This window comes from Kitasatospora sp. NBC_01266 (genome assembly GCF_036242395.1).
GTDB lineage: Bacteria > Actinomycetota > Actinomycetes > Streptomycetales > Streptomycetaceae > Kitasatospora.
Genome location: NZ_CP108458.1, coordinates 4,679,609 through 5,602,354 on the forward strand (window position 1 = coordinate 4,679,609; position 922,746 = coordinate 5,602,354).

Annotated in this window: 783 protein-coding genes, 12 tRNA genes, 3 rRNA genes, 8 pseudogenes and 4 riboswitches (1 of these 810 running past the window's edge); of the genes and pseudogenes, 494 read left to right on the forward strand and 312 right to left on the reverse strand. The window is 72.4% G+C overall.

Annotated elements, in window-relative coordinates; translation table 11 throughout:
- The 3 genes from OG403_RS20475 to rrf all read left to right on the forward strand — a co-directional run.
- Positions 1-458 (forward strand): 16S ribosomal RNA (locus tag OG403_RS20475) (it extends 1,064 nt beyond the left edge of the window).
- A 273-nt stretch (positions 459-731) separates the two neighbouring features.
- Positions 732-3,850, forward strand: a 23S ribosomal RNA gene (locus OG403_RS20480).
- 83 nt (positions 3,851-3,933) lie between these two features.
- Positions 3,934-4,050: ribosomal RNA gene (gene rrf / locus OG403_RS20485) — 5S ribosomal RNA — on the forward strand.
- The 16S, 23S and 5S rRNA genes sit together here, the layout of an rRNA operon.
- Before the next feature lie 80 nt (positions 4,051-4,130).
- On the opposite strand, the gene OG403_RS20490 is transcribed toward rrf, so the two are convergent.
- Complete coding sequence (locus tag OG403_RS20490) at positions 4,131-4,601, reverse strand: NUDIX hydrolase (RefSeq protein ID WP_329566462.1); 471 nt, start codon at positions 4,599-4,601, stop codon at positions 4,131-4,133.
- 24 nt (positions 4,602-4,625) lie between these two features.
- On the opposite strand from OG403_RS20490, the gene mshD reads away from it, so the two are divergent.
- The 8 genes from mshD to pstB all read left to right on the forward strand — a co-directional run bounded on the left by mshD (position 4,626) and on the right by pstB (position 14,396).
- A complete protein-coding gene (mshD, locus tag OG403_RS20495; RefSeq protein ID WP_329566464.1) occupies positions 4,626-5,576 on the forward strand; it encodes a mycothiol synthase in 951 nt (316 codons plus the stop codon).
- 249 nt (positions 5,577-5,825) lie between these two features.
- Positions 5,826-8,066 carry an RNA degradosome polyphosphate kinase gene (locus OG403_RS20500; RefSeq protein ID WP_329566466.1) on the forward strand — a complete coding sequence of 747 codons (2,241 nt, stop codon included), beginning with the start codon at positions 5,826-5,828 and terminating at the stop codon, positions 8,064-8,066.
- 60 nt (positions 8,067-8,126) lie between these two features.
- On the forward strand, positions 8,127-9,215 hold the full coding sequence (locus OG403_RS20505) for a CHAD domain-containing protein (RefSeq protein ID WP_329566468.1): 1,089 nt from the start codon (positions 8,127-8,129) through the stop codon (positions 9,213-9,215).
- Between the two features lie 197 nt (positions 9,216-9,412).
- Positions 9,413-9,868 (forward strand): NUDIX hydrolase, encoded by a 456-nt coding sequence (locus tag OG403_RS20510; RefSeq protein WP_442911080.1) that lies wholly within the window; start codon positions 9,413-9,415, stop codon positions 9,866-9,868.
- A gap of 294 nt (positions 9,869-10,162) precedes the next feature.
- On the forward strand, positions 10,163-11,302 hold the full coding sequence (pstS, locus tag OG403_RS20515; RefSeq protein WP_329566470.1) for a phosphate ABC transporter substrate-binding protein PstS: 1,140 nt from the start codon (positions 10,163-10,165) through the stop codon (positions 11,300-11,302).
- Between the two features lie 151 nt (positions 11,303-11,453).
- On the forward strand, positions 11,454-12,497 hold the full coding sequence (gene pstC / locus OG403_RS20520) for a phosphate ABC transporter permease subunit PstC (protein ID WP_329566472.1): 1,044 nt from the start codon (positions 11,454-11,456) through the stop codon (positions 12,495-12,497).
- Positions 12,494-13,576 (forward strand): phosphate ABC transporter permease PstA, encoded by a 1,083-nt coding sequence (gene pstA / locus OG403_RS20525; protein ID WP_329566474.1) that lies wholly within the window; start codon positions 12,494-12,496, stop codon positions 13,574-13,576. Before pstC ends, pstA begins: the two co-directional genes overlap by 4 nt.
- Positions 13,577-13,619: 43 nt before the next feature.
- On the forward strand, positions 13,620-14,396 hold the full coding sequence (pstB, locus tag OG403_RS20530) for a phosphate ABC transporter ATP-binding protein PstB (protein ID WP_329566476.1): 777 nt from the start codon (positions 13,620-13,622) through the stop codon (positions 14,394-14,396).
- 157 nt (positions 14,397-14,553) lie between these two features.
- On the opposite strand, the gene OG403_RS20535 is transcribed toward pstB, so the two are convergent.
- Positions 14,554-15,549: an inorganic phosphate transporter gene (locus OG403_RS20535; RefSeq protein WP_329566477.1), complete on the reverse strand. Its 996-nt coding sequence runs from the start codon at positions 15,547-15,549 to the stop codon at positions 14,554-14,556.
- A 5-nt stretch (positions 15,550-15,554) separates the two neighbouring features.
- Positions 15,555-16,175, reverse strand: a complete 621-nt coding sequence (locus OG403_RS20540) for a DUF47 domain-containing protein (protein ID WP_329566478.1) — start codon at positions 16,173-16,175, stop codon at positions 15,555-15,557.
- A gap of 315 nt (positions 16,176-16,490) precedes the next feature.
- Here OG403_RS20540 and OG403_RS20545 point away from each other — a divergent pair, with 315 nt between their 5' ends.
- Positions 16,491-16,826 carry a metal-sensitive transcriptional regulator gene (locus OG403_RS20545; RefSeq protein ID WP_329566479.1) on the forward strand — a complete coding sequence of 112 codons (336 nt, stop codon included), beginning with the start codon at positions 16,491-16,493 and terminating at the stop codon, positions 16,824-16,826.
- Here OG403_RS20545 and OG403_RS20550 read toward each other — a convergent pair.
- Both OG403_RS20550 and OG403_RS20555 read right to left on the reverse strand, forming a co-directional pair.
- Positions 16,804-17,028, reverse strand: coding sequence for a hypothetical protein (locus OG403_RS20550; RefSeq protein ID WP_329572732.1), 225 nt, complete (start codon positions 17,026-17,028; stop codon positions 16,804-16,806). The genes OG403_RS20545 and OG403_RS20550 overlap by 23 nt on opposite strands.
- Before the next feature lie 155 nt (positions 17,029-17,183).
- On the reverse strand, positions 17,184-18,122 hold the full coding sequence (locus OG403_RS20555; RefSeq protein ID WP_329566480.1) for a hypothetical protein: 939 nt from the start codon (positions 18,120-18,122) through the stop codon (positions 17,184-17,186).
- Between the two features lie 183 nt (positions 18,123-18,305).
- On the opposite strand from OG403_RS20555, the gene OG403_RS20560 reads away from it, so the two are divergent.
- A complete protein-coding gene (locus OG403_RS20560; protein ID WP_329566482.1) occupies positions 18,306-18,506 on the forward strand; it encodes a hypothetical protein in 201 nt (66 codons plus the stop codon).
- A gap of 33 nt (positions 18,507-18,539) precedes the next feature.
- Here the strand turns inward: OG403_RS20560 and OG403_RS20565 are convergent, their stop codons facing one another.
- Both OG403_RS20565 and OG403_RS20570 read right to left on the reverse strand, forming a co-directional pair.
- Complete coding sequence (locus OG403_RS20565; protein WP_329566484.1) at positions 18,540-19,265, reverse strand: phosphatase PAP2 family protein; 726 nt, start codon at positions 19,263-19,265, stop codon at positions 18,540-18,542.
- 128 nt (positions 19,266-19,393) lie between these two features.
- Positions 19,394-20,575, reverse strand: coding sequence for a bifunctional lytic transglycosylase/C40 family peptidase (locus OG403_RS20570; RefSeq protein WP_329566486.1), 1,182 nt, complete (start codon positions 20,573-20,575; stop codon positions 19,394-19,396).
- 408 nt (positions 20,576-20,983) lie between these two features.
- On the opposite strand from OG403_RS20570, the gene OG403_RS20575 reads away from it, so the two are divergent.
- The 5 genes from OG403_RS20575 (at position 20,984) to OG403_RS20595 (ending at position 26,547) form a co-directional block, all read left to right on the forward strand.
- Positions 20,984-21,304, forward strand: coding sequence for a hypothetical protein (locus OG403_RS20575; RefSeq protein WP_329572393.1), 321 nt, complete (start codon positions 20,984-20,986; stop codon positions 21,302-21,304).
- A gap of 180 nt (positions 21,305-21,484) precedes the next feature.
- Positions 21,485-22,294, forward strand: coding sequence for a hypothetical protein (locus tag OG403_RS20580; protein ID WP_329566489.1), 810 nt, complete (start codon positions 21,485-21,487; stop codon positions 22,292-22,294).
- Complete coding sequence (locus OG403_RS20585; protein ID WP_329566491.1) at positions 22,284-23,567, forward strand: hypothetical protein; 1,284 nt, start codon at positions 22,284-22,286, stop codon at positions 23,565-23,567. Before OG403_RS20580 ends, OG403_RS20585 begins: the two co-directional genes overlap by 11 nt.
- 6 nt (positions 23,568-23,573) lie before the next feature.
- Positions 23,574-25,178 (forward strand): SCO6880 family protein, encoded by a 1,605-nt coding sequence (locus OG403_RS20590; RefSeq protein WP_329566493.1) that lies wholly within the window; start codon positions 23,574-23,576, stop codon positions 25,176-25,178.
- Positions 25,179-25,197: 19 nt separating this feature from the next.
- A complete protein-coding gene (locus OG403_RS20595) occupies positions 25,198-26,547 on the forward strand; it encodes an ATP-binding protein (RefSeq protein ID WP_329566494.1) in 1,350 nt (449 codons plus the stop codon).
- Positions 26,548-26,561: 14 nt separating this feature from the next.
- Here the strand turns inward: OG403_RS20595 and OG403_RS20600 are convergent, their stop codons facing one another.
- From OG403_RS20600 to OG403_RS20620, 5 genes are all read right to left on the reverse strand, one after another.
- Positions 26,562-28,097 (reverse strand): HAMP domain-containing sensor histidine kinase, encoded by a 1,536-nt coding sequence (locus OG403_RS20600; protein WP_329566496.1) that lies wholly within the window; start codon positions 28,095-28,097, stop codon positions 26,562-26,564.
- Positions 28,098-28,149: 52 nt separating this feature from the next.
- Entirely contained in the window at positions 28,150-28,923 is a 774-nt protein-coding gene (locus OG403_RS20605; RefSeq protein ID WP_329566497.1) for a response regulator transcription factor, read from the reverse strand.
- A 72-nt stretch (positions 28,924-28,995) separates the two neighbouring features.
- On the reverse strand, positions 28,996-30,147 hold the full coding sequence (locus tag OG403_RS20610; protein ID WP_329566499.1) for a S1C family serine protease: 1,152 nt from the start codon (positions 30,145-30,147) through the stop codon (positions 28,996-28,998).
- Positions 30,148-30,259: 112 nt separating this feature from the next.
- Entirely contained in the window at positions 30,260-31,306 is a 1,047-nt protein-coding gene (locus OG403_RS20615) for a LacI family DNA-binding transcriptional regulator (protein ID WP_329566500.1), read from the reverse strand.
- Between the two features lie 72 nt (positions 31,307-31,378).
- A complete protein-coding gene (locus OG403_RS20620; RefSeq protein WP_329566502.1) occupies positions 31,379-32,122 on the reverse strand; it encodes a response regulator transcription factor in 744 nt (247 codons plus the stop codon).
- Positions 32,123-32,467: 345 nt separating this feature from the next.
- Here OG403_RS20620 and OG403_RS20625 point away from each other — a divergent pair, with 345 nt between their 5' ends.
- The 6 genes from OG403_RS20625 (at position 32,468) to OG403_RS20645 (ending at position 35,542) form a co-directional block, all read left to right on the forward strand.
- On the forward strand, positions 32,468-32,785 hold the full coding sequence (locus OG403_RS20625; RefSeq protein WP_329566503.1) for a MoaD/ThiS family protein: 318 nt from the start codon (positions 32,468-32,470) through the stop codon (positions 32,783-32,785).
- A 128-nt stretch (positions 32,786-32,913) separates the two neighbouring features.
- Positions 32,914-33,606 carry an LmeA family phospholipid-binding protein gene (locus OG403_RS20630; protein WP_329566505.1) on the forward strand — a complete coding sequence of 231 codons (693 nt, stop codon included), beginning with the start codon at positions 32,914-32,916 and terminating at the stop codon, positions 33,604-33,606.
- A 119-nt stretch (positions 33,607-33,725) separates the two neighbouring features.
- The gene (locus OG403_RS36745) at positions 33,726-33,806 is read left to right on the forward strand and encodes a putative leader peptide (RefSeq protein ID WP_442911081.1); all 81 of its coding nucleotides are present in this window, start codon (positions 33,726-33,728) and stop codon (positions 33,804-33,806) included.
- A gap of 227 nt (positions 33,807-34,033) precedes the next feature.
- Complete coding sequence (locus OG403_RS20635; protein ID WP_329566507.1) at positions 34,034-34,873, forward strand: sulfurtransferase; 840 nt, start codon at positions 34,034-34,036, stop codon at positions 34,871-34,873.
- 39 nt (positions 34,874-34,912) lie between these two features.
- Entirely contained in the window at positions 34,913-35,203 is a 291-nt protein-coding gene (locus OG403_RS20640) for a DUF1416 domain-containing protein (RefSeq protein WP_266294945.1), read from the forward strand.
- A gap of 66 nt (positions 35,204-35,269) precedes the next feature.
- Positions 35,270-35,542, forward strand: a complete 273-nt coding sequence (locus tag OG403_RS20645; RefSeq protein ID WP_329566512.1) for a DUF3099 domain-containing protein — start codon at positions 35,270-35,272, stop codon at positions 35,540-35,542.
- A 30-nt stretch (positions 35,543-35,572) separates the two neighbouring features.
- Here OG403_RS20645 and OG403_RS20650 read toward each other — a convergent pair whose 3' ends face one another.
- Positions 35,573-35,935: a DsrE family protein gene (locus tag OG403_RS20650; protein ID WP_329566514.1), complete on the reverse strand. Its 363-nt coding sequence runs from the start codon at positions 35,933-35,935 to the stop codon at positions 35,573-35,575.
- Positions 35,936-36,210: 275 nt separating this feature from the next.
- On the opposite strand from OG403_RS20650, the gene OG403_RS20655 reads away from it, so the two are divergent.
- From OG403_RS20655 to ygfZ, 3 genes are read left to right on the forward strand one after another with little or no spacing between them, the layout of a single operon-like run.
- The gene (locus OG403_RS20655) at positions 36,211-36,795 is read left to right on the forward strand and encodes an FABP family protein (RefSeq protein ID WP_329566516.1); all 585 of its coding nucleotides are present in this window, start codon (positions 36,211-36,213) and stop codon (positions 36,793-36,795) included.
- A gap of 34 nt (positions 36,796-36,829) precedes the next feature.
- Entirely contained in the window at positions 36,830-37,273 is a 444-nt protein-coding gene (locus OG403_RS20660) for a Fur family transcriptional regulator (RefSeq protein WP_442910946.1), read from the forward strand.
- Positions 37,274-37,299: 26 nt separating this feature from the next.
- Positions 37,300-38,265, forward strand: a complete 966-nt coding sequence (gene ygfZ / locus OG403_RS20665; protein ID WP_329566518.1) for a CAF17-like 4Fe-4S cluster assembly/insertion protein YgfZ — start codon at positions 37,300-37,302, stop codon at positions 38,263-38,265.
- 12 nt (positions 38,266-38,277) lie between these two features.
- On the opposite strand, the gene dtd is transcribed toward ygfZ, so the two are convergent.
- Entirely contained in the window at positions 38,278-38,712 is a 435-nt protein-coding gene (gene dtd, locus OG403_RS20670) for a D-aminoacyl-tRNA deacylase (RefSeq protein ID WP_329566521.1), read from the reverse strand.
- Between the two features lie 299 nt (positions 38,713-39,011).
- On the opposite strand from dtd, the gene OG403_RS20675 reads away from it, so the two are divergent.
- Positions 39,012-39,581: an RsiG family protein gene (locus OG403_RS20675; RefSeq protein WP_329566523.1), complete on the forward strand. Its 570-nt coding sequence runs from the start codon at positions 39,012-39,014 to the stop codon at positions 39,579-39,581.
- Positions 39,582-39,638: 57 nt separating this feature from the next.
- Complete coding sequence (locus tag OG403_RS20680) at positions 39,639-40,601, forward strand: asparaginase (protein WP_329566525.1); 963 nt, start codon at positions 39,639-39,641, stop codon at positions 40,599-40,601.
- Positions 40,602-40,656: 55 nt separating this feature from the next.
- Here OG403_RS20680 and OG403_RS20685 read toward each other — a convergent pair whose 3' ends face one another.
- Positions 40,657-41,151 carry an inorganic diphosphatase gene (locus tag OG403_RS20685; RefSeq protein ID WP_266294928.1) on the reverse strand — a complete coding sequence of 165 codons (495 nt, stop codon included), beginning with the start codon at positions 41,149-41,151 and terminating at the stop codon, positions 40,657-40,659.
- A 118-nt stretch (positions 41,152-41,269) separates the two neighbouring features.
- On the opposite strand from OG403_RS20685, the gene dacB reads away from it, so the two are divergent.
- From dacB to folE, 6 genes are all read left to right on the forward strand, one after another.
- Complete coding sequence (gene dacB, locus OG403_RS20690) at positions 41,270-42,628, forward strand: D-alanyl-D-alanine carboxypeptidase/D-alanyl-D-alanine endopeptidase (RefSeq protein WP_329566527.1); 1,359 nt, start codon at positions 41,270-41,272, stop codon at positions 42,626-42,628.
- A gap of 55 nt (positions 42,629-42,683) precedes the next feature.
- On the forward strand, positions 42,684-43,862 hold the full coding sequence (locus OG403_RS20695; RefSeq protein ID WP_329566529.1) for a zinc-dependent metalloprotease: 1,179 nt from the start codon (positions 42,684-42,686) through the stop codon (positions 43,860-43,862).
- Positions 43,863-44,008: 146 nt separating this feature from the next.
- Positions 44,009-45,163 carry a tRNA lysidine(34) synthetase TilS gene (gene tilS, locus OG403_RS20700; protein ID WP_329566531.1) on the forward strand — a complete coding sequence of 385 codons (1,155 nt, stop codon included), beginning with the start codon at positions 44,009-44,011 and terminating at the stop codon, positions 45,161-45,163.
- A gap of 41 nt (positions 45,164-45,204) precedes the next feature.
- Positions 45,205-45,759 carry a hypoxanthine phosphoribosyltransferase gene (gene hpt, locus OG403_RS20705; protein ID WP_280689815.1) on the forward strand — a complete coding sequence of 185 codons (555 nt, stop codon included), beginning with the start codon at positions 45,205-45,207 and terminating at the stop codon, positions 45,757-45,759.
- 257 nt (positions 45,760-46,016) lie between these two features.
- Positions 46,017-48,059: an ATP-dependent zinc metalloprotease FtsH gene (gene ftsH / locus OG403_RS20710; RefSeq protein WP_329566536.1), complete on the forward strand. Its 2,043-nt coding sequence runs from the start codon at positions 46,017-46,019 to the stop codon at positions 48,057-48,059.
- Positions 48,060-48,178: 119 nt separating this feature from the next.
- Positions 48,179-48,784 (forward strand): GTP cyclohydrolase I FolE, encoded by a 606-nt coding sequence (gene folE, locus OG403_RS20715; RefSeq protein WP_329566538.1) that lies wholly within the window; start codon positions 48,179-48,181, stop codon positions 48,782-48,784.
- Positions 48,785-48,811: 27 nt separating this feature from the next.
- Here folE and OG403_RS20720 read toward each other — a convergent pair whose 3' ends face one another.
- A complete protein-coding gene (locus tag OG403_RS20720; RefSeq protein ID WP_329566540.1) occupies positions 48,812-49,990 on the reverse strand; it encodes an alpha/beta hydrolase in 1,179 nt (392 codons plus the stop codon).
- 346 nt (positions 49,991-50,336) lie between these two features.
- Here OG403_RS20720 and OG403_RS20725 point away from each other — a divergent pair, with 346 nt between their 5' ends.
- The 7 genes from OG403_RS20725 to OG403_RS20755 all read left to right on the forward strand — a co-directional run bounded on the left by OG403_RS20725 (position 50,337) and on the right by OG403_RS20755 (position 56,585).
- Positions 50,337-52,202, forward strand: a complete 1,866-nt coding sequence (locus OG403_RS20725; protein ID WP_329566542.1) for a phosphatidylglycerol lysyltransferase domain-containing protein — start codon at positions 50,337-50,339, stop codon at positions 52,200-52,202.
- Positions 52,203-52,252: 50 nt separating this feature from the next.
- Positions 52,253-53,107: a dihydropteroate synthase gene (gene folP / locus OG403_RS20730; RefSeq protein WP_329566544.1), complete on the forward strand. Its 855-nt coding sequence runs from the start codon at positions 52,253-52,255 to the stop codon at positions 53,105-53,107.
- A gap of 52 nt (positions 53,108-53,159) precedes the next feature.
- Entirely contained in the window at positions 53,160-53,639 is a 480-nt protein-coding gene (locus OG403_RS20735) for a nuclear transport factor 2 family protein (protein ID WP_329572396.1), read from the forward strand.
- Positions 53,640-53,744: 105 nt separating this feature from the next.
- The gene (gene folB / locus OG403_RS20740; RefSeq protein WP_329572398.1) at positions 53,745-54,104 is read left to right on the forward strand and encodes a dihydroneopterin aldolase; all 360 of its coding nucleotides are present in this window, start codon (positions 53,745-53,747) and stop codon (positions 54,102-54,104) included.
- A gap of 67 nt (positions 54,105-54,171) precedes the next feature.
- Positions 54,172-54,771 carry a 2-amino-4-hydroxy-6-hydroxymethyldihydropteridine diphosphokinase gene (gene folK / locus OG403_RS20745; protein ID WP_329566546.1) on the forward strand — a complete coding sequence of 200 codons (600 nt, stop codon included), beginning with the start codon at positions 54,172-54,174 and terminating at the stop codon, positions 54,769-54,771.
- Positions 54,772-54,887: 116 nt separating this feature from the next.
- Positions 54,888-55,382: a DUF3180 domain-containing protein gene (locus tag OG403_RS20750; RefSeq protein WP_329566548.1), complete on the forward strand. Its 495-nt coding sequence runs from the start codon at positions 54,888-54,890 to the stop codon at positions 55,380-55,382.
- Positions 55,383-55,487: 105 nt separating this feature from the next.
- Positions 55,488-56,585, forward strand: a complete 1,098-nt coding sequence (locus OG403_RS20755) for a hypothetical protein (RefSeq protein ID WP_329566550.1) — start codon at positions 55,488-55,490, stop codon at positions 56,583-56,585.
- A 25-nt stretch (positions 56,586-56,610) separates the two neighbouring features.
- On the opposite strand, the gene OG403_RS20760 is transcribed toward OG403_RS20755, so the two are convergent.
- Entirely contained in the window at positions 56,611-57,096 is a 486-nt protein-coding gene (locus tag OG403_RS20760) for a hypothetical protein (protein ID WP_329566552.1), read from the reverse strand.
- Between the two features lie 77 nt (positions 57,097-57,173).
- Here OG403_RS20760 and arfB point away from each other — a divergent pair, with 77 nt between their 5' ends.
- Positions 57,174-57,605, forward strand: a complete 432-nt coding sequence (gene arfB, locus OG403_RS20765; protein ID WP_329566554.1) for an alternative ribosome rescue aminoacyl-tRNA hydrolase ArfB — start codon at positions 57,174-57,176, stop codon at positions 57,603-57,605.
- Between the two features lie 34 nt (positions 57,606-57,639).
- Here the strand turns inward: arfB and OG403_RS20770 are convergent, their stop codons facing one another.
- A complete protein-coding gene (locus tag OG403_RS20770; protein WP_329572400.1) occupies positions 57,640-58,179 on the reverse strand; it encodes a flavin reductase family protein in 540 nt (179 codons plus the stop codon).
- A gap of 396 nt (positions 58,180-58,575) precedes the next feature.
- Between OG403_RS20770 and OG403_RS20775 the strand changes: the two genes are divergently transcribed.
- On the forward strand, positions 58,576-60,420 hold the full coding sequence (locus tag OG403_RS20775) for a GGDEF domain-containing protein (RefSeq protein WP_329566556.1): 1,845 nt from the start codon (positions 58,576-58,578) through the stop codon (positions 60,418-60,420).
- A gap of 126 nt (positions 60,421-60,546) precedes the next feature.
- Positions 60,547-61,596, forward strand: coding sequence for a hypothetical protein (locus OG403_RS20780; RefSeq protein WP_329566558.1), 1,050 nt, complete (start codon positions 60,547-60,549; stop codon positions 61,594-61,596).
- A gap of 37 nt (positions 61,597-61,633) precedes the next feature.
- On the opposite strand, the gene nagA is transcribed toward OG403_RS20780, so the two are convergent.
- From nagA to OG403_RS20795, 3 genes are all read right to left on the reverse strand, one after another.
- Complete coding sequence (gene nagA, locus OG403_RS20785) at positions 61,634-62,803, reverse strand: N-acetylglucosamine-6-phosphate deacetylase (RefSeq protein WP_329566559.1); 1,170 nt, start codon at positions 62,801-62,803, stop codon at positions 61,634-61,636.
- Positions 62,800-63,732, reverse strand: coding sequence for an ROK family protein (locus OG403_RS20790; RefSeq protein WP_329566561.1), 933 nt, complete (start codon positions 63,730-63,732; stop codon positions 62,800-62,802). Before OG403_RS20790 ends, nagA begins: the two co-directional genes overlap by 4 nt.
- A 103-nt stretch (positions 63,733-63,835) precedes the next feature.
- Positions 63,836-64,753 carry an SIS domain-containing protein gene (locus tag OG403_RS20795; protein ID WP_329566563.1) on the reverse strand — a complete coding sequence of 306 codons (918 nt, stop codon included), beginning with the start codon at positions 64,751-64,753 and terminating at the stop codon, positions 63,836-63,838.
- Positions 64,754-64,924: 171 nt separating this feature from the next.
- Here OG403_RS20795 and OG403_RS20800 point away from each other — a divergent pair, with 171 nt between their 5' ends.
- The 4 genes and pseudogenes from OG403_RS20800 (at position 64,925) to otsB (ending at position 68,449) form a co-directional block, all read left to right on the forward strand.
- Complete coding sequence (locus tag OG403_RS20800; protein WP_329566565.1) at positions 64,925-65,713, forward strand: DeoR/GlpR family DNA-binding transcription regulator; 789 nt, start codon at positions 64,925-64,927, stop codon at positions 65,711-65,713.
- Positions 65,714-65,901: 188 nt separating this feature from the next.
- Positions 65,902-67,316 (forward strand): annotated as a pseudogene (locus OG403_RS20805) (extracellular solute-binding protein).
- A 26-nt stretch (positions 67,317-67,342) separates the two neighbouring features.
- Complete coding sequence (locus OG403_RS20810) at positions 67,343-67,570, forward strand: DUF3263 domain-containing protein (RefSeq protein WP_329566567.1); 228 nt, start codon at positions 67,343-67,345, stop codon at positions 67,568-67,570.
- Positions 67,571-67,600: 30 nt separating this feature from the next.
- Positions 67,601-68,449: a trehalose-phosphatase gene (gene otsB / locus OG403_RS20815; protein ID WP_329566569.1), complete on the forward strand. Its 849-nt coding sequence runs from the start codon at positions 67,601-67,603 to the stop codon at positions 68,447-68,449.
- Here otsB and OG403_RS20820 read toward each other — a convergent pair.
- Positions 68,425-69,873: an alpha,alpha-trehalose-phosphate synthase (UDP-forming) gene (locus OG403_RS20820; RefSeq protein ID WP_329566570.1), complete on the reverse strand. Its 1,449-nt coding sequence runs from the start codon at positions 69,871-69,873 to the stop codon at positions 68,425-68,427. The two genes, otsB and OG403_RS20820, sit on opposite strands and share 25 nt — an antisense overlap.
- A 222-nt stretch (positions 69,874-70,095) precedes the next feature.
- Positions 70,096-71,106 (reverse strand): glucosyl-3-phosphoglycerate synthase, encoded by a 1,011-nt coding sequence (locus OG403_RS20825; RefSeq protein WP_329566572.1) that lies wholly within the window; start codon positions 71,104-71,106, stop codon positions 70,096-70,098.
- A 152-nt stretch (positions 71,107-71,258) separates the two neighbouring features.
- Positions 71,259-71,390, forward strand: a riboswitch (SAM riboswitch).
- Positions 71,391-71,407: 17 nt separating this feature from the next.
- Between OG403_RS20825 and thrC (OG403_RS20830) the strand changes: the two genes are divergently transcribed.
- The 5 genes from thrC (OG403_RS20830) (at position 71,408) to OG403_RS20850 (ending at position 76,145) form a co-directional block, all read left to right on the forward strand.
- Positions 71,408-72,688 (forward strand): threonine synthase, encoded by a 1,281-nt coding sequence (gene thrC, locus OG403_RS20830; protein WP_329566574.1) that lies wholly within the window; start codon positions 71,408-71,410, stop codon positions 72,686-72,688.
- 36 nt (positions 72,689-72,724) lie between these two features.
- Positions 72,725-73,003 carry a ubiquitin-like small modifier protein 1 gene (locus OG403_RS20835; protein ID WP_329566576.1) on the forward strand — a complete coding sequence of 93 codons (279 nt, stop codon included), beginning with the start codon at positions 72,725-72,727 and terminating at the stop codon, positions 73,001-73,003.
- A 545-nt stretch (positions 73,004-73,548) separates the two neighbouring features.
- Complete coding sequence (locus OG403_RS20840; RefSeq protein WP_030289665.1) at positions 73,549-73,752, forward strand: cold-shock protein; 204 nt, start codon at positions 73,549-73,551, stop codon at positions 73,750-73,752.
- 316 nt (positions 73,753-74,068) lie between these two features.
- Positions 74,069-75,691, forward strand: a complete 1,623-nt coding sequence (groL, locus tag OG403_RS20845) for a chaperonin GroEL (protein ID WP_329566579.1) — start codon at positions 74,069-74,071, stop codon at positions 75,689-75,691.
- Positions 75,692-75,791: 100 nt separating this feature from the next.
- Complete coding sequence (locus OG403_RS20850; RefSeq protein WP_329566581.1) at positions 75,792-76,145, forward strand: hypothetical protein; 354 nt, start codon at positions 75,792-75,794, stop codon at positions 76,143-76,145.
- Between the two features lie 81 nt (positions 76,146-76,226).
- On the opposite strand, the gene OG403_RS20855 is transcribed toward OG403_RS20850, so the two are convergent.
- A complete protein-coding gene (locus OG403_RS20855) occupies positions 76,227-76,895 on the reverse strand; it encodes an HD domain-containing protein (RefSeq protein ID WP_329566583.1) in 669 nt (222 codons plus the stop codon).
- A 55-nt stretch (positions 76,896-76,950) separates the two neighbouring features.
- Here OG403_RS20855 and OG403_RS20860 point away from each other — a divergent pair, with 55 nt between their 5' ends.
- The 3 genes from OG403_RS20860 (at position 76,951) to OG403_RS20870 (ending at position 78,986) form a co-directional block, all read left to right on the forward strand.
- The gene (locus tag OG403_RS20860) at positions 76,951-77,298 is read left to right on the forward strand and encodes a PadR family transcriptional regulator (RefSeq protein WP_329572402.1); all 348 of its coding nucleotides are present in this window, start codon (positions 76,951-76,953) and stop codon (positions 77,296-77,298) included.
- Positions 77,295-78,224, forward strand: coding sequence for a hypothetical protein (locus OG403_RS20865; RefSeq protein WP_329566585.1), 930 nt, complete (start codon positions 77,295-77,297; stop codon positions 78,222-78,224). Before OG403_RS20860 ends, OG403_RS20865 begins: the two co-directional genes overlap by 4 nt.
- A gap of 75 nt (positions 78,225-78,299) precedes the next feature.
- Positions 78,300-78,986, forward strand: coding sequence for a copper homeostasis protein CutC (locus tag OG403_RS20870; RefSeq protein ID WP_329566587.1), 687 nt, complete (start codon positions 78,300-78,302; stop codon positions 78,984-78,986).
- 46 nt (positions 78,987-79,032) lie between these two features.
- Here the strand turns inward: OG403_RS20870 and OG403_RS20875 are convergent, their stop codons facing one another.
- A complete protein-coding gene (locus OG403_RS20875) occupies positions 79,033-81,162 on the reverse strand; it encodes a HelD family protein (RefSeq protein WP_329566589.1) in 2,130 nt (709 codons plus the stop codon).
- 294 nt (positions 81,163-81,456) lie between these two features.
- On the opposite strand from OG403_RS20875, the gene OG403_RS20880 reads away from it, so the two are divergent.
- The gene (locus OG403_RS20880) at positions 81,457-81,690 is read left to right on the forward strand and encodes a hypothetical protein (RefSeq protein ID WP_329566591.1); all 234 of its coding nucleotides are present in this window, start codon (positions 81,457-81,459) and stop codon (positions 81,688-81,690) included.
- A gap of 24 nt (positions 81,691-81,714) precedes the next feature.
- On the opposite strand, the gene OG403_RS20885 is transcribed toward OG403_RS20880, so the two are convergent.
- Positions 81,715-83,349 (reverse strand): DNA repair helicase XPB, encoded by a 1,635-nt coding sequence (locus OG403_RS20885; RefSeq protein WP_329566593.1) that lies wholly within the window; start codon positions 83,347-83,349, stop codon positions 81,715-81,717.
- A 169-nt stretch (positions 83,350-83,518) separates the two neighbouring features.
- On the opposite strand from OG403_RS20885, the gene argS (OG403_RS20890) reads away from it, so the two are divergent.
- Positions 83,519-85,228 (forward strand): arginine--tRNA ligase, encoded by a 1,710-nt coding sequence (gene argS, locus OG403_RS20890; RefSeq protein WP_329566595.1) that lies wholly within the window; start codon positions 83,519-83,521, stop codon positions 85,226-85,228.
- 7 nt (positions 85,229-85,235) lie between these two features.
- Here the strand turns inward: argS (OG403_RS20890) and pgeF are convergent, their stop codons facing one another.
- The gene (gene pgeF, locus OG403_RS20895) at positions 85,236-85,955 is read right to left on the reverse strand and encodes a peptidoglycan editing factor PgeF (protein ID WP_329566597.1); all 720 of its coding nucleotides are present in this window, start codon (positions 85,953-85,955) and stop codon (positions 85,236-85,238) included.
- A gap of 10 nt (positions 85,956-85,965) precedes the next feature.
- Positions 85,966-88,482 (reverse strand): helicase C-terminal domain-containing protein, encoded by a 2,517-nt coding sequence (locus OG403_RS20900; protein WP_329566599.1) that lies wholly within the window; start codon positions 88,480-88,482, stop codon positions 85,966-85,968.
- A gap of 188 nt (positions 88,483-88,670) precedes the next feature.
- Between OG403_RS20900 and OG403_RS20905 the strand changes: the two genes are divergently transcribed.
- On the forward strand, positions 88,671-89,606 hold the full coding sequence (locus OG403_RS20905; protein WP_329566601.1) for a hypothetical protein: 936 nt from the start codon (positions 88,671-88,673) through the stop codon (positions 89,604-89,606).
- Between the two features lie 55 nt (positions 89,607-89,661).
- Here OG403_RS20905 and OG403_RS20910 read toward each other — a convergent pair whose 3' ends face one another.
- On the reverse strand, positions 89,662-90,246 hold the full coding sequence (locus tag OG403_RS20910) for a TetR family transcriptional regulator (protein ID WP_329566603.1): 585 nt from the start codon (positions 90,244-90,246) through the stop codon (positions 89,662-89,664).
- Between the two features lie 142 nt (positions 90,247-90,388).
- On the opposite strand from OG403_RS20910, the gene OG403_RS20915 reads away from it, so the two are divergent.
- Positions 90,389-90,646 carry a hypothetical protein gene (locus tag OG403_RS20915; RefSeq protein WP_329566605.1) on the forward strand — a complete coding sequence of 86 codons (258 nt, stop codon included), beginning with the start codon at positions 90,389-90,391 and terminating at the stop codon, positions 90,644-90,646.
- Here OG403_RS20915 and OG403_RS20920 read toward each other — a convergent pair.
- From OG403_RS20920 to OG403_RS20930, 3 genes are all read right to left on the reverse strand, one after another.
- Positions 90,622-91,506 carry a class I SAM-dependent methyltransferase gene (locus OG403_RS20920; RefSeq protein WP_329566607.1) on the reverse strand — a complete coding sequence of 295 codons (885 nt, stop codon included), beginning with the start codon at positions 91,504-91,506 and terminating at the stop codon, positions 90,622-90,624. The two genes, OG403_RS20915 and OG403_RS20920, sit on opposite strands and share 25 nt — an antisense overlap.
- Positions 91,507-91,579: 73 nt before the next feature.
- Positions 91,580-92,545 carry an iron-siderophore ABC transporter substrate-binding protein gene (locus tag OG403_RS20925; protein WP_329566609.1) on the reverse strand — a complete coding sequence of 322 codons (966 nt, stop codon included), beginning with the start codon at positions 92,543-92,545 and terminating at the stop codon, positions 91,580-91,582.
- A 110-nt stretch (positions 92,546-92,655) separates the two neighbouring features.
- Complete coding sequence (locus OG403_RS20930) at positions 92,656-92,892, reverse strand: hypothetical protein (protein ID WP_329566611.1); 237 nt, start codon at positions 92,890-92,892, stop codon at positions 92,656-92,658.
- Positions 92,893-93,406: 514 nt separating this feature from the next.
- Between OG403_RS20930 and OG403_RS20935 the strand changes: the two genes are divergently transcribed.
- On the forward strand, positions 93,407-93,790 hold the full coding sequence (locus OG403_RS20935; protein ID WP_329572404.1) for a cold-shock protein: 384 nt from the start codon (positions 93,407-93,409) through the stop codon (positions 93,788-93,790).
- Between the two features lie 28 nt (positions 93,791-93,818).
- Here the strand turns inward: OG403_RS20935 and OG403_RS20940 are convergent, their stop codons facing one another.
- Genes OG403_RS20940 through OG403_RS20955 form a run of 4 tightly spaced genes read right to left on the reverse strand, consistent with a single transcriptional unit; the run spans position 93,819 to position 97,329 of the window.
- Positions 93,819-94,667, reverse strand: a complete 849-nt coding sequence (locus OG403_RS20940; RefSeq protein ID WP_329566613.1) for a 1,4-dihydroxy-6-naphthoate synthase — start codon at positions 94,665-94,667, stop codon at positions 93,819-93,821.
- Positions 94,660-95,358 carry a futalosine hydrolase gene (locus tag OG403_RS20945; protein ID WP_329566615.1) on the reverse strand — a complete coding sequence of 233 codons (699 nt, stop codon included), beginning with the start codon at positions 95,356-95,358 and terminating at the stop codon, positions 94,660-94,662. The genes OG403_RS20940 and OG403_RS20945 overlap by 8 nt, the downstream gene beginning before the upstream one ends.
- The gene (locus OG403_RS20950; protein WP_329566618.1) at positions 95,355-95,969 is read right to left on the reverse strand and encodes a hypothetical protein; all 615 of its coding nucleotides are present in this window, start codon (positions 95,967-95,969) and stop codon (positions 95,355-95,357) included. The genes OG403_RS20945 and OG403_RS20950 overlap by 4 nt, the downstream gene beginning before the upstream one ends.
- Before the next feature lie 28 nt (positions 95,970-95,997).
- Positions 95,998-97,329, reverse strand: a complete 1,332-nt coding sequence (locus OG403_RS20955; RefSeq protein ID WP_442911082.1) for an MFS transporter — start codon at positions 97,327-97,329, stop codon at positions 95,998-96,000.
- Between the two features lie 613 nt (positions 97,330-97,942).
- Between OG403_RS20955 and OG403_RS20960 the strand changes: the two genes are divergently transcribed.
- The 3 genes from OG403_RS20960 (at position 97,943) to OG403_RS20970 (ending at position 102,966) form a co-directional block, all read left to right on the forward strand.
- Complete coding sequence (locus tag OG403_RS20960; RefSeq protein WP_329566619.1) at positions 97,943-98,821, forward strand: DUF3027 domain-containing protein; 879 nt, start codon at positions 97,943-97,945, stop codon at positions 98,819-98,821.
- 163 nt (positions 98,822-98,984) lie between these two features.
- Complete coding sequence (locus tag OG403_RS20965; protein WP_329566621.1) at positions 98,985-102,332, forward strand: sacsin N-terminal ATP-binding-like domain-containing protein; 3,348 nt, start codon at positions 98,985-98,987, stop codon at positions 102,330-102,332.
- 67 nt (positions 102,333-102,399) lie between these two features.
- Positions 102,400-102,966, forward strand: a complete 567-nt coding sequence (locus tag OG403_RS20970; RefSeq protein ID WP_329566623.1) for a flavodoxin family protein — start codon at positions 102,400-102,402, stop codon at positions 102,964-102,966.
- A 17-nt stretch (positions 102,967-102,983) separates the two neighbouring features.
- Here OG403_RS20970 and OG403_RS20975 read toward each other — a convergent pair whose 3' ends face one another.
- Together OG403_RS20975 and OG403_RS20980 are read right to left on the reverse strand one after the other, a co-directional pair.
- Entirely contained in the window at positions 102,984-105,416 is a 2,433-nt protein-coding gene (locus tag OG403_RS20975) for an HAD-IC family P-type ATPase (protein WP_329566625.1), read from the reverse strand.
- A 181-nt stretch (positions 105,417-105,597) separates the two neighbouring features.
- Entirely contained in the window at positions 105,598-105,864 is a 267-nt protein-coding gene (locus OG403_RS20980) for a DUF2530 domain-containing protein (RefSeq protein ID WP_329566627.1), read from the reverse strand.
- 122 nt (positions 105,865-105,986) lie between these two features.
- Here OG403_RS20980 and OG403_RS20985 point away from each other — a divergent pair, with 122 nt between their 5' ends.
- Positions 105,987-107,393, forward strand: a complete 1,407-nt coding sequence (locus OG403_RS20985; RefSeq protein ID WP_329566629.1) for an NCS2 family permease — start codon at positions 105,987-105,989, stop codon at positions 107,391-107,393.
- Positions 107,394-107,424: 31 nt separating this feature from the next.
- Here OG403_RS20985 and OG403_RS20990 read toward each other — a convergent pair whose 3' ends face one another.
- Together OG403_RS20990 and OG403_RS20995 are read right to left on the reverse strand one after the other, a co-directional pair.
- The gene (locus tag OG403_RS20990; protein WP_329566631.1) at positions 107,425-108,042 is read right to left on the reverse strand and encodes a histone deacetylase; all 618 of its coding nucleotides are present in this window, start codon (positions 108,040-108,042) and stop codon (positions 107,425-107,427) included.
- Positions 108,043-108,311: 269 nt separating this feature from the next.
- Positions 108,312-108,470 (reverse strand): hypothetical protein, encoded by a 159-nt coding sequence (locus OG403_RS20995; RefSeq protein ID WP_329566633.1) that lies wholly within the window; start codon positions 108,468-108,470, stop codon positions 108,312-108,314.
- 468 nt (positions 108,471-108,938) lie between these two features.
- Here OG403_RS20995 and OG403_RS21000 point away from each other — a divergent pair, with 468 nt between their 5' ends.
- Together OG403_RS21000 and OG403_RS21005 are read left to right on the forward strand one after the other, a co-directional pair.
- Positions 108,939-109,301, forward strand: a complete 363-nt coding sequence (locus OG403_RS21000) for an FtsX-like permease family protein (protein ID WP_329572408.1) — start codon at positions 108,939-108,941, stop codon at positions 109,299-109,301.
- Positions 109,302-109,421: 120 nt separating this feature from the next.
- Positions 109,422-110,333, forward strand: a complete 912-nt coding sequence (locus OG403_RS21005; protein WP_329566635.1) for a DUF4231 domain-containing protein — start codon at positions 109,422-109,424, stop codon at positions 110,331-110,333.
- Positions 110,334-110,346: 13 nt separating this feature from the next.
- Here the strand turns inward: OG403_RS21005 and OG403_RS21010 are convergent, their stop codons facing one another.
- From OG403_RS21010 to OG403_RS21020, 3 genes are all read right to left on the reverse strand, one after another.
- A complete protein-coding gene (locus OG403_RS21010) occupies positions 110,347-110,673 on the reverse strand; it encodes a hypothetical protein (RefSeq protein WP_329566637.1) in 327 nt (108 codons plus the stop codon).
- A 124-nt stretch (positions 110,674-110,797) separates the two neighbouring features.
- On the reverse strand, positions 110,798-111,217 hold the full coding sequence (locus tag OG403_RS21015; protein ID WP_329566639.1) for a PIN domain nuclease: 420 nt from the start codon (positions 111,215-111,217) through the stop codon (positions 110,798-110,800).
- Entirely contained in the window at positions 111,218-111,445 is a 228-nt protein-coding gene (locus tag OG403_RS21020; RefSeq protein ID WP_329566641.1) for a type II toxin-antitoxin system VapB family antitoxin, read from the reverse strand. It abuts the gene before it with no gap.
- A gap of 115 nt (positions 111,446-111,560) precedes the next feature.
- Between OG403_RS21020 and OG403_RS21025 the strand changes: the two genes are divergently transcribed.
- Positions 111,561-111,995, forward strand: a complete 435-nt coding sequence (locus OG403_RS21025; RefSeq protein ID WP_280689748.1) for a MarR family winged helix-turn-helix transcriptional regulator — start codon at positions 111,561-111,563, stop codon at positions 111,993-111,995.
- A gap of 121 nt (positions 111,996-112,116) precedes the next feature.
- Positions 112,117-113,661, forward strand: a complete 1,545-nt coding sequence (locus tag OG403_RS21030; RefSeq protein WP_329566644.1) for an MFS transporter — start codon at positions 112,117-112,119, stop codon at positions 113,659-113,661.
- Between the two features lie 452 nt (positions 113,662-114,113).
- Here the strand turns inward: OG403_RS21030 and OG403_RS21035 are convergent, their stop codons facing one another.
- A complete protein-coding gene (locus OG403_RS21035; RefSeq protein WP_329566646.1) occupies positions 114,114-114,575 on the reverse strand; it encodes a prevent-host-death family protein in 462 nt (153 codons plus the stop codon).
- Positions 114,576-114,719: 144 nt separating this feature from the next.
- Here OG403_RS21035 and OG403_RS21040 point away from each other — a divergent pair, with 144 nt between their 5' ends.
- The gene (locus tag OG403_RS21040) at positions 114,720-115,448 is read left to right on the forward strand and encodes an alpha/beta fold hydrolase (RefSeq protein ID WP_329566648.1); all 729 of its coding nucleotides are present in this window, start codon (positions 114,720-114,722) and stop codon (positions 115,446-115,448) included.
- A gap of 12 nt (positions 115,449-115,460) precedes the next feature.
- Here OG403_RS21040 and OG403_RS21045 read toward each other — a convergent pair whose 3' ends face one another.
- From OG403_RS21045 to OG403_RS21060, 4 genes are all read right to left on the reverse strand, one after another.
- A complete protein-coding gene (locus OG403_RS21045; protein ID WP_329566650.1) occupies positions 115,461-116,264 on the reverse strand; it encodes a MerR family transcriptional regulator in 804 nt (267 codons plus the stop codon).
- Positions 116,257-116,805, reverse strand: a complete 549-nt coding sequence (locus tag OG403_RS21050; RefSeq protein WP_329566653.1) for a VOC family protein — start codon at positions 116,803-116,805, stop codon at positions 116,257-116,259. Before OG403_RS21050 ends, OG403_RS21045 begins: the two co-directional genes overlap by 8 nt.
- 93 nt (positions 116,806-116,898) lie before the next feature.
- Entirely contained in the window at positions 116,899-117,102 is a 204-nt protein-coding gene (locus OG403_RS21055; protein ID WP_329566655.1) for a hypothetical protein, read from the reverse strand.
- Positions 117,099-117,404 carry a hypothetical protein gene (locus tag OG403_RS21060; protein ID WP_329566657.1) on the reverse strand — a complete coding sequence of 102 codons (306 nt, stop codon included), beginning with the start codon at positions 117,402-117,404 and terminating at the stop codon, positions 117,099-117,101. Before OG403_RS21060 ends, OG403_RS21055 begins: the two co-directional genes overlap by 4 nt.
- 154 nt (positions 117,405-117,558) lie before the next feature.
- On the opposite strand from OG403_RS21060, the gene OG403_RS21065 reads away from it, so the two are divergent.
- Genes OG403_RS21065 through thpR form a run of 3 tightly spaced genes read left to right on the forward strand, consistent with a single transcriptional unit; the run spans position 117,559 to position 119,191 of the window.
- On the forward strand, positions 117,559-118,515 hold the full coding sequence (locus tag OG403_RS21065) for a helix-turn-helix domain-containing protein (RefSeq protein WP_329566659.1): 957 nt from the start codon (positions 117,559-117,561) through the stop codon (positions 118,513-118,515).
- The gene (locus OG403_RS21070; protein WP_329572410.1) at positions 118,466-118,612 is read left to right on the forward strand and encodes a DUF397 domain-containing protein; all 147 of its coding nucleotides are present in this window, start codon (positions 118,466-118,468) and stop codon (positions 118,610-118,612) included. Before OG403_RS21065 ends, OG403_RS21070 begins: the two co-directional genes overlap by 50 nt.
- A gap of 3 nt (positions 118,613-118,615) precedes the next feature.
- Entirely contained in the window at positions 118,616-119,191 is a 576-nt protein-coding gene (gene thpR, locus OG403_RS21075; RefSeq protein WP_329566661.1) for an RNA 2',3'-cyclic phosphodiesterase, read from the forward strand.
- On the opposite strand, the gene OG403_RS21080 is transcribed toward thpR, so the two are convergent.
- Entirely contained in the window at positions 119,183-119,785 is a 603-nt protein-coding gene (locus OG403_RS21080) for a TetR/AcrR family transcriptional regulator (protein WP_329566662.1), read from the reverse strand. The genes thpR and OG403_RS21080 overlap by 9 nt on opposite strands.
- Before the next feature lie 79 nt (positions 119,786-119,864).
- Here OG403_RS21080 and OG403_RS21085 point away from each other — a divergent pair, with 79 nt between their 5' ends.
- Positions 119,865-120,626: an SDR family oxidoreductase gene (locus tag OG403_RS21085; protein WP_329566664.1), complete on the forward strand. Its 762-nt coding sequence runs from the start codon at positions 119,865-119,867 to the stop codon at positions 120,624-120,626.
- Between the two features lie 189 nt (positions 120,627-120,815).
- Here OG403_RS21085 and serC read toward each other — a convergent pair whose 3' ends face one another.
- Positions 120,816-121,937, reverse strand: coding sequence for a phosphoserine transaminase (gene serC, locus OG403_RS21090; protein ID WP_329566666.1), 1,122 nt, complete (start codon positions 121,935-121,937; stop codon positions 120,816-120,818).
- Between the two features lie 122 nt (positions 121,938-122,059).
- Complete coding sequence (locus OG403_RS21095) at positions 122,060-123,160, reverse strand: citrate synthase 2 (protein WP_329566668.1); 1,101 nt, start codon at positions 123,158-123,160, stop codon at positions 122,060-122,062.
- A gap of 383 nt (positions 123,161-123,543) precedes the next feature.
- Between OG403_RS21095 and pdxH the strand changes: the two genes are divergently transcribed.
- From pdxH to fxsT (OG403_RS21130), 7 genes are all read left to right on the forward strand, one after another.
- Complete coding sequence (gene pdxH / locus OG403_RS21100) at positions 123,544-124,167, forward strand: pyridoxamine 5'-phosphate oxidase (protein ID WP_329572412.1); 624 nt, start codon at positions 123,544-123,546, stop codon at positions 124,165-124,167.
- An 83-nt stretch (positions 124,168-124,250) separates the two neighbouring features.
- Positions 124,251-127,817, forward strand: a complete 3,567-nt coding sequence (fxsT, locus tag OG403_RS21105; protein WP_329566670.1) for an FxSxx-COOH system tetratricopeptide repeat protein — start codon at positions 124,251-124,253, stop codon at positions 127,815-127,817.
- A gap of 362 nt (positions 127,818-128,179) precedes the next feature.
- Positions 128,180-128,356 carry a hypothetical protein gene (locus tag OG403_RS21110; RefSeq protein ID WP_329566671.1) on the forward strand — a complete coding sequence of 59 codons (177 nt, stop codon included), beginning with the start codon at positions 128,180-128,182 and terminating at the stop codon, positions 128,354-128,356.
- Between the two features lie 97 nt (positions 128,357-128,453).
- On the forward strand, positions 128,454-130,895 hold the full coding sequence (gene fxsBH / locus OG403_RS21115; RefSeq protein WP_329566673.1) for a radical SAM/SPASM protein FxsBH, inactivated beta-hydroxylase extension form: 2,442 nt from the start codon (positions 128,454-128,456) through the stop codon (positions 130,893-130,895).
- A gap of 15 nt (positions 130,896-130,910) precedes the next feature.
- Positions 130,911-131,714, forward strand: a complete 804-nt coding sequence (locus tag OG403_RS21120) for an aminoglycoside N(3)-acetyltransferase (RefSeq protein WP_329566675.1) — start codon at positions 130,911-130,913, stop codon at positions 131,712-131,714.
- 157 nt (positions 131,715-131,871) lie between these two features.
- Positions 131,872-133,197 (forward strand): TIR-like protein FxsC, encoded by a 1,326-nt coding sequence (locus tag OG403_RS21125; protein ID WP_329566677.1) that lies wholly within the window; start codon positions 131,872-131,874, stop codon positions 133,195-133,197.
- Positions 133,187-137,245 (forward strand): FxSxx-COOH system tetratricopeptide repeat protein, encoded by a 4,059-nt coding sequence (fxsT, locus tag OG403_RS21130; RefSeq protein ID WP_442910947.1) that lies wholly within the window; start codon positions 133,187-133,189, stop codon positions 137,243-137,245. The genes OG403_RS21125 and fxsT (OG403_RS21130) overlap by 11 nt, the downstream gene beginning before the upstream one ends.
- Before the next feature lie 26 nt (positions 137,246-137,271).
- Here the strand turns inward: fxsT (OG403_RS21130) and OG403_RS21135 are convergent, their stop codons facing one another.
- From OG403_RS21135 to OG403_RS21145, 3 genes are all read right to left on the reverse strand, one after another.
- Positions 137,272-138,147 carry an alpha/beta fold hydrolase gene (locus tag OG403_RS21135; RefSeq protein ID WP_329566679.1) on the reverse strand — a complete coding sequence of 292 codons (876 nt, stop codon included), beginning with the start codon at positions 138,145-138,147 and terminating at the stop codon, positions 137,272-137,274.
- A 120-nt stretch (positions 138,148-138,267) separates the two neighbouring features.
- Positions 138,268-139,194 carry a DUF4231 domain-containing protein gene (locus OG403_RS21140; RefSeq protein WP_329566681.1) on the reverse strand — a complete coding sequence of 309 codons (927 nt, stop codon included), beginning with the start codon at positions 139,192-139,194 and terminating at the stop codon, positions 138,268-138,270.
- A gap of 176 nt (positions 139,195-139,370) precedes the next feature.
- Complete coding sequence (locus OG403_RS21145; RefSeq protein ID WP_329566683.1) at positions 139,371-140,135, reverse strand: SIS domain-containing protein; 765 nt, start codon at positions 140,133-140,135, stop codon at positions 139,371-139,373.
- 174 nt (positions 140,136-140,309) lie between these two features.
- On the opposite strand from OG403_RS21145, the gene OG403_RS21150 reads away from it, so the two are divergent.
- Positions 140,310-141,002, forward strand: coding sequence for a metal-dependent transcriptional regulator (locus OG403_RS21150; protein ID WP_329566685.1), 693 nt, complete (start codon positions 140,310-140,312; stop codon positions 141,000-141,002).
- A gap of 444 nt (positions 141,003-141,446) precedes the next feature.
- On the opposite strand, the gene OG403_RS21155 is transcribed toward OG403_RS21150, so the two are convergent.
- The gene (locus OG403_RS21155; protein WP_442910948.1) at positions 141,447-142,181 is read right to left on the reverse strand and encodes a bifunctional DNA primase/polymerase; all 735 of its coding nucleotides are present in this window, start codon (positions 142,179-142,181) and stop codon (positions 141,447-141,449) included.
- Positions 142,182-142,630: 449 nt separating this feature from the next.
- Between OG403_RS21155 and OG403_RS21160 the strand changes: the two genes are divergently transcribed.
- The gene (locus tag OG403_RS21160) at positions 142,631-144,007 is read left to right on the forward strand and encodes a transcriptional regulator (protein WP_329566690.1); all 1,377 of its coding nucleotides are present in this window, start codon (positions 142,631-142,633) and stop codon (positions 144,005-144,007) included.
- 292 nt (positions 144,008-144,299) lie between these two features.
- Positions 144,300-145,541: a hypothetical protein gene (locus OG403_RS21165; RefSeq protein ID WP_329566691.1), complete on the forward strand. Its 1,242-nt coding sequence runs from the start codon at positions 144,300-144,302 to the stop codon at positions 145,539-145,541.
- A 49-nt stretch (positions 145,542-145,590) separates the two neighbouring features.
- On the opposite strand, the gene OG403_RS21170 is transcribed toward OG403_RS21165, so the two are convergent.
- Positions 145,591-146,430: a neprosin family prolyl endopeptidase gene (locus tag OG403_RS21170; RefSeq protein ID WP_329566694.1), complete on the reverse strand. Its 840-nt coding sequence runs from the start codon at positions 146,428-146,430 to the stop codon at positions 145,591-145,593.
- Between the two features lie 140 nt (positions 146,431-146,570).
- Here OG403_RS21170 and OG403_RS21175 point away from each other — a divergent pair, with 140 nt between their 5' ends.
- Entirely contained in the window at positions 146,571-147,917 is a 1,347-nt protein-coding gene (locus tag OG403_RS21175; RefSeq protein WP_329572416.1) for a helix-turn-helix domain-containing protein, read from the forward strand.
- Between the two features lie 19 nt (positions 147,918-147,936).
- On the opposite strand, the gene OG403_RS21180 is transcribed toward OG403_RS21175, so the two are convergent.
- A complete protein-coding gene (locus OG403_RS21180) occupies positions 147,937-149,247 on the reverse strand; it encodes an ABC transporter substrate-binding protein (protein WP_329566696.1) in 1,311 nt (436 codons plus the stop codon).
- A gap of 155 nt (positions 149,248-149,402) precedes the next feature.
- On the opposite strand from OG403_RS21180, the gene OG403_RS21185 reads away from it, so the two are divergent.
- Both OG403_RS21185 and purU read left to right on the forward strand, forming a co-directional pair.
- Positions 149,403-149,921, forward strand: a complete 519-nt coding sequence (locus OG403_RS21185) for an SCO4402 family protein (protein ID WP_329566698.1) — start codon at positions 149,403-149,405, stop codon at positions 149,919-149,921.
- Between the two features lie 146 nt (positions 149,922-150,067).
- The gene (purU, locus tag OG403_RS21190; RefSeq protein WP_329572418.1) at positions 150,068-150,925 is read left to right on the forward strand and encodes a formyltetrahydrofolate deformylase; all 858 of its coding nucleotides are present in this window, start codon (positions 150,068-150,070) and stop codon (positions 150,923-150,925) included.
- A 26-nt stretch (positions 150,926-150,951) separates the two neighbouring features.
- Here the strand turns inward: purU and OG403_RS21195 are convergent, their stop codons facing one another.
- Positions 150,952-152,100 carry an MDMPI N domain containing protein gene (locus OG403_RS21195; protein ID WP_329566700.1) on the reverse strand — a complete coding sequence of 383 codons (1,149 nt, stop codon included), beginning with the start codon at positions 152,098-152,100 and terminating at the stop codon, positions 150,952-150,954.
- Between the two features lie 37 nt (positions 152,101-152,137).
- Positions 152,138-152,635: an RNA polymerase sigma factor gene (locus OG403_RS21200; protein WP_329566702.1), complete on the reverse strand. Its 498-nt coding sequence runs from the start codon at positions 152,633-152,635 to the stop codon at positions 152,138-152,140.
- Between the two features lie 238 nt (positions 152,636-152,873).
- On the opposite strand from OG403_RS21200, the gene OG403_RS21205 reads away from it, so the two are divergent.
- The 9 genes from OG403_RS21205 (at position 152,874) to OG403_RS21245 (ending at position 160,794) form a co-directional block, all read left to right on the forward strand.
- Positions 152,874-153,320 carry an ATP-binding protein gene (locus tag OG403_RS21205; protein WP_329566704.1) on the forward strand — a complete coding sequence of 149 codons (447 nt, stop codon included), beginning with the start codon at positions 152,874-152,876 and terminating at the stop codon, positions 153,318-153,320.
- 327 nt (positions 153,321-153,647) lie between these two features.
- Entirely contained in the window at positions 153,648-154,181 is a 534-nt protein-coding gene (locus OG403_RS21210; RefSeq protein ID WP_329566705.1) for a GNAT family N-acetyltransferase, read from the forward strand.
- A gap of 128 nt (positions 154,182-154,309) precedes the next feature.
- Positions 154,310-154,669, forward strand: coding sequence for a DUF4229 domain-containing protein (locus OG403_RS21215; protein ID WP_329566707.1), 360 nt, complete (start codon positions 154,310-154,312; stop codon positions 154,667-154,669).
- Positions 154,670-154,674: 5 nt separating this feature from the next.
- Positions 154,675-155,688 (forward strand): LacI family DNA-binding transcriptional regulator, encoded by a 1,014-nt coding sequence (locus tag OG403_RS21220; protein WP_329566709.1) that lies wholly within the window; start codon positions 154,675-154,677, stop codon positions 155,686-155,688.
- Between the two features lie 81 nt (positions 155,689-155,769).
- Positions 155,770-156,054, forward strand: coding sequence for a hypothetical protein (locus OG403_RS21225; protein ID WP_329566711.1), 285 nt, complete (start codon positions 155,770-155,772; stop codon positions 156,052-156,054).
- Positions 156,036-156,449, forward strand: a complete 414-nt coding sequence (locus OG403_RS21230; protein WP_329566713.1) for a PIN domain-containing protein — start codon at positions 156,036-156,038, stop codon at positions 156,447-156,449. The genes OG403_RS21225 and OG403_RS21230 overlap by 19 nt, the downstream gene beginning before the upstream one ends.
- Positions 156,450-156,583: 134 nt before the next feature.
- Complete coding sequence (locus tag OG403_RS21235; RefSeq protein ID WP_329566715.1) at positions 156,584-156,865, forward strand: hypothetical protein; 282 nt, start codon at positions 156,584-156,586, stop codon at positions 156,863-156,865.
- Positions 156,862-157,290 (forward strand): type II toxin-antitoxin system VapC family toxin, encoded by a 429-nt coding sequence (locus OG403_RS21240; protein ID WP_329566717.1) that lies wholly within the window; start codon positions 156,862-156,864, stop codon positions 157,288-157,290. Before OG403_RS21235 ends, OG403_RS21240 begins: the two co-directional genes overlap by 4 nt.
- A gap of 87 nt (positions 157,291-157,377) precedes the next feature.
- A complete protein-coding gene (locus OG403_RS21245) occupies positions 157,378-160,794 on the forward strand; it encodes an SdrD B-like domain-containing protein (RefSeq protein WP_329566719.1) in 3,417 nt (1,138 codons plus the stop codon).
- A gap of 105 nt (positions 160,795-160,899) precedes the next feature.
- On the opposite strand, the gene OG403_RS21250 is transcribed toward OG403_RS21245, so the two are convergent.
- Positions 160,900-162,111: an MFS transporter gene (locus tag OG403_RS21250; RefSeq protein WP_329566721.1), complete on the reverse strand. Its 1,212-nt coding sequence runs from the start codon at positions 162,109-162,111 to the stop codon at positions 160,900-160,902.
- A gap of 434 nt (positions 162,112-162,545) precedes the next feature.
- On the opposite strand from OG403_RS21250, the gene OG403_RS21255 reads away from it, so the two are divergent.
- Complete coding sequence (locus OG403_RS21255) at positions 162,546-163,880, forward strand: dicarboxylate/amino acid:cation symporter (RefSeq protein ID WP_329566724.1); 1,335 nt, start codon at positions 162,546-162,548, stop codon at positions 163,878-163,880.
- A 541-nt stretch (positions 163,881-164,421) separates the two neighbouring features.
- Here the strand turns inward: OG403_RS21255 and OG403_RS21260 are convergent.
- Positions 164,422-164,625 carry a cold-shock protein gene (locus tag OG403_RS21260; RefSeq protein ID WP_030235313.1) on the reverse strand — a complete coding sequence of 68 codons (204 nt, stop codon included), beginning with the start codon at positions 164,623-164,625 and terminating at the stop codon, positions 164,422-164,424.
- Between the two features lie 378 nt (positions 164,626-165,003).
- Between OG403_RS21260 and OG403_RS21265 the strand changes: the two genes are divergently transcribed.
- The 5 genes from OG403_RS21265 (at position 165,004) to OG403_RS21285 (ending at position 169,380) form a co-directional block, all read left to right on the forward strand.
- Positions 165,004-165,903, forward strand: a complete 900-nt coding sequence (locus OG403_RS21265; protein ID WP_329572420.1) for a menaquinone biosynthetic enzyme MqnA/MqnD family protein — start codon at positions 165,004-165,006, stop codon at positions 165,901-165,903.
- 157 nt (positions 165,904-166,060) lie between these two features.
- Positions 166,061-167,281, forward strand: coding sequence for a cyclic dehypoxanthinyl futalosine synthase (mqnC, locus tag OG403_RS21270; RefSeq protein ID WP_329566727.1), 1,221 nt, complete (start codon positions 166,061-166,063; stop codon positions 167,279-167,281).
- A 14-nt stretch (positions 167,282-167,295) separates the two neighbouring features.
- On the forward strand, positions 167,296-167,880 hold the full coding sequence (locus OG403_RS21275) for an amidohydrolase family protein (protein ID WP_329566730.1): 585 nt from the start codon (positions 167,296-167,298) through the stop codon (positions 167,878-167,880).
- 182 nt (positions 167,881-168,062) lie between these two features.
- Complete coding sequence (locus OG403_RS21280) at positions 168,063-168,644, forward strand: hypothetical protein (protein WP_329566731.1); 582 nt, start codon at positions 168,063-168,065, stop codon at positions 168,642-168,644.
- 43 nt (positions 168,645-168,687) lie between these two features.
- The gene (locus tag OG403_RS21285; protein WP_329566733.1) at positions 168,688-169,380 is read left to right on the forward strand and encodes a demethylmenaquinone methyltransferase; all 693 of its coding nucleotides are present in this window, start codon (positions 168,688-168,690) and stop codon (positions 169,378-169,380) included.
- 9 nt (positions 169,381-169,389) lie between these two features.
- On the opposite strand, the gene OG403_RS21290 is transcribed toward OG403_RS21285, so the two are convergent.
- Entirely contained in the window at positions 169,390-169,836 is a 447-nt protein-coding gene (locus OG403_RS21290; protein WP_329566735.1) for a GNAT family N-acetyltransferase, read from the reverse strand.
- Between the two features lie 189 nt (positions 169,837-170,025).
- Between OG403_RS21290 and OG403_RS21295 the strand changes: the two genes are divergently transcribed.
- Both OG403_RS21295 and OG403_RS21300 read left to right on the forward strand, forming a co-directional pair.
- A complete protein-coding gene (locus OG403_RS21295) occupies positions 170,026-170,811 on the forward strand; it encodes an SCO2525 family SAM-dependent methyltransferase (RefSeq protein ID WP_329572422.1) in 786 nt (261 codons plus the stop codon).
- A gap of 212 nt (positions 170,812-171,023) precedes the next feature.
- Positions 171,024-172,001 (forward strand): FAD-dependent oxidoreductase, encoded by a 978-nt coding sequence (locus tag OG403_RS21300; protein ID WP_329566737.1) that lies wholly within the window; start codon positions 171,024-171,026, stop codon positions 171,999-172,001.
- A 7-nt stretch (positions 172,002-172,008) separates the two neighbouring features.
- Here OG403_RS21300 and OG403_RS21305 read toward each other — a convergent pair whose 3' ends face one another.
- Complete coding sequence (locus OG403_RS21305; RefSeq protein ID WP_329566739.1) at positions 172,009-173,223, reverse strand: GNAT family N-acetyltransferase; 1,215 nt, start codon at positions 173,221-173,223, stop codon at positions 172,009-172,011.
- Positions 173,224-173,462: 239 nt separating this feature from the next.
- On the opposite strand from OG403_RS21305, the gene OG403_RS21310 reads away from it, so the two are divergent.
- The 4 genes from OG403_RS21310 (at position 173,463) to OG403_RS21325 (ending at position 175,663) form a co-directional block, all read left to right on the forward strand.
- Complete coding sequence (locus OG403_RS21310; protein ID WP_329566741.1) at positions 173,463-173,600, forward strand: hypothetical protein; 138 nt, start codon at positions 173,463-173,465, stop codon at positions 173,598-173,600.
- Between the two features lie 41 nt (positions 173,601-173,641).
- The gene (locus OG403_RS21315; protein ID WP_329566743.1) at positions 173,642-173,935 is read left to right on the forward strand and encodes a hypothetical protein; all 294 of its coding nucleotides are present in this window, start codon (positions 173,642-173,644) and stop codon (positions 173,933-173,935) included.
- A 141-nt stretch (positions 173,936-174,076) separates the two neighbouring features.
- Positions 174,077-174,205, forward strand: a complete 129-nt coding sequence (locus OG403_RS21320; protein ID WP_329566745.1) for a hypothetical protein — start codon at positions 174,077-174,079, stop codon at positions 174,203-174,205.
- Between the two features lie 174 nt (positions 174,206-174,379).
- The gene (locus OG403_RS21325) at positions 174,380-175,663 is read left to right on the forward strand and encodes a geranylgeranyl reductase family protein (RefSeq protein ID WP_329566747.1); all 1,284 of its coding nucleotides are present in this window, start codon (positions 174,380-174,382) and stop codon (positions 175,661-175,663) included.
- A 34-nt stretch (positions 175,664-175,697) separates the two neighbouring features.
- Here the strand turns inward: OG403_RS21325 and OG403_RS21330 are convergent, their stop codons facing one another.
- The gene (locus tag OG403_RS21330; protein WP_329566749.1) at positions 175,698-176,180 is read right to left on the reverse strand and encodes a MarR family winged helix-turn-helix transcriptional regulator; all 483 of its coding nucleotides are present in this window, start codon (positions 176,178-176,180) and stop codon (positions 175,698-175,700) included.
- A 77-nt stretch (positions 176,181-176,257) separates the two neighbouring features.
- On the opposite strand from OG403_RS21330, the gene OG403_RS21335 reads away from it, so the two are divergent.
- The gene (locus tag OG403_RS21335) at positions 176,258-176,632 is read left to right on the forward strand and encodes a hypothetical protein (RefSeq protein ID WP_329566751.1); all 375 of its coding nucleotides are present in this window, start codon (positions 176,258-176,260) and stop codon (positions 176,630-176,632) included.
- Positions 176,629-178,191, forward strand: coding sequence for a multicopper oxidase family protein (locus OG403_RS21340; protein WP_329566753.1), 1,563 nt, complete (start codon positions 176,629-176,631; stop codon positions 178,189-178,191). The genes OG403_RS21335 and OG403_RS21340 overlap by 4 nt, the downstream gene beginning before the upstream one ends.
- A 46-nt stretch (positions 178,192-178,237) precedes the next feature.
- Here OG403_RS21340 and OG403_RS21345 read toward each other — a convergent pair whose 3' ends face one another.
- Positions 178,238-178,954 (reverse strand): peptidylprolyl isomerase, encoded by a 717-nt coding sequence (locus OG403_RS21345; RefSeq protein WP_329566754.1) that lies wholly within the window; start codon positions 178,952-178,954, stop codon positions 178,238-178,240.
- A 118-nt stretch (positions 178,955-179,072) separates the two neighbouring features.
- On the opposite strand from OG403_RS21345, the gene OG403_RS21350 reads away from it, so the two are divergent.
- A complete protein-coding gene (locus tag OG403_RS21350; protein WP_329566756.1) occupies positions 179,073-180,386 on the forward strand; it encodes an MFS transporter in 1,314 nt (437 codons plus the stop codon).
- Between the two features lie 15 nt (positions 180,387-180,401).
- Here OG403_RS21350 and OG403_RS21355 read toward each other — a convergent pair whose 3' ends face one another.
- From OG403_RS21355 to OG403_RS21370, 4 genes are all read right to left on the reverse strand, one after another.
- Positions 180,402-181,367 (reverse strand): SMP-30/gluconolactonase/LRE family protein, encoded by a 966-nt coding sequence (locus tag OG403_RS21355; RefSeq protein ID WP_329566759.1) that lies wholly within the window; start codon positions 181,365-181,367, stop codon positions 180,402-180,404.
- Positions 181,368-181,383: 16 nt separating this feature from the next.
- Positions 181,384-182,277, reverse strand: a complete 894-nt coding sequence (locus tag OG403_RS21360) for a helix-turn-helix domain-containing protein (protein WP_329566761.1) — start codon at positions 182,275-182,277, stop codon at positions 181,384-181,386.
- Positions 182,278-182,403: 126 nt separating this feature from the next.
- Positions 182,404-182,610 (reverse strand): hypothetical protein, encoded by a 207-nt coding sequence (locus OG403_RS21365; RefSeq protein ID WP_329566763.1) that lies wholly within the window; start codon positions 182,608-182,610, stop codon positions 182,404-182,406.
- A complete protein-coding gene (locus OG403_RS21370) occupies positions 182,607-182,930 on the reverse strand; it encodes a hypothetical protein (RefSeq protein WP_329566764.1) in 324 nt (107 codons plus the stop codon). The genes OG403_RS21365 and OG403_RS21370 overlap by 4 nt, the downstream gene beginning before the upstream one ends.
- Positions 182,931-183,094: 164 nt before the next feature.
- On the opposite strand from OG403_RS21370, the gene OG403_RS21375 reads away from it, so the two are divergent.
- Positions 183,095-183,307 carry a DUF397 domain-containing protein gene (locus OG403_RS21375; RefSeq protein WP_329566766.1) on the forward strand — a complete coding sequence of 71 codons (213 nt, stop codon included), beginning with the start codon at positions 183,095-183,097 and terminating at the stop codon, positions 183,305-183,307.
- Positions 183,308-183,363: 56 nt separating this feature from the next.
- On the opposite strand, the gene OG403_RS21380 is transcribed toward OG403_RS21375, so the two are convergent.
- Together OG403_RS21380 and OG403_RS21385 are read right to left on the reverse strand one after the other, a co-directional pair.
- A complete protein-coding gene (locus OG403_RS21380) occupies positions 183,364-183,873 on the reverse strand; it encodes a DinB family protein (RefSeq protein ID WP_329566768.1) in 510 nt (169 codons plus the stop codon).
- Between the two features lie 170 nt (positions 183,874-184,043).
- The gene (locus tag OG403_RS21385; RefSeq protein WP_329566770.1) at positions 184,044-185,300 is read right to left on the reverse strand and encodes an alpha/beta hydrolase; all 1,257 of its coding nucleotides are present in this window, start codon (positions 185,298-185,300) and stop codon (positions 184,044-184,046) included.
- A 120-nt stretch (positions 185,301-185,420) separates the two neighbouring features.
- Between OG403_RS21385 and OG403_RS21390 the strand changes: the two genes are divergently transcribed.
- Positions 185,421-185,885, forward strand: coding sequence for a MarR family winged helix-turn-helix transcriptional regulator (locus OG403_RS21390; RefSeq protein ID WP_329566772.1), 465 nt, complete (start codon positions 185,421-185,423; stop codon positions 185,883-185,885).
- On the opposite strand, the gene OG403_RS21395 is transcribed toward OG403_RS21390, so the two are convergent.
- Positions 185,870-186,187 (reverse strand): mycothiol transferase, encoded by a 318-nt coding sequence (locus OG403_RS21395; protein WP_329572424.1) that lies wholly within the window; start codon positions 186,185-186,187, stop codon positions 185,870-185,872. The genes OG403_RS21390 and OG403_RS21395 overlap by 16 nt on opposite strands.
- Before the next feature lie 3 nt (positions 186,188-186,190).
- Positions 186,191-186,775, reverse strand: a complete 585-nt coding sequence (locus OG403_RS21400; protein WP_329566774.1) for a Uma2 family endonuclease — start codon at positions 186,773-186,775, stop codon at positions 186,191-186,193.
- A 226-nt stretch (positions 186,776-187,001) separates the two neighbouring features.
- On the opposite strand from OG403_RS21400, the gene OG403_RS21405 reads away from it, so the two are divergent.
- The 22 genes from OG403_RS21405 to rarD all read left to right on the forward strand — a co-directional run bounded on the left by OG403_RS21405 (position 187,002) and on the right by rarD (position 212,702).
- Complete coding sequence (locus OG403_RS21405; RefSeq protein ID WP_329566776.1) at positions 187,002-187,928, forward strand: DMT family transporter; 927 nt, start codon at positions 187,002-187,004, stop codon at positions 187,926-187,928.
- A 524-nt stretch (positions 187,929-188,452) separates the two neighbouring features.
- On the forward strand, positions 188,453-188,812 hold the full coding sequence (locus OG403_RS21410) for an NADH-quinone oxidoreductase subunit A (RefSeq protein ID WP_329566778.1): 360 nt from the start codon (positions 188,453-188,455) through the stop codon (positions 188,810-188,812).
- A 111-nt stretch (positions 188,813-188,923) separates the two neighbouring features.
- The gene (locus OG403_RS21415) at positions 188,924-189,478 is read left to right on the forward strand and encodes a NuoB/complex I 20 kDa subunit family protein (RefSeq protein WP_329566780.1); all 555 of its coding nucleotides are present in this window, start codon (positions 188,924-188,926) and stop codon (positions 189,476-189,478) included.
- Positions 189,475-190,179 carry an NADH-quinone oxidoreductase subunit C gene (locus tag OG403_RS21420; RefSeq protein ID WP_329566782.1) on the forward strand — a complete coding sequence of 235 codons (705 nt, stop codon included), beginning with the start codon at positions 189,475-189,477 and terminating at the stop codon, positions 190,177-190,179. The genes OG403_RS21415 and OG403_RS21420 overlap by 4 nt, the downstream gene beginning before the upstream one ends.
- A complete protein-coding gene (locus OG403_RS21425) occupies positions 190,179-191,507 on the forward strand; it encodes an NADH-quinone oxidoreductase subunit D (RefSeq protein WP_329566784.1) in 1,329 nt (442 codons plus the stop codon). The genes OG403_RS21420 and OG403_RS21425 overlap by 1 nt, the downstream gene beginning before the upstream one ends.
- Positions 191,504-192,244, forward strand: coding sequence for an NADH-quinone oxidoreductase subunit NuoE (gene nuoE, locus OG403_RS21430; protein ID WP_329566786.1), 741 nt, complete (start codon positions 191,504-191,506; stop codon positions 192,242-192,244). The genes OG403_RS21425 and nuoE overlap by 4 nt, the downstream gene beginning before the upstream one ends.
- Positions 192,244-193,608 carry an NADH-quinone oxidoreductase subunit NuoF gene (gene nuoF, locus OG403_RS21435; protein ID WP_329566788.1) on the forward strand — a complete coding sequence of 455 codons (1,365 nt, stop codon included), beginning with the start codon at positions 192,244-192,246 and terminating at the stop codon, positions 193,606-193,608. Before nuoE ends, nuoF begins: the two co-directional genes overlap by 1 nt.
- Positions 193,605-196,067: an NADH-quinone oxidoreductase subunit G gene (locus OG403_RS21440; RefSeq protein ID WP_329566790.1), complete on the forward strand. Its 2,463-nt coding sequence runs from the start codon at positions 193,605-193,607 to the stop codon at positions 196,065-196,067. The genes nuoF and OG403_RS21440 overlap by 4 nt, the downstream gene beginning before the upstream one ends.
- Positions 196,067-197,452: an NADH-quinone oxidoreductase subunit NuoH gene (gene nuoH, locus OG403_RS21445; protein ID WP_329566793.1), complete on the forward strand. Its 1,386-nt coding sequence runs from the start codon at positions 196,067-196,069 to the stop codon at positions 197,450-197,452. The genes OG403_RS21440 and nuoH overlap by 1 nt, the downstream gene beginning before the upstream one ends.
- Positions 197,453-197,458: 6 nt before the next feature.
- Positions 197,459-198,040: an NADH-quinone oxidoreductase subunit NuoI gene (gene nuoI / locus OG403_RS21450; RefSeq protein ID WP_329566795.1), complete on the forward strand. Its 582-nt coding sequence runs from the start codon at positions 197,459-197,461 to the stop codon at positions 198,038-198,040.
- Positions 198,037-198,918 (forward strand): NADH-quinone oxidoreductase subunit J, encoded by an 882-nt coding sequence (locus OG403_RS21455; protein ID WP_329566798.1) that lies wholly within the window; start codon positions 198,037-198,039, stop codon positions 198,916-198,918. Before nuoI ends, OG403_RS21455 begins: the two co-directional genes overlap by 4 nt.
- The gene (nuoK, locus tag OG403_RS21460) at positions 198,915-199,214 is read left to right on the forward strand and encodes an NADH-quinone oxidoreductase subunit NuoK (protein WP_329566801.1); all 300 of its coding nucleotides are present in this window, start codon (positions 198,915-198,917) and stop codon (positions 199,212-199,214) included. Before OG403_RS21455 ends, nuoK begins: the two co-directional genes overlap by 4 nt.
- Before the next feature lie 9 nt (positions 199,215-199,223).
- Entirely contained in the window at positions 199,224-201,143 is a 1,920-nt protein-coding gene (gene nuoL / locus OG403_RS21465) for an NADH-quinone oxidoreductase subunit L (RefSeq protein WP_329566803.1), read from the forward strand.
- Positions 201,144-201,186: 43 nt separating this feature from the next.
- Complete coding sequence (locus OG403_RS21470) at positions 201,187-202,803, forward strand: NADH-quinone oxidoreductase subunit M (RefSeq protein WP_329566805.1); 1,617 nt, start codon at positions 201,187-201,189, stop codon at positions 202,801-202,803.
- Between the two features lie 44 nt (positions 202,804-202,847).
- Complete coding sequence (nuoN, locus tag OG403_RS21475) at positions 202,848-204,467, forward strand: NADH-quinone oxidoreductase subunit NuoN (RefSeq protein ID WP_329572426.1); 1,620 nt, start codon at positions 202,848-202,850, stop codon at positions 204,465-204,467.
- 187 nt (positions 204,468-204,654) lie between these two features.
- Positions 204,655-205,665: a polyprenyl synthetase family protein gene (locus OG403_RS21480; RefSeq protein ID WP_329566807.1), complete on the forward strand. Its 1,011-nt coding sequence runs from the start codon at positions 204,655-204,657 to the stop codon at positions 205,663-205,665.
- A gap of 53 nt (positions 205,666-205,718) precedes the next feature.
- Positions 205,719-206,378 carry a response regulator transcription factor gene (locus OG403_RS21485; RefSeq protein WP_329572427.1) on the forward strand — a complete coding sequence of 220 codons (660 nt, stop codon included), beginning with the start codon at positions 205,719-205,721 and terminating at the stop codon, positions 206,376-206,378.
- A gap of 196 nt (positions 206,379-206,574) precedes the next feature.
- The gene (locus OG403_RS21490) at positions 206,575-208,521 is read left to right on the forward strand and encodes a 2-oxoacid:acceptor oxidoreductase subunit alpha (protein ID WP_442910949.1); all 1,947 of its coding nucleotides are present in this window, start codon (positions 206,575-206,577) and stop codon (positions 208,519-208,521) included.
- On the forward strand, positions 208,518-209,576 hold the full coding sequence (locus tag OG403_RS21495; RefSeq protein WP_329566808.1) for a 2-oxoacid:ferredoxin oxidoreductase subunit beta: 1,059 nt from the start codon (positions 208,518-208,520) through the stop codon (positions 209,574-209,576). Before OG403_RS21490 ends, OG403_RS21495 begins: the two co-directional genes overlap by 4 nt.
- A gap of 74 nt (positions 209,577-209,650) precedes the next feature.
- Entirely contained in the window at positions 209,651-210,556 is a 906-nt protein-coding gene (locus OG403_RS21500; protein WP_329566810.1) for an RNA polymerase sigma-70 factor, read from the forward strand.
- A gap of 41 nt (positions 210,557-210,597) precedes the next feature.
- Positions 210,598-211,653, forward strand: coding sequence for a hypothetical protein (locus OG403_RS21505; protein ID WP_329566812.1), 1,056 nt, complete (start codon positions 210,598-210,600; stop codon positions 211,651-211,653).
- Positions 211,654-211,742: 89 nt separating this feature from the next.
- Entirely contained in the window at positions 211,743-212,702 is a 960-nt protein-coding gene (gene rarD / locus OG403_RS21510) for an EamA family transporter RarD (protein ID WP_329566814.1), read from the forward strand.
- 25 nt (positions 212,703-212,727) lie between these two features.
- Here rarD and OG403_RS21515 read toward each other — a convergent pair whose 3' ends face one another.
- Genes OG403_RS21515 through OG403_RS21525 form a run of 3 tightly spaced genes read right to left on the reverse strand, consistent with a single transcriptional unit; the run spans position 212,728 to position 215,925 of the window.
- Entirely contained in the window at positions 212,728-213,621 is an 894-nt protein-coding gene (locus tag OG403_RS21515; RefSeq protein WP_329566817.1) for an ABC transporter permease, read from the reverse strand.
- Positions 213,608-214,630 (reverse strand): ABC transporter ATP-binding protein, encoded by a 1,023-nt coding sequence (locus OG403_RS21520; protein ID WP_329566819.1) that lies wholly within the window; start codon positions 214,628-214,630, stop codon positions 213,608-213,610. The genes OG403_RS21515 and OG403_RS21520 overlap by 14 nt, the downstream gene beginning before the upstream one ends.
- Before the next feature lie 2 nt (positions 214,631-214,632).
- On the reverse strand, positions 214,633-215,925 hold the full coding sequence (locus tag OG403_RS21525; RefSeq protein ID WP_329566821.1) for a LolA family protein: 1,293 nt from the start codon (positions 215,923-215,925) through the stop codon (positions 214,633-214,635).
- A gap of 185 nt (positions 215,926-216,110) precedes the next feature.
- Here OG403_RS21525 and OG403_RS21530 point away from each other — a divergent pair, with 185 nt between their 5' ends.
- Complete coding sequence (locus OG403_RS21530) at positions 216,111-218,744, forward strand: bifunctional FO biosynthesis protein CofGH (protein ID WP_329566823.1); 2,634 nt, start codon at positions 216,111-216,113, stop codon at positions 218,742-218,744.
- A 111-nt stretch (positions 218,745-218,855) separates the two neighbouring features.
- On the opposite strand, the gene OG403_RS21535 is transcribed toward OG403_RS21530, so the two are convergent.
- Both OG403_RS21535 and OG403_RS21540 read right to left on the reverse strand, forming a co-directional pair.
- On the reverse strand, positions 218,856-219,245 hold the full coding sequence (locus tag OG403_RS21535; protein WP_329566825.1) for a PPOX class F420-dependent oxidoreductase: 390 nt from the start codon (positions 219,243-219,245) through the stop codon (positions 218,856-218,858).
- 182 nt (positions 219,246-219,427) lie between these two features.
- Positions 219,428-220,405, reverse strand: coding sequence for an ArsR/SmtB family transcription factor (locus OG403_RS21540; protein ID WP_329566827.1), 978 nt, complete (start codon positions 220,403-220,405; stop codon positions 219,428-219,430).
- Positions 220,406-220,463: 58 nt separating this feature from the next.
- On the opposite strand from OG403_RS21540, the gene OG403_RS21545 reads away from it, so the two are divergent.
- The 5 genes from OG403_RS21545 to aspS all read left to right on the forward strand — a co-directional run bounded on the left by OG403_RS21545 (position 220,464) and on the right by aspS (position 225,279).
- Positions 220,464-221,699, forward strand: coding sequence for an MFS transporter (locus OG403_RS21545; protein WP_329566829.1), 1,236 nt, complete (start codon positions 220,464-220,466; stop codon positions 221,697-221,699).
- Positions 221,700-221,844: 145 nt separating this feature from the next.
- Positions 221,845-222,777 carry an aldo/keto reductase gene (locus tag OG403_RS21550; protein ID WP_329566831.1) on the forward strand — a complete coding sequence of 311 codons (933 nt, stop codon included), beginning with the start codon at positions 221,845-221,847 and terminating at the stop codon, positions 222,775-222,777.
- Positions 222,778-222,845: 68 nt separating this feature from the next.
- Positions 222,846-223,262, forward strand: coding sequence for a MerR family transcriptional regulator (locus tag OG403_RS21555; protein ID WP_329566833.1), 417 nt, complete (start codon positions 222,846-222,848; stop codon positions 223,260-223,262).
- Positions 223,263-223,274: 12 nt separating this feature from the next.
- Positions 223,275-223,652 (forward strand): thioredoxin, encoded by a 378-nt coding sequence (gene trxA / locus OG403_RS21560; protein WP_329572431.1) that lies wholly within the window; start codon positions 223,275-223,277, stop codon positions 223,650-223,652.
- 307 nt (positions 223,653-223,959) lie between these two features.
- The gene (aspS, locus tag OG403_RS21565) at positions 223,960-225,279 is read left to right on the forward strand and encodes an aspartate--tRNA(Asn) ligase (protein WP_329566835.1); all 1,320 of its coding nucleotides are present in this window, start codon (positions 223,960-223,962) and stop codon (positions 225,277-225,279) included.
- A gap of 85 nt (positions 225,280-225,364) precedes the next feature.
- Here the strand turns inward: aspS and OG403_RS21570 are convergent, their stop codons facing one another.
- Positions 225,365-226,471 carry a tyrosine-protein phosphatase gene (locus tag OG403_RS21570; protein WP_329566837.1) on the reverse strand — a complete coding sequence of 369 codons (1,107 nt, stop codon included), beginning with the start codon at positions 226,469-226,471 and terminating at the stop codon, positions 225,365-225,367.
- 184 nt (positions 226,472-226,655) lie between these two features.
- Here OG403_RS21570 and OG403_RS21575 point away from each other — a divergent pair, with 184 nt between their 5' ends.
- Positions 226,656-227,768, forward strand: coding sequence for an ADP-ribosylglycohydrolase family protein (locus OG403_RS21575; RefSeq protein WP_329566839.1), 1,113 nt, complete (start codon positions 226,656-226,658; stop codon positions 227,766-227,768).
- A gap of 73 nt (positions 227,769-227,841) precedes the next feature.
- Here OG403_RS21575 and OG403_RS21580 read toward each other — a convergent pair whose 3' ends face one another.
- The 3 genes from OG403_RS21580 to OG403_RS21590 form a co-directional block, all read right to left on the reverse strand.
- Entirely contained in the window at positions 227,842-228,054 is a 213-nt protein-coding gene (locus OG403_RS21580) for a DUF397 domain-containing protein (protein ID WP_329566841.1), read from the reverse strand.
- Entirely contained in the window at positions 228,029-228,907 is an 879-nt protein-coding gene (locus OG403_RS21585) for a helix-turn-helix domain-containing protein (RefSeq protein ID WP_329566843.1), read from the reverse strand. Before OG403_RS21585 ends, OG403_RS21580 begins: the two co-directional genes overlap by 26 nt.
- A gap of 368 nt (positions 228,908-229,275) precedes the next feature.
- On the reverse strand, positions 229,276-230,016 hold the full coding sequence (locus OG403_RS21590; protein WP_329566845.1) for a GOLPH3/VPS74 family protein: 741 nt from the start codon (positions 230,014-230,016) through the stop codon (positions 229,276-229,278).
- Between the two features lie 303 nt (positions 230,017-230,319).
- Between OG403_RS21590 and OG403_RS21595 the strand changes: the two genes are divergently transcribed.
- On the forward strand, positions 230,320-232,125 hold the full coding sequence (locus tag OG403_RS21595) for a D-alanyl-D-alanine carboxypeptidase family protein (protein ID WP_329566847.1): 1,806 nt from the start codon (positions 230,320-230,322) through the stop codon (positions 232,123-232,125).
- A 65-nt stretch (positions 232,126-232,190) separates the two neighbouring features.
- Here OG403_RS21595 and OG403_RS21600 read toward each other — a convergent pair whose 3' ends face one another.
- From OG403_RS21600 to OG403_RS21610, 3 genes are all read right to left on the reverse strand, one after another.
- Positions 232,191-232,961 (reverse strand): polyprenol monophosphomannose synthase, encoded by a 771-nt coding sequence (locus OG403_RS21600; protein ID WP_329566848.1) that lies wholly within the window; start codon positions 232,959-232,961, stop codon positions 232,191-232,193.
- A 398-nt stretch (positions 232,962-233,359) separates the two neighbouring features.
- Positions 233,360-233,521, reverse strand: a complete 162-nt coding sequence (locus tag OG403_RS21605; protein ID WP_329566850.1) for a hypothetical protein — start codon at positions 233,519-233,521, stop codon at positions 233,360-233,362.
- 72 nt (positions 233,522-233,593) lie between these two features.
- A complete protein-coding gene (locus OG403_RS21610) occupies positions 233,594-234,628 on the reverse strand; it encodes a substrate-binding domain-containing protein (protein ID WP_329566852.1) in 1,035 nt (344 codons plus the stop codon).
- A gap of 144 nt (positions 234,629-234,772) precedes the next feature.
- Here OG403_RS21610 and OG403_RS21615 point away from each other — a divergent pair, with 144 nt between their 5' ends.
- Positions 234,773-235,453 (forward strand): rhomboid-like protein, encoded by a 681-nt coding sequence (locus OG403_RS21615; RefSeq protein ID WP_329566854.1) that lies wholly within the window; start codon positions 234,773-234,775, stop codon positions 235,451-235,453.
- 52 nt (positions 235,454-235,505) lie between these two features.
- Positions 235,506-237,665, forward strand: coding sequence for a tetratricopeptide repeat protein (locus tag OG403_RS21620; protein ID WP_329566856.1), 2,160 nt, complete (start codon positions 235,506-235,508; stop codon positions 237,663-237,665).
- Between the two features lie 52 nt (positions 237,666-237,717).
- On the opposite strand, the gene OG403_RS21625 is transcribed toward OG403_RS21620, so the two are convergent.
- Positions 237,718-239,325: a hypothetical protein gene (locus OG403_RS21625; RefSeq protein WP_329566857.1), complete on the reverse strand. Its 1,608-nt coding sequence runs from the start codon at positions 239,323-239,325 to the stop codon at positions 237,718-237,720.
- Between the two features lie 251 nt (positions 239,326-239,576).
- Here OG403_RS21625 and OG403_RS21630 point away from each other — a divergent pair.
- Positions 239,577-239,649: transfer RNA gene (locus OG403_RS21630), tRNA-Arg, on the forward strand.
- Between the two features lie 105 nt (positions 239,650-239,754).
- On the opposite strand, the gene OG403_RS21635 is transcribed toward OG403_RS21630, so the two are convergent.
- Both OG403_RS21635 and OG403_RS21640 read right to left on the reverse strand, forming a co-directional pair.
- Complete coding sequence (locus tag OG403_RS21635) at positions 239,755-241,086, reverse strand: glycoside hydrolase family 18 protein (RefSeq protein WP_329566859.1); 1,332 nt, start codon at positions 241,084-241,086, stop codon at positions 239,755-239,757.
- A 218-nt stretch (positions 241,087-241,304) separates the two neighbouring features.
- On the reverse strand, positions 241,305-242,666 hold the full coding sequence (locus tag OG403_RS21640) for an LCP family protein (RefSeq protein ID WP_329566861.1): 1,362 nt from the start codon (positions 242,664-242,666) through the stop codon (positions 241,305-241,307).
- Positions 242,667-243,086: 420 nt separating this feature from the next.
- Here OG403_RS21640 and pcaB point away from each other — a divergent pair, with 420 nt between their 5' ends.
- Positions 243,087-244,517, forward strand: a complete 1,431-nt coding sequence (pcaB, locus tag OG403_RS21645; protein ID WP_329566863.1) for a 3-carboxy-cis,cis-muconate cycloisomerase — start codon at positions 243,087-243,089, stop codon at positions 244,515-244,517.
- A gap of 202 nt (positions 244,518-244,719) precedes the next feature.
- Positions 244,720-246,339, forward strand: coding sequence for a PucR family transcriptional regulator (locus OG403_RS21650; protein ID WP_329566865.1), 1,620 nt, complete (start codon positions 244,720-244,722; stop codon positions 246,337-246,339).
- Between the two features lie 13 nt (positions 246,340-246,352).
- Here the strand turns inward: OG403_RS21650 and OG403_RS21655 are convergent, their stop codons facing one another.
- The 3 genes from OG403_RS21655 to OG403_RS21665 form a co-directional block, all read right to left on the reverse strand.
- Positions 246,353-247,225 carry a carbon-nitrogen hydrolase family protein gene (locus tag OG403_RS21655; RefSeq protein ID WP_329566867.1) on the reverse strand — a complete coding sequence of 291 codons (873 nt, stop codon included), beginning with the start codon at positions 247,223-247,225 and terminating at the stop codon, positions 246,353-246,355.
- Positions 247,226-247,284: 59 nt separating this feature from the next.
- Entirely contained in the window at positions 247,285-249,684 is a 2,400-nt protein-coding gene (murJ, locus tag OG403_RS21660) for a murein biosynthesis integral membrane protein MurJ (protein ID WP_329566869.1), read from the reverse strand.
- A 410-nt stretch (positions 249,685-250,094) separates the two neighbouring features.
- The gene (locus OG403_RS21665; RefSeq protein ID WP_329566871.1) at positions 250,095-250,967 is read right to left on the reverse strand and encodes a phosphatase PAP2 family protein; all 873 of its coding nucleotides are present in this window, start codon (positions 250,965-250,967) and stop codon (positions 250,095-250,097) included.
- A 374-nt stretch (positions 250,968-251,341) separates the two neighbouring features.
- Here OG403_RS21665 and OG403_RS21670 point away from each other — a divergent pair, with 374 nt between their 5' ends.
- From OG403_RS21670 to OG403_RS21685, 4 genes are all read left to right on the forward strand, one after another.
- On the forward strand, positions 251,342-252,328 hold the full coding sequence (locus OG403_RS21670; protein ID WP_442910950.1) for a sigma-70 family RNA polymerase sigma factor: 987 nt from the start codon (positions 251,342-251,344) through the stop codon (positions 252,326-252,328).
- 264 nt (positions 252,329-252,592) lie between these two features.
- Positions 252,593-255,763: a helix-turn-helix transcriptional regulator gene (locus OG403_RS21675; protein ID WP_329566873.1), complete on the forward strand. Its 3,171-nt coding sequence runs from the start codon at positions 252,593-252,595 to the stop codon at positions 255,761-255,763.
- Between the two features lie 296 nt (positions 255,764-256,059).
- Positions 256,060-257,715, forward strand: a complete 1,656-nt coding sequence (locus OG403_RS21680) for a S53 family peptidase (RefSeq protein WP_329566875.1) — start codon at positions 256,060-256,062, stop codon at positions 257,713-257,715.
- Positions 257,716-257,829: 114 nt separating this feature from the next.
- Positions 257,830-258,060, forward strand: a complete 231-nt coding sequence (locus OG403_RS21685) for a hypothetical protein (protein ID WP_329566877.1) — start codon at positions 257,830-257,832, stop codon at positions 258,058-258,060.
- A gap of 69 nt (positions 258,061-258,129) precedes the next feature.
- On the opposite strand, the gene OG403_RS21690 is transcribed toward OG403_RS21685, so the two are convergent.
- The 4 genes from OG403_RS21690 to OG403_RS21705 form a co-directional block, all read right to left on the reverse strand.
- The gene (locus OG403_RS21690) at positions 258,130-258,462 is read right to left on the reverse strand and encodes a hypothetical protein (RefSeq protein WP_329566879.1); all 333 of its coding nucleotides are present in this window, start codon (positions 258,460-258,462) and stop codon (positions 258,130-258,132) included.
- Positions 258,463-258,730: 268 nt separating this feature from the next.
- On the reverse strand, positions 258,731-259,084 hold the full coding sequence (locus OG403_RS21695) for an FmdB family zinc ribbon protein (RefSeq protein WP_329566881.1): 354 nt from the start codon (positions 259,082-259,084) through the stop codon (positions 258,731-258,733).
- Positions 259,085-259,346: 262 nt separating this feature from the next.
- Positions 259,347-260,651, reverse strand: a complete 1,305-nt coding sequence (locus OG403_RS21700; RefSeq protein WP_329572435.1) for an MFS transporter — start codon at positions 260,649-260,651, stop codon at positions 259,347-259,349.
- 506 nt (positions 260,652-261,157) lie between these two features.
- On the reverse strand, positions 261,158-262,642 hold the full coding sequence (locus OG403_RS21705; RefSeq protein ID WP_329566883.1) for a potassium/proton antiporter: 1,485 nt from the start codon (positions 262,640-262,642) through the stop codon (positions 261,158-261,160).
- A gap of 352 nt (positions 262,643-262,994) precedes the next feature.
- Between OG403_RS21705 and OG403_RS21710 the strand changes: the two genes are divergently transcribed.
- Positions 262,995-265,730 (forward strand): penicillin acylase family protein, encoded by a 2,736-nt coding sequence (locus OG403_RS21710; protein ID WP_329566885.1) that lies wholly within the window; start codon positions 262,995-262,997, stop codon positions 265,728-265,730.
- Here OG403_RS21710 and OG403_RS21715 read toward each other — a convergent pair.
- Positions 265,714-266,325 (reverse strand): 5-formyltetrahydrofolate cyclo-ligase, encoded by a 612-nt coding sequence (locus OG403_RS21715; protein ID WP_329566887.1) that lies wholly within the window; start codon positions 266,323-266,325, stop codon positions 265,714-265,716. The two genes, OG403_RS21710 and OG403_RS21715, sit on opposite strands and share 17 nt — an antisense overlap.
- A 64-nt stretch (positions 266,326-266,389) precedes the next feature.
- Between OG403_RS21715 and OG403_RS21720 the strand changes: the two genes are divergently transcribed.
- The 9 genes from OG403_RS21720 to OG403_RS21760 all read left to right on the forward strand — a co-directional run bounded on the left by OG403_RS21720 (position 266,390) and on the right by OG403_RS21760 (position 275,815).
- Positions 266,390-267,241, forward strand: coding sequence for a GGDEF domain-containing protein (locus OG403_RS21720; protein WP_329566889.1), 852 nt, complete (start codon positions 266,390-266,392; stop codon positions 267,239-267,241).
- 50 nt (positions 267,242-267,291) lie between these two features.
- Positions 267,292-268,212, forward strand: coding sequence for a UTP--glucose-1-phosphate uridylyltransferase GalU (galU, locus tag OG403_RS21725; protein WP_329566892.1), 921 nt, complete (start codon positions 267,292-267,294; stop codon positions 268,210-268,212).
- 74 nt (positions 268,213-268,286) lie between these two features.
- A complete protein-coding gene (gene glp / locus OG403_RS21730) occupies positions 268,287-269,606 on the forward strand; it encodes a molybdotransferase-like divisome protein Glp (protein ID WP_329566894.1) in 1,320 nt (439 codons plus the stop codon).
- 202 nt (positions 269,607-269,808) lie between these two features.
- Positions 269,809-270,246: a cyclic pyranopterin monophosphate synthase MoaC gene (gene moaC, locus OG403_RS21735; RefSeq protein WP_329572437.1), complete on the forward strand. Its 438-nt coding sequence runs from the start codon at positions 269,809-269,811 to the stop codon at positions 270,244-270,246.
- Positions 270,243-270,752, forward strand: a complete 510-nt coding sequence (locus tag OG403_RS21740; protein ID WP_329566896.1) for a MogA/MoaB family molybdenum cofactor biosynthesis protein — start codon at positions 270,243-270,245, stop codon at positions 270,750-270,752. Before moaC ends, OG403_RS21740 begins: the two co-directional genes overlap by 4 nt.
- A 14-nt stretch (positions 270,753-270,766) precedes the next feature.
- The gene (locus OG403_RS21745; protein WP_442910951.1) at positions 270,767-271,351 is read left to right on the forward strand and encodes a GNAT family N-acetyltransferase; all 585 of its coding nucleotides are present in this window, start codon (positions 270,767-270,769) and stop codon (positions 271,349-271,351) included.
- A gap of 154 nt (positions 271,352-271,505) precedes the next feature.
- Positions 271,506-272,495, forward strand: coding sequence for a divisome protein SepX/GlpR (gene sepX, locus OG403_RS21750; RefSeq protein ID WP_329566900.1), 990 nt, complete (start codon positions 271,506-271,508; stop codon positions 272,493-272,495).
- A gap of 69 nt (positions 272,496-272,564) precedes the next feature.
- Positions 272,565-272,638 (forward strand) — tRNA-Ala (locus OG403_RS21755).
- Between the two features lie 372 nt (positions 272,639-273,010).
- Positions 273,011-275,815, forward strand: a complete 2,805-nt coding sequence (locus tag OG403_RS21760) for a PKD domain-containing protein (RefSeq protein WP_329566902.1) — start codon at positions 273,011-273,013, stop codon at positions 275,813-275,815.
- Positions 275,816-275,996: 181 nt separating this feature from the next.
- On the opposite strand, the gene OG403_RS21765 is transcribed toward OG403_RS21760, so the two are convergent.
- Both OG403_RS21765 and eccCa read right to left on the reverse strand, forming a co-directional pair.
- On the reverse strand, positions 275,997-277,427 hold the full coding sequence (locus OG403_RS21765) for a DUF6177 family protein (protein WP_329566903.1): 1,431 nt from the start codon (positions 277,425-277,427) through the stop codon (positions 275,997-275,999).
- A complete protein-coding gene (eccCa, locus tag OG403_RS21770) occupies positions 277,424-281,458 on the reverse strand; it encodes a type VII secretion protein EccCa (RefSeq protein WP_329566905.1) in 4,035 nt (1,344 codons plus the stop codon). Before eccCa ends, OG403_RS21765 begins: the two co-directional genes overlap by 4 nt.
- A 29-nt stretch (positions 281,459-281,487) precedes the next feature.
- Here eccCa and OG403_RS21775 point away from each other — a divergent pair, with 29 nt between their 5' ends.
- The gene (locus OG403_RS21775; protein WP_329566907.1) at positions 281,488-282,339 is read left to right on the forward strand and encodes a hypothetical protein; all 852 of its coding nucleotides are present in this window, start codon (positions 281,488-281,490) and stop codon (positions 282,337-282,339) included.
- 71 nt (positions 282,340-282,410) lie between these two features.
- On the opposite strand, the gene OG403_RS21780 is transcribed toward OG403_RS21775, so the two are convergent.
- The 11 genes and pseudogenes from OG403_RS21780 to OG403_RS21830 all read right to left on the reverse strand — a co-directional run bounded on the left by OG403_RS21780 (position 282,411) and on the right by OG403_RS21830 (position 291,103).
- Entirely contained in the window at positions 282,411-283,610 is a 1,200-nt protein-coding gene (locus OG403_RS21780; protein ID WP_329566909.1) for a MinD/ParA family protein, read from the reverse strand.
- Positions 283,611-283,625: 15 nt separating this feature from the next.
- Complete coding sequence (gene eccD / locus OG403_RS21785) at positions 283,626-285,005, reverse strand: type VII secretion integral membrane protein EccD (RefSeq protein ID WP_329566911.1); 1,380 nt, start codon at positions 285,003-285,005, stop codon at positions 283,626-283,628.
- A 199-nt stretch (positions 285,006-285,204) separates the two neighbouring features.
- A pseudogene (locus OG403_RS21790) lies at positions 285,205-285,405 on the reverse strand (hypothetical protein); the annotation flags it as partial.
- A 247-nt stretch (positions 285,406-285,652) separates the two neighbouring features.
- Entirely contained in the window at positions 285,653-285,937 is a 285-nt protein-coding gene (locus OG403_RS21795) for a hypothetical protein (protein ID WP_329566913.1), read from the reverse strand.
- Between the two features lie 122 nt (positions 285,938-286,059).
- On the reverse strand, positions 286,060-286,344 hold the full coding sequence (locus tag OG403_RS21800) for a hypothetical protein (RefSeq protein WP_329566915.1): 285 nt from the start codon (positions 286,342-286,344) through the stop codon (positions 286,060-286,062).
- Positions 286,345-286,466: 122 nt separating this feature from the next.
- Positions 286,467-286,868, reverse strand: coding sequence for a hypothetical protein (locus OG403_RS21805; protein WP_329566917.1), 402 nt, complete (start codon positions 286,866-286,868; stop codon positions 286,467-286,469).
- Between the two features lie 14 nt (positions 286,869-286,882).
- Positions 286,883-289,150 carry an ADP-ribosyltransferase gene (locus OG403_RS21810; protein WP_329566919.1) on the reverse strand — a complete coding sequence of 756 codons (2,268 nt, stop codon included), beginning with the start codon at positions 289,148-289,150 and terminating at the stop codon, positions 286,883-286,885.
- A complete protein-coding gene (locus OG403_RS21815; protein WP_329566921.1) occupies positions 289,147-289,581 on the reverse strand; it encodes a DUF6507 family protein in 435 nt (144 codons plus the stop codon). The genes OG403_RS21810 and OG403_RS21815 overlap by 4 nt, the downstream gene beginning before the upstream one ends.
- A 167-nt stretch (positions 289,582-289,748) precedes the next feature.
- Complete coding sequence (locus OG403_RS21820; protein WP_442910952.1) at positions 289,749-290,057, reverse strand: pore-forming ESAT-6 family protein; 309 nt, start codon at positions 290,055-290,057, stop codon at positions 289,749-289,751.
- 16 nt (positions 290,058-290,073) lie between these two features.
- Entirely contained in the window at positions 290,074-290,406 is a 333-nt protein-coding gene (locus tag OG403_RS21825) for a hypothetical protein (protein WP_329566923.1), read from the reverse strand.
- A gap of 163 nt (positions 290,407-290,569) precedes the next feature.
- Positions 290,570-291,103 carry a DUF6197 family protein gene (locus tag OG403_RS21830; RefSeq protein WP_329566925.1) on the reverse strand — a complete coding sequence of 178 codons (534 nt, stop codon included), beginning with the start codon at positions 291,101-291,103 and terminating at the stop codon, positions 290,570-290,572.
- Between the two features lie 277 nt (positions 291,104-291,380).
- On the opposite strand from OG403_RS21830, the gene OG403_RS21835 reads away from it, so the two are divergent.
- The gene (locus OG403_RS21835) at positions 291,381-291,833 is read left to right on the forward strand and encodes a hypothetical protein (protein WP_329566928.1); all 453 of its coding nucleotides are present in this window, start codon (positions 291,381-291,383) and stop codon (positions 291,831-291,833) included.
- A gap of 44 nt (positions 291,834-291,877) precedes the next feature.
- Here the strand turns inward: OG403_RS21835 and OG403_RS21840 are convergent, their stop codons facing one another.
- Positions 291,878-293,059 (reverse strand): aminoglycoside phosphotransferase family protein, encoded by a 1,182-nt coding sequence (locus OG403_RS21840; RefSeq protein WP_329566930.1) that lies wholly within the window; start codon positions 293,057-293,059, stop codon positions 291,878-291,880.
- A 122-nt stretch (positions 293,060-293,181) separates the two neighbouring features.
- On the opposite strand from OG403_RS21840, the gene OG403_RS21845 reads away from it, so the two are divergent.
- From OG403_RS21845 to OG403_RS21885, 9 genes are all read left to right on the forward strand, one after another.
- Positions 293,182-294,057, forward strand: coding sequence for an ABC transporter ATP-binding protein (locus OG403_RS21845; protein ID WP_329566933.1), 876 nt, complete (start codon positions 293,182-293,184; stop codon positions 294,055-294,057).
- Positions 294,054-294,725, forward strand: coding sequence for an ABC transporter (locus tag OG403_RS21850; RefSeq protein ID WP_329566935.1), 672 nt, complete (start codon positions 294,054-294,056; stop codon positions 294,723-294,725). The genes OG403_RS21845 and OG403_RS21850 overlap by 4 nt, the downstream gene beginning before the upstream one ends.
- A gap of 213 nt (positions 294,726-294,938) precedes the next feature.
- Positions 294,939-296,525, forward strand: coding sequence for an MFS transporter (locus OG403_RS21855; protein ID WP_329566937.1), 1,587 nt, complete (start codon positions 294,939-294,941; stop codon positions 296,523-296,525).
- 195 nt (positions 296,526-296,720) lie between these two features.
- Positions 296,721-297,218, forward strand: coding sequence for a MarR family winged helix-turn-helix transcriptional regulator (locus OG403_RS21860; protein ID WP_329566939.1), 498 nt, complete (start codon positions 296,721-296,723; stop codon positions 297,216-297,218).
- Positions 297,219-297,487: 269 nt separating this feature from the next.
- Positions 297,488-298,843 (forward strand): FtsW/RodA/SpoVE family cell cycle protein, encoded by a 1,356-nt coding sequence (locus tag OG403_RS21865; protein WP_329566941.1) that lies wholly within the window; start codon positions 297,488-297,490, stop codon positions 298,841-298,843.
- A complete protein-coding gene (locus OG403_RS21870) occupies positions 298,840-300,351 on the forward strand; it encodes a penicillin-binding transpeptidase domain-containing protein (RefSeq protein WP_442910953.1) in 1,512 nt (503 codons plus the stop codon). The genes OG403_RS21865 and OG403_RS21870 overlap by 4 nt, the downstream gene beginning before the upstream one ends.
- 64 nt (positions 300,352-300,415) lie before the next feature.
- Entirely contained in the window at positions 300,416-301,921 is a 1,506-nt protein-coding gene (locus OG403_RS21875; protein ID WP_442910954.1) for an APC family permease, read from the forward strand.
- A gap of 80 nt (positions 301,922-302,001) precedes the next feature.
- Complete coding sequence (locus OG403_RS21880) at positions 302,002-303,468, forward strand: glycosyltransferase 87 family protein (RefSeq protein ID WP_329566945.1); 1,467 nt, start codon at positions 302,002-302,004, stop codon at positions 303,466-303,468.
- 64 nt (positions 303,469-303,532) lie between these two features.
- Positions 303,533-305,140: a N,N-dimethylformamidase beta subunit family domain-containing protein gene (locus OG403_RS21885; protein WP_329566947.1), complete on the forward strand. Its 1,608-nt coding sequence runs from the start codon at positions 303,533-303,535 to the stop codon at positions 305,138-305,140.
- A 62-nt stretch (positions 305,141-305,202) separates the two neighbouring features.
- Here OG403_RS21885 and OG403_RS21890 read toward each other — a convergent pair whose 3' ends face one another.
- Positions 305,203-306,963, reverse strand: coding sequence for a penicillin-binding transpeptidase domain-containing protein (locus OG403_RS21890; protein ID WP_329566949.1), 1,761 nt, complete (start codon positions 306,961-306,963; stop codon positions 305,203-305,205).
- A 157-nt stretch (positions 306,964-307,120) separates the two neighbouring features.
- Entirely contained in the window at positions 307,121-309,004 is a 1,884-nt protein-coding gene (locus tag OG403_RS21895; protein WP_329566951.1) for a dolichyl-phosphate-mannose--protein mannosyltransferase, read from the reverse strand.
- Between the two features lie 192 nt (positions 309,005-309,196).
- On the opposite strand from OG403_RS21895, the gene rsmI reads away from it, so the two are divergent.
- From rsmI to OG403_RS21940, 9 genes are all read left to right on the forward strand, one after another.
- Positions 309,197-310,042 carry a 16S rRNA (cytidine(1402)-2'-O)-methyltransferase gene (gene rsmI, locus OG403_RS21900; protein WP_329566953.1) on the forward strand — a complete coding sequence of 282 codons (846 nt, stop codon included), beginning with the start codon at positions 309,197-309,199 and terminating at the stop codon, positions 310,040-310,042.
- Positions 310,043-310,372: 330 nt separating this feature from the next.
- Positions 310,373-310,852, forward strand: coding sequence for a hypothetical protein (locus tag OG403_RS21905; RefSeq protein WP_329566955.1), 480 nt, complete (start codon positions 310,373-310,375; stop codon positions 310,850-310,852).
- A gap of 128 nt (positions 310,853-310,980) precedes the next feature.
- Positions 310,981-311,856: a TatD family hydrolase gene (locus tag OG403_RS21910; protein ID WP_329566957.1), complete on the forward strand. Its 876-nt coding sequence runs from the start codon at positions 310,981-310,983 to the stop codon at positions 311,854-311,856.
- A 22-nt stretch (positions 311,857-311,878) separates the two neighbouring features.
- Positions 311,879-312,763 carry a 16S rRNA (adenine(1518)-N(6)/adenine(1519)-N(6))-dimethyltransferase RsmA gene (gene rsmA / locus OG403_RS21915; RefSeq protein ID WP_329566959.1) on the forward strand — a complete coding sequence of 295 codons (885 nt, stop codon included), beginning with the start codon at positions 311,879-311,881 and terminating at the stop codon, positions 312,761-312,763.
- Complete coding sequence (locus tag OG403_RS21920; RefSeq protein WP_329566961.1) at positions 312,760-313,695, forward strand: 4-(cytidine 5'-diphospho)-2-C-methyl-D-erythritol kinase; 936 nt, start codon at positions 312,760-312,762, stop codon at positions 313,693-313,695. Before rsmA ends, OG403_RS21920 begins: the two co-directional genes overlap by 4 nt.
- 94 nt (positions 313,696-313,789) lie before the next feature.
- Positions 313,790-315,580, forward strand: a complete 1,791-nt coding sequence (locus OG403_RS21925; protein WP_329566963.1) for an ABC-F family ATP-binding cassette domain-containing protein — start codon at positions 313,790-313,792, stop codon at positions 315,578-315,580.
- A gap of 457 nt (positions 315,581-316,037) precedes the next feature.
- Positions 316,038-316,499, forward strand: a complete 462-nt coding sequence (locus tag OG403_RS21930; protein ID WP_329566965.1) for a hypothetical protein — start codon at positions 316,038-316,040, stop codon at positions 316,497-316,499.
- A 55-nt stretch (positions 316,500-316,554) separates the two neighbouring features.
- Complete coding sequence (locus OG403_RS21935) at positions 316,555-318,108, forward strand: WXG100 family type VII secretion target (RefSeq protein ID WP_329566966.1); 1,554 nt, start codon at positions 316,555-316,557, stop codon at positions 318,106-318,108.
- Between the two features lie 121 nt (positions 318,109-318,229).
- A complete protein-coding gene (locus OG403_RS21940) occupies positions 318,230-319,567 on the forward strand; it encodes a S8 family serine peptidase (protein WP_329566968.1) in 1,338 nt (445 codons plus the stop codon).
- Between the two features lie 51 nt (positions 319,568-319,618).
- Here OG403_RS21940 and OG403_RS21945 read toward each other — a convergent pair whose 3' ends face one another.
- The 3 genes from OG403_RS21945 to OG403_RS21955 all read right to left on the reverse strand — a co-directional run bounded on the left by OG403_RS21945 (position 319,619) and on the right by OG403_RS21955 (position 322,202).
- A complete protein-coding gene (locus tag OG403_RS21945) occupies positions 319,619-320,086 on the reverse strand; it encodes a hypothetical protein (RefSeq protein ID WP_329566971.1) in 468 nt (155 codons plus the stop codon).
- Positions 320,087-320,181: 95 nt separating this feature from the next.
- Positions 320,182-321,840: an alpha/beta hydrolase gene (locus tag OG403_RS21950; RefSeq protein WP_329566972.1), complete on the reverse strand. Its 1,659-nt coding sequence runs from the start codon at positions 321,838-321,840 to the stop codon at positions 320,182-320,184.
- Positions 321,840-322,202: a PE domain-containing protein gene (locus OG403_RS21955; protein WP_329566974.1), complete on the reverse strand. Its 363-nt coding sequence runs from the start codon at positions 322,200-322,202 to the stop codon at positions 321,840-321,842. The genes OG403_RS21950 and OG403_RS21955 overlap by 1 nt, the downstream gene beginning before the upstream one ends.
- A 190-nt stretch (positions 322,203-322,392) precedes the next feature.
- On the opposite strand from OG403_RS21955, the gene OG403_RS21960 reads away from it, so the two are divergent.
- The 7 genes from OG403_RS21960 to OG403_RS21990 all read left to right on the forward strand — a co-directional run bounded on the left by OG403_RS21960 (position 322,393) and on the right by OG403_RS21990 (position 329,797).
- Positions 322,393-323,835: an MFS transporter gene (locus OG403_RS21960; protein WP_329566976.1), complete on the forward strand. Its 1,443-nt coding sequence runs from the start codon at positions 322,393-322,395 to the stop codon at positions 323,833-323,835.
- A 146-nt stretch (positions 323,836-323,981) separates the two neighbouring features.
- A tRNA-Thr gene (locus OG403_RS21965) sits at positions 323,982-324,057 on the forward strand.
- A gap of 199 nt (positions 324,058-324,256) precedes the next feature.
- Complete coding sequence (locus OG403_RS21970) at positions 324,257-324,925, forward strand: response regulator transcription factor (protein ID WP_329566978.1); 669 nt, start codon at positions 324,257-324,259, stop codon at positions 324,923-324,925.
- Between the two features lie 353 nt (positions 324,926-325,278).
- Positions 325,279-326,454: a galactose-1-phosphate uridylyltransferase gene (galT, locus tag OG403_RS21975; protein ID WP_329566980.1), complete on the forward strand. Its 1,176-nt coding sequence runs from the start codon at positions 325,279-325,281 to the stop codon at positions 326,452-326,454.
- Positions 326,451-327,434: a UDP-glucose 4-epimerase GalE gene (gene galE / locus OG403_RS21980; RefSeq protein ID WP_329566982.1), complete on the forward strand. Its 984-nt coding sequence runs from the start codon at positions 326,451-326,453 to the stop codon at positions 327,432-327,434. The genes galT and galE overlap by 4 nt, the downstream gene beginning before the upstream one ends.
- A gap of 28 nt (positions 327,435-327,462) precedes the next feature.
- Complete coding sequence (locus tag OG403_RS21985; RefSeq protein ID WP_329566984.1) at positions 327,463-328,689, forward strand: galactokinase; 1,227 nt, start codon at positions 327,463-327,465, stop codon at positions 328,687-328,689.
- A 214-nt stretch (positions 328,690-328,903) separates the two neighbouring features.
- Positions 328,904-329,797: a response regulator transcription factor gene (locus OG403_RS21990; RefSeq protein WP_329566986.1), complete on the forward strand. Its 894-nt coding sequence runs from the start codon at positions 328,904-328,906 to the stop codon at positions 329,795-329,797.
- 73 nt (positions 329,798-329,870) lie between these two features.
- Here the strand turns inward: OG403_RS21990 and OG403_RS21995 are convergent, their stop codons facing one another.
- The 3 genes from OG403_RS21995 to OG403_RS22005 form a co-directional block, all read right to left on the reverse strand.
- A complete protein-coding gene (locus tag OG403_RS21995) occupies positions 329,871-330,368 on the reverse strand; it encodes a MarR family winged helix-turn-helix transcriptional regulator (RefSeq protein WP_329566988.1) in 498 nt (165 codons plus the stop codon).
- A gap of 111 nt (positions 330,369-330,479) precedes the next feature.
- On the reverse strand, positions 330,480-331,193 hold the full coding sequence (locus OG403_RS22000; protein ID WP_442910955.1) for a TetR/AcrR family transcriptional regulator: 714 nt from the start codon (positions 331,191-331,193) through the stop codon (positions 330,480-330,482).
- On the reverse strand, positions 331,190-332,152 hold the full coding sequence (locus OG403_RS22005) for an acyl-CoA desaturase (protein ID WP_329566992.1): 963 nt from the start codon (positions 332,150-332,152) through the stop codon (positions 331,190-331,192). The genes OG403_RS22000 and OG403_RS22005 overlap by 4 nt, the downstream gene beginning before the upstream one ends.
- Before the next feature lie 182 nt (positions 332,153-332,334).
- On the opposite strand from OG403_RS22005, the gene OG403_RS22010 reads away from it, so the two are divergent.
- The 6 genes from OG403_RS22010 to OG403_RS22035 all read left to right on the forward strand — a co-directional run bounded on the left by OG403_RS22010 (position 332,335) and on the right by OG403_RS22035 (position 337,653).
- Positions 332,335-332,407: transfer RNA gene (locus OG403_RS22010), tRNA-Gln, on the forward strand.
- A gap of 176 nt (positions 332,408-332,583) precedes the next feature.
- The gene (gene glmU, locus OG403_RS22015) at positions 332,584-334,059 is read left to right on the forward strand and encodes a bifunctional UDP-N-acetylglucosamine diphosphorylase/glucosamine-1-phosphate N-acetyltransferase GlmU (protein ID WP_329566994.1); all 1,476 of its coding nucleotides are present in this window, start codon (positions 332,584-332,586) and stop codon (positions 334,057-334,059) included.
- Positions 334,060-334,291: 232 nt separating this feature from the next.
- The gene (locus OG403_RS22020) at positions 334,292-335,269 is read left to right on the forward strand and encodes a ribose-phosphate diphosphokinase (RefSeq protein WP_329566996.1); all 978 of its coding nucleotides are present in this window, start codon (positions 334,292-334,294) and stop codon (positions 335,267-335,269) included.
- 244 nt (positions 335,270-335,513) lie between these two features.
- Entirely contained in the window at positions 335,514-336,107 is a 594-nt protein-coding gene (locus OG403_RS22025; RefSeq protein ID WP_329566998.1) for a 50S ribosomal protein L25/general stress protein Ctc, read from the forward strand.
- Positions 336,108-336,212: 105 nt separating this feature from the next.
- Positions 336,213-336,791: an aminoacyl-tRNA hydrolase gene (gene pth / locus OG403_RS22030; protein WP_329567000.1), complete on the forward strand. Its 579-nt coding sequence runs from the start codon at positions 336,213-336,215 to the stop codon at positions 336,789-336,791.
- A gap of 148 nt (positions 336,792-336,939) precedes the next feature.
- Positions 336,940-337,653 (forward strand): hypothetical protein, encoded by a 714-nt coding sequence (locus tag OG403_RS22035; protein WP_329567002.1) that lies wholly within the window; start codon positions 336,940-336,942, stop codon positions 337,651-337,653.
- Positions 337,654-337,746: 93 nt separating this feature from the next.
- On the opposite strand, the gene ppc is transcribed toward OG403_RS22035, so the two are convergent.
- Positions 337,747-340,569, reverse strand: a complete 2,823-nt coding sequence (gene ppc, locus OG403_RS22040) for a phosphoenolpyruvate carboxylase (protein ID WP_329572445.1) — start codon at positions 340,567-340,569, stop codon at positions 337,747-337,749.
- Between the two features lie 370 nt (positions 340,570-340,939).
- Here ppc and OG403_RS22045 point away from each other — a divergent pair, with 370 nt between their 5' ends.
- Positions 340,940-342,211, forward strand: a complete 1,272-nt coding sequence (locus tag OG403_RS22045) for a sensor histidine kinase (protein ID WP_329567003.1) — start codon at positions 340,940-340,942, stop codon at positions 342,209-342,211.
- Positions 342,212-342,230: 19 nt separating this feature from the next.
- On the opposite strand, the gene OG403_RS22050 is transcribed toward OG403_RS22045, so the two are convergent.
- Both OG403_RS22050 and OG403_RS22055 read right to left on the reverse strand, forming a co-directional pair.
- Positions 342,231-342,758, reverse strand: a complete 528-nt coding sequence (locus OG403_RS22050; protein ID WP_329572447.1) for an SUKH-3 domain-containing protein — start codon at positions 342,756-342,758, stop codon at positions 342,231-342,233.
- Between the two features lie 40 nt (positions 342,759-342,798).
- The gene (locus OG403_RS22055) at positions 342,799-343,260 is read right to left on the reverse strand and encodes a YwqJ-related putative deaminase (protein ID WP_329567005.1); all 462 of its coding nucleotides are present in this window, start codon (positions 343,258-343,260) and stop codon (positions 342,799-342,801) included.
- 232 nt (positions 343,261-343,492) lie between these two features.
- Between OG403_RS22055 and OG403_RS22060 the strand changes: the two genes are divergently transcribed.
- The 6 genes from OG403_RS22060 to OG403_RS22085 all read left to right on the forward strand — a co-directional run bounded on the left by OG403_RS22060 (position 343,493) and on the right by OG403_RS22085 (position 354,887).
- Complete coding sequence (locus OG403_RS22060) at positions 343,493-344,494, forward strand: SMI1/KNR4 family protein (protein WP_329567007.1); 1,002 nt, start codon at positions 343,493-343,495, stop codon at positions 344,492-344,494.
- A gap of 67 nt (positions 344,495-344,561) precedes the next feature.
- The gene (locus OG403_RS22065) at positions 344,562-347,165 is read left to right on the forward strand and encodes an SUKH-4 family immunity protein (RefSeq protein ID WP_329567009.1); all 2,604 of its coding nucleotides are present in this window, start codon (positions 344,562-344,564) and stop codon (positions 347,163-347,165) included.
- A 178-nt stretch (positions 347,166-347,343) separates the two neighbouring features.
- Positions 347,344-348,705, forward strand: a complete 1,362-nt coding sequence (locus tag OG403_RS22070; RefSeq protein WP_329567011.1) for a hypothetical protein — start codon at positions 347,344-347,346, stop codon at positions 348,703-348,705.
- Between the two features lie 606 nt (positions 348,706-349,311).
- A complete protein-coding gene (mfd, locus tag OG403_RS22075; RefSeq protein WP_329567013.1) occupies positions 349,312-352,929 on the forward strand; it encodes a transcription-repair coupling factor in 3,618 nt (1,205 codons plus the stop codon).
- A 247-nt stretch (positions 352,930-353,176) separates the two neighbouring features.
- Entirely contained in the window at positions 353,177-353,842 is a 666-nt protein-coding gene (locus tag OG403_RS22080; RefSeq protein ID WP_329567016.1) for a SurA N-terminal domain-containing protein, read from the forward strand.
- Between the two features lie 22 nt (positions 353,843-353,864).
- Positions 353,865-354,887 carry a MazG family protein gene (locus tag OG403_RS22085; protein WP_329572449.1) on the forward strand — a complete coding sequence of 341 codons (1,023 nt, stop codon included), beginning with the start codon at positions 353,865-353,867 and terminating at the stop codon, positions 354,885-354,887.
- A 42-nt stretch (positions 354,888-354,929) separates the two neighbouring features.
- Here the strand turns inward: OG403_RS22085 and OG403_RS22090 are convergent, their stop codons facing one another.
- A complete protein-coding gene (locus OG403_RS22090; protein ID WP_329567018.1) occupies positions 354,930-355,346 on the reverse strand; it encodes a hypothetical protein in 417 nt (138 codons plus the stop codon).
- A 148-nt stretch (positions 355,347-355,494) separates the two neighbouring features.
- Here OG403_RS22090 and OG403_RS22095 point away from each other — a divergent pair.
- Positions 355,495-356,154, forward strand: a pseudogene (locus OG403_RS22095) (cytochrome P450); the annotation flags it as partial.
- 75 nt (positions 356,155-356,229) lie between these two features.
- On the opposite strand, the gene OG403_RS22100 reads toward OG403_RS22095, so the two are convergent.
- The gene (locus OG403_RS22100) at positions 356,230-357,465 is read right to left on the reverse strand and encodes a cytochrome P450 family protein (RefSeq protein WP_329567021.1); all 1,236 of its coding nucleotides are present in this window, start codon (positions 357,463-357,465) and stop codon (positions 356,230-356,232) included.
- Positions 357,466-357,688: 223 nt separating this feature from the next.
- On the opposite strand from OG403_RS22100, the pseudogene OG403_RS22105 reads away from it, so the two are divergent.
- The 8 genes and pseudogenes from OG403_RS22105 to OG403_RS22140 form a co-directional block, all read left to right on the forward strand.
- Positions 357,689-358,207: pseudogene (locus OG403_RS22105) on the forward strand (recombinase family protein); the annotation flags it as partial.
- Between the two features lie 1,500 nt (positions 358,208-359,707).
- Positions 359,708-360,250, forward strand: a pseudogene (locus OG403_RS22110) (cytochrome P450); the annotation flags it as partial.
- A gap of 260 nt (positions 360,251-360,510) precedes the next feature.
- A riboswitch (cyclic di-AMP (ydaO/yuaA leader) is annotated at positions 360,511-360,665 on the forward strand.
- A 2-nt stretch (positions 360,666-360,667) separates the two neighbouring features.
- A complete protein-coding gene (locus OG403_RS22115) occupies positions 360,668-361,540 on the forward strand; it encodes a transglycosylase family protein (RefSeq protein WP_329567023.1) in 873 nt (290 codons plus the stop codon).
- Positions 361,541-361,735: 195 nt separating this feature from the next.
- Positions 361,736-363,022, forward strand: coding sequence for a phosphopyruvate hydratase (gene eno / locus OG403_RS22120; protein WP_329567025.1), 1,287 nt, complete (start codon positions 361,736-361,738; stop codon positions 363,020-363,022).
- Between the two features lie 89 nt (positions 363,023-363,111).
- Positions 363,112-363,543 carry an FtsB family cell division protein gene (locus OG403_RS22125; RefSeq protein WP_329567027.1) on the forward strand — a complete coding sequence of 144 codons (432 nt, stop codon included), beginning with the start codon at positions 363,112-363,114 and terminating at the stop codon, positions 363,541-363,543.
- 47 nt (positions 363,544-363,590) lie between these two features.
- A complete protein-coding gene (locus OG403_RS22130) occupies positions 363,591-364,232 on the forward strand; it encodes a DUF501 domain-containing protein (RefSeq protein ID WP_329567029.1) in 642 nt (213 codons plus the stop codon).
- Positions 364,229-365,170, forward strand: a complete 942-nt coding sequence (locus tag OG403_RS22135; RefSeq protein ID WP_329567031.1) for a Ppx/GppA phosphatase family protein — start codon at positions 364,229-364,231, stop codon at positions 365,168-365,170. Before OG403_RS22130 ends, OG403_RS22135 begins: the two co-directional genes overlap by 4 nt.
- Before the next feature lie 451 nt (positions 365,171-365,621).
- Positions 365,622-366,995: an NAD(P)/FAD-dependent oxidoreductase gene (locus tag OG403_RS22140; RefSeq protein ID WP_329567033.1), complete on the forward strand. Its 1,374-nt coding sequence runs from the start codon at positions 365,622-365,624 to the stop codon at positions 366,993-366,995.
- Positions 366,996-367,224: 229 nt separating this feature from the next.
- Here the strand turns inward: OG403_RS22140 and OG403_RS22145 are convergent, their stop codons facing one another.
- Both OG403_RS22145 and OG403_RS22150 read right to left on the reverse strand, forming a co-directional pair.
- Positions 367,225-369,813 (reverse strand): ABC transporter permease, encoded by a 2,589-nt coding sequence (locus OG403_RS22145; RefSeq protein ID WP_329567035.1) that lies wholly within the window; start codon positions 369,811-369,813, stop codon positions 367,225-367,227.
- Positions 369,814-369,828: 15 nt separating this feature from the next.
- Positions 369,829-370,599: an ABC transporter ATP-binding protein gene (locus OG403_RS22150; RefSeq protein ID WP_329567037.1), complete on the reverse strand. Its 771-nt coding sequence runs from the start codon at positions 370,597-370,599 to the stop codon at positions 369,829-369,831.
- A 328-nt stretch (positions 370,600-370,927) separates the two neighbouring features.
- On the opposite strand from OG403_RS22150, the gene OG403_RS22155 reads away from it, so the two are divergent.
- The 3 genes from OG403_RS22155 (at position 370,928) to OG403_RS22165 (ending at position 372,350) form a co-directional block, all read left to right on the forward strand.
- Positions 370,928-371,012 (forward strand) — tRNA-Leu (locus tag OG403_RS22155).
- 136 nt (positions 371,013-371,148) lie between these two features.
- Positions 371,149-371,949 (forward strand): Bax inhibitor-1/YccA family protein, encoded by an 801-nt coding sequence (locus tag OG403_RS22160; protein ID WP_329567039.1) that lies wholly within the window; start codon positions 371,149-371,151, stop codon positions 371,947-371,949.
- A gap of 41 nt (positions 371,950-371,990) precedes the next feature.
- Positions 371,991-372,350 carry a hypothetical protein gene (locus OG403_RS22165; protein ID WP_329567041.1) on the forward strand — a complete coding sequence of 120 codons (360 nt, stop codon included), beginning with the start codon at positions 371,991-371,993 and terminating at the stop codon, positions 372,348-372,350.
- A gap of 77 nt (positions 372,351-372,427) precedes the next feature.
- Here OG403_RS22165 and OG403_RS22170 read toward each other — a convergent pair whose 3' ends face one another.
- From OG403_RS22170 to OG403_RS22180, 3 genes are all read right to left on the reverse strand, one after another.
- Entirely contained in the window at positions 372,428-373,375 is a 948-nt protein-coding gene (locus OG403_RS22170) for a hypothetical protein (protein ID WP_329567043.1), read from the reverse strand.
- 553 nt (positions 373,376-373,928) lie between these two features.
- Positions 373,929-375,149, reverse strand: coding sequence for an acetyl-CoA C-acetyltransferase (locus OG403_RS22175; RefSeq protein WP_329567045.1), 1,221 nt, complete (start codon positions 375,147-375,149; stop codon positions 373,929-373,931).
- 48 nt (positions 375,150-375,197) lie between these two features.
- On the reverse strand, positions 375,198-376,259 hold the full coding sequence (locus OG403_RS22180) for an SGNH/GDSL hydrolase family protein (protein ID WP_329567047.1): 1,062 nt from the start codon (positions 376,257-376,259) through the stop codon (positions 375,198-375,200).
- Positions 376,260-376,491: 232 nt separating this feature from the next.
- On the opposite strand from OG403_RS22180, the gene OG403_RS22185 reads away from it, so the two are divergent.
- The 4 genes from OG403_RS22185 to OG403_RS22200 all read left to right on the forward strand — a co-directional run bounded on the left by OG403_RS22185 (position 376,492) and on the right by OG403_RS22200 (position 381,251).
- Positions 376,492-377,892: a cystathionine beta-synthase gene (locus tag OG403_RS22185; RefSeq protein WP_329567049.1), complete on the forward strand. Its 1,401-nt coding sequence runs from the start codon at positions 376,492-376,494 to the stop codon at positions 377,890-377,892.
- A gap of 570 nt (positions 377,893-378,462) precedes the next feature.
- A complete protein-coding gene (locus tag OG403_RS22190; RefSeq protein WP_329567051.1) occupies positions 378,463-378,795 on the forward strand; it encodes a hypothetical protein in 333 nt (110 codons plus the stop codon).
- 178 nt (positions 378,796-378,973) lie between these two features.
- Positions 378,974-380,248: a L,D-transpeptidase family protein gene (locus OG403_RS22195; RefSeq protein ID WP_329567052.1), complete on the forward strand. Its 1,275-nt coding sequence runs from the start codon at positions 378,974-378,976 to the stop codon at positions 380,246-380,248.
- A gap of 52 nt (positions 380,249-380,300) precedes the next feature.
- Complete coding sequence (locus OG403_RS22200; RefSeq protein ID WP_329567054.1) at positions 380,301-381,251, forward strand: MerR family transcriptional regulator; 951 nt, start codon at positions 380,301-380,303, stop codon at positions 381,249-381,251.
- 9 nt (positions 381,252-381,260) lie between these two features.
- Here the strand turns inward: OG403_RS22200 and msrA are convergent, their stop codons facing one another.
- Entirely contained in the window at positions 381,261-381,926 is a 666-nt protein-coding gene (gene msrA, locus OG403_RS22205) for a peptide-methionine (S)-S-oxide reductase MsrA (RefSeq protein WP_329567056.1), read from the reverse strand.
- A gap of 57 nt (positions 381,927-381,983) precedes the next feature.
- On the opposite strand from msrA, the gene OG403_RS22210 reads away from it, so the two are divergent.
- The 3 genes from OG403_RS22210 (at position 381,984) to OG403_RS22220 (ending at position 385,130) form a co-directional block, all read left to right on the forward strand.
- Positions 381,984-383,138, forward strand: coding sequence for a cystathionine gamma-synthase (locus OG403_RS22210; RefSeq protein WP_329567058.1), 1,155 nt, complete (start codon positions 381,984-381,986; stop codon positions 383,136-383,138).
- Between the two features lie 155 nt (positions 383,139-383,293).
- Positions 383,294-384,265, forward strand: a complete 972-nt coding sequence (locus OG403_RS22215) for an ATP-binding cassette domain-containing protein (RefSeq protein ID WP_329567060.1) — start codon at positions 383,294-383,296, stop codon at positions 384,263-384,265.
- A 1-nt stretch (position 384,266) separates the two neighbouring features.
- The gene (locus OG403_RS22220) at positions 384,267-385,130 is read left to right on the forward strand and encodes an ABC transporter permease (protein WP_329567062.1); all 864 of its coding nucleotides are present in this window, start codon (positions 384,267-384,269) and stop codon (positions 385,128-385,130) included.
- A gap of 112 nt (positions 385,131-385,242) precedes the next feature.
- Here OG403_RS22220 and greA read toward each other — a convergent pair whose 3' ends face one another.
- Positions 385,243-385,740, reverse strand: a complete 498-nt coding sequence (greA, locus tag OG403_RS22225) for a transcription elongation factor GreA (protein ID WP_329567064.1) — start codon at positions 385,738-385,740, stop codon at positions 385,243-385,245.
- Positions 385,741-385,994: 254 nt separating this feature from the next.
- Entirely contained in the window at positions 385,995-386,414 is a 420-nt protein-coding gene (locus OG403_RS22230) for a DUF4307 domain-containing protein (protein ID WP_329567066.1), read from the reverse strand.
- Positions 386,415-386,552: 138 nt separating this feature from the next.
- Here OG403_RS22230 and mca point away from each other — a divergent pair, with 138 nt between their 5' ends.
- Complete coding sequence (gene mca, locus OG403_RS22235) at positions 386,553-387,449, forward strand: mycothiol conjugate amidase Mca (protein WP_329567068.1); 897 nt, start codon at positions 386,553-386,555, stop codon at positions 387,447-387,449.
- Between the two features lie 85 nt (positions 387,450-387,534).
- A complete protein-coding gene (locus OG403_RS22240; RefSeq protein ID WP_329567070.1) occupies positions 387,535-387,726 on the forward strand; it encodes a hypothetical protein in 192 nt (63 codons plus the stop codon).
- A gap of 5 nt (positions 387,727-387,731) precedes the next feature.
- Here OG403_RS22240 and OG403_RS22245 read toward each other — a convergent pair whose 3' ends face one another.
- Complete coding sequence (locus OG403_RS22245; protein ID WP_329567072.1) at positions 387,732-388,049, reverse strand: hypothetical protein; 318 nt, start codon at positions 388,047-388,049, stop codon at positions 387,732-387,734.
- A gap of 321 nt (positions 388,050-388,370) precedes the next feature.
- Here OG403_RS22245 and OG403_RS22250 point away from each other — a divergent pair, with 321 nt between their 5' ends.
- From OG403_RS22250 to OG403_RS22315, 14 genes are all read left to right on the forward strand, one after another.
- A complete protein-coding gene (locus OG403_RS22250; RefSeq protein ID WP_329572451.1) occupies positions 388,371-390,083 on the forward strand; it encodes an LCP family protein in 1,713 nt (570 codons plus the stop codon).
- 93 nt (positions 390,084-390,176) lie between these two features.
- A complete protein-coding gene (locus tag OG403_RS22255) occupies positions 390,177-392,201 on the forward strand; it encodes an N-acetylmuramoyl-L-alanine amidase (protein ID WP_329567074.1) in 2,025 nt (674 codons plus the stop codon).
- A gap of 126 nt (positions 392,202-392,327) precedes the next feature.
- The gene (locus OG403_RS22260) at positions 392,328-393,122 is read left to right on the forward strand and encodes a 4'-phosphopantetheinyl transferase family protein (protein WP_329567075.1); all 795 of its coding nucleotides are present in this window, start codon (positions 392,328-392,330) and stop codon (positions 393,120-393,122) included.
- A 90-nt stretch (positions 393,123-393,212) separates the two neighbouring features.
- Entirely contained in the window at positions 393,213-395,564 is a 2,352-nt protein-coding gene (locus OG403_RS22265; RefSeq protein WP_329567077.1) for an MMPL family transporter, read from the forward strand.
- A 105-nt stretch (positions 395,565-395,669) separates the two neighbouring features.
- Positions 395,670-396,674, forward strand: a complete 1,005-nt coding sequence (locus tag OG403_RS22270; protein WP_329567079.1) for an ornithine carbamoyltransferase — start codon at positions 395,670-395,672, stop codon at positions 396,672-396,674.
- Entirely contained in the window at positions 396,671-397,912 is a 1,242-nt protein-coding gene (locus tag OG403_RS22275) for an MFS transporter (protein ID WP_329567081.1), read from the forward strand. Before OG403_RS22270 ends, OG403_RS22275 begins: the two co-directional genes overlap by 4 nt.
- 187 nt (positions 397,913-398,099) lie before the next feature.
- Entirely contained in the window at positions 398,100-398,324 is a 225-nt protein-coding gene (locus OG403_RS22280) for an MbtH family protein (protein WP_329567083.1), read from the forward strand.
- A 60-nt stretch (positions 398,325-398,384) separates the two neighbouring features.
- Complete coding sequence (locus OG403_RS22285; protein WP_329567085.1) at positions 398,385-403,418, forward strand: non-ribosomal peptide synthetase; 5,034 nt, start codon at positions 398,385-398,387, stop codon at positions 403,416-403,418.
- Entirely contained in the window at positions 403,415-414,163 is a 10,749-nt protein-coding gene (locus OG403_RS22290; RefSeq protein ID WP_329567087.1) for a non-ribosomal peptide synthetase, read from the forward strand. Before OG403_RS22285 ends, OG403_RS22290 begins: the two co-directional genes overlap by 4 nt.
- Before the next feature lie 216 nt (positions 414,164-414,379).
- Positions 414,380-415,141, forward strand: a complete 762-nt coding sequence (locus OG403_RS22295; RefSeq protein ID WP_329567089.1) for a thioesterase II family protein — start codon at positions 414,380-414,382, stop codon at positions 415,139-415,141.
- 30 nt (positions 415,142-415,171) lie between these two features.
- Positions 415,172-415,381 (forward strand): MbtH family protein, encoded by a 210-nt coding sequence (locus OG403_RS22300; RefSeq protein WP_329567091.1) that lies wholly within the window; start codon positions 415,172-415,174, stop codon positions 415,379-415,381.
- Entirely contained in the window at positions 415,374-424,475 is a 9,102-nt protein-coding gene (locus OG403_RS22305) for a non-ribosomal peptide synthetase (protein ID WP_329567093.1), read from the forward strand. Before OG403_RS22300 ends, OG403_RS22305 begins: the two co-directional genes overlap by 8 nt.
- A gap of 58 nt (positions 424,476-424,533) precedes the next feature.
- On the forward strand, positions 424,534-425,289 hold the full coding sequence (locus OG403_RS22310) for an ABC transporter ATP-binding protein (RefSeq protein WP_329567095.1): 756 nt from the start codon (positions 424,534-424,536) through the stop codon (positions 425,287-425,289).
- Positions 425,286-427,280, forward strand: coding sequence for an ABC transporter permease (locus tag OG403_RS22315; RefSeq protein ID WP_329567096.1), 1,995 nt, complete (start codon positions 425,286-425,288; stop codon positions 427,278-427,280). Before OG403_RS22310 ends, OG403_RS22315 begins: the two co-directional genes overlap by 4 nt.
- Before the next feature lie 67 nt (positions 427,281-427,347).
- Here OG403_RS22315 and OG403_RS22320 read toward each other — a convergent pair whose 3' ends face one another.
- Complete coding sequence (locus tag OG403_RS22320) at positions 427,348-428,289, reverse strand: TauD/TfdA family dioxygenase (protein WP_329567098.1); 942 nt, start codon at positions 428,287-428,289, stop codon at positions 427,348-427,350.
- 267 nt (positions 428,290-428,556) lie between these two features.
- Between OG403_RS22320 and OG403_RS22325 the strand changes: the two genes are divergently transcribed.
- From OG403_RS22325 to OG403_RS22340, 4 genes are all read left to right on the forward strand, one after another.
- Positions 428,557-431,532, forward strand: a complete 2,976-nt coding sequence (locus tag OG403_RS22325; protein ID WP_329567100.1) for an AfsR/SARP family transcriptional regulator — start codon at positions 428,557-428,559, stop codon at positions 431,530-431,532.
- 183 nt (positions 431,533-431,715) lie between these two features.
- A complete protein-coding gene (gene sbnB / locus OG403_RS22330) occupies positions 431,716-432,753 on the forward strand; it encodes a 2,3-diaminopropionate biosynthesis protein SbnB (RefSeq protein ID WP_329567102.1) in 1,038 nt (345 codons plus the stop codon).
- A 124-nt stretch (positions 432,754-432,877) separates the two neighbouring features.
- Positions 432,878-433,870 carry a 2,3-diaminopropionate biosynthesis protein SbnA gene (gene sbnA / locus OG403_RS22335; protein WP_329567104.1) on the forward strand — a complete coding sequence of 331 codons (993 nt, stop codon included), beginning with the start codon at positions 432,878-432,880 and terminating at the stop codon, positions 433,868-433,870.
- Positions 433,871-434,027: 157 nt separating this feature from the next.
- Entirely contained in the window at positions 434,028-434,219 is a 192-nt protein-coding gene (locus tag OG403_RS22340) for a hypothetical protein (protein ID WP_329567106.1), read from the forward strand.
- 93 nt (positions 434,220-434,312) lie between these two features.
- Here the strand turns inward: OG403_RS22340 and OG403_RS22345 are convergent.
- Together OG403_RS22345 and OG403_RS22350 are read right to left on the reverse strand one after the other, a co-directional pair.
- A pseudogene (locus tag OG403_RS22345) lies at positions 434,313-435,296 on the reverse strand (NAD(P)-dependent oxidoreductase); the annotation flags it as partial.
- An 87-nt stretch (positions 435,297-435,383) separates the two neighbouring features.
- The gene (locus OG403_RS22350) at positions 435,384-436,115 is read right to left on the reverse strand and encodes a DUF4097 family beta strand repeat-containing protein (protein WP_329567108.1); all 732 of its coding nucleotides are present in this window, start codon (positions 436,113-436,115) and stop codon (positions 435,384-435,386) included.
- 219 nt (positions 436,116-436,334) lie between these two features.
- Between OG403_RS22350 and OG403_RS22355 the strand changes: the two genes are divergently transcribed.
- Positions 436,335-437,414 carry a hypothetical protein gene (locus tag OG403_RS22355; protein WP_329567110.1) on the forward strand — a complete coding sequence of 360 codons (1,080 nt, stop codon included), beginning with the start codon at positions 436,335-436,337 and terminating at the stop codon, positions 437,412-437,414.
- Positions 437,415-437,448: 34 nt separating this feature from the next.
- On the opposite strand, the gene OG403_RS22360 is transcribed toward OG403_RS22355, so the two are convergent.
- The 4 genes from OG403_RS22360 to OG403_RS22375 form a co-directional block, all read right to left on the reverse strand.
- A complete protein-coding gene (locus OG403_RS22360) occupies positions 437,449-438,210 on the reverse strand; it encodes an AfsR/SARP family transcriptional regulator (RefSeq protein WP_329567112.1) in 762 nt (253 codons plus the stop codon).
- A gap of 194 nt (positions 438,211-438,404) precedes the next feature.
- A complete protein-coding gene (locus tag OG403_RS22365) occupies positions 438,405-438,971 on the reverse strand; it encodes a Uma2 family endonuclease (protein WP_329567113.1) in 567 nt (188 codons plus the stop codon).
- 112 nt (positions 438,972-439,083) lie between these two features.
- Positions 439,084-439,767: a response regulator transcription factor gene (locus OG403_RS22370; protein WP_329567115.1), complete on the reverse strand. Its 684-nt coding sequence runs from the start codon at positions 439,765-439,767 to the stop codon at positions 439,084-439,086.
- Positions 439,764-441,074, reverse strand: a complete 1,311-nt coding sequence (locus OG403_RS22375; protein ID WP_329567117.1) for a sensor histidine kinase — start codon at positions 441,072-441,074, stop codon at positions 439,764-439,766. Before OG403_RS22375 ends, OG403_RS22370 begins: the two co-directional genes overlap by 4 nt.
- 225 nt (positions 441,075-441,299) lie before the next feature.
- On the opposite strand from OG403_RS22375, the gene OG403_RS22380 reads away from it, so the two are divergent.
- Entirely contained in the window at positions 441,300-441,998 is a 699-nt protein-coding gene (locus tag OG403_RS22380) for an ABC transporter ATP-binding protein (RefSeq protein WP_329567119.1), read from the forward strand.
- A gap of 5 nt (positions 441,999-442,003) precedes the next feature.
- Positions 442,004-444,412, forward strand: coding sequence for an FtsX-like permease family protein (locus OG403_RS22385; RefSeq protein ID WP_329567121.1), 2,409 nt, complete (start codon positions 442,004-442,006; stop codon positions 444,410-444,412).
- Between the two features lie 25 nt (positions 444,413-444,437).
- Here OG403_RS22385 and OG403_RS22390 read toward each other — a convergent pair whose 3' ends face one another.
- Positions 444,438-444,929, reverse strand: coding sequence for an Lrp/AsnC family transcriptional regulator (locus OG403_RS22390; RefSeq protein WP_329567123.1), 492 nt, complete (start codon positions 444,927-444,929; stop codon positions 444,438-444,440).
- A 111-nt stretch (positions 444,930-445,040) separates the two neighbouring features.
- On the opposite strand from OG403_RS22390, the gene OG403_RS22395 reads away from it, so the two are divergent.
- The 4 genes and pseudogenes from OG403_RS22395 to OG403_RS22410 all read left to right on the forward strand — a co-directional run bounded on the left by OG403_RS22395 (position 445,041) and on the right by OG403_RS22410 (position 448,870).
- Positions 445,041-446,717, forward strand: a complete 1,677-nt coding sequence (locus tag OG403_RS22395; RefSeq protein ID WP_329567125.1) for a histidine decarboxylase — start codon at positions 445,041-445,043, stop codon at positions 446,715-446,717.
- Between the two features lie 198 nt (positions 446,718-446,915).
- A pseudogene (locus OG403_RS22400) lies at positions 446,916-447,464 on the forward strand (SigE family RNA polymerase sigma factor).
- Complete coding sequence (locus OG403_RS22405; RefSeq protein ID WP_329567127.1) at positions 447,461-448,606, forward strand: alpha/beta hydrolase; 1,146 nt, start codon at positions 447,461-447,463, stop codon at positions 448,604-448,606. The pseudogene OG403_RS22400 and the gene OG403_RS22405 overlap by 4 nt, the downstream one beginning before the upstream one ends.
- A 90-nt stretch (positions 448,607-448,696) precedes the next feature.
- Complete coding sequence (locus OG403_RS22410; RefSeq protein ID WP_329567129.1) at positions 448,697-448,870, forward strand: DUF255 domain-containing protein; 174 nt, start codon at positions 448,697-448,699, stop codon at positions 448,868-448,870.
- A 27-nt stretch (positions 448,871-448,897) separates the two neighbouring features.
- Here the strand turns inward: OG403_RS22410 and OG403_RS22415 are convergent, their stop codons facing one another.
- The gene (locus OG403_RS22415; protein WP_329567131.1) at positions 448,898-449,305 is read right to left on the reverse strand and encodes a PIN domain-containing protein; all 408 of its coding nucleotides are present in this window, start codon (positions 449,303-449,305) and stop codon (positions 448,898-448,900) included.
- A 136-nt stretch (positions 449,306-449,441) separates the two neighbouring features.
- On the opposite strand from OG403_RS22415, the gene OG403_RS22420 reads away from it, so the two are divergent.
- From OG403_RS22420 to OG403_RS22435, 4 genes are all read left to right on the forward strand, one after another.
- Positions 449,442-449,795 (forward strand): hypothetical protein, encoded by a 354-nt coding sequence (locus OG403_RS22420; RefSeq protein WP_329567133.1) that lies wholly within the window; start codon positions 449,442-449,444, stop codon positions 449,793-449,795.
- Positions 449,792-450,043 (forward strand): hypothetical protein, encoded by a 252-nt coding sequence (locus OG403_RS22425; protein WP_329567135.1) that lies wholly within the window; start codon positions 449,792-449,794, stop codon positions 450,041-450,043. The genes OG403_RS22420 and OG403_RS22425 overlap by 4 nt, the downstream gene beginning before the upstream one ends.
- Positions 450,044-450,409: 366 nt before the next feature.
- The gene (locus OG403_RS22430) at positions 450,410-452,452 is read left to right on the forward strand and encodes a thioredoxin domain-containing protein (protein ID WP_329567137.1); all 2,043 of its coding nucleotides are present in this window, start codon (positions 450,410-450,412) and stop codon (positions 452,450-452,452) included.
- Positions 452,453-452,544: 92 nt separating this feature from the next.
- On the forward strand, positions 452,545-453,402 hold the full coding sequence (locus tag OG403_RS22435; protein ID WP_329567139.1) for a GNAT family N-acetyltransferase: 858 nt from the start codon (positions 452,545-452,547) through the stop codon (positions 453,400-453,402).
- Here the strand turns inward: OG403_RS22435 and OG403_RS22440 are convergent.
- On the reverse strand, positions 453,383-454,342 hold the full coding sequence (locus OG403_RS22440; RefSeq protein WP_442910956.1) for a hypothetical protein: 960 nt from the start codon (positions 454,340-454,342) through the stop codon (positions 453,383-453,385). The two genes, OG403_RS22435 and OG403_RS22440, sit on opposite strands and share 20 nt — an antisense overlap.
- 282 nt (positions 454,343-454,624) lie before the next feature.
- On the opposite strand from OG403_RS22440, the gene OG403_RS22445 reads away from it, so the two are divergent.
- Entirely contained in the window at positions 454,625-455,326 is a 702-nt protein-coding gene (locus OG403_RS22445) for a papain-like cysteine protease family protein (protein WP_329567141.1), read from the forward strand.
- A 10-nt stretch (positions 455,327-455,336) separates the two neighbouring features.
- The gene (locus tag OG403_RS22450; RefSeq protein WP_329567143.1) at positions 455,337-456,170 is read left to right on the forward strand and encodes a hypothetical protein; all 834 of its coding nucleotides are present in this window, start codon (positions 455,337-455,339) and stop codon (positions 456,168-456,170) included.
- Between the two features lie 75 nt (positions 456,171-456,245).
- On the opposite strand, the gene OG403_RS22455 is transcribed toward OG403_RS22450, so the two are convergent.
- Both OG403_RS22455 and OG403_RS22460 read right to left on the reverse strand, forming a co-directional pair.
- Complete coding sequence (locus tag OG403_RS22455; RefSeq protein WP_329567144.1) at positions 456,246-456,902, reverse strand: TetR family transcriptional regulator; 657 nt, start codon at positions 456,900-456,902, stop codon at positions 456,246-456,248.
- A complete protein-coding gene (locus OG403_RS22460) occupies positions 456,899-458,530 on the reverse strand; it encodes an MFS transporter (protein WP_329567145.1) in 1,632 nt (543 codons plus the stop codon). The genes OG403_RS22455 and OG403_RS22460 overlap by 4 nt, the downstream gene beginning before the upstream one ends.
- Before the next feature lie 236 nt (positions 458,531-458,766).
- On the opposite strand from OG403_RS22460, the gene OG403_RS22465 reads away from it, so the two are divergent.
- Positions 458,767-459,117, forward strand: a complete 351-nt coding sequence (locus OG403_RS22465; RefSeq protein ID WP_329567147.1) for a hypothetical protein — start codon at positions 458,767-458,769, stop codon at positions 459,115-459,117.
- A 43-nt stretch (positions 459,118-459,160) separates the two neighbouring features.
- Here OG403_RS22465 and trhA read toward each other — a convergent pair whose 3' ends face one another.
- On the reverse strand, positions 459,161-459,892 hold the full coding sequence (trhA, locus tag OG403_RS22470) for a PAQR family membrane homeostasis protein TrhA (protein ID WP_329567148.1): 732 nt from the start codon (positions 459,890-459,892) through the stop codon (positions 459,161-459,163).
- 276 nt (positions 459,893-460,168) lie between these two features.
- Between trhA and OG403_RS22475 the strand changes: the two genes are divergently transcribed.
- A complete protein-coding gene (locus tag OG403_RS22475) occupies positions 460,169-461,995 on the forward strand; it encodes a phosphoenolpyruvate carboxykinase (GTP) (RefSeq protein WP_329567150.1) in 1,827 nt (608 codons plus the stop codon).
- 80 nt (positions 461,996-462,075) lie between these two features.
- On the opposite strand, the gene OG403_RS22480 is transcribed toward OG403_RS22475, so the two are convergent.
- Positions 462,076-463,290 carry a pyridoxal phosphate-dependent aminotransferase gene (locus OG403_RS22480; RefSeq protein WP_329567152.1) on the reverse strand — a complete coding sequence of 405 codons (1,215 nt, stop codon included), beginning with the start codon at positions 463,288-463,290 and terminating at the stop codon, positions 462,076-462,078.
- Positions 463,291-463,424: 134 nt separating this feature from the next.
- Here OG403_RS22480 and OG403_RS22485 point away from each other — a divergent pair, with 134 nt between their 5' ends.
- Entirely contained in the window at positions 463,425-464,117 is a 693-nt protein-coding gene (locus tag OG403_RS22485) for a prepilin peptidase (RefSeq protein ID WP_329567154.1), read from the forward strand.
- 12 nt (positions 464,118-464,129) lie between these two features.
- Here the strand turns inward: OG403_RS22485 and OG403_RS22490 are convergent, their stop codons facing one another.
- Positions 464,130-465,293, reverse strand: a complete 1,164-nt coding sequence (locus tag OG403_RS22490) for a damage-control phosphatase ARMT1 family protein (protein ID WP_329567156.1) — start codon at positions 465,291-465,293, stop codon at positions 464,130-464,132.
- Positions 465,294-465,360: 67 nt separating this feature from the next.
- On the opposite strand from OG403_RS22490, the gene OG403_RS22495 reads away from it, so the two are divergent.
- Positions 465,361-466,338: a LysR family transcriptional regulator gene (locus tag OG403_RS22495; RefSeq protein WP_329567158.1), complete on the forward strand. Its 978-nt coding sequence runs from the start codon at positions 465,361-465,363 to the stop codon at positions 466,336-466,338.
- A gap of 223 nt (positions 466,339-466,561) precedes the next feature.
- On the opposite strand, the gene OG403_RS22500 is transcribed toward OG403_RS22495, so the two are convergent.
- Together OG403_RS22500 and OG403_RS22505 are read right to left on the reverse strand one after the other, a co-directional pair.
- A complete protein-coding gene (locus OG403_RS22500; RefSeq protein WP_329567160.1) occupies positions 466,562-467,266 on the reverse strand; it encodes a response regulator transcription factor in 705 nt (234 codons plus the stop codon).
- Entirely contained in the window at positions 467,263-468,549 is a 1,287-nt protein-coding gene (locus tag OG403_RS22505; RefSeq protein ID WP_329567163.1) for a sensor histidine kinase, read from the reverse strand. Before OG403_RS22505 ends, OG403_RS22500 begins: the two co-directional genes overlap by 4 nt.
- A 137-nt stretch (positions 468,550-468,686) precedes the next feature.
- Here OG403_RS22505 and OG403_RS22510 point away from each other — a divergent pair, with 137 nt between their 5' ends.
- Positions 468,687-469,109, forward strand: a complete 423-nt coding sequence (locus OG403_RS22510) for a DUF4190 domain-containing protein (RefSeq protein WP_329567165.1) — start codon at positions 468,687-468,689, stop codon at positions 469,107-469,109.
- Here OG403_RS22510 and OG403_RS22515 read toward each other — a convergent pair.
- Entirely contained in the window at positions 469,100-469,801 is a 702-nt protein-coding gene (locus tag OG403_RS22515; RefSeq protein ID WP_329567167.1) for a hypothetical protein, read from the reverse strand. The two genes, OG403_RS22510 and OG403_RS22515, sit on opposite strands and share 10 nt — an antisense overlap.
- A gap of 166 nt (positions 469,802-469,967) precedes the next feature.
- Between OG403_RS22515 and OG403_RS22520 the strand changes: the two genes are divergently transcribed.
- The 4 genes from OG403_RS22520 (at position 469,968) to OG403_RS22535 (ending at position 473,150) form a co-directional block, all read left to right on the forward strand.
- Positions 469,968-470,858 carry an aminoglycoside phosphotransferase family protein gene (locus OG403_RS22520; protein WP_329567169.1) on the forward strand — a complete coding sequence of 297 codons (891 nt, stop codon included), beginning with the start codon at positions 469,968-469,970 and terminating at the stop codon, positions 470,856-470,858.
- Positions 470,859-470,982: 124 nt separating this feature from the next.
- Positions 470,983-471,330: a hypothetical protein gene (locus OG403_RS22525; protein WP_329567171.1), complete on the forward strand. Its 348-nt coding sequence runs from the start codon at positions 470,983-470,985 to the stop codon at positions 471,328-471,330.
- 225 nt (positions 471,331-471,555) lie between these two features.
- Positions 471,556-472,128 carry a hypothetical protein gene (locus OG403_RS22530; RefSeq protein WP_329567173.1) on the forward strand — a complete coding sequence of 191 codons (573 nt, stop codon included), beginning with the start codon at positions 471,556-471,558 and terminating at the stop codon, positions 472,126-472,128.
- Between the two features lie 104 nt (positions 472,129-472,232).
- The gene (locus tag OG403_RS22535) at positions 472,233-473,150 is read left to right on the forward strand and encodes an NADP-dependent oxidoreductase (protein ID WP_329567175.1); all 918 of its coding nucleotides are present in this window, start codon (positions 472,233-472,235) and stop codon (positions 473,148-473,150) included.
- 2 nt (positions 473,151-473,152) lie between these two features.
- Here the strand turns inward: OG403_RS22535 and OG403_RS22540 are convergent, their stop codons facing one another.
- Both OG403_RS22540 and OG403_RS22545 read right to left on the reverse strand, forming a co-directional pair.
- The gene (locus OG403_RS22540; RefSeq protein WP_329567177.1) at positions 473,153-473,359 is read right to left on the reverse strand and encodes a DUF397 domain-containing protein; all 207 of its coding nucleotides are present in this window, start codon (positions 473,357-473,359) and stop codon (positions 473,153-473,155) included.
- Positions 473,343-474,179 (reverse strand): helix-turn-helix domain-containing protein, encoded by an 837-nt coding sequence (locus OG403_RS22545; RefSeq protein WP_329567179.1) that lies wholly within the window; start codon positions 474,177-474,179, stop codon positions 473,343-473,345. The genes OG403_RS22540 and OG403_RS22545 overlap by 17 nt, the downstream gene beginning before the upstream one ends.
- Positions 474,180-474,308: 129 nt before the next feature.
- Between OG403_RS22545 and OG403_RS22550 the strand changes: the two genes are divergently transcribed.
- The 3 genes from OG403_RS22550 (at position 474,309) to OG403_RS22560 (ending at position 476,532) form a co-directional block, all read left to right on the forward strand.
- A complete protein-coding gene (locus OG403_RS22550; RefSeq protein ID WP_329567180.1) occupies positions 474,309-474,746 on the forward strand; it encodes an ATP-binding protein in 438 nt (145 codons plus the stop codon).
- Positions 474,747-474,909: 163 nt separating this feature from the next.
- A complete protein-coding gene (locus tag OG403_RS22555; RefSeq protein ID WP_329567182.1) occupies positions 474,910-475,773 on the forward strand; it encodes a hypothetical protein in 864 nt (287 codons plus the stop codon).
- Between the two features lie 18 nt (positions 475,774-475,791).
- Complete coding sequence (locus OG403_RS22560) at positions 475,792-476,532, forward strand: dienelactone hydrolase family protein (RefSeq protein ID WP_329567184.1); 741 nt, start codon at positions 475,792-475,794, stop codon at positions 476,530-476,532.
- A 105-nt stretch (positions 476,533-476,637) separates the two neighbouring features.
- Here the strand turns inward: OG403_RS22560 and OG403_RS22565 are convergent, their stop codons facing one another.
- On the reverse strand, positions 476,638-478,212 hold the full coding sequence (locus OG403_RS22565) for a chitinase (protein ID WP_329567186.1): 1,575 nt from the start codon (positions 478,210-478,212) through the stop codon (positions 476,638-476,640).
- Positions 478,213-478,619: 407 nt separating this feature from the next.
- Between OG403_RS22565 and OG403_RS22570 the strand changes: the two genes are divergently transcribed.
- The 6 genes from OG403_RS22570 (at position 478,620) to OG403_RS22595 (ending at position 485,847) form a co-directional block, all read left to right on the forward strand.
- Positions 478,620-479,414: an isoprenyl transferase gene (locus tag OG403_RS22570; RefSeq protein WP_329567188.1), complete on the forward strand. Its 795-nt coding sequence runs from the start codon at positions 478,620-478,622 to the stop codon at positions 479,412-479,414.
- Positions 479,415-479,652: 238 nt separating this feature from the next.
- Positions 479,653-480,987, forward strand: a complete 1,335-nt coding sequence (locus tag OG403_RS22575) for a PhoH family protein (RefSeq protein WP_329567190.1) — start codon at positions 479,653-479,655, stop codon at positions 480,985-480,987.
- A gap of 404 nt (positions 480,988-481,391) precedes the next feature.
- The gene (locus OG403_RS22580; RefSeq protein WP_329567192.1) at positions 481,392-482,132 is read left to right on the forward strand and encodes a lytic transglycosylase domain-containing protein; all 741 of its coding nucleotides are present in this window, start codon (positions 481,392-481,394) and stop codon (positions 482,130-482,132) included.
- 167 nt (positions 482,133-482,299) lie between these two features.
- Entirely contained in the window at positions 482,300-483,760 is a 1,461-nt protein-coding gene (locus tag OG403_RS22585) for an AI-2E family transporter (protein ID WP_329567194.1), read from the forward strand.
- Positions 483,761-483,769: 9 nt separating this feature from the next.
- Positions 483,770-485,119: an AAA family ATPase gene (locus tag OG403_RS22590; protein ID WP_329567196.1), complete on the forward strand. Its 1,350-nt coding sequence runs from the start codon at positions 483,770-483,772 to the stop codon at positions 485,117-485,119.
- Positions 485,116-485,847 carry an HNH endonuclease gene (locus OG403_RS22595; RefSeq protein WP_329567198.1) on the forward strand — a complete coding sequence of 244 codons (732 nt, stop codon included), beginning with the start codon at positions 485,116-485,118 and terminating at the stop codon, positions 485,845-485,847. The genes OG403_RS22590 and OG403_RS22595 overlap by 4 nt, the downstream gene beginning before the upstream one ends.
- Before the next feature lie 13 nt (positions 485,848-485,860).
- Here OG403_RS22595 and OG403_RS22600 read toward each other — a convergent pair whose 3' ends face one another.
- Together OG403_RS22600 and OG403_RS22605 are read right to left on the reverse strand one after the other, a co-directional pair.
- A complete protein-coding gene (locus OG403_RS22600; protein WP_329567200.1) occupies positions 485,861-486,394 on the reverse strand; it encodes a carboxymuconolactone decarboxylase family protein in 534 nt (177 codons plus the stop codon).
- 3 nt (positions 486,395-486,397) lie between these two features.
- Entirely contained in the window at positions 486,398-486,949 is a 552-nt protein-coding gene (locus OG403_RS22605) for a peroxiredoxin (protein WP_329567202.1), read from the reverse strand.
- Between the two features lie 218 nt (positions 486,950-487,167).
- Here OG403_RS22605 and OG403_RS22610 point away from each other — a divergent pair, with 218 nt between their 5' ends.
- From OG403_RS22610 to OG403_RS22635, 6 genes are all read left to right on the forward strand, one after another.
- Entirely contained in the window at positions 487,168-488,055 is an 888-nt protein-coding gene (locus OG403_RS22610) for a hydrogen peroxide-inducible genes activator (RefSeq protein WP_442910957.1), read from the forward strand.
- A 252-nt stretch (positions 488,056-488,307) separates the two neighbouring features.
- A complete protein-coding gene (locus tag OG403_RS22615; RefSeq protein WP_329567204.1) occupies positions 488,308-489,555 on the forward strand; it encodes a phosphodiester glycosidase family protein in 1,248 nt (415 codons plus the stop codon).
- Positions 489,552-490,511, forward strand: coding sequence for a decaprenyl-phosphate phosphoribosyltransferase (locus OG403_RS22620; RefSeq protein ID WP_329567207.1), 960 nt, complete (start codon positions 489,552-489,554; stop codon positions 490,509-490,511). The genes OG403_RS22615 and OG403_RS22620 overlap by 4 nt, the downstream gene beginning before the upstream one ends.
- On the forward strand, positions 490,511-491,839 hold the full coding sequence (locus OG403_RS22625; RefSeq protein ID WP_329567209.1) for an FAD-binding oxidoreductase: 1,329 nt from the start codon (positions 490,511-490,513) through the stop codon (positions 491,837-491,839). The genes OG403_RS22620 and OG403_RS22625 overlap by 1 nt, the downstream gene beginning before the upstream one ends.
- A 5-nt stretch (positions 491,840-491,844) precedes the next feature.
- Positions 491,845-492,657 (forward strand): SDR family NAD(P)-dependent oxidoreductase, encoded by an 813-nt coding sequence (locus tag OG403_RS22630; protein ID WP_329567211.1) that lies wholly within the window; start codon positions 491,845-491,847, stop codon positions 492,655-492,657.
- A gap of 49 nt (positions 492,658-492,706) precedes the next feature.
- Positions 492,707-493,195, forward strand: a complete 489-nt coding sequence (locus OG403_RS22635; RefSeq protein WP_329567213.1) for a GNAT family N-acetyltransferase — start codon at positions 492,707-492,709, stop codon at positions 493,193-493,195.
- Here OG403_RS22635 and OG403_RS22640 read toward each other — a convergent pair.
- The 3 genes from OG403_RS22640 to OG403_RS22650 form a co-directional block, all read right to left on the reverse strand.
- The gene (locus tag OG403_RS22640) at positions 493,176-495,104 is read right to left on the reverse strand and encodes an ATP-binding SpoIIE family protein phosphatase (RefSeq protein ID WP_329567216.1); all 1,929 of its coding nucleotides are present in this window, start codon (positions 495,102-495,104) and stop codon (positions 493,176-493,178) included. The two genes, OG403_RS22635 and OG403_RS22640, sit on opposite strands and share 20 nt — an antisense overlap.
- A gap of 81 nt (positions 495,105-495,185) precedes the next feature.
- Positions 495,186-495,872: a class I SAM-dependent methyltransferase gene (locus OG403_RS22645; RefSeq protein ID WP_442911083.1), complete on the reverse strand. Its 687-nt coding sequence runs from the start codon at positions 495,870-495,872 to the stop codon at positions 495,186-495,188.
- 679 nt (positions 495,873-496,551) lie between these two features.
- The gene (locus OG403_RS22650; protein WP_329567219.1) at positions 496,552-499,518 is read right to left on the reverse strand and encodes an AfsR/SARP family transcriptional regulator; all 2,967 of its coding nucleotides are present in this window, start codon (positions 499,516-499,518) and stop codon (positions 496,552-496,554) included.
- 209 nt (positions 499,519-499,727) lie between these two features.
- Between OG403_RS22650 and OG403_RS22655 the strand changes: the two genes are divergently transcribed.
- On the forward strand, positions 499,728-499,934 hold the full coding sequence (locus OG403_RS22655; RefSeq protein ID WP_329567221.1) for a hypothetical protein: 207 nt from the start codon (positions 499,728-499,730) through the stop codon (positions 499,932-499,934).
- A gap of 115 nt (positions 499,935-500,049) precedes the next feature.
- Here the strand turns inward: OG403_RS22655 and OG403_RS22660 are convergent, their stop codons facing one another.
- Positions 500,050-500,544, reverse strand: coding sequence for a hypothetical protein (locus tag OG403_RS22660; protein ID WP_329567223.1), 495 nt, complete (start codon positions 500,542-500,544; stop codon positions 500,050-500,052).
- 250 nt (positions 500,545-500,794) lie between these two features.
- Between OG403_RS22660 and OG403_RS22665 the strand changes: the two genes are divergently transcribed.
- Positions 500,795-501,118 (forward strand): nuclear transport factor 2 family protein, encoded by a 324-nt coding sequence (locus OG403_RS22665; protein ID WP_329567225.1) that lies wholly within the window; start codon positions 500,795-500,797, stop codon positions 501,116-501,118.
- Between the two features lie 48 nt (positions 501,119-501,166).
- On the opposite strand, the gene OG403_RS22670 is transcribed toward OG403_RS22665, so the two are convergent.
- On the reverse strand, positions 501,167-502,828 hold the full coding sequence (locus OG403_RS22670; RefSeq protein ID WP_329567227.1) for a fumarate hydratase: 1,662 nt from the start codon (positions 502,826-502,828) through the stop codon (positions 501,167-501,169).
- Positions 502,829-503,030: 202 nt separating this feature from the next.
- On the opposite strand from OG403_RS22670, the gene OG403_RS22675 reads away from it, so the two are divergent.
- Both OG403_RS22675 and OG403_RS22680 read left to right on the forward strand, forming a co-directional pair.
- Positions 503,031-503,759, forward strand: coding sequence for a DUF1707 SHOCT-like domain-containing protein (locus tag OG403_RS22675; protein ID WP_329567229.1), 729 nt, complete (start codon positions 503,031-503,033; stop codon positions 503,757-503,759).
- A 312-nt stretch (positions 503,760-504,071) separates the two neighbouring features.
- Positions 504,072-504,446, forward strand: coding sequence for a WhiB family transcriptional regulator (locus OG403_RS22680; RefSeq protein ID WP_329572457.1), 375 nt, complete (start codon positions 504,072-504,074; stop codon positions 504,444-504,446).
- A 55-nt stretch (positions 504,447-504,501) separates the two neighbouring features.
- Here OG403_RS22680 and glpX read toward each other — a convergent pair whose 3' ends face one another.
- On the reverse strand, positions 504,502-505,542 hold the full coding sequence (gene glpX, locus OG403_RS22685; protein ID WP_329567231.1) for a class II fructose-bisphosphatase: 1,041 nt from the start codon (positions 505,540-505,542) through the stop codon (positions 504,502-504,504).
- Positions 505,543-505,757: 215 nt separating this feature from the next.
- Here glpX and OG403_RS22690 point away from each other — a divergent pair, with 215 nt between their 5' ends.
- Positions 505,758-506,285 carry a DUF4245 domain-containing protein gene (locus tag OG403_RS22690; RefSeq protein WP_329567233.1) on the forward strand — a complete coding sequence of 176 codons (528 nt, stop codon included), beginning with the start codon at positions 505,758-505,760 and terminating at the stop codon, positions 506,283-506,285.
- Positions 506,286-506,355: 70 nt separating this feature from the next.
- Here the strand turns inward: OG403_RS22690 and OG403_RS22695 are convergent, their stop codons facing one another.
- A complete protein-coding gene (locus OG403_RS22695; protein ID WP_329567235.1) occupies positions 506,356-506,964 on the reverse strand; it encodes a malonic semialdehyde reductase in 609 nt (202 codons plus the stop codon).
- 135 nt (positions 506,965-507,099) lie between these two features.
- Complete coding sequence (locus OG403_RS22700) at positions 507,100-507,348, reverse strand: exodeoxyribonuclease VII small subunit (protein ID WP_329567237.1); 249 nt, start codon at positions 507,346-507,348, stop codon at positions 507,100-507,102.
- 87 nt (positions 507,349-507,435) lie between these two features.
- On the opposite strand from OG403_RS22700, the gene OG403_RS22705 reads away from it, so the two are divergent.
- Complete coding sequence (locus OG403_RS22705) at positions 507,436-507,936, forward strand: GNAT family N-acetyltransferase (protein ID WP_329567239.1); 501 nt, start codon at positions 507,436-507,438, stop codon at positions 507,934-507,936.
- Here the strand turns inward: OG403_RS22705 and xseA are convergent.
- Positions 507,905-509,143 carry an exodeoxyribonuclease VII large subunit gene (gene xseA, locus OG403_RS22710; RefSeq protein ID WP_329567241.1) on the reverse strand — a complete coding sequence of 413 codons (1,239 nt, stop codon included), beginning with the start codon at positions 509,141-509,143 and terminating at the stop codon, positions 507,905-507,907. The two genes, OG403_RS22705 and xseA, sit on opposite strands and share 32 nt — an antisense overlap.
- A 10-nt stretch (positions 509,144-509,153) precedes the next feature.
- A complete protein-coding gene (locus OG403_RS22715; protein ID WP_329567243.1) occupies positions 509,154-510,497 on the reverse strand; it encodes an APC family permease in 1,344 nt (447 codons plus the stop codon).
- A 97-nt stretch (positions 510,498-510,594) separates the two neighbouring features.
- On the opposite strand from OG403_RS22715, the gene OG403_RS22720 reads away from it, so the two are divergent.
- Both OG403_RS22720 and ppgK read left to right on the forward strand, forming a co-directional pair.
- Positions 510,595-511,569 (forward strand): 4-hydroxy-3-methylbut-2-enyl diphosphate reductase, encoded by a 975-nt coding sequence (locus OG403_RS22720; protein ID WP_329567245.1) that lies wholly within the window; start codon positions 510,595-510,597, stop codon positions 511,567-511,569.
- Between the two features lie 117 nt (positions 511,570-511,686).
- Positions 511,687-512,439, forward strand: coding sequence for a polyphosphate--glucose phosphotransferase (ppgK, locus tag OG403_RS22725; RefSeq protein WP_329567247.1), 753 nt, complete (start codon positions 511,687-511,689; stop codon positions 512,437-512,439).
- A gap of 37 nt (positions 512,440-512,476) precedes the next feature.
- Here the strand turns inward: ppgK and OG403_RS22730 are convergent, their stop codons facing one another.
- The gene (locus OG403_RS22730; protein WP_329567249.1) at positions 512,477-513,076 is read right to left on the reverse strand and encodes a DUF6542 domain-containing protein; all 600 of its coding nucleotides are present in this window, start codon (positions 513,074-513,076) and stop codon (positions 512,477-512,479) included.
- Between the two features lie 191 nt (positions 513,077-513,267).
- Here OG403_RS22730 and ychF point away from each other — a divergent pair, with 191 nt between their 5' ends.
- The gene (gene ychF / locus OG403_RS22735) at positions 513,268-514,341 is read left to right on the forward strand and encodes a redox-regulated ATPase YchF (RefSeq protein WP_329567251.1); all 1,074 of its coding nucleotides are present in this window, start codon (positions 513,268-513,270) and stop codon (positions 514,339-514,341) included.
- 50 nt (positions 514,342-514,391) lie between these two features.
- On the opposite strand, the gene OG403_RS22740 is transcribed toward ychF, so the two are convergent.
- The 6 genes and pseudogenes from OG403_RS22740 to OG403_RS22765 form a co-directional block, all read right to left on the reverse strand.
- On the reverse strand, positions 514,392-514,652 hold the full coding sequence (locus OG403_RS22740; RefSeq protein ID WP_329567253.1) for a Txe/YoeB family addiction module toxin: 261 nt from the start codon (positions 514,650-514,652) through the stop codon (positions 514,392-514,394).
- On the reverse strand, positions 514,649-514,906 hold the full coding sequence (locus OG403_RS22745) for a type II toxin-antitoxin system Phd/YefM family antitoxin (RefSeq protein ID WP_329567255.1): 258 nt from the start codon (positions 514,904-514,906) through the stop codon (positions 514,649-514,651). Before OG403_RS22745 ends, OG403_RS22740 begins: the two co-directional genes overlap by 4 nt.
- A 119-nt stretch (positions 514,907-515,025) precedes the next feature.
- The gene (locus tag OG403_RS22750) at positions 515,026-515,376 is read right to left on the reverse strand and encodes a DUF488 domain-containing protein (protein WP_329567257.1); all 351 of its coding nucleotides are present in this window, start codon (positions 515,374-515,376) and stop codon (positions 515,026-515,028) included.
- Positions 515,377-515,392: 16 nt separating this feature from the next.
- Positions 515,393-516,055: an HAD-IA family hydrolase gene (locus tag OG403_RS22755; protein WP_329567259.1), complete on the reverse strand. Its 663-nt coding sequence runs from the start codon at positions 516,053-516,055 to the stop codon at positions 515,393-515,395.
- A gap of 29 nt (positions 516,056-516,084) precedes the next feature.
- Positions 516,085-517,217 (reverse strand): annotated as a pseudogene (locus tag OG403_RS22760) (dihydrofolate reductase family protein).
- Between the two features lie 35 nt (positions 517,218-517,252).
- Complete coding sequence (locus tag OG403_RS22765) at positions 517,253-517,834, reverse strand: pyridoxamine 5'-phosphate oxidase family protein (protein WP_329567261.1); 582 nt, start codon at positions 517,832-517,834, stop codon at positions 517,253-517,255.
- 144 nt (positions 517,835-517,978) lie between these two features.
- Between OG403_RS22765 and OG403_RS22770 the strand changes: the two genes are divergently transcribed.
- From OG403_RS22770 to OG403_RS22820, 11 genes are all read left to right on the forward strand, one after another.
- Complete coding sequence (locus tag OG403_RS22770; RefSeq protein WP_329567263.1) at positions 517,979-518,791, forward strand: class I SAM-dependent methyltransferase; 813 nt, start codon at positions 517,979-517,981, stop codon at positions 518,789-518,791.
- Between the two features lie 465 nt (positions 518,792-519,256).
- Positions 519,257-519,661: an NUDIX domain-containing protein gene (locus OG403_RS22775; RefSeq protein ID WP_329567265.1), complete on the forward strand. Its 405-nt coding sequence runs from the start codon at positions 519,257-519,259 to the stop codon at positions 519,659-519,661.
- A 177-nt stretch (positions 519,662-519,838) separates the two neighbouring features.
- Positions 519,839-522,556 carry a SpoIIE family protein phosphatase gene (locus tag OG403_RS22780; protein WP_329567267.1) on the forward strand — a complete coding sequence of 906 codons (2,718 nt, stop codon included), beginning with the start codon at positions 519,839-519,841 and terminating at the stop codon, positions 522,554-522,556.
- 257 nt (positions 522,557-522,813) lie between these two features.
- Positions 522,814-525,462, forward strand: a complete 2,649-nt coding sequence (locus OG403_RS22785; protein ID WP_329572459.1) for a SpoIIE family protein phosphatase — start codon at positions 522,814-522,816, stop codon at positions 525,460-525,462.
- A 112-nt stretch (positions 525,463-525,574) separates the two neighbouring features.
- Positions 525,575-527,146, forward strand: coding sequence for an ABC transporter family substrate-binding protein (locus OG403_RS22790; RefSeq protein ID WP_329567269.1), 1,572 nt, complete (start codon positions 525,575-525,577; stop codon positions 527,144-527,146).
- Positions 527,147-527,285: 139 nt separating this feature from the next.
- Entirely contained in the window at positions 527,286-529,154 is a 1,869-nt protein-coding gene (gene typA / locus OG403_RS22795) for a translational GTPase TypA (RefSeq protein ID WP_329567271.1), read from the forward strand.
- A 182-nt stretch (positions 529,155-529,336) separates the two neighbouring features.
- Positions 529,337-530,968, forward strand: coding sequence for a peptide ABC transporter substrate-binding protein (locus OG403_RS22800; protein ID WP_329567273.1), 1,632 nt, complete (start codon positions 529,337-529,339; stop codon positions 530,966-530,968).
- A gap of 67 nt (positions 530,969-531,035) precedes the next feature.
- On the forward strand, positions 531,036-531,959 hold the full coding sequence (locus OG403_RS22805) for an ABC transporter permease (protein ID WP_329567275.1): 924 nt from the start codon (positions 531,036-531,038) through the stop codon (positions 531,957-531,959).
- On the forward strand, positions 531,952-532,983 hold the full coding sequence (locus tag OG403_RS22810; protein ID WP_442910958.1) for an ABC transporter permease: 1,032 nt from the start codon (positions 531,952-531,954) through the stop codon (positions 532,981-532,983). Before OG403_RS22805 ends, OG403_RS22810 begins: the two co-directional genes overlap by 8 nt.
- 16 nt (positions 532,984-532,999) lie before the next feature.
- On the forward strand, positions 533,000-534,055 hold the full coding sequence (locus OG403_RS22815) for an ABC transporter ATP-binding protein (protein WP_329567276.1): 1,056 nt from the start codon (positions 533,000-533,002) through the stop codon (positions 534,053-534,055).
- Positions 534,048-535,184: an ABC transporter ATP-binding protein gene (locus OG403_RS22820; protein WP_329567277.1), complete on the forward strand. Its 1,137-nt coding sequence runs from the start codon at positions 534,048-534,050 to the stop codon at positions 535,182-535,184. The genes OG403_RS22815 and OG403_RS22820 overlap by 8 nt, the downstream gene beginning before the upstream one ends.
- A 65-nt stretch (positions 535,185-535,249) precedes the next feature.
- Here OG403_RS22820 and OG403_RS22825 read toward each other — a convergent pair whose 3' ends face one another.
- The 9 genes from OG403_RS22825 to OG403_RS22865 all read right to left on the reverse strand — a co-directional run bounded on the left by OG403_RS22825 (position 535,250) and on the right by OG403_RS22865 (position 546,341).
- On the reverse strand, positions 535,250-536,344 hold the full coding sequence (locus OG403_RS22825) for an ABC transporter ATP-binding protein (protein ID WP_329567280.1): 1,095 nt from the start codon (positions 536,342-536,344) through the stop codon (positions 535,250-535,252).
- 28 nt (positions 536,345-536,372) lie between these two features.
- On the reverse strand, positions 536,373-537,443 hold the full coding sequence (locus OG403_RS22830; RefSeq protein WP_329567281.1) for an ABC transporter ATP-binding protein: 1,071 nt from the start codon (positions 537,441-537,443) through the stop codon (positions 536,373-536,375).
- Between the two features lie 55 nt (positions 537,444-537,498).
- On the reverse strand, positions 537,499-538,479 hold the full coding sequence (locus OG403_RS22835; RefSeq protein ID WP_329567283.1) for an ABC transporter permease: 981 nt from the start codon (positions 538,477-538,479) through the stop codon (positions 537,499-537,501).
- 156 nt (positions 538,480-538,635) lie between these two features.
- Complete coding sequence (locus tag OG403_RS22840) at positions 538,636-540,390, reverse strand: ABC transporter substrate-binding protein (protein ID WP_329567285.1); 1,755 nt, start codon at positions 540,388-540,390, stop codon at positions 538,636-538,638.
- Positions 540,391-540,550: 160 nt separating this feature from the next.
- Positions 540,551-541,576, reverse strand: a complete 1,026-nt coding sequence (locus OG403_RS22845) for an ABC transporter permease (RefSeq protein ID WP_329567287.1) — start codon at positions 541,574-541,576, stop codon at positions 540,551-540,553.
- Positions 541,577-542,130: 554 nt separating this feature from the next.
- Positions 542,131-544,581, reverse strand: coding sequence for a peptidoglycan binding domain-containing protein (locus OG403_RS22850; protein WP_329567289.1), 2,451 nt, complete (start codon positions 544,579-544,581; stop codon positions 542,131-542,133).
- A 193-nt stretch (positions 544,582-544,774) separates the two neighbouring features.
- Positions 544,775-545,206 carry a DUF6113 family protein gene (locus tag OG403_RS22855; RefSeq protein ID WP_329567291.1) on the reverse strand — a complete coding sequence of 144 codons (432 nt, stop codon included), beginning with the start codon at positions 545,204-545,206 and terminating at the stop codon, positions 544,775-544,777.
- On the reverse strand, positions 545,203-546,102 hold the full coding sequence (gene mshB / locus OG403_RS22860) for an N-acetyl-1-D-myo-inositol-2-amino-2-deoxy-alpha-D-glucopyranoside deacetylase (protein ID WP_329567293.1): 900 nt from the start codon (positions 546,100-546,102) through the stop codon (positions 545,203-545,205). The genes OG403_RS22855 and mshB overlap by 4 nt, the downstream gene beginning before the upstream one ends.
- Positions 546,103-546,146: 44 nt before the next feature.
- Positions 546,147-546,341 (reverse strand): DUF2304 domain-containing protein, encoded by a 195-nt coding sequence (locus OG403_RS22865; protein WP_329567295.1) that lies wholly within the window; start codon positions 546,339-546,341, stop codon positions 546,147-546,149.
- Between the two features lie 280 nt (positions 546,342-546,621).
- Between OG403_RS22865 and OG403_RS22870 the strand changes: the two genes are divergently transcribed.
- From OG403_RS22870 to OG403_RS22890, 5 genes are all read left to right on the forward strand, one after another.
- Positions 546,622-548,769, forward strand: coding sequence for a S9 family peptidase (locus OG403_RS22870; protein WP_329567297.1), 2,148 nt, complete (start codon positions 546,622-546,624; stop codon positions 548,767-548,769).
- 132 nt (positions 548,770-548,901) lie between these two features.
- A complete protein-coding gene (locus OG403_RS22875) occupies positions 548,902-549,867 on the forward strand; it encodes an ABC transporter ATP-binding protein (RefSeq protein ID WP_329567299.1) in 966 nt (321 codons plus the stop codon).
- A complete protein-coding gene (locus tag OG403_RS22880; RefSeq protein ID WP_329567301.1) occupies positions 549,864-550,583 on the forward strand; it encodes an ABC transporter permease in 720 nt (239 codons plus the stop codon). The genes OG403_RS22875 and OG403_RS22880 overlap by 4 nt, the downstream gene beginning before the upstream one ends.
- Positions 550,584-550,591: 8 nt before the next feature.
- Complete coding sequence (locus tag OG403_RS22885) at positions 550,592-551,821, forward strand: sensor histidine kinase (RefSeq protein ID WP_329567303.1); 1,230 nt, start codon at positions 550,592-550,594, stop codon at positions 551,819-551,821.
- A 20-nt stretch (positions 551,822-551,841) separates the two neighbouring features.
- Complete coding sequence (locus OG403_RS22890; protein ID WP_329567305.1) at positions 551,842-552,471, forward strand: response regulator transcription factor; 630 nt, start codon at positions 551,842-551,844, stop codon at positions 552,469-552,471.
- 19 nt (positions 552,472-552,490) lie between these two features.
- On the opposite strand, the gene OG403_RS22895 is transcribed toward OG403_RS22890, so the two are convergent.
- Positions 552,491-553,375 carry a transglutaminase-like domain-containing protein gene (locus OG403_RS22895; RefSeq protein WP_329567307.1) on the reverse strand — a complete coding sequence of 295 codons (885 nt, stop codon included), beginning with the start codon at positions 553,373-553,375 and terminating at the stop codon, positions 552,491-552,493.
- A 113-nt stretch (positions 553,376-553,488) separates the two neighbouring features.
- On the reverse strand, positions 553,489-554,508 hold the full coding sequence (locus tag OG403_RS22900) for a GNAT family N-acetyltransferase (protein ID WP_442911084.1): 1,020 nt from the start codon (positions 554,506-554,508) through the stop codon (positions 553,489-553,491).
- 141 nt (positions 554,509-554,649) lie between these two features.
- On the opposite strand from OG403_RS22900, the gene fdxA reads away from it, so the two are divergent.
- Positions 554,650-554,979 (forward strand): ferredoxin, encoded by a 330-nt coding sequence (fdxA, locus tag OG403_RS22905; RefSeq protein WP_266294097.1) that lies wholly within the window; start codon positions 554,650-554,652, stop codon positions 554,977-554,979.
- A 4-nt stretch (positions 554,980-554,983) separates the two neighbouring features.
- On the forward strand, positions 554,984-556,126 hold the full coding sequence (dapC, locus tag OG403_RS22910; RefSeq protein ID WP_442910959.1) for a succinyldiaminopimelate transaminase: 1,143 nt from the start codon (positions 554,984-554,986) through the stop codon (positions 556,124-556,126).
- 188 nt (positions 556,127-556,314) lie between these two features.
- Here the strand turns inward: dapC and OG403_RS22915 are convergent, their stop codons facing one another.
- Both OG403_RS22915 and OG403_RS22920 read right to left on the reverse strand, forming a co-directional pair.
- A complete protein-coding gene (locus tag OG403_RS22915; RefSeq protein WP_329567315.1) occupies positions 556,315-557,286 on the reverse strand; it encodes a hypothetical protein in 972 nt (323 codons plus the stop codon).
- 364 nt (positions 557,287-557,650) lie between these two features.
- Positions 557,651-558,667 (reverse strand): hypothetical protein, encoded by a 1,017-nt coding sequence (locus OG403_RS22920; RefSeq protein WP_329567317.1) that lies wholly within the window; start codon positions 558,665-558,667, stop codon positions 557,651-557,653.
- A gap of 144 nt (positions 558,668-558,811) precedes the next feature.
- Here OG403_RS22920 and dapE point away from each other — a divergent pair, with 144 nt between their 5' ends.
- Positions 558,812-559,906 (forward strand): succinyl-diaminopimelate desuccinylase, encoded by a 1,095-nt coding sequence (gene dapE / locus OG403_RS22925; protein WP_329567319.1) that lies wholly within the window; start codon positions 558,812-558,814, stop codon positions 559,904-559,906.
- Between the two features lie 125 nt (positions 559,907-560,031).
- Positions 560,032-560,871, forward strand: a complete 840-nt coding sequence (locus OG403_RS22930; protein ID WP_329567321.1) for a TIGR00730 family Rossman fold protein — start codon at positions 560,032-560,034, stop codon at positions 560,869-560,871.
- 28 nt (positions 560,872-560,899) lie between these two features.
- Here OG403_RS22930 and folP (OG403_RS22935) read toward each other — a convergent pair whose 3' ends face one another.
- Entirely contained in the window at positions 560,900-561,712 is an 813-nt protein-coding gene (folP, locus tag OG403_RS22935; RefSeq protein ID WP_329572465.1) for a dihydropteroate synthase, read from the reverse strand.
- A gap of 200 nt (positions 561,713-561,912) precedes the next feature.
- On the opposite strand from folP (OG403_RS22935), the gene OG403_RS22940 reads away from it, so the two are divergent.
- Both OG403_RS22940 and OG403_RS22945 read left to right on the forward strand, forming a co-directional pair.
- A complete protein-coding gene (locus tag OG403_RS22940) occupies positions 561,913-562,320 on the forward strand; it encodes a DivIVA domain-containing protein (RefSeq protein ID WP_329567323.1) in 408 nt (135 codons plus the stop codon).
- The gene (locus tag OG403_RS22945) at positions 562,317-562,883 is read left to right on the forward strand and encodes a DNA-3-methyladenine glycosylase I (protein ID WP_329567324.1); all 567 of its coding nucleotides are present in this window, start codon (positions 562,317-562,319) and stop codon (positions 562,881-562,883) included. The genes OG403_RS22940 and OG403_RS22945 overlap by 4 nt, the downstream gene beginning before the upstream one ends.
- Before the next feature lie 32 nt (positions 562,884-562,915).
- Here OG403_RS22945 and OG403_RS22950 read toward each other — a convergent pair whose 3' ends face one another.
- Entirely contained in the window at positions 562,916-563,716 is an 801-nt protein-coding gene (locus OG403_RS22950) for an enoyl-CoA hydratase-related protein (protein WP_329567326.1), read from the reverse strand.
- 387 nt (positions 563,717-564,103) lie between these two features.
- Between OG403_RS22950 and OG403_RS22955 the strand changes: the two genes are divergently transcribed.
- Positions 564,104-564,271, forward strand: a complete 168-nt coding sequence (locus OG403_RS22955) for a DUF3117 domain-containing protein (protein ID WP_329567328.1) — start codon at positions 564,104-564,106, stop codon at positions 564,269-564,271.
- A gap of 139 nt (positions 564,272-564,410) precedes the next feature.
- Here OG403_RS22955 and OG403_RS22960 read toward each other — a convergent pair whose 3' ends face one another.
- Positions 564,411-565,043 carry an O-methyltransferase gene (locus OG403_RS22960; RefSeq protein WP_329572467.1) on the reverse strand — a complete coding sequence of 211 codons (633 nt, stop codon included), beginning with the start codon at positions 565,041-565,043 and terminating at the stop codon, positions 564,411-564,413.
- A 351-nt stretch (positions 565,044-565,394) separates the two neighbouring features.
- Here OG403_RS22960 and sigE point away from each other — a divergent pair, with 351 nt between their 5' ends.
- From sigE to OG403_RS22980, 4 genes are all read left to right on the forward strand, one after another.
- Complete coding sequence (gene sigE / locus OG403_RS22965; protein WP_329572469.1) at positions 565,395-566,120, forward strand: RNA polymerase sigma factor SigE; 726 nt, start codon at positions 565,395-565,397, stop codon at positions 566,118-566,120.
- On the forward strand, positions 566,117-567,061 hold the full coding sequence (locus tag OG403_RS22970; protein WP_329567330.1) for an anti-sigma factor family protein: 945 nt from the start codon (positions 566,117-566,119) through the stop codon (positions 567,059-567,061). The genes sigE and OG403_RS22970 overlap by 4 nt, the downstream gene beginning before the upstream one ends.
- A gap of 150 nt (positions 567,062-567,211) precedes the next feature.
- Positions 567,212-567,649: a sec-independent translocase gene (locus OG403_RS22975; protein ID WP_329567332.1), complete on the forward strand. Its 438-nt coding sequence runs from the start codon at positions 567,212-567,214 to the stop codon at positions 567,647-567,649.
- Positions 567,650-567,781: 132 nt separating this feature from the next.
- Complete coding sequence (locus OG403_RS22980; protein WP_442910960.1) at positions 567,782-568,465, forward strand: hypothetical protein; 684 nt, start codon at positions 567,782-567,784, stop codon at positions 568,463-568,465.
- Between the two features lie 37 nt (positions 568,466-568,502).
- Here the strand turns inward: OG403_RS22980 and OG403_RS22985 are convergent, their stop codons facing one another.
- The 3 genes from OG403_RS22985 to OG403_RS22995 all read right to left on the reverse strand — a co-directional run bounded on the left by OG403_RS22985 (position 568,503) and on the right by OG403_RS22995 (position 571,678).
- Positions 568,503-569,660 (reverse strand): Mrp/NBP35 family ATP-binding protein, encoded by a 1,158-nt coding sequence (locus tag OG403_RS22985; RefSeq protein ID WP_329567334.1) that lies wholly within the window; start codon positions 569,658-569,660, stop codon positions 568,503-568,505.
- Positions 569,661-569,727: 67 nt separating this feature from the next.
- Positions 569,728-570,273, reverse strand: coding sequence for a DUF1003 domain-containing protein (locus OG403_RS22990; RefSeq protein WP_329572473.1), 546 nt, complete (start codon positions 570,271-570,273; stop codon positions 569,728-569,730).
- Positions 570,274-570,349: 76 nt separating this feature from the next.
- Positions 570,350-571,678, reverse strand: a complete 1,329-nt coding sequence (locus OG403_RS22995) for a magnesium transporter MgtE N-terminal domain-containing protein (protein ID WP_329567336.1) — start codon at positions 571,676-571,678, stop codon at positions 570,350-570,352.
- A gap of 137 nt (positions 571,679-571,815) precedes the next feature.
- On the opposite strand from OG403_RS22995, the gene OG403_RS23000 reads away from it, so the two are divergent.
- The 3 genes from OG403_RS23000 (at position 571,816) to OG403_RS23010 (ending at position 573,953) form a co-directional block, all read left to right on the forward strand.
- Complete coding sequence (locus OG403_RS23000) at positions 571,816-572,361, forward strand: hypothetical protein (RefSeq protein WP_329567337.1); 546 nt, start codon at positions 571,816-571,818, stop codon at positions 572,359-572,361.
- Between the two features lie 73 nt (positions 572,362-572,434).
- The gene (locus OG403_RS23005) at positions 572,435-573,277 is read left to right on the forward strand and encodes a DMT family transporter (protein WP_329572475.1); all 843 of its coding nucleotides are present in this window, start codon (positions 572,435-572,437) and stop codon (positions 573,275-573,277) included.
- A gap of 31 nt (positions 573,278-573,308) precedes the next feature.
- Complete coding sequence (locus OG403_RS23010; protein WP_329567339.1) at positions 573,309-573,953, forward strand: suppressor of fused domain protein; 645 nt, start codon at positions 573,309-573,311, stop codon at positions 573,951-573,953.
- A 9-nt stretch (positions 573,954-573,962) separates the two neighbouring features.
- Here OG403_RS23010 and OG403_RS23015 read toward each other — a convergent pair whose 3' ends face one another.
- The 5 genes from OG403_RS23015 to OG403_RS23035 form a co-directional block, all read right to left on the reverse strand.
- Positions 573,963-574,850, reverse strand: a complete 888-nt coding sequence (locus OG403_RS23015) for a PHP domain-containing protein (RefSeq protein WP_329567341.1) — start codon at positions 574,848-574,850, stop codon at positions 573,963-573,965.
- Between the two features lie 124 nt (positions 574,851-574,974).
- Positions 574,975-575,613, reverse strand: coding sequence for a DUF6758 family protein (locus tag OG403_RS23020; RefSeq protein ID WP_329567343.1), 639 nt, complete (start codon positions 575,611-575,613; stop codon positions 574,975-574,977).
- Positions 575,614-575,881: 268 nt separating this feature from the next.
- Positions 575,882-576,028, reverse strand: a complete 147-nt coding sequence (locus OG403_RS23025) for a hypothetical protein (protein ID WP_329567345.1) — start codon at positions 576,026-576,028, stop codon at positions 575,882-575,884.
- A 398-nt stretch (positions 576,029-576,426) separates the two neighbouring features.
- Positions 576,427-577,311: an alpha/beta fold hydrolase gene (locus OG403_RS23030; protein ID WP_329567347.1), complete on the reverse strand. Its 885-nt coding sequence runs from the start codon at positions 577,309-577,311 to the stop codon at positions 576,427-576,429.
- A gap of 208 nt (positions 577,312-577,519) precedes the next feature.
- Entirely contained in the window at positions 577,520-579,958 is a 2,439-nt protein-coding gene (locus tag OG403_RS23035; RefSeq protein WP_329567350.1) for a DEAD/DEAH box helicase, read from the reverse strand.
- A gap of 622 nt (positions 579,959-580,580) precedes the next feature.
- Here OG403_RS23035 and OG403_RS23040 point away from each other — a divergent pair.
- Positions 580,581-581,303 carry a ferritin-like fold-containing protein gene (locus tag OG403_RS23040; RefSeq protein WP_329567352.1) on the forward strand — a complete coding sequence of 241 codons (723 nt, stop codon included), beginning with the start codon at positions 580,581-580,583 and terminating at the stop codon, positions 581,301-581,303.
- A 35-nt stretch (positions 581,304-581,338) separates the two neighbouring features.
- Here the strand turns inward: OG403_RS23040 and OG403_RS23045 are convergent, their stop codons facing one another.
- From OG403_RS23045 to OG403_RS23055, 3 genes are all read right to left on the reverse strand, one after another.
- Complete coding sequence (locus OG403_RS23045; protein ID WP_329567354.1) at positions 581,339-581,629, reverse strand: hypothetical protein; 291 nt, start codon at positions 581,627-581,629, stop codon at positions 581,339-581,341.
- 163 nt (positions 581,630-581,792) lie between these two features.
- Entirely contained in the window at positions 581,793-582,020 is a 228-nt protein-coding gene (locus OG403_RS23050; protein ID WP_280687678.1) for a DUF3107 domain-containing protein, read from the reverse strand.
- A gap of 158 nt (positions 582,021-582,178) precedes the next feature.
- Complete coding sequence (locus OG403_RS23055; RefSeq protein WP_329567359.1) at positions 582,179-582,847, reverse strand: TetR/AcrR family transcriptional regulator; 669 nt, start codon at positions 582,845-582,847, stop codon at positions 582,179-582,181.
- Between the two features lie 177 nt (positions 582,848-583,024).
- On the opposite strand from OG403_RS23055, the gene OG403_RS23060 reads away from it, so the two are divergent.
- The 5 genes from OG403_RS23060 to moeZ all read left to right on the forward strand — a co-directional run bounded on the left by OG403_RS23060 (position 583,025) and on the right by moeZ (position 589,352).
- Positions 583,025-583,993 carry an alpha/beta fold hydrolase gene (locus OG403_RS23060; RefSeq protein ID WP_329567361.1) on the forward strand — a complete coding sequence of 323 codons (969 nt, stop codon included), beginning with the start codon at positions 583,025-583,027 and terminating at the stop codon, positions 583,991-583,993.
- Positions 583,994-584,417: 424 nt separating this feature from the next.
- Entirely contained in the window at positions 584,418-585,950 is a 1,533-nt protein-coding gene (locus OG403_RS23065; RefSeq protein ID WP_329567363.1) for a DUF3492 domain-containing protein, read from the forward strand.
- Positions 585,950-586,906: a hypothetical protein gene (locus OG403_RS23070; protein WP_329567364.1), complete on the forward strand. Its 957-nt coding sequence runs from the start codon at positions 585,950-585,952 to the stop codon at positions 586,904-586,906. Before OG403_RS23065 ends, OG403_RS23070 begins: the two co-directional genes overlap by 1 nt.
- A 97-nt stretch (positions 586,907-587,003) precedes the next feature.
- Positions 587,004-588,029, forward strand: coding sequence for an NAD-dependent epimerase/dehydratase family protein (locus OG403_RS23075; protein ID WP_329567366.1), 1,026 nt, complete (start codon positions 587,004-587,006; stop codon positions 588,027-588,029).
- Between the two features lie 144 nt (positions 588,030-588,173).
- On the forward strand, positions 588,174-589,352 hold the full coding sequence (gene moeZ / locus OG403_RS23080; RefSeq protein WP_329567368.1) for an adenylyltransferase/sulfurtransferase MoeZ: 1,179 nt from the start codon (positions 588,174-588,176) through the stop codon (positions 589,350-589,352).
- An 83-nt stretch (positions 589,353-589,435) separates the two neighbouring features.
- Here the strand turns inward: moeZ and OG403_RS23085 are convergent, their stop codons facing one another.
- On the reverse strand, positions 589,436-592,120 hold the full coding sequence (locus OG403_RS23085) for a lysylphosphatidylglycerol synthase transmembrane domain-containing protein (protein WP_329567370.1): 2,685 nt from the start codon (positions 592,118-592,120) through the stop codon (positions 589,436-589,438).
- 124 nt (positions 592,121-592,244) lie between these two features.
- Here OG403_RS23085 and OG403_RS23090 point away from each other — a divergent pair, with 124 nt between their 5' ends.
- The 4 genes from OG403_RS23090 (at position 592,245) to OG403_RS23105 (ending at position 600,794) form a co-directional block, all read left to right on the forward strand.
- Positions 592,245-592,637 (forward strand): MGMT family protein, encoded by a 393-nt coding sequence (locus OG403_RS23090; RefSeq protein ID WP_442910961.1) that lies wholly within the window; start codon positions 592,245-592,247, stop codon positions 592,635-592,637.
- 155 nt (positions 592,638-592,792) lie between these two features.
- On the forward strand, positions 592,793-596,152 hold the full coding sequence (locus OG403_RS23095) for an ATP-dependent helicase (RefSeq protein ID WP_329567374.1): 3,360 nt from the start codon (positions 592,793-592,795) through the stop codon (positions 596,150-596,152).
- A gap of 34 nt (positions 596,153-596,186) precedes the next feature.
- On the forward strand, positions 596,187-599,387 hold the full coding sequence (locus tag OG403_RS23100) for an ATP-dependent DNA helicase (protein WP_329567377.1): 3,201 nt from the start codon (positions 596,187-596,189) through the stop codon (positions 599,385-599,387).
- 195 nt (positions 599,388-599,582) lie between these two features.
- Positions 599,583-600,794 carry a PP2C family protein-serine/threonine phosphatase gene (locus OG403_RS23105; RefSeq protein ID WP_329567379.1) on the forward strand — a complete coding sequence of 404 codons (1,212 nt, stop codon included), beginning with the start codon at positions 599,583-599,585 and terminating at the stop codon, positions 600,792-600,794.
- An 81-nt stretch (positions 600,795-600,875) separates the two neighbouring features.
- Here OG403_RS23105 and OG403_RS23110 read toward each other — a convergent pair whose 3' ends face one another.
- On the reverse strand, positions 600,876-601,847 hold the full coding sequence (locus tag OG403_RS23110; RefSeq protein WP_329567380.1) for an endonuclease/exonuclease/phosphatase family protein: 972 nt from the start codon (positions 601,845-601,847) through the stop codon (positions 600,876-600,878).
- Between the two features lie 71 nt (positions 601,848-601,918).
- Between OG403_RS23110 and OG403_RS23115 the strand changes: the two genes are divergently transcribed.
- From OG403_RS23115 to OG403_RS23140, 6 genes are all read left to right on the forward strand, one after another.
- Positions 601,919-602,521, forward strand: coding sequence for a PadR family transcriptional regulator (locus OG403_RS23115; protein WP_329567381.1), 603 nt, complete (start codon positions 601,919-601,921; stop codon positions 602,519-602,521).
- Positions 602,522-602,529: 8 nt separating this feature from the next.
- Positions 602,530-603,300 carry an ABC transporter ATP-binding protein gene (locus OG403_RS23120; RefSeq protein WP_329567383.1) on the forward strand — a complete coding sequence of 257 codons (771 nt, stop codon included), beginning with the start codon at positions 602,530-602,532 and terminating at the stop codon, positions 603,298-603,300.
- Positions 603,300-606,101 carry an FtsX-like permease family protein gene (locus OG403_RS23125; protein ID WP_329567384.1) on the forward strand — a complete coding sequence of 934 codons (2,802 nt, stop codon included), beginning with the start codon at positions 603,300-603,302 and terminating at the stop codon, positions 606,099-606,101. Before OG403_RS23120 ends, OG403_RS23125 begins: the two co-directional genes overlap by 1 nt.
- 86 nt (positions 606,102-606,187) lie before the next feature.
- Positions 606,188-607,600 carry a dipeptidase gene (locus OG403_RS23130; protein WP_329567386.1) on the forward strand — a complete coding sequence of 471 codons (1,413 nt, stop codon included), beginning with the start codon at positions 606,188-606,190 and terminating at the stop codon, positions 607,598-607,600.
- A 28-nt stretch (positions 607,601-607,628) separates the two neighbouring features.
- Entirely contained in the window at positions 607,629-608,570 is a 942-nt protein-coding gene (gene nudC, locus OG403_RS23135) for an NAD(+) diphosphatase (RefSeq protein WP_329567388.1), read from the forward strand.
- Between the two features lie 218 nt (positions 608,571-608,788).
- Positions 608,789-609,619 carry a GntR family transcriptional regulator gene (locus OG403_RS23140; RefSeq protein ID WP_329567390.1) on the forward strand — a complete coding sequence of 277 codons (831 nt, stop codon included), beginning with the start codon at positions 608,789-608,791 and terminating at the stop codon, positions 609,617-609,619.
- Positions 609,620-609,718: 99 nt separating this feature from the next.
- Here OG403_RS23140 and OG403_RS23145 read toward each other — a convergent pair whose 3' ends face one another.
- Positions 609,719-609,973 (reverse strand): mycoredoxin, encoded by a 255-nt coding sequence (locus OG403_RS23145; protein WP_329567392.1) that lies wholly within the window; start codon positions 609,971-609,973, stop codon positions 609,719-609,721.
- 246 nt (positions 609,974-610,219) lie between these two features.
- Between OG403_RS23145 and OG403_RS23150 the strand changes: the two genes are divergently transcribed.
- From OG403_RS23150 to OG403_RS23165, 4 genes are all read left to right on the forward strand, one after another.
- Positions 610,220-612,562, forward strand: a complete 2,343-nt coding sequence (locus OG403_RS23150; RefSeq protein WP_442910962.1) for an ATP-dependent DNA helicase UvrD2 — start codon at positions 610,220-610,222, stop codon at positions 612,560-612,562.
- A gap of 235 nt (positions 612,563-612,797) precedes the next feature.
- Positions 612,798-613,277: a hypothetical protein gene (locus tag OG403_RS23155; RefSeq protein ID WP_329567394.1), complete on the forward strand. Its 480-nt coding sequence runs from the start codon at positions 612,798-612,800 to the stop codon at positions 613,275-613,277.
- A 180-nt stretch (positions 613,278-613,457) separates the two neighbouring features.
- Entirely contained in the window at positions 613,458-613,817 is a 360-nt protein-coding gene (locus OG403_RS23160) for a WhiB family transcriptional regulator (RefSeq protein ID WP_329572479.1), read from the forward strand.
- A 146-nt stretch (positions 613,818-613,963) separates the two neighbouring features.
- Positions 613,964-614,194: a hypothetical protein gene (locus OG403_RS23165; RefSeq protein ID WP_329567396.1), complete on the forward strand. Its 231-nt coding sequence runs from the start codon at positions 613,964-613,966 to the stop codon at positions 614,192-614,194.
- A gap of 150 nt (positions 614,195-614,344) precedes the next feature.
- Here the strand turns inward: OG403_RS23165 and OG403_RS23170 are convergent, their stop codons facing one another.
- Both OG403_RS23170 and OG403_RS23175 read right to left on the reverse strand, forming a co-directional pair.
- The gene (locus OG403_RS23170) at positions 614,345-615,676 is read right to left on the reverse strand and encodes an ABC1 kinase family protein (protein ID WP_329567398.1); all 1,332 of its coding nucleotides are present in this window, start codon (positions 615,674-615,676) and stop codon (positions 614,345-614,347) included.
- A gap of 181 nt (positions 615,677-615,857) precedes the next feature.
- Positions 615,858-616,955, reverse strand: a complete 1,098-nt coding sequence (locus tag OG403_RS23175; RefSeq protein WP_329567400.1) for a ThiF family adenylyltransferase — start codon at positions 616,953-616,955, stop codon at positions 615,858-615,860.
- Between the two features lie 320 nt (positions 616,956-617,275).
- On the opposite strand from OG403_RS23175, the gene OG403_RS23180 reads away from it, so the two are divergent.
- Complete coding sequence (locus tag OG403_RS23180) at positions 617,276-618,010, forward strand: M48 metallopeptidase family protein (protein ID WP_329567402.1); 735 nt, start codon at positions 617,276-617,278, stop codon at positions 618,008-618,010.
- Between the two features lie 84 nt (positions 618,011-618,094).
- On the opposite strand, the gene OG403_RS23185 is transcribed toward OG403_RS23180, so the two are convergent.
- Both OG403_RS23185 and OG403_RS23190 read right to left on the reverse strand, forming a co-directional pair.
- On the reverse strand, positions 618,095-618,655 hold the full coding sequence (locus OG403_RS23185) for an NUDIX hydrolase (protein ID WP_329567404.1): 561 nt from the start codon (positions 618,653-618,655) through the stop codon (positions 618,095-618,097).
- Positions 618,652-620,238 (reverse strand): zinc-dependent metalloprotease, encoded by a 1,587-nt coding sequence (locus OG403_RS23190; RefSeq protein WP_329572481.1) that lies wholly within the window; start codon positions 620,236-620,238, stop codon positions 618,652-618,654. Before OG403_RS23190 ends, OG403_RS23185 begins: the two co-directional genes overlap by 4 nt.
- 220 nt (positions 620,239-620,458) lie before the next feature.
- On the opposite strand from OG403_RS23190, the gene OG403_RS23195 reads away from it, so the two are divergent.
- The 4 genes from OG403_RS23195 to OG403_RS23210 all read left to right on the forward strand — a co-directional run bounded on the left by OG403_RS23195 (position 620,459) and on the right by OG403_RS23210 (position 623,707).
- Entirely contained in the window at positions 620,459-621,607 is a 1,149-nt protein-coding gene (locus OG403_RS23195; RefSeq protein ID WP_442910963.1) for an NAD-dependent epimerase/dehydratase family protein, read from the forward strand.
- Positions 621,608-621,717: 110 nt separating this feature from the next.
- A complete protein-coding gene (locus OG403_RS23200; RefSeq protein ID WP_329567409.1) occupies positions 621,718-622,158 on the forward strand; it encodes a molybdenum cofactor biosynthesis protein MoaE in 441 nt (146 codons plus the stop codon).
- A gap of 220 nt (positions 622,159-622,378) precedes the next feature.
- Entirely contained in the window at positions 622,379-622,582 is a 204-nt protein-coding gene (locus OG403_RS23205; RefSeq protein WP_329567412.1) for a hypothetical protein, read from the forward strand.
- Between the two features lie 42 nt (positions 622,583-622,624).
- Complete coding sequence (locus OG403_RS23210; RefSeq protein ID WP_329567413.1) at positions 622,625-623,707, forward strand: YlbL family protein; 1,083 nt, start codon at positions 622,625-622,627, stop codon at positions 623,705-623,707.
- Between the two features lie 60 nt (positions 623,708-623,767).
- Here the strand turns inward: OG403_RS23210 and OG403_RS23215 are convergent, their stop codons facing one another.
- Entirely contained in the window at positions 623,768-624,346 is a 579-nt protein-coding gene (locus OG403_RS23215) for a PPA1309 family protein (RefSeq protein ID WP_329567415.1), read from the reverse strand.
- 206 nt (positions 624,347-624,552) lie between these two features.
- Here OG403_RS23215 and OG403_RS23220 point away from each other — a divergent pair, with 206 nt between their 5' ends.
- The 7 genes from OG403_RS23220 (at position 624,553) to OG403_RS23250 (ending at position 637,737) form a co-directional block, all read left to right on the forward strand.
- Positions 624,553-627,612, forward strand: a complete 3,060-nt coding sequence (locus OG403_RS23220; RefSeq protein ID WP_329567417.1) for a UPF0182 family membrane protein — start codon at positions 624,553-624,555, stop codon at positions 627,610-627,612.
- A gap of 87 nt (positions 627,613-627,699) precedes the next feature.
- Positions 627,700-627,773: transfer RNA gene (locus tag OG403_RS23225), tRNA-Met, on the forward strand.
- A gap of 195 nt (positions 627,774-627,968) precedes the next feature.
- Positions 627,969-629,819 (forward strand): AfsR/SARP family transcriptional regulator, encoded by a 1,851-nt coding sequence (locus OG403_RS23230; protein WP_329567419.1) that lies wholly within the window; start codon positions 627,969-627,971, stop codon positions 629,817-629,819.
- 406 nt (positions 629,820-630,225) lie between these two features.
- A complete protein-coding gene (locus OG403_RS23235) occupies positions 630,226-631,722 on the forward strand; it encodes a chitinase (RefSeq protein WP_442911085.1) in 1,497 nt (498 codons plus the stop codon).
- A gap of 88 nt (positions 631,723-631,810) precedes the next feature.
- On the forward strand, positions 631,811-633,850 hold the full coding sequence (locus OG403_RS23240; RefSeq protein ID WP_442910964.1) for a glycosyl hydrolase family 18 protein: 2,040 nt from the start codon (positions 631,811-631,813) through the stop codon (positions 633,848-633,850).
- 286 nt (positions 633,851-634,136) lie between these two features.
- Positions 634,137-636,083 (forward strand): tetratricopeptide repeat protein, encoded by a 1,947-nt coding sequence (locus OG403_RS23245; protein WP_329567423.1) that lies wholly within the window; start codon positions 634,137-634,139, stop codon positions 636,081-636,083.
- Positions 636,084-636,258: 175 nt separating this feature from the next.
- Entirely contained in the window at positions 636,259-637,737 is a 1,479-nt protein-coding gene (locus OG403_RS23250; RefSeq protein WP_329567425.1) for a catalase, read from the forward strand.
- A gap of 88 nt (positions 637,738-637,825) precedes the next feature.
- Here OG403_RS23250 and hisN read toward each other — a convergent pair whose 3' ends face one another.
- From hisN to OG403_RS23280, 6 genes are all read right to left on the reverse strand, one after another.
- Complete coding sequence (gene hisN, locus OG403_RS23255; protein ID WP_329567427.1) at positions 637,826-638,623, reverse strand: histidinol-phosphatase; 798 nt, start codon at positions 638,621-638,623, stop codon at positions 637,826-637,828.
- A 58-nt stretch (positions 638,624-638,681) separates the two neighbouring features.
- On the reverse strand, positions 638,682-639,242 hold the full coding sequence (locus OG403_RS23260; RefSeq protein ID WP_329567428.1) for a Uma2 family endonuclease: 561 nt from the start codon (positions 639,240-639,242) through the stop codon (positions 638,682-638,684).
- A 57-nt stretch (positions 639,243-639,299) separates the two neighbouring features.
- Positions 639,300-639,623: a DMT family transporter gene (locus OG403_RS23265; protein ID WP_329567430.1), complete on the reverse strand. Its 324-nt coding sequence runs from the start codon at positions 639,621-639,623 to the stop codon at positions 639,300-639,302.
- A 72-nt stretch (positions 639,624-639,695) separates the two neighbouring features.
- On the reverse strand, positions 639,696-640,751 hold the full coding sequence (rsgA, locus tag OG403_RS23270) for a ribosome small subunit-dependent GTPase A (protein WP_329567432.1): 1,056 nt from the start codon (positions 640,749-640,751) through the stop codon (positions 639,696-639,698).
- A gap of 16 nt (positions 640,752-640,767) precedes the next feature.
- A complete protein-coding gene (aroA, locus tag OG403_RS23275; RefSeq protein ID WP_329567434.1) occupies positions 640,768-642,114 on the reverse strand; it encodes a 3-phosphoshikimate 1-carboxyvinyltransferase in 1,347 nt (448 codons plus the stop codon).
- Positions 642,115-642,246: 132 nt separating this feature from the next.
- Positions 642,247-642,954 carry a M50 family metallopeptidase gene (locus OG403_RS23280; RefSeq protein ID WP_329567436.1) on the reverse strand — a complete coding sequence of 236 codons (708 nt, stop codon included), beginning with the start codon at positions 642,952-642,954 and terminating at the stop codon, positions 642,247-642,249.
- A 170-nt stretch (positions 642,955-643,124) separates the two neighbouring features.
- Between OG403_RS23280 and OG403_RS23285 the strand changes: the two genes are divergently transcribed.
- The 8 genes from OG403_RS23285 to def all read left to right on the forward strand — a co-directional run bounded on the left by OG403_RS23285 (position 643,125) and on the right by def (position 651,305).
- A complete protein-coding gene (locus OG403_RS23285) occupies positions 643,125-643,877 on the forward strand; it encodes an SOS response-associated peptidase (protein ID WP_329567438.1) in 753 nt (250 codons plus the stop codon).
- Positions 643,877-644,518, forward strand: a complete 642-nt coding sequence (locus OG403_RS23290) for an alpha/beta hydrolase family protein (protein WP_329567440.1) — start codon at positions 643,877-643,879, stop codon at positions 644,516-644,518. Before OG403_RS23285 ends, OG403_RS23290 begins: the two co-directional genes overlap by 1 nt.
- A gap of 162 nt (positions 644,519-644,680) precedes the next feature.
- Positions 644,681-645,625, forward strand: coding sequence for a sigma-70 family RNA polymerase sigma factor (locus tag OG403_RS23295; RefSeq protein WP_442910965.1), 945 nt, complete (start codon positions 644,681-644,683; stop codon positions 645,623-645,625).
- The gene (gene rsrA / locus OG403_RS23300; RefSeq protein WP_329567444.1) at positions 645,622-645,978 is read left to right on the forward strand and encodes a mycothiol system anti-sigma-R factor; all 357 of its coding nucleotides are present in this window, start codon (positions 645,622-645,624) and stop codon (positions 645,976-645,978) included. Before OG403_RS23295 ends, rsrA begins: the two co-directional genes overlap by 4 nt.
- Positions 645,979-646,334: 356 nt before the next feature.
- Positions 646,335-647,756: an HD-GYP domain-containing protein gene (locus OG403_RS23305; RefSeq protein ID WP_329567446.1), complete on the forward strand. Its 1,422-nt coding sequence runs from the start codon at positions 646,335-646,337 to the stop codon at positions 647,754-647,756.
- The gene (locus OG403_RS23310) at positions 647,753-649,369 is read left to right on the forward strand and encodes an HD-GYP domain-containing protein (RefSeq protein ID WP_329567448.1); all 1,617 of its coding nucleotides are present in this window, start codon (positions 647,753-647,755) and stop codon (positions 649,367-649,369) included. Before OG403_RS23305 ends, OG403_RS23310 begins: the two co-directional genes overlap by 4 nt.
- Before the next feature lie 241 nt (positions 649,370-649,610).
- A complete protein-coding gene (locus OG403_RS23315) occupies positions 649,611-650,597 on the forward strand; it encodes a tetratricopeptide repeat protein (protein ID WP_329567450.1) in 987 nt (328 codons plus the stop codon).
- A 54-nt stretch (positions 650,598-650,651) separates the two neighbouring features.
- The gene (gene def, locus OG403_RS23320) at positions 650,652-651,305 is read left to right on the forward strand and encodes a peptide deformylase (RefSeq protein ID WP_329567451.1); all 654 of its coding nucleotides are present in this window, start codon (positions 650,652-650,654) and stop codon (positions 651,303-651,305) included.
- Between the two features lie 96 nt (positions 651,306-651,401).
- Here def and OG403_RS23325 read toward each other — a convergent pair whose 3' ends face one another.
- Both OG403_RS23325 and OG403_RS23330 read right to left on the reverse strand, forming a co-directional pair.
- Entirely contained in the window at positions 651,402-652,397 is a 996-nt protein-coding gene (locus tag OG403_RS23325; protein WP_329572485.1) for a ribonucleotide-diphosphate reductase subunit beta, read from the reverse strand.
- A 38-nt stretch (positions 652,398-652,435) separates the two neighbouring features.
- The gene (locus OG403_RS23330) at positions 652,436-654,826 is read right to left on the reverse strand and encodes a ribonucleoside-diphosphate reductase subunit alpha (RefSeq protein ID WP_329572487.1); all 2,391 of its coding nucleotides are present in this window, start codon (positions 654,824-654,826) and stop codon (positions 652,436-652,438) included.
- A gap of 191 nt (positions 654,827-655,017) precedes the next feature.
- A riboswitch (cobalamin riboswitch) is annotated at positions 655,018-655,147 on the reverse strand.
- Between the two features lie 229 nt (positions 655,148-655,376).
- On the opposite strand from OG403_RS23330, the gene OG403_RS23335 reads away from it, so the two are divergent.
- Positions 655,377-656,585 (forward strand): cellulase family glycosylhydrolase, encoded by a 1,209-nt coding sequence (locus OG403_RS23335; protein ID WP_329567453.1) that lies wholly within the window; start codon positions 655,377-655,379, stop codon positions 656,583-656,585.
- Here the strand turns inward: OG403_RS23335 and OG403_RS23340 are convergent.
- From OG403_RS23340 to OG403_RS23395, 12 genes are all read right to left on the reverse strand, one after another.
- Positions 656,546-657,715, reverse strand: a complete 1,170-nt coding sequence (locus OG403_RS23340) for a glycosyltransferase family 4 protein (protein WP_329567455.1) — start codon at positions 657,713-657,715, stop codon at positions 656,546-656,548. The genes OG403_RS23335 and OG403_RS23340 overlap by 40 nt on opposite strands.
- Positions 657,712-659,028 (reverse strand): polysaccharide pyruvyl transferase family protein, encoded by a 1,317-nt coding sequence (locus OG403_RS23345; protein ID WP_329567457.1) that lies wholly within the window; start codon positions 659,026-659,028, stop codon positions 657,712-657,714. The genes OG403_RS23340 and OG403_RS23345 overlap by 4 nt, the downstream gene beginning before the upstream one ends.
- Entirely contained in the window at positions 659,025-660,224 is a 1,200-nt protein-coding gene (locus OG403_RS23350) for a glycosyltransferase family 4 protein (protein WP_329567459.1), read from the reverse strand. Before OG403_RS23350 ends, OG403_RS23345 begins: the two co-directional genes overlap by 4 nt.
- Entirely contained in the window at positions 660,221-661,507 is a 1,287-nt protein-coding gene (locus OG403_RS23355) for a lipopolysaccharide biosynthesis protein (RefSeq protein ID WP_329567461.1), read from the reverse strand. The genes OG403_RS23350 and OG403_RS23355 overlap by 4 nt, the downstream gene beginning before the upstream one ends.
- Positions 661,500-662,636, reverse strand: a complete 1,137-nt coding sequence (locus OG403_RS23360) for a glycosyltransferase family 4 protein (RefSeq protein ID WP_329567462.1) — start codon at positions 662,634-662,636, stop codon at positions 661,500-661,502. The genes OG403_RS23355 and OG403_RS23360 overlap by 8 nt, the downstream gene beginning before the upstream one ends.
- Positions 662,633-665,083 carry a hypothetical protein gene (locus tag OG403_RS23365; protein ID WP_329567464.1) on the reverse strand — a complete coding sequence of 817 codons (2,451 nt, stop codon included), beginning with the start codon at positions 665,081-665,083 and terminating at the stop codon, positions 662,633-662,635. Before OG403_RS23365 ends, OG403_RS23360 begins: the two co-directional genes overlap by 4 nt.
- Entirely contained in the window at positions 665,080-666,201 is a 1,122-nt protein-coding gene (locus tag OG403_RS23370; protein WP_329567466.1) for a glycosyltransferase family 4 protein, read from the reverse strand. The genes OG403_RS23365 and OG403_RS23370 overlap by 4 nt, the downstream gene beginning before the upstream one ends.
- Before the next feature lie 36 nt (positions 666,202-666,237).
- Entirely contained in the window at positions 666,238-666,870 is a 633-nt protein-coding gene (locus OG403_RS23375; protein ID WP_329567468.1) for a hypothetical protein, read from the reverse strand.
- The gene (locus tag OG403_RS23380) at positions 666,867-667,610 is read right to left on the reverse strand and encodes a glycosyltransferase family 2 protein (protein WP_329567470.1); all 744 of its coding nucleotides are present in this window, start codon (positions 667,608-667,610) and stop codon (positions 666,867-666,869) included. The genes OG403_RS23375 and OG403_RS23380 overlap by 4 nt, the downstream gene beginning before the upstream one ends.
- 257 nt (positions 667,611-667,867) lie before the next feature.
- Positions 667,868-669,115, reverse strand: a complete 1,248-nt coding sequence (locus OG403_RS23385; RefSeq protein ID WP_329567471.1) for a LamG domain-containing protein — start codon at positions 669,113-669,115, stop codon at positions 667,868-667,870.
- Between the two features lie 149 nt (positions 669,116-669,264).
- Positions 669,265-669,777, reverse strand: a complete 513-nt coding sequence (locus OG403_RS23390) for a GNAT family N-acetyltransferase (RefSeq protein WP_329567473.1) — start codon at positions 669,775-669,777, stop codon at positions 669,265-669,267.
- Positions 669,720-670,016: a hypothetical protein gene (locus tag OG403_RS23395; RefSeq protein WP_329567475.1), complete on the reverse strand. Its 297-nt coding sequence runs from the start codon at positions 670,014-670,016 to the stop codon at positions 669,720-669,722. The genes OG403_RS23390 and OG403_RS23395 overlap by 58 nt, the downstream gene beginning before the upstream one ends.
- A 94-nt stretch (positions 670,017-670,110) precedes the next feature.
- Between OG403_RS23395 and OG403_RS23400 the strand changes: the two genes are divergently transcribed.
- Positions 670,111-671,067, forward strand: coding sequence for a helix-turn-helix domain-containing protein (locus tag OG403_RS23400; protein WP_329567477.1), 957 nt, complete (start codon positions 670,111-670,113; stop codon positions 671,065-671,067).
- 60 nt (positions 671,068-671,127) lie between these two features.
- A complete protein-coding gene (locus OG403_RS23405; protein WP_329567479.1) occupies positions 671,128-671,862 on the forward strand; it encodes a TetR/AcrR family transcriptional regulator in 735 nt (244 codons plus the stop codon).
- 119 nt (positions 671,863-671,981) lie between these two features.
- On the opposite strand, the gene OG403_RS23410 is transcribed toward OG403_RS23405, so the two are convergent.
- From OG403_RS23410 to OG403_RS23450, 9 genes are all read right to left on the reverse strand, one after another.
- Positions 671,982-673,706 carry a ricin-type beta-trefoil lectin domain protein gene (locus OG403_RS23410; RefSeq protein WP_329567481.1) on the reverse strand — a complete coding sequence of 575 codons (1,725 nt, stop codon included), beginning with the start codon at positions 673,704-673,706 and terminating at the stop codon, positions 671,982-671,984.
- A gap of 197 nt (positions 673,707-673,903) precedes the next feature.
- Positions 673,904-674,683 (reverse strand): histidine phosphatase family protein, encoded by a 780-nt coding sequence (locus OG403_RS23415; protein ID WP_329567483.1) that lies wholly within the window; start codon positions 674,681-674,683, stop codon positions 673,904-673,906.
- Positions 674,684-674,846: 163 nt separating this feature from the next.
- Complete coding sequence (gene mctP / locus OG403_RS23420; protein WP_329567484.1) at positions 674,847-676,478, reverse strand: monocarboxylate uptake permease MctP; 1,632 nt, start codon at positions 676,476-676,478, stop codon at positions 674,847-674,849.
- Complete coding sequence (locus OG403_RS23425) at positions 676,475-676,756, reverse strand: DUF3311 domain-containing protein (RefSeq protein ID WP_329567486.1); 282 nt, start codon at positions 676,754-676,756, stop codon at positions 676,475-676,477. Before OG403_RS23425 ends, mctP begins: the two co-directional genes overlap by 4 nt.
- 280 nt (positions 676,757-677,036) lie before the next feature.
- Positions 677,037-678,242, reverse strand: a complete 1,206-nt coding sequence (locus tag OG403_RS23430) for an MFS transporter (protein ID WP_329567488.1) — start codon at positions 678,240-678,242, stop codon at positions 677,037-677,039.
- Between the two features lie 5 nt (positions 678,243-678,247).
- On the reverse strand, positions 678,248-678,817 hold the full coding sequence (locus OG403_RS23435) for a GNAT family N-acetyltransferase (RefSeq protein ID WP_329567490.1): 570 nt from the start codon (positions 678,815-678,817) through the stop codon (positions 678,248-678,250).
- Positions 678,814-679,992: a type III PLP-dependent enzyme gene (locus OG403_RS23440; RefSeq protein ID WP_329567493.1), complete on the reverse strand. Its 1,179-nt coding sequence runs from the start codon at positions 679,990-679,992 to the stop codon at positions 678,814-678,816. Before OG403_RS23440 ends, OG403_RS23435 begins: the two co-directional genes overlap by 4 nt.
- Positions 679,985-681,292 carry a DUF6271 family protein gene (locus OG403_RS23445; protein WP_329567496.1) on the reverse strand — a complete coding sequence of 436 codons (1,308 nt, stop codon included), beginning with the start codon at positions 681,290-681,292 and terminating at the stop codon, positions 679,985-679,987. Before OG403_RS23445 ends, OG403_RS23440 begins: the two co-directional genes overlap by 8 nt.
- Positions 681,274-682,338 (reverse strand): phytanoyl-CoA dioxygenase family protein, encoded by a 1,065-nt coding sequence (locus tag OG403_RS23450; RefSeq protein ID WP_329567497.1) that lies wholly within the window; start codon positions 682,336-682,338, stop codon positions 681,274-681,276. The genes OG403_RS23445 and OG403_RS23450 overlap by 19 nt, the downstream gene beginning before the upstream one ends.
- 515 nt (positions 682,339-682,853) lie before the next feature.
- On the opposite strand from OG403_RS23450, the gene OG403_RS23455 reads away from it, so the two are divergent.
- Positions 682,854-683,870 (forward strand): carbon-nitrogen hydrolase family protein, encoded by a 1,017-nt coding sequence (locus OG403_RS23455; RefSeq protein ID WP_329567499.1) that lies wholly within the window; start codon positions 682,854-682,856, stop codon positions 683,868-683,870.
- A 44-nt stretch (positions 683,871-683,914) separates the two neighbouring features.
- Here OG403_RS23455 and OG403_RS23460 read toward each other — a convergent pair whose 3' ends face one another.
- The 5 genes from OG403_RS23460 to OG403_RS23480 all read right to left on the reverse strand — a co-directional run bounded on the left by OG403_RS23460 (position 683,915) and on the right by OG403_RS23480 (position 686,488).
- Positions 683,915-684,526 carry a DUF4190 domain-containing protein gene (locus OG403_RS23460; RefSeq protein WP_329567501.1) on the reverse strand — a complete coding sequence of 204 codons (612 nt, stop codon included), beginning with the start codon at positions 684,524-684,526 and terminating at the stop codon, positions 683,915-683,917.
- A gap of 58 nt (positions 684,527-684,584) precedes the next feature.
- Positions 684,585-685,115, reverse strand: coding sequence for a DUF6879 family protein (locus tag OG403_RS23465; protein WP_329567505.1), 531 nt, complete (start codon positions 685,113-685,115; stop codon positions 684,585-684,587).
- A gap of 69 nt (positions 685,116-685,184) precedes the next feature.
- Positions 685,185-685,397 carry a DUF397 domain-containing protein gene (locus OG403_RS23470; RefSeq protein WP_329567507.1) on the reverse strand — a complete coding sequence of 71 codons (213 nt, stop codon included), beginning with the start codon at positions 685,395-685,397 and terminating at the stop codon, positions 685,185-685,187.
- Between the two features lie 39 nt (positions 685,398-685,436).
- Positions 685,437-685,646, reverse strand: a complete 210-nt coding sequence (locus tag OG403_RS23475) for a DUF397 domain-containing protein (RefSeq protein ID WP_329567509.1) — start codon at positions 685,644-685,646, stop codon at positions 685,437-685,439.
- Entirely contained in the window at positions 685,643-686,488 is an 846-nt protein-coding gene (locus OG403_RS23480; protein WP_329567511.1) for a helix-turn-helix domain-containing protein, read from the reverse strand. Before OG403_RS23480 ends, OG403_RS23475 begins: the two co-directional genes overlap by 4 nt.
- 174 nt (positions 686,489-686,662) lie before the next feature.
- Here OG403_RS23480 and OG403_RS23485 point away from each other — a divergent pair, with 174 nt between their 5' ends.
- Positions 686,663-686,896 carry a hypothetical protein gene (locus OG403_RS23485; RefSeq protein ID WP_329567513.1) on the forward strand — a complete coding sequence of 78 codons (234 nt, stop codon included), beginning with the start codon at positions 686,663-686,665 and terminating at the stop codon, positions 686,894-686,896.
- 119 nt (positions 686,897-687,015) lie between these two features.
- Complete coding sequence (locus tag OG403_RS23490; protein ID WP_329567515.1) at positions 687,016-687,219, forward strand: hypothetical protein; 204 nt, start codon at positions 687,016-687,018, stop codon at positions 687,217-687,219.
- Positions 687,220-687,301: 82 nt separating this feature from the next.
- On the opposite strand, the gene OG403_RS23495 is transcribed toward OG403_RS23490, so the two are convergent.
- The 3 genes from OG403_RS23495 to OG403_RS23505 form a co-directional block, all read right to left on the reverse strand.
- Positions 687,302-687,739: a PIN domain-containing protein gene (locus OG403_RS23495; protein WP_329567517.1), complete on the reverse strand. Its 438-nt coding sequence runs from the start codon at positions 687,737-687,739 to the stop codon at positions 687,302-687,304.
- Positions 687,711-688,076, reverse strand: a complete 366-nt coding sequence (locus OG403_RS23500; RefSeq protein WP_329567519.1) for a hypothetical protein — start codon at positions 688,074-688,076, stop codon at positions 687,711-687,713. The genes OG403_RS23495 and OG403_RS23500 overlap by 29 nt, the downstream gene beginning before the upstream one ends.
- A gap of 157 nt (positions 688,077-688,233) precedes the next feature.
- A complete protein-coding gene (locus OG403_RS23505; protein ID WP_329567521.1) occupies positions 688,234-689,046 on the reverse strand; it encodes a GntR family transcriptional regulator in 813 nt (270 codons plus the stop codon).
- 331 nt (positions 689,047-689,377) lie between these two features.
- On the opposite strand from OG403_RS23505, the gene OG403_RS23510 reads away from it, so the two are divergent.
- From OG403_RS23510 to OG403_RS23540, 7 genes are all read left to right on the forward strand, one after another.
- Complete coding sequence (locus OG403_RS23510; protein ID WP_329567523.1) at positions 689,378-690,634, forward strand: extracellular solute-binding protein; 1,257 nt, start codon at positions 689,378-689,380, stop codon at positions 690,632-690,634.
- A 106-nt stretch (positions 690,635-690,740) separates the two neighbouring features.
- Entirely contained in the window at positions 690,741-691,727 is a 987-nt protein-coding gene (locus OG403_RS23515; protein WP_329567525.1) for a carbohydrate ABC transporter permease, read from the forward strand.
- Entirely contained in the window at positions 691,724-692,563 is an 840-nt protein-coding gene (locus OG403_RS23520) for a carbohydrate ABC transporter permease (RefSeq protein WP_329567527.1), read from the forward strand. Before OG403_RS23515 ends, OG403_RS23520 begins: the two co-directional genes overlap by 4 nt.
- 9 nt (positions 692,564-692,572) lie before the next feature.
- A complete protein-coding gene (locus tag OG403_RS23525) occupies positions 692,573-694,135 on the forward strand; it encodes a glycoside hydrolase family 3 protein (protein ID WP_329567529.1) in 1,563 nt (520 codons plus the stop codon).
- Between the two features lie 307 nt (positions 694,136-694,442).
- A complete protein-coding gene (locus OG403_RS23530; RefSeq protein WP_329572489.1) occupies positions 694,443-695,702 on the forward strand; it encodes an extracellular solute-binding protein in 1,260 nt (419 codons plus the stop codon).
- 99 nt (positions 695,703-695,801) lie between these two features.
- On the forward strand, positions 695,802-696,857 hold the full coding sequence (locus OG403_RS23535; protein ID WP_329567531.1) for an SIS domain-containing protein: 1,056 nt from the start codon (positions 695,802-695,804) through the stop codon (positions 696,855-696,857).
- 350 nt (positions 696,858-697,207) lie between these two features.
- A complete protein-coding gene (locus tag OG403_RS23540) occupies positions 697,208-698,728 on the forward strand; it encodes a sensor histidine kinase (protein ID WP_329567533.1) in 1,521 nt (506 codons plus the stop codon).
- Positions 698,729-699,210: 482 nt separating this feature from the next.
- Here OG403_RS23540 and OG403_RS23545 read toward each other — a convergent pair whose 3' ends face one another.
- Positions 699,211-699,462, reverse strand: coding sequence for a WhiB family transcriptional regulator (locus OG403_RS23545; RefSeq protein WP_014138019.1), 252 nt, complete (start codon positions 699,460-699,462; stop codon positions 699,211-699,213).
- Positions 699,463-699,878: 416 nt separating this feature from the next.
- Complete coding sequence (locus OG403_RS23550) at positions 699,879-700,850, reverse strand: diacylglycerol/lipid kinase family protein (protein ID WP_329567535.1); 972 nt, start codon at positions 700,848-700,850, stop codon at positions 699,879-699,881.
- Between the two features lie 51 nt (positions 700,851-700,901).
- Between OG403_RS23550 and OG403_RS23555 the strand changes: the two genes are divergently transcribed.
- Positions 700,902-701,342 carry a hypothetical protein gene (locus tag OG403_RS23555; protein WP_329567537.1) on the forward strand — a complete coding sequence of 147 codons (441 nt, stop codon included), beginning with the start codon at positions 700,902-700,904 and terminating at the stop codon, positions 701,340-701,342.
- A 7-nt stretch (positions 701,343-701,349) separates the two neighbouring features.
- Here OG403_RS23555 and OG403_RS23560 read toward each other — a convergent pair whose 3' ends face one another.
- The 4 genes from OG403_RS23560 to sodN form a co-directional block, all read right to left on the reverse strand.
- On the reverse strand, positions 701,350-702,417 hold the full coding sequence (locus OG403_RS23560) for a SigB/SigF/SigG family RNA polymerase sigma factor (RefSeq protein WP_329567539.1): 1,068 nt from the start codon (positions 702,415-702,417) through the stop codon (positions 701,350-701,352).
- A 164-nt stretch (positions 702,418-702,581) separates the two neighbouring features.
- A complete protein-coding gene (locus OG403_RS23565; protein WP_329567541.1) occupies positions 702,582-703,013 on the reverse strand; it encodes an anti-sigma regulatory factor in 432 nt (143 codons plus the stop codon).
- Between the two features lie 215 nt (positions 703,014-703,228).
- Positions 703,229-703,705, reverse strand: a complete 477-nt coding sequence (locus OG403_RS23570; protein WP_329567544.1) for a GNAT family N-acetyltransferase — start codon at positions 703,703-703,705, stop codon at positions 703,229-703,231.
- A gap of 89 nt (positions 703,706-703,794) precedes the next feature.
- Positions 703,795-704,190 carry a superoxide dismutase, Ni gene (gene sodN / locus OG403_RS23575; protein ID WP_329567546.1) on the reverse strand — a complete coding sequence of 132 codons (396 nt, stop codon included), beginning with the start codon at positions 704,188-704,190 and terminating at the stop codon, positions 703,795-703,797.
- A gap of 261 nt (positions 704,191-704,451) precedes the next feature.
- Between sodN and sodX the strand changes: the two genes are divergently transcribed.
- Positions 704,452-704,844, forward strand: a complete 393-nt coding sequence (gene sodX / locus OG403_RS23580) for a nickel-type superoxide dismutase maturation protease (RefSeq protein ID WP_329572491.1) — start codon at positions 704,452-704,454, stop codon at positions 704,842-704,844.
- Here sodX and OG403_RS23585 read toward each other — a convergent pair.
- The 4 genes from OG403_RS23585 to OG403_RS23600 all read right to left on the reverse strand — a co-directional run bounded on the left by OG403_RS23585 (position 704,828) and on the right by OG403_RS23600 (position 708,305).
- Entirely contained in the window at positions 704,828-705,433 is a 606-nt protein-coding gene (locus tag OG403_RS23585) for a CGNR zinc finger domain-containing protein (protein WP_329567548.1), read from the reverse strand. The two genes, sodX and OG403_RS23585, sit on opposite strands and share 17 nt — an antisense overlap.
- Before the next feature lie 142 nt (positions 705,434-705,575).
- On the reverse strand, positions 705,576-706,355 hold the full coding sequence (locus OG403_RS23590) for an amino acid ABC transporter ATP-binding protein (RefSeq protein ID WP_329572493.1): 780 nt from the start codon (positions 706,353-706,355) through the stop codon (positions 705,576-705,578).
- A 26-nt stretch (positions 706,356-706,381) separates the two neighbouring features.
- Positions 706,382-707,356, reverse strand: a complete 975-nt coding sequence (locus tag OG403_RS23595) for an amino acid ABC transporter permease (protein ID WP_329567550.1) — start codon at positions 707,354-707,356, stop codon at positions 706,382-706,384.
- Positions 707,357-707,384: 28 nt separating this feature from the next.
- Positions 707,385-708,305: an ABC transporter substrate-binding protein gene (locus OG403_RS23600; RefSeq protein WP_329567552.1), complete on the reverse strand. Its 921-nt coding sequence runs from the start codon at positions 708,303-708,305 to the stop codon at positions 707,385-707,387.
- A 571-nt stretch (positions 708,306-708,876) separates the two neighbouring features.
- On the opposite strand from OG403_RS23600, the gene OG403_RS23605 reads away from it, so the two are divergent.
- Both OG403_RS23605 and OG403_RS23610 read left to right on the forward strand, forming a co-directional pair.
- Positions 708,877-710,073 carry an NAD(P)-dependent malic enzyme gene (locus tag OG403_RS23605; RefSeq protein WP_329567554.1) on the forward strand — a complete coding sequence of 399 codons (1,197 nt, stop codon included), beginning with the start codon at positions 708,877-708,879 and terminating at the stop codon, positions 710,071-710,073.
- A gap of 97 nt (positions 710,074-710,170) precedes the next feature.
- Entirely contained in the window at positions 710,171-711,133 is a 963-nt protein-coding gene (locus OG403_RS23610; protein ID WP_329567556.1) for a zinc-binding dehydrogenase, read from the forward strand.
- A 70-nt stretch (positions 711,134-711,203) separates the two neighbouring features.
- Here OG403_RS23610 and OG403_RS23615 read toward each other — a convergent pair whose 3' ends face one another.
- The 7 genes from OG403_RS23615 to OG403_RS23645 form a co-directional block, all read right to left on the reverse strand.
- Positions 711,204-712,187 (reverse strand): helix-turn-helix transcriptional regulator, encoded by a 984-nt coding sequence (locus tag OG403_RS23615; RefSeq protein ID WP_329567558.1) that lies wholly within the window; start codon positions 712,185-712,187, stop codon positions 711,204-711,206.
- Positions 712,184-713,146: a DUF4097 family beta strand repeat-containing protein gene (locus tag OG403_RS23620; protein WP_329567560.1), complete on the reverse strand. Its 963-nt coding sequence runs from the start codon at positions 713,144-713,146 to the stop codon at positions 712,184-712,186. The genes OG403_RS23615 and OG403_RS23620 overlap by 4 nt, the downstream gene beginning before the upstream one ends.
- A 206-nt stretch (positions 713,147-713,352) precedes the next feature.
- Entirely contained in the window at positions 713,353-713,535 is a 183-nt protein-coding gene (locus OG403_RS23625) for a DUF6104 family protein (protein WP_329567563.1), read from the reverse strand.
- Between the two features lie 53 nt (positions 713,536-713,588).
- On the reverse strand, positions 713,589-715,454 hold the full coding sequence (locus OG403_RS23630) for a serine/threonine-protein kinase (RefSeq protein WP_329567565.1): 1,866 nt from the start codon (positions 715,452-715,454) through the stop codon (positions 713,589-713,591).
- A gap of 177 nt (positions 715,455-715,631) precedes the next feature.
- The gene (locus OG403_RS23635) at positions 715,632-719,390 is read right to left on the reverse strand and encodes a multifunctional oxoglutarate decarboxylase/oxoglutarate dehydrogenase thiamine pyrophosphate-binding subunit/dihydrolipoyllysine-residue succinyltransferase subunit (RefSeq protein ID WP_329567567.1); all 3,759 of its coding nucleotides are present in this window, start codon (positions 719,388-719,390) and stop codon (positions 715,632-715,634) included.
- Between the two features lie 368 nt (positions 719,391-719,758).
- Entirely contained in the window at positions 719,759-720,847 is a 1,089-nt protein-coding gene (locus tag OG403_RS23640) for a HAMP domain-containing sensor histidine kinase (protein ID WP_329567569.1), read from the reverse strand.
- Between the two features lie 153 nt (positions 720,848-721,000).
- Complete coding sequence (locus tag OG403_RS23645; RefSeq protein WP_266293869.1) at positions 721,001-721,732, reverse strand: response regulator transcription factor; 732 nt, start codon at positions 721,730-721,732, stop codon at positions 721,001-721,003.
- 501 nt (positions 721,733-722,233) lie between these two features.
- Here OG403_RS23645 and OG403_RS23650 point away from each other — a divergent pair.
- From OG403_RS23650 to OG403_RS23675, 6 genes are all read left to right on the forward strand, one after another.
- Complete coding sequence (locus tag OG403_RS23650) at positions 722,234-723,034, forward strand: rhomboid-like protein (RefSeq protein ID WP_329567573.1); 801 nt, start codon at positions 722,234-722,236, stop codon at positions 723,032-723,034.
- 198 nt (positions 723,035-723,232) lie between these two features.
- Positions 723,233-725,644, forward strand: coding sequence for an endopeptidase La (lon, locus tag OG403_RS23655; protein ID WP_329567575.1), 2,412 nt, complete (start codon positions 723,233-723,235; stop codon positions 725,642-725,644).
- 134 nt (positions 725,645-725,778) lie between these two features.
- Positions 725,779-726,003, forward strand: a complete 225-nt coding sequence (locus OG403_RS23660) for a type II toxin-antitoxin system VapB family antitoxin (protein WP_329567577.1) — start codon at positions 725,779-725,781, stop codon at positions 726,001-726,003.
- The gene (locus tag OG403_RS23665; protein ID WP_329567579.1) at positions 726,000-726,416 is read left to right on the forward strand and encodes a PIN domain nuclease; all 417 of its coding nucleotides are present in this window, start codon (positions 726,000-726,002) and stop codon (positions 726,414-726,416) included. The genes OG403_RS23660 and OG403_RS23665 overlap by 4 nt, the downstream gene beginning before the upstream one ends.
- A 268-nt stretch (positions 726,417-726,684) precedes the next feature.
- Complete coding sequence (locus OG403_RS23670; RefSeq protein ID WP_329567581.1) at positions 726,685-728,115, forward strand: hypothetical protein; 1,431 nt, start codon at positions 726,685-726,687, stop codon at positions 728,113-728,115.
- Between the two features lie 122 nt (positions 728,116-728,237).
- Entirely contained in the window at positions 728,238-728,765 is a 528-nt protein-coding gene (locus tag OG403_RS23675; RefSeq protein WP_329567582.1) for a GtrA family protein, read from the forward strand.
- Positions 728,766-728,830: 65 nt separating this feature from the next.
- Here the strand turns inward: OG403_RS23675 and OG403_RS23680 are convergent, their stop codons facing one another.
- Positions 728,831-729,877 (reverse strand): DUF3533 domain-containing protein, encoded by a 1,047-nt coding sequence (locus OG403_RS23680; RefSeq protein ID WP_329567584.1) that lies wholly within the window; start codon positions 729,875-729,877, stop codon positions 728,831-728,833.
- 173 nt (positions 729,878-730,050) lie between these two features.
- Here OG403_RS23680 and OG403_RS23685 point away from each other — a divergent pair, with 173 nt between their 5' ends.
- Both OG403_RS23685 and OG403_RS23690 read left to right on the forward strand, forming a co-directional pair.
- Positions 730,051-730,530, forward strand: coding sequence for a MarR family winged helix-turn-helix transcriptional regulator (locus OG403_RS23685; RefSeq protein ID WP_329567586.1), 480 nt, complete (start codon positions 730,051-730,053; stop codon positions 730,528-730,530).
- 118 nt (positions 730,531-730,648) lie between these two features.
- Positions 730,649-732,301 carry an MDR family MFS transporter gene (locus OG403_RS23690; protein WP_442910966.1) on the forward strand — a complete coding sequence of 551 codons (1,653 nt, stop codon included), beginning with the start codon at positions 730,649-730,651 and terminating at the stop codon, positions 732,299-732,301.
- Here OG403_RS23690 and OG403_RS23695 read toward each other — a convergent pair.
- The 3 genes from OG403_RS23695 to OG403_RS23705 form a co-directional block, all read right to left on the reverse strand.
- The gene (locus OG403_RS23695; protein ID WP_329567588.1) at positions 732,282-732,746 is read right to left on the reverse strand and encodes a hypothetical protein; all 465 of its coding nucleotides are present in this window, start codon (positions 732,744-732,746) and stop codon (positions 732,282-732,284) included. The two genes, OG403_RS23690 and OG403_RS23695, sit on opposite strands and share 20 nt — an antisense overlap.
- Positions 732,747-732,886: 140 nt before the next feature.
- Positions 732,887-733,111 carry a hypothetical protein gene (locus OG403_RS23700; protein WP_329567590.1) on the reverse strand — a complete coding sequence of 75 codons (225 nt, stop codon included), beginning with the start codon at positions 733,109-733,111 and terminating at the stop codon, positions 732,887-732,889.
- A gap of 11 nt (positions 733,112-733,122) precedes the next feature.
- Complete coding sequence (locus tag OG403_RS23705) at positions 733,123-734,334, reverse strand: inorganic phosphate transporter (protein ID WP_329567591.1); 1,212 nt, start codon at positions 734,332-734,334, stop codon at positions 733,123-733,125.
- Positions 734,335-734,682: 348 nt separating this feature from the next.
- Between OG403_RS23705 and OG403_RS23710 the strand changes: the two genes are divergently transcribed.
- Positions 734,683-736,272 carry a C40 family peptidase gene (locus tag OG403_RS23710; RefSeq protein ID WP_329567593.1) on the forward strand — a complete coding sequence of 530 codons (1,590 nt, stop codon included), beginning with the start codon at positions 734,683-734,685 and terminating at the stop codon, positions 736,270-736,272.
- Positions 736,273-736,317: 45 nt separating this feature from the next.
- Here the strand turns inward: OG403_RS23710 and OG403_RS23715 are convergent, their stop codons facing one another.
- Positions 736,318-738,600 (reverse strand): FdhF/YdeP family oxidoreductase, encoded by a 2,283-nt coding sequence (locus OG403_RS23715; protein WP_329567595.1) that lies wholly within the window; start codon positions 738,598-738,600, stop codon positions 736,318-736,320.
- A 115-nt stretch (positions 738,601-738,715) separates the two neighbouring features.
- Positions 738,716-739,696 (reverse strand): amino acid ABC transporter permease, encoded by a 981-nt coding sequence (locus OG403_RS23720; protein ID WP_329567597.1) that lies wholly within the window; start codon positions 739,694-739,696, stop codon positions 738,716-738,718.
- A gap of 586 nt (positions 739,697-740,282) precedes the next feature.
- Here OG403_RS23720 and OG403_RS23725 point away from each other — a divergent pair.
- The 7 genes from OG403_RS23725 to OG403_RS23755 all read left to right on the forward strand — a co-directional run bounded on the left by OG403_RS23725 (position 740,283) and on the right by OG403_RS23755 (position 747,153).
- On the forward strand, positions 740,283-741,434 hold the full coding sequence (locus OG403_RS23725; RefSeq protein WP_329567599.1) for an LLM class flavin-dependent oxidoreductase: 1,152 nt from the start codon (positions 740,283-740,285) through the stop codon (positions 741,432-741,434).
- Positions 741,431-741,943, forward strand: a complete 513-nt coding sequence (locus OG403_RS23730; RefSeq protein WP_329567601.1) for a GNAT family N-acetyltransferase — start codon at positions 741,431-741,433, stop codon at positions 741,941-741,943. Before OG403_RS23725 ends, OG403_RS23730 begins: the two co-directional genes overlap by 4 nt.
- 5 nt (positions 741,944-741,948) lie before the next feature.
- Positions 741,949-742,875, forward strand: coding sequence for an ABC transporter substrate-binding protein (locus tag OG403_RS23735; protein ID WP_329572497.1), 927 nt, complete (start codon positions 741,949-741,951; stop codon positions 742,873-742,875).
- On the forward strand, positions 742,872-743,636 hold the full coding sequence (locus OG403_RS23740) for an amino acid ABC transporter ATP-binding protein (protein WP_329567603.1): 765 nt from the start codon (positions 742,872-742,874) through the stop codon (positions 743,634-743,636). The genes OG403_RS23735 and OG403_RS23740 overlap by 4 nt, the downstream gene beginning before the upstream one ends.
- Positions 743,637-743,737: 101 nt before the next feature.
- On the forward strand, positions 743,738-744,931 hold the full coding sequence (locus tag OG403_RS23745) for a serine/threonine-protein kinase (protein ID WP_329567605.1): 1,194 nt from the start codon (positions 743,738-743,740) through the stop codon (positions 744,929-744,931).
- 19 nt (positions 744,932-744,950) lie between these two features.
- On the forward strand, positions 744,951-746,147 hold the full coding sequence (locus tag OG403_RS23750) for a serine/threonine-protein kinase (protein WP_329567607.1): 1,197 nt from the start codon (positions 744,951-744,953) through the stop codon (positions 746,145-746,147).
- 154 nt (positions 746,148-746,301) lie between these two features.
- Entirely contained in the window at positions 746,302-747,153 is an 852-nt protein-coding gene (locus OG403_RS23755; RefSeq protein WP_329567610.1) for a fumarylacetoacetate hydrolase family protein, read from the forward strand.
- Positions 747,154-747,201: 48 nt separating this feature from the next.
- Here the strand turns inward: OG403_RS23755 and OG403_RS23760 are convergent, their stop codons facing one another.
- The gene (locus OG403_RS23760) at positions 747,202-747,987 is read right to left on the reverse strand and encodes a TetR/AcrR family transcriptional regulator (RefSeq protein WP_329567612.1); all 786 of its coding nucleotides are present in this window, start codon (positions 747,985-747,987) and stop codon (positions 747,202-747,204) included.
- 142 nt (positions 747,988-748,129) lie between these two features.
- Between OG403_RS23760 and OG403_RS23765 the strand changes: the two genes are divergently transcribed.
- From OG403_RS23765 to OG403_RS23775, 3 genes are all read left to right on the forward strand, one after another.
- Positions 748,130-749,878: a DUF885 domain-containing protein gene (locus OG403_RS23765; RefSeq protein WP_329567614.1), complete on the forward strand. Its 1,749-nt coding sequence runs from the start codon at positions 748,130-748,132 to the stop codon at positions 749,876-749,878.
- Positions 749,879-750,145: 267 nt separating this feature from the next.
- Complete coding sequence (locus OG403_RS23770; protein WP_329572498.1) at positions 750,146-751,564, forward strand: MFS transporter; 1,419 nt, start codon at positions 750,146-750,148, stop codon at positions 751,562-751,564.
- 248 nt (positions 751,565-751,812) lie between these two features.
- Complete coding sequence (locus tag OG403_RS23775) at positions 751,813-752,874, forward strand: trypsin-like serine peptidase (RefSeq protein WP_329567616.1); 1,062 nt, start codon at positions 751,813-751,815, stop codon at positions 752,872-752,874.
- A 66-nt stretch (positions 752,875-752,940) separates the two neighbouring features.
- On the opposite strand, the gene OG403_RS23780 is transcribed toward OG403_RS23775, so the two are convergent.
- Positions 752,941-753,261, reverse strand: a complete 321-nt coding sequence (locus OG403_RS23780) for a putative quinol monooxygenase (RefSeq protein WP_329567617.1) — start codon at positions 753,259-753,261, stop codon at positions 752,941-752,943.
- 22 nt (positions 753,262-753,283) lie between these two features.
- A complete protein-coding gene (locus tag OG403_RS23785) occupies positions 753,284-754,042 on the reverse strand; it encodes a GntR family transcriptional regulator (RefSeq protein ID WP_329567619.1) in 759 nt (252 codons plus the stop codon).
- Positions 754,043-754,169: 127 nt separating this feature from the next.
- Here OG403_RS23785 and OG403_RS23790 point away from each other — a divergent pair, with 127 nt between their 5' ends.
- Positions 754,170-754,793 (forward strand): hypothetical protein, encoded by a 624-nt coding sequence (locus OG403_RS23790; protein ID WP_329567622.1) that lies wholly within the window; start codon positions 754,170-754,172, stop codon positions 754,791-754,793.
- A 99-nt stretch (positions 754,794-754,892) separates the two neighbouring features.
- Here OG403_RS23790 and OG403_RS23795 read toward each other — a convergent pair.
- Positions 754,893-754,964, reverse strand: a tRNA-Arg gene (locus tag OG403_RS23795).
- 155 nt (positions 754,965-755,119) lie between these two features.
- Between OG403_RS23795 and OG403_RS23800 the strand changes: the two genes are divergently transcribed.
- The 31 genes from OG403_RS23800 to OG403_RS23950 all read left to right on the forward strand — a co-directional run bounded on the left by OG403_RS23800 (position 755,120) and on the right by OG403_RS23950 (position 787,617).
- Complete coding sequence (locus OG403_RS23800) at positions 755,120-755,551, forward strand: response regulator (RefSeq protein ID WP_329567624.1); 432 nt, start codon at positions 755,120-755,122, stop codon at positions 755,549-755,551.
- Between the two features lie 83 nt (positions 755,552-755,634).
- Positions 755,635-757,296: an arginine--tRNA ligase gene (gene argS, locus OG403_RS23805; RefSeq protein WP_329567626.1), complete on the forward strand. Its 1,662-nt coding sequence runs from the start codon at positions 755,635-755,637 to the stop codon at positions 757,294-757,296.
- A 68-nt stretch (positions 757,297-757,364) separates the two neighbouring features.
- Entirely contained in the window at positions 757,365-758,765 is a 1,401-nt protein-coding gene (gene lysA / locus OG403_RS23810) for a diaminopimelate decarboxylase (protein ID WP_329567629.1), read from the forward strand.
- Between the two features lie 125 nt (positions 758,766-758,890).
- Positions 758,891-760,183 (forward strand): homoserine dehydrogenase, encoded by a 1,293-nt coding sequence (locus tag OG403_RS23815; protein ID WP_329567631.1) that lies wholly within the window; start codon positions 758,891-758,893, stop codon positions 760,181-760,183.
- A 5-nt stretch (positions 760,184-760,188) separates the two neighbouring features.
- Positions 760,189-761,280: a threonine synthase gene (gene thrC / locus OG403_RS23820; protein WP_329567633.1), complete on the forward strand. Its 1,092-nt coding sequence runs from the start codon at positions 760,189-760,191 to the stop codon at positions 761,278-761,280.
- Positions 761,281-761,703: 423 nt separating this feature from the next.
- On the forward strand, positions 761,704-762,621 hold the full coding sequence (thrB, locus tag OG403_RS23825; RefSeq protein ID WP_329567635.1) for a homoserine kinase: 918 nt from the start codon (positions 761,704-761,706) through the stop codon (positions 762,619-762,621).
- A 618-nt stretch (positions 762,622-763,239) separates the two neighbouring features.
- The gene (gene rho / locus OG403_RS23830; protein WP_329567636.1) at positions 763,240-765,315 is read left to right on the forward strand and encodes a transcription termination factor Rho; all 2,076 of its coding nucleotides are present in this window, start codon (positions 763,240-763,242) and stop codon (positions 765,313-765,315) included.
- 185 nt (positions 765,316-765,500) lie between these two features.
- The gene (locus OG403_RS23835) at positions 765,501-766,652 is read left to right on the forward strand and encodes an LCP family protein (protein ID WP_329567637.1); all 1,152 of its coding nucleotides are present in this window, start codon (positions 765,501-765,503) and stop codon (positions 766,650-766,652) included.
- A 143-nt stretch (positions 766,653-766,795) separates the two neighbouring features.
- Positions 766,796-767,020, forward strand: coding sequence for a 50S ribosomal protein L31 (gene rpmE, locus OG403_RS23840; RefSeq protein ID WP_329567639.1), 225 nt, complete (start codon positions 766,796-766,798; stop codon positions 767,018-767,020).
- Between the two features lie 160 nt (positions 767,021-767,180).
- Positions 767,181-768,257, forward strand: coding sequence for a peptide chain release factor 1 (gene prfA / locus OG403_RS23845; protein ID WP_329567641.1), 1,077 nt, complete (start codon positions 767,181-767,183; stop codon positions 768,255-768,257).
- A gap of 23 nt (positions 768,258-768,280) precedes the next feature.
- Complete coding sequence (prmC, locus tag OG403_RS23850) at positions 768,281-769,147, forward strand: peptide chain release factor N(5)-glutamine methyltransferase (protein ID WP_329567642.1); 867 nt, start codon at positions 768,281-768,283, stop codon at positions 769,145-769,147.
- Positions 769,148-769,178: 31 nt separating this feature from the next.
- Entirely contained in the window at positions 769,179-769,826 is a 648-nt protein-coding gene (locus tag OG403_RS23855) for an L-threonylcarbamoyladenylate synthase (RefSeq protein WP_329567644.1), read from the forward strand.
- Positions 769,827-769,846: 20 nt separating this feature from the next.
- Complete coding sequence (locus tag OG403_RS23860; RefSeq protein ID WP_329572500.1) at positions 769,847-770,515, forward strand: arsenate reductase/protein-tyrosine-phosphatase family protein; 669 nt, start codon at positions 769,847-769,849, stop codon at positions 770,513-770,515.
- Positions 770,516-770,553: 38 nt separating this feature from the next.
- A complete protein-coding gene (gene glyA, locus OG403_RS23865; RefSeq protein WP_329567646.1) occupies positions 770,554-771,837 on the forward strand; it encodes a serine hydroxymethyltransferase in 1,284 nt (427 codons plus the stop codon).
- Between the two features lie 132 nt (positions 771,838-771,969).
- Complete coding sequence (locus OG403_RS23870; RefSeq protein ID WP_329567648.1) at positions 771,970-773,346, forward strand: MraY family glycosyltransferase; 1,377 nt, start codon at positions 771,970-771,972, stop codon at positions 773,344-773,346.
- A gap of 418 nt (positions 773,347-773,764) precedes the next feature.
- Positions 773,765-774,208: a hypothetical protein gene (locus OG403_RS23875; RefSeq protein ID WP_329567650.1), complete on the forward strand. Its 444-nt coding sequence runs from the start codon at positions 773,765-773,767 to the stop codon at positions 774,206-774,208.
- 300 nt (positions 774,209-774,508) lie between these two features.
- Positions 774,509-775,324, forward strand: coding sequence for a F0F1 ATP synthase subunit A (atpB, locus tag OG403_RS23880; RefSeq protein WP_329567652.1), 816 nt, complete (start codon positions 774,509-774,511; stop codon positions 775,322-775,324).
- 88 nt (positions 775,325-775,412) lie between these two features.
- Positions 775,413-775,652 carry an ATP synthase F0 subunit C gene (gene atpE / locus OG403_RS23885; RefSeq protein WP_329567653.1) on the forward strand — a complete coding sequence of 80 codons (240 nt, stop codon included), beginning with the start codon at positions 775,413-775,415 and terminating at the stop codon, positions 775,650-775,652.
- Between the two features lie 35 nt (positions 775,653-775,687).
- On the forward strand, positions 775,688-776,245 hold the full coding sequence (locus OG403_RS23890) for a F0F1 ATP synthase subunit B (protein WP_329567655.1): 558 nt from the start codon (positions 775,688-775,690) through the stop codon (positions 776,243-776,245).
- Positions 776,242-777,057, forward strand: coding sequence for a F0F1 ATP synthase subunit delta (locus OG403_RS23895; RefSeq protein WP_329567657.1), 816 nt, complete (start codon positions 776,242-776,244; stop codon positions 777,055-777,057). The genes OG403_RS23890 and OG403_RS23895 overlap by 4 nt, the downstream gene beginning before the upstream one ends.
- 164 nt (positions 777,058-777,221) lie before the next feature.
- On the forward strand, positions 777,222-778,796 hold the full coding sequence (gene atpA / locus OG403_RS23900; RefSeq protein WP_329567659.1) for a F0F1 ATP synthase subunit alpha: 1,575 nt from the start codon (positions 777,222-777,224) through the stop codon (positions 778,794-778,796).
- A 32-nt stretch (positions 778,797-778,828) separates the two neighbouring features.
- Positions 778,829-779,743, forward strand: coding sequence for a F0F1 ATP synthase subunit gamma (locus tag OG403_RS23905; protein WP_329567661.1), 915 nt, complete (start codon positions 778,829-778,831; stop codon positions 779,741-779,743).
- 2 nt (positions 779,744-779,745) lie between these two features.
- The gene (gene atpD, locus OG403_RS23910; protein WP_329567663.1) at positions 779,746-781,191 is read left to right on the forward strand and encodes a F0F1 ATP synthase subunit beta; all 1,446 of its coding nucleotides are present in this window, start codon (positions 779,746-779,748) and stop codon (positions 781,189-781,191) included.
- 183 nt (positions 781,192-781,374) lie between these two features.
- Positions 781,375-781,752 (forward strand): F0F1 ATP synthase subunit epsilon, encoded by a 378-nt coding sequence (locus tag OG403_RS23915; RefSeq protein ID WP_329567665.1) that lies wholly within the window; start codon positions 781,375-781,377, stop codon positions 781,750-781,752.
- Between the two features lie 161 nt (positions 781,753-781,913).
- Positions 781,914-782,414, forward strand: a complete 501-nt coding sequence (locus OG403_RS23920; RefSeq protein WP_329567667.1) for a DUF2550 domain-containing protein — start codon at positions 781,914-781,916, stop codon at positions 782,412-782,414.
- A 368-nt stretch (positions 782,415-782,782) separates the two neighbouring features.
- Positions 782,783-783,421 carry a Uma2 family endonuclease gene (locus OG403_RS23925; RefSeq protein ID WP_329572502.1) on the forward strand — a complete coding sequence of 213 codons (639 nt, stop codon included), beginning with the start codon at positions 782,783-782,785 and terminating at the stop codon, positions 783,419-783,421.
- Positions 783,422-783,431: 10 nt separating this feature from the next.
- Positions 783,432-784,004 carry a cob(I)yrinic acid a,c-diamide adenosyltransferase gene (locus tag OG403_RS23930; protein ID WP_329567670.1) on the forward strand — a complete coding sequence of 191 codons (573 nt, stop codon included), beginning with the start codon at positions 783,432-783,434 and terminating at the stop codon, positions 784,002-784,004.
- A 110-nt stretch (positions 784,005-784,114) separates the two neighbouring features.
- Complete coding sequence (locus tag OG403_RS23935; protein ID WP_329567672.1) at positions 784,115-785,320, forward strand: sensor histidine kinase; 1,206 nt, start codon at positions 784,115-784,117, stop codon at positions 785,318-785,320.
- Positions 785,317-785,979 carry a response regulator transcription factor gene (locus tag OG403_RS23940; protein WP_329567674.1) on the forward strand — a complete coding sequence of 221 codons (663 nt, stop codon included), beginning with the start codon at positions 785,317-785,319 and terminating at the stop codon, positions 785,977-785,979. The genes OG403_RS23935 and OG403_RS23940 overlap by 4 nt, the downstream gene beginning before the upstream one ends.
- 158 nt (positions 785,980-786,137) lie before the next feature.
- Positions 786,138-787,010, forward strand: coding sequence for a 3-hydroxyacyl-CoA dehydrogenase family protein (locus OG403_RS23945; RefSeq protein WP_329567676.1), 873 nt, complete (start codon positions 786,138-786,140; stop codon positions 787,008-787,010).
- 220 nt (positions 787,011-787,230) lie between these two features.
- Positions 787,231-787,617 (forward strand): STAS domain-containing protein, encoded by a 387-nt coding sequence (locus OG403_RS23950; protein ID WP_329572503.1) that lies wholly within the window; start codon positions 787,231-787,233, stop codon positions 787,615-787,617.
- Between the two features lie 306 nt (positions 787,618-787,923).
- Here OG403_RS23950 and OG403_RS23955 read toward each other — a convergent pair whose 3' ends face one another.
- Positions 787,924-788,277: a hypothetical protein gene (locus tag OG403_RS23955; protein ID WP_329567678.1), complete on the reverse strand. Its 354-nt coding sequence runs from the start codon at positions 788,275-788,277 to the stop codon at positions 787,924-787,926.
- On the opposite strand from OG403_RS23955, the gene OG403_RS23960 reads away from it, so the two are divergent.
- Positions 788,257-790,203 (forward strand): hypothetical protein, encoded by a 1,947-nt coding sequence (locus OG403_RS23960; RefSeq protein ID WP_329567680.1) that lies wholly within the window; start codon positions 788,257-788,259, stop codon positions 790,201-790,203. The two genes, OG403_RS23955 and OG403_RS23960, sit on opposite strands and share 21 nt — an antisense overlap.
- 24 nt (positions 790,204-790,227) lie before the next feature.
- On the opposite strand, the gene nucS is transcribed toward OG403_RS23960, so the two are convergent.
- Entirely contained in the window at positions 790,228-790,887 is a 660-nt protein-coding gene (gene nucS, locus OG403_RS23965; RefSeq protein ID WP_329567682.1) for an endonuclease NucS, read from the reverse strand.
- 716 nt (positions 790,888-791,603) lie between these two features.
- On the opposite strand from nucS, the gene OG403_RS23970 reads away from it, so the two are divergent.
- Positions 791,604-791,996 carry an SCO5389 family protein gene (locus OG403_RS23970; RefSeq protein WP_329567684.1) on the forward strand — a complete coding sequence of 131 codons (393 nt, stop codon included), beginning with the start codon at positions 791,604-791,606 and terminating at the stop codon, positions 791,994-791,996.
- Positions 791,997-792,097: 101 nt separating this feature from the next.
- On the opposite strand, the gene OG403_RS23975 is transcribed toward OG403_RS23970, so the two are convergent.
- A complete protein-coding gene (locus OG403_RS23975; RefSeq protein ID WP_329572505.1) occupies positions 792,098-793,240 on the reverse strand; it encodes an LLM class flavin-dependent oxidoreductase in 1,143 nt (380 codons plus the stop codon).
- A 431-nt stretch (positions 793,241-793,671) separates the two neighbouring features.
- On the opposite strand from OG403_RS23975, the gene OG403_RS23980 reads away from it, so the two are divergent.
- Positions 793,672-793,992 carry an ATP/GTP-binding protein gene (locus OG403_RS23980; RefSeq protein WP_329567686.1) on the forward strand — a complete coding sequence of 107 codons (321 nt, stop codon included), beginning with the start codon at positions 793,672-793,674 and terminating at the stop codon, positions 793,990-793,992.
- A gap of 28 nt (positions 793,993-794,020) precedes the next feature.
- On the opposite strand, the gene OG403_RS23985 is transcribed toward OG403_RS23980, so the two are convergent.
- On the reverse strand, positions 794,021-794,788 hold the full coding sequence (locus OG403_RS23985; RefSeq protein ID WP_329572507.1) for an ABC transporter permease subunit: 768 nt from the start codon (positions 794,786-794,788) through the stop codon (positions 794,021-794,023).
- A 1-nt stretch (position 794,789) separates the two neighbouring features.
- Positions 794,790-795,857: an ABC transporter ATP-binding protein gene (locus OG403_RS23990; protein WP_329567688.1), complete on the reverse strand. Its 1,068-nt coding sequence runs from the start codon at positions 795,855-795,857 to the stop codon at positions 794,790-794,792.
- 104 nt (positions 795,858-795,961) lie between these two features.
- Between OG403_RS23990 and OG403_RS23995 the strand changes: the two genes are divergently transcribed.
- Positions 795,962-796,729 carry an alpha/beta fold hydrolase gene (locus OG403_RS23995; RefSeq protein WP_329567690.1) on the forward strand — a complete coding sequence of 256 codons (768 nt, stop codon included), beginning with the start codon at positions 795,962-795,964 and terminating at the stop codon, positions 796,727-796,729.
- Between the two features lie 112 nt (positions 796,730-796,841).
- On the opposite strand, the gene OG403_RS24000 is transcribed toward OG403_RS23995, so the two are convergent.
- The 3 genes from OG403_RS24000 to mce form a co-directional block, all read right to left on the reverse strand.
- Entirely contained in the window at positions 796,842-797,771 is a 930-nt protein-coding gene (locus tag OG403_RS24000; RefSeq protein WP_329567692.1) for a cellulose-binding protein, read from the reverse strand.
- 107 nt (positions 797,772-797,878) lie between these two features.
- Positions 797,879-802,714, reverse strand: a complete 4,836-nt coding sequence (locus OG403_RS24005; RefSeq protein ID WP_329567693.1) for a hypothetical protein — start codon at positions 802,712-802,714, stop codon at positions 797,879-797,881.
- A 389-nt stretch (positions 802,715-803,103) separates the two neighbouring features.
- Positions 803,104-803,541 carry a methylmalonyl-CoA epimerase gene (mce, locus tag OG403_RS24010; protein WP_329567695.1) on the reverse strand — a complete coding sequence of 146 codons (438 nt, stop codon included), beginning with the start codon at positions 803,539-803,541 and terminating at the stop codon, positions 803,104-803,106.
- A 209-nt stretch (positions 803,542-803,750) separates the two neighbouring features.
- On the opposite strand from mce, the gene OG403_RS24015 reads away from it, so the two are divergent.
- Together OG403_RS24015 and meaB are read left to right on the forward strand one after the other, a co-directional pair.
- Positions 803,751-804,956, forward strand: a complete 1,206-nt coding sequence (locus OG403_RS24015) for an acetyl-CoA C-acetyltransferase (protein ID WP_329567697.1) — start codon at positions 803,751-803,753, stop codon at positions 804,954-804,956.
- Positions 804,957-805,026: 70 nt separating this feature from the next.
- Positions 805,027-805,992 (forward strand): methylmalonyl Co-A mutase-associated GTPase MeaB, encoded by a 966-nt coding sequence (meaB, locus tag OG403_RS24020; protein WP_329567699.1) that lies wholly within the window; start codon positions 805,027-805,029, stop codon positions 805,990-805,992.
- A 9-nt stretch (positions 805,993-806,001) separates the two neighbouring features.
- On the opposite strand, the gene OG403_RS24025 is transcribed toward meaB, so the two are convergent.
- Both OG403_RS24025 and OG403_RS24030 read right to left on the reverse strand, forming a co-directional pair.
- The gene (locus tag OG403_RS24025) at positions 806,002-806,517 is read right to left on the reverse strand and encodes a MarR family winged helix-turn-helix transcriptional regulator (RefSeq protein WP_329567700.1); all 516 of its coding nucleotides are present in this window, start codon (positions 806,515-806,517) and stop codon (positions 806,002-806,004) included.
- Positions 806,518-806,602: 85 nt separating this feature from the next.
- Positions 806,603-807,379: a DUF2127 domain-containing protein gene (locus tag OG403_RS24030; protein WP_329567701.1), complete on the reverse strand. Its 777-nt coding sequence runs from the start codon at positions 807,377-807,379 to the stop codon at positions 806,603-806,605.
- A 202-nt stretch (positions 807,380-807,581) separates the two neighbouring features.
- On the opposite strand from OG403_RS24030, the gene OG403_RS24035 reads away from it, so the two are divergent.
- The 4 genes from OG403_RS24035 to OG403_RS24050 all read left to right on the forward strand — a co-directional run bounded on the left by OG403_RS24035 (position 807,582) and on the right by OG403_RS24050 (position 810,729).
- Complete coding sequence (locus OG403_RS24035; RefSeq protein ID WP_329567703.1) at positions 807,582-807,893, forward strand: DUF3817 domain-containing protein; 312 nt, start codon at positions 807,582-807,584, stop codon at positions 807,891-807,893.
- 65 nt (positions 807,894-807,958) lie between these two features.
- The gene (locus tag OG403_RS24040) at positions 807,959-808,483 is read left to right on the forward strand and encodes a MarR family winged helix-turn-helix transcriptional regulator (protein ID WP_329567705.1); all 525 of its coding nucleotides are present in this window, start codon (positions 807,959-807,961) and stop codon (positions 808,481-808,483) included.
- 63 nt (positions 808,484-808,546) lie between these two features.
- Complete coding sequence (locus OG403_RS24045) at positions 808,547-808,888, forward strand: DUF3817 domain-containing protein (RefSeq protein ID WP_329567707.1); 342 nt, start codon at positions 808,547-808,549, stop codon at positions 808,886-808,888.
- 155 nt (positions 808,889-809,043) lie between these two features.
- Positions 809,044-810,729 carry an acyl-CoA mutase large subunit family protein gene (locus OG403_RS24050; protein WP_329567709.1) on the forward strand — a complete coding sequence of 562 codons (1,686 nt, stop codon included), beginning with the start codon at positions 809,044-809,046 and terminating at the stop codon, positions 810,727-810,729.
- An 83-nt stretch (positions 810,730-810,812) separates the two neighbouring features.
- On the opposite strand, the gene OG403_RS24055 is transcribed toward OG403_RS24050, so the two are convergent.
- Positions 810,813-811,469 carry a TetR/AcrR family transcriptional regulator gene (locus OG403_RS24055; RefSeq protein ID WP_442910967.1) on the reverse strand — a complete coding sequence of 219 codons (657 nt, stop codon included), beginning with the start codon at positions 811,467-811,469 and terminating at the stop codon, positions 810,813-810,815.
- A 351-nt stretch (positions 811,470-811,820) separates the two neighbouring features.
- Between OG403_RS24055 and trxA (OG403_RS24060) the strand changes: the two genes are divergently transcribed.
- The 4 genes from trxA (OG403_RS24060) to OG403_RS24075 all read left to right on the forward strand — a co-directional run bounded on the left by trxA (OG403_RS24060) (position 811,821) and on the right by OG403_RS24075 (position 816,301).
- Complete coding sequence (gene trxA, locus OG403_RS24060; RefSeq protein ID WP_329567713.1) at positions 811,821-812,816, forward strand: thioredoxin; 996 nt, start codon at positions 811,821-811,823, stop codon at positions 812,814-812,816.
- A 678-nt stretch (positions 812,817-813,494) separates the two neighbouring features.
- Positions 813,495-814,157, forward strand: a complete 663-nt coding sequence (locus tag OG403_RS24065; RefSeq protein ID WP_329567715.1) for a DUF6230 family protein — start codon at positions 813,495-813,497, stop codon at positions 814,155-814,157.
- Between the two features lie 168 nt (positions 814,158-814,325).
- Positions 814,326-814,907, forward strand: coding sequence for a DUF6114 domain-containing protein (locus tag OG403_RS24070; RefSeq protein ID WP_329567717.1), 582 nt, complete (start codon positions 814,326-814,328; stop codon positions 814,905-814,907).
- Positions 814,904-816,301, forward strand: a complete 1,398-nt coding sequence (locus OG403_RS24075; RefSeq protein ID WP_329567719.1) for a hypothetical protein — start codon at positions 814,904-814,906, stop codon at positions 816,299-816,301. Before OG403_RS24070 ends, OG403_RS24075 begins: the two co-directional genes overlap by 4 nt.
- Before the next feature lie 70 nt (positions 816,302-816,371).
- On the opposite strand, the gene pyk is transcribed toward OG403_RS24075, so the two are convergent.
- From pyk to OG403_RS24115, 8 genes are all read right to left on the reverse strand, one after another.
- A complete protein-coding gene (gene pyk / locus OG403_RS24080; RefSeq protein ID WP_329567721.1) occupies positions 816,372-817,805 on the reverse strand; it encodes a pyruvate kinase in 1,434 nt (477 codons plus the stop codon).
- A gap of 62 nt (positions 817,806-817,867) precedes the next feature.
- Complete coding sequence (locus OG403_RS24085; RefSeq protein WP_329567722.1) at positions 817,868-819,073, reverse strand: acetate kinase; 1,206 nt, start codon at positions 819,071-819,073, stop codon at positions 817,868-817,870.
- Entirely contained in the window at positions 819,070-821,229 is a 2,160-nt protein-coding gene (pta, locus tag OG403_RS24090) for a phosphate acetyltransferase (RefSeq protein WP_329567724.1), read from the reverse strand. Before pta ends, OG403_RS24085 begins: the two co-directional genes overlap by 4 nt.
- A gap of 178 nt (positions 821,230-821,407) precedes the next feature.
- A complete protein-coding gene (locus tag OG403_RS24095; RefSeq protein ID WP_329567726.1) occupies positions 821,408-822,583 on the reverse strand; it encodes an alpha/beta hydrolase in 1,176 nt (391 codons plus the stop codon).
- 185 nt (positions 822,584-822,768) lie between these two features.
- The gene (gene glgB / locus OG403_RS24100) at positions 822,769-825,147 is read right to left on the reverse strand and encodes a 1,4-alpha-glucan branching enzyme (RefSeq protein ID WP_442910968.1); all 2,379 of its coding nucleotides are present in this window, start codon (positions 825,145-825,147) and stop codon (positions 822,769-822,771) included.
- Between the two features lie 71 nt (positions 825,148-825,218).
- Positions 825,219-826,757: a maltokinase N-terminal cap-like domain-containing protein gene (locus tag OG403_RS24105; RefSeq protein WP_329567729.1), complete on the reverse strand. Its 1,539-nt coding sequence runs from the start codon at positions 826,755-826,757 to the stop codon at positions 825,219-825,221.
- 226 nt (positions 826,758-826,983) lie between these two features.
- The gene (gene treS / locus OG403_RS24110; RefSeq protein WP_329567730.1) at positions 826,984-828,687 is read right to left on the reverse strand and encodes a maltose alpha-D-glucosyltransferase; all 1,704 of its coding nucleotides are present in this window, start codon (positions 828,685-828,687) and stop codon (positions 826,984-826,986) included.
- Positions 828,684-830,642, reverse strand: a complete 1,959-nt coding sequence (locus tag OG403_RS24115) for an alpha-1,4-glucan--maltose-1-phosphate maltosyltransferase (RefSeq protein WP_329567732.1) — start codon at positions 830,640-830,642, stop codon at positions 828,684-828,686. The genes treS and OG403_RS24115 overlap by 4 nt, the downstream gene beginning before the upstream one ends.
- A gap of 34 nt (positions 830,643-830,676) precedes the next feature.
- On the opposite strand from OG403_RS24115, the gene OG403_RS24120 reads away from it, so the two are divergent.
- The 3 genes from OG403_RS24120 (at position 830,677) to OG403_RS24130 (ending at position 835,102) form a co-directional block, all read left to right on the forward strand.
- Positions 830,677-830,913 carry a hypothetical protein gene (locus tag OG403_RS24120; protein WP_329567734.1) on the forward strand — a complete coding sequence of 79 codons (237 nt, stop codon included), beginning with the start codon at positions 830,677-830,679 and terminating at the stop codon, positions 830,911-830,913.
- 718 nt (positions 830,914-831,631) lie between these two features.
- Positions 831,632-834,253 (forward strand): alpha-glucan family phosphorylase, encoded by a 2,622-nt coding sequence (glgP, locus tag OG403_RS24125; RefSeq protein WP_329567736.1) that lies wholly within the window; start codon positions 831,632-831,634, stop codon positions 834,251-834,253.
- 243 nt (positions 834,254-834,496) lie between these two features.
- Positions 834,497-835,102, forward strand: coding sequence for a hypothetical protein (locus tag OG403_RS24130; protein ID WP_329567738.1), 606 nt, complete (start codon positions 834,497-834,499; stop codon positions 835,100-835,102).
- 1 nt (position 835,103) lies between these two features.
- Here OG403_RS24130 and OG403_RS24135 read toward each other — a convergent pair whose 3' ends face one another.
- From OG403_RS24135 to glgX, 3 genes are all read right to left on the reverse strand, one after another.
- Positions 835,104-836,939 (reverse strand): ABC transporter ATP-binding protein, encoded by a 1,836-nt coding sequence (locus OG403_RS24135; protein ID WP_329567740.1) that lies wholly within the window; start codon positions 836,937-836,939, stop codon positions 835,104-835,106.
- Entirely contained in the window at positions 836,936-838,738 is a 1,803-nt protein-coding gene (locus OG403_RS24140; RefSeq protein ID WP_329567742.1) for an ABC transporter ATP-binding protein, read from the reverse strand. Before OG403_RS24140 ends, OG403_RS24135 begins: the two co-directional genes overlap by 4 nt.
- Positions 838,739-838,852: 114 nt before the next feature.
- The gene (gene glgX / locus OG403_RS24145) at positions 838,853-841,021 is read right to left on the reverse strand and encodes a glycogen debranching protein GlgX (protein WP_329567744.1); all 2,169 of its coding nucleotides are present in this window, start codon (positions 841,019-841,021) and stop codon (positions 838,853-838,855) included.
- Between the two features lie 356 nt (positions 841,022-841,377).
- On the opposite strand from glgX, the gene OG403_RS24150 reads away from it, so the two are divergent.
- The 6 genes from OG403_RS24150 (at position 841,378) to OG403_RS24175 (ending at position 847,768) form a co-directional block, all read left to right on the forward strand.
- Positions 841,378-842,649 carry a L,D-transpeptidase gene (locus OG403_RS24150; RefSeq protein ID WP_329567746.1) on the forward strand — a complete coding sequence of 424 codons (1,272 nt, stop codon included), beginning with the start codon at positions 841,378-841,380 and terminating at the stop codon, positions 842,647-842,649.
- A 288-nt stretch (positions 842,650-842,937) separates the two neighbouring features.
- Complete coding sequence (locus OG403_RS24155) at positions 842,938-844,206, forward strand: L,D-transpeptidase (RefSeq protein WP_329567748.1); 1,269 nt, start codon at positions 842,938-842,940, stop codon at positions 844,204-844,206.
- A 219-nt stretch (positions 844,207-844,425) separates the two neighbouring features.
- Positions 844,426-844,893 carry an ATP-binding protein gene (locus OG403_RS24160; protein ID WP_329567750.1) on the forward strand — a complete coding sequence of 156 codons (468 nt, stop codon included), beginning with the start codon at positions 844,426-844,428 and terminating at the stop codon, positions 844,891-844,893.
- 205 nt (positions 844,894-845,098) lie between these two features.
- A complete protein-coding gene (locus tag OG403_RS24165) occupies positions 845,099-847,210 on the forward strand; it encodes a S53 family peptidase (RefSeq protein WP_329567752.1) in 2,112 nt (703 codons plus the stop codon).
- Between the two features lie 145 nt (positions 847,211-847,355).
- Positions 847,356-847,625, forward strand: a complete 270-nt coding sequence (locus OG403_RS24170; protein ID WP_329567754.1) for a hypothetical protein — start codon at positions 847,356-847,358, stop codon at positions 847,623-847,625.
- Positions 847,622-847,768, forward strand: coding sequence for a hypothetical protein (locus OG403_RS24175; protein ID WP_329567756.1), 147 nt, complete (start codon positions 847,622-847,624; stop codon positions 847,766-847,768). Before OG403_RS24170 ends, OG403_RS24175 begins: the two co-directional genes overlap by 4 nt.
- A gap of 90 nt (positions 847,769-847,858) precedes the next feature.
- Here the strand turns inward: OG403_RS24175 and OG403_RS24180 are convergent, their stop codons facing one another.
- From OG403_RS24180 to gcvT, 6 genes are all read right to left on the reverse strand, one after another.
- Positions 847,859-848,317 carry a type II toxin-antitoxin system VapC family toxin gene (locus OG403_RS24180; RefSeq protein ID WP_329567758.1) on the reverse strand — a complete coding sequence of 153 codons (459 nt, stop codon included), beginning with the start codon at positions 848,315-848,317 and terminating at the stop codon, positions 847,859-847,861.
- Positions 848,307-848,576, reverse strand: a complete 270-nt coding sequence (locus OG403_RS24185) for a type II toxin-antitoxin system Phd/YefM family antitoxin (protein ID WP_329567760.1) — start codon at positions 848,574-848,576, stop codon at positions 848,307-848,309. The genes OG403_RS24180 and OG403_RS24185 overlap by 11 nt, the downstream gene beginning before the upstream one ends.
- Positions 848,577-848,644: 68 nt before the next feature.
- Complete coding sequence (locus OG403_RS24190) at positions 848,645-850,012, reverse strand: L-serine ammonia-lyase (protein ID WP_329567763.1); 1,368 nt, start codon at positions 850,010-850,012, stop codon at positions 848,645-848,647.
- A 151-nt stretch (positions 850,013-850,163) separates the two neighbouring features.
- Positions 850,164-851,432, reverse strand: coding sequence for a serine hydroxymethyltransferase (glyA, locus tag OG403_RS24195; RefSeq protein ID WP_329567765.1), 1,269 nt, complete (start codon positions 851,430-851,432; stop codon positions 850,164-850,166).
- A gap of 77 nt (positions 851,433-851,509) precedes the next feature.
- Positions 851,510-851,890 carry a glycine cleavage system protein GcvH gene (gcvH, locus tag OG403_RS24200; RefSeq protein WP_329567768.1) on the reverse strand — a complete coding sequence of 127 codons (381 nt, stop codon included), beginning with the start codon at positions 851,888-851,890 and terminating at the stop codon, positions 851,510-851,512.
- Positions 851,891-851,968: 78 nt separating this feature from the next.
- Positions 851,969-853,087: a glycine cleavage system aminomethyltransferase GcvT gene (gene gcvT / locus OG403_RS24205; RefSeq protein WP_329567770.1), complete on the reverse strand. Its 1,119-nt coding sequence runs from the start codon at positions 853,085-853,087 to the stop codon at positions 851,969-851,971.
- Between the two features lie 149 nt (positions 853,088-853,236).
- Positions 853,237-853,342: riboswitch (glycine riboswitch) on the reverse strand.
- A 178-nt stretch (positions 853,343-853,520) separates the two neighbouring features.
- Here gcvT and OG403_RS24210 point away from each other — a divergent pair.
- The 8 genes from OG403_RS24210 (at position 853,521) to OG403_RS24245 (ending at position 862,632) form a co-directional block, all read left to right on the forward strand.
- Positions 853,521-854,342 (forward strand): enhanced serine sensitivity protein SseB C-terminal domain-containing protein, encoded by an 822-nt coding sequence (locus OG403_RS24210; RefSeq protein ID WP_329567772.1) that lies wholly within the window; start codon positions 853,521-853,523, stop codon positions 854,340-854,342.
- 104 nt (positions 854,343-854,446) lie between these two features.
- Positions 854,447-855,328, forward strand: coding sequence for an enhanced serine sensitivity protein SseB C-terminal domain-containing protein (locus tag OG403_RS24215; RefSeq protein WP_442910969.1), 882 nt, complete (start codon positions 854,447-854,449; stop codon positions 855,326-855,328).
- Between the two features lie 387 nt (positions 855,329-855,715).
- Positions 855,716-856,708, forward strand: a complete 993-nt coding sequence (locus OG403_RS24220; RefSeq protein WP_329567774.1) for an ABC transporter permease — start codon at positions 855,716-855,718, stop codon at positions 856,706-856,708.
- A gap of 60 nt (positions 856,709-856,768) precedes the next feature.
- Entirely contained in the window at positions 856,769-858,535 is a 1,767-nt protein-coding gene (locus OG403_RS24225; RefSeq protein WP_329567776.1) for an ABC transporter substrate-binding protein, read from the forward strand.
- Between the two features lie 114 nt (positions 858,536-858,649).
- Complete coding sequence (locus tag OG403_RS24230) at positions 858,650-859,660, forward strand: ABC transporter permease (RefSeq protein ID WP_329567777.1); 1,011 nt, start codon at positions 858,650-858,652, stop codon at positions 859,658-859,660.
- Positions 859,657-860,709, forward strand: coding sequence for an ABC transporter ATP-binding protein (locus OG403_RS24235; RefSeq protein WP_329567780.1), 1,053 nt, complete (start codon positions 859,657-859,659; stop codon positions 860,707-860,709). The genes OG403_RS24230 and OG403_RS24235 overlap by 4 nt, the downstream gene beginning before the upstream one ends.
- 37 nt (positions 860,710-860,746) lie before the next feature.
- Complete coding sequence (locus tag OG403_RS24240; protein WP_329567782.1) at positions 860,747-861,841, forward strand: ABC transporter ATP-binding protein; 1,095 nt, start codon at positions 860,747-860,749, stop codon at positions 861,839-861,841.
- 131 nt (positions 861,842-861,972) lie between these two features.
- Positions 861,973-862,632, forward strand: a complete 660-nt coding sequence (locus OG403_RS24245) for a trimeric intracellular cation channel family protein (RefSeq protein WP_329567784.1) — start codon at positions 861,973-861,975, stop codon at positions 862,630-862,632.
- On the opposite strand, the gene OG403_RS24250 is transcribed toward OG403_RS24245, so the two are convergent.
- Entirely contained in the window at positions 862,568-863,386 is an 819-nt protein-coding gene (locus OG403_RS24250) for an IclR family transcriptional regulator (protein ID WP_329567786.1), read from the reverse strand. The genes OG403_RS24245 and OG403_RS24250 overlap by 65 nt on opposite strands.
- Before the next feature lie 118 nt (positions 863,387-863,504).
- On the opposite strand from OG403_RS24250, the gene OG403_RS24255 reads away from it, so the two are divergent.
- The 7 genes from OG403_RS24255 to OG403_RS24285 all read left to right on the forward strand — a co-directional run bounded on the left by OG403_RS24255 (position 863,505) and on the right by OG403_RS24285 (position 869,792).
- Positions 863,505-864,674 (forward strand): cysteine desulfurase family protein, encoded by a 1,170-nt coding sequence (locus OG403_RS24255; protein WP_329567789.1) that lies wholly within the window; start codon positions 863,505-863,507, stop codon positions 864,672-864,674.
- 28 nt (positions 864,675-864,702) lie between these two features.
- On the forward strand, positions 864,703-865,845 hold the full coding sequence (gene mnmA / locus OG403_RS24260; protein ID WP_329567791.1) for a tRNA 2-thiouridine(34) synthase MnmA: 1,143 nt from the start codon (positions 864,703-864,705) through the stop codon (positions 865,843-865,845).
- 15 nt (positions 865,846-865,860) lie between these two features.
- A complete protein-coding gene (locus OG403_RS24265; protein WP_329567793.1) occupies positions 865,861-866,388 on the forward strand; it encodes a TIGR00730 family Rossman fold protein in 528 nt (175 codons plus the stop codon).
- A gap of 14 nt (positions 866,389-866,402) precedes the next feature.
- Positions 866,403-867,092 carry an SDR family oxidoreductase gene (locus OG403_RS24270; protein WP_329567795.1) on the forward strand — a complete coding sequence of 230 codons (690 nt, stop codon included), beginning with the start codon at positions 866,403-866,405 and terminating at the stop codon, positions 867,090-867,092.
- Between the two features lie 11 nt (positions 867,093-867,103).
- Positions 867,104-867,925, forward strand: a complete 822-nt coding sequence (locus tag OG403_RS24275; protein ID WP_329567797.1) for an RNA methyltransferase — start codon at positions 867,104-867,106, stop codon at positions 867,923-867,925.
- A gap of 33 nt (positions 867,926-867,958) precedes the next feature.
- Positions 867,959-868,870: a hypothetical protein gene (locus tag OG403_RS24280; RefSeq protein WP_329567799.1), complete on the forward strand. Its 912-nt coding sequence runs from the start codon at positions 867,959-867,961 to the stop codon at positions 868,868-868,870.
- Positions 868,871-868,997: 127 nt separating this feature from the next.
- Positions 868,998-869,792, forward strand: a complete 795-nt coding sequence (locus tag OG403_RS24285; RefSeq protein ID WP_329567801.1) for a cytochrome c biogenesis CcdA family protein — start codon at positions 868,998-869,000, stop codon at positions 869,790-869,792.
- Positions 869,793-869,811: 19 nt separating this feature from the next.
- Here OG403_RS24285 and OG403_RS24290 read toward each other — a convergent pair whose 3' ends face one another.
- A complete protein-coding gene (locus tag OG403_RS24290) occupies positions 869,812-870,759 on the reverse strand; it encodes a DUF2218 domain-containing protein (protein ID WP_442910970.1) in 948 nt (315 codons plus the stop codon).
- A 116-nt stretch (positions 870,760-870,875) separates the two neighbouring features.
- On the opposite strand from OG403_RS24290, the gene OG403_RS24300 reads away from it, so the two are divergent.
- A complete protein-coding gene (locus OG403_RS24300; RefSeq protein ID WP_329567804.1) occupies positions 870,876-871,403 on the forward strand; it encodes an ArsR/SmtB family transcription factor in 528 nt (175 codons plus the stop codon).
- Between the two features lie 33 nt (positions 871,404-871,436).
- Here the strand turns inward: OG403_RS24300 and OG403_RS24305 are convergent, their stop codons facing one another.
- Both OG403_RS24305 and OG403_RS24310 read right to left on the reverse strand, forming a co-directional pair.
- The gene (locus OG403_RS24305; protein WP_329567806.1) at positions 871,437-873,800 is read right to left on the reverse strand and encodes an ABC transporter permease; all 2,364 of its coding nucleotides are present in this window, start codon (positions 873,798-873,800) and stop codon (positions 871,437-871,439) included.
- Positions 873,797-874,504, reverse strand: coding sequence for an ABC transporter ATP-binding protein (locus tag OG403_RS24310; RefSeq protein ID WP_329567807.1), 708 nt, complete (start codon positions 874,502-874,504; stop codon positions 873,797-873,799). Before OG403_RS24310 ends, OG403_RS24305 begins: the two co-directional genes overlap by 4 nt.
- 136 nt (positions 874,505-874,640) lie before the next feature.
- Between OG403_RS24310 and OG403_RS24315 the strand changes: the two genes are divergently transcribed.
- The 21 genes from OG403_RS24315 (at position 874,641) to cimA (ending at position 906,365) form a co-directional block, all read left to right on the forward strand.
- The gene (locus OG403_RS24315; protein WP_329572514.1) at positions 874,641-875,654 is read left to right on the forward strand and encodes a methionine synthase; all 1,014 of its coding nucleotides are present in this window, start codon (positions 874,641-874,643) and stop codon (positions 875,652-875,654) included.
- A gap of 21 nt (positions 875,655-875,675) precedes the next feature.
- Positions 875,676-878,027 carry an NAD-dependent DNA ligase LigA gene (gene ligA, locus OG403_RS24320; protein ID WP_329567809.1) on the forward strand — a complete coding sequence of 784 codons (2,352 nt, stop codon included), beginning with the start codon at positions 875,676-875,678 and terminating at the stop codon, positions 878,025-878,027.
- Positions 878,028-878,371: 344 nt separating this feature from the next.
- Positions 878,372-880,234, forward strand: a complete 1,863-nt coding sequence (locus OG403_RS24325; RefSeq protein WP_329567810.1) for a putative bifunctional diguanylate cyclase/phosphodiesterase — start codon at positions 878,372-878,374, stop codon at positions 880,232-880,234.
- A gap of 140 nt (positions 880,235-880,374) precedes the next feature.
- The gene (gene gatC / locus OG403_RS24330; RefSeq protein WP_329567812.1) at positions 880,375-880,671 is read left to right on the forward strand and encodes an Asp-tRNA(Asn)/Glu-tRNA(Gln) amidotransferase subunit GatC; all 297 of its coding nucleotides are present in this window, start codon (positions 880,375-880,377) and stop codon (positions 880,669-880,671) included.
- 6 nt (positions 880,672-880,677) lie between these two features.
- On the forward strand, positions 880,678-882,171 hold the full coding sequence (gene gatA, locus OG403_RS24335; RefSeq protein WP_329567814.1) for an Asp-tRNA(Asn)/Glu-tRNA(Gln) amidotransferase subunit GatA: 1,494 nt from the start codon (positions 880,678-880,680) through the stop codon (positions 882,169-882,171).
- Positions 882,168-882,407, forward strand: a complete 240-nt coding sequence (locus tag OG403_RS24340) for a hypothetical protein (RefSeq protein ID WP_329567817.1) — start codon at positions 882,168-882,170, stop codon at positions 882,405-882,407. The genes gatA and OG403_RS24340 overlap by 4 nt, the downstream gene beginning before the upstream one ends.
- A gap of 72 nt (positions 882,408-882,479) precedes the next feature.
- Positions 882,480-883,985, forward strand: a complete 1,506-nt coding sequence (gene gatB, locus OG403_RS24345) for an Asp-tRNA(Asn)/Glu-tRNA(Gln) amidotransferase subunit GatB (protein WP_329567819.1) — start codon at positions 882,480-882,482, stop codon at positions 883,983-883,985.
- A gap of 207 nt (positions 883,986-884,192) precedes the next feature.
- A complete protein-coding gene (locus tag OG403_RS24350) occupies positions 884,193-884,384 on the forward strand; it encodes a hypothetical protein (RefSeq protein WP_329567820.1) in 192 nt (63 codons plus the stop codon).
- A 188-nt stretch (positions 884,385-884,572) separates the two neighbouring features.
- Positions 884,573-887,644: a helix-turn-helix transcriptional regulator gene (locus tag OG403_RS24355; protein WP_329567822.1), complete on the forward strand. Its 3,072-nt coding sequence runs from the start codon at positions 884,573-884,575 to the stop codon at positions 887,642-887,644.
- 215 nt (positions 887,645-887,859) lie between these two features.
- Positions 887,860-891,063 (forward strand): EAL domain-containing protein, encoded by a 3,204-nt coding sequence (locus OG403_RS24360; RefSeq protein WP_329567824.1) that lies wholly within the window; start codon positions 887,860-887,862, stop codon positions 891,061-891,063.
- A 256-nt stretch (positions 891,064-891,319) separates the two neighbouring features.
- On the forward strand, positions 891,320-893,173 hold the full coding sequence (locus OG403_RS24365; protein ID WP_329567826.1) for an acetolactate synthase large subunit: 1,854 nt from the start codon (positions 891,320-891,322) through the stop codon (positions 893,171-893,173).
- A 26-nt stretch (positions 893,174-893,199) separates the two neighbouring features.
- Entirely contained in the window at positions 893,200-893,733 is a 534-nt protein-coding gene (gene ilvN / locus OG403_RS24370) for an acetolactate synthase small subunit (RefSeq protein ID WP_329567828.1), read from the forward strand.
- A gap of 107 nt (positions 893,734-893,840) precedes the next feature.
- Complete coding sequence (gene ilvC, locus OG403_RS24375) at positions 893,841-894,836, forward strand: ketol-acid reductoisomerase (RefSeq protein ID WP_329567830.1); 996 nt, start codon at positions 893,841-893,843, stop codon at positions 894,834-894,836.
- 286 nt (positions 894,837-895,122) lie between these two features.
- Positions 895,123-896,715 carry a phosphoglycerate dehydrogenase gene (gene serA, locus OG403_RS24380; RefSeq protein ID WP_329572516.1) on the forward strand — a complete coding sequence of 531 codons (1,593 nt, stop codon included), beginning with the start codon at positions 895,123-895,125 and terminating at the stop codon, positions 896,713-896,715.
- A gap of 312 nt (positions 896,716-897,027) precedes the next feature.
- Positions 897,028-897,195, forward strand: a complete 168-nt coding sequence (locus tag OG403_RS24385; RefSeq protein ID WP_329567833.1) for a hypothetical protein — start codon at positions 897,028-897,030, stop codon at positions 897,193-897,195.
- A 93-nt stretch (positions 897,196-897,288) separates the two neighbouring features.
- Positions 897,289-900,681 (forward strand): S8 family serine peptidase, encoded by a 3,393-nt coding sequence (locus tag OG403_RS24390; RefSeq protein WP_329567835.1) that lies wholly within the window; start codon positions 897,289-897,291, stop codon positions 900,679-900,681.
- 89 nt (positions 900,682-900,770) lie between these two features.
- Positions 900,771-901,334 carry a Uma2 family endonuclease gene (locus OG403_RS24395; RefSeq protein ID WP_329567837.1) on the forward strand — a complete coding sequence of 188 codons (564 nt, stop codon included), beginning with the start codon at positions 900,771-900,773 and terminating at the stop codon, positions 901,332-901,334.
- A gap of 58 nt (positions 901,335-901,392) precedes the next feature.
- On the forward strand, positions 901,393-902,430 hold the full coding sequence (locus tag OG403_RS24400) for a 3-isopropylmalate dehydrogenase (RefSeq protein WP_329567839.1): 1,038 nt from the start codon (positions 901,393-901,395) through the stop codon (positions 902,428-902,430).
- Between the two features lie 186 nt (positions 902,431-902,616).
- A complete protein-coding gene (locus OG403_RS24405) occupies positions 902,617-903,729 on the forward strand; it encodes a branched-chain amino acid aminotransferase (protein ID WP_329567841.1) in 1,113 nt (370 codons plus the stop codon).
- A 96-nt stretch (positions 903,730-903,825) separates the two neighbouring features.
- Positions 903,826-904,389, forward strand: coding sequence for a Uma2 family endonuclease (locus OG403_RS24410; protein ID WP_329567843.1), 564 nt, complete (start codon positions 903,826-903,828; stop codon positions 904,387-904,389).
- Between the two features lie 365 nt (positions 904,390-904,754).
- The gene (gene cimA / locus OG403_RS24415; RefSeq protein WP_329567845.1) at positions 904,755-906,365 is read left to right on the forward strand and encodes a citramalate synthase; all 1,611 of its coding nucleotides are present in this window, start codon (positions 904,755-904,757) and stop codon (positions 906,363-906,365) included.
- A gap of 146 nt (positions 906,366-906,511) precedes the next feature.
- On the opposite strand, the gene OG403_RS24420 is transcribed toward cimA, so the two are convergent.
- From OG403_RS24420 to OG403_RS24455, 8 genes are all read right to left on the reverse strand, one after another.
- Entirely contained in the window at positions 906,512-907,096 is a 585-nt protein-coding gene (locus tag OG403_RS24420; protein ID WP_329567847.1) for a GTP-binding protein, read from the reverse strand.
- Positions 907,077-907,715 (reverse strand): DUF742 domain-containing protein, encoded by a 639-nt coding sequence (locus OG403_RS24425; protein WP_329567849.1) that lies wholly within the window; start codon positions 907,713-907,715, stop codon positions 907,077-907,079. The genes OG403_RS24420 and OG403_RS24425 overlap by 20 nt, the downstream gene beginning before the upstream one ends.
- A 287-nt stretch (positions 907,716-908,002) precedes the next feature.
- Complete coding sequence (locus OG403_RS24430; RefSeq protein ID WP_035797811.1) at positions 908,003-908,416, reverse strand: roadblock/LC7 domain-containing protein; 414 nt, start codon at positions 908,414-908,416, stop codon at positions 908,003-908,005.
- A gap of 10 nt (positions 908,417-908,426) precedes the next feature.
- On the reverse strand, positions 908,427-911,885 hold the full coding sequence (locus OG403_RS24435) for a sensor histidine kinase (RefSeq protein WP_329567850.1): 3,459 nt from the start codon (positions 911,883-911,885) through the stop codon (positions 908,427-908,429).
- A 507-nt stretch (positions 911,886-912,392) separates the two neighbouring features.
- Positions 912,393-912,977: a GTP-binding protein gene (locus OG403_RS24440; RefSeq protein ID WP_329567847.1), complete on the reverse strand. Its 585-nt coding sequence runs from the start codon at positions 912,975-912,977 to the stop codon at positions 912,393-912,395.
- Positions 912,958-913,383, reverse strand: coding sequence for a DUF742 domain-containing protein (locus OG403_RS24445; RefSeq protein ID WP_329567853.1), 426 nt, complete (start codon positions 913,381-913,383; stop codon positions 912,958-912,960). Before OG403_RS24445 ends, OG403_RS24440 begins: the two co-directional genes overlap by 20 nt.
- Positions 913,384-913,483: 100 nt before the next feature.
- Positions 913,484-913,897: a roadblock/LC7 domain-containing protein gene (locus tag OG403_RS24450; RefSeq protein ID WP_035797811.1), complete on the reverse strand. Its 414-nt coding sequence runs from the start codon at positions 913,895-913,897 to the stop codon at positions 913,484-913,486.
- A 10-nt stretch (positions 913,898-913,907) separates the two neighbouring features.
- The gene (locus tag OG403_RS24455; protein ID WP_329567855.1) at positions 913,908-917,756 is read right to left on the reverse strand and encodes a nitrate- and nitrite sensing domain-containing protein; all 3,849 of its coding nucleotides are present in this window, start codon (positions 917,754-917,756) and stop codon (positions 913,908-913,910) included.
- Positions 917,757-918,443: 687 nt separating this feature from the next.
- On the opposite strand from OG403_RS24455, the gene OG403_RS24460 reads away from it, so the two are divergent.
- The 8 genes from OG403_RS24460 (at position 918,444) to OG403_RS24495 (ending at position 921,841) form a co-directional block, all read left to right on the forward strand.
- The gene (locus OG403_RS24460) at positions 918,444-918,665 is read left to right on the forward strand and encodes a hypothetical protein (RefSeq protein ID WP_329567857.1); all 222 of its coding nucleotides are present in this window, start codon (positions 918,444-918,446) and stop codon (positions 918,663-918,665) included.
- A 134-nt stretch (positions 918,666-918,799) separates the two neighbouring features.
- The gene (locus OG403_RS24465) at positions 918,800-919,600 is read left to right on the forward strand and encodes a fumarylacetoacetate hydrolase family protein (protein WP_329567859.1); all 801 of its coding nucleotides are present in this window, start codon (positions 918,800-918,802) and stop codon (positions 919,598-919,600) included.
- A complete protein-coding gene (gltX, locus tag OG403_RS24470) occupies positions 919,593-921,092 on the forward strand; it encodes a glutamate--tRNA ligase (RefSeq protein WP_329567861.1) in 1,500 nt (499 codons plus the stop codon). Before OG403_RS24465 ends, gltX begins: the two co-directional genes overlap by 8 nt.
- A gap of 213 nt (positions 921,093-921,305) precedes the next feature.
- Positions 921,306-921,377, forward strand: a tRNA-Gln gene (locus tag OG403_RS24475).
- A 24-nt stretch (positions 921,378-921,401) separates the two neighbouring features.
- Positions 921,402-921,474, forward strand: a tRNA-Glu gene (locus OG403_RS24480).
- Positions 921,475-921,504: 30 nt separating this feature from the next.
- Positions 921,505-921,580: transfer RNA gene (locus OG403_RS24485), tRNA-Glu, on the forward strand.
- Between the two features lie 66 nt (positions 921,581-921,646).
- Positions 921,647-921,722: transfer RNA gene (locus tag OG403_RS24490), tRNA-Glu, on the forward strand.
- Between the two features lie 44 nt (positions 921,723-921,766).
- Positions 921,767-921,841, forward strand: a tRNA-Gln gene (locus OG403_RS24495).
- A 164-nt stretch (positions 921,842-922,005) separates the two neighbouring features.
- Here the strand turns inward: OG403_RS24495 and OG403_RS24500 are convergent.
- Complete coding sequence (locus OG403_RS24500; RefSeq protein WP_035845980.1) at positions 922,006-922,719, reverse strand: IclR family transcriptional regulator; 714 nt, start codon at positions 922,717-922,719, stop codon at positions 922,006-922,008.
- Positions 922,720-922,746: the final 27 nt, after the last annotated feature.

Consider the following 922,746-nt stretch of genomic DNA (forward strand, 5'->3'; position numbering starts at 1 on the left):
AGTCCCGCAACGAGCGCAACCCTTGTTCTGTGTTGCCAGCATGCCTTTCGGGGTGATGGGGACTCACAGGAGACTGCCGGGGTCAACTCGGAGGAAGGTGGGGACGACGTCAAATCATCATGCCCCTTATGTCTTGGGCTGCACACGTGCTACAATGGTCGGTACAAAGGGCTGCGATACCGTGAGGTGGAGCGAATCCCAAAAAGCCGGCCTCAGTTCGGATTGGGGTCTGCAACTCGACCCCATGAAGTTGGAGTTGCTAGTAATCGCAGATCAGCATGCTGCGGTGAATACGTTCCCGGGCCTTGTACACACCGCCCGTCACGTCACGAAAGTCGGTAACACCCGAAGCCGGTGGCCTAACCCTTGGGAGGGAGCCGTCGAAGGTGGGACCAGCGATTGGGACGAAGTCGTAACAAGGTAGCCGTACCGGAAGGTGCGGCTGGATCACCTCCTTTCTAAGGAGCACATGGCCGGTTGCGAGCGAATGTCTCGCACGGTTGCTCATGGGTGGAACGTTGACTATTCGGCACACAGGGTTGGTTGTCTCCTAGTACTGCTTCGGCGTGGAACGGTTTCGGTTGATCTGGTGTGTCGGGCACGTTGTTGGGTCCTGAGGGAACGAGTAATCGTTGTCTCAGTGCCGGTCCCATGCGAGGCGCCCTGTTGGGGTGTTGAGGGTGGGTGTCTGGTCGTTGTTTGAGAACTGCACAGTGGACGCGAGCATCTGTGGCCAAGTTTTTAAGGGCGCACGGTGGATGCCTTGGCACCAGGAACCGATGAAGGACGTGGGAGGCCGCGATAGGCCCCGGGGAGCTGTCAACCGAGCTTTGATCCGGGGGTGTCCGAATGGGGAAACCCGGCAGTCGTCATGGGCTGTCACCCATACCTGAACACATAGGGTATGTGGAGGGAACGCGGGGAAGTGAAACATCTCAGTACCCGCAGGAAGAGAAAACAACCGTGATTCCGGGAGTAGTGGCGAGCGAAACCGGATGAGGCTAAACCGGAGTGGTGTGAGACCCGGCAGGGGTTGCCATTTCGGGGTCGTGGGAAAGTTCTTCAGTCGTCTGCCGGCGGCTGGGTGAGTCAGAAACCGTTGGTGTAGTCGAAGGACATGCGAAAGGTCCGGCGTAGAGGGTAAGACCCCCGTAGACGAAACATCAGCGGCTCACTTGAGCTTCTCCCAAGTAGCACGGAGCCCGAGAAATTCCGTGTGAATCTGGCGGGACCACCCGCTAAGCCTAAATATTCCCTGGTGACCGATAGCGGATAGTACCGTGAGGGAATGGTGAAAAGTACCGCGGGAGCGGAGTGAAATAGTACCTGAAACCGTGTGCCTACAAGCCGTGGGAGCGTCGTTCGTCAGCTTGCTGGCGGGCCGTGACTGCGTGCCTTTTGAAGAATGAGCCTGCGAGTTTGCGGTGTGTAGCGAGGTTAACCCGTGTGGGGTAGCCGTAGCGAAAGCGAGTCCGAATAGGGCGTTTGAGTTGCATGCCCAAGACCCGAAGCGGAGTGATCTAGCCATGGGCAGGTTGAAGCGCGGGTAAGACCGCGTGGAGGACCGAACCCACCAGGGTTGAAAACCTGGGGGATGACCTGTGGTTAGGGGTGAAAGGCCAATCAAACTCCGTGATAGCTGGTTCTCCCCGAAATGCATTTAGGTGCAGCGTCACGTGTTTCTTGCCGGAGGTAGAGCACTGGATAGGCGATGGGCCTCACCGGGTTACTGACCTTAGCCAAACTCCGAATGCCGGTAAGTGAGAGCGTGGCAGTGAGACTGTGGGGGATAAGCTCCATGGTCGAGAGGGAAACAGCCCAGAACACCGACTAAGGTCCCTAAGCGTGTGCTAAGTGGGAAAGGATGTGGAGTCGCAGAGACAACCAGGAGGTTGGCTTAGAAGCAGCCACCCTTGAAAGAGTGCGTAATAGCTCACTGGTCAAGTGATTCCGCGCCGACAATGTAGCGGGGCTCAAGCACACCACCGAAGTCGTGTCATTCACAGAATACGTCCAACGACGCTGTGGATGGGTAGGGGAGCGTCGTGTTCCGGGTGAAGCGGCCGAGGAATCGAGTCGTGGACGGGATACGAGTGAGAATGCAGGCATGAGTAGCGATACAAGAGTGGGAAACTCTTGCGCCGATTGACCAAGGGTTCCTGGGTCAAGCTGATCTGCCCAGGGTAAGTCGGGACCTAAGGCGAGGCCGACAGGCGTAGTCGATGGACAACGGGTTGATATTCCCGTACCCGCTTTGAAGCGCCAACGTCGAACCTCTGAATGCTAAAGCCGTGAAGCCGGCCCGGAGTCTTCGGACAAAGGGACGTGGTGGAGCCGCTGATCCAACAGGGTAGTAGGTGAGCGATGGGGTGACGCAGGAAGGTAGTCCAGCCCGGGCGGTGGTAGTCCCGGGGTAAGGGTGTAGGCCGAGTGATAGGCAAATCCGTCACTCATTAAGGCTGAGACCTGATGCCGAGCCGATTGTGGTGAAGTGGATGATCCTATGCTGTCGAGAAAAGCCTCTAGCGAGTTTCATGGCGGCCCGTACCCCAAACCGACTCAGGTGGTCAGGTAGAGAATACCGAGGCGTTCGGGTGAACTATGGTTAAGGAACTCGGCAAAATGCCCCCGTAACTTCGGGAGAAGGGGGCCATTCCTGGTGATGAGACTTGCTCTCTGAGCTGGGGGTGGCCGCAGAGACCAGCGAGAAGCGACTGTTTACTAAAAACACAGGTCCGTGCGAAGCCGTAAGGCGATGTATACGGACTGACGCCTGCCCGGTGCTGGAACGTTAAGGGGACCGGTTAGCTCTGATTCGTCAGGGCGAAGCTGAGAACTTAAGCGCCAGTAAACGGCGGTGGTAACTATAACCATCCTAAGGTAGCGAAATTCCTTGTCGGGTAAGTTCCGACCTGCACGAATGGCGTAACGACTTCTCGACTGTCTCAACCATAGGCCCGGTGAAATTGCATTACGAGTAAAGATGCTCGTTTCGCGCAGCAGGACGGAAAGACCCCGGGACCTTTACTATAGCTTGATATTGGTGTTCGGTTCGGCTTGTGTAGGATAGGTGGGAGACTTTGAAGCAGCAACGCCAGTTGTTGTGGAGTCGTCGTTGAAATACCACTCTGGTCGTGCTGGATGTCTAACCTGGGTCCGTGATCCGGATCAGGGACAGTGTCTGGTGGGTAGTTTAACTGGGGCGGTTGCCTCCTAAAGAGTAACGGAGGCGCCCAAAGGTTCCCTCAGCCTGGTTGGCAATCAGGTGTTGAGTGTAAGTGCACAAGGGAGCTTGACTGTGAGACCGACGGGTCGAGCAGGTGCGAAAGCAGGGACTAGTGATCCGGCGGTGGCTTGTGGAAGCGCCGTCGCTCAACGGATAAAAGGTACCCCGGGGATAACAGGCTGATCTTCCCCAAGAGTCCATATCGACGGGATGGTTTGGCACCTCGATGTCGGCTCGTCGCATCCTGGGGCTGGAGTAGGTCCCAAGGGTTGGGCTGTTCGCCCATTAAAGCGGTACGCGAGCTGGGTTTAGAACGTCGTGAGACAGTTCGGTCCCTATCCGCTGTGCGCGTAGGAGTGTTGAGAAGGGCTGTCCCTAGTACGAGAGGACCGGGACGGACGAACCTCTGGTGTGCCAGTTGTCCTGCCAAGGGCATGGCTGGTTGGCTACGTTCGGGAGGGATAACCGCTGAAAGCATCTAAGCGGGAAGCCTGCTTCGAGATGAGCACTCCCACCTCCTTGAGAGGGTAAGGCTCCCAGTAGACGACTGGGTTGATAGGCCGGATGTGGAAGCCTCGTAAGGGGTGGAGCTGACCGGTACTAATAGGCCGAGGGCTTGTCCTCAGTTGCTCGCGTCCACTGTGTTGTTCTGAAACAACGACCCCACGCCAGGTCACGGTGTGGTGCGGTTGACAGTTTCATAGTGTTTCGGTGGTCATAGCGTGAGGGAAACGCCCGGTTACATTCCGAACCCGGAAGCTAAGCCTCATAGCGCCGATGGTACTGCAGGGGGGACCCTGTGGGAGAGTAGGACGCCGCCGAACAATTCTTCTAGAAAAGCCCCCCAACCGGGAACGGATGGGGGGCTTTTCTGCGTTTCCGGACAATATTCACCGCACCGTATTCACCGCACGATCCGCCCCAGGGCCGGCCGCTCCCGGTAGAGCGCGATGGCGATGTCCACCAGCGGGACCCGGGGCAGGCCCTCGACCTCGGCGAGGGGAATCCAGCGGGCCAGATCGGTCGAGCCGGCCGTCTCGTTCCGCAGCTCGCCGCCGGCGATCCGGCCCTGGTAGATGATCCGCAGTCCCTGGAAGTCACGCGGCGACGGGCCGTTCACCGGGTCCGGCGGATAGATCACGTGGTGCGAGTCGACGCCGAGCAGCCGCTCCAGCTCGACCAGGTAGCCGGTCTCCTCCTCGACCTCGCGGATCGCCGCGTCGTACGGGTCCTCGCCGTGGTCCAACCCGCCGCCGGGCACGGTCCACAGGCGCTCGCCCTCGTGGGACACCCAGCGCGCGAGCAGGATCCGCTCGTCCTCGACGCAGACCGCGTAGGCCGCAGGACGGACTCTTCGTATGGCATCTGATGGCATGTGAGAAAGCGTAGGGTCCGAGGTATGGAGACCGCCACGAACATCACCTCCGCTGACACCCTCACCGCCGAGCAGCTCGCCGCCGTGCAGGCCGTCCTGCGGGCCGCCGCTGACACGGACGCGCGGGAGGCCGTTTCCGAGGCCGGCCGGCTCAGGCTGCGGGTGGCCGACCCGCGTCCGGGGGTCCGGCACCTGGTGCTGACCGCCGCCGGTGCGCCGGCCGGATACGCGCAGCTCGAGCTCGGGCAGGACGCCTCGCCCGCCACCGTCGAGTTCGCCGTCCTCCCCGACCTGCGGGGGCAGGGCCTGGGCGGACAGCTGGCCGGGGCGGTCCTCGCGGAGGCCGGCTCCGAGCGGGCCGTCGACTTCTGGGCCCACGGTGGCCACCCCGCCGCCCGCCGGCTCGCCGAGCGCTTCGGCGCCGGCCTGGTCCGCGAGCTGCGGCAGATGCGCCGCACCGCGCCGGCCCCGGCCGAGGTCCCGTTCCCCGAGGGGGTCACGCTGCGGACCTTCCGTCCCGGCGCGGACGACGAGGCCTGGCTGCGGCTCAACGCGCTCGCCTTCGCCCACCACCCCGAGCAGGGCTCGTGGACCGCGCGCGATCTGGCCGAGCGGATCGCCGAACCGTGGTTCGACCCGAACGGCTTCTTCCTCGCGGTGCGCGGCGCGGGCACCGCCGAGGAGCGCGTGGTCGGCTTCCACTGGACCAAGGTGCACCCGGCGACCGCCACCGAGCCCGAGCTGGGCGAGGTCTACGTGGTCGGGGTGGACCCGGCCGAGCAGGGCAACGGCCTGGGCCGGGCGCTGACGGCGGCCGGCCTGCGGCACCTGGCCGAGGACCGCGGCCTGCCCACCGTCCTGCTCTACGTCGACGCCGACAACACGGCCGCCGTCCGGGTCTACGAGCGCGTCGGTTTCACCGTTCACGAGGTAGACCTGATGTATCGGGTCACCGAAGGCAAGCCGGTGCGGTAGCGGACCGCATGGCCGACCGCCTCAGCTTTCCTCCTGGCCATGCGGTGTTTACCGTGGATTCAATTGCCGCCGCGAAGATCACAGGATGACGTCCGTAGTGTCTCGCTCCCGCAGCTTGGGCCACACCGCCGGGGCCGGTCGGCTAACGACCGCCCCGCGCGGTCGGCTACGTGCGCTGTGCCCGGTGGACGCGGCAGCCGCCGGGCCGACCAGACGCCCGGACGTCGACCGCTGGAGGAGCTGGAACCCATGACCGTCCCCCGCCCGGTCGCGGCCAAAGAGCCCGAAGCGTCCGACTCGTCAGGAGCCCCCACGATGCCCGAGTCCCCAGGTGTGCCGACCCCGTCCCGCCTGACCAAGGCGCTCGGGGTGGCCCTCGACCAGTTCCCCGACGCCGCCGGCGCCGACGAACTGGACGAGCTGCCGCAGGGGCGTTTCCTGGACCGGGAGCGCAGCTGGCTGGCCTTCAACGAGCGGGTGCTGGAACTCGCGGAGGACCCGGAGATCCCGCTGCTGGAGCGGGCCAAGTTCCTGGCGATCTTCGCGAGCAACCTGGACGAGTTCTTCATGGTCCGGGTGGCCGGCCTGAAGCGCCGGATCGCCACCGGGGTGGCCCAGCGCAGTGCCTCGGGCCTGCAGCCGCGCGAGGTGCTGGACCTGATCTGGACCAGGTCGCGCGAGCTGATGGCGCGGCACGCCGCCGCCTTCCAGCAGGACGTGCTGCCGGACCTGGCGGCCGAGGGCATCGAGGTGGTCCGCTGGGCCGAGCTGACCGAGAAGGAGCAGGCCCGGCTGCACACGCTGTTCCGGGCGCAGATCTTCCCGGTGCTGACGCCGCTGGCCGTGGACCCGGCGCACCCGTTCCCGTACATATCGGGCCTGAGCCTGAACCTGGCGGTGGTGGTGCGCAACCCGGTCTCGGGCCACAAGCACTTCGCCCGGGTGAAGGTCCCGCAGTCGCTGATGCGCTTCCTGGAGGCCTCGCCCCAGCGGTACGTGCCGCTGGAGGACGTGATGGGCGCCCACCTGGAGGAGCTGTTCCCCGGCATGGAGGTGCTGGCGCACCACGCCTTCCGGGTGACCCGCAACGAGGATCTCGAGGTGGAGGAGGACGACACCGAGAACATCCTCAAGGCGCTGGAGAAGGAGCTGATGCGCCGCCGCTTCGGCCCGCCGGTGCGCCTCGAGGTGGAGGAGTCGATCGACCCCTACATCCTCGACCTGCTGGTGCGCGAGCTGAACATCACCGAGGCCGAGGTGTTCCCGCTGCCGGGGCCGCTCGACCTGACCGGGCTGTTCGGGATCGCGGACCAGGACCGCCCGGAGCTGAAGTACTCCAAGTTCGTGGCCGGCACCGCGCGCGGGCTGACCGACGTCGAGTCGGCCTCGCAGCCGGACATCTTCGCCGCGATGCGCGAGCGCGACGTGCTGCTGCACCACCCGTACGACAGCTTCTCCACCTCGGTGCAGGCCTTCCTGGAGCAGGCCGCGGCCGATCCGCACGTGCTGGCGATCAAGCAGACGCTCTACCGCACCTCGGGCGACTCGCCGATCGTGGACGCGTTGATCGACGCGGCCGAGTCCGGCAAGCAGGTGCTGGTGCTGGTGGAGATCAAGGCGCGCTTCGACGAGCAGGCCAACATCAAGTGGGCCCGCAAGCTGGAGGAGGCGGGCTGCCATGTGGTGTACGGGCTGATCGGCCTGAAGACGCACTGCAAGCTCTCGCTGGTGGTGCGGCAGGAGGGCGAGACGCTGCGCCGCTACGCGCACGTCGGCACCGGCAACTACCACCCGAAGACGGCCCGGCTCTACGAGGACCTGGGCCTGCTGACGGCGGACCCGCAGGTCGGCGCCGACCTGTCGGACCTCTTCAACCGGCTCTCGGGCTACTCGCGCCGCGAGTCCTACCGCCGGCTGCTGACCGCGCCGCGCGGGCTGCGGGACGGGCTGATCGCCCGGATCCAGAACGAGATCGCCAACCACCGCGCGGGCCTGCCGGCCTACGTGAAGCTGAAGGTGAACTCGATCGTCGACGAGCAGGTGATCGACACGCTCTACCGGGCCGCGCAGGCCGGGGTGCCGGTGGACGTCTGGGTGCGCGGGATCTGCGCGATCCGCCCCGGGGTGACCGGGCTCAGCGAGAACATCCGGGTGCGCAGCATCCTGGGACGGTTCCTGGAGCACTCCCGGATCTTCGTCTTCGGCAACGGCGGCGATCCCGAAGTCTGGTTCGGCAGTGCGGATATGATGCACCGTAACCTGGATCGGCGGATCGAGGCGCTGGTCCGGGTGGCCGATCCGGCCCACCGGGCGGAGCTGTCCGGCCTGATCGACCTCGGCATGGCGGAGGACACCGCCTCCTGGCACCTGGGTCCGGACGGGACCTGGTCCCGGCGGAGCCATGATGCCGAGGGCCACCGCCTGCGGGACATCCAGGAACTGCTCATCGACTCGCGCCAGCGTCGCCGGAGCGTCACCAGTTCGCTCTGACCATCCGCCTGCTCCTGATCATCCGTCGCCTGCCCTGGGGGAACGGGGAGTACCCACGACATGACTGACGCGCCCATGACGGCTTCGGCATCCACCGCGACCGCCGGGGAGGTTCTCTCCCGCTATCTCACCGAGCAGGCCGGCCTCTTCCTGCGCGCCCTGCCGCAGGCCGTGGGGGAGGCCGGGGCCCGCCCCGGTGCGCTGCCCTCACTGAACTCCACCGGCGGCAGCGCCGGGACCGGCGAGCTGCTGCGCGCGGTGCGGCGGGTCGGCGGTGCGCTGCACACCTTCGGCGCGCTCTTCGAGCCCGGCTGGGCGCACGAGTCGCGCACCGAACTGCGGTGGCTGCTGGGCCTGCTGGCGCAGGAGCCGGCGTTCCTGCGCAGATCGACCCGGCTGCTGTCGGCGCTCGACACGCTCAGCGCCACCGGGCAGGGCGGCGAGCCGCGCGGTCCGGGGATGCTCGCCGGGCACCCGGGGGCGCCGAAGGCGCGGGCGCTGCTGGACCGGCAGCTGACCCTGGCCAGAACCCGGGCGCACAGCTCGGTGCTGCAGGAGCTGCGTTCTTCGCGGCTGCACGCACTGGCGGATCGGATGACCCTGCTGGTCGGCGAGGCGCCGTTGCAGGCGTCGGCGGGCGGCCGGGCCGGGGAGCTGCTGCCGGTCCAGGCGGCGGTGGCGTTCGGCGCGCTGGGGCAGCTGGTGCAGGGGCTGCCGCTGCACCGGGCGGCGACCGCGTACCAGGGGGATGCGCTGCACCGGCTCGGGGCGCCGGTCGGCGAGGCGTCGGTGCCCGCCCAGGGGCGGACGGCGGGGGACGCGGACGGGGCGCTGGCGGCGGATGACTCGCCGTGGCACCGGGTGCGGGTGCTGGTGAAGCGGGCGCGGTACGCCCTGGAGGTGTGCGGCCGGCCGGGGCTCGAGCTGGACGTGCTGGACCAGGTGCTGGACCGGCACCAGGAGGCGGCCGACGCGGCGGTGACGGTGGCGACGGCGGCGCGCACGCCGCGGATCACCCCGGCGACGGCGTACGTGCTGGGGGTGGTGCATGCTGATCAGCGATTGGAGGTCGAGGCGGCCAGGTACGCCTTCGGTCAGCAGTGGCCGACCCTCCCGCACCACGGATGGCATGAATGGGCGAGCGCCTGAGGGCGGAGCGGCAGCCGGACCCCCGGACGGCGGCGGCATTCCAGGCCGCGTCAGGGCCGGACGAGTCGGGCGAGTCGGGCGAGTCGGCCGGGCCGGGCGGTTCGCTGGCCCGTCGGCAGCAGCGGGAGGCGAAGAAGCAGGGGCTGCGGACGGGGGCGGCGCGCACGGTGGCAGACAAGTCGGCAGCACACGAGTCGGTGGGGCACGGCTCGGCGGGCCGGGTCGGCACGGTGCTGGCGGCGGGGGCGGTGCTCTGGCTGCCGGGTGGGCCGCGGCGGGACGGCTCGGGGGAGCGCAAGCCGCGGATCGCGTTGATCCACCGGCCCAAGTACGACGACTGGAGCCTGCCGAAGGGCAAGTTGCGGGCGGGGGAGACACCTTGGCAGGCGGCGCTGCGCGAGGTGGAGGAGGAGACCGGGATGGTCTGCCGGCTGCTGGCGCCGCTGCCCGCGCAGCACTACCTGGCGCAGGGGCGGCCCAAGGAGGTGCGGTACTGGGCGGCGGTGCCGGTGCGCGGGGAGTTCCGGCCGAACCGCGAGGTGGACCGGATGAAGTGGCTGAAGCCGGCCAAGGCGCGGGCCAAGCTGACCCATGCCCGGGACCGGGAGCTGATCGACGCGCTGCTCGTCCAGCTGGGGTGGCCGGCGCACTGAGCGCTGCCGGTACGAACTCCCGTGCCCCCAGTGTTCGTTCCGGTGGCAGCTGGTGGTCAGCTGACCACGTGTCTTGGCCTTATCCTTACCGTGATGCAACCGTGATTACCAGCCGGTGTTTCCTGGCATCCGTCCGAGGTTCACTCTCCGTTCATTTGTGACCGGCTGATGCGTCACCTGGTCCGCTTAGCTTCGGTCCTACCGGAGGGCCGGAGCGGCCCCGGACCAACAGCAAGGCCCGCACATCCGATCGGTCGGACAGACGTGGGCTGTGCCAAAGAAAGGGACACCCCTGTGAAGCTCCAGCGGAACGGCCGCACCAAGGCCCTCGCGATCGGTGCCGTGGCGCTCGTCAGCTCGCTGTCGCTCGCTGCCTGCGGATCCGACAACAACACCACCAAGACCACCAGCGCCGCTTCGGGTGGTGCCTCCAGCGCGGCGGCCATCACCTGTGCCGCGAAGCAGGCCTCGCTGCAGGGCGCCGGCTCGACCGCGCAGGGCAACGCGATCGACGTCTGGAAGGCCGCTTACGGCGACGCCTGCTCGAGCTCGCAGGTCAGCTACAACGGTGTCGGCTCCGGTGCCGGTGTCGCGCAGTTCAACCAGGGCAAGGTCGCCTTCGCGGGTTCCGACTTCGCGCTGAAGTCCACCGACATCGACGCCTCCAAGGCCGTCTGCCAGAACGGTGGCCAGGCCATCGACCTGCCGATGGTGGCCGGTCTGGTCACCCTGGTCTACAACGTCGACGGTGTGAACAACCTGATCCTGGACGGCCCGACCTCCGCCAAGATCTTCGACGGTCAGATCACCAAGTGGAACGACCCGGCGATCGCCGCCCTCAACCCGGGCGTCACGCTGCCGGCCGACGCGATCCAGACCTTCCACCGCTCGGACGACTCGGGCACCAGCTACAACCTGACCTCGTACTTCGCCAAGACCTCGGGCGGCGCCTGGTCCTACCCGGCCAGCAAGACCTGGGCGGGCAAGGGCGGCCAGTCGGCCACCGGCAGCGCCGGTGTCGCGGCCCAGATCAAGCAGGTCAAGGACTCGATCGGCTACGTCGAGCTGTCCTACGCGCAGAACAACGGCCTGAAGACCGCCGCCATCAAGACCGGTGCCAGCAAGCCGGTCGACGCCACCGCCGCCAACGCCGCCATCACGCTGAACAACTCCACCGTGATCGGCACCGGCAACGACCTGGCGCTGCAGCTGGACTACGGCACCTCGGCCGAGAACGCCTACCCGATCGTCCTGGTGACCTACGAGATCGCCTGCGACAAGGGCAACGCCCCGGCCACGCTGGACAGCCTGAAGTCCTTCTTCACCTACATCGCCAGCAACGGCGGCCAGCAGGCCATCGCCGACAAGGGCTACGTCCCGATGCCGAGCGCGGTGGCCACCAAGGTCCAGGCCGCCATCGGCAACCTGAGCTGATCCGCTCACTCGCTTGACCGGTCGGCGGTCCCGCCACGGGGGTACGGGATCGCCGACCGGATGTTTCCACCTCACGTCGATTCGTCCGGGGCACCGCCGCCATGGTGCCGCCCGCTCGCGGGCCGCACCGCCAGACCGGAGTAAGAACCTCATGACTTCCTCCCCACCGCCCGACTTCACCGAGAAGTCCGGGCCCCCCGCCTCCGCCGAGGCCCGCACACCCGCTTCCACCGACCGACCCGGGCAGAGCTCGCTCAAGGGCAACAGCCGCCTGGGTGACGGGCTGTTCTTCGGGCTCTCGGCCGGTTCCGGGATCCTGCTGCTGGTCATCATGGCCGCGATCGCGGGCTTCCTGCTGTTCCGCAGCGGGATCGCGATCAGCAAGGACCACACGAACTTCCTGACCACCTTCGGCTGGGACCCCGACAACATCCTGAAGCCCAGCTTCGGTATCGCGGTCCTGGCCTTCGGCACGATCGTCAGCGCGGCCATCGCGATGCTCATCGCGGTCCCGGTCGCGATCGGCATCGCGCTGTTCATCTCGCACTACGCGCCGCGCAGGATCGCCCAGCCGTTCGCCTACCTGGTGGACCTGCTGGCCGCGGTGCCCAGCATCATCTACGGCCTGTGGGGCGCGCTCTTCCTGGTGCCGCACCTGAACGGGCTGATGAGCTGGCTGAACGAGTACCTCGGCTGGACCTACATCTTCAAGACCACCGACCCCGGTGCCCCCGCGCGCAGCCTGTTCACCGTGGGGATCCTGCTGGCGATCATGGTCCTGCCGATCATCACCGCGGTCAGCCGCGAGGTGTTCCGCCAGGTGCCGCGCACGCACGAGGAGGCCGCGCTGGCCCTCGGCGCGACCCGCTGGGAGGTGATCCGCACCGCCGTCCTGCCGTTCGGCCGTCCCGGGATCATCTCGGCCTCGATGCTGGGCCTGGGCCGTGCGCTCGGCGAGACCATCGCGGTGGCCACCGTGCTCTCCTCCAGCAGCGTGCTGTCGCTGCACATCCTGGACGCGGGCGGTGGCACCTTCGCGCAGAACATCGCGCTGAAGTTCGGTGAGGCCGGCCCGCTCGGCAAGGACGCGCTGATGGCCGCCGGCATGGTGCTGTTCGTGATCACGCTGCTGGTGAACGGTGCGGCTCGGCTGATCATCGCCCGCCGCAAGGAGTACTCGGGAGCCAACGCATGACCACCGCGCCTTCCGTGGCGGACCGCACGCCGGTCCCCCAGCTCAACCACTCGCTCACCGCGGCCCGGCTGCCGCGCTGGGCCCCGGCCGGGATCGCGCTGCTGTCGATCGTGCTCGGCTGCGCGATCGGCGCCGGCGCCGGCCTCAACAGCCACCTGCAGTGGGGCATGCTCGCCGCGCTGCTCTTCGTGGCGGTCACCTTCGGGCTCTCGGCCCGGATCGAGGGTGTCCGGCAGGCCCGGGACCGGATCGCCACCTCGCTGATCTGGGTCGCCTTCATCCTGGCGGTCATCCCGCTGATCTCGCTGATGGCCTACACCATCCAGCAGGGCGCCAGCACGGTGAACGGCGACTTCCTGACCCACTCGATGCGCGGCGTGGTGGCCTCCTCGGGTCCCGGCGGCGGCGTCTACCACGCGCTGCTCGGCACCCTGCAGCAGATCGGCCTGGCCACCGCGATCGCCGCCCCGATCGGCCTGCTCACCGCGGTCTACCTGGTCGAGTACGGCCGGGGCGCGCTGGCGAAGGTGGTCACCTTCTTCGTCGACGTGATGACGGGCATCCCGTCGATCGTCGCCGGTCTGTTCATCCTCTCCGTCTGGAACATCGCACTCGGTTTCCAGTACTCCGGCTTCTCGGGCAGCCTCGCGCTGTCGATCCTGATGATGCCGGTGGTCGTCCGGTCCACCGAGGAGATGCTGAAGCTCGTTCCGAACGAGCTGCGCGAGGCCTCGTACGCACTGGGCGTGCCCAAGTGGAAGACCATCCTGCGGATCGTCCTCCCGACCGCCATCGGTGGCATCACCACCGGCGTGATGCTGGCCGTCGCCCGCATCGCCGGTGAGACCGCCCCGGTCATGATGCTGGTGGGTGTCTGGGACTCGATCAACGCGAATCCGTTCGTCGGACCGCAGGAGTCGTTGCCGGTCTTCATCTGGCAGCAGTACTCCCAGGTCAACAACCAGTACGGCTACGCCCGTGCCTGGGGTGCCGCGCTGGTGCTGATCGCGCTGGTGATGGGTCTCAACCTGATCGCCCGGGGCATCGCACGCTGGCGCTCGCCCAAGGCCGGGCACTGACCGACCGACTGACGTACGAACAGACGAGAGAAGACGAAAGATCATGGCTAAGCGCATCGACGTCAGCGGACTGTCGGCCTACTACGGTGGCACCAAGGCGATCGAGGACATCTCGATGACCGTCGAGCCCCGCTCGGTGACCGCCTTCATCGGCCCTTCCGGCTGCGGCAAGTCCACCTTCCTGCGCACCCTCAACCGGATGCACGAGGTGATCCCGGGCGCGCGGGTCGAGGGCAAGGTCCTGCTGGACGACGAGAACCTGTACGGCGCGGGCATCGACCCGGTGGCGGTGCGGCGCACCGTCGGGATGGTCTTCCAGCGCCCGAACCCGTTCCCGACCATGTCGATCTACGAGAACGTGGTCGCCGGGCTCAAGCTCGCGGGTGTGAAGAAGAAGGCCGTGCTGGACGGCGTGGTGGAGAGCTCGCTCAAGGGCGCCAACCTGTGGAACGAGGTCAAGGACCGGCTGAACAAGCCGGGTGCCGGCCTCTCCGGTGGTCAGCAGCAGCGGCTCTGCATCGCCCGCGCGATCGCGGTCGAGCCGCAGGTGCTGCTGATGGACGAGCCCTGCTCCGCGCTGGACCCGATCTCCACGCTGGCGATCGAGGACCTGATCGGCGAGCTCAAGGAGCGGTTCACGATCGTCATCGTGACCCACAACATGCAGCAGGCGGCCCGCGTCTCCGACCGCACCGCCTTCTTCAACCTGGCCGGTGTGGGCCAGCCGGGCAAGCTGATCGAGCTGGACGACACCCAGCGGATCTTCTCCAACCCGTCGGTCCAGGCGACCGAGGACTACATCTCCGGCCGCTTCGGCTAGACCGGGTCGGATCCGGCCCAGCCGGCTCGGCCGCAATCAGCTGCTCCTCGGTGCTGCATGGCGGTGCCGCCGAGGAGTATGAGAAAGGCCCGCCCCCGGAAACGGGGGCGGGCCCTTGTCGTTCGGTGGCCCGGGTCGCCGGGTCGCCGGGCCGGGTTCAGCCGACGGCCAGCCAGGTGAGGCTGTAGACGCCCGCCGCGACCAGGGCCGCGGCCGGCATGGTGATGAACCAGCCCAGCACGATGTTCTTGGCCACGCCCCAGCGCACCGCGCGGATCCGCTTGGTCGCACCGACGCCCATGATCGCCGCGGTGATCACGTGGGTGGTGGAGATCGGCGCCTTGAAGACGTAGGACGTCACGTACATGATCGTCGCCGAGGTGGACTCGGCGGCGAAGCCCTGCGGCGGGTCCAGCTCGATGATCTTGCGGCCCAGGGTGCGCATGATCCGCCAGCCGCCCGCGTAGGTGCCCAGCGACAGCATGGTGGCGCAGGAGATCTTGACCCAGATCGGGATGCCGTTGCCGCTCTGGTGGCCCGAGATGGTCAGCGCCATCACCACGATGCCCATCGTCTTCTGGGCGTCCTGCAGACCGTGGGCCAGCGCCATCGCGGCGGCCGAGGCGGTCTGCGCGACCCGGAAGCCGCGCTTGGCCTTGTGCGGGTTGGCCCGGCGGAAGAGCCAGAGGATCCCCAGCATCACCAGGTAGCCGGCCAGCAGGCCGACGATCGGCGACAGCACCATCGGGATGATGACCTTGTCGACCACGCCGCTCCAGATCACCCCGGTGCCGGCGGCCAGCGCCGCTCCGACCAGGCCGCCGAAGAGCGCGTGCGAGGAGGAGGACGGCAGGCCGAAGTACCAGGTGACCAGGTTCCAGGCGATCGCGCCGATCAGCGCGCCGAAGAGGGTGGCCATCCCCTTGCTGCCGTGCGGGGTGTCGATCAGCCCCTTGGAGACGGTCTGGGCCACGCCGCTGCCCAGGAAGGCGCCGGCCAGGTTCATCACCGCGGCCATCGCCAGCGCGGCCTTCGGGGTCAGCGCCCGGGTGGAGACCGAGGTGGCGATCGCGTTCGCCGAGTCGTGGAAGCCGTTGGTATAGGTGAAGAAGAACGCGACGCCGACGACGCAGATGAGTGCTGCCATGTCCACGCTGGTCAGGACTCCTTGACGGCGATGGTCTCCACCGTGTTGGCGACATGCTCGAACGCGTCGGCGGCCTCCTCCAGCACGTCCACCACCTGCTTCAGCTTGAGCACCTCGATCGCCTCGTACTGGCCGCTGAACAGGTGGGCCAGCAGCTTGCGGTGGATCTGGTCCGCCTGGTTCTCCAGCCGGTTGATCTCGATCCAGTACTCGTTCAGCCCGGACATGCTGCGCAGGTTCGGCATCGCCGCGGCGGTCAGCTCGGCGGCCCGGGCCAGCACCTCGATCTGCTGCTCGACGCCGGTGGGCAGGGTCTGGACGTCGTAGAGGACGACCAGGTCGACGGCCTCCTCCATGAAGTCCATGATGTCGTCCAGCGAGGAGGCCAGGCTGTAGATGTCCTCGCGGTCGAACGGCGTGATGAAGGAGGAGTTGAGCTGGTGGAAGATCGCGTGGGTGGTGTCGTCGCCGGCGTGCTCGGCGGCGCGCATGCGCTCGACGATCTCCGCACGGGACGACACGTCTGAGCCCAGCAGTTCCAGCAGGAGCTTCGATCCGACGACCAGGTTCTCCGCGGCGGCGGCGAACATGTCGTAGAAGCTCGTCTCCTTCGGGGTCAGGCTAAAACGCACGGATATCTCCGATGAGCGGGGAGTGGACTGAACGATGCTAGGTGCTCTGCGTCAGGGTTGTGCAAACGGGGTGTGCGACCGGGAAGCGGACACTCCTCTTCCGGCCACTGGCCGACCGGTACCTGTTCGGCCCCCGTACCTCGGCGTGCGGGCGTGAGGTCCCAGTCTGACGGAAGCTCGGATGGATTGCCCCTGGCTGCATCCGGTGATCGTGATCCACCGCCCGGACGGGGTAACCCCGCCGACGGGCCCGGTGCGGGAGACTGGGGTCACCGGCGGCGATCGGCCGGGCGAGGACGAGAACGGGGCAGGCCGATGACCACGAGCAGCAGCACGGACAGCAGCGCCGCCGCGCCCGGCGGTCACGGCCCGCACGGGTACAGCTCGCACAAGGCGGACCATCTCAAGCGGCTGCGCCGGATCGAGGGGCAGGCCCGGGGGCTGCAGCGGATGGTGGAGGAGGACGTCTACTGCATCGACATCCTCACCCAGGTCTCGGCCACCACCAAGGCGCTGCAGTCCTTCGCGCTCGCGCTGCTGGAGGAGCACATCACGCACTGCGTCGCGGCGGCCGTCGAGGAGGGCGGCACGGCGATGGACGAGAAGGTGACCGAGGCGATGGCCGCGATCAGTCGGCTGCTGCGGAGCTGACCGGGCCGCTGTGCCGGTCGGCCTCGGGGGCCCGGCGCGGGTGCAGCAGCACCTCGTCGATCCGGGCGGTGGGCAGCCGCTCCGCGCTGCTGGCGGTGGCCGCGATCATCAGCTCGCCGGCCAGCTCGATCTCGTCGAGGGCCGCGCTCTCGTGGCCGCCTGTGCAATCCGTTCGGTCCGCTCGATCCGCCGAGGACGACACCCTGCACCACCCCTTCACCACCCGTACGCCGGGGCGGCAGCCACCCTCCCCCAGCCCAGCCTAGAGAGTGCCGGGCCCGGCCCCCATGGCACGGACGGGCCATCTCTGGGGCCGAAACGGGTGACTGACGACGCGGCTCCTGAGCGGCTGTCACGTCACTTCGGTGAGCCGGACTCCGTCATCTCGACCACGTCGGCGGCGGGTGGCTCGGTGATCTGCACCGGCTTGCCGAAGTCGCTGAAGGCCAGTGAGGAGGTGACGTTCACCTGGTCCTTGGGGTCCTTGGAACCGGCCACCCCGGCGAAGCTGAAGACCTCGGTCACCTTGTTCAGCCGCCCCTGGGGGTCCAGCCAAGCCTCGAACGGGACGTCCTTGACGGTGAAGGTGGCGGCGGCCATCTGCAGGCCGTTCGCCGCCGGGCCGCCGGTGGCCGCGGCTGCCTTCGCCAGGTCCAGGGTGCCCTTGTAGTGCTTGAGCAGCACGCCGTTGACCGTCTCCTCGCCGACCACCGAGGCCTGCTGGACCCCGCGCAGGGCCGCCGCGGCGGTGGCCGGGTCGGTGGCGCCGTTGCTGATCAGGTTCCCGTCGGCGAGCTGGCGCACGTCCAGCTTGACCCACTTGCCCGCGGGCACCTTGGCGCCGCTGTTCTGCAGGAAGACGATGCCGGGCTCGACCACCTCGACCACCTTGCCGGTGGTGGCGGCGCCGGGCGGCACCTGCACCTCCAGGCGGCCGATCCGCTTGCCGTAGTCGTATGCGCCGCTGCCGGAGAAGTCGGCCTTCTTGGCGCCGGACTCGGTGGTCAGCTGGGTGGTGGCCTGGACCGAGCCGGTCCGCCCGGTGATGTCGGCGGCGTTGCGCACGGCCGTCAGCGGATCGTCGGCGAGCTTGTCGGCCACCGGGCTCGGGCTCGGGCTCGCCGCCGTCCCGGCGTCGGCGGAGCCGCCGGAGGCGCCGCCGCAGGCCGACAGCGTGGCGGCCAGCAGGGCGGTGGCCGCCACCGGGCCGAGGAAGCGGGCGGTGCGCGAGGCGGTCGCGCCCAGTGGTGTATCGGTGACCGTCGCCTTGGCGAGCGTGGTCGTGGTGATCGTCATGGTGATCTCAACCCCCAGGGTGATCCGGGCCCCGACGGGCCGGACGACCGGCGGGCCGCCGCCCCTGGGTGGGCGGGGCCGGTACTGGCGAGAACGACCGGCCGCCCCGCCGGTTACGGCAGTGACGGCGCGCGGCGGTCGGCGCGCGCCGGGGTGCGGGCCCAGGGAGTTACCGTTAGGAACGTGTATACGGAGCCGTCGGCTCAGGCCGACCCGCGCGAGGAGCACGAAGGCGGGTCCACCCCGCACCGGGTGCAGATCAGCGAGCGGGGGTCCTTCGCACACGCATCCTGCGACTGCGGCTGGTTCGCGCCGGGGCGGCGCTCCCGTGACCGGGCCCGGCGGGACGCGGACGAGCACCTGGCGGCGCCGGAGGCGGCGTAGCGCACCGGGCTGCCGACCGGTCGTGTGGCGGGATCAGGCGGCGAGGTCGGAGTCGGCGGCGGTGGCGTGCCCCTGCTCGGGGCGCGGGTGCCCGACCGCCGGGGTGCCGCGGCGCCGGCGCCCGCCCCGCGGGCTGCCGACCGGGTCGGCCGTGATCAGCGGCGCGACCGCCGTGCGGGCGAGCGCGTGGCACAGCGGCACCAGGACGGCCATCGCCAGCGGGGCCAGCAGCAGCACCACCGCGGTGGCCAGCGCGTAGCCGCCGAGCACGTCGGTCGGGTAGTGCACGCCCATGAAGATCCGACAGAAGCCTTGCAGCGCGGCCAGGGTGCCGGCCAGCGCGCCCAGCCGGCGGTCGACCAGGAAGAGCGCCACGGCCACCGCCATCGACATGGTCGCGTGGTCGCTGACGAAGGAGTGGGTGCCGGCCTTGCCGGCCACCAGCACGTCGAGGCCCGGGTGGTTGAGGAAGGGGCGCGGCCGGTCCACGATGGCGGCGATCGGCAGGTTGGCCAGTTCGGCCAGGGCCATCGCGAGCGGGGCCCAGAGCACCCCGGCCACCGCCGCCGGCGCGCCCGGCCGGCGGCGGGCCCGCAGCCAGGCGACGAGGCAGAGCATGGCGAGGCCGAGCAGGATGCCGTACTCGCCGACCCAGGAGACCAGGGAGTCGAGCCAGCCGGGGGAGTCCCTGGCCCAGCCGTTGACGGTGTAGAGCAGTTCGAGGTCCGGGTTGCCGGTGTCGGCCAGCAGCGTCGACACGCCGTACTTCCTTTGCTCCGTGGGGTTGCCGAGTTGCCCCATGCCTAACGAGCCGGGCAGGTCACAGCGTTCCACGCCGGACGGGTGTTATGGAAACTTGACGCGAGCCGGTCGATTCTGGTGCGTCGTCAGGCCTGCTTCCCCGCGCGGGCGGTGTCGCCGGTGCCGGGCAGCGCGGCCGCCGCGGCGAGCGGCAGGCCCGACGCCGGGGCGCTGGGCGTCGGGGCGGCCGGGGTGGGCGTGGCGGACGGCTGGGCGGGGCCGGCCGCACCCGGGTCGGAGCCGCCGGTGATGTTGCCGTTTCCGTTGTTGTCGCGGACCGGCAGCGCGGCGGCGCCGTCCTGGGTGACCCGGGTGGCGCCGAAGTAGTCCTTCTGATCGATGGAGTCGTAGCGGATCACCGCGCCGGTGTGCGGGGCGTTGATCATGTAGCCGCCGCCGACGTAGATGCCGACGTGGTGGATGGTGCGCGGGTCGGACAGGTCGGTGGCGAAGAAGACCAGGTCGCCCGGGCGCAGTTGGTCGCGCGAGGGGTGCGGGCCGGCGTACCACTGGTCGTTGGCCACCCGGGGCAGTGCGATGCCGACCGAGGCGTAGGCGGCCACGGTCAGGCCCGAGCAGTCGAACTCGTAGTTCTGCGAGGCGAGTCCGTCACCGCCCCAGAGGTAGGGCGTGCCGAGCTTGGTCTGGGCGAAGTAGATCGCGCCGGAGGCCTGCGGGGAGACGGCGACCGTACTGGTGGGGGCGGTGAAGCTCGTTTCCAGCGCCTTGATCGAGCGGACGTACCCCTGGGTCTCGGTGTAGGCGGGCACCCCGCCGGCGCTGATCACGGCGTAGGGGCCGGCGTTGTAGGCGGCGAGCAGGTTGGCCTGCGGGTCGCCGGGGACGTTGGCGGTGTCCTTGGCCAGCGCGCAGTCGTAGTTGGCGGCCGAAGCGATGGCGTCGGCCGGGTCCCAGATGTCGGCCTTGCCGTCGCCGTCGCCGTCCACCCCGTAGATCGCCCAGGTGCTGGGCAGGAACTGGGCCAGGCCAAGGGCACCGGCCCCGCTGCGGGCTGACGGATCGAAACCGCTCTCCTGGTAGAGCTGGGCGGCCAGCATCGGTGGGGAGATCTGCGCGCACCGGGAGCCGGCCTGCTGGATCAGACCCTGATAGGCGGCCGGGACGGTTCCCGGGGCGAGTGCCAGGCCCGAACCGCCGCCCGGCACGCTTCCGCTGGCGGCGTAGGTTCCGACACCGACCAACAGCAGGAAGCCGAATGCAACAGCTCCACCCGCGAGCGCCGCTCGAGGGCCATTCCGGAGTACCATCAGCACCATCCCGATGCAGTGTCAGAGTGCTTGTGTCCCAGTGGATCCTGGGCCAGAGCCTCCGGCGCGACACGGGCCCGCATATGCCCCCCGCATGCGCCAGGGCGATCGGCCGACACCCCCACCAGTCTTCTGCAAGGCGTTGCTCAGCGCAATCATCGGAGATACAAAGAGTGAGCGCTATCCTTCGTACGGTGGACATACTGGCGTACCTGTGCCGAGCCGCGCGACCAATCCTCAAGAAGTAGCCAAGTCGACATCAGATCCGGCCAAGAATAGGCCTCAGCCCTTCGCGCTCCTGAGGTGATGGGCCTTGAATTGCCTGAGCGGGCGGTGAGACAGGAAATGCACGTGAATGACACAGTGAGCAGTGTGGGTGGCGTGGTGAACGGTTACGTAAGTGGCTTGCTGGCCGATCCGAGCCCGAGTCCGGCCCCCAAGGCCAACATTGACACCATTATCGGCGGAATCGCCCCGGACTGGGGTCCGTTCTCCACGCTCGGCTCGGAGGCCCGGATCATGGTGGAGGTCGTGATGGCGGTCGCCATCCTGGCCTGCCTGGCGATCGCGGTCTGGGGAGCGGCGAAGCAGCGGATCGGCGCGACCGCGATGCGCGACTCCTTCGGCGCCGAGCAGGGCAAGGGGCTGATCATCGCCGGTCTGACCGGCGTGTTCATCATCGGATCCCTGACCACTCTGTTCACCATTGTCTACGGCATGTCCATCTGACGGTCAGACAGTCATACCGGCAGTCTTCCGACAGTCGCACCGGCGGCCCTGGCGGTCGGTCAGAATCGGAGTGTCAGAACTGGACGGCCGACCTGCGGTCGGCCGGGTCGGCCGCCGCCGGGTGTCCCGGAACGTAACGCTGGAGCCCACCGCCGGCTCCCCTGTCCCAGGAGGGCCGCCGTGCCGTTGCCCGACGACCAGCCGCACACCCGTACGCGGCTGCCGGTCGGCGAACAGGCCTCCGCGTACCCGGCGGGCCGTCAGCCCAGGCCGCTGCGAACCCTGCTGACGGTGCTGCTGGTGGTCACGCTGCTGGTGCTGGCGATCGCGATCGCCAACCGCGGCAAGACCGACCCCACGGCGGGCGGCAGCCACCAGGCGCCGCCGCCACCGGGGGCGGCGGTGCCCACCGCGCCCACGGGTACCCAGCCGGTCGGCACCAGCAGCAACGGGATCGCCACCGGCTACCCCGACACCGACCAGGGAGCCCAGTCGGCGGCGGCCAACTACGCGGTCGCGCTGGGCAGCGCCGACATGTTCCGGGCCGACGGACGGCGCAGCGTGCTCGCCACCATCGCCGACCCGGCCGTCGCCGACGCGCTGCGCGGCCGGCTGGACCAGCAGCTCACGCCCGCCGTGCTGAGCGGCTACGGCCTGGACGCCCAGGGCCAGCCGCCCACGGGCCTCACCTTCGTCAGCCGCACGGTGCCGGTCGGCACCCGCACGGACGGCTACACGGCGGACAGCACCAAGGCGCTGGTCTGGTGCACGGGTCTGGAGGGGCTGGCCGGGACCTCCTCGACCAAGCCGGTGTCCGCGAACTGGTTCACCCTCACGCTGAGCCTGCGCTGGACCGGCGGCGACTGGAAGCTCACCGACTTCTCCACCCAGAACGGCCCGGCTCCCGTCCCAGCCGACCAACAGGCCGCCAGTGCCGACGAGATCACCGGCGCCGTCCAGCAGTTCGGAGGCTTCCGCTATGCCCGCTGACGGTCTGCAAGGCTCCCGGCTGCGCCGCACCGGGCGGCTGGGGAGCGCGGTGCTGCTGGTGCAGCTCGGGGCGCTGCTGCTGGCGCAGCGGGCGTTCGCGGCGCCGTCGCCTTCGGGGAGTCCCAGCCCCGTGCCATCGCCTGCCAACGGCAACTGCCCCAACCTGCCGATGGCCGGTGACGGGATCCTCTGTGCCAACAGCCCTGGGAGCTCGCTCCCCGGCTCCTCCACCGTGGGCTCCGTCACCGACCCCCTCGGCTCGCTCGCCAAGGGCTGCGCGCAGGCCGCCGCCTGGGTGGTGCGCAGCCTGTCCGGGCAGATAGACGGCACCACCCAGGTCGACTTCACCAACGCCAGCTTCCTCCAGCAGTACGCCGTGGTGTTCGCCGGTGCCACGGTGGTCACCCTGGTGCTGTGGCTGCTCGCGGTGACCAAGCGCGCGGTGCGGGGGGTGCCGCTGACCCAGGCCTTCTCGGAGGCGATCGGCTTCCTCTGGCTGACCGTGGTGGCCTCCGCCTTCACCCCGCTGATCCTCTACACCGTGACCGGTGCCACCGACGGCCTGACCGCCGCCATCGCGGCGGGCACCAAGTCGGACACCAAGGGCTATCTCGGCGGGCTCGCGGACACCCTGGAGCACGGCACCATCGGCGGCGGTCCGCTGATCCTGATCCTGGTCTCGCTGGTCGCCGTGCTGGCCGCCGCGGTGCTCTGGATCGAGCTGCTGATCCGGGCCGCGATGCTCTATGTGGGAGCGCTGCTGGGCACCGCGGTCTACGCGGGCCTGGTGGACAAGCAGCTGTGGAAGCACGTGCGCCGCTGGGCGGGCCTGATGGCCGCGATCGACCTGGCCAAACCGGTGATCGTGATCATTCTGGGCCTGGCCAGCGCGGTGGCCAGTGGTGCCGGTGCCTCGGACGACTTCTCCCGGGTGCTCTCCGGCCTGGCGATCCTCTTCCTGTCGATCTTCGCCAGTAGCGCCATCTACCGCTTCGTGCCCGGCTTCGGCGACGAGATGCTGCACCTGCGCCAGGCCCGGGCGAGCGCCGTCTCGGCCGGCTCCGCGATGATCAACGGACCGGCCAACCTGGTGAAGCAGGGCATCTCGACGCACGGCGCGCGCGGTGGCTCCGAGGGCGGCGGCGGTGGGGGCGGTGGCGCCGGCGGCGGTTCGGCCGCGGCCGGGATCGCCGCGCACGCCTCGCGCACCCCGGCCCCGCCGGCCCAGCCGCCCGCTCCGGCCCCAGCACAGAACCCAGCGAAGGGAGGGTGACGCACCTTGAGCAGCGAACCGCTCGGCCAGTACGGGGGGCAGTACGCCCAGAGTTACGTCCAGCAGCGCCGCACCTACCTGATCGGCAAGGCCCGGCCGAACGCGCCGATCGGGCGCAACCGGGAGTCCGGGGAGATCCTGCTGATCATCTTCGGCGCCTTCCTGGGCATGATCTGGGGCCTGCTGATGCCGATCCTGGTGCTGAAGATCGTCGGCCTGGTCGGCTTCCCGGTGCTGGCGATCGCCGCGGTCTACGTCCCGTACCGGCGCCGGACCTTCTACAAGTGGGTGGAGATCAACCGCAGCTACCGCCGCACCGTGCGCAGCGGCCGGGCCGTGTGGCAGTCCACCGCGATGGACGCCGGCACCCGGTTCGACGGCCGCGAGATCGAGGTCGGCCCGCCCCCGGGGGTGGGCCGGCTGCGCTGGCTGAGCGCGCCGTTCGGGCCGGACGAGGTCGCGGTGCTGATGCACCTGGAGCGGCGCACGGTCACCGCGGCGATCGAGATCGAGGGGCCGGGCGTGGGTCTGCGCGACTCCGAGGACCAGGAGGCGCTGGTCGACCGGTTCGGCACGCTGCTCAAGCATGTCGCCAACGGGGACGGCTTCGTGACCCGGCTGCAGATCCTGGCCCGGACGCTGCCCGCCGACCCGGACGCGCACGCCAAGGACGTCGAGCGGCGCGGCGACCACCAGGCGCCGCGCTGGCTGCAGGACTCCTACGACCAGCTGCAGTCGATGGTCTCCACCTCCTCCGAGCAGCACCGGGCCTATCTGGTCGCCTGCATGCAGTACAACCGCGACCTGGCCGCCGAGGCGCACGCGATGGGCCGCAGCGCCTACGACAAGCGAACCGCGGACAAGCGGGCCGGTGACCAGGGCACCCGGGACGACGACGGCCTGGCGGCCGTGATGGCGCGTGAGCTGACCGACATCTGCGCGCGGTTGGCCGAGGCCGACATCAGGGTGCGGCAGCCGCTGGGCCAGGCCAGGCTCTCCTCGCTGCTGCACTCGATGTACGACCCGGACCACCCGATCGACCACCTCCAGGCGATGAGCCGGCGCAACGCCTGGCCGGCCGAGCTGGACGCCACCCACCCGCAGTACCTGGCGGCCAAGACCCGCGAGTCGACCACCCGCGAGCCCTGGTGCCACGCCACCGCCTGGATCAAGGAGTGGCCGCTCACCCCGGTGGGCGTCAACTTCCTGGCCCCGCTGCTGGTCCACACCCCCGACGTGATCCGCACGGTGGCCGTCACCATGGACCTGGAGCCCACCGACGTGGCGATCGAGCGGATGCTCACCGAGAAGACCAACGACGAGGCCGAGGCCAGCCGGGCCGCCAAGATGAACCGCACGGTCGACCCGCGCGACCTGGCCCACACCGGCCGGGTCGACCAGCGCGGCGACGACCTGGCCTCCGGCGCCGCCGGCGTCAACCTGGTCGGCTACATCACCGTCTCCTCGCGCAGCCCCGAGGCGCTGGCCCGGGACAAGCGGACCATCCGGGCCTCGGCCGGCAAGAGCTACCTCAAGCTGGAGTGGTGCGACCGCGAGCACCACCGGGCGTTCGTCAACACCCTGCCGTTCGCCACCGGCATCCGCCGCTGACCCGCTCTGGAGACTCCGCATGGCGATTGGCAATCTCTCCGACGCCTTCACCAGCCTGATGTTCGGCAAGGTGGAGACCACCCGGCTGCCGGTGCGTACCTCCACCGGCCAGGCCCAGGCGGTCTACCTGCCCACCGCCGCCCCGGGGTTGGGCGACTCCGGGGTGATCATCGGCCGCGAGGTCTACAGCGGCAAGGGGTACGTCTACGACCCGTTCCAGCTCTACGGCCAGCAGCTGCCCGCGCCGCACTGGCTGGTCCTCGGCGAGTCCGGCAACGGCAAGTCGGCGCTGGAGAAGACCTATGTGCTGCGCCAGTTGAGGTTCCGCGACCGCCAGGTGGTGGTGCTGGACGCGCAGGGTGAGGACGGCGTCGGCGAGTGGAACCTGATCGCCGACGCGCTGGGCATAAAGTCCGTGCGGCTGGACCCGATGGCGGCCCGGGACGGCGGGGTGAAGCTCAACCCGCTGGATCCGGCGATCACCACCACCGGCCAGCTCTCGCTGCTGCGCACCATCATCGAGGTGGCGATGGGACGCAGCCTGGAGGAGCGGGCCGGCTTCGCGCTGAAGGCCGCGCACGCCCATGTGCGGGCCACGGTGACGGACCGCCAGCCGATCCTGGGCGACATCATCGACACCCTGCGCCGCCCCGACCTGTCCTCGGTGGAGTCGCTGGGCGTGGACCCGCAGGAGGTGCAGTCCTGGGGGTTGGACGTCGCGCTGGTGCTGGACCGACTGGTCGACGGCGACCTGCGCGGCATGTTCGACGGCTCGACCACGGACGGCATCGACCTGGACGCGCCGCTGATCGTCTTCGACCTCTCGCACATCGACCGCAACTCGATCGCGATGCCGATCCTGATGGCCATCGTCGGCGTCTGGCTGGAGCACACCTGGATCCGCCCCGACCGCAGGAAGCGCATCTTCCTGGTCGAGGAGGCCTGGCACATCATCAACAGCCCCTTCGTCGCCCAGCTCTTCCAGCGGCTGCTCAAGTTCGGCCGCCGGCTCGGCCTGTCCTTCGTCGCCGTGGTCCACCACCTGTCCGACGTGGTGGACGGCGCGGCGGCGAAGGAGGCCTCGGCGATCCTCAAGATGGCCTCCACCCGGACCATCTACATGCAGAAGGCCGACGAGGCCAGAGCCACCGGACGGGTGCTCGGCCTGCCCCGGTGGGCCGTGGAGATCATCCCGACCCTCTCCCCGGGCATCGCGGTCTGGGACGTCAACGGCAATGTCCAGGTGGTCAAGCACATCATCACCGACACCGAGCGCCCGCTGGTCTACACCGACCGCGCGATGACCGAGGACGCGGTCGCCGAACGGATCCGCGCGGAGCGGCAGCTGGCGGCCGAGCCGGGGGTCTGAGTCCGGCCCGGAGGTCAGTCGCGCGGCAGCACCGGCGGCACGGTCTCCGGCTGCTCGGGCACGCCGGGCAGCCGGACCACCGCCAGGGCGCCGGGGCCGCCGTCCTGCGCCGGGCCCAGCGCGACCTGGCCGCCCGAGTCCTGGATGGTCTGCGCCACGATCGACAGTCCGAGGCCCGAGCCGGGCAGCTGCCGGGAGCCCGGCGAGCGCCAGAACCGGTCGAAGACGTACTTCAGCTCGTCGGCCGGGATACCGGGCCCGTGGTCGCGCACGGTGAGCCGGCCCTCGTGCAGGGCGACGTCGATGGCACCGCCGGGCGGGCTGTACTTGACCGCGTTGTCCAGCAGGTTCATCACCGCCCGCTCCAGCGCGGCGGCGTCCGCCCGGACGTACCAGGGGTCCAGCGCGACGTTGAAGACCAGTCCGGGGCCGCGGAGCTTGCCGCGGTCGACGGCCCGCTGGGCGATCTCGTGGAAGGCGACGGTGGCCACGTTCTGCCCGGGGCGCGGCGTGTCCGGTCTGGAGAGCTGCAGCAGGTCGCCGATCAGCACGGTCAGCTCCTGCATCTGCGCCTTCATATTGCCGAGCAGCTTGGTCTTGGTGTCCGGGGGCAGCGGCCGGCCGGTCTCGTCGCTGCGGATCAGCAGGTCGACCGTGGTGCGCAGCGAGGTGAGCGGGGTGCGCAGCTCGTGTCCGGCGTCGGCGATCAGCCGGGTCTGCAGGTCGCGGGAGTTGGCCAGCGCGGTGCTCATGGAGTTGAAGGAGCCGGCCAGCCGGGCGATCTCGTCGCTGCCGTGCACCGGGATGGTGGTGCCGACCTCCTCGGTGCGGGCGATGTGCTCCACGGCGTCGGTGAGGTCGTCCACCGGCTTCAGCGCGGCGCGGGCGACGACGCGGCCGGTGACGCCGGCGACGGCGACTCCGATGGCGGCCACGCCGACCAGCAACAGGGCGAGTTCGCGCAGCGAGCTGTCCACGCTGGACAGCGGGGTGGCGGTGATCAGCACGAACGTCGTGGGGACCCCGTTCACCGCGAGAGAGGTGCGGTTCAGCCGGATCATCGCCGGGGATCCGTCAGCGTAGCTGCCGAACCGGATCTGGACCTGATGATCGGGCAGGTTCAGCGCGTCGAGGTAGTCCGGATGCACGCTGATCGGCTTGGCCGCCTCGCCGGCGACCAGGCAGTTCTGGGAGCCGTCCGAGCTGAGCAACTGGTAGTTCCACGCGCCGCCGGCCGGTGGTCGTGCCTGGCCGGTGGCCTGCGCCCGGGAGTTGATCTGGGCCAGCTGGGTGGCCGCGGCGGCTGGTGTGCTGCCGCAGGCCAGGTAGTCGCTGTTCTGCCTGGGCGGGAAGGGGCTGAGCGGCGCGTAGCTCTTCAGCTGGGCTCGCGGCAGGTCGTACAGCTTGTCCCGGACGATGAACCAGGCCGCCACCGAGCAGAGCGCGATCGCCAGCGCCACCGCGACCGAGGCCAGGATCGCCAGCCGGCTCCGCAGTGATCTCCCGTGGTACCAGCCCGCCACGCGCCCCTGCCCCCGTTGCCTTGCCACTCTGGTCATCGTCCTCAGGTCGCTGTCGCTGTCGCCGGTCCGTTGCCGTCGCTCAGCCGGTGGTGGTCGTGCTCGGCGCGCGCAGTGCGTAGCCGACGCCGCGCACGGTCTGGATCAGGCGCGGCATCCCGCCCTGCTCGGTCTTGCGCCGCAGGTACATCACATAGACGTCCAGCGAGTTGGAGGAGGGCTCGAAGTCGAAGCCCCAGACCGCCTTGAGGATCTGCTCCCGGGTGAGCACCTGGCGCGGGTGCGCCAGGAACATCTCCAGCAGCATGAACTCGGTGCGGGTCAGCTCCACCGGCCGCCCGTCGCGGGTCACCTCCCGGGTCGCGGTGTTCATCCGCAGGTCGGCGAAGGCCAGCACCTCGCTGTCGTCCTCCACCGCGGTGGCCCGGGCCGCGGCCTCGGTGGCCAGGGCGTTGCGGCGCAGCAGGGCGCGGACCCGGGCGAGGAGCTCGTCGAGCTCGAAGGGCTTGGCGAGATAGTCGTCCGCGCCGACGTCCAGGCCGGTGACCCGGTCCCCGACGGCGTCGCGGGCGGTGAGCATCAGGACGGGGGCGGTGTCCCCGCGCGAGCGCATCCGGCGCACCGCGGTGAGGCCGTCCATCCGGGGCATCATGATGTCGAGCAGCACCAGGTCGGGCTGGTCGCGTTCGACGGCCTCCAGCGCCTCGTAACCGTCCGTGGCGGTGGTGACCTCGTAGCCTTCGAAGGCGAGGCTGCTCTCCAGGGCGTCCCGCAGTGCGGGCTCGTCGTCGACCACGAGCAGGCGGGCGGTGGCCGGCTGCTCGGCAGGGGTGCGGTCGTCGGCGGGGGGAGTCATCGGCGGTGTGGCCCTCTCTGGGACTGGAAGGGGTCTAGCCATTGTGCGGTGTTCGGCGGGCCGAACGGTGGACTACAGCGTCTGACCGGCCTGCATCTTCGGCAGGACCTGCTTGACGGCGTTGATCGGGATGGCGAAACCGAGGCCGACGCTGCCGGCCTGGCTGCTGCTGGAGCTGCTGCCGCTGCCGGAGTACATCGCGGAGTCGATGCCGATCACCTGGCCGGCGGAGTTGATCAGCGGACCGCCGGAGTTGCCCGGGTTGAGCGCGGCGTCGGTCTGCAGGGCGGAGTAGGTGGCGGTGTCCGAGGAGGTCGCGCTGCTCGAGCGGCCGCTGTAGCCCGGGAAGTAGGGGAAGCCGAAGCCGCCGTTGCCGCGCGTGCTGCCCTCGTCCACCTGGACGGTGACCTGGCGGTTCTTGGCACTGATGATGCCGGAGGTGACGGTGCCGGTCAGCCCGTCGGGGTTGCCGATGGCCACCACCGGGTCGCCGACGGCCATCGCGTCGGAGTCGCCGAGCGTGGCGGTGGGGAGCCCGCTGGCACCGCTCGCGGTGATCACCGCGACGTCCAGCGACTTGTCGGTGCCGGTGATGCTGCCCGAGGTCTTGGTGCCGTTCTGGTAGGTGACGGTGATCGTGCCGCCGTCGGTCACGGCGCTGGAGATCACGTGGTAGTTGGTGAGGATCTGCCCGCTCGCGGTGAGGATCACACCGGTACCGGTGGAGGTGCCGCTGTTCGACTGGACGTCGATCTGCACCACGCTGGGCGAGACGGCGGCGGCGATCGCGGCGACGTCGGCGGTGCCGTCGGACTTCGCGGAGACCGGGCTGACCAGGGTGGTCGAGCTGGCGGTGGTGCTGCTGTGCCGGGCGTCGGCGACGGCGCCGCCGGCCAGTCCGCCGAGCACCGCGGCGACCGCCGCGACGGCGGTGACCAGGGCGAGCCGGCCGCGCAGGAAGCCGTTGCGGGCCCGGTGCGAGGGGCCGACCGGTTCGGGCTGCTCGCCGGGCAGGGTGGGCGGCGGGCCGTAGTACGGCGGCTCGCCGCCGCCGGCCGGGGTGCCCTGGGGCTCGGCGGCGTAGGCGCCCTGGGTGTAGTCGAAGTGGGCCACGGCCGGGGCCGGCGCCATCGGGTAGTCCTGGTGAGCGGTGGGTGCTCCGGCCGGCTTCGGCGGGAGGTCGGACCCCGACTCATCTGCGGTGGTGCGGTACTGGTCGCTCATGGACCAAACCGTCCGCCCGGCGGATGAAGAACCCATGAGAGTCCGGTCAGAACGGGCAGAGAAGCCCGTTGACTTCTCATAAAGGACGGCTACCCTGCCGTCCGCCGGCCGGTCACCGCTGGTCGCTGTCGCCGCCGCAGCCGCAGGAGCGCCGCACCACGAGCCGGGACGGGAACTTGCGGACCCGCTCGGTCTCGGAGCCCGGCACCATCAGCGAGTCGTCCAGCACCAGGTCCACCGCCGCGCGCGCCATCGCCTCGCGCTCGCTGGCCACCGTGGTCAGCGGCGGGTCGGCCAGCGCCGCCTCGGGGATGTCGTCGAAGCCCGCGACCGCGAGGTCGTGCGGCACCCGCAGGCCCAGCTCGCGGGCGGCCCGCAGCACGCCGATCGCCTGGTCGTCGGTGGAGCAGAAGATGGCCGGTGGCCGGTGCTCCGAGCGCAGCAGCTCCAGTGCCACCTCGTAGGCGCCGTAGCGGTGGAAGGGGGCGTCGATCAGGTGCTGGTCGGCGGGCAGCTCGTGCGCGTCCATCGCCCGCTGCCAGCCCTCGACGTGGTCGATCACCGGGTCGCCGGGCGCGGGGGTGTCCACCGGGCCGCCGAAGCAGGCGACGTACGGGTGACCGTGCACCTCCAGCAGGTGGCGCACCACCAGTTCGGCGCCGCCCACGTCGTCGGTGACCACCGAGACGTCGTCGATCGCGTCGGGCCGGCGGTGCAGCAGCACCACCTTGGCGCCCTCCATCGCCGCGAACTCCTTGGCCGCGCGCTGCGGGGCGCCCTGGCTGACCAGGATCAGACCGGAGACCCGCATGCCGAGGAAGGCCTGGATGTAGTGCATCTCGCGGTCGTCGGCGTAGTCCGAGTTGCCCATCAGCACGAGCTTGCCGCGGTCGGAGGCGGCCCGTTCGACCGCGTGCGCCATCTCGGCGAAGAACGGCTGGCGGGCGTCCGGCACGATCATGCCGATCAGGTTGGTCCGCCGGGAGGCCATCGCCTGCGCGACGCTGTTCGGCCGGTAGCCGAGCTGCTCGATCGCGGCGAGCACCCGTTCCTTGGTCGCGGGCGCGACAGGGCGCGGTCCGTCGTTGATGACGTAGCTGACGACCGCGGTCGAGGTCCCAGCCAGTCGGGCTACATCGTCGCGCGTCACCTTGGCCACGCGCGCAGTCTACGCGTGTTTGTCCAGCCCCAGCGGGGCGGGCCCGGTCTCGTCGCCGGGCCCGCCCGCAGGTCAGCCGGGCAGGCCGCGGCCGACCGGCTGCGCCTGGGTCTCGGCCGCGCCGCGGTCGGCCTTCTCGCCCTGCGAGGGGACCACGAAGCGGTAGCCGACGTTGCGCACGGTGCCGATCAGCTGCTCGTGCTCGACGCCGAGCTTGGCCCGCAGCCGCCGCACGTGGACGTCCACCGTGCGGGTGCCGCCGAAGTAGTCGTAGCCCCAGACCTCCTGCAGCAGCTGGGCCCGGGTGAAGACCCGGCCCGGGTGCTGGGCGAGGTACTTGAGCAGCTCGAACTCCTTGAAGGTGAGGTCGAGCACCCGGCCCTTGATCTTGGCGGAGTAGGTCGCCTCATCCACTGAGAGGTCGCCGTTGCGGATCTCCATCGGGCTGTCGTCCACCTGGGACTGCTGCTGGCGGCCCATCGCGAGCCGCAGTCTGGCCTCCACCTCGGCCGGCCCCGCGGTGTCCAGCAGGACGTCGTCGATGCCCCACTCGGCGGTGACGGCGGCCAGGCCGCCCTCGGTGACCACCAGGATCAGCGGGGCGCTCACACCGGTGGACCGCAGCAGCTGGCACAGGCTGCGGATCTGCGGCAGGTCGCGCCGGCCGTCGACCAGTATCACCTCGGCACTGGGGGTGTCGACCAGTGCCGATCCCTCGGCCGGGGCCACCCGCACCTGGTGCAGCAGCAGCCCGAGGGCCGGCAGCACCTCCGCCGACGGCTGCAGTGCGTTGGTGAGCAGGAGGAGAGAACTCATACCCGGGTCGTCCTCTTTTCGTCTCCGCGGACCGGTGGCCAACACCTCGTCGTGCGGCCACTGGTACGGGTGGGCTACCACTCGCAAGGACATCCGGTTCGGAGTCCTGAAAGCACAAAAGGACCCGGGGGCTACTCTGCCCGGATCCCTTAGCGGTCGAGGATAGCTCAAGCGGGCCGGCCGGCGAAGGGGTCAGGGCACGTGATCCAGCTCGCGTTCGCCGCCGTGCGCCCCGGGTACGCCTGCTCTGGCCTGCGCGATTCCCGTTCGGTCCGGGCCCGGGGCGATGATGGGGCACGGCAGCGACCGGCACACGTATGTGTACACCTTCGAGAAGGAGCCGCCATGACCGCGAGCACCGAACCGTCCCCGGGCCTCCGGCCGGGAGGGACCTCCACAGCCGTGGTGACCGGAACCATCCGCTACTGGGCCGCCGCCAAGGCCGAGGCGGGCATCGCGGAGGAGCCGTACCGGGCGGCCAGCCTGGCCCAGGCGCTGGAGCAGGCCAAGGAGCGGCACGCCGACCGCCCGAGGTTTGTCCGCCTGCTGGACATCTGCTCCTACCTGGTGGACAGCGAGCCGGTCGGCGGCCGGGACCGCACCCAGGTGTCGCTGACCGAGGGCGGCGCCATCGAGGTGCTGCCGCCCTTCGCGGGGGGCTGACCGACCCGCGCGCCGGCGCCGGCAATCCCGACCCCGGTGCGCCGACCCCGGACTCCCGTTCGGAACCATGGTCAGTGGCGGATCGTCGTTACGGCGATAGGACGAGCGAGCACGGGGAGAGAGTTCGAATGCGGACCTGGATCAAAGCGGCCATCGCCGTCCTGGTGCTGGCCGGGCTGCTGGTCGGCGCCGACCGGATCGCGGTGGTGGTCGCGCAGGGCCAGGCGGCGGACAAGCTGGCGGGCCGGCAGGGGATCACCGGCAAGCCCTCGGTCTCGATCGGCGACTTCCCCTTCCTGACCGACCTGATCAGCCGGAAGGTCGGCAGCGTCCGCCTCTCGGGCGTCGGGGTGCAGCTGAACGGTGGCGGCAGCACCTTCCAACTGGACGACTTCTCGGCCGATCTGAAGGGCGTTCAGGTCTCCAGCGACTACAAGTCGGCGACCGTCGACTCGGGTACCGGCACCGGGCTGGTCAGCTACCAGGAGGTACACAGCCTGCTCGGCCTGGACCCGAGCATCGCGCTCGGCTACGGCGGCCCCGGCCTGGTGAAGGTCACCGGGGTGCTCTTCGGGCAGAAGCTCAGCACCACCGTGAAGCTGCGCACCGACGGTGACACGGTCGGCGTGGACAGCGTCGGCGCACTGCCCGGACTGGGCGCGCTGCCGGGCGTCGGCCAGCTGGTCAACTCGCAGCTCGGCTCGCGGAACTTCACCCTCCAGGGCAGCATGCCGGTCGGTCTGCGGCTGCAGCAGGTCGTCCCGCAGTCCGGCGGGCTGGACCTCACCTTCCAGGGCAGCCACGTTCAGCTGATCGACTGAGCAGGCGGGCAGGCGGGCAGGCGGCCGGGGAAGGCCGAAATCCCACTATTCGAGCATATTGGTCTCGCCATTCGATACGCTGGTGACAGGGGCGGCCCTGGCTCCCTAGCATCGTCCTCATGAAGCGACAGGCGGACCTCACGAAGCGGCGGGCGGTAGACCTCTGCCGCGTGTCTGCCTGCCTGTGTCGCAAGCGCTGACCGGCGGCAGAGTCCGGCAGAATCGACTCGCCGCCACGCCCGCACCCCCGGCCTGACCAGGCACTCTCGCCTGCGGCCGCATTCTCTCCCGCAGTCTGCCCGGCGGCCTCGGTCATCCCGCCCCGTCCCACTATCCGGACATATTTTCGGACAAGTGGCTCGGAGAGCCGGACCGCAGCCGCCCAGGCCTCTCACTTCCGCCAACCGCCCCCGGATGGAGACAGAAAATGAGCCGCAGCGACGTCCTGGTCGACGCCGACTGGGTCCAGGCCCACCTGGACGACGAGAAGGTCGTGCTCGTCGAGGTGGACGAGGACACCTCCGCGTACGACAAGAACCACATCAAGAACGCCGTCCGGATCGACTGGAAGAAGGACCTCCAGGACCCGGTCCGCCGCGACTTCGTCGACCAGGCCGGCTTCGAGGCGCTGCTCAGCGCCAAGGGCATCGCCAACGACGACACCGTCGTCCTCTACGGCGGCAACAACAACTGGTTCGCCTCCTACGCGTTCTGGTACTTCAAGCTCTACGGCCACGGCGACGTCCGCCTGCTGGACGGCGGTCGCAAGAAGTGGGAGCTGGACTCCCGCGACCTGGTCGACGGCTCCGAGGTCCCCAGCCGCCCGGCCACCGACTACCGCGCCCAGGCCCAGAACACCGCGATCCGCGCCTTCCGCGACGACGTGGTCGCCGCGATCGGCAGCAAGAACCTGGTCGACGTGCGCTCGCCCGACGAGTTCTCCGGCCGCCTGCTCGCCCCGGCCCACCTGCCGCAGGAGCAGTCGCAGCGCCCCGGCCACGTGCCGAGCGCCCGCAACATCCCGTGGTCGAAGAACGCCAACGACGACGGCACCTTCAAGTCGGACGACGAGCTGCGCGCGCTCTACGTGCAGGAGGGCGTGGACCTGTCCCAGGACACCATCGCCTACTGCCGGATCGGCGAGCGCTCCGCGCTCACCTGGTTCGTGCTGCACGAGCTGCTCGGTCAGGCGAGCGTCCGGAACTACGACGGTTCGTGGACCGAGTACGGCAGCCTGGTCGGCGTGCCGATCGAAATCGGCGCCTGAGCGCACCGCGCCGTACCGAGAAGCAAGGAGACCTGAGACATGTGTGGTGCGAAGGCCGGCGGCCCGGACCTGGCAGGAGTTGACGTGGCGAACGAGACGATCATCCAGGGTTCGGTGACCCGCGACGGTGAGCCGGTCAACGGCTACGTGCGGCTGCTGGACGCGGGCGGCGAGTTCACCGCCGAGGTGCCCACCTCGGCCACCGGGCAGTTCCGCTTCTTCGCGGCCCCCGGCAGCTGGACCGTGCGCGCGCTGGTGCCGGGCGCGACCGTGGACCGCAAGGTGGTCGCCTCCCAGGGCGCGCTGACCGAGGTCCCGATCGCGGTCTGACCCCGTTCGGGAAATGAAGCGCTGAGCCCCTGCCTTCGGCGGGGGCTCAGCGCTTTACTGGGAGGTGTGCAGCAGCGGCGCCGGCATGTCTACTACTTCACCGCGATGGGCATCTGTCTCGGGCTCTTCGTGCTGGCCTGGGGCGTCGTGCGGTTCTTCTCCCTCGGTGCGGCGATCGGCATGTGCCTGGTGGCGATGGTGATCCCGCCGCTGGCCGCGATCTTCGCCAACCGGCGCGACCCGGAGGACGACTGGTGGCGCGACCCGCGCTGGGACGACCCCAAGTGGGAGGACCCGGGGCACGACCGCGACAAGCCGGACCACGAGTCCAAGCCGTAGCCCCGACCGGCACTGGCCCGACCGGTGCGGCTAGTAGACCAGCGCCTGGACGCCGTCGGCCATGATCTCGCTGACGAAGACCTGGGCGCCCGCGATCCGGACACCCTCGATGGTGTCCGCCTGCTCGATGTCGCGCCGCACCGCGCACTGGGTGCAGAGCGTGACCGTGCCGGCCGCCAGGATCGACTCCAGCAGGTCCGGCAGCGGGGCGGCGTGCGGCAGCTCGAACTCCGCCGCCCGCCCGGGCAGCGCGAACCAGGACGACTCCCCGGTCAGCCAGAGCGAGACCTCGACCCCGCTGGCGACCGCGACGGCGGCCACGGTGAAGGCCTGCGAGCAGCGCTCGGGCGCGTCCGCTCCGGCGGTGACCTTGATGACCAGCTTCTTCGACACGCCGTCAGCTTAGACCGACCGGCAAATGGTGGGCCTCACCGCGAACCGCCTGGTAGGGCCGGATAGACTCGCGCCGTCATCGTCCGTCCGCCGACACCGCACCGGGAGCCCCACCGTGAGTGGTCTTGAACTCTTCTTCGACATTCTGCTGGGCGTCGTGGCCGTTGTGATCGCCTGGTTCGCCATCTTCTCCGTGATGAAGCTGTACCAGGGCCAGCGCTGATCCCTCCCGTTACCGTAGAGGTAGCCCACCGCCCACGACTGCGACCAGGACCATGATCGAGATCCCCTCTGACCTCCACAAGGACGTCGTTTCGCTGGCCTTCCTCCTCGGCACCTGGGAAGGAGCGGGCGTCTACGACTTCCCCGGCCAGGAGAAGTGCAACTTCGGCCAGGAGGTCGTCTTCCGGCACGACGGCCGCCCGTTCCTGGAGTTCCGCTCCCGCAGCTGGGTGCTGGACAACGAGGGCGAGAAGGTCCGCCCGCTGGAGACCGAGCACGGCTTCTGGCGGGTCACCAGCAACCAGCACGGCACCAGCGGCGAGCGCGAGGTGGAGATCTCCATGGTGCGCGACGACGGCACCGTGGAGATCTGGTACGGCAAGCTGGCCGACGGCAAGCCGCAGATCGACGTGGCCACCGACGCGGTCGCCCGGGTCGAGGGCTCGGCGCCCTACAGCGGGGGAAAGCGGCTCTACGGCTTCGTCAACGAGGAGCTGCTCTGGGTCGGCGAGAAGGCGGCGCCCGAGGTGCCGCTGCGCCCGTACATGTCCGCCCAGCTGCGCAAGGTGCTCAGCCCGGCCCAGCTGATCAAGGACATCAACGACCTGCCGGACGACGGGATCGCCTTCTTCCGCTGAGCAGCGGGCGACCGAGGGGCAGAGAGGTGGCACCGTGGCGGACATCGGCACCGACTGGAAGACCGATCTGCGCCGGCGCGGCTACCGCCTCACCCCGCAGCGCCAGCTGGTCCTGGAGGCGGTGGACCGGCTCGACCACGCCACCCCGGACGAGATCCTCGGCCAGGTCCGGCTGACCGCCAGCGGGGTGAACATCTCCACCGTCTACCGGACGCTGGAGCTGCTGGAGGAGCTGGGCCTGGTCTCGCACGCCCACCTGGGCCACGGTGCGCCGACCTACCACCTGGCCGACCGCCACCACCACCTGCACCTGGTCTGCCGGGACTGCGGCAAGGTGCAGGAGACCGACACCGCGATCGCCGCCCCGCTGATCGACAGCCTGCGCGAGCAGCACGGCTTCGACACCGACCTCAAGCACTTCGCGATCTTCGGCCGCTGCGCCGACTGCACCGCCGGCCTCGGGCAGTCGCAGCCGTAAGCGGTACCGGTCGTAAGCTGGCGGGCATGAAGAGCCCGCTGCTGTCCCTGCCCGGAGCCGTCCCCGCCGAGGGAGCCGACGAGGGCGTCGCGGCCCACTACGGCGACCTCTTCCGCGAGCAGCGGGAGCTGGCGGCCGGCCGGGCGTTCACCGATCTCTCGCACCGCGGCGTGATCACCGTGACCGGCCCCGACCGGCTCGCCTGGCTGCACCTGCTGCTCACCCAGCACGTGAGCGAACTGCCGCCGCAGCAGGCCACCGAGGCGCTGATCCTCTCCCCGCACGGGCACGTCGAGCACGCCCTCTACCTGGTCGACGACGGCACCACCAGCTGGGCGCACGTCGAGCCGGGCAGCCAGTCGGCGCTGATCGAGTACCTGGAGCGGATGAAGTTCATGTACCGGGTGGAGATCGCGGACGCCACACCGGAGTTCGCCGTCGTCCACCTGCCGGCCGGCAACCCCGCCGCCGCCTCGGGCGCCGCCGCGGTGCGCGAACTGCCGTACGGGCGGGACCTCTTCCTGCCGCGCGCCGAACTCGCCGAGCAGGTGAAGGAGTTCGGCAGCCCCGCCGGGATCTGGGGCTACGAGGCACTGCGGATCGAGGCGCACCGCCCGCGGCTCGGCTTCGAGACCGACCACCGCACCATCCCGCACGAGGTGGACTGGCTGGGCACCGCCGTGCACCTGAACAAGGGCTGCTACCGCGGCCAGGAGACGGTGGCCCGGGTGCACAACCTGGGCAAGCCGCCGCGCCGCCTGGTCTTCCTGCACCTGGACGGCACCGAGGAGGTGCTGCCCGCGCACGGCGCCGAGGTGCGACTGGCCGCCGAGCCTGGGGGAGGCCGGGCGCTGGGCTTCGTCACCTCGGCGGCCCGCCACTACGAGCTCGGCCCGATCGCACTCGCGCTGGTGAAGCGCAACGTCCCGGTGGACGCCGAGCTGCGGGCCGGCGGGGTGCCGGCCACCCAGGAGGTCGTGGTCGCCCCGTAGCGGCCCCGGCCCTCAGACCTCCAGCAGTACGGTGAACGGCCCGTCGTTCACCAGCGAGACCTTCATGTCCGCCCCGAACCGGCCGGTCTCCACCTTGGCGCCCAGCGCCCGCAGCCGCTCGACCAGCTCGGCCACCAGCGGCTCGGCGACCGGCCCGGGCGCGGCGGCGGTCCAGCTGGGCCGGCGGCCCTTGCGGGCGTCGCCGTAGAGCGTGAACTGGCTGATCACCAGCAGCGGGGCGTCGAGGTCCGAGCAGGACAGTTCGGTGCTCTCGCCGTTGAAGATCCGCAGCCCCCACAGCTTGCGGGCCAGCTCGGCGGCCTGGGCCGCGGTGTCCTGGTGCGTCACTCCGACCAGGACGCAGAGCCCCGGACCGCTGATCGCGCCGACCTGTTCCCCGGCCACCGTCACGGCGGCCTCGCTCACCCGCTGCACCACTGCTCGCATGCGGGCCATTGTGCCTGCCGGCGCCGTGGCGGCCGACAGGTCATATCAGCCAGGTCCGTTCGCCAGGCCGCCGTTCGGGTGCATCTGCGCCTCAGCGGTCCGCGCGGGGTGGCACGATTCCGGAGTCGGCCGTACCGCCCACCGCGGACGGCCGTTCGCACCGCTCGTACACCCGTGCCGAGCGCGCTCGCCCGAGTGGGTGGCAGCGGCGGCGGTGGGGAACCCGCCCGGGGCGCCGGAGCGTGCAACCGGGCAGGGGCGACAAGGGCGGGATCTATCCGAGGGCAGGTGGTTGGTCGATGGAGGCGAACGGGGTGCCCGGTGAGCCCGTGGCACCGGAGCTGCCGGTGATCGGGGCGCTGGGCCTCGACGAGCTGCGCACGCTGCGCAGGGACGCCCTGGAGCAGGAGGCCGACCTCTCCTACCTGCGCCGGCTGCTGCAGGGCCGGGTGGACATCCTGCGGGCCGAGCTGGACCGCCGCACGCTCGACCGCCGGCCGCGCCGGCCGCTGCCGGACGCCGGCCAGGAGACCCTGCTGCACCGGCTGCCGCAGATCCTCGCCGACGCTCCCTCCAACGTGCGCCAGTCGGCCCGGCACGTGACCCTGGGCACCCCGCGCGGCGAGCAGTACCAGGCGCAGGCGGACGCCCTGATGGGCGACGTCCAGCTGGCCGACCTGGCCGCGCACGCGTGTGCCGAGCTGCTCGCGGCGCTGGACCGGCTCACCGCGCACGAGCGCGAGGTCTCCGGGCGCCGCCAGTCGCTGCAGCGCACGGCGGACGGCTGCGGGGCGGAAATCACCCGGCGGTACCGTGAGGGGGAAGCGCGGGTCGACGACCTGCTGGCCGGCGGCCCGCTGCCCGACTGAGATCCAGTGGGCGACGGCGGTCGGCTTCCCCTCTCCTGCTCCGGAAGGCTGCCACCGATGCCAGACTCCGCCGCTCTGTCGCCCGTCCTCGCCGAGGTCGTCCGATCCGGCTTCACCGAGGGACACCACCGCGGCTCCCTGGTGGTGCTCGCCCCCGACGGCTCGGTCGAGTTCGCGCTCGGCGAGCCGGAGCGGCCGATCTTCCCGCGCTCCTGCAACAAGCCCTTCCAGGCGGTCGCCACGCTGCGGGCGGGTCTGCCGATCGAGGGCGAGCTGCTGGCCCTGGCGGCCGCCAGCCACTCCGGCGAATCGTTTCACCTGGACGGGGTGCGGACCATCCTGTCCGGCGCGGGCCTGGGCACCGACGCCCTGCAGACCCCGCCCGACCTCCCGCTGGACCCGACCGAGGCCGAGGCGTACCTGGCGGCCGGCGGGAGCCGCGAGCCGTTGGTGATGAACTGCTCGGGCAAGCACGCCGCCTGGCTGGCCGCCAGCCTGGCCAACGGCTGGCAGACCGCGAGCTACCTGGACCCGGCGCACCCGATCCAGCGGCTGGCCCACGAGGCCCTGGAGGAGGCGAGCGGCGAGTCGATAGCCGCCGCCGGCACGGACGGCTGCGGGGCCCCGCTGCTGGCCGTCTCGCTGGTGGGCCTGGCCCGCGGCTACGCCTCGCTGCTGCGGGCGCCCGAGGGCAGCGCCCAGCGCCAGGTCGCCGACGCGATGCGCGCCCACCCCGAGTACGTGGCCGGCACCCGCCGCCCGGACACCTGGCTGATGCGGGCGATCCCGGGCACGCTCTCCAAGATGGGCGCCGAGGCGGTGCAGGCGGTGGCACTGCCGGACGGCCGGGCGCTGGCCTTCAAGATCGACGACGGCGCCGGCCGGGCGCTCGGCCCGGTGCTGGCGGCGATGCTGCGCCGGCTCGGCCACACCGACCCGGTGCTGGACCGGATCGGCAGCGCCCCGCTGCACGGCGGCGCCGCGGTGGTCGGCGAGATCCGCGCGGTCGTCCCGGCGTGATCCCTCACCTTCGCCCTCGGTCGTGCGACCGAGGGCGGAGGTTAAGCATCACGCATCAGTGCGCGTCGCCGGACTCCGCCAGGCGCTTGACCGAAGCGGTGATCTCGGTCTCGGCCTCGAGGCGGCCGACCCACTCGGCACCCTCGACCGACTTGCCGGGCTCCAGGTCCTTGTAGACCTCGAAGAAGTGCTGGATCTCCAGGCGGTCGAACTCCGACACGTGGTGGATGTCCCGCAGGTGCTCCCAGCGCGGGTCGGTGGCGGGCACGCACAGCAGCTTGTCGTCGCCGCCGGCCTCGTCCGTCATCTTGAACATGCCGATCGCGCGGCACTTGATCAGGCAGCCGGGGAAGGTCGGCTCGTCCAGGATGACCAGGGCGTCCAGCGGGTCGCCGTCCTCGCCGAGAGTGCCCTCGACGAAGCCGTAGTCGGCCGGGTAGCGGGTCGAGGTGAAGAGCATCCGGTCAAGGCGAAGGCGACCGCTCTCGTGGTCGACCTCGTACTTGTTGCGGGAGCCCTTCGGGATCTCGATGGTGACGTCGAACTCCAACGGTTCCTCCAAGGTAGGGACTGACAGAATCCAAGTGTCTCCTACGGGAGGGAGTGCTGTGGAAAGGGGCTGGGCTGTGGCAGGCACGGGGACTCGCAGGAGTCTGGGAGCAACGGTGGTGGCGGGGCTGACGGGACTCGCCCTGCTGACCGCGGGGGGCCCGGCGTATCCGCAGGTGCCGGACGGGAGCACCGCCGCCGCGCCGCCCGCCCCGCCGGTGCTCACCCCGGCCGTCACCACCGGTACCGACGGCCTGCCGAGTGCCGCGGGCCTGCAGGCCGCGCTCGGCCAGCTCCCCTCGGACAAGGCGCTGGGCACGCTGATCTTCGCGATCAGCGACGGTGCCACCGGCAAGCTGCTGCTGGGCCTGGGCGAGAACATTCCGTTCACCCCGGCCTCCACCACCAAGCTGGCCACCTCGGTGGCCGCGCTGAGCCTGCTGCCGGCGGACACCCGGCTGACCACCAAGGTGGTGCACGGCGCCACCCCGGCCGACATCGTGCTGGTCGGCGGCGGCGACCCGACGCTGACCGGTCTGACGCCCGACCAGATCCGGATCGGCGGCGCTCCGGTGGACGCCGACTCGGCCCCGGCCTCGCTGCCGGACCTGGCCAGGCAGACCGCCACCGCGCTCAAGGCCACCGGGGTGACCAGCGTCCAGCTGTCCTACGACACCTCGCTGTACAGCGGCCCGGCTGAGCACAAGTACAACGACAACTACAACATCGGCCCGATGTCGCCGCTGATGATCGACGAGGGCCGGGTGACCGCCACCCAGGACATCGACGCCCCGGCCCGGGTCGCCGACCCGGCCGCCCAGGCGGCGGCCAAGTTCGCCGACCTGCTCGCTGCCCAGGGCGTGGCGGTGAGCGGCAAGCCCGCCCAGGGCCAGGCCCCGGCCGGCGCGGACCCGATCGCCCAGGTGCAGTCGCCGACCCTGCCCCGGCTGGTGGAGCGGCTGCTGACCAACTCCGACAACACGCTGGCCGAGGCGGTGGCCCGGCAGGTGGCGCTGGCCCAGCACCTGCCGGCCAGCTACGACGGCGCCGCGCAGGCGGTGACCAAGACGATCACCGGCCTCGGCATCCCGATGACGGGCGTGCAGCTGAACGACGGCAGCGGCCTGAACGTGAACAACACCATCCCGCCGATCGTGCTCTCCGACCTGCTCACGCTGGCCGCCTCGGCCGACCATCCGCAGCTGCGCCCGGTGCTCACCGGCCTGCCGATCGCCGCCTTGACCGGCACGCTGAACGCCCGCTTCACCGCCGCCCAGGGCTCGGCCGCCGGAGCCGGCGTGGTGCGGGCCAAGACCGGCAGCCTGAGCGGCGTCAACACGCTGGCCGGCACGGTGGTGGACGCCGACGGGCGGCTGCTGGTCTTCGCGCTGATGACCAAGACCACCGCCGACGCGAACGTGGCGCGCGCCGCGATGGACCGGATCGTGGCCAAGTTGGTGCTCTGCGGCTGCAAGTGACCCGGCGTGCGCGGAAGGGGTGGGTCAGCGGCCCCGCAGCACGTACCGTGAGGGCATGACGAGCGCGAGCGGCGGTGCTGACATGGTCGACTGGAATCTCGCGGTCGCGACGGCGACCCGGCTGGCCAGGCCGGGACCGCAGGTCAGCCGCGAGGAGGCCCGCACGGTGGTGGCCGAGCTGCGCCGGCACGCGCTGACCGCCGAGGACGCGGTGCGCGGCTACACCGGGATGCGCGCGGCCCGACTGGCCGCCGACGGGGCCGCACCGGTCCTGGTGGTGGACCGCGCCGGCTGGGTGCGCGCCAACGTGGCGGGCTTCCGCACGGTGATCCGCCCGCTGACCCGCAAGCTCGCGGCCAAGCGGTCCGAGGCGCCCGGCGGCGCGGTGCTCGGTGCGGTCGGCGAGAAGCTCACCGGGGTCGAGGTGGGCGCGGTGCTGGCGCTGCTCTCCGGCAAGGTGCTCGGCCAGTACGAGACCTTCGCCGCCGACGAGGCGCTGCCGCCCGCCCCCGACAGCCCGGCCGGGCTCTTCGAGCAGCCGGCCACCGGGACCGGCCGGCCGGGTCCCGGGCGGCTGCTGCTGGTGGCGCCGAACATCGTCCAGGTGGAGCGGGAGCTGGACGTCGACCCGCACGACTTCCGGCTCTGGGTCTGCCTGCACGAGGAGACCCACCGCACCCAGTTCAGCGCGGTGCCCTGGCTGCGCGACCACGTGCAGTCCGAGGTGCAGGCCTTCCTGGCCGAGGCCGACGTCGAGCCGATGGCGCTGCTGGAGCGGCTGCGCGAGGCGCTGGCGCCCGGTGAGCGCCCGCCGGGCGGCAGCGGCACCCTGCTGGACGTGGTGCAGACCCCGGGCCAGCGCGAGATCCTCGCCCGGCTGACCGCCGTGATGTCCCTGCTGGAGGGCCACGCCGACGTGGTGATGGACGGGGTGGGCCCGGCCGTGGTGCCGAGCGTGCTGGAGATCCGGGAGAAGTTCCAGCGCCGCCGCGACCGGGGTGCCGGCCGGCTCGACCTGATGCTGCGCAAGCTGCTCGGGATGGACGCCAAGCTGCGCCAGTACCAGGACGGTGCGGTCTTCGTGCGCGGCGTGCTGGACCGGATCGGGATGGACGGCTTCAACCGGGTCTGGACCTCGCCGAACACCCTGCCGACCAAGGACGAGATCCACGACCCGGCCGCCTGGGTGGCCCGAGTCGGACGCCAGTCCCAGCCGAAGCCCCCGGACGAGTGAGGGGGTGGGGCGATGGAACGTTTCTGCATTCACCCGTCCGTGGGACGGTGGTCGTACCGGTGGCGCGGGTGGCCTGAGCATGCCCGCCTTTCTGCGACGATCTGTGAGCGTTCGGTCACCCATCCAGCCTGAGGAGTTGCTCCACCGTGGGCCCACACCCCGCTGTCGCGGCGATACGCCTGGCCGTCCGCCGCGCTCTGATGGACCTGGCGGCCGAGGCCGCCGTCCCGATCCCGGCCGCCGCGCTGCGCGGCGTCGCCACCCCGGTTCCGGTGCCGGTCGGCGCCCTCGCCGCCGCTCCCGGCCCGGCCACCGTGCTGATCGGCAACGCCCGCCGCCACCCTTCCGGGCTGCCGCGCACTCCCGCCGCCCCCGGCTCCCCGCTGGTCCTGGTCGCCGTCTCCGGCGGCGCGGACTCCATGGCGCTCGCCACCGCCACCGCCTTCGAGGCCCCCAAGCTGGGCCTGCGGGTCGGCGCGGTCACCGTCGACCACGGTCTGCAGGACGGCTCCGCCGACCGCGCCCGCCAGGTCGCCGAGCGGCTGCGCGCCCTCGGCCTCGACCCGGTGGAGGCGGTCCCGGTGCGGGTCGGCCGGCAGGGCGGCCCCGAGGCGGCGGCCCGCGACGCCCGGTACGCCGCGCTGGACGAGGCGGCCGAGCGGCACCAGGCGCTGGCCGTCTTCCTCGGCCACACCCGCGACGACCAGGCCGAGACGGTGCTGCTGGGCCTGGCCCGCGGCTCCGGGGCCCGCTCACTGGCCGGCATGCCCGCGCAGAAGGGCCGCTACCGCCGCCCGCTGCTCGACCTGGACCGCGCGGCCACCCGCCAGGCCTGCGCCGTGCAGTCCATCCCGGTCTGGGACGACCCGCACAACCTCGATCCCGCCTACACCCGCGCCCGGGTCCGCCACGAGGTGCTCCCGGTGCTGGAGAAGCACCTGGGCGGCGGCGTGGTGGAGGCGTTGGCCCGCACCGCCCGGCTGTTCCGGGACGACGCGGACGCCCTGGACCTGTGGGCCGAGCGGGCCGAACTGGAGCTGGGGCGGGCCGATCCGCAGGACGGCAGCCGCTCGCTGCGGGTGCCGGGCCTGGCCGAGTTGCCCGCGGCGGTGCGCCGCCGGGTGCTGCGCCGGGTGGCGCTGCGCACCGGCTCACCGGCCGGGGACCTGTTCGCCCGGCACCTGGAGGCGGTGGACCTGCTGGTCACCGGCTGGCGCGGTCAGGGGCCGCTCCAGCTACCCGGGGGCGTCGAGGTCACCCGTAGGTGTGGCAACCTGGTGTTTCGGCGGCAGGACGACTGACCGTCGGCACAGGACCACAAACCCTTGAGGACGTACTCCCGGTGGACGACAAGGACATGGGCGCCGATCTGGCGAAGGTGCTCATCAGCAAGGACGAGATCGACGCGAAGCTGCTGGAGCTGGCGGAGCGGATCGACCGGGACTACGCCGGGAAGGACCTCCTGATCGTCGGTGTCCTCAAGGGCGCGGTCATGGTGATGGCCGACCTCGCCCGGGCGCTGCACTCCCAGGTCACCATGGACTGGATGGCGGTCTCCTCCTACGGCATGGGCACCAAGTCCTCCGGCGTGGTGCGGATCCTCAAGGACCTGGACACCGACATCGCCGGGCGCGACGTGCTGATCGTCGAGGACATCATCGACTCCGGGCTGACCCTGTCCTGGCTGCTGGGCAACCTGGGCTCGCGCGGCCCGGCCTCGCTGGAGGTCTGCGCCCTGCTCCGGAAGCCGGACGCGGCCAAGGTCGAGATCGACGTCAAGTACGTCGGCTTCGACATTCCCAACGAGTTCGTGGTGGGCTACGGGCTGGACTACGCGGAGAAGCTCCGCAACCTCCCGTTCATCGGTACGCTCGCCCCACACGTCTACGGCGGCTGAGCCGGAACCTGAGCCCTTCGGGGAACACCTCACCGGTCTCACCCGTTGGAGTCGGCGAACCCACAACTGGACAGAACCGTACCGCCGTGCTTCCACAGAGCGGGGCACGACTGCTGTACGGTCAAATTACCTGCTCGTCGTACCACAGCGGCGATGGCGAGCTAAGTGCATATGCACATCCCAGATGCGCCGGCGGCCGAAAGACCGGCCGGTGCCGTTGAGTGGCAGGAGGGACGGGGCGGCAACGCCCCGCATGGATGGACGTCAAGCGATACTTCCGCGCGCCGATCGCATGGATCCTCCTGGCAGTCGTCGCCGTCATTGTGCTGATGAACGTCGTTTCGGACTCGAACGGCTACAAGACGGTGGACACCGGCCAGGTGGTGGCGGCGATCAACGCTGGCCAGGTCCAGCAGGCCCAGCTCACCACTGGTGACTCGAACACGATCAAGATCCAGCTGAAGGACGGCGCCACGCTGCCGATCGGCAGCCCCGGCAAGGCCCCCTCGGGTACCAAGTTCCAGGCCTCCTACATCGGGGACCAGGGCAAGGACCTGGCCGAGACGATGTCCTCGGCGCCGGGCAAGATGCCCCCGCAGGGCTACACGATCAGCCCCGAGAAGCAGTCGACCTTCGTCAGCCTGCTGCTGTCGATGCTGCCGATCGTCATCATCGTGCTGGTCTTCCTGTTCCTGATGAACCAGATGCAGGGTGGCGGCTCCCGGGTCATGCAGTTCGGCAAGTCCAAGGCCAAGCTGCTCACCAAGGACACCCCGAAGACCACCTTCTCCGACGTGGCCGGTGCCGACGAGGCCGTCGAGGAACTCCACGAGATCAAGGAGTTCCTGCAGGAGCCGGCCAAGTTCCAGGCGGTCGGCGCCAAGATCCCCAAGGGTGTGCTGCTCTACGGCCCGCCCGGGACCGGCAAGACCCTGCTGGCCCGCGCCGTCGCGGGTGAGGCGGGCGTGCCGTTCTACTCCATCTCCGGTTCGGACTTCGTCGAGATGTTCGTCGGTGTCGGTGCCTCCCGGGTCCGTGACCTGTTCGAGCAGGCCAAGGCGAACGCCCCGGCGATCGTCTTCGTCGACGAGATCGACGCCGTCGGCCGGCACCGCGGTGCGGGTCTGGGCGGCGGTCACGACGAGCGCGAGCAGACCCTCAACCAGCTGCTGGTCGAGATGGACGGCTTCGATGTCAAGGGTGGCGTGATCCTGATCGCCGCCACCAACCGCCCGGACATCCTGGACCCGGCGCTGCTGCGTCCCGGTCGCTTCGACCGCCAGATCGCGGTCGACCGCCCGGACCTGCAGGGCCGCCTGGAGATCCTCAAGGTGCACCAGAAGGGCAAGCCGGTCGCGCCGGACGTCGACCTCAAGGCCGTCGCCAAGCGCACCCCGGGCTTCACCGGTGCGGACCTGGCGAACGTCCTCAACGAGGCCGCGCTGCTGACCGCCCGCTCGGACAAGAAGCTGGTGGACAACGGCATCCTGGACGAGGCGATCGACCGCGTGGTCGCGGGTCCGCAGAAGCGCACCCGGATCATGTCGGAGAAGGAGAAGAAGATCACCGCGTACCACGAGGGCGGCCACGCCCTGGTCGCGGCGGCTTCCCCGAACGCCGACCCGGTGCACAAGATCACCATCCTGTCCCGCGGCCGGGCGCTCGGCTACACCATGGTGCTGCCGGACGAGGACAAGTACTCGACCACCCGTAACGAGATGCTCGACCAGCTGGCCTACATGCTGGGCGGGCGCGCGGCGGAGGAGCTGGTCTTCCACGACCCGACCACCGGCGCCTCGAACGACATCGAGAAGGCCACCGCCACCGCCCGGGCGATGGTCACCCAGTACGGCATGACCGAGCGGCTGGGCGCGATCAAGTTCGGTTCGGACAACTCCGAGCCGTTCCTGGGCCGTGAGATGGGCCACCAGCGCGACTACTCGGAAGAGGTCGCCGGGCTGGTGGACGAAGAGGTCAAGAAGCTCATCGAGAACGCGCACAACGAGGCCTGGGAGATCCTGGTCGAGAACCGCGACGTGCTCGACAACCTGGTTCTGGAGCTCCTCGAGAAGGAGACCCTGAACAAGGAGCAGATCGCCGAGATCTTCACCCCCGTGGTGAAGCGCCCGGCCCGGCCCGCCTGGACCGGCTCGTCGCGCCGCACCCCGTCGACCCGCCCGCCGGTGCAGTCCCCGAAGGAGCTGGCGCTGACCAACGGCGCCGCCGCCTCCGTGGACGCCGCCCCGGTGGACATCGTCAAGCTCCCGCCGCTGGGCGGGGACGCCACCGGCGAGCACTGATCGCCGAGGGCTGACCGCACGGCGGAATGGATGCCGCGTTTCCAGGGTTTGTACCCTGGAGGCGCGGCATTCGTGCTGCTCAGGCTTGTTCACCCGCTCCAGCAACTTGCGAGGCCCGCATGATCGACCCGGTGACGCTCGACGGACAGTCCGCCGTCGGCTCCTTCGACCAGAAGCGCGCCGAGAACGCGGTGCGGGAACTGCTGATCGCGGTGGGCGAGGACCCGGACCGCGAGGGGCTGCTGGAGACCCCGGCCCGGGTGGCCCGTGCGTACAAGGAGATATTCGCCGGCCTCTGGCAGCAGCCCGAGGAGGTGCTCACCACCACCTTCGACCTCGGCCACGACGAGATGGTGCTGGTCAAGGACATCGAGGTGTTCTCCACCTGCGAGCACCACCTGGTGCCGTTCCAGGGGGTCGCGCACGTCGGCTACATCCCGTCCACCAGCGGCAAGATCACCGGGCTGTCCAAGCTGGCCCGCCTGGTCGACGTCTTCGCCCGCCGCCCCCAGGTGCAGGAGCGGCTGACCAGTCAGGTCGCCGACTCGCTGATGCGGATCCTGGAGCCGCGCGGCGCCATCGTGGTGATCGAGTGCGAGCACATGTGCATGTCGATGCGCGGGATCCGCAAGCCCGGGGCCAAGACCATCACCTCGGCGGTCCGCGGTCAGCTGCGCGACCCCGCCACCCGCAACGAGGCGATGAGCCTGATCATCGGTCGCTGACCGGTCGGCCGCCGGGACCGGGAGCGGTCAGCCGACCGGCTCCCGGTCCGGCGCCGCCGCCAGGTGGTCGCCGCTCCACTCCAGGGCGGCGGGCAGCTCCCGGCGCCAGGTGTCGAAGGTGTGGCCGCCGTCGGGCAGGAAGAGCGAGTCGACGGTGAACTCCGGGTGGGCGGCGCTGACCTGTTTGGCGGTGGCCAGGAACTGCTGGGTGGCCGCGTAGTCGTCCTCGGTCCTGGTGCTGACCACCAGCAGCGCCGAACGGGGCACCGGCTCGTTGTGCAGCCGCCAGCTCAGGTCGTAGCCCTGGGCCAGTTGCTGGTTGCCGTTGAACAGGTCGCCGGTGGTCCAGTCCGGCTGCACCTGGTAGTCCGCGTGCAGCGCCGCCGCCGAGCCGTAGCTGCCCGGATCGCGCATCGCCAGGCGCAGCGCGCAGCTGCCGCCGGTGGAGTAGCCGAAGACGCCCCAGGAGCCCGGGGAGCGGCTGACCCGGTAGGCGGAGCGCAGCGCGGCCGGCACGTCCTTGGCGAACCAGGTCTCGCTCTGCGGCCCGCCGGGCACGTCCACGCACTCGGTGTTGCGCGGGGTGACGCCGGGGCGGGCCATCACCACCACGGTCGGCGCCATCTTGCCGGTGCGCTGGAGCTCCCAGGCGGTCTGCGGAGTGCGCAGCTCGCTGAGCAGGTTCAGCGGCCCGCCCGGGAAGCCGGCCAGGGTGAGCAGCACCGGGAAGCGCTCCCGGCTGTACTTCGGATTGAAGTACTCGGGTGGCAGGTAGATGAACATCTGGTCGGAGAGTCCGGTGGCCTTGCCGTTCACCCGAATGGACTCAACCCGGCCCACCTCTTCCGGCTTGCCCTGCGGCAGGTCGGTGATGCCGGACAGGCCGCCCTCGTCGGTCGGTTGGACCAGGGCGTCGCCGGTCGGCGGCCCGCCCTTCCCGCCGCTCAGCCCCGGGCCGAGCGCCAGCGTGCTGGTGTCCGGGGCGAGCAGGTCCCGCCAGGAGCTGTAGAAGCCGTAGGCGTCGTTGACGGTCAGTCCGCAGACCGCCAGGACGGCCAACTGAGTGAGTGTCAGCAGACCGAGGCGGCCCAGCAGTGGCAGCGGCCGCTGGCGGGCCAGCCGTGGCCAGAGCCAGAGCGTGGTCAGCAGGGTCAGCACGGCCAGTGCCGCAACGGCGTACACCAGCACGCTGCTGGTCAGTTCCATCCCAGAGCCTCCCCCTCGCGGGGCCGGACGATCTGTCGGGGCGTCATGCCCCAGCTTCAAATGACTTGGGCAGTTGGGCAACGCGACGTGAACGGCGAGCGGCACGGGCACGCCGGTGGCTGCCGGTCGGCTTCACCCACAGGAACCAAGGCTCTAGACTTCGGCGTCGCCACTCGTGCGGGGGGCGCGGATCGGCCGCCCGGCGGTCGGTCCGACGCAGGTGGACCAGCCATTACTCGCTCTTGACGGTCGCATGGCCACGGTAAGGACATACGTATGAAGGCCCATCACGGCTCATCCTCCGGGGTGACCGGGCAGCCGCGCGAAACCTCTACGCTGAGTTTCCATGAGCGTTCCCGTGTCCACTGAGTCCTCCTCTCAGTCCCCGGAGCAGCCCCGCCGGCGGGGGCTGCAGACGCTGCGCAGCCAGGCCGCCGCCGTCCCCCGGGCCTGGCTCCCGGGCGCGGTCGGGTACACCTGCCTGCTGATCGGCCTGATGGACATCGCCAGCGCGGTCTTCCCCAAGCTGCGCAAGACCCGGATGCACACCTGGGCCGGCCAGCTGCCGGGCACCACCACCACGCTGGCCACCGCGGGCACCCTGCTGGTCGGCATCCTGCTGGTGCTGCTGGCGCACGCGCTGCGCCGGCGCAAGCGGCGGGCCTGGCGGATGGTCTGCGTGCTGCTGCCGGTCGGCGCCGCGCTGCACATCCTGCGCTGGCACCAGATGGGCCCCGCGGTGGTCTCGCTGGCGGTGCTGGTCGTGCTGCTGGTGCACCGTCGCGAGTTCTACGCCAAGGCCGACCCGCGCACCCGCTGGCGGGCGCTGCTCAACCTGGTCGTGATGGGCACGGTCAGCCTGGGTCTCGGCTTCCTGATCGTCAGCGCCCACCCGCGGCGCGAGATGGGCACGCCGAGCCTGTTCGACCGGGTGCACGAGACCGTCTGGGGCCTGTTCGGCCTGGACGGGCCGATCAGCTACCACCCGGACCGGATCGGCGACGTGGTGGGCTACTCGCTGGCCGGGCTGGGCCTGCTGACCGCCGTCTCCACCGCCTACCTGCTGCTGCGCCCGGAGAAGCCGGAGCCGGAGCTGACCTCCGACGAGGAGGTCAGGGTCCGTGCCCTGCTGGAGCGGCACGGCGAGCGCGACTCGCTGGGCTACTTCGCGCTGCGCCGGGACAAGAGCGTGCTCTTCTCGCCGACCGGCAAGGCCGCGATCTCCTACCGGGTGGTCTCCGGGGTGATGCTCGCCTCCGGTGACCCGGTGGGTGACGTGGAGGCCTGGCCGGGCGCGATCAAGGTCTTCATGGCGCAGGCCCGCGAGCACGCCTGGGTGCCGGCCGTGATGGGCTGCAGCGAGGTCGGCGGCGAGGTCTGGACCCGGGAGGCCGGGCTGGACGCGCTGGAGCTGGGCGACGAGGCGATCGTGGACGCCAGCACCTTCTCGCTGGCCGGCCGGGCGATGCGCAACGTGCGCCAGATGGTCAAGCGGATCGAGCGCAACGGCTACTCCTGCCAGGTCCGCCGGGTCGGCGACCTGAGCCCGGCGGAGAAGGCCAGGATCGCGGACGCCGCCGCCCGCTGGCGCGGCACGGACACCGAGCGCGGTTTCTCGATGGCGCTGGGCCGTTTCGGTGACGCGGCCGACGACGACTGCGTGGTGGTCACCGCGCACAAGGCCCCGGAGGAGGGGGAGCCGTCGAGCGGCACAGCCGGGGACGACCTCAAGGCCGTGCTGCACTTCGTGCCCTGGGGACCGGACGGCATCTCGCTGGAGCTGATGCGCCGGGACCGGGCGGCCGACCCCGGCCTGAACGAGCTCCTGATCGTCGCGGCGCTGCAGGCGGTGCCCGCCCTGGGTGTGCGCCGGGTCTCGCTGAACTTCGCGATGTTCCGCTCGGCGCTGGCCCGCGGCGAGCGGATCGGCGCCGGGCCGGTGCTGCGGGCCTGGCGCGGGCTGCTGGTCTTCCTGTCGCGCTGGTTCCAGATCGAGTCGCTGTACAAGTTCAACGCCAAGTTCCAGCCGGAGTGGGAGCCGCGGTTCCTGGTCTACCCGAGCACCCGTGACCTGCCGCGGATCGGCTTCGCCGCGATGCAGGCCGAGGCGTTCATCACGCTGGGCATGCCGAAGTTCGGGCGCAAGCGCCAGCGCCAGGGCCTGATGCCGACCCCGGCCGGCGAGCCGGGCTCGATCGCCCCGGCCGCCTAGTCGGTTTCCGGCCAGCCGGACCGGGCGGCGGGGCGATCGATAATGGCCCCATGAACAACCCGCTGCCCGGCCTGTCCGCTCTTGACCGCTGCGCCGTGATGGGCGTCGTCAACGTCACCCCCGACTCCTTCTCGGACGGCGGGCTATGGCTTGATCCGAGCGCCGCGGTGGCGCACGGCCTGGGCCTGGTGGCCCGGGGCGCGGACCTGGTGGACGTCGGCGGGGAGTCGACCCGCCCCGGCGCCAGGCGGGTCACCGAGCAGGAGGAGCTGCGCCGGGTGCTCCCGGTGGTCCGGGAGCTGGCCGCGGCGGGGGTGGTCGTCTCGGTCGACACGATGCGGGCCGCGGTCGCCGAGCAGGCGCTGGCGGCCGGTGCCGCCCTGGTCAACGACGTCTCCGGCGGTCTGGCCGACCCGGCGATGGCCCAGGTGGTGGCCGAGCACGGCGCGCCGTTCGTGGTGATGCACTGGCGCGGCCAGTCCGCCGACATGGAGGGCCGCGCGGTCTACCAGGACGTGGTGCGCGACGTGCTGGACGAGCTGACCGCGCGGATCGAGGCGCTGCTGGCGGCCGGCGTCAAGGAGGAGCAGCTGATCCTGGACCCGGGGCTCGGTTTCGCCAAGACCAGTGCGCACAACTGGGCGCTGCTCGGTGGTTTGGACGCGCTCACCGCCTTGGGTCGCCCGGTCCTGGTGGCCGCATCGCGAAAGCGCTTCCTGGGTACGCTGCTGGCCGACCCCGAAACCGGGGAGCTGCGCCCGGCCCGGCAGCGCGATGACGCCACGGCGGCGATCTCGGTGCTCTCGGCCCGGGCCGGTGCCTGGGCCGTCCGAGTGCACGACGTGGCGGGTACGGCGGACGCGGTCCGCGTGGTGGCCGCCTGGCGTGCGGCGGGGGCGAGCTGAGCTGACGGAAGTGGGTGGTGGCGTGACTGGTGACGGAACGGCCGGTAACGGCATGCTGGGCAACGGCGCGGCGGCCTCGGCCGCCGCTGACCGCGAGGCCGTGCTGGCCGCCAACCAGCGGCTCTACGAGGCCCTGGAGAACGGCGACCTGGAGGCCATCGAGGAGGTCTGGCTCTCCGCTGCGGACGCCGACGACAAGACCGGCGTGGTGTGCGTGCACCCCGGCTGGCCGGTGTTGCGCGGGCGGGCCCAGGTCACCCGCTCCTATCTGCTGATCATGATGAACACCGAGTACATCCAGTTCTTCCTGACCGATGTCGAGGTCGAGGTGCAGGGCGATACGGCCCTGGTCACCTGCACCGAGAACATCCTCTCCGGCGGCGAGGCCGAGGAGGAGGGCGAGCTGGGTCCGCTGGTCGGCGGCAAGGTGGTCTCCACCAACCTGTTCCGGCGCACCGCGTCCGGTTGGCGGCTCTGGTCGCACCATGGTTCACCCGTGCTGACCAGCGGGGATGACGAGGACGAGGACTGACCCGCAGGGCCGTCGGAGTCCGGGGGTAGATTCGCCGAGGGTAGATTCGATGGACGGCGGGCGATGGCGCCTGCCGTTCCAAGATCAGGAGCAGTGATTCAGTTGCTGGACCGCGTCACCCTGCGGGGCCTGCGCGCCCGCGGCCACCACGGCGTCTTCGAGCGTGAGCGGATCGAGGGGCAGACCTTCGTGGTCGACCTCGTGCTCTTCCTCGACACCCGCCCGGCCGCCTCCGGCGACGACCTCACCCGCACGGCCCACTACGGGATCGTCGCGGAGGAGGTCACCGCGATCATCTCGGGTGAGCCGGTGGACCTGATCGAGACCTTGGCCCAGCGAATCGCCGATCAGTGCCTCAAGCACGACGCGGTGGAGGAGGTCGAGGTCACCGTGCACAAGCCGGACGCGCCGATCACGGTGCCGTTCGACGATGTGACCATCACCATCCACCGGGGCCGCGCATGACGGTCCCGGTGATTCCCGCAGTCTCAGCCGCGGCCGCAGCCGTGCCACCAGTTGAAGAGGACTTCCGATGAGCACCAGCGACCCGACCGCCTCGCCGACCACGTTCGACCTGGAGCACCGGCTCGACAGCGTCGACTCCACCCTGCAGAACCCGCGCACGGCGGTGGTGGCCCTCGGCAGCAACCTGGGCAACCGGCTGGAGACCCTGCAGGGCGCCGTGGACGCGCTGGCGGACACTCCCGGGCTGAGGATCACCGGGGTCTCCGCGGTCTTCCAGACCGCGGCCCTGGGTACTCCCGGCGAGCAGCCCGACTACTACAACGCGGTGGCGCTGCTGCGCACCACGCTGCCGCCCTACTCGCTGCTGGAGCGGGCGAACGCGATCGAGGACGCCTTCGGCCGCGAGCGCAAGGTCCGCTGGGGCGCCCGGACGCTGGACGTCGACATCCTCAGCTACGAGAACGTGCTGAGCACCGACCCGGTGCTGCTGCTGCCGCACCCGCGCGCGCACGAGCGGGTCTTCGTGCTCGCGCCGTGGACCGATGTCGACCCGGCCGGCGAGCTGCCGGGACACGGCAACGTGGCCGAACTGCTGGCCGGGCTCGGCGGCGAGGGTGCCCAGGGCGTGCGGCGGCGCACCGACATCCAGCTCCGGCTGCCGGAGTGAGGGCCGCCGCAGTGGGCGGTGCTTGACCGGACACGCCGGTAATCGGCCGCTCGGGTGCGGGTACGGTGGGTTGGCGCTGCCCGCACCACCCACCGTCGGGAAGGACCCTCTTTCCAGTGAAGCCGCTCCGCCTCCGTCTCCTGCTCGGCATCTTCGTGGTCGCGACGGCGCTCTCCTGGGCCGGTGCCAAGCTGTGGAACTCGCTGGACACGCTGCCCGGGGTGCCGGCGGCGGCTCCGGTGGTGCTCGCGGTGATCGCCGTGATCCTGCTGGCGACGGCCATCTCGCTGCGCGGCCGGCTGAAGGCGATCCGGGACCGGGAGCCGGGGGCGAAGCGGGTGGACCCGCTGGGGGCCGCCCGGGCGCTGGTGCTCGGGCAGGCCAGCGCGCTGGTCGCGGCGCTGGTCAGCGGCGTCTACGCGGGCCTGGGTATCGAGCTGCTGACGCTGCCGGACTTCGACAGCCACAAGGGCCCGGCGATCACCGCGGGGCTCGCCGTGGTGGCCGGGGCCGGGGTGGTCGCGGCGGCGCTGTGGCTGCAGCACATCTGCAAGCTGCCCGAGGACGGCGGCAACGGTGGCGGCAAGGGTGCGGCGCCCTCGGCACGCTGACCATCCGTGGGCACGGGGTCGCGCTCGGTGGCGACCTTGATCTGTCAAGGTCGGGATCGGGCCTCAGGCTGACAATGCCGGTATTCGCACGCTAGTTTCTTGCCCATGCCTCGCGGACGCCATCGACACTCTTCTCTGCTCAGCCGCGCGCTGCCGCCCACCGCCGCCGCCGTGCTCACGGTGGCCGCGCTCGCCGCCCTGCTGGTCAGCGAGGACCGCCTGGTGGTCAGCTCGGTCGGCGTCGCGGCCCTCTGCGCGGTGCTGGGGCTGGCCCTGGTGCTGCGCCAGCGCGACCGTGCCGCGCGGGCGGCGGCGGATGCCGCGGCGCTGCGCCGGCTCCGCGAGGAGGAGCGCTTCGAGGAGCAGCTGGCGGAGGCCGAGTACGCCGCCGAGGTCGCCGAGGAGCGGGCCACCCGGCTCGGCCGGCGGCTGACGGCGGAGAAGGCGCGGCTGGCGAAGGCGGAGACCGAGATCGCCCGGCTGTTGCGCGAGCGCGCGGTGCTGGCCGCCGAGCAGGCGCTCAACGAGGCCGAGGCGGCCCAGCGGGCGATCGAGGCGGCCCGGCCCGCGCACCCGGTGACGCCGGTGGCCTACCTCAAGGCGGCGAACGCGCTGCGGGCCCTGGAGCGGCGGGCCGAGCGGGCGGCGGCCGAGACCGAGCGGGCGGCGCGCCGGACGACCGCGGCGGCGCTGCCCGAGGTCCGCACCGCGCATGCCCCGGCGGTGCCGGTCGAGCGGATCGGCCGGCTGGAGCCCGCCGCGCCGCAGGCCGAGCGTCCCGCGGTGGCCGCCTCGCCGGTGCGCCCGGTGCTGGCGGGCCCGGCCGAGACGGCCGCCGCCGCCTCGGTGCTCCCGGTCGAGCGGCAGCGCCCGCGCCCGCAGCAGGGGGCGGCCAGGGGAGCCGGATTCAGCTTCTTCGACCGCAGCGCCGCGGTCCGGGCGGCGGCCCCCGCCCCCGCGGTGCGGTCGGTGACCGAGCTGACCGAGGTGGCCGAGCCGGCCGAGCAGGCCGGGCACCCCGGGCTGGTCGAGCGGCCCGCGCCGGCCGCCGCGCCGGTGACGGCGGGTCAGCAGGACCTGGCGGACGTGCTGGGCGACGAGGTGGCGGCGGAGCAGGAGCGTCCCGAGGTGGTCGACCTGACGCCGGAGGACGACACCGAGCTGCTCGACCTGGGCGAGCTGCGCGCCTCCCGGAGTAGCTGAGCCGGGCTCAGGTTCTCCTCGGCGGTCAGACCCGGGGGAAGCGGGCCTGGACCGTCCAGATGTTCGGGTTGTCGGCCAGCTCGGGGTGCAGGTCGGTCAGATCGGCCAGCACGTCCTGCAGGAAGTCCCGGGCCTCGCGGCGCAGCTCCGCGTGCCGGACCACCAGGGGATCCTCGTCCAGCCAGGTGGCCGAGACCTCGACCAGGCCGAACCGGCGGGCGAACCGCAGCAGTTCGGTGGACTGGGTGAAGTCCAGGTCGGCCCGCTGGATCGTGGCGGCCCGGCTGCCGCGCGGGTCCTCGTCCAGCCGCTCGACGATGTCGCACAGCGCCCAGGCGAAGTCCAGCACCGGCACCCATCCCCAGGCTGTGGACAACTCCAGCTCTTCGTCCGCCAGGTAGACGTCGCCGCAGAACAGGTCATGGCGCAGCGTCCGGACCGCGGCGGTGCGGTAGTCGGTCTGCGGCGGGTCGGGGAAGCGCACGGACAGGGAGTAGCCGATCTCGATCACGCAGGCCATTGTCGCGGCCCGCGAGCGGTGGCGATAACCGGGTGACGGCACGGGGGCGGGCCGGGGATGATGGGCGTATGCCCGAGCCCATTCGCGTGCGGGGCTCGGTGGTGGTTCCGGAGGCCGAGCTCCAGTGGCGGTTCTCCCGCTCCAGCGGCCCCGGTGGCCAGCACGTCAACACCTCCGACACCCAGGTCGAGCTGCGCTACGACCTGGCCGCCTCGGCCGCCCTGCCCGAGGTGTGGAAGCTGCGCGCCCTGGAGCGCCTGGCCGCCCGCCTGGTGGACGGCAGGGTGCTGGTGGTGCGGGCCAGTGAGCACCGCTCCCAGTGGCGCAACCGCGAGATCGCGGCGGCCCGGCTGGCCTCGCTGCTGGCCGAGGCGACCGCGCCGCCGCCCAAGACCCGGCGGGCCACCAAGCCCAGCCGGGGCATGGTGGAGCGGCGGTTGGAGAACAAGAAGCGCCGCTCCGAGGTCAAGCGCGGGCGCGGCCCGATGCGGTCCGACTGAGACCGGCCGGCCACGGCCCGGCGGCTGCCGCCGGTCAGGCCAGGTGGCGGTAGCCGCCCCGGAAGTAGAGCAGCGGGCGGCCGTCCGGCGCGGGGACCCGGGCCTCCAGCACCCGCCCGATCAGCAGCGTGTGGTCGCCGGCCGTTATCCGCTGCTCGGTGCGGCACTCCACGGTCGCCAGCGCCCCGGTCACCAGCGGCGCGCCGCTGACCGGGCCCCGCTGGTGCGGGGTGTCGGCGAACAGCAGCCGGTCGCTGAGCCGCCCCTTCATCGCGAACCGCGAGGCCAGCGCCCGGTGCTGCTCGCCCAGCAGGGAGACCGCCCAGCAGTCGATCCGGGAGAGCAGCTCGTCCATCCGGGAGTCCTCGCGCACCGAGATCAGCACCAGCGGCGGCTCCAGCGAGACCGACAGGAACGAGGTGGCCGTCATCCCGGCGTCCTCGCCGATCCCGCCCTCGCCGTCCTCGCCGGTGTCATGGACGGTCACCAGCGCCACCCCGGCGGCGAGCTGGGACAGGGCGGCGCGGAACTCGTCCGGCGTGGCGAGGGAGGCAGCGGAGGGCTGCGGCGACATGGACACGTACCGCACGGTAGCCGCCGGGTGGGGGCGGCTGCATCAGGCGGTGGTCCTAGGCCCACGGTCCGGTCCGGTCGGCCGTCTGGCGGTCGCGGGTTCACCCTGGGCGGGGTCCGCCTCACTCCGGGCGGTGAAGCCGTGCGGCCCGCTGGCGGGCACGGGCTACAGCTTCGGATGTGCCCGACCGAACTCGAAGGTGTCCATCGCTGCATCGTGTCCGGGCATGACCGGGATGAACCGGGTTTGCTCAGCTATGCGTTGTGTGATTTGAGTCACAAGTGACGACCTATTGCTGACCGAGCGTGCCGATCGCTGTGCTCGCTGTGATTCAGTTCTTCTGGCAATCGGACGATAACCATCAAGACCTATCCGAAGAAGCCGGGGAGCCCCCGCATGGAAGCCGAGTCGGAGCCGTACGTCCGCCTCGCGACCCTCCGCACCTTGCACCGGGTCGTGGCGGACCTCAATGCTGCCCGCAGCCTGCCGGGCACTCTGCAGGCCGTGGTCGAGGGTTCGGTGCACGGGCTGGGCTTCGACGCCGCGGCGCTCTCGCTGGTCCGCCCCGACGGCGACCTGGTGGTGGCGGCCGTCTGGGAGTACGAGGAGCGCGACTACGGCGGCCCGTCGGTGCTGCTCGGCCAGGTCGGCACCCGGGAGTCCTGGGACCGGCTGCTGGCGGTCAGCGACCACTGGGGGACGCTGCGCTTCCTGCCGCACGACCGGGGCTGGGCGGTGGGCACCGACATCCCGCGCTGGACCGGCGACGGCCCGCTGCCGGTCTACGCCAACGACTGGCACCCCGAGGACGGCCTGCTCGCCCCGATGTACAGCGCCGGCGGCGAGCTGCTCGGCGTGCTGAGCGTGGACCGCCCGCGCAGCGGCAAGCGCCCCGGCGCCTGGACCCGCGAGGCGCTGGAGATGTTCTCCCTGCAGGCCTCCATCGCGATCAGCAACGCCCGGCTACGCGCGGAGATGCAGCGCGCGCTGGCCCGCCTGGAGAAGGAGCAGCAGGCGCTGCGGGCCAGCGAGGAGAGCTTCCGGCACGCCTTCGAGTACGCCCCCAGCGGGATGGCCATCACCGAACTGCACGGCAGCTCGCGCGGTCAGCTGACCCGGGTCAACGACGCGCTCTGCCGGCTGCTCGGGCGCCCGCGCGCCGCGCTGCGCCGGCAGAGCTTCCTGGATCTGGTGCACCCCGAGGACCGGGGCCTGCTGGAGCGCACCAGCGCCGAGAGCGGCCGGGCCGAGCTGCGGCTGTCCCGGCGGGACGGCGGCTACCGGTGGGTCTGCCTGCGCAACTCGATCGTGGCGGACTCGGCCGAGGGCCCCAGTTTCCTGCTCACTCATGTGGAGGACATCGAGGACCGCAAGCGGCACGAGCTCCAGCTGGCCCACCGGGCCAGCCACGACGCGCTCACCGGCCTGCCGAACGGCGCCGAACTGCGCGCCCGGCTGGCCCGCCGGCTCTGCTCGCTGCCGCAGGGCCCGGGGGGCGCGGCCGAGCACGGGGCGGTGGACCCGGTGCCGTGCGCGCTGGAGGGGGCGGCGGCCGGACACGGTCCGCTGACCTCCTACGGGCCGCACAGCCCCCGCTCGGGGCACGAGGTGCTGGAGCCGGCCGGCGGGCCGCTGGACGGCGGCTGGGGCGCCGGGATGCGCGGCACCCTGGTGCACGGCTACTCGGACCGGGCGGGGCGCGGTGGCTACGGCGCCGCGCCGGCCGACCACGTGCACGCGGTGGTCCCGGCCGAGGCGCCGAGCCCGTCCGAGTCCTGGCAGCAGCGCCGCTCCCGGCCGTCCACCGGGGCGGCGGCCAAGGGGCTCGCGGTGCTCTTCTGCGACCTGGACGGCTTCAAGTCGGTCAACGACCGGTTCGGCCACAACGCCGGCGACGCGGTGCTGGTCGAGGTGGCCAGGCGGCTGCAGCAGGCGGTCCGCGAGGGGGACACGGTGGCCCGGCTCGGTGGTGACGAGTTCGTCGTGCTGGCCGACGGGATCGGCAGCGAGGAGGCCGCCGACCTGGCGGTGCGGCTGCGCAACGCGGTCGTCCCGCCGATGCGGATAGCGGGCCGGGTGGTCCGGGTCGGGGTGAGCATGGGCATCGGCTGGGCGGGTTGCGGGATGAGCATCGAAGAGGTGCTGCACGCCGCCGACAAGCGGATGTACGACGAGAAGCGGGCCCGCGGCGGCGCGGTGCGCGGGGCCCGGGGCGAGCGCTCCCACCGCCGGGCGGTCTGAGGCCGACCGCCATCCGGTGGGCGGCCGCCTTTTCGCCTCCCTGGGCGCGACGGGTAGGGTGCCGTGGGTAACGGGTCCAGACAACGGCACAGGCCTTAGACCGCCTTTGGGGAGTTGACCAGCGCGATGACCGCCGACAGCAGCCACGGACCCGAGGGCGCCGAGCAGCCACCCGCCGAGGACGACCCGTTCGCCTACCTCTACCGCTCCGAGGGCGGCGAGGCGGAGGGGGCGCCGGAGCGGGCGCCCGGCGTGCCGCGCACGTCGTACACCCGCCCGATGGAGGTCGGCCGGACCCAGTACGGGGCACCCCCGCAGCACTCGCAGGGCGGCTACCCGCCCGCGTACCCCCAGCCGCCGCGCGGCCCGTACGGGCCCGGCCCCGAGGCCACCACGCAGCTGCCGAACCAGCAGTCCCGCTATGCCGAGCGGTCCCGCCCGCAGCCGGGCGAGGACGCCCCGCGCGGGCGCGGCAAGGGCCCGGTGATCGCGGTGGTCGCGGTGATCGCCGCGATCGCGATCGGCTCCGGGATCGCGCTCTCCGGCAACGACGGCAAGAGCGGCAAGGACAACGCGGCCCCGGCCCCGTCGGCGGGCACCAGCAGCCACACCACGGCGTCGGGCGGCTCGAGCGCCGGCAGCAGTCCGTCGACCTCCTCCTCCAGCTCGCCCTCGCCGAGCGCCTCCGACGGCTCGTTCACCTTCGTCGACGGGTCCAAGGCGCAGGCCCAGGGCGCCGCCCCGGGCACCGGCGTGAAGGGCGCGGTCTCCTCCGACGGCAGCTACCTGACGCTCCAGCAGGGCTCCTCGGCGACCTGGACGTTCACCGTGCCCACGGCCGGGCAGTACAAGTTCTGGGTGCACTACAACAACAGCGGTGGGTCGGTGAAGGCCGCGGTCAGCGTCAACGGCCAGGACAAGGCCGGCGGCACCACCTTCAAGAACTCCAACCCGGCGGGCAGTGACCCGTACTGGTCCTACACGAACATCTGGCCGGACCTCCAGGCGGGGAACAACACCATCACGGTGTCGGTCCCCGGCGGCGGCCCGGTCCTGGTGGACCAGGTGGCGCTCACCCCGTTCTCCTACAACGGGGACTACCCGACCGCGTCCGGTGCCTCGTCGGCCGGGGCCGGAGCGGCCGGGGCCGCCTCGCCGGGGTCGGCCAGCAGCTGACCGGGCGGCGCGGCGGCCGGGAAAACCTGAGGGGCACTCAGTTCCCCTTGGTGAACCGTTCGGCGCCCTTGATCCACTCGCCGCCGCGGATGACGGCGACCAGCTCGTAGGAGTCGGAGTCGAGGACGGCCAGGTCGGCCCGCAGGCCGACGGCCAGTGAGCCGACCGTGTCCGACAGGCCGAGCAGGGCGGCCGGGGTGGTCGAGATCGACTGCACGGTCTGCGTCAGGCTCAGCTTGTTGACGGTGACCGAGCGCTGGAAGGCCACGTCCAGGGTGAGCGTGGAGCCGGCGATCGAGCCGCCCTCGACCAGCCGGGCGACCCCCTGCTCCACCCGGACCTGGAGCGGGCCGAGCGGGTAGAGGCCGTCACCCATGCCGGCCGCGCCCATCGCGTCGGTGATCAGCGCGACCCGTGCGGCGCCGGCCGTGCCGTAGGCCAGGTCCAGCACCGAGGGGTGCAGGTGGGTGCCGTCGTTGATCAGTTCGACGGTGACCCGCTCGTCCTCCAGCAGCGCGACGATCGGGCCCGGGGCCCGGTGCTGGATGCCCGGCATCGCGTTGAACAGGTGGGTGGCCACGGTGGCGCCGGCCTCGATCGCCTCCAGCGTCTTGGCGTAGTCGGAGTCGGTGTGGCCGACCGCCGCGATCACCCCGAGGTCGGCGAGCAGGCGCACCGAGTCCAGGCCGCCGGGCAGTTCGGGCGCCAGCGTGACCATCTTCGCGGTGCCCCGGGCGGCGTCCACCAGCTTGCGGACCAGCGCCGGGTCTGGTTCCCGCAGCAGGTCGGGCCGGTGCGCGCCGCACCGGCCGGGCGAGATGAACGGTCCTTCGAAGTGGACGCCCGCCAGCACCCCGTCCTCGACCAGCTCCGAGAGCACGGCGGCCTGTCGGCAGACCTCGTCGATCTCCCCGGTGACGGTGGAGGCGACGGTGGTGGTGGTGCCGTGTTCCAGGTGGGTGCGGGCCACCGTCAGCGCTTCCTCGGCGAGGCCGGAGGCGTAGGAGGCGCCGCCGCCGCCGTGCACGTGCAGGTCCACGAAGCCGGGCACCACCGTGCAGCCGGTGAGGTCCAGGTCGGTCGGCGTGCTCGCACCGCCGATCTCCGCGATGGTGTCGCCCTCGATGGCCAGCCGGCCGCCGTCGACCACACCGCTGGGCAGCACCAGACGGGCTCCGGACAGAACAGTTCGCTGCGCGGTCGTCACGCGGTCACCTCCATGGAGAGCAGATCCCAGGCGAGCAGGCCGGCGCCCAGGGCGGCGGCGGTGTCTTTGAGCATGGCGGGTACCACCTTCGGGGGCATCTGGAAGGTCAACCGCTCGGCCACCGCCGCGCGCAGGGGAGTGAAGAGGGTGTCACCGGCCTCGGCGAGGCCGCCGCCGACGATCACGGTGGCCGGGTCGAGCAGGCTCTGCGCCAGCACGATGCCGTCCGCCAGCGCGTCCACCGCGCCGCGCCAGACCGCCAGGGCCCGCGGGTCGCCGGCCTCGACGGCCAGCGCGCAGCGGGCCGCGTCGGCCGCCGGGTCGCCGCTCGCCTCGGCCCAGGCCCGGGAGACCGCGGCGGCCGAGGCCAGCGTCTCCAGGCAGCCGCGGGCGCCGCAGCCGCAGGCCGGGCCGCCCGGCCGGACCACCACGTGGCCGATCTCGCCGCCGTAGCCGTGCGCGCCGGCCTCGATCCGTCCGTCGATCCCGATCGCGCCGGCGATACCGGTACCCAGCGCGATGAACAGGAACCGCGCCACCCCGAGACCCGCGCCGATCCGCCCCTCGGCCAGTCCGCCGCTGCGGACGTCGTGGCCGAGGGCGACCGGCAGACCGCCCAGTCGCTCGCCGAGCAGCTTGCGCAGCGGCAGGTCCCGCCAGCCGAGGTTGGCGGAGAAGACCGCGATCCCGTTCCTTTCGTCGATCGTGCCCGGCACCGCGACGCCGGCGGCCAGCGGGCCCTCGCCGAACCGGCGGCGGCCCTCGTCGGCGAGGTCGGCGGCGAAGTCGAGGATGGCGGTGACCACGGCGTCCGTGCCGTGCTCCCGCCCGGTCGGTCGGCGTGCTTCGAACAGCACGGAGCCGTCCTGGGCGAGCAGCGCGGCCTTCATGCCGGTGCCGCCTACATCGAGTGCGATGACGTGCTTCACGGGGGACAGTTTCCCTTGACCGAGGAGGAGAGGTCTAGTCCACTGCCGGGTTTTGTCGATCCGCCGCAGTGAGCTTGGTCGCTCGGGGGTCGTGCGGTCGGGGTCAGAGCTGCACCGATCGGGTCAGGGCGCGCGGCCGGTCGGGGTCGAGCCCCCGGGCGGCGGCCAGTGCGACGGCCAGGCGCTGGGCCCGGATCAGGTCGGCCATCGGGTCGAGCTCGCGGTCGGCGACCAGCTGGGCGCCGGTGGCGGTGATCTGCTGGGCCAGACCGGCCGGTGGGGCGCCGAAGACCCAGGTCGCCCGGCCCGGCGCGGCGATGGCGATCGGGCCGTGCCGGTACTCCATCGCCGGGTAGGCCTCGGTCCAGAGCTGGGCCGCCTCGCGCATCTTGAGCGCGGCCTCCTGGGCCAGGCCGTAGGTCCAGCCGGTGCCCAGGAAGCTGATCTGATCGACGGTCAGCAGGCCCTCGGGCAGCGGGTCGCCGAGCGCGCGCTCGGCGTCGTCGGCCGCCCGCGCCACGCCGGCCGTGCCCGGGGCGGGCGCGCCGTCGGCCTCCAGGTGGGCGCGGAGCAGGGCGAGCGCGCTGGTGGCGAAGCGGGTCTGCACCACCGAGCGCTCGTCCGCGAAGTCCAGCACCACCAGCTGGTCGGCCGCGCCCAGGATCGGGGTCTTCGGGTCGGCGGTCAGCGCGGTGGTGGCGGTGCTGGTCGCGCGGGCCCGCGCCAGCAGGGCGAGCACCTCGGTGGTGGTGCCCGAGCGGGTGATCGCCAGCACCCGGTCGTAGCGGCGGGCGGCCGGGAACTCGGAGGCCGCGAAGGCGTCCGTCTCGCCGTGGCCGGCCGCCTCGCGCAGCGCCGCATACGCCTGGGCGATGAACCAGGAGGTGCCGCAGCCGACCACGGCGACCCGTTCGCCGCGCTGCGGCAGTGCGGTGGCCGAGGGCCCGGCCAGGGCCGCCGCTCGGCGCCAGCAGTCGGGCTGGGTGGCCAGCTCCGCGGCGGTCAGTGAGCTGTCGAGCACGCTGTCGCTCCCCTCGTCTGCGTGAAACTGTTTGATTTATAGCCTTTTCGATCATGACTGCACAAGTGCTCCGGAGGCTTCGGCAGCGGCCCGGGCCCGCGCGGGGTGCTGTGCGACCCTGTCCAGGCAACTGTGGTCGGGTCGGTGCGGAACCGGGATGGAAGGTGCGGCGTGTCCAGATACGAGCGGTGGAACAGTCTTCTCGAACTCCTTGCCGAGCATGGCAAGTTGGACGTCGAGGAGGCGGCGGCCGGGTTGGCCGTGTCGGCCGCCACGATCCGCCGCGACCTCGACCAGCTGGCCCGCCAGCAGATGGTCACCCGCACCCGGGGCGGGGCGGTGGCGCACAACGTCTCCTACGACCTGCCGCTGCGCTACAAGACCGCCCGCAATGCGGGGGCCAAGCAGCGGATCGGCGCGGCGGTGGCCGGCCTGATCGCCCCCGGTGAGGTGGTCGGGCTGAACGGCGGGACCACCACCACCGAGGTGGCCCGCGCGCTGGTGGTCCGCCCGGAGCTGACCGAGCGCGGCGAGGCCGGGCACCCGCTGACCGTGGTCACCAACGCGCTGAACATCGCCAACGAGCTGACGGTCCGGCCGGCCGTCAAGATCGTGGTGACCGGCGGGGTGGCCCGGCCGCAGTCCTACGAGCTGATCGGCCCGCTGGCCGGCACCGTGCTCGCCGAACTGGCGCTGGACGTCACGGTGCTGGGCGTGGACGCGCTGGACCTCGGGATCGGCGCCAGCGCCCACCACGAGGGTGAGGCCGGCATCAACCGGCTGCTGGCCGAGCGGGCCCGCCGGGTGGTGGTGGCGGCCGACGCCTCCAAGCTCGGCCGGCGCGCGTTCGCCCGGATCTGCGGGCTGGAGCTGATCGACACCCTGGTGACGGACCAGCCGCTGGGCGAGGAGCTGGCGGCGGGCTTTGCCGAGGCGGGGGTGCGGGTGCTGACGGCGTGACGGCGTGACGGTGTGACGGACGGCGTGGCGGCGTGACTGGCCTGACGGCGTGACGGGACGCCAGAGCGGCGGGGCGGCGCCCGGGTGACGATCCGACGAACGCCGGCCCGATGGCTCCGCACACTTTGCATACAGCTTTGCAAAGTTTGCAAAACCTGGATAAAGGCAGCTCGGCGAACCATTGCGCGATGTGCAATGCGAGCGCCCACTTGGGTAACGTTCCTCGCCCCGGGGCCTCTGGTGTGGACCACCTGGGTCGGTCTTTGGCACCCTTCTCGCCACCTCCGTCCCCCGGGAGGCTCCCCACTCCCCGCGTGCCCGAAGGCGGTCCCCCGTTGAAGTCCCGACTCTGCGCCGCCCTCGCGGCCAGCACCCTGCTGCTCTCGGGGTGCGACATCCTCGGCCTCGGCGGCAGCGACACGGTCACCCTCAAGCTGGTGGCCGCCGACTACGGCGACGGCAACCCCGCCAACAGCTCGGCGCGCTACTGGAACCGGGTGGCCCGGAAGTTCGACGCGGCCAACCCCAAGATCAAGGTCTCGGTCCAGGTCTTCAGCTGGAGCGACATCGACGCCAAGGTCGCCGACATGGTGAAGTCCGGCCACGCGCCGGACATCGTCCAGACCGGCGGTTTCGCCGACAAGGCCGTGGCCAACCAGCTCTACCCGGCCAGCGACGTGCTCTCGATGGAGACCCAGGCCAACTTCCTGGACGCCTTCAACAAGGCCGGTGACGTGCTGGGCACCCAGTACGGCATACCCTTCGTCTCCTCCTCGCGGACCTTCGTCTACAACAAGGCGATCTTCAAGCAGGCCGGTATCAGCCAGCCCCCGCCAGCTGGGACGACCTGAAGGCCGACGCGGCGCTGATCAAGGCCAAGGTCCCCGGCGTCACCCCGTACGGCCTGCCGCTGGGGCCCGAGGAGGCGCAGGCCGAATCGATGATGTGGACGATGAGCGGCGGTGGCGGCCTGACCGACGACGCCGGTGTCTACACCCTGGACAGCACGCAGAACGTGGCCACCTTCAACTGGCTGAAGCAGAACCTGGTGGACCCCCAGCTCACCTTCCCCAACCCGGGCACGGTGGACCGCCAGACGGCCTTCAACGAGTTCGCCCAGGGCAAGGTCGCGATGCTCAACGGCCACCCCGCGCTGGTCCAGGAGGCCCAGCAGGCCAACATCGACTTCGGCACCGCGCCGATCCCGCAGAAGGACCCGCAGGCCAAGGTCGGCACGCTCGGCGTGGCCGACTGGATGATGGCGTACTCCGCGAACGGGCACGAGGCGCAGATCCGCAGCTTCCTCGACTTCGTCTACAGCAAGGCGAACACCCTTGCCTTCGACGAGCAGTACGGCCTGCTGCCGGTCACCCAGGACGCGCTGGCCGACATGACCGCGAACCCGCAGTACGCCGCCCTCAAGCCGTTCCTGGACGCGCTGCCGGGCGCGGTCTTCTACCCGCTGGGCGACCCGGCCTGGGACAGCGTCAGCGGCCGGATCAAGACCGAGATCGGCAAGGCGGTCCAGGGCGACCCGCAGCCGGTGCTCAGCGGCCTGCAGCAGTACGCCGTCGAGGAGGCCAAGCAGCTGCGTCCGCAGTAGGCCCGCCCCGCGGGCACAATGGCCCCATGGGTGAGCTGACCGAACGCGAGCTGGCGGTGCTGGCCCTGGAGGGCGCGGGTTGGCGCACCCAGGGCGCCAAGGAGCAGGCCGTCCGGGAGCGGTTGGGCATCTCCGCCACCCGGTACTACCAGCTGCTGAACGGCCTGCTGGAGCGCCCCGAGGCGCTCGCGCACAGCCCGGTGCTGATCAACCGGCTGCGCCGGATCCGGGACGCGCGCCGCGCCGAGCGTTAGCCGGGGCGGGCCCTGGGTAGGGCTACGACCATGGGCATCGCGCTGCAATCGACCACCCCCGCGGGCCGCGAGGGCCTCGCCGCCGTGCTGGCCGACCCGGCCGGTGCCGTCCTCGCGCTGGACTTCGACGGCACCCTCGCGCCGATCGTCGCCGACCCCGAGCAGGCCTACGCGCACCCCGCCGCCGCCGCGGCGCTGGCCCGGCTGGCGCCGCTGGTCAACACGGTGGCGGTGGTGACGGGCCGTCCGGTGCGCAGCGCGGTCCGGCTCGGCGGCTTCGACCGGCTGCCGGGCCTGGAGCGGCTGGTGGTGCTGGGCCACTACGGCGCCGAGCGCTGGGAGGCCGGCGAGCTGACCGCTCCCGAGATCCACCCGGGGGTGGTCGCCGTCCGCGCCGAACTCCCGGCCCTGCTGGCCGCGCTGCCGGCTCCCGAGGGCAGCCGGATCGAGGACAAGGAGCGCTCGATCGCCGTCCACACCCGCCAGGCCGCCGACCCGCAGGCCGCTCTGGAGCTGCTGCGCGCCCCGCTGGCCGAGCTGGCCGCCGGCCACGGCCTGGCCGTCGAGCCGGGCCGCTTCGTGCTGGAGCTGCGCCCGCCCGGCGTGGACAAGGGGGCGGCGCTGACCGGCCTGCTGCGCGAGCGCGGCGCCCGGTCGGTCCTGTACGCCGGGGACGACCTGGGCGATCTGGCCGCCTACGCGGCGGTGGAGAAGCTGCGGGCCGAGGCGCTGCCCGGACTGCTGGTGGCCAGCGGCCCGGTGACCGGCGAGCCGCCGGTGCGCGAGATCGCCGAGCGGGCGGACCTGGTGGTGCCGGGCCCGGCCGGGGTGGTCGAGCTGCTGGAGCTGCTCGGTCAGGCGCTCAGCTCCGCCAGCTGAGCCAGGAACCACTGCTGCGGGGAGAGCGCGGTGGCGGCCGTGGCCAGCCGCTCGGTGCGCTCGCGCCGCTCTGCCGCCGGCATGGTCAGCGCCCGGTGCAGCGCCTCGGCGGTGCCCACCACGTCGTACGGGTTGATGCCGAGCGCGTCCTCGGCCAGCTCCGGGTAGGCGCCCGCCTCGCGGGAGAGGACCAGCGCGCAGCCCGCGTCGGAGACCACCGGGACCTCCTTGGCGACCAGGTTCATGCCGTCCCTGATCGGGTTGACCAGCGCCACGTCGGCCAGCCGGTAGGCGGCCAGTGAGCGGGCGAAGTCGTCCTCGACCTGGAGTATCAGCGGCTGCCAGGAGTCGGTGGCGAACTCCTCGGTGATCTCCTGGCTGATCCGCCGCACGGCCGCGGTGTACGCGCGGTACTCGGCCAGGTCCTGCCGGGAGGGGTAGGCGAAGGCGATGTGCACCACCCGCCCGCGCCACTCGGGGCGGCTGCGCAGCAGGTGCCGGTAGGCCAGCAGGCCGCGCACGATGTTCTTGCTCAGCTCGGTGCGGTCCACCCGGACGATGGTCCGGCAGCCGCCCACCGCCTCGCGCAACGTGGCCAACCGCTCCTCGACGTCCGCCCGGTGCGCCCGCTCGCGCAGGAAGTCGGCATCGGCGCCCAGCGCGTGCACGCCGAGCCGGGTGGTGCGGCCCTGGTAGCTGACCGAGAGCTCGGCCCGGTCGACCTTCGCGTCCAGCACCCGCTCGCAGCAGTCGGCGAAGGCCTCGGCCCAGCGCCGGGTGTGGAAGCCGGCCCGGTCGGCGCCGAGCACACCGGTCAGCACGGCGGCGGCCAGCGCGTCCGGCAGCAGCCCGAAGTAGTCCACCGGGGCCCACGGGATGTGCAGGAAGTAGCCGATCCGCAGGTCCGGCCGCAGCTCGCGGAGCAGCGCCGGCGCCAGGGTCAGGTGGTAGTCCTGCACCAGCACCGCCGCGCCCGGTGCCGCCTCGGCGGCCAGCGCCTCGGCGAAGGCCCGGTTGTAGGCCTCGAAGGCGCTCCACTGCTCGGCGGCGGTGGCGTCGAAGACCGGCGCGGTCGGGGTGTCGTAGAGCAGGTGGTGCAGGAACCAGAGGGTGGAGTTGGCCACCCCGTTGTACGCGCGGTCGAAGACCTCCGGGTCGATGTCCAGCATCCGGACGGCCTGTCCGCCGACGTCGAAGCCGCCCTGGTCCAGCCGCCCCTGCGGCGAGCGCCGGGCCGCCTCGCGGTCGGCCTCGCCGAGCGCGGCGCAGACCCAGACGGTGTTCGGGTCCTCGATCGCGGAGAGCCCGGAGACCAGCCCGCCGCCGCCGCGCTTGAGGGTCAGCGACCCGTCCGGGGCGCTGCTGAAGGAGACCGGGCCCCGGTTGGATGCCACCAGGACGCGGGCGCGCGTGTGATCGGCCATGTCTCTCCTTGTCGGAAGCCGTCGGCAGACGAGATGGTGACTTTCTGCTGACACACCGACAGCGCTGTGTAGTACTCTGGCTCCCCGCTCTCGGAGCAGCGGTCAGGGCTTGGCCGTCATGAGGCTCCTCGGGGCCGGGGGAGAAGCCGCCTCGACCTTCGGGGTGGCGGAGTCACGTCTTCAACCTTGCCGGAGGCGGCGGACGCCAAACCCGGACAGCGGTCATGAAGATCCGGCCGGGTACTCCGGCCGTTCGATCATGGGGGGCCGCTCAAGGGCGGCCACCTCATGGCTGTGCGCGGTGAACTCGCGAGTCAGGGCGTCCCGGGTGAACTGGGTCAGCACCGGGCGGGCCAGGCCCTCGGCGGCCTTCAGGCGGTGGGTGCGGTCCAGCCGCTCCAGCGCGGTGCGGTAGATGGTGGCGGCCATCCGGCCCAGCGCCTGGCTGTCCTGGTGGCGGTGGTGGCGCACCCCGACGTCCACCTGGGCCAGCGCGTCCAGGCCGACCAGTTCCAGCGCGTCCACCAGCAGGCCGAGTTCCACCCCGTAGCCGGTCGGGAAGTGCAGCTGCTCCAGCAGTGAGCGGCGGGCCGCGTACTCACCGCCGAGCGGCTGGACGAAGCCGGCCAGCTGGGGCCAGTGCAGGTTGAGCAGCGGCCGGGCGACCAGTTCGGTGACCCGCCCGCCGCCGGCCGGTACCACCGCGCCCCCGGTCTCCAGCGGCCGGTCGTACATCGCCTTGACCAGCTGCAGGTCCGGGTCGGTGAGCAGCGGGCCGATGATGCCGGAGACGAAGGCCGGGTCGAACTCGCGCAGGTCGGCGTCGATGAAGCAGACGATCGCGCCGCTGGTGACCAGCAGCGAGCGCCAGAGCACCTCGCCCTTGCCGGGCACCGGGGGCACCCGGGGCAGGATCTCGTCGCGGTGCACCACCCGGGCGCCGGCCGCCGCGGCCACCTCGGCGGTCCGGTCCACCGAGCCGGAGTCGACCACCACCAGCTCGTCCACCAGCGGCAGCCGCTCGATCAGCTCGCGCCGGATCACCTCGACGATCCCGCCCACCGTGGACTCCTCGTCCAGCGCGGGCAGCACCACGCTCACCGTCCCGGCCGGCCCCGCGGCGCGCTTGGCGGCCAGCAGCCGGTCGGCCGACCGGTCGGCCGACCGCCAGGACCGGCGGCGCAGCCAGTCGGCCACCTCAGGCAGTGGCGCGGGGCTCTGCTCGGCAGGCAAATCTCGCTCCTCGTAACTCTCGTCTCGCGTGGCGGACGGTCAGGGTCAGGCGTCCGGCCTTCGGTTACAGTCTTCGTACTGCGGTCAGACCTTCGCACGTCGGGGTCGGTCGCAGCGCGAGACCAGTACAACGCAGGACCACAACTTCACAGAGCTCATCCAGAGGGACTGAGGGAACGGCCCGTCGACGTCCCGGCAACCTTCTCGCCCGGCCATCGCAGGTGCCGGCGGGACAGGTGCCAATTCCGGCCTGTGGCGCGACCGCGCCACGGGGAAGATGAGGAGAGAGGCCTCCGCCATCATGGCTACCGCTACCCCTGCACCCTCCGCGACCGTCGACCTCGGCCCCGCCGCCGCGCTGTCCTGTCGCGAGTGCGGCACCCGCTTCCCGCTCGGCCCCAGCTTCGCCTGCCTGGAGTGCTTCGGCCCGCTGGAGATCGCCTACGACTTCGCCGGCTACGACGCCGAGCAGCTGCGCAAGCAGATCGAGGCGGGACCGGCCTCGATCTGGCGCTACGCCCCGCTGCTGCCGGTGCCCGCCGACGTGGCCGGCAAGCCCAACCTGAACCCCGGCTGGACCCCGCTGGTGAAGGCGGACAACCTGGGCCGCGAGCTCGGTTTCACCGCCCAGCTGCACGTCAAGGACGACTCCGGCAACCCCACCCACTCCTTCAAGGACCGGGTGGTGGCCTGCGCCATCGAGGCCGCCCGCGCCTTCGACTTCACCACCCTGTCCTGCTCGTCCACCGGCAACCTGGCCGGCGCGGTGGGCGCCGCGGCGGCCCGCGCCGGGTTCAAGTCCTGCGTCTTCATCCCGCACGACCTGGAGCAGGGCAAGGTCGTGATGGCCGGTGTCTACGGCGGCGAGCTGGTCGGCATCGAGGGCAACTACGACGACGTGAACCGGTTCTGCTCCGAGCTGATCGGTGACCCGGCCGGCGAGGGCTGGGGCTTCGTCAACGTCAACCTGCGCCCGTACTACGGCGAGGGCTCCAAAACCCTGGCATACGAGATCTGCGAGCAGCTCGGCTGGCGGCTGCCGGAGCAGCTCGTCATCCCGATCGCCTCGGGCTCCCAGCTCACCAAGATCGACAAGGGGCTGCAGGAGCTGATCAAGCTCGGCCTGGTCGAGGACCGGCCGTACAAGATCTTCGGCGCCCAGGCGGCCGGCTGCTCCCCGGTCGCCGCCGCCTTCAAGGCCGGCCGCGACGTGATCAAGCCGGTCAAGCCGGACACCATCGCCAAGTCGCTGGCGATCGGCAACCCGGCCGACGGCCCGTACGTGCTGGACATCGCCCGGCGCACCGGCGGCGCGGTCGAGGACGTCACCGACGCCGAGGTGGTGGCCGCGATCAGGCTGCTGGCCCGCACCGAGGGGATCTTCGCCGAGACCGCCGGCGGGGTGACCATCGGCGTGCTCAGGAAGCTGGTGGAGAACGGCCTGCTGGACCCGGCCAAGGAGACCGTCGCGATCAACACCGGGGACGGGCTCAAGACGCTGGACGCGGTCGCCGACGCCGGGCTGACCGCGACCATCCGGCCGACCCTGGAGTCCTTCCGGGCCGCCGGCCTGGCCTCCTGACCCACCCCCAGCACGCAGCGAGCGAGGAGTAACCCCATGAGCGCGACCGTCCGCATTCCGACCATCCTGCGTACCTACACCGACGGCAGGTCCGAGGTGAGCGCCGAGGGCGCCACCCTGCAGGAGGTCATCGCCGACCTGGAGCAGAACCACCCCGGAATCGCCCAGCGGATCCTGGACGAGGCCGGCAAGCTTCGCCGCTTCGTCAACGTGTACGTGAACGACGACGACGTGCGATTCGCCGAGGGCCTGGCCACCGCGGTCGGCGACGGCGCCGGCGTGTCGATCATCCCGGCGGTGGCCGGCGGCTGCTGACCGCCCGTCACGGCTCTTCGGCAGGCGCTCGGGGCGCCGTGCCCCGTCGGCCATCGGCGGGGCGCGGCGCCCCGAGCCGTGTCCGCGGTGGTCCCCGGGAGGGCATAGGCTGTCCCCGACTTCCGCCTCCGGTTCTGGTGCGCGGCTGGAGAGCGGCTCGGGGCGTCCCGGGTCCTGAGACGCCAGCTGCCGCTGTATCAACCGAATCATGTCGGCGCCGCGTCAGAATTCTTTGGGCTATTCGTGAGTTTCGTCCGCTATGTCCCAGGTGAAATGACGAGTTCTGTCGCATTCCTCCCCTGCTATCCCTTCACGGCCTCGTCGAATTGGCGTTCAGTGGGCCTGTTGCACAGGGCTCCGATGCGGATACATTCAGCCGCGGTCGATGCATTCGCCTGCTCCGTCGGCGCCAACTGGCTTCCGGGGGTGGGGCGCTGCGGCATGCAGGAGTGCGCCCAGGGGGGTTTCCTCGGGCATCTCCGCCAGACCCGCGCTCGTGACCTGCGGGCGCGTGAAGGGCCAGCACAGCACTAGGGGAGTTCGGAATGGCTCAGGGCACCGTCAAGTGGTTCAACGCGGAGAAGGGCTACGGCTTCATCGCGGTCGACGGTGGTGCGGACGTGTTCGTCCACTACAGCGCGATCCAGATGGACGGCTACCGCACCCTTGAAGAGGGCCAGCGGGTTGAGTTCGAGATCTCCCAGGGGCAGAAGGGCCCGCAGGCGGACATGGTCCGCGCGGCGGTCTGACCTTTCCGAACCTCGGAGCCTCGGCTCTCACCGAGCTGGTGGTTCAGCGGCAGGCCCGCACCCATCCCCACCGCGGGGCGGGTGCGGGCCTGCCGTTCGTTCGCCGCGAGTTGGCGTCCGGTCATCGAAGGAGCTTGCACTCGCCATGCCGGAGTGCTAATCATTGGCGTTAGCACTCACAGTGTGAGAGTGACAAACGGACTGGGTCGGTGAGGCCCCCGGGAGCGGTAGGGGACAGGACCCCCGCATACCAGGGCCGTCCGTCGCGGGCACCACTGGTCCGAGCAGTCGACCGTGTCCTGGAGGACCACTTCCGATGGCCAAGATCATCGCGTTTGACGAGGAAGCTCGCCGCGGCCTTGAGCGCGGCATGAACCAGCTTGCCGATGCCGTCAAGGTGACGCTGGGCCCCAAGGGCCGCAACGTCGTCCTTGAGAAGAAGTGGGGCGCCCCCACGATCACCAACGACGGTGTCTCCATCGCCAAGGAGATCGAGCTCGAGGACCCGTACGAGAAGATCGGTGCCGAGCTCGTCAAGGAGGTCGCCAAGAAGACGGACGACGTCGCTGGCGACGGCACCACCACCGCCACCGTGCTCGCCCAGGCCCTGGTTCGCGAGGGTCTGCGCAACGTCGCGGCCGGCGCCAACCCGATGGCCCTGAAGCGCGGTATCGAGAAGGCCGTCGCGGCCGTCTCGGACCAGCTGCTGGCGCAGGCCAAGGACGTGGAGACCAAGGAGCAGATCGCCTCCACCGCCTCCATCTCCGCCGCTGACACCCAGATCGGCGAGCTCATCGCCGAGGCCATGGACAAGGTCGGCAAGGAAGGTGTCATCACCGTCGAGGAGAGCAACACCTTCGGCCTGGAGCTCGAGCTCACCGAGGGCATGCGCTTCGACAAGGGCTACATCTCCGCCTACTTCGCCACCGACCTGGAGCGGATGGAGGCCTCCTTCGAGGACCCCTACATCCTGATCGCCAACTCCAAGATCGGCTCGGTCAAGGACCTGCTCCCGCTGCTGGAGAAGGTCATGCAGAGCGGCAAGCCGCTCGTCATCATCGCCGAGGACGTCGAGGGCGAGGCCCTGTCGACCCTGGTGGTCAACAAGATCCGTGGCACCTTCAAGTCCGTCGCCGTCAAGGCCCCGGGCTTCGGCGACCGCCGCAAGGCCATGCTCGGTGACATCGCCATCCTCACCGGCGGCACCGTGATCTCCGAGGAGGTCGGCCTCAAGCTGGAGAACGCCGGTCTCGAGCTGCTGGGCACCGCCCGCAAGGTGGTCATCACCAAGGACGAGACCACCATCGTCGACGGTGGCGGCGACAGCGAGCAGGTCGCCGGCCGGGTCAACCAGATCCGCGCCGAGATCGAGAACAGCGACTCGGACTACGACCGCGAGAAGCTCCAGGAGCGCCTCGCCAAGCTGGCCGGCGGCGTGGCCGTCATCAAGGCCGGCGCGGCGACCGAGGTCGAGCTGAAGGAGCGCAAGCACCGCATCGAGGACGCCGTTCGCAACGCGAAGGCGGCCGTCGAGGAGGGCATCGTCGCCGGCGGTGGCGTGGCCCTGCTGCAGGCCGGTGTCGCGTTCGACAAGCTCGAGCTCGAGGGCGACGAGGCCACTGGCGCCAACATCGTCAAGGTCGCGCTGGAGGCCCCGATCAAGCAGATCGCCACCAACGCCGGCCTCGAGGGCGGCGTCGTGGTGGAGAAGGTCCGCAACCTGCCCGCCGGCCACGGCCTGAACGCCGCGACCAACGAGTACGTGGACCTGATCGCCTCGGGCATCATCGACCCGGCCAAGGTCACCCGTTCCGCGCTGCAGAACGCCGCCTCCATCGCGGCGCTCTTCCTCACCACCGAGGCCGTCATCGCCGACAAGCCGGAGAAGGCCGCCCCGGCCGCCGGCGGCGGCATGCCGGGCGGTGACATGGACTTCTGATCCTCCTTCGAGGATCAGCTGTTCTGACAGGGCGGTCTCCTTCGGGAGGCCGCCCTTTCGCCTGCCCCGGGGCCCCTCGCGGATACGGGACAATGGGCGCATGCCCGATCTCGAAGCCGCCCTGCACAGCGCCCGTTCGCTGATCCTCGCCGACCTGTCCGCCCGCGACGTGGCTGACGCCGCCGTGGTGTCGCTGGTGGAGGACGCCGTGACGCACCGCCGGTGGTGGCTGGAGCAGTGGCCGGACGGGGCCGAGTTCGTGCTCGGGCTGATCGCCCAGGACGTGCAGGACGCGCTGCTGGAGGCGTACGGGCGCTGGCCGCTCTGCGAGGACTGCGCGCGGGCCGATGACGATCCGCACGCGCTCGGCGTGGAGCCGGAGTTGGGCCCCGATCCGCACTGGGTCTGCGGCAAGCGCGGGGTCGTGGTGGCCGCGGTCGGGTCGCTGACGTGATCCTGGTTGACCCGTTGACCCGTTGACCCGTTGACCCGTTGACCCGTTGACCCGCCGGGCTGCGCCGGCGCGCGGCCGCGGCTACGGCACCGGCTTGCTGAGTTCGGCGAGTTCGGCCGCCAGGTTGGTGCGGGCCGGCCCGTCGTAGCGGGCGTGCGCGGCGGGGGTGCGGTAGAGCGCGGGCAGCGCCAGCAGTTGGCGCAGGACGGCCGCGCGCTCGCGGCGGAACACGTCCTCGGGCACGAAGGCGTACTCCGCGCGGACAGCGGCGGTGTACCGGGCGTAGGCCTCGGGAGACCGGCCGAGCACCGCGAGATCGGCATCGCAGAGCACCTCGCCGTTCCGGTCGCCCGGGGCCGGGTGGTGGTCGACGGTCAGCCGGACCAGCCGGACCACTTCGGCGATCAGCGCGGCCGACAGCCCCGCCTCGCCGAGCGCGCGGATCGCCAACCGGGCGCTGCGCTCCTCGTTCTCCGAGCGGTCCGGCCGGTACACGGCGTCGTGGAACCAGGCGGCCAGCCGCACCGCGTCCGGGTCCTGGGCGTGCGCGGCGAGCAGGTCCACCTCGTCCAGCACGGCCAGCAGGTGGTCGGTGGTGTGGTAGCGGCGCTGCGGTTCGGCCCAGCGAGCCAGCAGCGCGCGGCAGTACGGCTCGGGGGCGGCGGTGGCGCCGCAGCGCTCCAGCAGGACGTTCCAGCGGTCGATCAGGGCATCGGTCGCGGGGTGCGGTTCGGTCGGCATGACGGTCATTCTGCTCCGCGCCCGAGGCTGGACCTATGTGCCGATGATCGATATATATAGACGCATGACAGGACGGGCCATGCAGGAGCCGACGCTGCTCCTGCTCACCGCGCTGGCCGATGCCCCACGGCACGGCTACGCGCTCATCCAGGAAATCGCCACGATCTCCGGCGGCCGGGTCGCGATGCGCACCGGCACGCTCTACGCCGCGTTGGACCGGCTGCTCGACCAGGGTGTGATCCGGGTCGAGCGCGACGAGGTGGTGGACGGGCGGGCCCGGCGCACCTACGCGCTGGCCGAGCCCGGGCGCGCCCTGCTCGCCGAGGAGGCCGAGCGGCTGCGTGCCGTGGCCGCCGAGGCCCAGCGCCGGCTCGCCGTCGTGCGACCGGTTGCCAAGGGGGTGTGGGCATGAGCGGCCGTCAGAAGGCGCTGCGGCTTGCCCTGCACTGCTACCCGAGGCGCTACCGGATCGAGCGCGGGGCGGAGATCGCGGACGTCTTCGCGGAGACCACCGAGGCGGCCGGGCGGCTGGCGCGGGCGCGCGAGCTGTACGGCGTCGCCGCGTACGGCAGCCGGCTGCGCCTCGGGCTGACCTCCAGCCAGCCCGCCGGGCGGCTGTTCGGCACGGCGGCGCCGCTGGTCGCGGGGGCCTGGGCGGGGATCAGCCTGCTCGGGCTGTACATCGTGCTGACCGACGGGCTGCCGATCGATCACCTCAGCGTCCACGCGGTGCTCTGGTACGCGCAGTACGTCCTCGCGGGGCCGGCGCTGCTCGCCGCGCTGTTCGACCGGTGGACCCTGGTGCGCGGCATCGCACTGCTCGCGGCGGGGGCGACGGTGCTGCTGAACGTCGGGTGGGCGGCCGTGCTGATGCCCGACGGGGTCGCGTACCTGCCGGGGTGGGTGCTCCGGCAGGCGGCTCCGCTGGTCTGGCCGCTGCTGCTGCTCGCGGCGCCCCGGGACCTGCTCGACCTCGACCTGCGCCGAGCCGGTCGGCGCGGGCGCTGGCCGGCGCTGGCCCTGGCGCCGGGGGCCGGGATCGTCTCCGTCGTGGGGCAGACGGCGAGGGTGGCTTCGGGGCCGTTGACCCCGTGGGCCGAGCTGGGCGCGACGCTCGCGCTGATCCTGGTGACGGTGGCCGTACTGCGGCGCGGAGCGCTGACCCTCCCGGTACTGGCGCTGTCCGTGTTCTCGCTGCTCGGGCCGCTCGACGACCTCCGGTACCGCGCCGACGCGTCGAACGGGGAGCTGCTGGTGCTGCCGTTGGCGCTCGCGGCGCTGGTGGAGCTGCGTCGCCGGCGGCAGGACCGGGTGGGCACGGGGGCGCCGCTCGGCTGAGCCGCCGTTCGACCGTCCGGTGTTTTCGCGGCAGGGGGGTCGCCGGGCGGTCGACCGGTGTGGCAGGCTACGGATATGTCTAGACCAATATTCGAAGTGATCGCGCTGACCGCTCAGGATGCCAAGGCCGCGCAGGCCGGCGGTGCCGACCGCCTCGAACTGGTCACCGACATGGCCGCCGACGGCCTCACCCCGACCGTCGCCGGCTTCGCCGCGATCCGGGCCGCCGTGGACCTGCCGCTGCGCGTGATGCTGCGGATCCAGGACGGGTTCACCCCCGGCGACCTGGACGAGCTGCGCGCCCGGGTGGCGGCGCTGCGGGCCGAGGGCGCCGAGGAGTTCGTGCTCGGTTTCCTGGACCAGGACGGGAACGTGGACCTGGCCGCGGTGCGGGCGCTCGCGGAGGCGGTGGCCGGCTGTCGCTGGACCTTCCACCGGGCGATCGACCACAGCGCCGACCGCGCCGCGCTGCGCGCGGCGATCGCGGAGCTGCCGGGCCTGGACACCTTCCTCACGGCGGGCGCTCCCGCCGGGGTGGCCGACGGGCGCGAGGTGCTGACCGGGGAGCTGGCCAAGGCCGGGGAGCCGGGGTACCGGCAGCGGATCCTGATCGGCGGCGGGCTGCGCGAGGAGCACCTGGCCGAGCTGCGCGCGGAGGGCTTCGACGCCTTCCACGTGGGCGGCGCGGTGCGGGTGGCGGGCTGGGACTCGCCGGTGGACGTGGCCAAGGTGGCCCGCTGGCGGGAGCTGATCGGGTCCTGAGACACGGCCCAGGGGCGGCCGGTGCGCGCCGACCGCCCCCGGTGGGTCAGCCCAACTCGGCCGGCAGCGGCTCGGCGTGCAGCACCGTCAGGCCGGAGACCGCACGGGTCAGCGCCACGTACAGCCGGCGCAGGCCGGTGCGCTGGTCCGGCTCGCCGGCCACCACGGCGGCGGGCTCGTCCAGCACCACGTAGTCGTACTCCAGACCCTTGGCCAGCGAGGCCGGCACCAGGGTGAGCCGGGCCTCGGCGGTGGTCTCGGTGCCGGGCGTCAGGTAGCTCAGGCCGGCCTCGGCCAGCGCCTGCTCGAAGAGCGGCAGCCGGGCGTCGGCGGCGATCAGGCCGGTCGACCCCTCGTGCGCCAGTGCCTCGCGGCAGGCCGCCAGTACCGCCTCGACCTGGCCGTCCGGCTCGGCCCGGCGGATGCTCAGCGCGCCGACGGTGTCGCGGATCGAGCTGGCGGGGGTCAGCCCGGGCGCGATCGCGGGCAGCAGCCGCGAGGCGTAGCTGATCACCTCCTCGGGCACCCGGAAGCCGACGGTCAGCTCCTCCACGTGTGCACCCGGCTTGCCCAGGTGGCTCAGCGCCTCGGGCCAACTGCCGGTCGCCCACGGCGTGGTGCCCTGCGCCAGGTCGCCCAGCACGGTGGCCGAACCGGTGCTGCAGCGCCGGCCCACCGCGCGGTACTGCATCGGCGAGAGGTCCTGCGCCTCGTCCAGCACCACATGGCCGAGCGAGGGCGTGCGCTGCACCAGGTCGGTCGCCTCGTCCACCAGTACGGCGTCGGCGGCGGTCCACGGCGCGGTCTTCAGCGAGCGCCCCGGCTTGGGCCACCGGATCGCCGCCTGCTCGTCCGCGTCCAGGATGCCGTCCGCGCAACTCGCCAGGAACTCGGCGTCGGTGAGCAGCCGGTGCACCAGCTTGGCCGGGTCCACCGGCGGCCAGCAGGCCTTGGTCAGCGCCTTGACCTCGCGGGAGCGGGCCACCGCGTCCTGCACCCGGTCGTCGGGAGCCTCGCCGCCCTGCTCCATCTTCAGCAGCACGGCGTGCGCGACCCGCTGCGGCAGCGCCTCCATGGCGGCCCCGTAGCGGATCTCCCGGCTCGCCAACTCCTCGATGATCTCGACCAGTTCGTGGACCTGCACGCGCCAGCGGCGGGAGCCGCGGACCACCATGCAGGGCTCGGCGGGCAGCGTGATGCCCGCGCGCACCGCGCGGCGCAGCACCTGGGCCAGCCGCGCGTCGCCCTTGATCCTGGCCGCCTCGGCGGAGTCGGTGCCGCGCACCTCGACGTGCCCGACCAGCTGCTGCACGGTGGCCTGCGCCACGTCCAGCTCGCCCAGCGCGGGCAGCACCTGCTCGATGTAGGAGAGGAAGGAGCTGTTCGGCCCGATCACCAGGGTGCCGGACTTGGCGAGCCGGTCGCGGTGCGCGTAGAGCAGGTAGGCCACCCGGTGCAGGCCCACCGCCGTCTTCCCGGTGCCGGGGGCGCCCTGCACGCAGACGGTGCCGGTCACGTCGGCGCGGACGATCTCGTCCTGCTCGGGCTGGATGGTGGCCACGATGTCGCGCATCGGGCCGACGCGGGGCTTCTCGATCTCGGCGGCGAGCAGCGCGGAGGCGGTGTCCTGCTCCGCCGGGTCGCTCAGGTTCTCGTCCTCGTAGGCGGTCAACTCGCCGCCGGTGTAGCCGAACCGCCGCCGCTTCTCGATGTCCATCGGGTCCTTGCGGCTGGCCCGGTAGAACGACTGGGAGACCGGCGCGCGCCAGTCCAGCACCATCGGGTCGCCCTCGGCGTCGTGCACGTGGCGGCGCCCGATGTAGAACCGCTCTCCCACCCGTCGCCCACCATCACCCTCGCTCGGCGCGCTTCGCGCGGCACCTCTTTCTGCGCCCGCGGACTCCTCGGTCGAGATCGCGTGCTGGAAGTCCAGCCGCCCGAAGAAGAGCGGGGTGTGTGCGAGGTCGGCCAGCGCGGCGATCCGCCGCTCGATCTGGTTGTGCAGCACCTGGGCGGTGACCCAGCTGCCGGTGACGTCGGAGATGTCCAGCGCCTGGGCGTCCTCGCGCATCGCGCGCAGGGCGGCGCGGGAGGAGGAGAGGTGGGCGCGCTCGCGCTGCAGCGGATCGGTGGCGTCGTCGGTGGTGGCGGCGTCGGTGGTGGCGGGGGAGTGCACAGCGAACCTTCCCGGCCGCGTTCTGATGGGTCGCGGCGGTCTCGTCGTAGCTCACGGTGGAAGCGGCCTGACCGGTTGCCGAGCGGTCAGGGCCTCCCGGCGCGGCCAGGACCGGCAGCACGGTTCGGGAGGGGGCAGACCGGACAGCTTAGACCCGTCGTTGGCCCGTACGCCAACGGATATTCGCCGGATAAGCGTCTCAGGGGTGTATACGACCGCAGGACGACCCAGGTCCTGTCAGATACGGCCTTTGGACTGATGTGCCGGCGGCGCCGGAAAACTACCGTGGAACACATGAGCACCGTGCATCTGCCGGCGCCCCCGGCTGCGGCCAAGACCCCCCGGGCGCGCACCACCACCGAGTCCCTGTCCATCCTTGCGGTCGGCGCCACCGCGGCCTCCGTCGTGACCGGCGTCCCGCGCCGCCGAAAGCCGCTGGCCCAGGCCCTGCGCAACGTCGGCATCGTGCTCGACACCGCCGCGCGCGTGGTCCTCCTCGGGCGCGACGGCGTCGGCGTCAAGCTGTAGCAGCTGTGTGACTACACGTCGTCGTTACACGTCGTCCGCGTCGATGATCCGGTAGGCGTACCCCTGCTCCGCCAGGAACCGCTGGCGGTGCGCGGCGAAGTCCTGGTCCACCGTGTCGCGGGCCACCACCGAGTAGAAGTGGGCCGAGTGGCCGTCCGCCTTCGGGCGCAGCACCCGGCCCAGCCGCTGGGCCTCCTCCTGACGTGAGCCGAACGTCCCGGAGACCTGGATCGCCACCGTGGCCTCGGGCAGGTCGATCGAGAAGTTCGCCACCTTGGAGACCACCAGCACGCTGATCTCCTTGGTCCGGAACGCCTCGAAGAGCTTCTCGCGCTGGGCGTTGCTGGTCTCGCCCTTGATCACCGGGGCGTTCAGTACCTCGCCCAGCTCGTCCAGCTGGTCGATGTACTGGCCGATGATCAGCGTCTGGTCCTTCTCGTGCTTCTTGACCAGGGCTTCCACCACCCGGCGCTTGGTCGCGGTGGTGGAGCAGAACCGGTAGCGCTCCTCCGGCTCGGCGGTCGCGTAGGCGAGCCGCTCGGAGTCGGTCAGCGTGACCCGGACCTCGCAGCAGTCGGCCGGCGCGATGTAGCCCTGCGCCTCGATCTCCTTCCACGGGGCGTCGAAGCGCTTGGGGCCGATCAGGCTGAACACGTCGCCCTCGCGGCCGTCCTCGCGCACCAGGGTCGCGGTCAGCCCCAGCCGGCGCCTGGCCTGGAGGTCGGCGGTGAACTTGAAGACCGGCGCGGGCAGCAGGTGCACCTCGTCGTAGACCACCAGGCCCCAGTTGCGGGCGTCGAACAGCTCCAGGTGGGCGTAGCTGCCCTTCCGCTTGGTCGTCATCACCTGGTAGGTGGCGATGGTGACCGGGCGGATCTCCTTCTTCGTCCCGCTGTACTCGCCGATCTCGTCCTCGGTGAGTGAGGTGCGCTTGACCAGCTCGTGCTTCCACTGGCGGGCCGAGACGGTGTTGGTGACCAGGATCAGCGTGGTCGACTTGGCCTCGGCCATCGCCGCCGCGCCGACCAGCGTCTTGCCCGCGCCGCAGGGCAGCACCACCACACCGCTGCCGCCGTGCCAGAAGCCCTCCACCGCCTGCTGCTGGTACGGCCGCAGCTGCCAGCCGTCCTGCTCCAGGTCGATCGGGTGCGCCTCGCCGTCCACGTACCCGGCGTGGTCCTCGGCCGGCCAGCCGAGCTTGAGCAGCACCTGCTTGATCTGCCCGCGCTCGGACGGGTGCACCACCACCATGTCCGGCTCGACCCGGGCCCCGACCAGCGGCGCGACCTTCTTGGACTTCAGCACCTCTTCCAGCACCGGCCGGTCCGTGGTGGACAGCACCAGCCCGTGCACCGGGTGCTTGCTGAGCTGCAGCCGCCCGTACCGGGCCATGGTGTCGGCCACGTCCACCAGCAGCGCGTGCGGCACCGGGTAGCGCGAGTACGTCACCAGCGCGTCCACCACCTGCTCGGCGTCATGCCCGGCGGCCCGCGCGTTCCACAGCCCCAGCGGCGTCACCCGGTAGGTGTGCACATGCTCGGGCGCCCGCTCCAGCTCGGCGAACGGCGCGATCGCGCGCCGGCAGTCGGCGGCCTGGGGGTGGTCGATCTCCAGCAGGAGAGTTTTGTCGCTCTGGACGATCAGTGGCCCGTTGTTCACGTTGCGGAGTCCTCCATCAGGTCGGGCGCAGACCCTCCAGTGTCGCGCATCGGCGGAGCGTTCGGCGGGGGAGCGGCGGAAGGCGGGGGCGCGCGGAAAACCTGGTGCTCCGGGGGCAGTCGTTTCCCTAGCATGCTCGGAACATTCGAGCTGGTGACAGGGGTCTGCGATGTCCACAGTGGTAGTAGCTGCGACGAGCCTGGTGGAAGACGAGCTGTCGGCCGCCATGGCCCGCGTGCTGCCACCGGAGCAGACCGGCCGGGATCCGCTGGTGCGGCCCTCGGAGCAGGCGGACTTCCAGTCGGGGGCCGCGCTGGCGCTGGGTAAGGCGGCCGGGGTGGCGCCGCGGGAGTTGGCGGAGCGGCTGGCGGGGGCGATCCGAGGGGGACTGGCGGCGACGGTTTCCGGGCCCGGGTTCGTCAATGTGACCGTGGGCGACGAGTGGCTCTGGCGGCAGGTCGCGGCCCGGTTGGCGGCGGACCGGCTCGGGGTGGGGGAGCCGCTGGCGGGGCAGCGGGTCGTGGTGGACTACTCCGGGCCGAACATCGCCAAGGAGCTGCACGTCGGCCACCTGCGGTCGACGGTGATCGGGGACGCACTGGCCCGGACTCTCGGGCACCTCGGGGCGGACGTGGTGCGGCAGAACCACCTGGGCGACTGGGGCACCCAGTTCGGGATGCTGATCCAGTACCTGGACGAGCACCCGGACGAGCAGTGGCGGGACGTCGCGCTGGTCGACGCGCTCTACCGGACCGCGCGGCAGGCCTTCGACGCCGATCCGGCCTTCGCCGAGCGGGCCCGGCAGCGGGTGGTGGCGCTGCAGGCCGGGGACGAGGGGACGCTGGCGGTGTGGCGGGAGCTGGTCGCCCTCTCCGAGCAGGCGTTCCAGTGGATCTACGACCGGCTCGGGGTGCTGCTCACCGAGGCGGACGCGGACGCCGAGTCGGCGTTCAACGACCAACTGGACGAGGTGGTGGCCGAGTTCGTCGCCGCCGGCCTCACGGTGCAGAGCGAGGGCGCGCTCTGCGTCTTCGCGGACGGGGTGGCCGCGCCGCTCATCATCCGGAAGCAGAACGGCGGTTACGGGTATCCCGCCACCGACCTGGCCACCATCCGGCACCGGCTGCACACCCTCAAGGCCGACCGGATCCTCTACGTGGTCGACGCCCGGCAGGCGCTGCACTTCAAGCTGGTCTTCGACGCCGCGCACCGGATCGGCTGGCTGACGGACCCGCGGGCCGCCGCGCACGTGCCGTTCGGCATGGTGCTCGGTCCGGGCGGTACGCCGTTCAAGACCCGGTCGGGTGACACGGTCCGGCTCGCCGACCTGCTCGACGCGGCCGAGGACGGGGTGCGGGCGGTGCTCGCCGACAAGCCGCACGAGCTGGACGAGGAGCAGTTGGCCGAGGTGGTGCGGGCGGCGGCGGTCGGCGCGGTGAAGTACGCGGACCTGTCCAACGCGCGGACCAAGAACTACGTCTTCGACCTGGACCGGATGGTCTCGCTGAGCGGCGACACCGCGGTCTACCTGCAGTACGCGCACGCCCGGCTGCGGACCCTGCTGGCCAAGGCGGGCGCCGACCAGGGCGACCTCGATCCCGCGATCCCGCCGCACCCCGCCGAGCGGGCGCTGATCCTGCGGCTGGACGCCTTCGACGCGGTGCTGCGGGAGGTCGCCCAGACGCTGGAGCCGCACCGGCTCTGCGGCTACCTCTACGGGGTGGCGAAGGCGCTCACCGACTTCTACGGCGCCTGCCCGGTGCTCAAGGCGCCGTCGCCGGCGGTGCGGGCCAACCGGCTGGCGCTCTGCCGGCTGACCGCCGAGACGCTGGCGCAGGGCCTGGGACTGCTGGGGATCGCGGCGCCGGAGCGGATGTGACCCGGGATCAGTGCGCCAGCCAGACGTACGCCGCGAACCGCCCGGTCGGCTGGTCGCGCCGGTGCGAGAAGAGGTCCGGGTCCTCGATCGTGCAGCGGGCGTCCTGGCGCACCGAGCCGACGCCCGCGCGGGCCAGCTGCGCGCTGATCCCGGCCCGCAGGTCGAGCGCGGGGGTGCCCTGCCGGGTGGTGGCCCGCACCTCGGGCAGCACGGCGGCGGACTCCTCGCGCATCGCCGCCGGCACCTCGTAGCAGCGCCCGCAGGCCATCGGGCCGACCAGGGCGGTCATCCGCGCCGGCTCGGCCCCGGCCTCGGCCATCGCGGCGACCAGGTTCGGCACCACGCCGGTCAGGGTGCCGACCCGCCCGGAGTGGGCCGCGCCGACCATCCCGGCCACCGGGTCGGCCAGCAGCACCGGCGCGCAGTCGGCGCCCAGCGCGGCCAGCGCCAGGCCCGGCTCGGTGGTCCAGACGGCGTCCAACTCCGGTGCGTCGGCGCCCCAGGGCGCCGAAACCCGGGCCACCGTGGCGCTGTGCACCTGGCGCATCCAGACCACCCGGTCCGCCGCCAGGCCGAACTGACGAGCCGTCAGTTCGCGGTTGCGCAGCACGTCCTGGTAGTCGTCGGCGGTGGCGCCGCCCAGGTTGCGCGAGTTGAACGGCGCCGCGCTCACCCCGCCGTGGCGGTCGGTGACGGCATAGCGGACCCCGGTCGTCAGTTCCTCCATGAGGGTGACCCTAGTCCTCGTCCAGCTCGGCCACGCCGGTGATCCGGTGCAGCGCGAAGGTGTTGAGCTTCTCGGCGTGGTGGTCGAAGGCGGTGACGTAGCCGCCCTCCACCTTCACCGGGTCGATCACCCGCTGCGAGGCCAGCCCCTCGGCGTTGATGTAGCCGATCCACATCCGCTCGCCGAGCAGCACCGCCGTCTGCAGCGCGGCCAGCGTGTCCGCCGCCGCGGTGCGCGGCAGGTGCCGGGTGTCGGCGGGCGTGGCGGCGGGGCCGGCGACGGTCTCCCGGCGGTTCGCGGTGGCCGCCCGGTCGCCCGCCCGGATCGCCTTGACGGCCGCGCCGAGCAGCACGTCGTCCGGGGTGGCCGGGCCGTCCGCGACCGGGGCGGGCGCGGTGCGCGGCGGGGTGCGGTGGCTGTCGGGGCGGGTGATCACCAGATCGCCCTCGGCCGACTCGGCGGCCGGTGCGTAGCCCATCGCGCGCAGCACGCCCAGCACCGTCTCGGGCCCGGCCTGTGCGGCCAGCACCGTCGGTGCGAGCAGCCGCAGCCGCAGTTCCAGCGCCCGCCGGTCGGCGAGCACCTCGGCGAGCAGCGCCGGGTCGTCGCAGCGCAGGTAGGCCGAGGCGGCGCCGACCCGCAGCACGCCGTGCCGCCGGGCGACATCGTCGATCAGGTAGCTGAGCGGCTGCGGTACGGCGGTGCGCGAGTGCTGCTCCAGGAAGGAGTGCAGGTCGGCGGCGGTGCGCCCGGCGTCCAGGGCGCGGCGCACCGACTCGGGGGTGAACCGGTAGACGGTGGCGCCGCCCTTGGACTCGATCTCCGCGCAGAGCGCCAGTGCCTGGGCGAGCGGGGTGAGCAGCGGTCCCGGTGCGATCGCGGTCAGGTCGGGCTGCAGGATCACGTGGTCCAGCGGCTGCGGCAGCAGCGGCGCCAGCACCGGCGCCGGGTCCTGACCGGCCAGCAGCGCGCGGGCGGCGGAGCCGAGCGCGCCGCGTCCGGTGATGCCGAGCAGCTCGGTCTCGGCCAGGCTCCACCCGGTCAGCTGGTCGCGCAGGTCACGGCCGTCGGGACCGGTGGCGCCGCCGCGCAGCGGGCGGTACCAGCGCTGGACGGGCAGCAGCGCGTCCGCGCCGGCCACCGCGCCGGGCGGCAGCGTGGCGAGCAGGCTGAGCACGGCCCGCCGGGTGCCGGGGGCCAGCACCCGGTCCAGCTCGGGGCCGAGCGCGGCGCGCGGCTTGCCCTTGCCGTCGGGGCTGCCGACCAGCCCGGCGACCCGGGTGGCGGCCAGCCAGCCACGGGCCAGCACGGTCCACCGCTCGGCCACCGGCTGCTGCAGCCACAGGTCGTACGCGGGGGTCGGCGCCCAGACCTCGCCGGTCCGCCCGGCCAACTCGCCGCTCTCCCCGTCCGGCGCCAGCAGCCCCGCGCCGTAGGCGAGTTCCAGCCAGAACGCGGCCTGCGCCTCGTCCGTCTCCAGCGCCAGCGCGGTCCGCTTGAGGTCGCGCACCCCGAGGCCGCCGGCCCGCAGCGTGGCCGGCGGTTGCAGGCCCCAGAGGTCGAGCAGCTCCTCGATGGTTCGCACGGCGGTGTAGGCCTGGCCGGCCGCCGCGTTGTCCACAGCCTGTGGATCGCGCTCGAGGCCCGGCGCCAGCGCGGGTGGCGCGGGCTCGACGATCCGGTGGCTGCGCCCGCCGCGCAGGTGCAGCGCCAGCTCGCGGGGGAGCACCACACTGCCGGGACCCGACGGCAGCAGCAGGCCCCGGGCCAGCAGCCACTCCAGCGGGCCGCGCGCCTGCTCGGCGGTGACCGGGCGGGCGGCGTCCGGCACGGTGCCGGTGGGCGGGCCCCAGACCAGCCGGTCCAGCACCCCGAGCGCCGCCTCGGGCGCCTCGGCGAGCAGCGCGGCGCACCGCTTGCGATCGGCCAGCAGGGCGGTCAGCGCGGCCACCGCCGTCACCGGGTCGGGCGTTCCGGGCAGCCCGGCGCCGGTCAGCAACTGCTGGATGCGGGCCGGGGACATCCCCAGGGTGGCCTCGGCGAGCGTGGGCCCCAGCCCGGTGCCGCCGGGCGCGGTGGCGCTCGGGGCCAGCGCCTCGCGCACCGCGATCACCAGGTGCGGCGCGCTGTCCGGCCCCCAGAGCAGCGCGCGCTCGCGCAGCGCGGCCAGCGCCCGGGGCAGCGCGGCGATCACGGCGGCCCGCTCCACCGGCTCGGCGCCGGGGTGCGCCTTGACCCGCGCGGGACCGGCCAGCAGATCGCGCAGCGCGGTGCCCGCACTGCCGTCGGGCAGCGCCGCCAGTGCCTCGGCGGTCTGCAGCGTGAACCGGTCCAGCCGCTCCAACGCGCGCAGCGCGGAGGCCCGGCTGGAGAGCCGCGCGGTCAGCTGCGTGATGTCGGTGGGCACGGGGTTGAGCAGATCGGGGCGCAGGCGCAGCAGGGTGGCGAGTGCCTGGTCGCTGCTGGCGCGGAGCTCGTCGGCGAGGGTGCGGGCCCTGCTGGACGCTCCGTTCGGCTCGGTGGTCATCCGACCCAGCGTAGTCGGGCTGGATGAAGCGCGGTGCGCGCTGCCCCGGGGCGGGCGGAGCACCGCAGGTGGGCGGGGGTGACGTAAGGACGGGCGGGGCATAGGGCGGGTAGCTCTCGCGCGGCTGGACGCCAGTGGGTAGCGTCAGCGGACGGCGGGGCCTGGAGCACGGAACAGGGTGGCGGGCGATGGCGGGCGAGCAGGCGGACGAGCGGGCCGGCGAGGCGATGAAGGGCGGCCTGTCGGGCGGCGAGTGGTGGCGGGTGGACGGACCCTGGCGGGTGATGGGCACACCGGAGCCGGGGAGCGCGGAGGACGGGGACGGCGTGTACCTGGCCGCGCCGCCGGCCGGACCGCCGGTGCCGCCGCCGCCGACCGAGCCCCCGGCCGCCCGTCGCCCCGCGCGCGGCGCCCCGGCGCCGGCCGGCCCGGAGGTCCCGGTGCCGCGCGCGTCGCGTTCGTTCTTCCGCAGGTCCACCGAGGCCGAGCCGGAGCAGCCTGCCGAGGCGGAGGAGAGCGGCACGCCCGCCGCCTGGCTGATCGCGCCCGCCGCGCCCGGTTCGCTGCGGCCGCCGACCACCGCGGACTTCCCCGGCTGGGACTCGGTGGTGATCGAGTTCCCGCCGGACGACACCGAGCCCGCCGAGCCGCGCCGCCTCCCCGAGCAGCGCGGCGAGGCCGGGGCGCAGCCGGCCGACGCCGAGCCGGATCCGGCCACCGGTCAGCTGCCGGGCCAACTGGTACTGCCGAAGGGCTCGTTGCTGGCCGGGCGCCGCCCCTCGCCGCTGCTGCTGCTGGCGGCGGCGGTGCTGATCGGCGGGGCGGTCACCGGGGTGGTGCTGGTGCTGCTGGCCGGCTGGGGGCTGGCCTACCTGTCCGCCAGGCTCGGCGACCTGACCAAGAAGTTCGTGGTCTTCGGCATTCCGATGATCGCCATGAGCGCCTCGACCCTCTGGTTCTGGGGCCGCTCCGAGGGCCGCTGGGGCGACGCGCTGGCCAAGGGCGCCCCGATGACGCACGCCGCCTTCGAGGCCGCGCCGGGCGTGCTGCGGCTGGCGGGGGTGCTGTCGGCGCTCTTCCTGCTGGCGGTGGCCATGAAGCGGCGCGGTCCGAAACTGGGCTGACCGCCGGCGCGCGTCGACCGGCCCGCGACCCGGCGCGCGCTGACCGCGGCAGGCGCTACGACCCGAGCTTGCGGGCCATCGCCACCAGCCCCGCCCGCCGGCTCGCCGGGCTGTCGTCCGCCAGTCCGGTCATCACCATGGCGATGACCTTCGGTGCGGTGAACCACCAGGCGGAGAGCGCGAAGACCGCGTACAGCAGGTGCTGGGCCGGCAGCTCGGTGGTGATCGTGCCGGCCCGCTGGGCCTGCGCGACGGCGGCGATCCGCTGCTCGTAGTAGACGGCCCGCTCGGCGTCCCGGCTCGTGGGCTGCGGCTCGACCAGCAGGCCCTCCCAGCGCAGCAGTCGCAGGAAGGTGGGGTTGGCCAGGTGCCAGTCGAAGAGCAGCCCGGCGAACTCGCCCAGGTCCGCGCAGTGTTCGGGCAGCGGTGAGGCGGCGGCCATCACCTTGGCCAGCTCCTGGTCGATGACGTGCCCGAAGAGCTGCTCCTTGTTGCCGAAGTACTGGTAGATCCGCTCCTTGTTGACGCCGGCCAGTTTGGCGATCCGGTCCACCCGCGCCCCTTCGGGGCCGTACTCGGCGAACTCCTGGACGGCCGCGTCCAGCAGCAGCTGCTTGGTTCTCTGGGTGTCCCATGCCATGGCGCCAAGCCTACGCGAGATTGCCAACCGAACAGTTGGACAGTACTGGGGGGTTCGTGAGAAACTCCAACCAACTAGTTGGTTGGAGTTTTCGCCGACCGGCGCCGCAGTGCCGACCACGACGTCCCCTGGGGGTTCCGCCATGTCCGCTCCAACCGTGCACCACCGCGCCGTGATCACCTGGCTCGCCGTCTATCCGACGATCACCCTGGCCTCGATACTGACCAGCCCGTACACCGCCCACCTGCCGGTCTACCTGCGCACCCTGATCCTGACCGCGCTGGTGGTGCCGGTGGTGGTGTACGGGCTGATGCCGCTGCTGCTCAAGGGCCACGCCGCGACGCGCCGGCGCCGCACCGAGCCCGCGGCCGAGGGCTACTCCCGCAGCGCCGTCGTGTAGCGGATCGCGGTCCGCCGCACCAGGGTGCCGTCCGCGGCGGCCAGCGGGGCGAGTGCGGCCAGGGCGGCCGCGCGCGCCTCGTCCAGGTGCTCGGCGGGGATCGCCTCCAGCACGCCGCGCCACCCACCGGCCTGCTGCGAGTGCCACCAGGCCTCGGCGTCCGGGTAGTGGGTGGCCGCGTAGTGCTCGACCGTGCGGATGTCGGTGAAGCCGGACCGGTGCAGCAGCTCGGCGGCCTCCTCGGGGCTGCGGCCCAGCGGGTTGAACCTGGCCGCCCTGCTCTGCCGCAGCCGGGCCGCCGGCGCGGGCAGGAAGGCGTTGAGCGCCGCCCCGGGGCGCTCCCAGCCCGGTTCGTCCGCGCCGAACGCGGTGAAGCCGAACCGTCCGCCGGGCACCAGCACCCGGCGCACCGAGGCCAGCGCGGCGGCCGGGTCCGGGGTGAAGATCACCGCGAAGGAGGAGAGCGCGGCCTCGAAGGAGTGGTCCGGGAAGCCGAGCGCCTCGGCGTCGTCCACCCGGACGGTGACGTTGCGCAGCCCGTGCCCCGCCGCCTGCGCGGCCGTCGCCCGGACCATCCCGGGGGCCAGGTCGATGCCGACCACGTAGCCCTCCGGCCCGACCTCGGCGAGCGCCGCGAAGAGCACCGCGCCCCGGCCGCACCCCACGTCCAGCACCCGGTCGCCGGGCCGCAGCCCGGCCAGCCGGGCCAGCCGGGCGCCGATCGGATTGAAGAAGCCGCCGTTGGCCTCGTCGTACTCGTCGGCCGCGAGCGTGAAGGCGTCGGCCAGGGCGGCCTTGCGGCGGCGGGCCGCCTCGCCCTGGGCGGCGGGTGACTCACCTCGGAGCTGAGTGTTCGTCATACCGTCATGGTGGTACCGCTGTGGCGCGCGTCACAAGGGGTCGGGCGGGGCGGACGAGAGCACGGGTGGGTGCTCAACCGCTGAGCAGGCACTGGAGTTGGGAGAGGACCAGGTTGGCTCCGGTGCAGCCGATGCCCTGGAACCAGAGCTGGTCGTCCACCTGGTAGGCGTGGCTCGCCCGGACCGCGTTGAGCGCCTGCCAGGCCGGGCTCGCCAGCACCGCGGTGGTGCCCGCCGCGTCCGGGTCGCCGTAGGTCGCGTAGAGCAGCACGTCGCCGTCGGCGCCGGCCAGTTGGTCGGGGGTGACCTCGACGTCGAACCGGTCGACGTTCTGCGCCTCGGGCCGCCCGAGCTGCAGGTCGGCGAGGATCGTGCCGAGGAAGTTCTGCCGGCCGTACAGCCGGATCCGCCCGCCCTGGACGAACCGCACCACGCTGATCCGGCGACCGGCCGTGCTGCCGGGGCCGCCGAGCGCGTGCGAGGTCTGGGCGAGCTGGGCGCGGTAGGCGGTGACGACCGCCTCGGCGGCGGCCTGCCGGCCCAGCGCCCGGGCGTGCAGCTGGAGGTTCTCCTTCCAGGTGTAGCCGGTGCCGCGGCTGAGCACGGTGGGCGCGATCCGGGACAGCGCGTCGTAGCGGGCACCGTCGCGGTCCAGGTTGCTCAGGATCAGCTCGGGGCGCAGCGCGCGGATCGCCGCCAGGTCCGGTGCGCCGATGGTGCCGGTGCCGGCCACCTCGGCGAGCCGGGAGGCCGGCCAGTAGCTCGGCAGGCCCCGCTCGGCGGCGGCCCGGGAGGCGCCGACCGGGGTGATCCCCAGGGTCATCGCCGAGTCCAGCTCGGGGGTGTCGAGCACCACCACCCGCAACGGCTGGTCGGGCACCACCACCGTCCCGGTCGCCGCCGTGACGACGGCTTGGGCGGCCGGGCTCGCGCCGCCCGCCGCCTGCGGGCCCTGGATGCCCGGAGTCGGGTCGCAGGCGCCGAGGGCGGCGGTCAGGGCCGCGCCCAGCACGGCGCGCCGCGACGGAGGACGGTGCATCGGAGCTCCTCTGACGGCTGGTCAGAGATCATGATGTCCGATGAGTCCCGGAAAGACCGGTATGCGCGGCCTGCTCACCAGGGCCGGGCAGGCCCAGGCCCGGGCAGCTCCTAGGCCGGGCCCTGGGCGTTCGCCCGGCGGCGCTGGGCGCGGGCCGAGCGGAACATGCCGAGCAGCGCGAGCAGGAAGCCCAGCGGCATCAGCATGCTCGCGAAGTAGGCGGGGGTGGGCAGCGGGGTGAGGTGGAAGAAGAGCGGCACGAAGGTCGCGATGGTGGCCAGCGCGCCCACCACGAACACCACCCCGCCCAGCCGCACCAGGCCCTCGCCCGACTCCTTGCCGCCCATCGCAGCCTCCTTCACCCGCACCCGTCACGCTTCGAATCGACCGCCCCAGTCTCGCAGAGTCCGCCGGCTCCCCGTCCGGGGCCGGGCCGACCCCCGCCACCTGCGCGGATTCCGGTTCGGTCACTGCCTGCGGTTCGCCGGGGACAGGGAGTTTCGACCTCCCGGCGGGGCGGGTATGCAGGTCTCGCACGGGGTCGCCGACCCCGCTTCCTGCCAGGGGGTGCGAGCCATGACGACCGACCGGGTGCCATCGTCCGGGCGTACCGCCGTGCCCTGGCCGGTCTTCCTCGCCAGAACCGGGCTCCGACCGCCGGACGCGTGCGAGTGAAACCCCTGACCGGTCGTTAGCCTGCTGCTGACGGACCGTCCTTCACCGGCCCGCTCGTATCGGCGTCCATCACGACCACGCCGGACGCACCGCGCGACCGGACCACCCCACCCCCCGTACCAGGCACCCCGGCGACGACGCCGGGCGCCGCCGCACCCGACCCACCCACTGATGAGGACATTCGAGATGCCCACCGGCCAGGTCAAATGGTTCAACGAGACGAAGGGTTTCGGCTTCCTGTCGCGCGACGGCGGTGAGGACGTCTTCGTCCACAGCAAGGCGCTGCCCGACGGGGTGAGCACGCTCAAGCCGGGGCAACGGGTGGAGTTCGGGGTGGTCGCGGGGCACCGCGGCGACCAGGCGATGGGTGTCACGCTGCTGGAGGCGCTGCCCTCGGTGGCCGCCGCGCAGCGCCGCAGCGCCGATGACATGGCGCCGATCGTGCAGGACCTGATCACCATGCTGGACACCGCGCTGCCCGGCCTGCAGCACGGCCGCTACCCGGCCAAGCCGGTCGGCCAGAAGCTGGCGGCGGCGCTGCGCGCGGTGGCGGACCAGTTCGACGCCTGATCCGCCGCCGGGCCTTCCCGTGACCCGGTTACGGGAAGGCCAGAGCGTCCGGCGACACGGCCGGCACCAGGCCCTGCTCGGCCGCCCGGTCGAGCAGGGCGCGCACCGCCGCGTAGCCCTCGGCGCCCAGCTCCGCGGTGAACTCGTTGACGTACAGCCCGATGTGCTGGTCGGCCACCGCCGGGTCCAGCTCCTGGGCGTGCGCCAGCACGTACTCCCGGGAGGCCGCCGGATCGGCCCAGGCCGCCTCCACCGAGCCGCGGATCGCCGCCGCCAGTTCGCGCAGCCGGGCCGCGCCCAGCGAGCGCTTGGCGATGATCGCGCCCAGCGGGATCGGCAGGCCGGTGCGCGCCTCCCAGGCCTCGCCCATGTCGGCCAGCTTCGCCAGCCCGTACTCCTGGTAGGTGAAGCGCGCCTCGTGGATCACCAGTCCGGCGTCCACCCGGCCGTCCCGCACCGCCGGCATGATCTCGTGGAACGGCAGCACCACGACCTCGCCCAGGCCGCCGGGCACCGCCTCGGCCGCCCAGAGCCGGAACAGCAGGTAGGCGGTGGAGCGCTCGCTCGGCACGGCCACCACCTTGCCGCTAAGGTCGCCTCCGGCGCCCGGCAGGGTGAGCACCAGCGGCCCGCAGCCGCGGCCCAGCGCCCCGCCGCAGGGCAGCAGCGCGTACTGGTCGAGCAGCCAGGGCAGCGCCGCGTAGCTGACCTTGAGCAGGTCCAGCTCGCCGCGCTCGGCCTGGCCGTTGGTCACGTCGATGTCGGCGAAGGTGACCTCGGGGGCCTCGGCGCCCGGGATCAGGCCGTGCGCCCAGGCGTGGAAGACGAAGGTGTCGTTCGGGCAGGGCGAGTACGCGACCCGCAGCGGTTCAGCCACCGGTGGCCTCCTCCATCAGTCGGTCGTAGGGGAGCAGGGCGAAGGCGCGCTCCAGTGCAGCCAGCGCCTCGCCGATCCGCCAGGCGGCCCGGTCGCGCGGGCCCACGGCGTTGGAGACGGTGCGCAGCTCCAGGGCCGGCACACCGAAGCGGGCGGCCGCCTCGGCCACCCCGAAGCCCTCCATCGCCTCGGCCACCGCGCCCGGGTGGCGCTCGGTCAGCTCGGCCGCGCGGGCGGCGCTGCCGGTGACGGTGGAGACCGTCAGCACCGGGCCGACCGCCGCCGAGGTGGCCTCGGCCAGCAGCGCGACGGCGCCGGGCGGCGGGGTGTGCACGGTGGTGCCGAAGCCCAGCTCGGCGACGTCCCGGAACCCCTCGGGGGTCTGGGCGCCCAGATCGGCGGCGACGATCGCGTCGGCCGCGACCACCGCCCCGATCGGCGCGTGCGGGGCGAAGCCGCCGGCGATCCCGGCCGAGAGCACCAGCGGGTGCCGCTCGGCGGCCAGCGCGATGGCGGTGGCGCTCGCGGCGGCGGCCGGGCCGACGCCGGCGGTCAGCACCGTGACTCTCCCGTGCCGCGCGCCGCGCAGCACGGCCTCGGCCTCCGCGGCCACCGCGACGACGACGAGCAGCCGACCCGCTCCCGGCCGGGGGCGGATCGGCTGCTCGGTGCCGCTGTCGGGCTGGGTCACTGACCCTGCGAGGGGTCCTGACCCTGCGAGGGGTCCTGGCCCTGGGTGGCGTCCTGCGGCGAGGCCACCGGCGCGGCCGAGTTGACCAGGTCGACGAACCAGACCGCGATGATGCCCGGGCTGGCGGTGTTGGCCGTCGCCGGGTCGAACTCGATCACGGTCAGCGCGGTGTCGCGGTTGCTGGTGAGCAGGTTGGCGGCCGACTGCACGCCGGAGAAGGTGGTGTCCTTCTGGAAGTTCGCCACCACGGCGCCGCCCTGGGCACCGCCGCCGTTGGTGAAGGCCCGCCAGCCGTTCTTCGCGCTGTCCGGGTCGATCCCGACGCCGAGCTGGTCGCTCGACTTCACCGAGAGCTTGACGGGGAAGCTGCCGGCCGGCTGGTTGGAGATCTGGGCGCAGGCCTGGCGCGCCGCGGTGTCCAGCGGCTTGCCGCCGTTGAAGCAGGCCGGCGTGGGGGCCACCGCGTGCGAGGAGCGGCCGATGGTGACGGTCGCCATGGTCTTCGTCGGCTTGGGCTGGCCCGACGCGTAGGCGATGGAGCCGCCGATCGTGCCGGCGCCGATCACGACCACGGCGCCGAGGGCGGCGATGACACGGGAACTGAGGCTCATGGGACGAAAGGCTATCCAACTCTGACGATCACGCGACGCGGGGGTGCGGTGCGCCGCCGCGTACCCCCAGGCGGACCAGTGCCAGCAGCGTCCAGACCAGCGCCACGCCGAGCAGCGCCGCCGCCACCGACAGGCCGAGCGTGCCGTTCAGCGGCAGCAGGATGCCCAGCGCGCCGCCGGCCACCCAGGAGAGCTGCATCAGCGTCTCGGAACGGGCGAAGGTCGAGGTGCGCACCGCCTCCGGGACGTCGCGCTGGATCAGCGAGTCCAGCGCCAGCTTGGCCAGCGAGGCGGCGATCCCGGCGACGGCCGCCACCACCAGCACGGTCACGATCCCGTACCAGAGTGCGCTGGCGACGGCGGCGGCCGTGGCCAGCAGCAGCATCGCGGTGATCGTCGCCTCCGCGCCGCGGCTGCGCAGCCAGGAGCCGAAGACCGAGCCGAGCGCGTTGCCGCCGCCGGCCGCCAGGGCCAGCAGGCCCAGGCCCACGGTGGGGGACACGCCGCCGACCGGGTCGACGCGCAGCAGGAAGGCCAGGAAGAGGGTGAGGAAACCGCTCAGCCCGCGCAGCGCGGCCACCGCCCGCAGGCCCAGGACCACCGAGGGTCCGACCGTGCGCAGGCTGGCCTTGGCCCGGGGGGTCTCGGGGGCCGCCGCGGCCGGCCCGCCCGGGTCCTGGTGCGGGCTGGCGTGCAGCACCGCGCGCTGCTCGCCCTTGGCCGAGTCCACCTGGTGCGGCAGGTGAAAGGCCATCAGGGTGCCGATCACGAAGACCAGGAAGGCGCCGCGCAGCGGCCAGGCGGGCCCGGCCAGGTGCAGCGCCCCGCCCACCCCGGCCGCCAGGCCGGTGGCCAGCAGACCGGCCAGCGTCACCCGGGAGTTGGCCTTCACCAGGGTCACCCGGGCCGGCTTGAGCCGGGGCACCACCACGCTGCGCACCACGCCGTACGCCTTGGAGGCGACCAGGCAGCCGAGCGCCTCGGGATAGAGCGCCAGATTGCCGCCGCTGATCGAGCCCGCCATGGTCCAGGCGAGCACCGCGCGGCTGAGCATCGACATCGCCATCGCGGCCCGGCGGCCGTGCGGCAGCCGGTCGAGCAGCGGGCCGATCACCGGGGCGAGCAGCGCGAACGGGGCCATGGTGACCACCAGGTAGAGCGCCACCCGGCCGCGGGCCTCGCTGGTGGGCACCGAGAAGAAGATGGTGGAGGCGAGCGCGATGGTGATCAGCATGTCGCCGAAGGAGTTCAGCGCGTGCAGCTCGATCAGCTTGGCCAGGCCCGACTCGCCGGCGCCGTCGGCCGAGGTGGCCTTGCGGATCCGGCGCCCGGTGCCGTGCACCACCTGCCCGGTGCGCAGCCCGGCCGCGGAGGCGCTGCGGACCAGCAGGCCGCGGCGCGGTTCCAGCTCGGTCGGCGGTTCCTCGGGCTCTTCGGTGGCGATCTGGCCGGTGGGGCGATCGGGCAGCGGCGACCCGTCCTCCGACTGTGGGCCTGACTCGTCCACAGGGGGGACCGAGAGCTGCTGTCGCGGCACGGAGACCGGTGAGGCGTGCTGCGACGGAGTTTCGTCCGCCACACGAGCAATCCTGCCTGACAATCCCCGCCAGTACGAGGGATTGGGGCCAGCTCGGCGCGGCCCGACAGGGCTGGTACCCTCAGCGGCCGTCCAACTGGCTGTCGCGCGGAGCTTCCCGACGGGTAGCCTGCACTCTGCGGACCGCTTCGGCGGAGCGTGCGGCGCACCGGTCGGCCTTGGCCCGGCGGCGGCGCGGCCGGTCCACGCAAGGCTCCTGGTCACGCAGAATAGGGGCGGTACCACGAGCGAGCGGTACCGGCGGCTGGTTCGAGCGATGCGACGCCCACGGGTGCGCACCTGGCGGCCGTGACGGTCCCGAACGGCCCGGGCGAGCCACCGGGCGATTAGGCTGCAGGTAAGAAGACTGGAGAGAACCGACGCCGTGAGTGCTGCGATGCGAAGCCGTACCCCCGACCGGCTCTGTGCCGAAGCCGTCGAACTCGCCAGGCAGGCAGCGGTCGAGGCGGTCGGCCCTGCCGCCGTCGGCAGCCACCTGGCCGTCCAGGCCGAGGGCGAGCGGGTCGTCACCCATACTTTCGAGTGCCTGGACGCCGCCTACCGCGGCTGGCGCTGGGCCGTCACCGTGGCCCGCGCGCCGCGCGCCAAGCTGGTGACGCTGGACGAGGTCGTGCTGCTGCCCGGCGACGACGCGGTGCTGGCCCCGCAGTGGGTGCCGTGGAGCGAGCGGCTGCGGCCCGGTGACCTCGGGCCCGGCGACCTGCTGCCCACCGACGCCGACGACGTGCGGCTGGAGCCGGGGTGGACCGGCGAGGACGAGCCCGTGCCGAACTCGGCCGTCTTCGACGGCGAGGAGGAGCTGGAGCTGACCGACCCGCACGTGCAGCCGGCTCCGGCGCGGGCGCGGATCGGCGCGGTGGCGGACGAGCTGGGCATGGCCCGTGCCCGGGTGCTCTCCCGACTCGGGCTGCACCTGGCCGCCGACCGCTGGGAGAAGGCGCACGGCCCGCAGACCCCGATGGCGCAGTCCGCCCCCGCCTCCTGCACCAGCTGCGGCTTCCTGATCCCGATCGGCGGCTCGCTGGGCCAGGCCTTCGGCGTCTGCGGCAACGAGTACGGTCCGGCGGACGGTCAGATCGTCTCGCTCGCCTACGGTTGCGGCGGCCACTCCGAGGCGGCCGTGCTGCCCGCGCCGCCGGTGCCGGCCGAGCTGATCCTGGACGAGACCGTGGTCGAGCCGATGCAGCTGCACCCCGACCGGGCCGGCGGTTCGGTCGAGCCGGACGCCCCGGCCGAGGAGCTGGGCCACTCCTGACGCGCCCCGATCGAGCCCCGGACGGCACCGCCGCCCGGGGCTCCTTCATGCCCGGCGGCCCCCCAGGTCACCCCGGCGGCCCTGGCGGCGAACGAGCCTGCGAAAAAGGGAGAGAATGCCCCCCAAGGATCTCGTGTGACGGTTGGGGAAGGCGGCGGGTCCAGTGGAGCCTCGCATCATCGGCAGTGGCGGCGACGAGCAGGCGGCCGATCACTTCGGCACGGCCGAGTTGCGGCGCAGGGTGCTGGACGCCTGGGCGGCTTCGCCGGCCCGGTTCCGGGAGGACGCCAACGCGGAGGAGGAGCTGGCGCTCGGCGGTTACCGGGATCGTCTGGTGGTCGAGTTGGCGCAGAACGCGGCGGACGCCGCGGGCCGCGCCGGTCGCGGCCCGGGTCGGCTGCGGCTGACCCTGCGCGACGGGGTGCTGGCCGCCGCCAACACCGGTGCGCCGCTGGACGCGGCGGCGATCGAGTCGCTCTCCACCCTGCGCGCCTCCTCCAAGCGGGCCGACGCCACCCCCACCGTGGGCCGGTTCGGGGTCGGCTTCGCCGCCGTGCTCGCGGTGAGCGACGAGCCGGCCATCGTCGGCCACGCGGGCGGCGTGCGTTGGTCGCTCGCCGAGTCCCGGCAGCTCACCGACCGGGTGGCGGGCGAACAGCCCGCACTGGCCGAGGAGTTGCGCCGACGTGACGGTCACGTCCCGGTGCTGCGGCTGCCGCTGCCCGCCGAGGGCGAGCCGCCGACCGGCTACGACACGGTGGTCCTGCTGCCGCTGCGCGACGGCGCCGCCGAGGACCTGACCCGCCGTCTGCTGAACGGCGTGGACGACGCGCTGCTGCTCACCCTGCCCGGTCTGGCCGAGATCGTCGTGGAGACCCCGGACGGCGGCTCGCGCACGCTGACCCGCTCGGTGGCCGAGCGCACCGAGCAGGGCCTGGGCCAGGTCACCCTGACCGAGTGCGACGCGCAGGGCGCCACCAGCCGCTCGCTCTGGCAGACCGTCACCGCCACCGGCGCACTCGCCCCCGAGCTGCTGGCCGACCGTCCGATCGAGGAGCGGGCCCGCCCGTACTGGACGGTGACCTGGGCCGTGCCGGTCTCCGCCGCCGGCACCCCGCAGCCGCTTCCGGTGGCGCCCGTGCTGCACGCGCCCACCCCGAGCGAGGAGCCGCTGGGCGTGCCCGCGCTGCTGATCGCCTCCTACCCGCTGGACTCCACCCGGCGCCACGTCGCGCCCGGCCCGCTCACCGACTTCCTGACCGAGCGGGCCGCCGAGGCCTACACCGACCTGCTGCGCGCCCGTGGCGCCGACCTCGGTTCGCTCGCGCTGGTCCCCGGGCCGCTGGGCCAGGGCGCGCTGGACAACGCGCTGCGCACGGTGATCCTCTCCCGGCTGCCCGGCACCGCGTTCCTGCCGCACCCCACCGCCGTCGAGGAGGGCACCCCGGCGCTGCGCCCGCGCGACGCCACGCTGCTGGAGGGCGCCGACTCCTCGGTGGTCGAGGCGCTGGCCCCGATCTTCCCCGGTCTGCTGCCGGCCGGCCTGGAGCGGCGGGCCGAGCTGCGCGCGCTGCAGGTGCGGCGGATCCCGCTGGCCGAGGTGGTCGACCAGCTCGGCGGCCTGGACCGGGAGCCGGCCTGGTGGCGCAGCCTGTACGGGGCGCTGGCCGGCGCCGATCCGGAGGCGCTCGGCGCGCTGCCGGTGCCGCTGGCCACCGGACGCACCGTCACCGGACCGCGCCGGGTGCTGCTGCCCTCCGAGGACGCCGACTGGGCGGGCTTCCCCGGTTATCCCGAGGCCCTGGCGGAGGCACTGGACCTGCTGGACCTGCGCCTGGCCCACCCCGAGGCCGCGCACCCGCTGCTGGCCAAGCTCGGCGCCGCCACCGCCACCCCGGCGGGCATCCTGGCGACCCCCGAGCTGCGCGCGGCCGTGGCCCGCTCGCTGGATCTGGCCGAGGAGGACTTCGAGGCCGCCGCCGATCTGGCCGACGCGGTGCTCGGCCTGGTCAGGGCGGCCGGCGCGAAGGCCGGCGACCACCCGTGGCTGGCCCGCCTGGCGCTGCCCGACGACGAGGGCGAGCCGGCCAGGGCCGGTGAACTCATCCTCCCCGAAAGCCCGTTCGCCGAGCTCGCCCGTCCCGAGGACGCGCCCTTCGTGGACGAGGACCTGCTGGACCGCTGGGGCCCCGAGGTACTGGGCGCGGTCGGGGTGCTGAGCGACTTCGTGCTGGTCCGCGCCGAGGACGCGGTGCTCGACCCGGACGACCTGGAGCGCCTGGACCCCACCGCCCCCGCCGACCGCGCGGTCGGCGGCAATCCGACCGGCCTGCTGGACGAGGCGCCGGACGGGCTGGCCGACTGGGCCGAGGAGGTCCTGGAGGCGCTGCACGCGGACGACGCCGACGCGGTGGGTGTGCCGCCGGTGGCCGCCGAGCTGCTGGTGGTGCGCGATCTGGACCTGGTCGACGAGGAGGCCTGGCCCGAGGCGCTGGCCCGGCTGGCCCGTCCGCCGTACCGGGACGCGGTGATCACCCCGGTCCGGGTGCTGCTGCCCGACGGCAGCTACACCGACCTGCCGCCCTACACCGCCTGGTGGCTGCGCGACCACCCGGTGCTGGACGGCCGCGAGCCGGCCGGGCTGCGCGCGGCCGGCGCCGACTGGCTGCTCCGCGGCCTCTACGACGAGGCCCGCACCACGCTGGACGAGCAGTTCCTGCACGCCCTCGGGGTGCGCACCACGCTCGCCGCGCTGCTCGCCGAGCAGCACGGGCCGGACGAGCTGCTCGACCACCTCACCGACGAGGAGAGCGAGGTGACGCACCGCCAGCTGCACGGCATCTACACCGCGCTGGCCGCCGTCGAGGTCGAACCCCTGGACGTGGTGCGGGCCCTGCCGCCGCTGGACGAGGCCACCGGGCGCAGGCCGGGGCACACCGTGGTGGTGGACGCCACCGAGGCCGTCGTCGCCGACGCGCCCGACCTGGTCCAGCTGCTGCACCCGTACCCGCTGATCCCGGTCGCCCCGGCGCTGGCCCCGGCGCTGGCCGAGCGGCTGCACGTCTCGCTGGCCAGCGAGATCGCCGGCGGCCGGGTGCTCTCCGAGGGCGTCCTGCACCGGGTGCCGCCGTTCGTCCGCGAGCTGCTGCCCGGCTGCCCGGTCGCCTACGAGGAGCACGAGGAGCTGCTGGTGGTCGGCCCGGACGGTGAGGAGGCCGGGGTGGACTGGCGCTGGGACACCGCGGCGCCCACTCCCGAGCTGCCCTACGACCCGGAGTCGGCCGCCCTGGAGGCCGCGGACGAGGTCGGGGGCAGCGTGCTGGCGGAGCCCGGCGGGGAGTTCGAGGTCCCGCCGGTCCCCGGCCTGCTGCACGCGGCCACCCCGGAGGGGCTGGCAGCCGGTCTGGCCTGGTCGGTGGGCCAGTGGCACCGGCGGTTCGAGGTGCTGGCCGCGCTCACCGAGCCGGACCGGGCCTACGAGCTCTCGGCGGCCCGCGACTTCGAGTCCTGACGGTCCGCTCCCGACGGTCCGTTCCTGGCGGACCGTCGGGCCGGCTGGGCTGGCTAGGGTGGCGAGCATGATCGAGATAGCCGAGCGCAGGTTCCTCTTCCTGCTCGCCAGCGCCCGCCCGGACAGCAACACCGAGCTGCTCGCCCGGCGGGCCGCCGAGCAGCTGCCCGCCGACGCCGAGCAGCGCTGGCTGCGGCTGGCCGAGCTGCCGCTGCCGCCCTTCGTCGACGCCCGGCACGACGCGGGCGGCGGCTACCCGCCGCCGCAGGGCCACGCCGCCACCCTGCTGGAGGCCACCCTGTGGGCCACCGACCTGGTGATCGCCTCGCCGCTGTACTGGTACAGCGTCTCCGCCGACACCAAGCTCTACCTGGACCACTGGGCGGGCTGGTTGCGGGTGCCGGGCGTGGACTTCAAGGCCCGGATGGCCGGCAAGGCGCTCTGGGGCGTCACCGTGCTGACCACCGAGGACCACGCCCCGGCCGATCCGCTGGTCGGCACCCTTCGGCTGTCCGCCGAGTACCTGAAGATGGGCTGGGGCGGGGTGCTGGCGGGCACCGCCAACAAGCCGGGGCAGATCCTGGAGGACGCCGGGGCGCTGGAGCGGGCGAAGACCTTCTTCGCCGCCGGCTAGCGCCGGACCGGCGCCGGCTACGCCTGGTCCGGTCCGCGCGTGACGAAGAAGCGCCAGACCACCTCGAGCAGCAGCCCGGCCAGCACCGCGATCGCCACGCCCGTCCACACGTCGCGGCTGTCGATCAGCTGGAGCTGGAAGAAGTTCGACAGCCAGGGCACCACCATGACCAGCGCGAAGGCGCCGCACATGGCGCCGATCAGCAGCACCCGCCACCAGGTGTAGGGCCGGGCCACGATCGCCAGCACCCACATGGCCACGATGAAGAGGGTGAGGGTGGCCACGCTGGTGTCGGACTTCAGGTCGGTGGCGTGGTCGGCGCGGGCCAGCGCGTAGGCGGTGAAGGTGGCCGCCCCGGCGATCACCCCGCCGGGGACGGCCAGCCGCAGCACCCGGCGCACGAAGCCGGGCCTGGCCCGCTCGCTGTTCGGGGCCAGCGCCAGGAAGAAGGCCGGGATGCCGATGGTGAGCGAACTCAGCAGGGTCGAGTGCCGGGGCAGGAACGGGTAGGGCAGCTGGGTGAAGACCACCAGCAGCGCCAGCAGCACCGAGTAGACCGTCTTCACCAGGAAGAGGCCGGCCACCCGCTCGATGTTGCCGATCACCCGGCGGCCCTCGGCGACCACCGAGGGCAGCGTGGCGAAGCTGTCGTCCAGCAGCACGATCTGCGCCACCGCCCGGGTGGCCTCGCTGCCCGAGCCCATCGCCACGCCGATGTCGGCGTCCTTGAGCGCCAGCACGTCGTTGACGCCGTCGCCGGTCATCGCCACGTGGTGCCCGCGGGACTGCAGCGCGCCGACCAGCTCGCGCTTCTGCTGCGGTGTCACCCGGCCGAAGACGGAGGTGCGTTCGGCGGTGTCGGCCAGGGCCTCGGGGTCGCTCGGCAGGGTCCGGGCGTCCAGCGGGTGCTCGGCGCCGGGCAGCTCCAGGCTCGCCGCGACGGCGCCGACCGAGACCGCGCTGTCCCCGGAGATCACCTTCGCCTGGACCCGCTGCTGCTCGAAGTAGCGCAGCGTGCTCGCGGCGTCCGGGCGCAGCCGCTGCTTGAGCACCACCAGGGCCAGCGGGCGCAGGTCCTTGGCCGGGTCGGGGGCGTCCAGCGGCACCGGGGTGCGGCCGAGCAGCAGCACCCGAAGGCCCTGCCCGCCCAGTTCGTCCACCTCGGCCAGCGCCGGGTGCCCGGTGGGCAGCAGCACGTCGGGTGCGCCGAGCAGCCAGCTGGCCTCGGCGCCGCCCGGCTCCAGCAGCTGCACCCCGCTCCACTTGCGGGCCGAGGAGAACGGCATCGCCTCCAGCACCCGCCAGTGCTCCCGGCCCTCCCCCTCGGGGGCGGGGTAGGCGTCCAGCACCGCCCGCATGCTGGCGTTCGGCCGGGCGTCCGCCGCCGCCATCACGCCGAGCGCCCGGCGCAGCCGCTCGCCGTCGCCGGCGTCGTCCAGTGCGCGCAGCTCCAGCACGTCCATGCCGCCCTCGGTGAGGGTGCCGGTCTTGTCCAGGCAGACGGTGTCCACCCGGGCCAGTCCCTCGATCGCCGGCAGCTCCTGGACCAGGCACTGCTTGCGGCCCAGCCGGATCACCCCGATCGCGAAGGCCACCGAGGTCAGCAGCACCAGCCCCTCGGGCACCATCGGCACGATCCCGGCCACCGTGCGGCGCACCGCCTCGCGCCAGTCGTTGTGCTCCACCGACCACTGGCTGATCACCAGGCCGAGCGCGGTGGGGATCAGCAGGTAGGTGATGAACCGCAGGATGGTGTCGATGCCGGTGCGCAGCTCGGACTTGACCAGGGTGAACCGGCTGGCCTCCTCGGCCAGCCGGGCGGCGTAGGCGTGGCGGCCGACCTTGGTGGCGGTGAAGGCGCCGGCCCCGGCGACCACGAAGCTGCCGGACATCACCAGGTCGCCCGGGTGCTTGAGGACCGGGTCGGGCTCGCCGGTGAGCAGCGACTCGTCGATCTCCAGGCCCTCGGCCTCGGTGACCGCGCCGTCCACGATCACCTTGTCGCCGATGCCGAGCAGCACGGTGTCGTCCAGCACGATCTCGGCCACCGCGACCTGGGTCACCTGGCCGTCCCGGCGCACCTCGGGGCGGGCCTCGCCGATCAGCGCGAGGCTGTCCAGGGTCCGCTTGGCGCGCACCTCCTGGATGATGCCGATCGCCGTGTTGGCGACGATCACCAGGCCGAACAGCCCGTCCTGGATCGGGCCGACCACCAGGATGACCGCGAAGAGCACACCGATGATCGCGTTGAAGCGGGTGAAGACGTTCGCCCGCACGATCTCCTTGACGGACCGTGAGGAACGCACCGGGACGTCGTTGACCTGCCCGTTCGCCACCCGCTCGGCGACCTCCGCCGTCGTCAGGCCGCCACGCCGGACGGGCGCGAGGCCGGTGGCGCCGGCGCTCGCGCCGCTGTCAGGGGCGGGCCGGTCCGCGGCGGGATGCGTCATGGCATCGACTCTACGGGGGCGAAATGTCCGGTGCGTCCTCCTATGGTCCAGGCCCGGCCGACCGGGTGGACCGCTCGGCGGGGGTGTCACTCCTCCCCGGGGCGGACCGGGGTGTGGGCCTGGGGACGGACCTGGGTGCGGGCCCGGGTGCGGACCTGGGGGCGGACGTGCCCCGGTGCGGTCACTGGCCGGGAAGGGCCTCGCCGCTCACCCGGTCCCGCTGGATCGCGGCGCGCCGGGCCCGGCAGTACCAGAGCCCGATCAGGCCGAGCAGACCGCCGGAGAGGCAGATCCAGGGCCAGCTGCCGTGCCCGTGCGCGGAGAGGGTGTGCTGGAAGGGGAGCAGCACCAGGAAGCCCACGAACCAGAGCACCGTGCCGCCGCCCACGATCGCGACGTCGTTGGCTTCCAGGGGCGGCGGCGAGGGGTGCAGGGCGGTCTTCGGCATAGCGCTCAGCCTACGGCTTCGGGGGCGCGCCACCCGGTTGATCTACGCGCGAAGATGGCGCGTGCACGACCGGTGAACTCATACTGAAGGCCCTCCTTTGCCCCCACCAGAGGACATATCGCATGCCTTCCGCGGCCCTCGACCGCTACTTCCGGATCTCCGAACGCGGCTCCAGCGTGCCCCGGGAGATCCGTGGCGGTGTCGCCACCTTCTTCACCATGGCCTACATCCTGGTGCTGAACCCGATCATCCTGTCCAACGCCGTGGACATCAACAAGCAGTCGCTGAGCTTCCCGCAGCTGGTCACGGCCACCGCGCTGACCGCGGGACTGACCACGCTGCTGATGGCCGTGATCGGCAACGTCCCGATCGGCCTGGCCGCGGGGCTGGGTGTGAACACCATCGTCGCGCTCCAGCTGGCACCCAAGATGACCTGGCCGGATGCGATGGGCATGGTCGTGCTGGCCGGCATCTGCATCATGCTGCTGGTCGCCACCGGCCTGCGCGAACGGGTGATGACCGCCGTGCCGCTCGGGCTGCGCAAGGCGATCGCGATCGGCATCGGCCTGTTCATCACCCTGGTGGGCCTGGTCGACTCCGGCTTCACCAGCCGGGTCCCCGACAGCGCCCACACCACCGTGCCGCTGGAGCTGGGGATCGGCGGCCACCTGCACGGCTGGCCGGTGCTGGTCTTCGTGCTCGGCGTGCTGCTCACCATGGTGCTGGTGGTGCGCAAGGTGCCGGGCGCGATCCTGATCTCGATCGCGGCGATGACCGTGGTCGCGCTGGTGATCCAGAAGCTGGCGAACCTGCCCGCCGACGCCTGGGGCCTGACCGTCCCCAAGTGGCCGGGCAACCCGGTCTCCGCCCCCGACTTCGGACTGGTCGGCAAGGTCAGCCTGTTCGGCGGCTTCCATTACGTCAGCGTGCTGACCGGGATCCTCTTCATCTTCACCGTGCTGATGAGCGCCTTCTTCGACGCGATGGGCACCATCCTCGGCGTCGCCGACGAGGCCCACCTGCTCGACGAGAAGGGCGACCTGCCCGGCATCAACCGGGTGCTGATGGTCGACGGCATCGCCACCGCCCTCGGCGGCGCCACCTCCTCCTCGGCCAACACCTGCTTCGTCGAGTCGACGGCCGGCGTCGGCGAGGGCGCCCGCACCGGCCTCGCCAGCCTGGTCACCGGCGCGCTCTTCATGCTCGCGCTCTTCCTGACCCCGCTGGCCACCATGGTCCCGGCCCAGGCGGCCACCCCGGCACTGGTCACGGTCGGCTTCCTGATCCTGGCCAACTCGATCCGCGAGATCGACTGGAGCGACTACACCATCGCGATGCCGGCCTTCCTGACCATGCTGCTGATGCCGTTCACCTACAGCATCACCAACGGCATCGGGATGGGCTTCATCACCTTCTGCGTCCTGCGGGTGGCGACCGGGCGCGGGCGCAGCGTGCCGGTGGCGCTGTACGCGGTGGCGGGGGTGTTCGCCTTCTACTACATGATGCCGGCGCTGGGGTTGGGCAAGTAGCAAGGGTGATTGATATCGACGTGGCGGAGCCTCAGCCGAGCAGCTCGGTCAGCTCCACGGCCGTCCAGTGGCCCGCCGCGCCCGGGCGGGTGCTGAGGTAGGCGGCGCTGCGCGGGGTGGGCCAGGCGTGGGACTCGTGCAGGCCGGCGGCCAGGTGGTGGAGGTAGCCGAGGGCGGGCCGGGCGAGCGGGGCGTCGGCGGTGCGCCACGGGGCGGTGAGGGTGAGCAGCGGGAGGCCTTCGAGGTCGCCGGGGTGCACCAGGGTCTCGTAGCGGCCCGGTCCCAGGGTGGCGCGGCCGTGGCTGAGGACGGGGCGCAGGTCGAGGTCGGTGCCGGGGGCGCGGTGCATCTCCTGGGCGGCGAGGTCGGCGAACTGCTCGGCGGTGAGCAGGTAGGCGCGGGCGGGGGTCAGGCCGGGGTCGAGGGGGTCGTAGAAGGCCATCCCGCCGGTCCAGAGGGTGGACTCCAGGGCGAAGTACAGCTGCCCGGGGAGCTGGATGGGGCGCGTCGCGCGCGGTGGGCGCGGGTCGCGGCAGCCGGGGTGGGCGCGGGCGCCGCCGGGTGGCCGGCCGCCGGCCAGGTAGGCGGTCAGCCGGGCCAGGTGCAGGTTGGAGCCGTAGGCGGCGTACCAGAGGAGCTGCCCGGTCATGCTGTCAGGGTAGGCGGCGGGTCCGGGTGGGGGGCGGATGCCGGGGAAAATCGGGGTCGGGTCGGGGATGCTCCGGATATCCGGTGGGGCGCGCCGGCCTGAACGATGGTCGGCATGCTTACGGTGATGCGGATTGCCAGCTCGACGGTGCGGGTGCGCTGGGCCTCGTTCGTCGGCACGTTCGTCGCGCTGGCCCTCGGCGTGGGGCTGCTGGCGACCGCGACGTTGACCATCGTGGCGACCGGGCACCTCGCCGGCCGGCCGTCGCGCTACGACCACGCGCCGGTGGTGGTGCTGCCGGACACCGAGGTGGTGGTGCACGACCAGGTGGCCGGTGACCAGCGGGTGAAGGTCACCGAGCAGCCGGGCCTGACGCCCGAGGTGCTCGCGGCGGTGGGCCGCACCGGACCGGTGGTGGCGGACCGCACCTTCTACGCCCAGCTGCTCGGCGGCCCGAAGGACCAGGTGGGGCACGGCTGGTCGGCCGCCGCCTTCGGCGGCTACCGGCTGCTGGCCGGAGCGCCGCCGCAGCACCCGGACGAGGTGGTGCTCGGTGGCGGCGAGGCGGCCATGGTCGGGCAGCGGGTGCGGGTGCTGACGGCTGACGGTCCGCTGGAGCTGACGGTCAGCGGGGTGAGGGCGGCGGTCCCGTTCGAGCACGCGCTCTTCTTCACCGACCAGCGGGCCGCGCAACTCTCGCCCCCGGTCGACGCGTTGGTCGCCTACGGGGCTCCGGACCAGGTCCGGCAGGCGGTGTCCGGAGCGCGGTGGCCGTGTACGCGGGGGCGCAGCGGCGGGACGCCGATCCGAACCGCGATGCCGAGCTCGGCCAACTGGACAACGTCACCACGCCGTTGGGCCTGGCGGCGGCGGTGGCCGCGCTGGTGGCGGGCTTCGTGCTGGCTGGCACCTTCGCGTTCTCGGTCGCGCAGCGGCGACGTGAGCTGGTGCTGCTCCGGCTGGCGGGGGCGACCCGGAGCCAGGTGCTGGGCGTCGTCATGGTGGAGACGCTGCTCTGCGTGGGCGCCGGCGTGCTGCTCGGGGCGGTCGCGTCCGCGCTGAGCGTGGGCGGCTCGTGGGCGGCGCTGTGCCGCCTGGTGGGGCCGATTCCGCTGGGCGCCGAAGTGGTCGGCGGCCCCTGGCCGATCGTCGCCGCACTCGGCCTGCTCTGCGGCGTGGTCGCGCTGGTGGCGGCCCTCGCCCCGGCCTCGCTGGCCCTGCGGGTGGGGCCGCTGCGGCCGGCGGCGGCGCGCGAGTAGCGGGCTTCCTGGTAGCCGGTTACCGGCCGAGCCGACGTCCGGTGCTGGCCGGAAAGCGCGCTGTGTAGGCCAGTTGGGTGTGGGCATACTGCCGGTGGACTCATGAGGGGGCAGTGGCCGATGGCGCGATGGGACCCAACCGGTATCGACGAGGCGGACTTTCTGCCGGAGCCGTTCCAGACGGCTGATCAGGCGTCGGTTTCCGGACAGCGGCAGACCCTGCGCTGGTACCGCGGGATGATCCTGATGTTGGTGGCCGCCGCCGTGGTCGGCGCGGTGGCCAGCACGAAGGCGAGCGTCGCGCCGCTGATCTCGGTGGCGGCCTTCCTGCTGGCCGGCTACTTCTGGGCCCGGCTGCGCCGCGCCAACCCGCAGGCCCAGTGGTACGGGGCCCGCGCCGCCGCCGAGTCGGTGAAGACGCTGGCCTGGAAGTACGTCGTGCGGGCCCGTCCGTTCGGCGGCCCGGCGGACTCGCCCGAGGTGGACGAGGTGTACCGGATCCAGGTCGCCGACGTGCTGCGGGCCTTCGAGGAGAGCGGCGCCCTGGCCCCCGGTGCGGTGCCCGAGATCACCGACGGGATGCGGCAGTTGCGCGCCGCCGACCTGCCCATGCGCCGCACCGTCTACCTGCGGCTGCGGGTGGAGGGCCAGCGCACCTGGTACCTGGCCAAGGCGGCCGCCTGCGAGTCGCAGTCCGTCTCCTGGGGCCTGGGCACGGTCGCCCTGATGATCGTCGGCGGTGCGGCGGCCGTCGCCCAGGCGCTCGGCGCGCTCTCGGTGAGCATCTTCGGCGCCTGTTCGGCCGCCGCCGCCGCGATCATCGCCTGGACCCAGCTGAAGCAGCTGCGCCCACTGGTCTCGGCCTACCAGCTGGCCGCCAAGGAACTCGACGTGGTCTGGGGAAAGTTGACCGCCATCGAGCTGAACGACCCGGACGCCGAGGCCAGCTGGTCCCAGCTGGCCGGCGATGTCGAGGACGCGGTGGCCCGTGAGCACACCAGCTGGCGCGCCCGGCGGGCCTTTCCGCGCTGAGAGTGACGGATCGTCAGGAGAAGACGACCGAGCGGAGCTTGAGGCGGTCGCCGAGCCTGTTGCCGGGCGGCATCACGCGGTAGACGCTCCCCTTGCAGTCGAAGTCGAGGTAGGCGACGGCGGTGGCGTCGGTGAGGTTCTCCGGTGCGAAGGCCGGGTCGTCCGGGGTGGCCCCGAACAGGTTGACGCACCGGCCGCCCTCGGGGTCGTGCAGCGTCCCGCGATCGTCCGCCCCGAACCGGTAGTGGAACTCGCCGGTGGCGGCGTAGGAAGAGCTCGGTACGGCCAGCACGAGCAGCAGCGCGCCGGCAGCGGCGGCGACGGTGTTGCGGAGACGCATGGGGTGATCCCTTTCGATGAAGGCGAACTGGGATCACCGTAGAGTGGGGCGAATCAGGCGAAACGGTTCTGCTTGGGTCACTCGTGTGTCGTCCGGGCGGGCGCCGAGGGGGAGTTGGGGCGGCTCAGCTGAAGTCGCGGCGGAAGATGTCGGCCTCCAGGACCTCCGGGAGGACGCGGGAGACGGTGGCGATGTCATCGTCGTCGTGCAGGACCGTCAGGCCGTGGTGCACGGCCGTGGCACACAGCAGTAGATCGGCCGGGCCGGGACCTCGGTGCCGGCCCTTCTGGGTGAGCTTGTACTGGGCGTTCTCCGCCCACCGCCAGGCGTCCTTGGGCATGGGGGCGGAGGCGAAGAGCGTGGTCAGCTCCTCCTCCAACTCGTCACGATGCGCGGGACTCTCGGCCGAGTAGAGGTATTCGAGCTTCGTGATCGAGCACACTTTGACCAGGCCGGCTTCCAGCGGGCCGATCCAGCGCGCCTGGACGCCCCGGTCCTGGAGAATCCGCCAGATGGCGGAAGTGTCGATCAAGTAGCCGGTCACTCATTCACCTCGCTGGGCACGTTTGCGTGTCTCGTATGCGCGGATCGCCGGATCGAACTCGCCGCGCGCTGCGCGGGTCGTCATCTTCTCCAACGCTTCCAGTCGCTTGAGCCGCTCGACCACCTCCCGGAGTGCGGTGTTGACCGTTTCCTTCTTGGTGGTGGTGCCGAGCAGTCGCATGGCCTCGGCCAGGATGTCGGGGTCGAGCTCGATGTTGGTGGCGGTCACCCTGTTCCTCCTCTCGGATCGTCGCACATGGCATACGGCTTCATTGTGCGGTATCGACACGGCAGACGCCATGGCGATTTTTAATTAGTTAGGGTAATGACGTATCCTAAGTATCATGTCCGAGATGTCCGAGGGCGACCTCGCCGCTGTCAGTCAGCTGCGGTCGTCCGTGATGCGGCTGGCGCGCAGGTTGCGGCACCAGCATGTGGAGCAGTCCCTCAGCCCTACCGAGATGGGGGTGCTGGGGACGCTGGCCCGGTGTGGGAGTGCGACACCGGGGGAGTTGGCGCGGCGGGAGCATGTGCAGCCGCCGTCGATGACGCGAATCATCGCGATGTTGGAGGAGAAGGGGCTGGTGCGGCGCGAGCCGCACCCCGAGGACCGGCGGCAGGTGGTGGTCAGCATGACCGACCAGGCCGCGGCGATCCTCGACGAGAGCCGCAGGCGGCGCAACGCCTGGCTCGCGGAGCTGGCCTCCGGGCTGACCGAGGAGGAGTGGGCGAGCGTGCGCGCGGCAGCGCCCGCGCTGTACAAGCTCGCGCACCTGTAGCGCACCGCACGGGATACGTCGGACGTAGAGAGAGGACCACCGCATCACCGCAGGACCGACCAGGAAGACCAGCAGCGCGGCCCCGGCTCATGCCGAGGCCGCGCACCGAGGGGAGCAGTACGTGATACCGCAGGGCGCAGCCGGCGCCGCCAACCGTCCCGACGACACCACCATCCCGACCAGCACCGTTGTCACCGCCACCAACGCCACCACCACCCCTGTCGCCACGCCGGTGAGTTCCCCCGGCGACGACGACCCCTGCGAACGCACCGCGGCGGCTGAGACCGCCGCACCGGGAACCGCGGCCTCGACCCGGTTCACCCGCCCGACGGGGACCTTCTCCTCGCTGCGGGTTCGCAACTACCGGTACTTCTTCGCCGGGCAGATCGTCAGCAACACCGGCAGCTGGATGCAGCGCATCGCCCAGGACTGGCTGGTGCTGAGCCTCACCGGCAGCCCGCTCGCGGTCGGCATCACCACCGCCATGCAGTTCCTGCCCACCCTGCTGCTCGGCCTCTTCGGCGGCGTGCTCGCCGACCGGATGCCCAAGCGGCGGATGCTGGTCGTCACCCAGGGCGCGATGGGCCTGCTGGCCGCCGCACTGGCCGTGATGACGATCACCGGTGTGGTGACCGAGTACTACGTCTACGCCTTCGCGCTGCTGCTGGGCCTGGTGACCGTGGTGGACACGCCGACCCGGCAGGCCTTCGTCTCCGAGATGGTCGGTCCCGAGCACCTGAGCAACGCGGTCAGCCTGAACGCCGCCAACTTCCAGACCGCCCGGCTGGTCGGCCCGGCGGTGGCCGGTCTGCTGATCGCGGCGGTCGGCAGCGGTTGGGCGTTCGCCCTCAACGCGCTCTCCTTCGCGGCCGTGATCGGCGGTCTGCTGGCGATGCGGACCAGCGAACTGCGTCCGGTGCAGCGGATCCCGCGCGAGAAGGGGCAGCTGCGCGAGGGGCTGCGGTACGTGCGCGAGCGTCCCGACCTGATGTGGCCGCTGGTGCTGGCCGGGTTCATCGGGACCTTCGGCTTCAACTTCCCGACCCTGCTCTCCGGCTTCGCCTACGACACCTTCCATGTCGGTCCGGGCCGGTATGGCCTGCTGAACACCGCGATGGCACTCGGCTCGCTGGCCGGCGCCCTCTACGCCGCTCGCCGGGGTGCCCCGCGCCTGCGCTGGCTGACCGGCGCGGCCCTGGGCTTCGGGCTGCTGGAGGTGCTGGCCTCCGGTGCACCCGGGTACTGGAGCTTCGCGGTGCTGCTCACCCTGATCGGGATCTGCGGGCTGACCTTCAACACGGCGGTCAACTCCTATGTGCAGCTGGCCACCGACCCCGAGATGCGTGGCCGGGTGATGGGCCTGCTGGTGCTGGTCTTCACCGGCGGCACCCCGGTCGGCGCCCCGCTGGTGGGCTGGGCGACCGACGCCTACGGCCCCCGGGTCGGCCTGCTGGCCTGCGGCCTGGTCTCGGCCCTGGCGGCGGCGGTGATCGGCCTGGTGCTGGCCCGCTGCGCCGACCTGCGCCTGCGGGTCGACCTGCACCGGGGCAGCGGCGGCCGGGTGGTGGCCTTCGTGCCGCGCCAGGCGCAGCCGTCGGAGCCGGAGTCGCTGCCGTCGGAGCCGCTGCCGCAGGGGCGGGAGCGCGAGCTGGTGGCGGCCTGCTGACGTAGCGTCGGCTGGTGGTGCGTCAACTGCGGCCCGGCCAGAGCCCGATGTCCGGGCTCCGGCCGGACCGCGGGTGTGTCTCTGCCCGGCCCGCCGAGCCCTATGCGTCGGTGTCCTTGGGGTGTCGCGTGGCGGCATAGACGAGATGGACTGTCCGACCGGGCTCGTCCACGAGGTAGCGCACCCGCCCGCCGGCGGTCACCTCGTACTCCCACTGCGGCAGCTCGACGCCACCCAGGGCCCGGAATGCCAGGCGGCCTCGCAGCCTGTGCTGCCGATCCGGGGTACTCAGGGACAGCGGGTCGGCGCGGAGGGCTTCGAAGCAGCGGCGGGTGCTCCCTGCGGCCTCCGCGCAGAGGTCGCCCCATCCCTTGGCAGCCTCGTTCGTGGCGAACCGAAGCCGCCATTCATCGCCGACGGGTGGTGGTGGGACGTCGTCACCGCGTTTGGGCTCATGGTGCGGGCACCTCGCCGTGGTCATCGCCCGGGAGAGGCCTGGTGAGCTGCGCGGTCAGGTCGGGGTCTGCCAGGATCCGCGCTGTGGCACGCCATTCGACGATGACGCGGTGCAGGTTGGCGTGTACGTCGAGTTCCACGACGTCACGTGTGGCATCCACCAGATCGACGACGAACTCCCGCACCTCGTCGGCCGACAGGTGTCTGGTCCAGGGGAAGACCGTGGGCAGCGCCATGAGTACTGCCCGTGCGCCCTCGTCGTTGCTGATCAGCGCGGCGAAGAGGCGGGCGGTGACGTCTGCGGTCTCCTCGCGCTGGCGGTCATGGCGCTCGGTCGTGAGGTAGAGATCCTCGCCGTCGCGACGCGTGACGTGAACCCGTTGGGCGCGCTCAACGGTGTCGGCAACCCGCTTGGAGTTCTTTGACAGGTCAGAGAACGACACAGTGAGTATCGACATGAGTTCAAGCTGACTTCGGAATACATTCCGAAGTCAAGGCGGCCGCTCGTCCTGCGCGCTGTGGCGGACGGCGTGGAATCTCCCCCCGGGGGAGGTCCTACGGTCCGTCCTCAGTACGGCAACGCGCTACGAAAGAGGTCGACCATGACGACGTTCCTGCTGATCCCCGGTCTCTGTATGGGCGGTTGGGCCTGGGAGGCGGTGGCCGCCGAGCTGGCGGCGGGCGGGCACCGGGCGGTGCCGGTGACGCTGCCCGGGCTGGCCGAGCGGGCGGGGGAGGGGGCCGGGAGCATCGGGCTCGCGGAGCATGTCGCCGAGGTGGTGGCGCTGCTCGACGCGCAGGGGCCGGGGGTGGTGCTGGTGGCGCACAGCTATGCGGCGTTCCCCGCGCTCGCCGCTGCGGACCGGCGGCCGGGCCAGGTCGCGCGGGTGGTGTTCGTGGACACCGGGATGCCGGAGAACGGCGAGTCGGTGCTGACGAGCTTCGCGGGGAGCGGAATCTCGGGCCCGATCGAGGGTGGCCTGCTGCCGGTGCCGAGCGAGCCGGCCGGGATCCCCGACGCGGAACTGGAGCGGTACCACCGCCTGGCCACCCCGCACCCCGCCGCCACCCTCACCGACCCGATCGAGCTGACCGGCGCCTGGCGCAAGCTGCCCACCACCGGTGTGTTCTGCCTGGAGAACGGCCTCAGCCTGGAGGTGGCCCGTGCCCTGCACGCCAGTGGGGACCCCCGGTTCGCCAAGCTGGCTGAGCCCGGGGTGACCTTCTTCGAGATGGCGACCGGCCACTTCCCGATGCTCACCGCCCCGGTCGAGCTGGCCGGCATCCTGGTGCGCGCGGCGGCCGGTGAGGGTGCGGGACTGTACGGCTGACGGACCCGCGCCCTACTGCCAGGTCGCGGTGTCGGGGTCGATGCCGTGGGCGCGGGCGCCGGCGTCGATGATGCGACGGAACCAGGTGGCAAGGCCGGCGCGGATGCCGTCGTAGTGGGCGGCGAATCCCGGATCGGCCTCGTACTTGCGGCCGAGACAGACCTGCATCTGCCTGGTGAGGGGAAAGTACGAAGCGAAGACCTCGCGGTGCCTCTCGACGAGTCGGTTCGCTTCCGGGCTACCAGGTGTGACGCCGGCGTCCATCGCCTCCCCGAGGGTGCGCTCGAAGTCGGCGACGGCGTCCGTGATGGCCTGCCACTCCTGTGGACCGCGAGAGGCTGAGCCTTCGGCGTACTGCAGCCACTGCGTCGTGTCTCCGTAGCGCTGACGGGCTTGGGCGGGCCAGTCCGGGTTCCACCGGGGGCCGAAGACCGCGGCCTGCTGCTCGATGGTCAGCAGCAGGCCACGCTCGTGGGCGTCGATCATCCGGTCCAGTCCGGCGCCGAGCTGCTGGAGTCGGTCGATCCGCTCGCCGACCTGGGTGCGCTGCGCGCGCAATGCGCCGGGCACGTCCGCGGTCGAGTCGTCCAGGATGTCCCGGATCCGGTCCAGGCCGAGGCCGAGCTCACGGTAGACGACGATGCGGTGCAGGCGTTCCAGATCACCGGCGGTGTAGAGCCGGTACCCGGCAGCCGTGCGCAGCGACGGTCGCGCCAGACCGATCTCATCCCAGTGATGCAGCGCGCGGACCGTCACGCCCAGACGTGTCGAGGCCTGACCGACGGTCAGGCCATCGGCGTCAGTGGCATCAGGCATGCTCCTCATTATCGCCGTGACTATCGCCGTGGCCGAGGTCCGGTGGGGTGATCCCGACGGCTTCGAGGTTGCGCGCCTCCTGACTGGCCGGATCAAAGGGCTTCGCCGCGGTGAAGACGATCCGTGCGTTCTCGGGGGTGATCACCTCCACATCGCGGGTGTTCCAGGGAGTGTCCCGTGGACCGTCGACCGAGTTCGGGCGCAGCGCACGACAGCCCTCGACAAGGGAGTGGACCTGGCCGAGCACGCACGCGAAACTGAAGCTCACCGCCGGCGGCTGCTCCGGAACGCTCGCCGCCGAGACGAGCAGCACGTCCTGGAACGCCCACCGGCGCAGATGCACAAGCGTGCCGGGGATGCCGAACAGCTCGAAGAACCCGAGCCCACGGGTCCAGAAGTCCACCGACGCCGCCAGATCGCAAGTGGGGATCGTCACGAACGCGGGCATTCCGTAGATGCCACGGAACGGCTCCGGCGCAACCGCATCCGGGCCGGGGGCGGGCACGGGACTCATCTCGAACGCGTTGTAGTAGTCGCTCATGCACTCCACCCTCCAGCCTCACGCAACGTGAGGGTCAAGCCGAGGCGTTGTGGGCGAGGGCGCCTGGAAAGTCGGGTGGGTCGACTTCCTGGGTCAGGTGGATGCGTCCAGGGGGCGGATGGCTCGGGCGAGTTGGTGGAGTTCGGTGAGGTGGAGCGGGCGGAGCTGGACGAGGATGGTGCCCTCGTGGGTGATCTGCCAGCCGTCGCCGAGGTCGGGGAGGTCGACGTCCGCGTCGGTGAGGGCGGAGGTGAAGTCGGCCAGGGCGGCGGCCACTTGACGGCGGGGGTGGGTCATGTGGGCTTCACCAGCCACTTGACGTCGACTTCCCATTCCATGCCGCCGCGCTCGGGGCGGAGGTAGACCAGGTCGCGGGTGCGGTCCATCACGATGCCGAGGCGCTGGTTGAGCGAGTCGTGGACCAACTCGCCCCGCTTGCTGGGCTCGTGGGGGTGGTTGGGGGGCGTGCTGCGGTGCGGGTCGGGGGTGGGGTAGGGGGAGGTGAGGCGGAGGAAGAGTTCGGGGCGACCGCCGCAGTCGGCGGGGCACTCGCACTCGGGCAGGCCGCGCTCGATGTGGGGCGGGGGAGGGTTCGTCATGGCAGGTTGCTTCCGCAGAGGGGTGCAGATGATGGCAGATCATGGCAAAGAGGGGGAATTTGACTGATTCCCTGTGCACTTCAGTCTCGGGGTGTGACCATGGCGTCACAAGCGGTTGGGCAAGAGGGTTGCCAAGACTGTTGAGGGGATGATCATGGCCGTTGAGCTGGGGGTCATTGACGGTGGGGCGTCGGACGAGGGGCCGATGACGTGGGGTCGGGTGCTGCGGATGATCCGGGAGGAGAAGGGGCTGACGCAGGCGCAGTTGGCCGATCTGATGACGACCCATCAGACGATGATCAGCCACCTGGAACTGGGCAAGAGCCAGCCGGACGAGCGGTGGGCCAGGAGGCTGGACGAGGTGTTGGAGGCTGGTGGGCGGTTGCTGATGGCGTTCAAGCTGGTGGAGCCGTATCTGTCGCAGCCGCCGCCGGACTGGGATGCGTTCAAGGAGCTCAGAAGGGTGGAGGGGCAGGCCGTCCGGCTGTACGACCTCTCCACCGCGCGGATCACGGGCCTGTTGCAGAGTGAGCAGTACATGCGGGCGCTCTTCGCCAAGTACAACCCATGGGAGAGCAGTGAGCAGATTGAGAGCCGGGTACGGGAAAGGCTGGCTCGGCAGACCCGGTTGTTCGTGCAGGGCGGACTTCGGCTGGTCAGCGTGATCGAGGAGGCGACGCTGCGGCGTGTGGTGGGAAGCCGAGCGCTGATGCGAGCACAGCATGCCCACCTGCTGGAGATGATGCAGATGACCAATGTGGTGATCCAGGTACTGCCCTTCGGAGAGGGGGAGGCTACGCGAATGGTCATGAGCGACATGATCATTCTTGAGCAAGGGAACGGCCAGAGGCGGGTCTACACGGAGAGCCTGAATCAAGGGCACTTCATCGACAGCGCACGCGAGGCTAGCCGATACGTCGATGAGTATGATCAGGTGCGCGGATTCTCTCTGTCGGGGAAGGCGTCCGCAGAGCTGATCCGAAGTGTCATGAAGGAGATGGCCGATGGCCAGCATCGCGTGGACCAAGAGCAGCTACTCGCAGAGCAGCGGCGGCAACTGCGTGGAGTGCGCCCCGCAGTCCGCTACCCAAGGCTCCGTCCCCGTACGTGACTCCAAGGACCCGCACGGCCCCGCCCTCGTCTTCCCCGCCGCGTCCTTCTCGGCGTTCCTTGCACAGGTCAAGTCGGGTTCGCTTGCCATGCTCTGACGCATGAGACTCTTCGTCGCCGTCCACCCCTCTCCCGAAGCGGTCGCCGAGCTCGCCACCGCCACTGCCCCCCTGCGCGCCCTCCCCGGCGCCGACCGGTTGCGCTGGACCGATGAGGACGGCTGGCACCTCACCCTCGCGTTCCTCGGTTCGGTGCCCGACGACCACGTTCCCGTCCTCCGCGAGGCGCTCGCGCAGACCGCGCTCGGCTACCAGGCGCATCGCCTGCGACTGGCCGGTGGCGGACACTTCGGCGATCGCGTTCTCTGGGTCGGCCTCGCCGGGCAGACCTGGGCACTGCGGGCACTCGCCCGCGCGGTGCTCACCGTGACGGCCGAGGTGGCCGAACCGCAGGACGCCGAACTCGACTTCCACCCCCACCTCACCCTGGCCCGCACCGGTCGCCGGAGCCATCCCGGTCGTGAGGAGCGGGCCGCCCTGCACACGGCGGCCGAGCGGCTGGAGGAGTTCCAGGGCGTGGAGTGGCCGGTGGCGGAGTTCCAGCTGATGCGCAGCGACTTCGACGGCGGACGGGTCCGCTACACCACCGTGGACCGCTGGGAGCTCAACTCAGGCTGACGGCGGCCAGGCACGCATCGCCGCCGCCGCGACCAGCTCCAGCTCCGCCCGCCCCGCCCCGTCCCTGGCCTGCTGCGACATGCCCTGGATCACCGCGCCGGTGAGCCGGGCCAGGGTGCCCGGGTCGGCCTCCGGCGGCTCCTCGCCGCTCGCCACCGCCGCCGCGATCCGCTGCTCCAGGTCCGCGATATTGCTCTCGCGGAGCGCTCGCAGGCGCGCCATCACGTCCTCGTTGGTGCAGTTGGCGGCGGCGCTGATGATCATGCAGCCGTGCGGGTGGTCGGGGGCGGTGTACTCGGCGGCGGTCTCGCGCAGCAGCCGGGCGATCCCGGCCCGCACCGTCGGCTCCTCCTCGAACGCGCGCGGGCCGAAGGCGCCGTACGTCCGGCCGTAGCCAGCCACGACCTCCTCGAAGAGCGCCCGCTTGTCGCCGAAGGCGGCGTACAGGCTGGGGGCCCGGATGCCCATCGCCTCGGTCAGGTCGGCGATCGAGGTGGCCTCGTAGCCCCGCTCCCAGAACAGCCGGGTGGCGGCGTCCAGGGCGGCCTCGCGGTCGAAGGACCGGGGGCGGCCGCGGGGCGGGGAAGTCGTCATGCCCAGATTCTATATCGCCCGCTACAGAAATCGTGCTACGTTCCCTTTCCATAGCGACCGCTACAGAAAGGCGTGTGCGATGAGCAGGCTTGCGGGGAAGACGGCACTGGTGACCGGTGGCAGCCGGGGGATCGGCAGGGGGATCGCGCTGCGGCTGGCCGGCGAGGGCGCGCTGGTGGCGGTGCACTACGGGAACAACGAGGCGGCCGCCAAGGAGACGGTGGCCGAGATCGAGGCGGCCGGCGGCCAGGCGTTCGCGGTCGGCGCCGAGTTGGGCGTGCCGGGCGACGCGGCGGCGCTCTGGGCCGCCTTCGACGCCGGACTGGCCGCGCACAGCGGCGGTTCGGGCCTGGACATCCTGGTCAACAACGCGGGGGTGGGCCTCTACGGCGTGGTCGGCGAGGTGGCCGAGGCCGACTTCGACCGGGTCTTCGCGATCAACGCCAAGGCGCCGTACTTCATCATCCAGCAGGGACTGGAGCGGCTTCGGGACGGCGGCCGGGTGATCAACATCTCCTCCGGCGTGACCCGGATCGCCTACCCGATCACCAGCGCCTACTCGATGACCAAGGGCGCGATCAACACGCTCACGCTGACCTTGGCCCAGCAGCTGGGCCCGCGCGGGATCACCGTCAACGCGGTGGCCCCCGGCCTGGTCAACACCGACCTGACCGCGGAGCTCAGGGAGCCGAAGGCGCAGGCCGAGGCCGCCGCGCTGTCGGTCTTCAACCGGGTCGGTGAGCCGGCGGACATCGGCGACGCGGTCGCGTTCCTCGCCTCCGACGACGCCCGCTGGGTGACCGCCCAGGTGCTGGACGCCACCGGGGGCTCCCACCTCTGAAGGCGCTCAGCCGGGCCGGGTACGCTCGCACAGTGGATCCCAAGACTCGTACCCGCATCGTCTCCGGCGCCTTCCTGCTGCTCCTGGTGGCAGTCGCGATCGGCGCGCTGCTGCAGAAGTAGCGGAAGAGACACCGAAGGGGCCGCTGCCCGCGCGGGCAGCGGCCCCTTCGGATGCGTCAGCGCGCGGTCAGAGCTGCTCGACCACGTAGTCGACGCACGCGGTCAGCGCCTGCACGTCGGCCGGGTCGATCGCCGGGAACATCGCGATCCGCAGCTGGTTGCGGCCCAGCTTGCGGTACGGCTCGGTGTCCACGATGCCGTTGGCCCGCAGCGCCTTGGCCACCGCGGCGGCGTCGATCGCCTCGTCGAAGTCGATGGTGCCGACCACTTGCGAGCGCTCGGCCGGCTCGGCGACGAACGGGTTGGCGAACGCGGACTTCTCGGCCCAGCCGTAGAGGTGCCCGGCGGATTCAGCCGTACGGGCGACGGCCCAGTCGAGCCCGCCGTTGCCGTTGAGCCACTCCAGCTGGTCGGCCAGCAGGAAGAGGGTGGCGATCGCCGGGGTGTTGTACGTCTGGTCCTTCGAGGAGTTGTCGATCGCGGTCGGCAGGTCGAAGAACGGCGGGATGTAGCGGCCGGAGCCGGCGATCTCGGCGGCCCGCTCCAGCGCGGCCGGCGAGAAGGCGGCCAGCCAGAGCCCGCCCTCGGAGGCGAAGGACTTCTGCGGCGCGAAGTAGTAGACGTCGGTCTCGGTGATGTCCACCGGCAGGCCGCCGGCGCCCGAGGTGGCGTCCACCAGGACCAGCGAGCCGTCGCCGGCGGTGCCCGCCGGGCGGCGGATCGGCATCGCGACGCCGGTGGAGGTCTCGTTGTGGGTCAGCGCGTAGACGTCCACGCCGGCCTCGGCGACCGGCAGCGGGTGGGTGCCGGGCGCGGTCTTGATCACGCTCGGGTCGTCCAGCCACGGCACGGCCTTGACCGAGGAGGCGAACTTCGAGGAGAACTCGCCGAAGTTCAGGTGCTGGGACTTCTGGCGCACCAGCCCGAGGGCGGCGATGTCCCAGAAGGCGGTGGAGCCGCCGTTGCCGAGCACCACCTCGTATCCCTCGGGGAGCGAGAAGAGGCTGCTCACGCCCTCGCGCACGCGCTTCACCAGGTTCTTGACCGGAGCCTGGCGGTGCGAGGTGCCGAGCAGTGAGGTACCGGTGGCGGCGAGGGCACTGAGGGCCTCGGGGCGCACCTTGGAGGGGCCGCAGCCGAAACGGCCGTCGGCGGGCTTGAGGTCAGCGGGAATCTCAATCTGGGCCACCCGCGCAGCCTACTGGTCCGGCCGCGCGCCCAGGGCCCGCTGTCCGGCCGCTGAGATGAAGCACCCAGCGGCCGACCAGCACAAACGTTCCTGACGACAGGTCAGTTAGGCCTGACGCGGGGTCAGTGCGCGATCGAGTCGTAGCCCTCGATCTCGCGCGGGCTGCGCGGGCCGGGGCCGATGTAGCGGGCGGCCGGGCGGACCAGGCGGCCGGTGCGCTTCTGCTCCAGGATGTGCGCCGACCAGCCGGCGGTGCGGGCGCAGGTGAACATCGAGGTGAACATGTGCGCCGGGACCTCGGCGAAGTCCAGCATGATGGCGGCCCAGAACTCCACGTTGGTGGCCAGCACCCGGTCGGGGCGGCGGTTGTGCAGCTCCTCCAGGGCGGCCTTCTCCAGCGCCTCGGCGACCTCGAAGCGCGGGGCGCCGAGCTCCTTGGCGGTGCGGCGCAGCACGCGGGCGCGCGGGTCCTCGGCGCGGTAGACGCGGTGGCCGAAGCCCATCAGGCGCTCGCCCTTGTCCAGCGCGTTCTTGACCCAGGCGGCGGCGTCGCCGGTGCGCTCGATCTCCTCGATCATGCCCAGCACCCGGGAGGGGGCGCCGCCGTGCAGCGGGCCGGACATGGCGCCGACCGCACCCGACAGGGCGGCGGCGACGTCGGCGCCGGTGGAGGCGATGACCCGGGCGGTGAAGGTGGAGGCGTTCATGCCGTGCTCGGCGGCCGAGGTCCAGTAGGCGTCGATCGCCTTGACGTGCTTGGGGTCCGGCTCGCCGCGCCAGCGGATCATGAACCGCTCGACGACCGTCTCGGCCTTGTCGATCTCGCTCTGCGGGACCATCGGCAGGCCCTGGCCACGGGCCGACTGGGCCACGTAGGAGAGCGCCATCACGGCGGCGCGGGCGAGGTCGTCGCGGGCCTGCTCGGCGGAGATGTCGAGCAGCGGCTTGAGGCCCCAGACCGGGGCGAGCATGGCGAGCGCGGACTGCACGTCGACCCGGATGTCACCGGAGTGCACCGGGATCGGGAAGGGTTCGGCGGAGGGCAGGCCGGGGTTGAACTTGCCGTCGACCAGCAGACCCCAGACGTTGCCGAACGAGACCTGCCCGACCAGCTCGTCGATGTCCACGCCGCGGTAGCGCAGCGCACCGCCCTCGCGGTCCGGCTCGGCGATCTCGCTCTCGAAAGCGACGACTCCCTCAAGCCCGGGTACGAAATCGGACATCACGCGGCTCCTCAGTGACGTGACGGGCCGGCCGCCTGGGTGGGGCGGCGTGGCCAGTGACCGTTTGGTATTTGGCACTCGGTGCCAGAGTGGCAGGCACTGGGTGCATTGCGCCATACACCACGGCGGTGATGTTTCCCCAAGGGCCGCTCGACCTCACATCGGGCCCGGTCGAAACCCGGAATCTTCCGGTGCGAACCGGGTGTTTCCGGACAGCGGCCCGGACTGCAGGGGGCGGAGCGTGGCGAGACACCATATCTCTTGATGTCGAGATTCCATAGGCGGAGCATGGCCAGCCGCTTGTCGTACGGGATGATGTTGGCGTGCAGACTCCGGAAAGCGCCCAGGCCGCGCACCAGACTTCCGTCCCCGACCTCGCCCGGATGCGCCGTCAGTACGCCGAGGCGGGTCTGGCCGAGCCAGAGCTGGCCCCCGAGCCGGTGACCCAGTTCTGCCGCTGGTTCGCGCAGGCCGAGCGGGCCGGGATCGCCGAGCCCAACGCGATGGTGCTCTCCACCGCCGACGCCGAGGGCCGCCCCAGCGCCCGGACCGTGCTGCTGAAGCTCTTCGACGAGCGCGGCTTCGTCTTCTTCACCAACTACGGCTCGCGCAAGGGCGGCGAACTGACGGCCAATCCGCACGCCGCGCTGCTCTTCCCCTGGCATCCGATCGAGCGTCAGGTGATCATCACCGGCAGCGTCGAGCGGACCGGCCGGGACGAGACCGCGGCCTACTTCCGCACCCGCCCGCACGGCTCGCAGCTCGGTGCCTGGGCCAGTGAGCAGTCCAGCCCGGTCGCCTCCCGCGAGGTGCTGGAGCGGCGCTACGCCGAACTCGCCTCCCGCTACCCCGAGGGCGAGGGCGTCCCGGTGCCGCCGTTCTGGGGCGGCTTCCGGGTGGTCCCGCACACGGTGGAGTTCTGGCAGGGGCGGCCGAACCGGCTGCACGACCGGCTGGTCTACACGGCGGCGGAGCAGGGCTGGACGGTGCGGCGGCTCTGCCCGTAGGCCCGACCGTGCCTGCCCCTACGCAAACGGCGGCGTGAGGTCCACACTGGGCGCGGGGGAGCGAGCGCGGGGGAGTGTGGAGCGTGGAGCCGTACGTCTTCCTGAGCTACGCGCGGGTCGACGACGCCGGTCCGGAGCTCGGCACGTTCTTCCACGACCTCTGGGCCGAGCTGGTCGAACAGGATCCGCAGGCCGCCGCGCTGCCCGGGTTCCGCGACATCGAGCGGATCCGGCTGGGCGCCGACTGGGAGCGGATGCTGGCGCAGGCGGTGGCCGGCTGCCGGTCGATGGTGGCGCTCTACTCCCCGGCCTACTTCGCCAGCGTCTTCTGCGGCAAGGAGTGGACGGCCTTCCGCTCCCGGGTCACCGCGTTCCGGGACGAGACCGGCTGGGATCCCCGGGCGCTGGTTCCGGTGCTCTGGGAGCCGGTGCCCGCCGAGCTTCCCCCGCCGGTGGCCGAACTCCAGTACAGCGAACCGGCGCTGGGCGAGCGCTACGCGCGGCTCGGCCTGCGCGCGCTGATTCGCGCGGACCCGCGCGGCGAGGAGTACCGCCGGGTGGTCGAGGTGCTGGCCGGCCGGGTCCGGCTGGCCGCGAGCCGGGCCCGGCTGCCGGGTCTGCCCGGCCTGGACCTGAGGGAGTTCCAGGGCGCCTTTCCGGTGGGCGGTCCGGTCCTGCCACGAGAGTTGTGCGTCAGCTACGCGCCCGCCGACCGGCTGTGGGCGGAGTGGGCGGCCGGAGAGCTCGCCGCGCTCGGCTACCGCACCTCGCTGCACAGCGTGGCGTCGTCGGCCGCCGACGCGGGCGCCGAGCTGGGGCGGGCGCTCGACGGCCGGGGGCGGGTGCTGGCCGTCCTGACGTCCGACTACCTCCGCTACCCACGATCGGGTGAACTCGGGCAGGCGCTGGCCGAGTACGAGCCGGCGCCCGGGGTGCCGTCGCTGGTCCTCGTCGCGGTGCACGAGATCACCGGCCCGCTGCCCGAGCCGCTGGCGAACCGTCCGCTCGGTGACCCGCTGCCCTCCTCGGCCCCGGCCGCGGCGGCCCGGCTCGCCGCCGCGGTCGGCAGGCCGCCGCACGATCCGGCCGCGCCGCCGTCGCCCGCCCACCGCTTGGGCGGCTTCCCCACCGACCGTCCCGCGGTCCTCGACGGGCCGGTCCGCAACCCGGCCTTCACCGGACGCGACGAGGTGCTGGAGACCCTGCGGGACGGCTTCCTGGCGGCCGGCGCACCGGCGGTCCAGGTCCTGCTCGGCATGGGCGGGGTGGGCAAGACCCAGACCGCGGCGGAGTATGCCCACCGCTTCGCGGCCGGCTACGACGTGGTCTGGTGGATCAACGCCGAGCAGCCCGAGTTCATCGCCCCCCGGCTGGCCCAACTGGCCGCCCGGCTCGGATTGGAGAGCCACGAGGACAGCGCCGACGCCGCGAACCGGGTGCTGGAGGCGCTGCGCACCGGCCGCCCGTACGGCCGCTGGCTGCTGATCTTCGACAACGCCGGCGCGCCGCAGGAGGTGCGGCGCTGGCTGCCCGACGGACCGGCCGGCGGCCACCTGCTGATCACCTCGCGCGACCAGGCCTGGGCGCGCCGCGAGCGCCCGGTCGAACTCGGTGTGCTGCGCCGGCCGGAGAGCCTCCAGCTGCTGGCACGGCTGCATCCCGGGCTGGCGGCGGAGGCCGCCGCGGAGCTGGCCGCCGGCCTGGGCGACCTGCCGCTGGCGATCGTCCCGGCGGCGCTGTGGCTGCGGGAGAGCGGCATGCCGGTGGCCGGCTACCTGGAGCTGCTGGACAGCATGGCCACCGAGCTGCTGGAGCGCACCTGGCTGCCGGACGGGGACTACCCGCGATCGGCCGCCGCGAGCTGGCTGCTGTCGCTCGCCGAACTGCGCAGGACCAGCCCGCCGGCCGCCGAACTGCTGGAGATCTGCGCCCACTTCGGCCCCGCCCCGATCCCGGCTCGGCTGCTCTTCAGCCCCCGGCTGGCCCGCCGCCTCCAGCCGGTGGGCCAGCCGGACCCGGCGGACCCGGTGGGCGCCCGGCTGGGCGTCGGCGAGCTGGTGAAGCTGATCCACCGCAGCGGCCTGGGCCGGGCCGACGCGGGCAGTGAGACGCTCTCGGTGCACCGGCTGGTCCAGGGGGTGGTCCGGGACCAGGTCACCGGCGAGCGCCGGGAGCAACTGCGCGCGACGGTGCAGTCGGTGCTCGCGGCGGCCTGCCCGCCGAACCCCGATCTGCTCGACGACTGGCCGGCCTACGACGAGCTGCTGCCGCACCTGTGGCCCTGCGGCGCGGCGCACAGCGCCGACCCCGAGGTGCGGGAGTGGATCGCCAACTCGGTCCGCCACCTGCACCGGCGCGGGCTCGACGCGCAGGCGCGGGAGCTGGCCGAGCGCACCCTGGCGCTCTGGCGGCAGCCGGCGGACGGCAGCGCCGGCCCGGCCGACGACGAGCCGGCGGTGCTGCGGCTGCGCTTCGAACTCGCCAACGTGCTGCGCGCGCTCGGCAGATACCAGGACTGCTCCGCCATCGACCGGGACGTGGCCGAGCGGTCGCACCGCCGACTGGGGCCGGAGCACCCGCTGACCCTGTCCGCCGAGAGCAGCCTCGGTGGTGATCTGCGGGCGCTCGGCAGCTTCCTGGCGGCGAGGGAACTCGACCGGGCCACCTTGCGCACGGCCGAGCAGGTGCTGGGCAGCGAGCACCAGCGGGTCCGGAAGCTGACCAACAACCTTGCCTGGTCCGAGTACCTGGCCGGTGACTGGCGAGCGGGGTCGCGGCTGCACGAGCGTGTTCTCCGCTTCCAGCACCAGGCGCTCGGCCCCGCCGCCCTCGACACGTTCTGGTCGGCCAACAGCTACGCGCACGTGCTGCGGGCCACCGGCCGGCTGCGGGAGGCGCTGGGCCTGCTGGAGGAGACGGACCGGCTCTGCCGGCAGACCCTCAGCGACCGCCACCTGCTGGCCCTGTGGACCCGCCAGGGGATGGCAGCGACCTGCTTCCGGCTCGGCCGGCTCGCGCAGGCCGAGGAGCTGGGCGGCGCGGCCTACCGCGGCAGTGTCGAGGTGCTCGGCGCCGGAAACCCGCACACCCTGGCCGCCGCGAGCATCTTCGCCGCCGTGCTCCACGCGCGGGGCCAGCGCGGGCAGGCCGTGCCGATCGCCGAACAGGCCTACCGGCAGGCCCGGTCCAGGTTCGGCGGGCAGCACCCGCTGACCTCGGTGCTCGCCGCGAACCTCGCCGTGCACCTGCGGGCCGCCGGCCGCGTCGCGCAGGCCGAGGCGCTCGCCGAGCGGGCCATGGCGCGGTTCCGGGCGGAACTCGGCGAGGAGCACCCCGACTTCGGGGCGATGATGGTCAACCACGCCGGTGGCCTGGCGCTGGCCGGCGAGCGCGACGCGGCGGCCCGGCTCGGTGCCCGGGCGGCCGAGCTGCTGACCGGCCTGCTCGGGCCGGAGCACGGCAACTGCCTGGTGGCGCAGTCGAATCTGGCTCTCGATCTGGTCGCGACGGGCCGGCCGGCGCAGGCCGAGGGGCTGCGCGCGCAGTGCCTGCGGCGGGCCCACGCGGTGTTCGGCGCGGACCACCCGATCGGCGTGGCGGTGGCCGAAGGCAAGCGCCTCGCCATCGAGATCGAGCCGTATCTGATCTGACGGAGTGACGAGCCGGATCCGGTGGAGTGACGAGCTTGATCCGACGTATGCCGAGCTGCCGGGCGCGGCAGTGAGCAGACGCCGAACCGACGCGTGGTGATCTTGCCTACGCCGGTTGGCGGAAAACGACCTCACACCACCGGGTGATTCTTGTCACCGGAGCTCCGCTCGCGTATGGGTGGGCCCGGTCCGTCGGTGCAGATCGCGGCGACGAGGCCGTCCGGAGTGCGCCGGATCGTCCTGCGGCGCAGGCTGGAAATCCGGTGATGAGGGTGCTTAGGTGCCCTGGGTACTCCTGGCACTCTGGCTGTACCCCGGTTCGAGGACCTCGAACCGCATCGGTTTCTGAGAGGAACTCAGACATGCCAACCACGCTGGAAGCAGCCCCCGTGGACCAGGTCGAGCAGCAGGCCCCGCGGATCCCCCTGGACGAACTGTCGGCGCTGGGTGCCGACCTGATCATCGCCCCGCTGCACCGGGCGCTGCCGGAAGCCGAGGCCGACCAGGAGGTCGCCGGAGCGTTCAACTCCTCGATCTGACCCGACCCGAGGGGCGTGGTCCGGTCGGCATCGGCGCGACCACCGCGCGCTTCACCATGCTGTGACGACACGTCACATCCCGACAGTGGGCGATCACATGACGCACCAACCGGTGCCATTCGCGCAGTTTGTCCTCAAAGTCCACAGCCGTTGTGATCTCGCATGTGACCACTGCTATGTCTACGAGCACGCCGACACCAGCTGGCGGGGCAGGCCCAGGGCGGTCACGGCACAGGTGCTCGACCGGACGGCCGAGCGGATCGCGGAGCACGCGGCGGAGCACCGGCTGCGCGCCGTCCACGTCGTCCTGCACGGTGGGGAACCCCTGCTCGCCGGCCCGGTCGTACTGCGCCGGGCCGCCGAGAGCCTGCGCGCCGCGCTGCCGCCGGACTGCGCGCTGGACCTGCGGATCCACACCAACGGCGTGCGGCTGGACCGGGCGCTGTGCGAACTCTTCGACGAGCTGGACATCAAGGTCGGCATCTCGCTGGACGGGGACGCGAGCGCCAACGACCGGCACCGCCGGTTCGCCGACGGCCGCAGCAGCTACCGCCAGGTGATCGCGGCGGTCGCCCTGCTGCGTCGGCCCGAGTTCCGGCACCTCTACGCGGGGCTGCTCTGCACCATCGACGTCGAGAACGACCCGATCGCCGTCTACGACGCCCTGCTGGCGCTGGAGCCGCCGCGGATCGACTTCCTGCTGCCGCACGCCACCTGGGACGAGTTGCCGAAACGTCCCGCCGGTGCGGGTGAGCACCCGTATGCCGACTGGCTGCTGGCGATCCACCGGCGCTGGCAGGAGCAGGGGCGCCCGGTCCCGGTGCGGACCTTCGACTCGATCCACCGGACCCTGCGCGGCGGCTCCAGCCTGACCGAGTCGCTGGGGCTGGATCCGGCCGATCTGGTGGTGATCGAGACCGATGGCAGTTTCGAGCAGGCCGACAGCCTCAAAACGGCCTACGACGGTGCACCGGCGACCGGATTCGACATCTTCGCGAACACCTTGGACGAGGTCGCCCGCCATCCGGGGATGATGGCCCGGCAGTCCGGTCTGGCCGGACTGGGCGAGGAGTGCCGGCGCTGCCCGGTGGTCCGTAGCTGCGGCGGCGGGCTGTACGCCCACCGCTGGCGCACCGGTGCCGGATTCGACAATCCGTCCGTCTTCTGTGGAGACCTGATGCGGCTGATCACCACCATTCGGGACCGGGTCACCCCGGCGGCGGTTCCGCTGCCCTCCGGTGGCCCCGGACCACGGCTGACGGACGAGCAGTTCGGCCGGCTGGCCGGCGGACACGGCGACGGCGCCACCGTGGCGGCCCTGGCGGCCGGTCAACTCGACCTGACCCGGCGCCTGCTGGCCGCCGTCGGCCCGGCCGCCGGCCCGGCCTGGCAGCTGCTCACCGCGCTGGACACCGAGGCGCCCGGCGCGGTGGACGCGGTGCTCGCGCACCCGTACGTCCGGGCCTGGGCGGTGCGCTGCCTGCGCGGTGACGGTGCCGGCGGCAGCGGCGAACCGGCGGCCGACCTGGGCGGGTTGGCCGAGATCGCCGCCGCCGCGCTGATCAGGTCGGGGCGCGGTGAGCAACTGGCGGTCCCGGTGCGGGGCGGCGAGTTGCACCTGCCGACGCTCGGCCGGGTGCTGGTCGGCGGCTCGGGGCAGGCACTGGTGCGCGGCGGCCCGGACGGCTTCACCGTGCGGGCGCCGGGCGGTGCCGAGCAGGTGATCGGGTTCGACCAGCCGGCCGGCGAGCGCTGGCTGCCGGTGCGCCGGGTCGCCTTCGCCGGCGGCTGGTCGGTGGCGCTGGAGGACCTCGACCCGCAGCGGGACAGCTACCGCCGCCCGGTGGAGCAGCGGTTGACCCAGGAGGCGTTCGCCGACTGGACCGGCGCGCTGCGCGAGGCGTGGGAGCTGATGCTGCGCGACCTGCCGCAGTACGCCGCCGGGATCGCCGCCGGGCTGGGCTGCATCACCCCGCTGCGCCCCGCCGCGTCCGGCGGGCAGGTCGGCGCGGCGGCCCGGCAGGCCTTCGGCGCGGTCGGCATCGCCCGCCCGGCCACCGCGCCGCTGCTGGCCCTGCTGATCGTCCGGGAGTTCCAACGCGTCAAGCTGGGCGCGGTGCTGGACTTCCACGACCTGTACGACCGGGCCGACCGGCGCCGCTTCCAGGTCCCGTGGCACGACGACCCGAGCTCGCTCGAGGGGCTGCTGCAGGGGACCTACGCGCGGCTGGCGGTGACCGAGTTCTGGGGGACCCGGGCGGCGGCCTACGACGGGGTGGGGGGCGAGGCGGCCGAGCACGCCCGGCGGCAACTGGCCCGCTGCCGGGCGGAGATCGAGCAGGCCATCGACACCTTGGGGGAGTGCGCGGCGCTGACCGATTCCGGACTGCGGTTCGTTGAGGGGATGCGGAGCACCGTGGCACCCTGGTGGCAGGCTCCGGTCGGGCAGCAGGCCGAGCCGGCGGCTCGTCGTGCGGTGGAGGTGAACCCTGCCGATCGGCAGGAGGAGCGGTCCGTGCCGATGGTCGCGGGAGGCTGAAGAAGGGTCCCGCCCATGTACTCCGTCGGTGAACTGGCCGGCCAGTTGCGACAGCTGGGCCTGTCCGAGCGCAGCGGCGTGGTGCTGGTGCACGCCTCGCTGCGCACGCTCGGCGAGGTCGAGCACGGCTCCGCCGGCGTGCTGGCCGCGCTGCGGTCCGCGCTGGGCCCCGGCGGCACGCTGCTGGCCTTCACCGGGACACCGGAGAACTCGGACACCTCCCGCCTGGACGCGGTGGCGACCAGGGGGCTGGACCGGGCGGCGCTGGCGGCCTACCGCCGGGCCATGCCGCCGTTCGACCCGCTGACCACCCCCAGCTCGCCGAGCATGGGCCGGCTCTCGGAGGAGCTGCGGACCGCGCCCGGCGCGCTGCGCAGCGCCCATCCGCAGACCTCCTTCGCCGCGCTCGGCCCGATGAGCGGCGCCCTGATCGCGGACCACCCGCTCGACTGCCATCTGGGCGAGCGCTCGCCGATCGGGCGGCTCTACAAGGCGGGGGGCCAGGTGCTGATGCTCGGCGCCTCGATGGACCGGTGCACCGTCCTGCACCTCGCCCAGTACCGGGTCCCCGGTGCGCCGAGGAAACGGTACGGCTGCCAGGTCACCGGCCCGGACGGCGCGCCGCACTGGGTGCGGTTCGAGGGGCTGGACCTCGACGACGTGCACTTCCCGCGGCTGCTGGCGGCGATCCGCGGGCAGCTGACCGAGGCCCGGTCCGGTCGGGTCGGGGACGCGGACTGCCTGCTGCTGTCGGCCGTCCAGAGCGTCGACGCGGCGACCGAGTGGCTGGTCCAGCACCCGCAGGCGCTCGGACTTTGAACGGTTGGTGCCAAAGAGCTGACACCGGATCGCTCTCTGACGCATGCTCAGTGGCTGGGGCTGGTAAAGGTATTCCGGTGGAGGAGTCGACCTTCCTACACTGACAGGCACCCTGCACAGGGACCAGGCCGGCCTGTGGGCCCAGGGGGAGGCGCGTGTGAACGACGCTGCGAGCGGTCCGCGGGCCGCCGCGAAGCCGCATTTCTTTTTGAGCTACGCGCACATGCCCGCCGTGGGCTCACGCAATCCCAACCTGAGGGTGGCGCGGTTCTACCAGGACCTGTGCGAGGCGGTCCTGCAGTTGACGCCGCTGCCGACCTCCGATCCGGTCGGCTTCATGGACGAGACCATGCACCAGGGAGACAACTGGGCGGTGAAGATCTCCGAGGCGCTCGCCACCTGCCGGGTCTTCGTCCCGCTCTACCACCCGCGGCTGTTCCGCAGCACGCCCTGCGGCCAGGAGTGGTACACCTTCGCCCAGCGCTCGGCGGGGGCGCCGGGCGGCACGGCCCGCAACTCGGCGATCGTCCCGGTGCTCTGGGTGGGGATGCACGAGGACTCGCTGCCCCCGGTGGCCGGGGCGGTGCAGTTCAAGCACTCCAGCTTCCCGCAGGAGTACGTCGAGGACGGCCTGTACGCGCTGATGGCGCAGCGCCACCACCGGGAGAAGTACGAGGAGGTGGTCTTCCGGCTGGGCCGCCGGATCGTGGATGTGGCCCAGGAGACGGTGGTCCCGGTGGTGGACCCGGTCGACTTCACCAGCAATCCGTCCGCCTTCCCCGGCCCCTCGGCGGCCGACCAGTTGACCATCGTGGTGCTCTCCTACCGGGACTCCGAGGTGCCCTCGCACCGCGACCCCGCCTACTACGGCGCGGGCCGCACCGACTGGCACCCGTACGAGCGCGGAACCGCCACCGCGCTGGCCGAACAGGCGGCGCAGCTCGCCCGGCAGTGCGACCTGAACCCCAGCATCCACGAGTTCGACGCCGCCGTGGGCCGGTTGATGGAGCTGGAGCGGCCCAGCGGGCCGGGCGTGGTGCTGGTTGACCGCTGGGTGCTGCAGGACCCGGTGCGGCGGGCGCTGGTGCGGGACTTCGCCCGGCGCAACCCGTCCTGGGTGACCGTGGTGGAGCCGTGGAACCAGGACGACCCGCAGTGCGCGGCGAACAAGGCGGCGATGGCGGCCCTGAGCGAGAACGTGCTGCGCTGGCGCGGCAACGCCGCCAGACCCAGCTTCAACTCCGCCGAGGACGGCGACGCCGAGGGGATCCCCACCGCGAGGGCCTTCGGGGTGGCCTTCCAGCACGCCGCGGTGCGGGCACAACGGGCTTTCAAGGCACGCGGACTGCCGCGGCCATCGGGTACCGGGGAGCCCAGACCCCGGCTGCTGGGCGCCTTCGGGTCGCTCACCACGCCGTATCCGGGCAGAACAGCGGGGACCGACAACGACGAGGACCACGACGGAGGAAACCATGACGTCTGAAAAGACCAGAAACCTCCGGGTGGGCGGCCGGAGTTCACTCGCGCCGCAGGACGCGCGGGCGGCGGCGGCCGAGGAGGACCGCCAGGGGCGGATCATCACCTTCTACTCCTACAAGGGCGGCACCGGGCGCACCATGGCGCTGGCCAACACCGCCTGGATCCTGGCCGCCAACGGGTTCCGGGTGCTCACCGTGGACTGGGACCTGGAGGCGCCCGGACTCGCCAAGTTCTTCCACCCCTTCCTGGACACGGCCGAGTTGGAAGAGGCCTCGGGGGTGATGACGCTGATCAACGACTACCGGGAGGAGGCGCTGCGGGAGACCGAGTTCTCGGCGGACGCCCTGCTGGAGCCCGAGCGGTTCCGGCAGCAGCAACTGGAGATCGGCCACCACTCCGGCTGGCACCTGGAGTTCGCCAAGGTCGCCGGGCACGCGGTGCCGCTCTCCTGGAGCGGGTTCCCGGCCGGCGGCAGCATCGACTTCCTGGCGGCGGGCCGGCAGGACCGGGACTACTCCGGCACCCTCGGCAGCCTGGACTGGGACCTGTTCTACGAGCGCTTCGACGGCGGCCAGTTCTTCGACGCGCTCCGCGCCGACATGCGCAAGCGCTACGACTACGTGCTGATCGACAGCCGCACCGGCCTGTCCGACACCGCCGAGATCTGCACCGTGCAGATGCCCGACGACCTGGTGGTCTGCTTCACCCTGAGCGACCAGAGCATCGACGGCGCCTCGCGGATCGCCCAGCACATCGCGAACCGCTACCGGGACCGCGGCATCCGGATCCTGCCGGTGCCGATGCGGATCGACGACTTCGAGAAGGACAAGGCGGACGCCGGGCGGGCGCTGGCCCGGATCCGCTTCGACGGGCTGCCCTCCGGCCTGAGCGAGGAGGAACTGGTCCGCTACTGGGGGTCGGTGGAGATCCCGTACCGGCCGTTCTACGCGTACGAGGAGATCCTGGCCACCTTCGGGGACAAGCCGGGAACGCCCACCACCATGCTCTCGGCCTGCGAGCGGCTGACCGACATGCTCACCGAGGGGCGGGCCGCCACGCTGCCGCTGATGGACGAGGAGGTGCGGCTGCAGTACATCGAGGCGTTCACCCGGCGGCGCCCCACCGTGCCGGCCGACGTCTACCTCAGCTACGTGCCGGAGGACCGGATGTGGGCGGACTGGATCGAGCACGTGCTCGCCGCCGCCGGCTTCCGGGTGCTGCCCCGGGACGTCGGGGTCGGCTCGGACACCCGGGCCGAGACCGAGCGCTCGGTGGACGCGGCCTACCGGACCGTGGCGGTGCTCTCACCGGCCTACCTGCGCTCCCCGCAGGCCCGGGCGCTGTGGGAGTCGGTGGCCGGCTCCGACCCGTCCGGCACCCGCCGCCAGCTGATCCCGGTCCGGGTCGGCGGCTTCCCGCTGACCGCCCCGTTCAGCAACCGCACCCCGGTCGACCTGGTCAACCTCAAGGAGGCGCAGGCCCGTTCGGCCCTGGTGAAGGCGCTCGGGCGGGAGGAGGTGCCGATCCTGGACCCGAGCAGCTGGCCGAGGTTCCCCGGCACCCAGCCGGGGATCTGGAACGTGCCGCCGCGCAACACCTACTTCACCGGCCGGGCCGGGATGCTGGAGCAGCTGCGCAACCAGCTGGACGGCCGGACCACGGCCGTGCTGCCCGTGCCGCAGACCCTCTACGGGCTCGGCGGCGTCGGCAAGACCCAGGTGGCCCAGGAGTACGCGCACCGGTTCATGGCCGACTACGACCTGGTCTGGTGGATCTCGGCCGAGCAGGAGGACGAGATCCAGGGCCAGTTGGCCGAGCTGGCCCGCAAGATGGGCCTGGCCACCAACGAGCCGGTGGCCCTCGCGGCGGACATCGCGCTGGAGGCGCTGCGCCGCGGCGAGCCGACCCAGCGCTGGCTGCTGATCTTCGACAACGCCGACGAGCCGACCGACATCCGGCGCTACTTCCCCGGCGGCTCCGGCCACATCCTGGTCACCTCCCGCAACCAGGCCTGGGCCACCCACGCCGAGGCGCTCACCATGGACGTCTTCACCCGCGGCGAGAGCATCGACCACCTGACCCGGCGCACCGGCAACGCGCTCAGCCGGGTGGACGCGGACGCGGTGGCCGAGGCGGTGGGCGACCTGCCGCTGGCCGTCGAGGTGGCCGGCGCCTGGCTGAAGGCCACCGGCACCCCGGTCGGCGAGTACATCGCGGCCCTGCAGTCGGAGGCCGCCCGGGTGCTGGAGCTGGGCCGCCCGGTGGACTACCCGATGACGGTCGGCGCCACCTGGCGGGTCTCCATCGCCCGGCTGCGCCAGCAGTCCCCGGCCGCCGCCCGGATGCTCCAGCTGTGCGCCTACTTCGCGCCCGAGCCGATCTCGATGAACCTCTTCTACAGCGACCAGATGATCCGCGCGCTGGTCCCCTTCGACCCCGGGCTGAGCGACAAGTTCCTGCTCGGCCGGGTGATCCAGGCGATCGGGCGGTACGCGCTGGCCAAGGTGGACGCGGGGGCGAACAGCATCCAGGTGCACCGGCTGGTCCAGGAGGTGATCCGCTCGGAGATGACCGCCGAGGAGCAGAACGACACCGTGCACGAGGTGCACCGGATCCTGATCGGCGCCCGCCCGGTGGTCGGCGACACCGACGACCCGGCCAACTGGCCGGCCTTCGAGGAGATCTGGCCGCACCTGTCGCCCTCCCGGGCGCACGACTGCGACGAGCCGGACACCCGGCAGCTGATGATCGACCGGGTCCGCTACCTGTGGAAGCGCGGCGAGTTCGCGCAGGCCCGCCGGACCGGCCACCTGCTGGACGAGGCCTGGACCGCCAAACTCGGCGAGGACGACCGGCAGACCCTGCTGCTGCGCTTCCAGCTCGCCAACGTGATGCGCTCGCAGGGCCAGTACGCCGGCGCGGTGGAACTGGACGAGGACACCCTGGAGCGGCAGAAGCGGGTGCTCGGCGAGCACCACCCGTACACCCTGATGACGGCCGGTTCGCTGGCCGCCGACCTGCGCGCGCTCGGCGACTTCGGCAAGGCCCTGGAGCTGGACCGGCAGACCCTGGAGCGGTTCCGCGAGCAGTTCGGCGAGGACAACCCGCGGACCCTGTCCTGCGCCAACAACCTGGCCATCGACTACCGGCTGGTCGGCGACAGCAGGGCGGCCCAGGAGCTGGACCAGGACACCCTGGACCGGCGGACCGTGGTGCTCGGCGCGAAGCACCCCTACACCCTCTCCAGCAAGTCCAACCTCGCCCGCGACCTGCGGGAGCAGGGCGACTACCTGCGCGCGGTGACGATCCAGCAGGAGGTGGTCGACTCCTTCGCCGAGGTGCTGGACATCGACGTGCCGGAGATCCTGCGCAACGCCAAGTCGCTGGCGGTCTCGCTGCGCAAGGCGGGCCGGCAGGCCGAGGCCCGCCGGCTCACCAAGGAGACCTACGAGCGCTACCTGGAGCGCTACGGCGAGAACGCCCCCGACACGCTGGCCTGCGCGCTCAACCTGGCCGCCGACTACAGCGCGGGCGGGGACAAGGACGCGGCCCGGGACCTGGCCCGCCAGGTGGTCATCGGCCACCAGCAGCTCTTCGGGCCCGAGCACCCGTTCACCCTGGCCTGCGCCAACAACCTGGTGATCTACCTGCGGGGCAGCGGCGGCCTGGCGGAGGCGGTGACGCTGGGGGAGGAGACGGTCGGCACGCTCGCCCGGGTGCTCGGCCCGAACCACCCGTTCACCTACACCGCCATGGTCAACCTGGCCAACGCCTACGGCGACCAGGGCCGGCTGGCCGAGGCCGAGGCGCTGGAGCGGGCCGCCCACCGCGGCCTGGGCGAGCGCTACAGCCAGCGCCACCCGGACACCGTCTCCTGCCAGGCCAACCTGGCCGTCACGCTGCGGGCCCAGGGCAAGGTGAACGAGGCCGCCGAGCTGCGCTCGCGCGCGGTGGCCGAATTCATCCGCCAGCTCGGCGAGGAGCACCCCAACACGGTCGCCGCGCGGGGGTGGAAGCGGATCAACCGCGACCTGGAGCCGCAGCCGGTCTGACCCGGCCCGGCCGGTGTGACGCGACCTCAGGGAGCGTCGGCCGCCGCCCACTTCAGGGCGGCGGTCATCACCCGCAGCGATCCCAGGTGGGCCGCGCCGGGCTCCAGGAAGAGCGTGGCGTGCGGGAGGTGCGCGGCCAGCCAGCGGGAGTGGTCGACCGGGGAGAACATGTCGTCGGCGCCGTGCCAGAGCCAGGTCGCGGCCGTGACGTCCTGCGCGGTGAAGCCCCAGTCGGTGGTGAAGGCGCGGACGTCGTCGATCCAGCCGTCGGCGTTCTGCCGGAACGCCTCCCGGTAGTTGCTGAGCAGCAGCCGGCGGATCCCGGCGTCCGAGACCACCACCCGGTCGGTGCCGGAGAGTTCACTGCGCAGGCCGGCCAGCAGGCTGGTCGGGTCGTCGCGGATCCGGCGGGCCCGCTGCTCCATGCTGGCGGCGATCCGCTGGTGGTCGCGTTCGGCGGCCCGGTAGTCGCGGATGTTGGAGGGCGCCATCCCGCCGTACCAGTCCAGGCCCTCGGCGTTCCAGGGGGCCAGGCTGACCAGCGCGGCCACCCGGTGCACCCGGTCGGGCAGCAGCGCGCCGCAGGCCAGCGCGTGCGGGCCGCCGCCGGAGCGGCCCACCACGGCGAACCGCTCCAGGCCCAGCTCGTCGGCGATCGCCTGCACGTCGGCCGCCGCGCTGGCCACCTGGCGGCCGATCAGGCGGTCCGAACTGCCGTAGCCGGGGCGGTCGAAGGAGATCAGGTGCACGCCCAGGTTGTAGAGCACGGTGCTGCGGGGGATCGGTCCGACCCGGCTGCCGGGTGTGCCGTGCATCAGGAAGACCGGGCGGCCTCCGGGGTCGCCGAAGGTCTGCACGGCCAGCCTGCGGTAGTCGGCGGTCTTCACCAGTCGGGGCTGCACGCCGGGGGCCTCCGGGGTTCGGGGAACGTTCGGGGGAACATTCGGGGGAACATTCGGGGAACAGGGCACTGCGGAGAGTAAGGGTGCGGGGATGCCGAGCGCGCGGCCTGGCGGCGGCGGTCAGCGGCCCGGATCGTGGACCTCGCGGCGGGCCTGCCAGAGGGTGTGCTCGCGGGAGACGGCGTCCTCGGCGTCCCGGGCGAGTCTGGCCCAGAGCTCCTCGGCGTCCTCGGCGCCCAGGTCGAGCCGGGACAGCTCGGCCCGGACCAGCTCCAGCTCGTCGCCGGCCAGCCGGTAGGCGGCGGCCAGCGGGCGGTACTGGCGCAGCTGCGCCCAGGCGGCCACCGAGGCGGTCACCGCCGAGACGATGCCGAGCGCGTCGTAGGAGAACCAGCCGAGCGCCCGCAGCACCGCGAGGGCCAGGCCGAGGGCCGGCAGCGCGATGCCCAGCAGCTCGGTGGTCCGCCCGGCCCGGTCGCAGTAGTCGGCCTTGGCCCGGTACCAGCGGTACTGCTCCTGGACCCGCTCCCGCAGGTAGACCTCCCGGCGCACCCGCAGCGGCTGCCCGCGCAGCTCCCGCATGCCCGCCGTCACCCCCGCGCGCCGCTCGGCGTCGCCGGGCAGCACCGTGCTGTGCCGGAAGGCGCGCAGAATGCCGCGCAGTTGGAGGTCGTAGAGCCCCTCGGCGTCCGGCAGCCTGCTCGGTGGTGGCTGATAGGCGTCGGCCCGCACCGCGAACTTCCAGGCCAGCGTCTTGACCGACTCGGCGGCCGCCCGCCCGTCGTACCACAGGCCCTGCGGGTTCTGCCGGGTGACCACGGTGGCCAGGCCGACGGTGACCAAGTAGGCCCCGGCCGCCGCCCAGGCCCACGACCGGCCGCCGGCGGCGCCGAACGCCGCCGCCGCGGTCAGCAGCAGCAGTTCCCAGCGGGCCAGCTGGACCGAGCGGCGCTGGCCGCGCAGCGAGGCCGAGTCGGCGAACCGGAACAGCTCGGGGAGCAGCTCCGTCTCCCGGACCGGGCCGGTGGGTCCTGCGCCGGTTGCCATCGAGTCCGTCCCCCCGTACGCGTGGTGTCCCGCTGGACGCTGACCTCCTGCCCGCGGCGGGGCCCGGGTACGCCTTCGCCCGGGCCAGTATGAGTGGTGGCGCGGGCCGCGGACAGTCCGGTACGCGCCGTTCTGCCCGCGCCGTCGGGCCCGCGCCGGATCAGCGCCCGGGCCGGTCAGAACGCGTAGAAGATCCGGTCCGCCTGCTCGGCCATCAGCTTGGCGTTCCAGTCGGTGCCGCCGTCCACGTTGCCGGAGCGGAACAGCGGCGGCGTGCCGCCCGCACCGCGCTGGGCCCGGTCGGCGAGCCGGGCGACCGCGCCGACCACCACCGCCTGCATCAGCGCGCTGGTCACGATGGTGGAGACCGGGCCGAAGGAGGTGTCGGCGCCCGGGTGGGTCAGCTCGCCGTCACCCACCGCGATCTTGCTGTCCAGCACCACGTCGCAGTGGTCCTTCAGGAAGGTCCCGGACGGATGCTTGGAGGTGACCTGGCCCGGATAGGCCAGCGAGGTCACCCCGACCACCCGCAGGCCGCGGGTGCGGGCGTGCGCGGCCAGCTCCACCGGCATCACCTGGCGGCCGGAGAGCGAGATGACGAAGAGCAGGTCGCCGTGGGTGGCGGGGGTCAGGTCCAGGGTCGCGGTGGCCAGCCCGGAGACCCGCTCCAGCGCGCTGCCCAGCGGCGCCGGCATCACGCTGACCCCGGCCATCCCCGGCACGTTCAGCAGGTTGAAGGGCACCAGGCCGCCGGCCCGGTAGACCACGTCCTGGGCGGCCAGTGAGGAGTGCCCGGCGCCGAAGGCGAAGATCCGCCGCCCCTCGGCGACCGCCTCGGCGAGCAGGTCGGCGGCCCGGCCGATCGCCTCGCCCTCCTCGGCGCGGACCCGCCGGAGGTGGTCCACCGCGGCCTCGAAGTACTGCCCGACCAGGTCATCCATGAGAGATCATCCCTAACCGCCAGTGGAGAAAGCTACGGCGAGCACGGTGAGGCCTGCGCCGGGCCGCTGTCAACAGGCACGAAACCATCCGGGAAGCCGTTGAGCGCGTCCCTGGTTGTCAGTGCGGTACGTCAGAATTGGCGGTGAGGACACCGAGGAACGGAGCCGGCGGCGATGTCTGGGCTGATCGATACAACTGAGATGTACCTTCGCACCATTCTGGAGCTGGAGGAAGAGGGCATCATTCCGATGCGTGCCCGGATCGCCGAGCGGTTGGAGCAGAGTGGGCCCACGGTCAGCCAGACGGTCGGCCGGATGGAGCGCGACGGCCTGCTGCGGGTGGCCGGCGACCGCCACCTGGAGCTGACCGGGGAGGGGCGGCTGCTCGCGGTGCGGGTGATGCGCAAGCACCGGATCGCCGAGTGCCTGCTGGTCGACGTGATCGGCCTGGAGTGGGAGCAGGTGCACGAGGAGGCCTGCCGCTGGGAGCACGTGATGAGCGAGACGGTCGAGCGCAAGGTGCTCAGCATGCTCGGCCACCCCACCCAGTCGCCCTACGGCAACCCGATCCCCGGGCTGGACGAGCTGGGCGACACCAAGGCCGAGGGCGAGGGCTACGACGCGGCCCTGGTCACCCTGGACGCGCTGCGCCCCGGGGGCGAGGGTGCCAGCGTGGTGGTCCGCCGGATCGGTGAGCCGATCCAGACCGACGAGGAGCTGATGCGCACCCTGCGCCGGGCCGGGGTCCGCCCCGGTGCCACCATCCAGGTCTCCGCCACGGTCGGCGGGGTGCTGGTCGGCAGCGGCGGGGACAGCGCCGAACTCGACCGGGAGATCGCCGCGCACGTCTTCGTCGCGCACGCCTGACCGGACCCGCGCGCCTGACCTGAACCGCGCGCCTGACCTGAACCGCACGTATGACAGTCGCACACATGACACAGGGCCCGGCACGTCCCCGCGTGCCGGGCCCTGTGTGGTCCCCACCCTGATCCCCCCGTTCCCTCCCGGTTTCCCCTCCGTGCCACGCCCGGCTTCCCCGTCCCGGCGTCCCCTCCGGCTCCCCCGGCCCTGTGCCCCCCGTCGCTCCGCCCCTGGTTTCGGTGCCCCGGCTCGCTGTCCCTTTCGTAGTGGTTTGCGCCGCTCGGCGCCTGCCTCATTCATCCCCTGGACAGCCCAGGCCAATCCCGTCGCCCTGTCACTCGTCCGAGCGGCTTGCCCCCCTGGTCACGGGGTAGGCGGCAGGCCGGAGAGCGGGCCCGGAAGCCGGACCCGCTCGGGCGGCTGACGTCACGTCAGCTCTGCCGGGCGGCCTCACCGCATCGGCGCCACCCGCGGTCGCGCCTTGGGCGGTGGCACCAGCCGGGCGCTCGGCGCGTCGCGACCGCAGGCGTAGGCCAGCGGGTTGATCAGCTCGGCCGCGTCCGGCAGCCAGCGGTTGAGCGCGGACGGCGGCCGGGCCCACTGCGCGAAGCTGTACGGCCCGACCCGCGAGGGCGGGGCGACGATCCAGTCGCCGTCGCTGCGGACCGTCAGATCCAGCCGCCCGGGGGCCCAACCGAGCTTGCGGAGCATCTCCGGCAGCTTGGCCACCGCGCCGGGCAGCACCAGGAAGAGCAGCCGCCGCCCGCGCTGTCCGGGTGCGGCCGGCACCGAGACCACCGGGCCGAGTTGCAGTTCCAGCCGCTCCATCCGGGCCAGCGCCAGGCAGCCGGCCACCTCGGGGACGTCCAGCGCTTCGAAGGAGCGCCCGGCCGGCAGCAGGATCGAGGCGTCCGGCCGCTCCGCCCACCAGCGGCGCACCACGCCGCCGGCGGCGCTGGCCCGCTGCTGCCAGTCCTGGGTGAGGGGATGCGCCCCCGGCAGCGGGCAGTTCGGCACGCCGCACGAGCAGCGGGCCGGCCCGTCGTCCTCGATCAGGCGGGTGCCGGGCACGATCTCCCAGTGCCGCTCCTCCGCGTACCTGACCGCCTCGATCAAGAGCGGGGAGATCGGTTTTCCGTCACTGCCCGGTTCCAGGGCTCCTGGGGTCTCTTCCACGTGCAGCACAACTGCCCCGTGTGGAGCGGGTTACGGGGTGGTCCGCGGTCAGCCGCCGGGGGCGGGCAATGTCACCCGAACCGGTGAGCGGCGATCCGGCCGGGACCGCCGACCAGGTGGCGGCGTATGCGTCCGGTGAGGTGGCGTGTCCTGGCGCGGAAGCTGGCGCTCCGCAGGCGTTGGGGCGGCGTTGCCATGGCGTTCGCCTGCCGTCGGCCGGGTGGGCGCAACGGGGGCGCACAGGAGCATTTTCCAGGGCGCGCACGCTGATCCGGTCGTCCGCATGGGTATCCCGATGGTGTCGTTGATCGCTAACCTGGCCTCAAGTTCCTTCACTGGCCGGGTAGTCGGCGCGCCATCGAGCACCCCGTCGGGGAGCTCGCCCGGCGCCCCGGCACCAGAGCAGCAGAGTCGACGCCCGCCGGCCGCAATCCGGGGGCGCTGGGGAGGCGAAGCCCATGGCCGCGAGACCACTCGTCGCACGACAGCCCAACGAGCGTCTGCAGTCGCTGATCCAGGAGGCGAGCTGCTCCAACGCGGGTCTCGCCCGCCGGGTCAACCTCTGCGGTGCCGAACACGGGCTCGATCTGCGGTACGACAAGACCTCGGTCGCCCGCTGGCTGCGCGGCCAGCAACCGCGCGGCCAGGCACCGGCGGTGATCGCCGAGGCGCTGGGCCGCAAGCTCGGCCGCGGGGTGACCGTGGACGAGATCGGCATGGCCGACGGCAAGAACCTGACCTCGGGGGTCGGCCTGCAGTTCGCCGCCACCCTGAGCGGCGCCCTGGAGCAGGTCTGCGAGCTCTGGCGCAGCGACGTCAGCCGCCGCGACTTCCTCAACGGCGCCTCGGTGGCCGCCTCCGCGCTGGTCGAGCCCAGCCGGGACTGGCTGATCACCCCGCCCGACCCGGTGGTCGCGCGCACCGGCGGGCCGCGGGTGGGCCCGGCCGACGTCGCGGCGATCCGGGCCACCACCGAGATGCTGGTCGACCTGGACCACCGGTTCGGCAGCGGGCATGTCCGCCCGGTGGTGGTGCACTACCTGAACAGCGTGGTCTCCGGGCTGCTCGGTGGCGGCTACCGGGAGGAGACCGGCCGTCAGTTGTTCGCCGCCGTGGCCCGGCTGACCGAACTGGCCGGCTACATGGCGGTGGACACCGGTCAACCCGGGCTGGCCCAGCGCTACTACATCCAGGCGCTGCGGTTGGCCCAGGCCGCCGACGACCGGGGCTACGGTGGCTACGTGCTGGCGGCGTCGATGAGCCACCTGGCGGCCACCCTGGGCAATCCCCGGGAGATCGCCCAACTCGCCCGCGCCGCGCAGGAGGGCGCCCGCTCGGTGGCCACCCCGACCGCGATGGCGATGTTCTACGCCGCCGAGGCGCGCGGGCACGCGCTGCTGGGCGACGCCCGCTCCTGCGAGCTGGTGGCGGCCAAGGCGGTCGCGGCGATGGAGCGGCGCAACCCCGAGGACGACCCGGACTGGATCGCGCACTTCGACGAGGCCTACCTGGCCGACGAGTTGGCCCACTGCTACCGCGACCTGGAGCTGTCCAAGCAGGCCGAGCGGCAGGCCAGGATCGCCCTGGACCTGCACCCGGTCACCCGGGTGCGGCGCCGCGCGGTGGACCTGGTGCTGCTGGCCACCGCGCAGCTGCAGCAGCGCGACATCGAACGGGCCTGTGAGACCGGGGCGCAGGCGATGCGGCTGCTGAACGGGCTGCGCTCCAACCGGGGGGTGGAGTACCTGGACGACTTCCGGCGGCGGTTGGAGCCGTTCCGGGACCACCGGGTGGTGCGCGAGTTCCAGCAGCGGGCCGATGTGGAGGCGGCGTGAGCAAATCGTGGCGATTCCGCACCGAAGGGGAGGCGAAGGCGGCACAACGTCGCGAAGCTAACGCCCGCCCGCGTGGTCACCCGTAGCGGTGAACCGGTAGCGTGGGGCGGAGGTTCCGAGGGAACTCCAGCAGAAGTGTGGTCCGCCGTCAGCCGAGCGCGCGGCAGAACCGAGGAAGGCCCGGGGTGCTCTCACCGGACAGACAGCGCGGGCGGTTCGCCACCAGACGGACCGCCCGGCCGCCGCTGACCGTGCCGGTGCGCCCAGGGCCGTGCACAGGTGAGGATTCGCGTTGAGCCAGCGCCGCTCGTACCCCAACTCCGGTGACTTCAACCTGGATGACCTGTTCCGCCCGGAGCCGGCCGGCCAGCCCGCGGCGCAGCAGCCGCCGGTGCCGCCGCAGCACCAGCCGCAGCAGGCCATACCGCAGCACCAGCAGGGCGAGCCCGAGTACCTGGCGCCCGGTGCGCCCTGGGGTGAGCAGCCGACCGCGTACGTCCCGCAGCAGGCGCCCGAGGCGGCCGGCGAGACGCAGTACCTGCCGCCGTACCCGACCAGCGAGCCGGTGCCCGGTCCGAGCTTCGGCGGGCAGCAGAGCTTCGGCGGCCAGAGCCTGGGGGGTCAGCAGAGCTTCGGCGGCCAGCAGTCCTTCGACGGCCAGAGCTTCGGGGGCCAGCAGGGCCTGGGAGGCCAGCAGAGCTTCGGGGGGCAGCAGACCTTCGGTGGTCAGCCGGGTGCGGGCGGGCAGCAGAGCTTCGGTGGCCAGCAGAACTTCACCAACCCCGCGCAGAGCCCGCAGTATCCGCACACCCCGGCCTACCCGACCCCCAACGAGCAGACCACCCGGCTCGGCCGCGCCAGCATCGCTCCGGCCGAAGCGGGCGGGCGCTTCTCCCGCAAGGCCGTGGTCGGCGGCGTGGTGGCCGTCTGCGCGCTCGGCGGCATCCTGGTCGGCGTGCTGGCCAGCGGCGGCGGCAGCGCCACCGACAAGAAGCCGAAGGCCAAGCACACGGCGGCCCAGGACGCCGGGGGCGCGTCCAACGCGCCGAGCGGCGCGGCGGGCGGCACCGGCGCGCTGAGCCCGGGTGCGCAGGCCCAGGCCCAGGCGCTGTCCACCCTGCTGAGCACCGCCAACGCCAGCCGGCAGGCGGTGATCGGGGCGGTCAGCGCGGTCAAGAAGTGCGACAACCCCTCGTCCGCCCAGACCGCGCTGACCCAGGCCTCGGCTCAGCGCAAGCAGCTGATGACCAGCCTGGCCGCCCTCAAGGTGGACAAGCTGCCCACCGGCAAGCAGCTGGTCGACCAGCTCAACCAGGCCTGGCAGGCCTCGGCCAACGCGGACGACGCCTACGCGGCCTGGGCGGGCGACTTCGCGCAGAGCTGCGACCCGACCAAGGTCGGCCAGGACGCCAACCTGCAGAGCGGCGACCAGGCCAGCGGCACCGCCACCAGCGCCAAGGCGCAGGCCTCCGGCACCTGGAACGCCATCGCCCAGCAGGCGGGCCTGCCCTCGCTCGGCCCGTCGCAGCTCTAGAACCCGCGGCAGGTCCCGCGGCTGACCCGGCCCGGCCGGGTCAGCGGGGTCAGCAGGGTCCGGTGCCCGGGCCGCCGAGGTGGAACGAGGTCGGGGTGACCTCGCCCGCCGAGTAGAGCGCCGGGCTGGTGGCGGTGACCGTGAGCTGGGAGCGGTCGGTGGCGCCGAGCAGGTGGTAGTCGGAGATCCAGCCCGAGCCGCGCGCGGTGGCGAACCGGCCGTCGCCCATCTGCTCGCAGGTGCTGCCACTGGCGTGCGCCACCTCGCCGAAGGCGGTGACCATCTGGGCCCTGGTGTAGGTCCCGTTCCAGAGCGAGCCGGGGAAGTAGCCGACCGCCTGCTCGTTGTAGAAGACCCACCAGTCGCCGCCCACGTTCTGGATGCTGAACCGGGCGGGCGTGCCGGGGCGCAGCGCCATGCCGGCCTTCGCGGTCCGCGAGACCTGGACGAAGCCGCAGCCGTTGTAGCAGCTGGTGGCGCCGTCCACCCAGTGGTAGACGAAGAGGTGCGGCAGTACGTCGCCGTTGAGGCCGAAGTCGACGGTCCAGCCGATCTCCACGGTGGACTTCTGGTCGCTGGACTGCAGCGCCAGTTCCTGCAGCGAGTGCGAGTCGGTGTCCCCGGGCTTGATCGCGGGGGCGGCCTGCAGCATCCGCACCGTCGCGCCGGCGGTGTCGGTCACCTGGCGGCCCGACACGTAGTCGTAGCAGGCGCCGAACCAGCAGACCGGGCCGCTGCCGCTGACCAGCGGGGGGCCGAGCGGCGCCGGGCTGGGGGCGGCGACCGCCGGGCCGGGCACGGCGGCCTGCGCCGCGGGGGCGACGGCCAGCAGGCTGAGGGCGGCGGCGAGGGTGGTGGCGCCGCTGACGAAGGCCTGGCGTATGCGCATGGGGGTTCCGTTCCGATCGGGCGGGTGGGGGAGCAAGCCATTAAGCCTTGATGTAACTGTGTTTATGTCTCCACTTACATCGGCGGTTAAGCTAGTCCCACCCGACCCGACCCGCAATACCCTGTGCGAGGGTGACGAAGATGAACGACGAGTCGACCGACCGCGCCGGCATCGGTCCACGGGTGCTGCGCCTGCGCACCGAGCGCGGCCTGACCCAGCGGGCCCTCGCCGAGCCCGACTACACCGCCGCGTACATCTCCACCCTGGAGGCCGGCAAGGTCCGCCCGTCCGAGACCGCGCTGCGCTACCTCGCCGGCCGGCTCGGGGTCAGCGTCGAGCAGCTCGCCACCGGACGCCCGCCGCACCTGGCCGCCGAACTCGGCCTGCGGCTGGCCGAGGCCCGCCAGCTGCTCTGTGCCGGCGAGCCGGCCGAGGCCGCCGTCCACTACGCCGAGCTGGCCGCCGAGGCCGAGCGCCACGGCCTGACCGAGCAGCACGCGGCGGCGCTGCTCGGCCGTGGTGACTGCGCCCTGGACACCGGTGAACTCGACCGGGCCATCGAGCACTTCCAGGCCGCCGAGGAGCTGCTCCGGGACGCCCCGCTGCCGCAGCGGGTGCCGGCGCTGCGCGGCCGTGCGGTGGCCCACCTGCTCGCGGGTGACCTGCGGTACTCCTGCTACCTGCTGGAGAGCGCGATCGACCAGCTCAACACCGGTGGCCTTGCCGACCCGCACGCCCTGCTGCTGCTCTACTCCGCGGTGATCGCGCCCTACATGGACCTGGGCGCGCACCGCCGGGCCGCGCAGGCCGCCGAACTCGCGCTGGCGCTGGCCCCGCAGGTCGACGACCCGGCGCTGGTGGCCCGGCTGCACCGCGGCGTGGCCCGCACCCTGCTCGCCGAGGGCCGGGCGGCCGAGGCCGAGGCCTCGCTGGCCAAGGCCCAGGAGCTCTACCAGCAGCTGCGGATCCGCACCGAACTGGCGCACTGCCACTGGATGCGCGGCTACCTGCGGGCCCAGGACGGCGAGTTGGCCGAGGCCGAGCGCGAACTGCGCACCGCGCGCGAGCTGCTGGCGCGCGGTCGGGCCACCCTCTACACCCAGCAGATCGATGTCGAGCTGGCCGACGTGCTGCGCCGCGCGGGCCGGTCCGAGGCGGCGGCGGCGCTGCTCGGCGACCTGCTGGACTCGCTGCACCCGGGACGCGGCGCGGTGCACGGCGGCGCCGCGCACCGCCTGCTGGGCCGGATCGCCGAGGACGGGGGCGATCCGGGCGCGGCGGAGGCGCACTACCGCGCGGCGCTGGAGCTGCTGCAGGGCGCGGGCGCGACGGCCGACCTGGCCGACCTGTGCCGCCTGCTGGGCGATCTGCTGCGCCGCACCGGGCGCCCGGAGGCCGCCCTGGACGTCTACCGGCGCGGCCTGGGCCACCAGGCCGCGCCGGGCACCACCACGCTCGGCCCGGCCCCGGCGGCCCCGCCGCTGTGACCGGTGGCCGGACTTGGTTTCAGGAGGGCAGCGGCGTGGGCGTCCCCGGGACGGCCGGCGGCTTGCCACCGGTCAGCACCCAGCGCACGTCCACGAAGCCCGGCTGCGGCTCGGCCAGCCGGCCGTTCTTCACCTGCTGGAAGGTGACCGAGGTGTTCACCAGCCGCGGTGTGTCGGCGCTGGCGAGCATGCTGGTCAGCGACCAGCTGAGCGGCGGGGTGGCGCCGCCGGTGTTGATCGGGTTGCCGCTGTCCAGCTCGGCGCGCAGCGACGTCGAGGTGACCTGCTGGTCGCCCATCCGCTGCACGGCCTGCAGGAAGACCTGGTAGGCGACCCAGGTGGTCTCCACTCCGGGGTCGGAGACGTCGATGCTGGTCATCCCGGCGGTGGCCGGGCTGTTCACCACCGCGCGCAGCGGGTCCCAGACCTTGGAGACCTCCGGCGGGTACCAGCCGGTCGCGTAGGCGTTGGCCAGCGGACCGCCGTCGCCGCCGGTGGAGTCCACCACGGACTGCTGGACGCTGCCGATCACCGAGGCGATCCGGGTGTTCTGCCGGGGCTGGCGGCGCAGCGCGTCCAGCAGGTTCAGGGTGGGTACCGGGCTGAGCGCGGCGGTGACGCAGTTGCCGGGCCGGTCGGCGCCGATCGCCTGCTGGGCCTGGGCGGTGAAGTCGGAGGAGGTCTCGTTGGCCGGGACGTCGGTCAGTGCGACGTTGGCCGGGGCCAGCGCGGCGGCCAGCGCGCCGACCATGGTGTCGCCGGCCGGGGTGTCGGGGCGGATCAGCGCCACCGTCCGGCAGCCGGCCGCGACCAGCTGCAGCCCGCTGCCGGCGATCAGCGCGGGGGTGCCGCCGGCCACCGGGTAGGAGATGGGGCTGGTGAACTCGGGGCTGGAGAGGCCGTAGCCGCCGATGTACGCGATGCCCTTGGCCGCCAGCGGCGGTATGAAGGCGTCGCCGTACTGGCTGTACGAGCCGACCACCGCCACCGCGCCGGCCGCCACGGCCTGTGCGGCGCAGGCGGTGGCACCGTCGGAGGTGTTGTGCTCGTTGCAGGTCAGCACCTTGAGCCGGTGCCCGGCCACCCCGCCCTCGGCGTTGATCGTGGCGCCGATCGCGGTGGCCAGCGCGGTCATGCCGGGCCGGTCGGTCGAGCCGGTGTCGGCCGGCGCCCAGGTCATCACCGTCAGCTCGGCCTTGCTGCTGCTGGCGTCGGCCGAGCCGCCGCAGCCGGTGGCGAGCAGCGCGGGGAGCAGCGCCGCGGTGGCGGCCAGCCCCACCGCGCGGCTGCGCGTGGTGCGACCGGGCCGCGGCCCAGATCTTTCGGACATCTCGTGCTCCCCCTTGGTCGACAGGTGCGCCAACAGCCTTGATGGGGGTTCACACGATCAGAGGGCGGAAGTTCGAACGGTTGGCCAACTCGGGATGAACACGGTGTGGGAACGCGTGTAGATCCCGTTTGGTCGGGAACGTACGATCGTTGCCCATGGCGGTCAGTACAGAAACTTCGAACAGCTCTCCACGAAACCCTTCTCGTCCGGGGCGCCGCTCAAGCACCATGGGCGGCATGCCGCTCAACGATCTGCCCTGGTGGCGCTGGCGCGCCCGGTTGCGCTCAGCCCTGCACATGCTCGCCGACCCCGCCTTCCAACAGGACTACTGGGCGGGTGGTCGGCCGGGCTACGGAGATGTCACCGACGCCGTCTACCGCCTGGTCGAGGACAGCTGGCTGGACCGCTGGTCGGCCGAGAAGTACATCGGCACCGTCGTGCGGGACGCCACCGAGGCGGCCCTGGTGGACGCCGCCGTGCTGCGGGTGCTGCGGATCCTGCACGAGGTCGGCGCCGATGCCCCGGCCGCCGCCTACCTCGGCCACCCCGACTGGCCGGACGCGGTCGCCGCGGCCCGGGCGGCGCACGAGCTGCTGGCGGCCAACGACGGCGAGGACCCGCAGGCCCCGCCGCGTTCGCTCGAAGTGCTGAGGATTCTCACCCGGATCGGCTGACCGGTGCCCGGCTGTGCCACCCTTGACGGATTCACGTGACGGAGACACAGCCTGGCCATGCCGGCCGACCGCGCCGAGGGGCGGGGACGGCCGGCAGCGATGACGAAGGACCAGTGGTGGAGCAGCAGAGGGCGACCGAGCCGACCATGCCGACGGAGTACGTGCTGACCCTGTCCTGCCCGGACAAGCAGGGGATCGTCCACGCGGTCTCCAGCTACCTCTTCATGACCGGCTGCAACATCATCGACAGCCAGCAGTTCGGCGACCGGGACACCGACAGCCGGCTCTTCTTCATGCGGGTGCACTTCTCGGCCGACGCGCCGGTGAGCGTGGAGGGCCTGCGGGCCAGCTTCGCCGCGATCGGCGCCTCCTTCGGCATGGAGTGGGAGATCCACCCGGCCGAGGCGAAGATGCGGGTGGTGCTGATGGTCAGCAAGTTCGGGCACTGCCTGAACGACCTGCTGTTCCGCACCTCGATCGGCGCGCTGCCGGTGGAGATCGTCGCGGTGGTCTCCAACCACACCGACTTCCAGGAGCTGACCGCCTCCTACGGGGTCCCCTTCGTGCACCTCCCGGTCACCCGGGAGACCAAGGCGCAGGCCGAGCGGCAGCTGCTCGACCTGGTCGAGGCCGAGGGCGTCGAGCTGGTGGTGCTGGCCCGCTACATGCAGGTGCTCTCGGACGACCTGTGCAAGGCGCTCTCCGGCCGGGTGATCAACATCCATCACTCCTTCCTGCCGAGCTTCAAGGGCGCCAAGCCCTACCACCAGGCGCACGCCAGGGGCGTGAAGCTGATCGGCGCGACCGCTCACTACGTCACCGCCGACCTGGACGAGGGCCCGATCATCGAGCAGGAGGTGGCCCGGGTGCAGCACGATGTGACGCCGGACCAACTGGTCGCCCTCGGCCGGGACGTGGAGTGCCAGGCGCTGGCCCGCGCGGTGAAGTGGCACAGCGAGCACCGGGTGCTGCTGAACGGGACCAGGACCGTGGTCTTCGGGTAACTCCGGTCAGCTCCGGGCAGCCCCGGTCAGGGCCGGGAGAGCAGCGGTACGGCCGCCAGCAGCTCGCGGATCGCCGCCCGGTCGCCGTACTCGCCGACCGGCAGGTGCTCCGGGTCCCGGTGCGCGGCGGCGAGCTGACAGAACTCGACGCCGTCGATCACCAGTTCGGCGACCGGGTCGGCCATGGCCTCGGATCCGGGGCCGGCCGGCGGGGTGTCCAGCGGGATCAGCCACTCGCCGCTGGCCGGGCCCTCGATCACCAGCCGCAGCGTGCGCACCCCGCCGATCCGGGTGACCGGGCCCGCGTAGGCGCGCGGGCGCCGGCCGGCCAGCGCGCCGGGCAGCATCCGGGCGGCCAGGTCGACCATCTGCCGCAGGTGCGGCGGGGCCGGCGCGGCGTACGGGTAGTCGACCGCGCGGGCCACGTCCTCGCCGTGGATCCAGGTCTCGAAGGCCCGGTCGATGAAGGCGTCGCGGACCGCGATGGTGGCGAAGCCGTAGTCCACCGGCGCCTCGGCGGCGCCCGGACCCACCTCGCGCAGCACCGCCTGGCTCTGCGCCAGCCACAGGGCGCGCACCGCCTCCGGGGCGGCGCCGGCCTGGTCCAGGGTCAGCCGCTCGGTGCGGTCCAGCAGCTCGTGGAACGGATCGGCCGGCTCGCCGCGGTCGCCGCCCTGCGCGGGCACCCGGGGCGCACCGTCGGACACCGGGTCGGGCAGGCCCAGCGCCCGGGCGAGCAGCCCGTCCACCGCGGCCAGGTGGCACAGCACCTCGGCCGGGCGGCGCCGGAGCACCCCGCCGTGCCAGGGCAGTTCGGCCACCTCCTGCCACTCGCCGGGGCCCAGGTCGCGCAGCAGCGCGTCCAGCTTGGCGGTCTCCGCCGCGTACGGGGCGGCCCAGGGGGCGAGCGGATGGTCGGCCGCGCGGCGAGTCAGGCAGAAGTCGAGCACCTGCTGGCGCAGCCCGTCCGGCTGGTCCAGCGGGTCGTCGGTGCGCAGCCGGACGGCGGCCCGGCGCAGCCGTTCGCCCTCCTCGGTGCAGTCCGGGCAGTGCGCGAAGTGCCGCTCCAGCTCGGCGCCCTCCTCGGGCAGGCAGGCCCGCAGCGCCCAGGCGCCGAGCAGGCCGCGCAGCGCCTCGTGTTCCTGCTCCGTCAGCACGAGCTGAACTCCCGTCATCGCCGCGGCTCCTGTCGCGGCCCCGGTCTTGCCGCCATCATGACCCGAACTCCAGTTCCGACGCGAGCAGTTGCAGGCCGAGTCGGAGGCGGTGCTTGGTCGCCTGCTCGCTGATGCCGAGCCGGCGGGCGGTCTCCTGGTAGGTCTGGCCGTCCAGCCAGGTGGTCTCCAGCGTTTCGCGCAGCGGCGGCGGCAGCGCGGCCACCACGTACTGCACCCGGGCGTCGGCGGTCCGGTCGTCGATCTCCGCGGCGCCCAGGTCGGCCCGGCGCAGCCGCTCCACGGCACGCCGGTGGGTGAGTTCACCGACCCAGGAGCGCAGCGAGCGCAGCTCGGGGTCGAACTCCTCCGGGTGCTCCCAGAGATGGCCGAAGACCTCGCGGGTGAGCTGCGCCGCGGCCACCTCGTCGCTCAGGATCCGCCAGGCCAGACCGTGCACCAGGGGTGCCAGCTGGTCGTAGAGCTCGCCGAGGGCGCTCTCCTCGCCGCGGGCCAACCGCGACCGCATCTGCTGGTCCCAGTCCGGTGCGGTCATGGATCCACGGTATAGCGGTGCTGCGGGCTCTGAGGGTCTTTTATCCGAAGAGCTGTCCCTCTTGTTCGAGGGCCGCTGGACATATGTCGCACGGGTGGTTTCGCCGCGTGGCCGCCGCGGGTCGCCGGGGCCGGAGCGGTAGGTTTCGTCACGCCGGTGCTGGGCCCGTCCGAGCCCTGGGCCGCCGACGTCGAGGACAGTCCTACCGGTAGCTCGTCAGGCAGCAGGTGGTGGAGCGGTGCAGGTGCTTCAGGTACAGCTGGCGGTGGCGCCCGACCCCGTGGAGGTCGGCCGGGCCCGCCGATGGGTCCGTGCCCAGGTGCTCGCCTTCGGGGCGGACCCGGACACGTCGTTCGCCGAGGCGCTGGTGCTGGTGGTCTCCGAGCTGGTGACCAACGCGGTGGTGCACACCGGCCGGCCGGCCGTGCTGCGGCTCTGCTGGCCGCCGGACGCGGCGGCGCTGCGGGTGGAGGTGGCCGACGCCAGCGGCAGCGCCCCCGCACCCCGGCACGCGAGCGCGGCGGCCACCAACGGGCGGGGCCTGGAGCTGGTCGAGCTGCTCTGCGTGCGCTGGGGCTGGTATCCGCAGGGCTCGGGGAAGTTGGTCTGGTGCGAGATCGACCGGGACGGGGCAGGCTGCGGATCGGCGGTCTGCGCGGCGGAATCCGGTGCGCTGACGGCCTGACGGCCGGATTGTGCCGTTCGGCAGGCCGAAACGGAGCGCAACCATTCCGAATTTCGGACAAGCCATTGACGTGTCGTATCCAGCTGATCACTCTTGGGTCAGCTCTCCGTTGCGAGGGGACGCCAAGGACCAGCTGGCTTGGGGGATCGGGCTTTCGGGCCGGGTCGGCCGCCGGAGCCTTGGCGAGTGCGGAGCGCCGCTGTGCGGGTCAGGGCCCGTACCGGTGGCCGCCCGGGCCAGGAACGCCCGGCGGCCACCGTGCTTTGCGCCGCCGCCGGTTCGGGGGGGCGGGTGGGCCGTCGCCACCGCCCAGTAGCATCCGGAACCATGACCCTGCACTTCACCCTCGACCCCGAACCGACCCCGGAACTGTGCGCGGAGATCGTCACGCTCTGGACCGACGTCTCCAACGCGGGCGGTGCGGTGGGCTTCGTCCCGCCGGTGACCGAGGGCCGGGTGTGGCCGACGGCGGAGAAGCAGTTCGCCGGTGTCGGCAAGGTGGGCGACCCGGACGCCGACCGGCTGCTGGTCGCCAGGTCCGGCGGCGCGCTCGCCGGGGTGCTCTTCTTCGAGTCGATGCGCTTCGACCTGATGGACCACTGGCGGCTGCTCAAGCGGGTCATGGTGGCGCCCGCGTTCCAGGGGCGCGGCTACGGCATCGAGCTGATGGCCGAGGCCGAGCGGATCGCCCGGGGGTGGGGGCTGGCCGGGCTGCGGCTCACGGCGCGCGGCGGGATGGGCCTGGAGAAGTTCTACGGGCGCTGCGGGTATACCGAGGTCGGCCGGGTGCCGGACGCCATCCGGATCGCGCCCGGGGACGACCGCGACGACATCACCTTCTGGCTCGACCTGCGGCCCTGACAGCGGGCGGGCGCTGCCCGGTCACGGCGGCATGCTTCACTGGGAGACTGCCGCCGCGATCGGGCGGCGCGCCCGCCCGCCGTCAGCCGCCGTACCCGCCGTACCGCCCGTCACGAAGGAAGCCACCCGTGAGCAGCAGCAAGTCCCACGCCACGCTCCGTTACACCTCCCTGCGGGCCAGCATCTTCCTCGGCTGCCTGCTGGTCACCACGCTGCTGGGCCACTTCCAGATCATCCCGGTGGTGGGCGCCACCGGGTTCGTCTTCCTGGTGCTGCTGGCCGCGCTGCTCTCGGCGCCGATCAGCTACGTGGTGCTGAGCAAGCAGCGGGACGAGATGTCCGAGCAGGTCGTCGGCAAGGTCGCGGGCATCCGCTCGCGCGCCGGGCAGCGGATCGCGGAGCAGAACGCCGAGGAGGACGCGGCGGACGACGCCGCCCGCGCCGGGGCGGCCACCGCGTTCGACGCCGGCTCGGCCCCGCAGTCCTGACCGCCGTGCCGACGCCCGCCGAGCCGGGTGCCCCGAGCAGGCGCCCCACCGGCCGCGACGTGGCCCAACTGGCCAGCGTCTCGCAGGCCACGGTCTCGCTGGTCTTCTCCGGCGGCGAGGCCGGCCACCGGGTCTCCGCCGCCACCCGCGAGCGGGTGCTGGAGGCGGCCCGCGGCCTCGGCTACCGCCCGCAGGCGGCCGGCCGCCAGTTGCGGCTGGGCCGCAGCGGCCTGGTCCTGCTCGCCGTCCCCAACCTCCAGGGCCCGTTCTTCGGCCGGGTGCTGGCCGGTGTGCAGGAGGAGGCCGCCCGGCACGGCCTCGAGGTCGTGGTCAGCTCCGGCTGGAGCGCCGCCACCCTCGCCGAGGCCGCCACCACCAGCCGCTTCGACGGGCTGCTGATCTGCTCGCCGGACGACAGCCAGCTCGGCGAGCTGCCGCCGGGCACCCCGGCCGTCTTCCTGGACGCCGACCCGGCCGCGGCCGGCGGCGCTCCCACCGTCGAGTTCGACCTCGCCGGCGGCATGGCGGCCGCCGTCGACCACCTGCTCACCCTGGGCCACCGCCGCCTGGGCCGGCTGCGCTCCACCCACAGCGCGCACACCTTCCGGGTCCGCCAGGCCGCCTTCGAGGCCGCCGCCCGCGACCTCACGGTGCTCGAACTCGGCGTCCACCTCAACCGCGGCGAGAGCGCCGCCCGCGCCGCCGCCACCGAGCTGCTCAGTCGCCCCGACCGCCCGCACGCCGTGCTCTGCGACGACGACGTGGTCGCCTCCGGCGTCTACCAGGCCGCAGCCGACCTGGGCCTGCGGATCCCGCAGGACCTCTCGGTGGTCGGCATCGACAACGTCTCCATCGCCGCCCTGCTCACCCCGCCGCTGACCACCGTCGACCTGCCGGGCGAGCAGCTCGGCCGGGTCGGCGTGGCCGCCCTGGTGGCCCGCCTGGACGGCCACCCGGTGGAGCGGCGGGCGCCGCTGGCCACCTCACTGATCGTCAGATCCTCCACGGCCTCCGGCTGAGCCGTCAGCCCAGGAACGCGGCGACCACCGCCGAGAACCGCGCGCCGGCCCGTATTCCTACTTCTTTGATAATCTTGCCCCATGACCGAGACGCCTTACAGCATCGGCGAGGGCCCTGCGACGCGGGTGAGCCTCTCCCTGCCGGAGGGGACCGCCGAGGCGATCCGCACCCGGGTCGGTAAGCGGGAGTTCTCCGCCTTCATCGCCTCGGCGGTGGAGCGTGAGCTGCGCGGCCAGCTCCTGGACGAGTACCTGGCCGACTACGAGCGGCGCAAGGGCCCGGTCTCCCCGGCGGAGCAGGCCCGCGCCCAGCAGGTGTTCGACGAGGTCTTCGCCGAGGAGGGCGGATGGCCCGCCGCAGGCTGAGTCAGCAAGGCACGCTGGTGCTCGACTCCGAAGGGCTGTCGAAGCTGGCCCAGGACCACGAGCCGACCGTCGCGCTGGTCGCCGAGGCCCGCAAACGCGGTATGGAGGTGGTGATCAGCGCGCTCACCATCACTGAGGCCGCGCACGGGCGCACGGACCAGGCCCGGCTCCGGTGGCTGCTGTCCGGGTTGCGGATCGTGCACGTCGGTGACGAGGAGGCCCGGGCCGCGTCCGCACTGCTGATCGGTGCCGGCCTGCACGGGCACAAGTACGCGATCGACGCGGTGGTGGCCGAGTTGGCGCTGCGCCAGCAGCGGCCGGTGGTCTTGCTGACCTCCGACCTGGACGACATGGTCAAGCTCTGCGGTGACCGGGTCCGACTGGTGGCGGTGTAGCGGTCACTCGTTGAGCCCGGCCCCGCCCTACGCCGCTCGGCGTACCGCACCGCGAGCGGGGCAACCGGATATCCGGCAGGGCTAGGCTGGTCCTCGGTTCACCAGCCGCGAGCGGCCATCTGGAGGAGCTGATCATGAGCACTGCCCCGACCCCGCCGCTGCCGTCCGGCGGTATGCAGCCGCCGCACCCGTTGCGGACCATCCGCGAAATCCGGGAGTCGCTGCCCGCGGACCAGGTGGCGCATTTCGACGCGGAACTCGCCGATACCGATATCGACGCCCTGCCCGCCATACTCCACCGCTGGGCGACCGTTGGGCGCGACGGCTTCCTGGAGCACCTGCTGTCCACCCCGTTCGAGGGCCTGGCGTTCGGCGCACGCTCCTACGACGACGAGAGCGCGGCGGACGGCGAGTGATCTTCCTGCTCGACACCAATGTGGTCGCTGAGCTGACCACCCGGCCGAAGCCGGCCCAGGCCGTGCTGGCCTGGGCCCGGTCGGTTCCGGCCACCGCCTTCGTCCTGAGTGTCATCACCGTTGCGGAGATCGAAGCGGGGATCGCGGCCAGTTCTGACCCGCTACGTCGGGCGACGTTCGAGCGGACGCTGGAGGGCATCCGGCACGAATACCGGGACAGGATCGCTCCCATCGGGGAGCGCGAGGCCATCGCCTATCTCTCCGTCCACCAGAAGCTGAAGAGAGCCGGGGCGGGCATCGACCCGCCCGACGCGCTGATCGCGGCGACCGCCATCGCGAACGGCTGGACGGTGGCGACCCGGAACACCAAGCACCTCGCCCGCACCGGTGCGCTCGTGCTGAACCCATGGGAGCACCGGGCGTAGCCCCGCCCTACGCCGCTCGGCTGAATTACCGTCACCCCTCCCCGTGCCGCCAACCCGACCGGAACACAGTCGGATGAACTGCTCGGCATGCGGATCCACCACTCCCGCCTCATGCTCGCGCGCTTCGTCGCCGTGCTGGCGCTGCTCGCCGGGTCGCTGTTCGGCAGCGGCGCCCTCGCCCCGCCCGCGCAGGCGGCGATCTCCTTCACCAAGACGGTCGACAGACCCGACCCGGTGCCCGGGGAGAACGTCACCTACACGCTGCGCTACACCTGTTCCATCACCGAGTGCCACAACGGGTTGATCACCGACACCCTGCCGGCCGGGATGGAGTTCGTCGGCTGGACCCCGGACCCGTCCTCGGTGGACATCGCGGGCTCCACCGTGCCGGCCGAGGGCAGCCTCGGCGGCACGATGAAGATCAAGCTGCACGATCTGAGCCCCGGCACCACGGCGACCATCACCGTCGTGCTGCGCTACCCCAACTGGACCACGGCCAACGGGACCCACTCGGTCAACACGGCCACCATGACCGCCGACGGCGAGACCGCCGAGACGGCGACCGCCGAGACCACGGCGCATGTCCAGCCGGAGTACACGGTGACCAAGGGGGTGCAGACCAGCAGCGGCGACGGACGCTCCGTCACCTACCAGTTCACCGCCTGCTCCGCCGACGGCGTGCCCAACGTCGACCTGGACACCAGCCGGCTGCTCGACACCCTGCCGCCCGGTGCGGTGGTCGACACCAGCCGCTCGCCGGGCTGGACGCAGGTGCCGCCGGGCCCCAACACCTGGGGCTACGACATCGGCGCGTTCCGGTCGGGCAACGGGCACGCGGGCTGCCGCTTCCCGGGCGTGCTGGTGGTGAACTACCCCGAGGACCGGTTCCCCAACGGGACCACCTCGACCAACACGGTCACCCTCAAGGGCGATCCGCTGGGCCCCGAGCCGGAGCGGGACCTGGACACCGCCACCGCCGAGACCCCCACCTTCCGGCCGCCGACCAGCGGCGTGCACGTCATCACCAGCAAGAGCTGGCGCTCGACCGCGACCGCCGGTGACCTGAACGGCTTCAGCCTCTCCGCCACCAACACCGACGGCCCGGCCACCAGCCTGACCATGACCGACCCGGGCAGCGGCACCACCGAGGGCCTCTACAACTGGTTCGCCCCGCAGTCCATCCAGCTCGACGCGTGGAACCCGACCAGCATCGCCCTCACCCTGGAGTACCGCCTCAACGGCGACCCGGCCTGGCACACCTTCACCCCCGCGACCGCGTTCAACGGCGCGGCCAACCGGCGGATCACCTTCGCCGAGGGAGCCGGCGACCCGGCGGCGGACGTGCTCGGCATCCCGGCCGGCCGCTGGCTGGACGGCCTGCGGTTCACCTGGAACGGCCCGATCCCGACCGGCTGGAGCCCGGGCAACGGCGTGCAGGTGCTGGTCCAGATGCTGGCCACCGGGCACGACGGCCGCACCGCGCCCGACCCGCTGACCAACTGCGTGGACACCACGGCCACCGACGGCAGCAACGACGCCGCCGCCAACGCCTGCGCCAACAGCACCGTCACGGGCGGCACCAACCTGGGCGCGGCCAAGACCACGGTGGCCGGCTCGGTGCTGTCGCCCGGCGGCACGGCCACCTTCCAGGTGATCCCGTACAACCGCACCGGCCGCGCGCTGGACCGTCCGCTGGTGCTGTACGACGTGCTGCCGCTCGGACTGATCTACGTCGACGGCTCGGCCCGGCCCGACCCCGGCTACCCGGGCCTGCCCGCGCCGCAGTCGGTGGAGGTCTCCCCGGGGCCGGGCGGTCGTCAGGTGATCAAGATGACCTGGCCGGCCGGCGCCCCCGACATGACCTACCTGCACGACCAGCTCGCCTACCGGATGCTCTTCGACGCCCAGGTGGCCGGCAGCGTCCGCGGTGGCACGCTGACCAACGACGTCTACGTCACGGCCGACCACCCGTCCCAGCCGGTGACCTGCCGGTACAACGGCAGCGACAGCGGCTCCGCGCCGGACAGCATGGACCTCAACGGTGACGGCAACACCACCGAGACCCTCTGCCACGCCTCCTCGGAGGTCCAGGTGCAGGTCCCGGCCGTGCTGCGGTCGTACAAGGAGGTCAAGGGCGACCTGGACAGCGACTACGGCAGCATGGGCAGCGCCACCCCCGGTGGGCAGCTCTCCTACCGGATGACCGTCCGCAACGACTCGCCCGACGCGGTGCACGACTTCGTCGCCTACGACCGCCTGCCCACCCCGGGCGACGGCTACGTGCTGCACCCCGACGCGCCGCGCGGCAGCGCCTGGGCACCCTCCCTCAGCGAGCCGCTGACCAGCACCGACCCGACCGTGGTGATCGAGTACAGCACCGCCAAGCAGCCCTGCCTGCCGGACACCCTGCGCACCCCCGCGCAGAACGCCGGCTGCGACGCCTCGGCCACCTGGAGCAGCACCTTCCCCGGGCCCGGCCAGGCCGCCTGGTTCCGGGTCAGCCGGCCGGGCGAACTGGCCTCCGGTGCCTCCTTCATGCTCACCTGGCCGATGGTCGCCTCGGTCGACGCGCCCGACGGCGAGTACGCCTGGAACAGCTTCGCCTACACCGCCACCGACGCCTCGGGCCAGCAGCTGCTGCCCGCCGAGCCGGCCAAGGTGGGGGTCGGGGTGAAGCACCCGGAGCCGTCGAACAACGCGCTGGGCGACCGGGTCTGGCAGGACCTCAACGGCTCGGGCATCCAGCAGCCGGGCGAGCCCGGAGTGGCCGGAGTGCGGGTCGAACTGCTCGACGGCAACGGGCAGCCGGTGCGCGACCGCAACGGCAACCCGGTCACCACGGTGACCGACGCCGACGGGTACTACCTCTTCGACCACCTGCCGAACGGGTCCTACGCGGTCCGCTTCGACCTGGCCACGCTGCCGGCCGGCGCCACGGTGACCAAGCGGGGCGCGGGCACCGATCCGGCGCTCGACTCGGACGCCGACCCGGTGACCGGGGTGACCCAGACGGTGCACCTGGCGGGTGGGCAGCGGGATCTCGATCTGGACATGGGCGTGATCCTGGCGGCGCCGCCGTCTCCGACGCCTACGCCTACGCCTACGCCGACTCCGACCCCCACGCCGACGCCGACCTGTCCGCCGTCTCCGACGCCTACGCCGACCCCCACTCCCACTCCCACACCCACTCCCACGCCGACCCCCACGCCCACACCCACTCCCACGCCGACCCCCACGCCCACACCCACTCCCACGCCGACCCCCACGCCTACTCCGACTCCCACACCCACGCCTACACCGACCGGGACGGCCACGCCGACTCCCACCCCCACGCCTACACCGACCCCCACCCCCACCCCGTCCCCGACCCGGACCGGGCCCCCGCTGCCCGACACCGGCAGCGACCTGCCCGGCGGTGTGCTCGCCGCCCTCGCGGGCACCCTCGCTCTCGGCGGGCTGCTCCTGCTGCGGATCTCCACCCGCCGCTCGGGCCGCCACGGGTAGCCGGTAGCCGGTGACCCGGCAGCAGTGAAACCGACGGCCGCTCAGGAATCCTCTCCAGGATCCTGAGCGGCCGTCACTGTGCTGTCAGAGCACCGGGCCGCGGCCTCAGCCCACCGGCACGGGCCGGGCCGCCGCCGCCGGCGCCGCCGCCGGGCGCAGCTGCCGCCGGGCGAGGAAGAGCAGCACCCCGCCGAGGCTGATCCCGCCGACCGAACACCAGGCCACCGCCGCCAGCGAGCCGGCCACCAGCGAGCCGGAGACCGCGTAGCCGAGCGCGTTGCCGGTGGCGAAGAGGGTGACCAGCCAGGCGAAGGCCTCGGTCACCGTCCCGGTCGGGGCCAGTTCGGCGACCAGCACGAAGGCCGCCGCGAGCAGCGGGGCCAGGCCGATGCCGGAGACGAAGGCGAGCAGCGCCATCGGCCCGGGGCCGGGCAGCAGGAGCAGCGGCAGGTAGCAGACGCCCATCGCCAGGGCCAGCGCCCAGGTGCGGGTCGCGGTGTCGCTGCGCCAGCTCCGCGCGCCGTAGCCGAGCGCGCCGAGCAGCCCGGCCAGTGCCGCCAGCGCGAGCAGCAGCCCGGCGCCGCCCGGCAGTTGGTGCGGGTGACGCTCGGCGTAGGCGATGAAGAGGACGTTCTGCGCGCCGACCGTCCAGCCCGCGCCGGCCAGGCCGATCAGCAGCAGGACCAGACCGGGGGAGCGCAGTGGGCCGAGCAGTCCGGCGCCGTGCCCGCGCGGCGGTGCCTGCCAGCGGCGGGCCGGACCGGCGGTGGCGACCACCAGGGCACCGGCCAGGCCGAGGCCGGCGGCGGTCCACAGCGCGGCGACCGGACTGGCGAGGGCCGCGATGCCGGCCACCGCGAGCGGGCCGGCCACGTAGAGGATCTGCTGGGAGGCGGAGTCGAAGGCGTAGGCGGTGTCGAGCTGCTCCTGGGCGACCACGTCGGGCCAGAGCGCGCGCAGGCAGGGTTCGAGCGGCGGCATGCACAGGCCCGCCAGTGCGGCGCCGGCGATCCCGGCCGCCGGGTTGCCGGGAGCCAGCGCCAGCAGCGCGTAGCCGAACCCGGCGACCACGGCGGAGCTGACCAGCACCCGGGGCTGCCCGGTGCGGTCGACGATCCGCCCGAGCACCGGGCCGCCGACCGCCGCCGAGATCGCGTAGGCGGCCGTGGCCAGCCCGATCCTGCTGTACGGCGCCCCCGCCTCGCGCAGCGCGAGCGCGATGACGAGCGCGGTCATGCCGGCCGGGAGGCGGCCGAGCAGGGTGCCGAGCAGCAGTCGGGTCACGTGCGGGGCGCGGAGCAGGGCGAGGTAGCCCACGGGGGTCTCCCGGGCAGTGGTGGCGGGGGGTGTCACCTCAAGTTATACGTATAACTAGGGTCGGTCAATCTGACGGACCGTTGATCGGGACGGCCCCGCGGCCCGCTCATGTGGAGACCCTGTCGCCGTCTCATCTCAAAGAAGTACTTTGAAGATCTCAAATCTTTACTGTTAATGTGTCGCTCATGACCACCCCAGGCGCACTCCGGCAGCAGGACATGAGCGGTTCGCTCATGCCGTGCGCGCTGCCGCTGTCGCGGTGCCTGCCGGGTGTGGGCTCGTGTCGCGTTCCGAGCTGTAGTCAGGCGGCGTACCTCTCGCTGTGAACTGTCCGGCCGGTCGGCTGACCTGGCCTGGACGCCTCCCGTGCGCCGCCCATCCCCCCGCTGCCTCTGCCCGTGCTTTCCCCACTCCCGCCTCGGAGCCGCACCCCCATGTCCAGCACCACCCCTGCCCCCGCGCCCTCGGGCCTGGCCCGGCTGCGCCGCACCCCGTTCTGGGTGCAGATCGTCGCCGGCCTGGTGCTCGGCGTCGTCCTGGGCTTCGTCGCCCGGCAGAACGACGTCTCCTGGCTGACCACCACGCTCGACACCGTCGGCAAGACCTTCGTCCAGCTGCTCAAGCTGGCCGTTCCGCCGCTGGTCTTCACCGCGATCGTGGTGTCGATCGCCAACCTGCGGAACGTCACCAACGCCGCCCGGCTGGCCGCGCGCACGCTGCTCTGGTTCGGGATCACCAGCCTGATCGCGGTCTCCATCGGCCTGGCGATCGGCCTGGTCACCGACCCGGGCCACGGCACCAACCTCTCCACCAGCGGCCTGAAGGCGCCGCAGGGCACCGGCTCCTGGGTCGACTTCCTGACCGGCATCATCCCGACCAACATCGCGGACGCCTTCCTCAAGGTGAACGTGCTGCAGATCGTCTTCCTGGCGGTGGTGGCCGGCGCCGCCATCCTGAAGGCCGGTGAGAAGGCCGCGCCGGTGCTGAAGCTCAACGAGTCGCTGCTCGAACTGGTGCAGACCGCCCTGTGGTGGGTGATCCGGCTGGCCCCGCTCGGCACCCTCGGCCTGATCGGCAAGTCCGTCGCCGAGTACGGCTGGGACCTGCTGCGCCCACTGGCCACCTTCACCGCCGACATCTACCTCGGCTGCGCGCTGGTGCTCTTCGTCGTGTACTCGCTGCTGCTGCGTTTCGTCGGCGGGCTGAACCCGCTGCGCTTCTTCCAAGGCGCCTGGCCCGCCATCCAGTTGGCCTTCGTCTCGCGCTCCTCGGTCGGCACCCTGCCGGTCACCCGCCGGGTCGCCGAGCGCCTCGGTGTCCCGAGCGAGTACGCGAGCTTCGCCGTCCCGTTCGGCGCCACCACCAAGATGGACGGCTGCGCCGCGATCTACCCCTCGATCGCCGCGATCTTCGTCGCGCAGGTCTACGGCATCCACCTCGGCATCGGTGACTACCTGCTGATCGCCTTCGTCTCGGTGATCGGCTCCGCCGCCACCGCCGGCCTCACCGGCGCCATCGTGATGCTGACCCTGACCCTGTCCACCCTCGGCCTGCCGCTGGAGGGCGTCGGCCTGCTGCTGGCCATCGACCCGATCCTCGACATGATGCGGACCGCCACCAACGTGGCCGGCCAGGTGGTCGTGCCGATCCTGGTGTCGGCCCGTGAGAAGACGCTGGACCTGGTCGCCTACAACGCGCCGTCCGCCGAGCTGTACGCGGTGGCGGGTGCCGTGCAGCAGCGCGAGGACGAGGTGGCCGTGGCGGCCTGAGTCACCGGTCCGCGCCCGAGCCCCTTCCCCGGCACCCGCCGAGGGAGGGGCTCGGATGCGTTGCGCGGTGATGGTGGTGCCGATCGGGCGGCCGTCGGTTTTCGGACGGTCGGTCACCTGTCGCCGGGTGCACGGCTCGTCAGGTCGCCGTCCGGCGGGTGCGGGAACCGGACTCGGGCCGGAACGCCCGAATCAGATCGATTCGGACTGAACCGGATCGGATCGGAGACCGTCGGGTACGCAGGAATTGACGGCGAACGGAAACGCCGAATCACACGTTCGAGTACGAACGTTCAGCCGGACGGCGGGGGGAGGTCGGCGCGGCACGGGAGGTGGCGTCGGCCGTCAACGGTGTACCGCAGGAGAAGCGTTGCCCCGCGCCGGGCCCGGGGAAACGGCAGGGGGCCCGCTCGGCGGGCCCCCTTGGTACTGCAAGTCATGCTCGTGCGGCCCACGGGAGGGCCGGCGGTGGACCAGGCGCGCGGCAAGGTCCTGAGCGATCAAGCCATCAGAAGGTGTTCGGATCGCGCTGAGCCGGCGATCAGATCGCGGTGACGTTCTCCGCCTGCGGGCCCTTCGGGCCCTGGGTGACGTCGAAGCTGACCGCCTGGTTCTCCTCCAGCGAGCGGAAGCCGTTCGCGTTGATGGCGGAGTAGTGGACGAAGACGTCGGGGCCGCCGCCCTCCTGGGCGATGAAGCCGAAGCCCTTCTCAGCGTTGAACCACTTGACGGTTCCCGTGGCCATGCCGTTCTCCTTGCGAGGGACGTGTTGGTTACCACACCGTGTGGCAACCGGTCCGCTGCGCTGATCGCCCCGCCTCCGGAGTGGGCCCGGAGTTTTTCGCACAATGCTGCAATGCTGAAAAACTACAAAAAGCCCGCGGTTACATGCTCCGCAGGCTTCAAGTACTGCAAGGGGAATCAAACTGCAACTGGATGAAACCGTAGCACGGAGGCGCGGGCTCGACCAGAGGTGTCTCGCGGTGCCAGAGGGGCGTGTCGGAGTTGGCTTGAAGTGTGTCGGACGGGGGTCGCGCGGGCCTGCCGAGCCCCCGGGCATACGCTGCGAAGACCGGACGAACGGGCAAAGGAGCACGCGGTGGCTGATCTGGTGGAAGAGGCAGTGGGAGCCGGTCCCGGCAGCGGGCCGAGCGGCCCCGGGGGAGCGCCGCTGACCCGGCCGCGGGTCGGCCACATCCAGTTCCTCAATTGCGTTCCCCTCTATTGGGGGCTGGCCCGCACCGGCAGCCTGCTCGACTTCGAGCTCACCAAGGACACCCCCGAGAAGCTGAGTGACCTGCTGGTGAACGGCGCGCTCGACGTGGGCCCGATCACCTGCGTGGAGTACCTGCGGCACGCGGACGAGCTGGTGGTGCTGCCGGACATCGCGGTCGGCAGCGACGGCCCGGTGATGTCCTGCGTGATCGTCAGCAAGCTGCCGCTCGGCGAACTGGACGGCAAGCGAGTCGCCCTGGGGTCCACCAGCCGCACCTCGGTGCGCCTCGCCCAGCTGCTGCTCGCCGAGCGCGAGGGGGTCCGGCCGCAGTACTACAGCTGCCCGCCCGATCTGGACGCGATGCTCGCCGAGGCCGACGCCGCCGTGCTGATCGGGGACCCGGCGCTGCGGGCCACCCTGGAGGCGCGGCCGGAGTGCGGGTACACCGTGCACGACCTCGGCGAGATGTGGAAGGAGTGGACCGGCCTGCCCTTCGTCTTCGCCGTCTGGGCGGCCCGGCGCGAGTTCGTCGAGCAGCGGCCGGAGCTGGTGGCGGCGGTGCACCGGGCGTTCCTGGAGTCCCGCGACCTCTCGCTGGCCGAGGCCGACCAGGTGGCCGCGCAGTCGGCGCGCTGGGAGCCGTTCGACGCGGCGGTGCTGGAGCGCTACTTCAGCCAGGCGCTGGACTTCTCGCTCGGTGAGCGGCAGTTGGCCGGGATCACCGAGTTCGCCCGCCGGGTGGCCCACGACAGCGGCTTCGCGCCCGAGGTGACGATCCGCCTGCTGGAGCCCGCCGCGCTGGGCTGAACCGGGGCCCGACCCGGGCGCGGTGACCCGCCGCCCAGCTCCCCCGGGCGGGGGAGTCGGCGGCGGTTACCCCTGGCGTAGGCTGGTCGGGTCATGCCGCCGGGGCCGGGCCACCAGCTCTTTCCCGGCCAATCCTGGAGAGAAAGAAGGCCGCCAGGTGTCCGAGCCCGCAGCGACTCTCGACGCGCCCAGCACCGACCTGCAGGCGGTCCTCGACCGCGCGGCGGCCGGCGGCCGGATCTCGGCCGAGGAGGCGCTGGAGCTCTACCGCTCCGCGCCGTTGCACGCGCTCGGCGCGGCGGCCGACGCGGTCCGCCGGCGGCGGTACGCGGGTGTCGAGCACATCGCGACGTACATCATCGAGCGCAACATCAACTACACCAACGTCTGCGTGACGGCGTGCAAGTTCTGCGCCTTCTACGTGCCGCCGAAGAGCGACAAGGGCTGGTCGCGCGACCTGGACGAGATCCTGCGCCGCTGCGCGGAGACCGTGGAGCTCGGCGGCACCCAGATCATGTTCCAGGGCGGCCACCACCCGGACTACGGCGTGGAGTACTACGAGCGCGCGTTCTCCGCGATCAAGGCGGACTTCCCGCAGCTGGTGATCCACTCGCTGGGTGCCTCCGAGGTCGAGCACATGGCCCGGATCTCCGACGTCTCCATCGAGGAGGCGATCACCCGGATCCACACCGCCGGCCTGGACTCCTTCGCCGGCGCCGGCGCCGAGTTGCTGCCGGAGCGCCCGCGCAAGGCGATCGCCCCGCTCAAGGAGTCGGGCGAGCGCTGGCTGGAGATCATGGAGACCGCGCACCGGCTGGGTGTCGAGTCCACCTCCACCATGCTGATGGGCACCGGCGAGACCAACGCCGAGCGGATCGAGCACCTGCGGATGATCCGCGAGGTGCAGGACCGCACCGGCGGCTTCCGGGCGTTCATCCCCTACACCTACCAGCCGCAGAACAACCACCTCAAGGGCTCGACCCAGGCGACCGTCTTCGAGTACCTGCGGATGATCGCGATCGCCCGGCTCTTCCTGGACAACATCGCGCACATCCAGGGCTCCTGGCTGACCACCGGCAAGGAGGCCGGCCAGCTCTCGCTGCACTACGGCGCCGACGACCTGGGCTCGGTCATGCTGGAGGAGAACGTGGTGTCGGCGGCCGGTGCCAAGCACCGCTCCAACCTGACCGAGCTGATCCACCTGATCCGCACCGCGGGCCGGGTGCCCGCGCAGCGCTCGACCACCTACCAGCACCTGCGGGTGCTGGACGACCCGGCCAACGACCCGGTCGACCCGCGGGTCGCCTCGCACATCGCCTCCACCGCGATCGAGGGCGGCACCGCGCACCCGGAGTTGACCATCCTCTCCACCAACTGATCGCGCCCGCCGAGGTGCTCACCCTCCACCGGGCCACCGTGCTGCGCCCGTCCGGCACCGCCCCGTCGATCACCGACGGGGCGGTGCTGGTACGTGGCGACCGGATCGCCGCGCTCGGCCCGTACGCCGAGCTGGCGGCGGCCCACCCGGACGCGCGGCTGCGTGAGTGGAGCGGCGCGCTGCTCGGCCCGGGGCAGGCGCAGCCGCACGCCGGGTGGCTGCTGGAGCGGTACTACCACCCCGACCCGCGGGAGGAACTCGGCGTCGAGCCGCGGCCGATGCCGCCCGGCGGTGTCGATCCCGGGCACTACGGGGGCCTGGGCGGCAGCGCCCGGCGCGGGCTGCAGCGGCTGCTGCGGGCGGGGACCACGGCGCTGGCCGGCCCGTTCGAGCGGCCCGAAGTGCTGGCGGCGGTCGGCCGTTCGGGGCTGCGGGTGGTGGCCCCGATCGAACCGCCCTACGCGCCGGACGAGTTCGACGGCGTGCCGGACAGGGCACTCTCGGTCGACGGGCGGGCGGATTTCGCCATCTTCGATCAGGAGACCGATCAGTGCCTGGGTACGGTACTCGCCGGTAGATTGGTGTACCGGGGGCGCTGAGCCGCTCCAGGGCAGGCGGTGCGGGGATCGTCCGTCGGCGAACTCAGCTGCCCGGACGGTGGGCTGATGCCCCCTCGCCGTGACCTGAGGCACCGACAGCGGTTACGATCCCGGTCGGCCCCGCGCAACTGCCGCCGGTCCGTGCCGCCTGATGCCTAGGGAAGCCAAGGACAGCCCAGCCCATGCGATCCCCGTCGTCCGTGCTCGCCGCCCCCAGGATCGGCCGTGGCTGGTACCTCGCGGCGGTGCTGAGCGCCGTACTGGCGCTCGGCATGTGCCTGCTGGGCTGGCGGCAGACCCAGTTGGCCGACCAGATCGGCGCGCACCCGGTCCGGGTCGAGGGCGTGGTCACCCAACTGCCGGGCGGCAGCGCGACCTACAGCGGCGTGCGCTACCAGGCGGACGGCCAGCAGCACAGCGCCACCGACCTGGCGCTGCCCGCGCAGGCCAAGGTCGGCGACCCGATCTGCCTGGAGCACGCCGCCACCGACCCCGGGGCGGTGCGGGTCTGCGACCAGCACTACCCGCAGGCGGCCGGGGTGCGGCTGGCCCAGATCAGCGTGCCGGTCGCGCTGCTGGTCTGCCTGCTCTGCGCGCTGCGGATCACCCGGCACCGGCGCTCGCTCGGCGCCCGGATCCGGCAGGCCCGGGTGGTCACCACGGTGGCGCTGGCCACCGAGGCGCTGGCCGAGGGAATGCCGGCGATCACCCAGGGCAAGCGCTCCCGGCGCCGCCGCAAGGGCGGGCGGCGCGCCCTGAGGTGAGCCCGGGGCGGGGCCGGGCGGGGCCAGGGTGAAGAATGGGGTGGTGACCCGAGCCAACCTGGACAAGCAGCCGAACGAAGTCGCCGCCATGTTCGACGACGTCGCGGCCAAGTACGACCGGACCAACGACGTCCTCTCGCTGGGCCAGGCCAGGGCCTGGCGCCGCGCGGTGGCCGAGGCGGTCGGCGCGGGCCCCGGGGACCTGGTGCTGGACCTCGGGGCCGGGACGGGCACCTCCTCGCTGCCGTTCCGGGAGGCGGGCGCCAAGGTCGTCCCCTGCGACTTCTCGATCGGCATGCTCGCCGAGGGCAAGCGCCGGCACCCCGAGCTGCCGCTGACCGCCGGCGACGCCACCAGGCTGCCGTTCGCCGACGCCTCCTTCGACGCCGTCACCATCTCCTTCGCGCTGCGCAACGTGCACGACACCGACGCCGCGCTGAGCGAGCTGTACCGGGTCACCAAGCCCGGTGGCCGGGTGGTGATCTGCGAGTTCTCCACCCCCACCTGGACCCCGCTGCGCACCGTCTACACCGAGTACCTGATGCGCGCGCTGCCGCCGGTGGCCACCAAGGTCAGCAGCAACCCCGACGCGTACGTCTACCTCGCCGAGTCGATCCGGGCCTGGCCCGACCAGCCGGCGCTGGCCGCCAAGCTGCAGCAGGCGGGCTGGACCAAGGTCGCCTGGCGCAACCTCACCGGCGGGATCGTCGCCCTGCACCGCGGCACGAAGGCCTGACCGGGGCGGTCAGCCGAGTTTCCGGGCCAGGATGAGCCGGTCGTGGCCCGGGCCGAAGTACGCCTGCCGCGGCTCGACGGTCGTGAAGTGGAGCGACCGGTAGAGGTTGAGCGCGACCTCGTTGTTCGGCTCCACGCTGAGTCGCACCTCGGCGACCTCGTCGGCGGCGAGGCGTTCGATCGCCTTGTGCATCAGCAGGCGCCCGTATCCGTTGCCCCGGGCCTGCGGGACGACTCCGAGACCGAGTACCCAACCGTGCCGCTGGTTGTCGGGTGTGGTGGCGAGCATGGCGTAGCCGGTGAGTTCGCGCTCGTGCTCCAGGATCAGGAAGCGCTCGCCATGGACCTCTAACAACTGCCGTAGGACGAAGTAGGGGTAGGCGTCGTCGGTGAAGATCAGCCGATCGATGTCGTGGAGCTGCCCCAGGTCCCCCTCCCTCGCGCCTCGCACGGTCACGGCCGCCTCACTCCTTCGAGCGGATTGCTGCACAGCTTGACCTTCCGTCGAGTTGACTCCCGCTTCGCACAAAATCCGTACTGGTAACGTTCTTTGACGCGCCGTCAGCCCTGACGGATGCTAGTCTTGTATCCTTTCGAGTGTCGATGCGAGAGGCCGGTCGAGAGCATGCTGACCCCCGTGGACGACATGCCCTCCGGGCCAGTGAAGGTCGCAGACATCGCCAGAGACAGCGTCAGGAACAGCGAGGCCCCCTGGGACTCGTTCAACGCTTTGGAATACCTCAACGAGAACTACCTTCGGCTGCAGCAGGAGGACCGGCTGATCCTCACCGCGGTGCGGGATCACTTCGGCGCCCACTTCCAGCGCCATGGCGGCGGCGGCCTGCGCGGCCTCGACGTCGGCGCCGGCACCAACCTCTACCCGTCCCTGGCGATGCTGCCGTGGTGCTCGCGGATCACGCTGTTCGAGCGGGCCCCGGGCAATGTGGCGTGGCTGCGCGGCGAGGTCGCAGGGTACGGACGGAACTGGGACGCGTTCTGGCGGCTGCTGGCTGAACACCCGGCCTACCAGGGCATTGACGACCCGCGAGCGCTGCTGAGCGGGGCCGCCGAGGTGGTCCAGGGGGACCTCTTCGCCCAACTGCCCGAGCGCGGTGCCGATGTCGGCACCATGTTCTTCGTGGCGGAGTCGCTCTCCACCGAGCGGGAGGAGTTCGTCAAGGCGGTCAACGTGTTCGTCCGGGCGCTGCGCCCGGGGGCCCCGTTCGCGGTGGCGTTCATGGAGAACTCGGACGGTTCCGACGTCGGGGAGTTGCACTTCCCGGCGTGCAGGATCGTCACGAACGACGTCGTGGACTGCCTGCGCGGCCACGCGGCGGACGGCCTACAGGTCAACCGGATCGAGATCCCGGGTGAGCTGAAGTTGCGCGACGGGCCCACCTGCATGCTGCTGGCTCTGGGGCAGATCCGGTAGTGCGCCGGGCGCCGGAGGAGTGGTCGGCAGCTCCAAGCGAACGCACGTCGCTCAGGTGTGCAGGGGCAGGCGTACGTCGGATCCGGTTAGCGGCCGCACAACCCCGCCCTCGGCAGGCTTGACACCTCCAGATAGGCAGCTCTGATTTCTCCGCGGGAGTTCGAGGCGTCACAAGGCCGCGTTGCCCTGCCGTCCTGGCACACTGGCGGGCCATGAGCGAGTCAACGACCCGGCCCGGCCCCGATGCCGTGGTCGTCGGGGCCGGAGTATCCGGACTGACCACCGCCGTGTGCCTGGCCGAGGCGGGTCTGCGGGTACGCGTCGACACCTGCCTGCCAGTGTCGAAGACCTCGTCGGTTGCGGCCGGGGCGATGTGGGATCCGTACCTCGTGGAACCGCTGGACCGGGTGCTGTCCTGGAGCGCTGCCTCGTTGGCCGAATTCCGCTTGCTGGCCGGTGATCCGCAGACCACCGGGGTGCGAATCCGCGCAGGGACGCACGAGTCGCGGCTGCCCTGTGTGGAGCCGGCTTGGACGGCCTTGGTCGATGCTGAACCCTGTGCCATCGAGGACCTGCGGACCGGCTACGTCACCGGATGGTGGTATCGCGCTCCGGTGATCGACATGCCGGACTATCTCGACTATCTGCTGCGACGTCTGGCACTGGCCGGCGGCTGGTTGCAGCGGCGTGCCTACGTTTCGCTGGCAGAGGCGCTGACCGAGGCGCCGGTCGTGGTGAACTGCTCGGGGGCCGGAGCGCGCGACCTGGTCCCCGATCACGAGGTTGCGCCGTCTCGGGGTCGGTTGGTCGTGGTGGAGAACCCCGGCATCACGACCTTCTTCTGCGACGACACGCCCAACGCGGAAGAACTCGTGTACATCTTCCCGCACACCGACACGGTGGTGCTCGGCGGGACTTCCGATTTCGGCGTTGGCGAGTTGACCGAGGATCCGCTGAGTGCGCGCGCGATTCTGCAGCGTTGCATGGCCGTTGAGCCGCTGCTTCGCGGCGCTAAGGTGATCGGGGAACGGATGGGTCTGCGTCCGTTGCGGTCCCAGGTACGGCTGGGGGAGGAGCGGCCCGGCTCCGGGCAGCGGCTGCTGCACAACTACGGGCACGGTGGCGCGGGTGTCACGCTGTCCTGGGGGTGCGCGAGGGAGATCGAGCGTCTGGTGCTGGGCTGGGGCTGAGTCGAGGTCACTGTCGGATCTGCCACGTGCGGCGGTGCTCGGCGATTCCGGACTCCGCTGCGCGTCGGTAGAGGTACAGGACGGTCCGACCGGTCAAGGCTGCCGCAAGGACTGCCGTCCAGGGCCAACTGGGCAGATGGGCGGCCACCATGACAACGCAGACCATCGGCAGGAAGCAGGTAAGGGCGGCCAGTGACGCCGCGGTGAAGCTCCACCGGAACCGGTGGGCGATGGAGAACTCGGAGCGCTCGTACACCACGAGGGCGGCGCTGAGGAAAGCACCGGTGACGACGGCGGACCAGCGGGATCCGGTGACCTGGGCGTAGGTGATGGGGAGCGAGGCGAGGAACGGGAGGACGCCGCCGTACTCCGACAGCACGTTCCCCCATTTCATGATCTTCCCAAAGGCGTTGGAGCGGATACGGGCGAGCTCTCCCGCAGCGCTCGCGTAGATGATCAGTGACATCGTGGTGGCAAAGGTGGCGCCGATCAGCAGCAGGCGGACGTCGTCGGGATACCGCTCCGAGGCGAACGAGAGGCCCAGCAGGAAGGTGATGGCGGCCAGGATCGAGCCGGAGAAGGCGATTCCCGCTGCGGCCTCGCCGGACTGCAGTTGAGCCGGATCGTCGCGTTCGAACCGGGAGATCTCGAACGCAAGCTCGCCGGAGAGCATTGCGATCGCAGTCACCGCATGGTCGCTGGGAGCCAGTGACTCGGCCACCTGCTCCCAGCGGGAGACCGGGACGAGGTGTCTGGCGTCCGGGTCCACATATTCCACTCTGATCTTGTGCTGGTAGTACAGCTGCGGCTGCCGGCCCGCCACGTCGGCGGGTAGTGCCCGAGTTGCTATGAAGCCGCAGGAGAGCAGGAGCCTGGCGATCGGCTCGTCGGTCAACCCGGCGACCGCCGAGATCGTCCCGCCGTCGGTCTCGGTAGCGCCGACCGAGCGGAGCACGTATTCGAGCAGGCTCCTGGCGACTCCGCGTTTGCGGCACTTGTGGCTCACCGCGATGGATGAGAGCCGGACATGGCCGGGCAGCGGCTTTTCGACGGCTAGGTAGCCCGCGAGAGTGCCGTCCAGCACTGCTACCCAGACGCGCTTCTCCCACAGGGCCTTCTCCAGCAGCGCGGGCGTGCCGACGGCCCCGCTGAGCGCAGTCGCGCCCAGGGCCAGCAGCGGCCCGAGGTCCTCGGGTCGGCCGGCTCTTGTACTCGGCGCCATCGCGGTTTGTTCCTCTCCCCGGAGGTGCGGTGTGAAGCGGAGCCAGCCTCTCGCCCCTGAAGCGCAGGCGGCAAGACCGTAGCCGGAACGGATTCTGACGATGCGTCGGAGAAGGGTGGCAAGTCATGCATATTTGAGTGGGTCTCGCAGCTCGGAGCGTCCGAATATCCGGAGCTTGCAAGCGAGAGGTGAAACGGGCGCATCCGCGCGGCTGCTGGTGGAGATCCGGGGGCGGTCCGGTGCTCCAGTGGCGCGAGCAACTCATCGCCGACGAGGACGTGCTGTCGAGCCAGGTGGCCAACCAGGAGAACGCGGACGCGTTCGAGGACCTGGCCGTCGCCCTCATCGACGACCGACGCTGGCAGTCGCTGCTGTGAGCCGTAGGGGGCTTGATGGATACCACTTTCCGGGAGGTCGGGTGCGGACCTCGGAGCACCCGGCCGGCCAGGCCGTCTCACCCGACCTGCTGCTGTCGCGCGCGGTGCTCACCGAGGGCCGGCTGCTGCAGGCCTCGGTCCGGGTGCGGATCGCCTCCGCCGGCGGGAGTCTGCGGCTGCCCTGGGGTCACTACCTGGCCTGGCCTGGCCTGGCCCGGCACCGCGGAGCAGGCTGGGTGACTGGTGGGTGCCGACCTGGTGGACGGTCACCTGTCGCCCGACGGTACCCCCGCACCGGCCGCCTGGACCTCGGGCGATCGCCGAGCGGCTGCTGACCGAGCTGCAGGGCCGGCCCGCGCTGGACCGCCGGGCGCCGTTCAGGTCCCGCCGCACCCGGCTACGCCGGACGGTCACCCGGGCCGATCCGGACGGCCCCGGGCCGGGCATGCTCTTCACCATCGAGGACGGCACGCCGCGTGATCTGGGCGGGTCTGGAGGCCTGTCCCGGCTTCACCCGACAGTGGGCGGCCACCGTGCAGCGGATCCGGGGCCACCTGGAGCTGCAGGCGATCGGCCTGCCGGCGCACTCCTACCAAGGGGGCTGAACAGCAGCTCGGCGTCAATGTCCGGACGGTGGCGAAGCGGGTCCAGCGTTTCGAGGACCTCTGGGCAGTCGCTCAGCCCCCTGGTGAACACACCGTTTAGACTGCTGAGGACCTTTGGCCGGCCAGTCCAGCTCGAGCCGGTGCCCCGCAGCAGTGCTCAGGAGTGTGCCCGTCGTGACCGAGACCGCCGTAGAGAGCTCCGCTGACGTCATCGTGGTCGGCGCCGGGCCGGCGGGCTCGACCACCGCGTACTACCTGGCCCAGGCCGGGCTCGACGTGCTGCTGCTGGAGAAGACGGCGTTCCCGCGCGAGAAGGTGTGCGGCGACGGGTTGACCCCGCGCGCCACCAAGCAGCTGGTGGACATGGGCATCGACGTCTCCACCGCGAACGGCTGGCTGCACAACAAGGGCCTGCGGATCATCGGCGGCGGGGTCCGGCTGGAGCTGGACTGGCCGGAGCTGTCCTCGTTCCCCGACTACGGGCTGGTGCGCAAGCGGGCCGACTTCGACGAGCTGCTGGCCCGGCAGGCCGAGAAGGCCGGCGCCCGGCTGTACGAGCGGTGCAACGTCAGCGGGCCGATCCTGGACGAGCGCACCGGGCGGATCACCGGGGTGACCGCCAAGCTCGGCGAGGAGAAGCGCGAAGTCTCCTTCCACGCTCCGCTGGTGGTGGCCGCCGACGGCAACTCCACCCGGCTCTCGCTGGCCATGGGCCTGCACCGGCGCGAGGACCGCCCGATGGGCGTGGCCTACCGGACGTACTTCACCTCGCCGCGCGGCTCGGACGACTACCTGGAGTCCTGGCTGGAGCTGTGGGACACCCGTGGCGGTGAGAAGAAGCTGCTGCCCGGCTACGGCTGGATCTTCGGCATGGGTGACGGCACCTCCAACGTGGGCCTGGGCATCCTCGACTCCTCGCCCGCCTTCGGCGAGCTGGACTGGCGCGAGGTGCTCAAGTCCTGGTGCGCGAGCATGCCGGCCGAGTGGGGCTACACCCCCGAGAACATGACCGACCCGATCCGCGGCGCGGCGCTGCCGATGGCCTTCAACCGGCAGCCGCACTACACCCGCGGCCTGCTGCTGGTGGGTGACGCGGGCGGCCTGGTCAACCCGTTCAACGGCGAGGGCATCGCCTATGCGATGGAATCGGGCCAGATCGCCGCGCGCACCATCGTGCAGGCGCAGGCCCGGGTCACCGACGGCGGCCGGGAGCGCGCGCTGCACGCCTACCCCGCGACGCTCAAGGACGTCTACGGCGGCTACTACACGCTGGGCCGGGCCTTCGTGAAGCTGATCGGCAACCCGAAGGTGATGCAGCTGGCGGCGCAGCGCGGGCTGACCCACCCGATGCTGATGCGGTTCACCCTCAAGCTGCTGGCGAACCTGACGGACCCGCAGGGCGGGGACGCGATGGACCGGATCATCAACGGGCTGGCGCGGGTGGCGCCCAACGCCTGACGCCTGACGCCTGACGCCTGACGCCTGACGGCTGTCAGGCGGTCGTCCCGTCGCAGGGCAGCGGCTGCTGCACCGGCGGTTGGCCCTGCCTCTGCCCCTGCCCCTGCGCGAAGCGCTCCAGCAGGGTGCCGAGCAGCCGTTGCTCGTCCGGCTCCAGGCAGCTGAGCAGCTGCTGCTCCACCCGCTCGGCGGCGAGCAGGATCCGGGTCAGCAGCGCCTCGCCGGCCGGGGTGATGGCGACGGCGTGGGCCCGGCGGTCGGTGGGGTGCGGGGTGCGGGCGGCCAGGCCGCGCGCCTCCAGGTCGTCCACGCTGCGCACCATCGAGGACTTGTCGCTGCTCACCCGCAGCATCAACTGGCGCTGGGTCTGCGGGCCGTGGCGGCCGAGCTGCATCAGGATGCCGGCCAGGCGGTTCTCGATGCCCAGCGGCTCGAGCTCCGCCGCGAAGGCCTGGGCGGCGCGGCCGTGGGCCCGGCGCAGATTCATGCCCAGGGTCGGGTACTCGTCGGCGTTCATCACGCCTGAGTATAGTGCTGAGCGAAGATGGTTTCAGATGAGACTATCTCACTCGGGACATTATTAGAGGGATACTCATGCCGCGTCGATGGCCGCTCCTCGCACTGCGCACCACGACGATCGCCGTCGCCGTACTGGCGCTGGTCCAGCCCGTGCTCGCCGGCGGCTTTCTGCAGGGGTACTACCCGCTGCTGAAGGCGCATCAGATCGCCGCGATGATCCTGGCCACCTTCGTGCTGCTCTCGGTGGTCGCCGCGCTGCTGGCCTGGCGGCTGTCCGGCGTCCTGGCCAGGATCGCGGTGCTGTACGCGGTGCTGCTGGTGCTCTGCGCGGCGCAGATCACCCTCGGCTTCTCCCGGGTGCTGCTGATCCACATACCGCTCGGGGTCGCCATCTTCGCCCTCTGTGAGAAGTTCGCGGTGGACGCCTGGAAGGCCGGGGCCACCGCATGAGCATCGACCGGCGGCGCTTCCTGACGGCCGGTGCCGGAGTGCTCGGCGCGGGCGCGCTGCTCGGCAGTGCCCCGTTCCTGGACCGGCTGATACCCGGCGGGCAGCCGGGCCTGCTGGTCGCCAGCGGGCTGCCGCTGCCCCCGAGCTACCAGGCGCGGTTGCCGATCCCGTCGGTGCTCAGGCCGACCAGTACGGACGCCACCACCGACTACTACCAGGTCACCGCGCAGGTCGCCCAACTCCAGCTGCTGCCGGACCGGACCACCGAAGTCTGGGCCTACCAGGGCAGTTTCCCCGGACCGACCATCGAGTCCCGCTCCGGGCGCCGCACCGTGGTGACCCACCGCAACCAGCTGCCGCACCCCACCGTGGTCCACCTGCACGGCGGCCACACCCCGCGCGAGAGCGACGGCTACCCGCTGGACCTGATCACCCCGAGCGGCGGCACCGTCGCCGCGATGGCGGGGATGGCGGGGATGCCCGGCATGGGTACCGCCACTGGGCAGCCGCAGCGCGACTACACGTACCCGATGAACCAGCGCGCCGCGACCCTCTGGTACCACGACCACACCATGGGCTTCACCGGCCCGAACGTCTACCGCGGCCTGGCCGGCTTCCACCTGGTGCGCGACGACGAGGAGTTGGCGCTCGGCCTGCCGCAGGGCCCGCGCGAGCTGCCGCTGATGATCACCGACCGGGCCTTCACGGCGGACGGCGGCTTCGCCTACCCCGCGCTGGACCCGGACCAGGGCCGGCCCGGTGTCACCGACCCGTACATGAACGGTGTGCTGGGCGACGTGATCCTGGTGAACGGCGCCCCCTGGCCGGCCGCCGAGGTGGACCGGGCCCGCTACCGGCTGCGGCTGCTGAACGCCTCCAACGCCCGCCGCTACCGCCTCGAACTCGATCCCCAACCGCCGGGCGGCGGCGGCCTGGTGCAGATCGGCTCGGACGGCGGCCTGCTGGAGCGGCCCCTCGCGCAGGACGCGCTGGAGCTGGCCCCGGCCGAACGCTTCGACGTGGTGGTCGACTTCGCGCGCTACCGGCCCGGCACCCGGGTCCGGCTGGTCAACCGGCTGGGCAGCGGCTCGACGGCCGAGGTGATGTGCTTCGACATCGGCACCGCGACCGTCACCGACGACTCCCGGGTGCCCGACCGGCTGACCACCATCGAACGGCTCGACCCGGCAACGGCGAAGACGACCCGCACCTTCACCTTCCAGCGCGGCGGCCAGGGGTGGACGATCAACGGCGAGAGCTACCGGCCGGGCCGCGCGCTGGCCCGGCCCCGGCTGGGCGACGTGGAGATCTGGCGCTTCGTCACCGACTTCCACCACCCGGTCCACCTGCACCTGGACCCGTTCCAGGTGCTCAGCCGCAACGCCGCGGCGCCCGGCCCGTACGACCTCGGCTGGAAGGACACCGTGGACGTGCTGCCCGCCCAGGGGGTGGAGGTGGCGGTGCGGTTCACCGACTACGCGGGGAACTTCATGCTGCACTGCCACAACCTGGAGCACGAGGACATGGCGATGATGGCGGAGTTCGCCACGGTCGGCTGATCCGGTTTCGGGGGTCGGCTTCGCGTGGGGCCGACCCCCGGACCGGTCAACGGTTGCTGATCTTCACCGACTTGATGTTCACCGGCAGGGTCGGGAACCCGTCACCGGGCCCGTTCTGGTCGTCCTCGCCACCGGCGGCGATCTTCTGCAGCACGTCCATGCCGCCCGTGATGGTGCCGAACGGGGTGTAGGCGGCGGGCAGTTTGGTGTCCTTCCAGACGAAGAAGAACTGGCTGCCGTTGGTGTTCGGGCCCGCGTTGGCCATCGCCACCGTGCCCGCCGGGTAGGTGGCGCCGGTCAGGTTCTCGTCGTTGAAGGAGTAGCCGGGGCCGCCGCTCCCGGTGCCGGTCGGGTCGCCGCACTGCAGCACGAAGATGCCCTGGGTGGTGAGGCGGTGGCAGTGCGTTCGGTTGAAGTAGTCGTGGTCCGCCAGGAACCGGAACGAGAAGGTGGTGCACGGCGCGGCCGTGGTCAGCGCCTGGAAGGTGATCGCACCCTGGTCGGTGCGCAGCGTCGCGTGGTACGGCTTGGCGGCCTCGGTCGCGTCGAAGACCGGGATGCCCTTGAAGCGGTCGGCCGGAACGGCCTTCGTGAAGCCGCAGTTGGGAGCGGTCGCCGGCACCGCCGCGGCGGCCGGCGCGGCGACCGCGGCCGGCTTGGCGTTCTGCGTCACGGTGCTGGTGGCGGCGGAGGCGGCGCTGGTCGCGCAGAGCACCAGGGTGGCAGCGGCGGCTGCGGCGGCGAGACGGGTACGGCGGGCCATGGGATGACCTCTCGGGAGATGACGGTGTGTCATGCGCACAACTTCATGCCCAACTGCCCCGTAGTCATTCTCCTGAAACGCTGACCGCGAACGAACGTTCGTGTCAGGATGTGCGCCCGTGCGCCTCATCAACCGCGACTTCACCCTGCTCTGGGCCGGCCAGTCGATCTCCCAGACCGGTGACTACGTCTTCGACACCACGCTGACCCTCTGGGTCGGCACCGAGCTGCTCAAGGGCAGCCGGCTGGCCCCGCTGGCGGTCTCCGGCCTGCTGGTCACCGTCGCGGTGGCCACGCTGCTGGTCGCGCCCATCGCCGGGGTGTTCGTCGACCGGTGGGACCACCGGCGCACCATGCTGGGCAGCGACCTGATCCGGGCGGTGCTGATCGGCGCGGTCTCGGTGCTCGCCTTCCTGCCGAGCGGGACGCTGCCGAGCGGGGTGGTCGTGGCCGCGGTCTACCTGGCGGTCTTCCTGAACGCGGCGGTCTCGCAGTACTTCAACCCCGCGCGCTTCGCGATCATCGGTGAGGTGGTGCCGAGCGAGCTGCGCACCAAGGCGGCCGGGATCGGGCAGTCCACCCAGGCGATCTCCGGGATCCTCGGCCCGCCGCTGGCCGCCCCGCTGCTCTTCACCGCCGGGGTGCAGTGGGCGCTGGTGCTCAACGCGCTCTCGTACCTGGGCTCCTTCCTGCTGGTCGGCGCGGTCCGCACCGAGCGGCGCGCCGCGCCCGGGGAGCCGGGCGGGCGCGAGCGGGCGAGCGTGCTGGGCGAACTGCGGGACGGTCTGCGGATGGCGCTGGGCAATCCGGTGGTCCGGGCCCTGCTCTGGGTGATCGCGCTGGTCTCGGTCGGCATCGGCGCGCTGAACACCGTCAACGTCTTCTTCCTGCAGGTCAACCTGCACAGCGACGTGAAGTGGTTCGGCACGCTGGAGACGGCGCTGGGCCTGGGCACCCTGCTCGGCGCGGTGCTGGCCACCCCGCTGTCGACCAGGTACGGCTACCGCCGCACCTTCCCGCTCGCCCTGGTCGCGATGGGCGTCCTGCTGTTCGGCTATGCCCGGATGGGCGCGTACTGGCCCGCGCTGGCGCTGCTCGCGGTGCTGGGCGTGGTGCTGGCGCTGGTGAACGCCGGGTTCGCCCCGCTGCTGATCGACGCGACGCCCAAGGAGTACCTCGGCCGGGTCTTCTCGGTGGTCAACCCGGTCCAGCAGGTCGCCAACGTGCTCGGGATGGCCCTGGCGGGCTGGCTGGCGAGCACCGTGCTGCACGGCTTCCACGGCCGGGTCGGCGGGCTGCACGTGGGTGGCTACGACACCGTGCTCACCGGCTCGGCGCTGCTGGTGGTGGCGGGCGGGGCGTACGCCGTGCTGGGGCTGCGGGAGCCGGTGGCGGTGCCCGTGGCGGTGGCGGTGGCCGAGGAAGCGGGCTGACCGGCGGCCGGGCCGCTACTCGTCCAGGTGGGCGAGCATCAGGTTGGGGTCCTCGGCGGTGAGGTAGGCCGCGCTCATCACGTAGACGGTGTGGCCGCGCAGTGCGATCGAGGTGGGGTTCTGCAGGCCGTCGGCCGGGGTCAGCACGATGGAGTGGGTGCCGTCGGGCTGGACCAGGGCGACCTCGCCGGGGGCGTTGAGGGCGGCCAGGAGCTGGTCGCCGTGGCCGGTGAAGGCGAAGTCGTCGATGCCGGTCAGGCCGGTGGCCTCGGTGCGGACCGTGCCGGCCCGGCCGCCGGGCAGGATCGGGATGCGCAGGACGGTGCCCCGGTCCAGGTTGGTGGCCCAGACGGCCCCGTTGTGGACCTTCAGGCCGTTGGCGCCGAGGAATCCGGTGGCGGCCAGCTCGGGGGCGGTGGACCAGGCGGTGGCGGTGCCGCCGCTGGTCGGCACGCTCCAGATGGTGCCGAGCACCGAGTCGGTGACGTAGAGGGTGTGGGTGCGCGCGTCCAGGGCCAGGCCGTTGGGCAGGCCGTCGGCGGGCAGCGCGGCGATCCGCTGCGGGGTGCCGCCGGGGCGCAGCCGCCAGACGCCGGTGAGGTCGGGCGTGCCGGTGGCGTAGAGGAAGTACAGGGTGCCGTCCTGGGCGCGGACGATGCCGACGGTGAGCGGGAAGCCCAGGGCCGGGGTGTGCACGCCGCCGTCGGCGGGCGCGGGCATGGTGGCCAGGATCCGGACGGTGCCGTTGCGGGTGACCTCGGCGACCTGGCGGCCCTTGGCGAAGGTGACGTACGCGGCGCCGCCCGGCGCCAGCGCGATGTTCTCCGGGGTCTGGCCCTTGGCCAGGTCGAAGTGCACGGCGATCCGCGCGTCGCCCAGCGGCGTACTGGCGGCCGACGCCGACGCCGGGGTGAGGGTGGTGACGACGGCGGCGACCAGTGCGGCGGCCGAAACGGCGGTCCTGGAGAGCTTCTTGAGCATGGTTCCTTCTTCTGGGTCAGTGGGTGTTGACCGGAGTCCCGACTGGAGCGGTGTCGTGGGTGATGAGTTGGGCGAGCAGGGCCAGCGCGGCCTGTGAGGGCGAGCCGGCCGCCGTGGTGCCGACCAGGATGTCCGGGCCGGGGCCGTGGCTCAGGGTCTGCTGGGTGACGGTCAGCGGGCCGACCAGCGGGTGCCGCATCCCGTACGTGGCGATGTGGCCGGCCTTGACCCGGTGGTCGGCCCACATGGTGGCGAACTCCGGGCTCTTCGAGCTCAGTTCGCCGATCAGCGCGTGCAGCGCCGGGTCGTCCGGGTACTGTCCCGCCCGCAGTCGCAGCGTCCCGACGGCCGCTCTGGCCTTGCTCGGCCAGTCCGCGTACAGCTCGCGGGTGTGCGAGTCGAGGAACACCAGCCGTGCCATGGCGGGGCGTTCGGCCGGCCGGTCCGGGGCGTCGGGGTGCAGGTGCCCGGCGAACAGCGCGTGGCCCAGGCGGTTCCACGCCAGCACGTCACTGCGGCGGCCGACCACGATCGCCGGCAGGTCCGGCATCCCGTCCAGCAGTTGGCGGGCCGCCTCGACCACTCGCTCCGGGCCGGGCCGCCTGCCCCGGCCGCGAGGCTGGCGCGCGTTGGCCAGGTCGTGCAGGTGTCGCCGCTCCGACTCGTCGAGCCGCAGCGCGCGGGCGATCGCGTCCAGCACCTGGGGCGAGGCGTTGAGCGAGTGCCCCTGCTCCAGCCGGGTGTAGTACGAGGCGCTCACGCCGGCCAGCAGCGCCAACTCCTCGCGCCGCAGCCCCGGAACCCGTCGCCGCTCCCCGTAGGTGGGCACCCCGGCCTCCTCGGGCCGCAGTTGGGAGCGCCGCGCCTGGAGGAAGTCGCCGAGCCGCACGGTTCGCGCTGTTGCGTTCATGCGTCGAGTATTGGCCGAAGGTGAGCGGTACTGCCTGCCACTGTCGGGGATAGGCAGCACATGCGGGACGCCCGCCGGCGGGAGCGCGGCGGGCGTAGGGGAGGTCGGAATGGCCGACTTCCGGTGTTAGGTGGCGGTGCCCGGTGGCCGGATCGCCTGGGCGAGGCGGAGGACCTCGATCGGGAGCAGCGGGCGGAACTGGACCAGGACGGTTCCGGCGGGGGTGATCCGCCAGCCGCTGGAGAGGTCGGGGATGTCGACCTCCGCGTCGTCCAGGGCGGTGGTCAACTCGTCGAGGGCGGAGGCGGCTTGACGGTGGGCGCGGAGGTTCATCGCGCGCTCACCAGCCACTTGGCGTCGACCTCCCACTCCGGGCCGCCGCGTTCGGGGCGCAGGTAGACGAGTTGGCCGGTGCGGTCCATGAAGACGCCGGTCCGCCGGTTGAGCGTGTCGTGGACCAACTCGCCGTGTCTGGCGGGGGAGTAGGGGTGCTCGGGCGGCTTCACAGTGCCGTCGTCGCGGACCGTGGGGTAGGCGGGCGCGAGTCGGAGCAGCGCTTCGGGGCGGCCCCCGCAGTCGGCCGGGCACTCGCACGAGGGGAGGCTGCGGTCGAAGACGGGAGGTGGGGGTGCGTAAGTCTGATGATCAGTCATATCTGACTCTCCGTGCGCTTGCTGGGGGCGAATCTCACGATCCGTGTACCTAGCGTGGCGCTGTGCAGCTGGCATCGCCAGGGGGGAAGCCTTCAATCGGCCAGGTCTTGAACGAAGGAGTGGCCATGCCGGCTCCGAAAGAACTTGATCCCACCGGGGTACCTATGGGAACTGCCACCCCTGACCTGAGCGCTGCGGTGTGGCGCAAGTCCAGCCACAGCGGCACGACGCAGAACGACTGCGTCGAGGTCGCCACCGGCTTCCCCGGCCTCCTCCCCGTGCGCGACTCCAAGGACCCCGCAGGTCCCGCCCTGGTCTTCCCCGCAGCCGCGTTCGCCGCCTTCGTCACCCATGTCAAGCGCGGCGATCTGGCATGACGAAGTCCCCGGAGCCACGCCCTGGCGGGTGACTCCGAGGACCTCGTGAAGGCTGGTCAGCCCATCGTCTTCTGACCGTCGATGGCCTCGCGGATGATGTCGGCGTGGCCCGCGTGCTGGGCGGTCTCGGCGATGACGTGCAGCAGCACGCGCCGCACCGACCAGCTGGCGCCGGGCTCGAACCACGGGGCCTCGGGCAGCGGGTGACTCTCGTTCAGGTCCGCCTGGGAGGACAGCAGGCCGTCGGTCTGCTTCGCCACGGCGTCGTACTCGGCCAGCAGCTCGGCCAGCGTCTCGCCGGGCTCCATGCGGAAGCTGGCCAGGTGGTCCTCGAAACCGCCGGTCATCGCGCTGGCGCCGTGCCGCGTGAAGTCGAACCAGCGCTTCTCGACGCGCGTCACGTGCTTGATCAGCCCGGCCAGGCAGAGCGCGCTCGGGGTCGGCGTGAGCGCGGCCTGCTCGTCGGTCAGGCCCTGCGCGGTGTAGCGCAGGAAGTTGCGGTGCTTGTCCAGCGTGGCCAGCAGGTCGGCGTGCTCGCCGGTGATGGTGTTCTCGGTCGCGGTCATGATTTTCGGCCTCTCCTCGTCGTTGTTCCGGGCCCTTCACGGAAGACGTTACGAGGCGTAGAGGACAGGGACTGTCCGCAATCGCCGGTGAGTTTCGGCGAGCTGACCTGATCCCGCCGCTCCCCGACCCCCGAGAGTGCCCCCGGGGGTCGGTTCCGCGGCTGCGCGCCCTATGCCCGGCGGGCGTCGGTGATCAGGGCGGGGGTGGTGCCGAGCCACCAGGTGGGGTTGGCGGTGCCGTCGGTGGTGCGGCCGTCGCTGTGGACGTAGTGCCGCACATCGCGGCCCGGCTCGGCGAACTCGCCGTTCAGGGCGCGCTCGACCCACTCGGCGCCGAACCGGAAGACCTCGGCGGCGGCGCCGCCCAGCGGGTGGAACTCGTTCTCGTAGACGCGCATCTCCTTGGGTGCGCGGACCCGCTCGTAGTTGGCCAGTGCCTGCTCCAGCACGGTGAGTTCGTCGAACTCGCCGATGCCGTAGAGGACCGGGCAGGTGATCTCCTGGACCAGGTCGCCCAGCGGCATCCGGGCGACCAGCTCCGAGTCGAAGGCGTCCTCGTCGGTGTAGCCGGCCATGAACATGTAGTTGTTCTTGAAGGTCGGCTGGGCGCGCTCGAAGATGGTGCTGAAGTCGCCGGTGACGGCCTCGAAGGCGGCCAGCGCGGCCAGGCGGCGGTCGGTGGCGGCGGCGCGCGAGCCCCAGTAGCCGCTCATCGAGATGCCGAACATGCCGATCCGGGCCGCGTCGACCTCGGGCAGCGAGGCCAGGTGGTCGATGTAGCGGCTGATCGCGCGCTCGTAGTTGGTGAGGTCGACGGTCAGCCCGTTGGCCCGGCTCTCGCCCTGGCCCGGACCCTCGATGGACAGGGCCACGATGCCGCGCGAGGTGTAGTACCGCTCGGCCGCGTAGATGTAGTCCTCCTTGATCATGTCCATCCCCGGGCCGAGGATCACCGCGGGGGCGTTGCGGACCTCGCCGGCCGGCAGGTGCAGCAGGGCGAAGATCTGCTTGCCCTCGAAGTCGAGGACGACGCGGCGCACCCGGTTGTCGCGCAGCGCGCCCAGCCGCTCGACGCAGTGGTTGGCGTGCTCGCGGAAGGCGAGCTTGCGCGGGTCGGTGGCGTCGAAGATCGAGTACTGCGCGCGGCCCCACATCACCGAGGCGCGCACGTACAGGTCGGCGGCGGTCTGGGCGAAGCCGCCGCGCTCGTGGTGGGCGGCGCGCTCCTCGGCCTGGCCGGCGATGGTGGCCCACGCCTTGGGCAGCATCACGCCGCTCTGCACCAGGTCGAAGACCTTGTCGAAGTCGGTGTGGTCGTGGCCCAACTGCTCCAGGGTGCCCTTGGCCTGGGGGTGCAGGGCGTCGAAGCCGCCCTGGGCGAGGGCGATGTCCAGGGCCCAGCTCTGGCCGGTGGAACGAACAGTCATGACAGGTTTCCCCTCTCGAGAAATGAACGGGTACCCGGCGTTGCCTAAGTACTTAATCATTAAGTACTTAGGCTAGGCTGGTTGTCAACTCACCACCGCCCACACCACGGAGACCCGCCGATGCCCGAACCGCAGCCCACCCCCGGCCCCACCCGCGACCAGGCCCTCGACCAACTGGCCCGCGCCGCCTACAGCCTCAGCGCCGCCGACTCCCGCCTGCGCGGACGCGCCACCCGCACCCCCGGCGCGCTCTCCCTCACCCACGCCCGCGCCCTGCGCGTGCTGGCCGAGGCCGGCCCGCTGCCGATCGGCCAACTCGCCGCCGCCACCGAGACCACCGGGGCCGCCACCACCCAGCTGGTCAACGGCCTGGCCGCCGCCGGCTACGTCAGCCGCGAACGCCCGGCAGGCGACAAGCGGTCGGTCCTGGTCGCCCTCACCGACGCGGGCCGCCGCCGCCACGACGAGCGCCAGGCCGCGCTGACCCAGGCCCTCGATGCCGCACTCGCCCACCGCGATGTTCGGGCCTTGGACGTGGCGACTGACGTGCTGCGGCAGCTGGTTGCCATCTATGACGAGCTCTGAGCGAGCCGCGACGCGTACCAGGCGGTCTCGGTGATGACGTGCAGCGGCACCCGCCGCGCCGAGCAGCGGGCGCCCTGCTCGAACCAAGGCGGCTCGGGCAGCGGGTGGCTCTCGTTCAGGTCCGCCCGCGAGGAGAGCAGGCCGTCGTTCTGCTTCGCCACGGCTTCGTACTCGGCCAGCAGCTTGGCCAGCGTCTCGCCGGGCTCCATCCGGAGGCCGGCCAGGTGGTCCTCGAAGCCGCCGGTCATGGCGCCGGCGCCGTGCAGGGCGAAGTTGAACCACCGCTTCTTCGGGGGCGACAGCCCCTAGCGGCGCAGCGCGGCAGGGTCGAGGTTGAGCGGGAAAGGCTCGGTCAGGGCGGTGCTCTCGCCGATCTGGACCAGACGGTCGGTGTAGGCGCCGCGCTCAAGCTGGCCGAGGTAGAGGCGGGGAGTGGGTTCGAGTTCGAGTCGCCAGTAGTGCGGAATACCCGCAGCCGCATACAGGGCGGGCTTCATCTTCTTGTCGGTGACGCGAGTGGAGGGCGAGGCGATCTCGATGGCCACGACGATGCCGTGCGCGCTCAGCGTGGTGCCGGCATCAGCGGCGGCGTCGGCGTCCGCCACGACCAGGTCGGGGATGAGCAGGCCGTCGGGAACGATGACGTTGACCGCCTCCAGCACCTCGAACGGTGCGCCGCACGCCTCGATGGCGGCGTCCAGGATCGCCCAGAGGCGGGAGCTGGCCCGCTGGTGGGGAACGCCGGGGTTCGGGCTCATCAGGAGTGCTCCCCCGACCAGCTCGACACGATGGCGGGTGTCTTCGGGCAGAGCCAGGACGTCTTCCACGGTCCAGGGCCCGCTGTGGTCAGCGGTGGCAACGCTCACGGTCCTTTCACCTCCTCTTGGCACCCGCCCTCATTGTCCCTGGCGGGACGCTGGAGCGGTACCGGCACTCGGGTTGTTCGCCGAGGGACCCGGGGCTGAGTCGGGTCCGGCCCGCGCGCGGCGACCAGAGCGCTTCGCGTCCGCGTACCGGCGCCGACGAGCGGCAGCCTACAGCGGCAAAGCAGTTGATCACCGGCGCGCAGCTGCGGAACGATGATCGGATCGACGGCCCCCGACGGACGGACCTCGCATGCGAAGCGCTTCACAAGCAGGCCGCTCGTCGTTGGCCGACCTGCCGCTGCTCGCGGTGGCCGTGGTGTGGGGCTCCAGCTTCCTCGTGGTGAAGCATCTGGCCACGCCCGACACCGTGGTGGCGATGCTGGTCGTGCGGTTCGGCGTGGTGCTGCCGCTGTTCGGGGCGTTCGCCTGGCGCGGCCTGCGTGCGCTGCGGGCGGCGCAGTGGCGGGCGGGCGCGCTGCTCGGGGGGATCCTGGGCGGCATCTTCCTGCTGGAGACGTACGGGGCGGTGCACACCTCCGCCACCAATGCCGGGCTGATCATCAGCCTGACGATGATCTTCACCCCGCTCGCCGAGAGCCTGGTCAGCCGCACCGCGATACCGCGCGCCTTCCTCGGCGCGGCGGCCCTCTCGCTGCTCGGCGTCGGCCTGCTGACCGAGGGCGCGGGGCTGCGGGCGCCCTCGCCCGGGGACCTGCTGGTGCTGGGCGCGGCCGTCCTGCGAACGGTGAACGTGCTGGCGATCTCGCGCGGCCGGGCCCTGCGCGGGGTCGACTCGGCCGCCCTGACCTGGGTGCAACTGGCTTTCGCCACCGCCGTGTTCACCATCGTCAGCCCGTTCGCCGGGCCCGCGCCGTGGCGGGTGGCGGCGCACTGGTCGGCGGGCCAGTGGGGCCTGCTGCTCTATCTCGCGCTGCTCTGCACGCTGTTCGCGTTCTTCGTCCAGATGTGGGCGGTGCGCGCCACCTCCCCCTCGCGGGTCAGCCTGCTGCTCGGCACCGAGCCACTCTGGGCGGCAGTCTGCGGCATCGCGCTCGGCGGCGACCGCCTCAACGCCGTGGCCCTGCTCGGCGGCCTGTTCGTCCTGCTCGGCACCGAGGCCGGCCGCCGCGCCGTCCTGCCGAGCGCCGAGCCGCTGCCCGAGTCCGTGCCGGCCTGACGCCCACAGCCCGACGCCCACAGCCTGACGCCCACAGCCCGACGCCTCAGGCCGACGCCTCAGGCCGGACTCGTCCGCAGTGGCGCGGCTCCCGTTGTGCGCTTGTGAACCGGGGGTCAAGCGCGTGCCCCTCCCGCGTCACCCCTGCGAGCGAGGGCCTCTATCACGTCAACATGAAGCCGTGAGATTTGCCAAGATCGCTGCATAGTTGATATAGCGAAGCCCCTCTGACCAGCCGCTTCGCCGACAAAAATGACTGTTTGCGATCACCTGGGTCCGTTGCGTTCATATCTTGCGACTCCCCGCCGTGGCTACCGGTCCGCGAGGTGTCGTAGATCACAAAGATCCCGTCGGACCGCGTGTCGCAGATCACAAGCGGACGGGCATAGGATGCGCTCGATCCGGGCTTTGTGAACTGCCTCACATGGGGTGGATCTCAGGAACCGGATCACCGGATCACCCCACAGTGACCCGGCATATCCGATCTGCAGTCAAGGACGACCGGACGGAGGGAGCGAGGGCGGATGAATGCCTACGCGCCGATCCTCGTACTCGGTGCCATCGCGGCGGCGTTCGCGGTCGGCTCCGTCGCGATGGCTTCGCTGACCGGCCCGAAGCGCTACAACCGGGCCAAGTTGGAAGCCTACGAGTGCGGTATCGAACCGACCCCGCAGCCGCTGGGCGGCGGGCGGTTCCCGATCAAGTACTACCTGACGGCGATGCTCTTCATCGTCTTCGACATCGAGATCGTCTTCCTCTACCCGTGGGCGGTCAGCTTCGACGCCCTGGGGATCTTCGGGCTGGTCGAGATGCTCCTGTTCATCGCCACCGTCTTCGTCGCCTACGCCTACGTCTGGCGGCGCGGCGGCCTGGAGTGGGACTGACAGGAGTGGTGTGACAAGCGGGGTCAGCCCGACGAGCGGGACCAGCGCGACACCCGGCACCAACAGCGCTGCGATCAGCCGGATTTGAGGCCACTGAGAGGGATGGGGTAGATGGGAATCGAGGAGAAGCTGCCGAGCGGCTTTCTGCTCACCACGGTGGAGAGTGCCGCGGGCTGGGTGAGAAAGGCCTCGGTCTTCCCGGCCACCTTCGGGCTGGCCTGCTGCGCCATCGAGATGATGACCACGGGGGCCGGCCGCTACGACCTGGCCAGGTTCGGCATGGAGGTCTTCCGGGGCTCGCCCCGGCAGGCCGATCTGATGATCGTGGCGGGACGGGTCAGCCAGAAGATGGCCCCGGTGCTGCGCCAGGTCTACGACCAGATGGCCAACCCCAAGTGGGTCATCTCGATGGGCGTCTGCGCGTCCTCGGGTGGCATGTTCAACAACTACGCGATCGTCCAGGGCGTGGACCACATCGTCCCCGTGGACATCTACCTGCCGGGGTGCCCGCCCCGCCCGGAGATGCTGCTGGACGCGATCCTCAAGCTGCACCAGAAGATCCAGCACGAGCCGCTCGGGGTGAACAAGCGGCGGGCGCAGGAGAAGGCCGAGGAACTCGCGCTGCACGCCACGCCGACCAGCGAGATGGGGTGGCAGCAGCGATGAGCGACAACACTCCCATTCCGAACGGCCGGTCCGAGCTCCCGGTCGAGGTGGTCGGCAAGCGCCAGGGCATGTTCGGCGCCCAGGGCAGCGGCGACACCTCCGGCTTCGGCGGCCTGGCCGCCGCCATCGTGCTGCCCGCGCCGGCCGAACGCCCGTACGGCGGCTGGTTCGACGAGGTGGCCGACGAGCTGGAGGGCGCGCTGGAGGAGCAGGGCCTGACGCCGGCCGCCGTGATCGAGAAGACCGTGGTCGACCGGGGCGAACTGACCTTCCAGATCGCCCGCGAGCACCTAGTGCAGACTGTGCGGACGCTGCGCGACGACCCGGCGCTGCGCTTCGAACTCTGCCTCGGGGTCAGCGGCGTGCACTATCCGAGCGAGGCGGGCCGCGAGCTGCACGCCGTCTACCACCTGCGCTCGATCACCCACACCCGGCTGATCCGGCTCGAGGTCACCGCGCCGGACAGTGACCCGCGGATCCCCTCGGTGGTCAGCGTCTACCCGACCAACGACTGGCACGAGCGCGAGACCTACGACTTCTTCGGGATCGTCTTCGAGGGCCACCCGGCGCTGACCCGGATCATGATGCCGGACGACTGGCTGGGCCACCCGCAGCGCAAGGACTACCCGCTCGGCGGCATCCCCGTCGAGTACAAGGGCGCCCAGATCCCGGCACCCGACCAGCGGAGGTCGTACTCCTGATGAGCAGCACCGAATACGAGGCGGGAGCGCGCGAGACCACCGAGGGCCGGGTCTTCACCGTCACCGGTGGCGACTGGGGCGAGGTGGTCGAGGCGGTCGCCCGCGCCGACGACGAACGCATCATCGTCAACATGGGTCCGCAACACCCCTCCACCCACGGGGTGTTGCGCCTGATCCTGGAGATCGACGGGGAGACGGTGACCGAAGCCCGGTGCGGCATCGGCTACCTGCACACCGGCATCGAGAAGAACATGGAGTTCCGCTCCTGGGTGCAGGGCACCACCTTCGTGACCCGGATGGATTACCTCACCCCGCTCTTCAACGAGACCGCCTACTGCCTGGCGGTGGAGAAGCTGCTCGGCATCACCGACCAGATCCCGGACCGGGCCACCGTGATCCGGGTGCTGATGATGGAGCTGAACCGGATCTCCTCGCACCTGGTCTGCCTGGCCACCGGCGGTATGGAGATCGGCTCCACCACGCTGATGATCTACGGCTTCCGGGACCGCGAACTCATCCTGGACATCTTCGAGTTGGTCACCGGCCTGCGGATGAACCACGCCTACGTGCGCCCCGGCGGCCTGGCCCAGGACCTGCCGCCGGGCGCGGTCGACCAGATCCGCGAGGCGGTGAAGCTGTTCCGCACCCGGATGCACGAGTACGACAAACTGGCCACCGGCAACCCGGTCTTCAAGGCCCGGCTGGTCGACGTCGGCCACCTCGACCTGGCCGGCTGCCTGGCGCTGGGCGCCACCGGGCCGATCCTGCGGGCCACCGGGCTGCCGCAGGACCTGCGCAAGTCGGATCCCTACTGCGGTTACCAGGACTACGAGTTCGACGTCGCGGTGGCCGACACCGCGGACTCCTTCGGGCGGTTCCTGATCCGCCTGGAGGAGATGAGGCAGTCGCTGCGGATCGTCGAGCAGTGCCTGGACCGGCTCAAGCCCGGACCGGTGATGGTGGCCGACAAGAAGATCGCCTGGCCGGCCCAACTGGCCATCGGCCCGGACGGGATGGGCAACTCGCTGGACCACATCCGGAAGATCATGGGCACCTCGATGGAGGCCCTGATCCACCACTTCAAGCTGGTCACCGAGGGCTTCCGGGTCCCGGTCGGCCAGGCGTACGCGGCGGTCGAGTCGCCCAAGGGCGAACTCGGCGTGCACGTGGTGAGCGACGGCGGCACCCGCCCGTACCGGGTGCACTTCCGGGACCCGTCGTTCACCAATCTGCAGTCGATGGCGGCGATGTGCGAGGGCGGCCAAGTCGCCGACGTGATCGTGGCGGTGGCCGGGATCGACCCGGTGATGGGAGGCGTGGACCGGTGACCAGCACTGAACTCGGCCTGCCGGCGCTGCCGGCCAAGCCGTACCCACCCGAGGTGCACCAGCGCCTCGCCGCGGACGCGAAGGAGCTGATCGGCCGCTACCCGCAGTCCCGTTCCGCGCTGCTGCCGCTGCTGCACCTGGTCCAGGCCGAGGAGGGCCACGTCAGCAGCACCGGAATCCGGTTCTGCGCCGAGCAGTTGGAGCTGACCACCGCCGAGGTCACGGCGGTCGCCACCTTCTACACGATGTACCGGCGCCGGCCCGCCGGCGAGTACCACGTGGGGGTGTGCACCAACACGCTCTGCGCGGTGCTCGGCGGCGACCAGATCTTCGAGGAGCTCCAGGAGCACCTCGGGATCGGCAACAACGAGACCACCGAGGACGGGAAGCTCTCGATCGAGCACATCGAGTGCAACGCGGCCTGCGACTACGCGCCGGTGGTGATGGTCAACTGGGAGTTCTTCGACAACCAGACCCCGCAGAGCGCCAAGCAACTGGTCGACGACCTGCGGGCGGGCGCCGAGGTGCGCCCCACCCGGGGCGCCAGGCTCTGCTCGTTCAAGGAGACGGCCAGGATCCTGGCCGGTTTCCCGGACGCCCGCGAGGGCGCCAACGAGGAGTCCGGCGCGGGCGGCGCCCCGTCGCTGGCCGGACTGCGGCTGGCCAAGGGCGAGTCGCTGCCGGGCACCCCGGGCGCCCGCGTGGTCTCCCCCCGAGGAGAAGGGACGGAGGCGTGATGACCGCCACCGAGCCGGCCGAGAAGCTGCTCAGCCCCGTGCTCTCGGCCTCCTGGGGCGACCCGAGGCCCTGGTCGCTGGAGACCTACCACCGCCACGACGGCTACCAGGGCCTGCGCAAGGCCCTGGCGATGGACCCCGACGCGCTGATCGCCCTGGTCAAGGAGTCCGGCCTGCGCGGCCGCGGCGGCGCCGGCTTCCCGACCGGGATGAAGTGGCAGTTCATCCCGCAGAACGACGGCAAGCCGCACTACCTGGTGGTCAACGCCGACGAGTCGGAGCCCGGGACCTGCAAGGACATCCCGCTGCTCTTCGCCAACCCGCACGCGCTGATCGAGGGCATGGTGATCGCCTGCTACGCGATCCGCTGCGACCACGCCTTCATCTACCTGCGCGGCGAGGTGGTGCCGGTGCTGCGCCGGCTGCACGCGGCCGTCGCCGAGGCGTACGAGGGGGGCTACCTGGGCCGGGACATCCTCGGTTCCGGGGTCGACCTGGACATCACCGTGCACGCCGGCGCCGGCGCCTACATCTGCGGCGAGGAGACGGCGCTGCTCGACTCGCTGGAGGGCCGGCGCGGCCAACCGCGCCTGCGCCCGCCGTTCCCGGCCGTCGCGGGCCTGTACGCCTGTCCGACGGTGGTCAACAACGTCGAGTCGATCGCCTCGGTGCCCGCGATCCTGGCTCGGGGCAAGGAGTGGTTCACCTCGCTGGGCACCGAGAAGTCGCCCGGCTTCACCCTCTACTCGCTCTCCGGGCACGTCACCAACCCCGGACAGTACGAGGCACCGCTGGGTGTGACGTTGCGTCAGCTGCTCGAGATCAGCGGCGGGGTGCGGGCCGGGCACCGGCTCAAGTTCTGGACCCCGGGCGGCAGTTCGACGCCGATGTTCACCGACCAGCAGCTCGACGTGCCGCTCGACTACGAAGGCGTGGGCGCGGCCGGCTCGATGCTCGGCACCAAGGCGCTGCAGATCTTCGACGAGACCACCTGCGTGGTCCGCGCGGTCACCCGGTGGACCGAGTTCTACGCCCACGAGTCCTGCGGCAAGTGCACCCCGTGCCGCGAAGGGACCTACTGGCTGGTCCAGTTGCTCAAGCGGATCGAGGCCGGCGCGGGCGAGGCCGGTGACCTGGAGAAGCTGCTGGACATCGCCGACAACATCAACGGCAAGTCCTTCTGCGCGCTCGGCGACGGCGCGGCCAGCCCGATCGCCTCCTCGCTGCAGCACTTCCGCGCCGAGTACGAGCAGCATCTGGCCGAGCGCCGCTGCCCGTTCGACCCGGCCGCCGCCACCGTCTGGGCCGACGCCAAGCCGGCCAAGACCCCCCAGCCCGCCACCGAGAGGGAGGTGCACGCGTGACCGTCACAGACCCACCCACGGCCCCGGCCAAGCCCGCCGTCGACCTCGTCACGCTCACCATCGACGGCGTCGAAGTCCAGGTCCCCAAGGGCACCTTGGTGATCCGGGCGGCCGAGCGGATCGGCACCCAGGTGCCCCGGTTCTGCGACCACCCGCTGCTCGACCCGGTCGGCGCCTGCCGGCAGTGCATCGTGGAGATCGAGGGCCAGCGCAAGCCGGTCGCCTCCTGCACCATCCCGGTCGCCGAGGGCATGGTGGTCCGCACCCAGCTCAGCTCGCCGGTCGCCGAGAAGGCGCAGCGCGGCGTGATGGAGCTGCTGCTGATCAACCACCCGCTGGACTGCCCGGTCTGCGACAAGGGCGGCGAGTGCCCGCTGCAGAACCAGGCGATGTCCACCGGCGGCGCCGACTCCCGCTTCGATGGCATGAAGCGGACCTACCAGAAGCCGATCCCGATCAGCAGCCAGGTGCTGCTGGACCGCGAGCGCTGCGTGCTCTGCGCCCGCTGCACCCGCTTCTCCCAGCAGATCGCCGGTGACCCGTTCATCGAGTTGCTGGAGCGCGGGGCGCTGGAGCAGGTCGGCACCGGGGCGGGCGACGACTTCGCCTCGTACTTCTCCGGCAACACCATCCAGATCTGCCCGGTCGGCGCGCTCACCTCGGCCGCCTACCGGTTCCGCTCCCGCCCGTTCGACCTGGTCTCCTCGCCCAGCGTCTGCGAGCACTGCTCCTCGGGCTGCGCGCAGCGCACCGACCACCGGCGCGGCAAGGTGCTGCGGCGCCTGGCCGGCGAGGACCCGGAGGTCAACGAGGAGTGGAACTGCGACAAGGGCCGGTTCGCCTTCCGCTACGCCCAGCAGCGCGACCGGCTGGCCAGTCCGCTGGTGCGCGACCAGGCCACCGGTGAGCTGGTGACCACCTCCTGGCCGCAGGCGCTGGCCGCCGCCGCCGAGGGCCTGACCGGCTCGCGCACGGCGGTGCTGACCGGCGGCCGGGTGACGGTCGAGGACGCCTACGGCTACGCCAAGTTCGCCCGGGTGGTGCTCGGCACCAACGACGTGGACTTCCGGGCCCGTCCGCACAGCGGCGAGGAGGCGGACTTCCTGGCCGTCGCGATCGCGGGTCACGGTGTGGACCTGGACCAGCAGGGCGTGACGTACGCGGCGCTGGAGGCCGCACCGACCGTGCTGCTCGCGGGCTTCGAGCCCGAGGAGGAGTCGCCGATCGTCTTCCTGCGGCTGCGCAAGGCGAGCAGCAAGGGCCTGAAGGTCTTCGCGATCGCCGACCACCGCTCCCGGGGCCTGGGCAAGCTGGGCGGCGCGCTGCTGCCGACCGCCCCCGGCACCGAGGCCGAGTGGCTCGGCGCGCTGGCCGCCGAGGAGCCGCTGAGCGACGAGGCCGGGCGGGCCGCGGGCCTGCTGCGGCAGCCGGGGGCGGTGATCCTGGTCGGTGAGCGCCTGGCCCAGACGGCCGGCGCGCTGACCTCGGCGCTGCGCCTGGCGCATGCCACCGGCGCCCGGCTGGCCTGGATCCCGCGCCGGGCCGGCGAGCGCGGCGCGCTGGAGGCCGGTGCGCTGCCGGGCCTGCTGCCCGGCGGCCGTCCGGTCACCGTGCCGGCCGCCCGGGCCGAGGCCGCCGCCGCCTGGGGGGTGGCCGAACTGCCCGCCCGGCTGGGGCGCGACACCGGCCAGATCCTGGCCGCCGCCGCGCACGGCGACCTGGACGCGCTGGTGATCGGCGGCGTCGACCCCGACGACCTACCCGATCCGCAGCTCGCCGAGGAGGCGCTGACCCGGGTCGGCTTCGTGGTCTCGCTGGAGCTTCGGCCCTCGGCGGTCACCCAACACGCCGACGTGGTGCTTCCGGTGGCCGCGGTCGCCGAGAAGGCCGGCACCTTCCTGGACTGGGAGGGCCGGGTCCGCCTCTTCGAGGCGGCACTGAAGCCCGACCAGCTGATGGGCCGTCATCTGAACACCGACGTGCGGGTGCTGAACATGCTGGCGGACGCGCTCGGCCACGACCTGGGACTGCCCGACGTGCGGGCCGCCCGGCGCGAGCTTGACGCCTTCACCCCGTGGACCGGCGACCGCCCGGCCGCGCCGGCCGGGCACCCGGCTCCGCTGCCCCGGCCCGCCACCGGACAGGCGGTGCTGGCCGGTTGGCGGCTGCTGCTGGACCGGGGCAGCCTCCAGCAGGGCGACGAGCACCTGGCCGGCACCCGGCACCGGGCGGTGGCCCGGCTCTCGCCCGGCACTGCCGCGGAGATCGGCGCGAGCGGGGGCCGGCTGCGGGTCAGCGGGCCGGCCGGCTCGCTGGTGCTGCCGCTGGAGATCACCGCGGAGATGCCGGAACGCACCGTCTGGCTGCCGCTCAATTCCGCCGGCTCCGGTGTCCACCGCACGCTCGGCACCACGGTCGGCCACCTGGTCACCATCGCCCCGGCAGGAGGGGAGGAGTAATGGCGCACTGGACATACGCCGCCGGTCACCAGGCTTACGCCGCCGGCTACCAGACGCTCGGCTTCTTCGGGCGTGACCCGTGGTGGCTGGTCGTCATCAAGGCGCTCTTCTGCTTCGCCTTCCTGCTGATCACCGTGCTGGTCTCGATCGTCTGGGAGCGCAAGGTCGTCGCCTGGATGCAGCTGCGGATCGGCCCCAACCGGCACGGCCCCTGGGGCATGCTGCAGTCGCTGGCCGACGGCGTGAAGCTCGCCCTCAAGGAGGACCTGGTGGTCTCCGGGGCGGACAAGGTGGTCTACATCCTGGCCCCCGTGGTCTGCGCGATCCCGGCCTTCATGGCGATCGCGGTGATCCCGTTCGGCCCGGCCGACAACGAGATCTCGATCTTCGGCACCCGCACCCCGATGCAGCTGACCGACCTGCCGGTGGCCCTGCTCTACATCCTGGCCACCGCCTCGATCGGGATCTACGGCATCGTGCTGGCGGGCTGGTCCTCCGGTTCCACCTACCCGCTGCTCGGCGGGGTGCGCTCGGCGGCCCAGATGATCTCCTACGAGATCGCGATGGGGCTCTCGTTCGCGGCGGTCTTCATCTACTCCGGGTCGATGTCGACCTCGCAGATCGTCGACTCGCAGCAGTCCACCTGGTTCGCGGTGCTGCTGCCGGTCTCGTTCATCGTCTACATCATCGCGATGGTCGGTGAGACCAACCGGGCGCCGTTCGACCTGCCGGAGGCCGAGGGCGAGCTGGTCGGCGGCTTCAACACCGAGTACAGCTCGCTGAAGTTCGCGATGTTCATGCTGGCCGAGTACGTCAACATGGTGACCGTCTCGGCGGTCGCGAGCACGCTCTTCCTGGGCGGCTGGCGGGCCCCGTGGCCGATCTCCACCTTCTGGGCCGGCGCCAACCACGGCTGGTGGCCGCTGCTCTGGATCATCATCAAGATCCAGCTGCTGCTCTTCTTCTTCATCTGGCTGCGCGGCACGCTGCCCCGGCTGCGCTACGACCAGTTCATGAAGCTCGGCTGGAAGGTGCTGATCCCGGTCTCGCTGGTCTGGCTGGTGATGGTGGCCAGTGTCCGGGCGCTGCGCAACGACGGTCAGGGCTTCGGCCAGGTGGTGCTCTACGTGGGCGCCCCGGTGGCCGCGGTGCTGCTGCTCTCGCTGCTCTGGGACGCCTTCCGGCACAAGGAGCAGCCGCAGCAGCTCGAGCCACCGGCCGAGTTCGACCCGATGGCCGGCGGCTACCCCGTTCCACCGCTGCCCGGCCAGCACCTGCCCCCGGTGCCGCGTCGGCGCAGCCGGGTGCCGCAGGCCGCCCCGCCGAAGCCGTTGGAAGACGCGCTGAACGGCGCCAACGGCGCCAACCATTGCGAAGGGAGCTGAACCGAGATGCCAGAGTCCGACGACAAGCCGTCGCTGCTGGGCCCGGCCGCAGGCTTCGGCGTGACCTTCACGGCCATGTTCAAGAAGCGGCTGACCGAGCAGTACCCGGAGCAGAAGAAGCCCACCGCCCCCCGGTTCCACGGCCGCCACCAGCTCAACCGCCACCCCGACGGCCTGGAGAAGTGCGTCGGCTGCGAGTTGTGCGCCTGGGCCTGCCCGGCGGACGCGATCTACGTGGAGGGCGCCGACAACACCGAGGAGGAGCGCTACTCCCCGGGTGAGCGGTACGGCGCTGTCTACCAGATCAACTACGCCCGCTGCATCCTCTGCGGGCTGTGCATCGAGGCCTGCCCGACCCGCGCGCTGACCATGACCAACGAGTACGAGCTGGCCGACTCCTCGCGGGCCGACCTGATCTTCACCAAGGAGCAGCTGCTGGCCGGCCTGACCGAGGGCATGGTCGCGCCGCCGCACGAGATGTACCCGGGGACCGAGGAGGGCGCGTACTACCGCGGCGAGGTCACCCACGCCGCGCCCGGCACGCCCACCCAGGAGCGGCACGACAACGGCACGGAGGTGACCGCATGACCTCCACCGGTGAGGCGGTCCAGTTCTGGGTGCTCGCGGTGATCGCGGTCGGTGGCGCGCTCGGCATGCTGACCATGCGCAAGGCGGTGCACAGCGCGCTCTGCCTGGCCGCCACCATGATCGCGCTGGCGATCTGCTACCTGGCCCAGGGCGCGGTCTTCCTGGGCGTGGTGCAGATCGTGGTCTACACCGGCGCGATCATGATGCTCTTCCTCTTCGTGGTGATGCTGGTCGGCGTCACCTCCGCCGACTCGCTCAAGGAGCAGCTGAAGGGCCAGCGGGCGGCCGCCGTGCTCTGCGGCCTGGGCTTCGGGGCGCTGCTGATCGCCGGCATCGCGCACGCCAGGCTCGGGCACTTCCCTGGCCTGGCCGAGGCCAACGCCGAGGGCAACGTGCAGGGCCTGGCCCGGCTGATCTTCACCAAGTACGTCTGGGCCTTCGAGGTCACCGGCGCGCTGCTGATCACCGCGGCGATCGGCGCGATGCTGCTGACCCACCGCGAGCACGTGACCGCCCCGAGCAGCCAGCGGGAGCTGGCGGCCCGGCGGGTGCGGGAGAACAAGCAGGTCCCGCCGCTGCCGGCGCCCGGCGTCTACGCCCGGCACAACGCGGTGGACATCGCGGGCCTGCTGCCGGACGGCACCATCGCCGAGGACTCGGTGATGGCCACCCTGCGCGAGCGCGGCCAGATCCGCGACGTCAGCCAGGACATGCTGCACCGGATGGCCGAGCTGGAGAACACCACGGCCGAGTGGCTGGGCCGCCCGTCCTCCGAGCGCCCGCCGCTGCCCAGCCAGCCGCGCCCCGCGCTGGAGCCGGTGCCGAACCACCACAAGTCGACGGACGATTCCGCGCAGAACCGGGAGGATGGCGAGTGAACCCCGTCAACTACCTCTATCTCGCAGCCCTGTTGTTCACCATCGGGGCGTCCGGGGTGCTGGTCCGGCGCAACGCGATCGTCCTGTTCATGTGCGTGGAGCTGATGCTCAACGCCTCCAACCTGGCCCTGGTCACCTTCTCCCGGCTGCACGACAACCTGGACGGCCAGATCCTGGCCTTCTTCACCATGGTGGTCGCGGCGGCCGAGGTCGTGGTGGGCCTGGCGATCATCGTGAGCATCTTCCGTACCAGGCACTCGGCTTCGGTCGACGACAGCAACCTGATGAAGCTGTAGGGGCCCAGGGTGAACTCTCTTATTCCGCTGCTCATCGCAGCGCCGCTGGTCGGGGCTGCCCTGCTGCTGCTCGGCGGCCGTGCGCTCGACCGGTTCGGCCACTGGCTGGGCACCTTCGCGGCGCTGCTCTCCTTCGTCTTCGCGCTGGTGCTGTTCAGCAGCATGCTGGGCCGCAGCGTCGACCAACGCCCGGTCCACGAGCACCTGTTCAGCTGGATCTCGGTGGGCACCTTCCAGGCCGACGTCTCCTTCCAGCTCGACCAGCTCTCGATGACCTTCGTCCTGCTGATCACCGGTGTCGGCACCCTGATCCACGTCTACTCCGTGGGCTACATGGAGCACGACGAGCGCCGCCGCCGCTTCTTCGGCTACCTCAACCTCTTCCTGGCCGCCATGCTGCTGCTCGTGCTGGCGGACAACTACCTGCTGCTGTACGTCGGTTGGGAGGGCGTCGGGCTTGCCTCGTACCTGCTGATCGGCTTCTGGCAGCACAAGCCGAGCGCGGCCACCGCGGCCAAGAAGGCGTTCATCGTCAACCGGGTCGGCGACATGGGCCTCTCCATCGCGATCATGCTGATGTTCACCCAGTTCGGCAGCTTCGCCTTCGGCCCGGTCTTCGCCACCGCGCACGAGGCGAGCAGCGGGCGGCTGACCGCGATCGGGCTGCTGCTGCTGCTCGCGGCCTGCGGCAAGTCGGCCCAGGTGCCGCTGCAGAGCTGGCTCGGCGACGCGATGGAGGGCCCGACCCCGGTCTCCGCGCTGATCCACGCGGCCACCATGGTGACCGCCGGCGTCTACCTGATCACCCGCTCGAACGCGATCTTCAACCTGGCGCCGGACGCACAGCTCGCGGTGGTCTGCGTCGGTGCGGTGACGCTGATCTTCGGTGCGATCGTCGGTTGCGCCAAGGACGACATCAAGAAGGCGCTGGCCGGTTCGACCATGTCGCAGATCGGCTACATGATCCTGGCGGCGGGCCTGGGCCCGATCGGCTACGTCTTCGCGATCATGCACCTGGTCACCCACGGCTTCTTCAAGGCCGGGCTCTTCCTCGGCGCCGGGTCGGTCATGCACGGGATGAACGACGAGGTGAACATGCGTCACTACGGCGGCCTGCGCAAGTACATGCCGATCACCTACGTCACCTTCGGGCTCGGCTACCTGGCGATCATCGGGTTCCCCGGCCCGTCCGGCTTCTGGTCCAAGGACCGGATCATCGAGGCCGCCTTCGCCAAGGGCGGCGCCGAGGGCTGGATCCTGGGCACCATCACCCTGATCGGCGCGGCGATCACCGCGTTCTACATGACCCGGGTGATGCTGCTGACCTTCTTCGGCGAGAAGCGCTGGCAGCCGACTGCAGACATCAGCGGCTCTGCCACGGGCGAGGGCCACCAGCCGCACCCGCACGAGTCCCCGAAGTCGATGACCATCCCGATGGTCCTGCTGTCCGTCGGCTCGGTCCTCGCCGGTGGCCTGTTCGTCCTCAACAACTCCTTCCAGCACTGGCTGGAGCCGATCACCGGGTTCAGCGAGGGCAACTCCCCGCTGCCGTCCGGCGTGATCATGGCGCTCAGCATCGCCTGCATGCTGGCCGGGGCCGGGCTCGCCTACGCGGTCTACGGGCGCGCGCCGGTGCCGGTGGTCCCGCCGGTCGGCTCGGCGCTCACCCGGGCGGCCCGCCGCGACCTGCTGCAGGACGACTTCAACCACGCCGTCCTGGTGCGTCCCGGCTCCGCGCTCACCGCGGCGCTGGTCTTCTTCGACAGCAGGGGTCTGGACGGCTTCGTCAACGGCCTGGCCGCGAGCATCGGGGGCATCTCCGCTCGGCTGCGCCGGGTGCAGAACGGCTACGTCCGTTCCTACGCCCTCTCCATGTTCGGCGGCACGCTGGTGCTGGTCGCCACGACTCTCCTGATGAGGTCGAGCTGATGAATCGTCTGACAAATCCGAGGCATCGTCAGGAGGCGGGCACATGAGCTACCTGCTGACCGCCACCTGTGCCGTCCCGGCCGCCGGGGCGATCCTCACCGCCGCGCTGCCCGCCGGCACCAGCGAGTCCCGGCGGCGCATCACCAAGAGCGTCGCGCTCGGTTTCTCCGTGGTCACCCTCGCGCTGACCGGGCTGATCGCCGCCGACTTCAAGCCCGGCGGCGCGCGCTACCAACTCACCGAGTCGCACAGCTGGATCCGCTCCTTCGGGATCGACTTCTCGCTCGGGGTGGACGGCATCGCCGCGGTGCTGGTGCTGCTCACCTCGGTGCTGGTGCCGCTGGTGATGCTGGCCTCCTGGCACGACGCGGACCCCGCCCCCTCACCGGACGGCACCTTCGAGAACCGTCGCAGGACGCAGGGCTTCTTCGCGCTGATCCTGGCCGTCGAGGCGATGGTGATCGTCTCCTTCCTGGCCACCGACGTCTTCCTCTTCTACGTCTTCTTCGAAGCCATGCTGATCCCGATGTACTTCCTGATCGGCGGCTTCGGCGACAAGGCGGGCGGCCCCGAAGCCTCCCGCCAACGCTCCTACGCGGCAGTCAAGTTCCTGCTCTACAACCTGCTCGGCGGCCTGGTCATGCTGGCCGCCGTGATCGGCCTGTACGTGATCGCGCAGGGCCAGGGGCTGGGCACCTTCGACCTCCAGACGCTCACCTCGGCGGTGGCCGACGGCAAGCTGGTGATCAACCCGACCGCCGAACGGGCGCTCTTCCTCGGCTTCTTCTTCGCCTTCGCGGTGAAGGCCCCGCTCTGGCCGCTGCACACCTGGCTGCCGAACGCGATGGGCGAGGCCACGGCCGGCACCGCCGTGCTGATCACCGCCGTGGTGGACAAGGTCGGCACCTTCGCGATGCTCCGGTTCTGCCTCGGCCTCTTCCCGGACGCCTCGAAGTTCTTCGCCCCCGCGATCCTGGTGCTCTCGGTGATCGGGATCATCTACGGCGCACTGCTGGCGGTGGGTCAGAAGGACATCAAGCGGCTGGTCGCCTACGCCTCGATCTCGCACTTCGGCTTCATCATCCTGGGCATCTTCGCGATGACCAGCCAGGGCCAGAGCGGCGCCACCCTCTACATGGTCAACCACGGCATCTCGACCGCCCTGCTGATGCTGATCGCCGGCTTCCTGATCTCCCGGCGCGGCTCGCGCCTGATCGCCGACTTCGGCGGCGTGCAGAAGGTCGCCCCGGTGCTGGCCGGCACCTTCCTGATCGGCGGCCTGGCCACCCTCTCGCTGCCCGGCCTGGCCCCGTTCGTCAGCGAGTTCCTGGTCCTGGTCGGCACCTTCAGCCGCTACCCGGCGCTCGGCGTGATCGCCACCCTGGGCATCGTGCTGGCCGCGCTCTACGTCCTGGTCCTCTACCAGCGCACCATGACCGGGCCGGTCCGGGAGAGCGTCAGCAAGATGCCCGACCTGAAGGCCCGGGAGGTGCTGGTGGCCGCCCCGCTGATCGCGCTGACCCTGGTCTTCGGGATCTACCCCAAGCCGCTCACCGACCTGGTGAACCCGGCGGTGGCCGACACCCTCTCCCAGGTCCACCGGACCGACCCGGCCCCGGCCCACCCGGTGGCCATCCCTGCCGGAGGTGAGCAGCAGTGAGCGTCCCCCTTCTCCACGGCGCGGGGTCCGTCCACAGCGTGTGGATGACGGCGGCCGGTGCCAACACGCCGAGCATCCCGGCCCCGCAGATCGAGTACGGCCAGCTCTCCCCGATGCTGATCGTCTTCGGCACGGCCGTCGCGGGCATCCTGGCCGAGGCCTTCCTGCCGCGCCGGGCCCGCTACGCCACCCAGGTCAGCCTGGCGCTGACCGGCCTGGCCGGCGCCTTCATCGCGCTGATCGTGCTCGCCTCCCAGGGCTACGGCTCGACCAAGAGCGGGCTGATCGCGATGGGCTCGGTGGCACTGGACGGCCCCGCGCTCTTCCTGCAGGGCGTGATCCTGCTCGCCGCGGTGGTCGCCGTGCTGCTCTACGCCGAGCGCGGCCTGGACCCGCGCGCCGAGGGCGGTCCGCGCGACGCCTTCACCGCGCAGGGCGCCGCCACCCCGGGCAGCGAGCAGGAGCGGCAGGCCACCCGGGCCGGTTTCGCCTCCACCGAGGTCTACCCGCTCACCCTGTTCGCGGTCGGCGGGATGCTGCTCTTCCCGGCCGCCAACGACCTGCTGACCATGTTCGTGGCCCTCGAGGTCTTCTCGCTGCCGCTCTACCTGCTCTGCGCGCTGGCCCGCCGGCGCCGGCTGCTCTCCCAGGAGGCGGCGGTCAAGTACTTCCTGCTCGGCTCCTTCGCCTCGGCCTTCTTCCTGTTCGGCAGCGCGCTGCTGTACGGGTACGCGGGCACCTTCCGGCTGCCGGAGATCGCCGACGTGGTCTCCGGCACCGCCCCCGCCACCCCGGGGCTGGTGGTCAGCACCCAGAACGACGCGCTGCTGCTGATCGGCCTGGGGATGGTCGCGGTCGGCCTGCTCTTCAAGGTCGGCGCCGTCCCGTTCCACGCCTGGACCCCGGACGTCTACCAGGGCGCCCCGACCCCGGTGACCGGCTTCATGGCCGCCGCCACCAAGGTCGCCGCCTTCGGCGCGCTGCTGCGCCTCTTCTACGTGGCCTTTCCCGGGCTGCGCTGGGACTGGCGCCCGGTGATGTGGGCTGTGGCGATCCTCACCATGGTGGCCGGCGCGATCCTCGCGGTGACCCAGCAGGACGTGAAGCGGCTGCTGGCCTACTCCTCGATCGCGCACGCCGGGTTCATCCTGACCGGCGTGATCGCCACCAACCGGCAGGGGCTGGCGGCGGTCCTCTTCTACCTGCTCTCCTACTCCTTCGTCACCCTGGGCGCCTTCGCCGTGGTCACCCTGGTGCGCGACTCCAAGGGCGAGGCGACCCACCTGTCCAGCTGGGCCGGGCTCGGGCGCCGCTCGCCGCTGCTCGCGGCGGTCTTCGCGCTCTTCCTGCTGGCCTTCGCCGGGATCCCGCTGACCAGCGGCTTCACCGGGAAGTTCGCGGTCTTCCAGGCCGCGGCGGCGGGCGGCGCGACGCCGCTGGTGATCGTCGGTGTGCTGAGCTCGGCGGTGGCCGCCTTCTTCTACATCCGGGTGATCGTGCTGATGTTCTTCTCCGACCCGCAGCCGAACGGCCCGGCGGTGGCGATCCCCAGCGTCTTCACCACGATGGCGATCTCGCTGGGCGTGATCGTCACGCTGGGTCTGGGACTGCTGCCGCAGTACTTCCTGGATCTGGCCTCCAAGGCAGCGCTGTTCACCCACTGAGGCAGCGCTGTTCACCGGCCCGTGCGCCGGGTCCTGGGCCGTCGGCGGCCCGGACCCGGCGCGATCTTCGCCGCGCTACCCGCACGCCCGTACAGTGATCCACTCGTGACCGGATACGCTGCTGGGGATGGCAGCGGCCGCAACAGGGACCGGACCGCATGATCGACCGGCGACAGGAGTGGTCTTCGTGACCGTCGTGGAACCCTTCGGGCTCAGCGTGCAGGACCGCGATCTGACCCGTGACGTCCAGGCCGGGCTCGAGGCGGTGGAGGCCGCCATGGCCGAGGCCGTGAAGAGCGACCGGCCGCTGATCGCCATCACCGCGAACCACCTGATCAAGGCCGGCGGCAAGCGCTTCCGCCCGCTGCTGGTGATGCTGGCCGCCCAGTTCGGCGACCCGGCCGCGCCCGGCGTGGTGCCGGCCGCCGTGGTGGTCGAGCTGACCCACCTGGCCACGCTGTACCACGACGACGTGATGGACGAGGCCCCGGTGCGCCGTGGGGTGCCCACCGTCAACGCCCGCTGGGACAACTCGGTGGCCATCCTGACCGGCGACTTCCTCTTCTCCCGCGCCTCCCAGGTGCTCGCGGACCTCGGCCCCGAGGCGGTCCGGATCCAGGCCGACGCCTTCGAGCGGCTGGTCACCGGGCAGATCCTGGAGACCGCCGGGCCCCGCCCCGACGAGGACCAGCTGGCCCACTACCTGGACGTGCTGGCCGGCAAGACCGGCGCGTTGATCGCCGTCTCCGGCCGGTTCGGCGCGCTGATGTCCGGTGCCGAGCCCTGGGTGGTGGACATCCTCACCGAGTACGGCGAGAAGATGGGCATCGCCTTCCAGCTGGCCGACGACGTGCTGGACATCGCCAGCGACGGCCACGAGTCCGGCAAGACCCCCGGCACCGACCTGCGCGAGGGCGTGCCCACGCTGCCGCTGCTGCTGCTGAAGTCGATGCCGGTGGACGAGAGCGACCCCGAGGACGCCCGGCTGCGCGAGCTGCTCGAGCAGGACCTGACGGACGACCAGGTGCACGCCGAGGTGCTGCGCCTGCTGCGCCGGCACCCGGCCCTGGAGCGCGCCCGCCGCGAGACGCTGCGCTACGCCGAGGAGGCCCGCGCGCTGCTCGCCCCGCTGCCGGACGGCCCGGCCAAGGCGGCACTGCAGGGTCTCTGCGACGCGGTGGCGATCCGTACCATGTGAGCGGCGCTCCGCAGGAGCGTCGTCGATCATCGTCCTGGGGGAGAAGCACCATGCTGCGCGTCGTCATCGCCGAGGACTCGGTCCTGCTCCGGGAGGGCCTGATCCGGCTGCTCACCGACCGCGGACTGGAGGTGGTCGCCGGGGTCGGCGACGGCGAGGCGCTGATCCGCACCGTCCACGAGCTGGCGAAGGACGAGGCGCTGCCCGACGTGGTGGTGGCCGACGTGCGGATGCCGCCGACCCACACCGACGAGGGCGTGCGGGCCTGCGTGGCGCTGCGCGGCAGCTTCCCGGAGCTCGGGGTGCTGGTGCTCTCCCAGCACGTGGAGCAGCAGTACGCCGCCGAGCTGCTGGCCGGCTCCACCCGCGGGGTCGGCTACCTGCTCAAGGACCGGGTGGCCGAGGTGCGCGAGTTCGTGGACGCGGTGGTCCGGGTGGCCGGCGGCGGCACCGCGCTGGACCCCGAGGTGGTGCAGCAACTGCTCAGCCGCAGCCGCAAGGGCGACGTGCTGGCCGGGCTGACCCCGCGCGAGCGCGAGGTGCTCGCGCTGATGGCCGAGGGCCGGACCAACGCCGCGGTGGCCAAGCAGCTGGTGGTCTCGCACGGCGCGGTGGAGAAGCACGTCAGCAACATCTTCCTCAAGCTCGGCCTGGCGCAGAGCCCGGAGGACCACCGCCGGGTGCTCGCGGTGCTCACCTACCTGAACTCCTGACCGGTCCTCGGGCGAACTCCCGACCGGCGGGGCCCGCCTGATCGACCGCCCGGGTGGCCGCGGATACACCTGTCGCCGCTTCGCTCGAGTTACAGCCCAGGGATTCGCGACCCGCATAGGATGCGATCGGTGCACCAGGCGGACGGGGCACACGGCTCACGCCCGCGGCTGGTACCCCTGAGGGAGGTTCGCGGCAGTGACCAGCGAGGTCGATCAGGCAGAGGCGGCGAGCGGCGGCCCGGGCGCGCCGAACGGCCGACCAGCACCAGGCGCCCCCCGGCGCGCCAAGCCGGTCCGGCAGGTGGACCGGGTGATCATCCGGTTCGCCGGTGACTCGGGCGACGGCATGCAGCTCACCGGGGACCGCTTCACCTCCGAGACGGCGTCCTTCGGCAACGACCTCTCCACGCTGCCGAACTTCCCTGCCGAGATCCGCGCCCCCCAGGGCACCCTGCCCGGCGTCTCCAGCTTCCAACTGCACTTCGCCGACCACGACATCCTCACCCCGGGCGATGCGCCCGACGTGCTGGTGGCGATGAACCCGGCCGCGCTCAAGGCCAACCTGCCGGACCTGCCGAACGGCGCGGAGATCATCGTCGACACCGACGAGTTCACCAAGCGGGCGCTGGCGAAGGTCGGTTACGCCGCCGACCCGCTGACCGACGGCTCGCTGGACGGCTTCCACCTGCACAAGGTGCCGCTGACCACGCTGACCCTGGAGGCGCTCAAGGACAGCGGGCTGGCCCGCAAGGACGCCGGCCGGGCCAAGAACATGTTCGCGCTCGGGCTGCTCTCCTGGCTGTACCACCGGCCCACCCAGGGGACCGAATCGTTCCTGCGCACCAAGTTCGCCAAGAAGCCGGCCATCGCCGAGGCCAACGTGCTGGCGTTCAAGGCGGGTTGGAACTTCGGCGAGACCACCGAGGACTTCGCGGTCTCCTACGAGGTGCCGCCGGCCAAGCTGCCGGCCGGCACCTACCGCAACATCTCCGGCAACCTGGCGCTCTCCTACGGCCTGATCGCCGCCTCCGAGCGCTCGGGCCTGCCGCTCTTCCTCGGCTCCTACCCGATCACCCCGGCCTCCGACATCCTGCACGAGCTGTCCAAGCACAAGAACTTCGGCGTGCGGACCTTCCAGGCGGAGGACGAGATCGCCGGTATCGGGGCTGCGCTCGGCGCGGCGTTCGGCGGCGCGCTGGGCGTCACCACCACCTCGGGGCCGGGCGTGGCGCTGAAGTCGGAGACCATCGGCCTGGCGGTCTCGCTCGAACTGCCGCTGCTGGTGGTGGACATCCAGCGCGGCGGCCCGTCCACCGGGCTGCCGACCAAGACCGAGCAGGCCGACCTGCTGCAGGCGATGTTCGGGCGCAACGGCGAGGCGCCGGTGCCGATCGTGGCTCCGGCCACCCCGGCCGAGTGCTTCGAGGCGGCGCTGGAGGCGGCCCGGATCGCGGTCACCTACCGGACCCCGGTGCTGCTGCTCTCGGACGGCTACCTGGCCAACGGCTCGGAGCCCTGGCGGATCCCGGGGGTGGACGAACTCCCGGTGATCGAGCCGGACTTCGCCACCGGTCCGAACACCCCCGAGGGGGAGTTCTGGCCCTACAAGCGTGATCCGCAGACCCTGGCCCGCCCGTGGGCGGTGCCCGGCACGGCCGGTCTGGAGCACCGGATCGGCGGTATCGAGAAGCAGGACGGCACCGGCAACATCTCCTACGACCCGGCCAACCACGACCTGATGGTTCGCACCCGGCAGGCCAAGGTGGACGGCGTCGCGGTGCGCCCGATCGAGGTCGACGACCCGGACGGCCAGGCCCGGGTGCTGGTGATCGGCTGGGGCTCCACCTACGGCCCGATCACCGCAGCGGTGCGCCGACTGAGGGCGGACGGCGGCAAGGTCGCCCAGGCGCACCTGCGCAACCTCAACCCCTTCCCGGCCAACCTGGGTGCGGTGCTGGGGAGTTACGACAAGGTCATCGTGCCCGAGATGAACCTGGGCCAGCTGGCCATGCTGCTCCGGGCCAAGTACCTGGTGGACGCCCAGTCCTACAACCAGGTGCGCGGACTGCCGTTCAAGGCGGCGCAGTTGGCGGATGTGCTGTGGGCGGCGATCGGGACGCTGGACGGGAGCGACGACGAATGAGTGCCACTGAGAATTCCGGCTTCACCTCCCTGAAGCTGGTGCCGAAGGCCGACGCGCTGCAGAGCGCCAAGGACTTCCGGACCGACCAGGAGGTGCGCTGGTGCCCGGGCTGCGGGGACTACGCGATCCTGGCGGCGGTGCAGTCCTTCATGCCGGAGCTGGGCATCCGGCGGGAGAACACCGTCTTCGTCTCCGGGATCGGCTGCTCCTCGCGGTTCCCGTACTACATGAACACCTACGGGGTGCACTCGATCCACGGCCGGGCGCCGGCGATCGCCACCGGCCTCGCCACCACCCGGCGCGACCTGAGCGTCTGGGTGGTCACCGGGGACGGCGACTCGCTGTCGATCGGCGGCAACCACCTGATCCACGCGCTGCGCCGCAACGTCAACCTGAAGATCCTGCTCTTCAACAACCGGATCTACGGACTGACGAAGGGTCAGTACTCGCCGACCTCGGAGGTCGGCAAGATCACCAAGTCCACCCCGATGGGCTCGCTGGACGCGCCGTTCAACCCGCTCTCGCTCGCGCTCGGCGCCGAGGCCACCTTCGTCGCCCGCAGCCTCGACTCCGACCGCAAGCACCTGACCTCGGTGCTGCGCGCCGCCGCCGAGCACCAGGGCACCGCGCTGGTGGAGATCTACCAGAACTGCAACATCTTCAACGACGGCGCCTTCGACGCGCTCAAGGACCCGGCCGGCGCCGAGCGGGCGCTGATCCGCCTGGAGCACGGGCAGCCGATCACCTTCGCCGACCAGGGCGTCTTCCGCGACCCGGCCACCGGCGAGCTGACCGTCGCCGAGGTCACCGACGCCAACCGGGCCGAGGTGCTGGTCCACGACGCCCACGCGGCCAGCCCCGTGACGGCCTTCGCGCTCTCCCGGCTGGCCGACAACGACACCCTGCACCGCACCCCGATCGGCGTGCTGCGCAGCGTCCGGCGGCCGGTCTACGACACCCTGATGGCCGACCAGTTGGAGACCGCGGTGCAGCAGCGCGGGGCCGGCGAGCTGGCCGGTCTGCTGGCGGGCAAGGACACCTGGACCGTCGCCTAGCCAGCACTGTCAGCACCGTCACCACCTGCCCCCGGGTGCTTGCCCGGGGGCAGGGCCGCTGGCAGCCTGGCAGCATGATCGACGCCTACGTTGACGACTCCTTCATCGAGCACCGGCGGTTGCTCTTCGCCACCGCCTACCGGCTGTTGGGCAGTGTGGCCGACGCCGAGGACATCCTGCAGGACGCCTGGCTCAAGTGGGCCGGGGTGGACCGGGACACGGTCGCCCATCCGAAGGCGTACCTGGTGCGGACGGTCACCAACCTGGCGCTCAGCAAGCTCACCTCCGCCCAGGCCAGGCGCGAGGCCTACGTCGGCCCGTGGCTGCCCGAGCCGCTGCTGACCGAGCCGGACGCCGCCGAGCAGGCCGAACGCGCGGAGTCGGTCTCGCTGGCCATGCTGGTGGTGCTGGAGACGCTCAGCCCGCTGGAGCGCGCGGTCTTCGTGCTGCGCGAGGTCTTCGGATACTCCAACGCCGAGATCGCCCAGGCGCTGGACAAGTCCGAGGCGGCCGTGCGGCAGACCGCGCACCGGGCCAAGGAGCACGTGGCGGCCCGGCGCCCGCGCTTCGACACCGACCCGGGCGAGCGCCGCCAGGTCACCGAGCGCTTCCTGGCCGCCTGCGCGAGCGGCGACGCGGCGCGGGTGATGGAGCTGCTGGCGCCCGAGGTGACCGCCTGGTCGGACGGCGGCGGCGTGGTGCGCGCCGCGCGGCGCCCGGTGCACGGGCCGGACCACGTGGCGCGCTGGCTGCTCGGGGTGCTGGCCAAGCCGGAGATGGCGGGAGCGGCGATCGAGCGGGTCTGGCTCAACGGCGAGCAGGCACTGCACTTCCACCGGGACGGAGCCACCCTGGGCACGCTCAGCCTCGAGCTGCTCGACGGCCGGGTGCAGGCGCTGCGGGCGCAGGTCAACCCCGGGAAGCTGGCCGGCCTGCGGACACCGGCCCCCTGGGAGCGGGTGCCGTCGCAGGGCGCGTAGCCTCGACGCGAGCGGACGGGTGGGTTCCGGGGGGAGCAGTGGTGGACGTGGTCGAATTCCTGCTGGGCTGTGCGGTGATCGGGATCGCCGTGCAGGGCACCAGGGCGGCGCGGGCCGCCAAGCGGTCGGCGGCCGAGGCGGCGGCGGCGCTGGCCGAGATCAAGGCGATCCAGGGAGCGGGCTCGCCGGGCGCGCTCAGCCTCACCAAGGCCCCGGTGCCGGGGCGGCCGCAGCAACTCGCGGTGCTGCACACCGAGCTGGTGCAGGTGCTGGGCCGCCGCGCGGCGAACGAGCTGCGGGCGGCACCGGTGGATGCGGTGCCCGAGCCGGTGCCCGAGCCGAAGCCCGAGCCACAGCCCGAGCCGAAGCCCGAGCCCGCACCGGAGCCGGCGCCCGTGCGCAAGGCCAGGCCGAAGCGGACCGGCGCGGCTCCGCAGGACTCGCTCGACCGGGTTCCCAAGGCGGTGCCCGGCGAGCGCTTCGAGTACTCCGGCCTGTTCACCGGGAAGCGCGAGGAGCGGATCCCGATCGACTGGCCCGAGCCCGGCGCGGTCGCCGTGGTGGAGGCGATCGGGATGGCCGAGGACCATCTGACGGGCTACCCGATGACCCGGGACGAGCGCCACAACCGGTTCCTCTGGGCCTCCTCGCACAGCCGGGCGCCGGTCCGGGCGCGTGCCCTGCTGACCCGGGGCATGACCCATGTCGAGCTGCGCGCGGGTGACGGTGTCACCGAGTGGTTCGTGCGGCTGCTCGGCCCTTCGGAGCTGGACGAGCTGGACGCGCTGGCCGGCGACCGGGCCGGCAAGGGCGGTCTGATCACCGCCGTGCGTCCGGTCGCGGTCGCGGAGGTCGAGGTGCACGTGCGGTCGGCCTCCTGGAGCGCCCAGTTCGTCTGCGGCTGCTGGGCCGGGGACGACTGCGCCTGCCCGCTGCCGAAGGGGTTCGCCGCGACGCCCCGCGCGGTGCTCGGCCGGCGCGCGGGCACCGAGGTGCTCGTCCTGCCGCGCCCGGGTCTGTTCGTGATCAAGACCGAGGAGCCGACCGACTCCTGGCGCCTGAGCCTGCGCCCCGTCGACGCCCGGCCCGTGTCATGACCAAACTCCGAGAACGGAGATGACAACTCCGGCCCTCGCCCGCTACGGTCGCCACGACACACGCGCGCCGAGCGGAGGAGGAGCCTGCCATGGCATCCGAGCAGCCGACACTCCACCCCGAGGCCGGCCGGGGCGTCTGGCTGGGCGCCGCCGCCTACGGGATCTGGGGACTCTTCCCGCTCTACTGGCCGCTGCTGGAGCCCACCGCCTCCGGTGACATCCTGGCCAACCGGATGGCCTGGTCGCTGATCGTGGTGGTCGCCGTCCTCACCGTGCGCCGGGAGTGGGGCTGGCTGCGTCCGCTGCTGCGCCAGCCGCGCCGGCTGGCCCTGTCGGCGCTCGCGGCCGCCGCGATCTCGGTCAACTGGGGCGTCTACATCTGGGCCGTGAACTCCGGGCACGTGGTGGAGAGCAGCCTCGGCTACTTCATCAACCCGCTGGTCACCATCGGCTTCGGCGTCCTGCTGCTGCGGGAGCGGCTGCGCCTGGCGCAGTGGGTGGCGGTCGGGGTCGGCGCGCTCTCGGTGCTGGTGCTGACCGCCGGCTACGGGCGGCTGCCGTGGATCGCGCTCACCCTGGCGCTCAGCTTCGCCGTCTACGGGCTGCTGAAGAAGAAGATCGCGCTCGGCGGGCTGGAGAGCTTCGCGCTGGAGACCGCGTTCATCTTCCCGTTCGCCGTCGCGTTCCTGGCCTACCGCTCGGCCACCGGCCACGCCGTCTTCGGCCACGGCGCGGGCCACCTGACGCTGCTGATGCTGACCGGCCCGATCACCGCCGTGCCGCTGCTCATGTTCGGTGCCGCCGCGATCCGGATCCCGCTCTCCACCATGGGCCTGCTGCAGTACCTGGCGCCGGTCTTCCAGTTCCTCTGCGGCGTCCTGTACTTCCACGAGACGATGCCGCCCGAGCGCTGGGCCGGCTTCGCGCTGGTCTGGGCGGCGCTGGCGGTGCTCAGCTGGGACGCGCTGCGCCGGGTGCGCGCGGACCGGGCGGCGCCGGTGGGGGCCGGAGCGGTCGCCCCGGCCCCCGCGCCCAGCGCCACCCGCTGAGCCGGCGTCATCGGCCCACTCGGCCTCAGGCGGTGATGTCGCGGCTGCTGAACCGGGCCCAGGCCGCCGAGCCGAAGACCGCCACGTAGAGCGCCTGCAGGCCGAGGTCCTGCCCGACCGCGTGCCAGTACATCGGCTGCCGCAGCAGGTCGCCGAAGGAGAGCCAGTAGTGGGTGAGCAGCCACGGCTGGATCGCGTGCAACTGCGGGAAGCTGTCCAGCACCTGGACGATGATCACCAGACCGACCGTGCTCGCCATCGCCGCGATCCCGCTGCCGGTCAGGGTGGAGATGAAGAGCCCGACCGCCGCCAGCCCGGCCAGCGACAGCGCCACCACACCCGAGATCAGCACCACCCGCAGCAGCGCCGCGCCCAGGCCGATGGTGTCCCCGGAGAGCAGCGTGACATCGCCGACCGGGAACAGGATCGAGCCGATCAGCAGCCCGGAGAGCGCGACCGCCAGCGTGGCGGCCAGGCAGAACGCCATGGCCGCCGTGAACTTGGCCGCCAGCAGCCTGCTCCGGCCGGCCGGTGCGACCAGCAGGTAGCGCAGCGTGCCGGTGGCGGCCTCGCCGGCCACCGAGTCGCCCGCCACCACGCCCACCGTCATCGGCAGGAAGATCGGCAGTGACGTGGCCAGCGCGGTGAAGGTCAGGAAGACGCCGTTCTGGGTGACCTGGGCGATGAACGCCGGGCCGCCGTCGCCGCCGTGCAGATTGCCGGTCTCGATCTTCACCACCACGCCGATCAGGATCGGCACCACGGCCAGCACACCCAGCAGCGCCAGCGTGCGCGCCCGGCGGAAGGTCAGCGTCAACTCACTGCGGAACAGGGCCAGGAAGCCCGGCACCGTCTGCGCCCTCGGCCCGGCCACCGCCCCCGGCGCCGCCACGACCGGTGCCGGCTCAACCCGCGACATCGAATCCCTCCCCGGTCAGCGCCACGAAGGCGTCCTCCAGCGTGCCCCGTTCGACCCCGAAGCCGCGCACCCGCACCCCGGCCCCGACCAGCGCCGCGCACAGCCGGGGCAGCGCCTGCTCGTCCAACGCGCCCCACTCGCCGTCCACCTGGCCCTCGCCGACCCGCAGGCCAGTCACCCGGTGCTCGGCCAGCACGGCCAGCGCCGCCTCGGTGTCCGCCGTGCGGACCACCAGCCGGCCCTGGGCCCGCGCGGCCAGCTCGGCCACCGTGCCCTGCACCACCAGCCGGCCCTTGGACATCACGGCGGCGTGCGTGCAGACCTGCTCGATCTCGTCCAGCAGGTGGGAGGAGAGGAAGACGGTGGTGCCCTCCGCCGCGACCTCGCGCACCAGTGCCCGGATCTCCCGCATGCCCTGCGGGTCCAGGCCGTTGGTCGGCTCGTCCAGCACCAGCAGCTCGCGCGGCTGCAGCAGCGCGGCGGCCAGCCCGAGGCGCTGCTTCATGCCCAGCGAGTAGGCGCGCGCCTTCTTGCCGGCCGCGGCGGCCAGCCCGACCCGCTCCAGCGCTCGGGCCACCCGCTGCTCGCGGGTGCGCGGGTCGCAGGTGGGGTCCGCCGAGTCGTAGCGGATCAGGTTGTCCCGGCCGGAGAGGAACCCGTAGAGCGCCGGCCCCTCGATCAGCGCGCCGACCCGGGGCAGCACGCTGCCCACCGACTGCGGCATCTGGGCGCCGAGCACGGTGGCCACGCCGGAGGTCGGGGCGATCAGGCCCATCAGCATCCGGATGGTGGTCGTCTTGCCGGAGCCGTTCGGGCCGAGGAACCCGAAGACGCTGCCGCGCGGCACCGTGAGGTCCAGTCCGTCCACGGCCAGTTGGCCGCCGGGGAAGCGCTTGGTCAGGCCCTGGGTCCTGATCACCGGTCGACCGCCGACGAGGGCCGGGTCCGCGGCTGCGGTCCGGCCCCCCTCGGTGGTCTCCGCCGTGTCCACGGCCGGAGACTGGGTCATCGCTACTTCACTCCCGCCGCTGCCTGCAGCACGGGCAGGGTGACCGCGCCGGCGTAGACGTGGTTGTCGTCGGTGATCAGCACGTTGACCACCTTGGTGCTGATCAGCGTGCCGCCGGCCACCGGCTTGCCGAGCGACTTGATCAGCTCGGTGCTGTCGGGCAGCGACCGCGCGCGGTGGCCACCGGTCGCGGCCGGGCCGCCGATCGACCCGGCGCCGGAGGTGGGCAGGGTGAAGGAGAGCACGCTGGTCCACCCGGTGCCGGACACCTTCGGGTCGGCCTGTGCCGCCGACGGGCGCGGGTGCTGCGAGGGCGCGTGGCCCGACTGCGGGTGCGCCTGCTGCTCGACCACCCGCGCGCCCTTCGGCGGGGTGAAGTCGAAGGTGCTCGCGCTCGGTGCGGTGAAGGAGACGTCGCTGAAGTGCACGTCCAGCACGGTGCCGCCGGAGGTCGATGTGGCCACCACCGCGAGCGGGGTGCCGGTGGCGGCGTCCACCGAGATCCGCACCTCGCCGATCGTCGAGCCGGACTGCGTCGGCTTGACGCTCAGCTGGTAGGCGTCCCGCCCGGCCACCGAGACGGTGCCGGCCACGCTGACCTGCGAGGTGCCCGCGCTGTCGGCCAGGAACTGCTGGGCGGCCTGCTGCGGGGTGGTCGGCACGCCGCTCAGCGGGCTCTTCGGCTGCTCCCGCACGGCGCCGGCCGCGGCGCCGGTCAGGTGCACGGCCTGGTCGCTCGCGCTGTCCCAGGCCCAGGCCTGGCCGCCGTCGCGGATCAGGTCGTACTCGGCCAGCGGCTCGATCAGCGCCACCCGCTGCTTGTCCGGTCCGTCGGCCGCGACGCGCAGCGTGTGGTCGCCGGCCAGCAGCGTGGCCAGCTTGGCCTGCGGATCGGCGCTCGCGGCCCCGCCGTCGCCCTGCTGGGCCCGGCCGCCCGCAGCCCCGGCAGCCCCGGCGGCCTGGGCCGCCCCGGCCACCGCGCCCTGGCCCGCGAGGTCGAGCAGCTGGCTCGGAACGCCGAGGTCGGTGGAGACCTGCACGGTGCCGCTCAGCGCGGTGGTCCGGTCGGCGAGCACCTTGGCGACCAACTGCTGGGCCGTCACCTGCGGCAGCGCCGGCGCGCCCGGGCTGGCCAGGGCCGGCACCACGGCCACCCCCGCCGCCGCGACGGCCGCGATCGCCACCGGCACCAGCACCCGGGCCACCGTGCGGCGCCGGGCCCGGTACGGCTCGCCGATCGGTTGGTCGCCGCCTGCCGGCTCCTGCTCGTCGAAACCCGCGTACTTGGTCGTCATCTGTCAGCCCCTTCTCAGCGCTCCGGGTTGTGCCTGCCGTCTCGTCATCCATTAGAGACCGGCGAAGCGCGCGGCACATCGCTCCCCGGGGCCATTCCCCGCTACATCCCATGGTGCAACCGACCCTGAGGCCTTATCAGGGTTGTCCGGGACACCGGGTCCTCCTGCTGGCGTAGGGTCGGGCCATGGACGCCACGCCACCCTCAGCGCCGAACGCAACGCCGGCTGTGACGCAGCAGCCCGTGACGCGGCCGCCGGCGACGTCGAAGCCGACCGCGACCGCGATGCGCCGTGCGCTGCGCCGGGCCCGCGACGGGGTCGCGCTGGACAGCGCCGAAGCCGCGGTGCTGCTCCAGGCCCGCGACGAGGACCTGGCCGACCTGTGCGCCACGGCCGCCCGGTTGCGTGACCAGGGCCTGGCGGCGGTCGGCCGCCCGGGGATCATCACCTACTCCCGGAAGGTCTTCGTCCCGCTCACCAGGCTCTGCCGGGACCGCTGCCGCTACTGCACCTTCGTCACCGTCCCCGGCAAGCTGCGCCGCGCCGGGCAGGGGATGTTCCTGTCGCCCGACGAGGTGCTGGAGATCTGCCGCCAGGGTGCCGCGATGGGCTGCAAGGAGGCGCTGTTCACGCTCGGGGACCGCCCCGAGGACCGCTGGCCCGAGGCCCGCGAGTGGCTGGACGCGCACGGCTACGACGACACCATCTCCTACGTCCGGGCGATCTCGATCCGGGTGCTGGAGGAGACCGGCCTGCTGCCGCACCTCAACCCGGGCGTCTGCAGCTGGACCGACCTCCAGCGGCTGAAGCCGGTCTCCGGCAGCATGGGCATGATGCTGGAGACCACCGCGACCCGCCTGTGGTCCGAGCCGGACGGCCCGCACTACGGCTCGCCCGACAAGGAGCCCGCCGTGCGGCTGCGCGCCCTGGAGGACGCCGGGCGCAGCGCCGTCCCGTTCACCACCGGCCTGCTGATCGGCATCGGCGAGACCTACGAGGAGCGGGCCGACTCGCTCTTCGCGATCCGGCGCGTCTCCCGCCAGTACCAGGGCATCCAGGAGGTGATCATCCAGAACTTCCGCGCCAAGCCGGACACCGCGATGCGCGGCATGCCGGACGCGGAGCTGCAGGAGCTCGCCGCCTGCATCGCGGTCGCCCGGGTGGTGCTGGGCCCGAGCATGCGGCTGCAGGCGCCGCCGAACCTGGTCGACGGTCAGTACCAGCTGATCATCGGCGCGGGCATCGACGACTGGGGCGGCGTCTCACCGCTCACCCCCGACCACGTGAACCCCGAGGCGCCCTGGCCGCAGATCGCCGAACTCGCCACCCGCACCGCCGAGCAGGGCTACCGGCTGCGCGAGCGGCTGACGGTCTACCCGGAGTTCCTGCGGCGCGGCGAGCCCTGGCTGGACCCCCGGATCCGGCCGCACGTGGAGGGCCTGCTGGAGCCGGAGACCGGGCTGGCCCGCGAGGACGCGCCGGTGCTGGGCCGCCCCTGGCAGGAGCCGGAGGACCTGGGCCCCACCGGCCGCACCGACCTGCACACGGCCATCGACGCCGAGGGCCGCACCGGTGACCGGCGCGGTGACTTCGACGACGTGTACGGGGACTGGGGCGCGCTGCGCGAGCAGGTCGCGGCGCTGCCCGCCGCCCGGCTGCCCGGGGACGTGCGCGCCGCGCTGGCCGTCGCCGCCGACGACCCGACGAAGCTGACGGACGATCAGGCGCTGACCCTCTTCCAGGCCGAGGGCCCCGCGCTCGACGCGCTCTGCCGGATCGCCGACGACCTGCGCCGCTCGGTGGTCGGCGACACCGTCACCTACTGCGTCACCCGGAACATCAACTTCACCAACGTCTGCTACACCGGCTGCCGGTTCTGCGCGTTCGCCCAGCGCCGAACCGACGCCGACGCCTACAGCCTCTCGCTCGACCAGGTCGCCGACCGCGCCGCGCAGGCCTGGGAGGTCGGCGCCACCGAGGTCTGCATGCAGGGCGGCATCCACCCCGACCTGCCGGGCACCGCCTACTTCGACATCGCCCGCGCGGTCAAGGAGCGGGTGCCCGGGATCCACGTGCACGCCTTCTCGCCGATGGAGGTGGTCAACGGGGCCACCCGCACCGGCCTTTCGATCCGCGACTGGCTGACCGCCGCGCGCGAGGCGGGCCTGGACACCATCCCCGGCACCGCCGCCGAAATCCTGGACGACGAGGTCCGCTGGGTCCTCACCAAGGGCAAGCTGCCGGCCGCCACCTGGGTCGAAGTGGTCACCACCGCGCACGAGTTGGGCATCCGCTCGTCCTCCACGATGATGTACGGCCACGTCGACACGCCCGCCCACTGGCTCGGCCACCTGCGGTTGCTCGCCGAGATCCAGCAACGGACCGGGGGTTTCACCGAGTTCGTCACCCTGCCGTTCATCCACACCAACGCGCCGGTCTACCTGGCCGGCATCGCCCGTCCGGGTCCCACGCACCGGGACAACCGCGCGGTGGTGGCGATGGCCCGCCTGCTGCTGCACCCGCACATCCCCAACATCCAGACCAGCTGGGTCAAGCTCGGCGCCGAGGGTGCGGCCGAGATGCTCCGTAGCGGCGCCAACGACCTGGGCGGCACGCTGATGGAGGAGACCATCTCCCGGATGGCCGGCTCGGCGTACGGCAGTTACAAGTCCATCCGTGACCTGGAGGCCATCGCCGAGGCGGCCGGGCGGCCCTCGCGCCAGCGCACCACGCTGTACGGCGAGGTGGGCGAGGAGCGCCGGGCGGTGGCGCTGGCCTCGGACGGGCACCTGCCGGTGCTGCTGCCGGTGGTGGACTGACCCGGCGTCAGGCAGGGCCGGTGCTCGAAGCCTTGACGTGCGGCGGGGCCGGCGGCGCGGGCCTGTCGGCCCCGTCCCGGCCCCGCGTGGCACTGCTGGAAACCCGTGCTGCTACAGCGAACCGACGATCCTGTCGGCGCTGACCCGGATGATGACGCGCTCGCCGTCGGCGTCCGGGTAGTCCGCCCCGGTGTACTTCCGGGCGATGGTGTGGATCAACTCGTCGGCGCCCTCGGCAGTGAGGGTGGCGGTGCCGCGGATCTCGGCGTAGCTGTACGGCTCCTCGGGCGGGTTGATCATGATGGTGATCCGCGAGTCGCGCCGCAGGTTCTGCTCCTTGCGGCGGCCCACCGTGGTGGAGATCAGCAGGTCGTCACCGTCGCGCAGGACCCAGGTGATCGAGAGGTGGGGGCGGCCGTCCGGCTGGATCGTCGCCACGGTCGCGAAGGCGTGCTGGTTGTCGAGGTACTTCTTCAGACCCTCGGAGAGTTCGACTGACACTGTCCATCACCTGTTCTGAGGATGGCGGCACGCGGCCCGGACGCGCCGGAGTCCGGCGCCAACTCACTCTAACGCCCGGGGTAGTTCGCGCCAGTGGCCGATGGACGAGGCTGGTCGGGCGGCACGGGATCCGGTGGGCAGAACGTGAGGTCGAGGACGTTCGGCGACCACGGCGCGCTCGCTCAGTTCCGCCCCGTCGCCAGCAACTCGCCGGTGGCTGTGCGCCGGTAGACCACCCGGCGGCCCACCCGGGTGCCCGTCACCAGGTCGGCCTCGCGCAGGACGGCCAGGTGGCCGCCGATGGTGCCCAGGGACTGGCCGAGTTGGGCGGCGAGTTCGCTGGTGGTGGCGGGGTGCGCCAACTCCCGCAGGATGGCGGCGCGTCCGGCGCCGATCAGGCGGTCCAGGGCGTGCGGCGGCCTGGCGGCGGCAGCGGCCGTGGCGATGCCGCGGGCCGGGTAGACCTGGGCGTATCGGCCGGTGGGTGAGCGGCAGAGCCAGGTGCCGCCGGCGATGCTCACAGGGACGAAGAGCATGCCCTCGTCGCTGATCACGTGGTCCGGGCCCGGTTGCCGGCTGAAGCGGATCGCGTCGGCGCCGACCCAGGCGCTGCGGCGGCTCATCCGCTCCAGCGCGCGCGGCCAGCCGTAGGCGGCCAGCAGGCCGGCCCGGTAGGTGACGTCGCGTTCCAGCAGGGCCCGGCGGCGGGGCCAGTCGGGGGCGACGAGGGTGCGCCAGCAGGAGTGCAGCAGTTCGGCGGCGCGGGGTGCCCAGCCGTGGCCGGTGAGCCAGTCCAGGTCGTGCCGCTGCCAGCTGTGGGCCACCGACCGCTCCAGCTGCGCGCGCGCGTCGGTATCCGACACGCCTGCGACGGCGGGCAGTTCACCCTCGATCCGGGTGCGCATGCCGCCGGTCGGCGGGATGGCGAGGAAGTCCGGCAGCCACTTGGTGGAGGAGACCAGCCGGAGCAGGCCCCGGGCGAAGGGGTCGGCGTCCAGGCGGGCGGTGAACGCGGGGCGCTCGCGGGTGTGCCAGTCGGCGAACCAGGGTTCCGGGTTCGGCCGGGTCAGGGTGATCACCGTGCCGAGCGTCTCGGCGAGCGGCGAGAGTGCGAACCGGGAGTGGGACAGGGCCAGCGGGCTCAATCGCAGCAGCGTCATCTTTCGCCTCCACCCGAAACGATAGTGGCCGTGCGGCCGTCCCCCGACACTCGGACCGGTGTACTCCTCCCCACTTCGCAATCCGGGCTTCCGCTGGTTCTTCGGCGGGCAGTTGGTCTCGCTGCTCGGCAGCTCGATGGCTCCCGTCGCACTGGCCTTCGCGGTGCTGGACGCCTCCGGGCGCAGCGGGGATCTCGGCCTGGTGCTGGCCGCCCGCATGGTGCCGATGCTGGCGTTCCTGCTGGTCGGCGGGGCCACCGCCGACCGGCTTCCGCGCCGCACGGTGCTGCTGGCCGCCAACCTCGGTTCGGCCCTCACCCAGGGTGCGGTCGCGGTGCTGCTGCTCACCGGGCACTACGCGCTGCTTGCGGTGGCGGGGCTGGAGCTGCTCAACGGGGTGCTGGCCGCGTTCACCACGCCGGCGCTGCGCGGGGTGGTGCCGCAGCTGGTCGCCAAGGACCAGCTGCAGCGGGCGAACGCGCTGCTGGGGTCGACGCGCAACGCCACCAAGATCCTCGGGCCGAGCGTGTCCGGCGTGCTGGTGGTGGCGGTGGGCAGTGGCCCGGCGATCGCCTGCGACGCGCTGAGCTACCTGCTGGCGGCCGGCTGCCTGGCCCGGCTGGCCCTGGCGGACGGCGGGCCGCTGTCCGGGACTGCTGCGTTCCGCCCGGGCACGGTGCGAACTGCTGTTCTGTACCGCGACATTCGCGAGGGCTGGACCGAGTTCCGGCGGATCCGCTGGGCCTGGCTGGGAAGTTGGGCGTTCTTCGTGATCAACCTGGTGCAGACCGGCACCTGGCAGATCCTGGGTCCGCTGCTCACCCAGCAGCGCGGCTCCGCGGCGATCTGGGGGCTGGTACTGAGCGCCCGCGGCCTCGGGCTGCTGGTGACCAGCGTGCTGATGTACCGGGTGACGGTCCGCTACCTGCTGCGGCTCAGCCAACTGGCGTGTGCGCTCGGCGCGTTGCCACTGCTGGCGCTCGGCTCCGGGATCGCCGCGCCCTGGCTGGTCGCGGCGGCCTTCGTCGGCGGCCTCGGTTCGTCCGTCACCGTGATCGGCTGGGACACCTCGCTGCAGGAGCACGTGCCGGCCGCCGTGCTCTCCCGGGTCTCCTCCTACAGCGACCTGCTCAGCTACCTCGCGATCCCGATCGGCCAGCTCTCGGTCGGCCCGCTGACCCACGCCTTCGGCGGCGCCCGGGTGACCGCCGTCGCCGGCCTGGTCGACGCGCTCGCGGCCCTGGCGCCGCTGGCCGCCCGCTCGGTGCGCCGGCTGCCCCGCGCGCCCGTTTAGCGCTCGCCGTCACCGGTGGAGAAAAGGGGCCTGAAAAGCCTCCCCGTTGGAACTCCGACGACTTCTCGCTCGTTCTCAATATGGTTAATTCGCCCGATAGTTAACCCTCTGGGATATTTCGCGATGCTGTGATTTACTCCCCGCCATGACTCCCCAGAACACCACCGCGCCCGCCGGCGTGCCCGCGTCCGTCCCCGCCCCCGTGTCCGCCTCCTCGGCGGGCAGCTGGCAGCTCGGTGACCTGACGGTCAACCGGCTCGGCTTCGGCGCGATGCGCCTCACCGGCAGCGGCCCCTTCGACCTCGGCACCCCGAGCGACCGCGAGCGGGTGCTCGGGGTGCTGCGCCGCGCGGTGGAGCTCGGGGTGAACCACATCGACACCGCCGCCTTCTACTTCTCCTCGCTGCGCTCCGCCAACGAGCTGATCAACACCGCGCTCGCGCCGTACCCGCAGGAGCTGGTGATCACCACCAAGGTCGGCCCCTGGCGGGACCCGGCCGGCGAGTGGTCGTGGGGCGCGCCGGAGCAGCTGCGCGGCCAGGTGGAGGAGAACCTGCGCCAGCTCGGCCGGGACCAGCTGGACGTGGTGAACCTGCGGAACCGGGGCCGGGCGGTGGAGCCCTTCGTCGAGCGGTTCGGCGCGCTGGCCGAACTGCGCGAGGCGGGGCTGATCCGGCACCTGGGCGTCTCCAACGCCACCGTCGAGCAGTTCGCCGCCGCCCGGGCCGTCGCGCCGGTGGTCTGCGTGCAGAACCGTTTCGGCATCGGGGCCTCGGCCGAGCAGCGCGAGGTGCTGCGGGTCTGCGGCGAGCAGGGGGTCGCGTTCGTGCCGTTCTTCGCGATCGCGGGGGAGGGGCGCGAAGGGGGCGCCGGTGGCCCGGAGGACCAGGCGGTGCTCGACATCGCGGCGGCGCACGGAGTCTCGGTCGCCCAGGTGCGGCTGGCCTGGACGCTGCGGCAGGGGCCGCACGTGCTGGCCATCCCGGGCACCGGGAACCCGCAGCACCTGGTCGAGAACCTGGCGGCCGGCGCCGTGCGGCTGACCGACGAGGAGTTCGCCCGGCTCGAGGCCGTCTGAGCCGGCTGGCGTTGACGTCAGGGTCAAGGTCTACGGTCGAGGGACCGAGCGGACAGGAGGCCGGGAAGATGCGGATCGGGGAACTGGCGGAGCGGGCGGGAACCACCACGCGCACCCTGCGGTACTACGAGTCACGCGGGCTGCTGACCGCCCGGCGCACCGGGAACGGCTACCGGGCGTACGGCGAGGAGGAGCTGCGGCTGGTCAAGCAGATCCGGCTGCTCCAGGACTTCGGCTTCGAACTGGAGGACACCCGCCCGTTCGTCGAGTGCCTGCAGGCGGGGCACCAGGCGGGGGACGCCTGCCCGGCCTCGCTGGAGGTCTACCGCCGCAAGCTGGCCGAGCTGGACGACTGCCTGGCCCGGCTCGGCGCGGTGCGCGCCCAGGTGGCGGGGCAACTGGCCCGCGCCGAGCTGGAGGTGGCCAGCGCGCGGGCCGAACCCCGGTGCGAACTGTCGATGGCGTCGATCCAGGAGGGCGAGTAGATGACTGACACGATGGCCGGGGCAGCCGCGCCGAGCGGGGTTGCCGCGCCGAGCGGGCCGGCCGAGGTGACCGGAGTGGCCGAGGTGACCGACGGGAGCTTCGCCGCCGAGGTGCTCGGATCCGAGCTCCCGGTGCTGGTGGACTTCACCGCCGACTGGTGCCCGCCGTGCCGGATGATCGCGCCGGTGCTGGCGGCGGTGGCCGGCGAGGAGGCGCACCGGCTCAAGGTGGTGTCGCTGGACGTGGACACCAACCCCGTGACGCAGGCCGCCTACGGAGTGCTCTCGATGCCCACCCTGATGGTCTTCAAGGGCGGCGAACCGGTGAAGGTGATGGTCGGCGCCCGGGCGAAGGCCAAGCTGCTGCGCGAGCTGGCCGAGGTGCTCTGAGTAGCCGTCAGCTCGGGGGCGGGCGGGGAGTAAGGGACTTGCGGGGCCACCGCGGTGCTGCCTATCCTCCTGCTCAGTGCGTTGATGGAGACGAGTAGCCGCGGGACCCCGCGAGCCGAGAGAACCGCCGGCAGCTGTGAAGGCGGTCTCGTGCCCCACGGTGAAGACACTCCTGAGCACTGAGCAGTGCAAGAGGCCATCACCCGGTCGATCAGCAGCCGGGGAGTGGCGAAAGTGCGGTGGCACCGCGAGTCACCCTTCTCGCCCGCACTTCCAAGGGATCAGCCGAGGTCCCCGGAGGACTGCGATGATCCACCCCATCGAGCGCACCATGGTCGCCGACCTGCGCGAACACACCGACCGGACGGTCACCGTCGCGGGCTGGGTGCACACCCTGCGCCTGCAGAGCACGATGCAGTTCGTCCTGGTCCGTGACCACAGCGGCATCGTCCAGGTGACGCACCGCAAGGCGGACGACGAACTGACCGCCCTACTGGACGGCCTCACCAGCGAATCCGCCGTCCGTATCACCGGCCGGGTGGTGGCCAACCCGGTGGTCAAGCTCGGCGGCCTGGAGCTGATCCCCGAGTCGGTCGAGGTGCTGAACCGGGCCACCGCCCCGCTGCCGATCGACGAGCACTCGGGGCCCGAGCCCCGGCTGGACTGGCGCTTCCTCGACCTGCGCCGCCGGCCGGCGGCCCAGCTGCTCTTCGCCGTGCAGACCACCTTCGAGGCGGGGATGCGCGAGTACGCCTACGGCGCGGGCTGCACCGAGCTGCACACCCCGAAGCTGATGGGCACCGCCTCGGAGTCCGGCGCCGAGGTCTTCGAGCTGGGCTACTTCGGCGGCAAGGCCTACCTGGCCCAGTCGCCGCAGTTCTACAAGCAGATGGCGATCGCCGGCGGGATCGACCGGGTCTTCGAGATCGGCCCGGTCTTCCGCGCCGAGCCCTCGTTCACCTCCCGGCACGCCACCGAGTTCACCGGTGTCGACGTCGAACTCGCCTGGACCACCGACGTCGAGGAGGTGCAGCGGTTCGAGGAGGAGATGATCGCGCACGCCCTCGGCCGGGTCGCCGAGCGCCACGGTGCCGCGATCCGCGAGGAGTTCGGGGTCGAGGTGACGGTGCCGAGCCTGCCGTTCCCGCGGATCACCATGGCCGAGGCGCACCAGGTGCTGCGCGAGAAGCTGGGCTGGGACCCGGAGGGCACCAAGGTCGACCTGGACCCGGAGGGCGAGCGGGCGCTCTCGGCCCACATGCGGGAGCAGACGGGCCACGAGTTCGTCTTCGTCACCCACTACCCGGCCGAGATCCGGCCGTTCTACCACGCCAGGCCGGCCGGTCGGCCCGACCTGACGCTCAGCTTCGACCTGCTCTGGAAGGGCCTGGAGGTCACCACCGGCGCCCAGCGCGAGCACCGCTACGAGGTGCTGGTCGAGCAGGCGGCGGAGAAGGGCATGCGGACCGAGCCGCTGACCGACTACCTGAACTGCTTCCGCTACGGCTGCCCGCCGCACGGCGGCTTCGGGATGGGCCTGGGCCGGATGCTGATGGTGCTGCTCGGGCTGGGCTCGCTGCGCGACGCGGTCTTCCTCTTCCGCGGGCCGAACCGGCTGACGCCGTAACGCCGTAACGCCGTAACGCCGCAACGCTGTCATGCCGTCGGGGCGGCCGACCGCACAGGTCGGCCGCCCCGACGAGCTGCCGCGCTCAGTTCACCAGCAGCTGCGCCTTCAGATCCCGCAGGTCGTGCCGGTCCAGGCCGAGCCCGTTCTTCAGGTAGCCGTCGAAGGAGCCGAAGTCCTTGGTGACCTCGTCGAACCCGGCGTTCAGGAACTCCGGCTGCACGCCGAGCAGCGGCTTGTACACCGCCTGGTAGGCGGGCGGCAGCTTCGCCAGGGTCGCGGCGTTCGAGGCGGCCAGGTAGTCGTTGCTGGCCAGGTAGTCCGCCATCACGGTGTCGCTCGGCACGCCGAGCGCGGTGAGCAGCGCGGCGCTGGCCCAGCCGGTGCGGTCCTTGCCGGCGGTGCAGTGGTACAGCACGCTCTGGTCGTCGCGCTCCACCAGCGCGCTGAAGAGGGCGTGGTAGCCGGACTTGGCGGACGGCGCGGCCACCATGGTCCGCTCGGCGTCCTCCATCGCCTGCACGGCGGCGGCCGGGGTGGTCACGTTGAACTGGCCGGTGCCGGCGACGCCCAGCACGTTCTCGGTGGTCTCCGTCGCACCGGCCGGCAGGCGGTCGGGGGCGGCCTGCTGCTCGCCCGGCGTGCGCAGGTCGAAGACCTGCGCGAGGCCCAGGCGCTGGAGCTTGGCGAGGTCGGCGTCGGACAGCTTGCTGAGGTCGCCGGAGCGGTAGACCACGCCCATCCGCACCCAGTGGCCGTCGGCGGTGCGGTAGCCGCCCGCGTCGCGGAAGTTGGGGGCCGAGGCCAGGTGCAGCGAGCGGTCGGCGATGGTCAGCGGGTCGCCGTGGTCCGGGACCAGCTCGAAGTACCAGCGGTCGGCGGCGGGCACCTCGACGGTCACGGTGGCCGAGCCGGCGGCGGAGTCGACCACCCGGGCGACCGGCTTGCGGCGCTGGATGGCGTCCTGGTCCTGGCCGGCGTAGACGGTGACCCGGTGGGTGCCGGGGGCGGTCCAGGTCAGGGTGAAGCTGCCGTCGGCCTGCTGGCTGGCGGTGGCCGCGGTGAACGGGATGCCGACCACGTGGTGGTGGTGGCTGTGGTGCGAGTCGGCGAGCGCGGGGGCGGCGGTGCCGAGCACGAGCGCGCTGGTCAGCGCGGTGGCGGCGGCGGCCAGGCGGGGGGAAGTCAGCATGCCGGGAGGCTAGTCGTGCCAGGGTGGCACGTCGTGACATCAATATGGCGGATCGGCAACACCTTGTTGAAGAGCAGATGTTCCCGGAAGGCGTCGCCACCCGTCACCGGGACGAATTACAGTGCGGTGTCGCCGGGGGGAGGCCTCCGGGCGGGTCCTGTCGTCCAGTGAAAGGCCGTCTTCGGTGATACCCCTGTGGTCGCGCGCCCAGCAGCAGGACTACCGCAGCCGGGTTCGCGGCTGCCTGCTCGGCGGGGCGATCGGCGACGCGCTCGGTGCCGGCATCGAGTTCGACACGCTCGACAAGATCCGGGTCGACCACGGTCCGGACGGGGTGACCGGCTTCGTCCCGGCGTACGGGATGCGCGGCGCCGTCACCGACGACACCCAGATGACCCTCTTCACGGTGGACGGGATCATCCGGGCCCACGTCCGCCAGGGCAGCGGCGGCGGCTGGCACCCGCCCACCGACGTGCACCATGCCTACCTGCGCTGGGCGGCCACCCAGCACGACTGGGGACCGGACGAGCGGCGGCGCGACCTCGGCTGGCTCGGGCGCGAGGAGTGGCTGTACGCGCGCCGCGCGCCGGGCTCGGCCTGCCTGTCCGGGCTGTCCGGGCCGGACGGGGAGCGACTGGGTACCCTGGAGGCGCCGAAGAACCCGCACTCCAAGGGCTGCGGCACGGTGATGCGGGCGGCGCCGTTCGGGCTGCTGCTCGGCTGGGAGCCCGGCCTGGTCTTCCAACTCGCCGTCGAGTGCTCGGTGCTGACCCACGGCCACCCGACCGGCTACCTCTCCGCCGGGGCGCTGGCCGTGCTGGTGCACGCGGTGCTGCGCGGCCAGACCCTGGAGGAAGGCGTCGAGCTGGCGCTCGCGCTGCTCGCCGAGCGCCCCGGCCACGAGGAGACCAGCGCGGCCCTGCGGGCGGCGCTGGCGGCGGTGCGGGCCGGCGAGCCGTCGGCCGAGCGGGTCGCCGCGCTGGGGGAGGGCTGGGTGGCTGAGGAGGCGCTGGCGATCGGGGTGTACTGCGCGCTGGTGGCCGAGGACGTGCGGAGCGGACTGCTGCTCGCGGTCAACCACTCGGGGGACAGCGACTCGACCGGGACGGTCTGCGGCAACCTGCTGGGCGCGGTGCACGGGGAGAGCGCGCTGCCGGCCGAGTGGGTGGCCGAGTTGGAAGGGCGGGGGACCGTGCTGCAGCTCGCCGACGACCTGGTGCTGGAGCTGAGCCACGGGGCGGAGCTGCACGGCCCGGGTGCCGGGCCGGTCTGGCGCGAGCGCTACCCGGTGGGGTGAGCGCTCCCGTCAGCCGAGCGTCAGTCGAGTGGAGCTGGGGTCAGAAGGTTTCCGTCCGCGGACCGGTCGGGCCTCAGACCGTGCCGAACGCGCCGTGCGCCGCGGCCCCCGCGAACGCCTGCCAGGCCTCGGGCGAGATGTGCAGCCGGGGGCCGGACGGGTCCTTGGAATCCCGGACCGCAACGGTGGCCGACGCGGGGACCGCGACCTCCACGCAGGCACCGTTCCCGCCGCTGTGGCTGCTCTTGCGCCAGGTCGGGTCAACGGTCAGGGTGTTGGAGCTCATTCTCGTAAACCTCCGCATAGGTGGTGATCAGCGACCTCGACTCGGCGACTCCGAAGGCAGCCGCGCGCAGGTGGTCGTAGAGACCGGTATAGCGGCGGACGTCAGCCTCCTTCTCGAGGTAGAGGTCGCTCGTCACCCCTTCGAAGTAGACAACCGTGGAATCGGCAGACTCCGGGAACTCCATCAGGGAGAATGTCCCGGTCATGCCGGGGTGGGCGCCCTTCGTGAACGGGATGACCTGGATGTTCACGTTCGCCTGCTCGCTCGTCTCCAGCAGCCGGCGCAGCTGCTGGCCCATCACCGCGGGGCCGCCGACCTCCCGGGCCAGCACCGCCTCGTCTATCACCGACCAGAAGCTGGACAGCTGGTCCTCGCCGGTCAGCCGGTCCTGCCGCTTGAGCCGCACCTCGACCCGGCGGCGGATCGCGTCGGCGTCGGTGTCCGGCTGGGTTCCGTGCACCACGGCCTCGGCGTACTCCCGGGTCTGCAGCAGACCGGGCACGAAGGAGGACTCGTAGGAGCGGATCGAGTAGGCCGCCGCCTCCAGGCCGATGTAGACGCTGTACGGGATGTCGCCGAAGTCGTTCCACCAGCCGCGCTGCTTGGACTCCCGGGCCATCTCCAGCAGGCTGTTGCGCATCTTCGGGTCGGTGACCTCGTAGAGCTCGCACAGGTCGCGCACGTCGCGCGGGCTGATGCTGCGTCGGCCGTTCTCCAGTCGGCTGATCTTCGACTGGGAGACCATCAGGACATCGGCCACCTGCTCGGCGGTCATCCCGCGCTGCTCCCGCAGGTGGCGCAGTTGGGCGCCCAGTCTTCTGCGGCGGACGGTGGGGTTGCTGCTGGCGGACACGGGGACCTCCGGCGGGACCTCTGTGGTGCTTGCGGCGGTTGGGCAGCGAGGCGGGGCAGACAACGGCCCGCGGCCGTTCGACGGCTGGGACAGTGGGACCGACCCCCTCTTTCTCAGCAGCATGACACCTCCGATCGGCTCCTCGCCGGGATATGGCGCGAGGACCGTCGGACTGGGCAAAAGCCGCACGCCGGGATGATTTCAGTGGTAATGCGATCTGTATGCGGAGTGCGGTTCCCCGCAGACCGTAAGACGGCTCCGAGGAAGGTTCCGGTGACGCATCCGGGACGGTTCCGGGGACGACACAGGGGCGGCCGCTCCCGGCTGCTGCCGGAGGCGACCGCCCCGTGGGCCGTGGGGCCGTCAGTTCAGCGCACGCCGACCCGGGTGGGTGCGGCGGACTCGGTGCGGCTGTGCGGGACCTGGTCCCCGCTGGTGCGGGCGGCCGGGGCCCGGCCCGTCGAGCCGGTGCGGCTCGGCTGGGCCGGCAGGCCGTTCTGCACGTCCATCACGGCGTGCGCGACCATGCCGCCGAGCGGGTCGTAGCGGATCAGGTCGCGCAGTCGCGACCGTGAGGATCTGCCCTCGTTGCCCGGGTAGAGGTGCTTGCCCAGGCCGACGGCGTGGGCCAGTGCGGCCAGCGCTGCCGTTCGAGGGTCCGGCGGCACGCCGGTGCGGATGGCTGTGTCGAGCCGCTGCTTGATCGCAGCGTTCGTACAGTCGTCCGACGCCTGATAGCGCGTCGTCGGCAGGACCCCGCACACCTGGCCCGGGACGGCGGCGACCATGCCGCACCGTTCCAGATGCGCCAGATAGGTCTGCCGCAGCCCCAGTCGGGGCCCGCCGATCCAGTGCGCGGCACGCACCGGGCTGCCGCGACGGCGCAGCAGTTCCAGCGCGTGGTCCAGGGTCGGGTCGCCGGTCGGCCGTGGCAGCACCACGGCGATCCGGTCACCGTCCGGGACGATCCGTCCGGCCAGGGACAGCTCGACGAGCTGTGCCCCGGCGAGTCCGAGGTCGAGGGTTTGCGGCTGCGCGGTGGTACCCGTGGTCGGGTCCAACGCGAGCAACAGAAGTTCCTCGGGAATTGTTCTACGGCTCTTGCCCATCCAAGCCTCCCCGCGTGGATGAATGACAGCGTGACGCCTCTCACACGGACTTGTCGAGTACGCCTCCGAATCGTGACCTTGGGGCGGGAACTCTTTCGGGGCCGCTCGCGGGCGGGGGAACCAGCGGCCGAGAGGGTGACGTCTGTGCCCGAGACGAGCCGGTTGCGCGGAATAACCGCCGGTCGGACAGGGTGTGGCGGGATGCGAACGAGCCGTGGTGGCGGAGACTGTACAGGTCGGACCCGCGGCGGTGGAACCCCCGCGACGCATGAACAGAGGCTGCGAAAGAGGAGGTCGGGACACGTGGGCGACGCCCCGGAGAAGGTGCAGGACGGGGAGCGGGAGCAGCCCGAGGCCGACGCGGCGCCACCGGAGGCGGCGGGCACGGAGGTCAAGGGCGGGCCGACTGTCCAGCTGCGTGTCCGGGATGCGGACATGAAGACCACCTTCCTGCGGCTGCCCGAGCCCGAACCGGCCGAAGCGGTCGACGAGATGGCGCAGAAGCCGCAGGCAGTCGATCCGCGTCTCGCCATGCGGACGGAGCAGGAGGCCGCGGCGGACGAGCCGGTAGCCGCTGAGCCGGTCGCTGATGAGGCGGTCACTGATGAGCCGGTTGCCGACGCGGCGTCAGCCGACCGGCCGCCGGCGGCCGAGTCGGCGCCCGAGCCCGAGCCGACCCCCGAACCGGAGCCGGAGCTGGAGCTGGAGCCGGTCCCCGCAGTGTCGGCGGTCGCCGCCGCGCCGCCGATGCCGTCCGCGCCGCCTGTGCCGCCCGTACCGGCGTCCGCCTTCGAGCCGCTCCCGGCCGCGCCGGTGCCCGAGCAGGGCGAGGAGGCGGTGGCGGGCCTCACCGCTCTCGGCGCGTCCCCGCGCACCGCGCCGCGTGTCACGGCGCGCGGCCTGCTCAAGCGGGCCGTCGTCGGTGCGCTGCTGGCCGGTGTGCTGGCCGGCGGCGTCGGGGTGGCCCAGCTGCTGCGCCCGCTGCCCGCTCCCCAGGTGAAGCTGACGGCCGCCACCTCCTACACCTTCGGCGGCGACCCGCTGGCGCTGCCCTGGCCGGCCAAGGGCCAGGCGGCCGCCGAGGTGGTGGGTCTGGGCAGCCTCGGCAGCTCGGGTCCCAAGGACACCCCGGTCCCGATCGCCAGTGTCACCAAGGTGATGAACGCCTACCTGATCCTGCAGGCCCACCCGCTGGCCAAGGGCCAGTCCGGCCCGTTGATCACCGTGGACCAGGCCGCCGCCCAGGAGTCCAACGACCCCGACCAGTCCACCGCCAAGGTGGTCGCGGGCCAGCAGATCAGCGAGTACGAGGCGCTGGAGATGCTGATGCTGCCCAGCGCCAACAACATCGCCCGGCTGCTGGCCCGCTGGGACTCGGGGTCGGAGGAGGCGTTCGTCAAGAAGATGAACGACCAGGCCGCGAAGTTCGGCATGACGAGGACCAGCTACGCGGACTCGGCCGGCTACAGCGACAGCACCAAGAGCACCGCGCAGGACCAGCTGAAGCTGGCCGAGGTGGTGATGCGCGACGGCATCTTCCGGCAGATCGTCGCCGAACCGGACGCCACCATCGCCGGCACCAAGATCTCCAACACCAACTACCTGCTCAACCACAACGGCGTGATCGGCACCAAGACCGGTTCCAGCACCCCGGCCGGCAGCTGCCTGATGTGGGCGGCGACCAAGGAGATCGGCGGCACCCAGCAGCTGCTGCTCGGGGTGACCCTGGGCCAGCCGCCGACCGCCACCGACAACATCCTCAAGGCCGCGCAGACCGCCAGCTCGAAGATCATCACTGCCGGGCAGTCGGCGCTGACCGGCCAGACCCTGGCCAAGCAGGGCGAGGTGGTCGGCTACCTGGACGACGGCCTGGGCGGCCGGCTGCCGGTGGTGGCGACCAAGGACGTCACGGTGCCCGGCTTCACCGGCACCTCGAGCACCCTCAGGCTGACCGCGGCGCCCGGTGGCATCGGCCACAGCGCGCCGGCCGGCACCGTGGTCGGCACGCTGACCGCCGGCGACGGCCCGGGACAGCTCCAGGTCCCGGTGGCGCTCCAGCACGACCTGGCCCCGCCGTCGATCGCCGCCCGGCTGACCCGGCTGCACTGACCGGCCGCAGCAACGCGCGAAGGCCCGTACGTCGAGACGTACGGGCCTTCGCGCGCGGGCCGCTACTACTTCTTCTTGTCCTGGCCGGTGAGCTTCGCCAACCGGGCCTGGACGCCCCAGACGGTGACCCGCCAGAGCGCCTCGAAGACGATGTTGCGGCTCATCTTGGAGGCGCCGTGCTCGCGCTCGACGAAGGTGATCGGCACCTCGGCGACCTTGAAGCCGCCGCGCACCGAGCGGAACGCCAGGTCGACCTGGAAGCAGTAGCCGGCCGAGGCGACCTCGTCCATGCCCAGGCCGAGCAGCGTCTCCTTGCGGAACGCGCGGTAGCCGCCGGTGACGTCGCGGATCGGCACCCCGAGCATCAGGCGCGAGTAGGTCGAGCCGCCGCGCGAGAGGAACAGGCGGGACTTGGGCCAGTTGACCACCTTGCCGCCCGGCACCCAGCGCGAGCCCAGCACCAGGTCGGAGCCGCGCAGCGCGGTCAGCAGCCGGTAGAGCTCCTCGGGCTGGTGCGAGCCGTCGGCGTCCATCTCGACCAGGACGTCGTAGCCGTTGTCGATGCCCCAGCGGAAACCGGCCAGGTAGGCGGCGCCGAGGCCCTCCTTGCCCTTGCGGTGCAGGACGCGGACGTTGCCGTCCTGCTCGGCGATCTTGTCGGCGATCTCGCCGGTGCCGTCGGGGCTGTTGTCATCGGCGACGAGGACGTGCACCTCGGGCACGGCGGTCCGGACCCGGGAGACGATCCGTTCGACGTTCTCGGCCTCGTTGTAGGTCGGAATGATGACCAGCACCTTGCCGAGGTCGGCGAAGGAGTGCTCCTGGGGCGCAGTCACGTACGAGCCTTTCGGGTTGCGCCGCATCCACCGTGGATTGCGGCGTTCACGTGGTGTGGGAACCGCCCCAAGGGCCCGGCGCTGGTCCGCCGGGAATGTCTGGCACGGGGTTCCTCACCAGTGCCGATGGTAGCGACCTCCGGGCGCGGTTCGTGGCCGCCGGCCTGCCGCCGGCCCGCTGCGGGCCCGCCCCGGGACGCGCCGCGGGCCCGCCGGGCACCGCTGAACAGTGCGTCGGTCCAGCGGGGCGGGGACCTGGCGACCTGTTGCTCGCGGGGGCGCGGGCGGGGTCAAAGCTGCTGGCGGTTCATCGGAAAACCACCCTTTCGTGACTCCCCGCGACCGTTCCGAGCGGAGCGCGCAGGTCCGCCGGCCTCGGCAGGTGATCACCCGTCAGATCAGTTCGCCGGTCGGCGCCGGCCTTCGGCCTGGCCGGCCTGCGGGTCCGCGCTCTGCTCCTGGGCCAGCGAGTCCTTGAGGCCGTTCAGCAGCAGGACGAAGTTCTCCAGATCACCGGGCTGGCACCACTCGGGCGGGGTTGTCGTGCTCGTCTCGTTCATCCGGGCGAGGCTAGCCAGCGGCGATCAACAATCGATAAGCGACGCGCCCGGGGCAGCGGAGCCGACCGGGCGTCAGGAGCACGTGACCCCGGCGGACTGCCAGCTGCCGGCGTCCACCATGGCGGCCGTGGTGAGCGACTCGGCCGGGAAGTCCTTGCCGCTGCGCAGCCGGTCGACCATGGTCTGCACGGCGAGCGCGCCGACGTCCTTGCCGTTCAGGAAGAGCGCGGCCCGCATGCCGGACGGCCCGCCGCCGGCCCAGTCCTGGCAGGCCAGGTAGGCGCCGAGGCCCACGCCGATCACGTCGTCCGGGTGGACCCCGGCCTGCTTCAGCGCGGTGATGCCGCCCTGCACGTTCTCGTCGTTGCAGCCCCAGACCACCCAGTGCTTCACGCCGGGGTTGTCGGCGACGGTGGCGGCCACCTGCTGCTGCGCGCCGGCGACGGTGTTGTCGGTCCCCACGTCGAGCACCCGAAGCTGTCCGGCGGCGTTGGAGAAGGCCTCGTCGGCGGCGTTGACCCGGTCGCCGCAGACCGAGACGTCCGGCTGCCAGGCCGAGATGATCCGGGTGTCGGCCACCGTCCAGCCGGCCCGCTGGTACTCCTGGGCCGCCCGCTGCCCCACCGCCGAGCCCAACTGCTCGCTGCTGAAGCCGACTCGGGGCACCAGGTCCTGGTGCGCGCAGGCCGTCGGATCGGTGGACACGCCGCACAGCTGGTCGTCGGAGGAGAGCAGGGCGACCTTGCCGTCCTTGGCCGTCTGCACCACCAGCGGGCCCACCGAGGGGTCCGGTGCCACCACGATCACCCCCTGGCTCTTCGCGGCGATCGCGGCCTGCAGCGCGGTGACCGTCCGGTCGGTGTCGGTGCCCAGGTCGACCATGGTGAGCCGGACGCCCAACTGGGCGGCCTTGGCCTTGGCGCCGGCCGCCTCGTCCTTGAAGTACTGCTGGTCGCCCTGCTTCTGCAGGTAGGTGAGGGAGATCTGCCCGGTCACCTTGGGTATGCCCGTGCCGCCGCCGCAGCCTGTCAGGCAGCCGGTCAGGCCGAGTGCGATCGACAGGGCCAGAGCGCCGGTGCGGACACGGGTGCGGCGGGTAGCGGGCATGGTGGCTCCGAGCAGTAGGTAATCCATCAAAAACACACAGGCTCAAACGTAATGTGACATATCAGAGACCGGTGAATGGCATCCCGTCAAGAGTCAGGGCGTGGCGGGATTCCGGCCCGGGCGCCCAACGCCCAGACTGGGGCGATGGGTCACCGAGTCGGCAGGCTGCTCCGCGGATGCTGGGCCTACATCTGCAGCGCCCCAGGTACGTACATCTGGTTGCTGATCCTCTTCGCGACCTCGGTCGCACTGGGACACGTCTCGCCGCACGCGGAGCACCGCATCCTGGAGCGGCGCTCCACCAACCTGCACTACCTGGCGACGGACCCGGTCCGGGTGCTGATCACCAGCGCCTTCTACATCGCGGGCGGCGGCTGGTTCTTCTACTTCGTGCTCTACAACATCTTCCACGTGCCCGCCGAGCGCTGGCTGGGCACCGCCCGCTGGCTCGCCGTGGTGACCATCGCGCACGTGGGCGCCACCTACCTGAGCGAGGGAGTGCTGTACTGGGCGATCGAGCACGGGAACGCCCCCGAACGGGCCAGGTACACCCTCGACTACGGCGTCAGCTACGCCCTGGCCGGCGTCGAGGCGGTGCTCGTCTACCTGCTCGTCCGGCCTTGGCGCTACGTCTACCTGGCCGGGCTGCTGCTCTTCTACGGCATCGGCATGGTGAGCGAGCTGAACTTCACCAGCATCGGCCACTTCAGCGCCGTGCTGCTGGGCCTGGCCTGCTACCCGCTGACCCGCGCCCGTCCCAAGAGCTTCGACCCGATGACCCTGCTGCCCGCCCGTTTCCGCCCCCGGCGGTGGGCCGGCACGTAGGGTGGTGCCAGCGGGGTCGCGGCGGGACGGCAGACGGCGGAAGGGGCGGCGGATGACACCGCAGGACGGGACGGGCGGCCCGGGACCCGGGGTGAGCAACTCGGTCACCGGCGGCCGGATCGAGCAACTCGTCCAGGCGCGCCAGGTCACCGTCAACTTCCCTGCCCCGCAACGGGAATCCGTCACACCACGGCAGATCCAGCCGCTGCGCCGGGCCTTTGTCAACCGGTCGGTCGAACTGGCCGCGCTCACCGAGGTGCTGACCGCGGTCGGGCACGGTCCCGGGCCGTCGATCGTCGCCTTCACCGGCCTCGGCGGGGTCGGCAAGACCGAGCTGATCGCCCAGTGGGCCGCGCGCGAGCGGGAGCAGTTCCCGGACGGTGACCTCTACGCCGACCTGGCGGCGATCCGGCACGAGGGCGCGGTCGACCTCGGCGAGGTGCTCGGCCGCTTCCTGCGCGCGCTGCAGGTCGAGAAGGAGTACATCCCGGACACGGTGGCCGAGCGCGGCGCGCTCTTCCGCAGCATCACCAAGGGCCGTCGGCTGCTGGTCTTCCTGGACAACGTGGAGCAGCCGGCCGAGGTCCGGGCGCTGCTGCCCGGCGACGGCCTGGTGGTGGTGGCCGGCCGCCGGCGCCTGGAGCACCTGGCACTGGACGGCGCGCAGGTGCTCACCGTGCCGCCGCTGACCACCGGGGCCGGCAGCGAGCTGGTCCGCACCTGGCTGGGGGCCGGGCGCGGGACGGCGGAGGAGGTGGCCGAGCTGGTCACCCGGTGCGGCGGGATGCCGCTGGCGTTGAACGCGGTCGGCTCCCAGCTGATCGGGCGCCGGCAGCTGACGGTCCGCCGGGTGATGGCGGCGCTGGCCGACCGGCCGCGCCAGGACGGGGTGGACGACGCGCTCGAAGCGGTCTACGCCGGGCTGCCCGAACCGGCCCGCGGGCTCTACCACCTGATCGGCGTGCTGCCCGGGGCCCGGTTCACCCGTGAACTCCTCCAGGTCGTCGCCGGCGGTCCGGCGGGCGGAGCGGGCGGACCGGACGAGCCGGACGAGCCGGACGGCATGGTCGATCCGGCCGATCCGGTTGATCCCGCGCTGGACGACCTGCTGGCGGCACACCTGATCGACGAACTGCCGGTGGCGGGCGAGGCGCCGGAGGATCCGGCGGAGGACCGGTTCGGCTGCCACGACCTGGTCCGCCGGCACGCCGCCCGCCGGGCCGCCGAGGCGCTGGGCGCGGCGCGGATCGCGGCGGTGCAGCACCGCCTGCTCGACTACTACCTGCACCGCACCGCCCTGGCCGACCGCTCCTTCGGCGAGCGCTTCCGCCTCCAGGAGCCGCCTGCCACCGGCCTGTTGACGGACCGTGCGCCGGACCTGGACTGGCTGGAGCGGGAGAGCGCGACCATCCTGGTGCTGCTCCGCGCGGCTGCCGCACAGGGCCGGCACGGTGCCGTCTGGCGGCTGTGCGAGTCGCTCTGGCCGCTCTACCACGGCCGCAAGCTCTACGCGGACTGGATCGAGGCGCACGAACTGGGCGTCGAGGCGGCCCGCTGGGACGCCCGCCCGGACGCGGAGATCCGGATGCGCAACCAGCTGGCCCGGGCCCACTACGAGCTCGGCGACCACGAACTGGCCGCCCGGCAGCTCGCGTTGGCCGGCGAGCTGCTGCCGTTGGTGAGCGACTCGCGGCTGGCCGGGATGCTGCGCGAGTCGCAGGGCCTGCTCTGCCTGGCGCAGGGCCGCACCGAAGCGGCGGTGGCGATGTTCACCGAGGCCCGGGAGGCGAACGCCGGCGACACGCACGGCATCGTGGTGCAGAGCTACAACCTGGCCCAGGCGCTCCTCGCGGTGGCCGGCCCGGCGGAGCCCGCGGCGGCATCCGAGGAGGCGCTTGCGGCGGCACTCGCGGAGGCCGACCGGGCCGCCGAGCTGGCCGAGCGGACCGACGACCAGGTGATGATCATGCGGCTGGGCGTGCTGCGCGGGCGGATCCACCAGGCGCTGGGTGATCCGGACACCGCGATCGCGCGGCTGACCGCGGCCGCCGACCTGGCGCTGCGGCTCGGCCACCGGTTCAAGGCGGACCAGGCGCTGGAGCTGCTGGCCGCGCTGGCCGAGCGGGTGGGCGACACCGAGCTGGCCCGGACCAGCCGGGAGCGGATCCGCGCCCTGCGCGACGCCGCTGGGGTGCTGCCCGGCGAGGCCTGAGACCGGGCAGCACCCCGGGCTCACGGGCTCACGGGCTCACGGACTCACGGACTCACGGGCGGGCGGTGAACCGCACCCGGACCCGTGCCCCGGCCTCGATCACCAACTCGCCGCCCGCCAGGTCCCGCGGCCCGCGCACCGCCACCGCGGCCCCCAGCAGCACCGGGTCCAGCGGCACGCTCGCCGTCCCCCAGGGGCGCACCGCCCGCGCCTGGAGGACCAGTCCGGAGCGCAGCCGCACCAGGTGGCGGTCCTCGTCGAGGGCGGCCACCGCGATGGCCAGGCCCGGCAGTTGACCGGCCACCCGGTCCAGCCAGACCAGTGGCTCCGGCTCGGCCCTGGGCTCGGTGCGCGCGATCACCTCGGCGACCTGGCGGCGGCGCAGGCTCGCCTCGGTGGTCACGGCGTAGAAGCCGCGGGCCGCCAGGTGGTCGGGGCCCACCGGGTAGCGGCGGATCCGCACCCCGTCGGCGGTGGCCTCGCCGACCACGTCGTAGGCACTCACCCGGGCCAGGTCGGGCGGGGCCGGGTCGGGATAGGGCGCGGACCGCGCCTCCTCCTCGGGCTCCTGGACGTCCGCCAGGAACGAGTAGAACAGCTCGCGCAGGATCCGGGCCGAGCGGCCGCGCTCGCCCAGCGAGCGCTGGGCGAGCGTCAGCGGGGCGGTCGCCGCGGCGTCCTGCTGCCCGGTCGCGTGCCGCTCGGCGGCCCGGTGCAGCTGCGGTTCCAAGGGGCGGTCCGGGTCCAGCGCGGGGGTGCCGCGCCCGAAGGCGTAGCTGGGGGAGTCCGGGGCCAGCTCGGCCTCGCCGGTGGCGGCCAGCAGGGTGACCCGGTCCAGCGCGGCCCCGTAGAGCGAGACCGAGCCGTGGTCGCCGACCACCCAGTCGGCCGCGACCAGCGCCGCCTGCCACCCGTTCTGCGGTGGCACCACCAGCAGCCCGGCCGCCACCGCCTCGCGCAGCAGGTCCTGCGGGTTGTGCCGGGACCAGATGTTGGGGTGCAGCACGACGGCCACCGCGTACTCGTCCACCGGCAGTTCGCGCACCAGCCGCAGCGGCAGGTCGGGACAGCGGCCGAGCAGCGAGTGCTCGCTCCAGGTCGAGCTGACCACCACCAGCCGCCGCCCGCCGGTCGCGCCGAGCAGCCGCCGGTACCGGTCGCGTTCGGTCAGGCTGGCCTGCAGCCGGTCGAAGCACGGGTCGCCCACCACCCGGGCCAGCGGCAGCGCCTGCGGGCAGGACCGGCGCAGCCGTTCGAGCTGCTCCTCGTGCGAGAGCCCGATCACCGCCGGCACCACCCGCCCGCGCCAGGTCAGTTCCTGCCGGGAGAGCCCGGCCGGTGACACGTCGTCACCGGTGGTCGGGCGCACCAGCCGGTTGTACCCGGCGCCGTGCGGCAGCACCACCAGCGGCGCCCGCAGCCGGCGCATCGAGCTGTGCACCGTGCAGGCCACCGCCAGATCGAACTCGCGCCGGACCGCCTCGGCCCAGCCGAGCGCGGTGATCCCGTCGAGCGACTCCAGGTAGGCGTCCAGCCCGGCGGTGAAGGCCGAGCCCGGATTCACCGTGACGTAGAGCTCGATCCCGTCCCGGGCGCGCAGCAGCGGCAGCACGTCCATCACCCGGGTCGCCGAGGTCAGGGTGCGGACCACCGCGAGCACGCGCGCCTTCGTCGGCCGGGTGTCCCACCGGTCCTCATCGGCCCGCCTGGACTCCAGCAGGCGGGACAGCAGCCCGAACAGCGTGACACCTCCCGACCGACCTGCGGCACGACGCGCGCCCTCAAGATCGTAGTCAACGCGCGGCCCCGGGGGCCGCCCCTCGCCGCCGCGCCCCCGGCAGACGTCCCAAACCTCAGCACCTGCCCCGCCCTCGATCCGGTACTCTGTGGATCGAGCGTCGGACACGTCCGGCCCCAGTAGCTCAGGGGATAGAGCACAGCTCTCCTAAAGCTGGTGTCGCAGGTTCGAATCCTGCCTGGGGCACAGTGCGCACGCGGCAGCAGGCCCCCTCGGAAGAGACCGAGGGGGCCTGCTGCGTTCGGAGTTCGGGAGTTCGGGAGTTCGGGCGGGGTGCCGCGGGGGCGGTGGTCAGCGGCCGTTGAGGCTCTCGCCGAGGGCGGCGGTCAGGCTGCCGTCGCTGGTGTCGCCGTCCAGGGACCAGACGAAGGTGCCGCGCAGGTTGTTGGCGCGGATGTACTGGCCTTTGATCCAGACCGAGGCCGGGTCGTCGTAGGTCGAGAAGGTGCCGCTGGCCGGGTCGTACTTGTAGGGCTCGGCGGCCAGCGGGTCCCAGTAGGTCTTGCCGGGGGCGGTGACCACCTGGTTGTAGTCCGGGGTGCCGGCCACGCCCGCGATGGCGGGCTGGAAGAGGCCGTCGCCGTTCGGGCCGGGGGCGACACCGGTCCACTCGTGGGCGTAGTAGGGGATGGCCAGGCCGATCTGCTCGGGGCGCACGCCCTGGTTCTCGTAGTACTGGACGGCCTGGTCGACGCTGTACCGGTCGTTGGCCGGGTTGGGGTCGCGCGGGTCCTGGAACAGCGCGGAGGAGAGGTCGGTGGGCCCGGTCGCCTCCCAACTGCCGTGGTAGTCGAAGGTCATCACGTTGAACCAGTCGACCACCTTGGCGACCTTGCGCAGCTCCAGCTTGGCGGCGAACTCCGGGTTGGCCGAGGTGTTCGCGGTGAGCAGGTAGTGCTTGCCGCCGGCGGCGCCGGCCTGGGTCTCCTGCTGCCGGAACTCCTGCATCAGCGCGGTGTAGTCCGGGGTGTCCTGCGGGCCGTACGGGTTGCCGTTGCCGGGCTCGCCCGGGTACTCCCAGTCGACGGCGAACCCGTCGAAGATGCCGGCCGCCGCGCCGGCGGGCAGGCCCGGCAGGTCCCCCTTGAGGTACTGGTCCACGCAGGAGGCGACGAACTTCTGCCGGCCGGCCGCGGTCGAGGCGAGCTGGGAGAACTGGCCGGACCAGGACCAGCCGCCGATCGACATCACGATCTTCAACTTGGGGTACTTCGCCTTGAGTTCGCGCAGCTGGTTGAAGTTGCCGAGCAGCGCCTGGCCCGCCTGGTCGGCCGCTCCGCTGACCGACTCGGTGGCGGAGAACGGGCGCTGGTAGTCGGCCCAGCTGTCGCCGCTGCCGCACAGGCCGTCCGCCGTGACGTCGCTGAACCCGTAGTCCAGCTCGGTGAGGTGGTTGATCTCACCGGTGGTGATCAGGTTCTTCTCCATGAAGCCGGAGTAGATGCCCCATTGGGTGAAGTAGCCGGTCAGCTCCTTCTGGCCGCCCGGGCCGCCGCCCCCGTGGGCGGGCGCGGCACTGGCGGGGGCCGCGCCCAGCAGGGCGAAGGCGCAGGTGGCGGCCGCGCCGGTGACGGCGGCTCGGCGGATGGTTCTGCGAACGGCGGTGCGGCGGATCGCTGGCATGGACTCTCCTCGGCGGGCGCCGCGAGCGGGAGCGGCGGTGGGGGACGCGGGAGGTGCAGGGAGGCGTGACGGACCTATTGGCATAGACCAATGAGAGGGAAGGTATAGTCCGCCGCCCGCCGGGTCAATGGCCGCGATCCACCGCCGGACGGCTCTCCTGACGGCCGGTCAGCGCCGGGTGTCGGGGGCGCGGCGGCGCGGGTGCGGGTGTGGGTGCGTCAGTTGACGCAGGGGACGCCGCCCTGGACGGCCGGGCCGGCGTAGCTGTCGCCGGGGGAGGGAGCGGAGCCGTCGGGCGTGGCGGGTGCGGACGGCGTGGACGGCGTGGACGGCGTGGACGGCGTGGACGGCGTCGACGAGGTGGCCGGGGCGGTCGGGCCGGGCGACGTCGTGCCCGTCGTACCCGTCGTGCCCGACGCGGCCGCCGTGGGGTCGACGCCGCTGATGGCCTGCCGCACCATCGCCTGGATCTTCGCCACGTTCACCAGGTTGACGTCCCCGTCGCTCGCCAGCGTGGCGTAGCCCTCCATCGGCAGCGTGTTGAACTCGACGTTCCCGCCGGTCAGGTTGGTCGCCTGCTGGGCGAAGTCCAGGATGTCCCAGTTGTCGTCGATCACCAGGTCCTGCTTCACCGCGTCCAGCAGCCCCTGCATCCTGCCCAGGTCGCCGAACGCCCCTTCCTGCTCCAGCTTGTTGGTGACCGAGGCGAGGAAGGCCTGCTGGCGGTGGGTCCGGTCGAAGTCCCCGTTCGGCAGGTTGTGCCGCTGGCGCACGAAGGCCAGCGCCATCGAGGCGTCCAGCTGGTTGAGCCCCTGGTGCCCGACGAAGCCCGAGCCGCCGCCGGGCGTGCTGGCGGTCCGGGCGATGGTCGGGTCGCTGACGTCCTTCGTGAGGCAGACGGTGATCGGCCCGAGCGCCTGGGCGACGTCGTAGAAGCCCTTCAGGTTCAGCTCGGCGAAGTGGTCGATCGGCACGTCGAGGAACTTCTGCACCGTCAGCAGGGTGGCCGCGCGGCCCGCGTCGCGGCCCCGGTGCTCCAGGTCCGCGCCCGAGTACTGCTTGGAGAGCTGCTCCTCGGCGTAGTACTTGGCCAGGTCGTAGGCTTCCTTGATCTTGTGCTTGCCGAGCGGGTGGCCGCCGGGCACGTTGACCAGGTCGACGTAGTCGTCGCGGGGGATCGAGAAGGCCTCGACCTTCCCGCCGTTCGCCGGGATGTGCATCAGGATCAGGGTGTTGGTGTTGTAGCCGCCGATGTCGCTGCTGCCGGCGTTCAGCTGGTCCTGGACGAACTGCTTGGGCAGGTCGTTGCCGTTCTGGTCCTTGCGGCTGTCCAGGCCGATCAGCAGGATGTTGACCGACTTGTCCAGCCGTGGCGGGGCGGACACGGCCGCCTGCTGCGGGGCCTGCTGGGCGGCCTGCTGCACCATCTCGATCGCGTTCGAGGTGGTCATCCCGGCGGTCAGGTCGTGGTACGTGTACCAGGAGAACCCGCACGCCGCCAGGACCGAGAACGAGACGGCGCAGGCCACCGTGCGTCCCGCGATCCGCAGCACCGAGCCGCCGCTGCCCGCACTCGCCATCTTTCCCCCACCGCCGTGATCACCCGCATGTGCCTCTCCTTGGACGCGCGAAACGGCGGAAAGGGCGCACGAGTTCGAACAGTGTGGCCAAGATCACACAACTGTGCGCAGTGGGAGCGTCAACTCCCTGCCACTGGGCCGAGTTGAATGGGCGAGTTGGACAAGCCGAGTTGGACAAGCCGAGTTGGACGAGCCGAGTTGGACGAGCCGAGTTGGACGAGCCGAGTTGGACGAGCCGAGTTGGACGAGCCGAGTTGGACGAGCCGAGTTGGACGAGCCGAGTTGGACGAGCCGAGTTGGACGAGCCGAGTTGGGTGGGCCGAGTTGGGTGGGCCGAGTTGGACGAGCCGAGTTGGGTGGGCCGGGTCGGCCCACCGGCCGCTCTGGTCATGACTGCCCTTCTGCCGCGGAGAACACGCCATGGACACCAGCGCCGACGCCACTCCGGCCGCCGGGATCGACCTCGACTCCGGCCTGCTCTCGCCCGTGCGGGCCGGCACACCCGTGGAGCCGGTGACCGGCGACCGGGCCTGGCTGCAGGCGATGCTGGACGCCGAGGCGGGGCTGGCCCGGGCGCAGGCCCGGCTCGGCACGGTGCCCTGGGCCGCCGCCGCCGCGATCGGGCGCCTCGCGCAGGCGGAGCGGCTGGACCTGGTGTCGCTGGCCCGGCAGGGGCGGGAGGCCGCCAACCCCGTGGTCGGGCTGGTCCGGGCGCTCACCGCCGTGGTCGCGGCCGAGACGCCGGAGGCCGCCGAGTACGTGCACCGCGGCTCGACCAGCCAGGACGTGCTGGACACCGGCGCGATGCTGGTCGCGCAGCGGGCGATCCGGGTGATCCTGCCCGATCTGGACCGCACGCTCGTCGCCCTCGCCGCGCTGGCCGACGCGCACCGGGACACCGCGATGGCCGGCCGCACCCTGGCGCTGCACGCGGTGCCGACCACCTTCGGGCTCAAGGCGGCCGGCTGGTACGAGCTGGTGCGCACCGCCCGGGAGCGGCTGGCGGCCTTGGCCGAGGGCGGGCTGCCGGTCCAACTCGGCGGTGCGGCAGGAACCTTGGCGGGCTATCTGGAGTACGCGCGGGGCGTCGCCGAGGGTCCGGCGGGCCGGGCCGACTACGCGCGCCGGCTGACCGAGACCTACGCCGCCGAGGTCGGCCTGGCCGTCCCCGTGCTGCCCTGGCACGTGCTGCGCACCCCGATCGCCGACCTGGGTGCCGCCTGCGCGCTGCTGACCGGCGCGCTCGGCAAGATCGCGGTGGACGTGCAGTCGCTGGGTCGCACGGAGGTCGGTGAGCTCGCCGAACCCGCCGTCGCCGGACGCGGTCGCTCCTCCGCGATGCCGCACAAGCGCAACCCGGTGCTGGCCACCCTGATCCGCTCGGCGGCCCTGCAAGTCCCGGTGCTCTCCGCCGGGTTGGCGCAGTGCCTGATCGCCGAGGACGAGCGCTCGGCCGGTGCCTGGCACGCCGAATGGCAACTGCTGCGCGAGTGCCTGCGGTTGGCGGGCGGCGCCGCGCATCTGGCCGCCGAGCTGACCGAGGGGCTGGAGGTGCGACCCGAACGGATGCGCGCCAACCTGGAACTGACGGCAGGTCAGCTGGTCTCGGAGCGGATCGCCGCCGTGCTCGCCCCACTGCTCGGCCGCACCACCGCCCAGGAGCTCCTCAACCAGGCCGCCGCCACCGCCGCCCGCGACGGCCGCACCCTGGGCGAGGTGCTCGGCGGCCTGCCCGAGGTCCGCGCCGAACTCACCGAGGCTGCCCTGGCCGAGCTGCTCGACCCCACCCGCTACACCGGCGTGGCCGCCGCCCTGGCCGTCCGTGCCACCCGCCCCAGCGACCCCGCCTGAATCGGAGCGGATCTGCTGAGGGCGTTCTGCCGCCTGGTCGTCCCAGCCAGTCCACCGTCCGCTCCGCGGATGGTCGACCCATAGGGCTACAGACCCGAGTGCCTGGCATTTACCATGCATCTGCACCTGAATCCCTGGCTGATAAGAGGGCCGGCCGGGTGCGGCGCTCGCCTCCGAGCGCTCGGTACCGAGGAGTGTCGCGGTGATCGTCTCTGATCTCCTGGATGTGGCGGACCTGCGGCTGCGGCTGGCCTGGGGCCCGTCCGAACTGCTGGAGCGGCGGGTCACCGGGGTCACCTCCACGGACCTCCAGGACCCGGCCCGCTACCTGCAGCCCGGCGAACTGGTGCTCTCCGGGCTGGTCTGGTGGCAGCCGGACCACCCCGCCGCCCAGGCCCGCGCGCTGCGCTTCGCCACCTCGCTGCGCAGCGCCGGGGTGGCCGCGCTGCTGGCGGGGGAGGGCACCCATGGCGAGGTGCCGGCGGGGTTGGTCGAGGCGTGCCGGGTGCACGGGATCCCGCTGTTCTCGGTGCCGGCCCGGACGAGCTTCCGGGCGGTGACCGACCGGGTCTACCTGCGGCTCTGGGGCGACCTGCGGGCCCAGTCGGCCGAGGCGGTGGCGGTGCCGGAGGGGGCCCGGCGCGAACTGGTCGAGCTGATGTACGCGGGCGCGCCGGCGGCCGAGGTGCTGGAGCGCGCGGTCTCCCGGCTCGGCTGCGGCCCCTGCTCGCTGGTCACCGCCTCCGGACGCGCCGTCGCCACCTCGGCCGGCGCCGTGGCCCCGGACCCGGAGACCGTCCGGCCCGCCCTGCCCGGCCCCGCCGGTGCTCCCGGCCACGCCCCGGTGGCACTACCGATCGGCAAGGGCGGCGACACACCGTTCGACGGCTGGTACCTCTACCCGCACTCCGCCGGTCCGGGTCAGGCCGCCCTGCTGCACGGACTCGCGGACGTCCTGGCGGTGCTGTGGACCCGCAGCCGTGGCGAGGCCGCCGACCGGCACCGCGCGGCCGGGCGGCTGGCGGGTCTGCTGACCGGCACGGCGCTCGTGCACGCCGCCGAACTGGATGAGGCGCTGGCCTCCTGCGGCCTGCCCGCCGACGGCCCGCTGGTCCCGGTCACCGCCCGGATCGACGGTCTGGACCTGCCCTGGGCGGCGGACGCGCTGGCCGAGGCGCTGCGCTCGGCGCACGGCGAGCTGTCCGGCGACGTGTCGGGCGAGGTGTCGGGCGAGGCGTCGGGCGGGGCGTTCGCGGTCGGTGCCGACGAGAGTGGTGGAGCGGTCGCCGTGGTGGCCGGCCAGGACCCGGCGCGGCTGACGGCCGCCCTGCGCGAGGTCTGGCCCCGGCTGCAGTCCCGGCTGCCCGAGCGCCACCTGCTGCGGCTGGGGGTCGGCCCGCGCGCCCTGCGACCGGCGAGTGAACTGGCAGCCGGCCTGCGCCAGGCCCGGTACGCCCTGGACGCCGCTGCCGCCGACCACCCGCGGGCCTGCTCGGTGGGGGCCAGCGCCGAGTTGGACACCGTGGCCGCCCTGGTCCGCGGCATCCCGGCCGAGGTGGCCGCGGCCTTCCGCCACCGCCTGCTCGACCCGCTCACCGAGCACGACCGCCACACCGGCGGCGCGCTGCTGGGCACCCTGGTCAGCTTCCTCGACCACGACTGCTCCTGGGCCCGGACGGCCGAGGCGCTGCACGTCCACGTGAACACCGTGCACTACCGGATCCGCCGGATCGAGGAGCTGACCGGTCGCGACCTCGGCAGGCTGGACGACCGCCTCGACCTGCGCGCGGCCCTGCTCTGCGCCCCGGCCACGGAGCGGTGACCGGTGACAGGTCTCAGCCCAGCCGCACCCGTGAGCGCGCGCCGGCCGCCGCCGCGTCCCGTCCCTTGATGTCGCTCAGCATCCGCAGGTCCTCCCGCACCTCGCGCAGCCGTGCCGGGTCGAGGTCGACGACCGCGAGCCCGGTCTCCGTCTCGCCCAGCGCGCTGAGCAGCCGCCCGTCGGGGCCCCAGCCGGCGCTGTGCCCGCAGGTGTCCATCCCGCCGGTGTGCCCGATGTGGTTGGCCAGCAGCACGTAGACGGTGTTGTCGATCGCGCGGGCCGGGAACCAGGTGTCGACCTGCTGCCGCCCGCCGCCCCGGCTGAACAGCGCACCGACCAGGTAGGCGTGGCAGCCGTCCAGCGCGGCGGTCCGGGCGTGCTCGGGGAAGCCCGAGTCGTAGCAGACGCCCAGGCCCAGCTGCCAGCCGGCCAGCTCGACCGTGCAACCGGCCGTGCCGGCGGCGAAGACCTCGGGCTCGCTGCCGAACTGGTGCTGCTTGTCGTACCGGGCGGCGAGCACGCCGTCCGGCCCGAAGACCAGCGCGGAGATCCGCAGCACCCCGGCCGCGTCCCGGGTCGCCGCGCCGACCACGGCGGCGGTGCCGCCCGCCCGGCAGGCGGCGGCGATGGGGGCCAGCCGCGGGTCGTCCTCGGTCACGGTGTAGCGGGCCGGATCACTCGCGATCAGCTCGGGCTCGTACCCGGTGAGGAACTTCTCGGCGAACAGCACCAGCCGCACCCCGTCGGCGGCGGCCCGCTCGATCAGGGCGGCGGCCTGGGCCGCATTGGCCTCCACCGCACCCCGGACCACGGGGGCCTGGGCGGTGGCGATCCGCAGCGGGTGGGCGGGCAGCGGGAACGGCTGGGAGGGCCGGGAGGACGTCATGTCCGATCACCCTACCGACGCCTACGCCTGCCGATCCGAGCGCCTGGCGCCGACCGCCCCTACCGCCGCCGGCGCCGACCGTTGCCCGGTTCCGGGGTCTGCGGGTAGGGCAGCCGCAGCCGACGGGCCAGCGGCGCGACGGCCGCGGCGGCGCCGAACGGCTTGGCCAGCACGAAGAGCGAGGCCAGCACGACCACCGAGCCGACACCGAGGCCGAACAGGTTGCCGAAGAACCCGCCACCGAGCATCCCGCCGATCGCACTCGCCAGGAAGTGCCCCACCAGCGCACCGGGCAGGCAGGCCAACACCAGCCCCAGGTGCAGCCCGAAGACGCGGCGGCCCTCCAGGCCGCTGCCCGTCCGGTTGGTGAGCGAGGCGCGCAGCACCCGGGCGCGGGCCTCCGGGTCCTCGGGCGCGGGCGGCAGCGTCCGCAGGCGCTTGGCCAGCGCGCGGCCGGTGATCACCATGTTGACCACGCAGGCCAGCGTCTGCGCGGCCGCCATGCCGACGACCTTCCAGTGCGAACCGAGCATCTCGAACGCGAGGTAGGAGAACAGCACGTTGGTGCCGGCGGCCACCGCGGTCAGCCAGAACGGGGTGCGCGCGTCGCTCATCGCGTAGAAGCCGCGGGCGAGCGCGTACTGCGCGCAGAAGAACGGGATGCCGATCGCGAACGCCAGCAGCGAGTAGCTGATCAGCGAGATGCCCTGGGAGCCGGCCCCGTAGCCGTAGGCGAGACCGCAGATCTGGCCGGCGAACGCGATGAAGAGCATGGTGATCGGAATGATCATCGCCGCCGAGTTCCGCAGCACCCGGGACAGGTCCGCACCGATCTTCGGCAGGTCGCCTTCGTCCGACGCCCGGGCCATCTGCGGCAGGATCGCGGTCACCAGCGAGATGGTGATGACACCCTGCGGGACCACGAAGAGCGCGTAGGCATTGGTGTAGGCCGCGTTGCTGGCACCGGAGTCGATGCTGGTGGTCAGGGCGGTGATCACGGTGGCTGCCACCTGGGTGACCACCACGAGCAGCAGGGCCCAGCTCGCCGCCCGCAGCGGCTGGCCGAGTCCCGCGCCGCGCCAGTCGAAGCGGGGCCGCCAGCGGAACTTGGCCGCCTTGAGCGAGGGCAGCATGCCCAGGGTCTGCACCACCACGCCCAGCGTGGTGCCGATGCCCAGGATCGCCGTCTGCCCCGAGGTCACCTTCCCGGCCGATGCGGCCTGGCCGCCGATCACGGCGTAGAGGCCGAAGACCGCGATCGCGACGATGTTGTTCAGCGCGGGCGCCCACATCATCGCGGCGAACTTGCCACGGGCGTTGAGCACCTGGCCGAGCAGGGTGAACAGACCGTAGAAGAGGATCTCGGGCAGGCAGTACCGGGCGAGCGCGATGGTCAGGTCGCGCTGTGCCCCGTGCCAGTCCGGTGCGTAGATGCTGACCAGGAGCGGCGCGGCGAAGACCGCCACCGCCGTCAGCGCCACCAGGGCCACCGTGCACAGCGTGAGCAGCCGGTCGGTGTAGGCGACGCCGCCGTCCTTGTGGGTCCGCGCGGCCTTCACCAGCTCGGGCACGAAGACCGAGCTGAGCGCACCGCCGATCAGCATGGTGAAGACGATGTTCGGCAGCGTGTTGGCGATGTTGAAGGTCGCCGCCACGTCCTTGACGCCGAGCGCGTAGGCGAGCATCGCGCTGCGCACGAAGCCGAGCGCCCGTGAACCCATCGTGCCGATCGCCATGATCAGCCCGTTGCGGTTGGCCGCCGCCTCCTCGGACGGCGCGGACTGCTGCTCGCCCTCGCTCGGCTCGCGCTGCTGCGGCAGCTGCCCGGGGGCCGGTGGCGCGTACGACTCGATCGCCCGCAGCGACAGCGACATGGTCGGCGGGTCGCCGAAGAGCTGCGGCATCCCGTAGTCGGGCGGCAGCGTGTAGGGCTCGGAGACCACGTACGGCTCCGGCTCCCGGTAGTGGCCGGCGAAATACTGCTCGGGAACGGCCTGCTCGGCGGACTGCTGCCCGGGGACCTGGCCGTAGCCGTCGGGCCCGCCGTACGGCGCCTGCTGCTGCCCGTACGCCTGCTGCCCGTACGACTGCTGCTCGTACGACTGCTGTTCGTACGGCTGCTGGTAGGCGGCCTGCGGCTGCTCGTACGACTGCTGGTAGGGGTCCTGCTGCTGGTACGGGTTCTGCGGGTACTCCTGCGGCTGTCCGTAGCCCTGCTGCTGCCCGTAGTCCTGCGGGGCCTGTCCGTACGCCTGACCCTGTCCGGCGTACTCCTGCCCGGGCGTGCCGTACTCCTGCGGCGCCTGCTGGTACGGGTTCTGCGGGTACCCCTGCTGCTGCCCGTTCTGCTCCGGATCCGGCTGACCCTGCGTCGGCGTCGCCGGGTACGGCTGCGCCGACCCGTACGACTCGGGCGGGCCGTACGAACCGTAGGGCTCGCCCGCCGTGTGCGTGGTCATCGGACCCCCGTCGCTCGGTTCCTGGGCAGGTGCTGCTGCGGGGCTGCCGCAGTGCGAGCGCGGTGCTGCTGGTCGGTGTACGGAGCTGACGCGTGGGCGCGAGTTCCGGACGACCGGCCACCGCCGCGCTCTGTCGTGCTCGGTCCCCCGAACCGGGCATGGGTATGCCCAGCCGAAGCAGTCTGCCCTACTGAGGCACCAGGTGGGGAGTCCGGTGTCATGTGGTGGATCTCTCCGGTGCGTGAACCAGCCGTTTTCGCGGCGGTCCGAGTGTCCGGGAGTGATCGATTTGCCGGTCGATATCGGGCCTTAAGTCCCTGTTTGACCGGACTGGGCACGCACTGGGTGGACTCGGCCGACCCTGCCCGGTTACCTCCCGGGCGATTGACGGACCACTCGTGTGAGGTATCTCACGAGCCGTCAGGAGCCGGGGTGTCGAACCTGTCGTCGAACTCGCCGCCGAAGCCGCGGCCGAGCCGGTCCTGGTGGCCGAACCCCTCGCCCGGAGCCCGTTCCGGGAACGGCACCGCGGGGGCCAGCACGCTCTGCACCCGCGGTCTGGTGCGCCAGTCCACCCGTCGCACATCGCGCGACAACGCACCGGGCCGCCACAGCTCGACCGCCACCGTGGTCCCGCCGAGCACCGCACCCGCCAGGAGCCAGCCGCCGAGCACGTCGCTCGGCCAGTGCACGCCGAGCCCGATCCGGGTGAAGCCGACCAGCACGGTGCCCAGCGCGGCCAGCACGCAGCAGGCGATCCGGGCCGCGCGGTCGGCCCGGGGCCAGACCAGGGCGACCAGGGTGGCCGCGGTGATCGCCGAGGCCATCGCGTGTCCGGAGGGGAAGGCGGCGCCGGCGGCGTGCGCCACCGGGTCGGGCCAGCTCGGCCTGGGCCGGTCGACCAGCACCTTGGCGGCCGCCTCGACGCCCCAGCCCACCAGCGCCTGCGCGGCGGTCCAGCCCGCCAGGGTCCGCGCGCCGATCGCCCAGAGCCAGGCGGCGGCCAGTGCGAGCAGGGTGCGCATCACCAGCGGTCCGCCGAGCGTGCTGGTGGTCTGCAGCGAGGCGGTCCACGCGGTGTGCCGGCCGGCGAAGCCGTGCAGCGCCGCGGCCCAGCCGTGGTCGAGGTGGGCCAGCGGGCCCCAGCCGCCGTCGACCAGGGCGAGCAGCGCCGCGAAGAGCGCGAGGGCGCCGAGCGCGATCGCCGCGTAACGCGGGAGCCCGGTGCGCGGCATGCGCCGCGGGTCCCAGACGGGGCGATCGGGGCTACTGGTCAGGTGCATGGCTGACACCTTCCCAGGGCGACGGGTCGATCCGATCGGAGACGCATCGCGATTTGGCATCTTTTGCGCGGGCCTGGTGCGGGGATCGATCGCGGGCCCCGAGGCGTTGCCGTCATACCGGTCGCCGGCCGTATGCACCGGGCCGTGCTCGACGCAGCGTCGTGGAGCGAGCGCGGAGCGTACGAATTCGGGTTGGGATCGCGCAGCATACTGCATCACCCGAAGAATCTGAGCGACTTGGGAATGTTGTCCGGATTCTGCTCGTTGGATTGTTACGTGCGAGGCCCCCGGGGTCCCGCATGGTGAGGAGGCGTGTCGTCGCCCCAAGCAGACCCTCGAGCCAGACCCGGGCATCCACCAGCAAGGGAGCAAGCATGGCCACCCGTGCCGTCGTTCGCGACAGGGCCGACCGGACTCGTACGGCCCGCCCGACCAACCTCGAGGCCGACCGCGACCTGGTCGGTATGTACCTCGACGAAATCGCCAGGACTCCCCTCCTCGATGCCGCCGAGGAGGTCGAGCTGTCGCTGCGCATCGAAGCCGGCGTCTACGCCCAACACCTGCTGGACGCGGCCGATGACCACGGGGTCGCACTCCCCGGGGGCAGCACCCGCGAGGAGTTGGAGGCGATAGCCGCCGATGCCGAGCGGGCGAAGGACGTCTTCATCCGCTCCAACCTGCGGCTGGTGGTCGCCGTTGCCCGGCGCTACCCGCGCAGCGGGTTGCCGCTGCTCGACCTGATCCAGGAGGGCAACGCCGGCCTGGTCCGCGCGGTGGAGAAGTTCGACTACGCCAAGGGCTTCAAGTTCTCGACCTACGCGACCTGGTGGATCCGCCAGGCGATCACCCGCTCGATCGCCGACCAGTCCCGCACCATCCGGCTGCCCGTCCACCTGGTCGAGGAGCTGGGCCGGATCCGGCGGGTCCAGCGGGAGAAGTCCAAGGAGCTGGGCCGCGAGGCCGAGCCGGCCGAGATCGCGGCCGAGTTGGACACCACCGAGGCCCGGATCAAGGACGTGCTCGACTGGGCCCGCGACCCGGTCAGCCTCAACATGGCGGTGGACGACGAGGGCGAGACCCAGTTCGGCGACCTGGTCGAGGACACCGGCGCGGTCTCCCCGGAGGACGCCGTGATGGTGATGCTCCGCCGCGAGGAGCTGGACGACCTGATCGGCCGCCTCGACGACCGCACCGCCTCGATCATCCGCTCCCGCTACGGCATGGAGGACGGTCGCGAGCGCACCCTGACCGAGGTGGGCAAGCAGCACGGCCTGACCCGCGAGCGGATCCGCCAGATCGAGAAGCACGCCCTGGCGGAGCTGAAGAAGATCGCCGGACACGCCGGTTTCGAAGCCGCCTGACCAGCTGCCTGACCCGGCGTCGCGGCGTACTCGGGGGCCCGAACCCACGCATGGGGTTCGGGCCCCCGAGCATGCCGCGCAGCCGGGACTTTGCGCTGGGTCAACGGCCGTGAACTCAGCGTTTCGGGTGGTCGTCGGCCGTGCCGCGGTTATTGACGGGGCGTTCGGGGCGGGTTGAGATGGACCTTCTTCTCCGGGTCGCAGTTGGCTGACCATGTGTCAGGTTCATGGTGCGGCGCGGGCGACAGGGAGGTGACTCAGCGGATGGCCGGGGGCGGGGGACGGGACGGGGCAGCGCGGGACCTGATCGGACGGGAGGCCGAACTCCGCGCCGCCCGGGAGGCGTTGCGGGAGGCCGGCACGGTCCTGCTGACCGGCCCCGGGGGCATCGGGCGCAGCGCCCTGGCCACCGCCCTCGCGGCCGAGGCGGCCGGGCTCGGCACCACCGTGCTGCGCTGCACACCGGCGGCGCCGGAGCGGGCGCTGCCCTACGTGGGCCTCTGCGACCTGCTGGCCGGGCTGCCGGGCGGGTGGTTGGACGCCCTGCTCGACGGCCTCCCGGCGCAGCGGCGCGCCGCGCTGGGCGGGGCCCTGCTGCGCGGCGCCCGGCCCGCCGCCGCCGTGGACCGGCTGGCGCTCGGCCTCGCGCTGGCCGAGCTGTTGCGGACGCTGGCGGGGCGGGCCCAGGGAAGCGGGCTGCTGCTCGTGCTGGACGGGCTGCAGTGGCTGGACGAGCCGAGCGCGCAGGCGCTCGGCTTCGCGCTGCGGCGGACGGGGGCGGGGGTGCGCGTGCTCGCGACCCTGCGCGATGGTGCGGCGGCCGTCCGCTGGTGGGAGATCTGCCCGCCGTCGACCGTCGAGTCGCGGCTGACGCCCTTGGCACCCACCGCCCTTGCCGAACTGCTGGCACGCGAACTCGGGGGCCCGCTGCCGGTGGCGCTGCTGCGTGACGTTCAGCTGGCCGCGGCGGGAAATCCGGGGCAGGCACTGGAACTCGCGCGGGTCGGCTTCCGGTTCGGCCTGCTGGGACCGCACGGGGTGCCGACCAGCCTGCGCGCCGAGGTGCTGGAGCGCCTGCGGCCGTACGGGGCGGCGGAGCGGCGCCTGCTGCTGTCGGCCGCGGCGGTGGCCCGCCCGACACTGGCGCTGCTGCGCCGGGCGACGGGGGCCGAGCCGCTCCAGCTGCTGGACGGGGCGCTGCGCGCGGACGTCCTGGAGCTGATCGACCCGCCGCAGGACGCCGAACCGGCCGCGGCCGGTGGCGGATCCGAGGCCGAACGCCGCGCCGGGGAGCTGCGCTTCCGCGAGCCGGTGGTGCGCGCGGTCCTGCTGGCCGAGGCCTCGCCGACCGAACTCGCCTCCGCCCGCAGCGCGCTGGCCCTCGCCACCACCGACCCGGACGAGCGCGCCCACCTCGCCGCGCTGGCCCAACTCGGCGCGGCGGCGGGTTCAGCGGGCGCGGTGGGCTCGGTGGCTGATGCGGCGCCGGACTGGCCGACCGCGCCGGACCGGCCGACCGCGCCGGACCGGCCGACCGCGCCGGACGCCCGCACCCTGGCTGCGGCGGCACGCCACGCCCACCAGCGCGACGCGCCCGAAGAGGCCTACGAACTGGCCCTGTTGGCCGGCGGCCAGGACGCGCGCCGACTGGAGCACGTGGTGGACGCGGCCGACTACGCGGTGGCCGCCGCGCGCTGGCCCGAGGCCCGGGCGTTGGCGCTGCGGGCACTCGGCGGCGCCAACGCGCTGTCCCCGGCGGCGGTCGCGCTGCGCACCCGGGCCCGGGTGGTGCTGCTCCGCTCGGCCGGGCAGGCGCTGGCGGGGCTGCGGGAGGTGATCGCGGACGGCTTGGCCGAGGTCGGCGCGGTCCGGCGAACGCAGCTGGAGGGGGCGGGAGGTGACGGTGCCGGTGACGGTGCCGATGCAGCGGGGGAGACGGCGACGGCCCTGCGCTGGGCGGAACCCGAGCTGCTCCGCTGGGCCGCCGAGCGCCAGCTGCTCGCGGGCAGCCCCGGGCGGGCGCTCCCGGTGCTGCGGGCCGCGCTGGCCTCGCTCACGCCCTCCTCACCTGTGCCGTCCTCGCTCGCGCCGTCCTCACCTGTGCCGCTCTCACCCGTGCCCTCCTCGCCCGCGCCACCCGTGCCCGCCCTTGGCCCGGTGGCCCAACGAGTCGCCGTGCTCGAGACGCTCGCCACCGTGCGGGCCGCGCACGGTGACCTGATGGCCGGTCGGCGAGCGCTGGCGGAGGCCACCGCCTTGCTGCGCCAGGTGGAGCGGCGCACCGTGCGACACGAACTCCGCCTCGGTCTGCTCGATGCCGAGCTGAGTCTGGACGATCCCGCCGCCGTCCGGATCGCCTTGGCCGCGACCGGTGCGGCCGCCGCCGGCGTGGTCACTCCCGCGGTCGCGGGCCCGGCTGCCCTCACCCTGCGCTGCGCGGCATACGCCCAGCTCGGTGACGCGGCGTCAGCGATGGCGATGGCCGGCCGACTGCAGGAGGTTCTGGCCGCCGCCGGGGAACCGCTGGCCGGCGCCGCCCCGGCCGCTCCGCCCGGTCCGGTGCACGGGCTCGCGCTGCACGCGGTGGCGCTCGCCGAACTGGCGGGCGGCAGCGCCGACCGGGCCGGGCAGCTGGCGCGCCGAGCGGCGGCCTGCTGGGGGGCGGTCGGCGATCGCTGGCACCAGGTGCGCGCCCTCGGCACGCTCGGCGAGTCGGCCCTGCTCGGCGGCGATGCCACTGCCACGGCGGCCGGGGTGGAGGCGCTTCAGGAGGCGCACCGGCTGAGCACGGCGGCGGAGCTGGCGGACCCGGCCGCCGTGCGCAGGCTCGCGCTGCTGGTCGAAGGGCTCGCGGCGCTGGGGGAGCACGGCGCGGCAGCGCAGGTCCTGGGCCAGGCCCGCGAGTTGACCGTGCGGTGGGAGGGCGTGCCGGACAGTCCGGCACGGGCCGCACTGGACCGGTCCTGCGGGCTGGCGCAGGCGGGCCTGGGGAACGGCCGGGCCGCGGCTGATCTGCTGCGGTCGGCGGCGGAGCGGCAACGCGCGGCGGTACTGCCCTTGGAGGTGGCCAGGACGCTGCTGGCCCTCGGGTCGGTCGAGCGGCGCCTGCGGCATCGGTCGGATGCCCGGACGGCACTCCTGGAAGCCCGGCAGCTCTGCGCGGAGCACGCGGCCGGGCCCCTGCTGACCAGGGTGGAGCGGGAGTTGGAGCGCCTGGAGCAGACGGTCGCCCTGCCGGGCACGGACGGTGGACTGCTGACGGCCAGTGAGCAGCGGATGGCAGGCCTGGCCGCCGACGGCGCGTCCAACCGCGAGGTGGCCGCCGCTCTCTTCGTGAGCGTGAAGACCGTCGAAGGCACCCTCTCCCGGGTCTACCGCAAGCTCGGTGTGCGCTCCCGAGTAGGTCTCGCCCGAGCCCTCGCCGCCGGCAGCTGAACCGCCCCGAGGTCCCACCCCACTCCCCACCGATGCCGCACTCGTGCCTCGGTCCATCGTCATGCCCGAGTGCGCCACGACCCCAGCAGACCCCCAGCAGACCCCGGCAGCAACCGGCATGACGTCCGGCGACATCCCAGGACACGATCGCGACATACAACCAGCAGGGGATATCCCTCTTTTGACGGTGGATCGACAAGCCTAGCTTGGAGCTACCCCAACCAAGGCGCCAGGCTCGGCCGCACCTGCGGCAGTCGGCGCCCTCGGTCGATCGCTCCCGTCTCAGGAGGACTTCTGTGAAGCTCCGCATCAGGCCTGTCGTCGGACTGCTCGCCGCTCCACTGCCGATCATCGCGCTGGCCGCCGCGCCCGCGTTCGCCGCCCAGCCCGCCGCCCAGTCGCCCGCCGCACTGCGCGGGGATGTCGTGGCGGCGGTCAGTCACTCCGTCCGCACCGGCGATGTCGCGGCCGGGCAGCGGATATCCGTGGCGGTCAGCCTCGCGCAGCGGGACACGGCAGGGCTGGACGCCTTCCTCAACCAGGTGACCGACCCGAACTCCGCCGAGTACCAGCACTACCTGACGGTGGACCAGTTCGCCCAGCGGTTCGGGGCGACCCCGGCAACGGTCGCCAAGGTCTCCGCCTACCTGGCGGGCCAGGGGCTGCAGGTCGGCGACGTGACCGCCAACCGGCTCACCATCGAGGCCAGTGGCACCGCGGCCCAGGTGCAGAAGGCCTTCGGGACCAGCCTGGCCACCTACCGGGACAACCAGGACGGGCACAGCTACTTCGCCAACACCAGCGAGCCGGTGCTGCCCGCCGACATCGCCTCCGTGGTGACCGACGTGTCCGGCCTCAACAGCTACGCCAAGTACACCCACTTCAGCACCAAGTCGACCGCCCAGGCGACTCCGGACGCCAGCTCCAAGACTCCCGCCGGGCTGAGCCCGACCAACGCGCAGGCTGCCTACAACCTCACCTCCACGATCAAGGCCGGCACCAACGGCAAGGGCGTCACGGTCGGACTCCTGGAGTTCTCCGGCTTCCAGCAGTCCGATGTGGCGGCCTACGACAAGGGCTTCGGCCTGAAGCTCCCCGCGCCGACCGTGGTCAACGCCGGCGGTGGCACCACCGACCTGTCGGGCCAGGACGAGGTCGACCTGGACATCGAGGTCGTCCAGGCGCTGGCGCCCGGCGCGACGATCAAGGTCTACGAGGCCCCGAACAGCGACGCCGGCGAGACCGCGGTCTACAGCAAGCTGGTCAGCGACAACGTCCCGGTCATCTCCACGAGTTGGGGCACCTACGAGGCGGGCGAGACGCCGAGCAACCGGGTGGCCGTCGACGCCGACCTCCAGGAGGCCGCGGCGCAGGGCCAGTCGGTCTACGCCGCCTCCGGTGACAGCGGCTCGGACGACGCCGGCAACGGTGGCACCTCGGTCGACTTCCCGGCCTCCGACCCGTGGGTCACCGGGGCCGGCGGCACCACGCTCTCGCTGGGCTCCGGTGGCGCCTGGAAGAGCGAGACGGCCTGGTCCGGCAGCGGTGGCGGGGTCTCCTCCTACTTCAACACGCCGAGCTACCAGACGAAGGTCAACAAGGGCACCTACCGGTCGGTGCCGGATGTCGCCTCCGAGGCCGACCCGAACACCGGCTGGGCGGTCTACACCGAGGGCGCCTGGAACGTGTACGGCGGCACCAGCGCCTCGGCGCCGAACTGGGCGGCCTTCACGGCGGTCTACGACAGTGCGGCCAAGGCCAAGGGCAAGGCCTCCTTCGGGTTCGCGAACAGCCGGATCTACACGCTGGCGGCCTCCAGCTCCTACGCCTCCGCCTTCCACGACGTGAAGTCCGGGAACAACGGGGCCTACAGCGCGGGCACCGGCTACGACAAGGTGACCGGGTGGGGCTCCTACAACGGGGCCAACTTCCTGAAGGCCGAGCTGGGCTGATCAACGACGTCCACCGCTGGGTGGGCAGCGCCAGGGGCCGGGCCTACGCCTGGCCCCTGGCGCCGTGCCAGGCCATAGGCTGGACGGGAGTGAACCCGGACCGGAGGCAGGACGATGGCAGGACAGCACGAGCGGGACAGCCGGAGCGAGCAGGACCAGCAGCCCGCGGCTCCGACCGCCGCGAAGCCGGGCCCGGCCGCCCCCGCGAAGAAGACCAAGCTGGTGTTCGCGGACCCGCTGAGTCGGCAGACGGCGGATGACACCGACACGGGCTGGGGCGAATCCGGGGCTTCGCGCGGTCTGGACTGGTACCTGAGCCAGCGACCCCCGCACCACGGCGGCTAGTCAGCCTACTCAGGGGCCGGCAGGCCCGGAAGCGGCCGAGTGCCCTGCTTCCTGCCCCGCGCCGCACCCTCACCGCCCCGAGGGGCAGCGCGGTGCCGCTGCCGAGGTCGGCAGCGATTGCGGGCCGACCGGAGCTGCCGGTCCGGGCGGGCCGGGGTAGAGCGGACCGGCGGCGATCGCCGTGGCGGCGGCGAGCAGGCTGGTGGCCAGCACGCCCGGTCGATGCCGCACCGCCTGCCGCAGGCGCTGCCGCCCGCCACCACCACGCCGGATCGGGCGGAACTCGGGGACGGTCTGCCGCGGCGGCAGCGGGGACGGGCACCGGGGCGGCGGCTGCTGGGCGCACCGCCGGGCGGTCGGTGACGGCGGCGCGGTCGTGCTCGTGGTCGCGGTCGTGGTCATGGGATCCACCTCCGTGTCGGGCGCTCGGGCGGGGCTGCCTGGGCTTGCCGGACCAGCATCCGACCCGCACACCACCGCGCCCAGCCCCCACCGAATTCCTGTGGATAACCCAGCACCTGTGGACAACCCGCAGCCTCCACGCCGCACCGCGGCACCACGCAGCACCGCCTCACCGCGCACCGCACCGCACCATGACGCGGAAAGGCCTCTGGTGGCGCCCGATCGGGCGCCACCAGGGGCCTTTCCGCAAGAAAATCCGGAAGCCGCCTCAGCTGGCCGAACTCGAGGTCGAGCTCGAGGACGACGACGAGGAGGTCGAGGACGAGGAGCTCGAACTCGACGACGAGGTCGACGAGGAACCCGCTCCAGATCCCGAACCGGTGCTCGAGCCCGAGGACGACGCCCCCGTCGAGGTCGACGCGGACCCCACCGAGCTGCTGGAGGAGGAGCGGCTGTCGGTCCGGTAGAACCCGGAGCCCTTGAACACCACGCCCACTGCCGAGAAGACCTTGCGCAGGCGTCCCTCGCAGTTGGGGCACACGGTCAGCGCCTCGTCGGTGAACTTCTGCACCGCCTCAAGGCCGCTGCCGCACTCGGTGCACTGGTACTGGTACGTGGGCACTTGTCTTCCTCCTGGCACTCTCGCCTGATGAGTGCTAACGACGGTCCATGATGCGGCATTCCGCTTGATCAGTCCAGCGCCGACATGGCGCCGCGGGGGTACCTCGTCGGCTGTGCCGCCGGATTCGGCGACGAACCGGCGACGAACCAGCGACGAACCGGCGACGAACTGCCTACCGACCGGCGGCTGGCCGACGACGCACGAGCGCCGGACCGGCCCGCGGCACAGCCCCGGACCACGCACCGGAGTCAGCGCGCCGGAGTCAGCGCTCCGACACCCCGGCCAGCGAGGCCACCGCACTGCCGCCGCCCCTGGCAACGGTACGGCCCCGGGTCCCCGGAGCCACCAGCAGCCGCCGCAACGTGACCAGCGCCACCAGGCCGAGACCCGACCCGGCCAGCGGCACCAGGAACCCGGTCCACGGCCCGCCGGCGTCGATCAGCTGCCCGGCCACGGTCGAGCCGACCGCCAGGCCCAGGCCGATCGCGCCGGTCAGCCAGGTGAACGCCTCGGTCTTGGCACCGTCGGCGACCAGGGTCTCGACCAGCGTGTAGCCGGTGATCAGGGTCGGCGCGATGGCCAGCCCGCAGACCAGTCCGGCCACCGCCAGCGTGGTCAGGTTGGGCATCGCCCAGAGCGTCGAGCAGCCGAGCACCAGCAGCGTGTAGCTGCCGAGCATCCGCTGCTGGGCCGAGTGCCGCCAGTTGATCAGCCCGTACAGCACGCCGGCCAGCATCGAGCCGCCGGCGAAGATCCCGTAGACGATGCCGCTCAGCCCGCCCTGCCCGGCCGCTTCGGCGGTGGCGGTGACCGAGATCTGCATGCCGCCGAAGACGCTGCCGACGCCGAGGAAGGTGCCGGCCAGCAGTCGCACGCCGGGCGAGGCCAGCGCGGAGGTCCGTCGAGCGCCGGGTTCGGGCAGGTGCCGGGCCGGGGCGGTGCGCCGCTGGGCGGCGAAGGCCAGCCCGCCGACCACGGTGAGCGCGGCCTCGGTGATCAGCGCGGCCGCCGGGGTCACCGTGGTGGCGATCGCGCCGGCCAGCACCGGGCCGATGACGAAGGTGAACTCGTCGGTCACCGATTCGAAGGCGAAGGCGGTGTTGAGGTGGGCGGGCCGGTCACTGAGCCGGCCCACCCAGCGGGCCCGGACCATCGCGCCGATCTGCGGCACGGTGGCGCCGGCCGGGACGGCCGCCAGGAAGAGCGTCCAGACCGGTGCGTGCCCCAGTGCCAGCGCGATCAGCGCGCCCACCGAGACCCCGTGCACCAGCACGCTGGGGACCAGCACGGCGGCCTGGCCGAAGCGGTCGGCCAGCCGGCCGGTCTGCGGCCCGACCAGGGCCTGGGCCACGGCGGCGACCGCCGCGACGGTGCCGGCGATGCCGTAGGAGCCGTTGGTGCCGCGGATCAGCAGCACGATGCCCAGGCTGAGCATCGCGTACGGCAGCCGGGCGGCGAAGGCGGGGACCAGGAAGGTCCACGCGCCGGGGGTGCGCAGCAGGGTGCCGTACCCGACCCGGATGGGCGTGCCACCGCTGTCCGTGTCCGACGTCACAGTGCTGTCCATCCTGTCCGGTGCCACAGCGCTGTCCGCCTCGTCCGGCGCGGTGAGCGGTCCGGACGCCTCGACTGCTTCGACGCTGTCGGCCGGGTGTGCCTGGGGATTGTCGACCGTTGGGCGGGCCGCCACGGTCGGTCCTTCCTGCTGCCTGGTAGCGCCTGCGGGGACGGGAAAGCCCCGACGGCGCCGAGAGTCGTCCTCTCGCGCGTCGACCGGGGTTGTTACCGGGTCCGACTGGCCGGGTGATGGAAGCGGGGCCAGGAAGTGCTGCGGACCGCGGCCGCCGAGCGGTCGCGCCAACTCTGCGTCAGGCAGATGTTGCGGGTGTCTGTTGATACCTCTGTGTCGGAAACGCACGGGTGATGCGTACCCGCGATCAAGTCTACGTGGGCGCGGCCAACTCTGTCTACGCGCATAGAAGACCCCCTCGCGCTGCCGCTGGCAGTCGCCGCGCCGTCGCCGGCAGCCCCCGGGCCCTCGCCCCCGCGCCGCCGCCGGCGGTCACCGGGCTGTCAGGTCCCCGCCAGCCACCCCGCGAGCTTTCCGCCCTTGTCCACCGCGCGCAGCCGCCGCTCGGTCGCCTCCTCGGCCGCGGTGGTGGTGACCACCAGCAGCTCGTCCTTCTCCCGCAGCACCGTGGTGCGGTCCGGCACGAAGCTGCTGCCCTCGCGCACCACCAGCGTCACGGCCGCCCCGGCGGGCAGCCGCAGCTCGCTGACCTCGACCCCGGAGATCCGCGAGCCGGGTGCCAGCGAGATCGAGAGCAGGTGGCCGTGCAGGTGCTCCAGCGGCGCCGACTCGATGCCGAGGTCCTGGCCGATCGCGCCCTCGGAGATCCGCAGCCGCTTGGCCAGCCAGGGCAGCGTGGGGCCCTGCACCAGGGTGAAGACGACCACCAGGATGAAGACCATGTTGAAGACGTCCTGGGCCCGCGGCACCTCGGCCACCAGTGGGATGGTGGCCAGCACGATCGGCACCGCCCCGCGCAGCCCGGCCCAGCTGAGCAGCGCCTGCTCCTGCCAGGGCAGCCGGAACGGGGTGAGGGTCAGCAGCACCGAGAGCGGCCGGGCGATCAGCACCAGGACCAGTCCGATCACCAGCGCCGGGACCACCGCCGAGCCCATCGTGGCGGGCGTGCAGAGCAGGCCGAGCAGCACGAACATGCCGATCTGCCCGATCCAGGCCAGCCCGTCCGCGAAGCCGCGCACCGCCGGGCCGTGCGGCAGCTTGGCGTTGCCGAGCAGCACGGCGCTGACGTAGACGGCCAGGAAGCCGGAGCCGTGCAGCAGCGCGCCGCCCGCGTAGGCGAGCGAGGTCAGCGCCAGCACCGCGATCGGGTACAGGCCGCTGGACGGCAGCGCGACGTGCCGCAGGCCGAGCGAGCCGAGCTTGCCGACCGCCAGGCCCACCGCGGCCCCGATCGCCAGCTCCGCGAGGATCGTGCCGACCAGCACGTACCAGGCGTCGAACGGCCCGGTGGTGGCGAAGGCGACCACCAGGATCACCACCGGCGCGTCGTTGAACCCGGACTCCGCCTCCAGCAGGCCGCTCAGCCGGGACGGCAGCGGCACGGTGCGCAGCACCGAGAAGACCGCGGCCGCGTCGGTGGAGGAGACGATCGCGCCCAGCAGCAGCGACATCCGCCAGTCCAGGCCGACCAGCCAGTGCGCGCCGGCCGCGGTGGCGAAGACGCTGATCCCCACGCCGACGGTGGCCAGCACGGTGGCGGCCGGCAGCACCGGTTTGATCTCGCGCCAACTGGTCTTCAGGCCGCCCTCGGCCAGGATCACCACCAGGGCCGCGTAGCCGAGCACCTGGGTCAGCTCCGCGTTGTTGAAGGTGACGCCCAGTCCGTTCTGGCCGATCACCACCCCGATGCCGAGGTAGAGCAGCAGGCTGGGCAGTCCGGAGCGGGTGGACAGGCGCACCGCCACCACGGCGACCAGCAGGACGACGGAGGATTCGAGCAGGAGCTTGTTCAGGTGGTCAACGGTCACGCAGGGGCACCTCGGGGTCGGGGACGGCCTTCGAAGGTCGGCCGGCGGCGCGGGAGGGGTCACTGTGGTGGCACGAATGGCCCCGAAACGCCTGGTCAGCGGCCCGGAGCGGAGTGGCGGACGACCATCCGCGGGTGATCACCGGATGAATCGTTAACCAGTCTAACATTTTACCTGATCTTTGACCTGGCCGGGTGAGCCGTCCCCCTCACGCGGGCCCGGTAGGGTCCCTCTGGTTCCACCGTGGGTGTCCCCCGTGCGCTCGCGCCACCTGAGTCGTCCTAATGTGGTGAGCGGTCACGGCCCGACCCGCTCCTGTGACGTTGCCCCGCTCCCAGCCGCTAGGACCCAGATGCCCCGCTCGTCCCGCGCGAAGAAGTTCCGGCGCGCCCGTCTGATCGTGCTTCTGCTCGTCGTGCTCCTGGTGGCCGGCACCGGCGCCGGCGGATGGTACGCGGTGCACACCGTGCAAGCCTCGCTCCCGCAGCTCAGCGGCACGATCAAGGTCCCGGGCCTGGGGTCCTCGGTGGACGTCGAACGCGACGCCAACGGGATCCCGCAGGTCTACGCCGACACGCCCGCCGACCTGTTCAAGGCGCAGGGCTACGTCCAGGCGCAGGACCGGTTCTGGGAGATGGACGTCCGGCGGCACATCACCGCGGGTCGGCTCTCCGAGATGTTCGGCGCCTCCGAGGTGAACGCCGACGCCTTCGTGCGCACCATGGGCTGGCGCGACGTGGCCCAGCAGGAGTACGACACCCAGCTCAGCCCGCAGACCAAGCAGTACCTGCAGGCCTACTCGGACGGTGTCAACGCCTGGCTGAGCCAGCACCCCGGCGGTGCCAGCGCCTCGCTGGAGTACACCCTGCTCGGCACCGTGCACAGCGGCTACAAGCCGGAGCCGTGGACCCCGGTCGACTCGGTCTCCTGGCTCAAGGCGATCGCCTGGAACCTCTCGGGCAACGTCCAGCAGGAGATCGACCGCTCGCTGCTGAGCCAGACCTTCACCCCGGACCAGATCGCCCAGCTCTACCCGCAGTACCCCTACGGCCGCAACGGCACCATCGTGCCGACCGGCACCGTCGACTCCGGCGGCAACTACCAGTCGCCGCCCGGCTCGACCGTCCAGAACGGCACCCAGCAGAGCGCCGCCATCACCCAGGGCCTGCTGCAGAACGTCTCGGACCAGATGGGTTCGATGCCGCAGCTGCTCGGCCCGCAGGGCGCGGGCATCGGCTCCAACTCCTGGGTGGTCGCGGGCAGCAACACCACCACCGGCAAGCCGCTGATGGCCAACGACCCGCACCTGGGCCCCAGCATGCCCAGCGACTGGTACCAGATGGGCCTGCACTGCCGGACCGTCAGCACCAGTTGCCCGTTCGACGTGACCGGGTTCACCTACGCCGGGATGCCCGGGGTGATGATCGGCCACAACCAGAACATCTCCTGGGGCATGACCAACATGGGCGCCGACGTGGCCGACCTGTACCTGGAGAAGGTCACCGGGCCGAACACCTACCTGGTCAACGGGCAGGACCAGCAGTTCGCCACCCGCCAGGAGACCATCAAGGTGGCCGGCGGCCCGGACCGGGTGATCACCGTGCGGACCACCAACAACGGTCCGCTGATCTCCGACCAGAGCAGCGAGCAGCAGCAGGTCGGCACCTACGCGCCGGTCGGCAACGCCGCGCCCGACCGCGGCACCACCGGCTACGGCGTGGCGCTGAAGTGGACCGGGCTCGACGACGACCACCAGAGCGGCCGGACCATGGACGCCATCTTCGGGTTCGACCAGGCGACCAACTGGACCGACTTCCGCGCCGCCGCCGCCAACTTCGCGGTCCCCGCGCAGAACCTGATCTACGCCGACACCCAGGGCAACATCGGCTACCAGGCCCCGGGCGTGATCCCGATCCGCGGCAAGGGCGACGGCAGCTACCCGGCCCCCGGCTGGGACTCCAGCTACAACTGGCAGGGCACCATCCCGTTCAAGTCCCTGCCGTACGAGGAGAACCCCACCGCCGGCTACATCGTCACCGCCAACCAGCCGGTGGTCGACCAGTCCTACAAGTACTCGATCACCACGGACTGGGACTACGGCACCCGGGCCAAGGAGATCACCGACCAGATCAACGCCAAGCTGGCCAACGGCGGCAAGATCTCGCCGGACGACATGCAGTCGATGCAGCTGGACAACACCAGCGTGATGGCCCAGACCCTGGTCCCGATGCTGCTCAAGGAGCAGATCAGCGACCCGTACGTGCGCCAGGCCCAGGACCTGCTCAAGGACTGGAACTACGACCAGGACGCCGACTCGGCCGCCGCCGCCTACTACAACGGGGTCTGGCGCCAGCTGCTGATCCTGGCCTTCGGTCAGAAGTTCCCGGCCGCCCTGCGCGCGCAGGGCGACTGCCTGCTGGTCCAGCAGAAGGTGGACCCCAACCAGCCGGCCGGCACGGTGGGCGGCGAGACCAAGGTGGTCACCCAGTGCGGCACCCGCAGCCCCAACCAGGCGCAGCCGGACGGCGGTGACCGCTGGACCGAGGTGGTCCGCCAGCAGCTGGCCAACCCGAACAGCCCGTGGTGGAGCTACATCGACTCCAATCACCAGCAGCAGCACGGCCTGGACAACATCCTCAAGGAGGCGATGAAGGACGCCCGCCAGGACCTCACCGCCCACCTCGGCAAGGACATCTCCACCTGGAGCTGGGGCCGGCTGCACCAGCTGAACCTGAAGAACCAGACGCTCGGCATCAACAACGACGGCTTCTTCTCCGGCGTGATGCACCGGCTGCTCAACCGCGGCCCGGTCAACCTCGGCGGCGGCTCGGCGGCGGTCGACGCCGCGGGCTGGACGGCGGCGGCGGGCTACGACGTGGACTGGATCCCGTCGATGCGCATGGTGGTCGACCTGAGCGACTTCGACGCCTCGCGGTGGATCAACGTGGGCGGCGAGTCGGGGCACGCGTTCAGCCCCAACTACGACGACCAGACCTCGCTCTGGTCCCAGGGCAAGCTGCTGACCTGGGCCTACACCAGCAGCGCGGTGCAGGCAGCGACCAAGAACAAGCTCACGCTGACGCCGTGACCCCGGGCCCAAAGCGGTGCACGCCGGCCGGGGTGACGGCGGCGTGCACCGGCCGGTCGTGCGGCTCGGCGGGCACCAGGGCGAGCAGTTCCGACTCGTAGAGCAGGGTGGCCAGCAACGGCTCGGCGCCGAGCCGGGCCAGCCGGGCCAGCACCCGGTCGTAGGAGCCGCCGCCGCGCCCCAGCCGCAGTCCCCGCCGGTCCACCGCCAGGCCGGGCAGCAGCACCAGCCCGGCCGTGGCGACCGCCGCCGGGCCGAGCCCGGGCGCGGTCGGCTCCAGCAGGCCCCGGCCGGCCGGGGCGAGTCGCTCGCGGCCCTGGTAGGGCGCCCAGTCGAGGTCGTTGTCGGGCAGCAGTACCGGCAGCAGCACCGGCACCCCGCGCTCGTGCAGCAGCTCCAGCAGCGGCCCGGTGCCCGGTTCGGCGCCCACCGAGACGTAGGCGGCCACCGCGGCACCCGGCGGCAGCAGCGGCAGGGCGCGTTCGGCCAGCGCGAGCGCGGCGGCCGCCCGCCGTTCGGGGGACAGCGCGCGGCGTTCGGCCAACAGGTGTGACCTCAGGGCGGCCTTGTCGTTGTACAAGGGATCGTCGGTCATGGCCGCTCCTCGGTAGGCGGGTGGTCCGCCGATCCTCTCGCACCCGTCCCCGGCAGGGAGTCCGATGCCCACTGAGCTCCTGACGCAGGCGGCTGCCGTGCTCAGCGCACCGCTGGCCGGGCTCGGCGCGCTGCTCGCCGTGCGACTGCGCCGCGCGGCCCGCGCGGGTGCCGCCCGGGAGGGCCGGCTGCGCGGCCAACTCGCCGAGCTGGAGCAGCGCTGCGCCGAGCTGGCGGACAGCGCGGCCCGTGATCCGCTGACCGGCGTGGCCAACCTCGACGGGCTCAGACGCATCCTGGAGCGCGAGGTGGCGCACTGCCGCCACCGGCCGCCGGCCCAGCCGCAGCGCGCACTGGCCGTGGTGCTGCTGGAGGTCGAGGGCTTCGAGCAGGTCACCGCCGAGCACGGGCGCGGCCGGGCGCAGGCGAGCCTGCGCGACCTGGCCCAGCGGCTCGGCCTGGAGGTGCGCCGTACCGACACCCTGGGCCGGTACGGCGGTACCGAGTTCCTGGTGGTGCTGCCCGACACCGACCGGGCCGGCGCGGTCACGGTCGCCGAGCGGCTCTGCTGGACCGTGCGCCGGCACCGGCTGCTCGACTGGTCGGGTGCCCCCTGGTCCGCCGACCCGGCGCCGGGCGGTGGCAACGGCCTGCGCGCCACCGCCGGCATCGCGGTGCTGCCCGCCGACGGCACCCATCCGGTACCGCTGCTGCGCGCCGCCGACCGCGCGCTGGCCGCCGCGAAGCGCGCGGAGCGGCCGGAGCAGCCGGAGCGTCCGGAGCGGGCTCAGGCCCGGCCGAGGGGCGCGGAAAGGCACGGTAATCTGGCGCCCTGTGCCGGTTCGGGCCCGATGGCCCGCGCCGGTGCCACCCGTACTGTCGCTGCCGTGACCGGAGCCGACGAGGTCCACGCGTAGCAACCTCGCCACTGGTCAGGGTGGTCATCCTGCCTGAGTAAGGTCAACGCATGACGACGACGAATCCCCGCCTGCCCGTCACCAAGGCCGTCGTGCCTGCCGCTGGTCTGGGAACCCGCTTTCTGCCGGCTACCAAGGCCACGCCCAAGGAGATGCTGCCGGTCGTCGACAAGCCGGCGATCCAGTACGTGGTGGAGGAGGCGGCTGCCGCCGGCCTCTCCGACATACTGATGGTCACCGGCCGCAACAAGCGTGCCCTCGAGGACCACTTCGACCGGGCCTACGAGCTCGAGGAGCTGCTCGCCCGCAAGGGCGACGAGGACAAGCTGCGCCGGGTCCGCGAGTCCGTCTCGCTGGCCAACATGCACTACGTGCGCCAGGGCGACCCCAAGGGCCTGGGCCACGCGGTGCTGGTCGCCGAGCAGCACGTGGCGGGCCAGCCGTTCGCGGTCCTGCTCGGTGACGACCTGATCGACCCGCGCGACCCGCTGCTCTCCCGCATGATCGAGGTCCAGCAGGAGCTGGGCGGCTCGGTGGTGGCGCTGATGGAGGTCGACCCGGCGCAGATCCACCTCTACGGTTGCGCGGCGGTGCAGGCGAACGGCTTCGGCTCGGACGTCTTCCACGTCACCGACCTGGTCGAGAAGCCGGAGCCGGCCGACGCGCCGTCCAACTACGCGGTGATCGGCCGCTACGTGCTCGACCCGGCGGTCTTCGAGGTGCTGAAGAAGACCGAGCCGGGCCGCGGCGGCGAGATCCAGCTGACCGACGCGCTGCGCACGCTGGCCTCGTTGAGCCTGGAGGAGGGCGGCCAGGTGCACGGCGTGCTCTTCGACGGCCGCCGCTACGACACCGGCGACCGCGCGGACTACCTGCGCTCGATCGTCCGGCTGGCCAGCGAGCGCGCGGACCTCGGCCCGGAGTTCCGCGGCTGGCTGCGGGAGTTCGTGAGCAGCGAGATGCAGGACTGAGCAACAGCCGCAGAGTTGATCAGGCGCCGCGGCTGACGAGCCGCGGCGCCGAGGAGCGAGAGGCGACGGTGGCGATGGCCGAAGAGCATGGCAGCACTGCGGACGCGTGTGGGGCCCAGGCTCCCGGGCACCGCCACTGGACCGTCGAGGAGCACCTCGCCGACGTGCTCGCGGGCGTCGTCCCGCTGCCGCCGATCGAACTGCAACTGCTCGACGCCCAGGGCTGCCGGCTGGCCGAGGACGTGGTCGCGACCGGCGACCTGCCGCCCTTCGACAACAGCTCGATGGACGGCTACGCGGTGCGCACCGCCGACACCATCGGCGCCACCACCCGCTACCCGTCCGTGCTCGGCGTGGTCGGCGAGGTCGCGGCGGGCGCGGCCGAGCTGCCCAAGGTCGGCCCCGGGCAGGCGGCCCGGATCATGACCGGCGCGCCGCTGCCGCCCGGCGCCCAGGCCGTCGCCCCGGTCGAGTGGACCGACGGCGGCAGCGGGAGCGGACAGGCCGCCGACCGGATGGCGGCGCCGGTGGCCGGCGAAGAGGTCCGGGTCTTCCAGGACGTCGCCGAAGGCGCGCACATCCGCCGCCGGGGCAGTGACATCCAGGCCGGTGAGACGGTGCTGACCGCCGGCACCCGGCTCGGTCCGACCCAGCTCGGGCTGCTGGCCGCGATCGGCCGGGGCACGGTGCGGGTCCACCCACGCCCACGGGTGGTGGTGCTCTCCACCGGCAGTGAGCTGGTGCAGCCCGGCGAGCCGGTGGGTCCCGGGCAGATCTCCGACTCCAACAGCTTCACCCTGACCGCCGCCGCCCAGCAGGCCGGTGCGATCGCCTACCGGGTCGGCGGGGTGCCGGACGACGCGGCCGTGCTGCGCGGCGTGCTGGAGGACCAGCTGGGCCGGGCCGACCTGATCGTCACCAGCGGCGGGGTCAGCGTCGGCGCCTACGACGTGGTCAAGGAAGTCTTCGCCGACTACGCGGGGATGGACTTCCGCAAGCTGCGGATGCAGCCGGGCAAGCCGCAGGGCTTCGGCCGGATCGGCGACGGCGACGCGGGCGTCCCGCTGCTGGCGCTGCCGGGCAATCCGGTGAGCGCGTACATCTCCTTCGAGCTCTTCGTCCGGCCGGTGATCCGCACCATGCTGGGCGCCCCGGACATCCACCGCCCGGTGACCCGGGCCCGGTGCACCGGTGCCGTGCGCTCGCCGGCCGGGCGCCGGCAGTTCCTGCGCGGCTGGTACGACGGCGGCGAGGGCACCGTGACGCCGGTCGGCGGCTCGGACTCGCACCTGGTCGGGGCGCTGGCCCGGGCGAACTGCCTGATCGTGGTCGACGAGGACGCGGTGGCGGTGGCGGCCGGCGAGCGGGTCGAGGTCGTCCTGCTGCCGGACTGAGCGGCGCCGTCGAACGGTGTGCGGGACGGCGCTGCTGGGCCCTTCGGCCTAGCGCCACCGTCCCGCTGACGGACCGACGGCGATCCGGCGCGGGCGGAGCGGTACGGTAGCGCGGTATTCACCCCGTTCTGCTGGAGTAACTGACGTGACCACACCACCCGGCGACCGCCTGACCCACGTGGACGAGACGGGCGCCGCCCGCATGGTCGACGTCTCCGAGAAGGCCAGCACGGTGCGCACCGCGGTCGCGGCCGGCCGGGTCAGGGTCGCCCCGCGGGTGATCGAGCTGCTGCGCGGCGAGGGCGTGCCCAAGGGGGACGCGCTGGCCGTCGCCCGGATCGCCGGGATCATGGGCGCCAAGAAGACCCCCGAGCTGATCCCGCTCTGCCACCCGATCGCGATCTCCGGGGTCACCCTCGACCTCGAAGTGACCGACGAGGCCGTCGAGATCACCGCCACCGTGCGCACCGCTGACCGCACCGGCGTCGAGATGGAGGCGCTCACCGCGGTGGCGGTGGCCGGGCTGACCGTGATCGACATGGTCAAGGCGGTCGACAAGGCCGCCGCGATCGAGGACGTCCGGGTGCTCACCAAGACCGGCGGCAAGAGCGGCGACTGGGTGCGGGGTGAGGCCTCGTGAGGGCGCTCGCGGTCACCGTCTCCAACCGTGCCTCGGCGGGGGTGTATCCGGACCGGGGCGGCCCGCTGCTGGTCGAGGGCCTGCGCGCGATGGGCTTCACGGTCGACGGCCCGCGGCTGGTGCCGGACGGCGAGCCGGTGGAGAGCGCGCTGCGCGAGGCGGTGGCGGCCGGCTACGACGTGGTGCTGACCACCGGCGGCACCGGCATCTCGCCGATGGACCTGACCCCCGAGATGACCGCCCGGGTGATCGACCGCCAGATTCCCGGCATCGCCGAGGCGATCCGCGCCCACGGGCGCGAGAAGGTCCCCACCTCGGCGCTTTCCCGGGGCCTGGCCGGCCTGGCCGGCCTGGCCGGGCGCACCCTGATCGTCAACCTGCCGGGCTCCACGGGCGGCGTGCGGGACGGTCTCGCGGTGCTGGAGCCGCTGCTCGCGCACGCCGTCGACCAGCTCGCGGGCGGTGACCACCCGCGGCCGGCGCAGCAGCCGGGGGGAGCGAGCTGAGCGCCGGCTGGCCGGTGGAGCTGCGCGAGGGCGACATCGTGCTGCGCCCGATCCGGCTGCGCGACCGCACGGCCTGGCAGGAGGCGAGCCGCCGCAACCGGGACTGGCTGCGCCGCTGGGAGGCCACCGTGCCGCCGGTGCCGCTGGGCCGGGTCGCCGGGCCGCGACCGACCTACCGTCAGATGGTCCGCTACCTGCGCCGCGAGGCCACCGCCGGGCGGATGCTGCCCTTCGTGGTGCTCTACCGGGGCGAGCTGGTCGGTCAGCTGACGGTGGGGGGGATCACCTGGGGCTCGATGTGCTCGGCGAATGTCGGCTACTGGGTCGACGAGGCGGTGGCCGGGCGCGGCATCATGCCGATCTCGGTGGCGCTCGCCGTGGACCACTGCTTCCAGGTCCTCGGGCTGCACCGGGTGGAGGTCTGCATCCGCCCCGAGAACCGGCCCAGCCGCCGGGTGGTGGAGAAACTCGACTTCCGCTCGGAGGGGGTGCGGCCCCGCTACCTGCACATCGACGGGGACTGGCGCGACCACCTGGTCTACGCGCTGACAGCCGATGAAGTCCCGGAAGGACTGCTGGAACGTTGGCGCATGAGGTAATTGAATAAGTGTTCGAAAATCATATCGATATGGCATCGCCGCCCCGGCAAGCGGTGACAAATTCCGGCAAAATAGTCAGAGAATCAGCTTGGCGGTGCGACACGCCGCGTCAAATTGCTGCCCGCTCTTACCCAACGCCCGTACGGTGTGAAACGTGAGCAGTAGCGGCCTCATCTACGCGGTCATCGTAGGGGCCTGGGCTGCCTATCTGGTGCCCATGTGGCTCCGCAGGCAGGACGAGCTCAACGAAGCGCGCCCGACCGAACGTTTCAGCACCGCCATCCGCCTGCTCGCCGGGCGGTCGGCGATGGAGCGCCGGGCGTCCCGGGCCCTGGGCGACAACGACCCCAGCACGACCACCGACGGCACCCCTGACGCCGAGTCGGCTGACGCGCCGTCCGGCAATCCGCCGGGCGGACTCGCGTCGGGCGGCGGCGTACCGTCCGCCGGGTCCGGCACGGTCCCCGTCGCGGGCCTCGCGAACGATCCCGCCGGTGACCGGCGGGCGCGGCTGCTGGCCCGCCGCCGGCGGATGGTCACGGTGCTCTTCCTGGCCTTCGCGCTCGGCGCGATCGTGGCCGCGGTGGCGGGCGTCGCCTTCCTCTGGGCGCCCGCGCTGCCGGCCCTGCTGCTCACCCTCTACATCGGCCACCTGCGCCGGCTGGAGCGCCAGCGCTACGAGGTCAAGCTGGACCGCTCCAGGGCCGCCCAGGCCGCCCAGCGGGTGCGCGAGCGCGAGCAGGCCCGGGCCGCCACGGTCGTGGCGGACATCGCGACGGTGGCCGCCGAGGTGGACCAGGAGCACCCGCACCCGCGCCCGCACCCGCACTCGCACCCGCGGCTCACCGTCGCCCCGGCCGAGCCGCCCGCTGCCCGCCAGGCGCTGGTCGAGGCCACCGACCACCAGGAGTGGGTGGACGGCCTGCGCGAGCGCGCGGCGGCCGGCCCCGACTCCTGGGAGCCGGTCCCGGTCCCGCTGCCCACCTACGTCACCGCCCCGGTCGCCCCCCGGGTCACCCGCGGCCTCGACCTCGGCGCCCCCGGCACCTGGACCTCCGGCCGCCCCGCCGAGCCCTCGCACACCCCGCTCTTCGACCAGTACGAGACCCCGCCCGCCAGCCGCCCCCGCGCGGCGGGCGAGTAGCCCACCCCGTCCCACCAGCGGGGGGTGGTCACGAGCCCCCTCCAGAAGGTGCTATTGTTTCTTCTCGTTGGGGCTGTGGCGCAGTCCGGTAGCGCACCTCGTTCGCATCGAGGGGGTCAGGGGTTCGAATCCCCTCAGCTCCACCCAACGACTGTTCACGAGTCTGACTCGTGAGTGGTCACGAGATCCCGTCCGATCGTTCTGATCGGGCGGGATCTCTGCGTTGTGGGGGCTGCTTCGAGGGAGCGTCCGAACTCGGCTGGCCTTCGGGGTGGTCCGGGTGCAGGAGGCATGCCGGGGCCGCCGCTGGGGTGGGGGCCAACGGCGGCCGGGGGTCGGGCTCTTCGGGATGCGGGCGGAGTGCTCGTCAGCTGGGCGGCCTCGCAGGAGTCGGATCGCGGTGCCGTCGTCGAGCGGGGGGACGAGGTGCTGGTAGCGGGCCGGGAAGGCTTGTAGCGGTCGATCTCGGCGAGGAGAATACGCACGCCTGTTCGCCGATTCGGGGGAATCCCACTTTGCGCCTTCGCCATGTCGCCGGTCTCGCCGTTGCGACTGCCATCACGCTGCTCGGACTGCCGGCCCTGCCGGCCGCCGCCGACGCGCCGACCACGCTGTACGTCAACAACAGTCCGGGCAGCCAGTGCAGCGACGCGGGTACTGGCACCCAGGCCCAGCCGTACTGCACCATCTCCGCCGCCGCCAAGGTCGTTCAGCCCGGGCAGACCGTCCGGGTGGCACCGAGCAGGTTCGGCTACCAGGAGGAGGTGGACCTCACCCGGTCCGGTACGCCGGACCAGCCGATCACCTTCGTCGGCAGCGCCCCCGACGGCACCCCGGGGGCCACCATCCAGGGTCTCTACGGCCCGGACGGAAACCCGTGGCCGCACGCGGTGAGCATCGCCGGCCAGCACGACATCACGTTCACCGGGTTCGACTTCACCAACGCGAAGCAGCCGGTCTCCGTGACCGACTCCAGCCGCGTCACCGTCGATAACAACCTCATCAGCGCCCGGCTGACGGTCGGCTCGCAATCCCCTTACCCTGCCTCGGTGGTGGTCTCGGGCCAGAGTGACCACGTCTCGATCACCAGGAACGAGATGGAGGCCGGGTTCGGCGTAGCCGTCTCCGCCGGGGCGCAGTCCACGCTGATCAGCACCAACGAGATCGGCGCCAACAACAGCGTGCCGGCGCTCACGGTGACGGACGCGCCGGGCACCGTGATCACCAGCAACACGATCGGCTACCAGTGCTACGGGGGAGTGAGCCTGACCGGTGCCTCCTCGGGCGCCTCGGTGCAGAACAACATCATCGTCGGCGACGGTAACTGCACGACCGGCTCGGGCACCCTGATCTCGCTCTCCGCCGACTCCGTCGCGCAGAGCACGGTGGACTACAACATCGTCCACCCGCTGACCGGCCAGACCACCTACGGCTGGGCCGGTAGCGACTACAGCTCTCCGGCGGCGCTGCAGAGCGCGACCGGTCAGGCGGCGCACGACATCGACAGTGCCGTGAGGTTCGACAACATCGTCGGCGCGCATGTCGGACTGACGGAGGGATCCGCGGCCGTCGACTCCGCCAACGCGCAGGCGCCCGGAGTCCTCGCCACCGACCTGCTCGGTCACGCGACCGCCGACGACCCGAACGTTGCGAACACCGGCGTCGGTGCCGGCGGCTTCCGCGACCGCGGAGCCGTCGAGTTCGAGGGCCTGCAGTCGGTCTCCCTCAGCCTGAGCGGCGCCCAGTACCCGTCCGCCCAGGGGCCGGCGCCGCTGACGGTGACGGCTCAAGCGACGGTGAGGAACTCCTGGAAGACGACCCTGACCTACACCTACGACTTCGGTGACGGGACTGCGCCGGTCGTCACCACGCAGGCGCAGTTCAGCCACACGTACCTGACGACGGGCCAGTACACCGCTTCGGTCACGGTCACGGACGGCGTCGGCGGAACCCTGACCGCCGTCGCCCCGACCCCGGCGGTGGCGACCGTCCTTGCCCCGCTCGCCCCGGTCCTGACGGTGACGCCGGCGAGCCAGTTGCTGACCTACTCGTTCGCCGCCACGGTCCCCGCCAGCACCTGGCAGGTGACCGGCTACACGCTGGACTTCGGTGACGGCACCACCGTCTCCACTGCCTCCACCACCCACACGTACCAGACGCCGGGGACGTACACGGCCACGCTGACGGTCACGGACGAGGCGGGGCGCTCGCAGAGTGTCCAGCAGGTGGTGCAGGCCGCCGCGCAGCCCGGCGGTTTCGTCGCCCTGACCCCGAGCCGGCTGGTGGACACCCGCCAGTCCTTCAGCAGCCACCCCGGCCCGGTGGGGCCCGGCGGGTCGATCGTGATCGACCCCCCGGTGCCCGTCGGCGCCACGGCGGTGGTGCTCAACGTCACCGCGACGGATGCGACGGCCGACACCCACGTCGACGTCTCGCCGGCGCTGGGGTCGGGGACGTCGTCGCTGAACCTGGGTGCGGGCGCGACGGTGGCCAACCTCGTGACCGTGCCGCTCAGTTCCAACGGCTACGTCTACGCTCGCAACAACGCGGGCTCGGTGGATCTGGTGGTCGATCTGTTCGGCTACTACGCGCCCGGTGCGGCGGACAAGTTCACCTCCACCACGCCGGCCCGGCTGTTGGACACCCGGTCGGGTGCCCCGCTGGCGTCGGGGGCCACCACTGCCGTGCAGGTGGCGGGGGTCGACGGTGTGCCGTCCGATGCGACGGCGGCCGTGTTGAACGTGACGGCGATCGACCCGGACGCGGACGGCTACGTGTCGGCGTTCGCCGACGGTACGGCGAACCCGTGGACCAGCAACCTGAACTTCACCCGGGGGCAGACGGTGCCGAACCAGGTGATCGTGCCGCTGGGCGCGGACGGCAAGGTCGAGGTGTTCAGCCACGGCGCCGACACCCAGATCGCGGTGGACCTGTTCGGCTACTACAGCCCCGAGGGGACGGGCCTGTTCACGCCGGTCACCCCTTCCCGGCTGGTCGACACCCGTGAGGGCGCCGGCACCCCGCTCGGCGCGAACAGCTGGCTGCCGGTCGGCGCCCGTGGGGTCGGCGCCGCGCCGGCGAACGCGACGTCCGCCGTGGTCAACGTGACGGCGATCGAGCCGGACTCGTCGAGCTACCTGGCAGTCCGCGCGGACGGCACGGGCGTGCCCGGCACCAGCAACCTCAACCTGACGCCGGGTGTGACGGTGGCCAACCACGTCATCACCGGGCTGGACGCCAACGGGAACTTCGCGGTCTTCAACCACGCGGGCAACACCCACGTGGCGGTCGACCTGTTCGGCTACTTCAGCGCCGGCTGAGCCCACCGCGCCACCCGTCCAAGGGCCCTGCCAGGTCCTGCACCACTTCGGTGGTGAGCGGCTCACGGAGTCCCGCCCAGAGCAACTCCGGGCGGGACTCCGTGTTCTGCGGGTGCGTCGAACCTGACGAGGCGTCTGCCGGGCGGCCCCGGTGGGCGGGCGGCCCACCGGGGGTCGGGTCTCAGGCCGTCGGGGCGTCGCGCAGGTGGCGCATCAGGAGCTGCAGGGCGCTCCAGGCGCCGGCCGTGGTCCCGTCGCCGAGGGGGTACAGCAGGCCGGGGCGGCCGGTGGGGCCGAGCGGGAGCGGGGCGCCGGGGATGGGTGGGCGGCGGGCGTACTCGAGGCCGGTGCGGTGGACGGCGTCGGGACCGATGGCGAAGCCGACCGGGATCGGTACGGCCTCGAAGTGGGCCGGCACGGTGAGGTCACGGCGGGCCGCGCGGCGCTGGACCAGCAGGGACTGCACGTCGTGCCGGCAGACCAGTTCGGTGGCCAGCGCCGGGATGCCCTCCAGCGGCGGCTGCTCGCCGGCCGGGTAGCCGAGGACCAGGGTGACGTCCTCCTCCACGCCGTCCACCGTCCGGGCGACCCGCACGGTGGCGACGGCGGGCTGCTCCGGGGTGCCGACGACGACCGCCCAGGTGCCGGTGGGGGAGCGCCGGTGGGCCAGGTCGGTGAGCTCGCGACGGGACCAGGGGAGGCTGACCGGCTCGGCGGTCCCCCAGCCGACCGGCGGCTGCCCGGTGAGGGTGCGCCAGACCGTCTCCAGGGCGCCGCCCAGGACGAGTTCGTTGTCGGCCGGCCGCAGCGTGCGCAGCGAGAGGATCAGCTGTGTCTCGCCGTGGTCGGGCAGGTCGACGAAGGCGCGGGCGACAGGCGTCTCGCCGGGCGGGGCGTCCACCGGCTGGAAGGCGCCGTCCTGCCAGCGCAGCACCGCGCCGGACAGGCCGTCGTAGTAGCCCTGGGCCTCGTCACGGACCACCCAGCGGGTGTCGGTGCCGCTGAGCAGCGTCCGGGTCGCCAGGGTGAGCCGGCAGTGCGCGGGGGTGACGATCTGCAGGCCGCGCCCGGAGCCCAGGCAGGTGCGCAGCGCGTCGGAGAGCCAGGAGGTCATCGCGACCACCGGCCGGTCCTGCATCACCACGGCGACCCGGTCGGTCAGCACGTCCACCGCGGGATGGCCGGGGGCGGCGGCCGGCCCCGGGGTGAGCGCGGTGTCGCCGGCGGCGTCCGTGGCGGGGGCCGGCACCGCGACGGCGGCCTCCGGCGGCCAGACCAGGCCCCCCAGCCCGGCGGTCAGCCGGCTGGCGAAGGCGCCGGCCAGCCGCTCGGCGTGCGGCGCGGCGGTGGTGGCCCGTGCCTCCACCCACCAGGCCGGGGTGCCCACGGCGGCGGCCTGGTCGCCGAGCAGCCGGGCGGCCTCGCCCGGCACCTGGAGCAGGATCGGGGTCTCGATCGAGACCAGCGGTCGGCCCTGCTCGTCGCAGAGCTGCAGCACCGCGCCGTCGGCGAGGGTCTGCAGCCGCAGCTCGGGGCCGGCGGCGAGCAGCCCGGCGAGCAGCGACTGCGGGTCGGGCATGCGCTCGGTGAGCGCGATCACGTCCTTGGTCACGAGGAGTCCTGGGGGGCGAGGGCAGCCTGCGCGGCGGAGCCGGCCTGCTGGTCGGGTGCGGTCCTGGGGGCGAGCGCGGTCTGGATCAGGCGGTTGGGCTCGCCGCGCCGGACCAGGTGGCCGCGGCCAGCCGGCTGCGCCGAGGCGTACAGGCCCGGGAAGAGTTCGCCCTCCGAGCGGTCGCCGGTCATCAGCAGCCCGGAGGTCCCGCTCTCCCGCAGGGTGAGCAGGAACGGGTCGTACATCGCCCGGGAGGCGCCGGCCACCCGCCGGGTGACCACGATGTGCAGGCCGATGTCGGGCGCCGAGGAGAGGAACGGCAGGAACGGCGCGAGCGGCTGCTGGCCGGCCGTGGTCAGCACGTCGTAGTCGTCGATCAGGATCACGATCCGCGGCCCGCTGAACCAGGTGCCCTCGGCCAGCGCCCGCGGATCGGTGTGCTCGTCCGGGATCCGCTTCTCGAGCTCGGTGGCGATCCCGGCGGCCAGTCCGCCGGAGATCTTGGCGTTGTACGCGTAGCCGCCCTGGTAGGGCTCCGGAACGAGGTCGCGCAGGCCGCGCCGCGGGTCCATCACGGCGAAGACCAGCTGCTCGGGCGTGTAGCGGTCGATCAGGCCGCGGGCCACCAGGCGCAGCAGGTTGGTCTTGCCGCACTCGTTGTCGCCGAGCACCAGCAGGTGCTGGTCCCGTCCGAACAGGTCGAGCGTCACCGGCGCCAGCGCGCTCTGGTCCAGGCCGATCGGCACCCGGTGGGGCTCGGTGGCCGGCGAGGGCAGCGTGGCGGCGGGCAGCCTGGGCGGCAGTACCCGGACCTGCTGGGCACTCTCACCGGTCCAGGCGGAGCGGACGGCCAGGACGGCCTGTTCGAGGGCCGGACCGAGGTCGCCGCCGGTCGCCATCGAGTCGATCCGGGGCAGCGCCACCTGGGCGTTCAGCCGCCCGTCGGTCAGCGCCCGGCCGGGGCGGCCGGGGGCGATGGCAGCGGCCAGCTGGCGGTCGATGCTGCTGTCGCCGGGGTCGTTGAGCCGCAGCTCGATCCGGGTGCCGAAGGTGGCCTGGGTGGCGATCCGCACGTCGTTCCAGCGCAGCATCGCGCCCACCACGTGGATGCCGTAGCCGCCGCCGCGCTGCAGCAGGTCCAGGACGTGGTCGTCGATCTCCTCGAAGTCGTCGCGCAGTGCCCCGAAGCCGTCGATCACCAGCACGATGTCCGTCGAGCCCAGCTCGGGCAGCTGCCCGGCGGCGCGCACCGCACGCAGCCGTTCCACCGAGTCGATGCCGTGCTCCCGGAAGGCCGCCTCGCGGCGCGCGAGCATGCCGTGCACCTCCTCGATGGTGCGCCGGACCCGCTCGCGGTCGGCCCGGCCGGCGATCCCGCCGACGTGCGGCAGCCCGGCCAGGGCCTGCAGTCCGCCGCCGACCAGGTCCAGGCCGTAGATGCCGACCTCGGCCGGGGTGTGGGTCATCGCCAGCGACAGCGCCAGCGAGCGCAGCAGGGTGGTCTTGCCGGCCTGCGGCCCGCCGATCACCGCCGCGTGCCCACCGGCCACGGTGAGGTCGAGGTACCAGCGGCCCTGCCACTGCCGGGCCGGGTCGTCCAGCAGGCCCAGCGGCACCCGCAGCGGGCCCGCCGTGCCGGCCAGCTGCATGCCGCGGTGGGACACCTGGACCGGACCGGCCGCCGTGTCCAGGGTGAGCGCGGCGGGCAGCGGCGGCAGCCAGATCTGCTGCACCGGCTGGGCCGCGACCCGCAGTTGGTCCACCATCAGGCCGAGCACGGTCGGTCCCAGCGCGCGCCGGGGCGTGGTCGGCTCGCTGTCGTCGGTGCCCGGCTCCGCCTGGGAGAGGGTGTTGAACGACGGGAACGGCAGCACGGTCGGGCCGCCCTGCTCGTCCTGCGGCTGCGCCGGGCCGCTGTAGGAGCCGGAGACGAAACCGGCCTTGAACCGCTCGTAGGCGCTGGTGTCGACCTTGAGGTAGCCGAAGCCGGGCAGCGGCGGCAGGTGGAAGGCGTCGGGGGTCTCCAGCACCGTGCGGCTCTCCTCGGGGGAGAAGGTGCGCAGGCCCAACCGGTAGGAGAGATAGGTGTCCAGGCCCTTGAGCCGGCCGCCCTCGATCCGCTGGCTGGAGAGCAGCAGGTGCACCCCGATGCTGCGCCCGATCCGGCCGATGGACAGGAACAGGTCGATGAAGTCCGGCTTGGCGGTGAGCAGTTCGCCGAACTCGTCGATCACCACGAACAGGTGCGGCAGCGGCGGCAGGTCGGGCCTGGTCTCCCGCAGGGCGCGGTAGTGCGAGATGTCGGCGATGTTGCCCGCGTTCTTCAGCACCTGCTGGCGGCGCTGGACCTCGCCGGCCAGGCTGGCGTGCACCCGCTCGACCAGGCCGGCGTCGTTCTCCAGGTTGGTGATCACCCCGGCGACGTGCGGCACCCGCTCGAACGGCGCGAAGGTCGCACCGCCCTTGTAGTCGACCAGGACCATCGACAGGTCCTCGGGCGGGTGGGTGGCGAGCAGCGCCAGCACCAGGGTGCGCAGCAACTCGCTCTTGCCGGAACCGGTGGCGCCGACGCAGAGCCCGTGCGGGCCCATGCCCAGCTCGGCGGACTCCTTGAGGTCGAGCAGCACCGGCTGCCCGGCGTCGTTGACGCCGATCGGCACCCGCAGGAAGGAGCGTTCGCCGCGCGGCGCCCACAGCCGGGCGAGGTCGAGCGCGGCGGGATCCGCGATCCCGAGCAGGCCGGCGTAGTCCACCGAACCGCCGGTGCCGCCCTCGGCGGCGGAGTCCGCGGACAGCCGCAGCGGCGCGAGCATCCGGGCCAGTCCCTCGGCGCCGGCGGCCGAGAAGTCGTCGACCGTCCCGTGGACGGTGACCGGCTCGGCGCCGCGCAGGTCCTCCACGCTGATCCGGTCACCCTCGACGGTGATCCGCACCGACACCTGGCTCGGCTCGGCGACCCGCTCGGCGACCAGGTGCAGCACCGTGACGCCCATCTCGGCCAGCGCCACCGCCTCGTCCGGGCGCAGGAGTTCGCCGGCGATCTGGCCGTGGCCGTCGCTGACCACGAGCAGTCGCCCGGTCAGCCCGAGCGCGTCGCCGCCCGCCAGGCCGCGCCGCACCTCGGCCGCGTACGAGGCGCGGCGGCGCAGCTCGTCGCCGAGCAGTTGGGCCAGCTGGGCCAGGTCGGGCGCGATCCGGCGGGCGTGGATCGGGCCGTCCCACTGCTCGGGGTCCAGCACGTGCGGCAGCCACTTCGCCCAGGCCCAGTCGGCCAGCCGGTTGCCCGGCACCGCCAGCGCGAGCCGGACGTCGTCCGGCGCGTGCGAGACGGCGGCGTGCAGCAGCAGCGTGTGGACGACCCTGAGCACGGCCGAGCGCTCGCCGACCACGCTGACGTTGCCGGCCCGGTCCAGCGGGACCGGCAGCGGCAGGTCGCCGGTGGTCCGGAAGCGGTGCAGCAGCGCGCGGGCCTCGTTGAGCATGAACTGGTCGGGCGGGGTCAGCGCGCTGGAGCCCTGCGCGGCCAGTGTGAGCGGCCGCAGCTGCAACTCGCCGGTGCCCGCCCGTACGTGCAGGAAGTCCGGGTCGGTGCGCCGCCGCTCCCAGAGCCTGGCCGGGTCCTGCACCAGGTCGTACAGCGCCTGCGGCGGCGGTGCCAGCAACCGCGCCTGGGAGCGCAACTCGCGCTCCTCGACGGCCAGTTCCTCGCGCTGGCGCTCCAGGTACTCCAGGTACCGCTCGCGCTGCGAACGCCGGGTGCGCTGGGCCTTGCCGCGCTGCGAGAAGAGCATGCCGATCGTGCCGCAGACCGTGACGATCAGGGTGACCGCGCCGATCGCCGCGTACTGGCCGCTGCGCAGCACCGCCATCATGACGACCGAGCTCATCACGCCCATGATCGGCAGCATCGCCTGGGCCAGGCCGCCGGCCTTGCCCTCGGGCAGGTTGGGCGGCGCCTCGACGGTGCGCGGCGCGGTGTCCGCCAGCGGGCGCGTGGTACGGGCGGGACGGTGGACCAGCCGAGTGGTCATCTGTTCCACCTCACTGATAGGAACGGGCAATGAGTGATCGAGCGGACATCGCATCCGACGTCCGGGCGCTGATCGCGGACCTGCTGCCGGTGCTGGTGCCGCACGCGATGCTGGACGCCGACACCGGACGCCTGGTGCTGCCGGTCGGTGCCGCGCACGCGGACATCCCGGTGGAGCCGGTCATCGAGCGCTGCGCGCCGCTGCCCTCGCACGCCTGGCCGAGCCAGGTGGAGGCGTGGCTGGCCGAGAAGGTGGCGCAGGTGACCGCCGCGCTGGCCGAGCGCCGCGAGTTCGGGCAGGTCGAGCAACTGCTGCGGGTCCAGGTGGTGCCGCGGCTGCCCGAGCCCGAGCGGGGCCGGTTGATGTGCACGCCGTACGGGGACCTGCTGGACGTGGTGGTGGTGCTCGACCACGAGAACGGTGGCCGGCTGACCCGGGAACGGGCCGATCGGCTGGTGCTGACCGACCCGGGCGGCAACGCGCTGGCCAACACCTTCGGCCTTGAGCTGCCCCGCTTCGCGGTGACCGAACGGCCGTTGGGCGAGGGCGGCACCGTGCGGGTGGTCGGCCGGCCGGGCAGCGTGCTGGCCACCAGCGTGCTGCTCGGGCTGGACCGCTTCGTCCCGGAGCCGACTCCGCACGGGGTGCTGGTCGGGCTGCCGCGGTACAGCGAGGTGCTGCTCTACCCGGTCCGGGCGGGCGGTCCGGCCGGCGCGGCCCGGGCGATGGCCGACCTGGTGGCCGCCGGTTACGACCAGGCCGCGGACCGCTGCGACCGGCGGCTGTTCTGGTACTCCGAGGAGCAGTTGGGCGTGGTCGAGTTCGGCCGCCTGACCGGCCGGCCGAAGCTGCCCAGGCCGGTGCGCAGGCTGCTGCGCTAGCGCTGGCGGCAGCCTGCGCACCGGCCTGGGCAGGGCCGGAGGCTTCGGGGCGGCGGGCAGTGGACGCATCGCTACCCGCGGACGGCCCGGTCGAGCAGCCCGGCCGCGAGCCGCGTCACCTGGTCCCGGGTGCTGCGCGCGAGCCGACCGGTGTCGATCCGGCCGCCGGCCGCCAGGTGCCGGTCGTAGGGCAGGCTCAGCACCTCGACGCCGTCCACCGCCAGGTGGGCACGGGCCTTGCCGAGGTCGATCTCCGGACGCGGTGACGTCTCGGTCAGGACGACCACGGTGGACGGCAGCATCGGGCGCGGCAGGCCGCTCATCCAGCTCAGCACGGTGTGCGTGCTGGTCACCCCCTCGACGGTGGCCGGCGCCACCAGCACCCGCGACTGCGCGGCGGACAGCGCACTGCGGGCCAGCTCGCCCGGCAGCGACTCGCAGTCGACCACGGTGATCGCGAAGTACCGGCGCAGCGCCACCGCCACCGACTGGTAGGCCGCCAGCTCCAGCCGCGCGCCGATCTGCCCGCGGCTGCCGGGCAGCAGCCAGCCGCCCTCGGGCAGCGCCACCAGGTAGCCGAGGATCTGGTCGAACGGCATGGACGGGTTCACCAGTTGGGCGATCTCGTCGAAGGCCCAGCGCAGTTCGCGGGCGCCGGTGCGGATCGGCAGCGTGCCCAGGGCCGGCTCGGCCTCCAGCAGCAGCACCGGGTCGCGGCGGTAGTGCGTGAAGGTCGCGCCCAGCAGGGCGGCCACCGTGGTCTTGCCGGCGCCGCCGCGGATGCTGGTGACCGCGATCTGCCGGCCGGTGGTGATCGGCTGCTGGATCGCCTTGGCGGTCGCGGTCGCCAGCTCGACCTCGCGGGCCGCCGAGGACCCGAGGACGCGGCGCAGCGCGCGGCCGGCCCGGACGGCCGCCGGGTCGCCGTTGCGGGGCTTGGCCGGGGAGAGCGACAGGGCGGGGTCGATGGCCGGCACGGGGGCGGGCGGCTCCAGCGGGAGCTGACGGGGCCGGGGCGGGCGCTGCCGCCGCGGGGCGGCGGGTTGCGCGGGCGCGGCGGCGGGTGCGGTCACCGCTGCGGGGGCCGCCTGGTACTGCTGCGCCTGGTACTGCTGCTGCGGGTGGTGCTGTTGCTGGTGCGGCGTTTGCTGGTACGGCGGTTGCTGGTATGGCTGTTGCGGCTGCGCGTCCTGGGGGAGCTGACCCGCGAGCGGCATGTTGCCGCCGCCCAGGTCCCCGTACAGCGAGTGCTGCCAGTCATCGTTGGACATTTCTCATCCCCCGTCTCAGAACGTGCCGAGGAGCCGCGCGTACACGCCGAACACCCCGACCGCGAGTGGGATCAGCGCGACCACGCCGACCGCCTCGACCGCGTCCATGGCCCGCCGCAGCCGGACCCGCACGTGATCCGGCGGCTGGACGGCGAGGACGGCCAGTGGCAGCAGCGCCAGGACGGCGAGCACCAGCAGGCGGGTGTGCCCGCCCCCGCCGCCGTGGCCGTGCGCGGGGTCGGGCCAGACCGTCATCAGCCGCAGCACCAGGGCCACGGACCCGGCGAGCAGCGCGACCACCTCGGCGGTCAGCGGGTACGCCCGGGCCCTGGCCAGCAGCACGACGGTGACCAGGACGGTGAGCAGCACCGTCCACGGGTTGCGCACCGAGACAGCCAGCCAGGCACCGGCGGTCGCCGACACGGCGGTCGCCACGGTGGCCATCGCCAGGCCGCGGTGTGCGGCGGCCAGCGCGCCGGCCACCTCGAGACGGCTCACGGACGCGCCGCCCGAGCGCCGGTCGTCCAGCCCGGTCAGGCCGGCCGCGACCAGCGCGAGCCGGGGGAGCACCCCGAGCGCGATCACCGAGACCACCGCGAGCACCGCACCCAACTGCGCCTGACCGCCCGGGTGGTGCGCGCCGGACAGCAGACCCGCCACCGCTTCCCAGAGCGTGCCGAGCCCGAACACGGCCCCGGCGCCGATCAGTCCGCCGCGCCCGATCGGCGAGAAGAGACCGAGCAGCAGCAGCGTCAGCACCACCGTGCCGCCGAGCAGCGCCCAACGGGTGGCCGGCGGCCAGCCGTGCGCGTCTGCCAGCGTCCAGGCGCCGAGCGCGCCGAGCACCCCGCAGCCGAGGACCAGCGTCGTGCCCAGGCCGCGGTTGCCCAGCCGGGTCGCGACGACCCCGGTCAGGCCGAGCACCGCGCCCACCGCGGCCAGCCAGCCACCGGCCGTTGCCGCCCCGAGGTCGCCGACCGCGAGGAACCCGGCGGCCAGCGCGAGCACCAGGGTCGCGAGGCCCGCGGTCTGCCGGCGGCCGGCCGGCTTCCAGCGCCCGTCCCGCAGGTCCAGGTCGTCGGCCACCTCGTCGGTGACGTCGTGCACCACCGGGGCCGACGGGGTGTCCTGGGCGCGAACCAGCCGCAGCACGGCGCCGTCCGAGATGCCCGCGTCGGACAGCGTGCCGTCCTGCGGGAGGATGGTGCCGTCGGTCAGCACCAGGTGACGCAGCATCGGCCGGGCGGCGGCCTTGTCGTCCAGCATGACCAGTACGTCGGGCAGCAGACGCCCGATCGGCTCGTCCGAGGGGAGGACCAGGTCGACCCGTCGCCTGTCACCCACCAACGTCACCCTGCTCAGCCCAGCTGAGCGGCCCCCGCCTGCCTTCACCATTTCGCAGAACCTATCATCGCGACGGAGTCGTCCGGCCGGCCGGGGACGGCACCGAACGCGTGGTTGACGGCGCCACCGAGGGCTTCTCGGAAGGCGCTTGGGAGAGCTTCGCGGCGGGCGCGTTCGACGGTGTGTCGGACGCTCCGTCGGACGGCGCGGTCGACGATGCCGGAGCGCTCGCCGGTGCGGCCGGATGCATCAGCTTGTGGCTGACGAACGACCACCCGACGCACCCCGCACAGAGCACCGCCGCCAGCGCGATGCCACCGAACACCTTGCCCAACTGCTCGTCGGTGGAACGCTGCGAGCGCATCGAACCGTGCAGCAGCGCATCCCGCATCCGCCGGCGCCGAACCGACACCGACTCGAGCAGCTGACTGTCGAAGTCACGCGCCGACATCAGTGGTTGTCCACCTTGTCTCTCCTGTCCCCGTTGGCACCGTGGTCGTCGTCAGGCTCGCTGTTCATGGGTGGCGAGCGGTGGGAACGGGTACGGCGCACCGTGAGCATACTGGGCGACAACTTCCGCGAATGGCGCGGGTGCAGGTGGTTGTCGAATTCCACGGTTGATCATTTTTTGTGGGAGCGGTATCGACATGTGGAGGAGCGTGGGTCTTTTGGCACACTCCTCCGGCAATTGGCGATGGTCAGCCCTGCGCGGCAATTGCCTTGAGCGCGTCCAGGGTGGGGGCATTCGCCTCGGAGCCGGGGATCACCCAGCCGTAGTTGGCGTGGCCGACGCCGTCGGAGAGTTCGGCGAGGGCCTGGGCGGGCGTCAGGTCGCGCTGCTTGCGCTCGCGGAGCTCGGTCTTCCAGGCGCCCTTGGCCTGCCGTCCGGGGATGCCGGCAGCCACGGCCGGGAGGAAGTTGGCCGCATCGTCGTGCTCGGCCGCCCAGAGGTAGCCGAGCACGACGCCGTCCGCGTTCGCCACGGAGGCGTAGCGGACGGGACCGTCCGTGGTCCGGTCGTAGTCGCTGGGGCCGCCGGGCAGCGGGCGCGCCTCAAGGTCCTGGGAGAGCCTGGGGCTGCTCCAACTGCCCGGTTCGTCGGCGTTCAGCTCTGGCCGGCGATCTGGTTGAGCGCGTCCAGGCTCGGGGCGGTGGCCTCGGAACCGGCGACGACCCAGCCGTAGTTGGCGTGACCGACGCCGTCGGAGAGTTCGGCGAGGGCCTGGACGGGCGTCAGGTCGCGCTGCTTGCGCTCGCGGAGCTCGCCGATCCAGCTGACCCAGGCGTTGTCGGCGAAGTCGCCGGCCTCCTCCCGGGGGAGGAAGCCAGCGGCGTCGTCGTGCTCGGCTGCCCAGAGGTAGCCGAGCACGACGCCGTCCGCGTTCGCCACGGTGGCGTAGCGGACGGGACCGTCCGTGGTCCGGTCGTAGTCGCTGGGGCCGCCGGGCAGCGGGCGCGCCTCAAGGTCCTGGGAGAGCCTGGGGCTGCTCCAGCTGCCCGGTTCGTCGGCGTTCAGCTCTGGCCGGCGATCTGGTTGAGTGCGTCCAGGCTCGGGGCGGTGGCCTCGGAACCGGGAACCACGCGACCGGAGTTGATGTTCCCGGCAAACCCGGCCAGCTCGGCGAGGGCCTGCACGGGCGTCAGGTCGCGCTGCTTCCCATGCCGCAGCTGCGTGACCCAGGTGCCCGCCGCCTGCCTTGCCGGAATACCGGCGGCCGGGCGCGGAAGGAAGTCGGCGGCGTCGTCCTGCTCGGCTGCCCAGAGGTAGCCGAGCACGACGCCGTCCGCGTTCGCCACGAGGGCGTAGCGGACGGGACCGTCCGTGGCGTCGGCGTAGTCGCGGGGACCGCCGGGCGAGAGCTTCATCTGCAGATCGTCGTAGAGACCCGGACTGCTCTTGCGATCGCCAGTCATGGTTTCGACCTCTTTCATCGCTTCGGCAGAATCTCGCCGTAGATCTGGTACTGGCCCTTGTCATCCAAGATTACGTGGTCCACGTGGTACTGCAGGCCGCGCCCGAGCAGGAGTTCGCGCTCACCGGCTCCGTAGTGGCCGACCTTCTCGACCCACATGGCCGGAGTCCCCGCCGGTACCCGCCAGTGGAAGACAGCCTGCTTGCCCCCGAAGGCCGAGGCGGGGTTGTGGCCGAGCGAGGTCGAGACGTACGAGTCCTCGTCGAAGGTGTGGCCGACCATATTTTCCGGATTCATCGGAATGTGGGACAGGTCGGTGCCGCGTACGACGCAGATGTCCTCGGTGACCGGGCTGCTCGCCATCGCCTTGTCGATCTCGGCGATGTCGTGTCGCACGGCGGGGGTGTCGAACGCCGAGTCGCCGCGGAGGTATCCGTTGATCTCCACATAGCTCGGGTGACTGCCCCGCGGGGTGACGTCCGTGGGGGAGCAGGTGTAGTCGTAGAGGGCTTTCTGCTCCTCCTTCGGCAGGTTCTCGGCGAGGTGGTTCCAGTGGTCGGCGCCGTACTGGAAAGCGTGGCCGTCTAGGTAGAACTGCTTGGCGCCGTGGGAGATCTCCGCCTCGGCGACGGAGACCTGCTGGTCCTTGGGCAGGCTGTCGAACTTGTCGTTCGGCATCGGGTTGTTGCTGCCGTGCGGGTGGCCGGCCCCGTTCGGGTGGGCCGCGCTAGGGCCGCCGGGGTGCGCCGCCCCCGGGTCGCCGGTGTGCACCGGCGTCGGCGGGTGCGCCGCTCCCGGGTCGCCGGCGTGTCCGGTGGCGGGGCCGCCCGAGTGCGCGCCGGGGTCGCCGGTGTGCACCGGGCCGGGGTCGCCTGTGTGGACCGGCGTCGGCGGGTGCTGGTCAAGGCCGGGCGGGTGCACCGTGGCCGACGGGTGCGGCGCGGTGCCGACCGGGTGCACGTCGGAACCGGGGTGCACCCCGAGTCCGCTGCCCGGGTGGACGCCGGGGACCTCGGTCTTGGGCAGCGTCCAGCCCGGCGGCAGCGGTGCGCCGCCGCCCGGGTGGACGCCGACCGGGTTCTCGGGGACCTTCAGCTCGGGCTGCGTGATGCCCGGGTGGGCGCCCGCGAGGTCGTCCAGGCTCTTGACGCCGTCGCCCTTGAGGTTGCCCAGCGCGGTCGCCAGGTCGGAGACCGACGGGAGCTTGCTGAGTACCGGGGCAAGTGCCTTGCTCACGTAGGTCATCGGGTCGATGACCTCGCCGACCTTGGCCAAGGCGCTGAGCGCCTTGGCGCCGGTGCCGGCCTCGCCTGCCTCGCCGAGGGCGCCCAGCTTGCCGATCTTCAGCGGGGCGATGACGCAGGTCAGGATGTTGAAGGAGACCGAGCCGGCGGCCGTGGCGGGGTTCTTCTTCCACTCGTCCCAGGCGACCATGCTCTTGGCGAAGGCGATCGGGGCGTTCTTGGCGCCCTTCAGCCAGCCGGGCAGCATCGAGTCGGGGGTGGCGAGGAAGGCCGGGTCGAACTGCGTGATGGTCAGGCCCAGGGCGAGCTCGCCGATGCCCTTCCAGGCCTGTTCGAAGTTCTTCAGGCCGCCGAAGCCGACCAGCGTGCCCAGGCCCTTGATGGTGCCCCAGATCCCGTCGACGATCAGGCCGTCCCAGACGAAGCTCTTCGTCCAGTAGCCGACGTCGTACCAGTGGTGGGACTGCTGCTCGGTGCTGCCCCACGGCACCTGCGCGCCGTCCAGCTGGTCACCGGTGTAGCCGTACATGTCGGCCTTGTTGCTGCCGTCGTTGCCGACGTACTGGGTGCCGCCGAAGACCGAGTCGATCTTGTTCGCCGCGGTCCGCTCGGCGGCCCAGAACGCGGCCACCGCCGTGTCGACCTGGTGCAGCAGGTCGTTGTTGTGGTCGACCTTGTTCTTGTCGTACTTCCAGTCGTCGTCACCCTTGACGCTGGCCACGAAGGTGGCCGCCTGCGTCTGCAGGTCCTTCAGCTTCGCCGCGATCGGCCGCACCTCGGAGGCGTACGAGCTCAGCGCGGACGCCACCTTCTCCACGTCCGAGGCGAACGAGTCCGCCTGCGTGGAGACCGGCTTGGTGGTCGCGAACAACTGGTCCGCGTCCGGCGAGTGGTAGTACGCCGACAGCCCCTGGAAGGTGCTGTGGATGTTCGAACCGTCGGTGCGGATGTTCCCGGCGTCCGTGGTCAGCGACTTGGCGTCCGCCTCCAGCTGGTCCAGGTTCCCGGCGAACTGCGGGATGTCCTCCGGCTTGATCACTTGCCGGCCTTCTTTCCGCTGGCCGGGGTGTCGCCGCCGCCGGGCGGGGGCACGGTCGGGTCGGTCAGCGCCGCCTTCTGGGTGTCGGCCGCCATCTGGTCGTCGCCCGCCAGGTACGCCTTGGTCGCGTCCACCGCGCCCTGCATCGACTTGCCGGCCCGTGCGGCGATGAACGACAGCTCGCCGTCCTTGGCCTGCGCGAACTGCGCCAGTGCCAGTGCCACCAGGCCGGACGGCTGCTTCGAGGCGTCCCCGGAGCTGTTGCCGCTGCCACCGCTCTGGCCGGGCTGGGTCAGCCCGCCGGCCGAGGTCGCGGCACTCTCCAGATGACCGCCGTACGATTTCGCGTCCGCCGCCAGGCTGTCGAACGACTGACTGGTCTTCACCAGGACGGTACGCACGCCGTCCGGGTCGATGTCCCACTTCGCCACAGAAACTCCCCCGTACTGAACCGCTCTTGCCACCGGCCGGTCGGACCGGCCACCACCTGGGACCGCCCGACCGGACCGCACGATCCGGTCAACCGACCGGATCGGGTCGACCGGACAGTGCCGGTCGACCCGATCCGATCAGACGGTCGCGACCGACCTGTGTCCGGTCAACCGATGCCGTCCACCGCTGACTTCGCCCGCGACAGCGTCTGCTGGGCGGTGCCGTCGTTCTTCTCCAGCGTCCCCTTGACCAGGTTGATGATCCCGCGGACCTCGGTGGCAGCGCGGTTCCAGCGCTGCTCCTTCTCGTGGTACTGGTCCGAGACGCCGTCGGCGGTGAAGTCCGCCATCGCCGCCTTGACCGCCTGGTCACGCGAGTTGATCAGGGTCTCGAGCCGCGCGATGGTGCCCTGCAGGTTGCCCTGCACCTCGCCGGAGGCGCCGGTGTCGTAGCTGCGCCGATCGGAGTTCGCCATGATGAAATCCCCCGTCCTAGCGCCCGGAGAACCGGGCGGCATCGAAGTTCGCCGCACCCATGGTGGAGCGCGCGGTGTCGGACATCTCGGTGTCACCGGTCGAGAACGACTGGTTCATCCCGGACTGGCCGCCCAGGATCCCGCTCAGCGCACTGTTCAGATCATTGGTGATCTGGTCCGCCTGGCCCTTGAAGGAGTCGAACGCGATCCGGCCGGCACCGTTGAATTTGCCCTCGAGCGGCTGGACCGCGGCGATCAACTGCTTGATCAGGGTGCCCAGGTCATCGCTCGAACCCTGTGTCTGCTTCAGCAGCGTCGACAGCGTCTGGCTTCCCATGTCGAACTTCACAAACTCATCCCCCGTCGAACTCAGTGCTTTCACGCATTGTCAGTTCCGCGCACATCGCCGACGAATCGACCAAATGCGCTGCGATTGCCATCAGAAGGGATATCAGGCCTGCCTGTGAGGCTGCAAGCCGTAGTCCGTTTCGGGCAACCGTGCTGAGGGTCGGTCAGAGCCGCAGTCGCGCCGCCCGCAGCGCGGCCTGCTCCAGCAGCCGATGGACGTCCGCGCGGCGGGTGTCCGGGTGGTCGTTGTACTCGTCGGGCGAGCCGACCGGTCGCCCGGTCGCGTGCAGCACTTCCATCACCTGCGCCCGGGCGGTGCGCACGGTGTCGGCGGTGCCGTAGCCGTGGCCCAGTACGGCGGCCTGCGCGCCGAGCAGGCAGACCCGCCCCGCCGGATCCCACATCGCGCCCTGCAGCCAGCCGTACTGGGTCAGGTAGCGCGAGGTGAGCCGCAGGTGCTCGGCGGCGCTGACCGGGACGGGGCGGGCCGGACGCCGGACCAGCCGGTCGCGCAGGGTGCGGCGGGGGAGTGGGTGCTCGGCGTTCCAGGGACGGAGCACCTGGCCGTACGGGCAGACGTACGGGGCGGGTGTCCGGGCCGGGCCGGGCAGCGAGGCCAGGTAGGCCTCGATCTCGGCGACCAGGCCGGAGGCGTCCGGGAGGATGACCAGTGGCCGGGGCGGCAGGGTCAGGCGCACGGTGGGCTCCCTCTGTCCTTGTTATCCGGATTATCCGGTTTCGTGCTCCTTTCCATGGATAGCCGGAGCGGGGGCGCCCGGCGTGGACCGGCACTTCGAGGGGCGTGGCGTGTCGCGGGCCCCGCCGGATGGCCGGTGGCGGGGGTGCGCGGGTCAGCCTGAAGGTGGAGGGCATGAGCCCCGGGGTGGAGGGGCGCCTTCCGCCCCGGGAGCGACGCGAGCCGCCGGTCCGCTCCGGAGGATTGGAAGTACCAACCCGTCGCCAGAAGGACCGCCCATGTCGCCCAGGCCCGCCACCGTCGCCGCCGTCACCGTGACCGTCCTCGGCCTCGGCGTGCTGGGCGTCGCCATGGCGCCGGTGGCCGGTGACCTGCTGGCGAGCCGGCACATCGAGGAGTCCAACTACACCTCCGGCGCCCAGGCGAAGACGGCTCGGGCCTCGGTGCCGCGCTGGCTGCCGGACAACGCGACGGCCGTCCGGTACAAGATGTCGACCACCGGCGGCGACCGCCTGCTGCGCGCGCACCTGCCGGCCGGGGTGCTGCCGACCGGGTGCTCCACCGGCGCGCCGGGAGCCGGTGCCACCGCCGCCAAGCTGCACGCCACCTGGTTCCCGGCCGGCCGGGCGACGGCCGAGCCCGTCGCGCAGTGCGGGAGTTACCGGGTCGAGCTGGAGGGCGAGCAGCTCTACGCCTGGCAGGACAACGCCGACCAGCTCGCCGCCAAGTAGCAGCCAAGTAGCAGCAGAGCAGCCGCCGGGCAGCCGCGTCACCGCTACGCCGAGCGCTCGAAGGCCGCCAGTGCCGCGCGCAGCTCGGCGGCCGGATCGCCGGCGTGGTAGCGCTCCTCGCTGGGCTCGATCCGGTCGAGGAACTCCTGGTAGCGCACCGCGTAGCCGAGGTGGACGAGCGGCTCGGCCAGGCGCAGCGCGGTGGCCGGATCGCAGCCGGGAGCCAGCGCCCGCCAGGCCGCGCTCCAGGCCTCGGCCGCCTGGCTCCAGCGCTCGGCGGAGGTGAAGTCCTTGGGCCGCAGCCCGTCGACGGCCGGGTGGCCGTAGCAGCTGTCGGCGAAGTCCACCAGCACCACCGCGTCCGGCTCGGCCGAGCGCCAGTTGCCCGGGTGGAAGTCGCCGTGCAGCACCGTCTCCGGCAGTCCGCAGGCCGCCAGCCGCTCGATCAGCTCCGGTAGCCGGTCGACCAGTTCGGCCGCGCGGGTCCGCTCCTGTGGCGTCAGCTCGGCCCCCGCCGGGCCGTCCAGCAGGGCCCGGGCAACCGCCGGCAGCAGGCGCGGCGAGCGGTTCGGCAGCCCGGCCGGCGGCCGGTCGGGAAAGCGCGCGGCCAGCGCCGCCTGGACCCGGGCCAGCCGCGGTACGGCGGCCTCGACCAGCTCCGCCGACGGGCCCCAGCAGTCCGCGCCGGGGACGTGGTCGAGCAGCAGCAGCCGCCGCGCCGGGTCGGCGGCCAGCACCACCGGCACGAAGTGCGGGTCCACCGAGGCGTAGTGCCCGATCACCTCGGCCTCGTCGACCGCGAAGTCGCGCCCGGTCTTCAGCCAGACCGGCCCGGCGGCGGTGGGCAGCCGGAACAGCCCGGCCAGGTTCCAGGTCTTCACCTGCTCCACCGGCCCGAGCACGGGCCGGTGGAGCACGGCCAGCGCCTGCTCGGCCCAGGTCAGCGCCGCCAGCACCCCGGCGGCGGTCGCGTAGCCGGCGCGCCGCGGGTGCGGCGCGAGCAGCGCCGACTCCTCAGCCGTGCTGGGGCGGGTCACCGGGTCCGACGCCGGCTCGCGCAGCGCCAGCGCGTGGTAGCGCACCCGCCCGCCCCGACCGTCGGCGCCGCCTTCGACGTCCAGCAGCCGCAGCACCACGGTCGGCACCCCCAGCACCGCCGCCAGCCGCGCGGCCACCGGCTGCACGTCGTGCCAGCGCGGCCGGCCCGCCACGGTGAACGGGCTCACCACCCCCAACTCCCGTTCACCGCATGACACCAGGACGCTGACCGTACGATCGGAAGCACTGTTCACCGGGGCAGTCTGGGGTCCGCCGCGATCGGGCGCGACCGAATTTTCGGGGAGGCCGGATGGAGTCGCTGCGGCTGGCGGGGGTCGGCAAGCGGTACGGGCGCTCGGGCCCGTGGGTGCTGGGTGAGGTGGACCTGGTGCTGGCGCCCGGGGCGCTGGTGCGGATCGAGGGCGCGAACGGCAGCGGCAAGTCGACGCTGCTCAAGCTGGTCGCCGGGATCGAGCCGCCGAGCCGGGGCCGGGTGCGGGTCGTCGGGCGCCGGGCCTACGTCCCCGAGCGCTTCCCGCCGGCGCTGCCGTTCGACCCGGCCGGCTATCTGCGCCACCTCGGCCGGATCCACGGGCTGAGCACGGCGGTGGCCGCCGAGCGCGCGGAGTTCTGGCTGGACCGCCTCGGCATCGCCGACCGGGCCGGCACCCCGCTCGCCCGGCTCTCCAAGGGCACCTGCCAGAAGGTCGCGGTGGCCCAGGCGCTGCTCGCCGAGGCCGAGGTGCTGCTGCTGGACGAGGCCTGGACCGGGCTCGACCAGGCCGCCCGGACCACCCTGGACGAGGCGGCGGCCGAGCGGGCCGCGGCGGGCGGCGCCGTCCTGTTCGTGGACCACGACCCGAACCGGCTGGCCGGGCTGACCAGCCGGGCCTTTCTGGTCCGGCGGGGCGCGGTGACGGAGGTCCAGCCGCCGGGCGCCGAGCCACCGCGCGAGCTGATGCGCATCCTGGTCGCCGCGAGCCAACTGCCCGAGCGGCTGCCCGGCGCACCCGTGCGGGAGGACCGGCCGGACGGCACGGTGCTGCTGCGGGTGGCCGCCGGGCAGTCGGACGCGCTGCTGCGCCGCCTGCTCACGGCCTCGGCCGAGGTGCGGATCCTGGAGGTGGGCAGGCTCGGCGACGGGTCCGGCAGCGAGCCCGACGACGCCTTGGAGGAGGCCCGGTGACCGCGCTGATCCGCTACCAGGTCGAGCTGCTGCTGCGCTCCCAGCGCTGGCTGCCGCCGTTCCTCGGCTATCTGCTGGTGCTGGGGGTGGGCGTGGGGGGCGACCAGCCGTTGCTGGACAGCCTGGCCTACGCCGCCGCCCTGCTGGTCCCGATCACCGCCTGGTACGTGCGCTGCGCGCTCACCGCCGACCCGCCGCCCGCGCGGGCCTGCCTGGTGGCGGCGGCCGGCCCGGCCCGGGTTCAACTGGCTTCGCTGGCCGCCGCGCTGGCCGCCGGGCTGCTGCTGGCGGTACTGGAGGTGGCGACGCTCTGGCTGGTCTGCGGGCGCACCACGATCGTCCCGGGGTTCGAGGTGTCGTGGCCGCGGGCCGCGCTGGCCGGGCTGCTGGCGGCCGTCTGCTGCGTGCTGACCGGGCTGGTGGCCGGGGCGCTGAGCCACCGCCCGGTGCTGCTGCGCGGCTCGTACGGGATCCTGGCCGCGCTGGGGCTCTCGGTGCTGCTGCTGGTCGTCCCGTTCTCGCCGGCCAACCTGGCGGTGCGGGCGCTGGTGACCGGCTCGCTGCGGGTCAAGGTGTACTACCCGCTGGTCGCGCCGGCCCTGGCCGCGTTGCTGGCCCTGCTGGCGGCGGCGGGCACGGCGGCGCTGGCCGGGCGCCGCACCGAGTAGCCCCGGCCCCCGCCGGCTCCCGGCCGCGCAGGGCCTGACGAAGGGCCGCCGATCACCGATCGGCGGCCCTTCGCCGTGTCCGGTGCCGCCATCCCCCGCTGTCACATCGTCGGCCATGGAGATCATAGGACTATTGACACTCGATATCCGGATCACTAGCTTCATTAATCATCGAGATTTCGATGATCTAAGGATCGACTGCTGGGGGTTCCGATGTCCATCGCACCGACCGTCATCGAGGCGGGCGCCACCGCGCCGGCCGCCAGGTCCGCCGGGCGGTGGTGGACGCTGGGCATCGTCTCGATCGCGACCTTCATGCTGATGCTCGACCTGACCGTGGTGAACGTCGCGCTGCCGGACCTGCGCACCGCGCTGCACGCCGGCTTCGCCGACCTGCAGTGGGTGCTCGACGCCTACGCGCTGACGCTGGCCGCCTTCCTGCTCACCGGCGGCTCGCTGGCCGACCGGCTGGGCCGCAAGCGGATCTACTCGATCGGCTTCGTGGTCTTCACCGCCGCCTCGCTGGCCTGCGGCGCGGCGCCGGACATCCTGTCGCTCAACCTGGCCCGCGGACTCCAGGGGGTCGGCGCCGCGGTGCTCTTCGCGGTGGGTCCCGCGCTGATCGGACAGGAGTTCCGGGGCAAGGACCGGGCGCTCGCCTTCGGCGTCTTCGGCGGGGTCTCCGGGCTGGCGATCGCCTTCGGGCCGCTGATCGGCGGCGCGCTCACCGACGGCCTCGGCTGGCGCTGGATCTTCCTGGTGAACGTCCCGATCGGGCTGGTCGCGATGGTGCTCGGCACGCTGCGGATCGGCGAGTCGCGCGACCCGGCCGCGCACCGGGTGGACTGGGCCGGCCTGGTGACCTTCTCCGCCGCGCTCGGGCTGCTGGTGCTGGGCTTCCTGCGCGGTGAGGCGCAGGGCTGGACCAGTGCGCCGATCCTCGGCATGTTCGGTGGGGCCGTGCTGCTGCTGGTCCTGTTCACCGTGATCGAGCGCCGGCTGGGCGTGGCGGCGATGCTCGACCTCGGGCTGTTCCGCAACCGCACCTTCAACGGGATCTCGGTGGCCACCCTGCTCGGCAACGCGGCGGGCATGTCGGCGATCTTCCTGGAGGTCTCCTACATGCAGAACGTGCTGGGCTACTCGCCGCTCGCCACCGGCCTGCGCTTCCTGCCGCTGACCCTGATGCTCTTCGCCGCCGCGGCCGTCACCGGCAGCCTGACCGCCTCGGTGTCGCCGCGGCTGCTGGTCGGCACCGCGATCACCCTGATGTCCGCCGGCCTCTTCCTGGTCGCCCTGGTGAAGCCGGGCAGCGACTGGACCGCGCTGCTGCCGGCCATGCTGCTGACCGGGCTCGGGATGGGGATGTTCAACCCGCCCAGGTCCGCGCTGGCGATCGGGGTGGCCGAGCCGGCCAAGGCGGGGATGGCGGCCGGGATCGGCGAGACCTTCCAGCAGGTCGGCATCGCGATCGGGATCGCCGGCTTCGGAGCGCTCTTCCAGCACCGGGTGACCGACGCCTTCGCGCACTCCGCCGCCGGGGCCGCGCTCGGCCCGCAGGCCCAGGCCGCCGGGCAGGCGGTGGCGGCCGGGGCCGGCCGGGAGCTGGCCGCCGGCGTGCCGAGCCCGCTGCACGCCGCGGTCCAGGCGGCCGCGCGGGCGGCCTTCGTGCACGGGCTGACCGAGGTGCTGGTCGGCTGCGGGGCGGTGGCGGCGGCCGGCGCGCTGGCCGCGTTCCTCTTCATCCGCACCCGGGACCTGCACGAGAGCGCGCTGGCCGGCGCCGAACTGGGCCACTGAATCCGGCTCCACCGCGTGAGGTGAGCGTGCGGCCGGGGGACCGACCCGGCCGCACGCTCGCGGGCCGCCGCTGCGGCGCTGGACGGCGGCCGCCTGACCGGCAGCCGCTCGACTCATTGGTGCCGAAAGAGGCCGATGGTAGATTCGTGAAAAGTTGAAGAGTCCAAAGACTCCCGATGGATTGGGAGATCCTCGATGGCCCGCACCGTTCCCGCGAGCAGCCCCGAAGCGACCGCCGGCACCCCGCGCCGCGACTTCCCGCTCGCCGATCACACCGGTGTGCTGCTGCACAAGGCCGGGCTGCTGATCTCCGAGGAGGTCGACCGGGAGCTGCAGGCGGCCGGCTTCAAGCTCCGCGACTTCCTGGTGCTGGCCGCGCTGGCCGGCGGGGCCGAACTCTCCCAGCAGGACCTCAGCCAGGTGATCAACCTCGACCCGACCACCGTGGTCTCGCTGATCGACGAGCTGGAGCGGGCCGGCTCGGTCGAGCGCCGACGCAACCCGGCCGACCGGCGCCGCTACATCCTGGGCCTCACCCCGGTGGGCCGGCAGACCCTGGTCGAGGCCCAGGCCGTGGCGGAACGGGCCGAGCGGGCCTTCTTCGCCCACCTCTCGCAGGGCAACCGCGAGTTGCTGCACGAGATGCTCTCCGGGCTGCTCGTGCACCGCTGGCCGGACGCCGTCTGCAGCTGACCGCCGGGCGCCGTCTGCAGTTGCCGCGCCGCAGTCGCGCCGCCGAGGCAAAACGGGACACACCGTCGCAGAAGCTCGATAAATATGGCTAATCGTCCTACCGTGGCGGCAGCATGCCGCCGAATCGGCGCGCCCCGGCCCGTACGCGGCCGGGGCGTCTGACGGATCGGCGCCGAATTCGGTCTGTCCCGGCCCGTCGCGGCCGTGCGAGCCTGAGGAGCAGCGTCCGGTGATAGCCCCGAGCACCAGACAGGAGCCGCGGTCCGCCCATGGCCACACCCGCCGCAGTCGCCGTCCGCGGTGAGCCCGCCGGGCCCCGGCCCAGGTCCGGCCGCAATGTCGAACTCGCCCTGGTGCTCTGCGCGGTGGCGATCGCGGTGTTCGGCTACATCGAGGTCGGCGTCAACATCGACGACAAGGTCCCGCCGGACGCGGCCGAGTACGGCGCGGCGCTCGGCGGCCTGGCGCTGATCGCGCACGGGGTGATCCGCTGGCGGGCGCGGTACGCCGACCCGCTGCTGCTGCCGATCGCGGTGCTGCTCAACGGCATCGGGCTGGTCGTCATCTACCGACTGGACCGGGCCACCCCGAGCAGCCATGCGGCGCCGACCCAACTGCTCTGGTCGACCCTCGGGGTGGCGCTCTGCGTGGCCGTGATCGTGCTGCTGCGCGACCACCGGGTGCTTCAGCGCTACGCCTACAGCGCGGCGTTCGCGGCGCTGGTGCTGCTGGTGGTGCCGATCTTCTTCCCGGCGGTGTACGGCTCGCGGATCTGGATCACCATCGGGCCGTTCTCCATCCAGCCGGGCGAGTTCGCCAAGATCCTGCTGGTGATCTTCTTCGCCGCCTACCTCTCCGCGCACCGGGACGCGCTGGCGCTGACGGGGCGTCGGATCTGGCGCTTCACCCTGCCGCCCGGCCGGGTGCTGGGGCCGGTGCTGCTGGTCTGGGCGGCGTTCATCGGGGTGCTGGTGCTGGAGACCGACCTCGGCATGTCGCTGCTCTACTTCGGCATCTTCGTGGTGATGCTCTACGTGGCCACCGCCAAGTCCAGTTGGATCGCGATCGGCCTGCTGCTGGCCGCCGCCGGGGTGGTGGTGGTCGGCTGGCTGTCGCCGCACGTGCACGCCCGGGTCGACCAGTGGCTGCACCCGCTCGCCTCGGTCGCCGCCGGGCAGGGCGCCAACCAGATCGCCCAGTCGCTCTTCGCCTTCGCCGCGGGCGGGGTGCTCGGCACCGGCCTCGGGCTCGGCCACTCGATCCTGATCGGCTTCGCGGCCAAGTCCGACTTCATCCTCGCCACCATCGGCGAGGAGCTCGGCCTGGTCGGCATGGTGGCACTCTTCCTGCTCTACCTGCTGCTGGTCTCGCGCGGCTACCGGGCCGGCATCGCGCTGCGCGACCCGTTCGGGCGGCTGCTGGCGATCGGCCTGGCCACCGTCATCGGCCTGCAGGTCTTCGTGGTCGCCGGCGGCGTGCTCGACCTGATCCCGCTGACCGGGGCGACGCTGCCGTTCATCGCGCAGGGCGGATCCTCCGTGGTGACCAACTGGATCATCGTGGCGCTGCTGGTGCGACTGAGCGACCTGGCCCGCAGGCCCGTACCGGAGGGGGAACACCCATGACCCGCAAGTCCAGGGGAGGCGGCCCGCAGGGGCGGCCCGGGATGTCCACCACCGGGCGCCGGGCCGGACTGTTCTGCCTGGTCCTGATCCTGCTGCTGGCCGCCCAGGCCACCCGGATCCAGGTCTTCCAGGCCAAGGGCTACGACAACAACCCGGCCAACCAGCGCAAGGCGATCCAGCGTTACTCCCAGCCGCGCGGCAACATCCTGGTCGGCGGCAACCCGGTCACCGGTTCTGCGGCCACCGGCGGCCGGTTCGACTACAAGCGCACCTACACCGACGGCCCGGACTACGCGGCCGTCACCGGCTTCTCCTCGCAGATCTACGGCAACACCCAGTTGGAGGGCATCGAGGACGGCCTGCTGTCCGGCACCGACAACCGGCTCTCCAGCTGGGCGGTCTGGAACGAGATCACCCGCAAGCAGAACCCGGGCGGCGACGTCTACACCACCATCAACCCGGCCGCCCAGCAGGCCGCGATGCGGGGACTGGGCAGCCAGAAGGGCGCGGTGGCGGCGATCGAGCCGAGCACCGGGCGGATCCTGGCGCTGGCCAGCACCCCGTCCTACGACCCGGGCAGCTTCGCCGGCTCCTCGACGGCCGACCAGAACGCCTGGACCAAACTGCAGGCCGACACCGACCAGCCGATGCTCAACCGGGCGCTGCGCCAGACCTATCCGCCCGGCTCCACCTTCAAGGTGGTCACCGCCGCGGCGGCACTGGCGAACGGGGTGGTCACCGACATCAACGCGCCCACCAGCACGCCCTACCCGTACGTGCTGCCGGGCACCACCACCACGCTGGTCAACGACTCCAGCGCGTGCAACCAGCCGAACATCGACCTGGACACCGCGATGACGCTCTCCTGCAACACCGTCATGGGCAACCTGGGCGTGCAGACCGGCCTGGACAAGATGGTGGCGATGGCGCAGAACTTCGGCTTCAACGACCCCAAGCTGGACATCCCGGTGCGCGCGGCGCGCAGCAACTTCGACACCACGATGGATCAGGCGCAGGTCGCGCTCTCCTCGATCGGCCAGTTCGACACCGCAGCCACCCCGCTGGTGATGGCGATGGTCGCGGCGGGCGTGGCCGACAACGGCACGGTGATGTATCCCCAGCTTGTGGACAAGCTGACGAAGTCCGACGGCAGCACGGTCCAGCTGATGAAGCCGCAGGTCTACAAGCAGGCGATGAGCCCCTCGGTGGCGGGCCAGGTGCAGCAGCTGATGACCGACGTGGTGCAGAACGGCACCGGGACCAACGCCCGGATCCCCGGTGCGGTGGTCGGCGGCAAGACCGGCACCGCCCAGCACGGGGTGGACAACAGCGGCACGCCGTACGCCTGGTTCATCTCCTGGGCCAAGCCGACCGGCTCCTCGGGCGTGCCGCCGGTGGCCGTCGCCGTGGTGATCGCGGACAGCAACGCGACCGACGTGACGGGCGGCACGCTGGCCGCGCCGATCGCCAAGTCGGTCATGCAGGCGGTGCTGGGCGGGCAGAGCTGACTCGGAGGGCCCGGTCCGGCTGAGCCGGATCGGGCCATTTTGTCCGATGTTATTCCGCATGGGTATGCTGCATATTTATTACGTATGCAGATCCTCGGAAGTGAGCCCCACCGTGCCCAGCACCACCCCGTTCGGCCGGCGCCTGCTGCGGCGCAAGCCGGTCGAGACCCTGATCGCCGAGAGCGCCGAGAGCGGCGGCACGGGCCGACTGCGCCGCTCGATCGGCCTCTGGCAGCTCTCCGCGATCGGCATCGGAGCCACCGTCGGCACCGGCATCTTCTTCGTGCTCTCCTCGGCGGTCCCCGAGGCCGGGCCCGCCGTGGTGCTCTCCTTCCTGCTGGCCGCCGTCACCGCCGGACTGACCGCGCTCTGCTACGCCGAACTGGCCTCGGCGATCCCGGTCTCCGGCTCCTCCTACAGCTACGCCTACGCGACCCTGGGCGAGGCCACCGCCTTCGGGGTCGGGGTCTGCCTGCTGCTGGAGTACGGGGTCTCGGCCTCGGCGATCGCGGTCAGCTGGGGGCAGTACCTGAACAAGTTCCTCGAGCTGGCCTGCGGCTTCACCATCCCCGCCTGGCTTGCCCAACCACCGGGCGACGGAGGCTACTTCAACCTGCCCGCGGTGCTGCTGGTGGCGCTGGTCTGCCTGCTGCTGGTGCGCGGGGTCAGCGAGAGCGCCAAGGTGAACGCGACCATGGTGGCGATCAAGATCGCGGTCCTGCTGCTCTTCGTCGCCGTCGGCCTGACCGGCTACCACTCGGGCAACCTGCGCGACTTCATGCCGCTGGGCTGGTCCGGGGTCGGTACCGCGGCCTCCGGGATCTTCTTCTCGTTCATCGGCCTGGACGCCGTCTCCACGGCCGGCGAGGAGGTCCGCGACCCGCGTCGCACGCTGCCGCGGGCGATCATCATCTCGCTGGTCGTGGTCACCCTGCTCTACGTCCTGGTGGCGGTCGCCGCGATCGGTGCCCAGCCCTGGCAGCGCTTCGACGGCCAGGAGGCCGGGCTGGCGCAGATCCTCCAGGACATCACCGGGCAGACCTGGCCGGCCCTGCTCTTCGCGCTCGGCGCGATCGTCTCGATCTTCAGCGTCACCCTGGTGGTGATCTACGGTCAGACCCGGATCCTCTACTCGATGGGACGCGACGGGATGCTGCCCGCCCGCTTCGCCGAGGTCTCCCCGCGCACCGGGACACCGGTCTGGAACACCGTGGTGGTCGGCATCGCGGTCGCCGTGCTGGCCGCCTTCGTGCCGCTGGACATCCTCACCGATCTGACCTCGCTGGGCACGCTGGTCGCCTTCACGGTCGTCTCGGTGGGCGTCATGGTGCTGCGCCGGCGCAGTCCCGGGCTGCGGCGCGGCTTCAAGGTCCCCGGATACCCCGTCACCCCGGTGCTCAGCGTGGCCTGCTGCCTCTACCTGGTCCGCGGGCTGCAGCCGCTGACGTTCGTTTTCTTCGGCGTCGCACTGCTGCTCGCGGCGGCCTGCTACCTCGGGTACGGCATCCGGCACTCCCGACTGGAGTACACCGCCCCCACCCCTGTGCCGACCCGGACAACTCAGGCCTGACGCCCTAACCGATTGATCGCGTTCTGGCTAGCCCCTGCAGTCTGACGACACGGGCGGCACCACCGAAATACCCTTCCCCCATGGTGACCACCCGCTCGTCCGGTGCCTCGCGCAGCCGTGGCCGGTTCGGTGTTCGGCGCGGCGGGCCGGCGCACGACAGCCGGCCCGTGGGGCATCCCGGCGGTCCGCAGGGCGGCGGTCGGGCCCGACCCGAGCCCGCCCTCGTGGCACCCGCCGGCGGGCCGTCCGGCGCGCAGCCGCTGCCCGGACTGCCCCGGCAGCGCCCCGACGATCCGCCCGCCTCGGCCGGGCGCGGTCAGCGGTTGGCCGCGCTGGCGATGCGGCTGGGCGAGCGGCGCAGTGTTCACCTGCTCGGCTGCCTGATCGCGGCCGGCTGGGCCGGTGCCTTCCCGCTCGTCTCCGACCTGGGCAACCAGCGGCTCTGGGGCGAGGTCGCGGCCCCGGCCTACCTGCTGGCCGGGCTGGCGGTGGTCACCCTGCCGCGCCGCTACGCGGGCCGGGTCGCCGCCGCCGTGGCGCTGCTCGGCGCGGTGCTGCTGCCGCTCGGCATGCTGGCCGCCGCCGGCCAGCACCAGTCCGAGGTGATGGTGGTCGAACGCTCCGCCCGGCTGCTGCTGCACACCGGCACCCCGTACCTGCCGCATCCGGTGAAGGTCACCGACTTCAACCCCTACCTGCCGGCCATGGCGCTGTTCGGGCTGCCGCGCGCGGTGCTCGGCTCGGGCAACGAGTTCACCCGGGTGCTCGGCGATGCCCGGATCTGGTTCGCGCTCAGCTTCCTGAGCTGCCTGACCATCAGCTGGCGGCTGCTGCGCCCCAGCCGCCGGCACTCGGCGCTGCTGCCGCTCGGGGTGCTCACCGGCTCGCCGCTGATCGCGCTGATGCTGGCCGTCGGCGGGGTGGACCTGCCGCTGATCGGCGTCTGCTGCCTGGCGATGGCGCTGGCCGCCCGCGGCCGGACGATCGGCGCCGGACTGGTGCTCGCGCTGGCCTGCACTCTCAAGTGGACCGCCTGGCCGGCGCTGCCGGTGGCCGCCCTGCTGCTCTGGCGGCTGTACGGGCGACGCCCGGCCGCCCGCGCCGCGCTGACCGCCCTGCTGGCCGGGGCCGCGGTGATCCTGCCGTTCGCGCTGCGGCGGCCGCAGGACTTCCTGGACCAGGTGATCCGCTTCCCGCTCGGCCTGACCTCGGTGCGCACCCCGGCCGGCAGCCCGCTGCCCGGCAAGGTGCTGGCCGACCTCGGTCCGGTGGGGCACACCGTCTCGATCGTGCTGATGGTGCTGGGCGGCCTCGCGGTGGCCGGGTGGCTGCTGCTGCGCCCGCCGGCCTCGGCGGTGGCCGCCGCCGACCTGCTGGCCGCCGGGCTCACGGTGGCCTTTATGCTGGCGCCCGCCGGGCGGTTCGGCTATCTGGCGCTGCCCGCCGTACTGGCCATCTGGCCGCGGCTGGCCGCCCGCTCCTGGACCGGGCGGCCTGCATACAGCGCCCGTACCGTGGAGAGCGACAGCGTCGCGGCTCTCCGGTAGCCGGGCGCTGACGATCGGTGAGGGCGGGTCGAGCCGCCCGGGACAGAGGTCAGGAGGCATCCGGATGGCCGAGCAGCAGGCAGTTGAGGACCCGTCGGGCAGCGGGCGGTCAGGGACCGGCCGACGGCGGTTCCTCGGCCTGGCGGGCGCGGCGGCGGCCGGGGTGGGGTTGACCGCCTGCGGCACGAGCAGCGCGTCCAGCGCCCGGCAGGCCCCGCTGGCGGGCGCCTCGGGCGGCTCCTCGATAGGCCCCGCGGCTGCCGCCCTGCAGCAGGAGAACGACAAGCCGGGCAACCCCGACTGGAAGATCGGCAACGCGGGCCCGGACCGGGCGATCGAGGGCTGGGCCGACCGGACCAGCGTGCTGCCCGGCGAGAGCTTCGGCCTGCACGTCTCCACCACCGCGCCCGGCTTCAAGGTCTCGGCCTACCGGATGGGCTGGTACGGCGGCGCCCGGGGCCGCCTGGTCTGGCAGTCCGACCAGCTGCCGGGGAGCAAGCAGTCGGCCGCCGCGCTCGACCCGCACACCCGGATGATCAGCACCGACTGGTCGAAGAGCACCACCGTGGACACCACCGGTTGGCCGGAGGGCAGCTACCTGCTGCGGCTGGACGCGGCGAACGGCGCCGGGCAGCGGTACGTGCCGGTCACCGTCCGCTCGGCGAGCACCGCCGGGAAGCTGGTCGTGGTGAACGCGACCGCCACCTGGCAGGCCTACAACACCTGGGGCGACTACAACCTCTACAACGGCCAGAACGGTGCCTACGCGACCCGCTCGCTGGTGGTCTCCTTCGACCGTCCGTACCACGAGTACGACGGCGCCGGGCTCTTCATGGTCTACGAGACGCCGCTGATCGCGCTGGCCGAGAAGCTCGGGCTGCCGCTGGCGTACGTCACCAGCACCGATGTGGCCGGGCAGCCCGACCTGCTCAAGGGCGCGCTCGCGGTGCTCTCGCTGGGGCACGACGAGTACTGGTCGCCCGAGCAGCGCGCCAACGTGGTGGCGGCCCGGGACGCCGGGACCAACCTGGCCGTCCTGGGCGCCAACTGCTGCTTCCGCCGGGTGCGCTACGAGCCCTCGCCGACCGGCGCCGACCGCCAGGTGGTCTGCTACAAGGACTCCTACAAGCAGGACCCCGGCTTCCAGCAGACCGGGCTGCCGACCAACGACTACCGGGTGGCCCCGCACGCCGACCCGGAGAGCTCGATGCTCGGGGTGATCTACGACGGCTACCCGGTGGACGAGCCCTACGTGGTGGGCAACCCCGGGCACTGGCTCTTCGCGGGCACCGGGGTGCAGCAGGGCGACAGCTTCCCGCACCTGGTGGGGGTGGAGTACGACCGGGTGAACACCGCCTTCGACAACACGCCCCGGCCGATCGAGATCCTGGCCCACTCGCCGGTGGTCTGCGCGGGGCGCAAGAGCTTCAGCGACACCGCCTTCTACACCGTGCCCAGCGGGGCCGGGGTGTTCGCCAGCGGCACCATGCGCTGGGTGGAGGCGCTGGACGCCAGCGGTGACGGCAGCTCAGGGGCGGACCACTCGATGGACGCCAAGGCGGGGGCGATGACCCAGAAGGTGACGGAGAACCTGCTGCGGGCCTTCGCCGCCGGCCCGGCCGGCAAGGCGCACCCGCCGCAGGACAACGTCGCGGCCGTGTACGGCCACTGAGCGAACGACAGCGGCCCCCGACCGGCAGTCGCCGGACGGGGGCCGCTCTGTCGCGGGACGGCTCAGCCGCCGTTGCCGACCTTGAGCACCTCGGCCACGGCGGGCACCGCGGCGGTGGCGCCGAAGCCGCCGTCGATCACCTCGGCGGAGACCGCCAGGTTGTCCCGGAAGCCGGTGAACCAGCTGTTGGTGGGGGCGTTGGGGTCGCTGGAGGTCTCGGCGGTGCCGGTCTTGCCGCCGATGGTGCCGCCAACGCCCTGCAGCGCGTTGTAGGCGGTGCCCTGCGGGTTGGTCAGCACGCTGTTCATCATCGAGCGCAGGTTGTTCAGGACGTCCGGCGACAGCTGCCGGGCGGCCGGGAGCTGCGGCAGGCCGGCCAGCAGGACCGGCTGCTTGAAGGTGCCGCTCTGCACGGTGGCCGCGACCGAGGCCATGGTCAGCGGGTTCATCAGGTCCTTGCCCTGGCCGAAGTACTCACCCGCCGTCTCGTCCTTGGTCTGGCCCGCGCCGGGGACCGAGCCGTCGAAGCTGGGGAAGCCGATCTTCCAGTTCAGCCCGATGCCGAAGACGTCCGCGGCCTGCTTGGCCAGCGAGCCGGACTGCAGGGTGGTCATGCTCTGCTCGATGAAGGCGGTGTTGCAGGAGACGGTGAAGTCCTGCATGAACGTGTTGCTGAGCTCGGCGTCCTTGAAGTCGTTGTGGTAGGTCGTGCCGGTGGAGTAGGTGGACGGGCAGGGCATGGTGCTGGTCGGGGTGATCCCGGCCTCCAGCAGCGCGCTGGCGGTGATCACCTTCATCGTCGAGCCGGGCGCGGTCCGGCCCTGGAGCGCCATGTTGAAGCCGGTCGCCGGGGAGTTGGCGACGGCCAGGATGTTGCCGGTGCTCGGCTCGATGGCGACCATCGCGGCGGGCTGCTTGACCTTGGCGTACTGCTCGTCGACCGCCTTCTGCGCGGCCGTCTCCAGGTTCGCGTCGATGGTCAGCTTGATCGGCTGGCCGGGCTTGGGGTCGGTGATGGTGAAGAGCGGCTCGGGCTTGCCCTGGCCGTTCGGGTCGACGATCGCCACGCCGGTGCCGGCCGAGGCCGGGTCCTGGGCGGGCGGGTTCTGCTCGAAGTTCGCCAGGATCTGGCTGAGCGAGGGGAAGTTCGCCAGCGACTGGCCGTTGCGGTCGGTGATCCGGGTCGGCGGGTTGTAGACCGGCTGGGTGACGATCTGCTCGCCGGGCCCGAGGTGCGGGTTGATCACGGTCGGCGCCCAGTGCACCGCGGCCGTGCCGTCGCTCATCGCCTCCATGCCCAGGTACCCGGTGTAGTCCCAGGTGTTGGTGGTGCCCGCGAACTCGACGTGGGACTTGAAGTTGAGCAGCACCTGGTTGGCCGAAGGGGCCGAGGCCGACGGCGAGGCGGACGCGCCGGCGCCCGCCGAGGCGGACGGCGACGGCGAGGCCTTCGCGGCACCGGAGGGCTGCGCGGTGGCCGAGGCGAAGGCGGCGGGGGTGGTCGGGACGCCCGGCGTCAGGGTGACCGCGCTCGGCTTCACCTGCTGGTTGAACGCGGTCAGCGCCGCCAGCGCGCTCTGCGGGTCGTCGGTCAGCTTGGCGGCACCCTGCAGGTCGCCGCTGGTCCAGGCGGCCAGGAAGTTCTTGGCACCGGCGGCGGCCAGATCGGCCGACGGCGGCGTGGCGAGCACGGTGCGGGGCTTGGGGGCGGCCGAGGCCTTGCCACTGCTCGAGCCGAGCAACGAGTACGCCCCGTAGCCGCCGGCCCCGAGCATGGCCGCGGCGACGACACTGACGATGGCGGTCTTCGCGCCCTGACGCATGGTGGTGCTCCCCCTGGAAGACGACGAGGACTGGGTGACCGGCGGAACCGGGCAGCCCAGCCTAAGCCGCCGCTCAGGGCACTCTCATCAAACCGGGCCCCTCGTGACAGAGCTGGTACACACCTCCCAGCCGGCACCAGGTGTATATCGGCGCCGGTCAGATCCAGCTGGTGAACCACATCCGGGCCCGCCAGTCGTCCATCGGGATCACCTGGCCGGTGTACAGCGGATAGAAGTACAGGAAGTTCCAGAGCACCCCGACCACCAGCAGTCCGGCGCCCAGAGCGCCCGCCACCCGGCGTTCGTAGGTCGCCGTGGCCGGTCCGATCATCGCGCCGATCATCATGGTCACCGCCAGCACCAGGAACGGCACGAAGGCCACCGCGTAGAACAGGAAGATGGTCCGGTGCTGGTACTCGAACCAGGGCAGGTACCCAGCGCCCAGGCCGCAGAGCACCGCGCCGGCCCGCCAGTCGCGCCGCAGCGCCCACCGGTACAGGCAGTACACCAGCGCCACCACGCCCGCCCACCAGAGCAGCGGGGTGCCGATCGCCAGCACCTCGGAGGCGCACTGGGCGGCCTTGCAACCGCTCTGCCCCAGGTGCGGCGACTCGTAGTAGAAGGAGACCGGCCGCCCCAGCACCAGCCAGCTCCACGGGTTGGACTGGTACAGGTGCGGGGTGGAGAGGCTGATGTTGAACTGGTACATCTGCGCGTGGTAGTGCCACAGCGCCCGCAGGCTCCCCGGCACCCAGGTCATGTCCACCTGGAAGGGCATCCTGACCTTGCCGAGCAGCGGGATCGAGACGAACTCGGTGGAGAGCCCGTGCCGGCCCACCGCCCAGCCCCGGTCGTAGCCGCCCTTGCCCGGCACGGCGCTGCTGGCCAGCCAGCCGGACCAGGAGCTGACGTAGACGACCAGCGAGACCAGCACGATCGAGGCGAAGGCGGGCAGGCCGTCGCGGATCAGGGTGGACCAGTACGGGCGGCGGGCCCCGACGAGCTTGCGCGTGCCCACGTCCCAGAAGACGGTCAGCAGGCCGAAGAAGGCGGCCACGTACATCCCGCTCCACTTGGTGGAGCAGGCCAGGCCCACGCAGACGCCGGCAGCCAGCCGGTAGGGGCGCAGGCCCAGCCGCATCCGGTCGGCGAACGCGTGGGCGTCGGGCAGCTCCGCGAGCCGGCGGGCGATCCTGGCCCGGGTGTGGTCGCGGTCGAGCAGCAGGAACCCGAAGGCGGCCAGGATCCAGAACATCACGATCAGGTCGAGCAGCGAGGTGCGGCTCATCACGAAGTGCAGCCCGTCCACCGAGAGCAGCAGGCCGGCCACGCAGCCCAGCAGGGTGGAGCGGAAGAGCCGGCGGGCGATCCGGGCGATCATCAGGATCGAGAGGGTGCCGAGCACCGCGACCATGAACCGCCAGCCGAACGGATGCATGCCGAACAGCTGCTCGCCCATCCCGATGATCCACTTGCCGACCGGCGGGTGGACCACGAAGGCGGCGTCGGGCTGGTACGGGATCACCTGGTGCGGCTGGACGAGCTGGGTGTTCGCGCTGTCCGGCCAGGAGGTCTCGTAGCCGCCCTGCCAGAGCGCGTAGGCGTCCTTGGCGTAGTAGGTCTCGTCGAAGATGATCGCGCCCGGGCTGCCCAGGTTCCAGAACCGCAGCAGGCCGCCGAAGAGTGCCACCGCCAGCGGGCCGAGCCAGCCGGACCAGCGGCAGATCCAGCTCCACAGGCCGACGGGCAGTCGGATGCCGGCCCGCAGCAGCAGCGGCGAGGGCGCGACCACGGCCGGGGTCACCCCGGGGCCGTCCGGCATCGGCGGGACCAGCGCCTCGGCGAGGGTGGTCCGGTGCGGCGCCCGGTAGTCCTGCGCGGCCAGCCTGCGCAGCCAGCCGCCGCCCGCCGCGGCGGCCGCGCGGGGCGCCGGTATGCCCTCGGGGCCGACCCCGCCGGCCTCGCCGCCCGGGGCCGTGTCGCCCGGGGTGTCCGCGATGGTCTCGACCACCGTCGTCTCTGCCGCCGTCTCGCCGTTCACCCGGACATCGTAGGGGCGGGGCCCGGGGGCCGGACCGCTCCCTCGTAAGCTGCCCGGTTCGTCGCTTTTCTTCTCGGGCCCCGGCTCGCGGGCGGGCGGGGGCCCGGGCGGCGGGCGAACCGGGGCCTCGGCGCGGGGGCGGCCCGGGGCGTTTCTTGGGGGCAGCTCGCACTCCCTGACAGGATGTGGTCCGTGACAGGTGTACTCGTGCTGGCAGGGACCCCCATCGGCGACGTCGCGGACGCCCCGCCACGGCTGCTCACCGAGCTCGCCGCGGCGGACGTGATCGCGGCCGAGGACACCCGGCGGCTGCGTCGGCTCACCCAGGCGCTCGGCGTCACCCCGGCGGGGCGGGTGCTCTCCTACTTCGAGGGCAACGAGGTGGGCCGCACCCCCGAGCTGGTCGAGGCGCTCACCGGCGGTGCCCGGGTGCTGCTGGTGACCGACGCCGGGATGCCCTCGGTCTCCGACCCCGGCTACCGCCTGGTGGCCGCCGCCGTGGAGGCCGGCATCAAGGTCACCGCCGTGCCGGGCCCCTCCGCCGTGCTCACCGCGCTGGCGCTCTCCGCGCTGCCGGTGGACCGCTTCACCTTCGAGGGCTTCCTGCCGCGCAAGGCCGGCGACCGCTCCCGGGCGCTGGCCGAGATCGCCGCCGAGCCGCGCACCATGGTCTTCTTCGAGGCCCCGCACCGGATCGCCGAGACCCTGGCCGCGATGGCCGAGGCGTTCGGCGCCGAGCGGCCCGCCGCCGTCTGCCGTGAGCTGACCAAGACCTACGAGGAGGTCAAGCGCGGCCCGATCGGCGAGCTGGCCACCTGGGCCGCCGAGGGGGTGCGCGGCGAGATCACCGTGGTGGTGGCCGGCGCCCCGCCCGCCGCGCCCGCCCAGCTCACCCCGGCCGAGCTGGCCGAGCGGGTGGCCGCGCGCGAGGCGGCCGGCGAGCGCCGCAAGGAGGCGATCGCGGCGGTCGCGCTCGCTCTCGGGCTGCCCAAGCGCGAGGTGTTCGACGCGGTTGTGGCCGTTAAGCACGCTCCGTGATCATGCCTGGTCAGATCCGCTGAACTGTCCCTCGCCCAAGTGGCCGCAGGCGCGTACGGTGGAGTGATGGGCAGCACCGCGCACGCCGGTGCACGAGGTCCGCCACGGCGGTCCGATGCCGTTGGACGCACGCCCCGCGGCAGCCTGACAAGGTAAAGCGAAGTCCTGCTAAACCACCGCTGAGCTGCGGTTTCGTCGGCACTTCGTACAGGGATCCCCAACTCCGGGCCAAGTCTCGGCAAGCCGGGCATCGGGTTCGGGCGCTTGGGCATTCCATCGGATGGAAAGACCCGAACCGGACGAACGTCCGGCGGGCGCTGGGAGACCGCGATGAGCGACACAATCGGTAGCCCTGTGGGTGGCACTCCGCAGACCGGCCTGAAGCCGGGCCCGGACGCGTCCGAGCGGACCACCCGCCCCGGATCCGGCGGCATGGCCGCCGCACACATCGGCCGGCTGCAGCGAGGCGGCGAGACGGTCCGGGAGGCCTACTCCTTCGCCTGCCTGAACTGCGGCTACGGCTGGGAGCAGGAGTACGACATCCAGCACCACGAGGCGCAGGACGGGCACACCGTGGTCCAGTACTACGCCAACGGTGTGCGGGTGCCCTCCCCGCTGCTCCAGCCGACCTGCCCCGGCTGCGGCGGGCACACGGTGCGGATCATGCGCCCCGGGCAGATCCGCACGGCGGAGAGCCTGTGGCACCACTCGCCCGGCTTCGCCGCGCACGCCGAGCCCGCGGATCCGCCGACGCCGCGCGAGCTGCGGACCAGGGAGCACTGGTACCAGCTCTGGCTGCCCAAGCCGTAGCGCGCTGCCGACCCGCTGCCGACCTGCTGTCGCCCGGTTGCCGCCGCGCTGCCGCGCCGTTTTGAGCGCTCGGCGCGGGCCCGCCTCCCCGGACGGGCCCGCGCGGCGCGCCGCTAGGCTTCTGGACCATGGCTGCCAAGGACGACCGCTCCACCCCGCCCCCGCTGCCCGCGCCGCTCGCGGTGGCGGTGGCCGACTCGCACACCCACCTGGACATGCAGTCCGGCACACCGGCCGAGGGGCTCGCCAAGGCCGCCTCGGTGGGTGTCAGCACGGTGGTCCAGGTCGGCTGCGACCTGCCGGGTTCGCGCTGGGCCGCCGAACTGGCCGCCGAGTTCGAGCAGGTGCACGCGGCGGTCGCGCTGCACCCCAACGAGGCGCCCCGGCTGGTGCTGGGCGACCCGGACGGGTGGTCGGGGCAGCGCCGCACGCCGGGTGGTTCGGCCGCGCTGGACGAAGCCCTCGCCGAGATCGACCGGCTGGCCGGGCTGGCGCAGGTCAAGGCGGTCGGTGAGACCGGCCTCGACTACTTCCGGACCGGGCCCGAGGGCGTGGACATCCAGAAGGAGTCCTTCCGCCGCCACATCGAGATCGCCAAGCGGCACGACAAGGCACTGGTGATCCACGACCGGGACGCGCACCAGGACGTGATCGAGGTGCTGCTGGCCGAGGGCGCCCCCGAGCGGACCGTCTTCCACTGCTACTCGGGCGACGCGGAGATGGCCAAGGTCTGCGCCGAGCACGGCTGGTACCTCTCGTTCGCGGGCCCGGTCACCTTCAAGGCCAACCAGCCGCTGCGCGACGCGCTGGCCGTCACCCCGCTGGACCGGGTGCTGGTGGAGACCGACGCGCCGTTCCTCACCCCGCACCCCTACCGGGGGCGGCCGAACGCGCCGTACCTGATCCCGGTCACCGTGCGCTCGATGGCGCAGACCCTGGGCCTGGGCGAGGACGAGCTGGCGGGCGCGATCGCGGCGAACACCGCGCGGGCCTTCGGCTACTGAGGCCTGCTTGTAGCCTTACCCGGTGAGCACCGCCGACCCCACCCCTGACAGCAGCAACCTGCTGAGCGCCTCCGACATCCGGGAGCTGGCCGCCGCCCTCGGGGTCCGCCCGACCAAGCAGCGCGGCCAGAACTTCGTGATCGACGCCAACACGGTCCGCCGGATCGTCCGCGCCGCCGACGTGACGCCCGAGGACGCCGTGGTGGAGGTCGGCCCCGGGCTCGGCTCGCTCACCCTGGCGCTGCTGGAGGTGGCCGCGCACGTCACCGCCGTCGAGATCGACCCGCTGCTCGCCCAGCACCTGCCGGACACCGTCGCGGCCCGGATGCCGGCCAAGGCGGGCGCCTTCGACCTGGTGCTCAGCGACGCGATGGAGGTCACCGAACTGCCCGGCCCCGCGCCCACCGCGCTGGTGGCCAACCTGCCGTACAACGTCGCGGTCCCGGTGCTGCTGCACATGCTGGCCACCTTCCCCAGCATCGAGCGGACCCTGGTGATGGTGCAGTCCGAGGTCGCCGACCGGCTGGCCGCCAAGCCGGGCAACAAGGTCTACGGGGTGCCCTCGGTCAAGGCCAACTGGTACGCCGAGGTGAAGCGGGCCGGCGCGATCGGCCGCAACGTCTTCTGGCCGGCGCCCAACGTCGACTCGGGCCTGGTCTCGCTGGTCCGCCGTCAGCCGCCGGTCACCACCGCCACCCGGGTGGAGGTCTTCCAGGTGGTGGACGCCGCCTTCGCCCAGCGCCGCAAGACGCTGCGTGCCGCGCTGGCCGGCTGGGCCGGTTCGCCGGCCGCCGCCGAGCAGGCGATCGCCGCCGCCGGCATCGACCACACCCTGCGCGGCGAGATGCTGACGGTCGAGCAGTTCGCCGCCATCGCCGAGCACAAGCCGAAGGGTCCGGTCGGGTGAGTACTCCTGCTGAGGTGACCGTGCGGGTGCCCGCCAAGGTCAACGTCCAGCTGGGCGTCGGCGGCCTGCGCGGCGACGGCTTCCACGACCTGGCCAACGTCTTCTTCGCGGTCGCGCTCGGCGACCAGGTGACGGCCCGCCAGGGCGTCGGGGTCAGCCTGAGCTGCGAGGGGCCGGACGCCGACCAGGTCCCGCTGGACGACACCAACCTGGCCGCCCGCGCCGCCCGCCTGCTGGCCGCGCACCACGGGATCGAGCCGAACGTCGCGCTGCACATCGGCAAGGCCATCCCGGTGGCCGGCGGGATGGCCGGCGGCAGCGCCGACGGGGCCGCCGCGCTGGTCGCCTGCGACGCGCTCTGGGGCCTGGCCACCCCGCTGCCCGAGCTGCTGGCGCTCGCCGCCGAGCTGGGCTCCGACGTGCCGTTCGCGCTGCTCGGCGGTGTCGCGCTGGGGCGCGGCCGGGGTGAGCTGCTGGAGCCGCTGGAGGCCGGCGGCACCTTCCACTGGGTCTTCGCGGTGGCCGACGGCGGCCTGTCCACCCCCGCCGTCTTCCGCGAGTGCGACCGGCTGCGCGAGGCGGCCGGCACCGGATCGAGCGAGCAGGACGTCCCGACCCCGGACGCCGACCCGGCGCTGCTGGCCGCGCTGGCCGCCGGCGACCCGGTCGCGCTGGCCGCCGCGCTCACCAACGACCTGCAGGCCGCCGCCCTCTCGCTGCGCCCCGCGCTGGCCGACTGCCTGGCGGCGGGCCTGGCGGCCGGCGCGCTCGGCGCGCTGGTCTCCGGCTCGGGACCGACCTGCGCCTTCCTGGTCAAGGACGCCGTCGAGGCGCGCTCCGTCGCCGCGGCGCTGACCGCCTCCGGCAGTTGCCGCGCCGCGCACCCGACCCACGGGCCGGTCCCGGGCGCGCACGTGATCGGCGGCGCGTGACGCACCGGCGGGGGACCAACGGCGGCGACGGGGAGCATGGGCGCGGCGACTAGGCTGGAGCTTCCAGTCCGTCCACCCCAGGAGCGCAGCGCACGTGGCCGTCAACCTCGCCACCATCGAGTCCGTCACGAAGGTCTACGGCACCCGGGCCCTTCTGGACGGGGTCAGCCTCGGCGTCAGCGAGGGGGACCGGATCGGCGTCGTCGGCCGCAACGGCGACGGCAAGACCACGCTGATCCGGATGCTCGCCAAGCTGGAGGAGCCCGACGGCGGGCGGATCACCCACTCCGGCGGGCTCCAGCTGGCCGTCCTCACCCAGCACGACTCGCTCGACCCGAAGGCCACCATCCGGCACGAGGTGATCGCCGACCGGGCCGACCACGAGTGGCTCGGTGACGCCCGGATCCGCGACATCATCCAGGGCCTCTTCGGCGGCCTGGACCTGCCCGGCTTCCCGGACGGCCTGGACACCGTGATCGGCCCGCTCTCCGGTGGCGAGCGCCGCCGGATCGCGCTGGCCAAGCTGCTGCTCGGCGAGCCCGACCTGATCGTGCTCGACGAGCCCACCAACCACCTCGACGTCGAGGGCATCGCCTGGCTGGCCCAGCACCTGCAGAACCGCCGCTCCGCGCTCGTCTGCGTGACCCACGACCGCTGGTTCCTGGACCAGGTCTGCACCCGGATGTGGGACGTCCAGCACGGTGAGGTCCGCGAGTACGAGGGCGGCTACTCCGACTACGTCTTCGCCCGCGCCGAGCGCTCCCGGATCGAGGCGACCGAGGAGCAGAAGCGGCAGAACCTGGCCCGCAAGGAGCTGGCCTGGCTGCGCCGCGGCGCCCCCGCCCGCACCTCGAAGCCGCGCTACCGGATCGAGGCCGCCAACGCGCTGATCGCCGACGTGCCGGAGCCGCGCGACAAGAGCGAGCTGATGAAGTTCGCCAACGCGCGCCTGGGCCGGACCGTCTTCGAGCTGGAGGACATCACGGTCAAGGCCGGCGACAAGCTGCTCCTCGAGCACCTCACCTGGAACCTCGGCCCCGGCGACCGGATCGGCCTGCTCGGCGTCAACGGCGCCGGCAAGACCTCGCTGCTGCGCGCCATGCAGACCGCGTACGCCACCCAGGGCGACACGCAGCCAGCGTCCGGTGTGATCAAGGTCGGCAAGACGGTCCGGCTGGCCTACCTCGCCCAGGAGATCGCCGAACTCGACCCCGCCACCCGGGTGTTGCAGGCCGTCGAGCAGGTGCGCGGCCGGGTCGACCTCGGCAAGGGCCGGGAGATGAGCGCCGGTCAGCTCTGCGAGCAGTTCGGCTTCGGCAAGGACAAGCAGTGGACCCCGGTCGGCGACCTGTCCGGCGGTGAGCGGCGGCGCCTGCAGCTGCTGCGGCTGCTGATGGACGAGCCCAACGTGCTCTTCCTGGACGAGCCCACCAACGACCTGGACATCGAGACCCTCAACCAGCTGGAGGACCTGCTCGACGGCTGGCCCGGTTCGATGATCGTGATCAGCCACGACCGCTTCTTCATCGAGCGCACCACCGACACCGTCCAGGCACTGCTCGGCGACCGCCGGATGCGGATGCTGCCGAACGGCGTGGACGAGTACCTGGAGCGTCGCGCCGCCGTGGTCGCCGCCGCGGCCCCCGCCATCGCCGTGCCGGTGAAGCCCGCGGGGGACACCAGGGCCGCGAAGAAGGAGCTGCAGCGGATCGAGCGGCAGATCGCCAAGCTGGACAAGGAGGAGAGCAAGCTGCACGGCCAGATGGCCGAGCACGCCGCCGACTTCGCCAAGGTCGCCGAGCTGGACGCGCAGCTGCGCAAGGTCCGGGAGGAGAAGGAGGAGCTGGAGCTGAGCTGGCTGGAGCTGGCGGAGGAAGCCTCCTGACCGGCACCGGTCCTGCGAATCCCGGAGTCTGACGGACGATCAGTTCGGTGTGCTGTCGGTGCGGATACGGCGTGACGGGTCCGTACCGATGGCGCTTCGGCGGAGCGATATCCCTGCCCTGCTGACAGGCCTGCTGGCTAGGATGCTGCTGGCGGCTGTCGCCCGGTCACTGACGGTTGGCCGGGCTCGGGTGGGCTCGGGTGGTCTCGGACGGTCTCGGACGGTCTCGGGTGGGCGAGTGCCGTGGAACGACCGTCGTGGGAAGACGTGTTGTGGCACGGTCGGCCTGGCGCCGGCCGTGTACGGGGGAGGTGCATCGTGGTCGAGATGTTGGTGACGGACGGGGGCTACGGCCGCCACACCCGCGTACTACAGTGCACAGGGCAGGAAGAACGCCCAGGAGGACACCGCCCGCAGCCTGGTGGACCAGGTCGGATCAGACCAGGTCAAGCTGGAGTTGACCACACTGCAGGGCTTCAAGTCCCAGGTGGACCAGATGCTTGGCCAACTGGACTCGTCGAACGCGAGCTCCGGTCAGATCGCCCAGCAGGTCCTGCAGCAGAGCCACCTCGGCACCGGGTTCCCCGAGTCGGCCGATCTGCTGGCGGCGTACAACATCGTGCACAGCAACCTGCAGACGCTGTCCCAGACGCTCTCCGACCAGATCCAGGCGATGAGCATCGCCGTCGACATCAACGCCCGTGGCTACCAGAACGTCGACGACTCGCAGCGTGAACTGCTCTGGACCATCCACAACCAGACGGACACCCAGTACACCACCGGAGTCCAGCAAGGCGGCGTGGTAACCCCGGTGAGCGCTGCCGACTCGTCGTCCGGCGCCGCCCCCAGCGGCACGACGGCCGCGCCCGCCGCCGACACCACTCCCACGCCCTCGAACGCCGGGGGAGGCGTCGGGTGATTCCGCCGGGGAACGCGCTGAGCCTGACGAACTACGTTGGCACGGGGAGCCACTGATGGCCAGACCATCCGTCGACGACGGCCCGCACGACTGGTCCGCGGCCAAGTCGCACCAGGAACTGCTGGACATGATCAAGGACGCGAACACCGGCGTCATCTCGGACCGCGGCGGTGCGCTTCGCGGTGCGTCGGGCACGCTGACCGACATCAGCGCCCAACTGAACAGCAACGTCCAGAACCTGGAGTGGACGGGCCCGGCGGCCGACAGCTTCCGCGACTGGGCCGGAAAGCTCACCACGGCGACCACCCAACTCGCCGACTACGCCCTCGCCGCCGCGCCGGCCCTCGAGGACGCGGGCACCGCGCTGGGCACCGCGAAGGCGATGCCGCCGCTGCCCGGCAAGGAACTCGACACGCTCCAGCGCTACACGAACCAGGGTCCGCCGCTGAGCCCGACCGACCAGGCGAAGCGCAAGGCCCTGGACCCCAGCTACGTGACGACCCAGGACGCGCAGGACGCACAGGCGAAGATCGACTCGGACCGTCAGGACGCCGTCGATGCGATGACGAGCCTGGCGGGTGCGTACGACGAGTCGACGTCGCAGCTGAACGCGCAGACGCCGCCGCTCTTCCCGCCGACGCCTACGGCGGTGATGGGGCCGCCGCCGCAGAAGACTGTGTGGAGTGGCGAAGGCGGCGCTTCTTTCGGTGGTGGGTCCGGTGGAGGCAGGGGCGCCGACCATAGGCCGGTGCCCGGCCCTGGCGAGGTGCGCGTCGCTCCGGTCCAGCCTGACCCGAGGCTTCCGGTGACCCGGACACCCATCCCGGGACCGGGCCCGCAGCCGGTGCCACCGACCACGCACCCCGAACCGCAGCCGGGTCCGACCCCGCAGCCCACTCCAGCTCCCAAGCCTGTAACGCCGCCCAGCACCGGAATTGACGGTGTCTCGGTATCCACGGTGCCACCGCTGGGCACGACCGGCGGCGGGCTGCCGCCCCAGGGCGGTCTCGGCGGCCCGCCGGGTGGCGGCGGTCTCGGTGCCGGCTACTCAGCTGCCGGCTACGTCGGAGGCATCGGCAGCTTCCGTGGCTACGGCGGACGCAGCGGCACCAGCGCGCCCAATACTGACGAAGGCATCTCGGGCGGCGTCAGCAACCCCGGCCCGGTCTCGGGCCGCAGCCAGCTCGGCGCCAACGCCATCGGCGCCGAGGAGGGCGAGGCCGGTGCGGCCGGCGCGACGGGTCGTGGATCGGCGGGCGGCATGATGCCCGGCGGCGCGGGTGGCTTCGGCGGTGCCCGTGGCGGTGTGGGCGGCGGCATCGGCCGTGGCCGCGGCCTGGTCTCGGCCGAGGGCGGTGAGGTCGGCGGGACCCGCGAACCCAGCCCGGAGGGCGAGTTCACCCCCGGCGGCAGCGGCCTGCGGGTCCGTGCCGGCGCCAATGGTGAGGGACGCACGACCGAGGAGGGCCAGGGCGGCATGATGCCCGGGGGCACGGGGCAGGCCGGCAAGCGCAAGAAGGACCGTCGCAACCGCGCCGACTACCTCGTCGAGGACGAGGAGACGTGGGTTGGCGGTACTCCGGTCAGTAACCCCGACGTGATCGGGTGAGCACCGGACAACTGCCCGCCCGTATGGCAGCCATGGGATTGAGGAGAGCGTGATGTGGCGAGCCCGCACGGGCGTCCGATGGCGGAGTGCTGCCGCGCTGCTGGCACTGAGTCTCGCCACGATGGGCGCCTTCGCGACGACCGCGCAGGCCTACGACAATCCTCGCAGTGCAGAGTGGCATCTGGACGCCCTGCACATGCCGGAGGTCTGGCAGACCAGCACTGGACAGGGCATTACGGTCGCGGTCATCGATGGTGGCGTCAAGGCCGATGCGCCGGATCTGGTTGGGCAGGTTCTGCCTGGCAAGGACTTCAGCGGTCTCCCGGGAGGGCCGACGACTGATAACGATGGCCACGGAACCGGAATGGCCAGCATGATCGCCGGTTCCGGCAAGAGTTTCGGCGGCAAGGGCGCCACGGGTCTGGCCCCGGGAGCCAAGATCCTTCCGCTTCGTGTCAACTCGACCTCGTCGGTCAGCAGTTCCGTGACGATGAGCCAGGTCGACCAGGCCATCCGTTATGCCACCGACAATGGCGCCCAGGTCATCAGCATTTCGCTGGCCATGCGTGATGTCGATCTGACCAGCAGTGATCTGGCGGCCTTGAAGACCGAGGCCGATTACGCGATCGGAAAGGGCCGCCTGATCGTTGCCGGTGCGGGTAACAGTGCACAGGAAGGCGATCCGGTCATGTATCCGGCTGCAATGCCGGGCGTGGCGGCGATTGGTGCCTTCGATCAGACCGGCACCCATATCGCTGAATCCGAATACGGGCCGTACATCGCGTTGGCTGGGCCGGGCCAGGACATCTACAGTGCATGCACCGACCCGACTGGCTATTGCCACAGCAACGGCACGTCCGACGCCACGGCGCTCACCGCAGCCGCTGCCGCCATCCTGTGGCAGGTCCACCCCAGTTGGACCGGTAGCCAGATCCTCCGCGTCATGATCAACTCCGCCGACAAGCCCAACGACGGCAGTAACCATTCGCCCTACATCGGCTTCGGCAACATCAGCCCCCGCAACTCCATCCACTACACCGGCGATCCCGGCCCGGCCGACGTCAACCCGCTGATCGCCGCGGGCATCGACGTCAACCCGTCCGCCTCGCCCGCCACCCTCGGCTCGGCGCCCGCCTCCGCTGCGGCAGGTGCCCCGTCGGGCGCCCCCGCCGTCGGTGGCGAGTCGGCCCCCGCGCACACCGCCACCGCGACCGGGAAGTCCTCCGCCGGCAGCGTGCCGCTCCTCGTCGGTGGCGTGGTCGTCGCCCTGGTGGTGATCGGCCTGGTGATCTTCCTGGTCGTTCGCAGGCGCGCCACCCCGCCGCCTCCGGCCGCGCCGCTCGGCTACCCGGTGTACCAGCAGCCCCCTGGTTACGGCACCCAGCCCCCGCCGCCGGTGGGGGGCAACCCGTACCAGCAGTCGCCGCCGCCCGGCCCGTACAACCCGCCGCAGGGCTGAGGCACTTCGGGGCAGGTCGGCTGGATCGCCCGATGAGGAAGTGGTGTTCGGTCAGTTGGACCAGAACGGGTCCTCGGTGTTCGGCATGATGTCCGGGTTCCCGTTGGCCAGGGTGGGCTGCGGGGGCTCGGGGCCGAAGGGGGCGGGGGTGAGGGGGATGGGGGTGACGGCGGCGGTGACGGTGATGTTGCCGGGGTAGCCGACGATCAGGTTCAGGGCGGAGCCGTCGGGCGTCCGGGCGGTCATCGCGGGCATCCTGGTGTCGGCGTTCACGCTCTCGATCGTGTAGCCGCGATCTTTCCAGTGGCGTTCCACCAGGCCGAGCAGCGCACCGTACCTGGTGGTGGCGACCTTGGTCATGACGTAGCGGTCGAGGGAGGCGTTGGCGGTGCCTCCGGGTTCGTCGTTCTCGGTGGAGTGGGGCCAGCCGTCGCGGAATCGGAGTGCGGGGGTGAGGGCGGCGAAGGTGTCGTCGAGGAGCCCGACCATCTTGGCCCTGGCTTCCGTCGGGCTCATCATCGTGGCGCTTGTCCCAGTGGATCGAGGGCTGGTGCCGACTGTCTGGCAGGCGGTCAGTGACAGCAGGAGGGCGGCCCGGAGCAGCCTGGACGGCTTCATCGCGGGACCTGGCTCCTGACGTTCTCCGGGTGTCCGGTCACGATCTGGCCGATGTTCGGCAGGGCGTGCCCGCCGATCGGATCGAGGTAGTTCGAGTGGGCCGAGAAACTGTGCGGCGGACCGTCGGCCACGTCGAACCGGTGCGCGCCGAAGTCCGCGCTCGCCGGGTCCTTGCCGAACCACCGTCCGTTCTGGTCGCCCAGCACTTCTTGCAGCGGATCGGGCAGGTAGGTCACCGGGTCGTTGTCGGCCGCGCCCACCCACACGTGGTCGGCTGCCACGCCCAGTTGCCCGGCGTTGTCCGCCCCGGCGCCGGGGCTGCCGATGAGGACGATGTCGTCGGCCCGGGTGCCGCCGCCGGGGCGCCGGCCGGCGAGTCCGACGGTCAGCGAGCCGTAGCTGTGGCCCAGGGCGACCAGGTGGGCCGGTGGTCCTTCGTGGGCGGCCCGCAGGCCGGCCATGAAGCGGTCGTAGCTCTCGGCTCCGGCGCGGGCCCGCTCTTCGCCCATCACGTCAAGGGTCTGCGGGTCGTGCTTGTCGATCCCGGGCGGCGGGTCGTAGCCGAGCCACACCATGGACGCCGTCGGGCGGGTGGGATCGGCGCGGAGGGCGGCTCGCCAGACACTGAGTGCCCGATCCGCGTCCTTCCCGCCCACGCAGCGCAGTTCCGTACCCAGCCCCGGCACGTACGCGCTCACGTTGCTCGCCGTGTCCGGGTTGCCGAAGGAGAGGATGCCGCGGCCCTGGCCCTCGCAGGAGATGCCGTAGAGCAGCACGGGCGGGTTGGCCGGACTGCGGTCCAGGCGCTCCTGGATGGCCCGGAGCCCGTCCAGCTTCAGCTGGTCGGTGACGGATCGCCAGGTGCGGGCGGCGAAGTCGTCCAGGTAGCGCCGCAGGAGCAGGCGGTTGGCCTGGTCGCGGGCGGTGGCGGGCAGGCCGTCGCGGTTGCCGATCAGGTCGGGCCGGGTGGTGATCAGGTGCTGCTGCTGGTCCGGCGGCAGGGCGCGCCACCAGGCGGCGACGGCCTCGGGGGAGGCGGACGGGGGTGGGACGGCGCAGCGCAGGAGATCGGGGGCGGTGATGAGCGGGGAGAGCGGGGCGGGGGTGTACGGGTCCGGGGCGTAGCCGTGGTCGGTGAGGCCGGAGCCGTCGGTGGCGGCGCGGGTGAAGCCGGCGAGCTGTTCGGCCAGGGCCCGGTCGAGGGCGTCGGCCCCGGCGAGGACCGCGCGGACGCGACCGGTCAGGGCGGTGCGCCGGGCGCGGGCGTCGGGGTCGTGGCGTTCGGCGGCCGGCGTGGCGGGGTCCAGGGGAATCGAACCGTCCGGGCCGAGGGTGACTCCGGCGGCCCGCGCATCGGCGAGGGCCGAGGCCAGCTCGGCCTGGGCCAGTCGCAGGGCGTCGGCGCCGGCCCGCAGGCAGGCGCCGATCCGCCGCAGTTCGGTGCGGGCGGCGATCAGGCGGTCGTCGGTCTGCTGGAGCGAGGCGCGGCAGGCGTCGGCGGCGGTACCGAGCCAGCCGGAGCCGCTGGTGCGGTCGCGGACGCCGGACTGCCAGGCGTCGATGTGCTGCTGGAGCGCGTCGGCCAACTGCTCGTAGGCCTCGGCGTCTTCCGGAAGCAGCTGCGGGTCGGCGTCCCGCAGGGCGGCGAGGTCCATCACCGGCCCACCGGGCGTGGACCGGTCCGGAACGGGTCGGTGGCCTGCCGCTGTCCGGACGGGGCCGACGGCACGCCGAAGGCGTCCAGCGCCGAGGCCTCGCCGTCCCGGTACTGCTGCCCGGTGGTGCTCAGACGTTGCCCCTGAGTCTCCAACTCGCCTGCCAGGGTGGCCAGCAGGGATCGCCAGGAGTCTCCGCAGGCACGCAGCGCGGCCGCTGTGCGCCAGCCACTGAGTCGGGTGGCCGCGGTGGCGCCGACGGGGGTGAGCCGCTCGGTCTGGCCGGGGAGGCGGGCGGCGATCGCGGCCGCGCACTGCCCGGCGGCCGTCAACTCCTCGGGCCTGACCTGGAATCCACCCATGAGGCCTCCGAATCGGGAGCGCTGCCCGCCGACGGTGACGGGCACGGTGAGTGGTCGGAGCATAGCGCTCGGTTTCCGGCGGTGTACAAATTATCGCCGCGCACAACCCCGGGGTGTATACGAACAGCGCGCGCCCCCCTCACCCGACTGGCGGCTCCCCGGCGCCCGGTCCGCCCGGCATCGTCGAGGCATGGCGATTGACATGGCGTCAGGTGCGTCAGAACAGGGTGTCCCCGACCTCGGCAGTGGCGAGGGTCTGGGGCGGGTGGCGGTTGCCGCCTTCGTCGGGACGGCGATCGAGTTCTATGACTTCTTCCTGTACGGGATGGCGGCGGCCCTGGTCTTCGGGCGTGAGTTCTTCCCGGTGCTCACCCCGGTCAACGCGCTGCTCGCGGCCTTCTCGGTCTATGCGGTGGCATTCGTGGCCAGGCCGGTCGGCGCGGTGGTGTTCGGTCATTTCGGGGATCGGCTGGGCCGCAAGGCGGTGCTGGTGGCCTCGCTGGTGATGATGGGGGCGTCGACGGCGGCGGTCGGCGTGCTGCCCGGGTACGGGCGGTTGGGCGGTTGGGCCCCGGCGATCCTGGTGGTGCTGCGGTTCTGCCAGGGGTTCGGGCTGGGCGGTGAGTGGGGCGGTGCGGCGCTGCTGCTCGCGGAGTACGCGCCGGTGCGCCGCCGTGGCCGGTACGCCGGGTACCTGCAACTCGGCCCCTGCGCCGGCTCGGTGTTGGCGACGGCGGTCTTCCTGGTGCTCTCGGCCGGGCTCAGTGAGAGCGAGTTCGCGCGGTGGGGGTGGCGGCTGCCGTTCCTGGGCTCCCTGGTGCTGGTGGGTATGGGGCTCTTCGTGCGGCTGCGGATCTCGGAGACCCCGGTCTTCGCCGAGGTCGCGGCCGTGGCGACGGCCCGCGCCGCGGACGGCACGGGTGGCGAGGCCGACGGCGGCGCACCGGTTCCGCATGCGGTGCCGGTGCTGGCGGTGCTGCGCGAGCACTGGCGCACCGTCCTGCTCGGTGGTGGCGCGCTCTCCTTCGGCTATGCGCTCTTCTATCTGACCAACACCTACGCCCTCGCCTACGCGACCGACCAGTTGGGCCTGGGCCGGACGATGATGCTCACCCTGCAACTGCTCGCCGCGCCGGCCGGTGCGCTGGCGGTCTGGTTCAGCTCGGGCGGGTCCGACCGCTGGGGTCGGCGACGAACGGTCCTGGTGGCCACGGCGGCGGCGGTCTGCTGGTCGCTGCTCTTCTTCCCGCTGCTGGAGAGCCTGCGGCCGGGCCTGGTGCTGCTCGCGACGGTCGCGTCCGCCGCGCTGATGGGGCTGCTGCTCGGGCCGGTGGGGGCCTACCTGCCGGAGCTCTTCCCGACCCGGGTGCGCTACACCGGCGCCGCGCTCACCTACAACCTCGGCGGCGTGGTGGGCGGTGGGACGGCACCGCTGCTGGCGACCAGGCTGACCGCCGTGTACGGGACGGCGACGCCGGTCGGCTGGTACCTGGCCGGGCTCGGCGTGGCCTCGCTGCTCTGCCTGCTGCTCCTGCCGGAGACCAGCGGCGTGGATCTGGCCGCTGATCAGCGGCCGGCCGGCCGCCGCAGGCGTCGGACCCCCAGTCCGCTGGGCGGAGGTTCGGCCCTGTAGGGCGGGCCTCGGGCCCGCCGGCGGGCTGGCTGTGCGGCCGGCCCCGGGGCGGCGCGCTCCGGGCCGCAGGGCGCGTGATGTCCGGCGGGCACCGATTTCCCAATCCCGCCGATGACCATGTAATGTCTTCCTCGTTCGACCGGTTCGCCCCTATAGCTCAGTCGGTAGAGCGTCTCCATGGTAAGGAGAAGGTCTGCGGTTCGATTCCGCATGGGGGCTCCATCGGAGAAGGTCCTCGCCATCACGGCGGGGGCCTTTTTCGTTATCCTCCTGGCAGTGCCTCGAGCGGTCATCATCCGAGTCGCCGAGAGCTGGCGGTCAGGTCCGCGATGCGCTGTGATGGGGCGTCAACAGTGCTGTGGCGTACGGCCGGTACGCGTCGCGCGGGTTCGGCTCCGCGCAGGGTACGGGGGAGGGCCCCTTGGGCGTGCGGCTCGTCGTGGTCGATGATCACCGATTGCTGGCCGAGGCGTTGGCGGCGGCGCTGCAGGTGCGTGGTCACCGGGTGCTGGCGGTGGGCTGCCCGACGTCGGCCGGGCCCGACCTGGTCGCCCAGCGTCGTCCGGAAGTCTGCCTGCTCGGCGTCGCCCGCCCCGGCGCTCAGGGGGCGTTCGCGCCGGTGCGCAGGCTGCGCCAGGAGCGGCCCGAGGTCCCGGTGGTGGTGCTCGGCCCGGTGGACGATCTGCGGGGCGTCTCCAACGCCTTCGCGGCGGGTGCGGCCGGCTATGTCCGCAGCGACGAGCGGATCGAGGTGGTGGACCGCGCCATCACCCGGGCCAGGGCCGGCGAGGCCGCGGTCGCGGTGGAGGTGCTCCAGGCGGCCTTCGAGCGGCTGCTGCGCCCGGTGCGCGAGCCCGACGACGAGGCGCTGCGGCTGCTCGCCGCGCTGACCCGCCGGGAGATCCAGGTGCTGGCCCGGATCGCCGAGGGCCAGGACACCCAGGAGATCGCCGCCGGCATGGGCATCGCCCCGAGCACGGCGCGCACCCATGTGCAGCGGGTGCTGATGAAGCTGGGGGCCCGCACCCGTCTCGAGGCGGCGGCCGTCGCGGACCGCACCGGACTGCTGGCCCGCCTGGTCCGCGAGTAGCCCGCACCCCGTGGCGAGCGCCCCGCACCCGCGGCGAGCGCCCCGCGTCCGCCACGAGCGCCCCGCGCGGGCCTGCGCCCGCGCACCCGGCCTGCTCCGTGCCCCGACCCGCCCGGCCGTCGCCGCCGGAGGCTGCTCCCGACACCGCCCGCGAACAGTTCACGAACGGCGCGGGAACAGTCCGTCGCTTCCCACCGGACTGTTGCTCCCTGAGGGGTGTTCGTCTCATCTTCCCGTGACCACGCCATGCCCTGGCGCGCCGATCTCTTGCGCAGTCTGTTGACTGCTGATGAGTAATGTTTGATTATGTGTGAAGCATTGAACGGCGAATAGCCACAGCGAGGGCGGAGACTGTGCGGAAGACCACGACCAAGCTGGCGGATGGCCGCGAGCTGATCTACTACGACCGGGACGAGTCGGCGCAGCGCGACGCTCGTGACCGGCGTCCGCTGGAGCCGACCGCGAGCCTCGCCGAGATCCGCCGCGACCCTGTGCTCGGCGACTGGGTCACCGTGGCCGCGCACCGCCAGGCCCGCACCTACCACCCGCCGGCCGACGAGTGCCCGCTCTGCCCCAGCCAGGGCGAGCGCCTCAGCGAGATCCCCGCCGCCGACTACGACGTGGTGGTCTTCGAGAACCGCTTCCCCTCCCTGGCCGCCGACGCGGCGGCCTACGTGGCGGCGACCGGCGAGCCGCTGTCCGCCGAGCAGCCCGCCGCCGGACAGCCGGGCACCGACCCGCCGACCGCCGAGCCGCCTGCCCTGCACCTGACCCGGCCGGGCGTCGGCCGCTGCGAGGTGGTCTGCTTCACCGCCGACCATCACGCCTCGTTCGCCGCCCTCGACGAGGCCAAGGCCCGCCTGGTGATGGACGCCTGGACCGACCGCACCGCCGAGCTGGGCGCGCTGCCGGACGTCGACCAGGTCTTCTGCTTCGAGAACCGCGGCGCCGAGATCGGCGTGACCCTGGCTCACCCGCACGGCCAGATCTACGCCTTCCCCTTCACCACCCCGCGCACCGTCAAGATGATCACCCAGGCGAACGAGCACCGCGCCCGCACCGGGCGGAACCTGTTCGAGGACCTGCTGGCCGCCGAACTGGCCGACCCCGTCCGGGTGGTGCTGACCGGTGAGCACTGGACGGCCTTCGTCCCGTTCGCCGCCCGCTGGCCGTACGAGGTGCACCTCTACCCGAACCGCCGGGTTCCCGCGCTGACCGCGCTGTCCGAGGCCGAGCGGGCCGAGTTCCCGCGCCTCTACCTGGAGTTGCTGCGGCGCTTCGACCGCCTCTTCGGATCGGGCACCGAGACCCCGGACCAGCCGCCGGCCCCCACTCCCTACATCTCCGCCTGGCACCAGGCGTCCCGCCGGGGCGGTGCCGAGCTGGCACTGCACCTGGAGCTGTTCACGATCCGACGTACGGTAGGCAAGCTGAAGTTCCTGGCCGGGGTCGAGTCCGGCATGGACGCGTTCGTCAACGATGTGTCGCCCGAGGCGGCGGCGCAGCGCCTGCGGGAGGTCGCAACATGAGCAAGTACCTGGTCACCGGCGGTGCCGGCTACGTCGGCAGTGTGGTCGCAGCCCACCTTCTGGAGGCCGGGCACCAGGTCACCGTGCTGGACGACCTGTCCACCGGTTTCCGCGAGGGCGTCCCGGCCGGTGCCGAGTTCGTCCAGGGCCGGATCCAGGACGCCGCCCAGGTGCTGGACGGCGGCTCCTTCGAGGCGGTGCTGCACTTCGCCGCCTCCTCGCAGGTCGGCGAGTCGGTCGTGGACCCGGAGAAGTACTGGCGCAACAACGTGGCCGGCTCGCTGGAGCTGGTCGGCGCGATGCGCAAGGCCGGTGTGCGCAAGCTGGTCTTCTCCTCCACCGCCGCCGTCTACGGCGAGCCGGAGGTCACCCCGATCGCCGAGACCGCCCGCACCTCGCCGACCAACACCTACGGCGCCACCAAGCTCGCCGTCGACCACCTGATCACCAGCGAGGCGATCGCCCACGGCCTGGCCGCGGTCAGCCTGCGCTACTTCAACGTGGCGGGCGCGTACGCCAGTTCCTCCGGCACCACGTTCGGCGAGCGGCACGACCCGGAGTCGCACCTGATCCCGCTGGTCTTCCAGGCCGCGCTGGGCCAGCGCCCGCACATCTCGGTCTTCGGCGACGACTACCCGACCCCGGACGGCACCTGCATCCGCGACTACATCCACGTCGCGGACCTGGCCGACGCGCACCTGCGGGCGCTGACGGCCGCGAAGCCGGGCGAGCACCTGATCTGCAACCTGGGCAACGGCAGCGGCTTCTCGGTCCGCGAGGTGATCGAGTCGGTCAAGCGGGTCACCGGCCGGGAGATCCCGGTGGTCACCGCCGGGCGCCGGGCCGGCGACCCGGCCGTCCTGGTCGCCTCCGCCGAGCGCGCCCACCAGGCCCTCGGCTGGACCCCCAAGCTCCCCGAGCTGGACGCCATCGTGGCCGACGCCTGGGCCTTCACGCTCGACAAGTCCAACGCCAAGTAGCGGTAGCAAGCCTGCGGGAGAGTAGAACGTGCGAGACGAGTTCGAGCGGATCTTCGGCGCCGCCCCCAGCGGAGTCTGGGCGGCGCCCGGCCGGGTGAACCTGATCGGTGAACACACCGATTACAACGAAGGGTTCGTGCTGCCGATCGCTCTCCCGCAGGCGGTCAGGGTGGCCGCCGCTCCGCGCTCCGACGGCCGGTTGCGCCTCTACAGCGCCCAGGGTGACGACGTGGTCACCGACCTGCTGGTGGACCGGCTGGCCCCCGGCGCGGTCACCAGTTGGGCCGGCTACCCGGCCGGCGTGGTCTGGGCGCTGCGCGAGGCGGGGCACCGGATCGGTGGTGCCGACCTGTACTTCGACAGCGACGTGCCGACCGGCGCCGGCCTGTCCTCCTCCGCCGCGCTGGAGTGCGCCGTGGCGGTGGCCTTCCGCGACCTGTACCAGCTCGAACTCACCTCGGCGGAACTGGCGCTGCTCGCCCAGCGGGCCGAGAACGACTTCGCCGGGGTGCCCTGCGGGGTGATGGATCAGATGGCCTCCTCCTCCTGCGTCGAGGGGGCCGCGCTCTTCCTGGACACCCGCCCCCAGCCTTCGGCCGGGGGGACCCCCACCCAGCCTTCGGACAGGGGGACTTCGGCCGGGGGGACCCCCACCCAGCCTGCGACGGTCCTGAACTACCGGCAGGTGCCGTTCCGTCCCGCCGAGCAGGGGTTGGCGCTGCTGGTGATCGACACCCGGGTCAAGCACGACCTCGGGGACGGGGCCTACGCCACCCTGCGGGCCGGCTGCGAGCGGGCCGCCGAGCTGCTGGGCCTGGCGGCGCTGCGCGACCTGAGCGCCGAGGCGCTGCCCGCCGCGCTGGCGGTGCTGGACGGCCACCCGGGCGAACTCGGCCCGCTGGTGCGCCACGTGGTGACCGAGGACGAGCGGGTGGTCCGCGCCGTCGAGCTGCTGGACAAGGGCGACTTCGCCGCGCTCGGGCCGATCCTGACGGCGGGCCACGCCTCGCTGCGGGACGATTTCAAGGTCTCCTGCGCGGAGACCGACCTGGCGGCCGACACCGCGGTGGCGGCGGGTGCGCTGGGCGCCCGGATGACCGGTGGCGGCTTCGGCGGCTCGGTGATCGCCCTGGTGCCGCAGGAGTTGGCGACGGCGGTCGAGGAGGCGGTCGAGGCGGCATTCCTGGCGGCCGGCTGGGCGGCGCCCAAGGTCTTCGCGACCGTCGCCGCGGCGGGAGCCCGCCGACTGGACTGATGACCGGACCGATGACCGGACGAACGGCGGGCCGAACGGCCCGCCACCCACCCCGAGGTCCCGCCGTGCAGAGCTTCGGCAGTTACCGCCGCGACTTCGCACAGGGTGACCGGTTCTGACGGTGTTTCACCGAATCCCCGCCGCCGCGCCCCGCAGCCCGTACCCTGAGTCCGGTATCGGATGGGGGCCGGGCCGGAGCAGGGGGGACACCGAGATGGGGCGGATCCGCATCCTGGTGGTCGACGACCACCGCATCTTCGCCGAAGCGCTCGCCACCGCGCTCTCCGCCGAGCCGGAGATCGAGGTCGGCGCCGCCGGCAGCGCTGCCGCGGCCGAGCACGCCCTGGAGCGGGCCGCCGCCGAGGGTCGGCCCTTCGACGTCCTGCTGGTCGACGCCGACCTGGGCGCCACCGGGGCCGCACTCGGCCTGCCGCGCCGCCCGCGTGCGGCGGCGGAGCCCGAGGCCACCGGCCCGGCGGCGCTGCGCCGCCCGACCGGCGTGGTGCCGGCCCCGCGCCGGGCCGGCAGCGCGCTGGTCCCGCCGCGCCAGGCCGAGCTGGCCGTCGTGCCGCCGGTGAGCCGCCCGGCCGTGGCGGGGCAGCGCCGCCCGGTGGACGGGATCACCCTGCTGGGCCGCTCCTGCCACACCTACCCGGGCCTGCGCGCGGTCGTCCTGGCCGCCGAGGAGGACCCGCGCCGGGCGGTCCGCGCGCTCTACGCGGGCGCGGCCGGCTGGGTGGCCAAGGAGAGTTCGCTGACCCGGCTGCTGACCGTGCTGCGCGGCGTGCTGCGCGGTGAGACCCACCTGCCGCCCACCCTGCTCACCGGCGTGGTGCGGGAGTTGACCACGGCGCGGCGGGACCGCACGGAGAGCGAGCGGCTGGTCGAGTCGCTGACGCCCCGGGAGAAGCAGGTGCTGCGCTGCATGGTGGCGGGCCTGGGCCGGCAGGCGGTGGCCGAACGGCTCTACCTCTCCCCGCACACGGTGCGCACCCACATGCAGAACGTGCTGGGCAAGCTGGGGGTGCACTCCACGCTGGCCGCCGTCGCGCTGGCCCGCCGGGCCGGGGTCGGGCCGGCCGAGCCGGCGAGCGCACCGGCGCCCTGAGCCGGCGCCCTGAGTCGACGGCCGAGCCGACGGCGCGGTGGCGTACCAGTGCTGGGTGGCGGGTGAGCCGGGCTCAGCCCGGGATGTTGTCGAACGGCGCGACCAACTGCCGCAGCAGCGAGGCCAGCTCGGCCTGCTGACCGCCCGACAGCTCGGCCAGCAGCTCGCGCTCGTGCGCGAGCAGTCCGGCCAGCGCCTGGTCGGCCTTCTGCTGTCCGAGCGCGGTGAGCCGGACCAGCACCCCGCGCCGGTCGTCCGGGTCGGGCAGCCGCTGCACCAGGTCCTTGCCGGCCAGCCGGTCGATCCGGTTCGTCATGGTGCCGGAGGTCACCAGGGTCTGGGTGAGCAACTGGCCGGGGGAGAGCTGGTAGGGCCGCCCGGCCCGCCGAAGCGCCGTCAGGACGTCGAACTCCCACGGTTCCAGGCCGTGCTCGGCGAAAGCCGCACGGCGGGCCCGGTCCAGGTGGCGGGCGAGCCGGCTGACCCGGCTGAGCACCTGGAGCGGTTGCACGTCGAGGTCGGGGCGCTCGCGGCGCCATGCTGCGACCAGGCGGTCGACCTCGTCCTCCATGTGGATCAGTGTATCGGGGGTTCTGTCGATATGAAGCCTCTTGACATCGAGAAACTGTTCACCCGGCGTTGATCTGCCCGGAAACCGGCCGTCAACCGGTGCCGACCGGGCTCAGTTCTGCCGCTCGCCGACCAGCTTCGGATGCCGCTCCATCCCCTCCAGGCCGTGCCAGGCCAGGTTGACCAGGTGCGCGGCGACCTCGGACTTCTGCGGCTTGCGCACCTCCAGCCACCACTGGCCGGTCAGCGCGACCATGCCCACCAGCATCTGCGAGTACATCGGCGCCAGCCGGGCGTCGAAGCCGCGGGCCTTGAACTCCAGGCCCAGGATGTCCTCGACCTGGGTGGCGATGTCGCTGATCAGCGAGGCGAAGGTGCCGGTGGACTGGGCGACCGGGGAGTCCCGGACCAGGATCTTGAAGCCGTCGGTGGAGGTGTCGATGTAGTCCATCAGCGCGAAGGCGGCCTGCTCCAGCAGCTCCCGGGAGTGCCCCCCGGTCAGCGCCCCGGTGACCATGTCGAGCAGCAGTTGCATCTCGCGGTCCACCACCACCGCGTAGAGCCCCTCCTTGCCCCCGAAGTGCTCGTAGACCACCGGCTTGGAGACGCCTGCCCGCTCGGCGATCTCCTCCACCGAGGTGCCGTCGTAGCCGCGCTCGGCGAAGACGGAGCGCCCGATGTCCAGCAGCTGCTCGCGCCGTTGCTTGCCCGTCATCCGGACCCGGCCGGCTCGTCCTGTTCCGGTTCTGGTGGGCGGGCGATGGCCGTCTGCGCTGTCTCCGTTGCTCCCGTTCACCCCTCCATCATGCTGTAGACGACGGGTCATGCGGTGCGCCGGGCGTCAATGCGCCCCGCGGTGGGCCAGCGGACGTCACGGGCCCAGCCGGCCTGCTCGAACCAGCGGATCAGCCGGGCGGAGGAGTCCAGCTGACCGCGCAGCACTCCGTGCCGGGCCGAGGTCGGGTCGGCGTGGTGCAGGTTGTGCCAGGACTCGCCGCAGGAGAGCACCGCCAGCCACCAGATGTTGCCCGAGCGGTCCCGGGACTTGAACGGCCGCTCGCCGATCGCGTGGCAGATCGAGTTGATCGACCAGGTCACGTGGTGCAGCAGCGCGATCCGGACCAGCGAGCCCCAGAAGAAGGCGGTCAGCGCGCCCTGCCAGGACCAGCTGAGCAGCCCGCCGGCCAGCGGCGGCAGCAGCATCGAGATGGTGGTCCAGAGCCAGAAGAGCCGGGAGACCGCCCGGATGTCGCGGTCGTTCACCAGGTCGGGCGCGTAGATGTGCTGCGGGGTCTGCTCGGAGTCGAAGAGCCAGCCCATGTGCGCCCACCAGAGGCCCTTGAGCAGGGCCGGCACGGTCTCGCCGTAGCGCCAGGGCGAGTGCGGGTCGCCGTCCTTGTCGGAGAACTTGTGGTGCTTGCGGTGGTCGGCCACCCAGCGCACCACCGGGCCCTCGACCGCGAGGCTGCCGGCCACCGCCATGGCGATCTTCAGCACCCGGCCGGTCTTGAAGGAGCGGTGGGTGAAGAACCGGTGGTAGCCGACGGTGATGCCGTGGCAGGTGAGGAAGTACATGACCGTCGCGATCGCCAGATCCCGCCAGCCCAGACCCCAGCCCCAGGCCACCGGTACGGCGGCCAGCAGGGCGAGGAACGGTACGGCGATGAAGAGCCCGAGCGCGATCCGTTCGGGCAGCCCCTGCTTCTCACCGCCCAGGGTGGCGGAGATCTCGGAGGCGGGCCGGGCGGCTGCTGCCGGCGGCACTTGGTCGGCCTGAAGCGTCATGGGCTGTCCCTCGCGGAAAGGAGCGGAAAGGAGCGGTGCCTACGGTTGCGTAACTTACGGCATCGTAAGTTGCCGGACCCGCCAAGGGAAGCGGGGCGCGGCGGCTCGGGCCCCGGGTGTCACTCTGGGGATCGAGGGCGATACCCAGCCGGGGGAGGACTCCGGTATGGTCTGAGCAGCCATCCGCCGTGGGGTAATCGGCAGCCCGCAGGCCTTTGAAGCCTTGCAGTGTTGGTTCGAATCCAACCGGCGGAGCACTGTCGCGTGGCCGGGGCGGTCCGCCCCGGCTACGCGTGCTGGTGTGCGAGTGCAGCTACCTTGCGCGGTTATTCTCAGGACTGGTCATTGGCGGGCCCGGCCGACCGCGCGGCGTGCGGAGTCGTGCCGACGAACCCGGCCCGCTCTCCAGTCACCCCCAAGGAGCCTCCCGCGTGAGTGCAAACCCCCTTGCCGCCGTCATCGTGCTCGCCGCCGGTGAGGGCTCCCGGATGAAGTCCAAGGCGCTGCCCAAGGTGCTGCACCCGCTCTGCGGCCGGAGCCTGCTGGGACACGTGGTGACTGCCGCCGAGGAGCTGGCGCCGGAGCAGCTGGTGGTGGTGATCGGTCACCTGAAGGAGCTGGTGGGGGACCACCTGGCCGACGCCCACCCGCACGCGCGCCCGGTGGTGCAGGACGAGCAGCTCGGCACCGGGCACGCCGCCCGGGTCGCGCTGGAGGCGCTGGCCGCCGACGGGATCACGCTGGACGGCACGGTGATCGTCACCTACGGGGACGCCCCGCTGCTGTCCGCCGCCACCCTGCGCGAGCTGGCCGGGCGGCACGCCGCCGAGGGCAACGGCGTCACCGTGCTGACCGCCAAGGTGCCCGACCCGAGCGGCTACGGGCGGATCCTGCGCGATCCGGCGGACGGCGCGGTCACCGGCATCGTCGAGCACAAGGACGCCGACCCGGCCCAGCTGGCGATCGCCGAGATCAACTCCGGCGTCTACGCCTTCGACGGCAAGCTGCTGGCCGAGGCGCTGACCCGGATCGGCACCGACAACGCGCAGGGCGAGGAGTACCTGACCGACACCCTGGAGATCCTGCGCTCGGCCGGCCACCGGGTGGGCGCGGTGGTGGCCGCCGACCACCGGGAGATCCTCGGCATCAACGACCGGATCCAGCTCGCCGAGGCCCGCCGGCTGCTCAACGACCGGCTGCTGGAGGCGGCGATGCGCGCCGGTGTCACCGTGGTCGACCCGGCCAGCACCTGGATCGACGCGCAGGTGAGCTACGAGCCGGACGCCGTGGTGCTGCCCGGCACCCAGCTGCACGGCGCCACCCACCTGGGCGAGGGCTGCGAGGTCGGCCCGAACTGCACGCTGACCGACACCGTGGTCGGCGCCGGTGCCAAGCTGAGCAACGCGGTGGTCGAGCAGGCCGAGATCGGCGCGGGCGCCACCGTCGGCCCGTTCGCCTACCTGCGCGGCGGCGTGGCGCTCGGCGAGAAGGGCAAGGTCGGCACCTTCGTCGAGGTCAAGAAGTCGAGCATCGGGGCCGGCGCCAAGGTGCCGCACCTCTCCTACATGGGCGACGCCACCATCGGCGAGGGCGCCAACGTGGGCGCGGCCTGCGTGACCGCCAACTGGGACGGGGTGAACAAGAACCCCACCGTGATCGGCGCGCACGCCCGGGTCGGCACCGACAACATGCTCGTCGCCCCGGTCACCATCGGTGACGGCGCCTACACCGGCGCCGGCTCGGTGATCAGCCAGGACGTGCCCCCGGGTGCGCTCGGCGTGAGCCGCGCACAGCAGCGCAACATCGAGGGCTGGGTGGCGCGCAAGCGTCCCGGCACCGTCTCCGACCGGGCGGCCGCCGCCGCCCTGGCCGCGGCCGAGTCGGCCACCGGGACCCAGGAGCTCTAGGGATCCGTCCCCGGGCCCGCCCGGTCCGGGCCGTGCGGAGTGGCGAGCCGCACAGGTCCCGGGCCGGGCTCTTCGTGAGTGGGCGCGTAACCTGGTGTACATACGTGCGCCGTGGGGCTGTAGCCCGTGCCGAGGCGTACCCAATCCCTCGTCGACCACCGGTCCGGGCGGCTCCTGCCGCCCGGGTGCGGTGCGGCGGGACCATGCGGCAGCAACACGAGGAGACGGTGCAGTGAGCGGGATCACGACGTCGGGTGAGAAGAAGCTGAAGCTCTTCTCCGGCCGTGCCCACCCTGAGCTGGCGAAGGAGGTGGCCGCTGCGCTGGGCACCGAGCTCGTCCCGACCAAGGCCTTCGAATTCGCCAATGGCGAGATCTACGTCCGCTTCCTGGACTCCGCCCGGGGGGCGGACTGCTTTGTGATGCAGAGCCACACGGCTCCCATCAACCAGTGGATCATGGAACAGCTGATCATGATCGACGCGTTGAAGCGGGCCTCGGCCAAGAGCATCACCGCGATCCTGCCGTTCTACGGTTACGCCCGCCAGGACAAGAAGCACCTGGGCCGCGAGCCGATCTCGGCCCGGCTGATCGCCGACCTGCTGGCCCAGGCCGGCGCCGACCGGATCATGGCGGTCGACCTGCACACCGCGCAGATCCAGGGCTTCTTCGACGGCCCGGTGGACCACCTGTTCGCGCTGCCGCTGCTGGCCGACTACGTCGGTGAGAAGGTCGCCCGCGACAAGCTCACCATCGTCTCGCCGGACGCCGGCCGGGTGAAGGTGGCCGACCAGTGGTGCGACCGCCTCGACGCCCCGCTGGCGATCATCCACAAGCGCCGCGACATGAGCCAGGCCAACACCATCCTGTCCGCCGAGGTGGTCGGTGACGTCAAGGGCCGGGTCTGCGTCCTGGTCGACGACATGATCGACACCGCCGGCACCATCTGCGCCGCCGCCGACGCCTGCTTCGAGGCCGGTGCCGCCGACGTCATCGTGGCCGCCACCCACGGCGTGCTCTCCGGCCCGGCCGGCGACCGCCTGAAGAACTCCCGGGTCAGCGAGTTCGTCTTCACCAACACGCTGCCCTGCCCGGCCGAGCTCCAGCTGGACAAGGTCACCACCCTCTCGATCGCCCCGTCGATCGCCGCCGCGATCCGCGAGGTCTTCGAGCAGGGCTCGGTCACCTCGCTCTTCGAGGGCGTGCACTGATCACCTGACGTACTGTCAGCTCCTATCGGCCCCGTCGCTGCTGAGCGACGGGGCCGATTTCACGGTTGACGAGCGGTGCGGTTAGACTCTTGAGACTGCTCGGCGAGGGATGTTGTGCGCGCTCAGGCGCCTGCTCCGTGATCGACGCGCTGGATCTATATCCGCCGAGCTGCCCCATGTACTTGAGGGTGTGGTCTCGGCGGTTTTTCGCTTTCTGCACCCGTTTCCACGCCAGGAGTGCAGCATGTCCGAGATCCGCATTGCCGCCGAGCCCCGCAGCGAGTTCGGCAAGGGTGCCGCCCGTCGCGCCCGTCGTGCCGGCTTCGTCCCCGGTGTCGTCTACGGCCACGGCCACACCCCGGTGCACCTGAACCTGCCCGGCCACGACCTGATGATGGCCCTGAAGACCCCGAACGCCCTGCTGGTCGTCCCGATCGAGGGCAAGGACGAGTTCGTCCTGCCGAAGGCCGTCCAGCGCGAGGCCATCAAGCGCACCATCGAGCACGTCGACCTGCTGCTGGTCAAGCGCGGCGAGAAGGTCAGCGTCGAGATCCCGGTGCTCGTCGAGGGCGAGCTGGCCCCCGGTGGCAACCTGGTCGAGCACGTGCTGAACGCGCTGCCGATCGAGGCCGAGGCCACCCACCTGCCCGAGGCCGTCACCGTCTCGGTCGAGGGCCTGGAGGCCGGCGCCTCCATCACCGCCGGCGACATCGTGCTGCCGAAGGGCACCACCCTGACCGTCGAGGCCGACGCCGTCGTGCTGCAGGTCATCGCCGCCCAGGCCGCTCCGGTCGAGGAGGAGGCTTCCGAGGAGGAGGCCGCCGCCGTCGAGGCCTGAGCCTTGCGGTAATCCGTTCTTCGGCGCTGCCCCGGCTCCCCGTGTGGGAGTCGGGGCAGCGCTGCGTTCGCGCGATGATGTGGTCGTAGACAGGAGGAGTGGGAGATGAGCGGCGAGTACACCGGCCCCTGGCTGGTCGTGGGCCTCGGGAACCCCGGCGAGGGCTACGCCCGCAACCGGCACAACATCGGCTTCATGGTGGTCGACCTGCTGGCCCAGCGGATCGGCGCGAAGTTCAAGGCGCACAAGAGCCGGGCCCAGGTGGCCGAGGGGCGGCTGGTCGGGCAGCGGGTGGTGCTGGCCAAGCCGATGACCTTCATGAACCTCTCCGGCGGCCCGGTCACCGCGCTGCGCGACTTCTACAAGGCCCCCACCTCGGCAATCGTGGCGATCCACGACGAGCTGGACGTCGACTACGCGGCGCTGCGGCTCAAGCTCGGCGGCGGCGACAACGGCCACAACGGGCTCAAGTCGATCACCAAGTCGCTCGGCCCCGACTACCACCGGGTGCGCTGCGGGATCGGCCGTCCGCCGGGCCGGATGGAGGTCGCCGACTTCGTGCTCAAGGACTTCTCGTCCGCCGAGCGCAAGGAGCTGGACTGGTTCGTGGACCGCTCGGCGGACGCGGTCGAGGCCCTGCTGACGGAGGGTCTGGAGCGGGCCCAGGGCACCTACAACGGCTGAGTGTCCGCTGGAAGATCCCTGAGTGTCCGTCAATCCCGGTCGCAGGTATGACGGACAGGGCAACAGTCGTACAACTCTTCGCCGCAGGCGGCGCTCGGGAGCCGGAAGCCCTCGGCTGATCGGATACGGTTCACCCGGACTCGGGAAGATGGGGGCGCTGGTGGGCGCGGGCTTGGGCACGGCACGGGTGGCCGGTACGTGGATGGTGGCGGCTGCGGTGCTGCTGGGCGGCGCCGCGGTGGCCTGGGGCGCCGAGCCGAGCGGCTCGCCGGCCCCGTCGGCGAGTGCGGCCGGCTCGCCGCCGGCCCCGAGCGGTGCCGCGTCGGCGTCGGCCGCCCCGGGGCTGCCGCCGGCCGGCCCGGCGACGTCCAGCGCGTCCCCCTCTCCCACCGCGACGACCAGCGCGGGCCCCAGCTGCCCGCCGCTGTCCGGCCCGAGCGACAGCCCGTCGCCGAGCGCGACGGCCTCGCCGACGGCCGCCTCCTCGCCGACGGCCCCCGCCGCGCCGACCCCCGGCGCACTGCCCAGCGGCTGCCCCACCCCCACGCCGACGCCGACCCCCTCGCCGTCGGGCACCCGGGCCACGGGGTACTCCTACACCGGCGGGCGTGGCAGCGGCCGGATCCGCACGGCCCGCCCGGCTCCCGCGCCGAGCGCGCTGGACGCCCAGATGGTCGACGTCCAGCCGGCCTCCGCGTCGCCGACCCCGACCCCGCCGGCCGCGCCGACCGCGCTCTCCGGGGCGTTCATCTCCACCCTGGGCAGCAACGCCGGCATACCGGCGGTGGCCGGTGGCGCGGTGATCGCGGCCGGCGGCGGCGCGCTGTGGCTCAAGCGCCGCCGGGGCGACCGGACCGACTGAGAGCCGGTCCCGGCAGCAGAGCAGCAGGGCAACACAGCAGGGGCCCCACGCCGACGCGGCGTGGGGCCCCTGCTGTGTTGCCCTGCCCGTCCGTCAGCCGGTGTTGCGCAGACCGGCGGCGATGCCGTTCACGGTCAGCAGCAGCGCCCGGGCCCGCAGCGGGTCCTCGGGGCGCCCGGCGGCGGCCTCCTCGCGCTGCCGGCGCAGCAGCGCCACCTGCAGGTAGGAGATCGGGTCGAGGTAGGCGTCGCGGACCGTGAAGGTCTGCTTGAGCACCGGGTTGTGCTCCAGCAGCTCGTTCTCGCCGGTCAGCCGCAGCACCTCACGCAGGGTCAGGTCGTGCTCGGCGGTGATCTGGTCGAAGATGTGGCGCAGCTCGGCAGGGACCAGCTGTTCGACGTAGTGGCGGGCGATCCGCAGGTCGGTCTTGGCCAGCGTCATCGCGACGTTGGACAGGAAGTTGCGGAAGAAGTGCCACTTGCCGTACATCTCCGGCAGCACGTCGCCCAGACCCGCCGCGCGGGCGGCGGCCAGGCCCGAGCCGACGCCGTACCAGCCGGGGACGATCTGGCGGGACTGGGTCCAGCCGAAGACCCACGGGATGGCCCGCAGACCGTCCAGGCCCGCGCCCGAGTCGGGGCGGCGGGACGGGCGCGAGCCCAGGTGCAGGGAGGCGAGCTGGTCGACCGGGGTGGCGGCGAAGAAGTACTTCGGCAGGTCCTCCTGCTCCACCAGGCCCCGGTAGGCGGTGTGCGCGGCCTGCGAGACGCTGTCCATCGCGGCGTCCCAGCGGGCCAGCTCCTCGGGCGCCTGGCGCGGGGAGGTGTGCATCGCCGAGGCGGCCAGCGTGGCGGAGAGGGTGAGCTCGAGGTTCTCCCGGGCCAGCGAGGGCAGCAGGTACTTGTCGGAGATCACCTCGCCCTGCTCCGTCACCTTGATCTCGCCCTCCAGGGTGCCCCAGGGCTGGGCCAGGATCGCCTCGTGCGAGGGGCCGCCGCCGCGGCCCACGGTGCCGCCGCGGCCGTGGAACAGGCGCAGCCGGATGCCGTAGCGGTGGGCCACGTCGCGCAGCCGGCGCTGGGCCCGGTGGATCTCCCACTGCGAGGTGGTGATGCCGCCGAACTTGGAGGAGTCGGAGTAGCCGAGCATGACCTCCTGGATGTCCCCGCGCAGCGAGACCAGCAGGCGGTAGGAGGGGTCGGAGAGCATCTCCTCCAGGATCCGGTCGGCCTGCTGCAGCTCGTCGGTGGTCTCCAGCAGCGGCACGATGCCGATCCGCGCGACGCCGGAGTGCAGGTCGATCAGGCCCGCCTCGCGGGCCAGCACGGCGGCGGCGAAGACGTCGTCGGCGCCCTGGCACATCGAGATGATGTAGCTCTCGACGATCTCGTCGCCGAACCGTTCGAAGCCCTCGCGGATGGTGGTGAAGACACCCAGCGTCTTGGTCCCCGCGGCGTCCAGCGGAGCCGGGGTGGGGGCCAGCGGGCGGCGCGAGCGCAGCTCCTTGGCGAGCAGCTTCTGGCGGTACTCGCGCGGCATGTCGTTGTAGCGCCAGGCCTCCTCGCCGAGCCGGTCGAAGAGCTGGCCGAGCGCGTGGTGGTGCGCCTCGGCGTGCTCGCGCACGTCCATGGTGGCCAGCTGCAGGCCGAACGCCTCGACGGTGCGGATCGCCCGGGCCAGGCGGCCGTCGGCGATCAGCTCGCCGCGGTGCGAGCGCAGCGACTCCTGGATCAGCTTGAGGTCGGCGACCAGCTCGCGGGTGCCCAGGTAGTCGCGGCCGTCCACGTGCGGGGTGCCGGCGGCCAGCCGCTCGCGGGTGTTCTCCAGCTTGAGCCGCACGCAGGTGGCCTTGAGGCGGTAGGGCTCCTCGGCGTTCATCCGCTTGTAGCGCGGGCTCAGCTCGGGCAGCAGCTTGAGATCCGCCTCCAGCGAGACGAGCAGCTCCTCCGAGGCGCCGGCCAGCCGGACCGAGGTGGAGAGCGAGTTGCGCAGGTCGTCGATGGTGTCCAGGGCGTCCTTGATGCCGTACTCGTGCTGCAGGTTGAGCACGTCCCAGGTGACCTGCGGGGTGACGTTCGGGTTGCCGTCCCGGTCGCCGCCGATCCAGGTGCCGAAGGTCAGCGGGCGCACCCCCTCGGGCAGCGCGACGCCGACCCTGGCCAGCTCCTCGTGCAGCTCCTCGAGCACCTCGGGGACGGCCTCGCGGTAGAGCTCGTCCAGGTAGTAGACGGCGTTGCGGGCCTCGTCGGTGGGCTCGGGCCGGGCGATCCGCAGCTCGTCGGTCTGCCAGAGCAGGTCGATCACCTCGGCCAGCCGGCGGTCCGCGGAGCGCTCGTAGGAGGTGCGCCGCGCGGCGGCCGCGTCGGGGGCGGTGGCCGGGCGATGGGCGGGCGTGGCCCGGGCCGAGTCGGCGGGGGAGATGCCCGCGGCGGCGTGCTCGCGGTGGATCCGCTCGAGCAGTTCACCGATCCGGCGCAGCTTGTTCAGCACGCTGCGGCGGGCCGCCTCGGTGGGGTGCGCGGTGAAGACCGGACGGACCGCCAGGTTGGCCAGCGTGTCGGCCAGGTGCTTGGGGTCGGCGTCGACCAGCTGGTCGGCGGTCTGCGCCAGCAGCGAGCCCTCCCGGGCCCGGCGGGCGGCGAACTCGCGGCCGCGGTGCACCTGCTCGGTGACGTTGGCCAGGTGGAAGTAGGTGGAGAAGGCCCGCACCAGCTTGGCCGCGGTCTCCAGATCGATGTTGCCGAGCAGCTCGGCGGTGGCCTCGCCGTCGGTGCGGCTGAGCAGCCGGACCTGCTCGACCAGGCCGAGCACCTCCGCGCCCTCCTGCCGGACCAGGGTCTCGCCGAGCAGATCGCCCAGCCGGCGGATGTCGGCGCGCAGGGCGGCGTTGTCGGCGGCCTGGTCGGGCGGCGGCAGCTCGCCGGCCGTGCGATCGGTGGCCGCGCTGTCGGTGGTCAGCGGGCTCGGCTGGTCAGCACTCGGGCGGTCGGCCGAGGTGGGGACCGGAGCGGTCACGGCTGGCTCCCTGGGGTGGTGGGGTGGGCGGCGGCGGACCGCGCTGTCCGACCGGCACAGCATATGTGCCGCCACTCGCCTCCTGGTTGAGTCGGTCGCATGCCGGACAACGCGGCGCGCGGGGGCAGGTCGGCGGGGTGCGGACGGGTCGGTGCGGTCGCCGCCGGTTTCGGGCCGGGCCGGCCGGTGCGCGGATCCACCGGTGCGCGGGGTGAACCGTGGATGAGAAGTCGGTGGGGCGGCCGGGGGTGCCTCGCTTAGGCTGTCGGACATGAGCTTGTCGCCTGGGGAGGGCGCGCAGGACCGCGGCTTTTGGTGGTGGGAGCGGCGGCGCAGCGCGCTCCTGGACGCGTTGCTGGCCCTGCTGGCCGCGCTGGAGTGCGCGGTGGGCGGCTACGGCGTGGTCAGGGACCGGTTGCACCTGGGGACCGGGTTCGCGGTGGCGGCCGCGGTGATCGGCGCGCTGGGCGGGGCCAGCCTGCTGGTGCGGCGCCGCTGGCCGGCGGTGCCGGTGCTGGTCTCGATGATCCTGGTGCCGGGCCTGTTCGGGATCGTGCTGCTGGTGGTGTCGCTCTACACGCTCACCACGACCTGGACCTGGGCCCAGGGGCGGCGGCGGGTGGTGGCGCTCTCCGTGGTGATCTTCGTGGAGACCCTCGGGATGGTGCTCTTCGCGCTGCTCACCGGCAAGCCGCAGCCCGGCGAGCAGCTGCCGGCCACCTGGGTGTTCGCGCTGCTCTCGGTGCTGGTCGCGGTCGGGCTGACCGTCCCGCCGGTGGTCACCGGCCTCTACATCGGTGCCCGGCGGCGGCTGGTCGAGTCGCTCAAGGACCGCGCGCACGGCCTGGAGGCCGAGCTGGACCTGCTGGCCGAGCGGGCCAGCGAGCGGGCCCGGCGGGCCCGGCTGGAGGAGCGCACCCGGATCGCCCGGGAGATGCACGACGTGGTCGCGCACCGGGTCAGCCTGATGGTGGTGCATGCCGGCGCGCTGGAGCGGATCGTGGCGCGGGACCCGCAGAAGGCGGCGCAGAGCGCCAAGCTGATGGCCGACACCGGGCGACAGGCGCTGGACGAGCTGCGCGAGATCCTCGGCGTGCTGCGGATGAACGAGGAGGCGGCGGCCGAGAGCGTCTACGGGCTCGGTGACCTGGAGCGGCTGGTCGACCAGTCGAAGGCGGCCGGGATGCGGGTCACCCTCACGGTCAGCGGCGCCCGCCAGCGCTACCGCGGCGACGCCGAGCAGACCGCCTACCGGGTGGTGCAGGAGGGGCTGACCAACGCGCACAAGCACGCCGGGGGCGCCCAGGTCTCGGTGCTGCTGGCCTACGTGCCCAACGGGGTGCGGGTGGCGGTGGTGAACGAGAACCCGTCGGGCGGCGAGCAGGTCAGGCTGCCCAGCGGGGGCAACGGGCTGGTCGGCATGGAGGAGCGGGTGCGGGCGCTGGGCGGCAGCTTCCGGGCCGGTCCGGAGCGGGACGGCGGGTTCCGGGTGGAGGCGCTGCTGCCCTCCCGGCTGGTCGAGCGGGCGGACCGGCTGACCTGAGCGCGCGGACCGGCGCGGCTCAGTACGGGTCGGCGGCGGTGCGCAGCCGTTGTGGCCGGGTGCCGAGCAGCAGGGCGGTGACCGCGTGGTCGAGGTCGGGCCCGAGGTACCACTCACCGGTGTGGTCCAGGCTGTAGACCCGGCCGGCCTCGTCGATCGCCAGCAGCGCCTGGCCGTAGTGCTCCTCGCCCAGCGGCGCCACCTGGCTGTCCAGCGCGCGCGAGAGGTCGGCCAGGGTGCGCGGCAGGTGCAGTCCGCAGAGCGGGTCGAGCAGGAACGGGGTGCGGGCCAGCTCGCGGCCGGCGCCCGCCAGGTCGAAGGAGAGCCCGCCGAACTCGGCCCAGGCCTCGATCGCGGCCGGGAAGACCACGTGCGGGACACCGTCGGGGGCGGGCCGACCGAGCAGCTGGTCGGCCCACTGCTCGGCGCGCCGGATCTCCCAGCGGCCCGGGTGCCAGCCGGCCTGCTTGAGGGCGGCGGCGACCTCGGCGGGGAACCGGGGCTGGGAACGGACCGGGCTCGCGGTTGTGGAGCTGAGCGGATTCAGGGGGTACTCCGGGCTCGGGGGACAGGGACCTGAGGCCGGGTCAGGCCTGGGCTCGGGGACCGACCTCGACACTCTGCACGGTGAAGTGCTCGAGCAGCGGCGCGCAGGAGCGGCAGGGCGGTGCGTGGGTGCCGTGGGCCGGATCGTCCTGCTCGCGGATCCGCACCGTGGTCAGCTTGGCGCCCTTCAGCGCCTTGCGGGCGTCGTGCAGGCTCAGCGGCTTCTTCGCGGCGCGCTTGGAGCGGCTGGTGTCCACCGTGCCGAGGTAGTTGGAGAGCAGCACCGCCTCCGGGCAGCGCCCGGCGAACCGCTCCCGGTGCTCCAGCGGCAGCCGGGCCAGGAACTCGCCGACCAGCGGGTGCAACTCGGGCTCCTGGTCGGCCTTGCGCCCGGCCAGCGTGTGCACCTCGCCGCCGCGCAGCGAGAGGGCGGCGGCCACGGCGGGCAGCAGGCTGTCCCGGTGGTGGCGCAGCAGTGGCGCGGTCGGCGCGCTGTGGTCCACGACTGCTCCTCCCTGGTCGGCAGCGGGCTCGGGGCCAGCCTGCCAAACGTTTCGGACAGTGGATCACCCGGGGGTCCGGCAGATGTCCTGATGGGCCATCAGGTTCACGGATAATTCACAAACTGTGGGTGTGGATCCGGTTTTCCCGGGGCGGCCGGGCCAGCGGACCAGTCGAAGCCCTGACCCCATACCCTGGTGGCTAGCTACATCGGCTTCAGCAGGGGGCACCCAGATGACGACAGGTCGGCCCGGCACCGCTGCCGCGCCCAACGCGGCCTACGCGGGACAGGTGGTCCACTTTCCCGACCCGGTGCGAGCCGCCAAGTACCCCGCGGGGGTGCGGGTGGACGCCCAGGGGTACCCGGACTTCGGTCCGTACGCCAAGGCCGCCGCCGAGGTCGCCGATCCGCCGGCGGGTTTCGGCGTGGACGAGCTGCGGCTGACCGACTACGTCTCGGCCAATGCGGCGCTGTTCAGCCAGGGGCACGAGCTGTGGGCCGATCAGGAGGCCGCCGTGGCCACCCCGGTCGGCTGGACCTGGCACCACGCGGTCGGCCGGGCGGCGCCCGGCTGGCGGCGGATGGAGCTGGTCCCGGTCGAGGTCAAGGCGCTGCTGCGGCACCACGGCGGCCTGGTCCTGTCGCCCGCCGACCACTCGCGGCGCGGCACCCGGCCGCTGCAGGAGAGCCAGGCCGTGCACTTCTCGCTCTCCAGGGAGGGCGACACCGCGCTGAGCGTCAGTGAGGACCTGGTGCAGGCCGCCGAGGAGAAGCTCGGCTACCGGCTGCCCGGCCCCTACCGGGGCTTCCTCAAGCTGGCCGGCGGTCACGCCCCGGTGGGCGTGGCGCTGGACACCGAGCTCGGCCTGCTGCTCGACCAGCCGTTCCTGACCCTCTGCGAGGAGTACGGGGTCGAGGACCTGGTCTACGCCAACAAGTGCCTGCGCGATCATCTGACCAAGGACTACCTGGGCATCGCGTACGCCCAGGGCGGCATCATCGCGCTCAAGGTGCGCGGCGAGGACCTCGGGTCGGTCTGGTTCTGCCTCTACGACGACGCCCGCGACACCGGCGGGCCGGAGGAGCCGGCCGACCGGGTGCGGCGGCTGCTGCTGCGCTGCGGCGACACCTTCGACGACTTCCTGCTCCGGCTGGCCGGCAGTCCGCCGGAGCTGGAGACGGTGGCGGAGCTGATGGTGGACGGCGGGTTCGCCCGCGCGGTGCCGGTGTCGTGAGACGCGCGGCGAGCGGTACCGGCAGGGGAATGACGGCGGTGGCACAGAAGGCGGAGGCGGTCCCGGCATGATGACGTACGCGCAGGCGCAGGACCTGGCGGCGGAGTGGATCAACGGCGGGGTGCCGCACTTCCAGCAGCGCGAGGTGCGGGTGCGGGAGTTCGACCTCGGGTTCGTCTGCTGGGCGGAGGACCGGGACGGCGGGCCCTCCTCGGACGGCGGGGCGGTCAAGCTGGTGATCGCCCGGGACACCGGGGCGAGCACGCTCTGGCCCGCGCTGCCGGTCAACGAGGTGGTCCGGCGCTACGAGGAGGCCTACGGGCGGCCCGCCGGGGCGACCCCGTCCGGGCTGGCCAAGCCGCTGCCCGGACCGGTCGAGGCGACCTCCTTCCTGCTCAGCCCGCCGCAGTGGGTGCTGGACGCCGGAGCGGCGGCGCTCGCGGCCGAGGCCGAGCAGCTGGGCCAGGCGCCGGTGGCCGCCGCGCCCACGACGCCCACGCCATCGACGATTCCCGCGCCGGCCACGACGCCTGCGCCCTCGACGACGCCCACGCCCTCGACGATTCCCGCGCCCGCCACGGCGCCCGAGCCCGCCCGGCTGACCGCGCCGCCGATCTCCGACCGGCCGGCCGGGGACGGGCCCACCATGCTCGCCCCGCCGCCCTGGGAGCTGGCGGAGCACGGCGAGGAGCCGGACGCCGCCCCGCGGACCCCGCCGGAGGCGCGCACGGTCCGGATGCCACCGCCGACCGAGCCGCCGGTCGCCGACCAGCCGCCGGTCGCCGACCAGCCGCCAGTCGCCGACCAGCCGCCGGCGCCGCCCGCGTTCCCGGAGCCGCCCGCCACGCCGGTGGGCTGGAACCCGCCGCCCTTCCCGGTCCGCGCTCAGCCGGCCGAGGTGCCCCCCGCGCCGCCGGTCACCCCGCCGGCCCCGGCCACGCCGGTGGGCGGGTACGCGCCGACCATGCTCTCCGCCGACGGTCCGCCCGGTCTGCTGGGCCTGACCGGGGCGCCGACCCCGGCGCCGTCGCCGGTTGCCCCGTCGCCCGTCGCCCCGCCGCCGGCCCCCGGGCCCGAGCAGGGGCAGGGTCAGGGCCAGGGTCAGGGCGTCGCGTACGCGCCGACCATGCTCTCCACCGATGGCCCGCCCGGTCTGCTGGGTCTGCCCGGCGCGCCCGGCACCCCTGGCGCGCCGGTGCCGCCGCCCGCCGTGGGGGGCCGCGGCGGGAGCGTCCCGCCGCCGCCCCCGCCGGTCGCCCTGCGGCACGGAGCCGCCCAGGGCGGCGCGCCCGTGCCGCCGCCCGCGGTCGGTGGCCGCGGCGCGAGCTCCCCGCCCCCGCCGCCGCCCGGCGGGCTGCTGCACGCGGGTGGCAGCGGCGCCGAGCCGCACGCCACCCCGGGGGGCCGGGGCGCCGGCAGCACGCCGCCGCCTCCGCCGCCCAGCGGTCTGCGGGGCGCGCCCGAAGCCGATGAGCTGGCCTCCGCCGCGACCAGCAAGGCGGCCAGGCCGCAGCGCCCGGGTGCGGAGGGCGCCCCGCAGCAGGGCGCCGGTGTCGCGCAGGCCGCGACCCAGCTGGCCTCGGCCGTGCCGGGCGGCGGTCCCGGCCTGCCCGGCGCCGCCGCGCCGGTCCCCGGGTTGCCGCCGCAGGGCGCCCCGGTCCCGCCGGGTGTGCCCACCGTCGGGCCCGGCTACCTGGCCGTGCTCAGCTACCGCGCCCCGGACGGCTCCGAGCAGAAGGTGATGCAGCGCAGCGAGCCCGGCACGCCGCACCCGGAGTGGAAGATCCTCCAGGAGCTGCGCCGCCTCGGCGTGCCCGCCGAGCAGGTACTGGAGCTGTACACCGAGCTGGAGTGCTGCGACCTGCCGGGCGGCTACTGCGCCCGGCTGGTCGCCTCCTCCTGGCCGAACGTCCGGATCACCCACACGGCCGCGTACGGGCGCGAGCAGCAGGCCCGGCAGGCGGGCATGGCCCACCTGCTCAACCACCTGGACGAGCTGCACCAGCTGGCGGCGGGCCCGCGTCGGCCGCGCCCGCTGCGGGTGCCGCTGCCCGCGCCCGGGACGCTGCCGCCCCGGCCGCCGGTGCCGCCGCAGCAGCTCGGGGCCGAGCTCGCGCAGTTCTTCGGTCCGGGCGTCTTCCGCTACGAGCAGCGCGCGGTCGCAAGGGCGGGCGTGCCCGAGGTGGTCGCGCAGACCCTGGTCTGGGCGGGTCTGCCGACCAACTTCGGGCCGTTCTTCTGGGCGCACACCCCGGATAACCGGCCGATCCCGACGCTGGCCGAGCTGGCCGCCGAGCGCGGCCGGCCGGCCGGGCCCGACGCGGGCGGCTACCTGGTGCTCGGCAACGACTACGGCCGCCAGCTCTGTGTGCAGTACGGCACAGCGGCGGTGGTCGCGGTGGATCTTGATGGGGGAATCTCCCGCCCGGAGGGCGGGGGAGGAACCGGGGAGGCCCCGCGCTTCGTCAACAGTGGTGTGCCGGAGTTCGTCCGGTCGCTCGCCCTGCTCGGTCGGATGTGGCCGCTGCGTTACGGACTGACCCCGGATCAGGCCGGGCGCTGGACCGCGGACTTCCAGGCCGAGCTGGCCGGGCTCGACCCGGCGGCCCTCCAGGCACCCGACACCTGGTGGGCGGTCCTCCTGGAGCAGTTCTGGGACGGCCTGCTCTAGCCGCCCGGCGGCTGGGGCCGGGGCAGCACCGGTGGGTGCGGCCCCGGCCGGCGGTGTCGCTTCCTTTGGCTTTCCGAACGATCTGCGCAAAATAGGTCAAGAAGACCGCAGGTACCGAGCACCTGATCGAGCCCAGCCAGGCACCGAGCCCAGCCGGCCACTGAGGGGAAGACAGTAGATGAGCGACGCCATCCCGTCGTACGGCTTCACCGCTGCCCGGAAGGGTTACGCGCCAGAGCAGGTCGACCGCGCGCTGGGGGCGCTGACCGCCCAGCGGGACCACGCCTGGCACCGGCTGAGCCAGCTCGGTGCCCAGATCCGTGAGCTGGAGACGGCCCTGGCCGCCGCCCGGCAGGCCGCCGCCGAGGCCCCCGAGCCCGACTACAGCACGCTCAGCGAGCAGGCCGGCGACCTGATGGCGATCGCCGAGAACGAGACCCGGCAGATCCGCGAGAAGGCCGAGCGGTTCAGCACGCAGACCCGCGACGCGGTGGCCGAGGCCGGCCGGACGCGGCAGAGCGAGGCCGCCGCCTACGCCACCGCCACCCGCGCCGAGGCCGACGAGGCCGCCCGCCGGACCGAGGTGAGCACCCGCGCCGCGGCCGAGAAGCTGCGCACCGACGCCGAACAGGACGCGCGTGCCTGCCGGGACGCCGCCACCGCCGAGTCCGCCCGGATCCGGGTGGCCGCCGCCGAGGCGGGCGAGCGGGCCGAGGCCAAGCTGGCGGAGCTGCGCCGCGACGCCGACGAGCGGTTCGCCGCCGAGGAGGCCGCTGCCGCCGCCGAGGACGCCAAGATCTCGCTGGCCGCCGAGCACCGCCTCAAGGAGGCCGAGCAGCACCGGGAAACCACGCTCGGCGTGGTCAAGCAGATCGACACCGACGCCCAGGCCAAGGCCGACCAGCTGATCGAGACCGCCCGCCGCGAGGCCGAGCAGATCAACGCCCGCACGGCGGCCGAACGGGCCGAGTTCGACAAGCGGCTGGAGACGGTGCAGACGCACCTGGACCACATCAAGGGCACGCTGGCCTCGCTGACCGGCAAGGCGGTCGGGATGATCGAGCCGGGCCAGGTGCCCGCTGCCGCGCTGGCCGCTGCCGCGCCCGCCGCGCCCGCGCTCGACTCGGAGGCGGACACCGGTGAGGTGCCGCTGCCGGCCGCCCCCGAGGTGGCTGTCCCCGAGGCGGTCGCCGCCGACGCGCCGACCACCGTGCTGCGGATGCCCGCCGAGCTGTTCGAGGCCACGGTCGCCCAGCCCCAGATCGCCCAGCCGCAGCCCGCCCAGCCGCAGGTCGACCCGCGCACCGCCCTGCGCGCGGCGGGCGCCGCCCAGCCGCCGGTGCCGCCCCGCCCGGCCACCCCGCCGCCGGCCCCGCCGCAGGCGCCGAGCGACCCGGCGGCGGAGACCACGCTGATGCCCCGGATCGCGGGGGCGCCGCGCAACGCGGACGAGACCGCGGTCATCCCGAAGATCGTGATCATCGACGACGAGGTCGCCCTGGACTCGCTGCCCAACACGGTGGGACGTCGGCGGAGCTGACCTCGGGTGGGACAGCCGCGGGCCCGGCCGATCGGCCGGGCCCGCGGCTGATCTGCCGCCAGGCGGCGGTGTCCGAGCGGGCGCGGCGGTGCGGGGCAGCCGACCGGAGCCGAGCGCTGCGACGGTTGGCGGCGGTGAAAGGGCCCGGGTGCTCACGGGCCGGGCTCCGGCCAGGACCCGTGGCGCCCTCCAGGAAAGGGCGCCACGACTCCCGACGGTCGGGCGGGTGCCCCCACCCAGGGTCACCCGGCCTCGCACCCCGACCCCCATCGGAGTGCGTTCGGCCCACCAGTCCATCCCCCACGGTTGGAGCGGCGGGCACGGGATCCATCCTGCGCGCCGTCCATGGACTCCCAGTGACAGGAGTATGTCCACTTCTTGACAATCGGCCACTGTGTCCGAACGCCAGGTCATCACCGCCGCCGACGGTCATGTGCATGGCTGTGTCCGACTGCCCGCCCGCCCGCTCCGTCGTTGCCTCGGCGTAGGCTGGGAGCCTGACCCGGCCCCTGTGCACCGCGTGCCGGGCCCATCAAGCTGCCCGGCGGCAGGAGCAAGCTTCGCCACCGGGCGCTCCGCCTGGACGCAACGGGACGAAGAGACTCCATGAGCCTGATCGGTTTGCTCGATGTCGTGGTCCGCGACACCGCCCTCGCCGAGGCGATCGAGGCGGCGGCCGGCAGCCACCGCCCGCACCTCGACCTGGTCGGCCCGCCCGCCGCACGGCCGTTCGCCATCGCGGCGCTGGCCCGTTCGCTGGCCGCGGGGGCCGGCGAACGGGGCCGCCCGGTGCTCGCGGTGACCGCCACCGGCCGGGAGGCCGAGGACCTGGCCAGCGCCCTGCGTTCGCTGCTGCCGCCGGACGCCGTCGCCGAGTTCCCGGCCTGGGAGACGCTGCCGCACGAGCGGCTCTCGCCGCGCTCGGACACCGTGGGCCGCCGGCTCGCGGTGCTGCGCCGGATCGTCCACCCGCGGGCGGATGACGTTGCGGCCGGGCCGCTGCAGGTGGTGGTGGCCCCGGTCCGTTCGGTGCTGCAGCCGCAGGTCAAGGGGCTGGCCGAGCTGGAGCCGGTGGCGCTGCGCGGCGGCGAGTCGGCGGACCTGGGCGAGATCGCCAGGCGGCTGTCGGCCGCCGCCTACGCCCGGGTGGAACTGGTCGAGAAGCGCGGCGAGTTCGCGGTGCGCGGCGGCATCCTGGACGTCTTCCCGCCGACCGAGGAGCACCCGCTGCGGGTGGAGTTCTGGGGCGACGAGGTCGAGGAGATCCGCTACTTCAAGGTGGCCGACCAGCGTTCGCTGGAGATCGCCGAGCACGGCCTGTGGGCGCCGCCCTGCCGCGAGCTGCTGCTGACCGATCAGGTCCGGTCCAAGGCGGCCGAGTTGGCCCTCGCCCATCCCGAGCTGGCCGAGATCCTGGACAAGATCGCCGAGGGGATCGCGGTCGAGGGGATGGAGTCGCTGGCCCCGGTGCTGGTGGACGACATGGAGCTGCTGCTCGACGTGCTGCCGGCCGGCTCGGTCGCGGTGGTCTGCGACCCGGAGCGGGTCCGCACCCGGGCCGCGGACCTGGTGGCGACCAGCCAGGAGTTCCTGCACGCCTCCTGGGTGGCCGCGGCGGCCGGTGGCGACCGGCCGATCGAGGTCGAGCAGATCGACGTCTCGGCCGCCTCGCTGCGCTCGCTGGCCGAGGTGCGCGAGCACGCCGCCGCGATCGGGCTGCCCTGGTGGTCGGTCAGCCCGTTCGCGACCAGCGACGCCGGCGCGAGCTCCGTACTCGAGTTCGACACCAACGCGCTGACCCTGGGCATGCACGCCGTGGAGGCCTACCGCGGCGACACCGCGCGGGCGATCGCGGACGCCCGGGAGCGGCTGGCCGCCGACTGGCGGGTCGTCATGGTGACCGAGGGCCAGGGTCCGGCCGCGCGGCTCGCCGAGCTGCTCGGCAATGAGGGCATCGCGGCCCGGCTGGCCCCCGACCTGACCGAGCCGCCGACCCGCGACGTCGTCTACGTCAGCTGCGGCTCGATCGAGCACGGCTTCGTGGACGAGGCGCTCAAGCTCACCGTGATCACCGAGACCGACCTGTCCGGCCAGCGCTCCTCCACCAAGGACATGCGCCGGATGCCGTCCCGGCGCCGCAACGCGATCGACCCGCTGGCGCTGGCCGCCGGCGACTACGTGGTGCACGAGGCGCACGGGGTGGGCCGCTACGTCGAGATGGTGCAGCGCACCGTGCAGGGCGCCACCCGTGAGTACCTGGTGCTGGAGTACGCGCCGGCCAAGCGCGGCCACCCCGGCGACCGGCTCTTCGTGCCGACCGACCAGCTCGACCAGGTGACCAAGTACGTCGGCGGCGAGGCCCCGACGCTGCACCGGCTGGGCGGCGCGGACTGGGCGAAGACCAAGCAGCGGGCCAAGAAGGCGGTCAAGGAGATCGCGGCCGACCTGATCAAGCTCTACTCTGCCCGGATGGCGGCCCCGGGCCACACCTTCGGCCCCGACACCCCGTGGCAGCGCGAGCTGGAGGACGCCTTCCCGTACGCGGAGACGCCCGACCAGCTCACCACCATCGCCGAGGTCAAGGCCGACATGGAGAAGTCGGTCCCGATGGACCGGCTGATCTGCGGCGACGTCGGCTACGGCAAGACCGAGATCGCGGTGCGGGCGGCGTTCAAGGCCGTGCAGGACGGCAAGCAGGTGGCGGTGCTGGTGCCGACCACGCTGCTGGTGCAGCAGCACTTCTCCACCTTCGCCGAGCGCTACGCCAACTTCCCCGTGGTGGTGAAGGCGCTGTCCCGGTTCCAGAGCGACTCCGAGGCCAAGGCGGTGCTGGAGGGCCTGCGGGACGGCTCGGTGGACGTGGTGATCGGTACCCATCGGCTGTTCGCGTCCGAGACGAAGTTCAAGGACCTCGGCCTGGTGATCGTGGACGAGGAGCAGCGCTTCGGCGTCGAGCACAAGGAGCAGCTGAAGAAGCTGCGGGCCAACGTCGACGTGCTGACCATGTCCGCGACCCCGATCCCGCGCACCCTGGAGATGGCGGTCACCGGCATCCGCGAGATGTCGACGATCACCACCCCGCCGGAGGAGCGGCACCCGGTGCTGACCTTCGTCGGCCCCTACGACGAGAAGCAGATCTCGGCCGCGATCCGGCGTGAACTGCTGCGCGAGGGACAGGTCTTCTACATCCACAACCGGGTGGAGTCGATCGACAAGGCGGCGGCGCGGCTGAAGGACCTGGTGCCGGAGGCGCGGATCGCCACCGCGCACGGGCAGATGGGGGAGACGCTGCTGGAGAAGGTGGTGGTCGACTTCTGGGAGAAGGAGTTCGACGTGCTGGTCTCCACCACGATCGTCGAGTCGGGCATCGACATCTCCAACGCCAACACGCTGATCGTGGAGCGCGGCGACACCTTCGGCCTCTCCCAACTGCACCAGCTGCGCGGCCGGGTGGGCCGTGGGCGGGAGCGCGGCTACGCGTACATGCTCTACCCGCCGGAGAAGCCGCTCACCGAGACCGCGCACGAGCGCCTGGCCACCATCGCCCAGCACACCGAGATGGGCGCGGGCATGTACGTGGCGATGAAGGACCTGGAGATCCGCGGCGCGGGCAACCTGCTCGGCGGCGAGCAGTCCGGGCACATCGCCGGCGTCGGCTTCGACCTCTACATGCGGATGGTCGGCGAGGCGGTGGCCGAGTTCCGCGAGTCGCTGGCCGCGGGCGGCGGCGAGGTCGAGGAGGAGCCGCTGGAGGTGAAGATCGAGCTGCCGGTGGACGCCCACGTGCCGCACGACTACGCCCCCGGCGAGCGGCTGCGCCTGCAGGCCTACCGCTCGATCGCGGCGGTCAACTCGGAGGCCGACATCGACCAGGTGCGGGCCGAGCTGACGGACCGGTACGGCAAGCTGCCGGAGCCGGTGGAGAACCTGCTGCTGGTCGCGGCGCTGCGGCTGTACGCCCGCCGCTGCGGGGTCGCGGACATCACCCTGCAAGGCGCCAACGTGCGGTTCGGTCCGGTGGAGTTGCGCGAGTCGCAGTCGCTGCGGTTGAACCGCCTCTACCCGCGCAGCCAGGTCAAGGCGGCCGCCGCCCAGCTGCTGGTGCCGCGCCCGACCACGGCGCGGATCGGCGGCAAGCCGGTGGTCGGACGGGAGTTGCTGGCCTGGTGCGGGACCTTCCTGAGCACCATGTTCGAGGAGCTGGCGGTGGCCAAGAAGGCGTAGTCCCCGGGCAGTTGGGCGGCGGAGCACGGCGCCGCCCAACTGCCCGCCCGACTGCCCGCCCAGCGCCGCCGCTCGCGGGAGCGGCGCGTCAGTCCAACGGGCGCTCCGCAGAGCACTGCTGACGGTGGGTCAGCCGTGTTCGCCGTCACTCGTTCGGTGCAACCTCCGGGCAACGGCCGTCCCGGCTCTCTATTCTCATGTCACGTCAGGAGCCAGTCGCCACCGCAGCCCCGCCCGGAGGCCCAGCGTGATCCGCAGCCACTCCCTCCGCCGCTCCGCCCAGCTCGCCCGCCGCCGGCTGCGCCGTGCGCTGCCCGCCGTCGGCGTGCTGCTCGCGGCGGCCGTGCTGACCGGTTGCGGGGGTCGGCCGGTGCAGGCCGGGGCGGCGGCGGTGGTCGGCCCCGACCGGATCACCGAGTCGGCGGTGCAGGCCCGGGTGGCCGAGTTCCGCGCGCAGGCGGCCCGGTTGCCGAGCGGGCAGTACCAGGAGCAGGCGGGGCTGGTGGGGGCGACCGTCTCCGGGATGATCTTCAGCGAGGTGGTCGAGCACGCGCTGGCCGAGCACCGGCTGACCGTCAGCGACACCGAGATCGCCCAGGCGCGGGCCGACCAGGCACAGGCCTGGGGCGGCGAGGCGGGGCTGGAGCAGATGCTGCTGCTCAAGCACGCGGTGCCGGCCGGCGAGATCGACACCTTCCACCGCGAGCAGATCGGCCTGCAGAAGCTGGCCGCGCTGGGCGGGCAGCAGATCGGCACCACGGAGGGCAACAAGACGGTGCACCAGCTGCTGGCCGAGGCCGCCGGCGAGCTCAAGGTGACCGTCAACCCGCGCTACGGCAGCTGGGACGCGCAGCAGGCGGTGCTGGAGAGCCCGAGCGAGGAGTGGCTGCCGCAGTCGGGTGCCGCCGCCTGAGCGGTAGGTTCGAGGGGTGGACATCTCGACGGACACCCCGAACAGCGCTGACGCCGCCAAGCTGACCCTGCTCACCACCACCCACCGGGTGGCTCCCGGCCTGCTCAGCTGGCCCGCCTGGGAGGCGCTGCGCGCGGCGCCGCTGGTGCTGGCCGCCGATCCGGCGCACCCGCAGCTGCCCGCGCTCGCCCGGGCCGGGGTGACGGTCGAGCTGCTGGCCCGCGGCAGCGCCCCGGCGCTGGCCCGCACGCTGGTCGAGCGCGCCCCGGTGCTCTTCCTGGGCAGCCCGGACGGCGACCCGGGGCTGACCGAGGCGCTGGCCCGGATCGCGGTCGAGGAGGCGGGCCGGGCGCCGGAGATCGAGCTGCTGCCCGGCTCCTACGACCTGCCGGGGGCCCGGCTGCTCGACCTGGTCGCGGTGATGGACCGGCTGCGCTCGCCCGGCGGCTGCCCCTGGGACGCCGAGCAGACCCATGCCAGCCTGGTGAAGTACCTGGTCGAGGAGGCCTACGAGCTGGTCGAGGCGATCGAGGAGGGCGACCGGGCCACGCTTCGCGAGGAGCTGGGCGACGTGCTGCTGCAGGTCTTCTTCCACGCCCGGATCGCCGAGGAGCACCCCGAGGACCCGTTCTCCATCGACGAGGTGGCCGGGGCGATCGTCGACAAGCTGATGTACCGCCACCCGCACGTCTTCGGGGACTCCGACGCCGCCACCACCGACCAGGTGGAGGCCAACTGGGAGGAGCTGAAGGCCGCCGAGAAGCAGGACCGCGAGTCGGTCCTGGACGGTGTGCCCTCGGGGCTGCCGGCGCTGGCGTACGCGGCGAAGCTGGTCTCCCGGGTCCGCCGGGCGGGCTTCACCGGGGTACCCGACGCGCCGTACGCGCTGCCCGCCGAGCTGACCGGGCAGACGGTCGGCGCGTTGCTGCTGGCGGTGGTGCAGCGTGCCCACGACGCCAGGGTGGACCCGGACGCGGCGCTGCGGGAGGCCGCGCGCGGTTACCGGGCCGCGGTACGGGCCGCCGAGGGGCTCGCCGCCGACTAGGCCCTGGCGGCGGCCCCGGTCCTTGGCGCCCGGGGCCTGGTGCTACGCGGGCTGCTGGTGGGCGTGCGCCTGCCGCTGCGGCGGGACGCAGGCGCCGATCGCCTCGCCCAGCGGGTCCAGCAGCTCGGCGAGGCGGTGCAGCTGGCCGGGCAGCTCGTCCATCGCGACGATCCGCTCGCCGTCGGGGCCGGCCACGCAGAACAGGTCGATCGGGCCCAGGTGCTTCTCGGTGGTGTCGACCAGGGCGGCGATGTCGCTGGGCTGGTGGATGTCGGACCTGACCCCGATCACCGGGCAGCCGGTCCGGTCCAGGGCGGCGGCCAGGTCCTCGGCCACCCCGGTCCGGGGGTCGGCGATCAGCATGCCGGCGGCGCCCGCCGCGGCGAACCGACGGGCCGGCCCGTCGCCGTCACCGCCGTTGAGTACCGCGATGACCACCACTGCCCCGGTGACTCGCATGGCCTGCTCCTCCCTGGGGGCGCTGCCGCACTGCCGCGCCCGCCAACCACGTATCGGAGGATCGTAGGCTTCTCCTGACCCTCCGCAACAGGGATTACCCGTCAGGTGACCAGGCTCACTCCTCCCGGGGACCGGATACCGTCAAGACATGCCGGACCGCCCCGATTCACCGCCACTCCCGCCCTCGCCGCCCCTGTTCACCTGGGAATTCGCCGCCGACCCCTATCCGGCGTACGCCTGGCTGCGCGAGCACGCCCCGGTGCATCGGACCACCCTGCCGAGCGGGGTTGACGCCTGGCTGGTCACCCGCTACCCGGATGCCAGGCAGGCGCTGGCCGACGCCCGGCTCTCCAAGAATCCGGCCCACCACAGTGAGCAGGCGCATCGCACGGGGCGGGTGGGGATCCCGGGGGAGCGGCAGGCCGATCTGATGACGCACCTGCTGAACATCGACCCGCCCGACCACACCCGGCTGCGCCGCCTGGTCTCCAAGGCCTTCACCCCGCGCACTGTGGCCGAGTTCGAACCCCGGGTGCAGCAGCTGACGGACCGGTTGATCTCCGGCTTCGCGGCGCGCGGCTCGGCCGACCTGATCCACGAGTTCGCCTTCCCGCTGCCGATCTACGCGATCTGCGACCTGCTCGGGGTGCCGGCCGAGGACCAGGACGACTTCCGGGACTGGGCCGGGATGATGATCCGGCGCGGCGGCGGCCCGCGCGGCGGGGTGGCCCGCGCGGTCAAGCGGATGCGGGCGTACCTGGCGGAGCTGATCCACCGCAAGCGGGCCGAGCCGGGCGACGACCTGATCCTTGCAAGCCGTCTGACCTGCGAAAACTCACGGTCGACCCTCGCTCGCAGCCCGAGCGAGGGTCGACCGTGATCATCAAGGTGATGCTGGCGTGAACTCGACCGGGAGTTCCCGCAGGCCACGCATGATCAGACCGCCGCGCCAGCGCAGCTCTGCCGGGTCCGCAGCGAGCTGGAGATCCGGCAGTCGGGTGAGCAGGCTGGAGAGCGCCACACGGCCCTCCAGGCGGGCCAGCGGGGCGCCGATGCAGTAGTGGATCCCGTGGCCGAAACCGAGGTGCGGATTGTCGGCGCGCGCGAGGTCCAGGGTGTCCGGCTGACCGAACCTGGCCGGGTCGCGGTCGGCGGCGGCGAGTACGACGAGAACTGGGTCGCCTGCCGAAACAGCCTGGCCGCCGATTTCGAGCGGCTCGGTGGCATAGCGCCAGGTGGCCAGCTCCACCGGGCCGTCGTAGCGCAGCAGTTCCTCGATCCCCGTATCGAGCAATCGGGACTCTCCATCTGCAAGGGCAGCCTGAAGGAGCGCCAGCTGGGGCGGATTCCGAAAGAGCGCAAGTGCGCCATTGCCGATCAGATTAATGGTCGTCTCAAACCCTGCGAACAAAAGTACGAAGCACATCGCAACGGCCTCGTTCTCGGTGAGGTGCTCGCCGTGGTCGCTGGCCCGGATCAGACCGGAGATCAGGTCGTCGCCCAGGTCGGCCCGCTTGCGATGAATTAGGTCTGCCAGGTACGCACGGATGCGCTTGACAGCCCGGCCCACCCCGCCGCGCGGGCCGCCGCCGTGCCGGATCATCATGCCAGCCCAGTCGCGGAAGTCCTCCTGGTCCTCTTTCGGAACGCCGAGGAGGTCGCAGATCGCGTAAATCGGCAAGGGGAAGGCGAACTCGTGGATCAGGTCCGCCGAACCGCGTGCGGAGAATTCCGAGAGCAGACGGTTCGCGATGCTCTGCACCTGGGGTTCAAACTCTGCAACTCGAGCCGGTGTGAACGCTTTGGAGACCAGCCGGCGCAGCCGGGTGTGGTCCGGCGGGTCGATGTTCAGCAGATGTGTCATCAGATTGGCGCTGCGCTCGCCCGGAATTCCGGTCTTCCCCTTGGCGTGTGCCGACTCGTCGTGGTGCACCGGGTTCTTCGAGAGCCGGCCGTCGGCGAGCGCCTGGCGTGCGTCGGCGTAACGCGTCACGAGCCAGGCTTCGACGCCGCTCGGTAGCTGGGCCTTGTACACAGGTGCATGCTCACGCAGCCACGCGTACGCCGGGTAGGGGTTGGAGGCGAACCCCCAGGTGAAGAGTTCAGGCCGATCAGACATACCTCGACGGTATCCCGCTGCCGATGTTCGGAGGCCATCAGCCCTCTGACACCCCGCGCTACCACGATGTGAGGACGTGCCAGGTCGCCGGGGAGGATCCTGTTCGGTCATTTCCCTGTACACGGTCGGCCTGACGATCCGACAGATATACTCGCCCCGAACATGGGTGACCCCGACGGCGCTGCGAACGCCCCGGGGTCCGGCCACTCGGGCAAGGAGTGACATGGCTAATTCAACCCTGCCTGGACAGCGTGTCGCAAGCCGGGGCGCGGCGCGCCAGAAAGCTGGACTGCCGGTTCGGATCGCCATCTACGTCCGCGTCTCCACCAGGAATCAGGTCGAAGGCTCCGGTCTGGATCAGCAGGAGAAGGATGCGAGGGCGTGGATCGAATTCTGGTTCCGCGACGTTCCTTTCGAGATCGTCGGAGTCTTCGTCGATGACGGAATCTCCGGGAAGATCGACAACCGTCGCGACCAGGTGAAGCTCAAGGCAGCGATTGCCGCAGGCGACGTCGACCTCGTCATCTCCCAGAAGCTCGACCGGTTCGGGCGCACCATGCACGATATCCAGCGCTGGGTGTGGGAGATGAACGACCAAGGGCTGCGCGTCGTCACGGCAGACGGCCGTATCGACTCGCAGAACGAGATGTTCGAGCTGGTGCTGGCGCTGCTGGCCTACATGGCGCAGCTGGAGCACGAGCTGATCTTCTCGCGGACGTTCAACGGGCGCGAAGCGAAGCTCGACGCCGGCGGCTGGGTGGCCGGACCGCCGCCGTTCGGTTTCATGCTGGAAGGGATGGGCTCGAAGGAGGGCTCCCGGATCGCCCTGTCCGAGGATGAGTGCCGAGTGCTGGCGATGGGCGCCGGGTCCATGATCGACCAGGGCATGAACTACTCCGAGACCATCGATCTCCTCAACGAGAAGGAGATGTTCACCCGCAGCGGACGGCCGTGGACGGTGGGCAACTGGATCAAGCGCATCAGTCACGAGGCGATCCTGGAGTGCTGCGTCACCTACCGGAAGAACAACGGGTGGAAGAACGGTACGAAGCAGGACGAGGACGGCAAGGCTCTCTACGGAGAGGCCAAGCGCATTCCGATGCCGGAGGTCTTCACACCTGAGCGCCGTGAAGCGTTGAAGGACGTGATCGCCAAGCTCTCCATCGAGTCGCGTCGCGCGAACTCGGAGTATCCGCTGTCCGGCCGTATCGACGGTCACTGCGGAAACGTCTACATCGGTGGCGGTGTCCGTGGTGGCGGTACCCGTGTCTACCGGTGCAAGGGCGTCGATGACGGTTGCGACGACGTGTACCTCGATGCGACCGACACCGAGAAGGCGGTGTGGGCGCAGCTGACGCCTCTCCTGAACGATCCGAAGCGGATCGAGATGCTCGCCAAGGAGTGGGTGGAGTCCCTCCCCGGGACGAAGGAGAAGCACGACGAGCGTGTGATGACGCTGCGCGCTCAGGTGGAGGCGAAGGAGGATGAGATCGCCGACATCCTCCTCATGTGTCACAAGAACAGGCTGCCGGACCGGGTGCGAGAGAAGTCCCTCTCCAAGCCCAACAGGGAGCTGATGGCTCTCCAGGCATCCCTTCAGGAGGCCGAGGCATGGCTGGAGGACTACGAGTCGACACAGCAGGAGGCGAAGGAGATGGAGGAGTTCATCTCTTCGGCGCGCCTGCGGGTGGGGGATCTGACTCTGGCGGAGAAGTCGGAGCTGTTCGCGATGTTCGATGTCCGGGTGTCAGCCGGGAACCACCGGTTCAAGAAGCGGTCGGGTAAGCCGTGCCCGGTGACGGAGTGGCACAAGGGGACGCAGCACCCGGTGCCGGCCGACATCGACGAGGACGACTGGGTGATGGTGAAGGAGATCCTCTCGGCCTACGTGGCGAAGTCGTCGTTCACGAAGACGACGATCGACCTGCGGCTGGCCTTCAACGGCATGTTCTGCCGCCTGCGCACCGGGACGCCGTGGAACGAGATGACGGATGCGTTCGGCAACCCACAGCGGATCCGTGAGCGGCAGCTGACCTTCTTCCAGCGTGGCGCGTGGAAGGCGATCGTGGAGATGCTGAACCAGCGCGGTGGTGGGACGCCGGTGTACGTGGCTCCGACGATTCCTCCGCTGAAGATCACGGGGCGCGTGGCGCGGTCCCTGTGGGTGGTGGTCGGTGAAGAGGGGCCGGTGGAGGCCCCGGAGGCGCCCGCGAGTGTAGGGCCGAAGGATGGCCCGCATGCTGTGCTCGCCGCGAGTTTTGAGACGACTGTCAACCTCATCGGCAATGGCATGTACACGCTGATGAACCACCCGGAGCAGCGCGCCCGGCTGCAGGAGTCGCTGCGCCGCGGCGAGCGGGAGCTGCTGACCACCGCCGTCGAGGAACTTCTGCGCTACGACGGCCCGGTGGAGCTGGCCACCTGGCGGTTCGCGACCGCGCCGCTGACCATCGGCGGGGTGCACATCCCGGTCGGCGATCCGGTGCTGGTGGTGCTCGCCGCGGCCGATCGCGACCCGGCCAGGTTCGGCCAACCGGACACCCTGGACCTGGCCCGCAGGGACAATCCGCACCTCGGCTTCGGGCACGGCATCCACTACTGCATCGGCGCCCCGCTGGCCCGGTTGGAGGGGCAGGCGGCACTGGCCACCCTGCTGACCAGGCTGCCCGACCTCGACTTCGCCACCGAGCCGGCGGAACTGCGCTGGCGGGGCGGCCTGATCATGCGTGGGCTGCGTGAACTGCCGGTCTCGTTCACGCCGGAGTCCTCGGCCGGCACGTCCTGACGGTGCGTTGATCTGCTGATCTGTTGATATCTCAGCTTGCCGCGACCGGCTGACGGCGTGTCGGAAGTGTTCCGACACGCCTGATCTGAACAGGCATCAATGCGGACAAACCTGATCGGTTAGTAGGCGATCTGCCACTTGTCGTAATTCTCGTGTGATGTACGCGATATGAGCTTGTGATTGGTCCGTCAATCTGCCTACCCTCCCAGGAGTTCGCAGCTGCGAACCCCGCGTGCGGTACGCCGAATCCTGCCCACCGCGCTGCCGGGACACCCGACCTACTCGGGGCAGGGGCGGGGGACCCAGGATTTTCTGCCGTCTCCCACGGCTAGGGGTGAAGCCGCGTCAGCGGCCGGGCCGACCTCACGGGCCCGAACCCGACAGCTCACCTCGCAGGCGTGCGGAGAGGGACAGTTCATGCTGCTCATGGGCAATGGCCGTCATCGTCGTCGTACCCAGACCGAGAAGGCGATCGCCGTGGCCGGCGTCGCCGGCGCGGGCCTGGCGGTGCCGCTGCTCACCGCGACCGCCGCGCACGCCGCTCCGGTGTCGGCCTGGGACAAGGTCGCCAACTGCGAGAGCACCAACAACTGGAGCATCAACTCGGGCAACGGCTTCTACGGCGGCCTGCAGTTCACCTCCTCCACCTGGGCCGCGTACGGCGGCACCCAGTACGCGCCGCAGGCCAATCAGGCCACCAAGGCGCAGCAGATCTCGGTCGCCGAGAAGGTGCTGGCCTCCCAGGGGCCCGGCGCCTGGCCGGTCTGCTCGGTCAAGGCCGGCCTGTCCCAGGGCGGCGCCGCCGCGACGGTGGACACCACCGCGCCGGCCGCGCAGAGCCAGCAGCAGACGCGGCCTCAGGCGCTGGCTCCCCAGGCCCCGCAGGCCAAGCCCCAGGCGCCGCAGTCCGCCGCCCCGGCCTTCCCCGGCCAGGCCGGCTGGGACGCGAAGAGCCAGGTGTACTGGTACCAGAGCGACGGCGGCTGGTTCTGGACCAGCCACCAGGGCGTGTACAACCGGTACGCCGCTCCCCAGGCACCGGTGCAGGCGCCAGTCCAGGCGCCAGTCCAGGCTCCGGTCCAGGTGCCGGTCCAGACGCCGGCCGCCGCCGTCGGCAACGCGGGCGGCTCCGGTCACGACTACACCGTGCGGGCCGGCGACACCCTCTCGACCATCGCCCAGGCCCAGCACCTGGGCGGCGGCTGGCACCAGCTCTACCAGGACAACCAGCAGACCGTGGGCGGGAATCCGGACCTGATCATGCCCGGTCAGGTGCTGCACTTCGGCTGACCGGCCGACAGCCGGTGCGGGTCCGGGCCGAGGTGGCCCCGCACCGGCATTCAGGTGAACTACCGACAGGTAGCCGAGCCACACCGTGAGACGGAACCCAGGTCCGGGTCGTCGTCGCGGCCGGTGCGGTTAGGCTCTGGTCGTAACGACTCCGTACCCACGTCCGCAGGACCGCTTCCGCCTAGGAGATGCCTCGTGCCGTCCATTGATGTCGTCGTAGCCCGTGAGATTCTCGACTCGCGCGGCAACCCCACGGTCGAGGTCGAGGTCGGTCTCGACGACGGCAGCACCGGCCGTGCCGCTGTCCCGTCCGGCGCTTCGACCGGTGCCTTCGAGGCGCTGGAGCTGCGTGACGGTGACAAGAACCGCTACTTCGGCAAGGGCGTCGAGAAGGCCGTCCTCGCCGTGATCGAGCAGATCGGCCCGGAGCTGGTCGGCTACGACGCCACCGAGCAGCGGCTGATCGACCAGGCGATGCTGGACCTGGACGCCACCCCGGACAAGTCCTCGCTGGGCGCCAACGCGATCCTCGGCGTCTCGCTGGCCGTCGCGCACGCCGCCTCCGAGGCCAGCGACCTGCCGCTGTTCCGCTACCTGGGCGGCCCGAACGCGCACGTGCTGCCGGTCCCGATGATGAACATCCTCAACGGCGGCTCGCACGCGGACTCCAACGTCGACATCCAGGAGTTCATGATCGCGCCGATCGGCGCCGAGTCCTTCTCCGAGGCCGTGCGCTGGGGCGTCGAGGTCTACCACACCCTCAAGGGCGTGCTGAAGGAGCGCGGCCTGTCCACCGGCCTGGGCGACGAGGGCGGCTTCGCGCCGAACCTGGACTCCAACCGCGAGGCGCTGGACCTGATCGTCGAGGCGATCAAGAAGGCCGGCTACGTGCCCGGCAAGGACGTGGCGCTGGCCCTGGACGTGGCCTCCTCCGAGTTCTACAAGGACGGTGCCTACCAGTTCGAGGGCAAGGCGCTGACCGCCGCCGAGCTGGGCGCGTACTACGCCGAGCTGGTCGACGCCTACCCGCTGGTCTCCATCGAGGACCCGCTGGACGAGTCGGACTGGGACGGCTGGAAGGCCCTCACCGACCAGCTGGGCGACAAGGTGCAGCTGGTCGGTGACGACCTGTTCGTCACCAACCCGGAGCGCCTGGCCCGGGGCATCGAGACCGGCACCGCCAACGCGCTGCTGGTGAAGGTGAACCAGATCGGTTCGCTGACCGAGACCCTGGACGCCGTCGAGCTGGCCCAGCGCAACGGCTACCGCTGCATGATGTCGCACCGCTCCGGCGAGACCGAGGACGTCACCATCGCCGACCTGGCCGTCGCCACCAACTGCGGCCAGATCAAGACGGGTGCCCCGGCCCGCTCCGAGCGCGTCGCCAAGTACAACCAGCTGCTGCGCATCGAGGAGATCCTCGACGACGCCGCCGAGTACGCGGGCCGCGCGGCGTTCCCGCGGTTCCGCTTCGAGGCCTGAGCAACCTCGCAGCAAGCCTGACCGATGCCCCGGCGCGCACCCCGTAGGGTGGACGCCGGGGCATCGGCGCGAGTGGGAGGGGTCAGGAGATGGCAGGCTGGAAGATCCCGGGTCTGAGCGGCCGGCCGCGGTTCACCAGCCGGGCCACCGTGCTGGTCCTGGTGCTCTGCTCGCTGGTGGCGATCCTCGCGTATCCGACCCGGCAGTTCATCAACCAGCGCGACCAGATCGCCGCCCAGCGGGTCAAGGCCGAGCAGGCCCGCCGACAGGTCGAGCAGCTGACCACCGAGCTGGCCCGCTGGCAGGACCCGGAGTACGTCAAGGCCCAGGCCCGCGAGCGGCTGCACTACGCGATGCCCGGCGAGACCCCCTTCGTCTCGATCGACCCCACCCCCTCGGCCGCCGCCTCCCCGCCCTCGGGCCGAGGCTCCGCCCAGGCCGCCGCGCAGGCGGCCAAGCCCTGGTACGCCGCCGTCTGGGACTCGGTCGACGCGGCTGCCACCCCTGCCCCCGCCCCGTGAGAAGCCGGCCTCGTGCGAGGCCGGCCCTGTGAGAAGACAGCGCTGACATGACACTTGAGAACCAGCCGGTCGCCGACCGCGACCTGGCCGCCGTCGCGGCCCAGCTCGGCCGCGTCCCGCGCGGCACCCGGGCGGTGGCGCACCGCTGCCCGTGCGGCAACCCGGACGTGGTGGAGACCGCCCCCCGGCTGCCCGACGGCACCCCGTTCCCCACCCTGTACTACCTGACCTGCCCCAAGGCCGCCTCGCTGATCGGCACCCTGGAGGCGGACGGCGTGATGAAGGAGCAGACCGCCCGGCTCGCCGAGGACCCGGAGCTCGCCGCCGCCTACCAGAAGGCGCACGAGGATTACATCGCCCGGCGCGACGCGATCGAGGTGCTGGAGGGCTTCCCCTCGGCCGGCGGGATGCCGGACCGGGTGAAGTGCCTGCACGTGCTGGTCGGCCACTCGCTGGCGGCCGGCCCCGGCGTCAACCCGCTGGGTGACGAGGCGCTGGCGATGCTGCCCGAGTGGTGGCGCAAGGGCGGCTGTGTGAGCGAGCAGCAGGTCGAGGCGGGGGTCGAGGCGCTGGTGGCCCAGCGGGACGAGGCCGAGGACCACACGGCGGTGATCGCCGCCAAGGAGCGCAAGACCGCCGAGCGCGCCGCCAAGCGCCAGGCCGAGCAGCAGGACGAGGGAGAGAAGTGAGTGTCACCCGGGTCGCCGCGATCGACTGCGGCACCAACTCGATCCGCCTGCTGATCGCCGACCTCGACCCGGCCACCGGTGCGATCACCGACCTGGACCGGCGGATGCTGATCGTCCGGCTCGGCCAGGACGTGGACCGCACCGGCCGGCTGGCCCCCGAGGCGCTGGAGCGCACCTTCGCGGCCTGCCGCGAGTACGCCGCGGTGATCGCCGAGTACCAGGTGGGGCCGGAGCGGACCCGCTTCGTGGCCACCAGCGCCTCCCGGGACGCCGAGAACAGCGCGGAGTTCACCAAGGGCGTGCGCGAGATCCTGGGCGTCGAGCCCGAGGTGGTCAGCGGCGACGAGGAGGCCCAGCTCTCCTTCACCGGCGCCACCAAGGAGCTGGCCGGCGCCGCCGTGCCCGCGCCGTACCTGGTCTTCGACCTGGGCGGCGGTTCGACCGAGTTCGTGCTGGGCGGCGCGCAGGTGCACGCGGCCCGCTCGGTGGACATCGGCTGCGTGCGGCTGACCGAGCGGCACTTCGCCGGCTCGCAGGTGCCGACGGCCGATCAGATCGCGGCGGCCAGGGCGGACATCGAGGCGGCCCTCGACCAGGCCGCCGAGGTGGTCCCGCTGACCGAGGCGGCCTCGCTGGTGGGCCTGGCCGGGACGGTCACCACGGTGGCCGCCATCGCGCTCGGCCTGCCGGAGTACGACTCCACCGCCGTGCACCACTCCCGGCTGTCGTCGGCGCAGGTCCGCGAGGTGACCGAACGGCTGCTCGCGGCCACCCACGCGGAGCGGGCCGCGATCCCGGTGATGCACCCGGGCCGGGTGGACGTGATCGGGGCCGGCGCGCTGGTGCTGCTCTCGATCATGGAGCGGACCGGGGCCGAGGAACTGGTGGTCAGCGAGCACGACATCCTGGACGGGATCGCCTGGAGCGCGGCGGTCTGAGGACGTGTCGGCTCGCGGTCCACTGGTGTCCCACCAGTCGGATCCCTCGATGGACACTCGGCCGGGCCGCCCGATGGCGGCGACCCGGCCGGGTGCCGCGAGAAAGTTCGTGAATTTCTTCACATGGCGAATCGGACATTCGGCTCAGTCCGCGGGGCGGTTCGTCCGGATTGCGAGAGTGAAGGTCGGCGGTCGCGGCGGCCCGATGGATCCCAGGCGGGGTTCCGGATACGCCAGCGAAATCGAAACGGCGCTCGGGAACCTCGGTGCGGGGCGGATCGTTGCTGCTCAGCAGGGCGAGTGGAATCCAAACCTCCGTACGGGTCCGCCGGGGCCCCGTTGAGCGGCCCTCAAGTCCCGAGGTGTGGGCGGGCAGTGTAGCAGAGGCTGTCCAGATCCTTGTGACGGGCCTCACGAATGGTGCTCCGACCGGTGCTGGATACTTTCCGATATGAGCACCACGGAGCGTCCTCGCATCCTCATTGTCGGCGGTGGTTACGTCGGCCTGTATGCCGCGATGCGCATCCTCAAGAAGATGCGCTACGGGGAGGCGACCGTCACGGTCGTCGACCCGCGGTCGTACATGACGTACCTGCCCTTCCTTCCCGAGGCGGCCGGCGGCAACGTCGCGCCCCGCAACCTCGTCGCACCGCTGCGCAGCGCCCTGAAGAAGGCGGAGGTGCTCACCGGTCACGTGACCGCTGTGGACCACGCCCGCAAGGTCGCCACCATCGCGCCGCTGGCCGGCGACAGCTACGAGCTGCCCTTCGACTACCTCGTCGTGGCCACCGGCTCGGTCTCCCGCACCTTCCCGATCCCCGGCCTCGCCGAGCACGGCATCGGCATGAAGACGGTCGAGGAGGCGATCAGCCTCCGCAACCACGTCATGGCGCAGCTGGACAAGGCCGAGTCCACCACGGACCCGGAGATCCGGCGCAAGGCCCTCACCTTCGTGATCATCGGCGGCGGCTTCGCCGGCGTCGAGACCATCGCCGAGGTCGAGGACATGGCCCGGGACGCGGCGAAGATCTACAAGACCGTCAGCCGCGACGACATGCGCTTCATCCTGGTCGAGGCGGCCAACCGGATCCTGCCCGAGATGGGCCCGGACCTCGGCCTGTGGACCAAGCAGAAGCTCGAAGAGCGCAACATCGAGATCTACATCGAGACCTCGATGGACTCCTGCGTCGACCAGCACGTGGTGCTGAAGAACGGCGTCGAGGCCGACGCGGCCACCATCGTGTGGACCGCGGGCGTCAAGCCCAACCCGGTGGTCGCCAACTTCGGCCTGCCGCTGGGCCCGCGCGGCCACATCGACACCGCCCCGACGCTGCAGGTCCAGGGCTTCGACAACGTCTGGTCGGCCGGCGACAACTCGCAGGTGCCGGACCTGGCCGCCGGTGAGGGCGCCTGGTGCCCGCCGAACGCCCAGCACGCGGTGCGCCAGGCCGTGGTCCTCGGTGACAACGTGATCTCCGGTATGCGCGGCTTCCCGCAGCAGGAGTACAAGCACAAGAACCTCGGTGCGGTCGCCGGTCTGGGCCTGCACAAGGGCGTGGCGATCCTCTTCGGCAAGTACAAGCTGAAGGGCCGTCCGGCCTGGTGGTTCCACCGCCTGTACCACGGCAGCCGGGTGCCGACCATGAACCGCAAGGTCCGGGTCTTCACCGACTGGACGCTCGCGATGTTCCTCAAGCGCGAGACGGTCGGCCTCTCCGAGATGGAGAAGCCGTTCGGTGCCTTCCAGGAGGTCACCGTCTCCGTCCCGGCGCCGGCCGCTCCCGCCGAGGCCGAGAAGGCCGACAAGGCGCTCGCGAGCAAGTAAGCGACTGACCCCCGGCCGTAGGGAGCCGGGATGTGAGTCGGAGGCCCTCCGCCCGGCAGCGTCGCCGGACCACGACCTCCGTGGTGCTCAGCCGGCCGTGCGACCGGGCGGAGTACGAACCGCAGTACCAGCAGGACGCAGTACCAGCAGGACAGCGTGAAAGGCCCCGGCCGGTGGCGAGGACCACCGGCCGGGGCCTTTTCGGCTGCCCGGGCCCGTCGACGGGGCGTCAGGCGGCCTTGATGCTCTCCAGGATGTCCAGCCTCGCGGCCCGCCGGGACGGCCAGATGGCCGCCACCAGGCCGACCACCCCGGCCAGCACCAGGAAGAGCAGCAGCTTGCCGTACGGCAGCACGGTGCTCAGTCCGGTGACCGAGTCCTTCAGCGTGCCGTTCACCGCCCAGGCCAGGAAGCAGCCCAGGCCCAGGCCCAGCACCGCGCCGAAGAGCGAGATCACCACCGACTCCAGCTGGACCATCCGCTTGACCTTGGCCCGGTCCAGGCCGATCGCCCGCAGCATCCCGATCTCGCGCTTGCGCTCGAAGACCGACATCGCCATGGTGTTGACCACGCCCAGCACGGCCACCAGGACCGACATCGCCAGCAGGCCGTAGAGCATGTTGAGCGCGAACGAGATGACCGAGCTGGCCTGGTCGCGCAGGTCCGCCTTGCTCTGCACCTCGATCAGCGGGTTGTCGCCGCCGGCCGCGGTCAGCGCCCGCTCCAGCGCCGGGCTCGGCCCGTCGGCGCCCTTGACCAGCACCTGGCCGTAGTCGTCGGTCGCGCCGTGGCCGGCCAGCGCCGCGTTGCTCATGGCCATCTCGCTGATCATCGGGTTGCGCTGGTAGATGCCGCCGACCGTGAGGCTGCCGCTGCGGCCGTCCGGGAAGGTGGCCGGCACGGTGCTGCCCACGCTCAGGTGGCTGCTCTGCGCGACGACCGTGTCGACCAGCAGCTGCCCCTGGTCCAGCGCGGCCTCGGAGCCGGCGGTCATGGTCAGCGTGAGCAACTGCCCGGCCTGCGCCGGGTCCACGCCGGTGACCTGGGAGTGCGAGCCGGCGATGGTGAAGCCGACGGTGTCGATCGGCGAGGCGGCGGCGACCCCGGGGGTCTTCCTGACCTGGTCGACGATGGACTGCGAGAGGGGCAGGCCGTTGGACATCTGCACCGCGTAGTCGGCCTTCAGCGAGTCGCCGACCGCCTTGTCCAACCAGCCGTTCAGCGAGGCGCCCAGCACGGACAGCGCGCTGACCAGGGTCAGGCCGATGGTGAGGGCGGCGGCGGTGGCGGCGGTCCGGCGCGGGTTGCGCACCGCGTTCTGCTGGGCCAGCTTGCCGGAGACCCCGAAGAGCCTGCTGAGCAGCGGGCCGATCAGCGCGATCAGCGGGCGGGAGAGCAGCGGGATCAGGATGAAGATGCCGATCAGCGCGGCTCCCGCGCCGCCGGCCACCAGCTCCCGGCCGCCGCTGCCGGCCGCCGCGCCGCCGAGGATCAGCGCCACACCGGCGGCGGTGATCACCCCGCCGATGCTGTTGCGCACCAGCAGCCCCTTCTGGGAGGCCGGCTGGTCGCCGCTGCTCATCGCCGCCACCGGGGCGATCCGGGCCGCCCGGCGGGCCGGCAGCAGCGCCGAGACCACCGTGACCAGGACACCGACCAGCAGCGCGGTCAGCACGGTGGCCGGCGAGACGACCAGCGGGCCCGACGGCGTGTTGCCGCTGCCCAGCTGCCCCACCAGCGCCTGCATCCCGGCCCCGATCCCGATGCCGGCCAGCAGACCGGCCACCGAGGAGAGCAGGCCGATCAGCACGGCCTCCAGCAGCACCGAGCGGGTGACCTGCTTGCGGCTGGCCCCGATCGCCCGCAGCAGGGCCAACTCCCTGGTGCGCTGGGCGACCAGCATGGTGAAGGTGTTGGCGATGATGAAGATGCCGACGAAGAGCGAGATGCCAGCGAAGGCCAGCAGCATGGTGCGGATGCTGCCCATGGTCTGGGAGACCAGCTGCCGCTGGTCGGACTGGAGTTGGTCGGCGGTCTTGGCGGTGATGTGGTCGGGGTGCCCGATGGCCTGGTCGACCTCGGTCAGCAGGGTGTCCTGGCTGGTGCCGGGCGCGGCGGTGAGCGAGATCTCGGAGAACCGCCCCGGCGCCAGCAGCAGGCGCTGCGCGCTGGCGGTGTCGAAGAGCACCAGCGGGGCGCCGGCCGAGACCCTGGGGTCGTCGGTGGTGAAGATGCCGGTGAGGGTGGCGTTCATGGCCGGGCCGTTGGTGGCCACCCGGACGGTGTCGCCGACGTGGTAGCCGGCCTTGTCGGCGCTCTGCCGGTCCAGCGCGATCTCGCCGGACTTCTGCGGCCCGCGGCCCTCGGCCATCGGGTAGCGGGGGTCCTGACCGGCGCTGTCCGGTACGTAGTTGGCGCCGGTGGAGCCGCCGTCCTGGCCGATCGCCTTGCCCTGCTTGTCCGCGACGGCGGCGAAGCTGGAGACGGTGCCGCGGCTGCTCGCCACCCCCGGCAGCTTGCCGAGCTGCGCGAGGGTGGCGGCGGTGAGCCCGGGGTCACCGGGCCCGGTCTGCTCGGACCCGGCGCCGGCGGACCCCGCGTCGGTGGACTGCGAGCCGGTGGACTGCGCGCCGGTGTCGGAGACCAGCACGGAGAGGTCGGAGTAGCTCTTGGAGTAGCTGTTCTTCAGCGCCGACCCGAAGGTGTCGGAGAAGACCATGGTGCCGGCCACGAAGGCGGTGCCCAGCAGCACGGCCAGCGCGGTCATCAGCAGGCGGCCCTTGTGGGCCAGCACGTTGCGCAACGCGGTGCGGTACATGGTGTGTCAGGCCCTTCAGCTGGTGCGGCCCTTGGCGTCGAAACGACGCATCCGGTCCAGGACGGCGTCGGCGGTGGGGTCGCTCAGCTCGTCGACGATCCGGCCGTCGGCGAGGAAGACGACCCGGTCCGCGTAGGAGGCGGCCACCGGGTCGTGGGTCACCATCACCACGGTCTGGCCCAGTTCGCGTACCGAGTTGCGCAGGAAGGAGAGGATCTCCGCGCCGGAGCGGGAGTCGAGGTTGCCGGTGGGCTCGTCGGCGAAGACGATCTCCGGCCGACCGGCCAACGCCCGGGCGCAGGCCACCCGCTGCTGCTGGCCGCCGGAGAGCTGGCTGGGGCGGTGCGAGAGCCGGCCGGACAGGCCGACGGTCTCCACCACCGCGTCCAGCCAGGCCTTGTCCACCTTGCGGCCCGCGATGTCCATCGGCAGCGTGACGTTCTCCAACGCGGTGAGCGTGGGCAGCAGGTTGAAGGCCTGGAAGATGAAGCCGATCTTGTCCCGGCGCAGTTGGGTCAACTGCTTGTCCTTCAGGCCGACCAGCTCGGTCTCGCCGATCGTGGCCGAGCCGGAGGTGACCGCGTCCAGCCCTGCCATGCAGTGCATCAGGGTGGACTTGCCGGAGCCCGAGGGGCCCATGATCGCGGTGAACTCACCCTGCCGGAACTCGACATCCACCTCGTCCAGCGCCACCACCCGGGTCTCACCGGAGCCGTACACCTTGCTCAGCCGCACGGCGCGGGCGGCGGCCCGGCCGGTTCGGACGGCGGCGGTCGTCGTGGTCACGGGTACTCCTAGGGGTCGGCCGTCGGGCAGTGCGGGGTGACGGTGGTTCGTTGCGGTATGTCCCTTCATGTTCTCCGCCGATCGCGCCGGATTCGTCGCCCCGGCGGACGGTTGGACCGCGGCCCGCAGGCTTACCCGACGGCCTCCGTTCTCCTCCTGCGGTATGACACGACCCCGGGTGGCCGGATCCGGCGGTTCCGCTGGCCGAATTGCGAACAGTTCGTCAGATGGCAAGGAAACATGACAACTTCCCCGCCAAGGAACATGCGCAAGAGGGATCGGGGCGACTAGGCTCAGGGGTAGCTCGCACATGGGCCCAGCGCTCCCCGCCCGGATGGTGGAACGCAGACACGGGCAGCTTAAAACTGCTTGGCCGCGAGGCCGTGCCGGTTCGAGTCCGGCTCCGGGCACCAGGTCGGCGAACGTGACGGCGCCCCGCCTCCCCCGGGAGGCGGGGCGCCGTCGTGCGTGCCGCCCCTCGGGTCTCTCTTTGCCAACGCATTACCATTGGCCCTGCGGGCGGCGCCGCGTCGCCCTGGGAGGAAGATCATGAGGAGCAGCAACCCGGTCTTCTCGCGGGAGGGATCGTTCGGCCGCGACCCCGGCTACGCCGGGTTCGGCGGCGCGCAGCCGCCCACCGCCGAGCAGTTGGCGGAGCTGTACCGCGCGCCGGCCGCGGGCCCGCGTGCGACCGGCCGGATGACCATGGACGACGTGGTCGCCAACACCGCGCTGACGCTGCTCACAGTGGTGGCCGCGGGCGCGGTGGCCTGGTTCGCGCTGCCGGCCGCGAGCTTCGCGATCGCCGGCCTCGCCGCGCTGGCGGCTCTCGTGGTGGGCCTGGTGGTCAGCTTCCGGCGGAGCGTCAACCCGGCCCTGGTGCTGCTCTACGCGGGCCTGGAGGGCTTCTTCCTGGGGGCGCTCACCAAGGCCTTCAACACCATCTGGCCGGGCATCGCGATCCAGGCGGTGCTGGGCACGGCCGCCGTCTTCGCGGGCATGCTGCTCGCCTACCGCGGCGGTCTGGTCAAGGTCACCGCGCGGTACACCCGGATCGGGCTGGCGATCGCGGTGGGCTTCGTGCTGCTGCTGGCGGTGAACCTGGTGGCCGCGCTCTTCGGTGCCTCGCTGGGGCTGGACTCCGGGCCGCTGGGCATCGTCTTCGGGCTGGCCGGGGTGGGCCTGGGCGCGTTCTTCCTGTCGCTGGACTTCGCGGCGGTGGACCAGGCGATCCGCGCCGGTGCGCCGCGCCGGGAGTCCTGGCGGGCGGCTTTCGGGCTGACCCTCTCGCTGGTCTGGATCTACCTGGAACTGCTGCGCCTGATCGCGATCCTGCGCGGGGACGACTGACCCCCGCCGGACCGCGTTTCGCCGGGCACTAGGCTCGCGGCATGGGTGAACAGGGGCTGGACGGGCTGGACGAGTTGGTGACGGTGCTGGACCGGCTGGCGGACCGTTTCCGGGCGATGCCGCAGAGCTACCTGCTCGGTGCGGCGCCCGGCCACTCCTCGCGGGCGGCGGCGGGACTGTCGCTGGCCCGGCAACTGGCCGGCTGGGCGCAGCAGGTCGAGGAGGGCGAGGGGGTGCGGGTGCGGGAGATCCCGGACGCCGGGGTCTTCGCGGTCGGCGACCAGCTCTCGGTGGCCGGCCACGACCTGGTCACCGCGCTGGCGCAGACGCCGACCGCCGCGCCCGGCCTCCTGGCGGAGGCGGTCGCGGCGGTGCGGGCGATGACCCAGGTGACGCTCTGAGGTGCTGACGCTCTGATCTGCTGACGGTCCGTCAGCGCGGCCACTGGCAGCCCTCGGGCCCGCTGGTGGCCTGGTCCTCAGATGCTGGCCACCACGCGGTCGGCCAGCACGTAGACGGTCTCCTCGTCGGTCGAGAAGGTCAGCGAGTACGAGCCGGAGAAGCGCGAGCCGCCGAGCAGCCGGACGTCCTCGCCGGCCCGGACCGCGTCGATCAGGCGGTAGGCGGCCTCGCGGTCGCCGGGGGCCACGCAGAGCGTGGTGCCGTCGGCGAAGGCGTAGACGTCCAGCGTGCCGAGCGGGCCGGGGCGGACGTCGGTGAGTGCGATCCGCTCTTCGGCGAGCGCGGTCAGCCGGGTGTCGGTCCACTCGCGGGACGGGGCCTGGCTGGGCACGAAGTCGGGGTGCGAGGGGTGCCGGCGCGGGTCGGGGGTGGGCGCGGGGCCGGTCTGGGCGGCCGGGTCGGGGTCGAGCAGACCGGCCTCGAGACCAGTGGCCAGCAAGTCCGCCTCGCGGGCCGCGCGGGCCTCGTGGGCCGCGTTGACCTCACCGCTGGGTGCGACGCCGCCCACCGGTCCCGGCAGCGTGCCGCTGTCGCCGATCATGTCCTCCAGCGCCGAGCGCAGCGCCTCGCCGAACGACGGGTCCATGGTGCCGGCGCTGTCCGCGGCCTCCTCCGGGCCGGTCGGGCGGGGGAAGAAGACCGGCCAGCTCTCCGCCGGACCCAGGCTGCCCAGCCCGCTCAGCTGCTCGCCGGCGAGGTCGGTGAACGGGGCGTCCAGCAGCGGGTCGTCCTCGGCCGCCCGGGCCTCCTGCTCGGCCCAGAACGCCCGGGCCTCGCTGATCTCCCGCTCCCGGTCGGCCGCCAGGGCCTCGGTGACGGCACGGCGTATCGCGTCCTCGTCCACGGCGGCGGGCGCGGCGGTTGTTCGGTCGGCGGCCAGCTTGCGCAGGGCGCGCACCTGGAGCAGGACGGCGGTGCAGACGGCGATCAGGACCAGCAGCAGGGCGACATACACAGCGCTCACGGAACGTACTCCTCGCGCGGAGTGGAACAGGGGAACGTTTCCACCCTGCCGTATGGGTGGGTGGTGCTGCAGAGGAAGATGTCCGAAATGTCGGTGACCTTCGTCATTGTCCAAAAATCAAAAAGGTGCCCTGGTGTACGCTGCGCGGTTGGGCGACTTCGCTGCGTCGAAATCGAGGGCCCCGGGGACGAGTTGAGGGCCGGATCGCGGCTCGCGAGGTGATCCGGCCCTCAATTACCGTCCGTGACGCCAAACGGGTGGCAGGGCCCGTCGGGCCTCAGTTCGAGTCCTCAGCTCAAGTCCTCAGCTCAGCCGCTCGATGCTCTCTGGTCGCGGCTGAACTGCTCCTTCGCTGCGGGCGGGTGCCGCCCTTCCCCCAGCCTTCGGCCGGGAGGTGCCCCCTGGCGACCCCCACCCTCCGCTGCGTCTCAGCTCAGCCGCTCGATGCTCTCTGGTCGCGGCTGAACTGCTCCTTCGCTGCGGGCGGGTGCCGCCCTTCCCCCAGCCTTCGGCCGGGAGGTGCCCCCTGGCGACCCCCACCCTCCGCTGCGTCTCAGCTCAGCCGCTCGATCACCATCGCCATGCCCTGCCCGCCACCCACGCACATGGTCTCCAGGCCGAACTGCTTGTCGTGCCACTGCAGGGAGTTGATCAGCGTGGTGGTGATCCGGGCACCGGTCATGCCGAACGGGTGGCCGACCGCGATCGCGCCGCCGTTCACGTTCAGCTTGTCCAGGTCGATGCCCAAGTCCCGGTAGGAGGGGATGACCTGGGCCGCGAAGGCCTCGTTGATCTCCACCAGGTCGATGTCGCCGATGCCCAGCCCGGCCCGCCGCAGCGCCTGGCGGGAGGCCTCGACCGGGCCGTAGCCCATGATCTCGGGGGAGAGCGCCGAGACGCCGGTGGAGACCACCCGGGCCAGCGGCGTGATGCCCAGCTCGCGCGCCTTGGTGTCGGACATGATGACCAGCGCGGCGGCGCCGTCGTTCAGCGGGCAGCAGTTGCCGGCCGTGACCGTGCCGTCGGGGCGGAAGACCGGCTTGAGGCCCTGCACGCCCTCCAGCGTGACGCCCGCGCGCGGGCCGTCGTCGGCCGAGACCACGGTGCCGTCCGGCGTGGTGACCGGGGTGATCTCGCGCTGCCAGAAGCCCGCCTTGATCGCGGCCTCGGCCAGGTTCTGCGAGCGCACGCCGAACTCGTCCTGGTCGGCCCGGGTGATCCCCTTGAGCGCGGCGAGGTTCTCGGCGGTCTGGCCCATCGCGATGTAGGCGTCCGGCAGCAGGTCGTCCTCGCGCGGGTCGTGCCACTCCCCGCCGCCCTCCTCGGCGCGCTTGGCGGTGCGGGCCACGGCCTCGCCGAAGAGCGGGTTCTGGGTGTTCGGCATCCCGTCCGAGCTGCCGTTGATCGAGCGCGAGACGGTCTCCACGCCGGCTGAGATGAAGACGTCGCCCTCGCCCGCCTTGATCGCGTGCAGCGCCATCCGCGTGGTCTGCAGCGAGGAGGAGCAGTAGCGGGTGATGGTGGTGCCGGGCAGGTAGTCCATGCCCATCTGGACCGCGATGATCCGGGCCAGGTTGTGGCCCTGCTCGCCGCCGGGCAGGCCGCAGCCGAGCATCAGGTCGTCGATCTGGCGCGGGTCGAGCTGCGGGACCTTGGCCAGCGCGGCGGCGATGATCTGGGCCGTGAGGTCGTCCGGGCGGACGTCCTTGAGCGAGCCCTTGAAGGCGCGGCCGATCGGCGAACGGGCGGCGCTGACGATGACGGCTTCGGGCATGACGGCTCCCTGGTGTGTGTCCGGCTGCTACGGAGAGGAAAGTTACTCTCAAGTAGCGCGTACGTCATCCGTGCCCGGCTGTGAGCTGTCCGACTCGCCGGGCAGCGCCGGCGCGTCCTGCGGCAGGCCGAACCGCAGCCGGTGTTTGACCAGCGCCCAGCGCTTGCCGCCGACGCCGGCCGAGGTGCCCGCCACCTCGGTGCCGGACTGCCCGGCCGCGGTCGCCGCGGCCACCGCCATCGGCAGCACCGCCTCGCGCCGGGCCGGCGGCTCCTCCTCGGCGGCCTCGGGCCACAGGCCCAGGGTCGCGCAGAGCGAGGGCAGCACGGCCATCGCCGCGGTGGCGTAGCCCTGGGCGGAGGGGTGGAACCGGTCGGAGGCGAACATCTCGGGTCTGGTCGCGAACTCCGGCCCGAGCAGCGAGCCGAGCGAGACGGTCCGCCCGCCGGCCTCCACCACCGCGATGGTCTGCGCCGCCGCCAGCTGCCGGCTGACCCGCCGGGCCAGCCAGCGCAGCGGTGGCCGCACCGGCTTGATGGTGCCCAGATCCGGGCAGGTGCCCACCACCACCTCGCAGCCGAGGGTGCGCAGGTCCCGGACCGCTTCGCCGAGTTGCCGCACGGCCTGGGCGGCAGGGGTGTGCCTGGTCACGTCGTTGGCGCCGATGATGATCACCGCGACCTGCGGCCGGTGCGCCAGCGCGAGCCGCACCTGGCGCGCCAGGTCGTCCGAACGCGCTCCGGAGACCGCGACGTTGACCAGCCGCACCCGCTGCTCGGCGACCGCCGCCAGCCCGGTGGCCAGCAGCGCGCCCGGGGTCTCCCGGCCGCGCCGCACGCCCAGGCCCACCGCCGTCGAGTCCCCCAGGAAGGCCAGCACCAGCGGCTCCTGCTGCTCGGCGCCCGGGTCGGCGAGCCCGTCCCCGTAGACCCCGTCGGCCTTCGGCGGATCGCCCTCCAGCAGGCCGACCGCCCGGACCGCGAGGCGGCTCTCGGTGAACAGCACCCCCGCCAGTCCGGCCCCCAGCAGGCCGAGCCCGCCGCCGCCGTACGCCGCCGCGGTGGCGATCCGTCGGGCGACGCGCGCCCTCGAATGCTGCGCCCCAGGCATTCGGCTACCCCCTTCGCATCCGTCCGGTCACCCGTAGTGTGCCGAGCCGGCCTCGTGGCCTGCTCGGCTCGCCACCGGGCGCTCCGCTCTTCGTGCAGCTCTTCCTACAGCGCGCGGACCCACCGCCTCCATACCCTTTGACACCTTCGCGCTATCGAGCGGCATCGGCCATCTGGAGCCATAGGCTGGTGGCACCGAAGAACTGCCAAGGCCACAGACCGGGAGGACCCCCGTGCGGTACCACAATTCGATCATCGAGCTGGTCGGCAACACCCCGCTGGTGAAACTGACCAAGGTCACCGAGGGCATCTCCGCGACCGTGCTGGCGAAGGTCGAGTACTTCAACCCCGGTGGTTCGGTCAAGGACCGCATCGCGATGCGGATGATCGAGGCCGCGGAGGCCTCCGGCGCGCTCAAGCCCGGCGGCACCATCGTCGAGCCGACCAGTGGCAACACCGGGGTGGGCCTGGCGATCGTGGCCCAGCAGAAGGGCTACAAGTGCATCTTCGTCTGTCCGGACAAGGTGTCCACTGACAAGATCAACACGCTGCGCGCCTACGGCGCCGAGGTCGTGGTCTGCCCGACCGCGGTGGCCCCCGAGCACCCCGACTCGTACTACAACGTGTCCGACCGCCTGGTCCGTGAGACCCCCAACGCCTGGAAGCCGGACCAGTACTCCAACCCGGAGAACCCGGCCTCGCACTACCACTCCACCGGCCCGGAGCTGTGGGAGCAGACCGCGGGGAAGATCACCCACTTCGTCGCGGGCGTCGGCACCGGCGGCACCATCTCCGGCACCGGCCGGTACCTGAAGGACGCCTCGGACGGCAGGGTCCAGGTGGTCGGCGCCGACCCGGAGGGCTCGGTCTACTCCGGCGGCACCGGGCGCCCGTACCTGGTCGAGGGCGTCGGTGAGGACTTCTGGCCCACCGCCTACGACCGCACGGTGGCCGACGAGATCGTCGCGGTCTCCGACAAGGACTCCTTCCAGATGACCCGCCGCCTGGCCAAGGAGGAGGGCCTGCTGGTCGGTGGCTCCTGCGGGATGGCCGTGGTGGCCGCACTGGAGGTCGCCAAGCGGCTCGGCCCGGACGACGTGGTCGTGGTGCTGCTGCCGGACGGCGGCCGCGGCTACCTGTCGAAGATCTTCAACGACGACTGGATGGCCGACTACGGCTTCCTGCCCACCGCCGCCGACGAGGCGCACATCGGCGAGGTGCTGGCCCGCAAGGACGCCATCGAGCACGAGGGCATCCCGCAGTTCGTCCACATGCACCCGGGCGAGACGGTCGGCGAGGCCGTGCAGGTGCTGCGCGACTTCGGCGTCTCGCAGATGCCGGTGGTCTCGCCGGGTGCGGGGCACCCGGACATCATGGCCGGCGAGGTGATCGGCTCGGTGGCCGAGCGCGACCTGCTGGCGGCGCTGTTCAGCGGCGGCGCGCAGCTGTCGGACCGGCTGGAGCAGCACATGTCCCGGCCGCTGCCGGTGGTCGGCTCGGGCGAGTCGGTGACCGGGCTGATGACCGTACTGGAGGCGAACGACGCGGCGGTGGTGCTGGTCGAGGGCAAGCCGCAGGGCATCGTGACCCGGCAGGACCTGCTCGCCTTCATGGCCGGGCGCTCCGCGCACTGACGTTCCGTCAGCGGTCCGGGCGGTCCGGGCGGTCCGGGTGATCCGGGTGGTCGGCGCGGGCCGGGGTGGTGCGGGTTTACCTGATGGTTCGTTGGCGACCGTGGTTGGTACATCCGCGACATCCGGGCGCAGCACCGGGTTAACAACCGTCCGGCACTGTAGTGAGCACGGCAAGACGCCGAACGTGACGGTGGCGGTGATCGGGAGCGGCTCCCCGGTCGCCGTGCCGTCCGGACACACCAGCCGGCCTGACCCGGTGCACTGTGTCTCCCTCCGGGCCCGCTCGCGGGTCGGAGGGGCCCCACGTGGGGGCCGTCGTCGTCCCGCCCCTGCTTTTGGACCACCGTCTCGGTGGGGGAGCAGGGTGTGGCGGCTCCCACGGCACCTCGCGCCCCTGGTGGCGCGGCTCCGCGGCTCCCGGGTGGGGGAGCGAAGCGGAGCGCCGGCAGGGCCGGTCCCGGGCTTCCCGGGGCCGGCCCTCGCCGTGCCGGCCGGCTTCCGCCGGTGCCTCCCCGGTGCCTTCCCGGGTCCCCGTTGGGTCCGGGCCTGGTTGTCGCCTACGCTCGCCCCATGACCAGCACCGAAGGCAGCATCACCCCAGACATCGACGCCCCCCGCTACGTCCGGCTCAGCATCGAGCTGATCGCCGAGATCACCGACGAGGGTGCCCTCAAGGCCGCCGCGCTCGCCCAGGTCGAGGCCGACGAGTACCTCGACGACGAGGAGCGCGCCCAGTCCGTCGAGGCGATCGAGGTGGACCCGTCGGGTTCGCTCGCCCACTTCATCGACCCGGTCGCGCTGCTCGGCGACGTCCCCGGGATCGAACTGACCCAGGCCACCTGGGAGTCCGCGCAGACCGCGTTCGACCCGGAGGACGACAGCTACGAGTTCGAGGTCGAGTAACAGCTCGTCGCTCGCGGTCGCACTCCGTGACCTACCGCCCGCCGCTTGCCGGTTGGGCGGTATGTCCATTTTTGGCGCAATCTCCTGCCATCTCATACGATCTGAACCTCTTCGGGGAACCGGTTCGCCCTGGAATCAGTCTTTAGGTCCGATTTGACCTCAGGGTAGGGAGACGACGGTGGCGGCGCAGCAGCAGGAGCACGGTGCGAGTGGTGGGGCCTGGAGCCGACGCGGGGTGCTCGCCGGACTGCTGGGGGCGCCGGTGCTGCTGGTCGCGGCGTGCAACGGCAACGGCAGCGGTAGCGGCGGCGGCAAGGCCGGCGGCGCCGGCGCCGGTTCGGGGGCCCCGCCCGGCGGAGCCACCGCGTCCCCGCAGACCTCGGCGGCGCGGATCACCGTCTCGCCCGCCGACGGCACCGCCAACGCCCCGTTCACCGCACCGGTCACCGTCACGGTCACCGACGGCACGCTCGGCTCGGTCACCGTCACCGACGCCGCGGGCGGGCGAATAGCCGGGCAGCTCGCCCCCGACGCGCGCAGCTGGACCAGCACCGCGCCGCTGAGCAGCGGCACCAGGTACAGCGTGGCGGCGGACGCGACGGACGCGCGAAAGCTCGCGGCGGACGCCAACACCTCGTTCGGCACCGCGACGCCCGCCAACACCTTCGTCGGCTACTTCACCCCGGAGAACGGCGCCACCGTGGGCGTCGGCATGCCGGTCTCGATCACCTTCAACAAGCCGGTCACCAACCGCAAGGCCGTCCAGCAGGCGATCACCGTGGTCGCCGACCCGGGCGTGCCGGTGGTCGGCCACTGGTACTCCAGCACCCGGCTCGACTTCCGCCCGCAGCAGTACTGGGCGAAGGGCACCAAGGTGACGCTCAAGCTGCGGCTCAAGGACGTCGAGGGGGCGAACGGCGTCTTCGGCACCCAGTCCAAGGACGTCGACTTCACCGTCGGGCGCGCGCAGACCTCGGTCGCCGACCTCGCGGCCGGCACGCTCACGGTGACCACCGACGGCCAGGTCAGCGCCGTCTACCAGGTGATCGGCGGGGCGCCCGCGCACCGCACCTGGGCCGGGAGGATGGTCATCTCGGAGCGCTTCGCGCAGACCAAGATGGACTCCGCCACGGTCGGCCTCGGCGACGAGTACAACATCCCCGACGTGCCGCACGCCCAGCGGCTGACCGCCTCGGGCACCTTCATCCACGGCAACTACTGGTCGCCCGCCTCGGCCTACGGCCACGCCAACCTCAGCCACGGCTGCATCGCGCTGCGCGACGTCAAGGGCGGCGGGAACCCGGGCACGGACGGCGCGAAGTTCTACGCCTCCTCGATCCTCGGTGACGTGGTCGAGGTGGTCAACTCCGGTGACCGGACGGTGGATCCGGCCAACGGCCTGAGCGACTGGAACCTCTCCTGGGCCGACTGGACGGCCGGCAGCGCGGTGTGAGCCGCTCCGTAGGCTTGAGTCTCCAGCGACGGGAGACTCCACAGTGGTGGCCATGGACGACGACACCCTGCGCACCATCGGGGACCTGGCCCGGCTGACCGGTCTGCCGGTCAAGACCATCCGGTTCTGGTCCGACGCGGGCGTGGTGCCGCCGACCGACCGAACCCCCGCCGGCTACCGGCTCTACGGACCCGAAGCTCTCGCCCGGCTCGACCTGGTGCGCACGCTGCGCGACCTCGGCGTCGACCTCGCCACCATCCAGCGGGTGCTGGCCCGCGAGGTCACCGTCGCCGAGGTCGCCGCGGCCCACGCCGAGGCGCTGGACGTGCAGATCAGGACGCTGCGGTTGCGCCGGTCCGTGCTGCGCGCGGTGGCCCGGCGGGGAGCCACCCCGGAGGAGATGGAACTGATGCACAAGCTCGCCAAGCTGACCGATCAGGAACGCCGCCGCCTGATCAACGACTTCATCGACGAGGCCTTCGAAGGGCTCGACGTGGGGCCCGAGTTCATCGCCAAGATGCGCGCCGCGATGCCCGAGCTGCCGGACGACCCGTCGCCCGAGCAGACCGAGGCCTGGGTGGAGCTCGCCGAACTCGTCCAGGACCCGGGATTCCGCGCCGGGGTCCGCAGGGCCGCCGAGTACCAGGCCAGGGACGCGGCGGCCGGTGCCAACGCCGATGTCGCCGCCAACCAGGCCCTGGTGGACCTGGTGGTGGCCAGGGCCGGCGCCGCGCTGGCCTCCGGGATCGCCCCCGGCACCCCGATGGCCGTCCCGGTGCTCGCCGAACTGGCCGGAGCCTTCGCCGCTTTCTTCGGCCGCACCGACGACGCGGCGTTCCGGGCATGGCTGCTGGACCGGATGGAGAACGGCAACGACCCGCGCTACGAGCGCTACTGGCAGCTGCTCGCCAGGATCAACGGCTGGCCGGTGAACGCCGAACTCGGCCCGGCCTTCGGCTGGCTCACCGAGGCCCTGCGGGCCGATCCGGTGCGCACCGGCTGACCGGATCCGTCAGTCACCCGCCCTGGCCACGCCGATCGGGCAGCTGGCCCCGGTGCCGCCCAGGCCGCAGTAGCCGTTCGGGTTCTTGGCGTCGGACAGGTACTGCTGGTGGTAGGGCTCGGCGGGGTAGAAGGGGCCGGCCGGGGCGATCTCGGTGGTGATCGGGCCCAGGCCGATGGCGGTCAGGGCGGGTTGGAAGGCGGCGGCGGAGGCCTCGGCGGTGCTCTGCTGGGCCGCGGAGTGGGTGTAGACGGCGGAGCGGTACTGGGTGCCGACGTCGTTGCCCTGGCGGTTGCCCTGGGTCGGGTCGTGCGCCTCCCAGAAGGTCTTGAGCAGCGTTTCGTAGGAGATCGCCGCCGGGTCGAAGACGACCCGGACGGCCTCGGTGTGCCCGGTCAGGCCGCTGCACACCTCCTCGTAGGTCGGGTTGGGGGTGTGGCCGCCCTGGTAGCCGACCAGGGTGGTCCAGACACCGGGCAGCCGCCAGAAGGTCCGCTCGGCGCCCCAGAAGCAGCCGAGGCCGAAGTCGGCGACCTCGAACCCGGCCGGGTAGGGCGCGGTGAGCGGGTGGCCGAGCACCGTGTGCGGCTCGGTCAGCGTGAAGGCGGGCGCCGGGCGGCCCGGCAGGGCCCGGTCGGCGGTGACGAGCTCGGTCTTGTGGCGGTTGAACAGCATGCTTGGTCAACGCGTGCCGGGGTCCAGGGATTCCGTGCGGGCACTACGCTCAGGCCCATGAGCGATCATCAGCACCCTCAGGGCTTCGAGACCCTTGCCATCCACGCGGGTCAGGAAGCGGACCCCCGTACCGGGGCGGTCGTCCCTCCCATCTACCAGGTGTCCACCTACAAGCAGGACGGCGTGGGCGGCCTGCGCGGCGGTTACGAGTACAGCCGGTCGGCGAACCCGACCCGCACCGCGCTCGAGGAGTGCCTGGCGGCCCTGGAAGGCGGGCAGCGCGGGTTGGCCTTCGCCTCCGGCCTGGCCGCCGAGGACACCCTGCTGCGGACGATCCTGGCGCCCGGCGACCACATCGTGATCCCCAACGACGCCTACGGCGGCACCTTCCGGCTCTTCAACAAGGTGCTCACCCGCTGGGGGGTGGACTTCTCGGTCGCCGACACCCAGCACCCCGAGAAGGTCCGCGAGGCGCTCAAGCCGAACACCAAGGCGGTCTGGGTGGAGACGCCCAGCAACCCGCTGCTCGGCATCACCGACATCGCCGCCGTCGCGCAGATCGCCCACCAGGCGGGCGCGCTGCTGGTGGTGGACAACACCTTCGCCAGCCCGTACCTGCAGCAGCCGCTGGCGCTCGGCGCCGACGTGGTGGTGCACTCCACCACCAAGTACATGGGCGGGCACTCGGACGTGGTGGGCGGCGCGCTGGTCGCGGCGGACGCCGGTCTCGGTGACGAACTGGCCTACCACCAGAACGCGATGGGCGCGGTGGCCGGCCCGTTCGACTCCTGGCTGGTGCTGCGCGGGATCAAGACGCTGGGCGTGCGGATGGACCGGCACACCGCCAACGCCGAGCAGATCGTGGCGCTGCTGGCCCGGCACCCGAAGGTCACCCAGATCTTCTACCCGGGGCTGGCCTCGCACGCCAACCACGAGGTGGCGGCCAAGCAGATGAAGGCCTTCGGCGGCATGGTCTCGTTCCGGGTCGAGGGCGGGGAGCAGGCGGCGGTCGACGTCTGCAACCGGGCCAAGCTGTTCACCCTCGGCGAGTCGCTGGGCGGCGTGGAGTCGCTGATCGAGCACCCGGGCCGGATGACGCACGCCTCGGTGGCGGGTTCGCTGCTGGAGGTCCCGGCCGACCTGGTGCGGGTGTCGGTCGGCATCGAGTCGGCCGACGACCTGGTCGCCGACCTGGCCCAGGCGCTGCAGTAGCGACCGGCGGGTGCTGCTGCCCGGCCGGCCCCTGGACGGGGCCGGCCGGGCGCCACGGACGCCGGGAACGCCGGTTTTCCGCTGGCCGGACCGGGCGGAGCGCGCCAGAGTGGACCTGTACTGCGTCTGCCGTCCGGAAGAGATGAGACAGGCCCATGCAGCCAGCCATCCAAGCCGAGAACCTGGTGAAGACCTTCGGTGACGTGTGCGCCCTGGACGGGGTGAGCCTGGACGTGCCGCAGGGGACGGTGCTGGGCCTGCTCGGGCCCAACGGCGCGGGCAAGACCACCACCGTGAAGGTGCTGACCACGCTGCTGCACCCCGACTCGGGCCGCGCCACGGTGGCCGGCGTGGACGTGCTCAAGCACCCCAACCGGGTGCGCAGCCTGATCGGCCTCTCCGGCCAGTACGCCGCCGTGGACGAGTACCTGACGGGCCGGGAGAACCTCCAGATGGTCGGCGAGCTCTACCAGATGAGCGCGCGGGAGGCCAAGGCCCGGGCGCGCGAGCTGCTGGAGTGGTTCAACCTCACCGAGGCCGCCGACCGCATCGCCAAGACCTACTCCGGCGGCATGCACCGCCGCCTGGACCTGGCCGCCGCGCTGGTGGTCCGCCCGCCGGTGATGTTCCTGGACGAGCCGACCACCGGCCTGGACCCGCGCAACCGCCTCGCGCTCTGGGAGGTGATCGAGGACCTGGTCGAACAGGGCACCACGCTGCTGCTCACCACCCAGTACCTGGAGGAGGCCGACCGCCTGGCGCACGACATCGCCGTGGTCGACCGGGGCAAGGTGATCGCGCGCGGCACCGCCGACCAGCTCAAGGCGCAGATCGGCGGCGAGCGGGTGGAGGTGGTGGTGCACCAGCCCGACCTGATCGCCACCGCCGTGGAGGCGCTGAAGAGCTACGCGGTGGGCGAGCCGAGCGTGGAGCGGAACACCCGCCGGATCACCATGCCGGTCAGCGGCGGCGCCAAGGTGCTCGCCGACGTGATCCGCGAGCTGGACTCGCGGGACGTCGAGATCGACGACATCGGGCTGCGCCGGCCCACCCTGGACGACGTCTTCCTGTCGCTGACCGGGCACGCCACGGCGGCCGAGAACGGCGAGTCGGGCGAGGAGGCCTGAGATGAGCGCGAACTCCGCCACCGAACAGGCCATCGGCGCCGCCGTCCCGCGCCAGCGGCACGGCCTGGCCGCCATGGCGCACGACTCCTGGGTGGTCGCCCGGCGCAACCTGCGCCGGATGTCCAGGATTCCGGAGATCGTGGTCTTCGGGCTGCTCCAGCCGGTGATGTTCGTCCTGCTCTTCTCGTTCGTGATGGGCGGGGCGATCAACGTCCCGGGAGCCGGGGCCAGTTCCTCGATCTACATCCAGTTCCTGATGGCCGGCATCTTCGCGCAGACCGTCACCTTCGCGGTGGCGGGCGCCTCGGCCGGCATCGCGGAGGACATGACCAAGGGCCTGGTGGACCGGTTCCGCTCGCTGCCGATGACCCGCTCGGCGGTGCTGGTCGGGCGCACCCTGGCCGACCTGTGCCAGACCGCCTTCACCCTGCTGGTGCTCGCGATGGTGGCGCTCGCGGTCGGCTGGCGGATCCACCACGGGTTCCCGCAGGCGCTGGCCGCCTTCGCGCTGCTCCTGCTGCTCGGCTACGCGTTCTCCTGGATCGGCGCGCTGATCGGGCTCTCGGTGCGCAGCCCGGAGGCGGCCACCTCGGCGGGGCTGATCTGGCTCTTCCCGCTGACCTTCATCTCCAACGCCTTCGTGCCGGTCAGCAGCATGCCGGGCTGGTTGCAGCCGATCGCCTACTGGAACCCGTTCAGCGCCACCGTGCAGGCCTGCCGCAACCTCTTCGGCAACCAGATCGGGCCGGTGGCCGAGGCCTGGCCGATGCAGCACGCGGTCGGCGTGTCGATCGGCTCCTCGCTGGTGGTGATGGCGGTCTTCTCCTGGCTGTCGGTGCGCAAGTACCGCTCCGCGGTCGAGTAGCGGGGGTCGCTCCGCGGTCGAGTAGCCGCAGCGTGCCGATCCGCCCGGAAACGCGGGAGCGCCCCGGACCACGAGGGTCCGGGGCGCTCGCGCGTTGCCGCGGCGGGGTGGGTCAGCCGACGTACGGCTTGACCTCGAGGATCTTCACTCCGGCCTTCTTGCCGTTGGGCAGCTCGTACTCGGCGCTGTCGCCGATCTGCTTGCCGTCGATGGCGCGGCCGAGCGGGGACTGCGGCGAGTAGACGTCCAGGTCGTCGCCGGCCACCTCGCGCGAGCCGAGCAGGAAGACCATGGTGTCGTCCGGGTCGCCGCCGAAGGCCACGGTCACGACCATGCCGGGGGCGACCACGCCGGAGTCCGCGGGGGCCTCGCCCACCTTGGCCCGCTCCAGGAGCTGGGTGAGCTGGCGGATCCGCAGCTCCATCTTGCCCTGCTCCTCGCGGGCGGCGTGGTAACCGGCGTTCTCCTTGAGGTCACCCTCTTCGCGCGCGGCCTCGATCTTCTGGGTGATCTCGGTGCGCAAGGGACCGGTCAGCTGGTCCAGCTCGTCCCTGAGCTTGTCGTAGCCGGCCTGAGTGAGCCAGGTCACGTTCTCGCTGGTCTGGGTCACGGGTGCTCCTCGTCGGTGCTGGGAGGTGCTGAGGGTGTCGTCAGCAGTGGTACGGGTGCTCTCTACAAAGCAACGCCCACGTCCGAGCCGTGCGGCACGGAAGGGGCGAAACCACGAGCCTAACAATCTCCGGCCCGGGGTGGGAGTCCCGTAGCGGCGCGTTAGCGGTCCGTTTGCGGCTCCGGCGCTAACGGACTGCCCGCAGGGCGGCTCGGCGATGCCCGCCGAAGCCCACCCGACCGGGTTACACCCGGTTACTTCGAGGGCGTACAGCCCATCAGTTCGGCGGTGGTGCCGCGCGCGGTGGTGCGGATGGTGATCGAGTGCACAAAAGTGGTGCCCTGCTTGGGGACCGGCACGTCGAGCTGGCCGACCACCGTGCCGTCGGCGGCCTGCGAGCGGATCGTGCAGGTGCCGCCGGTGCCGGAGTCCTTGAGGACCGACAGCTCGGCCTGCACCTGGGAGTCCGAGACGATGTTGAAGGTCGGCACCGCGCCGTTCAGCTTGCTCTGGGTCGAGATGTACGAGCTGCCGAACCAGGCCACCAGGCCCAGCACCAGGACGCCCAGGACCGCGCCGACCACCTTCAGCGTGTGGTCCGCCTGCTGGTCGCTGCTCCTGCCGTAGCGGCCCTGCGGAGCGGTGCCGGGCGTGCTGCTGCTGGTGGCGGTCATGGCAGGTTCAGTCCCTTCCGTGGAGGCCGCTGGTTGGCGCACCGGTTCGCGCACCGAGCGCGGGGAATGTGCGGGCCGTCCAGTCCGTCACTATAGGGGGACAAGCTGAGCCCGGACATTCCCGGAAGGAACCAGGCGTTGACTGAGCAGTTGCGGCTGATGGCGGTGCACGCGCACCCGGACGACGAGTCCAGCAAGGGTGCGGCCACCATGGCCATGTATGTCGCCCAGGGCGTTGAGGTGCTGGTGGCCACCTGCACCGGCGGGGAGCGCGGCTCTGTGCTCAACCCGAAGCTCCAGGGCGATCCGTATGTCGAGGAGAACATCCACGAGGTGCGGCGCAAGGAGATGGACGCCGCACGGGAGATCCTGGGGGTCGAGCAGGCCTGGCTGGGCTTCGTCGACTCCGGGCTGCCCGAGGGCGACCCGCTGCCGCCGCTGCCCGAGGGCTGTTTCGCGCTGCAGGACGAGAAGGCGGCGGCCGAGCCGCTGGTGCGCCTGATCCGCGAGTTCAAGCCGCAGGTGATCACCACCTACGACGAGAACGGCGGCTACCCGCACCCCGACCACATCATGACCCACAAGATCACCATGCTGGCCTTCGAGGCAGCGGGTGACCCGGACGCCTACCCGGAGGCCGGTGAGCCCTGGCAGCCGCTGAAGCTCTACTACAACCACGGCTTCCCGATGGGCCGGATCCGCGCCCTGCACGCCTACCTCACCGAGAACGGCCACGATTCGCCGTACGGCGAGTGGATCGCCGGCTGGGAGAAGAGCGGCCGGGCGGAGCGCGAGATCACCACCCGGGTGCACTGCGCGGACTGGTTCGAGACCCGGGACAAGGCGCTGCTCGCGCACGCCACCCAGATCGATCCGGACGGCCCGTGGTTCCGGGTCCCGCTCACGGTGCAGCGGGAGGTCTGGCCGACCGAGGACTACGAGCTGGCCCGTTCGCTGGTCGACACCGACCTGCCGGAGGACGACCTGTTCGCCGGGCTGCGCGCCGTCTCGCTGGCGGGGGACGCGGCGCAGTAGTCCGACGCCGCTGGTGGGGCGGGTCGTTCGCGACACGCCCCACCCCGGTGACCCGGGCGTCGGACAGCCGGGTCACCATGGAGCCATGAGTACCTCCGTGAACCTCGCGCACGCCGCCACCGAGCTGGCCTACGACCCGAACTCGGTCACCCCGGGCCTGCTCGGCTTCGTCGTCTTCTGCGGCCTGGGCGTGGCCACCTGGTTCCTGCTGAAGTCGATGAACGGCCAGTTCAAGCGGATCGACTTCACCGAGGAGCCGGAGAACCCCAAGGAGTAGCGGGTTCAGCGGACCGCGTCGACCAGCTCCTCCCGGCGCCGCCTGCCGGCGTAGCAGCCGAGGTCGACCCGGTCGATCCCGACGATCGACGGCGCCACGTGGTGCCGTACCCCGGCGCGTTGCTCCGCTGCCGGCAGGTGGCGCCCGACGGCCTCGAAGAAGCCGATCGCGGCGGACCGCCGCATCGTCGCCCGGTTCGTGACGTCGATCACCACCTCGACCCCGTCCAGTGCCCGGTCGATCCCTTCGCCGGTGACCAGGTCGATCCCGGACGACCGCGCCAGCACCACCGGTTGGTGCCCGGCCGCCGTCAGCGCGGTCACCAGGGGACGTCCCGTCAGACCCGCACCGCCCGCCACCGCTACTCGCAGCTGCCTGCCGCTCCTGCCCGGTCCGGTTGAGGGTGCGCTGAGTGGACAAGGCGGCGGCGCGGGCTGTGACATCGCGCCGGTGCGGGGCTTCGAGTGCCGCTGCCCCTGCCGACCGGCCGGTAGCGGCGGTCGCATACCCTGTTCCCTCGCAGTTCGGCTTCAAAGGGTGGACAGCTATGCTGCGCGCCGGGAACCGAGGCGCGACACGCCGACGTCCCGATATTCACGACCAAGCACGACCAGGCACGAACGAAGGCGGCGGACGTGAGCGAGATGCAGGTGGACAGCCCCGGTCCCGGGCCGCGTCGTCGTGCCCGCGGTGCCCAGCCCCCGGCGCCGGTGACCGGTGGTCGGGCGGCGGCCCGCAAGAGCCAGAAGAAGCCCAAGCGCGGCCTGCGGATCCTGGCCTACACCACGGCCGGTCTGGTGCTGGTGACGGCGGGCACCTTCGGCTACATATACGAGAAGCTGAACGGCAACATCAAGCACTCGGCGCTGTTCGCCGGCACCTCGGGTGACGCGGGCCACGAGAAGCCCGACGCCTTCGGCCGCACTCCGATCAACATCATGGTGATCGGCTCCGACACCCGCGACAACGCCGCCGACTGCGCGATCGGCGGCGACTGCGGGCCCGGTGCCAACGCCGACGTGGAGATGGTGCTGCACGTCTCCGCGGACCGCAGCAACGCGACGGTGATGAGCATCCCGCGCGACATCATCACCGACCTGCCGGGCTGCACCGACACCCAGAACCACACGGTGATGAAGCCGCAGCGGAACATGATCAACAGCACCCTGGACTACGGCCCGGGCTGCACGGTGGCCGCCGTGCACCAGCTGACCGGCATACCCATCGACCACTTCATGATGGTCGACTTCACCGGTGTGGTGCAGATGTCGGACGCGGTCGGCGGCGTGCCGGTCTGCGTCGACAACAACGTCTACGACCCCGATTCGCACCTCAAGCTGAAGCAGGGCAACCACACCCTGCAGGGCATGGCGGCGCTGGAGTTCGTCCGCACCCGGCACGGCTTCGGCGACGGCAGCGACCTGGGCCGCACGGTGGCCCAGCACATGTTCCTCAGCTCGATGGTCCGCCAGCTGAAGAGCGCCGGCACGCTGACCAACCCGACCGCGGTGCTCTCGCTGGCCAACGCCGCCACCAAGGCGCTGACCGTCGACGACGGCCTGAGCGGCATCACCAACCTGGTGGGCCTGGCCGACGACCTCAACAAGGTCCCGACCAACCGCATCACCATGACCACGATGCAGAACGACCCGGACCCCACCAACAACTCCCGGGTGGTGGTCGACCCGTCCGCGAAGAACCTGTTCAACGCGATCATCAACGACCAGTCGCTGACCGCCGGTGACGGCTCCAAGTCCTCGGCCGCCGCGCAGGCCACCTCCAGCGCCAACCCCGCCGCCCCGTCGTCCCCCGTCGCTCCGGCCGCGCCCACCCCGGCCGCTCCGGCGGCGGGTGCCGGCGCGCCGATGCGGGAGATCGCGGTCCACGTGGAGAACGGCAGCGGGGTGCCCGGCCGGGCCGCCGATCTGGCCACCTCCCTGAAGACGACCGGTTACAGCTCCCTCACCGCCGCCTCCAACGCCACCGCTTCCGCCGAGACCAGCGAGGTCACCTACACGGCGGGCCGGGAGGCCGACGCCCAGGAGGTGGCCGCCTCGGTCGGTCTGCCCGCCTCGGCGGTCAGGCCGGGCAACGGCGCCGGGATCACCCTGGTGATCGGCAAGGACTGGACCAGCGGCACCACCTTCGGTGGCGGCTCCGCCTCGGGCGGCGCTCCCGCCTCGCCGGCCCCGGTCAACACCCAGGCGGCGCTGAGCAACTCCAACGCGCAGACCGCGGACGACTCCACCAAGTGCGCCCAGGTCAGCACCCAGGACACGGTGTCGCTCAACGGCGTCGGGATGACCCCGACCAGGGCCTACGCCAAGAGCCCGAGCGTGCCGGACTCCGCGCCCTGATCGGAGCCTCGCCGCACCGCACCGGTCCGGCGAACGGCTCGTGACGTCGTGTCACTGCGCGTCACGGGCCGTCATGCGGGATAGAACCGGGGCATGTCCAATCTCTCGAGGTCCTGCCGCCGCCTGCCGGCCGCCCTGGTCGCCCTGGCCCTGGTCGGCGTCACCGGGCCGGCCTGGTCCACCGACGCCGCCTCCGACACCGCCGCCGGCGTCACCACCGGGCAGCTGCAGCGCCAGTTCGACCTCGCCGCGCGGGAGTTCGGGGTGCCGCGGGGCCTGCTGCTGGCGCTGGCCTACCAGGAGAGCCGCTGGGAGTCGCACCAGGGCCAGCCGAGCACCACGGGCAACTACGGTGTCCTCGGCCTGACCGGGGTCGACGTCGCCGCGCTGAACGCCGCGCGGGCCGGTCGGGCCACGGCGGAGCGGGACGCGCGCGGTGACGGCGCGGCGGTCCGCGCGGACCGCTCGACTCCCGATGTGCGGCCGCTCACCGACTCCCCGGCGCTGCACACGCTGGACGCCGCCGCGACGCTGATCCACCGGCCGCCGGCCGCGCTGCGCGGTGACAGCGCGCAGAACATCCGGGGCGGTGCCGCGTTGCTGGCGCGCTACCAGCGGGAGGCGGGCGGGTCCGCCGTCGCGGATCCGGCCCGGTGGTACCAGGCGGTGGCCCGGTTCGGCGGCGGCGGCCCGGTGCAGCCGGGCGGGGCGCAGGCGGGCCGGGTGTTCGCCGACCGGGTGCTGCGGACCGTGCGGACCGGAGCGGCCCGGACCACCTCGGACGGCCAACTGGTGGTGCTGCCGCCCGACCCCGACCTGCTGCCGCCCGAGGAGCCGGGCACCCCGGACGCCTCGGACCTGCTGGGCGTGCTGGGCGCGATGGGGCAGCCGGCCGAGTGCCCGGCCGACCTCGGGTGCGGCTTCACCCCCGCCGCGTACGCGCTGACCGACCCCAAGGACCCGACCTCGTACGGGAACTACAACCCGGCCAACCGTCCCGAGGACGGCCAGGCGATCCGCTACATCGTCATCCACGACACCGAGGGCGACTACGCCGGGTCGCTCGCCGCCTTCCAGGACCCGCACGAGCAGGCCTGCGCGCACTACCTGATCCGCGCCTCCGACGGCCATGTCACCCAGCTGGTGCGCACCAAGGACATCGCCTGGCACGCCGGCAACAAGACGATCAACATGCACAGCATCGGGATCGAGCACGAGGGCTACGCGGTCCCCACCGACCGCCCGACCTGGTACTCCGAGCAGCTCTACGAGTCCTCCGCCGAGCTGGTGCGCTACCTCGCCGCCCGGTTCGGCGTGCCGCTGGACCGCCAGCACATCATCGGCCACGACGACGTGCCCGGGCCGACCCAGGGCGCCGTGGCCGACATGCACTGGGACCCGGGGACCATCTGGGACTGGAGCCACTACCTCGACCTGCTCGGCGCACCGGTCCAGCCCGGCACCGACACCCCGCCGAAGGCCGGCGACACGGTGACCATCGCCCCGCCCTTCGACGCGGCCAACGAGCCCCCGGTCTCCGGGCTGGCGGCCCGGCCGGAGAACTTCGTCTACCTGCGCACCCGGCCGCAGGCCGACGCGCCGCTGGTCAACGGCGGTGGCACCAAGGCCGACGACTGGAGCGACAAGGCGGTGACCGGCACCCGCTACGTCGTCGCCGACCGGCAGGGCGACTGGACGGCGATCTGGTACGACGGCCAGAAGTGCTGGTTCTTCGACCCGAACGGGCGGGCCGCCAGGACCGACCGGCGCTCCGGCCCGGCCGAGCCGACCCTGCTGACCCCGCGCCCCGGCCTCAGCGGCATCCCGGTCTACGGCCGGGCCTACCCCGAGGCCGCCGCCTACGCCCGCTACCCCGCCATCAAGGTGATCCCGGTGGAGCCGCTGAAGCAGACCATCCCGGCCGGCCAGCGCTACCTGGCCGTCAACTCGGCGCCGCAGCCGGCCGATTACTTCTACGACGAGAACATCAACGGCGACGCTCCCGACGACCGGACCCTGGTGGTGGGCAAGGAGACGTACTACCCGATCCGCTTCAACCACCGCCTGGCGTTCCTGAAGGCCGCCGACGTCCAGGTGGTCCCCGCCGCGGTGGAGTGAGAGCGGGCGGGCCGCCCGGACAGCTCCCCGGCCCGTATAGATCCCTGATAGGCCCCGGATAGGAGCCGCCCCGACGCTGGGTCGAGGCAAGTCTCCCGTCCGGGAGCCGAGGAAGGGAGAAGACGGATGGACGCTGGCGACCCTCGAGCGGTCTTCGACGCCGGCGTCACGCATGTCTGGCACGGGACGACCCGCGGGCCGCTCGGCGCCGACGATCTCGCGGTGCTCTCGGCCGCCGAACGGGACCGGGCACGGCAGATGGCCGAGCAGGCAGGTCTGCACTACGCGGGCGCGCACGTGGCCGTCCGCCGCATCCTGGCCGGCTACCTGGGCACCGAACCCGCCGGACTGCGGATGGGGCGGCTGCGCTGCCCCGAGTGCGGTGGCACCGACCACGGTGCGCCGTGCGTGGTCTGGCCGCCGAGCCGGTTGAGCTACAGCCTCTCCCGCTCCGGCCCGCACTGGCTGCTGGGGATCACGGCGGGCCACCAGCTCGGCGTGGACCTCGAAGCCTCGCTGAACTTCATCGACGCCGAACAGGTGGCGCCGATGGTGCTCTCCCCGAGCGAACTCGCCCACCTGAGAGCCCAGGGCGACGACGAGAGCCGGTTCGCCGAGTTCCTGCGCTGCTGGACGCGCAAGGAGGCCGTCCTCAAGGCCAGCGGCATCGGCCTGATGGCCGACGTCAGCTCGGTCGACGTGCAACCCGCCCGGCCCGGACCGGTGGTGGTCCGGCACTCCGCCGTGACCGGCCCCGGGGCCTGGGTGGTGGCCGACCTGCGCATCGGCGGCGGCCGCTGGGCCGCCATCGCCCGGGAGCCCGAGGGCGCCGGAGAACTGGTGGTGCGCGCGTACTCCCCGAACGACCGAACAGCGGAACCGCACGCGGCGGCCGCGCGGCTGCCCGTGCCCACCGCGTGAATCCGTGACCCACCACGTGAGATCCAGCGCGTGAAACCGACCGACCCACCAGATCTCTGAGTGACCCTCACCGGAGAAGAGGAGATGGCCGTGCCGACCCCCGTCGAACGGACTGCCCGTCATACCCCACCGACACCTTCGCGCCGCAGGCCGCTGATCGAGCGGGTGACCGGCTGGTCGGCCAGAAACAGAAAGACCGCCCTGCTGGGCTGGATCGCCTTCGTCGTGCTGGCGCTCGCCGTCGGCTCGGTGCTGGGCGGCAAGGGCCCGAAGAGCTACGACCCCGGCGAGTCCGGCGTGGCCCAGCGGATGATCGACCAGGCCGGCCCCAACTCCCGTCCCCCGGCGGAGAGTGTGCTCGTCCAGGCGGGCCCGTCGAGCGCCGGCTTCGGCACCGACGCCGCGATGCGCCAAGCCGTCTCCCAGGTCGCCGCCGCGCTGCGGGCGCTGCCCGCGAGCACCTTGACGAACGTCCAGGAGCCGACGGCGACGGCCGCTCAGGGCCTGATATCGGCCGACGGCCGTTCGGCACTGGTCACCTTCCAGCTGGCCGGCCCCGGTTACGGCTGGGACGACGCGGACACCACGGTCGCCGCCGCCGAGCAGGCGGTGGCCAAGGTCGCCGCCGCGCATCCGGAACTGAAGATCGTCGAGGCCGGCGACGCGAGCGTCAACCAGGCGGTGGCCAAGGCCACGGCGAAGGACTTCGCCAAGGCCGAGCAGACCTCGGTGCCGCTCACGCTGCTCGTCCTGCTGATGGTCTTCGGTGCGCTCGTCGCGGCCGGCATCCCGGTGCTGCTGTCGATCACCGCCGTGGCGGCGGCGCTCGGGCTGATGCACCTGGCGGGCCACTGGGTGCCGGTCAACAACTCGGCCGCCTCGGTGGTGCTGCTGGTCGGCATGGCCGTCGGCGTCGACTACTCGCTCTTCTACCTGCGCCGGGTCCGCGAGGAGCGGCTCGCGGGCCGCAGCCCGGAGCAGGCGCTGCGGATCACCGCGGCGACCTCCGGCCGGGCGGTGGCCGTCTCCGGCCTGACCGTGATGGTCTCGATGGCCGGGCTGCTCTTCACCGGGATCGACACCTTCACCGGGATGACGGTGGGCACCATCATCGTCGTGCTGCTCGCGGTGATCGGCTCGCTGACGGCGCTGCCCGCGCTGCTCTCGCTGCTCGGCCACCGGATGGACGCCGGCCGGCTGCCCTGGCTCGGCCGCCGCCGGGCCGCCGCCCGTGACTCCCGGATGTGGGGCTCGCTGGTCGGCCAGGTCGTCAAGCGGCCGCTGGTCTGGGGCGGTTCGGTGCTGGCGCTGCTGCTCGTCGCCGCCCTGCCCGCGCTGGACATGCGGCTGGCCGACCCGAGCCTGCAGAACGAACTGCCGCGCAGCGTCCCGGAGATCGCCAACATGGTGGCCATCCAGGACGCCTTCCCCGGCAGTCCGGCCCCGGCCATCGTGGTGGCCCGCGGCGCCGTCGTGCACAGCCCGGCGTTCGACCAGGCCATCGCCGCCCTGCACCGCGAAGTCGCCGCGAGCGGTGGCGCGTTGCACGAGCCGGTCGCCGTGACGCCGGTGGGCGAGGCGGCCAACAACACCGTCGTGGTGTACGTGCCGCTGGCCGGCAACACCAGTGACGCGCCCGCCGTGGCCGCCCTCAAGACCCTGCGGGAGCAGGCCCTGCCGCAGAGCCTGGGCAAGGTGGCGGGCCTGCAGTACGCGGTGACCGGCGAGACCGCGGTCTCGGACTTCGCCGACGCGGTCCGCAGCAGCATCCCGATCGTCTTCGCCTTCGTGCTCGGCTTCGCCTTCCTGCTGCTGGTCGCGGCCTTCCGGTCGCTGGCCGTGCCGCTCGTCTCGATCCTGCTCAACCTGGTCTCGATCGGTGCCGCCTACGGCGTCATGACCTGGATCTTCCAGGACGGGCACGGCAGTTCACTGATCGGGTTCCACCCCTACGGCGGGGTGATCAGCTGGCTCCCGCTCTTCATGTTCGTGATCCTCTTCGGGCTGTCGATGGACTACCACGTCTTCATCCTGAGCCGGATCCGCGAGCTGCACCTGCGCGGTGCGGACGGCCGGCTGGCCGTCACCAAGGGCATCTCCGGCAGCGCCGGCGTGGTGACCAGCGCGGCGGGGGTCATGGTCGCGGTCTTCTCGATCTTCGCCACGCTGTCCATGGCCGACTACAAGATGCTCGGCGTGGGCATGGCCGTCGCCGTCCTGATCGACGCCACGCTGGTCCGGGGCATCCTGCTGCCGTCGGCGCTCGCGCTGCTCGGCGAGCGGGCCTGGACGCTGCCCGGCTGGCTGGCCTGGGTGCCGAGCCTGTCGGTGGAGGGCGAGGCCGAGGCCGAGGAGGAGCCGGTGCCGGACGCCGCGCCGGAGTACGACCTCGCGGTCCTCGAGACGCAGTACGAGCCCGTGCGGGAGCTCGGGCGCGTCTGACCTCCGGACCGAGGACCCCCAACGGCCCGCCGTGGCTGCCGATGGCAGGGCGGCGGGCCGTGCCACACCCTGGTGCCGAACCGATCCCACTCTCAGGAGCACACCGTGGCCGTACGCCACCTCATCTCTCTCGAAGACCTCACCGATGCCGAGTTGCGGTCCGTGGTGGCCCGGGGTGCCGCGTTCGCGGACGGGCAGGGCAGGGCGGCGCGTCCGCTGGACGGCGCGGTCGCCGGGATCTACTTCCGCAAGACCTCGACCCGCACCCGCACGGCGTTCTCCGCCGGGGCGCTGCGGCTGGGCGGCCAGATCGTCGGCTACGGGCCGGACGACCTCCAGCTGAGCACCGGGGAGACCAGCCAGGACACCGGGCAGGTGTTCGCGCGGATGCTGGACATCCTGGTCGCCCGGACCGCGGGCGAGACGGCCGAGCTGCGGGCCTGGGCGGACCAGGACCGGATGTCGGTGGTCAACGCGATGAGCGCCGACGAGCACCCGACCCAGGGGCTGACCGATCTGACCACCCTGCTGCGGCAGTTCGGGCGGATCGACGGCCTGCGGGTGCTTTACGTCGGCGAGGGCAACAACACCGCCGCCGCCCTGGCGCTCGGCCTGCTGCGCTTCGCGCGGGTCGAGCTGGAGCTGCGCACGCCGCCCGGCTTCGGCCTCACCGCGGACATCCGGGCCAAGGCGCTGGCCCGGGCGGCGAAGAGCGGTTCCCGGCTGATCGAGCGGCACGACATGGACGAGCTGCCGGTGGACGTGGACGCCGTCTACACCTCGCGCTGGCAGACCACCGGCACCTCCAAGGCGGACCCGAACTGGCGTCGGCTGTTCGAGCCGTTCCGGATCACCGCCGCGCTCTGGGAGCTCAGCCCGAAGGCCGCCTTCCTGCACGACCTGCCCGCCCACCGGGGCGAGGAGGTCACCGCCGAGGTGCTGGACGGCCCGGCCAGCATCGCCTTCGACCAGGCGGCGAACAAGATGTACAGCGCGATGGCGGTGCTGGAGTGGTGCCGCGCGGGCGCCGTCGGCGGCCAGTCCGCCGGTGGTCGGTCCGCCCGCGCCGGCTGGTCCGCCGGGCCGGCGATCGAGGACGACCTCCGATGACCACCCAGACCGTCGCTCCGCCGGTGCAGGCTCCGGTCGAACCGCTGCGCCGCAACCGGGACTTCCTGATGCTCTGGATCGGCGCGGGCGTCTCGATGCTGGGCCTGCGGGCGGGCACGGTCGCCTACCCGCTGCTGGTGGTCTGGCAGGGCGGCTCGCCGGTCGCCGCCGGCCTGGTGGGCTTCGCCGCCGTGCTGCCGCAGCTGCTGGTGCAGCTGCCGGCGGGCGTGGCGGTGGACCGCTGGGACCGGCGCAGGGTGCTGGTGACCTGCGATCTGGTCGGCCTGCTGGCGATGGCGTCGGTCGCCGCGATGGTGCTGCACGGCGGGCTCTGGCTGCCGCTGCTGATGGCGGCGGCCTTCGCCGAGGGCAGCGCGGCGCTGGTCTACCGGCTGGCCGAGCGGGCGGCCGTGCGCAATCTGGTGGCACCCGAGCAGCTCTCCGCCGCGCTCGGCCAGAACGAGGCCCGCGGGCAGGCCGCCGGGCTGGTCGGCGGCCCGGCCGGCAGCGGGCTGTTCACCCTGGCGGGCTGGCTGCCGTTCGGCTTCGCGGCCCTCGCGCACCTGGTGGCGCTGGGCACCCTGCTGCTGATCAGGAAGGAGCTCCAGGAGACCCGGACCCCCGAGCCGCGCCGGGTGCGCACCGAGGTCGCCCAGGGGCTGGCCTGGGTCTGGCAGCAGCGCTTCATGCGGGCCGCGGTGGTGCTGATCGCGGGCAGCAACCTGCTCTTCCAGGTGCTGGCGCTGGCGCTGGTCCTGGTGGTGAAGCAGCACGGCGGTTCGCCGCTGACGATCGGGCTGATCGGCATGGCGTCGGGGGTGGGCGGGGTGGCCGGTGCGCTGGCCGGGCCGCGCTGCATGCGGCGGGTGCCGATGTCGGTGCTGATCTGCGGCACGCTGGTGGCCTGGGCACTGCTGGTGCTGCCGGTCGCCTTCACGAGTGCGCCGGTGCTGCTGGGCGCGCTCTTCTCGGGCATGAGCTTCGCGGGCGCGCTGGTCAACGTGGTGGCCGGGGTGCACCAGGTCCAGGTCACCCCCGATGCCCTCCAGGGGCGGGTGACCAGCGTCTTCGCGCTGGCCGGCTCCGGGATGAACTCGGCCGGGGCGCTGGCCGGCGGCCTGCTGCTGGCCGCGCTCGGCACCCGCACCACGGTGCTGGGGGTGGCGGCGGCGATGGCGGTGATGGCGGTCGCGGCGGTGCTCGCACCGGCGGTCAGGAGCGGTGGCGCAGCGGCCTGAGGTGGGGCGAGGCGCACGGCCCGGCGGAGTGTTCTCCGTCGGGCCGTCGCCGTATGTGCGGGCGGTAGCGGTCGCAGAGATCCCGTATAGACGCGCCCCCGAGGCTGGTCGCAACGCAGGGACCGGCCGGGGCCGCAGCGCCCTGCACCGGACCAGAACACGACCCGTGAAGTCTGAGGAGATTTCCATGTCCAGTGCACAGACCGACACCGCTCCCTCCTTCCACGTGGTGCTCAACGACGAGGAGCAGTACTCGCTCTGGTCGGCCGACCGCGAGCTGCCCGCCGGCTGGCGCGCGGCGGGCTTCACCGGCACCCGCGAGGAGTGCCTGGCGCACATCGCCGAGGTGTGGACGGACATGCGCCCGCTGAGCCTGCGTCAGCGGATGCAGCAGACCGCCGCCGCTGCCTGACCCACCCGGACCACCTCGACCCCCGCCCATCGGCAGCTGCCGACCGTATGAGGAGTACCTATGATTTCCGAGTCGTGGTCGAACGGCTCAACCGGCGAGTTCACCCCCGTCCATGAGCTCGTCGCCCGCCAGGCGGCGCTGACGCCGGACCGGGTCGCCGTTGTCGACGGGCAGGTCGAGCTCAGCTACGCCCAGCTCGACGCGCGGGCCAACCGGCTCGCCCACTTCCTGCGGGGCGAGGGTGTCGGCCAGGACCGGGTGGTCGGGATCTGCCTGCGCCGCAGCGCCGACCTGGTGGTCGCGCTGCTCGCGGTGTGGCGGGCGGGCGGCGCCTACCTGCCGCTCGACCCCGACCAGCCGTTCGCCCGGCTCGACTGGATCGTCAAGGACACCGGTGCCGCGCTGGTGCTGACCGAGGACGCGGTGGCCGGGGTGTTCGCCAAGGCGGGCGTCCGGGCGGTGGCGGCCGGCGAGCTGGCCGAGCGGGTCGCCGGACTGCCCGTCGAAGCACCGGAGTTGGCGCCGCACCCGGCGGACGCCGCCTACGTCATCTACACCTCCGGCTCGACCGGCACGCCGAAGGGCGTCGTGGTCAGCCAGGCCGGCATCGGCAACCGGATCGGCTGGCTGCTGCGCGGGCCCGGCCTCGGCGCGGACGACCGCGTGCTGCAGAAGACCGCGCTGACCTTCGACGCGCACTGCTGGGAGGTCTTCGCCCCGCTGATCACCGGCGGCGCGGTCGTGCTGGCGCCCGCCGGGGCCGAGCGGGACCCGGGCGTGCTGCTCGACGCGGTGGCCGAGCACGGGGTCACCGTGCTCCAGGTGGTGCCCTCGGTGCTGCGGCTGCTGGTCGAGGAGCCGGGGTGGCCGGCCTGCGGCTCGCTGCGGCTGCTCTTCTCCGCCGGTGAGGCGCTGCACGCCGAGCTGGTGCAGCGGCTGCTGGGCCTGGTGGACGTCGAGGTCTGGAACACCTACGGCCCGACCGAGTGCTCGATCGACATCACCGCGCACCGCTTCGACCGCGCCCAGTCCACCGGCCCGGTGCCGATCGGCCGTCCGCTGGAGAACCTGCGGGTGCTGGTGGCCGACGGCAACGGCCTGCCGGTGCCGATCGGTGTCGCGGGCGAGCTGTGCGCCGGCGGTGTCGGCGTCGCCCGGGGGTACCTGGGCCGCCCCGACCTGACCGCCGACCGCTTCGTGCCGGACGCCTTCGCCAAGGACGGCTCCCGGCTCTACCGCACGGGTGACCGGGTCCGCTGGCGCAAGGACGGTGTCCTGGAGTACCTGGGCCGCGCCGACGACCAGGCCAAGGTCAACGGCGTGCGGATCGAGCCCGGCGAGGTCGAGTGCGCGCTGGTCGCCCACCCGGGCGTCGGCGGCGCCATCGTCACCACCTTCACCGCGCCCGACGGCGGCCTGCGCCTGGTCGCGTACGTGCAGACCCGGGGCGGCGACATCCTCGGCGAGCTGCGCGGGTTCCTGCGCGAGCGGCTGCCGGAGACCCACATCCCCGCGACCTTCATCGAGGTCGAGGAGTTCCCGCTGACCTCCAGCGGCAAGGTCGACCGCAAGGCGCTGCCGGTCCCCGGCCTGGACGCCGACGGTGGCCGCGCCGCCCATCGGGCACCGCGCACCGAGACCGAGCGGCGGATCGCCGAGGTCTGGCAGGAGCTGCTGAAGGTCGAGCGGGTCGGCCTGGAGAACGACTTCTTCCACCTCGGCGGCACCTCGCTGCAGCTGACCCGGCTGGCCAACCGGCTCGGCCGCGTCTTCGGGCGCGAGGTGAAGCTGCGCGCCCTGCTGGCCGCCAGCACCGTCGAGGCGCAGGCCCGGCTGATCGAGCCCGCCGGGGCCGAGGCCGAGGCCGCCACCGAGACCGCCACGACCGGGAGCACGGCCATCGCCAGGGTCGACCGGACCGGCGGCCTGCCGCTCTCCTTCGGCCAGCACCGCCTCTGGTTCATGGACCGGATGAACCCGCGGAGCGCCGAGTGGGTCGCCGGGATGTTCCTGCGGGTGCCCGCCGACACCCGGGCCGCGCACGTCCGCCGGGCGGTGGACGCGCTGGTCGCCCGGCACGAGGCACTGCGCACCCGGTACGCCGTGGTCGACGGCGAGTCGCTGCAGTTCGTCCAGCCGGCCGGCGCCGTCGAGCTGCGCGAACTGGACGTGGACCGAGCGGAGTTGACCGAGCTGCTGAAGGCGGAGTTCGCCCAGGGCTTCGACCTGGAGAACGGGCCGCTGCTGCGCGCCCTGCTCGCCCGGCTGCCCGGCGAGGAGCAGGTGCTCACCCTGACGATGCATCACATCGTCACCGACGGCTGGTCCTCCGCGATCATGGAGCGCGAACTCAAGGAGCTGCTCGCCGCCGCCATCGAGGAGCGCGAGCCGGAGCTGCCCGCGCTGGAGATCCAGTACGCCGACTACGCGGTCTGGCAGCGCGAGCACTTCACCGAAGGGCTGCTGGAAGCCGAACTCGCCCACTGGCGCGGCGCGCTGGCGGACCTCACCCCGCTGGCCCTGCCGACCGACCGGCCGCGCGCCGCGGTTCGCGACGGCCGGGGCTCGGTGGTCTTCTTCACCGTGCCCGAGCAGACCGTCAGCAGGCTCACCGCCCTGGGCCGCGCGCACGGCACCACCCCCTTCACCACCCTGCTCACCGGCTTCGCCGCCCTGCTCGCCCGCCAGGGCAACCAGTGGGACGTGCCGATCGGCACCCCCGTCGCGGGCCGCGACCGGGCCGAGATCGAGAACGTCGTCGGCTTCTTCCTGAACAGCCTGGTGCTGCGCTGCGCCCTCGACGGCGAACTCGGCTTCACCCAGGCGCTGGAGCGCGTCAAGGCCGTCTGCCAGGACGCCTTCGGCCACCAGGAGCTGCCCTTCGAGCGGCTGGTCGACGAACTGGCGCCGGTCCGCGACCTCTCCCGCACCCCGCTCTACCAGGTCGCCTTCGACCTGCACGACGAGGAGTTCAACGGCGCCACCGAGCGGGCCGAGGACCAGGACACCCTGGCCGCGCTCTGGGGCCTGGCCCACACCGACCTCACCCTCTACCTGCGGCGCAGCAGCGACGGCACGATGGCCGGCCAACTGGAGTACGCCAGCGCGCTCTTCGACGCGGCCACGGTCCAGGGCCTGGCCGACCGGTTCGTCCGCCTGCTCACCGCGGTCGCCGCGGACCCGCAGGCCGCGCTCGGCGGGATCGACCTGCTGCCCGCCGCCGAACGGGCCACGCTGCTCGAGGAGTTCGCCATCGGCCGGGGCGAGGCCGTCGAACTGACCACCCTCCAGCGGTTCGAGCGGCAGGCCGCGCTGACCCCGGAGCGCGTCGCGGTGGCCGAGCCCGGCCGGCTGACCGGCTACGCCGAACTGGACGCCCGGGCCAACCGCCTGGCGCACCACCTGCGCGGGCTCGGGGTCCGCGAGGAGTCCAGGGTGGGTGTGCTGCTCGACCGGGGCGCGGACCTGCTGGTGGCGCTGCTCGCGGTCTGGAAGGCCGGCGCCGCGTACGTGCCGATGGACCCGAGCTGGCCGGCCGGCCGGGTGGCGGGCATGGCCACCGACGCCCAGGCGCCCGTGGTGCTCACCCAGGCCGGCTACGGCAGCCGCTTCGAGGGCCGCTACCCGGGTGCCGTGGTGCGGGTCGACGCCCTGGCCGAGCGGCTGGAGCTGCTGCCCGCCACCGCGCCCGGCGTGCCCGCCGACCTGGACCGGCTGGCCTACCTGATCTACACCTCCGGCTCGACCGGCAAACCCAAGGGCGTCGCCGTGCCGCACCGCGGTCTGGCCAACCACCTGCAGTGGGCGGTTGCCGAGCTGGCCTCGCAGGGCACCGGCGGTGGCGCGGTGTTCTCCTCGGTCGCCTTCGACCTGGTGGTGCCGAACCTGTGGGCGCCGCTGCTCTGCGGCCGCCGGGTGACGATGCTGCCGCAGGACCTGGACCTCTCCGAGCTGGGCTCCCGGCTGGTCGAGGCCGGTCCGTTCAGCTTCCTCAAGCTCACCCCGGGCCACCTGGAGATCCTCTCCCGCCAGGTGACCGAGGAGCAGGCCGCGGCGCTGGCCGGTGTGGTGGTCGTGGCCGGCGAGGCCCTGCCCGGCCGGCAGGCCGAGCAGTGGGCCCAGTGGCTGGGGGACGGCCGGCTGGTCAACGAGTACGGCCCGACCGAGGCCTCGGTGGGCACCTGCACCTACCCCGTCTCGCGCGGCGGCACCACGGGCGTCGTCCCGATCGGCCGCCCGCTGCCCAACCTCACCATGTACGTCCTCGACCAGGGCCTGCGCCCGCTGCCTGTCGGCGCGGTCGGCGAGCTGTACGTCGGCGGCATCAGCGTGGCCCGGGGCTACGCCGACCAGCCGGAGCTGACGGCCGAGCGCTTCCTGCCCGACCCGTTCGGCGCCCCGGGCACCCGGCTCTACCGCACCGGCGACCTGGCCCGCTGGCTGCCCGAAGGCGCGGTCGAGTTCCTCGGCCGGATCGACAACCAGGTGAAGATCCGGGGCTACCGGATCGAGCCGGGGGAGGCGCAGGCGGTCCTGCTCCGGCACCGGAAGGTCGCCGAGGCGGTGGTCGTCGCCCTGGCCGGCGAGGGGGAGGGCGGTGCGACCGACGCGCGGCTGGCCGCCTATCTGGTCCCCGAGGCGGGTGCCACCGTGACGGCCGCGGAGTTGGCGGCGCACTGCGCCGAGTACCTCCCCGGCTACCTGGTGCCGAGCAGCTTCACCGCGCTGGAGGCGCTGCCGCTGAACGCCAACGGCAAGGTCGACCGCAAGGCGCTGCCCGCGCCGCGGGAGGCGCGGCAGCAGGAGCGGACCGCCCCGCGCAACGTGGTCGAGGAGCAGATCGCCGAGATCTGGCTCGACCTGCTCGGGGTGAGCCTGGGCGTGCACGACAACTTCTTCGACTCCGGCGGCAACTCGATCATGGCGATCCGCTTGATCGCCCAGATCCAGGCCGAGTACGAGATCTCGCTGCCGGTCCGGGCCATCTTCGAGGGCCCCACCATCGCCGAGATGGCGCAGGCCGTCGAGGCCGCGATCACGGCAGAGATCGACCAGATGACCGACTCCGAGCTGATGGAGGAGCAGAGCGCATGAGCACCGCCGAGAACGAGAGCACGGCCGCCCGCCGCGCGGAGCTGCTGCGCAGCCGCCTGGCCGGCCGCAAGGGCGCCCGCAAGGCGCCCGCCGGGATCGGCCGCGCCGACCGGAGCGGCCCGCTGGCCCTGTCCGCCGGACAGCAGCAGATGTGGTTCCTGAACCGCCTCGACCCGGACAGCGCCGAGTACCTGGTGCCGCTGGTGCTCCGGCTGCGCGGCACCCTGGACCCGGCCGCCCTGGCGCGGGCCTGGAACGGGGTCCTCGCCAGGCACGAGATCCTGCGCACCCGCTACGCCCTGCGGGGCACCGAGCCGGTCCAGCTGATCGACGAGGCCGCCTCCCTCGAGCTGCCGGTGACCGAGCTGACCGGCTCGGCGGACGCCGAGCGGCAGCTGACCGAGCTGGTCGAGCGCGAGGCCCGCACCCCCTTCGACCTCGCCACCCAGTGGCCGGTCCGGGCCCGCCTGGTCAAGTTGGCCGACGACCACCACGTGCTGGCCGTGGTCTTCCACCACATCGCCTGCGACGCCTGGTCGGTGAAGGTCTTCGGCGGCGAACTCGGCGCCCTCTACACCGCCGAGCTCCAGGGCGGCCCCGCGCCGCTCGCGCCGCTCGACCTGCAGTACGCCGACTACGCCGCCTGGCAGCGCGAGCAGCTCGCCGGGCCCGCGCTGGAGCGCCAACTCGGCTACTGGCGGGAGCGGCTGGGCACCAGCCTGCCCACCGAGCTGCCGACCGACCGCCCCCGCCCGGAGCTGCGCGACGCGTCCGGCGCCGAGGTCCCGCTCGCCTTCCCGGCCGAACTCGGGCAGCGGGTACGCGACCTGGCCGCCGCGCACGGCACCACGCCGTTCGCGGTGCTGCTCACCGCCTTCCAGGTGCTGATCGCCCGCTACAGCGGCCGTCCGGACGTCAACGTCGGCACGGTCGTCTCCGGTCGCACCCGCCCCGAGCTCCAGCAGCTCATCGGCTACGGCATCAACACCCTGGTGCTGCGCGCTCGCTGGGCCGGTGACCCGGGCTTCGGCGAGCTGCTCGACCAGGCCCGCGGCGCGGTGCTGGACGCCTTCGACCACCAGGAGGTGCCCTTCGCCCGGCTGGTCGACGAGCTCCAGCCCGAGCGCGACCCCTCCCGCACCCCGCTCCACCAGGTCGCGCTGACCTGGCACGAGGAGCGCCACGACGCGATCTCGCTGCCCGGCGTGCGGGTCGAGGCCTTCGAGTGGCAGGACACGATCGCCAAGTACGACCTGCTGCTCCAGGTCGAGGAGCGGGCCGACGGCACTCTCGGCGGCCGGCTGCAGTACGCCACCGCCCTCTTCGAGGCGGCCACCGCGACCCGGCTGACGGCCCACCTGGCCGCCCTGCTGGAGCAGGCCACCGCCGATCCGGCCGCGCCGGTCTCCCGCCTGGAGATCCTCGGCGAGGCGGAGACGGCCGTGCTGACCGGCGCCCTGGACGGGCACCTGCCCAGCGCGCCGGTCGAGCGCACCCTGCACCAGGTCTTCGAGGAGTGGGCCGACCGCACCCCGCAGGCCGTCGCCGTGGTCGCCGACGGTCAGCAGCTCACCTTCGCCGAGGTCAACGAGCGGGCCAACCGCCTGGCGCACCACCTGCGGGCGCTCGGGGTCGGCCCCGAGGACCTGGTCGGCGTCTGCCTGGAGCGCGGCCCGGAGCTGGTCCCGACGCTGCTCGGCGTGCTCAAGTCCGGTGCGGGCTACCTCCCGCTGGACCCGGCCAACCCGAGCGACCGCCTCGGCTACGTGCTGGCCGACTCCGGCGCGAAGGTGGCCGTCGTGCACGCCGCGACCCGCCCGCTGCTGGCCGAGGTCTTCGCGGGCGAGCTGGTCGACGCCGAGCGGCTGACCGGGCAGGCCGCGCCGGCCGGGGCCGACCCGGTCGGCAACCCCGAGCCGCTGGCCGGCCCGGACAGCACCGTCTACGTCATCTACACCTCCGGCTCGACCGGCAAGCCCAAGGGCGTCGTGCTGTCGCACGCCAACGTGCTGCGCCTGTTCGACACCACCCGCCCGCAGTTCGGCTTCGGCCCCGCGGACGTGTGGACCATGTTCCACAGCTACGCCTTCGACTTCTCGGTCTGGGAGATCTGGGGTGCCGTGCTGCACGGCGGCCGGGTGGTCATCGTGCCGAGCCTGACGGCGCGTGACCCGGAGCTCTTCCTGGACCTGCTGGTCGAGCAGGGCGTCACCGTGCTCAACCAGACGCCCTCCGCCTTCGCCCAGCTGATCCGGGTCGACGGCCGCCGCGCCGAGCCCGCCGAACTGTCGCTGCGCACCGTCGTCTTCGGCGGCGAGGCGCTGGACTTCGCCGCGCTGCGCGAGTGGGTCGCGCGGCGCGGGCTGGCGGCGCCCGAGCTGATCAACATGTACGGGATCACCGAGACCACCGTGCACACCACCTACCACCGGGTCGGCGAGCGGGACCTGGCGGCCGGCGCGGGCAACGCGATCGGCCACCCGCTCGGCGACCTCGGCGTCTACCTGCTGGACGAGTACGGCCAGTTGGCCCCGATCGGGGTGCCCGGCGAGATCCACGTCGCGGGTCCGGGCGTGGCGCGCGGCTACCTGAACCGGCCGGAGCTGACCGCCGAGCGCTTCGTGCCCGACCCGTGGGGCCCGGCCGGCTCGCGCCTCTACAGGAGCGGTGACCTGGCCCGGCGCCGCCCGGACGGCAGCCTGGAGTTCCTCGGCCGGATCGACACCCAGGTGAAGATCCGCGGCTACCGGATCGAGCTGGGCGAGATCGCCAAGGTGCTCCAGGAGCACCCGGGCGTCGCGGACGCGGTCGTGGTCGCCCGCCAGGACGCGCCCGGCGACAAGCGCCTGGTGGCCTACCTCGTCGCGGCCGGCGAGGCACTGCCGGGCAACGGCGAACTGGCCGGGCACTGCGCCGCCGTGCTGCCCGGCTACATGGTCCCGGCCGCCTTCGTCGCGCTGGAGCGGATCCCGCTCACCGTCAACGGCAAGCTCGACCAGCGCGCGCTGCCGGCGCCCGACCAGGACGCCCTGGGCAGCGGTGCGGCCTACGTCGCGCCGCGCACGCCCGTCGAGGAGCAGGTCGCCGCCGTCTGGCGCGAGGTGCTCGGGGTCGAGCGGGTCGGCGTCGAGGACGGCTTCTTCGAGCTCGGCGGCGACTCGATCCGCGCCGTCGCCCTGGTGGGCGCGCTGCGCGAGAGCGGCTTCGACCTCGCGGTGCGCGACGTCTTCGAGCACCGCACCGTCGCCCGGCTGAGCGAGCTGATCACCGGCCGCCCGGCCTCGGCGCGCGCCCACCGCACCGTCGAGCCGTTCGCGCTGATCGGTGACGAGGACCGGGCGCTGCTGCCGGCCGGCGTCACCGACGCCTATCCGCTCTCCCAGGTGCAGCTCGGCATGGTCGTCGAGATGCTGGGCGACGAGGGCCAGAACAACTACCACAACGTCAGCACCGGCCGGATCAAGGACGACCAGCCCTTCGACCACGCGGCGTTCGAGGCGGCCGTCCGCTTCGTCACCGAGCGGCACGAGATGCTGCGCACCTCGATCCACCTGGGCGGCTACTCCCGCCCGATGCAGCTGGTGCACGCCACCGCCGAGGTCTCGGCGGGCTGCAGCGACCTGCGCGGCCTGACGTCCGAGCAGGTGATGGCCGAGCTGCGCGCCTTCACCGCCCGCGAGCGGGCCGACCTCTTCGACCTGGCCGTGCCCTCGCTGATGCGCTTCCACGCGCACGTCACCGACCGCGGCTGGTGGATCTCGGTCACCGAGTGCCACCCGATCATGGAGGGCTGGAGCCAGCACTCCCTGCTGATGGAGATCCTGCGCGGCTACGGCCGGATCCGGGACGGGCTCGCGCCGGAGAACCCCGAGGCCCCCGAGGCCCGGTTCGCCGACTTCATCGCCGGAGAGCTGGAGTCGCTGGCCGCCGAGGAGGACCGCGCCTACTGGCAGGGCGTCGTGCGGGACCGCGCCCGCTTCATGCTCCCCACCGGCTGGGGCGAGGCCGACCCGGTGCGCCGGACCGTGCAGGCCGGCACCGACCTGCGCGACCTCGAACCGGCGCTGCGCGCGCTGGCGACCAAGGCGAAGGCCTCGTTCAAGAGCGTGGTCATCGCCGCGCACCTCAAGGTGCTCAGCCAGCTGACCGAGGAGCAGTCCTTCCACACCGGCCTGGTCTGCGACGCCCGCCCCGAACTGCTGGGCGCGGACCGGGTGCTGGGCATGTACCTCAACACGCTGCCGTTCGCGATGGACCGCACCGCGCGCACCTGGCGCGAGCTGGTCGCCGCCACCTTCGCCCACGAGGTCGGCCTGTGGCCGCACCGCCGCTACCCGCTGCCCGCGATCCAGCGCGAGTTCGGCGGCGGGATCCGGCTGATGGACGTCTACTTCAACTACCAGGACTTCCACCAGATCGACGGCGACCTGCTCGACCAGGAGACCGAGGCGATCGACGACAGCCCGACCGAGTTCCCGCTCACCGTCGCCTCCCGGGCCGGCCACATCATCCTGACCGCCAACCCGCGCCACCTCAGCCCCGCCAACCTGGAGCGGATGGCCGGGATGTACCGGGCCGTGCTGGAGGCGATGGCCGCCGACGCCGACGCCGACGGCGACGCCACCGCGATCCTGCTCCCGCCGGCCGAGCGCGCCCTGCTCACCGGAGGCGCGGCCGAGCGGCCGACCCCCGTCGAGGCCTGCGTCCACCAGCTCTTCGAGCAGCAGGTCGCCCGCACCCCCGAGGCCGTGGCCGTCACGGCGGGCGCCCTCTCGCTCAGCTACGCGGAGGTCAACGAGCGGGCCAATCGCCTGGCGCACCACCTGCGGGCGCTCGGGGTCGGCCCGGAGGACCTGGTCGGCATGTGCCTGGAGCGCGGCGAGCTGCTGCTGCCGACGCTGCTGGGCATCCTCAAGTCCGGTGCGGGCTACCTCCCGCTGGACCCGGCCAACCCGAGCGACCGCCTCGGCTACGCGCTGCGGGACTCCGGCGCGAAGCTGGCGATCGTCTCGGCGAGCACCGCGCCGGTGCTGGCGGACGTCTTCGCGGGTACCGTCGTCGAGCTGGACCGCGACGCCGAGCTGATCGCCGCCCGCCCGGCGGGCAACCCGGAGCCGGTCGGTACCCCCGACAACGTGATCTACGTGATCTACACCTCGGGCTCCACCGGCAAGCCCAAGGGCTGCGTGCTCACCCACACCAACGTGGTGCGCCTGATGACCACGGCCCACCAGCACTACGCCTTCGGTGAGCGGGACGTCTTCTCGATGTTCCACTCCTACGCCTTCGACGTCTCGGTCTTCGAGATGTGGGGCGCCCTGCTCTTCGGCGGCCGGGTGGTCGTGGTGCCGCAGGCCGTCACCCGCTCGCCGGAGGACTTCCTGGACCTGCTGGTCGCCGAGGGCGTCACCGTCCTGTCGCAGACCCCGACCGCCTTCCGCTCGATGGTCTCCGCCGCGATGGCGCACGACCCGCGGCTGGCCCGGCTGAACCTGCGGGCCGTGGTCTTCGCGGGGGAGAAGCTGGAGGTGCCGGAACTGCGGCCGTGGGTCGACCTGATGGGCCTGGACGCACCCGAGCTGATCAACATGTACGGGATCACCGAGACGACCGTGCACTCGACCTTCTACCGCATCGAGGAGGCGGACCTTGACCCGCTCGCGGGCAATCGGGTGGGCGATCCGCTCAGCGATCTTCGCATCCATCTGCTGGACCGCACGGGCCATTTGGTGCCGATCGGGGTGCCGGGCGAGATCCACGTCGCGGGTCCGGGCGTGGCGCGCGGCTACCTGAACCGGCCGGAGCTGACCGCCGAGCGCTTCGTGCCCGACCCGTGGGGCCCGGCCGGCTCGCGCCTCTACCGGAGCGGTGACCTGGCCCGGCGCCGCCCGGACGGCGGCCTGGAGTTCCTCGGCCGGATCGACACCCAGGTGAAGATCCGCGGCTACCGGATCGAGCTGGGCGAGATCGCCGGCGTCATGCTGGAGCACCCCGGCATCCGCCAGGCCGTCGTGGTGGTCCACGACGAGCGCCTGGTCGGCTACCTGGTCCCGGCCGGCGAGCAGGCCCCGCCGGTCAAGGAACTGCGCGCGCTGCTGGCCCGCTCGCTGCCCGAGTACATGGTCCCGGCCGCCTTCGTCACGCTGGAGGCGATGCCGCTGACCGTGAACGGCAAGTTCGACAAGGCCGCGCTGCCGGCTCCCGACCGGAGCGTGCAGCGCGCGGAGTCGGCGTACCTCGCCCCGCGCACCCCCGTCGAGGCGCAGATCGCCGCGATCTGGCGCGAGGTGCTCGGAGTCGAGCGGGTCGGCGTCGAGGACGGCTTCTTCGAGCTCGACGGCGACTCGATCCGCGCCGTCACCCTGGTCGGCGCGCTGCGGCAGGCCGGCTTCGACCTCGCCGTGCGGGACGTCTTCGAGCGGCGCACCGTCGCCGGGCTGAGCGAGCTGATCACCGGCCGCCCGGCCCCCGCCGAGCCGGTCACCGCCGTCGCGCCGTTCGCCCTGCTCGGCGAGGCCGACCGGGCCCGGATCCCGGCGGGGGTGGTCGACGCCTACCCGGCCACCCAGGTGCAGCTCGGCATGCTGGTCGAGATGCTCTCCGGCGGCACGGCCTCCTACCACCAGTGCGTCTCCTACCTGATCCGCGACGAGCAGCCCTTCGAGGAGAGCGCGCTGCGCGCGGCTGTCCGCGAGCTGACCCGGCGGCACGAGACCCTGCGCACCTCCTTCGACCTGACCGGGTACGCCAGGCCGCTCCAGCTGGTGCACGCCGAACTGGCGGTGCCGGTCACCGTGCACGACCTGCGCCCGCTCGACGAGGCGGCGCGGGCCGGCGCGATGGCGGAGTTCTTCGCCGCCGAGCGGGCCGACCTGTTCGACCCGGCCGTGCCTCCGCTGCTGCGGGTGGCCGTGCATCTGGCGGAGCCCGGCGGTTGGCGCCTGGCCTTCACCCAGCCGCACGCGCTGACCCAGGGGTGGAGCCAGTTCGCGCTGCTCACCGAGCTGGTGGAGGTGTACCGCAGCTACCGCGCCGGTGAGCAGCCGGCCGCCTACGAGGCGCCTTCGGTGCGCTTCGCCGACTTCGTCGCAGGGGAGTTGGAGTCGCTCGACTCCGAGGAGGACAGTGGATACTGGCGCGGGATCGTCGAGCGGCACACCCCGGTCACGGTGCCTGCGGGCTGGGGGGCGGACGGCCCGGGCCGGCCGCATGTCAGCCAGGTGCCGCTCGGTGATCTGGAGCAGCCGCTGCGCGCCTTCGCGGCCCGCGCGAAGGTGTCGGTGAAGAGCGTCCTGCTCGCCGCCCACCTCAAGGTGATGAGCCAGCTGACCGAGGAGGAGTACTTCCACGCCGGGCTGGTCTGCGACTCGCGTCCCGAGGCGCCGGGCGCCGACCGGGTGCAGGGCATGTACCTCAACACCCTGCCGTTCGCGGCCGACCGCACGGCCAGGACCTGGCACGAGCTGGTCGAGCAGGTCTTCGCCCGCGAGGTGGAACTCTGGTCGCACCGCCGCTACCCGCTGCAGGCGATCCAGCGCGAGGCGGCCGGCGGTCGCCGGCAGATCGACGTGATCTTCAACTACCACGACTTCCGCGGCTTCGACAGCGAGCAGATCGACGCGACGGCCTCCATCGGGGAGGGCAGCACCGAGTTCGCGCTCAGTGTCGCCACCGGTGGCGCCGGGCTCAACCTCACCGCCGACACCCGGGTGCTGAGCCCGGCCAACGGCGCCCGGCTGGCCGGGATGTACCGGGCCGTGCTGGCCGCGATGGCCGCCGACCCGCAGGGCGACGCCCGCGCCGCCTACCTGGCCCCCGAGGACGAGCAGCGGCTGGCCGACTGGACGGCCACCGAGCGCGAGCAGAGCTGGCTGATGGCGGAGGCCGAGTTCGAGCGGCACGCCGCCCGGACCCCGCACCACCCGGCGATCACCGCCGACGGGGTGTCGCTCAGCTACGGCGAGGTCAACGAGCGGGCCAACCGGCTCGCCCACCACCTGCGCGACCTGGGCGTGCGTCCGGACACCCTGGTCGGCATCTGCGCCGACCGCTCGCCGGCCACCGTCATCGCGGTGCTGGCCGTGCTCAAGGCGGGCGGTGCCTACCTGCCGCTCGACCCGGACTACCCGGCCGAGCGCCTCGGGTACATGGCCCAGGACGCCGAGATCGCCGTCCTGCTGACCGAGACCCACCGGATGGCGCCGCTGCTGGCCGCCGCCCCGGGCCTGGCCGCCGTGCCGGTGCTGCTCGACCGCGCCGAGGAGTGGGCGCACCGGCCCGCCACCGACCCGGTCCCGCTGGCCGAGCCCGACGACCTGGCCTACGTGATCTACACCTCGGGCTCCACCGGCCGCCCCAAGGGGGTGCTCGTGCACCGGCGCGGCATGGCCAACCACCTGCTCGCGAAGCTCGAGGACCTGGGCATCACGGCCGCCGACTCGGTGGCGCAGAACGCCTCGATGGCCTTCGACATCTCGGTGTGGCAGATGCTCTGCACCCTGGTGGTCGGCGGCTCGGTGCGGGTGCTGGACGCCGAGACCGCGATCAACCCGCTGGCCCTGTTCCCGCGCGTCGCCGATGAGCGGGTGAGCATCCTGGAGGTGGTGCCCTCGCTGCTGCGGGCCGCGCTGGACGCCTGGGACTCGGGTGCCCTGGAGGTCGAACTCCCGGCCCTGCGGCGGATGGTGGTGACCGGTGAGGCACTCCCGCCGGACCTCTGCCACCGCTGGTTCGCCCGCTTTCCGCAGGTGCCGATGGTCAACGCCTACGGCCCGACCGAGTGCTCGGACGACGTCACCCACGCGCTGATCAGCGCCGGCGACCCGATCGGCGAGGCGCGGGTGACCATCGGCCGGTCCGTGCGCAACACCCAACTGCGGGTGCTGGACGCCGCGATGGCGCCGGTCCCGGTCGGCGTGGCGGGCGAGCTGTACGTCGGCGGGGTGGGCGTGGCCCGTGGCTACGGCGGCCGCCCCGAGCTGACCGCCGAGCGCTTCGTGCCGGATCCGTACGGTCCGGCCGGCACCCGGCTCTACCGCACCGGCGATGTCGTCGCCTGGAACGACGAGGGCGGCCTGGAGTTCCTCGGCCGGGTCGACCACCAGGTGAAGATCCGCGGTGTGCGGATCGAACTCGGCGAGATCGAGGCCGCGTTGACCCGGCTGCCGTACATCGCCGAAGCGGTCGCCGCCGTCCGCGAGGACCCGAACGGCCACCAGCGCCTGATCGGCTACCTGGTGCCGGTCGGCGGGCAGCCCGCGCCCGCCCGGGAGTTGCGCGAGCTGCTCGCCCAGCAGCTGCCCGACACGATGATCCCGCAGGTCTTCGTCGAGCTGGACACCATCCCGCTCACCGCCAACGGCAAGGTGGACCGCAACATCCTGCCCGACCCCGAGGTCTGGACCGAGGCCGGCCCCGCGTTCGTGGCGCCGCGCACCGGGACCGAGAAGCGGATCGCCGCGATCTGGTCCCAGGTGCTCGGGGTGGAGCGGGTCGGCACCGAGGACGGCTTCTTCCGGCTCGGCGGTGACTCCATCCTGGTCATCCAGGTGATCGCCGCCGCCCGCCAGGCCGAGCTGCCGCTGACCCTCTTCATGCTCTACCAGCACGACACCCTGGGCCAGTTGGCCGCCGCCGTCGACCTGGCGGCGGGCACCGCCCCGCGTGCCTTCGACGCGGGCGGCCCGGTGGCCGCTCCGGCGGTGGCCGCTCAGGGCAGGGTCTCGCTCGACTCGCTGCTGGCGGTGCTGGCGGCCCATGAGGTGCCCGGCGCGAGCATCGCCGTGGTGGAGAACGGCGAGCTGGTCGCGCTGGAGACGCTCGGCACCCGGGCGGCCGGCGGCAGCGAGCCGATCACCCCCGACACGCTGTTCCAGGTCGGCTCCTGGGGCAAGCACGTCACGGCGCTCGGGGTGCTGCGGCTGGTCCAGCAGGGCGTCCTCGACCTGGACGCCGATGTCAACAGCTACCTGACCTCGTGGCGGCTGCCCGGCACCGTTGCCGTCACCCTCCGCCAACTGCTCAGCCACACCGCAGGACTGACGCAGACGCCGCGCCGCGGTGTGCGGCGCGGGCAGCGGCTGGCGACGCCGGTCGAGCTGCTGCGCGGCGAGGTGACGCCGGCCGCCGGTCCGGTGCGCCAGGAGCAGGCCGGCACCTTCCGGCAGTCCAACGCGCACTACACGCTGCTGGAGCAACTGCTCACCGACGTGACCGGCGAGGGGTTCGCGGAGCTGATGGACCGTCTGGTCCTCAAGCCGCTGGGCATGGCGCACAGCAGCTTCGACCAGTCCTTCCCGCAGACCGCCGGGCTGCCCGTCGCCCTCGGGCACGACGAGCGGGGCCGGGGCATCGAGGGCGGCTGGCTGATCCACCCGGAGAAGGCCGCGGCGGGCCTGTGGAGCACGGCGGCCGACCTGGCCAAGCTGGAGATGGAGATCCGCCGCTGCTACCTGGGCCGCCCGCTCGGGCTGCTGGAGCGCGAGCTGGCCGAGCAGCTGCTGACGCCGCACAGCACCAGCTTCTTCGGCCTGGGCACCATCGTCGACAACAGCGGCCCGGACGTCGAGTTCGGCCACGGCGGCTCGCCCGGCGGCTACCAGGCGGTGTCGATGTTCACGGTGCACCGGGGCAGCGGCCTGGTCGTGCTGACCAACGGCGAGTCCAGCGCGGAGGTGGTCAAGGCCGCCTCGGCGGCCCTGCAGCCGCAGGCCGCCCCGGACGCCCGGTTCGCGGACTGGCGGTGAGCGACCTGACGCCCCGTTGAGCCGCCCCTGATCAGGCCCTGCCCGCACCGTTCCCCCCGGTGCGGGCAGGGCCTTCGGCGTGCTCGCCGAGGGCCGGTGCATGGCCGACGACCGGCGGAAATATAGACGCCTCCCGGAGATTGGTCGGAGCCGGACAGCTGTCTGCCCGGCGTCGGGCGCCGGCGGGTGCTCGCCGACTCGGTGGAAAGGCCTGAGATGTTCGCCCAGACCGCGGCGCAGACCGCCCGCTGGTTCCGTACCCCTGCCCGCCGGCCGCAGGCCCGGGTGCGGCTGGTCTGCTTCCCGCACGCGGGCGGCGCGGCCGCGGCGTTCCGCGGGCTCGCGGACCGACTGCCGCCCTCCGTCGAGCTGGTGGCCGTCCAGTACCCGGGCCGCCAGGACCGGTACGGCGAGCCGTTCGCGCCCGACCTGGACACCCTGGCCGCCGGCATCGCGGCGGCGATCGAGCCGCTGCTGGACCGCCCGGTGGCGTTCTTCGGGCACAGCCTCGGCGCCACCGTCGCCTTCGAGACCGCCCGCAAGCTGCCCGCCCGCTACCGCCCCGCGCTGCGGCACTTCTTCGCCTCCGCCCGCCGCGCACCCATGGTGCCGAACCCCTTCGCCCCGCTGCTGGACGACGCCGGGGTGCTGGCGTACGTCCGCGGCCTGGGCGGCCTCGGCGCCCAGTTGCTGGCGGACGAGGACCTGCGCGAGATGGCCCTGCCGGTGCTGCGCGCCGACTTCCACCTGGTGGACACCTACCGCTACACGCCCGGCGCCCCGCTGCTCTGCCCGATCACCGCCCTGGTCGGCCAGGACGACCAGGCCTGCGGGCCGGCCGACGGCCGCCGCTGGGCCGAGTGCACGGCCGGCGGCTTCGACCTCCAGGTGATGCCCGGAGGCCACTTCTACCTCGAGTCCGCCGGTGCGGAGCTCGTTTCGCTGCTGACCGACCGGCTCGGCTGCCCCAGGCCCTGACCGGCCCTCGCCCGAAGGAGGAGACACCCCATGACAGACGACCCGTTCAACGATCCGGCCGGGCGTTACCGCGTGCTGGTCAACGACGCCGGCGACCACTCGCTCTGGCCCGCCTTCGCGGCGATCCCGGCCGGCTGGTCGGTGACGCTCGACGAGGCGAGCCGCCCCGAGTGCGTCGAGCACATCAACCGCAACTGGACCGCAGCCCACACGACCGCGAGGGTGACGAGCAATGTCTGAAGCGAAGCGCCAACTGAGACTGCCGCTGTCGGCCGCCCAGACGGGCATCTGGTTCGCCCACCAGCTGGACACCTCCGGCTGCCGCTACAACATCGCCGAGTACAAGGACATCCACGGTCCCATCGACCCGGAGCTGATGGACGCGGCCTGGCGCAGGCTGCTCGAGGAGACCTGGGCGTACCGCGTCGCGGCGGTGCGCGAGGAGCCGGACGGGCTGGTCCAGTACATCGACCCGGACGCCGGTGACCGCCACCTGCCGCTGATCGACCTCACGGCCGAGCCGGACCCGCACGCCGCCGCCAAGGCCTGGATGGACCGGGACCTGACCGCGCCGGTCGAGCTGGCCGTGGGCCGGGTGCACAGCTTCGCGCTGCTGAAGCTCGCCGAGGACCGGTTCTTCTACTACCAGCGGGTCCACCACGTGACGATGGACGCCTACGGCGGCTCGCTGGTCGGCACCCGGGTGGCCGAGATCTACACCGCGCTGTGCCGGGGCGAGGAGCCGGCCGAGGGCACCTTCGGCGCGCTGCCCGCCGTGCTGGAGGAGGACGCGGCGTACCGCGCCTCGGCGGCCGCCGAGGACGACCTGCGGTACTGGGTGGAGAAGCTCGCGGACCGCCCCGAGCCGCGCCGGCTGGTCGACCGCACCGCCGAACCGGGCGAGGACCGCCCGGCGATCGGCTTCTTCCGCCGCACCGTCACCCTCTCCCAGCAGCACACCGACCGGCTGCGGGAGACCGCGCGCGCGGCCCGGGCGCCGTGGTCGGTCCTGCTGATCGCGCTGACCGGCGCCTATCTGCAGCGGATGACGGGGCAGCAGCGGCAGATCCTCGGCCTGCCGGTGACCGGCCGCACCACCCCGGCGGCCCGCCGCACGCCGTGCATGGCCTCGAACTGGGTGCCGCTGCTGCTGGACGTGCGCCCCGAGCAGAGCGTGGCGGAGCTGGTCCGGCAGACCGTCGGCGAGGTGCGCGGCGGCCTCAAGCACCAGATGCCGCGCTACGAGGACGTCTGCCGCGCGCTCGGCCTGACCGGCTCGGACGACGGCCTGGTCGGCCCGACCATCAACATCATGTCCTTCGACACCGAGCTGCGCTTCGGTGCGCACACCGCCTTCGGTCACAACCTCTCCAACGGCCCGGTCGACGACCTGTGCATCGCCGTCTACGACCGCGCCGACGGCCAGGGCCTGACCATCGACTTCGACGCCAGCCCCGAGCTCTACCGCGAGGCCGAGGTCGCCGAGCACCAGGACCGCTTCCTGCGCTTCCTGCAGGCGGTGCTGGACCACCCCGGGACGCCGCTGGGCCAGATCGACCTGCTCACCGCCGAGGAGCGCCACCGGCTGCTGACCGAGTGGAACTCGGCTGCCCGGCAGGCCCCTTACCGGCTGGACGCGCTGGCGGCCGTCGAAGCCCAGGCCGCCCGCACCCCGAACGCGTCCGCCGTGATCTGCGGCGGCGTCACGGTCGGCTACCGCGAGCTGGACGAGCGCGCCAACCGCCTCGCCCACCACCTGCGGACCCTGGGCGCGGGCCCGGACGACGTGGTCGGCGTGCTGCTCGACCGCACGCCGGCGCTGCTCAGCACCCTGCTCGGGGTCTGGAAGGCGGGGGCGGCCTACCTGCCGATGGACCCGTCCTGGCCGAGCGCCCGGATCGAGGGCGTGCTCCGCGACGCCGGCGCGGTCGCCCTGGTGACGGATCGTCAGATCGCCTTCGACGGGCCGGTGGTGGCCCTAGGTGCGGAGGCCGGCAGCCCGGTCGAGTGCCCGGCCGTCACCCGTGACCCGGACCGGCTCGCCTACGTCATCTACACCTCCGGCTCGACCGGCAAGCCCAAGGGCGTGCAGATCGGGCACCGCGGCCTGGCCAACTACCTGGGCTGGGCCGTCCAGGACTACACCGGCCAGGGCGGCGGCGGCGCGCTCTTCTCCTCGGTCGCCTTCGACCTGGTGGTGCCCACGCTCTGGGTCCCGCTGATGACCGGCGCCCCCGTGCAGCTCTTCCCGCAGGGCCGCGATCTGGCCGAACTCGGCTCCTGGCTGGTCGAGTCGGGGCCGTTCGACTTCCTCAAGCTGACCCCGGGCCACCTGGAGATGCTCTCCCACCAGCTCACCCCGGACCGGACCGAGGGCCTCACCCCCGTCCTGGTGGTGGGCGGCGAGGCGCTGCTCGGCCGGGTCGCCGAGCGCTGGTGCGAGTGGCTGGGCGGCGGCCGGGTGGTCAACGAGTACGGGCCGACCGAGATCACGGTCGGCAACTGCGTCTTCGACGTCCAGGGCCCGCAGCCCACCGACGTGGTGCCGATCGGCCGTCCGATCCCCGCGACCAGCATGTACGTGCTCGACGCGGCTCTCCAGCCGGTGCCGGTCGGCACCGTCGGCGAACTCTGGATCGGCGGCGCGGGCCTGGCCCGGGGCTACCTCGGGCAGCCCGCGATGACGGCCGAGCGCTTCGTGCCGGACCCCTTCGGCGCGCCCGGCGGCCGGCTCTACCGGACCGGCGACACCGCCCGGGTGCTGCCCGACGGCAACGTCGACTACCTGGGCCGTGGCGACGACCAGGTCAAGATCCGCGGCTACCGGGTGGAGATCGGCGAGATCGAGGCCGCCCTGGGCCGCCACGACGCGGTGGCCCAGGCCGTCGTGCTGGTCCGCGAGGACCGGCCGGGGGACAGGCGCCTGGTCGGCTACGTGGTTCCGGCCGGCTCCGCTGACGACTCCTGCGCCGACTCCTGCGCCGACCCCTTCGACAGTGCCGGGCTGCTCGCCTTCGCGGCGACGCTGCTGCCCGAGTACATGGTGCCCGCCACCGTGCTGACCCTGCCGGCCCTGCCGCTCACCGCCAACGGCAAGGTCGACCGCGCCGCGCTGCCCGCTCCCGAGCTGCCCTCCGCCGCCGCTGCCAGAGCGCCGCGCACGCCGCGCGAGGAGCTGTTCTGCGGCCTGCTCGCCGAGGTGCTCGGGGTGCCGCAGGTCGGCCCGGACGACTCCTTCTTCGACCTCGGCGGCGACAGCATCATGTCGATCCAGCTGGTCGCCCGCGCCCGCCGCGCCGGGCTGACCATCACCGCCCGCGACGTCTTCACCCGCCGCAGTGCCGCCGGGCTGGCCGACGCCGCCCTCGACCTCCCGCAGGCCGCCACCGAAGCCCCCGGCACCGGCACCGGCCCGGTGCCGCTCACCCCGATCACCCACTGGCTGGCCGAACACCCCGGTGCCATCGACCAGTTCGACGCCTACAACCAGTCGATGACGCTGCGCGTGCCGGCTCTCACCGGGCCCGAACTCACCGTCGCCCTGCAGGCCGTGCTCGACCACCACGACGCGCTGCGGCTGCGGATGACCGACGACTGGGAGCTGGAGACCACCGCGCCGGGCACCGTCCCCGCCGCCAGCTGCGTGCGCCGCGTCGACGCCACCGGCCTCGACCCGCGGGCGCTGGCCGCGCTGCGCACCCGGGAGGCGCTCGCCGCCCGTGGCCGGCTCGCGCCGCGCGAGGGTGTCATGGTGCAGGCCGTCTGGTTCGACCGGGGCCCGGTGGAGTCCGGCCAACTGCTGCTGATGATGCACCACCTGGTGGTCGACGGGGTCTCCTGGCGGGTGCTCGCGCCCGACCTGGCCGAGGCCTGGCAGGCCGTCAGCCAGGGCCGCGTCCCGGCCCTGGCCCCGGTCGGCACCTCGCTGCGCGGCTGGGCGCAGCGGCTGGCCGGCGAGGCCCAGCGGCCCGAGCGGGAGGCCGAACTCGGCTGGTGGCAGCAGACCCTGGCCGGAGCCGAGAGCGAGTGGATCAACCCCGCGCGGGACACCCACGGCAGTGCCGAGCGGCTCACCCTGCGGCTGCCCGCCGAGGTCACCGAGCAACTGCTCAGCACGCTGCCCGCCGCCTACCACGCGGAGGTCAACGACGTCCTGCTGGCCGCCTTCGCACTGGCCTGCGAGGGCCGGGCGCTGGTCGAACTCGAGGGCCACGGGCGGGAGAGCGACGCGCTCGGCGGTGGCGACCTGTCCCGGACGGCGGGCTGGTTCACCAGCCGCTACCCGGTCCGCCTGGACGCGGGCCCGCTCGACCTCGCCGAGGCGCGCTCGGGCGGCCCGGCCGCCGGGACGCTGCTCAAGCGGATCAAGGAGCAGCTGCGCGCCGTCCCGGACAAGGGCATCGGCTACGGCCTGCTGCGCCACCTCAACCCGCGCACCGGCCCGCTGCTGGCCGAACTCCCGCGCCCGCGGATCGGCTTCAACTACCTGGGCCGGTTCGCCGCCACCGAGGCCGACTGGGCGGTCATCCCCGAGCTGGCGGGCCGGGTGCCCGGCGCCGACGAGCGGATGCCGCTCGCCCACGGCATCGAGCTCAACGCCCTGACCCAGGACGGCCCGCACGGCCCGGAGCTGGTGGCCGAGTGGAGCTGGGCACCGCGGCTGCGCTCCGCCGAGAGCGTGCGCGCGCTGGCCGAGGCGTGGTTCGAGGCGCTGCGCGCGCTGGCCGGGCACGCGGGCCGGCCGGGCGCCGGTGGCCGTACGCCGTCCGACCTGGCGCTGGCCGGCCTCCAGCAGGCGGAGATCGAGCTGATCGAGGCCGAGGTCCCGCGGCTGGCCGACGTGCTGCCGCTCTCCCCGCTCCAGGAGGGCCTGTTCTTCCACGCGCTGTACGACACCCAGGAGGCCGACGTCTACCTGGCCCAGCTGGAGCTGGACCTGGTCGGCCCGCTGGACGCCGTCGCCCTGCGGGCGGCCGCCGAGGCCCTGCTGGGCCGTCACGCCAACCTGCGGGCCGGCTTCCGCGGCGGCCTGCGGCGCCCGGTTCAGGTGATCCCCTCGACCGTCGAACTGCCCTGGCGGGAAGCCGATCTGACCGGAGATCCGGCGCAGGCGGACCGGCTGGCCGCCGAGGAGCGGGGCCGCCGCTTCGATCTCGACCGCCCGCCGCTGCTGCGCTTCGCCCTGCTGCGGCTGGCCCCGGAGCAGCACCGCCTGGTGCTCACCAACCACCACCTGCTGCTGGACGGCTGGTCGATGCCGGTGCTGATCCAGGAGCTGCTGACGCTCTACGCGGCGGGCGGCGAGGCCACCGCGCTGCCCCGGGTGCGGCCCTACCGCGAGCACCTGCGGCACCTGGCGGGCCAGGACCGGATGGCCGCCCGGGCCGCCTGGCAGGCCGCGCTGGCCGGGCTGGAGGAGCCGACCAGGGTCCGCGCCGTGCCGGCCGGCCGGGTGCCGACGGTGCCGCGGCGGCTGGAGTTCCGCGCCCCCGAGCGGCTCGGCGCGGCGCTGGCCGAGCGGGCCCGCGCCCACGGGCTGACGCTCAACACCGTGCTCCAGGCCGCCTGGGCGATCACCCTGGGCCGGATCACCGGCACCACCGACGTCACCTTCGGCGTCACCGTCTCCGGCCGCTCGCCCGAAGTGCGCGGCTCGGAGACGATGGTGGGCCTGTTCATCAACACCCTGCCGCTGCGCCTGCGGCTGGACCCGGCCGAGTCGTCGGCCGAGCTGCTGGGCCGCCTGCAGGCCGAGCAGTCCGGGTTGCTGGAGCACCAGCACCTGGGCCTGGCCGAGCTCCAGGAACTCGCCGGTGTCGGTGAACTCTTCGACACCGCGATGGTGTTCGAGAACTACCCGCTGGACGCGAGCGCCCTGCACGCGCCGGTCGGCGGAGTGCGGCTGGCCGACGTGCGGGTCCATGACGCGGTGCACTACACGCTCGGCCTGATGGCCGTGCCGGAGGGCGGCACCCTGGCCTTCCGGATGGACTACCAGAGCGACCTGGTCACCGCCGCCGAGGCCGAGGAGATCGCGGAGCGGCTGCTGCGGGTGCTGACCGCACTGGCGGCGGACCCGGCGCTGCCGCTGGGCCGGCTCGACGCCCTCGCGCCCGAGGAGCGGCACCGGTTGCTCACCGGCTGGAACGACAGCGCCGTCCCGGTCGCCGCCGACACCCTGCCCGCGCTCTTCCAGGCCCAGGTCGCGAAGGCGCCCACGGCCGTCGCGCTGGCCTTCGACGCCGAGAAGTTGGGCTACGCCGAGCTGAACGAGCGCGCCAACCGGCTCGCCCGGCTGCTGGTCGAGCGGGGCGCGGGCCCGGAGCGGTTCGTGGCGATCGCCCTGGAGCGCTCGATCGAGCTGATCGTCGCCCAACTGGCGGTGCTCAAGGCCGGTGCCGCCTTCCTGCCGCTGGACCCGCGCTACCCGGCCGACCGGATCGCCTACATGCTCGCCGACGCCGACCCGGCGCTGGTGATCACCACGGACCAGGTCGCCGCCGGACTGCTCGCCGGGAGCACCGTGCCGCGCCTGCTGGTCGAGCGCACCGACACCGGCGGGTACCCGGCCGGTGACCTCACCGACGCCGACCGCAGCGCGCCGCTGACGGCCGGTCACCCGGCCTATGTGATCTACACCTCCGGTTCGACCGGCCGCCCCAAGGGCGTGGTGGTCAGCCACACCGGCCTGGCCAGCATGGTCGAGAGCCAGCGCACCGGCCTGGCGGTCACCGCCGACAGCCGGGTGCTGCTCTTCGCCTCGCCGAGTTTCGACGCGGCCGTCTGGGAGCTGGGCATGGCCCTGCTCACCGGCGCCCGAGCGGTGCTCGGCGACGCCGACCGGCTGCTGCCCGGCCCGGCGCTGGCCGAGCTGATCGCCGAGCAGGGGGTCACCCACGTCACCCTCCCGCCGACGGCGCTGGCCGTGCTGCCGCCGGACGCGCTGCCGGTCGGCGGCACCCTGGTGGTGGCCGGAGAGGCCTGCCCGCCGGATCTGGTCGAGTACTGGTCGGCCCGGCTGCGGATGGTCAACGCGTACGGTCCCACCGAGTCGACGGTCTGCGCCAGCATGAGCGAGCCGCTGCACGGCCGGGTGCTGCCGCCGATCGGCCGACCGGTCGCCAACACCCAGCTGTACGTGCTGGATTCGAGTCTCCAGCCGGTCCCGGTCGGCGTGGTCGGCGAGCTCTGGATCGCGGGCGCGGGCCTGGCCCGGGGCTACCTCAACCGCCCCGACCTGTCGGCCGAGCGCTTCGTCGCCAACCCCTTCGGCGCCCCCGGCAGCCGGATGTACCGCTCGGGCGACCTGGTCCGCCGCCAGGCCGACGGCAGCCTGGAGTACCTGGGCCGGGCCGACCACCAGGTCAAGGTGCGGGGCTTCCGGATCGAGCCGGGCGAGATCGAGGCCGTGCTCGCCCAGCACCCCACGCTGGCACAGGCGTTCGTCATGGTCCGGGAGGACCGGCCGGGCGACCGCCGACTGGTCGGCTACGCCGTGCCACGCCCCGGCGAGCAGGTCGACCCGGCCGCGCTGCGGGCCTTCGTCGGTGCGGCGCTGCCCGACTACCTGATCCCCGCCAGCGTGGTGGCCCTGGAGGCGCTGCCGCTGACCGCCAACGGCAAGGTCGACCGCAAGGCGCTGCCGGTCCCCGACAGCACCCGCTCGGGTCCGCGCACCGCCCCGGCCACGGCGACCCAGGCCGCGCTCTGCGCGAGCCTCGCCGAGGTGCTCGGCCTCGAAGCGGTCGGTGCCGACGAGTCGTTCTTCGATCTCGGCGGCGACAGCATCCTGGCGATCCAGTTCGTCGCCCGGGCCCGGACCGCCGGGCTGGTGATCACCGTCCGCGAGGTCTTCCAGCACCGCACGGCGCAGGCCCTGGCCGAGGTGGCCCGCCCGCTGGAAGCGGCGGCCGTCACCGCCGGGTCCGTCTTCGCCGACCCCGAGTCCGCCCAGGAGGCCAGGGAACTCCTGGTCGCCCGACCGGAGTTGGCGGACGCCCTGCCGCTCTCCTCGCTCCAGGAGGGCTTCCTCTTCCACGCCCTGCTGGCCGACGGGGAGGTGGACGTCTACACCACCCAGGTCTACTTCGACCTGCACGGCGCCCTCGACCTGCCCCGGCTGCGGACCAGCGCCGAACGGCTGCTCGCCCGCCACCCGGGCCTGCGGGCCGGCTTCCACCAGGCGGGCCTCAGCCGCCCGCTCCAGCTGGTCCACCGCGAGGTCGAACTGCCCTGGTACCAGGACGATCTGACGGGGTTCGGCGCCGGCGCGGCCGCCGAGGCCGAGCGGCTGGCGCTGGCCGACCGGCTGCGCCCGTTCGACTTCGAGTGCCCGCCGCTACTGCGGCTGCGGGTCGCCGAACTGGGCGAGGGGGTGCACCGGGTGATCCTGACCGGTCACCACATCCTCTGGGACGGCTGGTCGGTGCCGGTCCTGCTGGACGAACTGTTCACGGTGTACGGCCGAGGCGGCGACGTCAGCGGCCTGCCCGAGCCGACGCCGCTGCGCGACTACCTCGCCTGGGTGGCCGGCCAGGACCACGCCGCGGCGCGGGCTGCCTGGGCCGAGTCGCTCTCCGGCGGGGTGCGCCCGACGCTGGTCGCACCCGAGGCCGCGCACCGCGAGCCGGTGCGGCAGGAGTCGGTCGGCGTCGAGCTGGCGGCGGAGTTCACGGCCGAGCTGCGGGCCGCCGTCCGGACCCACGGCATCACCCTCAACACCGTGGTGCAGGGCGCCTGGGCCCTGGTGCTGGCCCGGCTGACCGGGGAGCGCGACGTCGTCTTCGGCGCCACCGTCTCCGGCCGCCCGGCCGAGATCCCCGGGGTCGAGCGGATGATCGGGATGTTCCTCAACACCCTGCCCGTCCGGGTCCGGCTCGACGACGACGAGCAGTTGGCCGCGTTGCTCGTCCGACTCCAGGACGAGCAGGCCGCGCTGCTGGCGCACCATCAGCTGGGCCTCAGCGAGATCCAGCAACTGGCGGGCGGCAAGGTGCTGTTCGACACCACGACGATCCACCAGAACGCCCCGCTGGACGTCGCCGCGCTGGCCGCCAGGCTGGAGGGCCTGCGCCTGGGTGCGGCCGACAGCGTCGACGCGACGCACTACCCGCTGCGGATGCAGGCCGTGCCGGCCCTGCACGGCCCGGGCCTCGAACTGCGGATCGGCTACCGCCCGGACGTCTACGAGCAGGCGGAGGTGCGGCGCCTGGTCGACCAGGTCCACCGGGTCCTGACCACGCTGGTGAGCGCGCCGGGCACGCCGGTCGGCCGGGTCGAGCTGATCTCGGCGCAGGAGCAGGCCGAGCTGCTGGCCGGCTGGGGCGGGTACTGACCGGCCACCCGCGCACGGCGCTCTGATCATGTGACGACCTGGTAGGAAGTGGATCACTATGGATAGCAACGATGTCGTACGACTGGAACAGGTCAGCCGCTCCTACGGTGCCGGGCAGAACGCCGTCACCGCGCTGGGCGGCGTGACGATCGGCTTCACCCGGGGCAGCTTCACCGCCGTCATGGGCCCGTCCGGGTCGGGCAAGAGCACCCTGCTGCAGTGCGCGGCCGGGCTCGACCGGCCGGATTCCGGCAGGGTCGTGGTGGACGGTGTCGACCTCGGCAGCCTCGACGAGACCGCGCTGACCGAACTGCGGCGCGAGCGGCTCGGGTTCGTCTTCCAGTCGTTCAACCTGCTCGGTGCGCTGACCGCCGAGCAGAACGTCGGCCTGCCGCTGCGGCTGGCCGGCCGGCGGCCGGACGCCGCCCAGGTCAAAAGCGCGCTCGCCCAGGTCGGCCTGGGCGAGCGGGTCGGCCACCTGCCCTCCCAGCTCTCCGGCGGCCAGCAGCAGCGGGTCGCCATCGCCCGGGCGCTGATCGCCGCCCCCAAGGTGCTCTTCGCCGACGAGCCGACCGGTGCGCTGGACAGCTCCAGCAGCCGCGACGTGCTCGCCCTGCTGCGCTCGCTGGTGGACCAGCAGGGGCAGAGCACCATCATGGTCACCCACGACCCGGTCGCCGCCTCGTACGCGGACACCGTGCTCTTCCTGGCCGACGGCCAGGTCGTCGACCAGCTCGCGGCACCCGACCCGCGGACCGTCGCCGAGCGGATGACCGCGCTGGAGTCGACCCGGGGCGGCGGTGGGTCCCGATGAACGGCGTCCTGCTGCTGCTCCCGGTGGCCGTCGCCACGCTGCGGCGGCGCTGGCTGGCCTTCCTCGGCTCGTTCGTCGCGCTCGCGCTCGGCGTCGGCGTGCTGTCCGCCGCCGGGATGCTGCTCAACACCACGATGGGCCAGGACTCGCTGCCCGGCGCGCCCTCGCTGCACAAGCTGGTCGGCTTCATGGCGGCGATGGCCGGCTTCGTCTCCGTCTTCGTGGTCTCCAGCACCTTCGCCTTCGCGGTCGCCCAGCGCCGCCAGGAGACGGCGATGCTGCGGGCGGTCGGCGCCACGCCCCGCCAGGTCCGCTGGCTGGTGCTCGGCGAGGCCCTGGTGGTGGCGCTCGCCGCCGCCGTCGCCGGCTGCCTGCTCGGCCTGGCCGTCGCCCCCGCCATCGCCTCCTGGCTGGTCTCCCAGGGCGCGGCCCCGGCCGGCTTCCGCGCCGAACCCGCGCTGCTGCCGCTGCTGCTGGCCGCCGCGGGGGGCCTGGCCGTCGCCCTGCTCGGGGCCTTCGCCGCCTCCCGCCGGGCGGGCCGGGTGCGCCCGGTCGAGGCGCTCGGCGAGGTCGCGGTCGACAAGAAGGTGATGCCGCCCATCCGCTGGGTCCTCGCGCTGCTCTACCTGGGCGTGTTCGGCTACACCCTGCAGACCTTCATCGCGATGCCCGCCTCGATGCTGGCCGACCCGACCTCCCGTGACCCGTCGACCACCCCGCAGTGGGCGCTGCTCTTCGACGTCATGGCGGTGCTGGCGATCGTGCTGCTCGCGCCGGTCCTGGTGCCGCCGCTGGTCCGGCTGTTCACCGCGCTGGTCCCGCTGCTGCCCGGCGCCGCCGGTCTGATCGCCCGGCAGAACGCGCTCGCCGCGATCCGCCGCACGGTCTCCACCGCCACGCCGGTCTTCCTGGTCATCGGCCTGGCCGGCTCGGTGGTCGGCGGCACCGTCGCCTTCAGCGACGCGATGGCCGCCCAAGGCCGCGCCGCCCTCAAGGCCGGGTACGTGGTCGAACCCGGCGGCTCGGGCGGCGGCGCCATCCCCGCCGACGCCCTGCACCGGCTGGCCGCGCTGCCCGGTGCGCGGCTCACCACGGCCGCCACCGTCCAGGTCACCGGCCTGACCGACCAGATCCAGCGGCCGGCCCCCGGCCGCCCCAGCGACCTGCCGATCCCCGAGTCCGGCCTGGCCGTGGACGGCGACCTGCGCGCCGCCTGGAACCTCACGGTGGACGACGGCTCGTTGGCCGACCTGCACGGTCACACCGTGGCCGTCTCCGCCGACATGGCCCGGGTCTTCGGCTGGCAGGTCGGCGACACCCTGAACGCCACCTTCGCCGACGGCACGTCGCAGCCGCTGCGCCTGGTCGCCCAGGTGCACCACCTGCTGCCGCAGCTGCCGGAGATCGTGCTGCCGCGCGAGGCCGTCACCGGCCAGGCGGCCGTCAACGTCGCCTACCTGGGCGTCGCCGCGGGCACCGGCCCCGCGGCGGTCACGGCGGCGCTCGGCGACCCGGCGGTGACGGCCACCCCCGGCGCGGCCTGGGTCGACGCCCAGAACGCGCAGACCACCCGGAACGGCTGGATCGCCATGCTGGCCATCCTCGGCCCGGCCCTGCTCTACGCGCTGCTCGCCATCGTCAACACGATGATGATGTCCACCGGCGACCGGCTGCGCGATTTCGCCACCCTGCGCCTGACCGGCGGCACCCGCCGCCAGGTGCTGCGCGTGGTGGCCGTCGAGACCCTGCTGGTGGTCGCCACCGCGGCCGCCCTGGGGCTGATCGCCACCGCGCTCACCCAGTACGCCACGGTGCTGCTGATCGAGAACCGGATCCTGGACGCCACCCAGCACGCGGCCTACCGGCTGCCCTGGTCGGCGCTGGGCGGCTCGGCGGCCGTCTGCCTGGTCCTGGCGCTGACCGCCAGCCTCGTCCCCGCCAGGCTGGCCCTGCGCACCCGTCCGCTCGACCTGGTGGCGGGCCGCCAGTAGCCGCCGCGGGGGGAACGGGAAAGGGTCCGGCTCGACGAGCCGGACCCTTTCCCGTTCCTGCGCCGCGTCAGTCCGACATGGCCACCAGCACGCGCCGGCTCCCGGTGAACGGCCGCCGCCCGTGCCCGACCAGCACGTTGTCGATCAGCAGCACGTCGCCCTGGCGCCAGTCCACGTCGACCGCCGCGGCCAGGCCCCGGTCGCGGATCTGCTCGACCCACTCGGCGGGGATCGGCGAACCGTCGGCGAGGGTGACGGACTGCGGCAGGTCCTCCGGCGGCATGATGGTCGCCAGGGTCGCGGCGGTCTCGTCACCGAGCCCGGCCGGGTGCCACTGGTCGGCCTGGTTGAACCAGACCTCGGCGCCGGTCACCGGGTGCCGGGTGACGGCCGGCCGCAGCTGCGCGACGCGCAGGCCGCCGTCCTTCTTCCACTCCCAGGTCGCCTCGGTCCCGGAGAGGAACGCCTCGACCTGCGCACGGCTCTCGGTCTCGAAGGTCTGCTGCCAGCTCTTGCCGAAGCCGTAGCCGTCGTGCAGGTTCTGCAGGTAGCGGACCCCGCCGGCGAAGGCCTGCCGCACCTCGGGGTCGAGCGCCGCCAGCCACCGCACGCCGTCCACCACGGGAGTGGCGCCGCCGGTCTCGGCCGCGACCTCGCAGTAGAAGGCGAGCCGCGCGGGCCACTGGTGGGCGTACGACATCTCGTTGTGCATCGAGATGGTGAACTCCTGCGGGTACTCCGTGGAGGTGTACAGGTTCTGCCCGACCTTGGTGCGCGGCGAGTTGCCGTGCACGTACGCCAGGCGGTTCGGCAGCAGCAGGTCGAAGACCTTGTCCAGCTCCTGCGGCGTGACGCCGAAGCCGCGGAAGACCAGGGCCTTCTCGCGGGTCAGCAGGCCGGCCAGGTCCTCCAGCCGCTGGAGGTGGTCGATCAGACCGTACGGAGTCGCTTCGGCGCCGACGTCCGCCGGGCCGATCTCAGCCGGAATCCAGTTCTGTTCTGCGCCCATGGGGACAGCTCTCTCAGTAGGTGGGGCATGCCTGCGCCACTCTCACCGCGCTGCCCATGCGGCTTCACTAAGGGTTCTATACGCGATACCGGATGACCACCGAGGATCGCTCTCGGTCACCGGGATCACTCTGGGTCAGGGGGGCAGCGGCGTGACGTGTTCGACGGTACTGTGATCGTTCGGCGGCGGAGGACTGTATTCCGGTCCCCCCTGCCGTACGGGTGTCCTCAAAAACAGGGGAGGGACGCCCGATGAACGGGGGAACGGTTGGACGTTCAGCTGGACTTCGGATTGCTCGGCCCGCTCTCGGTCGCCGTGGACGGGCGCCGGATCGCCGTCGGCGGGCCGAGGCAGCGCACCATCCTCGCTCTGCTCCTGCTCTCGCCCGACGCGATCGTCTCGGTCGACGCGATGGTCGAGGCGGTGTGGCAGGGTGATCCGCCCGCGACCGCGCGCACCCAGGTGGCGATCTGTGTCGCCGGGCTGCGCAAGATCTTCCGGGCCGAGGGCTGCGGCGAGGAGCTGATCGCCACGGCGCACCCGGGGTACCAGTTCAACACCGGCCACCACCGGATCGACCTGCTGGTCTTCGAGGGCCTGGTCGCCGCCGCGGAGCAGGCCGCCGGGCAGGCGCGCACGGCCGAGGCGGCCGAACTCTACGAACGCGCGCTCGGGTTCTGGCGCGGCCCGGTGCTGGAGGGAGTCACCGGCCGGCCGGTGGAGGACGAGGCGGGCCGGCTCGAAGAGGTCCGGCTGGCCTGCTACGAGGCGTCCGTCGAACTCCAGCTCGCGCTGGGCCGCCACCTGGACGTGATCGGCTCGCTGACCGCGGTGGTGCGCGAGCACCCGCTGCGCGAGCGGGCCCGGCACGCCCTGATGCTGGCCCAGCACCGCGCCGGGCGAAGAGCCGACGCGATGGAGACCTTCCGGGAGGGCCGCAGACAGTTCATCGACGAACTCGGCCTCGAACCGGGCACCCCCCTGATCCAGTTGCACGACTCGATCCTGCGCGACGACCCGGCGCTCGTCCTGCCCGAGCGGCTCGCCACCGAGCCCCTGCCGGAGGCGGCCCCCGTCCCGGTCGCCGACCAGCGCCCGACCCCTTCCTTCCTGCCGCCGAACGTGCCCGCCTTCACCGGCCGGGGCGCGGAGCTGGCGCAGCTCGACCAACTCGTCGAGCACGGACGCTCGGAGGAGCAGCCCCCCGGCATCGGCTTCATCACCGGCGTCGCGGGAGTCGGAAAGACCGGCCTCGCCGTGCACTGGGCGCACCGCGTCTCCGGGCACTTCCCGGACGGCCGCCTCTACGTCGACCTCTGCGGTCACGACGACACCCACGAGCCGACCAGCGCCGCCGACGTGCTCAGCCGCTTCCTGCGCGCGCTCGGCGTGCCGAGCGAGCAGATCCCGGCCGACCCGGGCGAGCGCACCTCGCTCTACCGCAGCCTGCTCGCCGACCGCCAGGTGCTGGTGGTGCTGGACAACGCCCGTACGGTGGCCCAGATCCAGCCGCTGCTGCCGAGCAACGGGCAGTGCTGCGTGGTCGTCACCAGCCGCGAGCCGATGGAGCAGCTGATGCTCCGCTACGGTGCGGTTCGCGTCCAACTCGGCCTGCTGCCAACGGCTGAGGCGATCGAACTGCTGGGGCGGATCGTGCCCGACGACAAGATCGCCGCCGATCCGGTGCAGGCCGAGCGGCTCGCCGAACTCTGCGACCGGCTGCCGCTGGCGCTGCGGATCGCGGGTGCCCGGCTGGCCTCCAAGGCGCACTGGTCGGTCAAGCACCTGGTCGCCCGGCTGGCCGACGAGCGCCGCAGGCTGGACGAGTTGAGCCAGGGCGAGTCGCAGGTCCGGGCCGGCTTCGCGCTCAGCTACCGCTACCTGCCCTCGGACGCGGCCCGGCTCTACCGCCGCCTGGCCCTGCTGGAGGCGCCCGACGTCACGGTCTGGGCCGCCGCCGCCCTGCTGGACGCGCACCCCTTCGAGGCCGAGCGGCTGCTGGAGCAACTGGTCGACGTCCAACTGCTGGAGGTGACCGGCACCGACGCCACCGGCCAGCTCCGCTTCCGCCAGCAGAACCTGCTGCGGCTCTTCGCCAGGGAGCGGGTGCTGGCCGAGGAGGAGGCCGCCGACCGCGAGGAGAGCCTGGACCGGGCCCTGCGCGCCTGGCTGACCATCGCCGAGCAGGCGCACCGCCAGGAGTACGGCGGGGACTTCTCGCTGATCCACGGCAGCGCCCCGCGCTACCCGGTCGACGAGCTGCTGCTGGAGGAGCTGATCGCCGCCCCGCTGGACTGGTTCGAGGCCGAGCGGCTCTCGCTGCTCGCGGCGATCGACCAGTCCGCGCGGCTGGGGAAGGACGAGTTGGCGTGGGACCTGGCGGCCTCCGCGACGGTGCTCTTCGAGACCCGGGACTACCCGGAGGACTGGCGCTTCTGCTGCGAAACCGCGCTCGCGGCCACCCGGGCGGCGGGGAACCGGCGCGGTGAGGCGGCGATGCTCGAATCCCTGGGCGCCCTGCAGATCCGCACGCGCCGCCTGGACGGGACCGGTGAGCTGCTGCAGCTCGCGCTGGCCAGGTTCGACGAGGTCGGCGACGAGTACGGCCGGGCCCTGACGCTGCGCTCGCTGGCGCTGATGGACCGGAGCCTGGGCGATGTCGAGTCGGCCGGAGTCCGGCTGCGGGAGGCCGTGCAGCTCTTCCGCAAGGTCGGCGACCTGTCCGCGGAGTCGCACGCCCTCGGCTACCTGGCCCAGGGCGAGCTGGACTTCGGCCGGGCCGCGGAGGCGCTGCGGCTCGGGCTGGAGTCGGTCGAGGTCTCCCGGCGGATGGGGGAGACCAGGGCGATGGCTCAGGCGGTGTTCCGGCTCGGGCGGGCCTACCTGATGCTGGACCGGTTCGATGAGGCCGAGGAGTCCCTGCGGGAGGTCGTCAGGATCGTGACCGCCAAGCGCGACTCCCTGGGCACGGTCTACGCCCTGCTCGGCCTGGGGGAGACGGAGCTCAAGCGCGGCCGGCTCGACCGCGCGGAGGCCGAGTTGCTGGCCGTGCTGGCGGAGGCCGAGCAACTCGACAATCCGCTGGCGGAGGCCCGCATCCACCAGGCGCTCGGTCAGGTCAGCCGTGCACACGGCCGGGCGGAGGAGGCCCGGGAGCGCCTGGGGCGGGCCGCCGAGCTCTTCCGAACCGCCGGCGCCAAGCGGGACCTGAAGCTGATCCAGGAGGAACTGGAAGCTCTCTGAGCCGCGTCGCGGCCTCGAAACCCCGTGCCGGGCACTCCTTCCGGGAGGCCTGCCACGGGGTTTCGATATTTCTCCCGGATATTTGCGATTGATAGCCAGGATATGAGTTCCTGCTAGATCCTCTGCATAGATTCCAATGGCGCGAACGAAGAAGTCGCGGAAAGTCGAAGCATGGAGCTTGCTATGTCCCGAAGCAGTGTCGTCCCCCCGTTCGCCGTCATTTCCGGCGCGCAGGTCAACGGTGTTCTGAAAGGACGTCAGAAGGAGGTCGTGGACATCGTCGAGCGGGCGTACCGCATCCACGGCGAGGGCGCGACGGTCAACCCGCCGTCGTACTTCCTGAAGTTCCCCGACCGGCCCAGTTCGAGAATCATCGCGCTGCCCGCGTCGATCGGCGGCGAGGTCCAGGTCGACGGCCTGAAGTGGATCTCCAGCTTCCCGGAGAACGTCGAGGCGGGCATCCCGCGCGCCTCGGCCGTGCTGATCCTCAACGACCACGCGACCGGCTACCCGATCGCCTGCCTGGAGAGCTCGATCATCAGCGCGGCCCGCACCGCCGCCTCCGCCGCGCTGGCCGCCGCCAAGCTCGCCGAAGGGCGGGGCGAGCGCCCGCGCCGGGTCGGCTTCATCGGCACCGGTCTGATCGCCCGCTACCTGCACACCTACCTGGCCGGTACCGGCTGGAGCTTCGAGACGGCCGGCGTCCACGACCTGTCGGCCGACTCGGCGGCGGGCTTCGCGGGCTACCTGGCGCAGGCCGAGGGCGTCGGCGAGGTCACCGTGCACGACAGCGCGGAGTCCCTGATCAGGTCCAGTGACCTGGTGGTCCTCGCCACCATCGCGGGCACCCCGCACATCCACGACGCCGAGTGGTTCTCGCACAACCCGCTGGTCCTGCACGTCTCGCTGCGCGACCTCGCGCCCGAGGTGATCCTCGCGGCGGCCAACATCACCGACGACATCGAGCACTGCCTGAAGGCCGACACCTCGCTGCACCTGACCGAACAGCGGCTCGGCCACCGCGACTTCGTCGACGGCACCCTCTACGACGTGCTGACCGGGGCGGTCGCCGTCCCCGCCGACCGCCCGGTGATCTTCTCGCCGTTCGGCCTGGGCGTGCTGGACCTGGCCGTCGGCAAGCACGTCCTGGACTCGGTGCGCGAGCGCGGCGAACTGGCCGTCGTCGAGGACTTCTTCCACGAGCTCCGCCGCCACGGCTGAGCTACCGCCACCTGTCACCCGGCACCCACCCCGGCCCCACCCCGGCCACGCCCCGGGCCCACCCCGGCCCACCCCCACGGCACCCGTCCTCAGCGTCCAGCCCGTCCGAACCCGGGAGGCACCCATGCCGATCATCTCGGCCCCGCACGACTTCAACGAACACGACCTCTTCGTCGACCTGAGGCCGAGCCTGGGAATTCCGCTGTACCTGAAGTGCGAGGGAATGAACTTCGCCGGCTCGATCAAGCAGAAGGCCGCTGTCGGAATGATCGAGGCGGCCGAGCGGGCCGGTCGGCTCGGACCGAATTCCATCCTGGTGGAATCGTCCTCCGGGAACCTCGGGGTGGCGCTCAGCCTGATGGCCGCCAGCAAGGGCTACGGATTCCTCTGCGTCACCGATTCCCGCTGCAATCTGAACACCAGACGCATGATGGAGGTCTTCGGTGCGAGAGTGCACACCATCACCGAGGCCGACCCGGTCACCGGCCTGCTCGGCGCCCGGCTGGCGTACGTTCGCCGACTGCTGGAGAGCGACGAGCGGTACGTCTGGCTGAACCAGTACCAGAACCCCGACAACTGGGGCGCCCACTACCGCTGGACGGCACCCGCCATCGCCCGGCAGTTCCCCGGCCTGGACGTGCTCTTCGTCGGCGCGGGCACCACCGGCACGCTGATGGGCTGCGCCCGCTGGTTCAAGGAGCACCGGCCGGGTGTGCGGATCGTCGCCGTGGACAGCGTCGGCTCGGTCAGCTTCGGGCAGCCGGCGGCGCCGCGCTGGATCCCCGGCCTCGGCTCCGGGGTGCGGCCGGCCATGCTCGACGAGAACTACGTGGACGACGTGCGGATGGTCGAGGAGATCGACACCGTCCGGATGTGCCACCGGCTCGCCGCCCACGGCTTCCTGTTCGGCGGCTCCACCGGCACGGCTGTCGCGGGGGCAGCCGCCTGGCTTGCGGAGCACGACCCGGCGGGTCGGCTCACCGCCGCGACCATCGGCCCGGATCTCGGGGAGCGCTACCTCGACACCGTCTACCAGACCAACTGGGTGCAGGACATCTACGGGAGTGCGGCGCTGGAGCAGCCGCAGCGCTCGTTCGCCGTCGCCGTACCGGCCTGATATCGGCCGCTGACCTGCGATTTTCCGTCCGTGCACCGAGGCGTTATCGGTCCCCGCCGGACGCCATAACAGATCGATAAGAGATCGAAGTCGCGCCTTCCTACTGTCTTCCACGTCAGCAGGGAACACCGGGCAACACCGGATCATCCGACAGGAAATGGTCGAAATGCGCCTCATCGGTATCAAGTTCGCGAAGCAGCTCGCCGTCGTCGCCCTCGGCACCGCCGCGGTTCTCGGCACTGTCGTCGCCACCGAGTCGGCTGCTGTCACCACCGGCCACTCGACGGTCGCGGCCGCCGCGCCGGCTCCCGCCGTGGTCGCCCCTGCCAGCAACGAATGGGGCTGGTAGTCCCCCAACGCAAGTCCGAAGGCCGCCGCGACACCCGTCGCGGCGGCCTTCGCCGTTCTGCACTCGCGCTGAACCCCTGCCGTCGCGCTACGCCGCCAGCACCCGCACCGGGCCGTTCACCGCCTCCGGCACCTCCCGCCCGGCCAGCGCCCGGCGCACCGCCTCGGCGACCGCGACGCCCGCCTTCTCCTGCGCCTCGACGGTCCCCGCGCCCAGGTGCGGCGTCACCACGACACCGGCCAGCCCGAAGAGCGGCGAGTCCGTGCACGGCTCGGTCGCGAAGACGTCCAGCCCGGCCCCGGCCACCCGGCCGGACCGCAGGGCCTCGGCCAGCGCGGCCTCGTCCACGATGCCGCCCCGGGCCGCGTTGACGATCCGCACGCCCGGCTTGGCCTTGGCCAGCGCCTCGGCGCCGAGCAGGCCCAGCGTCTCGGGGGTCCTCGGCAGGTGCACGGTGATGAAGTCGGCGGCGGCGAGCAGTTCGTCCAGCGAGACCAGGCGCACCCCCAGTTCGGCGGCCCGCTCGGGCGTCACGTGCGGGTCGTAGGCGAGCACCTCCATGTCGAAGGCCGCCATCCGGCGCGCCACCAGCGAGCCGATCCGGCCCACCCCGACCACGCCGAGCACCTTGCCGCAGAGCTCGACCCCGGTGAACCGGCCGCGCTGCCAGGAGCCGCCCTTCAGCGCGGCGTCGGCCTGCGGGATGTGCCGGGCGACGGAGAGCAGCAGGCCGATCGCCAGCTCGGCGGCGCTGACGATGTTCGAGGTCGGCGCGTTGACCACCAGCACGCCGGCCGCCGTCGCGGCGGCCACGTCCACGTTGTCCAGCCCGACCCCGGCCCGCGCGATCACCCGCAGCCGGGGTGCGGCGGCGATCGCCTCGGCGTCCATCCGGGTGGCGCTGCGCACCAGCACGGCGTCCGCCTCGGCCAGTGCGGCCAGCAGGGCGGTCCGGTCGGCGCCGTCGCAGCGGTGGACCTCGACCTCGTCGCCGAGCACGGCGACGGTCGCCGGGGAGAGTTCCTCGGCGAGCAGCACGACGGGGCGGCGGGTCGCGGCGAGCGGGTGGGTGTTCATGCTTCTGCTACCTCAGGGCTCGGTTGAGAAAGGCTCGATGGAGGACGGACGGAAGGCGGAAGGCGGACGAACGGACGAACGGGCGACTCAGCCCAGCGGCAGGATCGCGACGCTGCCGCCGTCGCTGCGCACCGTGACCTTGTGCGGCGCGGCCGGGTCGGTCCGTACCTGGACCTGCCGGCTGCCGCCGTCGGCGCTCGCGTCCACCGCGTAGACGCCGTCCGGGAGCCGGGTCGTCACGCTGCCGCCGGCCGAGTCGATGTCCACCAGCTCCGGGGCGGCGGCGAACTGCGCGTTGACACTGCCGCCGTCCGCGTGCGCGGTGAAGTGCGCGGACGTCAGGTCGGTGGCCCGCACCGCGCCGCCGTCGCCGGTCAGGTCGAGCGCCCCGGCCAGCCCGGTGACGTTCACGTCCCCGCCGGTGTTGCGGACCGTCACCTCGACGTCCTTCGGCACCACGACGCGGTAGCTGACCTGGCAGACGGTGTGGGTGATGCCCTGGGCGCACTCGGCGGCGGTCAGCGACAGCGAACCGTCGCTCGCCGTGTGGTCGACCTGCGGCTTCTCGCCGTTGTAGCGGATGGTCTCGGTGACCTGGACGGCGGCCTGCGTTCCCGCCACCACCTCGACGGTGCCGCCGGGAGTTCTCACCTGGAGCTTCGAGATTCGGTCGGCGACCTGGTAGGAATGGTTCTCGGTGGTCACCTTTCCACCGCACCCCGTCAGCGACGCGCCCAGCGCGACGGTGACGACAACAGGGGCGACGACACCGCGGATCCGGGTCACGCTCCGGCGGCTGGCCTGACGGGACGACTGCACGGCTTCATCCTTCGCTCGTGGCGGCGGGACTCTCGGGCCCCAGCCTCCCCGGCGGCGTCATACCGTTCCCATACTCCGACCATCGCCCGGTCTGTCGGTGTGATCCCTGGCCTAGGGGTACTCCGTCAGGTAGCACTAGCCTGAAGATCGGGTATCGGGAAAACATAGACCTCTGCTGCAGAGTCGGACCGACAGACCCATCCCTTGAAGGAGGCAGCGATGGCCAGCCATCCCGGGCCACGCCCTGCCGACGAGCCCGACGAGCCCGCTCTGCCCGTCCGTGACGTCGCCGCAGGTCTGGACCAAGGCTCGCGCAACCACGAGGAGTTGCTGCACCGCCGCCGGGCTGCCCTGCGGCAGGACCCGGCCGCCAACCGCGCGGCCGAACTCTCCCAGCAGGTGCTCGGCTGGGCCCAGACCCTCGACGCGGGGGAGCGCACGCTGCGCGACGCGGCACGCGGCGCGCTGCACAGTGACAGCCACCCGGACGACAGCCGGGCCGACCGCCCGATCGACCGGCCGCAGACCCGGCAGGCGCTGGGCCGGGCCGCAGCCCTGCTCGGCGCGGCCGAGGCCGCCGCCGTGCTGGCCGCCCGCAGCGCGCACACCCTCACCGCCGAGTCCGGGCTGACCTCGACGCTGGTCTCCGCGCTGGTGCCCGCCCTGGTCGGCGAGCTGACGGCGGAGCTGGGCCGTCCGGTCGCGGCCGCCGGCCCGGAGGTCGACCGGTTCCGGAGCCTGGTCGTCACCCAATTCCCCTGGTTGGTACACGGGTTCGCGCTGGAGACGGTGGACGAGGCCGGCCTGGCGCAGGCGGTGCGGCGCGGTGCCCCGTTGGCCGAGCTGGACGCCGACCGGCTGGGCCCGCTCTCCCGGGGTGGCTGCAGCCCGGTCCAGGCGCTGCCCAGGGTGCTCGGCGGCCCGGAACTGGGCGGCGCGAGCGCCGAGGTGCAGAGCCTGGCCAAGGCACTGCTCGCCGCCGGCGACGAACTCCACCGCCGGATGGCCGAGGTGCCCGAGGCACCGCAGAGCACTCCGGCCGACCGCCAACTCGCGGCTGCCTACGAGACGCTGTACGCGGCGGCGGCCGCCCTGGAGTGCTGGGCCGGCCAGCCGGAGCCCGGCCGGGGTGACGAACTCTGGCTGCGGGCCACGCTGCGCGGCCTGCTCGCCCGGCTGCACCGCCTGCTGGACGAGCCGGCCCCGGCACTCGACGCCCAGGCCGCCGAGGAGGCCCTCGCCGACCGGATCGCCGAGCTGGCCGAGACCGGCGCGCCGCTCACCTCGTTCGCCTGCTGACCGAGTTCTGAGGGGCCCCTGCGGTGACGAGGCGTCAGAAGTTGAGCTGGTGCGGCATGACGGTCCGCACCTCGCCGCTCAGGATCGCCTCGTACGTCCGGGCGAGCAGCCGCCCCGGCTCCACGCCCAGCTCGTCCGCCAGGATGCGGCGGCCGTCCAGGTAGAGCGACATCGCCTCGGCCTGCCGCTCGGACCGGTAGAGCGCGGTCATCATCAGGGCGCGGAACCGCTCGCGCATCGGGTGCTGGGAGACCAGCCCGGTCAGCTCGGAGATCAGCTGGCGGTGCCGCCCGAGGATCAGGTCCACCTCGATCCGGGCCTCCAGCGCCTCCAGCCGGGCCTCGTCCAGCTGCGGCCGCTCCGCGAACACCAGGTGGTCGGTGACATCTGCCAGGGCCTCGCCGTGCCAGAGCGACAGCGCGGTCCGCAACTGCTCCGCCGCCAGCTCGAAGCGCTGCTCGCGCAGCGCCCTGAACCCGCTCTGCGACAGTTCGGCGAACCGGGCCAGATCGCACGGCACGTGCTCGGCCATGAGTCTGTAGCCGGTACGGATCCGTACCAACGGCACGTCCGGCCCGATCCGCCGCCGGATCCGCGACGCGTAGGTGTGGATCTGCGCCCCCGCCGTGCTCGGCGGGTTCGTGTCCCAGAGCATCCGCCCGAGGTGCTCGTCGGAGAGCGCGCGACCGCCCGCGAGCACCAGCGCGGCGAACATGGTCCGCTGCTTGGTGCCGCTCAGGGTGTCCTCCAGGCCGTCGGTCAGGATGCGGACCGGGCCGAGAATCCGGAACTCCATGATGTTCGTCCTCTCTTGCCTGCGGTGCGGTGCCCGTCTGCCCGAGACCGCTTGACGGTAGGGACACTAGGAGTCGGCCACATCGCCCTGATATTGACTCGATATCGCCCTCCCGGAGACCGGCCCGCTACCCCCACGGCAGGGCGGCGGCAGGGCGCGCGGCGGCGCGCCGTCGCTCAGCGGGATCGTGTCGGTCAGACGGCGCCCAGGTCGACCGTGACGGAGAAGGGCGCGGTGGCCCTGACCACGCCGGTGAAGACCTCGCCGTCCCGGTAGGCCCTGCTCGCCGGGTCGAGAACGTAGGTGTAGACGAGCGGAACACCGGTGGCAGCCTGCTCGATCCGCCAGTAGAAGGGGATCCCGGCCTTGGCGTACTGATCGACCTTCACGATTCGGTCCGTGGTCTCCGAGCCCGGCGACACCACCTCGACCACCAGGAGCAGGTGCTCAGGGCGAGTGGGCGTGAGGTCGATGGTCTCCGCCCGGTACACGACGACGTCGGGACGCCGGTTGGTGAGCGGCACGTCCTGCAGGCGGACATCGAAGTCCGTGTCGGCGTTCCAGTCCGGACCTGCGGCGGTGTCGAGGGCGTTGGCCAGGATCCGGGCCAGCCGGTTGTGCCGCTTGGACGCGCTCGGGCTCACGACGACCATCCCGTCCACGATCTCGATGCCGGCGCACTGCTCCTCGGACCAGGAGTCGTACTGCTCCGCGCTGATCTGCGCGTGCATCCATGCGGGCGCGACCATCTCAGCGGTCATGGCGTGCCTCCTTCGAGGATGCTCGACAGTTCTGCTGCCTGCTCGGCCCAGCGTACTGTCCGCTGCCGTCAGGTCACTCCAGCCGGACCGGCGCCGCGGGTGCCGGCAGCGGTCAGCCGCGCTCGGACGGCGGGCCGGGGGCGATCAGCCCGGTCTCGTAGGCGAGCACGACGGCCTGGACCCGGTCGCGCAGGCCGAGCTTGGCGAGGATGCGGGCCACATGGGTCTTCACCGTGGTCGCGCTGAGGGTGAGCCGCTCGGCCAGTTCGGCGTTGCTGAGGCCGGTGGCGAGCAGGCGCAGCACCTCCAGTTCGCGGGGCGTCAGCTCGGACAGGTCGCGGTGCACGGCGGACCTGGCCTCGTCGCGCGGGGCGAAGCGCTCGATCAGCCGGCGGGTGATGGTGGGGGCGAGCAGGGCGTCGCCGGTGCGGACCAGGCGGACCGAGGCCACCAGGTGCTCCGGGGTGACGTCCTTGAGCAGGAAGCCGCTGGCGCCGGCGGTGAGCGCCGCGTAGACGTAGTGGTCCAGGTCGTAGGTGGTGAGGATGAGGACCCGGGTGTCGTCCGCGCCGCTCGCCATGATCTGCCGGGTGGCCTCCAGGCCGTCCATCTCCGGCATCCGGACGTCCATCAGCACCACGTCGGGCCGGGTGCGCCGGACGGCGGTGACCGCCTCGGCGCCGTTGACCGCCTCGGCGACGACCTCGATGCCGTCGGCGGCGAGGATCATCCGGAATCCGGTGCGGACCAGTGCCTGGTCGTCGGCGATGACGGCGCGCAGCGGCGGTTGACTCACGGGGTGCTCCAGGGGACTCGGGCCTTCAGCCGGTAACCGCCGCCGATCGTATGCCCGGCGTCAAGTGTCCCGCCGTAGACGGTCAGGCGTTCGCGCAGGCCGAGCAGGCCGCGGCTGTTGCCGGACAGGGACTGGACCCCGGGGGTGCCGCCGGTGTCGAGGGCCTCGATGGTCAGCCACTGGTCGTCGTGGTCGATGGTGATGGTGGACGCCGCCCCGGCGGCGTGCTTCATGGTGTTGGTCAGCGCCTCCTGGACCACCCGATAGGCCGTCAGGTCCACGCCGGCGGGCAGCGGCACGGGCGGCAGCGACACGGTGACGGTGACGGGCAGCCCGGTGGCGCGCACCCGCTGCACCAGGGCGGTGAGTTGGCCGAGTCCGGGCTGCGGCTCCAGCTCCTCGGCGGGCCGGCCGTTGACGGCCGCCCCGCTCGCACCGGTCCCCGAGGCCGCCAGCAGGCCCATCACATGGCGCAGTTCGGCCATCGCGGCCCGGCCGCCGGCCTCGACGGCGCGCATCGCCTCCTTGGCCAGCTCCGGCGAGCTGTCCAGCACCGTTCGCGCGGCGCCCGCCTGGATGACCATCACGCTCACGTTGTGGGTGACCACATCGTGCAGCTCGCTCGCGATCCGCGAACGCTCCTCCTCGACGGCCCGGCGCATCGCGGCCTCCTGTTCCTGCCGCAGCTCGGTGAGGCGCAGCCGGGCGGCGATCTGGCGCAGCCGCCAGAACCGTCCCGCGCTGCCGAGCAGGCCGAGCACCAGCATGATGACCAGCAGTTCCCGCAGGTTCGAGGCGGCGTTCTGGAAGGTGGTGGTGACCAGCACGGCGGCCAGCGCGAAACTGCCCAGCACGGGTGCCGGGTTGCGGCTGTGCAGTGCGGCGGCGCAGATGGCGATGCCGCAGGTCAGCACGGTGACGAAGGTCGGCAGGAAGAAGTCGGCGCGGGCGGCGATCAGCACCACCCAGAAGGTGGCGAGCGGGAGCCTGCGCCGGGCCGCCAGCATCAGCGCCCGCAGCGTGGCGAACACGTAGTCCTTGGTGTCCGGCGGGACCGGGTTCACCACCGGGGGCAGGGCGGCGGGGGCGGACGGGGGCAGCGGCGCGGCGGGCGCGGGCGGCACCGGTGCGGTGCCCTGCCAGGCGATCACGCTGTGCCGCATGGCGAGCAGCACCACGACCGTCACCAGCACCGCGAACACCGCGTCGGCCCCGAACACCCAGCGGGGCAGCTTGGGCAGCCGCTCCTCGGGGCGGAGCACCGCGCGCACCTGTCGGCGCAGTCGGCGCCCATCCGCTATGTCCATGGCGCCATTCTCCTGGCCGTCCGCGGCCCGGCACATCCGCCTCGGTGGCCCTCCTCGACGCCGAGCGGAGTACATCGCGGGGATGACGCCGCGGCGCCCTCGTCCGCTCGGCCGACGAAAGCTCCGTTCGACGGCCGACGCGGGCCAACCGCCATCGCTCATAGCTTCGTTGGGGCCGGGAACAGCCGCCGGCGGTGCAACGACGAGGACAGGACGGACCCGCTGATGGGGAATGTGATCGAACTGGAGGGCGCGGTCAAGCAGTACGACAGCGCCGGCGCCCCCGCACTGGGGCCGCTGACCCTGACCGTCGCCGAGGGGGAGGCGGTGGCGATCACCGGCCCGTCCGGCAGCGGCAAGTCGACGCTGCTGAACCTGGTGGCGGGGCTGGACCGGCCGAGCGAGGGCCGGGTCTCGGTCGGCGGCCTGCGGATCGACGGCCTGGGGGAGAAGGCGCTGGCGCGGTTCCGCCGGGAGCGGATCGGGATGGTGTTCCAGTTCTTCAACCTGCTGGACGATCTGACCGTGCTGGACAACATCCTGCTGCCGGCCCAACTCGCCGGTGCGGCCCGGGGCAAGGCGATGGAGCGGGCGGCCGAGCTGATGGCGGCCCTGGGCATCACCGAGCACGCTCGCGCCTACCCGGGGCGGCTCTCCGGGGGTGAGCGGCAGCGGGTCGCGGTCGCCCGGGCGCTGATCAACCGTCCGGCGCTGCTGCTGGCGGACGAGCCCACCGGGGCGCTCGACACCGCCTCAGGGCACGAGGTGCGCGAGCTGCTGGTCGACCTGCACCGCAGCGGCCAGACCGTGCTCCTGGTCACCCACGATCTGGCGCTCGCCGAGTCCTGCGCCGAGCGGACCGTCCAACTGGTCGACGGCCGCGTCGCGGTGGACCGCCGGCGGAACGCGGGGGTCGGGCGATGAAGGCGTTGCGTGCTGACCGCGGTGGCAGCAGCGGTGGCAACAGCCTTGGTACCAGCGGCGGTGGCCGCCGGATCAGGCTCGGCCGGGCCGGCCGGCGGCGGGTGCAGACCATCGTGATGACGCTCTCCGTGCTGATGGCCGTGGCCTCCGCCGTCGTGGCCGGGGCGCTGATGGTGAGCGCGTCGGCGCCGTTCGACGCCGCGTTCGCGCGCCAGCACGGTGCGCAGCTCACCGCGCAGATCGACGAGAGCGGCGCCGGCCCCGACCGGATCGCCGCCACCGGGCAGCTGCCGGGGGTCACCGCGAGCTCGGGCCCGTACCAGACGGCGCAGATCGACCCGCCCGGCCCCGGCGGGCTCGACATGCAGCAGTCGCAGACGATCGTCGGGCGCACCGCCCCCACCGGCGGCGTGGACGACCTCGTGCTGCGGTCCGGGCGCTGGGCGCGGGAGCCGGGGGAGATCGTGCTCTCGACGGACGCCGACTCGGTCGGCCCCGACACCAGGCCGGGCAGCACCCTGAAGATCTCGCCCGCCGCCGACAGCCCCACCCTGACCGTGGTCGGCCTGGCCACCTCGGTCACCGACAGTGCCGACGGCTGGGTCGTCCCGGCGGAGATCACCGCGCTGCGGACCGTGGGCACTCCCGGCAGCGCCCAGATGCTCTACCGCTTCAGGTCCGGCGCCACCACGGCCGAGCTGAACGCCGACCGGGCCGCCGTCGCCGCCGCGCTGCCGGCGGGCGCGGTCACCGGTGCGCAGTCCTATCTCGACGTGAAGCTGGCCGCCGACGAGAACACGGACCTGTTCGTCCCGGTGATGATGGCGTTCGGGGTCCTGGGCCTGCTGATGTCCGTGATCATCATCGCCGGCGTGGTGAGCGGGGCGGTCGGCGCGCAGGTCCGCCGGATCGGCATCCTCAAGTCCATCGGGCTGACGCCCGGGCAGGTGGTGCGGACCTATCTGGCCCAGGCCCTCGTCCCCTCGGGCATCGGGGCGGTCGCCGGCGTGCTCCTCGGCAACCTGCTGGCGATGCCGCTGATGGACGACGCCGGGCAGCTGGACGGTGGCGGGTCGCCGGGGGTGGCCTGGTGGATCGATCTGGCGGTGCCCGGCGCGGCCCTCGCCGTGGTCGCCCTGGCGGCGCTGCTGCCCGCGCTGCGGGCCGGCCGGCTGCGGACCGTCGAGGCGCTCGCGGTCGGCCGCGCGCCCCGGGCCGGGCGGGGCCAGTGGGCCCAGCGGCTCGCCGCCCGGCTGCCGCTGCCCAGGGCCGTCACCCTGGGGCTCGCCTCGCCCTTCGCCCGGCCGGTCCGTTCGGCGGCGCTGCTGGCCGCGGTGCTGTTCGGGACCACGGCGGCCACCTTCGCCATCGGGCTCACCTCCTCCGCCAGTGCGGTGACCACGGCGCGGCAACCCGGCCGGAACATCCCGGTCACGGTGTTCCTGGCGCTGCCCGGCGCGCCGGGCAGCCCCGCGCCGAGCGGCGGCACCGCCGACCCCGCGAAGACGCTCGCGGCGATCCGGGCCCAGCCCGGTACGGCCGCCGCCATCGGGCAGAGCCAGGGCACGGTCACCGTCGCGGGCGGCACCGGTGCGATCCAGGTGCGGCTCTACCAGGGGCCGTCCGGCGTCGAATCCTTCGCGCTGATCTCCGGCCGCTGGTTCGACGGCCCCGGCGAGGTGGTGGTGCCGACGCACTTCCTGAAGACCACGGGACACCGGGTGGGCGACAGCATCACCCTGGTCGACCAGGGGGTGCGGGTGCCGGTGCGGATCGTCGGCGAGGACTTCGACCCGGGCAACGCCGGCCTGGTCATCAACACCGACATGGCGACCCTGGCCGCCGCCCAGCCGACGTTGCACCCCGACTTCTACGACGTGACGCTCAAGCCCGGCACCTCACTCGCCGGTTACGTCAACGGGCTCAGCGCCGCGCTGCGGTCGACCGACGCCCAGGTCGAAGCCGCCCAGCCGGACCACCTCAGCCCCTCCGTCGTCGCCTTCGACGCCATGGCGGTGCTGCTCACGCTGATGCTGGTCTCGGTCGCCGGGCTCGGGGTGCTCAACTCGGTGGTCCTCGACACCCGGGAGCGGGTCCGCGACCTGGGGGTCTGCAAGGCCATCGGGATGACGCCGGGGCAGACCGTCACCCAGGTGCTGACCTCGGTCGCCGGAGCGGGCCTGGTCGGCGGGGCCATCGGCGTGCCGGTCGGGCTCGCGCTGCACGACTTCGTCATTCCGCTGGTGCTCCGGGCGGCCGGCAGCGGGATCCCGCCGCAGGTCCAGAACGTCTACGGGATCCCGGAGTTGGCGCTGCTCGGGCTGGGCGGGGTGGCGATCGCGGTCTGCGGTGCGCTGCTCCCGGCCGGCTGGGCGGCCAAGACGCGCACGGCCACGGCGCTGCGGACGGAGTGAGCCGGCGCCGAACGGCGGGGCGCGGTCACGGGCCCGGCGTCAGCTGACGGCGGCCGGCGATCTGCTCGAAGATCAGGTTGGTCCGGGTCTGGGCCACCGCCGGGTGGGTGGTGAGGTGGTCGACCACGAAGTCGCGCAGGGCGTCGGGGTGGGCGAGGGCGACGTGCAGGAGGTAGTCGTCGGAACCGGCCATGTGGAAGACGGCGACCACGCCGGGCAGGTCGGGGGCGGTGTCCCGGAAGCTCTCGTTCTGCTCCCGGGTGTGCGCCCGGAGCCGGACCGAGATCATCGCCTGCAGCGGCAGTCCGATCGCGGCGGGGGCTATCTCGGCCCGGAAGGCGCGGATCACCCCGCGCTCGCGCAGCGCGCGCACCCGGGCCAGGCAGGTCGAGGGGGCGATGCCCACCGCGTCCGCGAGCGCGTTGTTCGGGGTGCGGGCGTTGTCGGCGAGGATCCGCAGGATCGCCCGGTCCACGTCGTCGAGGGGCACCCGCTGGGTGTGAGGATTGTTCGGCACGGGGTCCAGGGTCGCCGCCCGGACCGATGATATGCAAGGAATCCGCGGCTGATTCCGAATCTTCTGCGGATTGCTTCCCCTCGAGACGCCACAGGTTCCATCCTGACTGCCATGATCCGAACCGACGCCCTGCCCGCCCTCGCGGCCCACGACGAGCTCAGCCGGCTGGAGCCGGACGTCCGTGAGTTCGCGATACCGGCGCAAGGGCTGGACGAGGAGCAGCGGCTGCGCGCCCTCAACCGGATGGACGAGTACCTGACCCGGAAGCGCCGGCACCTGCTCGGCTTCCAGGCCACCCAGGAGATGGGCGGCAGCGCCTTCGATCTCGGCCGGTTCATGCAGCACAACATCAACAACCTCGGCGACCCGTTCCAGAGCGGCGGCTACAAGCCGAACACCAAGGTCGTCGAGCGCGCGGTGCTCGACTACTACGCCGCCCTGTGGCACGCCGACGGGCCGCACCGCCCCGACGACCCCGAGTCCTACTGGGGCTATGTGCTCTCCATGGGCTCGACCGAGGGCAACATGTACGCGCTCTGGAACGCCCGGGACTACCTGAGCGGCAAGCCGCTGATCCAGCCGTCGCCCCGCACTCCCGGCGCCCAGGCCCTCGGGCCGGTCAACCCCAACGCCCGCCGCCCGGTGGCCTTCTACTCCGAGGACACCCACTACTCCTTCGCCAAGGCCGTCTGCGTGCTGGGCGTCGAGACCTTCCACGCGGTCGGCACCGAGCAGTACCCGGGCGAGTGCCCGCTGACCGGACCGGCCGGGGAGCCGCGTGACTGGCCCACCGAGGTGCCCTCGCGCAGCGGCCCCTCGGGGCTCTCCTGGGACGGCACCGGCGAGATCGACACCGACGCCCTGGCGGTGCTGGTGGAGTTCTTCGCCGCGAAGGGCCACCCGGTCTTCGTCAGCCTCAACCTCGGCAGCACCTTCAAGGGCGCCCACGACGACGTGCGCGGGGTCTGCGAGCGCCTGCTGCCGATCTTCGAGAAGCACGGGCTGATCCAGGGCCCGGTGGTGCACGGCAAGGACCCGGTCACCGGCGAGCCGCTGACCGACCTGCGCCGGCGCTTCTGGATCCACGTGGACGGCGCCCTCGGGGCCGGCTACGTGCCCTTCATGCGGATGGCCGGCGCGGCCGGACCGGACGACGGCACGGCGGGCTTCGGCTGGACTCCCGACACCGAGCTGCCGGAGTTCGACTTCGGCATCACCCTGCCCACCAGCGAGTTCGGCGACCTCGACATGGTCTCCTCGATCGCCATGAGCGGCCACAAGTGGCCCGGCGCGCCCTGGCCGTGCGGCATCTACATGACCAAGGTCAAGTACCAGGTCGCACCCCCGTCCCAGCCGGAGTACACGGGCGCGCCCGACACCACCTTCGCCGGCTCCCGCAACGGCTTCTCCCCGCTGGTGCTCTGGGACCACCTCTCCCGCTACTCCCACCAGGACCAGGTCGACCGGATCCGCCGCTCCCAGCAGCTCGCCGCCTACCTGGAGCAGCAACTGCGCCTGCTGGAGCTGGAGAAGGACGTCGACCTCTGGCCGGCCCGCACCCCGGGCGCCATCACCGTCCGCTTCCGCAAGCCCAGCCCCGAGCTGGTAGCCAAGTGGTCGCTCTCCTCGCAGGACGTCCTGACCGTCCCGGGCGACGAGACCACCCGCCGCAGCTACGTGCACGTCTTCCTGATGTCCTCGGTCGACCGGGCCAAGCTGGACGCGCTGCTGGCGGATCTCGGCACCGACCCCGTCATCCTCGGCGCGGCCCGCTCGTCGGAGAGCTGATCCCGCGCCCTGAGCGGACCGTCACCGCCCTCAGGGCCGCCCTTGCCGTCGTGGGCCCCGGACCGCCTGCCGCATGGCGGCAGCGGTTCTCCCAGCCGTCCTGTCCGATCGGAGGCGGTGCTCTGCAGTAGTCGTCGGCCCCGCCAGGCAACCTGATCCACGGAGTTCGTGGTCTGGACGGCTGAGGGGGTGATGCTGATGGGCAGCTACGACGAGGAGGCGGAGTTCAGTGGCTTCGTACAGGGCAGGTGGAACGGGCTGGTCCGGACGGCGTACCTGCTGACCGGGAACCAGCACGACGCGGAGGATCTGGCGCAGACCGCGCTGGCCAAGGTGTAAGCGTCCTGGCGACGGGTCCGCAGCAGCGACAGCCCGGACGCGTACGTGCGGCGCATCCTGGTGAACAGCAACTTCGACCGTTTCCGCAAGCGCCGCCTGGCGGAGTACCCGACCGACGAACCGCTGGAGCCGAGCGGCCCGCACCCGACGGACGCCGGCGCGCAGTTCGACCAGCGCCAGGTGCTCTTCGCCGCTCTCGCCACGCTGCCCGCGCGGCAGCGCGCCGTGGTGGTGCTGCGCTACTGGGAGGACCTCTCCGAAGCACAGGTCGCCGCCGCGCTCGGCTGCTCCGCCGGCACCGTCAAGAGCCAGGCCGCCAAGGGACTGGCCAAGCTGCGTGCCCACTCCGCCCTCACCGACCTCAGCACGCCGGCCACGACCGACTCCCGATTGAAGGTGTCCGCATGACCTGGCCCGACGAGAGCCGCATCCCCACCGACGAACCAGGGCTGCGCCATGCCCTCGCCCACGGCGCGGCGGACCTCGTCGTCTCCCCGGCACCGTACGCGGCGATCATCAGCGACGGCCGGGGGCTGCGACGGCACCGGACCGCAGCGCGTACCGCGCTCGCCGTGACGATGGTCGTCGTCCCCGCCCTCACCCTCGCGCTGCTCCCAGGACGCCACCCGGCTCCCCCGCCCGGCCCGAGCAGTGCGGCGAGCAGTGCGGCGAGCAGCGCGGCGAGCAGTGCGGCGCCGCAGGACTCCAAGGTCGTGATGCCGACCGGTCCGGCCGCCAGTCTGACGAAGGACCGTGACACCAAGGCCGGTCCGATCATGGTGACCACCCTGGCAGGCCCCAAGTCCGGTGTCACCGGCCAGGTCTGGGTCTGGCTGCCGCCGCAGTACAGCGACCCGAAGTACGCCAAGTTCGGCTTCCCGGTGCTGACCCTCTACGCGGGTGGCCAGAGCAACGGCTACAACACCTGGACGGACGACCAGCTGCCGATCCAGGAGATCGACGCCCAGCTCGCCCAGCAGGACCAGGCGCACCCCTTCATCATGATCATGCCGGTGCAGAACCTGACCGGCGACGAGAACCGGTCCCTGGACTGCTCCGACATCCCCGGCCAGCCGAAGATGGGCACCTGGTTGTCCCAGGACGTCCCGGACTTCGTGCGTGCCAACTTCCGCACCCTCAAAGGTCGCGACAGCTGGGGCCTGATGGGCGCCGCCACCGGTGCCTTCTGCAGCGCGAAGCTGGCCCTGCAGCACCCCGACCTCTACGCGGCCGCCGTGCCGATCGACGGCTATTTCAAGGCGGACTCCACGCTCTGGCAGGGCCACCAGGCCGAGCAGGACGCCAACAGTCCGGACGTGCTGGTCAGCCAGAGCAAGGCCGACGTGCGGATGCTCGCCACTGCCGGAGGGGCGAACGCCGACGAGGTCAAGCTGGTCAAGGACTGGGCGGCCAAGGCGGCCGCGCCCACCGAGATCGACTACTACGAGCAGCCCGGCGGCAAGGACCTGACCACGGACTTCGAGAAGCTGATCCCGATGGCCCTGGAGTGGCTCACCAAGAACCTCACCGGCCCGCAGAGCGACAGCTGACGACCCGTCCTGGCTCGTAGCAGTCAGCGCAGGTCCACCCGGAAAGGGCACCGAGGGACGGTCAGGCATACGAAGATCCGCAGATAGCTGATGGAGCATGAGTGCGAAACGGCCAAGTGGACGGAGGTGCGCGGGTTCCACGCTCGGGTCGGGGCGTGGCGCTGTGAGAGGCCGGGGCGCCTGGACCGGCTCGAGGAAGCGCGACGGCGCGATGCGCCCGTTCGGCTGTCGGTCGGTTACGCGGCCTGCCACTGGTGCCAGTGAACTCGCAAACGCGGTAGTCGGTGGTGCTCACACCTCTCTGATGATCACGCGGCTTCCGCAGAGCTTCGACCAGTCGTCGCGGTCGGAGGTCAGGACGATCACGGGGGCCGCGACGCGGAGCGCGAGCGCGGCGACGAGGGCGTCGATCGCATATTTGTGCCCGTGTAACCCGCCTGCGTCCCGAAGCAGCGCCACTGCGGTCAGGGAGTCCTCCTGGCTGACCGGTTCCACCCGCAGCCGAGAGAGCACCCACTTCAAGCGCGCCAGATCGGTCTGCTCCTGCACAGCTTCAACGATGGTCAGCACAGACACCAGGACGGGAACCCCGACCTGCCGGGATGCCTCGATGCGAGCTGCCATCCCACGGTCGTTGCGCAGGAGCAGAGAGAGCGCCTCGGAGTCGAGCACCAGCGCCCGGGCCGGCTGCTCCTTCACGCAGCGCCTCGTTCGACAACGGGCCATGGCAGCCGAGGTGGGACCCGTCCAGTGGGCGCGAGGGTATCCGTGGAACAGAGCAGTGGCGGGATCGCGTCCCTGTAGCGTGGTACCTGCCTACCTGCATGGAGGAGACGTGACCGCACAGCCCGAGCACCACGCTGAAGAGCTGATCCCGCGCCCTGAGCGGACCATCACCGCCCTCAAGGCGGCCCTTGCCGTCGTGGCTCCGGATCGCCTGCCGGAGATGCAGACCGAACAGGCCGAAGCGATCACCAAGGCCATCGACTCCGACACCCTTGCCCCTCTCCGCGGCTTCCTCCTGCGGTGGGCCGTGGTGGTCGAGATCGAGAGGTGTCCGGAGACGGCCTTCAAATTGCGCAGGGCCGAGTACCTCATGCAGGTCGCGGAGGACCCTGACGAATCCCGGCGCCAAGCCCTCACAGCCGCCGAGATCGTCCGAGCCGCGTACCGGACGCTGGGCGCATGAGGTGGTCCTGGGAGTACCTCCCCAGCGAGGAGCATGTCGTTGGCGGAGTCCCACTGGCCTTCGTCGCCGAAGTCGAGAAGAAGGCTGACGAGTTGGTCCGCGCTGCGGAAGCCCTGTACCTCGACGGGACCGCGTACCGGGGCGAGAACCCCAAGAGCAGGACCTCCGACGTTCCGGGCGGCATGTTCGAGTACCTGACCGTCGTACGACATGAGCAGATCTACATCGTCCAGGTCACGTACCTGTAGGCCGTCAACAGGATGCCCGTGGAGGTAGACGGCCGTGACTCTGCCGACGGACTGCAGTTCACAACCACGGACTTTCCCGAAGCGGCTGAGATGGCTCGCAATATCCTCGCGGAGCCGGACAGCGAGATCGGTCGGCGGGAGTCTGTGCTGGACGATTCACCTCTGATGCCTCCACGCAGAGCATGCGAAGCTACCTGGGTAGCGTCGACCAGTTGAGTATGGCTGCATTGTCCGACTCCTGACGGGTCGCCACGAAGAGCGGCCGGAGAGACGGCCAGGCGTGAGCGGATCTGCGTCGTCCAGGTCGCGTGTTTCGGGGCCGTGCGTCCTCGTGGTGATCGGGGACCGTCCTGCGATACTGCCCGCATGGTGAACCGCCTGGCCAATGCCACGTCCCCGTATCTGCTCCAGCACGCCGACAACCCCGTCGACTGGCAGCCCTGGGGCCCCGAGGCCTTCGCCGAGGCCGAGCGGCGCGGGGTGCCGGTGCTGCTCTCCGTCGGCTACGCGGCGTGTCACTGGTGCCACGTCATGGCGCACGAGTCCTTCGAGGACGCGGCGCTCGCCCAGTACCTCAACGGGGAGTTCGTCGCGGTGAAGGTGGACCGCGAGGAGCGGCCGGATGTGGACGCGGTCTACATGGAGGCGGTGCAGGCGGCGACCGGGCAGGGTGGGTGGCCGATGACGGTGTTCCTGACGCCGGACAAGGAGCCGTTCTACTTCGGGACGTACTTCCCGCCCGAGCCGCGGCACGGGATGCCGTCCTTCCGGCAGGTGCTGGAGGGGGTGGCGGCGGCCTGGCGGGAGCGGCCCGAGGAGGTCGCGGAGGTCGCGGGGCGGATCCGGGCGGAGTTGGCGCAGCGGGCCGGGGTGTACGGGGCGGGGGGTGGCAATCCGCCCGGGGAGGCGGAGTTGCACCAGGCGCTGACCGGGCTCAGCCGCAGCTTCGATCCGGTGCGCGGCGGGTTCGGCGGGGCGCCGAAGTTCCCGCCGTCCATGGCGCTGGAGTTCCTGCTGCGACACCACGCGCGGACCGGGTCCGAGGTGGCGCTGGAGCTGGTGGAGCGGACGGCCGAGGCGATGGCGCGCGGCGGGCTCTACGACCAGTTGGGCGGCGGGTTCGCGCGGTACTCGGTGGACGCGGGCTGGGTGGTGCCGCACTTCGAGAAGATGCTCTATGACAACGCGCTGCTGATCCGGGTCTACCTGCACCTGTGGCGGGCCACCGGGGATGAGCGGGCGCGCCGGGTGGCGCTGGAGACGGCGGACTTCCTGGTGCGCGAACTGGGCACGGCCGAGGGCGGGTTCGCCTCCGCGCTGGACGCCGACAGCCAGGATGAGCGGGGCGCGCACCGCGAGGGGGCGTACTACGTGTGGACGCCCGCGCAGCTGGCCGGGGCGCTGGGGGAGCGGGACGGGGCGCTGGCCGCCGAGCTGTTCGGCGTGACGGCGGAGGGCACCTTCGAGGAGGGCGCCTCGGTGCTGCAACTGCTCCGGGATCCCGAGGACGACGCCGCGTACCACCGGGTGCGGGCCGCGCTGCTGGCGGCGCGGGCGCAGCGGCCGGCGCCGGCGCGGGACGACAAGGTGGTGGCCGCCTGGAACGGGTTGGCGATCGCCGCGCTCGCCGAGACCGGGGCGCTGCTGGACCGCCCCGACCTGGTGGCGGCCGCCGAGCGGGCCGCCGACCTGCTGCTGAGCGTCCATCTGACCGCGCCGGGGCGGCTGTTGCGCACCTCGCGGGACGGGCGGCCGGGGGCCAACGCGGGCGTCCTGGAGGACTACGCCGACGTGGCCGAGGGGTTCCTGGCGCTGTACGCGGTGACCGGCGAGGCCGAATGGCTCGGCCTGGCGGGCGGGTTGCTCGACACGGTGCTTGGGCACTTCACCGACGAGGCGTCAGGAAGCCTGTATGACACGGCAGATGACGCCGAGGAGCTGATCCGCCGCCCGCAGGACCCGACCGACAACGCCACCCCGTCCGGCTGGACCGCTGCCGCCCAGGCGCTGCTGAGCTACGCCGCCTACACCGGCTCGGAGCGCCACCGCACCGCCGCCGAGCGGGCGTTGGGCGTGGTCGGGGCACTGGCGGGGCAGGCGCCGAGGTTCATCGGGTGGGGGCTGGCAGCCGGCGAGGCGCTGCTGGACGGGCCGCGCGAGGTCGCGGTGGTCGGCCCGGCCGGCGACCCGCGCACCGCGGCCCTGCACCGTGCCGCGCTGCTGGCCACCGCGCCCGGCGCGGTGGTGGCCGTCGGCGAGCCGGGCGCGGGGGCCGAGGTGCCGCTGCTGGCGCACCGGCCGCTGCTCGACGGAGCGCCGGCCGCCTATGTGTGCCGGCACTTCGCCTGCCAGGTGCCCACCGCGGACCCGGCGGTGCTGGGGGAGCAACTCGGCGTGCGAGCCGGTTGATTCGAGTCCGGCCAAAATTCGGGTCCGGCCGTAATGCGGGTCCGGCCGTAATTCGGGTGCGGCCGACCGGGGGAGTGGCCCAGCATCGGGGGATGACCTGGACTCTCACCGACTCGCTCGCCGAGTTCCGCGCCGCCGCCGGGGCCTTCCTGGCGGCGCACCCGGCCGAGAACACCGTCATGCTCACCCTGGTCGACCGGCTGGCGGCCGGCAGCCCGGCCGGTGGCGACCCGGGCAAGCCGCCGCGCTTCGGCTGGTGGCGCCCGAGCGTCGGGGCACCGGTGGCGGGGGCCTGGATGCAGACCCCGCCGCAGCCGGTCCGGCTCGGCGCGATGCCCCTGGAGGCGGCCACCGAGCTGCTGGACGTGCTGGTCGACGGACCCGAACTGACCGGCGTGGCCGGCGCCGTGGGCCGGGCGCGGGCGTTCGCCGCGGCCTGGGCCGAGCGCTCGGGCGGCAGGGTCGAGGTGCGCGAGGAGCAGCGGCTCTACCGGCTGGGCGAGTTGGCGGTGCCCGCGGTGGCCGGCCGGCTCCGGCAGGCCGGTCCGGCGGACCACGAGCTGCTGGTCGCCTGGTTCAAGGCCTTCTTCGTCGACATCAACATGTTCTCGGTCCACCGGGTCGAGGAGCTGGCCGCGCGCCGGGCCGCCAACGGGGAACTCCACCTCTGGGAGGTCGAGGGCCGGCCGGTCGCGCTGGCAGGGCTCTCCCCGGTGCTCGCCGGGATGACCCGGGTCGGCCCGGTCTACACCCCGCCCGAGCTGCGCACAAACGGCTACGCCAGCGCGGTGACGGCGGCGGTCTCGGCGCTGGCGGGCGAGCGCGGGGCGGCGCAGGTGCTGCTCTACGCCAACCTGGCCAACCCGACCAGCAACTCGATCTACCAGCGGATCGGCTACCGGCCGGTGGAGGACAGCGTGGTCCTCGGCTTCACTCCCAGTCCCAGCTGATCCCCAGCAGGCAGGGCGCCAGCCCGGTGGCGGCCAGCAGCACGCCGTGCTGGCCGTCCAGCGTGAGTTCCTCGCGCTCGTACGGTTCGGCGCCCGGTGCGCTGCGCGCGAAGCGGTGGCAGCGCACCGGCAGTGCGGCCGGGTGGAAGGTGACCTGCAGGACGTACTGCCCGGTCCCGGAGTTGAAGCCGCGCACGAACTCGGTGCTCGGGTCGGGGGCCGGGGCGTCGTCGAAGCCGTAGCCGAGCAGGTGGGTCTCGCCGGTGCGCAGTCTGCGGTCCAACAGCAGTTCGGCGATCACGAGTTGGGAATCCGGGGCGCGGGCGGTCCGGCCGGGGCGGCAGTTCTCCTCGGCCCGGACCCGCACCTGGGAGACGTCGCAGCCCGGGTCGCCCTGGTAGATCGCCAGGTAGCGGTCGATGCCGTCGCGGTGGGCGCGCACCGCGTGCTGGGAGTCGCGGCGCAGCAGCCGGCCGTCCGCGCCGACCCGGATCCGCTCGATGTGGGTGAGGGTGTGCAGGCCGGTGTCGCGTGGCCCGGGGAGTTCGGCGAGCAGTTCGTCCACCGCGTCGGCGGGGGCGATCAGGTCGCGGTAGGGACGGGTGGCGACGGTCATGGCCGGCTCGGCGGACCGTCCCCGGCGCGGGCCGAGCAGCCGGGTGAGCGAGCCGGCCGGCAGCTCCAGGACCTCCTCCAGGGCCCCTACCGCGCGCAGTGATTCGGCCCGTTCGGGGCGGCGCCGGCCCTGCTGCCAGTAGCTGAGGCTGGTCACCCCGACGTGCACCCCGCGGTGCGCCAGATGCTGCTGCACCCGGTGCAGCGCCAGTCCGCGCGCGGCCAGCGCGGTGCGCAGGGCGAGGTGGAAGGGGCCGGTCCGCAGCACCGTGGCCAGGTCGGGGCGGCTGCCGCGCGGTGCGGTGCCGACGGACATGCGCCCCATCGCGGCCTCCTGCCTGCCGGGCCGGCGGCGTGGACGGCCGTCGTGACGGTGGTGAATATTCACACGTCCGAAGCCCCTTGTCACCCTTCCGGAGAGCAGCGGCCGGTGGCGTTCACACTCGCGGGGCGGCGTTCACACCTGACCCGGGGGCGCCCGGAGGGCCGTTGACCAGGGGAGGTCAAGGCCTGATGCTCTGTCACACCCCGGCGCCGCCCGCGAACGGCGCCGGGGTTCGCGTGTCCCCCACTTCCTTTCCCTGCTTCCCCGCAAGGAGGAAACGCCATGTCCGCTTCCAGACCGTCCCGGGCCCCCGGGCGCCTGCGCAAGGCGCTCGCCGTGGCCGCGCTCACCGCGCTCGGCCCGGCCCTGACCGTGGCCACCAGCTCGCCGGCCACCGCCGCCGCCGAGCCCACCGCAGCAGTGCCGGCAGCAGCAGCCGCGCCGGGCCCGCTCGCCCAGGCCCGTCCGGCCTTCGCCGCCGGTGCGCGGACGGCTGCCGACGGCAGCTCGAAGACCCTCAACATCAGCATGCAGCAACAGCAGAACTCCAACTGGTGCTGGGCGGCCAGCGGCGACACCATCGCCAGCTGGTTCGGCTACGACTACACCCAGAACCAGTTCTGCGACGCCGCGTTCGGCAACTCCCTCAACGCCACCTGCCCCAACGACGAGGCGGCGCTGGACGACGTGCAGAACGCGCTGAGCTGGATCGGCATCAACCCGGGCGACTACGTCACCGGGTACCTCAACTACAGCACCGTGCAGAACGAGATCAACAACAACCGGCCGGTGGAGACCCGGATCCAGTGGTCCTCGGGCGGCGGCCACATGGAGGTGCTGTACGGCTACGACCTCAGCGACAACTGGGTCTACTGGGGCGATCCCTGGCCGTCGGACTACCGCTACAACTGGGCGGACTACGACTACTACGTGAGCAACAGCTCCTTCTCCTGGACCCACTCCCTCTACCAGATCGGCGCGTGAGGAGGCGATGATGACGAACCGTCAGATCATCAGGCGAGCCGCCGTCGCGGCCGTACTGGCCGCGGGGGCCGCGGGTACCGGGCTGCTCGCGGCCCCGCTCGCGCAGGCCGACGCCCCCGGGGCGGCGCCGGCCGCGGTGTCGCAGAGCGACCTGGCCGCCGCCCGTGCGGCCGCCCAATCGCCCTCCGTGCTGGCTCGGTTGGGCAGCTTCTTCGCCCATGACCCGGTCTCCCCGGCCGGGTCGGCCCAGCACCTGGCCGGGGCCCCGGACGCGGCGGCGGTGCCGCAGCCGGTCGGCGCCACCGTCCCGGTCTACACCCTGGATCCGGGCTTCGTGGCCGGCGCCAAGGGCGCGGCGGTGGCCCGGCCGGACTTCACCGCCACCGAGGTGGCCGCACCCGACGGCCGCACCGCCTCGGTCTGGACCGTGCGGCAGAACGGCGGCTGGCAGGTGGTGAACATCGCCTCCGGCAGCGACGAGACCCAGTACGCGGCGCTCGGTGCGGCCGGCGGCGGTGGCACGGTCTTCCGCGAACCGCAGGTCAACGCCTGGTACGTGCTGCGCGGCGGACGGGTGCTGCCGCTGGACCCGGAGGCGCGCGGCTCGGTGGGCGCGGGCGGGGTGAGCCTGGCGGCGTACCAGCGGCTGGTGCACCAGCGGTACGGCGACAAGCTGCCGGGCTCGGCCTACGACAAGGCGGGCCTGGGGGGCGGGTTCTCGGCCGAGGGGGCCGGCTCCGCCGGTGCGGTCAACATCCCGGCCGTCACCGGCGCCGCGGCCCTCGGGCTGACCGCGCTGACCGGGGTGGGCCTGGCCGTGCGCCGCCGCCGCACCAGCGGATAGGGCTGCTCCGGGCGGGCGGGCGGGCGCCGCCGCCGACCTGGCCGAGGCCGTACGGCGGCGGCGCCCGCCCGCCCGTCAGGAGCGGAAGCCCTCACCCAGCGCGACGATGGTCCGGTCGAGCAGGTCGGCGATGTCCTGCTCGCCGCCCTGCTCGGCCCAGTACAGGACGGTCTCGGTGGTGGCCGCCGCGAAGGCGGCGGTGAGCACGCGCATGTCCAGGGTCGGGGCGGTCAGCTTCGCCCGCCGGGTGAGCACGTCCAGGAAGACGGCCTGCGGCTCGGCGGCCTGCTGCAGCATCCGGGCCCGCAGCGAGGGGACGTCCAGCACCAGGCGCAGCCGGGTCAGCAACTCGTCGCGGTCGTGCTGCATGATCACCCGGAGCATCGGGACCAGCACCGCCCGCGCCGAGGCCAGGAACGGCTCGTCGTCCGGCCGGGCCAGCAGGGCGGCGGTCATCGGCGGGTCGTACTCGTCGGTGAGGACCAGGTCCTCCTTGGTCGGGAAGTAGCGGAAGAAGGTGGCCGGCGAGACCTCGGCGGCGGCGGCGATCTGGTCCACCGTGGTGTTCTCCCAGCCCTGTTCGCTGAAGAGCCGGTAGGCCTCGCGGCGCAGCGTGCGCCGGGTGCGCTGCTTCTTGCGTTCGCGCAGCGACTGCGGCTCCTGGTACAGCTCGGCGATCGCCTCGCCGGGCTGGAGGTCGGAGGTGGCCGCGGTCGGCTGCGCTTCGCTCATGCCGGGGATTCTCCCAGGGATTCCGGGAGCCCGGTCGGGACCGGGGCCGGGACCGGGGCCACCCGAGGCACCGTCGCCGCTGCCCCCGCGTCCGCTCCGGCCCCCTCGTCCGGCGACACCGCCCCGTCCCGGCGCGGCATCCGCAGCGCGACCAGCAGCGCGGAGAGCGCCGCCACCACGGCGGAGGCGACCAGCACCAGGCCCATCCCGTGCAGATAGGCCTGGTGCGCCGAGGCGGCCAGCGCCGGGTGGCCGAGCCGGCCGGCGATCTCATCGGCGGCCAGCACCGACTGCCCTGCGGTGCGGGCGAGTTGCCCCGGCAGCCCGGCGGTGTGCAGCGCGCCCTGGTAGGCGCTGGCGAGCAGGCTGCCGAAGACCGCCACCCCGATCACGCCGCCCACCTGGCGCAGCGTCTGGAGCAGCCCGGAGCCGACCCCGGCCCGGTCCCCGGGCAGCCGGGTGATCGCCGCGCCGGAGGCCGGGATCAGCGTGAGGCCGAGCCCGGCGCCGAAGAACGGCAGCCAGCAGGCCGCGAAGCCGTAGCCGTCACCAGTGCCGGTCCGGCTGCCGACCAGCATCGAGGCGGCCAGCACCAGCAGCCCGGCGGTGATCAGGGTGCGCGAGCCGAACCGCTGGTGCAGCTTCTCGCTCGCCCGGGCGGCCACCATCAGTCCGGCCATCAGCGGCATCATCCGCAGCCCGGTGCCCAGTGCGTCGGTGCCCAGCACCCCCTGGAAGTAGATCGGCAGCAGGAAGAAGGCGCCGAGCATCACCAGCGAGACCAGGAAGACCGCGATGCAGGCCCAGCGGTAGATCGGATCGGCGAGCAGGCCGAGGTCCAGCATCGGATGGCGCTGCCGGCGGCTGCGCAGCACCAGTGCGGCCAGCGTCGGGACCGAGCCGATCAGCGGCGCCACCACCAGGGGGTCGGACCAGCCGCGCGCGGGGCCCTCGATGATCCCGAAGGTCAGCGCGGACAGGCCGCCGGCGCCGAGCAGCGCGCTGAGCAGGTCCAGGCGCGGAGCAGCCGGGTCCTTGGATTCGGGCAGCAGCAGGAGGCAGGCGACGATGCCGATCGCCACCAGCGGCAGGTTGATCAGGAAGACCGAGCCCCACCAGTAGTGCTGCAGCAGCGCGCCGCCGATCAGCGGCCCGAACGGTGCGCCGGCGGCCAGCGCCGCGGTGAGGATCGCGATCGCCCGGCGCCGTTCGGCGACCGGGAAGAGCCCGGGGATCACGGCCATCGAGAGCGGCATCACGAAGGCGCCGGCCAGGCCCATCGCGGCGCGGGCGGCGATCAGCGTGCCGGCGCTGCTCGCCAGCATGCCGAAGGTCGAGGCCACGCCGAACAGGCCGAGGCCGACGGTGAGCAGCCGGCGCCGCCCGAACCGGTCGCCGAGCAGTCCGGCGGGCAGCAGCAAGGCGGCGAAGGCCAGGGTGTAGGCGTCGACCACCCACTGCTGCTGCCCGGTGCCGGCGTGCAGGGCGGCGGCCATGGTGGGCAGCGCCACGTTGAGGATCGTCTGGTCGAAGCTGATCACCAGGGTGCTGAGCGCGACCGCGATCAGGGCGATCCAGCGGCGCGGGTTGAGGGTCTCCGGGACAGTGCCGTTCTCGGGAGCGCGCATGGCGGACCTCCGGGCGGATTTAAGAGAGTCAATGTCAAATGACAGTAACTCTCAAAAGTTTCGGACGTCAAGGCGCGCACCACTCGCTCCGATCGGTTGATACTTCTGGACTCCGGTGGCGCCACCCGGAGTTGATGAAACATTGATGTGCTGTTCGCCCGTTCCCGACTACTCCCTGTCACTGACGGTAGATACGATGTGCCATTGGGTCAGAACGGGGAGAGGTGGCGAGTGCCGTGAAGGATGCGCGGGACCTGCAGTTCTGGGGGATGGTCACCGTGGTCGGCGCCGCGCTCGCGGTCGTCGCGGCCTACCTGGCCGACGGCGCCGCGCTGGTCTGGGCGGTCGCCTCGGTGGAGGCCCTGCTGGTGATGGTCCATGTCGCGCGCCGCTTCCGGCGCGCGGGGCATCCGGCGGTGCACGTCGAGCGGGGCGGGGGGCGGGACGGGGAGCGTCCGGACGCGGCGCACTGCGAGCGCTGCCGGCGGGCCCGCGAGCTCGGCGCGGAGGCGGTGGCCCGCCGTGACCAGCGGGCCCGCCACGAGCGGCAGGCCCGCCACGAGCAGCAGGCCCGCCAGACTGGCTGACGGGCCTGCGGGTCGAGTCGGTGCGGACGGGCTGAGGCCCGGGTCAGCTGGCCACGGTGTAGGCGACCAGCGAGATGCCCACGTACTGCACGATGAACGCGCCCAGCGTGAAGGCGTGGAAGACCTCGTGGAAGCCGAACCAGCGCGGTGACGGGTTCGGCCGCTTGAGCCCGTAGATCACGCCGCCGGCGCTGTAGAGCAGGCCGCCGACGATCAGCAGCACGACCACGGCGACGCCGCCGGTGCGCAGGAAGTCGGGCAGGAAGAAGACCGCGGCCCAGCCGAGCGCGAGGTAGCAGGGCGTGTAGAGCCAGCGCGGCGCGCCGACCCAGAAGACCCGGAAGGCTATCCCGGCCAGCGCTCCGCCCCAGACCAGCCAGAGCAGCAGCTCACGCCGTCCGCCGTGCAGCAGCAGGATGGTGAACGGCGTGTAGGACCCCGCGATGATCAGGAAGATGTTCGCGTGGTCCAGCCGGCGCAGGATCGCGTCGCCGCGCGGGCCCCAGTCGAACCGGTGGTAGAGCGCGCTGATGCCGAAGAGCAGCCAGGCGCTGACCGAGTAGATCGTGCAGGCGAGCTGCGCCCGGGGTGAGTCGGCCAGGCAGATCAGCACGATGCCCCCCGCGACGGCGGCCGGGAACATCCCGGCGTGCAGCCAGCCGCGCCAGGCGGGCTTGGCGGGCAGCGGTGAGGCACCGGCCGGAGGTGGTGCCTCCGTGGGCAGCGGGAAGCCCGTATCAGCAGTGGCCGCAACCGAGTTCTGATCCGCAGTCATGCCGCTCATGCTACCTACGCGCGCGTAGGTTACCGATAAGTAGGAAGTGCGGCCGGTTGGATTTATACAGAGTGGAGTAGTCGGGTGTGATCGAGGCAACGTCCGGCTCGGACGCAATCGCCCGCCGATAGGCCAGTTTTTGGCCAATGAGTAGCAAAAGTTGAGGCAAGGCTGCCACTGTGCCGCGTTGGGGCTTGAGGACCGGAGCTACGGTGTAACCACCCTCAACCCCCCGGACGCCTGTCCATGGTCGATCAGGCGTGAAACGGAGCGATCGTGTCGTACGAGAACTCTGCCGTCAGCGTCGCGGCACCCACCCGCCACCACCGTCTGCTGGCCTGGGTCAGCGAGATCGCTGAGCTCACCCAGCCCGACCGCGTCGTGTGGTGCGACGGCTCCGAAGAGGAGTACCAGCGCCTCGCGGACCAGTTGGTCGAGCTCGGTACCTTCAAGAAGCTCAACCCCGAGAAGCGGCCCAACTCCTACTACGCCGCTTCCGACCCGAGCGACGTGGCCCGCGTCGAGGACCGCACCTTCATCTGCTCCGAGCAGGAGAAGGACGCCGGCCCGACCAACCACTGGAAGGCGCCCGCCGAGATGCGGGAGATCTTCAGCGGCGCGAGCGGCCTGTTCCGGGGCGCGATGAAGGGCCGCACGATGTACGTCGTGCCGTTCTCGATGGGCCCGGTCGGCTCCCCGCTGGCCGCGTACGGCGTCGAGCTCACCGACTCCGCCTACGTCGCCGTCTCGATGCGCGTGATGACCCGGATGGGCCAGGCCGTGCTCGACCAGCTCGGCGAGGACGGCGACTTCGTCAAGGCCGTGCACACCCTGGGCGCCCCGCTGGCCGAGGGCGAGGCCGACGTGCCGTGGCCGTGCAACACCACCAAGTACATCTCGCACTTCCCGGAGACCAGGGAGATCTGGTCCTTCGGCTCGGGCTACGGCGGCAACGCGCTGCTCGGCAAGAAGTGCTACGCGCTGCGGATCGCCTCCACCATGGCGCGCGACGAGGGCTGGCTGGCCGAGCACATGCTCGTCCTCAAGCTCACCGCGCCCAACGGTGAGGTCAAGTACGTCACCGCCGCCTTCCCGAGCGCCTGCGGCAAGACCAACCTCGCCATGCTCCAGCCCACCATCCCGGGCTGGAAGGTCGAGACGATCGGAGACGACATCGCCTGGATGCGCTTCGGCGCCGACGGGCAGCTCTACGCGATCAACCCGGAGGCCGGCTTCTTCGGCGTCGCCCCCGGCACCGGCGTGGACACCAACGCCAACGCGATCGAGACCCTGTGGGGCAACACCGTCTTCACCAACGTCGCGCTGACCGACGACGGCGACGTGTGGTGGGAGGGCCTGACCGAGGAGCCGCCGGCCCACCTGACCGACTGGCGCGGCAACGACTGGACCCCGGCCAGCGAGACCCCGGCCGCCCACCCGAACGCGCGGTTCGCCGTCCCGGCCGCGCAGTGCCCGACCATCGCCCCCGAGTGGGAGGACCCGGCGGGTGTGCCGATCTCGGCCATCCTGTTCGGCGGCCGCCGGGCCACCGCCGTCCCGCTGGTCACCGAGTCCTTCGACTGGCAGCACGGCGTCTTCCTGGGCTCCAACATCGCCTCCGAGAAGACCGCCGCCGCCGAGGGCACCGTGGGCGAGCTGCGCCGCGACCCGTTCGCGATGCTGCCCTTCTGCGGCTACAACATGGGCGACTACTTCGCGCACTGGATCAAGCTCGGCGCCGCCGCCGACGCGAGCAAGCTGCCGAAGATCTACTACGTCAACTGGTTCCGCAAGAACGCCGCGGGCAAGTTCGTCTGGCCGGGCTACGGCGAGAACAGCCGCGTGCTGAAGTGGATCGTCGAGCGCCTGCAGGGCACCGCGGCCGGTGTGGAGACCCCGATCGGCGTGCTGCCGGCCAAGGACGCGCTCGACCTGGACGGGCTCGACCTGTCGGCCGAGGACCTGGAGCTGCTGCTCTCGGTCGACGCCGACATCTGGCGCCAGGAGGCCGCGCTGATCCCGGGCCACCTGGAGCTGTTCGGCGAGCACACCCCCGTCGAGCTGTGGGACGAGTACCGGGCGCTGCTCAAGCGTCTGGGCTGACCCGCCAAGACTCGGTCCGGCCGCCGCTGGCTCTGGAGGCGCGGCGGCCGGACCGTTGAGTTACCCGGACCGTTCAGCCCTTACGGCTGGACGTACCCGGACAGGAAGTCGCCGATCCGGGTGACCGCGTCCTCGATCTCCTCCGGACGGGGCAGCGTGACCAGCCGGAAGTGGTCCGGCGCGGGCCAGTTGAAGCCGGTGCCCTGGACGATCAGGATCCGCTGGGCGCGCAGCAGGTCGAGCACCATCTGCGCGTCGTCCTTGATCTTGTAGACCGAGGGGTCGAGCCGGGGGAACGCGTACAGCGCGCCCTTCGGCTTCACGCAGCTGACCCCGGGGATCTCGTTGAGCAGCCGGTAGGCCGCGTCCCGGGACTCCAGCAGCCGCCCGCCCGGCAGGATCAGGTCCTTGATCGACTGCCGCCCGCCGAGCGCCGCCGCCACCGCGTGCTGGGCGGGCATGTTGGCGCACAGCCGCATGCTGGCCAGCACGGCCAGCCCCTCGATGTAGCTGCGGGCGCGGTGCCGGTCGCCGGAGAGCACCATCCAGCCGGAGCGGAAGCCGGCCACCCGGTAGGCCTTGGACATCCCGTTGAAGGTGACGCAGAACAGGTCGGGGGCCAGCGTGGCCAGCGGCACGTGCACCGCGTCGTCGTAGAGGATCTTGTCGTAGATCTCGTCCGCGTAGATCACCAGCTGGTGCCGGCGGGCGATCTCCACGATCCCCTCCAGCACCTCCTGCGGATAGACCGCGCCGGTCGGGTTGTTGGGGTTGATCACCACGATCGCCCGGGTGCGGTCGGTGACCTTGGCCTCGATGTCCGCCAGGTCCGGGTACCACTCGGAGAGCTCGTCGCAGCGGTAGTGCACGGCGGTGCCGCCGGCCAGGCTGACCGAGGCGGTCCACAGCGGGTAGTCGGGGGCCGGGACCAGCACCTCGTCGCCGTCGTCCAGCAGCGCGGTCATCGCGAGCTGGATCAGCTCGGAGACGCCGTTGCCGAGGAAGACGTCCTCCACGCTCAGTCCGTGCAGGCCGCGCTCCTCGTACTGCATGACCACCGCGCGGCGCGCGGCGAGCAGGCCCTTGGAGTCGCCGTAGCCGTGCGCGGAGGAGAGGTTGCGCAGGATGTCCTGCAGGATCTCCGGCGGCGCCTCGAACCCGAAGGCGGCCGGGTTGCCCGTGTTCAGCTTGAGGATGCGATGCCCCTGGTCCTCCAGTCGCATCGCCTCCTCGAGCACCGGGCCGCGGATGTCGTAGCAGACATTGGCTAGCTTGCTGGACTGGATGACCTGCATGCCGTCACTTTACGGGGCCGTCGGGAGCGCCCGGGCGTGTTCTTGCACACTCGCGCGGCGGGGTTCCGGACGGGCTTCGGCGGGTCGGGATCGTCCGGGGCTTAACCGGGCCGGGCGCAGGGGAGGAGGACCACGTGATCCAACTGATCGTCGGAGCGCTCGCCGGTGCCGCCGCCGCCCCCGTCCTGCGGGCCGCCGCCGCCCGGTACGCGGTGCCGGCCGGCGTGCCGCTGGCCGCCTGCGGGGAGTGCGGGCGGGCCTCCTGGTGGCTGCCGCCGACCGGGCGCTGCCCGTCCTGCCGGGCGTGGTGGGGGCCGTCACCGCTGCTGGTCGAACTGGTCGCGGTCGGCGCGGGGCTGGCGGTGGGCGCGGCGGCGGCCTGGCCGGTCGGGCCGGCGCTCGGCTGGGTGGCCCTCTTCGCCGTGGTGCTCGCCTTCGTGGACGCCGCCGTGCACCGGCTGCCGGACGCGCTCACCCTGCCGCTCGGCGTCGGTACCGCGCTGCTGCTCGCGCTCGGCGGCTTCGACCGGCCCGGCGTGCTGCTGCGCTGCCTGGCCGCCGGCGTGGTGCTGGGGCTGGTCTACGGCGCGCTGGCGGCGCTCGGCCCGATGGGCCTGGGCGATGCCAAACTCGCCCTGACCCTGGGCGCGTTGCTCGCCTGGTACGGCTGGCGCACCGTCTTCGACGGTGCCTTCGCGGGCTTCCTGCTGGCGGCGGCCTGGGGCCTGCTGCTCCTGCTCACCCGGCGCGCGAAGGCGAAGGACCCGCTCCCGTTCGGTCCGTGCATGCTGCTGGGCGCGCTGGTCACGATACTGACGGTGCGTTAGGAGCGCGGGTCGTCAGCCGGCCGCGACCTGGATCAGCCCGTACGTCCCGCTGACCCGCCAGTCCCGGCCGGTGGCGTCCAACTCGGCGACGGTCCGGGCCGTCAGGCCCACCACCACCTCCGACTTCAGCGTGCGCAGCGCCGCCACCGGACCCGGGAAGTGCGCCACCCGCTCGGCGAACGGCGTGGTCGGATCCCAGCGACGGTCACCCACCAGGCGGCGGTAGTTGAGGTCGCCCTTGACGATCGTCAGGTGCGCTGCCGCGAACTCCGCGCGCAGCTCGTCGGGCAGTTCGGCGAACGGCAGCGGGGCGCTGAGGAAGGGGTGGCTGCGGAGTACCAGCGACTCGTCCGCCAGCGCCGACCGGAGCCGCTCGCCGATCCGCCGAGCGGCCGAAGTCCCCTCCTCCCGCAGCCGGTTCACGGCGGCGACCACGTCGCGGACGGTCGCGTCCGAGACGTAGTACGGATAGGGCTTGACGTGCAGCACCACCTGGCAGGCGCGGTCCAGCAGGTGGTCGATCAGCACCAGGTCGGGCAGCAGCTCCCGCCCCGCGTTGTCGGCGACGTAGCAGATCCGCGGGTGCCCGGTCCGCTCGACGGCGGACCAGAGGAGCTCGCTGTCGTCGACGAGCAGCCCGTGGGCGTCCTGGAGTGCGGTGGTGAGCTGGAAGCTCAGGTCGGCGCGGTTGCCCCAGAGCGCCGAGCGCAGCGCCGCCGACCGCCACCGCTGCGGTGGCAGCCCCTTCAGTCCGTCCAGCGCGGCCAACTCCTCGGCCACCTCGGGCCCGGCCAGTTCGGCCGCCTTGACCGGGCCGAACGGGTCGACGCCCTGCCAGGCCCCGGGCCGGAAGTAGCCGGTGGCTTCGAGCAGGCGCCGGTAGAAGTAGCTCTCCGCCCACAGGAACGGCACCTCGCCCCAGGGCCGCCCGTACCAGCGCTCGCCGCCCCACGCTCGCCACCGCGCGTGGTCGTGGGCGTCCGCCGGCAGCGGCTCCAGCGCGCCGCCGCCGGTGCTCTCCGCCAGCAGCCGCTCCACCGCCGCCCGTTCGCGCGGCCCGTACGGCACGGCGGCCAGCACCCGCCGGACCAGCTCGGGGTGCCGTTCGTGGAAGACCCGCCACGGGAACGACCCGGGCACACCGCTGAGGATCGTCGCGTTCGGCTCGCTCGTCACCGGTGCACTCTACGGCCAGGCCGGCGACGGTTGCGTGAGCGCGCCGCCGCCGGTTCTGATGGTCGGCATGGACCTCGACCCGAAGCGCCTGCTGGTGCTGCACGCCGTCGCGGACGCCGGCGGCATCACCGCCGCCGCCCGCCGGTTGGGCGTCACCCCGTCCGCCGTCTCGCAGGCGCTCGCCAGACTCGAGCGGGAGGCCCGGGTCCCGCTGCTCGACCGGGGCGGCACCCGCTCGGGACTGACCGCCGCCGGGCGGACGCTGGCCGCGCGGGGCCGCGCGATCGCCGAGGAGCTGGACCGGGCCGAACGGGAACTCACCCTGATCGGCGCGCCGGTGGCCGGGCCGCTGGTGATCGGCGCGATACCCAGCTACCTGCCGGTGGTCTGCCACGCGCTGGCGCTGCTGGCCGAGCGCCATCCGCTGCTGGAACCGACGGTGCACGAGCTGCGCGCCGAGCGGCCCCAACTGGACTGCCTGCGCGACGGCGAGGTCGACCTGGCCGTCCTGCCGGTGCACGACCTGACCCCGCCGCCGACCCCGCCCGGCGCCCTCTACCTGATCCTGCTGCGCGACGAGTACCGCGTCGTCGTCCCGCCGCAGTGGCCCGAGCCGCGCGACTTCGTCGAACTCACCAAGGCGCCGTGGATCGTGGGGGCTCCGGGCTCGGCGATCGCCGAGGTCTTCGAGCGGCTGGTCACGGCGCACGGCCTCACCCCCGCCCGCCGTCACCTGGCCACCACCCGCTCGGCCACCCAGACGCTGCTGCGCGGCGGCCTCGGCGCGGCGGTGCTGCAGGCGGGCGGCGCGGCGATGATGCGCGGCGCGTGGGGTCTGACCGTCACCCGGCTGCCGGTGGCCGGCTTCATGCAACTGCGCGGCTACTACCGGACCGGAGCCGACGGGCCGTCACCGGCGGTGGCGGCGGCGATGCTGGCGCTCACGGAGGCGACCCGCCAGGCCGGGATCGCGGTGGACGACCTCGGGGTGCTGGAGCGCGAGCCCTACCTGCTCAAGCCGAGCACCAGCGGGCCGCACCGCTAGGGGCCGTCGTCAAACCCCCTTCTGCTCGGCGACGCCATGCACGCACTCTCGCCGCACCGGGCACAGGCCCAAGTACGTCCAGTACGAGGGCCTGCGCCCGGCACGCCGAGAGCACGCACCTGACGCCGCCAAGCCGCCCTGCGGGCGACAAAGGGGGGTTGACGACAGCCCCTAGGCCGCTCCGGACCGGGCTGCTGCCGCCCGCGCAAGGCCGCAGGCCGGGTCAGCCGGCGAACCCCGGCACCACCAGGCCGGATTCGTAGGCGATCACCACCGCGTGGGTCCGGTTCTGCGCGCCGAGCTTGGTCAGCACGTTCCCGACGTGCGTCTTGACCGTCTCCAGGCTCACCGTGAGCGACTCGGCGATCTCCGGGTTGGACAGGCCGGTGGCCATCAGCCGCAGCACCTCCTCCTCCCGCCCCGTCAGCGCGGCCCGGGGCAGCGCCTCGGCGGAGCCCAGCGGGCGGGCGGCGACCATCCGGCGCAGGGCCGCCGGGAAGAGGATCGCCTCGCCTGCCGCCACCACCCGCACCGCCTGCGCGATCTGCCGGACCGGCAGCCGCTTGAGCACGAACCCGCTGGCCCCGGCGCTGAGCGCGGCGGTGACGTAGTCGTCGTTCTCGAAGGTGGTGATCACCACGACCTTCGGCGGTCCGGCCGCGTCGGCCGGTGCGGCCAGCAGCTGCCGGGTGGCCTCGATCCCGTTGCGGCGCGGCATCCGGACATCCATCAGGACCACGTCCGGCCGCAGCAGCCGGGCCCGTTCGACCGCCTCGACGCCGTCGGCGGCCTCGCCGACCACCGCGAGCCCCGGCTGGGCCGCGAGCAGCGTGCGCAGACCGCTGCGGGTCACCTCGTCGTCGTCCGCGATCAGCAGCGTCACGGGGGTGGCGACCGGGCCGGTTTCGCTCGGGTCAGGGCCGGTCATGCCGACAGCCGTACCGGCAGCCGGACCGCCAACCGCCAGTGCCGCGGCCCGTGCGGCCCGGCCTCGAGCTCACCGTGCAGCAGCCGCACCCGCTCGGCCAGCCCGGGCAGACCGTGCCCGGAGGTCGGGAAGCTACCCGGGCCCGTCCCCGCGCCCGGCCCGGTCCGGTTGACCACACTGAGCTCCAGCCCGTCCGGTGTGGCGGCCACCCGCACCTCGATCGGACCGCCCGCCCCGTGCCGCAGCGCGTTCGTCAGCCCCTCCTGGAGGATCCGGTACGCCGCCCGCGAGAGCGTCCCCTGCACCTGCGTCAACTCGCCCGACAGCTCCGGCTCCACCAGTGCCCCCGCGTGCCGCAACCGGTCCAGCAGTTCGGGCAGGTCGGCCAGGGTCCGCGTCGGCGCGGCCTGGGCCTGCTCCTCGCGCAGCACGCCCAGCACGTAGTCCAGGTCCTCCAGCGCGGCCCGGGTCGACTCCTCGATGCTGCGCAGGGCGGCCCGCGCCGCCGCCGGGTCGGCGGCGAGCACCTCGCCCGCCACCGCCGCCTGGATCGTGGCCGCCGTCAGCGTGTGACCGATCGAGTCGTGCAACTCGTGGGCCAGCCGGTTCCGTTCGGCCAGCAGCAGCTCCCGCTCGGCCGCCAGCGCGAGCCGCTCCGCCGACGACGGCCCCAGCAGCCTCGGCGCCAGCCAGCGCAGCGTGCTCGTCACCGCCGCGCACACGACCGGCACCAGCAGCAGGCAGACGAGCGCCAGCACCCAGCTCGAGGCGCCCGTCACCCGCACCGACCGGCCGAGCAGATTCACCCGCGCGTCGTTGCCGGTCCAACCCCCGGGCAGGGCCAGGCCCGTGCCGAGCAGCACCGCGCTTCCCAGACCCCCCGTCCACCCCAGCGCCACGTACAGCAGCAGCCACAGCGGAGTCCGCCAGCGGTCGGCACCCGACGGCGCGGCGCTGGCCGACGCGGCCGGAGCGGGCCCGGTGCCGGGCGCGCGCGCCGGCCGACGAGTGGGCACCGGATCCGGCAGCGGCACCTTCAGCAGTCGACGGGCGCAGGAGATCAGCACCCGCCGGGTGGTGCGGGCCAGCCCGACCACGGCGATCAGCGCCGCCCAGATCAGCAGGGTCAGCCCGATCTGCACGCCCCAGGGGGCCGATCTCCGGACCAGCGCCGGGAGCATGGCCAGCGGCAGCAGCGGCATGCTCAGCAGCGCCCCGCAGTAGACGAACAACGCACCCGAATACGTGGAGCCGCGCAGCAGCGGCCGGATTCCCCTGATCATGATCGCCAGTATGGCCGGGCAGCTCACGGGCGGCCTCCCCCGATCGGGGGAGCGCTTTCTCCCGCCTTTCCGCGATGCGCGCCGCACGGCCCGCAAGCCACGATCGTGCTCCGCCACATCGACGGAGAGGACGGCCGATGCACACCCAGGGGACGGCACTGCCCCGGACCACCGGAGCGGATCCGCACACGCCCGCCTCCCGGGAGCGCGGCCGTGGCAGTCAGCGCCCGGCCGAACCGGACGGCCTGGCCGCGACCGCCATGGAACTGGGCACCAACGCGCTGATCAGCTCGGTCGTCCTGATCGGCGGCCTGCTCGGCCTCGTCGGTCTGGTCCTGGGCACCGCCGCCCTGACCAGAGCCGGCCGCACCGGCTGCGGGCGCCGTCAGGCCCTCGTCGCGGTGGCGACGTCGCTCCTCGCGATCGCGGTGGCCACCCTGGTCGCGCTGCTCGCCGTCTGGTGCGCCCAGCAGACCCAGGGGTACTGCCGGTTCGACCACGTCCACCAGTACGGCAGAACGCTGCTGAAGGTCCTGCGCGGGTGTTCGGGTCAGCCCTGACGCTCGATGTCGGACCGGACGGCGACCATGATCCGCCCGGCCACCTCGGCGGTGATGTCGACCGAGTGGAAGTCGATCCCGCCGTCCTGCTTGTTGACGAAGGTGATGCCGCCGAAGGTCGTCCCGGTCATCCAGAAGCAACTGGTGTTCTCGGCCGCCAGGGTGACCGTGATCGACCGCGCCTCGTCCATCACCTCGTCGCAGGTGTCCGAGCCGCCGTGCGGTCCGGGGTCGACGTTCTGGAAGTTGTTGGTGACCGCGTTGCCGTCGGCGTCCCTGGTCGCGGCCGGCGCGGTGGAGAGCGTGTTCACCCGCGACGGGTCGAAGCCGCTGCCGTTGACGCCCGTGACGATCAGGTAGGCGTCCTCGGCCTGGTCGTCGTACACGCCCACCTGCACCTGGCCGTTGGCGCCCACCTTGGCCCGGGTCTGCGCCCAGGTGTCGGTGATCTGCTTCAACTGGGCGGCGCTCGGGTCGATCTTCGAGTGCCCGGCCACGGTGTCCGGCATCGAGATCACCCAGCGCGGCCCGTTCGCCGCCGCCGGGGCGGGTGCACCGGGCGCACCGGACGCACCGGGTGCCGCAGCGGCGCCGCCGGCGGCGTGGCCGGAGCCGGCGGACTGGCAGCCGCCGAGGGCGAGGGCGGCGGTCAGCGCCGCCGCGCAGGCGGTGACGCGGTACGGCAGGGACATGGGGCCGGCCTCCTTGGCTACGGCGGGGAACGCGTGCTGCCGACCACTGTGGCCCGGCGCCGGTCGGACGCGCAGTTAGCAGAACTGAAGCCCGCCGACAGCAGCGCTAACAACGTCGCCGGGTATATCAGTTGACGATCGTTCCGCGCCCCGCTTCCATCACCCCGTGACCACCGCCAAACTGCACGCCGACGAGACCCTGACCAGCGCATCCCTGGTCCGCGCGCTGCTGGCCGCGCAGCTCCCGCAGTGGGCGGGGCTCCCGCTCACGCCGGTCGACGACTCCACCGGCACCTCCAACACCATGTACCGCCTCGGCGAGGACCTGGTGGTGCGCCTGCCCCGCACCCCGGGCGCGGCGCTCGACGTGCCGCGGGAACACCACTGGCTGCCCCGGCTCGCCGCCCGGCTCCCGGTCGCCGTCCCGGCCCCGCTGGGCCTCGGCGCCCCGGGGGAGGGCTACCCCTTCGCCTGGTCGGTCTACCGCTGGCTGCCGGGCGAGCCGCCGACCGTCGGCCGGATCCCCGCACCCGACCTGCTCGCCGCCGACCTGGCCGACTTCCTCACCGCCCTGCACGGCCTCGACCCGACCGGCGCGCCACCCGCCTGGCGCGCCGAGACCCTGGCCTCCCGCGACGCCGCCACCCGCGCCGCCATCACCAAGGTCCACGGCCTGATCGACACCCACGCGGCCACCGCCCGCTGGAACACCGCCCTGCGCGCCCCCGCCCGGACAGCCGCGCCGGTCTGGATCCACGCCGACCTGCAACCCGGCAACGTCCTGCTGGCCGACGGCCGCCTCAGCGCCGTCATCGACTTCGGCTGCGCGGGCCTGGGCGACCCCGCCGTCGACCTGATCGCCGCCTGGTACCTGCTCCCCGCCGAGGCCCGCACCCTCTTCCGCACCCGGGCCGGAGCCGACGACGCGACCTGGCTCCGCGCCCAGGGCTGGACGCTCTCGATCGCGCTCGACGAGCTCTGGTACTACCTGCACACCAGCCCGGCCAAGGCCGAGCTCGCCCGCGTCGTGATCGGCGAACTGCTCGCCGACGATTAGCCCTGCGCCCCTGATAGCGGCGTCAGCCTTCGGCCACCCCGGACCTTCGCGAGGGCGATCCCTTTCGGCTGAAGACGCGGGCATCCCGTTCCTCTCCGCACGGACCGCGTGCCACACTGACGAAGTGAGCACACCTGAGACGCCACTGACATCGGTCAACTTGAGTCTGAGGTGGCCTGAGGAGCAGCCCAAGGCTCTGCCAGCCAACCAGTTCGCGGTTGCCATGGGCCTGCCGACCAGCTCCGGCGAGCCCGACACGGTCTATTTGATCGTCGGGCACGCCGAGCCGCCACTCCTGGTTGACTCGCGAGATGGTGCGGTTCCAGCTCCGAAAGAGGTTGAGATCGACGTCTTCGGGCGGTACGTCTTCACACGAAGCAGGCTGGAGGACCTCGCCAATCTTCTCCAGGCTGCGGTTGCGGCCTACGATCGAGCGGCAGGGGGTGCCGAGGATGCGACCGACAAGGTTTGAAGCTCAGCGGCATGAAGTGGTTGTGTTCCCGGCGACCACGATGCAGACACAGGCGGCGGCGTTCGCCTGGCTTACAGCTGACAGTGTGGCCGTGAGCGGATCTCACCAGTCAGAACACCGGCACCGTGATGCGGTTAACGCACCACTGAGTACCGCAACAGTGGTAGCACTGCGTGACCGGCTGCGGTCCGGGGACTTTCCTCGCCGTAAGGTGCGTAAGCAGGATTGACCGAGCTGTCCTGGCGGCCGGCCACGAAGGCTGACAGAGCGCTCTTGCAAGGCTTCACCTGCACCGAGTCAGCTCCGCGTCCTCCAGGCAGCAGGCGCCCTCTGCCCCATCCACGTCCGTGGGAAGTCGATGTCCAAACCTGGTTCCGTGGTGGCGACGCCCTGGCAGACGCGTATGACGACGCAGCGCGTGGTGGTCGTCTCCTGCTCGGGTTCGCCGGAGGCGACCTGGCCGTATGCGCCTCTCACGCTCGGCTCAACCACCCCGGTGTCGAGACGCCGTTGCGTCGGATGTTGGAGTGGGACGGTCCGATCAGGGACCTGAAAGCCCTCGCCGTGGCGTGTTCTCACCGCAGGTGCGGAGGGCTCGTTGCCGACGAGGCGATGGAACACACTCTTGGCGGCATGCTCACGGACGAGTCCGATCTGCCCACCTTGGTCATTTCGAGGATCGATCCCCGCAACCGCGCGAGCGAGAAGTTCGCCTCCCGTCACGGGTTCGAGCTGATCGATGACCTGCCACGGCCGGATCAGCACCGGAACTGGTTCACCGTGATCGAGGTGGACTGAGGTTCTCCGTCGAGGCCGGCGATCCTGTGCCGGGCGGCATAGTGGGGGCCCGGACGCTGTTACAGCCTGAGACGCGAGTGCGACGGACAAGGGAGCACAACAGCATGCCGAAGGCAGTGAGGTTCAACGAGTACGGCGGGATCGACGTCCTGCAGGTGGTCGAGGTGCCGCGCCCGGTGCCGGGTGAGGGCGAGGTGCTGGTCCGGATCAAGGCCGCCGGCATCAACCCCGGCGAGGTGATGATCCGCAGCGGAGTGCTGCACGAGCGCTGGCCGGCCACCTTCCCGTCGGGCGAGGGCAGCGACCTGGCGGGCGTCGTGGTCGAACCCGGCCCGGGGATCACCCAGTTCGCCGCCGGCGACGAGGTGGTCGGCTTCACCAACCGGCGGGGCAGCCACGCCGAGTACGCGCTCGTCGAGGTGGAGAACCTGACCCGGAAGCCCGCGAACGTCCCCTGGTCGGCGGCCGGTTCGCTCTTCGTCGCCGGGACGACGGCCTACGCCGCGGTCCGCGCGGTGGAGTTGAAGCCGGGCGACACCGTGGCGGTCTCCGGAGCGGCGGGCGGCGTGGGGGCGCTGGTGGTGCAACTGGCCAAGCACGCCGGGGCCCAGGTGATCGGCATCGCCGGGCCGGGCAACCACGACTGGCTGCGCGCCCACGGGGCCACGCCGGTGGCGTACGGCGACGGCCTGGACGGGCGGCTGCGCGAAGCGGCGCCCCGGATCGACGCGTTCATCGACTGCTACGGCGGCGGCTACGTGAAGCTCGCGATCGACCTGGGGGTCGACCCGGCCCGGATCAACACGATCATCGACTTCGCGGCCGTCGCGGAGTACGGCGTGAAGGCGGACGGCAGCGCGGTGGCGGACACGGCCGACGTGGTCGCGGAGCTGGCGGCCCTGGTCGCGGACGGCTCGCTGGAGGTCCCGATCGCCGCCGAGTACCCGCTGACCGAGGTGCGCGCCGCGTTCGAGGAGCTGGAGCGGCGGCACAGCAGGGGGAAGATCGTGCTGCTGCCCTGAGGTCAGCGAAGGGGAGAGTGGTCGGCCTTCAGTTCCGTGATGAAGGCCGACCATCCCGGGGCCGGGAAGCTGAGGGCTGGGCCAAGGGGGTCCTTGCTGTCACGCACAGGGACGACGGTGGTGAGCCCATTGGCGACCTCGACGCACTCCGCGCCTTGGCCGTTGCTGTAGCTGCTCTTGCGCCAGATGACATCAGGGCTCGTCGTCATGCTCGTACTCTTTCAGGTAGGTGCGGATCAGGTCGAGGGACTCCTCTTGAGGCAGGGCCTTCGCGCGAGCCAGATCGAACATCTGGGTCAGCTCAAGGATCTTCCTTGGTAGTTCGACTGTCTCCCCGGAAGCGAAGCTCTCGACGTAGCCGATCGTAGTACCGCCCTGGAGGGTCAGCAGGATGAGGCTGCCGCCCAACATCGGGTGCGCTCCCTGCGAGAACGGCAGTACCTGGATGGTCACATGGGGGATGGCCGGTGGTTCGAGGAGCTGCGTGAGTTGCCCTCGCATGACCCGAGGCCCGCCGACAGGCCGCCTCAGTGCCGCCTCGTCCATCATTGCCCAGAAGAACGGCGGATCCTCCTTGGCGAAGACCCGTTTCCGTCGCATGCGCGTCTCGATGTGCGCCGTGATCTGCTCTTCTGAGGCGCCGGGAATGGACTCCCGGAACAGAGCTCGCGCGTAGCCTTCGGTCTGGAGAAGACCCGGGACCAGGCTGCTGGTGAAGACTTGGATGCGCGTTGCCTTGTTCTCGCCGTCGACGATGACCCGACCGTAGTCCGGGATCGCGTTCTCCTGCGCCAACTCCAGCAGATCCCGAAACAGCGCATTTGTACCGAAGAACGTATCAAGTGCATCAGCCAGCGCTTCCGAAGGCAGCTGGTCCCCGTGCTCGACCCGGCTGATGTACGAGTGCGGAAACCCGAGCCGCTCCGCGAGCCCTCGCAAGGTCAGCCCCGAGGTCTCGCGCATCCGCAGGAGTCTGCGGCCGAGCATGGTGCGCGGGGTCAGCTTTGCATCGTCCTCGTGCAGCTCCATCGAACACCCTTTCAAGTCCCTGTTCACTCAGGGGCTTTGGTACCGGCCAGGGGGTGGCCAGAACCTTCCCCTTTCGCCAACCTGATAACCGGGGAAACCGCCCAGAATGACCGAGAAGAAGAGGTCGCCATGAACATCGATGGCCCCGAGGAGCTCATCGCCTCCGACTCCTGCTGGCTCCCGCGCAGCAACCGTTCCCCGGGCAAGGCGCGCCGCTTCCTCGCCGGGCTGCTCAGTACTGTCAAGGAGGGTGAACGCTTTCTCGACAAGGGTGAGTTGGTGCTGTCCGAGCTGGTCACCAATGCGCTCGCGCACGGCACCCGCCCTGGCCAGCTGATCTGGATCGGGCTCAAGGTCGACCACGAGCAGCTCTGGATCGCGGTCGAGGATCCGAGCGCCGCCGTCCCGGTCGTCTGCGACGCTGCCGCCTCAACTTCCTTTGCCTCCGAGGTCGAATCGGGGCGCGGCATGCTCCTGGTGGAGCAACTCTCGCTCGCCTGGGGGTGCGGGCCGCGTGAGGGGGTCGGGAAGCGGGTCTGGGTGCTCGTCGGAGCCGATCAAAACTGAAACAATGTAGGCAAACTGACTGACTATCAGTCATTATCGAGCAGGCGGCCGAATGCCGATCAAGCCCGTGCTAGATTTCTGACGATATCCCAGGAACATGCATGTGCCCCGGCGGTGCTGGAACACCCCGGGGCGCGGCACTAGGAGAACGAAGCCTCTCCCCATGCACATTCATCGTAGCGCGCAGAAGCGCGCGTATGCAGCTCTCCCCAACCGCCTCCTCCAGGACCGCACCCTCAGCTACACTGCCCGCGGCCTGCTCGGCGACCTCCTCTCCCGCCCCGACGGCTGGCGCGAGGACGGCCGCCGCATGGCGGACTCCAGCCCCCAGGGCCGCGCCGCGATCCGCAAGGCGCTCAAGGAGTTGATCGAAGCCGGGTACTACTGGGTCGTGACGACCCGACTGCCCGACGGGACCATCCGCAGCGAGATCCACGTCTTCGACACTCCGCAGCTGGTGGGGCCGGGTGTCACCCGTTCGGGACCCGGTGGCGCGGACCCCGATGCACGTGCCAGTGAACAGACACATGACCCGGCGGAAAAACCCACCCTCCATCCGCTCCCGGTCAGCGAGGCCATCCGCGAAGCGGTGAGCACGCTCTTCCGGGTGCTCCGCCCGGAGCCCCGGCTGAAGCTGGGCGAGCGCGAGGCGCACGCCCTCGCGCCGCTGGTGGCACGCTGGTTGGAGCTGGGCAGCACCGCCGCCGACCTCGCTCGGGCGCTGCTGCCCAGGCTGCCCGACGCGGTCTTCGCTCCGGTCGCGTTCCTGCGCCACCGCCTCGAGCAGAAGATGCCCCCGGGCGCGGCGCAGGAGCCCGACCCGCAGGCGCCCGCTCCGCTGCCCGAGTGCGACCGCTGCCACGACCCGGTCTCCCATCCCGGCCTCTGCCGCGCCTGCGCCACCGGCGGCCGTACCGAGCCCGGCCACGCGCCCGCCATCGGCGGCGGGGCCGAGCACACCCCGGCGGGGGCCGCACGGGCCCGTGAGGCGATGCGCGCCACAAAGGATCAGCTCCAAGCCGCCTGAGTGTGCTTCAGTTCGATCATGGCGAACTGGGAATCCCTGACCGAAGGCGGCATCGAGGCGTACGTCGCGCGCCCCGCTGCGGCCGACCTGCCCACCCCCACCCGTGGCGCGATCGTCTTCTGCGCCGAGATGTACGGCATCAACGAGTACGCGCGCACCGTCACCGCCCGCCTCGCCGCAGCGGGGTACGCGGTCGTCGCGCCCGACTTCTACTGGCGTCACCAGCGGCGCGTCCGGCTCAGCTACAGCCCGGAGGACCGCGAAGCCGGCCTGGTGCTGATGCGTGGGCTCGACCGCGACGAGCTGATCGCCGACGCCGGCGTCGCGCTGGACGCCGCCCGCGCGCTCGCGGACGGGCACGGCGTGGCGTTCCTCGGCATGAGCATGGGCGGCCACATCGCCCTGCGGGCGGCCACCGCGCTCAGCTTCGAGCTGGCGGCGCTCTTCTACCCCGGGTGGATGCTCAACTCGGGTATGCCGATGGTCGGCCCGGTGCCGCCGCTGGAGCAGGCGGCCGACCTGGCGAAGGGCGGCGCGTTCGTGCTCGGCGTGGTCGGCGAGGAGGACCACATCCTGCCGTCGGCCGAGTGGCAGCAGGCCGAGCAGCGCCTGACCGCCGCCGGGGTGCGGCACGAGCTGATCAGCTACCCGGGGGTGCGGCACGGCTTCGCGGTCGAGGACCGCCCAGCGGACTACGACGCGAAGGCCACGGCGGACGCCTGGGAGCGGGTCGACGCCGCCCTCGCCCGCTACCTGTAAGGACGTGTGACAACGACAGCGGGGCCCGCCACACCTGCTCGGTGTGGCGGGCCCCGCTGGTTCGCGCTTCGGCTTCTCCCTCAAGAAGCCGTCGGCGCATTCGAGTTACGGCATGGCGTGGACGTGGTTGCCCACGTTGGTGGAGAAGTCGTTGCCGTTCTTGGCGTCCCAGTTGGTGGACCAGGTCATCGCTCCCCGGATGGTGGGCCACTTGGTCGGCGGGACGAAGGTGCCGCAGTTGGTGCCGCTCGCCAGGCAGTCCAGCGCGTTGTCCACCACGGTCGAGTTGACGTAGCCGCCGCCCGCCGCCTGGCTGGAGGCGGGAACACCGATGCCGACCTGGGACGGGTCGAGGCCGCCCTGGATGTAGGTGCAGACCTGGCTGGTGATGAAGTCCTCGGTGCCCTGGTTGTAGACGTTGCCGTTGCAGCCGGGCATGCCACCGGAGTTGTAGAACTGGGTGTTGACGACGGTCAGGATGTCCTTGACGGCCAGCGCCAGCTGGAAGTAGTCACTGCCCGTGGTGTACATGTCCAGCGTCTGCGGGGCCATGGTCAGGATGAAGCCGCTGCCGACCTTGCTCGCCAGGGTGTGCAGGCCCTGCGCCAGGTAGGTCGAGTTGACGCCGTTCTCCAGGTCGATGTCGATCCCGTCGAACCCGTACTGCTGGATCAGCGCGTAGGCGCTGTTGGCGAAGTTGGCGGCCGCGGTGGCGTCGCCGACCGTGATCGCACCGTTCTGGCCGCCGACCGAGAGGACGACCTTCTTGCCGGCCGCGTGCTTGGCCGCGATGTCGGCCTTGAACTGGGCGGCGGTGTAGCCGCCGAGGTTGGTGGCCAGCGTCGGGTCGATCGAGAAGGTGATGCCGCCGGGGGTGGTCGGGTCGGCGTTGGCGAACGAGACCGCGATGATGTCGTAGTTGCTCTGGACGTCCGCGAGCTTCTGGTCCGTCGCGCCGTTGTCGAAGTCCTGCCAGTAGCCGGTGATGACGTGCTTGGGCAGCCCGCTCGACGGGGGCGTGGGCGTCGGGGTGGGCGTCGGCGTCGGGGTGGGAGTAGGCGTGGGCGTCGGGGTGGGGGTGGGCGTCGGCGTCGGCGTCGGGGTGGGAGTGGGGGTCGGCGTGGGAGTAGGAGTAGGAGTAGGAGTCCCCGCCCCACCCGGCCCCGTCAGCGTGATGTCGTCCGCGCTGTACGCGCTCTGCCCGTACCACCCGTGCACGTACACCGTCAGGCTCGTCGTGCTCGCGCCGGTGGTGAAGGTGCTGCTCAGCTGGTTCCAGCTGGTCTGGCTCGACCAGCTGCTCGGGTCCCCGCCCGCCGCACCCGTCCCGCCGGCACCCAGGTAGACGTACGACCCCTGCACCCAGCCGGCCAGCGTGTAGCTGGAGTTGGGCTGCACCGAGACGGTCTGGCTGCACTGCGCCGTGTCCGAGCTGCTCGGCGAGCCCAGCAGCGCCTGCGAGCCGCTGTGCACGGGGGAGGAGACCGCGGCGGCGGTGCCGGTACAGGACCAGCCGGCCAGGCCGGACTCGAAGCCGCCGTTGCTGACCAGGTTGCCGACCGCGGCGCTGGCGCCACCGGCGAAGACGGCCAGCCCGGCGCCGGCCAGCGCGAGCGCGGTGGTGCCGGCGGCCAGCGTGGGCAGCACGCGACGGCGGGTGGGAGGAACGGTACGGGACATGACGAACTCTCCTGTGGGGAGGAGGAGAGGGACCGCCGCGGTGGGGGTCGCGGCGGCCCCGCGTGGGGGAGGGAGAAACCGCTCGGTACGCACGGTTGGCGCAGCTCGTGGCTACAGGTAAAGGGGAGGCGAAAAAGGGCGTGCCAAAGAAGAGGGGGGGAGGGTCAAGCGGTTGAACCTGCAACCGCTTGTCGAACAAGCTGGACTAGACCAATGGCGTGCGTCAAGCATCTGACGGCCTCCTTACGCATTCTTTAAGGAACCGGATATCCGATCGTGTCCGTCACCGTGCCCGACCTGCGGCTTTCCTCCTCCTCATGGAGCCGGAGTACGCTGCTCCAGGACCCGTGGCAGCCAAGCCACTCGGGACCACGGGGGCCAAGGGGTCAAGCTCAGAGGGGCAACGAATGGGTCTGCGCGATCTCGTCGACCGCACGCCGGGTCTGCGGACCGTCCTCGGCGGCATGTACCGCCTGTACGGCCAGCGGGTCGAGGCCCACCTCGGCAAGACCCCGCACCACGTCGGCGTGATCATGGACGGCAACCGCCGCTGGGCCAAGGCGGCCGGCGGCACCGCGGCGTTCGGCCACCGGCGCGGCGCCGACAAGATCACCGAGTTCCTCGGCTGGTGCGACGAGACCAACATCGAGGTCGTCACCCTCTGGATGCTCTCGACCGACAACCTGACCCGGCCGCCGGAGGAGCTCGTCGCCCTGCTCGGCATCATCGAGGACGCGGTGACCGGGCTGGCCGAGGCCAAGCGCTACAAGGTCAACCCGATCGGCACCCTGGACCTGCTGCCCAGCCGGACCGCCGAGATCCTGAAGAACGCGGCGGCCGACACCGCGCACCTCGAAGGCATCACGGTCAACGTGGCCGTCGGCTACGGCGGTCGGCACGAGATCGCCGACGCGGTCCGCTCGCTGCTCCAGGAGCACGCCGACCGGGGCACCTCGATCGAGGAACTGGTCGAGAGCCTGGACGTCGAGCACATCGCCGAGCGCCTCTACACCAAGGGCCAGCCGGATCCGGACCTGGTGATCCGCACCTCCGGCGAGCAGCGGCTGTCCGGCTTCCTGCTCTGGCAGAGCGCGCACAGCGAGTTCTACTTCTGCGAGGCGTACTGGCCGGCCTTCCGCAAGGTCGACTTCCTGCGGGCGCTGCGCGCGTACGAACAGCGGCACCGCCGCTACGGCGGCTGAACGTTTGCTGGGAGACTCCTGCGCGGACCCTGCGCAGACCCTGCGTAGACGCTCGAAGCGCCGTCAAGACCGCCTGACCACCGCCGAACGTTCATGAGAAGTGATCCAGGACTTCGCATGAGCAAGCATGCCCGACGGCTCGTCAGGGCATACACATGGCATACCGGCACCCTGCCCATCGGGGTCGCGGGGGCCGGTGAGCCGCGGGTGACGCAGGGTCGCCCGCCCTGGAGGCCTAGTGGTCAGTTCCAAGAGCCGCCGGACACCAGACCGGCGCACGTACGTCCTTGACACCAGCGTGCTTTTGGCCGACCCGCTCGCCATGACGCGGTTCGAGGAGCACGAAGTGGTGCTCCCCGTCGTCGTGGTCACCGAGCTGGAGGCCAAACGACACCACCCCGAACTGGGCTACTTCGCCCGCCAGGCCCTGCGCCTGCTGGACGACTTCCGGGTCCGCTACGGCCGACTCGACGAGCCCATCCCGGTCGGCGAGATCGGCGGCTCGATCCGGGTCGAGCTCAACCACTCCGACCCCTCGGTGCTGCCGGCCGGTTACCGGGTCGGTGGCGGCGAGGCGGACACCCGGATCCTGGCGGTCGCCCGCAATCTGCAGGCGGAGGGGTACGACGTCACCGTCGTCTCCAAGGACCTCCCGATGCGGATCAAGGCCAGCGCGGTCGGCCTGCTCGCCGAGGAGTACCGGGCGGAGCTGGCGATCACCTCCGGTTGGACCGGAATGTCCGAACTGCCGGTTGCCGCCGACCAGGTGGACGAGCTCTTCGGTGCCCCGCACGACGCCGCCGTGGTGGTCGACGGCGCCGAGGAACTGCCGGTGCACACCGGCCTGGTGCTCAGCTCCGAGCGTGGCCGGGCCCTGGGCCGGGTCACCCAGGACGGCCGGGTCAAGCTGGTGCGCGGTGACCGCGAGGCGTTCGGCCTGCGCGGGCGCAGCGCCGAGCAGCGGGTGGCGCTGGACGTGCTGCTCGATCCCGAGGTCGGCATCGTCTCGCTCGGCGGCCGGGCCGGCACCGGCAAGTCGGCGCTGGCGCTCTGCGCGGGCCTGGAGGCGGTGCTGGAGCGTCGCCAGCACCGCAAGGTGATGGTCTTCCGGCCGCTGTACGCGGTCGGCGGCCAGGAGTTGGGCTACCTGCCGGGCAGCGAGTCGGAGAAGATGAGCCCGTGGGCGCAGGCCGTCTTCGACACCTTGGGCGCGGTCACCACGCCCGCGGTGATCGAGGAGGTGATCTCCCGCGGGATGCTGGAGGTGCTGCCGCTCACCCACATCCGGGGCCGCTCGTTGCACGACGCGTTCGTGATCGTCGACGAGGCGCAGTCGCTGGAGCGCAACGTGCTGCTCACGGTGCTGTCCCGGATCGGCCAGGGCTCGCGGGTGGTGCTCACCCACGACGTGGCGCAGCGGGACAACCTCCGGGTGGGGCGCTACGACGGGGTGGTGGCGGTGGTGGAGAAGCTGAAGGGGCATCCGCTCTTCGCGCACATCACCCTCACGCGCTCCGAGCGCTCCCCGATCGCCGCGTTGGTGACCGAGATGCTCGAGGACATCCAGCCCTGAGCCCCCGGTAGGTCTGCCGTATCGGCATACGAACGATCCGCCCGGTTCCTGGCGTTGGCCTCGAACCGGGCGGATCGTCAGCACATCGCACCGCGCGTGGTCCGCGGAACGGCCGATTCCAGCTCCGGTGGATGATGTGAGCTTCGCCACGCAACCGGGAATTGCGCAGCCGTGTCTCCGTGCGGCATGGTGAGGTCTCTGTCAGGCCCCGCGTACGGCCCGCTGGTTGGGCGTCAACTGAATATGCAAGGTCCGTACGCCGCCCGAACTCCTTGCCCGCACCGGCTTGTCCGGCTGTGGGCACCGGGCCAGTGTCTCCCGTGACCAGCACCAGGTGGAGGCCAGTGACCAGGGGCATGTTGCGTCCTCACGGTCACGCGGGGTCGACGCTGGAAGGAAACCATGTGACTCGGATCTCGGTCCGGGGAGTTGCTGTGGCCTCCGCCACCGCCGTCACCGCTGTCGGTGCCGTCGTTGGTGTGGCTTCGGGCAGCGAGGCCTCTCCCGTTCAGTCGGTCGATGTCGCGGGGTCCACCCTGTTCGCGGACGTCCCGTCAGCTGGCCAGGCGCAGGCGATCAGCGACAACATCGCCAACCAGTCCGTTGCCCAGCAGCAGGCTGCCGATGCCGCGACGAAGCAGGCCGCCGAGCAGGCCGCCCGCCTCAAGGCGGCTGCCGACGCGCAGGCCAAGGCCGACGCGGACAAGGCGGCTGCCGACGCGGCCCAGGCCGCTGCCAAGGCGGCTCAGGCCGCTCAGCAGCAGGCGCAGCAGGAGGCCGCCGCCCTGGCGAAGGCCAAGTCGCAGATGGCGGTCACCACCACCGACGACTCGGCGCCGCCCGTCTCGGCCAGCCCGGGTTCGGTGCAGGCGATCGCCCAGGGGATCATCGGCGACAGCACCCAGTTCCAGTGCTTCAGCAACATCGTGACGCGCGAGAGCGGCTGGAACTACCAGGCCACCAACTCCGGTTCCGGTGCCTACGGTCTGGTCCAGGCGCTGCCGGGCTCCAAGATGGCCTCGGCCGGCGCGGACTGGCGGACCAACCCCGCCACCCAGATCAAGTGGGGCCTCGGTTACATGAACGACCGTTACGGCAGCCCGTGTGGCGCCTGGTCGTTCTGGCAGGCCCACAGCTGGTACTAGACCCACGGTCGGTGCCGCAGTCACCACAGCGTGTGACGCCCTCGGTCGTTCCGGCCGGGGGCTCGCGCGTTTTTCCCGCCCCGGCGCCGAAAGGGTGAACCGGGCAGGTAGCGTCGTACCCGCACACCGTGGCACCCGGCCCGCGGTGAACCGGGAGGACGGACCACATGGCACGGGGTGGGCAGCGCGGCCGCATGGTCTCCAAGGCCGTCACCTGGAGCGCGTCACTGGCGGGCCGGTTGGCCGAGCGCCGTCGCGCCGCGGTCGAGGAGCGGACCGGCTCGCTCGCCGTGCGCCCCGAGGTGGTGCTGGAGCCGCAGCCGCTCCCGGTGCCGCAGGCCGTCCCCACCCCGCAGCCGGCCGCGGCGGACGCCGAACCGCCGCACCGCGAGCAGCCGCGCCCGCGTGACCCGCATCCGGGGCGCCCGGCCAGTCCGGCCGAGGCGGTGCCCTGGGGGCTGCGGGTGGCGGCCGAGTCCACCTGGCGGCTGCTGCTGCTCGGTGCCGCGCTCTACGTGATCTTCTACGTGGTCGACATGCTGCGGCTGGTCGCCTTCGCGCTGCTGGCCGGGGTGTTGATCTCGGCGCTGCTGGAACCCACGGTCTCCTGGCTCAAGCGGCACGGCGTGCCGCGCTCGTTGGCCGCGACCGTCACCTTCCTGACCGGTCTGGCCGGCATCTGCCTGGTCGGCTGGTTCGTCTTCTGGCAGGTCAGTACCAACATCACCGAGGTCTCCAACCAGGCCAGCAACGGTGTACAGACCCTGCACAACTGGCTGCTCAAGGGGCCGATGCACCTGACCCCCCAGCAGTTGAACGGCTTCACCACCCAGGTGAAGCTCGCGATCACCAACAACACCAACCAGATCACCTCGCTCGGGTTCACCACCGTGGGCATCGTGATCGAGGTGGTGACCGGCGTGCTGCTGGCCGCCTTCACCACCTACTTCCTGCTCTACGACGGCGCCAAGATCTGGAGTTGGGTGCTGCGCGGCCTGCCCCGGCAGTCCCGCTACGCGATGGCCGGCGCCGGTCCGAAGGCCTGGGCCACGCTGACCGCCTACGTGCGCGGCACCGTCTTCGTCGCCTTCATCGACGCGCTCTGCATCGGGATCGGGATCCAACTGCTCGGGGTGCCGCTGGCGATGCCGCTGGCCGTGATCATCTTCCTGGGCGCCTTCGTGCCGCTGGTCGGCGCGCTGGTCACCGGCACCCTGGCGGTGCTGATCGCGCTGGTCACCAAGGACGTCTACACGGCCGGCATGGTGCTGCTGGTGCTGGTCACCGTCCAGCAGATCGAGGGCCACCTGCTGCAGCCGCTGATCCTGGGCCGCGCGGTGCGGGTGCACCCGCTGGGCGTGGTGCTCGGAGTGGCCTCCGGCTCGATCATCGGCGGGATCGGCGGGGCGATCGTGGCGGTGCCGCTGATCGCGGTCACCAACACGGTGGTCGGCCACCTGCGGCGCCGCAACGCCGCCGCCGACGAGGTCTTCATCGCGGTGGCGGCCGCACAGGAAGCCGCCCATGAGGCCGCGCACGAGGCTGCCCACGCGGCAGCGCCCGACGCCCCGCCGCAATCGGCGCAGAAGCTGTCCGACCTCTCCCCGGAGCAGCCCGTCAGCTCCTAAAGTGGCGTCATGTATGTGACCAGGCTGGGCATCTCGGGCATTCGCGGCTTCACCCCGGCCCGCGAGGTGCGGCAGCTGGAACTCCCGCAGGCCGGCTGGACGGTGCTCGCCGGGCGCAACGGAGCCGGCAAGACCACGCTGCTGCGGGCCCTCGCGCTGGCCCTCGGCGGCCCCTCGGTGTCGCGCAGCCTGGTCAGCGACTTCTCCGGCTGGCTGACGGCCGGCGAACGGACCGGCTGGGTGCAGGCCTTCGTCCGCCCGGACTGGTCGGTGGACCGGCTGGCGGGCAGCGGCAAGGCGCCCAAGTACGACCTCAAGCTGGGCCTGCGGTGGACCCTGCCGCGGCCGCCGGCCGGGGGGATCCCGATGGCCGTCGGCCCGCGTCCGGAGCTGGAGGCCTTCGGCTCGGCCAGCCCCGAGCGCGGCCCGTGGGCGGAGAACCCGCGCGGCTGGTTCTTCGCCGGCTACGGCCCGTTCCGCCGGCTGCTCGGCGGGGCCGGGGAGAGCCAGCGGCTGATGCTCTCGGCCGGCCCGGTCGGCCGGCTCGCCACCCTCTTCCACGAGGAGGCCTCGCTCGCCGAGGGCGTCTCCTGGCTGATCGACCAGCACGTGCGCCGCCTCGAGGGCCGCCCCGGCGCCCAGCAGGCCCTGGACGTGGTCAGCGCGCTGCTCTCGGACGGCCTGCTGCCGGACGGCTTCGCGGTCTCCCGGGTCGACTCCGACGGCCTCTGGGTGCACCGCACCGGCGACGGTGAGCTGAACGTCGGCGGGCCCGACTTCCCGCTGCGGGAACTCAGCGACGGCTACCGCACGGTGGCCGCCCTGGTGCTCGACCTGGTCCGCCAGTTCCAGAACTGCTACGGCAGCCTCCCGCAGGACGAGCACGGCGCGATCACCCTGCCCGGCATCGTGCTGATCGACGAGGTCGACGCCCACCTGCACGTCAGCTGGCAGCAGCGGATCGGGCCGTGGCTGAAGGCGCACTTCCCGCGCGTGCAGTTCATCGTCTCGACGCACAGTCCGTACATCTGCCAGGCCGCCGACCCCGGCGGGTTGATCCGGATCGCCGGCCTGGACGAGGACGCCCCGCCGCAGCCGGTCAGCGAGGAGCTGTACCGGCGGATCGTCTACGGCAGCGGCGACGACGCGGTCCTCTCCGAGCTGTTCGGCCTGGAGTCGCCGTACTCCGCGCGGGCCGAGGACGCCCGCCGCCGGATCGGCGACCTGGAGGGCAGGGTGCTGGCCGGCGACTCCACCGACGAGGAGCTGGCCGAGTACCAGGAGCTGACCGACCGGCTGATGAGCTCGCTCTCCGCCCGGGTCGACGAGGTCGCCGCCCGGCTGGGACGCGCCAGATGATCCCGCTGCAGCGGCGCCCGTTACCCGAGGAGCTGGCCGGCCGGATGGCGGCCCGCAGCGAACGGTTGCCGGAGTACCGGGGCGGTGCCCGGGAGTTGTGGCGGGACAGCCGCACCATCCGGCGCGACCTGAGCGCCCAGCTGGTCGCGATGGCCGCCGGGCTCTCCCGCTGCATGTACTGCGGGGACAGCGAGGGCACCAGCATCGACCACTTCCAGCCGATCGCGATGGCCCCGCAGCGCGCCTTCGACTGGCTCAACCACCTGTGGGCGTGCGCCTTCTGCAACAGCAACCAGAAGCGCGACCTCTACCCGACCGACCGGCACGGCGCGGCGCTGCTGATCGACCCCACCGCCGACGAACCCGCCGACCACCTCGACCTGGTGCTCGCCACCGGCGCCTACCGCCCGCGTACCCCCAAGGGCCGCGAGACGATCCGGATCTTCGGCCTGGACCGCCCGGTGCTGGAGCGCGGCCGGGCCCAGGCCTACGTGCGCTGCCGCTCGATGCTGCGCGACCTGGCGCGGCTGTCCGATCACGACGAACGGGACGAAGCGGTGGCGGTCGCCCACGCGCTCACCGTGCAGCCGTTCGCCGACGTGCTCTACGAGATGCTGCGGCTGCGCACCGCGCCCCGGGCCGCGCTGGTCTTCGGCGCCGAGACGGTGGCGGGTCTGAACACACTGGTGGGGCCCCACTTCGCGAAGTGGGGCCCCACCGGGAGCTGACGCCGGGTCGGGCTCAGGCCAGCAGCGCCTCGGCGTCCAGCACCGAGGCCACGGCCTGCACGACGGCGGCGATCCGGATCGCGACCTGGATCGTCTCGCGGTCCACGCCCGCCTTGCGCAGCACCTGCTCGTGCGAGTCCAGGCACTGGCCGCAGCCGTTGATCGCGGAGACCGCGAAGCACCAGAACTCGAAGTCGATCTTCTCGACGCCCGGGTTGCCGATGACGTTCATCCGCAGCCCGGTCCGCAGCTTCGCGTACTCCTCGTGGTCCGAGAGGAGGTGCGTGGTGCGGTAGTAGACGTTGTTCATCGCCATGATCGCGGCAGCGGCCTTGGCGGCGGTGTACGCCTGCTCGGAGAGCAGCTCCTTGGCCTGCGGCTCCAGCTCGGCCAGCACCGGCTTGCTCGCGGTGGCCATGGCGCAGGAGAGCACGGTGCCCCAGAGCTGCTGCTGCGGGAGGTCCGAGTTGCCGATGACCGCGCTCAGGTTGAGCTTCAGGTCCTTGGCGTACTCGGGCAGTGCCGCCTTCAGTTCGTCGAGCGCCATGGGTCAGCCGGCCAGCAGGGCGGCGGCGTCCAGGGTGTCCTCACCCTTGGTCCAGTTGCACGGGCACAGCTCGTCGGTCTGCAGGGCGTCCAGCACCCGCAGGACCTCCTTGGGGTTACGGCCGACCGAGCCGGCGGTCACCATGACGAACTGGATCTCGTTGTTCGGGTCCACGATGAAGACGGCGCGCTGGGCGGTGCCGTCCTCGCCCTCGACGCCGCAGGCCCGCATCAGGTCGTGCTTGATGTCGGCCAGCATCGGGAAGGGCAGGTCACGCAGGTCGGCGTGGTCCTTGCGCCAGGCGTGGTGCACGAACTCCGAGTCGCCGGAGACGCCCAGGATCTGCGCGTCGCGGTCGGCGAACTCCTCGTTCAGCTTGCCGAACGCGGCGATCTCGGTCGGGCAGACGAAGGTGAAGTCCATCGGCCAGAAGAAGACGACCTTCCACTTGCCCTCGTAGGTCTTGTGGTCGATGTCGGCGAACGCGGTCGCGGCGTCCAGGTTCACGCAGGCCTTGAGGTCGAACTCGGGGAACTTGTCGCCGATCGTCAGCACGTTCGCTTCTCCTGGGTGTGGAAAATAAGGGGAGTGTGTCCGGATTGCCTATGATTCGACGGATCCCGACGTGATCCAACAGTGACACAGCCCGCAGTGATCAGTGAAATAGCTAGACTCGATCCATCTGATCGGAGAGAGTTATCAGTACCCAGCAGTCCTCAGGGTCATCGCGCCCCCGGACGCCCACCGTCGCGCAGCTGCGCGCCTTCCTCGCGGTGGTCGAGCACCGGCACTTCCGGGACGCCGCCACGGCCATCGGCACCAGCCAGCCCGCCCTCTCCGGCGCGCTCGCCACGCTGGAGGAGTCGCTGGGCGCCCAACTCGTGGAGCGTACGACACGCAAGGTGATCATCACGCCGCTGGGCGAGCGGGTGGCGGCGCACGCGCGCCGGGCACTGGCCGCGCTGCACGAGCTGACCCAGGAGGTCGAGGCCGCCCGCCGCCCGTTCACCGGCCCGCTGCACCTGGGCGTGATCCCCACCGTCGCGCCCTACCTGCTGCCGACCGTGCTGCGCCTGGTCCGCGACCAGTACCCCGACCTCGACCTGCACGTCCACGAGGAGCGCACCGCCACGCTGCTCGAGGGCCTGGCCGCCGGCCGGCTCGACCTGCTGCTGCTCGCGCTGCCCGCCGGAGGCAGCGCGCCGACCCGCGACATCCCGCTCTTCGACGAGGACTTCGTCCTGGTCACCCCGCCCGGCCACCCGCTGGCCGGGCGCACCGACGTGCCCCGCGACGTGCTGCTCGACCTGGACGTGCTGCTCCTGGAGGAGGGCCACTGCCTGCGCGACCAGGCGCTCGACGTCTGCCGCGAGGTGGGCGCGGAGCCCGGCGGGGGCTCCACCCGGGCCGCCGGGCTCTCCACCCTGGTCCAGTTGGTGGCCGGCGGGCTCGGCGTCACCCTGCTGCCGGCCACCGCGCTGGCGGTGGAGTCCGGGCGCGCCGACCGGCTGGCCGCCGTCCACTTCGCCGATCCGGCACCCGGGCGCCGGATCGGCCTGGCCACCCGCCCCGGCTCGGCCCGCGCCGCCGAGTACGACCGGTTCGCCGACTCGCTGCGGACCGTGCTGGCCGAGCTGCCGGTGCGGATCGTCGGCCCGTAGGGATGCGCCCGTCCGGGTGAGGCCCAAGGGCTAGCCCCACTGATCTGACGTCCCGTCACTTCACTCTCCCGCGCTGCCGGGTGACACCCCGCCGGGCCCCTCGCCGCTGCCCCGCCGGCCGTCGCCGCCGCGTCGCCGGGCCGCCGTGGCCACGGTGAGCTGGAGCACGCCAGAGAAGTTCGCGGTCCGCCCCGCCGCAACGGGTTGCCCGCCCGCGTCCGGGCGGTGCCGCCAGTGCAGGGAGAGAGTGGCGTGGCATCGTCGACCGAACCCGAAACGGACCAGCAGCCCGCGAGCGCGACCGACCCGGGCGGCGCCCCACCGCCCGCCCCACCCCGCCCCGGCCTGCTGCGCCGCCTGCTGCACCGGCGTCCGGTGCAGGTGGTGCTGAGCCTCTTCCTGGTCTTCCTGACCTGGCTCGGCTTCTCCATCGGCGGCGCGCTGCTCGCGCCCGGCAACGACAGCGACGTCGCCCGGGTCGCCGAATGGGCCCGCGACCACCACCTCGGCCCGGTGGTGACCGGGCTGGAGGCCGCCCAGTACAAGATGGACCCGCCCAAGGTCGGCGGCCGTCCCACCATCGCGCTCACCCCCGGCGGCCTGCCCCCCATCGCCTCCTCCGCCGTCGCGAGCGCCGAGAACAAGCACTCCGACGCCCCGGCGCTGGCGCCGATCAACCCGGCCCCGCTGGTCTCGCCGGCCGGCGACCCGCTCCCCGGCGAGGGCGCCTGGCACGTGATCGGCAGCTCCCGGGGCATCCCCTCGGTGCTCAGCGCGATGCTGCGCCCGGACAGCGAGCACACCTCCTACCTGGCCGCCGTGGTCTCGATGGACCAGCGCCTGACCCGCTTCCAGCTGCACCCCGGCACCGACGACCCGGGCCCGGACAACTGGGGCGTGCCGCCGAACATCCCGGCCGACGCCAGGGCCGGCCTGCTGGCCAGCTTCAACGGCGGCTTCAAGGTGGCCGAGGCGCAGGGCGGCTTCTACCTCAACGGCGTCACGCACGGCACGCTGCGGGACGGCGCGGGCTCGCTGGTCTTCTACAAGGACGGCCACACCGCCGTCGGCAGCTGGGGCGACGAGGTCTCGATGACCCCGGACGTGGTGGGCGTGCGGCAGAACCTGCGGCTGATCGTCGACCACGGCACGGTGCCCGAGGACGTGGACCACAACGTGGAGAGCGGCTGGGGCCTGACCATCGGCGGCAAGTTCTTCGTCTGGCGCTCGGGCGTCGGCGTCACCGAGGACGGCCGGCTGGTCTACGCCTACGGGCCCGCGCTCTCCGTGCGCACCCTGGCCGACCTGCTGCACCAGGCCGGCTGCGTGCAGGCGATGCAGCTGGACATCAACCCGGCCTGGATGTCGTACAACTACTACCAGTCGGGCTCCGACCCGGCGAACCCCGTGCCCACCAAGCTGCTGCCCGACCAGGAGCGGCCCGCCGACCGGTACTTCGAGCCGACCAGCCGCGACTTCACGGCGGTGTACGCCCGATGACCGCCCAGCCGCCGGTGCTGCCGGCCCCCGAACTCCAGCCGGTCCCCGAACTCCAGCCGATCGGCGCCCCGGCCGGCGCCGCCCGGCTCGGCTGGCCGCGTGCGGTGCTGCGCACCTCCCGGCCCCGGCAGTGGCCGAAGAACCTGCTGGTCTTCGCGGCGCCGGTGGCCGCCGCCGACCGGGGCCGGATCGAGGGCGTGGGCGGCGCCCTGGTCGCCTTCGTCGCCTTCACCCTGGCCTCCTGCGCGGTGTACTTCGTCAACGACGTGGCCGACGCGGAACGCGACCGGCACCACCCGGTCAAGCGCACCCGTCCGGTGGCCAGCGGCGAGCTGGCCGAACGGCACGCGCTGGCGGTCGCGGTGGCCTGCGTGGCGCTGGCCGAGACCGGCGCGCTGCTGGCCGCCGACGCGGGCCTGGCCGCCTGCGTGACCGGCTACCTGGCCCTGTCCTTCCTCTACTGCGCCACCCTCAAGCACCTCCCGGTGCTCGAACTGACCATGCTGGCCTCCGGGTTCGTGCTGCGCGCGATAGGCGGCGCGGCTGCCGCCGCGGTCGCGCCCTCCGGCTGGTTCGTGCTGGTCTGCAGCCTCGGCGCGCTGCTGGTGGCGATCTCCAAGCGGTACACCGAGCTGGCGGCGCTCGGCCCGGCCGCCGCCGGCCACCGGCCCTGCCTGCGCCGCTACACCCCCCAGGGGCTGCGGACGGCGCAGCGGGTGGTGAGCGTGGCGATGATCGGCGCCTACCTGAGCTGGGCGCTGCTCAACGGGTCCCGCTGGGCCGCCGATTGGCACCTGGTGACGGTGCTGCCGCTGGCCGCCGCACTGCTCCGGTTCGACCGGCTGACCGGCCGGGCCACCATGGCGCGTGTCGAGGACCTGATCACCCGGGACGGGCCGATGCTGGGGTGCGAGTTGGTCTGGTTGATGCTCTTCGTGGCAGCGGGGACGGCGTGATGGAACTTCTCCAGGGCTGGGGTCGCAGCACCGGCAGCCGCAGCGAGGTGCGCGGGCCGCTGCCCGCCGAGGCGCTGAGCGAGCTGATCACCGGCTGCGCCGAGCGCGGAGTGCTGGCCCGCGGCGCCGGCTGCAGCTACGGGGACGCCGCGCAGAGCGCCGGGGGAGTGGTGCTGGCACCGGCGACCGACCAGACGATCGAGCTGGACGCGCTGGGCGGCACGGTGCGGGCGGCCGGCTCGGTCAGCTTCGCGCAGCTGCTGGCCCGGGTGGTCCCGGCGGGGCTGCTGCTCCCGGTGCTCCCTGGGACCAGCCGGCTGACCGTGGGCGGCGCCATCGCCGCCGACGTGCACGGCAAGAACCAGCGCATCGACGGCAGCATCGGCCACTGGCTGGAGAGCATCGAACTGCTGGACGGGACCGGGCAGTTGCGGGTGCTGACCCCGGACCAGGACGGCGAGGCCTTCGCGGCGACGGTCGGCGGGATGGGCCTGACCGGCGTGATCCTGGCCGCCACCCTGCGACTGCTGCCGCTGGGCAGCGACCGGCTGCGGGTCACCTCGCGGCGGGCCGCCCACCTGGACGCGCTGCTCGACGAGCTGGACGCGGCCTCGCGCGGCAGCCGCTACGCGGTCGCCTGGATCGACACCACGGCGAGCGGGCGGGCACTGGGGCGCGGGATCGTGGACCGCGGCGACCACCTGGCCTCGGGCGGCGAGCTGCGCTACACCCCGGGACGCGCGCCGCGCGCGCCCCGGCTGCCGGTCGGCCCGTTCACCCCGCTGACCGCGCGGGCCTTCAACGGGCTCTGGTACCGCCGGGCACCGCGCGAGCGGCACAGCGTCCAGGGCCTGCCGGAGTTCTTCCACCGGCTGGACGCGGTCCGCGAGTGGAACCGGGCGCTGGGGCCGCGCGGCTTCCTGCAGTACCAGTTCGCCGTGCCGGAACCGGCCGCCGGACTGCTGGGCGAAGCGCTGACGGCGCTGCGCCGGGCCGGGGCGGCGCCGTTCCTGGGCACCGTGAAGCGGTTCGGCCGGGCGGGCTACGGGCCGCTCTCCTTCCCGCTGCCCGGCTGGTCGCTCGCCGTCGACCTGCCGGTGGGCAGCACCCTGGCCCGGGGCCGGCTGCACGCGGTGCTCGACCGGCTGGACCGGCGGGTCGCCGAGGCGGGCGGGCGGGTCTATCTGGCGAAGGACGCCCGTCTCGGGCGTGCCGCCTTCGACGCGATGTACGGGTCGTTGGACGATTGGCGCGCGGTGCGGGCCCGTCTGGACCCCACCGACACCCTGCGGTCCGACCTGGGACGGAGACTGGGACTGTGTCCTTGAACCACATGACCGACGCGAATCACCTGGGCGATGCGTCCGAACACCCGGTGGCCGGCCCGGTGGCCGGCTCCTCGGACGGGCACCGCCGCCCGCCGGGCCGGATCCTGCTGCTCGGCGGCGGCAGCGAGATCGGCCACGAGATCCTCAAGGCGCTGGACGCGCCGCCCGGCTCGCAGGTGATCCTGGCCGGGCGCGACGAGCAGCGGATGGCCGAACTGGGCGCCCACCTCCCCTACGAGGTGCGCACCGTGCCCTACGACGCCACCGCCATCGAGGGCCACCAGCGCCTGGTGGACGACCTGTTCGCGGGCGGGCCGATCGACCTGGTGGTCTCGGCCGCCGGGATCCTGACGCCGCAGCAGGTGCTGGACGGCGACCCGGTGGCCGCCGGCCGGCTGATCGAGACCAACCTCACCGGCCACGTCACCACCCTGCTCGCCGCCGTGCCGCACCTGCGGGCGCAGGGCCGGGGCCTGATCGTGATCCTCTCCTCGGTGGCCGCCGTCCGTCCGCGCAAGGCCAACTTCGTCTACGGCGCCGCCAAGGCCGGCCTGGACGCCTTCGCCCGTGGGCTCGCCGACTCGCTGCACGGCAGCGGGGTGCGGGTGCTGCTGGTCCGCCCCGGGTTCGTGATCGGCCGGATGACCGAGGGCATGCCGCCCGCCCCCGCCGCCACCACCGCCCCCGCGGTCGGCGCCGCCGTCGCGGCGGGCGTCTCGCGCGGCGCCGCCGTGGTCTGGATCCCCCGCAAGCTCGCCGTCCTCTCGCACGGGTTGCGGATCATCCCCCGCCCGCTCTGGCGCCGCCTGCGGCAGTGACGGGCATAACCCTTGGCGCCGCGACCGGTCCGCCCGGCATGCTGTGCCCATGCTGATCAGGGAAGCCACCGCCGAGGACTGGCCCGCCATCTGGCCGTTCTTCCAGGAGATCGTCGCGCGGGGCGAGACCTTCCCCTACCCGCTCGACCTCGGCCGGGAGCAGGGCCGCGACTGGTGGCTGCTGCCCACGCCCGACCGCACCGTGGTCGCCGTCGACCAGGCCGGCACCGTGCTCGGCACCGCGAAGATGAACGCCAACCGGCCGGGCAACGGCGACCATGTCGCGAGCGCCAGCTACATGGTCGACCCGGCGCACGCCGGGCGCGGGGTGGGCCGGGCGCTGTGCGCGTACACGCTGGACTGGGCGCGGGCGGCGGGGTTCCGGGCGATGCAGTTCAACGCGGTGGTGGCGAGCAACGAGCGCGCCGTCGGGCTCTACCGCTCGCTCGGCTTCGAGGTGCTCGGCACCGTCCCCGAGGGCTTCCGCCACCCGGAGCTGGGCCTGGTCGGCCTGCACATCATGCACCGCCCGCTCTGATCCCGCCGCCCGCTGCCCCGCCCGTCGCACCGGACCGGGCCGGCAACCGCTGTTCGAACCAGACCATCTTGCCGCCGCCCAGCCGGGTCGAGCCCCAGGTGTCGGCGCACTTGGCGACCAGCTCCAGGCCCCGGCCGCGCTCCTCCTCCAGGCCCGCCCTGCGGCGGCGCGGCAGCTGCGGACTGTCGTCGCCGACCTCGCAGCGCAGCACCGAGGTACGCACCAGCCGGAGCGTCACCGGCTTCTTGGCGTGCTGCACGGCATTGGTGACCAGCTCACTCACCATCAGCTCGGTGTTCTCCACCAGCTCGTCCAGGCCCCAGCGGCGCAGCGCGTGGCCGACCAGCCGGCGGGCCCGCCCCGGGGTCTCGTTGCGCGGCTGGAGGTACCAGTACGCGACGTCGTTCGCCGGGATCCCGTCGAAGGCGGCCGCCAGCAGCGCGATGTCGTCGCCGCGGTCGCCGGGCGGCAGGATCCGCAGCGCCTCGTGGCAGAGCTGTTCGGGGGAGTGCTGGTGCACCCCGGAGAGCCGCTCGCGCAGCCGCTCCAGGCCGCTGGAGAGCGAGCGGCGGCGGGTCTCCACCAGGCCGTCGGTGAAGAGCAGCAGCGCGGATCCGGGCGGCGCGTCCAGCTCCTGGGAGGCGAAGTCGACCCCGCCGACGCCGATCGGCGCACCCGCCGGCAGGTCCTCGAGCAGCTCGGCCCGGCCGTCCGGGTGGATCATCGCCGGCGGCATGTGCCCGGCGTTGGCCACCACGATCCGGTTGGCGATCGGGTCGTAGACCGCGAAGACGCAGGTGGCCAGGTGCTGTTCGCGGCCGAGCCGCTGGGCCTGCTCGTCCAGGTGGTAGAGCACCTCGTGCGGCGGCAGGTCGAGCGCGGCCAGCGTCTGGGCGCTGGTCCGCAGCTGGCCCATCACGGCGGCCGAGGTCAGCGAGTGGCCCATCACGTCGCCCACGATCAGCGCCACCCGGTTGCCGGGCAGCGGGATCGCGTCGTACCAGTCGCCGCCGACCTGGGAGTCGGCCTCGCCGGGCAGGTAGCGGTGCGCCAGCCGGACCCCGTGCGGCTGCGGCAGGTCGTCGGGCAGCATGCTGCGCTGCAGCTTGTTGGCGATCTCCGACTCGCGGGTGTAGCGCTGCGCGGTGTCCACCGCGAGGCCGGCCAGGGTGGCCAGGTGGGCGGCGGTCTGGGTGTCCGCCGGGTCGAAGCGGGCCGGCTCCTTGGCCTGCTCGCCGTACCGGGTGTGCGCGTGCAGCACGTGGTAGTCGTCGTCCGGCTTGCCGGGGCGCCGGACCAGCACCAGCAGGCCGAGCACCGAGTCCGCCCGGCGCTGCCTGCCGTCGGCCTCCTTGCCGCGCTTCTCCCGGCCGCGCAGCGGCAGCGCGAGCAGCGCGGTGCCCCGGGCCAGCCCGGCCAGCGCGCGGGCGCCGTACAGCTCGGCGAAGAGCGGCCGCAGCCGCTCGCCCTCGGCCGTGCCCAGCACCACCGGGCCGGCCGGTGCCGCCTCGCGCAGCGCCCGGTCCAGCGCGCCGCCGGGCTGCGCGGTGACCAGGCGCCGGCCGTTGCCGAGCCTGCTGCCCTCCGCCCGGTGCAGCCGCAGGGTGACCGGCCCGTTGCGGTGGCGGCCCTGGCCGCCGCCCAGCACCGGCTCCCGCAGGTGCACCAGCGCCGCGTCGGCCAGCGCCGGGACCAGCACCTTGGCCAGGCTCCGGACGGTGGCGGCCGGATCGAGGCTGGTGTTGATCTGCCGGGTGGCGTCGTTGAGGTAGCCGAGGCGCTCGGTGACGGCCTGCCGGACCCGCAGGTTCAGCGGCGTGGCGGTGGCGGCGGGCTGCCCGGGCGGCGGACGGCGCTGGGCCGGGACGGCGGGCGGCTGGCCGGCCTGAGGGGTGGGAAGGTCGCGCACGGCTGCCTGTTCTTACTGGTCGGATCTGGTCTCGCTGGTCTGGCTGGACCTGGTGCGGATGGGGCAGGGTGTTTCAGCTGGTCAGGCGGTCCGGCGACAGTGCAGGAAGAGCTGCTCCTCCGGGGGGAGCGTGGTGCTGGCCGGTGCGTACGGCCGGCCGTTCAGCGCCTCCACCGTGAAGCCGGCCTGACCCAGCGTCTCGCTCAGTTCCTCGCGCAGGAACCCGCTGATCCGGATCTCCTGGCCGAGGAAGCGCATCGGGTAGTGGTCCAGGTCGGTCTCCACCATGCCGAGCGCCAGCAGCCCGCCGGGCCGCAGCAGCGTCCGGATCCGCCGCAGCGCCACCCGGACCTCCCGTTGCGGCAGCAGGATCAGCGAGAAGAAGGCGGTGGCCGCCGCAAAGCCACCGGCCCCGGCGGGACCGAGCGCGGGCAGCCCCCAGGCCGTCTCGGCGCGCGCGGTGCCCAGGTCGTAGAGGTCCATCCGGTGGTAGTCGGCGGCGCCGGGCAGGGTCCGGCGGGCGAGCGAGAGCATCCCGTCGGAGAGGTCGATGGCGGTGACCGTCAGGCCGCCCTCGGCGAGCTGGCGGACCGTCGGATCACCGGTGCCGCAGCCGATCTCCAGCACCCGCGCGCCCGGTTCGAGCTCGGCGATCACCCGCCGGGCAGCCGCCAGCTGGCCGGCCTTGGCGGGGAACGCCTCGCTGTACCGGGGACCGATCGCGTCGAAGGCCACCGCCTGCAGCGCCCGCTCCGCGCTGCGGTCGATCCTGCGGGAGCCCGGCCCGCGGTCCGCGCCGTGGCAGGTCGGGGCAGGCCCGGCGGTCCCACCCCGGGCGGGGTCCGATATCTGTCCCGTCGTCACGATTGAGAGGCACCTTTCCCACCTGGCCACCCGCCGCCGCGCCACGCGCCGACCGTGGTGTCCCGCTCCGCGTCGCCTGTCGAGCCCTCAGCCCACTCCGCCCTTGTCCGATCGGGCACGCCACCAGCGCGCGTGCCACCTGGCCTCTGAGAATATGCGCGATCACGGTGCTGTGGAGTCCCTTTCCGGCCAACTCATCCCGACGGGACCCGATTCACCGGTCAGCTCCCTGGTCGGCAGCGGGTCACCGGAAGCACGACGGGGCGGGCAGGGGTGGTGCGGGCGCTGCCGCGCGCCCGCATGGCGTGCTGGGTGGTGCGCGACAGCCGGGCCGCTGAGCTGACAGTATGCCTGCTCGGGCCGGTGGGCCGGGTCGACTATTCGTCGTTTATCCAACGTCAATCGGGCACTGTCAGAGTCTTCTCAGCGCCGGGGAAGCGCACAGAGGTGCTCCCGCAGCCGGGGGGCTGCGGGGTCACTTCGTCCGGGGGGACGTGCTTTCCGACGGGGGGAAACGGGGGAGCCACCGGGGATACCGGGGGAGCGGGGACACGGGGGTCCCGCTCCCGGGGGGGCCTGGTGACTACGGCGCGCTGGTGGAGGGGGGCTCGGTGTGCTGCTCGTCGATGAGGCTCCGCACGGCGTGGGCCTCGGGCACACCGAGCCGAGTGAAGATCTCCTGGGCCTCGGTCAGGCAGGCCAGGCCGCGAGCAGGGGTGCCGAGGCGGAGCAGCGCTTCGCCGAGCGCGGCGTGAGCCAGGCCCTGGCAGTAGGCGGCGTCCATCTCCTGAGCGATGGTCAGCGCCTCCTCGGCGGCCGCGGCCGCCTCCTTCAGCTGCTCGACCGCCAGCAGCGAGCCGGCCAGCCGGGCCAGCGAGAGCCCTTCCCAGAGCCGCTGCTGCTGGTCCTGGTAGAGCTGGTGCGCCTCGCGCAGCTGGGTGGCGGCCTCCGCCGGTGAACCGGTGGTCCGCAGTACCACGCCGAGTTGGTAGAGGGTGTCGGCCAGGCAGCGCACGTTGCCGGAGCTGCGCGCGGTGGCGACCGCGGCGGTCGCCGACTCGACGGCGGCGTCATGCTGTTCCAGCTTCAGGTGAACCCTGGCGATGTTTCCCTGGATCCGGGCCGCGCTGCCCATCGCGGCGAGCGTGGTCGACAGGTCGCGGGCCTCCGCCAGGAACGGCAGGGCCTCGGCCGGGCGGCTGGCGATGGTCAGCACGGAGCCGAGCATGCTGCTCGCCGCGGAGCGAAGGCCCGGTGTCTGGCTCCCCAGCAGGTTCAGGCAGTCCCGTAGGGACTGCTCCGCCTCGGGGTAGCTCCCGGTCAGGTAGGCGAAGAAGGCGAGGACGTAGCGGACCCGGGCCAGCGCGTCGTCGTCGCCGCCTTCGATGGAGGCGGCCTCGGCGATCTTGAAGGTGCGCCGGATCCGCTGCGCGTGGTTCGGTTCCTCCGCGACGGTGTTGAGGGTCACCAGCAGGTCGATGGCGAGCCGGAGCAGCTCCGCCGGCCCGTCGATCGACTCCTCGATCGCCCCGAGGACAAGCGGCAGTTCGGAACGCAGCCAGCCGCGCGCGGCGTCCGCGCTGACCAGCGACTCGCCTGGATGTGTAGGCACCTGCAGCGGTTCGATCAGCCGATTGTCCGGATCCACGATCTGCGCGACATTGCGGACCGTGGCGACCAGCAGGGCGAGCAGCCGCAGCAGCGCCGCCTGGGTGTCCGCCAGGTCCGCGACCTTCTCCCGCTGCTTCTGCGCGAACAGCCGCAGCAGGTCGTGGTACCGGTAGCGGCCCGGGGTGAAGCACTCCAGCATGTTGGCCTCGACCAGGGCCTCCGCCAGGTCCTCGGCCTCGTCCTCGCCGGTGCCGAGCAGCGCCGCCACCGCCGAGAGCGGCAGGTCGGGGCAGTCGACCAGGGCCAGCAGCCGGAAGGCCCGGGCCTCCTCGTCCCGGAGCTGCCCGTAGCCGAGCCCGAGCGTGGTCTCCACCGCGAGGTTGCCGAGCTGCAGTTCGTCCAGCCGGCGCCGCTGGTCAGCTAACCGCCGGGCCAGGTCCGCGACGGTCCAGCGCGGCCGACTCGCCAGCCGGGCGGCGGCGATCCGGACGGCGAGCGGCAGGAAGCCGCAAGACCTGACCACGGCGAGCGCGGCCTCCGGCTCCGCCTCGATGCGGTGCCGGCCGGCGATCGCGCCGAACAGTTCCAGCGCCTCCTCCGGCGTCAACTCCTCGACGTCGAAGAGGTGGGCGCCCGGAATGCCCGCCAGCCGCGAGCGGCTGGTGGCCAGCACCGCGCAGCCGGCCACCCCGGGGATCAACGGGTTGATCTGCTGCGCGTCGTGAGCGTTGTCCAGCATGATCAGCATCCGCCGGTCGGCCAGCACCGAGCGGTACATCACCACCCGCTGCTCGAAGGACTCCGGCGCCTCGGTGACACCGAGCGCGAAGAGGAAGTCACCCAGCACCACGGCCGGGTCGGCGGGTGTCGCGCTGACTCCGCGCAGGTCGACGTAGAGCTGTCCGTCCGGGAACTCGGCCCGCACGCTGTGCGCGACGTGCACCGCCAGCGTGGTCTTGCCGACGCCGCCGATCCCGGCCAGCGAGGTCACCACGACCGCCTGGCCGGACGCGCCGCGCAGCACCTCGCGCAGCTCGCCGACCAGTTCAGCGCGTCCGCTGAAGTCCGAGACGTCGGCGGGCAGCTGGGCGGGCGGCGCCAGGGTCGCGCTCTCGGCCGGTGGAATCCGCAATTCCGGTGCGGAATTCATCAGTGTCGGGTCGGCGGAGAGGATCCGGGAGTGCATCGCCGCGAGTGCGGCGCCGGGTTCGACGCCGAGCTCGTCGATGAGCAGCTTTCGGGTGGCCGCATACACGTTGAGCGCATCGGCCTGCCGACCGCTTCGATAAAGCGCGAGCATCAGCAGTTCGCGCAGCCGCTCGCGGAGCGGCTGCTCTGCGGTCAGGTTGGTCAATTCGGCGACGATTTCGGCATGCAGGCCGATTTCCAGCGCGACGGCGGACCGCTCCTCGCGGGCCGCCACCTGATGCTCCGCCAGGCGCTGCCGCTGGGCATCGGCGTACGGACCCGGGATGCCGGAGATCGGCTGGCCGTTCCAGAGCGCGAGTGCCGAGGTCAGCAGCTGGTGCGCGGTCTCCGACTGGCCGGACTGCCGGGCGGCGGCGGCCTCGGAGACACGGGCGTTGAAGATCGCCAGATCGAGCGATTCGTCCGGGATTCGCAGCGCATATCCGTCCCGCACCGAAATCAGCAGTTCGGCGGGCTTGCGAACCTCCCGCCCTGGTTCGACCACCGAGCGGAGCCGGGAGATGTAGGTGCGCAGCGCGGCCACGGCCTGCGGCGGCGGGCGGTCACCCCAGAGGCCGTCCACCAGTTCCTGGGTGGTCACCGGCCGTCCGTGGTGCAGCAGCAGGGTGGTCAGCACGGCCTGCTGCTGCGGAGATCCCAGCGCGAGGGGCTGCCCGTCGCGCCAGGCCTGGACGGGTCCGAGCACCTGGAAGCGCAGCACGGCATGGTGCTGCGTCGCCTGAAGCTCCATAAGGTCCCCCGATGGCCTGCTACTTCGAATCTCGAAGTGGTGCCCTCCATGCTCCGGCCGCAATGCCCGGTCAGGAAGGGCAAAACGGGCGCTTTGTTCAGCCGGAGGGCTGTTTATAAGACATTTAACGGACCCTACGATACTGTCCCCACGCCGCGGCCAGACCGACCGGGGCGGTTGAGTACTGACACCCGAGAGGTGGTCCGGCGATGGCCGATAACAACACTCCGATCGCGCTGCCCGAGCAGACCGGCGAGGCGGACAGCGCCCTGACGGGCGCGATCCAGGCGACGGGGCAGGCTGCCGACCAGCAGGTTGAGCCTGCCGAGGGCACGGAGCCCGAGGTTGCCGCGCCGGTTCAGGCAGGCAATGGCGGCACCGTTCAGCCGCTCGGCGAGATCGTCAACACGCACTGACGAACGGTCTAATGGCTTGCCGAGTTTGGCCTGATTGCATCGCGTAGTTGTCCTGCGGCGCTACGCGCGGAGAGCCCCCGGTCCCCCCGGGGGCTCCGACGTTTGTGGCCCGCCCTCAGAGGACCTGGATCCCGAACTGCTGACTGTTGTTAAGCGGGTTCGGGTCGTCCTGGCTGGTCACCGTGACCTCGCCGCCGGTGAGCAGGCTGCCGGGCTGCACGTTCTCCTCGATCCGGGTCGGGATGTGCGCGCTCGCCGTCCGCCCCGGCTTCAGCCCGGCCGGGAAGGTGCACCGGACACTGTGGCCGCCCTCGCCGGGCTGGCAGTTGTCGGGGAAGAACGGTGCCTCGGCGTAGCTGCCGAAGGGCAGCGTGATGGTCACGGTGAACGAGTGGGCGGTGGTGTCCGGGCCACCGTTGGCGACGAAGCCGGTGACCTCGGTGGTGCCGCCGGGCGGAGCGGCCTGCGGGATCAGCTTGACGACCTCGAGGTCCGAGCGTGAGGGCGCCGCGGCGTTCGCGACCGCCGCGGCCGGTGCCAGCACGAGCGTGAGGGCGGCGCCGGCGACCAGCAGCCGGCGGGCGGGATGGGCGAGCGAGCTGCGGGTCATGCGGGCACCTGCCTTGCGATCATGTGGAACTGACGTCCATTCAGATGATCGATGCCGTCCGGTCCCGCCCACCGCGACACCCACGCGGGGCAACCCCTACGAGTGAACGCCCGGTGCCCGCTCGCAGCACCGCCGGGAGCGGGCTGAGCCGGCGGGGGGACGGCTGCGGTGATGCGCCGCCCGCCCGGCGCGGGCGCGTGTGAGAGTGCTGGCATCCCCCTGGAACGACCTGCTGAGGAGTTCAGTTCAGATGACCATCGCCATCGCCAAGCTCTCCGACCCGACCGTCCGCGCCCTGGTGGCGGCGATCAACGACAACGACCGCGCCGCCTTCCTGGCGCTGCTCACCGAGGGCGCGACGATGTCCGACGACGGCTCGGACCGCGACCTGCAGCAGTGGATCGACAAGGAGATCTTCTCCTCGCGCGGCCACATGGAGGTGCAGACCGAGTCGGACGGCGGCCGGGCGCTGATCGCCAACTTCCGCAACGAGACCTGGGGCGAGATGCGCACCGCCTGGCGGTTCACCGTCGAGAACGGCAGGATCAGCCGGTTCGAGACCGGCCAGGCGTGACGGTACCCCGGAGCCGCGAGGGCTCCGGGGTACCGGATCGGGCAACCGCTACGAGCGGACCCGGATGCTGGTGATCAGCGGGCCGTCGGTCACCTCGGCGAAGAAGTCGTTGCCCTTGTCGTCCACCACGATGAACGCCGGGAAGTCCTCGACCTCGATCCGCCAGACCGCCTCCATGCCCAGCTCGGCGTACTCCAGCACCTCGACCTTCTTGATGCAGTCCTGGGCCAGCCGGGCCGCGGGACCGCCGATCGAGCCGAGGTAGAAACCGCCGTGGGCGGCGCAGGCCTGGGTGACCTGCTTGGAGCGGTTGCCCTTGGCGAGCATCACCATCGAGCCGCCGGCCGCCTGGAACTGGTCGACGTAGGAGTCCATCCGGCCCGCCGTGGTGGGGCCGAAGGAGCCGGAGGCGAAGCCCTCGGGGGTCTTGGCCGGACCGGCGTAGTAGACCGGGTGGTCCTTGAGGTACTGCGGCATGCCCTCGCCGGCGTCCAGCCGCTCCTTGATCTTGGCGTGCGCGATGTCGCGGGCCACCACCAGGGTGCCGGTCAGCGACAGGCGGGTCTTGACCGGGTGCTTGGACAGCTCGGCGCGGATGTCCGACATCGGCTGGTTGAGGTCGACCCGCACCACGGAGTCGTCCAGGTGGTCGTCCGTGGTCTCCGGCAGGTACTTGGCCGGGTCGGTCTCCAGCTGCTCCAGGAAGACGCCCTCGGCCGTGATCTTGCCGAGCGCCTGGCGGTCGGCCGAGCAGGAGACGGCCATCGCGACCGGCAGCGAGGCGCCGTGCCGGGGCAGTCGGATCACCCGCACGTCGTGGCAGAAGTACTTGCCGCCGAACTGGGCGCCGATGCCGATCTTCTGGGTCAGCTCGAAGACCTTGGCCTCCAGCTCCAGGTCCCGGAAGCCGTGCCCGGTGGCCGCGTCGCCGCTGGTCGGCAGCTGGTCCAGGTAGTGCGCGGAGGCGTACTTGGCGGTCTTCAGCGCGAACTCGGCGCTGGTGCCGCCGACCACGATGGCCAGGTGGTACGGCGGGCAGGCGGCGGTGCCGAGTCCGCGGATCTTCTGCTCCAGGAAGGAGAGCATGCTCTTCTCGTTGAGAATCGCCTTGGTCTCCTGGTACAGGTACGACTTGTTGGCGCTGCCGCCGCCCTTGGCCATGAAGAGGAACTTGTACGCGTCGCCGTCGGTCGCGTAGAGCTCGATCTGGGCCGGCAGGTTGGAGCCGGTGTTCTTCTCGTCCCACATGGTCAGCGGGGCCATCTGCGAGTAGCGCAGGTTGAGCTTGGTGTACGCGTCGAAGACGCCGCGCGCGATGGCCGCCTCGTCGCCGCCCTGCGTCAGCACGTGCTGCCCGCGCTTGCCCATCACGATGGCGGTGCCGGTGTCCTGGCACATCGGCAGGATGCCGCCGGCCGAGATGTTGACGTTCTTCAGCAGGTCCAGCGCGACGAAGCGGTCGTTCGGGCTGGCCTCGGGGTCGTCCAGGATCCGGCGCAGCTGGGCCAGGTGCGCGGGGCGCAGGTAGTGCGAGATGTCGTGCATCGCCTCGGCGGTGAGCAGCCGCAGGGCCTCGGGCTCGACCTTCAGGAAGCGCCGCCCGTCCGCCTCGAAGGTGCTGACGCCCTCGGAGGTCAGCTTTCGGTACGGGGTGGGGTCGGTCCCGAGCGGGAGGAGGTCGGAGTAGGCGAAGTCTGGCGTGGGTGCCATGCGAGGTCCTTCACGGATTGATGGTGCTGCGTCGGCGAAGCGCCTTCCAGGTTAGAACCAGCGGCGGCGGACGCTGCGGGCGGGTGAGCGGGGGTGACCGGAGTCACGCCGACCCTGAGGAGTCGGGCGCCGACCCTAAGAGCACCCCGAGACGACCCTGATACCCCTCGTTCCGGGCCCGCCCAGCCCCTAGGCTGGGCGGGTGGAGAACTCGCCGTCACCTGAGCCGTCCGACCAGTCCCGCGCCGCGCGGCCGATCCCGCTGCGCAAGGCCGACCCCGCGTCGGCGGCCCAGCCGGAGCGTCGGGTCGCCGAGGCCGAGCTGCGCGCCTCCGACGCCGACCGGGAGCGGATCGCCGAGCTGCTGCGCGATGCCTACGCCGAGGGCCGGCTGAGCATGGACGAGCACGCCGAGCGGATCGATGCGGCGTACAACGCCAAGACCCTGGGCGAACTGGCCCCGCTCACCCGTGACCTGCCGGCCCACCGGCCGGTCACCCCCGGCACCGAGCGGCCCGCGGCGCCCGCCTCGCAGCTGCCGCCGGCCCGGCAGGAGCCGGCCAACATGGTGGCGATCTTCAGCGGCGCGGCGCGCAAGGGGCGCTGGCGGGTCGGCTCGCACATCAAGGCGACCGTGATCTTCGGCGGGGCCGAACTGGACCTGACGGACGCCGTCTTCGAGTCGCCGGAGGTGGTGATCGAGATCCACGCGATCTTCGGCGGGGTCACGATCCGGGTGCCGGAGAACGTCACCCTGGTCGGCGGCGGCGTCGGCATCTTCGGCGCCTTCGACATCCGCGAGCAGGTCGCGCCGGACCCGTACGCGCCGGTGGTGCGGATCAAGGGCACGGCGATCTTCAGCGGCTGCGAGGCGAAGGCGCGCCGGGGCAAGAAGATCAAGGAGTGGGTGCGCAAGCAGCTCGACAGCTGAGCCGGGGCGGGGCGCGGAACCTCACGTTCCGTCAACTCGGCGAGCGACACTCGGGGTTGACTCAAGTGCAGGCTGTGCCCGGGCGAACACGGTGTGCATGAACCAGGATCGCGTGGGGTAATTCCTCGGGCACATCGTTTTCTTGAACGGCTGCGGTCAGACGGCGTCGTACGGCACTCAGGGCGGCAGCCGGGCAGTGACGCGAGCCTTTCCCGAGCTGTGTCAGGAGTCGCCGTGCTGCACCCGATCGAGCCCAGCACCACCGACGTCGTCCGGGCCGCCACCGAGCGGCCCGGGCCGGAGCGCCCTCAGTTGAGCGCTCCCGCGAGTGTGCGGCTCGACCACCTGGAGGAGAATCCCTGGCACACCGGCGCGGCCTGCCGCCGGGACGAGGCCGGGCTGTTCTTCGCCCCGTCCAAGGAGCCGACGGCCGCCCGGCTGGCCCGCGAGGAGCACGCCAAGCGGGTCTGCGCCCGCTGCCCGGTGCTGCTCTCCTGCCGCGAGCACGCGCTGGCCCAGCCGGAGCCGTACGGCGTGTGGGGCGGGCTGACGGCGGCGGAGCGGCGGGTGGTGCTGGCCCGGCGGCGGCGCCGCGAGGTCGAGCTGCGGGCCGAGGCCCAGCTGGTGTCCGGTCAGCGCGGCCCCGGGCGCCGGGTGGTCGCCGAGCCGGGGCGGATAGCCGGCTGAACGACGACGGGGCCGGGCGCCACGAGCGCCCGGCCCCGCCGTCGTTCACCGTGCGTCAGTTCGCCCGGTCGAAGTCGATCGCGCTGTACGCCCGCAGCTTGGACAGCTTGTGGGTGGAGTCGATCTGGCGGATCGTGCCGCTCTTCGAACGCATCACCAGCGAGCTGGTGGTGGCGGTCTCGTGGCGGTAGTGCACCCCGCGCAGCAGTTCGCCGTCGGTGATGCCGGTGGCGACGAAGAACACGTTCTCGCCGCTGACCAGGTCGTTGGTGGTCAGCACCCGGTCCAGGTCGTGGCCCGCGTCCAGCGCCCGCTGCTTCTCGGCCTCGTCCTTGGGCCACAGCCGGCCCTGGATCACGCCGCCCATGCACTTCATCGCGCAGGCCGCGATGATGCCCTCGGGGGTGCCGCCGACGCCGAGCAGCAGGTCGACGCCGGTGCCCTCGCGGGCGGTCATGATGGCGCCGGCCACGTCGCCGTCGGTGATGAACTTGATCCGGGCGCCCGCCTCGCGGACCTCACGGGCCAGCTTCTCGTGCCGCGGCCGGTCCAGGATCATCACGGTGACGTCCTCGACCGAGCTGCCCTTGGCCTTGGCGACCCGGCGGATGTTGACCGCGGGCGGGGCGGTGATGTCGACGAACTCGGCGGCCTCCGGGCCGGTGATGAGCTTGTCCATGTAGAACACGGCGCTCGGGTCGAACATGGTGCCGCGGTCGGCCACCGCCAGGACGGCGACCGCGTTGGCCATGCCCTTGGCGGTCAGCGTGGTGCCGTCCACCGGGTCGACGGCCACATCGCACTCGGCGCCGGTGCCGTCGCCGACCCGCTCGCCGTTGTAGAGCATCGGGGCTTCGTCCTTCTCGCCTTCACCGATGACGACGACGCCGTTCATCGAGACGGTCGAGACAAGGGTGCGCATGGCCTTCACGGCCGCGCCGTCGGCGCCGTTCTTGTCGCCGCGGCCGACCCAGCGGCCGGCTGCCATGGCCGCCGCCTCGGTCACCCGGACGAGCTCCAGGGCCAGGTTGCGGTCCGGTGCTTCGGGGGCCACCTCCAGCGAATGCGGAAGGTGGGAGGGGTGCTGCGTGGTCATCGTCGTTACCTCTCTGTACGCGACGGCCAGTCAGCGATCGACTACTGTCCGGTCGAGCGCTGCGATGAGGGTCCCCTGATCGTATCTGTGTATGGGATGACTGTCTGTGGCACGGGTCCCGCCGACCTGCGCTTCTGTGGTGGTATGGGCGGTTCTCCGGTGCCGCGGGGACCCCGGTGGTCAGGTCCGGCGGCGTGATACGTCACGATGTGGGGGTGGCAGCAGGCAACAACAGACGAGGGCGGCAGACCGTCCGGGACATGATCCTCTCGATGGTCGCCGTGATGGGCGTGGCCCTGGTGGCGTACCTCACCATTCCGCACGGCAGCGGCGGCGACGGGGTCCGCGTGGTGGACTACAGCGCGGCGGTGGCCTCGGCCAAGCGCGCGGCGCCGTACCCGATCCTGGCCCCGCAGGGGCTCTCCGACCAGTGGCGGGCCACCTCGGTGAGCTACCAGATCGACCCCAACGGCCACGCCGGCTGGCACCTGGGCTTCGTCACCCCGGACGGCAAGTACGCGGCGATCGAGCAGAGCAACGAGCCGAAGGCCGACCTGGTCAACACCGTGGTGTCGGGCGCCGCGCCGGACGGCAGCGCGACCATCGCGGGCCAGGACTGGACGCGCTACCAGGGCGACCGCTACCGCGGCCTGACCGTGGCCACCGGCTCGGCCACCACCCTGGTCACCGGCAGCGCCTCGTACCAGGAGCTCGACGAGCTGGCGCAGGCGCTCAAGCCGTAGCGCGCGGACCGCGCATGCCGCAGGGCCCGGCTCCCCACGGGGGAGCCGGGCCCTGTCGCGTCGGGACCGGTCAGACGGTGGTGACGACCTGCTCGTAGGAGAGCCGCGGCGAGCGCGGGTACCAGGCGTCGGCGCCCGGCTTGCCGATGTTCACCACGGCCAGCACCGAGTGCTCACCGTCGGCGAAGAACTCCTTGTTGATGCCCTCGGCGTTGAAGCCGGTCATCGGGCCGGCCGCCAGGCCGGCGGCGCGCACGCCGATGATGAAGTAGCCGACCTGCAGCGAGGCGTTGAAGCGGGCCGAGTTCTCGCGGGCCGGGCGCTCGCTGAAGAAGAGGTCCTTGGCCTGCGGGAAGGCCGGGAACTGGCTCGGCAGCTCCTCGTGGAACTCGTTGTCGGCGGCCAGGACGGCGACCAGCGGGGCGCTGGAGGTCTTGGCCTTGTTGCCGTCCGACATGTGCGACACCAGGCGCTCGCGGGCCTCGGTGGAGCGGACCAGGACCACGCGCAGCGCCTGCTGGTTGAAGGCGGTGGGCGCGTACTTCACCAGGTCGTAGATCGCCTGCAGCTGCTCCTCGGTGACCGGCTCGTCGGTGAAGGTGTTCGCGGTGCGGGCCTCGCGGAAGAGCAGGTCCTGGGCGGCGGCGTCGAGGACGAGCGCGTCGTTGGCGTTGGTCATGGGGGCTACACCTCATGCGGGATCGGGTCAGGCGGCTGCGTGCCGTTCAGCTGGTCCCAACGTGGGTGAAGATTCAACGATTCCTGGGTCGGCTGTGATCCGTGTCACGCCCGGGTCGCCGCCCGCGGATCCCGCTCACTCGCCGCCGGCCGGCTCCTGCTCGTGCTCGGCCGCCAGGGCGGCGTCCAGCCGGGCGCGGGCGCCGTCCAGCCAGCGCTGGCAGACCTTGGCCAGCTCCTCACCGCGCTCCCACAGGGCGAGCGACTCCTCCAGCGTGGTGCCGCCGGTCTCCAGCCGCCGGACCACCTCCATCAGGGCGTCCCGGGCCTGCTCGTATCCCAGCTCGCCGGTGTTCGTGCTGCTCGTGCTCTGCGCGTCGGCCATGGGGCCAGCGTAGAGGCAGGCTCCGACAGGCCCGCGCAGCAGAAACCCGCTGTGCTCAGGGTCGCGCGCTGGCTAGGGTCCAACGCCATGAGCGAGGTACGACAGGCCCGGCCCGATGACGCCGCGGAGCTGGTCCGGCTGCGACTGCTGATGTTCGAGGCGATGCAGGGCCAGGCCCGCCCGGGGCCCTGGCAGCAGCGGGCCGAGGCGCTGCTGCGCGAGCGGCTGGCCGACCCGTCGGCCACCACGATGCCCGCCTTCGTGGTCGACGATCCGGCGGTGGCCGGGCGGCTGGCCGCCTGCGCGGTCGGCACCCTGGAGCAGCGGCTGCCCGCGCCCGGGCATCCCGAGGGACGCTTCGGCTTCATCTTCAACATCTGCACCGACCCCGGGCACCGCCGCCGCGGCTATGCCCGCGCCTGCACCGAGGCGCTGCTGGCCTGGTTCGACGAGCACCGGGTCACCCGGATCGACCTGCATGCCACCGAAGGCGGCGAGCGGCTCTACCGCGGCCTCGGCTTCGCGGAGCACTCGGTGCCGCTCTCCCGCAACCGGCTCAGCCCTGATCCGGAGCGTCCGGACCACTGACCGTCAGCTCACCGACCGTCACCGCGAAGCCGCCGCCCGCCACCCGGGCGTGCAGTTCCTCGCCCGCCGCCAGCACCGCCGGATCGGTCACCACCTGCCCGTCCGGGCGCTGGAGCACCGCGTAGCCGCGCTCCAGCGTCGCGGCGGGGGAGAGCGCGACCACCCGGGCCAGCGTGTGCCCGAGGTCCGACTCGGCCCGGTCCAGCCGGTGGCCCAGCGACCGCCGGGCGCGCTCGACCAGCGCGGTCAGCTCCTGCGAGCGCTCGGCCACCAGCCGGTGCGGCGCGGCCAGCGCGGGCCGCTCGCGCACCGAGGCCAGCCCGGCCTCCTCCCGCCGCACCAGGTCGCCGACCAGCCGCCGGGCCCGGTCGCGCAGCTGGAGCACCCGGGCCTGCTCCTCGCCCACGTCCGGGACCACCCGCTTGGCCGCGTCGGTCGGGGTCGCGGCCCGCAGATCGGCGACGAAGTCCAGCAGCGGCTGGTCCGGCTCGTGCCCGATCGCGCTCACCACCGGCGTGCGGGCCTGCGCCACCGTGCGGCACAGCTCCTCGTCGGAGAACGGCAGCAGATCCTCCACGCTGCCGCCGCCGCGCGCCACGATGATCACGTCCACCTCCGGGTGGCCGTCCAGCTCGCGCACCGCCGCCGCCACCTGGCCGGCCGCCTGCGGGCCCTGCACCAGCACGTTGCGCACCTCGAAGCGGACCGCCGGCCAGCGCCGCCTGGCCACCTCCAGCACGTCCCGCTCCGCCGCCGAGGCGCGCCCGGTCACCAGGCCGACGCGGCCGGGCAGGAACGGCAGCGGCCGCTTGCGCTCGGCGGCGAACAGCCCCTCGCCCGCCAGCTGCCGCTTGAGCCGCTCCAGCCGGGCCAGCAGCTCACCGAGCCCGACCAGCCGGATCTCGGTGGCCCGCAGCGAGAGGGTGCCGCGGGCGGTGTACCACTCGGGCTTGGCGTGCACCAGCACCCGGGAGCCCTCGTGCAGGGTGTCGGCCAGCGGTTCGAGCACCGAGCGGAAGCAGGTGACGCCCAGCGAGACGTCCTGGTCGACATCACGCAGCGTCAGGAACTGCATGCCCGGCCGCCGGCTGAGCTGGGTGATCTGGCCCTCCACCCAGACCGCGCCCAGCCGGTCGATCCAGCCGCCGATCAGCTGGGAGACCTTGCCGACCGGGAGCGGGGCTTCGGGTGAGCTGCTGTTGGCCATGCGTCCGAGGCTAGCGCGGCTCGCCGACAGCGCCGCCGCGCTGCGTCGCGACCACGGCCAGCCCCACCGCCAGCCACAGGGCCCCGACCAGCTGCGCGGTGTGCGCCGCCGTCACCACCACCGCGACGATCACCGCGATGCCCAGCAGCGGTACCACCAGGTGCCGCACCCGGTCCGGCGAGCCCTGCTTGACGGTGTACCAGCCGATCACCGAGGCGTGCAGCAGCGCGAAGGCGGACAGCGCGCCGATGTCCACCACCGAGGTGAGCTGGTCGAGCCCGTCCGAGCGCCGGGCCGCCCAGCCGGCCGCCACCAGGGTCAGCACCGCCGAGCTGAGCAGCGCCACCCGGGGCACGCCTGAGTCCTGGTCGACCACCGCCAGGGCGCGCGGCAGCCGCCGCGCGCGACCCATCGCGAAGAGCAGCCGCCCGGCCGCCGCCTGGCCGGCCAGCGCCGCGAAGGCCGCCCCGATCGCCTTGCTGACCGCGACCAGGGTGTGCAGCCAGTGCCCGATCGCGCTCTCCACCGTGTCGTAGAAGGCCGAGTCCTGGGCGGCCGGCCGCTGGGCCAGCTGCTCCGGGGTGAGCGGCTCCAGCAGCGCCGCCAGGTAGGTCTGCGCCACGAACAGCGCCCCGGCCAGCGCCAGGCAGAGCAGCACCGCCCGGGCCACCGCGCGCGAGGCCCCCACCGCCTCCTCCACGAAGGAGGCGATCGCGTCGAAGCCCAGGTAGGAGAGGACGGCCACGCTCACCGCGCCGAGCACCGCCCGCACCGAGAAGCCGCCGACGCCGGTCAGCGGCGACAGCGCCGGGCGCACCGCGCCCTGCCGGACCAGCACCACCAGCGCCGCCACCACGAAGACCGCCAGCACCACGAGCTCCAGCGCCAGCACCGCGAACCCCACCACCGCGGCCGTGCGCACCCCCGCCAGGTTGAGCCCGGTGGTGACCAGCACGGCCAGCACGGTCCAGACGAACCGCGACACGCCCGGCACCAGCGCGTGCAGCGCGATGCCGGAGAAGAGGTAGGCGACCGCCGGGATCAGCAGGTAGTCGAGCATCACCAGCCAGCCCGCGATGAACCCGGTCCGCTCACCGAGCCCCGCGCTGGCGTAGGCGAAGACCGAGCCGGTGCGTGGCACCGCGCGCACCATCTGCGCGTAGGAGAAGGCGGTGAACCCCATCGCCACGGTGGCCGCCAGGTAGACCGCGGCCACCGCCCCGTGGCTCCTGGCGTCCAGCACCCCGAAGACCCCCACCGGGGCCATCGGCGCGATGAAGAGCAGCCCGTAGACCACCAGGTCGCGCAGCCCCAGGCTGCGCCGCAGGCCGCTGGACCCCACCGGATCGTTCACGCTCCAGATTGAACACCTGACGTACGGTCCGCCCGCACACGCCACGGCCTTTCGGTACGGGCCACCGGCGGCCACGGCCGCCCGTACCATAGGAGTCATGTCGACCACCGCTCAGCGCCGCGTCCTGCTCGCCGCCCCCCGGGGTTACTGCGCGGGTGTCGACCGCGCCGTCATCGCCGTGGAGAAGGCCCTGGAGCAGTACGGGGCGCCGATCTACGTCCGCAAGCAGATCGTCCACAACAAGTACGTCGTGCAGACCCTGGAGAAGCAGGGCGCGATCTTCGTCGACGAGACGGAGGAGGTGCCCGAGGGCGCGATCGTGGTCTTCTCCGCGCACGGGGTGGCTCCCGCGGTGCACGACGAGGCGAAGGCCGGCAAGCTCGCCACCATCGACGCCACCTGCCCCCTGGTGACCAAGGTGCACAAGGAGGCCGTCCGGTTCGCGGACGAGGACTACGACATCCTGCTGGTCGGCCACGAGGGCCACGAGGAGGTGGTCGGCACCATGGGCGAGGCCCCGGAGCGGATCCACCTGGTGGACGGCCCCGAGGACGTCGCCAACGTCCAGGTGCGCGACGAGTCCAAGGTGGTCTGGCTCTCCCAGACCACCCTGTCGGTGGACGAGACCATGGCCACCGTCGGCGAGCTGAAGAAGCGCTTCCCGCTGCTGGTCTCGCCGCCCAGCGACGACATCTGCTACGCCACCCAGAACCGCCAGGTGGTGGTCAAGCAGATCGCCGCCGAGACCGACCTGCTGATCGTGGTGGGATCCAAGAACTCCTCCAACTCGGTGCGACTGGTCGAGGTCGGCCTGGAGTACGGCGCCAAGGCCGCGCACCTGGTGGACTTCGCCGAGGAGCTGGACGAGGCCTGGCTGGCCGGCGTCACCACGGTCGGCCTGACCAGCGGCGCCTCGGTGCCGGAGATCCTGGTCCAGGGTGTGCTGGCCTGGCTGGCCGAGCGCGGCTTCGAGGACGTCCAGGTGGTCCGCACGGCCGAGGAGACGCTGACCTTCTCGCTGCCCAAGGAGCTCCGCCGCGACCTGCGCGCCGAGGCGGCCGGCAAGCTCTGAAGCCGGCCCGACAGCTGACGCTGTGGCAGGTTCCGAGCTGCTTTCACCCCCGGTCTCTCGTACGGTGAAGGTCGGCTGATCCGTACCGGACGGTGGATTCCCTCCAGGAGGCTCGACGTGGCGGCAACCGAAGTGTTCGGCGTGGACATCGGCGGCTCCGGCATCAAGGGCGCGCCGGTGGACCTGGAGCGCGGCGAGCTGGCCGAGCCCCGGCACAAGGTGCTCACCCCGCACCCGGCCTCGCCGGAGTCGGTGGTCGCCGCGGTCAAGGAGGTGGTCGAGCACTTCGGCCACCGCGGGCCGGTCGGCCTGACCTTCCCCGGCGTGGTGATCGACGGTCGCACCCGCACCGCCGCGAACGTGGACCCGGGCTGGATCGGGCTGGACGCCGCCGGCCTGTTCCGCGAGGCCCTGGACCTGCCCGCCACCGTGCTCAACGACGCGGACGCGGCCGGCCTGGCGGAGGTCGCGCACGGCGCCGGCCGCGGTTCCCGGGGCGTGACGCTGGTGCTGACCTTCGGCACCGGGATCGGCAGCGCGCTCTTCGTGGACGGGGCGCTGGTGCCCAACACCGAGCTGGGCCACCTGGAGCTGCGCGGCAAGGACGCCGAGAAGCGGGCCTCGGCCGCGGCCCGGGAACGGCACGAGCTGAGCTGGCCCGAGTGGGCGGTCCGGGTGGACGAGTACCTGGACCTGGTGGAGCGGCTCTTCTCGCCGCAGCTGGTGATCATCGGCGGGGGCGTCAGCCGCAAGCACGAGAAGTTCCTGCCGCTGCTCAAGGAGCGGGCGGCCGCGGTGGTGCCGGCCGCGCTGCGCAACGACGCCGGCATCGTCGGCGCCGCGATGGCCACGCTGGGCACGGGGCGCTGAAGCCCGGTCGGCCGCTGGGATCAGCGTCCTGCGGGTGTCAGCGGCCCCGGCGGATCCGGCGCTGGGCCACGAACCGGGCGGCGACGATCAGCACCGCCAGACCCGTCCCGCCGAACAGCCAGGCGGCCCGCATCGCGAGCCCGGCGCAGAGCGACAGCACCTGACCGACCACCCCGGGCACCGTCACCGGGTCGAGCAGCGCCACGGTCAGCGCGAAGGCGAGCGGACCGCTGACCGGTGCGGCCGGCAGGTCGGCGAGCCGCACCCGCACCGCGGTCTGGAAGCAGACCAGCACGAAGCCGATCTCGAACAGCAGCCCCAGGCCGCCGAAGAGCCACTGGTCGAGCAGCCCGAAGGCGAGGGTGCCGAGCACCGACAGCACGCCGGCGCCGATCCCGGTGAGCCGGGCCGGTCGACCCGACGGGCGCCCCGCGGACGCCGCCCCGCCCCGGGCCACCCGCTGCCGCAACCGGGCCAGCGGGGCGGCACTGCCGGAGGCGGGCCGAAGTCTGGAGGGCCGTGCGGTGACGGCATCGCGGGGCGCGGCCGGCCCCGGAACGGCGGCCTCGCGGGACCCGCCGCCGGCTGGCGGTCGGGGCCGGGGCCCGGGCGGCTGGGTACGGATGCTCTGCTCCACACGCCCAACGTACGGTCCGATTTACATCACCTTGGGTAATGACGCCTCAAGACCTCGTGCGTGTCCTGCCCACCGGGTCCTGGCGGCGCTCCCGCTCACCGCCGGTGGGTCGCCCGACCGCGGGCCTTAGACTTGGCGGTCGGCCCGTACGGTGCCGCTCCACGCCCTCCAAGCCCACGGGATCGCGCTTCATGTCGCTCACGATCGGAATCGTCGGTCTGCCGAATGTCGGCAAGTCGACCCTGTTCAACGCCCTGACCAAGAACGACGTCCTGGCGGCCAACTACCCGTTCGCCACCATCGAGCCGAACGTCGGCGTGGTCGGTGTGCCGGACGCCCGGCTGGCCAAGCTCGCCGAGATCTTCAAGTCGGAGCGGATTCTGCCCGCCACGGTCGACTTCGTGGACATCGCGGGCATCGTCCGCGGCGCCTCCGAGGGCGAGGGCCTGGGCAACAAGTTCCTCGCCAACATCCGCGAGTCGGACGCGATCTGCCAGGTCATCCGGGCCTTCAACGACCCCGACGTGGTCCACGTGGACGGCAAGGTCTCGCCCAAGGACGACATCGAGACCATCAACACCGAGCTGATCCTGGCCGACCTGCAGTCGGTCGAGAAGGTGCTGCCCCGGCTGCAGAAGGAGGCCCGGCTCAAGAAGGAGTCGGCCGCCATGCTGGCCGCCGCCGAGGCCGCCCAGAAGGTGCTGGAGTCCGGCAAGACCCTCTTCGAGGTCGGCTTCGACTCCGCCTCGGTGCGCGAGCTGCACCTGCTCACCACCAAGCCCTTCCTCTACGTCTTCAACGTGGACGAGGACGAGCTGACCGACGAGGAGTTCAAGGACGGCCTGCGCGCCCTGGTCGCCCCGGCCGAGGCGATCTTCCTGAACGCCAAGATCGAGTCCGAGCTGATCGGCATGGACGACGCCGACGCCCTGGAACTCCTCCAGTCGATGGGCCAGGAGGAGCCCGGCATGGCCACCCTGGGCCGGGTCGGCTTCGACACCCTGGGCCTGCAGACCTACCTCACCGCCGGCCCCAAGGAGGTGCGCGCCTGGACCATCAAGAAGGGCGCCACCGCTCCCGAGGCCGCCGGCGTGATCCACACCGACTTCCAGAAGGGCTTCATCAAGGCCGAGATCGTCTCCTTCGACGACCTGGTCGCGTGCGGCTCGATCCCCGAGGCCCGTGCCAAGGGCAAGTCCCGGATCGAGGGCAAGGAGTACGTGATGCAGGACGGCGACGTGGTGGAGTTCCGCTTCAACGTCTGATCCAGTCACCGAGACCGGCCTGACCTGCGGCGCCGCAGGTCAGGCCGGTCTCAGTTCTCGTAGTGGTAGCGGCACTGCGCGATGAGGATCGAGTCGTCGCCGGTCTTGTAGATGAGGCGGTGCTCGTCATTGATCCGGCGCGACCAGTAGCCCTGGAATCCGTGTTTGAGGGGCTCCGGCTTGCCGATCCCCTCGTTGCCGGTGCGTGCGATGTCGGCGATCAGTGTGTTGATCCTTTTGAGGATCCTACGGTCCTGGCCCTGCCACCACAGGTAGTCCTCCCAGGCGCGGGAGGCGAAGACGATCTTCACTCGGGGTCCGCCAGCTCCTGTGCGGTCCCGCCGCCGCTCTCCAGCTCGTCGATGGACGCCAGCAGACGACGCGCGTTCGCCGGGCTGCGGAGCAGATAGGCGGTCTCCTTCAGGGACTCGTAGTCCTCGAGGGAGACGATGACGACCGGCTCGCGTCCGGCCCGGGTGATCACTATCTCCTCGCGGTCGTCCGTGACGGCGTTGAGTACCTCGGCGTACCTCGCGCGGGATTCCGAGTAGGTCATCGTCTTCATAGCCGCATCCTCCTAAGTACAAGAAACTGTACGTCGAGCCCAAGGGGGCGGCAAGCGGCTGTGAGTGCTGCGGCTGGATCGCGGGCGGGAAGTCGGCCTGGCCGACTTCCCGCGCCCCGTCACCCCGTCAGCAGCTCCACCAGTACCCGCACGTGGCTCCCCGCCGGGTCGCGGTTGGCCGTCAGCAGGGTGAGCGGGCTGTGTGCGGCCAGGGTGGCGAGGTGGGCGTGGGCTTCGGGGGTGTCGAGTTCGGTGCGGTAGCGGTGGGCGAACTCCTCGGCGCGGGCCTCGGGGGACTCGTGGAACCAGCGGCGCAGCGGGTCGGACGGGGCGAGGTCCTTGGCCCACTCGTCCAGGGCGGCCCGCTCCTTGCCGACCCCGCGCGGCCAGAGGCGGTCGACCAGGACGCGGTGGCCGTCGGCGGGCTCGGGCGGGTCGTAGATCCGGCGGGTCCTGATCGGGCTGGTCATGGGGCCCAGTGTGGGGTCAGGCAGCGACCCGGACCAGCACCGTGCCGTCCGCGCCCGGGGTGAGTCGGACCTGCTCCAGGGTGTCCACGTGCAGCGTCGGCCGGTGTGCCGCCGCGCGCGGGCCGACCCCCAGGACCCGCATCCCGGCGGCCCGGCCGGCCGCGATGCCGGCCTCGGAGTCCTCCAGGACCAGGCAGTGGGCCGGGGCGACGCCGAGTTCGGCGGCGGCCTTGAGGAAGCCCTCGGGGTCGGGCTTGCTGGCGCCGACCGACTCGGCGGTGATCGCCAGCGCGGGCATCGGCAGGCCGGCCGCGGCCATCCGGGTGCGGGCCAGCGCCAGATCGGCGGAGGTGACCAGGGCGTGCGGGAGGTCGGCCAGCGTGGCCAGCAGGGCGGCGGCGCCCGGTATCGCGACCACGCCCTCGGTGTCGGCGGTCTCCTCGGCGAGCATCTGCCGGTTCTCCAGCCGGTTCTGCTCGGCCGGGCGGTCCGGCAGCAGGATCGCCATGCTCAGGTGGCCCTGGCGGCCGTGCACCACGGACAGCACGCGGTCGCCGTCCAGTCCGTGGCCGGCGGCCCAGCGGCGCCAGCAGCGCTCCACGACGGCGTCCGAGTTGACCAGGGTTCCGTCCATGTCCAGCAGCAGGGCGCGGACGGTGAGCTCGGTGGCGGCGGTCATCCCGGGGCGCTCCTCAGCGAGTGGGCTTCTTATGTTCCATCAGGATACAAAAGGTGCCGGTTGACCTCCCGGGCCGCCTCGGCCAGCTCCGGCAGCTCCACCACCTCTACCCCGGCCGCGGTCAGCCGGTCGATGCCCTCGCACCCGGTGACGAAGAGGTCCGGCTCCCGCCAGGCGACCACCACCCGTGGGATCCCGGCGGTCAGCACCAGGTCGGCGCACGGGTGCGGGCGCGAGGCGCGACGGCTGCACGGCTCCAGCGAGCTGTAGAGGGTCGCGGTGCGCAGTCGCGGGTCACCGGTCGGCAGCTTGCCGAGCGCGGACTCCTCGGCGTGCGCCACCGGATCGCCCTCGCGGCTGTGGCCCTCCGCCAGCACGCCGCCGTCCGCGCCGACGATCACCGCGCCCACCGAGAAGGCGGTCGCCGAGGGCGGGCAGTGCCGGGACAGCTCGATGGCGCGGGCCAGGAAGAGCAGGTCACTCACGCGGACTCCTTGGGGGCGTAGCGGAGCAGCACGACATCGCCGACCGGCTCGGCGCCGAGCAGCCGCAGCCGCCGGGTGCTGCCGCCCGGGAACTCGGCCGGGTTGACGAACCGCGGCGCGGCGGCGGCTCCGACCAGCAGCGGCGCGACGGCCAGCCGCAGCTCGTCGGCCAGCCCCTGGGCGAGGAACTGGGTGTGCACCGAACTGCCGCCCTCCACCATCAGCCGGCCCACCCCGCGCCGCCCGAGGTCGTCGAGGAGCGCGCCGAGCCCGACGCTCGCGCCGAGCCCGGCCACTTCGGCCAGTCCGTCCAGGCGCTCCCGCAGGCCGGGCGCCGCCTGGTCGGTGGTGTACACCAGGCGCTGCTCGCCGGTGTGCCAGAACCGCAGCTCGGGTGCGAGGTCGCCGCCCGCGCTGAGGGTCACCTTGAGCGGGTGGGCGGGCCGCCCGGCGGCCACCCGGGCGGCCCGCCGCCCGGGGTCGTTGACCAGCAGCCGGGGGTTGTCGCGGCGCAGTGTGGTGGAGCCCACCAGGATCGCGTCGCACTCGGCGCGCAGCTGGTCCACCCGGTCGAAGTCGGCCGGGTTGGAGAGCAGCAGGCGCTCGGCGGAGGCGTCGTCCAGGTAGCCGTCGATCGACATCGCGGCGCTGAGCAGCACGTACGGGCGGGTGGGCATGGAGCCAACCGTACGATGCCCGGCCCGCGGTCCCGCTACGGGCGGGGTGGCAGGGGCAGCGGCAGGGCCGGCAGGCCGTCCACGCTGACGCCGACGAACTCCTTCTTCGCGCAGTACTCGGCGAACTCCGGCTCGCTCTTGCGGCCGAAGTAGTCGGCGTGCAGCGGGCGGTCGGCGCGGTACTCCAGGTACGGGACCGCGAAGCCGCACGAGTCGCTGATCCGCTCGGCGCGCACCAGGATGATCGCGCGCAGGCCGCCGCCGTCCGCGGTCGGCTCGAAGTGGCCCAGCAGGTCGGCGAAGCGCGGGTCGTCGCGGAACACCGGCTCGCCCCGGCCGTGCACCCGCAGCACGGTGGGCGGGCCGGTGAAGGCGCACCACATGAGCGTGATCCGGCCGTTCTCGCGCAGGTGGGCGATGGTCTCGGCGTGGCTGCCGCCGAAGTCCAGATAGGCCAGGGTCAGCTCGTCCAGCACGGCGAGGGTGCCGGAGCGGCCCTTGGGGGAGAGGTTCACGTGGCCGTCGTCGGAGCGCGGCGCGGTGGCGGTGAAGAAGATCGGCTGAGCCTCGATGAAGGAGCGCAGCCTGGCGTCGATCCGGTCGTAGCTCTTTCCCATGCCCCGATTATTCGCGCGAGCCGCCCGTGCGGTGAACTGCTTTCGGCAGAGTCTTGGATAGCGAGACGGATATTCTTGATCTGTGAGACGAAAGCTAGGCTCGGGGTGCGGCGAGGAGGCCGGGAAGCCACGGAGGAAAGAGTCATGACGGAGCATCAGGCGATTTACACGCACGGTCATCAGGACGCGGTGCTGCGCTCGCACCGCAGCCGCACCGCGGCCAACTCCGCCGCCTACCTGCTGCCCGAGCTGCGGGCCGGGCAGACGGTGCTGGACATCGGCTGCGGCCCCGGCACGATCACCGCGGACCTGGCCGAGCTGGTCGGGCCGGCCGGCCGGGTGGTGGCGGTGGACAGCTCGGCCGAGGTGCTGGCGCAGGCCGCGGGGTACGTGGCCGGGCGCGGGCTGGCCAACGTCGTCTTCGCGGTCGGTGACATCCACCAACTGCATTACGGTGACGGTGAGTTCGACGTGGTCCACGCGCACCAGGTGCTGCAGCACGTGGCCGACCCGGTGGCGGCGCTGCGCGAGCTGCGCCGGGTGGTGGTCCCCGGTGGCGTGGTGGCCGCGCGGGACGCCGACTACGCGGCGATGACCTGGTACCCGGAGCTGCCGGAGCTGGCCGCCTGGCTGGACCTGTACCGCCGCACCGCGCGGGCCAACGGCGGTGAGCCGGACGCCGGCCGCCGGCTGCTGGCCTGGGCCCGCGCGGCGGGCTTCACCGAGGTGACGGCCACCAGCTCCAGCTGGACCTACGCGACGCCCGGCGAGCGGCTGTGGTGGGGCGGGTCCTGGGCCGAGCGGGTGGCGGACTCCGGACTGGCCGCCACCGCGCGCGCCAACGGCTTCGCCGAGCAGGCCGACCTGGCCGCGATCGCCGACGGCTGGCGCCGCTGGTCGGTGGAGCCGGACGGCTGGTTCGCCGTGCTGCACGGGGAGGTGCTGGCCCGGGGCTGAGGCCGGTGCCGCGGACCTCGCGCAGTACGGACCGGGCGAGTCGGCACTGACCTGTAACCGGACAGGACCTTGCGCGGCGGCGGGAGCCGGTACACCCTTGCGATAGTCGTACGTGTGGCGTCGATCCGCCCGCACGTCGGCCGTACGGGGGCGAACGGGGGCAGTGTGCGCGTCAGTGGGCAGGAGTCGGTGCGGGTGACGCATCGGCTGAGCCGGTCGGATACGAACCAGATGGTCAGGGGAAGCGGGCGGCGCCCGCCAGACCCGGCCCTGCGGCTTACCCGCCGTTAACCCGGTTGTCCGGGTGCGTGACGGCGCCGAAACCTCGTCCGTACGTCCCGTTAGCGAGCCGTCCCTACCCTCGGGCCAGGGCCGGCCGGCCCCGCGCCGGGCCCGACTCGACCCCCACCGAGCCGGGCCCGGCGCGGCGCAGTCAGCCACCGGGAGATCAGTAAGCTCCCGGGCATGGAGAACCGGATCGTGGTCGGCGGCGCGCTGATCCACCAGGGCCGGGTGCTGGCCGCCCGGCGCAGCGCACCGCCCGAGCTGGCGGGGCGCTGGGAGTTTCCCGGCGGCAAGGCCGAGCCGGGCGAGAGTCAGCAGCAGGCGCTGGAGCGCGAGCTCCTCGAGGAGCTCGGGGTGCGGGCCAGGGCGCTGCACCGGCTCGCGGGGGAGTGGCCGCTGCGGGCGGGGCTGGTGCTGCGGATCTGGACGGCGGAGCTGCTGGACGGCGAACCGCGGCCGCTCGAGGACCATTCCGAGTTGCGCTGGCTGGGGCCTGACGAGCTGTCGGCGGTGGACTGGCTGGAGCACGACCGCGCGGTGCTGCCGGAGGTCGCCCGGCTACTGGCGTCCGCTGACGCGCCGTGAGCCGCCGCGGTCGGGCCGGTCGGCGTTCCCGAGTCGGCCGGTCTGGCAATCGGAAAAGATGACCCGAACGCATGGATAGTGCGTGATCTCCTGGGGTATGTCACAGTTCGGCATGATCTGTGACGTTTGGTGAGTCACGCGCAGTCCGTCCGCGTCGGTACTTGGGAGGCCCCGCCGGTGACCAGCACGGGTAGCGGCGGGCGAGCGCGACCCCGCCCCGCGCGGCCGGGTGGCGCCGCCGCCCGCGCGCGCCTGCGGGTCAGCGCGCCGACGGCCGCGACCGGCACCGGTGCACCCGGCGCCTCGCCGAGCCGGCCCCCGGCCGCCGCGGTCGCACCCGCCGCCCGCCGCGGCGGCCCCGCCGAACCGTTCCCCGCCGCACCCCCGGACCGCTGGCCATCGACCGCCCTGGGGCTGGGCCACCCGGCCGGTGAGCACACCCAGGGCAGCCTCTTCGACGTGGTCAAGGTCGCCATCGCGATGCTCGACACGGTCGGCCGGGTGGTGCTCTGGAGCCCGGCGGCCGAGGAACTGCTCGGCTGGCCCAGCGAGGTGCTGGTGGGCCGTCGGATCGAGGAGCTGATGGCCGACGAGCAGCGGGTCGCCGACACCCGCGAGGCGTTCCGGACCGCGCTGCGCACCGGCGGCTGGCAGGGCCTGGCCCAGTTGCGGCACCGGGACGGCCCGATGGTCCCGGTGGAGGCCAGGATCTCGCTCCTGGTGGACGGTGACGGCACCCCGTTCCTGCTGGTCGCGCTGGCCGAGGCGCGCACCCTGCAGGCCGTCGAGCGCGATCTGGCGGTGCGTGACGCGCTCTTCGAGCAGTCCGCGCTCGGCATCGCGGTGCTGGACGCCGACCTGCGCTACACGGCCGTCAACCAGACGCTGGCCGAGATGAACGGGGTCCCCGCCGAGGACCATGTCGGGCGGACCACCGGTGAGACGCTGCCCGAACGGGCGGCCGACGAGATCAGTGTGATCCAGCGTCAGGTGCTGGCCACCGGCGAGCCGGTGATCGACGTGACCCTGGCCACGCCGAGCACCGCGCGCTCCGGCTACCAGTCGATCTCCTACAGCCGGCTCACCGACCGCGGCGGGCGGGTGCTGGGCATCTCCGGCACCGTGATGGACGTGACCGAGCGCTACCGGGCGGTGGCCAAGGTCGAGCACGCCCGTCGCCGGCTGGCCCTGCTCAACGAGTTCGGCTCGCGGATCGGCGACCTGCTGGACGGCGCCCGGATCGCCCAGGAACTGGCCAGCGCGGTGGTGCCCCGACTGGCCGACTTCGCGGCGGCGATCCTGCTGCAGGCGGTGGCGCACGGCGACGACCTGCCCCGGCACGGGCACGACCGCCGCACCTCGCTGCTGCAACTCGGTGTGGCGGCCATCCAGGACGGCGAGGAGGTGGAGGTGATGCTCCGCCGGGGCGCCCGGATCAGCTTCGCCGAGGAGTCCTGCTACGGCCGGGTGCTGCGCACCGGTGTGCCCGAGCTGCTCTCCGGGGCCGAGGAACTGGAGGAGGCCACCTACCCCGGCGATCCCAAGGTGCGGGCCGCCCTGACGCTCGGTACGCACTCCATGCTGGTGGTCCCGCTGCGCGCGAGGGGGATCGTGATCGGCCTGCTGGTGCTCAGCCGGGCCGGACGGCGCGAGGCCTTCGACCGGGACGACCTGGCCTTCTCGGTGGAGCTGGCCGACCGGGCCGGCAGCTCGCTGGACAACGCCCGGCTCTACGTGCGCGAGCGCACCGCCGCGCTGACCCTGCAGCGCACCCTGCTGCCGCAGCAGGTGCCGCAGCCCACCGGCGTCGAGGTGGCCTACCGCTACGTGCCCGGCAGCAGCGGCACCGAGGTCGGCGGCGACTGGTTCGACGTCATCCCGCTGCCCGGCGACCGCACCGCGCTGGTGGTCGGCGACGTGATGGGCCACGGCCTGCGGGCGGCCGCCACGATGGGCCGGCTGCGCACCGCCGTGCGGGTGCTCGCGGCCCTGGACCTGCCGCCCGACGTGCTGCTGCGGCACGTTCACGAGCTGGCCGACGACCTGGCCCAGGGCCCGGACGAGGCGCTGCTCGCCACCTGCGTCTACGCGGTCTACGACCCGGCCACCGCGCGGCTGACGGTGGCCAAGGCGGGCCACATCCCGCCGGTGCTGATCCACCCGCCGACCCCCGGCCCGGCCCGCAGCGGCGGCCCGCTGCCCGGCGGCCAGGGCCGGGTGCTGGACCTGCCCTCGGGTGCGCCGCTCGGCGTCGGCGGGGTGCCGTTCGAGTCGGTCGAGCTGCTGATCCCCGAGGGCAGCGTGCTGGCGCTCTGCACGGACGGGCTGGTCGAGTCCCGGGACAAGGACCTGGATGTCGGCCTCGGCCGGCTGCAGGCGGTGCTGGAGAAGCCGTACGGGTCGATCCAGCACGCCTGCGAGGCGGTGCTCGACACCATGGAGCAGGGCCGCGAACCCGATGACGTGGCGCTGCTGCTGGCCCGGCTGGGGCGTGGCGAGGAGGGGGCCAGGACGGTCGGCTGGACGCTGCCGGCCGAGCCCACCGCGGTCTCCCGGGCCCGCCGGCTGGTCCGCGGCGTGCTCCAGGACTGGTGCGTGGAGGAGCTCACCGACACGGCGGAACTGCTGGTCAGCGAGCTGGTCACCAATGCGGTGCGGTACGCGAGCGCGCCCATCGGGGTGCGGCTCACCCTCGGCGAGACGCTGCTGGTGGAGATCTCCGACCCGCTGCCCGACCCGCCCCGAGAGCGGCACGCGGCCGCGGCCGACGAGGGTGGGCGGGGCCTGGAGCTGGTGCGCCGACTGGCACTGCGCTGGGGGGCGCGTGCCGAGGGAATGGGCAAGGTGGTCTGGTTCGAACAGGAATTGCCGGGGAAGGAAACGGGTCACGGTTGAACCGGGTGTCTGTCGCTCATATATTCGAATGCTCGAGACCTGTCCATGACAGATATCCTCGACGGGCGCACAGTGGCGGACCGGGGGCGTGAACGTGGCAGGTCGGCAGCGCGCTGCCGGGGCAAAAACCTTCGCCCGATTTGATGTTGTGATGTTGGGGGCGTGTGCGCCCGCCCTCGGATGATGAATACTCGGTCATCTCAGGTCTTCTCGACATCCGGATGGGCGCGGGTTGGAGGGGTCGGTCCTTGAACAGCATGCCGGCGCGGGAAGCGCTGACTGGTAGCGGTCATGCCGCCGTGCCCGGGCAGGCGGGCGCCCCGGTCACCACCGGCGTTCCCGATCCCGTCGAGCCTCCCGCCCGTCCCGTCGCCCTCGCCGCCGGCTCCGCGCCGCGCTGGGGCGACACCGACCCCGGCTCGATCTACGAGTACATCCGGGTCGCCACCTTCGCGATCGGCCCCGACGGGCGGATCAGCCAGTGGAGCGAGCGGGCCGCCGACTTCTTCGCACTGCCCGCCACCGAGGCGCTCGGCGCCGACCCGGTGACCACCCTGGTGCCGCGCCAGCTGTGGCAGCGCGGCCGTGGCCGGCTGGAGCGCACGCTGGCCGGCGAGGAGTGGGTGGGCACCGTGCCCTACCGCGCACCGGACGGCGCCGAGGGGCTGGCCGAGGTCTACCTGATGCCCGCCGTGGCGCAGAGCGGCGCGAGCGGCCCGGACGACGTCGGCGGCGCGCTCTGCCTCGCCGTCGACCTGGGCAAGCTGCGCCGGATCGAGACCGACCTGGCCGCCTCCGAGGCGGTCTTCGGCCAGACCCCGAGCGGCTTCTTCCTGTTCGACCGCCAACTGCGGCTGCAGCGGGTCAACCAGGCCTTCGCCGGCGCGGTCGGGGCCGAGGCCGAGGCGCTGACCGGGCTGACCGCACACGACCTGTTCTCCTTCTCGGAGGCGGAGCGGCTGCAGGCCGCGCTGTGCCAGGTGCTGGAGAGCGGCGACCCGGTGGTCGACCTGCGGTTCAGCGGCGCGGTGCCGACCCGGGCCGGCGAGCGCCGCTGGGCGATCTCGCTCTACCGGCTGACCGGCCCCGGCGAGCGGCCGATGGGCGTGGCCGGCCAGGTCAACGACGTCACCGGCCGACACGTGGCCGAGCGCGAGGCGGCCGGGGTGCGCCGCAACCTGGCCCTGGTCAACGAGGCCAGCGCGCACATCGGCTCCACCCTGGACCTGGAGACCACCGCCAAGGAACTGCTCGACGTGGTCGTCCCGCAGTTCTGCGACCTGGCCACGGTCGACCTCTACTCCTCACTGCTCTCCGGCGAGAGCGGCCCCTCGCTGGTCGGCGCCGGTGCCCCGTACGACGGCAGCGGCGAGTTGCGCCGGGTCGCGGTCTCCAGCGTGGTCGGCGGCGCCTCCTCGATGGGCTTCGGCTCGCTGCTCGGCGGCGACCAGGGCTTCCCGGACCAGTCCTACGGCGCCCGGCTGGCCGCCGCCGAGGCCGGCGGCACGCTCTGCTATCCGCCGCGTTCCCCGCACGCCCGGGCGCTGCGCACCGGGCGCAGCGCGATCCCGGATCCGGGCCCCGACCCGCTGCTGCGCAGCACCCTGGTGGTCCCGCTGGTGGCCCGGGACGTGGTGCTAGGCCTGGTCCAGCTCTCCCGGGCGATCGGCAGCGAGCCGTTCGACGCCCGGGACGTGGCGATCGCCGAGGAGATCGCCGCGCGGGCCGCGGTCTGCGTGGACAACGCCCGGCTCTACCGGCGCGAGCACGAGCGCGCGCTGATCCTGCAGCGCAGCCTGCTGCCCCCGGGCAACCCCGAGGCCAGCGGCCTGGAGATCGCCTGCCGCTACCGGCCCAGCAACAACAACACCGAGGTCGGCGGCGACTGGTTCGACGTCATCCCGCTGCCCGGCAACCGCACCGCGCTGGTGATCGGCGACGTGATGGGGCGCGGTCTGCGGGCCGCCGTGGCGATGGGTCAGCTGCGCACCGCGGTCAGGACCTTGGCCATGCTCGACCTGGAGCCGGCCGAGGTGCTCGGCTCGCTGGACGAGATCGCCCGGGGCCTGGGCGACCCGGGGCCGGGACCGCTGCCCGGCTACGGCGGCGCCGACCGCCCGGCGGACGAGGACGCCGTCGAGGTCTACCTGGCCACCTGCGTCTACGCCGTCTACGACGCGGTCACCCAGCGCTGCGTCTTCGCCAACGCCGGGCACCTGCCGCCCGCGCTGCTCAGCCCGGGCGAACCGGCCCGGATGCTGGACGTGCCGCCGGGCCTGCCGCTGGGTGTGGGCGGCGAGCCGTTCGAGGAGGTCACCCTGGTGCTGCCGGACGGTGCGCTGCTCGGCCTCTACACCGACGGCCTGGTGGAGTCCCGCAAGCACCAGCTGGACGAGGGCCTGCTCGCCTTCCGCACCGCCCTGGAGAACGGCGCCCCGGCCCTGGAGACCCTCTGCGACCAGGTGCTCAACGAGCTCGACCCGCACCACGGCGAGGACGACATCGCCCTGTTGATGGCCCGGGTGCGGGCCCTGCCCGAGGACGCGGTGGGCGACTGGAAGCTGCCCCCCGAGCCCACCTCGGTGGCCAAGGCCCGCGAGAAGGCCTGCGCCTGGCTGCTGGCCCGCGGCCTGGACGAGCTGGTCGACACCACCGAGCTGCTGGTCAGCGAGCTGGTGACGAACGCGCTGCGGCACGGACGCGGCGACATCCGGCTGCGCCTGCTGCGCGACACCGCCGTGGTCTGCGAGGTCTGGGACGACGGCTACGCCCAGCCCCGCCAGCGCCGGGCCCAGGAGACCGACGAGGGCGGGCGCGGTCTGCAACTGGTCAGCCTGCTGGCCGAACGCTGGGGCAGCCGGCGCACCCCGCACGGAAAGATCGTCTGGTTCGAGCTGAGTATCTGATTCCCTGAACAGCCACCGTGGTCAGTGCTGCGGCGTCGAGCACTGCGCCGATCGGACGATGGTTTGTCGTGTCGTCAGTTCTTCGGTCACACGAGGGAGTTGAGTGTGAGCCATGAAGAGCATCAGGGTGCTCGCCGCCGCCTGTGTACTCGGCGCGCTGGCGGGCTGCTCCAGCGCGCCGGCCCCGGTCACGCCCACCCAGTCCGCCTCCGACCTCACCCCGGGCAACCGCACCGCGGTCCGCCAGGGCGGCACGCTGCGCTGGGCGGTGGACGAGGTGCCCGCCTCGCTGGACGTCTACCAAGCCGACGCCACCGCCGACACCGCGCTGATCGCGCACGCCCTGCTGCCCAGCCTCTACCGGCTGGACGACCACGCGCGGCCGGTCCCGGACCCGGACTACCTGGTGGGCGCCGAACTGACCGACCGGACGGTCACCTACCGGCTGAACCCGAAGGCGGTGTGGAGCGACGGGACACCGGTGACGGCCGCCGACTTCACCGCGCAGTGGACGGCACTGCGCGACACCCACCCGGGCTACCAGGCCATCGCGTCGATCGCGCAGGGCGTCGACCAGCACCAGGTGAAGGTGGTCTTCCGGCAGCCGTACGCGGAGTGGAAGTCCCTGTTCAGCCCGCTGAACCCGGCCGCCGGCCTCCCGCTCAGCGCCGGGCCGCTGCTGCTCAAGTCGCTGGACGCCAAGGGCGGCAAGGCGGCGCTGGTCCGCAATCCCCGTTGGTGGGGCGACGCGCCCAAGGTCGACGAGCTCGACTTCCTGGCCACTCCCGACCGGCTCGACGCCCTCTCCCAGAGCCGGGTCGACGTCGCCGCGCTGGAGGGCACCGTCGACCACCCGCCGACCACGAACTCCGCCGACGCGCTGGACTCCGCCACCAGGGCACTGCAGCGGGCCAGGGCGCTGCCCGGGATCACCCTGCACCGGGCCGCGGCTCCCGCCTTCACCCAGCTCACCCTGAACGGCGCCCGCGGCCAGCTCGCCGAACCCGCGGTGCGCCGCGCGGTCGCCGCCTGCGTGGACCGCGCCAAGATCGCCCAGGCCGCGCTCGGCCCGCTCGGCCTGCCCGCCGCGCCGCTCGGCAACCACCTGCTGATGGCCGACCAGCAGGGCTACCACGACAACAGCGCCTCGCTGGCCGCCACCGCCAAGTCCATGCACCTGGAGCTGAGCCTGCTCTACCCGGACGGCTCGGCCACCGCCCGCCGCACCGCCGACGCCCTGGTGGCCCAGCTCGCCCCGTACGGCATCACGGTGCACCCGCAGGCCGCGTCGCCCGACGGCTTCGTCCGTGACCACCTGGCCGCCGGCGACTGGGACCTCGCGCTCTTCTCCTGGCCCGCCACCGCCTTCCCCGCCACCGACGAGCGCCCGCTCTACGCCAAGCCGCAGGTGGGTCCGGACGGCAAGCTGGTGCTCGGCCTCAACTACGGCGGCTCCGGGACGGACGAGATCGACCAGCTCTTCGCCAAGGCCGAGGCCGAGGCGGACCCCGTCCAGCAGACCGCGCTGCTGCGGCAGGCCGACGAGCGGATCTGGCAGCTGGGCCACTCGGTGCCGCTCTACCAGCGCCCCGAGCTGGTCGCGGTGCGCACCGGAGTGGCCGGTGCGGGTGCCTACGGCTTCGGCTGGCCCCGTTACCAGGACCTGGGCTTCCTGCGCCAGTAGAGCCGCTAGCCGGTCCTCACTTCGCGGGTCGTCCCGGTGGCCACGTACGATAGGACAAGCCGTGGCATGGTAAGCCCGGCGGGTGGACCGGGACAGGCCGGGGCGCCACAACCCACGACTCCGGGAGAGTTCGCTCCGCATGCCCACGCGCAATGACATCCGCAACGTCGCCATCGTCGCCCACGTCGACCACGGGAAGACGACCCTGGTCGACGCGATGCTCAAGCAGGCCGGTGCCTTCGCGGCTCACCAGCACCTCGACGATCGCATGATGGACTCGAACGACCTGGAGCGCGAGAAGGGCATCACCATTCTCGCGAAGAACACCGCGGTCAAGTACCACCCCAAGGGTGGTGGCGAGCCGATCACGATCAACATCATCGACACCCCGGGCCACGCCGACTTCGGTGGCGAGGTCGAGCGCGGCCTGTCCATGGTGGACGCGGTCGTGCTGCTGGTCGACGCCTCCGAGGGCCCGCTGCCGCAGACCCGCTTCGTGCTCCGCAAGGCGCTCACCGCCAAGCTGCCGGTGATCCTCTGCATCAACAAGACCGACCGTCCGGACTCCCGGATCGACGAGGTCATCAACGAGACCTACGACCTCTTCCTGGACCTGGACGCCACCGAGGACCAGATCGAGTTCCCGATCGTCTACGCCTGCGCCCGTGACGGCGTCGCCTCGCTGACCAAGCCGGAGAACGGCACCGTGCCGGCCGACAGCGACAGCCTGGAGCCGTTCTTCTCCACCATCCTGGAGCACGTCCCGGCCCCGATCTACGACGAGTCGGCCCCGCTCCAGGCGCACGTCACCAACCTGGACGCCGACAACTTCCTCGGCCGTATCGCGCTCTGCCGCGTCGAGCAGGGCGAGCTGCGCAAGGGCCAGCAGGTCGCGTGGATGAAGCGGGACGGCTCGGTCCAGCAGGTCAAGATCACCGAGCTGCTGATGACCGAGGCGCTCACCCGCAAGCCCGCCGAGAAGGCCGGCCCCGGCGACATCTGCGCCGTCGCGGGTATCCCGGAGATCATGATCGGCGAGACCCTGGCCGACCTGGAGAACCCGATCGCGCTGCCGCTGATCACGGTGGACGAGCCGGCCATCTCGATGGTCATCGGCACCAACACCTCGCCGCTGGTCGGCAAGGGCGGCAAGGGCCACAAGGTCACCGCCCGCATGGTGAAGGACCGCCTGGACAAGGAGCTGATCGGTAACGTCTCGCTGCGCGTGCTGCCGACCGAGCGCCCGGACGCCTGGGAGGTGCAGGGCCGCGGTGAGCTGGCGCTGGCCATCCTGGTCGAGACCATGCGCCGGGAGCTCTTCGAGCTGACCGTCGGCAAGCCGCAGGTGGTCACCAAGGTCATCAACGGCAAGACCCACGAGCCGGTCGAGCGGATGACGATCGACAGCCCCGAGGAGTACCTGGGCGCGATCACCCAGCTGATGGCCGTCCGCAAGGGCCGCATGGAGACCATGACGAACCACGGCTCCGGCTGGGTCCGGATGGAGTTCATCGTCCCGTCGCGCGGCCTGATCGGCTTCCGCACCCAGTTCCTGACCGACACCCGCGGTACGGGTATCGCGCACAGCATCTTCGAGGGCCACGAGCCGTGGTTCGGCGAGCTGCGGATGCGCAACAACGGTTCGCTGGTGGCCGACCGCGCCGGTGTGGTGACCCCGTTCGCCATGATGGGCATCCAGGAGCGCGGCACGCTCTTCGTCGAGCCCACCACCGAGGTGTACGAGGGCATGATCGTCGGCGAGAACTCGCGCCAGGACGACATGGACATCAACATCACCAAGGAGAAGAAGCTCACCAACATGCGTGCGGCTTCCTCCGACACCACCGAGAACCTGGTGCCGCCGCGCAAGCTGTCGCTGGAGCAGTCGCTCGAGTTCTGCCGCGAGGACGAGTGCATCGAGGTCACCCCGGAGACCGTGCGTATCCGCAAGGTCGTGCTGGACCAGAAGGAGCGCGGCCGTAGCGCTTCGCGTGCCAAGAAGAACTGACGCCTGACCAGCCGTCAGCCGAAACGCCGTCAGCCGGTTCCCCCGAGGGGAGCCGGCTGACGGCGTTTCAGTCACCTGTTCGGCGGCACCGGGCGCCCGAGTGGCCCTGCTGCGGGTGCGTCGTCGCCGCCCCGCCCTTCGAATGGGGTGTGATGCCTCACACACCCCCGAGGAGGTCCTTCATGCCTTCAGCCACCAGAGTGCGCTGGGCCGTGATCGCAGTGACATCGGCGGCCCTGGTGGCCACCGGTTGCAGCAGCAGCAACAGCGGCTCCAGCACGAACGGCAATGGTGTCGTCCGAGCGTGGTGGGGCGACCCGGCGAACCCGTTGGAGCCCGCCAACACCAACGAGGTGAACGGTGGCGCGGTGATGAACATGGTCTTCGCCGGTCTGGTCCAGTACGACCCGAAGACGAGCGCGCCGAGCAACGCCAACGCCCAGTCGATCACCTCCTCCGACCAGCAGAACTGGACCGTGACGCTCAAGCCGGGCTGGAAGTTCAGCGACGGCACCCCGGTGACCGCCACCTCCTACGTGGACGCCTGGAACTACGGCGCGCTGTCCACCAACAAGCAGGTCAACGCCAGCTTCTTCCAGTACATCCAGGGCTACAACGACGTCGCGCCGGCCAGCGGTTCGCCGACCGCGCAGACCATGTCGGGCCTCAAGGTGGTCAATGACAGCACCTTCACGGTGGCGCTCAGCCAGAAGTTCACCACCTGGCCGCAGACCCTGGGCTACAACGCGTACTACCCGCTGCCCACGACCTTCTTCACCAACCACGCCGCGTTCCTGAACAAGCCCATCGGCGACGGGCCGTACATGATCCAGTCGTACACCCGCAGCCAGCAGATGCAGCTGGTGCCGAACCCGGACTACAGCGGCACCAACAAGCCGCAGAACGGCGGCATCAACCTCATCGTCTACACCGACCCGAACGCCGCCTACTCCGACCTCCAGTCCGGTGCGCTCGACGTCGACAACACGCTCTCCAACACGGCGATCAAGACCCTGGCGGGCGGGCCGAGCGGCGGCCGCTTCCTCAACACCCCGGCCGGCATCATCCAGACCATCTCGTTCCCGCTCTACCAGCCGCAGTGGAGCACGGCCAACGCGGCGCTGGTCCGCCAGGGCATCTCGATGGCGATCGACCGGGACACCATCGTGAAGACCATCTTCACCAACACCCGGACCTCGGCCACCGACTGGACCTCCCCGGTGCTCGGCGACGCGGGCGGCTTCAAGGCCGGCCTCTGCGGTGACCTGTGCACCTACAACCCCACCAAGGCCAAGCAACTGATCGAGCAGGGCGGTGGCATCCCGGGTGGCCAGCTGACCATCAGCTACAACGCCGACGGCCCGCACAAGGACTGGGTCGACGCCACCTGCAACAGCATCAACACGGTGCTGGGCAACAACAACGCCTGCGTCGGCAACCCGATCGGCACCTTCGCGGACTTCCGCAACCAGATCACCAGCCAGAAGATGACCGGCCCGTTCCGGACCGGCTGGCAGATGGACTACCCGCTGATCCAGGACTTCATGCAGCCGGTCTACACCACCACCGGGTCCTCCAACGACTCGCACTACAACAACCAGGCGTTCGACAACGAGGTCAACACGGCCAACGCGGCACCGGATGCGGCCACCTCGGTCTCCGACTTCCAGACCGCGGAGAAGATGCTCGTCACCGACGTGCCGGCCATCCCGCTCTGGTACCAGAACGGCACCGTGGCCTGGTCCAGCCACGTCAACAACGTGATGCTCGACCCGTTCAGCGTCCCGGTCTACACCGAGATCACCGTCAGTTAGCCAGCGGCGGCGGCCGGCTCCCGGGTGGAGCCGGCCGCCGGTCTTCGCCTGCTCAGTGGAGGTTCGCATGGGACGCTACGTCCTACGGCGCCTGCTCCAGATGATCCCGGTCTTCATCGGGACCACCTTCCTGATCTTCGTCATGGTGCACGCGCTCGGCGACCCGGTGGCCGCGCTCTTCGGCGACCGGGCGCCGGACCCGGCGGTCGCGGCGCAGATCCGGGCCCAGTACAACCTGAACGACCCGCTCTGGCTCCAGTACATCAAGTACATGGGCAAGCTGTTCCGTTGGGACTTCGGCACCACCTTCAGCGGTCAGACGGTGACCTCGCAGCTGGCGGCCGCCTACCCGGTGACCCTCAAGCTCACCGCGGTGGCCTTCACCATCGAGGTGATCTTCGGGATCGGCCTCGGTCTGCTCAGCGGCCTGCGCCGGGGCCGGACCGCGGACCACTCGGTGCTGATCCTGACCCTGGTGGTCATCTCGATCCCCACCTTCGTCACCGGTTACGTGCTGCAGTACCTGGTCGGAGTGAAGTGGGGGATCCTGCCGGCCACGGTCGGCTTCGACGTGACCCTCCAGTCGCTGATCCTGCCGGGCATCGTGCTGGCCTCGGTCTCGCTGGCCTATGTCGCCCGGCTGACCAGGACCACCGTCGCGGAGAACTCCCGGGCGGACTACGTGCGTACGGCGACGGCCAAGGGCCTGCCCAAGCGCCGGGTGGTGATCAACCACCTGCTGCGCAACTCGCTGATCCCCGTCGTCACCTTTCTCGGCACCGACCTGGGTGCGCTGATGGGTGGCGCGCTGGTGACGGAGCGCATCTTCAACATCCACGGCGTCGGCTACACCCTGTACCAGGGGATCGTCCGGCAGAGCACCAACACCGTGGTCGGTTTCGTGACCATCCTGGTGATCATCTTCCTGCTGGCCAACCTGCTCGTCGACCTGCTCTACGCGGTCCTGGACCCGAGGATCCGGTATGCCTGACCAGGAGAAGTACAACCGATCGGATCCGATGGCGGGGGCCGGTGACGAAGACGAGGAGATGCAGAGCGCGGTCGAGAGCCGCACCCTCGACCTCGGCACCATGGAGGGCGAGACCCTTATCAAGGCCGAGCGCCTCGCCGACCATCCGGAGACCCCCGCCGCCGGCGAGGAGCGGGTGGTGCCGCGCAGCCTGTGGCAGGACGCCTGGCGCGACCTGCGGCGCAATCCGATCTTCATCATCTCGGGGCTGCTGATCGTCTTCCTGGTCATCGTGGCGATCTGGCCAGGCCTGTTCACCTCGACCAACCCGCTCAACTGCGACCTGACCAAGTCGCAGGACGGGCCCACCTCGGGCCACCCGTTCGGGTACGACACCCAGGGCTGCGACGTCTACGCGCGGACGATCTACGGCGCGCGTGCCTCGATCACCGTCGGCGTCTGCGCCACCGCCGGGTCGGCGCTGGTGGGCACCCTACTGGGCGGTCTGGCCGGCTTCTTCGGCGGCTGGTCGGACTCGGTGATCTCCCGGGTCGCCGACATCTTCTTCGGCATCCCGATCCTGCTCGGCGGCCTGGTCTTCCTCTCGGTGATCAGCATCAGGTCGATCTGGATCGTGGTGGCGTTCATCGTGGTGCTCGGCTGGCCGCAGCTGGCCCGCATCGGCCGCGGCGCGGTCATCACGGCCAAGCAGCAGGACTACGTCACGGCGGCCAGAGCGCTGGGCGCGAGCAGCGGGCGGCTGATGCTGCGGCACATCCTGCCGAACGCGGTGGCGCCGATCATCGTGGTGGCCACCATCGCGCTGGGTACCTACATCGCACTGGAGGCCACGCTGAGCTACCTCGGCGTCGGGCTCAAGCCGCCGACGGTCTCCTGGGGCATCGACATCTCGGCCGCCTCGGACAGCTTCAGCATCGCGCCGCACATGCTGCTCTTCCCCGCCGGGGCACTGAGCATCACCGTGCTCGCGTTCATCATGCTCGGCGACGCGGTCCGCGACGCCCTCGACCCCAAGCTGCGCTGAGAGAGGGCCACCACCGATGAGTAGCAGCAGCATCAGTGCCCAGCCGCGCGAGGCCACCGCGGACACCGTCGAGTCCCCGCTGCTGGAGGTCCGCGACCTGCACGTGGAGTTCCGCACCCGGGATGGCGTTGCCAAGGCCGTCAACGGGGTGAACTACTCGGTCCGGGCCGGTGAGACGCTGGCCATCCTGGGCGAGTCGGGCTCCGGCAAGTCGGTCACCGCCCAGGCCGTGATGGGCATCCTGGACAGCCCGCCCGGCTTCGTGACGGGCGGTCAGATCGTCTTCAAGGGTCGCGACCTGCTGACCCTCGGCAAGGAGGAGCGGCGCAAGGTCCGCGGCTCGCAGATGGCGATGATCTTCCAGGACGCGCTCTCCTCGCTCAACCCGGTGCACAGCGTCGGGGCGCAGCTGGGCGAGATGTACCGGGTGCACCGGGGCAGTTCGCGCCAGGAGGCCAAGGCCAAGGCGATCGAGCTGATGGACCGGGTCCGGATCCCGGCCGCCAGGGCCCGGGTCGGCGACTACCCGCACCAGTTCTCCGGCGGTATGCGCCAGCGCATCATGATCGCGATGGCGCTGGCCCTGGAGCCGGACCTGATCATCGCCGACGAGCCGACCACCGCGCTCGACGTCACCGTGCAGGCCCAGGTGATGGACCTGCTCGCGGAGCTGCAGGCCGAGTACCACATGGGCCTGATCCTGATCACCCACGACCTCGGGGTGGTCGCGGACGTGGCCGACAAGATCGCGGTGATGTACGCCGGGCGGATCGTGGAGACCGCCCCGGTGCACGAGCTGTACGCCAAGCCGGCCCACCCGTACACCCGTGGCCTGCTGGACTCCATCCCCCGGCTCGACCAGAAGGGGCAGGAGCTCTACGCGATCAAGGGCCTGCCGCCCAACCTGCTGCGGATCCCGCCCGGTTGCGCCTTCAACCCGCGCTGTCCGCGGGCCCAGGAGATCTGCCGGACCACGGTGCCGCCGCTCTTCGAGGTGACGGACGAGAGCGGTACGCCGCTGCCGGGGCGGGCCAGTGCCTGCCACTTCTGGAAGGAGACCCTCGATGACTGACGGTGCCACCGCGCTCAGCGCGCCCGTGCCGCAGGGGGCGGCCTTCACCAAGGCGGTCGCCGAGGGCGAACCGATCCTGCAGATCCGCGAGCTGGTCAAGCACTTCCCGCTGACCCAGGGCGTGCTGGTGAAGAAGCAGATCGGCGCGGTCAAGGCGGTGGACGGGGTCTCCTTCGACCTGCGCAAGGGGGAGACCCTGGGCGTCGTCGGCGAGTCCGGCTGCGGCAAGTCGACGCTGGCCAAGGTGCTGATGAACCTGGAGCCGGCCACCAGCGGCTCGGTGCGCTACAAGGGGGAGGAGATCTCCCGGCTCTCCGGCGCGGCGCTGAAGGCGGTGCGGCGCAACATCCAGATGGTCTTCCAGGACCCGTACACCTCGCTCAACCCGCGGATGACGGTCGGCGACATCATCGGCGAGCCGTACGAGATCCACCCCGAGGTGGCGCCGAAGGGCGAGCGGCGCAGGGCGGTGCAGGACCTGCTGGACGTGGTCGGCCTGAACCCGGAGTACATCAACCGCTACCCGCACCAGTTCTCCGGCGGTCAGCGCCAGCGCATCGGCATCGCGCGCGGGCTGGCACTCAAGCCCGAGGTGATCATCTGCGACGAGCCGGTCTCCGCCCTCGACGTCTCGGTCCAGGCGCAGGTGATCAACCTGCTGGAGAAGCTGCAGGCCGAGTTCGAGCTGTCGTACATCTTCATCGCCCACGACCTGTCGATCGTCCGGCACATCTCGGACCGGGTGGGCGTGATGTACCTGGGCAAGATGGTGGAGATCGGCAGCGACCTGGAGATCTACGACCACGCCACCCACCCGTACACCCAGGCGCTGCTCTCCGCGGTCCCGGTGCCCGACCCCGCGGCCCGTCAGGCCCGCGGCCGGATCGTGCTCACCGGCGACGTCCCCTCGCCGGCCGACCCGCCCTCCGGCTGCCGCTTCCGCACCCGGTGCTGGAAGGCGCAGGAGAAGTGCGCGATCGAGGAGCCGCTGCTCGCCGTGCCGTCCTGGCTGGATGGCCTGGCGGCGCACGACTCGGCGTGCCACTTCGCGGCGGAGCGCGAGGAGGAGGGGGAGGGCGAGCGCGGCGAGGGCGAGGGCGGGCCGACGAACGGCGGTGCCGCGCAGTAGCGGTGGCGGACGCGACAGGGCCCCCTCCGAGCGGAGGGGGCCCTGTCGCTGAGCGGCTCGAGCGGTCAGTCCTTGACCACGCGGGCGGCCGGGACGGTCTCGGCCGGCTTGGCACCGGGGGCGACGCCGTCCTCGGGGAAGTGGCAGGCCGTCAGGTGGCCCTCGGCGTTGCCGCCGAGCTGGATCAGCGGCGGCTCCTCCGTGGCGCACTTCTCCTGCGCCTTCCAGCAGCGGGTGCGGAACCGGCAGCCGGACGGCGGGTTGAGCGGGGAGGGCACGTCGCCGGTCAGGCGGATCCGCTCGTTGGCGGCGGTGTCCGGGTCGGCGTCCGGCGCGGCGGAGAGCAGCGCGTGGGTGTACGGGTGACGCGGCTTGTTGTAGAGCGAGTCGCGGTCGGCGATCTCGACCACCTTGCCCAGGTACATCACCGCGACGCGCTGCGAGAAGTGCCGCACGATCGACAGGTCGTGCGCGATGAAGACGAAGGCGATGCCCAGCTCGCGCTGCAGGCCCTGGAGCAGGTTGACCACCTGCGCCTGGATCGACACGTCGAGCGCGGAGACCGGCTCGTCGGCGATGATCAGCTTCGGGTTGAGCGCGAGCGCGCGGGCGACCCCGATGCGCTGGCGCTGACCGCCGGAGAACTCGTGCGGGAAGCGGTTGTAGTGCTCCGGGTTGAGACCGACGGTCTCCAACAGCTCCTTGACCCGGGCCTCGCGGCCACCGGGCGGGTTGATGTTGTTGATCTCCATCGGCCCGGCGATGATCGTGCCGACCGTGTGCCGCGGGTTCAGCGACGAGTACGGGTCCTGGAAGATCATCTGGATCTCGGACCGGATCGGCGCCAGCTCCTTGCGGGTGGCGTGCGTGATGTCCTGGCCCTTGTACCGCACCGTGCCGCCGGTGGGCTCCAGCAGGCGGGTGAGCAGTCGACCGGTGGTCGACTTGCCGCAGCCGGACTCACCGACCAGGCCCAGGCTCTCGCCCTCCCGGACGTTGAAGCTGACACCCTCGACCGCCTGGACCGCGCCGACCTGGCGCTTGAACGGGAAGCCGCCCATCACGGGGAAGTGCTTGGTGAGGCCGTCGACCTCCAGCAGGATGTTGCCGGGGGCAGGGACCGCAGCGTTCTGCTCGGCCGGAGTCTGCTCTGCGCTCATGGGTTTTCCTTGGCTCCTTTACCGAGGCTCAGCTGCTCAGCCGGGGCAGGATCTGCTCGGTGAGGATGGACTGCTTCTGCTCAGGGGTGAGGTGGCAGGCCGAGAGGTGGCCGTTGGCCAGCTCCAGCGGCGGGCGCTCGGTCTCGCACTTGCTGCCCTCCACCAGGTCACGGTACGTGCAGCGGGGGTGGAAAGCACAGCCGCTCGGCGGGTTCAGCAGCGACGGCGGGGTGCCGGGGATCGGCATCAGCGGGATGTCGACCGAGGCGTTGATCCGCGGGATAGAGCTGAGCAGGCCCCAGCCGTAGGGGTGCTGGGAGCTCTTCAGCACCTCGCGCATGGTGCCGCGCTCGACCGCGCGACCCGCGTACATCACCAGCACGTCGTCGGCGATCTCACGGATCACACCGAGGTCGTGGGTGATGAAGATGATCGAGGTGCCGCTCTCCTGCTGCAGGTCCTTGAGCAGGTCGATGATCTGCGCCTGGACGGTCACGTCGAGCGCGGTGGTCGGCTCGTCGGCGATCAGCATCTGCGGGTCGCAGACCAGGGCCATGGCGATCATGGCGCGCTGGCGCATACCGCCGGAGAACTGGTGCGGGAAGTCGTCGACCCGGGTCTGCGGCTGCGGGATACCGACCCGGCGCAGCATCTCGATCGCGCGCTCGCGGCCTTCCTTCTTGTTCGCGCCGGTGTGCTTCATGAACGGCTCGGCGATCTGCCGGCCGATCGTGTAGTACGGCGAGAGCGCGGCCAGCGCGTCCTGGAAGATCATCGCCATCTTGTTGCCGCGGAGCTTCTCCAGGTCCTTCTGCGAGGCCTTGAGCAGGTCCTGGCCGTCGAGGGTGATGGAGCCCTCGATGGTGGTGTTCCTCGGGTTGTGCAGGCCCATCACGGCCAGGTTGGACACCGACTTGCCGGAGCCCGACTCACCCACGATGCCCAGGGTCTTGCCCTGCTCGAGGTCGAAGGAGAGGTTGTTGACGGCCTTGACGATGCCGTCCTCGGTACGGAAGCGGACCTGCAGGTCGCGCACCGAGAGGAAGGCACTGCCGGTCTCGGGCGCGGGGATGGACTCGGACTTGGTGAGGGTGCTCACGGTCGGATCTCCTCGGGGGCGGGGTGGTGCGGTTCGGTCACGGGCGGGGCGGAGGTCATCCGATCCGGACCCGGGGGTCGAGGAGACCGTAGGCGGCGTCGACGATGATGTTGAAAAGCAGGATGGAGACCGAGCTGAAGATCAGCACGCCCAGCTCCAGGTAGAGGTCGTCCTGGTTGACCGCGGTGACCGCGAGGTTGCCGAGGCCGTGCACACCGAAGGTGACCTCGGTGATGATCGCGCCGGAGAAGACGCTGCCCAGGTCGATACCGAAGATGGTGATGATCGGGGCCATCGCGCCGCGCAGCGCGTAGCGCCACCAGACGTAGGAGTTCGACATGCCCTTGGCGCGGGCGGCCCGGATGTGGTCCTCGGAGAGCTGCTCCAGCATCAGGGAGCGGACCTGGCGGCTGTAGTTGGACCAGAAGATCACCGACATGACCGTCCACGGCAGGATCATGCCCGTGAAGCAGCCCCACGGGTCCTGGGTCCACGGGATGTACGCGGGCTGCGGCAGCCAGTGCAGCTGCACCACGAACAGGGCCATCGCGAGCGGGCCGAGGAAGTAGATCTGGGTCGACTGGCCGACCAGGCCGATGGCGCTGGCGGCCTTGTCGGCGAACTTGCCCTGCTTCCAGGCCGAGATCATGCCCAGGCCCACGCCGACGGTGAGGAAGATGGCCGCGCCACCGAGCGCGAGCACGAAGGTCGCCGGGTAGTTGGACGAGATCCGGTCCCAGACGAAGGTCTGGGTGTTGTACGAGTAGCCGAAGCACGGCGCCGCGCAGTGGCCGGCGGTGCCGAAGTTCTGGCCGACGAACAGGCCGCTGAAGTAGTTCCAGAACTGCTCGTAGATCGGCAGGTTGAGATGCATGTTCATGCGGATCTGCGCCAGCAGCTCCGGCGTGCAGCCCTTCGAGCAGGACAGTCGCGCCGGGTCGGCGGGCAGCGAGAAGAACGCGAAGTATGTGAGCGCGATCAGCAGGACGATGATGACCAGCGCGCCGAGCGCCCGGCGGATGAGAAATCGGAGCATGGAATGAGCTCTTCCGAGAGAGGGCGCCCGAGGCGGCCACGTCGTGGAGAGTGCGACCCCCCGGATCGCGGGGGATCGGCACGTGGCCCGGGCAGGACCACCTGGGGTGGTCCTGCCCGGGGGAGTCGACCCGGAGGCCGGCTCCGGATCCGGTGCTTACTTCTTGATGAAGATGCCGTTGAGGTCGATGCAGCCGAGCACCTGGTTGTACGAGACGCCACCGAGGCCGGCACCGTACACGTTGAAGTACTTGTCGTCCTCGACCGGGATCTGGGGGATGTCGGTCGACAGGATCTTGTCGGCGAGCTGCATCCACTGCGCGGACTGGGCGTTGATGTCCGTGATCTGGCCGATCCGGTCCATCTCGCTGTCCATCGCCGGGTTGTTGTAGTGCGAGTAGTTCGCCGAGCCGTCACCGATCTGGCGGCCGTCCAGGGTCGGCGGGATGACGGTCGAGGCGACCGGCCAGTCCGCGGCCCAGCCGGAACGGTACAGGTCGAAGCCGTTCTTGGCGGTTCCGATCTCGGTGTAGTAGCTGGTGCTGTCCAGCGGCTTGGCCTGGACGTTGAAGCCGGCCTGGGTCAGCGCGTCCGAGACGGCCGTGGCGACCAGCTGGCCGGTCGGGGTGTTGGCGTACGCGTAGACGATCGGGTAGTTCAGCTTGCCGGCGGCCTGCAGGATCGCCTTGGCCTTGGTCGGGTCACCGGCCGGGTTGGCCTTGATGCCCAGCGGGTCGGTGTTCTTCCAGCCGGACACGGTCGGGCTGACCAGGTTGCCCGCGATCTCACCGGTCTCGTTGCCACCGTTGAGCTTCTGGACGTTGGCGACCGGGAAGGCGGTCTCCAGGGCCTTGCGCACGTTCAGGTCGGTGACCCGGGACATGTTGATGTCGTAGACGTCGACGAACGGCAGGAACTTGTTCATCGTGCGGTTCGCGTACTGCGAGTCGGTCACGATGGACTTGATGCTGGCCTGGTCGGCGCTGACGGCCATGCTGACCGCGTTCTTGTCGTCGCCCTGGCCGGCCATCAGACGCTGGGTCATCAGCTGCTGGGCGATGCCCAGGTCGAACTCCCAGCTGTCCACGTACTGGTGGCGGATCGGGTCGGTCTTCGGGTCCCACATGGGGTTCTTGACCAGGACCAGCTGCTTGCCGGGCTGGTAGCTCGAGATCATGTAGGGGCCGATGGACTGCGGGTGCGTGTTGTACTTCTGGCCGTCGTCCTTGGACTGCTCGATGGCGGTCACGTTCGACATGCTCGCCGCGTACGGCGCGTCGGTGTGGGCCGACTGGAAGTGCATCGTGATGGTGCTGTCGTCCGGCGTGCTGAGCACGCTGTCCGGCAGGGACTGGCCGCTGCTCGGGCCCTTGTAGACGGTGCGGTAGTTCGGGCCGGACAGCCAGGTCTGGATGTAGGTCGGGCCCTGGGTCTGGTAGTCATCGTAGAGGCTCTCGATGGCGTACTTGACGTCCTTCGAGGTGATCGGGGTGCCGTCCTGGAACTTCAGGCCGGACTTGAGGTGCCAGGTCCAGGTCTTGCCGCCGTCGGGCGAGGAACCGATGTCGGTGGCCAGGTCGCCGACCAGGGTGACCTTGCCGGTGGTCGGGTCGGTCTTGTAGCCGGTCAGCGAACGGCTGTAGAGCTGGCCGACCTCCTGCAGGTTGTTGACGTACTGCTGGCGCGGGTCCAGGTAGTCGAAGCCCGCGGTCTCGATGTCGTGCGCGGTGCCACCGGAGACGGCGCCGGGGATCGCCGGGGCCGGACCGACCGAGTCGGCGGCAGTGCCGGGAAGGAAGTTCTGCACGCTCGCCTGGGCGCTGGCAGCGGCGCTGGCCGCCTTGCTGCCCGCGCTGCTGCCCCCACCGCAGGCCGTCAGCGAGAGCGCGCTGACCGCCACGAGCGCCGGCATGATTGCTGCCTTGCGAAGTCTCATTGGGTTCCTACCTGTCACTGGTCATGTCGGGTCTGGCCAGCGCGGACCGGCGGGGCGGCGTTGCCCCGGGGTGGCCGGACTGGGTTACAGGGGTCCTGCAGGGGGGGTGATGTGAAGCGAACTGCGGGTGGAACAGCTAGCGGATCGTCTTCGGGTCGAGTGCGTCCCGGACGGCGTCCCCGAAGAGGCTGAAGGCGACGGTGAAGATCGTCAGCGACAGACCGGGGAAGAGCAGGTAGGTCAGGTCGTTCTGGTAGTTGGCCACCGCGCCCTGGAACATCAGGCCCCAGTCGGGGGTGGGCTCGACCATGCCGACACCGAGGTAGGAGAGGCCGGCCTCGGCCGCGACCATCGCCGGCAGCAGCAGGGTGACCTGCACCAGCATGGTCGTCGCCAGGTTCGGCATGAGCTCCTTGGTGATGATGCGCCAGGAGGAGGCGCCGGCGATCTTGGCCGCCTCGATGTACTCGCGCTCACGCAGGCTCAGGGCCATACCGCGCAGCAGGCGGGAGGTGGCCATCCAGCCGAGGAAGGCCTGGACGACGACGATCGCGATCACTCGGATGTGCACCGGGACGGCCTTGTCGGCCGGCACGAACATGTTCAGCACGACGGGGGTGAAGGCGATGTAGAACAGCTGGCTCGGCAGGCCGAGCAGCAGGTCGCTGAAGCGCCCGACCAGGTAGTCGAAGCGACCGCCGAGGTAGCCCTGGGCGACACCGATGCCGATGCCGAGGATGCTGGAGACGACCGTGATGAGCAGGCCGATGCCCAGCGAGGTGCGGATCCCGTAGACCAGCTTGCTGAAGATGTCGAACCCGGAGCCCGGCGTGATGCCGAACCAGTGGGTCGCGCTGATCCCGCCGTTCGCGCCGATCGGGACGCCGAAGTCGTCCAGCAGGCTCGGGTCGCGCAGGCCGTAGGGGATGTAGGGCGACTGGCCCTCGATGCCGGCGATCACCGGCGCGAGGATCGCGATCAGGATGAAGGCGATCACGATGAAGGCGCAGACCACTCCAGTGCGGTTGCGCTTGAAGCGGCTCCAGGCAATCTGGCGCGGGGTGCGCCCCAGGAGCGCAGCCGGCTTGTCGCCGCCGTCTCCTGTAGCGGACGCGACGAGGACCGGGTCGGTCTCTGTCGTGTCCTCAGTTGGCGTCGTCATGGTGCGAAAGCTCCCGCCGGTGTGGTCTGTGCAGCAGCAACGTGGAAGAAGTTGGTCGAACGGACTCTCGCAACTCGTTTATCGAACGTCAAGAGTTTCTCTGTAGCTGGACAGGCAGTTTTGGCTTCGTTCTGGAATGTCCACCAGGTTGTAGCTTTCAACTACTTGACAGCCTCTGGGCGAGACGTGCCAAAACGGACATAAAGGTACAAAGCTCGTTCATAAGTTCGTAACGAGCACTTAGCAACACCGGTATCTGGACGCACCGCCCTCATGTTTGGCGGGTCGACGCGCATAGATAAAGCTGTCCGTTTTGGGCAGATTGGGTGGATTACTCGCCGGTTTTCAGCGTCCGGTAATCGGACGGATTTGGCGGGAAGCCGCCGCTGGCGACTATTCGTCAGCCTTTAAGTACCCCCATCGGAATCCATCGCGTGAGTTGCTGCCCACGTCCGGTGTCACTTACACGCCACTGGCGAGATGTCGCCGGGAAACGCGATGGAGTCCCGGAACGAGAACGTTCCGGGACTCCACTCGGGGTATTTTTGACATGCTCACATATGGAACTTGAAAGTGCGCTCCGCGACGCTGTTCTTGTCGTAGACAGAGGCGATCGCATCGGCCACGTCCTGCGTCGTGATCGGCGCCAAAGTGCCGTCGCTGTTGCGGAACTTGAGCTTGTCGAAGGTGCTTCCGACGGCCGCGCCCAACTGGTCCAGATCCCACTTGGGACCGATGTTCCCATTGGCGTCCGGGGCCAGCGTGAGCACCTTGGCGGCGAGTGATCGGGTGAAGACGAACCGGCGAGCCCCGCTGGGGGAGAGCACCGACACATTGCCGCTGATGATGGCCTTGCCCAGGCCGTCGGCGGCCTGCTGCAGGGCCTGGGTGGAGACCTTGGGCTGAGCGGCCGTCACGGCCAGGGTGATCGGGCCGTCCGTCTTGCCGTTGGCCCGGTCCCGGTAGCTCTGCGCCACCTGGTTGACGGCCGCGTTGCCGTCCACCGCCTGGCCGGCCTGCCCGGGGACCACGGTCGGGTCGCCGCTGTCGTTGAACTGGACGTACCCCTCCCTGAGGCCCTGCGCCGAGCTCGCCGCCAGGCTGTCCAGCGCGGCCTTGAGCTTGGCCTGGTCGATGTTCACCTTGGGCGGTACCGCCTTGGTGCCACCCGCCAGCGAGCCGATCACAACCTCGGGGTTGTAGCTGTGCTTGGTCAGTCCGTCGACGGTGCCGGTGGTGTCGAAGCTCAGGCCGGCGGTGGCCGGATCCAGCGGCAGCGTCTGGCCGCCGATCTTCAGCTGTATCGGCTGCGCGCCGATCTTGCCCACGGTGCCGTCGAGCTGATGGACCGCCTGGTCGCGGCTGTCGCCGCCGATGTCGGTGCCGAGCACCGTGGTGCCCCGCGGTACGTCGGCCTGGTTGAGCATCAGACCGGTGCCGTACGCGGCGGCGCCCAGGAAGAGCACCCCGCCCGCACCGGTGACCAGCAGCTTGCGCGCCTTCGACCGCGGCTTCGGCTTGGCGGCGGCGGGCGCGGGCGGCTTCGGCGCCGCGGGGGCCGGCGCGCCCTCGGGGGCCTCGGCCGGTGCCGCGGCGCCGGAGGGGGCGCTGAGCGGCTCGGCGCCGGTCGGGGTGAGGGTGCCGGGTGCGGGCGGTGGTCCGGCCGCTGCGGTGGCGTTCGGCGCGGTGGCGGTGCCACCCTGCGGGCCGGCGGGCGCGGCGGCGTACCGACCGGCCACCGGCAGCCCAGGTATGGCCTCCTCCGGCAGTGCACCGGTGATCGGGTCGAAGCCGCCGATCTGGGTGTCCTCGGAGTCCTCGGCGTGCGGGCCGCGGCCGAACGAGCCGGGCGGGTTGACCGGCGGCTGCGGCTTGGCGAACCGACCGGGCGCGCCGGGGTTGCCGGTGGGGCGGGGGTTGGCGGTGCCGGCGAACGGGTCGGCGGGGGCGCCGTGGGCCGGGGCGGCCGGCGGCTGGGTCTCGCCGGGGGTGTACGGGGCCGCGGGGGCACCCTGGTACGCGTCGCCGGCGTAGGGGCCGGCGTTGGCGTACGGGGTGTTGTCCTGGTACGGGCCGGTACCCGGGTAGGAGTCGTTGCCGTGCGGGGCGTTGCCGTTGTACGGGCTGCTGCCGCCGTACGGCGCGTTGCCGTATGGCGCGTTGTCGTACGGGTCGTTGCTCGCGTACGGGTCGTTGCTCGCGTACGGGGTGCCGCCGGCGTACGGGTCGGCCGGCCGGGCGGCGTACGGGTCGGCCGGGTACCCGGCCTGCCCCGGTGCGCCGAACGGCGTGACCGGCGGGTCGGCCGGCCGGGGCAGCGGGGTCTGCAGGGTGCTCTCCGCCGAGAAGAGCGGGGCGGCCGGGGGTGCGGACTGCTGGTAGGCGGGTGCGGCCGGCGCGGGCTGCGCGGCCGCGGCGGTCGGGCCGCTGCTCGGCGCCGCCGTCCGCGGCGCGGCCGAACCCACCGACTCGGGGCGGCCCTTCTGCCGAGGCCGGAACCACTCGCCGGTCGACTCCGACTCGGTGACCTCCGGTGCGGCCGGCGGCGTGCGCCACTCCGCCGGCAGGTCCGGCGGCGTGGCGGTGCGTCCGCCGGCCTCCATCACCCCGAGGACGGGCGAGGCGGGCGGTGCCGAGCGGTGCCGGGGGGCACCGGCGGCCGGCGGTTCGCCGCCCTGCTCCTCGGGCTTGACGGTGCTGCGCACCACCACCGGCGGGATCGGCCGGGAGCCGGGGATGTTGATCGAGATCCGGGTGGTCAGGGTGGTCTCGGTCCTGGGGACCTCTTCGTCGACCGCCCCGGCGTGGCCGGCCTCCGGGCCGCCGGGCTGCTGCGACCGCGCGGCGGGTCCGCTGGCGAACGGGTCGAAGCCGTTGCCCAGCCCCGGGATGCCGTACGGCGGGGTGCCCGACGGATAGGCGTCGGCCCCCTCGCCCGCCCTGTGGCCGGGGGTCGCCCCCCGACGGGAGGACGGGTAGGCGCTGTCAGATTCGCGGCTGCTCAATGCTGCTCTGCTCCGGGTTCGCGGCCGGACGGCTCGTCCGACGTTGCTGCGGCACCACCATACTGGGAACACCAGGGTGGCGAACTGCTTCCCTTAGAACCCGATACGTCCGGTTCCAGAACCCGAAACGTCCGGTTCGGCACCGCCGAGCCTACGGGCCCGGCGCGCTGACTGCCCGTCGGCCTATGGCCACTCAGTCACGCTGACGCGGGATGCCGAAGGAGAACGGCGCCCGGGTCGGCAGCAGCGCGCAGACGAGCCCCGGTACCCAGCCCAGCAGCACGAACGCGTAGGCGTCCGCGTAGGAGGCGAGCACGATGTCGCCCTCGGGGCGCGGTGGCAGCATCACCAGCACGACCAGGAACCAGCCGACCAGCGGGACGCCCGCGCCGAGCTTGGTGCCGGTCAGGCGCAGGCCCCCGTAGGAGACCGCGCCGTTGGCCGCCAACGCGAGCAGCAGACCCAGCGGACTCCACAGAGCCTGCACAAAACAACCGCAGAGCGAGACCAGTGCGCCGAGCACCAGCAGCCCCGCGTAGCTCAGCAGGCGGACCCACTTCGGGGGCAGCGGCTCGGCCAGCCGCTGTGCACGAGTGCCGAGCAGCTGCTGCAGCGGGTTGCTCATCGGGTCTCGGCTCCGGCTTCCTCGGTGCCGGGCAGTCCGGCGAACAGGTCGGTCAGCGGTCGTGCGGGGCCGGCCTCGCCCTGGGCCAGCTGGTAGTACTCGGCGGCCATCAGGGGCTGCCAGCGGTCGTTGCTCAGCGCGAAGAAGGTGCCGTCCACGGTGATCTGGGTGGCGTGCGCGCGCATCGCTGCGGCCTTGCGGTCGGCGTACGCCGCGCCGTCCAGCACGGCGTCGATCAGCTCGTCCCCGACCACGCCCGGCACGTCCCCGGGATCGGCGGCCAGCGGGAAGCGTTCGGCGGTCGAGCGCAGTGCGGGCAGCAGCACCGAGCTGGGCATCCGGTTCCAGAAGGTCCTGACGATCCGCCAGGCCGGGCCCAGCTCGGGGCGGAACGCGGGCTCGGCGGCGAGTTCGGCGGCGCGGGTCGCGACCCGGTGCGCCTGGATGTGGTCCGGGTGCCCGTAGCCGCCGCGCTCGTCGTAGGTGATCAGCACCTGCGGGCGGACCTCGCGGATCACGGCGACCAGGTGGCCGGCCGCCTCGTCGACCCCGGCCTGCCAGAAGCAGTCGGGGTGCTCGTTGTCGGCCACGCCCATCATGCCGGAGTCCCGGTACCGGCCGGGGCCGCCCAGGAAGCGGACGTCGGACACGCCGACCTCCCGCATCGCGGCGGTCAGCTCGCCGATCCGGTGCTCGCCCAGGGTGTCCTGCCGGTCCGCCGCCAGGTGGGCGAGGCCGGGCGGGATCACTTCGCCGCCCTCGCCGAGGGTGCAGGTCACCAGGGTCACCTGGGCGCCCTCGGTGGCGTAGCGGGCCATGGTGGCGCCGTTGCCGATCGACTCGTCGTCGGGATGGGCGTGCACCAGCAGCAGGCGGCGAGCGGCAGCGGCGGTCATGGGGAGCAGCCTAACCACCGCTGTCGCAGGGACCGGCGCCGCCGTCAGAGCTTCAGGTCATTGAGCATCCCGGCCAGGTTGCTGGTCACCTGCTGGATCGAGGGGGCGATCGAGCTGGAGGCGAGGTAGAAGCCCAGCAGCGCGCAGACGATCGCGTGGCCCAGCTTGAGGCCGGAGCGGCGGATCAAGACCACCACGATCACCAGCATCAGCATGGCCGCGGAGATGGACAGAGCCATGACGGCTCACACCCCTTCCCGGGTGTGCCGCCCTGGGCGGGCGGCGGCTCGGACTGTGCGGGACAGCGGTGAACCGGACATCGATCATCCGGATCACTGAACAAGGAATACCCGATCAGTGACCTCGGTATTACTTTCCGTGAAGCCGTGCCCGTTGGATCGCGGGGGTGCCGAACAGGCGCAAGCCCCGGTCGGAGGGGGTGCGGGGGGCCGACCGGGCGACTTCCCGGCGCTGCGCCGAACGAGTGATCATCGGCGGTCAACGCCGTAGGGTGCGGCCATGACCAATGACGTTCACGCCGCCACCGCCGCCGCGGACACCTTCCCCCGGCAGTACGCGCGGACCCTGCGCTACACCGTCGGCCAACCCCGTTCCTTCGCCGTGGCCCCGGACGGCGCGCGGGTCGTCTTCCTGCGTTCCGGGACCTCCAGGGGGGCCGGCCGCGACCGGGCCAACCTGCTCTGGACCCTCGATCCGGCCACCGGCGCGGAGACCGTCGCCGCCGACCCGTTCGCGCTGCTCGGCGGCGGCGAGGAGGACCTCTCGCCCGCCGAGCGGGCCCGGCGCGAGCGCAGCCGGGAGGGCTCGGCCGGCATCGTCGGCTACGCCCTGGACGGTGCGGGCGAACGTGCCGCCTTCGCGCTCTCCGGGCGGCTCTTCACCGCCGACCTGGTCGGCGGCGGGGCCCGCGAGCTGCCGGCCGCCGGTCCGCTGCTCGACCCGCGCCCCTCGCCCGACGGCCGCTGGATCGCCTACCCGACCACGGCCGGGGCGCTGCGCCTGATCGCCGTCGACGGCACCGGGGACCGCGCGCTGGCCGAGCCGGAGGCCGCGGGGGTGACCTGGGGTCAGGCCGAGTTCATCGCGCAGGAGGAGATGGACCGGGACCGCGGCTTCTGGTGGTCCCCCGACGGTGCCGCGCTGCTGGTCGCCCGGGCCGACGACGCGCCGGTCCAGCGCTGGTGGATCGCCGACCCGGCCAACCCCCAGGCCGCCCCCGCCGAGGTCGCCTACCCGGCCGCCGGCACCCCCAACGCCGAGGTCACGCTCTGGCTGCTGGGCCTGGACGGCTCGCGCACCGAGATCGTCTGGGACCGGGCCGCCCACCCCTACCTCGGCCGGGTGCACTGGTCGGCCGGCGGCCCGCCGCTGCTCCTGGTGCAGGCCCGCGACCAGCGCTCCCAGCTGCTGCTGACCGTCGACCCGGTCACCGGGGCCACCAGCGAGCTGCTCACCGAGCGGGACCCGCACTGGCTGGAGCTCTTCACCGGCGTGCCGGCCTGGACGCCGGACGGCCGGCTGCTGCGGATCAGTGACGAGCCGGGCCACCGCGCGCTCTTCGCGGGCGACGTGAAGCTCACCGACGACACGCTGCACCTGACAGCGGTGCTGTCGATCGGTGCCACCGAGGTGCTCTGCGTGGCCGGCCCCGGCGAGGCCGCCGAGGACCAGACCCCGGGCCTGGAGGGCCTGTACGCCGTGCCGCTGGATGGCTCCGGCCCGCGCCTGCTGCGCCGCGGCGCCGTGCTGGACGCCGTGCGCGGCGGCGAGACCACCGTGTTCTCCAGCGCCGCGTTGGACCGGCCGGGCCGCCGGGCCGAGGTGCTGCGCGGTACCGAGCAGGTCGCGGTGGTCGCCTCGCACGCCGAGACGCCGGTGCTGACCACCCGTCCGCAGTTCCGGCTGGCCGGGGAGCGCCGGATCCCGGCCGCCGTGGTGCTGCCGACCGGCTACGACCGGGAGCGCGACGGCCTGCTGCCGGTGCTGATGGACCCCTACGGCGGTCCGCACGGCGCCCTGGTGAAGCAGGCGCACAACGCCTTCCTCTCCTCGCAGTGGTTCGCCGACCAGGGCTTCGCCGTGGTGGTCGCCGACGGCCGCGGGACTCCCGGCCGCAGCCCCGCCTGGGAGAAGGCGATCGCCTTCGACTTCGCCGGGGTCACCCTGGACGACCAGGTCGAGGCGCTGCACGCGCTGGCCGAGGAGTTCCCGCTGGACCTCGCCCGGGTGGCGATCCGCGGCTGGTCCTACGGCGGCTACCTCTCCGCGCTCGCGGTGCTGCGCCGTCCCGACGTGTTCCACGCGGCGGTGGCCGGCGCCCCGGTGACGGACTGGCAGCTCTACGACACCCACTACACCGAGCGCTACCTGGGGCACCCCGCCGAGCGGCCCGAGGTCTACCAGGCCAACTCGCTGGTCGCGGACGCGCCCAAGCTGGAGCGGCCGCTGATGATCGTGCACGGCCTGGCCGACGACAACGTGGTGGCCGCGCACACCCTGCGACTCTCCTCCGCGCTGCTGGCCGCGGGGCGCCCGCACACCGTGCTGCCGCTCTCCGGCGTCACCCACATGACGCCGCAGGAGCAGGTGGCGGAGAACCTGCTGCTGCTCCAGGTCGACTTCCTGAAGTCCGCGCTGGGGCTGTGAGCGGGCGGGGGCGGCATGACATCCGTCATGCGCAGGAGGCGACGGTGCACACTGCCGCCCCCACTCCGTCGGGCGGAATCCTGGTGAGGCCAGCACGGGGCTGCACCAGGACGACGAGGACGGGGAGAGGTCATGGCCCAGGAAGTGGCCGCCTTCAGGCAGGTCAGTAAGAGCTACGGCCGGGTCAAGGCGGTGAACGGCCTCGACCTGACGCTGCACCCGGGCCAGACCGTGGCGCTGCTCGGCCCCAACGGGGCGGGCAAGTCCAGCAGCCTGGACCTGCTGCTCGGGCTGCGTGAGCCCGACCAGGGGCAGGTCACCCTGTTCGGTGCCGCGCCGCGGGCGGCGATCGAGGCCGGGCGGGTCGGCGCGATGCTGCAGAGCGGCGGGCTGATGACCGACGTCAAGGTCCGCGAGCTGGTCCAGCTGGCCTGTGACGTCCACCCGCGCGGCCACCGGGTCGGCGAGGTGCTGCGCGACGCCGGGATCGAGGAGATCGCGGACCGCCGGGTGGACAAGCTCTCCGGTGGCCAGGAGCAGCGGGTCCGGTTCGCGCTGGCGATCGCCGGCCAGAACGACCTGATCGTGCTGGACGAGCCGACCACCGGCATGGACGTGTCGGTCCGCCGGCAGTTCTGGGCCGCGATGCGCCAACAGGCCGAGCAGGGCCGCACCGTGCTCTTCGCCACCCACTACCTCGAGGAGGCCGACTCGATCGCCGACCGGGTGCTGGTGCTGCACCGCGGGCGGTTGATCGCTGACGGCTCCTCGGCCGAGATCAAGGCCAAGGCCGGCGCCCGGCGGGTCAGCTTCGAACTGCACGACGCGGACGGCCGGATCGAGGAGACGGCGCTGCGCGCGCTGCCCGGGCTGGTCGCGCTGGAGGTCAGCGGGCAGGGCACCGAGGTGCGCACCGTGCGGATCCGCTCCACCGACGCCGACGCCCTGGTGGCCGCCCTCTACCGGACCGGCTGCTACCCGCGCGGTCTGGAGGTCACCAGCCTCGGCCTGGAGCAGGCCTTCCTCACCATCACCGGAGAACAGGACGACCAGGACTCGCAGAGCGCGAGCCTCGCCGAGACGGAGCGCGCGCGATGACCACCCTGATCAAGCTGGAGATCCTGCGCACCCTGCGCAACCGGCGGTACCTGTTCTTCACCATCCTCTACCCCGCGCTGATGTACTTCTTCTTCGTCAGCGCGTACGGCAACGGCATGGCGGGCGGGGTGAGCGCCAAGTCGTACTTCATGGTCTCGATGGCCACCTTCGGCGCGGTCGGCGCGGTGCTCACCGGCAGCGCGCAGCGGATCTCGCTGGAGCGCAAGAGCGGCTGGGTGCGCCAGCTGCGGCTGACCGCGCTGCCCGGGCGGGCCTACGCGGTGGCCAAGATCAGCTCCTGCGCGGTGACCACGCTGCCGTCGATCCTGGTGGTCTTCGCGCTCGGCGTGGCCAAGGGCGTGCGGCTGGACGCCGGGCAGTGGGCGGGCCTGGTCGCGGTGATCTGGCTGGGCAGCTTCGTCTTCGCGGCGCTCGGGGTGGCGCTCGGCTACGCGGCCGAACCCAGTGCGGTGCAGCCGATCGTGATGATCGTCTACATGCTGATGGCCGCCTTCGGCGGGACCTGGTTCCCGGTCTCGGGCACGCTGAAGAGCATCGCCCGGTTCAACCCGGTCTACCTCTACAACCAGCTGGCCGCCTTCATCCGCCCCGGCGTCGCCTTCGACACCACGGCCGCCGCGGGCCTGGCCGGGTTCCTGGTGGTCTTCGTGGCCGCCGCCGGCTTCCTGTACCGCCGGGACACCAAGCAGGCATGATGTCCCGCATGCCCGACGCGCCCCCGGACCAGTGCCCCGCCACGACCGGGAAGGAGGGCCGGGGGCTCTTCCTGTCGTACCCCGGTGCCCCGGCCGAGAACCGCAGGCAGCTGCTGGTCAAGCTCTGCTGGATGCTGCTGTGGATGGTCTATGTGATCTATCCGATCCAGGACCTGCTGAGCGGCCACCACGGCCTGGTCGCGACGGTGCTCGGCTGGGTGGCCCTGGTCGGGTTCCTCGGCTGCTACCTCACGCTGGTCCTGCTGCGCTCGATGAACGGGCCGCGGTGGCGCGGCAGTTATCCGCTGCTGGCGGCGATGCTGGTCATCGCGGTGGTCACCGGCCTGAGCCTGGGTGAGCAGTGGCTCGTCCTGATCACCTACCTGTCGGTGACCGCCGGGGCGGTGCTGCCGCCGCGGCTCGCGCTGCGCGCCGTGCTCGGTGCCACCGTGCTGATGGTCGTGATCGGGCTGGCCTGCGGGGCGGACTGGTCCTCGCTGGGCTCCCTGCTGCTGCCGACCTTCCTGAGCGGCGCGGCGATGACCGGGCTGCAGCGGCTGGTCGGCGCGATGCGCGAGCTGCGCGAGGCACGGGAGACCGCGGCCCAGCTGGCCGCCGCCGAGGAACGGCTGCGGATGGCCCGTGACCTGCACGACCTGCTCGGGCACTCGCTCTCGCTGATCACCCTCAAGAGCGAGCTGGCCGGGCGGTTCATGGACGCTGAGAAGGGCGAGGCCGCGCGGGCCCAGGTGGCCGACATCGAGCAGGTGGCCCGGCAGTCGCTGATCGATGTGCGCAGCGCGGTGAGCGGCTACCGCAAGCCCTCGCTGCCGGCCGAACTGGCCGCCGCCCGCAGCGCGCTGGCCACCGCCGGGGTGGGCCTGGAGGCGCCGTCCGGGCTCGCCGAGAGCCGGCCGGGGCTCGGGGCCGCCGAGGCCGAGACGCTGGCCTGGGTGCTGCGCGAATCGGTCACCAACATCGTCCGGCACGCGGCGGGGGCCAGCCTCTGCACCGTGGCCCTGGACGAGACCTGGGACGGCGACGGAGCCCGGTTCGCCGTCCTGGAGATCACCGACAACGGCCGAGGGCCCGGCAAGTCGGCCCCCGGCAACGGCCTGTCCGGGCTGGACGAGCGCCTCGCCCTGGTGGGGGGCCGGCTGGAGACCTCGCCCGGTCGTGGTGGCAAGGGCTTCCGGCTGCGCGCACTGGTTCCGCTGGGTGTCAAGGTCGAGGCTTAGCCACCGTTAGGGTCTGCCGCATGACTGATGATCAGAGCGTCGGCGGGATCCGGGTACTGCTCGCCGAGGACCAGGGGATGGTCCGGGAGGCGCTGGCCGCGCTGCTCGGGCTGGAGGGTGACATCGACGTCGTCGCGCAGGTGGCGCGCGGGGACGAGGTGGTCGACGCGGTCCTCGCTCACCAGGTGCAGGTGGCGGTGCTGGACATCGAGATGCCCGGGATGACCGGCATCGAGGCGGCGGCCGAGCTGCGGCGGCGCAGCCCGGGCACCCGGGTGGTGATCGCCACCACCTTCGGGCGCCCCGGCTACCTGCGCAAGGCGATGGAGTCGGGGGCGGACGCGTTCCTGGTCAAGGACGCGCCGGCGGCCGAACTGGCCGAGGCGGTGCGGCGGGTGCTGCGCGGTGAGCGGGTGATCGACCCGACGCTGGCGGCGGCGGCGCTGGCCGAGGGCGCCAACCCGTTGACCGGGCGGGAGCTGGAGGTGCTGGCGGTGGCCGCGGACGGCGCGGTGAACGCCGACATCGCCCGTCGGCTGCACCTGTCCGAGGGCACCGTGCGCAACTACCTCTCGATGGCGATCCAGAAGACCGGCGCCCGCAACCGGGCCGAGGCGGTCCGGATCGCCAAGGAGAAGGGCTGGATGTGACGGTCCGTCGGCGCCCGGCTCAGTTCAGCCGGTGCCGGGCCGCTCTGGCCTCCTGGCGGACCCGGGCGGCGGATTCGGGGTCGAAGGCGTCCAGGATCCGCGCGTAGTCGTCCATTTCGGCCGCGCCGCGCAGGAAGTCGCCGGTGCGGACCAGCAACTCGGCCCGCTCCAGGCGCAGCTGCGCCGGGTGGCGGGGCAGCAGCAGGGACAGCTCGGTCGCCCAGAGCTGGACCCGGGCCTGCTCGGGCCGCTCGGCCGCCCAGGCCCGGATGTTGCCCAGCACCCGCAGGGTGAGGTCCAGCGGCTGGGCCGGCGTCAGGAGTTCGGGCGTGAAGCGGTGCCCGGCGGCGATCACGATGGTGGCGGCGTCCTCGGAGGAGAGCAGCCGGCCGCCGTGGAACGGGTCGGCCAGCACGTACTCGTCGCCCGGCTCGGGCCCGCCCACCGCGACGATGAAGTGGCCCGGCAGCGCGATCCCGTGCACGGTCAGCCCGGCGCGGGCGGCCACCGCCGACCAGACCAGCGACAGCATGATCGGCAGCCCGCGGCGGCGCCGCAGCACCTCGGGCAGCAGCGAGGACTCCAGCCGCCGGTAGTCCGACGGCCGCCCGTGGAAGCGCTCGCGCCCGCCCAGCACCGCCGCCAGCAGCGCGGCGGTCTCCTCGGGGGTGGCCGGCGCGCGCTCGGCCACCGCGCGGCGCACCGTCGCCGCGTGCCGGTCCAGCGCGGCCTGGCAGGCGGCCAGCAGCGCCTCCAGGGTCGGCGGCGGCTGCGGGTCGTCGTCCTGCGGCCAGCCGGAGTCGGCCAGGGTGTGTTCGGCCGCGGCCAGCAGGCAGAGCAGCACCGGATCGGGCTGCTCGGACCTGGCTTCGGCGCGGAAACGGGCTCTGCTCTGCTCGGTCACGGTGGCTGCGGCGGCTTTCGTGCGTGACGGCTTTCGGCGTACGGGGGCTCACGGGTTCCGGTCTGCGGTTACCCGTCCGGGCAACGGCGTCTGCCGGGAACCTACGCGGACGGCTACGCCTGTGGAAGACGGGCGTAGTGGTAAGTGTGACTGGTCGTGAAGCCGAGGCCGTCATAGAGCGTGAGCGCACCGCTGTTCTCGGCCTCCACCTGCAGGTAGGCGCCGTGCGCGCCCTCCTCGGCGGCGCGCGCCGCGAGCACCGCCATCAGCGCCGTCGCCAGGCCCTGCCGACGGGCCTGCGGGCGTACCTCGATGGCCCCGAAGCAGGCCCACGGGCCGTCGATCACGCACCGTCCGATCGCCAGCGGCACCGGGCCGTGCGGGTCGGCCACGGTCGCGAACCAGACCGAGGGGCCGCCGTGCAGCACCTGCTGGGCGGCCCGGTCCGCGGCCGGGTTGTCGCCCGCCCGCCGGTAGGCCGAGAGCCAGTCGGCGCCCGCGGTGCGGGACAGCCGCACCCGGTCCGTCGCGCCGCTGCCGCGGCCGGCCCTGACCAGCGGGGCCAGCGGCGCGGTGCGCACGTGGGTGGGGGAGTACTGGGCGCCCAGCCGGTCCAGCTCCTCGGCCAGCCCGGCCGGCGAGCCGGGGAGCGTCACCTCGACCCAGGCGGGCAGCGCGCGCTCGGCGTACCAGGACCGGACCCGGTCCAGTGCCTGCGGCAGCGGCAGACCGGGGTCGCCGAGCGCCTGCGCCGAGTTGGCCCGGCGGGTGAAGCCGGCCGAGGCCCGCAGCGTCCACTCGCCGAGCCGCTGCTGCTCGACGGCCGGCCAGCCGCGTGCGGCGATCCGCTGCAGCTCGACCGGGTCGGTGGCGGGCAGCGGCGCGGTCCGGGCCGGGAAGAGCGGGACGACCTTTCCGGCGACCAGGCGATTGACCGGAATCCGCGTTTCGGAGCGGTCCCTGGCGACTACGATCAGCTCATGATCGTTCCACGAAGTGAGCACACCGATCACATCGCGGAACGACGCCCGCCCGGTGGCCGGGTCCACCGGCACCTCGATCCGCCGCACGGACACGCGTCGTCCCACGTCAGAGGGTTCTATCCGGACCTCGGGGTTGGCGCCGACCGGAATCGGGGTGCCGCTCAAGCTGACCTCCGGTGCATTTGTGGTCTCTGACCCGCGATACTAGGGGCGGGCATCGACGACGCCGCGCTCACCCGCGCACGCAAGAAGATAGTTTGGGCACCGGCCCAACCGAGGAGGAACGACAGCGTGACCTACGTCATCGCGCAGCCTTGTGTCGACGTCAAGGACAAGGCGTGCATCGAAGAGTGCCCGGTTGACTGCATCTACGAGGGCGAGCGCTCGCTCTACATCCATCCGGATGAGTGTGTCGACTGTGGCGCCTGTGAGCCGGTCTGCCCCGTCGAGGCGATCTTCTACGAGGACGACACCCCGGAGGAGTGGAAGGACTACTACAAGGCGAACGTCGAGTTCTTCGACGACCTCGGTTCGCCCGGTGGTGCCTCCAAGCTCGGCCTGATCGAGCGGGACCACCCGTTCATCGCCGCCCTGCCGCCGCAGAACCAGGACGAGCACTGAGCCAGTGAGTACCAACGCACCGCGCGCGCCGTTCCCGGGACACCCGGGGGCGGCGCGCCGCGTATCCGATCTGTTGCCGGTCTTCCCCTGGGACAAGCTGGAGCCCTACAAGGCGACGGCGCTGGCCCACCCGGACGGGCTGTGCGACTTCTCCGTGGGCACGCCGGTGGACCCGGTGCCCGAGCTGATCCAGAAGGCACTGGCGGCCTCCAGTGACACTCCTGGCTACCCGACCGTCTGGGGGCCGCTGGAACTGCGCGGGGCGATCACCGACTGGCTGCGGCGGCGCTGCGGCGCCGAGTTGGAGCCGACCGCGGTGCTGCCGACCGTCGGTTCCAAGGAACTGGTGGCCTGGCTGCCCGGTCAGCTCGGCCTGGGCCCCGGTGACCAGGTGGCCTACCCGCGGCTCGCCTACCCGACCTACGAGGTCGGCGCCCGGCTCTGCGGCGCCGAGGCGGTGGAGTACGAGGACGTCGCGGAGCTGGATCCGGCGCGTGTGCGGCTGCTCTGGCTGAACTCGCCGTCCAACCCGACCGGTCGGGTGCTGACGGCCGACCAGCTGCGGCGGGCGGTGGCCTGGGCCCGGGAGCACCGGGTGCTGCTGGTCAGCGACGAGTGCTACCTGGAGCTGGGCTGGGAGGCCGAGCCGGTCTCGGTGCTGCGCGCCGACATCTGCGGCGGCTCGCACGAGGGGCTGCTCGCTGTGCACTCGCTCTCCAAGCGGTCCAACCTGGCCGGCTACCGCGCCTCCTTCGTGGCGGGCGATCCGGTGGTGGTGCGCGAACTGCTGGAGATCCGCAAGCACGGCGGCATGATCGTGCCGGCTCCGGTGCAGGCGGCCACCATCGCGGCGCTCGGCGACGACGCGCACGTGGCGGAGCAGCGTGCCCGGTACGCGGCGCGGCGGGCGGCGCTGCGGGCGGCGCTGGAGGGCCACGGGTTCCGGATCGAGCACTCCGAGGCCAGCCTCTACCTGTGGGCCACCCGCGACGAGCCCTGCTGGGACACCGTGGCGCACCTGGCCGGGCTGGGCATCCTGGTGGCGCCCGGTGACTTCTACGGGCCGGCCGGTGAGCGGTTCGTCCGGGTCGCCTTCACGGCGACGGACGAGCGGGTCGCGGCGGCGGTGCGGCGCCTGCGCGGGTGACGGCGGGCTGATGGTCGTGGGCCGACTGTCGCGGGCTGACCGCGACGGGCCGGCGGGAATGCGACAGCGGATGGCAGCTGACAGATTTCAGATTCTGTCAGCTGCCATCCGCTTCTTGTCATCCGTCGGCCGTCATCCGCCCGCAGTCAGCCGCCCGCCGCCGTCGTCCGGCGTCAGCTCCCGCGTCGTCAGTCCACCGTGGGCAGGTGCTGCGTGGTCCCGCCCAGCCCGCCGAGCAGGTTGCTCACCGCGCCCAGGTCCGGCAGGCCGCCCAGCCGGTGGGTGCTGTCGCCGGTCTGGTCGCTGAGCTGCTGCAGGTGCAGGGCGTCGGCGGCCTGGGCCGGGTGCAGCAGGTCGCCGGTGTTCGGCGCCCCGTGGGCCAGCTGGTCGGTGCTCGGCAGGGCGCCCAGCTGCTGGGTGGCGGGGAGCTGACCGGCCAGCTTGTCGACCATCGGCACCGAGCCGAGCGTGTTGCCGGTCGAGGGCAGCGAGCCCGTCAGGCGGTCGGTGGCGGGCAGCGCGGAGGCCAGCCGGTCCTCGCTCGGCAGCGACCCGGCCAGGCTGCTGGTGGCCGGAATCTGCCCCGCCAGCTGGCTGGTGGCGGTGACCGGGTGGTTCAGGGTCTCGGCGTTCACCACCTTGTCCACCCCGGTCACCGTGGGCGGGGCGGGCAGCGAACCGACGCCGGACAGCGGCGAGGCGGGCAGGCCAGGCATCGAGGACGTGGCCGGCATCGACCGCTGCGCAGCGCTCGGCAGGACGCCGCCCAGCGGCGTCAGGGCGGTGAGCTTGCCCAGCTCGGCCAGCTGGCCGTCGGTCGCCGTGGTGGAGCCGTCGTGGTGGCCGAGCGGGCCGAGCAGCTTCTCGCTGTCCGGCAGCTTGTCGCTGGCGGCCGTGGCGGCGGCATCGGTGGCGGCCGGCAGCGCGGTCCCGCTCAGCACCGCGCCGGTGGTGCCCAGCGCCTGGCCCAGCTGGTGTGCCTCCCCCTTCAGGTTCGAGTGCGAGGTGACGCCGTCCAGCCTGCTGATCCCCTGGGCGAGGTCGGTGCCCTGCGGCACCAGCTGGGAGGCGGACGCCGACCCGGCGGCGACCAGCGGGGTCGCACCGGCCGCGACGAGCAGTGCGGCCTGGGCGATCCGGCGTGAGAGGGGGAGGGACATGGTGCTCCTAAGAAGTGACGACACGACAGGTCCGCCGGGCGGACGCCGTGATTACCGCTTGAGGAGCGAGAAGGTTTCGGCGGGCCAAGGTAAAGGGCGACTAAAGATCGCATGATCGCTTTTCTGTCGAACCGGGCGTGGCGGCGCCGCCACGCCCGGTCGAAGAAACGTCACTCCCCTTGCCTGGCCCCTCCGGTGCGTCGACGGACGATCAGCCGGGCGACGGCCGTGGCGGACCGCTCCACCCTGATGGACGCGTCCAGGTGGCGCGGCCTGATTCACCCGTCGGAGGGGCGCTCGGCCGGGTATTCGTCAACATCCCTTGACGGGGTGGCCCTTCCCGCCGGATTTCCCGGGCGGTGCGTCACTTCTTCCCGGTGGGCATCCCGAGCGTGACCAGCACCTGGCTCGTCGTCGTCCCGGTGGCCTGGGTCTGCCAGCCGGAGGCCGAGCGGTCGATCCGCCAGCCCTTGCCGTCGTAGGCCACGGTGCCGATGCCCAACTCCTGGGCGTGCGCCACCGCCCACTGCGCCACCGCCCAGCCGCTCTGCGTCTGCGCGTCCGCTCCGGGGTCGGTGTCGGCCGACGGGTCGGGGGTGAGCGCGAGCGTCGTCCCCGGCGTGCCGTTCCCGCTTGCCGGGGCCGCGCTGACCGCCTGGCCGAACTCGCGGCGGACCCGGTCGGTCAGCTGCCGCGCCGTGTCGGAGGTGGTCGCCGGTCCGGCCGTGGGGCTCGGCGAGGAGTCGTCGCTGTCCGCGGTGAGCGGCTGCGCGAACTCGTGCACGGTGCAGCTGAACGCGGCCGGGGCCCGCCCGGTCAGCGCCTCGGCCAGCGCGGTGGCGTTCGCCTCGTGCTTGGCGTACGCGCCGGGGTAGCCGCTCTTCTGCACGTCCTGCGCCGCCTCGGTGAGCGGCAGCCGGGCGTAGCCGGGTACCTTCACCAGCGCGTCCAGGAACTTGTTGGTCGCGTACACCGGGTCGAGGATCTGCTGCTCGGTGCCCCAGCCCTGGGAGGGCCGCTGCTGGAAGAGGCCCACCGAATCACGGTCGCCGCCCGGCAGGTTGTGCAGCTTGGACTCCTGCAGCCCGGTGGCCAGCGCGATGGTCAGCGCCCGCTCCGGCAGCCCGCGGGAGATCGTCACGGCGGCGATGGTCGCCGCGTTCGAGCCCTGGTCCAGGTCCATCGGGATCGGCTGACCGCCGGCCGGTGTGACCTCGCACTGCTCGGCCGCCAGCCCGTTGTAGTTGCGGTTCCACAGCACCAGGCCCGCGATCACCGCGCCGACCAGTAGCACGGCCGTCAGCAGCCAGCGCAGCGGTCGCCGCCGACGCTGACGGCCACGGACCGTCTCCTCCTTGTTGGCCACCGTGGCCCCTCTCACCTCGCGTTGTCCTGGCACACCGTACTCAGTCACCACCGGTGCGGACGACTGTGCGGTCCCAGCTGGTTGCGTTCCGCCACCTGCCGGACCGCCGGCGTGTGCCGTCCGGGCCCGGTCGGATCGCCCCGGTTAGGCTTGCCGACCATGAGCAGCCTGCCGGAAACCAGTGTCCCGACCGCCCTCGACCTGACCCTGGACGGAGGTGCGCTCACCGCCCGGTTGGTCGACTTCCCCTCGGTCAGTGGCGATGAGCAGGCGCTCGCCGACGCCGTCGAGGCCGCGCTGCGCGAACTGCCGCACCTGACGGTCGATCGGTACGGCAACAACGTGGTGGCCCGCACCCATCTGGGCCGGGCCGAGCGGGTGCTGCTGGCGGGTCACCTGGACACCGTGCCGATCGCCGACAACGTGCCCTCCCGGCTGGACGGCGACCTGCTCTGGGGCTGCGGCACCGCCGACATGAAGTCCGGGGTGGCTGTCCAGCTCCGGCTGGCCGCCACGCTGCCCGCGCCCAACCGCGACCTGACCTTCGTCTTCTACGACTGCGAAGAGGTCGACGCGGTGCGCAACGGTCTGGGGCACCTGGTGGCCCAGCACCCCGACTGGCTGGCGGCCGACTTCGCGGTGCTGATGGAGCCCAGCGGCGCGATGGTCGAGGGCGGCTGCCAGGGCAGCCTGCGGGCCAGGATCACGCTGACCGGTGTCCGGGCCCACTCGGCCCGCAGCTGGCACGGCGACAACGCCATCCACCACGCCGCCGAGGTGCTCGGCCGGCTGGCCGGCTACCAGGCGCGCCGGGTCGATATCGACGGCCTGGAGTACCGCGAGGGCCTCAACGCGGTCGGTATCAGCGGCGGCGTGGCCGGCAACGTGATCCCCGACGAGTGCGTGGTGACCGTCAACTTCCGCTACGCGCCCGACCGCACGGTGGACCAGGCCGAGGCGCACCTGCGCGAGGTCTTCGCGGGATTCGAGCTGGAGCTGGTGGACATCTCGCCCGCCGCGCTTCCCGGTCTCTCCCAGCCGGCCGCCCAGGCCTTCCTGGCCGCCACCGGGGGCGAGGCCCGGGCCAAGTTCGGCTGGACCGACGTGGCGCGGTTCAGCGCGCTCGGCGTGCCCGCCGTCAACTACGGCCCCGGTGACCCGAACCTGGCGCACAAGCGGGACGAGCACGTCTCGCTGGCGGCGATCGCCGACGTCGAGCGCAAGCTGCGCAGCTGGCTCGGCGGCGCCGAGTAGCGCGGCACGCGGCGCCGCCCGGGCCGGGTGGCGCCGCCCGATCGGCAAAGGCGTCGCCGTTCCGTCAGCTGCCCGCCTGCCGGAGGTTCCCCGTCAGGCACCCCCGCCGGGCGTAGAGTTTCGTCATGACAGGGACATCAGCGCAGGACGGCGCAGACGAGCGGCGCTTCGGGCACGGCCCGGAGCTGGTGGAGCCGACCCCCGAGGGGGAGCGGCCGCCGAAGAGGAGCTGGCCGGAGAAGCGGAAGGGCCCGGTGCTGCTGCGCCGGGACCAGGTCGAGCCGGGCACCACCGACCAGCGTCTGCTGGACACCACCGGACCGACCGATTGGCTGCACACCGACCCCTGGCGGGTCTGGCGGATCACCTCGGAGTTCGTCGAGGGCTTCGGCGCGCTCGCCGAACTCCCCACCGCGGTCAGCGTCTTCGGCTCGGCCCGGACCCCGGTCGACTCGGCCGACTACGCGGCCGGCGTGGCGATCGGGCGGGCGCTGGCCGAGGCCGGCTTCGCGGTGATCACCGGCGGCGGGCCGGGCGCGATGGAGGCGGCCAACCGCGGCGCCTCGGAGGCGGGCGGTCTCAGCGTCGGGCTGGGCATCGAGCTGCCGTTCGAGCAGGGGCTGAACGAGTACGTTGACCTGGGCCTGAACTTCCGCTACTTCTTCGTCCGCAAGACGATGTTCGTGAAGTACGCGCAGGGCTTCGTGGTGCTGCCCGGGGGCCTGGGCACGCTGGACGAGCTCTTCGAGGCGCTGACCCTGGTGCAGACGAAGAAGGTCACCCGGTTCCCGGTGATCCTCTTCGGCTCGGCCTACTGGAGCGGCCTGGTCGACTGGCTGCGGGACACCCTGGTGGCGCAGGGCAAGGCCTCGCCGGCCGACCTGGAGCTGTTCCACGTCACCGACGAGATCGACGAGGTGCTGAAGATCCTCGCCGAGTCCCGGCGGCCCAGCGGGGAGATCTGAGGGAGGTCGGTCCGCGCCGCCGGGCGTCCTAGGCCAGCCCCCGGCGGGCCACCGCCGGGGGCCGGACGCCCTGGATCGAGGCGACCATGTCCAGCACCTGCCGGGTCTCGGCCACCTGGTGCGCCCGGTAGATCCGGGCGCCCAGCCAGGCCGAGACCGCGGTGGTCGCCAGGGTGCCGAGCAGGCGCTGGTCGACCGGCTGGTCCAGGGTCTCGCCGACGAAGTCCTTGTTGGAGAGCGAGACCAGCACCGGGAACCCGGTGGCGGTCATCTCCGGCAGCCGCCGGGTCGCCTCCAGCGAGTGGCGGGTGTTCTTGCCGAAGTCGTGCCCGGGGTCGATGATCAGCGCGTCCCGCCGCACCCCGAGCGCGGCGGCCCGCTCGGCCAGGCCGACGGTGACCCGCAGGATGTCCGCCATCACGTCTTGGTAACCGATCCGGTGCGGCCGGGTGCGCGGCTCGGCGCCGCCGGCGTGGGTGCAGACCAGGCCCACGTCGTACCGGGCGGCCACCTCCGCGAGCTTGGGGTCGACCCCGCCCCAGGCGTCGTTCAGCAGGTCCGCGCCGACCTCGCAGACCGCCTCGCCCACCTCGTGCCGCCAGGTGTCCACGCTGATCACGGCCTCGGGGTGGCGCTTGCGCAGCTCGGCCACGAACGGCACGGTGCGCCGCAGCTCCTCCTCGACCGTCACCTCCTCGCCGGGGCCGGCCTTGACCCCGCCGATGTCCAGGATCGCCGCGCCCTGGGCCATCGCCCGCTCGGCGGCGGCGAAGGCGGGCTCGTCGGCGAACGTGGCGCCGCGGTCGAAGAAGGAATCCGGGGTGCGGTTGACGATGGCCATGATGACCAGCTCATCCGCGCCGAACTCACGCGGTCCCAGGCGCAGTGCCACCCTCGCTCCTTCGGCCCTCGCGGGCTGGTATCGCAGTATCGCCGGTATCGAAACCAGGGGGACCCTGGTGCGATGATGGGGCCCCGGCCTTTCCCAGGGACCCATGATCCCTCACACGGCCGCATACTCACGTGTCGGGAGGACAGCTCGTGTTCTGGGTGATCGTGGTGGCGATGGCCGTGGTGGTCGGCGGTGCCGCGCTGGTGGCGCTGGGCGGCGGTGGTTCGCTGCCGGAGGCCGTGCACGACCGGATCGCGGCCCGGCTGCCGCAGGAACGTCCGCTGAGCCGGCAGGACGTGGACGAGATCCGGCTGCCGATGGCCGTGCGCGGCTACCGGATGGACGAGGTGGACGACGTGCTCGACCGGCTCGGCGCCGAGCTCGCCTACCGCGACTCGCGGATCGCGGAGCTGGAGGCCGCGGTGGCGGTGCGGGGCGGCGCGGCGGACCCCGGTGCCGAGGCCGGCCGCGATGCCGTCGATGAGGCCACCGATGAGGCCGTCGGCGGGCGCGGTGCCACCGTGCCGGACACGCCCGAGCACGCGGGGCAGGAGTGACGATTCTCGAGCCCGGCCCGGACGGCCTGCTGCGCTGCCCCTGGGGCGAGTCGACCGACGATTACCGGGTCTACCACGACACCGAGTGGGGCAAGCCGGTACACGGCGACGACGCCCTGTTCGAGCGGATCTGCCTGGAGGCGTTCCAGTCGGGGCTGTCCTGGATCACCATCCTGCGCCGCCGGGAGGGCTTCCGGGCCGCCTTCGCGGGCTTTCGGATCGCCGAGGTGGCGGCCTTCACCGAACAGGACGAGGCCCGGCTGCTGGCGGATCCCGGGATCATCCGCAACCGGCTGAAGATCGCCGCGGCCGTGGCCAACGCCCGCGCGGCCCAGGCCCTGGACGGGGGCCTGGACGCGCTGGTGTGGCGGTTCGCGGGCGATCCGGACCGGCCCGCGCCGCGGAGCCCGGCCGAGGTCCCGGCGATCACCCCGCAGTCCACGGCGCTGGCCAAGGAGCTCAAGCGGCAGGGCTTCCGGTTCGTCGGCCCGACCACCGCCTACGCGCTGATGCAGGCCTGCGGGCTGGTCAACGACCACCTGGCCGACTGCCACGCCCGCTGACCTGCCGCCAGCCGCGCTACCGGCCGAGGTGGCTACCGGCCGACGTACTTCGGCGTCTCCTTGGCCAGGAAGGCGGCCACCGCGATCCGGTGGTCCTCGCTGGCCCCGGCCAGGGTCTGCAGTTCGTTCTCCTTGTCCAGCGTCTCGCTGAGCGAGTGCGAGGCGCCGAAGTCCAGCGCGGCCTTGATCGCGCCGTACGCCACGGTCGGTCCGGTGGCCAGTCGCAGTGCGAACTCGCGGGCGGTGGCGGCGAGTTCGGCGGACGGGACGACCTGGGTGGCGAGCCCGAGGGTGAGCGCCTCGGCGGCCTTGACGGTGCGCGGGAACATCAGCAGCTCGGTCGCCCTGGCGTGTCCGACCAGCCGGGGCAGCGTCCACGACGCGCCCGAGTCGGTGGTCAGTGCCACGCCCGCGAACGAGGTGTTGAACCCGGCGGTCTCGGCGACGATCCGGAAGTCGCAGGCGAAGGCCAGCGAGGCCCCGGCGCCGGCGGCGACCCCGCCGATCGCGGCCACCGTCGGCTTGCGCATCCCGGCCAGCGCCCGCACCAGCGGGTTGTAGTGCTCGGCGACGGTCTTCAGCGGCGGCTCGCCGGTCTCGTCGGCGCGCCGCAGCAGCCCGAGGTGCTCCTTGAGGTCCTGGCCGACGCAGAACGCCTTGTCGCCGGCCCCGGTCAGCAGCACCGCGCGCACCGCCGGGTCCGCCGCCGCCTCGGCCACGGTGTCCCGCAGTGCCACCTTGGTCGGGACGTCCAGCGCGTTCATCGCGTCCGGGCGGTTGATCGTGATGACGGCCAGCGGACCGTCGAGCTCGTACAGGACGGAGTCGGACATGTGTGAGGGCTCCCAACCGATCGGTAACACCACGGACCTGAGTCAGCATGCCGGAGCTCGCCGGGCGGCGGGAGTGTGAGGTAGCGCACCTTTGCGGCCCCTTGCGTGCGGTCGGCCACCCGATCGCCTGTCGGGTCCCGTTCGGCCGGATGCTAGCGGGCTCGGGCAGGCCTGGCGCGGCAACTGATGCGTCTTCGCCCGGTCGGGTGAGGGGGGATCTGAGGCGGAATCAGCTGCTCTGTGATGGTGTGCTCCCGGGTGCGGAAAGAGTGATGTTGGTCATCGGGGCGTCGAATGCGGGATAATGGCTTCCGATCAATGCGTTCGATACCGGCGGTGGACGGACTGCTGGTACGTAGCTGAGCGGTTGCAGGAAGGGGAACGAGCATGGCGGCCATGAAGCCGCGGACGGGTGACGGCCCGCTCGAGGTCACCAAAGAGGGGCGGGGCATCATCATGCGAGTTCCGCTCGAAGGCGGCGGTCGCCTGGTGGTGGAGCTCACTCCGGACGAGGCGAACGCCCTGGGTGAAGCCCTGAAGAAGGCCTGCGGCTGACTCTCGCGCTTGCGCGCGCGACAGCGCGCTGCACGGGGCCCGGACCACTGGTGCGAACCAGCGGAACCGGGCCCCGTCGCCATTCCCCGGGCCGGTCGCCAGGCGCCCGGGCTCGGTCTGATGGTCCCGGGGAACGGTTTCAGCGCTTGACCGCGCAGAGCAGCCCGTCGCTGACCGGCAGCAGCGCGGGCAGCAGTTGCTTGCTCTCCCGCACCGCCTGCACCAGCTCGCGCATCGCCCCGGTGGCCGGGTCGTCCAGCGCGGGGTCGGTCAGCCGCCCCTGCTGGAACACCCCCTCGAAGCAGACCGCCCCGCCGGGTCTCAGCAGGCGCAACGATTCTGCGAGATAGGCCTTCGACTCGGCGGCGTCGCCGTCGCAGAACACCAGGTCGTACTGGCCGTCGGCGAGCCGGGGCAGCACCTCCAGCGCGCGGCCGGGTATGAACCGGGTGCGGCCGGCCGCGAAGCCTGCCGCCAGATAGGCCTCGCGGGCGAACTGCTGGCGGACCGGCTCCGGGTCGACGGTGGTCAGGATGCCGTCCGGGCGCATCCCGCGCAGCAGGTAGAGGCCGGAGACCCCGGTGCCGGTGCCGATCTCCGCCACCGCCTTGGCGCCCAGCGCGGCGGCCAGCAGCCGCAGGAAGGCGCCGCCGCTCGGACCGATCGCCTGGACCCCGGTGCGGGCCGCCTGGGCCCTGGCGTAGGTCAGCACGGCGTCCTCGCCGACGTAGGTGTCGGCGAGGGTCGCAGCCGCGGGCCCGAAGTCGATGATCTGGTCCTGGGGAGTAGGGGCGCTGCCGGATGTCGATATTTCCTGCCACAGATTACTGGCCGGGTGGGAACCGCGTCCGGCGGCGGGCCGTTGGACCGGTCAGAGAGCGTCGCGGCCGCGTCGGCCGGAGTCCCGTGGGACCGGTGCGGGGCCGGTGGGCAGGGCCGCGGCGGGCCGTACGCCGGACGGTCGGATGGATGAGCGCACTTTTATCCAGAACTGACGGGTGAGGTGGATATGGTGGTGGCCCTGCTGGGCAGAAGAGCCAACCGAGGAGGTGTGGCCGAGGGCGACGTCCCTGTGCGGCGGCAACTCCGCGGCACCTCGTCGGCCCGTACGCCGAAGCCCGTGATGAACCAGTCTGCGCACACCCCCCTGGACCAGTCGTTCGACGGCACCACCGCCGACTCCTCGGCCCCCGCCGCGCTCGCGACCTTCGCCGATGGGGCCGACGCGCAGGGCTGGACCCCGCCCAGCTGGGAGGAGATCGTCGAGGCGCACAGCGCCCGGGTCTACCGCCTGGCCTACCGCCTGACGGGCAATCAGCACGACGCCGAGGACCTGACTCAGGAGGTCTTCGTCCGGGTCTTCCGCTCGCTCTCCACCTACACCCCCGGCACCTTCGAGGGCTGGCTGCACCGGATCACCACCAACCTGTTCCTGGACATGGTCCGCCGACGCCAGCGGATCCGCTTCGACGCGCTGGCCGAGGACGCCGCCGAGCGGCTGCCCAGCCGCGAGCCCAGCCCGGCCCAGGCCTTCAGCGACACCCACTTCGACGCCGACGTGCAGCAGGCACTGGACACCCTGGCGCCGGAGTTCCGGGCCGCCGTGGTGCTCTGCGACATCGAGGGCCTGTCCTACGAGGAGATCGCCGCGACCCTGGGCGTCAAGCTCGGCACCGTGCGCAGCCGGATCCACCGTGGCCGCTCGCACCTGCGTGCCGCGCTCAAGCACCGCGCCCCCGGCGCCGCGCCCGGTCGGATCCGGCGTGGCGGCTCGGAGCCGGCGCCGGTGGCCGCCCTCGTGAGCGCCGCGGAGGTCGGTGCGGGTGGGAGCGGGCGGAGGCGATCGTGAGCGGCGCAGGCCGGTCCGGCGCCCGGCGCCCGGCGCCCGCCCGGCAGGAGAGCACCCGTCAGGAGGTCCCCGTGCTGCGGCCGATCGCCGTGCGCCAGAGCGATCCGTCCCTGGTGGAGGAGCACCACCTCGGTGAGCGGTTGACCGCCTACCTGGACGGCGAGCTCGGCCATGACGACCGCGAGCGGGTCCAGTCGCACCTGGCCACCTGCCGGCAGTGCCTGAGCGAGGCCGAGGAGGCCCGTGCGGTCAAGCAGCGCCTCACCACCGCCGAGCCACCGGGGCCGTCCGGGCTGCTGATGGCCCGGCTGCTGGCGGTCGCGGCGCAGCCCGACGACCTCGACGGCGGTCCTGGCCGCCCGGGTGGCGGCTCGGGACTGACCGCTCTGCCGAGCCTGCCCACCCTGGGCGGCAGCCGGCTGACCGGCGGTTCCTTCGGACGCGGCGCGGGCGCCTCCTTCGGTGGCGGCGCACTCGGCGCCGACACGCCGCTGCCCGGGGTCGACCCGCGGGCCGGGCGTGCTCCCGAGCCGCGGCTGTGGAGCGGTCGGCGTGGTTCGGCCCGGTCGGGCGGTACCGCCGAGCGCCGGCGGCCCGCGCTGACGCTGCCGAGTGCCGGCCTCGGCGTCCAGCCGCGCGGTCGGCGGTTGGTGGTCGCGGCGGCCGGCGCGTTCTCGGTGGCCGCGGTGGCGCTGGGCGGCTTCGGCAGTCTGGGACTTGCCGCAGTGGCGGGCGACAGCCCGAACCCGGCGGACGACCAGCACGGCACGGCGGTCAACCCGCAGGTGCCTGGCGGCGTGCCGGTGGCCCCGCTGAACGGCCCGCTGACGGTGGACCTGCCGCTCGGTGCGCCCGGCGACCACTCTTTTGACCTGCTGACTCCCGGGCCGACGGCGCGGGCCGTCAACCCCGTGATCCACGGGCACGTCATGTTGCCGTGATCCGGTGTTCGCCTTCGGCCATCGGGCCACCGGCGGGTCTTTACCACGGATTCGTCCGCCCGTGGGCCGAGGATCCGCTGGTGGCCATTACGCTGTAGGGAGCCGGTGTCGCGGGCCGAACCGGGATCGTCCGAGCAGCTGGGAGTTCACGTGTTCTTCGACATAGGCCCACTCGAGCTGATCACCCTGGTGATCATGGCCATTGTGATCTTCGGGCCGGACAAGCTGCCGAAGCTGATCCAGGACGCGACCGGATTCATCCGCAAGGTGCGGTCCTTCGCCGACAGCGCCAAGGCGGACATCCGCAGCGAGCTGGGGCCGGAGTTCCAGGACTTCGAGTTCGAGGACCTCAACCCGAAGACCTTCGTGCGCAAGAACCTGATGGGCGGCGAGGAGGACCCGCTGGGCCTGAAGGGCCTGCGCGATGACCTGGACCTCAAGTCGGTGCTCGACGACAAGCCGGCCAGCCCGGTCGCCACGACGAAGACCGCCGCGGCCGCCGGCGGCGTCAACGTGCTGAAGACCGCCGACGCCGGTCCGCCGCTGGCCGCCGGCGAGCGCCCGCCGTTCGACCTGGACGCCACCTGACGGTTCCCCAGCGCCCTGGCGCCACCGCGCTCCGACAGCGACACCCCGCCCGGCTCCCCGCCGAGCGGGGTGTCGTCTGTTCGGCGCCGCTATTGTGCTGAGTGCCCGACAGGTTGCCAAGGAGGCCCCGGATTGGACGCTACGAGCAGTCGCGCGGTGGACACGGCCGCTGCCAAGGCGGCGGAGGTGCCGGGTCGGCGGTCGGCTGAGCCCGCCGACCCGCTGGCCCCGTACCTGGCGGCCGACTTCCCCTGGTACGGCCTGGACGAGGGCTGGACCGGGCGGCGCTGGCTGCTCCAGGCCGGCGCGGGCGGTCACCGCCCCGGCGTGCCGCGCAGCATCGACTACGGTTCGGTCGGCCATGGCGAGCAGCCGCCCAGGCAGCCCGAGGCGCCCGGCCCGCGCCGTTTCGCCGTGGTGGTCACGGTGGCCCGTCGCCCCGGCCGGCGCAGTGCGGACGGCACCGGTGTACTGGACGCCACCTCGGCCTCCTCGGCCGCCTGGCTGGCCGGCTGCGGCCTGCTCGCGGTCACCTGGCCCGGCCGGCTGGACCGTGGCCGCCGGCAGGAGTGGCTGGATCAGCAGACCGCCCTCGCCTGGGACCTGGCCGACGACCTCGGCGGCCCCGGCTGGTCCCCGCTCACCCTGCCCGTCAACGGCCTGCCGCAGCCCTTCCGCTATCGCGAGTCCGAGTATGGCTGGGTGCTGGCCGGCGAGGCCCCGGGCGTGCTGCTGGGCGCGTACGGCCGCGGGGTGAGCGCGTACGGGGTGGGCTTCAGCGCCATCGCGGACCTGGCCGCGTACACCAGGCCCTGATCCGCCCGCCCGACACAGCGGGGCGGGCGGGACCGGGTCAGAACTTGTTCTTCGGGGTCAGCCCGAGCGAGAGGCCCGACAGGCCGCGCTGGCGACCGCCGAGCTTGTCGGCCACCGCGCGCAGGGCGGCGCCGGCGGGGGAGTCGGGGGCGGCCAGGACGACCGGGTTGCCGTCGTCGCCGCCTTCGCGCAGCCGTACGTCGATCGGGATGCTGCCGAGCACCGGGACGGTGGCGCCGGTGGCCCGGGTGAGGGCGTCGGCGACGGTCTGGCCGCCGCCGGTGCCGAAGACGTCGACCATCTCGTCGCAGTGCGGGCAGGGCATGCCGGACATGTTCTCGATCACGCCGACGATCTTCTGGTGGGTCTGCAGCGCGATGGTGCCGGCCCGCTCGGCCACCTCGGCGGCGGCCTGCTGCGGGGTGGTGACGATCAGGATCTCGGCGTTCGGCACCAGCTGGGCCACCGAGATCGCGATGTCGCCGGTGCCGGGCGGCAGGTCGAGCAGCAGCACGTCCAGGTCGCCCCAGTAGACGTCGGCCAGGAACTGCTGCAGCGCGCGGTGCAGCATCGGGCCGCGCCAGACCACGGGGGCGTTGCCGGGGGTGAACATGCCGATCGAGATGACCTTCACACCGTTCGCCGACGGCGGCATGATCATGTCCTGGACCTGGGTCGGGCGGCCCTGGACGCCCAGCATCCGCGGCACGCTGTGGCCGTAGATGTCGGCGTCCACCACGGCGACCTTCTGGCCCTGGGCGGCCAGCGCGGCGGCCAGGTTGACGGTGACCGAGGACTTGCCCACCCCGCCCTTGCCGGAGGCGACCGCGTAGACCCGGGTCAGCGTGCCGGGCTTGGCGAACGGGATCTCGCGCTCGGGCGCGCCGCCGCGCAGCAGCTGGGAGAGCTCCTTGCGCTGCTCCTCGCTCATCACGTCGAGCTCGACCTCGACCTCGGTGACCCCGGGGATCCTGCCGACCGCGGTCTTCACCCGGTCGGTGATCGTCTCGCGCATCGGGCAGCCGGAGACGGTCAGGTAGACCGCGACCCGCACCGTGCCGCCGGTGAGCTGCACCGATTTCACCATGCCGAGGTCGGTGATCGGGCGGTTGATCTCCGGGTCCTGCACGGTCGACAGCGCCTCGCGGACGGACTCCTCCGTCACGCCGGTCGCCACCTCTGTCTCATTGGCCATGCCTTGATGGTACGGCTCGGCCGGGGGCCTGCTGACTGACCAGTAGCGTGCTGGTGATCACAGTCGGTCAGGCAAGCTCGGAGTCGCTCCGGCGCTCCTCCAACTCCTTGAGCAGGCTCTGCAGTTCGGAGCGGATGAAGTCGCGGGTCGCCACCTCGCCCAGCCCCTGGCGCAGCGCGGCCACCTCGCGGGTCAGGTACTCGGTGTCGGCGATGTTGCGGTCGCTGCGGGCCCGGTCCTGCTCCATGTTGACCCGGTCCCGGTCGTCCTGGCGGTTCTGCGCCAGCAGGATCAGCGGCGCGGCGTAGGAGGCCTGCAGCGAGAGCACCAGGGTGAGGAAGATGAACGGGTAGCTGTCGAAGCGGAACGACCCGGGCAGCAGCGTGTTCCAGAGCACCCAGATGACGATGACCACCGTCATCCAGACGATGAACCGCCCGGTGCCCAGGAACCGCGCGATCCGCTCGGAGAGCTTGCCGAACGCCTCCGGGTCGTAGGCGGGCAGCGAGAAGAGGCCCGGGCGCGCGGTGCGCGGCTGGTCGAGCCGGGAGCGCACCGAGGTGCCGTGCGTGGTCTGGGTCCGGCTGCCCTCACGGGCCCGCAGCTCGCGCAGCTGACGCAGGTCGCGCAGTTCGCCCTGGAGACGCTGGCGGGCGGGCTCGTCGCGAGAGCCCGAGCGCTGCTTGCGGTCACTGTCCACCAGGCGCCTCTCTTTCGTGATCGGTGTCGCGGTGCTCCCCACCGTGTGCCCCGCCGTCGTGCTCCCCACCGCCGTGCAGTGCGGCCTCGCGCCAGTCCTCGGGCAGCAGGTGGTCCAGGACGTCGTCGACCGTGACGGCGCCCAGCAGGTGGTCCGCCTCGTCCACCACCGGCGCCGCCACCAGGTTGTAGGCGGCCAGGAAGCTGGTGACCAGCGGGAGCGGGGTGTCCGGCGGCAGCGGGTCCAGGTCGCCGTCCACGATCGAGCCGACCAGGGTGTACGGCGGCTCCCGCAGCAGGCGCTGGAAGTGCACGGTGCCCAGGTACTTGCCGGTCGGTGTCTCGTTCGGCGGCCGGCAGACGTAGACCTGCGCGGCCAGGGCCGGCTTGTGGTCCGAGATCCGCACCCGGGCCAGCGCCTCGGCCACCGTGGCGTCCGGCTCCAGGATGATCGGCTCGGTGGTCATCAGACCGCCGGCCGTGTCCTCCTGGTAGGAGAGCAGCCGACGCAGCGGGGCGGCCTCCTCCGGCTCCATCAGCTGGAGCAGCCGCTCGGCCTCCTCGTCGGGAAGTTCGGAGAGCAGGTCGGCCGCGTCGTCCGGGTCCATCGCCTCCAGCACGTCGGCGGCCCGCTCGGCCTGGAGCTTGCCGAGGATCTCCACCTGGTCGTCCTCGGGCAGCTCCTCCAGCACGTCCGCGAGCCGGTCGTCGTCCAGCGCGGCGGCCACCTCGGCGCGGCGCTTGGCCGAGAGGTGGTGCAGCACGCCGGCCAGGTCGGCCGGGCGCAGCTGCTCGAAGGTGGCCAGCAGGTTGGCCGCGCCCTGGCCCTCCTCGGCCAGCGTGAAACCGGTGACGGCGGACCAGTCCAGGGTCAGCGCCTCGCCGCGGTTCTTGCGCAGCCGACTGCCGCGACCGCGCTGCACGAAGACCTTGCTGATCTCCCACTCACGCAACCGGGTCTGCACCATCGCCACGTCCAGCACGGTCACCTCGGTGCCGGAAGCGGTCTCGGTGACCCGGCGGTCGAGCAGTTCGGCCAGCACCAGCGTCTCGGTCGGCCGCTGCTCGAACCGCCGCATGTTGATCACACCGGTGGTCAGCACCTGCCCCGACTCCAGGCTGGTCACCCGGGTCATCGGCAGGAAGATCCGCCGCCGCCCGACCACCTCGACCACCAGTCCGAGAACCCGCGGCGGGCGCGCGCCGATCCGCAGTGCGACGACCACGTCGCGGATCCGGCCGACCTGGTCGCCGTTGGGGTCGAAGACCGCGACCCCGGCAAGATGGGAGATGAAGACCCGGCTGCCCTGTCCCGCCATGGAGGTCCTCTCGATCGTCGCTCGGGAGGCCAGCGTATCCAAACGCCTTCTTAACGCTCGCGGCGAGGCCGCCGGTGGCGTCGGCTGCCCGCCCGCTGCCGCCCACGGCGTGGGGCCCGCCCCGTACGCTGTCCGGCATGGACGGAACGACTGCGACCGCTGGCGACTTCCTCGACCGCGCCCTGCTGGAGGAGGCCGTGAAGAAGTCCGGCCTGCTCTGGGTGCGGGCCGAGGGCTCGGCCGAGTGTCGCCCGGTCTGGCACACCTGGTACGACGGGGCCGTGGTCCTGGTCGGCGACGGCGGCGAGCAGCCGCTGCACGGCCTGACCACCGGGGCCGGCGCCGAGGTGACCGTCCGCAGCAAGGACAAGGGAGGCCGGCTGGTCTCCTTCCCGGTCCGGGTGGTGGCCGTCGAGCCGGGCAGCGAGGCCTGGCAGGGCGCGGTCGACGAGCTCAAGGGCAAGCGGCTGAACGCCCCCGACACCGACACCATCACCGAGCGCTGGGCCCGCGAGTGCCGGGTGCTGCGGTTGGAGCCGCGTGGCCAGCTGACCGCGCGCCCGGGTGCCATGCCCCAGGACTCGCACGCCGCCGCGCCGCTGCCGAGTGCCGTCATCACCCGCCGGCCGATCCCGGCCGGGCTGCCGAAGCTGCTGCTCGGGCGGCGCAAGAGCCGTGGCTGAGCGGCTGCTCGACCGGAGGGTGTCGGCGCCGGCGCCCACCGGTGCGGTGGGCGGGCCGCCGAGGGCCGACCTGATGCTGCTCGCGGTCTCGATCGCGGGCATCTCGCTCTCCGCGCCGCTGATCAGCGCCACCGCCGCACCGGCGCTCGCCATCGCCTGCTGGCGCAACCTCATGTCGGTGGGTGTGCTCGGTCCGTACGCGCTGCTGCGCCACCGTGCGGAGCTGCGCGGGATCGGCCGCCGCGCGCTGCTGCTGGCGGTGGCCGCCGGGTTGCTGCTCGCGGCGCACTTCGCGCTCTGGATGCCCAGTCTGCGGATGACCTCGGTCGCCTCCTCCACGGCGCTGGTCACCACCACCCCGCTGTGGACGATCCTGCTGCTGCGGATCACCGGGATCCGTCCGCCCCGGCTGGTCTGGCTCGGCATGAGCGTCGCCTTCGGCGGCGTCCTGGTGCTCACCGGGGTCGACCTGTCGCTCTCCTCACGGGCGCTGCTGGGCGACGCGCTGGCGCTCGCCGCGGGGCTGGCGGCGGCGGGGTACATGCTGCTGGGCGCCGAGGTCCGACGGACCGTCAGCACCACCGCCTACACCCTGGTCTGCTACGCCACCACGGCGCTGGTGCTGCTGGTGGTCTGCCTGGTCGGCGGTGTCCGGCTGAGCGGCTTCCCGCTCGGCGTCTGGGGCCAGATCGCGCTGCTGATGATGGCCGCCCAGCTGCTCGGCCACTCGCTGAGCAGCCGGGTGGTGCGCACCCTGGGGCCCTCGGTCACCTCCACCGCGATCCTGCTGGAGACCCCGGGCGCGGCGCTGATCGCCGCCGTCTGGCTCGGCCAGCGGCCGGCCGCGGCGGCCTACCCGGCGGTGCTGCTGATCCTGCTGGGTCTGGCCTTGGTGCTGCGCGGCGGTCGGCGCTGAGCTGCGGCTACCGACCGGTACGCTCGCGGTCATGGCTCACGACTTCCCGCTCTTCGGTGACCCAAGCCAGCCGCACGGCCCGTCGGGCCCGACCCGCGCGGAGGTGCTGGCCGCCGTCGAGGCGCGGCTGATCACCGCCTTCGGCGAACCGAGCGGCCGGGCCGCGATCACCTTCCTGGGCGCCGAGCGGATCGAGGTGCTGCGGTTCGGGCCGGACGCCGAGGGGCTGGTCCGCTACGCCACCCTCGGCATGGCGGCGGCGCCGATGGCCGACCCCACCGCGACGCTGACCGACCCGGTCCGCGGGCCGCGCGCGGAGCTGCTGCTGACCCTGCGCGGGGCGCGCGACGACGTGCTCCGGGCGCTGGCCACCTTCGCCGCCACACCGCAGGTCGAGGGCCTGGTGGTGGCGCCCGGCAGCTCGCTCGACCTCGGTGCGCCGCTCTGGGAGGGCGCGCCGTTCACCTCGGTGCTGGCGGCCGAGAGCGGCGGGCTCATCGAGGACCTGGCGCTGGACGAGCCGGCCGACCCGGTGCGCTTCCTGCCGCTGCTGCCGATGACGCCCAACGAGGCGGCCCACAAGCGGGTGCACGGCGCCGCCGCGCTGGAGCAGCGCTGGCTGGAGCGCGGCATCGACCTGCGGGACCCCCAGCGGCGCGGGGTGGCGCTGGACTGACCGGCGCGGTCAGCGGACGATCGGCCGCGCGCCGGTGGCCTGCGCGAGCAGCGCCTGGTAGGCGTCCGGTGCGGTGGTGAACTCGCCGAGCCGCACCGTCTTGCGCGAGCCGTGGTAGTCGCTGGAACCGGTGGTGAACAGGCCGAGCTCGGCGGCCAGGGCACGCAGCCTGGCCCGGGTCGGCTCGTCGTGGTCGATGTGGTCCACCTCCAGACCGCCGAGCCCGGCCGCCGCGAGCTCGCCGATCACCTGGTCGGAGACGGTCCGGCCGCGCTTGGCGGCGCCGGGGTGGGCGAAGACCGGCACCCCGCCGGCCGCACGGACCAGCTTGACCGCCTCGACGGGGTCGGTCTCGTGCTTGGGCACGTGGGCCCGGCCGTGCTCGGCCAGCCACTCGGAGGTGAAGGCATCGGAGACGGTGGCCACCACGCCGGCCTCGACCAGCGCGCTGGCGATGTGCGGGCGGCCCACCGAGCCCTGCTCTTCCCCCGGCCGGGAGGCGCCCCCGGCCGCGATCCGCTCGACCTGCTCCCAGGTGATCGGTGCGCCCAGCTCCTGGCAGCGCTCCACCACGAGCCGAGCGCGTCGGAACCGGTCGGTGCGGGTCAGCTCGCGCTCCTGGGCGAAGGCGGGCTCCGTCGGGTCGAACAGGTAGGCCAGCAGATGCATGCTGATCCCCTCGACCCGGCAGGAGATCTCGGCGCCCGGCAGCAGGGTCAGGCCGGTGCCGGCGGGCAGCGCCTGGACGGCCGCGATCGCCTCCGGGTATCCGGCGACGGTGTCGTGGTCGGTCAGCGCCACCACGTCGAGCCCGGCCGCGACGGCCGCCGCCACCAGCTCGGCCGGGGTGTCGGTCCCGTCGGAGGCGTTGCTGTGGGCGTGCAGGTCGATGCGCACGGGCGGGCTCCAAGGTGGCGGCGGAACTGGAGCAGCCCACAATAGCCAGCCGTCACCGCAGCCGGACAGGCGTCCGGGACAGCCGTCCGGGACAGCCGTCCGCCACGGCTGTGCGGCCCGCGGCTCAGCCCAGCAGCCGTGGCGAGAGTGCCCCGCAGGGCAGCAGGTCCAGCTCGGCGCCCGCGTCCCGCAGGTCGGTGATGACCAGCTCGTCGTACATCAGCAGGGCGGACTGCTCGGGCCAGGCGATCGCCCAGAGCCACAGGCCCAGCGCCTCACCGACGAAGACCGCGCGGTCGTCGGGGGCACCCTGCACGTGCCACATCGCGGTGGGGCGCCCGGCCGCCATCAGCTTGGTGTCGGCGGGTTTGTGCAGCGAGATGGCGTCTCCCGGGTCCGGCCCGGGCAGCCCGGCATAGCGCGCACCGAGGCCGACGCCCAGCTCCTCGGCCACCAGCACCAGCTCGCCGAAGCCGCCCAGCGGTGCGGGCCCGGAGCAGGCCACAGCGGTGGCTCGGGCACCCGACAGATCGTCGCCGGCGTGACTGATACCGGTGTACAGCCAGCTGACCGGCAGCGGCCAGGGCAGCCAGATCGGCACTTGGGAGCGGGCCACCGCGACGCCCAGTGCCTCCACGCTCGGCGGCAGCACCGGCTGCATCGGATGGACTGCGCCGTGCCTGTCGCACTGCCAGGTGTCGGAGAAGAGCCCGGGGGCACGCACCCGACCGCCGCACCTCGGGCAACTTGGCTCGCCCCTCATGACAGCCAACGCTCCTCCCTCCGGCCCGCCGCGTCAAGGACGATCACCCGTACGGAGGGCTTTGGCTTGCGCATCCGAAGTCCCTGGGGGCGCGAGCCGGGGCGGTGGCCTCCGCTAGGGAATGTCCCGTGCCGGTCGGCGGCAAACGTCGAGCGGGGCGTGCCGGGACGTGGCGAGCGCCGGGGCGGAGCGCTGACGCCCCGTCACCGGAGGATCGGTGACGGGGCGTCGGGGTGCCCGGTGGCCGCGGTGGCGGCCCGGCGCGGCGTCAGGTGCTCTGACACGGGCGGATGTACAGGCGCTCGCCGGTGCGGGCGGCGTCCTCCACCAGGCGGCGGACGGTCTCCGCGTCGGCGATCAGCCGGTCGGTGCCGGTGCCCTGCCGGCCGTCCAGTCGGAGGATCTCGAAGCGCACGGGCCTCTCCTTTCCTGGCCTCGGCTGCTGCTGAGGCGGTGGGGTGGTGCTCATCGGTCGCGGTACGGCAGTCAGTGCCATGGGGTCCCCCCTCGCTGCTGGCCTCGCGTTCGGCCTGGCCGGCGGACGGGCGGCGGGCCTCGTCCGTCAGCGTGTCGTCGGGTCTTTGCCCCGGGGTTGCCCGCCGGTGAAGTCGTTGTTTCGGGTGGCTGCCATGGGTGGCCAACCGTGCTGGCAGGGTCGTTCATTCCCGGTCTGAATCAAATATTACCGTAACTAAGGATTTTTGGTCCAGGCGACGGACCCGAGCGCCGCGGTGTCGCGCTCGGGTCGGTTCGGGGGTGCCGCCGGCTCAGCAGGGTGGTGCCGGCGCGGGTCGGGCTCGGTTCGGTGCGGGCTCAGCCGAGCTTGACGGAGGACCAGAAGGCCAGAAGCTCGGCGGCGGTCCGGGCCGGCTGCTCCGCGTTCGGGGAGTGCTCGGCGCCGGGCACCACGACGTGCCGGATGCCCAGCCGATCGGCGGTCCGCGCCTGCTCGTCGACGGGCCAGGCGTAGTCCCGCTCACCGGAGACGTACAGCTTCGGCAGCGCGACGGCGGCAAGCTCCTCGGTGCGGTCGCGCTGGCCGATCAGCCGCTCGCCCATGGCCAACAGCGACTGCGGGACGTTGGCCACCCAGCGCCGGTGCAGGAACTCGGCGATCTCCGGCGCGGGCTGCTCGGACGGGGCGTCCTCGGCGGCCGCCATCTGCTGCTTCACCTGCCAGATGGTCTCCAGGTCCCAGACGGGCAGCGCGTCCATCAGCATCTTGGTCCTGGCCGCCTCCGGCGGATCGATCGGACCGGGACCGGTGGAGAGCAGCACCAGCGAGGCCCAGGGCAGCGGTGCCGGCGCGGCCAGCACGGCCTCGCGCGCCACGAGGCCGCCGAAGGAGTGCCCGAGCAGGTGCGGCCGACCGCCGCCGTCCTCGGTGGTCAGCAGCTCGGTGACCGCCAGCAGGTCGAGGGCCAGCTCGGCCAGCGCGTAGGCGTCCTGGTCGGCCGGTCCGCCGGTCTCGTACTGGCCGCGCTGGTCGTAGCTGACGGCGCGCAGGCCTGCGGCGGAGAGGGGTTCGAGCAGCGCGATGAAGTCCTCCTTGCTGCCGGTGAACCCGGGGACCAGCAGCACCGTGCCGCGTACCGGCCCGGCCGGCTCGGCCCGCAGCGCGGCGAACTCCCCGCGCGCGGTGGCCAGTCGCACGGCGGTGGCGCGGGCGGGCAGGTCGAGGAAGGGCGGCATGCTCATCGGGAGGCACTCCTGGGTCGGCCGGATAGCGGAGCCGTCCCGAGCATAGGTGACCGCCCACCGGCGGGAACGGCCGGGAGCTGCGGGGATGGCCGCCACGGGCGGCTGAGCGCGACCCCGCCGGGGTGGCTGAGCGCGGGCGGGAAACGCGCGGGGCGGGCGGACCGATGGGTCCGCCCGCCCCGACACCGCGTCAGGTGCTGCCGCGTCAGTCGGTCGCCGGGGCCGGTGCGGCGGCCTTCCGGGTCCGGCGGCGCGGGGCCGGGACCGCCTCGGCGGTCTCGGCGATCACCGGCTCGGCGACGGCCTTCTTGGCGGCCGTCTTGCGGGTGGCCGTCTTCTTGGCGGCGGCCTTCTTGACCGGGGCTTCCTCGACCGGCGCGACCTCGACGGCGGTGGGCTCGGCGGCGGTGGGCTCGGCCACGGCCTTCTTGGTGGTGCGCTTGCGCGGCTTGGCGGCCTCGGCAGGGATCTCGGCGGTCTCGGCGATCACCGGCTCGGCGACGGCCTTCTTGGCGGCCGTCTTGCGGGTGGCCGTCTTCTTGGCGGCGGCCTTCTTGACCGGGGCTTCCTCGACCGGCGCGACCTCGACGGCGGTGGGCTCGGCCACGGCCTTCTTGGTGGTGCGCTTGCGCGGCTTGGCGGCCTCGGCAGGGATCTCGGCGACCACCGGCTCGGCCACGGCCTTCTTGGCAGCGGTCTTGCGCGGCTTGGCGGCCGGGGCTGCCTCGGCCGGGGTCTCGTCGGCGGCCACCGGCTCGGCGACGGCCTTCTTGGTGGTGCGCTTGCGCGGCTTGGCGGCCGGGGCCGCCTCGACGGGCGCGACCTCGGCGACCGGAGCCTCGGCCGGGGTCTCGGTGACCACCGGCTCGGCCACGGCCTTCTTGGCCGCCGCCTTGCGGGTCCGGGTGGCCTTCTTCGCCACCGCGGGGGTGCTCTCCTCGGCCGGCGCGGCCGGCTGGCTGGGCAGCACCGCGGCGGGCGCCGGAGCCTCGGCCACCTCGGCGGCGACCGCGATCGCGGCCTCGGTCACCACCTCGGCGGCAGCCTCGACCACCGCCGTCGCCGGCGCGGCCTCGCCCGAAGCGTTGCCGCGCGAACGGCGCCGACGACGCCGCGGCGCCGTGCTCTCGCCGTCCGTACCGGGACCCGCGGTCGGCGCCTGCGCCACCGCGGCGGTTCCGGTGGTCGGCGTCGGCTGGGTGGCCGCCGCCTCCAGGGCACCGCTCACCGAGGAACCGCCACGGGTGCGGCGCCGGGCGCGCGGCGCGCGGGCCGCCCGCTCCTCGCTCGCCTGCTGCTGCTCGCCCGAACCGCCGCGCCGCCCGCCGGAGCGGTCCGTGCGGTCCGTGCGGTCGGTACGGTCCGTCCGCTCGGTGCGGTCGGTCCGCTCCGCGCCACCGCGCCCGCCGCGCGGACGCTCGCCCCGTCCGCCGGAGCGCGAGCCGCGGCCTCCGGTCTCGCCGAGGTCCTCGACCTCTTCGGCGGCCAGCCCGGCCCGGGTCCGCTCGGAGCGGGGCAGCACGCCCTTGGTGCCCGGCGCGATGTTCAGCAGCTCGTACAGGTGCGGGGAGGTGGAGTAGGTCTCCTCCGGCTCGTTGAAGCCGAGCTCCAGCGCCTTGTTGATGAGCTGCCAGCGCGGGATGTCGTCCCAGTCGACCAGCGTGACGGCGGTGCCGGAGGCGCCGGCCCGGCCGGTGCGGCCGATCCGGTGCAGGTAGGTCTTCTCGTCCTCGGGGCACTGGTAGTTGATGACGTGCGTGACGCCCTCGACGTCGATGCCGCGGGCCGCGACGTCGGTGCAGACCAGCACGTCGACCTTGCCGCTGCGGAAGGCCCGCAGTGCCTGCTCGCGGGCGCCCTGGCCGAGGTCGCCGTGCACGGCGCCGGCCGCGAAGCCGCGCTGGGTCAGCTGGTCGGAGACGTCCGCCGCCGTCCGCTTGGTGCGGCAGAAGATCATCGCCAGGCCGCGGCCGTCGGCCTGCAGGATGCGCGAGACCAGCTCGACCTTGTCGAGCGAGTGCGCCCGGAAGATGTGCTGGGTGGTGTTGGCCACGGTGTGGCCGCTGTCGTCCGGCGCGGCGGCGCGGATGTGGGTCGGCTGGCTCATGTAGCGGCGGGCCAGGCTGATCACCTGCCCCGGCATGGTGGCCGAGAAGAGCAGGGTCTGCCGCTTGGCGGGCAGCATGGTGATGATCTTCTCGACGTCGGGCAGGAAGCCCAGGTCGAGCATCTCGTCGGCCTCGTCCAGCACCAGCGCGCGGACCTTGGAGAGGTCGAGCTTCTTCTGCCCGGCCAGGTCGAGCAGGCGGCCGGGGGTGCCGACCACGATGTCGACGCCCTTCTTCAGCGCCTCCACCTGCGGCTCGTAGGCCCGGCCGCCGTAGATGGCCAGCACGCGGACGTTGCGGACCTTGCCGGCCGTCTGCAGGTCGTTGGTGACCTGGGTGCACAGCTCGCGGGTCGGGACCACGATCAGCGCCTGCGGGCTGTCGGAGAGCTGCTCCTCGGTGGCGCGGCCGGCGTCGACGTCGGCGCGGACGATGGCGCGCTCGATCAGCGGCAGGCCGAAGCCGAGGGTCTTGCCGGTGCCGGTCTTGGCCTGGCCGATGACGTCGTGCCCGGTCAGGGCGACCGGCAGGGTCATCTCCTGGATCGGGAACGGGTGGATGATGCCGACCGCTTCGAGCGCCTCGGCGGTCTCCGGGAGGATGCCGAGTTCGCGGAACGTGGTCTTCGTGGGTTCGGTCGTGGTGGACAGGGTGCTGCCTCTTCCGTGTGGCGGGCCGAGAGCGAGAGGACGGCGGGCAGCCGCGCGGCCGCGTCCAGGGCCGGTGGGCCTGGTCGCGAACTCGCGAGGTCGTGCACGACCGCGCCGGTCCCTGCGGCGTCCGGGAGGCCGGCCCTGGCTGGGCCGCGGCGTCCCGTGGCGTGGGGAAAGGTCCCGTGAGGGGTCCGGCGCGGGACCGGCGCCCTGCGGCGCGGTCCGCGGCGGCCCTCGCTCGGCCACTGATGCGGTGCCTGGCTTGGGGTCCAAGCCAAGGTCGGAGCCGATCGGGTCTCCGACCGGGCATCCGCGTACGTGAATCCCCGGGCGCCGCGTGCCGGAATCCTCCGGACGAGGCGAACCCGCGCGGCTTGCGCACCGTGCGGGCATACGGGTCTCTGCACCACTGTACCGTCAGCCGACGACTCGAACACGTGACGCGTCTGACATGGCAGCTGAGCTGCGCTCGGAGCCTCTGGCACGGCGGTCTAGAGTTTGGGCCATGGAGACTCAAGGCGGGGCCGGCCAGGTCGGCTCGATCGGTGACTGGACGACCTGCTCGGCGGACCCCGACTACCGCGCCGCGGTGCTCGACCTGCTGGGCGCCCTGGCGTACGGCGAGCTGAGCGCCTTCGAGCGCCTCGCCGACGACGCCAAGCTCGCCCCCGGCCTGGCCGACAAGGCGGCGCTGGCCCGGATGGCCTCGGCCGAGTTCGCGCACTACCAGCTGCTGCACGACCGGCTGGCCGAGATCGGTGCCGACCCGACCGAGTCGATGACCCCGTTCGTCGAGCCGCTGGAGAACTTCCACCGGGTCACCGCGCCCTCGGACTGGCTGGAGGGCCTGGTCAAGGCGTATGTCGGCGACTCGATCGCGACCGATTTCTACCGCGAGGTGGCGGTCCGGCTGGACGACGACACCCGGGACCTGGTGCTGGGGGTGATGAGCGACACCGGGCACGCGCAGTTCGCGGTGGACAAGGTGCGCCAGGCGATCGAGGAGAACCCGCGGGTCGGCGGCCGGCTCGCGCTCTGGGGCCGGCGGCTGATGGGCGAGGCGCTCAGCCAGGCGCAGCGGGTGGTGGCCGAGCGCGACGCGCTCTCCAACCTGCTGGTCGGCGGCGCCGAGGTGCGCGGCTTCGACCTGGTCGAGGTCGGCAAGATGTTCAACCGGATCACCGAGGCGCACACCAAGCGGATGAGCGCGCTCGGGCTGGCCTCCTAGGGCTCCTGGGGCCGGACAGGCCCTGGACCACGCTGCTACGCGGCGTGCCGCCGGCGTCGGTGGCTGCCGTGCCGGGCGGCCAGGTCGGGGCGGGCCAGCACCGAGGTCAGCAGCCCGGTGCAGAGCACCGTCGCCGCCAGCGTCTCCGGCAGGTCCCCGGCCAGGGTGAACTGCGCGACCAGGCCGCTCAGCAGGGCGGAGACCAGCGCGGTGGCGATGGTCAGGCCGCGTGCCATCGGGAAGTACTCCGGGACCACGAAGATGGCCGCGGCCCCGGCCAGCAGGCCGATCAGCGCGAAGACGACGGCTCCGACGAGCAGCGGCACGATGGCCTCCGGGGGTAAAGATTTGGGGCGGGATTTGCGGCGGGGGGACCGCAGTGGCCCACCCATACCCCCGGCTGCGCCGATCCAACCACACTGCCCGCCACTCCCCAAGGGAGTGGCGGGCAGTGTGGTGAAGCCCTCAGCGGTTCGCTGAGCAGGGCGCTCAGATGGTGCCGAAGCCGACCTTGCGCGCGGCCTGCTCGCCGATCTCGACGTACGCCAGCCGCTCGGCCGGGACGATGATGCGGCGGCCGTGCTCGTCGGTCAGCGAGAAGAGCTTCGAAGTGCCGTCCAGCGCCTTGGCAACCGCGTTCTCCACCTCATCCGCGGTCTGCGGGCTCTCGATGACGATCTCTCGCGGCGCATTCTGCACGCCGATCTTGACCTCCACGGCTTGTGTCCCTCCGGGGTTTGAGCCAGCCACGCACGATCGCCGGGTTGTCCGAACCGGAGTTCTCGGCTGCCGTGCCGTACGGCTTCACCATAGAGCAACCGGCCGGGTACGGGGTGGACCAGTTGGCCGAACAGCCCGGCCGACCGGTCCGAGGGTCAGCCCGCGACCGGCGGCTGGCCGGCCACCGGGCCGCCGTCGCCCGCGTGCATCGGGAAGCCCTTGAGACCGCGCCAGGCCAGGCTGGCGACCAGTCGCACGGCCTCCTCGCGCGGGATCTCGCGCCCCTGCGAGAGCCAGTAGCGGGCGGTGATCTGGGCCAGCCCGCAGACCCCGGCGGCCAGCAGCTTGGCCTCCGTCTCGGGCAGGTCGGTGTCCTCCGCGATCACCCTGCTGACCAGGGTGGCGCTCAGGTCGGCGGCCCGGTCGACCCGCTCGCGCACCGACGGCTCGTTGGTCAGGTCGGACTCGAAGACCAGCCGGAACGAGCCGGACTCGCTGGCCACGTAGTCGAAGTAGGCCTGCATGGTGGCCGCGACCCGCTGCTTGTTGTCGGTCGTGGCGTCCAGCGCCTTGCGGGTGGACTCGACCAGCGCGTCGCAGTGCTTGTCCAGCAGCGCCAGGTAGAGCTCGAGCTTGCCCGGGAAGTGCTGGTAGAGCACCGGCTTGCTGACCCCGGCGCGCTCGGCGATGTCGTCCATCGCGGCGGCGTGGTAACCCTGCGCGACGAACACTTCCTGCGCGGCTCCGAGCAACTGCTCGCGGCGGGCGCTACGCGGCAGCCGGGCGCCGCGTGGGCGGTCCTGGGCCTCCTGGATGGCCGTCACGGCGCTCCTCACTTCTGGCTGGCGGTGGTGCTCGGGCAATGGGCAGTGATTCTACTTTTGGGTAACCCGCCGCGCGCCTGTCCCTTCGGGGAAAAGGTGCTGCTCTCGGGTTGTCGGGAGCCCACAATACGGCGCGCGGCCCCGGTGGGCGCCAGAGTCTCACTACCATCTTCTCCCATGAGCACTGAGCAGCGGGAACGGGCCGGGGCACAGCGGGAACCGGGCGGCGACAGCGGCGCCGCCCCGCGTCCGGCGGCCCGCTGGGCAACCCGGACGGTCGAGGTGCCCGGCGCGGTCCTCGCGGTGACCGGGCCGACCGCGGACGCCTCGGCGGGCCTGCCGGAGGCGCTCTTCGTGCACGGGCTCGGCGGCTCCTCGGACAACTGGACCGAGCTGATGGCGGAGCTGACCGGGGTGGTCCGGGGCGAGGCGCTGGACCTGCCGGGCTTCGGCTGGTCGCCGCCGCCGGCGGACGGCAACCTCTCGGTCTCCGGGCACGTCCGGGCGGTGATCGGCTACCTGGAGGCGAGCGGGCGCGGCCCGGTGCACCTGTTCGGCAACTCGCTGGGCGGTGCGGTGGCGGTGCGGCTGGCCGCGCTCCGGCCCGACCTGGTGCTCAGCCTGACGCTGATCTCGCCCGCGCTGCCCGAACTGCCGCCGCAACGCACCGCGCTGCCCACCGCCGCGCTGGCGCTGCCCGGCGTACCCAGGCTGCTGCGGCGGATCTCGGCGGGTGGTCGCAGCGTGGAGCAGGTCACCGACGGGCTGCTCGACCTGGTCTACGGCAACGCGCGCGCGATCCCGGTCGAGCGCCGGGAGTCGGCGGTGGCCGAGTACCAGCGACGGATGGGGCTGCCCTACGCGATGCAGATGCTGGTCGGCTCGACGCGCGGGATCGTCTCCGCCTACACCGAGCGCGGTGACCAGGCGCTGTGGCGACAGGCCCGGCGGGTGGCGGCACCGGTGCTGCTGGTGTACGGGCTGCGCGACAAGCTCGTCTCGTACCGTTCGGCGGCCCGGGCCTGCGCCGCCTTCCGGGACGCCCGGCTGCTGGTGCTGCCGGAGTCCGGGCACGTGGCGATGATGGAGCACCCGGCGCAGGTGGCGCGGGCGGTGCGGGAGTTCCAGCGCGAGGTGGCCGGCTGACCGAACGCCGGCGGCCGAATGAGGTTACGGGCGTTCACTCGTTCAGGTGGCAGGCGGGCCGCAGGGCGCCGGGTGGCGGGCATCGCGCTCTACCTTCGTGGTGTCGGACCGAACAGATGTGGGGGGCGTGGCCGCCGGCGAGCCGGGGCGGGCGCCCGAGGGTGTGTTTGATGTGCGCAGTGGGCGGGGGTGCCACCTCTCCCCTGGCCTTCGGCCGGGAGGTGCCCCCAGGGCCGGGCGATCGCCCGGTGGCGCGACCGTGGGGGCCGGTCGCGCGGTGGGGCGCGGGGGCGCCCCGAAAGTGACTCGGAAGGTGACTCAAGGGCGGGTACTCCCGCCGTTCTGACCGGCTGTCAGGGCCGGTGTCCAGCGTGCCGCAACGGCGGGTTCGACCGTGTCCACAGTTCTGCCATCGGAGGTCCTCATGCGCATTGCCCTGCTCACCGAGGGTGCCCGTCGGCCTGCCCAGCGTGCCGACGGCTGGTGCGAGCGGCTGATCGCCGGCTTGCCGGAGCACGAGTTCGAGCGTTTCACGCTGCTGCCCCGGGCCGAGTCCGGTGCCGCCGGGGCCGAGTCCGGGGTGCGCACGCTGGTGCTCGGCGGCCCGCCGCGGGGCGGGCGCGGACCCGGTGCGGTCCGCCGCCGGTACTACGCCCGTGCCTACGAGGACCTGATCCGCTCCCTGGTCCTGCCGCGCGAGCGGGCCAGCTTCGCGGCCGGCCTGCACGCGCTGGCCGAACTGGCCCAGCAGGACGGCGGGCTGCCCGCGTTCCTGGCTTCCGAACACGCGCACCAGGTGCTGGAGCGGGTCTGGCGCTCGCCGGGCGCCGACACCGCCGCCGGAGCGCCGCTGCTGCGCGATGTGCTGGTGGCCGGCGACCTGCTGGAGCAGTGCCTGCGCCCGCTCGCGGCCGACTGGTACGGCACCGGGCCCGGCGGCCTCGGCGGCGCCGATCTGTGCCATGTGGTCGGCGGCGGGCCGGCCGCGCTGCCCGCGCTGGTGGCCGAGCGGCTGCACGGGGTGCCGTTCGTGCTGACCGAGCACGGTCTGCACCTGCGCGAGCAGTACCTGGGCTACCGGCAGGCGCCGTACCGCTGGCCGGTGCGGGCGCTGCTGCTCTCGTTCTTCCGCCTGCTGACCGTGGAGACCTACCGGCAGGCCGCGCTGCTCACCCCCGGCAGCTCCTACGACCGGGACTGGCAGCTGCGCTGCGGGGCCGACCAGGAGCGGGTCCGGGTGGTCTACCAGGGCACGGCGGCGGTGGACCGCCCGGCGGCCGGGGCCGAGCCGACGCGCCCCACGCTGCTCTGGACCGGTCGGCTGGAGCCGGCCGCCGACCCGGAGCTGATGCTGCACGCCTTCGCCCGGGTGCGCGCTGAGGCGCCCGAGGCGCGGCTGCTGCTCCGCGGCCCCGAGGGCGCGACCGGGTACCGGGAGCACTGCGCGGAGCTGGCCCGGCGGCTGCGGCTGGGGGAGTCGGCGGTCTTCGAGGAGCAGGCCGGCGACTGGGCCCACGGCACGGTCGCGGTGTTCTCCGGGCGCTCCCGGCGCGGTCCCGGGGCGCTGGTCGGCGCGATGCTCAGCGGGCGGGCGCTGATCGCCACCGACGTGGGCGTGACGCGTGAGGTGGTCGGGCCGACCGGGCTGCTGGTGCCGCCCGCTGATCCGGCGGCACTGGCGGTCGCCTGCCTGGCGCTGCTCGGTGACGAGGAGCGGCGGGCCCGGCTCGGGGTGGCCGGGCGGTTGCGGGCGCAGGAGCGGTTCGCGGTGGAGCCGGTGGTGGCCGCGTTCCAGGAGATCTATCTGGAACTGGTCTCCCGCTGGCCGGCCTTCCCGGCCGCCGAGCGCCGGGCCGGGGCGCTGCCGCGGCCGTTCGCGCGGCCGGCCGAGTTCTGGGTGGCCGGGGCGGCCAGAGTGACCGGGGCGGTCACCGACACGATGGCGCGGGCGCACTGATGGCTGGGGCCGGGGCCGACCCGGTGCGGGAGTTGATGGCGGAGCACCGGGAGCTGTGCGAGCGGGCCACCCACCCGTTGGAGATCGCCGCCGTGCTGGAGGAGGCGGGCCTGGGGCCGGCCGCGGCCGCGCGCTACCGGCACGCGGATGTCTTCTCGCTCGCCGAGGAGCTCTTCGCCCGGGTGCCGCGCAAGCCGGCGGACGGCCACGAGCCACCGCCGGGTGCCCCGGTCGCGGCCATGGCATCGGCTGATGCCCCGGTCTCGGCGCCCGGGTGGCGCCGGTGGTGCTGGGCCGGGGGCGCGCTGCTGGGGGCGCTGCTGCTGCCGCTGGTCACGGTGCTCGGCGACTCCGGATCGGCGGCGGGCCCGGCTGCCGGGCGGGGCCCGTCGCGGGTCGGCACGGCGGCGGCGCTGGTGCTCGCGGCCTGGGCGGCGAGTCGCGCCGCCGACCGGGCGGCCCGCTGGGTGCGGCACGCGGGCCGGTTGCAGCTGCGCACGGCCGGCACGCTCGCGCAGTTCCGGGCCCGGATGCGTCCGGTGCTGCCGGTGGCCCTCGGGCTGCACCTGGCCGTGCTCGCGCTGACCAGCTTCACCGCGATCGCGGTGCTCACCGCCATCGCCCCGCGCCCGGGGCCGGGGGCCGCCGGCGGGCTGCTGCAGGCCGTGATCCAACGGGCCGGTCCCACCCAGTGGGCGGCCCAGGCCGCACTCGGTCTGCTGATCGCGATCGCCGCCGCACTGCGCCGCTGCGGTCGGTACGGTGCCGCGCTGGCGGGCCTGCTCGCCGCCGACGGGCTCGGTGCGGGCCTGTCGGCGCTGCGCTGCTGCGGTCTGCTGCCGGCCGGCTGGATGGCCACCCCGGGCGCGCTGACGGCACTGGCCACCGGCCTGGTGGCCGCGGTGCTGTTGCCGTACGCCTGGGTGGCACTGGGCCGTCCGCAGGCCTACTGGTGAGGCGGTCGCGCCGTCCCGCGGTGCGGGACGGGCAGGTCGCTCACCGCCGGGTCGATCACTCGGTCAATCAATCGAAGGCAATGGTCAGGAGTCTGGGATGAGGGTGCTGCTGCTGGGTGCCGGCGGCTACATCGGCCGTCGGGTCGCCGATCGGCTGCTGGTGGATCGTGACCTGCAGGTCACGGTGCTCGGGCGGCGGGATTCGGCCGACATCCGGTTCGACCTGGCGGCCGGGAGTCCCGGGGCGCTGGCCCGGTTCCTGGACGCGGTGGCGCCGCAGGTGGTGGTCAACTGCGCCGGTGCCACCTACGGGACCTCGCGGACCCTGGTGCGGGCCAACGCGCTCGCCGTGGCGACCGTCTGCGAGGCGATCCGGCGCAGCCGGGAGCCAGCCCGTCTGGTGCACATCGGCTCGGCCGCAGAGTACGGGGCGGTGCCGGTCGGCGCGCCGATCGCGGAGAGCGCCGAGCCGCGCCCGGTCGGCCCGTACGGGGTGTCCAAACTGGCCGGCACCGAGCTGGTGCTCTCCTCCGGGCTGGACGCGGCCGTGCTGCGGGTCTTCGACGTGGTCGGCCCCGGCACCCCGGCCGCCTCGCTCTTCGGCCGGCTCGCCGAGGGGCTGCGCCGGGCCCTGGAACAGCAGGAGAGCCAGGTCCGGATGCCGGACCTGTCCCCGTTCCGGGATTTCGTCGACGTCCGGGACGTCGCGCACGCGGTGCTGGCGGCGGCGGTCTCGGCCGCGACCGGGGTGATCAACGTCGGCAGCGGGCATGCCGTCCGGGCCCGTGAGGCGGCTGAGCTGCTGGTCCGGGCGGCGGGCTTCGAGGGCGTGCTGAGCGAGGAGGTCCGCACGGTGGCGCTGCCCGCCCAGGCGGCCGCGGAGCCGTTGCCGCTCTCCGGTGTGGCCGGACCGGTCGGCGTCGGACCGGTTGGGCCCGCCGGACCTGTTGGGCCCGCCGGACCCGTCGGTCCGGTGGCGCCGGAGCCGCGCCCGGTGGTCGAGCCGGTGCCCTGGCGGCAGGCCGATGTCCGCACCGCGCGCGAGCGGCTCGGCTGGCGGGCCCAGACCCCGCTGGAGGAGTCACTGGGCGATGTCTGGCTGGAGACCGCCTGCCGGGTGTAGCCGGGGCGACCGCGCGGCCAGGGGGCGATGCCCAGCATCCGGCGCCGACTGTCTCAGCTGTCGGACCTACCGTCTCGGAATACCGCACCGGCGTGACACTGTTGGCTGAAGGAACACCGTAATTTGACGACCATCGGAGTCCCCGTGTCGCTGCCACCCCTGGTCGAGCCGGCTGCCGAGCTCACCGTAGACGAGGTCCGCAGGTACTCCCGCCACCTGATCATCCCGGATGTCGGGATGGCCGGGCAGAAGCGGCTGAAGAACGCCAAGGTGCTCTGCGTGGGTGCCGGTGGCCTGGGTTCCCCGGCGCTGATGTACCTGGCCGCGGCCGGGGTGGGCACGCTCGGCATCGTCGAGTTCGACACCGTCGACGAGTCCAACCTGCAGCGCCAGATCATCCACGGCCAGTCCGACATCGGCCGCTCCAAGGGCGAGTCGGCGCGGGACTCGGTGCAGGAGATCAACCCGTACGTCAACGTGATCCTGCACGACGAGCGCCTCGACAACGACAACGTGATGGAGATCTTCTCCGGCTACGACCTGATCGTCGACGGCACCGACAACTTCGCCACCCGGTACCTGGTGAACGACGCCGCGGTGCTGCTCGGCAAGCCGTACGTGTGGGGTTCGATCTACCGCTTCGACGGCCAGGCGAGCGTCTTCTGGGCCGAGCACGGCCCCTGCTACCGCTGCCTGTACCCGGAGGCCCCGCCGCCGGGCATGGTCCCCTCCTGCGCCGAGGGCGGCGTGCTCGGGGTGCTCTGCGCCTCGATCGGCTCGATCCAGGTCACCGAGGCGATCAAGCTGCTGGCCGGCGTCGGCGAGCCGCTGGTCGGCCGACTGATGATCTACGACGCCCTGGAGATGAACTACCGCCAGGTCAAGGTCCGCAAGGACCCCGACTGCGTGCTCTGCGGCGAGAACCCGACGGTCACCGAGCTGATCGACTACGAGGCCTTCTGCGGCGCGATCTCCGAGGAGGCCCAGGAGGCCGCGCTCGGTTCGACCATCACCTCGAAGCAGCTCAAGGAGATGCAGGACAACCATGAGGACATCCTGCTGATCGACGTCCGGGAGCCGAACGAGTACGAGATCGTCAGCATCCCGGGCGCGGTGCTGATCCCCAAGAACGAGTTCCTGATGGGGAACGCGCTGGAGAAGCTCCCGCAGGACAAGAAGATCGTGCTGCACTGCAAGACCGGTGTCCGCTCGGCCGAGGTGCTGGCCGTGCTGAAGTCGGCGGGCTTCGCCAACTCCGTCCACCTGGGCGGCGGCGTGATCGGCTGGGTCAACCAGATCGAGCCCGAGAAGCCGGTCTACTGATCCGCTGATCACCGTGACGCAAGGAGGCCGGCCCCGCCGTGGGGCCGGCCTCCCGCGCGTTCTGCCGCCGGCTGCCGCGTCGCTTACAGCGAGCCCTTGCGCTGCAGATAGCTGTAGGCGATCCAGCCGGGCAGCACCGGCAGCCAGAAGGTGAGCGCCCGGAACAGGAAGACCGCCGAGGTGGCGGTGGCGGCGGGCAGCGCGAGGGTCAGCGCGAAGATCAGCGCACCTTCGATCGCGCCGATCCCGCCTGGGGTCGGCACGGCGGACCCGGCCGCGTTGGCGGTCAGGAAGACCACCGCGACGGCCGCGAAGTTCATCGAGCCGCCGAAGGCCTTGATCGAGGCGTCCAGGCAGGCGGTGAAGGCCAGGGTGAGCAGCAGGATGCCGCCGAAGCCCGTCACCAGCTTGCTGGGCGTCTGCATCAGGTCGAGCATCCGGGGCACCACGCCGAAGAAGAGCGAGCGGACCCGGGTCACCACGAACCGCCGCATCGGCCCGACCGCCGCGATCACCAGGGCCAGCACCGCCGCCGTCAGCACACCGATGATCACCGCGCGCTCGTTGCCGATGTCGCTGCTGCCCTGGCTGCCGGTGATCAGGCCGAAGCAGAACAGCAGTGCCAGGTGTCCGCCCAGGCCCGCCAGCTGCGAGGCACCCACGCTGGCCACCGCCTGCCCGGGTCGCACGCCCTGTTTCTGCAGGTAGCGGGTGTTGAGCGCGATGCCGCCGATCGCCGCCGGGGCCACCAGCTTCACGAAGGAGCCGGCCAGCTGCGCCGCCACCGTCCGCCGGAACGGCAGCCGCTCGGGCACGAAGCCGGTCAGGCTCATCGCCGCGGCGACGTAGCTGGCGGCGGCGCAGGCCAGCGCCACGGCGGCCCAGGCCCAGTTCATGTGGGAGAGCTTCAGCTGACCCGGCTGGATCGTGGTGACCGCCAGATAACCGGCGAAGGCCAGCGCGATCACCGTGATGAGCGTCTTCGGCTTGAGGCGCTCCAGCTTGGCCGGAGCCAGCGGGGCCTCCGGGGCGATCTCCAGGATCCGGCCGCGGATCCGGCTCAGCAGATCCTCGCCGGCCGCCGCGATGTCCTCCTCGGCCTCCGCCCGTGTCTTCTCGCCCGCGGCCACCTGTTCGAGGGCCAGCGCCTGCGCGGCGGCCTTGCGCTCCTTGGCCTGCTTGGCCAGGTCGGCACGGGTCTGCCGGCTCAGGCCGACCGGCTGCAGCAGCGGCAGCGCGGCTGCCATCTTCTCGGCACCCAGCACCCGGTTGGCGACGGCGACCGAGCGCTCGGGGCCGATCCGCAGCGCGAAGGTGGTCAGCAGCTGCGCGACGTCGATCCGCAGGGTCAGGTCGCCGGCCGCGATGTCGCCACCGGAGAGGTTGACCAGGGTGCCCATCTTCTCGTCCACCACCAGCAGCGACTCGCCGGTCAGCCGGCGGTGCGCGATCCGGCGCTGGTGCAGGGCACCGACCGACTCCCAGAACGAGCCCATCACCTCGTCGGTGATCTGCTCGTCGGGCAGCTCGTCGAGGGTGCGACCCTCGACCTTCTCGTAGACCAGGACCGCCGCGTCCGGGCCCAGCTCGGAGGTGGCCACCAGCTGCGGGGCGTGGGCACCGGCCGCAGCGGCGGCGTAGGCGATCAGCGCCTCCTGCTCCAGCGCCTGGCGCAGCGACTGCGGGCTGCGCCGCACCGCCACCGAGCGAAGCAGCGCGCGGCGCCAGACCCGGTAGAAGAAGCCGGAGGCCTGCTGCTCGCGGTCGATGATGTGGACGTCCAGCGCGGGGCTGTCCTGCTGGTTCACGAAGTAGCGCCGGGTGCCGCCGGGGGCGTCCGGTGCCCGGTGCGCGTTGCGCGGCGTGAAACCGAGCCGGCGCAGGCCGAGCATCAGGTGCTGACCGGTCGGCCGGATGTTCGGCGAGCCGATCGCGTAGAGCGTGCCGCAGGCCACCGACCAGCCGATCAGCACGGTCAGCAGCAGCGAGAGCGGGGTGGTCTCGTTGCTGATCAGCTCGGTGGCGCCGCTGAGCAGCACCACGGACCAGAGCGCCAGCCGCCAGCGCGGTCGGCTCACCATGCCGACCGCCGTCATATAGGCGATCACCGGAGCCAGGTACCCGTGCACCGGTTCGGTGATCGGCCCGCCGTTCTCCGGCAGCTTGGTCAGCGCGGTGCGGATGGTCTGCGAGGCGCCTTCGGCCACCCACCAGTCCACCGCCAGCGTCACGCCGTAGGCCAGCACCGAGGCGAGCACGCCGTCGGCGACCCGCAGGCCGTCGCGTTTGATCAGCCGTTCGACCGCGAAGGCCAGCGGCACGGTCAGCACCGCGACGGTGGAGACCAGGCCGAGCACGGTGGTCAGCCAGGGCGCCACGTTCTTCACGTTGGTCTGGATGTCGGTCGCGATGCCGCTGGTGGTCTGGGTCGCGATGCTCGCGATGACGAAGACCGCGACGATGCCGAGCAGGCCGGCCACGAAGCGGATCAGATCGGAGGGGCGGTGCGCGCGGGCGGCGAGCAGCGGCTCGTCCACCGCGAGGCGATCGCCGTCCTCGTCGTCCTCCGCCGCTGACGCTGACGTCGGGACCGGCACCGGGACGGACACCGGGACCGGGACCGGCTGCTCCGGCGCGGCCTGCGGCGGCCGGCGCCGTCGCGGCGGCGTGCGCTTCACCAGCGAGACCTTGGGCTCCTCGGCGGGGGGGAGCGCGGAGCCGGGTTCGCCGGCGCCCTCGTCCACATCCACGTCAACCGTCCCGGTCATCTGGTCTTGTCCTCGTATCACCACTCACCGCCCCGAAGATGGTGGCATGCCCGGCGACTGGTCGCCGGACAGGGGCCGGACCGGGCGCGGCGAATCCTCCGCAGGTGCTCCGTGACTGGTCCGGATGGGCAAGAATGCCCGAGTGACGGACAACAGCGCGGGCCCTCGCCCTCCCGTCGACCTGCCCCCGTTCGCCGAGCTGGTGCTCGAACTGGTCGACCGTATCCCGCCTGGCCGGGTCATGACGTACGGGGATGTCGCCGAGTACCTGGAGCAGGGCGGGCCGCGCCAGGTCGGCACGGTGATGGCCCGCTACGGCGGCACGGTCGCCTGGTGGCGGGTGATCCGGGCGGACGGCGCGCTGCTGCCGGGCCACGAACAGCGGGCGCTGGCCGCCTACCGGCAGGAGGGGACGCCGCTGCGCAGCACCGCGGGGCGAGGCCCGGCCAGGGGTTCGCAGGCGGCGGAGGACCTCCCGCGGGTGGACCTGCGGCAGGCCCGCTGGGATGGTCGGTAGTACGGGCACACCAGCATCCTGCCTCGCCGAACGCCTCGGCGGACCATGCGCGGGCGCACCCGTTCCCGCGCACGCCGGTGGATCTCGTAGGCTCTAAGACTGCCTCCTCTTCAAGGGGACCTCTCAGAACTTCGCCGCCGACCCGCAGGACTTCCGTGGCCTCCCCCTACCGCTTGGTGCGCAGCCCGCTCGCGACGCCCGAGCCACCCGTGCTGGACGAGTACCAGCGCGCGGTGGCCGAGCACGCGGGCGGTCCGCTGCTCGTGCTCGCGGGGCCCGGCACCGGCAAGACCACCACGCTGGTCGAGGCGGTGGCCCGGCGGGTCGAGCGGGGCACCGATCCCGAGCGGATCCTGGTGCTCACCTTCAGCCGCAAGGCCGCGATGGAGCTGCGCGACCGGATGGCGGTGCGGCTGGCCGCGGCACCGCAGGCCACCACCTTCCACTCCTTCTGCTACGCGCTGCTCCGCGCCCACCAGGAGCCCGAGCGGTTCGCCGAGCCGCTGCGGCTGCTCTCCGGGCCCGAGCAGGACGTGATGGTGCGCGAGCTGCTGGCCGGCGGTGCCCAGGACGCGGCGGCCGGCCGTTCCCGGATCAGCTGGCCGCTGGACCTGCGGGCCTGTCTGACCACCCGCGGCTTCGCCGACGAGGTGCGCGCGGTGCTGGCCCGCAGCCGCGAGCTGGGACTCGGCGAGGCCGAGCTGGCCCAGTTCGCGCAAGGTGTCCAGCGGCCCGACTGGGCGGCTGCCGCGCACTTCCTGGCCGAGTACCTGGACGTGCTCGATCTGCGCGGGGTGCTGGACTACGCGGAACTGGTGCACCGCGCGGTGCTGCTCGCCGAGCGGACCGGTGGGGCCGACGGGGCCGGCGAGGACCTGGCCGCCCGCTACGACGTGGTCTTCGTGGACGAGTACCAGGACACCGACCCGGCCCAGGTGCGGCTGCTGCGGCAGCTGGCGGGCGGCGGGCGGGACCTGGTCGCGGTGGGTGATCCGGACCAGTCGATCTACGCGTTCCGGGGCGCCGACGTGAACGGCATCCTGGACTTCCCCGAGCAGTTCCGCCGCCGCGACGGCCGACCGGCCGAGGTCAAGGTGCTGCGGGTCTCGCGCCGCTCGGCGCCGACGCTGCTGGCGGCCTCGCGCGAGCTGGCCGGCCGGATGCCGATGGGCCGGCTGCCGGCCCGGAAGCTGGCCGAGCACCGGGCCCTGCTGCCCGGGCGGGCGGGGCGCGACGGGAGGGTGGAGATCTACACGTACCCCACCCCGGGGGCGGAGCTGGAGAGCATCGCCGACCTGCTGCGCCGCGCGCACCTGGAGGACGGTGTGCCGTGGGGCGAGATGGCGGTGCTGGTGCGGGCCGGCGCACGGGCCATCCCCGGGGTGCGGCGGGCGCTGAGCGCGGCCGGCGTCCCGCTGGAGATAGACGGCGACGACCTGCCGCTGCGCGAGGAGCCAGCCGTGGTGCCGCTGCTGCTCGCGCTGCGGGTCTGCGCGGAGGGAGCGGTGTGGCAGAAGTCGGACCGGTCGACTTCCGAGGTAGCTGGTGCGGACGAGGCACCGGATCCGCTCACCGTGGAGTTCGCCCACACCCTGCTGACCGGGCCGCTCGGCGGTCTGGACGGCTCCGACCTGCGCCGCCTGGGGCGGGCGCTGCGCGAGGAGGAGCGGACCGCGGTCCTGGCGGTGGCCGACGAGGCGGGCCGGCGGCGCCCGGCCGCGCTGGTGCGCCCCTCGGACGAGCTGGTCCGCGAGGCGCTCGCCCACCCCGAGCAGCTGGTCACCCTCGACCTGCCGCCCGCCCGCCGCGCCCGCGAGCTCGGCATGCTGCTGCGCAAGGTGCGCGACCGGCTGGCCGGCGGCGGTACCGCCGAGGAGGCGCTCTGGGACCTCTGGGACGGCAGCCCCCGCTGGCGTGAGCGGCTGGAGCGGGCCGCGCTGCGCGGCGGTGCCGTGGGCCGCAACGCCGACCGCGACCTGGACGCGCTCTGCGCGCTCTTCGAGACCGCCGCCCGCGCCGAGGACCAGGTCACCGGCCACCGCGGCGCCCTGGACCTGCTCGCCGAGGTCGAGGCCCAGGACATCGCCGCCGACACCCTGACGGTGCGCACCACCCGCCCCGAGGCGGTCCGCCTGATGACCGCGCACCGTTCCAAGGGCCTGGAGTGGCGCCTGGTCGTGGTGGCCGGGGTCCAGGAGGGGCTCTGGCCCGACCTGCGCCGCCGCGGTTCGCTCCTGGAGGCCGACCGGATCGGCCGCGACGGCCTGGCCGAGCCGCTCACCCCGGGCGCCCTGCTCGCCGAGGAACGCCGCCTCTTCTACGTGGCCGCCACCCGGGCCAAGGAGCGCCTGATCGTGACCGCCGTCAAGGCCCCGGCCGAGGACGGCGACGAGCCCTCCCGCTTCCTGCGCGAGCTCTACCGCGAGCAGCTCGAGCTCCGCAGCGGTAAGGTGCTGCGCCGCACCCCCGAGGTCACCGTCGAGGACGTCACCCACCGCCCGCGCCGCCCGCTGTCCATCGCCGCCCTGGTCGCCGAGCTGCGCGCGGTCACCGTCGACCCGGCCCGCTCGCCCGAGCTGCGCCGCACCGCCGCCGAGCGGCTGGCCACGCTGGCCGCCGCGCGCGGCGAGGACGGCACGCCGCTGGTGCCCGCCGCCCACCCCGACCGGTGGTGGGGGATGGTCGAGCCGACCAGCAACCCGGTGCCGCTGCGCGAGCCGGACCGCCCGGTGCAGCTCTCCGGCAGCGGTCTGGAGCAGCTCGACGCCTGCTCGCTGCAGTGGTTCCTGGTCAAGGAGGTCAACGCGCAGACCGCCACCTCCGGCGCCCAGGGCTTCGGCAACGTGCTGCACGCGCTGGCCGACGAGGTGGGCTCCGGGCGCACGCCGGCCGACCTCGCCGTGCTGCTGGAGCGGCTGGACACGGTTTGGGACGCGCTGGCCTTCGACGCCCCCTGGAAGTCGGCCCAGGAGAAGGGGCAGGCCAGGGCCGCCCTGGAGCGGTTCCTGCACTGGCACGTGCTGGAACGCGGGCGCACCACGCTGGCCACCGAGCACGACTTCGACCTGACGCTGCCGGTCGGCGGGCTGGCGGTGCGGATCCGCGGCGTGATGGACCGGGTCGAGCAGGACGGGGTCGGCCGCGCCTACGTGGTCGACTTCAAGACCGGCAAGCGGGCGCCGAGCGACCGGTCGCTGCCGGAGCACAAGCAGCTGGCGGTCTACCAACTGGCGGTCCGCGAGGGGGCGCTGGACGACCTGGTGAACGAGCGCCCGCCGGTGGGCGGAGCCGAGCTGGTCCAGCTGCGCTTCGAGGACAAGAAGCTCCCGGACGCCCCGAAGGTCCAGCACCAGCCGCCCCCCGAGGGCGAGCCGTGGATCGAGAACCTGCTCGCCGACGCGGCGGGCCGGGTGCTGGCCGAGCGCTTCGTCCCCACCACCGGCGAGGCCTGCGGCACCTGCACCTTCAAGCGCAGCTGCTCCGCCCAGCGCGACGGACGCCAGCTGATCGACTAGGCGCTCTGTCGGCGCCCCCGGCTACCGTGTCCCCATGCTCAGCCACCCCGACCAGCTCAAGGAGCTGCTCGGCATCCCCTTCAACCGGGAGCAGATGCTCGCCATCGGCGCCCCGCTGGAGCCTGCCGTGATCGTGGCCGGGGCCGGGTCGGGGAAGACCACGGTGATGGCCGCCCGGGTGGTCTGGCTGGTCGGCTCGGGGGCGGTGCGGCCCGAGCAGGTGCTCGGGCTGACCTTCACCAACAAGGCGGCCGCCGAGCTGGCCGAGCGGGTGCGCACCGCGCTGGCCCGGGCCGGCCTGCGCGAGGACGCGGCGGTCGAGGGAGAGCCGGAGATCTCCACGTACCACGCCTTCGCCGGCCGGCTGCTCAAGGAGCACGGCCTGCGGATCGGCATCGAGCCGGACGTCCGGCTGCTCGCCGATGCCACCCGCTTCCAGTTGGCGGCCCGGGTGCTGCGGTCGGCACGCGGCCCGTTCCCGCACCTCAGGGACCGGTTCACGGCCCTGGTGAGCGAACTGACCGCGCTCGACTCCGAGCTGGCCGAGCACCTGGTGGAGCCCGCCGTGCTGCGCGCCTTCGACAGCGCGCTGCTGGACGACCTGGCCGCCGCCAAGCTGACCAACCAGGACCTGCGGGACGTCCCCGAGGCCGCGCAGGGCCGGCAGCAGCTGCTCACCCTGGTCGAGGAGTACCGCCGCCGCAAGCGTGCGGCCGGCCTGCTGGACTTCGGCGACCAGATAGCCGCCTCGGCCCGGCTCGCCCAGCAGCGCCCGGAGGTCGGCCGACTGCTGCGCGAGCAGTACCAGGTGGTGCTGCTCGACGAGTACCAGGACACCTCGGTCGCCCAGCGCCTGCTGCTGGCCGGCCTCTTCGGCGCCACCCCGGCCTACCCCGGCGGCCACCCGGTCACCGCCGTCGGCGACCCCTGCCAGGCGATCTACGGCTGGCGCGGCGCCTCGGTGGCCAACCTGGACGACTTCCCGGCCCACTTCCCCAAGGCCGACGGCGGCCCGGGCGCCCGCTACGCGCTCAGCGAGAACCGCCGCAGCGGCGGTCGCCTGCTGGCCTTCGCCAATGAGCTGGCCGCTCCGCTGCGGGACCGGCACCACGGCGTCGAGGCGCTGCGCCCGGCCCCGGGCGCGGAGCGGGACGGCCTGGTCCGGGTCGCCCTGCTGCCCACCCACGCCGAGGAGATCGACTGGCTGGCCGACTCGATCGCCCACCTGGTCCGCACCGGCACCGCGCCCGGCTCGATCGCGGTGCTCTGCCGCGGTGGCGCGGCCTTCCCCGACATCCATGCCGCGCTGGTGGCCCGCGAGGTCCCGGTCGAGGTGGTGGGCCTGGGCGGCCTGCTCCAACTGCCCGAGGTGGCCGACCTGGTGGCGGTCTGCGAGGTGCTGCAGGACCCGACGGCCAACGCCGCGCTGGTCCGGCTGCTGATCGGCCCGCGCTGGCGGATCGGTCCGCGCGACCTGGCGCTGCTCGGCCGGCGTGCCGCCGCGCTGGTCCGTACCGCCCGCGCGGACGGCGGCGACGCCCTGAGCGCCGCCGTCGCGGAGACCGATCCGACCGAGGTGGTCTCGCTCTGCGACGCGCTGGAGACCTTCGGCAACCCCGGTGAGCAGCCGGACGAGCTGCCCTTCTCGCCCCAGGCCCGCACCCGCTTCGCCTACCTCGCCCGGGAGATCCGCGACCTGCGCCGGGCGCTGGCCGAGCCGCTGATGGACGTGCTGCACCGGGTGCTCGTCGCCACCGGCCTGGACGTCGAGCTCTCCGCTTCCCCGCTGGCGCTGGCCGCCCGGCGCAGGGAGACCCTGAATGCCTTCCTGGACGTCGCGGCCGGCTTCGCCGACCTGGACGGCGACCCGGGCCTGTCCGCCTTCCTGGCCTTCCTGCGGGCCGCCGAGGAGTACGACCGGGGACTGGACAGCAGCCTGCCCGGCGGCGAGGACACCGTGAAGGTGCTCACCGTGCACAAGTCCAAGGGGCTGGAGTGGGACGTGGTCGCACTGCCAGGACTGGTCAAGGGCGCCTTCCCGAGCGCCCGCGGCCGGGAGCGCTGGACCAGCCGCCGCGCGGTCCTGCCCTATCCGCTGCGCGGCGACGCGGCCACCCTGCCGGACGTGGCCGACTGGACGGCCAAGGGCATGAACGCCTTCAAGGCGGCCCTCAAGGACCAGACCGGCACCGAGGAGCTGCGCCTGGGCTACGTCGCCGTGACCCGCCCGCGCTCGCTGCTGCTGGCCGGCGGCCACTGGTGGGGCCCGACCCAGAGCACCCGGCGCGGTCCCTCCGAGTACCTGGAGGCGCTGCGCGCGCACGCCGAGCTCCCGGGCGCCGGTGAGGTCGAGCACTGGGCCGAACCGCCGGTCGAGGAGGCCGAGAACCCGGCGCTGCGCCCGGCCGGCGAGACCCCGTGGCCGCTGCCGCTGGACCCGGGCGCCCAGCTGGCCCGCCGCCGGGTGGCCCAGGTGATCGGCGCCCGGCTGGCCGGCGCCCCGGTGCCCGCGCCCGAGCAGCTCGCGCCGGAGGAGCAGCGGCAGGTGGACTCCTGGGACCGCGACCTGGGTGCGCTGCTCGGTGAGCTGGAGCGCGCCCGGCGCACCGAGCGCGCCGTGCCGCTGCCCCCCGCGCTCTCCGCCACCCAGCTGATGCGGCTGGCCGCCGACCCGGACGGCCTGGCCCAGGAGCTGGCCCGCCCGCTGCCCCGCCCGCCGGCCGGTCCGGCCCGGCGCGGCACCCGGTTCCATGCCTGGATCCAGGCGCAGTACGCCCCGCTGCCGCTGCTCGAACCGGACGCGCTGCTGGGTCCCGAGGACGCGGCGGACGACGGGATCGAGGACGAGCGCGATCTGGAACGGCTCAAGGAGGCCTTCCTGCGCGGCCCGTACGCGCACCGGCGGCCCTACCGGGTGGAGGCCCCGGTCCAGGTGGTGCTCGCCGGCCGGGTGGTGCGCGGCCGGATCGACGCGGTGTACCGCGAGCGTGACGACGACGCTGGGTCACCGGATGGCTATCGTTACGAGGTGGTGGACTGGAAAACCGGCCACCAGGAGGACGCCGATCCGCTTCAGCTGGCCATCTACCGGCTCGCCTGGGCCGAGCAGCGGGGTCTGCCGCTGGAGCAGGTCACCGCGGCGTTCTGCTACATCCGCAGCGGCCGGATCGAAAGACCGGCAGGACTTCCTGGCCGGATTGCGTTGGAAACGCTTCTGGTCGGGAAGAGTGACTAATAGGTCACAGAGAGCATCCAACCCGTCACGGAGTCGCGCGAAACCGATGCGTCGTGCACGTTTCGCGCCTATTGTGGGGTCGGTAACCGGTCACCCGCGGCTGTTCGGCCGCCGGACGGACCCCCGCCCCTCACCCTCGGTCATTGCCGCAGGTGCTCAGCGAGCACCGGGCGCCTTCTGCTGGAGACACCTGAGTTGAGCGCCACTGGGAAGTCGAGCGCGACCGGTTGGTTCGCAGACCGGTTCGCCGGTCCGGCCCGGGGCCCGGCGACCGTCGGCCCGACGGGCACCTGGCCCAGGACGGCCCTGGCCCTGCCGTTCATCGGCATGGCGCTGGTGGTCTGCCTGGACTACTTCAGCACCATCGAGGTGACGGTCGAGCCGGCCCTCACCGCCGTACCCGCGCTGGCGGCGATCGTCAGCCGCCGGGTCTGGTACCCGATCCTGACCGGCTTCCTGGCCGAGTTCGCCGCCTTCGGCCTGGCCGCCTACAACCACGTGCTCGGCGAGTCGGTGCACAGCGCCACCGTCTTCGCGATCGCCCTGGTCACCGCGATCAGCTGGGTCAGCGCCACGCTGCGGGTCCGCCAGGAGCAGGCGCTGGCCGATGCCCAGCTGGTCGCCGAGATCGCCCGCCGGGTGCTGCTGCGCTCGGTGCCGGACCGGGTGGGCAGTGTGCGGGCCGCCGTGCACTACGCGGCCGCCGCCGCGCACGCCCGGATCGGCGGCGACCTCTACGAGGTGGTCAACACCCGGCACGGGGTGCGCGCGGTGGTCGGCGACGTGCGCGGCAAGGGCCTGAGCGCGGTGGAGACCGCCGCCGCCGTGCTCGGTGCCTTCCGCGAGGCCGCGCACCAGGAGCCGGCGCTGGACAAGGTGGCCGGCTGGCTGGCCGTCAGCCTGGACCGCGCGCTGCACGAGCACGAGCACCCCGGGGTGGAGGAGGAGTTCGTCACCCTGGTGCTGATCGGGGTGGCTCCGGACGGCACCGCCGAGATCGTCAACTGCGGCCACCCCGCGCCGCTGCTGCTGCGCGCCGACGGCGTGGTGCGGGCGCTGGAGCTGGCCGAGACGGTGCCGCCGCTGGGCGTGCTCGACCCGGCGGACGTGGCGCCGCCGGTGCAGCGGGTGCCGTTCGAGCCCGGCGACCGGGTGCTGCTCTTCACCGACGGCGTGATCGAGGCCAGGGACCGGGCGGGCCGGTTCTATCCGCTGGCCGAGCGGCTGCCCGGCTGCGCGGCCGGCGGTCCGGTGGACGTGCTGGAGCGGCTGCACGCGGACGTGGTGCGGCACGTCGGCCGGCAGCTCGGGGACGACGCGGCGATGCTGCTGCTCCAGTACGAGCCCGCGCCGAACGGCGGGCCGCAGCAGCTGCCGCACCAGAACGGCCGGCTGGCCCGCCAGTAGCCGGCCCGGGCCGGGGCGGCGGGTCAGCGGCGGTCCGGGGCGGGGCGGCGGGTCAGCGGCGGTCCGGGGCGGGGCGGCGGGTCACAGCTCCACCTCGACCAGCAGCGGCCGGTGGTCCGAGACCCCGACCCGCGGCGCCGTGACGGTGCCCACCGCGGTGCGCGGCACCCCCACCGCCAGCACGTGGTCGAACTGCACCGCGGGGCGGTGCGAGGGGTAGGTGGGGGTGCGGGCCAGGTCGTGCCAGCCGCGCAGCTGCGGCGAGCCCTCGCGGCCCGGGCGGCGGCGCGCGCCGGGCAGCGGGCGCTGGCGACGCAGGGCCCGCGGCTCGCGCGGACGGTGCCGGGTGCCGGGCGCGCGGTCCAGCGCGGTGGCCCCGCCCAGCACGGTGCGCGGCACCGGGCCGACCAGGTTGAAGTCACCGAGCACCAGGTAGGGGCGCGGCAGGTCGGCGATCCAGCGCCGGATGCCGGCCAGCTGGGCCATGTTCCAGCCGGGCACGAAGGACAGGTGGGTGGCGACCACGGTGAACGGGCCGCGGTCACCCTCCAGGACGGCCGCCAGCGCCGCTCGCGGCTCGTCCGGCACCGGGGTCAGCCCGCGTCGCCCGGCCACCCGCAGCGGCAACCCGAACGGGGCGGGGGCGAACCGCCGGGCCCGCCAGTGCCGCACCGGCAGCCGGGTGAGCAGCGTGGTGCCGTAGGAGGGCAGTTCGGTGGCGGTGTCCACGTCCTGCGGGCCGTAGACCCGCAGACCCGGCACCGCCGGGTCGCGCAGCCAGCCGGCCACCGGTGCGGGGCGCCCGTGCAGCGCGGCGGCGAACCGCCAGTCGGCGGCGCCCATCGCCCGGGCGGCCACCGCGCTCTGGTCGCTCAGGCCGGAGCGCTGCTGGTACCGGTCCACCTCCTGGAGCGCCAGCACGTCGGCGTCCAGCGCGGCGATCGCCTCGTGGAGCGGCTCCGCCGCCTGTTCCGGGTAGGGCAGCGGGCTGCCGTCGGCGGCCAGCGGCTGGCCGTGCAGCAGGTTGAAGGTGGCGATGCGTAGCGGGCTCACATCTGGTGACGGTACGCCAGCCGGGTCGGCAAGCTTGAGACTGGGCTGCATACCGGGTATACATACCTGGTATGTCCATCAGACACGGTCTGCTCGCCCTGCTCGACCAGGGACCCCGTTACGGCTACCAGTTGCGCGTCGAGTTCGAAGCCAGGACCGGTGCCACCTGGCCGTTGAACGTCGGTCAGGTCTACACCACGCTCGGCCGACTGGAGCGGGACGGCCTGGTCGTCCCGGACGGTGAGGACGAGGAGGGGCACCTCTTCTACGCGGTCACCGAGAAGGGACGCGAGGAGCTGCGCGCCTGGTTCGACACACCGGTGCCGCGGACCAACCCGCCCAGGGACGAGCTGGCGATCAAGCTCGCGATGGCGGTGACCGTGCCCGGGGTGGACGTGCACGCGGTCGTCCAGGCGCAGCGCCGGCACAGCATCCAGGCGCTGCAGGACTACACCCGGCTCAAGGCCCGGGCGCTGGCGGGCGAGAGTGCCGCCGGCGCCCAGGGAGCCGAGCTGGCCTGGCTGCTGGTGCTGGAGCAGCTGATCTTCCAGGCCGAGGCCGAGGTCCGCTGGCTGGACCACTGCGAGACCCGGCTGGCCAACCACCGCGAGCGGCAGAGCGCCGCGGCCGCGACTTCCGAGGCGCCCGCGCGGCGCCGATCCAAGCAACACTAGGGGGAACGTTGAACGACACTCGGTTTCCCGACCGTACCGAGCCCGTGCTGGAACTGGACCAGGTGTCCCGGGTACACGGCCAGGGCGAGGCTCAGGTCCAGGCGTTGCGTGGAGTGGATCTGCGGGTCTATCCAGGGGAGTTCGTGGCGGTGATGGGCCCGTCGGGGTCCGGCAAGTCGACCTTGCTGACCTTGGCGGGTGGCCTGGACAGCCCCAGTGCGGGGCGGGTGGTGGTGGAGGGGCGTTCGCTGGGGGAGCTGTCGCGGCGGGGCTTGGCGCAGGTGCGGCGGCGGGCGATCGGGTACGTGTTCCAGGACTACAACCTGATACCGGCGTTGACGGCGGCGGAGAACATCATGCTGCCCCGGGAGTTGGACGGGATCTCGACCCGGGCGGCGCGGCGTGAGGCGCAGGCGGCGCTGGAGGAGGTCGGGATCGGGGAGTTGGCGGATCGCTTCCCCGACGACATGTCGGGTGGCCAGCAGCAGCGGGTGGCGATCGCGCGGGCGCTGATCGGGGACCGGCGGCTGGTGCTGGCGGACGAGCCGACCGGCGCGCTGGACTCGACCACGGGTGAGTCGGTGCTGGCGGTGCTGCGGGCGCGCTGCGACGCGGGGGCGGCCGCGATGATGGTCACCCACGAGCCGCGGCACGCCGCCTGGGCCGACCGCGTGGTCTTCCTGCGCGACGGCCGCCTGGTCGACGAGACCGGTCGGCAGAACGCCGAATCGCTGCTGGTCACCGCGGCCACCAACAGCCTTGATCGGCCGGAGTCGTGATGAGGCCCGGGGCGTGGAAGGTCGCGCTGCGGATCGCCCGCCGCGACGCGCTGCGGGCCAAGGGCCGCAGCCTGCTGGTGCTGGCCATGATCGCGCTGCCGGTGCTCGGCGTCACGGGTATCGACGTGGTCTACCGCAGCAGCACCCTGACCGCCGCCGAGCGGGCCGACCGCGAGCTGGGCCGCGCCGACCTGCTGCTCGAATCGCACATGCGCGGCGGCACCATCATCCAGGCGCCGTTCGCCGGCGACGGCGAGTTCGACGATCCGTCCGGCACGCCGGCCACCGCTCAGCAGCAACAGCGCAGCCGGCAGACCGATCCGGCCGCGCTGGCCGCCCAACTGCTGCCGACCGGCTCGGTGCTGGTCCCGCTGGTGGAGAATCAGCAGCTGCAGGCCACCAGCGCCACGGGGATCCTGCCGACCGAGGCGGCCGAGGCCGACCTGACCGACCCGATCTGGCACGGCAGGCTCAACCTGGTCCGCGGCCGGGCCCCGGTGGACGCCCACCAGATCGCCGTCACCCAGAACTTCCTGAAGGACTCCGGGCTGAAGCTCGGCGGCACCACGAAGCTGCAGGGCCTGGGCGATGCGCCGTTCACCATCACCGGCGTGGCCGAGTACCCGGACCAGCTCGATCTCGACGCCGTGGTCGCCCGCCCGGGCGTGCTGGGCGGCGGGCAGTCCTCGGACGCCGGCCCGGGTACCGGCTCGGCGAGCAGTTGGCTGGTGCGACTGCCGGCCGGCGCCACCGTCGACTGGGCCAAGGTGCAGGAGCTGAACCAGTACGGCTTCGCGGCCACTTCGCGCAGCGTGGTGCTGCACCCGCCGGCCCGTTCCCAGGTGCCGTACTACGTCAAGCAGGACAGCGAGCCGCACGGTGGCCGCCTCGACCAGACCGTGGTGGTGATGCTGGTCACCGTCGCCGGCATGGCCCTGCTGGAGATCGTGCTGCTCGCGGGCCCCGCCTTCGCCGTCGGGGCCCGGCGCTCCCGGCGGCAGCTGGGGCTGCTGGCCGCCGCCGGCGGCGACCGGGCGCAGGTGCGCGCGGTGGTGCTGGGCGGCGGGGTGGTGCTGGGCCTGGCCGGGGCGGCGATCGGTGTGCTGCTGGCCGTGCTGCTGGTGGCGGTCACCCGGCCGTGGACCGAGCCGCTGGCCGGCCGACGCTTCGGTGAGTTGCGAGTGGTCCCGCTCGACGTGCTCGGCATCATCGCGATCGGCCTGGTCACCGGGCTGCTCGCGGCCGTCGTACCGGCGATCCAGGCCTCCCGGCAGGACGTGGTGGCCGCGCTCACCGGCCGTGGCGGGGTCAAGCCGCCGTCCAAGCGGCTCACCGCGCTCGGCTTGCTGATGGTGGGCGGCGGGGCGGCGCTCGCGCTGCTCGGCGCGACCCGCGGGCTGGGCAGCCGCAGCACGGCGGTGCTCGGCGGCTCGATGCTCGCGGAGCTGGGCATGGTCGCCTGCACCCCGATGGTGGTCGGCCTCTTCGGCAAGCTGGGCCGCTGGCTGCCGCTGGGCCCCCGGCTGGCGCTGCGCGACTCGGTGCGGCACCGCGGCCGGACCGCGCCGGCGGTGGCCGCCGTGATGGCGGCGGTGGCCGGGGCGGTCGCGGTGGGCATCTACACCGCGAGCGCCGACGAGGCGGACCGGCAGTCCTACGAGCCGTCGGGACCGAGCAAGTCGGTGAGCCTGAGCTTCGCCAGCTTCAACGCCAAGAGCGGCGGCCCGGCGGTCCTGGCCGACCAGCGGGCTGCCGTCGAGCGCTCCATCCCGGCCCTCGGGCCCCGCGCCGACGTCCGGACCGTGCGTTACCCGGCCGGCTGCGCCGCGACCGCCGACCGGTGCGGTCAGGTGATGGCCGAGCCGTCACCGGCACAGCGCTGCCCGCTGGACGACGACCCGAACCACGGTCCGGACGTGGGCGACCCGCGCTGCGAGGAGGGGCCGCTGTACGGCAGTTCCTTCGGTTCGGTCGTGATCGGTGACGCCACCGTCCTGCACAACCTGCTGAACCTGCCCGACAGCGTCGCCGAGCAGGCCGCGGCCGACGGCCGGGTGCTGGTCTTCGACCAGAAGTTGTTCCAGGACGGGAAGGCCTTCATCCGCCTCCAGGATCCCTATCCGCAGGACGCGCAGACCCCGGAGGACTTCTCGAAGACACCACCGAGCCACGAGGTCACGGCGGACGCCGTGCTGAGGCCGCTGCCGAACCCGCCCGTGGGGATGTTCATGACCCCGCAGACCGCTGCCCGGCTCGGGCTGGACACCGTCGACGCCGGCTCGGTCTGGCTGCCGAGCGCGATGCCGACCTCGGCCGCCGAGCAGCACGCCCGTGCCCAGCTCGCGGCCGTCACCGCGCAGAGCGGGAACTTCTACGTCGAACGCGGCTACCAGCAGCAGCACAGCCTGATCGAGCTCGGCCTGACCGGCTTCGCCGTCCTGGTGGCGCTGGGCGCGGCGGGCATCGCCACCGGTCTGGCCTCCGCCGACTCGCAGCAGGACCTGACCACGCTGGCCGCGGTCGGTGCGGAGCCGCGGATCCGGCGCACGCTCTCCGGCTTCCAGTGCGGGGTGATCGCGGCGATGGGCGCGGTGCTCGGCACGGTCTGCGGGACGGTGCCGGCGGTGGCGTTGCGACGGGTCCAGGGGATGGCCTCCTCGCCGATGGACCACTCGCACACGGTGATCGCCTTCCCCTGGACGACAATCGCGATGACCCTGGTCGGGCTGCCGGTGCTGGCCGTGCTGCTGGCCACCGTGCTGACCCGCTCGCGGATCACGCTGCTGCGGCGTGCCGGGTAGCGGGTGACGGAGGTTACACGTCGCTGTGGTCCCGGGGCGCGGACCACAGCGACGCGCGGCGGGCCCGGCGAACTAAAGTCGTCCGCATGACGAAAACCCCGGACAGCGCCGTCCGCTCCTTCATCGATCAGCACGAGGCCGCCTTTCTGGCGGACCTCACCGACTGGCTCCGGATCCCCTCGATCGGGGCGGATCCGGAGCGGGCGGGCGACGTCCGCCGATCGGCCGACTGGCTGGTGGCGAAGCTGCGGGAGACGGGGTTCCCGGTGGCGGAGGTCTGGGAGACCGACGGCTTGCCGGCGGTCTTCGCCGAGTGGCCCTCGGGCGAGGCCGACGCGCCGACCGTGCTGCTCTACGGCCACCACGACGTCCAGCCGGCCGCCAAGGCGGACGGCTGGGACACCGAGCCGTTCGAGCCGGTGGTGGTCGGCAACCGGCTGTACGCGCGGGGCGCGGCCGACGACAAGGGCCAGGTCTTCTTCCACACGCTCGGCCTGCGCGCCCACCTGGCCGCCACCGGGCGCACCTCGCCGGCCGTCAACCTCAAGCTGCTGATCGAGGGCGAGGAGGAGTCCGGCTCGCCGAACTTCGGCGCGCTGCTGCGTCGCGAGGCGTCGCGGCTCACCGCCGACCTGGTCTTCGTCTCGGACACCGGGATGTGGAGCGAGAGCACCCCCACCATCTGCACCGGGATGCGCGGCAAGGCCGACTGCCAGATCGACCTGTTCGGTCCGGACAGCGACATCCACTCCGGCTCCTTCGGCGGCGCCGTGCCCAACCCGGCGACCACCGCGGCCGAACTCGCCGCCGCGCTGCACGACGGCGACCGGCGGGTCGCGGTGCCCGGCTTCTACGACGGCGTGATCGAGCTGACCGAGCGGGAGCGCGAGCTCTTCGCGAAGCTGCCCTTCGACGAGGCGGCCTGGCTGACGACCGCCAAGTCGCACGGCACCCAGGGCGAGGCCGGCTACTCGACCCTGGAACGGGTCTGGGCCCGGCCGACCGCCGAGGTCAACGGGATCTGGGGCGGCTACACCGGCCCCGGCAGCAAGACCATCGTGCCCGCCCAGGCGCACCTGAAGATCTCCTTCCGGCTGGTGGCCGGCCAGGACACCGAGCGGGTCGAGCAGGCCATCGCCGACTGGGTGGCCGCACAGCTGCCGGCCGGCATCCGGCACGAGATCACCTTCCGCGCGGCCACCCGCCCCTGCCTGACCCCGCTGGACCACCCGGCGCTGCGGTCCACCGTGCGGGCGATGGAGCGGGCTTTCGAGCAGGAGATCCTCTTCACCCGCGAGGGCGGGTCCGGGCCAGCGGCCGACCTGCAGGACGTGCTCGGGGCGCCGGTGCTCTTCCTCGGTATCTCGGTGCCCTCCGACGGCTGGCACTCGGTGAACGAGAAGGTCGAGCTGGATCTGCTGCGCAAGGGCGTGGAGGCGGCCGCCTACCTCTGGGGCGACCTGGCCGAGAACTACCGGCCGGCGGCCGGGGACCACTGAAGATCTGTGATCGGGGACGGACCGACCAATGAGCACCTTGCCTGAGACCGAAACGCCGCCGCGGCTCGCCCTGGCCCGGGCCGGGGTCGACCGGGCCGCGCAGCACCGGCTGGACGAGCCCTGGCTGGCCGCCGCCTGGAGCCACCCCAGTACGAAGGTGCTGCCGATCTCCGGCGGCGAGGCCTTCGTGGTGGACACCGACCGGGGCGCCGAGCTGGTCCTGCTGCCCTCCTTCGAGGCACCGCAGACCGGGGACCGGTACTTCCTGGGCACCGACGACGACGGTGTCTCCTACTTCGCGCTGGCCGGCGAGAGCCTGCCCGGCCGGCTGGACGGCGACGCCCGCCCGGCCGGGCTGCGCGAGGTCGGCGGCACCCTGTCGGACCGCGACGCGGGCCTGCTGGTGCATGCGGTGGCCCTGGAGCACTGGCACCGGCTGCACAGCTTCTGCTCCCGCTGCGGGCACCCGACCGAGAAGGCGGGCGCCGGCCACCTGCGCCGCTGCACCTCCTGCGCGGCCGAGCACTACCCGCGCACCGACCCGGCGGTGATCATGATGATCACCGATGAGCAGGACCGCTGCCTGCTGGGTCGCCAGGCGCTCTGGCCGGAGGGCCGCTGGTCCACCCTGGCCGGGTTCGTCGAGCCGGGTGAGTCGATCGAGCAGGCGGTGGCCCGCGAGGTCTTCGAGGAGGCCGGGGTGCGGGTCGGCGAGGTCGCCTATGTGGCCAGCCAGCCCTGGCCGTTCCCGGCCAGCCTGATGCTCGGCTTCGTCGGCCGGGCCGAGCCGGGCGGCACCGAGATCACGGTGGACGGCGAGGAGCTGGCCGAGGCGCGCTGGTTCTCCCGCGAGGAGCTGCGGGCCGGGATGGAGTCCGGGGAGATCCTGCCGCCGTCGGGGATCTCGATCGCCCGGCACCTGATCGAGCGCTGGTACGGCGGCCCGATGCCGAGCACCGCGCGCTGGTAGCGGAAATGGCAGGGGGGCGTGCGGAAATTAATCCGCGCCCCCCTTTGTCGGGCTCTGCCATCAACTTCCACCGGCTGCCCAGCCAGGTCGTTATGCCCGGTATCAGGCCAGGTCAGCGCGGTTCCGGTGACCCGGAGGCCGATTGTCGGGTGGGCAATCATGGCCCATTATGGTCGGTTTAGCTGAGAGAGTCTGGGCGGAATCGCTACATTTCCGGAGTGACCATCTCCAGTGGAAGCGTTCCGTCCCCCAAGTACCAACGACTGGCCGCCGACCTGCGCCGGCGGATCGCGGCCGGAGAGTGGCCCGGCGATACCGCGCTGCCCGTGGAGTCCGAACTGGAGCAGCAGTACGGCGTGGCCCGCAACACCGTGCGCCTGGCGGTGGACGTGCTGGTCAACGAGGGGCGGCTGGTCCGGCTGCAGGGCAAGGGCACCTTCCTGCGCGAGCATCCGGTGCTGGACCACCGGGCCTTCGGCCCACCGGTGGCCGGGCCTACCGGCCAAGTGGCCGGCGAGCCGCTGCTGCCGGCCCAGCGGGACGGTCTGGCCGCGCCCAGCGAGGTCTACACGGCCGAGGCCGAGGCAGCGGGGCGGGCGCTGACGGCCGAGTTCGAGATGCTGATCGTGCGGGCCCGGGTGGACGTGGCCGAGCGGCTCGGCCTGCGGCCCGGGGAGGCGGTGGTGGTCCGCCGGCAGCTGCGGCTGATGGACCGCGAGCCCTACTCGATCGAGGAGAGCCACTACCGGGCCGGGGTCGCGGCCGGCACCGCGCTGATGGAGCCCGATCCGGTGCCGGGCGGGGACGAGGCGGTGCTGGCGGCGCTCGGGCGGATCGAGATCGGCGCGGTGGACCAGTTGGTCTCCCGGATGCCGGGCCCCGAGGAGGCGCAGTGGTTCCAGGGCGGCCCGGGTGTCCCGCTGCTGGTGCAGACCCGGGTCACCTACGACCGCCGCGGGCCGGTGCGGGTGATCGAGAGCCGGTACTCGGCCGACCGCTGCCGACTGGTCTACGGGCTGGGCGAACTGACGGCGCGGCCGCTGCCGTGAGGCCGGCCGCGGTCCGCCGGATGCCCGCCGCCGAGTGGCGGGCCCGGCGCGGCTGAATCGCGGCCGGATGCCCGCCACCGGCTCGCGGCCGTTGGTCCGTCAGGCGGCGAGGGCGGACTGGACCTGGCGCAGGCTCGGGTTGGTCATCACGGTGCGCTCGCCGCTGGCGCTGACCACCAGGACGGTCGGGACCGTCTGGTTGCCGTCGTTGACCGACTCGACGAACTTCGCGGACTCCGGGTCCTGCTCGATGTTGATCTCGTCGTAGCCGATGCCCTCGCGGGTGAGCTGGCTCTTCAGCCGCTGGCAGTAGCCGCACCAGGTCGTGCTGTACATCGTCACGCTGCCGGACATCGAAAGGGCTCCTTCGTCGCGGGGTGGTTCGCCAAGGGTGGGTCTCGCGCTGCACAACGTACGCGAGGCCGGGTGCATTCCGGTGGTCGTGCGGGGTGGCCGTGCGGGGTGGCCGTGCGGGCACCGCCGAAGAGCGGGCCGATCGTCGTACCGGGCCTGTGGACAACTCGGGGCGGCTTGTCGGCGATTCCTGCCAGGATGTCCGGACCGGGCCGGTCGGCCCGCCGGGCTGAGAGGATGGAGCCCATGCAGGAAGAGCTGTCGATCGACTCCCAGGGTGGCCCCGGCGGCTACGGCGCCCGCCCGGCCGACCCGGACGCCGTGCTGGCCGGGCTCGACCCGGAGCAGCGGGCCGTCGCCACCGCCCTGCACGGGCCCGTCTGCGTGCTCGCGGGCGCCGGCACGGGCAAGACCAGGGCGATCACCCACCGGATCGCCTACGGGGTGCGCAGCGGTGTCTTCCAGCCGCAGCAGGTGCTGGCCGTCACCTTCACCGCGCGGGCGGCGGGTGAGATGCGCGGCCGGCTGCGCCAGCTCGGGGCCGACGGCGTGCAGGCCCGGACCTTCCACGCCGCCGCGCTGCGCCAGCTCCAGTACTTCTGGCCGCGCGCGGTCGGCGGCGAGGTGCCGCGGCTGCTGGAGCGCAAGGTGCAGCTGGTCGCCGAGGCGGCCGGCCGCAGCGGGCTGCGGGTCCAGCGCACCGAGCTGCGCGACCTGACCGGCGAGATCGAGTGGGCCAAGGTCACCCAGATCGTGCCGGACGACTATCCGGTCGCGGTGGCCAAGGCGGGCCGCGACGCGCCCCGCGACCCGGCCGAGATCGCCCGGGTCTACGCGACCTACGAGCAGACCAAGCGCGACCGCAACGTCATCGACTTCGAGGACGTGCTGCTGCTGACCGCCGCCATCCTGGAGGACCGCCCCGAGATCGCCGAGCGGGTCCGCGCCCAGTACCGGCACTTCACCGTCGACGAGTACCAGGACGTCTCGCCGCTCCAGCAGCGGCTGCTCGACCAGTGGACCGGCGGCGGCTCGGGCGCCAGCCTGTGCGTGGTCGGCGACGCCAGCCAGACCATCTACTCCTTCACCGGCGCCACCCCCGACTACCTGTTGAACTTCCGGGTCAAGCACCCCGATGCCACCGTGGTGAAGCTGATCCGCGACTACCGTTCCACCCCGCAGGTGGTGCACCTGGCCAACGGGCTGCTCGCGCAGGCCCGCGGCGCGGCCGCCCGGCACCGCCTCGAGCTGGTCTCGCAGCGTCCGGCGGGCCCCGAGCCGGTCTACACCGAGTACGCGGACGAGCCCACCGAGGCCGAGAGCACCGCGCACCGGATCAAGGAGCTGCTCGCCCGGGGGGTGCGGGCCAGTGAGATCGCCGTGCTGTTCCGGACCAACGGCCAGTCCGAGGTCTACGAGCAGGCGCTGGCCGACCTGGGCCTGTCCTACCAACTCAAGGGCGCCGAGCGGTTCTTCGAGCGTCCCGAGGTGCGCGAGGCGGGCCTGCTGCTGCGCGGGGCCGCCCGGGCCGGCAACGATCCGCTGACCGCCGACGCACCCGACCTCGCCGCCCAGGTCCGCGCCGTGCTCGCCACCCGCGGCTTCACCGCCACCGCACCGGCCGGCTCCGGCGCGGTGCGCGAGCGGTGGGAGTCCCTGGCCGCACTGGTCCGCCTCGCCGAGGAGTTCGAGGCGGCCCGACTGGCCGCCGGTGAGCCGGGCGACCTGGCCGCCTACGTGGCCGAGCTGGACGCCCGGGCCGCCGCCCAGCACGCCCCCGCGGTGGAGGGGGTCACCCTCGCCTCGCTGCACGCCGCCAAGGGCCTGGAGTGGGACGCCGTCTTCCTGGTCGGCCTGACCGAGGGCACCCTGCCGATCATCTACGCCAAGACCGACGAGCAGTTGGAGGAGGAACGCCGACTGCTCTACGTCGGGGTGACCAGGGCGCGCGAGCACCTCTCGCTCTCCTGGGCGCTGTCGCGCTCGCCCGGCGGGCGGGCCAGCCGCAAGCCGAGCCGGTTCCTGGACGGGCTGCGCCCGGGCTCGGCCGCGGGCGCCGGGCGCTCGTCCGGCGGGCGCGGTGGTGCGGAAGGCGGGGCGGAGCGCTCGGCGCAGCGCCGTGCGCCGCGCGGGCCGGTCAAGTGCCGGGTCTGCGGGCGCACCCTGACCGAGGCGGTCGAGCGCAAGCTGCGCCGCTGCGAGGACTGCCCCTCCACGATGGACGAGGGCCTCTACGAGCGCTTGCGCGAGTGGCGGTCCGCTCGGGCCAGGGAGCAGGGCGTGCCGGCCTACGTGGTCTTCACCGACGCGACCCTGATGGCGATCGCCGAGGACGCTCCCACCAGCACCGGTGAACTGAGCCTGATCTCCGGGGTCGGTGCCATGAAGCTGGACAAGTACGGGGCCGCTGTGCTGTCGTTGTGCGCGGGGGAAGACCCCGATGAGGAGCAGGCCGCCGAGGCGGACGACCTCTCGGGTGAAGCCGTCGGCGACCTCGCCGCGGATGACGCGGAGCAGGCTCCGCAGGAGCTGCCGGGGGAGCCGTCCGAAGGGCCCCGGGACCTGTCCCGAAACTCGCCGGAAAAATAGTTTGCGCGCTGTGCATGATGCGCAATAGCCTGCCGGAGCGGTCAAGGGGACGAGGCCGCGAAGCCGATCGGGAACCTTCCTGGAGCGGCTTTCCCCTGCGTACCACCGCATGACCTGCTTCACCTCTGCCGCAGGGCAGAGCAGCTCCACCGCAGGACAGTAGGACCGACCGAACATCCGAACATCGGAGCCCGGGGAACTGGGCACCGCGAGACGCCGAGAGGAGGCGAAGACAGTGACGATCCAGATGAACACCACAGTGACTGGCCAGACCGCTGTTTCCGCTTGCTCGCGTCTCTCCGTCCAGGGTGCCCGCACGACCGGTGCCCTGATCGACGGTGTCTCGCTGTCAGGTGTTCGCGGCGGTCTGGGTCTCGACGCCACCCGTGTCGTTGCGACCGGAGCCCCTGGTGCCCTGCGCACCGGCGTGCTCTCCGGTAGCGCCGCGGGGACGGGTGTCGAGAGCGGTCTGTCCCTCGGCTGGGCCCCGGTCGTCGCCTGCTCGCCCGTGATGCGCGATGAGCGACCGACCAAGGCACCGAAGGCAGTGGAAGCGGCGGCCAAGCATGGCGCCTATCTGCTGGTCGCCGGTGCCGGAGCCACCCAGAAGCAGGACGAGCAGCTGATCAACCAGGCCAAGGTCGCCTTTATCGGCGCCAAGGCCATCCGGATCCGGGCCTTCCGCGGGCCTGAACCCTGGAGAGAGCGAACCTGAGGACGCCTCAGGTCGGCACCACTCCAGGGCCGCGGAACCCGTACACCGGGATCCGCGGCCCTTCTGTTTTGTCCGGTACGACAGACCACCAGGCCCCTCGGGGCCTCCGGTCCAGCCCCACCAGTCAGCTGGACCGGAACCACAACCAAGACGAGGAAGACGCCCACAGTGTCCACGGTCATCACACCGCCCCTCCCGTCCGTACCGCCGACAACGCCGACCCAGGCCGCGCCCGCTCAGTTCCCTCCTCCGGAAGGCTCTCTCATGCAGATCACCGCGCTCGACGACGCCGAGACTCTCGGCGCTCCCATCCCCTGCCGTTCCTTCGACCCCGAGGTCTTCTTCGCCGAGACGCCCGCTGACGTCGAGTACGCGAAGTCCCTCTGCGGCACCTGCCCGGTCAAGGAGGCCTGCCTGGCCGGCGCCCTCGACCGCCGCGAGCCGTGGGGTGTCTGGGGTGGCGAGCTGTTCGTCCAGGGTGTCGTGGTGGCCCGCAAGCGGCCCCGTGGCCGCCCGCGCAAGACCGAGGTCATGGCATGAAACCGGCGCACCGAGCAGCGACAGTCCACCGGGAATGCCCCCCGGCGGACGGCGCACTGCGCCACTCCGTCCGCACTGCCCTTGCCCAGGCTGATGCGGCGGTACAGACCCCCTACCCGACCACGCACCACGAGCAGGACCACGACATGGCGATCACCGCAGGGCCCAGCGTCCGCGCCGAGCAGACCACTGAACTCTCGATCCAGAACAGGACCCTTGAGATGCATCTCATGCAAGAAAACCTGGCCCGTGCCCATATGCAAGAACGCCTCCAGGAGGCTGAGGACCAACGCTTGGCCCGTGCCGTCCGGTTGCGGCGCAAGGCCGAGCGGGCCTCGCTGCGGGCCCGCAAGGCCCTTGCCTCGGCGGTGCTCTGACCTGAGGTCAGCGCCAGAGCCGGCGGCTCCCTGACGCAGCTGTGCCCGGCCCCCACCACGGGGCCGGGCACAGCTGCGTGCGGGGACGTCGTCTGCGGTCGGCCGACCTGGTCCGCCCCGGTCCGCCCGGTGTTCGGCCGGCGGCCCGGCTCAGTCCTTGGCGAAGCCGGGAAGCCAGGTGAGCATCTCGTTGCGGAACGGGGCCTGGGCGCCGAGTTGGCACAGGACGCCGATGGTGCTCAGGGTGACCCGGTGGATCAGCAGGTAGTCCGGGGGCAGGTTGAGCTGCTTGCCGAGGTTGTAGGCGGGCGAGCGGGGATCGGCGATCCGGGCGGCCTGGGCGCGCATCCAGGCCCGGGTGAAGTGGAAGTCGTCCACCGCGGCGGGTTCGATGATCGGGCGCAGGTAGTCCAGCACGGCGTCCGGGTCGAGTGCGATGGTCGGCTTCACGAAGCCCTCGGCCCGCAGCATGTCGAGCACCCCGACCGCGTCCCCGGCCAGCGCCATCCGCAGCGAGTCGCCGATCGGCGCGGGCAGCCCGCCGGGAAGCCGGTCGACGGTGCCGAAGTCCATCACCCCGAGCCGCCAGCCACTGGCGGGGCCGTCGTCCTTCAGGAGGCGGAAGTTGCCCGGGTGCGGGTCGGCGTGCAGTAGCCCGGTCCGGGCCGGGCCGGCGAACAGGAACCTGGCCAGCAGGTGCCCGGCCCGGTCGCGCTCGGCCCTGCCGCCGCCGGTGATCACCTCGGCCAGCGGGGTGCCGTCCAGCCACTCGGTCACCAGCACCTGGTCGGCCTGGGCGACCACGGCCGGCACCGTGATGTCCGGATCGTCGGCGAACTCCTCGGCGTGCACCCGCTGGGCCTCGGCCTCCAGGGCGTAGTCCAGCTCCTCGGCGACCCGGCTGCGCAGTTCGGTGATCAGCGGCTTGATGTCCAGCCCGGGGATCAGCGGGCCGAGCAGCCAGGCCACCCTGCTGAGCTGGGCGAGGTCGGAGAGCAGCGCCTCGCCGGCCCCGGGGTACTGGACCTTGACCGCGACCCGCCGCCCGTCCTGCCAGATCGCCCGGTGCACCTGCCCGATCGAGGCTGCGGCGGCCGGACGGTCGTCGAAGCTGCGGAAGTTGGCCCGCCAGTCCCGCCCGAGCCGCTCGGCCAGCGCGGTGTGCACGCTGGCGGCCGGCATCGGCGGAGCCGCGTCCTGAAGCTTCGTCAGGGCGGCCCGGTAAGGTCCGGCCACCTCTTCCGGCAGGGCGGCCTCGAACACCGACAGGACCTGCCCGAACTTCATCGCGCCGCCCTTCAGTTCACCGAGGACCTTGAAGAGCTGGTCGGCGGTGGCCTGCTGGAGTTCGGCGGTGACGACATCGGCCGACCGGCCGCCGATCCGCTTGCCCAGCCCGAGCGTGGCCCGCCCCGCTATCCCCAACGGCAGGGCGGCGAGCCTTGCCGTGCGGGTCACAGCCTTGCGCGGAAGATCGCTCACCAGGGCCTCCCATTCGAACGTGCGCCGACAGCGACCGCGGCTGCGGTGGCTGAGGGACGGCGGTCACTGTGCCATTGTGCCCGTTCCTCCCCAAGACCCGGCCGGGTCCCGTGCCGTGGCTTTCCACGCCCCGTGAGCTGCTGCCGCCGGTGGCCGGCAACTGCCGGTCGGCGCGGGCCGGTCAGCGCCAGAAGCAGCCGCACTCGGTGTGCGGCGGCAGCCGGAGCCGGCGCACCATGCCGTCCAGGGCGGAGACCTCGCACCAGCCGTCCACGCTCGGCGGCCGGACCCCGTCGAGGAGCAGCAGTGCGTGCAGCCCGGCCAGACCCGCCACCGCCGCGGCCACCGCGCCGTCGCAGGCCACCTCGCGCGGCCGGGCCGGTCCCGCGGCGCAGAGCTGGGCGAGCAGTCGCGGCCAGGCCTCGTCCCGGTCGGTGCGGGTCAGCCCGAGGCAGCGGCCACAGGCCGAGGCACCGGGCAGCACCAGTGGCCCGACCACCCCGAGGTGCTCGATCACCCCGAGGTAGAGGTGGGGGATGCCCGCCTGCATCAGCGCGTGCGCCTCGACGGCAGCACCCGCGTAGCCGCCGCTGCCGTCCCGTGGGGCGAGCACCACCAGATCCGTTGGCCGCTGCTCGGCGCCACCGGGCTCGGCCCGCGCCGAGCGGGGCCCCGCCGCGCCCTGGCCCGGCAGGCCGGCCGCCCGCCGCACCGCCTCGCTGGCCGCCGCCGCCCTGGTCCGCCCGATCTCCTGGGCCGGGATGCCACCGGGCGCGCAGTCCCCGGGCAGCACCCGCCCCTGGTCCAGCACTTGCACCTCGCCCACGCCGGAGGCCGCCAGCACCACTGCCACCGCCGCGCCGACCCGTCCCGCACCGCGCACCTCCACCCGCAGCCCGGTCCGCCGGGCCAGCGCCTGGGCACCACCGCCCGGGCTGGGGTGGAGCAGTGCGAGCGAGGCGAGATCGGGGCCGAGCAACTCCCGTCGGCTGGGCGGCAACTCGGCCAGCGCCTGCTCGACGGCCAGCGCGTCGTCCAGCAGGCCGGTCTCGGTCAGCGAGTGCAGCGCCTGCGCGACGTACGAGGGAGCCAGCCCCAGGCCCTCGGCCGCCGCCGTCAGGGCCGGGCCGTCCCGTTCGCCGTCGAGCAGGCCGAGAAAGGCGCAGAACCGCTCATCGGCCTGGTCAACCACCTGGGCCCGCTCGGGCGCGGTGCCGAACTGCAGGGTCTCCTGGTCACGCCAGGCCCGGGACAACGCGGACTTGAGCATCGGACGCATGGCGACCTCCTCTCCCGGTGGCCGAGTGAACCCACTCGATCGCTGTAGGTGAGCAAAGCCTGCCCCAGCTGCGGGAATTCGCCAAGCCGGTTATCCACAGCCGGTGGATAAAAGCAGATCAGCGTTCGAGCGGTTCATCCGTCTCATCAGCCCGACGTCAACAGGGCGTTGTCCAGGCACGGTTGTCCGCGCACGGTTGTCCACGCACGGCTGTCCGCGTCGGCCGTCCGGACACGGCACGTCCACACACGATCGATGTTGCAAACAATTCGGCCATGGCAGCGGACTTCTGTCAGCGCCAGCGGGTAACGTCGTGTGCCATGGCAGCCGAACGGGACTCCCAGCCCTCGGCGTCGCCTCGGCGTGCCCGTGCAGCGGCCGGGTCGGGAGTCGCGACGCCTGGTACGCGCGGGCGGCCGGACGCAACCCGGCAGAGTCCACCGGCGGCGGGTCCGGGGGAGTCGACCGCAGGTGCCCATCCGCAGCACGGTCCGGTCGAGGTCCGCCGCAGTGCCCGCCGCAGCCGCACCGTCTCCGCCTATCGCGAGGGCGATCGCACCATCGTGCTGATCCCGGCCCGGATGTCCCTGGCCGAGGAGCAGCGCTGGGTGCGCCAGATGCTCGACAAGCTGGCCGCCCAGGAGAGCCGCCGCGCCCTCGGCGACGAGGCACTGACCGAGCGGGCCGGCCAGCTCTCCGCCGCCTACCTCGGCGGCCGGGCTCGCCCGGACCAGGTCCGCTGGGTCACCAACCAGAACTCCCGCTGGGGCTCCTGCACGCCCAGTGAACGCACCATCAGGCTCTCCCACCGCCTCCAGGGCATGCCCGAGTACGTGCTGGACTACGTGCTGCTGCACGAGCTGGCGCACCTGCTGGTCCCCGACCACGGCCCGCGGTTCTGGGCGCTGCTCGAGGCCTACCCCCGCACCGAGCGGGCTCGCGGCTACCTGGAGGGGGTGGCCGGCGCCGCCCGGCTGCCGCACGTCCCGGGCGCCCGCGCGGCGGGTGCGCCCGAGGTGGCGGACCAGCCGGAGCCGGGTGAGGTCTGCGGCTGAGGCGGCTGCGGCCAGGATCGCCAAGACGGCCGGGACGGCCGAGGCCGCCCCGGCGCCTGAAGCAGCGTCAGGACGCCCGGCGGCTCAGCCGACCAGCTTGCGCGCCAGCTCCACCAGCCGCCGCAGCGAGCCGTCCGTCAACTCGGGCAGCGCGTCGAACCCGAACCAGCGAAGGTCGAGCGATTCCTCGCTGATCTCCTCCCGCGCGTCCGCCGGGGCGAGCGCCAGGAACTGCACGTCCAGGTGGGTGTTCTCCGGCTGGTCCTTGCCCGCGCAGCGCACCTGGTGCCGGTCCAGGCGCACCGGCGCGGGCTCCGTGTCGAGCGGCAGCAGCCGCAGCCCCGGGATCCCCGACTCCTCGGTGGCCTCGCGCAGCGCCGCTGCCGCGAGCGTCTCGTCGCCGGGCTCGCAGTGGCCGCCCATCTGCAGCCAGAGCCCGACCTTGGGGTGCAGGGTGAGCAGCACCCGTCCGGCGGCCGGGTCCACCACCAGCGCGCTGGCCGTGATGTGCGCGGGTCGGCAGGAGCGCCACAGGCCGTCCTGGTGCTCCGCCAGGTGGGCCAGGTAGTCGTGGCGCAGCTGCTGCTGCCCGGTCTCGTCGGTCGTCCAGGCGGTCAGTGCCCGGACGGCATCGGCGTGGATCATGCGTTCGGGTCGTCCTTCTTCTGCTCGTCCTTCTGCTCGTCCGCCTCGCCGTCGGCGGCGTCCGGCTTGCCGGGCTCGTCCTGCTCGCCCGGCTTCGCGCCCGGCCCGCTCTGCCCGCCGCGGCCGGCCGCGGCCTCGCCGAGCAGCTTGTCGATCGCGTCGAAGTCCAGACCGCCCTCGGCAACCTCGACGCCGCCCGGGTGCACGAAGCCGTCCGGGTCGTCCAGGTCGCTCGCGGTGGGCAGCATGTCGGGGTGCTGCCAGAGCCCGTCGCGGCCCTCGATGCCGCGCGCGTCGGCCAGCGAGGCCCACAGCCGGGAGGCGTCGCGCAGGCGGCGCGGCCGCAGCTCCAGGCCGACCAGGGTGGCGAAGGTCTGCTCGGCCGGGCCGCCGGTGGCCCGGCGCCGGCGCAGCGTCTCGCGCAGCGCGGAGGACTGCGGCAGGTGCGGCTCGGCGGCGGCGTGCACCACCGCGTCCACCCAGCCCTCGACCAGCGCCAGCGCCGTCTCCAGGCGGGCCAGCGCGGCCTTCTGCTCGGGGGTGTCCTCGGGCTGCAGCAGGCCGCCGGCCAGCGCGTCCTGCAGGGCCTCGGGGTTCTCCGGGTCGAGCCGGCCCATCAGCTCCTCCATCCGGGAGGTGTCGACCTTGATCCCCCGGGCGTAGGCCTCGACGGCGCCGAACAGGTGGGCCCGCAGCCACGGCACATGGGTGAAGAGCCGCTGGTGGGCGGCCTCGCGCAGGGCCAGGTAGAGCCGCACCTCCTCGGCCGGCACGTTCAGGCCCTCGCCGAACTCGGCGATGTTCTGCGGCAGCAGCGCCGCCTTGCCGGCCGGCGCGAGCGGCAACCCGACGTCGGTGGAGCCGAGCACCTCGGCGGCCAGCGCGCCCAGCGCCTGCCCGATCTGGGTGCCGAACATCGCCCCGCCCATCGAGCGCATCACGCCCATCAGCGGCCCGGCCATCTGCTGCATCTCCTCGGGCAGCACGCCGCCCATGGCGTTGCCGACCCGCTCGGCGACCGGGTCGACCAGCTCCTGCCAGACCGGCAGGGTGGCCTCGATCCACTCGGCCCGGCTCCAGGCCACCGCGATGGCGGAGGAGGACGGGAACTCGGTGGCCGAGTCCAGCCACAGCTCGGCCAGCCGGACCGCTTCCTCGACGGCCGAGCGCTCGGCGGCGCCCACCGAGCGGTCCTTGTTCTTGCCCTCGGCCGGCTCGGCCACCACCGTCTGCCGGGCGATGTCCTTGGCCAGCTGCCAGTTCACCGGGCCGCCGTCGAAGGAGAGCATCTGGCCCAGCTGCTGGAAGGCGGCACCCAGGTCGTTCGGGTTGAGGCCGCCCATCATCGAGGCGAAGGGGTTGTCACCGCCGGCGCCGACACCCGGACCGCCGGCGCCGCCCATGCCGAACAGCGCGCCGAACGGGTTGCCGCCGAAACCGAACGGCTCCGGCTGCGTGGGCTGGTCGCCGGGCTGGTCACCGGAGGCGCCGGACTTCGCCTGGTCGTCCTTGTCGCCGCCCTGGTCCTTGCCCTCCTCGGGCTCCTCGGGCGGGACACCGAATCCGAAGGGGAGGTCGCTCACGGGGTCCTCGATCTGGTCGGCCGTCACGCGCTGGGTGGTGTGGCGGGAAAGCAAGTGGAAGGGGCGGGTCTAGCAGGTGGTCGGGCACAAATCGGGCAAATCGCGGAGTGCGGCGGGGGCTTGCCCGCGCCGGGTGCACCGCCAGGCCCTCTCCTCGGGCAGGATGGTCCGTACGTGACACTCGTACGTACGCACATAAGCTAACCGTGGAGGATGGCCGGTGAGTTCCCCGCCTTCGGACGTTCGCTCTGGGCTGACCGGAGGCGAGCAGGCGCAGGTGGCGCCTGCGTCCGCGTCCCCAGCCTACGGCGGGCGACCGCTCACCGTGGCCGTCACCGGCGCCGCCGGCGTGCTGGGCGAGCGGGTCACCGCTCGGCTGACCAGTTCGCCCGGGGTGCGCAAGGTGCTCGCGATCGACGATCGGCGCGGTGAGGCGGCCGGTGTCCAGTGGCGGGTGCTCGACGTGCGGGACCCGGCGGTGGCCGAGCGGCTGCGCGGGGTGGACGTGGTGGTGCACCTGGCGATGGACCTGAACATGGAGTCCGATCCGCGGGCCCGCAGCGCCTACAACGTGCGGGGCGCGCAGACCGTGCTGACCGCCGCCGCGGCGGCCGGCGTGCACCGGGTGGTGCTCTGCACCTCGGCGATGGTCTACGGCGCGCTGCCGGACAACGAGGTGCCGCTGGCCGAGGAGTCCGAGCTGCGGGCCACCGAGGAGGCCAGTCTGGTCGGCGACCTGTTGGAGATCGAGCGGCTGGCCCACCGGGCGCCGCGCGCCCATCCCGGCCTGCAGGTCACCGTGCTGCGTCCGGCCGTGGTGGTCGGGCCCGGGGTGGACACCGTGCTGACCCGGCACTTCGAGGCGCCCCGGCTGCTGGTGGTGGCCGGCTCGCGGCCCTGCTGGCAGTTCTGCCACGTGGACGACCTGGCCTGCGCCCTGGAGTACGCGGTGCTCGGCCTGGTCGAGGGCGAGGTGACGGTCGGCTGCGACGGCTGGCTGGAGCAGGAGGAGGTCGAGGAGCTCTCCGGGATCCGCCGGATGGAGCTGCCCGCCGCGCTGGCCCTGGGCACTGCCGCCCGGCTGCACCGGCTCGGCCTCACCCCGGCCCCGGCGGGGGACCTGGCCTACACGATGTACCCGTGGGTGGTCTCCGGCAGCCGGCTGCACGAGGCCGGCTGGCGACCCCGGTACACCAACGAGGAGGTGCTGGCCGAACTGCTGGAGCAGGTGGCCGGCAAGCACGCGGTGGCCGGGCGGCGCCTGGGCGGCAAGGAGGCCGCCACCAGTCTGGGCGCGGCGGGCGCGACGGTGGCCCTGGTGGGCACCGCGGCGCTGGTCCGCCGGGCCCGCAAGCGCCGCCGGATCTGAGCGGGCCGGCCCGCTCAGGGCGTCCGGCAGGAACGCCGGGGGAGCCCGGCCGGGACTTGGATGACCCCACAGTTGCCGCCGCCCACCGGGGATGGCGGATCATTGGCGTCATGTCCGATTACCACGACCCCATCCGCCTGCTCGCGATCCGCGACACGCCGCTCTCGCTCGACGAGGTCTACGCGGCGGTCGGTGACGACGCGGCCGGCGGTACCGCGATCTTCGTCGGGACGGTCCGCGACCACGACGGCGGCAAGTCGGTGGCGGCGCTCGAGTACAGCTGCCACCCGAGCGCCGAGCGGGAGCTGCGCCGGATCGCCGAGAAGGTGGTGGCCGACCATCCGGTCCGCGCGCTGGCCGCCGTGCACCGGGTCGGCCGGCTGGACATCACCGACGCCGCCGTGATCGTCGCGGTCTCCTGCCCGCACCGCGGCGAGGCCTTCGCCGCCGCGCGCAAGCTGATCGACGACCTCAAGCACGAGGTGCCGATCTGGAAGCACCAGATCTTCACCGACGGCGAGGAGGAGTGGGTCGGCGCCGGTTCCTGCTGAGACCGTCCCCCGGACTGCCGGACTGCCGGACTGCCGGACTGCCGGACCGCCGGTCGGTCCAAGCCCCGTGCCCCGGGAACCCGTTCGGCGGCGGGGCAGTCCTACGAATACGTCCACGGGGTGGCGGGCTCCGCTTCGCCGTAACCCGGATGGCGCCACGGCCGTTCTCACGCCGGGCGGTTAATGTGCTGATAGGCACGACGGATTCGGAGGACCGGACATGGGAGCACTGGCCTGGTTGGGGATCCCCGTCGCGGCGGGCGTGGTCGCCGTCCTCTGGGCGTCCTGGGCGGCGCGACCACCCAGGGCCACCGGTGACGGCGCCTCACTCGCCGAGCACCAGCGGTTCCTGGCCGCGATGGAGCGCAGCACGGTCGGCCGGCAGGCCGGCGACGGGGGTCCGGACAGCTCAGGTTCTGCCTAGCCCGGCGGGCGCCATCAAGCGCTGGTCCCGTACTGTCGTGGCATGCCACGCCGCTCTGCGACGATGCTCGCCGCCACCCTGATGCTCATAGCGCTGCTCTGCGTCTCCGTGTTCCTGCCGGTGCCGTACTCGGAACTGAGCCCCGGGCCGACGTACAACACGCTCGGCGCCCAGGACAAGGCCGGGACTCCGGTGATCAGCATCACCGGGCGCCAGACCTACCCGACCAGCGGGCACCTGAACATGACGACCGTCCAGGTCACCAGCGCCGACTACCAGCCGAGCCTGGTCTCGGTGGTGGTCGGCTGGCTGCGGTCGGACGTGCTGGTGGTGCCGCACGACAACCTGTACCCCAAGGGTCAGACCGAGCAGCAGGCCGAGCAGCAGAACGCCGAGGAGTTCACCAACTCCCAGGACAGCGCGAAGGCGGCGGCGCTGACCGAGCTCGGCATCCCGGTCGGCACCGAGGTGGTGGTCTCCTCGGTGGTGGCCGGCGCCCCCGCGGACGGCAAGCTGCACGCGGGCGACCGGATCGTCGCGGTGGACGGCACCGCGGTCACCGGCGAGGACCAGGTGGCCGCGCTGGTCACCAAGCACAAGCCCGGCGAGAGCGTGGTCTTCACCGTGGTGCCGCAGGCCAAGGACACCGGGACCCCGACGCCGGCCGACGAGCAGCAGGTCAGCATCGTCACGGCCACCTCGCCCAGCACCGGCAAGGCCTTCGTCGGCATTGAGCCGGAGGAGGACCACAGCTTCCCGTTCAAGATCGACATCGGGCTGCAGGACGTCGGCGGGCCCAGCGCCGGGCTGATGTTCTCACTGGGCATCATCGACAAGCTGACCCCCACCGACCTCACCGGCGGCAAGTTCGTGGCCGGCACCGGCACGATCGACGCCAACGGCAACGTCGGTCCGATCGGCGGTATCTCGATGAAGGTGATCGCGGCCCGCGACGCCGGCGCCCAGTTCTTCTTCACCCCGAGCGACAACTGCGCCGAGGCCAGCGCCAACCCCCCGAAGGGGCTGCGGCTGATCAAGGTGGACACCCTGAACGACGCGATCAAGGCGCTCGGCCAGATCCGCGCCGGACAGGACTCGGCGCTCGCCTCCTGCCCGGCGAAGTAGCCGAGGCGGCAGGAGGGGCGAGCGCCGAGGAGGCAGCCGGCGTCAGGGCCGGCGCCGGGATCAGGAGAAGGTCGCCAGCAGTGCCTTGGTCAGCCCCGGCACCAGGTCGGGGCCGGTCAGCACCTCGCGCGCCAGGTCCTTCTCGCGCAGCCGCAGCGCGATCTCGCGCTTGCCGTCGCGCAGCACCGCGGCGGTGATCCGCACCTCCTGGCGGCTGGGGTGGTTGGCCACCCAATCGGCCAGCTGCGCCTCGGTGGCACCGGCCGGGCGGCTCTTCTCGGCGCCCGGCGGCAGCATCAGCCGCTCGACCACCAGCGCGCAGCCGACCACCATGTCGGGCCAGGCGATGGTGCCGAGGAACTCGTCCAGCGCCGTGCCCTCCGGCAGCTCCTCCTGCTCGACCGGGGTCAGGGTGCCCGCGGTCTCGTCCGTCAGGCCGAGCTGCTTGGCCACCGCCGGGTCGCTCCGGCGCAGTTGGGCGCTGTCGACCAGGGCGAACAGGCGGGCGGGCTTGTCCCAGCCGAGCCCCGCGACGTACTCGTCGATCTCCAGGGCGGCGCGGGTGAGCGGGGTCGCGGCCGGCGGCAGGCCGTCCGCCGACGGGGTCGTCGGAGTGGGGGTGTTACGCGCATCGGACATGGCTCCATCCTCACATGTCGGTGCGCCGCCCCGGGCCGGACCCGCTCGGAACGCGCCCTGCGCCTGGGAACTCGGTGAGAGCCTGATTAAGTTGCACTCCGGGGCGGGCGGCGTGGCGTTGCCTGTCCCTGAGGCCCGTTCCGATCCGGTCGAGCCCCGTCCGACTTCCCGACTTCAACAGCAGAGGTGCCGTCTTGGTATTCCAGATGCCCGACCGCGGTGGACAGGGTTTCCGGCCGAGGGTCGGTCTGCCATCCCGCCGCGCCAGGGTCCTGCTGCTCACGGTGGGCGTCCTGGTGCTGCTGTTCCTGGGGTTCGTCCTGTTCGCCGGGCTCTGGACGGACTGGCTCTGGTTCAAGTCGGTCCACTACTCCTCGGTCTTCAGCACCGAGCTGCGCACCAAGGTCGCGCTGTTCGCGGTCTTCGGACTGGTGATGGCGGTGGTCACCGGGGTGAACATCTGGGTGGCCCACCGGCTGCGTCCGCCGCTGTCGGCGATGTCGGTCGAGCAGCAGAGCCTGGACCGCTACCGGATGGGCGTGGCACCGTTCCGCAAGTTGCTGCTGATCGGCATCTCGCTGCTGGTGGGCCTGATCGCGGGCTCGGCGGCGGCCGGGCAGTGGCGGCTGTGGCTGCTGTGGACCAACGCGACCGACTTCGGGGTGAAGGACAGTCAGTTCCACCTGGACGTGGCGTTCTACGCCTTCGACCTGCCGTGGTACGAGTTCCTGCTCGGCTTCGCGTTCAGCGCGGTGGTGGTCTCGGTGCTCGCCGCGCTGCTGGTGCACTACCTGTACGGCGGCCTGCGGTTGCAGGGCGCCGGGCGCCGGGCGACGCCCGGGGCGCAGGGCCATCTCGCGGTGCTGCTCGGCCTCTTCGTGCTGTTCAAGGCGGTCGCGTACTGGCTGGACCGGTACGCGCTGGCGGTGAAGACCGGCTCGTACAAGGGCGTCCCGGGCTACACCGGGCTGCGATACGTGGACGCCAACGCCGTGCTGCCGGCCAAGACCATCCTGTTCTGCGTGGCGATCATCTGCGCGCTGCTCTTCTTCCTGACGCCGATCCGGCGGACCTGGGCTCCGGCGCTGACCGGCTTCGGCCTGATGGCGCTCTCCGCGGTGCTGATCGGCGGGCTCTACCCGGTGATCGTGCAGCAGTTCCAGGTGAAGCCGAACGAGCAGGCCAAGGAGACGCCGTACCTCAAGCAGAACATCGACGCGACCCGGCAGGCCTACGGCATCGCGGACAGCCAGTCCCAGGTGTACTCGCCGAACGGGACCGCGAACACCGCCTCGCTGCCGCAGGACAGCCAGACCATCTCGGACATCCGGCTGCTGGACCCCAACCTGGTCTCGCCGACCTTCCAGCAGATGCAGCAGCAGCGCTCCTACTACGGCTTCCCGTCCACCCTGGACGTCGACCGGTACAGCAGCGCGAGTGCCGGCCCGAACGGCACACCAGGGGTGCAGGACACCGTGATCGGGGTGCGCGAGCTCAACCCGAGCGGCGTGCAGCAGCACAACTGGATCAACGACCACTTCAAGTACACCCACGGCTACGGCGTGGTGGCGGCCAAGGGCAACCAGGTCAACGCCAACGGCCAGCCGGTCTTCACCGAGTCGGGCCTGCCCACCACCGGTGACCTGGGCGACTACCAGCAGCGGGTCTACTACGGCGAGAACACCACCACGTACTCGATCGTCGACGGCTCCAACCACGAGATCGACAACACCGCCGACGGCGGCGCGCAGACCTACCAGTACACCGGTGACAGCGGCGTCTCGCTGAACAACCCGATCACCCGGGCCGCCTACGCGGTCAAGTTCGACGAGCCGCAGATCCTCTACTCGGGGGCGATCACCACCGGCGCCAAGGTGCTCTACGACCGCACCCCGCAGGAGCGGGTGGCCAAGGTCGCGCCCTGGCTGGCGATCGACGGCGACCCGTACCCGGTGGTCCAGAACGGCCAGTTGACCTGGGTGCTGGACGGCTACACCACCTCGGACGGCTACCCGTTCTCCTCCAAGACCACGCTGGGCGACGCCACCACGGACTCGCTCAGCAGCGAGCGCGGCCAGGTGGTCGGCGACGCCGACCAGGTCAACTACATCCGCAACTCGGTCAAGGCCACCGTGGACGCGTTCACCGGCAAGGTGACGCTGTACCAGTGGGACGACAGCGACCCGGTGCTGAAGACCTGGATGAAGGCCTTCCCCGGCACGGTCGAGCCGAAGAGCGCCATCCCGGCCGCCCTGCTGCCGCATCTGCGGTACCCGCAGGACCTGTTCAAGGTCCAGCGCGACCTGCTGGGGATGTACCACATGACCGACCCGACGGCGTTCTTCAACGGGACGGACATCTGGCAGGTGCCGACCGATCCGACCAACAGCGCCAACAAGCCCCAGCCGCCGTACTACCTGACCCTGCGGATGCCGGACATGCCCGCCGCCACCTTCTCGCTGAACAGCACCTTCGTGCCCAGCGGGCGGCCCAACCTGGCGGCACTGATGTCGGTGGACTCGGATCCGGGCCCCGACTACGGCAGGATCCGGATCCTCACGGTGCCCAGCGACAGCAACACCCCCGGGCCCAGCCAGGTGCAGGCGAAGTTCAACTCGGACTCGGTGGTGGCCCCCCAGATCACCCTGCTGAAGAACGGCAGTGACGCGAACCTGGACTACGGCAACCTGCTGACCCTGCCGGTGGGCGGCGGCTTCCTCAACGTCGAGCCGGTGTACGTCAAGGGCAGCGGGTCCAACTACCCCGTGCTGCAGAAGGTGCTCGCGGTGTACGGCAACGACAACGTGGGCTTCGAGGACAACCTCGGGGCGGCGCTGACCGACGTCCTCGGCGCGGCGCCGGGGGTGACCGGGGTGGCACCGGCGGCCGGCGGGACCAGCACGGCCGGGACCACACCGCCGGCCTCGGGCGGCGGCGCGGGGGGCGGCAGCGGTGGCGCGGTCGACCCGGCGCTGAAGCAGGCGCTGGTCGCGGCGCAGAAGGCCGAGTCCGACTCGCAGAACGCGATGAAGGCGGGCGACTGGGCGGCCTACGGCACGGCGCAGAAGGCGCTGCAGGACGCGCTCGACGCGGCGGCGGCAGCGGCGCAGAAGGACGGCGGCGGGTCCGCTGGCGCGCCGTCACCGTCCGCTTCGGCGTCCGCCACACCGGCCAAGCCCTCGACGGCGGCCGCGCCGCCGCCCGCGCCGACGGGTGCCGCGCCGCCCACGCCGACGGGTGCGGCGAGCGCGACCGCCTCGCCGTAGGTGTGCTGAGCTGCGCCCTTCGCCCGCCACCCGATCCGTGGTGGGCGAAGGGGGCGCCGCAGCCGTGTTATGGTTGAGACACAACGACGCGGGGTGGAGCAGCTCGGTAGCTCGCTGGGCTCATAACCCAGAGGTCGCAGGTTCAAATCCTGTCCCCGCTACTGAAGTCGAAGGCCCGGAGGTTCTCCTCCGGGCCTTCGGCCTTTTCGTCGTTCCGGCCGGGATCCGGTGCCGCCGGCCACGGTGTTGTCGCTCGCACGACAAGTTTTTCCCCCGGACGTGTTGACGCCGCCTCTGGTCTAGTCCACCGTGGGTCCACCCCGCGGGCCGCTCCCACGGGCGAGGGGAGCGGAGGAATGGTCGCGCGGGCCGGGGCGGGTGGCGTGCTCCGCTATGAGCTGCTCGGGCCGCTGCTGGTCCGCCGGGCCGGGGTGGCCCGCGATCCGGGGCCCGCCATGCAGTGCGCGGTGCTGGCGGTGCTGCTGCTCAACGCCAACGAGCCGGTGCCCAGGGAGCAGATCACCCAGGCCGTCTGGGGTGCCCGCGCCACCGCCAACTCCACCGGTCTGGTGGCCACCTACATCTCGCGGCTGCGGCGGATCCTGGAACCGGAACGGCCGCCGAGGGCGGCGGGCACGGTGCTCACCTCGTACGGCGCGGGCTATCGACTCGCGGTCGGTCCGGGCGAGTTGGACCTGCACGAGTTCGAGTCGGCCCGGCAGCGGGCCAGAGTCCAGCGTGCGGCCGGTGAGGCGGCCCGGGCGGCCGCCACCCTGGACGAGGCGCTGGCACTGTGGCGCGGCGGCGGGCTGGACGGGCTGCCGGGACCGTTCGCCGCGCTGCACCGCACCCGGCTGGCCGAACTGCGGCTGGCCACCCTGGAGGAGCGCTTCGAGCTGGCGCTGCTGCTCGGACGCCAGCACGAGGTGGTCGCCGAACTCGGGCTGCTGGCCGCCGCCCACCCGCGGCGGGAGCGGCTGCGCGGTCTGCTGATGCTGGCGCTCTACCGGGCCGGGCGGCAGAGCGAGGCGCTGGCGGTCTTCGCGCAGACCAGGCAGGCCCTGATCGACAGCCAAGGTCTGGAGCCGGGAAAGGAGTTGGCCGACCTGCAGCGGCGGATCCTGCTCGGTGACCCGGGTCTGGAGCTGGAGCGGAGCTCGCCGGATCCGGGGGCGCGGTGGCGGGTGATCTGCCGTCCGGCCCAACTTCCGTCCGATCTGGCGGACTTCACCGGGCGGTCGGCCGAGGTGCGATCGCTCGCGCGGAGCCTGGGGGCGGGCGCGGGCAGCCGGACCGGGGCGGTGCCGGTGGCGGTGGTCAGCGGGCCGCCCGGGGTGGGCAAGACCGCCTTCGCCGTGCGGGTGGCGCACCGGCTGCGCGATCGGTTCCCGGACGGCCAGCTCTACGCCGGGCTGCACGAGGCCGACGGGCGGCCGGGCGAGGTGGGCGCGCTGCTGGGCGCGCTGCTCACCGACCTCGGGGTGGCGAGTGAGGCGCTGCCCGCCGAGCCGGAGCGGCGCGGCGCACTGTTCCGCTCGGTCACCGCCGGGCGCCGGCTGCTGCTGGTGCTGGACGACGCCCGGGACGAGGCGCAGCTGGCGGCGCTGCTGCCGGGGTCGCCCAGCTGCGCGGTGCTGGTCACCGCGCGGGGGCGGTTGGCCGGGCTGCCCGGCGGGCGGGCGGTGGTGCTGGACTGCCTCGGGGCCGGCGACGCGCGGCGGTTGTGGCGGCGACTGGCCGGGGAGCCGGGGCGGGCGGCGGGGGAGGCCGCGGTGCTGGCCGCGTGCGCCGGGCTGCCGCTGGCCCTGCGGGCGGCCGGTGGCCGGCTGCTGGCCCGGCCGGGGCGCGGACTCGGCGCGCTGGCGGCCAGGTTGGCGGACGAGGAGCACCGGCTGGCCGAGCTCAGCCCGGGGGGCGCGGGCGTGCTGCGGGCGCTGGGCTCGGCCCGGTCCCGGCTGCGCCGTGCCCCGGACGGCCCGGCGGCCGTCGCCGCGCTGCGACTGCTGGCGCCGGTGGGTCCCGGCGGCTTCGACGTGCCGACCGCCGCCGGGCTGCTCGGCCGGTCCGAACCCCGGGCCGAGTCCCTGCTCGACCTGCTGACCGAGCACGGTCTGCTGCTCGCCGCCGACGACGGCCGCTACGGGATGCACCCGCTCACCGCGCTCTTCGGCCGGTCCGCTCCCGCCGGTCGTCCCGCTCGCCGCTGAGCGGGCGTTCGATGGACGGGGGATGGAATCCGGATGGCGCCGACTAAGTCACATGGGTCACCGCAACCGCGCTGACCAGCCCTGACGTGCCGTCAATCAGGTTCGCCCGAGGCCCGCGCACGGGTGACGGGCGCTCTGCGGAGCCCGGCCGCGCGACTCCCCTTGACCGGCTATTTGGTCTAGTCCACTCTGAGTCCCGTCCGCGAGGACAGCACGCTCCCTGCCACCTGTGCCCTGCCGTCCGGGTGGGGCGCCCGGGCGCGGCCCGGTAACGCCGCGCCGTCCTGCCGATCCGAGGAGCCGCACCGTGCAACGTGCGACCAGACAGACCCAGAGAAGACCCGGCACGAGCGAGCGGCGACCGCCGGCCGCCCGCTCGACGGTGGCCGGGGTGGCGGCCTTCGCCCTGGCGGTGAGCGGCCTGGCGCTGCTCGCCGGCGGTGGCAGCGCCAGCGCCGATCCGGTGAACCTGCTGGACAACCCGGGCTTCGAGCTCGGCAACCTGACCGGCTGGAGCTGTTCGGCGAACTCCGGCGCCGTCGTCACCAGCCCTGTGCACAGCGGCAGTTACGCGCTGCAGGCCACCCCGGCCGGCAGTGACGACGCGCAGTGCGTCCAGCAGGTCTCGGTGCAGCCCGACTCCAGCTACAAGCTGAGCGGTTGGGTGCAAGGCAGCTACGTCTACCTGGGCGACAGTGGCACCGGGGGGACGGACACCTCCACCTGGAGCAGCAACTCCGCCTGGAACCAGCTCAGTACCAGCTTCACCACCGGCGCCTCGACCACCAGCGTGACCGTCTACCTGCACGGCTGGTACGGGACCGGCGCGTACGGCGCGGACGACCTGGTGCTCAGCGGTCCGGCCGGGCCGAACCCCACGCCGACCCTGACCACCACCGCGACGCCGACGCTGACGCCCACGGCGACGCCCACCTCGACGCCGACTTCGACACCCACGGCGACCTCGACTCCCACCTCCACCTCCACCCCCACGGGACCTGGCGGCGGGAACAAGCACCTGCTGACCGGCTACTGGCAGGACTTCGACAACGGGGCGACCGACCAGAAGCTCAGCGACGTCAACCCGGCCTACGACATCATCGCGGTGGCCTTCGCCAACGCGGATCCGAGCAGTCCCGGCGGCATCACCTTCAGCCTGGACAGCACGCTGTCGAGCAAGCTCGGCGGCTACACCGACGCGCAGTTCCGGGCCGACATCGCGGCGGCGCACGCGGCCGGCAAGAAGGTGGTCCTCTCGGTCGGCGGCCAGAACGGCACCATCTCGGTGAGTGACTCGACCTCCGCGACCGACTTCGCCGACAGCGCGTACTCGCTGATCCAGCAGTACGGCTTCGACGGGGTCGACATCGACCTGGAGAACGGCGTCAGCCCGACCTACATGAGTCAGGCGCTGCACGCGCTGGCAGCGAAGGTGGGCAGCGGCTTCGTGCTGACCATGGCACCGCAGACGATCGACATGCAGTCCACCGGTACGGCGTACTTCCAACTGGCGCTGGCCACCAAGGACATCCTGACCATCGTCAACACCCAGTACTACAACTCCGGTTCGATGAACGGCTGCGACGGCAACGTCTACTCCGAGGGCAGCGTCGACTTCCTCACCGCGCTCGCCTGCATCCAGCTCCAGGGCGGCCTCGCGCCGAGCCAGGTGGGTCTCGGGGTGCCGGCCTCGACCAGCGCCGCCGGCAGCGGCTACGTCTCGCCGCAGACCGTGGACAACGCGCTGGACTGCCTGGCGAACGGCACGAACTGCGGCTCCTTCAAGCCCCCCACCAGCTGGCCCGGCATCGGCGGTGCGATGACCTGGTCCACCAACTGGGATGCCAGCAACGGCAATTCCATCGCCACGACGGTCGGCGGCCACCTCCACGGCATGAGCTGACCGAGCGTCGGAGCAGAGCGCACATCTCTCACCCCCACAGCAGAGAGAAGAGAACCGCATGCGTAGAAGGAGCAGATCGACAGGGGCGGTGACCGCGGCGGCTGCCATCCTGCTGGGCGGCGCCCTGTCGGTGCTGGGCATGGCCCATGCCCAGGCCTCGCAGCCCCAGCCCGCGGCGGCCGCCCCACCGGCCGCCGCCCCCCTGGCCGCCACCCCGGCCAACACCACCGGCGCGCCCGCCACTTCGGGCGGCATCACGGTGGCCTACTACGACCAGTGGTCGGTCTACCAGAACGCGTTCTACCTGCAGAACGTGGCCGCCAGCGGTGAGGCCGGCAAACTCACCTACCTGATCTACGACTTCGAGAACATCGACCCCACCAACCTGACCTGCTTCGAGGCCGACCAGGCCGCCTCGCAGGACGAGAGCGACCCCAACGCGGGTGACGGGGCCGGCGACTCGTACGCCGACTACGGCAAGACCTTCGCCGCCGGCAACAGCGTGGACGGCAGCACCGACACCTGGAACCAGCCGATCGCGGGCAACTTCCACCAGCTCCAGGAGCTGAAGGCGAAGTACCCGAACCTCAAGATCCTGCTGAGCCTGGGTGGTTGGACGTACTCCAAGTACTTCTCCGACGCGGCGGCCACGCCGGCCTCGCGCCAGAAGCTGGTCTCGTCCTGCATCAACATGTTCATCGACGGCAACCTGCCCTCGCAGAACGGCTACGGCGGCACCGGCACCGGCAAGGGCATCTTCGACGGCTTCGACATCGACTGGGAGTACCCCGGTGGCGGCGGCCACGTGGGCAACCACTCCAGCACGGCCGACAAGCAGGACTACACCGCGCTGCTGGCCGAGTTCCGCTCGGAGTTGAACACCCAGGGCGCGGCCGACGGCAGGACCTACGCGCTCTCGGCGGCGCTGCCCTCCGGCCAGGACAAGATCCAGAACGTCCAGACCGACCAGATCGCCCAGTACCTGACCTTCGGCGACCCGATGACCTACGACATGCACGGCGGTTGGGAGCCCAACTCGACCAACCACCAGTCGCCGATCTACGACAACCCCGCCGACCCGTCCAGCCCGATCCCCCCGGGGACCAGCAAGTACTCGATCGACGAGGCGATCAAGGCCTACACGGTGGGTGATCCGCAGTACGGGATACCCGGCGGCTTCCCGGCGAACAAGCTGACCATCGGGGTGCCGTTCTACTACCGCGGCTGGACCGGCGTGCCGGCCGGCAACGACAACGGCCTCTTCCAGACCGCCACCGGGCCCGCGCCGGGCGCGCCGGACTCGGGCAACGTGGCCGGGATCCGGATGTACAAGGAGCTCTCGGGGGTGGTGGACAATCCCGCGGACACCTTCTGGGATCCGGTGGCGCAGGCCGCGTACTTCTACGACGGCACCAACTTCTGGTCCGGTGAGGACGCCCAGTCGATCCAGGCCAAGGCGGACTACCTGCACTGCAACGGGCTGGGCGGAACGATGATGTTCTCGCTCTACGACCTGGATCCGGCGGCCACCCTGTTCAACGACGTGGTGGCGGACACCGCGGGCTCCGCGAGCAGTTGCCCGGCTCCGCCGACTCCGACGCCCACCCCGACACCCACGCCCACTCCGACGCCGACTCCGACGCCCACCCCGACACCCACGCCCACTCCGACGCCGACGCCGACGCCCACGCCCACTCCGACGCCCACGCCCACTCCCACGCCCACCGGTCCGTCCGGCGGCCTGGTGGTCAACGGCGGCTTCGAGTCCGGCTCGCTCGCCCCGTGGACCTGCTCCGGCAACCTGGGTTCGGTGGTGACGAGTCCCGCGCACTCCGGCTCGCACGCCCTCGCGGGCGCCGCCAGCTCCAGTGACGACGCCCAGTGCTCGCAGACCATCACGGTCCAGCCCAACACCACCTACACCCTGTCCGGTTGGGTGCAGGGCAACTACACCTATCTCGGGGTGACCGGCTCCGGCGCGGACACCTCGACCTGGACCTCCGGCTCCGGCTGGTCCCAGCTCTCCACCAAGTTCACCACCGGCCCCTCGGTCACTTCGGTGTCCATCTGGGTGCACGGCTGGTACGGCCAAGGCACGTACTACGCGGATGACATCAGCGTGAGCTGAGACCGTGTGATCTGAGCGGCTGTGAGCTGACGGAGGCGGTGTCACCAGTAAGCGGTGGCACCGCCTCCGGTACTATGGGCGAACAAAACTCGGTACATCCCCGGCATGGCGGGGTTTGTGGGGCGCAAGTGTCGGGAAATCGACAAAGCGCTGAAGCAATCTCGCCCGCTTCGGTCCGGCTCGGCAAAATCGCTCGAGCCGGTGTACGCGAGTCTTCGGGTGATGCGACGATGGACCACATGGGGGACGGGGCACGGCAGTTGACGAGCCGTGAGTGGGAGTCGGCATGAGGCGAAGCGAGCACCGGCAGCAGGACCTCGACGCCGTGACCGGATCCGCCGTGCCCATGGCGCCCGCTGCGGACCCGCAGGACCCGGCGGCTCTGACCGCACCCGTCCCCGCGCAGCGCGGCAGCCGGCCCACCGAAGCCGGGCGGGCCTACGGCCCGGAGAGCCTGGTGCACGTCCCCGTCCCGCAGGTGGCCGGCCGCTACCCCGCGTCCGCCGACCAGGCACCGGGCTCGGCGGACGAGGCCGAGAGCGTCCTCGACGCCGCCTCCTTCGAGACCGAACTGGCCGCCCGCGAATCCGCCGCGCTGGAGACCCGGTACCGCGCCGCCGCCGACGCCGGCGACGCGGGTTCCGCCAGCCAGCTCGGCGCGCTGCTGCTGCGCCGGGGCGACCTGGACGAGGCCGAACCGTATCTGCGCAAGGCCGCCGCGGCCGGCCTGCGGGCCGCCGCCAACAACCTCGGCGTGCTGCTGCACCAGCGCGGCCACCGGGCCGAGGCCGGCGGCTGGTGGCGGCAGGCCGCGGTGGCGGGCAGCGCGCCGGCCGCGCACGCGCTGGGCCTGCACCTGCGCGACCAGGGCGACGAGGAGTCCGCCGAGTACTGGCTGCACTTCGCCGCCGAGCAGGGCCACCCGCTGGGCGCCTACGCGCTGGGCGACCTGATGGAGCATCGGCGCGACGTGCGCGCCGAACGCTGGTTCAAGACGGCCGCCGACGCGGGCCACCGCGAGGCCGCCTACCGGCTGGCCCGGATGCGGGAGGCGGCGGGGGACAAGGAGAGCGCCGAGACCTGGTACCGCACCGCCGCCGTGCGCAGCCACGCCCGGGCCGCGCTGCGCCTCGGCGTGCTGGTCGAGGAGCGCGGCGCGCGGGACGAGGCGGCCCGCTGGTACCGGCAGGCGGCGCAGAACGGCGAGCCGCGGGCGGCCTGCGCGCTGGGCTTCCTGCTGCGCGACTCCGGTGATCTGCCATCGGCCGCCGAGTGGTGGCAGGAGGCCGCCGAGGCCGGGGACGGCAATGCCGCCAACGCGCTCGGCGCGCTGCACGCGGGCCGCGGCGAGGACGGCGCCGCCGAGCGCTGGTACCGCGCCGCGCTGGAGGCCGGGGACCACAACGGCGCCTTCAACCTGGGCCTGCTCTGCGCGAGCGCGGGCCGGCAGGCGCAGGCCGAGCAGTGGTACCGCCGGGCCGCCTACGCCGGGCACCGGGAGGCCTGCAACGCGCTGGCCGTGATCCTGCTGCAGCGCGGCGACGAGTCGGGGGCCGAGCCGTGGTTCTCCCGGGCCGCCGAGGCCGGCAGTGTGGACGGCGCCTTCAACCTCGGCATCCTGCACGCGAACCGGGGCGAGCAGCAGCAGGCGCAGGAGTGGTACGCCAGGGCCGCGGCCGAGGGTCACGGCGAGGCGGCGCTGCAGCTCGCGGTGGTCAAGGAGCAGCGCGGCGACCTCGCCGCAGCGATGGAGCGCTACCGCCAGGCGGCCACCGGCGGCTCGGCCGAGGGCGCCTTCCGGCTGGCCTCGCTGCTCGACCGGCGCGGGGACGTGCCGGAGGAGGCCGAGCACTGGTACGCGATCGCGGCCGACGCCGGCCACAGCCGGGCCCAGGTGCGGATGGGCGTGCGGGCGGCCGAGCGGGGCGCGCTGGAGATCGCCGAGAGCTGGTACCGCAGGGCGGCCGAGACCGGCAGCCGCAGCGCCGCTTTCAACCTCGGCCTGCTGCTGGCCCGTCAGGAGCGGGAGGCGGAGGCGATGCTCTGGTACACCCGGGCCGCCGACGCCGGGCACGGCCGGGCCGCGCTGCGCCTGGCGCTGCTGGCGCTGCGCCGGGGTGAGCCGGTGCAGGCGGAGAACTGGTGCCGGCGGGCGACCGACTACGGTCCGCCGGAGGTGGCCGAGCGCGCGGCGCGACTGCTGGACGCGCTGCGCCCGGAACTCAGCGCCTGACCCTGCACACCTGACCGGCCGCCTCGCCGCGCGCTTGCCCGTGTGCTTGCCCGTGTGCTCGCCCGCGTGCTCGCCAATGACCATGAACATGCTCCGGGCTGAGATCTCATGTTGACTTAGACAAAGTCCAAGTTAGGATCGAGTCACACGACCGGATGACGCGAAGGTGCTCCCCATGACTGCCCAAGAAGAGCTGCGGCCGACCCTGACCACCGAGGCCGGCGCGCCCGTTGCCGACAACCAGAACACGGAGACCGCCGGCCCCGGCGGCCCCTCCCTGATCCAGGACCAGCAGCTTTTCGAGAAGCTCGCACACTTCAACCGCGAGCGGATCCCGGAGCGCGTGGTGCACGCCCGTGGCGCCGCCGCCTACGGCACCTTCACGGTGACCGCGGATGTCACGCGGTACACCCGGGCGTCGTTCCTCTCCGAGGTGGGCAGGCAGACCGAGACCTTCCTGCGGTTCTCCACCGTGGCGGGCAACCTCGGCTCCGCCGACGCGGTGCGCGACCCGCGCGGCTTCGCGCTGAAGTTCTACACCGAGGACGGCAACTACGACCTCGTCGGCAACAACACGCCGGTCTTCTTCATCCGGGACGCGCTCAAGTTCCCCGACTTCATCCACACCCAGAAGCGCGACCCGTACACCGGCTCGCAGGAGGCGGACAACGTCTGGGACTTCTGGGGCCTGTCGCCCGAGTCGACCCACCAGGTGACCTGGCTCTTCGGCGACCGGGGCATCCCGGCCTCCTACCGCCACCTCAACGGCTACGGCTCGCACACCTACCAGTGGCAGAACGAGGCCGGCGAGCACTTCTGGGTGAAGTACCACTTCAAGACCGACCAGGGGATCCGGAACCTGACCTCCGATCAGGCTGCGAAGCTCGCGGGCGAGGACCCCGACAGCCACCAGCGCGACCTGCGCGAGGCGATCGAGCGCGGTGAGTTCCCGAGCTGGACCGTGCAGGTGCAGATCATGCCGGCCGCCGACGCCGCGACCTACCGCTTCAACCCGTTCGACCTGACCAAGGTCTGGCCGCACGCGGACTACCCGCCGATCGAGATCGGCCGGCTCGAGCTGAACCGCAACCCCGACAACATCTTCGCCGAGGTCGAGCAGTCGATCTTCTCCCCGGCGCACTTCGTGCCCGGTATCGGCCCCTCGCCGGACAAGATGCTGCAGGGCCGCCTCTTCGCCTACGCGGACGCCCACCGCTACCGGGTCGGCATCAACGCCGACCACCTGCCGGTGAACCGCCCGCACGCCACCGAGGCGCGTACCAACAGCCGTGACGGACACCTCTACGACGGCCGGCACGGGCGGCAGAAGAACTACGAGCCGAACAGCTTCGGCGGACCGGTCGAGACCGGCCGTCCGCTCTGGGCGGCCACCGCGGTCAGCGGTTCGACCGGTACCCACGCGGCCCCGCTGCACGCCGAGGACGACGACTTCGTGCAGGCGGGCAACCTCTACCGGCTCTTCTCCGAGCAGGAGAAGCAGCGCCTGGTCGAGAACCTGGCCGGCTTCATCGCCAACGTCTCCGCCGACCGCGACGACATCGTCGAGCGCGCGATCGACAACTTCCGCCAGGCCGACGCCGACTACGGGCGGCGCCTGGAGGAGGCGGTGCGGGAGCTGCGCAAGCAGCGGTAGTCCGCGCCCCCATGACGGCGGGCCCCGACGATCAGCTGACTGATCGTCGGGGCCCGCATCCAGTTCGCGCGCGGGTCGGCAGCAGGCGTCAGACGCTCAGGCGGCGCAGCGCCTCGTCGTGCAGCACGCCGTTGCTGGCCACCGCGTCCGCTCCGCCCGGGCCGTCGATGCCGTCCAGGCCGGTGAACCGCCCGCCCGCCTCCTGCACCACGATGCACGGCGCGGCCATGTCCCACAGGCTCAGCTCCGGCTCGGCGGCGATGTCCACCGCGCCCTCGGCGAGCATCATGTACGACCAGAAATCGCCGTAGGCGCGGGTGCGCCAGCACGCGCGGGTCAGGTCCAGGAACGGGTCGAGCCGGCCGCGTTCCTCCCAGCCGCTCAGCGAGGAGTAGGAGAGCGAGGCGTCCTCGATCCGCGAGACGCCCGAGACGTGGATCCGCCCGGCCTTGGCCAGGCTGCGCCCGGCGTACGCGCCCAGCCCCTTGGCCGCCCACCAGCGCCGCTGCAGCGCGGGCGCCGAGACGATGCCGACCACCGGCTGCTGCTCGCCGTCCGGCCCCTCCTCGAGCAGCGCGATCAGGGTGGCCCAGACCGGCACGCCGCGGATGTAGTTCTTGGTCCCGTCGATCGGGTCGATCACCCAGCGCCGCGGCCCGGTCCCGACCAGCCCGAACTCCTCGCCCAGCACCGCGTCCCGCGGCCGGGCCCGCTGCAGCACCCCGCGGACCAGCTCCTCGGCGGCCTTGTCGGCGTCGCTGACCGGCGTCAGGTCGGGCTTGGTCTCGACCTTCAGGTCCAGCGCCCGGAAGCGCTCCAGGGTGACCGAGTCGGCCGAGTCGGCGAGTACGTGGGCGAGGCGGAGATCATCGTGGTAGTCGGCCATGGGTCGAACAGTAGCGAGCCGTCCGGTGAATCGACAGTTCGGCTCGCGTGGCGGGCGGTCAGGACCCGTCGGGCGAACGGTAGGCGGGGAAGGCGCTGGTGTCGATGCTGAAGCGGAACGGCTCGGGCAGCGGGATCTTGCGGCCGAACTCGAAGGTGAGCGCGTCGTTGTAGACGCCGTGCTCCAGGAAGCAGTGCAGGGTGCACTCACGCTTGAACGGGTCGACCACCAGGTAGAAGGGGATGCCGAACCGTCCGTAGAGGTCGACCTTGTCGATCAGGTCGATTCCCTTGGTGCTGCGGGAGAGGACTTCGGCCACCAGCGCGAGCTGGTCCCCGGGGTAGCTGCCCTCCAGGTCCACCGGGACATCGGCGGGCATCGCGAAGAAGTCGGGCTGCGGCTCGTCGGTGTAGCCGGGGTGCCTGATGGTCTGCTCGGCGGCGACCTCCCAGCCGGAGTGGAGCGCGAACTGCCGGAGCAACTCGAGCTGAATCTTCCAGTGCAGGGGCTTCCCAGATGGCGACACGATGACATTCCCGTTGATGAGTTCCACCCGGAAGCCCTCGGGAACCTCGATGCCATCGAGGATGCTGTGCGCGCGTTCGTCGACCACAGTCATCACGACCTCCTGAGAGCTGTTGGTCTCATGCTGGCACACCGCACCGACACTGCGGCCCTAATGCCCCGACCCGCTCAGTTGCAGCCCGACCACGCCCGCGATGACCAGCGAGATCGACACCAGCTTGAGCACCGAGGAGCTCTCGTTCATCCAGATCATGCCGTAGATCGCGGTGCCGGCCGCGCCGATGCCGGTCCAGACCGCGTAGGCGCTGCCGACCGGCAGGTGCTTCAGGGAGAGGGTGAGCAGGCCGAAGCTGCTCAGTGCGAAGAGGGCGAAGGCGATGGTGGGGCCGAGCCGGGTGAAGCCGTGGCTGAGCTTGAGGTTGATCGCGAAGCCGGTCTCCAGCAGGCCGGCGATGATCACCATGAGCCATGCCATCGGGTGCCTCCTCGGCGATCGGCGGACCTTCTTATGATCGCCAATCACCACGCCGCTGCCACCTCGGATCGCTCAGTCCCCCTCGTGGGCCTCCTTGCTGGACAGCAGCCGGCGCAGTGAGTAGAGCCGGGCCTGGTCGGCGTGGCCGTCCGCGACCCAGGCGTCCAGGGCGCAGTCGGGCTCGTCGTGGCTGCAGGCGCGCGGGCAGTCCACGGTGCCCGGCTCCAGGTCGGGGAAGGCGTGGATCACCCGGGACGGGTCGATGTGCGAGAGGCCGAAGGAGCGGAAGCCCGGGGTGTCGATCACCCAGCCCGGGTCCAGTGCCTTCTTGGCGCCGGGCTTGGCCCCGGGCGGCGGGGGCAGCCGCAGCGCGAGTGCCGAGACGGTGGTGTGCCGGCCGCGTCCGGTGATCGCGTTGACCTGGCCGGTGATCCGCTGGTGCTGCGGCACCAGGGCGTTGACCAGGGTGGTCTTGCCGACCCCGGAGTGGCCGATGAAGACGGTGGAGAGCCCGCGCAGCCGTTCCCGGACCGTCTCCGCGCCGGTGGTGGCCAGCTCGTCGCGGCTGGTGACCACGTACTCGATGCCGAGCGGGGCGTAGGACTCCAGCAGCGGGGCGGCCGAGGCCAGGTCGGACTTGGTGAGCACCAGCAGCGGTGTCATCCCCGCGTCGAAGGCCGCCACCAGGCAGCGGTCGATCAGCCGGGGGCGCGGCTCGGGGTCGGCCAGCGCGGTGACGATGGCCAGCTGGTCGGCGTTGGCCACCACGATGCGCTCGTACGGGTCGTCGTCGTCCGCGGTGCGCCGCAGCACCGAGGTGCGCTCCTCGACCCGGACGATCCGGGCGAGCGTGTCCGCCTCACCGGACAGGTCGCCGATCACGCCGACGATGTCGCCGACCACCACGCCCTTGCGGCCGAGCTCGCGGGACTTCATCGCGACGACCTCGCGTTCCCGCTTGGTCCCGGCGTCGACCAGGCAGGTCAGCCGGCCCCGGTCCACGGTGAGGATCATCGCCTCGGCGGCGTCCTCGTGCTTGGGCCGGATCCGGGTCCTGGGCCGGGAGCCCTTGCGGCCCGGGCGGTTGCGGATGTCGTCCTCGTCGGCGTCTTTGCCGTAGCGGCGCATGGTGCTGTACTCCCGCTCAGTCCGTCGCCGCCGTTGGTTCGAGCAACTCGGTCCACATCGCCGCGAAGTCCGGCAGGGTCTTGGCGGTGGTCGCCACGTTCTCCACCTGGATCCCGGGCACGGCCAGGCCCAGCACGGCCGCGGCGGTGGCCAGCCGGTGGTCCTCGTAGGTGTGGAAGACGCCGCCGTGCAGCTTGCGCGGGCGGATCCGCAGGCCGTCCTCGGTCTCGCTGACGTCGCCGCCCAGCTCGTTGATCTCCCTGGCCAGCGCGGCCAGCCGGTCGGTCTCGTGCAGCCGCAGGTGGGCGATGCCGTACAGGTGCGACTCGGAGTCGGCCAGCGCGGCGACCGCGGCGATCACCGGCGCGAGCTCGCCGACATCGTGCAGGTCGGCCTCGATGCCGTGGATCACCCCGGTGCCGCGGAACTCCAGCCCCGCCTCGGTGCTGTGCCGGTCGACGAACTCGCAGGAGCCGCCCATCCGGGTGTAGATCTCGCGCAGCTGGTCGCCGGGCTGGGTGGTGTGCCGGGGCCAGTCGCGGACGGTCACCCGGCCGCCGGTGACCAGCGCGGCGGCGAAGAACGGCGCGGCGTTGGACAGGTCCGGCTCGACCACCAGGTCGCGGCCCCGCAGCGCGCCGGGGGTGACCCGCCAGACGTCCTTCTCGCCGCCGTCCTCCGGCGCGTCGACCTGGACGCCGGCCAGCCGCAGCATGTCGACCGTCATCCGGATGTGCGGCAGCGAGGGGACCGGGCCGCCGATGTTGCGGACCTCCACCCCCTGGTTGTAGCGGGCGCCGGAGAGCAGCAGCGCGCTGACGAACTGGGAGGAGGCGGAGGCGTCCAGCTCGACCGTGCCGCCCTCCAGCGCGCCGGTGCCGTGCACGGTGAGCGGGAAGCCGCCGCGCCCGCCGTCCTCGATCCGGGCGCCGAGGGCGCGCAGCGAGTCGATCACGCCGTGCTGCGGGCGCTCGTAACTGCGCGGGTCGCCGTCGAAGTGCACCGGACCGTCGGCCAGCGCGGCCAGCGGCGGCAGGAAGCGCATGACCGTTCCGGCGTTGCCCACGTCCACCTGGGCCGGGCCGCTGAGCCGCCCGGCCGGGATGATCCGCCAGGCCTCGCCGCCCCCGCTGCCCCCGCAGGAGTTGTTGACCTGCTCCTCGATGCCCACGCCCAGGGCGCGCAGACCGTCCGCCATCAGCTGGGAGTCCCGGCTGCGCAGCGGTCGCCGCACCCAGCCGGGCTCGGCGGCCAGCGCGGCCAGGATCAGGGCCCGGTTGGTGACGGACTTGGAACCGGGGATGGTGACAGTCGCATCAACGGCGGTGGTCGCGACGGGGGCGGGCCACAGGGTCTCGGTCATGCGGTCAGTTTAAGGGGGGCCTGGAAAACGGCCTCGCGCCTCTTCGTTCTGTGGACAACCCATGGGCTGTGGACAACCGGGCCGGCCCAGAATCCGGCCCGGTCCCGAGCCCGGTTCGGCCGCCTGCCCGGGTCAGGCCAGCAGCTGGCTGCCGCCCGCGAGCAGGCAGGCCAGCGACACCACCAGGAAGAGCACCACCCAGAGCAGCGCGCTCACCCCGGTCAGCCGGGCCAGCTGGTCGGCGTCCGAGTCGCGGGCCCCGCCGAGCCGGCGCTTGCGCTGCAGCTCGATCACCGGCCGCACCCCGGCCAGCAGCAGGAACCAGACGCCCAGGTAGGCGAAGGTGGCCTGCAACTGGGCGCTGCCGTACCAGGAGATGGCGAAGAAGGCGCCGCCGGTGAGCACCACCGAGAGCAGCCCGAAGGCGTTCCTGATCATGATCAGCATGGCGGCGAGCAGCAGGATCGCAATCCACAGCAGCGCGGTGATCCGCCCGGTGGCCAGCAGGGTGGCGCCGCCCAGGCCCAGCAGCGAGGGGGCCGTGTAGCCGGCGGCGGCGGTGAGGATCATGCCCGGCCCGTTCGGGTGCCCGGAGGAGACGGTCAGACCCGAGGTGTCCGAGTGCAGCCGGATGCTGTCCAGCCGGCGCCCGGTCAGCAGCGCCACCAGGCCGTGCCCGCCCTCGTGCGCGATGGTCACCACGTTGCGGCTGACCCGCCACAGGGGGTGCGGGAGTATCGCCAGCAGCGCGGCTGCCGCGCAGCCGAGCACCAGCCAGTGCGGCGGGTCGGGCTGGGTGCCCAGCACCTGCTGCCAGACCCCGCTGATGCTGTGGTTCATGATCGTCCTTGCCGTGCCGGGGTGTTGGGGAAGCCAGCAGCCTCCCATGCGAGGACCGCGGGGAGGTAGCCGCCGGTTCCGGGGAGCGCCGGATCGAGCCGGTCCGACGGTGGGCCGGCGATCCGGACCGGGCCGCGCCGGGCGCCGGACGGACGTGGGAGGCTGGCGACATGTGTGGTCGATTCGCGGCGAGCACCAAGCCGGAGGACATCGTCGAACTGTTCGACGTCAGCCAGTGGGACCCGGCCGAGACCCTCGCGCCCAGCTGGAACGTGGCCCCGACCGATCCGGTCCTCGCCGTCCTGCAGCGGCCCCCCAAGGGCGGCGGCGAGCCGGTGCGCCAGTTGCGGCGGCTGCGCTGGGGCCTGGTGCCGGCCTGGTCGAAGTCGCCGGAGACCGCGGTCAAGATGATCAACGCCCGCGCCGACACCGTGCACGAGAAGCCCGCCTACCGGCAGGCCTTCGCCTCCCGCCGCTGCCTGCTCCCGGTGGACGGCTACTACGAGTGGCAGACGATCGAGAGCGCCAGTGGCGGCAAGCCGCGCAAGCAGCCCTTCTTCGTCAACCGGGTGGACGGCGCGCCGCTCGCGCTGGCCGGGCTGTACGAGTTCTGGCGCGACCGCTCCGCCCCGGCCGACCACCCGCAGGGCTGGCTGGTCACCTGCACCATCGTGACCACCGAGGCCGAGCCGCTGCTGGCGCCGGTCCACGAGCGGATGCCGCTCTTCCTGCAGCGCGAGACCTTCGCCGACTGGCTCGACCCGGGACTGGACGACGCCGAGCAGGCCCGCTCGCTGCTGGTGGCGCCGGCACCCGGGCTGCTCCGGCTGACCCCGGTCGGCTCGGCGGTCGGCAGCATCCGCAACAACCACCCGGGGCTGACCGCGCGGGCCACCCCGGAGTCCGAGGGAGCGCTCTTCTGATGGCCGACGAACAGACAGCGGTGGACACCCCCGCGGGGCCGGCGAGGATCAGCTGGCACCGGGCCGCCGGCCGGCCGCGCGCGGTGCTCGGCCTCGGGCACGGCGCGGGCGGCGGGATCGAGGCGCCGGACCTGGCGGCCCTGGCCGCCGCGCTGCCGGCGCACGGCGTCACCGTCGCGCTGGTCGAGCAGCCCTGGCGGGTGGCCGGCAGGAAGGTGGCCCCCGCGCCGAAGACGCTGGACACCGGCTGGCTGCCGGTGGCCGGACGACTGGCCGCCGAGGGCGTGCCGCTGGTGGTCGGCGGACGCAGCGCGGGCGCCCGGGTGGCCTGCCGGACCGGCGCGGCGAGCGGGGCGGTGGCGGTGCTGGCGCTCGCCTTCCCGCTGCACCCGCCGGGCAGGCCGGAGCGCTCCCGGGTCGAGGAACTGCTCGGCACCGGGCTGCCGACGCTGGTGGTGCAGGGCGAGCGGGACAGTTTCGGCACCCCGGCGGAGTTCCCGGCCGACCGGCAGCCGGTGCCGATCCCGTACGCGAACCACGGCTTCGCGCTGCCGAAGTCGGCGCCGCTCGGCGCGGCGGCGGCGCTGGAGCTGCTCTGCGCGGCGGTCGCCGACTGGCTGGCCGGGCTGCCGCTGGACTGAACGTTGTGCCGCCCGATCGATCGCCGCCGCCGGGCCGCTTCGCGGCGGCCCGGCGGCCGTACCACTGGCGCACCCGGGTGATCCGTGCTCCCGCGGGAATGCCCGGGCGACCAGGCGGGTTAACCCCTTCGTCAGTGGTGCCCAGGCGGAAAGGCGGCGCACATGGGTTCGATCGCGTGCCCTGAGCGGCCCGAGGAGCAGAGCGCGCAGAGCGCCTTCCTCCCATGGTCGGAATGGCTTGTCGCGGGCGAGAAGCCCGTGAGCCCGATATCCTCCGTTCCGGGCCGACTCACGGTGAGTGGTGCTCGATTCAGCGAGGAGGTGGGTCCGGTCGTCGCGACCGAGGACGAGCCGAACATGGACCTGGGCGGGGACGACCCGCTGGGCGGGTCCGACCTCTCGGCCGAGCCGCCCGCTGCCGCATCGTCCGCCGGCGAGCCGCCGAGCGGTGACGAGCTGGCCGAGGCGATCGGCGAGGACACCTTCCGGGTGTCGGCCGAGGAGAGCGAGCAGGCGCGCCGGGCGCGCTTCGAGCGGGACGCGCTGGGCTACCTGGACCCGATGTACTCGGCCGCGCTGCGGATGACCCGCAACCCGGCCGACGCCGAGGACCTGCTGCAGGAGGCCTTCGCCAAGGCGTACGCCTCCTTCCACCAGTTCCGGGAGGGGACCAATCTCAAGGCCTGGCTGTACCGGATCCTGACCAACACCTTCATCAACTCGTACCGCAAGAAGCAGCGGGAGCCCCAGCGCACCGCCGCCGAGGAGATCGAGGACTGGCAGCTGGCTAGGGCCGAGTCGCACATGTCGACCGGTCTGCGCTCGGCCGAGACCCAGGCGCTCGACCACCTGCCGGACAGTGACGTGAAGGACGCCCTGCAGGCGATCCCCGAGGAGTTCCGCATCGCGGTCTATCTCGCGGACGTCGAGGGCTTTGCATACAAGGAGATCGCCGACATCATGGGGACCCCCATCGGTACGGTGATGTCCCGGCTGCACCGAGGCCGCCGCCAACTGCGGGGCATGCTGGAGGACTACGCCCGCGAGCGCGGCCTGGTCCCGGCCGGCAGCGGGGCTGGGCGCGAGGCGAAAGGCACGGGCTCATGAGCTGCGGAGGTCCGCACGCCACGGACTGCGGCGAGGTGCTTGACCACCTCTACGAGTTCCTTGACAACGAGATGGCCGAGGGCGACTGCGCCAAGCTGCGCGAGCACTTCGAGGAGTGCTCGCCATGCCTGGAGAAGTACGGCCTGGAGCAGGCCATCAAGGCCCTGATCAAGCGGTCCTGCGGGTGTGATGACACTCCGTCGGATCTGCGCAGCAAGGTGCTCGCCCGGATCGACAGCATCCGGGCCGGGCAGCGCGGCGGCGAGCCGGTCCTCGAGGTGGACCCCGCCGTCCCCGGGCACGGGGACAGCGCGGTGCTGACGGCTTCCCAGGCGGCGACGCCGGCGGAGTAGCGGCTCTGCGGGCATTGGGCTGCTCGGTGGAGCGGGGTGCTCGAGTGGGGCCCGGGAGTGATCCCGGGCCCCATCGCCATGTCCGGACCGTGACGGGGCAGTTGGGCGGTCGGCTGCCGGCCCTTGCGTGATGGGGCGTCAGTTCCCTTGCCTCACTCGATCGGGTGAGTGTGTCCGCTGCTCCGGCGGGTATCGGGCGCTGACGGGTTCGGTCGCCCTGGTGGAGCCCTATCCTCCTCAGACGAGCCTGTCGGCGAGCTGGGGAGGCTGAGATCGCTGTCGATCGTGGGGGCCGCGAGCTCCCTGAGCAGACACCGGCGCGGCTCCCCGCGGCGGCTTTCGGCTATGTCCTGCTGGTGCTCGGCGCGGCCGCCCTCGCGCTGCTGCCGCTGCTGCCCGGGGCGGCCGCCCGGCTGGGGCTGCCCGGTTGGCTCGGCGGCCCGGTCGACTGGCCCAAGGTCGCCCTGCTCGCCTTCCTGCACGCCTGCTGGGAGTCGGTGGCCCAGGGCCTGCCGACCCCCTGCCTGCGGCTGGCCCGCCGACTGCGCCTGCTGCTCGCGCGAGCCCTCGGTCAGGGCGCCCGGCCGGGCGCCGGGCTGGGGCCCGCGCCGGTGCGCCCGAGCGCCAACACCTTCCTGCCGGTGCTCTTCGCCGGGGTGCTGATGCTGCCGCCGGCCGCCGCCGCGCTGGTCGCCCTGCCCGCCGCGCTGACCGGCGCGACGGCCGCCCCACGGGCGCTGCGCCGGGCCTGGAACGCCGCCCAGTTCGCGCTCGCGGCCTGGCCGGCGTCGGCCCTGTTCCACCTGCTCGGCGGCCCCCGGCTGCTGTTCGGTTCCCGCTACCCGGCCGCGCTGCTGCCCGCGCTGGCCGCCGTGCTGGTGTTCTGCCTGGTCAACGGGGTACTGGTGGCCGGCATCCGGCTGCTGGCCGAGCACTGCCCGCCGGCCGAGCTGCGCCGGGGCGCGGTCTCCGTGCTCGGCCCGCCGGCCTTCGTGCACGCGCTCGGCGGCCTGATGATGGCGGTGCTCTGGCAGGGCCCGTACGGCGCCTTCGCGGCCCTGCTCGCGCTGCTGCCGCTCTCGGTCTCGGCCTGGGTCTTCGCCCAGGGCCACCGTGAGCGGGCCGCCCATCGGGCCACCGTGGAAGCGCTGGTGCAGGCGGTGGAGATCAAGGACGCGTACACCCGCGGCCACAGCGAACGGGTCGGCCGGGCCTCGGTGCTGATCGCCGGCCAGCTCGGGATGAGCGGCGAGCGGCTGCGCACCCTGCACTTCGCGGGCACCCTGCACGACGTCGGCAAGCTCGGGGTGGCGACCGAGCTGCTGCGCAGGAACGGTCCGCTGACCGAGGCGGAGCGCCGGGCGGTGGAGGTGCACCCCGAGTACGGGCACGACCTGGTGCGCGGCATCGACTTCCTGGGCGAGGCGCACGCCGCGATCCTGCACCACCACGAGCGGCTGGACGGCCGCGGCTATCCGCACGGGCTGGTCGGCGACCGGATCCCCGAGTTCGCCCGGATCATCGCGGTGGCCGACGCCTTCGACTCGATGACCTCCACCCGCTCCTACCGGCGCGGCCGTCCGGTGCCGGAGGCGGTGGCCGAGCTGCGCCGCTGCGCGGGCAGCCAGTTCGACCCGGCGATGGTGGAGGCGCTGGTACAGGCGGTGGACCGGTGCGGCTGGCAGCCGGTGCTGCCACCGGCCCCGGCGGCGGACGGCGCGGTGCCCGACATCCCGCTCGGCCTCCCGGAGCCGGGCCCCCGGACGGCGGCGCGGTGAGGCCGGCCAGGGCGCCGGGCAGGCTGCTCGCCGCCGCTCCCGACCCGGCCGTCAGCGGGGCCTCACTGGTCCGGGCGGCGGCGCTGCTGCTGCTCGCCGGAGCCCTCGCGGCGGTGCTCGCGCACGGGCTGACGGATCCTCGGGTCGCCCTGGCCTTCGGCGTCCTGATCGCGATCGGTGAGGCGGCCCGGGTGGCCGACGCCGGTGGTGGTCGGGGCCAGGCTCCGCTGGGGGCCGCGGCGGGGCTGGCCTACGCCCTGCTCGGCCCGCTGCGCGGGCTGCCGACCGGTCACGGGGTGTGCCAGGTGGTCGCCGTGGCCGGCACCGGCCTGGCCGTCGGGGCGCTGGTCCGTGCCCTGGTGCGCTGCGGCGGGCGGCTGCGGCGCGCGGAGCGGGACCGGGCGCGGTCCGCGGTGCCGCGCCCGCGGCCGCCCGCCAGCTCTGACCACCCCGCCAGCTCTGACCACCCCGCCAGCTCTGACCGCCCCGCCAGCTCTGACCGCCCCGGCGGCCCCGGCAACTCCGGCAGCCCCGGCGACTCCTGGCCCGCCCGGCCGCCGGGCAGCGCACCGGCCAGGCCGCACCGCTGGTCGCCGGCCTGGTTACGGGCCCGGCGCCCCGGCCGGGCGGACGGCCGGGCCCACCGTCGCGGACACCGCTACGGCGCGGGCAACCGCTACGACGGCGCGGCCCGGCGACTGCTCGCCGTGGCCTTCGCCGCCACCCTCTTCCAGCCGCTCTACACCAGTGGCGCGCTCGACCGGATCCCGCTGGCCGGCCCCGCCTACGGCGTCTTCCTGGTGCTGGTCGCGGCGCTCGCCGGGCTGGCCGACGCGGTGCTCGCCGCCTGCCAGCGGCCCGGCGGCGGCCGGTTCGGCCCCGCCCTGGAGGCGGAGCTGCGCGCGCTGCCCGGGATCGGCTCGGCGATCGCCGCCACCGGGATGCTGGTCAGCCTGGCGGCCGGCGAGGTCGGTCTCTGGGCGCTGCCGGTGTTCTGCCTGCCGCTGCTGCTCGCCCAGGCCTCGTTCCGGCGCGCCGCCGCCGTCCGGGCCACCTACGGGCAGACCATCGCCACCCTGGCCCGGGCCACCGAGGTGGCCGGCTACACGGCGCCCGGGCACGCGCGCCGGGTCGCGGACACGGCGTGCGCGCTCGGCCGCGAGCTGGGCCTGAGCACCCACGATCTCGCCCTGCTGGAGTACGCCGCGCTGATGCACGACATCGGCCAGCTCTCCCTGGTCGAGCCGGTGCGGGGCGGTGCCACCGCGCTGCTGCCCGAGCCCGAGCAGCAGCGGATCGCCAGGCTGGGCAGCGAGGTGATCCGCTGCTGCTCGGGGTCGGGAGCGGTGGCCGAGCAGGTGGCCCGGCTGGCCGATCCGCTGCTCGGCCCCGACGGCCGGCCGGACCGCAGCCTGCCGCTGGCCGCCCGGATCATCCGGGTGGCCAACGCCCACGAGGACCTCACCGGACCGGCGGAGCAGGGCGAGGCGGCGCTGTCCGTGCTGCGCGCGCAGAGCGGGCGGACCTACGATCCGGTGGTGGTCGCGGCGCTGGAGCGGGTGCGGGCCGCCGGCGGCGGCCCGTGCACGGTGGCTCGGACCGGGAGCGGGTGACCGGCCCGTTGGTGACGTAGCGTGACGGACCGCATGGGAAGCGCACCCTGCCGCCGCCGTGGTTGGATGCGGTCGTAGCGTGGAACACCCGAGCAGGGGCTACCCGCCCCCTCGGCCCCGGCCACAGCACTGGGTAGCACACCGTGCGGAACGCGAGTCGGCCGTCCCCGGCAGGAAGTGCCGGGAGCGGTCAGGCTCCCAGAGGACTCAGCAGAACCGAGCGGACAGGCGGCAGGGCAACGTGAAGATCTTCCACCGGGCACGGCATCGGCCGTCCGCCACCTGGCGGCAGACGACCGACCGGGCCTTCACGCTGATCGGCGACGGGCGCTACGAGGACGCCGGCGCACTCCTGGTGATGGCCGCCGACCTGGAGCCGTGGCTCTCCGACTCCTGGTTCAACCTGGCCCTGCTGCACAAGTTCCGCCGGGACTGGGAGCAGGCCAGGGTCGCGGGCCTGCGGGCCGTCGCGCTGCTCGACCGCGACCAGGGCGCTCCGGACTGGTGGAACCTGGGGATCACCGCCACCGCGCTGCAGGACTGGCCGCTGGCCCGCCGGGCCTGGCAGGCCTACGGTCTGCGGCTGCCCGGCGGTGGCACGGCGCCGGACGCGCCGGTCCAGCTGGAGCTGGGCACCACGCCGGTGCGGCTCTCCCCGGAGGGCGAGTCCGAGGTGGTCTGGGGCCGCCGGCTCGACCCGGCCCGGGTGGAGGTGCTCTCCATCCCGCTGCCCTCCTCCGGCCGCCGCTGGGGCGAGGTGGTGCTGCACGACGGCGCCCCGCACGGCGAGCGGGTCGCGGCCGGCACCGCGTACCCCGTCTTCGACGAGATCGAGCTGTGGGCGCCCTCGCCGGTGCCCACCTACGTGGTGCTGCTGCAGGCCGCCACCGAGGCCGACCGGGACGCGCTGGAGCGGCTGGTGGCCGAGGCCGGCTACGCGGCCGAGGACTGGACCTCCTCGGTGCGGCTGCTCTGCCGGGCCTGTTCGGAGAGCCGGATGGCCACCGACGACGGCCGCACCGCGCACCACGACCCGCACGACGACGGCGACGCCGCGCACCCGGGCCACCTGAGCCACCTGAGCCAGGGCAGCGGCGGCACGGACTGGCTGACCGAGCGCGAGTGCGGGATCGCCGCGCCGGCCGGCCTGGTGCGGCTGCTGCTGGACCGCTGGGTGGCGGCCGAGCCGACCAGCCGGGCCTACCGGGACGTGGAAGAGGTCTGCTGACCGGCGGTCTAGGCTGGTGGGGTTCCTGAGCAGGCCCACAGAAGCGGAAGAGCGATGGCGGAGCAGCACGAGCACACGCACGACGACGAGCACGGTCATGACCACGCGCAGGCCGAGCAGGCCGAGCAGGCTCCGGTCAAGGTGATCGGCGAGGAGCCCGATCTGACCAAGGGCACCGCGCGTCCGATCACCGTGGTGGGCAACCCGGTGCTGCACCGCGAGTGCAAGGTGGTCACCGAGTTCGACGCCGAACTGTCCGCGCTGATCGACGACATGTTCCAGTCGATGTACGCGGCGGCGGGCGTCGGCCTGGCGGCCAATCAGATCGGCGTGGACGCCAAGGTGTTCGTCTACGACTGCCCGGACGACGAGAACGTGCGGCACATCGGGCACGTGATCAACCCGGTGCTCGAGGAGCTCCCGGTCGGCAGCCGCACCCTGGACGACGGCAACGAGGGCTGCCTCTCGGTGCCCACCGCCTACGCCGAACTGGCCCGCCCCGACTTCGCGGTGGTGACCGGCCAGGACAAGGACGGCAACCCGGTCCGGCTCGAGGGCACCGGCTTCTTCGCCCGCTGCCTGCAGCACGAGACCGACCACCTGAACGGCTACCTCTACATCGACCGCCTCTCCAAGCGCGACCGCAAGGACGCGCTGCGGCAGATGGCCGAGGGCACCGCGAGCTACGCGACGGTGCCCAACAACTGACGCCGGGTCGGCAGCGCCAACCCCGAACGCCCCGCCGGGCAACAGCCGGCGGGGCGTTCGGGGTTGTGCGGCTGAGCGGTCAGCTGCGCGGCGGGCTCAGAAGTCGTCGTCGAAGGCCACCGTGCCCTCGACGGCCACCTGGTAGGCGGAGACCCGGCGCTCGAAGAAGTTCGTCAGCTCCTGGACGTTCTGCAGCTCCATGAAGCCGAACGGGTTGGTCGAGCCGTAGCGGATCGGCATGCCCAGGCGGGCCAGCCGCTGGTCGGCGACGGCCTCCAGGTACTGGCGCATCGAGTCGGTGTTCATGCCGGGCAGGCCCTCGCCGCACAGGTCGCGGGCGAACTGCAGCTCGGCCTCGACCGCCTCCTCGAGCATCTCGGTGACCTGCTTGGCCATCACGTCGTCGAAGAGGTCGGGCTCCTCCTCGCGGACCGTGTCCACCACCGAGAAGGCGAAGTCCATGTGCATGGACTCGTCGCGGAAGACCCAGTTGGTGCCGGTGGCCAGGCCGTGCAGCAGGCCGCGGCTGCGGAACCAGTACACGTAGGCGAAGGCGCCGTAGAAGAAGAGGCCCTCGACGCAGGCGGCGAAGCAGATCAGGTTGAGCAGGAAGGCCCGGCGGTCGTCCTTGGTCTGCAGCGACTCGAGGTGGTCGACCGCGTTCATGTACTTGAAGCAGAACTGGGCCTTCTGGTGGATGGAGGGGATGTTCTCCACCGCGGCGAAGGCGGCGTTGCGGTCGTCCGGGTCGGGCAGGTAGGTGTCCAGCAGCGTCAGGTAGAACTGGACGTGCACGGCCTCCTCGAAAAGCTGCCGGGACAGGTAGAGCCGGGCCTCCGGGGAGTTGATGTGCTTGTAGAGGCTCAGCACCACGTTGTTGGCGACGATCGAGTCACCGGTGGCGAAGAAGGCGACCAGACGGCCGATCATGTGCCGCTCGCCCTCGCTCAGCTTGGCGAGGTCGGCGACGTCGGAGTGCAGGTCCACCTCCTCCACGGTCCAGGTGTTCTTGATCGCGTCGCGGTAGCGGTCGTAGAACGACGGGTAGCGCATCGGACGCAGGGTCAGCTCGAAGCCCGGGTCGAGCAGCATCTTCTGGCGGCCCTCGGACTGGTCAAGGGGGGCGGAGCTCACTGGCAGGCCTCGCAGGACTCGGGGTTCTCCAGGGAGCAGGCGATGGCGGCGGCCTGCTCCTCAGCGGTCATGGTGGGGGAGGGGACAGTGACCGCCGGACGGGCGGCGCCGGAGGCGGCCTGGGCGATCCGGGTGGCCGGGCGCGAGCGCAGGTAGTAGGTGGTCTTCAGACCGACCTTCCAGGCGTAGGCGTACATCGAGCTGAGCTTGCCGATGGTGGGCGCGGCCATGAAGAGGTTGAGCGACTGGCTCTGGTCCAGGTACGGCTGACGGGCGGCGGCCAGGTCGATCAGCGCGCGCTGCGGCAGCTCCCAGGCGGTGCGGTAGCGCGAGCGCAGCTCGGCCGGCAGCCAGGAGAGCTCCTGCACCGAGCCGTTGGCGTCGCGCAGCGCGTCCCGGGTCTGCTGGTCCCAGACGCCCAGCTCCTTCAGCTCGCGCACCAGGTACGGGTTGACCTGGAGGAACTCGCCGGAGAGGGTCTCGCGCTTGAACAGGTTGGAGACCTGCGGCTCGATGCACTCGTAGACGCCGGCGATCGAGGCGATGGTCGCGGTCGGTGCGATCGCCAGCAGCAGCGAGTTGCGCAGGCCGGTGCGGGCGATCGTGCCGCGCAGCGCCGTCCAGCGCTCGGTCCACTGCGGGGTGGCGTCGGCGAAGTGGTCGATGTGCAGCTGGCCGCGGGCGGCGCGGGTCTCGGCGTAGGCCGGGTGCTGCCCGAACTGCTCGGCCAGCTCGCTGGAGCGCTCGTAGGCGGTCAGCATGATCCGCTCGGCGATCAGCGTGGAGAGCCGCTTGGCCTCGGCGGAGTCGAAGTCCAGGCCGAGCCGGAAGAAGACGTCCTGCAGGCCCATCACGCCCAGGCCCACCGGCCGCCAGCGGGAGTTGGAGGTGGCGGCCTCGGTGGTCGGGTAGAAGTTGATGTCCACCACCCGGTCCAGGAAGGTCACGGCGGTGCGCACGGTGGCGTCCAGCCGGGCCCAGTCCATGGCGTTCACCAGGTCGGCGGCGGTGGCGCCGGCGGCCACGTGGGCACCGAGGTTGACCGAGCCCAGGTTGCAGACCGCGGTCTCGGAGTCGTCGGTGACCTCCAGGATCTCGGTGCACAGGTTGGAGGAGTGCACCGTGCGGCCGGGCAGCGCGGTCTGGTTGGCGGCGCGGTTGGCGGCGTCCTTGAAGGTCATCCAGCCGTTGCCGGTCTGCGCCAGGGTGCGCATCATCCGGGCGTACAGGGTCTGCGCCGGGATGGTGCGGACCGCCTTGCCGGCCAACTCGGCCTTGCGGTAGGCCTCGTCGAACTCCTCGCCCCACAGGTCGACCAGCTCGGGCACGTCGGCCGGCGAGAAGAGCGACCAGTCGGCGTTGGCGTTGACCCGGCGCATGAACTCGTCCGGGATCCAGTGCGCCAGGTTGAGGTTGTGGGTGCGGCGGGCCTCTTCGCCGGTGTTGTCGCGCAGTTCGAGGAACTCCTCGATGTCCGCGTGCCAGGTCTCCAGGTAGACGCAGGCCGCGCCCTTGCGGCGGCCGCCCTGGTTGACCGCGGCGACCGAGGAGTCCAGGGTGCGCAGGAACGGCACGATGCCGTTGGACTTGCCGTTGGTGCCGCGGATCAGGCTGCCGCGCGAGCGGATCCGGGTGTAGGACAGGCCGATGCCGCCGGCGTGCTTGGAGAGCCGGGCGATCTGGGCGTACCGGGAGTAGATCGAGTCCAGGTTGTCCAGCGGCGAGTCCAGCAGGTAGCAGCTGGACATCTGCGGGTGCCGGGTACCGGAGTTGAACAGGGTGGGCGAGCTGGTCAGGTACTCCAGGCGGCTCATCAGCCGGTAGAGCTCGGCGACCTCGGCCACCGACTGCTCGCTGTCGCCCACCGCCAGGCCGCAGGCGACCCGGAGCAGGAAGTGCTGCGGGCGCTCCACCACCTTGCGGGTGATCGGGTGACGCAGCAGGTAGCGGGACTGCACGGTGCGCAGGCCGAAGTACTCGAAGCGGTCGTCGCCCTGCTCGTCGATCAGCGCGTTCAGCGCCGCGGCGTGCTTGGCCACGAAGGCGGCGGTGGTGTCGCCGATCAGGCCCTCGGCGTGGCCGACGGCGATCGAGGCGGTGAACGAGGTGGCGCCCTGGCCGTTCGCCTCGTCGGCGATCTCCTGGGCGAGCAGCCGGGCGGCCAGCTTCGAGTACTGGGGGTCCTCGGCGATCATCGAAGCGGCGGCGTCCACGGCCAACCCGCGAAGCTCGGCGAAGTCCGAGCCGGCATGGCGGCCGCGCAGCGCGGCGGCGGCGACGTGGCCGGGGTCCACCTGGGGGAGGTCGGCGCTTCGGTCGGTGAGCAGCCGGAGCAGCGCAGTACCGGGGTCGGTCTGGGCGGCGTCGGCGTGTCCCTGTGAGGGCAGGGAAGCAACTGAGGCAGCGACGGTCAAGGCGCTCTCTCCTGGGGCGGCGGCGGGCTGGGAGGCGTCCGTGGCCTGTGCGCGCCGGGCAGGGGAGATGGGCACGCCGAATCGTTGCGGCGCGCGCGTCGTCACCCTGGCCTGCCCGCGAGGCCGGACGGTACTGCGGTGCGTGAAAGGCCTCTGCGGGGAGGCCGGGCGGCACACCGTCGGCAGGTACTCGGACTGGCGGGCCACCCGGGGGCGGGCCCGCTCACCGCTGCGGGGCAGTCCCGGATTCGCACCGGGTTCCCCTGCGTCGACAGCGAGAGTGAGCATACATGTAGTGGTGGCCCCTTCGAGGCACCCCATATGTAGTGTCATGTGTAGTGTCGCGCACACAGCGGGCAGTAAGGCGGTCGGTGCCGGAAGGTCGCCTGACGCCGCGTCGGCGACCGGTCGCGGCTCCGCGGGACGGGGGTCGCCCCGCCACGCGGCGGTCTCAGAACGCTGGCCTAGGCTGTGCCGCATGGTGAGGGACACGGGGAGAAGGCAGCGCCTACGGGCGGCGTTGGTGGCGTTCATCGTATCGGCGGTCGCGACCGTCCTCGCCGGCACCGTCACCACCGCTTCGCCCTCGGCCGGGGCCGCCGCCAAGCCGGGCCCCGGAGCCGTCACGGCCGGCGGGTCGCCCGTGCCGAGCCAGGCGCCGGCGGACCCGGGCAAGCCGCTGCGGATCGGCATCTCCTACGGGGACACCCTCACCTGGAAGAACGACCAGGACCTGGCGACCGGCCTGGGTGACGCCGTGGACACCGGCTCCAAGTGGATCCGGGTCGACCTGTCCTGGGACGACATCCAGCCGGACAGCCCGAAGACCTACGAGTGGCAGCGGTTCGACCGGGTCCTCAGCGCCGCCAAGGCCCGCGGCCTGGAGGTGCTGCCCACCATCGGCTACACCCCGCCGTGGGCCCGCAAGGCGAGCTGCGCCTCGGACGACGCCTGCCCGCCGGCCGACCCGAACCTGTTCGCCGCCTTCGCCGCGGCCGCCGCCAAGCGGTACGCCCCGCAGGGCGTGCACACCTGGGAGGTGTGGAACGAGCCGAACATCCCGTTCTGGGCACCGGCCCCCGACCCGGCCGCCTACACTCAACTGCTCGGCGACACCAGCAAGGCGCTGCGTGCCGCGGACCCCAAGGCCTACATCCTGCTCGGCGGCCTGGCGGCGGTGAGCACCGGCCAGGACGCCGGCTACGTCTCGCAGGGCGACTTCCTCACCGCGGTCTGCAAGCTGGGCGCCAACAAGATGGTGGACGCGATCAGCTACCACCCGTACACCTACCCGTACCTGCCGAGCGCCAAGACCTCGTTCGGCACCGCGATGGAGGACATCAGCAGCGCCCCGGGCAACCTGGTGGCGATCCTGACCAGTTACGGCACGCCGGACCTGCCGATCTGGATCACCGAGACCGGCGCCGCCACCAACGGGCCCGGCACGGTGACCGACGGCACCGTCATCACGCCGCAGAACACCCATGTGACCGAGCAGTACCAGGCCACCATCGCCGCCGACACCGTTCGGGCCGCCGCCGCCAACCCCCATGTGGCAGCCGTCTTCTGGTTCACCGACCAGGACACCGGGCAGCCGTCGCAGAAGCAGCAGCGCTCGCTGTTCTACGGCCTGCGCCGCTTCGACGGCACCCCCAAGCCGGCCCTGGAGGCTTGGAAGGACGCGATCGGTGCCTACGAGCAGGGCTCCTCGGGCCCGCCGCAGGGCGGCTGAAGCAGGGCCCGGAACAGCTCCAGGTAGCGGCCGGTCAGCCCGTCCCAGTCGTAGCGCTCCTCGGCGCGCCGCCGCCCGGCCGCGCCGAGCCGGTCGGCGAGCGCGTGGTCGGTCAGCAGCTCGCGCACGGCGCCGGCCAGCGCGACCGGGTCGCCCGCCGGTACCAGCAGACCGTCGTGACGGTCGGTCACCACATGCGGGATGCCGCCGACCGCCGAGCCGACCACCGGAGTGCCGCAGGCCATCGCCTCCACCAGGGCCATCCCGAAGGACTCCGCCTCGGTCCGGGACGGCAGCGCCAGCACGGCCGCCTCGCGCATCGCCGCCACCAGCGCCGCCCCGGTCAGCTCGCCCTCGGCGGTGACCCGGTCGGCGATGCCCAGCCGCTGGGCCAGCGCAAGCAGGTCGGGCAGCGCGTCGCCGCCGCCGACCAGCCGCAGCCGGGCGTCGGGGACATCGTTGAGCCGGGCGAAGGCGTGCAGCAGTACGTCCACGCCCTTCCAGGCCGAGGAGCGGTCCAGCCGACCGGCGTAGAGCACCACCGGCGCTCTGGTCGAGGCGGGGGCGCCGGGGGTGAACCGGCGGGTGTCCACGCCGGGGGTGATCTGCACCGCGTGCGGCCGGCCGGCCGCCAGCGAGACCGGGGAGACCGCGACCAGCCTGGTGGCGCGCCGGAAGACCCGGGGCAGCAGCCGCCGCTCGTACCAGCCGATCAGCCGGTCGGCCGCGCCGGTGCCGGGCTCACCCTTGTGCATCGAGCCGGCGTGGTAGGTCAGGACGCTGGGTCGCCGGCCGGCCAGCACGACACCGAGGTCGCCGAGGCCGGGGACCGGGGCGTGCGCGTTGACCAGCTCGGCCCCGGTGCGGCGCAGCCACCAGCGCAGCCGCAGCGGCCAGAGCGGGTCGAGCGGGGTGTTGGAGAGCCGCAGCAAGGCGGGCAGCCGGACCACCCGTACCCCGTCCTCGACCCGCACGGTGCTGCGCAGGCCGCCGGGCCGGCTGGTCAGCACCACCGGGCTCAGATCGGGAGAGTCGGCCAGCGCGCGGGCGATCCGGGCCGCGTAGTGCTCGACACCGCCGACCTTCGGCGGGTAGTAGGGCGTCACCACCGCCACGGTCCGCCGGGTCACCGCAGCACCGCCTGCCGCGGCCGGGCGGACGGTTCGGCGGTGGCAGGCCGGTTCGCCGGCAGTTCCACGCGCAGCAGTTCGACGAAGTCCGCCGCCCGGGCCGCGTAGCCGGGGATCTCGGCGGCCAGGTATCGCCGGTAGGCCGCGCCCTCGGCGAGCAGCCGGTCCAGCAGCGCGATCAGGGTGTCGGCGTCGGCCTCGGCCATCGGGACCACCCAGTGCTCCAGGTGCAGATCCGCCATGATGCCGCGGGTCTTGTGGTCGTACTCGATGGCCGCGCACGGGACCTGGGCGATCAGGCCGAAGATCACCGAGTGGAACCGGGTGCCCAGGATGAAGTCGGCGGCCCGGTAGAGCGCGAAGATCTCGTGGTGGTCCAGCCCGCCGTCGTCCAGCACCCGCAGCCGCGGGTCGGCCACCAGCGCGGCGATCCGCGCGTTGACGATCCGGTCGTCGTCCCCCTGGTAGGCGCAGGTGACCTGCGGAGCCAGCACCACCGCGCAGTCCCGCCGATCGAGCAGGTGGGTGATCGCGGTGGCCAGTGCCCGTTCGTACGCCTGCTGGGCCGCGCCGCGCAGGAACTGGCGGGCGGTCACCACCACGAGCCGGGTACCGGGCCCGACGGCCAGCTCGGTGCTCCAGTCGCGCCACGCCCGGTCGCGGAAGGCGAAGGCGCTGTCCACCCCGCGCACCACGGTGGAGCCGGACACCCCGACCTCGGCGAGCCGGTGCACGCTGATCGACTCGCGGGCCACCACCAGGCGGCAGGACCGCAGGACCCGGCGGATCATCAACTGCTGGGCCCGGGTCGGGAACGGCCCGAAGGACTGCGGGGCCAGCACCACCGGAACCCGGAACCGCCGGGCCAGCCAGAGCGGCAGCAGCAGGAAGAAGATGCTCAGGTCGCTGGGCAGGTCGGCCCGCCCGTTCAAGTAGCCGCCGCCCAAGCTGACCACCAGGTCGGCCGCGGCGAGTGCCCGCAGTTCGGCGCCGATCTCGGTCGGCAGGATCCGGGCCAGTGCGCGCAGCGCCCGTCCGGAGCCGGGCAGCGTGGCGAGTGCGGCCAGCGCGCAGGCGAGCAGCTTGCGGCCGACCCGCAGCGCCTGGCGGATCTCCTCGTCGCCCACGCAGCGGCGGATCGAGCCGAGGTTGGCGACCCCGTCGAACTCGGGCCACTGCTGCGGCGACTCGAAGCCGGCGATCTCGATCAGCGCGCCGGGGTGGGCCTCGGCGAGCTGCTCGAGCAGTACGCTCAGCAGCGCCGCGTCGCCCCGGTTGCCGCGTTGGAAGGCGTTGACGACCAGGATCCTCACGCTCTGCCGCTCCCTCGTCCGCTCGTTCGTGCCGTGCCGCTGCGCTCGGCGACCTCGCGGTAGTGCCTCTCCAGGGCATCGAGGAATTCTTCGACCCCGTACCGCTGCGACCGCGCCGCCGAACCCGCGCCCAGGGCGGCCAGCCGGTCGGGCCGACCGAGCAGCCCGGCCAGCGCCGCCGCCAGTGCGGTGGCGTCTCCCGGTGGCACCAGCACGCCGTTGTCCGGGCCGACCAGTTCTGGCAGCCCGCCGACGGCGCTGGCGACCAGGGGGCGTCCCAGCTGCAGCGCCTCCAGTGCCACGGTGGGGAAGTTCTCCGGCCAGAGCGAGGGCAGCACCACCACGGAGGCGGTGCGCAGCCACTCGTGCACCCCGTCCGGTGGCAACCAGCCGGTGAAGGCCACGCTGCCCTCGGCGATCAGGTCCACCGACGCGGCCTGCAGAGCCGCCCGCGCCGATCCGTCGCCCACGATGGTAAGGCGTGCGGCTGGGTGATTCCTGATCAGTTCCCGAAAGCCGTCGAGCAGCACCGCCACCCCCTTGACCGGCTCCAGCCGCCCGACGAAGAGCAGGTGGTCGGCGGTGCGCAGCGGGGCGGGCCCGGGGCCCGGTTCGACCCCGTTGGGCAGTACGTGCACCGGCACCCGTCCCAGGTCGGGGCGGACCGCCTCGGCGAAGTAGCGGCTCGGCGCCAGCACCCGGTCCACCCGGCGCAGCCGGGGCAGGTAGCCGGGCCGCTGGAGCAGCCGCAGGTAGAGGTAGCGGGCGGCGTCCGGCGGGCTGAGCCGGCCGGTGGTGGCGCTCGGCAGGTTCCAGCGCAGCAGGCGCAGGGTCCAGTCCTCGGGGCCGTGCACGGTGAGTACCCGCGGCAGGTCGCGGGTGGCGGCGAGTACCGAGGGACTGAACTCCCCGATGGTGTGCAGGTGGACGCAGTCGGGCCGGAACTCCTCGATGGTCCGTCGTACCGCTCGGTGGGCCGGCCGGTACCAGGCCTTGGCCAGCAGCCGGCGGACCGGGTGCCCGGCGATGCCCGGGACCAACTCGTCGGCGAACACCTGCTCGCCGTCGGCGAGCAGGTCGGTGGCGAGCACCCGGACCTGGTGTCCGCGCTTGGTCAGCCCCTCGGCGATCAGCCGCACGCTCTTCTCGGCGCCGCCGGCCTCGAAGCCGAGGTTGACGATCTGCAGGATCCTCACAGCGCCGCCGCCGGTTGGACCGCCGCGCGCTGCCCGGCGCGTCGCCTGGCCAGCAGCGCGACCAGCGCCACCAGCCCGGAGAACAGGTTGCCGGCCGCCCAGGACCAGCCGAGCCAGGCGAGCCCGCGCGGTGCCCAGAGCAGGGCCAGGCTGATCGCCACCACGGCGTACACGGTGTTGCTGAGCACCAGGGCCCCCATCTGGCGGGTCAGTTTGAGTGCGAAGCTGGTCCAGGTGTTCAGCGCCACCGCGAGTGCCGCGAGCGCGAAGACCAGCAGCAGGGGGCGGGCCTTGGCGCTGTAGTCGCCGCCGAACAGGGTGAGCAGCAGGCCGCTGCCACCGGCCACCGCCGCAGCGGCCGGCAGCTGCGCGGCTGCCATGATCATGGCCGAGCGGCGGAGCAGCACCCTGAACCGCGAAGGGTCGTAGGAGGCCTCGGCGAACACCGCCTCGCCGACCGAGAAGGAGACCGCGTTGAGCAGCCCGGCTATCTGGAACGCCACGTAGTAGTAGCCGGCCGCCGCTTCCCCCAAGCGCTGCAGCACGATCAGCGGGATCGCCAGCTGCGGTGCCAGGTTGAGCAGGCTGGAGAGGTAGTTCGCGACCGAGAAGCCCAGTTGCTCGCGCAGCCGGGTGCCCCGGGCCAGCAGGTCGAAGCGGAAGCCCAGCCGGCGACGCATCAGCAGGATCGAGGCGGCCACCGCGACCAGGTAGCCGCCGCCGGTCGAGCAGAAGATGCCGAACACGCCCAGGCCGGTCAGTCCGAGCGGCAGCGCGAGCTTGGCCAACCCCTGGAGCAGGCCGTCCACCAGCACGTTGTACTGCGGCTGTCGGGCGGCGATGAAGACCGAATCGGTCAGCAGGTTGACTGCGGAGAAGACGCAGAACAGCACGAAGACCCCGGCCTGCAGCAGGTGTTCGCGCACGAAGAGCAGCTTCTGCCCGTACAGCGGCAGCCCCAGCAGGTAGCCGGCGCCGACCACCGCGGCGACCAGGGCGACCAGCGCGATCGACTGGCTGATCTGCCCGTTGCGGGCCTCGGCCCGGGCCGGGAACCGGATCAGCGTGCTGTTCAGCCCGAACAGGCTCAGGTAGGAGATCAGCGAGGTCGCCGAGATCAGCGAGGTGGCCAGCCCCACCTGCTCGGGTGAGTAGAAGCGGGCCACCAGCACCCAGAACACGAAGCCGAGTGCGGCCGTGGTCACGGTTGCCGAGAGCAGGAAGAACGAGCTGCGGTACATCTGGTCCGGTGGCCGGGCGTGCCTGCCCTGGTGTCTAGCCACGGCTGTCCTGGTAGTGGGTCAGCAGTCGCCGGGCGTGCTGCGTCCAGTCGAAGGAGGTCCGGGCGCAGTCCAGCGAGTAGCGGCCCATCCGGGCGCGCAGCGGCTCGTCGGCGGCCAGGTCGGCGAGTGCGGTGCGCAGCGCGTCCACCTGCCGGGGCACCAGTCGGACCTGCTCGCGGTCCAACCGGTAGGGCGCGTAGCCGGGATCGTCGGTGGTGACCACCGGCAGTCCACTGGCCATCGCCTCCTGCACGGTGAGCGGGAAGCCCTCGGCGGTGGACGGCAGCGCGAAGACGTCGCAGGCCCGGTAGGCCTCGGCCAGCGCTTCGGGCGCCAGCGTGCCCAGGTGGTGCACGCCGGCCCGGCCGCGCAGCGCGGCGCTGTCGCCGTCGCCGGCGAAGACCAACTCGTAGCCGTCCGCCGGGGAGTGGGCGTCGAGCAGCAGCTGGAAGCCCTTCTTCGGCACCAGACGCCCGGCGAACAGCACCAGCACCCGACCGGCGGGCAGGCCGAAGCGGGCCCGCGCGCTCGCCCGTGCCGAAGCTGATTCGGTCGGTCGGAACAGTGCGGTGTCCACCCCGTTCGGCAGGTGCTCGACCCGCTCGGTCCTGGCGCCGTGCCGGCGGACGAAGTCGGCCACCGAGGCGTTCAGGGTCAGCACCCGCCGGGCCCGGCGCAGCAGCGGCCGTCCGGCCACCGCGTAGACCGCCCGCTGCACGCCGCGCACCAGCGCCGAGGGGTGCTCCACCAGGCCGACGTGCTGGGTCACCAGGTGCGGGGTACGGGTCAGGGCGGCCGCCGCGCCGGCCGCCCAGCTGGTCGGATAGAGGCAGTCGTGCAGGTGCACGGCATCGGCCCAGCGGGCCCAGCGCAGCGCGCTGCCCAGGAGCGCGGGGGAGAGCACCGGGAAAGGCACCCCGGTGCGGCGCTCGACGCCGTTCCAGGCGGCCACCCGGACCACCCGGACGCCGTCGGCGGTCTCGGTCCCGGCGCGCTCGCCGCTGGTCAGCACGGTGACCTCGACGCCGAGCGCGGCCAGGTGCAGCGCCTCCTGGCGGACCACGTTCTCGATCCCGCCCAGGTGCGGCGGGTAGTAGTGGCTGACCAGCAGGACCCGGTACGGCCTCATTTGTAGATCTCCGCCCCTTCGCTGCTGTAGATCTCGTTCTTGGTGCTGTCGAGCAGCCCCATCGGGTACCGGTAGGTGACCAGGTCGCCCTGGTAGGAGAGGGTCACGTCGCCGGTGCGCACCGTGGTGGTGCCGAGCAGGACGTACGGATTGCTGCCCAGCTCGGTGGGGAAGATGTCGCCGATCGCGGGCCCGGTGATCAGCGTCTGCAGCCGTCCGAAGGTGTAGGACTCGCTCTGCACCACGGGCACCGGATGCTGCCCGGCGATGTCCTGCTCCAGCCGGTAGGCGGCCAGCCGTTCCTCGGTGGTGGGGTAGTAGATGTCGTAGTACTGGCCCGCGTTGTTGAGCTGGAGCTGCGCCGGGTAGCCGCCGAGCAGCTGCGGTACCACCCCGGTCAGGTCGAGGAAGAGCCCCAGGACCAGGGCGCAGGCGATCGGCACCGCCCGCCGCCCGGCCCAGCGCACCACCCAGAGCGTGCCGGCCGCGATGAACGGCGAGAAGAAGAACAACCCCTGCTGGAAGGCGCGCAGCACGCTGTAGTCGACGGACAGCTGCGGCACCACGGTCAGCAGCGCGATCAGGCCGAGCCCGCCGACGGTGAGGGTGACCTGGTCGCGCAGCGGCCGAAACCCCCGGCGCCGGGCCCGCAGGGTCACCACCACGCCGAGCAGCAGGAGCAGTTGGAGCAGCGTGGCAGCACCCTGCCGGATCGCCCCGTTCAGGCCGACCACGTCGATGCCGCCGCTCTTCAGCGCCCGGCCAGCCGCGGTCAACGGCAGGTTCGGCTGCGGCACGACGCTGACCGGGTAGCTGTTGACGGTCTGCAGCGGCAGGTAGTCGCCGGCCGCGCGCTTCGCGGCGGTCTGCACCAGCGTCTGGGCCCGGTAGTCGGTCAGCCGCTGCTGCGGGCTGACCTCGGTGCCGCCCAGCAGGCTGTACTTGGTGTCGGAGGAGCCGCTCTTCCCGTTTCCGCCCAGGTGGGTGAGCTGCTGGTAGGCGGCGCTCAGGGTCGAGTGCAGTTGGCCGCTGGTGTGCGTCACCGGGCCGGCCCAGACCAGGGCCAGCGTGGCCGGAAGCAGCACCATCCACCAGGTGACGAAGGAGGGTGCCTGCGGCCCGCCGAGGGTCCGCGGACGCCGTCGGCGCCCGCGCCGCTCGGTCAGCCGGCTCGTCAGCCGCCACAGCAGGTCGGCACCGACCGCGATGCCGAGCACCGCGACCAGCACGTAGGTGGTGGAGTAGTGCGACAGTACGATCCCGGCGAACAGCACGCAGAAGCCGATCCGCCGCGCCCGCAACGGCCGTCCCTGGTCGGTCAGTACCAGCAGCGCGCAACCGAGCAGGACGAAGGCCACCTCCTGGCGGCCGAGGAAGGTCATGTCGGTGAAGAAGGTCGGGAAGGCCATGAAGTACAGCGCCGAGAGCAGCGCCACCAGCCGGGAGGTGACGTTGCGTACCGCGCGGAAGACCAGCACCGGGGTGAGCGCGAAGAGCACCGGCAGCACGAGCTTGAAGACGTAGATGTCCTGGATCGTGGTCAGCCGCACCACGCTGACCGGCAGCAGGGTGATGCTCAGACAGGCGTTGTACGCGTCCGGGTAGCTCGCCACGCTCCACAGCGAGCCGCCCAGAGTGAGCCGGAAGTACTCGTACTCGCGCTGGATGTCGTGTCCGGTCAGGTACCAGCCGCGCAGCGAGTTCAGCAGGAGCAGGGCGGTGGCGGCGATGAACAGCCCGCTCTGCAGCACCTCGGCCGGGTAGCGCCGGCGGCGGCGCAGCAGCAGGAGCAGCAGGCTCGCGATGGCGAGCAACGCCAGCACGCTGACACTCCCGCTGAGGCCGTTGTTCAGCCGGATCGGGCCCGCGACGGCCAGCAGCAGGGTGAGCGAGCCCAGGCCGGCCACCGGGAGCACGCCGGGTGGCCGCCCGGCCAGCCGCTCGCGCAGCCGGCGCGGCGGCGCCGGGGCGCGCGCCTCCTCGGGGAGCACGGCGCCGAGCACGATCAGTACCATCGCGGTCGCGCCGGCCAGCGCCGTGCGGGTCAGCGGATGGTGCTGGCCGAGCAGCGGCAGCACGGTGTTGACGCCCAGTGCGATCAGCAGATCGATGATGATGGTCAGGCCCACGGCCACCAGGAGGTTCGCGTCCCGCCCGGAGACGACCTTGGCGGCGGTGCCGCGCCACAGCAGGGTCGGGGCGCCGAACAGCAGCCAGAGCCCGGCCAGGGTGCGGAGCGGTCCGGGGGTGGCGGGCAGTTGTTCCAGTACGCAGCCGAGCGCGAGCGAGAGCAGCAGGGCCTGACGGCCGCGCGGCCGGCGGTCCCAGCAGTCGGCCAGCCGCGCGGGCAGCCGCCGGGGCAGCGCAGTGCGACCCGGCGCGGCCGTCGCCGCCCCGGTCCGCTCGGACGCGGTGGTCTCGGCCACCGGGGAGTCGACGGCGCTCATCCGGCCGCTCCAGCTGTCCCGACCGGCCCGTGGACGGCGTCGTAGACCCGCTCGATCCGCTCGGCCACCGCTGCCCAGGATTGCCGGCGTGCTCGCTCGGCGCTGCGTTCGGCCAGTCGGGCACGGAGCCCCGGGTCGGCGGCCAGGCGGTCGAGTGCCGCCGCCAGCGCAGTCGGCTCCGGGGCGGTGAGCAGGCCGACGCCGCTCAGCAGCTCGGCGCTGCCGGGCACGTCGGTGGCCACCACCGGCAGGCCTGCGGCCATCGCCTCCAGGACCGCCAGCGGCATGCCCTCCCTGTCGGAGGGCAGCACGAAGGCGTCTGCCTCCCGGTAGGCGGCGGTCAGTCGGGCGCCGAGCAGGCCGCCGGTGAACTCCACCCGGTCACCGAGCCCGAGCCGGTCGGCCTGCGCGGTGAGCTGCCCGCGCAGCTCGCCGTCCCCGACGATCCGCAGCCGCACCGGTTCGCGCAGCAGCGGCAGTGCGTCCAGCAGCCGGGCCACGTTCTTCTGCGCGCCGAGCCGGCCGACGAAGAGCAGCCGTAGCGGACCGGCGTGCGCGGTGCGCGCAGGCATGAAGTACTCGGCCCCGACCCCGTTGGGGACCACGAAGACCCGCTCGGCGGGCACCCGGTAGGCGGCGCGCACGAACTCGCCCTGAGCCTCGGTCAGCACCACCACCCCGGCCGCACCGCGCAGCACCCGGCCGAACAGGTGCCTCTTGTAGAGCGGGAGCAGCCGACCGAGCGGTCCCGAGGCGTCCACGTCCAGGTGGAAGTGGAGCAGGTAGCGCTGCCCGCGCAGCCGGCTGGTGAGGGCCACCAGCTCCGGCAGCAGGGCGTGGGCGCAGTGCAGGTGCAGGACGGCCGAGCGGGGCGCGCGCAGCAGCGAGACCGGCAGGCCGGGGGAGATCGGGGTGTGCGCCAGCTCGACCGCCCGGTGCCGGCGGACCGGCACGGCGCCGCCGGATCGGCGCGGTTCGCCGCGGGCCGCCCCCAGCGTGGTGGTGACCACCCGGACCCGGTGCCGCAGGGCCAGTTGATGCGCCAGCTGCTCCACCACGCGCTCCAACCCGCCCAAGTGGGGCGGGTAGTAGGGGGTGATCTGCACGATTGTGCGCATGAGAGAGGTTCCAGGGCTCGGGGGGTCGGTGGTCGGCTACTTCCCGAAACGGAAGTGCAGGGTCTGCGGGTGGCCCACCAGGGCGACCCGCACCATGGCCGCGTTGCCGTTGGACTGCAGCCGCACGACGACCGGCACTGGCGCGCCGTCCTTCGGTACCAGGCTGACCGTGTCCGTGGCCGCGTCCGAACCGTCCGGGGATTCTAGCGTCAGCTTCAGCTGGTACGAGCGTTCACCCGTGCCGTGGGCGATGAGCGTGATCGGGACCACCACGGTCGCGCCCTCGTAGGTCGGATCGGCGGTGAAGAACAGCTCGGTGAACGAGGTGCCGCGGTTGGTGAACGAGTCGAGCAGCTGGGTGCGCACGGTCGGTACCGACCACAGGCCGCCGGCCAGGCCGATCAGCAGGCCGAGGGCCAGCAGAGCCGGGACGAGCCCGAACCGCGGGACGGCCGCGCGCCGTCCGTGCCGCCGCCGGGTCCGGCGGCCGGGAGGCGGGCCGGCCCGCCTCGGCAGGGGATCGGGGGTGTCGGGGCCGTGCCGGGGCGCATCGGGCTCTGTTGCCTCTGTTGCCTCTGTTGCCTCGGCAATCTCGGCAGCGTCGGTCCCGGGGTCGGCCGATCCCTCGGCGGATCCGTCCTGCTGCTGTTCGTCCGGCTCTTCGCTCATGCCGATTCGAACTTACGCTGCGTCGGAAGGGCTGCCCGATCGGCCCCCGGTCCGGCCGATCGGCGGAGCCGGTGTTCGAAGAGCTGGCGCAGGTTGGCCATGCCGTCGGGCAGCGCGTTCAGCTTCACCTCGCCGCCGCGCTGGCGGTATTCGATCGGCACCTCCAGGAAGCGGTAGCCGGCCTGGGTGGCGGCGTTCTTGATCTCCTGGGAGAAGGCCATGCCGGTGGAACGCACGTCAAGCCCGTGCCAGACGTGCCGCCGGAAGATCCACATTCCGGACTGCGAGTCGCGCAGCCCGTTGCGGAAGAGCAGCCGGCTCAACGCGCTGAGCGCGTGGTTGGCCAGGGTGTGCGAGCGCTTCATCGCCGCGCGGTTGTCCCGGCGCAGCCGATCCGTGGTCAGGAACTCTATGTCTCGCTCGACCAGGGTCCCCAGGAGCTGCGGCAGTGCGTCGAAGGGGTAGGTGCAGTCGGCGTCGCCGGTGGCGATCACGTCGCCCTTGGCCGCTTCGAAGCCCGCCAGGTAGGCGTTGCCGTAGCCGCGTTCGGGCTGCGAGACCACCCGCGCGCCCAGGGCGCGGGCGACCTCGGCGGTGTCGTCGGTCGAGGCGTTGTCGACGACCAGGATCTCGGTCTGCCAGCCGGCCGCGGCCAGTTCGGCGACCGGCACCGAGGCCATCACGGTGGAGAGGTTGGGGGCTTCATTGAGCGCCGGGATGACGATCGACAGCGTGTGCACCAGGGCCCCCGTAATACCAACTGCGGACGGGGGTTGAGCGGCGCTGCTGTGCCCCCGATGGTCTGCGGGCGGCCCTGATGATGTCTTGACGTCACGACAGGTGATCAGGGCACCCGCGGTCGGTCACTTTAGCCCATGCTTATTTCCCGAAGTGCTGTCAATCCTTCATTCACCCCGCGCCGCAGCCGTCCCAGGGTTGGCCCCGCGATCGCCCGGTCGCGGGGCGGGGCCGACCAGCCGATGGATGACGGGCCAGGTCAGCCGACCAGCCAGGAGGCGATCGGCTTGGCCGACTGGCCGGTGCCGCCGCTCTTCAGGTCGCCCACCTGGGCCGGGCTCAGCGCCTGGTCCCAGATCAGGATGTGGCCGATCACACCGGCCCACATGCTGCCCCACTGACCGTGCTCGCGGCTACGTCCCAACTGCAGCGGGCCGGGACCCGCCCACACCGCGCCGTTGTTGGGGAGCGGCGTGGTCTGCGCGAGCTGGCCGTTGACGTAGAGCGAGATGCTGTGCAGGTCGGCGTCGTAGGTGCCGGTCAGCAGCGACCAGTCGCCGACCGAGCTGCTGTTGGCGGTCACCGCCTGGACCGCGGTGCTGTCGTTGCCGCCGTCGGCGGTCTGTACCCGGAAGACCCAGTTCTTCTGGCCGTTCGTCGCGTCGAGGCCGAGCTCGAAGGAGTACGACACCCCGTCGCCCTGGCTGATGGCGATCCGCGGGCCGTCGGTGGCCTCGTTCTCCACCCAGGCCGAGATGCTGAAGCTCCGGGTCACGTCCACCACCGGATTGGCGGACTGGGCGAAGGAGTTGCTGTCGGCCTTGAACCGCACGGCGTAGCCGCCGGTCACCTGGTTCACCTGGGAGTCCGGGCCGAGTGCCACGTTGGCCTGTCCGGAGTGGTCGGCGAGCAGGTTCGGCTGGCCGGGCACGGTGGGCGAGTTGCTCGGCGCGGTGGCACTCGCACTCGCCGAGGGAGAGGCGGTACCGGTGGCGACGGTCTTCGTCTTCCCCCCGCTCTTTCCCAGACCGCCGATCACCAGGGCACCGGCGCCGATGCCGAGCACGCAGGCGACCACCACGATGCCTATCGTCACCAGGCGCCGCTTGCGCCGGGCCTGACTCTCGTTCCGGTCGGCCAGCGCCACCCAGTCCGGTCCCTGACCGGTGGGCGCCAGGGCGTGCGGGTTCGGCGGCGGTCCCGGCTGCGGGGCGAAGGCCGTGGGCGGGAAGGGCGCGGTCGGCTGCTGGTAGTCGGCCGGGGCCGCGGGAGCGGGCTGCGCGGGCTGCGGCTGCGCGTACGGGTTGCCGGGTTGCGGATACCCGTAGCCGGCCGGCGCCTGAGGCAGGGTCGGCGGCTGCGGATAGCCGTATGCACCGGGTGCGCTCGGTGTGTCCGGCTGCGCGGGGGTGACGGGCGGCGTGTCCGTCCCCCGCTCCTGCGATGGGAACGGGGGCTGCTGGGCGGGGGCTGCGGACTCTCCCCGGTGTTCCGTGCCGTCAGTCATAGACCGGATGCTAGAACATGATCCGCGCCGCCCCAATTGTTTGGTCCGCACTCCCCGCGCGGCCCTGTGCGGTTCGCGCGACGCCGGTCGGCCGGTCCACCGGAACACGGGGTCCCTGCCGGAGCGGGGAGTTGGCGGCGCGGCAGCGGTCACAGGGACATCGCGTAGACCCACAGCTCGATCTCCGGGCGCGGGCACCAGTCCCGTTCCGGGGCCCGGCGGAAGCCGACCCGCTCGTATATGCGGTGCGCGGCCTTCATGCCCGGGCGGGTGGAGAAGGCCATGCCGGTCAGGCCGAGGTCGCGGCTGCGCTGGACGCAGGCGCGGACCAGGGCCTCGCCCACGCCGCGACCTCGGGCGGCGGCGGAGGCGGCCAGCATCCGGATCTCGCCCTCCGAGGGGGTGGCGATGTCGGCCCACTCGGTGCCGCCGACGGCGAAGGTGACGCAGCCGAGGACCCGGCCGGTGGGGCCGGTCGAGAGGTCGGCGGGGTCGACGGCGACCAGCAGTTCGGCCTCGGCGGCGCGGCGGGCGGCGTCGGCCAGCAGCGAGACGTAGGGGGAGTCGGAGTGGGTGTGGCCATCGCCGACGAAGGCTTCGACGGTCACCGCGCCCGCGGGGTCGAGATCTGCCGCGGTCGCGGTGCGGATGAGGAGGTCCATCGAACCAGTGTGCCAAGGCGCAGGTCGGAGGCGGCAGGAAGGGTGCCGCGCAGCCGGTCCGGGTTGGCCGGGAGCGGCTGGGGCCGGGGATTCGGCCGTGGTTGCGGCCGGGGGGTGGTGGCGGCGGTGGCCGGGCCGTCGGGGAGGTCGGGGTCGCGGCGGAGCAGCAGTCCGAGCAGGCCGAAGCCGCCGACCAGGCCGACCACGGCGATCGCGGTTGCCAGGGTGGAGGAGGTCATGCCTTCAGCCTGGCAAGTGGTTCGAATCGGTACGAGTGGCAGTAATGACACTCTCCATCGAATTACTGCCACCAGGCCCGGTAGGCTGGCGGGCATGCTGAAGAACGTCGTCGCCGTGGTGCTGGAGGAGGTGCACCCCTTCGAACTCGGGGTGGCCTGCGAGGTCTTCGGGCTGGACCGGAGCGAGCAGGAGCTGCCGGTCTACGACTTCGCGCTCGCCTCGGACCGCCCGGGTGAGCTGCGCACCCATGCCGGATTCAGCGTGAACGTGCCGCACGGCGCCGAGCGGCTGGCCGAGGCCGACCTGGTGGTCCTGGCGGCCACCGGGATCCGGGAGAGCTATCCGCCGGTGCTGATCGAGGCGTTGCGCGCGGCGGTCGAGCGCGGCGCCCGGGTGCTGTCGATCTGCAGCGGCACCTTCCTGCTCGGCGCGGCCGGGCTGCTGGACGGGCGGCGCTGCACCACGCACTGGCGGCAGGCGACCGAGCTGGCCGAGCGGTTCCCGCTCACCCGGGTCGAGCCGGAGGTGCTCTACGTGGACGAGGACCCGGTGATCACCGCGGCCGGCACCGCGGCGGGCATCGACGCCTGCCTCCACCTGGTGCGCAAGGTGCAGGGCGTCGAGGTGGCGCGCGGCATCGCCCGGCGGATGGTGGTCGCCCCGCACCGCGAGGGCGGGCAGGCGCAGTACGTCACCCGGCCGCTGGCCAGTGTCGAGTGCACCTCCTTCGGCTCGGTGCTCGACTGGATGCGCCAGGAGTTGGAGCGCGACTGGACGGTGGACGCACTGGCCGCCCGCGCGCACATGGCGCCGCGCACCTTCGCGCGGCGGTTCCGGCAGGAGACCGGGAGCACGCCGCTGCGCTGGCTGATCGGGCAGCGGGTGCTGCTCGCGCGGCGGCTGCTGGAGGAGACCGGCGAGCCGGTGGAGGCGGTGGCGGCCCAGGTCGGCTTCGGCAACGCGGCGGCGCTGCGCCACCACTTCGGGCGGCTGGTGGGCACCACGCCGCAGGCCTACCGGCGGGCGTTCGGCGGCGAGCGGGTGGGCTGAGGCTGTCCGGGGCGCGCGGGGCCGGGCCGGTGGGCCCGCGGCTGTGGCAGGCTGGGCCGCATGGCAGCGGCGGCGATTCGGGGAGCCCGGGAGCGGGCGAGGGCGGAACTCACCGAGGAGATCAAGCGGGAGGCGCGGCGCCAGCTGGCTCGCGACGGCGCCCAGCGGCTCTCGCTGCGGGCGGTGGCGCGGGAGTTGGGCATGGCCTCCTCCGCGCTGTACCGGTACTTCCCGAGCCGTGACGACCTGCTGACCGCGCTGATCGTGGACGCCCACACCATGCTGGCCGAGACGGTGGAGCGCGCGGTGGCGGTGGTGCCCGGCGCTGGTGGCGCCCGGGTGCGCTGGCGGGTGCTCTGCGCGGCGGTGCGCGACTGGGCCAGGGCGCGGCCGCACGAGTACGCGTTGCTCTACGGCACTCCGGTCCCCGGCTACCGGGCCGCCGAGGAGACCGTCGGGCCGGCCGCCCGGATCCCGCTCGCGCTGCTCGGCCTGCTCCGCGGCAGCGCCGCCCGACCCGCTCAGGGGCCGGCGCGTCCGTCCCCCCGGTCGCCATCCCCGCTGCTCTCCGCGCGGCTGGCCCAGCTGGTCGGCCAGTACGCGCCGGAGCTGCCGCAGCCGGTGGTGGCCCGGGCGCTCGTCGCCTGGGCGCAGCTGTGCGGCATGGTCGGGTTCGAGCTCGCGGGGAACCTGGACGGCGCGGTGGAGTCGGCCGACGCCTTCTTCGCCTGTGCGGTCGAGCAGTTGGCCGATCTCCTGGGCCTACCGGAGGCCCCGCCCGCCGAGCGCGGCTGAACAGGCGGACCGAACGAGCCGGGCACCGCCGCCGCCACCCGCCCCGGGCGCGGGTGGCAGCAGCGATGCCCGGCGGACTCGAGCTGCTCGGAGCTGCTCGGAGCTTCTCTGAGCAGTCGTCAGACCGGCAGCGACCAGGCCTGGTTCGCCTGATGGTCGCCGCAGGTCCAGACGTCCAGCTGGCTGCCGTCCGCCGTACCGCCGCCGTAGACGTCCAGGCAGAGCCCGGAGTCGGCGGCCACCAGCGTGCCGTCCGGCTGCGCGGTCCACTGCTGGCCGCCCGCGCCGCAGCTGCTCAGCGTCACCCAGGAGCCGGCCGAAGTGCCGGACTCGGTCAGGCACTTGCCGAGCGTGCCGATGGTCCCGTCGCTGTTCAGCGTCCAGCGCTGGTTGGCGTTGCCGGTGCAGGAGTAGAGGATCACCGGGTTGCCGTCCACCGTCGAACTGCCGGAGTCGTCAGCGCACTTGGCGCCGTTGCCGGTCAGCTGGCCGGTGGGCACCGGAGCCGCGCAGCCCTGCGGGGTGAGCCGCCAGATCGCCGTGCCGTGCGCGGGGACGGTGGCGGTCAGCGTCGAGGAGACGGTCGAACTCGCGCCGGTCCACAGGTCCTTGGCGCTCACCGTGCAACCGGGCAGGCCGATCGAGGCCAGCGTGGTGCTGATCGAGCTGGCGCTGCCGGTGCGGTTGAGCACGGCCACCGCGCGGTCGCCGTTCGCCAGCGGACGGGCCAGTACGTCGGTGCTGCCGTTGGTGGAGACCACGGCCGCCTGCTTGCCGGCGCTGTCCTGGTCGATCGCGACCAGGTCGGTGTTGCCGAGCGCGCTCAGCGCGGCGGGGGAGAGGTTGGCGACGTCCGAGGAGAGGATCATCGGCGCGGCCATCATCGACCAGAGCGCGATCTGGCTGCGCGATTCGTCGTCGGTCAGGCCGCCGTCGCCGGCGATCAGGAAGTCCGGATCGTTCCAGTTGCCGGGCTTGGCGTAGCGGCCGATCCAGCGGTTGTAGCCGTAGTTGGAGAGCACCGAACTCCACCGCGAGGCGGTCGGGTTGCTCGCGTCGAAGGTGGCGATGTCATAGCCCTCGCGCCAGAGCTGGCCGTCCTGGCCGACCCAGCCGAGCACCGAGAACCAGCTCGGGTTGCCCCACTCGCCGCTCTGGAAGTAGGCGGGCGCCGACTCCGAGAAGGTGATCGCCCGCCCGCTGCCGCGCAGCGCGGCCGCCTCGGCGTCGTAGGCCTGGTGGTAGGCCTGCTCCTGGGTCTGGCCGGGGGCGGTCCACAGGTTGCAGCCGTCCAGTTTGAGGTAGTCCACGCCCCAGGAGGCGAAGGTCGCGGCGTCCTGCGCGAAGTGGTCGGTGCCGCCGCCCTGCGGCAGCCCGCTGCCGGGGTAGCCGCCGCAGGTGGCCGAGCCGGCGTCCTCGTAGATGCCGAACTTCAGGCCCCGGCTGTGCAGGTAGCTGCCCAGCCAGGCCATGCCGTGCGGGAACTTGGTCGGATCCGCGACCAGGTTGCCGTCGGCGTCGCGGCTGCTCGCCATCCAGCAGTCGTCCACCGTCACGGTGGTGTAGCCCTTGGCGGCCAGGCCGCTGCTCACCAGGGCGTCGGCGTTCGCGGTGATGGTCGATTCGTCGATCCCGCACTGGTAGTGCGCCCAGTCGTTCCAGCCCATCGGCGGGGTGGCGGCCAGGACGGCGGCGGCAGCGCCGGGTACGGGAGCGGCGGCTGCGGGAGCGGCGGGAGCCGGGGTGGTGGCGGCCGAGGCGGGGGCGGCGGCGCCGGCCAGGGGGAGGGCGAGCAGGGCGCAGGCGGTGACCAGCTGGCCGAGGGCACGACGTGCCGAGGGCATGGTGGCTCCTTCCGGGCATGGGGCAGGGGAAGTGCGCAACCAGTGCAGCCGTGACGCTCATTCGTGTCAATAGAGCCGTCAAAACGCGCATGATTGCGCACTCTCGCCCGGTTGAGCGCCGTTCTTTCGCGCACCGCCCTGCGCGCCGGCCGCCCTCGTGCCCGGGTGCCGCCGTCTCCGGCCGTCCTCGTCCCCCGCTACCCGAGGTGCCCGGTCGCGTTCCACAGCTCGGGCCGCAGCCGCCCGCCCGCCGAACGCCACACGCTGGCCGAGCAGTTGCGCACCGGCGCGAGCTCCGGCAGCCGCTGCTCGGCGAGCCGGTCCAGGACGTAGCAGAGCATCAGCACCACGGTGTCGTGCGCCACCAGCAGCACCGGGTGCCCGGCCTCCTCGGCGCACAGGTCGCGCAGGCAGTCGCGCACCCGCAGCGCCACGTCCGACCAGCTCTCACCGCCCGGCGGCCGGTAGTACAGCTCGCCCATCTTGCGCCGCCGGGCCGCCTCCTCGGGGTGCCGCTTCTCGATCGCCGCCGCCGTGAGCATCTCCAGGATGCCCAACTCCCGGTCCCGCAGCCGCTCGTCGTAGCGCACCGGCAGCCCCACCGGCACCGCGCCGAGCCCGGCCGCCTGGGCGACCGCGATCCGCGCGGTCTCGGCGGTGCGCAGGTACGGGGAGCACCAGACCGAGCGCGGCCGGTCGGCGCCGGGCAGTTCGGCCCACCAGCGGCCGAACGCCTGCGCCTGGGACTGCCCGTGCATGGAGAGCGGGATGTCGGCGTCGCGGCAGGTGATCGGCACCTCCAGCGCGCCGGTGGCCTCGGCGAGCTGGAACTCCACGTTGGCGGTGCTCTCGCCGTGCCGGGTGGCGATCAGGACGGACGGCAGCGGCGGGCCGGCTGCCGGGGCACCGGTCGCCGGGCCGGTCGCGGGGGTGTCCTGCCGTTGGTGGCCGTTGAGGATGCTGCTCAGCTCTGGCATGGCGGTTGCTCCCCGTTGGTGTCTGTGGCCTGTCGGTGGCCGGTCTGGGGTACGGCGGGTGCGGCAGGCGGCTACCACCAGTTGTCCATACATATGATCGCGCCGCCACCCCCTCAGTGTTGAGGGAGGCGGCGGCGCGATCACAGGGCGCGCAACGGGGCGCTTAATGCGCCGCGACCGGCTGGGGCGCACCGGCAAGCTCGGGGTCGCCCTCCTCCGCGCTGTAGTCCGCCGCGGCGGTCTCGTCCACGCCGTCGGGCGTCTTCGCCGCCTTGAACACCAGGGTCAGCACCACCGAGACCAGCACGTTGAGCACGAAGGCGGTCAGCCCGATGTAGCCGATCTCGCCGATCCCGGGGATCGTCGCGCTGCTGCCGCCGAAGTGCTTGGTGGCGGGGGAGGCGATCCCGTACGCCTTCCAGGTCCCGTAGACCATGCCGACCAGCCAGCCGGCCAGCAGCGCCCAGCGGTGGAACCAGCGGGTGAAGAGTCCGGCGACCACCGCGACGAAGGTCTGCAGGATCCAGATCCCGCCCAGCAGCTGGAGGTTGATCGCCAGCTGCTTGTCCATCCCGAGCACGAAGACCAGCGCGCCGACCTTGACCAGCAGCGAGACCAGCTTGGCGACCTTGGTCTCCTGCTCGGGGGTGGCCTCGGGGCGCAGGAACTCCTTGTAGATGTTGCGGGTGAACAGGTTGGCCGCCGCGATCGACATGATCGCGGCCGGTACCAGCGCGCCGATCCCGATCGCCGCGAAGGCCACGCCGGTGAACCAGTCCGGGAACAGCCCGGCGAACAGCTGCGGCACCGCCAGCTGCGGGTTGTAGCCCTTGACGCCCTTGCCCACCCCGGCTGCGATGGCCAGGAAGCCGAGCAGCGCGAGCAGCCCGAGCATCAGCGAGTACGCGGGCAGGATGGCCATGTTGCGGCGCACGGTGGTGCGCGACTTGGCGGCCAGCACGCCGGTGACGGTGTGCGGGTACATGAAGAGCGCGAGCGCCGAGCCGAGCGCCAGCGTCGCGTACGCCCACTGCGCCTTCGGCCCGGTGACCATCGACCCGACCGGCTGCTTGGTGGCCGGATTGACGGTGCTCATCTTCTTCGCCGCCGCGTCGAAGATGTGTCCGTAGCCGCCCAGCCGCATCGGCAGGTAGATCACCGCGACGATGATCACGATGTAGACCAGGATGTCCTTGACGAAGGCGATCAGCGCGGGTGCCCGCAGCCCCGAGGAGTAGGTGTAGGCGGCCAGCACCGCGAAGGCCAGGAAGAGCGGCAGGTCCTTGACGAACCAGTTGGCGTTCGCTCCGCCGCCCACCCCCAGGGTGTCCAGCACCGCCTGGATGCCGACCAGTTGCAGGGCGATGTACGGCATGGTGGCCAGGATCCCGGTCAGCGCCACGGCCAGCGACAGTGCCCGCGAGCCGTACCGCCCGCGCACGAAGTCGGCCGGGGTGACGTACCCGTGCACCCGGGCGACCGACCAGAGCCGGGGCAGGAAGAGGAAGACCAGCGGGTAGGCGATGATCGTGTACGGCACCGCGAAGAAGCCCGAGGCCCCGGCGCCGTAGATCGCCGCCGGCACCGCGATGAAGGTGTACGCGGTGTAGAGGTCGCCGCCCAGCAGGAACCAGGTGATCCAGGTCCCGAAGCTGCGGCCGCCCAGGCCCCACTCGTCCAGGTGTAGCGCGCTGCCGGTGCGTCGCCAGCGCGCGGCCAGGAAGCCCAGCACGGTGACCAGCAGGAAGAAGAGGACGAACACCAGCAGGGCGACCGTGTTCACGCCGTGGTTCATCGCGCGGCACCTCCTCGGGCGGCCTTGCGCTGCCTCGCGTCGTGGTTCAGCAGCAGGTAGGCGGCGCCGGTGAAGAGCGCCGAGACCGGGATCCAGAGGATCTGGTACCAGTAGAAGAACGGGATGCCGCCGACCCTCGGCGTGAGGGACGCGTACGACGAGACCCAGAGCAGCGCGACGACCGGGACGGCCAGGCTGATCCCGGCCAGCACACGGGCGGGGGTGACGACCGGCAGCTGCCCCGGGGGCGCCGACGGAGCGTCAGGTTCGGTGGACATGGGGCGACTCCGGCACAGGCAGGGATCCCCAGCGGCGCCGCAGCACGCCGACCCGCGGCCGGTGCGTCCGCCGAGCAGCGCCCATGGTGATCGGCTTGACCCGGAATGTAGGGCACCTGACACCTCCGTGTCACTGGACAAAACGCGCGATCTCGGTGAGTGGACCGGCCGAACCGTGACTGCGTCCGGTCGACCGGCGGCCGATCGGCTCTCGAGAGGCTGATGGCCGGTCAAGAGTCGTTGACGGGCGGTCAAGAAGTGCTGACCGAATCCCGGGGCCTCAGGCCTCGACCACCGCGGCCACCACCGGTGCCGGCTCCTCGGCCGCCCGGTCCGGCCAGCGGATCCGGGCGGCGCACAGCGAGACCACGATCGCCGAGGCGGCCACCGCGCCCATGCCCCAGACCAGCCCGCCGGCGTTCGCGATGAACCCGATCACCGCCGGTCCGGCCAGCAGCCCGACCGTGCCCATCGCGGCGACCAGCGCCAGCGCGTCGGAGCCCTGCCGCGCGGCGGCCACGTACACGCACGGCGTCACGGCCGCGACGCCGAGACCGACGCAGGCGAACCCGAGCAGGGCCGGCGCCAGGCCGCCGGCCAGCAGGGCGAGCGCCAGGCCCGCACCGGCCAGTGCGCTGCCGGCCCGCACGATCCGCCCGTCGCCCCAGCGCTCGCGCCAGTTGTCGGCGAACAGGCGGGCCAGCACCATCATCACCGAGACCACCGCGATGCCCATCGGGGCCAGCGCCGAGGCCGCGTGGGCGACGCTCTTCAGATAGAGCGCCGACCAGTCGTTCATGGCGCCCTCGGTCACCGTGCCGAAGGCCATCGCGCACCCCATCCAGAGCGTCACCCGCGCGGGCAGGCTCCAACTACGCCGGGTCTTCGGCTCCTTCGCCCCGGCGGGCTCGCCCTGCTGATCCTCGGTCAGCAGCGCGGGGCGGGCGTAGGCGATCAGCAGCAGCAACAGGACGGCCGCCACCGCGAAGTGCGCCGCCAGGGTCGAGGTGAACGCGTTCATCGCGGAGGCGAGCAGCGCGGCGCCGAGCGACCCGGCGCTGAACGTCGCGTGCAGCTTGGCCATCGCGGTGCGCTGGTACCGGACCTCCAGCGCGGCACCCTGCGCGTTCATCGCCACGTTCAGGGCCCCGACAGCGACGCCGTCGCAGCACATCACCAGCAGTGCGACCGGGTAGTTCGGCAACTCGGCCATCGCGAGCAGGATCACGCCCAGGCAGAGCGCCGCGAGGAACGCCAGGCGCCGCGAGCCCAGCCGCTTCATCAGCAGGGCCACCAGCGGGAAGGAGGCCGCCGCGCCCACGCCGGTGGCCATCAGCAGCAGGCCCACCTCTGCCGCGCTCAGGTCCAGCTGCGCTTTGATCGTGGGAATCCGCGACGCCCAGCTGCCGTACTGGAATCCGAGAAAGCAGAACAACGCGGCAATCGCCAGCTGGGTCCGGCGGAATGGATCGCGGACGCGGAACATGTGAATCAGCCTACTTCGTCTTCCGGGGGTGATCCGGGCAGCGGATCGTTGGCGGGCCCTGTCTGCTCGGGCATATCCGCGGGCACCGCCCGGGACATGTACACCGCGTCCGATCCGTAACTCCGGGGAAGGGCGACCTCGGTGTGCGGGTGGAATCCGTTCGCCGACCAGAAGGTGTCGGCGCCGCCCACGGCGACCAGCGAGATCCGTTCATAACTCCTGCGGCCGGCCGTCGCGGTGAGCCGGCCCAGCAGTCTCTTCGCCAGCCCCCGGCCGCGCAGCTTCTCGGCGACGACGAGATCGTGCAGGTGCAGGTTGCGCGAGTGGCAGGCGGTCACCTCCGGCCGGGACAGGTCCGGATACCGGAAGGGCGGGTAGGGCAGGGCCAGCGCATAGCCGACCACCTGCCGCCCGCGCGCCAGCACGAAGCAGGTGTCCGGCGAGACCCGGCCCCTGGACTCCAGCGCGGCGCGGTCCTCCGACAGTTCGCTGTCGCCGTAGGTGCCGGCCTCCAGCGCGACGATGCCGTCCCAGTCGCCGTCGGATATCCGCCGCAGGCGCACGTCCTCGGTCATCGCCGCCGCTCCGCTGCCGTCCAGGAACAGGGCAGCGGACTGAATCCGTTGAATCCCTGGGTCATGTAACTGGTCGCATAGGCGCCGCAGGAGAATATCCAGACCGGATCCCCGGAGGCCGCCGCGCGGGGCACCTGGACGAGATTCCCGTCATGGAAGTAGGCGTCGTCGCTGTCGCAGGTGGGACCCGCCACGACGGCCGGCACGTATTCCTCGTTCGGGTGCGACGGGAATTCCAGCCGGTACTGCAGCTGGTCCATCTCGAACAGCCCGTTGAATTTCCCGCAGCTCAGATAGAGCCAGAACTGGCGCTCCCCGCTGAGCTGCCGGCGCACCGAGAGCCGGTACACATGGGCCCGGATCGCGCCGTGGTCGGCGACCAGGTAGCGCCCCGGCTCCATCAGGAAGTCCAGCGGGGCCGGCGAGGCCGCGCGCAGCTGCTGCATGCCCTCGCGGATCGCCGTGAAGATCTTGTCCATCGGCGGGTCGAGCGGCACTCCGCGCTTGTCGAGGTAGCCGGCGGCGGGCAGCCCGCCGCCGAGGTTGATGTGGTCCAGCGGGATCCCGCGCCGGTTCAGCGTCACCAGTACGTCGGCGAGCAGCTCGAAGGTCTCCCGCCAGGCGTCGGCCGTCATCTGCTGCGAGCCGACATGGACGGACAGGCCCGCCGGCCGCAGCCCGCTCGCGCGGGCCGCCTCCAGCACCTGGACGGCGTCCTTCGCCGAGCAGCCGAACTTCTGGCTCAGCCCCCAGAGCGCGCCGTCCCCGCTGGTCGCCAGTCGGCAGAACACCCTTGCGCCGGGCGCGTGTTCGGCGATCGCGGCGACATCCGCCAGGCTGTCGGTGGCGAAGTCGCGGACCCCGAGGCGGTAGGCCTCGGCGATGTTCCGGTCGGACTTGATGGTGTTGCCGTAGTGGATCCGCTCGACCGGTACGCCGGTGCCGAGGGCCTGGGCGATCTCGCCCGGACTCGCCGCGTCGAAGCCGGACCCCGCCGCCGCCAGGGTGGCGAGCACCTCGTCCACCGGACACGCCTTCATGGCGAACCGGACGGCCACGCCGGGCAGTTCGCGCAGCAGGGTGGCGTACCCCCGCTCGATTCCGGCGAGGTCGTAGACGAGCTGGTCCTCGGTGGCGGCGGCCAGGGCGGCGCGCAGCCGGGCGTTCTCAGGCATGAGTGAGGGGTCCGAGTCTCTTGCCGGCTCGCACCAGCGCTTCCCACGCGTCGATCAGCAGCGCGAAGTTCTCGATGTCCAGCCGCGCCTCTTCGAGCAACTGGTCGTGCCGGTCGGCGAGCTGGTCGGCGAACGTGGCGTACCTGCCGCCCAGCTTCCGGTAGGAGGCCGCCAGGCTCTCCAGCCGCCGCACGTTCTCCGCCTGGTCCAGGTCGGCACTGCGCCGGACGATCCCGGCGACCGCGTCGGCGCGCACCTGCTGCCGCTCGTCCAGCAGCGACTCGCCGGCCGCCGCCATCCGGTCGTAGCAGAAGTTGAAGTAGAGCATCGACAGGAAGAACTTGGCGAACCGCAACTGGTAGGCCAGGAAGCCTTCGTCGGTGCGCCGCTCCCCGGTGTAGAAGTTCACGATGTGGCGGTTGTGCAGCACCCCGGGCAGCTTGGCGTCCTGCACCAGGTGCATCAGGAAGTAGTCGCTGCCGATCGTGTCGGTGGCCGGCGGCAGCGGCACCCGCTCGTGCACCTGCTGGAAGCTGATGTTGCACATGTCCAGCCGCATCGGGTCGACGATGGCCAGCGTCGAGTGGTCCGCGACGAACGGGTCGGTGCCGGCGCCGGTGAAGGACTCCTCGACCAGGTCCCGCTTCTGCCGCGCCGACCAGTCGGCCGGGGCCCAGAGGCTGACCACGTCGTGGTAGACCTCGCGGTCCAGCTCGCGGATCTCGCTGATGTCCACCGACAGCTCACCCACGAAGGAACTGCCCACCAGCACTACCGGCTTGTGCGCGTGCGCCGGGTCGAGGGCGTTCTCGCTCACGCCGTCGACCGCGTCGATCGCGCGCCTGCCGAGCGAGCGCAGCTCGTGGTGGATCGGGAAGACCGGCTCGCCGTCCAGTACTTGGTAGTCGCTGTCCGAGTCGCGGCGGTGGACCGACTCGCAGCCGAGCGCGCTGCCGATCAGGAACGCCCGGTTGGTGCAGGCACCGTAGGAGACACCGGCCGGCAGCATCAGGTCGAGCAGCAGCTCGGGCTCGGCGACCTGGGCCTCCTTGATCACCCGCTGCAGGAAGTCCCGCTGGGTGTCCTCGTCCAGGTGGTGTAGCACCACGTTCGGCACCGGCCGCGCCGCGCCGACCAGTTCGGCGTGCTCGGCGAAGGTGGGCCGATCGGAGGAGTCCAGGATCAGCAGGTGCACCTCGACGCCGAACTGCTCGGCGGCGTAGCGTGCTTCCTCGCGGATCGCCGAAATCGTCGCGGCGCAGGCCCGGTTGGTGGGCAGGGTCAGGCAGATTCGGCGCATTCCCGGCCTCCCTCGACCTCGACCTGCTCGCCGTGCCAGGAGCGCAGCCCCAGCAGCTTCTCGCCGAGCTCGTTCAGCGTGGCGGCGCCGTACCGCAGCGACTCGTGCTTCACCGCGTCGCCGACCAGGGTCCGGTTCCAGGTCGGCGTGCTGACCTCGCGCCAGGACTCGACCCGGGAACGGCGCAGCTCCTCGGCCTCCTCCAGGGCGGGCATCATCGACAGGTACTGCACCGAACGCACCCCGCCCGCCGAGGTGTTGCGGGCCACTCCGTGCGCCAGCAGGCCGTTCCAGATCAGCAGGTCGCCGGCCTTCAACTCCGGTCGCACGATGGGGAACTCGTCGCGGTCGACGGCCGGCCGGATCGGGTCCCGGTCGGTCGGCTGCCCCAGCCTCCACTCCTCGAACCGGCGGAACAGCTCCGGGTCGCACTGGAACCCGCCGTGGTCGGGCCGGGTGTCGTTCAGCGCGATGATCCCCTGCACCCGCTGCGGCAGCACGCCGAGCGTGGTGTCCACGTCCCAGTGCAGCTCGATGTCGAAGCCCGTGTCGGTGGGGGCGATCAGCGCCCGGTCGCGGTTCCTGACGTTGGGCGGGTTCAGGTTGAGCCGGTCCAGCGTCACCCACAGCTCCTCGCAGTCCCACACGTCGACGAACGCGTCATAGACGCGCTGCGACTGGCGGCTGTCCCAGATCAGCTGGTGGTGGTACGCCTCGACGAACCCGTAGATGTGCAACTCCCGGTCCAGGTCGTCCCGGTACTCCCGCTCCTGGTACCAGGTGTCCGGCCGCTCGGGGTCGAGCCCCTGGAACTCCCAGGCGAAGTCGAGCAGCCGCCGTGCCGAGGCAGCGGGGATCGCCTCCTTGACGACGACGTAGCCGTACGTCTGCCAGTGCGCGAAGTCCGCCTCGGAGAGCACCCGCAGCGGCCGCGACTTCTCGATGTCCCGCAGCGGGGTCTGCGCGAGGTACGCCTCGGTGTCCGCGCTGAAGTAGGGGGTCGAGGAGGCGGCGCGGTGCAGGTATCTGGGGTCGGGCGTCGGCATGCGGTCACTCCAGAGCTCGAAAAGTGTGCTGTGGCTGAGGGGGAGGGCAGACCGGTCTGTTCCGGGCACGGCCCCAGCCATGGGGCTCTCACCTCGGCAAACTTCCGTTACTTCAACATTGGGCTAGACCAACTTGCCATGTCAACAGGCATCTTGGGGTGGTCGATCCAATGGGAGGTGATGAAGCCCCGTTTAAGGTGGGGCATCTGTTAAGAACCCTAACCGGGCGTCAGTTCGTGGTCCAGACCAATTGGGTGATCGCAGGGTTACGCGATGGCGGAACCGGCGGGTAACCATCCGCGACGCGCCGGCTCGACGGAGGTCGAGGGAGGTTGACGGAGCCCATGGGCGGCGGCATGATGACGGACTGCGTGGCCTACGCCGAACCTCCCCCGACCGTCCCCGGCACGGTCTCCCAGCGGAGGCAAAGGGACTAGCGTCTCAGGTCGCTGTTGCAGCCCGATCGCCTCGGGCGAGGTTGCCGGGGAACGATCGCTCAGGCGTGGAAGGCCGCGATGACAGCCCACAGGAACTTCAAGCGCCAGGTGCGCGCCCGCGCCGCCAAGACCGGCGAGTCCTACACCTCCGCCCTGCGCCACTTCCGGCCGACTCCGGCCGGAGACCTGGTGCCGGACGCCAGGACCCCCGGGAGCGTGCGGCTCGCCGTAGCGCAGACCCCCGTCCGCGAGGACCCCCGAGACGCCGCCGCCCTGCGCGGGAGCGGCCGCCAGGTCCGCGCGCTGATGCGCGAAGCCGGCGCGAGCGGCGCGCGGATCGTGCACTTCCCCGAAGGCGCGATCTGCGCGCCGCACAAGCGCGTCATGTCCGTCGACGGCCCGGACGCGGTCGGCCCGGCGGACTGGGACCGGTGCCAGTGGCCGGTGCTGCAGGCCGAGTTGGCCTCGATCGCGGAGCTGGCCCGCGAGCTGCGGCTGTGGACGGTGATCGCCTCGGCACACCGCTTGACCGAGCCGCACCGCCCGCACAACAGCCTCTACGTCATCTCCGACCGGGGCGAGGTCGTCACGCGGTACGACGAGCGCCTGCTGTCGAAGACGAAGGTCTCCTACCTGTACTCGCCGGGCAGCTCGCCGGTCACCTTCGACGTCGACGGGGTGCGCTTCGGCTGCCTGCTCGGCATGGAGATCCACTACCCGGAGCTGTTCGCCGAGTACGAGCGACTGGACGTCGACTGCGTCCTCCTCTCCACCACCGGCGTCTCCCCGGGCAACGCCGCCGCCCAGGCCCAGGGCCACGCCGCCGCCAACAGCTACTGGCTCAGCTTCTCGGTCCCGACCCAGCACAGCGCCACCGCGCCCGCCGGAGTCATCGCCCCCAACGGCGACTGGCTCTCGCGCTGCCCCGTGGACGGTTCACCCTCGCTGGCGGTGGTCGACCTGGACGACGCCGCCGAGGCCGCCGCCGAAGCGGTGACCCACGCCCGCCCCTGGCGCCGCGCAGCCCGCGCGGGCGCCCACGCCGGGCACCGGGTGGCCGACCCGCGCAGCGAGGACCGCACGGCGGCCTTCTAGCGCGGCGGGGCGGGGTCGGTGGCGAGGAGGGCGACCGCTGCCGGTCAGGAACTCGTGTAGCAGGACGCCTGGCCGTGTCCCTCGGAGAAGTCGAGCTCGTCCGGGTAGAGGTAGCCCATCGAGACACCGGCGGGGGTGGCGGCCGGCAGGGCCTGGGTGCAGGCCGCCTTGGCGGCGTCCTCGGCGGTGAGGGACTCGTTGAAGGCCAGCACGGGTGTCGCGTACACCCTGCCGTCATGGTTCTGGGCGCAGGGGACCAGAACGACCCACTGGATCCCGCCGCCGGCGTCCCTGGACTGCACCGTGAAGCAGTCACCCGGCCGCAGGTCGAACACGCTGGTCACCTGGATCGCGGAGACCCCGCCGCCCGGGTCCCGCTGGACGTGGTCGCTGAACATGTCGACCACGTCGTAGATCACCATGGGCCACACCAGCGCGGCGATCAGGCCGGTGATCGCCGCGCCCTTGCCGCGCTGCCCGCTGCGCCGCACCTGCACCAGCGCGATCACCCCGAAGACCAGGGCGAACGGCACCAGTGCCAGCAGCCCGCAGGTGCGCGCCCAGCGGGCGAAGCGGTTGGTCCCCCAGGGCGGACTGCTGGCGGCGGCAGTGCCGACCGCCGCCTCGCGCACCGTGGCAGAACCCTGCTGGCTCATCAACGCTTCCCCCTTGTTCGCACACCGCTGTGACACAGCGAAGCGAGAACTTAGTGGATCACGTCGCCATGCGGTACTTCTCGTGCGGGATGCCCCGTTCCCAGACCGCCTCGAAGGCCGAGGAGCAGAGCCGTACGGCGGCGCGGTCGCCGGTGAAGGTGTGGCCGGCCCAGGTGCCGTCGCCGGTGAACCAGCGGAAGAGCACCAGGCGGTCGTCGATCAGCCAGAAGTCGTTGCCCGGCAGGGCGATTGCGGACGTACGGCTCCTCGGCAGCCAGCGCACCAGTTCGCCGGCGGCGAGGTTGACGGAGGTGACCGCGTGCTCCCAGCGGACGTAGTCCGTCACCGGCTCGGAGACGATCCGAGCGCGGCGCAGCACCACACCCCGGCCCACCGCCTCCTGGACGAGGGGGACCCAGGCCGCCCAGCGCTCGGACTCGGGGTCCTCGTTCACCTTGCCGGAGCGTTTGAACTCCTCGAACTCCTCGGCCTCGCCGGAGACCGCGTAGCTGTCGCGCATCTCCAGATGCACCGCAGTGCTCCGCGCGCCCCTCAGCAGCGTGGTGAAGTCCGGTACGTGGTGCGTCATCGCCATCCTCCCGTTTTTGCGGTCACGATCTCCCGGGGCTGACGCACCGTCAAGGGGCGCACGAGGGGCTCAGGAGGGGGCGATGGTGCCGGTCTTCAGGCCCGTGACGAAGGTGGCGAAGGACGTGGTGGGGAAGGTGAGGGCCGGGCCGGACGGGTCCTTGGAGTCGCGGACGGGGGTGAGGCCGGTGAACTGACCGTCGGCCACCTCGACGCAGGCGCCACCGTTGTTGCCGGTGTAACTCGACTTGCGCCACCGGGCATTGGGCAGTCCGTTGCGCATGAGTAGAGGTCCTCTCGGGAGTTGGTGTGTGGTGTTGCCTCAATGAGTGTTGAGGAATCCGTCTTTCAGGTTCGCGATGAAGGTGGCGAAGGACGTGGTGGGGAAGACGAGCGCGGGGCCGGACGGGTCCTTGGAGTCGCGGACGGGGGTGAGGCCGGTGAACTGACCGTCGGCCACCTCGATGCAGGCCCCGTGGTTGTCGCTGTGGCTCGACTTGCGCCACCGGGCGAGGTCCAGGTCGTTGCTCATGAGTACATGTCCTGTCTGGCTGTGCGGATCAGGTCCAGGGACGCATCCTGCGAGAGGGCTGCGATCTGCAGGAGAGCATACTGACGCTGCCAGAGAGCAACCTTCGCGTGATCGCGCACCAGCGAGCCCTCGTGCAGAGACTCGCTGTATCCGACCACTGATCCGTCAGGAAGGTTCAGAAGGTGGAGTGATTGCCACATTGGAGATCGCTCACCCAACGACATTGGTGCCACCTGAAGGGCGATGTTGGGAAACTCGGCGACTGCAAGCAGGTGATCCAGCTGCTCGCGCATCACCTCTCGGCCACCGACCGGTCGCAGGAGTGCGCTTTCGTCAATGACAAAGAATGCAAAGGTCGGTGTCTCGGCGGTGAGGATTCGTTGCCGGTCAAGTCGTACGGCGATTGCCTCCTCCGTCGTGTCCGGGGCGTCATCGAGGAGGAGAGCCCCGGTGGAGAGCATCGCGCGGGCATAGGCAGGGGTCTGGAGCAGTCCTGGGATACATGAGGTCTCGAAGTTTCTCAGTTCGATGGCCCTGGCCTCGTCGTCCACGTAGTCCATGAACCCCTCGCGGAACGTCTGGGCCAACCGTCGCTTGACGAACGGCATCAGGACCGTCAGCGCCCCGCCCGTCAGCAGGATCTCGTCACACCGCGCCGCGAACCCGTCCTTCGGCGCCCGCGTCCCACTCTCGATCCGGCTCACCAGGCTGTCGTCGCATGGAATCCGCGACGCCAGCTGAGGCTGCGACATCTCCCGCAACTCCCGGTAGTGGCGCAGCATTCCACCGAACAGACTTCCGGGCGACTCGCTCGGATCCAGCTCATTCTTTCGACCCGCCATCGTGTTTCCCTTTCGTGCCAAGGGGGTTCAGCGCAACCGTCAACGGTCCGTCAGATCCGTCAACATGTCACCCCTGGCGAGAATATGCCCACGTGCCGATGCTGGAATCACACAGTCACCGCGCAGTCGCACTGAGCACTGAGCACTGCGCACTCCAGAACGGGACCCCACCCCATGCCCTCGCCACTCACCCGCCAACTCCGTGGTGCCCGCCAGGAAGCCGCCGACGCCCTGGACGAGTTCCTCGCCACCCTCGCGCTCGCGGGCATCGTGCTCCCCAGCGTCGGGGTCAACTGGCGGATGGGGGAGGCGACCGGCTACTTCCTGATCGACCTCGGCGCGGCCCGCCCGGACGTGGTCGGCAAGCTCACCGACGTGATGCGCAAGGGAATCGAGTCCGGTGGCTGACCGCAGCCCTCGCCCGCGCCTGCTGAACAAGAAGAAGACAAAGAGCACGACACAGAGCGCCCGCCCCTGCCCCCTCGGCTGGCCGAGCTGCCCCCTGTGCGAAAGGAACTGAAGCCCCCGTGAGCACCGACAAGAGCAAGAGCAAGCGCACCACCGGCAGCCGGATGACCCTCCACGTCTACCGCATCACGGCCACCGGCAAGCGCGTCACCATCACGCCCAAGCACACGGTCCGGGGCGAGCCCGGCTTCTTCCGGTCCCGCCTCTTCGACCAGTGGCCGGAGTGCGCCTGCCCCCGCCACGCGCGCACCCGGCCCTCGTGACCCACGGGCACCCGCCCCACCGGCTCGGCGACCCGGATCAGGATCGCGTCATCGCCGGATGAGCAAAGGCGGCGTGCCCTGCTCAGACCTCCCTGATCTCGGCGAAGTCTTCGGCGAATGCCTTCATATCGTCGTCGGTCGTCACCAAGGTGACCGGCCGGGGACAGCGGATCTTGGCAGTGGCCGCAATGATCGCGTCGATCGTGTACTTCGTGCCGTGTATCCCGGTCCTGTCGGCCAGAGCCCTGGCCTCGTTGATGATCTCCGGGTCGGTGTCGATCACCTTGACACCGGCAAGCTTCCAGCGGGCCGTTGACGCCTTGCCGCCGGGGCGGTGCGCCTCCACCAGGACGACACCGGCGGTGGCGACCAGCTGTCCGCGAGCCTGGGCTTGCGCGACGAGCAGCTGCACATCTCGTCCCTCCTGCCCGGTGGTGACGAGCAGGCTCACGCCTTGGCTGTCGAGGAACAGCGTTCCGGCTGATGAAGCGTCAAGCTGCGTGGCCTTTTTCGCGGCCATGTTCGGAGTCCCCTTCGAGCTGCGCTCGGTCAGGGGACGAGCCTACGCCGAGTTGAGTGGCTCGCTGGAACATCGCGTCGTACTCCCGCTCCTCTTCATCGGTCGGGGTACCGTACGCGGCCTTGTACTCCTCAGTGATCTTCGCCAGCGTCGCTTTCCTGATGGCGTCCGCCACCAACTCGGCGACGTACTGTGCCGTGTCCTGGTCCCCGGAGAGGTGGTCCAGCGTCTCCAGCAGGTCCGGACCGACGATCAGCGCGATCTCCACCTGGTCGGCCCCGAGATCGTGGGTGGTCGTGGGAGCACCCTCGCCGGCGGTACGGATCTCAGCGAGCATGGGATGCTCCTCTGTGTGCGCTCGGTCCGGGGCGCTTCCCCGGCAGGCAGCCCGCAAAAGGGGCCGTGAACTCACAGTAGCGCCGAGCCTGCCACTGCTGCCCGGCTTGGGCGACAGTGGCTCTCGCGTCACGTCCGACCGCTCCCGGCCGACTGCCTCAGCTGCTCGGCCGCTGCAGCCGCGTGATGAACTTGTACCGGTCCCCGCGATAGATCGACCGCACCCACTCCACCGGCGCCCCCTCGGCGTCGAACGAGTGCCGCGACAGCTGCAGCATCGGCAGCCCGAGGTCGGAGCCCAGCAGCCCCGCCTCGCGCGGGTTGGCCAGGGTGGTCTCGATGGTCTCCTCGGCCTCGGCCACCACCACGCCGTACACCTCGCGCAGCGCCGCGTAGAGCGAGTTGTGCTTGACCAGGTTGCGGCGCAGTGCCGGGAAGCGCTTCGCGGAGAGGTGGGCCACCTCGATCGCCATCGGGTCGCCGTTGGCCAGCCGCAGGCGCTCGATCCGCAGCACGCGGCTGCCGGGCTTGATGTCGAGCAGCGGGGCGAGGTGGTCGTCGGCGGTGATGTAGCCGACCTCGATCAGCCGGGAGGTGGGCTCCAGGCCCTGGGCGCGCATGTCCTCGGTGTAGGAGGTCAGCTGGAGGGCCTGGGCGACCTTGGGCTTGGCGACGAAGGTGCCCTTGCCCTGGATGCGCTCTAGCCGGCCCTCGACCACCAGCTCCTGCAGCGCCTGGCGGACGGTGGTGCGCGAGGTGTCGAACTGCGCGGCCAGCGCGCGCTCCGGGGGGACGGGAGTGCCGGCCGGCTGGGTCTCGGTGAGCTGGAGCAGGTGTCGCTTCAGTCCGTAGTACTTGGGCACGCGCGCCGCCTGGGCGTCGCCGGCCGTCGTCGGGGCCTGGGTGTCCGGCTCGCCCGCCTTGGGCTCGTCCGGCCGAAGCTGGGCCGTGGTGCCCCCGTCGCTGCTCATTGGCCGCTTCTCCACTCCTCGCGGGACCGCTCCGGCCCCACTACCTCGTTAACGGCACACATCGTTGCACGTATGCCTGGGCGACGGGGAGCGCATCACGCGATGAACGATGAGCGGTGTCGGCTTGATAACGGCTCGTTGCGTTTGCATGTCCGCCCGTTGACACCTCCATTGGTCTAGGCCAAGCTCCAGGCATCTGGTCTACACCACTGCAGGCCAACTCATGAATCCCCAGACCATCTCAGGGTTCGCGGCATCACTCCCTCCCGTTATGCGGGATATGTCGCCGGCCACCGATGGGGGGCACCCGGGCATCCCTCAGGAGGATGGCGTGAAGCGTCAGCTCATCGCGGCGGTCGGCGTCGCGGCAATGGTCGTCGGCGTCGCGGCCTGCGGCTCGTCCAGCAAGTCGTCGGACGACGCGGGCAGCTACAAGGGCAAGACCGTCACCATGTGGCTCATGTCCGGCTCGGCCCCGCAGGCCTGGCAGGACGGGGTCAAGGCCGACTTCGAGGCGCAGTACCCGGGTGCGAAGCTGAACATCCAGATCCAGCCGTGGGACGGCATCGGCCAGAAGGTCAACACCGCGCTCTCCGACGGCTCGGTGGACGTGCTGGAGGTCGGCAACACCCAGACCTCGGGTTACGCCTCCACCGGCGGTCTGATGGACCTCACCTCGGACAAGGCCGACCTGGGCGGCAACGACTGGCCGGCCAACCTGAACGCCTCCTCGGTGTTCGAGGGCAAGCAGTACGCCGCGCCGTGGTACTTCTCCAACCGCGTGGTCATCTACAACAAGGCGCTGTGGACCAAGGCCGGCATCGCCGCCCCGCCCACCACGCTGGACGAGTTCTACGGCGACCTGGACAAGCTCAAGGCCTCCGGCGTCGCCAACCCGATCTACCTGCCCGGCCAGGAGTGGTACACCTACTTCGGCCTGATCGCCGGCGACGGCGGCACGATCGCCAAGCAGAACGGCAGCCAGTGGGTCGGCAACCTGGAGTCGCCCGAGGCCAAGGCGGCCTTCGCGACCTACCAGAAGCTGCAGAGCTACTCGACGGCGCCGAAGGACAAGGACGAGGCCACCCCGGCGCAGTCCACCCTGTTCCCGCAGGGCACCATCGCCTCGATGATCGGCCTCGGCTGGGAGGCCCCGGCGCCCAAGGACATGCCGGCCGACAACGTGGGCTACTTCCCGATCCCCGGCCAGACCGCCGACAAGCCCTCCGGCGTCTTCCTCGGTGGCTCGAACCTGGCCGCCGCCGCGGACACCAAGAACCCCACCCTGGCCAAGGGCCTGCTCAAGATCGCCCTCTCGGACAAGTACGAGGGCATGATGGCCTCCGCCGGTCTGATCCCGAACAAGACCTCGCTGGACTCGCTGGCCAACACCCCGTTCGCGCAGGCGGCGCTGAAGGGTGCGGCCGTCGGCGCCACCACGCCGAACCTGCCGAACTGGTCGACCGTCGAGAACCCGCCGGCTCCGATCAAGGAGTTCATGACCGCGGTCCTGCAGGGCGCGGACTACGACACGGCCGCCAAGCAGTACGACACCCAGATCACCAGCCTGCTGAACCAGAAGCAGTAGTTCGCGAGCGGCGTCGCTCACCGGCTCTCCTGACGGAGGCGGTGGGCGGCGCCGTACCCCTGTTCTGTGGCCACTCAGTCGGGCCGGGCGTGAGGAAGAGAGATCGATGGCTGTTCAGTCGGAACCGGTGCGGGCGCGGACCCCGCGTGGATCGGGGACGGGCGACACCCTGAAGAGTGCCGGCAGACCGGCCGCCGGTCCGAGCCTGCTGAGCCGGGCCATGCCGTACCTGCTGCTGTTGCCGGCCACCGTGGCCACCCTGGCGCTGCTGGGCTGGCCGCTGCTCAAGACCGTGCTGCTCTCGTTCCAGAACCTGAACCGCCGTCAGCTGGTCCTGCACCTGACCGAGTGGAACGGCTTCGACAACTACAGGCAGCTGCTCACCAGCGCCGAGTTCTGGCACACCACCGGCCGCTCGATCGCCTTCACCGCCGTCAACGTGGCGCTGATCATGGTCGGCGGCACCCTGGTCGGCCTGCTGCTGAACCGGCTCGGCTCGAAGATGCGGCTCTTCCTGCAGATCGGCCTGGTGCTCGCCTGGGCGATGCCGATCGTGGCCCAGACCACCGTCTTCACCTGGCTCTTCGACCAGCAGTACGGCGTGGTCAACTGGTGCCTGAACGAGCTGGGTTGGCACAGCATGGCCAACTACGACTGGTTCAGCACCCAGCTCTCCACCTTCTTCGTGATCGTGCTGCTGATCGTCTGGGGCTCGATCCCGTTCGTCGCCTTCAACATGTACGCGGCGCTGACCACCATCCCGAACGAGCTCTACGAGGCCGCCAAGCTGGACGGCGCCGGCTCGGTCAAGATCTTCACCAAGGTGGTCTACCCCAGCCTGAAGCCGTTCTTCCTCGGCACGACCTTCCTCGAGGTCATCTGGGTGTTCAAGTCCTTCACCCAGGTCTTCGCCCTCAACCAGGGCGGCCCGCAGCGGCTCACCGAGACGCTGCCCGTCTACGCCTACATCGAGGGCAGCGGCAACTCGCACTACGGCGAGGGCGCGGCGATCGCCGTACTGACCATGCTGATGCTGGCGGTGCTGATGTCGTACTACTTCCGGATCATTCTGAAGCAGGAGGACGAGCTGTGAGGCGCTCGCTCATCGGACGCAGCTGGCCCAACATCGTCGCGGTCGTCCTCTTCGCCTTCTTCGCCTTCCCGGTCTACTGGATGGTGACCACGGCGTTCAAGCAGAACTCCGACATCATCAGCAAGACCCCGGTCTTCCTGCCGCTCGACGGCACCCTGGAGCACTTCTCCAAGGCCACCGGCGCCGCGCAGTTCTGGGAGATGACCGGCAACAGCCTGGTCGCCACCATCGGCGCGGTGCTCGCCTCGCTGGTGATCGCCACCCTGGCCTCGTTCGCGATCTCCCGGATGAAGTTCCGCGGACGCAAGGGCTTCGTGCTGGTGATCATGATGGCCCAGATGGCGCCCTGGGAGGTCATGACGATCTCGATCTACCTGATCGTCCGCGACCAGGGGATGCTCAACAGCCTGGTCCCGCTGCTGCTCTTCTACACCATGATGGTGCTGCCCTTCACGATCTGGACGCTGCGCGGCTTCATGGCCGCCGTGCCCAAGGAGTTGGAGGAGTCGGCGATGGTGGACGGTTGCACCCGGGCCCAGGCCTTCATCCGGGTGGTCTTCCCGCTGCTGGCCCCGGGCCTGATGGCCACCTCGCTGTTCGGCTTCATCACCGCGTGGAACGAGCTGCCGCTCATCCTGATCCTCAACAAGTCGACCGGGCCCGGCACCTCGCAGACCCTGCCGCTCTGGCTGACCGAGTTCCAGACCGTCTTCGGCAACGACTGGGGGGCCACCATGGCCGCTTCCACCCTGTTCGCCATCCCGATCCTGCTCGTCTTCCTCATCCTCCAACGCAAGGCTGTCGGTGGTCTGACCGCCGGCGCAGTGAAGGGCTGACCGACCGCCGTGAGCATCCTCATCCCGAGCATTGCGGACAGTGACCAGCTGCATCGCGACGCACTGACCGTCCTGCAGCCCGGCTTCGAAGGCACCACCGCCCCGCCCGAGTGGGTCTGCCGCCACCTGGCGGCCGGTCTGGGCTCGGTGGCGCTCTTCGGCCGCAACGTCACCGACCAGGCCCAGCTGGCGGCACTCACCGCCCAGTTGCGCCAGGAGAACCCCGATCTGCTGATCGCGATCGACGAGGAGGGTGGCGACGTCACCCGCCTGGAGGTCGGCTCCGGCTCCTCGTGGCCGGGCAACCTGGCCCTGGGCGAGATCGACGACCCGGCGCTGACCCGCGACGTGGCCCGCGAGCTGGGCCGGGCGCTGGCCGAGTGCGGCATCAACTACAACTGGGCGCCCTCCGCGGACGTCAACTCCAACCCGGGCAACCCGATCATCGGGGTGCGCTCGTTCGGCGCCGACCCCGAGCTGTGCGCCCGGCACACCGCGGCCTGGGTGGAGGGCCTGCAGTCGGCCGGTGTCGCGGCCTGCGCCAAGCACTTCCCCGGCCACGGCGACACGGCGATCGACTCGCACCACGGCCTGCCGATGATCGGCGTGGACGAGGACCTGCTGCGCTCGCGCGACCTGGTGCCGTTCCGGGCCGCCGTCGAGGCCGGCGCCAAGGCCCTGATGAGCGCCCACATCATGCTCCCGGCGGTGGACCCGGTCTACCCGGCCACGCTCAGCAAGGCTGTGCTGGGCGGGCTGCTGCGGGGTCGCCCGGAGGACGGCGGGCTCGGCTACCAGGGCCTGATCGTCACCGACGCGATCGAGATGGGGGCGATCGCCAACACGTACGGCATCGCGGAGGGGACGGTGCTGGCGCTGGCCGCCGGCGCCGACGCGATCTGCGTCGGCGGCGGGCTGGCCGACGAGGAGACGGTGCTCACCCTGCGGGACGCGATCGTGGGGGCGGTCCGCTCGGGCCGGCTGCCCGAGGAGCGGCTTGCCGACGCCGCCGCGCGGGTCCGCTCGCTGGGCTCCTGGGCGCGCATCTCCGCCCAGGGCGCGCCGACCGAGCCGGACCTGTCGATCGGCCTGCGGGCCGCCCGCCGGGCCCTGCTGGTGACCACCGACCCGGCGCAGCCGTTCGCCCCGGTGACGGACCGCCCGTGCGTGGCCTCCTTCTCGCCCGAGCCCAACATCGCGGTGGGCGACGTGACTCCGTGGGGCGTGGCCGGGATGCTGGCCGAGCGCTTCCCGGGTACCCGCGCGCTCAGCTTCACGCCTGCCGACGCCGCCGCCGACGGGCAGTTGGACGAGCTGGTCGCCCGGGTGCTGCGGGAGGCCGCGGACCGCCGGCTGGTGCTGGTGGTGCGCGACCTGCACCGGCACGAGTGGATGGCCGCCGCCGTGCGCGGCCTGCTGGCGACCCGTCCGGACGCCCTGGTGGTGGAGATGGGCGTGCCGCAGGCCGCCCCGGTCGGCGCGCTGCACATCGCCACCCACGGCGCGGCCCGGGTCTGCGGCCTGGCCGCCGTCGAGGTGCTCACCGGCCAGCCGACGGTGCGTACCCAGTAGGACTTTCTGACCGCCGCTCAACAGCGGGGCCCTGCGGAGGAATTCTCCTCCGCGGGGCCCCGCTGTCTTTCGCCGTCTTTTCGCGCCGCCGAGTTGTTCGAACTCCTGCTGAATTGGTCGTCCATCAATTGTCATGCCTTAAGCAAGGATTAAGACACGAATGCGCAACGGGAAGGCGGGAGAACTCCGGAATGCGTTGACAGCCGCTTTGGTCTAGGCCAGGCTCCTGCAATCTGGTCTGAACCACTCGGAGGATCATGTGAAGCGCCGTCAACTGCTGGCCGCGTCCGTCGTCATCGCCCTGGCCATGGGCCTGACCGCCTGCGGTGGCAGCGGTTCCGGGCCGCGGGCCACGCGGTCCGCGGACGCCGCGGCGCTCACCGGCACCCTCACCATCTGGCTGATGAGCGACGCGCAGACCAGCTGGCCGGACCTGGTGCAGCAGGTCAACGACGAATTCGGGGCCGCCTACCCGAATGTCACCCTGAAGCTCAGCTACCAGAGCTGGGCGGACAAGGTGCAGAACCTGGATACCGCGCTCAGCCAGGGCAAGGCACCGGACGTGGTCGAACTGGGCAACACCGAGACCGAGAAGTACATCCTGAACGGCGCGCTGGCCCAGGTCGACAAGACCGACTACGAGAACTCGGACAGCTGGATCCCGGGCCTGGAGAACACCTGTACCTACGACGAGAAGCTCTACTGCGTGCCCTACTACGCCGGCGCCCGGGTCGGCATCTACAACACCGCGATGTTCCAGCAGGCCACCGGCAGCACGGCGTTCCCGACCAACGAGGCCGACCTCACCGCGGCGCTGGACAGGATCCAGGCGGCGCACAAGGGCGACAAGTCCTTCTCCGCGCTCTACCTGCCGGGCCCGTACTGGTACGCCGCGATGTCCTACGTCGCCGCGTACGGCGGCACGATCGCCCGCTACGACTCCGCCGGCAACTGGCACGGCACCCTGGAGGACCCCCGGGCGCAGCAGGGCATCCAGCACTTCGTCGATCTGGTGAAGCGGTACAACCACGGCGATCTGACGGCCAATGAGCTGCACCAGTCCGACGTGCTGGGCAAGCAGGAGGCCGGGGTGATCTACGGCAACGGCTGGGAGGCGACCAGCGCGGTCACCGCGCCGGCCGGCAACCCGGCGCTCCAGGGCAGCCTGCAGCCGGCCATCTTCCCGGGGCCCAACGGCCAGCCGCTGCCCAGCTTCATCGGCGGCTCCGACCTCGCGATCACCGCCAAGTCGCAGGTCACCGCAGCGGCCACGGCCTGGATCAAGCTCTTCACCAGCGCCAAGTCCGAGGCGCTGCTGGCGAGCAAGAACATCCTGCCGAACAACCTCGCCCAGCTGGACCCGCTGAAGTCCAACCCGGCCACCGCCGCCGCGGCCAGCGCGGTGCCCAACGCCTGGTTCACCCCGGTGGCGCCCGGCTGGGCGGCGATCGAGAAGAAGGGCGTCCTGGTGACCATGTTGAACGCGATCCTGGCCGGGCAGTCGGTGGACCAGGCGACCAAGGCCGCCGACGCGCAGATCAACCAGCTGATCAACACCCAGTCCTAGAAAGACTGTTTCGCCCTGACCGGTTCTAGGATCGGCACTGCCCGCAGGATCGGCGGTGCCCGCGACCCTCGCCCCAGCAACGCACCGGAGGTCCACCTGATGTCCGACCAGCAGCCGCACCGCCCCGGGAAGATCATGGCGGCCGAGATGGCCGAGCAGCCGGCGGTGCTACGGCGCCTCCTCGACGAGGGCGCTCCCCGGATCCACGAGATCGCCGCCGAGATCGCCGGCCGGGAGCCGAGGTTCGTGCTGCTCACCGCGCGCGGCACCTCCGACAACGCGGCGCTCTACGCGAAGTACCTGATCGAGGTGCTGCTCGGCAAGCCGGCCGGGCTCACCTCGATGTCCACCACCACGGCCTACGGTGCCAAGCCGGACCTGCGCGACGTGCTGGTGATCACGGTCAGCCAGTCCGGCGGCTCGCCCGACCTGGTCGCCTCCACCAAGGCGGCCCGAGAGGGCGGCGCGATCACCCTGGCGGTGACCAACAACGCCGCCTCACCGCTCGCCGAGGTCTCCGAGTTCCACATCGACGTGCTGGCCGGAGCGGAGAAGGCGCTGCCGGCCACCAAGACCTACACCGCCGAGCTGCTCGCCCTCTACCTCTTCGTGGAGGGCCTGCGGGGCCGTGAAGGCGCCGCCGCGAAGGGGCTGCCGCAGCTGGCGGCCGGGGTGCTGGCCCGCCGGGGGGAGGTGAAGGCGCTGGCCGAGCGCTACCGCTTCGCCCAGCGGCTGGTGATCACCTCGCGCGGCTACGGCTATCCGACCGCCCGCGAGGCGGCGCTGAAGCTGATGGAGACCAGCTACATCCCGGCCACCCCGTTCTCCGGTGCCGATCTGCTGCACGGGCCGCTGGCGATGGTGGACAACGTCTCGCCGGTGATCGCGATCGTGCCGGACGGCAAGGGCGGCGAGGCGCTGCAGCCGGTCCTGGAGCGGCTGCGCGGCCGGGGCGCGGATCTGGTGGTGATCGGCCGGCAGGAGCAGGTGGACGCCGCCTCGGCGGGCTTCGCGCTGCCCGGCGGGGTGCCGGAGGAGGTTCAGCCGATCCTGGAGATCCTGCCGCTGCAGCAGCTCGCCTACGAGGTCACCATCGCGCGCGGCCAGGACCCGGACGCGCCGCGCGCGCTGGCCAAGGTCACCGAGACCCGCTGAGCCGAGCCGCCCGAGCCGGTGTCGCCGCCGGCGCCGGATCCCGGCTTCGGCTCCGGAAAACACTACGGGCCACGGCGCCGACACAGGACCCTCAACCTGTGCGCGGCACCGTAGCCCGGAGCTGTCGTCGGCCGCCGTCAAGCGCCTCCGGAACTGTGCGGGGTCCCGGCAGCGCGGCAGCCGACCGAGGAGCGGCCGCGCGCGGTCAGGGCAGTTTGCGCGAGTGGCCTCTCCTTGGTGCTCCTCCATTGTGGACTAGACCAATCTGGGTTGTCCAGGAGCGGCCCGGCATTGGTCTGGACAACCCGTGGGACCGGGTCCGGGCCGGCCGGGGGAGCTACCCTCGCCCTGTGCCCTCGTTGAACGAACTCGTCCGCCGCCACACCACCCTCACCGGTGCCGATGTGGAGTGGCTCCACATGCTGGTCTCGGAGTGGCAGCTGCTCTCCGACCTCTCCTTCGCCGACCTGGTGCTGTGGATCCCCACCTGGGACGGCGTCCGGTACGTCTCGGTGGCGCAGATGCGCCCCAACACCGGCCCCACCTCCTACCAGGACGACATGGTCGGCCACCTGGTCCCGCGCGGGCGCCGCCCGCTGCTGGACGCCGCCTTCGACGAGGGGCGGATCGTCCGCGAGGGCGACCCGGAGTGGCGCGAGGAGGTGCCGGTGCGGGTCGAGTCGATCCCGGTGCGGCGCGAGGGCCGGGTGCTCGGGGTGATCGCCCGCAACACCAACCTGCTGACCGTGCGCACCCCGAGCCGGCTGGAGCTCACCTACCTGCAGAGCGCCTCCGACCTGGCCCAGATGATCGCGGCCGGCACCTTCCCGTACGCCGGCGAGCAGGTCGTCGACATGGACGCGGCCCCCCGGGTCGGCGACGGCCTGATCCGGCTGGACGCCGACGGCATCGTCACCTACGCCAGCCCCAACGCGCTCTCCGCCTATCACCGGCTCGGCCTGACCACGGATCTGGTGGGTGGTCACCTGGGGCGCACGACAGCCGAGTTGGCGCCCCCGTCGCGCGGCGCGGTGCACGAGGCGCTGGTGAAGCTGGCCAGCGGCTGGGCGCCGCGGCAGGCCGAGGTGGAGGCCCAGGGCGGCGTGGTGACGCTGCGCGCGATCCCGCTCAAGCCCAAGGGCGTGCACACCGGTTCGCTGGTGCTGGCCCGGGACGTCACCGAACTGCGCCGCCGCGACCGGGAGCTGATGACCAAGGACGCCACCATCCGGGAGATCCACCACCGGGTGAAGAACAACCTGCAGACGGTCGCCGCGCTGCTGCGCCTGCAGTCCCGCCGGATGGGCGACGACTCGGCCCGTGCCGCGCTGGACGAGGCGGTGCGCCGGGTCGGTTCGATCGCGATCGTGCACGAGACGCTCTCCCAGACGCTGGACGAGCAGGTGGCCTTCGACGAGATCGCCGACCGGGTGCTGGCGATGGTGATGGAGCTGTCCCAGGACGGCCAGGTGACCACCCGGCGCAGCGGCAGCTTCGGCATCCTCTCCGCCGAGGTGGCCACCCCGCTGGCGATGGTCCTCACCGAACTGCTGCAGAACGCGCTGGAACACGCTTTCGGGTCCAAGGCGGCCGGCAACCTCGCGGTCAGCGCGCTGCGCGGGCGCGCGCCGGCCACCGGCATGGGCTGGTCGGACAGTTGGACCGGGGGAGCGAAGCCGGAGGAGTACCTGCTGATCACCGTGCAGGACGACGGGCGCGGGATGCCCGAGGAGTTCGACCCGCAGCAGGACGGCAATCTCGGGCTGCAGATCGTCCGGACCCTGGCCACCGGCGAGTTGGGCGGCACCTTCGACATGGTGGCGGCGCCCGGCGGCGGCACCAAGGTGGTGCTGGAGATCCCGGTGCGCTGAGCGCGCGCCGTCCGCCCGGCGCACCGCGCGCCGGGCGGACGGGTGGGCAGGTCCGGACGAGCGGCAGGCAAAGAAACGAGGCCCTGCCGACCGGGGGGGAGGGTCGACAGGGCCTCTCAACCCGTTCCGGCCGTCGGGGGGAGTCGGCCGGAACGGGGGCTCTGTGGTGCGCGACACCCTGCGGTGCGCGTCGGTCACTACCAGGTCGCCCGCCCCGTCATATTGCGTACGGTGAGCGTCCCAGGTCCACGATATTGCTCTGTGTGAACAGTATCAAGTGTCCGGACCGAGCGGGGGCAAGGTGTCGAGGTCGCCGCGCCGATCGGTTTCCCGAGCGCGACGGCTCCTGCGGAAGGCTTCGACGGAGTGGCGGTCGAAGCCTGTGATCATGTGTTGATCGGCAATGCTTCTGTTCGGCAAAGCGGTTGATCAGTCGTGCGTCAGCTGCCGTGCGTCGGCTGAGCGGAGCGCGAAGCGCTCGCTCAGGCAGTGCGGGCGCGGTTGCGGGCGGCGCGACGCTTCATCGCACGACGCTCGTCCTCGCTCATGCCGCCCCAGACGCCGGCGTCCTGGCCGGTCTCCAGAGCCCACTGCAGACACTGCTCCATGACGGGACAGCGGCGGCACACGGCCTTGGCTTCCTCGATCTGCAGCAGAGCAGGACCGGTGTTCCCGATCGGGAAGAACAGCTCCGGGTCCTCTTCGCGGCAGACAGCGCGGTGGCGCCAGTCCATGGTCGTCCAACTCCTCCTGCCGGCAGGCGGTGGCCCGGCCGACACTATCGATGGCTTGTGAATGTGAACGCTTTCACGAATCCCACAACGGCAAAAGGGACCTAAGGCCTTCGCGGCCCGGCAGTCTGTGCAGAAGGGGGGTTCGGGCGCATCCTGAGGTACTGCTCAGCAGGTACTACTCACCTTGAGGACTCCCAGCGGCCGTAGGCGCCAGGGGATGTTCAAGGGGGCCGCCTCGCTTGTCTCGCTGCGACGCGTCCCGATCGCCATGTAGAGGTTCGCAAACCTCGGGCTCGGATACAACCCCCTTCGAGGAGGAATTTTTGATTCTTCGGTGTCGCCTACCTCACAGGCGGTACTTCTATGGGGTGAAGGGGGCTAGCGCGTTCGAGAAGAAGGGCGAGACCCCCTTCTGGTCACACAATCACACGCAGTGCCCGTCGTACGCCTGTGAAACTGACTCGACTCCTCTCCCCAAGGTGGTCCCCGTCGACCTGAAATGGGGCCGGTTCCTCTGAAACCAAGGTGAAGTGTCTGACGTCGTGATAGGAGACAACGTGCTTCCCGACCGGTCCCGTCTCCTTGCCGGATTGCTCCGAAGGAGTGTGCGGTCGCAGAATCTGACGGACCGTACGAGCGGTTCCGAACGCTGTCATTCGAGTGATCCCGAAGACATCAAGGTCGGTTTCGAAGGAAGCGGAAGGCGAGGGCAGCACCGGGCGATTGCCGAGAAATGTCCACGGCGAGGTGTTCGACACTATGGTCATCGCCAGTCCGGGTTGCGGTGCGCGGCCCGGAAGTTCCAAAGTCACCGGCCCGTTCTTACGGTGATGACGCTCGGTGACGTAGTGCCGGAGTGCTTCGCGGACATACAGCGCGTGCGTGGACTTGCGCCCCGATCTGCGCTGCTCCTCCACCCGGCCGACCACCCCCGCGTCGAAGCCGAGGCCGGCGGTGAAGGTGAACCAGCGGTCCGGCAGCCCCTCGGTCATCGCCTTGCCGAGTGAGATCGCCCGCTCCCGGTGGTGCTCCAGGGCGTCCAGCAGCTGCCCGGTGGCCTCCACCGGGTGGTTGGGCAGGCCGAGCGCGCGGGCGAAGACGTTGGTGCTGCCACCGGGCACCACGGCCAGCCGCGGCACCCGTTCGCCGGGGCCGTGCGCGAGCAGTCCGTTGACCACCTCGTTGACGGTGCCGTCGCCGCCGAGCGCGACCACCAGGTCCACCGCGCCGTCCGTCATCGCCTCGCGGGCCAGGTCACGGGCGTGGCCGCGGTAGCCGGTGACCGCGACGTCGAGCTTGAGATCGCTGCGCAGCGCGTGGGTGAGCACGTCCCTGGTCCGGCCACTTGTGGTGGTGGCCTTCGGGTTCACGACCAGGAGCGCGCGCATGAGGTTCAGCCTACGGCTCAGCGCCGGAGTGGCGGCGGCTACCCTGCTGGAGTGACCGCAGAAACCTCCTCCGCCGCCCCCGCCGACAGCTCCGCGCCGGCCCGCCCGGGCACCCTGCTCGCCGCCGTCGCGTTGACCGCCGCCGAGGGCGCCGCGCTGACCGCCTGGGGCGGCTACATGATCGTGGCCGGCCTGCTGGAGACCACCAGGAACCAGGCACTGGTGGAGTACGGCGGCGTGGTGATCCTGCTGCTCGGGCTGCTGCCGCTGGTCGCCTCCGGGGCGCTGCTGCGGCTGCGCCGCTGGGGCCGCAGCCCCGCGGTGCTGACCCACTCCACCTGCCTGCCGGTGGCGTACTACATGTTCCAGAGCGACGGCATGATGCCGGCCATCGGCGCGCTGGTCCTCGTGGTCGGCCTGGCCGGCCTGGTGACCACGCTCAACCCGCGGGTCACCGCGCTGCTCTACCAGACCGACCAGGACGACAACTGACCCTGCGTCACTCCTCGACCAGCAGCTTGTCCCGCAGCTGGGCCAGAGTGCGGGCAAGCAGCCGCGAGACGTGCATCTGCGAGATGCCGACCTCGGCGGCGATCTGGGACTGCGTCATGTTGCGGAAGAACCGGAGCACCAGGATCTTCTGCTCGCGCTGCGGGAGTTGGGCCAGCAGCGGCTTCAGCGACTCGCGGTACTCCACCCCCTCCAGCGCCTCGTCGGTGGCGCCCAGGGTGTCCGCCACGGCCGGCGACTCGTCGTCGCTGTCCGGGACGTCCAGCGAGAGGGTGGAGTAGGCGTTGGCCGACTCCAGGCCCTCCAGCACGTCCTCCTCGGAGATCCCGAGGTGCTCGGCGAGCTCGTGCACCGTGGGGGAGCGGCCGTGCCGCTGGGAGAGCTCGCTGGTCGCGGTGGTCAGCGAGAGCCGCAGCTCCTGCAGCCGGCGCGGTACCCGCACCGCCCAGCCCTTGTCGCGGAAGTGCCGCTTGATCTCGCCCACGATGGTCGGGGTGGCGTAGGTGGAGAACTCCACCCCGCGCTCGTGGTCGAACCGGTCCACCGACTTGATCAGGCCGATGGTGGCCACCTGGGTCAGGTCGTCCAGCGGCTCGCCGCGGTTGCGGAACCGCCTGGCCAGGTGTTCGACCAGCGGGATGTGCATCCGGACCAGCTGGTTGCGCAGTTCCACCCGCTCGGCGGAGCCCTCGGGGAGCTCGGCCAGGCGCACGAAGAGCGCGCGCGCCGCCTCGCGGTCCGGGGCGGCCGTGCGGTGCTGGCCGGACCCCTGGACGGGCAGTGCGGCCTTGACCACCTCGACCAGGGCCTCCTCGCCCGGATCGCCCTCCTCGGCCGGCGGGCGTGGCTCGGCCGTCGGCTCCGGCGTCGGGTCGGTCGGCTGGCTCATCCGCTGGGCGTCCTTCGGGTGCGCGTCGTAGGGAGAGGCGGGCGCGGGCACGGTACGGCGCCGGGCCGCTCCACCACCGGTGGTCCGGCCGCCGGCGGACACCTCGTCCGCGGGTCGGCCGTCCACGGGCAGCGGCCCGACGGCAGAGTTGCGATCCAGATCACTCACGGCGATCCCCCGTTCCGTTCCGGGAGCGCCCGGGCCGCCGGCGCGGCCGGGCCATCACATTGGTTGTACCGCGATCGGGCCCCGGAGCGGGAACGCCACCGCCCCGGGAGGGATCGTGGCGGTGCCCCACCGGTGCCCTGCGCGGGTCAGGCCGGGTGGCCGGATCACGGCTGGATGATCGTCCCGCCGCGCTTCTTGTGCAGGCTGATGCTGACCGTGCGGTCCTCGGCCACCGAGGACTCCACCTCGCCGGCCAGTGCGGAGAGCACCGTCCAGGCGAAGGTGTCGCGCTCGGGCGCCCGGCCGTCGGTGGTCGGGGCCGAGACGGTGACCCGCAGCGCGTCGCCGACCAGCCGGAACTCGCAGGACAGCACCGAGCCCGGCACCGCCTGCTGGAGCAGGATGGCGCAGGCCTCGTCCACCGCGATCCGTAGATCCTCGATCTCGTCCAGGGTGAAGTCCAGCCGGGCCGCGAGCCCGGCCGTGGCCGTCCGCAGGACCGAGAGGTAGGCGCCCTGGGCGGGCAGTCGGACCTCCACGAAATCCTTGGCGGCCGTTTCGTCCCGGGACTCGGCATCGCCGTCGATCTGGGACACCCTCACCTCCTGGGTGACGTGCTGTGCTGGTGACCCGAGGGCCGCGGCACGTTCTGTTGCTTGGCTCAACTGCTTCGCCCCAACTGTCTTGAGGGGTGGTGCGGTACGTCCCGGTCCTACCCATGCGGGCGGCGCCGGACGCGGGCCGTCCGCCGAGACGTTACCGCGATCGGCCGATGGATGTCGCGACCTGTGACCGGATTCGCCGCAGGTCGTCAGTGCTTTCCCAGCTCCCGCAGCGGTTCGCCGGTCAGCCGGTGCACCGTCCACTCCTCCATCGGCTCGGCGCCGAGCGACTTGTAGAAGCCGATCGCGGGCTCGTTCCAGTCCAGCACCGACCACTCGAAGCGCCCGTAGCCGCGCTCCGCGGCGATCCGGGCCAGCTCGGTGAGCAGCGCCTTGCCGTGGCCGCCGCCGCGCGCTTCGGGGCGCACGTAGAGGTCCTCCAGGTAGATCCCGTGCGTGCCGGTCCAGGTGGAGAAGTTGCGGAACCAGAGCGCGAAGCCGACGGTCCGCGCCGTCTCGTCGTCCTCGGCGATCAGGGCGAAGACCGCCGGGTGCGCCCCGAACAGCGCCTCGTGCAGCTGCTCCTCGGTGGCCTTGGCCTGGTCCAGGGCCTTTTCGTAGTCCGCGAGTTCGCGGATCAGTTCGATGATGGTCGGGACGTCCTCGGCGACAGCGCTTCTGATCATGCCTTCGAGGGTACTTGGGCCCGGTCATGACTGATGCCCCTCACTCGAAAGAGTGCGGGGCATCGGCGTCAGGTTGACCCGGGGTGGGATCAGGCCTGCTTGGTCTCCCAGAAGATCTTGTCGATCTGGGCGATGTAGTCCAGCAGGGTCTGACCGGTGGCCGGGTCGGTCGAGGCCTTGGCGGCCGAGGCGGCCTTCAGGGCGTCGTTGAAGAGCTTGTGCAGCTCGGGGTACTTCTCGAAGTGCGGGGCCTTGAAGTAGTCGCTCCACAGCACCGACAGGTGGTGCTTGACGGCCTCGGCGCGCTGCTCCTTGATGATGATGGCGCGCGCGCGGAAGTGGGCGTCCTCGTTGGCCTGGTACTTCTCCTGAGTACCCTTCACCGACTCGGCCTCGATGCGGGCCTGAGCGGGGTCGTAGACACCGCAGGGCAGGTCGCAGTGGGCGTGAGCGGTGACCCGCGGCGCAAACAGACGAGAGAGCATGGGAGTCCTTCCTTAGATCGTCTTCCCGGGCCTGAGACTACCCCGCGGCCCCCCGGATCTCTCGGTCGGGACGGGGGCCTAGGGCAAAAGGTTGAGTCGGAACCGGTCGATATCGGGCACACGTTGTCGATGCGGGATGCTGGTCCCGAGGATGGGAGCCGGCGGGCGCGACAAGGAGGTACGGCGATGCGGCGACAGGGCACTGACGCGGGCCCAGAACCTGTGGAGCGTACGGGGGGCGGGGTGCTGCCGTTGGGGCTGATGGACGTGGCCGGGCCGTCAATGGTCCCCACGCTCTACCACGGCGACCGGCTGCTGGTCCGGTACGGCGCCCGGATCCGGCCGGGCGCCGTGGTGCTGGTCCGTCACCCGCTGCGCCAGGACCTGCTGGTGGTCAAACGGGCCGCCGAACGGCGTACCAAGGGCTGGTGGTTGCTCTCCGACAACCAGTTCGTGGAGAACGACAGCCGGGAGTACGGCCCGGTACCTGACGATCTGGTCCTCGGCCGGGTGCTGCTGCGGCTCTCCCCGAACCCGGTCTGGCTGGCCCCGGCCGGCTGGCTGGAGCGGCTGCTCTGCACCCGGCCGCTGGGCCGCTGGCCGGGTCTGGCGGCCCGGTTCGGGGTGTTCCGGCGGCTCAGCCCAGAGCTGTAGCGGCGGCTGCCTCGGCGGCCGCCGCGGCCTCCTGCCGCTTGCGCGCCCGGTAGGCCGCGACATTGGCCCGGGTCGCGCAGCGGTCCGAGCAGTAGCGGCGCGAGCGGTTGGTGGAGGTGTCCAGGTAGGCGTTGCGGCACGGCGCGGCCTGGCAGATGCCGAGCCGGTCCGCGCCCAGCTCGGTCAGGTGGATCGCCAGGCCCATGCAGGCCACCGCTGTGAACGCGGCGGTGGCGCTGGCCGCGTTGTCGGCCAGGTGCAGGTGCCAGCGCGGCCGGCCGCTCTCGTCCAGGTAGTCGTGGCCCGAGACCAGCGGGCTGACCGGGTATTCGACCATCAGTTCGTTCAGCAGGTCGACACCGCGGGTCTCGTCACCGGCCGCGGCGGCCTCGAAGACCGCGCGCAGCCGGCCGCGCACCGCCCGCAGCCGGGGCAGGTCGGCCGTCTCGGTCAGCTGCGCACCGCGCGAGGACGGGCTGGCGAACAGCGCGCGCACCGCGTCCACGCTGACCAGCGCGTCGGTGCCGCGCTCCGGCTCCTCGCTGTTGACCAGCCGGACGGCGTAGTCGGCGTACAGGGCGAGCTCCACCGGGAATTCCTCCGCACTGCGTAATGGGTGGTCTGCTAGAAGCCTATTACCTTTTGCCGGGAACCTGAACGTCCGAGCGGGTCAGGGCGCCGACCCGACCGGGATCGGCGCCCTGACCTGTCACAACGCGGCTGCCGAAGCGCTACAGCACCTTGGAGAGGAAGGCCTTGGTGCGCTCGTGCCGGGGGTTGGCGAGCACCTCGCGCGGGTGGCCCGACTCGATCACCACCCCGCCGTCCATGAAGACCAGCGCGTCGCCCACCTCGCGGGCGAAGCCCATCTCGTGGGTGACCACGATCATCGTCATGCCCTCCTCGGCCAGGCCGCGCATCACGTCCAGCACCTCGCCGACCAGCTCCGGGTCGAGCGCCGAGGTGGGCTCGTCGAAGAGCATCAGCTTGGGCTCCATCGCCAGCGCCCGGGCGATCGCCACCCGCTGCTGCTGGCCGCCGGAGAGCTGGGAGGGGTAGTTGGCCGCCTTGTCGGCCAGCCCCACCCGCTCCAGCAGCGCGCGGGCCCGCTCCCGCGCCGCCGCCTTGGACTCGCCCTTGACCTGCACCGGCGCCTCGGTGACGTTCTCCAGCGCGGTCATGTGCGGGAACAGGTTGAAGTGCTGGAAGACCATGCCGATGTCACGCCGCTTGAGGGCCACCTCGCGGTCCTTCAGCTCGTAGAGCCGGTCGCCCTTCTGCCGGTAGCCGACCAGCTCGCCGTCGACCCAGAGCCGGCCGGCGTTGATCTTCTCCAGGTGGTTGATGCACCGCAGGAAGGTCGACTTGCCCGAGCCGGACGGGCCGACCAGCACGAACACCTCGCCCTGCCGGACCTGGAGATCGATGCCCCTGAGCACGTGCACCGTGCCGAAGGACTTGTACACCGTCTCGGCCCGGACCATCGCACTGCCGGGCCCGACCGGTGCCATCGGCGAACCGCTCACGGCCGGATCGCTCACAGGTGTCCGCCTCCCTCGAGGCCGGGGACCACGTCCGCGTCGGCCGTCGGTGTCCGCCGGCCGCGGAAGAGCCCGCGCAGCCGCTGCAGCGGGGTCGGCGGCAGGACCCGGTTGGCGCCGCGCGCGTAGTGCCGCTCGATGTAGTACTGGATGATCGTCAGGATCGAGGTCAGGAAGAGGTACCAGATGCTCGCCACGATCAGCAGCGGGATGGTCTGGAAGGTGCGCGAGTAGATGTCGTGCGCGGCGCCCAGCAGTTCCACCAGCGAGATCGTGTAGGCCAGCGAGGTCGTCTTCAGCATCGAGATGGTCTCGTTGCCGGTCGGCGGGATGATCACCCGCATCGCCTGCGGCAGGATGATCCGCCGCATCGTCCGCACCTGGCTCATCCCGAGCGCGTGCGCGGCCTCGGTCTGGCCCACCGGGACGGACTGGATGCCGCCGCGGACGATCTCCGCCATGTAGGCCGCCTCGTTCAGGCCCAGGCCCAGCAGGGCGGCGGTGAAGACCGGGATCAGGGTGTTGGTGGACCCGGACCAGAACTCGGTGCCGAACGGGATGCCGATCGACAGATCCGGCCAGAGCGACCCCATGAACTCCCAGAACAGCAGCTGGACCAGCACCGGAGTGCCGCGGAACACCCAGATGTAGCACCAGGCGGTGGCGGACAGCAGCGGGTTGTGGGAGAGCCGCATGACGGCCAGGACGACCCCGCCCACCACACCCATGAGCATCGCGAGCGCGGTCAGCTCGAGGGTGGTGACCAGGCCGTTCATGATCGTCTGGTGGAACAGGTACTGGCCCACCACGTGCCACTGGAAGGCCTTGTTGAAGAGCAGGGCGTGGATCAGCATCGCCGCGAGGACGGCGACGACGACGGCTCCCGCCCAGCGGCCGGGGTGCCGGACCGGCACGGCCTTGATGGCCGGCGGCCGGGCCCGGGTCACCGACTCCTGGTCGGATGGGTTCACTGTGGCCCCAAGGAGTAGTTGGCGTCGGTCAGCTGCTGGCGCCGTTGATGACGGACTGGTTGACGGCGCCGGACTGGACGCCCCACTTGGTCAGGATCTGCTGGTAGACGCCGTTCGCGATCAGCGACTCGACCGCGCCCTGGACCGCCTTGGTGAGCGGCGAGTTCTTGGCGACCACGATCCCGTAGGGGGCGGTGTCCGCGGTGGCGCCGATCTTCTCCACCTGGCCGCCGGTCTGCTGGACCGCGTAGTCGACCACCGGAGAGTCGGCCAGCATGACCTGGTCACGCCCGGCGATCAGCGCCAGGGTGACGTCCGTCTGCAGGTCGAACAGGTCGCCGCCGTTGGGGATGCCCGGCTTGCCGGCCTGCTTGCAGGCGGGGTCGATGACGTCGGTGATCTCGTCGACCTGGGTGGTGCCGGTCTGCACCGCGATCTTCTTGCCGCACAGGTCGTTCGGGTCGATCTTGTCGGGGTTGCCCGCCTTCACCGCCGTGCTGGTGCCGGCCGAGAAGTAGGTGACCATGTCGACCGTGGCCTCGCGCTCCTTGGTGTCGGTGAACGAACTCATGCCCAGCTGGTACTTGTTCGCCGTGATGCCGGGGATGATCGAGGTGAAGTCGGCGTTCTGCACGTCGGCGGTCAGCCCCAGCGTCTGCGCGATGGCCCTGGCCAGGTCGACGTCCATCCCGACGATGTCGCCCTTGGGGTCCTTGAACTCGTTGGGCGCGTAGGACGCGTCCGTCGCGACCACCAGCTGTCCGCTCGACCGGATGTCGGCCGGCACCTGGGCCGCGAGCGAGGGGACCGCGCTCGGCGTGGCGATCGGCGGGCCGGTGCTCGGGGCGCCGCCCGTCGTGCTGCTGCCGCAGCCGGCGACGACCAGCGTGCCGGCGACGAGCAGCGGCCCGAGGGTGGCGATGGCGCAACGCCGGGTGCGGGTGCGCACGGAGGTCCTCCCGAGGAGAGGTGACGCGCGAACTGGTGAGCGGGGCACGGGTGACGTCGCGAGCGCGGAACGTGATCGTGCTGCCGCGTTCCTGCCAGGTTCTCACCGGAGGCCGACTCCCGCCCGGCGGTGCGGTGCGTCGGCGTGAGGTCCACCACGGCGACAACCCGGTCTGCCGGACCGGGTACCCGGTGTGTCAGAATCTGCTATCGGGTGACCCCCGATACCGAACAGGGACCACCGGCTCGCGACAGAGCCGGGTTGCAGAGGACCGGAAGTCATGACGCCGACTCCGTATCCGAGGCATCAGCTCCCCCCGAGCGTTCCCCTGTTCAACCCTGCGAGTCCCCCCTGTTCACCCCCCTACGGGGGTGCGCCGAACCGCTATTGCCGGTGAATAGTGCGTGACGAGAGACCTTGGCACAGGTGCGGTGCCTGCTCTCCGTCCTAGGCTCTGCCGGAAAGCACCGCGCAGGTTCATCAAAACCCCTCACCCGAGGCCGCCGTCCGACGTGCCAGTTCGATCGCCGTCGCACCGCGCGCCCTCGCTGATCATGACGAAGAGGTCATCGTGGCAGCGGAGATCATCCACCCCCGTATCCAGGACACCGACGATCCGGTCGACGCCGTGTTCGCGCTTCACCGCGGCGGCAAGATGGAGGTGCGCGCCACCGTTCCGGTGCGCGACGCGGACGACCTGTCGCTGGCCTACACCCCCGGGGTCGCACGGGTCTGCACCGCCATCGCCGAGCAGCCCGAACTGGTCAACGACTACACCTGGAAGGCCAACACCGTCGCGGTGGTCACCGACGGCACCGCGGTGCTCGGTCTCGGTGACATCGGCCCGCAGGCCTCGCTGCCCGTGATGGAGGGCAAGGCCATCCTGTTCAAGCAGTTCGGCGGCGTGGACGCGGTCCCGATCGCGCTGGACTGCACGGACGTGGACGAGATCGTGGAGACCGTCATCCGGCTCGCCCCGTCCTTCGGCGGCGTCAACCTGGAGGACATCTCCGCCCCGCGCTGCTTCGAGATCGAGCGGCGGCTGCAGGACGCGCTGGACATCCCGATCTTCCACGACGACCAGCACGGCACCGCGATCGTCACCACCGCCGCGCTGTGGAACGCCGCCAAGGTGACCGGGCGGGAGATCGGCGCGCTGCGCGCGGTCATCTCCGGCGCCGGCGCGGCCGGGATCGCGATCGCCAAGATGCTGGTGGCGGCCGGGATCGGCGACGTCTCGGTGTGCGACCGGCGCGGCGTGGTGCACCAGGGCCGCGAGGACCTGACCGACGCCAAGGCCGAGATCGCCGCGCAGACCAACAAGGCCGGGCTGACCGGCAGCCTGGCCGACGCGCTGGCCGGGGCGGACGTCTTCATCGGCGTCTCCGGCGGCACGGTGCCGGAGGAGGCGGTGGCGACCATGGCCGAGCACTGCTTCATCTTCGCGATGGCCAACCCGAACCCGGAGATCCACCCCGAGGTCGCGCACAAGTACGCGGCCGTGGTGGCCACCGGGCGCTCCGACTTCCCGAACCAGATCAACAACGTGCTGGCCTTCCCCGGCATCTTCGCCGGCGCGCTCCAGGTGCGGGCCTCGCGGATCACCGAGGGCATGAAGCTGGCCGCCGCCCAGGCGCTGGCCGCCGTGGTGGCCGATGAGCTGACGCCGCAGAAGGTGATCCCCTCGCCGTTCGACGCCCGGGTGGCGCCGGCCGTCACCAAGGCGGTCGCCGAGGCGGCCCGCCGCGAGGGTGTCGCGCGGCGGTAGTCCGTCAGTACGACCGGACCGGGGCCCGGGACACGCGGTGGAGGTCACACCCTCGCGTGGTTCCGGGCCCCGCCGCTTGTTGGCTAGTGTCCGCTCCATGTTCGCCGCCTACGCTGCCCGCATCGACGCTGACGATCCTCTGAGTGCCCTGGAGCTCGGGCAGCTGCCCGAGCCCGAGGCCCGGCCCGGCTGGAGCGTGGTGACCGTCAAGGCCGCCACCCTCAACCACCACGACCTCTGGTCGCTGCGCGGGGTGGGCCTGCCCGCCGAGCGGCTGCCGATGATCCTGGGCTGCGACGCGGCCGGCATCGACGAGCAGGGCAACGAGGTGGTGATCCACTCGGTGATCGGCCAGAGCGGTCACGGGGTCGGGCCGAACGAGCCGCGCTCCATCCTGACCGAGCGCTACCAGGGCACCTTCGCCCAGCGGGTGGCCGTGCCGACCTGGAACCTGCTGCCCAAGCCGGCCGAACTCTCCTTCGCCGAGGCGGCCTGCCTGCCCACGGCCTGGCTGACGGCCTACCGGATGCTCTTCACCAATGCCGGGGTCAAGCCCGGTGACACCGTGCTGGTGCAGGGCGCGGGCGGCGGGGTGGCCACCGCACTGATCGTCCTGGGCAAGGCGGCCGGCCTGCGAGTCTGGGTCACCGGGCGGGACGAGGCCAAGCGGGCCAGGGCCGTGGACCTGGGCGCGGACGCCGCCTTCGAGAGCGGCGCGCGGCTGCCCGAGCGGGTGGACGCGGTGATGGAGACGGTCGGGGCGGCCACCTGGTCGCACTCGGTGAAGTCGCTGCGGCCCGGCGGGACCATCGTGATCTCCGGTGCCACCTCGGGCCCGAGCCCGAAGTCGGCGGAGCTGAACCGGATCTTCTTCCTGGAACTCAAGGTGGTCGGTTCGACCATGGGGACCAAGGAGGAGCTCGCCGGGCTGCTCGCGCTCTGCGCGCACGCCGGGGTGCGCCCGGTGATCGACTCCGTGCTGCCGCTGACCGAGGCGCGCGACGGTTTCGCGCGCCTGGCCAAGGGCGAGGTCTTCGGGAAGATCGTGCTGGAGCCCTGAACGGCGCGCGGCCCGTTGCCCGCGCCGGAGCGCGGACAACGGGCCGAGAGGTGGCGCCGTTGGCGCCGCGTCAGCCGAGCAGGCGGCGCAGCCGTTCGGCGGCGCCGGCCAGCACCGACTGCGCCTCGCCCAGCTGGTCGGCCGTCACCCGGGCGCTGTCCCGGGCGGCGTCGCGGACCTGGTCGCGGAACCGGTCCAGCAGCCGCTCCAGCTCACGGGCCGGGTCGGCGTCCGGCTCGGTGCGGGCCCAGTCGGGCAGGTCGCTCGGGGCCTCCTTGCCGAGGTCGACCTTGGCGGCCGAGCCGGCCCCGGCGTCGCCCCAGCGGGCCGAGTCGGCCAGGCCCGCCAGACCCCGGGTCAGCTCGGAGAGGCCCTCGGCCAGACCGGTCGGCCAGTCGCCCTTGCTGACGTGCTCACGGACCTGCTGCTCGACCTTGCGCTTGATCCGCAGCGCCTCCTGCTGGGCCGCCTGGCGGACCGCCTGGGACTGCTCGCGCGCCTTGCGGGCCTCCTCCTTGGCCTTCTTGGCCTGCTCCCGGGCGGCCTTCTCCTGCTCCTTGGCCTTCTTGGCCTGGGCCTTGAACTCGGAGAACTCCTCCCGGGTGCGCTGCCAGCTCGACTCGGACCCCCACGCTCCGCTCCAGGCGACCCCCGGATCGGCGGCCTTGGGCGCGTTGCGGGCCGCGTCGCGCAGCTCCTCGCGCAGATCCTTGGCGGAGTCCCGGACGTCCTCCCGGATCGCCCCGGCCAGCTGGACGACCGAGTCGCTGATCTCCACCTCGAGCTCCGCCAGGTCGTCCTGGCGCTCGGTCAGCTCCTGGCGGCCCGCCTCGGTGATCCGGTAGACCTTGCGGCCCCCCTCGGTGCTGTGCTCCACGAGCCCCTCCTGCTCCAGCTTGGCCAGTCGCGGGTAGACGGTGCCGGCGGACGGCGCGTACAGCCCGTGGAAGCGCTCCTCCAGCAGGCGGATCACCTCGTAGCCGTGCCGCGGCGACTCGTCGAGCAGCTTCAGCAGGTAGAGCCGCAGCCGGCCGTGCGCGAAGACGCTGCTCATGCCTGCTCACCCTTCGGCGCGTCGTTCGTGTCGGCCGGGCCGTCGGAGCCGACCGCGTCGGCCGGCTCGGCGGTGCCGGCGGCCAGTTCCTTGACCAGGACCACGTCCCCGTCCTCCGGCTCCGGGCGGCGCAGCACCGAGATCGCCCCGGAGACGGTGCTCACCTGGAGCCGGCCGGTGCCGGCCCCGAGCTGGCCGGTGAGCTTCTTCGAGCCCCAGCTGCCGCCGACCGTCAACTCCTCGAAGGCGGTGGCGAACTGGCCGTTGGTGCTGCCCGCGTCGACCGTGGTGTCGGCCGGCTGCGGCAGCCGGACCGCGACGTCCCCGCTGACCGTGGCGATCCGCACGTCGGCCGACCCGGTGCTCGCCAGGTCCAGGGTGACCGCGCCGCCGACGGTGTTGGCCAGCAGCGAGGCGGGGGTGCCGGAGATGACGGTCAGTCCGCCGGAGACGGTCTTGACCACCAGGTCGCCGGAGACCGACTGGGCGTCGATGTCGCCGGAGACCGACTTGGCCTCGATCCGCCCGGCCAGACCCACCAGCGTGGTGCTGCCGGCCACCCCGCCCACCGAGGTGCCGCCGCGCACGCCGGAGACGGTGGCCTCGGCGGAGGCGGTGCCGACCTTGACCGTGGCGTCGGCCGGCACGGTCAGCGAGACCACGGCGCGGGCGTGGCGCTTGCGGAAGAGGGAGTCCAGCAGGCCCTTGACCGAGTCGACCGACTTGAACCGCTCGCGGTCGCCGAAGTCGCTCCAGCTGAGGTCGGGGTAGGTCACGGTCAGCACGCCGTCGGTCAGCGTGACCTGCAGCGGCTCGCCGTCCAGCTCGGTCACCTCGAGCCGGGCCGGGCCCTCGGCGGCGACCACGTTGACCGCGCCGCCGATGATCCGCACCTCCAGCGCCCGCACCGCCTCGTCGAGCGTGATCCGGTCGGGTCCACTGACTGTCCACTGGCTCATCTGCTGGTCCTCCCGTCTGGCAGCCGCCGTCGTACCCTGGAAAGGCGACGATCCGGCTAGTCGCGATGTATCGCGTCTTCCAAGAAACACGATATATCGCGTGGCGGCGAAGTCAAGTAGTTCTCCGCGCCGAGAACGCGGCAGGGCCCGGCAGGCGGTTGCCTGCCGGGCCCTGCCGCGTTGCGCGGTACCGGGTCCTGGTGCGCTCAGTCCTCGTCCTCGTCGTCGTCCAGCCGGGCCAGCCAGGTGGCCAGCCGCTCGACGGGAACCTCGAAGTCGGGGTTGAGGTCCACGAACTCGCGCAGACGCTCGGCCAGCCACTCGAAGCTGACCTCCTCGTCGCCGCGCCGGCTCTCCAGTTCCTCGATGCCGCGGTCGGTGAAGTACACGGTGTGCTCCGGTCGGTCCTCAGGGTCGGTTGTCGAGCCAGGATAGAACGGGGTCAGGAGGTCCCCTGCCAGGTGGTCAGCGACAGCTTGACCTCGCCGGTCTGCGCGTTGGCGCTCTCCACGGCCGCGATCGCGATGGCGTGGCTGGTGCGGTCGCGGATGCAGAGCAGCCGGCCCGCGCTCACGTGGCTGAAGGAGAGGTCGGAGTCCGGCCGGGTGTCGATCGCGGAGTTGCACTGGGCCGGGGTGACCGTCGGATCGGTGATCACGGCGAAGTCGGAGGGGTCGTCGCCGGCCCCGGAGAAGGCGTCGGCCTGGCTGCCGCCGTTTCCGTCGTTCGTCAGGGAGAGCGCCCAGGTGGGGTTGGTGGCCGAGGCGATCAGCTTGCCGCCGACCAGGTCCACCCGGTACGCGTAGCTGGCGTACTCGCTCGGCGGGATGTCCAGCTCGATCTTGCTCACCAGCGGGGTGTAGCCGCCCGCGGCGGCGGTCGCCGAGACACCGCTGACCGGACTGGCCGCGCCGTCGGCTGACGCGGTGTCGGAAGCCGTGCTGCCGGGTGCCGTGGCGCCGGCGCTCGGCGCGTCGCCGGGCGCCGTGCCGCCCGCCGGCGCGGTGGCCGGGGGCTGCTGCTGCGGGGTGCCGGCGGCGCCGCTCTTCGCGACGCTCTTGCCGGACTGGTCGCTGAGCAGCACCCCGGCGAGCGTGCCGCCGAGCGCCATCACCACGGCGACCGCCAGCAGCGCCTTCCAGGAGACCCCCTTGCGGGTGACGGCCGCCTCGGCGGCCGGTACCGGCGTCGGCGGGGCGAAGGCCGCGCCGGGTGCGGGCGGCAGGAGCGGCGTGGTCCGGTCCGGCGGCAGCTGGGTGGTCGGCGCCTGGCCGGGCGGCGGGGGAGCGGCGAAGGAGGGCGCGGTGGCGGGCACGGTGGGGATCGGGGGCAGGCCCGGCTGCGCCGGCTCGGCGGGCGGTGCGGCCGGCCGGGCCTTCGGCAGGTCGGAGCGCCGGGTGATCTCGCCGGCCACCGGCGCCGGGAGCCAGTCGTCGGCGAACCGCAACTGCCCGCCGACCTCGGGGTGGTTGCGGGCGATCTCGATGATCTCGGCCGGCGTCGGCCGCTCCTGGGGCGACTTGGCCAGGCAGCGCAGCAGCAGCTCGCGCAGGTCCTCGGGCACCGCGTCCAGCTCCGGCGGCTCGTGCACCACCCGGTAGAGCACCGCGGTCTCCGGGCCCTCGCCGAACGGCGGCAGGCCGCCGGCCACGTAGGCCGCCAGCGCGCCCAGCGCGAAGACGTCGGTGGCGGGGGTGACCGCGGCGCCCTGGGCCTGCTCGGGTGCCATGAAGGCGGGCGAGCCGATCCGGAAGCCCGTCCCGGTCAGCGCGGTGGCGTCGGCGGCGCGGGCGATGCCGAAGTCGATCACCCGCGGGCCGTCGGCGGCGACCAGCACGTTGGCGGGCTTGAGGTCGCGGTGCACCACACCGACGCTGTGGATCGCCTGCAGCGCCTCGGCGATGCCGCCGAGCAGCAGCAGCACGGTGCGCACCGGCAGCGCGCCGTACTCGCGCACCACCTGCTGCAGCGAGGGCCCCGGCACGTACGCGGTGACCAGCCAGGGCGCGTCGGCGTGGGTGCCGGCGTCGATCACCTGGGCGGTGTACAGGCCGTGGATCCGCTGCGCGTTGGTCACCTCCTGGGCGAACCGGCGGCGGAACTCGGCGTCCTCGGCGAACTCGGGGCGGACCACCTTGAGCGCCACCGGACGGCCGCCCGGCGTGAATGAGAGGTAGACCCGGCCCATGCCGCCGGCCCCGAGCCGCGCGGAGAGCGGGTAGCCGGCCACCTGCACCGGATCGTCCGGGTGGAGCGGCTGGAAGGCGGGCGGCGGCGGTGCGGCGGCGTTTTGATCATCGGCAGGCATGGCGCCGAGGTTATCGACGGACCGTCAGCAGTGCCGTGCCGGGACCGGTTTGGTTACCCAGCCGAGATCTGCCGAGATCTGCCGAGATCTGCCGGGATCCGCCGGGCTCGGCCGGACGCCGGAAGGGCCCGGTCCGCATCCGGACCGGGCCCTTCCAGGCTTGCTGCTGAGCCGACGTCAGAGGCTGAAGATCTCCTCGATCAGCGCCTGCTGCTCGGCGGCGTGCCGCTTGGCCGAGCCCACGGCCGGGGCCGAGGAGGCGGTGCGGGCCACCCGGCGCAGGCGGCCGCCGCTGGCCTTGCGACCGATCACCACGTCCAGGTGGTCGACCAGGTTCATCGCGATGAACGGCCAGGCGCCCTGGTTGGCCGGCTCCTCCTGGGCCCAGACGAACTGGACGTCCTCGCCGTAGCGGGCCAGCTCCTCCTGGAGCTCGGCGATCGGCAGCGGGTAGAGGCGCTCGACCCGCACGATCGCGGTGTCGGTGACGCCGCGCTCGGTGCGCGCCGCCTCCACGTCGTAGTAGAACTTGCCCGCGGTGATGACCACCTTGCGCACGTTCTGCGGGTCGACCGTGCTGTCGCCGATCACCGGGCGGAACGAACCGGAGGTGAACTCCTCCGCCGAACTGGCCGCCGCCTTCAGTCGCAGCATCGACTTCGGGGTGAAGACGACCAGCGGCTTGTGGTGCGGGTTGTGCACCTGCCAGCGCAGCAGGTGGAAGTAGTTCGACGGCGAGGTCGGCATCGCGACCGTCATGTTGTTCTGCGCGCACAGCTGCAGGAAGCGCTCGGGACGCGCGGACGAGTGGTCCGGCCCCTGGCCCTCGTAGCCGTGCGGCAGCAGCAGGGTGACGCCGGAGTGCTGCGCCCACTTCTGCTCGGCCGAGGCGATGTACTCGTCGACCACGGTCTGCGCGCCGTTGACGAAGTCGCCGAACTGCGCCTCCCACATGACCAGCGCGTTCGGGCGGGTCAGCGAGTAGCCGTACTCGAAGCCCATCGCCGCGTACTCCGACAGCAGGCTGTCGTAGACGGTGTAGCGGGCCTGGTCCTCGGTCAGGTAGAGCAGCGGGGTGTAGTCCTCGCCGGTGACCCGGTCGATCAGCACCGCGTGGCGCTGGCCGAAGGTACCGCGGCGGCTGTCCTGGCCGGCCAGGCGGACCGGGTGGCCCTCCATCAGCAGCGAGCCGATGGCGAGGGTCTCGCCGGTGGCCCAGTCGATGGTGCCGTCCTCGATCGAGCCGGCGCGGCGCTGCAGCTGCGGCAGCAGACGCGGGTGGACGGTCAGCCACTCCGGCAGGTTGACCTGCGAGGCGGCGATCCGCTTCACCATCTCCTGGGAGATGCCGGTCTGGATGTTCACCGGGAAGTCGGCCACCGGCCGGCCGCTGGGGGCGCCGACCTGCGCCGAGGCCGCGTCGCGGACCTCCGCGAAGACCTTCTCCAGCTGGCCCTGGAAGTCCTGGAGCGCGGACTCCGCCTCTTCCATGGTGATGTCGCCGCGACCGATCAGACCCTCGGTGTAGAGCTTGCGCACCGAGCGCTTCTTGTCGATCAGGTCGTACATCAGCGGCTGGGTGAACGACGGGTTGTCGGCCTCGTTGTGACCGCGGCGGCGGTAGCAGATGAGGTCGATCACGACGTCCTTGTGGAACGCCTGGCGGAACTCGAAGGCCAGGCGCGCGACGCGGACCACGGCCTCCGGGTCGTCGCCGTTCACGTGGAAGATCGGGGCCTCGATCATCCGGGCCACGTCGGTGCAGTACATCGAGGAGCGGCTGGAGGCCGGGGCGGCGGTGAAGCCGACCTGGTTGTTCACCACGATGTGCACGGTGCCGCCGGTGCGGTAGCCGCGCAGCTGCGACATGTTCAGGGTCTCCGCGACCACGCCCTGGCCCGCGAAGGCCGCGTCGCCGTGGATCTGGATCGGCAGCACCGGGAAGGTGGTGCCGCCCTGGTCCAGGATGTCCTGCTTGGCGCGGGCGATGCCCTCGACGATCGGGTCGACCGTCTCCAGGTGCGAGGGGTTGGCGGCCAGCGAGACCTTGATCGTCTCGCCGTCCAGGCCGGTGAAGGTGCCCTCGGAGCCCAGGTGGTACTTGACGTCGCCGGAGCCGTGCATCGACTTCGGGTCGAGGTTGCCCTCGAACTCGCCGAAGATCTTGCCGTACGGCTTGCCGACGATGTTGGCCAGCACGTTCAGCCGGCCGCGGTGGGCCATGCCGATGACGGCCTCGTCCAGGCGGTGCTCGGCGGCGGAGTCGATGGTCGCGTCCAGCAGCGGGATCAGCGACTCACCGCCCTCCAGCGAGAAGCGCTTCTGGCCGACGTACTTGGTCTGCAGGAAGGTCTCGAAGGCCTCCGCCGCGTTCAGCCGGCGCAGGATGCGCAGCTGCTCCTCGCGCTCCGGCTTGGTGTACGGCTTCTCCAGGTGCTCCTGCAGCCACTTGCGCTGCTTGGGGTCCTGGATGTGCATGTACTCGACACCGACGGTGCGGCAGTACGTGTTGCGCAGCAGCCCGAGGACATCGCGCAGCTTCATCATCTTCTGGCCGCCGAAGCCGCCGACGGCGAACTCGCGCTCCAGGTCCCAGAGGGTCAGGCCGTGCTCGACCACGTCCAGGTCCGGGTGCTTGCGCTGCTTGTACTCCAGCGGGTCGGTGTCGGCCATCAGGTGGCCGCGGACCCGGTAGGAGTGGATCAGCTCCATGACGCGAGCGGTCTTGTTGACGTCGTCCTCGTGCGTGGTGGCGACGTCGGTGGCCCAGCGGACCGGCTCGTACGGGATCCGCAGCGACTCGAAGACCTCGTCGTAGAACCCGTGCTCGCCCAGCAGCAGCTGGTGGATCGAGCGCAGGAACTCGCCGGACGCCGCGCCCTGGATGACCCGGTGGTCGTAGGTCGAGGTGAGCGTCATGATCTTGGAGACGCCGAGCCGGGCCAGGGTGTCCGGGTTGGAGCCCTGGAACTCGGCCGGGTACTCCATCGCACCGACACCGAGGATGGTGCCCTGACCCTGCATCAGGCGCGGGACCGAGTGCACGGTGCCGATGCCGCCGGGGTTGGTCAGCGAGACCGTGACACCGGTGAAGTCATCCATCGTCAGCTTGTTGGCGCGGGCCCGGCGGACGATGTCCTCGTAGGCCTGCCAGAAACCGAAGAAGTCGAGCGTCTCGGCCTTCTTGATGGCCGCGACGACCAGTTGGCGGTCGCCGTTGGGCTTCACCAGGTCGATGGCCAGACCGAGGTTGATGTGGTCCGGCTTCACCAGGAAGGACTTGCCGTCCTTCGCGGCGTAGCTGTGGTTCATGCCCGGGGTCGCCTTCAGGGCCTGCACCAGCGCGTAGCCGATCAGGTGGGTGAAGGAGACCTTGCCGCCACGGGCGCGCTGCAGGTGGTTGTTGATGACGATGCGGTTGTCGATCAACAGCTTGGCCGGCACCGCGCGCACGCTGGTGGCGGTCGGCACCTCCAGCGAGGCGTCCATGTTGGTGGCCACGGCCTTGGCCGGGCCGCGCAGCGGGACGAGCTCGGGCCCGGTGCTCTCGGCCGCGGGTGCGGCGGTCACGGGCGCGGCGGCGGCCTTGGGGGCCGGCGGCGCGGCCGGGGCGGCTGCCAGCGGCGCGGCGGCGGCAGGCGCGACCACGGGGGCCGGGGCTGCCACGGCGGCGGCGGGGGCAGGCGCCACCGCAGCGGCGGTCGCAGCAGGGGCAGGGGCAGCAACGATGGTCGGCGCGGGGCCGGCCGGGGTCGCGGCCTGGGTCACTGGGGTCACCTCGGTACCGGGCTTGTAGTCGGCGAAAAAGTCCCACCAGGCTCGGTCGACCGAGTTGGGGTCCTGGAGGTACTGCTGGTAGATCTCGTCGACGAGCCACTCATTGGGGCCGAAGCCAGTGGTGCTTGCCGAGCTGGGGGTTTCAGGGTGTGGCGACACGGCGGCAACCGCCCTCTTCCGCTTCCTTTTGGGATGTTTGGACAGCGGGGATTAAGGCTACGCCCCTGACCAAGCATCGCGCAGTCCCCTGGGGGTCGGCGTCGTCCAGATCACAGTGCTGTCGGCCACATTGGCCGAAAAAAGACGTTAGAGAGCCGCCAAAAGAGGGAAGCGGATCGCTGCGATTACCCGCCCGAACGACTCCAAATCGGGCAAAATGTCCACAGATCGACCAGTTATGACCGATCCGAGGCTGTCGACTACCAGATTGTCCCAATTCTGTGACAAAGCTGGCCGACCTGGACGGGATGTGGCGCTCGCGTGTGCGCGGCCGGGCTCGGGGTGTGACCGTCCGCACACCCCGCGGCTCACAGCCGGGGGTGCGGCACCACGGCGGCGCTGCCCGGCAGCGCGACCTGGATCAGGCAGCCGCCGGAGGCGTCGGCGACCTCGATCCGCCCGCCGTGCAGATCCACCGCCCAGCGGGCGATGGCCAGCCCCAGGCCGGTGCCGCCGTCGCTGCCGGGGCCCTGGGCGGTCGGGGTGCCCGCGCGGCTGAACCGGTCGAACACCCGGGTGCGGTCCTGTGCCGGTATCCCGGGGCCCTGGTCCTCCACCTCCAGCAGCAGGGCCAGCGGCGCCTCCCCGGTCCGGGCCCGCACCGTCACGGTGCCGCCGGCCGGCGAGTGCTTGCAGGCGTTGTCCACCAGGTTGGCCACCACCTGGTGCAGGCGCTCCGGGTCGGCCAGCGCGGTCAGGCCCTGCGGCTGCACGTCCAGCCGCAGCCGTACGTCGTCGCGCCGGCTCCAGGCACCGCCGGCCGTGGCGCCGTCCACCGTCAGGCCGCGCAGCACGCCGGCCAGGAACGGGGCCACCTCGAACTCGCGGGCGTCCAACGGCACCACGCCGTCGTCCAGTTTGGAGAGGTCCAGCAGGTGCGAGACGAGCCGGCCGAGACGCTCGGTCTGCTCCAGTGCGGCGCCCAGGGTGGCCTGCTCGGGCGGCACCACGCCGTCCACCATGTTCTCCAGCACGGCGCGCAGCGCGGCGATCGGCGTGCGCAGCTCGTGCGAGACGTTGGCCACCAGCTCCCGGCGGTGCCGGTCGGCGGCCTCCAGGTCGGCGGCCATCTTGTTGAAGGTCGTCGCCAGCTCGCCGATCTCGTCGCGGGACCCGGTGGTCACCCGGCGGCTGTAGTCCCCGCCGGCCATCGCACGGGCCGCCGCGGTCATCTCGCGCAGCGGGGCGGTCAGGGTGTGCGCCAGCAACTGCATGAAGAGGAGTGAGGCGATCATCGAGAAGGCCATGATCACCCGGATCTGGGTCTCCGAGCGGATCGCGATCACCACCAGTCCGGTGGCGACCACCACCGAGACGATGACCAGCAGGGCGAGTTTGCCCTTGATCGAGCGCACCGGGTCGAGCGGCCGGATGTCCAGCCAGATCCGCGCGGCCATGCGCCCGGGCCACCGCTGCGGACGCGGCGGCGGGTCGGGCTCGGTACGAGCCCGTGTAGAGGTGTTCATCGGTGCTTGGTCCCCGTACTTCTGTGGCCCCCGTGGCCCCCGTGGCCCCCCCGCGCGGCTCCCAGTCACTGGACTGGACGCGCGCTATCCCACCGGTGCCTCCAGCGCGTAGCCGACGCCGTGCACGGTGCGGATCCAGGTCGCGCCGATCTTCCGGCGCAGTGCCTTGACGTGGCTGTCCACCGTCCGGGTGCCGGAGGCGTCGGTCCAGTCCCAGACCTCGGCCAGCAGCTGCTCGCGGGTCAGCACGGCACGCGGCTGGGCGGCCAGGCAGGCCAGCAGGTCGAACTCGGTCGGCGTCAGGTGCACGTCGCCGGAGGCGAGCCGGACCCGGCGCTGCACGTGGTCGATCTCCAGTTCGCCGAAGCGCAGGCTGCCCAGCGCCGGAGTTCTGGCGGCCTGCTGGGCCCGCTCGACCCGGCGCAGCAGCACGTTGACCCGGGCCGCCAGCTCGCGCATCGAGAAGGGCTTGGTCATGTAGTCGTCGGCGCCCACGCCGAGGCCGACCAGCAGGTCCGTCTCGTCGTCGCGCGCGGTCAGCATCAGTACGGGGACCGGGCGTTGCGCCTGGATCCGCCGGCAGACCTCCAGACCGTCGAAGCCGGGCAGCATGATGTCGAGCACCACGAGGTCGGGCTGCCAGGTGTGGAAGCCGTCCACCGCGCCGGGGCCGTCATGGGCCACTGCGACCTTGAAGCCCTCCGCGCCCAGCCGGGCCGCGATGGACTCGGCAATGGTGGGCTCGTCCTCCACCACCAGAACGCGTCGTTGGGCAATCACACCGCTGCCGCTGGTGTCCTGCTGAATCTCTGTCACGGTCACGCCACCGCCCCCAGGGCCTGCGGGCCGCCACCTGTGGGAGTGGCGGGCACCGCTCGTAGTCTTGTTCCGTCGTTAATTTCGCGTGCTGATTTGACGCCCCGGGCTCCGCCAAGCGCGGGTGGACCGCGGCTTCCCGACCGCCGGTCCGACATGCATACCTCGCAGCGTACGGACACCCGGCGAGCACCGGCAGGTGGACCGCAGATTTCCGGACCACAGGCCAAAGCGCGCGCCCCGGGGACCCAGCACGGGCCGTTACCTTACCCGTCCATGTCGACTCGCGGTAACGGTGTGTATGCACGAACCCGTCGGCGGCCCCCGCTCGGGCCGCGGCCGACTTATGGTCTGGACCAACTCCTGAACTGCCCTGACAGGGAACGCAACACGATCCTCAGCGGACTCTCACGGATGCCCCTTAGCGTGGACGAAAGCGGCAGATGATGGCACGGTGTGCACGCGCGGCGAGCACACTCGGACCGAGGGGACGGAGGCGCCATGGCGGACGTGACAGCGGGCGCGACCCGGGGCGCTTCGCGCCCCACCGCGGTGCGGCACCTGACCGCGGTGACACCCCTCACCGGGCTGCGGTTCGGGCTGCGCTCGGTGCCGCTGCGCTGGGTGCTGGACCGGCTGCCGACGCCGCGCCGCAACCCCTTCGCCTGCGGCTACCTGGTGGTGCTGGCCGGGACCACGATCTTCGCCCAGCTCGCCAGCCCGGACCTGGTGCACCAGTTGCAGACCATGTCCAGCACCGACGGCCACCACCTGCTGCACACCCCCGTGCGCTCGCTGCTGATGAGCGGGCTCTGGGTGGCCGGTCCGGTCTGGATGCCCTACCTGTGGGCCTTCGCCTTCACCGTCGCCCCGCTGGAGCGCCGGGTCGGCTCGCTGCGCGCCGCCGGGGTCTTCGCGGCCGGGCACGTGGTCGGCACCCTGCTCTCCCAGGCGGTGGTGGCGGTCGCGGTGGCCACCGGGAAGGTCGGGCCGGGCATCCTGGACGAGCTGGACATCGGCGTCAGCTACGGCGTGCTGGCCAGTCTGGGCGCGCTGGCCGGGCTGCTGCCCAAGCGCGGGCGCTGGCTGGCGCTGGGCGGGGCGGTGCTGCTGGTGGCGCACCAGATCATCACCGACCAGGACCTGATCACCGCGGTCGGCCACCCGACCGCACTGCTCACCGGGGTGGCGCTCTGGGGCGTGCTGCGGCGGCCCCGGCGGCCCCGGGGCGGGTCGGCCGTGCGACGGCTGCCGCGGCGAGCGGCGCGACGGGCCGCCGGGCCCGCGCTCGAGCGCGCGTAGCGCCGGTCCTCCGCCCTCCCTCGTCCGCTCCTCTGCGGCTGCGCGGCCGGGCTTCTTCCCAGGCTTCTTTCAGCGTTCCTTCCGCATCCCCCGGATGCGCTCATGGTTGATCGCTCAGAGCGAACAAGGTCCCGGGAACATCCAGCCCTGCCGAAGCCTTAGTCATGTCGACTCAAGTTCACTGACTGGGGAGAGATCATGGCATCGACGTCCGCTTCGCTCACTCTGCCCGTGCTGCCCCTCGACGACGAGGTCGTGCTGCCCGGCATGGTGGTGCCGCTGGACCTCAAGGACACCGAGGTGCGCGCCGCCGTGGAGGCCGCCAGGGCCGCCGCGCGGGCGTCGGTGAGCGGTACCGCGGGCAAGCCGCAGGTGCTGCTGGTGCCGCGGCTGGACGGCTCGTACGCCGCGGTGGGCACCCTGGCCACCGTCGAGCAGGTCGGCCGGCTGGCCGACGGCGAGCCGGCCGCGCTGGTCCGCGCCGTCCGCCGGGTGCGGATCGGCGCCGGCACCACCGGGCCGGGCGCCGCGCTCTGGGTGGAGACCACGCCGTTCCAGGAGTCCGCGCTCGGGCTGCCGGTGGCCGGCCGGGCCGCCGAGCTGGTCAAGGAGTACAAGGCGCTCTCCACCGAGTGGCTGCGCAAGCGCGGCGCCTGGCAGATCGTCGACCGGGTGGCCGCGATCGAGGGCGTCGGCGAGCTGGCCGACAACATCGGCTACGCCCCCTTCGCCACCGCCGAGCAGAAGCTCAAGGTGCTGCTGGAGGCCGACCAGGTGGCCCGCCTGGAGTACGCCCTGCAACTGCTGCGCGACCACCTCGCCGAGGAGGAGGTCAACGACACCATCCGCAAGGACGTCGAGGAGGGCGTGGCCAAGCAGCAGAAGGAGTTCCTGCTCCGCCGCCAGCTGGAGGCGGTGCGCAAGGAGCTGGCCGAGCTGAACGGCGAGGCCGCCGACGAGGAGGGCGACTACCGGGCCCGGGTCGAGGCCGCCGACCTGCCCGAGAAGGTGCGCGAGGCCGCCCTCAAGGAGGTCGACAAGCTGGAGCGCAGCTCCGACCAGTCGCCCGAGGGCAGCTGGATCCGGACCTGGCTGGACACCGTCCTGGAGCTGCCCTGGAACAACCGCAGCGAGGACGCCTACGACATCGCCGGTGCCCGCGCCGTGCTGGACGCCGACCACGCCGGGCTGGCCGACGTGAAGGACCGGATCGTCGAGTACCTGGCGGTCCGCAAGCGCCGGGCCGACCAGGGCCTGAGCCTGGTCGGCGGGCGGCGTGGCGGCGCGGTGCTGGCGCTGGTCGGGCCGCCCGGCGTCGGCAAGACCTCGCTGGGCGAATCGGTGGCCCGTGCGATGGGCCGCGACTTCGTCCGGGTCGCGCTCGGCGGGGTGCGCGACGAGGCCGAGATCCGCGGCCACCGGCGGACCTACGTCGGCGCGCTGCCCGGCCGGATCGTGCGGGCCATCAAGGAGGCCGGCTCGATGAACCCGGTCGTCCTGCTGGACGAGATCGACAAGGTCGGCTCGGACTACCGCGGCGACCCGGCCGCCGCCCTGCTCGAGGTGCTGGACCCGGCGCAGAACCACACCTTCCGGGACCACTACCTGGAGGTCGAGCTGGACCTCTCCGACGTGGTCTTCCTGGCCACCGCCAACGTGCTGGAGGCCATCCCCGAGCCGCTGCTCGACCGGATGGAGCTGGTCCGGCTGGACGGCTACACCGAGGACGAGAAGGTCGTCATCGCCCGCGACCACCTGCTGCCGCGCCAGTTGGAGCGCACGGGGCTGACCGCCGAGGACGTGGCGGTGGCCGAGTCGGCGCTGCGCAAGCTCGCGGGGGAGTACACCCGGGAGGCCGGGGTGCGGAACCTGGAGCGGTCGGTGGCCCGGATCCTGCGCAAGGTCGCCGCCCAGAGCGAGCTGGGCGAGCGCGAGCTGCCGACCACGATCGGTGCCGACGACCTGCGCGGCCTGATCGGCCGGCCGCACCACACCCCGGAGGCGGCCCAGGAGCCGACCCAGCGGCGCACGGCGGTGCCCGGCGTCGCGACCGGCCTGGCGGTCACCGGCGCGGGCGGCGACGTCCTCTACATCGAGGCCTCGCTGGCCGACGCCGAGACCGGCTCGACCGGCCTGACCCTGACCGGCCAGCTGGGCGACGTGATGAAGGAGTCGGCCCACATCGCCCTGTCCTACCTGCGCTCGCGCGGCGCGGAGCTGGAGCTGCCGGTCACCGGACTGCGCGAGCGCGGCATCCACCTGCACGTCCCGGCGGGCGCCGTCCCCAAGGACGGCCCGAGCGCGGGCATCACGATGACCACCGCGCTGGCCTCGCTGCTCTCCGGCCGCAAGGTGCGCACCGATGTGGCGATGACCGGTGAGGTCTCACTGACCGGCCGGGTGCTGCCGATCGGCGGGGTGAAGCAGAAGCTGCTCGCCGCCGACCGGGCCGGGATCACCACGGTGATCATCCCCAAGCGCAACGAGCCCGACCTGGACGAGGTCCCGGCCGAGGTGCTGGAGCGCCTGACGGTGCACCCGGTGGCCGACGTCCGCGAGGTGCTGGCGCTGGCCCTGGAGCCGGCCGAGGTGCTGGTGGCGGCGGCGTGAGGCGGTGAAGTCCGTTGGCGCCCGGCGGACCTGACGGTCCGTCGGGCGCCGCCGCATGCCGGGGCGGAGCTCATGGATGATATCGATCGTGCTAGAATCTGATATCGAAAGCCTGTGCCGGACTGGAGGATGCCATGAGCCGCACCGTGATCGACGTCAATGACGAGATGCTCGCCGAGGCCGCGAAGATCTTCGGGACGACCACCAAGGTGGCCACGGTCAACGCGGCCCTGGAGGACGCGGTCAAGCGGCGCAAGCGGGAGTCGTTCCTGAACTGGCTGCTCGAAGGCGGGCTGCCGGACCTGACCGGGCCGGTGGAGACCGGGGCTGCGGACCAGGCGCCGGATCGGGCGGCATGAGGGAGCGCTTTCTCATCGACAAGTCGGCGCTGGCGCGTTACGCCAAGCCGGCCGTCCGATCGGTCATCTGGCCGCTGCACAGCGCCGGTGTGCTGGCCGTCTGCGGCGCTGTGGAGATCGAAGTCCTGCACAGCGCCCGCTCCAAAGCGGACGCCGAGCGGATCCGCGAGGAGCTGCGCGGCTTCGACTGGTTGCCCACTCCCGACGAGGCCTGGGACCGGGCCGTTGAGGTGCAGGCCGCGCTGGTCGACGGTGGCAATTGGCGAGCGGTCTCCGCTACCGATCTGATCATCGCCGCCGTCGCCGAACGCCACGGCGCGACGGTCCTGCACTACGACGGCGACTACGACATGATCGCGGAGGTCACCGGACAGCCGATGCGCTGGGTGGCGCCACGGGGCACGGCTGACTGAGCGTCACCGTCACCGTCCCGCGCGTTGAGACACCTCTTGTGAGACGGAGTGTCAGCCGCCAGCATGGGGGCATGACCTCGCACACGTGGCTGAGCCGTCGACTGGACGTCGACCTGGCGCACGCGTGTTCCGCGATCTGTCACCGCGACCTCTGAGTGCGGTGACCCGCTCGGCCGATCCTGCCGGGCTGTGACGCGTTCCCGTGGTCGGGCGGGGTGCACCGCTGTGCCGTCGTGCTCCCTCACCCTCACCTGAAACGGGACCTCCCATGCGCTTCGCGCTGCCCTCGCGGGCTGTCGTCCTCTCCGCCGCCGCCCTGCTGGCGATCGCGGTCGCCGCTCCGGCCTCGGCCGACGCGGACCCGCCGCTGCCGCCGCAGAACCCCTACGCCGGGCCGGCCGGCACCGCCACCATGCACGGCGACACCGGCTCCTCGGACGCGACGCCGCTGGCCGGCCCGCCGCCCGGCGCGCTGACCTCGCACCGTGCCGCGCTCGCCTCGGCCTGCCCCACCGTGCTGGACGGCTCCGACGGCTATCCGGTGGCGCTCTGCACCGCGATCTTCGGGCAGGCCCCCACCGTGCACCTGCTGGACCCGGCGACCGGCGACTCGATCGCCCAACTGTCCCTCGCCAAGGGCTCGTTGCTCGGCGGCGTCTACGCCTACCTGGACAACCAGAACCGGCTCGTGGTGGTCGACGGCAACCGTGACCTGCTGCGGATCGGGCACCACGACGGCACGCTCAGCGTGGACAGCAGTCTCTCGCTGGCCGGCGCCGTCCCGGCCGGGGACTCGGTGGTCGGCCTGTCGCCCGACTGGCAGGGCCGGGTCTGGTTCGCCACCGCGAACGGCGTGGTCGGCACCGCCGACGAGGCCACCGGCACCGTGCGGACCCTGGCGCTGCCCGCCGGGGAACAGGTGGCGAACAGCATCTCCACCGTCCCGGGCGGTACGGCGGTGGCCACCACCTCCGCCCTCTACCTGCTCACGGCCGCCCCCGACGGCACCCCGCAGATCTCCTGGCGCCAGGCCTACGACCGCGGGCCGGGCCGCAAGCCGGGCCAGCTCAGCTGGGGCACCGGCTCGACGCCGGTCTTCTTCGGCCCGACCACCGGCGCGGACTACGTCGCCATCACCGACAACGCCGTGCCGCACGAGCACCTGCTGGTCTACCGAGCGGACACCGGCGCCCAGGTCTGCTCGGTGCCGGTGCTGCTCGCCGCCGGGAGCGAGAGCGGGACCGAGAACGCGCCGATCGGCGCCGGGAGCAGCGTCTTCGTGGCGAGCACCTACGGCTACCCGTACCCGGCGCTGCCCGCCGGGGCGCCGGCCAGCGTGCCCGCCTCGGCCGACTTCGAGGGCGGGATGAGCCGGGTGGATGTGCGCCCCGACGGCTCGGGCTGCGACCTGAAGTGGGACACCGCGACCCGCTCGGCGGCCGTCCCGCAGCTCACCCTGGGCGACCACCTGATCCATACCGTGCTGCGCGAGCCGCTGATCCCGGGCACGGCTGACACCTCGATCCTCGACCCGTACTACTACGCCGAGATCGACCCGCAGACCGGCGCCGTGGTGCGCACCGCGTTCCTGGGGGCCGGGTTCCTCTTCGACACGCTCCAGATGGTGGGCACCACCGCCCCCGGCGGGGTGGTGTACCAGGGCACCATGACCGGAGTGGTGCGGATCTCGGCGCCCTGATCGGACGGTCGGGCGGGCCGGGCGCCCGCCCGTTTCCGGGGTTTGGTCAACGGCCTTCCAAGGACTCGTGTTTCCGGGGCGTCGGGCCGCAGCGGTCCGAGGACTCGTGCGACACTGCGCCAATGCCGTCGCTCACTCAGAAAGCCCTGGCCAAGGTGCCGGAGCCGCTGCGCCCCTTCGTCGTGCAGCACCGCAGTCTGGTGAAGTTCCTCGTGGTGGGCGGCTCGTGCTTCCTGCTGACGCTGGTCATCAACTACGGGCTCAAGCTCACCGTCTGCCAGAACAAGCCGGTGGTCGCCCTGACCATCGCGACGGCCATCGCGACGGTGTTCTCGTACGTGCTGAACCGGCAGTGGTCGTTCCGGTCGGAGGGCAGCCACAAGGAGGCCATCCCGTTCTTCGTGGTGAGCGCGCTCGCGGTGGTGGTCAACGACCTCCCGCTGCTGATCAGCCGCTACGTGTTCGACCTGCACACGCCGCACGTGAGCAAGTTCACCCAGGAGGTCTCCGACTTCCTGAGCGGCATGATCATCGGCACGCTGGTGGCGATGGGCTTCCGCTACTGGGCGATGAAGAGGTTCGTCTTCACCACCCGGGCCGACTCGGCGAGCGGCAGCTCCGCCGCCGAGCCGGCCGCGCGGGTGCCCTGACCTCCGGGTTCCGCCAGCTCCGGGTTCCGCCGCCGCGCACCCGGCGCCCCTAGGACGGGCCGGCGTCAGTCCCGCTCCGGCGGGGCGACCGTCATCCGCCCGCCCCGGGACCGGCTGTGCACCGCGAGCAGCGAGACCGCCACGCCCACCACCGCCCAGGCCACCAGGACCAGCAGCGGCATGGTGAGCCGGGTGCCGCCCAGGTAGGCGATCGAGCGGGTGGCGCTGGTCCCCGCGCCGTTCGGCAGCCAGGGGCCGATCGCCCGCCAGAACGGCGGCAGCAGCGGCGGCGGGAAGACCCCGCCCGCGCTCGGATTGCCGAGCACCACGAAGATCAGCACCGCGACCCCGATGCCGACCACGTCGAAGAGGCACTCCAGCGCCATTGTGAAGGTGCCGACCGAGAAGACCACCAGGGTGCCCACGCCCCAGAGGCCGAGGATGCTGCCGGGCAGCGCGTTCAGGATCGGCCCGGCGATCAGCACGCCGCCGAGCCCGGCCACGATCGAGTAGAGCGCCAGCACCGCGATCCGGATCAGCGCCCGGGCGTGGTTGGCGGGGCGCGCGCCCGCGCTGATCCCGAGGATCGAGGCGACCAGGTAGCCGCCGACGCACCAGCCCACCACCAGGTAGAACGAGGACAGGCCGTTGGCGTCCCCGCCGGCCAGCGGGGCCACGTCCTGCACCTGGACGGTGCGGCCCTGGTGCTGCTCGACGGCGGTGACGATGCTCTGGGCCGCGGTGGCCGCCGACTTCCCGCGCGCGCTGGCGATCAGCAGCGTGTCCTGGGTCCCGTCGGGGTTGACCAGCAGGGCGGCGTAGAGCTGCTGGTCCTTGATCTGGTGGACCGCGCTCTGCTGGTCACTGACCGGCGTGGCGTGCACCGCCTCGTTCGGCACCTGGTCGAGCGCGCCGATGGCCTGCTGCTGCGCGGCGGCCGTCGGCGCGACCACCCCGATCGAGAGCCGGTGCGGCTCGGGCTGGTGCAGCGCGCCGATGTAGGAGGTGATGAAGCCCAGCTGGAGCAGCAGCACCCCGATCACCAGCAAGGCCGCGCGGCCGGTGACGGCGTCCTTCACCTCGTTGACGAACCCTCGGCCCGGATCGGACATCGTCGGTCCCCCTTGGGAAGCGGCCCTCGAAAAGCGGTCGAAGGCGATAGATCACAACATGACCGTTTCTTCCTACCATTTGAGGCATTTGGGGCACTCCTTCCCGCGCCGGGCTTGGTGGATACTGATCTCGCGTCGGCGGGCGGCGCCGCGCGGGTGAGTGGCGGGTTGGTGTGGTCGAGGATCTGACGGGCAGTGAAGCGGCGTTCCGGGCGGTGGAGCGCGAGGTCGCGGTGATGTTCCGCCGGGGGCGGGCCCGGTCCGCCGAGATGTCCCGGCTGGTGCATCCCAAGCTGGAGGGCCTGGCCTACAGCCTGCTCGCCCATCTCAGCGAGGCGGGGCAGGTGCGGGTGACCGATGTCGGCGCGCACTTCGGGGTCGGGAAGGCGACGATCAGCCGGCAGATCAAGGCGCTGGAGGAACTGGGCCTGGTGGCGCGCGAGTCCGACCCGCTGGACCGGCGGGCCTCGCTGGTCTCGCTCACCGAGGACGGTGCCCGCCGCTACCGCCGGGCGCACGAGTACCGGATCGCCTCGTTCCGCGCCATGCTCGACAGCTGGGATCCGGCCGAACTCGACCAGTTCGCCCACCTGCTGGCCCGGTTCAACGAGACGGTGGCCGGCATGAGCCGGTGCGAGGACTGGGAGGAGTAGCGGGTCGGGACCGGCGTCCGGCGGCGGTCCGGGGTCGGAGGGGAGCCCGCGAAGAAGGTTGCCTAGGTCAAGTATCGAGCCTTATGGTTGCCTCAGGCAACGATTTCTAAGGACCTCCATGACCAGCAGCCCGTCGGCGCACCCGCACCGCCTCCACCACGGTGCCGCCGCGCCCGACCGTCCGATGACGCACCGTGAGATCCTCGAAGCGCTCTCCGGGCTGCTGCTCGGCCTCTTCGTCGCGGTCCTCTCCTCCACCATCGTCTCCAACGCGCTGCCAACCATCCTCAACGACCTGCACGGCGGTGAGTCCGCCTACACCTGGGTGATCACCGCGGCGCTGCTCTCGCTCACCGCCTCCACCCCGATCTGGGGCAAGCTCTCCGACCTGGTGAGCAAGAAGCTGCTGGTCCAACTGGCCCTGGTGATCTACATCGTCTCCTCCGCGCTGGCCGGCCTCTCGCAGAACACCGGTGAGCTGATCGGCTGCCGGGTGCTGCAGGGCCTGGGCGCCGGCGGTGTGGTGGCGCTCGGGCAGATCTGCCTGGCGGCGATGGTGCCGCCGCGCGAGCGCGGCCGGTACAGCGGCTACTTCGGCGCCGTCTTCGCGCTGGCCACCATCGGCGGACCGCTGATCGGCGGGGTCATCGTGGACACCCACTGGCTGGGCTGGCGCTGGTGCTTCTACGTCGGCATCCCGTTCTCGGTGATCGCCATCATCGTGCTGCAGCGCACCCTGCACCTGCCGGTGGTGAAGCGGAAGGCGAAGATCGACTACCGCGGCGCGCTGCTGATCGCGGGCGCGGTCAGCCTGCTGATGGTCTGGGTCACGCTGGCCGGCAAGAACTACGCCTGGGGCTCCTGGCAGACCGCGGTGATGGTCGGCGGTGGGCTGCTGCTGGTGCTGCTCTTCATCCTGGCGGAGCGCCGGGCGGCCGAGCCGGTGATGCCGCTCAGCCTGTTCCGCCACCGCACGGTGAGCCTGGCGGCCATCGCCAGCGCCTTCGTGGGCATCGGGATGTACGGCGCCACCACCTTCCTCAGCCAGTACTTCCAGCTGGCCAAGGAGAAGACGCCGACCATGGCGGGCATCATGACGCTGCCGATGATCGCCGGCCTGGCGCTCGCCTCGGCCGTCGCGGGGCGGCTGATCACCAAGCACGGCAGGTGGAAGCGCTACCTGGTGGCCGGCACCTTCCTGCTCGCGCTCGGCTTCTTCCTGCTCGGCACCGCCCGCGCCGACACGAGCTACGGCCTGCTCTCGCTCTACATGGCCGCCACCGGCATCGGCCTCGGCCTGACCTCGCAGAACCTGGTGCTCGCGGTGCAGAACACGGTGACCGCCAAGGAGATGGGCACCGCCAGCTCGACGGTGACCTTCTTCCGCAGCATGGGCGGCGCGATGGGCGTCTCGGCGCTGGGCGCGCTGCTCGGCACCCGGGTCACCCACTACCTGACCCAGAACCTGCTGGCCGCGCACATCCCGCCGGCCGGGGCGAGCGCGCTGTCCGGCGGCGACCTGCCGGACCTGCACACGCTGCCCGCGCCGCTGGTCCCGCTGGTCACCGACGCCTTCGGGCACGGGGTGGGGACGGTCTTCCTGGTCGCCGCGCCGTTCGCGACGCTGGCCTTCCTGGCGGTGCTGCTGATCCGCGAGGTGCCGCTGCGCACCGCGTCGGCCGGCGGGCCGACGCCGAGCGACGCGCGGCAGCCGGTCGACGAGCCGGTCGACGCGGTGCGCAGCGAGCCGGTCAGCGAGCCGACGGCGTAGGCAGGGCGGGGAACGGCCCCAGTCCGAAGCAGAGATCGGGCTGGGGTCCGGCACCCGTCAGGGCGAGGAAGCTCAGGTCCGCCTCGGCCATGGCCACCAGGCAGCAGAGGAAGCCGACCGCGACGCAGAGCGCGGTGTGCTTCTCGCGCAGCGTCAGCGCCACCGGCAGCCACACCGAGCCGACCAGGCCGACCAGCGGGGCCGCCCACGCCGCGACCACCCCGAACAGCGGCAGGCCCGCGGCGGCCCGGCAGGGGTCCTGCGAGCCGTCGGCGTAGTAGTCGGCGCACCAGAGCGCGCACCAGCTCAGGGCCGGGCCGATGAGCACGGCCAGCACCGGCAGCCAGAGCCGGGGGCCGCCGCCCGGGCCGGCCGGGCGGTCCGCGCCCCGCGCTGGGTCGGCGGTGCGCACGACGTCCGTCCTGGTGCCGACATCGTTCATCATCGCTTCCCCTCCCCGCTGCCGTCCCGGAAGGCTAGCGGGCGACTGCTACGGGGTGAGGGGCGGCCGGGGCGGTGCGGAACGGCGAAGGCCGCGAGGTGACTTGCACCTCGCGGCCTTCGCCGTTGTCCTGGTCCGTGACCTCAGGCCGCGATCAGGGTGAGCCCGTAGCCGACCGCCGCCGCGCAGGCGGCGAAGCAGACGCCGGCCCCGGCCAGCGCGGCGGTGCCGCGGCCCGAACCGCTCTCGACGGCGGCCTCGCGCCGGCCCAGGGCCAGCACCCCGAGGGCGAAGGCCGCGACCACGGCGACGGTGACCACGAAGCTGACGCCGGCGGTGTCGGCCAGGGCGCTCCAGTTGATGTGCATGGCAGGGCCCCTCAGGCGGCGACGGTGGTGTTCGGGTTGGCGGCGGTGCCGGGCACCGCGACGGGCGTGACGTCGGTGAGCCCCGGGACCTCGGCGACCGGTGCGACCTCGGGAGTCGCCGGCGCGTCGTTGACGTTGTTCGCGGTCACCGGCTCGCGGCGCGAGAGCAGCCACATCGCGCCCGCACCGGCCACCAGGGCGGTGCCGACCAGCAGGACGCCCCAGGTGCCCTGGTCGGCCACGAAGGCGGCCGCCCCGGCCACCACGGCGGCGGCCGGCAGGGTCAGGCCCCAGGTGTAGACCATGCGGCGGGCCATGCTCCAGTGCACCTGGGCCTTCGGGCCGCCCAGGCCCGCGCCCATGATGCCGCCGGAGACCACCTGCGTGGTGGACAGGCCGTAGCCCATGTGCGTGGAGGTCAGGATCACCGCGGTGGTCGCGGTCTCGGCGGCGAAGCCCTGCGGCGCCTGGACGTCGGTCAGGCCCTTGCCCATGCTGCGGATGATCCGCCAGCCGCCCATGTAGGTGCCGAGCGCGATGGCCAGGCCGGCGCTGGCGATCACCCAGGTGGGGGGCAGCGCGTGCTTGGGCAGTGCGCCGACCGAGACCAGGGTCAGGGTGATGATGCCCATGGTCTTCTGGGCGTCGTTGGTGCCGTGGGCCAGCGAGACCAGCGAGGCGGAGAACATCTGGCCGACCTTGAAGCCCTTGGTGGTGGTCTTCTCGCCGCCGCGCCGGGTGATCAGGTAGGCGGCCTTGGTGGCACCCCAGGCGGCCAGGCCGGCCACGATCGGGGAGGCGATGGCCGGGATGAGGATCTTGGTGACCACGGTGCTGAAGTTCACGCCGTCGAACCCGACCCCGACGATGGTGGCGCCGATCAGGCCGCCGTACAGCGCGTGCGAGGAGCTGGACGGCAGTCCGCGCAGCCAGGTCAGCAGGTTCCAGAGGATCGCGCCGGCCAGTGCGGCGAAGATCACCGACGGGTGGATGCCCGCCTTCTCGTTGACGATGCCGCCCGAGATGGTGCCGGCCACCTTCACCGAGAGGAAGGCTCCCGCGAAGTTGAGGACCGCGGAGATGGCGACGGCGACCTTGGGTCGCAGGGCGCCGGTGGCGATGGACGTGGCCATCGCGTTGGCGGTGTCGTGGAAGCCGTTGGTGAAGTCGAAGGCAAGAGCGGTGACGATCACCACCGCGACCAGGAACGTGATGTGTTCCATTACCAAACAATCGTCGTAGTAGTCGGACTGTCGTGTTCTTCAGCTGCGTTCAGCGCGACCGTAGGGAGGTCGAGTGAACGGGAGGTTAACTGGATCCGGCTTTGTGGATCTGGTTGTGGACTACACCTGTCTACCGAGAGTCTCTCAGGTGCCCTGGCCTGGTCTTATGCGAACAACGTCCGCTTTGGGGGCAGATTCATGAGATCTGCGTCACGACGGCTTGTCAGCTGAGAATTCATCAGATGCACGGCGGCACCCTGCCGGATCCGGCCGTTCGCATGGCAGGATCGACGGCGGCCTGTCAACCGCAGCGCCACGGGCGTCATCGAACGAGGGGGAGGCGAGCCGATGCGGGCTGTGCTCCGCGAACAGCTGGTCGGGACTCAGCCATGGCTGCGGGCCGCGCTGCGCTGCGGGGCGGTGCTGGCGGTGGCGGCCCTCGCCCTGCCGATGGCGGCCCAGACGGCCTTCGCCGCTCCCGAGCCGGTGACCCCGGCCACCGCGACGCCCGGCGCACCCGGCACGGCCCCGGGCGGCGACCCGCTGGCCGCCGCCGAGGCCACCCTCGGCCCGCTGCTCGACAAGATCCACCTGCTCTACCAGAACGCCGAGACGGCCACCGAGCAGTACAACGCCACCGCCCAGCAGCTGACCACCCAGCAGAGCAGCGTGGCCGCGATCAACGCCAAGCTGGCCACCCAGCAGAACCTGGTCGACCAGGGCATCGACGTCGCCTCCGAGCTGGCCTCCGACCAGTACGTCAACGGTGACGTCTCCGGCCTCGGCGAGCTGCTGCTGACCAACGACCCGTACCAGGCCGCCCACCTGGCCGCGCTGCTGTCCGCGGCGAGCCGCTCGCAGGCCTCCTTCATCGCCCAGCTCAAGAGCGACCAGGCGTCGCTGGGGCAGCTGAAGAAGCAGTCCACGGACGCGCTCAACGGCACCCAGGCGCTGCTCACCCAGCAGACCCAGAACAAGACGGAGATCGCCGGCCAGCTGGCCACCGTCGAGCAGCTGGTCACCTCGCTCACCGGCGCCCAGCAGACCGAGCTGCAGCAGCTGGAGCAGAACCAGGTCGACCAGGCCCAGCTCGCCTTCCTGGCCACCGGCGCGCTCGGCCAGGGCGAGCGCACTCCCTCGGCGGCCGGCCGGCAGGCGGTGGCCTACGCGCTGGCGCAGCTCGGCAAGCCGTACCTGTGGGGCGGCACCGGGCCGGACGCCTACGACTGCTCCGGCCTCACCTCGCAGGCCTGGCTGAGCGCGGGCGTGCAGATCCCGCGCACCAGCGAGGAGCAGTGGGCCCAGCTGCAGCACGTCCCGCTGAACCAGCTGCGCCCTGGTGACCTGGTGGTCTACTACGCCAGCGCCGAGCACGTCGCGATGTACATCGGCGGTGGGCTGGTCGTGCAGGCCCCGCACACCGGTGCGTTCGTCCGGGTCTCGCCGATCGGCATGGCGCCGATCCTGGGCGCGGTGCGGCCCGACCCGCAGAACGCCGCGGACGACAAGGGCGGCGCCTGGAAGGTGCCTGCCACGCTGCAGCAGGCGGAGACGGTGACGCCGCTCGCGCCGCCCTCGCTGGCCGCCGTGCCCGGTCTGCCGAGCGTGCCGCCGCTGCCTTCGCTGCTGCCGGTGGTGCCGATCAGCCCGACGGCGCCGCCGGTGAGCGGCTCGCCCGCGGCGGTGCCCACCGCTCCGCTCTCGCCCTCGCCGTCGGCCTCGGGCAGCGGTTCGCCGTCGCCCTCCGGTTCGCCGTCCGGTGGTTCGCCGTCCGCCACCCCGTCGGGCACCGCGCCCTCGCCGTCGGCCTCGGGCAGCGGTTCGCCGTCGCCCTCCGGTTCGCCGTCCGGTGGTTCGCCGTCCGCCACCCCGTCGGGGACCGCGCCCTCGCCCTCGGGCTCCTCGAGCCCGTCCGGATCGGGCCGCCCCACGCCGTGACCCGAGCCTTCGGCGGCCCCGTGCCGGGGCCGCCGAAGCCGGGGATCAGACGCCGGAATCCGCCTCGAAGCGGATCACCACGGCCTTCGAGGTGGGCGTGTTGCTGATCTCGGCGGTGGAGTCCAGCGGGATCAGCACGTTGGTCTCCGGGTAGTAGGCCGCCGCGCCGCCGCGCGCCACCGGGTAGTGCACCACCTTGAAGTGCGGCGCCCGCCGGGGCACCCCGTCCCGCCACTCGCTGACCAGGTCGACGTAGCCGCCCTCGGTCAGGCCCAGCTCGGCCGCGTCCAGCGGGTTGACCAGCACCACCCGGCGGCCGCCGGTGATGCCGCGGTAGCGGTCGTCCAGGCCGTAGATCGTGGTGTTGTACTGGTCGTGCGAGCGCAGCGTCTGCAGCAGCAGCCGCCCGGCCGGGACCTCGGGGGCGGTCATCGCGTTGACGGTGAAGTTCGCCTTGCCGGTCGCGGTGGGGAAGGTCCGGCTGTCCCGCGGACCGTGCGGCAGCGCGAAGCCGCCGGGCACCCGCACCCTGGTGTTGAAGTCGGCGAAGCCCGGCACCACCCGGGCGATCCGGTCGCGGACGGTGTCGTAGTCGGCGGCGAAGTCCTCCCAGGGCGTCGGGTCGGTGGGGCCGAGCACCGCGCGGGCCATCCGGCAGACGATCGCCGTCTCGGAGAGGATGCCGGGCGCCGGCGGGCGCAGCCGCCCCTGCGAGGAGTGCACCAGGCCCATCGAGTCCTCGACGGTGACGAACTGGTCGCCCGCCGTGCTGCGGTCCCGGTCGGTGCGGCCCAGGGTGGGCAGGATCAGGGCCCGGCGGCCGGTCACCAGGTGCGAGCGGTTGAGCTTGGTGGAGACCTGCACGGTCAGCCGGCACTGCCGCATCGCGGCCTCGGTGACCTCGGTGTCCGGGGTGGCCGCGACGAAGTTGCCGCCCATCGCGAAGAAGACCTTGACCCGTCCGTCGCGCATCGCCCGGATCGACTCCACCGCGTCGAGGCCGTGGTGGCGCGGCGGCCGGAAGTCGAACTCCCGCTCCAGCGCGTCCAGGAACGCGGCGGCGGGCCGCTCGAAGATGCCCATGGTGCGGTCGCCCTGGACGTTGCTGTGGCCGCGCACCGGGCAGACGCCGGCCCCGGGCTTGCCCACATTGCCGCGCAGCAGCAGGAAGTTGACCACCTCGCGGATGGTCGGCACCGAGTGCTTGTGCTGGGTCAGCCCCATCGCCCAGCAGACGATGACCTTCTGGGACTTCAGTACGAGTTCGGCCAGCTGCTCGATCTGCTCCCAGGGCAACCCGGTTGCGGCAAGCACCTCTTGACGGTCCGTCGACTCCGCCTCGGCGGCGAACTCCTCGAAGCCGTGGCAGTGCTCGGCGATGAACTCCCGGTCCACACCGCCGTCGGCGGCCAGCAGCAGCTGGTTGACGGCGCGGAACAGCGCGAGGTCGCCGCCGAGCCGGATCTGCAGGAACAGGTCGGTCAGCTTGGTGCCGCCGCCGGCCAGGCCGCGCGCGTGCTGCGGGTTCTTGAACCGCTCCAGGCCCGCCTCCGGCAGCGGGTTGACGCTGACGACGGTGGCGCCGGCCCGCTTGGCCCGCTCCAGCGCGGAGAGCATCCGGGGGTGGTTGGTGCCCGGGTTCTGCCCGGCCACGATGATCAGGTCGGCCTGGTAGAGGTCCTTCAGGCTGACGCTGCCCTTGCCCACCCCGAGGGTCTCCACCAGCGCGGAGCCCGAGGACTCGTGGCACATGTTGGAGCAGTCGGGCAGGTTGTTGGTGCCCAGCCTGCGGGCGAACAGCTGGTAGCTGAAGGCGGCCTCGTTGCTGGTCCGGCCCGAGGTGTAGAAGGCGGCGCCGTCGGGGGTCTCCAGCGCCTTGAGCTCCTCGGCGATGATCGCGAAGGCCTCGTCCCAGCCGATCGGGGCGTAGTGGGTGGCGCCCTCGGCCAGCAGCATCGGCTCGGTGAGCCGGCCCTGCTGGCCGAGCCAGTAGCCGGACCGCTCGGCCAGCTCGGCCACCGGGTGCTCGGCGAAGAAGGCGCGGGTGATCCGGCGTTCGGTGGCCTCCTCGGCGACCGCCTTGGCGCCGTTCTCGCAGAACTCGGCGGTGTGCGGCTTGTCCGGCTCGGGCCAGGCGCAGCCGGGGCAGTCGAAGCCGCCCCGCTGGTTGACCTTGGCCAGGGTGGCGAGGGTGCGGGCCGGGCTCATCTGCTCATGGGCCATCTTCAGGCTCTGCCGCACGGCCTTCAGTCCGGCGGCCGCGCGCTGCGGGGCGCCCACCTGGGGGGCGTCCTGCGCCGGGTCGCTCTGCGGGGCCTGCTTGGCCATCTTCGCCCACCTCCAACGGGGATCGGGGCCGCGCCGTCGTCAGCCCCGCCCCCATCCTCGCACCCTGGTCAGCCGTCGGATCCGGGGCGGCCGGTCCCCTCGCGCGGCGGCCCTGTCACGCGGCGGCCCCCTCGTCCACGGTGCGGCGCAGCCGGGCGAGAGCGGCCCTGGTCCGGGCGAGCGGGGTGGGCGGCAGCGGGCCGCGGGTGGCGCCGCGTGCGAAGTACCGCTCCAGGTAGTACTGCAAGATCGACAGCAGGGTGGTCAGCAGCAGGTACCAGAGGGTGGCCACCAGCAGCAGCGGCACCACCTGGTAGGTCTGGTTGTAGATCAACTGGACCGAGTAGAGCAGGTCCTGGACCGCCAGCACGCTGACGATCGCGGTGCTCTTGAGCAGTCCGACCAGCATGTTGCCGGCCGTCGGCACGATCGACCGCATCGCCTGCGGCAGGATGATCCGGCGCAGCACCCGCAGCCGGCCCAGGCCCAGTGACTGCGCGGCCTCCAGCTGCCCCTGGTCGACCGAGAGGATCCCGCCGCGCACCACCTCGGCGGCGAACCCGGCCTCCAGCAGGGTCAGTCCGATCACCGAGGTGAGCACCGGGCCGAACAGGTGGACGGTCCGCACGGTGACGAACTGCGGGCCGAACGGGAGGCCCAGGCCGAGGGTCGGGTAGAGCGCCCCGATGTTGAACCAGAGCAGCAGCTGGACCAGCGGCGGGATCGAGCGGAACAGCCAGACGTAGCCCCAGGCCAGCGTGCGCAGCAGCAGACTGCCCCAGATCCGGGCCGCCGCGACCAGGGTGCCGAGGGCGAAGCCGAGCAGCATGGTGGCGGCGGTCAGCCAGAGGGTGAGGGTCAGGCCGTGCAGGACGGCGCCGGTGGTCAGGTAGCTGCCGACCACGTCCCACTGGAAGCGCGGGTTGCGGACGATCGAGTTGGCCACCATCGCCAGGACCAGCAGGGCGAGCGCGGTGGTCAGCCACCGCACGGGGCGTCGGCGCCGGGCGATCGGCAGGTCGGCGACCGAGGGCGCGGGGGAGGGAGCGGTGGACGGTGGGCCGGTGGCGGGCAGGACCTCGGGCGAGGTGGCCATGAGCAGGCTCCTGTGCGGGCGGACGGGCGGTCGGGTCGCCATCACGCGGGCCGCGTCCCTCAACGCGGCGGCACTGCTCTCGCTCCGCCGCCGATCGTACGTGGCACCGGTGAGCAACTGTCAAGGGCGGCCTCGGGCAAGGCCGGTGGTGCGACAGGTGGTTGACGAACTCCACGATTCGCTGTTCAACTGGGCACATGAACGCCGCCCAGCCCCTGGTCACCCGCGACCACATCGACTTCGGTCGAGTGTGGTCCGCGGCGTGTCGCGGCTGACCCGGCAGCGGGCCGTCTGACCGGCCCGGCGCTGCGTCCTGGGACGCGGCCTCCTCCCTCGGTGCCCCTTCGCGGGCCGGGACCCGCCGTCGCCGTCGCCCCTCGCGGGCTCGTCGTCGACCGCCTGGCGCACGCTGCCGCCATCCTCGCCATCCCCGCCGGCCAGCCCGGCTGATCCACCGTCACGCGCTCGCTCCGCGCCCGCCCCGCTCTCTCCCTTCCCGGTCCTTCCCGGTCCTTCCGCCGCCGTGCCCGCGCTCTCCCCGCGGGCCGGCCGCGCCGTCGTGCCATCACCTGAGAGGCAGTCAGCCATGCCCGTCGAGTTCCTCGGTATCGCCGCCACCGGCGACGGCTCGGAGACCACCGCCCGCAGCACCGCCGCCTTCGACCGCGACTACACGCTGCGCCTGGCCCGCGCCCACGAGGAGCACGGCTGGGACCGGGTGCTCTTCGCCTACGGATCGGGCTCGCCCGATCCCGCCCCGGCCGCCGCCTTCCTGGCCGCGAAGCTGGACACGCTGCAGATCCTGCTGGCCCACCGGCCGAACGTCTCCTCCCCGACCTTCGCCGCCAGGACCTTCGCCACCCTGGACCAGATCAGCCAGGGCCGCCTCACCGTGCACTTCATCACCGGCGGCAACGACCACGAGCAGCAGCGCGAGGGCGACTTCCTGACCAAGGACCAGCGCTACGACCGCACCCGCGAGTACATCCAGGTCGTGAAGAAGATCTGGACCAGCCACCAGCCCTTCGACCACGAGGGCGAGTACTACCGGTTCAACGACTTCGTGGCCGACGTCTTCCCGGTCCAGCAGCCGCGCCCGGGCGTCTCCTTCGGCGGTTCCTCCGAGGCGGCGTACGCGGCGGGCGGGGCGGAGGCGGACATCTACTGCCTGTGGGGCGAGCCGCTGGCCGAGACGGAGGCGCAGATCGAACGGGTCAGGCAGTCGGCCGCCGCGGCCGGGCGCGGCCGGGCGCCGCGGATCCAGGTGGCGTTCCGGCCGATCATCGCGCCGACCGAGGAGCTGGCCTGGCAGAAGGCGCACCGCACGGTGGAGCTGATCAACGCCCGCAAGGCGCGCGGCGAACTGGTCCGCCGTCGCGGTGCCGCCGGCGCGGCACCCGAGAACGCCGGCTCCCAGCGTCTGATCGCGATCGCCGAGGCCGGTGAGCGCTACGACCGCGCGCTGTGGACCCCGACCGCCGCCGCCACCGGCGGAGCCGGCAACTCCAACGCCCTGGTCGGCACGCCCGAGACGGTGGCCCAGGCCCTGCTCGACTACTACGACCTGGGCGTGGACATCCTCTCGGCGCGCGGCTACCACCTGCTGGACGACGCGATCGACTTCGGCCGCTACGTGATCCCGATCGTCCGTGAGGAGGTCGCGAAGCGGGACGCCGAGAAGGCCCGCAAGGCCGCCGCCGAGCGCGACCGGCAGCAGCTGATCGCGGTCCAGGCATGAGCCCGGTGCTGAGCTTCCGCCAGGTCGGCGCCGCGGACCCGCTCGCCGAGCCGCTGATCCGCGAGCTGACCGAGGAGTACGTCGCCCGCTACGGCCCCGGTGCGCACGCCGAGATGGCCCGCTACCCGGCTGCCGAGTTCGCCCCGCCGCACGGCCTGCTGCTGCTCCTGCTGGCGGACGGCGCACCAGTGGCGGGCGGCGCACCAGTGGCGGGCGGCGCCTTCCGCCGGCACGCCGACCCGGCGACCGCCGAGTTGAAGCGGATGTGGACGCACTCGGCGCACCGCCGGCGCGGGCTGGCCCGGCGGGTGCTGACCGAGCTGGAGCGCTGCGCCGCCCGGGCCGGCTACCGGCGGATCCACCTCACCACCGGACCGCGCCAGCCCGAGGCCAAGGGGCTCTACCTGGCGGCCGGTTACACCCCGCTCTTCGACGTCACGGCCGATCCCGCGACCGTCGGCCCGCTCCCCTTCGAGAAGCTCATCGACCGAGAGGCACCGACCCCGTGAGACCGCTGAAGGCCCTGGCCACCGCCCTGCTGCCGCTGCTCCTGCTCACCGCCTGCGGCTCCACCGGTGGCACCGGCACCGCCAAGGACGTCCCGGCCGCCCAGGGGGTCGACCCGGGCCGTGACGTGGTCTCCCAGGAGCAGAAGGTGGACGCGATCGCGGCGCTGCTGCCCGCCGCCGTCCGCCAGGCCGGCGCCATCAAGGTCGGCAGTGCCTTCGGCGCCCCGCCCAGCGCCTACTACCCGGACCCGGCGAGCAAGAAGCCGGCCGGCCTGGACGTGGACTTCACCGACGCCGTGGCCAGGGTGCTCGGGCTGAAGGTGGACCGCGAGGACGCCTCGTTCGAGACCATCCTGCCCGCCCTGGGCAGCGGCAAGTACGACGTGGGCACCGGCAACTTCGGGGTCACCGCGGCCCGGCTGAAGACCATCGACTTCGTCACCTACATCGACGACGGCCAGGGCTTCGCGGTCCGCAAGGACAACACCGGGCTGACCGACGTGACCGACCTGACCCAGCTGTGCGGCCGGACCATCGGCACCGGCGCCGGCACCACTTTCGAGTCCACCCTGAACGCCGACAAGCACCTGTGCACCGACGCCGGCAGGAAGCCGTACACCGTGCAGTCGTTCTCGGAGAACGGCGCCATTCTGACCAGCCTGCAGCAGGGCCGGATCGACGTGGTGATGTCCACCATCAACGGCCTGCGCTTCCAGGCCGCCCAGCCGGCCGCCGGGACCAGGTTCGTCGGCGAGTTCCACCGCCTGGACGTCGGCTTCGCTTTCCCGAAGGGCAGCCCGCTCACCCCGGCCTTCCAGGCGGCGGTGAACCAGCTGATCAAGGACGGGACCTACCAGCGGATCCTGGCCAAGTGGGGCACCACCGGGTCGGCCGTCACCCAGTCGCTGATCAGCCCGCCGGAGCACCCATGAGCACCGTGATGGTCCAGGTCAGCGGTCTGCACAAGAGCTTCGGCACGCTCCGGGTGCTGCGCGGGGTCGACCTGAGCGTGCCGGTGGGCTCGGTCACCGTGGTGCTCGGGCCGTCCGGCTCGGGCAAGTCGACGCTGCTGCGCAGCATCAACCACCTGGAGCGGCCGGCCCGTGGCGTGGTGACGGTGGACGGCGAGCTGATCGGCTACCGGCGGGTCGGCGACCGGCTGCACGAGCTGTCCGAACGTGAGGTGCGGCGCCAGCGCACCCGGATCGGCTACGTCTTCCAGAACTTCAACCTGTTCCCGCACCTGACCGTGCTGGAGAACGTCACCGAGGCCCCGATCGGCGCGCTCGGCCGCCCCAAGGCGCGGGCCCGCGAGTCGGCGCTGCGCCTGCTGGACCGGGTCGGGCTGGCCGACAAGGCGGACGCCTACCCGCGCCAGCTCTCCGGTGGGCAGCAGCAGCGGGTGGCGATCGCCCGGGCGCTGGCACTGGAGCCCAAGGTGCTGCTCTTCGACGAGCCGACCTCGGCGCTCGATCCGGAGCTGGTCGGCGAGGTGCTGGCGGTGATCAGGGACCTGGCCGCGGCGGGGACCACGATGATCGTGGTCACCCACGAGATCGGCTTCGCCCGGGAGGTGGCGGACCGGGTGGTCTTCATGGACGGCGGGGTGGTGGTCGAGGCGGGTACTCCGGCCGAGGTGCTGGACCGGCCGCGCCAGCAGCGCACCCGCACCTTCCTCGCCAGGGTCCGCTGAGGCAGGCGCAGTTGAGGCGGAGTCGGCTGCGGTCGGCTCAGTTGAAGCCGGGTCTGTTGCGGGCGGGTCGGTTGCCGCGGTACCCCGCTAGGCTGACCGCCATGTCAGATCTCCAGCCGCCGCCCCTGGTCGACGGCCGCTACCAGGTGGTTCGCGAGCTGGGCCGGTCGGCCACCGGCACCCGCTGGGAGGCGTTCGACCGCACGGACGGCCACCGGGTGGTCGTCCACCTGGTGCCGCCGCAGGCGCCCGCCCCGCCGGCGGCCGTCGAGCGGTTCCTGGCGGAGGCCGAACGGGCCGGCCGGCTCGGCCATCCGCACCTGGTCGAGGTGGAGCACCGCGCCGACCGCTCGCTGGTGCTGGAACTGCTCAGCGGCCGCCCGCTGGATGCCGTGATCGCGGCCGGGCCCGCCGACCTCGGACACATCCTGATCTGGGCCCAGCAGGTCTGCCTCGGCCTGTGGGCCGCGCACCAGGCCGGGGTGGTGCACTGGGGGCTCAAGCCGAGCCGGTTCTTCCTCACCGACCAGGGCCGGATCAAGCTGCTCGGCTTCGGCACCGCCTACCTGGCCCCGGCCACCGAGACCGGCAACGCGCCCTACCTGGCGCCCGAGCAGTGGCGCCAGACCCCCGCCGACGGCCGGGCCGACCTCTACGCGCTGGGCTGCGTGCTGTTCGAGCTGTGCACCGGGCGGCCGCCCTACCTCGGCGGCTCGGCGGCGGAGATGATGCACCGCCACCTGAACGACGCGGTCCCCTACCCGGGCCTGTTCCGCGCCGACCTGCCCCGCGGCCTGGACGAGATCGTGCTCGGCCTGCTCGCCAAGGACCCCGGCGCCCGTCCGGCGGACGCCACCGAGGCCGGGGCCCGGCTGGCCGCGGTGGCGGCCGGCTACCAGGGACCGGTCGCGCCCGCCCTGGAGGACCAGCTCCGGGCCCAGGTCGACCAGGCCTGGGCCTACGGCGAGGCAGGTCAGCAGGCCGAGGCGATACGCCAGTTGACCGCGCTGGTGTCCCACGCGGCCCGCACGCTCGGGCCCAGCCATCCGCAGACCCTGCAGGTCTGCTACGACCTTGCCATCTGGCGGGGGATGGCTGACGATATCGCTGGGGCGGCAGGCCTGTTGGGCGAGTTGCTGCCGCTGATGACCGCCACCTTGGGACCGGGGGACGAGGACGTGGCGAAGGCGACCCGGGACCTCTGGTCCTACAGCCGTGAGCTGGAGCACAGGCGCAACCGCGGTACCGCCCGCCCCGGCGAGCTGGCGATGCTGCTCGGCCTCCCCGTCTACTGAAGCCCGAGCAGGGGGAGAGATGAGAGCCGGGGATCTACTGGGGGAGCGCTACCGCCTGGTCGGCGAGCTGGGCCGGGGCGGCTTCGGGGTGGTCTGGGAGGCCTACGACCAGCGGGTCGGGCGGCAGGTGGCGGTCAAGACGCTGCGCCATCAGACCGGCCCGGACGCCGCCACCGACCGGGCCAGGTTCGGGCGCGAGATGGCGGTGCTGGCCCGCCTGGTGCACCAGAACGTGGTGCTGATCTTCGACCAGGGCGAGGTCGCCGAGGCCGGCGAGAGCTACCGCTACCTGGTGATGGAACTGCTCAACGGCCTGACCCTGAAGCAGGCGCTGGCCACCTCCCGCCCCGAGCTGTCGCGCGCCCTGGACTGGGGCCGCCAGCTGTGCGCCGCGCTCGCCGCCGCCCACGCGGCCGACGTGATCCACCGCGACATCAAGCCGGAGAACATCATGTTCACCGGCCCCGAGCAGCAGCTGCTCAAGGTGCTGGACTTCGGCATCGCGCAGATCGGCGACAACAAGGAGGGCAGCCTGACCAGTGCGGGCGTGGTGATCGGCAGTGCCCCGTACCTGGCCCCCGAGCGCTGGCGCGGCGAGCCGGGCACGGTGCGCAGCGACCTCTACGCGCTGGGCTGCGTGCTCTTCGAACTCTTCACCGGCGCCCGCCCGTTCAGCTCCGGCGGCACCTACGCGCTGATGGTCCAGCACGTGGAGGAAGTGCCGGTGCGGCCGACCGCGCTGCCCCGGGACCTGGCACAGCTGCTGCTCGAACTGCTGGCCAAGGATCCCGCCGACCGTCCGGCCGGCGCCGCCGAGGTGGGTCGCCGGCTCGACCGCGCCGCCGAGGCCGTGCGCGATCTGCGCCGCCAGGCGGACGCGGCCTTCCAGGCGGCCGGCGAGGGCCGGCCCGCCGAGGGGCTGAAGCGGCTGCGACCGCTGATCGAGCAGTTCGCGCTCGCCTTCGGACCGGGCGACGGCCGTACGGTGCGCGGCTGCCACGACTTCGCCGTGCTGCTCGCCCGGCTCGGCGCGCACGACCAGGCGTACTGCCTGCTGGACGAGCTGCTCCCGCACGCCACCGCCGCGCTCGGCGAGGGCCACCCCGATGTCGAGGACATCCAGCACCGGCTGGCCCGCACCCCGGCGCCGGATCGCCCCTGCCCGCCGGGGCTGCTCGAGGCGCTGCTCACGGGTGTCAACCGTACGGGCGACTGATTCGCCCCCCGGGCGGTCGGCCCGATTGGGAGGAACCGGCCGACGAGCACCCCCTGGTTCCGTTCCACAGTCTGTTGATATACCTCGGACGCATAGGCGCGGTGGGTGTGCGGCCCGCTGCGCGCGGATGCGACACCACAGGTGGTGATGGGCAATGAAGCTCCTCCGTGTCGGCCCCCCGGGCGCCGAGCGCCCGGTCGTGCTCGGCCAGGACGGCACCGCGTACGACCTCTCGGGACGGACCCCCGACATCGACGGGTCCTTCCTGTCCGGCCTGGAGGTGACCGAGCTGGCCGGCGCGGTGGCCCGCGGCGAGCTGCCCGTCCTGGACATCGCGGGGCAGCGGATCGGTGCGCCGGTGATCCGTCCCGGCAAGGTGGTCTGCGTCGGGCTGAACTACCGCGACCACGCCGCCGAGGCGGGCGCGGCGATCCCGACCGAGCCGGTGCTCTTCCTCAAGGCGAGCAACACGGTGGTCGGCCCCGACGACGAGGTGCTGGTGCCGCGCGGGGCCACCAAGACCGACTACGAGGTCGAACTGGCCGTGGTGATCGGCAGGACCGCCCGCTACCTGGAGAGCGACGAGCAGGCGGCGGCGGTGATCGCCGGGTACACCATCTCCAACGACGTCACCGAGCGCGCCTTCCAGCTGGAGCGCGGCGGCCAGTGGGACAAGGGCAAGTGCTGCGAGACCTTCAACCCGCTGGGCCCCTACCTGGTCACCCCCGAGGAGGTCGGCGACCCGCAGGCGCTGGAGCTGCGGCTCTGGGTCAACGGTGAGCTGCGGCAGGACGGGCACACCGGGCAGATGATCTTCCCGATCCTGCCGGTGCTGCGCTACATCAGCCAGTTCATGGTGCTGGAGCCCGGCGACGTGGTCACCACCGGCACCCCGGCGGGCGTCACCATGGGCCGGCCGGGCACCGCGTTCCTGCAGCCCGGCGACGTGATGGAGCTGGCGGTCACCGGGCTCGGTCGGCAGCGGCAGGTGCTGGGCAAGGCCTGACGGCCGGTCGGCCGGGCCGGGGGGCGTCGGCCGGGCCCGGCCGGACGGTCAGCGGCCGATCCGCAGCGTGCCGAGGCGGGCCAGCAGCGCGGCGGCGCGCCCGTCCGGCGCCTCCAGGGCCAGCAGCCCGGTCAGCACCTCGGCGCTCTGCGGATCGTGCGCGGCGGTGGCCGCGGTCATCGCCACGAACTCGTCCACCAGCCAGTCGCGCAACTGGGCGGGCGGGATCTGCCTGCCCTCGTCCAGCCAGCTGAGCGAGGAGGCCTCGACCACCGAGATCCAGGAGCGCACCAGCAGGGTGAGCCGGGGCCCCGGCTCGGCCACGCCCATGTAGCGCAGGGTGCGCCGCAGCGCCGCCCGGCGCACCTTGTCCACGATCGCGCTGGTCCGCGCGGTCTCCACCACCGAGCCGCCGCGCAGCAGCGCGCCGTAGCCGGCGTCGTGTTCGGCGACGAAGGAGAAGTAGCCGTCCAGCACCGAGCCGAGCTGCTCGGTCGGGGTGCCGCGCGGCGGGACCGTGAAGCGGCTGATCAGCTCCTCGGCCGCGCTGCTCAGCGCCGCCTCGTAGAGCTGCTGCTTGCCGCCGGCGAAGTAGCGGTAGACCAGCGGCCGGGAGGCGCCGGAGGCCTCGGCCACGTCGTCCAGGCTCACCTCGTCCGGCGGGCGGGTGCTGAAAAGCTCCAGTGCCACGGCGATCAGCTGCTCGCGGCGCTGCTGGACCGGCAGCCGCCGGTAGCCGGCCCGCCGGGGCCGCTCGGCGGGTCCGGCGGCCGCGACCGGAGCCGGACCAGGGGCGGGCGAGGTGCTGGGCGCGGCCGGCTCGGTGGCGTTCATGGCGGTCAGCGTAGTGCGCAACCGGGTCGGCGGGACCCCGCGCGGCGGGTCGGATCGCGCAGGCCGGCCCCCGCCGCCGATCTCGTAAGCCGGGTTCCGGAAAGGGGGTTGCAAAGCGTCCGGGCTGCGAAAAGATGGCCCGATGGCTTCCGAACCGAATCCCGCCACCGACGCCCGCACGCCGCGCACCATCGCGGACGCCTACGTCCAGGCCCTTTCCGACCTCGACCCGCTGACCGCGGTCTACCTCGGACTCAACCCGGAGGACGACCGCCTCCCCGACCTGTCGCCGGCCGGCCGCGCCGCCGTCGCCGACCTCGCCCGCCGCACGCTGGCCGAACTCGACGAGGTGGAGGCGCGGGCGGCCGATCCGAGCGCCACCGCCGAAGCCCGGGAGGCCGAGCGCCGCTGCGCCCGACTGCTGCGCGAGCGGCTGACCGCGGAGCTGGCGGTGCACGAGGCGGGTGAGGACCTGCGCGCGCTGCGCAACCTCGGCTCGCCGCTGCACGACACCCGCGAGATCTTCACCCTGCTGCCCACCGGGACCGAGGACGACTGGGCCCGGCTCGGTCGGCGGCTGGCCCGCTTCCCGCTGGCCGTCCAGCAGTACCGGGCCACCCTGGCCGAGGGCGTCGAGCGCGGCCTGCTGGCCGGGCCGCGGCAGGTCGAGACGGTGATCGGACAGGTCGCCGAGTGGCTGGCCCCCGACCCGGGCGCCGACGAGGCGGGCAAGGAGGCCGGCTGGTTCGGCGCCCTGGTCGCCCCGGCCCCCGAGGGCCTGCGGGCCGAGCTGACCGGCCACGCGCTGGCCGCTTCCGCCGAACTGGCCGTGCTGCGCGACTGGCTGGTCGAGGTCTACACGCCGGCCGCCGCCGGCACCCCCGACGCGGTGGGCCGCGAGCGCTACCTGCGCTGGGTGCGGCTGTGGAACGGCGCGGACCTGGACCTGGACGAGGCTTACCGGTGGGCCTGGACCGAGTTCCACGACCTCGCGGGGCAGATGGCCGTCGAGGCCGGGAAGGTACTGCCCGGCAGCACGCCGATGGAGGCGATGCGCTGGCTGGAGACCGAGGGACCCTCGATCGAGGGTCCCGAGGCGGCCCGCCAGTACCTGCAGGGCCTGATGGACCAGGCGATCCGCGACCTGCAGGGCGCCCACTTCGACCTGGCCGAGCCGATCACCCGGGTCGAGTCCATGCTGGCCCCGGCCGGCACCGCCAGCGCTCCTTACTACTCGGCTCCCTCGCTGGACTTCAGCCGCCCCGGCCGGACCTGGCTGCCGGTGATGGGCCGGGAGACCTTCCCGACCTGGGACCTGGTCAGCACCTGGTACCACGAGGGCGTCCCCGGCCACCACCTGCAGCTCGCGCAGTGGAACTACGTGGCGGGCAGCCTCTCCACCTACCAGGTCAGCCTGGGCGGGGTGAGCGCCAACCTGGAGGGCTGGGCGCTCTACGCCGAACGCCTGATGGACGAGCTCGGCTACCTGACCGACCCCGGCCACCGGCTCGGCTACCTCAACGCCCAGATGCTGCGGGCGCTGCGGGTGATCCTGGACATCGGCATGCACGTGGGCCTGGAGTTCCCGGCCGACTCGCCGTTCCACCCCGGCGAGCTGATGACCCCGGAGCTGGGCCGCGAGTTCTTCGGCAGCTACTGCGGGCTGGCCACCGAGATGCTGGACAGCGAGCTGGTCCGCTACCTCGGCATGCCGGGGCAGGCGATCGGCTACAAGCTCGGCGAGCGCGCCTGGCTGCGCGGCCGGGCGGCGGCGCGGGCGGCGCACGAGGCGCGCGGCGAGGAGTTCGACCTCAAGGCCTGGCACATGGCGGCGCTCTCCCAGGGCTCGCTCGGGCTGGACGACCTGGAGGCGGTGCTCGCCGAACTGTGACCCGGACGGGGCCCGCCAACCACCCAGGCGGGTCCCGCCGCATTTGTTAAAAATTGCACAAAACATCCAGGTTTATTCGGTTTTGTTCCGCCCTCTGCTTGCCCTGCCCCCGACCGCGAGCTTCGCTGGAGAGAAGTGCCGTTCGCGCACGCCGACGGCACCCCCGTCCGGAAGGCTCCTACCGTGTCCGCGCAACCCGCCCTGGCAGACTCGGGGCCGGACCCCCGCCGCTGGCGGGCGTTGGCCGTGATCGCCGTCGCTCAGCTGATGATCGTGCTCGACATCACGATCGTGAACATCGCCCTGCCATCCGCCCAGCGTGACCTGGGCATCTCCAACGCTGACCGGCAATGGGTGATCACCGCGTACACCCTGGCCTTCGGCGGCCTGCTGCTGCTCGGCGGCCGACTCGGGGACCTCTACGGCCGCAAACGCACCTTCATGATCGGCCTGCTGGGGTTCGCCGCCGCCTCCGCGCTCGGCGGTTCCTCGGTCTCCGGCGAGATGCTCTTCGCCTCCCGCGCACTCCAGGGCGCCTTCGGCGCGCTGCTGGCGCCCTCGGCCCTCGGCCTGCTCTCCACCACCTTCTCCAGCGCCGCGCCCAAGGAGCGGGCCACCGCCTTCGGCATCTTCGGCGGGATCGCCGGTGGCGGCTCCGCGATCGGCTTCATCGCCGGCGGGCTGCTGACCGAGTACCTGAGCTGGCGCTGGTGCCTGTTCGTCAACGTGCCGATCGCGCTCTGCGCGGCCCTGGGCGCCTTCCGGGTGCTGCACCGCGACCACATCGGCAAGGGCGCCCGGATCCCGCTCGACCTGCGCGGCGTCTTCCTCGGCTGCGGCGGACTGCTGGCGATCGTCTACGGCACCTCGGAGGCCGAGTCGCGCGGCTGGAGCTCCTCGCTGGTGCTGGCCTGCCTGGCCCTGGGCGGCGCCATGCTGATCGCCTTCGTCTTCGCCGAGAAGCACAGCGACCACGCGCTGCTGCCGATCCACATCGTCGCCGACCGCAACCGCGGTGGTGCGGCGCTCTCGGTCGGGCTGTCCGTGGTCGGCCTGTTCGGCCTCTTCCTCTTCCTCACCTACTACCTGCAGGTGGTCAAGGGCTACTCGCCACTGAAGACCGGCATCGCGTTCCTGCCGATGACCGTGGCGATCGTCTCCAGCTCCACGGGCCTGGCCGCCCGGCTGATGAACCGGGTGCCCTCGCGCAACCTGATCGTGCCCGGCCTGCTGCTCGCGGCCGGCGGGATGGCCTGGCTGACCCAGCTGAAGGTGGGCAGCAGCTACGTGAGCACGGTGCTGCCCGCCGAGATCCTGCTCGGCGTCGGCATGGGCCTGGTCTTCATGCCCTCGATGAGCCTGGCCACCCTGGGGGTGGCGCCACGCGAGACGGGTGCCGCCTCGGCCACCATCAACTCCGCCCAGCAGGTGGGCGGATCGATCGGTACCGCGCTGCTCAACACCATCGCGGCCACCGCGACCACGGCCTATCTGGTGGGCCGGAACGCGAGCAGCCACCTGGTCCAGAACACCGCCAGCGTGCACGGCTACACCGTGGCCACCACGGTCGCGCTCGCCATCCTGCTGGTCGCGGCGGTGCTCGCCTTCTTCATGGTCGACCACAGACCCGCCCCCGAGGAGGCAACCGGCGAAGACACCGAGGCAACGGTGCGGGCGGCGGCCTGAGCGCGCCCCCCGCGCGGAATCGCTGACGGGATTCGCTCCTGCCCGGGGCTTCTCCCGCCACGAACTGTCCGCCATCATGGTCACTGGCCGTCGGGCGTCCGCCGGCCGGTGGATTCTCACAAGGCTCTCAGTCGCGGATCATCACGTTTCCAATGAGGCGGGAGATAGTCATCACGTAGCCGAGACGCCCCGGAGGCGTTGACCAGCCGGCCGACCAGGCCGCCGTAGCGGGCAGGAGCACCGTCCTGATGACCAGTCAGCAGCCCGGCCACCGCAGGCAGCAGAACCGTCGTCCCGTCCCCCGTCCCGTAGTCCTGGCAGCCTCGCTCGGCATCGCCCTGCTGATCGCCATCACGTGCGTCAGCCTGATCACCGCGCGGGCGATCGCCTCACCGCGGGCCGCGAGCGTCGTGGGCAAGGCCAAGGCACTCCAGGGGACGAAGGCCGCCGCCACGCCGACCCCGACCCCGACTCCGTCCCCCGCGGCCCCGACCGGCCCGCAGTCCACCACGGCCTCGCCGCTGGCCCAGCTGCCGCCGCTGAACACGTCGACGCCGTCCCCGGCACCCACGCCGACGCCGACGCCGACTCCCACCCCGACGCCGACGCCCACCCCGTCCCCGACGGACACCGACACCGCCGCCGACCGTTCGGGCCCCGCCCTCGACACCACGGCCACCGCCCCCTCCGGTCCCGAGACCGACCGGGTCGGCGCCCTGTTCAGCGGCAGCGCCACCGACGGCAACCACTTCTGCACGGCGAGCGTGGTGCAGAGCCCCACCCGCAACCTGATCGTCACCGCCGCCCACTGCGTGAGCAGCACCAACGGCCTGGTCTTCGCCCCCGCCTTCCGCAACGGCCAGACCCCGTACGGCGTCTGGCAGGTCACCCAGATCTACACCACCAACGGCTGGAACCAGAGCCAGGACCCCGACCAGGACTTCGCCATCCTCAAGGTCGCCCCCCTCAACGGCAAGCAGATCCAGGACGTGGTCGGCGGCAACCCGCTGGGCCTCAACGAGTCCTTCAGCGCCACCGTCCGCCTCTACGGCTACCCCAACACCAGCGACGCCCCCATCCTCTGCTCCAACGCCACCACCCAGGAAGCCAGTTACCAGCGCCAGATCGCCTGCCCCGGCTACCCCAGCGGCACCAGCGGCGGCCCCTGGATCAACACCGCCGACGGCAACCTCATCGGCGTCATCGGCGGCTACCAGCAGGGCGGCAACTCGCCGGACGTCTCGTACAGCGCGTACTTCGACTCGACCATCGGGAACCTGTACAACCTGGCGGTCTCGTCCTCGGGGTGACGGGAGCGCGATGAACGAAGGCCCGGGTCGGCTGACCCGGGCCTTCGCGTCTCTGCCGTACGACGCTCAAGCGATGCGCGGCCCCTTGCCCGCCTCGACCTCGAGGAACGTCACCTGCACCGCGCTCAGGTACCGCTCCCGCTCGGCCAGGAACGTCACGGTGTGCGGCTGCCGCTCATGCGCCTCGAAGGCTGCCCGGTCAGCGTAGAGCTCGTAGAAGACCCGGACGTCGGGCTCGTCCGGGACGGAGTGGACGACGTAGGCGAGCGTGCCCGCCTCGTGCTCCTTGATGCCGGGGAGCGTGCGCGCCACCAGGGCGTCGAACCCCGCCGCGGCCTCCCGGTCGCGCAGCTCGAAGCGGACGACCAGACCGAAACCACTGCTCATCGGACCCTCTCCACGGCGGATTTCACGCGTCGAAGTCGTACTCCAGCACATAGGACGCCGCGTCGAGCACCATTTCGTTGACCTCGACCGCCCGTCCGCCTGCGGCATACGCGGTGCGGCAGACCAGGACCACCGGCGTGCCCGCGCTCAACTCCAGCCGGGCGCTCTCCTCCTGGGTGGGCATCCGGGAGCGGATCTCCTCGCGGAAGTGCACCGGCTTCGCGCCGATCTCGGCGAGGCGGGCGTAGCTGCCGCCCGGGCCGGTGTCCGGCTGCGTGATGGCGGTACCCGCGACCAGCGAGGCCGGCAGGTGCGAGGTGGAGAGCAGGACCGGCTTGCCGTCGAGCACGAAGCGCCGATGCCGGACACAGCTCGCCTCACCCGGCTCCATGCCCAGCACGCCGGCGATCAGCTCCGGCGCCGGCTGTTCGGAGACCGCGACCTGGTCGACGACCAGCGTGCGGTTCTCGATGTCCGCCGACCAGATGGACCGGCCCGATCCCCACTGGCCCTCGGCCAGGCGCTGGATGCTCCGACGGCCGATCCGGATGAGGAACTCGCGAACGAACACCCCGGAGCCCTTGCGGGCTTCGGCGAGGCCCTCGGCCTGGAGTACCCCGAGCGCCTGGCGGGCTGTCATCCGTGCGACCCCGTAGGTGTCCATCAGGTCGTTCTCGCCCGGGAGGCGGTCGCCCGCTCGGTACTGGCCGGACTCGATGGCGGCCCTGAGTGCATCGGCGATCTTGCGGTACTTGGGCTGCTTCTCGCCGGTGGCGGCCATGACTCTCCTCGGTGATCTCCGGACATCGTAGGACCGCACCGCGGGTGAGGTCGGCCACTTGCGGGTGATTGACATCTCTAGACAAGTTGGCTTCTCTAGAGAAGCTGCATCAAGTCTGGAGGTTCTGATGGCCGAAGCCGCCACGCAATCGAATGCCGTCCCCTACATCACCGCCTGGAGCGCCGAGCAGTACGCCCGCTACGAGGTCGTCGCCCACCCCGCAGGCGGTATCGCCTACCGCGACGAGGTTCCGCACGACCGAGACGCCGACGGCATCCTCTGGGCTCGCATGACACTCGGTCGCGGCCGGGGCCGTCCGGACTTCGGCCGCGTCCACACCGGCCGCCAGCGACGGGCGATGCGCGCGCTGCTCTGCCAGGTCTGCGGTGGGCCGGCCAGCCGTACCGGGGATGGTGTCCTCTGGCTGCTCAAGGACGACCGCGCCGACTGGCCCGGCTGGCCCGAGGGCATGGCCGCCACCCATCCGCCGGTCTGCCTCGGCTGTGCGGACACTGCCGCCCGGCGCTGCCCGCATCTGCGGGGTGGCTGTGTGGCCGTGCGGGAACGGGAGTTCGGGACGCACGGTGTGTACGGCGGTCGCTACCGGCCCGCCGCGCCGTCGCCGCGCGCCGTCACCGACGTGATCGCCGGGGTGGACGACCCGCGTGCCCGTTGGATCCTCGCCACCCAGCTGGTCCGGGTGCTGCGCGACTGCTCGTTCGTCGACCTTCGGCTGAGCAGGGCTGCCTGATCTCTCGTCAGCTGGATCCCGGCGCGACCGGAGAACGCTCCGAACATGACGAAGGCCCAGGTCACTTGACCTGGGCCTCAATCAGCACTTCTTGCGAAGTGCCCCCGGTAGGATTCGAACCTACGCACCCGCCTCCGGAGGGCGGTGCTCTATCCCCTGAGCTACGGGGGCCTGCTGGGTGTTTCCCGCCGCATCGCTGCGACGGGAAGAACATTACCAGCTCGGGGGCGTGCTCCGTGCAGGGGTCTCCCGCGCCCGCTCCGGCCCCGCCCGCCGACCTCCGCAAAGCCCGGACGCGCGCCCTCCTCCCGCCTTACCCTCGAGGGGTGTCGGGAGGCGTGTCGGGGCGGGTTCTCGTGGTGGACGACAGCGAGGTGATCCGTCAGCTGATCAGGGTCAACCTGGAGCTGGAGGGCTTCGAGGTGGTGACCGCGGCCGACGGTGCCGAGTGCCTGGAGGTGGTCCGCCGGGTGCGGCCGGACGTGGTGACGCTCGACGTGATGATGCCCCGGCTGGACGGGCTGCGGACGGCGGCACGGTTGCGGGCCGAGCAGCACACGGCGGGGTTGCCGATCGCGATCGTGAGCGCGTGCACGCCGGCGGATCTGGACCGGGGGGAGTCGGTCGGGGTGGACGGGTATCTCGGCAAGCCGTTCGATCCGGCGGATCTGGTGGCGCTGGTGCACCGGCTGATGGCCATCAAGGAGAACGGGCGGAACGGTGGAATGACCTTCGGCGGCGGTGACGTTCGCTTGTAGCGAACACCCCGGCTCCGACCCGTGCGTCCCAACCGGCAAACCGAGTGGCGGTCCGGTGCCCCCTCTCGCCTAGGCTTGGGCGCGTGACACCCGCAGAGCTCTCCCAGGCAGTCCAGGTCGCCGTGCGCGCCGCCGTTGAGGCGGGCGAGCTGTCCGTCGACGTCCCCGAGACGGTGACGGTCGAGCGACCCAAGAACCGCGACCACGGCGACTACGCCACCAACGTGGCGCTCCAGCTCGCCAAGCCGGCCGGCAAGCCGCCGCGCGCGGTCGCCGAGCTGGTCGCCGCCCGACTGCGAGAGCTGCCCGGCGTCGCCAAGGTGGACATCGCCGGGCCGGGCTTCCTCAACATCACGCTGGACGCCGCCACCCAGGGCGAGCTGGCCCGCAGCATCGTCGAGGCCGGCCAGGCGTACGGCCGCAACGAAGCGCTCAAGGGCCTGAAGATCAACCTGGAGTTCGTCTCCGCCAACCCGACCGGCCCGATCCACATCGGCGGCGTCCGCTGGGCGGCGGTCGGCGACTCGCTCGCGCGCATCCTCAAGGCCACCGGCGCGGACGTCACCACCGAGTACTACCTGAACGACGCCGGCGTGCAGATCTCCAAGTTCGCCGCCTCCCTGCAGGCCGCCGCGAACGGCCGGCCGGTCCCGGCCGACGGCTACGTCGGCGAGTACATCGCGGACATCGCCAAGGCGATCACCGACAGCGTGCCGGGCGTCCTCGAGCTGCCCGAGGACGAGCAGCTCCACGCCTTCCGGGTGCACGGTCTGCAGCTGATGGTGGCCGAGATCAAGCGCTCGATGGACGAGTTCGGCACCCACTTCGACACCTGGTTCTCCGAGAAGTCGCTGCACGACTCCGGCGCGGTCACCAAGTCGATCGAGCGGCTGCGCGAGCAGGGCCACGTCTTCGACCAGGACGGCGCGATCTGGCTGCGTACCACCGACTTCGGTGACGACAAGGACCGCGTGCTGATCAAGGCCGACGGCGAGACCACCTACTTCGCCGCCGACGCCGCCTACTACCTCAGCAAGCGTGACCGCGGTTCCGAGGTGAGCGTCTACATGCTGGGCGCCGACCACCACGGCTACGTCAACCGGCTGAAGGCCATCGCGGCCTGCGCGGGCGACGACATGAACCGCAACATCGAGGTCAAGATCGGCCAGTTCGTCAAGATGCTGCGCGATGGTGAGGAGGTCCGCATGTCCAAGCGGGCCGGCAACATCATCACCATCGACGACGTGGTCGACTGGATCGGCGTGGACGCCGCGCGGTACACGCTGAGCCGCTCCTCCACCGACTCCACGATCACGCTCGACATCAACGTGCTGACCAGCCAGACCAACGAGAACCCGGTCTACTACGTCCAGTACGCGCACACCCGGATGTGCGGCGTGGCCCGCAAGGCCGCCGAGCTGGGCGTCGACAAGGGCGCGGCCGCCGAGTTCAGGCCCGAGCTGCTGGCCACCGAGTGGGAGAACGACATCCTCGGCGCGCTGGGCGAGTTCCCGCGCGTGGTCGCCACAGCGGGCGAGCTGCGCGAGCCCCATCGAGTGGCCCGCTACCTGGAGGACCTGGCCGGCCGCTACCACCGGCTGTACGAGAACTGCCAGTTCCTGCCCAAGGGCGACGAGGAGCTGACCGACACCCACCGGGCCCGGCTCTGGCTGGTCGAGGCGACCAAGACCGTCCTGGCCAACGGCCTCGCGCTGCTCGGCGTCTCCGCCCCCGAGCGGATGTAGCAACCACGGCGCGGGCGCCGGTCCTCCGGCGCCCGCGCACCCCGCCCCACGAGAGAGAGCGCCGCACCATGAGCCGCTCCGCGCACCCCGCAGGTCCCCGGCACGGTGACGTGCTGCCCGAGGGCCACTACCTGGCCCCGCCGAGCGACCTGAACGCACTGGACCCCAAGGTCTGGTCCCGGACGGTCACCCGGGACGCGAACGGGGTGGCCACCGTCGGCGGGATCACGGTCACGGCGCTCGCCGCCGAGTTCGGCACCCCGGCCTACGTGCTGGACGAGGCCGACTTCCGGGCCCGGGCCCGGGCCTGGCACCGCGCGTTCGGGGCCGAGGGCGTGGCGGCCGACGTCTACTACGCGGGCAAGGCCTTCCTCTCCAAGGCCGTGGTCCGCTGGCTGCACGAGGAGGGGCTGAGCGTCGACGTGTGCAGCCCCGGCGAGCTGGCGGTGGCGCTGGCCGCCGGGATGCCGCCGGAGCGGATCGCGCTGCACGGCAACAACAAGTCGGTCGCCGAGCTGGAGCAGGCGGTCAAGGCCGGGGTCGGCCACATCGTGATCGACTCCACGCTGGAGATCGAGCGGCTGGCCGAGATCGCCGAGCGGCAGGGAGTCCGCCAGCCGGTGCTGATCCGGGTGACGGTGGGCGTCGAGGCGCACACCCACGAGTTCATCGCCACCGCGCACGAGGACCAGAAGTTCGGCTTCTCGCTCGCCCAGGGCTCGGCCGCGCGGGCGGTCCGGGACGTGCTGGGCCGCGACAGCCTGGAACTGCGCGGCCTGCACTCGCACATCGGCTCGCAGATCTTCGACACCGCCGCCTTCGAGGTCGCCGCCCACCGGGTGGTCGCGCTGCTCGCCCGGATCCGCGACGAGCACGGCGTCGAGCTGCCGGAGATCGACCTCGGTGGGGGCCTGGGCATCGCGTACACCAGCGAGGACGACCCGCGCGAGCCGGGGGAGATCGCCACCGCGCTGGCCGAGATCGTTCGCCGCGAGTGCGCGGCCAAGGAGCTCGCCACCCCGCGCCTGAGCGTGGAGCCGGGCCGGGCGATCGTGGGTCCGACCGCCTTCACGCTCTACCGGGTCGGCACGGTCAAGCCGCTGCCGGGGCTGCGCACCTACGTCAGCGTGGACGGCGGGATGTCGGACAACATCCGCACCGCGCTCTACGACGCCGACTACTCGGTGGCGCTGGTCTCCCGGACCAGCCAGGCCGAGCCGATGCTGGTGCGGGTGGTCGGCAAGCACTGCGAATCGGGTGACATCGTGGTCCGGGACGCCTTCCTGCCCGCCGATCTGACGCCCGGTGACCTGATCGCGGTGCCGGCCACCGGCGCCTACTGCCGCTCGATGGCGAGCAACTACAACCACGCCCTGCGGCCGCCGGTGCTGGCGGTCGCGGACGGCGCGGCGCGGGTGATCGTACGGCGCGAGACGGAAGAGGATCTCCTGCGTCTCGATATCGGATGACGGAAATCCTGTCTCGGATCTTGAGACACCCGTAGATCTTTCCGCATTGTCCCCGAGACTGGAACCAGCCAAATCCGGCGGCTCGCCGAAATGCCGTCGGAAACGAGATGGATGAGCGGAGTCGGATGATGCGTACGCGGCCGCTGAAGGTGGCGTTGCTGGGCTGTGGTGTGGTGGGCTCCGAGGTGGCGCGCATCATGACGACAGACGCCGCCGACCTCGCCGCGCGGATCGGCGCGCCGGTCGAGCTCGCCGGCATCGCGGTCCGCCGGGCCGGCCGTCCCCGTCCGGGCGTCCCCGAGCACCTGATCACCACCGACGCCGAGGCGCTGGTCAAGCGCGGTGACATCGACGTGGTGATCGAGGTGGTCGGCGGCATCGAGCCGTCCAAGCACCTCATCCTCGCCGCGTTCGGGCACGGTGCCTCGGTGGTCAGCGCCAACAAGGCGCTGCTCGCCAAGGACGGTGCCCAGCTGCACGCCGCCGCCGCCGAGGCCGGGGTGGACCTGTACTACGAGGCCGCGGTGGCCGGCGCGATCCCGCTGATCCGCCCGCTGCGCGAGTCGCTGGCCGGCGACCGGGTCAACCGGGTGCTCGGCATCGTCAACGGGACCACCAACTTCATCCTCGACAAGATGGACACCACCGGCGCCGGCTACTCGGAGGCGCTGGAGGAGGCCACCGCGCTCGGTTACGCCGAGGCCGACCCGACCGCCGACGTGGAGGGCTTCGACGCGGCCGCCAAGGCCGCGATCCTGGCCGGCATCGCCTTCCACACCAAGGTCACCGCCGCGGACGTCTACCGCGAGGGCCTCACCGAGGTGACCGCCGCCGACATCGCCAGCGCCAAGGCGATGGGCTGCGTGGTCAAGCTGCTGGCGATCTGCGAGCGGGCCGCCGACGGCGAGTCGGTCACCGCCCGGGTGCACCCGGCGATGATCCCGCTCAGCCACCCGCTGGCCTCGGTCCGCGAGGCCTACAACGCGGTCTTCGTCGAGGCCGAGGCGGCCGGCCGGCTGATGTTCTACGGGCCGGGCGCGGGCGGCGCGCCGACCGCCTCCGCGGTGCTCGGCGACCTGGTCGCGGTCTGCCGCAACAGGCTCGGCGGCGCCACCGGCCCCGGCCACTCGGTCTACACCCAGCTGCCGGCCAAGCCGATGGACCAGGTCATCACCCGCTACCACGTCAGCCTGGACGTGGACGACCGCGCGGGCGTGCTGGCCCAGGTGGCCTCGGTCTTCGCCGAGCACGGGGTCTCCATCGACACGGTGCGCCAGCAGGGCCGCGACGGCGACGCCTCGCTGGTCGTGGTGACCCACCGGGCCACCGACGCCGCGCTGTCGGCGACCGTGGACAAGCTCCGTGCGCTGGACAGCGTGCGGGATGTGGCCAGCATCATGCGGGTTGAAGGGGAATGACAGCCATGAACGCCGTGATCGACAAGGTCGGTGGCCGGACCCACCAGTGGCGCGGAATCATCGAGGAGTACCGCGACCGCCTGCCGGTGGACGCGAGCACGCCGGTGGTCACCCTGCTGGAGGGCGGCACGCCCCTGGTCCGCGCCCAGGTGCTCTCCGAGAAGACCGGCTGTGACGTCTACCTCAAGGTCGAGGGCGCCAACCCGACCGGTTCCTTCAAGGACCGGGGCATGACGATGGCGATCTCCAAGGCGAAGGCCGACGGCGCCCAGGCCGTGATCTGCGCCTCCACCGGCAACACCTCGGCCTCGGCCGCCGCCTACGCGGTCCGGGCCGGCCTGGTCTGCGCGGTGCTGGTGCCGCAGGGCAAGATCGCGCTGGGCAAGATGGGCCAGGCGCTGGTGCACGGCTCGAAGATCCTCCAGGTGGACGGAAACTTCGACGACTGCCTCACCCTGGCGCGTGAACTGTCCGAGAACTACCCCGTCGCGCTGGTGAACTCGGTGAACCCGGTGCGGATCGAGGGTCAGAAGACGGCCGCCTTCGAGATCGTCGACATGCTCGGCGACGCCCCCGACATCCACGTGCTGCCGGTCGGCAACGCGGGCAACATCACCGCCTACTGGAAGGGCTACCGCGAGTACGCGGCGGACGGTCTGGCCACCCGCAAGCCCCGGATGTGGGGCTTCCAGGCCTCCGGCTCGGCCCCGATCGTGGACGGCGCCCCGGTGCTCAAGCCGCAGACCATCGCCACCGCGATCCGGATCGGCAACCCGGCCTCCTGGGGCTTCGCCGAGGCGGCCCGGGACGAGTCGGGCGGTCTGATCGACAAGGTGACCGACCGTCAGATCCTGTCCGCCTACCGGCTGTTGGCGGCGCGCGAGGGCGTCTTCGTGGAGCCGTCCTCGGCCGCCAGCGTGGCCGGCCTGCTGGCCAAGGTGGAGGCCGGACTGGTCGACCCGGGCCAGCGGATCGTCTGCACGGTGACCGGCAACGGCCTCAAGGACCCGGACTGGGCGGTGGCCGGTGCGCCGCAGCCGCAGGTGGTCCCGGTCAGCGCCGAGGCGGCCGCGGTACGGCTGGGGCTGCTGGACTGACGCTCCGTCGAGCGCGTTCGACCCGGATGGGCCGGTCCTGCGGGATCGGCCCATCCGGCGCGCCGGGGGTGCCCCGAAAGGGGGTGTGCGGTCCACTGCCCCGAAGTGGATGAGTAACTGCCCCGCTGTCGCTTTCGTTGTTGTTTGCGTTGTCCTTTGACGCACTGATGATGTCCGTTTGTGTTGCCAATTCCGGCTGGATTCCGGCCATAACCTGCAACACGGTAGATCGAGAGGGAGCGGGGTGTACCGCTGTGGAACCTCTCTTCGATACGCTGGACCATGGCGGTGTGGCACATGCCAATGACTCGGCCGTTGCCCCGCGGGGCGGGCCCCCGCCGCACGCAGCGTATTGACCCTCGCCGCCGTACCACCGCAGGGCCCCACGACGGGCCTGCCTCACTCCTCAGGAGAGTCCACCGCATGGCCCCTCCCGCGTTCCGTGCCGCCGCCGTCCGGGTACGGGTCCCCGCGACCAGCGCCAACCTGGGTCCGGGCTTCGACGCCTTCGGACTCGCCCTGGGCCTGTACGACGACATCGTGGTCCGGGTCGCCGACTCCGGGCTGACCGTGGACATCGCGGGGGAGGGCGCCGAGACACTCGCCCGCGACGAGCGCCACCTGGTGGTCCGCGCGATGCGCGCGGCCTTCGACCGGCTGGGCGGGCAGCCGCGCGGCCTCGAAGTGGTCTGCGCCAACCGGATACCGCACGGGCGCGGCCTGGGCTCCTCCTCGGCCGCGATCTGCGCGGGCATCGTCGCCGCCCGCGCCGTCACCATCGGCGGCCCCGCCGCCCTCGACGATGCCGCGATGCTGGCCCTCGCCTCCGAGTTGGAGGGTCACCCGGACAACGTCGCCGCCTGTCTGGCGGGTGGGTTCACCATCGCCTGGACCGATGAGGACCGGGCCAGGGCGGTCCGCCTCGACCCGGCCGCCGAGGTGGTCCCGGTGGTCTTCGTCCCGGCCACCGAGGTGCTCACCGAGACCGCGCGCGGCCTGCTGCCGAAGACCGTCCCGCTGGCCGACGCGGCTGCCAACGCCGGCCGCTCCGCACTGCTCGTGGAGGCGCTGACCAGGCGCCCCGAGCTGCTGCTCGCCGCCACCGAGGACCGGCTGCACCAGGACTACCGCGCCGCCGCGATGCCGGACAGCGCCGCCCTGGTGGCCGCGCTGCGCTCGGAGGGCGTGCCCGCGGTGATCTCCGGCGCGGGTCCCACCGTGCTCGCGCTGACCGACGAGGCCGGCGCCGACAAACTGCTGCAGTTCGCGGGAGAGTCGTTCGCCGCCCACCGGCTTCGGCTCGACCGTGACGGAGCGGGCGTCCTGCCGTTGGACGGATGACCGTTGCGGCAGGCCGGACCGTGCGCTACCGGCGCGGTCGGCTACCGCACGGCCGTGCGCCCAACCGGTCGGCGCGACGGACACGATTGGCAAGCAGCAGGCTGGGGAATGTGTGAGGGGGTCGGTAGTGTTAACCTCAATGCTGCATCAGGCGCCCCGCGGGGCCCGGTGCACCGCGTCCCCCTCCTCTGAGCCCGCTTTCGCGGGGTCACGGCGTTGTCGGGGACCACGATTCTCCGGGAGCCCGCCACAGCGCGTACGCAGCCTGCCTGCGCGATTGCGGTCGCATCCCGAAGCCGTGTCGGATCCTGACCCCCACCCGCCTGGGCCGGCCTCCAGCTGAGGCCGGGCGGCCGGAGCGCGGGAGACCGTCACGCGACGGGGGCCCGGGTTTCGCAGGCAGCGCGGGCGGCATGCGGTGCTGTTTCGACTGGCCGCCGCCGTGCCTTTTCGCTCCACCGTGCCTCGTGCACCGCACTTCGCACCTCTCCCCCCAGCCGGCCCCGCCGTGGTGGAGGGACTACCGCATCGGACCTGTGCACAGCAGAGCCCAGGTCAGACAGCACAACCGGTCGCCGAGCCAGACAGGCCGACGTCCGCTCCAGGGAAGGACCCTTAGTGAGCGACACCACCGATCTGATGGGCGCGCGCCCGGACGCCGACGCGACGGACGCGCCCGCCGCCCCCGCGGCGCCGGCCAAGCGCCGCCGTACCGCTGCCGCAGGCCTTGACGGTCTGGTCCTGGCCGAGCTGCAGAAGCTCGCCTCGACGCTCGGCATCAGCGGTACCGGGCGGATGCGCAAGAGCCAGCTCATCGAGGCCATCAAGGAGAAGAGCGGCGGCGACCCGCTGCTCGCCTCCGCCGGCGCTGCGGCGCCGGCCAAGGCGGCCAAGGAGAGTGCCCCCGCCGCCACCGAGCCGGCCGAGAAGCCGGCTCGCCGGACCCGGGCCGCAGCCGCCCCCGCGGCCGCCGCCGAGGCGCCGGCCCAGATCGAGATCCCGGGCCAGGCGGCCCCCGAGACCGCCGCTCCGGCGCGGGCCGAGCGCGGCCGTCGCCGGGCCACCGCCGCCGCCGGTGCCCCCACGGCTCCGGTCGCCGCCGCTGCCGCCGAGGCCCCCACCGCCACCGCGGTGGAGACCGCCGCCGAGCCGGCCGAGGCCAGGACCGAGGTCCGCACCGAGCAGACCCGCACCTCCGAGGGCCGCGAGGACCAGCGCGAGGGCCGCCGCGACCGCCGTGAGCGCCGCGAGCGCGGTGAGCAGCGCACCGAGACCGTTGAGGGCGAGGGCGGCGACGGCCGCGAGTCGCGTCGTGACCGGCGCAACCGCCGGGACCGCGCCGACCGCCGGGACGGCGGCCAGCAGGGTGCCCAGCAGCCGGCCGCGCAGCAGCCCGCCGCCGCCCAGCAGCAGCAGCCCGCCGCGCAGCAAGGCGGCTACGACGACGACGAGTTCGGCGACGGTCGGCGCGGCCGCCGGGGCCGCTACCGCGACCGCAACCGGCGCGGGCGCCGCGACGGCTTCGAGGGCGCCGTGGCCGAGCCGCAGGTGGGCGACGACGATGTGCTGATCCCCGTCGCGGGCATCCTGGACATCCTGGACAACTACGCCTTCGTGCGCACCTCCGGCTACCTGCCGGGCTCGAACGACGTCTACGTCTCGCTCGCCCAGGTCCGCAAGAACGGCCTGCGCAAGGGTGACGCGATCACCGGTGCGGTGCGCCAGCCGCGCGACGGCGAGCGCCGCGAGAAGTTCAACGCCATGGTGCGGCTGGACTCGGTGAACGGCATGGACCCGGAGAGCGGTCGCAACCGCCCCGAGTTCGGCAAGCTCACCCCGCTCTACCCGCAGGAGCGGCTGCGCCTGGAGACCGACCCAGGCGTGCTGACCACCCGGATCATCGACCTGGTGTCGCCGATCGGCAAGGGCCAGCGCGGTCTGATCGTCGCCCCGCCGAAGACCGGCAAGACGATGATCATGCAGGCGATCGCCAACGCGATCACCCGCAACAACCCCGAGTGCCACCTGATGGTCGTCCTGGTCGACGAGCGTCCGGAAGAGGTCACCGACATGCAGCGCTCGGTCAAGGGCGAGGTCATCTCCTCGACCTTCGACCGCCCGGCCGAGGACCACACCACGGTCGCGGAGCTGGCCATCGAGCGCGCCAAGCGCCTGGTGGAGCTGGGCCACGACGTGGTGATCCTGCTCGACTCGATCACCCGTCTGGGCCGTGCCTACAACCTGGCGGCCCCCGCCTCCGGCCGCATCCTGTCCGGTGGTGTCGACTCGACCGCGCTCTACCCGCCGAAGAAGTTCTTCGGTGCCGCGCGCAACATCGAGAACGGCGGCTCGCTGACCATCCTGGCCACCGCGCTGGTGGAGACCGGCTCGCGGGCCGACGAGGTGGTCTTCGAGGAGTTCAAGGGCACCGGCAACATGGAGCTGCGGCTGGACCGCAAGCTCGCCGACAAGCGCATCTTCCCGGCGGTGGACGTGGACGCGTCCAGCACCCGCAAGGAGGAGATCCTGCTCGGCAGCGAGGAGCTGGCGATCACCTGGAAGCTGCGTCGGGTGCTGCACGCGCTCGACTCGCAGCAGGCGATCGAGCTGCTGCTGGACAAGATGAAGCAGACCAAGTCCAACGCCGAGTTCCTGATGCAGATCGCCAAGACCACGCCGGGGTCGGGCGACTGACGGTTCCTCGGATCAGCGCCGCGGGCGGCCACTGGGTTCCAGTGGCCGCCCGCGGCGTTCGGCGTCGCCGCACCGGTGCGGGGGAGCGGGCAGGGGCGGCGGGGCTAAACGGACATAAGGTTCTAATGCCTCATCTATCCTCAAAAGGTCAGCCAGTGTGCCGACCGACGTGAGGACCGGGACCGATGGCCGAGGCAGAGCAGAACCCCACTCCGGGCGGGCGCCGCGGGACCCGCACCCGCAGGGCCAGAGTGCTGCGGGCGGCGGGCCTCACGGCCCTGGCCCTGGTGCTGGCCGGCGTCGGTACGGCCGGCTACGTGTACTGGACCTGGGACTCGAACATCCGAAGCGTCGACATCGACTCCCAGCTCGGCAGCGGTCGCCCCTCGGTCCCCGCCAACGGCTCGTTCAACGTGCTGGTGCTCGGCTCCGACTCGCGGTCCGGTGCGAACGGCACGCTGGCGGGCGGGACGACCGACGGCACCGCCCGCTCGGACACCGCGATGCTGGTGCACGTCAACCAGAGCCACTCGGCCGCCACCGTGGTCTCCATCCCGCGTGACACCCTGGTGAACCGGCCCGCCTGCACCGCCCCCGGCGGCACCCCGGTGCCCGCGCTGGCCGGTGCGATGTACAACAGCGCCTTCGAGGCCGGCGGCGCGGCCTGCGCGGTGAGGACCACCGAGCAGCTCACCGGGCTGCGGATGAACCACTTCATCGAGGTCGACTTCGCCGGCTTCGCGGGCTTCATCAACGCGATCGGCGGGGTCACCGTCACCACCTCGGTGGACATCCACGACCAGGACAGCGGCCTGGACCTCCCGGCGGGCACCCACCACCTGGGCGGCGACCAGGCGCTGGCCTTCGTGCGCACCCGGCACGGCGTGGGGGATGGCAGCGACCTGGGCCGGATCGAGCTGCAGAAGGAGATGGTGAAGTCGATCATCACCCAGGTCGGCTCGATCGGGATGTTCGGCAACCCGGCCAAGCTCTACACCGTCGGCTCCACGCTGACCAGGTCCATCACCACCGACTCCCAGCTGGCCTCGGTGAGCGCGCTGACCGGGCTCGGCGAGGCGCTCGAGGGGATCGGCACCGCCCACCTGACCATGGTCACCATGCCGGTGGTCGGCGCGCCCGGCGATCCGAACCGGGTGGTGGCCCAGCAGCCGCAGGCCGGGCAGCTCTGGGCCGCGCTGCGGGCCGATGAGGGCGTGCCGCAGCCGGGCGCCGGCAGCGGGCCGGTCAACCCGGCCGATCCCACGGGTGGGGCCGCGACCGGGGCGACGAGTCCGGCCGCGACCGGGTCGGCACCGCCGTCGGCACCGCACTCCTGAGCCGACCGGAGGCGACGGAATATCCGCGGGTCGGCGCCGGTTTGGGAAGAAGCGGCCAGTGCTGGCACACTGGTCCGTCGGTCCCGGTTCACGTGCTGCACCCGCAGCCGACCCGGTGCCCTCCCGATACCTAGGAGAATCCCTTGAAGCGCGACGTTCACCCCACGTACGTGGTCACCTCGGTGACCTGCACCTGTGGCAACGAGTTCACCACCCGCTCCACCGAGCCCTCCGGCGTGATCCGCGCCGAGGTCTGCTCGGCCTGCCACCCGTTCTACACCGGCAAGCAGAAGATCCTCGACACCGGTGGCCGCGTGGCCCGCTTCGAGGCGCGCTTCGGCAAGGGCCTCAGCGGCAACCGGTCCTAGCGCTCACGCGGCGCCGACCTCTGGCGTCCCCGGTTCACGGGGGCGTCCGGGTCGGCGCCGTTGGCGTCTCCAGCGGTTCCGGCAGCTCCGGGCAGTCCCCGGGCAGTTCCAGCAGTTCCCCCCACCCCCATCGGCACCCACGGGAAGTAGGACCACCCCCATGTTCGAGGCAGTCGAAGAGCTCCTCATCGAGCACGCCGCCCTCGAAGAGCGGCTGGCCGACCCGTCGGTGCACGCTGACCAGGCGAACGCCCGCAAGCTGTCCAAGCGCTACGCCGAGCTGACCCCGATCACCCGCACCTACCGGGCCTGGCGGCAGGCCGGCGAGGACATCGCCGCGGCCCGCGAGTTCGCCGCCGAGGACCCCGGGTTCCTGGCCGAGGCGAAGGCCGCCGAGCAGCGCCAGGCGGAGCTGACCGAGGAACTGCGGCTGCTGCTGGTCCCGCGTGACCCCAACGACGACAAGGACGTCATCCTGGAGGTCAAGGCGGGCGAGGGCGGCGAGGAGTCCGCGCTGTTCGCCGGCGACCTGCTGCGGATGTACCTGCGGTTCGCCGAGCGGGTGGGCTGGAAGACCGAGATCATCGACGCCAACGAGTCCGACCTCGGCGGCTACAAGGACGTCTCGGTGGCCGTGAAGACCAAGGGGATGACCGAGCCCGGCCAGGGCGTCTGGGCGCGCCTGAAGTACGAGGGCGGCGTGCACCGGGTGCAGCGGGTGCCCGCCACCGAGTCGCAGGGCCGGATCCACACCTCCGCCGCCGGCGTGCTGGTCACCCCGGAGGCCGAGGAGGTCGAGGTCGAGATCCACCAGAACGACCTGCGGATCGACGTCTACCGCTCCTCGGGCCCTGGCGGCCAGTCGGTCAACACCACCGACTCCGCGGTCCGGATCACCCACCTGCCGACCGGTATCGTGGCCTCCTGCCAGAACGAGAAGAGCCAGCTGCAGAACAAGGAGTCGGCGATGCGCATCCTGCGGTCGCGACTGCTGGCCGCAGCGGTGGAGGCCGCCGAGCAGGAGGCCTCCGACGCCCGGCGCAGCCAGGTCCGCACGGTCGACCGCTCCGAGCGGATCCGGACCTACAACTTCCCCGAGAACCGCATCTCGGACCACCGCACCGGCTTCAAGGCGTACAACCTGGACCAGGTCCTCGACGGCGACCTGAACGCGCTGATCCAGTCCGCCGTGGACGCCGACGCCGCCGCGAAGCTCGCCGCGGCGCAAGAGCAGTAACCACCGCAGAGGGGTACGTACGGATGAACCTGCTGCTCGCCGAGGTGGCCCAGGCCACCCAGCGGTTGGCCGCGGCCGGCGTGCCGTCGCCGCGCTTCGACGCGGAGGAGCTCGCCGCACACATCCACCACGTCAAGCGCAGCCAGCTGCACACCGTGCCGGACGCCGACTTCGACGCCCGGTACTGGGAGGCGATCTCGCGCCGCGAGGCCCGCGAGCCGCTGCAGCACATCACCGGGCGCGCCTTCTTCCGCTACCTGGAGCTCGAGGTGGGCCCCGGTGTCTTCGTGCCGCGTCCGGAGACCGAGACGGTGGTGGAGTGGGCCATAGAGGCCGTCCGCGAGATGGACGTGGCCGAGCCGCTGGTGGTCGACCTGTGCTCCGGCTCCGGCGCCATCGCGCTCGCCCTGGCCCAGGAGCTGCCCCGTTCGATGGTGCACGCCTTCGAGCTGGACGAGGGCGCGCTGCGCTACACCCGCCGCAACATCGAGGCCAGTCCCGACCGTGACCGGGTCACCCTGCACGCGGGTGATGCCACTCTGGCCTTCGCCGGCGACCACTCCTGGGACGGCCGCTTCGACCTGGTGATCAGCAACCCGCCGTACATCCCGCTGACCGAGTGGGAGTACGTCGCGCCCGAGGCCAGGGACCACGACCCCGAGCTCTCGCTCTTCTCCGGCGAGGACGGCTTGGACACCATCCGCGGCATCGAGCGGGTGGCCGCCCGGCTGCTGCGGCCCGGTGGCGCGGTGGTGATCGAGCACGCGGACACCCAGGGCGGGCAGGTGCCGTGGATCTTCAACGAGGAGGGCGGCTGGACGGACACGGCCGACCACCGGGATCTCAACGGCCGCCCGAGGTTCACCACCGCTCGCAAGATCCAGCTGTGACCACCAACCGTCTTCGAAGGGGATCGTTCCGATGAGCCGCCGTTACGACTGTGCCGACGCAGGCGACCGTGCCACCGGGCTGCGCGAGGCCGCCTCGGCGATCCGCCGGGGCGAGCTGGTGGTGCTGCCGACCGACACCGTCTACGGGCTCGGCGCGGACGCCTTCAACCCGGAGGCCGTGGCGGGCCTGCTGGCCGCCAAGGGCCGGGGCCGCAACATGCCCTCCCCGGTGCTGGTCGGCTCGCCCACCACGCTGCACGGCCTGGTCACCGACTTCTCCGAGCAGGCCTGGGAGCTGGTCGACGCCTTCTGGCCCGGCGGCCTGACCCTGGTGGCCAAGCACCAGCCCTCGCTGCGCTGGGACCTGGGGGAGACCCGTGGCACCGTCGCGGTGCGGATGCCGCTGCACCCGGTCGCCATCGAGCTGCTGAACGCCACCGGCCCGCTGGCCGTCTCCAGCGCCAACAAGTCGGGCCAGCCGGCCCCCGCCGACTGCGCGGACGCCGAGCAGCAGCTGGGCGACTCGGTGGCGATCTACCTGGACGGCGGCACGGCCGAGCACGGCCTGGCCTCCAGCATCGTCGACGTCACCGGCAAGGTGCCGGTCCTGCTGCGCGCGGGTGCCGTGAGCATCGAGCAGCTGAGGGAGGTCGTCCCCGACCTGGAGGCCGGCAGTTGACGGCCTCGCTCCACGACCGGCTGCCCTCCTACGTCGCCGTCGCCCCACGCCCGTCGGACTACTTCCGGATCCTCTTCGTCTGCACCGGGAACGTCTGCCGCTCGCCGATCGCCGAGCGGCTGACCCGCCATGAGCTGGACACCCGGCTCAGCGAGCGGGCGGCCGGGCGGATCGTGGTGGAGAGCGCCGGGACCTGGGGGCACGAGGGCGCGCCGATGGAGGCGCACGCGGCCACCGTGCTGGGCGAGTACGGCGTGGACAGCCGCAACTTCGCCGGCCGCGAGCTGCTGGACGAGCACGTGGTCGAGGCCGACCTGGTGCTCACCGCGACCCTGGACCACCGCGCGCAGGTGATCTCGATGGGGCACGCGGCGGGCCTGCGCACCTTCACGCTCAAGGAGTTCACCCGGCTGGTCCGCTCGATAGACCCGGCCACCCTGCCCGAGCTGGGTACCGGCGCCGAGGTGACCGAGCGGGCCCGCGCCCTGGTGCGGGCGGCCGCCGCACTGCGCGGCTGGCTGCTGGCCGCCTCCCCGGAGGCGGACGAGGTGGACGACCCCTACGGCGCCCCGATCGGCATGTTCCGCAACTGCGGCGAGGAGATATTCCACGCGCTCGACCCGGTGGTGACCGCCCTGACGGGCGTACCGGCCCCGCGCCATCAGGCCCAGCGGCCCGCGCGGTCCTAGGCTGGACTCCACCGCCCGAACGGCCCCGGAGCGCCGCCATGACCCTCGCTGATGCCGCGCACGGACTGGAAGCAGGCAGCCGCTGGCAGCCGCCGACGGCCCTGCGCGTGGCCGATCCCGAACTGGCCGACCTGCTCTCGGCGGAGGCCGAGCGACGGGCCGGCAGCCTGCAACTGCTGGCGGGGGAGAACCTCGCCACCGAGGCCGTCCGCGCGGCCCTGGCCGGCCCGCTGATCGACAAGTACGCCGAGGGCTATCCCGGCCACCGCCACCACACCGGCTGCGCCGTGGCGGACGCCACCGAGCTGCTGGCGATCTCCCGGGCCCGCGCGCTGTTCGCCGCCGAGCACGCCAACGTCCAGCCGAGGTCCGGGACTTCGGCGATGCTGGCGGCGTTCGCGGCGCTGCTGCGGCCGGGCGACACGGTGCTCGCGATGTCACTGGAGCACGGCGGGCACCTGTCCTGCGGTTCGCGGTCCAACTTCTCCGGTCGCTGGTTCGACGTGGTCGGTTACGGGGTGCGCGAGGAGGACGGGCTTGTCGATCTCGACCAGGTGCGCGAGCTGGCCAAGGCGCACCGGCCCAAGGCGATCATCGCCGGTTCGATCTCCTACCCCCGGCAGCTGGACTGGGCGGCCTTCCGGGAGATCGCCGACGAGGTGGACGCCTACCTGATCGCCACCGCCGCGCAGATCACCGGACTGGTGGCGGCCGGTGTCGCGGCCTCCCCGGTGCCGTACGCCGACATCGTGGTGGCGGCCACCCACAAGCTGCTGCGCGGCCCGCGCGGCGGGCTGCTGCTCTGCGGCGGGGAGTTGGCCGAGCGGGTGGACCGGGCGGTCTTCCCGTTCACCCAGGGCGGCGCGGCGATGAACGAGGTGGCGGCCAAGGCGGTGGCCTTCGCGCAGGCGGCCACGCCGGAGTTCGGCGCCTACATCCGGCGCGCGGTGGACGGTGCACGCGCCCTGGCGGCGGCTCTCGAGCGGGTCGGCGCCCGTCCGCTGACCGGCGGCACCGACACCCACCTGGTGACCGCCGACGTGGCCCCGCTGCGGCTCACCGGAGCGCAGGCCGAGCGGCGCTGCGCGGCGGCCGGTCTGCTGCTGGGCAAGTGCGCGGTGCCGTTCGACCCGGCGCCGGCCGCGCAGACCTCGGGAATCCGACTCGGCACCGGCGCGGCGGCGGCGCTCGGATTGGGCGTCGAGCAGCTCGCGGAGGTCGGCGAACTGCTCGCCGCCCTGCTCAGCGGGGGTGCGCCGACCGCGGTGGCGGCCCGGGTGCGGGAGCTGGTGCGCGAGTTCGGGGCAACTGAAGGCCGCTAGGGCGAACCGCGATGCACACCGCGCTCGTCCGACTCAATAAGGTGGGTGCCGTGGCGACGCACCTCGAACCCCTCAGCCGTGCGGAAGTACCTTCCGTGCGCACTCGGCCGCGCGTGCGGAAGGAGGCCGACGGTGCGTGAGTACCTGCTCGTGGTCTTCTGCACGGCTGCCGTCACCTACCTGCTGGTCGGCCCCGTCCGCAAGTTCGCGATCATCGCCGGTGCGATGCCGCCGGTCCGCGCCCGCGACGTGCACCGCGAGCCGGTCCCGCGACTGGGCGGCATCGCCATGTTCGGCGGCCTCTGCGCCGGGCTGCTGGTGGCCTTCCAGCTGAGCAACCTCGGCAAGGTGTTCCACCAGGACTCCTCAGACATCAAGGCCCTGCTCTCCGGCGTCGGCATCATGTGGGTGATCGGCGTACTGGACGACAAGTGGGGCGTGGACGCGCTGGTGAAGCTGGGCGGCCAGATGATCGCCGCCGGCGTGATGGTCTACCAGGGCATCACGGTCATCTCGATCCCGGTCCCCGGGGTCGGCACGGTGTCGCTCAGCCCCACGCTGGGCATGGTCATCTCGGTGGCCCTGGTGGTCGTCATGGTCAACGCGGTGAACTTCATCGACGGCCTGGACGGCCTGGCGGGCGGCATGGTGTGCATCGCCGCGATGGCCTTCTTCCTGTACTCCTACCGGCTCTGGTACGTCTACTCGATCAGCGAGGCGGCGCCCGCCGTGCTGTTCAGCGCGCTGCTGATCGGCATGTGCCTGGGCTTCCTGCCGCACAACGTGCACCCGGCCCGGATCTTCATGGGCGACTCGGGCTCGATGATGCTCGGGCTGATGCTCGCGGTCGCCGCGATCTCGGTCACCGGCCGGGTCGACCCGGACCTGATCACCGCGCAGGCCGGTTCGCAGACCGCCACCACCCACATCCTGGTGCCGATCTACATCCCGCTGCTGCTGCCGCTGGCGGTCATCGCGCTGCCGCTGGCCGACCTGCTGCTCGCCGTGGTGCGGCGCACCTGGGCCGGGCGTTCGCCGTTCGCCGCCGACAAGCAGCACCTGCACCACCGGCTGCTGGAGATCGGCCACTCGCACAGCCGCGCGGTGCTGATCATGTACTTCTGGGCCGCGCTGATCGCCTTCGGCACGGTGGCCTTCTCGTTCACCGACACCGGCCGGACCGTGGTGCTCACCTGTGCCGGGCTCTGCCTGGTCGGCATCGTGGTGCTGCTGCTGCCGTGGTTCCGGCCCAAGGCGCCGGCCGCGGTGCAGTCCTTCGTGCCGCCGCGCTACCGCAAGGGCGCCCGGGCCGCCGCCCAGGGCCGGGCGGTGGCGCCGGTGGCCGAGCGGTCGCAGGCGCCCAGCCCCGCGCAGCCGGCCGACCGGGGTCCGGTCGGCCCGCTGCACGAGGAGCTGCCCGCGATGGCCGAGCTCTCGGCGAAGGACCAGGAGCTGCTCGGGCAGCTGGGCACCGGCGCGAGCGCGGTCGGCGAGCACCCCCAGCACTGACCGCGACGGCACTGATCGCGGGGCACTGACCGTGACGGCACCGACCGCGGCGGCACCGCGAAACCCGTCTCCGGTGCCCCTGACATCGAACTGACGTAGTCTCAACTTCTTTGCTCCATCTGCCTCACCCGATTGGCGGCACTACTGGGCCATCGGTGTGACAGGAGCCACACGTTCATGGTAAAGCTCTCATCAAATAGTTTGTGATACCGTTCACGAGTACCGAGAACACGCCGAAAGACCCAGTGGTGAAGGACTTCCGTCCCCAGTGGGTCAGACTCGACCGGTCCCGGCCGCTCGCCGACCGGTCTCGCGGCTGTCCCACTCGGTCCGGTGTCCCCGCACCGGTGCGCCACCCTTGTTCTCGTCTTTCTGCTGAGCAATCCCCCGTCCTCGACATGCCGCCGGAGTTGCCGACATGCCGTCCCACGACGCCCGGATCATCCGCGGCGCCGCAATCCCCACTGCGGTCGCCGGTGTGCTCGCTGTCGCGATCTCCGCCGCGGTGGTGGGGAGCAAGGGCCTGATCGGCGCCCTGGCCGCGACCCTGCTGGTGATGGCCTTCTTCAGCTTCGGCCAGTGGGCCCTGGATCGCCTGACCCGGAACAACCCGCAGCTCATGATGGCCGCCGCACTCCTGGTGTACATGACCCAGATCATGGCGGTGGCCGTCGTCCTCGCCCTGTTCAGGGATACGACACTCTTCGACACCAAGGTCTTCGGCTTCACGCTGCTCGGCTGCGCCCTGATCTGGACCGCCGGTTCGGTGCGCGCCTCGCTCAAGGCCAAGATCTTCTATGTCGAGAACGATTCCGCCCTGCGGAAGTCCGACGACTCGACGAAGTCTGGACGTCAACAGTGACCAGCGGTTGCTGTCCCCCTCGCGAGGGGGGCGGTGTTTATGCGGTCCTGACAGGCTGCTATCGTCCGTCGCAACAACGGAGTACGGGAAGCGGCCAGGTCCCGCCGAGCGGTGCGTGCACACCGACCGGACGGATCGCCCCCCGGACCCGCGCAGTCTTGAAAGATCCCGCGCCGGCATCTAGTGCCGGTGCGCCGGGTCCCCGAGAAACCCATCAAGTTCCAGTGCCGCTCCGTGGCCGCAGGCCGCGCCGACACACCGAGGTTGCCGTAACCATGCGTCACGACGAAGGAGTCCGTGGTGAGTGCTGACCAGCTCCACCAGCAGCTTGCCTCTGGGGGCTGCCACCTGTTCTCCGGCTGTGGCTTCCCGGCCCCCGGCCTGAATGAGTTCCAGTTCAACCCGATCTTCACGGTCGCGGGCTTCGGCTTCAACAAGCCGATGCTGCTGTCGATCATCTGCGCCCTGCTGGTGATCGGCTTCTTCTGGGCCGCGTTCGCCAAGCCCAAGGTGCTGCCGGGCAAGCTGCAGCTGGTCGGTGAGATCGGCTACGACTTCGTCAAGCGCGCGATCGTCTTCGAGAACATCGGTAAAAAGGGCGAGAAGTACGTCCCGATGATGGTCTCGATCTTCTTCTTCGTGTGGATCATGAACATCATGTCCGTGATCCCGTTCGCCCAGTTCCCGGTCACCGCGGTGATCGCCTGGCCGGCCGGTCTGGCGCTGGTCTGCTGGCTCACCTACATGAGCCTGACCTTCAAGAAGCACGGTTTCGTCGGCGGTCTGAAGAACCTCTGCTGGCCCTCGGGCGTCCCGGGCTGGGTCATGTTCATCCTGGTCCCGATCGAGTTCTTCTCGAACATCTTCGTGCGGCCGTTCACGCTCGCCGTCCGTGCCTTCGCCAACATGTTCGCCGGTCACCTGCTGATCGTCGTCTTCTCGGTGGCGACCTGGTACCTGCTGAGCCCGAGCCTGGGCGCGCTGTACGGGACCACCTCCTTCGTGGTGACCCTGGGTCTGACCGCGTTCGAGTTGCTGGTCCAGTTCCTGCAGGCCTACATCTTCGTGACGCTGGCCAGCAGCTACATCGCCGGTGCGCTGGAAGAAGCGCACTGACCCGGTTGCGGCCCCAGGCCACACCCCCCTCTGATCGTCCGGTGGCCAACCACCACCGGCCTCACCACCCTGCAAAGGACACAAAGAGATGGCAATCGTCGAGCACCTCGCTGCGGTCAACGGCTCCATCGCGTCGGTCGGCTACGGTCTCGCCGCGATCGGCCCCGGCATCGGCGTTGGTCTGATCTTCGGCAACGGCGTGCAGGCCATGGCCCGCCAGCCCGAGGCTGCCAACCTGATCCGCTCGAACATGTTCATCGGTTTCGCGCTGACCGAGGCGCTCGCCCTGATCGGCATCGTCATGCCGTTCGTCTACGGCGTCAAGTAATCCTGCCGTAACTCCACCGGACGGAAGGTCCAGATATGTCGCTCATCGCGATGCAGCTGGCTTCGGAGGACTTCAATCCTCTGATCCCCAAGACGCCTGAGCTCATTATCGGCCTGATCTGCTTCTTCGTGGTCTTCGGTCTGCTCGGCATGAAGCTCCTCCCCAGCATCGAGAAGGTGCTGGCGGAGCGCCGGGACCAGATCGAGGGCGGCATGGAGCGGGCCGAGGCCGCACAGGCCGAGGCGCAGGCCCTGCTCGAGCAGTACCGTGCCGAGCTCGCCGAGGCGCGTCACGAGGCCGCTCGGATCACCGAGCACGCTCGCGAGCAGGGCGCCGCCCTGATCGGCGAGATGCGCGAGGAGGGCCAGCGTCAGCGCGAGGCCATCGTCGCCGCCGGCCACGCGCAGATCGAGGCCGACAAGAAGCAGGCGACTGCCGCCCTGCGCCAGGACGTGGGTTCGCTCGCTTCGCAGCTGGCTTCCCGCATCGTGGGTGAGTCCCTGGAGGACCACGCCCGGCAGAGCGGCGTGATCGACCGCTTCCTGGACGACCTGGAGGCCAAGGCCGACGCGAGCGCGGCGGTCGCCAAGTGATCGGCGCCAGCCGCGAAGCCTTCGCCGCCGGCCGCGAGAACCTCAACGGCCTGACCGACAACACCGCGGTGGACTCGGCCAAGCTCGCGGAGGAGCTCAGCTCCGTCACGGTGCTGCTGGACCGCGAGGTCTCGCTGCGCCGGGTCCTGACCGACCCTTCGCGGTCCGGTCAGGACAAGGCCGAGCTGGTCGGCTCGCTGCTCGGTGGCCAGGTCTCCGGTGAGACCGTCGACCTGGTCTCCGGCCTGGTCCGGTCCCGCTGGTCCGGCTCGCGCGACCTGGTCGACGCGACCGAGCAGCTGGCCGCCTACGCCGAGGTCATCGCGGCGGAGCAGGCCGGCAAGCTGGACGACCTGGAGGACGAGCTCTTCCGGTTCGGCCGCGTGGTGGCCGGTTCGCACGCGCTGCGCGCCGGGCTGACCGAGCCGAAGGCCACCGCCGCCGCCAAGGCGGAGCTGGTGCAGAAGCTGCTCGGCGGCCGCGCCCTGCCGGGCACCGTCCGCCTGGTCACCGCGCTGGTCACCCACCCGCGTGGCCGTAGCCTGGAGCAGGGCCTGGAGTCCTACGCCAAGCTCGCCGCCGACCGCCGCGACCGTGTGGTGGCCCTGGTCACCACCGCCGTTCCGCTCAGCGACGGCCAGAAGCAGCGCCTGTCCGGCGCGCTGGCCAAGCTGTACGGGCGCGCGGTGCTCCTGAACATCGACGTCGACCCCTCGGTCGTCGGCGGTGTCCGGGTGCAGATCGGTGACGAGATCATCGACGGCACCGTGACGAGCCGCCTCGAAGGCGCTCGCCAGGCCCTCGAAGGCTGAGCCACCCGCACAGCACATCCGACCCTCGGTCGGGCGCCGGTCCCATCCCACGGGGCAGCCGGCACATACGAACGGCCGGTCCAACAGCACCGGCCGAGGATCGAATACTTGCGGCCCTCCTTGGGCGGGCCGAGGATCGCAACCTAGGAGAGCAGGGAAGCCTGATGGCGGAGCTTACGATCCGGCCGGAGGAGATCCGGTCCGCGCTGGCCGACTTCGTCCAGTCGTACCAGCCGGACGCCGCCTCGCGTGAAGAGGTCGGCACGGTCACTGGCGCGGCGGACGGTATCGCCCATGTCGAGGGCCTGCCCTCGGTCATGGCCAACGAGCTGCTGAAGTTCGAGGACGGGACCCTCGGCCTCGCGCTGAACCTCGACACCCGCGAGATCGGTGTCGTCATCCTCGGTGAGTTCGGCGGGATCGAGGAGGGTCAGACGGTGCACCGCACCGGCGAGATCCTCTCCGTGCCGGTCGGCGACGGCTACCTCGGCCGCGTCGTGGACCCGCTGGGTGCCCCGATCGACGGTCTGGGCGAGATCGCCTCCACCGGCCGCCGCGCCCTGGAGCTGCAGGCCCCCGGTGTCATGGTCCGCAAGTCGGTGCACGAGCCGATGCAGACCGGCATCAAGGCCATCGACGCGATGACCCCGATCGGCCGCGGCCAGCGCCAGCTGATCATCGGCGACCGCCAGACCGGCAAGACCGCGGTGGCGATCGACACGATCATCAACCAGAAGGACAACTGGCGCTCCGGCGACCCGAAGAAGCAGGTCCGCTGCATCTACGTCGCCGTCGGCCAGAAGGGCTCCACCATCGCCGCCGTCCGCGGCGCCCTGGAGGAGGCCGGCGCGCTGGAGTACACCACGATCGTGGCCGCTCCCGCCTCCGACCCGGCCGGCTTCAAGTACCTCGCCCCGTACACCGGTTCGGCCATCGGCCAGGAGTGGATGTACGACGGCAAGCACGTCCTGATCATCTTCGACGACCTGTCGAAGCAGGCCGAGGCCTACCGTTCCGTCTCCCTGCTGCTGCGCCGCCCGCCGGGCCGCGAGGCCTACCCGGGTGACGTCTTCTACCTGCACTCCCGCCTGCTGGAGCGTTGCGCCAAGCTCTCCGACGAGCTGGGCGCCGGCTCGATGACCGGTCTGCCGATCATCGAGACCAAGGCCAACGACGTCTCGGCGTACATCCCGACCAACGTCATCTCGATCACCGACGGCCAGTGCTTCCTGGAGTCCGACCTGTTCAACGCCGGCATCCGCCCGGCCGTGAACGTCGGTATCTCGGTCTCCCGCGTCGGTGGCTCGGCCCAGATCAAGGCCATGAAGTCGGTCGCCGGCCGGCTGCGCCTGGACCTGGCCCAGTACCGCGAGCTGGAGGCGTTCGCCGCCTTCGGTTCCGACCTGGACGCGGCCTCGAAGTCCCAGCTGGAGCGCGGCGCCCGCATGGTCGAGCTGCTGAAGCAGGGCCAGTACCAGCCGTTCCCGGTCGAGGAGCAGGTCGTCTCCATCTGGGCCGGTACCACCGGCAAGCTGGACGACGTCCCGGTCGCCGACATCCGCCGCTTCGAGCGCGAGTTCCTCGACTTCCTGCGGGTCGAGCACAAGAAGCTGCTCGCCGGGATCGTCGAGACCTCCAAGCTCGAGGACGGCACCATCGACGCGCTGACCAGCGCGATCGCCGCCTTCAAGCTGGGCTTCACCACCGCCGACGGCAAGCTGCTCAGCGAGCAGGCCTGAGTCCGGTAGCGAGGGAAAGGACGTAACGACCCATGGGAGCACAGCTTCGGGTCTACAAGCGCCGGATCCGCTCTGTCACCGCGACGAAGAAGATCACCAAGGCGATGGAGATGATCTCCGCGTCGCGCATCGTCAAGGCGCAGCGCGCGGTGGCCGCCTCCACTCCGTACGCCGATGAGCTGACCCGGGCGGTGACGGCGGTGGCCACCCGGTCCAACGCCAAGCACCCGCTCACCCACGAGAAGCCGAACGCCAGCCGGGCCGCGGTCCTGCTGGTGACGGCCGACCGCGGTCTGGCCGGCGGCTACTCCAGCAACGCCATCAAGCAGGCGGTCGCACTGACCGCCCGCCTGAAGGCGGAGGGCAAGGAGGTGGTCACCTACATCGCGGGTCGCAAGGGTGTCCAGTACTACGGCTTCCGTGACCTGCCGGTCGCGGACTCGTGGACGGGCTTCTCGGACAAGCCGACCTACGGCGACGCCAAGACGGTGGCCGCCACGCTGATCGAGGCCTTCACGGCCGAGACCGGCGGGGTGGACGAGCTGCACCTGGTCTCGACCAAGTTCATCTCGATGCTGACGCAGACCGCCGTCGACGCCCGGCTGCTGCCGCTGCACCTGGACGAGGTCCAGCTCAGCGACGACAAGCCGGCCAAGACGGAGATCTTCCCGCTGTACGACTTCGAGCCGTCGGCGGAGGGCGTCCTGGACGCGCTGCTGCCGCGGTACGTCGAGAGCCGGATCTACAACGCGCTGCTGCAGTCGGCCGCCTCCGAGCACGCCGCCCGCCGGCGCGCCATGAAGAGCGCGACCGACAACGCCGGCGAGCTCATCAAGTCGCTGACGCGGCTTGCCAACTCGGCCCGTCAGGCCGAGATCACCCAGGAAATCAGCGAGATCGTCGGTGGCGCCAACGCGCTGGCCGACGCTAGCGCGGGGAGCGAATGAGAATGACCACCACTGTTGAGCCGACCACGGCGACGGGCCGCGTCGCGCGGGTCATCGGCCCGGTCGTCGACGTGGAGTTCCCCGTCGACGCCATTCCGGACATGTTCAACGCCCTGCACGTCGAGGTCGACGACCCGGCCGGCACGGGCAAGAAGACCCTGACTCTGGAGGTCGCCCAGCACCTGGGCGACGGCCTGGTCAAGGCCATCTCGATGCAGCCGACCGACGGCCTGGTCCGTGGCGCTGCCGTCTCCGACACCGGTGCGGCGATCTCCGTCCCGGTCGGCGACATCACCAAGGGCAAGGTCTTCAACGCCCTCGGCGACGTGCTCAACACCGACCCGGTCGAGTTCAACGCCCAGGTCACCGAGCGCTGGCCGATCCACCGCAAGGCGCCGAACTTCGCGGACCTCGAGTCGAAGACCGAGATGTTCGAGACCGGCATCAAGGTCGTCGACCTGCTCACCCCGTACGTGCGTGGTGGCAAGATCGGCCTGTTCGGTGGTGCCGGTGTCGGTAAGACCGTCCTCATCCAGGAGATGATCTACCGCGTCGCCGCCAACTTCGGTGGTGTCTCGGTCTTCGCCGGCGTCGGGGAGCGTACCCGTGAGGGCAACGACCTGATCCAGGAGATGATCGACTCCAACGTTCTGGACAAGACCGCCCTGGTCTTCGGCCAGATGGACGAGCCGCCGGGCACCCGTCTGCGGGTCGCCCTGTCCGCGCTGACCATGGCGGAGTACTTCCGCGATGTGATGAGCCAGGACGTGCTGCTCTTCATCGACAACATCTTCCGGTTCACCCAGGCCGGTTCCGAGGTGTCGACCCTGCTCGGCCGGATGCCCTCCGCGGTGGGTTACCAGCCGAACCTGGCCGACGAGATGGGCCTCCTGCAGGAGCGCATCACCTCGACCCGCGGTCACTCGATCACCTCGATGCAGGCGATCTACGTCCCCGCGGACGACCTGACCGACCCGGCCCCGGCCACCACCTTCGCCCACCTGGACGCGACCACGGTTCTGTCGCGCCCGATCTCGGAGAAGGGCATCTACCCGGCCGTCGACCCGCTGGACTCCACGTCCCGCATCCTGGACCCGCGCTACATCGCGCAGGACCACTACGACACGGCCATGCGCGTCAAGGGCATCCTGCAGAAGTACAAGGACCTGCAGGACATCATCGCGATCCTCGGGATCGACGAGCTGTCCGAGGACGACAAGATCACGGTGCACCGGGCCCGCCGGATCGAGCGCTTCCTGTCGCAGAACACCTACGTGGCGAAGCAGTTCACCGGTGTCGAGGGTTCGACCGTGCCGCTGTCGGAGACCATCGAGGCCTTCAACCGCATCGCGGACGGCAAGTACGACTCCATCCCGGAGCAGGCCTTCTTCATGTGCGGTGGCATCGAGGACCTCGAGAAGAACGCCGCCGAGCTGGCCAAGAAGTAACCGGCCGCTGCGCCGTGAGTGACCATGAGGGGTGGTTCCCGCATCCTGGGGACCACCCCTCGTGGCACCACGGCTGTGATTCCGGTCATCTCCGCGCTTCTCGTTTCATGCCAGGGGCGCGAGCCCGTTATTCTTACCGAAACTCCCGAGAAATCGGGCGTTGCAAGAGCCTAGGAGCCCACGTTGGCTGAGCTGCACGTCGAGCTGGTCGCAGCCGACCGCAAGGTGTGGTCCGGTGCGGCCACCATCGTTGTCGCCCGCACGGCTTCCGGTGACACCGGCATCATGCCGGGCCACACCCCGGTGCTGAGCGTGCTGGAGTCCGGCCCGGTCACCATCCGCACGACCGATGGCGGCACCGTCATCGCCGCCGTGCACGGTGGCTTCATCTCGTTCGCCGACAACAAGCTGTCTCTGCTCGCGGAGATCGCCGAGCTGGCGGACGAGATCGATGTGAACCGCGCGGAGCGGGCGCTGGAGACCGCCAAGAGCGAGAGCGACGCGCACGCCGAGCGTCGCGCCGAGGTCCGCCTCGTCGCGGCCGGCCGCAAGGCCGCCTGAGTTTCGTGCTGCGGTTCGTTTCGTACTGAGGTTTGACCGACGGTCCCGGGGACGCGCGAGCGTGACCCCGGGACTGTCGTATCGGTTGGTAGGGACAGTGCCGTTGTTTCGTTGATACGACCGGCAAAACGGGGATGCGGGTAGCGAGGAGGTCGGTGAGCATGGTCCTCGCCCTTGTGGTGTGCGCGGCGGTCGTGGCCCTGGGGGTGGTCGGCCTGGTGGCGTTCGCGGTACGCCGCCGCCTCATCCAGCGGGTCGGCGGCACCTTCGACTGCAGCTACCGCCTGAAAATGCCGGCCGACGCCTCAACGCTCCCGGATCTCGACGAGAACGGACAGCCCACCTCAGCCCCGGTCCCCGCGACCGACGGCAAGGGGTGGGTTTTCGGTATCGGGCGCTACAGCGGCGACCACATCGAGTGGTTCCGGGTCTTCTCCTACGCGCCCCGCCCCCGCAAGGTGCTGCCCCGCCGCGAGATCGAGGTCCTCGGCCGCCGCTACCCCGAGGGCCAGGAGGAACTCGCCCTGCTCTCCGGCTCCGTGGTGCTGCGCTGCCTGCACAACGGCGCCCCGCTGGAACTGGCGATGAGCGACGACGCCCTCACCGGCTTCCTCGCCTGGCTGGAGGCGGCCCCACCGGGACAGCGCGTCAACGTCGCGTAGCGACGGGACGTGCAGGGATGGGGGTCCCCCCGCCCGGAGGGTGGGGGAGCGTCAACGTCGCGTAGCGACGGGACGTGCAGGGATGGGGGTCCCCCCGCCCGGAGGGTGGGGGAGCGTCAACGTCGCGTAGCGACGGGACGTGCAGGGATGGGGGTCCCCCCGCCCGGAGGGTGGGGGAGCGTCAACGTCGCGTAGCGACGGGACGTGCAGGGATGGGGGTCCCCCCGCCCGGAGGGTGGGGGAGCGTCAACGTCGCGTAGCGACGGACGCTCGTTCGAGTGGTCGGTGCGGGATTCCGTGCGACGGCGCGAGCCTGTTGTGCAGGCTGGTTGCGACCGCCCAGACTGTACGGAGGAGGTGTGTTCTCGATGACCGCCATGGCAGCCGAACCCGATCTCGACCTCGACATGGATGAAACCCCCGGCCTGGACGAGGTCCTATGGCAGGCATGGCTCGCGCTCGATCTCCCCGAGGGCTATCACGCCGAGATCATCGAGGGGCTCATCGAGGTGTCACCCACCGGGCGTCGAAGCCACGCGATCACTGCCAACAAGCTGCGGAAGGCGTTGGAACGCCATCTCGCGGAGAGCAGCAGTGACGCCTATCAGGACCTCAACCTGCTCCACGGTCACAAGGTCTACATCCCCGCCCTGGTGATCGCTGCGGAGGACCTGGACAGCATTCCCGACCCCAACGGCTGGGGTGCCGACGCGACGAAGGTCGCCTTGGTCGCCGAGGTGGTCTCACCGGGGCGGGATGCGCGGCAGCGCGACCTGGTCCGAAAGCACAGGGCGTACGCGCAGGCCGGTATCCCCGTCTACGTCATCATCGACGACCAGGACGGGACGGGCCACGTCACGGTGCACACGCAGCCCAATCCCGAGGCGGGCACCTACGAGGCGTCCAGCCGCGTTCCCTACGGCACCGACGTCACCATCCTCGAAGGCCCCGCCAAGGGCTTCGTGATCGACACCGCCGTCACCGGTGAGCCGCGCAAGCCTGAGTAGGCTTCGCCCCATGGTCAACCTCACGCGCATCTACACCCGTACCGGCGACGACGGCACCACCGCGCTCGGTGACATGAGCCGCACCACCAAGACCGACCCGCGCCTGCTCGCCTACGCGGACGCCAACGAGGCCAACGCGGCGCTCGGGATGGCGATCGCCGCCGGGGCGCTGGCCGAGGACCTGGTCGCGGTGCTGACGCGGGTTCAGAACGACCTCTTCGACGTCGGGGCGGACCTCGCCACGCCGGTGGTCGAGGACCCGAAATACCCGCCGCTGCGGGTCGAGCAGACCTACATCGACCGGCTCGAGGCCGACTGCGACCGGTACAACGCCGAGTTGGAGAAGCTGCGCAGCTTCATCCTGCCGGGCGGCACCCCCGGCGCCGCCTACCTGCACCTGGCCTGCACGGTGGTGCGCCGCGCGGAGCGGACGACCTGGGCGGCGATCGAGGAGCACGGCGAGAGCGTCAACCCGCTGACCGCGAAGTACCTCAACCGGCTCTCCGACCTGCTCTTCATCCTGGCCAGGACGGCCAACAAGGAGCGCGGCGACGTGCTCTGGGTGCCGGGGGAGAACCGCTAGGACCCGGCCGCTGCCAGGCTCGCGGCGTCGTCTGCTCGTCGCAATGGTGGAGTGCGGGCTGCAACCTTCGATGTACAGCCAACGGGCGCGCCGAGTGATGGGATGGAGCCGTGCTGCCGTTCCGCCTCTCCCCGCGCCGGGTCGACCTGGCGATCGCCACCGCCGGACTCGGCGGCGGGCTGCTGATGCTCGCCTGCCACGCCTACGACGAGGCTCCGCACATCACGCTCTGGCTGCGGCTGGCCTCCCTGGTGGCGATGGCGGTGCTGGAGCTGTTCCGGCGCCGCCGGCCGATCCTGACGGTCACGATCGGCGGCCTGGTCTTCCTGGCCGGTACGTTCACCGGGATCCTGACGATCACCGTGATCATGTACACCGACCTGCTCTACGCCGGGACCCTCTACGGGCCGCGCCGGATGCCGCTGGTTCTGCAGCTGACCGGGGCGGGCTCCAGCCTGGTGATCGCCGGCGTCATCGGGAGCCACCACACGATCGGCAACGCGCTGGGGGCGGCGATCTGGGTGGCGCTGATCTTCCTGGCCCCGGTCTGGACCGCGCTGCTGGTCCGCAGGTACCGGGAGCAGGCCGGGGCCGAGCGGCTGCGCGCCGAGCGGATCACGCTGCTGGCCGAGCTGGACCGGCGGGCCGCGGTGGCCGCCGAGCGTGCCCGGATGGCCCGCGAGCTGCACGACATGGTGGCCAACCACCTGTCGGCGATCGCCATCCAGGCCACCGGCGCGCAGGCGCTGGCCGGGCGCCAGCAGCGCGGCGTCGAGGACCCGGTGGTGGCCGCGCTCGCCGTGATCCGGGAGAACAGCGTGCAGGGCCTGGCCGAGATGCGGCAGATGATCGGCGTGCTGCGGGCCGACAGCGGTCAGCCGGCCGACTACCGGGCGCCCCGGCTGGACGCGCTGGACAGCCTGCTCGCCCAGGTCAGGGCGGCCGGCCGGGACGCCGGGCTGAGCGTCGAGGTGGAGCAGCTGGGGAGCGGGGAGCACCTGCCCGTGCCGGTCGAGCTGGCCGCCTACCGGATCGTCCAGGAGTCGCTCACCAACGCGCTCAAGCACGCCGGGCGCGGCATCGTGCGGCTGCGGCTGCACAGCGGCCAGGAGCGGGTGGAGATCGCCGTGGAGAGCCCGTACCGGCCGCAGGCGGGCCCGGCGCTGCCCGGCGCCAAGGCAGGCCTGGTCGGCATGCGGGAGCGGGCGCAGCTGCTCGGCGGCAGTTTCGAGGCGGGCCCGGACGGCGGGCTGTGGCGGGTACGGGCGATGCTGCCGGTGCGGGCAGCGGCCGAGAGCGAGGGGGAGCGGGTATGACGATCCGGGTGCTGGTGGCGGAGGATCAGGCGGCCGTCCGGGCCGGGCTGGTGATGATCCTGCGGGCCGAACCGGACTTCGCGGTGGTCGGCGAGGCGGCCGACGGCGAGCGGGCCGTGGAGCTGGCACTGGAGCTGCGCCCCGACGTGGTCCTGATGGACGTTCAGATGCCCCGGCTGGACGGCGTCGCGGCCACCCGGCGGATCACCGAGGCCGGGGCCGCCCGGGTGCTGGTGCTGACCACCTTCGACCTCGACGAGTACGTGCACGGCGCGCTGCGCGCCGGGGCGGCCGGCTTCCTGCTCAAGGACCTGGAGGCGGCGGCCCTGGTCGACGGCATCCGCACGGTGGCCCGCGGCGACGGCATGCTGGCGCCGTCCGTCACCCGACGGCTGATCAGCACCTTCGCCCGGCCCGAAGGCGGCGACCCGACAGCCGTGGAGAGGCTGACCCAGCGCGAGCGCGAGGTGCTGGCGGCGATCGGCGAGGGCCTGAGCAACGACCAGATATCCCGTCGGCTCGCCATGGCGCAGGCCACCACCAAGACCCATGTGAGCCGGATCCTGGCCAAGCTGGAGCTGCGCAGCCGGGTCCAGGCGGCGATCCTGGCGCAGGACTTGGTCCTGGCGCTGCCACGGCTACCACAGCTGCCGCGCTGACGCAGATCACACCCGACAATCGCCCCACGGCCGGGCGCTGGGCACTACAGTCCGAGCCGTGAGCGGCGCTGCTCCCGGCATGGGGGTACTCCTGGCCAAAAGCCGATGGAGACCCCTGCCTCGGAGAGCGCCTGGACGGGACTTCGGGAGAAGCAGCCATGAGCAACGTACCCACGCAGCGTCAGCAGATCGCCGTGATCGGCGCCGGACTCATGGGCGCGGGCATCGCGCAGGTGTCCGCGCAGGCCGGCCACCCCGTGGTGCTGCGGGACGTCACCGAGCAGGCGCTGCGGCGCGGCCTGGACGCCATCGAGGCCTCCTACGAGAAGTTCGTCGGCAAGGGCAAGCTGACCGCCGACGAGGCCACCGCCGCGCTCGGCCGGATCACCACCACCACCGACCTCGGCGCGATCGGCGAGGCGGACATCGTGATCGAGGCCGTCTTCGAGCAGCTGGAGGTCAAGGAGGCCGTCTTCCGCGAGCTCGACAAGCTGGCCAAGGACGGTGCGGTGCTGGGCAGCAACACCTCCGCCATCCCGATCACCCGGATCGCCGCCGTCACCGAGCGCCCGGAGTCCGTGGTCGGCGTGCACTTCTTCTCGCCGGTGCCGCTGATGCGCCTGGTCGAGCTGGTCCGGGGCTACAAGACCAGCGACGCCGCGCTGGCCACCGCGCGTGCCTTCGCCGAGGGGGTGGGCAAGGAGGTGGTCGTGGTCAACCGCGACGTGGCCGGCTTCATCACCACCCGCCTGATCACCGCCCTGGTGGTGGAGGCCGCCAAGCTGTACGAGTCCGGCGTGGCCACCGCCGAGGACATCGACACCGCCTGCCGCCTGGGCTTCGGCCACCCGATGGGCCCGCTGCAGACCGCCGACCTGACCGGCGTGGACATCCTGCTGCACGCCGCGCGGAACATCTACGAGGAGACCCAGGACGAGAAGTTCGCCGCGCCGGAGATCATGGCCCGCATGGTCACCGCCGGCGACCTGGGGCGCAAGAGCGGCCAGGGCTTCTACAACCACAAGGGCTGAGCCCCCTTTTAACGGGGGGTGAGTTTGCTCACGGCACTGCCGCAGATGGGTGATTTGCGCGGTAATCGAGCGTGCACCCCATGGACGGCTGCGTATATTCCCTCGGACGAGTGAAGTTGCTTCAGATCGGCCGGGGGAGCAGCAACCTGGACCGCTGGTCCGGCGTCAGATGGTGGGGCTCTCGGACCTGGAAGACCTGAAGGAGGACAGCGTGCGCATCGTGGAGTACCCCGGGCTCGGCGGCCGCACTGTCCTGGCCCTGGAGGGTCGACTGGACGTGCGGGGCGCGGCCGACGCGCGGGCCCGGCTGCACCAGGCGGTCGACGAGGGCGGCACCGGTGACCTGGTGCTCGACCTGCGGGCGCTGGACTCCTGGGACGCCACCGGGCTGGGCGTCATCATGGGCACCCACCGGCGGGCCGGCCGGCTCGGCCGCCGCCTGGTGCTGCGCGAGGTGCCGCCGCAGCTGCAGCGGCTGCTGGTGGCCACCAGGCTGCACCGGATCCTCGCGGTGGAGGGCATGGTGGCCGACCCGTGCGGGGCCACCGTGCCGGGCGGCGCGCCGGGCCAGTCGGCGCTGCCCTCGGTGATCGCCCCCTCGCGCTGAGTCCCGGTCGGGCCGCCGACCGGGGTCGGCGCTGCACGGCGGGGCCCGGATGTGCGAGAGTCTGCGCTCGACAGGACCGTTCGAATCGCCGCCGGCCCCGCCGGGGCGGTACCGCCGCGAGCGGTGTGACGGTCCGTCGGCCGTCGTACGCGCACTCATCCGTGCGGCGGCGGTCCGGTCCCTCACAGCGGCCGGCGGCCGGCGGCCGCCCGGCGGAGCACAGGCGGAGCGCATCGTGGCACAGCCATCCGGTGATGTCGGGCAGGAGAATCTGCGCGTGCGATCGGGCGACCTGGTCGCCGGACGCTACCTGGTGACCGTGGGCGGTGTGGACGGCACGGACGTCCAGCCCTGCCCGCCCGAGTACCGCCCCGAGCCGCGTCGCCGGCCGACCGGGGTGCAGCGCCAGGGCGGCGGGGCCGCCGCCCTGGCGCGGGGCCGACCCCGGCGGTCGGTCCGCTGGCCCTCGGCTCGGGCCCCGGCGACCTGCCGCTGCTGGACCGGGAGGCCGAGGTCGCCCAGCTGCTCGGCAAGCTCGCCGAAGGCCGCTCGATCCGGCTGCTCGGGAAGCCCGGGTCCGGCCGCAGCGCGCTGCTGGCCGCCGTCGCCGAGGGTGCGGGCGAACTCGCCCCGCACGGCGTGATCCAGCTCTGCGGTCACCGGCGGGACGCCGACGACCTGGCGCAGGACCTCTTCACGGCCGCTTTCCAGGCACCGGGCTTCCGGCCCGACCACACCCAACTGCCCGAGCTGCTGGCCACGGTGGGCGCGGTCGTGGTGATCGACGAGGTCGCGCAGGGCGGCACCGAGCTGGAGGAGCTGCTGGCCCGCGCCCCCGAGTGCGCCTTCCTGATCGCCCCGGCGGCTGACGCGGCCGGCGCCCTGCCGGCCGGCTCCCGGCTGGAGGACCACGCGATCGGCGGGCTGACCAGGCCCGCCTGCCTGGCGCTGACCGCGCGGCTGGCCGGACGGCTGCTGGACGAGGCCGAGCGGTCCTGGGCGGTCGACCTCTGGTTCGAGTCGCAGGGCCTGCCGCTGCGCTTCGTCCAGGCCGCCGCGCTGCTGCGCCGTCGCGACCTGGCGGTGGACACCCTGCTGGCCGCCGAGGAGGACCGGCAGAGCCTGTTCGGCGGCGGCGAGCAGGAGGAGGCGGCGGACCAGGACCCGGCGGTGCGGGAGGCCGAACTGCGGGCCTCGGTGCCGCTGCCCTCGGTGGCGCAGGCCGCCGCTCCCACGCTGCTGCTGATCGAGGGCCTCGGCGAGGCGGCCGAGGTGGTGCTGCGGCTGGCCGTCACGCTCGGCGGCGAGTGCCCGACCGCGCCGCACCTGCCCGCGCTGATCGACGTCGACCACGGCGAGAGCGCCCTGCGCGAACTGGTCGAGTGCGGCCTGGCCGAGTCCATCGGCGGCCACCACCGGCTCACCGAGGGCGTGCTGAAGGCGCTCACGGCGCACTGGGGCCCCGATGAGCGGAGCACCGAGGGCGCGGCGCAGCACTTCTCCTGGTGGGTCGGCCACGGCTCGGTGAGCACCGAGCAGATCGCCGCCGAGGCGGAGGTGGTGCTGGGCGCGCTGCATGCCGACCGGAGCGCCGGTCGCACCGACGCGGTGCTGCACCTGGCCCGGGCGGCGGCCCCGGCGCTCGCCCTGACGCTGCGTTGGGGTGCCTGGCGGCAGGTGCTGGAGCTGGGGCTCGAGGTGGCCCGGCAGAGCGGGCGCTCGCGCGAGGAGGCGTGGTTCCGGCACGAGCTGGGGGCGTACTGGCTCTGTCTGGCGGAGGGCGCCCCGGCGGGGCGGACCGCGGCCAGGAGCGCGCTGGAGGCGGCCTGCGGGCTGCGCGGTGCGGCCGGGGACAGCCGGCAACTGCTGGCCTCGCGTCGGCTGCTGACACTGCTTCAGGAGACCGAGCGGGTCCCGGTGGAGCCGGAGGCCGAGACCCAGGCGATCCGGCGCCCGGTGATCCGGGTGCTGGCCCAGCGCTCCTGGCCGCCGGCCGGGCTGCTGCGCGGCTGGTCGCGGCGGAACGCGCTGCTGGCCGTGGGCGGCCTGGTCGCGTTGAGCGCGGTGGGCACGGCGGTGGCGATCGGCGTCTCCGGGGGCTCCGGCGGCACGGCTCCGGCCGGCGGCGGCACGGGGGTGAACGGGAGCCTGCTGAACGTGGGGGGCTCGGGCAACACCGGGGCCACCGCCTCGGCTTCGGGCAGCGCGTCGGCCCCGGCCGCCGCGTCCGCCTCCGACAGCGCCTCGGCCACCGCGTCCGGGTCGGCCTCCGCCAGCGCGACGGTCTCGGTGTCGCCGTCCGCCGGCGCCTCGCGCGGACGGACGGCGACACCGACGGCGCGTCCGAGCGCGAGCGGTTCGGCGACGAGCACGCCGACGCAGCCGGCTCCGGGCCAGCCGGCGCAGCCGGCCCCGACCACCACCACGGCCCCGCCGCCGGTGCAGCCGCCCTCGGCGCCGCCGACGACGCCCAGCAAGGCGCCCAGCGCGCCGCCCTCGCCGAGCAGCCCGACGGCCAGCGGGTCCGCCTCGGCGTCGGCCAGCTCGACCGGCTCGTCCCCGGCCGCGCCGGTCAGTTCGCCCTGAGCGGGCGGCCGACCTGAGGGCGGATCAGAACAGCTTCAGCTTGTCGTCCTCGATGCCGCGCAGCGCGTCGTAGTCCAGCACCACGCAGTCGATCCCCCGGTCCGTGGCCAGCACCCGGGCCTGGGGCTTGATCTCCTGGGCGGCGAAGATGCCCTTGACCGGGGCGAGCAGCGGATCGCGGTTGAGCAGCTCCAGGTAGCGGGTCAGCTGCTCGACGCCGTCGATCTCGCCCCGGCGCTTGATCTCCACCGCGACGGTGCCGCCGGCCTCGTCCCGGCACAGGATGTCGACCGGGCCGATGGCGGTCGGGTACTCGCGGCGGACCAGCGACCAGCCGGCGCCGAGCACCTCCATCCGGTCCGCCAGCAGCTCCTGAAGGTGTGCCTCGACACCGTCCTTGATCAGTCCGGGGTCGACGCCCAGCTCGTGCGAGGAGTCGTGCAGGACCTCCTCGAGCGTGATGATCAGCTTCTCGCCCGCCTTGTTCAGCACCGTCCACGAGCCGTCGCCCTCCTTGAGGCTGCACGGCGGGGACATCCAGTTGAGCGGCTTGTAGGCGCGGTCGTCGGCGTGGATGCTCACGCTTCCGTCGGCCTTGACCAGGATCAGCCGGGTGGCGGAGGGCAGGTGGGCGGAGAGTCGACCGGCGTAGTCGACGGAACAGCGGGCGATGACAAGACGCATGGGGGCAAGCCTAGGCGGTCCTGAGCGGCGCTTGAGCGCGATCACGCGAGGTGACCGGAGAACGACGCTCGGTGCGTCAATGCCCTCGGCCGGCGTTCGACTGCGGACGGGATGTGCGGCGCTGAGAAGCGTTTCGGCGAGACGCGCGGTCGGGGGATCAGGGCTGGCGGAGCCAATTGAAGCAAGTCGATCCGAGGGGCGCGCCGGGGAGTAGAAGGGGGCGAACCATGGGAACCCGGGAGTCCGTGGCTCCCGCGGTCTGGCGCGTGCGCGCGCAGACCGCTACGTTGGGTGACGCCTTCGAACGCCCGCGTAGCCAAACGGGGATGGAGTGGGGAGATGGGCCGGTACTGGCGCCACCGGACTGGTTTCGGCCATTCTGGCCGCGTTGGCACCTGGTTCGGCGGCAATAGCGACAATCGCGAGTTTTGTCAGGCTTTGGCTGCCACCCTGGTCGCAGCCGCTTCCGCCCCGCCAGGGGTGCCGACCATGGCGGCACCACCGCACGCCGGGTCCGACCGGCGCACCCCGACCGGGGTCCACCGACAGAGCACGGCACGGAACCATTCGCACCGGATCAGCACAATCCGCACCAACAGAACGAACAGAACCAACGGCATCAAACGAACAAATCGCACCAATCGCACCTGGCACCATCCGCACTTGGCACGACCACCCGCGCGAGGTGCGCGTGGTGGACCCCGAGAGGAGAACCCATGTCGCTCGACGTCTCACCGGCTCTTCTGGAGAAGGCCGAGCGAGGCGAGGTCGACGAGCGGGAGTTCGTCGACTGCGTCCGTACGTCCCTGCCCTACGCCTGGGACCTGATCAGCTCGCTCGTCGCCCAGATGGGGGTCGACGGCACCGGCTTCGCGGACAACCAGGTCCCGCCGCCGAGCGAGCAGGCACGCGGCCAGTTGCTGCGTGCGATGGCGAGCGATGCCATCCGCGGTGCCCTGCAGCGGCACTTCGGGGTCAAGCTGGCCTTCCAGAACTGCCACCGCGTGGCGGTCTTCGGTCCGGGCACCGAGGCCGAGGAGCGCCACCAGCGGTTCACCTCGGTCCGGGCCCAGCTGCTGAACCAGTCGCCGGAGATGCGCGACTGTTGAGCCGTCAGCTCGGTCGGCCGCCACTTCCCTCGGTGGCGACCGACCGTCCTGACGGATCGCCGGAACCAGTGCACTGCCCGGCCGGGACCGGCCGGTGCCGCTCAGCTCAGCTGGGGCAGCACCTCGGCGCCGAGCCGGGCGATGTTCTCCAGGGTGCCCGCGTGGTCGCCCGAGCCCTCGGCGAGCAGCGCGAAGCGCCGGATCCCGGTCCGCTCGGCGGTGCTGAGCAGCCGGTCCGAGCACTGCCGCGGGGTGCCCACCGCGTGCAGGTCGCAGAGCAGTTCGGTGTACGCGTACGGATCGCGCATCTTGCGCTCCCGGCCGTCCACCGTGCGGTGCGCGCCGAGCCCGTACTCGAACCAGCCGGGCATCGCCCGCAGCAGGGTGGACCGGGCCGCCGGGGTCCGGTCGGCCACCTGCGCCACCCCGGCCGCCACGTGCTCGCGCTCCACTCGCGCCAACTGCTCCTCGCCGCGCCCGCAGGCCCGCCAGGCGCTGCGGTAGGCGGCGAGCATCAGCTGCTTGTCCTCGTCGCCCGAGTGCATCCCGAGCAGCATCGGCAGCCCGCGCCGGGCGGCCAGCTCCACGCTGGCGGGCGAGGTGCAGGCGACCACCACGGGCGGCCCGGCGGCGCTCGGGTCACCGGTCGGCGGGGCAGTGCCCGGCTCGGTGCGCTGGCGCGGGAAGCGCAGCGCCGGCTCGGCGCGCAGACCGAGCCAGTCCGCCAGCTCGGTGCCGCTCAGCCGGGCCGGCTCCACCGCCCGCGGGACCACCGCGACCTCGGGGAAGCTGAACTGCGGTCCGTCCCCGCGCACCCGGGAGCCGCGCAGGAAGCTCAGCAGCAGGTCGAGGCGCTCGGCGAAGCCCTGCTCGTAGGCGGCCACCCCGCCGCCGAAGACCGCCAGATCGATCCAGGGGCCGCCGCGTCCGACGCCCAGCGTGAACCGCCCGCCCGAGGTGAGGTGCAGCAGCGCCGCCTGCTCGCCGAGCGCGACCGGGTGCGTGGTGGAGAGCACGCTGACGGCGGTGCCGAGCTGGATCCGCCGGGTCCGGCCGAGCAGCAGCGCGGCCAGGGTGGCGGCGTTCGGGCAGACCCCGTACGGCACGAAGTGGTGCTCGGCCAGCCAGACGGCGTCCAGCCCGGCCCGTTCGGCGGCCATGGTGGCCGCCACCGTCCGCTCCAGGGCCTGGGCGTGGCGCTGGCCGGGAAACTGGGCGGAGAGCAGGAACGCGCCGACCCGGATGGTGTCCTGGGCCGCCGGATGGCTGCCGCCGCGCTCCGTGGCGGGTGCCGGGGGCAGCGCGAGCGGTCGGTCGGCCAGGGGCGCTCGGCCGCCGCGACCCGTCCGGTCGGCGCGTGGCGCGTGGTCGGCGTCAGGGCCGCGGTGGACGCCGGCGGCGGCGCTGGTCTGGGTCACGGAAAATTACCCTCCTCGGGTGCGCGCAGGCTGTGCGAGCCCCGCTCTGTCACCACGTGAGTAACCCATGTCATGTGCCATAGGCACCCGGGTCGACCGATTTCCCGGAAGAACGGGTGGATATCACCGAAAACCCGTCAGGGGCCGACCAAGGCGTGATAAAGGTCGCTGTGCACCCGAGCGCGACTCGCTGCCGACCTGGGCTCGCCGACCGTAACCTGGAGAGCGAACCGTGCCCCCACCGAGAGGTGAACATCGTGTCTCCGCGTCGCAACCGGATCAGCGGCTCCGCCGATCGGAGCGCCGAGCAGCCGGCCCCGATCGGCGGCTCGCTGCGTCGGACGGAGAGCTTCCGGGGCGAGGAGTGGGTGGTGCAGACGGTGGCCGGCACCGCCGGCCGGCACTACCGCTGCCCGGGGTGCGACCAGGAGATCCCGCCCGGGACGGGCCACGTGGTGGCCTGGCCGGACCACGGCGCCGGGGTGGAGGACCGCCGGCACTGGCACCGGGCCTGCTGGAGCGCCCGCGAGCGGCGCGGTTCCGCGATCCAGCGCGGTCGCGGGGCGCCCCGCTACTGAGCCGCGGCGCCCCGCCGCTGAGCCGCCGTCAGGCGTCCCGGCCCTTGAGCACCGCGGCGCCGCCCAGCAGCGCCGCCAGCGTCCAGGCGCCGCAGACCAGCAGGCCGCCCACCCAGCCGTAGGGCGTGTCCGCCGCCGGGAAGACCGTCAGCAGCTGCCGGCCGGCGTAGTCGGGGAAGTAGTGCGCCACGTTCTTGACCTTCGGCACGGCCGCGAGGATCGGCGAGAGCAGGAAGAAGAACGGCACCAGGATGCCCAACGCCAGCGTCTGGTTGTGCAGCATGGCGGTCACGCCGGCCGAGAAGAGGCAGAGCAGGGTCAGGTAGATCGCGGCTCCGAGGACCGCGCGCAGCACGTGCGGCGCGCCCAGCGTGGTGTGGTGGTCGCCGAGCAGCGCCTGGCCGAGGAAGAAGGTGACGAAGGCCGTCAGCAGCGAGACCAGCAGGGCCAGCACGCCCAGCACGATGGTCTTGCCGGTCAGCAGGGTGCCGCGCTGCGGCACCGCGGCCAGCGAGACCCGGATCATCCCGCTGCTGTACTCGTTGCCGATGGCCAGCACGCCGAAGACGATCATCGCGATCTCGCCGAGCATGATGCCGGAGAGGCTGGTCGCGGTGGCGTCGAACGGGGTGGTGACGCCCTTGCGGAAGTCGGCGAAGTTGTTCTTGGTGAGCAGCGAGATCAGCGCGCCGAGCGCGGCCGTCACCAGGAAGACCAGGAGCAGGGTCCAGACCGTGGAGCGGACGGTGCGGATCTTCGTCCACTCCGAGCGGAGGATCGCGGGGAAGGAGGCCATCTCAGTTCGCACCCTTCTGCTGCTTCTTGGATCTGCGTCCGGGGGCCGGCTGCCACTGCTCGCCCCAGCCGGTGCCCGGGCCCGTGGCCGGGGCGCCCGGGGCGTCGGTCGGGGTCGGGCCGTCCGGGGGCCGGCTGCTCGTGGGCAGGGCACCCGGGACACTGCCGTTGCCGGCGTGGTACTCCACCGAGTCGGCCGTCATCTGCATGAACGCCTCCTCGAGGGAGGCCCGCTGCAGGCTCAGTTCGTGCAGGGTGACGCCGTGCGCGGCGGCCAGGTCGCCGAGCTGGGCCGGGTCGCCGCCGGAGACCTCGAAGGAGCCGTCGGGGCCGGGCTCGGCGGTGATCGACTGCTGGGCCAGCGCGTCCAGCAACTGCTCGGGGTGCGGGGTGCGCAGCCGGACCAGCGAACGCGAGTTGCGCTCGATGAACTCGGCCATCGGCAGGTCGGCCAGCAGCCGGCCCCGGCCGATCACCACCAGGTGCTCGGCGGTCAGCGCCATCTCGCTCATCAGGTGGGAGGAGACGAAGACGGTCCGGCCCTCGGCGGCCAGCCGCTTCATCAGATTGCGGATCCACAGGATGCCTTCGGGGTCGAGCCCGTTGACCGGCTCGTCGAACATCAGGATCTCCGGGTCGCCGAGCAGCGCCGAGGCGATGCCCAGCCGCTGGCGCATGCCGAGCGAGAAGCCGCGGGCCCGCTTGTGCGCCACCTCGGTCAGGCCGACCAGGGCGAGCACCTCGTCCACCCGGCCGACCGGGATCCGGTTGCTCTGGGCCAGCCAGAGCAGGTGGTTGTGGGCGGTCCGCCCCGGGTGCACGGCCTGGGCCTCCAGCAGCGCGCCGATGTACTTGAGCGGCTCGCTGAGGTGGCCGTAGCCCTTGCCGTCGATGGTGACCCGGCCGCTGCTGGGGCGGTCCAGGTCGAGGATCAGCCGCATGGTCGTCGACTTGCCGGCGCCGTTGGGGCCGAGGAAGCCGGTGACGACCCCCCGGGGCACCTGAAAGGTGAGTCCGTTCACGGCGAGCTTGTCGCCGTACCGCTTGGTCAGGTCGTGCAGCTCGATCATCGGCGCTCCTGCTTCCTGATTCTCATACATCGTCAGGTTATGACAAATCAGACTTACGGGACCGGATTGTGCGGCCCTTCGGGATGCCGCCTACGGTGGGCGCCATGACCGATCTCGCTCTTCGTGACCGCGGCGCGGGCACCGCGCTGCTCCTGCTGCACGCATTCCCGCTCAACGCCGGGATGTACCGCGCCCAGCTCGATGGTGCGCTGGGCACGGCCCGGGTGCTGGCACCCGATCTGCCGGGCTTCGGGGACTCCCCGGCGCCGGTCGGCGAGCCCTCGTTGGAGCACTGGGCGGACGAGCTGGCCGGACTGCTGGACAGGGCGGGGGTGGCCACGGCGGTGGTCGGCGGGGTCTCGATGGGCGGCTACCTGGCGATGGCCTTCGCCCGCCGCCACCCGGACCGGCTGGCCGGGCTGCTGCTGGCCGACACCAAGGCGAGCGCCGACCAGCCGGCCGCGCTGGCCAACCGGGAGCGGATCGCCTCGGCCGTGCTGGCCCGGGACAGCGTGGCGCTGCTGCTGGAGGAGAAGACCGAGGCCTCGCTGCTCGGCCCGGACTCCACCGGCGAACTGACCGCCGAGGTGCGGGCGCTGATCGGCGCCGCCAGTCCGGCCGGGGTGGCCTGGGCGCAGCGCGCGATGGCGGCGCGGGCCGACTCCTTCGCGACCCTGGAGCAACTGGCGGTGCCGGCCGCGGTGGTGGTGGGGGAGCACGACGGGCTGACCCCGGTGGCGGACGCGGAGGCGATGGCGATGGCGCTGCCGGACGCCGAGCTGACGGTGATTCCGGGGGTGGGGCACCTGAGCGCGCTGGAGGCCCCGGCGGCCTTCAACGCGGCCGTGACGGCGCTGCTGCGGCGGGTCTAGCGGACCCCGGGCGGCCTGCGCCATGCAGAACGGCGCCTGACCCCTCGGTGGGGTCAGGCGCCGTTCTGGCGCTGCATCAGCGGACAGCTACCGCCTCAGCGGTGAAGCCGGGTCAGCGGGACTGCTGCGCCGGGACGCCGAGCGCGTCGTCGGTGGGCAGCGAGGCGGCGGCGACGGCCGCGCCGGTCAGCGTGGCCAGCATCTCGCGGACGTTGGTCAGCTGGGCGTTGATCGAGTCGCGGCGGTTGGTCAGCGCCGCCAGCTCGCGCTCGGATTCGCTGCGGATCCGGTCGGCCTTGGCATTGGCGTCGGCCACGATGTCCTCGGACTGGCGCTGGGCCGTCTCCACCGTCTGGCGGGCGCGGCGCTCGGCGTCGGTGCGCAGCTTCTCGGCCTCCAGGCGCAGCTGCTCGGCCCGGTGCTCGATCTCGGCCAGCCGCTTCTCGGCCTTGGCCTGACGGGCCGCCAGGTCGCGCTCGGACTGCTCGCGGCGCTTGGCCAGGTTGGTCTCGAACTCCAGCGCGGCCTGGGCGGCCTTGGTGCGGGTCTCCTCGAAGAGGGCCTCCGCCTCCTCGCGCTTGTTGACCGCGTCCTTGTTGGCCTCGGCGCGCAGCTGGGCGGAGTCGCTCTTGGCCTTGTCGACGATCCGCAGACCCTCGTCCTCGGCCTTCGCCTTGCGGTCCTTGGCGTAGTTCTCCGCCTCGGAGCGGACCTGCTGCGCGGCGGCCTCGGCCAGCTCGCGGTGCTGCTCGGCGGCGCGGTGCGCCTCCTCGCGCAGGTCCTTCGCCTCCTCCTCGGCCAGCCGCAGGATCTTCTCGACCCGTGCGCCGAGACCGGCGTAGGAGGGCTCGGCGTCCGCCACCTGGGCCTGGGCGCTCTGCGTCTCCAGGTGGAGTTCCTCGATCCGCTTCTCCAGCGCGCTGATCCGGGTCAACGCGCTGTCACGGTCGGCCACCAGCTTGGTGATCCGCTCGTCGACCTGGGCGCGCTCGTACCCACGTCGCACCAGGTCGAAGCCGTGAGGGGAGTGACTGTCGCTCATGGGGTTCTGGGCTTCCTGTCGTCAAACCGCTGATGAGGTTGAGGGAATCCTGACACGTTACCGGAGTGTCGTAGGCGAAAAGCCTAGGGCGCACGGACAATGTCCGCTCAATCGGGTGGTGTCCCTGCGGACCTGCCGCCACCCGATCGGGGGGCGCCCACTCCAGCGCCCGCCTTGGATCCCCCGTTCGAGCCCCCGTTGGCTCCCCCGCCGCGCTTGTTGCCCCCGGACGAGTCGGCCGCCTCCCGGGCCGTCGCCTGCTGCACAGGGGACGGCGCCTCGAAGGCTTCCAGCGCGGACAGGACGTCCTGCACGCGCGAGATCTCGGTGTTGATGTCCTTGCGCCGGCGCACCAGTTCGTCCAGCTCGCGCCGGCCTTCGTCGGTGACCCGCTGGGCCTCGGTCCGGGCGTTGTCCGCCACCCGGTCCGCCTCCTCCTCGGCGAGCCGCAGCTGCTCGGCCGCGGTCTCCTCGGCGGCCCGCAGCCGCTTGGCGGCCTCCGCGGCGGCGGCCTCCAGCTGCTCCTCGGCCTCGTCCTGGGCCGACTTGAGCTTCCGGTCGGCCTCGGCGGCCAGCTTCTCGGCCTTGGTGGTGGACGCGGCGAGCTTCTGCTCGGCCTCCTTGAGCAGGCCTTCGGCCTTGCGCACGGCGGCGATCCGGACCTTGCTGGCCTCCGCCGACGCCTGGGAGGTGAGCTCGGTGGCCCGCTCCTCGGCCGCCGCGACCAGTGCAGCCGCCCGGTCCTCGGCCTCGGCGACGGCGGCCACCGCCTGCTCCTCGGCTTCGGTGAGCTGCTCCTGAGCCGCCGTCACCAGCGCGTCCACCCGCTCGCCGGCCGACTTCATGGCCTGCGCGTTCTCCTTGCGGGCGCGCTCGTGCAGGGCCTCGACCTCGGCCTCGGTGCGCTCGCGCAGCTCCTCGGCGCGGTCGCGGATCGCGGTGGCGTCCCGGCGGGCCTCGGAGAGCAGCGCGTCGGCGTCGGCCCTGGCCCGCTCGACCTCGGCCTGTCCGGCCGCCTCGCCGGCCGCGACCAGTCGCTCGGCCTCCTTGCGGGCGGCGGCCACCATGGCGTCGGCCTGCTCCTCGGCGGCGGCCGTGGTGGCCAGCGCGGTGGTCTGGGCCTCCTCGCCCAGCGACTCGGCGTCGGCGAAGGCCTTCTCCAGCACCGAGGTCGCCTGGGCCCGGGTGGCGGTGTCGAACTGCTCGGCCTGCTCGCGGGTGCTCGAGTCGTAGGCGTCGGCCCGGGACCGGGTGGCGACCTCGTACTCCTCGGCCAGCGTGCGGGTGGCCGAGGCGTACTCCTCCGCCTCGGTGCGCAGCCGAGCCGCGTACTGCTCGGCCTCGGCCAGGATCGCGGCGCCGCGCTCCTCGGCCTCGGCCACCGTCTGCTGGGCCTGGGCCTGTGCCTCGGCGTGCTGCCGGTGGGCCTCCTGCTGCGCCTCGGCGAGGTGGGCCTCGGCCTCGGTGCGCAGCGCGGCGTCGTAGTCGCGGGCGTCGGCGGCGATCCGGGCGGCTTCGGCCTCGGTGTCGGCCCGCAGCTGGGCCGAGTACTGCTCGGCCTCGGCGCGCAGGCCGCTGTCGTAGGCGTCCGCCTCGGCCCGCAGCCGGTCGTGGTAGGTCTCCGCGTCGGCGGCGATCCGGGCGGCCTCGCGCTCGGCGGCCTCCCGCTCGGCCGCCGCCGCGGCGGCGGCCTGCTCGCGCAGCTCGGCGGTGTCCCGCTCGGCGAGGGAGCGCAGCTCGGCGGTCTCCTGGTCGGTGCGCTCGCGGAGCTCGTCGGTCTCGGCCTGGGCCTGCGCCCGCAGCTCGGCGACCTCGGCGTCGGTGCGTTCGCGCAACTCGCCGGTTTCGCGCTCGGCGGTGGCCCGCAGCTCGGTGACGTCCAGGTCGGTCTGCTCGCGCAGTTCGCCGGTCTCGCGCTCGGCGAGCGAGCGCAGCTCGGCGGCGGCCTGCTCGGCGCGCTCGGTCAGCTCGGCCACCTGCTGGGCGGCGCTCTCGTGCATCCCCGCCACCGACTGGCGGACGGCGGCCGCCTCGTCCTCGGCGGTGGACACCAGCTCGGTCGCCCGGGCGGTGGCAGCGGCCGTGACGCCGGCCGCCTCCAGCTTGGCCTGCTCCAGTGCCTCGGCGAGCTCGACGCGCAGCGCGGCGGCCTCCTCGGCGGCGGCGGCGCGCAGGCCGGTCGCCTCCTCGTCGGCCCGGGCCACGGTCGTCTCGGCGACGGCCTCGGCCTGCTCCAGCGCCTCGGCGGCCCGCAGCCGCAGCGCCTCGGCGGCGGCCTCGGCCTCGGCCCGCACTCGGCCGGCCTGCTCCTGGCTCTCGGCCCGCAGCCGCTGGTCGAACTCCTCGGCCTCGGCGCGCAGCCGCTCGTCGTAGGCGGTGGCCTCGGCCCGCACCCGCTGGTCGAACTCGGCGGCCTGCTCGCGCAGCTCACCGGTCTCCTGCTGGACCTGCTCGCGCAGTGCGGCGACCTCGGCGTCGGTGCGCTCGCGCAGTTCGCCGGTCTCGCGCTCGGCGGTGGCCCGCAGCTCGGTGACGTCCCGGTCGGTCTGCTCGCGCAGCCCGGTGGTCTCCTGCTGGACCTGCTCGCGCAGCGCGGTCAGCTCGGCCTCGGTGCGCTCGGTCAGCTCGGTGGCGGCCGCCTGGGCCTGCTCCTGGGCCTGCTGAGCCGCCGTCAGCCGGGCGGTGCTCTCCTCGCGCTCGCGGTGCAGCTCGGCGGCTGCCTGCTCGGCGGCCCGGCGGGCCTCCTCGCGCAGCGCGGTCGCGGTCGCGTCGGCCTCGGCCAGCAGCCGCTCGGCCTCGGCCAGGGCCTGCGCCTCGCGCTCCTCGGCGGCCTGCTGGGCCGCCGCCTGGATCGCACCGGCCTGCTCCTCGGCCTCGGCGCGCACCCGCTGGTCGTACTCGACCGCCTGCCGGCGCAGCTCGGAGGTCTCCCGCTCGGCGGCGGCCCGGTTCTCGGCGGCGGCGGCCTTGGCGGAGGCCAGCGTGTCCTTGGACTGCTGCTGGGTGGCGGTGACCAGCTTCTCGGCCTCGCCACGGGCCCGGGCCAGCGTCTGCTCGGCCCGCGCCTGCATCTGGGCGGCCTGCTCCTTGGCCTCCGTGCGCAGCCGCTCGACCTCGGCAGCCGCGCCCGCGCGCAGCTCGTCCGAGTCGGCCTTGGCCTTGGTGAGCAGTTCCTCGGCGCTCTTCGCGGATTCCTCTATCTGCGCCACGGCCTGCCGGCGCGCCTCGCCGCGCACCTTCTCGGCCTCGGCGGCCGCGCCGGTGCGCAGCTCCTCGGCCTCGGCGCGCAGCCGGGCCGCCTCGTCCTGCATGGCCTCCATCCGGGCCCGGATGCCGGCGGCGTCGTCGAGTGCGGCGTTCTGCGCCTGCTCGACGGCGGCCTGCGCCTGCTCACGCAGCCGCTCGGCCTCGGCGGCGGCCTCGGCGCGCACCCGCTCGGCCTCGGCGGCGGCCTCGGCGAGGGTGGCGTGGGCGTCCTGGGTGGCCCGGGCGAGCGACTCCTCGGCGCTCTTGGCGGCCTTGGCCAGGTGCACGGTGGCGTCCTTGGCGCCCTCGGCCCGGCCCTGCTCGCGGGCGTCGTTGCGCAGCGCTTCGGCGGCTGCCTCGGCCTGCGCCCGCAGCTCGCCGGCCTCGGCCAGCGCGGCGGCGCGCAGCTCGGCGATGGCGGCCTCGGCCTCGGACCGCAGCTGGTTGGCGACGGTCTCGCCGGCCGTGCGCAGCCGGTCGTTCTCGTCATCGGCGGCGGCCTTGGCGGCGCCGGCCTCGGCCATCGCGGTCTGTGCCCGGGTGAGCAGCTCGGCCGCGGCGGTCTTGATCCGCTCGGCCTCCTCGGTGGCCTTGGCGACCATCCGGGCGACCTCGGCCTTGGCGGTCTGCGAGCGCTGCTCGCTGGCGGCCTCGCCGTCGGCGACCCGCTGTTCGGCGGTGGCCAGCGCCTCGGCCTGCAGCTGCTCGGCAGCCCGGGTGGAGTGCAGGCGCAGCTCGGCGGCCTCCTGGCGGGCCCGCTCGGCCTCGGCCTCGGCCTCCGTGCGCAGCCGCTCGATCTCGGCCTGGGCCCGGGCGGCGGCGGCCTGGGCCTGCCGCTGGTCCTCCTCGGCGCGCAGCTTGAGTTCGGTGATCTCGGCCTGGGCGGCGGCGACCCGCTGCTCGGCGGCGGCCAGCGCCTCGGCCTGCAGCTGGGCGGCGGCGGCCTGGGCGCCGGCGAGCTGCTGCTGGGCCTCGTTGGCGGCGCTGCCACGCAGTTCCTCGGCCTGGCCCACGGTCTGCTGGGCCTGCTCGGAGGCGGCGCGCAGCAGCCGCTCGGCGTCGCTCTGGGCGCGCAGCAGGGCGGCCTCGGCGGCGGCCTGGGCCTCGCCGCGGGCGGCGTCCACGTCGGCGGCGGTCCGGGCCCGGGCCTGGTCGGCCAGCGCCTCGGCCTCGGCACGGGCGGCGGCCATCAGGCGGTCGGCCTCGGCGCGGGCCTCCTGCAGCAGGCGCTGGGCCTCCTGCTCGGTGCCGGCCCGGGTCTGCTCGGCCCAGTTGACGTTCTCGTTGACGTGCTTCTCGGCCGCGCGGCGCAGCTCGACCATTTCTTCTTCGAGCTGGCGGCGGCGGGCCTGCAGCTCGGCTTCCAGCCGGGCGGTCCGCTCGGCGGCCTCGGCCATCAGCCGCTGGGTGGCCGCCTGGGACTCGCGCAGCTGGCGCTCGGCGTCCGCGCGCAGCTGCTGGGCCTGCAGCTCCGCGGTGCGCAGCAGCTGCTCGGCCTGGCCGGAGACGGCGTCGAAAGCGCGCGGCTGAGCCAGCTGCCGACGGGATTCGTGCAGCTTGGCCCGGAGCACCTCCACCTGGTAGGCGAGGTCCTCGGCATGCTCGACGGTCTTGTCCCGCTCCTTGCGAAGCCGCTCCATCTCGGCCTCGAACTGGGAGAGGTGATCATCAACCTCGTAGCGGTCGTTGCCCCGCACTGCGCGGTCCCATCCATCTCCTGGTCGCGTCCTCGACCCAAGCGGCCGGGCCGACCCCGTCGGGTCGGCCGGCAGCAACGGTCCTTGCATCCGCGGCCGGTGGGTGCCCCAGGGGTTCCTGGGGTCGCCCGCCACGGGTCGGAGTCGTGGTCCGGTCGGGTGCGCGGTGGACCGCGCTCCGCCGACCGGGTGGACTCCTGGGCGAACTCTTGCCTTCTGGAGAATGGTGACAGATCAGAACAGCGTCTGTTCAGCCGTGCCCTGGCTATGGACTCCCCGCGACCCTGGGCAGTGTAGTGGGCCAGGGTGAACCTGTAACCGCCGAGGTCGTCACTGGCGCAGGTTACCGGCGGGTCGCGGGGTCGGCGGGGGCCTTCGCGGGGCCTCGGTCAGTGCTCCTCGCCCGGCTTCGCGGAGGTGACCAGCTCGGTCAGCACCCCGCCGCAGTCCTTGGGGTGCAGGAAGGTGATCCGCGACCCCATCGAGCCCAGCCGCGGCTGCTCGTAGAGCACCCGGACGCCCTTGCCCTTGATCTCGGCGGCGTCGGTGTCGACGTCCGCGGTGCCGAAGGCGATGTGGTGCACGCCCTCGCCGTTCTTCGCCAGCCACTTGGCGACCGTGGAGTCCTCCCGGGTCGGCTCCAGCAGCTGCAGGTAGGAGGCGCCGCCGTCACCGGTCTCGTTGATCTTGAGCATCGCCTCGCGGACGCCCTGCTCCTCGTTCACCTCGCTGTGGAACACCTCGAAGCCGTACGTGGCACGGTAGAACTCGACGGTCTTGTCGAGGTCGAAGCAGGCGATGCCGATGTGGTCGATCCGGGTCAACACGGTGGGCCTCCTGAGGCTGGGTTCGGACCAGTGCAGCGCAGATGCCGGGCGCCGCGCCACCGGGTCGCGTGCGAGCCTGATCACACCGTCGCTCCGGTGACGCCCGGGTTACGGGTCAGTACATTGAGCTGCATCCTCCCCCCGGGCCCTGTCGCCGTGCTCAATCCCGGCAGGACTCGCTGGCCAAGACGTGCGAAGGGGCTCGTTCCATGCCTACCGCTTCCACCGCTACCACCTCCGTGATCGTTGCGGGCGCCCGTACCCCGATGGGTCGGCTGCTCGGCTCGCTCAAGGGATTCTCCGGCGCCGACCTGGGCGGCTTCGCGATCAAGGCCGCGCTCGAGCGGGCCGGCGTGACCGGAGACCAGGTGCAGTACGTGATCATGGGCCAGGTGCTGCAGGCCGGCGCCGGCCAGATCCCGGCCCGCCAGGCCGCCGTCAAGGCGGGCATCCCGATGAGCGTGCCCGCGCTGACCATCAACAAGGTCTGCCTCTCCGGCCTGGACGCGATCGCGCTGGCCGACCAGCTGATCCGGGCCGGCGAGTTCGACATCGTGGTGGCCGGCGGCCAGGAGTCGATGACCAACGCCCCGCACCTGCTGCCGAAGTCCCGCGAGGGCTACAAGTACGGCGCGATCGAGCTGCTCGACGCGATGGCCCACGACGGGCTGACCGACGCCTACGAGAACATCCCGATGGGTGAGTCCACCGAGAAGCACAACACCCGGCTGGGCATCGGCCGCGAGGTGCAGGACGAGATCGCCGCGCGCTCGCACCAGCGGGCCGCCGCCGCGCAGAAGAACGGCGTCTTCGAGGCGGAGATCGTGCCGGTGGCGATCCCGCAGCGCAAGGGCGAGCCGGTGCTGTTCGGCCAGGACGAGGGCATCCGGGCCGACACCACGGCTGAGGGCCTGGCCAAGCTGCGTCCCGCCTTCACCAAAGACGGCACCATCACCGCCGGCAGCGCTTCGCAGATCTCCGACGGTGCCGCCGCCGTGGTCGTGATGAGCAAGGCCAAGGCCGAGGAGCTGGGCCTGAGCTGGATCGCCGAGATCGGCGCGCACGGCAACGTGGCGGGCCCGGACAACTCGCTGCAGTCGCAGCCGTCCAACGCGATCAAGCACGCCGTCGCCAAGGAGGGCATCGCGGTCGAGGACCTCGACCTGATCGAGATCAACGAGGCCTTCGCCGCCGTCGCCCACCAGTCGATGCTGGACCTCGGCGTCACCGAGGAGAAGGTCAACGTCAACGGCGGCGCGATCGCGCTCGGCCACCCGATCGGGATGTCCGGCGCCCGCCTGGTGCTGCACCTGGCGCTGGAGCTGGGCCGGCGCGGTGGCGGCATCGGCGCCGCCGCGCTGTGCGGCGGCGGCGGCCAGGGCGACGCGCTGATCGTCCGGGTGCCCAAGGTCTGACCAGGCGTCAGTGCCGGCGCCCCCTCCGGTGGAGGGGGCGCCGGTCGTTCGGGTTTCGAGAGGAGACTCCATGATCGACGTGCCGACCCTGGTCGAGCAGGCCCGCGCGGGCCGTCCGCGCGCGGTGGCCCGGCTGATCTCGCTGGTCGAGAACGCCGCCCCCGAGCTGCGCGAGGTGATGGCCGCGCTGGCGCCGTACACCGGGCGGGCGTACACGGTGGGCCTGACCGGCTCGCCCGGGGTCGGTAAGTCGACCTCCACCTCGGCGCTGGTGACCGCCTACCGGCGGCTCGGCAAGCGCGTCGCGGTGCTCGCCGTGGACCCCTCCTCGCCGTTCTCCGGCGGCGCGCTGCTCGGCGACCGGGTGCGGATGCAGGACCACGCGACCGACCCGGACGTCTTCATCCGCTCGATGGCCACCCGCGGACACCTGGGCGGGCTCTCCTGGGCGGCCCCGCAGGCGCTGCGGGTGCTGGACGCGGCGGGCTGCGAGGTGATCCTGGTGGAGACGGTCGGGGTCGGGCAGTCCGAGGTGGAGGTGGCCGCGCAGGCGGACACCACGGTGGTGCTGCTCGCGCCCGGGATGGGGGACGGGATCCAGGCCGCCAAGGCCGGGATCCTGGAGATCGGCGACCTCTTCGTGGTCAACAAGGCCGACCGGGACGGCGCGGACGCCACCGCCCGGGAGCTGAGCCACATGCTCGGGCTCGGCGAGGCGCGCGAGCCGGGCGACTGGCGCCCGCCGATCGTCAAGACGGTGGCCGCCCGCGGTGAGGGCGTCGACGAGGTGGTCGAGGCGCTGGAGAAGCACCGCGCCTGGCTGGAGGAGCGCGGCGAGCTGGCGGCCCGTCGGCGCGTCCGGGCGGCGCAGGAGATCGAGTCGATCGCGCTGGCCCAGTTGCGGGCCCGGATCGGGGACCTGCACGGCGACCGCCACCTGGGCGCGCTGGCCGAGCAGGTCGCGGCCGGCCGGCTGGACCCGTACGGCGCGGCCGATCGGCTGGTGGCCGGGCTGACCGACCGCCAGGGCGGCTGAGCCGGTTCGTCAGGCCCGGCCGCGCAGCGTCCGCAGGTGCTCGGCGATCGGGCCCAGCGCCTGGTACATGGCGTCGAGCTGCTGGTCGTCGAAGCGGTCGATGAAGTGGGCGCGGACGCTGCGCACGTGGTCCGGCGCGGCCCGGCGCAGCGTCTGCCAGCCCGCCTCGGTGAGGTGGGCGTACAGGCCGCGGCGGTCGCCCGGGCACTCCTGACGCAGCACCAGGCCGGCGCTCTCCATCCGGGTGATCTGGTGCGAGAGCCGGCTCTTGGACTGCAGGGTCGCGGTGGCCAGGTCGGTCATCCGCATCCGGTGGTCGGGCGCCTCGGAGAGCACCACCAGGATCTCGTAGTCGTTGATCGCCAGGTCGTGCTGCTGCAGCTCGCGGCCGAGCTGGTAGTCCAGCAGCCTGGTGACCTCCAGGTGGGCACGCCAGAGCCGCTGCTCCCGGGCCGTCAGCCAGGGAGTGTCATCGGGGGCGGGCTCGGCCGGGACCTCGGTCGGCTCCGTGGCGTTGGTGTCCATACCGACCATGGTACCCGATATAGTTCAACTTTCTACAATATTGTAGGACCGACCAGTGGGCAGGGCCGGCCGGGAGCAGGGCTGACTAGGCATGAGCGGGCAGCAGTCCGGCCGCCTGCTCGACCTCCAGGAGCGAGGCCGAGTGCCGCTCCGCCTCGAACGCCGCGACCCCGCCGCGCAGCCCGAACAGCCGCTTGGAGAGCAGGATCCAGAGCACCGCGAGCACGTTGACCACGGTGGTGGCGATCTTGATGGCGCTCGCATGCTCGTGCAGCTCGTACCCCTCCAGCGGGAGGAAGGCGGCGGTGGCGATCACCGCGAGGTACTCCGCCCAGCGCCTGCCCAGCCACAGGCCCACCCCCTCCACCGCCTCGATCAGCGAGTACGCCAGCACGCCGCCGGCCACGTAGACCAGGGTGCTGCGCTTGTAGTCGAAGGTCTTGCGGATGGTGTCGATCACCGAGGCGTGTTCCAGGTCCCAGTGGAAGTGGTCGGCCACCGGCCTGAAGACCGTCAGGTCCTGGTCGAAGAGTTGGTGCAGGGCGTCCTGGCTGTTGGAGAACTTCCACACCGCCCAGGCGACCAGGACGCCCAGCACCCCGCGCAGGCCGCGCTCGACGGCCAGCAGCCGCAGCACGAACAGCTCGCGCAGTGCCTTGCCGCGCGCCACCAGCGGGGCGTTCGCGGCCGGGCCGGTGCCGTGCGGCGCGCCGAGCGTGAAGTCGCCGCAGCGCAGGCACCGCCAGGCCTCGCCGGTCGCGGTGGCGGCCCGCAGCCGCTCGCGCGGGGCCTGCTCGTCGGGCGCGTAGGTGATGTGGCCGCGCTTGGCGCAGACGCGCCGGTTCCAGTCCCGCTTCGCCATGGTGGTGGAGCTCCCCCGATCGGTACGAGCGCGTCCCTTGGGCCCGGGCGCGCGGCAGCAGGATAGCGAGCGGCGGCGACGGCCCGTCAGCGGTGTGAGCTCGGGCACCCCGGGGCGGTCCGGGCCGGGCGCTCTGCTCATAATGGGCGTTGGCTTGTGCCCCCGTTCACAAGCGACACCGTCACCTGTGAGGTCCTCCGTCATGCAGCACAGCGCCGCCCACCGCCTGCGTCTCGTCTCCGGCCCCGAAGGCCTGTCCTTCATCCTTCTGCTGGTCGGGATGATCTTCAAGTACAACACCAGCTTCAACCCGGTCCCGGTGCTCGGCATGATCCACGGGATGCTCTTCCTCGCCTACGTGGCCTTCCTCGGCCTGGCCTGGCAGAAGCAGGGCTGGGGCGTCAAGCGGGTGGCGCTGCTCTTCGTCCTCTCGGTGCTGCCGACCGGCGGCTTCTTCGCCGAGCGGATGCTGGCCAAGGAGGAGCGCGGCGAGCTGGTGCCGGCCACCGCCTGATCCGGTGGTCCCACCATGCGGGCCGTCCGGCGAGTGCCGGGCGGCCCGCCGGTACGGTGTGGGGCGTGGCCAAACCCCTCGCGCTCGACTTCGACCCGATCGCCCGTGCCGACGAACTGTGGGCCCGTCGCTGGGGCGGGGCGCCGGCGATGGCCGCGATCACGTCGGTGATGCGGGCCCAACAGATCCTGCTGGGCCGCCTCGACGCGGTGGTCAAGCCGTACGGGCTGACCTTCGCCCGCTACGAGGCGCTGGTGCTGCTCACCTTCAGTCGCACCGGTGAACTGTCGCTCTCCAAGATCGGCGAGCGGCTGATGGTCCACCCGACCAGCGTCACCAACACGGTGGACCGGCTGGAGAAGGCCGGCCTGGTCTCCCGGCGTCCCAACCCGCTGGACGGCCGCGGCGTGCTGGCCGCGATCACCGCGCACGGCCGGGAGGTGGTCGAGCAGGCCACCCGGGAGCTGATGGCGATCGACTTCGGGCTGGAGTCCTACGACGAGGACCAGTGCCGACAGGTGTTCGAGCTGCTCAGGCCGCTGCGGGTGGCGGCGGGCGACTTCGCCGAGCCCCCCGCGCAGTCCGGGTGAAAACTGCGGTTACCCTCGGATGAGCCGTCCTACCCCCGTGACAGAACGAAGGCTGGCCCGAACATGAAGCAGAGCGTGCTGACCCGCTACCGGGCCATGGCTTATCTGACCGGTGTGCTGCTGATCCTGCTGACCATCGGCGTGATCGCCAAGTACCTGCTCAAGATCGACGGGGCGGACGGCTTCGTCACCGCCGTGGGTATCGCGCACGGCTGGCTCTACGTGGTCTACCTGGTCTTCGCCTTCGACCTCGGCAGCAAGGCCAAGATGCCGCTCGGCAAGCTGGCCTGGATGCTGCTCGCCGGCACCGTGCCGACCGCCGCCTTCTTCGTGGAGCGCAAGGTCTCGCGTGAGCTCGCGCCGCTCTTCGCACCGGCCGAGGGCAAGCAGCCGGTCGGCGCCTGACCCGTGGTCGTCGCCGAAGGCCCCCATCGCGACGGTGGGGGCCTTCGGCGTATTCGCGGGCGCTTGGCGTCGGGTCGGCATCGACAAGTACTAGGACGTCCGAGTAAATTTCCAGGGAGTCCCACCATCGAGAGACCGAGCGGGAGCTGAGCCCCATGGACGCCGAGGACATCGAGCGCGGCAGGCAGCGTTGGCAGCAGCGCTACGACAGCGCCCGCAAGCGGGACGCCGACTTCACCACCCTGTCCGGCGACACGGTGGAGCCGGTCTACGGCCCGCCGGCCGGCCAGGCCCACGAGGGCTTCGAGCGGATCGGTTGGCCGGGCGAGTACCCGTACACCCGCGGCCTGCACCCCACCGGCTACCGCGGCCGGACCTGGACCATCCGGCAGTTCGCCGGCTTCGGCAACGCCGAGCAGACCAACGAGCGCTACCGGATGATCCTGGAGGCCGGCGGCGGCGGCCTCTCGGTGGCCTTCGACATGCCGACCCTGATGGGGTACGACTCCGACGACGCCCGCTCGCTGGGCGAGGTCGGCCACTGCGGGGTCGCGATCGACTCGGCCGCCGACATGGAGGTGCTCTTCAAGGGCATCCCGCTGGGCGACGTGACCACCTCGATGACGATCAGCGGCCCGGCCGTGCCGATCTTCTGCATGTACCTGGTGGCCGCCGAGCGGCAGGGCGTGGACCCCTCGGTGCTCAACGGCACCCTGCAGACGGACATCTTCAAGGAGTACATCGCGCAGAAGGAGTGGCTCTTCTCGCCCGAGCCGCACCTGCGCCTGATCGGCGACCTGATGGAGTACTGCGCCGAGGGCATCCCCGCCTACAAGCCGCTCTCGGTCTCCGGCTACCACATCCGCGAGGCCGGAGCCACGGCCGCGCAGGAGCTCGCCTACACGCTGGCCGACGGCTTCGCCTACGTGGAGCTGGGCCTGTCCCGGGGCATGGACGTGGACGTGTTCGCCCCCGGCCTGTCCTTCTTCTTCGACGCCCACCTGGACTTCTTCGAGGAGATCGCCAAGTTCCGTGCCGCGCGCCGGATCTGGGCCCGCTGGCTGCGCGAGGCGTACGGCGCCAAGACCGACAAGGCGCAGTGGCTGCGCTTCCACACCCAGACCGCGGGTGTCTCGCTGACCGCGCAGCAGCCGTACAACAACGTGGTGCGCACCGCCGTCGAGGCGCTCTCGGCGGTGCTCGGCGGCACCAACTCGCTGCACACCAACGCGCTGGACGAGACCCTCGCGCTGCCCTCCGAGCAGGCCGCCGAGATCGCGCTGCGCACCCAGCAGGTGCTGATGGAGGAGACCGGGGTGGCCAACGTGGCCGACCCGCTGGGCGGCTCCTGGTACGTCGAGGCGCTGACCGACCGGATCGAGGCGCAGGCCGAGGAGATCTTCGCCAGGATCCTCGCCAAGGGCAGCCCGGACCACGCGATCGGCCCGATGACGGCCGGCATCCTGCGCGGGATCGAGGACGGCTTCTTCACCGGTGAGATCGCCGAGGCCGCCTTCCAGTACCAGCAGGCGGTGGAGAAGGGCGAGAAGCGGGTGGTCGGGGTCAACTGCTTCCCGAAGTCGGTGACCCCGGAGCTGGAGATCCTGCGGGTCAGCCACGAGGTGGAGCGCGAGCAGGTGCGGGTGCTGGGCGCGCGCAAGGCCGCCCGGGACGAGGCGGCGGTGCGGGCCGGTCTGGACGCGATGCTGGCGGCGGCGCGGGACGGGGCGAACATGATCCCGCCGATGCTGCAGGCGGTGCGGGCCGAGGCCACGCTGGGCGAGATCTGCGACGCGCTGCGCGCGGAGTGGGGGATCTACCGGGAGCCGGCCGGCTTCTGAGTCCGTGGCACGACGAGGCCGCCGGAGGGGAGCAGCTGCTCCCCTCCGGCGGCCTCGTCGTGCCGGCGGCCCCGCGGCGGGCCTCAGCAGCTCTGGTAGAGCCCGGGGTTGAGCAGCAGCTCGGTGAACCGGCGGATCCACTGCGGGGTGACCGGCTCACCGATCACCAGCATCCGGTGCTCGACCGCGCCCGCGATGGTGTCGAAGATGATGTCGATCTGCTCGGCCGCCGCCAGCGGGTCGGGCTCGGCGGCCAGTTCGCCGCGGGCCAGCGCGTGCGCCAGCCCCTGGTGCACCAGCACCTTCTGCGGATCGACGATGTGCTCGCGGATCCGCTGGCGCAGCTGCGGGTCGCGGCTGCCCTCGGCGAAGACGGCGAGCAGCGCGGCCTGGCTCTCCGGGCGGGCCAGCACGGATGCGAACTGCGCGACCACGTCCTCGATGTCGGCCTGCAGGCTGCCCAGATCGGCCACCGCCAGCTCGTCGAAGAGGCTGGCCACGGCGTCCACCACCAGCTCGTTCTTGGACGGCCAGCGGCGGTACAGGGTGGTCTTGGCGACGCCGGCCCGCAGCGCGACGTGGCCCATGGTCAGTCCGCCCCAGCCGAGTTCGGCCAGCGCCTCCCGGGTCGCGTCGAGGATCGCCTGATCCGCGGCGGCGCTGCGCGGGCGGCCCTTGCTGCGGGACGGGGCGCGGGACTGGGCCGGCTGCGGGGTGGGGGCCACCGGGCCTCCTTGCATGTACTGACGAGTAGCTTGGGTGGGGGTTGCAACCGTATCGACAGTTGGTCGGCAAGGAAAGTGGCCCACATCACGCACTTGACACTTGAGTGGGACTTGCGTTCCGGGGGCGGGGCACAGATACGCTACGACCTGTAGCGAATAGAGCGGCAACCACGTGCCGGCCCTGTGGGAGGGGCGGGTGCGGGGCGCGGGTGGGGATCCGCGCCGCTGACGAAAGACGGCTACCAGGTAGCCGGCTCCGCACTGTAGGGGAGCGGAGCCGGCGCAAGGGCGCTCCGGGCACGGTTCGATGCGGGCTTTCCCGGCGGATGGTGCCCGGCAATCGCGCGGACGGGGGAGGATGGTTCCATGCAGCCACGGAACACGCATCTGAACAGCTCCGCCTCCATGCGCGGTGTGGTCGACCTCGCCGCGGTGAAGGCGGCCGGCGAGGCCGCGCAGAAGGCCGAGCAGGCCCGGGCCGAACGCGCCCGCCAGGCCGAGTCCGGCGAGGCCGGCGCGATGGCGGCCCCGGGCGTCGGCTACCAGTTGGTCATCGACGTCACCGAGGACACCTTCGAGGAGGAGGTCGTCCAGCGCTCCACCGAGGTTCCGGTGGTGGTCGACTTCTGGGCCGAGTGGTGCGGCCCCTGCAAGCAGCTGAGCCCGATCCTGGAGCGCCTGGCCGAGGAGTACGCCGGCCAGATCGTGCTGGCCAAGATCGACGTCGACCAGAACCAGCTGATCGCCCAGCAGTTCGGCATCCAGAGCATCCCGGCCGTGATGGCCGTGGTGGCGGGGCAGTTGGTGCCGCTCTTCCAGGGGGCCGAGAACGAGAGCAATGTCCGCAAGGTGCTCGACCAGCTGATCGCGGTGGCCGAGCAGCGCTTCGGCATCGTGGGCGGCACCGGCGTGCCCGCCGAGGCTGCGGCCGACCTGCCGGGCGCGCCCGAGGACCCGGCGCTGGCCGCCGCGCACGAGGCGCTGGACCGCGGTGACCTGGGCGGTGCGGTTCAGGCCTACCAGAACGTGCTGAGCGAGCAGCCGGGCAATGTCGAGGCACAGCTGGGCCTGGCCCAGGCCGAGTTGCTGCGCCGGGTGCAGGAGTTGGACCCGCAGGCGGTGCGCACCGCCGCCGCGGCCGACCCCAAGGACATCCAGGCCCAGCTGGACGCGGCCGATCTGGACCTGGTGGGCGGCCACGTCGAGGACGCCTTCGGGCGGTTGGTGGACACCGTGGGCCGGACTGCCGGAGCCGATCGGAACATCGCGCGGGTCCGCCTGCTGGAGCTCTTCGAGGTGATCGGCGCGGACGACCCGCGGGTCACCGCGGCACGGAGCGCGCTGGCGCGGGTCCTGTTCTGACCCGGCCTGCGCCGGCCTGGCCTGCGCTGACCGGGCTTTGCTGACGCGGCCTCGGGTGTCGCCGATGGCACGGCGGGTGACCTGCGGTGTCGTCAGTGATCAGCGGTGATAAGGCGACATTCGTGTCAACCCCGTGAGGGTTTATCAAATCTTGACAACACCGGCGCGCGGTCACCAGAGGTGACCGCGCGCCGGTGTTTCCTTCCTGTTTCCAGGAGATTTCTGCGAAGCCGCGGCCGGATTTCGTCACACTGCGTTGATGTCATGGACGTGCCATGATCATCGAGCCTCCATATTGGATTACCCGTCAGTAACGCACCCCTTGTGCTTCGGCCGGGATTCCAGCACGATCGGCCACGCCTGGTCCCTCACTTCACTCACCGGCAGTCTGCCGGACATGTGCGGTGCGGGATCCCCACCGGGTAACCGCCGGCGCTGATCGGCGGTTGAAGGACAGGGGGGTGTCCGCGTCCCACCGCGGTTCCTGTCCTTTGTCGGCCGCGCGGCCCCGCGCGGTCGGTTGGTTGTCGCTCGGGGGTGATCGCCCGTCGTCAGGTTGTCCTGCTCGACGGCGGCGCTATCGGCTACCGAGGACGTAGCTCTTCTCCCATCCCAGGACGGGATCCGCGCAGCGTGTCGGACCCGACCGGAGATGTACGTCCGAGAAGGAGGACACGCATGTCCCAGACTTATGGCAAGACCCGCTGGAAGCGCTTCGCCCTCGTCATGGTGCCCAGCATCGCCGCCACCGCCGTCGTCGGTGTCAGCATCGCGCAGAGCGCGCTGGCCGCCTCGTTCAGCGTCTCCGGTCAGCAGTTCAAGGTGACCGCCGACCAGCTGCACGGCACCAACTTCGCGCAGTTCGGCTCGGTCGACGTGGGTGCCGACAAGAGCACGCACGTGGTCGCGATCTCCGCGTTCGACACGGCCAGCATCCACAACCTGTGCCAGTCCGTGGTCTACAACCTGGGCCCGCTGGGCACCTACACCCTGCAGCTGCACGCCGGCACCGCGGCGGTCGCGAGCAGTGGTCTGGCCACCGACCCGAACCAGGTCCAGGCCAAGGACCTGCTGATCGACCTGAACAGCCTTCAGGCCGACGCGACCTTCCAGCAGATCAACATCGGCCAGGACGCCTCCACCCTGACCGGCTCCGCCACCCAGAACTGGAAGGCGGCGGACGGCAGCTCCAAGCCGACCGGCGCCCTGGGCTTCGCCCAGTCCGCCCCGGTGGCCGACCTGAACAACGTCAAGCAGACCGCCTGGGCGACCTCGGCGGGCACCTTCTCGCTGCCGGGCCTGAACCTGAACATCGTGTCGGGTGACCAGGAGTGCTACTAATCCGTCCTTGACGGTGTGTCCGGCCCAGCCGGGCACCCGGTACGGATGAACGGATGACCCGAGGCCGCCCGAGCGGCCCCGGCGACCAGGGGGCGGCGCGAATCGAGCCGTCCCCTGGCCGCACACCCCCAGCTCTTCCCCTCGGACAGATCCACGAGGAGTTCCATCGTGACCAGCGCAACTGCCCCCCTCTGGCCCGACGGTGCCGGCCTGCCCACCCGGGCGCGGCTGAGGTTCCGGGCCTGGCGCCGGACCCGGCCGTTCTGGGGCGGCCTGATCTCGGTGGTCGGTGGGGTGCCGATCCTGTACTTCCCGTATGCGCACCTGACCCTGTCGGGCGTGACGATCGCGATGGCCACCACGGCCGGCGCCGGCTCGCTGGTGATCGGGCTGCTGATGATCGCGCTCGGCGTCTCGGCCTGGTTCCAGCCGGCCACCAGGGTCTTCTGCGGCATCGCGGTCACCATCCTGTCGCTGATCTCGATCCCGGTCTCCAACCTCGGCGGCTTCGGGATGGGGCTGATCCTCGGCCTGCTCGGCGGCGGTCTGCTCTGCGCCTGGGCGCCGCTCAAGGAGCCGAAGCCGGTGGCCGACACGGCAGTTGACCCGGGCGTGGCGATGTCCGTCCCGGCGCAGGCGACAGCGGCGGAAGCCGTCGCCGAGCCCGCTGCCGAGACCGTCCAGCTCCCCGGGCAGGCCGCCGCCGTCGACCAGCCCGCGGTGATCGAGCAGGCGGGAGACGTGGAGTGAGCGGCACCGGGGGAGAGCGGGCAGCGGAACCGGCCGAGGGGCCCCGGCACGCCGCGCCCCGGGTGAGCGGCCGCAAGCGGGCCAAGCTGCTGGCCTTCACCGCGGTGCCGACCGCGCTGCTGATGGGCACCACCGTGCTGCCCGAGCTGGCCTCCGCCGCGACCACCGCCGCCGGCAGCTCCTGCGCGCCCGCCGCGAACGCCCCGGTGACCATCACCCAGGTTCCCAAGAGCCAGCTGACCCCGGTCCCGGACCCGACCGCCGGGAAGACCAAGGCCTCGACGACCGGCGCCGGCCAGACGGTCAGTGCCGCCTTCGTCTCGCCGAACGCGGGCCCGGCGGCGCAGCAGCAGGCCGCCGCCGCCGTCACCAGTCACGTGGTGCAGGCGGACGACAGTGGCGGCAGTGGCGGCGGCGGCCTGATCGGCGACATCATCAACGGCATCGCCGGGATCTTCGACCCGAACCACCAGGACCAGCAGCAGCCGAAGCCGACCCCGGTCACCCCGCCCGCCGCCCCCCGGGTCGGCGCCCCGGTCACCCCGGTCACCCCGAGCACCCCGGCGCCGAACGCCGCCCAGCCCAGCACGGCCGCCGGCACCTCGAGCGCCCCGGCGGCCGGCGGCGCCACCCCGTCCGCGCCGAGCAGCGCGCCCGCCGGTGCCCCCGGCACGGCCCCGAGCGGCTCGCCCAGCGCCCCGGCCTCCAGTGCCTCGAGCACCCCCAGTGCCTCGAGCACCCCCAGCGCCTCGAGCACTCCCAGCCCGACCGCTGCCGCCCCCACCGCTCCCGCCGCGGTCGCCTCCGCCCTCGCGAAGGGCGACACCCGCCCGCTCTGCCCGGTGGACACCAGCAACGTGGCGGCCGCGGCCGTGCCCGGCGGGCAGGTGGTGCCGGACCAGAACTGGACCCTGAACACCACCCGGCTCGCGCTGCACGGTGCGGTCTTCGGCGGGGTCTACGAGGTGAACACCCCGACCACCACCAAGCGGGTGCTCAAGTTCACCGTCAGCTCGGTGGACATCGACAACCTCGACATGTCGACAATCGAGGACACCGGGCACGGCAGCACCCCGCCCGAGACCTTCCACGTCAAGGGCGCTCCCGGCAGCACCTCGACCATGGTCGACGGCCCGATCACGATGTACGTGGAGAGCCTCAGCGGCGAGCTGTCCGCGCTCTACGGCATCCCGCTGCCGCCCCTGGGCACCATCACGCTGACCCCCGACACGCTGCCGACCTGGCTCTACGACCTGATCGGCGCGGTCCCGATCCCGCTCGACATCACCATGACCGGGGTCACCGCGATCCAGGCCGGCCAGTTCGGCGGCACCCTGCACATCCCGGGCATGCAGCTCTACAACGACACCGCGCCCTACCCGTACGGGCACTGACGCCCCGGCGGCAAGCCGACGGGCCCCCTGCGAAGCTTCGCAGGGGGCCCGTCGTGCCGCTGACGCGGACTCAGTTGCCGTGGTGGCGCGAGCCCAGGTGGTGCACCTGGACCATGTTGGTGTTGCCGGGGATGCCGGGGGGCGAGCCGGCCGTGACGATGGCGGTGTCGCCCTCGTTCAGCCGCTTCATCGACAGCAGCTCGCGGTCGACCTGCAGCACCATCTCGTCGGTGGTGGCCACCTGCTCGGTCACGTACGCCTCCACGCCCCAGCTCAGCGAGAGCTGGTTGCGGGTGGCCGCGTCCGGGGTGAAGGCGATCACCGGGATCGGCGAGCGGTAGCGGGACAGGCGGCGGGCGGTGTCACCGGACTTGGTGAAGGCCACCAGCGCCTTGGCGTCCAGGAAGTCGCCCAGCTCGCAGGCCGCGCGGGCGACCGAGCCGCCCTGGGTGCGGGGCTTGCGGCCCGGGTTGAGCGGCTGCAGGCCCTGGGCCAGCAGCTCCTCCTCGGCCTGCTCGGCGATCCGACTCATCGTCTTGACCGTCTCGACCGGGAACTTACCGACGCTGGACTCGGCGGAGAGCATCACCGCGTCCGTGCCGTCCAGGATCGCGTTGGCCACGTCGGAGACCTCGGCGCGGGTCGGGCGCGAGGCGTGGATCATCGACTCCATCATCTGGGTGGCGACGATGACCGGCTTGGCGTTGCGGCGGGCCAGCGTGATCAGCTTCTTCTGGACCAGCGGCACCTTCTCCAGCGGGTACTCCACGGCCAGGTCGCCACGGGCCACCATGATCGCGTCGAAGGCGAGGACGATCTCCTCCATCGCCTCGACCGCCTGCGGCTTCTCGATCTTGGCGATGACCGGGACCCGGATCCCGACCTCGTCCATCACCTTGTGCACGTCGTCGATGTCGCCGGCGTTGCGCACGAAGGAGAGGGCGACCATGTCGACGCCCAGGTTGAGCGCGAAGCGCAGGTCGTCCTTGTCCTTCTCGGAGAGCGCGGGCACGTTGACGGCCGCGCCGGGCAGGTTGATGCCCTTGTTGTTGGAGAGCACCCCGCCCTCGATCACCACGGTCTTCACCCGCGGGCCGTCGACGCTGACGACCTCCAGGGCGATGACGCCATCGTTGATCAGGATCGGGTCGCCGGGCTTCACATCGCCGGGCAGGCCCTTGTAGGTGGTGCCGCAGATGTACTGGTCACCGGGGACGTCTTCGGTGGTGATGGTGAACGTGTCGCCGTTGTCAACGGTCACCGGGCCGTTGGCGAAGGTCGCCAGACGGATCTTGGGGCCTTGCAGGTCGGCCAGCACACCGATGGTGCGGCCGGTGTCCTGGGACACCTGGCGGACCTTGCGGTACCGCTCCTCGTGCTCCGCGTGGGAGCCGTGGCTCATGTTCAGACGGGCGACGTTCATGCCCGCTTCGACGATGGCCTTCAGCTGTTCGTAGGAGTCCGTGGCCGGACCCAGGGTGCAGACAATTTTCGCTCGGCGCATATCGATGATCCTATCCGTAGGAGTTATTCCCGGGGATTGGGACGAACCTCCGATCACAGCTGTTAACTGTTTCGGACCAGTGCGTACGCCTGCTGGGCGATCTCCAGCTCCTCGTCGGTGGGCACCACGGCCACGGTGACCCGGGAGAAGGCGGGCGAGATCACCCGGGCTCGGCCGGAACGGACCGAGTTCAGCTCCGGGTCCACCGCGATCCCCAGCGCCTCCAGACCGGCGGTCGCCGCCGCGCGCACCGGCGCCGCGTTCTCGCCCACCCCGGCGGTGAAGGCGATCGCGTCCACCCGTCCGAGCACCGCGTAGTAGCCGCCCAGGTACTTGCGCAGCCGGTGGATGTAGGCGTCGAAGGCCAGTGCGGCGGCCTGGTCGCCGGCCTCGGCGCGGCGCACGATCTCGCGCATGTCGTTGTCCCCGCACAGGCCCAGCAGGCCGCTGCGCCGGTTCAGCAGGTCGTCGATCTCGTCGATCGACAGGCCGCCGACCCGGTGCAGGTGGAAGATCACGCCCGGGTCGATATCGCCCGACCGGGTGCCCATCACCAGGCCCTCCAACGGGGTCAGCCCCATCGAGGTGTCCACGCAGACCCCGCCGGCCACCGCCGAGGCGGAGGCCCCGTTGCCCAGGTGCAGCACGATCAGGTTGAGTTCGGCGGGGTCCCGGCCGAGCAGCCGCGCGGTGGCCCGGGCGACGTACTGGTGCGAGGTGCCGTGGAAGCCGTAGCGGCGCACCCGGTGCTCGTCGGCGACGGCGGTGTCGATCGCGTAGCGGGCCGCGTACTCGGGGATCGTGGTGTGGAAGGCGGTGTCGAAGACCGCGATCTGCGGCAGGTCGGGACGCAGCGACCGGGCCACCTCGATGCCGACGATGTTGGCCGGGTTGTGCAGCGGGGCCACCGGCACCAGGCGGCGGATCTCGGTCAGCACCTCGTCGTTCACCACGGTCGGCGCGGTGAAGCGCTTGCCGCCGTGCACCACCCGGTGGCCGATCGCGGCGAGTTCGGGGGAGTCCAGGCCCAGGCCGTCGGCGGCCAGCTCCTCGGCCACCGCCCGCAGCGCGGCGGTGTGGTCGGGGAACGGCCGCGCCGACTCGCGCCGCTCGCCGCCGTGCGGGGTGTGCAGCAGCCGGCCGCCGGGCTCGCCGATCCGCTCCACCAGGCCGAGCGCCAGCCGCTCGCCGTCCACCATGTCGATCAGCTGGTACTTGACCGACGAGGAGCCGGCGTTGAGCACCAGGATCCGGGTCGCCTCGGTCATGCGCTCTGCTCCTTCTCGTCCTGGCCCGCGCTCTGCTCCCGCTGGGCCTGGATGGCGGTGATCGCCACGGTGTTGACGATGTCCTGCACCAGCGCGCCGCGGGACAGGTCGTTGACCGGTTTGCGCAGTCCCTGCAGCACCGGTCCGACCGCGACCGCGCCGGCCGAGCGCTGGACGGCCTTGTAGGTGTTGTTGCCGGTGTTCAGGTCCGGGAAGATCAGCACGGTGGCCCGGCCCGCCACCGCGGAGCCCGGCAGCTTGGTTGCGGCGACATGCGGGTCCACCGCCGCGTCGTACTGGATCGGACCCTCCACCAGCAGCTCCGGACGCAGCGCCCGGACCAGCTCGGTGGCCCTGCGCACCTTGTCCACGTCCGCGCCCGTGCCGGAGGTGCCGGTGGAGTAGGAGAGCATCGCCACCCGCGGCTCGACGCCGAAGGCGGCGGCGGTCTCGGCGGACTGGATCGCGATGTCGGCCAGCTGTTGGGCGTCGGGGTCGGGGTTGACCGCGCAGTCGCCGTAGACCAGCACCCGGTCGGCCAGGCACATGAAGAAGACCGAGGAGACGATCGCGGCGCCCGGCGCGGTCTTGATCACCTCGAAGGCCGGCCGGATGGTCGCGGCGGTGGAGTGCACGGCGCCGGAGACCATGGCGTCGGCGATCCCCTCCTGCACCATCAGGGTGCCGAAGTAGCTGACGTCGGTGACCACGTCGTGGGCGAGCTCGACGGTCATGCCCTTGTGCGCGCGCAGCTCGGCGTAGAGCTCGGCGAAGCGCTGGCGCAGCGGGCTGGTGGCCGGGTCGACGATCCGCAGCTCGGCCCGGTCGCCGCCGTCGCCGTGCTCGTCCGGCTGCGGCAGCGTGATGCCCACGCTCGCGGCCTTGCGGCGGACCGCGTCCGGCTCGCCGAGCAGGGTCAGGTCGCAGATGTTGCGGCGCAGCAGGATCTCGGCGGCCCGCAGCACCCGCTCCTCGGTGCCCTCTGGCAGCACCACGTGCCGCCGGGAGCCGCGGGCCCGCTCCAGCAGCTCGTGCTCGAACATCATCGGGGTCACCCGGTCGGACCGGCTCAGCTCGATCCGGCTGGTCAACTCGGCGGTGTCCACGTGCAGTTCGAACAGGCCCAGAGCGATCTCGGCCTTCCGCGGGCTGTCCGAGCCGAGCTTGCCCTCCAGGTGGGTGAGCGCGGCGGCGGTCGGCCAGCTGCCGCCCGGGACCAGCGCGACCGGGGTGCCGGGGGCCAGCCGGGAGGCCAGCGCCAGCACGTCCGGGCCCGGGTGCTGAGCCAGCGTCAGCAGCACCCCGGCGATCGGCGGCGCGCCGGCGGCATGCGCGGCGAGCGAGCCGATCAGCAGGTCGGCCCGGTCGCCGGGGGTCACCACCAGGGCCCCCTCGGTCAGCGCGCCCAGGAAGGTGGGCAGCATCGCGCCGCCGAAGACGAAGCCCCGCACGTCCCGGGCCAGCCCCGGCGCGTCACCGAGCAGCACCTCGGCGCCGGTCGCCTCCACCAGCTGGGCGACGGTCGGCGCGGCCAGCGCCGGCTCCTCGGGGATCACGTAGGCGGGCACCGGCAGCTTGCTGGTCAGTCCGCGCAGCACCGGCTGCTTGGCGCCGGGCGCCACCCGGTTGGCGATCATCGCCAGGGTCGAGCAGCCGAGTTCGGTGTAGGCGCGGTGGGCGCCCAGCACCTCGGCGATCACGGCCGGCGGGTCCTGGTCGTGCCCGCCGACCACCGGCAGCACCCAGGCGCCGAACTCGTTGGCCAGGCGCGCGTTGAAGGCCAGCTCGTCGGGGATGTTGGTGTCCGCGAAGTCGGTGCCGAGCACCAGGACCGCCTGGCACTTGCGCTCCAGCGCGCGGAACCGGTCCACCAGCGCGCTGACCAGCTCGTCCTGCCCCTGGGCGGCCTGCAGCGCGGCGGCCTGCTCGTAGGTCAGCCCGTACAGTTCGGCGGCCGGCGGCTCCAGGCGGTAGCGGGCCCGCAGCAGCTCGACCACGTGGTCGCCGGCGAGCTCCCCGGTGGCCTGCGCGTGCACCAGCGGCCGGAACACCCCCACCCGGTCCACCTGGCGGGTGAGCAGTTCCATGACCCCGAGTTCGACGGCCTGGCGGCCATCCCCCCGGCCGATGCCGGTCACGTACACACTGCGCGCCACGCGTGTCACTCCGTCCGTTGCGGCCCGTTCCGGGTCCAGCTGCGACGACCTGCGGAGTCGGTCGTCGGTTCGACCATACCTTCGCAGTTCGAAGCCGCTGTCGCAGGACGACGGGCCCGGCCGGAGCAAGAGTCGAAGGTCCCGTCCGGGCGGGCCGCAGGGCCCGCCCGGACGGCCGCTACGGTGCCGGGATGAGCGTCGAGAGCCACTCGAAGGCCGGCACCACCAGCGGCTTCCAGGTGCTGATCACGTGCGACCCGGTGGTCTCGAAGGTGGTCACCGAGGTCGGCGACTTGGCGGCCGCCTTGAGCGCCTCCGCGTCCTCGTACCCGTCCCCCTTCTTGCCGGTCTCCCAGAGGCCGACGTTCGGCGGCGTCTGGGAGTGGGTCAGCATGTAGAGCGGGTTGTCGACCACGCGCAGCTTGGGGTCCTGGTAGGTGAGCGAGGCCTTCTCACCGGTGGGGTCGTTGTAGCCGGACATGGCGATCGCGGCCCGGTAGCGGTCGGGGTGGCCGATCGCGAGCCGGTTGGCGCAGTGCGCGCCGGCCGAGAAGCCGGCCAGCGCCCAGCCGGCCGCGGTGTTGTCGGCCCGGAAGTTGTCGATGACCATCTGCGGCACGTCGCGGGAGAGCCAGGTCTCGGCGTTGACCTTGCCCGGCACGTCGGCGCAGCCGGTGTCGGCGTTGTTGAGCAGCTGGACCCGGGGCGAGACCAGGATGAACGGGGTCACCTGGCCGGACTTCATCAGCGCGGAGAGCTGGTTGCTGGCCGCCATGTCGCCGAACCAGGTGCTGGAGCTGCCGGGGTAGCCGGCCAGCAACTCGACCACCGGGAAGGTCTTGTCCTTGTAAGCCGGGTCGTTGTACTGCGGCGGGGTCCAGACCAGCACCTCGCCCTCCACCCCGGAGAGCGGGCCCTTGAGGTCGGTCTGCTGGACGTCCTTGGGCACGGCGTCGGAGCTGGCCGGCTTGAAGGTGAGCGGCTGCTTCTGCCGCGGCGCGCCGGAGGCGGCCGCGGCATCACCGGCCAGGCCGGCGTCCTTCGGTGGGACGGGCACCGAGTGGACGTGGTTGGAGGTGCCCAGCAGGTCGCCCCAGTTGTCGTAGAGCTGGTTGTCGTTGTTGACCAGCACGAAGACCATCGTCACGGCGGTGAACTGGCAGAGCAGGATGGTCGCCAGGTATCCGACGGCGCGCAGCGGCCCGCCGCCTCCGCCTCCGCTCTGGCGGCGCCGGCTGCCGCCGCGGACCGCGGTGCCCTTGTTCCGCGCCCGGAACTGCGCCATGGCCAGCGCGATCGAACCCACGAAGAGGACGATCGTGAGGATGAAGAAGGGGGTGCCTGTCAGTGCCATCGTGCTCTTCGGTATCCAGCTCCTGTGCCACCCGGACCCGCTGCCCGGCGCGAGCTATGACACTAGGGCACGGGTGTTCGGTTGCATGCGATCGGGGAGAGAGCTGAGCAGGGCTCAGCACCGGTCGCCAGGAGCGCGGGTGGGCCGACCGCCCCTGCCCTGGAGCGGTCGGCTGGACGTCGTGCTCAGGCGGGGCGCAGCCAGAGGGTGGCCAGCGGCGGGATGATCAGTTCGGCGCTGCGCGACTGCCCGTTCCAGGCCACCGGCTCGGCCTTGATCACCGGCGGGTTGGCGACCCCGCTGCCGCCGTAGCCCTCGGCATCGGTGTTCAGCGCCTCGGTCCAGAGCTGGTCGGCGCCGCCCAGCGGGGGCAGGCCGACCCGGTAGCCGTGCCGGACCACCGGGGAGAAGTTGCAGACGGCCACCAGCGGCGGCCCGTCGACCGGGAACCGGACGAAGGAGAGCAGGTTGTCCTCGGCCGCGCCGCCGTCCAGCCAGCGGAATCCGTCGGGGCTGGTGTCCTGCTCCCAGAGCGCCGGGGTGGCGCGGTAGACCCGGTTCAGCTCGCCGACCAGCCGCCGCACGCCCTGGTGGTCCTCGGCGGCCGGCCAGCCCTCGTCGAGCACCCACCACTGCGGGCCGTGCTCGTGGTCCCACTCCGCGCCCTGGGCGAACTCCTGTCCCATGAAGAGCAGTTGCTTGCCCGGGTGGGCCCACATGAAGCCGAGGTAGGCGCGGTGGTTGGCCCGCTGCTGCCACCAGTCGCCCGGCATCTTGGCGACCAGCGCGCGCTTGCCGTGCACCACCTCGTCGTGCGAGATCGGCAGCACGTAGTTCTCGGAGTAGGCGTAGACCATCGAGAAGGTGATCTCGTTGTGGTGGTACTTGCGGTGCACGGGCTCCTTGCCGATGTAGACCAGCGAGTCGTGCATCCAGCCCATGTTCCACTTGAGCCCGAAGCCGAGCCCGCCGCCGTCGGTGGGGCGGGTGACGCCGTCCCAGGCGGTGGACTCCTCGGCGATGGTGACCACGCCGGGGCAGCGGCGGTAGACGGTGGCGTTCATCTCCTGGAGGAAGGCGACCGCGTCCAGGTTCTCCCGGCCGCCGAACTGGTTGGGGGCCCACTGCCCGTCCTCGCGGGAGTAGTCGAGGTAGAGCATCGAGGCGACCGCGTCCACCCGCAGGCCGTCGATGTGGAACTCCTCGCACCAGTAGACCGCGTTGGCCACCAGGAAGTTGCGCACCTCGGTACGGCCGTAGTCGAAGGTCAGGGTGCCCCAGTCCGGGTGCTCGGCGCGGCGCGGGTCGGCCGGCTCGTAGAGCGGCTCGCCGTCGAACCGGGCCAGCGCGAAGTCGTCCTTGGGGAAGTGCGCCGGCACCCAGTCCATGATCACCCCGATTCCGGCCCGGTGCAGCGCGTCGACCAGGAACCGGAAGTCGTCCGGCGAGCCCAGCCGCGCGGTCGGCGCGTAGAACCCCGACACCTGGTAGCCCCAGGAACCACCGAACGGATGCTCCAGCACCGGCATGAACTCCACATGCGTGAAGTTCAACCCCCGCAGATACCCCGGCAGTTCCGCCGCCAGCTGACGATACGTCAAGCCGGGCCGCCAGGAAGCAAGATGCAGCTCGTAGATCGACATCGGTGCCCGGTGGTGGTGGGCGCGGGCCCGGCGCTCCAGCCAGGCCGCGTCGCCCCACTCGTACTCGGAGCGGTGCACCATCGAGGCCGTTCCCGGCGGGCACTGGGCGGCCCGGGCCAGCGGGTCGGCCTTCTGCAGCAGGCGGCCGTCCCGGGTGCGGATCTCGTACTTGTAGAGCGTGCCCTCGCCGAGGCCCGGCACGAACAACTCCCAGACGCCGCTGGCACCCAGCGAGCGCATCGGCAGCCCGGTGCCGTCCCAGAAGTTGAAGTCGCCCACCAGGCGCACCCCGGCCGCGTTCGGCGCCCACACGGCGAACGCCACCCCGGCCACCCCGTCCACCACCCGCGGGTGCGACCCCAGCACCCGCCAGAGCTGCTCGTGCCGCCCCTCCCGGATCAGGTGCAGGTCCAACTCACCCAGCGTGGGCGCGAACCGGTAGCCGTCCTCCTGGCCGAGCGGCCCGCCGCCCGGGTAGCGGACCTGCAGCCGGTAGGCCGGGATCGCCGAGCCGGGCAGCAGCCCGGTGAAGAGGCCGGCCTGCTGGTGGGTCAGTTCGGCCGGACCGTAGACGGTCTCGATGGTGACCCGCTCGGCCAGCGGACGCAGCACCCGGATCGCGGTGCCGCCGGTGGTGGGATGGGCGCCGAGCAGGGCGTGCGGGTCGTGGTGCGTGCCGCCGACCAGCCGGTCGATCTCGGCCGGCGGCAGCGGCGCCTCGGCCAGCCGCAGCGCCGGCGCGTCGACCGGGCTGGTGATCGGGCTGCCCGGTTCCGGAGTGGTGGTGGTGACGGGTGCCGTGGTGGCCGGTGCCTCCGACGCGGGCACGTCGCGCCCGGGTGCGGCCGCGCGGGGCCGCGGCCCGCCGCCCGGCAGGAAGGTGGCGGGCACGGTCGGGTTGGTGCGGTCGAGCGGGGCCACGGCGGGGTTCCTCCTGGCGGGGTGTGGGGCAGGGATCCAACAGCTTCAGTGATCCAACACCTGATGATGCGTCATGAGGCGGTGGCCAGGCGATGGATGGCGGTCAGCGGGATCGGCAGCCAGCCCGGCCGGTGCCGGGCCTCGTAGACCACCTCGTAGACCGCCTTGTCGATCTCCAGTGCCCGCAGCAGCTCCGGGCAGCCCGCCGGATCGGTGCCGCCGGCCGCCGTGTAGCCCGCGCAGTAGGCGGTGCGGTTGCGAGCCGCCCAGCTCGCGGCCAGATGGGCCAGCTGTGGGTCGGGTTCGGCCCCCGCCAGCAGGTGGGCCGCCGCGTAGTCGAAGGAGCGCAGCATCGCCGCCACGTCCCGCAGGGCCGGCTGCGGTACCCGCCGCTCGGCCACCGACTTGGCCGGCTCGCCCTCGAAGTCCAGCAGCACCCAGCCGTGCGGGGTCCGCATCGCCTGCCCGAGGTGCAGGTCCCCGTGGATCCGCTGGACGGTCAGGCCGGTCAGGTGATCGGCCGTCAGCTGCTGGAAGGCGGCGTGCAGGGCCGGCCGGTAGCGGCGCAGGGCCGGGACGGCGACCGCTGCCGCGTCCAGCCGCTCGGCCATCGCGGTGGCCAGTCGGCCGGTCTGCTCGCGGTCCAGCTTGGCCACCGGCAGTGCGCGGGCCAGGACCCGGTGCACCTCGGCGGTGGCCCGGCCCAGCCGGTGCGCCTCCACCGCGAAGTTCCCCGGACTGGGGTCGCCCTTGAGCCGGGCCACCTGGTCGAGCGCCAGCTCCCAGCCGTCCTCCGCATCCGGCAGGAAGCGTTGCAGCAGCCCCAGGGTGGCCGGCTCGGCGCCGGTCAGCCGGCTCTCGAACCAGGCCGCCACCCGGGGGATCCGGGTGCTGCCGGCCCGGGAGAGGGCCAGTGACAGTTCCAGGTCGGGGTTGGTGCCCGGACTGATCCGGCGGAACAGCTTGAGGATGAAGGAGGTGCCGTAGATGACCGAGGTGTTGCTCTGCTCGGCGGTGCCGGCCCGGCCGAGCAGGTCACTGGGCAGCCCGGGGCCCGGGGTGCGGCGGAACGAGAGCGGGCCGAACCGGTCGCCGGTGGCCAGGTGGCCGAGCAGTCGCCCCGTCAGCTCGGGATCGTGCACCGCGTCGTAGAGCGTGGCGCCGTCGTACAGGCCGTGGGTGAGGCTGCCCAGCACCGCCTCCGGCAGCAGGCCGGACGGCGCCTCGGTGCGCAGGCCGAGCAGCAGCTGGTAGAGGTCGGCCCCCGCGCCGTGCTCCACCCGCAGCAGCAGGTGCAGCATCGCCGGGTCGCCGGTCAGCAGCGGGGTCGCGTTGACCGGGTGCAGGCCGGTGATCGACTGGCCCTTGCCCGCGTACCAGCGCTGCCCCGGCAGCCAGTCGGCGATCAGCGGCAGGGCGGCATCGACCAGTTCGCCGACCGCCAGCGAACTGCTGACCCGCGGTCTGCTGCTGTGCCCGCCCTGGGAGTGCCCTGTGGCGCCCCACCCGGCGCCGCCGGCGCCGTGCGGTCCGCCCGGACCGCCCGGACCGCGTGGCGCGGTACCCGCGTCGCGGTGGGCGTGGGCTTGAGAACGGGAGATTTCCGACATGACTCCCTTTCCCCGGAAGCGGGCTGACGGCCCGACAGATCTGGCCGGGCCCGCCAGTCTTCCGGATTTCGGCGGCGCTGCTGCGGCGGCACGCGAGACAGACTCGGGTGTCACGCCTGAGGGTGGGTACGCGTTGGGCTGTTCTCCGTACGTGCGTGGCGCGCGGCCCGCCGAGGGGCGCGAAGGCCGGCCCCGCGCCCCGTGCACGGGCGAAGCTGGTTGATCGTTACTGCGCGCCGGGCCTGCGCAGCTGGAACCAGTAGAAGCCGTGCCCAGCCAGGGTGAGCAGGTACGGCCACTCGCCGATCGACGGGAACCGCACCCCGCCGATCAACTCGACCGGATAGCGCCCGCCGTACTGCCGCAGATCCAGCTCGGTGGGCTGGGGAAAGCGGGAGAAGTTGTTGACGCACATGACCAGATCGCCCTGGTGCTCGCGCACGAAAGCCAGCACGGCCGGGTTGCTGGACGGGAGTTCGGTGTAAGTTCCCAGCCCGAAGGCCGGATTGAGCTTGCGGATCTCGATCATCCGCCGGGTCCAGTGCAGCAGCGACGAAGAACTGCTCTGCTGCGCTTCGACGTTGGTCACCTGGTATCCGTAGACCGGATCCATGATGGGCGGCAGACTGAGCCTGCCCGGGTCGGCGGAGGAGAAACCCGCGTTGCGGTCGGGGGTCCACTGCATCGGGGTACGGACCCCGTCGCGATCCCCCAGCCAGATGTTGTCGCCCATGCCGATCTCGTCGCCGTAGTAGAGCACCGGGGAGCCGGGCAGCGAGAGCAGCAGCGCGGTGAAGAGCTCGATCTGGTTGCGGTCGTTCTCCAGCAGCGGGGCGAGGCGGCGGCGGATGCCCACGTTGGCCCGCATCCGCGGTTCCTTCGCGTACTCCGCGTACATGTAGTCGCGCTCCTCGTCGGTGACCATCTCCAGGGTCAGCTCGTCGTGGTTGCGCAGGAAGATGCCCCACTGGCAGCCGCCCGGGATGGTCGGCGTCTTGGCCAGGATTTCCGAGACCGGGTAGCGCGACTCGCGGCGCACCGCCATGAAGATCCTTGGCATCACCGGGAAGTGGAAGGCCATGTGGCACTCGTCGCCGCCGGAGCCGAAGTCGCCGAAGTAGTCGACCACGTCCTCGGGCCACTGGTTGGCCTCGGCGAGCAGCACGGTGTCGGGGTAGTCGGCGTCGATCTCCTTGCGGACCCGCTGGAGGAACTCGTGGGTCTCCGGGAGGTTCTCGCAGTTGGTGCCCTCGCGCGCGAACAGGTACGGCACCGCGTCCAGCCGGAACCCGTCGATCCCGAGGTCCAGCCAGAACCGCAGCCCCGCGATCATCTCCTCCTGGACCCGCGGGTTGTCGTAGTTCAGGTCCGGCTGGTGGGAGAAGAACCGGTGCCAGAAGTACTGCTTGCGCACCGGGTCGTAGGTCCAGTTGGAGCTCTCGGTGTCGACGAAGATGATCCGGGCGTCGGGGTACTGCTTGTCGTCGTCCGCCCAGACGTAGAAGTCGCCGTAGGGGCCCTCGGGGTCGTTGCGGGAGGCCTGGAACCACGGGTGCTGGTCGCTGGTGTGGTTCATCACGAAGTCGATGATCACCCGCATGCCGCGCTTGTGGGCGGCGTCCACGAACTCCACGAAGTCGGCCAGGTCGCCGAACTCGGGCAGCACCGACTTGTAGTCGGCCACGTCGTAGCCGCCGTCGCGCAGCGGGGAGGCGAAGAACGGCGGCAGCCAGAGGCAGTCGATGCCGAGCCACTGGAGGTAGTCGAGCTTCGCGGTGAGCCCCTTGAGGTCACCCACACCGTCGCCGTTGCTGTCCTGGAAGGACCGCACCAGCACCTCGTAGAAGACCGCACGCTTGAACCACTCCGGGTCCAAGTCCTTCTTCTCGGTGTCCGCGAAGGTGTCGTGGACGGGCTCGTTCACAATCACAGGGAGGTCCTCCGAACCGTGAGGAGGTGGGCCGGCGCCGTTGAGGGATCGAGCCGGACGTAGTTGTGGCGGTGCCAGGTGTAGCTCGCGCCGAGCAGCTCGTCGTCCACGATGAGCTGCTCGTCACTCGGGAGGGTGACGGTTGCTTCCTGCGGGTGGTGCGGATCGAGGTTGACGACGACGATCACCTGGTCGGTGCCGGTCTGCTTGGTGTAGGCGATGATCCGGTCGTTGTCGGTGGGCAGGAAGCTGAGGTTGCGCAGCTCCTGGAGGGCGGGGTGCTCGCGGCGCAGCCGGTTGAGGGTGGTGAGCAGCGGGGCGAGGGTGTCGGTGCGGGTCCAGTCGCGCGGGCGCAGCTGGTACTTCTCGCTGTCCAGGTACTCCTCGGTGTCCCGGCCGGCCGGCGTGGACTCGGCGAACTCGAAGCCGGCGTAGACGCCGTAGCTGGGCGAGAGGGTGGCGGCCAGCACCGCGCGCACGGCGAAGGCGCTCAGCCCCTGGTGCTGCAGGTGCCGGGGCAGGATGTCCGGCGTGTTGGCGAAGAAGTTGGGCCGCATGTAGGCCGCCGCCGGGCCGGTCAGCTCGGTGAGGTACTCGGTGAGTTCCTGCTTGCTGTTGCGCCAGGTGAAGTAGGTGTACGACTGCTGGAAGCCGATCTTCGCCAGGGTGTGCATCATGGCCGGCCGGGTGAAGGCCTCGGCCAGGAAGACGACGTCCGGGTCGGTCCGGTTGATCTCGCCGATGACCTTCTCCCAGAAGTGCACCGGCTTGGTGTGCGGGTTGTCGACCCGGAAGATCCGCACGCCGTGGCCCATCCAGTGGCGCAGCAGCCGCAGGGTCTCGATCACCAGGCCGTCGAAGTCCTGGTCGAAGTTGATCGGGTAGATGTCCTGGTACTTCTTCGGCGGGTTCTCGGCGTAGGCGATGGTCCCGTCGATCCGGTGGCTGAACCACTCGGGGTGCTTGTTGACCCAGGGGTGGTCGGGGGAGGCCTGCAGCGCGAAGTCGAGCGCGATCTCCAGCCCCAGCTCGGTGGCCCGGGCGACGAAGGCGTCGAAGTCCTCGATGGTGCCCAGGTCCGGGTGGATCGCGTCGTGGCCGCCCTCCGGCGAGCCGATCGCCCACGGCGAGCCGACGTCCTCGGGCCCCGGGGTCAGCGTGTTGTTGGGGCCCTTGCGGTAGGCCAGGCCGATCGGATGCACCGGCGGCAGGTAGAGCACGTCGAAGCCCATCGCCGCGATCGCCGGCAGCCGCTGCGCCGCCGTGCGGAAGGTACCGGATCGCGTGGGCCCCTCCTGCCCGGTGCCGGGCAAGGAGGGAGGCTCCAGGGTGGCGCCCTCGGAGCGCGGGAAGAACTCGTACCAGGATCCGTACAGCGCCCGCTGCCGCTCGACCCGCAGCGGCAGCGCGGTGGAGGCGGTGACCAGCTCGCGCAGCGGATGGCGGGTCAGCGGCTCGGTCACCGCGGGCGCCAGAGCGGCGGCGAGGCGGGAGAGCGGTGGCAGCGCCGGGTCGCGCAGCGCCTGCACGGCCCTGAGCACCTCGGCGCGGCCGTCCCGCTTCGGCACCCCGGCGGCGGCCCGCTCCAGCAGCAGCGCGCCCTCCTCCAGGGTGAGTTCGACGTCCTGGCCGGCCGGGAGCTTGACGGCGGCGGTGTGCTGCCAGGTGGCCACCGGGTCGCTCCAGGCCTCCACGCTGTAGCTCCACCGGCCTTCGGCCGTCGGGGTGACCTCGGCGCCCCAGCGGTCGGTGCCGGGGGCCAGCTCGCGCATCGGGATCCAGGCGCCGCCGCGCCCGCGCGGGTCGCGCAGCACCACGTTGGCGTTGACCGCGTCGTGGCCCTCGCGGAAGACGGTGGCGGTGACCAGGAAGGTCTCGCCGACCACCGCGCGGGCCGGGCGACGGCCGCCGTCCACCAGCGGGGCGACGTCCAGGACGGGGATCCGGCCGATCATCGGGTCGCTCTCTTTCGTCCGGCGCGCCGCCGTCGTGCTGCGGGTGCCGGTGGTGCGGGTGGTGGCCTTGCGCGGGGTGGAGCTGGTCCGGGTGGATGTGGTCCGGGCAGCCGTGGGCTTCGGCGTGCTGGGCGACTTCGGTGCCTTCGGCGACTTCTCCGACGCGGTTTCGGCCGTTCGGGGGGCGCGCACCGCGGGTGGTTCCGTTATGGCCGGAATCGATACCGGCATCCTCATTGGCTCCAACCCCTCGGACACCAGTGCGGACTGATTCCGTGTGTCGCCGTGCATGCCAAACTCCTGCCCGAGATCGGCGGCAGTCCCGCGGGCGGCTCGAGCACCGGGGAGTGCCGGGAAAACAGCTGGGTGGGGACTGACAAACGACCGGTGCCTGCCCATGACCACCGTGCCCGGTGCGTGGCCGAAATCCGGCGCTCCACGGCGGTCCGGAGCTACGAAACGGCGCACGTCCCGGCGCGCGGCCTCGCGACACGCCCGGTGGGCGATTCCGACCCACCCCGGAAACGACCAGGGCAGGCGTGAGGACACGCGTTGGCCCACCAGGGAGGACACCAGGTGAGCCGTAAGGGCTAACGGCCGCCAGCTGAACGCCCGGGGGACTGGCGTCGACGAGCTGACGGAGGGTCAGGGAAGGAAGCGGAGCACAGAGGACCGACCGTGCCGCACGGGAATCGCCACCCATGCCGACCCGCTGCGGCAGCGGCCTGTGCCCATCCTCGCACTGTTCGTAGCTCTTACCACTCGGTCCGAGGCCAGCGTGGGTGGTGCGGGGGAGCAGATCGGCCATCTGCTGCCACCCGGTTGGGGGTACCACGTACGCCCGGCGTGCGCTTGGCCCCCAGTGTGCGCCGTATGCGCCCCCTGTGACGCGTACTGCGCCGCACGTGATCTCATCTGTCGCCCGAATGGAGCCGTGTTACGAGAGTTGACGCCCCATCACCCCATAACGGCGGTCTACGCTTCGGGCCGTGAAGGCCATCCGCAGATTCACCGTCCGCACCGTCCTGCCCGAGCAACTCCAGCCGCTGCACGAACTCGCGCTCAATCTGCGCTGGTCGTGGCACCCCGAGACCCGGGAGCTGTTCCGCTCGGTCGACCCGGGAGTCTGGGAGGCCGTCGGCGAGGACCCGGTCCGGCTGCTCGGCGAGGTGCCGGCCGCCCGGCTCGCCGCGCTCGCCACCGACCGCCGCTTCCTGCGCCGACTCGGCGACCTCACCGACGACCTGCACGACTACCTGAGCGGGCCGCGCTGGTACCAGTCCTACGAGCCGCTCGGTGGACGCCCCGCGGCCATCGCCTACTTCTCGCCCGAGTACGGCATCGCCGCCGCGCTGCCGCAGTACTCCGGGGGCCTGGGCATCCTGGCCGGCGACCATCTGAAGGCCGCCAGTGACCTGGGCGTCCCGCTGATCGGCGTCGGGCTCTTCTACCGCCACGGCTACTTCCGCCAGTCGCTCTCCCGGGACGGCTGGCAGCAGGAGCGCTACCCCGTGCTCGACCCCGACGAGCTGGCGGTCGCCCTGCTGCGCGAGCCGGACGGGAGCGCCTGCCGGGTCGAGCTCACGCTGCCCAACGGGCGCACCCTGGCCGCCCAGATCTGGCGGGCCCAGGTCGGCCGGGTCCCGCTGCTGCTGCTCGACTCCGATCTGGAGGCGAACGCGGCCACCGAGCGGGACGTCACCGACCGCCTGTACGGCGGTGGCAGCGAGCACCGGCTGCTGCAGGAGATGCTGCTGGGGATCGGCGGCGTGCGGGCGGTGCGGGCGTTCTGCCGGCTCACCGGACACCCGGACCCCGAGGTCTTCCACACCAACGAGGGGCATGCCGGCTTCCTCGGGATCGAGCGGATCCGGGAGCTGGTGGCCTCCGCCACCGGACCCGACTTCTCCAGCGCGCTGGAGGCCGTCCGGGCCGGCACCCTGTTCACCACCCACACCCCGGTCCCGGCCGGCATCGACCGGTTCGACCGGGACCTGGTGGGCCGTCACTTCAGCGGTGACGCGGCGCTGCGCGGCGTCCCGGTCGACCAGGTGCTCGCGCTCGGCGTGGAGAACTGGCCGGGTGGCGACCCCAAGCTCTTCAACATGGCCGCCATGGGCCTGCGGCTGGCCCAGCGCGCGAACGGCGTGAGCACCCTGCACGGCGAGGTCAGCCGCGCGATGTTCGGCGCCCTGTGGCCGGGCTTCGACGCCGCCGAGGTGCCGATCACCTCGATCACCAACGGCGTGCACGCGCCCACCTGGATCGACCCGGCGGTGGTGCGGCTGGGCGCTTCGGAGATCGGCGCCGACCGGGCCGAGGCCGCGATGTCGGTGGGCACCGCCGAGCGCTGGAGCGGCGTCGAGCAGATCGGTGACGCGGAGATCTGGGCGATCCGCCGCGAGCTGCGCGCGCAGCTGGTGGACGAGGCGCGCCGGCGGCTGCGGGCCGCCTGGCGCCAGCGCGGCGCCGGGCACGCGGAGCTGGGCTGGACCGACGCGGTGCTCGACCCCGACGTGCTGACCATCGGCTTCGCCCGGCGGGTCCCCTCGTACAAGCGCCTCACCCTGATGCTGCGCGACCAGGACCGGCTGCGCGGCCTGCTGCTGCATCCCACCCGCCCGGTGCAGATCGTGGTCGCGGGCAAGGCCCACCCGGCGGACGACGGCGGCAAGCGGCTGATCCAGCAGCTCGTCGCCTTCGCGGACGACCCGGCGGTGCGCCACCGGATCGTCTTCCTGCCGGACTACGACATGGCGATGGCCAAGCACCTCTACCCCGGCTGCGACGTCTGGCTGAACAACCCGCTGCGCCCGCTGGAGGCCTGCGGCACCTCGGGGATGAAGGCCGCGCTGAACGGCTGCCTCAACCTCTCGGTGCTGGACGGCTGGTGGGACGAGTGGTACGACGGCCGCAACGGCTGGGCGATCCCGACCGCCGACGGCTCGGGCTTCGACGAGGACCAGCGCGACGACATCGAGGCCGCCGCCCTCTACGACCTGATCGAGCATCAGGTCGCGGGCACCTACTACGACCGGGGCGGTGACAACCTGCCGCACCGCTGGATCGCGATGGTCCGGCACACCCTGATCACCCTCGGCCCCAAGGTGCTGGCCGGCCGGATGGTCCGCGAGTACGTGGAGCGGCTCTACACCCCCGCCGCGCTCGCCCAGCGCGGCCTCGCGGGTGACGGCGCCCGGCAGCTCGCGCAGTGGAAGGCCCGGGTGCGGTCCGCCTGGCCGTCCGTCCGGGTCGAGCACGTCGACGCCGCGGCGGAGGCCGCCGAGCTCGGCTCCGCGGTGGCGCTGCGGGTGCAGGTGGCGCTGGGCGGCCTGGACCCGGTGGACGTCGAGGTCCAGGCGGTCTCGGGGTCGGTGGACGAGAGCGACCTGATCCGGGACGCGCAGACCCAGACCCTCAAGCCGGTGGGCGGTCCCGACCTGGCCGGCTGCCAACGCTACGAGGGCACCCTGGAGTTGGGCCGCACCGGGCCGTTCGGCTACACGGTGCGGGTGCTGCCGAACCACCCGCTGCTGGCGTCGGCGGCGGAGCTGGGGCTGGTGGTGCTGCCCGCGGAGTCGGCGGGAATGGACGCGGGGGTGCTGCGGTAGCAGCGGCGCTCGCGTGATGTGACGGGTGCTCAGGAAGTCGGGTGGGTCGACTTCCTGAGCACCTTCCTGCGGCGCGGCCGGATCGGCATCGGATCGTCAGGAACACGCCAAAATCTGGCGTGTCGCTCACCGCGTGTGTTTAGGATGTCGCCATCCGTTGCCGACCGTATGCATGGGGGGACCATGGCGGGCGTTGAGTACGACCAGTTTCCGACCGGTGAAGGGCGCCGGAGGTGGCGTTCCGTGGCGTGGGCCGCCGCTGCGGTGCTGGTGGCCGGGGCCGGGGTGACCGGGTTCTGGTGGAAGCCCTGGCAGTCGGTGTCGTTACCGCCCAGCGCGTGCTGGGGGGAGTTGGGGCCGCCCGACTACCGGGTGCTGGCCGGGGCGGACGGGGTGGCCCGGGCCGCCGAGCGGGGGAGCATCGACGGGCCGGTCGCCAACGGGGTGCTGCTCTCCAGTTGCCGGCTGGTGTGGGACGACAAGGAGCATTCCAACATGCTCTCCGTGTCGGTGGGTTCGGCGGACGACACCGACGGCGCGGACGATCCCCGGCTGCTCGGCGACATGCTGCGGGCGGTGGACTTCGGTCCGGGCGCGCAGGGGTGGATCGCGCAGGGCACCGGACCGCTGGCCGTACAGTTCGCGTGCAGCTACCAGAGCGGTGCCAAGGCCTCGCCGTACGTGCGGATCGTGGTCAGCAGTGCGGGCCTCAGCACGGCGTCGACCGCCCAGGTGCGGGCGGCCTACGCCGGGATCGCGCTGAAGATGGCCAAGGCGGTGGCGCATCGGCTGCCGTGCGGCAACACGGTCCAGCTGCCCGATCAGCCAGGACCGCTGCCGGCGGGGTGAGTTAGACCAGGCTCTCCCGCCAGGCCGTGTGCAGGGTCGCGAAACGCCCGCTGCCGGCGATCAGTTCGGCCGGGGTGCCGTCCTCGATGATGCGGCCGGACTCCATGACCAGGACGCGGTCGGCGATCTCCACGGTCGACAGGCGGTGCGCGATGATCACCGCTGTGCGGCCCGCGAGCACCGTGCGCATGGCGCGCTGCACGGCCTGCTCGCCCGGGATGTCCAGCGAGGAGGTGGCCTCGTCCAGGATCAGCACGGCGGGGTCGGCCAGCAGGGCGCGCGCGAAGGCGACCAACTGCCGCTGCCCGGCGGAGATCCGGCCGCCGCGCTTGCGCACGTCGGTGTCGTAGCCGTCGGGCAGCGCGGTGATGAAGTCATGGGCGCCGATCGCCTTCGCCGCCGCCTCGATCTCGGTGCGTGAGGCGTCGGGCCGGCCGACGGCGATGTTCTCCGCGACGGTGCCCGAGAAGAGGAAGGACTCCTGGGTGACCATCACGATGCCGCGCCGCAGCTCGGCCGAGGACAGGTCGCGCAGGTCGACCCCGTCCAGGGCGATCCCGCCCTGGGTCGGGTCGTAGAACCGGGCGAGCAGCTTGGCCAGGGTGGACTTGCCGGCGCCGGTGGCACCGACGATCGCGGTGGTCCGGCCGGCCGGCAGGGTGAGCGAGAAGGCGGGCAGTACCACCTTGCCGGTGCGGTAGGCGAACGCGGTGTCGGTGAAGGTGACGGTGCGGCCGGTTCCGGCGGCGGCGGGCAGCGGCACCGGGGTGGCGGGGTCGGCGACCGAGGGCTCGTGGGCGAGCAGGCCGGCGATCTTCTCCAGCGCCGCCGCCGCCGACTGGTAGCTGTTCAGGAACATCGCCAGCTGGTCGATCGGGTCGTAGAGCCGCCGCAGGTAGAGCACGAAGCCGGTGAGGACGCCCACCTCCAGGCTGCCGTCGGTGACCAGATAGGCCCCGACCAGCACCACCACGGTCACCCACAGGTTCGCGGTGGCCCGCGAGTACCCGACGTAACGCGCCATCTCCAGCAGCCCGTTGGCGTTGGCGTCCGCGTACTGCTGGTTGACCTCGCCGAACGCGGCCAGGTTGGCCTCCTCGCGGCGGAACGCCTGCACCGGGCGGATGCCGTTCATCGTCTCGGTGAAGCGCACGATCACCGAGGCGACCGCGGTCCGCGAGGTGCGGTAGACCCGCGAGCTGCGGCGCCGGAACATCCGCACCAGCAGGGCCATCGGCAGCACCGAGCTGAGCGCCAGCAGCCCCAGCCGCCAGTCCATCACCAGCAGGATGACCGCGATGTAGCAGACCGACAGGAAGACCGCGAGCAGCTCCTGCAGGCCCTCGTTGAGCAGTTCGCGCAGCGCGTCCACATCGCTGGTGCCGCGGGAGATGATCCGGCCCGAGGTGTAGCGCTCGTGGAAGTCCAGGCCGAGCCGCTGGGCGTGCCGGAAGATCCGGGTGCGCAGTTCGAGCAGCACGTCCTGGTTGAGCCGTCCGGTGATCCGGATGAAGGCGCGCTGCAGCAGGGTGCTCAGCGCCGCGCAGCCCAGGTAGCCGGCGGTGACGGCGATCAGCGGGCCGCTGTCGTGCCGGCGCAGCGCGGGGATGCCCTGGTCCATGGCGAGCGCCACCAGCAGCGGGCCGGACTGCAGGGCGGCCTGCTGCAGCAGGATCATCAGCATCGCGCCCACCGCCCGGCCGCGGTGCGGAGCCAGCAGCGAGCGCAGCAGCGCGGTGGAGGCGCCGGGCGGGACCGGGATCTCCTCGTCGACCTCCACGGCCGGTTCCCGGTCGGGCAGTTCCTCGTCGGGCAGTTCTTCGGCAAGCACGGTCATCGGGGCACACTCGCTTCCAGCGCACTCTCGCCGGACATCAGTTCGCGGTACTCGGGGCAGTTCTCCAGCAACCGCTGGTGGGTGTCGACGGCCAGGATCCGGCCCTCGGCCAGCACCGCCACCCGGTCGGCGAGCAGTACGGTGCTCGGCCGGTGCGCCACCACCAGCGCGGTGGTGCCGGTGAGCACCTCGCGCAGGGCGCGCTCGACCAGCGCCTCGGTGTGCACGTCCAGCGCGGAGAGCGGGTCGTCCAGGACCAGGAAGTCGGGGTCGCCGACCACCGCGCGGGCCAGTGCCAGGCGTTGGCGCTGGCCGCCGGACAGGCTCAGGCCCTGCTCACCGACCTCGGTGTCCACGCCCTGCGGCAACTGCTGGACGAAGTCGGCCTGGGCCACCGCGAGGGCCCGCGCCAGCGGCTCGGGGCCCGCGTCGGGCGCGCCCATCAGCACGTTCTCCCGCACGGTGGCGGAGAACAGGGTGGGCTCCTCGAAGGCGACCGCGACCAGCTCGCGCAGTCGTGGCAGCGGCAGTCGGCTGAGGTCCTGGCCGTCCAGCGTGATGGTGCCGGCGGTGGCCTCGTAGAGCCGGGGGAGCAGCGCGGTCAGCGTGGTCTTGCCGCTGCCGGTGGCGCCGACCAGCGCCATCGTCTCGCCGCGCCGGATGTGCAGGTCGATGCCGCGCAGCAGGTCGGCGGAGTCGGCGGGCGCGTCCGGGTAGCGGAAGCGGACGCCGGTGAAGCGGATGCCGTCGCCGTCGGGCGCGCTGTCGGTGGCGGCGAGCGGGGGCTGCTCCGCGGTGTCCATCACGTCGAAGAACCGGTCGGCGGCCGTCCCCGCCTCGTTGCTGTAGGCGAGCAGCCAGCCCAGCGACTCGACCGGCCAGCGCAGCGCCAGCGCGGTGGACAGGAAGGCGACCAGGGTGCCGGTGCTCATCTCGTCATGCGCGACCAGCACCGCGCCCACCGCCAGCGAGGTGCCCAGCGCCGCCTCGGGCAGGCCGACGATCAGCGCCCACAGGTCGGCCAGCATCCGCGCCTTGCGCAGCTCGGTGCCGCGCAACCGCTCGGCCTGCTCGGCGAACTGGCGGGCCATGGTGCGCCGGCGCCCGAAGGACTTGAGGATCCGGATGCCGAGCACCGACTCCTCGAGCACGGTGGCCAGGTCGCCGTTCTGGTCCTGGGCGGTGCGGGCGGCGGCCGAGTAGCGGGTCTCGAAGTGCACGCAGAGCAGTACCAGCGGGATGGCCGGGACCAGGGCGATCAGTCCGAGCCGCCAGTCCAGGCTCAGCATCAGCACCGAGCCGGCCAGGAAGGTCAGCGAGTTGACGATCAGGAAGACCAGCGGGAAGGCCAGGAAGAGGCGCAGGGTGTACATGTCCGAGGTGGCCCGGGAGAGCAACTGCCCGGACGGCCAGCGGTCGTGGAAGGAGACCGGCAACCGCTGGAGCTTGGCGTACAGGTCGCGGCGCATGGTGGCCTCGACCCTGGCCAGCGGTCGGGCGATCAGCACCCGGCGCAGGCCGAACAGCCCGGCCTCGGCGGCGCCGAGCAGCAGGAGCAGGCCGATCAACGGCCACAGTGCGTGCTGGTCGTGGTGGCCGATCGGCCCGTCCACGATCCGGCCCAGCACCAGCGGCACCACCAGCACCGCGGCGGAGGCGACCAGGGCGGCGAGCACCGCGCCGGTCAGGTACCAGCGGATCGGGTAGGCGTAGGACCTGAGCCTGAGCAGCGAGCGCACCGTGGACCTGGTGGGTCCGGCGGCGGGCAGCGGCAGCGGGGGTTCGGGGTTCTCGGACATCAGGCCGAGAGTAGGCGGAGCCCCCGTCATTCCTCATCAGGTTTTTCACAGCTGACGAGGTCCGGCGCCGGGATCCGGCCACCCGTCCGGGACAACTCCTGCTGTCACTGCGGGTTACCGCGGTCCGTGGCGGCGCAGCAGTCGCAGGGAGCGCGCGGCCAGCGGCCGGTCGGCCGGGTGCCGGGCGGTGTCCAGCAGCAGTTCCCAGCCGCCGGCGGGCAGGGTGAACTCCACCGGCTGGTCGGCGGCGTTCAGCAGCAGCAGGAAGCTGTCGTCGGTGAGCGGGCAGCCGTGCTGGTCGCGCTCGGACATCGCGTCACCGTTGAGCAGCATGCCCAACTGCGCGGTGGGCGCGAACCAGTCGGCCTCGGTCATCTCGGTGCCGCGCGCGGTGTACCAGGTCAGGTCGCGCTGCCCGCCGGGCGTCGCCGCCCGCCCGGAGAAGAAGGCGCGCTGGCGAAGCACCGGATGGGCCCGGCGCAGCCGGATCAGCTCGGCGGTCAGCTCGTGCAGCGTGCGCCACTCGGGCAGCTCCAGCAGCGACCAGTCCACCCAACTGGTCTCGTTGTCCTGGCAGTAGGCGTTGTTGTTGCCGCCCTGGGTGCGGCCGAACTCGTCGCCAGCGGTGAGCATCGGGACCCCGGAGGCGAGCAGCAGGGTGGCCAGCAGGTTGCGCGTCTGGCGCTGCCTCAGCTCCCTGACGCCGGTGTCCTCGGTCTCGCCCTCCGCCCCGCAGTTCCAGGACCGGTTGTCGTCGGTGCCGTCCCGGCCGTCCTCGCCGTTGGCCTCGTTGTGCTTGCCGTCGTAGGAGACCAGGTCGCGCAGCGTGAAGCCGTCGTGCGCGGTGATGAAGTTGACCGAGGCGTACGGGCGCCGCCCGCCGCGCTGGTAGAGGTCGGAGGAGCCGGAGAGGCGGTAGCCCAGCTCGGCCACGTCCGGGCGGGCGCCGCGCCAGAAGTCGCGCACGGTGTCGCGGTACTTGTCGTTCCACTCGGCCCACAGCGGCGGGAAGTTGCCCACCTGGTAGCCGCCGTGGCCGACGTCCCACGGCTCGGCGATCAGCTTGACCCGGCTGAGGAACGGGTCCTGGGAGACCGCGGCCAGGAACGGGTGGCGCATGTCCACCCCGTCGTCGCCCCGGGCCAGCGCGGCGGCCAGGTCGAAGCGGAAGCCGTCCACGCCCATCTCGGCGGCCCAGTAGCGCAGCGAGTCGGTGATCAGCCGCACGGTCTGCGGTTGGCGGGTGTCGAGCGTGTTGCCGCAGCCGGTGTAGTCGTCGTACCCCCGGCTGCCCCGACTGCCGTGGCCCAGCCGGTAGTAGCCGGCGTTGTCGATGCCGCGCAGCGAGAGGGTCGGCCCGCCCGCGCCGCCCTCGGCGGTGTGGTTGTAGACCACGTCGAGGATCACCTCGATGCCCGCCTGGTGCAGCGCCCGGACCATCCGCTTGAACTCGCCGACCTGCTGGCCGCGGGTGCCGGAGGCGGAGTAGCCGCCGTGCGGGGCGAACCAGCCGATCGAGTTGTAGCCCCAGTAGTTGCTCAGGCCGCGCTGGTGCAGGTGGTCCTCGCTGGCGAACTGGTGCACCGGCAGCAGCTCGACGGCGGTGACCCCGAGCGAGGTGAGGTAGTCGATCGCGGCCGGGTGGGCCAGGCCCGCGTAGGTGCCGCGCAGCTCGGGCGGGATCCCCGGGTGGCGCATGGTGAAGCCGCGCACGTGCAGCTCGTAGATCACCGTCTCGGCCCACGGGGTCTTCGGGCGGCGGTCGTCCGACCAGTCGTCGTCGTCGTGCACCACCACGCCCCGGGCGGTGTACGGGGCGGAGTCGCGGTTGTCCCGCACGGTGTCGGCGACGTCCGGCTCGGGCCAGTCGCGCACCGAGCCGCAGCAGGCGCCGTGGCCGGTGAAGACGCCGTCGACCGCGCGGGCGTACGGGTCGAGCAGCAGTTTGGCCGGGTTCCAGCGGGCGCCGGTCCACGGGTCCCAGCGGCCGTGCACCCGGTAGCCGTAGCGCCGGCCCGGGGTGACGCCGGGCAGGTAGCCGTGCCAGGTCTGGAAGGTCTGCTCGGGCAGCGGGTGGCGGGTCTCGACGCCTTCTTCGTCGAAGAGGCAGAGCTCGACGGCCTCCGCCCCCGGTGCCCAGAGCGCGAAGTTGGTGCCGTGGCTGCCGTCCGCGCCGTGCCGGTAGCGGGCGCCGAGCGGCTGCCAGCTGCCCGGCCAGGGGGCGGCCGGGGGCAGCTGGGCGGTCTGGGGCGCCAGGTGCTCCAGTTCCTGGAATGCCGTCATGCCCGATGTCCTCCGAGCCGCTCGCCCGCGATCCGGGCGCGTTCTGTTACGGACGGATGTCCGCTGAGTGGAATCGTTCCCTCGTGTTCCAGGGGGAATCCGATCGTTGAACGCGGGACTGGAGCGGCACTCGATCGGACGTCGGTCGGGCGGCCCGGGACGGGGGGTCAGGGGCGGCGTGTCACCCGCCCGCTGACCATGCGCCGACGGTGCGCCGAGGACCGGCGGAGCTGACCGGCTTTCACCTCGTGGTCACGCCCCTCCCGCCGAAGATTCACTCGGTCGGCCCCGTTATCCTGGCGCGAGCGCGGACCCGGTGCGGGGTTCCGGCGACCGACGAAGAGGGGGAGCGCCCAGTGGAGGCGGTTCAGGCGGCAGCGTCCGCCAGAGGAATACGGGCGACCAGAACGGGGGCCCGCCGGGCGGCGATCGCCCTGCTGGCGGGCGGCGTGCTGATGCTGGCGTCCGCCTGCGGGCCGGACGACACCTCGTCCAAGACCAGTGCCCAGGGCAGCGGTGGCGGCAACGGGGGAGCCGCCGCCGGCTCGCCCGCGGCGGCGCCCTCGCCGAAGCTCTCGGCGGCCCAGCTGACCGTGACCCCCTCGGACGGCGCGCAGAACGTGGCGCCCAGCGGTGCGGTCAAGGTCTCGGTGGCGAACGGCAAGCTGACCCAGGTGTCGGTGGCCGACAAGGACGGCAACGCGGTCCAGGGCACCATCGCCCCCGACGGCTCCTCCTGGACGCCGACCGGCGCGCTGGCCGTCGGCATGCTCTACAAGGTGAGCGCCCAGGCGGTGGACTCGGCCGGGCAGCAGGCCGCGGTGGACAGCAGCTTCACCACGCTGACCCCGGGCAAGACGGTCTCCTCCAACGACAACATCGCGACCGGTTCCACCTACGGCGTCGGCATGATCGTCTCGGTCAACTTCAACAAGCCGATCAAGAACAAGGACGCCGTCGTCGCGGGCATCACCTTCAACGCCTCGGACGGCACCCAGGTCAAGGGCCACTGGTTCGGCGACACCCGGCTCGACTTCCGCCCGCAGCAGTACTGGAAGGCCGGTACCAAGGTCACCGTCCACTACAAGCTGAAGAGCGTCGAGGTCTCGCCCGGCGTCTACGGCGGCTCGGACCGCGACGAGTCGTTCACCATCGGCCGCTCGCAGATCTCCACCGCCGACGCCGCCAGCGACGAGATGACCGTGGTCCGCGACGGTTCGACGGTCGAGACCCTGCCGATCAGCGCCGGCAACGATCAGAACCCGTCGTGGAACGGGACGATGACGATCGAGAGCAAGGAGTTGGTCACCCGGATGAACTCCGCGACCGTCTCCAATGTGGTCGGCGGGGAGTACGACGTTCCGGATGTCCCGCACGCGATGCGGCTGACCGATTCGGGCACGTACGTGCACGGCAACTACTGGGGCAACTCCTTCGGCAAGTCCAATTCCAGCCACGGCTGCGTGGGCCTGCAGGATGCCAAGGGCGGCGACCCCAACTCGGTGGCCGGCAAGTTCTACGCGTCCTCGCTGGTCGGCGACGTGGTGATCATCAAGAACGCCAAGGGCAAGACGGTCAGCCCCAGCAACGGGCTGAGCGGCTGGACGCTGCCGTGGGCTTCCTGGTAATTCGCTGAGAATCCTGCCGGTCAAGGCAACCAACGGCCCATCCCGAGGCGTTCTCGGGGTGGGCCGTTCGGGTTATGGTCACCGTTCGGTGCCGACATCCGGGGGAGGGTATGGATCCCGCCGAACGGGTGAAGCAATCGGATGTAACAATCGACCGATTTGTCAGACCGGTGCGGAACCGGCGGCCTGGCCACGACGTGTCGTGCGATGAGTCGTGCGGCGGGCCGGCCGGGGTGGACCGAGTCGGCCGCGAGCCGGCCACGGAGAGAACCGATGGGGAGTAGAGGCATGCGCTCGATACGCGTGGGAGCGGCACTGGCTGTGGGCGGCACCCTGCTGCTCGTCACGGCGTGCGGCGGTGGCAGTACGAGTTCGAAGACCGTGGGCGCCGGTGCGCCTGCCGCGGGTGCCTCCGCCGGCGCCGGCGGCGCCTCGGCGGGCGCTTCGGCGGGTGCTTCGGCGGGCTCCTCCGGCTCGTCGGGCGCCACCCCGGCCTCCGCCGCGGTGGTCGACATCGAGCCCAAGGACGGCACCCAGAACGCCGCCCCCGACGCGCTCAAGGTCGACGTCTCCAGCGGAAAGCTGAGCCAGGTCACGGTCACCGACAAGAGCGGCCAGACGGTCCAGGGCAGCATCTCCGCCGACGGCACCAGCTGGGTGCCGGCCACCGGCCTGTCGGTCGCCGACTCCTACCAGGTGAAGGCGCAGGCCACCGATGCCAAGGGGGTGACCACCACCGCCACCAGCAGCTTCTCCACGCTGACCCCGGCCAAGACCTCGCGCAGCCAGGACAACGTGGTGACCGGCTCCACCTACGGCGTGGGCATGATCGTCTCGTTCAACTTCGGCATGCCGATCCAGAACAAGCAGGCGGTCGACAACGCGATCACCTTCGAGACCTCGGACGGCACCCAGGTCAAGGGCCACTGGATGGGCAACAACCGCCTGGACATCCGCCCGCAGAACTTCTGGAACCCCAACACCCAGGTCAAGGTCCACATCCGGCTGAAGAACGTCGAGGTCTCGCCCGGCGTCTACGGCGGCTCGGACCGCGACGAGTCCTTCACCATCAGCAACCGGGCCCAGATCAGCACGGTGGACGCCGCCGCGCACACCATGACCGTGCAGGACAACGGGCAGACGATCGAGACCATCCCGATCAGCTCCGGCTCGGACGAGCACCCGACCTACAACGGCACCATGGTGATCGAGGACAAGGAAGGCACCACCCGGATGACCTCGGCCTCGGTGCCGGGCCTCGCACCGGGTGAGTACGACCTGATGGTGCCGCACGCGATGCGGCTCACCGACTCGGGCACCTACGTGCACGGCAACAACTGGTCCTCGGCCGGCACCTTCGGCACCGCCAACGTCAGCCACGGCTGCGTCGGCCTGCAGGACGCCCCGGGCAACGCGGGCGGCACCGACACGCCGGCGGCCAAGTTCTACGCCGCCTCACTGGTGGGAGATGTCGTGAAGGTCGTCAACTCCAAGGGCGCACAGGTCACTCCCGACAACGGCCTGAGCGGCTGGAACATGCCGTGGAGCACTTGGTAGTACCCGACGTACCGGGGTCGTGTGCGTTCGTCATATGCCAATTGAATAGTGATCGTTTCGTCATTGTCCGTACGCGGCTGCTTGCGAACCGCGATGATGGAGCCCATGGCGGGATGGGGCGAAGTCGATCAGTCATCACATCTCGGGCCCGAGCTGGCCTCCGACACTCCGGCAGGAGTGCGGCGGCCGGGTGCGGCGGCCCCGTGCGGGGCGGTGCCCATGGCCGGGCTCGCGGCTCTGGAACGGCTCTCCAGCTGGGAGTTGGAACGCACCGTGCTGCCCCGGCTGCGCGACCCCGCCGCCGCGGAGGAGGTGCGGCTGCCCTCGCGCGGCGAGTCCGGGCCGCTGGCCCGGCGGCTGGTGCTCTCGGTGCTGCAGAGCTGGGGCCTGCACGCGCTGCTGGAGGTGGGCGAGTTACTCACGGCCGAGCTGGTCGCCAACGCCGTGCGGCACACCGGCGGGCGCACCATCGGCTTGAAGCTGCTGCGCCGGCCCGGCTGGCTGCGGGTGGAGGTGCGGGACTCCTCGCGGGCGCTGCCCTGCCTGATCGTGGCCGAGCCGGGCATGGCCGAGTGCGGGCGCGGGCTGCTGGTGGTGGACACCCTGGCGGACCGCTGGGGTGCCGACCTGCTGCCGCGCGGCAAGGGCGTCTGGTTCGAGCTGAAGGTGCGTGAGCGGGCGGTGTGAGGGCATGACGTGAGGGGGCGTCAACTGCTCGGGTGGCAGGGCTCTGTGGCCTGAAGGCGGGTGGCGGGGAGCTGTTACCGATTCGCGCGGGCGCTGTTACCTCACCGACGGCGGACCGAGCGGGGCCGTTCCTACGGTGGCGGAGCCGAGCAGGCGACGAGCCACGGCCGTCCGGGCCGGGCTGCCACCCCTGGAGTGTGAATCCTTGTCACCACGCAAGCCATCCCGCGCCGCCGCCCGCCGCGGCGCGGTGGTCGCGGCCGCCCTGGCCACCGCCACGCTCGCCGCCGGCCTCGGCGCGCCCGCCACGTCGGCGGCCACCACGGACCGCACCGAGCTGCCGTCCGCGACCCCCGGCTGGATCAACGGCACCACCCAGTTCCCGGTGACGGACCTGGGCCCGACCACCGGCGCCGAGAGCATGTCGCTGCGGGTCTACCTCTCCGGGAACGACGCCAAGCTCGTCCGGGCCGCCCGGGACGTCTCCACCCCCGGCAGCGGGTCCTACGCGCGGTACCTGACCCCGGGCCAGTTCTCGGACCGCTTCGGGGCGAGCCCGCAGCAGGTCGACGCCGTGCGGAGCTGGCTGACCGGTCTCGGGATGGACGTCACCGCCGCCAACGCCCACTACCTCGCGGTGACCGCGACCGTCGACCAGGCACAGCAGGCCTTCGACACGTCGTTCCACACCTTCGCCGTCGCGCGCAAGCCGTTTCCCCCGGCCTACGGGTTCACGCCGGTGACCGGCATCTCGGTACCGGCCGCGCTGGGCAAGGACATCGTCACCGTCGTCGGGCTGGACGCGCCGTTCGGCTCCGCCACCCGCCAGGCGGTGGGCCCGGGAGCCGTGACCCCCACGCCCGCGCCCACCTCCACGCCCACCCCTGCCCCCGCTCCCGACTCCGTTCCGCGGGGCACGGCGGGCGGCCCGCGCCGTCAGGCGACGACCGGGGCACCGAGCGCCGCGCCAGCCGCCGCGGCCACGCCGCCGTGCTCCACGTACTGGGGCGAGAAGTCCTCGCCGATCCCGGCCGTCAACGGCCGCACCAGCGCCCCGGACGCGGTCTGCGGCTACACGCCGCAGCAGATGCGCGACGCCTACGGGGTGACCAACAGCGCGTTCACCGGTAAGGGCCGCACCGTCGCGGTCGTCCTGGACGGCTCGCTGCCCACCATGGAGGCCGACGCCGACCGCTTCTTCGCCGCCCACGGCGTCGCCGGATTCGCTCCCGGCCAGTACTCCGAGAACTACGCGCCGGACTTCCAGGCCAGTTGCGACGGCAGCAGCGACCTGCCCGAGGAGCCGCTGGACGTGGAGTCCGTCCACCTCACCGCGCCGGACGCCAAGGTGGTCTACGTCGGCGTCGACTGCCAGTCCAGCGCCCCCGACAGCCTGCAGCTCAACTTCCTGGACGCCGAGACCCGGATCGTCGACCAGCACCTCGCGGACGTCGCCACCGACTCCTACAGCACGCTGGCCTCGGAGTACTCGCCCGCCATGGCCGCCGCCTGGGACCTGACCTTCCAGCAGGGCGCCCTGGAGGGGATCGGCTTCGACTTCGACTCGGGCGACGCCGGCGACGGCGCCTCCGGAATGTGGGCGGGCCAGCCGGCCTCCGTGACCTTCCCCGCCTCCGACGCGTGGGCGACCGCGGCCGGCGGCACCACGCTGGAGATCGGCAAGGACGACGCGGTGGTGGGCGAGTACGGCTGGGGCTTCGACCACGCGCAGCTCGACCCGCAGGGCACCGGCTACCTGACCCCGCCGCCCGGCACGTTCCAGGAGGGCTCCACCGGCGGGCGCAGCGACACCATCGCCCAGCCCTGGTACCAGAAGGGCGTGGTCCCCGCGGCGCTCGCCACCGCGAACGGCACCGGCCCGGCCCACCGCGAGGTGCCGGACATCTCCGCCGACGCCGACGGCGACGCCACCGGCTGGCTGATCGGCTACACCGACCCCGGCACCGGCAGCTACACCGAGGTCACCGAGGGCGGCACCAGCGGCTCGTCCCCGCTGATCGCCGGCCTGGAGGCGGACGCCGCGCAGGCCGCCGGCCACCCCCTCGGCTTCGCCAACCCCCTGCTCTACTCGCTGCGCGGCAGGCCGGCGATCCACGACGTCCTGCCCGCCCCGGCAGACCAGGCGCCGCTCGCACTGGAGTACTCGCCGAGCTGGCAGCAGCCCGGCAGCTACGACACCTTCCTGACCACCCTGGACCAGGACAGCAGCCTGCACGCCACCCCCGGCTACGACGACGTGACCGGCCTGGGATCGCTCACCCCGGACTTCGTCAAGTCCTTCACGAGGAAGCACTGAGCGACCCCCACGCACCGACGGCGGCGGCCGTGGCGTCCTGATCCGCGGCTGCCCCGAGGGCGCCGGGCTGCTCGCTAGAGTGGAGTCCGGCGGACCAGGAATTCCCGCTGGAGTCACTGGTCGCAACGCAGCGCAGGAGGAGCCGATGACCACACAGCCCACCGAGCCCTACCGCATGCATCCCCGGACGCAGGATGAGATAGGGGCCGCGCTGCCGCCCTCCCAGCGGATGGCTTTCTACCGTGACATGGGCTCTGCCGACGAGGACCAGATCGCGGGTGTGCTGCGTCGCTGGCGGCTGCGGCTGGAGATCTACAACGACCCTGCCACGCCGCGCGTTCACGCCGCGGTCCAGCAGGGGACGGCCCCTGGGCGGGCCCTGTCGGCAGTCCTGAGGGAGCTCGGGCCGCGGTGAGCGACTGGGACGACCCGTACGACGGCGACGAAGAGCACGACCCGATCACTCTGTCGCCGCAGGTTCAGGAAGTGTTCGACTACGCGGTGACGCCGCCGGACGCCAGGGTTGTGCGCACGGATGACTACCCCGAGAGCTTCTGAAGTCGCTTCAGACCTGCCGAAGCCCTGGTCAGCGTTCCGCGGACCAGGGCTTCGGCAGGGACTTTTCAGGGACTCTTGACCGCTGCCTGCTCAGCGATCGTGCAGTAGCGCCGGGCGGGTGACCGGTACGACGGTCAGGAGTGTCTCCAAGCCCTTGAAGTCGTCGGGGTTGGTGGTGAACAGGGGAAGGTCCTCGGCGACGGCGATGGCGGCGATCATCAGGTCGGCCACGCGCCTTCGCGGTTTGCGCCCTGCGCCGATCACGGCGGCGCAGATCCGGCCGTAGACGCGTGCGGCCTCGGCGTCGAAGGGGATGGGATCGAACTCGTTCTCGGCGCGCTGCAGGACGTCCAGCCGGCGGGCCCGCTCCGCGTATTCGTCGTAGTCGTCCTGCTCCTCGTTCCGCCGGACCTCGTGCGGTCCGGCGGACAGCTCTGCCAAGGTGATCGCGCTGATGGCCATCTCAATCGGGAGCTCAGCCGGGTCCACCCAGCGGCGGAGGATCATGATGTTGGTGTCGAGCAGACCCCGCTCGTGCTCAACGGGCATAGGGGTCGTCCGTCTCCTGTGCGGCCGTGGCGTCCTGATCCGTTCGGAAGGCTTCCAGGGAGATGTCGGGTGCGCTGCGCGACATCGCGGCGAACTCGGCTCGGGGAACGAAGCGCCTGCGGCGCTTCAACGGGACCAGCTCCCCGATCCGGTGACCGTCACGAGTGACGGTGAAAGACTGACCGGCCTCGACGGCGTCCATGATCTCTCTTGACCTGCTGCGCAGATCCCGCTGGGTGATCTCCGGTTGCGCTGTCATGCCACCAGGCTACTCAGGCGTGCCACCCGGTGCTACCGCGTGGCACGCCCGACTGGCGAGAAGACTGCTCAGCACTCGATGACGTTGACCGCCAGGCCGCCGCGCGAGGTCTCCTTGTACTTGACCTTCATGTCGGCGCCGGTCTCCTTCATCGTCTTGATCGCCTTGTCCAGCGAGACGTGGTGCCGGCCGTCGCCGCGCAGGGCCATCCGGGCGGCGGTGACGGCCTTGACCGAGGCCATGCCGTTGCGCTCGATGCAGGGGATCTGGACCAGGCCGCCGACCGGGTCGCAGGTGAGGCCGAGGTTGTGCTCGATGCCGATCTCGGCCGCGTTCTCGACCTGCTCGGGGGTGCCGCCGAGGACCTCGGCGAGGCCGCCGGCGGCCATCGAGCAGGCGGAGCCGACCTCGCCCTGGCAGCCGACCTCGGCGCCGGAGATGGAGGCGTTCTCCTTGAAGAGCATGCCGATCGCGCCGGCGGCGAGCAGGAAGCGGACGATGCCGTCCTCGTCGGCGCCGGGGATGAAGTTCTGGAAGTAGTGCAGGACGGCGGGGATGATGCCGGCCGCGCCGTTGGTGGGGGCGGTGACCACGCGCTGGCCGCTGGCGTTCTCCTCGTTGACCGCCATGGCGTAGAGGGTGACCCACTCCATCGCGTTGGCCGGGCCTATGCCCTCGGCGCGCAGCGCGCGGGCGCCGGCGGCGGCGCGGCGGCGGACCTTGAGGCCGCCGGGCAGGATGCCCTCGCGGGACATGCCCGCGCTGACGCACTCCTTCATCACGCCCCAGATCTCCAGCAGGCCGGTGCGGATCTCCTCCTCGGTGCGCCAGGCCTTCTCGTTCTCCAGCATCAGGCCGGAGATGGACAGGCCGGTCTCCCGGGTGTGGCGCAGCAGTTCCTCGCCGGTGCGGAAGGGGTAGCGCAGCTGGGTGTCGTCCGGGACCACCCGGTCGGCGCCGATCGCGTCCTCGTCCACCACGAAGCCGCCGCCGACCGAGTAGTAGGTCTTCTCGAGCAGCAGCCCGCCCGCCTCGTCGTGGGCGACCAGGGTCATGCCGTTGGCGTGGTAGGGCAGCGAGCGGCGGCGGTGCAGGACCAGCTGGAGGTCGGGGTCGAAGGCGATCGGGTGGGTGCCGAGCAGGCTGAGCCGCTTGGTCTCGTTGATCCGCTCGACGTCCTGGTCGGCCTTGGCCACGTCGACGGTGCGCGGCGAGTTGCCCTCCAGGCCGAGCAGTACCGCCTTGGGGGTGCCGTGCCCGTGGCCGGTCGCGCCGAGCGAGCCGAAGAGCTCGGCCTTGACGGCGGTCACCTGGTCCAGCAGCCCCTCCGAGCGCAGGCGGCGGGCGAACATCCGGGCCGCGCGCATCGGGCCGACCGTGTGCGAGCTGGAGGGGCCGATGCCGATGGAGAAGAGGTCGAAGACGCTGATGGCCACGGGGGTGACGTCCTTGTCTGGGTCTCGTGGAGCGAGAAGGGCGGTGCGTGCGTACGTGCCACGGGGCACCGGCTCACGTTCCAGTGTGCGCGGTGCCCCGGGGTGCGGGCGGGGTCGGCGAGGGTGATGCCGACCACGCCCGGGGAGGGACTTACAGCTCCGGGTAGAGCGGGTACTTCTCGGCCAGCGCGGTGACCCGGGCCTTCAGGGCGGCGGCCTTGGTCTCGTCGAAGCCGGGCAGCAGCGCCTCGGCGATCACGTCGGCGACCTCGCGGAAGTCCTCGGCGACGAAGCCGCGGGTGGCCAGCGCCGGGGTGCCGATCCGCAGGCCCGAGGTGACCATCGGCGGGCGCGGGTCGTTCGGGACGGCGTTGCGGTTGACCGTGATGCCGACCTCGTGCAGGCGGTCCTCGGCGTCCTGGCCGTTCAGCTCGCTGTTGCGCAGGTCGACCAGGACCAGGTGGACGTCGGTGCCACCGGAGAGCACCGAGACGCCGGCGGCCTTGGCGTCCTCCTGGAGCAGGCGGGCGGCGAGGATCTTGGCGCCCTCCAGGGTGCGCTCCTGGCGCTCCTTGAACTCCGGGGAGGCGGCGACCTTGAACGAGACGGCCTTGGCGGCGATCACGTGCTCCAGCGGGCCACCCTGCTGGCCGGGGAAGACCGCGGAGTTGATCTTCTTGGCCAGCTCGGCCTTGGAGAGGATCACGCCACCGCGCGGGCCGCCCAGGGTCTTGTGGGTGGTGGTGGTGACCACGTCCGCGTAGGGGACCGGGGACGGGTGCAGGCCCGCGGCCACCAGGCCGGCGAAGTGGGCCATGTCCACCATCAGGTAGGCGCCGATCTCGTCGGCGATCCGGCGGAACTCGGCGAAGTCGAGCTGGCGCGGGTAGGCGGACCAGCCGGCGATGATCAGCTTGGGCTGGTGCTCCTTGGCCAGGCGCTCGACCTCCTCCATGTCGACCAGGTTGGTCTGCTCGTCCACGTGGTACGCCACCACGTTGTAGAGCTTGCCGGAGAAGTTGATCTTCATGCCGTGGGTCAGGTGGCCGCCGTGCGCCAGGTTCAGGCCCAGGATGGTGTCACCCGGCTGGATCAGCGCGAACATCGCGGCGGCGTTGGCCTGCGCGCCGGAGTGCGGCTGGACGTTGGCGGCCTCGGCGCCGAACAGCGCCTTGATCCGGTCGATGGCGATCTGCTCGACCACGTCGACGTGCTCGCAGCCGCCGTAGTAGCGCTTGCCGGGGTAGCCCTCGGCGTACTTGTTGGTGAGTACCGACCCCTGGGCCTCCATGACCGCCACCGGGGCGAAGTTCTCGGAAGCGATCATTTCGAGGGTGGACTGCTGGCGGTGCAGCTCGGCGTCGACCGCGGCGGCGATCTCCGGGTCGAGTGCGTGCAGGGACTGGTTGAGAACCGTCATGGTGGCGTCTTCCCGTGGGGCAGGTCGGGTGGGAGCGGCGAGGGCGGCCGCCGCGCTGCGACCGCCCGCTACGTCCGTCAGGACTTGGTGAACTCGCTGTACTCGTCGGCGCTCAGCAGGTCCGCGGGGGCCTCGCTGACCTTCAGCTTGAACAGCCAGCCACCCTCGAAGGCCTCCGAGTTGACCAGGGCCGGCTCGGCGGTGACGGCCTCGTTGACCTCGGTGACCTCGCCGGTGGCCGGGGAGTACAGGTCACTGACGGACTTGGTGGACTCGAGCTCGCCACAGGTCTCACCGGCGGTGACCGTGTCGCCGACCTCGGGCAGCTGCACGTAGACGATGTCGCCGAGGGCGCCGGCCGCGTGCTCGGTGATCCCGACGGTCGACACGCCGTCAGCGTCGGCGGCGGTCAGCCACTCGTGGTCCTTGCTGTACTGCAGGTGCTGCGGGTTGCTCATGGTGCTCATTCTCCAGGATGGGAAGCGGGTGTGCGGGAACGGTCCGCCGGGCGGACGGTCAACGGGGGAGGTCGGACCTCAGCGGGCGCGCTTGTAGAACGGCAGCGCGACGACCTCGACCGGCTCGTGCTTGCCGCGCACGTCCACCGCGACGGCGGTGCCGGGGGCGGCGAAGGCGGCCTCCACGTAGGCGATCGCGATCGGCTTGCCGAGCGTCGGGGAGGGGGCGCCGGAGGTGATCCGGCCGATCGCGGTGCCCTCGGCGGAGACCACCGCGTACTCGGCGCGCGGCACCCGCTTGCCCTCGGAGACCAGGCCGACCAGCTTGCGCGGCGGGTTCGACTCGGCCTTCGCGGCCGCCTCCTCCAGCGCCTTGCGGCCGACGAACTCGCCGCCGTTGGTGGTCTTGTCGAAGCGCACCACCCGGCCCAGGCCCGCGTCGAACGGGGTCAGCGAGGTGTCCAGCTCGTGCCCGTAGAGCGGCATGCCGGCCTCCAGGCGCAGCGTGTCGCGGCAGGACAGCCCGCACGGCACCAGGCCCACCGGGGCGCCGGCCTCGGTCAGCGCCTGCCACAGGTGCTCGGCGTCGGCGGGGGCGCAGAAGACCTCGAAGCCGTCCTCGCCGGTGTAGCCGGTGCGGGCCAGCCAGACCTGCTTGCCGGCCACCGTGGCGGGCAGCAGCGCGTAGTACTTGAGGCCGGGCAGGTCGGCGTCGGTGAGCGAGGCGAGGATGCCGTTCGCCTCCGGGCCCTGGACGGCGAGCAGCGCGTACGCGTCGCGGTCGTCGCGCACCACGGCGTCGAAGCCGGCCGCGCGCTCGGTCAGCGCGTCCAGCACCACCTGGGCGTTGGAGGCGTTGGCGACCACCATGAACTCCTGCTCGGCGGTCCGGTAGACGATCAGGTCGTCCAGGATCCCGCCGTCCTCGCGGCAGATCATCGTGTAGCGGGCGCGCAGCACGCCGAGCGCGGAGATGAAGCCGACCAGCGCGTGGTCGAGCAGCTCGCCGGCCTGCGGGCCGGACACGGTGATCTCGCCCATGTGCGAGAGGTCGAAGAGACCGGCCTTGGTCCGGACCGCGAGGTGCTCCTCGCGCTCGCTGCCGTAGCGCAGCGGCATGTCCCAGCCGGCGAAGTCGGTCATGGTCGCGCCCAGGGCACGGTGCAGCGCGTCGAGCGCGGTCAGACGGGGGGACATGGTGAGACTCCCGGTGTCGTGAATGGACATGCTGGGGTGGAGTCTCCCCGTCTGTCGTCACAACCTGAGAGCTTCACCGCATCAAGGATGACGTGGCTTGCACCGTGGGTGGGCGCACGGCACGGCCGTGTTCCACTTTCCAGATTCGCCTCGCCCACGCGGTAGGGGGGCCTGAGAGATTCCGGGGAGGACTTGCTCCTTCGGCGCCGGTCCGTGCCGAGCTGCGGCACCTCCGGACTCTCCCGCGCGGGTTCGAGCGGCCAGTATGAAGTTCGTGTGTTCGGGCACATCATGGCATGCCGCCGCGCCCTGCGGGAGGGGGGATGGCGGCCGGGACCGGTCGCCGCCCGCCGCTGCGGCAGCGGCGGGCCCGCGCGGCGGGCGCCGGTAGGCTTCCCCTGCACATACGGCGGGAGAAGCGGGGCAGGGGCGGATGGGAACAGAGGGGTACGCCGCGGCGGAGCCGGGGTGGGCGCAGCCCGGCCAGGCGCCGGCCGGCAGTGGTTGGCCCGCCAACGAGCTGGAGCAGGTGCTCACCGCCGCGATCGGCGACCCGGGTGCCACGCCCCGGGTGATCGAGGTGCTGGCCCGCAGCCAGGTCTGGATCCCGCTGCCCGCGGGGGCCGACCCGGCCGGTGCGGCGCTGGACCTGCCGACCATCGAGCTGGCCGGTGCGCCCTATGTGCCGGTCTTCTCCTCCGAGGAGCAGTTCCTGCGGCACGCCCCCGGTCTGTCCTGCGCCCTCGCCCCGGTCTGGGAGTTCGCCCGCGGCCTGCCGCTGGGCATCGGGATCGCGGTCAACCCCGAGGCGCCGGTGGGCATCCCGGTGCCGCCCGAGGGGGTCGGCGAGCTGCGGCGCGGGCCGCGTGACGACCGCTGGGAGGCGGCCGGGCCGGCCCAGGGCGGCGCGGGGGTGCCCGAGGGCGCCCGGGTCGCGCTGCGCGAGCCGGAGCCGGCCGAGGAGCCGGCGGTCTTCCTGTACGCGGTGCGCGCCGAGCTGGCGGCGCTGGGCGGGGTGCTGACGGCGCGTCGGGCGCTGGCCTCGGTGGAGGGCGAGCCGACGGTGCTGTTCGTGGGCGTCCAGCTGGATCCGGCCGCGCCCGCCGACCCGGTGGAGGTGAACGCGGCGCTCGGCCGGGCGCTGGGCGCGGCGCCGCTGCCGGGCGGGGTGCACATGGTGCTGCTGGATCTGGTTGCCGACCCGGTGGTGGACTGGCTGGTGCAGCGGGTACGACCGTTCTACGAGCGCGGCTGAGCGGTGCGGTGCCGGCCAGGGCGTCGGCATGACGGGCGTCACCCACGCGCCGTAGGGTGGCGCCGACGCGCGGCGAGTGCGGTGGCGAGGACGGGAGAGTACCGGTGACGACAGGAGCGGCAGGCGGTGGAGCGGGGCCGTGGGGTCCGCCCCCCGGCGCGGACCCTGGCGCCCTGGAACGGGCCCTGCACGAGGTGGCCCCCGAGCGCTGGGACGCCTACGAGCGGCTGCTGCGCGAGCTGGCCGCCGGGCGGGTCTGGATGCTGCTCTGGCACGGCACCCCGGGCAGCCCGGACGCCCAGTACGGGAACATGGACCTCGGCGGCCACGGCTACGCGCCCGCCGTCACCTCCCCCGAGCAGCTGGCGGCCAGCGGCTGGTCGCGCGCCCACGAGCTGATCTCCGGCCAGGAGATCGCCGCCGCGCTCTACCGCACCCGCTGGGGCCTGTGGCTCAACCCGCACGCGCCCGGTGGCGGGGTCGGGGTGCCGTGGGCCGACCTGCGCCGGGTGGCGGGCGGCCTGGACCGGCTGCCGGCCGGCCCGTTGCGGCTGAGCGAGCCCCAACTCCCCGGTCTTGAGGGTTTCTACGGCCTGCTGACCCACCAGGCCCCCTCGGTGCGCCCGGTGCGGGCGCTGCGCCGGGCCTGGGTGTGCCCGGTGGTGGGCGAGGCCTACCTGGCCATCGGGCTGGAGCTGTACGACACTTCGCCGCCGGCGGTGGAGGCGGTGCGCGCGCTGATGCAGCGGGCGATCGCCCAGGCGCCGCCCGGACTGGCCGTCTCCACCGTCGCGATGAGCGACGACCACGACCCGGTGGCGCTGTGGATGCGCGCCAACACGCGGCCGTTCTACCACCGCGAGGCCACCCCGTCGCCGTATCCGGCGAGCTATCCGCCGGTGGCCTTCCCGCCGCAGGCCCCGTACGGCCATTCGCAGCCCCCGCAGCCGGGTTGGCCGCAGCAGCCCTGGCCCGGCCGCCGCTAGTCCGTCGCCCGTCCGTCGCCCGGCCGCTGCTGGTCCGGCGCCGCCCGCGACCCTTGCGGCGCCCGGTCGCACCCCTGCCACCTGCGGCGACGCGGCTCGGGCGGCTCGGCGGCGGTGTTCGGATGTCGGGTCATCCGGTCCACCTCAGCGGACAGTTGATCATCCGTCAGGTTTACTGATCATGAACATCGGTAGATCACAGTTGGGCATCCTTCGCCGGTCAGGGCTGGCGCAAGGCTGTGGGCAGCGGCAAGAGTTCTGCGCACCGCACCAGCCGAGCAACCCGAGTGGCAAGGACCGTCAGCTCTGACCTGGACCTGACATCGCCGTGCCTGCCCTCGGGCTGCCATGGGCCGACGACCGTCGGCGAGGGGACGCCAACTGCCCATGACCACACCCACCGACACCACCGAGGCCGCCGAGGGTCCCGTCCCGGCCACCACCGCAGCACCGGCCGCGATCGAGGGCCGCTCGCTCGGCCGGATCGCCTGGCTGCGCTTCCGCCGCGACAAGGCGGCCATGGCCGGCGGCGTGGTGGTCATCCTGCTGGTGCTGCTGGCCGTGCTGGCCAAGCCGATCGAATCGATCTTCGGGCTCAGCCCGGACGCGCTGCACCAGGACCTGCTGGACGCCGACCTGGGCGGCCTGCCGATGGGTTCGTTCGGCGGGATGAGCCTGAGCCACCCGCTGGGCGTCGACCCGCTGCAGGGCCGCGACCTGCTCGCCCGGATCATCGAGGGCTCCTGGGTCTCGCTGCTGGTGGCCTTCGGCGCGACCGTGCTCTCCAACACGCTGGGCACCGTGCTGGGCGTGATGGCCGGCTACTACGGCGGCTGGGTGGACACCGTGATCAGCCGGATCATGGACACCTTCCTGGCCTTCCCGCTGCTGCTCTTCGCGATCTCGATCTCGGCCTCGCTGCAGGGCGGCGCGTTCGGTCTGCACGGCCTGCCGCTGCACCTGTGCGTGCTGATCTTCGTGATCGGCTTCTTCAACTGGCCCTACATGGGCCGGATCGTGCGCGGTCAGACGCTCTCGCTGCGCGAGCGGGAGTTCGTCTTCGCGGCCCGCAGCCTGGGCGCCCGCGGCCCGTTCATCCTGTTCAAGGAGCTGCTGCCGAACCTGGTCGGCCCGATCCTGGTCTACTCGACCCTGCTGATCCCGACCAACATCCTCTTCGAGGCCGCGCTGAGCTTCCTCGGCGTCGGTATCCAGCCCCCGCAGTCCAGTTGGGGCGGGATGCTGAACGACGCGATCAAGTACTACCAGGTCGACCCGGAGTACATGGTGGTCCCGGGCCTGGCGATCTTCATCACCGTGCTCGCCTTCAACCTGCTCGGTGACGGACTGCGCGACGCGCTCGACCCGCGCAGCAACTGACTTCCGACCATCCCTCACATCACTGGCCCAGGCCAACACTTCCAAGGGGTTGATCCAGCTATGCGCCGATCTCGTACCCTCGCCCTGGCCGCGGTGGCCGCCACCGCCGCGCTGGTGGTGAGCGGTTGCTCCAGCAGTGCCAAGGGCGGTTCCGGCGGTTCCGGCAGCGCTGCCGGCGGCGGGGCGAACGCCGCCACCATCGGCTTCGTGAACCAGTCCGACCACAAGGGCGGCACGGTCACCTACGAGATGAAGGGCACCCCGGACTCGCTGGACCCGGGCAACACGTACTACGCCTACATCTGGAACTTCTCGCGGCTCTACGCCCGGGCGCTGACCACCTTCCAGCCGGGCCCCGGCAGCGCCGGCGACAAGCTGGTCCCGGACATGGCCAGCGGCCTGGGCCAGGTCAGCGACAACGGCCTGACCTGGACCTACCACATCCGCCCGGGGCAGAAGTACTCCGACGGCACCCCGATCACCACCCAGGACATCAAGTACGCGGTGGAGCGCAGCAACTTCGCGCCGACCGTGAACTCCAACGGCCCGACCTACTTCCAGGAACTGCTGGTCGACAACCCGACGCCCTACCAGGGCCCGTACGTCGACAAGAGCGCCAGCGGCCTGCAGTCGATCCAGACCCCGGACGCCACCACCATCGTCTTCCACCTGAAGCAGCCGTTCGCCGACTTCGACTACCTGGTCAGCTCGCCGCAGACGGCCCCGGTGCCGCAGTCCCAGGACGACGGCGCCGGCTACGTGAAGCACATCGTCTCCAGCGGCTCGTACAAGTTCCAGTCGTACGACGACGGCAAGGACGCCGTGCTGGTCCCCAACACCAACTGGGACCCGTCCACCGATCCGCTCCGCAAGCAGCTCGCGGACAAGATCGTGCTGAAGATGAACATCGACCAGAACACCATCGACCAGGACCTGATCGCGGGCAACGCCCAGGTCGACCTGGTCGGCGGCGGGGTCGACCCGCAGACCCAGGCCAAGCTGCTGCTGGACTCCAAGCTGAAGGCGCAGACCGACAACGCCCTCGGCGGCCGGCTCGCCTACATGGCGCTGAACACCAAGGTCGCGCCGCTGGACAACGTGGACTGCCGCAAGGCCGTCGAGTACGCGGTCGACAAGGTCTCGGCGCAGACCGCCCAGGGCGGCCCGATCCGCGGTGCGGTCGCCACCAGCGTGCTGCCGCCGGACATCCCGGGCTACCAGAACATCAACCCCTACGCCACGCCGAACAACAACGGCGATGACGCCAAGGCCAAGCAGGAGCTGGCGGCCTGCGGCCACCCGGACGGCTTCACCACCACCATCACCGCCCGCAGCGAGCGCGACACCGAGGTGGCGGCGGCCACCTCGATCCAGGCCGCGCTGGCCAAGGTCGGGATCAAGCTCAACATCCAGCAGTACCCGCAGGGCAAGTACTTCTCGGACTACGCGGGTGTGCCCAGCTTCACCGACAGCAACGACGTCGGCATGATCATGATGCAGTGGGCCGCCGACTGGCCCAGCGGCTACGGCTTCCTGCAGCAGATCGTCGACGGCCGCTCGATCAAGGCCTCCGGGAACAGCAACCTCTCCCAGCTCGACGACCCGGCCGTGAACAAGCTGATCGACGACGCCGGCTCCAACACCGACCCGGCGGCCCGCGAGAAGGACTACGCGGCGATCGACGCGCAGGTCATGAACGACGCGGTGATCGTGCCGCTGACCGACGTCAAGGTCTTCAACTACCGGCCGGCCGAAGACACCAACATGGTCGCCACCTCGGCCTACGACGGCGAGTACGACTACCTCAACATCGGCACCACCAAGTAAGAGCCTGGCTCCCCGTCCCCGAAGGCAGGTGAAGGCGAGCGGAGCCGGCCCCGGTCCGGTGCGTCCCCGAGCGGGCGCACCGGACCGGGGCGGGGCACCCGGAGCCGTCCAACTGTGTTGGCCTACATCATCCGCAGGACGTTCGCCGCCCTGGTACTGCTGCTGGTTGTCAGCGCGGTCACCTTCGGCATCTTCTTCCTGCTCCCGAGAATCGCGGGCGAGACCACCGACCAGCTCGCCGCCCAGTACATCGGCAAGAACCCCACGCCCGAGGCGATGGAGGCGATCAAGAGGAACCTGGGCTTCGACCAGCCGCTGTACATCCAGTACGGGCGGTTCGTGAAGCAGCTCTTCGTCGGCGCCCAGTACCGCTACGGCCCGGATGCGACGACCTGTCACGTGCCGTGCTTCGGCTACTCGTTCAAGAACCACGTCGAGGTCTGGCCGGAGATCCGCAGCCGGATCCCGGTCACCTTCTCGCTGGCCATCGGCGCCGCCGTGCTCTGGGTGCTGGCCGGCGTGGCCACCGGGGTGATCTCGGCACTGCGACCCAAGTCGATCTTCGACCGCCTCTCGATGGGCGTCGCGCTGGCCGGCGTCTCGCTGCCGATCTTCTTCACCGGCGCCCTGCTGCTCACCCTGTTCAGCTACAAGTGGCCGATCTTCGCCAATCTGCACTACGTCAACTTCACCGACAACCCGCTGCAGTGGGCCAGCAACCTGGTGCTGCCGTGGATCTCGCTGGCCTTCCTCTACTCCGCGCTCTACGCCCGGCTCACCCGCTCCGGGATGCTGGAGACGATGAGCGAGGACTACATCCGCACCGCTCGGGCCAAGGGCCTGCCGGAGCGGGACGTGGTGGTCCGGCACGGGCTGCGCGCGGCGCTCACCCCGCTGCTCACCATCTTCGGCATGGACCTGGGTCTGCTGCTCGGCGGCGCGGTGATCACCGAGCAGGTCTTCTCGCTGCAGGGCATCGGCTTCTACGCGGTCTCCTCGATCTCCGACAACGACCTGCCCAAGATCCTCGGAGTGACCCTGGTCGCGGCCTTCTTCATCGTCTTCTGCAACCTGCTGGTTGACCTCCTGTACGCCGCCGTCGACCCCCGGGTGAGGCTGTCATGACCATCAAGCCCCCGACGACCGACCCGGGTACCGAGTTCCTCTCCGTGCGCGACCTGCGGATCCACTTCGACACCGACGACGGGCTGGTCAAGTCGGTCGACGGGGTCAGCTTCGACCTGGCGCGCGGTCGCACGCTGGGCATCGTGGGCGAGTCCGGCTCCGGCAAGTCGGTCACCTCGCTGGGCATCATGGGCCTGCACCGCAGCAAGCGGGCCCGGATCAGCGGCGAGATCTGGCTGGACGGCCAGGAGTTGGTGGCCGCCGATGCCGACCGGGTGCGCCGGCTGCGCGGCCGTTCGATGGCGATGATCTTCCAGGACCCGCTGACCGCGATGCACCCGTACTACACGGTGGGCGCCCAGATCGTCGAGGCCTACCGGGTGCACCACCCGCAGGCCTCCAGGAAGGATGCCCGCAAGCGCGCGATCGAGATGCTCGACCGGGTGGGGATCCCGCAGCCGGACCGGCGGGTCGACGACTACCCGCACCAGTTCTCCGGCGGCATGCGCCAGCGCGCGATGATCGCCATGGCGCTGGTCAACGACCCCGCGCTGCTGATCGCCGACGAGCCGACCACCGCGCTGGACGTCACCGTGCAGGCCCAGATCCTGGACCTGATCCGCGACCTGCAGCAGGAGTTCGGCTCCGCGGTCATCATCATCACCCACGACCTGGGCGTGGTGGCCGAGTTGGCCGACGACATCCTGGTGATGTACGCCGGGCGGTGCGTGGAGCGCGGCCCGGCCACCGCCCTCTTCGACGCACCCGAACACCCGTACACCTGGGGCCTGCTGGGCTCGATGCCGCGGCTGGACCGGCCGCTGCAGGAGCGGCTGATCCCGGTCCGCGGCACCCCGCCGAGCCTGATCAACGTGCCCGACGGCTGCGCCTTCCACCCGCGCTGCCCGTACGCCGAGTTGACCGGCGGGCGGTCCCACGCCGAGCGGCCCTCGCTCGCCGAGACCGACCCGGGGCACTTCGCCGCCTGCCACCTGCCGATCGCCGAGCGGCACCGGATCTTCACCGACGAGATCGCGCCCAAGCTGTGAACGCCCTGGCTGTGAACGATCTGGAGAGCAAAGCGTCATGACGGATTCTGTGGACCTGGCCAAGCCTGTCGCGGCGCCGGTCGGCGACCCGCTGCTGCGGGTCACCGACCTGGAGCGGCACTTCCCGATCCACCAGGGCGTGCTGCGCCGGCGCAGCGGCGCGGTGCGCGCGGTGGACGGGATCAGCTTCTCGGTGCGGGCCGGCGAGACCCTCGGCGTGGTGGGCGAGTCCGGCTGCGGCAAGTCGACGATGGGCCGGCTGGTCACCCGGCTCGACGAACCGACCGGCGGCAAGGTCGAGTTCGAGGGCCGGGACATCACCCACCTGAGCACCGGCGCGATGCGACCGCTGCGCAAGGACATCCAGATCATCTTCCAGGACCCGTACTCCTCGCTGAACCCCCGGCACACGGTGGGCACCATCGTGGGCGCGCCGTTCAAGCTGCAGAAGGTGGCCACCGAGGGCGGGGTGAAGAAGGCCGTCCAGGAGCTGCTGGAGCTGTGCGGGCTCAGCCCCGAGCACTACAACCGCTACCCGCACGAGTTCTCCGGCGGCCAGCGCCAGCGGATCGGCATCGCCAGGGCGCTGGCGCTGCGCCCGAAGATGATCGTGGCCGACGAGCCGGTCTCGGCGCTGGACGTCTCGATCCAGGCGCAGGTGGTCAACCTGCTGGACGACCTGCAGCGCGAACTCGGGCTGACCTATCTGATCATCGCCCACGACCTCTCGGTGGTCCGGCACGTCTCGGACCGGGTCGCGGTGATGTATCTCGGCAAGATCGTGGAGATCGCCGACCGGGACGCGCTCTACGGCCGCCCCGCGCACCCGTACACCGTGGCGCTGATGTCGGCGGTCCCCTCGCCCGACCCGCGCCGCAAGGAGCGGCGTGTGGGGGCACCTCCCGGCGGTAGCCGGGGGCGCATATTGCTCACCGGTGACGTGCCCTCGCCGATCAACCCGCCCAGCGGCTGCCGCTTCCGCACCCGCTGCTGGAAGGCCCAGGAGATCTGCGCGAGCCAGGAGCCGCCGCTGGCCCAGCTGGCGCCCGGACACCTGACGGCGTGCCACTTCCCGGAGAACACCGGCAGCGCCGCCGGCGCGGCGGACGCGGTGGGCGCCGGGAACGCGTAGCGGCTGCCCGGCAGGATCCGCCGGAGCGCCCCGAGCGCTGCCGCCGGACGAGAGAAGCCCTGGTCGGCGCCACCCGAACGGCCAGGGCCACCGGATTCGGCGCCGCCCGGCGCCCGGGAGACACTGGCCCGGTGACCTCGCAGCTTTTCGCGCCCGACGTGCAGCAGACCCTCGACCTGATCGGCATCTTCGTCTTCGCCCTGTCCGGGGGCCTGCTCGCCGTGCGCAAGAACATGGACATCGTCGGTATCTGCGTGCTGGCCGAGGCCACCGCGCTGGGCGGCGGCGTGCTGCGCGACCTGCTGATCGGGGCCGTCCCGCCGGCCGCCTTCACCAACGTCGGCTACTTCTCGACCCCGCTGGTGGCCGGGCTGGTGGTCTTCTTCCTGCACCCCGAGGTGGAGCGGATCAACCGCGCGGTGCAGACCCTGGACGCGCTGGGCCTGGGCCTGTTCTGCGTGACCGGCACGGTCAAGGCGCACGACTACGGGCTCGGCTCGGTCGCCTCGGTGGCGCTCGGCCTGCTGACCGCGGCCGGCGGCGGGGTGATCCGCGACGTGCTGGCGATGGAGCCGCCGTCCCTGCTGCGCTGGGACCGCGAGGTCTACGCGGTGCCCGCGCTGGTCGGCTCCACCCTGGTGGCCGTCCTGATCGCGGTGGACCACCTGACCACGCTGACCGCGAGCAGCGCCGCGATGATCGCCTTCGGGCTGCGGATGCTCGCGCTCAGGTATGGCTGGCGCGCACCGCGTGCTTGGCACCGCAACGGTTCTCGCACCAGCGAGGAGTAGGCGAGCCGCCGTAGGCCAGCGAGATCGCCTCCACCGTGCAGAGCAGCTCGGGCAGCAGCCGGCTCAGCTCGCCCAGTGCCGCCGTCGCCGGCGCCGAGATCGCGCAGGCGGCCACCGGGCGGCCCTCGCTGTCCGAGATCGGGGCGGCCAGGCAGTTCACCGCCTCCTCGTACTCGGCCTGGTCCAGCGCCCAGCCCTGGCGGCGCACCGCGGCCAGGTCGGTGCGCAGTTCGGTGGCCGAACGCAGGCTGCGCGGGGTGCGGGTCGGGAACTCCTGGCCAGCCAGCACCGCCGCCAGCTGATCCTCGGTCAGCCCGGCCAGCAGCACCTTCCCGGTGGCGGTCGCGGTGGCCGGAGCGCGCCGCCCGATCGCGGAGGCGGCGCCCAGCCAGCCCTCGCCCGAGCCCGGGTGGCGGCCCTCCACCTTGTCCACGTAGAGCACCTCGGCGCCTTCGAGCACGGCCAGGTGCACGGTGTGCCCGTACCGCTCGTTCAGCGAGGCCAGGTACGGCGCGGAGACCTGGCGGACGTCGATGCCCTCCAGCGCGGTGTGCGCCAGCGAGAGCAGCCGCCCGCCCAGCCGGTAGCGGTGGTCGGCCTGCCGGTGGACGAACCCGTGCTCCTCCAGGGTCCGCAGCAGTCGCAGCGCGGTGGACTTGTGCACACCGATCCGGGTGGCGGCCTGCTCCAGCGAGGCCGGGCCGTCGCCCAGCGAGGCCAGGATGGTCAACGCCCGGTCCACGGTCTGCGACATGGCCGGAGGCTAACCCCGCCTCGCAGCCCGTGCAATGGCCAAATCGTGACCGCACGATGCCCACCGGTCCCGGGCCAGGAGCCGGGCTCCGCGCGCGGGCGCCTACACTGGTGCAGCCATGCCATACCTTGACCATGCGGCCACCACCCCGATGCTCCCCGAGGCGATCGCCGCGATGACGGCGCACCTCGGTGTCACCGGCAACGCCTCCTCCCTGCACGCCGCCGGCCGCCGGGCCCGGCGGGTGATCGAGGAGTCCCGCGAGTCGCTGGCCGCCGCACTGGGCGCCCGGCCGAGCGAGATCGTCTTCACCGGCGGCGGCACCGAGTCCGACAACCTGGCGGTCAAGGGCCTGTACTGGTCCCGCCGGGACGCCGACCCGGCCCGTACCCGGGTGCTGTGCAGCCCGGTCGAGCACCACGCGGTGCTGGACGCGGTGCACTGGCTGGCCGAGCACGAGGGCGCCCAGGTCGAGTACCTGCCGGTCGACGGCTACGGGCGGGTGCACCCCGAGGTGCTGCGCGCGGCCGTCGAGCGGGACCCCGGCTCGGTCGCGCTGATCACCGTGATGTGGGCCAACAACGAGGTCGGCACCCTCCAGCCGATCACCGAACTCTCGGCGATCGCACGCGAGTTCGGCATCCCGATGCACGCCGACGCGGTGCAGGCGCTGGGCCAGGTGCCGGTCTCCTTCGCCGATTCCGGGCTGGACGCGCTGACCGTCACCGGGCACAAGGTCGGCGGCCCGTACGGGGTCGGCGCGCTGCTGCTCTCCCGCACCGTGACGCCGGTGCCGGTGCTGCACGGCGGCGGCCAGGAGCGCGATGTGCGCTCCGGCACCCTGGACGTGCCCGCCGCGGCCGGCTTCGCGGCGGCCGCCACGCTGGCCGTCGAGCGGCAGCCCGAGCAGGCGGTGCTGCTCGCCGCCCTGCGCGAGGAGCTGATCGCCCGGGTGCGCGCCGCCGTCCCCGACGCGGTGCTCAACGGCGACCCGCTCGCCGCCGGCCGGCTGCCCGCCAACGCGCACTTCTCCTTCCCCGGCTGCGAGGGCGACGCGCTGCTGATGCTGCTGGACGCCGCCGGGATCGAGTGCTCCACCGGCTCGGCCTGCTCGGCGGGCGTGCCGCAGCCCAGCCACGTGCTGCTGGCGGTCGGGGCCGACCCGCTGCTGGCCCGCTCCTCGCTGCGCTTCTCGCTGGGGCACACCTCCACCGGCGCGGACGTGGACGCGCTGGCGCGGGCGATCGGCCCGGTGGTGGAGCGGGCCCGCAATGCGGGGCAGCGCTGATCCGGGCATTGCGTACCCTGGGGGGACTATGACTGACTTCCCAGGCGCCCCGTCCGGGCCACAGGCCAGCACCCGTCTGCGCGTCCTCGCCGCGATGTCCGGCGGGGTCGACTCCGCCGTGGCCGCCGCCCGCGCGGCCGAAGCCGGGCACGAGGTCACCGGGGTGCACCTGGCGCTGTCGTCCAACCCGCAGTCCTTCCGCACCGGCGCCCGCGGCTGCTGCACCCTGGAGGACTCCCGGGACGCCCGCCGGGCCGCTGACGTGATCGGCATCCCGTTCTACGTCTGGGACCTGGCCGAGCGGTTCCGCGAGGACGTGATCGACGACTTCGTCGCCGAGTACGCCGCCGGCCGCACCCCCAACCCCTGCCTGCGCTGCAACGAGAAGATCAAGTTCGCCGCGCTGCTGGACAAGGCGATCGCCCTGGGCTTCGACGCGGTGTGCACCGGCCACTACGCGCGGATCGTCGACCTGCCCGGCGGCGGTCGCGAGTTGCACCGCGCGGTGGATGGGGCCAAGGACCAGTCCTATGTGCTCGGGGTGCTGGACGCCGAGCAGTTGGCGCACTCGCTCTTCCCGCTCGGGGACACGACGAAGGACGAGATCCGCCTGGAGGCCGAGCGCCGGGGCCTGGCGGTGGCCAAGAAGCCGGACAGCCACGACATCTGCTTCATCGCCGACGGCGACACCCAGGGCTTCCTGGCCCAGCACCTCGGCGCCGCGACCGGCGACATCGTGGACGAGACCGGGGCGAAGGTCGGCGAGCACGACGGCGCCTACGGCTTCACCATCGGCCAGCGCAAGGGCCTGCGGATCGGGCGGCCCGCGCCGGACGGCAAGCCGCGCTACGTGCTGGACATCTCGCCGGTGAACAACACCGTGACGGTCGGCCCGGTGGAGGGCCTGGACGTGCAGGGCCTCACCGCGATCCGCCCGCGCTGGTGCGGCGCCGAGCCGGCGGGGGAGGGGCGCTATACCGCCCAGCTGCGCGCGCACGGCGAGGAGGTGCCGGTGACCGCCTCGGTCGTCGGCGGAGAGCTGCGGGTGCGGCTGGACCGCGCGGTGCGGGGCATCGCGCCGGGGCAGGCCGTGGTGCTCTACGACGGGACCCGGGTGGTGGGTTCGGCCACCATCGCCGAAACTGAGCGGCGGGCCGTGGCGGAGATCTGATAGGTCTTTTCCACTATGAACATCACCGTTTTCTGCTCCGCGAACCCACTCGACGCCCGCTACACCGCCCCCGCGGCCGAGTTCGCCCGGCTGCTCGGCGAGGGCGGCCACACCCTGGTCTGGGGCGGCTCCGACGCCGGCCTGATGGGGCAGCTCGCCGACGGCGTCAGGGCGGCCGGCGGCAAGCTGGTCGGCATCCTGGTGGAGCTGCTCGCGCACAAGGCCTACCAGGACGCCGACGAACTGGTGATGACCGCCGACCTGGCCGAGCGCAAGGCCCAGCTGCTGGCCCGGGCGGACGCCGTCGTGGTGCTGGTCGGCGGCCTCGGCACACTGGACGAGGTCACCGAGGTGCTGGAACTGAAGAAGCACGACCTGCACGACAAGCCGGTGGTGGTGCTGGACAGCGAGGGCTTCTACGACGGCCTGCGCACCCAGCTGCGGCGGATGGACGCCGAGGGCTTCCTGCCCCGCCCGCTCGCCGAGCTGATCACCTTCGCCGACACCCCCGCCGAGGTCTTCGGCCACCTCGCCGCCTCCTGATAGGACCTCAGCTCATGGCCACTCACCTGATCACCGGCGCCGGCTCAGGCATCGGCGCCGCCGTCGCGCAGCGCCTGCTCGACCGCGGCGACGACCTCTGGCTGCTCGCCCGCGACGCCGGCCGGGCCGCCGAACTGCGCGAACGCTTCCCCGGCGCCCAGACCCTGGTCGGCAACCTCACCGACCCCGGAAAGCTCGCCTGGGCCTTCGGCCACCAGACCCTCCCGCTGGAACTCGACTCGGTGCTGCACATCGCGGGCGTCGTCGAACTCGGCCCGGTCGCCGACACCCCGGTCAAGGTCTGGAACGAGACCCTGGCCGTCAACCTGGTCGCGCCCGCCGAGCTGACCCGCCTGCTGCTGCCCCAGCTGCGCCAGGCCCAGGGCCACGTCGTCTTCGTCAACTCCGGCGCGGGCCTGGCCGCGCACGCCGACTGGGGCTCCTACGCGGCCAGCAAGTTCGGCCTGCGCGCGCTGGCCGACTCGCTGCGCCAGGAGGAGCACGCCGCCGGGGTCCGGGTCACCACCGTCTACCCGGGGCGCACGGCAACCGCGATGCAGCTGAAGGTGCACCAGCAGGAGGGCAAGGTGTTCGACGCCGAGCGCTGGATCGCCCCGGACTCGGTCGCCACCGCCGTCCTGACGGCCCTTGACCTGCCGCGCGACGCCGAGCTCAGCGAGATCACGGTGCGCCCGGGGCGGTAGCCTGGGCCGCTATGCGGATCACCTCACGCAACGCCCGCTTCCAGCAGTGGGAGGCGTTGCTCAGCAACCGGAACAAGCGCCAGCGGTCCAGGGAGTTCCTGGTCCAGGGCGTCCGCCCGATCTCGCTGGCGGTGGAGTACGGCTGGCCGATCCGCGCCCTGGTCTACGACGCGGGTCGGCGGCTCTCGGGCTGGGCCGCCGAACTGCTGCGCACGGTGGACACCGAGACCGTCGCGATGGCCCCGGAGCTGCTGGCCGAGCTGGGCGAGAAGAACGAGGACGCCCCCGAGCTGATCGCGGTCGTCGAGCTCCCCGCCGACGACCTGGACCGGATCCCGGTCCGCGACGACTTCCTCGGCGTCCTCTTCGACCGCCCGACCAGCCCCGGCAACATCGGCAGCATCCTGCGCTCGGCCGACGCCTTCGGCGCGCACGGGATGATCGTCTCCGGCCACGCGGCCGACGTCTACGACGCCAAGTCGGTGCGGGCCAGCACCGGTTCACTCTTCGCGCTGCCGGCGGTCCGGGTCCCCTCGCACCGCGAGGTGGCCGACTGGGTCTCGCGCGAACGGGCGGCCGGCTGCCCGATGGTGCTGGTCGGCACGGACGAGCGCGGCGACTGCGAGGTCTTCGACTTCGACTTCACCCAGCCCACCCTGCTGCTGATCGGCAACGAGACGGCCGGGCTGAGCACCGCCTGGCGCGAGCTGTGCGACTACACGGTGAGCATCCCGATGACGGGCTCGGCCAGTTCGCTCAACGCGGCGAACGCGGCGACGGCAGTGCTGTACGAGGCGGCGCGCCAGCGGATCGCGGCGGGCCGGCGGGGCTGACGGCCTCATCCGATATGGTCTCGCTCGCACAGGATGATCACACGATGGGGGATGGACGTGCGGGCGATACACATCGCGGCGGCGGTGGCGGCTTCGGCTGCTCTGACGGGGGCGCTGGCGGGGTGTGGCACCGTGCGGGCCGGGACGGTGACGTCGGCGGGGCCGACTTCCGCGACGGTGGCGGTGGGTGCGGCCGCGCAGCTGCAGAAGGCCGGGGACAGCACCAGCGCGGCGAAGTCGGCGAAGGTGCTGGAGACCATCACCGAGGCGGGCCAGACCCGCACGGCCACGGGCGAGTTGTCCTGGGCGAACGGTACGCAGTCGGTGCTGCACATGCAGGTGTCCGCGGCTGAGCAGGCCAAGGTCGGCTCGGACGGCACGGCCGACGCCGTGTACACACCCACCGCGATGTTCCTCAACCCGCACGCGGACGCCCAGTTCACCCAGGCCCTCGGCGGTGCCCACTGGATGGAGTTCGACTTCGCCGACCTGGCCAGAACCCAGGGCAGCGCGGGCGCCGCGTTCCAGGCTGAGGCCAAGAGCGCGGACCCGCTCACCCTGGTCCGGGCGCTCGTCGTCACCGGGAAGGTGACCAGCGCCGGGCCCGAGTCCATCAGCGGCATCCCGACCACCCACTACACCGCCGACCTGACGCCCGCCGACCTGGCCGGCACCAACGCCTCGGCGGCGGACCGCGAGCAGCTGGGAATCATGCAGCAGCTGCTGAAGGCCAGGGGAGTCACCAACGACCACATCGACCTCTGGGTCGACAGCAACAACCTGCTGGTGAAGAAGGACGAGAAGCTGGCCACCGCGACCGGCACGCAGGAGATCGCGGTGAGCTACTCGGACTACGGCGTCCAGTTCGCGGCCACGCCGCCCGCCGCCTACGACACGTTCAACGCCGGCAAGCCGCTGGCGAGCAAGCAGCCGGGCGTGAGCTGACGGGGTGTGTGTTCGCACCCGGAGCAGCCCGTGAGAGGCTCGGTGCCATGTGCTCCGCCCGAACTCCGCGCCGCCAGGCGCTCGTCGCAGTGCCCGGTCGCCGAGGGTCAGGCGCGGCGGGGCTGTCGTGAGCGGGCTCGCGCAGACCGTGCTCGCGCTGGACGGGAGCCGGACCATCACGTCGGGGGCGCTGGTGCTGGCGATACCGGTGGCGCTCTTCGCCGGCCTGGTGTCGTTCTTCTCGCCCTGTGTGCTGCCGCTGGTGCCCGGCTACCTGTCGTACGTCACCGGGTTCTCCGCTGTCGACCTCGCGGCCGCGGCGGGCCGCAGGCGGGGGAGGGTGCTGCTCGGTTCGGTGCTCTTCATCGCCGGGTTCACGGCGGTCTTCGTCTCCGAAGGCGTGCTCTTCGGCTCGTTCGGCAGCTATCTGCTGGACTACAAACGCCCCATCGAACTGGTCTCCGGCGCGCTCACCGTCCTCATGGGTCTGGCCTTCGCGGGCTTCCTGCCGGGGTTCACGCAGCGGGAGTTCAGGTCGCACCGCAGGCCGACCGTCGGGCTGATCGGGGCTCCCGTGCTGGGCGTGGTGTTCGGTGTCGGCTGGGCGCCGTGCCTGGGGCCGACGCTCAGCGCGGTGCAGATGCTCGCGATGGAGCAGGCCAGTGCGGGGCGCGGGGCACTGCTGAGCGCGGTCTACTGTGCCGGGCTCGGGCTGCCTTTCGTGGTCGCGGCGGTGGCTTTCCGGCGGGCGCTCGGTGCGTTCGGCTGGGTCAAGCGCCACTACCAGGGGGTCATGCGGGTGGGCGGCGCCCTGCTGGTGCTGGTCGGCGTGCTGCTGCTGACCGGAGTCTGGGACCAGGTGGTCGACGTCATCCGGCACTGGGCCGGCGAGTTGGACCAGTCGGGCCCGATCTCGGTCTAGCGCGGCGCCGGTTCGGTCTTCACCGTCGCCGGGCCAGCGTCACCCCGTCCCGCACCGGCAGCATCACCGACTCGACCCGCTCGTCGCCCGCGATGAGGTCGTTGAGCCGGCGCATCGCCAGGTGGTGGTCCTCCTGGTAGGCGGGGTCGAGCACCCGGCCGCCGAGGAAGACGTTGTCCAGCACCACCAGGCCACCCGGACGCAGCCGCCGCACGATCTCCTCGTAGTAGGCGGGGTAGTTGCCCTTGTCCGCGTCGATGAAGGCGAGGTCGATGACCGCCTCGGCCGGCAGGGCGCGCAGGGTCTCCAGGGCCGGGGCGATCCTGAGGTCGATCCGGTCGGCCACCCCGGCCTGCTCCCAGGCGGCGCGCGCGATGGCGGTCCACTCCTCGCTCACGTCGCAGGTGAGCAGGCGGCCGCCCGCGGCCAGGCCGCGGGCGATGCAGATGGAGGAGTAGCCGGTGAAGGTGCCCACCTCGACGGCGAACCGGGCGCCGGTCAGGCCGGTCAGCATGGTCAGCAGCGTGCCCTCGTCGTGGGAGACCTGCATCCCCGCCGCGTTCCCGGTGGCTTCCCGGGTGGTGGCGGCCAGTTCGCGGAGCGGCTGGTCGGCCGGCGTGCAGTGGGCCAGCAGGTAGTCGTCCACCACCCGGTCGAGGATCTCCAGGTCCGGGCCCGCCGTGGGTTCGGTCCAGTCGACGCTCAGCTCCTCCTCGGTGGCGAAGCGCACCAGGTGGCGGGCGACCACGTCCTGGACCTGGGCCAGCCGCTCGGTGTCCTCGGCGGTGGCGATCAGCCGCAGTCCGCCGCGGTGGGCGGCGAGCACGCAGCTCCCGGCGGCGACCGTGACGGTGCCCCGGTCGTCGGCCGTCAGCCGGGCGTCGGCCTTGTGGCCCAGGTGGGAGACGAGCTGCTTGAGGTAGTTGGCGGGGCGGTCGGTGGCGACCAGGGCGGTGGAGACGGGCATGCGGTCCCTCCATCGGGGAGTAAAGTGTTGAGAATTCTCGTCGCTTTGGCGGGGCCGATTCTGGCGCGGCGTCAGGCCGCTTGTCAAAGCATCGAGATTTATGGACACTTTCCGGCATGGCAGAAAACGACCTGGTCCTCCGCTCGCCCGAGCAGTTCAAGGCCCTCGGCCACCCGGTCCGCCACCGCCTGGTGAACATGCTGCGACAGCGGCCGGCCACGCTGCGCCAGCTCGCGGCGGGCCTCGGGGCGGCCAAGGGGACGGTCGGCTACCACGTGCGGGTGCTGAGGGAGGCCGGGCTGGTCCATCTCGCGGAGACCCGGCAGGTGCGCGGCGGCACCGAGCAGTACTTCGCACTGGTCAGCAAGGGCTTCACGTTCCACGAGGAGGTCGAGGGCGGCCCGCAGTTCCTGATCGACGCGGCGCTCGGCGAGATGCTCCCGCCGCGCCCCGGGCAGGCCGAGCACACCGTGCTGCGCCACCTCTGGCTCTCCGACGAGGAGGCCCACGCCCTGGCGGCGCGACTGCGCGAGCAGGCCGAAGAGCGGCTCACGGTCGACAAGTCCCGTGGCGCGCCCTACGGCCTGCTGGTCTGCCTCTTTCCGGCCGACATCCCCACCCTGGGCCCCGACGACGCGGGCTGACCCCCGTCCGGCCCGCACCGCCGGCCGCGCGGCTCACTCGCTGCGCAGCACCTCCGCGATGGTCAGCCGCGCCGCCGACCGGGCCGGGAGCAGCGCGCCCAGCACCGCGATGGCCAGCCCGGAGAGTACCACCAGGGTGAGCGCGCCGGGGTGCCAGACGTTCAGCATGCTCGGCGGCAGATCGAGGCCCACCGCGCTGGTCATCGCGGGCAGGACCACCCGGTGCACGGCGATCCCCAGCGGGACGCCGATCAGACCGCCGACCGCACCCAGCGCCGCCATCGAGGTGACCATCATCGACGTCACCTGGCGGGGCGTCATGCCGATCGACTTGAGCATGCCCAGGTCGCGACGGCGCTCGCGGGCGTTCAGCACCACGGTGTTGAAGACGCCGAGTGCCGCGACCGTGCCCAGCAGCACGCTGAGCAGCGTGGAGGTGCCGATGATGGTGACCTGGATGTTGTTGGTACCGCCGGCCGGGGAGGGCTCCAGACCGGGTTCGGCCGCCTTGGCCGCGGCGTCGTAGGTGTCGACATCGGTGCCGTGGGCGAGGTGCACCCAGTACTGGTTGACGTAGTTCTCGGCCGTGGCTTGCGGCACCATGGCGGTCAACGCCGACCAGGGGGCCTCCACCTCGTCCGGGCCGCCGCTGCCGTCCTCGCCGACCAGGGTCACCACCCGCTGGTGGCCGTCCAGTTCCATGGTCACCCGGTCGCCCAGCTTCAGGCCGCGCTTGTGCAGGAACGACGATCCCACCACCGCCTCGTCCGGCCCGTTCGCCCAGTGGCCGCTGAACAACTGCACCGGACTGCCGGACGGCCAGCCGGACCCGCGGAGGAACCAGGTGTGGACGTTCTGGTTCTCGCCCGCCAGGCCGACCAGGACCGGCGCCGCGGCGATCACCGAGCCGCTGCCGGGCAGGGACCGCAGCATGCTCTCGATCTGCGGGTCCGTCAGCTTCGGCGGGATCTGGCCGGCCACGCTCGGATCACCGGCGTAGAACGTCGTGTCGACCCGCCAGCTGCTGCTGTCGCGGCTGTTCATCATCACGTTGACCGAGTTGGTGAGCCCGGTCGTCAGGGTCACCGTGAGCACGCCCATGACGATCGACATCATGGTCAGCCCGGTTCGCCAGGGCCGGGCGAACGGCAGGCCCAGGCCCAGGCTGACCGAACGCGGCAGCCGGGTCCCGCCGAGCCGGCGCTGCACCCGCAGGCCGCGTCCGGCGGTCGGCGCGCTGCCCGCGCTGATCGCCCGGGCGGCGGACAGCCCGTGCGCGCGCAGGGCGGGCAGCAGGGCCGCGAGCAGCACCAGCGCGGGCATGCCCACCAGCGTCGCCACCTGGACCCAGGGGCTGAGGGTGGGGCGGATGTACCCGGAGTTGTACCCGGAGAACGACATTTGCAGCAGCGGCTTCGCGGCCATGCCGCCGAGCACGGTGCCGAGCACGCCGCCCACCACGCCCGGAACCAGCATCATCAGCAGGTAGACCGACACCACCTGGTTCGGCGTGAACCCCAGCGCCTTGAGCACCCCGATGTGCCGGTAGCCGGAGACCACGGCGCCGCTGACCACGTTGGCGGTGATCAGCACCGCGACCACCAGGCCCAGGACGCCGAAGGCCATCAGGAACGGGACGTAGGCGTTGGCCGTGTTGGTCAGGTCCCACTTGACCGTCAGGTAGGAGAGCGAACCGCGCACCGAGCCCGGCGGCAGCCCGGCGGTGACCGTGGCCAGGTCGGCCCCGACCTGGGAGTCGCTGGCGGCGTCCTTGAACCGGTAGAGCACCTGGCTGGCGGTCGGGTGCATGGCGGCCAGCTGGTCGGGCGTCACCCAGGCGCCCGCGGTCTGGGTCAGGCTGGAGGCGAAGCCCACGATGGTCAGCGGTGGGGCGCCGGGTACCACGAGCCGGCTGCCGACCTCCTCGTACTTCGCGAAGGTCTCGCCGGGCGGCCGCATCAGCACCACCTCGCCGGGCCGCTGGACCCAGCGCCCGGTCCAGAGGTCCACCCGGTCCACCGGGCCGCCCGGATCCGCGCGGCCCACGAAGGTGATCGGGCCGAGCGGCGGGGTGTCCACGCCGGGGACGGGGAGCTTGTTGTCGGGCGGTGCGGTGAGCACGGTCTCGGCGAACGGACCGGCGACGGCGGTGACCCCGGGACGCCGCGCGGTCTGGCCGAGTTGGGCGTCGGTCACGTTGGCCGCGTCGTAGGTGACGGTGAGCTGGGCGCCGCGCTGCTGGGCGAAGGCGTTGTCGAAGGGTGCCGAGGCGGCGGCCATCAGGCCGAGGGCCACCACCAGCGTGACGGTGGAGGTGAGCACCACCAGCCCGATCACGAAGGTCTGCAGGCGCCGCCGCCGCACCGCCGCGCGCGAGGCGCGCCACACAGCACTCATGCGCTTCGCTCCAACGCCGTCTCCCGGGCCACCCGGCCGTCGGAGATCTCGATCAGCCGGCTCGCGCACCGGGTGGCCAACCGCTGGTCATGGGTGACCATCAGCAGCGTCTGGCCGATCTGGTTGAGGTCGATCAGCAGGTCCATCACCTGCTCACCGGCGTGGCTGTCCAGCGCGCCGGTCGGCTCGTCGGCCAGCAGCAGCGCCGGACGGTTCATCAGCGCCCGTGCCACGGCGACCCGTTGGCGCTCGCCGCCGCTGAGCACCGCGGGGTAGGCGTTGCGGCGGTCGGCGATGCCCAGCTCGTCCAGCAGCTCCAGCGCGCGGCGCCGGGCCTGCCCGGCCGGGGTGCCGGTCAACTGGGCGGCCAGCGCCACGTTGTCCAGCGCGGGCAGGTCGTCGATCAGGTTGAAGAACTGGAAGATCATGCCGATCCGCCGCCGCCGGAAGAGCGCCAGCCCGGTCTCGTTGAGCGCGCCCAGGTCCTCGCCGTGCACCAGCACGGAGCCGGCGGTCGGCCGGTCCAGGCCGGCGATCATGTTGAGCAGGGTGGACTTGCCGCACCCCGAGGGCCCCATCACCGCGACCGCCTCGCCGGCCCGGATCTCCAGCGACACGCCGTCGAGCGCTACCGACTCGCCGTACTCCTTGCGTACGCCGTCGAGGCGTACCACCACGTTTTCCGTACTCTCCGCACTGGTCATGGCGGTAAAGCTAGGCGGGCGGCCCGGGGTGGCGAGTCAGCCCCCCGTGGTAACCCTGGCGCGGGGTCATCCCGCGGATGTACGGGCTACCCTGCACCTCGTGACCACCGATGCGACCAGCGATCCGACCAGCGACCTGACCAGCGAAGAACCTGCCTTCCCCGCCCTGCTCGGCGCCGCCACCGGCGTCGGTTCGATGCCCGGTACCGACGCCCGCGAGGCCGCGAAGACCGCGGTCGGGGCCCTGGAGCAGCTGCCGTTCCTGCCCGAGCTGCCGGCCCGCGGCCCCGGGGCGGACATGATCGGGCGCAGCGCCGGCCTGCTGGTGGAGCTGTTCGCCCAGGTCGAGCCGAGCGGCTGGCGGTTCGCCGACCGGCCGGGCCGCGACACCCGGCGCGCGCACTCCTGGCTGGGCGAGGACCTGGACGCGCTGGAGGAGTTCACCCAGGGGTACACCGGCGCGCTGAAGGTGCAGGCGGTCGGCCCGTGGACGCTGGCCGCCGCCGTCGAACTGCGGCACGGCGAGAAGGCGCTGGCCGACCCCGGTGCCTGCCGGGACATCGCCGGCTCGCTCACCGAGGGCCTGCGCCGCCACCTCGCCGAACTGCGCAAGCGGGTGCCGGGCGCCCGACTGGTCCTCCAACTGGACGAGCCCTCGCTGCCCGCCGTGCTGGCCGGTGCGGTGAAGACCGCCAGCGGCTTCCAGCGGCTGCGCGTGGTGGACCGGCAGCGGGCGGAGGAGGCGCTGCGCGAGCTGATCCGCGCGCTGGACGTACCGGTGATCGTCCACTCCTGCGCGCCCGAGGTGCCAATCCCCTTGCTGCGCCGGGCCGGTGTCGCGGGCATCTCGCTGGACTTCGCTCTGCTGACGGAGCGTGAGGACGAGGAGATCGGCGAGGCCGTCGAGGCGGGGACGGTCTTCCTCGCCGGAGTGGTGCCCTCCACTGAAGCGGGAATGTCGGACCCGGCCGGTAGTGTCACCGGTGTCAGGACGTTGTGGCGCAGGCTCGGACTCGATCCGGAACTGCTGGGCCGCCGCGTGCTGGTGACGCCGACCTGCGGGCTGGCGGGCGCGAGCCCGGCCTATGCGCGGCAGGCGCTGTCACTCAGCGTGAGGGGAGCCCAGAGCCTGGTGGACAACCCGGTGTAGCGGTTCAACAGGAGGCGAACGGTGGCGGCTGTCGAGGGCTGGGAGGACGTCGCGGCGGAGGTGCGGCGGCGCCACGCCGAGCTGGCGGCCGAGATCGAGGAGCACCGGGTCCGCTACTACGAGCAGGACGCCCCGGTCGTCAGCGACGCCGAGTTCGACGTGCTGATGCGCGAGCTGGAGGCGATCGAGGCCGAGCACCCGGTGCTGGTCACCCCGGACTCGCCGACCCAGAAGGTGGGCGGCGGCGCGGCCGAGGGGTTCACCAAGGTCGAGCACCGCGAGCGGCTGCTCAGCCTGGACAACGCGATGGACGACGAGGAGTTGGCCGCCTGGGCCGACCGGGTCGCCCGCGAGCTGGACGGCCTGGAGTACCACTACCTCTGCGAGCTCAAGGTGGACGGCCTGGCCGTCAACCTGACCTACGAGCACGGCCGCCTGGTGCTCGCCGCCACCCGCGGCACCGGGCGGGTCGGCGAGGACATCACCGCCAACGTCCGCACCATCAAGGAGATCCCGCACCAGCTGCGGGGCGAGGACATCCCGGCGCTGGTCGAGATCCGCGGTGAGGTCTACCTGCCCACCGAGGCCTTCGAGGAGCTGAACGCCTCGCTCGCGGCCGAGAACGAGCGCCGCAAGCGGGAGAACGAGGAGCGCGCCAAGGAGGGCCGGCGCCCGCAGGCGCTGGTCAAGCTCTTCGCCAACCCGCGCAACGCCGCCGCCGGTTCGCTGCGCCAGAAGGACCCGCTGGTCACCGCCTCCCGGCCGCTGCACATGGTGGTGCACGGCATCGGCGCCCGCGAGGGCTTCGAGATCGACTGCCAGTCGCACGCCTACCAGCTGCTGCGCGACTGGGGCCTGCCCACTGCCCGGCACAACCGGGTGGTCTCGACGCTGGACGAGGTGCGCGCCTTCATCAAGCAGTTCGGCGAGCAGCGCCACTCGGTCGAGCACGAGATCGACGGCGTGGTGGTCAAGGTGGACGAGATCGCGCTGCAGGGCCGGCTCGGTTCCACCTCCAAGTCGCCGCGCTGGGCGATCGCCTGGAAGTACCCGCCGGAGGAGGTCACCGCCAGGCTGGACCGGATCCAGGTCGGCATCGGGCGCACCGGCCGGGCCACCCCGTTCGCGGTGCTGGCCGAGCCGGTGAAGGTGGCCGGCTCGATGGTGCAGTACGCCACGCTGCACAACCAGGACGTGGTGAAGGCCAAGGGCGTGCTACTCGGCGACACCGTGGTGCTGCGCAAGGCCGGTGACGTGATCCCGGAGATCCTCGGCCCGGTCGAGGACCTGCGGGACGGCACCGAGCGGGAGTTCGTGATGCCCAGCCACTGCCACGAGTGCGGCACCGAGCTGCGCGCGATGTCCGAGGGCGACATCGACCTGCGCTGTCCCAACGCCCAGTTCTGCCCGGCCCAGATCCGCGAGCGGATCGCCTACCTGGGCGGTCGCGAGTCGCTGGACATCGACGGGCTCGGCTACGTGGCGGCCACCGCGCTCACCCAGCCGCTGGAGCCGGCCGATCCGCCCGTCAAGGACGAGGGGGACATCTTCGGCCTGACTGTCGAGCAGCTGCTGCCGATCAAGGTCCTGGTGCGCGACCAGAAGACCGGTCTGCCCAAGCTGGACGACAGGACCGGCAAGGAGAAGCAGGTCGCCTTCTTCGCCAACCTCAAGGGCGAGCCGAAGAAGACGGCGACCCTGCTGGTCGACAACCTGGCGGCGGCCAGGGAGCGCCCGCTCTGGCGCTACCTCAACGGCCTGTCGATCCGCCACGTCGGCCCGGTGGCCGCCCAGGCGCTGGCCCGCGAGTTCCGCGACCTGGACGCGATCTTCGCGGCGAGCGAGGAGCAGTTGGCCGCCACCGAGGGGGTCGGCCCGATCATCGCGCGGGCGATCATCGAGTGGCACCAGGAGGAGTGGCACCGCGAGATCCTGCGCAAGTGGCGCGAGGCGGGGGTGCGGTTCACCGAGGAGGCCGCCGAGGAGGCGGGGGAGCGGCCGCTGGAGGGGCTCACCGTGGTGGTCACCGGCACGCTGGCCGGGCACACCCGGGACGGGGCCAAGGAGGCGCTGGTCTCGCGCGGTGCGAAGGTGACCGGTTCGGTTTCGAAGAAGACCGACTTTGTCGTAGTCGGTGACAATCCGGGTTCGAAGTACGACAAGGCGGTCCAACTCGGGCTGGCCGTCCTGGATGACGCCGGCTTCGAGGTGCTGCTCGCCTCCGGACCGGCCGCGGCCCGCGCGCACCTGGGACTGCCGCCGCTCGAGGGCGCCCCCGCCGAGACGCCGGGTGACGCGCCGGGTGATGCGCCGGGGGAGACGGCGGCCGGGGAGGTCGCGGACGTAACCCCCGAGGGGGCTGACCAGGCCTGACGTGTCCCTCTTGTTATCGTGCTGATGCCCCGTCACCTGGATGGTGGGCGCGTAAAGGGGGCATCGTGTCACTGTGCGGCGCCGGATCCGTGCCGGTGTGCTCCCGGATGACCGAAAGTCCGCCCTCCTGGTGGGGGCGGACTTACCCTGGAGCGCAACAGTGTGTCAGCAGGAGTGGGGGGCACCGGCCAGCGTGATCAGCGGGTGGCCGGCGCCGACAGGGGCGCTTCCGGGCTGAGACCGACTGGCACGTGATCAGGGAGGTGCCAGGACCGACCGTTCTTCGGGTCGGTACCAGCCGCGATGCGGCCTGGCGGGGGCGGGCCTGACGGAGGACAGGGCGTATGGATGGTACGACCGGCGGTGCGCTGACGCGTCCGCCGCAGGGGGTGGCGGGTGCGGTCCTGCTGCTCGGTGTGGTGCTGGCCGGTGCCGCGCCGCTCATCCCGCTGGCCGTCCTGGTCAGCCGGTACGAGCCCGAACTGCTGCCGCTGTTCGTGGTCCCGATGGCCGTCCTGGTGGCGGCCTGGCGGATCGCCCGGGATCGGGCCAGGGACCAGCTCACCGATCCGCTGACGGGTCTGCCGAACCGTCATGCCCTGCTGCTGGCCGCCCAGGAGGCGATCCTCGAACACGAGGCTGAGGACGGGTACAGCGTCGGTCTGATCCTGCTGGATCTCGATCGCTTCCGGTCGCTGAACGACACGCTCGGGCACGCCGCCGGTGACCGCTTACTCGTGCACATCGGCCGCCGGCTGCACCGGGTGCTGCGTGGCGCCACCGGCTCGCCCAGGCCCGCCGCCGATCCGGCCCGCGCCACCGATCCGCCGGACGGTGCGGTGCCGGGGACGGGCTTCGGTGAGCCGGTGCCGGGCCGCCTCGAGCCGCTGGGCCCCACCGGCCGCTGCCCGACCCGGGGCCCGGACGGCCTGGCCCCCTTCGGCCCGCTGGGCGCCGCCGACCGCCGCCGGGAGACCGAGGAACTACTGGCCAACCTGCCGCCCGCCGCCGAGCGCGGCCGCCGCGCGGTGGTGGCCCGGATGGGCGGCGACGAGTTCGCCGTGCTGCTGCCCGGCGTCGGGCGGGCCGACACCCTGGAGCGGCTGGCCAAAGCGCTGATCGCCGAGCTCGCCGCGCCGATCCGGCTCGACGGCCTGCTGCTGGTGCTGGAGGCCACCGCGGGCGTCTGCGTCTACCCGCAGCACGCCGGCGACGCAGAATCGTTGCTGCGCCGCGCGGACGTCGCGATGGGCCACGCGCAGCGCGGGCGCACCGGCGTCGAGCAGTACGACCACTCGCAGGACGCCGACACGCCCTACCGGATCGGCCTGCTCGGCGACCTGCGCCGGGCCCTGGAGACCGGTGAGGTGCAGCTGCACTACCAGCCGAAGGTCGCGTTCGACGGCCGGGTGGTGGGCCTGGAGGCGCTGCTGCGCTGGGAGCGGCCGGGGCGCGGCCGGGTCTCGCCGGACGAGTTCGTCGGCCTCGCGGAGTCCAGCGGCCTGATGCCCCGGCTCACCGACTACGTGCTGGAGGCCGCGATCGGCCAGCTCGCCGCCTGGCGGGCGCAGGGCCTGCAGGTGCAGGTGGCGGTCAACGTGTCGCCGCGCGACGTGCTCAACCCCGGCTTCGCCCAGCGGGTCGCCGAACACCTGAGCCGCCATCAGGTACCGGCCCAGGCGCTTCAGTTGGAGATCACCGAGCGGCTGCTGCTGGACGACTCGCGGCGCGCCGCCGACACCCTGGCCGAGCTGCGCCGGCACGGGGTCGGGATGTCCCTGGACGACTTCGGCACCGGCCACTCCTCGCTGGTGCGGCTTCGCAGCCTGCCGGTCGGCGAGCTGAAGATCGACCGCTCCTTCGTCTCCCGGATGGTGGCCGACGACCACGACGCGGCGGTGGTCCGCTGCTCGGTGGAGCTCGCCCACTCGCTCGGCCTGACCGTGGTCGCCGAGGGCGTGGAGGACGACGAGACCTGGGAGCGCCTGCACGGCCTGGGCGTGGACGCGGTCCAGGGCTGGCTGGTCTCCGCCGCGCTGCCCGCCGACCAGGCCACCGCCTGGCTGCGGGTGCACCGCACCGGGCCGCCCTCCGCCGAGCGGCTGACCCCGCTGGAGCGCTGGACCGGGCACGCCGAACTGCCCTGCCCCGGCCTGCCCCGCCAGCCGCTCAGCCCGCCCACCGAGGCCCCCACGACCCCGCAGTAACACGGGGGGCGGGTCCGGCCCCCTAGGATGGGCGGTAAAGACAAGAGGACGGCTGATCAGCGCGCCCCGTGCCGCTGGTCCCGTCCGGGCTGGACACCGTGTGTCCGGCCTTACTCAGAACTCACCTTGAGGATCGCTGCATGCCTGGCATCACGCGCGAGGAGGTCGCCCACCTCGCCCGGCTGTCGCGTCTGGAGCTGCAGGCGGATGAGCTGGACCACTTCGCCGAGCAGCTGGACGTGATCATCGGCGCGGTCGCCCGCGTCTCCGAGGTCGCCGGGGCGGACGTCCCGCCCACCTCGCACCCGCTGCCGCTGACCAACGTCATGCGCGCGGACGAGGTCCGGCCCTCGCTCACGCCCGAGCAGGCGCTCTCCGGCGCCCCGGCCGCCGAGGAGCAGCGTTTCCGGGTTCCGCAGATCCTCGGGGAGGACTGACCAGCGATGACCGACCTGATCAAGCACACCGCCGCGCAGACGGCGGCCGCGATCGCCTCCGGCGCGGTCAGCGCCGTCGAGGTGGCGCAGGCCCACCTGGACCGGATCGACGCCGTCGACAAGAAGGTCAACGCCTTCCTGCACGTGGACACCGAGGGCGCGCTGGCCGCCGCCCGCGCGGTGGACGCCAAGCGCGCCAAGGGCGAGGAGCTCGGCCCGCTGGCCGGCGTGCCGCTCGCGCTGAAGGACGTCTTCACCACCAAGGGCGTCCCCACCACCTGCGGCTCCAAGATCCTCGAAGGCTGGGTCCCGCCCTACGACGCCACCCTGACGGCGCGTCTGAAGGACGCGGGCGTGGTCATCCTGGGCAAGACCAACATGGACGAGTTCGCGATGGGCTCCTCCACCGAGAACTCCGCCTACGGCACCACCGGCAACCCCTGGGACCTGTCCCGGATCCCCGGTGGCTCCGGCGGTGGCTCGGCCGCCGCGCTGGCCGCCTACGAGGCCCCGCTGGCGATCGGCACCGACACCGGCGGCTCGATCCGCCAGCCCGGCGCCGTGACCGGCACGGTCGGCGTCAAGCCGACCTACGGTTCGGTCTCCCGCTACGGCCTGATCGCCTTCTCCTCCTCGCTCGACCAGGGCGGCCCGTGCGCCCGCACCGTGCTGGACGCGGCGCTGCTGCACGAGGCGATCGCCGGCCACGACCCGCTGGACTCCACCTCGATCGACGCGCCGGTGCCGGCCGTGGTCGCCGCCGCCAAGCTGCGCGACGTGCGCGGCATGCGGATCGGCGTGGTCAAGGAGTTCGCCGGCGAGGGCTACCAGGCCGGCGTGATGCAGCGCTTCAACGAGAGCGTGGAGCTGCTGCGCGAGCTGGGCGCCGAGGTGGTCGAGGTCTCCTGCCCGTCCTTCACCCTGGCGCTGCCCGCCTACTACCTGATCGCGCCCAGTGAGGCCTCCTCCAACCTGGCCCGGTTCGACGCGATGCGCTACGGCCTGCGGGTCGGCGACGACGGCTCCGCCTCGGCCGAGCAGGTCACCGCGCTCACCCGGGAGGCCGGCTTCGGCCCCGAGGTCAAGCGCCGGATCATCCTGGGCACCTACGCCCTCTCCTCGGGCTACTACGACGCCTACTACGGCTCGGCCCAGAAGGTCCGCACCCTGATCTCGCGCGATTTCGACGCCGCCTTCGCCGGTGTCGACGTGCTGATCTCGCCGACCACCCCCACCACCGCCTTCCCGATCGGCGAGCGCGCCGACGACCCGATGGCGATGTACCTGGCCGACCTGTGCACCATCCCCTCGAACCTCGCGGGCAACGCGGCCATGTCGCTGCCCTGCGGCCTGGCGCCGGAGGACAATCTCCCGGTCGGCCTGCAGATCATCGCACCCGCGATGGCGGACGACCGCCTGTACCGCGTGGGCGGCGCCGTGGAGGCCGCACTCAACGACAAGTGGGGTCACCCCCTGCTGGAGGAGGCACCGGCACTGTGAGCAAGATCGAGAAGGCCAAAGGCTTCAAGCACACCAAGCCCGGCCTGTGGCTGTCCATCGGCACCAGCACCTTCGGTGCGCTGAGCATCGTCAAGGAATACAAGAAGGCCCGCAGCGAGAACGACACGCTGCTGCTGGCCAACGCCGTCGTCGGCGCCGCCGCGCTGCTCACCGGCACCCTGCTGCTGGTCCGCGAGCTGCGCCAGCTGGGCAGCGACGACGTCCTCGCGGGCTGACGCCCCGTCGGGTCCGGCCCCGTTCGCGGGGCCGGACCGGTACCTCCCAAGTCTTTTAGTGAAGGGGACGCTGTGAGCGTCATGAACCTGGTCTCCTACGACGACGCACTCGCCTCCTACGACCCCGTCATGGGCCTGGAGGTCCACGTCGAGCTGGGCACCAAGACGAAGATGTTCTGCGGCTGCTCGACCGAGCTGGGCGCCGAGCCCAACTCGCAGACCTGCCCGACCTGCCTGGGCCTGCCCGGCTCGCTGCCCGTGGTCAACGCGGTCGGCGTCGAGTCGGCCATCCGGATCGGCCTGGCGCTGAACTGCGAGATCGCCGAGTGGTGCCGGTTCGCGCGGAAGAACTACTTCTACCCGGACATGCCGAAGAACTTCCAGACCTCGCAGTACGACGAGCCGATCGCCTTCAACGGCTACCTGGACGTGCGGCTCGAGGACGGCGAGACCTTCCGGGTCGAGATCGAGCGCGCCCACATGGAGGAGGACACCGGCAAGTCCAGCCACGTCGGCGGCGCGACCGGCCGGATCCACGGCGCCACCCACTCGCTGCTGGACTACAACCGGGCCGGCATCCCGCTGATCGAGATCGTCACCAAGCCGATCGAGGGCGCCGGCGAGCGCGCGCCCGAGGTGGCCAAGGCGTACGTCGCCGAGCTGCGTGAGCTGATCAAGGCGCTGGGCGTCTCCGAGGCCCGGATGGACAAGGGTCAGATGCGCTGCGACGTCAACCTGTCGCTGCGCCCGAACGGCACCGAGACCTTCGGCACCCGCTCGGAGACCAAGAACGTCAACTCGCTGCGCAGTGTGGAGCGGGCCGCCCGGTTCGAGATCCAGCGGCACGCCACCGTGCTCACCGACGGCGGCACGATCGTGCAGGAGACCCGGCACTTCCACGAGGAGGACGGCAGCACCACCGCCGGCCGGATCAAGGACAACGCCGAGGACTACCGCTACTTCCCGGAGCCCGACCTGGTCCCGATCGCCCCGGCCCGCGAGTGGGTCGAGCAGCTGCGGGCCGAGCTGCCCGAGCTGCCCCGGGTGCGCCGGGCCCGGCTGCAGGCCGAGTGGGGCCTGTCCGACCTGGACATGCAGTCGGTGCTCAACGCCGGTGCGGTGGAGCTGATCGAGCAGACCATCGCGGCCGGTGCCCCGGCCGACCAGGCCCGCAAGTGGTGGCTGGGCGAGCTGGCCCGGCGGTCCAACGAGACCGGCATCGAGCTGGCCGAGCAGCCGATCACCCCGGCCCAGGTGGCCCGGGTGTGCGCGCTGGTGGCCGAGGGCAAGCTCAACGACAAGCTGGCCCGCCAGGTGATCGAGGGCGTGCTGGCCGGCGAGGGCGATCCCGACGCGGTGGTCGCCGCCCGCGGCCTGGCCGTGGTCTCGGACGACTCGGCGCTCGGCAGCGCCGTCGACCAGGTGATCGCCGACAACCCGGACGTCGCGGAGAAGATCCGCGGCGGCAAGGTGCAGGCGGTCGGCGCGCTGGTCGGCGCGGTGATGAAGGCCACCCGCGGCCAGGCGGACGCGGCGAAGGTCAAGGACCTGATCCTGGAGAAGCTCGGCGCCGCCTGAGGCTTCCGGGCAGCACTAAGGACCCGAGAGCGCCGGTGACCCCCCTCCTTAGGGGCGGTCACCGGCGCTCCCGGCATTCCCGGGGCCGGTCTAAGGAGGCGGTGCCCCGCAAGATCGGGCAAGCTGCCGATGCCCCGCACTCCCCTTGGAGAGGAATCTCTAGGTAGCGCGAACGACGCGCGAACCACGAGGGATGAGGGAAGAACGATGACCGAGCTCCAGTACCAGATCTACCAGCAGCGCGGCGCCGAGCTGCGGGAGCTGGCGGCCAACGAGCGGCTGGTGGCCGAGGCCCGCCGGGTCAACCGGGCCGCTCGGGCCGAGCGCCGTCCGACCACCTCCGCGCGCCGGCCGGGCCTGGGGCGCCGGGCGGGTCAGGGCCGCCTCGGCGAGTGCTGAGCGGGGTGCCCGGTTCCGGCGCCACGAGGGGAGCACCGGAGTCGCGGATCGCGCACGAGCGGGGGAGGGATGCCGACGGCACCCTCCCCCGCTTCACCTCCATCGCCGGGCCGACAGCTGACGGAATGTCAGTCGAGGGCGGTCCGGGCGCCCGGATATCCGTTCGGCCGGTGTCCCCGCTCTGTGGCATGCTCAGCGCCGTGGAGCAGATCTCGGTCAGTCCTGTGTTCGTCGGCCGCGGCAGTGAGATCGCCTCACTGACCGCGGCGCTGCGCCGTGCCGCCGCCGGGCAGCCGCAGGCGCTGCTGGTGGGCGGCGAGGCGGGGGTGGGCAAGACCCGGCTGCTGGAGGAGTTCCTCTGCCGGGCGGAGCGGGACGAGCGGTCGGCCGCCGTCACCATGCTCGGCAACTGCCTGGAGATCGGGGCCGAGGGCCTGCCGTACGCCCCGCTGGTCACCGCGCTGCGCCGGCTGCACCGGCGGCTGGGCCCGGAGCTGGAGCAGGCCGCGGAGGGCATGCAGGGTCAGCTCTCCCGGCTGCTGCCCGAGTTCGGCGAGGCCGACACCGAGCCCAACGACGAGTACGGCCGGGCCCGGCTGTTCGAGCACATCGGCCGGCTCTTCGAACGCCTCAGCGCCGAGCGCCCCCTGGTGCTGGCGATCGAGGACCTGCACTGGTCCGACCGCTCCACCCGGGAACTGCTCGGCTACCTGATCAGCACCCTGCACCGGTCCCGGGTGCTGATCCTGGCTACCTACCGCACCGACGACCTGCACCGCCGCCACCCGCTGCGCCCCTTCCTCGCCGAGCTGGAGCGCCAACGCACCGTGCACCGGCTGGAGCTGAACCGGTTCGGCCGCCAGGAGGTGGCCGCCCAGCTGGCCGGCATCCTGGGCATCGAGGTGCCGGACCGCCAGCTGGTGGCCCGGATCCACCGCCGCTCCGAGGGCAACCCGTTCTTCGTGGAGGAGCTGGCCTGCTCCCACCAGGAGGGCTGCTCGGTGGGGTTGAGCGACTCGCTGCGCGACATCCTGCTGGTGCGGGTCGAGGCGCTGCCCGAGGAGGCCCAACGGGTGGTGCGGATCGCCGCCGAGGGCGGCTCGCGGATCGAGCACCAACTGCTCGAAGCCGTGCTGGACGACCCCGAGGACGAACTGCTCGACGCGCTGCGCAGCGCGGTCGGCGCCAACATCCTGCAGCCCGACAAGGACGGCGAGGGCTACCGGTTCCGGCACGCGCTGGTCCGCGAGGCGGTTTCGGACGATCTGCTGCCGGGCGAGCGGACCCGGATCAACCGCCGCTTCGCCGAGGCCCTGGAGGCCGATCCGGCGCTGGTCGGCGGCGACCAGCGCCCGGCCCGGCTGGCCAACTACTGGTACCGCGCGCACGATCCGGCCCGCGCGCTGCCGTGCGCGCTGGACGCCGCCCGGGCCGCCCGGCGCCGCAACGCCTTCGCCGAGCAGCTCAGCCTGCTGGAGCGGGCCATCGAGCTGTGGGACGAGGTCACCGAGGAGACCCTGCGGGCCACCCTGCGCCCGCACGACTGGGCCGAGACCTACCCGCCGTGCGCCTGCGACCCCGAGGAGGGCGACCCCGGGTGCGAGCGGCTGCGGCTGGTGGACGTGCTGGCCGAGGCGGTGGTCGCGGCCCGCCAGGCCGGTGACCGGGAGCGCGGCCTGAGCCTGGCCAAGCGGGCGCTCAAGCTGGTGGACGAGAGCGAGAACCCGCTGCGCGCCGCCTGGTTCCGGATGAACCGGGCCCGGATGTTCGGCCACCTCAACCGGCCGGGCGGCGACCCGGAGTTGGCCCACGCGCTGCGCCTGGTGGAGGCGACCGGGCCGTCCGCGGTCAAGGCCGACGTGTACGCGCTGGTGGCCGGCCAGGCGCTGCTCCAGTACCCCACCGAGGCCGATCTGGTGGTCGCCGAGCAGGCGGTGGCGATCGCCCGCCAGGTCGGCTCGACCAGCGTCGAGCTGTTCGGCCGGATGACCGTGGGCTCGCTCTACGCCGAACTGGGCGACCCCGAGGGGGGTATCGCGATGCTGCGCGAGGCGATCGAGGGAGCCCGCCGGTTCGGGATCCCCGACCTGATCACCCGCGGCCTGAACAACCTCGCCAGCCTGCTCGCCCAGCTGGGCCGGGCCGAGGAGGCCCTGGCAGCGGCCCGCGAGGGCCTCGCGGTGGCCGGCGACCTCGGCCTGCTGCGCAACGCCGGGGCGATCCTGGCCGGCAACCTGGTCGAGTGCCTGCTGCTGGTCGGCCGCCCGGCCGAGGCGGCCCAGGTGCTGGCCGGCTGGGACGGCGACGGCCGCCCGGAGGTCTACGACCCGTTCCTGTACCGGCTGCGCGGCGAACTCGCGCTGCTGCGCGGCGATCTCGCGGCGGTCGAGGAGTGCCTGGCGCTGGCCAGGGTGGGGGACGGGCACCAGCCGCAGCACGCGCTGCCGGGAGCCCGGCTGGCGGTCGACCTGGCCGGCCGGACCGGGCACCCGCTGCGGGCCAGGGCCGTGCTGCTGGCTGCGCTGGACGGGCCGCGGCCGGGCCGGGCGTGCCTGCTGCTGCCGCTGCTGGCCCGGGCCGCCGCGGTGGAGGCCGACGCCCGCGGCCTGCCGGCCGCCGAAGCGGACCGGCCCGCGCTGCTGCGCCGGATCGCCGAGGAGCTGGCCGCGCTGCGCCCGCTGGCACCGCTGCACTGGGGCTGGCTGCGGCTGGCCGAGGCCGAGTTGGCCCGGGCCGCCGACTGCGACACCCCGGCGCACTGGGCCGCCGCCGTCGAACCGCTGCGGGCCACCGGGCTGCCCTACCCGCTGGTCCTGGCGCTGTTCGGCGCGGCCGGCGCGGCGGCGGCCGCGGGCGAGCGCGAGCAGGCCGGCGAACTGCTGCGCGAGGCGGCCGAGCTGGCCGAGCGGCGCGGCGACCGGGAGCTCGGTGCGCAGATCGCCAGGCTGGCCGAGCGGGCCGGGGTGGCCCGGCAGTTGCGGCCCACCGGGTCGGCGGCGCAGCCGCAGCTGCCGCCGCAGGGTCCGGCGGCCTTCCAGCTGACGCCCCGGGAGACCGATGTGCTGCGGCTGCTGGCCGAGGGGCGGACGAACCGGCAGATCGCCGAGGAGCTCTTCATCTCGCCGAAGACCGCCAGCGTGCACGTCTCCAACATCCTGGCCAAGTTGGAGGTCTCCGGGCGCGGCGAGGCGGCGGCCCTGGCCCACCGGCTGCGGCTCTTCCCGCAGGGCGGGCTGGTGCCGAGCGGAGGCGGCGCGTAGTCCGGCGCACGGACGCACGCGCCCCGGCGCGCGTGCCCCAGGGTGTGCGCTACGGCCAACCGGGCCGATCTGGTGGAAGCGGGTGCATATCCCTACTCTCGGACCATTACTCTAAGTTGAGTGCGTGTGTCATTGAGTGACCGAAGTGGTGCAGGGTACCCGCCGGGCTGCGTCGTCCGCGGTGTCCGTGGTGTCTGCGCAGGGGGAGGTGCCCGGTGAGCCGCACCGATGTCGTGCCGCAGAGCGAGGTCGTGCCCCCGAGCCCCGCGCCGCCGGCCCGTCCCCGCGAGGCGCCGGACACGCCGCCGCCGCGCCCGCTGCCACCGGCCGGGCGGCTGCCCGGGGCGCTGATCGCGCTGCTCTGCGCCGGATACGCGCTGGGCGCCGCCACCGGCTGGGGCGGCTCGGCCTCGCTCGCCCTCTTCATGGGCGACTTCGGGCTGGCCGGCGCGGCCCTGGCGGCGGCGCTCTCCTGCCTGGTGCACGGCTGCACGGTGCCGGGGTCGGCCCGCCCGGCCTGGCTGCTCTTCGGCCTCTCCTCGGTCTGCGTGGCGGTCGGCAACGGCACCTGGGGCTGGTACGAGGTGGTGCTGCGCACCGGCCTTCCCGCGGACTCGTTCGCCGACTACGCCTTCCTGCCGTTCGCCCCGCTGACCCTCACCGGCCTGCTGGTGCTGGCCCAGCGACCGCGCGGCGCGGCCGGCTGGCTCTGCCTGCTGCTGGACAGCTGGATGGTGGCCGGCTCGCTCTTCACGCTCAGTTGGAGCCTGGCGCTGGGCCGCGCGGCCGAGGGCGAGGTCGGCGACCCGTTGCGGGTGATCCACGAACTGGCCTACCCGGTACTGGACATCCTGATGGTCTCGCTGGTGGTGGGGCTGCGGTTCCGCGGTCGGGACAGCAACCGGGCCGCCGTGCACACCGCGATGCTGGGCCTGGCCGTCACGGTGGTCTGCGACGGCCTGTTCACCTCGCCCTCGGTGCAGGCCGGCTACCACTCGGGCTCGCTGCTGGACGCGGGCTGGTTCGCCGGCAGCCTGCTGCTCGCCTCGGCCCCGTGGTCGAGCCGCTGGCGGCGCGGCCGGCCCAGTCGCGAGCATCCCTCGGCCGGTGGCACGCCCCGGCGCCGGGTGGCCTCCACCTTCAGCGCCCTGACCCCGTACGCCGCCGCCGCGGTCTGCACCGCCGGCATTCTCTACAACGCTCTCGGGGGACATCCGATGGACCGGGTGGTGATCGTGGTCGCCTGCACGGTGGGCCTGGCGCTGATCGTCCGTCAGGGCATCATGCTGCTGGACAACCTCTCGCTGGCCCAGGAACTGGCCCAGAAGGAGGCGCACTTCCGCTCGCTGGTGCAGGGGTCGAGCGACGTCATCATGATCACCGGCGCCAACGGCGTGCTCTCCTACGTCTCGCCGGCCGCGCTCGGCGTCTACAGCCGCGACCCCGAGGAGCTGGTCGGTGGCCGGCTGCTGGACCTGGTGCACCCCGAGGACACCGACCGGGTGATCGGCGAGGTCCGCCGCTTCCTGGCCCGCAGCCAGCGCTTCGCCCGGCAGCTCACCCACACCGCACCGGCCCGCAGCACCGAGCCGAGCGCCCGGGTGGAGTGCCGGATCAAGGCCGGCGGCGGCGAGTGGCTGCATGTGGAGTCCACCGTCAACCGCTACCGCGACGGGCTGATCCTGAACAGCCGAGACGTCACCGAACGGGTCAGACTGCAGGCCCAGTTGCAGCACAACGCCTTCCACGACCCGCTCACCGACCTGCCCAACCGGGCGCTGTTCGCCGAGCGGCTGCGGGCCGCGCTGGGCGGGCGGGGCCCCCAGCCGCTCGGCGCGGAGTCCCCGCGCGAACACCCCTACCAGGAACCGGGCACCCGGGAGCCGGGCACGGTGGCCGTGCTCTTCCTCGACCTGGACGGCTTCAAGGCGGTCAACGACACCGTCGGGCACCAGGTCGGCGACCAGCTGCTGGTGCAGGCGGCCCGCCGGCTGCAGTCCACCGTGCGCTCCGGCGACACCGTGGCGCGGTTCGGCGGCGACGAGTTCGCGGTGCTGGTCTGCGGGCCGCTGGGCCGGCTGCGGGTCCAGGAGCTGGCCGAGCGGCTGCGCCTGGCGCTCTCCGAGCCGTACTGGATCGGCGGCACCGAACTGGCGGTGGCGGCCAGCATCGGGATCGCCTTCGGCCCGCGCGACCTCGACCCGTACGGGCCGCCGGTGGCGGAGGTGGCCACGCTGGCCGACGAACTGATGCGCGACGCGGACCTCGCGATGTACCGGGCCAAGTCGGAGGGCAAGGGCCGGGTGGTGCTCTACAGCCCCGCGATGCGCGCCGAGGTGGAGCACCGCCGGGAGCTGGACGACCGGCTGCGGCTGGCGGTGCGCGAGGGCAGCTTCGCGCTGCTCCACCAGCCCGTGGTCGACCTGCGCACCGGCGCGGTGTCGGGGGTGGAGGCGATCGCCCGCTGGCGCTCGGCCCAGGGCCTGCTGCTCACCCCGGCCGAGTTCCTGCGCGGCGCCGAGGCCGGCGACGCGGCGGGCCGGTTCACCCGCTGGCTGCTGCAGCAGGCGATCACCGAGGCGGCGCTGCGCGGGGCGGCGCTCGGCAGCACCGGGCACGGCTCGGCGGGCGGGCTGCCGGTCACCGTGCGGCTGACCGCGGAGCGGCTCTGCGCGCCCGGCGTGCACGAGGTCATCGCCGGCGCGCTGCGCGACTGCGGGCTACCGCCCGAGCGGCTGGTGATCGAGCTGGCCAGGACCGGCTCGGATGCCGCCGTCGACGAGCTGGGTCGCAAGCTGGCCGCGCTGCGCCGGCTCGGGGTCGGCACGGCGCTGGCCGGGTTCGGGGCCGGCGGCGGCTCGCTGGGCGCGCTGGTGCGGCTGCCGTTCGACGCGCTCAAGCTGGACCGCGCCCTGGTGCAGGAGCTGGTCGAGAACCCGCGCAGCCGCGCGCTGGCCGGCCACGCGCTGCGGCTGGGCCGGGAGCTGGGGCTGGCCACCGCCGCCGAGGGGGTGGACCAGGAGCGCCAGGTGTCGGTGCTCCAGGAGCTGGGCTGCCGGCACGGGCAGGGCCTGGCCTTCGCCCAGCCGCTGGACGAGTTCCGGCTGCGCCGGGCGCTGATCCGCCGGCTCTATCCGCTGCCGCGCCCGCTCGGTGCCATCTCGGCCCGGCGGGCCTACCTGTCCGCCCCCGACCCCCGAGCGGGTGGCTGCGGTGACGCGGCGCCGTCCCGGGCCGCCCACCACCACGGCGCCCAGGAGCCGCCGGAGCACCGGGCGCTGAACGGCTCTGGGCTGAACGGCCCCGGGCTGAATGCTCCCGGGCTGAATGCTCCCGGGTTGAACACTCCTGGGCTGAACAGTCCTGGTCAGGAGTCCATCGTGGGTCCGCATGGCGAGACGGCGATCCCACCTGCTTGACACCGGCCCGCGCCGAGGAGGAAGGTCGGTGCCATGCGCACCCGAATTCTCGTACTTGGCGGGCGCGTCGGCTGAGCCAGGGCTGCTGTGCCCGCTCAAGACTGGCCGACGCGCCACCCCTCGCATGCCCTGGGCACGAGGGGTTTTTTGTTGCACTCGCACGATCTGAACATCCCCCGAACACCGTTGTCACGCCAGTTCGTTTCGCCAGAAAATGGAACGAAGCGGACAGCCTCCGGCGAAAGAAGACAGGCAGATGACTGAGCACACGGCATCCCCCCGTCGTGGGGACCACCCGGCCGCCCCGTCCCCGGACGCTTCCGTGGCCGCCGAGACGATGACCGGCGCGCAGTCGCTCGTCCGCTCGCTCGAAGCCGTGGGCGCGGACACCATCTTCGGTATCCCGGGCGGCGCGATCCTGCCGGCGTACGACCCGCTGATGGACTCGGTCAAGGTCCGGCACATCCTGGTCCGCCACGAGCAGGGCGCGGGCCACGCGGCCACCGGCTACGCGCAGGCGACCGGCAAGGTGGGCGTCTGCATGGCCACTTCGGGTCCGGGCGCGACCAACCTGGTCACCCCGATCGCCGACGCCTACATGGACTCGGTGCCGATCGTCGCGATCACCGGTCAGGTCTCCTCGAAGGCGATCGGGACGGACGCCTTCCAGGAGGCGGACATCTGCGGCATCACGATGCCGATCACCAAGCACAACTTCCTGGTGACCGACCCGGCCGAGATCCCGCAGGTGATCGCCGAGGCCTTCCACATCGCCTCCACCGGACGTCCGGGCCCGGTGCTGGTCGACATCGCCAAGGACGCGCTGCAGTCCACCACCACCTTCCGCTGGCCGGTGGAGACCTCGCTGCCGGGCTACCGCCCGGTCACCAAGCCGCACGCCAAGCAGATCCGCGAGGCCGCCCGGCTGCTGGTCAACGCCCGCAAGCCGGTCCTCTACGTGGGCGGCGGGGTGCTCAAGGCGAACGCCACCGCCGAGTTGCGGATCCTGGCCGAGCTGACCGGCGCGCCGGTGGTCACCACCCTGATGGCGCTGGGCGCCTTCCCCGACAGCCACCCGCAGCACCTGGGCATGCCCGGCATGCACGGCAGCGTCCCGGCGGTCACCGCGCTGCAGAAGTCGGACCTGCTCTTCACCCTCGGCGCCCGCTTCGACGACCGGGTGACCGGCCGGCTGGACAGCTTCGCGCCGTTCGCCAAGGTCGTGCACGCCGACATCGACCCGGCCGAGATCGGCAAGAACCGCCCGGCCGACGTGCCGATCGTGGGCGACGCCCGCGAGGTGCTGGCCGATCTGATCGTCGCGGTGCAGGCCGAGCACGAGGCGGGCCGCAAGGGCGACTACGCCGACTGGTGGGTCAAGCTCAACGAGTGGAAGAAGACCTACCCGCTGGGCTACGAGCCGGCCCCGGCCGGGGAGTTGTCGCCGCAGCAGGTGATCGAGCGGATCGGTCAGCTGGTCGGTCCGGACGCCGTCTACGCGGCCGGCGTGGGCCAGCACCAGATGTGGGCCTCGCAGTTCATCAACTACGAGAAGCCGGCCAGCTGGCTCAACTCCGGTGGCGCGGGCACCATGGGCTACGCCGTCCCGGCCGCGATGGGCGCCAAGGCGGGCCGGCCGGAGTCGGTGGTCTGGGCGATCGACGGCGACGGCTGCTTCCAGATGACCAACCAGGAGCTGGTCACCTGCGCGCTGAACAACATCCCGATCAAGGTCGCGGTGATCAACAACGGTTCGCTGGGCATGGTCCGCCAGTGGCAGACGCTCTTCTACAACCAGCGCTACTCCAACACCGTGCTGCACGCCGGCCCCGACCATGACGGCAAGGAGCCGCCCGCCCAGGGCACCCGGATCCCGGACTTCGTGCTGCTCTCCGAGGCGATGGGCTGCGTGGGCCTGCGCTGCGAGCGCCCCGAGGACCTGGACGCGGTGATCAAGCAGGCGATGGAGATCAACGACCGCCCGGTGGTGATCGACTTCATCGTCCACCAGGACGCCATGGTCTGGCCGATGGTCGCGGCCGGCACCAGCAACGACGAGATCCTCTTCGCCCGGGGCGTGCGCCCCGACTTCGGCGACGACCTCGACTGACCGCCCCTTCGACCTTCGACCACGGAATGAGCACCATGTCCAAGCACACCCTCTCCGTCCTGGTCGAGAACAAGCCCGGCGTGCTCGCCCGCATCGCCGCGCTGTTCTCCCGTCGGGGCTTCAACATCGACTCCCTCGCCGTCGGCCCGACCGAGCACCCGGACATCTCCCGGATGACCATCGTGGTCAACGTCGAGGACCTGCCGCTGGAGCAGGTCACCAAGCAGCTCAACAAGCTGATCAACGTGATAAAGATCGTCGAACTCGACCAGTCCGCTGCGATCCAGCGGGAACTGGTCCTGGTCAAGGTCCGGGCCGACAACGAGACCCGGTCCCAGGTCGTCGAGATCGTGCAGCTCTTCCGCGCCAAGACCGTGGACGTCTCGCCGGAGGCGGTGACCATCGAGGCCACCGGCAGCTCGGACAAGCTGGAGGCGATGCTGAAGATGCTGGAACCGTACGGCATCAAGGAGCTCGTCCAGTCGGGCCTGGTGGCCATCGGGCGCGGTGCCCGGTCGATCACCGACCGCTCGCTGCGCGCCCTGGACCGCAGCGCCTGATCGGCCGCTGCCCGTCTCACCTTCTGAGCGGCACCCCCTGAACCCCCATCACCTGCGCGTACGGTAGCTGGAGCACCGACGCGATCAACGCAAGGAGAAGTTCCACCGTGGCCGAGCTGTTCTACGAAGACGACGCCGACCTGTCCATCATCCAGGGCCGCAAGGTCGCGGTCATCGGCTACGGCAGCCAGGGCCACGCCCACGCGCTGTCGCTGCGCGACTCCGGGGTGGACGTCCGGGTCGGTCTGCTGGAGGGCTCCAAGTCCCGGGCCGCCGCCGAGGAGGAGGGCCTGCGCGTGGTCACGCCCGCCGAGGCCGCCGCCGAGGCCGACGTCATCATGATCCTGGTGCCGGACCCGATCCAGGCCGACGTCTACCAGGAGGCCATCGAGCCGAACCTGAAGGCGGGCGACGCGCTCTTCTTCGGTCACGGCCTGAACATCCGGTTCGGCTTCATCAAGCCCCCGGCCGACGTGGACGTCTGCATGGTCGCCCCGAAGGGCCCGGGTCACCTGGTGCGCCGTCAGTACGTCGAGGGTCGCGGCGTGCCGTGCATCGTGGCCGTCGAGCAGGACGCCACCGGCAACGGCTTCGCGCTGGCGCTGTCCTACGCCAAGGGCATCGGCGGCACCAAGGCCGGCGTCATCAAGACCACCTTCACCGAGGAGACCGAGACCGACCTGTTCGGTGAGCAGGCGGTGCTCTGCGGTGGTACCGCGGCGCTGGTCAAGGCCGGTTTCGAGACCCTGGTCGAGGCCGGCTACCAGCCGGAGATCGCCTACTTCGAGTGCCTGCACGAGCTGAAGCTGATCGTCGACCTGATGTACGAGGGCGGCCTGGAGAAGATGCGCTGGTCGGTCTCCGAGACCGCCGAGTGGGGCGACTACGTCACCGGCCCGCGGATCATCACCGACGCCACCAAGGCCGAGATGAAGAAGGTCCTGGCCGAGATCCAGGACGGCACCTTCGCCAACACCTGGATCGCCGAGTACAAGGCCGGTCTGCCCAAGTACAACGCGTACAAGACCGCCGACTCCGAGCACCTGCTGGAGACCACCGGCAAGGAGCTGCGCAAGCTGATGAGCTGGGTCAAGGACGCCTGAGCGGTCAACCCGGTGTTGCCACGGGGGGCGGGCCCGACTTGGGCCCGCCCCCCGCTGTACAAGCCGTCTGGTCCCGTGCGGGTGATTTCGCCGCGCGGGCACAGGTAACTCCCCTGTACGTCGATACACTTCGAGTGCGCGTCAGGCCCACAGCGTCGTGCGTCTATCTACGCGGCATGCCACCATCCCCCCACGCCCCGCCGGCATTTCTCGACCGGCCACGCCACCCACGTGTTCGTGGAGCGGGGGAGTACCGGACAGTAAGGACCAAACTGTCGTGAGCACTGTGACATCCAAGACCGCCGTGGTACTGATCGCCGAAGAGCTGTCGCCCGCGACCGTCGACGCCCTGGGCCCGGACTTCGAGATCCGCCACTGCGACGGTGCCGACCGCACCGCACTGCTGACCGCGATCGCGGATGTGGACGCCATCCTGATCCGCTCGGCCACCCGGATCGACGCCGAGGCGCTGGCCGTGGCCAAGAAGCTCAAGGTGGTCGCGCGCGCCGGCGTGGGCCTGGACAACGTGGACGTCGCCGCCGCCACCAAGGCCGGCGTGATGGTGGTGAACGCCCCGACCTCCAACATCGTCACCGCCGCCGAACTCGCCTGCGGCCTGCTGATCTCGGTGGCCCGCAACATCGCGCCCGCCAACTCGGCCCTGAAGCAGGGCGAGTGGAAGCGCAACAAGTACACCGGCGTCGAACTCTCCGAGAAGACGCTGGGCGTGGTGGGACTGGGCCGGATCGGCGTGCTGGTCGCCCAGCGGATGTCCGCCTTCGGCATGAAGATCGTCGCCTACGACCCCTACATCCAGGCGGCCCGCGCGGCCCAGATGGGCGTCAAGCTGCTCTCCCTGGACGAGCTGCTGGAGGTCTCCGACTTCATCACCGTGCACCTGCCGAAGACCCCCGAGACGCTCGGCCTGATCGGTGACGACGCGCTGCACAAGGTCAAGCCGACCGTGCGGATCGTCAACGCCGCCCGCGGCGGCATCGTGGACGAGGCCGCGCTCGCCAGCGCCCTCAAGGAGGGCCGGGTGGCCGGTGCCGGCCTGGACGTCTACGCCAAGGAGCCGTGCACCGACTCCCCGCTCTTCACCTTCGACAACGTGGTGGCCACCCCGCACCTGGGCGCCTCCACCGACGAGGCGCAGGAGAAGGCCGGTATCGCGGTGGCCAGGTCGGTGCGCCTGGCGCTGGCCGGCGAGCTGGTCCCGGACGCGGTCAACGTGCAGGGCGGCGTGATCGCCGAGGACGTCCGTCCCGGCCTGCCGCTGGCCGAGAAGCTCGGCCGGATCTTCACCGCGCTGGCCGGCGAGGTCGCGGTGCGGCTCGATGTCGAGGTGCGCGGCGAGATCACCCAGCACGACGTCAAGGTGCTCGAACTCTCGGCGCTCAAGGGCGTGTTCGAGGACGTGGTGGCCGAGACCGTGTCCTACGTCAACGCCCCGCTGTTCGCCCAGGAACGCGGTGTCGAGGTGCGGCTGACCACCAGCAGCGAGAGCCCCGAGCACCGCAACGTGATCACCGTGCGCGGCACCCTGGCCGACGGCAGCGACATCGCCATCTCCGGCACGCTGTCCGGCCCGAAGCAGCAGCAGAAGATCGTCGGCGTGGACGGCTTCGACGTGGACGTCGCGCTCACCGACCACATGGCCTTCTTCAAGTACCAGGACCGCCCCGGGGTGGTCGGCACGCTGGGCCGGATCCTGGGCGACGCCGACATCAACATCGCCGGCATGCAGGTGGCCCGGGACCGCGAGACCCAGGACGCGCTGGCCTCGATCACGGTCGACTCCGAGATCCCGCAGGAGGTGCTGGCCGAGATCGCCACCGAGATCGGCGCCAAGTTCGCCCGCTCGGTCGACCTCGGCTGACGCCCCGCTCAACCACCGCTGCCCGGACCGTTCTTCGGTCCGGGCAGCGGCGTATCCGGCCGGCTCACCGGGCGGTTCCAGGGAGCCCCGTCTCAGATACTAGGAAATCCAACTAAATATAGAGACAGTGGCCGGACCTGGGCGTACCTTGAAATGGCCGCACCAACACCGTCGCCACCGGGCCCCACCATCCGGCCCCGGGCGCCCGGCCCGTGCGTGCCGTACGCAGCGTGGCGGGCGATCCCCGCCAGGCGTACCCCCCTCCTCCCTCGCCTGACGCCCTTCGGCGTCCTCTGGACCAAGGAGCCCGGTATGCCCCCCGTCGCAGACCTGCTCAGCCGTGACCACACCTCGTCCGCCGCTGCCGCCCCCGCGCGCCGCCGCCGGCGCCGCAGCGAGCCGCACGCCTCCACCGACGCCGCCGCCGCGCTGCAGCGCGCACTCGACCGGCGTGACAACGGCGGAGCCACCGGTCACTGAACCGGCTGACATTGCCCGTCGCGGTTGGGCCGATAGCCTGACGCAACGTCAGAATCCCGGCCGGTGGCGCCCGGCAGGCGCGATCATGAGGTAGTGCGTACCCGATCGCCCCGCCGTCCGTTCCTCCGCGTCCTGCTCACCCTCGGCCTGCTGGTCGGCCCCACCGTGCTCGCCACGCCGCCGGCCGGCGGCCTGCCGGTAGTGCCCGCGGCCGACCCGGTCGCGGCCGCCACCGAGCGGCAGTCGGTGCTGCTCGAACTGGACACCGAGTCCGCCGCTCCCGCCTGGCGGCGGGCCGCCGAGGTCGCTGCCCGGGATCGGAGCACCCCGGAGCAGGCCCGCCGGGCAGCCGCCGCGGCGGGTCGGGCGGCCCGGCAGCGGGCCGACGCGGCGCTGGCGCGGCTGGCCCACCTGGTCGGTCCGGACGTGCTGGTGCTCTACCGCACCCGCACCCTGCTCACCGGCCTGGCGGTGAACGCGCCCACCGCCCGGCTCGCCGCGCTGCGCCGGCTGCCCGGGGTGCGCGCGGCCCACCCGATCACCCTCAAGCAGCGCACCAACGCGCACTCCGTCCCGCTCACCGGCGCCCCCGCGGTCTGGGCCGGCCTGCCCGGCAGCACCGGTGCGGGGGTGCGGGTCGGCATCATCGACACCGGCATCGACTACACCCACGCCGACTTCGGCGGCCCCGGCACCGAGGCCGCCTACCGCTCGGTGGACCCGGCCAAGCCCGCACCCGCCGGGCTCTTCCCGAACGCCAAGGTGACGGGCGGCACGGACCTGGTCGGCGACGACTACGACCCCGACCCGGCCGCCCCCGACCGCCAGCCCGTCCCGCACCCCGACCCCAACCCGCTGGACTGCGCCCGCAACGGCCACGGCACCCACGTGGCCGGCACCGTGGCCGGCTACGGCGTCGACGCCCAGGGGCACACCTACCACGGCCCCTACCGCCCGGGGCTGGACCCGGCGGGCTTCCGGGTCGGCCCCGGCGCCGCGCCCGGCGCCACCCTCTACGCGATCAAGATCTTCGGCTGCCAGGGCTCCACCGACCAGCTCGCGCACGCCCTCGACCTGGCCGCCGACCCGAACCAGGACGGCGATGTCGCCGACCACCTGGACGTGGTCAACCTCTCGCTAGGCAGCGGCTTCGGCGACCCCGAGGACGCGGACGCGCTGCTGGCCGACAAGCTCGCCGAAGCCGGCACCGTGGTGGTCGCCTCGGCCGGCAACGACGGCGACGTCTACGGGGTCGGCGGCAGCCCCGGCGTGGCCGCCCGCGCGATCGCGGTGGCCGCCTCGGTCGGCGGCCACGGCGACGCGGACGGCCTGCGGGTGCTCGCCCCGCCCGCGCTGGCCGGCCTGCTGCCCAGCCACTGGAGCGCCCGCTACCAGGGCTGGAGCAGCACCGAGGTGCGCGGGGCGCTGGCCCGTCCGGCCGCCGACCTGGACGGCTGCGCCCCCTTCGACCCCGCCGACGCGGCCCGGCTGCGCGGCAAGGTGGCGCTGCTCGACTGGACGGTCGCCGACGCCGACCGGGCCTGCGGCTCCACCCCGCGCGCCGACCACGCGGCCGAGGCGGGTGCGGTCGGCGTGCTGCTCGCCGCCGACGGCGACCACCTGGGCGAGATCGGCGGCGACGAGCGGATCCCCGAGGCGATCCTGGCCCGGGCCGACGGCGACCGGCTGCGCCAGGCCCAGGCAGCCGGTTCGGCTGTCGGTTCAGCAGCCGGGTCAGCAGCCGGGTCAGCAACCGGTTCGGCCGTCGGGGAGGTCACCGTCGAGCTGGCCGCCCCCGGCAACGCGCTGCACGGCACGGTCTCCCAGGACCAGCCCGAGCGGATCGACACCCTGGCCCGGTTCAGCTCGCGCGGCCTCGGCCAGGCCGGGGTGGTCAAGCCCGATCTGGCCGCGCCCGGCGAGACCATCTGGTCGGCCAAGGCCGGCAGCGGCAGCGAGGGCACCCGGGACGACGGCACCTCGATGGCCGCCCCGCACGTGGCCGGCATCGCCGCGCTGGTCCGCGCCGTGCATCCGGACTGGAGCGTGACGGAGGTCAAGGCCGCGCTGATGAACACCGCCACCGACGTCCGCTCCGCCCCGGGCCCCGCCGGGGTCGTGCTGGGTCCCGAGCGGGCCGGCGCCGGGCGGGTGCGGGCCGACCTCGCGGTCCGCACGCCCGCCGTGGCCTACGCCGCCGAGGACGCCGGGCAGGTCGGGCTCTCGTTCGGCCCCGTCCCGGTCACCGGCCCGCTGGCGCTGACCAAGGAGGTGACGGTGCACAACCTGTCGGCCGCGCCGCTCTCCTACCGGACCGGGTACCAGGCGGCCACCGAACTATCAGGCGCGCGGTTCGAGTTGACTCCCGATCAGCTGACGGTGGCGCCGGGGGAGAGCGCCCGGGTCCAGGTCACCCTGCGGGTGGCCGACCCGCTGGACCGGGCCCCCGATCCGAGCCTCGCGCTGACCCAGGCCGGCCGGGCTCGCAGCTTCCGGGGCGAACTCTCGGGGCAGTTGCTGCTCACCCCCGACTCCGGAGAGCGTCCGGTGGCCCTGCGGGTGCCGCTCTTCGCCGCACCCCGCCCGGCCTCGGAGCTGACCGCGACGGCGATCGGCGCACCGGGCGCACCGCTGACCAGGCTCGCCGTCACCGGCGTCCCGGCCCGCACCAGCGCCGGGACGGCCTCCCTGATCAGTGCCTTCGAGCTCGGCGGCGAGGGGGAGCGGTGGCCCGACTGCCCGCCTGACCAGGACGGCCACGGCGCCGACGCCCAGCACACCGACACCCAGCATGCCGGTGCCCCCTGCGCCGCCCGGCCGCCGGACCGCGCCGGCGACCTGCGCGCGGTCGGCGCGGCCAGTGACGCGCCGACCACCGGTGCCGCCGACGCCACCCTCTACCTCGCCGCCACCAGCTGGGCCCCGCAGGCCAGCCCGGCGGGCGCCGCCGCCGTGCGGGCCGTGCTCGACACCGACGGGGACGGCGTGCCGGACGCGCTGGTGCTGGCCGACCGGCTGCCCGGCAGCGACGTCCTGGTGGCCCGGCTGCTGGACGCCCGCACCGGACGCCAACTGGACGTCCAGCCGCTGAACGCCCGTTTCGGCGAGACCGACACGGATCTGCTGGACAGTGACACCGTCGTGCTGCCGATCCGGCTTTCCGCGCTGCCCGGGTTCCCGGCCGCCGGCGGCCGGATCCGCTACGCCATCTGGACCGGCCAGGCCGGCGCAGCGCCCGACCCGGCGCACGCCCTCTCCTCGATCGGCCTGGCCGCCGGCCGCCCCACCCTGGAGACCGATCCGCTGCACCCCGCGCTGGACATCCGGATCGGCCCCGTCGGCCCGAGCGCGATCGTCCAACCGGAGTCCCCGGGCACCCTGCTCGACGTGCACCGCGCCGCCCCGGGCCCGGCCCGCCTGCTGCTGGTCCACCACCTCAACCCGGACGGGCAGCGGGCCCAGTTGCTCACCCTCCCGGCGGGCTGACCGCCCGGTGACTCGTTCGCGTGATTCGGGCTCAGTACCCGCCGGGTAGCCTGAAGTGGACCGCCAGAATCCCTCGCATGGGAGTAATCATGAGCGTCGCACCCTTCCCGGACTGGCTGCGGCCGCCCGTTGGCGGTTGGACGGCCGATGACCTGGACCGGCTCCCGGACCTGCCTCCGCACACGGAGCTGATCGACGGGAACCTGGTTTTCGTGAGCCCTCAGACTGCCTTTCACATGCGGACGCTTCGGTTGCTGGAGCGGGCATTGGAGAGCGCCGCGCCTCCGGGGTGGGAAGTCTGGCGCGAGATGACGGTGAGGCTGGACAAGCGGAACCGGCCCGAGCCCGATCTTGCCGTGCTCGCCGAGAGTGCCTACACCGGCCCCAAGCAGACGTTCTTCCTGCCGGAGGACGCCCTGCTGGCTGTCGAGGTGGTGTCCGAGGAGTCCGAGGAGCGCGACCGTCGGGCGAAGCCCGCCAAGTACGCCGCCGCCGGGATCCGCTACTTCTGGCGCGTCGAGAGCAACGAGGGCACCCCGGTCGTCTACACCTACGAACGCGACCCGGCCACCAACAGCTATGTCCCGACCGGGATTTTCCACGACCGCCTGACGATCGATCACCCGTTCCCGATGGACGTCAAGCTCTCCTAGCCGTCCGCATTCTGGACGTCAGATGTCACCCCCCGAGACCGGGAGTACCGTTCCCCTCATGTCTCGAAGCCTTCGTCTCGCAGTGATCCCCGGTGACGGTATCGGCCAGGAAGTGGTGGCCGAGGGCCTCAAGGTGCTCAGCGCCGCCCTCCCCGCCGAGGTCAAGCTCGAGACCACCGAGTACGACCTCGGCGCCCGCCGCTACCACGCGACCGGGGAGACCCTGCCCGACACCGTGCTGGACGAGCTGAAGTCGCACGACGCGATCCTGCTCGGCGCCATCGGGGACCCGTCGGTCCCGTCCGGCGTGCTGGAGCGCGGGCTGCTGCTGAAGCTGCGGTTCGCCTTCGACCACCACATCAACCTGCGCCCGGGCAAGCTCTTCCCGAACGTGAAGTCCCCGCTGGCCGGCGACCCCGCCATCGACTTCATCGTGGTCCGCGAGGGCACCGAGGGCCCGTACACCGGCAACGGCGGTTCGCTGCGCACCGGGACGCCGCAGGAGGTGGCCACCGAGGTCAGCCTCAACACCGCCTTCGGCATCGAGCGCGTGGTCCGCGACGCCTACCGGCGGGCCGCCGCCCGCCCGCGCAAGAAGCTCACGCTGGTCCACAAGAACAACGTGCTGGTGCACGCCGGCCACCTGTGGACCCGGATCTTCCAGCAGGTCGGCCAGGAGTTCCCCGAGGTCAGCACCGACTACCTGCACGTGGACGCGGCGACCATCTTCTTCGTCACCCAGCCCGAGCGGTTCGACGTGATCGTCACCGACAACCTGTTCGGCGACATCCTGACGGACCTGGCCGCCGCCGTCACCGGGGGCATCGGCCTGGCCGCGAGCGGCAACATCAACCCGTCCGGCGAGTTCCCCTCGATGTTCGAGCCGGTGCACGGCTCGGCTCCGGACATCGCGGGCCAGGCCAAGGCCGACCCGACCGCCACCGTGCTGTCGGTCGCGCTGCTGCTGGACCACCTCGGCTTCACCGCCGAGGCCGCCAAGGTCGAGGCGGCGGTCACCGCCGACCTGGCCGAGCGCACCGGCACCCGGACCACCGGTGAGATCGGCGACGCCCTCGTCGCCCGAGTATCCGGCTGACGGGCCGGGCTGAGAGGCGGAGCGAGGCGCCTATCAGGGTGTGAAACCCCCACAGCTGTTCGGCACGGCCCCTTAGATGCGAGTATCAACAGTGGGCCGTGCCTTCGGCGTACCCGGGGGTCCCCCGACCCGCCGCCGGATGGCGGTCAACGGCCCTGACCAACCCCACGGTGAAGGACAGAAGCCATGACCACGCCCACCCAGGCGCCCATCACGTTCGAGCTCAAGCCCTCCGCGCATCCGCTGTCCGCGACGGAGCGCCAGGCCCGGCTGGCGAACCCCGGCTTCGGCCGGATCTTCACCGACCACATGGTCACCATCCGCTGGACCGAGGGCCGCGGCTGGCACGACGCCCAGCTCACCCCGTACGCGCCGCTGGAGATGGACCCGGCGAACATGACCCTGCACTACGGGCAGGCGATCTTCGAGGGTCTCAAGGCCTACCGCCAGCCCGACGGCTCGATCGCCACCTTCCGGCCCGAGGCCAACGCCGCCCGCTTCCAGGCCTCGGCCCGCCGGCTGGCGATGCCGGAGCTGCCCGCCGAGGCCTTCGTCAAGGCCGTCGAGCTGCTGGTCCAGCAGGACCGCGACTGGGTCCCCACCGAGCCCGAGCAGAGCCTGTACCTGCGGCCCTTCATGTTCGCCACCGAGGTCGGGCTGGGCGTGCGGCCGGCCAACGAGTACCTCTTCATCGTGATCGCCTCCCCGGCCGGCGCCTACTTCCCCGGTGGCGTCAAGCCGGTCTCGGTCTGGCTCTCCGAGGAGTACGTGCGCGCGGCTCCCGGCGGCACCGGCGCGGCCAAGTGCGCGGGCAACTACGCCGCCTCGCTGGTCGCCCAGGCCGAGGCCGCCGCCCAGGGCTGCGACCAGGTGGTCTGGCTGGACGCCGCCGAGCACAAGTGGATCGAGGAGATGGGGGGCATGAACCTGTACTTCGTCTTCGGCGAGGGCGAGAACGCCCGGATCGTCACCCCGGCCCTGTCCGGCGCGCTGCTCCCCGGCATCACCCGCGACTCGCTGCTCAGCATGGCCGCCGACCTCGGCTACGCCACCGAGGAGCGCAAGATCTCCACCGACGAGTGGAAGCAGGCCAACGCCGACGGCACCCTCACCGAGGTCTTCGCCTGCGGCACCGCCGCCGTGATCACCCCGGTCGGCTCGGTCAAGTCCGCCCGCGCCGACTGGACGGTGGGCAAGGGCGAGCCCGGCCCGGTCACCATGCGGCTGCGCCAGACCCTGCTCGGCATCCAGGGCGGCACCGTGGCGGACACCCACGGCTGGCTGCACCCGATCGCCTGAGCCGCTTCACCCGGGTGTGCCACGGCGGTGGGGCACCCGGGTGGGTAACCTCGAAGTGTTCCGCTCGTTGAGCCGTGTGGACCGGAAGGAGGGGCTGTGTCAGCGCTGACGCATGACTACGCCGAGGTCGGTCACGGGGACGGCGGCCTGCTGGATGCCTTCCTGGCGTTGGAGACGCCTGAGGGCTTCAAGGCCGAGCTCATCGAGGGGAAGATCGTCGTGACCCCACCGCCGGACGGCGAGCACGAGACCGCGATCGGACGCGTTGTCCGGCAGGTTTGTCGACAGGCTTCCGAGGATCTCGATTTCGCGCCGACCAAGGGCCTGATCGTGCCCGACGGCCGGTACATCCCGGATGGAACCTTCGCCAGGCGAGGAGCGTTCAGCGGGGCCGACTCATGGTGGAGGCCACAGGACGTCCTCATGGTCCTCGAAGTCACCTCGCGCCGCTTGGGAAAGGACCGGGAGGAGAAGCGAAGGGGCTGTGCGGCAGCCGACATCCCGCTCTACCTCCTGGTGGACCGCACAGCTGGGAAAGTGATCCTGCACAGCGCCCCCGAGGACGGCGAATACCAGAACGTCACCATGGTCAAGATCGGCGACCCCCTCGACCTCCCCGCCCCCTTCGCCTTCCCGCTCGACACCGGCGACCTCTTCTGACCCACCCGTCCCGGATCGCGAGACGTCCCGCCCACTCTCCGGAACCTGTGCCAGACTTCCAGCGTGTCCTCGCTCGCGATGATTATTAGCAGCAGGCGCGCCGGTCCGCAGTGACCGTTCCGCAGTGATCCCCGCGGGACGACCACCGTGTCTCAAGACCCGCGCGCAGACCTCTCGCACCCGCGAGGGGTCTTTTGTTTTTGCCCGGTGCGCCCACCTCGCGCCCACCGGGCCGGACCCGGAGGATCGGGCGCCGCCCACCAGGTGGCGCCCGGGGCCGGGTGGCGCGCGGGATGGTGGACAGTGGAGCCGGGGACGGAAGACCGGCAACAGCAGAGCTCTCCCCGAACGGAGAAACCAGGGCCATGACCGACGGCAGTACTCGTCACCCCGACGACAGCTTCCACGTTTTCGACACCACCCTGCGCGACGGCGCGCAGCGCGAGGGCATCAACCTCACGGTGGCCGACAAGCTGACCATCGCACGGCACCTGGACGACTTCGGGGTCGGGTTCATCGAGGGCGGCTGGCCCGGCGCCAACCCCCGGGACACCGAGTTCTTCGCCCGCGCGGCGGTCGAGTTGGACCTCAGGCACGCCGAGCTGGTCGCCTTCGGGGCCACCCGCCGGGCCGGCGGCAGCGCGGCCGAGGACCAGCAGCTCAAGGCCCTGGTCGACTCGGGCGCCCCGGTGATCACGCTGGTCGCCAAGTCGCACGACCGCCACGTCGAACTGGCCCTGCGCACCACGCTGGACGAGAACCTGGCGATGGTCCGCGACAGCGTCAGCCACCTCAAGGCACTGGGCCGCCGGGTCTTCATCGACTGCGAGCACTTCTTCGACGGGTACCGGGCCAACCGCGACTACGCGCTCGCCGTGGTCCGTACCGCCCACGAGGCCGGCGCCGACGTGGTGGTGCTCTGCGACACCAACGGCGGGATGCTGCCCGGCGGGGTGCGCGAGATCGTCGCCGAGGTGCTGGCGAGCACCGGCGCCCGGCTCGGCATCCACGCCCAGGACGACACCGGCTGCGCGGTGGCCAACACGCTGGCCGCCGTGGACGCGGGCGCCACCCACGTGCAGTGCACGGCCAACGGCTACGGCGAGCGGGTCGGCAACGCCAACCTCTTCCCGGTTGTGGGCGCGCTGGAGATCAAGTACGGCCGACGGGTGCTGCCGGCGGGCAAGTTGGCCGAGATGACCCGGATCTCGCACGCCATCGCCGAGGTGGTCAACCTGGCCCCCTCCACCCACCAGCCCTACGTCGGGCTCTCGGCCTTCGCGCACAAGGCCGGCCTGCACGCCTCCGCCATCAAGGTCGACCCGGACCTCTACCAGCACATCGACCCCGAACTGGTCGGCAACACCATGCGGATGCTGGTCTCCGACATGGCCGGCCGGGCCTCGGTCGAGCTCAAGGGCAAGGAACTCGGCTACGACCTGTCCACCGACCGCGACCTGGTCGGCCGGGTGGTCGCCAAGGTCAAGGCGCAGGAGAACCTCGGCTACACCTACGAGGCCGCCGACGCCTCCTTCGAGCTGCTGCTCCGCGACGAGGCGCACGGCAGCCGGGCCCGGTTCTTCGTCCTGGAGTCCTGGCGGACCATCAGCGAGCAGCTCCCGGGGGGCAAGGCGAGCGACGAGGCCACCGTGAAGCTCTGGGCCAAGGGCGAGCGGATGGTGGCCACCGGGGAGGGCAACGGCCCGGTGGACGCGCTGGACAAGGCGCTGCGCACCGCCCTGGAGCGGATCTACCCGCAGCTGGCCAGGCTGGAGCTGGTGGACTACAAGGTCCGGATCCTGGAGGGGCAGCACGGCACGGCCTCCCGGACCCGGGTGCTGGTCGAGTCCACCGACGGCGCCGCCACCTGGTCCACGGTCGGGGTCGCGGACAACGTGATCGCCGCCTCCTGGCAGGCGCTGGAGGACGCGTACACCTACGTCCTGCTCAAGGCCGGTGTGACACCGCAGGACTGACGCGGTGGCTCGGACGTGGTGACACCGACCCCGTGACACCGACCTGGTGGAACCGAACCGGGTGTAACCGGCGTCCCAGCAGCTGACGAGAGATCGGGGACCCCGTGCCGCGGGGCCCCCGATACCGCGTCAGCGCAGTGGTGCGATCAGCGCAGTCGGGCGAGGAGTGCGTGTTCGACCAGGGTGATGAGGGCGCTTTTGGCGCTGTCCCGGCGTCGGGCGTCGAGGGTGATGATGGGTGTGTCGGGGCCGAGCTGGAGGGCTTCTCGGACTTCTTCGGGGGTGTGGGGCTGGTGTCCGTCGAAGCCGTTGAGGGCGACGACGAAGGGCAGGCCGCTGTTCTCGAAGTAGTCGAGGGCGGGGAAGCAGTCGGCGAGGCGGCGGGTGTCGACGAGGACGACGGCGCCGATGGCGCCGCGGACGAGGTCGTCCCACATGAACCAGAAGCGGTCCTGGCCGGGGGTGCCGAAGAGGTAGAGGATGAGGTCCTCGTCGAGCGTGATGCGGCCGAAGTCCATTGCCACGGTGGTGGTGGTCTTGCCGGACACCTTGCTGATGTCGTCGATGCCCGCGGAGGCGGAGGTCATGACGGCCTCGGTGCGCAGCGGGTTGATCTCGGAGACGGCGCCGACCAGGGTGGTCTTGCCGACGCCGAAGCCGCCCGCGACGACGATCTTCGCGGAGGTGGTGGCGCGGGTGGCGGCCGCGGGGCTAGAGCTTGCGAAGTCCACTGAGGACCCTTTCGAGCAGCGTGACGTCGGGCTGGTTGCCGGATTCGCCCCCGGCGGCGGGCTGGTGGATGGCGACCAGGCCGGCTTCGGCGAGGTCGGCCACGAGGATCCGGGCCACCCCGAGCGGCAGCGAGAGCAGCGCGGAGACCTCGGCCACCGACTTCACCTCGGTGGCGCAGAGCGTGCAGATCCGCTGGTGCTCGGGCAGCAGCGTGGCGAGCCTGTCCTGGTCGACATTGGCCGAGACCAGTGCCTCCAGGGCCAGTTCGTACCGGGGCCGGGTCCGCCCACCGGTCATCGCGAACGGGCGGATCAGCGGACCGGTGTCCGCCTCCTCGAAGGTCGCCTGCGGTGCCACGGGGTTCCCGCCGCCCTCAGGGCGGGGAAGGCGGCCCGGAGCGGCCTGCGGTGCCTGTGGTGCCTGTGGTGCCTGCGGGGTCTGCTGCGGGTACGCCTGACCCTGTTGCGGGACCGGCCGGCCGTACTGGTCGCCGTACTGGTCGTACTGCGGTCTGCCGTAGCTCTGGCCTTGGCCTGCGCCGGGCGTACCGAACGCGTCGTGGCCGGTGCCGGGGTACGGGACTCCGTACTGGCCCTGGCGATCGTCGGGCGGTGTCACGGTTCCTCTCCTCACAGGATGCGGCGGTGCGGTGCAAGGTGCGGGGCGCGGCCTCGATGGGACTGGGTGAGGCCGGTGGTGCGAGGTGCCGGTACAAAGCCCGAAGCCGAGCCCGTTGCCGCGGGCTCGGAAGGGGCGGCTGGATACTACAAGTACTACGACGGTGACCGCTCGCCTTCACCGGGGTGCTCCAACGGTCCGTCAGGCAGAGCGGACGGACCGTCAGAGATGAGCCGGGGGAGGGTGGTGACCGGTCGTCAGCACACTGACGACCGGTCCGCTTCTGCTCAGTGCAGGAGGCTGCCCTGGAGTTCGGCGCGCAGGGCGGGGGTGAGGACGGCGCCGGCGCGGTCGACGAGCAGGGCCATCTCGTAGCCGACCAGGCCGATGTCGGAGTCGGGGGAGGCGAGGACGGCGAGGGAGGAGCCGTCGCTGACGGCCATCAGGAAGAGGAAGCCCCGTTCCATCTCGACGACGGTCTGGTTGACGTCGCCGCCCTCGAAGATCCGGCTGGCGCCGGAGGTCAGGGAGGTGAGGCCGGAGGCGACGGCGGCGAGCTGGTCGGCGCGGTCGCGGGGGAAGCCCTCGGACATGGCGAGCAGGAGCCCGTCGGCGGAGACCACCACCGTGTGCGACACCCCAGGGGTGTTGTCCACGAAATTGGTGATCAGCCAGTTCAGGTTCTGTGCGGCCTGGCTCATCTGGGTCAACTCAACGCTCCTGGTGGTTCGAGCCGCCGAAGAGATCGGTGCTGTGGTTCTGCTGTCCGTGCCCGGGGCGGCCCGGCTGGGACATGTCCTGAGGGTCGACCCGGAAGCTGCCGGTCTGCCCGGCGTCGGAGCCGGCGTTGCGGCCCTGCTCCACGCCGCGGCGCAGGTTGGTCAGCCGGCCGCGGACCTCCTCGGGGCTGCGGGAGACCTGCGGGCCGTCCGTGGCCGCGGGCTTGGCGTTCCCGGGGACCAGGTTCTGCCGGGGCACCCGGCGCGGCAGACCGGACCCGGTCACCCCGCCGGCGGCCGGCTCGCGGACCTGCTCGGCCCGCTGCCAGGCGCCGTCGTTCGCGGACTGCCAGGCGGCCGGGCCGGTCGGGCCGGTCGGGCCCGAGGCCCCGAGGCCGGACACCTGGTGACCGGTGGGCTCGACGGGTTCGGGGGACGAGGTGTCCTTGGCGCCGGTGAACCAGTTCGGCTGCTCGCCGGCGGCCTGGCCGCCGATCGAGCGGGAGCCGAGACCGCTGCTCAACTGCTGGCCGGGACGGCGCAGCGGCAGCCCCGAGTCCAGCGCCGGGGCCTGCGGAGCCGGCAGCGCCGGGGCCTCGTACGGGTGGCCGGCGGCGTTCTCCTGGCCGCGCTGGCCGCGCTGCTGGTCGTACTGCCCCGGTCGGTCGGTCAGGCCGCGCTGGTCACGCTGGTCGCGCGGCGCGAAGCCGTCGAAGCCGGTCGGCTGGCCCTGGTAGCCGGGCTGCTGGTAGTCGGCGCCCTGGTACTGGTCCTGGTAGCCGTTCTCCTGGTAGCCGTACGGCTGCTGGGCCGACTGGTCGGCGTAGTAGCCGCCCTGGTAGCCCTGCTGCCCGTAGTTCTCGTAGGGCTGCTGGTAGCCGGGCTCGGCGTACTGCTGGTCGTACTGGCCCTGGTAGCCGGGCTGCTGGTGGTCCTGGGGGTGGTAGCCCTGCTGCTCGTACGGCGCCTGCTGGTCGAACGAAGGCTCGGCCTCGACGAACTCGGCCTCGACGTAGTCCGTCTCGGCACCCTCGAAGTCGCCCTGGCCGAAGTCCGGCGCCGCGAACTCCTGGGTGCCGTAGTCCTGGCCGCCGAACTCCGGCCCGTCCAGGTCCTGGCCGGTGAACCGCGAGTCGTCCGCGGACTCCTCGGAACCGGACTCCAGCGCCGCGCGACGGCGCTGGTCCAGCCGCAGCGAGCGCTGCATCGAGTCCAGCGCGGGGCTGAACCCGCCCTGTCCACGGGCGCCGAGCGCCAGGTTGTCGTCGAAGCCGAGTTCGGCCGCGCTGCGCGGGGCCGCGACGGCCTCGTGCGCCCAGGGCTCCTGCGGCGCCTGCTCGGCGAAGATCCGCGAGACCGTGAACTCCTCCTCCGGCTCCGGCATCACCCGCATCTGGGTGAGCGGGGCCGGGAGCATGACCAGCGAGGTGGTGCCGGCCGACTCGCCCGAGGGGCGCAGCTGGACCCGGATGTCGTGCCGGTCGGAGAGCCGGCCGACCACGAACAGGCCCATCCGGCGGGAGATCGAGGCGTCGACCGTGGGCGGCTCGGCGAGCTTCTCGTTGATCTCGGCGAAGTCCTCGGCGGTCAGGCCGATGCCCTTGTCGTGGATCTCGACCAGCACGCGGCCGTCCGGCAGCCGGGTCGCGTTGACGGTGACCCGGGTCTGCGGGCTGGAGAACGAGGTGGCGTTCTCCAGCAGCTCGGCGAGCAGGTGGACGAGGTCGGTCACGGCCGCGCCGATCACCTCGGCCTCGGGGATGCCGGACAGCTCGATGCGCTCGTACTGCTCCACCTCGGAGGCGGCGGCGCGCAGCACGTCGACCAGCGGGACCGGGGTGTTCCAGCGGCGACCCGGCTCCTCACCGGCCAGAACCAGCAGGTTCTCGCCGTTGCGGCGCATACGGGTGGCCAGGTGGTCCAGCTTGAAGAGGTTCTCCAGCTGGTCCGGGTCGGCCTCGTTGTTCTCCAGGTCGGTGATCAGCGCCAGCTGGCGCTGGATCAGACCCTGGCTGCGGCGCGAGAGGTTGGAGAAGATCGCGTTCAGGTTGCCTCGGAGCAGGGCCTGCTCGGCGGCGAGCGTGACCGCCTGGCGGTGGACCTGGTCGAAGGCGCGGGCGACCTCGCCGATCTCGTCGCGGCCCCACAGCGGGATCGCCTCGACGTTGGTGTCCACCCGGTCCGGGTCGGTCTTGGAGAGCTTCTCGACCAGGTCGGGCAGGCGGTGGTTGGCGATGTCCAGCGCGGTGGTGTTGAGCACGCGCATGCCGAGGATCATCGAGCGGGCGATGAACCCGGTGAGCAGACCGGCCAGCACCAGGGCGGCGACCACGATCGAGGCGTTGAGGATGGCGTCGGTCTGGGCGCCGTCCTTGGCGGTGACGGCGTCGCCGACGACGCTGTCCAGCAGCTTCGTCTCGGTGTTGCGCAGCGGGTTGAGCTGGCTCTGGGTGGCCTGCAGCCAGTTCTGCGGGGTCAGACCGGCCTGCTGGGCGGCCAGCGCGGCCGCGGCGGCCACGTCCTTGCCGTCGGACATGCCGGCCTGGGCCTGCGCCTCGTAGGCGAGACCGATGTTCATCAGGCCGTCGGTGGTCGGCAGCGTCACGTTGTCCGGCATCCGCAGCGGCAGGTGGCTGTCGGCCTCGGCCTCGGCGACCAGCGAGTCCGCGTAGACGTGGTTGTCGGCGGGGGCGGCACCGGTCTGGAAGGCGGCCAGCGAGTTCTGCGCGATGTTCGAGGTGACCAGCAGGTCCTGGATCAGCTGGGCGTTCTCGTACTTGGTGGTTCGGTTGGAGCCGATGCCGACCAGCAGCATCAGCATCTGGGAGCGCTGCAGCGAGCTGTAGGACTTGGTCTGCGACATGTTGTAGATGGCGCGGCCGCGGTTCACTCCCGCGGCGCTGCCGGCGCCGACCGAGCTGTCGATCGAGAGCAGCGGGCCGATCAGCACGGAGTACGCGTTGATCGTCGCGTTGGCGAACAGGTCCTTGGTGTAGGCGACGCTCCGCAGGCTCTGCAGCGAGGCGACGTCGCCCTCGAAGGCCTCGTCGTCCTGGGCGACTTCGGCGTCGCCGCTGACCTTGGCGTAGGCGGCGTGGTAGGCGGCCAGCTTCTGGTCGGTGGCGGCCCGCAGCTTGGCGACCTCACCCTGCGGGTCCTGGCCGGTGATCAGCGGGGGCAGCGAGAGGTCGCGCTCGTTCTCCAGCGCGTCGGCCAGGTTGGTGGCGGCCTGGGCCAGCCGGGCGATCTGCTCGGCGTGGGTGGCCTTGACGTAGTCGTCGAACGAGGTGTTGACGCGCATACCGCCGAAGACCAGCGCCAGGATGACCGGGATCAGCATGATCGCCACCAGCCGGACCGGCACCCGCCAGTTGCGGAAGGCGAGGAACTCGTAGCGGCTGGCCTGCGTTGGACGATCATCACCGCCCCCGGTGATCACTTCGGATGTCACGCCGCTCGATCGGCCGGGTATGCCGCTGCCGGCCTGGGAGCGCTCGGAGTTCGCCGCGAAGGGGGAGAACCCGGCAGTGCTCTGGCCGCTGCGGTCCGTCTCGCGGGGCTCGGAGCGCCGCTGCGGGGTGACTGGCTGCTTACGCCTCACTCGACAACAACCTCTCGGCCGCTAGGCGGCCATGGATCAATCCAGCGGCTACCCCTGGCCGCAGCCCGCTGCTGGGTGGAACTGCCATGGGTCAACTCGGGGTAGCTGGAATTTCAGCACGTGCGGGAGAACGGGACAAACAGCTCTTGCTGTCCGCCCACTGATGCACATATCGGACATTCAGTCACAGGACCAGCCAAACCATCGGAGGCCATGTGCCGAGCGCACCCGAACGACTTCGGTGTGTCACGAAAACGTCCGAAATGCCTACCGAACCGTTATGCGATCCACAGAACCCGTTATGTGACGTGCGACGTACAGAACGGGGACCCCGGATCTCCGAGGCCCCCGTCATGGTCAGCGCAGTCGGGCGAGGAGTGCGTGTTCGACCAGGGTGATGAGGGCGCTTTTGGCGCTGTCCCGGCGTCGGGCGTCGAGGGTGATGATGGGTGTGTCGGGGCCGAGTTGGAGGGCTTCTCGGACTTCTTCGGGGGTGTGGGGCTGGTGTCCGTCGAAGCCGTTGAGGGCGACGACGAAGGGCAGGCCGCTGTTCTCGAAGTAGTCGAGGGCGGGGAAGCAGTCGGCGAGGCGGCGGGTGTCGACGAGGACGACGGCGCCGATGGCGCCGCGGACGAGGTCGTCCCACATGAACCAGAAGCGGTCCTGGCCGGGGGTGCCGAAGAGGTAGAGGATGAGGTCCTCGTCGAGCGTGATGCGGCCGAAGTCCATTGCCACGGTGGTGGTGGTCTTGCCGGACACCTTGCTGATGTCGTCGATGCCCGCGGAGGCGGAGGTCATGACGGCCTCGGTGCGCAGCGGGTTGATCTCGGAGACGGCGCCGACCAGGGTGGTCTTGCCGACGCCGAAGCCGCCCGCGACGACGATCTTCGCGGAGGTGGTGGCGCGGGTGGCGGCCGCGGGGCTAGAGCTTGCGAAGTCCACTGAGGACCCTTTCGAGCAGCGTGACGTCCGGCGTTCCGCCCGACTCACCGGCGGCGGCGGGCTGGTGGATGGCGACCAGGCCGGCTTCGGCGAGGTCGGCCACGAGGATCCGGGCCACCCCGAGCGGCACCTGGGCCAGGGCCGAGATCTCGGCCACCGACTTGACCTCCTGGCACAGCTGGACGATCCGCTGGTGCTCGGGCAGCAGGCCGGTGGAGCGGGCCGCGTTGCCGGTGGTCGAGATCAGGGCCTCGATGGCCAGCTGGTAGCGGGGACGGGTACGGCCACCGGTCATCGCGTACGGGCGAACCAGCGGCTGCTGCTCGTAGCCGCCGTTGTTCTGGTCGCCGTAGCCGGAGCCGTACCCGTTGCCGTACGAGCCGGCCGGTGTCGGGGGCGGGGTCATGCGGGATCCTCCTTGCACTGCGGCTGATATTGCGTCAGCTCTGGGGTAGGGCGTCGGGCCCGGTCGTGCCGGGACCGACGGAGGGTGACCTGAGTCCCTGTCAGTGCAGGAGGCTGCCCTGGAGTTCGGCGCGCAGGGCGGGGGTGAGGACGGCGCCGGCGCGGTCGACGAGCAGGGCCATCTCGTAGCCGACCAGGCCGATGTCGGAGTCGGGGGAGGCGAGGACGGCGAGGGAGGAGCCGTCGCTGACGGCCATCAGGAAGAGGAAGCCCCGTTCCATCTCGACGACGGTCTGGTTGACGTCGCCGCCCTCGAAGATCCGGCTGGCGCCGGAGGTCAGGGAGGTGAGGCCGGAGGCGACGGCGGCGAGCTGGTCGGCGCGGTCGCGGGGGAAGCCCTCGGACATGGCGAGCAGGAGCCCGTCGGCGGAGACCACCACCGTGTGCGACACCCCAGGGGTGTTGTCCACGAAATTGGTGATCAGCCAGTTCAGGTTCTGTGCGGCCTGGCTCATCTGGGTCAACTCAACGCTCCTGGTTCTCAGTGCCGAAGCCGTAGCCGCCGTGGTTGCCCGAGGCGTTCGGGTCCGGCGCGGCAGAACGGTAGTCGCCCTGTGCTGGGTCGGCACCGGCGGGGCGCCCGGAACCGTCGAACTGCTGTCCCTGGCCCGGCATTCCCTGACCCGGCAGGTTCTGGACCGGGATGCTCCCGGTCGCCTCGGCGCCCGCGCGCCGGCCCTGCTGGATACCGCGGCGCAGGTTGGTCAGCCGGCCGCGGACCTCCTCGGGGGCCCGGGAGACCTGCGGACCGGTGAGCGGGGCCGCCTCGGCGGTGCCGCTCACCAGGTTCGCCTGCGGGGTGCGGCGGGGCAGCCCGGAGAGGGTGACCCCGTCCGAGGAGGGCTCGCGCACCTGCTCGGCGCGGCGCCAGCGCTCGTCGTTGGCGGACGGCCGCCAGGGCGCGTCGCCCGGACCCTGGCCCGGGCCGCCGAACGGCGCCCGCTCCTGGCCCTGGCCCGGCTGCTGGCCCTGGGCCGGCTGCTGGGGCCGACCGGGCTGCGGCTGCTGGTCGAAGCCGGGCGCCGTGGTGCCCGGGCGCTGCGGCTGGTACGCCTGCTGGCGCTCGGCCGCCTGCTGCTGGTTGACCTGGACCGAGGCCATCCGGTTCACGCCGCCGTTGCGGAAGCCCTGCTCCTCGCCGCGGCCGTCGCCGGCTGCCGCGCCGTGCTCGGGCGAGCGGCGCGGCGGCAGTGCCATCGGCTGCTGCTGCGGGGCGACCTGCTGCGGCTGCTGCGGTGCCATCTGCTGCGGTGCCATCTGCTGCGGGGCCACCTGCTGGGGCGCGAACTGCTGCGGCGCGCCCTGGTGGGGCGCCGGCTGCTGGCCCGGCTGCTGCTGCGGTTGCTCCTGGTAACCGGCCTGGCGCGGCGCGGGGTTGGCCACGCTCGGCAGCACCGGCTCGACCAGGCCGAGGCCCAGCGGGTCACGCGGGTCGATCTGGCTGGCCTCGAAGGCCGGCCGGGTGAACGGCACGGTGCTCTCGACCGGGGTCGGCTCGGGTATGCCCTGGCCGATCACCGGCTGCTGCACGGTGGGCGGACCCTGCGGGTCGCCGACCGGTGCCTGCGGCCGGGCCATCGGCCGGCCGGGCTGGCCGACCGGACGGCCGGTCGGCGCCTGGCGCGGCCGGCCCTGCTGGTCGGCCCGGCCGGGCATCGGCTGACCCTGCTGCTGACCCTGGGGCGGCTGACCGGTCTGACCGGGCTGACCGGGACGGCGCTGCGGCAGCCCACCCGAGCGCGCGTTCGGACCGACATCGCCGCGCACGTTGGGTCCCTGCGGCTGACCGTCGGCCCGGCCGTGCTGCGGCTGCTCGCCGCCGCGTCCGGGAGCGTTCCCGGTCGCGCCCTGCGGCGGCACGGGGGTACCGGCACCCGGAGCGTGCGGCAGGCCCGCCGGGGCCTGCGGCGCCGCGCCACCGCGGCGAGGCAGCCCGGGGCCGCCCGCGGGCGCGCCGGTTCGCCGGCCGCCGCCCTGCTGCGCGGGCCGACCGGACGGCGGGGTCTCGCGCAGCGACTGGCCGACCGCGCGGGTCGGCAGGCCGCCGGCCGCGGGCGCCGCCGGGGCGCCGCCCTGGCCGGGGCCCTGCGGGCCCTGGCCGAGCTGCGGACGACCGCCGGGAGCGCCGCCCTGGCCGGGACCCTGCGGGCCCTGGCCGAGCGCCGGGGCCGGGCCGCCGGGCAGCGGGCGCTGCTGGCGCGGCGTCGGAGCGACCCCGCGCTGGCCGCGGCCGGTCTGGCCCTGAGCCGGACCCTGGCCCTGACCCGGGCCCGGACGCGGAGCGCGCCGGTCCGCCGAGTTGGTGACGTCCACCGGGAGCATGACCAGCGCCGTGGTGCCGCCGGAGTCGCTGGGCCGCAGCTGGATCCGGATGCCGTGGCGCAGCGAGAGGCGACCGACCACGAACAGGCCCATGCGGCGGGAGACCGAGACGTCCACCGTCGGCGGGCTGGCCAGTCGCTCGTTGATCTCGGCCAGGTCGTCGGGGGACAGGCCGATGCCGGTGTCGTGGATCTCGATCAGCACCCGGCCGTCCGGCAGCGCGTGGCCGGTGACCCGGACCCTGGTCTGCGGGCTGGAGAACGAGGTCGCGTTCTCCAGCAGCTCGGCGAGCAGGTGGACGAGGTCGTTGACCACGCGGCCCGCCACCTCGGCGGACGGCACGGTGGCCAGTTCGATGCGCTCGTACTGCTCCACCTCGGAGGCGGAGGCACGCAGCACGTCGACCAGCGGAACGGGCCTGGTCCACCGGCGGCCCGGGTCCTCACCGGCGAGAACCAGCAGGTTCTCGCCGTTGCGGCGCATGCGGGTGGCCAGGTGGTCGAGCTTGAAGAGGCTGGCCAGCTGGTCCGGGTCGGCCTCGCGGCTCTCCAGCTCGGAGATCAGCGAGAGCTGACGCTGGATCAGGCCCTGGCTGCGGCGCGAGAGGTTGGTGAACATCGAGTTGATGTTGCCGCGGAGCAGCGCCTGCTCGGCGGCCAGTCGGACCGCCTCGCTGTGCACCATGTCGAAGGCGTGCGCCACGTGGCCGATCTCGTCGGTCGAGTCGACACCGACCGGCGCCACGGTGACGTCCACGTCCTGCGGGTCGGTCTCGGAGAGCGTCTTGACCAGCTCGGGCAGCCGCCGCTCGGCGACGTCCTCGGCCGCGGTCTGCAGCTTGGTCAGCGAGCGCACCATCGAGCGGGCCATCAGGGCGGCGCCGATCACGGCGACCAGCAGCACCAGCGCGACCAGCACACCGTTGACGATCACGTCGTTGTCGGCCTGCGCCTGCAGCGAGTGCGCCTTGTCCTTGAGGTCGTCGAGCAGCGTGCTCTCGATCGCGCGGTCGGTGTCGATCCGGACGCTGGCCTGCTCGTACCAGTCCTCGTAGGTGCGCGGGTCGGCCTGCTTGATGCCGTTCGTGCCCAGCACCTGGTTGGCGTAGCGGTCGGCCAGCGCGATGTTGGTGTTGTTGGCCTGGCGGGCGCGCAGCTTGAAGGCCGCGCTGGGGCCGTAGATCGCGTTGAAGTTGGAGACCGCGTTGGTGTACGCGCTGCGCAGACGCAGGCCGAAGCTCTGGTCCGAGGGCGACATGTCGGGGGTGGGGCGGGCCAGCGCGGCGCTGATCAGGGCGCGCTGCTCGGAGCTGCTCTCCTTCTCCTCGGAGAACTGCTCCAGCGCGCGGGTGGCCTTGACCAGGTCCGGGTTGGAGGAGGCGAGCGCGATGTCCTGGCTGATCGACAGCAGATCCTTGATGATCGTGTCGTAACCGGTGATCGTCGCTTCGATGTTGTCGACGTTGTTGTAGGCGTTGTCGCGCGTGCTGGAGAGCAGCTCCATGTCGGTGCGCACCTGCATCAGCAGCGAGTTGCCGCCGGACAGGTCCATGCCGTCGAAGCTGTCGGCACGCGCGTTGTACGCCTTGGTGGCCAGGTCGGTGGCGTGCTGGGCGGTGGAGACCTGGTCGTTCGGCACGCCGGGGTTCTGGGTGAGCGGACCGGCGCTGACGTCGCGCTCGGTCTGCAGCGCGTCCGCGAGCGCGGTGGCCTTCACCGCCAGGTCGCTCAGGTTGCTCATCTGGGCCAGTTGCTGCGAGCTCTGCGTCGCGCTCTGGATGCGCAGACCGCCGAAGACCAGCGCGACCACCACGGGGAGCAGCAGCAGGGCGATCAGGCGGGTACGGATACGCCAGTTGCGCATCCGCAGCCGGCCGAAGCCGGTGGCGCGGCGGCGGGTCAGCGAGCCGCGCAGCCGGGAGCGCCCGCTCGCGCGGCCCTCGCCGTCCTCCTCGTCGAGGTCCGTGTCGACCTCGGGTTCGCCGCTGGTCAACCGGTCGCCCGGGATGGCGTCCGGCTCCGACTGCTGGGGGGTACCGAGGGGCTCCGGCGAATCCGGCTGGCCTGCCGCGGCGCCGCTACCCCTTTTGAAACGTCCCTGCACTGGCGTCGCAACCTCTGGACCGGGCGCCCCGCCGCGTTGCCGCGGGCTGGGGCGGTGTCGAGTTTCGATTTTCGGCAGACCCGGCTGATCCGGGAATGCACGCGGGCCGCCGTGGGTAGCTCCTGTGCACTGCGCCGGGCCCGAGGGGCGGTCGATGGATCGCGCTTCGCGGCGCTCGCAGTGCCAAGGAGGTTCACCTCCGGCGGTTCGTGGCATTCCAGCACAGCGCGGGAACTCCAACAAGGGGCGGGGTGGTGGCCGCCATGGGGCTACCGAGTGCGCGCGCGGACTCACCGTGGGTGTGACGGACGCTGTTAATACGGCCTTTTTCGGACACCTGGCGGCCGGTCGCCCGGGTCGGGCCGTTCGATGACCTGTCCTGTATGCCGTTTAGTTCTCCTTTGTCGGAATTTACTTCCTGGGTGAAATATCCAATTTGAGAGCGTTCGCCGGAAAATTGTGAGCAAACTCACAGGCCAATGTGTAGCTTTGGTCACGGCGTCTGTGGAATGAGGTCCCTACGCTGGCCCAGCGAGTCCCACCACCAGCCCTCCCTGAATAGAAGGTGCAGAAGCGATGTCCCAGAGCCCGGCCAAGTCGGCCACCAAGTCGACGCTCGTCGCCCGTTCGACGGCGAACCCGCGCCGGACCACCCTGGCTTCGCTGGAGGACTTCAGCCAGCTGCCCGGTGCCCGCGCCTCGCTCGAGCCGATCGAGTACGGGACCCAGCTGCCGCAGAGCACGGCCAACCCGCGCCGCACCGTGCTGATGAAGGTGCCCGAGCAGCAGCAGGGTTGATCCCCGCCGGCCGGCCCGGCCGGCCCGCGCACCCGCTCCGAGGGCGCCGTCACCGCTGGTGGCGGCGCCCTCGGTGGTAGCGCGGGCGATAGCCTGGACCGGAATCGACACCGCGCCCGAGAGGTTGCCCAGCCGTGCGAATTGCCAGGTTCTCTGTCCGAGAAGGGGGAGCGGCCGCCGGCGGCGTCTCCTTCGGTGTGGTCGAGGGCGACACCGCCCAGCCGGAGTCGCTGGTGGTGCACGCCATGGCCGGGCACCCGTTCGGTGCCCCGCAGCTGACCGGTGAGAGCTACCGGATCGACCAGGTCCGGCTGCTCACCCCGATGCTGCCCAGCAAGATCGTCGCGGTCGGCCGCAACTACGCGGCGCACGCGGCCGAACTGGGCCACCAGGTGCCCGAGGTCCCGCTGACCTTCTTCAAGCCGTCCACCGCGGTGATCGGCCCCACCGAGTCGATCGCCTACCCGCCGTTCTCCACCGACGTGCAGCACGAGGCGGAACTGGCCGTGGTGATCGGCCGGATGTGCCGCGAGGTCCCGGTCGACCGGGTGCCCGAGGTGGTCTTCGGCTACACCTGCGCCAACGACGTGACCGCGCGCGACGTCCAGCAGCGCGAGGGCCAGTGGGCCCGGGCCAAGGGCTTCGACACCTCCTGCCCGCTCGGGCCGTGGATCGAGACCGAGTTGGACCCGGCGGACCTGGCGATCACCTGCACGGTCAACGGCGAGCTGCGCCAGGCCGGGCGGACCTCGCAGCAGATCCGCGGCGTGGCCGAGCTGATCGCGCACATCTCCGAGGCCATGACGCTGCTTCCGGGCGACGTCATCCTCACCGGCACCCCGGCGGGTGTCGGACCCCTGAACGTCGGCGACGAGGTCGCCGTCTCCATCGAAGGCATCGGCACTCTCACCAACAAGGTGATCAAGCGTGGCTAACACTGACCCGACAGTCCGGGTTCGCTTCTGTCCCTCCCCGACCGGCAACCCGCACGTGGGCCTGGTCCGCACCGCCCTGTTCAACTGGGCGTTCGCCCGCCACCACGGCGGCACCCTGGTGTTCCGGATCGAGGACACCGACGCGGCCCGGGACTCCGAGGACTCCTACAACCAGCTGCTGGACGCCATGCGCTGGCTCGGCTTCGACTGGGACGAGGGCCCCGAGGTCGGCGGCCCGCACGAGCCGTACCGGCAGTCCCAGCGGATGGACATCTACGCCGACGTGGCCCGTCGGCTGCACGAGGCCGGGCACGCCTACGAGTGCTTCTGCAGCACCGAGGAGCTGGACGCCCGCCGCGAGGCGGCCCGCGCCGCCGGTCTGCCCTCCGGCTACGACGGCCTGTGCCGCACGCTGACCGACGAGCAGAAGGCGATCTTCCGCGCCGAGGGCCGGCAGCCGATCCTGCGCTTCCGGATGCCCGACCACACCATCGTCTTCGAGGACCTGGTGCGCGGCACGCTCAGCTTCGAACCCAAGGACGTGCCGGACTACGGCATCGTCCGGGCCAACGGCGCCCCGCTCTACACCCTGGTCAACCCGGTGGACGACGCCCTGATGGGCATCACCCACGTGCTGCGCGGTGAGGACCTGCTCTCCTCGACGCCCCGTCAGATCGCGCTCTACGCCGCGCTGGCGGAGATCGGCGTCGGCAGCGGCGGCACCCCGAAGTTCGGCCACCTGCCGTACGTGATGGGCGAGGGCAACAAGAAGCTCTCCAAGCGCGACCCGCAGGCCAGCCTCAACCTCTACCGGGAGCGCGGCTTCCTGCCCGAGGGGCTGCTCAACTACCTGGCCCTGCTGGGCTGGTCGCTGGCCGAGGACCGGGACCGGTTCTCCATGGCGGAGATGGTCGAGGCCTTCGACATCGCCAAGGTGAACGCCAACCCGGCCCGCTTCGACCTGAAGAAGTGCGAGTCGATCAACGCCGACCACCTGCGCCTGCTGGCGCCGGAGGACTTCGCCGGCCGCCTGGTGCCCTACCTCCAGCGCGCCGGTCTGCTGCCGGCCGAGCCGACCGCGGCCCAGCTGGAGCTGCTCGCCGAGGCCGCGCCGCTGACCCAGGAGCGGATGGTCGTGCTCTCCGAGGTGGTCGACATGCTCGGCTTCCTCTTCGTCGCCCCGGACGCCTTCACGGTCGACGCGGCCGACGCGGCCAAGGTGCTGACCGCCGACGCCCGCCCGGTGCTGGAGGCCAGCATCAAGGCCCTCGAGGAGCTCGGGGAGTTCGCCCCCGAGCCGATCCAGGCCGCGCTGCGCGAGGCGCTGGTGGAGGGCCTGGGCATCAAGCCCAAGTTCGCCTTCACGCCGCTGCGGGTGGCCGTCACCGGCCGCCGGATCTCGCCGCCGCTCTTCGAGTCGATGGAACTGCTCGGCCGTCCCGAGACGCTGCGCCGCCTCGCGGCCGCGCTGGACGCGCTGCCCGGCGCCTGAGGGCGCGTCGGGCCTGGTCACGGCGAGCCGCTGTGACCAGGCCCGACTCCCGGCCTGCGGATATCGATTTTGGAGCGGGGCCACGCGTCGGGTAATGTTCTTTCTGCGCCGCCCGGGAGGGCAACGGCGAGGGACCAGAAGCCTCACCGAGAACCACCCAACGGATCACGGCGCGATCATCGAGCAAGACCCCGTCCAGGGGTTGCGTTCTGATGGGGTATGGTGTAATTGGCAGCACGAGTGATTCTGGTTCATTTAGTCTAGGTTCGAGTCCTGGTACCCCAGCGCAGTACAACAGCAGTACCGCAAGCCCCCGTTGTGTAGCGGCCTAGCACGCTGCCCTCTCACGGCAGTAGCGCCGGTTCGAATCCGGTCGGGGGTACGCAATGCAGAGCACAATCGCATAGCAGGAGCCCCCGTTGTGTAGCGGCCTAGCACGCTGCCCTCTCACGGCAGTAGCGCCGGTTCGAATCCGGTCGGGGGTACCAGATCCTTCATCAGTCACCATCCGGATGCTCAACTCCCCGGAGGCGGCGAAGCTGGATCGCCAGTTTGCCCCCGTTGTGTAGCGGCCTAGCACGCTGCCCTCTCACGGCAGTAGCGCCGGTTCGAATCCGGTCGGGGGTACCAAGCAGTTCGGCCGGTGGCCCAGTAGCCATCGGCTTGATTGCTGTTGGGGTATGGTGTAATTGGCAGCACGAGTGATTCTGGTTCATTTAGTCTAGGTTCGAGTCCTGGTACCCCAGCCAGTGGCAGTTGTGAATAACAGGCGGGCCCCCGGTGATCCGGGGGCTTTTTGCTTTTCCCGTTCGGTCGGTACCGGCGCGCCGGGCAGTGCGGGAGCGCGATGAAAGGGCCGCGCACCGGAATCCCGGTGCGCGGCCCTGTGGTTTCGGCGCGCGGAAGAGCGGAGTCAGCCCCGGCGCAGGGCGTCGGTGAGCCGGTTGGCGGCCTCGATGATGGCTTGGGCGTGCAGCCGGCCCGGGTGGCGGGTGAGCCGCTCGATCGGCCCGGAGACCGAGACGGCGGCCACCACGCGGTTGGAGGGCCCGCGGACCGGCGCGGAGACCGAGGCGACGCCCGGCTCCCGCTCGCCGATCGACTGGGCCCAGCCGCGCCGCCGCACGCCGCTGAGCGCGGTGGCGGTGAAGCGGGCGCCCTGCAGGCCGCGGTGCAGCCGCTCGGGCTCCTCCCAGGCGAGCAGCACCTGGGCGGCGGAGCCGGCCTTCATCGGCAGGGTGCTGCCGACCGGGACGGTGTCCCGCAGGCCGGAGAGCCGCTCGGCGGCGGCCACGCAGATCCGCATCTCGCCCTGCCGGCGGTAGAGCTGCGCGCTCTCACCGGTGACGTCGCGCAGGTGGGTCAGCACCGGGCCGGCGGTGGCCAGCAGCCGGTCCTCGCCCGCCGCGGCGGAGAGTTCGGCGAGTCGGGGGCCGAGGATGAACCGGCCCTGCATGTCCCTGGTGACCAGGCGGTGGTGTTCGAGTGCGACGGCGAGTCGGTGGGCGGTGGGCCGCGCCAAGCCGGTGGCGGCGACCAGCCCCGCCAACGTGGCGGGGCCCGACTCCAGTGCGCTGAGCACCAGAGCGGCCTTGTCGAGAACGCCGACGCCGCTAGTGTTGTCCATACGCCGATACTGCAGTCTCAGTGGGCG

Excerpts from the sequence above, each read along its gene's own strand:
- OG403_RS21860 (WP_329566939.1), top strand. The coding sequence starts at position 296,721 with ATGGCCCGCACCGTTCCCGCGAGCAGCCCCGAAGCGACCGCCGGCACC.
- OG403_RS23750 (WP_329567607.1), top strand. The coding sequence starts at position 744,951 with ATGAGAGCCGGGGATCTACTGGGGGAGCGCTACCGCCTGGTCGGCGAG.
- lysA (WP_329567629.1), top strand. The coding sequence starts at position 757,365 with ATGAGCCGCTCCGCGCACCCCGCAGGTCCCCGGCACGGTGACGTGCTG.
- OG403_RS24140 (WP_329567742.1), bottom strand. The coding sequence starts at position 838,738 with ATGTCCGAGAACCCCGAACCCCCGCTGCCGCTGCCCGCCGCCGGACCC.
- OG403_RS24000 (WP_329567692.1), bottom strand. The coding sequence starts at position 797,771 with ATGAGCGACAGTCACTCCCCTCACGGCTTCGACCTGGTGCGACGTGGG.
- OG403_RS23650 (WP_329567573.1), top strand. The coding sequence starts at position 722,234 with ATGGCGGACGTGACAGCGGGCGCGACCCGGGGCGCTTCGCGCCCCACC.
- OG403_RS21080 (WP_329566662.1), bottom strand. The coding sequence starts at position 119,785 with ATGACGACTTCCCCGCCCCGCGGCCGCCCCCGGTCCTTCGACCGCGAG.
- OG403_RS23040 (WP_329567352.1), top strand. The coding sequence starts at position 580,581 with ATGGAGACTCAAGGCGGGGCCGGCCAGGTCGGCTCGATCGGTGACTGG.
- OG403_RS24045 (WP_329567707.1), top strand. The coding sequence starts at position 808,547 with ATGAAGCAGAGCGTGCTGACCCGCTACCGGGCCATGGCTTATCTGACC.
- OG403_RS23185 (WP_329567404.1), bottom strand. The coding sequence starts at position 618,655 with ATGATCCACGCCGATGCCGTCCGGGCACTGACCGCCTGGACGACCGAC.
- OG403_RS21780 (WP_329566909.1), bottom strand. The coding sequence starts at position 283,610 with ATGTCCAACGATGACTGGCAGCACTCGCTGTACGGGGACCTGGGCGGC.
- OG403_RS23475 (WP_329567509.1), bottom strand. The coding sequence starts at position 685,646 with ATGAGCAACGACCTGGACCTCGCCCGGTGGCGCAAGTCGAGCCACAGC.
- OG403_RS24400 (WP_329567839.1), top strand. The coding sequence starts at position 901,393 with ATGTCTCGAAGCCTTCGTCTCGCAGTGATCCCCGGTGACGGTATCGGC.
- meaB (WP_329567699.1), top strand. The coding sequence starts at position 805,027 with ATGATCGACGTGCCGACCCTGGTCGAGCAGGCCCGCGCGGGCCGTCCG.
- OG403_RS23780 (WP_329567617.1), bottom strand. The coding sequence starts at position 753,261 with ATGAGCAGTGGTTTCGGTCTGGTCGTCCGCTTCGAGCTGCGCGACCGG.
- OG403_RS21940 (WP_329566968.1), top strand. The coding sequence starts at position 318,230 with ATGGGCGCCTTCGCGACGACCGCGCAGGCCTACGACAATCCTCGCAGT.
- OG403_RS22230 (WP_329567066.1), bottom strand. The coding sequence starts at position 386,414 with ATGACCGCCACCAGCAGCAGCACGCCCGGCACCGCTCCGCAGGGCCGC.
- OG403_RS23665 (WP_329567579.1), top strand. The coding sequence starts at position 726,000 with ATGAGGGAGCGCTTTCTCATCGACAAGTCGGCGCTGGCGCGTTACGCC.
- OG403_RS24025 (WP_329567700.1), bottom strand. The coding sequence starts at position 806,517 with ATGGACACCAACGCCACGGAGCCGACCGAGGTCCCGGCCGAGCCCGCC.
- OG403_RS22450 (WP_329567143.1), top strand. The coding sequence starts at position 455,337 with ATGACGAACCGTCAGATCATCAGGCGAGCCGCCGTCGCGGCCGTACTG.
- OG403_RS23210 (WP_329567413.1), top strand. The coding sequence starts at position 622,625 with ATGCCACGCCGCTCTGCGACGATGCTCGCCGCCACCCTGATGCTCATA.
- OG403_RS23285 (WP_329567438.1), top strand. The coding sequence starts at position 643,125 with ATGTGTGGTCGATTCGCGGCGAGCACCAAGCCGGAGGACATCGTCGAA.
- OG403_RS24405 (WP_329567841.1), top strand. The coding sequence starts at position 902,617 with ATGACCACGCCCACCCAGGCGCCCATCACGTTCGAGCTCAAGCCCTCC.
- OG403_RS20545 (WP_329566479.1), top strand. The coding sequence starts at position 16,491 with ATGACCACGAGCAGCAGCACGGACAGCAGCGCCGCCGCGCCCGGCGGT.
- OG403_RS24085 (WP_329567722.1), bottom strand. The coding sequence starts at position 819,073 with ATGACCGAGGCGACCCGGATCCTGGTGCTCAACGCCGGCTCCTCGTCG.
- OG403_RS21700 (WP_329572435.1), bottom strand. The coding sequence starts at position 260,651 with ATGGACAGCACTGTGACGTCGGACACGGACAGCGGTGGCACGCCCATC.
- atpD (WP_329567663.1), top strand. The coding sequence starts at position 779,746 with ATGACCACCACTGTTGAGCCGACCACGGCGACGGGCCGCGTCGCGCGG.
- OG403_RS24225 (WP_329567776.1), top strand. The coding sequence starts at position 856,769 with ATGCGCCGATCTCGTACCCTCGCCCTGGCCGCGGTGGCCGCCACCGCC.
- sigE (WP_329572469.1), top strand. The coding sequence starts at position 565,395 with ATGAACCAGTCTGCGCACACCCCCCTGGACCAGTCGTTCGACGGCACC.
- OG403_RS21640 (WP_329566861.1), bottom strand. The coding sequence starts at position 242,666 with ATGGCGAGTGCGGGCAGCGGCGGCTCGGTGCTGCGGATCGCGGGACGC.
- OG403_RS20655 (WP_329566516.1), top strand. The coding sequence starts at position 36,211 with ATGATCGAGATCCCCTCTGACCTCCACAAGGACGTCGTTTCGCTGGCC.
- OG403_RS21935 (WP_329566966.1), top strand. The coding sequence starts at position 316,555 with ATGGCCAGACCATCCGTCGACGACGGCCCGCACGACTGGTCCGCGGCC.
- OG403_RS21225 (WP_329566711.1), top strand. The coding sequence starts at position 155,770 with ATGACCGAGACGCCTTACAGCATCGGCGAGGGCCCTGCGACGCGGGTG.
- OG403_RS20680 (WP_329566525.1), top strand. The coding sequence starts at position 39,639 with ATGCCAGACTCCGCCGCTCTGTCGCCCGTCCTCGCCGAGGTCGTCCGA.
- moaC (WP_329572437.1), top strand. The coding sequence starts at position 269,809 with ATGGTCGACGTCTCCGAGAAGGCCAGCACGGTGCGCACCGCGGTCGCG.
- mshD (WP_329566464.1), top strand. The coding sequence starts at position 4,626 with ATGGAGACCGCCACGAACATCACCTCCGCTGACACCCTCACCGCCGAG.
- OG403_RS20840 (WP_030289665.1), top strand. The coding sequence starts at position 73,549 with ATGGCTCAGGGCACCGTCAAGTGGTTCAACGCGGAGAAGGGCTACGGC.
- pstC (WP_329566472.1), top strand. The coding sequence starts at position 11,454 with ATGACTTCCTCCCCACCGCCCGACTTCACCGAGAAGTCCGGGCCCCCC.
- OG403_RS23180 (WP_329567402.1), top strand. The coding sequence starts at position 617,276 with ATGGCAGCCGAACGGGACTCCCAGCCCTCGGCGTCGCCTCGGCGTGCC.
- OG403_RS23995 (WP_329567690.1), top strand. The coding sequence starts at position 795,962 with ATGACCGATCTCGCTCTTCGTGACCGCGGCGCGGGCACCGCGCTGCTC.
- OG403_RS22480 (WP_329567152.1), bottom strand. The coding sequence starts at position 463,290 with ATGCAGGTCATCCAGTCCAGCAAGCTAGCCAATGTCTGCTACGACATC.
- OG403_RS22535 (WP_329567175.1), top strand. The coding sequence starts at position 472,233 with ATGCCGAAGGCAGTGAGGTTCAACGAGTACGGCGGGATCGACGTCCTG.
- OG403_RS20990 (WP_329566631.1), bottom strand. The coding sequence starts at position 108,042 with ATGACCGGGCAGCTCCTCTGGTACGCCGCCTACGGCTCCAACCTGCAC.
- dapE (WP_329567319.1), top strand. The coding sequence starts at position 558,812 with ATGAGCAGCCTGCCGGAAACCAGTGTCCCGACCGCCCTCGACCTGACC.
- OG403_RS22775 (WP_329567265.1), top strand. The coding sequence starts at position 519,257 with ATGGAGAACCGGATCGTGGTCGGCGGCGCGCTGATCCACCAGGGCCGG.
- OG403_RS22375 (WP_329567117.1), bottom strand. The coding sequence starts at position 441,074 with ATGGACATAGCGGATGGGCGCCGACTGCGCCGACAGGTGCGCGCGGTG.
- OG403_RS21025 (WP_280689748.1), top strand. The coding sequence starts at position 111,561 with ATGTCCGAGATGTCCGAGGGCGACCTCGCCGCTGTCAGTCAGCTGCGG.
- OG403_RS20610 (WP_329566499.1), bottom strand. The coding sequence starts at position 30,147 with ATGAGCGACCAGTACCGCACCACCGCAGATGAGTCGGGGTCCGACCTC.
- OG403_RS21775 (WP_329566907.1), top strand. The coding sequence starts at position 281,488 with ATGAGTGATCGAGCGGACATCGCATCCGACGTCCGGGCGCTGATCGCG.
- OG403_RS23070 (WP_329567364.1), top strand. The coding sequence starts at position 585,950 with ATGGCTGGGGCCGGGGCCGACCCGGTGCGGGAGTTGATGGCGGAGCAC.
- OG403_RS21330 (WP_329566749.1), bottom strand. The coding sequence starts at position 176,180 with ATGAACGCCGACGAGTACCCGACCCTGGGCATGAATCTGCGCCGGGCC.
- dtd (WP_329566521.1), bottom strand. The coding sequence starts at position 38,712 with ATGCGAGCAGTGGTGCAGCGGGTGAGCGAGGCCGCCGTGACGGTGGCC.
- galE (WP_329566982.1), top strand. The coding sequence starts at position 326,451 with ATGAGCAAGTACCTGGTCACCGGCGGTGCCGGCTACGTCGGCAGTGTG.
- OG403_RS22915 (WP_329567315.1), bottom strand. The coding sequence starts at position 557,286 with ATGTCCCTCCCCCTCTCACGCCGGATCGCCCAGGCCGCACTGCTCGTC.
- OG403_RS22100 (WP_329567021.1), bottom strand. The coding sequence starts at position 357,465 with ATGTCTGATCGGCCTGAACTCTTCACCTGGGGGTTCGCCTCCAACCCC.
- OG403_RS23385 (WP_329567471.1), bottom strand. The coding sequence starts at position 669,115 with ATGACTGACGGCACGGAACACCGGGGAGAGTCCGCAGCCCCCGCCCAG.
- OG403_RS24170 (WP_329567754.1), top strand. The coding sequence starts at position 847,356 with ATGACCACACAGCCCACCGAGCCCTACCGCATGCATCCCCGGACGCAG.
- OG403_RS20985 (WP_329566629.1), top strand. The coding sequence starts at position 105,987 with ATGCCTTCCGCGGCCCTCGACCGCTACTTCCGGATCTCCGAACGCGGC.
- OG403_RS21405 (WP_329566776.1), top strand. The coding sequence starts at position 187,002 with ATGCGAAGCGCTTCACAAGCAGGCCGCTCGTCGTTGGCCGACCTGCCG.
- OG403_RS23760 (WP_329567612.1), bottom strand. The coding sequence starts at position 747,987 with ATGAACGCCACCGAGCCGGCCGCGCCCAGCACCTCGCCCGCCCCTGGT.
- OG403_RS20950 (WP_329566618.1), bottom strand. The coding sequence starts at position 95,969 with ATGAGCCTCAGTTCCCGTGTCATCGCCGCCCTCGGCGCCGTGGTCGTG.
- glgX (WP_329567744.1), bottom strand. The coding sequence starts at position 841,021 with ATGACGGCATTCCAGGAACTGGAGCACCTGGCGCCCCAGACCGCCCAG.
- OG403_RS24280 (WP_329567799.1), top strand. The coding sequence starts at position 867,959 with ATGATCACACGATGGGGGATGGACGTGCGGGCGATACACATCGCGGCG.
- OG403_RS23445 (WP_329567496.1), bottom strand. The coding sequence starts at position 681,292 with ATGCGCCGAATCTGCCTGACCCTGCCCACCAACCGGGCCTGCGCCGCG.
- OG403_RS24095 (WP_329567726.1), bottom strand. The coding sequence starts at position 822,583 with ATGGCACTGACAGGCACCCCCTTCTTCATCCTCACGATCGTCCTCTTC.
- OG403_RS22855 (WP_329567291.1), bottom strand. The coding sequence starts at position 545,206 with ATGAGCAACCCGCTGCAGCAGCTGCTCGGCACTCGTGCACAGCGGCTG.
- OG403_RS22340 (WP_329567106.1), top strand. The coding sequence starts at position 434,028 with ATGGTCGAAATGCGCCTCATCGGTATCAAGTTCGCGAAGCAGCTCGCC.
- OG403_RS22360 (WP_329567112.1), bottom strand. The coding sequence starts at position 438,210 with ATGGAGTTCCGGATTCTCGGCCCGGTCCGCATCCTGACCGACGGCCTG.
- OG403_RS22005 (WP_329566992.1), bottom strand. The coding sequence starts at position 332,152 with ATGACGCTTCAGGCCGACCAAGTGCCGCCGGCAGCAGCCGCCCGGCCC.
- OG403_RS24355 (WP_329567822.1), top strand. The coding sequence starts at position 884,573 with ATGCTCAGCGCCGTGGAGCAGATCTCGGTCAGTCCTGTGTTCGTCGGC.
- ychF (WP_329567251.1), top strand. The coding sequence starts at position 513,268 with ATGTCGCTCACGATCGGAATCGTCGGTCTGCCGAATGTCGGCAAGTCG.
- OG403_RS21150 (WP_329566685.1), top strand. The coding sequence starts at position 140,310 with ATGTCTGGGCTGATCGATACAACTGAGATGTACCTTCGCACCATTCTG.
- nuoN (WP_329572426.1), top strand. The coding sequence starts at position 202,848 with ATGACGGCGGCCGGTGCCAACACGCCGAGCATCCCGGCCCCGCAGATC.
- OG403_RS22190 (WP_329567051.1), top strand. The coding sequence starts at position 378,463 with ATGACCAGCACCGAAGGCAGCATCACCCCAGACATCGACGCCCCCCGC.
- OG403_RS23450 (WP_329567497.1), bottom strand. The coding sequence starts at position 682,338 with ATGCCGACGCCCGACCCCAGATACCTGCACCGCGCCGCCTCCTCGACC.
- hisN (WP_329567427.1), bottom strand. The coding sequence starts at position 638,623 with ATGGCCGACTACCACGATGATCTCCGCCTCGCCCACGTACTCGCCGAC.
- ftsH (WP_329566536.1), top strand. The coding sequence starts at position 46,017 with ATGGACGTCAAGCGATACTTCCGCGCGCCGATCGCATGGATCCTCCTG.
- OG403_RS23680 (WP_329567584.1), bottom strand. The coding sequence starts at position 729,877 with ATGTCCGATCCGGGCCGAGGGTTCGTCAACGAGGTGAAGGACGCCGTC.
- OG403_RS24155 (WP_329567748.1), top strand. The coding sequence starts at position 842,938 with ATGCGCTCGATACGCGTGGGAGCGGCACTGGCTGTGGGCGGCACCCTG.
- OG403_RS22125 (WP_329567027.1), top strand. The coding sequence starts at position 363,112 with ATGGCAGGCTGGAAGATCCCGGGTCTGAGCGGCCGGCCGCGGTTCACC.
- OG403_RS20820 (WP_329566570.1), bottom strand. The coding sequence starts at position 69,873 with ATGGCCGATCACACGCGCGCCCGCGTCCTGGTGGCATCCAACCGGGGC.
- OG403_RS21010 (WP_329566637.1), bottom strand. The coding sequence starts at position 110,673 with ATGCGTCTCCGCAACACCGTCGCCGCCGCTGCCGGCGCGCTGCTGCTC.
- OG403_RS21905 (WP_329566955.1), top strand. The coding sequence starts at position 310,373 with ATGAGCGACACAATCGGTAGCCCTGTGGGTGGCACTCCGCAGACCGGC.
- OG403_RS21495 (WP_329566808.1), top strand. The coding sequence starts at position 208,518 with ATGAGTGCCACTGAGAATTCCGGCTTCACCTCCCTGAAGCTGGTGCCG.
- OG403_RS23435 (WP_329567490.1), bottom strand. The coding sequence starts at position 678,817 with ATGACCGAGGACGTGCGCCTGCGGCGGATATCCGACGGCGACTGGGAC.
- OG403_RS22300 (WP_329567091.1), top strand. The coding sequence starts at position 415,172 with ATGACAGACGACCCGTTCAACGATCCGGCCGGGCGTTACCGCGTGCTG.
- OG403_RS23675 (WP_329567582.1), top strand. The coding sequence starts at position 728,238 with ATGCCGTCGCTCACTCAGAAAGCCCTGGCCAAGGTGCCGGAGCCGCTG.
- OG403_RS23455 (WP_329567499.1), top strand. The coding sequence starts at position 682,854 with ATGACAGCCCACAGGAACTTCAAGCGCCAGGTGCGCGCCCGCGCCGCC.
- OG403_RS22985 (WP_329567334.1), bottom strand. The coding sequence starts at position 569,660 with ATGGCCAATGAGACAGAGGTGGCGACCGGCGTGACGGAGGAGTCCGTC.
- OG403_RS23705 (WP_329567591.1), bottom strand. The coding sequence starts at position 734,334 with ATGGAACACATCACGTTCCTGGTCGCGGTGGTGATCGTCACCGCTCTT.
- OG403_RS20620 (WP_329566502.1), bottom strand. The coding sequence starts at position 32,122 with ATGAGTTCTCTCCTCCTGCTCACCAACGCACTGCAGCCGTCGGCGGAG.
- OG403_RS22505 (WP_329567163.1), bottom strand. The coding sequence starts at position 468,549 with ATGATCAGGGGAATCCGGCCGCTGCTGCGCGGCTCCACGTATTCGGGT.
- mnmA (WP_329567791.1), top strand. The coding sequence starts at position 864,703 with ATGACTGACTTCCCAGGCGCCCCGTCCGGGCCACAGGCCAGCACCCGT.
- trxA (WP_329572431.1), top strand. The coding sequence starts at position 223,275 with ATGGCCGGGGCAGCCGCGCCGAGCGGGGTTGCCGCGCCGAGCGGGCCG.
- OG403_RS23660 (WP_329567577.1), top strand. The coding sequence starts at position 725,779 with ATGAGCCGCACCGTGATCGACGTCAATGACGAGATGCTCGCCGAGGCC.
- aroA (WP_329567434.1), bottom strand. The coding sequence starts at position 642,114 with ATGACCGAGACCCTGTGGCCCGCCCCCGTCGCGACCACCGCCGTTGAT.
- OG403_RS21235 (WP_329566715.1), top strand. The coding sequence starts at position 156,584 with ATGAGCACTGCCCCGACCCCGCCGCTGCCGTCCGGCGGTATGCAGCCG.
- OG403_RS23790 (WP_329567622.1), top strand. The coding sequence starts at position 754,170 with ATGGCCGAAGCCGCCACGCAATCGAATGCCGTCCCCTACATCACCGCC.
- nucS (WP_329567682.1), bottom strand. The coding sequence starts at position 790,887 with ATGCGTCTTGTCATCGCCCGCTGTTCCGTCGACTACGCCGGTCGACTC.
- OG403_RS23835 (WP_329567637.1), top strand. The coding sequence starts at position 765,501 with ATGGCCGAGGCAGAGCAGAACCCCACTCCGGGCGGGCGCCGCGGGACC.
- OG403_RS22430 (WP_329567137.1), top strand. The coding sequence starts at position 450,410 with ATGGTGAACCGCCTGGCCAATGCCACGTCCCCGTATCTGCTCCAGCAC.
- OG403_RS21620 (WP_329566856.1), top strand. The coding sequence starts at position 235,506 with ATGACACCGCAGGACGGGACGGGCGGCCCGGGACCCGGGGTGAGCAAC.
- OG403_RS22285 (WP_329567085.1), top strand. The coding sequence starts at position 398,385 with ATGATTTCCGAGTCGTGGTCGAACGGCTCAACCGGCGAGTTCACCCCC.
- OG403_RS21410 (WP_329566778.1), top strand. The coding sequence starts at position 188,453 with ATGAATGCCTACGCGCCGATCCTCGTACTCGGTGCCATCGCGGCGGCG.
- OG403_RS22550 (WP_329567180.1), top strand. The coding sequence starts at position 474,309 with ATGAACATCGATGGCCCCGAGGAGCTCATCGCCTCCGACTCCTGCTGG.
- OG403_RS20770 (WP_329572400.1), bottom strand. The coding sequence starts at position 58,179 with ATGTCGCCGCAGCCCTCCGCTGCCTCCCTCGCCACGCCGGACGAGTTC.
- OG403_RS22825 (WP_329567280.1), bottom strand. The coding sequence starts at position 536,344 with ATGAGCGCAGAGCAGACTCCGGCCGAGCAGAACGCTGCGGTCCCTGCC.
- OG403_RS23500 (WP_329567519.1), bottom strand. The coding sequence starts at position 688,076 with ATGCTCGCTGAGATCCGTACCGCCGGCGAGGGTGCTCCCACGACCACC.
- OG403_RS22805 (WP_329567275.1), top strand. The coding sequence starts at position 531,036 with ATGGGACGCTACGTCCTACGGCGCCTGCTCCAGATGATCCCGGTCTTC.
- OG403_RS22495 (WP_329567158.1), top strand. The coding sequence starts at position 465,361 with ATGGACCTCGACCCGAAGCGCCTGCTGGTGCTGCACGCCGTCGCGGAC.
- OG403_RS22000 (WP_442910955.1), bottom strand. The coding sequence starts at position 331,193 with ATGACCCGTCGTCTACAGCATGATGGAGGGGTGAACGGGAGCAACGGA.
- OG403_RS22250 (WP_329572451.1), top strand. The coding sequence starts at position 388,371 with ATGCAGGTGGACAGCCCCGGTCCCGGGCCGCGTCGTCGTGCCCGCGGT.
- OG403_RS21385 (WP_329566770.1), bottom strand. The coding sequence starts at position 185,300 with ATGACTGTTCGTTCCACCGGCCAGAGCTGGGCCCTGGACATCGCCCTC.
- OG403_RS21425 (WP_329566784.1), top strand. The coding sequence starts at position 190,179 with ATGAGCAGCACCGAATACGAGGCGGGAGCGCGCGAGACCACCGAGGGC.
- OG403_RS21955 (WP_329566974.1), bottom strand. The coding sequence starts at position 322,202 with ATGGGTGGATTCCAGGTCAGGCCCGAGGAGTTGACGGCCGCCGGGCAG.
- OG403_RS21160 (WP_329566690.1), top strand. The coding sequence starts at position 142,631 with ATGGCCGCGAGACCACTCGTCGCACGACAGCCCAACGAGCGTCTGCAG.
- mshB (WP_329567293.1), bottom strand. The coding sequence starts at position 546,102 with ATGACCGCCGCTGCCGCTCGCCGCCTGCTGCTGGTGCACGCCCATCCC.
- OG403_RS23770 (WP_329572498.1), top strand. The coding sequence starts at position 750,146 with ATGATCGTGCTCGACATCACGATCGTGAACATCGCCCTGCCATCCGCC.
- OG403_RS21035 (WP_329566646.1), bottom strand. The coding sequence starts at position 114,575 with ATGTCGATACTCACTGTGTCGTTCTCTGACCTGTCAAAGAACTCCAAG.
- OG403_RS23765 (WP_329567614.1), top strand. The coding sequence starts at position 748,130 with ATGGCTTCCGAACCGAATCCCGCCACCGACGCCCGCACGCCGCGCACC.
- OG403_RS22405 (WP_329567127.1), top strand. The coding sequence starts at position 447,461 with ATGACCTGGCCCGACGAGAGCCGCATCCCCACCGACGAACCAGGGCTG.
- sodX (WP_329572491.1), top strand. The coding sequence starts at position 704,452 with ATGGACGTGGCCGGGCCGTCAATGGTCCCCACGCTCTACCACGGCGAC.
- OG403_RS23375 (WP_329567468.1), bottom strand. The coding sequence starts at position 666,870 with ATGAGCGAAGAGCCGGACGAACAGCAGCAGGACGGATCCGCCGAGGGA.
- OG403_RS20920 (WP_329566607.1), bottom strand. The coding sequence starts at position 91,506 with ATGACGAACACTCAGCTCCGAGGTGAGTCACCCGCCGCCCAGGGCGAG.
- mfd (WP_329567013.1), top strand. The coding sequence starts at position 349,312 with ATGAGCCTGATCGGTTTGCTCGATGTCGTGGTCCGCGACACCGCCCTC.
- OG403_RS21675 (WP_329566873.1), top strand. The coding sequence starts at position 252,593 with ATGGCCGGGGGCGGGGGACGGGACGGGGCAGCGCGGGACCTGATCGGA.
- OG403_RS23740 (WP_329567603.1), top strand. The coding sequence starts at position 742,872 with ATGAGCACCGTGATGGTCCAGGTCAGCGGTCTGCACAAGAGCTTCGGC.
- OG403_RS23730 (WP_329567601.1), top strand. The coding sequence starts at position 741,431 with ATGAGCCCGGTGCTGAGCTTCCGCCAGGTCGGCGCCGCGGACCCGCTC.
- OG403_RS21295 (WP_329572422.1), top strand. The coding sequence starts at position 170,026 with ATGCCCTCCGGGCCAGTGAAGGTCGCAGACATCGCCAGAGACAGCGTC.
- OG403_RS21960 (WP_329566976.1), top strand. The coding sequence starts at position 322,393 with ATGGCGATTGACATGGCGTCAGGTGCGTCAGAACAGGGTGTCCCCGAC.
- xseA (WP_329567241.1), bottom strand. The coding sequence starts at position 509,143 with ATGGCCAACAGCAGCTCACCCGAAGCCCCGCTCCCGGTCGGCAAGGTC.
- OG403_RS23245 (WP_329567423.1), top strand. The coding sequence starts at position 634,137 with ATGAGGCGAAGCGAGCACCGGCAGCAGGACCTCGACGCCGTGACCGGA.
- OG403_RS20735 (WP_329572396.1), top strand. The coding sequence starts at position 53,160 with ATGCTGGGCAACGGCGCGGCGGCCTCGGCCGCCGCTGACCGCGAGGCC.
- OG403_RS22890 (WP_329567305.1), top strand. The coding sequence starts at position 551,842 with ATGACTGATGATCAGAGCGTCGGCGGGATCCGGGTACTGCTCGCCGAG.
- OG403_RS23890 (WP_329567655.1), top strand. The coding sequence starts at position 775,688 with ATGTCGCTCATCGCGATGCAGCTGGCTTCGGAGGACTTCAATCCTCTG.
- OG403_RS23125 (WP_329567384.1), top strand. The coding sequence starts at position 603,300 with ATGAGGCCCGGGGCGTGGAAGGTCGCGCTGCGGATCGCCCGCCGCGAC.
- OG403_RS22440 (WP_442910956.1), bottom strand. The coding sequence starts at position 454,342 with ATGGGGCGCATGTCCGTCGGCACCGCACCGCGCGGCAGCCGCCCCGAC.
- OG403_RS24255 (WP_329567789.1), top strand. The coding sequence starts at position 863,505 with ATGCCATACCTTGACCATGCGGCCACCACCCCGATGCTCCCCGAGGCG.
- OG403_RS23495 (WP_329567517.1), bottom strand. The coding sequence starts at position 687,739 with ATGGCCGCGAAAAAGGCCACGCAGCTTGACGCTTCATCAGCCGGAACG.
- OG403_RS24015 (WP_329567697.1), top strand. The coding sequence starts at position 803,751 with ATGCCTACCGCTTCCACCGCTACCACCTCCGTGATCGTTGCGGGCGCC.
- OG403_RS24445 (WP_329567853.1), bottom strand. The coding sequence starts at position 913,383 with ATGACCCCGCCCCCGACACCGGCCGGCTCGTACGGCAACGGGTACGGC.
- OG403_RS23115 (WP_329567381.1), top strand. The coding sequence starts at position 601,919 with ATGTCCATCAGACACGGTCTGCTCGCCCTGCTCGACCAGGGACCCCGT.
- OG403_RS20850 (WP_329566581.1), top strand. The coding sequence starts at position 75,792 with ATGCCCGATCTCGAAGCCGCCCTGCACAGCGCCCGTTCGCTGATCCTC.
- OG403_RS22500 (WP_329567160.1), bottom strand. The coding sequence starts at position 467,266 with ATGACCGGCCCTGACCCGAGCGAAACCGGCCCGGTCGCCACCCCCGTG.
- OG403_RS22555 (WP_329567182.1), top strand. The coding sequence starts at position 474,910 with ATGCACATTCATCGTAGCGCGCAGAAGCGCGCGTATGCAGCTCTCCCC.
- OG403_RS21525 (WP_329566821.1), bottom strand. The coding sequence starts at position 215,925 with ATGACGACCAAGTACGCGGGTTTCGACGAGCAGGAGCCGGCAGGCGGC.
- OG403_RS23165 (WP_329567396.1), top strand. The coding sequence starts at position 613,964 with ATGGCGATCACCGCAGGGCCCAGCGTCCGCGCCGAGCAGACCACTGAA.
- OG403_RS23670 (WP_329567581.1), top strand. The coding sequence starts at position 726,685 with ATGCGCTTCGCGCTGCCCTCGCGGGCTGTCGTCCTCTCCGCCGCCGCC.
- OG403_RS22280 (WP_329567083.1), top strand. The coding sequence starts at position 398,100 with ATGTCCAGTGCACAGACCGACACCGCTCCCTCCTTCCACGTGGTGCTC.
- OG403_RS21580 (WP_329566841.1), bottom strand. The coding sequence starts at position 228,054 with ATGAGCTCCAACACCCTGACCGTTGACCCGACCTGGCGCAAGAGCAGC.
- OG403_RS24115 (WP_329567732.1), bottom strand. The coding sequence starts at position 830,642 with ATGATCGGCCGGATCCCCGTCCTGGACGTCGCCCCGCTGGTGGACGGC.
- OG403_RS23290 (WP_329567440.1), top strand. The coding sequence starts at position 643,877 with ATGGCCGACGAACAGACAGCGGTGGACACCCCCGCGGGGCCGGCGAGG.
- OG403_RS21095 (WP_329566668.1), bottom strand. The coding sequence starts at position 123,160 with ATGTCCGATTTCGTACCCGGGCTTGAGGGAGTCGTCGCTTTCGAGAGC.
- OG403_RS21345 (WP_329566754.1), bottom strand. The coding sequence starts at position 178,954 with ATGGCCCGCCGTACCCGTCTCGCCGCCGCAGCCGCCGCTGCCACCCTG.
- OG403_RS22625 (WP_329567209.1), top strand. The coding sequence starts at position 490,511 with ATGGAACTTCTCCAGGGCTGGGGTCGCAGCACCGGCAGCCGCAGCGAG.
- OG403_RS22315 (WP_329567096.1), top strand. The coding sequence starts at position 425,286 with ATGAACGGCGTCCTGCTGCTGCTCCCGGTGGCCGTCGCCACGCTGCGG.
- argS (WP_329566595.1), top strand. The coding sequence starts at position 83,519 with ATGTCCACAGTGGTAGTAGCTGCGACGAGCCTGGTGGAAGACGAGCTG.
- OG403_RS20870 (WP_329566587.1), top strand. The coding sequence starts at position 78,300 with ATGTCTAGACCAATATTCGAAGTGATCGCGCTGACCGCTCAGGATGCC.
- OG403_RS20775 (WP_329566556.1), top strand. The coding sequence starts at position 58,576 with ATGGAAGCCGAGTCGGAGCCGTACGTCCGCCTCGCGACCCTCCGCACC.
- OG403_RS22930 (WP_329567321.1), top strand. The coding sequence starts at position 560,032 with ATGACAGGGACATCAGCGCAGGACGGCGCAGACGAGCGGCGCTTCGGG.
- glyA (WP_329567765.1), bottom strand. The coding sequence starts at position 851,432 with ATGACGGTTCTCAACCAGTCCCTGCACGCACTCGACCCGGAGATCGCC.
- OG403_RS23010 (WP_329567339.1), top strand. The coding sequence starts at position 573,309 with ATGGCTCACGACTTCCCGCTCTTCGGTGACCCAAGCCAGCCGCACGGC.
- OG403_RS22395 (WP_329567125.1), top strand. The coding sequence starts at position 445,041 with ATGATCCGAACCGACGCCCTGCCCGCCCTCGCGGCCCACGACGAGCTC.
- OG403_RS23250 (WP_329567425.1), top strand. The coding sequence starts at position 636,259 with ATGACTGCCCAAGAAGAGCTGCGGCCGACCCTGACCACCGAGGCCGGC.
- OG403_RS24265 (WP_329567793.1), top strand. The coding sequence starts at position 865,861 with ATGAACATCACCGTTTTCTGCTCCGCGAACCCACTCGACGCCCGCTAC.
- pcaB (WP_329566863.1), top strand. The coding sequence starts at position 243,087 with ATGGACACCAGCGCCGACGCCACTCCGGCCGCCGGGATCGACCTCGAC.
- OG403_RS22090 (WP_329567018.1), bottom strand. The coding sequence starts at position 355,346 with ATGCGAGTCACCGGGGCAGTGGTGGTCATCGCGGTACTCAACGGCGGT.
- folK (WP_329566546.1), top strand. The coding sequence starts at position 54,172 with ATGAGCACCAGCGACCCGACCGCCTCGCCGACCACGTTCGACCTGGAG.
- OG403_RS23075 (WP_329567366.1), top strand. The coding sequence starts at position 587,004 with ATGAGGGTGCTGCTGCTGGGTGCCGGCGGCTACATCGGCCGTCGGGTC.
- OG403_RS20915 (WP_329566605.1), top strand. The coding sequence starts at position 90,389 with ATGTCCGCTCCAACCGTGCACCACCGCGCCGTGATCACCTGGCTCGCC.
- OG403_RS24460 (WP_329567857.1), top strand. The coding sequence starts at position 918,444 with ATGTCCCAGAGCCCGGCCAAGTCGGCCACCAAGTCGACGCTCGTCGCC.
- OG403_RS22060 (WP_329567007.1), top strand. The coding sequence starts at position 343,493 with ATGACGACAGGTCGGCCCGGCACCGCTGCCGCGCCCAACGCGGCCTAC.
- OG403_RS22220 (WP_329567062.1), top strand. The coding sequence starts at position 384,267 with ATGAGCGCGAACTCCGCCACCGAACAGGCCATCGGCGCCGCCGTCCCG.
- OG403_RS23020 (WP_329567343.1), bottom strand. The coding sequence starts at position 575,613 with ATGAGGGGCGAGCCAAGTTGCCCGAGGTGCGGCGGTCGGGTGCGTGCC.
- OG403_RS21060 (WP_329566657.1), bottom strand. The coding sequence starts at position 117,404 with ATGACGAACCCTCCCCCGCCCCACATCGAGCGCGGCCTGCCCGAGTGC.
- OG403_RS21835 (WP_329566928.1), top strand. The coding sequence starts at position 291,381 with ATGTCGCCCAGGCCCGCCACCGTCGCCGCCGTCACCGTGACCGTCCTC.
- folP (WP_329572465.1), bottom strand. The coding sequence starts at position 561,712 with ATGGCCATCGTCAACCGCACCCCGGATTCCTTCTTCGACCGCGGCGCC.
- OG403_RS22180 (WP_329567047.1), bottom strand. The coding sequence starts at position 376,259 with ATGCCTGGGGCGCAGCATTCGAGGGCGCGCGTCGCCCGACGGATCGCC.
- OG403_RS22720 (WP_329567245.1), top strand. The coding sequence starts at position 510,595 with ATGTCGACCACCGCTCAGCGCCGCGTCCTGCTCGCCGCCCCCCGGGGT.
- nuoF (WP_329566788.1), top strand. The coding sequence starts at position 192,244 with ATGACCGCCACCGAGCCGGCCGAGAAGCTGCTCAGCCCCGTGCTCTCG.
- OG403_RS22260 (WP_329567075.1), top strand. The coding sequence starts at position 392,328 with ATGGACGCTGGCGACCCTCGAGCGGTCTTCGACGCCGGCGTCACGCAT.
- OG403_RS23545 (WP_014138019.1), bottom strand. The coding sequence starts at position 699,462 with ATGGACTGGCGCCACCGCGCTGTCTGCCGCGAAGAGGACCCGGAGCTG.
- OG403_RS22885 (WP_329567303.1), top strand. The coding sequence starts at position 550,592 with ATGCCCGACGCGCCCCCGGACCAGTGCCCCGCCACGACCGGGAAGGAG.
- OG403_RS23295 (WP_442910965.1), top strand. The coding sequence starts at position 644,681 with ATGGGTTCGATCGCGTGCCCTGAGCGGCCCGAGGAGCAGAGCGCGCAG.
- OG403_RS22790 (WP_329567269.1), top strand. The coding sequence starts at position 525,575 with ATGAAGAGCATCAGGGTGCTCGCCGCCGCCTGTGTACTCGGCGCGCTG.
- OG403_RS23905 (WP_329567661.1), top strand. The coding sequence starts at position 778,829 with ATGGGAGCACAGCTTCGGGTCTACAAGCGCCGGATCCGCTCTGTCACC.
- OG403_RS22880 (WP_329567301.1), top strand. The coding sequence starts at position 549,864 with ATGACCACCCTGATCAAGCTGGAGATCCTGCGCACCCTGCGCAACCGG.
- OG403_RS22515 (WP_329567167.1), bottom strand. The coding sequence starts at position 469,801 with ATGTCCCTGCCGTACCGCGTCACCGCCTGCGCGGCGGCGCTGACCGCC.
- rarD (WP_329566814.1), top strand. The coding sequence starts at position 211,743 with ATGGCATCCGAGCAGCCGACACTCCACCCCGAGGCCGGCCGGGGCGTC.
- OG403_RS21230 (WP_329566713.1), top strand. The coding sequence starts at position 156,036 with ATGGCCCGCCGCAGGCTGAGTCAGCAAGGCACGCTGGTGCTCGACTCC.
- OG403_RS23280 (WP_329567436.1), bottom strand. The coding sequence starts at position 642,954 with ATGAACCACAGCATCAGCGGGGTCTGGCAGCAGGTGCTGGGCACCCAG.
- groL (WP_329566579.1), top strand. The coding sequence starts at position 74,069 with ATGGCCAAGATCATCGCGTTTGACGAGGAAGCTCGCCGCGGCCTTGAG.
- OG403_RS23480 (WP_329567511.1), bottom strand. The coding sequence starts at position 686,488 with ATGGCGGGTCGAAAGAATGAGCTGGATCCGAGCGAGTCGCCCGGAAGT.
- OG403_RS20640 (WP_266294945.1), top strand. The coding sequence starts at position 34,913 with ATGTGTGGTGCGAAGGCCGGCGGCCCGGACCTGGCAGGAGTTGACGTG.
- OG403_RS21110 (WP_329566671.1), top strand. The coding sequence starts at position 128,180 with ATGCCAACCACGCTGGAAGCAGCCCCCGTGGACCAGGTCGAGCAGCAG.
- OG403_RS21340 (WP_329566753.1), top strand. The coding sequence starts at position 176,629 with ATGAGCATCGACCGGCGGCGCTTCCTGACGGCCGGTGCCGGAGTGCTC.
- OG403_RS22635 (WP_329567213.1), top strand. The coding sequence starts at position 492,707 with ATGCTGATCAGGGAAGCCACCGCCGAGGACTGGCCCGCCATCTGGCCG.
- OG403_RS23815 (WP_329567631.1), top strand. The coding sequence starts at position 758,891 with ATGATGCGTACGCGGCCGCTGAAGGTGGCGTTGCTGGGCTGTGGTGTG.
- OG403_RS21305 (WP_329566739.1), bottom strand. The coding sequence starts at position 173,223 with ATGGCGCCGAGTACAAGAGCCGGCCGACCCGAGGACCTCGGGCCGCTG.
- OG403_RS21950 (WP_329566972.1), bottom strand. The coding sequence starts at position 321,840 with ATGGACCTCGCCGCCCTGCGGGACGCCGACCCGCAGCTGCTTCCGGAA.
- OG403_RS24365 (WP_329567826.1), top strand. The coding sequence starts at position 891,320 with ATGACTGAGCACACGGCATCCCCCCGTCGTGGGGACCACCCGGCCGCC.
- OG403_RS21995 (WP_329566988.1), bottom strand. The coding sequence starts at position 330,368 with ATGGAGGACGAGGTCGACCGCCTGGTCGCAGCATGGCGCCGCGAGCGC.
- OG403_RS21500 (WP_329566810.1), top strand. The coding sequence starts at position 209,651 with ATGATCGACGCCTACGTTGACGACTCCTTCATCGAGCACCGGCGGTTG.
- OG403_RS23785 (WP_329567619.1), bottom strand. The coding sequence starts at position 754,042 with ATGGCCGCCACCGGCGAGAAGCAGCCCAAGTACCGCAAGATCGCCGAT.
- OG403_RS23460 (WP_329567501.1), bottom strand. The coding sequence starts at position 684,526 with ATGAGCCAGCAGGGTTCTGCCACGGTGCGCGAGGCGGCGGTCGGCACT.
- OG403_RS22540 (WP_329567177.1), bottom strand. The coding sequence starts at position 473,359 with ATGACGACGAGCCCTGATGTCATCTGGCGCAAGAGCAGCTACAGCAAC.
- otsB (WP_329566569.1), top strand. The coding sequence starts at position 67,601 with ATGGGCATCGCGCTGCAATCGACCACCCCCGCGGGCCGCGAGGGCCTC.
- thrB (WP_329567635.1), top strand. The coding sequence starts at position 761,704 with ATGGCCCCTCCCGCGTTCCGTGCCGCCGCCGTCCGGGTACGGGTCCCC.
- OG403_RS23610 (WP_329567556.1), top strand. The coding sequence starts at position 710,171 with ATGTTCGCCGCCTACGCTGCCCGCATCGACGCTGACGATCCTCTGAGT.
- OG403_RS22070 (WP_329567011.1), top strand. The coding sequence starts at position 347,344 with ATGAGCGACGCCATCCCGTCGTACGGCTTCACCGCTGCCCGGAAGGGT.
- OG403_RS21520 (WP_329566819.1), bottom strand. The coding sequence starts at position 214,630 with ATGACCCAGTCTCCGGCCGTGGACACGGCGGAGACCACCGAGGGGGGC.
- OG403_RS22785 (WP_329572459.1), top strand. The coding sequence starts at position 522,814 with ATGCCGGCGCGGGAAGCGCTGACTGGTAGCGGTCATGCCGCCGTGCCC.
- OG403_RS22840 (WP_329567285.1), bottom strand. The coding sequence starts at position 540,390 with ATGCCGGCGCTCGTGGCGGTCAGCGCGCTCTCGCTGACGGCCTGCGGT.
- OG403_RS22445 (WP_329567141.1), top strand. The coding sequence starts at position 454,625 with ATGTCCGCTTCCAGACCGTCCCGGGCCCCCGGGCGCCTGCGCAAGGCG.
- OG403_RS21455 (WP_329566798.1), top strand. The coding sequence starts at position 198,037 with ATGACCTCCACCGGTGAGGCGGTCCAGTTCTGGGTGCTCGCGGTGATC.
- OG403_RS22870 (WP_329567297.1), top strand. The coding sequence starts at position 546,622 with ATGACCAATGACGTTCACGCCGCCACCGCCGCCGCGGACACCTTCCCC.
- gcvT (WP_329567770.1), bottom strand. The coding sequence starts at position 853,087 with ATGTCCCCCCGTCTGACCGCGCTCGACGCGCTGCACCGTGCCCTGGGC.
- OG403_RS23485 (WP_329567513.1), top strand. The coding sequence starts at position 686,663 with ATGCCCTCGCCACTCACCCGCCAACTCCGTGGTGCCCGCCAGGAAGCC.
- folE (WP_329566538.1), top strand. The coding sequence starts at position 48,179 with ATGATCGACCCGGTGACGCTCGACGGACAGTCCGCCGTCGGCTCCTTC.
- OG403_RS23395 (WP_329567475.1), bottom strand. The coding sequence starts at position 670,016 with ATGACCTCCTCCACCCTGGCAACCGCGATCGCCGTGGTCGGCCTGGTC.
- OG403_RS21140 (WP_329566681.1), bottom strand. The coding sequence starts at position 139,194 with ATGGCAACCGGCGCAGGACCCACCGGCCCGGTCCGGGAGACGGAGCTG.
- OG403_RS23220 (WP_329567417.1), top strand. The coding sequence starts at position 624,553 with ATGCCCGACCGCGGTGGACAGGGTTTCCGGCCGAGGGTCGGTCTGCCA.
- OG403_RS23150 (WP_442910962.1), top strand. The coding sequence starts at position 610,220 with ATGCAGGAAGAGCTGTCGATCGACTCCCAGGGTGGCCCCGGCGGCTAC.
- OG403_RS23000 (WP_329567337.1), top strand. The coding sequence starts at position 571,816 with ATGGACGGAACGACTGCGACCGCTGGCGACTTCCTCGACCGCGCCCTG.
- OG403_RS23425 (WP_329567486.1), bottom strand. The coding sequence starts at position 676,756 with ATGTCCACCGAACCTGACGCTCCGTCGGCGCCCCCGGGGCAGCTGCCG.
- OG403_RS23130 (WP_329567386.1), top strand. The coding sequence starts at position 606,188 with ATGACGAAAACCCCGGACAGCGCCGTCCGCTCCTTCATCGATCAGCAC.
- OG403_RS23985 (WP_329572507.1), bottom strand. The coding sequence starts at position 794,788 with ATGGCCTCCTTCCCCGCGATCCTCCGCTCGGAGTGGACGAAGATCCGC.
- OG403_RS21085 (WP_329566664.1), top strand. The coding sequence starts at position 119,865 with ATGAGCAGGCTTGCGGGGAAGACGGCACTGGTGACCGGTGGCAGCCGG.
- OG403_RS22595 (WP_329567198.1), top strand. The coding sequence starts at position 485,116 with ATGATCCCGCTGCAGCGGCGCCCGTTACCCGAGGAGCTGGCCGGCCGG.
- OG403_RS20835 (WP_329566576.1), top strand. The coding sequence starts at position 72,725 with ATGAGCGCGACCGTCCGCATTCCGACCATCCTGCGTACCTACACCGAC.
- OG403_RS22025 (WP_329566998.1), top strand. The coding sequence starts at position 335,514 with ATGTCCGAGATCCGCATTGCCGCCGAGCCCCGCAGCGAGTTCGGCAAG.
- OG403_RS23755 (WP_329567610.1), top strand. The coding sequence starts at position 746,302 with ATGAAGCTCCTCCGTGTCGGCCCCCCGGGCGCCGAGCGCCCGGTCGTG.
- OG403_RS21045 (WP_329566650.1), bottom strand. The coding sequence starts at position 116,264 with ATGCCTGATGCCACTGACGCCGATGGCCTGACCGTCGGTCAGGCCTCG.
- OG403_RS21555 (WP_329566833.1), top strand. The coding sequence starts at position 222,846 with ATGCGGATCGGGGAACTGGCGGAGCGGGCGGGAACCACCACGCGCACC.
- OG403_RS22660 (WP_329567223.1), bottom strand. The coding sequence starts at position 500,544 with ATGACCCGCAGCTCGCTCGCCCATCCCGCCCGCCGGCTGCTGGTCGCC.
- OG403_RS23620 (WP_329567560.1), bottom strand. The coding sequence starts at position 713,146 with ATGAGCCAGTGGACAGTCAGTGGACCCGACCGGATCACGCTCGACGAG.
- OG403_RS22695 (WP_329567235.1), bottom strand. The coding sequence starts at position 506,964 with ATGACCAACGCCAACGACGCGCTCGTCCTCGACGCCGCCGCCCAGGAC.
- OG403_RS20755 (WP_329566550.1), top strand. The coding sequence starts at position 55,488 with ATGCCTCGCGGACGCCATCGACACTCTTCTCTGCTCAGCCGCGCGCTG.
- OG403_RS23690 (WP_442910966.1), top strand. The coding sequence starts at position 730,649 with ATGACCAGCAGCCCGTCGGCGCACCCGCACCGCCTCCACCACGGTGCC.
- OG403_RS22770 (WP_329567263.1), top strand. The coding sequence starts at position 517,979 with ATGACGGAGCATCAGGCGATTTACACGCACGGTCATCAGGACGCGGTG.
- OG403_RS20585 (WP_329566491.1), top strand. The coding sequence starts at position 22,284 with ATGCCCGCTGACGGTCTGCAAGGCTCCCGGCTGCGCCGCACCGGGCGG.
- OG403_RS24430 (WP_035797811.1), bottom strand. The coding sequence starts at position 908,416 with ATGAGCCAGGCCGCACAGAACCTGAACTGGCTGATCACCAATTTCGTG.
- OG403_RS21365 (WP_329566763.1), bottom strand. The coding sequence starts at position 182,610 with ATGAACCTCCGCGCCCACCGTCAAGCCGCCTCCGCCCTCGACGAGTTG.
- OG403_RS21635 (WP_329566859.1), bottom strand. The coding sequence starts at position 241,086 with ATGCCAGCGATCCGCCGCACCGCCGTTCGCAGAACCATCCGCCGAGCC.
- OG403_RS22165 (WP_329567041.1), top strand. The coding sequence starts at position 371,991 with ATGGGTGAACAGGGGCTGGACGGGCTGGACGAGTTGGTGACGGTGCTG.
- OG403_RS21005 (WP_329566635.1), top strand. The coding sequence starts at position 109,422 with ATGGCGCGATGGGACCCAACCGGTATCGACGAGGCGGACTTTCTGCCG.
- OG403_RS23005 (WP_329572475.1), top strand. The coding sequence starts at position 572,435 with ATGCTGCTCGCGGTCTCGATCGCGGGCATCTCGCTCTCCGCGCCGCTG.
- OG403_RS24290 (WP_442910970.1), bottom strand. The coding sequence starts at position 870,759 with ATGCCCGTCTCCACCGCCCTGGTCGCCACCGACCGCCCCGCCAACTAC.
- OG403_RS24185 (WP_329567760.1), bottom strand. The coding sequence starts at position 848,576 with ATGACAGCGCAACCGGAGATCACCCAGCGGGATCTGCGCAGCAGGTCA.
- OG403_RS23615 (WP_329567558.1), bottom strand. The coding sequence starts at position 712,187 with ATGAGCAGCGTCTTCGCGCACGGCCGGCTGCGGCTCTACCTGCTGAAG.
- OG403_RS21605 (WP_329566850.1), bottom strand. The coding sequence starts at position 233,521 with ATGAACGAGACGAGCACGACAACCCCGCCCGAGTGGTGCCAGCCCGGT.
- OG403_RS22665 (WP_329567225.1), top strand. The coding sequence starts at position 500,795 with ATGACCATCGCCATCGCCAAGCTCTCCGACCCGACCGTCCGCGCCCTG.
- OG403_RS20855 (WP_329566583.1), bottom strand. The coding sequence starts at position 76,895 with ATGACCGTCATGCCGACCGAACCGCACCCCGCGACCGATGCCCTGATC.
- OG403_RS23365 (WP_329567464.1), bottom strand. The coding sequence starts at position 665,083 with ATGAGCGCCGTCGACTCCCCGGTGGCCGAGACCACCGCGTCCGAGCGG.
- OG403_RS23410 (WP_329567481.1), bottom strand. The coding sequence starts at position 673,706 with ATGCCCTCGGCACGTCGTGCCCTCGGCCAGCTGGTCACCGCCTGCGCC.
- OG403_RS21610 (WP_329566852.1), bottom strand. The coding sequence starts at position 234,628 with ATGCCCGCTACCCGCCGCACCCGTGTCCGCACCGGCGCTCTGGCCCTG.
- OG403_RS20780 (WP_329566558.1), top strand. The coding sequence starts at position 60,547 with ATGACCGCCGACAGCAGCCACGGACCCGAGGGCGCCGAGCAGCCACCC.
- OG403_RS22800 (WP_329567273.1), top strand. The coding sequence starts at position 529,337 with ATGCCTTCAGCCACCAGAGTGCGCTGGGCCGTGATCGCAGTGACATCG.
- OG403_RS23720 (WP_329567597.1), bottom strand. The coding sequence starts at position 739,696 with ATGGCCACCTCGCCCGAGGTCCTGCCCGCCACCGGCCCACCGTCCACC.
- OG403_RS23715 (WP_329567595.1), bottom strand. The coding sequence starts at position 738,600 with ATGGCCAAGCAGGCCCCGCAGAGCGACCCGGCGCAGGACGCCCCCCAG.
- OG403_RS21590 (WP_329566845.1), bottom strand. The coding sequence starts at position 230,016 with ATGGGCAAGAGCCGTAGAACAATTCCCGAGGAACTTCTGTTGCTCGCG.
- OG403_RS22585 (WP_329567194.1), top strand. The coding sequence starts at position 482,300 with ATGGCACGGGGTGGGCAGCGCGGCCGCATGGTCTCCAAGGCCGTCACC.
- OG403_RS23405 (WP_329567479.1), top strand. The coding sequence starts at position 671,128 with ATGGCAGCGGCGGCGATTCGGGGAGCCCGGGAGCGGGCGAGGGCGGAA.
- OG403_RS23215 (WP_329567415.1), bottom strand. The coding sequence starts at position 624,346 with ATGTCCGATGCGCGTAACACCCCCACTCCGACGACCCCGTCGGCGGAC.
- OG403_RS21990 (WP_329566986.1), top strand. The coding sequence starts at position 328,904 with ATGGGGCGGATCCGCATCCTGGTGGTCGACGACCACCGCATCTTCGCC.
- OG403_RS21255 (WP_329566724.1), top strand. The coding sequence starts at position 162,546 with ATGTCCAGCACCACCCCTGCCCCCGCGCCCTCGGGCCTGGCCCGGCTG.
- OG403_RS20880 (WP_329566591.1), top strand. The coding sequence starts at position 81,457 with ATGAGCACCGTGCATCTGCCGGCGCCCCCGGCTGCGGCCAAGACCCCC.
- OG403_RS20860 (WP_329572402.1), top strand. The coding sequence starts at position 76,951 with ATGACAGGACGGGCCATGCAGGAGCCGACGCTGCTCCTGCTCACCGCG.
- OG403_RS20960 (WP_329566619.1), top strand. The coding sequence starts at position 97,943 with ATGCGAAGCCGTACCCCCGACCGGCTCTGTGCCGAAGCCGTCGAACTC.
- OG403_RS21200 (WP_329566702.1), bottom strand. The coding sequence starts at position 152,635 with ATGACCGCACCGGACTGGGACCAGCAGATGCGGTCGCGGTTGGCCCGC.
- rsgA (WP_329567432.1), bottom strand. The coding sequence starts at position 640,751 with ATGCGCCGCTACGGCAAAGACGCCGACGAGGACGACATCCGCAACCGC.
- OG403_RS21515 (WP_329566817.1), bottom strand. The coding sequence starts at position 213,621 with ATGTCGCGGGTTGAGCCGGCACCGGTCGTGGCGGCGCCGGGGGCGGTG.
- OG403_RS22810 (WP_442910958.1), top strand. The coding sequence starts at position 531,952 with ATGCCTGACCAGGAGAAGTACAACCGATCGGATCCGATGGCGGGGGCC.
- OG403_RS22065 (WP_329567009.1), top strand. The coding sequence starts at position 344,562 with ATGATGACGTACGCGCAGGCGCAGGACCTGGCGGCGGAGTGGATCAAC.
- trxA (WP_329567713.1), top strand. The coding sequence starts at position 811,821 with ATGCAGCCACGGAACACGCATCTGAACAGCTCCGCCTCCATGCGCGGT.
- OG403_RS22750 (WP_329567257.1), bottom strand. The coding sequence starts at position 515,376 with ATGACCAGCCCGATCAGGACCCGCCGGATCTACGACCCGCCCGAGCCC.
- OG403_RS20810 (WP_329566567.1), top strand. The coding sequence starts at position 67,343 with ATGGGTGAGCTGACCGAACGCGAGCTGGCGGTGCTGGCCCTGGAGGGC.
- OG403_RS21375 (WP_329566766.1), top strand. The coding sequence starts at position 183,095 with ATGGGAACTGCCACCCCTGACCTGAGCGCTGCGGTGTGGCGCAAGTCC.
- OG403_RS24325 (WP_329567810.1), top strand. The coding sequence starts at position 878,372 with ATGGATGGTACGACCGGCGGTGCGCTGACGCGTCCGCCGCAGGGGGTG.
- OG403_RS22365 (WP_329567113.1), bottom strand. The coding sequence starts at position 438,971 with ATGACCGCTGAGATGGTCGCGCCCGCATGGATGCACGCGCAGATCAGC.
- OG403_RS21720 (WP_329566889.1), top strand. The coding sequence starts at position 266,390 with ATGCCCACTGAGCTCCTGACGCAGGCGGCTGCCGTGCTCAGCGCACCG.
- nuoH (WP_329566793.1), top strand. The coding sequence starts at position 196,067 with ATGGCGCACTGGACATACGCCGCCGGTCACCAGGCTTACGCCGCCGGC.
- OG403_RS23945 (WP_329567676.1), top strand. The coding sequence starts at position 786,138 with ATGAGCAACGTACCCACGCAGCGTCAGCAGATCGCCGTGATCGGCGCC.
- thrC (WP_329566574.1), top strand. The coding sequence starts at position 71,408 with ATGGCTACCGCTACCCCTGCACCCTCCGCGACCGTCGACCTCGGCCCC.
- OG403_RS20505 (WP_329566468.1), top strand. The coding sequence starts at position 8,127 with ATGACTGACGCGCCCATGACGGCTTCGGCATCCACCGCGACCGCCGGG.
- OG403_RS24450 (WP_035797811.1), bottom strand. The coding sequence starts at position 913,897 with ATGAGCCAGGCCGCACAGAACCTGAACTGGCTGATCACCAATTTCGTG.
- pgeF (WP_329566597.1), bottom strand. The coding sequence starts at position 85,955 with ATGGAGGAACTGACGACCGGGGTCCGCTATGCCGTCACCGACCGCCAC.
- pdxH (WP_329572412.1), top strand. The coding sequence starts at position 123,544 with ATGCGCCGTCAGTACGCCGAGGCGGGTCTGGCCGAGCCAGAGCTGGCC.
- OG403_RS20900 (WP_329566599.1), bottom strand. The coding sequence starts at position 88,482 with ATGACCACCGAGCCGAACGGAGCGTCCAGCAGGGCCCGCACCCTCGCC.
- OG403_RS21820 (WP_442910952.1), bottom strand. The coding sequence starts at position 290,057 with ATGGCGAACTCCGATCGGCGCAGCTACGACACCGGCGCCTCCGGCGAG.
- OG403_RS23060 (WP_329567361.1), top strand. The coding sequence starts at position 583,025 with ATGAGCACTGAGCAGCGGGAACGGGCCGGGGCACAGCGGGAACCGGGC.
- OG403_RS23875 (WP_329567650.1), top strand. The coding sequence starts at position 773,765 with ATGCCGTCCCACGACGCCCGGATCATCCGCGGCGCCGCAATCCCCACT.
- OG403_RS21390 (WP_329566772.1), top strand. The coding sequence starts at position 185,421 with ATGCCCGAACCGCAGCCCACCCCCGGCCCCACCCGCGACCAGGCCCTC.
- OG403_RS22835 (WP_329567283.1), bottom strand. The coding sequence starts at position 538,479 with ATGCTCCGATTTCTCATCCGCCGGGCGCTCGGCGCGCTGGTCATCATC.
- OG403_RS21570 (WP_329566837.1), bottom strand. The coding sequence starts at position 226,471 with ATGCTGACTTCCCCCCGCCTGGCCGCCGCCGCCACCGCGCTGACCAGC.
- prfA (WP_329567641.1), top strand. The coding sequence starts at position 767,181 with ATGTTCGAGGCAGTCGAAGAGCTCCTCATCGAGCACGCCGCCCTCGAA.
- OG403_RS23085 (WP_329567370.1), bottom strand. The coding sequence starts at position 592,120 with ATGACCGGGACGGTTGACGTGGATGTGGACGAGGGCGCCGGCGAACCC.
- OG403_RS22630 (WP_329567211.1), top strand. The coding sequence starts at position 491,845 with ATGACCGACGCGAATCACCTGGGCGATGCGTCCGAACACCCGGTGGCC.
- OG403_RS22820 (WP_329567277.1), top strand. The coding sequence starts at position 534,048 with ATGACTGACGGTGCCACCGCGCTCAGCGCGCCCGTGCCGCAGGGGGCG.
- OG403_RS22655 (WP_329567221.1), top strand. The coding sequence starts at position 499,728 with ATGGCCGATAACAACACTCCGATCGCGCTGCCCGAGCAGACCGGCGAG.
- OG403_RS22275 (WP_329567081.1), top strand. The coding sequence starts at position 396,671 with ATGACCACCCAGACCGTCGCTCCGCCGGTGCAGGCTCCGGTCGAACCG.
- OG403_RS22650 (WP_329567219.1), bottom strand. The coding sequence starts at position 499,518 with ATGGAGCTTCAGGCGACGCAGCACCATGCCGTGCTGCGCTTCCAGGTG.
- OG403_RS22460 (WP_329567145.1), bottom strand. The coding sequence starts at position 458,530 with ATGCGCGCTCCCGAGAACGGCACTGTCCCGGAGACCCTCAACCCGCGC.
- OG403_RS24035 (WP_329567703.1), top strand. The coding sequence starts at position 807,582 with ATGCAGCACAGCGCCGCCCACCGCCTGCGTCTCGTCTCCGGCCCCGAA.
- OG403_RS22410 (WP_329567129.1), top strand. The coding sequence starts at position 448,697 with ATGGAGCATGAGTGCGAAACGGCCAAGTGGACGGAGGTGCGCGGGTTC.
- OG403_RS23200 (WP_329567409.1), top strand. The coding sequence starts at position 621,718 with ATGTCCGATTACCACGACCCCATCCGCCTGCTCGCGATCCGCGACACG.
- OG403_RS21175 (WP_329572416.1), top strand. The coding sequence starts at position 146,571 with ATGAACGACGAGTCGACCGACCGCGCCGGCATCGGTCCACGGGTGCTG.
- OG403_RS23325 (WP_329572485.1), bottom strand. The coding sequence starts at position 652,397 with ATGCTGCTCGACCCGGGCTTCGAGCTGACCCTGCGTCCGATGCGCTAC.
- OG403_RS23390 (WP_329567473.1), bottom strand. The coding sequence starts at position 669,777 with ATGGACCTCCTCATCCGCACCGCGACCGCGGCAGATCTCGACCCCGCG.
- OG403_RS20970 (WP_329566623.1), top strand. The coding sequence starts at position 102,400 with ATGATCGAGATAGCCGAGCGCAGGTTCCTCTTCCTGCTCGCCAGCGCC.
- pyk (WP_329567721.1), bottom strand. The coding sequence starts at position 817,805 with ATGCGCCGAGCGAAAATTGTCTGCACCCTGGGTCCGGCCACGGACTCC.
- OG403_RS20925 (WP_329566609.1), bottom strand. The coding sequence starts at position 92,545 with ATGCACCGTCCTCCGTCGCGGCGCGCCGTGCTGGGCGCGGCCCTGACC.
- OG403_RS22875 (WP_329567299.1), top strand. The coding sequence starts at position 548,902 with ATGGCCCAGGAAGTGGCCGCCTTCAGGCAGGTCAGTAAGAGCTACGGC.
- OG403_RS22130 (WP_329567029.1), top strand. The coding sequence starts at position 363,591 with ATGACACTTGAGAACCAGCCGGTCGCCGACCGCGACCTGGCCGCCGTC.
- OG403_RS21540 (WP_329566827.1), bottom strand. The coding sequence starts at position 220,405 with ATGACGCTGCTGCGATTGAGCCCGCTGGCCCTGTCCCACTCCCGGTTC.
- OG403_RS21805 (WP_329566917.1), bottom strand. The coding sequence starts at position 286,868 with ATGACTGGCGATCGCAAGAGCAGTCCGGGTCTCTACGACGATCTGCAG.
- OG403_RS20500 (WP_329566466.1), top strand. The coding sequence starts at position 5,826 with ATGACCGTCCCCCGCCCGGTCGCGGCCAAAGAGCCCGAAGCGTCCGAC.
- OG403_RS22145 (WP_329567035.1), bottom strand. The coding sequence starts at position 369,813 with ATGTACCGCACCGCGTTGCGCAACGTGCTGGCCCACAAGGGCCGCCTG.
- OG403_RS24350 (WP_329567820.1), top strand. The coding sequence starts at position 884,193 with ATGACCGAGCTCCAGTACCAGATCTACCAGCAGCGCGGCGCCGAGCTG.
- OG403_RS23265 (WP_329567430.1), bottom strand. The coding sequence starts at position 639,623 with ATGGCATGGCTCATGGTGATCATCGCCGGCCTGCTGGAGACCGGCTTC.
- OG403_RS24275 (WP_329567797.1), top strand. The coding sequence starts at position 867,104 with ATGCGGATCACCTCACGCAACGCCCGCTTCCAGCAGTGGGAGGCGTTG.
- OG403_RS23630 (WP_329567565.1), bottom strand. The coding sequence starts at position 715,454 with ATGCCTGCCGATGATCAAAACGCCGCCGCACCGCCGCCGCCCGCCTTC.
- OG403_RS22755 (WP_329567259.1), bottom strand. The coding sequence starts at position 516,055 with ATGACCGCCGCCACCGAGCTCACCGTCCGCGCCCTGCTGCTGGACATG.
- OG403_RS22210 (WP_329567058.1), top strand. The coding sequence starts at position 381,984 with ATGAGCGATCATCAGCACCCTCAGGGCTTCGAGACCCTTGCCATCCAC.
- OG403_RS23695 (WP_329567588.1), bottom strand. The coding sequence starts at position 732,746 with ATGATGAACGATGTCGGCACCAGGACGGACGTCGTGCGCACCGCCGAC.
- thrC (WP_329567633.1), top strand. The coding sequence starts at position 760,189 with ATGAACGCCGTGATCGACAAGGTCGGTGGCCGGACCCACCAGTGGCGC.
- sbnA (WP_329567104.1), top strand. The coding sequence starts at position 432,878 with ATGCCGATCATCTCGGCCCCGCACGACTTCAACGAACACGACCTCTTC.
- OG403_RS22310 (WP_329567095.1), top strand. The coding sequence starts at position 424,534 with ATGGATAGCAACGATGTCGTACGACTGGAACAGGTCAGCCGCTCCTAC.
- gatA (WP_329567814.1), top strand. The coding sequence starts at position 880,678 with ATGACCGACCTGATCAAGCACACCGCCGCGCAGACGGCGGCCGCGATC.
- OG403_RS23930 (WP_329567670.1), top strand. The coding sequence starts at position 783,432 with ATGGTCAACCTCACGCGCATCTACACCCGTACCGGCGACGACGGCACC.
- OG403_RS23505 (WP_329567521.1), bottom strand. The coding sequence starts at position 689,046 with ATGAGCAGCGACGGGGGCACCACGGCCCAGCTTCGGCCGGACGAGCCC.
- OG403_RS21280 (WP_329566731.1), top strand. The coding sequence starts at position 168,063 with ATGCGATCCCCGTCGTCCGTGCTCGCCGCCCCCAGGATCGGCCGTGGC.
- OG403_RS21530 (WP_329566823.1), top strand. The coding sequence starts at position 216,111 with ATGGACGCCACGCCACCCTCAGCGCCGAACGCAACGCCGGCTGTGACG.
- OG403_RS24055 (WP_442910967.1), bottom strand. The coding sequence starts at position 811,469 with ATGCAAGGAGGCCCGGTGGCCCCCACCCCGCAGCCGGCCCAGTCCCGC.
- OG403_RS24500 (WP_035845980.1), bottom strand. The coding sequence starts at position 922,719 with ATGGACAACACTAGCGGCGTCGGCGTTCTCGACAAGGCCGCTCTGGTG.
- OG403_RS22035 (WP_329567002.1), top strand. The coding sequence starts at position 336,940 with ATGGGGGCGCTGGTGGGCGCGGGCTTGGGCACGGCACGGGTGGCCGGT.
- OG403_RS23970 (WP_329567684.1), top strand. The coding sequence starts at position 791,604 with ATGTCGCTCGACGTCTCACCGGCTCTTCTGGAGAAGGCCGAGCGAGGC.
- OG403_RS22200 (WP_329567054.1), top strand. The coding sequence starts at position 380,301 with ATGGACGACGACACCCTGCGCACCATCGGGGACCTGGCCCGGCTGACC.
- trhA (WP_329567148.1), bottom strand. The coding sequence starts at position 459,892 with ATGACTGCGGATCAGAACTCGGTTGCGGCCACTGCTGATACGGGCTTC.
- OG403_RS23400 (WP_329567477.1), top strand. The coding sequence starts at position 670,111 with ATGCTGAAGAACGTCGTCGCCGTGGTGCTGGAGGAGGTGCACCCCTTC.
- OG403_RS20935 (WP_329572404.1), top strand. The coding sequence starts at position 93,407 with ATGCCCACCGGCCAGGTCAAATGGTTCAACGAGACGAAGGGTTTCGGC.
- OG403_RS23440 (WP_329567493.1), bottom strand. The coding sequence starts at position 679,992 with ATGCCTGAGAACGCCCGGCTGCGCGCCGCCCTGGCCGCCGCCACCGAG.
- OG403_RS22425 (WP_329567135.1), top strand. The coding sequence starts at position 449,792 with ATGAGGTGGTCCTGGGAGTACCTCCCCAGCGAGGAGCATGTCGTTGGC.
- OG403_RS21210 (WP_329566705.1), top strand. The coding sequence starts at position 153,648 with ATGACCCTGCACTTCACCCTCGACCCCGAACCGACCCCGGAACTGTGC.
- cimA (WP_329567845.1), top strand. The coding sequence starts at position 904,755 with ATGACCGACGGCAGTACTCGTCACCCCGACGACAGCTTCCACGTTTTC.
- OG403_RS24385 (WP_329567833.1), top strand. The coding sequence starts at position 897,028 with ATGCCCCCCGTCGCAGACCTGCTCAGCCGTGACCACACCTCGTCCGCC.
- OG403_RS24105 (WP_329567729.1), bottom strand. The coding sequence starts at position 826,757 with ATGTCGGAAATCTCCCGTTCTCAAGCCCACGCCCACCGCGACGCGGGT.
- OG403_RS21120 (WP_329566675.1), top strand. The coding sequence starts at position 130,911 with ATGTACTCCGTCGGTGAACTGGCCGGCCAGTTGCGACAGCTGGGCCTG.
- OG403_RS23745 (WP_329567605.1), top strand. The coding sequence starts at position 743,738 with ATGTCAGATCTCCAGCCGCCGCCCCTGGTCGACGGCCGCTACCAGGTG.
- OG403_RS23465 (WP_329567505.1), bottom strand. The coding sequence starts at position 685,115 with ATGACGCACCACGTACCGGACTTCACCACGCTGCTGAGGGGCGCGCGG.
- OG403_RS20865 (WP_329566585.1), top strand. The coding sequence starts at position 77,295 with ATGAGCGGCCGTCAGAAGGCGCTGCGGCTTGCCCTGCACTGCTACCCG.
- OG403_RS23855 (WP_329567644.1), top strand. The coding sequence starts at position 769,179 with ATGAGCCGCCGTTACGACTGTGCCGACGCAGGCGACCGTGCCACCGGG.
- OG403_RS20675 (WP_329566523.1), top strand. The coding sequence starts at position 39,012 with ATGGAGGCGAACGGGGTGCCCGGTGAGCCCGTGGCACCGGAGCTGCCG.
- aspS (WP_329566835.1), top strand. The coding sequence starts at position 223,960 with ATGATCCACCCCATCGAGCGCACCATGGTCGCCGACCTGCGCGAACAC.
- OG403_RS24395 (WP_329567837.1), top strand. The coding sequence starts at position 900,771 with ATGAGCGTCGCACCCTTCCCGGACTGGCTGCGGCCGCCCGTTGGCGGT.
- atpE (WP_329567653.1), top strand. The coding sequence starts at position 775,413 with ATGGCAATCGTCGAGCACCTCGCTGCGGTCAACGGCTCCATCGCGTCG.
- OG403_RS22215 (WP_329567060.1), top strand. The coding sequence starts at position 383,294 with ATGCAGCCAGCCATCCAAGCCGAGAACCTGGTGAAGACCTTCGGTGAC.
- eccD (WP_329566911.1), bottom strand. The coding sequence starts at position 285,005 with ATGGTGAAGGCAGGCGGGGGCCGCTCAGCTGGGCTGAGCAGGGTGACG.
- OG403_RS23535 (WP_329567531.1), top strand. The coding sequence starts at position 695,802 with ATGTCCGACCAGCAGCCGCACCGCCCCGGGAAGATCATGGCGGCCGAG.
- gatC (WP_329567812.1), top strand. The coding sequence starts at position 880,375 with ATGCCTGGCATCACGCGCGAGGAGGTCGCCCACCTCGCCCGGCTGTCG.
- OG403_RS22600 (WP_329567200.1), bottom strand. The coding sequence starts at position 486,394 with ATGGCGCTCGACGAACTGAAGGCGGCACTGCCCGAGTACGCCAAGGAC.
- atpA (WP_329567659.1), top strand. The coding sequence starts at position 777,222 with ATGGCGGAGCTTACGATCCGGCCGGAGGAGATCCGGTCCGCGCTGGCC.
- OG403_RS21260 (WP_030235313.1), bottom strand. The coding sequence starts at position 164,625 with ATGGCCACGGGAACCGTCAAGTGGTTCAACGCTGAGAAGGGCTTCGGC.
- OG403_RS22510 (WP_329567165.1), top strand. The coding sequence starts at position 468,687 with ATGCACACCCAGGGGACGGCACTGCCCCGGACCACCGGAGCGGATCCG.
- OG403_RS23530 (WP_329572489.1), top strand. The coding sequence starts at position 694,443 with ATGGGCCTGACCGCCTGCGGTGGCAGCGGTTCCGGGCCGCGGGCCACG.
- OG403_RS23550 (WP_329567535.1), bottom strand. The coding sequence starts at position 700,850 with ATGCGCGCGCTCCTGGTCGTGAACCCGAAGGCCACCACCACAAGTGGC.
- OG403_RS22865 (WP_329567295.1), bottom strand. The coding sequence starts at position 546,341 with ATGGCTCTGTCCATCTCCGCGGCCATGCTGATGCTGGTGATCGTGGTG.
- OG403_RS20905 (WP_329566601.1), top strand. The coding sequence starts at position 88,671 with ATGGCGGGCGAGCAGGCGGACGAGCGGGCCGGCGAGGCGATGAAGGGC.
- OG403_RS21065 (WP_329566659.1), top strand. The coding sequence starts at position 117,559 with ATGGCCGTTGAGCTGGGGGTCATTGACGGTGGGGCGTCGGACGAGGGG.
- pstA (WP_329566474.1), top strand. The coding sequence starts at position 12,494 with ATGACCACCGCGCCTTCCGTGGCGGACCGCACGCCGGTCCCCCAGCTC.
- thpR (WP_329566661.1), top strand. The coding sequence starts at position 118,616 with ATGAGACTCTTCGTCGCCGTCCACCCCTCTCCCGAAGCGGTCGCCGAG.
- OG403_RS21910 (WP_329566957.1), top strand. The coding sequence starts at position 310,981 with ATGGCTGCCAAGGACGACCGCTCCACCCCGCCCCCGCTGCCCGCGCCG.
- OG403_RS22620 (WP_329567207.1), top strand. The coding sequence starts at position 489,552 with ATGACCGCCCAGCCGCCGGTGCTGCCGGCCCCCGAACTCCAGCCGGTC.
- OG403_RS22455 (WP_329567144.1), bottom strand. The coding sequence starts at position 456,902 with ATGAGCGAAGCGCAGCCGACCGCGGCCACCTCCGACCTCCAGCCCGGC.
- OG403_RS22815 (WP_329567276.1), top strand. The coding sequence starts at position 533,000 with ATGAGTAGCAGCAGCATCAGTGCCCAGCCGCGCGAGGCCACCGCGGAC.
- OG403_RS22240 (WP_329567070.1), top strand. The coding sequence starts at position 387,535 with ATGAGTACCTCCGTGAACCTCGCGCACGCCGCCACCGAGCTGGCCTAC.
- OG403_RS21880 (WP_329566945.1), top strand. The coding sequence starts at position 302,002 with ATGGTGACCACCCGCTCGTCCGGTGCCTCGCGCAGCCGTGGCCGGTTC.
- OG403_RS23430 (WP_329567488.1), bottom strand. The coding sequence starts at position 678,242 with ATGTTCCGCGTCCGCGATCCATTCCGCCGGACCCAGCTGGCGATTGCC.
- OG403_RS23360 (WP_329567462.1), bottom strand. The coding sequence starts at position 662,636 with ATGAGGCCGTACCGGGTCCTGCTGGTCAGCCACTACTACCCGCCGCAC.
- OG403_RS22355 (WP_329567110.1), top strand. The coding sequence starts at position 436,335 with ATGGCCAGCCATCCCGGGCCACGCCCTGCCGACGAGCCCGACGAGCCC.
- OG403_RS24300 (WP_329567804.1), top strand. The coding sequence starts at position 870,876 with ATGGCAGAAAACGACCTGGTCCTCCGCTCGCCCGAGCAGTTCAAGGCC.
- OG403_RS23920 (WP_329567667.1), top strand. The coding sequence starts at position 781,914 with ATGGTCCTCGCCCTTGTGGTGTGCGCGGCGGTCGTGGCCCTGGGGGTG.
- OG403_RS22845 (WP_329567287.1), bottom strand. The coding sequence starts at position 541,576 with ATGACGACGCCAACTGAGGACACGACAGAGACCGACCCGGTCCTCGTC.
- OG403_RS22955 (WP_329567328.1), top strand. The coding sequence starts at position 564,104 with ATGGCGGCCATGAAGCCGCGGACGGGTGACGGCCCGCTCGAGGTCACC.
- OG403_RS22305 (WP_329567093.1), top strand. The coding sequence starts at position 415,374 with ATGTCTGAAGCGAAGCGCCAACTGAGACTGCCGCTGTCGGCCGCCCAG.
- typA (WP_329567271.1), top strand. The coding sequence starts at position 527,286 with ATGCCCACGCGCAATGACATCCGCAACGTCGCCATCGTCGCCCACGTC.
- OG403_RS24305 (WP_329567806.1), bottom strand. The coding sequence starts at position 873,800 with ATGAGTGCTGTGTGGCGCGCCTCGCGCGCGGCGGTGCGGCGGCGGCGC.
- pstB (WP_329566476.1), top strand. The coding sequence starts at position 13,620 with ATGGCTAAGCGCATCGACGTCAGCGGACTGTCGGCCTACTACGGTGGC.
- OG403_RS21185 (WP_329566698.1), top strand. The coding sequence starts at position 149,403 with ATGGCGGTCAGTACAGAAACTTCGAACAGCTCTCCACGAAACCCTTCT.
- OG403_RS21050 (WP_329566653.1), bottom strand. The coding sequence starts at position 116,805 with ATGAGCGACTACTACAACGCGTTCGAGATGAGTCCCGTGCCCGCCCCC.
- OG403_RS21550 (WP_329566831.1), top strand. The coding sequence starts at position 221,845 with ATGACTCCCCAGAACACCACCGCGCCCGCCGGCGTGCCCGCGTCCGTC.
- OG403_RS20975 (WP_329566625.1), bottom strand. The coding sequence starts at position 105,416 with ATGACGCATCCCGCCGCGGACCGGCCCGCCCCTGACAGCGGCGCGAGC.
- OG403_RS21670 (WP_442910950.1), top strand. The coding sequence starts at position 251,342 with ATGGCCACCCGTGCCGTCGTTCGCGACAGGGCCGACCGGACTCGTACG.
- OG403_RS20555 (WP_329566480.1), bottom strand. The coding sequence starts at position 18,122 with ATGACGATCACCACGACCACGCTCGCCAAGGCGACGGTCACCGATACA.
- folP (WP_329566544.1), top strand. The coding sequence starts at position 52,253 with ATGAACAACCCGCTGCCCGGCCTGTCCGCTCTTGACCGCTGCGCCGTG.
- OG403_RS21380 (WP_329566768.1), bottom strand. The coding sequence starts at position 183,873 with ATGACCGCGACCGAGAACACCATCACCGGCGAGCACGCCGACCTGCTG.
- OG403_RS24240 (WP_329567782.1), top strand. The coding sequence starts at position 860,747 with ATGACGGATTCTGTGGACCTGGCCAAGCCTGTCGCGGCGCCGGTCGGC.
- OG403_RS23415 (WP_329567483.1), bottom strand. The coding sequence starts at position 674,683 with ATGCCAGAGCTGAGCAGCATCCTCAACGGCCACCAACGGCAGGACACC.
- OG403_RS21300 (WP_329566737.1), top strand. The coding sequence starts at position 171,024 with ATGAGCGAGTCAACGACCCGGCCCGGCCCCGATGCCGTGGTCGTCGGG.
- OG403_RS36745 (WP_442911081.1), top strand. The coding sequence starts at position 33,726 with ATGAAGCGACAGGCGGACCTCACGAAGCGGCGGGCGGTAGACCTCTGC.
- OG403_RS23090 (WP_442910961.1), top strand. The coding sequence starts at position 592,245 with ATGGGCAAGAATGCCCGAGTGACGGACAACAGCGCGGGCCCTCGCCCT.
- OG403_RS23775 (WP_329567616.1), top strand. The coding sequence starts at position 751,813 with ATGACCAGTCAGCAGCCCGGCCACCGCAGGCAGCAGAACCGTCGTCCC.
- OG403_RS24050 (WP_329567709.1), top strand. The coding sequence starts at position 809,044 with ATGGACGCCGAGGACATCGAGCGCGGCAGGCAGCGTTGGCAGCAGCGC.
- OG403_RS24030 (WP_329567701.1), bottom strand. The coding sequence starts at position 807,379 with ATGGCGAAGCGGGACTGGAACCGGCGCGTCTGCGCCAAGCGCGGCCAC.
- OG403_RS23940 (WP_329567674.1), top strand. The coding sequence starts at position 785,317 with ATGACGATCCGGGTGCTGGTGGCGGAGGATCAGGCGGCCGTCCGGGCC.
- OG403_RS20635 (WP_329566507.1), top strand. The coding sequence starts at position 34,034 with ATGAGCCGCAGCGACGTCCTGGTCGACGCCGACTGGGTCCAGGCCCAC.
- OG403_RS23030 (WP_329567347.1), bottom strand. The coding sequence starts at position 577,311 with ATGAGCATGCCGCCCTTCCTCGACCTGCCCGCCCGCGCCACCGCCGTG.
- OG403_RS21945 (WP_329566971.1), bottom strand. The coding sequence starts at position 320,086 with ATGATGAGCCCGACGGAAGCCAGGGCCAAGATGGTCGGGCTCCTCGAC.
- OG403_RS22255 (WP_329567074.1), top strand. The coding sequence starts at position 390,177 with ATGTCCAATCTCTCGAGGTCCTGCCGCCGCCTGCCGGCCGCCCTGGTC.
- nudC (WP_329567388.1), top strand. The coding sequence starts at position 607,629 with ATGAGCACCTTGCCTGAGACCGAAACGCCGCCGCGGCTCGCCCTGGCC.
- gcvH (WP_329567768.1), bottom strand. The coding sequence starts at position 851,890 with ATGAGCAACCCGCAGCACCTGCAGTACAGCAAGGACCACGAGTGGCTG.
- OG403_RS20910 (WP_329566603.1), bottom strand. The coding sequence starts at position 90,246 with ATGGCATGGGACACCCAGAGAACCAAGCAGCTGCTGCTGGACGCGGCC.
- OG403_RS21055 (WP_329566655.1), bottom strand. The coding sequence starts at position 117,102 with ATGACCCACCCCCGCCGTCAAGTGGCCGCCGCCCTGGCCGACTTCACC.
- ilvN (WP_329567828.1), top strand. The coding sequence starts at position 893,200 with ATGAGCACCATGTCCAAGCACACCCTCTCCGTCCTGGTCGAGAACAAG.
- galU (WP_329566892.1), top strand. The coding sequence starts at position 267,292 with ATGACGACGACGAATCCCCGCCTGCCCGTCACCAAGGCCGTCGTGCCT.
- glpX (WP_329567231.1), bottom strand. The coding sequence starts at position 505,542 with ATGACCACGCAGCACCCCTCCCACCTTCCGCATTCGCTGGAGGTGGCC.
- OG403_RS23100 (WP_329567377.1), top strand. The coding sequence starts at position 596,187 with ATGCTCAGCCACCCCGACCAGCTCAAGGAGCTGCTCGGCATCCCCTTC.
- OG403_RS23260 (WP_329567428.1), bottom strand. The coding sequence starts at position 639,242 with ATGACTGTGGTCGACGAACGCGCGCACAGCATCCTCGATGGCATCGAG.
- OG403_RS22700 (WP_329567237.1), bottom strand. The coding sequence starts at position 507,348 with ATGGCCGACGCGCAGAGCACGAGCAGCACGAACACCGGCGAGCTGGGA.
- OG403_RS22140 (WP_329567033.1), top strand. The coding sequence starts at position 365,622 with ATGAGCACCACGGAGCGTCCTCGCATCCTCATTGTCGGCGGTGGTTAC.
- OG403_RS21690 (WP_329566879.1), bottom strand. The coding sequence starts at position 258,462 with ATGACCACGACCGCGACCACGAGCACGACCGCGCCGCCGTCACCGACC.
- OG403_RS22545 (WP_329567179.1), bottom strand. The coding sequence starts at position 474,179 with ATGGAGCTGCACGAGGACGATGCAAAGCTGACCCCGCGCACCATGCTC.
- OG403_RS22560 (WP_329567184.1), top strand. The coding sequence starts at position 475,792 with ATGGCGAACTGGGAATCCCTGACCGAAGGCGGCATCGAGGCGTACGTC.
- OG403_RS23990 (WP_329567688.1), bottom strand. The coding sequence starts at position 795,857 with ATGATCGAGCTGCACGACCTGACCAAGCGGTACGGCGACAAGCTCGCC.
- OG403_RS21845 (WP_329566933.1), top strand. The coding sequence starts at position 293,182 with ATGGAGTCGCTGCGGCTGGCGGGGGTCGGCAAGCGGTACGGGCGCTCG.
- OG403_RS24180 (WP_329567758.1), bottom strand. The coding sequence starts at position 848,317 with ATGCCCGTTGAGCACGAGCGGGGTCTGCTCGACACCAACATCATGATC.
- OG403_RS24310 (WP_329567807.1), bottom strand. The coding sequence starts at position 874,504 with ATGACCAGTGCGGAGAGTACGGAAAACGTGGTGGTACGCCTCGACGGC.
- OG403_RS24135 (WP_329567740.1), bottom strand. The coding sequence starts at position 836,939 with ATGACCGTGCTTGCCGAAGAACTGCCCGACGAGGAACTGCCCGACCGG.
- OG403_RS21145 (WP_329566683.1), bottom strand. The coding sequence starts at position 140,135 with ATGGATGACCTGGTCGGGCAGTACTTCGAGGCCGCGGTGGACCACCTC.
- OG403_RS21470 (WP_329566805.1), top strand. The coding sequence starts at position 201,187 with ATGAGCTACCTGCTGACCGCCACCTGTGCCGTCCCGGCCGCCGGGGCG.
- OG403_RS20930 (WP_329566611.1), bottom strand. The coding sequence starts at position 92,892 with ATGGGCGGCAAGGAGTCGGGCGAGGGCCTGGTGCGGCTGGGCGGGGTG.
- OG403_RS23370 (WP_329567466.1), bottom strand. The coding sequence starts at position 666,201 with ATGCGCACAATCGTGCAGATCACCCCCTACTACCCGCCCCACTTGGGC.
- OG403_RS22765 (WP_329567261.1), bottom strand. The coding sequence starts at position 517,834 with ATGGGAAAGAGCTACGACCGGATCGACGCCAGGCTGCGCTCCTTCATC.
- OG403_RS21665 (WP_329566871.1), bottom strand. The coding sequence starts at position 250,967 with ATGCACCTGACCAGTAGCCCCGATCGCCCCGTCTGGGACCCGCGGCGC.
- OG403_RS20720 (WP_329566540.1), bottom strand. The coding sequence starts at position 49,990 with ATGGAACTGACCAGCAGCGTGCTGGTGTACGCCGTTGCGGCACTGGCC.
- arfB (WP_329566554.1), top strand. The coding sequence starts at position 57,174 with ATGCCCGAGCCCATTCGCGTGCGGGGCTCGGTGGTGGTTCCGGAGGCC.
- OG403_RS22175 (WP_329567045.1), bottom strand. The coding sequence starts at position 375,149 with ATGCCCGAAGCCGTCATCGTCAGCGCCGCCCGTTCGCCGATCGGCCGC.
- OG403_RS23175 (WP_329567400.1), bottom strand. The coding sequence starts at position 616,955 with ATGCGTCCGATGCTCAAGTCCGCGTTGTCCCGGGCCTGGCGTGACCAG.
- OG403_RS22380 (WP_329567119.1), top strand. The coding sequence starts at position 441,300 with ATGGGGAATGTGATCGAACTGGAGGGCGCGGTCAAGCAGTACGACAGC.
- OG403_RS22045 (WP_329567003.1), top strand. The coding sequence starts at position 340,940 with ATGAGCTTGTCGCCTGGGGAGGGCGCGCAGGACCGCGGCTTTTGGTGG.
- OG403_RS24270 (WP_329567795.1), top strand. The coding sequence starts at position 866,403 with ATGGCCACTCACCTGATCACCGGCGCCGGCTCAGGCATCGGCGCCGCC.
- OG403_RS22995 (WP_329567336.1), bottom strand. The coding sequence starts at position 571,678 with ATGGCGGGACAGGGCAGCCGGGTCTTCATCTCCCATCTTGCCGGGGTC.
- OG403_RS24250 (WP_329567786.1), bottom strand. The coding sequence starts at position 863,386 with ATGTCGCAGACCGTGGACCGGGCGTTGACCATCCTGGCCTCGCTGGGC.
- OG403_RS23590 (WP_329572493.1), bottom strand. The coding sequence starts at position 706,355 with ATGGCACCGGTCGGGCCCGGCAGTGCGATGGTCCGGGCCGAGACGGTG.
- OG403_RS21615 (WP_329566854.1), top strand. The coding sequence starts at position 234,773 with ATGGGTCACCGAGTCGGCAGGCTGCTCCGCGGATGCTGGGCCTACATC.
- OG403_RS23700 (WP_329567590.1), bottom strand. The coding sequence starts at position 733,111 with ATGCACATCAACTGGAGCGCCCTGGCCGACACCGCCGGCGTCAGCTTC.
- OG403_RS21360 (WP_329566761.1), bottom strand. The coding sequence starts at position 182,277 with ATGAACGCAACAGCGCGAACCGTGCGGCTCGGCGACTTCCTCCAGGCG.
- OG403_RS21415 (WP_329566780.1), top strand. The coding sequence starts at position 188,924 with ATGGGAATCGAGGAGAAGCTGCCGAGCGGCTTTCTGCTCACCACGGTG.
- OG403_RS21370 (WP_329566764.1), bottom strand. The coding sequence starts at position 182,930 with ATGACTGATCATCAGACTTACGCACCCCCACCTCCCGTCTTCGACCGC.
- OG403_RS23205 (WP_329567412.1), top strand. The coding sequence starts at position 622,379 with ATGGGAGCACTGGCCTGGTTGGGGATCCCCGTCGCGGCGGGCGTGGTC.
- OG403_RS22670 (WP_329567227.1), bottom strand. The coding sequence starts at position 502,828 with ATGGCACCCACGCCAGACTTCGCCTACTCCGACCTCCTCCCGCTCGGG.
- OG403_RS23640 (WP_329567569.1), bottom strand. The coding sequence starts at position 720,847 with ATGGCCGCGCGGATCTGGCTGGACATCCGGCCGCTCGACCCGGTGCGC.
- OG403_RS20490 (WP_329566462.1), bottom strand. The coding sequence starts at position 4,601 with ATGCCATCAGATGCCATACGAAGAGTCCGTCCTGCGGCCTACGCGGTC.
- sodN (WP_329567546.1), bottom strand. The coding sequence starts at position 704,190 with ATGCTCTCTCGTCTGTTTGCGCCGCGGGTCACCGCTCACGCCCACTGC.
- OG403_RS21865 (WP_329566941.1), top strand. The coding sequence starts at position 297,488 with ATGGCCACACCCGCCGCAGTCGCCGTCCGCGGTGAGCCCGCCGGGCCC.
- OG403_RS24160 (WP_329567750.1), top strand. The coding sequence starts at position 844,426 with ATGGCCGGGCTCGCGGCTCTGGAACGGCTCTCCAGCTGGGAGTTGGAA.
- fxsBH (WP_329566673.1), top strand. The coding sequence starts at position 128,454 with ATGACGCACCAACCGGTGCCATTCGCGCAGTTTGTCCTCAAAGTCCAC.
- OG403_RS21170 (WP_329566694.1), bottom strand. The coding sequence starts at position 146,430 with ATGCGCATACGCCAGGCCTTCGTCAGCGGCGCCACCACCCTCGCCGCC.
- OG403_RS23710 (WP_329567593.1), top strand. The coding sequence starts at position 734,683 with ATGCGGGCTGTGCTCCGCGAACAGCTGGTCGGGACTCAGCCATGGCTG.
- OG403_RS22290 (WP_329567087.1), top strand. The coding sequence starts at position 403,415 with ATGAGCACCGCCGAGAACGAGAGCACGGCCGCCCGCCGCGCGGAGCTG.
- OG403_RS23065 (WP_329567363.1), top strand. The coding sequence starts at position 584,418 with ATGCGCATTGCCCTGCTCACCGAGGGTGCCCGTCGGCCTGCCCAGCGT.
- OG403_RS23570 (WP_329567544.1), bottom strand. The coding sequence starts at position 703,705 with ATGATCAGAAGCGCTGTCGCCGAGGACGTCCCGACCATCATCGAACTG.
- OG403_RS22295 (WP_329567089.1), top strand. The coding sequence starts at position 414,380 with ATGTTCGCCCAGACCGCGGCGCAGACCGCCCGCTGGTTCCGTACCCCT.
- OG403_RS20980 (WP_329566627.1), bottom strand. The coding sequence starts at position 105,864 with ATGCCGAAGACCGCCCTGCACCCCTCGCCGCCGCCCCTGGAAGCCAAC.
- OG403_RS22570 (WP_329567188.1), top strand. The coding sequence starts at position 478,620 with ATGGGTCTGCGCGATCTCGTCGACCGCACGCCGGGTCTGCGGACCGTC.
- OG403_RS21885 (WP_329566947.1), top strand. The coding sequence starts at position 303,533 with ATGGCCGAGCAGCAGGCAGTTGAGGACCCGTCGGGCAGCGGGCGGTCA.
- OG403_RS21040 (WP_329566648.1), top strand. The coding sequence starts at position 114,720 with ATGACGACGTTCCTGCTGATCCCCGGTCTCTGTATGGGCGGTTGGGCC.
- sbnB (WP_329567102.1), top strand. The coding sequence starts at position 431,716 with ATGTCCCGAAGCAGTGTCGTCCCCCCGTTCGCCGTCATTTCCGGCGCG.
- OG403_RS22950 (WP_329567326.1), bottom strand. The coding sequence starts at position 563,716 with ATGTCCGACTCCGTCCTGTACGAGCTCGACGGTCCGCTGGCCGTCATC.
- OG403_RS22745 (WP_329567255.1), bottom strand. The coding sequence starts at position 514,906 with ATGAAGACGATGACCTACTCGGAATCCCGCGCGAGGTACGCCGAGGTA.
- OG403_RS21870 (WP_442910953.1), top strand. The coding sequence starts at position 298,840 with ATGACCCGCAAGTCCAGGGGAGGCGGCCCGCAGGGGCGGCCCGGGATG.
- OG403_RS21710 (WP_329566885.1), top strand. The coding sequence starts at position 262,995 with ATGCCCCGCTCGTCCCGCGCGAAGAAGTTCCGGCGCGCCCGTCTGATC.
- OG403_RS21245 (WP_329566719.1), top strand. The coding sequence starts at position 157,378 with ATGCGGATCCACCACTCCCGCCTCATGCTCGCGCGCTTCGTCGCCGTG.
- OG403_RS21355 (WP_329566759.1), bottom strand. The coding sequence starts at position 181,367 with ATGCTCAAGAAGCTCTCCAGGACCGCCGTTTCGGCCGCCGCACTGGTC.
- eccCa (WP_329566905.1), bottom strand. The coding sequence starts at position 281,458 with ATGACCACTCGGCTGGTCCACCGTCCCGCCCGTACCACGCGCCCGCTG.
- fxsT (WP_442910947.1), top strand. The coding sequence starts at position 133,187 with ATGACGTCTGAAAAGACCAGAAACCTCCGGGTGGGCGGCCGGAGTTCA.
- OG403_RS21715 (WP_329566887.1), bottom strand. The coding sequence starts at position 266,325 with ATGACCGACGATCCCTTGTACAACGACAAGGCCGCCCTGAGGTCACAC.
- glp (WP_329566894.1), top strand. The coding sequence starts at position 268,287 with ATGGCCGAAGAGCATGGCAGCACTGCGGACGCGTGTGGGGCCCAGGCT.
- OG403_RS21855 (WP_329566937.1), top strand. The coding sequence starts at position 294,939 with ATGTCCATCGCACCGACCGTCATCGAGGCGGGCGCCACCGCGCCGGCC.
- OG403_RS20695 (WP_329566529.1), top strand. The coding sequence starts at position 42,684 with ATGACGAGCGCGAGCGGCGGTGCTGACATGGTCGACTGGAATCTCGCG.
- OG403_RS23515 (WP_329567525.1), top strand. The coding sequence starts at position 690,741 with ATGGCTGTTCAGTCGGAACCGGTGCGGGCGCGGACCCCGCGTGGATCG.
- mctP (WP_329567484.1), bottom strand. The coding sequence starts at position 676,478 with ATGAACCACGGCGTGAACACGGTCGCCCTGCTGGTGTTCGTCCTCTTC.
- OG403_RS21180 (WP_329566696.1), bottom strand. The coding sequence starts at position 149,247 with ATGTCCGAAAGATCTGGGCCGCGGCCCGGTCGCACCACGCGCAGCCGC.
- OG403_RS21195 (WP_329566700.1), bottom strand. The coding sequence starts at position 152,100 with ATGACGGGAGTTCAGCTCGTGCTGACGGAGCAGGAACACGAGGCGCTG.
- rsrA (WP_329567444.1), top strand. The coding sequence starts at position 645,622 with ATGAGCTGCGGAGGTCCGCACGCCACGGACTGCGGCGAGGTGCTTGAC.
- OG403_RS21420 (WP_329566782.1), top strand. The coding sequence starts at position 189,475 with ATGAGCGACAACACTCCCATTCCGAACGGCCGGTCCGAGCTCCCGGTC.
- OG403_RS23925 (WP_329572502.1), top strand. The coding sequence starts at position 782,783 with ATGACCGCCATGGCAGCCGAACCCGATCTCGACCTCGACATGGATGAA.
- OG403_RS20570 (WP_329566486.1), bottom strand. The coding sequence starts at position 20,575 with ATGGTACTCCGGAATGGCCCTCGAGCGGCGCTCGCGGGTGGAGCTGTT.
- OG403_RS23035 (WP_329567350.1), bottom strand. The coding sequence starts at position 579,958 with ATGACCCTGCCGGTCGCCCTGACCGGGCACGACGTCATCGGCCAGGCC.
- OG403_RS21890 (WP_329566949.1), bottom strand. The coding sequence starts at position 306,963 with ATGCGTCAGGGCGCGAAGACCGCCATCGTCAGTGTCGTCGCCGCGGCC.
- OG403_RS22565 (WP_329567186.1), bottom strand. The coding sequence starts at position 478,212 with ATGTCCCGTACCGTTCCTCCCACCCGCCGTCGCGTGCTGCCCACGCTG.
- OG403_RS24235 (WP_329567780.1), top strand. The coding sequence starts at position 859,657 with ATGACCATCAAGCCCCCGACGACCGACCCGGGTACCGAGTTCCTCTCC.
- def (WP_329567451.1), top strand. The coding sequence starts at position 650,652 with ATGGCGGAGCAGCACGAGCACACGCACGACGACGAGCACGGTCATGAC.
- OG403_RS22115 (WP_329567023.1), top strand. The coding sequence starts at position 360,668 with ATGCTGCTCATGGGCAATGGCCGTCATCGTCGTCGTACCCAGACCGAG.
- OG403_RS24210 (WP_329567772.1), top strand. The coding sequence starts at position 853,521 with ATGGGAACAGAGGGGTACGCCGCGGCGGAGCCGGGGTGGGCGCAGCCC.
- OG403_RS22160 (WP_329567039.1), top strand. The coding sequence starts at position 371,149 with ATGAGGAGCAGCAACCCGGTCTTCTCGCGGGAGGGATCGTTCGGCCGC.
- OG403_RS21875 (WP_442910954.1), top strand. The coding sequence starts at position 300,416 with ATGCTGCATATTTATTACGTATGCAGATCCTCGGAAGTGAGCCCCACC.
- nuoI (WP_329566795.1), top strand. The coding sequence starts at position 197,459 with ATGCCAGAGTCCGACGACAAGCCGTCGCTGCTGGGCCCGGCCGCAGGC.
- OG403_RS21685 (WP_329566877.1), top strand. The coding sequence starts at position 257,830 with ATGGCAGGACAGCACGAGCGGGACAGCCGGAGCGAGCAGGACCAGCAG.
- OG403_RS20625 (WP_329566503.1), top strand. The coding sequence starts at position 32,468 with ATGACCGCGAGCACCGAACCGTCCCCGGGCCTCCGGCCGGGAGGGACC.
- OG403_RS23470 (WP_329567507.1), bottom strand. The coding sequence starts at position 685,397 with ATGCGCAACGGACTGCCCAATGCCCGGTGGCGCAAGTCGAGTTACACC.
- OG403_RS22320 (WP_329567098.1), bottom strand. The coding sequence starts at position 428,289 with ATGGGCGCAGAACAGAACTGGATTCCGGCTGAGATCGGCCCGGCGGAC.
- glyA (WP_329567646.1), top strand. The coding sequence starts at position 770,554 with ATGACCCTCGCTGATGCCGCGCACGGACTGGAAGCAGGCAGCCGCTGG.
- OG403_RS24220 (WP_329567774.1), top strand. The coding sequence starts at position 855,716 with ATGACCACACCCACCGACACCACCGAGGCCGCCGAGGGTCCCGTCCCG.
- OG403_RS20630 (WP_329566505.1), top strand. The coding sequence starts at position 32,914 with ATGCGGACCTGGATCAAAGCGGCCATCGCCGTCCTGGTGCTGGCCGGG.
- OG403_RS21655 (WP_329566867.1), bottom strand. The coding sequence starts at position 247,225 with ATGACGTCCTCCCGGCCCTCCCAGCCGTTCCCGCTGCCCGCCCACCCG.
- OG403_RS21335 (WP_329566751.1), top strand. The coding sequence starts at position 176,258 with ATGCCGCGTCGATGGCCGCTCCTCGCACTGCGCACCACGACGATCGCC.
- prmC (WP_329567642.1), top strand. The coding sequence starts at position 768,281 with ATGAACCTGCTGCTCGCCGAGGTGGCCCAGGCCACCCAGCGGTTGGCC.
- OG403_RS22590 (WP_329567196.1), top strand. The coding sequence starts at position 483,770 with ATGTATGTGACCAGGCTGGGCATCTCGGGCATTCGCGGCTTCACCCCG.
- OG403_RS22435 (WP_329567139.1), top strand. The coding sequence starts at position 452,545 with ATGACCTGGACTCTCACCGACTCGCTCGCCGAGTTCCGCGCCGCCGCC.
- OG403_RS23725 (WP_329567599.1), top strand. The coding sequence starts at position 740,283 with ATGCCCGTCGAGTTCCTCGGTATCGCCGCCACCGGCGACGGCTCGGAG.
- ygfZ (WP_329566518.1), top strand. The coding sequence starts at position 37,300 with ATGAAGAGCCCGCTGCTGTCCCTGCCCGGAGCCGTCCCCGCCGAGGGA.
- lon (WP_329567575.1), top strand. The coding sequence starts at position 723,233 with ATGGCATCGACGTCCGCTTCGCTCACTCTGCCCGTGCTGCCCCTCGAC.
- msrA (WP_329567056.1), bottom strand. The coding sequence starts at position 381,926 with ATGCTGTTCAACCGCCACAAGACCGAGCTCGTCACCGCCGACCGGGCC.
- murJ (WP_329566869.1), bottom strand. The coding sequence starts at position 249,684 with ATGACCACGCACACGGCGGGCGAGCCCTACGGTTCGTACGGCCCGCCC.
- OG403_RS23145 (WP_329567392.1), bottom strand. The coding sequence starts at position 609,973 with ATGTCCGGCAGCGTGACGATGTACAGCACGACCTGGTGCGGCTACTGC.
- OG403_RS22705 (WP_329567239.1), top strand. The coding sequence starts at position 507,436 with ATGAGCGAGGTACGACAGGCCCGGCCCGATGACGCCGCGGAGCTGGTC.
- pth (WP_329567000.1), top strand. The coding sequence starts at position 336,213 with ATGAGCGGCGAGTACACCGGCCCCTGGCTGGTCGTGGGCCTCGGGAAC.
- OG403_RS20725 (WP_329566542.1), top strand. The coding sequence starts at position 50,337 with ATGAGCGTTCCCGTGTCCACTGAGTCCTCCTCTCAGTCCCCGGAGCAG.
- OG403_RS24065 (WP_329567715.1), top strand. The coding sequence starts at position 813,495 with ATGTCCCAGACTTATGGCAAGACCCGCTGGAAGCGCTTCGCCCTCGTC.
- purU (WP_329572418.1), top strand. The coding sequence starts at position 150,068 with ATGCCGACGGAGTACGTGCTGACCCTGTCCTGCCCGGACAAGCAGGGG.
- OG403_RS20605 (WP_329566497.1), bottom strand. The coding sequence starts at position 28,923 with ATGACTCCCCCCGCCGACGACCGCACCCCTGCCGAGCAGCCGGCCACC.
- OG403_RS20595 (WP_329566494.1), top strand. The coding sequence starts at position 25,198 with ATGGCGATTGGCAATCTCTCCGACGCCTTCACCAGCCTGATGTTCGGC.
- OG403_RS23230 (WP_329567419.1), top strand. The coding sequence starts at position 627,969 with ATGGTCGCGCGGGCCGGGGCGGGTGGCGTGCTCCGCTATGAGCTGCTC.